The 891,870-nt window shown below is 62.7% G+C and carries 935 protein-coding genes, 12 tRNA genes, 4 pseudogenes and 1 riboswitch (2 of these 952 only partly in view); of the genes and pseudogenes, 577 read left to right on the top strand and 374 right to left on the bottom strand.

What is annotated here, in order from left to right:
* Window positions 1–461, top strand: partial view of a transcription elongation factor GreA gene (gene greA / locus EB815_RS27415; RefSeq protein ID WP_056563662.1) — the 3' portion only. 13 nt of this gene lie to the left of the window's left edge; the window shows 461 of its 474 coding nt (coding positions 14–474); its start codon lies beyond the left edge, outside the window; its stop codon occupies window positions 459–461.
* On the opposite strand, the gene EB815_RS27410 is transcribed toward greA, so the two are convergent.
* The 3 genes from EB815_RS27410 to EB815_RS27400 are packed head-to-tail and all read right to left on the bottom strand — an operon-like array spanning window position 442 to window position 4,264.
* Window positions 442–666: a hypothetical protein gene (locus tag EB815_RS27410; protein ID WP_155772377.1), complete on the bottom strand. Its 225-nt coding sequence runs from the start codon at window positions 664–666 to the stop codon at window positions 442–444. The genes greA and EB815_RS27410 overlap by 20 nt on opposite strands.
* A 38-nt stretch (window positions 667–704) precedes the next feature.
* Entirely contained in the window at window positions 705–2,825 is a 2,121-nt protein-coding gene (scpA, locus tag EB815_RS27405) for a methylmalonyl-CoA mutase (protein ID WP_056563660.1), read from the bottom strand.
* Window positions 2,822–4,264: a methylmalonyl-CoA mutase subunit beta gene (locus EB815_RS27400; RefSeq protein ID WP_056563657.1), complete on the bottom strand. Its 1,443-nt coding sequence runs from the start codon at window positions 4,262–4,264 to the stop codon at window positions 2,822–2,824. The genes scpA and EB815_RS27400 overlap by 4 nt, the downstream gene beginning before the upstream one ends.
* 319 nt (window positions 4,265–4,583) lie before the next feature.
* Between EB815_RS27400 and EB815_RS27395 the strand changes: the two genes are divergently transcribed.
* Entirely contained in the window at window positions 4,584–6,131 is a 1,548-nt protein-coding gene (locus EB815_RS27395; protein ID WP_056563654.1) for a helicase HerA-like C-terminal domain-containing protein, read from the top strand.
* Window positions 6,132–6,215: 84 nt separating this feature from the next.
* Here EB815_RS27395 and EB815_RS27390 read toward each other — a convergent pair whose 3' ends face one another.
* Together EB815_RS27390 and EB815_RS27385 are read right to left on the bottom strand one after the other, a co-directional pair.
* Window positions 6,216–7,046, bottom strand: a complete 831-nt coding sequence (locus EB815_RS27390; protein ID WP_056563650.1) for a L,D-transpeptidase — start codon at window positions 7,044–7,046, stop codon at window positions 6,216–6,218.
* A gap of 175 nt (window positions 7,047–7,221) precedes the next feature.
* Window positions 7,222–7,881 carry a haloacid dehalogenase type II gene (locus EB815_RS27385; protein WP_056563647.1) on the bottom strand — a complete coding sequence of 220 codons (660 nt, stop codon included), beginning with the start codon at window positions 7,879–7,881 and terminating at the stop codon, window positions 7,222–7,224.
* Window positions 7,882–8,037: 156 nt separating this feature from the next.
* Here EB815_RS27385 and EB815_RS27380 point away from each other — a divergent pair, with 156 nt between their 5' ends.
* The 4 genes from EB815_RS27380 to EB815_RS27365 all read left to right on the top strand — a co-directional run bounded on the left by EB815_RS27380 (window position 8,038) and on the right by EB815_RS27365 (window position 11,253).
* Entirely contained in the window at window positions 8,038–8,916 is an 879-nt protein-coding gene (locus tag EB815_RS27380) for a branched-chain amino acid aminotransferase (protein WP_056563643.1), read from the top strand.
* Between the two features lie 177 nt (window positions 8,917–9,093).
* Window positions 9,094–9,690, top strand: coding sequence for a superoxide dismutase (locus EB815_RS27375; RefSeq protein WP_056563640.1), 597 nt, complete (start codon window positions 9,094–9,096; stop codon window positions 9,688–9,690).
* Between the two features lie 165 nt (window positions 9,691–9,855).
* A complete protein-coding gene (locus EB815_RS27370; RefSeq protein ID WP_056563637.1) occupies window positions 9,856–10,293 on the top strand; it encodes a c-type cytochrome in 438 nt (145 codons plus the stop codon).
* Window positions 10,294–10,302: 9 nt separating this feature from the next.
* Window positions 10,303–11,253, top strand: a complete 951-nt coding sequence (locus tag EB815_RS27365) for a cytochrome c (RefSeq protein WP_056563635.1) — start codon at window positions 10,303–10,305, stop codon at window positions 11,251–11,253.
* A 172-nt stretch (window positions 11,254–11,425) separates the two neighbouring features.
* Here the strand turns inward: EB815_RS27365 and EB815_RS27360 are convergent, their stop codons facing one another.
* From EB815_RS27360 to EB815_RS27350, 3 genes are all read right to left on the bottom strand, one after another.
* On the bottom strand, window positions 11,426–11,815 hold the full coding sequence (locus EB815_RS27360; RefSeq protein WP_056563632.1) for an SET domain-containing protein: 390 nt from the start codon (window positions 11,813–11,815) through the stop codon (window positions 11,426–11,428).
* Window positions 11,816–11,968: 153 nt separating this feature from the next.
* A complete protein-coding gene (locus EB815_RS27355; protein ID WP_056563629.1) occupies window positions 11,969–12,595 on the bottom strand; it encodes a LysE family translocator in 627 nt (208 codons plus the stop codon).
* Entirely contained in the window at window positions 12,592–14,715 is a 2,124-nt protein-coding gene (locus EB815_RS27350; protein ID WP_056563627.1) for a S9 family peptidase, read from the bottom strand. Before EB815_RS27350 ends, EB815_RS27355 begins: the two co-directional genes overlap by 4 nt.
* 115 nt (window positions 14,716–14,830) lie before the next feature.
* On the opposite strand from EB815_RS27350, the gene EB815_RS27345 reads away from it, so the two are divergent.
* Window positions 14,831–15,199 (top strand): hypothetical protein, encoded by a 369-nt coding sequence (locus EB815_RS27345; protein WP_056565603.1) that lies wholly within the window; start codon window positions 14,831–14,833, stop codon window positions 15,197–15,199.
* A gap of 447 nt (window positions 15,200–15,646) precedes the next feature.
* Window positions 15,647–16,072 carry a MucR family transcriptional regulator gene (locus tag EB815_RS27340; protein ID WP_010915014.1) on the top strand — a complete coding sequence of 142 codons (426 nt, stop codon included), beginning with the start codon at window positions 15,647–15,649 and terminating at the stop codon, window positions 16,070–16,072.
* A gap of 88 nt (window positions 16,073–16,160) precedes the next feature.
* Here EB815_RS27340 and EB815_RS27335 read toward each other — a convergent pair whose 3' ends face one another.
* Together EB815_RS27335 and EB815_RS27330 are read right to left on the bottom strand one after the other, a co-directional pair.
* Window positions 16,161–16,589 carry a SufE family protein gene (locus tag EB815_RS27335; protein WP_056563624.1) on the bottom strand — a complete coding sequence of 143 codons (429 nt, stop codon included), beginning with the start codon at window positions 16,587–16,589 and terminating at the stop codon, window positions 16,161–16,163.
* 119 nt (window positions 16,590–16,708) lie between these two features.
* On the bottom strand, window positions 16,709–17,059 hold the full coding sequence (locus EB815_RS27330) for a DUF5330 domain-containing protein (protein WP_056563621.1): 351 nt from the start codon (window positions 17,057–17,059) through the stop codon (window positions 16,709–16,711).
* A gap of 533 nt (window positions 17,060–17,592) precedes the next feature.
* Here EB815_RS27330 and EB815_RS27325 point away from each other — a divergent pair.
* From EB815_RS27325 to EB815_RS27315, 3 genes are all read left to right on the top strand, one after another.
* Window positions 17,593–19,356 carry a sensor histidine kinase gene (locus tag EB815_RS27325; RefSeq protein WP_056563618.1) on the top strand — a complete coding sequence of 588 codons (1,764 nt, stop codon included), beginning with the start codon at window positions 17,593–17,595 and terminating at the stop codon, window positions 19,354–19,356.
* Window positions 19,331–20,128 carry a peptidoglycan-binding domain-containing protein gene (locus EB815_RS27320; RefSeq protein WP_056563615.1) on the top strand — a complete coding sequence of 266 codons (798 nt, stop codon included), beginning with the start codon at window positions 19,331–19,333 and terminating at the stop codon, window positions 20,126–20,128. The genes EB815_RS27325 and EB815_RS27320 overlap by 26 nt, the downstream gene beginning before the upstream one ends.
* 68 nt (window positions 20,129–20,196) lie before the next feature.
* Entirely contained in the window at window positions 20,197–20,544 is a 348-nt protein-coding gene (locus EB815_RS27315) for a DUF1491 family protein (RefSeq protein WP_032929456.1), read from the top strand.
* Here EB815_RS27315 and EB815_RS27310 read toward each other — a convergent pair.
* A complete protein-coding gene (locus EB815_RS27310) occupies window positions 20,522–21,556 on the bottom strand; it encodes a hypothetical protein (RefSeq protein WP_056563612.1) in 1,035 nt (344 codons plus the stop codon). The two genes, EB815_RS27315 and EB815_RS27310, sit on opposite strands and share 23 nt — an antisense overlap.
* A 209-nt stretch (window positions 21,557–21,765) precedes the next feature.
* Here EB815_RS27310 and EB815_RS27305 point away from each other — a divergent pair, with 209 nt between their 5' ends.
* Window positions 21,766–21,951: a hypothetical protein gene (locus EB815_RS27305; protein ID WP_056563609.1), complete on the top strand. Its 186-nt coding sequence runs from the start codon at window positions 21,766–21,768 to the stop codon at window positions 21,949–21,951.
* An 82-nt stretch (window positions 21,952–22,033) separates the two neighbouring features.
* Here EB815_RS27305 and EB815_RS27300 read toward each other — a convergent pair whose 3' ends face one another.
* From EB815_RS27300 to EB815_RS27280, 5 genes are all read right to left on the bottom strand, one after another.
* Window positions 22,034–22,603: a DUF1254 domain-containing protein gene (locus EB815_RS27300; protein WP_056563599.1), complete on the bottom strand. Its 570-nt coding sequence runs from the start codon at window positions 22,601–22,603 to the stop codon at window positions 22,034–22,036.
* Window positions 22,596–23,180, bottom strand: a complete 585-nt coding sequence (locus EB815_RS27295) for a DUF1214 domain-containing protein (RefSeq protein ID WP_056563595.1) — start codon at window positions 23,178–23,180, stop codon at window positions 22,596–22,598. The genes EB815_RS27300 and EB815_RS27295 overlap by 8 nt, the downstream gene beginning before the upstream one ends.
* Before the next feature lie 110 nt (window positions 23,181–23,290).
* A complete protein-coding gene (locus EB815_RS27290; protein ID WP_056563592.1) occupies window positions 23,291–25,444 on the bottom strand; it encodes a transglycosylase domain-containing protein in 2,154 nt (717 codons plus the stop codon).
* 192 nt (window positions 25,445–25,636) lie between these two features.
* Window positions 25,637–26,569 (bottom strand): dimethylarginine dimethylaminohydrolase family protein, encoded by a 933-nt coding sequence (locus EB815_RS27285; RefSeq protein ID WP_056563588.1) that lies wholly within the window; start codon window positions 26,567–26,569, stop codon window positions 25,637–25,639.
* Between the two features lie 40 nt (window positions 26,570–26,609).
* Entirely contained in the window at window positions 26,610–28,196 is a 1,587-nt protein-coding gene (locus tag EB815_RS27280) for a hypothetical protein (protein WP_056565600.1), read from the bottom strand.
* 76 nt (window positions 28,197–28,272) lie between these two features.
* Here EB815_RS27280 and EB815_RS27275 point away from each other — a divergent pair, with 76 nt between their 5' ends.
* From EB815_RS27275 to EB815_RS27255, 5 genes are all read left to right on the top strand, one after another.
* Entirely contained in the window at window positions 28,273–29,169 is an 897-nt protein-coding gene (locus EB815_RS27275) for a LysR substrate-binding domain-containing protein (protein ID WP_056563585.1), read from the top strand.
* A 121-nt stretch (window positions 29,170–29,290) separates the two neighbouring features.
* A complete protein-coding gene (locus tag EB815_RS27270; RefSeq protein ID WP_056563583.1) occupies window positions 29,291–30,385 on the top strand; it encodes an ABC transporter ATP-binding protein in 1,095 nt (364 codons plus the stop codon).
* A gap of 69 nt (window positions 30,386–30,454) precedes the next feature.
* A complete protein-coding gene (locus EB815_RS27265; protein ID WP_056563580.1) occupies window positions 30,455–31,567 on the top strand; it encodes an ABC transporter substrate-binding protein in 1,113 nt (370 codons plus the stop codon).
* Between the two features lie 19 nt (window positions 31,568–31,586).
* A complete protein-coding gene (locus tag EB815_RS27260) occupies window positions 31,587–32,420 on the top strand; it encodes an ABC transporter permease (RefSeq protein WP_056563577.1) in 834 nt (277 codons plus the stop codon).
* Window positions 32,420–33,226 (top strand): ABC transporter permease, encoded by an 807-nt coding sequence (locus EB815_RS27255; protein WP_056563576.1) that lies wholly within the window; start codon window positions 32,420–32,422, stop codon window positions 33,224–33,226. Before EB815_RS27260 ends, EB815_RS27255 begins: the two co-directional genes overlap by 1 nt.
* On the opposite strand, the gene EB815_RS27250 is transcribed toward EB815_RS27255, so the two are convergent.
* Window positions 33,223–34,011 (bottom strand): 2-keto-4-pentenoate hydratase, encoded by a 789-nt coding sequence (locus EB815_RS27250; protein WP_056563572.1) that lies wholly within the window; start codon window positions 34,009–34,011, stop codon window positions 33,223–33,225. The genes EB815_RS27255 and EB815_RS27250 overlap by 4 nt on opposite strands.
* Window positions 34,012–34,372: 361 nt before the next feature.
* Here EB815_RS27250 and EB815_RS27245 point away from each other — a divergent pair, with 361 nt between their 5' ends.
* The 14 genes from EB815_RS27245 to EB815_RS27180 all read left to right on the top strand — a co-directional run bounded on the left by EB815_RS27245 (window position 34,373) and on the right by EB815_RS27180 (window position 50,148).
* Window positions 34,373–34,780 (top strand): DUF3168 domain-containing protein, encoded by a 408-nt coding sequence (locus EB815_RS27245; protein ID WP_056565597.1) that lies wholly within the window; start codon window positions 34,373–34,375, stop codon window positions 34,778–34,780.
* A 173-nt stretch (window positions 34,781–34,953) separates the two neighbouring features.
* Entirely contained in the window at window positions 34,954–35,253 is a 300-nt protein-coding gene (locus EB815_RS27240; protein WP_056563569.1) for a hypothetical protein, read from the top strand.
* A 122-nt stretch (window positions 35,254–35,375) separates the two neighbouring features.
* Window positions 35,376–36,041, top strand: coding sequence for a response regulator transcription factor (locus tag EB815_RS27235; protein WP_056563567.1), 666 nt, complete (start codon window positions 35,376–35,378; stop codon window positions 36,039–36,041).
* Window positions 36,025–37,452: an ATP-binding protein gene (locus tag EB815_RS27230; RefSeq protein ID WP_056563564.1), complete on the top strand. Its 1,428-nt coding sequence runs from the start codon at window positions 36,025–36,027 to the stop codon at window positions 37,450–37,452. Before EB815_RS27235 ends, EB815_RS27230 begins: the two co-directional genes overlap by 17 nt.
* A gap of 187 nt (window positions 37,453–37,639) precedes the next feature.
* A complete protein-coding gene (locus tag EB815_RS27225) occupies window positions 37,640–38,077 on the top strand; it encodes a hypothetical protein (RefSeq protein WP_056565594.1) in 438 nt (145 codons plus the stop codon).
* A 243-nt stretch (window positions 38,078–38,320) separates the two neighbouring features.
* A complete protein-coding gene (gene ccmI, locus EB815_RS27220; protein WP_056563561.1) occupies window positions 38,321–39,460 on the top strand; it encodes a c-type cytochrome biogenesis protein CcmI in 1,140 nt (379 codons plus the stop codon).
* An 8-nt stretch (window positions 39,461–39,468) separates the two neighbouring features.
* Complete coding sequence (gene ccmE / locus EB815_RS27215; protein ID WP_056563557.1) at window positions 39,469–39,912, top strand: cytochrome c maturation protein CcmE; 444 nt, start codon at window positions 39,469–39,471, stop codon at window positions 39,910–39,912.
* Window positions 39,913–39,938: 26 nt separating this feature from the next.
* A complete protein-coding gene (locus EB815_RS27210; RefSeq protein ID WP_056563554.1) occupies window positions 39,939–41,930 on the top strand; it encodes a heme lyase CcmF/NrfE family subunit in 1,992 nt (663 codons plus the stop codon).
* Entirely contained in the window at window positions 41,927–42,394 is a 468-nt protein-coding gene (locus EB815_RS27205; RefSeq protein WP_056563551.1) for a cytochrome c-type biogenesis protein, read from the top strand. Before EB815_RS27210 ends, EB815_RS27205 begins: the two co-directional genes overlap by 4 nt.
* A 131-nt stretch (window positions 42,395–42,525) precedes the next feature.
* Complete coding sequence (locus EB815_RS27200; RefSeq protein ID WP_056563547.1) at window positions 42,526–44,076, top strand: Do family serine endopeptidase; 1,551 nt, start codon at window positions 42,526–42,528, stop codon at window positions 44,074–44,076.
* A gap of 348 nt (window positions 44,077–44,424) precedes the next feature.
* Window positions 44,425–45,099 carry a response regulator transcription factor gene (locus EB815_RS27195; protein WP_027041628.1) on the top strand — a complete coding sequence of 225 codons (675 nt, stop codon included), beginning with the start codon at window positions 44,425–44,427 and terminating at the stop codon, window positions 45,097–45,099.
* An 8-nt stretch (window positions 45,100–45,107) separates the two neighbouring features.
* Window positions 45,108–46,589 (top strand): sensor histidine kinase, encoded by a 1,482-nt coding sequence (locus tag EB815_RS27190; RefSeq protein WP_056563544.1) that lies wholly within the window; start codon window positions 45,108–45,110, stop codon window positions 46,587–46,589.
* Window positions 46,589–49,549 carry a bifunctional [glutamine synthetase] adenylyltransferase/[glutamine synthetase]-adenylyl-L-tyrosine phosphorylase gene (locus tag EB815_RS27185; RefSeq protein WP_056563541.1) on the top strand — a complete coding sequence of 987 codons (2,961 nt, stop codon included), beginning with the start codon at window positions 46,589–46,591 and terminating at the stop codon, window positions 49,547–49,549. The genes EB815_RS27190 and EB815_RS27185 overlap by 1 nt, the downstream gene beginning before the upstream one ends.
* Before the next feature lie 134 nt (window positions 49,550–49,683).
* Window positions 49,684–50,148, top strand: a complete 465-nt coding sequence (locus EB815_RS27180; RefSeq protein ID WP_056565592.1) for a hypothetical protein — start codon at window positions 49,684–49,686, stop codon at window positions 50,146–50,148.
* Between the two features lie 46 nt (window positions 50,149–50,194).
* On the opposite strand, the gene EB815_RS27175 is transcribed toward EB815_RS27180, so the two are convergent.
* A complete protein-coding gene (locus EB815_RS27175) occupies window positions 50,195–52,516 on the bottom strand; it encodes a PAS domain-containing sensor histidine kinase (protein WP_056563539.1) in 2,322 nt (773 codons plus the stop codon).
* 196 nt (window positions 52,517–52,712) lie between these two features.
* The gene (gene pepN / locus EB815_RS27170; RefSeq protein WP_056563536.1) at window positions 52,713–55,358 is read right to left on the bottom strand and encodes an aminopeptidase N; all 2,646 of its coding nucleotides are present in this window, start codon (window positions 55,356–55,358) and stop codon (window positions 52,713–52,715) included.
* 153 nt (window positions 55,359–55,511) lie between these two features.
* Here pepN and EB815_RS27165 point away from each other — a divergent pair, with 153 nt between their 5' ends.
* The gene (locus EB815_RS27165; protein WP_056563532.1) at window positions 55,512–57,818 is read left to right on the top strand and encodes a xanthine dehydrogenase family protein molybdopterin-binding subunit; all 2,307 of its coding nucleotides are present in this window, start codon (window positions 55,512–55,514) and stop codon (window positions 57,816–57,818) included.
* Window positions 57,815–58,780, top strand: coding sequence for a DMT family transporter (locus tag EB815_RS27160; RefSeq protein WP_056563529.1), 966 nt, complete (start codon window positions 57,815–57,817; stop codon window positions 58,778–58,780). The genes EB815_RS27165 and EB815_RS27160 overlap by 4 nt, the downstream gene beginning before the upstream one ends.
* Here EB815_RS27160 and EB815_RS27155 read toward each other — a convergent pair whose 3' ends face one another.
* The 3 genes from EB815_RS27155 to EB815_RS27145 form a co-directional block, all read right to left on the bottom strand.
* Complete coding sequence (locus tag EB815_RS27155) at window positions 58,781–59,593, bottom strand: helix-turn-helix domain-containing protein (RefSeq protein WP_056563526.1); 813 nt, start codon at window positions 59,591–59,593, stop codon at window positions 58,781–58,783.
* Between the two features lie 105 nt (window positions 59,594–59,698).
* Window positions 59,699–60,571 (bottom strand): uracil-DNA glycosylase, encoded by an 873-nt coding sequence (locus tag EB815_RS27150; protein WP_056563524.1) that lies wholly within the window; start codon window positions 60,569–60,571, stop codon window positions 59,699–59,701.
* A 51-nt stretch (window positions 60,572–60,622) separates the two neighbouring features.
* Window positions 60,623–61,267: a hypothetical protein gene (locus tag EB815_RS27145; protein WP_081294686.1), complete on the bottom strand. Its 645-nt coding sequence runs from the start codon at window positions 61,265–61,267 to the stop codon at window positions 60,623–60,625.
* A 220-nt stretch (window positions 61,268–61,487) separates the two neighbouring features.
* Between EB815_RS27145 and EB815_RS27140 the strand changes: the two genes are divergently transcribed.
* On the top strand, window positions 61,488–63,167 hold the full coding sequence (locus EB815_RS27140; protein ID WP_056563522.1) for an electron transfer flavoprotein-ubiquinone oxidoreductase: 1,680 nt from the start codon (window positions 61,488–61,490) through the stop codon (window positions 63,165–63,167).
* A gap of 153 nt (window positions 63,168–63,320) precedes the next feature.
* Window positions 63,321–63,920: a DUF922 domain-containing protein gene (locus EB815_RS27135; protein ID WP_056563520.1), complete on the top strand. Its 600-nt coding sequence runs from the start codon at window positions 63,321–63,323 to the stop codon at window positions 63,918–63,920.
* Window positions 63,921–63,969: 49 nt separating this feature from the next.
* Here EB815_RS27135 and EB815_RS27130 read toward each other — a convergent pair whose 3' ends face one another.
* The 5 genes from EB815_RS27130 to EB815_RS27110 all read right to left on the bottom strand — a co-directional run bounded on the left by EB815_RS27130 (window position 63,970) and on the right by EB815_RS27110 (window position 67,649).
* Window positions 63,970–64,980 carry an endonuclease/exonuclease/phosphatase family protein gene (locus tag EB815_RS27130; protein ID WP_056565586.1) on the bottom strand — a complete coding sequence of 337 codons (1,011 nt, stop codon included), beginning with the start codon at window positions 64,978–64,980 and terminating at the stop codon, window positions 63,970–63,972.
* 132 nt (window positions 64,981–65,112) lie between these two features.
* The gene (locus tag EB815_RS27125) at window positions 65,113–66,573 is read right to left on the bottom strand and encodes an AMP nucleosidase (protein WP_244493894.1); all 1,461 of its coding nucleotides are present in this window, start codon (window positions 66,571–66,573) and stop codon (window positions 65,113–65,115) included.
* A gap of 116 nt (window positions 66,574–66,689) precedes the next feature.
* A complete protein-coding gene (locus EB815_RS27120; RefSeq protein ID WP_056563514.1) occupies window positions 66,690–66,884 on the bottom strand; it encodes a hypothetical protein in 195 nt (64 codons plus the stop codon).
* A 40-nt stretch (window positions 66,885–66,924) separates the two neighbouring features.
* The gene (locus EB815_RS27115) at window positions 66,925–67,083 is read right to left on the bottom strand and encodes a hypothetical protein (RefSeq protein ID WP_171883323.1); all 159 of its coding nucleotides are present in this window, start codon (window positions 67,081–67,083) and stop codon (window positions 66,925–66,927) included.
* Window positions 67,084–67,307: 224 nt separating this feature from the next.
* Entirely contained in the window at window positions 67,308–67,649 is a 342-nt protein-coding gene (locus tag EB815_RS27110; protein ID WP_056563511.1) for a DUF2147 domain-containing protein, read from the bottom strand.
* 438 nt (window positions 67,650–68,087) lie between these two features.
* On the opposite strand from EB815_RS27110, the gene EB815_RS27105 reads away from it, so the two are divergent.
* Both EB815_RS27105 and EB815_RS27100 read left to right on the top strand, forming a co-directional pair.
* Window positions 68,088–68,354, top strand: coding sequence for a sel1 repeat family protein (locus tag EB815_RS27105; protein ID WP_010915070.1), 267 nt, complete (start codon window positions 68,088–68,090; stop codon window positions 68,352–68,354).
* A 436-nt stretch (window positions 68,355–68,790) separates the two neighbouring features.
* Window positions 68,791–69,912: a branched-chain amino acid ABC transporter substrate-binding protein gene (locus EB815_RS27100; RefSeq protein ID WP_056563508.1), complete on the top strand. Its 1,122-nt coding sequence runs from the start codon at window positions 68,791–68,793 to the stop codon at window positions 69,910–69,912.
* A 78-nt stretch (window positions 69,913–69,990) separates the two neighbouring features.
* Here EB815_RS27100 and EB815_RS27095 read toward each other — a convergent pair whose 3' ends face one another.
* The 7 genes from EB815_RS27095 to EB815_RS27065 form a co-directional block, all read right to left on the bottom strand.
* On the bottom strand, window positions 69,991–71,973 hold the full coding sequence (locus EB815_RS27095; protein ID WP_056563505.1) for an acetyl/propionyl/methylcrotonyl-CoA carboxylase subunit alpha: 1,983 nt from the start codon (window positions 71,971–71,973) through the stop codon (window positions 69,991–69,993).
* 49 nt (window positions 71,974–72,022) lie between these two features.
* Window positions 72,023–72,394: a hypothetical protein gene (locus EB815_RS27090; RefSeq protein WP_056563502.1), complete on the bottom strand. Its 372-nt coding sequence runs from the start codon at window positions 72,392–72,394 to the stop codon at window positions 72,023–72,025.
* Window positions 72,395–72,514: 120 nt separating this feature from the next.
* Window positions 72,515–73,045 (bottom strand): O-acetyl-ADP-ribose deacetylase, encoded by a 531-nt coding sequence (locus tag EB815_RS27085; RefSeq protein WP_056563499.1) that lies wholly within the window; start codon window positions 73,043–73,045, stop codon window positions 72,515–72,517.
* Between the two features lies 1 nt (window position 73,046).
* Window positions 73,047–74,654, bottom strand: coding sequence for a carboxyl transferase domain-containing protein (locus EB815_RS27080; RefSeq protein WP_056563495.1), 1,608 nt, complete (start codon window positions 74,652–74,654; stop codon window positions 73,047–73,049).
* A 1-nt stretch (window position 74,655) separates the two neighbouring features.
* On the bottom strand, window positions 74,656–75,819 hold the full coding sequence (locus tag EB815_RS27075) for an isovaleryl-CoA dehydrogenase (protein WP_056563492.1): 1,164 nt from the start codon (window positions 75,817–75,819) through the stop codon (window positions 74,656–74,658).
* Window positions 75,820–75,873: 54 nt separating this feature from the next.
* Window positions 75,874–76,533, bottom strand: a complete 660-nt coding sequence (locus EB815_RS27070; protein WP_056563489.1) for a TetR/AcrR family transcriptional regulator — start codon at window positions 76,531–76,533, stop codon at window positions 75,874–75,876.
* A gap of 68 nt (window positions 76,534–76,601) precedes the next feature.
* Window positions 76,602–76,886 carry an acylphosphatase gene (locus EB815_RS27065; protein ID WP_056563486.1) on the bottom strand — a complete coding sequence of 95 codons (285 nt, stop codon included), beginning with the start codon at window positions 76,884–76,886 and terminating at the stop codon, window positions 76,602–76,604.
* Window positions 76,887–77,092: 206 nt separating this feature from the next.
* On the opposite strand from EB815_RS27065, the gene EB815_RS27060 reads away from it, so the two are divergent.
* Complete coding sequence (locus EB815_RS27060) at window positions 77,093–77,602, top strand: MarR family winged helix-turn-helix transcriptional regulator (protein WP_244493893.1); 510 nt, start codon at window positions 77,093–77,095, stop codon at window positions 77,600–77,602.
* Between the two features lie 121 nt (window positions 77,603–77,723).
* Here the strand turns inward: EB815_RS27060 and EB815_RS27055 are convergent, their stop codons facing one another.
* A complete protein-coding gene (locus tag EB815_RS27055; RefSeq protein WP_056563478.1) occupies window positions 77,724–78,836 on the bottom strand; it encodes a pyridoxal phosphate-dependent aminotransferase in 1,113 nt (370 codons plus the stop codon).
* Window positions 78,837–78,956: 120 nt separating this feature from the next.
* Between EB815_RS27055 and EB815_RS27050 the strand changes: the two genes are divergently transcribed.
* Entirely contained in the window at window positions 78,957–80,609 is a 1,653-nt protein-coding gene (locus tag EB815_RS27050; protein WP_056563475.1) for a tetratricopeptide repeat-containing sulfotransferase family protein, read from the top strand.
* Between the two features lie 176 nt (window positions 80,610–80,785).
* On the top strand, window positions 80,786–82,459 hold the full coding sequence (locus tag EB815_RS27045) for a tetratricopeptide repeat-containing sulfotransferase family protein (RefSeq protein WP_056565583.1): 1,674 nt from the start codon (window positions 80,786–80,788) through the stop codon (window positions 82,457–82,459).
* Window positions 82,460–82,875: 416 nt separating this feature from the next.
* On the opposite strand, the gene EB815_RS27040 is transcribed toward EB815_RS27045, so the two are convergent.
* The 3 genes from EB815_RS27040 to EB815_RS27030 form a co-directional block, all read right to left on the bottom strand.
* Window positions 82,876–84,051 (bottom strand): porin, encoded by a 1,176-nt coding sequence (locus EB815_RS27040; RefSeq protein WP_065004963.1) that lies wholly within the window; start codon window positions 84,049–84,051, stop codon window positions 82,876–82,878.
* 73 nt (window positions 84,052–84,124) lie between these two features.
* The gene (locus EB815_RS27035; protein ID WP_056563472.1) at window positions 84,125–84,400 is read right to left on the bottom strand and encodes a GIY-YIG nuclease family protein; all 276 of its coding nucleotides are present in this window, start codon (window positions 84,398–84,400) and stop codon (window positions 84,125–84,127) included.
* Window positions 84,401–84,492: 92 nt separating this feature from the next.
* A tRNA-Ser gene (locus EB815_RS27030) sits at window positions 84,493–84,583 on the bottom strand.
* 451 nt (window positions 84,584–85,034) lie between these two features.
* Here EB815_RS27030 and EB815_RS27025 point away from each other — a divergent pair.
* Window positions 85,035–86,195 (top strand): porin, encoded by a 1,161-nt coding sequence (locus EB815_RS27025; RefSeq protein WP_065004964.1) that lies wholly within the window; start codon window positions 85,035–85,037, stop codon window positions 86,193–86,195.
* Window positions 86,196–86,435: 240 nt separating this feature from the next.
* Window positions 86,436–87,512: a tyrosine-type recombinase/integrase gene (locus EB815_RS27020; RefSeq protein ID WP_171883322.1), complete on the top strand. Its 1,077-nt coding sequence runs from the start codon at window positions 86,436–86,438 to the stop codon at window positions 87,510–87,512.
* 67 nt (window positions 87,513–87,579) lie between these two features.
* On the opposite strand, the gene EB815_RS27015 is transcribed toward EB815_RS27020, so the two are convergent.
* Window positions 87,580–88,470, bottom strand: a complete 891-nt coding sequence (locus tag EB815_RS27015; protein ID WP_065004965.1) for an alpha/beta fold hydrolase — start codon at window positions 88,468–88,470, stop codon at window positions 87,580–87,582.
* A 108-nt stretch (window positions 88,471–88,578) separates the two neighbouring features.
* Entirely contained in the window at window positions 88,579–90,609 is a 2,031-nt protein-coding gene (locus EB815_RS27010; RefSeq protein WP_065004966.1) for a lytic transglycosylase domain-containing protein, read from the bottom strand.
* Between the two features lie 244 nt (window positions 90,610–90,853).
* Between EB815_RS27010 and dapA the strand changes: the two genes are divergently transcribed.
* From dapA to EB815_RS26995, 3 genes are all read left to right on the top strand, one after another.
* Complete coding sequence (dapA, locus tag EB815_RS27005; RefSeq protein ID WP_056563464.1) at window positions 90,854–91,735, top strand: 4-hydroxy-tetrahydrodipicolinate synthase; 882 nt, start codon at window positions 90,854–90,856, stop codon at window positions 91,733–91,735.
* 25 nt (window positions 91,736–91,760) lie between these two features.
* Window positions 91,761–92,240, top strand: a complete 480-nt coding sequence (gene smpB, locus EB815_RS27000; RefSeq protein ID WP_006202221.1) for an SsrA-binding protein SmpB — start codon at window positions 91,761–91,763, stop codon at window positions 92,238–92,240.
* A gap of 91 nt (window positions 92,241–92,331) precedes the next feature.
* A complete protein-coding gene (locus EB815_RS26995; protein WP_056563461.1) occupies window positions 92,332–93,042 on the top strand; it encodes a glycoside hydrolase family 25 protein in 711 nt (236 codons plus the stop codon).
* Window positions 93,043–93,194: 152 nt separating this feature from the next.
* Here the strand turns inward: EB815_RS26995 and EB815_RS26990 are convergent, their stop codons facing one another.
* A complete protein-coding gene (locus tag EB815_RS26990; RefSeq protein WP_171883321.1) occupies window positions 93,195–93,560 on the bottom strand; it encodes a winged helix-turn-helix transcriptional regulator in 366 nt (121 codons plus the stop codon).
* Window positions 93,561–93,670: 110 nt separating this feature from the next.
* Here EB815_RS26990 and EB815_RS26985 point away from each other — a divergent pair, with 110 nt between their 5' ends.
* The gene (locus tag EB815_RS26985; protein ID WP_065004967.1) at window positions 93,671–94,684 is read left to right on the top strand and encodes a zinc-binding alcohol dehydrogenase family protein; all 1,014 of its coding nucleotides are present in this window, start codon (window positions 93,671–93,673) and stop codon (window positions 94,682–94,684) included.
* A 63-nt stretch (window positions 94,685–94,747) separates the two neighbouring features.
* Here the strand turns inward: EB815_RS26985 and EB815_RS26980 are convergent, their stop codons facing one another.
* Together EB815_RS26980 and EB815_RS26975 are read right to left on the bottom strand one after the other, a co-directional pair.
* Window positions 94,748–95,404, bottom strand: a complete 657-nt coding sequence (locus tag EB815_RS26980) for a uracil-DNA glycosylase (RefSeq protein ID WP_065004968.1) — start codon at window positions 95,402–95,404, stop codon at window positions 94,748–94,750.
* 11 nt (window positions 95,405–95,415) lie between these two features.
* Window positions 95,416–95,997 carry an NYN domain-containing protein gene (locus tag EB815_RS26975; RefSeq protein ID WP_056563452.1) on the bottom strand — a complete coding sequence of 194 codons (582 nt, stop codon included), beginning with the start codon at window positions 95,995–95,997 and terminating at the stop codon, window positions 95,416–95,418.
* A gap of 323 nt (window positions 95,998–96,320) precedes the next feature.
* Between EB815_RS26975 and rpoZ the strand changes: the two genes are divergently transcribed.
* The 19 genes and pseudogenes from rpoZ to EB815_RS26885 all read left to right on the top strand — a co-directional run bounded on the left by rpoZ (window position 96,321) and on the right by EB815_RS26885 (window position 114,773).
* On the top strand, window positions 96,321–96,722 hold the full coding sequence (gene rpoZ, locus EB815_RS26970) for a DNA-directed RNA polymerase subunit omega (protein ID WP_056563448.1): 402 nt from the start codon (window positions 96,321–96,323) through the stop codon (window positions 96,720–96,722).
* Between the two features lie 128 nt (window positions 96,723–96,850).
* A complete protein-coding gene (locus tag EB815_RS26965) occupies window positions 96,851–99,079 on the top strand; it encodes a RelA/SpoT family protein (RefSeq protein ID WP_056563445.1) in 2,229 nt (742 codons plus the stop codon).
* Window positions 99,080–99,102: 23 nt separating this feature from the next.
* Window positions 99,103–99,681: an orotate phosphoribosyltransferase gene (pyrE, locus tag EB815_RS26960; RefSeq protein WP_056563441.1), complete on the top strand. Its 579-nt coding sequence runs from the start codon at window positions 99,103–99,105 to the stop codon at window positions 99,679–99,681.
* Between the two features lie 13 nt (window positions 99,682–99,694).
* Window positions 99,695–100,075 carry a VOC family protein gene (locus tag EB815_RS26955; RefSeq protein ID WP_056563438.1) on the top strand — a complete coding sequence of 127 codons (381 nt, stop codon included), beginning with the start codon at window positions 99,695–99,697 and terminating at the stop codon, window positions 100,073–100,075.
* A 261-nt stretch (window positions 100,076–100,336) separates the two neighbouring features.
* Window positions 100,337–100,936, top strand: a complete 600-nt coding sequence (locus tag EB815_RS26950; RefSeq protein ID WP_056563435.1) for a DUF2062 domain-containing protein — start codon at window positions 100,337–100,339, stop codon at window positions 100,934–100,936.
* Window positions 100,933–101,346, top strand: a complete 414-nt coding sequence (gene acpS, locus EB815_RS26945) for a holo-ACP synthase (RefSeq protein WP_056563432.1) — start codon at window positions 100,933–100,935, stop codon at window positions 101,344–101,346. Before EB815_RS26950 ends, acpS begins: the two co-directional genes overlap by 4 nt.
* 77 nt (window positions 101,347–101,423) lie before the next feature.
* Entirely contained in the window at window positions 101,424–102,173 is a 750-nt protein-coding gene (gene lepB, locus EB815_RS26940; protein ID WP_056563428.1) for a signal peptidase I, read from the top strand.
* A gap of 2 nt (window positions 102,174–102,175) precedes the next feature.
* On the top strand, window positions 102,176–102,889 hold the full coding sequence (gene rnc, locus EB815_RS26935) for a ribonuclease III (RefSeq protein ID WP_056563425.1): 714 nt from the start codon (window positions 102,176–102,178) through the stop codon (window positions 102,887–102,889).
* Window positions 102,874–103,806 carry a GTPase Era gene (gene era / locus EB815_RS26930; protein ID WP_155772379.1) on the top strand — a complete coding sequence of 311 codons (933 nt, stop codon included), beginning with the start codon at window positions 102,874–102,876 and terminating at the stop codon, window positions 103,804–103,806. Before rnc ends, era begins: the two co-directional genes overlap by 16 nt.
* Window positions 103,807–103,812: 6 nt before the next feature.
* Window positions 103,813–103,971, top strand: a pseudogene (locus EB815_RS33685) (aminoglycoside phosphotransferase); the annotation flags it as partial.
* A 742-nt stretch (window positions 103,972–104,713) separates the two neighbouring features.
* Window positions 104,714–105,874: a porin gene (locus tag EB815_RS26925; RefSeq protein WP_056563420.1), complete on the top strand. Its 1,161-nt coding sequence runs from the start codon at window positions 104,714–104,716 to the stop codon at window positions 105,872–105,874.
* Window positions 105,875–106,007: 133 nt separating this feature from the next.
* Window positions 106,008–106,769: a DNA repair protein RecO gene (gene recO, locus EB815_RS26920; protein ID WP_056563417.1), complete on the top strand. Its 762-nt coding sequence runs from the start codon at window positions 106,008–106,010 to the stop codon at window positions 106,767–106,769.
* Window positions 106,766–107,284, top strand: a complete 519-nt coding sequence (locus EB815_RS26915) for a PaaI family thioesterase (protein ID WP_056563414.1) — start codon at window positions 106,766–106,768, stop codon at window positions 107,282–107,284. The genes recO and EB815_RS26915 overlap by 4 nt, the downstream gene beginning before the upstream one ends.
* Before the next feature lie 82 nt (window positions 107,285–107,366).
* Complete coding sequence (locus EB815_RS26910; RefSeq protein WP_056563412.1) at window positions 107,367–110,135, top strand: DUF2339 domain-containing protein; 2,769 nt, start codon at window positions 107,367–107,369, stop codon at window positions 110,133–110,135.
* A gap of 162 nt (window positions 110,136–110,297) precedes the next feature.
* The gene (locus tag EB815_RS26905; RefSeq protein WP_056563409.1) at window positions 110,298–110,816 is read left to right on the top strand and encodes an RNA polymerase sigma factor; all 519 of its coding nucleotides are present in this window, start codon (window positions 110,298–110,300) and stop codon (window positions 110,814–110,816) included.
* Window positions 110,813–111,604, top strand: coding sequence for an anti-sigma factor family protein (locus EB815_RS26900; RefSeq protein WP_056563406.1), 792 nt, complete (start codon window positions 110,813–110,815; stop codon window positions 111,602–111,604). Before EB815_RS26905 ends, EB815_RS26900 begins: the two co-directional genes overlap by 4 nt.
* Window positions 111,605–111,811: 207 nt before the next feature.
* Window positions 111,812–112,918, top strand: a complete 1,107-nt coding sequence (locus EB815_RS26895; protein WP_056565568.1) for a peptidase C39 family protein — start codon at window positions 111,812–111,814, stop codon at window positions 112,916–112,918.
* On the top strand, window positions 112,915–114,381 hold the full coding sequence (locus tag EB815_RS26890; RefSeq protein ID WP_056563403.1) for a RimK family protein: 1,467 nt from the start codon (window positions 112,915–112,917) through the stop codon (window positions 114,379–114,381). Before EB815_RS26895 ends, EB815_RS26890 begins: the two co-directional genes overlap by 4 nt.
* A 119-nt stretch (window positions 114,382–114,500) precedes the next feature.
* Entirely contained in the window at window positions 114,501–114,773 is a 273-nt protein-coding gene (locus EB815_RS26885; protein ID WP_056563399.1) for a DUF3303 domain-containing protein, read from the top strand.
* 15 nt (window positions 114,774–114,788) lie between these two features.
* Here EB815_RS26885 and EB815_RS26880 read toward each other — a convergent pair whose 3' ends face one another.
* Window positions 114,789–115,706, bottom strand: a complete 918-nt coding sequence (locus EB815_RS26880) for a LysR substrate-binding domain-containing protein (RefSeq protein WP_056565565.1) — start codon at window positions 115,704–115,706, stop codon at window positions 114,789–114,791.
* Window positions 115,707–115,818: 112 nt separating this feature from the next.
* On the opposite strand from EB815_RS26880, the gene EB815_RS26875 reads away from it, so the two are divergent.
* Window positions 115,819–116,709, top strand: coding sequence for a fatty acid desaturase family protein (locus EB815_RS26875; RefSeq protein ID WP_056565562.1), 891 nt, complete (start codon window positions 115,819–115,821; stop codon window positions 116,707–116,709).
* Window positions 116,710–116,725: 16 nt separating this feature from the next.
* On the opposite strand, the gene EB815_RS26870 is transcribed toward EB815_RS26875, so the two are convergent.
* From EB815_RS26870 to EB815_RS26860, 3 genes are all read right to left on the bottom strand, one after another.
* A complete protein-coding gene (locus EB815_RS26870) occupies window positions 116,726–118,867 on the bottom strand; it encodes a putative bifunctional diguanylate cyclase/phosphodiesterase (RefSeq protein ID WP_056565559.1) in 2,142 nt (713 codons plus the stop codon).
* 65 nt (window positions 118,868–118,932) lie between these two features.
* A complete protein-coding gene (locus EB815_RS26865) occupies window positions 118,933–119,568 on the bottom strand; it encodes an HD family hydrolase (protein ID WP_056563397.1) in 636 nt (211 codons plus the stop codon).
* Window positions 119,568–120,428: a YgfZ/GcvT domain-containing protein gene (locus tag EB815_RS26860; RefSeq protein ID WP_056563393.1), complete on the bottom strand. Its 861-nt coding sequence runs from the start codon at window positions 120,426–120,428 to the stop codon at window positions 119,568–119,570. The genes EB815_RS26865 and EB815_RS26860 overlap by 1 nt, the downstream gene beginning before the upstream one ends.
* 75 nt (window positions 120,429–120,503) lie before the next feature.
* On the opposite strand from EB815_RS26860, the gene EB815_RS26855 reads away from it, so the two are divergent.
* Complete coding sequence (locus EB815_RS26855; protein WP_056563390.1) at window positions 120,504–121,835, top strand: dihydroorotase; 1,332 nt, start codon at window positions 120,504–120,506, stop codon at window positions 121,833–121,835.
* A gap of 38 nt (window positions 121,836–121,873) precedes the next feature.
* Here the strand turns inward: EB815_RS26855 and EB815_RS26850 are convergent, their stop codons facing one another.
* The 4 genes from EB815_RS26850 to EB815_RS26835 all read right to left on the bottom strand — a co-directional run bounded on the left by EB815_RS26850 (window position 121,874) and on the right by EB815_RS26835 (window position 124,323).
* Window positions 121,874–122,665, bottom strand: coding sequence for a hypothetical protein (locus EB815_RS26850; RefSeq protein WP_056563387.1), 792 nt, complete (start codon window positions 122,663–122,665; stop codon window positions 121,874–121,876).
* Between the two features lie 71 nt (window positions 122,666–122,736).
* Window positions 122,737–122,994, bottom strand: coding sequence for a hypothetical protein (locus EB815_RS26845; protein ID WP_008874920.1), 258 nt, complete (start codon window positions 122,992–122,994; stop codon window positions 122,737–122,739).
* A gap of 454 nt (window positions 122,995–123,448) precedes the next feature.
* Window positions 123,449–123,826, bottom strand: a complete 378-nt coding sequence (locus EB815_RS26840; protein ID WP_056563384.1) for a TIGR02301 family protein — start codon at window positions 123,824–123,826, stop codon at window positions 123,449–123,451.
* A 62-nt stretch (window positions 123,827–123,888) separates the two neighbouring features.
* Entirely contained in the window at window positions 123,889–124,323 is a 435-nt protein-coding gene (locus EB815_RS26835) for an NUDIX hydrolase (protein WP_056563379.1), read from the bottom strand.
* 127 nt (window positions 124,324–124,450) lie between these two features.
* Here EB815_RS26835 and EB815_RS26830 point away from each other — a divergent pair, with 127 nt between their 5' ends.
* Window positions 124,451–125,212 (top strand): SOS response-associated peptidase, encoded by a 762-nt coding sequence (locus EB815_RS26830; protein ID WP_056563376.1) that lies wholly within the window; start codon window positions 124,451–124,453, stop codon window positions 125,210–125,212.
* Between the two features lie 78 nt (window positions 125,213–125,290).
* Here the strand turns inward: EB815_RS26830 and EB815_RS26825 are convergent, their stop codons facing one another.
* Together EB815_RS26825 and EB815_RS33460 are read right to left on the bottom strand one after the other, a co-directional pair.
* Window positions 125,291–125,446 carry a hypothetical protein gene (locus tag EB815_RS26825; RefSeq protein WP_013896350.1) on the bottom strand — a complete coding sequence of 52 codons (156 nt, stop codon included), beginning with the start codon at window positions 125,444–125,446 and terminating at the stop codon, window positions 125,291–125,293.
* Window positions 125,447–125,555: 109 nt separating this feature from the next.
* Window positions 125,556–125,696, bottom strand: coding sequence for a hypothetical protein (locus tag EB815_RS33460; protein WP_162258858.1), 141 nt, complete (start codon window positions 125,694–125,696; stop codon window positions 125,556–125,558).
* A gap of 167 nt (window positions 125,697–125,863) precedes the next feature.
* Here EB815_RS33460 and cysS point away from each other — a divergent pair, with 167 nt between their 5' ends.
* The 7 genes from cysS to rarD all read left to right on the top strand — a co-directional run bounded on the left by cysS (window position 125,864) and on the right by rarD (window position 132,218).
* Window positions 125,864–127,297, top strand: a complete 1,434-nt coding sequence (gene cysS, locus EB815_RS26820) for a cysteine--tRNA ligase (protein WP_056563369.1) — start codon at window positions 125,864–125,866, stop codon at window positions 127,295–127,297.
* Entirely contained in the window at window positions 127,294–127,680 is a 387-nt protein-coding gene (locus EB815_RS26815; RefSeq protein WP_056563367.1) for a VOC family protein, read from the top strand. The genes cysS and EB815_RS26815 overlap by 4 nt, the downstream gene beginning before the upstream one ends.
* A 6-nt stretch (window positions 127,681–127,686) precedes the next feature.
* Entirely contained in the window at window positions 127,687–128,178 is a 492-nt protein-coding gene (locus EB815_RS26810; protein WP_056563364.1) for a GFA family protein, read from the top strand.
* Window positions 128,175–128,651 (top strand): GFA family protein, encoded by a 477-nt coding sequence (locus EB815_RS26805; protein ID WP_081294778.1) that lies wholly within the window; start codon window positions 128,175–128,177, stop codon window positions 128,649–128,651. The genes EB815_RS26810 and EB815_RS26805 overlap by 4 nt, the downstream gene beginning before the upstream one ends.
* Window positions 128,648–129,598 carry a prolyl aminopeptidase gene (pip, locus tag EB815_RS26800; protein WP_056563358.1) on the top strand — a complete coding sequence of 317 codons (951 nt, stop codon included), beginning with the start codon at window positions 128,648–128,650 and terminating at the stop codon, window positions 129,596–129,598. The genes EB815_RS26805 and pip overlap by 4 nt, the downstream gene beginning before the upstream one ends.
* Window positions 129,595–131,217: a citramalate synthase gene (gene cimA, locus EB815_RS26795; RefSeq protein WP_171883320.1), complete on the top strand. Its 1,623-nt coding sequence runs from the start codon at window positions 129,595–129,597 to the stop codon at window positions 131,215–131,217. Before pip ends, cimA begins: the two co-directional genes overlap by 4 nt.
* An 83-nt stretch (window positions 131,218–131,300) precedes the next feature.
* Complete coding sequence (gene rarD, locus EB815_RS26790; protein WP_056563352.1) at window positions 131,301–132,218, top strand: EamA family transporter RarD; 918 nt, start codon at window positions 131,301–131,303, stop codon at window positions 132,216–132,218.
* Window positions 132,219–132,249: 31 nt separating this feature from the next.
* Here rarD and EB815_RS26785 read toward each other — a convergent pair whose 3' ends face one another.
* The 4 genes from EB815_RS26785 to EB815_RS26770 form a co-directional block, all read right to left on the bottom strand.
* Window positions 132,250–133,248, bottom strand: coding sequence for a transporter (locus EB815_RS26785; protein ID WP_056563349.1), 999 nt, complete (start codon window positions 133,246–133,248; stop codon window positions 132,250–132,252).
* A 153-nt stretch (window positions 133,249–133,401) separates the two neighbouring features.
* Window positions 133,402–136,110: a class I SAM-dependent methyltransferase gene (locus EB815_RS26780; protein ID WP_056563346.1), complete on the bottom strand. Its 2,709-nt coding sequence runs from the start codon at window positions 136,108–136,110 to the stop codon at window positions 133,402–133,404.
* Window positions 136,111–136,164: 54 nt separating this feature from the next.
* Window positions 136,165–137,241: a glycosyltransferase gene (locus tag EB815_RS26775; RefSeq protein ID WP_162258865.1), complete on the bottom strand. Its 1,077-nt coding sequence runs from the start codon at window positions 137,239–137,241 to the stop codon at window positions 136,165–136,167.
* A 132-nt stretch (window positions 137,242–137,373) separates the two neighbouring features.
* The gene (locus EB815_RS26770) at window positions 137,374–137,664 is read right to left on the bottom strand and encodes a muconolactone Delta-isomerase family protein (protein ID WP_056563339.1); all 291 of its coding nucleotides are present in this window, start codon (window positions 137,662–137,664) and stop codon (window positions 137,374–137,376) included.
* Window positions 137,665–137,774: 110 nt separating this feature from the next.
* Between EB815_RS26770 and EB815_RS26765 the strand changes: the two genes are divergently transcribed.
* Entirely contained in the window at window positions 137,775–138,659 is an 885-nt protein-coding gene (locus EB815_RS26765) for a LysR substrate-binding domain-containing protein (RefSeq protein ID WP_056563336.1), read from the top strand.
* A 28-nt stretch (window positions 138,660–138,687) separates the two neighbouring features.
* Here EB815_RS26765 and EB815_RS26760 read toward each other — a convergent pair whose 3' ends face one another.
* Window positions 138,688–139,299: a TIGR00730 family Rossman fold protein gene (locus EB815_RS26760; protein WP_056563334.1), complete on the bottom strand. Its 612-nt coding sequence runs from the start codon at window positions 139,297–139,299 to the stop codon at window positions 138,688–138,690.
* 143 nt (window positions 139,300–139,442) lie between these two features.
* On the opposite strand from EB815_RS26760, the gene EB815_RS26755 reads away from it, so the two are divergent.
* Complete coding sequence (locus tag EB815_RS26755) at window positions 139,443–140,900, top strand: LysM peptidoglycan-binding domain-containing protein (RefSeq protein ID WP_056563331.1); 1,458 nt, start codon at window positions 139,443–139,445, stop codon at window positions 140,898–140,900.
* A 13-nt stretch (window positions 140,901–140,913) separates the two neighbouring features.
* Here EB815_RS26755 and EB815_RS26750 read toward each other — a convergent pair whose 3' ends face one another.
* On the bottom strand, window positions 140,914–141,711 hold the full coding sequence (locus tag EB815_RS26750) for an NAD(P)H-dependent oxidoreductase (protein WP_056563328.1): 798 nt from the start codon (window positions 141,709–141,711) through the stop codon (window positions 140,914–140,916).
* A 93-nt stretch (window positions 141,712–141,804) separates the two neighbouring features.
* Between EB815_RS26750 and EB815_RS26745 the strand changes: the two genes are divergently transcribed.
* The 4 genes from EB815_RS26745 (at window position 141,805) to EB815_RS26730 (ending at window position 145,494) form a co-directional block, all read left to right on the top strand.
* Entirely contained in the window at window positions 141,805–142,737 is a 933-nt protein-coding gene (locus tag EB815_RS26745) for a LysR family transcriptional regulator (RefSeq protein WP_056563325.1), read from the top strand.
* A 66-nt stretch (window positions 142,738–142,803) separates the two neighbouring features.
* On the top strand, window positions 142,804–143,151 hold the full coding sequence (locus tag EB815_RS26740) for an ArsR/SmtB family transcription factor (protein WP_056563322.1): 348 nt from the start codon (window positions 142,804–142,806) through the stop codon (window positions 143,149–143,151).
* A gap of 25 nt (window positions 143,152–143,176) precedes the next feature.
* Window positions 143,177–145,060: an ABCB family ABC transporter ATP-binding protein/permease gene (locus EB815_RS26735; protein WP_056563319.1), complete on the top strand. Its 1,884-nt coding sequence runs from the start codon at window positions 143,177–143,179 to the stop codon at window positions 145,058–145,060.
* 86 nt (window positions 145,061–145,146) lie between these two features.
* Complete coding sequence (locus EB815_RS26730; RefSeq protein ID WP_056563316.1) at window positions 145,147–145,494, top strand: hypothetical protein; 348 nt, start codon at window positions 145,147–145,149, stop codon at window positions 145,492–145,494.
* 85 nt (window positions 145,495–145,579) lie between these two features.
* Here EB815_RS26730 and EB815_RS26725 read toward each other — a convergent pair whose 3' ends face one another.
* Window positions 145,580–146,446, bottom strand: coding sequence for an SMP-30/gluconolactonase/LRE family protein (locus tag EB815_RS26725; protein WP_065004969.1), 867 nt, complete (start codon window positions 146,444–146,446; stop codon window positions 145,580–145,582).
* A gap of 419 nt (window positions 146,447–146,865) precedes the next feature.
* Here EB815_RS26725 and EB815_RS26720 point away from each other — a divergent pair, with 419 nt between their 5' ends.
* Window positions 146,866–147,564 carry a phosphatidylserine decarboxylase gene (locus EB815_RS26720; RefSeq protein ID WP_056563311.1) on the top strand — a complete coding sequence of 233 codons (699 nt, stop codon included), beginning with the start codon at window positions 146,866–146,868 and terminating at the stop codon, window positions 147,562–147,564.
* Between the two features lie 3 nt (window positions 147,565–147,567).
* Window positions 147,568–148,386 (top strand): CDP-alcohol phosphatidyltransferase family protein, encoded by an 819-nt coding sequence (locus EB815_RS26715; RefSeq protein WP_056563308.1) that lies wholly within the window; start codon window positions 147,568–147,570, stop codon window positions 148,384–148,386.
* 3 nt (window positions 148,387–148,389) lie between these two features.
* Here EB815_RS26715 and EB815_RS26710 read toward each other — a convergent pair whose 3' ends face one another.
* The 4 genes from EB815_RS26710 to EB815_RS26695 form a co-directional block, all read right to left on the bottom strand.
* Window positions 148,390–148,983 carry a TetR/AcrR family transcriptional regulator gene (locus EB815_RS26710; protein ID WP_065004970.1) on the bottom strand — a complete coding sequence of 198 codons (594 nt, stop codon included), beginning with the start codon at window positions 148,981–148,983 and terminating at the stop codon, window positions 148,390–148,392.
* Window positions 148,984–149,059: 76 nt separating this feature from the next.
* Window positions 149,060–149,887, bottom strand: a complete 828-nt coding sequence (locus EB815_RS26705) for an SDR family oxidoreductase (RefSeq protein WP_056563301.1) — start codon at window positions 149,885–149,887, stop codon at window positions 149,060–149,062.
* A gap of 175 nt (window positions 149,888–150,062) precedes the next feature.
* Window positions 150,063–152,285, bottom strand: a complete 2,223-nt coding sequence (locus tag EB815_RS26700; protein WP_056563298.1) for an AMP-binding protein — start codon at window positions 152,283–152,285, stop codon at window positions 150,063–150,065.
* A 137-nt stretch (window positions 152,286–152,422) separates the two neighbouring features.
* A complete protein-coding gene (locus EB815_RS26695) occupies window positions 152,423–152,830 on the bottom strand; it encodes a tautomerase family protein (protein WP_056565556.1) in 408 nt (135 codons plus the stop codon).
* Between the two features lie 111 nt (window positions 152,831–152,941).
* Between EB815_RS26695 and EB815_RS26690 the strand changes: the two genes are divergently transcribed.
* Entirely contained in the window at window positions 152,942–153,805 is an 864-nt protein-coding gene (locus EB815_RS26690) for a LysR substrate-binding domain-containing protein (RefSeq protein WP_056563295.1), read from the top strand.
* A 200-nt stretch (window positions 153,806–154,005) separates the two neighbouring features.
* Here EB815_RS26690 and EB815_RS26685 read toward each other — a convergent pair whose 3' ends face one another.
* Both EB815_RS26685 and EB815_RS26680 read right to left on the bottom strand, forming a co-directional pair.
* Window positions 154,006–154,914 carry a DMT family transporter gene (locus EB815_RS26685; RefSeq protein WP_056563291.1) on the bottom strand — a complete coding sequence of 303 codons (909 nt, stop codon included), beginning with the start codon at window positions 154,912–154,914 and terminating at the stop codon, window positions 154,006–154,008.
* A gap of 54 nt (window positions 154,915–154,968) precedes the next feature.
* Entirely contained in the window at window positions 154,969–155,856 is an 888-nt protein-coding gene (locus tag EB815_RS26680) for a DMT family transporter (RefSeq protein ID WP_056563288.1), read from the bottom strand.
* Between the two features lie 230 nt (window positions 155,857–156,086).
* Between EB815_RS26680 and EB815_RS26675 the strand changes: the two genes are divergently transcribed.
* Entirely contained in the window at window positions 156,087–156,593 is a 507-nt protein-coding gene (locus EB815_RS26675) for an OsmC family protein (protein ID WP_056565552.1), read from the top strand.
* 48 nt (window positions 156,594–156,641) lie between these two features.
* Here the strand turns inward: EB815_RS26675 and EB815_RS26670 are convergent, their stop codons facing one another.
* The 13 genes from EB815_RS26670 to rpsF form a co-directional block, all read right to left on the bottom strand.
* On the bottom strand, window positions 156,642–156,860 hold the full coding sequence (locus EB815_RS26670) for a hypothetical protein (protein ID WP_056563285.1): 219 nt from the start codon (window positions 156,858–156,860) through the stop codon (window positions 156,642–156,644).
* 171 nt (window positions 156,861–157,031) lie between these two features.
* A complete protein-coding gene (locus EB815_RS26665; protein ID WP_056563282.1) occupies window positions 157,032–157,673 on the bottom strand; it encodes a hypothetical protein in 642 nt (213 codons plus the stop codon).
* A gap of 93 nt (window positions 157,674–157,766) precedes the next feature.
* Entirely contained in the window at window positions 157,767–158,507 is a 741-nt protein-coding gene (locus EB815_RS26660) for an SDR family NAD(P)-dependent oxidoreductase (RefSeq protein WP_056563279.1), read from the bottom strand.
* Between the two features lie 23 nt (window positions 158,508–158,530).
* Window positions 158,531–160,000, bottom strand: coding sequence for an amidophosphoribosyltransferase (purF, locus tag EB815_RS26655; protein ID WP_019857255.1), 1,470 nt, complete (start codon window positions 159,998–160,000; stop codon window positions 158,531–158,533).
* Between the two features lie 93 nt (window positions 160,001–160,093).
* Window positions 160,094–160,750 carry a CvpA family protein gene (locus tag EB815_RS26650; protein WP_056563275.1) on the bottom strand — a complete coding sequence of 219 codons (657 nt, stop codon included), beginning with the start codon at window positions 160,748–160,750 and terminating at the stop codon, window positions 160,094–160,096.
* A 47-nt stretch (window positions 160,751–160,797) separates the two neighbouring features.
* Entirely contained in the window at window positions 160,798–162,201 is a 1,404-nt protein-coding gene (radA, locus tag EB815_RS26645; protein ID WP_056563272.1) for a DNA repair protein RadA, read from the bottom strand.
* 45 nt (window positions 162,202–162,246) lie between these two features.
* Entirely contained in the window at window positions 162,247–163,740 is a 1,494-nt protein-coding gene (locus tag EB815_RS26640) for a replicative DNA helicase (RefSeq protein WP_056563270.1), read from the bottom strand.
* Between the two features lie 218 nt (window positions 163,741–163,958).
* The gene (locus tag EB815_RS26635; RefSeq protein WP_056563268.1) at window positions 163,959–164,936 is read right to left on the bottom strand and encodes a small ribosomal subunit Rsm22 family protein; all 978 of its coding nucleotides are present in this window, start codon (window positions 164,934–164,936) and stop codon (window positions 163,959–163,961) included.
* A 1-nt stretch (window position 164,937) separates the two neighbouring features.
* On the bottom strand, window positions 164,938–165,261 hold the full coding sequence (locus tag EB815_RS26630; RefSeq protein ID WP_056565549.1) for a YnfA family protein: 324 nt from the start codon (window positions 165,259–165,261) through the stop codon (window positions 164,938–164,940).
* Between the two features lie 93 nt (window positions 165,262–165,354).
* A complete protein-coding gene (locus EB815_RS26625) occupies window positions 165,355–166,647 on the bottom strand; it encodes an SAM-dependent methyltransferase (protein WP_056563266.1) in 1,293 nt (430 codons plus the stop codon).
* 175 nt (window positions 166,648–166,822) lie between these two features.
* On the bottom strand, window positions 166,823–167,407 hold the full coding sequence (gene rplI, locus EB815_RS26620; RefSeq protein ID WP_056563263.1) for a 50S ribosomal protein L9: 585 nt from the start codon (window positions 167,405–167,407) through the stop codon (window positions 166,823–166,825).
* Between the two features lie 218 nt (window positions 167,408–167,625).
* Window positions 167,626–167,874, bottom strand: a complete 249-nt coding sequence (gene rpsR / locus EB815_RS26615) for a 30S ribosomal protein S18 (protein ID WP_006203718.1) — start codon at window positions 167,872–167,874, stop codon at window positions 167,626–167,628.
* The gene (gene rpsF / locus EB815_RS26610; protein ID WP_056563259.1) at window positions 167,874–168,368 is read right to left on the bottom strand and encodes a 30S ribosomal protein S6; all 495 of its coding nucleotides are present in this window, start codon (window positions 168,366–168,368) and stop codon (window positions 167,874–167,876) included. Before rpsF ends, rpsR begins: the two co-directional genes overlap by 1 nt.
* Before the next feature lie 463 nt (window positions 168,369–168,831).
* Between rpsF and EB815_RS26605 the strand changes: the two genes are divergently transcribed.
* Window positions 168,832–170,469 (top strand): pilus assembly protein, encoded by a 1,638-nt coding sequence (locus EB815_RS26605; RefSeq protein ID WP_056563256.1) that lies wholly within the window; start codon window positions 168,832–168,834, stop codon window positions 170,467–170,469.
* A 42-nt stretch (window positions 170,470–170,511) separates the two neighbouring features.
* On the opposite strand, the gene EB815_RS26600 is transcribed toward EB815_RS26605, so the two are convergent.
* A complete protein-coding gene (locus tag EB815_RS26600; RefSeq protein WP_056563253.1) occupies window positions 170,512–172,440 on the bottom strand; it encodes an LTA synthase family protein in 1,929 nt (642 codons plus the stop codon).
* Window positions 172,441–172,716: 276 nt separating this feature from the next.
* Between EB815_RS26600 and fabD the strand changes: the two genes are divergently transcribed.
* From fabD to fabF, 4 genes are all read left to right on the top strand, one after another.
* Complete coding sequence (gene fabD, locus EB815_RS26595) at window positions 172,717–173,664, top strand: ACP S-malonyltransferase (protein WP_056563251.1); 948 nt, start codon at window positions 172,717–172,719, stop codon at window positions 173,662–173,664.
* 59 nt (window positions 173,665–173,723) lie between these two features.
* On the top strand, window positions 173,724–174,461 hold the full coding sequence (fabG, locus tag EB815_RS26590; RefSeq protein ID WP_056563248.1) for a 3-oxoacyl-[acyl-carrier-protein] reductase: 738 nt from the start codon (window positions 173,724–173,726) through the stop codon (window positions 174,459–174,461).
* Window positions 174,462–174,660: 199 nt separating this feature from the next.
* Window positions 174,661–174,897, top strand: coding sequence for an acyl carrier protein (locus EB815_RS26585; RefSeq protein WP_006203723.1), 237 nt, complete (start codon window positions 174,661–174,663; stop codon window positions 174,895–174,897).
* A gap of 34 nt (window positions 174,898–174,931) precedes the next feature.
* Window positions 174,932–176,194: a beta-ketoacyl-ACP synthase II gene (gene fabF / locus EB815_RS26580; RefSeq protein WP_056563245.1), complete on the top strand. Its 1,263-nt coding sequence runs from the start codon at window positions 174,932–174,934 to the stop codon at window positions 176,192–176,194.
* Here the strand turns inward: fabF and EB815_RS33680 are convergent.
* Window positions 176,182–176,454, bottom strand: a complete 273-nt coding sequence (locus EB815_RS33680) for a hypothetical protein (RefSeq protein ID WP_244493892.1) — start codon at window positions 176,452–176,454, stop codon at window positions 176,182–176,184. The genes fabF and EB815_RS33680 overlap by 13 nt on opposite strands.
* Here EB815_RS33680 and mltG point away from each other — a divergent pair.
* The 4 genes from mltG (at window position 176,453) to EB815_RS26560 (ending at window position 181,020) form a co-directional block, all read left to right on the top strand.
* Window positions 176,453–177,562: an endolytic transglycosylase MltG gene (gene mltG / locus EB815_RS26575; protein WP_244493891.1), complete on the top strand. Its 1,110-nt coding sequence runs from the start codon at window positions 176,453–176,455 to the stop codon at window positions 177,560–177,562. The genes EB815_RS33680 and mltG overlap by 2 nt on opposite strands.
* Before the next feature lie 157 nt (window positions 177,563–177,719).
* Window positions 177,720–178,610: a YicC/YloC family endoribonuclease gene (locus EB815_RS26570; protein WP_056563240.1), complete on the top strand. Its 891-nt coding sequence runs from the start codon at window positions 177,720–177,722 to the stop codon at window positions 178,608–178,610.
* Window positions 178,611–178,631: 21 nt separating this feature from the next.
* Complete coding sequence (gene gmk / locus EB815_RS26565; RefSeq protein WP_056565545.1) at window positions 178,632–179,288, top strand: guanylate kinase; 657 nt, start codon at window positions 178,632–178,634, stop codon at window positions 179,286–179,288.
* A gap of 340 nt (window positions 179,289–179,628) precedes the next feature.
* Window positions 179,629–181,020 carry an amino acid permease gene (locus tag EB815_RS26560; RefSeq protein ID WP_056563237.1) on the top strand — a complete coding sequence of 464 codons (1,392 nt, stop codon included), beginning with the start codon at window positions 179,629–179,631 and terminating at the stop codon, window positions 181,018–181,020.
* A 145-nt stretch (window positions 181,021–181,165) separates the two neighbouring features.
* On the opposite strand, the gene EB815_RS33455 is transcribed toward EB815_RS26560, so the two are convergent.
* The 10 genes from EB815_RS33455 to lptF form a co-directional block, all read right to left on the bottom strand.
* Complete coding sequence (locus EB815_RS33455) at window positions 181,166–181,312, bottom strand: hypothetical protein (protein WP_196772369.1); 147 nt, start codon at window positions 181,310–181,312, stop codon at window positions 181,166–181,168.
* Window positions 181,302–181,655: a GNAT family N-acetyltransferase gene (locus EB815_RS26555; RefSeq protein WP_196772370.1), complete on the bottom strand. Its 354-nt coding sequence runs from the start codon at window positions 181,653–181,655 to the stop codon at window positions 181,302–181,304. The genes EB815_RS33455 and EB815_RS26555 overlap by 11 nt, the downstream gene beginning before the upstream one ends.
* The gene (gene adiC / locus EB815_RS26550; RefSeq protein WP_056563232.1) at window positions 181,655–183,181 is read right to left on the bottom strand and encodes an arginine/agmatine antiporter; all 1,527 of its coding nucleotides are present in this window, start codon (window positions 183,179–183,181) and stop codon (window positions 181,655–181,657) included. The genes EB815_RS26555 and adiC overlap by 1 nt, the downstream gene beginning before the upstream one ends.
* A 12-nt stretch (window positions 183,182–183,193) precedes the next feature.
* Entirely contained in the window at window positions 183,194–185,485 is a 2,292-nt protein-coding gene (locus EB815_RS26545) for an Orn/Lys/Arg decarboxylase N-terminal domain-containing protein (RefSeq protein WP_065004971.1), read from the bottom strand.
* A 534-nt stretch (window positions 185,486–186,019) separates the two neighbouring features.
* Window positions 186,020–186,859: a 16S rRNA (adenine(1518)-N(6)/adenine(1519)-N(6))-dimethyltransferase RsmA gene (gene rsmA, locus EB815_RS26540; protein ID WP_056563226.1), complete on the bottom strand. Its 840-nt coding sequence runs from the start codon at window positions 186,857–186,859 to the stop codon at window positions 186,020–186,022.
* A gap of 25 nt (window positions 186,860–186,884) precedes the next feature.
* Window positions 186,885–187,901, bottom strand: a complete 1,017-nt coding sequence (pdxA, locus tag EB815_RS26535) for a 4-hydroxythreonine-4-phosphate dehydrogenase PdxA (RefSeq protein WP_171883366.1) — start codon at window positions 187,899–187,901, stop codon at window positions 186,885–186,887.
* A gap of 13 nt (window positions 187,902–187,914) precedes the next feature.
* Window positions 187,915–188,850 carry a peptidylprolyl isomerase gene (locus EB815_RS26530; protein ID WP_056563219.1) on the bottom strand — a complete coding sequence of 312 codons (936 nt, stop codon included), beginning with the start codon at window positions 188,848–188,850 and terminating at the stop codon, window positions 187,915–187,917.
* Window positions 188,851–188,938: 88 nt separating this feature from the next.
* A complete protein-coding gene (locus EB815_RS26525; protein ID WP_056563217.1) occupies window positions 188,939–191,359 on the bottom strand; it encodes an LPS-assembly protein LptD in 2,421 nt (806 codons plus the stop codon).
* A complete protein-coding gene (gene lptG, locus EB815_RS26520; RefSeq protein WP_171883365.1) occupies window positions 191,359–192,444 on the bottom strand; it encodes an LPS export ABC transporter permease LptG in 1,086 nt (361 codons plus the stop codon). Before lptG ends, EB815_RS26525 begins: the two co-directional genes overlap by 1 nt.
* Window positions 192,441–193,643, bottom strand: coding sequence for an LPS export ABC transporter permease LptF (gene lptF, locus EB815_RS26515; protein WP_056563211.1), 1,203 nt, complete (start codon window positions 193,641–193,643; stop codon window positions 192,441–192,443). Before lptF ends, lptG begins: the two co-directional genes overlap by 4 nt.
* Before the next feature lie 364 nt (window positions 193,644–194,007).
* Here lptF and EB815_RS26510 point away from each other — a divergent pair, with 364 nt between their 5' ends.
* A complete protein-coding gene (locus EB815_RS26510) occupies window positions 194,008–195,519 on the top strand; it encodes a leucyl aminopeptidase (RefSeq protein ID WP_056565542.1) in 1,512 nt (503 codons plus the stop codon).
* Window positions 195,520–195,528: 9 nt separating this feature from the next.
* Window positions 195,529–195,978: a DNA polymerase III subunit chi gene (locus EB815_RS26505; protein WP_056563208.1), complete on the top strand. Its 450-nt coding sequence runs from the start codon at window positions 195,529–195,531 to the stop codon at window positions 195,976–195,978.
* Window positions 195,979–196,134: 156 nt separating this feature from the next.
* Here the strand turns inward: EB815_RS26505 and EB815_RS26500 are convergent, their stop codons facing one another.
* A complete protein-coding gene (locus tag EB815_RS26500; protein ID WP_056565539.1) occupies window positions 196,135–196,605 on the bottom strand; it encodes a carboxymuconolactone decarboxylase family protein in 471 nt (156 codons plus the stop codon).
* Between the two features lie 85 nt (window positions 196,606–196,690).
* On the opposite strand from EB815_RS26500, the gene EB815_RS26495 reads away from it, so the two are divergent.
* The 3 genes from EB815_RS26495 to EB815_RS26485 are packed head-to-tail and all read left to right on the top strand — an operon-like array spanning window position 196,691 to window position 198,873.
* On the top strand, window positions 196,691–197,368 hold the full coding sequence (locus EB815_RS26495; protein ID WP_056563205.1) for a TetR/AcrR family transcriptional regulator: 678 nt from the start codon (window positions 196,691–196,693) through the stop codon (window positions 197,366–197,368).
* Window positions 197,369–197,401: 33 nt separating this feature from the next.
* On the top strand, window positions 197,402–198,013 hold the full coding sequence (locus tag EB815_RS26490; protein ID WP_065004972.1) for a hypothetical protein: 612 nt from the start codon (window positions 197,402–197,404) through the stop codon (window positions 198,011–198,013).
* Window positions 198,010–198,873, top strand: coding sequence for a 23S rRNA (adenine(2030)-N(6))-methyltransferase RlmJ (locus tag EB815_RS26485; protein WP_056563200.1), 864 nt, complete (start codon window positions 198,010–198,012; stop codon window positions 198,871–198,873). Before EB815_RS26490 ends, EB815_RS26485 begins: the two co-directional genes overlap by 4 nt.
* Window positions 198,874–198,894: 21 nt before the next feature.
* Here EB815_RS26485 and EB815_RS26480 read toward each other — a convergent pair whose 3' ends face one another.
* Window positions 198,895–199,674 carry a helix-turn-helix domain-containing protein gene (locus tag EB815_RS26480; protein ID WP_244493890.1) on the bottom strand — a complete coding sequence of 260 codons (780 nt, stop codon included), beginning with the start codon at window positions 199,672–199,674 and terminating at the stop codon, window positions 198,895–198,897.
* 201 nt (window positions 199,675–199,875) lie between these two features.
* Here EB815_RS26480 and EB815_RS26475 point away from each other — a divergent pair, with 201 nt between their 5' ends.
* The 4 genes from EB815_RS26475 to EB815_RS26460 all read left to right on the top strand — a co-directional run bounded on the left by EB815_RS26475 (window position 199,876) and on the right by EB815_RS26460 (window position 202,439).
* Complete coding sequence (locus EB815_RS26475) at window positions 199,876–200,298, top strand: VOC family protein (protein ID WP_056563193.1); 423 nt, start codon at window positions 199,876–199,878, stop codon at window positions 200,296–200,298.
* Between the two features lie 136 nt (window positions 200,299–200,434).
* Complete coding sequence (locus tag EB815_RS26470) at window positions 200,435–200,887, top strand: hypothetical protein (RefSeq protein WP_056563190.1); 453 nt, start codon at window positions 200,435–200,437, stop codon at window positions 200,885–200,887.
* 137 nt (window positions 200,888–201,024) lie between these two features.
* Window positions 201,025–201,606 (top strand): TetR/AcrR family transcriptional regulator, encoded by a 582-nt coding sequence (locus tag EB815_RS26465; RefSeq protein ID WP_056563187.1) that lies wholly within the window; start codon window positions 201,025–201,027, stop codon window positions 201,604–201,606.
* Complete coding sequence (locus EB815_RS26460) at window positions 201,603–202,439, top strand: DMT family transporter (protein ID WP_056563183.1); 837 nt, start codon at window positions 201,603–201,605, stop codon at window positions 202,437–202,439. The genes EB815_RS26465 and EB815_RS26460 overlap by 4 nt, the downstream gene beginning before the upstream one ends.
* Before the next feature lie 72 nt (window positions 202,440–202,511).
* Here EB815_RS26460 and EB815_RS26455 read toward each other — a convergent pair whose 3' ends face one another.
* From EB815_RS26455 to EB815_RS26445, 3 genes are all read right to left on the bottom strand, one after another.
* Window positions 202,512–202,823 carry a transcriptional regulator gene (locus EB815_RS26455; protein WP_056563180.1) on the bottom strand — a complete coding sequence of 104 codons (312 nt, stop codon included), beginning with the start codon at window positions 202,821–202,823 and terminating at the stop codon, window positions 202,512–202,514.
* Window positions 202,824–202,889: 66 nt separating this feature from the next.
* A complete protein-coding gene (locus tag EB815_RS26450) occupies window positions 202,890–203,084 on the bottom strand; it encodes a hypothetical protein (RefSeq protein ID WP_056563177.1) in 195 nt (64 codons plus the stop codon).
* A 241-nt stretch (window positions 203,085–203,325) separates the two neighbouring features.
* Window positions 203,326–203,796, bottom strand: a complete 471-nt coding sequence (locus tag EB815_RS26445; RefSeq protein WP_155772381.1) for a hypothetical protein — start codon at window positions 203,794–203,796, stop codon at window positions 203,326–203,328.
* Between the two features lie 448 nt (window positions 203,797–204,244).
* On the opposite strand from EB815_RS26445, the gene EB815_RS26440 reads away from it, so the two are divergent.
* Window positions 204,245–204,841 carry a glutathione S-transferase gene (locus EB815_RS26440; protein WP_056563171.1) on the top strand — a complete coding sequence of 199 codons (597 nt, stop codon included), beginning with the start codon at window positions 204,245–204,247 and terminating at the stop codon, window positions 204,839–204,841.
* Between the two features lie 62 nt (window positions 204,842–204,903).
* On the opposite strand, the gene EB815_RS26435 is transcribed toward EB815_RS26440, so the two are convergent.
* A complete protein-coding gene (locus EB815_RS26435; RefSeq protein ID WP_056563168.1) occupies window positions 204,904–205,560 on the bottom strand; it encodes an outer membrane protein in 657 nt (218 codons plus the stop codon).
* Between the two features lie 413 nt (window positions 205,561–205,973).
* Here EB815_RS26435 and EB815_RS26430 point away from each other — a divergent pair, with 413 nt between their 5' ends.
* The 6 genes from EB815_RS26430 (at window position 205,974) to EB815_RS26405 (ending at window position 211,109) form a co-directional block, all read left to right on the top strand.
* Window positions 205,974–206,735 carry an SDR family oxidoreductase gene (locus EB815_RS26430; protein ID WP_056563166.1) on the top strand — a complete coding sequence of 254 codons (762 nt, stop codon included), beginning with the start codon at window positions 205,974–205,976 and terminating at the stop codon, window positions 206,733–206,735.
* A complete protein-coding gene (gene uvrC / locus EB815_RS26425; RefSeq protein ID WP_056563165.1) occupies window positions 206,732–208,801 on the top strand; it encodes an excinuclease ABC subunit UvrC in 2,070 nt (689 codons plus the stop codon). The genes EB815_RS26430 and uvrC overlap by 4 nt, the downstream gene beginning before the upstream one ends.
* 97 nt (window positions 208,802–208,898) lie before the next feature.
* Window positions 208,899–209,495 (top strand): CDP-diacylglycerol--glycerol-3-phosphate 3-phosphatidyltransferase, encoded by a 597-nt coding sequence (gene pgsA / locus EB815_RS26420; RefSeq protein ID WP_056563161.1) that lies wholly within the window; start codon window positions 208,899–208,901, stop codon window positions 209,493–209,495.
* A 1-nt stretch (window position 209,496) separates the two neighbouring features.
* On the top strand, window positions 209,497–209,754 hold the full coding sequence (gene moaD / locus EB815_RS26415; RefSeq protein ID WP_056563159.1) for a molybdopterin converting factor subunit 1: 258 nt from the start codon (window positions 209,497–209,499) through the stop codon (window positions 209,752–209,754).
* Window positions 209,755–209,759: 5 nt separating this feature from the next.
* Window positions 209,760–210,239 carry a molybdenum cofactor biosynthesis protein MoaE gene (locus EB815_RS26410; protein ID WP_056563156.1) on the top strand — a complete coding sequence of 160 codons (480 nt, stop codon included), beginning with the start codon at window positions 209,760–209,762 and terminating at the stop codon, window positions 210,237–210,239.
* 105 nt (window positions 210,240–210,344) lie between these two features.
* On the top strand, window positions 210,345–211,109 hold the full coding sequence (locus EB815_RS26405; RefSeq protein ID WP_056565535.1) for a YbaY family lipoprotein: 765 nt from the start codon (window positions 210,345–210,347) through the stop codon (window positions 211,107–211,109).
* Between the two features lie 61 nt (window positions 211,110–211,170).
* On the opposite strand, the gene ndk is transcribed toward EB815_RS26405, so the two are convergent.
* On the bottom strand, window positions 211,171–211,593 hold the full coding sequence (gene ndk, locus EB815_RS26400) for a nucleoside-diphosphate kinase (protein ID WP_010915217.1): 423 nt from the start codon (window positions 211,591–211,593) through the stop codon (window positions 211,171–211,173).
* Window positions 211,594–212,004: 411 nt separating this feature from the next.
* On the opposite strand from ndk, the gene EB815_RS26395 reads away from it, so the two are divergent.
* Window positions 212,005–212,385, top strand: coding sequence for a DUF2934 domain-containing protein (locus tag EB815_RS26395; protein WP_244493889.1), 381 nt, complete (start codon window positions 212,005–212,007; stop codon window positions 212,383–212,385).
* An 82-nt stretch (window positions 212,386–212,467) separates the two neighbouring features.
* Here the strand turns inward: EB815_RS26395 and EB815_RS26390 are convergent, their stop codons facing one another.
* Window positions 212,468–213,160: a glutathione S-transferase family protein gene (locus tag EB815_RS26390; protein WP_056563153.1), complete on the bottom strand. Its 693-nt coding sequence runs from the start codon at window positions 213,158–213,160 to the stop codon at window positions 212,468–212,470.
* Window positions 213,161–213,226: 66 nt separating this feature from the next.
* On the opposite strand from EB815_RS26390, the gene EB815_RS26385 reads away from it, so the two are divergent.
* Entirely contained in the window at window positions 213,227–213,739 is a 513-nt protein-coding gene (locus EB815_RS26385) for a DinB family protein (RefSeq protein WP_056563151.1), read from the top strand.
* A gap of 67 nt (window positions 213,740–213,806) precedes the next feature.
* Here EB815_RS26385 and EB815_RS26380 read toward each other — a convergent pair whose 3' ends face one another.
* A complete protein-coding gene (locus EB815_RS26380) occupies window positions 213,807–214,766 on the bottom strand; it encodes a LysR substrate-binding domain-containing protein (protein WP_056563148.1) in 960 nt (319 codons plus the stop codon).
* A gap of 111 nt (window positions 214,767–214,877) precedes the next feature.
* Between EB815_RS26380 and EB815_RS26375 the strand changes: the two genes are divergently transcribed.
* The 6 genes from EB815_RS26375 to EB815_RS26350 all read left to right on the top strand — a co-directional run bounded on the left by EB815_RS26375 (window position 214,878) and on the right by EB815_RS26350 (window position 221,825).
* Window positions 214,878–215,714 (top strand): hypothetical protein, encoded by an 837-nt coding sequence (locus EB815_RS26375; RefSeq protein WP_056563145.1) that lies wholly within the window; start codon window positions 214,878–214,880, stop codon window positions 215,712–215,714.
* Window positions 215,715–215,759: 45 nt separating this feature from the next.
* On the top strand, window positions 215,760–216,683 hold the full coding sequence (locus EB815_RS26370) for a DMT family transporter (RefSeq protein WP_056563142.1): 924 nt from the start codon (window positions 215,760–215,762) through the stop codon (window positions 216,681–216,683).
* Window positions 216,676–216,879, top strand: a complete 204-nt coding sequence (locus EB815_RS26365; RefSeq protein WP_056563138.1) for a hypothetical protein — start codon at window positions 216,676–216,678, stop codon at window positions 216,877–216,879. The genes EB815_RS26370 and EB815_RS26365 overlap by 8 nt, the downstream gene beginning before the upstream one ends.
* Before the next feature lie 161 nt (window positions 216,880–217,040).
* On the top strand, window positions 217,041–217,490 hold the full coding sequence (locus EB815_RS26360; protein WP_081294783.1) for a MucR family transcriptional regulator: 450 nt from the start codon (window positions 217,041–217,043) through the stop codon (window positions 217,488–217,490).
* 136 nt (window positions 217,491–217,626) lie between these two features.
* Window positions 217,627–219,504, top strand: coding sequence for an ABC-F family ATP-binding cassette domain-containing protein (locus EB815_RS26355; RefSeq protein ID WP_056565525.1), 1,878 nt, complete (start codon window positions 217,627–217,629; stop codon window positions 219,502–219,504).
* A 212-nt stretch (window positions 219,505–219,716) separates the two neighbouring features.
* Window positions 219,717–221,825: a molybdopterin-containing oxidoreductase family protein gene (locus EB815_RS26350; RefSeq protein ID WP_056563135.1), complete on the top strand. Its 2,109-nt coding sequence runs from the start codon at window positions 219,717–219,719 to the stop codon at window positions 221,823–221,825.
* Between the two features lie 22 nt (window positions 221,826–221,847).
* Here EB815_RS26350 and EB815_RS26345 read toward each other — a convergent pair whose 3' ends face one another.
* The gene (locus EB815_RS26345; RefSeq protein ID WP_056563132.1) at window positions 221,848–222,990 is read right to left on the bottom strand and encodes a flavin-containing monooxygenase; all 1,143 of its coding nucleotides are present in this window, start codon (window positions 222,988–222,990) and stop codon (window positions 221,848–221,850) included.
* A gap of 82 nt (window positions 222,991–223,072) precedes the next feature.
* A complete protein-coding gene (locus tag EB815_RS26340; RefSeq protein ID WP_056563129.1) occupies window positions 223,073–223,552 on the bottom strand; it encodes an Lrp/AsnC family transcriptional regulator in 480 nt (159 codons plus the stop codon).
* Window positions 223,553–223,652: 100 nt separating this feature from the next.
* Here EB815_RS26340 and EB815_RS26335 point away from each other — a divergent pair, with 100 nt between their 5' ends.
* The 10 genes from EB815_RS26335 (at window position 223,653) to EB815_RS26290 (ending at window position 234,173) form a co-directional block, all read left to right on the top strand.
* Window positions 223,653–224,861 carry a diaminopropionate ammonia-lyase gene (locus tag EB815_RS26335; protein WP_056563126.1) on the top strand — a complete coding sequence of 403 codons (1,209 nt, stop codon included), beginning with the start codon at window positions 223,653–223,655 and terminating at the stop codon, window positions 224,859–224,861.
* A complete protein-coding gene (locus tag EB815_RS26330) occupies window positions 224,858–226,090 on the top strand; it encodes a Zn-dependent hydrolase (RefSeq protein ID WP_056563123.1) in 1,233 nt (410 codons plus the stop codon). The genes EB815_RS26335 and EB815_RS26330 overlap by 4 nt, the downstream gene beginning before the upstream one ends.
* 4 nt (window positions 226,091–226,094) lie before the next feature.
* On the top strand, window positions 226,095–227,255 hold the full coding sequence (locus tag EB815_RS26325; RefSeq protein WP_056565521.1) for a M20 aminoacylase family protein: 1,161 nt from the start codon (window positions 226,095–226,097) through the stop codon (window positions 227,253–227,255).
* Between the two features lie 280 nt (window positions 227,256–227,535).
* A complete protein-coding gene (locus tag EB815_RS26320; protein WP_065004973.1) occupies window positions 227,536–227,736 on the top strand; it encodes a hypothetical protein in 201 nt (66 codons plus the stop codon).
* A 275-nt stretch (window positions 227,737–228,011) separates the two neighbouring features.
* Complete coding sequence (locus EB815_RS26315) at window positions 228,012–228,185, top strand: hypothetical protein (RefSeq protein ID WP_081294691.1); 174 nt, start codon at window positions 228,012–228,014, stop codon at window positions 228,183–228,185.
* Between the two features lie 86 nt (window positions 228,186–228,271).
* A complete protein-coding gene (locus tag EB815_RS26310) occupies window positions 228,272–230,365 on the top strand; it encodes an ATP-dependent helicase (RefSeq protein WP_056563117.1) in 2,094 nt (697 codons plus the stop codon).
* Between the two features lie 8 nt (window positions 230,366–230,373).
* A complete protein-coding gene (gene dapB, locus EB815_RS26305; protein WP_056565519.1) occupies window positions 230,374–231,150 on the top strand; it encodes a 4-hydroxy-tetrahydrodipicolinate reductase in 777 nt (258 codons plus the stop codon).
* 203 nt (window positions 231,151–231,353) lie between these two features.
* Complete coding sequence (locus EB815_RS26300; protein ID WP_056563114.1) at window positions 231,354–232,367, top strand: ABC transporter substrate-binding protein; 1,014 nt, start codon at window positions 231,354–231,356, stop codon at window positions 232,365–232,367.
* 106 nt (window positions 232,368–232,473) lie between these two features.
* Window positions 232,474–233,283 carry an ABC transporter ATP-binding protein gene (locus EB815_RS26295; protein WP_056563111.1) on the top strand — a complete coding sequence of 270 codons (810 nt, stop codon included), beginning with the start codon at window positions 232,474–232,476 and terminating at the stop codon, window positions 233,281–233,283.
* Window positions 233,284–233,294: 11 nt separating this feature from the next.
* Window positions 233,295–234,173: an ABC transporter permease gene (locus EB815_RS26290; protein WP_056563108.1), complete on the top strand. Its 879-nt coding sequence runs from the start codon at window positions 233,295–233,297 to the stop codon at window positions 234,171–234,173.
* A gap of 13 nt (window positions 234,174–234,186) precedes the next feature.
* Here EB815_RS26290 and EB815_RS26285 read toward each other — a convergent pair whose 3' ends face one another.
* On the bottom strand, window positions 234,187–235,545 hold the full coding sequence (locus tag EB815_RS26285) for a sensor histidine kinase (protein ID WP_056563105.1): 1,359 nt from the start codon (window positions 235,543–235,545) through the stop codon (window positions 234,187–234,189).
* Window positions 235,535–236,203, bottom strand: a complete 669-nt coding sequence (locus tag EB815_RS26280; RefSeq protein ID WP_056563102.1) for a response regulator — start codon at window positions 236,201–236,203, stop codon at window positions 235,535–235,537. Before EB815_RS26280 ends, EB815_RS26285 begins: the two co-directional genes overlap by 11 nt.
* Window positions 236,204–236,683: 480 nt before the next feature.
* Between EB815_RS26280 and EB815_RS26275 the strand changes: the two genes are divergently transcribed.
* From EB815_RS26275 to EB815_RS26260, 4 genes are all read left to right on the top strand, one after another.
* The gene (locus tag EB815_RS26275) at window positions 236,684–236,887 is read left to right on the top strand and encodes a DUF680 domain-containing protein (RefSeq protein ID WP_056563099.1); all 204 of its coding nucleotides are present in this window, start codon (window positions 236,684–236,686) and stop codon (window positions 236,885–236,887) included.
* 47 nt (window positions 236,888–236,934) lie between these two features.
* Window positions 236,935–237,162: a DUF680 domain-containing protein gene (locus EB815_RS26270; protein WP_056563096.1), complete on the top strand. Its 228-nt coding sequence runs from the start codon at window positions 236,935–236,937 to the stop codon at window positions 237,160–237,162.
* A gap of 440 nt (window positions 237,163–237,602) precedes the next feature.
* The gene (locus EB815_RS26265) at window positions 237,603–237,836 is read left to right on the top strand and encodes a DUF680 domain-containing protein (protein WP_056563093.1); all 234 of its coding nucleotides are present in this window, start codon (window positions 237,603–237,605) and stop codon (window positions 237,834–237,836) included.
* A gap of 220 nt (window positions 237,837–238,056) precedes the next feature.
* Window positions 238,057–238,299 carry a DUF680 domain-containing protein gene (locus EB815_RS26260; RefSeq protein ID WP_056563090.1) on the top strand — a complete coding sequence of 81 codons (243 nt, stop codon included), beginning with the start codon at window positions 238,057–238,059 and terminating at the stop codon, window positions 238,297–238,299.
* A gap of 49 nt (window positions 238,300–238,348) precedes the next feature.
* Here the strand turns inward: EB815_RS26260 and EB815_RS26255 are convergent, their stop codons facing one another.
* The 3 genes from EB815_RS26255 to purM are packed head-to-tail and all read right to left on the bottom strand — an operon-like array spanning window position 238,349 to window position 240,687.
* Complete coding sequence (locus EB815_RS26255; protein ID WP_056563086.1) at window positions 238,349–238,858, bottom strand: SixA phosphatase family protein; 510 nt, start codon at window positions 238,856–238,858, stop codon at window positions 238,349–238,351.
* Window positions 238,859–238,873: 15 nt separating this feature from the next.
* Window positions 238,874–239,581 (bottom strand): phosphoribosylglycinamide formyltransferase, encoded by a 708-nt coding sequence (purN, locus tag EB815_RS26250; protein WP_056563083.1) that lies wholly within the window; start codon window positions 239,579–239,581, stop codon window positions 238,874–238,876.
* A complete protein-coding gene (gene purM, locus EB815_RS26245) occupies window positions 239,578–240,687 on the bottom strand; it encodes a phosphoribosylformylglycinamidine cyclo-ligase (protein ID WP_065004974.1) in 1,110 nt (369 codons plus the stop codon). Before purM ends, purN begins: the two co-directional genes overlap by 4 nt.
* A 210-nt stretch (window positions 240,688–240,897) precedes the next feature.
* On the opposite strand from purM, the gene EB815_RS26240 reads away from it, so the two are divergent.
* From EB815_RS26240 to hdaA, 3 genes are read left to right on the top strand one after another with little or no spacing between them, the layout of a single operon-like run.
* The gene (locus EB815_RS26240; protein WP_056563077.1) at window positions 240,898–241,455 is read left to right on the top strand and encodes a CDP-alcohol phosphatidyltransferase family protein; all 558 of its coding nucleotides are present in this window, start codon (window positions 240,898–240,900) and stop codon (window positions 241,453–241,455) included.
* The gene (locus EB815_RS26235) at window positions 241,427–242,629 is read left to right on the top strand and encodes an AI-2E family transporter (protein WP_056563073.1); all 1,203 of its coding nucleotides are present in this window, start codon (window positions 241,427–241,429) and stop codon (window positions 242,627–242,629) included. The genes EB815_RS26240 and EB815_RS26235 overlap by 29 nt, the downstream gene beginning before the upstream one ends.
* Window position 242,630: 1 nt before the next feature.
* A complete protein-coding gene (gene hdaA, locus EB815_RS26230) occupies window positions 242,631–243,335 on the top strand; it encodes a DnaA regulatory inactivator HdaA (RefSeq protein ID WP_056563067.1) in 705 nt (234 codons plus the stop codon).
* Between the two features lie 486 nt (window positions 243,336–243,821).
* Here hdaA and EB815_RS26225 read toward each other — a convergent pair.
* Window positions 243,822–243,898, bottom strand: a tRNA-Pro gene (locus EB815_RS26225).
* Window positions 243,899–244,022: 124 nt separating this feature from the next.
* Here EB815_RS26225 and EB815_RS26220 point away from each other — a divergent pair.
* The 8 genes from EB815_RS26220 (at window position 244,023) to EB815_RS26190 (ending at window position 248,733) form a co-directional block, all read left to right on the top strand.
* On the top strand, window positions 244,023–244,328 hold the full coding sequence (locus EB815_RS26220) for an ETC complex I subunit (RefSeq protein ID WP_015318428.1): 306 nt from the start codon (window positions 244,023–244,025) through the stop codon (window positions 244,326–244,328).
* A gap of 49 nt (window positions 244,329–244,377) precedes the next feature.
* Window positions 244,378–244,454 (top strand) — tRNA-Arg (locus tag EB815_RS26215).
* A gap of 151 nt (window positions 244,455–244,605) precedes the next feature.
* Window positions 244,606–244,851: a hypothetical protein gene (locus EB815_RS26210; RefSeq protein WP_244493888.1), complete on the top strand. Its 246-nt coding sequence runs from the start codon at window positions 244,606–244,608 to the stop codon at window positions 244,849–244,851.
* Between the two features lie 172 nt (window positions 244,852–245,023).
* Entirely contained in the window at window positions 245,024–245,245 is a 222-nt protein-coding gene (locus EB815_RS26205; protein ID WP_056563064.1) for a hypothetical protein, read from the top strand.
* Between the two features lie 177 nt (window positions 245,246–245,422).
* Entirely contained in the window at window positions 245,423–245,569 is a 147-nt protein-coding gene (locus EB815_RS33675) for a hypothetical protein (RefSeq protein ID WP_244493887.1), read from the top strand.
* Between the two features lie 50 nt (window positions 245,570–245,619).
* Window positions 245,620–246,210 (top strand): GGDEF domain-containing protein, encoded by a 591-nt coding sequence (locus EB815_RS26200; protein ID WP_244493886.1) that lies wholly within the window; start codon window positions 245,620–245,622, stop codon window positions 246,208–246,210.
* 212 nt (window positions 246,211–246,422) lie between these two features.
* Window positions 246,423–247,385, top strand: a complete 963-nt coding sequence (locus EB815_RS26195) for a glycosyltransferase family 4 protein (RefSeq protein ID WP_056563061.1) — start codon at window positions 246,423–246,425, stop codon at window positions 247,383–247,385.
* A gap of 121 nt (window positions 247,386–247,506) precedes the next feature.
* Window positions 247,507–248,733: an anion transporter gene (locus EB815_RS26190; RefSeq protein ID WP_056563058.1), complete on the top strand. Its 1,227-nt coding sequence runs from the start codon at window positions 247,507–247,509 to the stop codon at window positions 248,731–248,733.
* On the opposite strand, the gene EB815_RS26185 is transcribed toward EB815_RS26190, so the two are convergent.
* The gene (locus EB815_RS26185) at window positions 248,730–249,317 is read right to left on the bottom strand and encodes a TetR/AcrR family transcriptional regulator (protein WP_056563055.1); all 588 of its coding nucleotides are present in this window, start codon (window positions 249,315–249,317) and stop codon (window positions 248,730–248,732) included. The genes EB815_RS26190 and EB815_RS26185 overlap by 4 nt on opposite strands.
* Window positions 249,318–249,396: 79 nt before the next feature.
* Here EB815_RS26185 and EB815_RS26180 point away from each other — a divergent pair, with 79 nt between their 5' ends.
* On the top strand, window positions 249,397–250,272 hold the full coding sequence (locus EB815_RS26180) for a crotonase/enoyl-CoA hydratase family protein (RefSeq protein WP_056563052.1): 876 nt from the start codon (window positions 249,397–249,399) through the stop codon (window positions 250,270–250,272).
* On the opposite strand, the gene EB815_RS26175 is transcribed toward EB815_RS26180, so the two are convergent.
* From EB815_RS26175 to EB815_RS26155, 5 genes are all read right to left on the bottom strand, one after another.
* Window positions 250,251–250,580: a cupredoxin domain-containing protein gene (locus EB815_RS26175; protein WP_056563049.1), complete on the bottom strand. Its 330-nt coding sequence runs from the start codon at window positions 250,578–250,580 to the stop codon at window positions 250,251–250,253. The genes EB815_RS26180 and EB815_RS26175 overlap by 22 nt on opposite strands.
* The gene (locus EB815_RS26170) at window positions 250,577–251,101 is read right to left on the bottom strand and encodes a DUF4142 domain-containing protein (RefSeq protein WP_056563046.1); all 525 of its coding nucleotides are present in this window, start codon (window positions 251,099–251,101) and stop codon (window positions 250,577–250,579) included. The genes EB815_RS26175 and EB815_RS26170 overlap by 4 nt, the downstream gene beginning before the upstream one ends.
* Window positions 251,102–251,208: 107 nt before the next feature.
* Window positions 251,209–251,895, bottom strand: a complete 687-nt coding sequence (locus EB815_RS26165) for an RNA polymerase sigma factor (RefSeq protein WP_244493884.1) — start codon at window positions 251,893–251,895, stop codon at window positions 251,209–251,211.
* Window positions 251,896–251,989: 94 nt separating this feature from the next.
* Window positions 251,990–253,069: an HPP family protein gene (locus tag EB815_RS26160; RefSeq protein ID WP_056565511.1), complete on the bottom strand. Its 1,080-nt coding sequence runs from the start codon at window positions 253,067–253,069 to the stop codon at window positions 251,990–251,992.
* Between the two features lie 226 nt (window positions 253,070–253,295).
* Window positions 253,296–254,477, bottom strand: coding sequence for a cystathionine beta-lyase (locus EB815_RS26155; RefSeq protein ID WP_056563043.1), 1,182 nt, complete (start codon window positions 254,475–254,477; stop codon window positions 253,296–253,298).
* 677 nt (window positions 254,478–255,154) lie between these two features.
* On the opposite strand from EB815_RS26155, the gene EB815_RS26150 reads away from it, so the two are divergent.
* The 5 genes from EB815_RS26150 (at window position 255,155) to EB815_RS26130 (ending at window position 260,191) form a co-directional block, all read left to right on the top strand.
* Complete coding sequence (locus EB815_RS26150) at window positions 255,155–256,183, top strand: amino acid ABC transporter substrate-binding protein (RefSeq protein ID WP_056563038.1); 1,029 nt, start codon at window positions 255,155–255,157, stop codon at window positions 256,181–256,183.
* A gap of 63 nt (window positions 256,184–256,246) precedes the next feature.
* Entirely contained in the window at window positions 256,247–257,434 is a 1,188-nt protein-coding gene (locus EB815_RS26145) for an amino acid ABC transporter permease (protein ID WP_056563035.1), read from the top strand.
* Between the two features lie 4 nt (window positions 257,435–257,438).
* Window positions 257,439–258,596 (top strand): amino acid ABC transporter permease, encoded by a 1,158-nt coding sequence (locus EB815_RS26140; protein WP_056563032.1) that lies wholly within the window; start codon window positions 257,439–257,441, stop codon window positions 258,594–258,596.
* Between the two features lie 79 nt (window positions 258,597–258,675).
* Entirely contained in the window at window positions 258,676–259,425 is a 750-nt protein-coding gene (locus EB815_RS26135; RefSeq protein ID WP_031240865.1) for an amino acid ABC transporter ATP-binding protein, read from the top strand.
* Between the two features lie 100 nt (window positions 259,426–259,525).
* Window positions 259,526–260,191, top strand: a complete 666-nt coding sequence (locus EB815_RS26130) for a TIGR02117 family protein (protein ID WP_056565507.1) — start codon at window positions 259,526–259,528, stop codon at window positions 260,189–260,191.
* Window positions 260,192–260,335: 144 nt separating this feature from the next.
* On the opposite strand, the gene EB815_RS26125 is transcribed toward EB815_RS26130, so the two are convergent.
* Together EB815_RS26125 and EB815_RS26120 are read right to left on the bottom strand one after the other, a co-directional pair.
* The gene (locus EB815_RS26125) at window positions 260,336–261,574 is read right to left on the bottom strand and encodes an FAD-dependent monooxygenase (RefSeq protein ID WP_056563029.1); all 1,239 of its coding nucleotides are present in this window, start codon (window positions 261,572–261,574) and stop codon (window positions 260,336–260,338) included.
* Between the two features lie 19 nt (window positions 261,575–261,593).
* Window positions 261,594–261,839, bottom strand: a complete 246-nt coding sequence (locus tag EB815_RS26120) for a zinc-finger domain-containing protein (protein ID WP_056563026.1) — start codon at window positions 261,837–261,839, stop codon at window positions 261,594–261,596.
* Between the two features lie 143 nt (window positions 261,840–261,982).
* On the opposite strand from EB815_RS26120, the gene EB815_RS26115 reads away from it, so the two are divergent.
* Together EB815_RS26115 and ppx are read left to right on the top strand one after the other, a co-directional pair.
* A complete protein-coding gene (locus EB815_RS26115) occupies window positions 261,983–264,184 on the top strand; it encodes an RNA degradosome polyphosphate kinase (RefSeq protein ID WP_056563022.1) in 2,202 nt (733 codons plus the stop codon).
* Window positions 264,184–265,719, top strand: coding sequence for an exopolyphosphatase (gene ppx, locus EB815_RS26110; protein WP_056563019.1), 1,536 nt, complete (start codon window positions 264,184–264,186; stop codon window positions 265,717–265,719). Before EB815_RS26115 ends, ppx begins: the two co-directional genes overlap by 1 nt.
* A gap of 291 nt (window positions 265,720–266,010) precedes the next feature.
* On the opposite strand, the gene EB815_RS26105 is transcribed toward ppx, so the two are convergent.
* The 4 genes from EB815_RS26105 to EB815_RS26090 form a co-directional block, all read right to left on the bottom strand.
* Window positions 266,011–266,415: a DoxX family protein gene (locus EB815_RS26105; RefSeq protein WP_056563015.1), complete on the bottom strand. Its 405-nt coding sequence runs from the start codon at window positions 266,413–266,415 to the stop codon at window positions 266,011–266,013.
* Window positions 266,416–266,570: 155 nt separating this feature from the next.
* Complete coding sequence (locus tag EB815_RS26100; protein ID WP_056563013.1) at window positions 266,571–266,993, bottom strand: DoxX family protein; 423 nt, start codon at window positions 266,991–266,993, stop codon at window positions 266,571–266,573.
* Window positions 266,994–267,170: 177 nt separating this feature from the next.
* Window positions 267,171–268,568 (bottom strand): class II fumarate hydratase, encoded by a 1,398-nt coding sequence (gene fumC, locus EB815_RS26095; protein WP_056565502.1) that lies wholly within the window; start codon window positions 268,566–268,568, stop codon window positions 267,171–267,173.
* Between the two features lie 128 nt (window positions 268,569–268,696).
* Entirely contained in the window at window positions 268,697–269,470 is a 774-nt protein-coding gene (locus EB815_RS26090) for an SDR family NAD(P)-dependent oxidoreductase (protein ID WP_056563009.1), read from the bottom strand.
* 223 nt (window positions 269,471–269,693) lie between these two features.
* Here EB815_RS26090 and EB815_RS26085 point away from each other — a divergent pair, with 223 nt between their 5' ends.
* The gene (locus tag EB815_RS26085; RefSeq protein WP_056563006.1) at window positions 269,694–270,629 is read left to right on the top strand and encodes a glycosyl transferase family 90; all 936 of its coding nucleotides are present in this window, start codon (window positions 269,694–269,696) and stop codon (window positions 270,627–270,629) included.
* Between the two features lie 54 nt (window positions 270,630–270,683).
* Here the strand turns inward: EB815_RS26085 and betI are convergent, their stop codons facing one another.
* On the bottom strand, window positions 270,684–271,322 hold the full coding sequence (gene betI, locus EB815_RS26080; RefSeq protein WP_081294693.1) for a choline-binding transcriptional repressor BetI: 639 nt from the start codon (window positions 271,320–271,322) through the stop codon (window positions 270,684–270,686).
* An 81-nt stretch (window positions 271,323–271,403) separates the two neighbouring features.
* On the opposite strand from betI, the gene choX reads away from it, so the two are divergent.
* Together choX and EB815_RS26070 are read left to right on the top strand one after the other, a co-directional pair.
* Window positions 271,404–272,342 carry a choline ABC transporter substrate-binding protein gene (choX, locus tag EB815_RS26075; protein ID WP_056563001.1) on the top strand — a complete coding sequence of 313 codons (939 nt, stop codon included), beginning with the start codon at window positions 271,404–271,406 and terminating at the stop codon, window positions 272,340–272,342.
* The gene (locus EB815_RS26070; protein WP_056562998.1) at window positions 272,339–273,169 is read left to right on the top strand and encodes an alpha/beta fold hydrolase; all 831 of its coding nucleotides are present in this window, start codon (window positions 272,339–272,341) and stop codon (window positions 273,167–273,169) included. The genes choX and EB815_RS26070 overlap by 4 nt, the downstream gene beginning before the upstream one ends.
* Here the strand turns inward: EB815_RS26070 and EB815_RS26065 are convergent.
* A complete protein-coding gene (locus EB815_RS26065; RefSeq protein ID WP_056562996.1) occupies window positions 273,166–273,948 on the bottom strand; it encodes an NIPSNAP family protein in 783 nt (260 codons plus the stop codon). The genes EB815_RS26070 and EB815_RS26065 overlap by 4 nt on opposite strands.
* Window positions 273,949–274,096: 148 nt before the next feature.
* Here EB815_RS26065 and EB815_RS26060 point away from each other — a divergent pair, with 148 nt between their 5' ends.
* Window positions 274,097–274,720, top strand: a complete 624-nt coding sequence (locus EB815_RS26060; protein ID WP_056562993.1) for a TetR/AcrR family transcriptional regulator — start codon at window positions 274,097–274,099, stop codon at window positions 274,718–274,720.
* Between the two features lie 222 nt (window positions 274,721–274,942).
* A complete protein-coding gene (locus tag EB815_RS26055) occupies window positions 274,943–276,076 on the top strand; it encodes a metallophosphoesterase (protein WP_065004975.1) in 1,134 nt (377 codons plus the stop codon).
* Between the two features lie 48 nt (window positions 276,077–276,124).
* Here the strand turns inward: EB815_RS26055 and EB815_RS26050 are convergent, their stop codons facing one another.
* Complete coding sequence (locus EB815_RS26050) at window positions 276,125–276,304, bottom strand: CsbD family protein (RefSeq protein ID WP_056562987.1); 180 nt, start codon at window positions 276,302–276,304, stop codon at window positions 276,125–276,127.
* Window positions 276,305–276,466: 162 nt separating this feature from the next.
* Between EB815_RS26050 and EB815_RS26045 the strand changes: the two genes are divergently transcribed.
* From EB815_RS26045 to EB815_RS26005, 9 genes are all read left to right on the top strand, one after another.
* Entirely contained in the window at window positions 276,467–277,912 is a 1,446-nt protein-coding gene (locus EB815_RS26045) for a patatin-like phospholipase family protein (RefSeq protein WP_081294694.1), read from the top strand.
* Between the two features lie 217 nt (window positions 277,913–278,129).
* The gene (locus EB815_RS26040; protein WP_056562984.1) at window positions 278,130–278,798 is read left to right on the top strand and encodes a glutathione S-transferase family protein; all 669 of its coding nucleotides are present in this window, start codon (window positions 278,130–278,132) and stop codon (window positions 278,796–278,798) included.
* 54 nt (window positions 278,799–278,852) lie between these two features.
* On the top strand, window positions 278,853–279,176 hold the full coding sequence (locus tag EB815_RS26035; RefSeq protein ID WP_056562981.1) for a YciI family protein: 324 nt from the start codon (window positions 278,853–278,855) through the stop codon (window positions 279,174–279,176).
* Between the two features lie 454 nt (window positions 279,177–279,630).
* Entirely contained in the window at window positions 279,631–279,840 is a 210-nt protein-coding gene (locus tag EB815_RS26030) for a cold-shock protein (protein ID WP_010915421.1), read from the top strand.
* A 358-nt stretch (window positions 279,841–280,198) separates the two neighbouring features.
* Window positions 280,199–280,423: a hypothetical protein gene (locus EB815_RS26025; RefSeq protein ID WP_056565493.1), complete on the top strand. Its 225-nt coding sequence runs from the start codon at window positions 280,199–280,201 to the stop codon at window positions 280,421–280,423.
* Window positions 280,423–280,830, top strand: coding sequence for a hypothetical protein (locus tag EB815_RS26020; protein ID WP_056562978.1), 408 nt, complete (start codon window positions 280,423–280,425; stop codon window positions 280,828–280,830). The genes EB815_RS26025 and EB815_RS26020 overlap by 1 nt, the downstream gene beginning before the upstream one ends.
* Before the next feature lies 1 nt (window position 280,831).
* Window positions 280,832–280,996 (top strand): hypothetical protein, encoded by a 165-nt coding sequence (locus EB815_RS26015; protein ID WP_081294695.1) that lies wholly within the window; start codon window positions 280,832–280,834, stop codon window positions 280,994–280,996.
* A gap of 4 nt (window positions 280,997–281,000) precedes the next feature.
* Complete coding sequence (locus EB815_RS26010) at window positions 281,001–281,381, top strand: YkgJ family cysteine cluster protein (RefSeq protein ID WP_081294696.1); 381 nt, start codon at window positions 281,001–281,003, stop codon at window positions 281,379–281,381.
* Window positions 281,382–281,483: 102 nt separating this feature from the next.
* On the top strand, window positions 281,484–282,095 hold the full coding sequence (locus tag EB815_RS26005; RefSeq protein WP_056562976.1) for a LysE family translocator: 612 nt from the start codon (window positions 281,484–281,486) through the stop codon (window positions 282,093–282,095).
* 65 nt (window positions 282,096–282,160) lie between these two features.
* Here EB815_RS26005 and EB815_RS26000 read toward each other — a convergent pair whose 3' ends face one another.
* The 7 genes from EB815_RS26000 to EB815_RS25970 all read right to left on the bottom strand — a co-directional run bounded on the left by EB815_RS26000 (window position 282,161) and on the right by EB815_RS25970 (window position 288,949).
* A complete protein-coding gene (locus EB815_RS26000) occupies window positions 282,161–282,601 on the bottom strand; it encodes a TadE/TadG family type IV pilus assembly protein (protein ID WP_065004976.1) in 441 nt (146 codons plus the stop codon).
* On the bottom strand, window positions 282,598–283,203 hold the full coding sequence (locus EB815_RS25995; protein ID WP_155772382.1) for a TadE/TadG family type IV pilus assembly protein: 606 nt from the start codon (window positions 283,201–283,203) through the stop codon (window positions 282,598–282,600). The genes EB815_RS26000 and EB815_RS25995 overlap by 4 nt, the downstream gene beginning before the upstream one ends.
* The gene (locus EB815_RS25990; protein WP_244493883.1) at window positions 283,200–285,272 is read right to left on the bottom strand and encodes a TadE/TadG family type IV pilus assembly protein; all 2,073 of its coding nucleotides are present in this window, start codon (window positions 285,270–285,272) and stop codon (window positions 283,200–283,202) included. The genes EB815_RS25995 and EB815_RS25990 overlap by 4 nt, the downstream gene beginning before the upstream one ends.
* Before the next feature lie 347 nt (window positions 285,273–285,619).
* Window positions 285,620–285,904, bottom strand: a complete 285-nt coding sequence (locus EB815_RS25985; RefSeq protein ID WP_162258864.1) for a hypothetical protein — start codon at window positions 285,902–285,904, stop codon at window positions 285,620–285,622.
* 196 nt (window positions 285,905–286,100) lie between these two features.
* A complete protein-coding gene (gene groL / locus EB815_RS25980; protein ID WP_065004977.1) occupies window positions 286,101–287,756 on the bottom strand; it encodes a chaperonin GroEL in 1,656 nt (551 codons plus the stop codon).
* A gap of 62 nt (window positions 287,757–287,818) precedes the next feature.
* On the bottom strand, window positions 287,819–288,115 hold the full coding sequence (groES, locus tag EB815_RS25975; RefSeq protein ID WP_010915433.1) for a co-chaperone GroES: 297 nt from the start codon (window positions 288,113–288,115) through the stop codon (window positions 287,819–287,821).
* A 207-nt stretch (window positions 288,116–288,322) separates the two neighbouring features.
* Entirely contained in the window at window positions 288,323–288,949 is a 627-nt protein-coding gene (locus EB815_RS25970; RefSeq protein ID WP_056562967.1) for a TetR/AcrR family transcriptional regulator, read from the bottom strand.
* A 125-nt stretch (window positions 288,950–289,074) separates the two neighbouring features.
* On the opposite strand from EB815_RS25970, the gene EB815_RS25965 reads away from it, so the two are divergent.
* The 4 genes from EB815_RS25965 to EB815_RS25950 all read left to right on the top strand — a co-directional run bounded on the left by EB815_RS25965 (window position 289,075) and on the right by EB815_RS25950 (window position 293,814).
* On the top strand, window positions 289,075–290,259 hold the full coding sequence (locus EB815_RS25965) for an MFS transporter (RefSeq protein ID WP_056562964.1): 1,185 nt from the start codon (window positions 289,075–289,077) through the stop codon (window positions 290,257–290,259).
* Window positions 290,260–290,270: 11 nt separating this feature from the next.
* Window positions 290,271–291,548: a D-arabinono-1,4-lactone oxidase gene (locus tag EB815_RS25960; RefSeq protein WP_056562961.1), complete on the top strand. Its 1,278-nt coding sequence runs from the start codon at window positions 290,271–290,273 to the stop codon at window positions 291,546–291,548.
* Window positions 291,545–292,690: a DSD1 family PLP-dependent enzyme gene (locus EB815_RS25955; protein WP_056562960.1), complete on the top strand. Its 1,146-nt coding sequence runs from the start codon at window positions 291,545–291,547 to the stop codon at window positions 292,688–292,690. Before EB815_RS25960 ends, EB815_RS25955 begins: the two co-directional genes overlap by 4 nt.
* A gap of 188 nt (window positions 292,691–292,878) precedes the next feature.
* Window positions 292,879–293,814: a bifunctional helix-turn-helix transcriptional regulator/GNAT family N-acetyltransferase gene (locus EB815_RS25950; RefSeq protein ID WP_056562957.1), complete on the top strand. Its 936-nt coding sequence runs from the start codon at window positions 292,879–292,881 to the stop codon at window positions 293,812–293,814.
* Window positions 293,815–293,820: 6 nt separating this feature from the next.
* Here the strand turns inward: EB815_RS25950 and EB815_RS25945 are convergent, their stop codons facing one another.
* Window positions 293,821–294,654 carry an AraC family transcriptional regulator gene (locus EB815_RS25945; RefSeq protein WP_056565482.1) on the bottom strand — a complete coding sequence of 278 codons (834 nt, stop codon included), beginning with the start codon at window positions 294,652–294,654 and terminating at the stop codon, window positions 293,821–293,823.
* Window positions 294,655–294,917: 263 nt separating this feature from the next.
* A riboswitch (cobalamin riboswitch) is annotated at window positions 294,918–295,122 on the top strand.
* A gap of 90 nt (window positions 295,123–295,212) precedes the next feature.
* Here EB815_RS25945 and EB815_RS25940 point away from each other — a divergent pair.
* The 8 genes from EB815_RS25940 (at window position 295,213) to EB815_RS25905 (ending at window position 303,204) form a co-directional block, all read left to right on the top strand.
* Window positions 295,213–295,611 carry a DUF1636 family protein gene (locus EB815_RS25940; protein ID WP_065004978.1) on the top strand — a complete coding sequence of 133 codons (399 nt, stop codon included), beginning with the start codon at window positions 295,213–295,215 and terminating at the stop codon, window positions 295,609–295,611.
* A complete protein-coding gene (locus EB815_RS25935) occupies window positions 295,608–296,396 on the top strand; it encodes an ABC transporter ATP-binding protein (protein ID WP_065004979.1) in 789 nt (262 codons plus the stop codon). The genes EB815_RS25940 and EB815_RS25935 overlap by 4 nt, the downstream gene beginning before the upstream one ends.
* Before the next feature lie 45 nt (window positions 296,397–296,441).
* A complete protein-coding gene (locus tag EB815_RS25930) occupies window positions 296,442–297,389 on the top strand; it encodes an ABC transporter substrate-binding protein (RefSeq protein WP_065004980.1) in 948 nt (315 codons plus the stop codon).
* Window positions 297,389–298,438 carry a FecCD family ABC transporter permease gene (locus EB815_RS25925; RefSeq protein WP_065004981.1) on the top strand — a complete coding sequence of 350 codons (1,050 nt, stop codon included), beginning with the start codon at window positions 297,389–297,391 and terminating at the stop codon, window positions 298,436–298,438. The genes EB815_RS25930 and EB815_RS25925 overlap by 1 nt, the downstream gene beginning before the upstream one ends.
* Window positions 298,439–298,586: 148 nt before the next feature.
* The gene (locus tag EB815_RS25920; RefSeq protein WP_056562941.1) at window positions 298,587–299,066 is read left to right on the top strand and encodes a MarR family winged helix-turn-helix transcriptional regulator; all 480 of its coding nucleotides are present in this window, start codon (window positions 298,587–298,589) and stop codon (window positions 299,064–299,066) included.
* Window positions 299,063–300,244, top strand: coding sequence for an HlyD family secretion protein (locus EB815_RS25915; protein WP_056562938.1), 1,182 nt, complete (start codon window positions 299,063–299,065; stop codon window positions 300,242–300,244). The genes EB815_RS25920 and EB815_RS25915 overlap by 4 nt, the downstream gene beginning before the upstream one ends.
* 306 nt (window positions 300,245–300,550) lie before the next feature.
* Window positions 300,551–302,086, top strand: coding sequence for a DHA2 family efflux MFS transporter permease subunit (locus tag EB815_RS25910; protein WP_056562935.1), 1,536 nt, complete (start codon window positions 300,551–300,553; stop codon window positions 302,084–302,086).
* Window positions 302,087–302,220: 134 nt separating this feature from the next.
* Window positions 302,221–303,204 (top strand): isopenicillin N synthase family dioxygenase, encoded by a 984-nt coding sequence (locus EB815_RS25905; protein ID WP_056562932.1) that lies wholly within the window; start codon window positions 302,221–302,223, stop codon window positions 303,202–303,204.
* Between the two features lie 6 nt (window positions 303,205–303,210).
* On the opposite strand, the gene EB815_RS25900 is transcribed toward EB815_RS25905, so the two are convergent.
* From EB815_RS25900 to EB815_RS25890, 3 genes are all read right to left on the bottom strand, one after another.
* Window positions 303,211–303,723 (bottom strand): CAP domain-containing protein, encoded by a 513-nt coding sequence (locus EB815_RS25900; protein WP_056562930.1) that lies wholly within the window; start codon window positions 303,721–303,723, stop codon window positions 303,211–303,213.
* A 431-nt stretch (window positions 303,724–304,154) separates the two neighbouring features.
* Window positions 304,155–305,438 carry an NRAMP family divalent metal transporter gene (locus EB815_RS25895; protein WP_065004983.1) on the bottom strand — a complete coding sequence of 428 codons (1,284 nt, stop codon included), beginning with the start codon at window positions 305,436–305,438 and terminating at the stop codon, window positions 304,155–304,157.
* Between the two features lie 362 nt (window positions 305,439–305,800).
* A complete protein-coding gene (locus EB815_RS25890) occupies window positions 305,801–307,024 on the bottom strand; it encodes a TadE/TadG family type IV pilus assembly protein (RefSeq protein ID WP_056562925.1) in 1,224 nt (407 codons plus the stop codon).
* A gap of 294 nt (window positions 307,025–307,318) precedes the next feature.
* Here EB815_RS25890 and EB815_RS25885 point away from each other — a divergent pair, with 294 nt between their 5' ends.
* Window positions 307,319–308,143: a DUF2189 domain-containing protein gene (locus EB815_RS25885; RefSeq protein ID WP_056565478.1), complete on the top strand. Its 825-nt coding sequence runs from the start codon at window positions 307,319–307,321 to the stop codon at window positions 308,141–308,143.
* A 47-nt stretch (window positions 308,144–308,190) separates the two neighbouring features.
* On the opposite strand, the gene EB815_RS25880 is transcribed toward EB815_RS25885, so the two are convergent.
* Together EB815_RS25880 and EB815_RS25875 are read right to left on the bottom strand one after the other, a co-directional pair.
* Window positions 308,191–308,823: a LysE family translocator gene (locus EB815_RS25880; protein ID WP_056562922.1), complete on the bottom strand. Its 633-nt coding sequence runs from the start codon at window positions 308,821–308,823 to the stop codon at window positions 308,191–308,193.
* Window positions 308,824–308,962: 139 nt separating this feature from the next.
* Complete coding sequence (locus EB815_RS25875; protein WP_056562920.1) at window positions 308,963–310,948, bottom strand: TadE/TadG family type IV pilus assembly protein; 1,986 nt, start codon at window positions 310,946–310,948, stop codon at window positions 308,963–308,965.
* A gap of 363 nt (window positions 310,949–311,311) precedes the next feature.
* Between EB815_RS25875 and EB815_RS25870 the strand changes: the two genes are divergently transcribed.
* Window positions 311,312–312,172, top strand: coding sequence for a TIGR01459 family HAD-type hydrolase (locus EB815_RS25870; protein ID WP_056562917.1), 861 nt, complete (start codon window positions 311,312–311,314; stop codon window positions 312,170–312,172).
* A gap of 6 nt (window positions 312,173–312,178) precedes the next feature.
* Window positions 312,179–313,159 carry a bifunctional riboflavin kinase/FAD synthetase gene (locus EB815_RS25865; RefSeq protein ID WP_056565474.1) on the top strand — a complete coding sequence of 327 codons (981 nt, stop codon included), beginning with the start codon at window positions 312,179–312,181 and terminating at the stop codon, window positions 313,157–313,159.
* A gap of 77 nt (window positions 313,160–313,236) precedes the next feature.
* Here EB815_RS25865 and EB815_RS25860 read toward each other — a convergent pair whose 3' ends face one another.
* On the bottom strand, window positions 313,237–313,791 hold the full coding sequence (locus EB815_RS25860; RefSeq protein ID WP_056562914.1) for an HdeD family acid-resistance protein: 555 nt from the start codon (window positions 313,789–313,791) through the stop codon (window positions 313,237–313,239).
* A gap of 188 nt (window positions 313,792–313,979) precedes the next feature.
* On the opposite strand from EB815_RS25860, the gene EB815_RS25855 reads away from it, so the two are divergent.
* From EB815_RS25855 to EB815_RS25845, 3 genes are all read left to right on the top strand, one after another.
* On the top strand, window positions 313,980–314,792 hold the full coding sequence (locus tag EB815_RS25855) for a MipA/OmpV family protein (protein ID WP_056562912.1): 813 nt from the start codon (window positions 313,980–313,982) through the stop codon (window positions 314,790–314,792).
* 286 nt (window positions 314,793–315,078) lie between these two features.
* Complete coding sequence (gene ileS, locus EB815_RS25850) at window positions 315,079–318,075, top strand: isoleucine--tRNA ligase (protein ID WP_056562908.1); 2,997 nt, start codon at window positions 315,079–315,081, stop codon at window positions 318,073–318,075.
* Window positions 318,076–318,358: 283 nt separating this feature from the next.
* Window positions 318,359–319,036, top strand: coding sequence for a hypothetical protein (locus tag EB815_RS25845; RefSeq protein ID WP_081294697.1), 678 nt, complete (start codon window positions 318,359–318,361; stop codon window positions 319,034–319,036).
* 34 nt (window positions 319,037–319,070) lie between these two features.
* On the opposite strand, the gene EB815_RS25840 is transcribed toward EB815_RS25845, so the two are convergent.
* On the bottom strand, window positions 319,071–319,520 hold the full coding sequence (locus EB815_RS25840; RefSeq protein ID WP_056562904.1) for a nucleoside deaminase: 450 nt from the start codon (window positions 319,518–319,520) through the stop codon (window positions 319,071–319,073).
* 241 nt (window positions 319,521–319,761) lie between these two features.
* On the opposite strand from EB815_RS25840, the gene EB815_RS25835 reads away from it, so the two are divergent.
* The 6 genes and pseudogenes from EB815_RS25835 to EB815_RS33670 form a co-directional block, all read left to right on the top strand.
* Window positions 319,762–321,909, top strand: coding sequence for a pseudouridine synthase (locus EB815_RS25835; protein WP_065005120.1), 2,148 nt, complete (start codon window positions 319,762–319,764; stop codon window positions 321,907–321,909).
* The gene (gene rsmD, locus EB815_RS25830) at window positions 321,906–322,460 is read left to right on the top strand and encodes a 16S rRNA (guanine(966)-N(2))-methyltransferase RsmD (protein ID WP_056562902.1); all 555 of its coding nucleotides are present in this window, start codon (window positions 321,906–321,908) and stop codon (window positions 322,458–322,460) included. Before EB815_RS25835 ends, rsmD begins: the two co-directional genes overlap by 4 nt.
* A 128-nt stretch (window positions 322,461–322,588) precedes the next feature.
* Complete coding sequence (locus EB815_RS25825) at window positions 322,589–323,941, top strand: M16 family metallopeptidase (RefSeq protein ID WP_056562899.1); 1,353 nt, start codon at window positions 322,589–322,591, stop codon at window positions 323,939–323,941.
* 110 nt (window positions 323,942–324,051) lie between these two features.
* Window positions 324,052–325,416 carry a M16 family metallopeptidase gene (locus EB815_RS25820; protein ID WP_056565467.1) on the top strand — a complete coding sequence of 455 codons (1,365 nt, stop codon included), beginning with the start codon at window positions 324,052–324,054 and terminating at the stop codon, window positions 325,414–325,416.
* Window positions 325,413–326,276 carry a patatin-like phospholipase family protein gene (locus EB815_RS25815; RefSeq protein ID WP_056562896.1) on the top strand — a complete coding sequence of 288 codons (864 nt, stop codon included), beginning with the start codon at window positions 325,413–325,415 and terminating at the stop codon, window positions 326,274–326,276. The genes EB815_RS25820 and EB815_RS25815 overlap by 4 nt, the downstream gene beginning before the upstream one ends.
* An 18-nt stretch (window positions 326,277–326,294) precedes the next feature.
* Window positions 326,295–326,484, top strand: a pseudogene (locus EB815_RS33670) (HNH endonuclease); the annotation flags it as partial.
* A gap of 27 nt (window positions 326,485–326,511) precedes the next feature.
* Here EB815_RS33670 and efp read toward each other — a convergent pair.
* Window positions 326,512–327,081, bottom strand: coding sequence for an elongation factor P (gene efp, locus EB815_RS25810; protein ID WP_081294698.1), 570 nt, complete (start codon window positions 327,079–327,081; stop codon window positions 326,512–326,514).
* Between the two features lie 129 nt (window positions 327,082–327,210).
* Between efp and epmA the strand changes: the two genes are divergently transcribed.
* From epmA to lpxK, 7 genes are all read left to right on the top strand, one after another.
* Window positions 327,211–328,257 (top strand): EF-P lysine aminoacylase EpmA, encoded by a 1,047-nt coding sequence (epmA, locus tag EB815_RS25805; RefSeq protein ID WP_056562890.1) that lies wholly within the window; start codon window positions 327,211–327,213, stop codon window positions 328,255–328,257.
* Between the two features lie 163 nt (window positions 328,258–328,420).
* Window positions 328,421–329,764: a TldD/PmbA family protein gene (locus EB815_RS25800; RefSeq protein ID WP_056562887.1), complete on the top strand. Its 1,344-nt coding sequence runs from the start codon at window positions 328,421–328,423 to the stop codon at window positions 329,762–329,764.
* On the top strand, window positions 329,751–330,566 hold the full coding sequence (locus tag EB815_RS25795) for a 3'(2'),5'-bisphosphate nucleotidase CysQ (RefSeq protein WP_056562884.1): 816 nt from the start codon (window positions 329,751–329,753) through the stop codon (window positions 330,564–330,566). Before EB815_RS25800 ends, EB815_RS25795 begins: the two co-directional genes overlap by 14 nt.
* A 76-nt stretch (window positions 330,567–330,642) precedes the next feature.
* Window positions 330,643–330,888 (top strand): DUF4170 domain-containing protein, encoded by a 246-nt coding sequence (locus tag EB815_RS25790; RefSeq protein WP_056562882.1) that lies wholly within the window; start codon window positions 330,643–330,645, stop codon window positions 330,886–330,888.
* Between the two features lie 5 nt (window positions 330,889–330,893).
* On the top strand, window positions 330,894–331,685 hold the full coding sequence (locus tag EB815_RS25785; protein WP_056562879.1) for a lysophospholipid acyltransferase family protein: 792 nt from the start codon (window positions 330,894–330,896) through the stop codon (window positions 331,683–331,685).
* A complete protein-coding gene (gene waaA / locus EB815_RS25780) occupies window positions 331,682–332,998 on the top strand; it encodes a lipid IV(A) 3-deoxy-D-manno-octulosonic acid transferase (protein ID WP_056562876.1) in 1,317 nt (438 codons plus the stop codon). The genes EB815_RS25785 and waaA overlap by 4 nt, the downstream gene beginning before the upstream one ends.
* A 1-nt stretch (window position 332,999) precedes the next feature.
* On the top strand, window positions 333,000–334,025 hold the full coding sequence (gene lpxK, locus EB815_RS25775) for a tetraacyldisaccharide 4'-kinase (RefSeq protein WP_056562873.1): 1,026 nt from the start codon (window positions 333,000–333,002) through the stop codon (window positions 334,023–334,025).
* Window positions 334,026–334,135: 110 nt separating this feature from the next.
* Here lpxK and EB815_RS25770 read toward each other — a convergent pair whose 3' ends face one another.
* Window positions 334,136–334,369 (bottom strand): DUF2093 domain-containing protein, encoded by a 234-nt coding sequence (locus EB815_RS25770; RefSeq protein ID WP_056562870.1) that lies wholly within the window; start codon window positions 334,367–334,369, stop codon window positions 334,136–334,138.
* A 77-nt stretch (window positions 334,370–334,446) separates the two neighbouring features.
* On the opposite strand from EB815_RS25770, the gene EB815_RS25765 reads away from it, so the two are divergent.
* Window positions 334,447–335,082, top strand: a complete 636-nt coding sequence (locus tag EB815_RS25765; protein WP_245303317.1) for a hypothetical protein — start codon at window positions 334,447–334,449, stop codon at window positions 335,080–335,082.
* Between the two features lie 66 nt (window positions 335,083–335,148).
* On the opposite strand, the gene EB815_RS25760 is transcribed toward EB815_RS25765, so the two are convergent.
* Window positions 335,149–336,075, bottom strand: coding sequence for a LysR family transcriptional regulator (locus EB815_RS25760; RefSeq protein WP_056562867.1), 927 nt, complete (start codon window positions 336,073–336,075; stop codon window positions 335,149–335,151).
* A gap of 90 nt (window positions 336,076–336,165) precedes the next feature.
* On the opposite strand from EB815_RS25760, the gene EB815_RS25755 reads away from it, so the two are divergent.
* The gene (locus EB815_RS25755; protein ID WP_056562864.1) at window positions 336,166–337,059 is read left to right on the top strand and encodes a DMT family transporter; all 894 of its coding nucleotides are present in this window, start codon (window positions 336,166–336,168) and stop codon (window positions 337,057–337,059) included.
* Window positions 337,060–337,112: 53 nt separating this feature from the next.
* A complete protein-coding gene (locus EB815_RS25750) occupies window positions 337,113–337,928 on the top strand; it encodes a hypothetical protein (protein WP_155772383.1) in 816 nt (271 codons plus the stop codon).
* 42 nt (window positions 337,929–337,970) lie between these two features.
* On the opposite strand, the gene mutL is transcribed toward EB815_RS25750, so the two are convergent.
* Together mutL and EB815_RS25740 are read right to left on the bottom strand one after the other, a co-directional pair.
* Window positions 337,971–339,860, bottom strand: coding sequence for a DNA mismatch repair endonuclease MutL (mutL, locus tag EB815_RS25745; protein ID WP_056562856.1), 1,890 nt, complete (start codon window positions 339,858–339,860; stop codon window positions 337,971–337,973).
* A gap of 58 nt (window positions 339,861–339,918) precedes the next feature.
* The gene (locus tag EB815_RS25740; RefSeq protein ID WP_056562853.1) at window positions 339,919–340,881 is read right to left on the bottom strand and encodes a GlxA family transcriptional regulator; all 963 of its coding nucleotides are present in this window, start codon (window positions 340,879–340,881) and stop codon (window positions 339,919–339,921) included.
* A gap of 112 nt (window positions 340,882–340,993) precedes the next feature.
* Between EB815_RS25740 and EB815_RS25735 the strand changes: the two genes are divergently transcribed.
* Window positions 340,994–341,302: a putative quinol monooxygenase gene (locus EB815_RS25735; protein ID WP_056562850.1), complete on the top strand. Its 309-nt coding sequence runs from the start codon at window positions 340,994–340,996 to the stop codon at window positions 341,300–341,302.
* 50 nt (window positions 341,303–341,352) lie between these two features.
* Here the strand turns inward: EB815_RS25735 and EB815_RS25730 are convergent, their stop codons facing one another.
* A complete protein-coding gene (locus tag EB815_RS25730) occupies window positions 341,353–342,255 on the bottom strand; it encodes a LysR substrate-binding domain-containing protein (protein ID WP_056562845.1) in 903 nt (300 codons plus the stop codon).
* Window positions 342,256–342,344: 89 nt separating this feature from the next.
* Between EB815_RS25730 and EB815_RS25725 the strand changes: the two genes are divergently transcribed.
* From EB815_RS25725 to EB815_RS25710, 4 genes are all read left to right on the top strand, one after another.
* Window positions 342,345–343,895, top strand: coding sequence for a trimethylamine methyltransferase family protein (locus EB815_RS25725; RefSeq protein ID WP_056562841.1), 1,551 nt, complete (start codon window positions 342,345–342,347; stop codon window positions 343,893–343,895).
* Between the two features lie 43 nt (window positions 343,896–343,938).
* Window positions 343,939–345,588, top strand: coding sequence for an ABC transporter substrate-binding protein (locus tag EB815_RS25720; RefSeq protein WP_056562837.1), 1,650 nt, complete (start codon window positions 343,939–343,941; stop codon window positions 345,586–345,588).
* A gap of 97 nt (window positions 345,589–345,685) precedes the next feature.
* Window positions 345,686–346,165, top strand: a complete 480-nt coding sequence (locus EB815_RS25715; protein ID WP_056562835.1) for a DUF3828 domain-containing protein — start codon at window positions 345,686–345,688, stop codon at window positions 346,163–346,165.
* A 4-nt stretch (window positions 346,166–346,169) separates the two neighbouring features.
* The gene (locus EB815_RS25710) at window positions 346,170–346,778 is read left to right on the top strand and encodes a hypothetical protein (RefSeq protein WP_056562832.1); all 609 of its coding nucleotides are present in this window, start codon (window positions 346,170–346,172) and stop codon (window positions 346,776–346,778) included.
* Between the two features lie 8 nt (window positions 346,779–346,786).
* Here EB815_RS25710 and queF read toward each other — a convergent pair whose 3' ends face one another.
* Window positions 346,787–347,248 carry a preQ(1) synthase gene (queF, locus tag EB815_RS25705; RefSeq protein ID WP_056562829.1) on the bottom strand — a complete coding sequence of 154 codons (462 nt, stop codon included), beginning with the start codon at window positions 347,246–347,248 and terminating at the stop codon, window positions 346,787–346,789.
* 141 nt (window positions 347,249–347,389) lie between these two features.
* On the opposite strand from queF, the gene EB815_RS25700 reads away from it, so the two are divergent.
* Complete coding sequence (locus EB815_RS25700; RefSeq protein ID WP_056562826.1) at window positions 347,390–349,435, top strand: FAD-dependent oxidoreductase; 2,046 nt, start codon at window positions 347,390–347,392, stop codon at window positions 349,433–349,435.
* 12 nt (window positions 349,436–349,447) lie between these two features.
* On the opposite strand, the gene EB815_RS25695 is transcribed toward EB815_RS25700, so the two are convergent.
* A complete protein-coding gene (locus EB815_RS25695) occupies window positions 349,448–350,467 on the bottom strand; it encodes a LacI family DNA-binding transcriptional regulator (protein ID WP_056562823.1) in 1,020 nt (339 codons plus the stop codon).
* A gap of 113 nt (window positions 350,468–350,580) precedes the next feature.
* On the opposite strand from EB815_RS25695, the gene EB815_RS25690 reads away from it, so the two are divergent.
* Window positions 350,581–351,774: a phytanoyl-CoA dioxygenase family protein gene (locus tag EB815_RS25690; protein ID WP_056562820.1), complete on the top strand. Its 1,194-nt coding sequence runs from the start codon at window positions 350,581–350,583 to the stop codon at window positions 351,772–351,774.
* A 151-nt stretch (window positions 351,775–351,925) separates the two neighbouring features.
* On the opposite strand, the gene EB815_RS25685 is transcribed toward EB815_RS25690, so the two are convergent.
* Complete coding sequence (locus EB815_RS25685; RefSeq protein WP_056562817.1) at window positions 351,926–352,333, bottom strand: hypothetical protein; 408 nt, start codon at window positions 352,331–352,333, stop codon at window positions 351,926–351,928.
* A gap of 116 nt (window positions 352,334–352,449) precedes the next feature.
* Here EB815_RS25685 and EB815_RS25680 point away from each other — a divergent pair, with 116 nt between their 5' ends.
* Both EB815_RS25680 and EB815_RS25675 read left to right on the top strand, forming a co-directional pair.
* The gene (locus tag EB815_RS25680; RefSeq protein ID WP_056562814.1) at window positions 352,450–352,875 is read left to right on the top strand and encodes a MarR family winged helix-turn-helix transcriptional regulator; all 426 of its coding nucleotides are present in this window, start codon (window positions 352,450–352,452) and stop codon (window positions 352,873–352,875) included.
* Window positions 352,876–352,951: 76 nt separating this feature from the next.
* Window positions 352,952–353,174, top strand: a pseudogene (locus tag EB815_RS25675) (type II toxin-antitoxin system Phd/YefM family antitoxin); the annotation flags it as partial.
* A 250-nt stretch (window positions 353,175–353,424) separates the two neighbouring features.
* Here the strand turns inward: EB815_RS25675 and EB815_RS25670 are convergent.
* Window positions 353,425–354,162, bottom strand: coding sequence for a polysaccharide deacetylase family protein (locus EB815_RS25670; protein WP_081294699.1), 738 nt, complete (start codon window positions 354,160–354,162; stop codon window positions 353,425–353,427).
* Between the two features lie 75 nt (window positions 354,163–354,237).
* Entirely contained in the window at window positions 354,238–356,307 is a 2,070-nt protein-coding gene (locus EB815_RS25665) for a putative bifunctional diguanylate cyclase/phosphodiesterase (protein WP_056562809.1), read from the bottom strand.
* Between the two features lie 309 nt (window positions 356,308–356,616).
* Between EB815_RS25665 and EB815_RS25660 the strand changes: the two genes are divergently transcribed.
* Both EB815_RS25660 and tdh read left to right on the top strand, forming a co-directional pair.
* Window positions 356,617–357,804: a glycine C-acetyltransferase gene (locus EB815_RS25660; RefSeq protein WP_056562806.1), complete on the top strand. Its 1,188-nt coding sequence runs from the start codon at window positions 356,617–356,619 to the stop codon at window positions 357,802–357,804.
* 52 nt (window positions 357,805–357,856) lie between these two features.
* Complete coding sequence (gene tdh / locus EB815_RS25655; RefSeq protein WP_056562803.1) at window positions 357,857–358,891, top strand: L-threonine 3-dehydrogenase; 1,035 nt, start codon at window positions 357,857–357,859, stop codon at window positions 358,889–358,891.
* A gap of 31 nt (window positions 358,892–358,922) precedes the next feature.
* Here the strand turns inward: tdh and EB815_RS25650 are convergent, their stop codons facing one another.
* The 4 genes from EB815_RS25650 to EB815_RS25635 form a co-directional block, all read right to left on the bottom strand.
* On the bottom strand, window positions 358,923–359,567 hold the full coding sequence (locus EB815_RS25650) for a CDP-alcohol phosphatidyltransferase family protein (protein WP_056562801.1): 645 nt from the start codon (window positions 359,565–359,567) through the stop codon (window positions 358,923–358,925).
* 7 nt (window positions 359,568–359,574) lie between these two features.
* Entirely contained in the window at window positions 359,575–360,525 is a 951-nt protein-coding gene (locus EB815_RS25645) for a phosphatidate cytidylyltransferase (protein WP_056562798.1), read from the bottom strand.
* Complete coding sequence (locus EB815_RS25640; RefSeq protein WP_056562791.1) at window positions 360,522–361,160, bottom strand: lysophospholipid acyltransferase family protein; 639 nt, start codon at window positions 361,158–361,160, stop codon at window positions 360,522–360,524. Before EB815_RS25640 ends, EB815_RS25645 begins: the two co-directional genes overlap by 4 nt.
* Before the next feature lie 151 nt (window positions 361,161–361,311).
* A complete protein-coding gene (locus EB815_RS25635; protein ID WP_056562788.1) occupies window positions 361,312–361,755 on the bottom strand; it encodes a MarR family winged helix-turn-helix transcriptional regulator in 444 nt (147 codons plus the stop codon).
* Window positions 361,756–361,869: 114 nt separating this feature from the next.
* Between EB815_RS25635 and hmgA the strand changes: the two genes are divergently transcribed.
* Genes hmgA through EB815_RS25615 form a run of 4 tightly spaced genes read left to right on the top strand, consistent with a single transcriptional unit; the run spans window position 361,870 to window position 365,650 of the window.
* Window positions 361,870–363,183 carry a homogentisate 1,2-dioxygenase gene (hmgA, locus tag EB815_RS25630; RefSeq protein WP_056562785.1) on the top strand — a complete coding sequence of 438 codons (1,314 nt, stop codon included), beginning with the start codon at window positions 361,870–361,872 and terminating at the stop codon, window positions 363,181–363,183.
* 11 nt (window positions 363,184–363,194) lie between these two features.
* The gene (locus EB815_RS25625; protein ID WP_056565459.1) at window positions 363,195–364,082 is read left to right on the top strand and encodes an MBL fold metallo-hydrolase; all 888 of its coding nucleotides are present in this window, start codon (window positions 363,195–363,197) and stop codon (window positions 364,080–364,082) included.
* Window positions 364,079–365,092 (top strand): fumarylacetoacetate hydrolase family protein, encoded by a 1,014-nt coding sequence (locus EB815_RS25620; protein ID WP_056562782.1) that lies wholly within the window; start codon window positions 364,079–364,081, stop codon window positions 365,090–365,092. Before EB815_RS25625 ends, EB815_RS25620 begins: the two co-directional genes overlap by 4 nt.
* A gap of 21 nt (window positions 365,093–365,113) precedes the next feature.
* On the top strand, window positions 365,114–365,650 hold the full coding sequence (locus EB815_RS25615; protein WP_056562779.1) for a DinB family protein: 537 nt from the start codon (window positions 365,114–365,116) through the stop codon (window positions 365,648–365,650).
* Window positions 365,651–365,665: 15 nt separating this feature from the next.
* Here EB815_RS25615 and EB815_RS25610 read toward each other — a convergent pair whose 3' ends face one another.
* From EB815_RS25610 to hppD, 3 genes are all read right to left on the bottom strand, one after another.
* Window positions 365,666–366,043 (bottom strand): type II toxin-antitoxin system VapC family toxin, encoded by a 378-nt coding sequence (locus EB815_RS25610; protein WP_056562776.1) that lies wholly within the window; start codon window positions 366,041–366,043, stop codon window positions 365,666–365,668.
* Window positions 366,040–366,264, bottom strand: coding sequence for a type II toxin-antitoxin system Phd/YefM family antitoxin (locus EB815_RS25605; protein WP_056565456.1), 225 nt, complete (start codon window positions 366,262–366,264; stop codon window positions 366,040–366,042). Before EB815_RS25605 ends, EB815_RS25610 begins: the two co-directional genes overlap by 4 nt.
* A 70-nt stretch (window positions 366,265–366,334) precedes the next feature.
* Window positions 366,335–367,450, bottom strand: a complete 1,116-nt coding sequence (hppD, locus tag EB815_RS25600) for a 4-hydroxyphenylpyruvate dioxygenase (RefSeq protein WP_056562773.1) — start codon at window positions 367,448–367,450, stop codon at window positions 366,335–366,337.
* 138 nt (window positions 367,451–367,588) lie between these two features.
* Here hppD and EB815_RS25595 point away from each other — a divergent pair, with 138 nt between their 5' ends.
* Window positions 367,589–368,056, top strand: coding sequence for an Lrp/AsnC family transcriptional regulator (locus EB815_RS25595; RefSeq protein WP_032933331.1), 468 nt, complete (start codon window positions 367,589–367,591; stop codon window positions 368,054–368,056).
* On the opposite strand, the gene EB815_RS25590 is transcribed toward EB815_RS25595, so the two are convergent.
* The 4 genes from EB815_RS25590 to aztA form a co-directional block, all read right to left on the bottom strand.
* A complete protein-coding gene (locus EB815_RS25590; RefSeq protein WP_056562770.1) occupies window positions 368,053–368,391 on the bottom strand; it encodes a TIGR01244 family sulfur transferase in 339 nt (112 codons plus the stop codon). The two genes, EB815_RS25595 and EB815_RS25590, sit on opposite strands and share 4 nt — an antisense overlap.
* A gap of 244 nt (window positions 368,392–368,635) precedes the next feature.
* Window positions 368,636–369,577, bottom strand: a complete 942-nt coding sequence (gene aztC, locus EB815_RS25585; protein ID WP_056562767.1) for a zinc ABC transporter substrate-binding protein AztC — start codon at window positions 369,575–369,577, stop codon at window positions 368,636–368,638.
* A 28-nt stretch (window positions 369,578–369,605) separates the two neighbouring features.
* Entirely contained in the window at window positions 369,606–370,481 is an 876-nt protein-coding gene (aztB, locus tag EB815_RS25580; RefSeq protein ID WP_056562764.1) for a zinc ABC transporter permease AztB, read from the bottom strand.
* Window positions 370,481–371,290, bottom strand: a complete 810-nt coding sequence (aztA, locus tag EB815_RS25575; RefSeq protein ID WP_056562760.1) for a zinc ABC transporter ATP-binding protein AztA — start codon at window positions 371,288–371,290, stop codon at window positions 370,481–370,483. The genes aztB and aztA overlap by 1 nt, the downstream gene beginning before the upstream one ends.
* 216 nt (window positions 371,291–371,506) lie before the next feature.
* On the opposite strand from aztA, the gene EB815_RS25570 reads away from it, so the two are divergent.
* The gene (locus EB815_RS25570) at window positions 371,507–371,851 is read left to right on the top strand and encodes a RidA family protein (RefSeq protein ID WP_056562755.1); all 345 of its coding nucleotides are present in this window, start codon (window positions 371,507–371,509) and stop codon (window positions 371,849–371,851) included.
* A gap of 46 nt (window positions 371,852–371,897) precedes the next feature.
* Here the strand turns inward: EB815_RS25570 and hutC are convergent, their stop codons facing one another.
* Window positions 371,898–372,644 (bottom strand): histidine utilization repressor, encoded by a 747-nt coding sequence (gene hutC / locus EB815_RS25565; protein WP_056562754.1) that lies wholly within the window; start codon window positions 372,642–372,644, stop codon window positions 371,898–371,900.
* A 6-nt stretch (window positions 372,645–372,650) separates the two neighbouring features.
* Window positions 372,651–374,006: a formimidoylglutamate deiminase gene (locus EB815_RS25560; protein ID WP_056562749.1), complete on the bottom strand. Its 1,356-nt coding sequence runs from the start codon at window positions 374,004–374,006 to the stop codon at window positions 372,651–372,653.
* Between the two features lie 98 nt (window positions 374,007–374,104).
* Here EB815_RS25560 and hutI point away from each other — a divergent pair, with 98 nt between their 5' ends.
* From hutI to EB815_RS25520, 8 genes are all read left to right on the top strand, one after another.
* Window positions 374,105–375,337, top strand: coding sequence for an imidazolonepropionase (hutI, locus tag EB815_RS25555; RefSeq protein ID WP_056565453.1), 1,233 nt, complete (start codon window positions 374,105–374,107; stop codon window positions 375,335–375,337).
* Entirely contained in the window at window positions 375,334–376,875 is a 1,542-nt protein-coding gene (hutH, locus tag EB815_RS25550) for a histidine ammonia-lyase (protein WP_056562746.1), read from the top strand. Before hutI ends, hutH begins: the two co-directional genes overlap by 4 nt.
* Window positions 376,875–377,693: an N-formylglutamate deformylase gene (gene hutG / locus EB815_RS25545; protein WP_056562743.1), complete on the top strand. Its 819-nt coding sequence runs from the start codon at window positions 376,875–376,877 to the stop codon at window positions 377,691–377,693. Before hutH ends, hutG begins: the two co-directional genes overlap by 1 nt.
* 32 nt (window positions 377,694–377,725) lie before the next feature.
* A complete protein-coding gene (gene hutU, locus EB815_RS25540; protein WP_056562741.1) occupies window positions 377,726–379,396 on the top strand; it encodes a urocanate hydratase in 1,671 nt (556 codons plus the stop codon).
* A gap of 12 nt (window positions 379,397–379,408) precedes the next feature.
* Window positions 379,409–379,987: a HutD/Ves family protein gene (locus tag EB815_RS25535; RefSeq protein WP_056562737.1), complete on the top strand. Its 579-nt coding sequence runs from the start codon at window positions 379,409–379,411 to the stop codon at window positions 379,985–379,987.
* 287 nt (window positions 379,988–380,274) lie between these two features.
* Entirely contained in the window at window positions 380,275–388,854 is an 8,580-nt protein-coding gene (locus tag EB815_RS25530) for a GH36-type glycosyl hydrolase domain-containing protein (protein WP_056562734.1), read from the top strand.
* A 371-nt stretch (window positions 388,855–389,225) separates the two neighbouring features.
* The gene (locus EB815_RS25525; RefSeq protein WP_056562731.1) at window positions 389,226–390,998 is read left to right on the top strand and encodes a glucan ABC transporter ATP-binding protein/ permease; all 1,773 of its coding nucleotides are present in this window, start codon (window positions 389,226–389,228) and stop codon (window positions 390,996–390,998) included.
* 168 nt (window positions 390,999–391,166) lie between these two features.
* Complete coding sequence (locus EB815_RS25520) at window positions 391,167–391,931, top strand: heme ABC transporter permease (protein ID WP_056562728.1); 765 nt, start codon at window positions 391,167–391,169, stop codon at window positions 391,929–391,931.
* 25 nt (window positions 391,932–391,956) lie between these two features.
* On the opposite strand, the gene EB815_RS25515 is transcribed toward EB815_RS25520, so the two are convergent.
* Window positions 391,957–393,015, bottom strand: a complete 1,059-nt coding sequence (locus EB815_RS25515; RefSeq protein WP_056562725.1) for a D-TA family PLP-dependent enzyme — start codon at window positions 393,013–393,015, stop codon at window positions 391,957–391,959.
* Window positions 393,016–393,259: 244 nt separating this feature from the next.
* Here EB815_RS25515 and EB815_RS25510 point away from each other — a divergent pair, with 244 nt between their 5' ends.
* The gene (locus EB815_RS25510) at window positions 393,260–393,946 is read left to right on the top strand and encodes a D-lyxose/D-mannose family sugar isomerase (RefSeq protein ID WP_056562720.1); all 687 of its coding nucleotides are present in this window, start codon (window positions 393,260–393,262) and stop codon (window positions 393,944–393,946) included.
* A gap of 567 nt (window positions 393,947–394,513) precedes the next feature.
* Here EB815_RS25510 and EB815_RS25505 read toward each other — a convergent pair.
* A complete protein-coding gene (locus tag EB815_RS25505) occupies window positions 394,514–396,199 on the bottom strand; it encodes a hypothetical protein (RefSeq protein ID WP_056562714.1) in 1,686 nt (561 codons plus the stop codon).
* A gap of 94 nt (window positions 396,200–396,293) precedes the next feature.
* Here EB815_RS25505 and EB815_RS25500 point away from each other — a divergent pair, with 94 nt between their 5' ends.
* On the top strand, window positions 396,294–397,178 hold the full coding sequence (locus tag EB815_RS25500; protein WP_155772387.1) for a hypothetical protein: 885 nt from the start codon (window positions 396,294–396,296) through the stop codon (window positions 397,176–397,178).
* A 60-nt stretch (window positions 397,179–397,238) separates the two neighbouring features.
* The gene (locus tag EB815_RS25495) at window positions 397,239–398,249 is read left to right on the top strand and encodes a glycoside hydrolase family 19 protein (protein ID WP_056562708.1); all 1,011 of its coding nucleotides are present in this window, start codon (window positions 397,239–397,241) and stop codon (window positions 398,247–398,249) included.
* A gap of 82 nt (window positions 398,250–398,331) precedes the next feature.
* On the opposite strand, the gene EB815_RS25490 is transcribed toward EB815_RS25495, so the two are convergent.
* The gene (locus EB815_RS25490) at window positions 398,332–398,985 is read right to left on the bottom strand and encodes a hypothetical protein (protein WP_065004985.1); all 654 of its coding nucleotides are present in this window, start codon (window positions 398,983–398,985) and stop codon (window positions 398,332–398,334) included.
* A 279-nt stretch (window positions 398,986–399,264) separates the two neighbouring features.
* Here EB815_RS25490 and EB815_RS25485 point away from each other — a divergent pair, with 279 nt between their 5' ends.
* Window positions 399,265–399,660 (top strand): hypothetical protein, encoded by a 396-nt coding sequence (locus tag EB815_RS25485; protein ID WP_065004986.1) that lies wholly within the window; start codon window positions 399,265–399,267, stop codon window positions 399,658–399,660.
* A 119-nt stretch (window positions 399,661–399,779) separates the two neighbouring features.
* Here EB815_RS25485 and EB815_RS25480 read toward each other — a convergent pair whose 3' ends face one another.
* Window positions 399,780–400,160, bottom strand: a complete 381-nt coding sequence (locus EB815_RS25480) for a cupin domain-containing protein (RefSeq protein ID WP_065004987.1) — start codon at window positions 400,158–400,160, stop codon at window positions 399,780–399,782.
* A gap of 591 nt (window positions 400,161–400,751) precedes the next feature.
* Here EB815_RS25480 and EB815_RS25475 point away from each other — a divergent pair.
* The 8 genes from EB815_RS25475 (at window position 400,752) to EB815_RS25440 (ending at window position 405,832) form a co-directional block, all read left to right on the top strand.
* On the top strand, window positions 400,752–401,099 hold the full coding sequence (locus tag EB815_RS25475) for a BufA1 family periplasmic bufferin-type metallophore (protein WP_056565450.1): 348 nt from the start codon (window positions 400,752–400,754) through the stop codon (window positions 401,097–401,099).
* A 78-nt stretch (window positions 401,100–401,177) separates the two neighbouring features.
* A complete protein-coding gene (gene bufB / locus EB815_RS25470) occupies window positions 401,178–402,062 on the top strand; it encodes an MNIO family bufferin maturase (RefSeq protein ID WP_171883363.1) in 885 nt (294 codons plus the stop codon).
* The gene (locus EB815_RS25465) at window positions 402,049–402,840 is read left to right on the top strand and encodes an HvfC/BufC N-terminal domain-containing protein (protein WP_056562691.1); all 792 of its coding nucleotides are present in this window, start codon (window positions 402,049–402,051) and stop codon (window positions 402,838–402,840) included. The genes bufB and EB815_RS25465 overlap by 14 nt, the downstream gene beginning before the upstream one ends.
* The gene (locus tag EB815_RS25460) at window positions 402,827–403,345 is read left to right on the top strand and encodes a DoxX family protein (protein ID WP_056562687.1); all 519 of its coding nucleotides are present in this window, start codon (window positions 402,827–402,829) and stop codon (window positions 403,343–403,345) included. Before EB815_RS25465 ends, EB815_RS25460 begins: the two co-directional genes overlap by 14 nt.
* A 16-nt stretch (window positions 403,346–403,361) precedes the next feature.
* Window positions 403,362–404,024 (top strand): sigma-70 family RNA polymerase sigma factor, encoded by a 663-nt coding sequence (locus tag EB815_RS25455; RefSeq protein WP_056565447.1) that lies wholly within the window; start codon window positions 403,362–403,364, stop codon window positions 404,022–404,024.
* A complete protein-coding gene (locus EB815_RS25450; RefSeq protein ID WP_196772374.1) occupies window positions 404,011–404,676 on the top strand; it encodes an NrsF family protein in 666 nt (221 codons plus the stop codon). The genes EB815_RS25455 and EB815_RS25450 overlap by 14 nt, the downstream gene beginning before the upstream one ends.
* Before the next feature lie 21 nt (window positions 404,677–404,697).
* Window positions 404,698–405,096, top strand: a complete 399-nt coding sequence (locus EB815_RS25445; protein WP_056562680.1) for a thioredoxin family protein — start codon at window positions 404,698–404,700, stop codon at window positions 405,094–405,096.
* 13 nt (window positions 405,097–405,109) lie between these two features.
* Window positions 405,110–405,832, top strand: coding sequence for a cytochrome c biogenesis CcdA family protein (locus EB815_RS25440; RefSeq protein ID WP_056562677.1), 723 nt, complete (start codon window positions 405,110–405,112; stop codon window positions 405,830–405,832).
* 455 nt (window positions 405,833–406,287) lie between these two features.
* Here the strand turns inward: EB815_RS25440 and EB815_RS25435 are convergent, their stop codons facing one another.
* The 3 genes from EB815_RS25435 to EB815_RS25425 form a co-directional block, all read right to left on the bottom strand.
* Entirely contained in the window at window positions 406,288–406,431 is a 144-nt protein-coding gene (locus tag EB815_RS25435; protein ID WP_155772388.1) for a hypothetical protein, read from the bottom strand.
* Window positions 406,432–406,520: 89 nt separating this feature from the next.
* Window positions 406,521–406,748: a hypothetical protein gene (locus EB815_RS25430; RefSeq protein WP_065004989.1), complete on the bottom strand. Its 228-nt coding sequence runs from the start codon at window positions 406,746–406,748 to the stop codon at window positions 406,521–406,523.
* Window positions 406,745–407,182, bottom strand: coding sequence for a hypothetical protein (locus EB815_RS25425; protein WP_155772389.1), 438 nt, complete (start codon window positions 407,180–407,182; stop codon window positions 406,745–406,747). Before EB815_RS25425 ends, EB815_RS25430 begins: the two co-directional genes overlap by 4 nt.
* 165 nt (window positions 407,183–407,347) lie before the next feature.
* Here EB815_RS25425 and EB815_RS25420 point away from each other — a divergent pair, with 165 nt between their 5' ends.
* The 4 genes from EB815_RS25420 to EB815_RS25405 all read left to right on the top strand — a co-directional run bounded on the left by EB815_RS25420 (window position 407,348) and on the right by EB815_RS25405 (window position 408,686).
* A complete protein-coding gene (locus EB815_RS25420; RefSeq protein WP_348626800.1) occupies window positions 407,348–407,626 on the top strand; it encodes a helix-turn-helix domain-containing protein in 279 nt (92 codons plus the stop codon).
* Window positions 407,627–407,714: 88 nt separating this feature from the next.
* The gene (locus tag EB815_RS25415) at window positions 407,715–407,933 is read left to right on the top strand and encodes a hypothetical protein (protein ID WP_155772390.1); all 219 of its coding nucleotides are present in this window, start codon (window positions 407,715–407,717) and stop codon (window positions 407,931–407,933) included.
* Between the two features lie 13 nt (window positions 407,934–407,946).
* Window positions 407,947–408,165: a hypothetical protein gene (locus EB815_RS25410; RefSeq protein WP_065004992.1), complete on the top strand. Its 219-nt coding sequence runs from the start codon at window positions 407,947–407,949 to the stop codon at window positions 408,163–408,165.
* Between the two features lie 5 nt (window positions 408,166–408,170).
* Entirely contained in the window at window positions 408,171–408,686 is a 516-nt protein-coding gene (locus tag EB815_RS25405) for a hypothetical protein (RefSeq protein WP_065004993.1), read from the top strand.
* Window positions 408,687–408,688: 2 nt separating this feature from the next.
* Here the strand turns inward: EB815_RS25405 and EB815_RS25400 are convergent, their stop codons facing one another.
* The 11 genes from EB815_RS25400 to EB815_RS25350 all read right to left on the bottom strand — a co-directional run bounded on the left by EB815_RS25400 (window position 408,689) and on the right by EB815_RS25350 (window position 414,408).
* Window positions 408,689–409,249, bottom strand: coding sequence for a hypothetical protein (locus tag EB815_RS25400; RefSeq protein WP_155772391.1), 561 nt, complete (start codon window positions 409,247–409,249; stop codon window positions 408,689–408,691).
* A 104-nt stretch (window positions 409,250–409,353) separates the two neighbouring features.
* A complete protein-coding gene (locus EB815_RS25395) occupies window positions 409,354–409,896 on the bottom strand; it encodes a hypothetical protein (protein WP_155772392.1) in 543 nt (180 codons plus the stop codon).
* Between the two features lies 1 nt (window position 409,897).
* On the bottom strand, window positions 409,898–410,269 hold the full coding sequence (locus tag EB815_RS25390) for a hypothetical protein (protein WP_065004996.1): 372 nt from the start codon (window positions 410,267–410,269) through the stop codon (window positions 409,898–409,900).
* Between the two features lie 130 nt (window positions 410,270–410,399).
* A complete protein-coding gene (locus EB815_RS25385; RefSeq protein WP_081294702.1) occupies window positions 410,400–411,569 on the bottom strand; it encodes a phage major capsid protein in 1,170 nt (389 codons plus the stop codon).
* 2 nt (window positions 411,570–411,571) lie between these two features.
* Window positions 411,572–412,330, bottom strand: coding sequence for an HK97 family phage prohead protease (locus tag EB815_RS25380; RefSeq protein ID WP_065004997.1), 759 nt, complete (start codon window positions 412,328–412,330; stop codon window positions 411,572–411,574).
* Window positions 412,331–412,601: 271 nt separating this feature from the next.
* On the bottom strand, window positions 412,602–412,850 hold the full coding sequence (locus EB815_RS25375; protein ID WP_065004998.1) for a hypothetical protein: 249 nt from the start codon (window positions 412,848–412,850) through the stop codon (window positions 412,602–412,604).
* Between the two features lie 133 nt (window positions 412,851–412,983).
* On the bottom strand, window positions 412,984–413,289 hold the full coding sequence (locus tag EB815_RS25370; RefSeq protein ID WP_065004999.1) for a DUF6074 family protein: 306 nt from the start codon (window positions 413,287–413,289) through the stop codon (window positions 412,984–412,986).
* Between the two features lie 108 nt (window positions 413,290–413,397).
* A complete protein-coding gene (locus tag EB815_RS25365) occupies window positions 413,398–413,901 on the bottom strand; it encodes a helix-turn-helix domain-containing protein (protein ID WP_155772393.1) in 504 nt (167 codons plus the stop codon).
* A complete protein-coding gene (locus EB815_RS25360; protein ID WP_065005001.1) occupies window positions 413,898–414,080 on the bottom strand; it encodes a hypothetical protein in 183 nt (60 codons plus the stop codon). The genes EB815_RS25365 and EB815_RS25360 overlap by 4 nt, the downstream gene beginning before the upstream one ends.
* A complete protein-coding gene (locus EB815_RS25355; protein WP_155772394.1) occupies window positions 414,077–414,214 on the bottom strand; it encodes a hypothetical protein in 138 nt (45 codons plus the stop codon). The genes EB815_RS25360 and EB815_RS25355 overlap by 4 nt, the downstream gene beginning before the upstream one ends.
* Entirely contained in the window at window positions 414,211–414,408 is a 198-nt protein-coding gene (locus EB815_RS25350; RefSeq protein WP_065005002.1) for a helix-turn-helix domain-containing protein, read from the bottom strand. The genes EB815_RS25355 and EB815_RS25350 overlap by 4 nt, the downstream gene beginning before the upstream one ends.
* Before the next feature lie 166 nt (window positions 414,409–414,574).
* On the opposite strand from EB815_RS25350, the gene EB815_RS25345 reads away from it, so the two are divergent.
* Window positions 414,575–415,195, top strand: coding sequence for a hypothetical protein (locus tag EB815_RS25345; protein ID WP_155772395.1), 621 nt, complete (start codon window positions 414,575–414,577; stop codon window positions 415,193–415,195).
* Between the two features lie 72 nt (window positions 415,196–415,267).
* A complete protein-coding gene (locus EB815_RS25340; RefSeq protein ID WP_065005004.1) occupies window positions 415,268–416,512 on the top strand; it encodes a tyrosine-type recombinase/integrase in 1,245 nt (414 codons plus the stop codon).
* 95 nt (window positions 416,513–416,607) lie between these two features.
* Here EB815_RS25340 and EB815_RS25335 read toward each other — a convergent pair.
* A tRNA-Gln gene (locus EB815_RS25335) sits at window positions 416,608–416,681 on the bottom strand.
* A 178-nt stretch (window positions 416,682–416,859) separates the two neighbouring features.
* Window positions 416,860–417,792, bottom strand: a complete 933-nt coding sequence (locus tag EB815_RS25330) for a lysylphosphatidylglycerol synthase domain-containing protein (protein ID WP_065005005.1) — start codon at window positions 417,790–417,792, stop codon at window positions 416,860–416,862.
* Window positions 417,793–418,146: 354 nt separating this feature from the next.
* Between EB815_RS25330 and EB815_RS25325 the strand changes: the two genes are divergently transcribed.
* Both EB815_RS25325 and EB815_RS25320 read left to right on the top strand, forming a co-directional pair.
* Window positions 418,147–419,568 carry a Ppx/GppA phosphatase family protein gene (locus EB815_RS25325; protein ID WP_244493879.1) on the top strand — a complete coding sequence of 474 codons (1,422 nt, stop codon included), beginning with the start codon at window positions 418,147–418,149 and terminating at the stop codon, window positions 419,566–419,568.
* Window positions 419,565–420,362, top strand: a complete 798-nt coding sequence (locus EB815_RS25320; protein ID WP_056562610.1) for an RlmE family RNA methyltransferase — start codon at window positions 419,565–419,567, stop codon at window positions 420,360–420,362. The genes EB815_RS25325 and EB815_RS25320 overlap by 4 nt, the downstream gene beginning before the upstream one ends.
* 5 nt (window positions 420,363–420,367) lie before the next feature.
* On the opposite strand, the gene EB815_RS25315 is transcribed toward EB815_RS25320, so the two are convergent.
* The gene (locus EB815_RS25315; RefSeq protein WP_056562607.1) at window positions 420,368–421,789 is read right to left on the bottom strand and encodes an MFS transporter; all 1,422 of its coding nucleotides are present in this window, start codon (window positions 421,787–421,789) and stop codon (window positions 420,368–420,370) included.
* A 282-nt stretch (window positions 421,790–422,071) separates the two neighbouring features.
* Here EB815_RS25315 and guaB point away from each other — a divergent pair, with 282 nt between their 5' ends.
* The 3 genes from guaB to EB815_RS25300 are packed head-to-tail and all read left to right on the top strand — an operon-like array spanning window position 422,072 to window position 424,593.
* A complete protein-coding gene (gene guaB / locus EB815_RS25310; RefSeq protein WP_056562604.1) occupies window positions 422,072–423,574 on the top strand; it encodes an IMP dehydrogenase in 1,503 nt (500 codons plus the stop codon).
* Window positions 423,525–424,148 carry a hypothetical protein gene (locus tag EB815_RS25305; RefSeq protein WP_056562601.1) on the top strand — a complete coding sequence of 208 codons (624 nt, stop codon included), beginning with the start codon at window positions 423,525–423,527 and terminating at the stop codon, window positions 424,146–424,148. Before guaB ends, EB815_RS25305 begins: the two co-directional genes overlap by 50 nt.
* A 25-nt stretch (window positions 424,149–424,173) precedes the next feature.
* Complete coding sequence (locus EB815_RS25300; protein ID WP_056562596.1) at window positions 424,174–424,593, top strand: MAPEG family protein; 420 nt, start codon at window positions 424,174–424,176, stop codon at window positions 424,591–424,593.
* A gap of 116 nt (window positions 424,594–424,709) precedes the next feature.
* Here the strand turns inward: EB815_RS25300 and rnd are convergent, their stop codons facing one another.
* Window positions 424,710–425,861 carry a ribonuclease D gene (gene rnd, locus EB815_RS25295; protein WP_056562593.1) on the bottom strand — a complete coding sequence of 384 codons (1,152 nt, stop codon included), beginning with the start codon at window positions 425,859–425,861 and terminating at the stop codon, window positions 424,710–424,712.
* A 75-nt stretch (window positions 425,862–425,936) separates the two neighbouring features.
* The gene (locus EB815_RS25290; protein ID WP_056562590.1) at window positions 425,937–427,181 is read right to left on the bottom strand and encodes an MFS transporter; all 1,245 of its coding nucleotides are present in this window, start codon (window positions 427,179–427,181) and stop codon (window positions 425,937–425,939) included.
* Window positions 427,182–427,705: 524 nt separating this feature from the next.
* Here EB815_RS25290 and aspS point away from each other — a divergent pair.
* Window positions 427,706–429,496, top strand: coding sequence for an aspartate--tRNA ligase (aspS, locus tag EB815_RS25285; protein WP_056565438.1), 1,791 nt, complete (start codon window positions 427,706–427,708; stop codon window positions 429,494–429,496).
* 113 nt (window positions 429,497–429,609) lie between these two features.
* Here the strand turns inward: aspS and EB815_RS25280 are convergent, their stop codons facing one another.
* Entirely contained in the window at window positions 429,610–430,800 is a 1,191-nt protein-coding gene (locus EB815_RS25280; protein WP_056562586.1) for a hypothetical protein, read from the bottom strand.
* Between the two features lie 338 nt (window positions 430,801–431,138).
* Between EB815_RS25280 and parC the strand changes: the two genes are divergently transcribed.
* Window positions 431,139–433,391: a DNA topoisomerase IV subunit A gene (gene parC, locus EB815_RS25275; RefSeq protein ID WP_056562583.1), complete on the top strand. Its 2,253-nt coding sequence runs from the start codon at window positions 431,139–431,141 to the stop codon at window positions 433,389–433,391.
* 244 nt (window positions 433,392–433,635) lie between these two features.
* Entirely contained in the window at window positions 433,636–434,850 is a 1,215-nt protein-coding gene (locus EB815_RS25270; protein ID WP_056562580.1) for an AI-2E family transporter, read from the top strand.
* 39 nt (window positions 434,851–434,889) lie between these two features.
* Here the strand turns inward: EB815_RS25270 and EB815_RS25265 are convergent, their stop codons facing one another.
* The 3 genes from EB815_RS25265 to EB815_RS25255 all read right to left on the bottom strand — a co-directional run bounded on the left by EB815_RS25265 (window position 434,890) and on the right by EB815_RS25255 (window position 437,289).
* Window positions 434,890–435,786: a DMT family transporter gene (locus EB815_RS25265; protein ID WP_056562577.1), complete on the bottom strand. Its 897-nt coding sequence runs from the start codon at window positions 435,784–435,786 to the stop codon at window positions 434,890–434,892.
* A gap of 128 nt (window positions 435,787–435,914) precedes the next feature.
* Entirely contained in the window at window positions 435,915–436,679 is a 765-nt protein-coding gene (locus tag EB815_RS25260) for an arginyltransferase (protein WP_010915563.1), read from the bottom strand.
* A gap of 139 nt (window positions 436,680–436,818) precedes the next feature.
* Window positions 436,819–437,289 (bottom strand): RDD family protein, encoded by a 471-nt coding sequence (locus EB815_RS25255; protein ID WP_056562574.1) that lies wholly within the window; start codon window positions 437,287–437,289, stop codon window positions 436,819–436,821.
* Window positions 437,290–437,503: 214 nt separating this feature from the next.
* On the opposite strand from EB815_RS25255, the gene sthA reads away from it, so the two are divergent.
* A complete protein-coding gene (sthA, locus tag EB815_RS25250) occupies window positions 437,504–438,889 on the top strand; it encodes a Si-specific NAD(P)(+) transhydrogenase (RefSeq protein ID WP_056562571.1) in 1,386 nt (461 codons plus the stop codon).
* 90 nt (window positions 438,890–438,979) lie between these two features.
* On the opposite strand, the gene EB815_RS25245 is transcribed toward sthA, so the two are convergent.
* Window positions 438,980–439,639, bottom strand: coding sequence for an alpha/beta hydrolase (locus EB815_RS25245; RefSeq protein WP_056562568.1), 660 nt, complete (start codon window positions 439,637–439,639; stop codon window positions 438,980–438,982).
* A gap of 201 nt (window positions 439,640–439,840) precedes the next feature.
* On the opposite strand from EB815_RS25245, the gene EB815_RS25240 reads away from it, so the two are divergent.
* Window positions 439,841–441,019 (top strand): OpgC family protein, encoded by a 1,179-nt coding sequence (locus tag EB815_RS25240; RefSeq protein ID WP_056562565.1) that lies wholly within the window; start codon window positions 439,841–439,843, stop codon window positions 441,017–441,019.
* A 12-nt stretch (window positions 441,020–441,031) separates the two neighbouring features.
* Here the strand turns inward: EB815_RS25240 and EB815_RS25235 are convergent, their stop codons facing one another.
* Window positions 441,032–442,108 carry a LacI family DNA-binding transcriptional regulator gene (locus tag EB815_RS25235; RefSeq protein WP_056562562.1) on the bottom strand — a complete coding sequence of 359 codons (1,077 nt, stop codon included), beginning with the start codon at window positions 442,106–442,108 and terminating at the stop codon, window positions 441,032–441,034.
* 163 nt (window positions 442,109–442,271) lie between these two features.
* Between EB815_RS25235 and EB815_RS25230 the strand changes: the two genes are divergently transcribed.
* Window positions 442,272–442,415, top strand: a complete 144-nt coding sequence (locus EB815_RS25230) for a hypothetical protein (RefSeq protein ID WP_081294705.1) — start codon at window positions 442,272–442,274, stop codon at window positions 442,413–442,415.
* A gap of 223 nt (window positions 442,416–442,638) precedes the next feature.
* On the opposite strand, the gene EB815_RS25225 is transcribed toward EB815_RS25230, so the two are convergent.
* Together EB815_RS25225 and EB815_RS25220 are read right to left on the bottom strand one after the other, a co-directional pair.
* Window positions 442,639–443,004 (bottom strand): DUF423 domain-containing protein, encoded by a 366-nt coding sequence (locus EB815_RS25225; protein ID WP_056562559.1) that lies wholly within the window; start codon window positions 443,002–443,004, stop codon window positions 442,639–442,641.
* A gap of 34 nt (window positions 443,005–443,038) precedes the next feature.
* A complete protein-coding gene (locus EB815_RS25220) occupies window positions 443,039–444,292 on the bottom strand; it encodes a multidrug efflux MFS transporter (RefSeq protein WP_056562556.1) in 1,254 nt (417 codons plus the stop codon).
* Window positions 444,293–444,409: 117 nt separating this feature from the next.
* Between EB815_RS25220 and EB815_RS25215 the strand changes: the two genes are divergently transcribed.
* Entirely contained in the window at window positions 444,410–445,075 is a 666-nt protein-coding gene (locus tag EB815_RS25215; protein ID WP_056562555.1) for a GntR family transcriptional regulator, read from the top strand.
* A 194-nt stretch (window positions 445,076–445,269) separates the two neighbouring features.
* Window positions 445,270–445,530, top strand: a complete 261-nt coding sequence (locus EB815_RS25210; RefSeq protein ID WP_056562552.1) for a DUF982 domain-containing protein — start codon at window positions 445,270–445,272, stop codon at window positions 445,528–445,530.
* A gap of 54 nt (window positions 445,531–445,584) precedes the next feature.
* Here the strand turns inward: EB815_RS25210 and EB815_RS25205 are convergent, their stop codons facing one another.
* Window positions 445,585–445,731: a hypothetical protein gene (locus EB815_RS25205; protein WP_081294707.1), complete on the bottom strand. Its 147-nt coding sequence runs from the start codon at window positions 445,729–445,731 to the stop codon at window positions 445,585–445,587.
* A gap of 199 nt (window positions 445,732–445,930) precedes the next feature.
* On the opposite strand from EB815_RS25205, the gene EB815_RS25200 reads away from it, so the two are divergent.
* Together EB815_RS25200 and EB815_RS25195 are read left to right on the top strand one after the other, a co-directional pair.
* On the top strand, window positions 445,931–446,902 hold the full coding sequence (locus EB815_RS25200) for a glycosyl transferase family 90 (RefSeq protein WP_056562550.1): 972 nt from the start codon (window positions 445,931–445,933) through the stop codon (window positions 446,900–446,902).
* A gap of 149 nt (window positions 446,903–447,051) precedes the next feature.
* A complete protein-coding gene (locus EB815_RS25195; RefSeq protein ID WP_056562545.1) occupies window positions 447,052–448,023 on the top strand; it encodes a glycosyl transferase family 90 in 972 nt (323 codons plus the stop codon).
* Window positions 448,024–448,041: 18 nt separating this feature from the next.
* On the opposite strand, the gene EB815_RS25190 is transcribed toward EB815_RS25195, so the two are convergent.
* Entirely contained in the window at window positions 448,042–449,085 is a 1,044-nt protein-coding gene (locus tag EB815_RS25190) for an aldo/keto reductase (protein WP_056562542.1), read from the bottom strand.
* A gap of 281 nt (window positions 449,086–449,366) precedes the next feature.
* Between EB815_RS25190 and ppk2 the strand changes: the two genes are divergently transcribed.
* Window positions 449,367–450,287 (top strand): polyphosphate kinase 2, encoded by a 921-nt coding sequence (gene ppk2 / locus EB815_RS25185; RefSeq protein WP_056562540.1) that lies wholly within the window; start codon window positions 449,367–449,369, stop codon window positions 450,285–450,287.
* 188 nt (window positions 450,288–450,475) lie between these two features.
* Here the strand turns inward: ppk2 and EB815_RS25180 are convergent, their stop codons facing one another.
* From EB815_RS25180 to EB815_RS25170, 3 genes are all read right to left on the bottom strand, one after another.
* Window positions 450,476–451,123, bottom strand: a complete 648-nt coding sequence (locus EB815_RS25180) for a dihydrofolate reductase family protein (protein WP_056565436.1) — start codon at window positions 451,121–451,123, stop codon at window positions 450,476–450,478.
* A 208-nt stretch (window positions 451,124–451,331) separates the two neighbouring features.
* Window positions 451,332–452,363 carry a porphobilinogen synthase gene (gene hemB, locus EB815_RS25175; RefSeq protein ID WP_056562537.1) on the bottom strand — a complete coding sequence of 344 codons (1,032 nt, stop codon included), beginning with the start codon at window positions 452,361–452,363 and terminating at the stop codon, window positions 451,332–451,334.
* A 113-nt stretch (window positions 452,364–452,476) separates the two neighbouring features.
* Window positions 452,477–453,301, bottom strand: coding sequence for a DUF2066 domain-containing protein (locus tag EB815_RS25170; RefSeq protein ID WP_056562534.1), 825 nt, complete (start codon window positions 453,299–453,301; stop codon window positions 452,477–452,479).
* Window positions 453,302–453,487: 186 nt separating this feature from the next.
* Here EB815_RS25170 and EB815_RS25165 point away from each other — a divergent pair, with 186 nt between their 5' ends.
* The 21 genes from EB815_RS25165 to EB815_RS25065 all read left to right on the top strand — a co-directional run bounded on the left by EB815_RS25165 (window position 453,488) and on the right by EB815_RS25065 (window position 473,979).
* The gene (locus tag EB815_RS25165) at window positions 453,488–454,531 is read left to right on the top strand and encodes an enoyl-CoA hydratase/isomerase family protein (RefSeq protein ID WP_056562531.1); all 1,044 of its coding nucleotides are present in this window, start codon (window positions 453,488–453,490) and stop codon (window positions 454,529–454,531) included.
* Entirely contained in the window at window positions 454,528–454,950 is a 423-nt protein-coding gene (locus EB815_RS25160) for a DUF6163 family protein (RefSeq protein WP_056562528.1), read from the top strand. The genes EB815_RS25165 and EB815_RS25160 overlap by 4 nt, the downstream gene beginning before the upstream one ends.
* A gap of 238 nt (window positions 454,951–455,188) precedes the next feature.
* Window positions 455,189–455,704, top strand: coding sequence for a transcriptional regulator LdtR (gene ldtR / locus EB815_RS25155; protein ID WP_013896002.1), 516 nt, complete (start codon window positions 455,189–455,191; stop codon window positions 455,702–455,704).
* Between the two features lie 350 nt (window positions 455,705–456,054).
* Window positions 456,055–457,308 (top strand): L,D-transpeptidase family protein, encoded by a 1,254-nt coding sequence (locus EB815_RS25150; RefSeq protein WP_065005006.1) that lies wholly within the window; start codon window positions 456,055–456,057, stop codon window positions 457,306–457,308.
* Window positions 457,309–457,582: 274 nt separating this feature from the next.
* Window positions 457,583–459,226: a Na+/H+ antiporter gene (locus tag EB815_RS25145; RefSeq protein WP_056562521.1), complete on the top strand. Its 1,644-nt coding sequence runs from the start codon at window positions 457,583–457,585 to the stop codon at window positions 459,224–459,226.
* Window positions 459,227–459,419: 193 nt separating this feature from the next.
* Window positions 459,420–460,733, top strand: coding sequence for a serine hydroxymethyltransferase (gene glyA, locus EB815_RS25140; RefSeq protein ID WP_015318249.1), 1,314 nt, complete (start codon window positions 459,420–459,422; stop codon window positions 460,731–460,733).
* Window positions 460,734–460,832: 99 nt separating this feature from the next.
* Entirely contained in the window at window positions 460,833–461,411 is a 579-nt protein-coding gene (locus EB815_RS25135) for a hypothetical protein (protein WP_171883362.1), read from the top strand.
* A gap of 189 nt (window positions 461,412–461,600) precedes the next feature.
* Complete coding sequence (gene nrdR, locus EB815_RS25130; protein ID WP_056562515.1) at window positions 461,601–462,080, top strand: transcriptional regulator NrdR; 480 nt, start codon at window positions 461,601–461,603, stop codon at window positions 462,078–462,080.
* A gap of 2 nt (window positions 462,081–462,082) precedes the next feature.
* Window positions 462,083–463,213 carry a bifunctional diaminohydroxyphosphoribosylaminopyrimidine deaminase/5-amino-6-(5-phosphoribosylamino)uracil reductase RibD gene (gene ribD, locus EB815_RS25125; protein ID WP_056562512.1) on the top strand — a complete coding sequence of 377 codons (1,131 nt, stop codon included), beginning with the start codon at window positions 462,083–462,085 and terminating at the stop codon, window positions 463,211–463,213.
* 12 nt (window positions 463,214–463,225) lie between these two features.
* Entirely contained in the window at window positions 463,226–463,843 is a 618-nt protein-coding gene (locus tag EB815_RS25120; RefSeq protein WP_056562509.1) for a riboflavin synthase, read from the top strand.
* Between the two features lie 195 nt (window positions 463,844–464,038).
* A complete protein-coding gene (locus EB815_RS25115) occupies window positions 464,039–464,251 on the top strand; it encodes a hypothetical protein (RefSeq protein ID WP_155772397.1) in 213 nt (70 codons plus the stop codon).
* A gap of 72 nt (window positions 464,252–464,323) precedes the next feature.
* On the top strand, window positions 464,324–464,617 hold the full coding sequence (locus EB815_RS25110) for a DUF1778 domain-containing protein (protein ID WP_056562503.1): 294 nt from the start codon (window positions 464,324–464,326) through the stop codon (window positions 464,615–464,617).
* Window positions 464,618–464,619: 2 nt separating this feature from the next.
* Window positions 464,620–465,132, top strand: coding sequence for a GNAT family N-acetyltransferase (locus EB815_RS25105; protein ID WP_056562499.1), 513 nt, complete (start codon window positions 464,620–464,622; stop codon window positions 465,130–465,132).
* A 253-nt stretch (window positions 465,133–465,385) separates the two neighbouring features.
* A complete protein-coding gene (gene ribH, locus EB815_RS25100) occupies window positions 465,386–465,880 on the top strand; it encodes a 6,7-dimethyl-8-ribityllumazine synthase (protein ID WP_056562495.1) in 495 nt (164 codons plus the stop codon).
* Window positions 465,877–466,377: a transcription antitermination factor NusB gene (gene nusB / locus EB815_RS25095; protein ID WP_056562492.1), complete on the top strand. Its 501-nt coding sequence runs from the start codon at window positions 465,877–465,879 to the stop codon at window positions 466,375–466,377. Before ribH ends, nusB begins: the two co-directional genes overlap by 4 nt.
* Window positions 466,374–467,591: an MFS transporter gene (locus EB815_RS25090; protein ID WP_056562489.1), complete on the top strand. Its 1,218-nt coding sequence runs from the start codon at window positions 466,374–466,376 to the stop codon at window positions 467,589–467,591. The genes nusB and EB815_RS25090 overlap by 4 nt, the downstream gene beginning before the upstream one ends.
* A gap of 174 nt (window positions 467,592–467,765) precedes the next feature.
* A complete protein-coding gene (gene osmF / locus EB815_RS25085) occupies window positions 467,766–468,677 on the top strand; it encodes a glycine betaine ABC transporter substrate-binding protein OsmF (RefSeq protein WP_056562487.1) in 912 nt (303 codons plus the stop codon).
* A gap of 18 nt (window positions 468,678–468,695) precedes the next feature.
* A complete protein-coding gene (locus tag EB815_RS25080; RefSeq protein ID WP_171883319.1) occupies window positions 468,696–469,895 on the top strand; it encodes an ABC transporter permease in 1,200 nt (399 codons plus the stop codon).
* Window positions 469,892–470,830, top strand: a complete 939-nt coding sequence (locus EB815_RS25075; RefSeq protein WP_056562484.1) for an ABC transporter ATP-binding protein — start codon at window positions 469,892–469,894, stop codon at window positions 470,828–470,830. Before EB815_RS25080 ends, EB815_RS25075 begins: the two co-directional genes overlap by 4 nt.
* Window positions 470,827–471,576, top strand: a complete 750-nt coding sequence (locus EB815_RS25070; protein WP_056562481.1) for an ABC transporter permease — start codon at window positions 470,827–470,829, stop codon at window positions 471,574–471,576. Before EB815_RS25075 ends, EB815_RS25070 begins: the two co-directional genes overlap by 4 nt.
* Before the next feature lie 261 nt (window positions 471,577–471,837).
* Entirely contained in the window at window positions 471,838–473,979 is a 2,142-nt protein-coding gene (locus EB815_RS25065) for a sodium-translocating pyrophosphatase (RefSeq protein ID WP_056562478.1), read from the top strand.
* An 82-nt stretch (window positions 473,980–474,061) separates the two neighbouring features.
* Here EB815_RS25065 and EB815_RS25060 read toward each other — a convergent pair whose 3' ends face one another.
* The 3 genes from EB815_RS25060 to EB815_RS25050 form a co-directional block, all read right to left on the bottom strand.
* On the bottom strand, window positions 474,062–475,060 hold the full coding sequence (locus EB815_RS25060) for a glycosyltransferase family 2 protein (protein ID WP_056562475.1): 999 nt from the start codon (window positions 475,058–475,060) through the stop codon (window positions 474,062–474,064).
* 1 nt (window position 475,061) lies between these two features.
* Window positions 475,062–475,607, bottom strand: coding sequence for a dTDP-4-dehydrorhamnose 3,5-epimerase family protein (locus EB815_RS25055; RefSeq protein WP_056562471.1), 546 nt, complete (start codon window positions 475,605–475,607; stop codon window positions 475,062–475,064).
* A 158-nt stretch (window positions 475,608–475,765) separates the two neighbouring features.
* The gene (locus EB815_RS25050; protein WP_056562468.1) at window positions 475,766–476,281 is read right to left on the bottom strand and encodes an outer membrane protein assembly factor BamE; all 516 of its coding nucleotides are present in this window, start codon (window positions 476,279–476,281) and stop codon (window positions 475,766–475,768) included.
* Window positions 476,282–476,395: 114 nt separating this feature from the next.
* Between EB815_RS25050 and EB815_RS25045 the strand changes: the two genes are divergently transcribed.
* The 7 genes from EB815_RS25045 (at window position 476,396) to EB815_RS25015 (ending at window position 481,240) form a co-directional block, all read left to right on the top strand.
* On the top strand, window positions 476,396–476,941 hold the full coding sequence (locus EB815_RS25045) for a ubiquinol-cytochrome C chaperone family protein (RefSeq protein ID WP_056562464.1): 546 nt from the start codon (window positions 476,396–476,398) through the stop codon (window positions 476,939–476,941).
* Complete coding sequence (locus EB815_RS25040; RefSeq protein WP_056562462.1) at window positions 476,941–477,489, top strand: YceD family protein; 549 nt, start codon at window positions 476,941–476,943, stop codon at window positions 477,487–477,489. The genes EB815_RS25045 and EB815_RS25040 overlap by 1 nt, the downstream gene beginning before the upstream one ends.
* 113 nt (window positions 477,490–477,602) lie before the next feature.
* A complete protein-coding gene (plsX, locus tag EB815_RS25035) occupies window positions 477,603–478,673 on the top strand; it encodes a phosphate acyltransferase PlsX (RefSeq protein WP_019857626.1) in 1,071 nt (356 codons plus the stop codon).
* Window positions 478,674–478,682: 9 nt separating this feature from the next.
* Window positions 478,683–479,654 (top strand): beta-ketoacyl-ACP synthase III, encoded by a 972-nt coding sequence (locus EB815_RS25030; RefSeq protein WP_056562459.1) that lies wholly within the window; start codon window positions 478,683–478,685, stop codon window positions 479,652–479,654.
* 102 nt (window positions 479,655–479,756) lie between these two features.
* Complete coding sequence (locus EB815_RS25025) at window positions 479,757–480,080, top strand: integration host factor subunit alpha (protein WP_010915609.1); 324 nt, start codon at window positions 479,757–479,759, stop codon at window positions 480,078–480,080.
* Between the two features lie 212 nt (window positions 480,081–480,292).
* Window positions 480,293–480,832, top strand: a complete 540-nt coding sequence (locus EB815_RS25020) for a MerR family transcriptional regulator (protein WP_056562455.1) — start codon at window positions 480,293–480,295, stop codon at window positions 480,830–480,832.
* Between the two features lie 105 nt (window positions 480,833–480,937).
* The gene (locus EB815_RS25015; protein WP_056565430.1) at window positions 480,938–481,240 is read left to right on the top strand and encodes a hypothetical protein; all 303 of its coding nucleotides are present in this window, start codon (window positions 480,938–480,940) and stop codon (window positions 481,238–481,240) included.
* 766 nt (window positions 481,241–482,006) lie between these two features.
* Here the strand turns inward: EB815_RS25015 and EB815_RS25010 are convergent.
* On the bottom strand, window positions 482,007–482,621 hold the full coding sequence (locus EB815_RS25010; RefSeq protein WP_056562452.1) for a hypothetical protein: 615 nt from the start codon (window positions 482,619–482,621) through the stop codon (window positions 482,007–482,009).
* Between the two features lie 283 nt (window positions 482,622–482,904).
* Here EB815_RS25010 and EB815_RS25005 point away from each other — a divergent pair, with 283 nt between their 5' ends.
* From EB815_RS25005 to EB815_RS24995, 3 genes are all read left to right on the top strand, one after another.
* A complete protein-coding gene (locus EB815_RS25005; protein WP_056562449.1) occupies window positions 482,905–483,189 on the top strand; it encodes a helix-turn-helix domain-containing protein in 285 nt (94 codons plus the stop codon).
* A 226-nt stretch (window positions 483,190–483,415) separates the two neighbouring features.
* Window positions 483,416–483,877, top strand: a complete 462-nt coding sequence (locus EB815_RS25000) for a YbaK/EbsC family protein (RefSeq protein ID WP_056562446.1) — start codon at window positions 483,416–483,418, stop codon at window positions 483,875–483,877.
* A 109-nt stretch (window positions 483,878–483,986) separates the two neighbouring features.
* A tRNA-Pro gene (locus EB815_RS24995) sits at window positions 483,987–484,063 on the top strand.
* A gap of 1,009 nt (window positions 484,064–485,072) precedes the next feature.
* On the opposite strand, the gene EB815_RS24990 is transcribed toward EB815_RS24995, so the two are convergent.
* The 4 genes from EB815_RS24990 to EB815_RS24975 form a co-directional block, all read right to left on the bottom strand.
* Window positions 485,073–486,323: an O-antigen ligase family protein gene (locus EB815_RS24990; protein ID WP_056562443.1), complete on the bottom strand. Its 1,251-nt coding sequence runs from the start codon at window positions 486,321–486,323 to the stop codon at window positions 485,073–485,075.
* Window positions 486,320–487,855 (bottom strand): undecaprenyl-phosphate glucose phosphotransferase, encoded by a 1,536-nt coding sequence (locus tag EB815_RS24985; RefSeq protein ID WP_056562439.1) that lies wholly within the window; start codon window positions 487,853–487,855, stop codon window positions 486,320–486,322. Before EB815_RS24985 ends, EB815_RS24990 begins: the two co-directional genes overlap by 4 nt.
* Before the next feature lie 90 nt (window positions 487,856–487,945).
* A complete protein-coding gene (locus EB815_RS24980) occupies window positions 487,946–489,076 on the bottom strand; it encodes a glycosyltransferase family 4 protein (RefSeq protein WP_056562437.1) in 1,131 nt (376 codons plus the stop codon).
* Between the two features lie 10 nt (window positions 489,077–489,086).
* Entirely contained in the window at window positions 489,087–489,650 is a 564-nt protein-coding gene (locus EB815_RS24975) for a polysaccharide biosynthesis/export family protein (RefSeq protein WP_056565427.1), read from the bottom strand.
* Between the two features lie 256 nt (window positions 489,651–489,906).
* Here EB815_RS24975 and EB815_RS24970 point away from each other — a divergent pair, with 256 nt between their 5' ends.
* Window positions 489,907–492,210: a GumC family protein gene (locus EB815_RS24970; protein ID WP_056562434.1), complete on the top strand. Its 2,304-nt coding sequence runs from the start codon at window positions 489,907–489,909 to the stop codon at window positions 492,208–492,210.
* Between the two features lie 28 nt (window positions 492,211–492,238).
* Here EB815_RS24970 and EB815_RS24965 read toward each other — a convergent pair whose 3' ends face one another.
* Together EB815_RS24965 and EB815_RS24960 are read right to left on the bottom strand one after the other, a co-directional pair.
* Window positions 492,239–493,075, bottom strand: coding sequence for a GNAT family N-acetyltransferase (locus EB815_RS24965; protein WP_056562431.1), 837 nt, complete (start codon window positions 493,073–493,075; stop codon window positions 492,239–492,241).
* A 21-nt stretch (window positions 493,076–493,096) separates the two neighbouring features.
* Entirely contained in the window at window positions 493,097–494,326 is a 1,230-nt protein-coding gene (locus EB815_RS24960) for a GNAT family N-acetyltransferase (RefSeq protein WP_056562428.1), read from the bottom strand.
* A gap of 93 nt (window positions 494,327–494,419) precedes the next feature.
* Between EB815_RS24960 and EB815_RS24955 the strand changes: the two genes are divergently transcribed.
* Entirely contained in the window at window positions 494,420–495,478 is a 1,059-nt protein-coding gene (locus EB815_RS24955) for a polysaccharide deacetylase family protein (protein WP_056562425.1), read from the top strand.
* Window positions 495,479–495,497: 19 nt separating this feature from the next.
* Here the strand turns inward: EB815_RS24955 and EB815_RS24950 are convergent, their stop codons facing one another.
* Complete coding sequence (locus EB815_RS24950) at window positions 495,498–495,713, bottom strand: DUF2842 domain-containing protein (RefSeq protein WP_056562423.1); 216 nt, start codon at window positions 495,711–495,713, stop codon at window positions 495,498–495,500.
* Between the two features lie 152 nt (window positions 495,714–495,865).
* Between EB815_RS24950 and EB815_RS24945 the strand changes: the two genes are divergently transcribed.
* The gene (locus tag EB815_RS24945; protein WP_081294710.1) at window positions 495,866–496,960 is read left to right on the top strand and encodes a COX15/CtaA family protein; all 1,095 of its coding nucleotides are present in this window, start codon (window positions 495,866–495,868) and stop codon (window positions 496,958–496,960) included.
* A gap of 74 nt (window positions 496,961–497,034) precedes the next feature.
* On the opposite strand, the gene EB815_RS24940 is transcribed toward EB815_RS24945, so the two are convergent.
* Genes EB815_RS24940 through speB (EB815_RS24930) form a run of 3 tightly spaced genes read right to left on the bottom strand, consistent with a single transcriptional unit; the run spans window position 497,035 to window position 499,838 of the window.
* A complete protein-coding gene (locus EB815_RS24940; protein WP_196772371.1) occupies window positions 497,035–497,877 on the bottom strand; it encodes an aminoglycoside phosphotransferase family protein in 843 nt (280 codons plus the stop codon).
* Entirely contained in the window at window positions 497,874–498,800 is a 927-nt protein-coding gene (argC, locus tag EB815_RS24935) for an N-acetyl-gamma-glutamyl-phosphate reductase (protein WP_056562414.1), read from the bottom strand. The genes EB815_RS24940 and argC overlap by 4 nt, the downstream gene beginning before the upstream one ends.
* Before the next feature lie 30 nt (window positions 498,801–498,830).
* The gene (speB, locus tag EB815_RS24930) at window positions 498,831–499,838 is read right to left on the bottom strand and encodes an agmatinase (protein WP_056562410.1); all 1,008 of its coding nucleotides are present in this window, start codon (window positions 499,836–499,838) and stop codon (window positions 498,831–498,833) included.
* Window positions 499,839–499,961: 123 nt separating this feature from the next.
* Between speB (EB815_RS24930) and EB815_RS24925 the strand changes: the two genes are divergently transcribed.
* Both EB815_RS24925 and EB815_RS24920 read left to right on the top strand, forming a co-directional pair.
* Window positions 499,962–501,170 (top strand): acyltransferase family protein, encoded by a 1,209-nt coding sequence (locus EB815_RS24925; protein ID WP_056562407.1) that lies wholly within the window; start codon window positions 499,962–499,964, stop codon window positions 501,168–501,170.
* Between the two features lie 85 nt (window positions 501,171–501,255).
* Window positions 501,256–502,314 (top strand): glycerophosphodiester phosphodiesterase family protein, encoded by a 1,059-nt coding sequence (locus EB815_RS24920; RefSeq protein ID WP_056562404.1) that lies wholly within the window; start codon window positions 501,256–501,258, stop codon window positions 502,312–502,314.
* Between the two features lie 117 nt (window positions 502,315–502,431).
* On the opposite strand, the gene EB815_RS24915 is transcribed toward EB815_RS24920, so the two are convergent.
* The 4 genes from EB815_RS24915 to EB815_RS24900 form a co-directional block, all read right to left on the bottom strand.
* Window positions 502,432–503,220, bottom strand: a complete 789-nt coding sequence (locus tag EB815_RS24915) for a class I SAM-dependent methyltransferase (protein ID WP_056562401.1) — start codon at window positions 503,218–503,220, stop codon at window positions 502,432–502,434.
* A 292-nt stretch (window positions 503,221–503,512) separates the two neighbouring features.
* Window positions 503,513–503,995: a 30S ribosomal protein S9 gene (gene rpsI, locus EB815_RS24910; RefSeq protein ID WP_013895952.1), complete on the bottom strand. Its 483-nt coding sequence runs from the start codon at window positions 503,993–503,995 to the stop codon at window positions 503,513–503,515.
* A gap of 1 nt (window position 503,996) precedes the next feature.
* Window positions 503,997–504,461, bottom strand: coding sequence for a 50S ribosomal protein L13 (rplM, locus tag EB815_RS24905; protein ID WP_010915638.1), 465 nt, complete (start codon window positions 504,459–504,461; stop codon window positions 503,997–503,999).
* Window positions 504,462–504,675: 214 nt separating this feature from the next.
* A complete protein-coding gene (locus EB815_RS24900; protein WP_056562399.1) occupies window positions 504,676–505,140 on the bottom strand; it encodes a PaaI family thioesterase in 465 nt (154 codons plus the stop codon).
* A 153-nt stretch (window positions 505,141–505,293) separates the two neighbouring features.
* Here EB815_RS24900 and EB815_RS24895 point away from each other — a divergent pair, with 153 nt between their 5' ends.
* The 7 genes from EB815_RS24895 to EB815_RS24865 all read left to right on the top strand — a co-directional run bounded on the left by EB815_RS24895 (window position 505,294) and on the right by EB815_RS24865 (window position 510,462).
* Entirely contained in the window at window positions 505,294–506,115 is an 822-nt protein-coding gene (locus EB815_RS24895) for an enoyl-CoA hydratase (RefSeq protein ID WP_056562397.1), read from the top strand.
* A 2-nt stretch (window positions 506,116–506,117) separates the two neighbouring features.
* Window positions 506,118–506,540 (top strand): VOC family protein, encoded by a 423-nt coding sequence (locus tag EB815_RS24890; protein ID WP_056562394.1) that lies wholly within the window; start codon window positions 506,118–506,120, stop codon window positions 506,538–506,540.
* Entirely contained in the window at window positions 506,540–507,322 is a 783-nt protein-coding gene (locus EB815_RS24885; protein WP_056562391.1) for an AAA family ATPase, read from the top strand. Before EB815_RS24890 ends, EB815_RS24885 begins: the two co-directional genes overlap by 1 nt.
* An 11-nt stretch (window positions 507,323–507,333) precedes the next feature.
* Entirely contained in the window at window positions 507,334–508,092 is a 759-nt protein-coding gene (locus tag EB815_RS24880; RefSeq protein WP_056562388.1) for a GNAT family N-acetyltransferase, read from the top strand.
* Window positions 508,079–508,600 (top strand): CoA-binding protein, encoded by a 522-nt coding sequence (locus tag EB815_RS24875; RefSeq protein ID WP_056562384.1) that lies wholly within the window; start codon window positions 508,079–508,081, stop codon window positions 508,598–508,600. Before EB815_RS24880 ends, EB815_RS24875 begins: the two co-directional genes overlap by 14 nt.
* A gap of 143 nt (window positions 508,601–508,743) precedes the next feature.
* Window positions 508,744–510,024, top strand: coding sequence for an O-acetylhomoserine aminocarboxypropyltransferase (locus EB815_RS24870; RefSeq protein ID WP_056562381.1), 1,281 nt, complete (start codon window positions 508,744–508,746; stop codon window positions 510,022–510,024).
* Between the two features lie 90 nt (window positions 510,025–510,114).
* Window positions 510,115–510,462, top strand: a complete 348-nt coding sequence (locus EB815_RS24865; RefSeq protein WP_413814112.1) for a cupin domain-containing protein — start codon at window positions 510,115–510,117, stop codon at window positions 510,460–510,462.
* Window positions 510,463–510,660: 198 nt separating this feature from the next.
* On the opposite strand, the gene EB815_RS24860 is transcribed toward EB815_RS24865, so the two are convergent.
* Window positions 510,661–511,911 (bottom strand): cytochrome P450, encoded by a 1,251-nt coding sequence (locus EB815_RS24860; RefSeq protein ID WP_056562376.1) that lies wholly within the window; start codon window positions 511,909–511,911, stop codon window positions 510,661–510,663.
* Window positions 511,912–512,014: 103 nt separating this feature from the next.
* On the opposite strand from EB815_RS24860, the gene EB815_RS24855 reads away from it, so the two are divergent.
* Window positions 512,015–513,118: an NAD(P)/FAD-dependent oxidoreductase gene (locus EB815_RS24855; protein WP_056562374.1), complete on the top strand. Its 1,104-nt coding sequence runs from the start codon at window positions 512,015–512,017 to the stop codon at window positions 513,116–513,118.
* A gap of 29 nt (window positions 513,119–513,147) precedes the next feature.
* On the opposite strand, the gene EB815_RS24850 is transcribed toward EB815_RS24855, so the two are convergent.
* A complete protein-coding gene (locus EB815_RS24850; RefSeq protein ID WP_056562371.1) occupies window positions 513,148–514,527 on the bottom strand; it encodes a pyridoxal phosphate-dependent decarboxylase family protein in 1,380 nt (459 codons plus the stop codon).
* 49 nt (window positions 514,528–514,576) lie between these two features.
* On the bottom strand, window positions 514,577–515,167 hold the full coding sequence (locus EB815_RS24845; protein ID WP_056562368.1) for a hypothetical protein: 591 nt from the start codon (window positions 515,165–515,167) through the stop codon (window positions 514,577–514,579).
* Between the two features lie 341 nt (window positions 515,168–515,508).
* On the opposite strand from EB815_RS24845, the gene clpP reads away from it, so the two are divergent.
* From clpP to EB815_RS24825, 4 genes are all read left to right on the top strand, one after another.
* Window positions 515,509–516,138 carry an ATP-dependent Clp endopeptidase proteolytic subunit ClpP gene (gene clpP, locus EB815_RS24840; RefSeq protein ID WP_056562366.1) on the top strand — a complete coding sequence of 210 codons (630 nt, stop codon included), beginning with the start codon at window positions 515,509–515,511 and terminating at the stop codon, window positions 516,136–516,138.
* 295 nt (window positions 516,139–516,433) lie between these two features.
* On the top strand, window positions 516,434–517,708 hold the full coding sequence (gene clpX / locus EB815_RS24835; RefSeq protein ID WP_023759839.1) for an ATP-dependent Clp protease ATP-binding subunit ClpX: 1,275 nt from the start codon (window positions 516,434–516,436) through the stop codon (window positions 517,706–517,708).
* Window positions 517,709–517,981: 273 nt separating this feature from the next.
* A complete protein-coding gene (gene lon / locus EB815_RS24830) occupies window positions 517,982–520,393 on the top strand; it encodes an endopeptidase La (RefSeq protein WP_056562362.1) in 2,412 nt (803 codons plus the stop codon).
* Between the two features lie 196 nt (window positions 520,394–520,589).
* Window positions 520,590–520,862, top strand: coding sequence for an HU family DNA-binding protein (locus EB815_RS24825; protein ID WP_006201846.1), 273 nt, complete (start codon window positions 520,590–520,592; stop codon window positions 520,860–520,862).
* A gap of 88 nt (window positions 520,863–520,950) precedes the next feature.
* On the opposite strand, the gene EB815_RS24820 is transcribed toward EB815_RS24825, so the two are convergent.
* On the bottom strand, window positions 520,951–521,973 hold the full coding sequence (locus EB815_RS24820; protein ID WP_056562359.1) for an aldo/keto reductase: 1,023 nt from the start codon (window positions 521,971–521,973) through the stop codon (window positions 520,951–520,953).
* Window positions 521,974–522,136: 163 nt separating this feature from the next.
* On the opposite strand from EB815_RS24820, the gene EB815_RS24815 reads away from it, so the two are divergent.
* The gene (locus EB815_RS24815) at window positions 522,137–522,703 is read left to right on the top strand and encodes an SIS domain-containing protein (RefSeq protein WP_056562356.1); all 567 of its coding nucleotides are present in this window, start codon (window positions 522,137–522,139) and stop codon (window positions 522,701–522,703) included.
* A 3-nt stretch (window positions 522,704–522,706) separates the two neighbouring features.
* A complete protein-coding gene (locus EB815_RS24810) occupies window positions 522,707–523,450 on the top strand; it encodes a creatininase family protein (protein ID WP_056562353.1) in 744 nt (247 codons plus the stop codon).
* Window positions 523,451–523,571: 121 nt separating this feature from the next.
* Here the strand turns inward: EB815_RS24810 and EB815_RS24805 are convergent, their stop codons facing one another.
* From EB815_RS24805 to EB815_RS24795, 3 genes are all read right to left on the bottom strand, one after another.
* A complete protein-coding gene (locus EB815_RS24805) occupies window positions 523,572–524,489 on the bottom strand; it encodes a carbohydrate ABC transporter permease (RefSeq protein ID WP_056562348.1) in 918 nt (305 codons plus the stop codon).
* An 11-nt stretch (window positions 524,490–524,500) separates the two neighbouring features.
* Window positions 524,501–525,622 carry a carbohydrate ABC transporter permease gene (locus tag EB815_RS24800; RefSeq protein ID WP_056562346.1) on the bottom strand — a complete coding sequence of 374 codons (1,122 nt, stop codon included), beginning with the start codon at window positions 525,620–525,622 and terminating at the stop codon, window positions 524,501–524,503.
* Between the two features lie 96 nt (window positions 525,623–525,718).
* Entirely contained in the window at window positions 525,719–527,386 is a 1,668-nt protein-coding gene (locus tag EB815_RS24795) for an ABC transporter substrate-binding protein (protein WP_056562342.1), read from the bottom strand.
* Between the two features lie 288 nt (window positions 527,387–527,674).
* On the opposite strand from EB815_RS24795, the gene EB815_RS24790 reads away from it, so the two are divergent.
* From EB815_RS24790 to EB815_RS24770, 4 genes are all read left to right on the top strand, one after another.
* On the top strand, window positions 527,675–528,730 hold the full coding sequence (locus EB815_RS24790; protein WP_056562339.1) for an ABC transporter ATP-binding protein: 1,056 nt from the start codon (window positions 527,675–527,677) through the stop codon (window positions 528,728–528,730).
* A 42-nt stretch (window positions 528,731–528,772) separates the two neighbouring features.
* A complete protein-coding gene (locus EB815_RS24785; protein WP_056562337.1) occupies window positions 528,773–529,225 on the top strand; it encodes an RbsD/FucU family protein in 453 nt (150 codons plus the stop codon).
* A gap of 4 nt (window positions 529,226–529,229) precedes the next feature.
* Complete coding sequence (rbsK, locus tag EB815_RS24780) at window positions 529,230–530,174, top strand: ribokinase (RefSeq protein ID WP_056562334.1); 945 nt, start codon at window positions 529,230–529,232, stop codon at window positions 530,172–530,174.
* A 487-nt stretch (window positions 530,175–530,661) separates the two neighbouring features.
* The gene (locus tag EB815_RS24770) at window positions 530,662–531,408 is read left to right on the top strand and encodes a GNAT family N-acetyltransferase (protein ID WP_081294711.1); all 747 of its coding nucleotides are present in this window, start codon (window positions 530,662–530,664) and stop codon (window positions 531,406–531,408) included.
* A 685-nt stretch (window positions 531,409–532,093) separates the two neighbouring features.
* Here EB815_RS24770 and EB815_RS24765 read toward each other — a convergent pair.
* Window positions 532,094–532,170, bottom strand: a tRNA-Asp gene (locus tag EB815_RS24765).
* A 216-nt stretch (window positions 532,171–532,386) separates the two neighbouring features.
* Between EB815_RS24765 and EB815_RS24760 the strand changes: the two genes are divergently transcribed.
* Window positions 532,387–532,462, top strand: a tRNA-Val gene (locus EB815_RS24760).
* Between the two features lie 98 nt (window positions 532,463–532,560).
* Here EB815_RS24760 and EB815_RS24755 read toward each other — a convergent pair.
* The 8 genes from EB815_RS24755 to EB815_RS24720 all read right to left on the bottom strand — a co-directional run bounded on the left by EB815_RS24755 (window position 532,561) and on the right by EB815_RS24720 (window position 536,377).
* Window positions 532,561–533,622: a site-specific integrase gene (locus tag EB815_RS24755; protein ID WP_065005007.1), complete on the bottom strand. Its 1,062-nt coding sequence runs from the start codon at window positions 533,620–533,622 to the stop codon at window positions 532,561–532,563.
* Between the two features lie 169 nt (window positions 533,623–533,791).
* On the bottom strand, window positions 533,792–534,127 hold the full coding sequence (locus EB815_RS24750) for a DUF4326 domain-containing protein (protein ID WP_065005008.1): 336 nt from the start codon (window positions 534,125–534,127) through the stop codon (window positions 533,792–533,794).
* Complete coding sequence (locus tag EB815_RS24745; RefSeq protein ID WP_065005009.1) at window positions 534,124–534,309, bottom strand: hypothetical protein; 186 nt, start codon at window positions 534,307–534,309, stop codon at window positions 534,124–534,126. The genes EB815_RS24750 and EB815_RS24745 overlap by 4 nt, the downstream gene beginning before the upstream one ends.
* A complete protein-coding gene (locus EB815_RS24740; RefSeq protein WP_065005010.1) occupies window positions 534,306–535,451 on the bottom strand; it encodes a phage Gp37/Gp68 family protein in 1,146 nt (381 codons plus the stop codon). The genes EB815_RS24745 and EB815_RS24740 overlap by 4 nt, the downstream gene beginning before the upstream one ends.
* A complete protein-coding gene (locus EB815_RS24735) occupies window positions 535,444–535,593 on the bottom strand; it encodes a hypothetical protein (protein ID WP_155772398.1) in 150 nt (49 codons plus the stop codon). Before EB815_RS24735 ends, EB815_RS24740 begins: the two co-directional genes overlap by 8 nt.
* Complete coding sequence (locus EB815_RS24730) at window positions 535,590–535,802, bottom strand: hypothetical protein (RefSeq protein ID WP_065005011.1); 213 nt, start codon at window positions 535,800–535,802, stop codon at window positions 535,590–535,592. Before EB815_RS24730 ends, EB815_RS24735 begins: the two co-directional genes overlap by 4 nt.
* A gap of 102 nt (window positions 535,803–535,904) precedes the next feature.
* Complete coding sequence (locus EB815_RS24725; protein WP_065005012.1) at window positions 535,905–536,141, bottom strand: hypothetical protein; 237 nt, start codon at window positions 536,139–536,141, stop codon at window positions 535,905–535,907.
* Window positions 536,142–536,146: 5 nt separating this feature from the next.
* Window positions 536,147–536,377, bottom strand: a complete 231-nt coding sequence (locus tag EB815_RS24720) for a hypothetical protein (RefSeq protein WP_065005013.1) — start codon at window positions 536,375–536,377, stop codon at window positions 536,147–536,149.
* Window positions 536,378–536,562: 185 nt separating this feature from the next.
* Here EB815_RS24720 and EB815_RS24715 point away from each other — a divergent pair, with 185 nt between their 5' ends.
* Window positions 536,563–536,814 carry a hypothetical protein gene (locus EB815_RS24715; protein WP_065005014.1) on the top strand — a complete coding sequence of 84 codons (252 nt, stop codon included), beginning with the start codon at window positions 536,563–536,565 and terminating at the stop codon, window positions 536,812–536,814.
* Here EB815_RS24715 and EB815_RS24710 read toward each other — a convergent pair.
* Complete coding sequence (locus tag EB815_RS24710) at window positions 536,811–537,509, bottom strand: XRE family transcriptional regulator (protein WP_171883318.1); 699 nt, start codon at window positions 537,507–537,509, stop codon at window positions 536,811–536,813. The genes EB815_RS24715 and EB815_RS24710 overlap by 4 nt on opposite strands.
* 87 nt (window positions 537,510–537,596) lie before the next feature.
* On the opposite strand from EB815_RS24710, the gene EB815_RS24705 reads away from it, so the two are divergent.
* The 8 genes from EB815_RS24705 (at window position 537,597) to EB815_RS24670 (ending at window position 542,337) form a co-directional block, all read left to right on the top strand.
* Window positions 537,597–537,836, top strand: a complete 240-nt coding sequence (locus tag EB815_RS24705; RefSeq protein WP_064982629.1) for a hypothetical protein — start codon at window positions 537,597–537,599, stop codon at window positions 537,834–537,836.
* Complete coding sequence (locus EB815_RS24700; RefSeq protein ID WP_065005016.1) at window positions 537,833–538,345, top strand: hypothetical protein; 513 nt, start codon at window positions 537,833–537,835, stop codon at window positions 538,343–538,345. Before EB815_RS24705 ends, EB815_RS24700 begins: the two co-directional genes overlap by 4 nt.
* Window positions 538,346–538,487: 142 nt before the next feature.
* Window positions 538,488–538,973, top strand: a complete 486-nt coding sequence (locus EB815_RS24695; RefSeq protein ID WP_065005123.1) for a phage regulatory CII family protein — start codon at window positions 538,488–538,490, stop codon at window positions 538,971–538,973.
* Complete coding sequence (locus EB815_RS24690; protein WP_155772399.1) at window positions 538,973–539,431, top strand: hypothetical protein; 459 nt, start codon at window positions 538,973–538,975, stop codon at window positions 539,429–539,431. Before EB815_RS24695 ends, EB815_RS24690 begins: the two co-directional genes overlap by 1 nt.
* The gene (locus EB815_RS24685; protein ID WP_065005018.1) at window positions 539,428–539,625 is read left to right on the top strand and encodes a hypothetical protein; all 198 of its coding nucleotides are present in this window, start codon (window positions 539,428–539,430) and stop codon (window positions 539,623–539,625) included. The genes EB815_RS24690 and EB815_RS24685 overlap by 4 nt, the downstream gene beginning before the upstream one ends.
* Window positions 539,622–539,987 carry a hypothetical protein gene (locus EB815_RS24680; protein ID WP_065005019.1) on the top strand — a complete coding sequence of 122 codons (366 nt, stop codon included), beginning with the start codon at window positions 539,622–539,624 and terminating at the stop codon, window positions 539,985–539,987. The genes EB815_RS24685 and EB815_RS24680 overlap by 4 nt, the downstream gene beginning before the upstream one ends.
* Before the next feature lie 32 nt (window positions 539,988–540,019).
* On the top strand, window positions 540,020–540,943 hold the full coding sequence (locus EB815_RS24675) for a DUF2303 family protein (protein WP_065005020.1): 924 nt from the start codon (window positions 540,020–540,022) through the stop codon (window positions 540,941–540,943).
* Window positions 540,943–542,337 carry an MT-A70 family methyltransferase gene (locus tag EB815_RS24670; RefSeq protein WP_065005021.1) on the top strand — a complete coding sequence of 465 codons (1,395 nt, stop codon included), beginning with the start codon at window positions 540,943–540,945 and terminating at the stop codon, window positions 542,335–542,337. The genes EB815_RS24675 and EB815_RS24670 overlap by 1 nt, the downstream gene beginning before the upstream one ends.
* A gap of 5 nt (window positions 542,338–542,342) precedes the next feature.
* On the opposite strand, the gene EB815_RS24665 is transcribed toward EB815_RS24670, so the two are convergent.
* Window positions 542,343–543,332 (bottom strand): hypothetical protein, encoded by a 990-nt coding sequence (locus EB815_RS24665; RefSeq protein WP_065005022.1) that lies wholly within the window; start codon window positions 543,330–543,332, stop codon window positions 542,343–542,345.
* A 71-nt stretch (window positions 543,333–543,403) separates the two neighbouring features.
* Here EB815_RS24665 and EB815_RS24660 point away from each other — a divergent pair, with 71 nt between their 5' ends.
* From EB815_RS24660 to EB815_RS24615, 10 genes are all read left to right on the top strand, one after another.
* Window positions 543,404–543,829 carry a hypothetical protein gene (locus tag EB815_RS24660; protein WP_065005023.1) on the top strand — a complete coding sequence of 142 codons (426 nt, stop codon included), beginning with the start codon at window positions 543,404–543,406 and terminating at the stop codon, window positions 543,827–543,829.
* Window positions 543,826–544,119, top strand: coding sequence for a hypothetical protein (locus tag EB815_RS24655; RefSeq protein WP_065005024.1), 294 nt, complete (start codon window positions 543,826–543,828; stop codon window positions 544,117–544,119). Before EB815_RS24660 ends, EB815_RS24655 begins: the two co-directional genes overlap by 4 nt.
* Complete coding sequence (locus EB815_RS24650; protein ID WP_065005025.1) at window positions 544,116–544,415, top strand: hypothetical protein; 300 nt, start codon at window positions 544,116–544,118, stop codon at window positions 544,413–544,415. Before EB815_RS24655 ends, EB815_RS24650 begins: the two co-directional genes overlap by 4 nt.
* Window positions 544,412–544,981, top strand: a complete 570-nt coding sequence (locus EB815_RS24645; RefSeq protein ID WP_065005026.1) for a hypothetical protein — start codon at window positions 544,412–544,414, stop codon at window positions 544,979–544,981. Before EB815_RS24650 ends, EB815_RS24645 begins: the two co-directional genes overlap by 4 nt.
* Entirely contained in the window at window positions 544,978–545,229 is a 252-nt protein-coding gene (locus EB815_RS24640) for a hypothetical protein (RefSeq protein WP_065005027.1), read from the top strand. Before EB815_RS24645 ends, EB815_RS24640 begins: the two co-directional genes overlap by 4 nt.
* Window positions 545,226–545,852, top strand: coding sequence for an HNH endonuclease (locus EB815_RS24635; protein WP_065005028.1), 627 nt, complete (start codon window positions 545,226–545,228; stop codon window positions 545,850–545,852). The genes EB815_RS24640 and EB815_RS24635 overlap by 4 nt, the downstream gene beginning before the upstream one ends.
* Window positions 545,849–546,676, top strand: coding sequence for an HNH endonuclease signature motif containing protein (locus EB815_RS24630; protein ID WP_196772372.1), 828 nt, complete (start codon window positions 545,849–545,851; stop codon window positions 546,674–546,676). Before EB815_RS24635 ends, EB815_RS24630 begins: the two co-directional genes overlap by 4 nt.
* Window positions 546,673–547,875, top strand: a complete 1,203-nt coding sequence (locus EB815_RS24625) for a hypothetical protein (RefSeq protein ID WP_065005029.1) — start codon at window positions 546,673–546,675, stop codon at window positions 547,873–547,875. The genes EB815_RS24630 and EB815_RS24625 overlap by 4 nt, the downstream gene beginning before the upstream one ends.
* Window positions 547,847–548,503, top strand: coding sequence for a transcription termination/antitermination protein NusG (nusG, locus tag EB815_RS24620; RefSeq protein ID WP_171883317.1), 657 nt, complete (start codon window positions 547,847–547,849; stop codon window positions 548,501–548,503). Before EB815_RS24625 ends, nusG (EB815_RS24620) begins: the two co-directional genes overlap by 29 nt.
* Window positions 548,504–548,628: 125 nt before the next feature.
* On the top strand, window positions 548,629–548,922 hold the full coding sequence (locus tag EB815_RS24615; RefSeq protein ID WP_065005031.1) for a hypothetical protein: 294 nt from the start codon (window positions 548,629–548,631) through the stop codon (window positions 548,920–548,922).
* On the opposite strand, the gene EB815_RS24610 is transcribed toward EB815_RS24615, so the two are convergent.
* A complete protein-coding gene (locus EB815_RS24610) occupies window positions 548,923–549,126 on the bottom strand; it encodes a hypothetical protein (RefSeq protein ID WP_065005032.1) in 204 nt (67 codons plus the stop codon).
* Between the two features lie 135 nt (window positions 549,127–549,261).
* On the opposite strand from EB815_RS24610, the gene EB815_RS24605 reads away from it, so the two are divergent.
* From EB815_RS24605 to EB815_RS24535, 15 genes are all read left to right on the top strand, one after another.
* A complete protein-coding gene (locus tag EB815_RS24605; RefSeq protein ID WP_065005033.1) occupies window positions 549,262–549,750 on the top strand; it encodes a hypothetical protein in 489 nt (162 codons plus the stop codon).
* The gene (locus EB815_RS24600; RefSeq protein WP_065005034.1) at window positions 549,734–551,446 is read left to right on the top strand and encodes a terminase TerL endonuclease subunit; all 1,713 of its coding nucleotides are present in this window, start codon (window positions 549,734–549,736) and stop codon (window positions 551,444–551,446) included. Before EB815_RS24605 ends, EB815_RS24600 begins: the two co-directional genes overlap by 17 nt.
* Window positions 551,443–552,666 carry a phage portal protein gene (locus tag EB815_RS24595; RefSeq protein ID WP_065005035.1) on the top strand — a complete coding sequence of 408 codons (1,224 nt, stop codon included), beginning with the start codon at window positions 551,443–551,445 and terminating at the stop codon, window positions 552,664–552,666. Before EB815_RS24600 ends, EB815_RS24595 begins: the two co-directional genes overlap by 4 nt.
* On the top strand, window positions 552,663–553,331 hold the full coding sequence (locus EB815_RS24590) for an HK97 family phage prohead protease (RefSeq protein ID WP_065005036.1): 669 nt from the start codon (window positions 552,663–552,665) through the stop codon (window positions 553,329–553,331). Before EB815_RS24595 ends, EB815_RS24590 begins: the two co-directional genes overlap by 4 nt.
* 28 nt (window positions 553,332–553,359) lie before the next feature.
* The gene (locus tag EB815_RS24585; RefSeq protein ID WP_081294715.1) at window positions 553,360–554,670 is read left to right on the top strand and encodes a phage major capsid protein; all 1,311 of its coding nucleotides are present in this window, start codon (window positions 553,360–553,362) and stop codon (window positions 554,668–554,670) included.
* A 75-nt stretch (window positions 554,671–554,745) separates the two neighbouring features.
* Window positions 554,746–554,967, top strand: a complete 222-nt coding sequence (locus tag EB815_RS24580) for a hypothetical protein (RefSeq protein WP_155772400.1) — start codon at window positions 554,746–554,748, stop codon at window positions 554,965–554,967.
* Window positions 554,968–555,016: 49 nt separating this feature from the next.
* A complete protein-coding gene (locus EB815_RS24575) occupies window positions 555,017–555,391 on the top strand; it encodes a hypothetical protein (RefSeq protein WP_065005038.1) in 375 nt (124 codons plus the stop codon).
* Between the two features lie 4 nt (window positions 555,392–555,395).
* A complete protein-coding gene (locus EB815_RS24570) occupies window positions 555,396–555,965 on the top strand; it encodes a head-tail connector protein (protein ID WP_065005039.1) in 570 nt (189 codons plus the stop codon).
* Window positions 555,966–555,991: 26 nt separating this feature from the next.
* Window positions 555,992–556,402 carry a hypothetical protein gene (locus EB815_RS24565; RefSeq protein ID WP_065005040.1) on the top strand — a complete coding sequence of 137 codons (411 nt, stop codon included), beginning with the start codon at window positions 555,992–555,994 and terminating at the stop codon, window positions 556,400–556,402.
* Window positions 556,403–556,404: 2 nt separating this feature from the next.
* A complete protein-coding gene (locus tag EB815_RS24560) occupies window positions 556,405–556,614 on the top strand; it encodes a hypothetical protein (protein ID WP_065005041.1) in 210 nt (69 codons plus the stop codon).
* The gene (locus tag EB815_RS24555; protein WP_065005042.1) at window positions 556,592–556,936 is read left to right on the top strand and encodes a phage head closure protein; all 345 of its coding nucleotides are present in this window, start codon (window positions 556,592–556,594) and stop codon (window positions 556,934–556,936) included. The genes EB815_RS24560 and EB815_RS24555 overlap by 23 nt, the downstream gene beginning before the upstream one ends.
* On the top strand, window positions 556,936–557,361 hold the full coding sequence (locus EB815_RS24550) for an HK97-gp10 family putative phage morphogenesis protein (protein WP_081294716.1): 426 nt from the start codon (window positions 556,936–556,938) through the stop codon (window positions 557,359–557,361). Before EB815_RS24555 ends, EB815_RS24550 begins: the two co-directional genes overlap by 1 nt.
* Complete coding sequence (locus EB815_RS24545; RefSeq protein WP_065005043.1) at window positions 557,358–557,747, top strand: DUF3168 domain-containing protein; 390 nt, start codon at window positions 557,358–557,360, stop codon at window positions 557,745–557,747. Before EB815_RS24550 ends, EB815_RS24545 begins: the two co-directional genes overlap by 4 nt.
* 36 nt (window positions 557,748–557,783) lie before the next feature.
* The gene (locus EB815_RS24540) at window positions 557,784–558,218 is read left to right on the top strand and encodes a phage tail tube protein (RefSeq protein ID WP_065005044.1); all 435 of its coding nucleotides are present in this window, start codon (window positions 557,784–557,786) and stop codon (window positions 558,216–558,218) included.
* Complete coding sequence (locus tag EB815_RS24535; protein WP_065005045.1) at window positions 558,218–558,625, top strand: gene transfer agent family protein; 408 nt, start codon at window positions 558,218–558,220, stop codon at window positions 558,623–558,625. Before EB815_RS24540 ends, EB815_RS24535 begins: the two co-directional genes overlap by 1 nt.
* Before the next feature lie 152 nt (window positions 558,626–558,777).
* Here the strand turns inward: EB815_RS24535 and EB815_RS24530 are convergent, their stop codons facing one another.
* A complete protein-coding gene (locus EB815_RS24530) occupies window positions 558,778–559,062 on the bottom strand; it encodes a hypothetical protein (RefSeq protein WP_155772401.1) in 285 nt (94 codons plus the stop codon).
* A gap of 12 nt (window positions 559,063–559,074) precedes the next feature.
* Between EB815_RS24530 and EB815_RS24525 the strand changes: the two genes are divergently transcribed.
* The 8 genes from EB815_RS24525 to EB815_RS24490 are packed head-to-tail and all read left to right on the top strand — an operon-like array spanning window position 559,075 to window position 568,898.
* Window positions 559,075–561,087: a phage tail length tape measure family protein gene (locus EB815_RS24525; protein WP_065005046.1), complete on the top strand. Its 2,013-nt coding sequence runs from the start codon at window positions 559,075–559,077 to the stop codon at window positions 561,085–561,087.
* Complete coding sequence (locus tag EB815_RS24520; RefSeq protein WP_065005047.1) at window positions 561,084–561,695, top strand: hypothetical protein; 612 nt, start codon at window positions 561,084–561,086, stop codon at window positions 561,693–561,695. Before EB815_RS24525 ends, EB815_RS24520 begins: the two co-directional genes overlap by 4 nt.
* Window positions 561,692–562,258, top strand: a complete 567-nt coding sequence (locus EB815_RS24515) for a DUF2163 domain-containing protein (RefSeq protein WP_065005048.1) — start codon at window positions 561,692–561,694, stop codon at window positions 562,256–562,258. The genes EB815_RS24520 and EB815_RS24515 overlap by 4 nt, the downstream gene beginning before the upstream one ends.
* 6 nt (window positions 562,259–562,264) lie before the next feature.
* Window positions 562,265–562,681: a DUF6950 family protein gene (locus EB815_RS24510; RefSeq protein ID WP_065005049.1), complete on the top strand. Its 417-nt coding sequence runs from the start codon at window positions 562,265–562,267 to the stop codon at window positions 562,679–562,681.
* 3 nt (window positions 562,682–562,684) lie between these two features.
* Entirely contained in the window at window positions 562,685–565,399 is a 2,715-nt protein-coding gene (locus tag EB815_RS24505) for a phage tail protein (RefSeq protein WP_065005050.1), read from the top strand.
* Complete coding sequence (locus EB815_RS24500; RefSeq protein WP_065005051.1) at window positions 565,399–567,009, top strand: hypothetical protein; 1,611 nt, start codon at window positions 565,399–565,401, stop codon at window positions 567,007–567,009. The genes EB815_RS24505 and EB815_RS24500 overlap by 1 nt, the downstream gene beginning before the upstream one ends.
* A gap of 9 nt (window positions 567,010–567,018) precedes the next feature.
* Window positions 567,019–568,470: a hypothetical protein gene (locus EB815_RS24495; protein ID WP_065005052.1), complete on the top strand. Its 1,452-nt coding sequence runs from the start codon at window positions 567,019–567,021 to the stop codon at window positions 568,468–568,470.
* Window positions 568,470–568,898, top strand: a complete 429-nt coding sequence (locus EB815_RS24490; RefSeq protein WP_065005053.1) for a hypothetical protein — start codon at window positions 568,470–568,472, stop codon at window positions 568,896–568,898. The genes EB815_RS24495 and EB815_RS24490 overlap by 1 nt, the downstream gene beginning before the upstream one ends.
* Here EB815_RS24490 and EB815_RS24485 read toward each other — a convergent pair.
* Window positions 568,895–569,098 carry a hypothetical protein gene (locus tag EB815_RS24485; RefSeq protein ID WP_155772402.1) on the bottom strand — a complete coding sequence of 68 codons (204 nt, stop codon included), beginning with the start codon at window positions 569,096–569,098 and terminating at the stop codon, window positions 568,895–568,897. The genes EB815_RS24490 and EB815_RS24485 overlap by 4 nt on opposite strands.
* A gap of 53 nt (window positions 569,099–569,151) precedes the next feature.
* On the opposite strand from EB815_RS24485, the gene EB815_RS24480 reads away from it, so the two are divergent.
* Genes EB815_RS24480 through EB815_RS24470 form a run of 4 tightly spaced genes read left to right on the top strand, consistent with a single transcriptional unit; the run spans window position 569,152 to window position 570,864 of the window.
* A complete protein-coding gene (locus EB815_RS24480) occupies window positions 569,152–570,003 on the top strand; it encodes a glycoside hydrolase family 108 protein (protein ID WP_065005055.1) in 852 nt (283 codons plus the stop codon).
* A complete protein-coding gene (locus EB815_RS24475) occupies window positions 570,000–570,293 on the top strand; it encodes a hypothetical protein (RefSeq protein WP_065005056.1) in 294 nt (97 codons plus the stop codon). The genes EB815_RS24480 and EB815_RS24475 overlap by 4 nt, the downstream gene beginning before the upstream one ends.
* A gap of 28 nt (window positions 570,294–570,321) precedes the next feature.
* The gene (locus EB815_RS34010) at window positions 570,322–570,444 is read left to right on the top strand and encodes a hypothetical protein (RefSeq protein WP_280940262.1); all 123 of its coding nucleotides are present in this window, start codon (window positions 570,322–570,324) and stop codon (window positions 570,442–570,444) included.
* Between the two features lie 18 nt (window positions 570,445–570,462).
* Window positions 570,463–570,864, top strand: a complete 402-nt coding sequence (locus tag EB815_RS24470; protein WP_065005057.1) for a DUF1515 family protein — start codon at window positions 570,463–570,465, stop codon at window positions 570,862–570,864.
* Between the two features lie 13 nt (window positions 570,865–570,877).
* Here EB815_RS24470 and EB815_RS24465 read toward each other — a convergent pair whose 3' ends face one another.
* Window positions 570,878–571,180: a hypothetical protein gene (locus EB815_RS24465; RefSeq protein WP_056570216.1), complete on the bottom strand. Its 303-nt coding sequence runs from the start codon at window positions 571,178–571,180 to the stop codon at window positions 570,878–570,880.
* A 791-nt stretch (window positions 571,181–571,971) separates the two neighbouring features.
* Window positions 571,972–572,184 (bottom strand): hypothetical protein, encoded by a 213-nt coding sequence (locus tag EB815_RS24460; RefSeq protein ID WP_065005058.1) that lies wholly within the window; start codon window positions 572,182–572,184, stop codon window positions 571,972–571,974.
* 510 nt (window positions 572,185–572,694) lie between these two features.
* Between EB815_RS24460 and EB815_RS24455 the strand changes: the two genes are divergently transcribed.
* Entirely contained in the window at window positions 572,695–572,901 is a 207-nt protein-coding gene (locus EB815_RS24455) for a hypothetical protein (protein ID WP_056570217.1), read from the top strand.
* Window positions 572,902–572,912: 11 nt separating this feature from the next.
* Window positions 572,913–573,143: a hypothetical protein gene (locus EB815_RS24450; protein WP_056570218.1), complete on the top strand. Its 231-nt coding sequence runs from the start codon at window positions 572,913–572,915 to the stop codon at window positions 573,141–573,143.
* A gap of 116 nt (window positions 573,144–573,259) precedes the next feature.
* Here EB815_RS24450 and EB815_RS24440 read toward each other — a convergent pair whose 3' ends face one another.
* Both EB815_RS24440 and EB815_RS24435 read right to left on the bottom strand, forming a co-directional pair.
* Window positions 573,260–573,460: a hypothetical protein gene (locus tag EB815_RS24440; RefSeq protein WP_065005127.1), complete on the bottom strand. Its 201-nt coding sequence runs from the start codon at window positions 573,458–573,460 to the stop codon at window positions 573,260–573,262.
* Window positions 573,461–573,529: 69 nt separating this feature from the next.
* Entirely contained in the window at window positions 573,530–573,829 is a 300-nt protein-coding gene (locus EB815_RS24435) for a DUF1236 domain-containing protein (RefSeq protein ID WP_065005059.1), read from the bottom strand.
* Between the two features lie 679 nt (window positions 573,830–574,508).
* Here EB815_RS24435 and EB815_RS24430 point away from each other — a divergent pair.
* A complete protein-coding gene (locus EB815_RS24430; protein ID WP_065005060.1) occupies window positions 574,509–574,859 on the top strand; it encodes a hypothetical protein in 351 nt (116 codons plus the stop codon).
* Between the two features lie 141 nt (window positions 574,860–575,000).
* On the opposite strand, the gene EB815_RS24425 is transcribed toward EB815_RS24430, so the two are convergent.
* Window positions 575,001–575,756, bottom strand: coding sequence for a Crp/Fnr family transcriptional regulator (locus tag EB815_RS24425; protein WP_065005061.1), 756 nt, complete (start codon window positions 575,754–575,756; stop codon window positions 575,001–575,003).
* 128 nt (window positions 575,757–575,884) lie between these two features.
* Here EB815_RS24425 and EB815_RS24420 point away from each other — a divergent pair, with 128 nt between their 5' ends.
* A complete protein-coding gene (locus EB815_RS24420; protein ID WP_065005062.1) occupies window positions 575,885–576,106 on the top strand; it encodes a DUF768 domain-containing protein in 222 nt (73 codons plus the stop codon).
* Window positions 576,107–576,509: 403 nt separating this feature from the next.
* Here EB815_RS24420 and EB815_RS24415 read toward each other — a convergent pair whose 3' ends face one another.
* Window positions 576,510–577,202, bottom strand: coding sequence for an SOS response-associated peptidase (locus tag EB815_RS24415; RefSeq protein WP_065005063.1), 693 nt, complete (start codon window positions 577,200–577,202; stop codon window positions 576,510–576,512).
* A gap of 4 nt (window positions 577,203–577,206) precedes the next feature.
* On the bottom strand, window positions 577,207–577,494 hold the full coding sequence (locus tag EB815_RS24410) for a hypothetical protein (RefSeq protein WP_065005064.1): 288 nt from the start codon (window positions 577,492–577,494) through the stop codon (window positions 577,207–577,209).
* Window positions 577,495–577,587: 93 nt separating this feature from the next.
* Here EB815_RS24410 and EB815_RS24405 point away from each other — a divergent pair, with 93 nt between their 5' ends.
* From EB815_RS24405 to EB815_RS24395, 3 genes are all read left to right on the top strand, one after another.
* Complete coding sequence (locus EB815_RS24405) at window positions 577,588–577,881, top strand: hypothetical protein (RefSeq protein ID WP_065005065.1); 294 nt, start codon at window positions 577,588–577,590, stop codon at window positions 577,879–577,881.
* Entirely contained in the window at window positions 577,874–578,251 is a 378-nt protein-coding gene (locus EB815_RS24400; protein ID WP_065005066.1) for a hypothetical protein, read from the top strand. The genes EB815_RS24405 and EB815_RS24400 overlap by 8 nt, the downstream gene beginning before the upstream one ends.
* Before the next feature lie 316 nt (window positions 578,252–578,567).
* Window positions 578,568–579,245, top strand: a complete 678-nt coding sequence (locus tag EB815_RS24395; RefSeq protein ID WP_155772403.1) for a hypothetical protein — start codon at window positions 578,568–578,570, stop codon at window positions 579,243–579,245.
* Between the two features lie 65 nt (window positions 579,246–579,310).
* Here EB815_RS24395 and EB815_RS24390 read toward each other — a convergent pair whose 3' ends face one another.
* The 5 genes from EB815_RS24390 to EB815_RS24370 all read right to left on the bottom strand — a co-directional run bounded on the left by EB815_RS24390 (window position 579,311) and on the right by EB815_RS24370 (window position 584,220).
* Window positions 579,311–580,081, bottom strand: a complete 771-nt coding sequence (locus EB815_RS24390) for an SDR family oxidoreductase (protein ID WP_056562325.1) — start codon at window positions 580,079–580,081, stop codon at window positions 579,311–579,313.
* A gap of 13 nt (window positions 580,082–580,094) precedes the next feature.
* The gene (locus EB815_RS24385) at window positions 580,095–581,090 is read right to left on the bottom strand and encodes an ABC transporter permease (protein ID WP_065005129.1); all 996 of its coding nucleotides are present in this window, start codon (window positions 581,088–581,090) and stop codon (window positions 580,095–580,097) included.
* Window positions 581,091–581,211: 121 nt separating this feature from the next.
* Window positions 581,212–582,252: a sugar ABC transporter substrate-binding protein gene (locus tag EB815_RS24380; RefSeq protein WP_056562324.1), complete on the bottom strand. Its 1,041-nt coding sequence runs from the start codon at window positions 582,250–582,252 to the stop codon at window positions 581,212–581,214.
* A 40-nt stretch (window positions 582,253–582,292) separates the two neighbouring features.
* Window positions 582,293–583,057: an ATP-binding cassette domain-containing protein gene (locus tag EB815_RS24375; protein ID WP_056562321.1), complete on the bottom strand. Its 765-nt coding sequence runs from the start codon at window positions 583,055–583,057 to the stop codon at window positions 582,293–582,295.
* Window positions 583,054–584,220, bottom strand: coding sequence for an ROK family transcriptional regulator (locus EB815_RS24370; protein ID WP_056562318.1), 1,167 nt, complete (start codon window positions 584,218–584,220; stop codon window positions 583,054–583,056). Before EB815_RS24370 ends, EB815_RS24375 begins: the two co-directional genes overlap by 4 nt.
* Before the next feature lie 218 nt (window positions 584,221–584,438).
* On the opposite strand from EB815_RS24370, the gene EB815_RS24365 reads away from it, so the two are divergent.
* Both EB815_RS24365 and EB815_RS24360 read left to right on the top strand, forming a co-directional pair.
* The gene (locus EB815_RS24365; protein WP_056562315.1) at window positions 584,439–585,617 is read left to right on the top strand and encodes a M24 family metallopeptidase; all 1,179 of its coding nucleotides are present in this window, start codon (window positions 584,439–584,441) and stop codon (window positions 585,615–585,617) included.
* The gene (locus EB815_RS24360) at window positions 585,604–586,842 is read left to right on the top strand and encodes a M20 metallopeptidase family protein (protein WP_056562312.1); all 1,239 of its coding nucleotides are present in this window, start codon (window positions 585,604–585,606) and stop codon (window positions 586,840–586,842) included. The genes EB815_RS24365 and EB815_RS24360 overlap by 14 nt, the downstream gene beginning before the upstream one ends.
* Window positions 586,843–586,934: 92 nt before the next feature.
* On the opposite strand, the gene EB815_RS24355 is transcribed toward EB815_RS24360, so the two are convergent.
* Window positions 586,935–588,239 (bottom strand): M23 family metallopeptidase, encoded by a 1,305-nt coding sequence (locus tag EB815_RS24355; RefSeq protein WP_056562309.1) that lies wholly within the window; start codon window positions 588,237–588,239, stop codon window positions 586,935–586,937.
* A gap of 303 nt (window positions 588,240–588,542) precedes the next feature.
* Here EB815_RS24355 and EB815_RS24350 point away from each other — a divergent pair, with 303 nt between their 5' ends.
* Window positions 588,543–589,538: a sterol desaturase family protein gene (locus EB815_RS24350; protein ID WP_056562306.1), complete on the top strand. Its 996-nt coding sequence runs from the start codon at window positions 588,543–588,545 to the stop codon at window positions 589,536–589,538.
* A complete protein-coding gene (locus EB815_RS24345; RefSeq protein WP_056562303.1) occupies window positions 589,535–590,677 on the top strand; it encodes a GNAT family N-acetyltransferase in 1,143 nt (380 codons plus the stop codon). The genes EB815_RS24350 and EB815_RS24345 overlap by 4 nt, the downstream gene beginning before the upstream one ends.
* A 31-nt stretch (window positions 590,678–590,708) precedes the next feature.
* On the opposite strand, the gene EB815_RS24340 is transcribed toward EB815_RS24345, so the two are convergent.
* Window positions 590,709–591,176: a peroxiredoxin gene (locus EB815_RS24340; protein ID WP_056565414.1), complete on the bottom strand. Its 468-nt coding sequence runs from the start codon at window positions 591,174–591,176 to the stop codon at window positions 590,709–590,711.
* Window positions 591,177–591,271: 95 nt separating this feature from the next.
* Between EB815_RS24340 and EB815_RS24335 the strand changes: the two genes are divergently transcribed.
* Window positions 591,272–594,652 carry a DUF3971 domain-containing protein gene (locus EB815_RS24335; protein ID WP_065005067.1) on the top strand — a complete coding sequence of 1,127 codons (3,381 nt, stop codon included), beginning with the start codon at window positions 591,272–591,274 and terminating at the stop codon, window positions 594,650–594,652.
* Between the two features lie 98 nt (window positions 594,653–594,750).
* On the opposite strand, the gene tyrS is transcribed toward EB815_RS24335, so the two are convergent.
* Complete coding sequence (tyrS, locus tag EB815_RS24330) at window positions 594,751–596,004, bottom strand: tyrosine--tRNA ligase (protein ID WP_056562298.1); 1,254 nt, start codon at window positions 596,002–596,004, stop codon at window positions 594,751–594,753.
* 369 nt (window positions 596,005–596,373) lie between these two features.
* Between tyrS and EB815_RS24325 the strand changes: the two genes are divergently transcribed.
* The 4 genes from EB815_RS24325 (at window position 596,374) to EB815_RS24310 (ending at window position 599,970) form a co-directional block, all read left to right on the top strand.
* Complete coding sequence (locus tag EB815_RS24325; RefSeq protein WP_056562295.1) at window positions 596,374–597,108, top strand: glycosyltransferase family 2 protein; 735 nt, start codon at window positions 596,374–596,376, stop codon at window positions 597,106–597,108.
* Window positions 597,101–597,433, top strand: coding sequence for a lipid-A-disaccharide synthase N-terminal domain-containing protein (locus EB815_RS24320; protein ID WP_056562293.1), 333 nt, complete (start codon window positions 597,101–597,103; stop codon window positions 597,431–597,433). The genes EB815_RS24325 and EB815_RS24320 overlap by 8 nt, the downstream gene beginning before the upstream one ends.
* Before the next feature lie 40 nt (window positions 597,434–597,473).
* Window positions 597,474–599,123, top strand: coding sequence for an ArnT family glycosyltransferase (locus EB815_RS24315; protein WP_056562290.1), 1,650 nt, complete (start codon window positions 597,474–597,476; stop codon window positions 599,121–599,123).
* 106 nt (window positions 599,124–599,229) lie between these two features.
* Window positions 599,230–599,970: a phosphatase PAP2 family protein gene (locus EB815_RS24310; protein ID WP_244493925.1), complete on the top strand. Its 741-nt coding sequence runs from the start codon at window positions 599,230–599,232 to the stop codon at window positions 599,968–599,970.
* An 18-nt stretch (window positions 599,971–599,988) separates the two neighbouring features.
* Here EB815_RS24310 and EB815_RS24305 read toward each other — a convergent pair whose 3' ends face one another.
* Together EB815_RS24305 and EB815_RS24300 are read right to left on the bottom strand one after the other, a co-directional pair.
* Complete coding sequence (locus EB815_RS24305; RefSeq protein ID WP_056562284.1) at window positions 599,989–600,639, bottom strand: FMN-binding negative transcriptional regulator; 651 nt, start codon at window positions 600,637–600,639, stop codon at window positions 599,989–599,991.
* A 21-nt stretch (window positions 600,640–600,660) separates the two neighbouring features.
* Window positions 600,661–601,335, bottom strand: coding sequence for an alpha/beta hydrolase (locus EB815_RS24300; RefSeq protein ID WP_027042409.1), 675 nt, complete (start codon window positions 601,333–601,335; stop codon window positions 600,661–600,663).
* Window positions 601,336–601,576: 241 nt separating this feature from the next.
* On the opposite strand from EB815_RS24300, the gene EB815_RS24295 reads away from it, so the two are divergent.
* The 7 genes from EB815_RS24295 (at window position 601,577) to sufA (ending at window position 608,736) form a co-directional block, all read left to right on the top strand.
* A complete protein-coding gene (locus EB815_RS24295) occupies window positions 601,577–602,740 on the top strand; it encodes a cysteine desulfurase family protein (RefSeq protein WP_056565411.1) in 1,164 nt (387 codons plus the stop codon).
* Between the two features lie 187 nt (window positions 602,741–602,927).
* Window positions 602,928–604,445 carry a Fe-S cluster assembly protein SufB gene (gene sufB / locus EB815_RS24290; protein ID WP_056562281.1) on the top strand — a complete coding sequence of 506 codons (1,518 nt, stop codon included), beginning with the start codon at window positions 602,928–602,930 and terminating at the stop codon, window positions 604,443–604,445.
* A gap of 27 nt (window positions 604,446–604,472) precedes the next feature.
* Window positions 604,473–605,228: a Fe-S cluster assembly ATPase SufC gene (gene sufC / locus EB815_RS24285; RefSeq protein WP_056562278.1), complete on the top strand. Its 756-nt coding sequence runs from the start codon at window positions 604,473–604,475 to the stop codon at window positions 605,226–605,228.
* Between the two features lie 25 nt (window positions 605,229–605,253).
* On the top strand, window positions 605,254–606,522 hold the full coding sequence (sufD, locus tag EB815_RS24280) for a Fe-S cluster assembly protein SufD (RefSeq protein WP_056565408.1): 1,269 nt from the start codon (window positions 605,254–605,256) through the stop codon (window positions 606,520–606,522).
* A 4-nt stretch (window positions 606,523–606,526) separates the two neighbouring features.
* On the top strand, window positions 606,527–607,771 hold the full coding sequence (locus EB815_RS24275) for a cysteine desulfurase (protein WP_056562276.1): 1,245 nt from the start codon (window positions 606,527–606,529) through the stop codon (window positions 607,769–607,771).
* 8 nt (window positions 607,772–607,779) lie between these two features.
* Complete coding sequence (locus tag EB815_RS24270) at window positions 607,780–608,172, top strand: SUF system Fe-S cluster assembly protein (protein ID WP_081294794.1); 393 nt, start codon at window positions 607,780–607,782, stop codon at window positions 608,170–608,172.
* Between the two features lie 183 nt (window positions 608,173–608,355).
* Window positions 608,356–608,736 carry a Fe-S cluster assembly scaffold SufA gene (gene sufA / locus EB815_RS24265; protein ID WP_013532156.1) on the top strand — a complete coding sequence of 127 codons (381 nt, stop codon included), beginning with the start codon at window positions 608,356–608,358 and terminating at the stop codon, window positions 608,734–608,736.
* Window positions 608,737–608,770: 34 nt separating this feature from the next.
* Here the strand turns inward: sufA and EB815_RS24260 are convergent, their stop codons facing one another.
* Window positions 608,771–609,268 (bottom strand): GFA family protein, encoded by a 498-nt coding sequence (locus EB815_RS24260; protein ID WP_056562270.1) that lies wholly within the window; start codon window positions 609,266–609,268, stop codon window positions 608,771–608,773.
* Window positions 609,269–609,357: 89 nt separating this feature from the next.
* Between EB815_RS24260 and EB815_RS24255 the strand changes: the two genes are divergently transcribed.
* Window positions 609,358–609,681, top strand: coding sequence for a TfoX/Sxy family protein (locus tag EB815_RS24255; RefSeq protein ID WP_056562267.1), 324 nt, complete (start codon window positions 609,358–609,360; stop codon window positions 609,679–609,681).
* Window positions 609,682–609,690: 9 nt separating this feature from the next.
* On the opposite strand, the gene EB815_RS24250 is transcribed toward EB815_RS24255, so the two are convergent.
* Both EB815_RS24250 and EB815_RS24245 read right to left on the bottom strand, forming a co-directional pair.
* Complete coding sequence (locus tag EB815_RS24250) at window positions 609,691–610,608, bottom strand: pseudouridine-5'-phosphate glycosidase (RefSeq protein WP_056562265.1); 918 nt, start codon at window positions 610,606–610,608, stop codon at window positions 609,691–609,693.
* A 75-nt stretch (window positions 610,609–610,683) separates the two neighbouring features.
* Window positions 610,684–611,628, bottom strand: coding sequence for a carbohydrate kinase family protein (locus EB815_RS24245; RefSeq protein ID WP_056565405.1), 945 nt, complete (start codon window positions 611,626–611,628; stop codon window positions 610,684–610,686).
* Window positions 611,629–611,909: 281 nt separating this feature from the next.
* Between EB815_RS24245 and recA the strand changes: the two genes are divergently transcribed.
* From recA to EB815_RS24225, 4 genes are all read left to right on the top strand, one after another.
* Entirely contained in the window at window positions 611,910–613,010 is a 1,101-nt protein-coding gene (recA, locus tag EB815_RS24240; RefSeq protein ID WP_013895892.1) for a recombinase RecA, read from the top strand.
* A 369-nt stretch (window positions 613,011–613,379) separates the two neighbouring features.
* Entirely contained in the window at window positions 613,380–616,046 is a 2,667-nt protein-coding gene (gene alaS, locus EB815_RS24235) for an alanine--tRNA ligase (RefSeq protein ID WP_056562262.1), read from the top strand.
* A 10-nt stretch (window positions 616,047–616,056) separates the two neighbouring features.
* Window positions 616,057–617,352 (top strand): SDR family oxidoreductase, encoded by a 1,296-nt coding sequence (locus EB815_RS24230; protein ID WP_056562260.1) that lies wholly within the window; start codon window positions 616,057–616,059, stop codon window positions 617,350–617,352.
* Window positions 617,349–617,828, top strand: a complete 480-nt coding sequence (locus EB815_RS24225) for a DUF2269 family protein (protein ID WP_056562257.1) — start codon at window positions 617,349–617,351, stop codon at window positions 617,826–617,828. Before EB815_RS24230 ends, EB815_RS24225 begins: the two co-directional genes overlap by 4 nt.
* A gap of 15 nt (window positions 617,829–617,843) precedes the next feature.
* Here EB815_RS24225 and EB815_RS24220 read toward each other — a convergent pair whose 3' ends face one another.
* Both EB815_RS24220 and EB815_RS24215 read right to left on the bottom strand, forming a co-directional pair.
* Entirely contained in the window at window positions 617,844–618,470 is a 627-nt protein-coding gene (locus tag EB815_RS24220) for a glutathione S-transferase family protein (protein ID WP_056565402.1), read from the bottom strand.
* A gap of 81 nt (window positions 618,471–618,551) precedes the next feature.
* Entirely contained in the window at window positions 618,552–619,763 is a 1,212-nt protein-coding gene (locus EB815_RS24215; protein WP_056562254.1) for an NADP-dependent isocitrate dehydrogenase, read from the bottom strand.
* A gap of 216 nt (window positions 619,764–619,979) precedes the next feature.
* On the opposite strand from EB815_RS24215, the gene EB815_RS24210 reads away from it, so the two are divergent.
* Together EB815_RS24210 and murI are read left to right on the top strand one after the other, a co-directional pair.
* Window positions 619,980–620,897, top strand: coding sequence for an RNA methyltransferase (locus EB815_RS24210; RefSeq protein ID WP_056562251.1), 918 nt, complete (start codon window positions 619,980–619,982; stop codon window positions 620,895–620,897).
* Window positions 620,890–621,690, top strand: coding sequence for a glutamate racemase (gene murI, locus EB815_RS24205; protein ID WP_056562247.1), 801 nt, complete (start codon window positions 620,890–620,892; stop codon window positions 621,688–621,690). Before EB815_RS24210 ends, murI begins: the two co-directional genes overlap by 8 nt.
* Here murI and EB815_RS24200 read toward each other — a convergent pair.
* On the bottom strand, window positions 621,687–623,069 hold the full coding sequence (locus EB815_RS24200) for an RNB domain-containing ribonuclease (RefSeq protein ID WP_056562244.1): 1,383 nt from the start codon (window positions 623,067–623,069) through the stop codon (window positions 621,687–621,689). The two genes, murI and EB815_RS24200, sit on opposite strands and share 4 nt — an antisense overlap.
* Before the next feature lie 129 nt (window positions 623,070–623,198).
* Here EB815_RS24200 and EB815_RS24195 point away from each other — a divergent pair, with 129 nt between their 5' ends.
* Window positions 623,199–623,387: a DUF3008 family protein gene (locus tag EB815_RS24195; RefSeq protein WP_056562242.1), complete on the top strand. Its 189-nt coding sequence runs from the start codon at window positions 623,199–623,201 to the stop codon at window positions 623,385–623,387.
* 85 nt (window positions 623,388–623,472) lie between these two features.
* Here EB815_RS24195 and EB815_RS24190 read toward each other — a convergent pair whose 3' ends face one another.
* Window positions 623,473–623,670: a hypothetical protein gene (locus EB815_RS24190; protein ID WP_056562239.1), complete on the bottom strand. Its 198-nt coding sequence runs from the start codon at window positions 623,668–623,670 to the stop codon at window positions 623,473–623,475.
* Between the two features lie 376 nt (window positions 623,671–624,046).
* Between EB815_RS24190 and rpsD the strand changes: the two genes are divergently transcribed.
* From rpsD to EB815_RS24175, 3 genes are all read left to right on the top strand, one after another.
* Complete coding sequence (gene rpsD, locus EB815_RS24185; protein ID WP_056562236.1) at window positions 624,047–624,664, top strand: 30S ribosomal protein S4; 618 nt, start codon at window positions 624,047–624,049, stop codon at window positions 624,662–624,664.
* A 135-nt stretch (window positions 624,665–624,799) separates the two neighbouring features.
* Window positions 624,800–625,687, top strand: a complete 888-nt coding sequence (gene ttcA / locus EB815_RS24180; RefSeq protein WP_056562233.1) for a tRNA 2-thiocytidine(32) synthetase TtcA — start codon at window positions 624,800–624,802, stop codon at window positions 625,685–625,687.
* On the top strand, window positions 625,677–626,510 hold the full coding sequence (locus EB815_RS24175) for an inositol monophosphatase family protein (protein WP_056562230.1): 834 nt from the start codon (window positions 625,677–625,679) through the stop codon (window positions 626,508–626,510). Before ttcA ends, EB815_RS24175 begins: the two co-directional genes overlap by 11 nt.
* Before the next feature lie 22 nt (window positions 626,511–626,532).
* Here the strand turns inward: EB815_RS24175 and EB815_RS24170 are convergent, their stop codons facing one another.
* The 5 genes from EB815_RS24170 to purL form a co-directional block, all read right to left on the bottom strand.
* Window positions 626,533–627,801 carry a multidrug effflux MFS transporter gene (locus tag EB815_RS24170; protein ID WP_081294720.1) on the bottom strand — a complete coding sequence of 423 codons (1,269 nt, stop codon included), beginning with the start codon at window positions 627,799–627,801 and terminating at the stop codon, window positions 626,533–626,535.
* 268 nt (window positions 627,802–628,069) lie between these two features.
* Complete coding sequence (grxD, locus tag EB815_RS24165; RefSeq protein ID WP_013895877.1) at window positions 628,070–628,405, bottom strand: Grx4 family monothiol glutaredoxin; 336 nt, start codon at window positions 628,403–628,405, stop codon at window positions 628,070–628,072.
* Window positions 628,406–628,559: 154 nt separating this feature from the next.
* Window positions 628,560–628,793, bottom strand: a complete 234-nt coding sequence (locus tag EB815_RS24160; RefSeq protein ID WP_056562227.1) for a BolA/IbaG family iron-sulfur metabolism protein — start codon at window positions 628,791–628,793, stop codon at window positions 628,560–628,562.
* A gap of 118 nt (window positions 628,794–628,911) precedes the next feature.
* Window positions 628,912–629,436, bottom strand: a complete 525-nt coding sequence (locus tag EB815_RS24155) for a hypothetical protein (protein ID WP_056562225.1) — start codon at window positions 629,434–629,436, stop codon at window positions 628,912–628,914.
* Window positions 629,433–631,664 (bottom strand): phosphoribosylformylglycinamidine synthase subunit PurL, encoded by a 2,232-nt coding sequence (gene purL / locus EB815_RS24150; RefSeq protein ID WP_056562222.1) that lies wholly within the window; start codon window positions 631,662–631,664, stop codon window positions 629,433–629,435. The genes EB815_RS24155 and purL overlap by 4 nt, the downstream gene beginning before the upstream one ends.
* A 254-nt stretch (window positions 631,665–631,918) precedes the next feature.
* On the opposite strand from purL, the gene EB815_RS24145 reads away from it, so the two are divergent.
* Window positions 631,919–632,083 carry a hypothetical protein gene (locus EB815_RS24145; RefSeq protein WP_171883315.1) on the top strand — a complete coding sequence of 55 codons (165 nt, stop codon included), beginning with the start codon at window positions 631,919–631,921 and terminating at the stop codon, window positions 632,081–632,083.
* A 16-nt stretch (window positions 632,084–632,099) separates the two neighbouring features.
* Here EB815_RS24145 and EB815_RS24140 read toward each other — a convergent pair whose 3' ends face one another.
* Window positions 632,100–633,512, bottom strand: a complete 1,413-nt coding sequence (locus tag EB815_RS24140) for a PLP-dependent aminotransferase family protein (RefSeq protein WP_056562220.1) — start codon at window positions 633,510–633,512, stop codon at window positions 632,100–632,102.
* 94 nt (window positions 633,513–633,606) lie between these two features.
* Here EB815_RS24140 and EB815_RS24135 point away from each other — a divergent pair, with 94 nt between their 5' ends.
* Complete coding sequence (locus EB815_RS24135; RefSeq protein WP_056562216.1) at window positions 633,607–633,858, top strand: DUF1127 domain-containing protein; 252 nt, start codon at window positions 633,607–633,609, stop codon at window positions 633,856–633,858.
* Between the two features lie 8 nt (window positions 633,859–633,866).
* Here EB815_RS24135 and EB815_RS24130 read toward each other — a convergent pair whose 3' ends face one another.
* The 6 genes from EB815_RS24130 to purC all read right to left on the bottom strand — a co-directional run bounded on the left by EB815_RS24130 (window position 633,867) and on the right by purC (window position 637,387).
* Window positions 633,867–634,508: a Pr6Pr family membrane protein gene (locus tag EB815_RS24130; RefSeq protein ID WP_056562213.1), complete on the bottom strand. Its 642-nt coding sequence runs from the start codon at window positions 634,506–634,508 to the stop codon at window positions 633,867–633,869.
* A gap of 2 nt (window positions 634,509–634,510) precedes the next feature.
* A complete protein-coding gene (locus tag EB815_RS24125; protein WP_056562211.1) occupies window positions 634,511–634,918 on the bottom strand; it encodes a hypothetical protein in 408 nt (135 codons plus the stop codon).
* A complete protein-coding gene (locus EB815_RS24120; RefSeq protein ID WP_056565397.1) occupies window positions 634,915–635,580 on the bottom strand; it encodes a glutathione S-transferase family protein in 666 nt (221 codons plus the stop codon). Before EB815_RS24120 ends, EB815_RS24125 begins: the two co-directional genes overlap by 4 nt.
* A 70-nt stretch (window positions 635,581–635,650) precedes the next feature.
* Complete coding sequence (purQ, locus tag EB815_RS24115; protein WP_056562208.1) at window positions 635,651–636,319, bottom strand: phosphoribosylformylglycinamidine synthase subunit PurQ; 669 nt, start codon at window positions 636,317–636,319, stop codon at window positions 635,651–635,653.
* Window position 636,320: 1 nt separating this feature from the next.
* Window positions 636,321–636,563 (bottom strand): phosphoribosylformylglycinamidine synthase subunit PurS, encoded by a 243-nt coding sequence (purS, locus tag EB815_RS24110; RefSeq protein WP_027051636.1) that lies wholly within the window; start codon window positions 636,561–636,563, stop codon window positions 636,321–636,323.
* Between the two features lie 29 nt (window positions 636,564–636,592).
* Entirely contained in the window at window positions 636,593–637,387 is a 795-nt protein-coding gene (gene purC, locus EB815_RS24105) for a phosphoribosylaminoimidazolesuccinocarboxamide synthase (protein ID WP_013532127.1), read from the bottom strand.
* Between the two features lie 275 nt (window positions 637,388–637,662).
* On the opposite strand from purC, the gene EB815_RS24100 reads away from it, so the two are divergent.
* Both EB815_RS24100 and EB815_RS24095 read left to right on the top strand, forming a co-directional pair.
* Window positions 637,663–637,983, top strand: a complete 321-nt coding sequence (locus tag EB815_RS24100; protein WP_056562205.1) for a DUF1476 domain-containing protein — start codon at window positions 637,663–637,665, stop codon at window positions 637,981–637,983.
* Window positions 637,984–638,247: 264 nt separating this feature from the next.
* Entirely contained in the window at window positions 638,248–639,021 is a 774-nt protein-coding gene (locus EB815_RS24095; RefSeq protein ID WP_056562202.1) for an HpcH/HpaI aldolase family protein, read from the top strand.
* A 19-nt stretch (window positions 639,022–639,040) separates the two neighbouring features.
* Here EB815_RS24095 and EB815_RS24090 read toward each other — a convergent pair whose 3' ends face one another.
* Window positions 639,041–639,595 (bottom strand): RBBP9/YdeN family alpha/beta hydrolase, encoded by a 555-nt coding sequence (locus EB815_RS24090; protein ID WP_056562199.1) that lies wholly within the window; start codon window positions 639,593–639,595, stop codon window positions 639,041–639,043.
* A 246-nt stretch (window positions 639,596–639,841) separates the two neighbouring features.
* Between EB815_RS24090 and EB815_RS24085 the strand changes: the two genes are divergently transcribed.
* Entirely contained in the window at window positions 639,842–640,654 is an 813-nt protein-coding gene (locus EB815_RS24085) for a VOC family protein (RefSeq protein ID WP_056565395.1), read from the top strand.
* A 193-nt stretch (window positions 640,655–640,847) separates the two neighbouring features.
* Here the strand turns inward: EB815_RS24085 and purB are convergent, their stop codons facing one another.
* The 3 genes from purB to EB815_RS24070 form a co-directional block, all read right to left on the bottom strand.
* Window positions 640,848–642,155: an adenylosuccinate lyase gene (purB, locus tag EB815_RS24080; RefSeq protein WP_081294721.1), complete on the bottom strand. Its 1,308-nt coding sequence runs from the start codon at window positions 642,153–642,155 to the stop codon at window positions 640,848–640,850.
* Between the two features lie 156 nt (window positions 642,156–642,311).
* Window positions 642,312–642,728, bottom strand: coding sequence for a hypothetical protein (locus EB815_RS24075; RefSeq protein WP_081294722.1), 417 nt, complete (start codon window positions 642,726–642,728; stop codon window positions 642,312–642,314).
* Window positions 642,729–642,835: 107 nt separating this feature from the next.
* Complete coding sequence (locus tag EB815_RS24070) at window positions 642,836–643,561, bottom strand: DUF2259 domain-containing protein (RefSeq protein WP_056562188.1); 726 nt, start codon at window positions 643,559–643,561, stop codon at window positions 642,836–642,838.
* A gap of 130 nt (window positions 643,562–643,691) precedes the next feature.
* Between EB815_RS24070 and EB815_RS24065 the strand changes: the two genes are divergently transcribed.
* Window positions 643,692–643,946 carry a DUF2171 domain-containing protein gene (locus EB815_RS24065; protein ID WP_027051645.1) on the top strand — a complete coding sequence of 85 codons (255 nt, stop codon included), beginning with the start codon at window positions 643,692–643,694 and terminating at the stop codon, window positions 643,944–643,946.
* A gap of 9 nt (window positions 643,947–643,955) precedes the next feature.
* On the opposite strand, the gene EB815_RS24060 is transcribed toward EB815_RS24065, so the two are convergent.
* Together EB815_RS24060 and EB815_RS24055 are read right to left on the bottom strand one after the other, a co-directional pair.
* The gene (locus EB815_RS24060) at window positions 643,956–644,978 is read right to left on the bottom strand and encodes a P1 family peptidase (protein WP_056562185.1); all 1,023 of its coding nucleotides are present in this window, start codon (window positions 644,976–644,978) and stop codon (window positions 643,956–643,958) included.
* Window positions 644,978–646,051: a branched-chain amino acid ABC transporter substrate-binding protein gene (locus EB815_RS24055; protein WP_081294795.1), complete on the bottom strand. Its 1,074-nt coding sequence runs from the start codon at window positions 646,049–646,051 to the stop codon at window positions 644,978–644,980. The genes EB815_RS24060 and EB815_RS24055 overlap by 1 nt, the downstream gene beginning before the upstream one ends.
* 182 nt (window positions 646,052–646,233) lie before the next feature.
* Here EB815_RS24055 and EB815_RS24050 point away from each other — a divergent pair, with 182 nt between their 5' ends.
* The 7 genes from EB815_RS24050 (at window position 646,234) to EB815_RS24020 (ending at window position 652,689) form a co-directional block, all read left to right on the top strand.
* Window positions 646,234–646,761, top strand: coding sequence for a flavin reductase (locus EB815_RS24050; protein WP_056562182.1), 528 nt, complete (start codon window positions 646,234–646,236; stop codon window positions 646,759–646,761).
* The gene (locus EB815_RS24045) at window positions 646,758–647,687 is read left to right on the top strand and encodes an AAA family ATPase (RefSeq protein WP_056562179.1); all 930 of its coding nucleotides are present in this window, start codon (window positions 646,758–646,760) and stop codon (window positions 647,685–647,687) included. Before EB815_RS24050 ends, EB815_RS24045 begins: the two co-directional genes overlap by 4 nt.
* 4 nt (window positions 647,688–647,691) lie before the next feature.
* Entirely contained in the window at window positions 647,692–648,957 is a 1,266-nt protein-coding gene (locus EB815_RS24040; protein ID WP_056562175.1) for a vWA domain-containing protein, read from the top strand.
* 48 nt (window positions 648,958–649,005) lie between these two features.
* Entirely contained in the window at window positions 649,006–649,344 is a 339-nt protein-coding gene (locus EB815_RS24035; RefSeq protein ID WP_056562173.1) for an XdhC family protein, read from the top strand.
* Between the two features lie 4 nt (window positions 649,345–649,348).
* Complete coding sequence (locus EB815_RS24030) at window positions 649,349–650,086, top strand: XdhC family protein (protein ID WP_056562170.1); 738 nt, start codon at window positions 649,349–649,351, stop codon at window positions 650,084–650,086.
* 66 nt (window positions 650,087–650,152) lie between these two features.
* Window positions 650,153–651,763 (top strand): NTP transferase domain-containing protein, encoded by a 1,611-nt coding sequence (locus EB815_RS24025; protein ID WP_056562165.1) that lies wholly within the window; start codon window positions 650,153–650,155, stop codon window positions 651,761–651,763.
* A gap of 32 nt (window positions 651,764–651,795) precedes the next feature.
* Window positions 651,796–652,689, top strand: coding sequence for an alpha/beta hydrolase family protein (locus EB815_RS24020; protein WP_056562162.1), 894 nt, complete (start codon window positions 651,796–651,798; stop codon window positions 652,687–652,689).
* Window positions 652,690–652,715: 26 nt separating this feature from the next.
* Here EB815_RS24020 and EB815_RS24015 read toward each other — a convergent pair whose 3' ends face one another.
* On the bottom strand, window positions 652,716–653,771 hold the full coding sequence (locus tag EB815_RS24015) for a DUF1176 domain-containing protein (RefSeq protein ID WP_056562159.1): 1,056 nt from the start codon (window positions 653,769–653,771) through the stop codon (window positions 652,716–652,718).
* Window positions 653,772–653,911: 140 nt separating this feature from the next.
* Between EB815_RS24015 and EB815_RS24010 the strand changes: the two genes are divergently transcribed.
* The gene (locus EB815_RS24010) at window positions 653,912–654,418 is read left to right on the top strand and encodes a DUF1993 domain-containing protein (protein ID WP_056562156.1); all 507 of its coding nucleotides are present in this window, start codon (window positions 653,912–653,914) and stop codon (window positions 654,416–654,418) included.
* A gap of 54 nt (window positions 654,419–654,472) precedes the next feature.
* Here the strand turns inward: EB815_RS24010 and EB815_RS24005 are convergent, their stop codons facing one another.
* On the bottom strand, window positions 654,473–654,637 hold the full coding sequence (locus tag EB815_RS24005; protein WP_081294723.1) for a hypothetical protein: 165 nt from the start codon (window positions 654,635–654,637) through the stop codon (window positions 654,473–654,475).
* A gap of 384 nt (window positions 654,638–655,021) precedes the next feature.
* Here EB815_RS24005 and EB815_RS24000 point away from each other — a divergent pair, with 384 nt between their 5' ends.
* The 3 genes from EB815_RS24000 (at window position 655,022) to EB815_RS23990 (ending at window position 657,976) form a co-directional block, all read left to right on the top strand.
* Window positions 655,022–655,483, top strand: a complete 462-nt coding sequence (locus EB815_RS24000; protein ID WP_081294796.1) for a hypothetical protein — start codon at window positions 655,022–655,024, stop codon at window positions 655,481–655,483.
* Window positions 655,484–655,594: 111 nt separating this feature from the next.
* Window positions 655,595–656,662, top strand: coding sequence for an aldo/keto reductase (locus EB815_RS23995; RefSeq protein ID WP_056562153.1), 1,068 nt, complete (start codon window positions 655,595–655,597; stop codon window positions 656,660–656,662).
* 45 nt (window positions 656,663–656,707) lie between these two features.
* Window positions 656,708–657,976, top strand: coding sequence for a cysteine desulfurase-like protein (locus tag EB815_RS23990; RefSeq protein WP_056562151.1), 1,269 nt, complete (start codon window positions 656,708–656,710; stop codon window positions 657,974–657,976).
* 15 nt (window positions 657,977–657,991) lie between these two features.
* Here EB815_RS23990 and EB815_RS23985 read toward each other — a convergent pair whose 3' ends face one another.
* The 9 genes from EB815_RS23985 to EB815_RS23945 all read right to left on the bottom strand — a co-directional run bounded on the left by EB815_RS23985 (window position 657,992) and on the right by EB815_RS23945 (window position 666,442).
* Window positions 657,992–659,020 carry a histone deacetylase family protein gene (locus EB815_RS23985; protein ID WP_056562149.1) on the bottom strand — a complete coding sequence of 343 codons (1,029 nt, stop codon included), beginning with the start codon at window positions 659,018–659,020 and terminating at the stop codon, window positions 657,992–657,994.
* Window positions 659,017–659,535, bottom strand: a complete 519-nt coding sequence (locus EB815_RS23980) for a GNAT family N-acetyltransferase (protein WP_056562147.1) — start codon at window positions 659,533–659,535, stop codon at window positions 659,017–659,019. Before EB815_RS23980 ends, EB815_RS23985 begins: the two co-directional genes overlap by 4 nt.
* Before the next feature lie 9 nt (window positions 659,536–659,544).
* Window positions 659,545–660,474: a 3-keto-5-aminohexanoate cleavage protein gene (locus EB815_RS23975; protein ID WP_056562144.1), complete on the bottom strand. Its 930-nt coding sequence runs from the start codon at window positions 660,472–660,474 to the stop codon at window positions 659,545–659,547.
* A 4-nt stretch (window positions 660,475–660,478) separates the two neighbouring features.
* Window positions 660,479–661,864, bottom strand: coding sequence for an aspartate aminotransferase family protein (locus EB815_RS23970; RefSeq protein ID WP_056562141.1), 1,386 nt, complete (start codon window positions 661,862–661,864; stop codon window positions 660,479–660,481).
* Between the two features lies 1 nt (window position 661,865).
* Window positions 661,866–663,506 (bottom strand): N,N-dimethylformamidase beta subunit family domain-containing protein, encoded by a 1,641-nt coding sequence (locus EB815_RS23965; RefSeq protein WP_056562138.1) that lies wholly within the window; start codon window positions 663,504–663,506, stop codon window positions 661,866–661,868.
* Window positions 663,507–663,514: 8 nt separating this feature from the next.
* Entirely contained in the window at window positions 663,515–664,279 is a 765-nt protein-coding gene (locus EB815_RS23960) for an amino acid ABC transporter ATP-binding protein (protein WP_056562135.1), read from the bottom strand.
* Window positions 664,276–664,935, bottom strand: coding sequence for an amino acid ABC transporter permease (locus tag EB815_RS23955; RefSeq protein WP_056562131.1), 660 nt, complete (start codon window positions 664,933–664,935; stop codon window positions 664,276–664,278). The genes EB815_RS23960 and EB815_RS23955 overlap by 4 nt, the downstream gene beginning before the upstream one ends.
* A 12-nt stretch (window positions 664,936–664,947) precedes the next feature.
* Window positions 664,948–665,595: an amino acid ABC transporter permease gene (locus EB815_RS23950; protein ID WP_056562128.1), complete on the bottom strand. Its 648-nt coding sequence runs from the start codon at window positions 665,593–665,595 to the stop codon at window positions 664,948–664,950.
* 64 nt (window positions 665,596–665,659) lie between these two features.
* Entirely contained in the window at window positions 665,660–666,442 is a 783-nt protein-coding gene (locus EB815_RS23945; protein WP_056562125.1) for an ABC transporter substrate-binding protein, read from the bottom strand.
* Window positions 666,443–666,578: 136 nt separating this feature from the next.
* On the opposite strand from EB815_RS23945, the gene EB815_RS23940 reads away from it, so the two are divergent.
* A complete protein-coding gene (locus EB815_RS23940) occupies window positions 666,579–667,538 on the top strand; it encodes a LysR family transcriptional regulator (protein ID WP_056562122.1) in 960 nt (319 codons plus the stop codon).
* Between the two features lie 11 nt (window positions 667,539–667,549).
* Here EB815_RS23940 and EB815_RS23935 read toward each other — a convergent pair whose 3' ends face one another.
* A complete protein-coding gene (locus EB815_RS23935; RefSeq protein ID WP_056562120.1) occupies window positions 667,550–667,966 on the bottom strand; it encodes an acyl-CoA thioesterase in 417 nt (138 codons plus the stop codon).
* Window positions 667,967–668,164: 198 nt separating this feature from the next.
* On the opposite strand from EB815_RS23935, the gene EB815_RS23930 reads away from it, so the two are divergent.
* Both EB815_RS23930 and EB815_RS23925 read left to right on the top strand, forming a co-directional pair.
* Window positions 668,165–668,413, top strand: a complete 249-nt coding sequence (locus EB815_RS23930; protein ID WP_008875526.1) for a ParB N-terminal domain-containing protein — start codon at window positions 668,165–668,167, stop codon at window positions 668,411–668,413.
* 125 nt (window positions 668,414–668,538) lie between these two features.
* Entirely contained in the window at window positions 668,539–669,024 is a 486-nt protein-coding gene (locus EB815_RS23925) for an SRPBCC family protein (RefSeq protein WP_056565385.1), read from the top strand.
* Window positions 669,025–669,057: 33 nt separating this feature from the next.
* Here EB815_RS23925 and EB815_RS23920 read toward each other — a convergent pair whose 3' ends face one another.
* Window positions 669,058–670,086: an isopenicillin N synthase family dioxygenase gene (locus tag EB815_RS23920; RefSeq protein WP_056562117.1), complete on the bottom strand. Its 1,029-nt coding sequence runs from the start codon at window positions 670,084–670,086 to the stop codon at window positions 669,058–669,060.
* Window positions 670,087–670,197: 111 nt separating this feature from the next.
* Between EB815_RS23920 and EB815_RS23915 the strand changes: the two genes are divergently transcribed.
* Window positions 670,198–670,593, top strand: coding sequence for a GFA family protein (locus EB815_RS23915; RefSeq protein WP_056562115.1), 396 nt, complete (start codon window positions 670,198–670,200; stop codon window positions 670,591–670,593).
* A 154-nt stretch (window positions 670,594–670,747) separates the two neighbouring features.
* Window positions 670,748–670,960 carry a hypothetical protein gene (locus EB815_RS23910; RefSeq protein ID WP_056562112.1) on the top strand — a complete coding sequence of 71 codons (213 nt, stop codon included), beginning with the start codon at window positions 670,748–670,750 and terminating at the stop codon, window positions 670,958–670,960.
* Between the two features lie 5 nt (window positions 670,961–670,965).
* On the opposite strand, the gene EB815_RS23905 is transcribed toward EB815_RS23910, so the two are convergent.
* The gene (locus EB815_RS23905; RefSeq protein ID WP_245303321.1) at window positions 670,966–671,631 is read right to left on the bottom strand and encodes a hypothetical protein; all 666 of its coding nucleotides are present in this window, start codon (window positions 671,629–671,631) and stop codon (window positions 670,966–670,968) included.
* A 410-nt stretch (window positions 671,632–672,041) separates the two neighbouring features.
* On the opposite strand from EB815_RS23905, the gene EB815_RS23900 reads away from it, so the two are divergent.
* The 3 genes from EB815_RS23900 to EB815_RS23890 all read left to right on the top strand — a co-directional run bounded on the left by EB815_RS23900 (window position 672,042) and on the right by EB815_RS23890 (window position 674,591).
* Window positions 672,042–672,914 (top strand): undecaprenyl-diphosphate phosphatase, encoded by an 873-nt coding sequence (locus EB815_RS23900; RefSeq protein ID WP_056562108.1) that lies wholly within the window; start codon window positions 672,042–672,044, stop codon window positions 672,912–672,914.
* Window positions 672,915–673,049: 135 nt separating this feature from the next.
* Window positions 673,050–673,676, top strand: coding sequence for a transglutaminase-like cysteine peptidase (locus EB815_RS23895; RefSeq protein ID WP_056562105.1), 627 nt, complete (start codon window positions 673,050–673,052; stop codon window positions 673,674–673,676).
* Between the two features lie 123 nt (window positions 673,677–673,799).
* Entirely contained in the window at window positions 673,800–674,591 is a 792-nt protein-coding gene (locus tag EB815_RS23890) for a phosphodiester glycosidase family protein (protein WP_056562102.1), read from the top strand.
* A gap of 2 nt (window positions 674,592–674,593) precedes the next feature.
* On the opposite strand, the gene EB815_RS23885 is transcribed toward EB815_RS23890, so the two are convergent.
* The gene (locus EB815_RS23885; RefSeq protein ID WP_056562099.1) at window positions 674,594–675,217 is read right to left on the bottom strand and encodes a DedA family protein; all 624 of its coding nucleotides are present in this window, start codon (window positions 675,215–675,217) and stop codon (window positions 674,594–674,596) included.
* Between the two features lie 22 nt (window positions 675,218–675,239).
* On the bottom strand, window positions 675,240–676,223 hold the full coding sequence (locus tag EB815_RS23880; protein WP_056562096.1) for a DUF1402 family protein: 984 nt from the start codon (window positions 676,221–676,223) through the stop codon (window positions 675,240–675,242).
* A gap of 234 nt (window positions 676,224–676,457) precedes the next feature.
* On the opposite strand from EB815_RS23880, the gene EB815_RS23875 reads away from it, so the two are divergent.
* Window positions 676,458–677,531, top strand: coding sequence for a glycoside hydrolase family 25 protein (locus EB815_RS23875; RefSeq protein ID WP_056562093.1), 1,074 nt, complete (start codon window positions 676,458–676,460; stop codon window positions 677,529–677,531).
* Window positions 677,532–677,666: 135 nt separating this feature from the next.
* Here the strand turns inward: EB815_RS23875 and EB815_RS23870 are convergent, their stop codons facing one another.
* The 9 genes from EB815_RS23870 to EB815_RS23830 form a co-directional block, all read right to left on the bottom strand.
* Window positions 677,667–677,855 carry a hypothetical protein gene (locus EB815_RS23870; protein ID WP_056562090.1) on the bottom strand — a complete coding sequence of 63 codons (189 nt, stop codon included), beginning with the start codon at window positions 677,853–677,855 and terminating at the stop codon, window positions 677,667–677,669.
* A gap of 415 nt (window positions 677,856–678,270) precedes the next feature.
* Window positions 678,271–678,654, bottom strand: a complete 384-nt coding sequence (locus tag EB815_RS23865; protein WP_056562087.1) for a VOC family protein — start codon at window positions 678,652–678,654, stop codon at window positions 678,271–678,273.
* 638 nt (window positions 678,655–679,292) lie between these two features.
* Entirely contained in the window at window positions 679,293–679,745 is a 453-nt protein-coding gene (locus EB815_RS23860) for a pyridoxamine 5'-phosphate oxidase family protein (RefSeq protein WP_056562084.1), read from the bottom strand.
* A gap of 458 nt (window positions 679,746–680,203) precedes the next feature.
* Window positions 680,204–683,992 (bottom strand): vitamin B12-dependent ribonucleotide reductase, encoded by a 3,789-nt coding sequence (locus EB815_RS23855; protein ID WP_056566666.1) that lies wholly within the window; start codon window positions 683,990–683,992, stop codon window positions 680,204–680,206.
* Window positions 683,993–684,659: 667 nt separating this feature from the next.
* The gene (locus tag EB815_RS23850; RefSeq protein WP_056566663.1) at window positions 684,660–684,971 is read right to left on the bottom strand and encodes a PilZ domain-containing protein; all 312 of its coding nucleotides are present in this window, start codon (window positions 684,969–684,971) and stop codon (window positions 684,660–684,662) included.
* 117 nt (window positions 684,972–685,088) lie between these two features.
* Window positions 685,089–685,577, bottom strand: a complete 489-nt coding sequence (locus tag EB815_RS23845) for an NUDIX hydrolase (RefSeq protein ID WP_056566659.1) — start codon at window positions 685,575–685,577, stop codon at window positions 685,089–685,091.
* A 210-nt stretch (window positions 685,578–685,787) separates the two neighbouring features.
* Window positions 685,788–686,288 (bottom strand): xanthine phosphoribosyltransferase, encoded by a 501-nt coding sequence (gpt, locus tag EB815_RS23840; protein WP_056566656.1) that lies wholly within the window; start codon window positions 686,286–686,288, stop codon window positions 685,788–685,790.
* A gap of 116 nt (window positions 686,289–686,404) precedes the next feature.
* Window positions 686,405–687,238: a universal stress protein gene (locus tag EB815_RS23835; protein WP_056566653.1), complete on the bottom strand. Its 834-nt coding sequence runs from the start codon at window positions 687,236–687,238 to the stop codon at window positions 686,405–686,407.
* A 141-nt stretch (window positions 687,239–687,379) separates the two neighbouring features.
* Entirely contained in the window at window positions 687,380–688,123 is a 744-nt protein-coding gene (locus EB815_RS23830; protein ID WP_056566650.1) for a competence/damage-inducible protein A, read from the bottom strand.
* Window positions 688,124–688,286: 163 nt separating this feature from the next.
* Here EB815_RS23830 and EB815_RS23825 point away from each other — a divergent pair, with 163 nt between their 5' ends.
* Complete coding sequence (locus EB815_RS23825; protein WP_056566647.1) at window positions 688,287–689,291, top strand: alpha/beta fold hydrolase; 1,005 nt, start codon at window positions 688,287–688,289, stop codon at window positions 689,289–689,291.
* Window positions 689,292–689,344: 53 nt separating this feature from the next.
* The gene (locus EB815_RS23820; RefSeq protein ID WP_056566644.1) at window positions 689,345–689,629 is read left to right on the top strand and encodes a hypothetical protein; all 285 of its coding nucleotides are present in this window, start codon (window positions 689,345–689,347) and stop codon (window positions 689,627–689,629) included.
* A gap of 102 nt (window positions 689,630–689,731) precedes the next feature.
* Here EB815_RS23820 and EB815_RS23815 read toward each other — a convergent pair whose 3' ends face one another.
* From EB815_RS23815 to EB815_RS23805, 3 genes are all read right to left on the bottom strand, one after another.
* Entirely contained in the window at window positions 689,732–689,971 is a 240-nt protein-coding gene (locus tag EB815_RS23815) for a DUF2188 domain-containing protein (RefSeq protein WP_019857848.1), read from the bottom strand.
* A gap of 29 nt (window positions 689,972–690,000) precedes the next feature.
* A complete protein-coding gene (locus tag EB815_RS23810; RefSeq protein WP_056566641.1) occupies window positions 690,001–690,279 on the bottom strand; it encodes a DUF982 domain-containing protein in 279 nt (92 codons plus the stop codon).
* 446 nt (window positions 690,280–690,725) lie between these two features.
* Window positions 690,726–691,391, bottom strand: a complete 666-nt coding sequence (locus tag EB815_RS23805) for a helix-turn-helix transcriptional regulator (protein WP_171883314.1) — start codon at window positions 691,389–691,391, stop codon at window positions 690,726–690,728.
* A 16-nt stretch (window positions 691,392–691,407) separates the two neighbouring features.
* On the opposite strand from EB815_RS23805, the gene EB815_RS23800 reads away from it, so the two are divergent.
* The 7 genes from EB815_RS23800 (at window position 691,408) to EB815_RS23770 (ending at window position 698,305) form a co-directional block, all read left to right on the top strand.
* Complete coding sequence (locus EB815_RS23800; protein ID WP_171883313.1) at window positions 691,408–691,623, top strand: hypothetical protein; 216 nt, start codon at window positions 691,408–691,410, stop codon at window positions 691,621–691,623.
* 31 nt (window positions 691,624–691,654) lie between these two features.
* Complete coding sequence (locus EB815_RS23795; protein ID WP_065005070.1) at window positions 691,655–692,998, top strand: glutamine synthetase family protein; 1,344 nt, start codon at window positions 691,655–691,657, stop codon at window positions 692,996–692,998.
* A gap of 42 nt (window positions 692,999–693,040) precedes the next feature.
* On the top strand, window positions 693,041–694,180 hold the full coding sequence (locus EB815_RS23790; protein ID WP_056566635.1) for an ABC transporter substrate-binding protein: 1,140 nt from the start codon (window positions 693,041–693,043) through the stop codon (window positions 694,178–694,180).
* A gap of 84 nt (window positions 694,181–694,264) precedes the next feature.
* Entirely contained in the window at window positions 694,265–695,374 is a 1,110-nt protein-coding gene (locus tag EB815_RS23785; RefSeq protein ID WP_056566631.1) for an ABC transporter ATP-binding protein, read from the top strand.
* Between the two features lie 3 nt (window positions 695,375–695,377).
* Entirely contained in the window at window positions 695,378–696,256 is an 879-nt protein-coding gene (locus tag EB815_RS23780) for an ABC transporter permease (RefSeq protein WP_056566629.1), read from the top strand.
* Entirely contained in the window at window positions 696,253–697,083 is an 831-nt protein-coding gene (locus tag EB815_RS23775; RefSeq protein ID WP_056566626.1) for an ABC transporter permease, read from the top strand. Before EB815_RS23780 ends, EB815_RS23775 begins: the two co-directional genes overlap by 4 nt.
* A gap of 52 nt (window positions 697,084–697,135) precedes the next feature.
* Complete coding sequence (locus EB815_RS23770; protein ID WP_056566624.1) at window positions 697,136–698,305, top strand: iron-containing alcohol dehydrogenase; 1,170 nt, start codon at window positions 697,136–697,138, stop codon at window positions 698,303–698,305.
* 29 nt (window positions 698,306–698,334) lie between these two features.
* Here EB815_RS23770 and EB815_RS23765 read toward each other — a convergent pair whose 3' ends face one another.
* Window positions 698,335–699,438, bottom strand: coding sequence for an NADH:flavin oxidoreductase/NADH oxidase (locus EB815_RS23765; RefSeq protein WP_056566621.1), 1,104 nt, complete (start codon window positions 699,436–699,438; stop codon window positions 698,335–698,337).
* Between the two features lie 153 nt (window positions 699,439–699,591).
* Here EB815_RS23765 and EB815_RS23760 point away from each other — a divergent pair, with 153 nt between their 5' ends.
* Both EB815_RS23760 and EB815_RS23755 read left to right on the top strand, forming a co-directional pair.
* Window positions 699,592–700,170 carry an NUDIX domain-containing protein gene (locus tag EB815_RS23760; RefSeq protein ID WP_056566871.1) on the top strand — a complete coding sequence of 193 codons (579 nt, stop codon included), beginning with the start codon at window positions 699,592–699,594 and terminating at the stop codon, window positions 700,168–700,170.
* A gap of 183 nt (window positions 700,171–700,353) precedes the next feature.
* A complete protein-coding gene (locus EB815_RS23755; RefSeq protein WP_155772404.1) occupies window positions 700,354–700,665 on the top strand; it encodes a hypothetical protein in 312 nt (103 codons plus the stop codon).
* 44 nt (window positions 700,666–700,709) lie between these two features.
* Here the strand turns inward: EB815_RS23755 and EB815_RS23750 are convergent.
* Both EB815_RS23750 and EB815_RS23745 read right to left on the bottom strand, forming a co-directional pair.
* Window positions 700,710–700,795: transfer RNA gene (locus EB815_RS23750), tRNA-Leu, on the bottom strand.
* Between the two features lie 282 nt (window positions 700,796–701,077).
* Window positions 701,078–701,743: an outer membrane protein gene (locus EB815_RS23745; protein ID WP_056566615.1), complete on the bottom strand. Its 666-nt coding sequence runs from the start codon at window positions 701,741–701,743 to the stop codon at window positions 701,078–701,080.
* A 169-nt stretch (window positions 701,744–701,912) separates the two neighbouring features.
* On the opposite strand from EB815_RS23745, the gene ade reads away from it, so the two are divergent.
* A complete protein-coding gene (ade, locus tag EB815_RS23740; protein WP_056566612.1) occupies window positions 701,913–703,730 on the top strand; it encodes an adenine deaminase in 1,818 nt (605 codons plus the stop codon).
* Between the two features lie 20 nt (window positions 703,731–703,750).
* On the opposite strand, the gene EB815_RS23735 is transcribed toward ade, so the two are convergent.
* From EB815_RS23735 to EB815_RS23725, 3 genes are all read right to left on the bottom strand, one after another.
* Complete coding sequence (locus EB815_RS23735; RefSeq protein ID WP_056566609.1) at window positions 703,751–704,914, bottom strand: alpha/beta hydrolase; 1,164 nt, start codon at window positions 704,912–704,914, stop codon at window positions 703,751–703,753.
* 143 nt (window positions 704,915–705,057) lie between these two features.
* Window positions 705,058–706,131, bottom strand: coding sequence for an alpha/beta hydrolase (locus EB815_RS23730; RefSeq protein WP_056566606.1), 1,074 nt, complete (start codon window positions 706,129–706,131; stop codon window positions 705,058–705,060).
* Between the two features lie 100 nt (window positions 706,132–706,231).
* Window positions 706,232–706,555, bottom strand: a complete 324-nt coding sequence (locus EB815_RS23725; RefSeq protein WP_244493945.1) for a hypothetical protein — start codon at window positions 706,553–706,555, stop codon at window positions 706,232–706,234.
* Window positions 706,556–706,755: 200 nt separating this feature from the next.
* Here EB815_RS23725 and ilvA point away from each other — a divergent pair, with 200 nt between their 5' ends.
* Together ilvA and EB815_RS23715 are read left to right on the top strand one after the other, a co-directional pair.
* Window positions 706,756–708,012: a threonine ammonia-lyase IlvA gene (gene ilvA / locus EB815_RS23720; protein WP_056566601.1), complete on the top strand. Its 1,257-nt coding sequence runs from the start codon at window positions 706,756–706,758 to the stop codon at window positions 708,010–708,012.
* Window positions 708,009–708,563 carry a DUF1697 domain-containing protein gene (locus EB815_RS23715; RefSeq protein WP_056566598.1) on the top strand — a complete coding sequence of 185 codons (555 nt, stop codon included), beginning with the start codon at window positions 708,009–708,011 and terminating at the stop codon, window positions 708,561–708,563. Before ilvA ends, EB815_RS23715 begins: the two co-directional genes overlap by 4 nt.
* Window position 708,564: 1 nt before the next feature.
* Here the strand turns inward: EB815_RS23715 and EB815_RS23710 are convergent, their stop codons facing one another.
* Both EB815_RS23710 and gloA read right to left on the bottom strand, forming a co-directional pair.
* Window positions 708,565–708,855: a DUF2218 domain-containing protein gene (locus tag EB815_RS23710; RefSeq protein WP_056566595.1), complete on the bottom strand. Its 291-nt coding sequence runs from the start codon at window positions 708,853–708,855 to the stop codon at window positions 708,565–708,567.
* Between the two features lie 126 nt (window positions 708,856–708,981).
* The gene (gloA, locus tag EB815_RS23705; protein WP_056566592.1) at window positions 708,982–709,422 is read right to left on the bottom strand and encodes a lactoylglutathione lyase; all 441 of its coding nucleotides are present in this window, start codon (window positions 709,420–709,422) and stop codon (window positions 708,982–708,984) included.
* 217 nt (window positions 709,423–709,639) lie between these two features.
* On the opposite strand from gloA, the gene EB815_RS23700 reads away from it, so the two are divergent.
* The 3 genes from EB815_RS23700 to EB815_RS23690 are packed head-to-tail and all read left to right on the top strand — an operon-like array spanning window position 709,640 to window position 711,611.
* Entirely contained in the window at window positions 709,640–710,236 is a 597-nt protein-coding gene (locus EB815_RS23700) for a cold-shock protein (RefSeq protein ID WP_056566589.1), read from the top strand.
* 24 nt (window positions 710,237–710,260) lie between these two features.
* Window positions 710,261–710,824: a DUF192 domain-containing protein gene (locus EB815_RS23695; RefSeq protein ID WP_056566586.1), complete on the top strand. Its 564-nt coding sequence runs from the start codon at window positions 710,261–710,263 to the stop codon at window positions 710,822–710,824.
* Between the two features lie 19 nt (window positions 710,825–710,843).
* Window positions 710,844–711,611, top strand: a complete 768-nt coding sequence (locus EB815_RS23690) for an alpha/beta fold hydrolase (protein ID WP_056566583.1) — start codon at window positions 710,844–710,846, stop codon at window positions 711,609–711,611.
* Window positions 711,612–711,633: 22 nt separating this feature from the next.
* Here the strand turns inward: EB815_RS23690 and speB (EB815_RS23685) are convergent, their stop codons facing one another.
* Together speB (EB815_RS23685) and EB815_RS23680 are read right to left on the bottom strand one after the other, a co-directional pair.
* Window positions 711,634–712,599 (bottom strand): agmatinase, encoded by a 966-nt coding sequence (gene speB, locus EB815_RS23685; protein WP_056566868.1) that lies wholly within the window; start codon window positions 712,597–712,599, stop codon window positions 711,634–711,636.
* A gap of 101 nt (window positions 712,600–712,700) precedes the next feature.
* Entirely contained in the window at window positions 712,701–713,306 is a 606-nt protein-coding gene (locus EB815_RS23680; RefSeq protein WP_056566581.1) for an HD domain-containing protein, read from the bottom strand.
* A 146-nt stretch (window positions 713,307–713,452) separates the two neighbouring features.
* Between EB815_RS23680 and cysE the strand changes: the two genes are divergently transcribed.
* Both cysE and EB815_RS23670 read left to right on the top strand, forming a co-directional pair.
* The gene (cysE, locus tag EB815_RS23675; protein ID WP_056566866.1) at window positions 713,453–714,301 is read left to right on the top strand and encodes a serine O-acetyltransferase; all 849 of its coding nucleotides are present in this window, start codon (window positions 713,453–713,455) and stop codon (window positions 714,299–714,301) included.
* Between the two features lie 150 nt (window positions 714,302–714,451).
* Entirely contained in the window at window positions 714,452–714,655 is a 204-nt protein-coding gene (locus EB815_RS23670) for a DUF3126 family protein (RefSeq protein ID WP_019857879.1), read from the top strand.
* Between the two features lie 48 nt (window positions 714,656–714,703).
* Here the strand turns inward: EB815_RS23670 and EB815_RS23665 are convergent, their stop codons facing one another.
* Window positions 714,704–715,435: a hypothetical protein gene (locus tag EB815_RS23665; RefSeq protein WP_056566863.1), complete on the bottom strand. Its 732-nt coding sequence runs from the start codon at window positions 715,433–715,435 to the stop codon at window positions 714,704–714,706.
* A gap of 132 nt (window positions 715,436–715,567) precedes the next feature.
* Here EB815_RS23665 and EB815_RS23660 point away from each other — a divergent pair, with 132 nt between their 5' ends.
* Together EB815_RS23660 and EB815_RS23655 are read left to right on the top strand one after the other, a co-directional pair.
* Window positions 715,568–715,894 carry a DUF6949 family protein gene (locus EB815_RS23660; RefSeq protein WP_056566577.1) on the top strand — a complete coding sequence of 109 codons (327 nt, stop codon included), beginning with the start codon at window positions 715,568–715,570 and terminating at the stop codon, window positions 715,892–715,894.
* 19 nt (window positions 715,895–715,913) lie between these two features.
* A complete protein-coding gene (locus EB815_RS23655) occupies window positions 715,914–716,441 on the top strand; it encodes a gamma carbonic anhydrase family protein (protein ID WP_056566573.1) in 528 nt (175 codons plus the stop codon).
* Between the two features lie 47 nt (window positions 716,442–716,488).
* On the opposite strand, the gene EB815_RS23650 is transcribed toward EB815_RS23655, so the two are convergent.
* The 4 genes from EB815_RS23650 to EB815_RS23635 form a co-directional block, all read right to left on the bottom strand.
* Window positions 716,489–717,241, bottom strand: a complete 753-nt coding sequence (locus EB815_RS23650; RefSeq protein ID WP_056566570.1) for an NYN domain-containing protein — start codon at window positions 717,239–717,241, stop codon at window positions 716,489–716,491.
* A gap of 257 nt (window positions 717,242–717,498) precedes the next feature.
* Window positions 717,499–718,107 carry a transglutaminase-like cysteine peptidase gene (locus EB815_RS23645; RefSeq protein WP_056566567.1) on the bottom strand — a complete coding sequence of 203 codons (609 nt, stop codon included), beginning with the start codon at window positions 718,105–718,107 and terminating at the stop codon, window positions 717,499–717,501.
* Window positions 718,108–718,400: 293 nt separating this feature from the next.
* Window positions 718,401–719,018 carry a PilZ domain-containing protein gene (locus EB815_RS23640; RefSeq protein WP_065005071.1) on the bottom strand — a complete coding sequence of 206 codons (618 nt, stop codon included), beginning with the start codon at window positions 719,016–719,018 and terminating at the stop codon, window positions 718,401–718,403.
* Between the two features lie 120 nt (window positions 719,019–719,138).
* Complete coding sequence (locus EB815_RS23635; RefSeq protein WP_056566561.1) at window positions 719,139–719,771, bottom strand: PAS domain-containing protein; 633 nt, start codon at window positions 719,769–719,771, stop codon at window positions 719,139–719,141.
* 420 nt (window positions 719,772–720,191) lie between these two features.
* On the opposite strand from EB815_RS23635, the gene EB815_RS23630 reads away from it, so the two are divergent.
* Window positions 720,192–720,950, top strand: coding sequence for a rhomboid family intramembrane serine protease (locus EB815_RS23630; protein WP_056566558.1), 759 nt, complete (start codon window positions 720,192–720,194; stop codon window positions 720,948–720,950).
* Window positions 720,951–721,038: 88 nt separating this feature from the next.
* A complete protein-coding gene (locus EB815_RS23625) occupies window positions 721,039–721,470 on the top strand; it encodes a CBS domain-containing protein (protein ID WP_056566860.1) in 432 nt (143 codons plus the stop codon).
* A gap of 48 nt (window positions 721,471–721,518) precedes the next feature.
* Here EB815_RS23625 and EB815_RS23620 read toward each other — a convergent pair whose 3' ends face one another.
* Window positions 721,519–721,776 carry a YjhX family toxin gene (locus tag EB815_RS23620; RefSeq protein ID WP_013895772.1) on the bottom strand — a complete coding sequence of 86 codons (258 nt, stop codon included), beginning with the start codon at window positions 721,774–721,776 and terminating at the stop codon, window positions 721,519–721,521.
* A 281-nt stretch (window positions 721,777–722,057) separates the two neighbouring features.
* On the opposite strand from EB815_RS23620, the gene gatB reads away from it, so the two are divergent.
* The 4 genes from gatB to EB815_RS23600 all read left to right on the top strand — a co-directional run bounded on the left by gatB (window position 722,058) and on the right by EB815_RS23600 (window position 725,633).
* Window positions 722,058–723,557 carry an Asp-tRNA(Asn)/Glu-tRNA(Gln) amidotransferase subunit GatB gene (gene gatB, locus EB815_RS23615; RefSeq protein ID WP_056566555.1) on the top strand — a complete coding sequence of 500 codons (1,500 nt, stop codon included), beginning with the start codon at window positions 722,058–722,060 and terminating at the stop codon, window positions 723,555–723,557.
* 4 nt (window positions 723,558–723,561) lie between these two features.
* Window positions 723,562–724,053, top strand: coding sequence for a GNAT family N-acetyltransferase (locus EB815_RS23610; RefSeq protein ID WP_056566553.1), 492 nt, complete (start codon window positions 723,562–723,564; stop codon window positions 724,051–724,053).
* A 151-nt stretch (window positions 724,054–724,204) separates the two neighbouring features.
* Window positions 724,205–724,903: an AIM24 family protein gene (locus EB815_RS23605; protein WP_056566550.1), complete on the top strand. Its 699-nt coding sequence runs from the start codon at window positions 724,205–724,207 to the stop codon at window positions 724,901–724,903.
* Between the two features lie 385 nt (window positions 724,904–725,288).
* A complete protein-coding gene (locus EB815_RS23600) occupies window positions 725,289–725,633 on the top strand; it encodes a hypothetical protein (protein ID WP_056566547.1) in 345 nt (114 codons plus the stop codon).
* 40 nt (window positions 725,634–725,673) lie between these two features.
* Here EB815_RS23600 and panC read toward each other — a convergent pair whose 3' ends face one another.
* Together panC and panB are read right to left on the bottom strand one after the other, a co-directional pair.
* Window positions 725,674–726,525, bottom strand: a complete 852-nt coding sequence (gene panC, locus EB815_RS23595) for a pantoate--beta-alanine ligase (protein ID WP_056566544.1) — start codon at window positions 726,523–726,525, stop codon at window positions 725,674–725,676.
* A complete protein-coding gene (gene panB, locus EB815_RS23590) occupies window positions 726,522–727,370 on the bottom strand; it encodes a 3-methyl-2-oxobutanoate hydroxymethyltransferase (protein WP_056566542.1) in 849 nt (282 codons plus the stop codon). The genes panC and panB overlap by 4 nt, the downstream gene beginning before the upstream one ends.
* 228 nt (window positions 727,371–727,598) lie before the next feature.
* On the opposite strand from panB, the gene EB815_RS23585 reads away from it, so the two are divergent.
* The 3 genes from EB815_RS23585 (at window position 727,599) to EB815_RS23575 (ending at window position 729,187) form a co-directional block, all read left to right on the top strand.
* Window positions 727,599–727,997, top strand: a complete 399-nt coding sequence (locus tag EB815_RS23585) for an NADH:ubiquinone oxidoreductase subunit NDUFA12 (protein WP_056566539.1) — start codon at window positions 727,599–727,601, stop codon at window positions 727,995–727,997.
* 141 nt (window positions 727,998–728,138) lie between these two features.
* Window positions 728,139–728,729 carry a DUF2155 domain-containing protein gene (locus EB815_RS23580; RefSeq protein WP_056566536.1) on the top strand — a complete coding sequence of 197 codons (591 nt, stop codon included), beginning with the start codon at window positions 728,139–728,141 and terminating at the stop codon, window positions 728,727–728,729.
* 74 nt (window positions 728,730–728,803) lie between these two features.
* Complete coding sequence (locus tag EB815_RS23575; protein ID WP_056566533.1) at window positions 728,804–729,187, top strand: hypothetical protein; 384 nt, start codon at window positions 728,804–728,806, stop codon at window positions 729,185–729,187.
* A gap of 12 nt (window positions 729,188–729,199) precedes the next feature.
* On the opposite strand, the gene aat is transcribed toward EB815_RS23575, so the two are convergent.
* The 6 genes from aat to EB815_RS23545 all read right to left on the bottom strand — a co-directional run bounded on the left by aat (window position 729,200) and on the right by EB815_RS23545 (window position 734,529).
* The gene (aat, locus tag EB815_RS23570; protein ID WP_056566530.1) at window positions 729,200–729,817 is read right to left on the bottom strand and encodes a leucyl/phenylalanyl-tRNA--protein transferase; all 618 of its coding nucleotides are present in this window, start codon (window positions 729,815–729,817) and stop codon (window positions 729,200–729,202) included.
* Between the two features lie 12 nt (window positions 729,818–729,829).
* Entirely contained in the window at window positions 729,830–731,173 is a 1,344-nt protein-coding gene (gene accC, locus EB815_RS23565; protein WP_056566529.1) for an acetyl-CoA carboxylase biotin carboxylase subunit, read from the bottom strand.
* A gap of 10 nt (window positions 731,174–731,183) precedes the next feature.
* Window positions 731,184–731,645 carry an acetyl-CoA carboxylase biotin carboxyl carrier protein gene (gene accB / locus EB815_RS23560; protein ID WP_056566525.1) on the bottom strand — a complete coding sequence of 154 codons (462 nt, stop codon included), beginning with the start codon at window positions 731,643–731,645 and terminating at the stop codon, window positions 731,184–731,186.
* A gap of 26 nt (window positions 731,646–731,671) precedes the next feature.
* Entirely contained in the window at window positions 731,672–732,106 is a 435-nt protein-coding gene (gene aroQ, locus EB815_RS23555) for a type II 3-dehydroquinate dehydratase (RefSeq protein ID WP_056566522.1), read from the bottom strand.
* Window positions 732,107–732,251: 145 nt separating this feature from the next.
* On the bottom strand, window positions 732,252–733,073 hold the full coding sequence (locus EB815_RS23550; protein ID WP_056566519.1) for a DsbA family protein: 822 nt from the start codon (window positions 733,071–733,073) through the stop codon (window positions 732,252–732,254).
* Window positions 733,074–733,137: 64 nt separating this feature from the next.
* Complete coding sequence (locus EB815_RS23545; protein ID WP_056566516.1) at window positions 733,138–734,529, bottom strand: tetratricopeptide repeat protein; 1,392 nt, start codon at window positions 734,527–734,529, stop codon at window positions 733,138–733,140.
* Between the two features lie 147 nt (window positions 734,530–734,676).
* Between EB815_RS23545 and EB815_RS23540 the strand changes: the two genes are divergently transcribed.
* Window positions 734,677–735,825 carry a pyridoxal phosphate-dependent aminotransferase gene (locus EB815_RS23540; protein WP_056566514.1) on the top strand — a complete coding sequence of 383 codons (1,149 nt, stop codon included), beginning with the start codon at window positions 734,677–734,679 and terminating at the stop codon, window positions 735,823–735,825.
* A gap of 4 nt (window positions 735,826–735,829) precedes the next feature.
* Window positions 735,830–736,777, top strand: a complete 948-nt coding sequence (locus tag EB815_RS23535; protein ID WP_056566511.1) for a glutaminase — start codon at window positions 735,830–735,832, stop codon at window positions 736,775–736,777.
* A 134-nt stretch (window positions 736,778–736,911) separates the two neighbouring features.
* Here the strand turns inward: EB815_RS23535 and EB815_RS23530 are convergent, their stop codons facing one another.
* Window positions 736,912–739,872 (bottom strand): Rne/Rng family ribonuclease, encoded by a 2,961-nt coding sequence (locus tag EB815_RS23530; RefSeq protein ID WP_056566508.1) that lies wholly within the window; start codon window positions 739,870–739,872, stop codon window positions 736,912–736,914.
* Window positions 739,873–740,525: 653 nt separating this feature from the next.
* On the opposite strand from EB815_RS23530, the gene EB815_RS23525 reads away from it, so the two are divergent.
* From EB815_RS23525 to prfB, 3 genes are all read left to right on the top strand, one after another.
* Window positions 740,526–741,788: an N-acetylmuramoyl-L-alanine amidase gene (locus EB815_RS23525; protein WP_056566505.1), complete on the top strand. Its 1,263-nt coding sequence runs from the start codon at window positions 740,526–740,528 to the stop codon at window positions 741,786–741,788.
* A 213-nt stretch (window positions 741,789–742,001) separates the two neighbouring features.
* A complete protein-coding gene (locus EB815_RS23520) occupies window positions 742,002–744,458 on the top strand; it encodes a penicillin-binding protein 1A (RefSeq protein WP_056566501.1) in 2,457 nt (818 codons plus the stop codon).
* Between the two features lie 125 nt (window positions 744,459–744,583).
* A protein-coding gene (gene prfB / locus EB815_RS23515; RefSeq protein WP_155772406.1) for a peptide chain release factor 2 occupies window positions 744,584–745,715 on the top strand; the annotation gives its coding sequence in 2 pieces (ribosomal slippage) (window positions 744,584–744,649 and window positions 744,651–745,715; 1,131 coding nt in all).
* A 42-nt stretch (window positions 745,716–745,757) separates the two neighbouring features.
* Here the strand turns inward: prfB and EB815_RS23510 are convergent.
* A complete protein-coding gene (locus EB815_RS23510; RefSeq protein ID WP_155772407.1) occupies window positions 745,758–746,039 on the bottom strand; it encodes a hypothetical protein in 282 nt (93 codons plus the stop codon).
* On the opposite strand from EB815_RS23510, the gene EB815_RS23505 reads away from it, so the two are divergent.
* The 4 genes from EB815_RS23505 to EB815_RS23490 all read left to right on the top strand — a co-directional run bounded on the left by EB815_RS23505 (window position 746,011) and on the right by EB815_RS23490 (window position 748,519).
* A complete protein-coding gene (locus EB815_RS23505) occupies window positions 746,011–746,388 on the top strand; it encodes a hypothetical protein (RefSeq protein ID WP_056566494.1) in 378 nt (125 codons plus the stop codon). The two genes, EB815_RS23510 and EB815_RS23505, sit on opposite strands and share 29 nt — an antisense overlap.
* Window positions 746,389–746,497: 109 nt before the next feature.
* Complete coding sequence (locus EB815_RS23500) at window positions 746,498–746,866, top strand: GFA family protein (RefSeq protein WP_056566491.1); 369 nt, start codon at window positions 746,498–746,500, stop codon at window positions 746,864–746,866.
* A 151-nt stretch (window positions 746,867–747,017) separates the two neighbouring features.
* The gene (locus tag EB815_RS23495; RefSeq protein WP_056566487.1) at window positions 747,018–747,668 is read left to right on the top strand and encodes an OmpA family protein; all 651 of its coding nucleotides are present in this window, start codon (window positions 747,018–747,020) and stop codon (window positions 747,666–747,668) included.
* Between the two features lie 242 nt (window positions 747,669–747,910).
* On the top strand, window positions 747,911–748,519 hold the full coding sequence (locus tag EB815_RS23490; protein ID WP_056566857.1) for a hypothetical protein: 609 nt from the start codon (window positions 747,911–747,913) through the stop codon (window positions 748,517–748,519).
* A gap of 157 nt (window positions 748,520–748,676) precedes the next feature.
* On the opposite strand, the gene EB815_RS23485 is transcribed toward EB815_RS23490, so the two are convergent.
* On the bottom strand, window positions 748,677–750,254 hold the full coding sequence (locus EB815_RS23485) for a DEAD/DEAH box helicase (protein ID WP_056566485.1): 1,578 nt from the start codon (window positions 750,252–750,254) through the stop codon (window positions 748,677–748,679).
* A gap of 192 nt (window positions 750,255–750,446) precedes the next feature.
* A complete protein-coding gene (locus EB815_RS23480) occupies window positions 750,447–751,220 on the bottom strand; it encodes an NAD kinase (protein ID WP_056566482.1) in 774 nt (257 codons plus the stop codon).
* Between the two features lie 303 nt (window positions 751,221–751,523).
* Between EB815_RS23480 and EB815_RS23475 the strand changes: the two genes are divergently transcribed.
* Complete coding sequence (locus EB815_RS23475) at window positions 751,524–751,754, top strand: hypothetical protein (RefSeq protein ID WP_056566479.1); 231 nt, start codon at window positions 751,524–751,526, stop codon at window positions 751,752–751,754.
* A gap of 221 nt (window positions 751,755–751,975) precedes the next feature.
* A complete protein-coding gene (locus EB815_RS23470) occupies window positions 751,976–752,947 on the top strand; it encodes an NAD-dependent epimerase/dehydratase family protein (protein WP_056566854.1) in 972 nt (323 codons plus the stop codon).
* Between the two features lie 33 nt (window positions 752,948–752,980).
* Here the strand turns inward: EB815_RS23470 and glf are convergent, their stop codons facing one another.
* On the bottom strand, window positions 752,981–754,165 hold the full coding sequence (glf, locus tag EB815_RS23465; RefSeq protein ID WP_056566475.1) for a UDP-galactopyranose mutase: 1,185 nt from the start codon (window positions 754,163–754,165) through the stop codon (window positions 752,981–752,983).
* 22 nt (window positions 754,166–754,187) lie between these two features.
* The gene (locus EB815_RS23460; protein ID WP_056566471.1) at window positions 754,188–755,066 is read right to left on the bottom strand and encodes a hypothetical protein; all 879 of its coding nucleotides are present in this window, start codon (window positions 755,064–755,066) and stop codon (window positions 754,188–754,190) included.
* A 17-nt stretch (window positions 755,067–755,083) separates the two neighbouring features.
* On the opposite strand from EB815_RS23460, the gene EB815_RS23455 reads away from it, so the two are divergent.
* From EB815_RS23455 to EB815_RS23440, 4 genes are all read left to right on the top strand, one after another.
* On the top strand, window positions 755,084–756,271 hold the full coding sequence (locus EB815_RS23455; protein WP_244493944.1) for a hypothetical protein: 1,188 nt from the start codon (window positions 755,084–755,086) through the stop codon (window positions 756,269–756,271).
* Between the two features lie 287 nt (window positions 756,272–756,558).
* On the top strand, window positions 756,559–757,593 hold the full coding sequence (locus tag EB815_RS23450; RefSeq protein ID WP_056566468.1) for an extracellular solute-binding protein: 1,035 nt from the start codon (window positions 756,559–756,561) through the stop codon (window positions 757,591–757,593).
* A gap of 94 nt (window positions 757,594–757,687) precedes the next feature.
* Window positions 757,688–759,115, top strand: a complete 1,428-nt coding sequence (locus tag EB815_RS23445) for an amidase (protein WP_056566465.1) — start codon at window positions 757,688–757,690, stop codon at window positions 759,113–759,115.
* Between the two features lie 133 nt (window positions 759,116–759,248).
* Complete coding sequence (locus EB815_RS23440; protein WP_244493943.1) at window positions 759,249–759,905, top strand: TetR/AcrR family transcriptional regulator; 657 nt, start codon at window positions 759,249–759,251, stop codon at window positions 759,903–759,905.
* 5 nt (window positions 759,906–759,910) lie between these two features.
* Here the strand turns inward: EB815_RS23440 and EB815_RS23435 are convergent, their stop codons facing one another.
* Genes EB815_RS23435 through EB815_RS23415 form a run of 5 tightly spaced genes read right to left on the bottom strand, consistent with a single transcriptional unit; the run spans window position 759,911 to window position 764,491 of the window.
* Window positions 759,911–760,672 carry an MBL fold metallo-hydrolase gene (locus tag EB815_RS23435; protein WP_065005073.1) on the bottom strand — a complete coding sequence of 254 codons (762 nt, stop codon included), beginning with the start codon at window positions 760,670–760,672 and terminating at the stop codon, window positions 759,911–759,913.
* Window position 760,673: 1 nt separating this feature from the next.
* Window positions 760,674–761,738: an ABC transporter ATP-binding protein gene (locus EB815_RS23430; RefSeq protein WP_056566456.1), complete on the bottom strand. Its 1,065-nt coding sequence runs from the start codon at window positions 761,736–761,738 to the stop codon at window positions 760,674–760,676.
* Window positions 761,735–762,517: an ABC transporter permease gene (locus EB815_RS23425; RefSeq protein ID WP_056566452.1), complete on the bottom strand. Its 783-nt coding sequence runs from the start codon at window positions 762,515–762,517 to the stop codon at window positions 761,735–761,737. Before EB815_RS23425 ends, EB815_RS23430 begins: the two co-directional genes overlap by 4 nt.
* Before the next feature lie 2 nt (window positions 762,518–762,519).
* On the bottom strand, window positions 762,520–763,386 hold the full coding sequence (locus EB815_RS23420) for an ABC transporter permease (protein WP_056566449.1): 867 nt from the start codon (window positions 763,384–763,386) through the stop codon (window positions 762,520–762,522).
* A 13-nt stretch (window positions 763,387–763,399) separates the two neighbouring features.
* A complete protein-coding gene (locus EB815_RS23415) occupies window positions 763,400–764,491 on the bottom strand; it encodes a polyamine ABC transporter substrate-binding protein (protein ID WP_056566447.1) in 1,092 nt (363 codons plus the stop codon).
* 90 nt (window positions 764,492–764,581) lie between these two features.
* On the opposite strand from EB815_RS23415, the gene EB815_RS23410 reads away from it, so the two are divergent.
* Window positions 764,582–765,196, top strand: coding sequence for a TetR/AcrR family transcriptional regulator (locus tag EB815_RS23410; protein ID WP_056566443.1), 615 nt, complete (start codon window positions 764,582–764,584; stop codon window positions 765,194–765,196).
* 123 nt (window positions 765,197–765,319) lie between these two features.
* A complete protein-coding gene (locus EB815_RS23405) occupies window positions 765,320–765,889 on the top strand; it encodes a DUF2569 family protein (protein WP_056566440.1) in 570 nt (189 codons plus the stop codon).
* Window positions 765,890–765,939: 50 nt separating this feature from the next.
* On the opposite strand, the gene EB815_RS23400 is transcribed toward EB815_RS23405, so the two are convergent.
* Window positions 765,940–766,015, bottom strand: a tRNA-Thr gene (locus EB815_RS23400).
* A gap of 134 nt (window positions 766,016–766,149) precedes the next feature.
* Between EB815_RS23400 and EB815_RS23395 the strand changes: the two genes are divergently transcribed.
* The 3 genes from EB815_RS23395 to EB815_RS23385 all read left to right on the top strand — a co-directional run bounded on the left by EB815_RS23395 (window position 766,150) and on the right by EB815_RS23385 (window position 767,208).
* Entirely contained in the window at window positions 766,150–766,317 is a 168-nt protein-coding gene (locus EB815_RS23395; protein WP_081294726.1) for a hypothetical protein, read from the top strand.
* A gap of 159 nt (window positions 766,318–766,476) precedes the next feature.
* On the top strand, window positions 766,477–766,680 hold the full coding sequence (locus tag EB815_RS23390; protein ID WP_056566437.1) for a hypothetical protein: 204 nt from the start codon (window positions 766,477–766,479) through the stop codon (window positions 766,678–766,680).
* A gap of 222 nt (window positions 766,681–766,902) precedes the next feature.
* Window positions 766,903–767,208, top strand: a complete 306-nt coding sequence (locus EB815_RS23385) for a BA14K family protein (protein WP_056566846.1) — start codon at window positions 766,903–766,905, stop codon at window positions 767,206–767,208.
* 67 nt (window positions 767,209–767,275) lie between these two features.
* On the opposite strand, the gene EB815_RS23380 is transcribed toward EB815_RS23385, so the two are convergent.
* Together EB815_RS23380 and bhcR are read right to left on the bottom strand one after the other, a co-directional pair.
* The gene (locus EB815_RS23380; RefSeq protein ID WP_065005074.1) at window positions 767,276–767,710 is read right to left on the bottom strand and encodes a hypothetical protein; all 435 of its coding nucleotides are present in this window, start codon (window positions 767,708–767,710) and stop codon (window positions 767,276–767,278) included.
* A gap of 185 nt (window positions 767,711–767,895) precedes the next feature.
* Window positions 767,896–768,717: an HTH-type transcriptional regulator BhcR gene (gene bhcR / locus EB815_RS23375; RefSeq protein ID WP_056566431.1), complete on the bottom strand. Its 822-nt coding sequence runs from the start codon at window positions 768,715–768,717 to the stop codon at window positions 767,896–767,898.
* A 211-nt stretch (window positions 768,718–768,928) separates the two neighbouring features.
* On the opposite strand from bhcR, the gene gcl reads away from it, so the two are divergent.
* From gcl to EB815_RS23360, 3 genes and pseudogenes are all read left to right on the top strand, one after another.
* Window positions 768,929–770,710, top strand: a complete 1,782-nt coding sequence (gcl, locus tag EB815_RS23370) for a glyoxylate carboligase (protein ID WP_056566427.1) — start codon at window positions 768,929–768,931, stop codon at window positions 770,708–770,710.
* A gap of 17 nt (window positions 770,711–770,727) precedes the next feature.
* Entirely contained in the window at window positions 770,728–771,525 is a 798-nt protein-coding gene (otnI, locus tag EB815_RS23365) for a 2-oxo-tetronate isomerase (RefSeq protein ID WP_056566423.1), read from the top strand.
* A 96-nt stretch (window positions 771,526–771,621) separates the two neighbouring features.
* A pseudogene (locus EB815_RS23360) lies at window positions 771,622–772,533 on the top strand (2-hydroxy-3-oxopropionate reductase); the annotation flags it as partial.
* A 119-nt stretch (window positions 772,534–772,652) separates the two neighbouring features.
* Here EB815_RS23360 and EB815_RS23355 read toward each other — a convergent pair.
* Window positions 772,653–773,501 carry a TrmH family RNA methyltransferase gene (locus EB815_RS23355; protein ID WP_056566416.1) on the bottom strand — a complete coding sequence of 283 codons (849 nt, stop codon included), beginning with the start codon at window positions 773,499–773,501 and terminating at the stop codon, window positions 772,653–772,655.
* Window positions 773,502–773,703: 202 nt separating this feature from the next.
* Between EB815_RS23355 and EB815_RS23350 the strand changes: the two genes are divergently transcribed.
* Window positions 773,704–773,788: transfer RNA gene (locus EB815_RS23350), tRNA-Tyr, on the top strand.
* Window positions 773,789–773,878: 90 nt separating this feature from the next.
* Window positions 773,879–773,952: transfer RNA gene (locus EB815_RS23345), tRNA-Gly, on the top strand.
* A 78-nt stretch (window positions 773,953–774,030) separates the two neighbouring features.
* On the opposite strand, the gene EB815_RS23340 is transcribed toward EB815_RS23345, so the two are convergent.
* Window positions 774,031–774,489: a YidB family protein gene (locus EB815_RS23340; RefSeq protein WP_056566413.1), complete on the bottom strand. Its 459-nt coding sequence runs from the start codon at window positions 774,487–774,489 to the stop codon at window positions 774,031–774,033.
* Between the two features lie 130 nt (window positions 774,490–774,619).
* Here EB815_RS23340 and EB815_RS23335 point away from each other — a divergent pair, with 130 nt between their 5' ends.
* Entirely contained in the window at window positions 774,620–774,877 is a 258-nt protein-coding gene (locus EB815_RS23335; protein WP_056566410.1) for a GlsB/YeaQ/YmgE family stress response membrane protein, read from the top strand.
* 162 nt (window positions 774,878–775,039) lie between these two features.
* On the opposite strand, the gene EB815_RS23330 is transcribed toward EB815_RS23335, so the two are convergent.
* Entirely contained in the window at window positions 775,040–775,177 is a 138-nt protein-coding gene (locus EB815_RS23330; RefSeq protein WP_171883312.1) for a hypothetical protein, read from the bottom strand.
* 118 nt (window positions 775,178–775,295) lie between these two features.
* On the bottom strand, window positions 775,296–776,183 hold the full coding sequence (locus tag EB815_RS23325) for a DMT family transporter (RefSeq protein ID WP_056566407.1): 888 nt from the start codon (window positions 776,181–776,183) through the stop codon (window positions 775,296–775,298).
* Window positions 776,184–776,476: 293 nt separating this feature from the next.
* Here EB815_RS23325 and tuf (EB815_RS23320) point away from each other — a divergent pair, with 293 nt between their 5' ends.
* From tuf (EB815_RS23320) to EB815_RS23305, 4 genes are all read left to right on the top strand, one after another.
* On the top strand, window positions 776,477–777,652 hold the full coding sequence (gene tuf / locus EB815_RS23320) for an elongation factor Tu (RefSeq protein WP_010909256.1): 1,176 nt from the start codon (window positions 776,477–776,479) through the stop codon (window positions 777,650–777,652).
* Between the two features lie 164 nt (window positions 777,653–777,816).
* A complete protein-coding gene (locus tag EB815_RS23315) occupies window positions 777,817–779,460 on the top strand; it encodes a hypothetical protein (RefSeq protein WP_056568391.1) in 1,644 nt (547 codons plus the stop codon).
* 87 nt (window positions 779,461–779,547) lie between these two features.
* Window positions 779,548–780,030 (top strand): group II truncated hemoglobin, encoded by a 483-nt coding sequence (locus EB815_RS23310; protein WP_056568387.1) that lies wholly within the window; start codon window positions 779,548–779,550, stop codon window positions 780,028–780,030.
* A gap of 152 nt (window positions 780,031–780,182) precedes the next feature.
* Window positions 780,183–780,258, top strand: a tRNA-Trp gene (locus EB815_RS23305).
* A gap of 67 nt (window positions 780,259–780,325) precedes the next feature.
* On the opposite strand, the gene EB815_RS23300 is transcribed toward EB815_RS23305, so the two are convergent.
* Entirely contained in the window at window positions 780,326–780,877 is a 552-nt protein-coding gene (locus EB815_RS23300; protein WP_056568384.1) for an inorganic diphosphatase, read from the bottom strand.
* Window positions 780,878–780,963: 86 nt separating this feature from the next.
* Between EB815_RS23300 and EB815_RS23295 the strand changes: the two genes are divergently transcribed.
* Complete coding sequence (locus EB815_RS23295; protein ID WP_155772408.1) at window positions 780,964–781,173, top strand: hypothetical protein; 210 nt, start codon at window positions 780,964–780,966, stop codon at window positions 781,171–781,173.
* A 54-nt stretch (window positions 781,174–781,227) separates the two neighbouring features.
* On the opposite strand, the gene EB815_RS23290 is transcribed toward EB815_RS23295, so the two are convergent.
* The gene (locus tag EB815_RS23290) at window positions 781,228–781,404 is read right to left on the bottom strand and encodes a hypothetical protein (protein WP_155772409.1); all 177 of its coding nucleotides are present in this window, start codon (window positions 781,402–781,404) and stop codon (window positions 781,228–781,230) included.
* A 179-nt stretch (window positions 781,405–781,583) separates the two neighbouring features.
* On the opposite strand from EB815_RS23290, the gene EB815_RS23285 reads away from it, so the two are divergent.
* The 9 genes from EB815_RS23285 to rpoC all read left to right on the top strand — a co-directional run bounded on the left by EB815_RS23285 (window position 781,584) and on the right by rpoC (window position 794,685).
* Window positions 781,584–781,775 carry a hypothetical protein gene (locus EB815_RS23285; RefSeq protein WP_056568378.1) on the top strand — a complete coding sequence of 64 codons (192 nt, stop codon included), beginning with the start codon at window positions 781,584–781,586 and terminating at the stop codon, window positions 781,773–781,775.
* Between the two features lie 791 nt (window positions 781,776–782,566).
* Window positions 782,567–782,770: a preprotein translocase subunit SecE gene (gene secE / locus EB815_RS23280; RefSeq protein WP_010909260.1), complete on the top strand. Its 204-nt coding sequence runs from the start codon at window positions 782,567–782,569 to the stop codon at window positions 782,768–782,770.
* Window positions 782,771–782,799: 29 nt separating this feature from the next.
* Window positions 782,800–783,327 (top strand): transcription termination/antitermination protein NusG, encoded by a 528-nt coding sequence (nusG, locus tag EB815_RS23275; RefSeq protein WP_010909261.1) that lies wholly within the window; start codon window positions 782,800–782,802, stop codon window positions 783,325–783,327.
* Between the two features lie 189 nt (window positions 783,328–783,516).
* Window positions 783,517–783,945 carry a 50S ribosomal protein L11 gene (rplK, locus tag EB815_RS23270; RefSeq protein ID WP_010909262.1) on the top strand — a complete coding sequence of 143 codons (429 nt, stop codon included), beginning with the start codon at window positions 783,517–783,519 and terminating at the stop codon, window positions 783,943–783,945.
* A gap of 4 nt (window positions 783,946–783,949) precedes the next feature.
* Entirely contained in the window at window positions 783,950–784,648 is a 699-nt protein-coding gene (rplA, locus tag EB815_RS23265) for a 50S ribosomal protein L1 (protein WP_056568375.1), read from the top strand.
* A 373-nt stretch (window positions 784,649–785,021) separates the two neighbouring features.
* Window positions 785,022–785,540, top strand: a complete 519-nt coding sequence (gene rplJ, locus EB815_RS23260) for a 50S ribosomal protein L10 (RefSeq protein WP_019857958.1) — start codon at window positions 785,022–785,024, stop codon at window positions 785,538–785,540.
* Between the two features lie 54 nt (window positions 785,541–785,594).
* A complete protein-coding gene (gene rplL, locus EB815_RS23255; protein ID WP_010909265.1) occupies window positions 785,595–785,972 on the top strand; it encodes a 50S ribosomal protein L7/L12 in 378 nt (125 codons plus the stop codon).
* 250 nt (window positions 785,973–786,222) lie between these two features.
* The gene (gene rpoB, locus EB815_RS23250; RefSeq protein WP_056568373.1) at window positions 786,223–790,359 is read left to right on the top strand and encodes a DNA-directed RNA polymerase subunit beta; all 4,137 of its coding nucleotides are present in this window, start codon (window positions 786,223–786,225) and stop codon (window positions 790,357–790,359) included.
* A gap of 129 nt (window positions 790,360–790,488) precedes the next feature.
* Window positions 790,489–794,685 (top strand): DNA-directed RNA polymerase subunit beta', encoded by a 4,197-nt coding sequence (rpoC, locus tag EB815_RS23245; protein WP_056568394.1) that lies wholly within the window; start codon window positions 790,489–790,491, stop codon window positions 794,683–794,685.
* Between the two features lie 145 nt (window positions 794,686–794,830).
* On the opposite strand, the gene EB815_RS23240 is transcribed toward rpoC, so the two are convergent.
* Window positions 794,831–795,043 (bottom strand): helix-turn-helix domain-containing protein, encoded by a 213-nt coding sequence (locus EB815_RS23240; RefSeq protein ID WP_056568371.1) that lies wholly within the window; start codon window positions 795,041–795,043, stop codon window positions 794,831–794,833.
* Window positions 795,044–795,053: 10 nt separating this feature from the next.
* A complete protein-coding gene (locus EB815_RS23235) occupies window positions 795,054–795,632 on the bottom strand; it encodes a DUF2975 domain-containing protein (RefSeq protein ID WP_056568368.1) in 579 nt (192 codons plus the stop codon).
* A gap of 100 nt (window positions 795,633–795,732) precedes the next feature.
* Here EB815_RS23235 and EB815_RS23230 point away from each other — a divergent pair, with 100 nt between their 5' ends.
* Complete coding sequence (locus EB815_RS23230) at window positions 795,733–796,131, top strand: hypothetical protein (RefSeq protein WP_056568349.1); 399 nt, start codon at window positions 795,733–795,735, stop codon at window positions 796,129–796,131.
* Between the two features lie 85 nt (window positions 796,132–796,216).
* Here EB815_RS23230 and EB815_RS23225 read toward each other — a convergent pair whose 3' ends face one another.
* Together EB815_RS23225 and EB815_RS23220 are read right to left on the bottom strand one after the other, a co-directional pair.
* On the bottom strand, window positions 796,217–797,152 hold the full coding sequence (locus EB815_RS23225; RefSeq protein WP_065005075.1) for a Gfo/Idh/MocA family protein: 936 nt from the start codon (window positions 797,150–797,152) through the stop codon (window positions 796,217–796,219).
* 111 nt (window positions 797,153–797,263) lie between these two features.
* Window positions 797,264–797,545 carry a hypothetical protein gene (locus EB815_RS23220; protein ID WP_056568343.1) on the bottom strand — a complete coding sequence of 94 codons (282 nt, stop codon included), beginning with the start codon at window positions 797,543–797,545 and terminating at the stop codon, window positions 797,264–797,266.
* A 492-nt stretch (window positions 797,546–798,037) separates the two neighbouring features.
* Between EB815_RS23220 and rpsL the strand changes: the two genes are divergently transcribed.
* The 42 genes from rpsL to EB815_RS23010 all read left to right on the top strand — a co-directional run bounded on the left by rpsL (window position 798,038) and on the right by EB815_RS23010 (window position 828,397).
* Window positions 798,038–798,409, top strand: coding sequence for a 30S ribosomal protein S12 (gene rpsL, locus EB815_RS23215; protein WP_006333356.1), 372 nt, complete (start codon window positions 798,038–798,040; stop codon window positions 798,407–798,409).
* A 60-nt stretch (window positions 798,410–798,469) separates the two neighbouring features.
* Window positions 798,470–798,940 (top strand): 30S ribosomal protein S7, encoded by a 471-nt coding sequence (gene rpsG, locus EB815_RS23210; RefSeq protein ID WP_008875664.1) that lies wholly within the window; start codon window positions 798,470–798,472, stop codon window positions 798,938–798,940.
* A gap of 29 nt (window positions 798,941–798,969) precedes the next feature.
* A complete protein-coding gene (fusA, locus tag EB815_RS23205) occupies window positions 798,970–801,060 on the top strand; it encodes an elongation factor G (protein WP_056568340.1) in 2,091 nt (696 codons plus the stop codon).
* Window positions 801,061–801,127: 67 nt separating this feature from the next.
* On the top strand, window positions 801,128–802,303 hold the full coding sequence (gene tuf, locus EB815_RS23200; RefSeq protein WP_010909256.1) for an elongation factor Tu: 1,176 nt from the start codon (window positions 801,128–801,130) through the stop codon (window positions 802,301–802,303).
* A 69-nt stretch (window positions 802,304–802,372) separates the two neighbouring features.
* Window positions 802,373–802,681 (top strand): 30S ribosomal protein S10, encoded by a 309-nt coding sequence (gene rpsJ, locus EB815_RS23195; RefSeq protein ID WP_010909272.1) that lies wholly within the window; start codon window positions 802,373–802,375, stop codon window positions 802,679–802,681.
* A 61-nt stretch (window positions 802,682–802,742) separates the two neighbouring features.
* A complete protein-coding gene (rplC, locus tag EB815_RS23190) occupies window positions 802,743–803,456 on the top strand; it encodes a 50S ribosomal protein L3 (RefSeq protein ID WP_056568062.1) in 714 nt (237 codons plus the stop codon).
* Window positions 803,456–804,076 carry a 50S ribosomal protein L4 gene (rplD, locus tag EB815_RS23185; protein WP_019857964.1) on the top strand — a complete coding sequence of 207 codons (621 nt, stop codon included), beginning with the start codon at window positions 803,456–803,458 and terminating at the stop codon, window positions 804,074–804,076. Before rplC ends, rplD begins: the two co-directional genes overlap by 1 nt.
* Window positions 804,073–804,366 (top strand): 50S ribosomal protein L23, encoded by a 294-nt coding sequence (locus EB815_RS23180; RefSeq protein WP_010909275.1) that lies wholly within the window; start codon window positions 804,073–804,075, stop codon window positions 804,364–804,366. The genes rplD and EB815_RS23180 overlap by 4 nt, the downstream gene beginning before the upstream one ends.
* A gap of 22 nt (window positions 804,367–804,388) precedes the next feature.
* The gene (rplB, locus tag EB815_RS23175; RefSeq protein WP_010909276.1) at window positions 804,389–805,222 is read left to right on the top strand and encodes a 50S ribosomal protein L2; all 834 of its coding nucleotides are present in this window, start codon (window positions 804,389–804,391) and stop codon (window positions 805,220–805,222) included.
* Window positions 805,223–805,238: 16 nt separating this feature from the next.
* Complete coding sequence (rpsS, locus tag EB815_RS23170) at window positions 805,239–805,517, top strand: 30S ribosomal protein S19 (RefSeq protein WP_006205463.1); 279 nt, start codon at window positions 805,239–805,241, stop codon at window positions 805,515–805,517.
* 2 nt (window positions 805,518–805,519) lie between these two features.
* Complete coding sequence (gene rplV, locus EB815_RS23165; protein WP_010909277.1) at window positions 805,520–805,909, top strand: 50S ribosomal protein L22; 390 nt, start codon at window positions 805,520–805,522, stop codon at window positions 805,907–805,909.
* Window positions 805,909–806,634 carry a 30S ribosomal protein S3 gene (gene rpsC, locus EB815_RS23160; RefSeq protein WP_010909278.1) on the top strand — a complete coding sequence of 242 codons (726 nt, stop codon included), beginning with the start codon at window positions 805,909–805,911 and terminating at the stop codon, window positions 806,632–806,634. The genes rplV and rpsC overlap by 1 nt, the downstream gene beginning before the upstream one ends.
* A gap of 27 nt (window positions 806,635–806,661) precedes the next feature.
* Window positions 806,662–807,075: a 50S ribosomal protein L16 gene (rplP, locus tag EB815_RS23155; protein ID WP_010909279.1), complete on the top strand. Its 414-nt coding sequence runs from the start codon at window positions 806,662–806,664 to the stop codon at window positions 807,073–807,075.
* A gap of 13 nt (window positions 807,076–807,088) precedes the next feature.
* The gene (gene rpmC / locus EB815_RS23150; protein ID WP_006205459.1) at window positions 807,089–807,289 is read left to right on the top strand and encodes a 50S ribosomal protein L29; all 201 of its coding nucleotides are present in this window, start codon (window positions 807,089–807,091) and stop codon (window positions 807,287–807,289) included.
* A gap of 11 nt (window positions 807,290–807,300) precedes the next feature.
* Window positions 807,301–807,540 carry a 30S ribosomal protein S17 gene (rpsQ, locus tag EB815_RS23145; RefSeq protein WP_010909280.1) on the top strand — a complete coding sequence of 80 codons (240 nt, stop codon included), beginning with the start codon at window positions 807,301–807,303 and terminating at the stop codon, window positions 807,538–807,540.
* A gap of 72 nt (window positions 807,541–807,612) precedes the next feature.
* The gene (gene rplN, locus EB815_RS23140) at window positions 807,613–807,981 is read left to right on the top strand and encodes a 50S ribosomal protein L14 (protein ID WP_006205457.1); all 369 of its coding nucleotides are present in this window, start codon (window positions 807,613–807,615) and stop codon (window positions 807,979–807,981) included.
* 12 nt (window positions 807,982–807,993) lie between these two features.
* Complete coding sequence (gene rplX / locus EB815_RS23135) at window positions 807,994–808,308, top strand: 50S ribosomal protein L24 (RefSeq protein WP_006205456.1); 315 nt, start codon at window positions 807,994–807,996, stop codon at window positions 808,306–808,308.
* The gene (gene rplE / locus EB815_RS23130) at window positions 808,301–808,879 is read left to right on the top strand and encodes a 50S ribosomal protein L5 (protein ID WP_056568059.1); all 579 of its coding nucleotides are present in this window, start codon (window positions 808,301–808,303) and stop codon (window positions 808,877–808,879) included. The genes rplX and rplE overlap by 8 nt, the downstream gene beginning before the upstream one ends.
* Window positions 808,880–808,906: 27 nt before the next feature.
* Window positions 808,907–809,212, top strand: a complete 306-nt coding sequence (gene rpsN / locus EB815_RS23125; protein WP_056568056.1) for a 30S ribosomal protein S14 — start codon at window positions 808,907–808,909, stop codon at window positions 809,210–809,212.
* A gap of 12 nt (window positions 809,213–809,224) precedes the next feature.
* Complete coding sequence (gene rpsH, locus EB815_RS23120) at window positions 809,225–809,623, top strand: 30S ribosomal protein S8 (protein WP_006205453.1); 399 nt, start codon at window positions 809,225–809,227, stop codon at window positions 809,621–809,623.
* An 88-nt stretch (window positions 809,624–809,711) separates the two neighbouring features.
* Window positions 809,712–810,245, top strand: a complete 534-nt coding sequence (gene rplF / locus EB815_RS23115; RefSeq protein ID WP_013895694.1) for a 50S ribosomal protein L6 — start codon at window positions 809,712–809,714, stop codon at window positions 810,243–810,245.
* 140 nt (window positions 810,246–810,385) lie between these two features.
* Complete coding sequence (gene rplR / locus EB815_RS23110; RefSeq protein ID WP_010909284.1) at window positions 810,386–810,745, top strand: 50S ribosomal protein L18; 360 nt, start codon at window positions 810,386–810,388, stop codon at window positions 810,743–810,745.
* A 77-nt stretch (window positions 810,746–810,822) separates the two neighbouring features.
* Window positions 810,823–811,386, top strand: coding sequence for a 30S ribosomal protein S5 (gene rpsE / locus EB815_RS23105; RefSeq protein WP_032933400.1), 564 nt, complete (start codon window positions 810,823–810,825; stop codon window positions 811,384–811,386).
* Window positions 811,387–811,409: 23 nt separating this feature from the next.
* Window positions 811,410–811,607, top strand: a complete 198-nt coding sequence (gene rpmD, locus EB815_RS23100) for a 50S ribosomal protein L30 (protein ID WP_006205449.1) — start codon at window positions 811,410–811,412, stop codon at window positions 811,605–811,607.
* A 22-nt stretch (window positions 811,608–811,629) separates the two neighbouring features.
* Window positions 811,630–812,103: a 50S ribosomal protein L15 gene (gene rplO, locus EB815_RS23095; RefSeq protein WP_056568053.1), complete on the top strand. Its 474-nt coding sequence runs from the start codon at window positions 811,630–811,632 to the stop codon at window positions 812,101–812,103.
* Window positions 812,104–812,297: 194 nt separating this feature from the next.
* Window positions 812,298–813,638 (top strand): preprotein translocase subunit SecY, encoded by a 1,341-nt coding sequence (gene secY / locus EB815_RS23090; RefSeq protein WP_056568050.1) that lies wholly within the window; start codon window positions 812,298–812,300, stop codon window positions 813,636–813,638.
* Entirely contained in the window at window positions 813,635–814,231 is a 597-nt protein-coding gene (locus EB815_RS23085; RefSeq protein WP_056568048.1) for an adenylate kinase, read from the top strand. Before secY ends, EB815_RS23085 begins: the two co-directional genes overlap by 4 nt.
* 218 nt (window positions 814,232–814,449) lie before the next feature.
* A complete protein-coding gene (rpsM, locus tag EB815_RS23080) occupies window positions 814,450–814,818 on the top strand; it encodes a 30S ribosomal protein S13 (RefSeq protein WP_006205445.1) in 369 nt (122 codons plus the stop codon).
* Window positions 814,819–814,958: 140 nt separating this feature from the next.
* The gene (rpsK, locus tag EB815_RS23075; RefSeq protein WP_006205444.1) at window positions 814,959–815,348 is read left to right on the top strand and encodes a 30S ribosomal protein S11; all 390 of its coding nucleotides are present in this window, start codon (window positions 814,959–814,961) and stop codon (window positions 815,346–815,348) included.
* Between the two features lie 104 nt (window positions 815,349–815,452).
* Complete coding sequence (locus tag EB815_RS23070; RefSeq protein WP_006205443.1) at window positions 815,453–816,463, top strand: DNA-directed RNA polymerase subunit alpha; 1,011 nt, start codon at window positions 815,453–815,455, stop codon at window positions 816,461–816,463.
* Between the two features lie 104 nt (window positions 816,464–816,567).
* Complete coding sequence (gene rplQ / locus EB815_RS23065) at window positions 816,568–816,999, top strand: 50S ribosomal protein L17 (RefSeq protein WP_010909289.1); 432 nt, start codon at window positions 816,568–816,570, stop codon at window positions 816,997–816,999.
* A 181-nt stretch (window positions 817,000–817,180) separates the two neighbouring features.
* On the top strand, window positions 817,181–818,674 hold the full coding sequence (locus tag EB815_RS23060) for a DegQ family serine endoprotease (protein ID WP_056568045.1): 1,494 nt from the start codon (window positions 817,181–817,183) through the stop codon (window positions 818,672–818,674).
* Between the two features lie 39 nt (window positions 818,675–818,713).
* Window positions 818,714–820,021, top strand: coding sequence for a replication-associated recombination protein A (locus tag EB815_RS23055; protein ID WP_056568042.1), 1,308 nt, complete (start codon window positions 818,714–818,716; stop codon window positions 820,019–820,021).
* Between the two features lie 5 nt (window positions 820,022–820,026).
* The gene (locus EB815_RS33665; protein ID WP_244493996.1) at window positions 820,027–820,698 is read left to right on the top strand and encodes a DUF930 domain-containing protein; all 672 of its coding nucleotides are present in this window, start codon (window positions 820,027–820,029) and stop codon (window positions 820,696–820,698) included.
* 176 nt (window positions 820,699–820,874) lie between these two features.
* A complete protein-coding gene (locus tag EB815_RS23045; RefSeq protein WP_056568035.1) occupies window positions 820,875–821,705 on the top strand; it encodes an aspartyl/asparaginyl beta-hydroxylase domain-containing protein in 831 nt (276 codons plus the stop codon).
* Between the two features lie 400 nt (window positions 821,706–822,105).
* On the top strand, window positions 822,106–823,077 hold the full coding sequence (locus tag EB815_RS23040; protein ID WP_065005132.1) for a helix-turn-helix domain-containing protein: 972 nt from the start codon (window positions 822,106–822,108) through the stop codon (window positions 823,075–823,077).
* A 141-nt stretch (window positions 823,078–823,218) separates the two neighbouring features.
* Entirely contained in the window at window positions 823,219–824,736 is a 1,518-nt protein-coding gene (gene adh, locus EB815_RS23035; protein WP_056568032.1) for an aldehyde dehydrogenase, read from the top strand.
* A 105-nt stretch (window positions 824,737–824,841) separates the two neighbouring features.
* Window positions 824,842–825,210, top strand: a complete 369-nt coding sequence (locus tag EB815_RS23030; RefSeq protein WP_056568080.1) for a DUF779 domain-containing protein — start codon at window positions 824,842–824,844, stop codon at window positions 825,208–825,210.
* 45 nt (window positions 825,211–825,255) lie between these two features.
* Window positions 825,256–825,630, top strand: a complete 375-nt coding sequence (crcB, locus tag EB815_RS23025; protein ID WP_056568029.1) for a fluoride efflux transporter CrcB — start codon at window positions 825,256–825,258, stop codon at window positions 825,628–825,630.
* 62 nt (window positions 825,631–825,692) lie between these two features.
* The gene (locus EB815_RS23020; protein WP_056568026.1) at window positions 825,693–826,673 is read left to right on the top strand and encodes an RluA family pseudouridine synthase; all 981 of its coding nucleotides are present in this window, start codon (window positions 825,693–825,695) and stop codon (window positions 826,671–826,673) included.
* A 47-nt stretch (window positions 826,674–826,720) separates the two neighbouring features.
* On the top strand, window positions 826,721–827,593 hold the full coding sequence (locus tag EB815_RS23015; protein WP_056568077.1) for a DMT family transporter: 873 nt from the start codon (window positions 826,721–826,723) through the stop codon (window positions 827,591–827,593).
* Between the two features lie 12 nt (window positions 827,594–827,605).
* A complete protein-coding gene (locus EB815_RS23010; protein ID WP_056568021.1) occupies window positions 827,606–828,397 on the top strand; it encodes an ATP12 family chaperone protein in 792 nt (263 codons plus the stop codon).
* 36 nt (window positions 828,398–828,433) lie between these two features.
* On the opposite strand, the gene EB815_RS23005 is transcribed toward EB815_RS23010, so the two are convergent.
* Window positions 828,434–828,643: a hypothetical protein gene (locus EB815_RS23005; protein ID WP_162258900.1), complete on the bottom strand. Its 210-nt coding sequence runs from the start codon at window positions 828,641–828,643 to the stop codon at window positions 828,434–828,436.
* On the opposite strand from EB815_RS23005, the gene EB815_RS23000 reads away from it, so the two are divergent.
* Complete coding sequence (locus EB815_RS23000) at window positions 828,579–830,468, top strand: MFS transporter (RefSeq protein ID WP_056568018.1); 1,890 nt, start codon at window positions 828,579–828,581, stop codon at window positions 830,466–830,468. The two genes, EB815_RS23005 and EB815_RS23000, sit on opposite strands and share 65 nt — an antisense overlap.
* Window positions 830,469–830,551: 83 nt before the next feature.
* Here EB815_RS23000 and EB815_RS22995 read toward each other — a convergent pair whose 3' ends face one another.
* Window positions 830,552–830,743, bottom strand: a complete 192-nt coding sequence (locus EB815_RS22995) for a DUF2735 domain-containing protein (RefSeq protein WP_081294729.1) — start codon at window positions 830,741–830,743, stop codon at window positions 830,552–830,554.
* Between the two features lie 316 nt (window positions 830,744–831,059).
* Between EB815_RS22995 and EB815_RS22990 the strand changes: the two genes are divergently transcribed.
* Complete coding sequence (locus tag EB815_RS22990; protein ID WP_065005076.1) at window positions 831,060–832,100, top strand: glutamine synthetase beta-grasp domain-containing protein; 1,041 nt, start codon at window positions 831,060–831,062, stop codon at window positions 832,098–832,100.
* A gap of 892 nt (window positions 832,101–832,992) precedes the next feature.
* On the opposite strand, the gene glnA is transcribed toward EB815_RS22990, so the two are convergent.
* Both glnA and EB815_RS22980 read right to left on the bottom strand, forming a co-directional pair.
* Complete coding sequence (glnA, locus tag EB815_RS22985) at window positions 832,993–834,402, bottom strand: type I glutamate--ammonia ligase (RefSeq protein WP_056568012.1); 1,410 nt, start codon at window positions 834,400–834,402, stop codon at window positions 832,993–832,995.
* Window positions 834,403–834,466: 64 nt separating this feature from the next.
* The gene (locus EB815_RS22980) at window positions 834,467–834,805 is read right to left on the bottom strand and encodes a P-II family nitrogen regulator (protein WP_006205430.1); all 339 of its coding nucleotides are present in this window, start codon (window positions 834,803–834,805) and stop codon (window positions 834,467–834,469) included.
* A 356-nt stretch (window positions 834,806–835,161) separates the two neighbouring features.
* On the opposite strand from EB815_RS22980, the gene EB815_RS22975 reads away from it, so the two are divergent.
* A complete protein-coding gene (locus tag EB815_RS22975; RefSeq protein WP_056568009.1) occupies window positions 835,162–836,700 on the top strand; it encodes a bifunctional ADP-dependent NAD(P)H-hydrate dehydratase/NAD(P)H-hydrate epimerase in 1,539 nt (512 codons plus the stop codon).
* Complete coding sequence (locus EB815_RS22970; protein WP_056568007.1) at window positions 836,697–838,697, top strand: hypothetical protein; 2,001 nt, start codon at window positions 836,697–836,699, stop codon at window positions 838,695–838,697. The genes EB815_RS22975 and EB815_RS22970 overlap by 4 nt, the downstream gene beginning before the upstream one ends.
* Window positions 838,698–838,727: 30 nt before the next feature.
* On the opposite strand, the gene EB815_RS22965 is transcribed toward EB815_RS22970, so the two are convergent.
* The gene (locus EB815_RS22965; RefSeq protein WP_056568004.1) at window positions 838,728–840,260 is read right to left on the bottom strand and encodes an acyl-CoA carboxylase subunit beta; all 1,533 of its coding nucleotides are present in this window, start codon (window positions 840,258–840,260) and stop codon (window positions 838,728–838,730) included.
* 63 nt (window positions 840,261–840,323) lie between these two features.
* Here EB815_RS22965 and EB815_RS22960 point away from each other — a divergent pair, with 63 nt between their 5' ends.
* From EB815_RS22960 to EB815_RS22950, 3 genes are all read left to right on the top strand, one after another.
* On the top strand, window positions 840,324–840,560 hold the full coding sequence (locus EB815_RS22960; RefSeq protein ID WP_056568001.1) for a hypothetical protein: 237 nt from the start codon (window positions 840,324–840,326) through the stop codon (window positions 840,558–840,560).
* 6 nt (window positions 840,561–840,566) lie between these two features.
* On the top strand, window positions 840,567–840,854 hold the full coding sequence (locus EB815_RS22955; protein WP_056567998.1) for a type II toxin-antitoxin system RelE/ParE family toxin: 288 nt from the start codon (window positions 840,567–840,569) through the stop codon (window positions 840,852–840,854).
* A gap of 362 nt (window positions 840,855–841,216) precedes the next feature.
* Window positions 841,217–842,638 (top strand): DEAD/DEAH box helicase, encoded by a 1,422-nt coding sequence (locus tag EB815_RS22950; protein ID WP_056567996.1) that lies wholly within the window; start codon window positions 841,217–841,219, stop codon window positions 842,636–842,638.
* Between the two features lie 107 nt (window positions 842,639–842,745).
* Here the strand turns inward: EB815_RS22950 and EB815_RS22945 are convergent, their stop codons facing one another.
* Together EB815_RS22945 and EB815_RS22940 are read right to left on the bottom strand one after the other, a co-directional pair.
* A complete protein-coding gene (locus tag EB815_RS22945; protein WP_056567993.1) occupies window positions 842,746–843,720 on the bottom strand; it encodes an alpha/beta hydrolase in 975 nt (324 codons plus the stop codon).
* A gap of 93 nt (window positions 843,721–843,813) precedes the next feature.
* Window positions 843,814–844,635, bottom strand: a complete 822-nt coding sequence (locus EB815_RS22940; protein ID WP_056567990.1) for an SDR family oxidoreductase — start codon at window positions 844,633–844,635, stop codon at window positions 843,814–843,816.
* A 227-nt stretch (window positions 844,636–844,862) separates the two neighbouring features.
* Here EB815_RS22940 and EB815_RS22935 point away from each other — a divergent pair, with 227 nt between their 5' ends.
* The 6 genes from EB815_RS22935 (at window position 844,863) to EB815_RS22910 (ending at window position 849,430) form a co-directional block, all read left to right on the top strand.
* Window positions 844,863–845,897, top strand: coding sequence for a cysteine synthase A (locus EB815_RS22935; RefSeq protein ID WP_056567987.1), 1,035 nt, complete (start codon window positions 844,863–844,865; stop codon window positions 845,895–845,897).
* Entirely contained in the window at window positions 845,897–846,640 is a 744-nt protein-coding gene (locus EB815_RS22930; protein ID WP_056567985.1) for an alanyl-tRNA editing protein, read from the top strand. Before EB815_RS22935 ends, EB815_RS22930 begins: the two co-directional genes overlap by 1 nt.
* A gap of 35 nt (window positions 846,641–846,675) precedes the next feature.
* Window positions 846,676–847,557 (top strand): 3-mercaptopyruvate sulfurtransferase, encoded by an 882-nt coding sequence (sseA, locus tag EB815_RS22925; protein ID WP_056567982.1) that lies wholly within the window; start codon window positions 846,676–846,678, stop codon window positions 847,555–847,557.
* Window positions 847,558–847,562: 5 nt separating this feature from the next.
* The gene (locus tag EB815_RS22920) at window positions 847,563–848,126 is read left to right on the top strand and encodes a GNAT family N-acetyltransferase (protein ID WP_056567979.1); all 564 of its coding nucleotides are present in this window, start codon (window positions 847,563–847,565) and stop codon (window positions 848,124–848,126) included.
* A gap of 99 nt (window positions 848,127–848,225) precedes the next feature.
* Window positions 848,226–848,783: an OmpA family protein gene (locus EB815_RS22915; protein WP_056567975.1), complete on the top strand. Its 558-nt coding sequence runs from the start codon at window positions 848,226–848,228 to the stop codon at window positions 848,781–848,783.
* 179 nt (window positions 848,784–848,962) lie between these two features.
* On the top strand, window positions 848,963–849,430 hold the full coding sequence (locus tag EB815_RS22910; protein WP_056568074.1) for a DUF1203 domain-containing protein: 468 nt from the start codon (window positions 848,963–848,965) through the stop codon (window positions 849,428–849,430).
* A gap of 227 nt (window positions 849,431–849,657) precedes the next feature.
* On the opposite strand, the gene EB815_RS22905 is transcribed toward EB815_RS22910, so the two are convergent.
* Together EB815_RS22905 and ald are read right to left on the bottom strand one after the other, a co-directional pair.
* Window positions 849,658–850,932, bottom strand: coding sequence for an outer membrane protein (locus EB815_RS22905; RefSeq protein ID WP_056567972.1), 1,275 nt, complete (start codon window positions 850,930–850,932; stop codon window positions 849,658–849,660).
* Between the two features lie 212 nt (window positions 850,933–851,144).
* A complete protein-coding gene (ald, locus tag EB815_RS22900) occupies window positions 851,145–852,260 on the bottom strand; it encodes an alanine dehydrogenase (RefSeq protein WP_056567969.1) in 1,116 nt (371 codons plus the stop codon).
* Between the two features lie 157 nt (window positions 852,261–852,417).
* Here ald and EB815_RS22895 point away from each other — a divergent pair, with 157 nt between their 5' ends.
* Window positions 852,418–852,891 carry an Lrp/AsnC family transcriptional regulator gene (locus tag EB815_RS22895; RefSeq protein ID WP_010909317.1) on the top strand — a complete coding sequence of 158 codons (474 nt, stop codon included), beginning with the start codon at window positions 852,418–852,420 and terminating at the stop codon, window positions 852,889–852,891.
* Window positions 852,892–853,023: 132 nt separating this feature from the next.
* Here the strand turns inward: EB815_RS22895 and EB815_RS22890 are convergent, their stop codons facing one another.
* Entirely contained in the window at window positions 853,024–853,686 is a 663-nt protein-coding gene (locus EB815_RS22890) for a 5-formyltetrahydrofolate cyclo-ligase (RefSeq protein WP_081294731.1), read from the bottom strand.
* A gap of 164 nt (window positions 853,687–853,850) precedes the next feature.
* Here EB815_RS22890 and EB815_RS22885 point away from each other — a divergent pair, with 164 nt between their 5' ends.
* Together EB815_RS22885 and EB815_RS22880 are read left to right on the top strand one after the other, a co-directional pair.
* Window positions 853,851–855,116 (top strand): NAD(P)/FAD-dependent oxidoreductase, encoded by a 1,266-nt coding sequence (locus tag EB815_RS22885; protein ID WP_065005077.1) that lies wholly within the window; start codon window positions 853,851–853,853, stop codon window positions 855,114–855,116.
* Between the two features lie 148 nt (window positions 855,117–855,264).
* The gene (locus EB815_RS22880) at window positions 855,265–857,244 is read left to right on the top strand and encodes a bifunctional 2',3'-cyclic-nucleotide 2'-phosphodiesterase/3'-nucleotidase (RefSeq protein ID WP_056567963.1); all 1,980 of its coding nucleotides are present in this window, start codon (window positions 855,265–855,267) and stop codon (window positions 857,242–857,244) included.
* A gap of 144 nt (window positions 857,245–857,388) precedes the next feature.
* Here EB815_RS22880 and EB815_RS22875 read toward each other — a convergent pair whose 3' ends face one another.
* The 3 genes from EB815_RS22875 to EB815_RS22865 all read right to left on the bottom strand — a co-directional run bounded on the left by EB815_RS22875 (window position 857,389) and on the right by EB815_RS22865 (window position 859,325).
* Window positions 857,389–857,694 carry a hypothetical protein gene (locus EB815_RS22875; RefSeq protein ID WP_056567961.1) on the bottom strand — a complete coding sequence of 102 codons (306 nt, stop codon included), beginning with the start codon at window positions 857,692–857,694 and terminating at the stop codon, window positions 857,389–857,391.
* A 174-nt stretch (window positions 857,695–857,868) separates the two neighbouring features.
* Complete coding sequence (locus EB815_RS22870; protein ID WP_056567957.1) at window positions 857,869–859,125, bottom strand: SAM-dependent methyltransferase; 1,257 nt, start codon at window positions 859,123–859,125, stop codon at window positions 857,869–857,871.
* 59 nt (window positions 859,126–859,184) lie between these two features.
* Window positions 859,185–859,325: a DUF1365 domain-containing protein gene (locus EB815_RS22865; RefSeq protein WP_244493995.1), complete on the bottom strand. Its 141-nt coding sequence runs from the start codon at window positions 859,323–859,325 to the stop codon at window positions 859,185–859,187.
* 136 nt (window positions 859,326–859,461) lie between these two features.
* Between EB815_RS22865 and EB815_RS34005 the strand changes: the two genes are divergently transcribed.
* The 6 genes from EB815_RS34005 to EB815_RS22840 all read left to right on the top strand — a co-directional run bounded on the left by EB815_RS34005 (window position 859,462) and on the right by EB815_RS22840 (window position 862,773).
* Window positions 859,462–859,596: a hypothetical protein gene (locus EB815_RS34005; protein WP_274534552.1), complete on the top strand. Its 135-nt coding sequence runs from the start codon at window positions 859,462–859,464 to the stop codon at window positions 859,594–859,596.
* A 169-nt stretch (window positions 859,597–859,765) separates the two neighbouring features.
* A complete protein-coding gene (locus EB815_RS22860; RefSeq protein ID WP_056567950.1) occupies window positions 859,766–860,056 on the top strand; it encodes a Dabb family protein in 291 nt (96 codons plus the stop codon).
* Between the two features lie 232 nt (window positions 860,057–860,288).
* Window positions 860,289–861,176, top strand: a complete 888-nt coding sequence (locus EB815_RS22855) for a VOC family protein (RefSeq protein ID WP_056568068.1) — start codon at window positions 860,289–860,291, stop codon at window positions 861,174–861,176.
* Entirely contained in the window at window positions 861,173–862,033 is an 861-nt protein-coding gene (kdsA, locus tag EB815_RS22850) for a 3-deoxy-8-phosphooctulonate synthase (protein WP_056567947.1), read from the top strand. Before EB815_RS22855 ends, kdsA begins: the two co-directional genes overlap by 4 nt.
* 87 nt (window positions 862,034–862,120) lie before the next feature.
* On the top strand, window positions 862,121–862,324 hold the full coding sequence (locus tag EB815_RS22845) for a dodecin family protein (protein ID WP_056567944.1): 204 nt from the start codon (window positions 862,121–862,123) through the stop codon (window positions 862,322–862,324).
* Window positions 862,325–862,407: 83 nt separating this feature from the next.
* Window positions 862,408–862,773: a PRC-barrel domain-containing protein gene (locus EB815_RS22840; protein ID WP_056568065.1), complete on the top strand. Its 366-nt coding sequence runs from the start codon at window positions 862,408–862,410 to the stop codon at window positions 862,771–862,773.
* 57 nt (window positions 862,774–862,830) lie between these two features.
* Here the strand turns inward: EB815_RS22840 and EB815_RS34000 are convergent, their stop codons facing one another.
* A complete protein-coding gene (locus EB815_RS34000) occupies window positions 862,831–862,956 on the bottom strand; it encodes a hypothetical protein (protein WP_081294732.1) in 126 nt (41 codons plus the stop codon).
* 199 nt (window positions 862,957–863,155) lie between these two features.
* Here EB815_RS34000 and eno point away from each other — a divergent pair, with 199 nt between their 5' ends.
* The 10 genes from eno to EB815_RS22790 all read left to right on the top strand — a co-directional run bounded on the left by eno (window position 863,156) and on the right by EB815_RS22790 (window position 873,318).
* A complete protein-coding gene (eno, locus tag EB815_RS22835) occupies window positions 863,156–864,430 on the top strand; it encodes a phosphopyruvate hydratase (protein ID WP_056567941.1) in 1,275 nt (424 codons plus the stop codon).
* Between the two features lie 159 nt (window positions 864,431–864,589).
* Window positions 864,590–864,913 (top strand): FtsB family cell division protein, encoded by a 324-nt coding sequence (locus EB815_RS22830; protein ID WP_019858020.1) that lies wholly within the window; start codon window positions 864,590–864,592, stop codon window positions 864,911–864,913.
* A 193-nt stretch (window positions 864,914–865,106) separates the two neighbouring features.
* Window positions 865,107–866,144, top strand: a complete 1,038-nt coding sequence (gene pdhA / locus EB815_RS22825; protein WP_056567938.1) for a pyruvate dehydrogenase (acetyl-transferring) E1 component subunit alpha — start codon at window positions 865,107–865,109, stop codon at window positions 866,142–866,144.
* A 14-nt stretch (window positions 866,145–866,158) separates the two neighbouring features.
* Window positions 866,159–867,544, top strand: coding sequence for a pyruvate dehydrogenase complex E1 component subunit beta (locus EB815_RS22820; RefSeq protein WP_056567935.1), 1,386 nt, complete (start codon window positions 866,159–866,161; stop codon window positions 867,542–867,544).
* Between the two features lie 18 nt (window positions 867,545–867,562).
* Window positions 867,563–868,957: a pyruvate dehydrogenase complex dihydrolipoamide acetyltransferase gene (locus EB815_RS22815; protein ID WP_065005078.1), complete on the top strand. Its 1,395-nt coding sequence runs from the start codon at window positions 867,563–867,565 to the stop codon at window positions 868,955–868,957.
* Window positions 868,958–869,191: 234 nt separating this feature from the next.
* Entirely contained in the window at window positions 869,192–869,827 is a 636-nt protein-coding gene (locus EB815_RS22810) for an SGNH/GDSL hydrolase family protein (protein WP_056577395.1), read from the top strand.
* Between the two features lie 16 nt (window positions 869,828–869,843).
* On the top strand, window positions 869,844–871,289 hold the full coding sequence (gene lpdA / locus EB815_RS22805) for a dihydrolipoyl dehydrogenase (RefSeq protein ID WP_056577392.1): 1,446 nt from the start codon (window positions 869,844–869,846) through the stop codon (window positions 871,287–871,289).
* 99 nt (window positions 871,290–871,388) lie between these two features.
* Window positions 871,389–871,646: a GlsB/YeaQ/YmgE family stress response membrane protein gene (locus EB815_RS22800; protein ID WP_027142753.1), complete on the top strand. Its 258-nt coding sequence runs from the start codon at window positions 871,389–871,391 to the stop codon at window positions 871,644–871,646.
* Between the two features lie 137 nt (window positions 871,647–871,783).
* Window positions 871,784–872,749 (top strand): lipoyl synthase, encoded by a 966-nt coding sequence (gene lipA, locus EB815_RS22795; protein ID WP_056577389.1) that lies wholly within the window; start codon window positions 871,784–871,786, stop codon window positions 872,747–872,749.
* Between the two features lie 110 nt (window positions 872,750–872,859).
* Window positions 872,860–873,318 carry a type II toxin-antitoxin system RatA family toxin gene (locus EB815_RS22790; RefSeq protein ID WP_056577387.1) on the top strand — a complete coding sequence of 153 codons (459 nt, stop codon included), beginning with the start codon at window positions 872,860–872,862 and terminating at the stop codon, window positions 873,316–873,318.
* Here the strand turns inward: EB815_RS22790 and EB815_RS22785 are convergent.
* Together EB815_RS22785 and EB815_RS22780 are read right to left on the bottom strand one after the other, a co-directional pair.
* Window positions 873,294–873,803 (bottom strand): CinA family protein, encoded by a 510-nt coding sequence (locus tag EB815_RS22785; protein ID WP_056577384.1) that lies wholly within the window; start codon window positions 873,801–873,803, stop codon window positions 873,294–873,296. The two genes, EB815_RS22790 and EB815_RS22785, sit on opposite strands and share 25 nt — an antisense overlap.
* Window positions 873,800–875,023, bottom strand: a complete 1,224-nt coding sequence (locus tag EB815_RS22780; RefSeq protein ID WP_056577380.1) for a bifunctional 2-C-methyl-D-erythritol 4-phosphate cytidylyltransferase/2-C-methyl-D-erythritol 2,4-cyclodiphosphate synthase — start codon at window positions 875,021–875,023, stop codon at window positions 873,800–873,802. The genes EB815_RS22785 and EB815_RS22780 overlap by 4 nt, the downstream gene beginning before the upstream one ends.
* Before the next feature lie 243 nt (window positions 875,024–875,266).
* Between EB815_RS22780 and dusB the strand changes: the two genes are divergently transcribed.
* The 8 genes from dusB to hflX all read left to right on the top strand — a co-directional run bounded on the left by dusB (window position 875,267) and on the right by hflX (window position 885,405).
* Window positions 875,267–876,295, top strand: coding sequence for a tRNA dihydrouridine synthase DusB (gene dusB, locus EB815_RS22775; RefSeq protein ID WP_056577378.1), 1,029 nt, complete (start codon window positions 875,267–875,269; stop codon window positions 876,293–876,295).
* Window positions 876,292–877,434 (top strand): two-component system sensor histidine kinase NtrB, encoded by a 1,143-nt coding sequence (locus tag EB815_RS22770; RefSeq protein ID WP_056577376.1) that lies wholly within the window; start codon window positions 876,292–876,294, stop codon window positions 877,432–877,434. The genes dusB and EB815_RS22770 overlap by 4 nt, the downstream gene beginning before the upstream one ends.
* Entirely contained in the window at window positions 877,431–878,891 is a 1,461-nt protein-coding gene (gene ntrC, locus EB815_RS22765; protein ID WP_010909344.1) for a nitrogen regulation protein NR(I), read from the top strand. The genes EB815_RS22770 and ntrC overlap by 4 nt, the downstream gene beginning before the upstream one ends.
* Window positions 878,892–879,020: 129 nt before the next feature.
* Window positions 879,021–881,306 (top strand): sensor histidine kinase NtrY-like, encoded by a 2,286-nt coding sequence (locus EB815_RS22760; RefSeq protein ID WP_056577371.1) that lies wholly within the window; start codon window positions 879,021–879,023, stop codon window positions 881,304–881,306.
* A complete protein-coding gene (locus tag EB815_RS22755; RefSeq protein ID WP_010909346.1) occupies window positions 881,296–882,657 on the top strand; it encodes a sigma-54-dependent transcriptional regulator in 1,362 nt (453 codons plus the stop codon). Before EB815_RS22760 ends, EB815_RS22755 begins: the two co-directional genes overlap by 11 nt.
* A 101-nt stretch (window positions 882,658–882,758) precedes the next feature.
* Window positions 882,759–883,622, top strand: coding sequence for a D-amino-acid transaminase (locus EB815_RS22750; protein WP_056577368.1), 864 nt, complete (start codon window positions 882,759–882,761; stop codon window positions 883,620–883,622).
* A 145-nt stretch (window positions 883,623–883,767) separates the two neighbouring features.
* Window positions 883,768–884,013, top strand: coding sequence for an RNA chaperone Hfq (hfq, locus tag EB815_RS22745; protein ID WP_006202172.1), 246 nt, complete (start codon window positions 883,768–883,770; stop codon window positions 884,011–884,013).
* The gene (gene hflX / locus EB815_RS22740) at window positions 884,014–885,405 is read left to right on the top strand and encodes a GTPase HflX (RefSeq protein WP_056577365.1); all 1,392 of its coding nucleotides are present in this window, start codon (window positions 884,014–884,016) and stop codon (window positions 885,403–885,405) included. It abuts the gene before it with no gap.
* Window positions 885,406–885,465: 60 nt separating this feature from the next.
* Here hflX and mazG read toward each other — a convergent pair whose 3' ends face one another.
* The gene (gene mazG, locus EB815_RS22735) at window positions 885,466–886,290 is read right to left on the bottom strand and encodes a nucleoside triphosphate pyrophosphohydrolase (RefSeq protein ID WP_056577361.1); all 825 of its coding nucleotides are present in this window, start codon (window positions 886,288–886,290) and stop codon (window positions 885,466–885,468) included.
* 79 nt (window positions 886,291–886,369) lie between these two features.
* Window positions 886,370–887,554: an aromatic amino acid transaminase gene (locus tag EB815_RS22730; RefSeq protein ID WP_056577359.1), complete on the bottom strand. Its 1,185-nt coding sequence runs from the start codon at window positions 887,552–887,554 to the stop codon at window positions 886,370–886,372.
* A 179-nt stretch (window positions 887,555–887,733) separates the two neighbouring features.
* Between EB815_RS22730 and EB815_RS22725 the strand changes: the two genes are divergently transcribed.
* The 5 genes from EB815_RS22725 to EB815_RS22705 all read left to right on the top strand — a co-directional run bounded on the left by EB815_RS22725 (window position 887,734) and on the right by EB815_RS22705 (window position 891,549).
* A complete protein-coding gene (locus EB815_RS22725) occupies window positions 887,734–888,327 on the top strand; it encodes a histidine phosphatase family protein (protein ID WP_056577356.1) in 594 nt (197 codons plus the stop codon).
* A gap of 85 nt (window positions 888,328–888,412) precedes the next feature.
* Window positions 888,413–888,964 (top strand): sigma-70 family RNA polymerase sigma factor, encoded by a 552-nt coding sequence (locus EB815_RS22720; RefSeq protein WP_081294733.1) that lies wholly within the window; start codon window positions 888,413–888,415, stop codon window positions 888,962–888,964.
* Window positions 888,961–889,734: an anti-sigma factor family protein gene (locus EB815_RS22715; RefSeq protein WP_056577349.1), complete on the top strand. Its 774-nt coding sequence runs from the start codon at window positions 888,961–888,963 to the stop codon at window positions 889,732–889,734. The genes EB815_RS22720 and EB815_RS22715 overlap by 4 nt, the downstream gene beginning before the upstream one ends.
* Window positions 889,735–889,755: 21 nt before the next feature.
* Complete coding sequence (locus EB815_RS22710; RefSeq protein ID WP_056577346.1) at window positions 889,756–890,472, top strand: Bax inhibitor-1/YccA family protein; 717 nt, start codon at window positions 889,756–889,758, stop codon at window positions 890,470–890,472.
* A 192-nt stretch (window positions 890,473–890,664) separates the two neighbouring features.
* Complete coding sequence (locus tag EB815_RS22705; protein ID WP_056577343.1) at window positions 890,665–891,549, top strand: aldose 1-epimerase family protein; 885 nt, start codon at window positions 890,665–890,667, stop codon at window positions 891,547–891,549.
* Between the two features lie 18 nt (window positions 891,550–891,567).
* On the opposite strand, the gene EB815_RS22700 is transcribed toward EB815_RS22705, so the two are convergent.
* Window positions 891,568–891,870 carry the 3' portion of an agmatinase gene (locus EB815_RS22700; RefSeq protein WP_065005133.1) on the bottom strand. 603 nt of this gene lie beyond the right edge of the window, so the window shows 303 of its 906 coding nt (coding positions 604–906); its start codon lies beyond the right edge, outside the window; its stop codon occupies window positions 891,568–891,570.

Here is an 891,870-nt window from a genome sequence, read left to right as displayed (position 1 = left end):
TTACCCGCGAAGAAGACAGCGAAAACGCAATCGCCGGCGTCGGCGAGCGGCCGATCAGCCCGCACCGCAATCTTGTGACGGAACGCGGCCTGGCGCAGATCGAGGACAATCTGGCCGATCTGCGTGACGTTCTGGCGAAAGCAGAAAGGAAAGCCGACCGCGAGCGCATCGCGGTCGTGTCACGCGATCTGCGCTACTGGACCGCGCGGCGCGAGAGCGCCGAACTGTCCGTACCGGAGCCCGGCAGCGACGTCGTCCGCTTCGGCATGGGTGTCACGCTGGAAGGCGATGATGGCAAGAAGGTGCACTGGAAGATCGTCGGCGAGGACGAGGCCGATCCCACCAAGGGCAGCATTTCTCATGTTTCGCCGATGGCCGTCGCGCTGTTCGGCAAGAAGGTCGGCGACGTGGCCGCGGTCAACGGCAAGGAATGGGAAATCGTCAAGCTTTCGGATAGCTGACAACAGCTACTTGGCAACTTTGCAACGCGACCTCATATTTGTCCATGACATCACGACCAGCGCGCATCCGCCGTTCGACGTCGTTGCTCTCCACCGGTCTTAGAATGAAGCCGAGCATTTCCGTGGCAAGATCACGGCCCCCGATCCGTCGTCGAGCTTGTGGATGAGAGTCTTCAAAGCTGTTACCCATGGTTGCGTCCGTCATTGTGGCGCAACCTTTCCGGCAATGCAGAGTGTTTTCGCTCAGCCCGATAGCAGCCGGTCCATCAGCCGGTCAGCCGCATCCGGGATGACGGTGCCCGGTGGGAAGATTTCCGCCGCGCCGGCCTGCAGCACCGCGTCGTAGTCCTGCGGCGGGATGACGCCGCCGGCCACGATCAGCATGTCGCCTCGGCCCAACTTTTTCAGCGCGTCGCGCAATTCGGGGATCAGCGTCAGGTGCCCTGCCGCCAGCGATGAGGCGCCGATAATATGGACGTCATGCTGGACCGCCAGTTTCGCGATCTCTTCCGGTGTCTGGAACATGGCGCCGACAGTGACGTCGAAGCCGAGATCGGCGAAAGCGGTGGCGATCACCTTCTGCCCTCGGTCGTGGCCGTCCTGTCCCATCTTGGCAACGAGGATGCGCGGCTTGCCGCCGTTTTTCTTCTCGAAAGCGCTGATCTTGTCCTGCAGCCCATCGACCACGGGATTGTCGCCAAGCGCCTTGCGGTAGACGCCGGAAATGGTCTGCACCGTCGCGACATGGCGGCCAAAGGCCCTTTCCAGCGCGAACGAAATCTCGCCGACCGTGGCGTTGGCGCGCGCGGCGCGGATGGCGAATTCCAGCAGGTTTTCGTTGCCCTGCGCGGCGCGGGTCAGCGCATCAAGCGCGCTTTCCACGGCAGCGACCTCGCGCGTGCCTTTCAGCCGTTGCAGTTTCGACAATTGCCGCGCCCTGACCTCGGCATTGTCGATCTTCAGCACGTCGACTTCGATGTCGTTCTCGGGGCGATGCGCATTGACCCCAACCAGCATCTGCTCGCCGGAATCGATGCGTGCCTGCGTGCGCGCCGCTGCTTCCTCGATGCGCAGCTTCGGAATGCCTTGTTCGGTCGCGGCCGCCATGCCGCCTAGAGCCTCGACCTCCTCGATATGGATCAATGCGCGCGCCGCCAGATCATGGGTCAGCCGTTCGAGATAGGTCGACCCACCCCACGGGTCGATGACGCGCGTGGTGCCGGATTCCTTCTGCAGGATGAGCTGCGTGTTGCGGGCGATACCCGCCGAATGATCGGTCGGCAGCGCCATCGCCTCGTCAAAGGAGTTGGTGTGCAGCGACTGCGTATGCCCCTGAGTCGCGGCCATCGCCTCGATCATGGTGCGGATGATGTTGTTGTAGGGGTCCTGCGCCGTCAGCGACCAGCCGGAAGTCTGGCAATGGGTGCGCAGCGACAGCGAGCGCTCATCCTTCGGTGCAAAATTCTTCTTCATCAGGGTCGCCCACAGCAGGCGCGCGGCCCTGAGCTTGGCCACTTCCATGAAGAAGTTCATGCCGATCGCCCAGAAAAAGGAGAGGCGCGGCGCGAAGCGGTCGATGTCGAGGCCCGCCGCGACACCGGCGCGGGCATACTCGATGCCGTCGGCGATCGTATAGGCGAGTTCCAGGTCGGCCGTCGCGCCGGCTTCCTGCATATGGTAGCCGGAGATCGATATCGAATTGAACTTCGGCATGTTCTTCGACGTGTAGGAGAAGATGTCCGAGACGATCCGCATCGAGGGCTTTGGCGGATAGATGTAGGTGTTGCGGACCATGAACTCCTTCAGAATGTCGTTCTGAATGGTCCCGGCCAGGTCCTTCTGCGCAACGCCCTGTTCCTCCGCCGCGACGATATAGAGCGCCATGATCGGCAACACCGCGCCATTCATCGTCATCGACACCGTCATGTCGCCGAGCGGAATGCCGTCGAAGAGCTGTCGCATGTCGAGAATGGAATCAATGGCGACGCCAGCCATGCCGACATCGCCGGCGACGCGTGGATGGTCGCTGTCATAGCCGCGATGGGTGGCGAGATCGAAGGCGACAGACAGGCCTTTCTGGCCGGCGGCAAGATTGCGCCGGTAAAAGGCGTTGGACTCTTCGGCCGTCGAAAAGCCGGCATATTGCCGGATCGTCCACGGCTGCTGGACATACATGGTGGGGTAGGGGCCACGCACGAATGGCGGCAAGCCCGGGTAGGTGTCGAGATACGGCAGGCCCTTGAGGTCGCCCTGATTGTACAGATGCTTGACCACAAGCCCTTCCGGCGTCACCCGCTGGCCCTTGACCTCGACCGGTGCGCGGCGCGGCGGCACCCAGCCGATCTGGCTGAAATCCGGAATCAAGGGACCGCCCCGATGGATTGGTCGATGCGGGCCGGAAACAGCGGTTCGCACAGGACGACACCGTCGGTGAAAGCCGGCCGCTGCTTTGCGTCCAGTGTCTCGACCGGGCGCTCGGCCTTCTGTGGATAGAGTGTGGTGCCGATGATGGCCCGCTCGCCGGACCTGAAGGCGGCGTCGCGACGAGCGGCCGCGGTGCGAACGCGCTTCTGGATGTGCCCGTCACGGAGGCTGGACAGTATTCCTCCTTCGGCCTCGATCGTCTGCAACTCCGCCCAGGCGGCTTCGCAAAGATCTGATGTCAGCGCCTCTACCGCGCCTGAACCACAGGCGGGATCGGCGACGTGATCGACATGGCTTTCATTGGCCATGATCAGCTGCGCGTTGCGTGCCACGCGGCGGGCAAAGGGAGCCGGCAGGCCGTGCGCGATCGTATGCGGCAGGATGGAGATTGAATCGGCTCCCCCCGCGGCCGCTGCGAAGCAGCCTATCGTCGTGCGCAGGATGTTGGTCTCCGGGTCCAATGCCGTCATCATGCGGAATGATGTCTCGGCATGGATGTTGGCCGTGGAATTGGGGATCGAGCAAGCCTCCTGCACCCGTGCCCAAAGCCTGCGCAGGGCCCGTACCTTGGCCATGGAGAGGAACTGGTCCTGGTCGACGCTGAGTGCGAAGCCGATATGAGGCGCGGCATAGACGAGTGGCTGCCGCGCCTTCTCGAACATTCTGAGATACGAAACCGCGGAAGCCAGCATGATCCCGAGCTCCTGCGCCTCCGTGGCGCCGGCATTGTGGAAGACGCGCCCGTCCGCTTCCAGGAGCACGCCCGGCACGCCCATCGAGAAGAAGTGCGCCAGCGATTGCGGCATCGATTCCTGCAGCGCCTCGATCGACATGCGCAGCCGGCCGGTGCCGGCGAGGATCGCCGCCGGATCGATGCCGAAGGACAGGTTCAGCTTTGCCGGATCGGAGCGGCGCTTGCCCAGAAACGCCACCAGCCAGTCGGCCATTGGCCGGCTCCACGGGTGTGTGTCGATGCGGATCTGCATCCGGTTGAGGGGTACGCCCTCCAGCACCGTCTCCAGCGCCTGCGCGGTCCTCGGCAAGCCGTAGCCGAATGCGTTCGGCGCACCTTCGAAGACGAGCGACAATCCTGTCGCCCCTTGCGCGATATCATCCAGGACCTGCGCCTTGGCACGATCGACATCGGGATCGTCGACGCGCTGGCTGACAATCCACGGCGACCGAGGATTCGCGCGCACGATGGGCTCGGCCCCGGCCGCACGGTCATAGAGTGGCTCGATGCGGATGCTGTCGTCGGTATGCGAAACCAGCTTTTCCTCGAAGGATGCGCCGGCCAACGCTTTTTCCGCCAAGGCCAGCCATCGCTGGCGTTCGGCATCCCCCGGTTCAACGTCCCTGGTCAAGGCTCCAGCGCCCATCCATCTTCCTCGTTTATGTCGCCGCACCAGCCCGGAGCAGCTCAGTCTAAGGTCCCCGGTCGGTTATCGCAATGCGCGTCCAGGGTCTGAATTCGATCCATCTGATATAGGGCGCTTGCGTGGACGGACCATGAACGATTGCCAAACACCAACAAAATCCGCAAGTTCCAAAATCCGATTTCGGCGATAGGTCCGATTGGGGCAATTTGGACGATTGGCCCCGCTTTGGACGATTGGCATTGTCGCTGTGCAACAGCCTCACTATACCTTCGGCCAAAGGCTGCCTTTTTAGACACATCAGTTTGCGGAGACCCTATATATGGCTGACGACACCAGTATTTTCATCGGCGCCAGCCGCAAGCCCGATGACAGCTATCAGCGTCCCGAACAATTGCTGCTGCAGTACGGGAATCGCCATGGCCTGGTGACGGGCGCCACCGGTACCGGCAAGACGGTTAGCTTGCAGGTCCTGGCCGAGGGCTTTTCGAATGCCGGCGTACCGGTGTTCTGCGCCGACATCAAGGGCGACCTGTCCGGTATCGCCATGATGGGCACGGCTCAGGATTTTCTCGTCAAGCGGGCCGCACAGGTCAAGCTCGATCCCTACGATTTCCAGGAATTCCCCGTCATCTTCTGGGACCTGTTCGGTGAGCAAGGCCACCCCATCCGCGCAACGATATCGGAAATGGGACCGCTGCTCCTGTCGCGGCTGATGAACCTGACCGACGCGCAGGAGGGCATCATGAACATCGCCTTCCGCATTGCCGATGAAGAGGGCCTACTGCTCCTTGACCTCAAGGACCTGCAGGCGCTGCTTGCCAACATCGCCGGGCGCGCCGAAGAGATCAGCGCCCGCTACGGCAATGTCACCAAGCCATCGGTCGGTGCCATCCAGCGCACGCTGCTGGTGCTGGAGCAACAGGGCGCGGCCAATTTCTTCGGCGAGCCGGCTCTGCGCATCGCCGACATCATGCGCACCACGCGTGATGGCCGGGGCGCCGTCAGCGTGCTGGCCGCCGACAAGCTGATGATGAACCCGCGGCTCTACGCGACCTTCCTGCTCTGGCTGATGTCGGAACTGTTCGAGGAACTGCCCGAGGTGGGAGATCCCGACAAGCCGAAGCTGGTGTTCTTTTTCGACGAGGCGCATCTGCTCTTTGACGAGGCGCCGAAAGTGCTGATCGACCGCGTCGAACAGGTGGTCCGCCTGATCCGCTCGAAGGGCGTCGGCGTCTATTTCGTCACGCAGAATCCCCTGGACATCCCCGAGAAGGTGCTGGCACAGCTCGGCAACCGCGTTCAACACGCTCTGCGCGCCTATACGCCGCGCGAGCAGCAGGCGGTGAGGACGGCGGCGGAAACGTTCCGCCCCAATCCCGACTTCGACTGCGCCTCCACCATTACCCAGCTCGCCACCGGCGAGGCGCTGGTCTCGACGCTGGAGGCCAAGGGCGTGCCGTCCATGGTACAGCGCACGCTGATCCGTCCGCCGTCGTCGCGGCTTGGTCCAATAACCCCGGCCGAGCGGCAAAAGCTGGTCGCGGAAAGCCCCGTCTCCGGCCAGTACGACCAGGTCATCGATCGCGAGTCGGCCTTCGAGATACTGCAGAAGAAGACCAAGGACGCACAGGACGCCGAAGCGCAGGCGCAGCAGGCTGGCACCGGTGGCTCGCGCTGGACAATTCCGGGCTTCGGCAATGACGATCCCGCCCCGCAGTCGGGTGGCCGCCGCGCGCCGGCACAGCGCCCCTCCAATCGCCAGACGGTCGCCGAGGCGGCGATCAAGTCGGTGGTGCGCTCGGTCGGCTCGTCGGTCGGACGTGCGATCGTGCGTGGTATCCTGGGCAGCCTGTCGCGGGGGCGCTGAGCCCTGCGGCAAAGTCTATGCTTTATAGCGCCGCGCATCCGCTTGGACACGTGGCGCCGAGCATATTCCCTGGGCGAAGCCGGATCAGAAGATCGCGTTCGTGACCGCTTTGACGGGGCCGAGCAGGACAGATCCGTCCGGCACCCCGGCATCGATCGGGATCGCCTTGTGGTTCGCGGTCGCCGCGGCCGCCATCGGCTGGCTGGCATCGCTGGTCACGATGACCGGGCTTTTCGACGGCACCCGGTCGTAGAGGTCGATGATGTCCTGGTTCATCAGGCGCACGCACCCCGATGACACCGATTTGCCGATCGAGCGCCATTCCGGCGAGCCGTGCAGGCGGTAAAGTGTGTCCACATTGCCCTGGAAGAGATAGAGCGCACGGGCACCTAGCGGGTTCTTCAGCCCGCCGGGCATGCCGCCATTGTCAGCGCTGTACTGCTTCAGTTCCGGCTGCCGGGCGATCATCTCATCCGGCGGCGTCCATTTCGGCCATTTCTGCTTCCATTGGACGACAGCGTCGCCCGACCATTCGAATCCGGCGCGGCCAAGGCCGACGCCATAGCGGATCGCCTGACCGCCCGGACGAACCAGATAGAGGAAATGGCCTGTCGTATCGACGACGATGGTTCCTGGTTTCTGCCCGGTCGGGTCCGGAACGACCTGACGCAGGAACTGGGGATCGATCCTGTCGACGGGGATGGCCGGCAGGTCGAAGCCGCCATCGCTGACGGCCGCGTACATTGACGCATAATCGGCAAGCGGCGGCTCGACATAGGTCGGCGGCGGTGGCTCGACCGGCCCTGGGCCGGTGGTGGCGCATGCGGAAACCGCGATCGATGCGGCGCCCAATGCTGCGGCGTTGAGGAAGCCGCGACGGCTCAGGCGATAGGATTCGATTTCGGTTATGGACATGACTGCCTTCTTTAGGACTCAAATCGCAACAAAGCGTCAATACGCCGATCGCCGTTGCAGGTGCCTGACAACACTTGGCGCGATAGGCGGTTCCGATTCTGGCCCGAACGTGGACAAACAAAGGCGAAGCTGTGACCGTGCGGCAACTGTGGCGCCAGGGCAACAGATGGACAGCCTAGGCGGTGACCAAGGCTTCGAGGGTCGGCAGGATTAGGGTTGGCGGGAAGTCCCGATATTCCTCGGGCTGGTTCGAACGGTTGATCCACACCGTGCGGAAGCCGAATTTGGTGGCACCCGCAATGTCCCAGCGATTGGAGGACTGGAAGGACACCGCGCCGGGATAGAGGCGCCAGCCGGTGGCGACCATGTCGTAGACCGCCGGATCGGTCTTGAAGCGGCGCACCGCGTCGACGGAATAGATGTCGTCCAGAACCTGATCGAGCGCGGCGGACTTGACGGCCGCTTCCAGCATTTCGGGCGAGCCGTTGGAGAGGATCGCCAGCCTGGCTCCCGAGGCCTTGAGCGCCTTCAACACGGCCGGCACCTCAGGATAGCAATCCAGCCGCCAGTAGGCTTCGAGCAACCTGGCCTTCAGGCTTGAATCGGCCGACGGGACCTTGCGCAGGGCGAAGTCGAGCGCCTGCTCGGTCAGCTGCCAGAAATCGGCATAGGCGCCCATCAACGTGCGCACCCAGGAATATTCGAGCTGCTTGGCGCGCCAGATCTCCGACAGCAACTGGCCGTCCGGCCCGATCCGGTCGGCATGGCGGCGCACGGCGGCATGCACGTCGAACAGTGTACCGTAGGCATCGAAAACATAGGCGGCGTATTGCATGGCGACAGTTTTGAGGGGAGGAGGGGCTCGGTGCAAGCCTTGATTGCACCGCGCCCGCCGCTGGCCTCAACAAAACTCCCCCGATGCCCGTTGACGGCGGCGGCCAAAGCATCATCCAATGTCGTCACACAACATTGATTGGAACGGGACAACGCAATGACACTGGCGGCAGCGGCGCAATCCGCGACATGGACTTTCGTCGACGGGGACTGGTACGAGGGCAATGTCGCCATATTGGGGCCGCGCAGCCATGCGATGTGGCTCGGCACCAGCGTGTTCGACGGCGCGCGCTGGTTCGAAGGCGTGGCGCCCGACCTCGACCTCCATGCCAGGCGGGTGAACGCCTCGGCGATCGCGCTTGGCCTCAAGCCGAACATGACGCCCGAACAGATCGTCGGGCTGACCTGGGATGGGCTGAAGCAGTTCGACGGCAAGACGGCGGTCTATATCAGGCCGATGTACTGGGCCGAGCATGGCGGCTACATGGGCGTGCCGGCCGATCCCGCATCGACCCGTTTCTGCCTCTGCCTGTATGAATCGCCGATGATCTCGCCGTCCGGCTTTTCGGTCACGGTGTCGCCGTTCCGGCGCCCGACGATCGAAACCATGCCGACCAATGCCAAGGCCGGATGCCTTTATCCCAACAATGGCCGCGCCATTCTCGAGGCCAAGATGCGCGGCTTCGACAATGCGCTGGTTCTGGACATGCTGGGCAACGTCGCAGAGACCGGGACCTCGAACATTTTCCTGGTCAAGGACGGACATGTCTTCACGCCGGCGCCGAACGGAACCTTCCTGTCCGGAATCACGCGTTCGCGCACGATAAATCTGCTCGGTGAGTATGGCTTCAAAGCCACCGAAAAGACCTTGTCGGTGCGCGATTTCCTCGAAGCGGACGAAATCTTTTCGACCGGCAACCACTCCAAGGTGGTGCCGATCACGCGCATCGAGGATCGCAACCTGCAACCCGGACCGGTGGCCAAGAAGGCGCGTGAACTCTATTGGGAATGGGCGCATTCGAAATCGGCAGGCTGACGCGCCAGTCTGGCCGTTTTGTCGCTGCACGCCTCACCGCAGGAAAACCGTGTGACAGTTTTCCGGAACCCGCTTAGAAAGGGAACCGGCGCTTCACTTCCGGAGTTGTTCCAGCTCAATCCAGACCTATCTTAATCCGGTATCGACACCGGATTTTTCCACGAGGGAGTACTACCCATGGCTTTTGAATTGCCCGCTCTGCCCTATGACTATGAGGCCTTGCAGCCTTACATGTCGAAAGAGACGCTGGAGTATCACCACGACAAGCACCACAAGGCCTATGTCGACAACGGCAACAAGCTGGCCGCCGAGGCGGGCCTTGGCGACCTGTCGGTCGAAGAGGTGGTCAAGCAGTCGTTCGGCAAGAATGCCGGCCTCTTCAATAATGCCGCGCAGCATTACAACCACATCCATTTCTGGAAGTGGATGAAGAAGGGCGGCGGCGGCAACAAGCTGCCTGGCGCGCTGCAGAAGGCTTTCGACAGCGATCTCGGCGGCTACGACAAGTTCAAGGCCGACTTCATCGCGGCAGGCACGACACAGTTCGGTTCGGGCTGGGCCTGGGTTTCGGTCAAGGACGGCAAGCTGGCGATCTCGAAGACGCCGAACGGCGAGAACCCGCTCGTTCATGGCGCCTCGCCGATCCTCGGCGTCGATGTCTGGGAGCATTCCTACTACATCGACTATCGCAACGCGCGGCCGAAATATCTCGAGGCGTTCGTCGACAGCCTGATCAACTGGGATCACGTGCTGGAATTGTACGAAAAAGCTTGATCGACCTGCAGAAAAGCCCCGGCATTCCGGGGCTTTTCTTTTTGGAGAGCCGAGATCTCCCCAGTCACTCACCGTTCGGCAAAATCGGTCGGAGGAAGGGAATAATCCGTCCGCGTCATCCGTTAACGTCGAGTCCTGAAATGCCTTCATCATGGAGCCAAATGAATGAGAAAGCTTGTCATCGCCATCTCAACGCTCGCCTTCGCCGGTTCGGCGGCCTTTGCCGATCCGATCCTCGACCGGCAGGCTCTGATGAAGGAGCGCGGAAAGATCGTCGGCGGCCTGTCGAAAGTGGCCAAGGGCGAGGAGCCCTTTGACGCCGCTGCCGTGCTGACGCAGTTGCAGGCGCTGCAGGCGAATGCCGAGAAGTTCGACGTCGATGCCTTGTTCCCGAAAGGCAGCGATACCGGCGACACCACGGCGGGGCCGAAGATCTGGGAGGACACGGCCGGCTTCAAGGCCGCCGAGGACAAATATCTCGCCGACGTCAAGGCCGCGGTCGCCGCGGCTCCCGCCGATGCCGACGCGCTGAAGGCCCAAGTCGGCACCCTCGGCTCGGATTGCGGCGCCTGCCATCAGGGCTACAGGATCAAGAAGGGCTGATTGCCTGATATGGCATGGCTGAAGAAGCTCGCCGGCGCGGCCCTTGTTCTGGGCGGTGTCGGCGCGGCCGCTGGTTGGCTTTTGTCGGCGCCGGTCAGGCTGGATAAGACCGCCCTGGCGCAACTCGAACCGGGCGATGCTAGCCGGGGCAAGCGCATTTTCTATGCCGGCGGCTGCACATCCTGCCACGCAAAGCCCGGCTCGCAGGGCGATGCGCGGCTTCAACTGGTGGGCGGCCTCGAACTCAAGACGCCGTTCGGCACCTTCGTTCCGCCCAACATTTCGCAAGATCCCAAGGACGGCATCGGCGCATGGTCGGTCGAGGATCTCGCCAACGCCATGCTCAAGGGCGTGTCGCCGTCTGGCGAGCATTTCTATCCGGCCTTTCCCTACGCGTCCTACGCCCGCATGAAGCCGTCTGACATTGCCGATCTCTATGCCTTTCTGAAGACGCTGCCCGCGGTCGCCGGCAAGGCGCCGGCCAATACGCTGGCTTTCCCATTCAACATCCGCCGTGGCATCGGCCTGTGGAAACGGCTCTATCTCAGCGATCAGCCTGTCATTGCGTTCGCCAATGGTACGCCTGATCCGGTCATGGCCGGGCGCTATCTGGTCGAAGGACCTGGCCATTGCGGCGAATGCCACACGCCGCGTGATCTCGCGGGCGGGACCAGGAAAGGCGAGTGGCTGGCGGGTGCCGTGGCCGCAGAGGGCTCAGGCGTCGTACCCAACATCACATCGGGCAAGGGCGGCATCGCCAACTGGTCGGAAGCCGACATAGCCAACTATCTTGAGACGGGCTTCACGCCCAACTTCGATTCCGTCGGCGGCGCCATGGTCGACGTGCAACGCAACATAGCCGAGCTGACTGCCGGGGATCGCGCGGCGATCGCCGCCTATCTCAAGGCAGTACCGCCGCATCCCAATGGTTATCCGGCGCGCAAGCCGGCTGCGAATTGAGTGTCCAGGCTCAGATCATTTTCGCCAGCGCGTCGAACAGCGCCAGATTGAATCCTGGGCGTCGTCGACGATGGGATCGGACGGTGGCGAAAACTTCGCCACCACCATCCTGTCGGGCCGGGCAATCGAAGTCTCCAGGCCCGGCTTTTAGGAGTCATGTCCCCGTTTCGGGCTAGAGGTGCCGGTCGCCGAGGAAATCGAAGCCCGTCTCGAAGAAAAGATTGTAGTTGCAGGTCAGTTCCTCGCCGGGTGCGATGTCGCGCAAGGCGTATGTTTCCTCGGGCGAGGAGACATCGCAATTCGGCTCGTCGTCATGGTTCATGTAGCGGGCGTCGTCGGCTTCGAAGACGATATAGGCCGGATCGCGCCGGTCCGGGTAGGAATAGCGGTCGAGATAGTTCTTCACCGGCCCGGTTTCGCCCTCATAGGTCTCGACATCGATGATCCGATCGAAGCGGGGGTCGAGCTTCCAGATCAGCGTGCCCTTGGGGATGTGGTGCTTGGCAAAGACGCCAATGCCCTGGATCGGCGATTTGTCGAGATAGACGTCGACGAGCAGCATGGCATACCCCAGTAGCAAACATGGCAAGCACGGCTTGCGAAAAGCCGCGCACTGGTTAGCGCGGGGCTGGCACAATTGCGAGCGCAAATAAGCAAAGCGGAATTCAAAAAGTCATGATCGCCGAACCCAAAAGTGAACGTGCTGTCCGAGCCCTCAGCGTTGCTGCAACGCCAGACGTACGCCCAGGGCGCAGTAGATGCCGCCGACAATCTTGCCCTGCCATTTCAGCACGGTCGGATTTCGGCGCAGGAAACTGCCGAGGCGACCGGCGCTCACGGCAAAGACGACCGTGCTGAAAAGACCGAGCACGACGAAGACAATTCCCAATACGGCCAATTGAAGCATCACCGTTCCGTTTTCGGGTCGCACGAACTGAGGCAGGAATGCCAGGAAAAACAGCGCGGTCTTGGGGTTGAGCACTTCGGTCAGGACAGCCTGCCGAAACGCCTTGCCGGCGGAGATGGCGAGCGCGCCGGCAGAGGGGTGGGCCGGCGTTTTCTCGATGATGGCGCGAATACCGAGGTAAACAAGGTAGGCCGCGCCGATATACTTTACGATGCTGAACAGCGTCGCCGACGTGGCGATGATCGCAGAGATCCCGACCATTGCCATGACAGTGTGAAATATGTCGCCGGCCGCGATCCCGGCGCCGGTCGCGATCCCGACCTTTGTCCCCGAACTCGTTGCCCGGGCGATCGTCAACAGCGTGGCCGGACCCGGGATGAAGACAAAGCCGAGCACGACGGCGACATAGGCAATCAACGTGGACAGATCGATCATTTGAGTGTCGCCCCGGCAAGCTGCGCCTTGCCCGTTACCTTCAGCGCGAAGGCATAAGTATAGGCGATCTCTTCCAGGCGTGAGAACCGGCCGGACGCACCGGCATGGCCGGAATCCATGTTGATCTTGAACAGCACCGGATTTTCGCCGCTCTTGCGGTCGCGCAGCCGCGCCACCCATTTGGCCGGCTCCCAATAGGTGACGCGCGGGTCGGTGAGGCCGGCAAGCGCCAGGATCGGCGGATAGTCGAGTGCCGCGACATTGTCGTAGGGCGAATAGGCGGCGATCGTCCGGTAGTCGTCGGCGGACGCGATCGGGTTGCCCCATTCCGGCCATTCCGGCGGCGTCAGCGGCAGGGTCGCGTCGAGCATGGTGGTGAGTACGTCTACGAACGGAACCTCGGCGACGATGCCGCCAAAGCAGTCCGGCGCCATGTTGGCGACGGCGCCCATCAGCATGCCGCCGGCCGAGCCGCCTTGCGCGACCATGCGGTCATGCGCGGTATAGCGTTCGGCAACGAGGTGGCGCGCGCAGGCGATGAAGTCGGTGAAGGTATTCATCTTGTGCTCACGCTTGCCGTCATCGTACCAGCCGTAACCCTTGTCCTTGCCCCCGCGCACATGGGCGATGGCAAAGACGAGCCCACGGTCGACCAGCGAGAACCAGTTGGTGTTGAAGGCGGCCGGCACGGTAATGCCATAGGAGCCGTAGCCGTAGAGCAGGCAAGGTGCCGATCCGTCCAGTCGCGTGTCGCGGTGGTGCAGAAGCGAGATCGGCACCAACTCGCCATCGGCGGCGGGGGCCATCAGTCGCCTTGTGACATAATGGTCCGGATCGTGGCCCGACGGCACTTCCTGGGTCTTGAGCAGCACCCGCTCGCGGGTGCGCATGTTGTAGTCGAAGACCTGCGACGGCGTCGTCATCGACGAATAGGAAAAGCGCATGATGTCGGTATCGTATTCATAGGAACCCGACAGGCCGAGCGAGAAGGCCTCCTCGTCGAATGAAATCAGGTGCTCCTCGCCACTGGCGCGATCCCGCACGACGATGCGCGGCAGGCCCTCCTTGCGCTCGAGCCGGACCATATGGTCCTTGAAGCCGATCACCGACAGGATCAGCCGGCCCGGCTCATGCGGAACCAGCTCCCGCCAGTTGGCGCGAACTGGATCGCTTGCCGGCGCCGTCATGATCTTGAAGTCCTTCGCGCCGTCCGCATTGGTCAGGACGAAGAAGACGTCGCCGCCTTCCTCCAACTCATACTGAAGCCCGGTTTCGCGCCCGCAAACCAGCCTCGGCTCGGCAAACGGATCGCTGGCGCTCAGCAGGCGATATTCCGAGGTCTCGTGATCGTTGATGCCGATCATGATCCATTGGTTGTTGCGGGTGCCGTCGACATTCATGAAGAAGCCGGGATCGGTTTCCTCATAGATCAGGCGGTCGTTTTCAGGGTCTTGTCCCAGTGCGTGGAAGAGCACCTTTGACGGCCGGTGGTTGGGGTCGAGGCGCGTGTAGAAGAACCCGTCATTGCCCGCGCTCCACACGCCCGAACCGCCGGTGGCGGGAATCTGGTCGGCCAGTTCCTTGCCGTCGGCAAGGTCGCGCACGCGCAGCGTGTAGAACTCGGAACCCTTGTCGTCGAAGGCCCACAACAGCTTGCCGTGATCGGCCGAATGGTCGACACCGCCAAGCCGGAAATAGGCTTTGCCTTTCGCCTCCATGTCGCCGTCGAGCAGGATCTGCTCAGGCCCGCCGTCGCGCGACATGCGGAAATAGCGCGGCTGCTCGCCGCCGAGCTTGAACGAAGAACCATAGGCATAGGGCCCGTCCTTCATGGGAACCGATGAATCGTCCTCCTTGATACGGCCTTTCATTTCCTTGAAAAGCTGCTTCTGCAGATCCGATGTGTCGGCCATCAGCTTCGACTGATAGGCGTTTTCGGCTTCGAGTTCGGCGCGGATGGCCGCATCGAGCAGGGAAGAATCCCTGAACATCTCCTGCCAGTTGTCGGCCCGCAGCCATGCGTACTCATCGGTTCGCGTGATGCCATGATGGGTATCGGAAACCGGCCGCTTCTCGGGCGTTGGCGGGCTGACGATCGGAAATCGGGGAGTCTTGGTCATTGCGTCTCGCTGGGGGATATCTTGAATGGTGAGTGAACACGCCGATCAGGGTGGGTTCAAGGGTTGCAGCCTAGAGGTGGTGTCGGCTCCTTGAGATGGGCCGGGAGGAAAGATGATGACCATTCGGTCTCGGATTGCGGCGACTTTCGCCGCTGCTTCGCTAACACTGGTCTTTGCTGGCCAGTCTCATGCGACCGTATTCGCGGCTTGGCAAGTGGCCAATGTGCCGTTCGGCGACACGCTCAACGTGCGTAAATATCCATCAGCCACATCCCGGAAGCAGGCCGCATACCCGAACGGTACCATCCTGCAAATGACCGGACGATGCACCGATGGCATAAACCTGCTCGACATCGTCAATCAACCTGCATGGAAGCAGCGGCAGACTGTTCGCTATCGCTGGTGTGAGATCTGGCATGATCCGGCCAGGAACGGCACCTTCGTCACGGGCTGGGCCCATGGCAAGTTCATCACCCCGTATTGATCGAGCGGCATCGATTGGCCCCGAGGCGGCAGGCTGGCGGACATGCCGCCTGATCGCCTGCATGAAAGGTGGGCGGCAACCTATGGTTTCGCGGGCGGATGTGACAACCAAGACTGTTCACGCGATGGCAAAGCAAACCGGAGCATTGAAAGCCTGTTTTGTGAGTTGTCGCGAATGTAACGATGATCTGACGTAACGTCAGCCTTTGTCGGTTTGGCGCGCGAAATATCGGAAAATACATAACGCACGAAAGATTGAAGCTGACTGGCCAATATTTGATCAACTTTCGCAAATACAACGCGAAGAGCGAATTGACTTACTTGCTCTCAGGTCGCATTGATGTGACCTTGACACGAATCACTGAAATTCTACCTTCATAAAATTCGTGCAATGCCCTGCCTGAAAAGGGGCGCAAACCGATGTAACTCTTGTTGGGGCCTGAAGATCATGGATATTGTCGAAACACCTTCCAGAAACAATGATGCGCTGATTGAGCTGACCGCCGATGTGGTGGCCGCCTATGTCAGCAACAATCCCGTACCGGTCGGCGAACTGCCGAACCTCATATCCGATGTCCATGCCGCTCTCGGGCGCGTGGGCGGAACCGCCGAACAGCCCCCTGCCGACAAGCAGAAGCCGGCTGTCAATCCGAAGCGCTCGGTCCATGACGACTACATTGTCTGTCTTGAAGACGGCAAGAAGTTCAAGTCGCTCAAGCGTCACCTGATGACCCACTATGATCTGACGCCGGACCAGTATCGTGAAAAGTGGAACCTCGACCCGAGCTACCCGATGGTTGCCCCGAACTATGCGGCGGCCCGCTCGCAGCTTGCCAAGAAGATGGGCCTTGGCCGCAAGCGCAAGGCGCGGTAGTCGCTGCTGTCAGGTCGAAGCGACGTTGACGGCGCCTCCGGGCGCCGTTTGACTTTTGGGGAGAGGCTTGTTGTGGCCGACAGGGGCGTCAGGCGGTTTGCCTGAGTGCCGCCTCGGCATCGCGCTTGATGCGCTTGACCATCGAGCGGAGACCATTGGCGCGCTGGGGCGACAGGTGTTCGTCCAGTCCGAGCGCCTTCAGCGTCGCTTCCGCATCGGTTTTCTGGATTTCGCTGGCGGTCCTTCCTGAAAACAGCGCCAGCATGATCGCGACCAGCCCGCGCACGATATGGGCGTCCGAATCGCCGGTGAAGGTAATGACCGGATCGCTGCCCGGTCCCTTTTCGGTGGTCAGCCAGACCTGGCTGACGCAACCTGGCACCTTGTTGGCGGCGTTGCGTTCCGCATCGGGAAAGGGAGGCAACGCTTCGCCGAGCTCGATGACGTAACGATAGCGGTCCTCCCACTCATCAAGGAAGGAGAAATCATCGCGGATCGTCTGGATCGTGGTCGCCATGACCCGGATATAGTCATGCGGCAGTGCCGCGTCACGGAAAAAACAAGAACACCGCGGGCGTCGAGAGGGCAGACGGCCCGCGGCGTGCCGTCGAGACGGCTTAACTGTTCATGGGCAGCCTAGTTCTTTACCGGCAGGTTGACGGTCTCGGGCAGGACGATCTCTTCCGGCACGCTGCCCGTCATTGTCGAGGTGTCGGGGCCGGCGGACTTGTCGTCCAGCATGGCGGCCGCGATCTTGGCCGTCTCCTTGGCGCGTGCGGTGATGGTGTGCATCGCCGATTTGCCGGTTTCACAGACATCGGGCTTGCGCTCGCAGATGCCGGCAATGTCACCCACCGCGTCGCGTGCCGCGAACAGGGCCTGGATCGGCCCGACGCTTTCCTGCCCGGGTTCTTCGGAACCGACACTCAGCGGCAGCGCAAGGAGCACCAGTGAAAACCAGAAAGCCATTCTTATCAGGAAGAACATGCCTCGCCTCTCGTCGTGACCGGATCATGCATCATGTGGCATGACCTCTTTTATGGGCAGGATCTTGGCACACAGGCACAAAGGACGGCTTGCAGGTTCGCAGAGAATTTTCCTCAAATTTTAGGCAAATTCGAAACAAAGCGTTTTGCAGTGGATTTGTCTCATATCGGGAGGATTTTCGTTACCATCTGATAACCATCCATCTGCTTGTTTCTATTCATGTTTCCTCGGATTGGGGCGGTTCTCTTTCCATCGACGGTCCGCTGACGTCGGGCGTTCGGAGATAACCCTCCATTTACTATGGCGGCATTTGCCCGGGTTTTCGGCCGCCTCCGTCCCGATATTTGCCGCAGGCCGGGCTTTGGTCGGCCCTGCCTTATCCATTCCTTAAACGCTGGATGAGAGTTTCAGAGCCAATCAAAACAATCTGCAAAGGCAGAGCTGTTCACGACGAGTGCGAGTGCGTTGAGTTGATGCCAATCAAGGCCAGATACGCTGAATTGCCTGGCGCGATTGCCGCCGGTTGCGAACGTATGGTCCATCCCTCCATTCTTGGGCAGAGCGGCCGCAAACGCCAACGCCGTTTCATCGGCGTCATGCTGGCGGCGCCATTCTTTGCCGCTGGTGCGGCTGTCACGCTGGTCACATCAGGCATGGGCGCCGCTGTGACCATGGCCGCCATCTTCGCCGCCTTCGGTCTGTGCTGGTTCGTCGCCTTGCTGGTGGCGGCAACCGGCAAGATGGCCGCGGCGGCCCCGATCGCCCTGGCGATGGCGGCTGTTGCCCTTGGCGGCCTCATCGCCGCCGCCGGCGGGTTGAGCTCTCCCGTCGCCATGCTTGCCGTGGCGCTGCCTTTCGAAGCCTGGTGGATCGGCGCTTCGCGGCGGGCGGCCCTGTGGGGAGCGGTCTCGGCCATTGCCGCCATTGCCCTTCAGCCTCTGGCAGCGGCCTTCCTGCCCTTCGCGGGCGCGCAGATCGTGGCCTGGCATTGGCTGGTGCCGTTGGCCTGGGCCCTGACGCTCATCCCGCGCGTATCGGCGTTTCGCGATACCACCGGTGCGGCTGATGCGCTGGATCCCGGCGACCGGCTGGAAGACATCATCGACGCGGTGATCCTGCGGGTCGCTCGCCACGGCGAAGTCCTGGACGCGTCCGCCAAGGCGCGCACGCTTTTGAAATTGCCGCCTGAACTGCTTTCCGGAACCGGCTTTTTCGACCGTGTCCATCTGTCGGACCGTGTCTCCTATCTCAGCGCTCTTGCCGACATGCGTGATGGTGCCCTGTCGCGCCGCCTCGAACTGCGCATCAGGCTGCCCCAGAATGGCAACGGCCAGAATGACAATCGCCAAAATGACAGCCGCTTGATGGCCGACAACTATCGGCCGTTCCTGCTCGAACTGGTGCGCGGTGAGGAGCAGGGCGATGTCTTCACGCTGGTCCTGCGCGAAAATGACGAAACTGCCCGGCTGCGCGGGGAACTCGCGCAGGCCAATGAGATGGCAGCCGCCGCCGAAGTGGCCAAGGGACGGTTCCTGGCGGTGGTGAGCCATGAACTGCGCACGCCGTTGAACGCCATCATCGGCTTCTCGGACATGCTGCTGCATGAGATGTTTGGCGCCTTCAAGGATCCGCGCCAGAAGGAATATGTCGGCCTGGTGCGGGATTCAGGCCAGCACCTTCTAGCCGTGGTGACATCCATACTCGACGTGTCGAGGATCGAATCGGGAGCCTATACGGCGGAACCGGAGCCATTCCGGTTCATGGAAGCCGTCGAGATGTGCCAGTCGATGATGCGGTTGCAGGCACAGGCCAAGAACATCGACCTGCAAACGCAGATCGCTCCCGACGCCGGCGACATCAACGCCGATCGCCGCGCGGTGCAGCAGATCCTCATCAATCTCGTCTCCAATGCGATCAAGTTTACGCCCGATGGCGGCGATGTCGTCGTTGGTGGCAAGCGGATCGGCTCGCGCCTGCATTTCTGGGTCAGGGACACCGGCATCGGCATCGCCGAGGAGGACTTCGCCAACCTCGGCAAGCCTTTCATGCAGATACAGAACGACTATACGCGCCGTTTCGAGGGTACCGGTCTTGGCCTTTCACTGGTGAAGGGGCTGGTGGCACTGCACGAAGGCACCATGTCGATCGAAAGCATGCCGGGCGAGGGCACCACGGTGACCATCAGCCTGCCGGTCAACGGGCCGAAGGGGCGCCCGGCGAACGAGACAGCGGTGCTGACGATGCCGGCGACGAGGGCGAAAGGGGACAGAAATGGCTCGCTCCGCAAAACAGCCTAAGGCGGTCAAACGCCGCAGCAACGCCTTCCAGGACGGCGCCATAGCCGTCGGCGGCATGATTTCGCGCAACCCGGTCCTGGTGGGTGGATCGACGGCATTCCTGGTGACGCTGTTCTATGTCTCGGTGAATGCTCTGTGGTATCAGCCTTTCCCGCATGCCGGGGCGTTCTTCGCCACCCGCAATTTCCAGGGTTTTCCGCACACCGCCTCCGACGAGCCGGAGACGACGATCAACATCGTGCGGCCTAACGCGGCGCCCGCCCCGATGAAGGGCGACCCGGTGGTCGAGCAGGTGCAAGGCATATTGAAGGATCTCGATTTCTATTCCGGCGCGGTCGACGGCATTTCCGGCCCCAACACGCGCAAGGCCATACAGGCCTACCAGCAGAAGGTCGGGCTCAACGCTTCCGGCGAGATCGATGCGCTGTTGCTCGATCAGCTTGGCGCAACGCCGAAGACCGCCTCCGTGCCCAAACCGCAGCCTCGCCCGGATACGCAGGCCGCCGTTCCGGTGTCCCTGCAGACAAATTCCGGGCAGGCGAGTGCCGGACAGACGGATACCGCCCCGGCCCAGGGACCCGACCCCCGCATCGTCAAGATCCAGGCCGGGCTCAAGGCGTTCGGCAATGACGACATGCAGTTGGACGGTGTCGTCGGCGCGCGCACCAAGGCGGCGATCAAGGAATTCCAGTCGTTGTTCGGCCTGCCGCAGACCGGCGAGCCCGACGAGATCGTCTACGTCAAGATGCGCGAGATAGGCCTGACCAACTGATCGGGAAATGACGGCTCGCCGGGCGGCGGAATTATCGCTAGATAGCCGCACGCTTTCGGAGCTGTCTCATGCGTGTCACATCTGATCTGTGGGTTTCGGCCTTGGTGCGCCGCGTTTTCGGCGCCGGCGGATTTGCCGCCGTGGTCAACCGTGGCGCAACCGAGGCCGGCGCTGTTTTCGTGCTGACGCGGGGCAGGCTGGGTGACGTCGCTCTCTACGGGCCGGCGCCGCAGACAAGCTATGATTCGGCCAAGCCCGATGATCGTTTCTTCAGCCTTCTCGCCGCCGGCGATGATCCGGCCGTGCTTGATGCCCGTCTTGAGAGGGAAAAAAAATTCGATCCGGACATCTGGGTGGTCGAGATCGAGGCCGGGACTGTTCCGGTCGAAGAGCTTATTTCCGTGAAGACGCCCTGAGGACGGGGGCGGCGACATCGTCGCTGTTCGAGGCCTTGCGGCTGTCGCGGTTCGCCGACGAGGCGTCACGAACCATCCTGGACACGGTCTCGGCCTTCCATACCCGCACCTTGTCCAGTGCCACATCGCGATGCAGCAGGCGGTAGCGGTCGAGATAGGTTCGGATGGCCTGCGGATGCGGAAACAGGCTGGGATAGATGGCGACCGTGATCAGGAAGGCCCGGTCCTCGCTGAGGTCGAGCGAACGCAGCGCCGCAAGCAATGAGGAGTAGCTCTGGTTGGCGGTCAGCGAACGCGCGGTCGAGAAATCAATGTCGAGGGCATCCGCAAGCGCCGTTTGGAAGAACGCGGCGTTTCCCGTCAGCGCCGTCTCGCGCAGTTTGACATAGGTATCCGAACCGGGGAACGCATCGACCCTCGCCGCCAAGGCTTCGTCGCCGGTGCGCATCATGGAGCGCAGCCTGCGTCGTGCATTCTCTGCGGCAATGCCGGGAGCCTGTTGTCTTGTCGCGCTGTCCTCTGCCGCTTGCGCATTGACGGGCGCGGCGGCTGGTTTCGTGGGGGCCGATACCTCCGGATCCCGCACCCGCACCAGCGTCGGTCTTTCGAGCACTCTGATCAGATCAGCGATGGTCGGGTTCAGGTCCTTGCGGCGCGCGATGGCGCGCGCATGCGGCAGTCCGTGCCGACCGATCAGCGCGATCAGGTCGATATCGCTGACGGCGCGCGAGCGGATCAGCAGCGGCGCGGCAATGTCGACCGGTTCCTCGCACAGGCGCCGCACCAACGCGGCGGGGGCATATTCGCATTCGGAAAGGGCGGCGGCCACGTAGCGTCGCGATTCGACGGACACATCGTCGAACAGCGGCAGCGTCAGGTCCTCAAGCTGGCCGATCTCGCGGCGCGATGGGCGCGTCAGCGAGCAGAACGCCGACACCGCGGCGCGGAACAGCCTTTCGGCCTTGCCCGATTCCGTCCGTATCGCGATTTGCCTGAAGTCCGAAGATGACACGAAGGATACCCGATACTCGATACACAGCCTTGATCACGCTCAACCGGGACCATGTCGGTTTGGCGATTGCCTCGGTCAGAACGTCCAGACCTCAAGACAAAGATCAAGTTAGCGGTGATCCGTTAGCGTTCCGTTAACCCTCTGCCGGCCTTAATGATATTGGAGGCGTTGCGTTGTGCTCCGGGGAAACCGAGAGGAATGCGCGAATCATGGGCATGGTACTGTCTTTCGTGCCGCGTGCGGCACCGACCAATCGAGCCAAGCAAACCACCGAAATACCGGCGGCGGTCATTATCTTTCCCGGCATCCGCTATGAGCGGTCCAGCACCGGCGAGGCGCGGCCTGCCGGACCCGACAAGCCGGGATCGCCACGGACGCCGGTGCCGCATCACTGAGTTTTCCTGACGCGGCAGACTGGCTCATCAGGCAGCATTCGCTGCCGGCTGTTCTGATACGGATATCAGGCCCCGATCCGGCCTAGAAATCCTGCAGTTCGCAGGAACTCTGATCGAGAAAGCGCGACACGATCGGCTTCCAGCTGTCGTCCGGTACGAAGCTGCGGATGACGAAGATGCCCTCGTCGATCGGCGCCTCGACGAAGATCGCCCCCTGCAGATCCTCGGGCAGGTCCTTGCGCACATCGATCATCTGGGCTGGCGTCAGCACCACGGCATCGAGCTTGCCACCGGTCGCCGTATGGTCGTTGAAGGAATAGACATTATGGCCACTGCGGTCATAGACCGAGACCGACCAGAAGGGGACGTTCCCCGGCGCCTTGATCCGAACCATTCCTTCCTCCAGGTCGAACCGGCAGGCCGTGGCATAGAATAGCGGGTCGACCGATTTCACCACCGGCGCGCCGCCCGCCTCGGCATCGAGCCGATTCATTCTGTAGAGATCGGACGCCATGGACAGGCGCGACCAGGCGTCGCGTTCAGAAAACTCCGGCACCAGAAGCAGCACCACGATGTGCACGATGCCGGCGCCGACAAGGCCGAGCAGGACGGCATGGAAAAGACGGCGCAGCGCGGCTGGGACATTACGCATCGCAGCCGGCCTTCACGATCCTGGGCAGCGAAACGTCCGACAGGCCGGTGCTGCTGGCGATCGGCGTGTCGTAGAAGGTCAGGACGAAGTACATCCGGCCGGAACCGTCGGTCAAAAGCCAGTTGCCGGGCATCGGGTGATGGCTGACCGAAATGACCACCGAATTGTCGGCCTGGCGCAGCACCTCGTAGGACTGAAGGGCCGCAAGCCGCGGCTTGCCGGTCTCGACGACGCCGAGCGATTGATCGGCGGCGTAGAGCGTCCAGAAGCGGGCTGTCGGAAATCCGCCCTCTATCCTGTAGCTGCATTCCCGCTTGAGCTGGTCGCCCGCGGCATCATTTTCCGCGACGAAGGACAGGCCCTCGGCGCGGCCGAGCGCCAGCACGCCCTCGCGCGCCACGCGCGCCTTGGAATAAGGGTCGGCGGCCGGTGTGCCGATGTCGGGGAAGGCGGTCCATTGGCCGATGCGGATCGCCCCGACGCCGTCCTGGATCTTCAGCGCATACCAGACGCTGGCGCCGCCGCCGCCAATGGCTATGGCAAGCGAAAGCAGCATCAGGAAGGCATTCTTGAGCATGAAGGGCCGCGTGCGCGAAGGATTGCCGTTCGGGGATATCGCGGCGCGGGGTCTCGTGGCAAGCCGGCGTGGTGGATTTGCACCTCGGCTGGCCCGCGCCGGGGCGGATGTCACAGTGCCGAAAGCGTTTCGGGCGGGGTAGGTGCGTCGAGTTTGGGCGCCGATTGGAACAGCTGGGTCATATCCCTCAGCGTCTGCGTGGTCCGGCTCGACAGCACCGGCGGGCGTTCGGCCGCCGCCTCGGCCGCGGCCTGTTCCTCGCTCTTCTTCTGCGCGTCCGCGGCCTTGGCCGCGATCTGCTCGTCGACGAACGGCTTGTCGATACCCGGGATCGGCTTCAGGTCGATGTTCTGGTGCGCGTAGACCATCAGGCGCTGCCAGACCATCGCCGGCAGCGAGCCGCCGGTCATGTTCTTGGTCGGGGTAAAATCATCATTGCCCAGCCACACGGCCGCCGTGTAGTTGCCGGTGAAGCCGACGAACCAGGCATCGCGGTAGGATTGCGTCGTCCCGGTCTTGCCGGCGACGACGATGTTGGGAATCTGGGCACGCCGCGCCGTACCCATCACCGGTACTGCCGTCAGCATGGTGTTCATGGATTTCAGTGCCTGCTCGGAGAGCACCCGGTGTGGCGGCGGCGCATCCTTGGTCCAGTCATACACCACGTCGCCGGTGCGGGTGACGAGCTGGGTGATGCCGTGCCGGGAACCGACGAAGCCGTTCTGGGCGAACACGCTGTAGCCCGTCGCCTGGTCCATCACGGTCATGCCCGAAGTGCCGAGCACCATGGTCTTGTGACCCTCCAGCGGCGATTCCACCCCGAATGATTCCGCCATCGCCTTGATCGGACCGATGCCGAGATGGTCCTTGGCCAGCCGCACCGGCACGGTGTTGATTGACTTGGCCATCGCCATCAGCAGCGTGATGTTGCCCGCCGACTCGCCACCGTAATTGTGCGGCGACCAGTTGCCCCAGCTGATCGGTCCGCCCGAAATGACAGAGTTCGGTGTGAAGCCGTGTTCCATCGCCGTGGCGTAGACGTAGGGCTTGAACGAAGAGCCGGTCTGGCGCAGCGCCTTGGTGGCGCGGTTGAACTGGCTGGCGCCGTAGTCGCGGCCGCCGACGATCGCCCGCACCGCGCCATTGGTCTCGATGACGACCACGGCGCCTTCGGTGACGTTGTACTCCTTGCCGAACTGGCGCAGGTGGAACTCGACGGACTCTTCCGCCGCCTTCTGGATGTTGGCGTCGAAGGTGGTGTGGGCAACCAGCGAGTGCTGGCCAGGCTTGGCGATCTTCTTGACCTCGTCGAAGGCCCAGTCGAGGAAATAGTCGGGGCTCTTCTGCTCGCCGCGATCGACAACGTCGGCCGGGTGCAGCCTTGCCTGCAGCACCTGGCCTTCGGTCATGAAACCGGAATCGACCAGGTTGGACAGCACCACATTGGCGCGGGCACGCGCTGCCGGCAGGTTGATGTGCGGTGCGTATTTGGTCGGCGCCTTGAACAGGCCGGCCAGCATCGCCGCCTCCGCAAGGTTCAGGTCCTTGACGCTCTTGCCGAAATAGAAGTCGGCCGCCGCCTCGATGCCGAACGTGCCACCGCCCATATAGGCGCGGTCGAGATAGAGCTGCAGGATTTCCTTCTTCGACAGATTGGCTTCGAGCCACAGCGACAGGAAGGCTTCCTTGATCTTGCGCTCGAAGGTCCGTTCATTGGTCAGGAACAGGTTCTTGGCCAGCTGCTGGGTGATGCTGGAGCCGCCCTGGACGACCGAGTTCGCGCGTACATTCTCGAAAATCGCGCGCGACAGGCCCAGAACATCGATGCCGTAATGATCGAAGAAACGCCTATCCTCGGTGGCGAGCACTGCCTTGATGACGTGATCGGGCATCTCGTCGACCGGCACCGAGTCGCGCTGGATGATGCCACGCTGGCCGATCTCGTTGCCATAGCGGTCGAGGAAGGTGACGGCGAAATCGCCCTGGGCGCGCCAATCGCCGGCCGTATCCTGGAACGCCGGGATGGCCAGCGCCAGCATGACCACGATGCCGCCGGCGCCGAGCGTAAAACCTTCGCTCAAGATCTCGATGATGCCGCGCCGCCAGCCCTTGAGACGGAAGCGCCGCGAGAAGATTGTCGCCGCCTCCCAGAACTGGCGCGCCTTGAACCCGATCTCGTAGAGCGAGGAATCGATCCAGGCATCCAGCGCCAGAAGGCGGGAGGCGATCGGACCTCTTCTCTTGCGCGGTTCAGGGCTGACCATTCAAAAACCCGGCTCGGCTGTGGCGCGACCTGAAAACCGCAAGCGGGCAATTTCAGGGCGGCGCCCTGTTTGGACTATTCATCCATTTTGCCGACGCTCACAAGGGCGGCGAGGACACAGCCGCAAGGTTTGTTGATGGCGGAGCGGGGGAACGGCCGTAACCGATCGCCCCGCCTGGAAGGCCTGCGCTATTCAGGCCGCTTCGCGCTTCAGGGCCTGCGCCATGCAGTGGATGCCGCCACCGGTCTTGGAGATCTCGCTCATGTCGACGGCCGCGACCTCGAAGCCGCGCGCCTTGAGCTTTTCGATCAGCGTCCTGCTGGAGGTCGGCGCGATCACCCGGTCCTTGCCGAGCGACATGAAGTTGCAGCCGAGCGCCATCGTGTCCTGGAAGGGGACATCGATGATCTCATGGCCCTTGCCCTTCAGCCAGTCGACAATGCCGGGCTCGGTGCAGGCGAGGCAGACCGCGGTGAGCTTTTCGGCGATCGGCACCACCATCAGGTCGATATGGACATAGTATTCGTCGATGAAGGCGATGCGCGTCTCCCAGCCCTCCTTGTCGAACCAGGCCTGTACCTGGCGAGCGCCTTCCTCCTGCGTGCGGGCGCCGCCGCAGCCGATCAGCACCACACCATCCTCGATGACGTTGAAGTCGCCGCCCTCGAAGGTACCCGCCGTGACCATGTCGTAGATCGGGATGCCGAGCTTTTCGTAGGTGCGGATGGCGGCGTAGTTCTCGCCGCGCCGCCACCAGTTGGCCATGGCGGTGATGATGGCGCCATAGGGCGTCATGACGCTGGAATCGCGGGAATAAACCTGCATCGGCAGTTCCGGCGTCGGCTCGTGCCAGTGGATGTTCACGCCGAAATGCTCATAGGCGGCAACCAGGTCCTTGTGCTGCGCCTGCGCGATCTGGACGTTGCACGGCGCCTCGCGCAAATGTTTTCGTGACAGGGAACTGGTCGACAGATGGCGCAGGAAGTTCGGCGATCCGAGCAGCACGTCGGTCAGCACGTCGGTTTCGTTGGCGAAGCCCCAGGCGGTCAGCGGCTTGGTGCCGCCGGCCGGATTGCGGCGCTGCAGCGAAAACGGCTCGGCGACGATGCGATCATGAACGGTCATGGTGTTCTCCTCGTGGGCTTGTTCTCAAGGGTTGGTCGGGTCATGCGTTGCTTGGGATCCACCAGTCGCGGCCGCGCGCCGTGGTGACATATTCCGGCCAGCGGAAATTGATCGGTGGTTCGTAGTCGCAGAGCGGCGCGATCCAGTTCGCGCCGCCAATGCCGCCGCCGGTGCGAGTGACGAACTCATCCATCGCCGCATCGCGGGCTTTTCCGTCTTCGAGCAGGCGCAGCGCCGACAGCGCGACCGTCTTGGCCGCACAGGTGACCATCGGGTCGATGGTGGCGGAAATGCCGCCCAGCGCATTCATCACCCAGGAGGGATAGGCGTGGCCATTCGCCGAGCGCAGCGCCGGGCGCGAGACATAGAAGCGCGCGGTCGGCGCATGCCAGCTCATGTCGGTGTAGTCGTCGGAGGTCGAATTCACCTGCGAGGGCGGCAGGTCGCGGCGCAGGATCGCTTCGGCCTCTTGCGGCGAAATCAGCCTCTCCAGCTCATCGATGAAGGGATTTTCGGTTGCCGCGCCACCGGCATTGACCTGGATTTCGCGCGCGACCGCCTTCGCGGGCTCGTCCCAGTGTGGTGCTCCGACCGTCGAGAGCGCGTCATAGGCGATCCCGGCCATGGCGTGATTGGCCAGCCCGGGCCGCGACTTCGATACCCAGTGGCGCTCGTATCGACAGCCGCTGATCGCGGCGGCGGCCGCGGCGTTGCGGTCGAGCACGGCGGTGACCTGTTCGGCCATGCCGATGGCCGGGACGCGGATCATGTACTGGATCTCGGCCAGCCCCGCCGGCAGATTGTCGGCGGTTGCCTGGCCGGCGGTCAGGATCGCCTCGCTTATCGACCAGCCGCCCTGGTGCGGCAACATGGAATCGCGCAGCGCCTTGGAGGCCATGTACATCGTCATCAGCGCGTCGTTGGCGCCGGGCGCCCGCACGGCAGAATGCGCCTGCGGGATCGGTGCTCCATCGCCCGCGCGAACCCAGTTTTCGGGCTCGTCGCACACGAAGCGGTAGATCATGGCGTAGGCAGCGCCGCAATGCGTGTCCCAACGCGCCGTGTTGCAGAGCGGCAGCATGTAGAAGGGATGGAAGGAGATCATGCCAGCAAGGCCGTCATAGTAGCCCCTGGCCGCATGGATCGGCTTGGAGCCGCGTACCTTCTCCGCCGGCTCGCCGGTGAAACGCAGCGTGCCTGGAATGCCGTGGCGCTGCATGGCCGCCTTGGTCGCAAGCAGGCCGCCGAGGCTTGCCATGCCGAGCCCCGAATGCGGATCGGTGTGGCCGCCGGCCTCGACGCCAAGGCCGGGCCGTGGCTGTTTTACCGTCACCGCGTCCTGGCAATTGCCGGGCACGGCGTCGTACTCGGCATACATGCCGATCGTCGGCCCGGCGCCATTCGTCCAGTGAGCGCAGAACGCCGTCGGCATGCCGCCCGAGCCTTCCTCGACGGAAAAGCCCTCATGCTTCAGCCGCGCCACATACCAGGCGGCCGACTGGTACTCGCGCCAGGCGGTCTCGCCGAAATCGAAAATGGTCCGCGTCCATTCCGACAGCGAGGGCTGGATGCCATCGAGGCAGGCAAGCGCGGTCGCTTGCGCTGATGTCGTCACCGGTTTGTCCATGGCATCAAAGAAAGCAGTGAAGCGGCTCGCCAAAAAGTGATATGTTTTCCCGGTTCGTGCAAATTCGGTTCACCTCTTGAGAATTCCCTCCACACAGGCGCTGCGCGCCCTCGACAGTTTCGCCCGCCACGGCAGCGTCTGGCGCGCCGCCGACGAACTGCACCTCACGCGCAGCGCGGTAAGTCACCAGTTGCGGCTGCTTGAGCGCGACCTCGGCTTCGATCTGCTTGAGCGCATCGGCAAGGGCGTCGCGCTCACCCCGCGCGGCCAGCGCTATGCCAGTGACGTGCGCAAGGCGCTGACCGTTCTCGGAGATGCGGTGACGCGCGATGCCGGCACCGGCGTCGGCGGTTCGTTCGCCGTCTCCTGTACGCCGGGCTTCGCCTCGCTTTTTCTATGCACCCATATTGGCGAATTCCGGCAGATGTACCCTGATGTGGCGCTGCGTATCCTGACGCCCAGGCGGCTCGACGATGTCAGCAACGCGGAGGCCGACGCCTTCATCGCCTTTGGCGTCGGCAACTGGCCGAACCGCATGGCCGAGCTGCTGTGCGAAATTTCGTTCACGCCGCTCTGCAGCCCGACGCTGCTGAACAAGGTCGGCGGCTTTTCGAAGCCGGCGGACGTGTTGCGCGCCAACCTGCTCCATCTCGATGATACCGAGGATTGGGCGCGCTGGCTGGCCCTGTCCAAGGTCGAAAACCCCGACACCGAGGGCGGCATCTTCTTTTCCGACATGAACCTTGTCTTCTCGGCGGCGATTGCCGGCCAGGGCATCGCCATGGGCGACGAACTGACCAGCCGCCGGGCACTCAGCGAAGGCCGGCTGGTCAGGCCCTTCGACATCGCGATCAAGTCGCCGCGCTCCTATTTCCTGGTCTCCGAACACGCCAAGGCTTCGCACCCGGTGCTGGATGCGTTCGCGGGGTGGCTGAGGTCGAAGCTTTCGGAGAACCGCATTCAGCCCTATTGAGGGCGAAATGACGCCAGCCGCCCAGACGTGAATCAAATTTGCCGATCAGGCGAAAACTATTCGGTTGCGGTGAGCCGTCGGCCTGCCTACGATTTCCACCTGGGACTGAGGAAGAGGCAGGATGCAGCAACCCGGCCGGGCCGCAGAGATCAAGGCAATCGGGATCGGCAAGAGCTTCGGCTCGTTCCGTGCGTTGGACAATCTGACGCTCAATATCGGCCGCGGCGAGTTCCTCACGCTGCTCGGTCCCTCCGGCTCGGGCAAGACCACCTTCCTGATGATCCTGGCCGGCTTCGTGCAGCCGACCGAGGGCCGTCTCCTCAGCGATGGCGCTGACATCACCAACCGCCCGGCCGAGCAGCGCGCCGCCGGCATGGTGTTCCAGGGCTATGCACTGTTCCCGCATATGAGCGTCGAGGCCAACATCGCTTTCCCGCTCAAGGTCCGCAAGAAATCGGCCTCCGAGATCAAGAAGCGCGTCGGCGAGATGATCGAGCGCGTCGGCCTGATCGGCCACGAGAAGAAGCTGCCTGCGCAGCTCTCCGGCGGCCAGCAGCAGCGCGTGGCGCTGGCCCGGGCGCTGGTGTTCGAGCCGGGCGTGCTTTTGCTCGACGAGCCGTTCTCGGCGCTGGACAAGAGCCTGCGCGGCCAGATGCAGGCAGAGATGAAGCGCCTGCATCAGGAAACCGGCACCACCTTCGTCTTCGTCACCCACGACCAGAGCGAGGCGCTGGCGCTGTCCTCGCGCGTCGCCATCTTCAATCATGGCAAATTGCTGCAGGTCGGCGCGCCGGACGAAGTCTATGACCGGCCGGGCAACCGCTTCGTCGCCGAGTTCCTCGGCGAAATCAACATGTTGCCGCTGAAGGGGGTCAAGCCCGCCGACAATGGCTCGACGGGCCTTTGCGAAGACCGCGCGGTCAGCATGCACTGCAAGGCCGAGAAAGTCCGTGGCGACGCCATCCTGGCGATCCGGCCCGAACACATGTCGATCGCGCGCGAGGCGGCGGCCGGCGAAAACGGCATTGCCGCGACCGCCATTGCCTCGACCTATATGGGTGCGGCGACCAAGCTCGACCTGACCACGCGGCAAGGCGCGAAAGTGACCGTCTCGGTGCCGAACGAGGTCGCGGCCGCGGCGCTGAGCAAGGGCAATTCCGTCTGGCTGACCTGGCCGGCGGAAAAGGGTTTCCTCCTTCCGGATGGAGGACAATGAGCGCCGGCGCGGCTTGATCCGCCGCACCGGCTTCCGGATTGAAATCAACTAAAACAAAGGGGAACTGACATGAACGACACCAAGAAACAGGCAATCGAAACGCTGTCCGAAAGGACCAGACGCGGCGAGATCTCGCGCCGCCAGTTCACGCAGTTGGCGGCCCTCGTGCTTGCCGGCACGCCGATGCTGCTGCGCTCGACCGGCGCCTTTGCCCAGGCCAAGGAACTGGTGCTGGTCAACTGGGGCGGCGACGCCATCACCGCCTATGATGCGGCCTATGGCCAGGCCTTCACCAAGGAAACCGGCATCACCGTGAAGATGGACGGCTCGGGCCCGACGGAGGGCGCCATTTCGGCGCAGTTCAAGAGCGGCGCGCCGACCTGGGATCTGGTCGACGTCGATCCGTTCTCGGCCATCACGCTCGGCGCCCAGGGGGCGCTCGAGCCGATCGACTACAAGATCGTCGACAAGACGAAGATGCGGCCCGGCTTCGGCTGGGAGTATGCCGCCTCGACCTATTTCTTCTCCTATGTCATCGCCTACGATTCAGAAAAATACGGCAAGGATGCCCCGACAGGCATGGCCGACTTCTTCGACGTGAAGAAGTTCCCCGGCAAGCGCTCGCTCTACAAATGGGGCGTGTCGAGCTGGGAAGCGGCCCTTCTGGCCGACGGCATCGCGCCGGCTTCGCTCTATCCGCTCGACCTGAAGCGGGCACATGACAAGATCGCCGCCTTCAAGGAAAATGTCGTCGCTTACTGGGGCGGCGGCGCCGAGAGCCAGAGCGTGCTGCTCAATGGCGAGGCCTCGATGGCCATCGTCTGGTCGACCCGCGCTTCGCTGATCGAGCAGGATTCCGGCGGCAAGATCAAGTTCATCTGGGACCAGGGCTTGATCTCGCCCGGCGCGTTGGCCGTGCTCAAGAACAACCCCGGCGGCAAGGACGCGGCGATGAAGTTCATCGCCAGCGCACAGGATCCGCAAAAGCAGCTCGTCATGTTCGAAAAACTCGGCCAGGGTCCGGCCAATCCGGCGGCCGACGCGCTGATCCCCGCCGACAAGAAGCGCATCAACCCGGTCGATCCCGAGAACATGAAGAAGCAGATCGCGCTCGACATGGAGTGGTACGCCAAGAACTACGGCGCGGCGCTCGACGAATACACCAAGATCATCTCCGCCTGACAGCGGATGCTGACCTGAGATGAGGCGCGTTCTCTCCGACAGGATGGGCGCGGCGCTGTTGATGGCGCCGCTGCTCCTGTTCCTCGTCCTGGCCTATGCCTGGCCGTTTCTCGGCGTTGTGAAGTGGAGTTTTACTCTGCCGACGCCGGGGCTTGGCCAGTATGAAGCGTTGCTCACCGACGATCTGGTCCAATCGGTGTTCGTCCGCACGCTGCGCATCGCGGCGATCGTCACTGTCGTTTCCGTCGCCGCAGCCTATGCCATCACGGTGGTCTGGGTGCGCGGCAGCCCGGCGCAGCGCCTCATCGCCGAGTTCTGCATTCTGGTGCCATTCTGGATCTCGGTGCTGACCCGCGCCTTCGGCTGGGTAGCGCTTTTGTCCAATCGGGGCCTGATCAACACCTGGCTGCAATCGATTGGTTTCATCTCCGAACCGCTGACCCTGGTGCGCAACGAGTTTGGCGTCGTCGTCGGCATGACGCATTTCCTCATTCCCTTCGCGGTCTTTCCCCTGGCATCGGCCATGCGCAGCCTCGACGACCGCGTGCTGCTTGCCGCGCGCGGGCTGGGCTCCAGCCGCATGCGCACCTTCTGGACGGTGTTCGTGCCGATGACGCGCTCCGGCATCATAGGCTCGGCGCTGATCGTCTTCGTCTTCTCGCTCGGCTTCTTCGTCACGCCGGCGATCCTCGGTGGCGGCCGCAGCGTAATGATCGCCGAACTGATCTATCTCAGAATTTTCCAGAGCCCGGACTGGGGGCTGGGGGCTGCGATCAGCGTCGTGCTGGTGCTGTTCGTGGGCGCGCTGATGGCGCTGCTGTTCCGCTATGTCAGACCGAAGCAGTTGATCTGATGCCGACCTATCGCCCCGGGCCCGTTTCGCTGGTCATCGCCGCTCTGGTGGCGCTGTTCCTGCTGATGCCGCTGCTCGCCGTCATTCCGGTGTCGCTGACGCCGAGCCGCATGCTGGCTATGCCTTCGGGTGAGCTGTCGCTGCGCCACTATCGATCGCTGATCGAGGACCCGCGCTGGATCCAGTCGATCCTGCTGTCGATCCGGATCGGGATCGTCAGCAGCGCGATTTCCACCGTGCTGGCGCTCTGCTTCAGCCTCGGTGTCTGGATGTTCCAGCCCCGCTTCACCGCCGCGCTCGTGGGGTTCGTGCTGTTGCCGATGGTGGTGCCGCCGGTGGTCTCGGCGATCACGCTCTACTTCCTGCTGACCTCGATCTCAGGCGTAAGCTCGTTCTTCGGCTATGACACCTGGCTCGGCGTCGCCATGGCGCATTCGGTGATGACGGTACCCTTCGCCACGGTGCTGATCCTGGTCTCGCTCAGCCAGATGGACCGGCGCATCGACCTTGCGGCGAGGGGGCTGGGCGCCAGTGTCTGGGAGCGTGCCACCCGCATCATCATGCCCAACATCAAGTTCGGCATTATCACCGCGGCGCTTTTGTCCTTCGTGCTGTCCTGGGAAGAGATTGGCGTTACCTTGTTCATCACCTCGGTCAATGCCATCACGCTGCCGCGCCTGATGTGGATGGGCCTGCGCGACAACATCGACCCGGCGATCGCGGCCCTGTCGGTGATCCTGATCATCATCACAGTGCTGGTGCTTGCGGTCCGCAGCTTCGTGGTCAGGTTGCGCACCGGAGCCTAGACAAACCGTACCGACACGCGGCCGAACCGGCCCAAATCGCCAATCACTTCGTCGCCGGCCTCGACGCTTATCGGCGTCACGCAGGTGCCTGTAATCACCACCTGTCCCGGCTCCAGTGCCATGCCCAGGCCCGACAGTTCATTGACGATCCATGTGAGCGCGATCCAAGGGTCGCCCAGCACTGCCGCGCCCTTCCCATCGTGCCGCGATTTGCCGGAAACGAAACCGACCACCGGGTGCTCCGCGAGGTTCACGTCGCGCCAGTCCTCTTCTATCGACTCGCCGATGACAAACAGGTTGGCACAGGCGTTGTCGGCTATGAGCTGCGGCGCTCCGACGGCGCAGAAATCATCGTAGCGTGAGTCCGGTATTTCGATCGCCGGGTGCAAGGTCGCCACGGCATCCATCACCTCGGCGATTTCATAGGGTGCTGAACGCGGTGGCACCTGGTGGCCGAAGCGGAAGGCGAATTCGATTTCCGCCACGCGCATCTTGCTCGTCGCGAGCGAAACGGTGCCGCCAACCTCGACCGATTTTTCGGCGATGAGACGCCCGGCCATCGGGCCGTCGACGTTGATATGCCTTTGTCCGGCGAGGCTGGTTGCTGCAATCTTCCAGCCGAAAAGCGGGGCCGCTGAGCGATCCATCACACGCGACTGGATGGCGTAACCGTCGATCCGCGTTTGCGGCCGCAACTCGAGGGGTATGGCGTCGAGACGGGTGCCCTTGTCCCAATGGTCGACCAGCAACCGGGACGCGGCTCTGGCCTTTTCTGGATCGAGCATCGTCAGCTCCGAGAATCTGCTGCGGAAGATGCCCCCATTGCCCGGCCAGAACTGGCAAGGAACATTCCATCGTGAACCGGTCCATATGAGGCAAGATCGCGCGATCAGGCAAGCGGGACACCAAATTCATGCGCCACCTGACGGGCGGCGCAGATGCTTGATGCGCGCCTTCCTGGTCTGGCTCTTGCGCGTCTATCGGTGGGATTGTCGGCAAGTCGTATTTTCGAGATCATCGGCACTTATAATTCTTATGACGAATCGCCATCGTTTTCCCGTAGCCAACGCTATATCTGGCAAGGCATAGGGAAACCGGCAGACTTGGAAACGCATTGTCGGTTGCAGAGCAGCTCGAGGAATGAATATGACAGCGCCCGGCGATTTGCTGCAGGCACTCTTTCTGAGGCTCAAAACCGACAAGTCGTTGTCGGCGCTGCTCGGTGGCGCCGGGCTGCTCGAAAGGGCGGCCGACAATGCCGCGTTCCCTTATGTGACTTGTGGCCAGACCAGCGCCTTTGACTGGGATACCGGTGCCGAGAACAACGATGATCAGCTGATCACGCTGCACGTCTGGTCGAAAGCTCATGGCGAAGACGAAACCCTTGCCATCATGGCCGCCATCAAGGCCCGCCTTGCCAACGCCGCGCTGGTGGTCGGCCGCCGCGGCAAGACACGCCTATCGCTCGAATTCACCGAGGCCCGTTACGACGAAGATCTCCTTGTCCATCACGGGCTTCTGCGGTTTCGTGCGCTGACGCAGGAAAATGCCTGATACGCTTCCAATCTGACCGAAACGGAGTCTAGACTGGCATTTCAGGGATTTCGTCGGGTTGGGCGTCGAAATCACCATCTGGCGTCTCGCGTTTCAGGGGGAGTATCGGGCATGATTTTCGTGTCGATCACTGTTCATTTCACGTTCAGCACCGATGCGTTACAACGCTGGCCATGAAAACGTTTCGCTCCCTCTTTCGAACCGCGACCCTGGCGCTCAGTGCTGCCGGGCTGCTCGCGTCGCAGGCGATGGCGATGCCGGTGATCGCGCCAGACCAGGCCAGCCCGATCGTCCTGGCTGCGTCCGACTGCTACGCGATCGGCCAGCAGGTGGCAGAGCAGAATGGCGGAACGCTGGCCAAGGCCTCACAGTCGACACGAGGCGGCCAGCCGGTCTGCGTCATTGTCGTGCTGGTACCAGGCAAGGACGGGCAGCGTCCGCGTCGTTCCGAGATCGTCGTCCCGCAAAACTGACCCAATGCCCCATCTTACGGGCCACGTTTCCCAGGCCGCCGGAATCGGCCTATATCTGCCCAGTCTTCGATCTGCCCAAGTCTTCAATCTGAGCGAACTCTTCAACAGGTGTCGATCTCCGCATGCGCGTACTCGTCGTCGAGGATGACAAGGATCTCAACAGGCAGATAGCCGACGCGCTGGTCGACGCCGGCTATGTCGTCGACCGCGCCTTTGACGGCGAGGAAGGCCATTTCCTCGGCGATACCGAACCCTACGATGCCGTCGTGCTCGACATTGGCCTGCCGCAGATGGACGGCATCAGCGTGGTCGAGCGCTGGCGCCGAGGCGGCCGCAAGATGCCCGTGCTGATCCTGACGGCGCGCGACCGCTGGAGCGACAAGGTCTCCGGCATCGATGCCGGCGCGGACGACTATGTCACCAAGCCGTTCCATATCGAGGAGGTGCTGGCGAGGGTCAGGGCGCTGATCCGCCGCGCCGCCGGCCATGCCTCGTCGGAGCTCACCTGCGGGCCGCTGCGCCTCGATACCAAGGCGTCGAAGGCCGATGTCGACGGCGTGCCGCTGAAGCTGACCTCGCACGAATTCCGCCTGCTTGCCTATCTGATGCACCATATGGGCGAGGTCGTTTCGCGCACCGAACTGGTCGAGCATCTCTACGACCAGGATTTCGACCGCGATTCCAACACCATCGAGGTATTTGTCGGGCGGTTGCGAAAGAAGATGGGCATCGACATGATCGAAACCGTGCGTGGCATGGGCTACCGCATGCGTGAGCCGGAGGCGTAACTCGGAACCGATCAAACCAACCGCAAGGGCGCCGCTTTCGCTGCGTTTGTGGCCGCGTTCGCTGACGTTCCGCGTGATCGCCTTTTCCACTGTATGGGCGATCCTGACCCTTGTCGTCATCTTCACCCTGATCACCACGCTCTATCGCCAGGCCAGCGAGCGTGGCTTCGACAGCCTTTTGTCGGCGCATCTGTTCAACCTGATCGGTTCCATCGGGATTTCAGACACGGGAGCGCTCACCGGTGCTCCCGACCTCGGAGACCTCCGCTTTTCGGAGCCGAATTCGGGCTGGTACTGGTCGGTTGAGCCTGCCTCGGAAGGTGTGCATGGCGACCTTCACTCGTCGTCGATGACAAGCAAGATCCCGTCGCCGAGCGTGGCCGAGGTGCCCTTCAATGCCAGCTTCCAGCGCAGCTATGCGGCCGAAGGCATTGACGGCGAGCAACTCGAAGTGTTCGAGAGCGAATTCGTCCTCGACGCCAAGAACCGCGCCGCGCGGTTTCGTGTCATGGGCAACCAGAGCGAACTCGAACAGGAGATCGCCACCTTCCAGCGCCGCCTGCTGACCTATCTCAGCCTGTTCGGCGTCGGCATGATCGCGATCAACGCGATCGCCATTCTGCTCGGCTTGCAGCCGCTGCGCAGGGTCAGGAACGCGCTTGCCATGGTGCGCGAGGGCACCGCACAGAGGCTCGACGGCCGCTTCCCGGCTGAGATCGAACCGTTGGCCAACGAAACCAACGCCTTGATCGAGAACAACAGACGCATCGTCGAGCGCTCGCGAACCCAGGTCGGCAATCTCGCCCATTCGCTGAAGACGCCGCTTGCCGTGCTGCTCAACGAGGGTAGGGCGCTTGGCGGCGCCAAGGGACAATTGATCGCCGAACAGGCCGCCTCGATGCAGAAGCAGGTCGACCATTACCTGCAGCGCGCCCGCGTCGCTGCGCAGCGCGACAGCGTCGTCTATCGCACGCCGGTGGCGCCGCTGGTCCAGCGCATGGTGCGGGTCTTGCAGAAGCTCAACCCGCAGACCGGCCTGTCGCTGTCGCTGCCGGCCACCGAGATCGTCTTTGCCGGAGAGCGCGAGGACCTTGAGGAACTGCTTGGCAATCTTCTCGAAAATGCGATGAAATGGGCAAAAAGCGCCGTGTCGGTCTCGGTTGCGTCCCTGGCCGGCAAGGATGACATTTTTTTCGAGATCATCATCGAGGATGACGGCCCGGGCATCCCCGAGGACAAGGCGCGCGACGCGCTGAAGCGCGGAAGGCGCCTGGACGAGACAAAACCGGGAACAGGTCTGGGGCTTGCCATTGTCGCCGACCTTATCAACGAGTATGGAGGCGTACTGGCGCTCGAACGGTCCGACATGGGCGGGCTGAAGGCGGTGGTGCGATTGCGGAGCCTCCAGTAATGCTACTCAGGGCCGATCGGCAGCGATGGACGGCGCATATCATGGCGGCATATCGATTGATCCCGGAGCGGTCTGCAGCGGCCAAATTTCCGACAAATATCAATACTATGGCCACGCCTACTTCTCCGATGACGCGGCCCCCGGCGCATCCATGGCAGGCTCCAATTCAAGAAAATCGGTTGTTGGCATGAAGATTCGCGTCGCGCTCGTTTCCGCCCTCCTGGCCGTGTCCGGCTGCACCACCTTGAGCGGCAAGGGCCCGACGTTGGCGCCGACACCGGCGTCGACGCCTCCGGCGAGTGGCAAGGTTACCAAATCGATCATTTCGGCGATGGGTGGCGGTCTCATTGGCGGTTCGATCGGCGCCGGCCTCAGTGAATCCGAAAAGCGCAGCGCTCTCGAGGCGGAATACAAGGCGCTCGAATATACGACGAGCGGCCAGAAGGTGGCGTGGAAGGGCGATCAGGCATCCCGCTATGGCGAAGTCGTTCCGGCCCAACCCTATCGCGTCGGTTCGCAGGATTGCCGCCAGTACACGCAGACCGTCTTCACTGGTGGAGCCGGCGTCACGGCGCGCGGAACCGCTTGCCGCAACGCCGACGGCAGCTGGACGCCGCTGACCTGAGAGCTGCATGCCGCCCAAAAGTGCGCAGCGGTTTTGGGACAACGGCATGCATAAGGCGTAGATGCATGTCGCCCAAAGCGCGCGGCGGTTTGGGACAACGACACGAACAAAACAAAGATCGGATCGGCTCCGATTGGAATCTGGCCGGTTGATGTCCATCAAGGACATTCGGCGCACCGACCGTCAAAGCGTCGCAGGATGCCCGTGTTGGCAGGGCAAGGCTCTGCCGTTATTGGAAGAACCATGCTGTTCTGGGTCATAGCCGCGATACTGACGCTCGGTGCGAGCCTGGCGGTGCTGCTGCCGCTGGCCGGAGGCGCCAGGGGCGCGTCGTCGAGCGGCGATCACGATCTGGAAGTCTATCGCGATCAATTGTCCGAGCTTGACCGTGATGTCGCACGCGGCTTGATCCAGCCGGCTGAGGCGTCCGAGGCGCGCGCCGAGATCGCGCGCCGCATCCTTCGCCTCGACAATGCGGATGCGGCCGGCAAGACGACGGCCGGGCATGCTTTTTTCAACGCAAGACTTGTCGCGACAGTGGCCGTGCTGGCTGTACCGCTGGTCAGCTGGGGTCTCTACAGCCAGATTGGCTCGCCCGATTTGCCGTCGCAGCCGCTCAGCGAGCGGTTGACCAAGAATCCGGCCGACAGCTCGGTCGACGAACTGGTTGCGCGGGCCGAGGCTCACCTTGCCGCCAATCCTTCCGACGGCCGGGGATGGGATGTGCTGGCCCCGATCTATCTGCGTATGCAGCGCTTTTCCGAGGCGGTGGCGGCGTACCGCAACGCCATCCGCCTCGACGGAGACAGCGCGGTTCGCCAGGCCGGCCTCGGCGAGGCGATCGCCGGTGCGGCGGGCGGCATTGTTTCCGCCGATGCCCAGGATGCCTTCGAGGCGGCGCTCAAGCTCGATCCGGCCAACGCGAAAGCCAGCTTCTATCTGGCCATGGCCTTGGCGCAGGAGGGGCGAAACAAGGACGCGGTGACGGCCTGGCAAACCATGCTTGGCACCTTGCCGCCCGACTCGCCTTGGCGCGACGCCGTCGAGCAGGCGCTGGCCAAGGCCGCCAGCCCCGAAGTCGCTTCCGGCGCGGACGCGAAAGGCCCCGAAGCCGTGGATGTCGACGCGGCTTCGTCCATGTCGCCGCAGGATCGTGAAGCCATGATCAACACGATGGTCGCCGGCCTCGATGAAAAACTGCGGCAAAATCCGCGTGACCCGGAAGGATGGATGCGGCTCGTTCGTTCCTATGTCGTGCTGGGCAAGGCCGATCAGGCGCGCGGGGCGCTGGGGCGCGCCATTGCCGTCTTTGGCGCCGGCAGTGATGAAGCCAAGAAATTCACCGCCTTTGCCGCCTCGCTCGGCCTGGCGGCGACGGAGTAGAACGTGTCATGACACGCAAGCAGAAGCGGTTGTCGGTGATTGTCGGTGGGTTGGCTTTCCTGGGCGCCGCCACCGGTCTGACCTTCTACGCGCTTGGCCAAAAGGCGTCCTATTTCTACATGCCGGCGGACCTCACCACCGCCAGTGTCCAGCCCGGCCAGCGCATCCGGCTCGGCGGTTTGGTCGAAAAAGGCACCGTACAGCGCGGGCAGGGCGCGACAGTCGCCTTTTCCGTCACCGACACGCATAAATCGGTCAAGGTCACCTATACCGGCATCCTGCCTGATCTTTTTCGCGAGGAGCAGGGCGTCATCACCGAAGGCACTTTTGGCCCGGACGGGGTCTTTGTCGCCGACAGCGTGCTGGCCAAGCATGATGAGCGCTACATGCCCAAGGAGGTGGCCGACGGGCTGAAGGCCAAGGGCGTCTGGCAGGAGAGCAAGAGTGAGTGAGTCGGGCGGAAGGGCAGGGGTCAATCATGGTTGAAACCGGACATTTCGCACTGGTCCTGGCGTTCGCGCTTTCGCTGGTGCAGACGATCGTGCCCCTGTTCGGCGCGCGGCTCAACAACCAGCGCCTGATGGCTGTCGGCGGTCCTGTCACGATAACGGGTTTTGCGCTGACGGCGCTGTCCTTCGTCGCGCTGGCGGGCGCCTACGCGAACTCCGATTTTTCGGTGGCGAGCGTCTGGGAAAACTCGCATTCGCTGCAGCCGCTGATCTACAAGATCACCGGAACCTGGGGCAATCACGAAGGCTCGATGCTGCTCTGGGTGCTGATCCTGACCTTCTTCGGTGCCCTTGTCGCGGCTTTCGGCTCCAACCTGCCGGCAACGCTGCGCGCCAATGTGCTGGCCGTGCAGGGCGCCATTGGCGCTGCCTTCTTCCTGTTCATCCTTGCGACGTCCAATCCTTTCATCCGGCTCAACCCGGCGCCGATCGAAGGCCGCGATCTCAACCCGATCCTGCAGGATCTCGGCCTCGCCATTCATCCGCCGCTGCTCTATCTCGGCTATGTCGGCTTCTCGATCTGCTTCTCCTTCTCGGTCGCCGCCCTTATCGAGGGCCGCATCGATGCTTCCTGGGCGCGCTGGGTGCGCCCATGGACGCTGGTCGCCTGGATGTTCCTGACCGGCGGCATCGCGATGGGGTCCTATTGGGCCTATTACGAGCTCGGCTGGGGTGGTTTCTGGTTCTGGGACCCGGTTGAGAACGCCTCCTTCATGCCGTGGCTGGCGGGCACCGCGCTGCTGCATTCGGCCATCGTCATGGAAAAGCGCTCGGCGCTGAAGATCTGGACGCTGCTGCTCGCCATCCTCACCTTTTCGCTGTCTCTGCTCGGCACCTTCCTGGTGCGTTCGGGCGTGCTCACCTCGGTGCATGCCTTCGCCACCGACCCGACGCGCGGCGTCTTCATCCTGTGCATCCTGACGCTGTTCATCGGCGGCTCGCTGGCATTGTTCGCGCTGCGCGCCTCAAGGTTGACGGCCGGCGGACTGTTCCATCCAATCTCGCGTGAAGGCGCGCTCGTCCTCAACAATCTGTTCCTGACCACGGCGACCGCCACCGTGCTCGTCGGCACGCTCTATCCGCTGGCGCTGGAAGCGCTTACCGGCGGCAAGATCTCGGTCGGCGCGCCGTTCTTCGACCTGACCTTCGGCCCACTGATGCTGCCGCTTCTGGCCCTTGTGCCGTTCGGGCCGCTGCTCGCCTGGAAGCGTGGCGATGTCTTCGCCGCGGCGCAGCGCCTGATGGCTGCCTTCGCGCTGGCGCTGGCTGCGATGCTGGTCACTGGCCTGTTTATCGACGGCGCTTCGGTGTTCGCCGCCCTCGGCATCGGCCTTGCCGTCTGGCTCGTCGCCGGAGCCCTTACCGACCTTGCCGTCAAGTCCGGTGTCGGATCGGTTGCAGCGGCCGTCATGTTCAGGCGCTTCGTCGGCCTGCCGCGCTCGGTCTTCGGCACGGCATTGGCCCATCTCGGCCTTGGCCTGACGTTGCTCGGCATTGTCGCCACGCTGTCCTTCGGCACCGAGAAGATCCTTACCATGCGGGCCGGCGAGACGGTGGAATTGTCAGGCCATACGCTGCGTTTCGTCGGACTTTATCCGGCCCAGGGCCCGAACTACAGCGAGGATCGTGGCCGCTTCGAGCTGATCGGCGTCAGCGGCAGTCGTGTCGGCGAGATCAGTTCCGCCAAGCGCTTCTATCCGGTGCGGCAGACGACGACGACGGAGTCCGGTATCAAGACCCTTGGTTTTTCCCAGCTCTACATTTCGCTCGGCGATGAGGGCAAGGACGGGTCGGTGGTGGTGCGCCTGTGGTGGAAACCGCTGGTGACGCTGATCTGGGGCGGCGGCCTGGTGATGATGGCGGGTGCTGCCATGTCGCTGATGGACAGGCGCTTGCGTGTCGGCGCGCCGTCGCGGCGGCGCAAGCAGGCCGATGCCGCAGCGACCGCGAGCCTGCCATGAAGGCAAGGTTCTCTGTCGGATTGCTTGTCCTGATGCTGGCGCTCGGCTTCGCCGGCTCGGCGCTGGCGGTGAAGCCCGACGAGATGTTGGCCGATCCGGTGCTTGAGGCGAGGGCCCGGACACTCTCGGAAGGCCTGCGCTGCATGGTCTGCCAGAACCAGTCGATCGATGAATCCGATGCCGATCTTGCCCGGGACCTGCGTATCCTGGTGCGCCAGCGTCTCGTCGCCGGCGATACCGACCAGCAGGTGATGGACTATGTGGTGTCCCGCTACGGCGAGTTCGTGCTGCTGAAGCCGCGTTTCGATCTGCGCAACGCGTTGCTTTGGGGCACGCCTGTGCTGTTGCTGCTGATCGGGGGCGTCTTCATTGTACTCAGCGCACGGTCGCGCAGAGTCCTGGTGACCAAGTCCCTGTCTTCGGATGAACAGGCGGCATTGGACGCCATCCTCCGCCGCGACTGACGGCTGCTGGCGCCCGCCAACATTACCAAAGTTTCATGCGTCGGAAATGGCGCTGTAATGTGGGCCGCTCTAATTCTCTCTTCGAGGATGCCGATCAAGGCGCGTCCGTTTGAAAGAGGATACGAGACCCCATGAATATTGCCCCCAATTCATATTCCCGCACCCGCAAGCGTCTCCTGGCTGCTGCCGCGTCCATCGCCATTGCCGGCGCGATCGGTGTTGGCGCGTTGACCAGTGGAACCAGCCCCGTTCTGGCTGACGCAGTCCGCGTCGAGGCTCCGCAGGTTCCGAGCTTCGCCGATGTCGTGGAGCGCGTTTCGCCGGCCGTGGTCAGCGTCAAGGTCAAGGCCAAGATCCAGCCGACCGCAGATGATGGTTCCGACGACCAGGATGGCTTCGACAATCTTCCCAACAATCCGCAGTTGCGCCGTTTCTTCAAGGAATTCCGTGGCTTCGGCGACCAGGGCGGCCAGAATGAGGACGGCCACCGTCGCTTCGGTCATCGCGACCGCAACAATGACCAGCCACGCCCGGTGGCCCAGGGCTCCGGCTTCTTCATTTCCGAGGACGGCTATCTCGTCACCAACAACCATGTGGTCGAAGAAGGCACCGCCTTCACCGTGGTGACCAATGACGGCAAGGAACTCGACGCCAAGCTGGTCGGGACCGATCCGCGCACCGATCTCGCCGTACTCAAGGTCGATGGCGGCGGCAAGTTCACCTATGTCGATTTCGCCGACGATTCCAAGGTTCGCGTCGGCGACTGGGTGGTGGCCGTCGGCAATCCGTTCGGTCTCGGCGGCACCGTCACCGCCGGCATTGTGTCGGCGCGTGGCCGTGACATCGGCGCCGGCCCCTATGACGATTTCCTGCAGATCGACGCCTCGGTCAATCGCGGTAATTCGGGCGGCCCGACCTTCAATCTCAACGGCCAGGTGGTTGGCATCAACACCGCCATCTTCTCGCCCTCGGGCGGCAGCGTCGGCATCGCTTTCGATATTCCCGCCTCGACCGCCAAGCAGGTTGTCGGCGATCTGATGAAGAGCGGGGCGGTGCAGCGCGGCTGGCTCGGCGTCGAAATCCAGCCGGTCACGTCTGATATCGCCGAGTCGCTTGGCCTGAAGTCCAACAATGGCGCGTTGGTATCCAGCGCCCAGGACAACGGCCCCGGCAAGAAGGCAGGTATCACCGCTGGTGACGTCATCACCCAGGTCGATGGCAAGGACGTCGCGTCGCCGAAGGAACTCGCCCGTCTGATCGGTGCGTATTCGCCGGGCAAGTCGGTTGATGTCACCGTCTGGCGCGACGGCAAGAGCCAGACGGTCAAGGTCGATCTCGGCAAGCTGCCGGCCAGCGACAAGCAGGCTTCGAACGACCAGCAACAGCAGCCCGCCGCTCCGGCAAAGCCCGATTCGCTGGCCGATCTCGGCCTCACCGTCACCAAGTCCGAAAACGGCAAGGGCCTTGTGGTCACCGATGTCGATCCCGACAGCGATGCAGCCGACCGCGGCATCCAGCCGGGCGATATCATCACCGCCGTTAATTCGAACGAGGTGAACGGCACCGAGGACGTCACCAAGGCGATGACCGACGCGGTGAAGTCCGGCCGCAAGGCGGTGCTGATGCAGATCACCCGCGACAACACCAATCGGTTCGTCGCGCTGCCTGTCGCCAAGGGCTGACAACGACTTTTCCGATGCGGCGGTTTCAACACCCCCGAGCCGCCGCATGGGAAAGCATGGAGCCGGGTACGTTAGTCAGTCATCGTGCTCTCCTCCAGCGGCAGCGGGCCTCCCATCGCCCGCTGCCGCACATTCTGGACGCCGCCCAAAAACACTCGCCCGGACCTGGGACGAGAGGATGTGGTGATTTCAGGATCATGCCCGAAAGCAGGCATGTCCGGGATGAAGACCACCAGAGAACAAGATCGCGCGTGCTCTCGATCATCTTGATCGCGATGCGCTTTGGCAAAGGCTAAAATGCAGATGCCGGCTACTCAACCTTCCAGCGAAATCGCGTATAACGGCCCTATGAAGATTCTCGTCATAGAAGATGATCGCGAGGCCGCGGATTATCTGCAGAAAGCCTTCGCCGAGGCCGGTCATACCGCCCATGTCGCCGGCGACGGCGAAACCGGTTTCGCGCTTGCCGATGCCGGTGACTATGACGTGATGGTCATCGATCGGATGATGCCGCGTCGCGACGGCCTGTCGGTCATTGCCGGTCTTCGCTCCCGGGGCAACACCACGCCGGTGCTGATCCTGTCGGCGCTGGGCGAGGTCGATGACCGGGTCACCGGGCTGCGCGCCGGTGGCGACGATTATCTGACCAAGCCCTATGCATTCTCCGAGCTTTTGGCCCGCGTCGAGGTGTTGAACCGGCGCGCCAGCGCCAAGGAGGCCGAAACCGTCTACCGGGTTGGCGACCTCGAACTCGACAGGCTGTCGCATTCGGTACGCCGTGCGGCGCGCGAGATCACGCTGCAGCCGCGCGAATTCCGCTTGCTGGAATATCTGATGCGCCATGCCGGCCAGGTGGTGACGCGCACCATGCTGCTCGAGAATGTCTGGGACTATCATTTCGACCCGCAGACCAATGTCATCGACGTCCATGTCTCGCGGCTGCGCGGCAAGATTGAAAAAGGCTTCGACAAGCCGATCCTGCATACGGTTCGCGGCGCCGGCTACATGCTGAAGGGCGGCTAGGCGGCAGCATGGCGCTTTCCGTGCCCGCCATCATGAGGACGACGGCAGCGCGGCTCTCGGCGCTCTACCTTCTGCTCTTCGCGCTCTGCGCCGTGCTGCTTGTCTTCTACATGACCTCGCTGTCGGCGCGCATGCTGACGTCGCAGACACAGGAGACCATCAACGACGAAGTGCTCGGTCTTGCCCGGGCCTATCAGCGCGGTGGCCTGCCGGTTCTGGTCAGGGTGGTGGAGGCCCGATCGCGCCAGCCAGGCGCCAATCTCTATCTGATCGCCGACGCCAATGGCCAGATCCTGACCGGCAACGTGCAGAGCCTCGAACCGGGGGTGATCGACACCGAGGGCTGGACGACCGAGCCGTTCTCCTACAAACGCTTTGGAGAAGGCGAGCTTGACCGCCTGCGCAGCGGAACGACCGACCAGGCGACCCCTCCCGCAACTGGTGACAACGCGGCGCAGCAGACCGAAGGCGCGCAGGGCCACAACGCCATTGCACTGGTGCTGCGGCTGCCCAACCAGATGATCATGCTGGTCGGCCGCGACCTTGGCGAACCGGAACGTTTCCGCGCCGTCATCCGCCGTGCGCTGACGCTTGCGCTTGGCATGATGGGCCTGGGCGGCCTCCTGATCTGGTTCTTTGTCGGCCGAGCCGCGCTCAAGCGAATCGACAGCGTTTCGGAGGCCAGCCGCCGCATCATGGGCGGTGACCTGTCGGGCCGGCTGCCGGTGACCGGCGCCGGTGATGAGTTCGACCGGCTTTCGGAAAACCTCAACTCCATGCTGGCCAGGATCGCGACGCTCAACGAAGGCCTGAAGCAGGTTTCCGACAACATCGCGCATGACCTGAAGACGCCGCTGACCCGGCTGCGCAACCGGGCCGAAGCGACGCTTTCCGGCAAGCACAAGCCCGCCGATTATCGCCAGGCGCTGGAAGGCACCATCGCCGAGTCCGACCAACTGATAAAGACCTTCAACGCCATCCTGATGATCTCCCGTCTGGAGGCAGGATATTCGTCCGAACACACCACCCGTGTCGATCTGGCGGCGGCGGTTCGTGATGTCGTCGAACTCTATGAGCCGGTGGCGGAAGAAGCTGGCGTTTCGCTCGAAGCCGAGACGAACGGCGCTTTTCTCGTCGACGGCAACCGCGAGTTGATCGGCCAGGCATTGTCCAACATCGTCGATAACGCCATCAAATATTCGTCGGATTCCACCTCCAGGCCGGCGGTTCGTGTGACGCTCGAGCGGACGCATGGCGAGATCAGGCTTTGTGTCGCAGATAACGGCCAGGGCATTCCGGACGATGCCGATCGCGCCCGGGCGACCGAACGTTTCGTGCGGCTGGAGAAGAGCCGTTCGCAGCCCGGTTCCGGACTTGGCCTCAGCCTTGCCAAGGCGGTCATGACTTTCCATTACGGGCGGCTTGATCTCCTGCCTGGCAATCCAGGACTATCCGTGGTCATGAGTTTCCCCGCACGGGAGGATCACTGATGGCTGCGGTCGCGAAACGGACGGTCACGGGCTGGCTGCTGAAGCCGGCGGTTAGGCTTGCCCCTCTCGATGATGGCCAGGCGCGACAGGAATTGGCCGACATTGTCGCGGCGGCACGCGAAGAAGGGCTGACAAGGCTGGCCAAATTCCTGACCGCCGAGGGGGAGGGCCAGGATTTCCTGGCTGCTGCCTTCGACCTCTCGCCGTTTTTGCGCGATACGGCGCGTCGCCGGCCGCAGATCCTGGATGCTCTTTTCGACCAGCCGGTCGAGGCCCGCCTGAAAGCGATCACCGACGCGATCGACCAGGCGCCACTGGCCGAGACAGTTTCCGAATCCAGCCTGATGATGGAACTGCGCCAGTGCAAGGCCGAGGCGCATTTCCTGATCGCGCTGGCCGATCTCGCCGGGGAGGCGGAAACGTCGCTGACGGTGCGGCGGCTGAGTGATCTTGCCGACGCATGCACCCGTGCGGCCGTCGATTTCCTGCTGCGCGACGCGCACGGCCAGGGCAAGCTCAGACTGCCTGATCTGGACAACCCCTCGCGGCAATCGGGTTGGATCCTGCTCGGCATGGGCAAGCTCGGCGCGCATGAGCTGAATTTCTCCTCCGACATCGATCTTGTCGTTTTCTTCGATCCGGAAGCGCCCGCCCTCGTCGATCCTCTCGACGCCACCGAGCTGTTTTCGCGGCTGACGCGACGGCTGGTGCGCATCCTGCAGGACCGCACCGAACACGGCTATGTCTTCCGAACCGATCTGAGGCTGCGCCCCGATCCCGGTTCGACCCCACTGGCGATCCCGGTCGAAGCCGCGCTGCGCTACTACGAAGCGCGTGGCCAGAACTGGGAACGCGCGGCGATGATCAAGGCGCGTCCGGTGGCCGGCGATCTGGCCGCGGGCGCCGCCTTTCTCAAGGAACTGCAGCCCTACATCTGGCGCAAATACATGGACTACGCGGCGATTGCCGATGTCCACTCGATCAAGCGCCAGATCCATGCTCACAAAGGGCACGGCGAGATCGCGGTGAAGGGACACAACGTCAAGCTCGGCCGTGGTGGCATCCGCGAAATCGAGTTCTTCGTCCAGACCCAGCAACTCATCGCCGGCGGCCGCTTTCCGGAACTGCGCGGCCGCGAAACCGTGCCGATGCTCGGCCAGCTTGCCGCACGCGGCTGGATCACCGCCGATGCGCGTGATGCGCTCGCCAGCCAATACTGGTTCTTGCGCCGTGTCGAACACGCCATCCAGATGGTGGCCGACGAGCAGACGCATACACTGCCGGAAGACGATGAGGGACTTGAGCGGATCGCCCATATGCTGGGCTTTGCCGATGCGGCTGCCTTTTCCCTGGCGTTCCGCGCCTCGCTCCAGCAGGTCGAACGCCACTATGCGGCGCTGTTCGAAACGGCACCCGAGCTTTCGGCGGGTATCGGCAATTTGGTTTTCACCGGCGATGTCGACGACCCCGACACACTGCAGACCTTGCACGGTCTCGGCTTCCAGCGGCCGAGCGACATCTGCCGTGTCATCCGCGGTTGGCACTTCGGGCGCTACCGCGTCACCCAGTCGGCGGAGGCGCGCGAGCGGCTGACGGAATTGACGCCGGCCTTGCTCAAGGCCTTCGGCCAGACGCGCCGGGCGGACGAAGCCTTGATCCGTTTCGACGAATTCCTTGCCGGCCTGCCTGCGGGCATCCAGCTGTTCTCGCTGCTGCAGTCCAACCCGGCACTGCTCAAGCTGATGGCGACGATCATGGGTGCGGCGCCCCGGCTTGCGGCGATCATCACGCGCCGGCCGCATGTGTTCGACGGCCTGCTCGACCCCGCTCTTCTCAGCGAACTGCCTGACCGCGCCTATCTCTCGGCACGTCTTTCCGCCTTCCTCGAAGGTGACAGGGTCTATGAGGAGGTGCTCGACCGGTTGCGCATCTTTGCCTCGGAACAAAAGTTCCTGATCGGGGTGCGGCTGCTCGCCGGTTCAATCGATCCGGCCCGGGCCGGCCGCGCCTTTTCCGATCTCGCCGATCTCACCATCGAGGCTGCCCTGCAGGCGGTGACCGCCGAATTCTCGGCGCGCCACGGCACGATCGCGGGCGGTGTGGTTTCGCTGCTCGGCATGGGCAAGCTCGGCAGCCGCGAATTGACCGCGGGGTCGGATGTCGATCTCATCCTGCTCTACGACCATGACGCGAACGCCGAGGATTCCGACGGCGACAAGCCGCTGGCGCCTTCCCACTACTACACCCGAATGACGCAGCGGCTGATCTCGGCGGTATCGGCGCCGACGGCGGAAGGGGTGCTCTACGAACTCGACCTGCGGCTGCGGCCGTCCGGCAACAAGGGGCCGGTGGCCACCCATATCGATGCCTTCAAGAAATATCAGCGCCAGGAGGCCTGGACCTGGGAACACATGGCGCTGTCGCGGGCGCGCGCCATTGGCGGCGACGCCGGCCTGTGCGCCGAGGTCGAAGCGGAAGTTGCCGCCGTCCTTGGCCAGCCGCGCGACGCGGCGAAGGTTAAGACCGAGGCCGCGGATATGCGCTCCATGATCGAGAAGGAGAAGCCGGCGCGTGATCTCTGGGACATCAAGCTCATCCCCGGCGGGCTGATCGATCTCGAGTTCATCGCTCAGGTGGCTGTCATCACCGGGCAGGTCGAGGCCGGGCCGCGTTTCACCGGTACGGCCGAGATCTTGTCCCGCCTCGCGCCTGGCTTCGCCGATGCCGGCGTCAGGCAGGAGCTTGGTGCCGCCTTCGCACTTTATCTGGCGCTGACCCAGATGACCCGGCTTTGTCTCACCGGACCGTTCGAGCGCGACGACGTTCCTCCAGGGCTTTCGGATCTGCTGCTGGCGGTTACCGACCTGCCGGATTTCGGCGTGCTGGAAGCCCACCTCAAGGAAACGTCGCAACAGGTCAGGAAGGACTTTGACCTTTTGCTTCGTGCCGGACGACCGTGAAGTAGCCGTCGAAGCATCGGACCCAAAAAGACCGGTTTGGGAAGATCCGATGCTCGAACAAAGAGATGGAGCGGCAACAGGATCGAAGATCCGCCGCTCTCGCATCGGGGGTGACGATGCAACAGGAGAAGACCATGAGAAAGTCAACCAAGCTTGCCCTTGCCTTCGCGGCACTTGCCGGCGCCGTCGGCACCACAGCCTACGCCGAAAACAATGCCAGCGCGAAAATGCGCGACAGCATGATGGCCCGCCTCGACAAGGCGATGAGCGACTCAGACGGCGCCATCACCTTCGACCAGTTCTCCGACGCCATGAACGTGCGGCTGAAGAAGCTCGTTGCCGCCAATGGCGGCAAGCTGACCGTCGCCCAACTGGCCGACGCGCTGGAGAAGGCGCGCTTCGAGCGCATGGCCAGGCGCATCATCGCCCGCTACGACACCAGGGGCGACGGCACGCTGACCACGGATGACATCACCGGTCGAGAGAAGAAAGTGTTCGCCATGCTCGACAAGAACAATGACGGCAAGATCGAGAAGAGCGAGCTGCCGAAGGGCGGGCGCTTTGGTCGGCAATCGGATGACGACGACAGCGTCCGATAAGATCGCTTGATCCAGGCTCCAGCGGCATCGCTCGGAGCCTGCTGCTTCAAGCCGCGGCTTTCACCGCCGCCGGCGCCTTCTTCACCGGAATGCGCACCGACACAATCGTGCCGACACCTTCGGTCGAACGGATCTTCAGCGCGCCGCCCTGGAGCTCGGCCAGCGAGCGCGAGATGGCGAGGCCAAGGCCTGATCCGGCATGGTTCTTGGAAAACTGGTTCTGCACCTGTTCGAAGGGCCGCCCGAGCTTGCCGAGCGCCTCCTTCGGGATGCCGCAGCCATTGTCCTCGATGGTCAGCACCAGGGCTCCCGATGTGTTGCGGGCCCTGACCGATATGTGGCCGCCCTGGCCGGTGAACTTCACCGCGTTGGACAGGAGGTTGATGACGATCTGCTTGATCGCGCGGCGGTCGGCGAACAAGGTCAGCGCGTCGGCGATGCGTGTTTCCACGGTGATCGCCTTTTGCGCGGCCTGCAGCGAGACGACGCGCACCGTCTCGCTGATCAACGGGCCGAGGTCGATCTGTTCCTGGTCCAGCGAGAACTGGCCGGCTTCGATCTTGGACATGTCGAGAATATCGTTGATGACGCCGAGCAGATATTTGCCGCTGCTGTTGATGTCGGTGGCGTACTCTTCGTAGCGCTCCGACCCCAGCGGGCCGAACAGCCCCTGTTCCATCAATTCGGAGAAGCCGATGATGGCGTTCAGCGGTGTACGCAATTCATGCGACATGTTGGCCAGGAATTCGGATTTGGCCCGGTTCGCCGCTTCGGCGCGCTCGGTTTCCTTCATGTATTTGCGGTTGAGGTCGACCAGTTCACGAGACCGTTCCTCCTCGGCCCGGCGGGCGAGGCTGAGATCATGGATCGTCGCCATCAGCCGGCGTTCGCTGTCGACCAGCTTCTCCTGATGCAGCTTGATCTGGGTGATGTCGGAGCCGACAGAGACGATGCCGCCATCCCTGGTCTTGAGTTCGTTGACCTGCAGCCAGCGGCCGTCTGACAACTGCCGCTCGAAAGTGGCGCCGCCTTGTGGACCATTGGTGTTGGCGAGCCTGCGCTCGGAAGCAAAAGCCAGCATCCGCTCTTCCAGGGAAGCGCGCGTCACGCCTGGCATTACGTCGCGATCCGAGAGCCCGTTGTCCTGCTGGTACTTGGAGTTGCACATGATCAGCCGCTGCGTCGAATCCCACAGCACGAAGGATTCGTTGATGTTCTCGATCGCGGTCCTGAGGCGAAGGTCGGCCGCCTCGGACCGCAGTGCCAGATGGCGCTGCTCGGTGACGTCGACGGCAATGCCGATCAGCTGGATTTCCGGTGCTTCCGGATCCATGACCTGTGCGCGAGCGCGCATCCACACCCATTGGCCATCGGCATGCCGCATCCGGAACACCTGGTCGATGTGGTCGATCTCGCGGGCGACAATTCTGTTGGCGAGTTCGAACAGGTCGCCGTCCTCGGGATGGATGATCTCGTCGACCTCTCCGAAGGACAGCATCGTCTCGCACGGCTCGTAGCCCAGCATGTCGTACATCGAGCGCGACCAGTACATCTTGCCGCGCACCATGTCCCAGTCCCACAGGCCGCAGCGGCCGCGCACCAGCGCCATGTCGATGCGCTGGTGCGCTTCGAGGTAGATGCGGTCGGCGGACTGCGCGCGCGACGCCTGCCCGAAATAGGCATAGAGGATGATGATCAGTACGCCGGCCGTCAGCACGAACAGGGTGACGTTGAGCGAGACGGTCTTGCGCCATGTGTCGAAGACCGCTTCCTGCGGCACCAGAGCCGCCGCTGCTCCCTTCCGGTCCTTGGCGACGCTGACCGCGGCATACCAGTCCTGGCCGCCGATATTGACCTCCATGACGCCGGCGCGGTCGCCGAACATGAACAGGGGCTGGCCGCCTTGGACGAGGCCGTCGAGCGAATGCCCTTGCCAGGGGACCGAGCGCGGTGTCACCGCGGTGATCTTGAAGGCGGTGTCGGTGATGACGAGCACATGGCTGCGGCCCATTGCGCCCTGACGGCTGGTGGTCTCCAGCAAGTCCTGGATGGCGCCGGGCAGGGTGTCCGAGGTGGTGGCAAGCGAACTGGCCAGCTGACCCGCCGCCAGTGTCAGGATCGCCTTGGCATCACGCTCGACGTCGTCGCGCTCGTTCATCAGCGACAGCATGCGCAGCGCCGCGATGACGAGCAGGAAGATGATGATGAGGGCCGGTATCGACCGGCGCAGCAGCGGTTCGGCGGCCAGAAGCCGCTTGTAGGCCGGTTCGGCGATGAGCCGCGTATTCCCGGCAAGGCCGTCGCCGCGCGTCTCGCGACGCGCAAAAGCCATCCCACCGGGCGCGCCCCACGCGTCCGCCTTCGCCATAAATGGCACTCCCCGAATTTGCCTATGCTGCTTTGTGATCCGGCAAACGCCGCACTTCCGAATCGTCAGTAAAGAATCAAAGGTGATTCGCCTTGTCCAGTGGTCCGGCGAAAAAAGATTAAAAATCGACTAAAATAATCGGTTTTGGAGGCGCCCGTGCCTCGGCCCCTCCCGCTCGGGAGAAGGCCGAGGGAATCTAGGCCAGCGTGCGCTCGACAATATCGCGCAGATCCGCCGACAGGTTTTCGGCATTGGCGATCGAAAGCAGGGCTTCCCTGGCCTTGGCCTGCCGGCCCGGTTCGAGCGAACGCCATGACCTCAGTGCCGTCGCCAGCCTTGCCGCCACTTGCGGATTGCGCTTTTCGACCTCGAGCACCGTTTGCGCGAAGAACCGGTAGCCTTCGCCGTCGGGGCGATGGAAGCCGGTTTGGTTTGCGCTGGAGAAAGTGCCGATCAGCGAGCGTACCCGGTTAGGGTTTGCCATCGAGAAGCCTGCGTGAGCAGTCAGGGCGCGAACTGTGTCGACAGCCTGCGGCCCCGGTACGCTGGCCTGGATCTGGAACCATTTGTCCATGACCAGCGGGTCGGACGCATAGGTCTTTTCGAAAGCCGCCAGCGCTTTGTTTGTCTCCGGCGAACCATGGTGACGATGCGCGAGCACGGCAAGCGCGGCCGCCCGATCGGTCATGTTGGTGGCGGACTGGAAATGTCCGGCGGCAAGTGCCGCGCCGCCCGGCAGCAGCGAGAGATAGTCCAAAAGGACGTTGCGCAGGGCGCGGCGTCCGGCGCTTGTCGCATCCGGGCTGAACGCGGCCGTGTCCGCGAGGCGATCATACAGTTGCGCGAAGGGTTCCCGGTTCGCCCTGGCGATCGCCAGCGCAAGAGCCTGTCGAGCCGTGTGGATGGCGTCGGGATCGATGTTCTTGCCGATGTCGCGGGCGATGTCGGCATCGCCAGGCAGCGACAGCGCCAGCGCCCGGTAGGCGGGCTCAAGTGCCTCGTTGGCGGCGATGCGGCCGGCAAGCTCGGTCAGCCGGGGCGTGAAGTCGGGCTGCTTGCCGCCAAGGATCTCGCGGAAAGCGGCGATCAGCGCATCGGTGAGGAGCGTATTGAAGGCTTGCCAGCGCGAGAAGGCGTCACTGTCATGGCGTGCAAGGAAGAACTGATCGTCGGCCTTCTGCTCGACAGACAGCGTCACCGGCGCCGAAAAGCCGCGGTTGAGCGACACGGCCGGACGTTCGGCAACGCCTGAAAAGCGCACCATGTGGCGGCGCTTGCGGACATGGATGACGCCATCCTCGACGCTGGCGCCCTCGACTCCGCTATACGCCACAGGCTTGCCGCCAGCGCCGATCAGGCCAAAGGCGAGCGGTATATGCATCAGCCGCTTGCGGCTTTCGGAGGGTGTGGGCGGCACCGACTGCTCGATCTCGAGCGTGAACTCCCGCGCGGCCGGATTGTGCGTCGTACTGATCGTCAGATTGGGCGTGCCCGCCTGATGGTACCAGAGCGCGAACTGCGACAGGTCGCGGCCCGACGCATCCTCGAACACCTTGATGAAATCCTCGATCGTGGCCGCTTCGCCGTCATGCCGCTCGAAATAGAGGTCCATGCCGGCGCGAAAGGCTTCCGTCCCGAGGATGGTGCGGATCATGCGCACCACTTCGGACCCCTTTTCGTAAACGGTCGCCGTGTAGAAATTGTTGATCTCGCGGTAGCGGCGCGGCCGCACCGGATGCGCCAGCGGACCCTGGTCCTCGGGAAACTGGTGGGCGCGCAGCGTGCGCACTTCGGCGATGCGCTTGACCGCGCGCGAGCGCTGGTCGGCGGAGAATTCGTGGTCGCGGAAAACCGTCAGCCCTTCCTTCAGGCAAAGCTGGAACCAGTCTCGGCAAGTGATTCTGTTGCCTGTCCAATTGTGGAAATATTCATGCGCGATGATCGCCTCGATATTGGCGAAATCGGCGTCCGTCGCGGTCTCCTGATCGGCCAGCACATATTTGTCGTTGAAGATGTTGAGGCCCTTGTTCTCCATCGCGCCCATGTTGAAGTCGGACACGGCGACGATGTTGAAGACGTCGAGGTCGTATTCGCGACCGAATGCCTCCTCGTCCCATCGCATCGACCGCTTCAGCGCGTCCATCGCGTAGCCGGCGAGCTTCTCCTTGCCGGGCTCGACATAGATGCCGAGTTCGACCTCTCGACCGGACGTGGTGACAAAACTGTCGGCGACCTGGCCGAGATTGCCGGCCACCAGCGCGAACAGATAGGACGGCTTGGGGAAGGGGTCGTGCCATTCGGCATAGTGCCAGCCGTCGCCGAGATCGCCCTTGTCGACCGGATTGCCGTTGGAAAGGAGCAGTGCTGCCTCGTCGCGCAGAGCCTCGATCCGCACGGTGTAGACGGACAGGATATCGGGCCGATCCAGGAAGTAGGTGATGCGGCGGAAGCCCTCGGCCTCGCATTGCGTGCAATAGACGTTGTTCGAGCGATAGAGACCCATCAGGGCTTCGTTGCCAGCCGGCGCCAGTTCGGTTTCGATGAGCAGATGGAAGCGGCGCGTGGCCGGCGGTTTGAGAATGGTGAGTTGGTCAGGTGTCACCAGCAGGTCCGCCGGTCTTGCCAGCTTGCCGTTGATCTCGATGCGCTTGAGGATCAGCCCGTCGCCGTCGAGCACCAATGGCGCCGCCGCGGACACGCCGTCACGACGTTCGAGCGTCAGCGTTGCGGTGACGATCGTGGCCTCGGGCGCAAGGCGGAAGGTGAGGTTGGTCTGCGGAATGAGATAGTCGTTGGGGCGATAGTCTTCGAGCTTGAAGACCTGGCCGGTGTCCGTGCGCATTCCGTTGTTTTTCCTGTCGATTGCGTTGGAAGCGGACAGTTCCCGCTGTCCAAGAAATTTGAAGTCCGCGCTCTTTACACGAAACGATCCCTCGACAAAACTCAACCGACGCCTATTTCAGGCGTTCATTCTCCACATCGTCACGAGGCACCCATGACCGTCGTCACACCGAAATTCGGCATGGGCGCTTCCGTGCTGCGGCGCGAGGATGCGGCATTCATCCAGGGACAGGGCCGCTATACTGATGATATCAAGCCGGCCGGCGTCTTGCATGGCTATGTCCTGCGATCGCCGGTCGCCAAGGCAAGCTTCAGAATCGGCTCGACGGAAGCGGCTAAGCAAGCACCCGGCGTCCATCTGGTGCTGACTGGCAAGGATCTCGCTCATCTTGGCGATCTCAAGTCCGGTGTCATGCAGGCACAGCCGGACGGCACCAAGGCGCCGACGCGCGACATTCCGATCCTGTGCCGGGACCGCGTCAACTATGTCGGCGATGCCGTTGCTTTTGTGGTCGCCGACAGCCGTGCCCTGGCGCAGGACGCCGCCGAACTGATCGATGTCGACTACGACGGCGAGGACGCCGCTTCCGGCACGGCGACGGCACTTGCCGAAGGCACGCCGCTGGTCTGGCCGGAACTCGGTTCCAACCGTGCCTTCACCTACCACATGGGCGACAGCGCGAAGACGAAGGCGGCCTTCGCCAAGGCGGCTCATGTCACCCGCATCGAATTCGTCAACAACCGGCTGGTCTGCAACTATATGGAGCCGCGCTCGGCGATAGGCGAATGGAATGTCGAGGAAAACCGCCTTGTGCTGACCACCGGGTCGCAGGGCGTGCATTCCATGCAGTACATCCTGGCGAGCCTGTTCAAGATCAAGAAGGACCGGCTGCGCGTCATCACGCCCGATGTCGGCGGCGGGTTCGGGCCGAAGAGCTTCGTCTACCGGGAATATCCGTTGGTGCTCGAGGCCGCTAAGCGGCTCGGCCGCCCGGTGAAATGGGCCTGCGACCGTACCGAACATTTCCTCACCGACGCGCAAGGCCGCGACAACGCCGTTACGGCTGAAATGGCCATGGACAAGGATGGCCGCTTCCTCGGCATGAAGGTCGCGCTGCTCGCCAATATCGGCGCCTATGTCTCGCAATACGGCCCGTTCATCCCCTATATCGGCGTCACCATGTCGACCGGCGTCTATGACATCCAGGCGCTCGATGTTTCGGTGACCGGTCTCTACACCAACACCTGCCCGGTCGACGCCTATCGCGGCGCCGGCCGGCCCGAAGCGGCGTTCTTGCTGGAAAAGCTGGTCGATGCCTGCGCCCATGATCTCGGCCTGCCTGTCGACGAAATCCGCCGCCGCAACTTCATCCGACCCGAGCAATTCCCTTATCGCACGCAGACCGGCCGCCTGTACGACAATGGTGAATTCGAAGGCCATATGGACCGCGCCATCGAACGGTCCGGTTGGAAGACGTTTGCGCAGCGGCTGGAGCAGTCGAAGAGCGCCGGCAAGATCCGCGGCATCGGCATGGCGACCTATATCGAGGCTTGCGCCTTCCCGGGCTCCGAACCCGCCTTTGTCGAACTCAACGGCGACGGCACGGTGACGCTCAAGATCGGCACCCAGACGAACGGCCAAGGGCATGCCACCGCCTATGCACAGTTCCTGTCGGAAAAGCTCAATCTCGACATCGACAAGATCCATGTCCGCCAGGGCGACACCGACGAATTGAAGTCGGGCGGCGGTACCGGCGGCTCTCGGTCCATTCCATTGGGAGGTGTATCGGCTTCCCGCGCGGGCGAGGACCTTGCCAACAAGATCAAGCGCATCGCGGCCGACGAGCTGGAAGCCTCGGCCGGCGATATCGAACTGGCCGATGGGGTTGCCCGCATCGTCGGTACCGACCGCGCGATCGATTTTTCCAGCATCGCCAAGGCCGCGAAAAACCCTGATGATCTCAAGGGTTTCGGCGAGTTCGTCCAGGACGAGTGCACCTATCCGAACGGCACCCATATCTGCGAGGTCGAGATCGACCCCGACACCGGCACGACCGACATCGTGCGTTATACGATCGTCGACGATTTCGGTGTTACCGTGAATCCGATCCTGCTCGCCGGCCAGGTCCATGGCGGCGTCGTGCAAGGCATCGGCCAGGCGCTGACCGAGGAAACCATCTATGGCGAGGACGGACAGTTGCTGACGGCGAGCTTCATGGACTACGCCATGCCGCGCGCCGACAATTTTCCGTTCTTCTATTTCGAGACCCGCAACGTGCCGTCGACCACCAATGCGCTGGGCATCAAGGGCGCGGGCGAGGCCGGCACGATCGGTTCGACGCCGGCCGCGCTCAACGCGGTGACCGACGCGCTGTGGCGTGCGTACGGCATCCGGCATATCGAGATGCCGGCGACGCCGGCGCGTATCTGGGCCGCGATCAGGGGTGCATCGCCAACGTGACATCAGGGGCGGGGGCGGAACCAGGAACGACGGGCGGCCACGGTACGCTGAGGGGCATCGCGCTCAAGATCGTCTCGGTGGCGGTTTTTGTCGGCATGCAAACCTGTATCAAGGCGGCCGGCGACGTGCCGGCCGGGCAGATCGTGTTCTTCCGCTCCTTCTTCGCCATCTTCCCGATCATTGCCTTCTTGGCATTGAAAGGGCATCTGGCGACGGCATTCGTCACCAAACGTCCCTTCAACCACGTCGCGCGCGGCGTCGTCGGCGTCGGTGCCATGGGACTTGGCTTTTTCGCGCTCACCCGGTTGCCGCTGCCGGAGGCGATCACCCTGAACTATGCGCAGCCGCTGCTGGTCGTGGTGTTCTCTTCGGTCTTCCTCGGCGAGACTATCCGTGTCTATCGCTGGAGCGCTGTCGCCGTCGGCCTCATTGGCGTGCTCATCATCTCCTGGCCGGAACTGACCCTGCTCAATTCGGATGAAGCGCTCGACGACCAGGAGGTCCTGGGCGTCATGGCCGCGCTGGTGGCCGCGGCCATCTCGGCTGTCGCCATGCTGCTTGTGCGCAATCTCGTGCAGACGGAGAAGACGGCGACCATCGTTTTGTGGTTCTCGTCGACCGCGAGCGTGCTCTCGCTGCTGACGCTGCCTTTCGGCTGGCAATCGCTGACGCCAGCGCAAGCCGCGCTTCTCATCATGGCCGGCTTCTGCGGCGGCCTCGGCCAGATCCTGATGACCTCGGCCTATCGCCATGCCGAGGCGTCGGTGGTGGCACCGTTCGAATACACCTCGATGATCCTCGGCGTCGTCGTCGGCTACTTCGTTTTCGGCGACGTGACCTCGCTCAGCACGCTGGTCGGCGGCCTGATTGTTATCGCGGCCGGCATCTTCATCATCTGGCGCGAACGGCAACTGGGCCTGGAACGCAAGCGAACGCGCAAGGCGACTTTGCCTCAGGGCTGATCAGGACCGTTCGGCGCGCTCCTTGGCCAGCCGCACCAGCACGGCCCTTGTCTGCTCATCCGCCGGGAAGAAGGATTCGATCGCCAGTTCCGACAAGGTCACGTCGAGCGGTGTGCCGAACACGGTGATGGTGCTGATGAACGACAGCACCTGACCGTCATGGGCAAGCCTGAGCGGATGCACGATGGCGTTCGGCTCGACGGGTGCCGGCCGACCGCCTTTGAGGCCGGAAGGGTAGCCGCGCAACTCGCGCTCCAGTTCGACCAGCACCGGGTCGCCGGTCGCATCGTTCTGGTGCTTGAGACGCTCCAGCAGATGCGTGCGCCATTCCTGGAGGTTTACGATGCGCGGTGCGATGCCGCCCGGGTGCAGGGAAAGGCGAAGCACATTGACCGGTGGCGCCAGCAGCGAAGCCTCGCTGACATCGACAAGGAACGGAGCGATCGCGGCATTGGCCGAAACCAGGTTCCAGTGCCGGTCGACGGCCAGTGCCGGAAACGGTTCATGCGCTTTGAGCACGGTCTCGACCGCCGCCATCGCCGGCGCCAGCGTCGTGTCGGTGAGCGGCCGTTCGCCGAAGCTCGGCGCAAAGCCCGCGGCCAGCAGCAATTGATTGCGTTGCCGCAGCGGGATCGAAAGCTGCTCGGCCAGGTGCAGCACCATATCGCGCGAGGGCGCGGCGCGTCCGCTCTCGACAAAACTCAGGTGCCGCTGCGAAATCTCGGCCTCCATGGCGAGGTCGAGTTGGCTCATGCGACGTCGCGTGCGCCATTCGCGGATGAGACTGCCGGCGGAGGTTTGGGCTGATGTCATGGGGGATGGCTAGGCCGACAGGGACGGCATTTCAATTACCTGCGAGGTTATCGCCAGAGCATGATCCCGAAAAGTGGGAGTGCTTCAGTCCAACGTCATTTCGATCTAGGAGAGTGAGCGCAGCTTCGCCTTTACCTCGAGAAAATCCCGCCATGCCAGCTTCTTGTGCGCCGGCGTCCGCAACAGATAGGCCGGATGCAGCGTCGGCATGGCCGGAATGGCGGTGCCCGAGGCCGTGGTGTGGACGCGCCAGTTGCCGCGCAGCCGCAAAATGCCTTCCGAAGTGTTGAGCAAGGTCTTGGCCGACGGGCCGCCGAGATTGATCAGGACCTTGGGATTGACCAGCTCGATCTGGCGCTCGATGAACGGTCGGCAGATCTCGGTCTCGTGCGGGGTCGGCGTGCGGTTGCCAGGCGGCCGCCAGGGAATGACGTTGGCGATGTAGACCGATGTGCGGTCGAGCCCGATCGCGGCCAGCATCCGGTCGAGCAGGCGGCCCGAACGTCCGACGAAGGGCAGGCCCTCAATGTCCTCGTCGCGGCCGGGTGCTTCGCCGACCAGCATGACCGCGGCCTCCGGGTTGCCGTCGGCGAACACTAGATTCTTGGCGGTGGCCTTGAGATTGCAGCCATCGAAGGCGGCCATGTGCTGGCGTAGTTCTTCCAACGTCGAGGCGCTTGCCGCCATTTGCCGGGCGAGAGCGGCCTGCGCCTCGTCGGGTATGGCGGAGGGCATGGTGCGCGCCGGCGCATCCGGCACCTTGCTTGCATCCAACCCGGATGATGTGGCGAGCCGCTCCGGCGCCCTGTCCTCGCGAGGGGATGCCACCGGCGCCGGCGTGCGCTCCACAGGCCTCGGCGCCGCCTCGGCGAAACGGTTCACCGGGGCGTCTTCCAGCGCCTCATCGACGCCGGCGCTGGCGTAGAAGGCCAGGATGTCGGCAATATCGGTCGGGCTGTTGGGGGACGCGGCGGTCATGGGGCGCACATTCGTCCGCGTGGCTGCAATTTGCAAGGCCGGCCGCTCGACCTATCCCGTTGGGATGCGCGGATCCTGCACCAGATAGAAGGTCCAGCGCGGCGTGTAGTCGGTCATCAGGAACTCGAAGCTGGCGGTCTTCAGCGGATCGACCTTGCCGTTCTTGAACAGCAACCGGTCGTAGGGTTCGAAGTCGCGGTCGAAATCGGCGAAATTGCTGGACCAGATATTGTCGGGCGTCTTGTTGCGTTGGTCGAACGAAAGCCCGTCGCCAAACACGCTCGGCTGGTCCAGTATCTCCTGAAGCTCGAACTGGAATTCGATCCAGGCCTGGCCGCTGTTGTTGAGCACGTCGATGCGCATATACATGATGCCGTTGGCGAACTCGCCCGCCTTGCCGAATGTCTGGATCGGCTTGGTGGTGCGGATGGTCAGCGTCACCGGCGTCGCTGAATTCAGCTCTTCCGTTATGACCAGCGGATCGTCCTTGGTTCCGATGCCTGAGGCTCCGGTGATGCGGAAGCCGCCGAGCTCGTCGGAGAAGGAGTAGGCGCCCGTCGCCCAGACTTTCACCTCGTCCGCGGCGGCATGCCCTGGCGCCGACGTCAGAAGGGCCAAAAGAATCGCCCGGCAGGCCCGGCCGGGCGTGAAAACAAAGCGCGTCGAAGGAAAGCCTGCTGGCCCAGGAATGCGCATGGCGGGAAGTATGGCCGATAAGCAAGCCGTCGAACAATTAAAAAACGCGTGGACCGCGGTTCTCGCGAGGCGCTGACGGCTATCATGCGGCGGGATGCGCGACTTTTTGGCCAAATCCGCATTGTCACGTATGCGCCGGTTTCCTGTCGCCAATTGATGCGCTATGCAGCGCAGGAGCCAGCAAGATACGCAACAGCGGCAAGCCAGTGCGGAGGGGTTGATGAGCGATATCGAACGCGAGAGCATGGAATTCGACGTGGTCATCGTCGGTGCCGGTCCGGCCGGCCTTGCCGCGGCCATCCGCCTCAAGCAGGTCAATCCCGAGCTTTCCGTCGTCGTGCTGGAAAAGGGCGGCGAGGTCGGCGCTCACATTCTCTCCGGTGCCGTCGTTGATCCTGTCGGCATCGATCGGCTGCTGCCCGGTTGGCGCGATGAAGAAGGTCATCCGTTCAAGACCCCGGTCACGGCGGACCATTTCCTGGTGCTCGGCCCCGCCGGCTCTTTCCGTCTGCCCAACATCCTGATGCCGCCGCTGATGAACAATCACGGCAACTACATCGTCTCGCTCGGCAATGTCTGCCGCTGGCTGGCGACCAAGGCCGAGGCGCTTGGCGTCGAGATCTATCCGGGCTTTGCCGCCGCCGGACTGCTCTACAATGAGGAAGGCGCCGTCACCGGCGTCGTCACTGGCGACATGGGCGTCGAGAAGGACGGCACGCATGGCCCGGGCTTCGCGCCGGGCATGGCGTTGATGGGCAAATATGTGCTGATCGGCGAGGGCGCGCGCGGCTCGCTCGCCAAGCAGCTGATCGCCAGATACAAGCTTTCCGACGGCCGCGAGCCCGGCAAATACGGCATCGGCCTGAAAGAACTCTGGCAGGTCAAGCCGGAGAACCATCGGCCGGGCCTGGTGCAGCATTCCTTCGGCTGGCCGCTCGACATGAAGACCGGCGGCGGTTCCTTCCTCTACCATCTCGAGGACAATCAGGTGGCGGTCGGCTTCGTCCTCCACCTCAATTACAAGAATCCCTATCTCTCGCCATTCGAGGAGTTCCAGCGCTTCAAGACGCATCCGGCGATCGCGGGTACCTTCGAGGGCGCCAAGCGGCTGGGCTATGGCGCGCGTGCCATCACCGAGGGTGGCTGGCAGTCGGTGCCGAAACTGTCGTTCCCCGGCGGCGCGCTGATGGGTTGTGCCGCGGGCTTCGTCAACGTGCCGCGCATCAAGGGTTCCCACAATGCAGTGCTGTCGGGAATGCTCGCGGCCGAGCATGTCGCCGAGGCGATTGGCGCGGGCCGTGCCAATGATGAGCTTTCCACCTACGAGGAAGCCTGGCGCGCGACCGACATCGGCAAGGATTTGAAGAAGGTGCGCAACGTCAAGCCGCTGTGGTCGCGCTTCGGCACCATCGTCGGCATCGGCCTCGGCGGCCTCGACATGTGGTTGAACACGCTGTTCGGCGTCTCGCCCTTCGGCACGCTGAAACACGGCAAGGCCGACTATGCCGCGCTCGAGCCCGCCGCCAAGCACAAGAAGATCGCCTATCCGAAGCCTGATGGCGTGCTGACCTTCGACCGCCTGTCCTCGGTGTTCCTGTCCAACACCAACCATGAGGAAAACGAGCCGGTCCACCTGCTGGTCGGCGACATGGAACTGCAGAAGCGCTCGGAGCACGATGTCTTTGCCGGGCCTTCGACACGCTATTGCCCGGCAGGCGTCTATGAGTGGGTCGACAAGGATGGCAATGCCGCCGCCGATCCGGCGGCGAAAGACGTCCGCTTCGTCATCAACGCGCAGAACTGCGTCCACTGCAAGACCTGCGATATCAAGGACCCGAACCAAAACATCAACTGGGTGCCGCCGCAGGGCGGCGAGGGGCCAGTCTACCAAGGCATGTGACCCGCGCTGGCAGGCCTCGATCCGGCGGAAAAATACCGGACATGTGGACGGCCCCGGCCTGTCTGTCGCCTTCGCGAGACTGGGACGTTGCTCAGGGCCGTTGAAGCGCCTCGCCGAGTGTGGTCTGCTTGGCCACCCACAAAGGAGGCGGACATGCGCCTGACCAGCCTGACGATGCTCGCCGCGGCCTGTGTGCTGTCCTGCGTATCAGCCGCGTCGGCGGGCACGAAGCTCATCGTTCACGTCCGTACCTATGATGTTGCCGGAAAGACCGGAGCCGACCTCGTGGAGGCCATGGACCGGCTGGGACCGAAGCACGGCTACATGACACGCGCCATCGCCGAAACCGGCTACACGGTGCATTGGGATCTCGATATCAGCCGCCAGGACGGGACCTGTCGTCTGCGGCAGGCCAACGGCAAGCTCGACCTGACCTACACCTTCCCGCGACGGCTATCGCCGGCAAGCCCCGGGCTGCGCAAGCGCTGGGACGGGTTCATGGCTGGCGTCCGCAGGCACGAGCACACGCATGGCCGCATCGCGATGCGGATGATGAGGGCCACCGAGACCGCGCTTGCCGGCCTGGAGCGCCGGGACAACTGGTTCTGCACGGGCACACACCTTGAGGCGAGGCGGCGCATCAACGCCACCTATGCCGAATACGAAGCCAAGCAGAACGCTTTCGACGCCCGCGAGCATCGGGGCGGCGGCCATGTCGAGCATCTTGTCGACGCGCTGACCAAGCTTGATTGATGCGCACCGGGAGCACTGGTGCCGTTCTGCTTCGCTCGGGATGACTGGATCAGCCCCGCGGCTTGTTTTGAGAGCCGTTCGCCGCGAGCGCCGTGGCGTGATCATTTTCAGGCTGCTTGTCGCCAGGCCTTAACGTGAACTCGACCTGCACCGGCAGGTGGTCGGAGCCAGTATCCTCCAGCCGCGTCGAAGACAGGATCGTCAGGCCGCCCTTGCTGAACACCTGGTCGATGGGCAGGCCTGCATAGCGGCGCAGGAAATCGGGCAGTGTCCGGTGGATCCAGGTCGGTCCGGCCGACGGCATGACGGTCAGCCTGCCGAGAGCCGCGACCCGCCGCACCGCCGCGCTCCACGGCACGGCGTTGCAATCGCCGGCCATGATCGCGGTCTCGCCGAGCCCGGCCAGCGGTTCCGCCAGTTCGCCAATCTGCCAGTACTGCTCCTTCGGCCACGGCCAGCTCAAATGGATCGCGGCGACATCGACCCCGATCCCGCCGAAGTCGATGGTGGCGGTCGCCATCGCGCCGCGCGGCTCGCAACGCGGTGCGGTGTCGGCGGCAAACGGCCGGCGCGACAGCAAAGCCACCCCGAACATGCCGTTCGGGTAAGGGCAGAGGATACGGTAGGGATAGGCGCTGGTGATGTAGCCAAGCTCGGTCGTCCACATGCCGGACACTTCGTCGAGGGTGATCACGTCCGGATTGGTGCGGCCGATCAGGGAGAGCACTTTCTTCGGTGTCGGGTTGTTGAAGCGCAGATTCATCTGCAGCAGGCTGTAGACGGCCTGATGGGCGGGCTTGGCAACCGCGGGCTGCGGCCAAAGCCTCGGCAGGGCGCTTGCCGTCGTGGCCAGGCAGGCGATGGCAAAGAGCAGCCCCGCTGCCGCTTGCAGCCGAAACGAACTGGCGAGCAGCGGCAGTGCCAGAAGCGCCATGAGCACGCTGAGGTGAGTGCGGAAATGCGAGAACGAATCGAAAGCGGGGTGCAGCGTGCCGAAGAACCCGGCCAACAGCGCTGCCGACAGTGCCGTCATCGCCAGGAATGCCAACCCAGCCGTCATTTTCAAGCGCGCGCCTGTTGTCATTGAGGTCGTGTCTGCTGAATGCCGCCCGACGATCCGTTCGATCTGCTTAGCGGCCCAATTGCGGCCTGAGCAAGACGACGAATTGCCTCGCCGAGGCGTTGCGGCCACCTACTGGAACGCTGTCTCCGAAAAGCTGCGGAGCTTGCGCGAATGCAGCCGCTCCATCGGCATCTCGGCCAGCTTCTCCATCGCCCTGATGCCGATGGTCAGGTGTTGCGCCACCTGCCGCTTGTAGAACTCGGTCGCCATGCCAGGCAGTTTCAACTCGCCATGCAGTGGCTTGTCGGACACGCACAAAAGCGTGCCGTAGGGCACGCGGAAGCGGAAGCCATTGGCGGCGATCGTCGCCGATTCCATGTCGAGCGCGATGGCACGCGACTGCGACAGGCGCTGCACAGGTCCGCGCTGGTCGCGCAGTTCCCAGTTGCGGTTGTCGATGGTGGCGACCGTGCCGGTGCGCATGATGCGCTTCAGATCGTAGCCGGACAGGCCGGTGACTTCGGCAACCGCCTCCTGCAGAGCCACCTGGATCTCGGCCAGCGGCGGGATCGGCACCCAGACCGGAAGATCGTCGTCAAGCACGTGGTCCTCGCGCACATAGGCGTGCGCCAGCACGTAGTCGCCGAGCGCCTGGGTGTTGCGCAGCCCGGCGCAATGGCCAAGCATTACCCAGGCATGCGGCCTCAGCACGGCAATATGGTCGGTGATCGTCTTGGCGTTTGAAGGGCCAACACCGATGTTGACCATGGTGATGCCGCCATGGTTCGCCTTTTTCAAGTGATAGGCCGGCATCTGCGGGAGACGCTGTGGTCCAACGCCTTCGCTCGGCGCGCTTTGTCCGGCCTTGGTCACGACATTGCCGGGTTCGACGAATTCCACATAACCGCCGCCGCCCTTCTCCATCAGGTCGCGTGCGCGGGCGCCGAACTCGTCGATGTAGAACTGGTAGTTGGTGAACAGCACGAAATTCTGGAAATGTTGCGGGCTGGTCGCCGTGTAGTGCGTCATGCGGTGCAGCGAGTAGTCGATACGCTGCGCCGTGAATGGGGCTAGCGGTCTTGGTTCGCCGAAGGCCACTTCGAACGTGCCGTTGGCGATCTGATCGTCGGTGCCGTCGAGATCCGGCACGTCGAACAGGTCGCGGATCGGCCGCTTGATGCGCTCCGCGGCGGCGCCGTCGACGTAAGTCCCCTCCAGGAAGGCGAAATGCAGTGGAATGGGAGTGGTCGATTCCGAAACCGTGACCGCCACGCCGTGGTTGCGCATGATCAGGCGAAGCTGTTCGATCAGGTAGTTCTCGAACAAGTGCGGCTGCGTGATCGTGGTGGCGAAATGGCCGGGCGTCGGCATGTGGCCGTAGGCTTGGCGCGAGTCGACCTGGGTGAACGAACTCGTGGTGACGCCGATCTCGGGATAGAAGGCGCGGTAGCGCTTGCTGCTGTCACCGCCGGCTGCCAGGGCGGCGAAGGAATCGCGCAGGAACTTGGTGTTGCGGTCATAAAGCAGTTGCAGTGCCGCGACCGCTTTGGCCGCATTGTCGAAGCTTTGCCGGCCAAAAGGCTCCGGCATGACGACCGATTCGATGGCTTGAGGGTAGATTCGCTTTTCCATGGCTCAATATAGAGACTCGGACGAGCGGTTGGGAGGGGTGTCGCTGTCGAAGGCGTACAAAGCGCCGTTTTTCTTTATCCCCGCTGCAGACTGACCAGCAGCACGAAGCCGACGCCGGACTTCTTCAGGGCCGGAGCCTCGATCGTCGAGCCGGCGTCGGCGCGCATCATCGGCACGGCCAGGACCGGAGCGGCCAGGACCATCAGGATAAGCGCCGCCCGCGGCAGAAGCCGAAGGGTCTTGAGAGCGTTGGCGGCGATGCGGTTCATGATGTCTGAGCTTTTCTTTTCGAGGTCTGGTTTCTTTGGTTCAGTTGCGAAGGTGGGTGGGGCAGGCGAGGCGGCATGTCCTGGAACTGGCTTCGTCCCAGGCGCGGGGGGAACGGCCCGCTTCGGCGACGAGGATGGCGAAGAACATTCCAAACAGGCTCATCAGCAGGCAGACGATGGTGAAGCGGCGAGCAAGCATCGGGTGGTGTCTCCTTCAACACGCGGGAGAATGCGCCAACGCCTCTGAACCGGCTCTGATGCCGACGTTCATCTGCGGTTCAAAATGATTGACGGGATCCGATCCGGTCGCCGCCGGCCTGATATGGCCATCGGCGGCAGGGCAATAGCATCAGTGCTTGGCTGCCGATGAAACGAAAACGGGGCCCGCCAGGCCCCGTCATCATGTCGCAAGGATATGGTCGATCAGAGCTTGTGCCAGGTCTGGCTCTTGCAGATCAGGCCGCCGAGCACGCAACCGCTCATCTTGAGCGAGGTGCCCGACAACGTCGCCTTGCCCGAATAGGTCTTGTCGTTTGCCGGGTCGGTGATGCTGCCGGCATACTTGTTGTCCCCGGCCGCCTTGAGCGAGCCGATGGTCTTGCCGGCATATTTGCCTGACTTGAGCGTGATCGAAAACGAGCCACTGCCTGAAATGGCCGCGGTGTCGCCGGCTTGCGTCTTCCAGTTGCCCTCGATCGGATCGGCCCACGCCGTTCCCACCATGATCACTGTGGCTGCAAGGGCCAGGCTCACTTTTCGAAACATCTCTTCCTCCCTTTGGATGGCCGGCCGGATGCTCCGCCTCGCCGGTGTGCCGCTTACGCAAACGTAAGCTAATCCAGCTCCCGCCAAAACAAAAGCGGTGCCGCAGCGGAAGACTTTGGGATTCTGAAGGCGCCTGAATTCGCCTCGTCGCGGAGGAAATGAAAACGACCTGCGCATCGTGTTTGTTTCCCGTGGTTAGCGGAGTGTTGATTCAAGCCTGGAAAATTTTCGTCAAATTTAGCGAAAATCGGCTGAAACACTGGCTTCGTATCCTTAACGAATTTCCGCGTTTACCTCTTGTTTTAGCTTTGTTTTCCTCAAATTAAGCACGCCATTTAACGACGGATTCAAGCCTGACCGGCATTCTCGAAAGCATCGAAAGAGCGGCCCGGACAAGACAAACGGAGGCAGCTCTCGGGAGCCAGACAGGGGACTAAAATGGCACGTTTTGAAATGCTTGAAGCAGGTTTCGGCGCCATGGGGGCAACTGCCCAGGCCGACATCCTTTTCGAACTGGGCATGATGTATGCGACCGGCCGCGACTGCGAGACCGACGTCGTTGCCGCCCACAAATGGTTCAACATCGCTGCCATCAAGGGTTCGGCCCGCGCCGCGGAACTGCGCTCGGAACTGTCGGCGGCGATGTCGAAGGTCGAGATTGCCAAGGCGCTGCGCGAAGCCCGCGAATGGATGACCATGCACTAGGTTTCCGACAGACGGAAAGCTCGGGTCCAGATCGCTCAAAGACGGTCGGGCCACAACAGGGACAAGGCTGCGCAGACGGCCAGGCCACAGGCCAACAACAAGAATGCGGCAGGCGAATAGGTCAAGCCGTACGACTGACCATGATCCCGGAAAGCGGAATCCGGTTTTCGGACAAGATCATGGTCAACAGGAAAGACAGGGACGGCCAAGTTGGGGTTCGCGGCGTGGGGGCGCTGGGGAAACAGCCCGACAGGCAAAAAAGCCATGACCGGCCGGAACAAGGCTGGCGTGGCTTTTTTGCGTGGATGAGGCCTCCCAGGCCCAATCGAGCGGCGTCAATGCGCCTAGACAGGCCCGATGAAGGATGAAATTGTCCCGCCTCTCTGGAAGAAGCGCGGCCGGGGCGGCCGCGCGTGAGTGGAGGAGTTCTATTGCAATGAAAAAAATGAGTATTTTGAGCGCGGCCATTTTCGGCCTGATGATGAGTGCGCCGGTCGCATTCGCCGACGACATCACCGTTTCGGTGGTCGGCCCGATGACGGGACAGCTCGCAACCATTGGCGATCAGTTCAAGCAGGGCGCAAAGGCCGCCGCCGATGCCATCAATGCGGCGGGCGGCGTCAACGGTTCGATGATCAAGCTCGACATCGAGGATGACCAGTGCGATCCCAAACAGGCAGTGTCGGTCGCCAACCGCATCGTCGCCAACGGCGTCAAGTTCATCGATGGGCATGCCTGCTCGGGCTCGAGCATTCCGGCTTCGGCCGTCTATGCCGAAGCCGGCGCGCTGATGATGAGCCCGGCTTCCTCGAACCCGGTGCTGACCGACGCGGCCGCCAAGGCCGGCTGGCCGACGATCATGCGCCTCTATACGCGTGACGATGCACAGGGCGCCTTCATCGGCCCGTGGATCGCCAAGAAGTATGCCGGCAAGAACGTCGTCATCCTGCACGACAAGAGCGCCTATGGCCAGGGCGTGGCTGACGCTGTCAGGGCAACCATGAACACCGGTGGCCTGAAGGAAGTCTACTACGACGCCATCAATCCCGGCGAGAAGGACTATTCCGCGCTTGTCACCAAGCTCAAGGATCTCAAGGCCGACGTCGTCTATTTCGGCGGCTACCATCCTGAAGCCGGCCTGATCCTGCGCCAGTCGGCCGAACAGAACCTTAAGTTCCAGCTGATCATGCCGGATTCGATCGCCTCGCCGGAATTCTGGCAGGTTGCTGGCCCGGCTGGCGAAGGCACCATGTTCGTCTTCCCGTCGGATCCGCAGGCAAAGCCGGAGGCCAAGGCGGCCGTCGAGAAGATCAAGGCCGGCGGCTTCGTGCCGGAAGGCTTCACGCTGTTCTCCTACGCCGTGGTCCAGGCTTTCGCCGAAGGCATCAAGCGTGCCGGCAGCGACGATCCGGCCAAGGTTGCCGAAGCGTTGAAGAACGGCACGCCGATCAGCACCGTTGTCGGCGACGTGACCTTCGACGAGAAGGGCGACCTCAAGAACGCCAGCTACGACATCAACCAGTGGCATGACGGCAAGTACGCGCCGATCGCGCAGTAATCCAAGGCGATAATCCAGAGAAATGGCCGGGCTCGCCCCGGCCATTTTGTTTTTGTGGTCGGCGATGCGCGCCGTCTATCAGCCTGCGGCAGCGGTCGAGGCGGTCTGCTCCTCGACGAACCGCACCAGCACCGTCCCGTCGGTGACCTGCGCACCTTCCGTGGCGATTTCGGCGACCACTCCGTCATGCGGGGCCGCGATGGTGTGCTCCATCTTCATCGCCTCGAGAATCAGGAGAGCTTGTCCCTTGATCACCGTATCGCCCTTCGCCGCGCGCACCAGCTTGACCAGACCCGGCATCGGCGCGCGCAAGCTGCCCGAGGCGGCGGCCGCGTCATCGCTTCTGGCCAAGGGATCCGGCACCGCGAAAGTGTAGCCGATGGCGCCTTCGAAAACAGTGATGTGGCCTGGCCAGCGGGCGAGGCGTGGGGCGGCGCGAAAATCATGCGAATTGGCGCTGTCATAGGGCGCGCCGAGCGCCACCTGGAAACGCCCGTCCGGCCGCACGGAAAGCTTTGCCAGAATATCGTCCTCACCGAACTTCAGCCGCGTGCGCCGCGCCACGCCGTGGAAATGCGCATAGCCGGAAAGCGACGACCATGGATCGTTCGATGGCCGCAATAGTCCTTCACCGGACGCGGCAAGGGCTGCTGCCGAGATGATTTCGCCGGTCGGCGGCGCGACCTCGGTCAGTGCCGACTGATGTCTGCCGATCAGGCCGGTGTCGACGTCGCCAGCGCAAAAATCCGGATCGGCGGCGAGAGCGGCAAGAAAGGCGGTGTTGACGGTGGAGCCGGCGATTTCGGTCTGCGACAGCGCTGTGCCGAGTGCTTCCAGCGCGGCTTGCCTGTCCTTTGCATGGATGACCAGCTTCGCGATCATCGGGTCGTAGTAGGGTGAGATGGCATCGCCGGCCCGCACACCGGTCTCGATGCGCATCGTGGCCGCGTTGGGCGCTGTTTCGGGAAATTTCAGATGATGCAGCGTACCCGTAGCCGGCAGGAACCCCTTTGCCGCGTCTTCCGCATAGATGCGCGCCTCGAAGGCATGGCCGGCAAGCGCGATCTCGCTCTGCGACCTGGGCAGCTTTTCGCCGCTGGCGACCCGCAACTGCCACTCGACCAGATCGGTGCCGGTGACCATTTCGGTGACGGGATGCTCGACCTGCAGGCGGGTGTTCATTTCCATGAACCAGAAGCGGTCGGCCTTGAGGCCCTGCGAGGCATCGACGATGAATTCGATGGTGCCGGCGCCGGAATAGTTGATCGCCTTCGCGGCCTTCACTGCCGCCTCTGTCATCGCCTTGCGCAAAGCCGGCGTCATGCCGGGGGCGGGTGCTTCCTCTATCACCTTCTGGTGGCGGCGTTGTGCCGAACAGTCGCGTTCATAGAGGTGCACGGCATTGCCGAAATTGTCGCCGAAGACCTGCACTTCGATGTGCCGGGGTTTGTCGACATATTTCTCGACCAGTACGCGGTCGTCGCCAAAAGCAGCCTTTGCTTCACGCCGGGCGCTGGACAGCGCCTCGGAAAAATCATCGGGATGCTCGACCCGCCGCATGCCCTTGCCGCCGCCGCCGGCACGCGCCTTGATCAGCACGGGATAACCGATCTCGCGCGCCTTGGACGCAAGCAGCACGATCTCCTGCGCCTCGCCATGATAACCCGGAACGACAGGAACGCCGGCTTTCTCCATCAGCCGCTTGGCGGCGTCCTTCAGTCCCATGGCGCGGATCGAGGCCGCCGACGGGCCGATGAAGGTGAGCCCCGCCGCCACCACCTGGTCGACGAAATCGGGATTTTCCGACAGGAAGCCGTAACCGGGATGGATGGCCTGCGCCCCGGTCGAAAGAGCCGCCGCGACAATCCTGTCGCCGCGCAGATAGCTCTCGCCGACAGGCGAAGGGCCGATATGGACAGCCTCGTCGGCCATCTCGACATGCAGGGATTTCGCGTCGGCGTCCGAATAGACGGCGACGGTGTGCACGCCGAGCTTGCGGGCGGTGCGGATCACACGGCATGCGATCTCGCCCCGATTGGCGATCAGGATCTTGGCGAACATGGAGCCTCCCGGGTTAGTGGCGGGCGGCGCCATTCTGGCAGGCGCCGGCCTATTTCGAAGCGGCGAGACTGCAGGCGCCGGCGACGGTCACCTTGTATTTGCTCTTGCTGGCCTGACAGGATTTCAGTGCCAGTTCCTCGGCCGCCTTCTGTGACGGTGCATTTAGCTTCACGCCACAAATGAAGTACTCGCTCGCCGGAACGATTGGCGTCGCCGCGAAGGCCGAATGGCCCGCGGCTGCGAGATACGCTCCATAGATCTTGCCGCAGCCTCCGGTGGTACCGACGGGAATGTTTATCGGGTAGCGCACGTCGCCCCTGCTGCCTGCCAGCGATCCGGCCGGGTTGGCGGCAGTCGTTGTGATTATTAGTAGATTTGCAAGTATCGAGGCAACCGTACCCCGGTGATATTTCAGCATCATCTTCGCCCTGTCCCCATTGCATTACGCAGAACAAGCAGTAGCGAACATCTTGCCTCGCCGCCAGTTCGTTGGCGGGGATTCGAGTTTGCCTATGCTGATGAATCGATTGGTCCATACAGATCAGGCCTCCCGAAGTGCAGCAACGGCGCGCTGGTATAGTTGCGCCGTTTGTTCATCGAAGCAGCAGAAGATGACAGTCGCGGGCATGTTTTTTTCGTCGATGAACGTGCCGATCGTCCCGACAGCGATGTCGGTCGCCTCATCTTTCGGGTAGCGGTAGACACCGGTCGAAATCGCCGGAAATGCCACGGTGCGGCAATCATTGGCGGCCGCGAGTTCCAGCGACTTGCGGTAGCAGGAGGCCAGCAACTCGGCTTCGCCTCTGCCGCCGCCTTGCCAGACTGGCCCGACCGTGTGGATGACATATCGAGTCGGCAGTTTGTAACCCTTGGTGATCTTGGCGTCGCCGACCTTGCACCCGTTCAGCATCCGGCATTCGGACTCAAGCTCGCGGCCCGCCGCGCGATGGATGGCGCCATCGACACCGCCGCCGCCGAGCAGCGACGAATTGGCGGCATTGACGATGACGTCGACATCCAGCTTCGTGATGTCGCCGACGTGGATGCGGATCCTGTCCGGCGCCTTGCTCATTTCACATCCTGAACACGCCGAAGCGCGTGTCCTCGATTTCGGCGTTGAGCGCCGCCGAAAGGCTGAGCGCCAGCACCTCGCGCGTCTTTGCCGGATCGATGATGCCATCGTCCCAAAGACGAGCGGACGAGTAGAGCGGATGGCCCTCGTGCTCGTATTTCATCAGGATCGGCTTCTTGAATTTTGCTTCCTCCTCGGCGCTCCATTCGCCCCCTTTGCGCTCGATGCCCTCGCGCTTGACCATGGCAAGAACGGTCGCCGCCTGCTCGCCGCCCATCACCGAGATGCGGGCATTCGGCCACATCCACAGGAAGCGCGGCGAGTAGGCGCGGCCGCACATGCCGTAATTGCCGGCGCCGAACGAGCCGCCGATGATGACGGTCACCTTCGGAACCCTGGCGGTGGCAACCGCCATCACCAGCTTGGCGCCGTCCTTGGCGATGCCGCCTGCTTCGTATTTCCGGCCGACCATGAAGCCGGTGATGTTCTGAAGGAAGACAAGCGGGATCTTGCGCTGGCAGCACAGTTCGATGAAGTGCGCGCCCTTCAGCGCGCTTTCGGAGAACAAGACACCATTGTTGGCGATGATGCCGACCGGCATGCCGTGGAGATGAGCAAAACCGGTGATCAGCGTCGTGCCGTAGTTCTGCTTGAACTCGTCGAATTCGGAGCCGTCGACGATACGCGCGATCACCTCACGCACATCATAGGGCTGACGCAGATCGGTCGGGACGACGCCATAGAGTTCATCCGCCGAATGAAGTGGCGGAATCGACTTCTGTAAGTTCAGGCTTACAGTCTTGTTCCGATTCAGGTTTTTGACGATGCGACGGCAGATGGCGAGGGCATGTTCGTCATCCATAGCGTAGTGATCGGCGACGCCGGAAAGCCTGGTATGCACGTCCGCGCCGCCGAGATCCTCGGCACTGACATCCTCGCCGGTGGCCGCCTTCACCAGCGGCGGACCGCCGAGGAAAATGGTCGCCTGGTTGCGCACCATGATCGTCTCATCCGACATCGCCGGCACATAGGCGCCGCCGGCCGTACAGGAACCCATGACGCAGGCGATCTGCGGGATGCCGGCCGCGGACATATTGGCCTGATTGTAGAAGATGCGGCCGAAATGTTCGCGGTCCGGAAACACTTCGTCTTGGTTGGGCAGATTGGCGCCGCCGCTGTCGACCAGGTAGATGCAGGGCAGATTGTTCTGCAGCGCGATCTCCTGCGCGCGCAGATGCTTCTTCACCGTCAGCGGATAATAGGTGCCGCCCTTCACCGTGGCATCGTTGACGACGACCATCACCTCGGTGCCTTCGACGCGGCCGATGCCGGCGATCATGCCGGCCGAGGAGATTTCCTCGCCATACATCGACCACGCCGCGAACTGGCCGATCTCGAGGAAAGGCGAGCCGGTGTCGAGCAATTGCGCGAGGCGTTCGCGCGGCAACAGCTTGCCGCGCGAGATGTGGCGCTCGCGCGCCTCCTCCGAACCGCCGCGCTCGACGATGGCGGCTTTTTGGGCGATGTCGGAGACCAGTCCGCGCATGCGTTCGGCATTGGCACGAAAGGTGTCGGAGGAAGGGGAAATCTGGGTCTGGAGGACGGCCATGTTAGACCCCTTCCGCCATGATCTCGCGGCCGATCAGCCAGCGCCGGATTTCGCTGGTGCCGGCGCCGATCTCGTAGAGCTTGGCGTCGCGCAGCAGCCGGCCGGTCGGATAGTCGTTGATATAGCCATTGCCGCCAAGCAGCTGCAGCGCGTCGAGCGCCATCTGCGTCGCCTTTTCGGCCGCGAACAAAACGCAGCCGGCGGCGTCCTTGCGGGTGGTCTGGCCGCGGTCGCAGGCGGCGGCGACGGCATAGACATAGGCGCGCGCGGCATTCATCACCGTGTACATGTCCGCAAGCTTGCCTTGCACAAGCTGGAACTCGCCGATCGCCTGGCCGAACTGCTTGCGTTCGTGCACGTAGGGGATCGCCACGTCGAGGCACGCCGCCATCAGGCCGATCGGGCCACCGGCAAGCACGGTGCGCTCATAGTCGAGGCCCGACATCAGCACCTCGACGCCGCGCCCTTCCTCATGCAGCACATTGTCGAATGGCACTTCGACATCCTCGAACACCAATTCGCCGGTGTTGGAGCCGCGCATGCCGAGCTTGTCGAGTTTTTGCGCCACGGAAAACCCTGTCATCGCCTTCTCTACGATGAAGGCGGTGATGCCGCGCGATTTCCGCTCCGGATCGGTCTTGGCATAGACGACCAGCGTTTCGGCATCCGGGCCGTTGGTGATCCACATCTTGGTGCCGTTAAGCACATAGCGGTCATTGCGCTTTTCGGCGCGCAACTTGAGCGAGACAACGTCGGAGCCGGCGCCGGATTCCGACATCGCCAGCGCGCCGACACGCTCGCCCGAGCACAGCGGCGGCAGGAATTTCTCCTTCTGCGCCGGCGTTGCCCAGCGGTTGATCTGGTTGACGCAGAGGTTGGAGTGAGCGCCGTAGGAGAGGCCGACCGAAGCCGAGGCGCGTGAGATCTCCTCCACCGCAATCACATGGGCGAGATAACCCATGCCGCTGCCACCGAAATCGGGATCGGCGGTGATGCCGAGTAGGCCGAGCGTGCCGAGTTCGCGCCACAGATGCGCCGGAAATTCGTTGTCGCGGTCGATGTCGCCGGCGATCGGCGCTATCCGGTCCTGGGCGAAGCGCCGCACCATGTCGCGCAGCGCCTCGATATCCTCGTCATACCCGAAGCCGAGCGTGTTCGTGTACATGTTTTTCCTCCGTGGCGCATGACCCCGAAAATCGACTTCGATTTTCGGAAGGGATCATGCGCGAAAATCAAAGTGGGACAGCGTCCTTTGCGCGCCCGATGGACGCGCGGCGCTGTCTGCGATCTTCGCGCCGACGAGACGCATTGTCATTGAAAGATATGTCGCCGTTACTTCAGGGACCGAAAGCCGCTCGCCGGGCCGGAACCAGACAATGACGCCGGTCATCATCTGGATCAGAGCCATGGCTGTCAGGCCGGTGTCCTCGATGCTGAACACGCCGGCTTCGGCGCCATCACGCAGGATGGCGCGCAGTTCCTTTTCGTAGGCCGTGCGCATGCGCAGGATCTGTGTCAGCCTGTCGGGCGACAGACTGCGCAATTCCATGTTCGACACATGCGTGGCGTGCCGGCGCTCGATATGAAAAGCGATGTGGTTGCGGACATAGGCCGCGAGCTGCTCCGCCGGCTCGGCGCCGGCTGGCCGGGCGTTTTCCCAGGCTTCGCGAAGCCCTTCCATGTGCTCGCGCATCAGCGTGAACAGGAGATCTTCCTTGGTCGGGAAATAGCGGTAGAGCGCGGCCGCCTGCACACCTACTTCGGCGGCCAGTTGGCGCATGGACATCGCCTCGTAGCCATAGCGTGCAATCAGGTTGACCGCCGCCTCGCGGACCGCCGCCTCCGTTCGCTCGCCATCGGATCCTGTGGTGCGCGCCATGATCGCCTCTTTAGGCAGCCATAATAAAACGAACGTTCAATTAATTCAAGAGGGCTATCGAGGCCCGCCTATGCGACAACCCTGAAGTCTCCAGGCGCAATCCAACTCTTGAGTTCCTCTATGTCGATCTGGTGGACCGCGGCACCCGGCGGGCCTTGCCAAAGCAACTCGATCATGGTCGAAACCGCCGCATCCGTGCCGGTCAGCCATGCTGTTACCGATCCATCTCTTTCGTTGCGCACCCAGCCCATCAGGCCAAGCCCTGTCGCTTCGCCTCGCGTCCAGATCCTGTAGCCGACGCCTTGCACCTTGCCGTGGACACGCGCCCGCACCGCCCTTTTCCGGTCTTTCATGGCTCGCTCCCTTGCATGGAATCTGGCGCAGGATCGAATGAAGGCAACTGGCTTGAGGGAGGAGTCTGTTGAATTGTCGAGCCGTATCTCGTCCGGAGGATAGATGACTTCCTCCAATAAATAATTGACTTGGTCAATTTTTTTGCGATGATCCGGCGAAGTGGGAATCTTCCGGGGCGCCAGATATGCCGACCGATCGGAATGCCTTGGTCAGCGACCTCAGGCGCTTCAACCGTTTCTATACCGGCCTGATCGGGTTGCTCGACGAAACCTTGACCCACAGTGCCCATACGCTGGCCGAGGCGCGAGTACTGTTCGAGCTGGGGCATCGGACCAGGGTTATTGCCACCTACCCTGGCGGCAAGGCAGGCTTCCTGGCGCGGGCGTTTCAACTCGATTTCGCACCAGCGGCATCCGAAATAGCTCGGGATCTAGAGCTGGATCCTGCCTATGTTACGAGAATTCTTCGAAAACTCTCCGCCGCCGGCTTGATCGAAACGCGCGCCGATCCCGACACCCTGCCTCGGCGCGTCCTCTCGCTCACCGCACACGGCCGCGACGCGCTTGCAGCACTTCAGTCGGCCGCGGATCGCGACCTTATCCGCTTGACCGAGGGGCTGGGCGACGAGGAGGCCGCCGAGTTGTCGGACGTGCTGGCACGCGTCAGGAGGCTGCTCGGTGGCGCGACGGATTCCGGGCGCGGCGAAATCGCCTAGCGCAATTCCAGGAAAAGTGTGAGCGGTTTTCTCGGGACAAGCGCGTAGCGCTTGCCCTTGGGAATTGCGTCAAAACAAAGAGTCAGAGCGGTTCGCCGTTTCCGCGAAACGGTGAAATGCTCTAGTTCCCTCGCGCCGCGGCCAGCGCGCCGGGCAATTCCTCGGCGAAAATATCCAGTTCGTGATCGAGGCCGACGCTGACGCGAATGCAGCGGTCGAGCCCTGGCGCCATCGGCTTGCGGATGAATACATCGCGCGACAACAGCCCCTGCAGCACTTTCAGCGCGAAGGCGCCATCATGGCCGCAGTCGATGGTGACGAAATTGGTCGCCGAGGCCAAAGGCTTCAATCCGTTCTGCTTGGCGATATCAGCGATGCGGCGGCGGCCGGCGGCCACGCGCGCTACCACGGTCTCTAGATAGGCCTGGTCGGCGAGCGCCTCGACGCCGGCGATCTGCGCCATGCGGCTGACGCCGTAGTGATTGCGGATTTTTTCGAAGTCGCGGATTACCTGCGCCTCCGCCACCGCATAGCCGCAGCGTATACCGGCAAGCCCGTAAGCCTTTGAAAACGTTCGCATGCGGACAACGTTTGGCCGCGAGATATCGATCGGTGGCAGGGCCGAGGCTGGTCCCAATTCGCCATAGGCCTCGTCGAGCACCAGCATGGTGGTTTCAGGCAACGCCTCGATGAAACGGATGATCTCGTGCGCCTCCCACCAACTGCCCATCGGATTGTCTGGGTTGGACAGGTAGACCAGTGGCGCCTTTTCCCTGATGACCGCCGCGAGCAAACCCTCCAGGCTTTCCTTGTCGTTTTCATAGGCAACCGTGATCAGCCGCCCGCCGACGCCGGCAACATGAAAGTTGAAGGTCGGATAAGCACCGAGCGAGGTGACCACCGCGTCGCCTGGCGCCACATACATGCGTGCCACAAGGCTGAGCAGGCCGTCTATGCCTTCGCCGACAACGACGTTCTCGACCGCCACGTGGTGATGCGCGGCAGCCGCGACCTTCAGGTCGAAATTGTCGGGATCGCAATACATCCATTGGTCGCGCGCGACACTCTCCATGCGGGCGATGACGCGCGGCGAAGGACCAAAACTGCTCTCGTTGGCGCCGATGCGGGCTCGGAAGGCGCGCCCGCGCTCACGCTCCTGTGCTTCCGGGCCGACGAACGGCACGGTGGACGGAAGCGCGGCGATGAGCGGCGTTAGGGGAGGGCGCAGACGCATGACGGAAGCTCGCATGGACAGGGAGACTTCTTGCTAGCGTGACCGGATGGCTGGCGCAAGCACCCCGCGGCCTCGGCCGCAACGCTGGATTCCTTCGCCTCTTTTTGCTAGCGAGGCACCATGAACAATCGTCTGCCGCCCGCATGGTCCAAACACATCAAACCTGGCCCCACGCCGAAACCAAATCTGCCGACGGCAAATTCGCTTTCACGTCGGCAGGCTGACGAAGCGCTGCTGCAACAGGCTTACGCCTTCCAGCAGGCCAAGCGCCTCAACGAAGCTCAGGACCTGTGCCTGCGAGTTCTGTCGCGTACACCAAATCACCCCCTCGCTCTGTATATTCTGGGGACCATTTGCCTGGGCTATGAGGATGAGGCGGCTTTGCGATATTTCGCGCGAGCGGTCGATGCGGAACCCAAGAACCCCTATTACCATCTTGGTCTGGCCTCGGCCTATGTGAAGGTAAGCGAGTATTCGCCAGCAATAAAGCATATGCAGCATGCCTTGGAGTTGCAGCCAAACCTTATCGAGGCGCTTTGTGCATTGGCGGATGCTTATGTTGAGTTTGACAAGCCCGATATGGCTTTGCCGCTGTATGAGAAGGCACTGAAAATCAACCCGGATCATCCCAAGGTGCGGATCGGACTGGCTAGTGCGCTTACCAGTGTGGGACGGATGGAGGAAGCCGCTGGTTACCTCCATCAGTCAATTGAACGTCGCATCGCTGTGCCGACAGCCTACAACGAACTTGTCCAGACGCAAAAGTTCACGGAAGAGCCCAAAGAGCTCAAATCCATCCTTGGTGAACTCGGAAATCCCAAGCTCGACCCGGACGGAGCGGAAAAGCTCCATCTGGCGGCCGGTAAGGTGCTGAACGACCTCAAGCGCTACAAAGATGCGTTCGAGCATTTCAACAAGTCGAAACAGGTCTCCGGCCGTAACTTCGATATCGATCTTTATCGTCGCTGGGTTGATGCGCTGATCGAGACTTTCACGCCTGAGATGCTGGCTGCCAGGACTGGTTTTGGAAATCCATCCGAAGTTCCTGTGTTCGTGGTCGGCATGCCTCGCTCGGGAACGACGCTTACGGAGCAGATTTGCGCAAGTCATCCCGATGTCCATGGCGCTGGCGAACTTATGAAGCTCAGGCGGGTCGCCAATGCGATCGGACTTAGAAAGTCGTCGGCCAGGGATTTGAACCAGGCGATCGCGTCGATCACAAAAAACCTGTCCGGAACATTGGCTGAAGAGCACTTGGCTTATCTGAGCGAGCGGGCACCTGCCGCCCGTCGGATCGTGGATAAGATGCCGCATAATTTTGAACTGATCGGTTTGATCGGCCTTCTCTTCCCCAACGCGCGCATCATTCATTGCCGTCGTGATGCGATCGACAATTGCGTCTCTTGCTTTGTCTTGAGATTCGGCGAGGGACACGCCTACAACACCGACCTGAGAATGCTTGGCCTGTACTACCGCGAGTATGATCGGCTGATGCAGCATTGGAACAAGGTTTTTCCGGGCCTGATCTTCGAAAACAGTTACGAGACACTGGTCGAGGATCAGGAAGCGCAGTCCCGCCATCTGATAGATTATCTTGGGCTGCCTTGGGATGACGCCTGCTTGCGCTTTTTCGACAGGGACAGTTCGGTCAATACGCCCAGCCGCTGGCAGGTTCGTCAGCCGATCTACAAATCTTCCGTCAAGCGTTGGAAAAATTATGAGACGGAGATTCAGCCGCTTATTGAAGCGCTGGGCGACCTTGCGGACATCTAACAACAGCTTGCGGCTCGGAATTGGAAGCTGCGGCAAAGAGTGCCGCGTCTGTTGTGATCAACACCCCTGCTCGAGCAAAAAAAGGCCTCGCGGCCAACGCATGGGCTGTCTGCTGTAAGCCGTCGATATGGTCAGACGTTCTGGATTCGATTGGCTTTTTTTGCTAGCTAGGAATGATGAATAGTCGTCTGCCGCCTGCGTGGTCCAAACATCTCAAAACCGCCGCCGCTCCGAAACCTGGATTGCCACGGCCAGCTCTGGCAAATCCGCCGAAAACAAATTCGTTTGCACGCGCACAGGCTGACGATTTGTTGCTGAAGCAAGCCTATGAACATCAACAGGCCAAGCGGCTTGATGAGGCTCAGAACCTGTGCCTGCAGGTTTTGGCGCGCACGCCAAACCATGCGCTTGCGCTCTATATCATGGGCACCGTCTATCTTGGCTATGATGACGAGGCGGCTCTGCGTTATTTCGCCCGCGCTGTCGGCGAGGAGCCCAGAAATCCCTATTATCATCTTAGCCTCGGTGAGGCCTATGGCAAGGTGAGCGAATTTTCAGCCGCGATCAAACATATAGAATATGCCTTGGAAGTGCAGCCCGATCTTGTAGAGGCCCTGTGTGCCCTCGGTCGCGTTTATACCCAGTTCGACAAACCCGACCTGGCCTTGCCGCTTTATGAGAAGGCGATGAAAATCAACCGCGACCACCCCAAGGCGCGGATCGGAATGGCAGCCTCGCTCACCGGCCTTGGGCGCATGGAGGAGGCCGGCGTCTATCTCAGACAGGCGATCGAACACCGCATTGACGTTGCGGCGGCTTATTACGACCTCGTGCAGAGCCGAAAGTTTACCGAAGAGCCTGCGGAACTTCAATCGATCCTTCGCGAACTAGACGGTCCGCGACTTAAATCGGAGGCCGTGCAGAATCTGCATTACGCGGCCGGCAAGGTGCTGAACGACCTCAAGCGCTACGCCGAGGCGTTCGACCATTTCAACAAGGCGAAACAGGCCGCCGGCTACAAGTTCGACATTGATCAGTATCGTCGTTTCGTGGATCTGACCATTGAAACCTTCACGCCGGATCTGTTTGCCGCGAGGTCCAGCTATGGGAACCCTTCCGAAGCACCTGTGTTCGTGGTCGGGATGCCGCGCTCCGGGACGACACTGACCGAACAAATATGCGCCAGTCATCCCGATGTTCATGGCGCCGGAGAGCTTAGCAAACTGAGGCGGGTAGCGAACGCGATCGGTCTGAATCCCTCGGCTTCTGATTTCAACAAGCCGATCATGACGGTCACCGAAGGCTTGTCCAGGACGTTGGCCGAAGAGCATCTTTCCTATCTGCGGGAGCGCGCTCCGACCGCGCAGCGAATCATCGATAAAATGCCGCACAATTTCGAGTTGATCGGCCTCCTCACCCTGCTCTTTCCCAATGCCCGCATCATTCACTGCCGCCGCGATGCGATCGACAATTGCGTTTCATGCTTTGTCCTGCCTTTCAGCTCGGCACATAGTTACAATTCAGACCTGCGGGCACTCGGCCTCTATTACCGGGAATATGACCGCTTGATGCGTCACTGGAACGAGGTTTTCCCCGGTCGGATCTTTGAAAATCGCTATGAGACGCTTGTAGAGGATCAAGAGGCGCAGTCGCGCCGGCTCATCGATTATCTCGGCCTTCCCTGGGATGACGCATGCCTGCGCTACTTCGATAGGGAAGGGGCGGTCACCACGCCCAGCCGCTGGCAGGTTCGCCAGCCGATCTACAAATCTTCCGTGAAGCGCTGGAAGAATTACGAGGGCGAGATCGCCCCCTTGATCGAAGCCTTGGGTGATTTGGCGGACATCTGATCTTCAGTAAGGCCGCTTTGAGGGCATGGCAGTGCGCCAGGAGGCAACGCGTTGAAGGCGCGTCGTTGGTTCTGCTGTGCATGAACTTTTTTGGGTGCCGTAATCGTATCAAGCCGATTTCAGCAAAGAGGTATCAGCATCGCCTGACCTAAATCGGTATCTATGTCCTAAGATCGTGCTCCAGTCGAGCGCCGCGGCTGGCTTGAGTCCGAATCTGCGCGGTGCGGTGTGGTAAGTTCGCGATTCCTGACGTTCTCGGTCGGAACTGCTTCAAGACAATCAGATAGGGCCGCCAGCTGTTCGCGGAAGGGCGATAAGTCGCCACGGCTTGGCGGCAAGCTCGCGCAAGATTTGCATGTCAAACGAAAAACCCGGCGATTGCCCGCCGGGTTCTCCTTTCCTAGAAATATCTGGTCTTAGAAGTCGCGCTGGAAGCGGATGAGGCCGCCGACGCTGTTCTTCTTGGTAGCTCCAGTCCAGTTGGAGTTGTCCAAATCACCGAACCTGCCGTCGTGGAGGTAATCAACTTCGCCGGTGACCGTGAAGCCCGGAACGAGCGTGTAGGCAATGTTCGCCGCGACACCGTAGTTCTTGAACTGATCGCCCGATACCTGCGCGTTGAAGGACGCCTTGTCGGTGAACTTGTAAGTACCGCCAGCCCAGAAAGCCCAGTGACCGCCCCAAGGCTTGTAGAAGGAGCGAGCGAGTCCAACATCGCCAAGTTTGCCGTCGCTGCCGTAACCGACCATTCCGAACAAGGACAGTTCATTGGTCACGTTCACATCGAGGCGAACCTTGCCGGACACATTTTCGTAGTTGCTGTCATAAGCAACGACGCCGACGATGTCGCCCCAGCCCTGCGTGTACTTCACGCCGCCGACAACATGCGGAACATAGCTGTCGATCGTGCCCACGCCATAACCATTGTAGTTGGTAGCGGAAGCAACGGAACCACCCGAACCTTCTTCCAGCGAGACGACTGCCGAGAAACCGTTGCCGGCATCGAAGTAGTACTGGATCTCATTTGTCTGGAACCCGCCGTAAGGAACCAGCGTATCCTGGATGACGTTGCCGGCATAACCGACGAACGTGTCGAAGGCCGATTCGTCGAGACCGACGCGCAGACCGCCGAGCTGGGCCCATGCGAAGTGCAGATCGAAGGCCTTGTTGCCGGCAGCGTTGACTCCAAATCCGTCATAGCCAGCATCAGCGTTATGGTTGCCGAAATTCATGCGCATTTCGGTGTAGGTCTTCAAGGTGCCGAGTTCGGTTTCCTGGCCGGTCCAGGTCTTAAGCGTGAAGCGCTCATTCTTCAGCCATGTGCCCTGGTCCTTGCCGCTCGTGACATCGCTTGTGCGAGCACCATCAAACGAACCGATATCGCCGCCGGAGGCATCATAACGGATGTAGCCGCCGATGCGCAGGCAGGTCTCGGTGCCCGGGATGTAGAAGTAGCCAGCGCCGTAGACGTCGCAGATCTTGACGTATTCAGCGGGTTCCGGCTCGGCGACGACGACGGCGTCGGCGGCGCGCGCACCGGAAACTGCGATCAGGGCCGCAGCGGAGCCGAGGAGAAGGCTCTTAATGTTCATTTTCTGACCTCCAGTCAGAATCGAAGGCGGAGGTCAGAGAAAAACAGATTCAATGGCTGTTTTTCGTTTTATATCAGACAGATAGCATTCTTTGGTCGTCAGCGGCGCTCGGTTCGCCAGAATCGCTGCTAGCAAAAGCCTTGCCCGATCCGGTCTTGAAATACCGCTCCAACTGCCGTGCACTGGCCTCGGTTTCGACCGCAATATACGTCTTCAAGGCGACAGGCAGATGAGCCTTGGTCGATGCCACATAGCCTGATTGATGTGATTCGAACCGGCGTCGAAGGTCGTTTGTCGACCCGACATAGACGTCACCGTCATGGAGCTGCGGGAAATAAACGTACCACATAGTCCCCCTACGCTACTCCGTAGCTTCGGGCTACACCCTACGCCCTTCGCGCGCTGGGGTGGCCTGCCACCCGAAGCCCAAAGGGCGTAGGGTGGCGGAGAGGATGGGATTCGAACCCACGAGAAGCTTTTGACCTCTACTCCCTTAGCAGGGGAGCGCCTTCGACCACTCGGCCACCTCTCCGTTGCGCCGGTGGATAAAGAAAAGCGCCGGCACAATCAACAAGCCCGCGCCATTATATGGAAAAATAACAGCGGGCCGGAACGGCGGGTTTACCTGGTACGGCCGTTTTGCGGCAACTCCCTGGCTGGTGACTCGCGGCCCTGCCATGATTCCGTCGGCCGATTGCCGGATTCAGCGCGAAATGAGCTGATACGGCAGGCCTGATGGTTAACAAGAGGTTTCTGAGTGAGGCCAAATCGTGTCATTTGTGCAACAACGCCGGGGGATAGCAGCCGAACAGTCCTTTCGCTTGTACGATCGTTGTTGAACGCCGCCGGCTCATGGGTAATGTCGGTTTCGAGGAAGCGGCGCGGTGCGCATCTTTTTCGGTAGTGGGGATGGGGCAGGGAACGCTGTCCTTCAGCAAAGAATACCCAGACCCGTTTTTTAACTTTTGACTGGAGGTCAGAAAATGAACATTAAGAGCCTTCTCCTCGGCTCCGCTGCGGCCCTGATCGCAGTTTCCGGTGCGCGCGCCGCCGACGCCGTCGTCGTCGCCGAGCCGGAACCCGCTGAATACGTCAAGATCTGCGACGTCTACGGCGCTGGCTACTTCTACATCCCGGGCACCGAGACCTGCCTGCGCATCGGCGGCTATGTCCGTTACGACATCGGCGCTGGCGATATCGGCTCGTTCGATGGCGCTCGTGCTACCGACGTTAAGAGCGGCAAAGACCAGGGCACCTGGAAGAAGAACGCCCGCTTCGCGCTGAAGACCTGGACCGGCCAGGAAACCGAACTCGGTACTTTGAAGACCTACACCGAGACCCGCTTCAACTTCGGCAACTCACGCGACAGCGGCCGTGCTTCCTATGACCTCGTAAACGATAGGTACGTTGCTGGCGCTGGCGCCGGCGGTTCCGTCTCGCTGAACTTTGCCTGGATCCAGCTCGGTGGTCTTCGCGTCGGTAAGGACGAGTCGGCCTTCGATACGTTCATCGGCTACGCCGGCAACGTCATCCAGGATACACTGGTGCCTTACGGTGGTTTCGACACCAACGTCGTGCAGTACTACTTCGACGCTGGCAACGGCTTCTCGGCTGTCGTCTCACTCGAAGAAGGTTACGGAGCTTATACGATCGACAGCTACGTTCCGCATGTCGTCGGTGGCGTAAAGTGGACGCAGGGCTGGGGCGCCATCACCGGCGTCGTTGCTTATGACAGCAACTATGAAGAAGTCGCGGGCAAGGTTCGCTTGGACGTCAACGTCTCCAGCGCACTGTCGCTGTTCTTGATGGGCGGCTACGGCTCGGACAGCAACTACACGGATGGAAGCTATTTCCTCCCGGCTGGCGGTCGCGGCATGTACAAGCAGTGGAGCGGCAACTGGGCAGTTTGGGGCGGTGGCTCGTACAAGTTCAACGAGAAGACCTCGTTCAACGCCCAGGTGTCGTATGACGAGGGCAAGAACCTCGGCGTCGCTGCGAACATCGCCTACGACGTGGTTCCCGGCTTCACGGTCACGGCCGAAGTTGACTACCTCAACGTCGGTAACGACACCGTGTCGAACTGGACCCACGCCGAGAAGAAGAGCAACATCGGCGGTATCCTCCGCTTCCAGCGCTCCTTCTAAGGGCTGGTGCTCTACAAGTGAAATCCAGCCCGGGCGCACAAACGCCCGGGCTGTTTTTGTTTCGTGACTGGGTCAACGCAAACGAAGGAAGAGGGGGAATCGGTAGCTGAACAAATCCGCAGAGTGATTTCGTGGGATTCGCCAATGGGCGGATGAGATCACAACCGCGTGATTAAAACTCTTGAAAGGACGCTTCCAAGCGGATAGGGCTGATCCATCCACTCGGGGGTGCGACGAATTATGACCAACGAAGCGATCCAGGAGGCTAGCCCCTCAGATCCGTTTTCGATGTTTTCTTCTCAGAATTCGAAGATCAAGTACACCTATAACAAGATAAGAGAAGTAAAGTCGTACCGAGTCGGAGAGCTTTTTTCAGCCTATCGGGACATACTGTGGGATGACGGGCGGCATAAATACAATGTCAGCTCATTCATCGGCGAAATAGATGAAATTCTCCTTGGGGAGCGTTTCAGCGCCTTTGACCAGAGTACCCTTGATAACCTTATCGGCACCTTGCGCCAGCGCGGCAACAGCAACGCAACCATCAATCGAAAGATGGCTGCTCTCAGCAAACTGCTGCGCAAGGCCTACAAGATGGGAGATATCCACAGCCTGCCCGAGTTCCGCCGCCAGAAAGAGCGGGCGGGACGGATTCGGTTCCTTGAGAGGGACGAAGAGGCAAGGCTGTTCGCCGCCATCAGAAGCCGCAGTGAGGATGCCTACAGGCTTTCCGTCTTCCTGGTCGACACCGGATGCCGTCTCGGCGAAGCGCTCGGGCTGATCTGGAACGACATCCAGGAACATCGCGTCAGTTTCTGGATCACCAAATCCGGCCGCAGCCGTACCATTCCGATGACCGAGCGTGTCAAGGAGGTCATCAGGCTGCCTCCGGCCGAAGGGCGCCGGCCCAAGGGCCCGTTCACCAAGCTCAGCCAGGCACAGTTCCGTGCCATCTGGAATGACGCGAAGGCCGAAGTCGGTCTTGGCGCCGACGACCAGGTCGTGCCGCACATCTTGCGTCACACCTGCGCCTCGCGCCTTGTCCAGGGCGGCATCGACATCAGGCGCGTGCAGATGTGGCTTGGCCACCAGACTCTTTCGATGACCATGCGCTACGCGCATCTGGCCACCAACGATCTCGACGGCTGTGTCGTCGTGCTGGAAACGCCGCGAAGCGAGGATGCGTCGCGCGGTAATGAAAGCTCGGCCTTCTCTTCCCCGCTGACAGCGCCTTCGGCGCCTAAGCCGGGCAAAACAAGCGAGGCGGGTGCGGCGAAGCCGGCAAAAGCCTTGCGGAAAAGCTCAAAGGCCAAATAATTCCAACAGGCGCGGCTATACTGTTGCTGTGACCCCAGGGCTAGATCTGGTCTTGGGGTTACTTTATTCAGTCTTGGCGTTCAGCCCGATCAAGAAAGGCCGCTATATCGCCAGGCAGACTGCTGGTTTCGAGGAATGGTGCGTGCCCCTGACCCTCGACGGTGATCGTCTCCATGCCGGGATGGCGTTTTTGCATGTCCTCGAGCGTTGCGGTGGAGAGCAGTTTGGAATTGCCGCCGCGGATGGCAAGCAATGGCACGGCGACCAGCGCATCGAATTGCGGCCACAGATCCGGCAACGGCTTGCTGAAATCGATTCCGGCCAGAGTGTCGATCAACGCCGGATCGAAATCGGGCACCAGTCCGCCATCCGTGTTGCGGTAGAGCGCACCCACCATCCGAGCCCAGTCCGCATGGGTAAGGGCCGGAAAGTCGCCGCCATGCGTGCGCCGCTGCGCGTCCACGGCTTCATCAAATGTCTTCGGCTTCGGCGAGCGCTCAAGATAGGATCGGATGTTGGCAAAGCCTCCGGCTTCGATCACAGGTCCGATGTCATTGAGCACAATGGCTTTCAGCACCGCCGGCTTCAATGCCCCGAGCACATGGATGATCAGGCCGCCGCGCGAAGTGCCGATGAAAGCTGCGTGGTCAATGCCAAGTGCCGCGAGCCCGGCCAGGACATCGCCGGCTTCGACACCGACATTATAGTGGGCGATGTCGGGATCGTAGGCCGACATCGCTCGCCCTCGATAATCGAAAGCCACGACCTGGCGTGCAGTGCCGGCGCGCTGCGACAGATAGAGCGCAAGATAATGAAAGTCGCGAGCATTGCGGGTCAGGCCGGGCAGGCAGACTACCGGCCAGTCGCTGGTACTGGCCTTGCCGTAGACGCGGGCGTGAAGCTTCAACCCGTCCGGCGCCGCATAAAAGAAGTCGGTGAAGCCTTTGTCGCTCGACATTTAAAATGCTGCCCTGGCTGGATAGACCAAAGACAGCTACAGGCGAGGGCAGCGCTGGTCAAATGAAAGACGCTCATTGCCTTCTTTCTCACGGGAAGAGGGGAAGCCTCAACTGCGTCCGTTCACCAGATCTCCGACGATGTCGTATTTGCCGGAAATACGCATCTTGTAGACTTCGTAATTCTCCATCACGCGCTGTACGTAACTTCTTGTTTCCGTGTAGGGAATCCGCTCGATCCAGTCCACCACCGCATCGATGTCCTTGCCACGCGGGTCGCCGTATTTCGCCACCCACTGGCTGGCCCGGTTGGGGCCGGCATTGTAGCCGGCGAAGGTGAGCACATAGGAGCCGTTGAAGCGGTCGAGCTGTTCGCCAAGGAAGGCTGAACCGAGTGTCGCATTGTAGCCGGCGTCGGTGGTCAGCCGGACCTGCGAAAACTGCAATCCGGCCTTCTTCGCCAATTGCTTGGCCGTCCCCGGCATTAGCTGCAGCAGCCCACGCGCGCCGGCACTTGATACGGCGCCGATGTTGAATTCGCTTTCCTGGCGGGCGACCGCATAGGCCAGCGCCTTGCCCGAACCGGAAATATTGGCCGAATCAGGGATAACGCCGAGCGGATGCGACAGCGCGCCGACATCGATGCCGCGCGCGCCGGCGATCTTGCCGACTTTCAGCGCCATGAAATGGTTGCGCTGCTTCTCGGCGAGGACCGCGAGCAGCGCCAATTCGCCCGGGCTGGTCAATTGCCCGGCAAGGTCGCGATAAAGCGTTTCGGCATAGCGGTCGTAGCCTGCCTCCTGCAGGCGTTTGATGGCGCTGACGGCCTCGCGGTCGGCAAAGTTCTGCCGGTCGGCAGCGCTTGGCTGGGGATAGACGATATTGAGTGCCTGGCGGCCGACGCGTTCGGCGGCAAGCTGGCCGTAAAAGGTCGTGCCATAGGCAGCCGCACGCCCAAAATAGTCCCTGGCATTGCCCGGCCCGCCGACTTCCGCCGCACGACCGAGCCAGTAATAGGCGCGCGACAATGTCATCGGCCCCTGCGCCAGTTCGGCGATGCGCGAAAAATGCGTGGCGGCAAGCTTGGGGTCGTTGAGGCCGCGCAGCGCATACCAGCCGGCGTGGAACTCGGCCTCGGCCGCATTGGCCGCGCTTTCGGCGGCATGCGTGGCGACGATCCGATAAGCCGTCTTCATGTCGCCCTGGTCGACCAGTTCGCGCGACAGCACCCGGCGTTCGACCCACCAGGCGTCCGGATCGACCAAAGCCTCGCGGTCCGTCGGCGCCTTCATCACAATGGCGGCGGCGCCGGCAAAATCTTCCTGCTTGCGAAGATATTCGGCCTGCGCGAAGAAATAGCCGGCCGACCGCTGCGATGCCGGCACTGCCTTCAGCAGTTTCAGCGCGTTCTTGTCACCTCTGTCGGCCGCGGCCCAGGCATCGGCGAACTGCTGGGCGCCGGCCAGGCCGGCAACCCGCAGGGCGGAGTTCACCCGATCGGCATAGAACATACGATCCATGCGAAAACGGTGGTCGGCGGCGGGGATCAGACCGCCGAACTCCTTGATCAACGCCGTCTCGTCCTTGGCTTCCAGAATCGCGGTGCGCCAGAACGGCGACAGCACCGAGCGTGCCGCCTTGGCGTTGCCCTCCGCCACATAGGCGCGAGCGAGAACCATGACGCCTTCGAACGTTTGCGGCTGGCTGCCATTGAATGCCGCAATGACGATCCCGGGGGCGGGGTTCTCCCGATAGAGCGCGCGCTCGCTGTTCTTGCGCAAGGCGACGGTGCCCGGCCAGTTGGGCAGCATCCTCGCGGCCGCGGCGATATCGCCGCTCGGAACCTTGTCGCCGCCGTAAAGGGCGATCGCCCAAGCCAGAATATGCAGGTCGAGCGATTGAGCCGGAAGCGCGTCGCGCACAGCGCGGGCGCCTGGAATATCGCCGGCCGCCAGTGCGTCCAATCCGCTCTTCAACATGGCGACGCCGGGTGAGGGCGCCTGCTGCGCCCCGTCCTGCGGGCTGGGCATCGGGATTGCCGAGGTGACCTGCACATCCACGCTGCCGCTGATCGCCACACCGGGCATCAGCGCGGCGATGGCGCCAAGCAGCGCGAAGAGGTGGGGCCGACTGGCCGGCATGATCTCGTGTCTTTCCTAATCCAGCATTTTACCAGAAGGCGAAGAAGCCTCGAAGCCTAAACTTAGGTCGTGAAGGGCCCGTAAACAAAGAGTTATCGAGGCCGTTCGAATTGCGCTTGCTGGCACCATGGCAATGCTTGCCGCGCAACCATGTCGAGACTATGGTGCGCGGCTTCGCTTTCGGCTAGAAGGCGCACGACAAACCGACTGATAAAACCCAAGAAGTCCCAAGGAGTTGGACGACATGCTGAGAGGCTCGCTTACTGCGCTCGTGACACCGTTCGAAAAGAGCGGGCGTTTCGACGAGAAAGCCTTTCGCGCATTTGTCGAATGGCAACTCGCGGAAGGCACGACAGGCCTGGTTCCCGTCGGCACGACCGGCGAGTCGCCGACCCTGTCGCATGATGAGCATCGCCATGTCGTCAAGGTCTGCATCGAGGTGGCCAGGGGCCGTGCTCCGGTCGTCGCCGGCGCCGGTTCCAACAACACCGCGGAAGCAGTCGGGCTCGTGCAATATGCCGAGAAAGCCGGTGCCGACGCCGCCCTGGTCGTCACGCCCTATTACAACAGGCCGACACAGCGCGGCCTCTACGAGCACTTCGCCGCCGTCGCCAGGGCGACGAAGCTGCCGATCATCATCTACAACATACCGCCGCGCTCGGTGATCGACATGATGCCGGAGACGATGGGCCGGCTGGCGCACGACTTCAAGAACATCGTCGGCGTCAAGGATGCGACCGGCAAGGTTGAGCGTGTGTCCGAGCAGCGCATGACCTGCGGCAAGGATTTCATCCAGCTGTCCGGCGAGGATGCTTCGGCGCTCGGCTTCAACGCCCATGGCGGTGTCGGCTGCATCTCGGTGACGTCGAATGTCGCGCCGCGGCTGTGCGCCGAATTCCAGGAAGCGACGCTGTCCGGCGACAGTGCAAAAGCGCTTGAGTTGCAGGATCGCCTCTTGCCGCTGCACAAGGCGATCTTTCTCGAACCCGGCGTGTCCGGCGCCAAATACGCGCTGTCGAAGCTCGGCAAGGTCGAGAACGTGCTGCGTTCGCCGCTGGTCACGGTCGAGGAGTCGACCGCGGCAAAGATCGATGCGGCCATGAAGCACGCCGGCTTGATTAATTGAGGATGAGGCGCCACCTCTCCACATCATGAATCAAGTCAGAAAAGCCGATCCCAACAACAAGACCGTTGCGGAGAACCGCAAGGCACGGTTTTCCTATGAGGTGCTCGACACGATCGAGGCCGGCTTGGTGCTGACAGGCACCGAGGTCAAGTCGCTGCGCCAGGGCCAGGCCAACATCCAGGACAGCTACGCTTCGGTCGAAGGCGGCGAGATCTGGCTGATCAATTCCTATCTGCCGGAATATCTGCAGGCCAATCGCTTCAATCACGAGCCCCGGAGGCGCCGCAAACTCCTGCTCAACAAGCGCGAGATGGCCAAGCTGTCGCAGAGCGTCGACCGCGAAGGGATGACCCTGGTGCCGCTAAAGATCTATTTCAACGACCAGGGCCGCGCCAAGCTGCTGCTCGCCGTCGGCCGTGGCAAGAAACTGCACGACAAGCGTGAAACCGAAAAGCAGCGCGACTGGTCGCGCGAGAAGGGCCGGCTCTTGAAGGAGCGTGGGTGAGAGACACCGGGCGGTAGCCCTGGAAAAGCCAGCCGTTTGGCTTTCAAGTTTCGAACACACGGAGCTAGAAAATACCCGGAAGAGGGTCGTCTTGAAGAACCGGATAATCCTCTGGGGGTCGGTCAGCCTGGTCTTTGCAGCGCTCGTCGCCGCCGGTGGCTTCGTCTACTTCCACACATACTCCCCGGACCGTGTAAAATATCCGGTCAGAGGCATCGACGTTTCCCACCATCAGGGCGAAATCGACTGGCGGCGCGTTGCAGCCGACGATGTCGCCTTCGCCATCATCAAGGCGACCGAGGGTGGCGATCACGTCGATCGTGCCTTTGCCACCAATCTGCGTGAGGCTCGCGCGGCGGGGCTCGCCGTCGGCGCCTATCATTTCTTCACCTTCTGCCGGCCCGGCGCCGACCAGGCGAAGAATTTCATCTCGGTCGTGCCGCGGGATCAGCCCTTGCTGCCTCCGGTCGTCGATATCGAGTTCGGCGGCAACTGTCCGCAGCGTCCATCGCCCGAACAATTGAATGCCGAGCTCCAGGCTTTCCTCGGACCTGTCGAGACGGCGTTCGGCAAGACGGCGATCGTCTATCTGACCGATGAGGCCGAGGCTGCCTATGCCGGGCAGATCGCCGCGCGCCCGCTGTGGCTTCGCTCACTGCTGATGGAACCGGACCGCCACGACTGGATCTATTGGCAGTATCACAACAGGGGACGCGTGGATGGCATCCAGGGTGACGTCGACCTGAACGTTTTGCAGGGCGGGTCGGAGAAATTGGCGGCGCTGCTTGCATCGGCGCATTGAGGCCTTCCGGCCGAAGCGATCGGGATTGCGGGTCCGAATCGGTTTCTTCACAAGCCGGGCTATGCCGTTGCAAATAATGACGATCCGGCGCGCCGCTGGCATCGCCAAACTACCTTGGTTGCACGTCTTGCCATTGCTGAGCAGCGGCCGCTTCAAGCCGCGGCGGCCTGGGAAACCTCCGGCGCCAGCGTCACATTCGCATCGCCCCAAACTTTCAGGGCCGTTATGACCGGCTCCAGGCTTCTGCCGCGCGGGGTCAGGCTGTACTCCACCTTCGGCGGCACTTCCGGATAGATCTTGCGGGCAATCAGCCCATCGGCTTCCAGTTCGCGCAGCTGGTTGGTCAGCATGCGCTGCGTGCAGTTGGGAATGCGCCGGCGTATCTCGTTGAAGCGCAGCGTGCCCTCGAACAGATGGTAGAGCACGACGCCCTTCCACTTTCCGTCGATGTAGCGGAGCGTTCCCTCCACGGCGCAGCCGGGGCTGCAATCGAATCGCTCATGGCGAATGCGCGGCATGACGGTATCCTTTTCGACACTATGTGCTTTATATGTGCATTCTTGCGCTTGGCGCGCATAGTCCGCATCTCTGCCCCAGACAAAGCTCAACAGCAATCGCGGAGACAAAAATGCGCGCCGTCGGCTATCAGATCCCAGCTCCCATCACCGATGAGGCCTCCCTCGTCGATATCGACTTGCCCAAGCCGGAGCCGAAAGGCCGTCAACTGCTGGTCGAGGTGAAGGCGATCTCCGTCAATCCGGTCGACACCAAGATACGCCGAAGTGCCAGGCCCGAAGCAGGAACCTGGCGGGTGCTTGGTTGGGATGCCGCCGGTCGGGTCGCTGCAACGGGTCCGGACACCAGCCTGTTCAAGCTCGGTGACGACGTCTTCTATTCCGGTGCGCTCGCGCCGCAAGGCACCAATGCCGAATTCCACCTTGTCGATGAGCGCCTTGTCGGTCGCAAGCCTGGCTCGCTCGACTATGCGCAGGCTGCCGCGCTGCCGCTGACGGCCATCACTGCCTTCGAGGCGCTGTTCGACCGTCTTGACGTGAAGAAGCCTGTCATGGGCGCCGCGAATGCCATCGTCATCATCGGCGGCGCTGGCGGCGTCGGCTCGATCGCGGTGCAGCTTGCGCGCCAAATGACCGATCTGACGGTGATCGCCACCGCATCGAGGCCCGAGACACGCGAATGGGTGCTCGGGCTTGGTGCCCATCATGTCGTCGATCATTCCAGGCCGCTGGCCGCCGAAGTCGCCGCGCTGGGCATCGGCGCACCAGCCTTTGTGTTCTCGACAACCAACACCGACCGGCACCTGGCCGAGATTGCCGAATTGATCGCTCCGCAGGGCCGGTTCGGCTTGATCGACGATCCCCAGACGCTCGATATCAATCCGTTCAAGCGCAAGAGCGTTTCTGTCCATTGGGAGCTGATGTTCACGCGCTCGCTGTTCGAGACGCCGGACATGGCCGCGCAAGGCGAGCATCTCAACGAACTGTCACGCTTTGTTGACGCCGGCACCATCCGCACCACGCTGGGCGAAACATTCGGCCGTATCAACGCCGCCAATCTGAAGCGCGCCCATGCGCTGATCGAGACCGGCACCGCCAAGGGCAAGATCGTGCTGGAGGGGTTTTAGAGCAATTCCGGGAAAGGCGCGTAGCGCTTTCCCCTTTGGAATCGCGTCAAGAACAGCACGCCGTCATTTCCGCAGGAACGTCGCGATCTGGCTGAATACATTGACGAACATGGCTTCCGTCAAAACGCCGGTATTGGTGTTGTAGCGCGAGCAATGATAGCTCGAAAACAGCGTGATACCGCCGGCCTCCATCTGCCCGCCATGTCTAAACGGATAGGCGGCGACGCGCTCGCCCAGCGCGCGCACGGTCGACTGGTGCGCGATCGATCCCAGCGCCAGAACGGCGCGCAGGTTCGGAAAGCGGGCGATGGTCGGCACCAGGAATGTTCTGCACGTCGAAATCTCGGCACCGACCGGCTTGTTCTCCGGCGGCACGCAGCGCACCGCATTGGTGATGGCGGTGCCGACAAGCTCGAGCCCGTCATCGGGCCGTGCCTTGAATTCACCGCGTGCAAAACCGTGCGCGATCAGCATCGAGTAGAGCAGGTCGCCGGCATAGTCGCCGGTGAAGGGGCGTCCGGTGCGGTTGGCGCCGCGCAGGCCGGGCGCCAGCCCGACGATCAGTAGCTGGACAGTGTCCTCGCCGCCCAGTGGCAGGAAGGTTGGCACCGGTGCGTTGAACCATGACGGCTCGCGCTGCCGCCATTCGGCAATGAAGTCATGCAGCCGCGGGCAGAGCGGGCAGTCGCGATCGGGTTCGGCACGGGAGAGGGCGATCAAGGCGACCGACCTCAGTAGTCGTCCTCTTCGACTTCAGCCGGTTCGGGCCGGCGCACCGGCCGTTCGGAGGGATCGCGGCCGACTTCGTTCTTCAGCGTCGTCAGGTCGATGAAGTGGTCCGCCTGGCGGCGCAGATCGTCCGAGATCATCGGCGGCTGGGAGGCCATGGTCGAGACGATCGATACCTTGCGGCCGCGCCGCTGCAGCGCCTCGACGAGCGTGCGGAAGTCGCCATCGCCCGAAAAGATGACATAGTGATCGACGACGTCGGCGAGTTCCAGCGCATCGACGGTGAGCTCGATGTCCATATTGCCTTTGATCTTGCGGCGGCCGGTCGAGTCGGTGAATTCCTTGGCTGGCTTCGTCACCACCTTGAAGCCGTTATAGTCGAGCCAGTCTATCAGCGGGCGGATCGAGGAGTATTCCTGATCCTCGACCAGCGCCGTGTAATAATAGGCGCGCAGGAGATAGCCGCGCTTCTGGAAGCTGGACAGCAGCTTGCGATAGTCGATGTCGAAGCCGAGCGCCCGCGACGTGGCGTAGAGATTGGCACCGTCGATGAACAGGGCGATTTTTTCACGAGGGTCGAACATGGAAAATAGTCCTTTTTCGAAAATGCGGTCGTCTAAACGAAATGCGGTAGCGACTATTGGTCAGGCTCATAATAAACCGGCTGACCCTGGCCATCCGAGATAACGCCAGTTTGGGGGCAATCCAAGGCGTGATGGGGCAGTGCAAGCAATTGTGATCGCTGCGCTGAACTGAGGGCGCGGTCCGGTTTTGCCAAATCCGGTGTCTGAACAGGGGATTGGGTGCCCAATGCTCCCGCCAATGCCATGATGCTTGTATTTTGGCGACGTTCGGGTTATGGACCGCGCCTGTTTTCCATTAAATCCAGGCATGAAAGGGGCAGTCCATGGCCCGCGTAACCGTTGAAGATTGCATCGACAAGGTCGACAACCGCTTCGAGCTGGTGCTTTTGGCCGGCCACCGTGCTCGCCAGATCAGCCAGGGCGCGCAGATCACCGTTCCTCGCGACAACGACAAGAACCCCGTCATCGCCTTGCGCGAGATCGCCGACGAGACGCTGTCGCCCGACGATCTCAAGGAAGACCTGATCCACTCGCTGCAGAAGCATGTCGAGGTCGACGAGCCCGAAGCCGATGGCGAGGTGATCGCCGATCAGACCGGTGGTGCCGTCGCGGCCGCCGAAACCGACGATGCCGAGGACAACATCACCTTCGATCGCATGACCGAGGAAGATCTGTTGGCCGGCATCGAAGGCCTTGTGCCGCCTGAGAAGAGTGACGATTACTGAGAGAGTTTTCTGGACCTGCGCGGAACACGCTTCCGGCACTTCCGTCTCGGCAGTTTCGTGGCTATCTATGACATGCGCCGTACAGCAGTGCGGCGCATGATTCATGTCATCGCCGAGAGATTCCGCCCATGATGCGTCAGTATGAGCTTGTCGAGCGCGTCCAGCGCTACAAGCCTGACGTCAACGAGGCATTGCTCAACAAGGCCTACGTCTATGCCATGCAGAAGCATGGCCACCAGAAGCGCGCTTCCGGCGACCCTTATTTCTCGCATCCGCTCGAAGTCGCCGCCATTCTCACTGAAATGCACATGGACGAGGCGACGATCGCCGTTGCCCTGCTGCACGACACCATCGAGGATACCACGGCGACGCGGGCCGAGATCGACGATCTGTTCGGTCCCGAAATGGGCAAGCTGGTCGAGGGCCTGACCAAGCTCAAGAAGCTTGATCTCGTGTCGAAGAAGGCGGAACAGGCGGAAAACCTGCGCAAGCTTCTGCTGGCGATTTCGGAAGATGTCCGCGTGCTGCTGGTCAAGCTTGCCGACCGGCTGCACAACATGCGCACCCTCGACCATATGCCCGAGGCCAAACGCCTGCGCATCGCCGAGGAGACGATGGACATTTACGCGCCGCTGGCCGGGCGCATGGGCATGCAAGGCATGCGCGAAGAGCTGGAGGAGATCGCCTTCCGCTTCATCAATCCGGAAGCCTACCGCGCCGTCACCGCACGGCTTGCCGAGATCTTCGAGCGCAACAAGGGCGTGCTGACCGACATTGAAAAGGCGCTGTCGGCGCTGTTTGAAAAGCATGCCATCAACGCCAGCGTGAAGAGCCGACAGAAGAAGCCTTGGTCGGTGTTCCGCAAGATGGAGGCCAAGGCGCTGTCCTTCGAGCAACTGTCCGATATTTTCGGCTTCCGCGTCGTCGTGGATACGGTCGAGGACTGTTACCGGGCGCTTGGCGCCATCCACACCACATGGTCGATGGTGCCGGGGCGCTTCAAGGATTACATCTCGACGCCGAAGCAGAACGACTACCGTTCGATCCACACCACCATCGTCGGGCCGTCGCGCCAGCGCGTCGAATTGCAGATCCGCACCCGCGAGATGAACAAGATTGCCGAATACGGCGTCGCGGCCCATTCGATCTACAAGGACACCGGCGGCAAGACGAACGGCGCCGGCCACGCGATCTCGAAGGAGACCAATGCCTATGCCTGGCTGCGGCGCACCATCGAGCAACTCGCCGAGGGCGACAATCCCGAGGACTTTCTCGAAAACACGAAGCTGGAGCTGTTCCAGGATCAGGTGTTCTGCTTCACGCCGAAGGGTATGCTGATCGCCTTGCCGCGTGGCGCTACACCTATCGACTTCGCCTACGCCGTGCATACCGATGTCGGTGACACCTGCGTCGGTGCCAAGGTCAATGGCCGCATCATGCCGCTGATGACGGAGCTGAAGAACGGCGACGAGGTCGAGATCATCCGCTCCAAGGCGCAGGTGCCGCCGGCCGCGTGGGAATCGGTCGTCGTCACCGGCAAGGCGCGCGCCGCCATTCGTCGTGCCACCAAGAACGCCATCCGCAAACAGTATTCGGGCCTCGGCGCGCGCATTCTGGAGCGCGCCTTCGAGCGGGCCGGCAAGAATTTCACCAAGGAAAGCCTGAAGCCGGTTCTGCACCGGCTGGCGCGCAAGGACATCGAGGACGTGCTGGCCTCCGTCGGCCGTGGCGAATTGGCCTCCACCGACGTCATGAAGGCGGTCTTCCCCGACTACAAGGACGAGCGCGTCACGCCCGCGGCCCCCAAGCAGCGCGAGGAAGGTTGGTCGAAGATCCGCAACGCCGCCGGCATGCTGTTCCAGATTCCCGGCCGCGCGGCGCGCAAGGACAAGGACCAGCCACGCGACGGCGCCGTGCCGATCCGAGGCGTGCGCGGCGACCTGCCGGTGCGCTTTGCGCCGGAGGGTGCCGTGCCCGGCGACCGCATCGTCGGCATCGTCCAGCCGGGCACCGGCATCACCATCTATCCGATCCAGTCGCCGGCCCTGCAGGCCTTCGACGACCAGCCCGAGCGTTGGATCGACGTGCGCTGGGACATAGACGAGCGCACCAAGGAACGGTTCCCCGCGCGTGTCTCGGTCACCGCCATCAATGCACCGGGATCGCTCGCCGACATAGCCCAGGTCGTCGCGTCCAACGACGCCAACATTCATACGCTGTCGATGGTGCGCACCGCGCCCGACTTCACCGAAATGCTGATCGATCTCGAAGTCTGGGATCTGAAGCATCTCAACCGGCTGCTGTCGCAGCTCAAGGACAATTCCAGCGTCAGCGATGCACGGCGCGTGAACGGTTAAAACAATAGCTGCTGGGGGACCTGATGGACACCGATGAAGTGCTGGGCATTTTCCGCGAGGCTGGCGCTGTTCTGGAGGGGCATTTCATCCTGACGTCGGGCCTGCGCAGCCCGGTCTTCCTGCAGAAGGCGCGAGTGTTCATGCATGCCGACAAGACCGAACGGTTGTGCAACGCGCTGGCCGAGAAGATCCGCGCCGCGGTGCCGGGCAAGATAGACTATGTCGTCGGCCCGGCGATCGGCGGCCTGATCCCGGCCTACGAGACCTCGCGTCATCTCGGCGTGCCGGCGATCTGGGTCGAGCGGGAAGGGGGCGAGTTCCGCCTACGCCGTTTCGAGATCGCTCGGGGCGCGCGCGTCGTTATCGTCGAGGACATCGTCACCACCGGCCTGTCGATCCGCGAAACCATCGAGTGCCTGCGCGACCTTGGCGCCGAGGTGGTGGCCGCGGCCTGCATCATCGACCGTTCGGCCGGGAAGACCCATGTCGGCGTGCCGCTGATCGCACTCGCCGAATACGAGGTTCCGGCCTATCCGCCGGACCGGCTGCCGCCGGAGCTTGCCGCGATACCCGCGGTCAAGCCCGGCAGCCGCAATATCTGAAGAGGAGGTCGAAATGATCGTTGGCATCGATCATTTCGTGTTGACGGTGGCCTCGCTCGAGGCGACCTGCGCCTTTTACCAGCGCGTGCTGGGCTTTGGGCGCATCGATGCGCCGGGGCGGCCGACGGCGCTGGCTTTTGGCGGCCAGAAGATCAATGTCCATGAGATCAGCCGCACTTTCGAGCCCAAGGCGAAGTCGCCGACGCCGGGCTCAGGCGATTTCTGTCTGATCACCGAACAGCCGCTCGACGAAATCCTTGCCCGTCTCGAAGCCAATGGCGTTGTGCTCGAATTGGGACCGGTCGAACGCATCGGGGCACGGGGGCCGATGATGTCCGTCTATTTTCGCGACCCGGATGGCAATCTTGTCGAGGTCAGCCGATACCTGCGGTAGTATCTCAGGCATTCGACTGCGGCAAAAGCCGAAGGCACTTCTCAAATTCGCCGTGATTGTCCGGTTGGAAGCGTGAACCTTACCAAGAATTATGGCGGTGCGGCCGCCGTGCAGGCGGCCTTCGGTTGTTGTCGGGGTTACGTATCGCTATATCAAGGTTGCGATTGCCTTTCAGTGGCCGCAAAGCGCAAGATGTGGCGGTTGAAGCCCGGCTGGAGACAGCTGGCATGTAAGCTGTAAAGTATCGGGAATAGGAAGAGAGTGCTTTTTCGTCGCCGCAAGCCTGATGGTCTCCTGGAGCGGGTGCGCACCTATCTGTGGCCGCGCCGTTCGTTCTCGCGCTCGCTGCAATATTTTTCCAAGCGCATCCTGCGCCTGAAGGCCACGCCGCATGCGGTGGCCGCCGGGGTGGCGGCTGGTGTCTTCGCCTCGTTCTTTCCCGTGGGCTTCCATTTCATCATTGCCGCCGTTCTGTGTTGGGTTATCGCCGGCAATCTGGTGGCGGCGGCGCTCGGCGCTGTCTTCTTTGGCAATCCGCTGACTTTTCCCATTCTTTGGGGCGCTTCCTGGGAAACCGGCAAGCTAATCCTGCACGATCGTCTTCCGGCGCATGGCCCACCGGCTCATCTGGGCGAGATGATGCACAAGCTTTCCTTCGCGAAACTGTGGCATCCCGTTCTGGAGCCCATGCTGATCGGCGCGGTACCGCTCGGGCTGGTGTTCGGCCTCCTGTTCTACGGTATCACGCGCTGGGGCATGAATGTCTTCCGCGAGCAAAGGCGCAAGCGGCTGGCAGAGCGCGCAAGCCGCCGTGAGCAGTCGGCCCATCCCGGGGCAGGCATCGGTTCAGCCGCCCGATGATCATCGGCATCGGCAGCGATCTGATCGATATCAGGCGCATCGAGAAATCGCTGGAGCGTCATGGTCAACGCTTCGTCCAGAGAATCTACACCGAGGTCGAACAGGCGCGTTCGGAGAGCCGCGGCGCCCGCGCCGCCTCCTACGCCAAGCGCTTCGCCGCCAAGGAGGCTTGCGCCAAGGCGCTGGGTACCGGTCTGGCGCAAGGCGTCTTCTGGCGCGACATGGGCGTCGTCAACCTGCCCAGCGGCGCGCCGACGATGGCGCTGACGGGCGGAGCGCTGGCGCGGCTGCAAAAGATACTGCCCCGAGGCCATCGGGCAGCGATCCACCTCACCATCACGGATGATTTCCCGCTCGCTCAAGCCTTTGTGATCATCGAGGCGTTGCCCGTCGAAGAAGCGCCACATTGATTGCATCTGACGTCCGGCATTGACGTTGCCCAGCGCGCGCCGAGACTCTATACATCCAACGCACAATCGAGGACGACATGAGCGTGGCTGAAAAATCCCAGAAGAAATCCGGCGGGCTTGGCGAAACCGTCAGCGTCATCGTCCAGGCGCTCTTGCTCGCGCTCGTCATCCGCACGCTCTTGTTTCAGCCCTTTTCGATCCCGTCGGGATCAATGCGGCCGACGCTTCTGGAAGGCGACTATCTGTTCGTCACCAAATGGTCCTACGGCTATTCGCGCTATTCGTTGCCTTTCGGCCCCGATCTCTTCTCGGGCCGTATTTGGGGCTCCGAGCCCAAGCGCGGCGATGTGGTGGTGTTCAAGTTCCCGCCGGATCCGTCCGTCGATTACATCAAGCGCGTTGTCGGCTTGCCTGGTGACAAGATCCAGATGAAGGATGGCCAGCTGTTCATCAACGGCGTCGGCGTGCCGCGCGTGAAGACCGGCCAGATCGACAATCCCGATATCACCGAAATGCCTCAGCCGATCGACGTCTACAGGGAAACCCTGCCCAACGGCGTCAGCTACGACACGCTCGACCTCAATCCGAATTCGATCGGCGACAACACGCGTGAATTCGACGTGCCGCCCGGTCACTATTTCATGATGGGCGACAACAGGGACAATTCCGCCGATAGCCGTTTCACCGTCGGCTACGTTCCCGCCGAGAACCTGGTTGGCCGTGCCAACCTCGTCTTCTTCTCGATCGCCGGCAAGGCAAGCCCTCTCGAAATCTGGAAATGGCCGTCGCTGATGCGCGTTTCGCGCCTGTTCCATTTCGTCAATTAGGGATGGCAGCGGCGAAGCGGATGACCGCCGATGCGCTCGCCGAAGCGCTTGTGGAACGCACGGGCCATGCCTTTGCCGACCGCCAGCGTCTGCAGCGCGCGCTCACCCATGCCAGTGCCCGGGGCGCCAATGCCGGCACGGACTATGAGCGTTTCGAATTTCTCGGCGATCGGGTTCTTGGTCTGGTCGTTGCCGACATGCTGCTGGCTGCTTTTCCCGATGCGGCGGAAGGCGAGTTGTCATTGCGGCTCAATGCGCTGGTCAACGCCGAGGCACTTTCCGAGATCGCCGAGCATATCGGGTTGCCGGACCTCATCCGCGCTGGATCCGATGTGCGCGGCCTCGAGGGCCGCAAGCGCGTCAATCTGCGCGCCGACGCACTGGAATCGCTGATCGCCGTGCTCTATCTCGACGGTGGCCTGGAGGCGGCGCGCGCTTTCATCCACAAATACTGGCAGCCGCGTTCGCAGGCTTCGGGCGCCGCGCGCCGCGACGCCAAGACCGAATTGCAGGAATGGGCGCATCAGGCGGCGAATGCCGTCCCGGCTTACAACATCGACAGCCGCGAGGGGCCGGACCACGATCCGTTGTTCACTGTCAGCGTCAGGGTCGGTGCATTTCAGCCGGCGACAGGCAGCGGCCGTTCCAAGCGTGAAGCGGAGCAGGCGGCCGCGGCTGCCCTTCTGCTGCGCGAAGGTGTATGGAACGCAGCATGACTGATATTGAAACTGCTGAAGCCCCCGCCACGCATTCCGGATTTGTCGCTCTGATCGGCGCGCCCAATGCGGGCAAGTCGACGCTGGTCAACCAATTGGTCGGCGCCAAGGTGTCGATCGTTACGCACAAGGTGCAGACGACACGCGCCATCGTTCGTGGCATCGCCACGCATGACAACGCCCAGATCGTCTTCGTGGACACGCCGGGTATCTTCAAGCCGAAGCGGCGCCTCGATACGGCGATGGTGACCACCGCGTGGGGCGGCGCCAAGGATGCCGACATCGTTCTGCTGCTGATCGACGCCGAGCGCGGCATCAGGGGCGATGCCGACGCCATCCTCGAACGCCTGAAGGACGTGCGCCAGCCGATGGCGCTGATCCTCAACAAGGTCGACCGGGTCAAGCATGAGACGCTCCTGGCCCTGTCCGCGGCCGCGAACGACAAAGTGCCTTTCAAGCGCACCTTCATGGTCTCCGCACTGACCGGCTCCGGTTGCAAGGATCTGCTCGACTATCTGGCGCAGGCGCTGCCGGCCGGCCCCTGGTATTATCCGGAAGACCAGATCTCGGATCTGCCGATGCGCCAGCTGGCGGCCGAGATCACTCGCGAAAAACTCTATCTCAGGCTGCATCAGGAACTGCCCTATTCCTCGCATATCGAGACCGAGAAATGGGAAGAAAAACCGGACGGCTCGGTGCGCATCGACCAGACCATTTATGTGGAGCGCGACAGCCAGAAGAAGATCGTGCTTGGTCACAAGGGCGAAACCATCCGTGCCATCGGCCAGGCGGCACGCATGGAGATTACAGGCATCCTCGAACAGAAGGTGCATCTCTTCCTGTTCGTCAAGGTGCGCGAGAACTGGGGTGACGATCCCGAGCGCTACCGCGAGATGGGTCTCGAATTCCCGCACTAGCGGCCCATGGATAGCAGGCTCATCATCGATACGGCTCTGGTCCGCCGGCTGGTCGTCACGCAATTCCCCTTGTGGAAGTGTCTTGCAGTCAGGCCCGTTGAACTTGGCGGATGGGACAACAGGACCTTTCATCTTGGCGACGAGATGACCGTGCGGCTGCCAAGCGGTGTCGGCGATCCTTCCTGCGACCCCACGATCGCCTGTGGAAAGTGCTGATCACCGCCGCCGGCCATACGAACAACCAGGCAGAAGTCGAAGAATCCGGACAAGTGATCGGCGAAGTGCTGGCCGATTACAGGAATTCAGCCTGATCCGATTCCGCCATTGCTCTTGCTTCTTGCCGCCTGCATTTGTCGCATTGGGCTTGAAAAGTGGTCCCGCAGCGGCTCACGGTGAGGGGTGGCTGTCACAATCGATAACGCCGGAACGTGCGCCGTCCTGTCTGGACCGCCTTCGCGAAATTGACCGACCATCGCAGATGGCGTTGAAGTTCCCCTGCGTCATCGCAAGGTGGAGGACATCAGCCTGTCATCTCCTTAGCGCAACGCAGCGGTTATTTCTGAGTAGAAGTAGCAAAAAATGCCATTTTAAGCCTATTAATTGGAAGAATGTCATAATGAAAGTATAGTTAGCCGTGAAACTATCCGAATATATATTGAATATATGACATTGTGCCATTTGTGCCAAGCGCGATATAGGTAAGTGTTATTTGTGCAACACAGCATTAATCTGTTCGCGGAATCGTCTTTATTTCCAAAACCGTCATTGAAGGCGGAGGATTGATGGGTATGTTCGCCGCGAAAAGGGGACGCGGTGCGCGCCTTTTCGTTGTGGGGGTGAGGCGGGAAAACATATCCGCCAGCCACAAATCCGAAGCCATTTAAACTATGACTGGAGAGGTCAGAAAATGAACATCAAGAGCCTCCTTCTCGGCTCAGCCGCGGCCCTGATCGCGGTTTCCGGCGCTCGCGCCGCGGACGCGGTTGTCGTCGCCGAACCGGAACCGGCCGAATACGTCAAGATCTGCGACGTCTACGGCGCCGGCTACTTCTACATCCCCGGCACCGAGACCTGCCTGCGCATCGGCGGCTATCTCCGCTATGACATCGGCGTCGGCGATTCCGGCACGCTGGACGGCGTCAACAACGTTCCGGACGACAAGGAGCGCGGCAAAACCAACGACACCTATTACAAGAATATGCGCTTCGCGCTGAGGACCTATACCGGCCAGGAAACCGAGCTCGGCACATTGAAGACCTTCACCGAGACCCGTTTTCAATTCGGCAACAAGTCCGGTGACTACACTGGCGGCGCCACTGACTGGCAGGCCGTGAGCAAGCCCGTTACCCTCAACTTCGCCTGGATCCAACTCGGTGGCCTGCGCGTCGGTAAGGATGAAACGGCATACGATGCCTTCATCGGTTACGCCGGCAATGTCATCCAGGACACGATCATTCCGTACGGGATCAAGGACACCAACGTCGTCCAGTACTACTTCGACGCGGGCAGCGGCTTCACGGGTGTGGTCTCGCTCGAAGAAGGCACTGGCGCGAACACGATCGACAGCTATGTTCCGCATGTCGTCGGCGGCTTGAAGTACAAGGGCGACTGGGGTGCGATCACCGGCGTCGTCGCTTATGACAGCAACTATGAAGAAGTGTCCGGCAAGGTTCGCCTTGACGTCAACGTCACCAAGGAGCTGTCACTCTTCGTCATGGGCGGCTACGGCACCGACGACAATTCCAAGGACGACGCTGCCAACTTCCTCAAAATCCATGGCCGCACTCAGTACAAGCCCTGGGGCGGAAATTGGGCCGTCTGGGGCGGCGGCACATACAAGTTCAACGACAAGACATCGTTCAACGTCCAGGCGTCGGCTGACGACGACAAGAACTATGCCTTGGCCGCGAACGTTGCCTACACCATCGTCCCGGGCTTCACGATCACCACCGAAGTCGACTGGGATCACTACGGCAACTACGGCAACCCTTCTGTCTACGGCAACTGGTCCAAGGCCGATAAGAAGGATGGCGTCGGCGGCATCGTCCGCTTCCAGCGCAACTTCTAATCGATCTACTGACCTTACCAGACCGCCCGCAGCGTATTGCTGCGGGCGTTTTTTACGCACATCCCGAAGCCAGTCTGCTGGGCGCCAGGCCCATACCTTGATTTCGCCATCCAACCGGTGAAAAGCTCTGGGCATGGAATGGCGCGACGAGGGAATCATTCTCGGCACCCGCAAGCATGGCGAAACCAGCGCCATTCTCGAGGTGATGACACGCGCGCATGGCCGTTATCTCGGCCTCGTTCGCGGTGGCCGTTCGCGAAAGCAGCAGCCTGTTCTCCAACCCGGCAATCGCGTCGATCTCTTATGGCGGGCGCGCCTTGACGAACATCTCGGTACGTTCCAGGTCGAGGCGATCGAAATGAACGCCGCCCGGCTGATGGACAGCGCCGTCGCCGTCTACGGGCTGCAGACCATGGCCACGCATCTGCGCCTGTTGCCCGAGCGTGACGCCCATGGCGGCCTTTACGAAGCGCTCGCCGTCATGATCGCCCATCTCGACGATGCCGATGCCGCCGGAGAGTTGGTAGCGCGTTTCGAGCTTCTGATCCTTGATGAACTCGGCTTCGGTCTCGATCTCAGCCAATGCGCCGCCACCGGCTCGCGGCAGGACCTTGCCTATGTCTCGCCGAAGTCGGGCCGCGCGGTGTCGCGCGACGCCGGCGCGCCCTGGCGCGACAAGATGCTGGTGCTGCCGGCGTTTCTGCAGCGCGGCTCCGGCTTGCGTGCGGATCCGGCGGCGGTCGAGGATGCCTTCCGGCTGACCGGGTTTTTCTTCACGCGCCACGTCTACGAGCCGCGTGCCATCGAACAGCCCGATGCCCGCGCCGGCTTTCTCGCCGCCTTGCGCAAGCACCATGCGACGCGCAAGACCATCGCCGGAGACAATGCAGCATGACCGAAGTCGAACTGTATCCGGGCCGGGTCTCGCCGCTCGGCCTCGGCACAATTCCTCACGTCGACATCCTGAAATACACTGGCCTGGAACTGCTGCAGCGCATCATCGACGGCGGATATCCGGCGCCGCCAATTTCCTTTCAGTTGAATTTCGCCCTTTCCGAAGTGTCGGAGGGGCGGGCGGTTTTTCGCGGCATGCCGAGCGAGCGTCACCTCAACCCGCTGGGCAGCGTGCATGGCGGCTGGGCGGCGACGCTGCTCGATTCGGCATTGGGCTGCGCCGTGCAGACATTGCTTGAAAAAGGCGAGGCCTATTCGACGGCGGAGTTCAAGGTGAATCTCACGCGGCCGATCACGCCCAGGACCGGCGAGGTGGTCTGCGAAGGCAAGGTGGTCCACAAGGGCCGCACGCTAGCCGTATCGGAAGCGACGCTGAAGGATGCCGGCGGCAAGCTGCTGGCATTCGGCACGGAGACATGTTCGATATTTCCAGCCGCCAATCTGGCGGCACGTTGAGTTTCCAGCCGTCTGGCCGCCGTATTTGAATGTCAGTGAGATGAAAAGTCAGTGAAAACTGGCCTGGTTTGGGGGAACCGCCATGTTTGAGAGCCTGATCGGCCTTGTCGCCATCATCGCCTTGTTCGTCATCATTTCACGCCAGCAGAACCGCATCGGTCTGATCGAGCGCGAGCTTGGCGCGCTGCGTAGCCTTGTCCTTTCAGGCGTTATGCCGCCGGTGGCCAAGCCGCCCGAGCAGGCCGCGACCGATGGCGGGGCGGACACCGTGCCGGTGGCTGCAGCGGCGGCTGATATCGCCTCGTCAGCGGTAAGCGAGCCGGCGGTGGCGGAGACGCCGACTCCAGAGACACCGACCACGGAGACCGAATCCCCACCGGGCGAGATCCTGTCCGGCCCCTGGTCCGCGGGCGAGGCTCCGAAGGCAGCTGAACCTGTCGAGCCGGCCGTGGCGGCAAAGGCTCCCGGCAAGCCGGATATCGAGACGGCGCTCGGCACACGCTGGGCCGTCTGGGTCGGCGGCATCGCGCTGGCACTGGGTGGCCTGTTCCTGATCCGCTACACGATCGAGGCCGGCATTTTTGGCCCTGGCGTGCGTCTCACCATGGCAGCGGTGCTCGGCTTGGTGCTGGTCGCCGGCGGCGAGTTCATTCGCCGCACCGGCTTCAAGGTGCCGGTGCAAGGTGTTGCGGGCGCCTATATTCCGGCAATCCTGACGGCGGCCGGTGCCTTCATCCTGTTCGGCACCGTCTATGCCGCCCACGGCATTTACGGCTTCATCGGCCCGGCGCTCGCCTTTACGCTGCTCGGTGCCATCGGCGTTGCCACCATCGCGGCGGCTCTCGTCCATGGCCAGGCTCTGGCCGGCATCGGCCTTGTCGGCGCCATGGTGACGCCGGTGCTGATCGCCTCCCAGGCACCCAATCCCTGGGCGCTGTTCGGCTATCTCGCCATAGTGCTCGCCGCCACCGGCGTCATTGCTCGCCTGCGCGACTGGAAAGCGCTGATGGCGGCCGCCTTTTTCGGCACCGGCATCTGGACCATCCTCTACATGACCGATGCGCCGGGCGTGAACCTGCCCGCAATCCTGTTCATCGACGCCGTCACGCTGGCCATCCTCGCTTTTGTCTGGCTTGGCGGCCATCGCGACGAAACCGCCAGGGCCTTTGACTGGCCGTCCATCGTGCCTGGTCTGTTCGTTGCCTTCTCGGCGCTGGGCCTGTCGGTCGACCCGGCCTTCGCCGCTGCGGGCTATGCCTTGCCAGGCGCCGCGATCCTCGCGGCGATGGTGGCCGTTGCGCTCTATCGTGCGCCGGCCCTGCCGCTGCTTTACGCCTCGGGGCTGGCGACTGTACTGATCTATCTCGGCATCATCCCCCCAACCTCGATCGCGTCCGATTTTTCGGCCGGCGCTTTCGGCGTCGATGGCTTGCCCTTGGCCACGGCCAATGGTCTGACCTTGCGCATTGGCATTGCACTGGGCCTGGTCTTCATCGGCGCGGGCTTGTGGGCCGCCCGCAAGTTCGCGGCATCGTCCTGGTTGCGGTCCGCCTCTTGGGCTGCATCGGGTGTCATCGTGCCGCTGGTCATCCTGCTGGCGCTCTGGTTCACCTTCGGCAACCTCGACCGTGACTTTGTCCATGCCGCCGTTGCGGCCCTGCTGGTCGTGGTCTTCGCCGCCGGCGGCGAATGGATCGCGCGCGCCGAGGAGCCGCCGCTCAAGGGCGGCATGGCGGTATCGTTTGCCTTGGGCGGCGCGGCGATCGCCGGCCTCTTGATGCTGCACATGGCTTTCGATTCCGGCTGGACCACCATTCTGCTCGGTGCCGCGGCCATCGTCCCTGCGCTGGCAACGCGCTGGCGTTCTTATCCTGTGCTCGGCTGGATTTCGGTTGGTGCCGTGATCGCGGTGCTTGGCCGTGTCGCCTTCGATCCGACGATCGTCGGCGCCGAATTCCTGTCGACGACGCCGGTGTTCAACTGGCTGCTGCCGGGATACGGCGTACCGGCGCTCGCCTTTGGCTTCGCCGCCTGGCAGCTTGCCGGCACCACCAATGGCCGGCCGCGCCTCGCCATGGAGGCGGCCGCGGCGCTGTTTGCGCTGCTAACCGTCGCCATGCTGGTGCGTCACGCCATGCATGGCGGCGTCATCGACACGGGCGCGATGACGCTCGCCGAACAGGCGATCTACACGCTGATCGCCATCGGCGCCGGCGTCATCCTGGTCGCCATCGACATGCGCTCGCCAAGTTCGGTGCTGCGCTATGGTTCGATGGCCGCCGGCGTGGTTTCGGTCGCCCTCATAGTCATCCGGCATTTGGTGGTGCTGAACCCATTATTCACTGACGAATCGACAGGCCGGATCCCGGTCTTCAACCTGTTGTTCCTCGCTTATCTGCTGCCAGCGGTCGCCGCCGGCGGCCTGGCGCTCTATAGCAGGGGCAAACGGCCGAGATGGTATTCGGCAATGCTGGCACTGGTGGCGGCAGTGCTTGCCTTCGCCTATGCCACGTTCTCGGTGAGGCGTCTGTTCAAGGGCGAGTTCATCGGCTTGTGGAGCGGCCTCGGCCAGCTGGAAACCTACACCTATTCGGCGCTCTGGCTGGTGATCGGCGTGGCATTGCTCACAGCCGGCGTCTGGCTGAAGTCACAGGTGCTTCGCATTGCCTCCGCCGTGCTGATCGCGGTTGCGGTGCTGAAGGTCTTCCTCTTCGACATGTCGGAGTTGGAAGGCGTGCTCAGGGCGCTGTCCTTCATAGGCCTTGGCGCCGTGCTGATCGGCATCGGCCTGTTTTACCAGCGGCTGCTGACCAGGGCTGCGAAGGAGACGATACCGGTCGCGGAGCAATGACGGCACGGCGCTCAACCAGCCGGGAATAATCCGGCACTCGCCAGCGTTATCTCATTGCTTGGGTGACCAGGGCGGCGGACCGCTTCGCGCTGGCCGCTTGCGCCACGCCGGAAAGGCGCGTTCAATCGGGATTAACAAAGGGCGACCTCAGAACCAGCGGTCATGGACGAAAAGAAGGCAGCAATCCTTGGCGAAATACCGCGCCTGCGCCGCTACGCACGCTCGCTTTTGCGCGACCGCGATTCTGCCGACGATCTCGTTCAGGACTGTCTCGAGCGCGCACTCATGCGGCTCGACAACTGGCAGACGGGAGAAAGCCCCAGGAGGTGGCTGTTTACGATCATGCATCATTTGTTCATCGACCAGATGCGCAAGGTGAACCGTCGCGGCGAAGCGGCGATGCTTCCACTGGAGGCGGGCGAGGCGGTTGCCCAGCCGGCCGAACAGTTGGAGGGCATTGCCTCGCGCGAGATCATCGACGCGCTGCAGGCGATCAGCCCCGATCGCCGCGCGGCCCTTGTCATGGTTGCCATCGAAGGGTTTTCCTATGCCGAGGCCGCCAATATTCTGGGCGTGCCCGCCGGCACGCTGATGTCGCGCATTGCACGCGGGCGTGAGGAATTGCGCGGATTGCTGGATGACACGGCACGCCGGCGCGCGATAAGGATCGTCGAGAAATGATCCGCCGCGATTTTTCCGAACGTGACATCCATATGGCGCTCGATGGCGAACTGCCGGCCGACGAGCGTACCGATTACGATGCCTGGCTTGATGCCAATCCCGAGATGAAGGCCAGAAGCGCCCGCTTCACAGCCGACCGGGAGGCTTTGCGCTCGGCCTTTGCCGGTGTGCTGGATGAGCCTGTTCCCGCGCGCTTGCGCAAGATGGTGCTCGGCGAAGCGCCTGTTAGGACGGCGATACCACGCTCGCGCTGGTGGCTTGCCGCGGCTGCGGCCGTGCTTCTGGCCATGGGCGGATTTGGCGGCTACTTTGCCGGCATTGACGGCATCGGACAGGAGAATCCCGCCGAGGATCGGCTGGCCGAACAAGCGATCGCCGCCCATGTCATCTACGCTGCCGAGAAGCGGCATGCGGTGGAAGTGCCGGCCAGCGACAAGGATCATTTGCAGACCTGGCTGTCCAACCGGGTCGGGCTGAAGCTGGTGGCGCCGGACTTGAGCGCGAACGGCTTTCAACTGATCGGCGGCCGGTTGCTGCCTGCTGGCGAAAGCAAGGCCGCGATGCTGCTCTACGAGGACGACAAGGGCGAGCGCATATCCCTCTTCGTCACGGCCGAGGCGACGGAGAATGCCAAGGGCACCTACGCTTCGGCGCAGGATGGCCCGCAGGCTGTCTACTGGCTGGACAAGGGCTATGGCTGCGCCGTCGTCGGTTCGCTGCCGCGCGAGCAATTGGCGGTCGTGGCCAAGAGTGCCTATGGCCAGCTTCTGGCAGGCCTGGCAAGCTGAGTTGGCCGCGATCATCCGCCGCCGGCGACCTGTAAAAAAGCGATTCTGTTCAAAGCCCGCGAGCTTTCTTGCCGCCACGGAACCTGTCACAATTCGGCCCTAATCAAGGAGCGATAGCGCTTGATGAATACCGGCGCTTCGGCTGGTGTTTGCGACGCTTTTGACTTGGGCCGTTTCCGCAACGCAATCGAGGTTTTCTCAAGTCGCATGCCTGCCGAAATCCGCACGGCCCGCGCCTCTGACGTCGATGATCTCGCCGCCATCGAGAAAGCCGTTTTTTCGAGCGATCGCATTTCCCGCCGGTCTTTCCGCCTGTTCATCGAGCGCGAGACCGCGGAGACGCTGGTCGCCGAAGTCGATGGCCGCGTCGCCGGCTATGCGATCGTGCTGTTTCGCAAGGGCAGTGGGGTGGCCCGGCTCTATTCCGTCGCCGTCGGACCGTTTTTTGGCGCGCTCGGCATCGGGCGCCAGCTGCTGTCGGCCGCGGAGGAGGCCGCCTTCGAGCACGACCGTATGATGCTGCGTCTTGAAGTGCGCGAGGACAACGGCCGGGCCATCCGCATCTATGAGCAGGCCGGTTACCGCAAGATCGGCCGCGAGCCCGGTTACTACGAGGACGGCGCGACGGCGCTTCGCTATGAAAAGACATTGCGCGGCGACCTTCCTGTCGCCACCAGGGTGCCATTCTATCAGCAGACCTGCGAGTTCACCTGCGGCCCATGCTGCCTGATGATGGCAATGGCCAATTTCGACCGCGACTTCGTGCCCGATCCGGTGATGGAAATCCGCCTCTGGCGCGAGGCGACCACTGTCTTCATGATGTCCGGACCGGGCGGTTGCGAGCCGTTCGGCCTGGCTGTGTCGGGGTACGAGAGCGGGCTCGCGGCGGAGATTTTCGTTTCCTTCTACGGCGCGCTGTTCCTGCAGTCGGTGCGCAGCGAGGAGAAGCGCCGGGTGATGGAACTGGCCCAGGTTGACTTTCGCCGCCGCGCGGAACTTTACGGCATCCCGGTGAATTACCGCTCGTTCGCCATCGATGATATCCGCACCGCGATATCAGAGGGAAAACTGGTGCTGGTGCTGATCAGCGGCTTCCTGATGTTCGGCAAGAAGGTGCCCCACTGGGTGCTGGCCATCGGCGATGACGGCGATCACATTCTGATCCACGATCCCTGGGTCGAGGACGAAAGGCAGGAAACCATCCTTGATGCCGCCAACATTCCGGTGCCCTACGACATCTTCATGAACATGGCGCAGTTCGGCCGCGACGGACTGCGTGCCGCCATCACTCTGGGGAAGCGCGATACACAATGACCTGGGTCATTCTTACCGGCCGGCAGAGCGATCTCGACCAAGTGGCGACACCGCACAAGATCATCACCAACCGCGATTACCTCGCGCATCCCTCGCTGTTTCGGGGCCAGCGGCCGAAGGTCATCAATCTATCGAACAATTATGGCTACCAGAGCCGCGGCTACTATGCCTCGCTGCTGGCGAGCTCGCGCGGCCACAAGGTTATCCCGACCGTTGAGACGATGATCGACCTGTCGGAGCGCAAGCTCTACGAACATGCGCTGCCCGAACTGGAACTGGCGCTCAACAAATGTCGCAAGGATCTCGGCGGCGCCTTTCCCGCCAAGGTCTGCATCTTCTTCGGCATCGGCCCGTCAAAGGTCTGGGACCGCTTTGCCAAGCTCCTGTTCGACTGGTTCCGGGCACCGGCCCTGGAGGTCCACATCAAGGACAGCGCCGAATGGGCCTCGATCCGCAAGATCGGCTTTCATCCGCTGGCGCGCATGACAGAGGACGAGGAAAAGAGCTTCATCCAGTGTCTGGAGACCTACACCAACCGCGAATGGCGCGACACCAAGGGGCGCACGCCGGCGCGCTACACCTTTGCCACGTTGGTCGATCCGCACGAGGAATTGCCGCCCTCGGAAATTTCGTCGCTGCGCTACTGGGCCAAGATCGCCGAAAAGATGGGAGTCGAAATCGAGCCCATCACCAGGAAGGATCTCGCCAAGCTGGCGAACTACGACGCCCTGTTCATCCGCGAGACCACGTCGATCTCCAACCACACCTATCGCTTCGCCCGCCGCGCCCAGCAGGAAGGCATGCCGGTCATCGACGATCCGCTGTCGATGATCCGTTGCACCAACAAGGTCTATCTCAACGAGTTGATGTCCTACAACAAGGTGCCGGTGCCGCCGACGGTGATGATCGCCGGCACCTCGGATCTTGAACTCGCGGCGCAGACGCTGGGCTTCCCGCTGGTGCTGAAGATTCCGGATTCGTCCTTCTCGCGCGGCGTCAAGAAATGCGCCAACTTCGAGGAGCTGAAGACGCTCGCCACGGAATGGCTGGAGGATTCCGATCTTCTCATAGCGCAGAAATTCATTCCCACCGAATATGACTGGCGTGTCGGCGTGCTCGGCGGCCAGCCGCTGTTTGCCGTGCACTATCTGATGGCCAAGAAGCACTGGCAGATCGTCAACCACAAGGCCAGCGGCAAGCCCGACCAAGGCGGCATCAAGACCTTCACGCTGAAGGAGACGCCCACCCATGTCGTCGAGACGGCGGTGAAGGCGGCACGCTGCATCGGTGACGGCCTCTACGGCGTCGACCTCAAGGAGACCAAGGACGGCGTCTTCGTCATCGAGGTCAACGATAATCCCAATCTCGACCATGGCTGGGAGGATTCCGGCGAAAAGGACGAGGTCTGGATCCGGCTGACGCAGTGGTTTCTGGAAAGGCTCGACCGGCCGGGGCGGCAATAGTTCGACCCGAGCAACTCGCCGTTTCACGGAAACGGCGAGTTGCTCTATCTATTTGTTTTGAAGCAATTCCGGACGGAAAACCGCTTCACACTTTTCCTGAAATTGCTCTAGGGGGAAACATGCAGTTCATCGTGATCGAGGATTTCACCGGCTGCGATCGCAAGGACATTTACCGCCGCTTTCGCGACCGGGGCCGTCTGAAGCCGGAGGAGCTTGTCGTGCACCACAGCTGGATCGCGGCGGATATGAGCCGCTGCTTCCTGCTCGTCGAGGCCGATGACGTCACGCTCCTGCAGCGCTGGGTCGTCGAATGGGCTGATCTGGTCGAATTCGAGATCGTTCCCGTGGCCACCAGCAAGGACATGGTGGTGGCCTTGAGCGGACACCTGTGACCATCGTGTATCGGTTCAACGCAGCGCCGGTGAGCCCACCATGCGCTGGCATTCCTTGATCAGCCAGTCGCGGAACGCCGCCACGACATCGCGTCTGGCGCTGCGCTCCGGTATAGTCAGGCAATATGGCTGGCGTAGCGCGATTGCCCTGGCTGCCGGCCTTATCAGCCTGCCGTCTTCCACCGCTTCGGCACAATAGACCCCTTGTGCCAGTGCCACGCCCAGTCCCGAAATGGCGAGGTCGAGCGCGGCACGAGACGAGTTGGCCGACAGGCCGCGCTGCGCTGCCCGGCCAGGTTGGACACCGGCCGCCTCGAACCAGTTGCGCCAGGACGGAAACGATGCGCCGGTCGGACCCCAGTCGGTGTGGATCAGCGGCAGCGCTGCAAGAGGATCGTCGCCTGCGTTGATCGCGCTGGAAAGCGATGGTGCGCAGACGGGATAGACGGCGTCCCGGGCGATGTCCTCGGTCGGGTGATCGCGATAGTGCGGACCGTAAGAAAGCCTGATGTCGATCAACTCGCGGTCGAACGGCACAGGGTCGTCGTCACCGCGCAGCGATATATCGGCGGCGCCATGGCTTGCGACAAAACCGTACAGACGCTGCGAAAGCCAGCCCATGGCCATGGATGGCGGCACCGAGACCACCAGGCGTGGGCGAAATGCGTCGCCGCCCAGTTCGCGCGAGACGCTACCGATTTCCTGGAAGGCCATGGTCAGGCGCGGCAGCATCTCCACGCCGGCCTCTGTGAGGACCACTTTGCGGTTGACCCGATGAAACAGCCTGCGGCCCATCTGCTCCTCGACGGTGCGGATAAGCTGGCTGACGGCGGCGGCCGAAACCGAAAGCTCCTCCGCCGCCGCGGCAAAGCTGCCCGTGCGCGCCGCGGCCTCGAAAGCCTGAAGCCCTTTGAGGGATGGAGATGTGACCATGATCGCCATATAGATAAGGTAGGCTTATCCAAATCGCAGGAATCGTCGCTTTTGGAAAGCTTTTTCAACGGCTAGGGTGAGCCTCGTCAAATTGCCACTCTGGATCAAGCCGATGGACCATCGCGACATAATCGCGTCACTAACCCCGGAAGAACGCAGCCGCCTGACCGCCAAGTCCGACGCCGCGGGTCTCGCTCAGCTCTTCGCTCACTGGGGTGCGATTGCGATCATTGGATCGCTGATCGCCGCGAAAGTGCCATTCTGGCCGTTGCTGATGCTGCCGCAAGGCATCCTCATCGTGTTCCTGTTCACACTGCTGCACGAGACGGTTCATCGCACCGCGTTCGAGACGCAGTGGCTGAACGATGCCGTGGCGCGGGTGTGCAGCCTGGCGCTTGCATTGCCGGCCGACTGGTTCCGCTATTTCCATTTCGCCCATCACCGCTTCACCCAGGATCCCGAGAACGACCCGGAACTGGCCTTTCCCAAGCCGGAAACGCTGCGGCAGTATCTTGTGCATGTCTCCGGCATTCCGCTGTGGTGGGGCCATCTCAAGACGCTCTACGCCAATGCGGCCGGCGGCAGCCAGGAAAGCTATGTGCCGCCGAAAGGTCGACCCAAGGTTAGCGCCGAGGCGCGCGCCATGATTGTCTTCTACGCCGTGCTTATTCTGCTTGCCGTCTATTTCCAGCTCTCCGTGCTCCTTCATGTCTGGATCATTCCGGCTCTGCTCGGTCAGCCGTTTCTGCGTCTCTATCTCCTGGCCGAGCACGGCCGCTGTCCGTTCGTCGCCAACATGCTGGAGAACACAAGAACCACGCTGACCAATTGGGTGGTGCGCAAGCTCGCCTGGAACATGCCGTTCCACGCCGAGCATCACGCCTATCCCGGTGTGCCATTTCATCAATTGCCGCAATTTCACGCGCTGATCGAGCGGCATCTCAAGGTGGTAGAGCCCGGCTATGTCAGCTTCCACGAGAAATATTTGGAAACGCTAAGCTGACCTTGCGCGGACGCCGTCAGCCGATCCGGTTGTGCAGTGCACGCGATTTCAACAGGCGCTGAATATCCGATGCCTTTGAGGGTACGCCGATAAGGTACCCCTGAGCCTCGACACAGCCATTTTCGCGCAGCATGTCGAGCTGCATCTCGGTCTCGACGCCTTCGGCCGTGACAACAATGCCAAGCTCGGTGCCGAGCCCGATGACGGTGCGGACGATCGCCGCGGTGTCGTGATTGGCCATGTCGCCAATGAACGATCGATCGATCTTGATCTTGTCGACCGGGAAACGCCTGAGGTAGCCGAGCGAGGAATAGCCGGTGCCGAAATCGTCCAGCGCGATGCGGATACCGAGTTCGCGCAACTGACGCAGCGTCTTGAGCACGGCTTTGCTCTCGTCCATCAGCACGGTTTCGGTGATTTCCAGCTCCAGCTGTGCGGCCGGCACGCCAGAAAAGGCCAGCGCCGAGATGACGCTGCGGGCAAAGCCGCTGCTCCTAAGCTGCACGGCCGAGACATTGACCGCGATGCGCAAGCCGGGAGGCCAGCTCGCCGCCGCCGTGCAGGCGGTTCTCAGCGCCCACTCGCCAAGCGGCACGATCAGTCCGGTTTCTTCGGCGGCCGGAATGAATTCGTCCGGAGCGACGGTGCCGCGCGCCGGGGAATGCCAGCGCATCAAGGCCTCCGCGCCGACGATCTCGCCGGAAGCGATGTTCATGATGGGTTGGAAGTCAAGATCGAATTCCTGGCGCGGCAGCGCAGCCTCGAGGTCTACCTCGATCGCCCGGCGGGCCTGCACCACGGCGTCCATTTCGGGCTCGAAGAAGCGATACAGGTTTCTTCCTTCGCTCTTTGCTCGATAGAGCGCCGTATCCGCGTTTTTCAGCAGCGTATCGGCGTCCCTGCCGTCGTCGGGGAAAACGGCAATGCCGAGGCTGATACCGATGTGCATCTCCCGGCTCTTGTCGCGAAACGGTTTTGCGATCGCCTCGACGATGCGCTTCGCCAGCTTTTCCGCCTCGGCGATGCCTCTGGAATCGAACTGCATTATGACGAACTCGTCGCCGCCGAAACGGGCTACGATATCTGTTTGATTGCGCAGGCAGCGCTGCAGCCTCTCGGCGACGCTTTTCAGGAGCCAGTCGCCGGCAGGATGTCCCCAGGTGTCGTTGACCGCTTTGAAGCGGTCGAGATCGAGCGAGAAGACCGCCAACGGCGTAGCCGCCTCATCGTCCAGGGCCAGGTCGAGCCGCTCGCGAAGCATCGAGCGGTTGGGCAGCCCGGTTAGCGTGTCGTGATGCGCAAGATGGGTCATGCGCTCTTCGGTGCGGCGGCGTTCGGTGACGTCGTCGAAGGTCACCACCCAGCCGCCGCCGCTCATTGGCTGGTGCGTGACCAGAACCGTCCTGCCGTCGGTTAGATATCGATAGGCCGAATGCATCTTTGCCGCCACCAGGCAGGCTTCGGTTTTGGCGACTTCGCTATCGACATCGATCTTCGTATAGATGCCGAGTTCCAGCAATCGTTCCAGCGCATCGCGGTGCGTTGTTCCAAGCGGGAGGTCGGCCGCGGTAACGTTGTAGAGCTCCAGAAAGCGCCGGTTGCGCACGATCATCTTGCCGTTGCCGTCGTACATCAGCAGGCCTTGCGACATGTTGGCGAGCGCGGCATCGAAGCGGCGGTGTTGCTCCTTGAGGTCCTGCTCGGCGCGCCGCTGCTCGGTGATGTCCTCGTAGATCGAAACCCAGCCGCCCAAGGCCAGCGGGCGGTGCGAGATACTGACGATGCGGCCATCCGACAGCGTCTCCTCGTAGGTCGAGGGTTTCGCCTGGTCGATATAGGGTTTGCGGATGGCATAAAGCTCGTCTGCGGTTTGCGAGGCGATGCCGATGTCGACGCTGTGCCGCAGGATGTCGATGAAGCGGATGCCCGGACGTATCAGCTTGGCGTCGAGGCGAAAGATATTGAGGTAGTTGCCGTTGCAGATGATCATGCGTTCGTCGGCGTCGAACATGCACAGGCCGTGCGACATGTTCTCGACGGCGGCTGAAAAGCGTTCGTTCTGTTCGCGCAGCTCGTCTTCCATGCGGCGCGAGCGCTCCATGCCTTCGGCCGTCCGCTCCGGCACGACCGAACCATTCTTGACATCCACGACGGGCATGAGGCGCGCCTGCGGTGCGTGATCGAACACCGCACTGTTATCCGTTCCGGTTAATTTAGCGTTTTCTACCCTACCGCCGACGTCGCAACCGGGCGCCGCGACTTCTCGATCCCCGAAAACCGCTTCAGGAAGGCATTTTGCGCGGAGGTTACCGAGCGCGGTGTGAAGTCGAAGCGCTCGGCGGAAAAACCGCGCGGACGGCCGAAGAATTCGGTCGCTTCGGCGGTAGAGAAGCCGGCGAGCAGCGTTGCCTCGAAATAGGCGGCGATCTGGTCGGCACGCTTGATCTCCCTGCGCAGTGCCGCGGCCGGTTCGGGCGGCAGGGAAAAGCGCAGATGGATCGCGCGCTGCAGGCGCAACTCGCAGTCCTTGTAGCTGCCGCCCATCACCGACTTGAACGGCGAGATCATGTCGCCGATGACATATTCGGGCGCATCGTGCAGCAGCGCGGCCAACTGGTCATCGGCCGAAGCTTGTGGCGCCAGTTCGTTGAACAGCGCCTCGACCAGCAGCGAATGCTGGGCAACCGAAAACGCATGCTCGCCGCTGGTCTGGCCGTTCCAGCGGGCGACCCGGGCAAGCCCATGGGCAATGTCCGAAATCTCGATGTCGAGTGGGGAGGGGTCGAGCAGGTCAAGCCTACGGCCGGACAGCATGCGCTGCCAGGCACGCGGCGGCGCACCGGCGCGGTCCGCCGCCATCAGGCTTCCTCCGCGCTGACGGTTTCCTGAGGAAAACGGAATTTGGCCCATGCGGGAATGGTCACCGTCACCGGGACATCGCCAGCCAGGATCGGCAGGCCGGCATCCAAGGCTGCCTTGACCCTGTCTATGCGGGCGATGGCAAGTCCCGTGCCGCCGGTACTCGAGCCGAGTGTACCGACGGGCCGTCCCTCGACGGTGAGGTCGGTGCCCGCGGCGGGCAGGGGAGGACTTGCCTGGACAATCAGCACGCGGCGCCTCGCCGTGCCGCGATGCTGCATGCGCGAGACGACTTCCTGGCCGACATAGCAGCCCTTCCTGAAGCCGACGCCACCCGTCTCGTCGAGCAGGACGTCATGCGGAAAGGCGTCGCCCAACGCGTAGTCGGCGCCGCTCTCGACAATGCCGTGGGCGATGCGGAAGGTTTGCCAGGCGTCGTCGTCGCCGGCGTCTTCGGTGCCGGCATAGGAGCGCGTGACGCCTTCACCGGGAAAGCGCGTGTCGGCAACCGCGGTTGAATCATTTTCCGAAGGGATTGACTCTTTTCCCCACGCAACAGTGACAAGCGCTTGTTCCGATTTGGCAATCTCGACCTTGGCGCGAAGCCTGTAGAGCATCAGCCGGCGAACGAAATCATCTGAAATGTCGGCACGGCATTCGAGGCGGAAGGCGTTTTCACCGGCGCGCGAGATGAGGAAATCGAACAGGATCTTGCCTTGCGGAGTCAAAAGCGCGCCGGGCTTTGCTTCGCTTTCGCCGAGCGTATCGAGATCGGTGGTCAGGATGTTTTGCAGAAAGTGCTCGGCATCCGGGCCGGAAACGGAGATGAGCGCGCGGTCTTTCAGCAGGGCAAAGGGCATGGGGAGGATAAAAGCCTGATCTTGCAAAACGGTTGGCCATTACGTAAGCCGCTGACACTCCCCCCGCAAGAGAGCATGCCCATGACCTACGACCTCATCCTGACAGGCGGCACGGTAGTCAACCATGACGGCGAGGGGCAACGCGATATCGGCGTGAAGGACGGGCGCATCGCGGTCATCGGCGATCTCCGCCGGGCCTCGGCCGGTGAGACGATCGACTGCCGCGGCCTGCACGTCCTGCCCGGTGTCATCGACAGCCAGGTGCATTTTCGCGAGCCCGGACTGGAGCACAAGGAAGATCTGGAAACAGGCTCGCGGGCCGCGGTGCTCGGCGGCGTCACCGCGGTGTTCGAGATGCCTAACACCAACCCGCTGACCACCAGCGAGGCAACGCTTGCCGACAAGATCCGGCGCGGCACCGGCCGCATGCATTGCGACTTCGCGTTCTGGGTCGGCGGGACCCGCGATAACGCCAGGGATGTCGGTGAACTCGAGCGGTTGCCGGGTGCGGCGGGCATAAAGGTCTTCATGGGATCGTCCACCGGCGATCTGCTGGTCGAGGACGACGAAGGTGTCGCTTCGATCCTGAGGAACACCCGCCGTCGTGCCGCGTTCCATTCCGAGGACGAATTCAGGTTGCGCGAACGTCTGGGCGAACGCATCGAGGGCGATCCGTCATCGCATCCGGTCTGGCGCGACGAGATCGCCGCCTTGCGCTGCACCGAACGGCTGGTGCGCATCGCGCGCGACGCTCGCGCCCGCATCCACGTCCTGCACATCTCGACCGCCGAGGAAATTCTGTTCCTTGAACAGCACAAGGACGTCGCGACCTGCGAGGCGACGCCGCACCATCTGACGTTGAGTGCCGACGATTATGCCCGGCTCGGTACGCTGATCCAGATGAACCCGCCGGTGCGCGCCTCCCGTCACCGGGACGGCGTCTGGCATGGCATCGCACAAGGCATTGTCGATGTGCTCGGCTCCGACCACGCGCCGCACACGCTGGCCGAAAAGGCAAAACCCTATCCGGCCTCGCCCTCGGGCATGACCGGTGTGCAGACGCTGGTGCCGATCATGCTCGACCACGTCAATGCGGGACGGCTGACCTTGCAGCGCTTCGTCGATCTCTCCAGCCACGGGCCGCAACGTATCTTCGGCATGGCCAGGAAAGGCCGCATCGCCGCCGGCTATGATGCCGACTTCACCATTGTCGACATGAAGCGGCGCGAGACCATCACCAATGCGCAAGCCGGTTCAAGAGCGGGCTGGACGCCTTATGACGGCAAGGAGGTCACCGGCTGGCCGGTCGGCACCGTCATTCGCGGCCGCCAAATCATGTGGGAAGGCGAAATCGTGACGCCTGGGCAGGGGCGGGCGGTGGAGTTTTCCGAGGCGTTGCCGGGATAGGCTTCCTCAACCTCCCTTGTCGTGGGGGGTAGGATCGCTCAGTCGCCAGCGACGAAGAACGTCCACTGCCCGGCGGGCGTGATGCCGACGCGATAGAAGATATAGGCGCCGAACTGCTTCATGTCGTCGAAATCGCCGGCGGTTACGATCTTGAACAGTTCGACCCGCTGCTTGGCGTCGAGCTTGTCCAGCGGCAGCGCGAAGAAATACGGCCAGACATAGAGTTCCTGCGGTGTGCCGGCGTCGACATGAACATAGCCGGCACTGAGCACTTCCTCCAGGATGGCCAGGATCTCCTGGCCGTCCGGATCTCCCGACAGGCCTTTGAGGAAGGCGATGGCGTCGCCGTCGATGTCGGCCAGCGACAGTTGGGTCATGCTGTCGCCCTTGCCGATCAGGGGCCTGAGCTTTTCGATATCACCGCTCTTGCAGGCTTCGATGATGAGGTCGTGCATGCGCCGCACGGGCTCAGGCAGCTTGCCGAGGTCGTAGACGACTTCCGGCAAGGGTGCTTCGGGATCGACACGCGGCCTGTTGCTGCCGCCATCCGCAGGACTGTCGGGCTCCGCCGCGTCCGGAGCTGCCGGCTGCTGGCCGGTCGAAGGCGGCGTTCCCACCGGGTCAGGCATGGGAATCGCGCCGCCCGACGACGAAGCGTCGTCATCCGCTGACGGTGTGACGGGTGAGGGAAGCTTTTCGTCCTGGATTTCGCTCAGCGCATAGGCCGGGCTGCTGGCCAGGCACGCCACAAAGGCAATCGCGGCACAGCAAGCGGCGAGGCGGATGTAGAGGACCGGGCCCTTCGACCGGCCGGACATCGGAAAATTCACTGCCCGTTTCTCCTTGGCTCCCGGGCATGATGCCCAAACGGCACTCGATCGTCAAAGAACCGGATGTCGGTTCAGTGCCGCAGCCGCTCGGGTTCGAAGGCGCCAGCAATAACCTTTTCACGCATGCGGTCGAGCAGGGCAAGGGCCGATGTCTCGCCGTTGGCGCGCAGCATTTCACCGAACGCGGTCTCTAGCGCCGCCTCGGCAATGATCTCGGGCTCGATGCCGGCCGAAAGGCCTTCCGCCCAGGCTTCGCTGTGGCTCTCCACCGCCGTCAGGCGTTTCTCTTCCCTGACCAGCGCGTCGATGTCGTTGACACCATGTTCCATAAGCGATGTCCACCCTTTCAAGCGGCGACCCCTCAATGGGGATCATGCTTGATCTGTTCCGTTTACACGCAGCCTAAGTAAGTATCTGTAAATACGACATTTTTTTGATCGTGTTTTACAGGGGGCGGCTGTGTTTGGCGAAGCTGCGTTTCAACCCGGATCAAACTTAGCCGATTAGGCCGGCCTGCGGGTTGAAAACCTTCAGTTTGAGTTAATTTCGCATTCGTGCGGTAACGTTTGATTAACGCTGTTGCAGAAGTGCAACATCAGGATTGCACCAAGACACCGACCGGTACAAGCCGGACTTCTCCAACTTGACCGATGATGGCCCCGATATCTGTTGATGGATTGCCTCGAGCGCGCGGCGCCGAAATCCAGTCATGCAACGCGCATTATGTGATTGTTCTCACGCATGTCGTGTCCACAAAGCCGGCGCGGCTTTGGGCGGCATACGCTAGTTTCCATAGCGCGAGGCGATATCGCGCGACAGCGTCTCGCCTTCCTTCATGTAGCGGTTGATGGCTTCGGTGGCTGAAGCGGTGCACTGGGTATAGGTGCCGCCGAAGGAACGATAGCCGCGATTGAAGCTGGCGATGAACCGGGCACGGCGCTCCGGGTCCGGATTTTCCGAATCGAGCAGTTTTTCCATCTCGCCACGCCACTGGTCGCCCTTCTCCCCGCACAGATTGCGCAGGAAATGCAACGACCCCAGAACCTCTGCAAGCCGCATCAGCCCCGGCTCGAACGGCGACTCGGCGCTGAGCGCCGGACGCACGGCCACTGCCGTGCTGACGGCTATGCATAAAGCAACAAGAAAAGGAGCGCGGCTCATAGGTCTATGTGGCCAAACAATTTGTCGCCTGCAAGGCGTTTCCGGCGCGGCCGTTGAGGAATTCAGCGGCTGTCACGGGAACCAGCAGGTCGGCCAAGCAGATATTCCGCGACCGCGAACACCGAACCGGCAAGCGGCAGCGCCGCCATCTCGCGGAGCGTGTAGAAGGCGGCTGTCTCGGCATCGTCGCTGGCCACGGCCTCGCCCCCGGCATAGGCGGCGCCGAAGACTGTGAGTCGGTAATCGACAGGGTGGGAATCGACCCTGCCGTCGATATGGATTTCCCGAAGCGGGCGGAAACCGGTGGCACGCAGACCGGTCTCTTCCAGCAGTTCGCGCTTCGCGGCATCCTCCAGCGTCTCGCCGGCCTCGACCTTGCCGCCTGGAAAGGCATAGAGTCCCTGTGAGGGCTGCCGGGCACGCTTGACCAGCAGCACGGTATCGCCACGCACCACGGCTACCGAGACGGCCGGCAGTATCTTTCGTATGTCGTTCATGGCTCTCAATCGTTCGGCCGCCGCGGCCCGCTGTGGACGGTTGGCGTCTGGCAGCTTTAGCGGTTGCAGTGCGGCAGTTCCATCGCCACTTTCTTGCGCAACCATTTCAGAGCAGGAGCAATCGATCATGTGCGGACGTTTTGCCTTGACGGCCACGCCGGATCAAACCGCTGCCTTTCTGGGCTTGGCCGAACTGGAAGATTTCCCGGCGCGCTACAACATCGCGCCGGCCCAGCCGGTGCTGATGGCGACCGCTGGTGCGCCGCGCTCACCGGGCTCCAATTTGCCGGACCGGCAACCGATGCTGGTGCGCTGGGGGCTCATCCCGGCCTGGGTGAAGGACACCAGGGAGTTTCCGCTGCTGTTCAACGCGCGCTCGGAAGGCGCGATCGAAAAGGCCTCGTTCAAGGCTGCCATGCGCCATCGCCGCGCACTGGTGCCGGCGTCGGGCTTCTACGAATGGCGGCAGGCCGGGGGCAAGAAGGGGCAGCCCTATTGGATCCGGCCCAGGCATGGCGGGCTGATCGCCTTTGCCGGGCTGATCGAGACCTATGCGGAGCCAGGCGGCTCGGAAATGGATACCGGCGCAATCCTGACGGTAACCGCCAATGCCGACATCGCCCATATCCACGATCGGATGCCGGTGGTCATCGATCCCGGGGACTTCGCTCGCTGGCTGGATTGCCGCACGCAGGAACCGCGCGATGTCGCCGACCTGTTGCGGCCGGCGCAACTTGATTTCTTCGAAGCGATTCCAGTCTCCGACCTCGTCAATAAGGTCGCCAACACCGGACCGGAGATTCAAGCAAGAGGGGAGATCGGCCCGGAGCCCGAGAAGGCCAGACGCCAGAAGCCTGGCACCGACGACAGTCAGATGACGCTGTTCTAGCGAAGCCTGTCGAAGGCCTTATTCCAGGGTGCTTGTTCGCACCCTCATCGCCGGCGATCGCGCCGGCGGAACATCATCTCAGGCGGCGCGCGGCGATACGATCTTCTGCGCCGGCTTCTTCTTCTTCGCGGTATGAAGAAGTGCCGCGACGATCGCGGCCGGGCCGATTGCGCGATAGTGGCTGGCCAGCGCCGGTTGCTTGGCGCGGTTGGCGTCCTGCTTGCTTCGAGGCATGTTCTCTTCCCTGGTAACGTTTTCGTGTCTGCGTTTGATGGCTGATTCCGACCAAATCGTGACGCTTGGTGATCTAGCCGGCGAATGTTTCATGACTGTGCCGACATGTTTAATAAAATGTTTCACTGGCTGATTCCGCGTGATCGAGCGACGGTTTTGCCCGTCCTGGCGACGTTTTTCCCGAGATCAGCGACTTGACGGCAACACTGGCCAAGGCGATAAAGCCGCCCATGAAAACGTCTTTCGCCATTTGTGGCATTTGCATTATTGGCTAGCCTCGCGCTGGTCCGGACGTTTTCGCCTCATCTTTCCCCAGATTGGACAAACGCCCCGGCCAGCAGGCTGGGAGCCTGATTTGCGCCTCGGCGCGGGGCTGGCTCCATGCAAACAAGAAGTTCTGAACCGGGAAGGCATGGAATGTCTGACGCATCGAAGGGCCTGCACCTCTACAACACGCTGACGCGCACAAAGACGGATTTCGTTCCGATCGATGCGCTGAACGTGCGCATGTATGTCTGTGGCCCCACCGTCTACGACTTCGCCCATATCGGAAATGCCAGGCCGGTCATCGTCTTCGACGTGCTGTTCCGCCTGCTGCGCCATCTCTATGGACAAGCCCACGTCACCTATGTGCGCAACATCACCGACGTCGACGACAAGATCAACGCGCGTGCGTTGCGCGATTTCGGCAGCGAGATATCCACCGGAAAGCTGTCGCTCAACGAAGCGATCCGGCGGGTGACGGAAAAGACCGCCGACCAGTTCCACAGGGATGTCGCCACGCTCGGCTGCCTCGAGCCTACGGTCGAGCCGCGCGCCACCGAATTCGTCGAGCCGCGGGCCGACGGCAAGGCCGACATGATCACCTTGATTCAAAACCTGATCCAACGCGGCCATGCCTATGTCGCGGCTGGCGAAGTTCTCTTCGACACGGCGTCGATGCCGGACTATGGGCAATTGTCGAAGCGCAATCTCGACGAGCAGCAGGCCGGCGCTCGCGTCGCCGTCGATGCGCATAAGAAGAACCCGCAAGATTTCGTGCTGTGGAAGCTGTCATCGCCGGAAGAGCCGGGTTGGGAGAGCCCATGGGGCAGGGGCCGGCCGGGCTGGCACATCGAATGCTCCGCCATGTCCGCGGCCTATCTCGGCGAGGTTTTCGACATCCATGGCGGCGGCCTCGACCTGATCTTCCCGCATCATGAGAACGAGATCGCCCAGTCGCGCTGCGCCCACGGCACATCGGTCATGGCCAATGTCTGGATGCACAATGGCTTCCTGCAGGTCGAGGGGCAGAAGATGTCCAAGAGCCTCGGCAATTTCTACTCGATCCATGAACTGCTGGAGACCGAGACCTTCGGCGGGCGCAGCTGGCCGGGCGAGGTTCTGCGGCTGGCGATGCTGATGACGCACTACCGCGAGCCGATCGACTTCTCCGTGCGCAAGCTGGAGGAGGCGGAGAACACGCTGCGCAAGTGGAAACGCGCGGCGGACCTGGCGCCGGCCGTCGGGCAACTGCCGGCAAAGGTCGTGGAGGCCCTCTCCGATGACTTGGCCACCTATGCCGCCTTCCAGGTTTTGACGCAGTTGGCCGGTGAGGCAGCCGACGGCAATGAAGCCGCCGCCGCACTGAAGGCGTCGCTGCTGTTTCTTGGCTTCGATGTCGGCTCCGAACACGTGGATGGGGACAAGATCGCCAAGGCAATCGCCAATCGCCTCGCCCTCATCGCGGCGAAGAACTGGGCCGAGGCCGACCGCATCCGCGATGACCTTTTGGCGCAAGGCGTGCAGTTGAAGGACGGCAAGGATCCGGCGACCGGCGCACGCATCACGACCTGGGAGGTGAAAAGATGATCGACCATCTCGGTATCAACGTTGCCGATTTCGACACTTCGAAGGCTTTCTACGACAAGGCGATGGCACCGCTTGGCGCTTCGCTGATCCACATGGTGCCGCTGGAATACACCGGCGGTGCCAAGATCGGCGGCTATGGCCGCGATCGCCCTGTGTTCTGGCTGCAGGCCGCCAAGGACAAGCCCAAGGCCCATCAGCACGTCGCCTTCACCGCGCGCAGCCGTGCCGAGGTCGACGCCTTCCACGCCGCGGCCCTTGCCGCCGGCGGGAAGGACAATGGCGGGCCGGGGCTGCGCCCACATTATCACCCGAACTACTACGGTGCCTTCGTCTTCGATCCCGACGGCAACAACGTCGAGGCTGTCTGCCATGATCCGGAGTGAGACGCGATGAGCCTCGACAATCGGCCGGTCTACACAGGCGGCTGCCAATGCGGCGCGGTGCGCTTCCGCGTCGAAGGCGCGCTTGGCGACGCCTCGATCTGCCACTGCCGCATGTGCCAGAAGGCGAGCGGCAATTTCTACCTGCCGCTGGTCTCGGTGCGCGGCGCCAAGGTCGACTGGACACGCGGCGAGCCCAAGCGTTTCCGTTCCTCCAATGCCGCCTGGCGCGGCTTCTGCGCCGAATGCGGCACGCCGCTGACCTTCGAGGCGCCCGACGGTCTTGCGCTGGCGATAGCCGCCTTCGACGATCCGGCCGATATCGCACCGACCATCCAATGGGGCACCGAAGCGAAACTGCCTTACGTCGATACCATTCCGCAATTGCCGGGTGAGGACACGATGGCGGACATGGGGTCGGCTCCCTATCTCGCCGAGCTTGTCTCCTACCAGCACCCCGATCACGACACCGAACAATGGCCGCCGGAGGAAAGACCATGACCGAGATCGTCCGAACCGGCGGCTGCCAGTGCGGCGCCGTGCGCTTCCGCATCAGGGGAGCGCTCGGGCGTCCGTCAATCTGCCATTGCCGCATGTGCCAGAAGCAGTTTGGCTCGTTCTTCGGCGCGCTGGTTACCGTGCCCCGGGATGGCGTCGAATGGACCCATGAGGAACCGAGCTATTTCCAGTCGTCGATCAACATCGATCGCGGGTTCTGCGCCCGCTGCGGCACGCCGTTGACCTACCGCCAGCCCGGCGGGCTCGAGATCGCCATCGGCGCCTTCGACGACCGCTCGGATCTGGCGCCGCAAATCCAGGTCAACCATGCGGCCCGGTTGCCCTGGGTGGAAAAGATCTTCCAGGCGCCGGTCCACGACGATCCCGACTACTACGCCAGGCAGGAGCAGATCATCTCCTTCCAGCATCCCGACCACGAAACCGCCAACTGGCCGCAACAGGGCTTGAAATTATGAGCTTGCGCACACTCTATCCGGAAATCGAACCGTTCGACTCAGGCATGCTCGATGTCGGCGACGGCCACACGGTCTATTGGGAGCGTTCCGGCACCAAGGGTGCCAAGCCGGCCGTGTTCCTGCACGGCGGACCGGGCGGCACCATCTCGCCAAAACACCGGCGGCTGTTCGATCCAAAACTCTACGACGTCATCCTGTTCGATCAGCGTGGCTGCGGAAAATCGACGCCGAACGCCTCGCTGGAGGCCAATACGACCTGGCACCTCGTCGCCGACATCGAACGCCTGCGCGAAATGGCCGGCTTCGACACATGGCTGGTGTTCGGTGGTTCCTGGGGCTCGACGCTGGCGCTCGCCTACGCCGAGACACACCCTGACCGCGTCAGCGAGCTGGTGGTGCGTGGCATCTACACGCTGACCCGCGCGGAGCTCGAATGGTATTATCAGTTCGGTGTCTCCGAGATGTTTCCCGACAAGTGGGAACGTTTCCTGGCGCCGATCCCGCAGGCCGAGCGCGGCGATATGATGGCGGCCTACCGCAAGCGCCTGGTCGGCGCGGACCGTGAGGCGCAGATAGAGGCTGCTCGCGCCTGGAGCCTATGGGAAGGCGAGACGATCACGCTGCTGCCGGAGCCTGAAACCAGTGGTCCGTTTGGGCAGGACGACTATGCCGTCGCATTTGCCCGTATCGAGAACCACTATTTCGTCCATGCCGGCTGGCTGCAGGAAGGGCAGCTTCTGCGCGATGCGCACAAGCTCAAGGACATTCCCGGCACCATTGTCCATGGCCGCTATGACATGCCGTGTCCGGCGCGCTATGCCTGGGCGCTACACAAGGCCTGGCCAAAGGCCGATTTCCACCTGATCGAAGGCGCCGGCCACGCCTATTCCGAGCCCGGCATCCTCGACCGGTTGATCCGCGCGACGGACAAATTTGCAGGCAAATGACCATGACCCGCGACCGCCTCTATCTCTTCGACACCACATTGCGCGATGGCCAGCAGACGCCGGGCATCGATTTTTCGGTCGAGGACAAGATCGCGATTGCAAAACTGCTCGACGACTTCGGCATGGATTATGTCGAGGGCGGCTATCCCGGCGCGAATCCAACCGACACCACCTTCTTCCTGAAGAAGCGCACGGCCAAAGCGAAATTCGTCGCCTTTGGCATGACCAAGCGGGCAGGGGTCTCCGCCTCGAACGATCCCGGGCTGGCGGCGCTCGTGCGGTCGAAATCGGACGCCATCTGCTTCGTCGCCAAGAGTTGGGATTATCATGTCCGTGTGGCGCTTGGCTGCACAAACGAGGAGAACCTGGAGTCGATCGAGACGTCGGTCGAGGCATCAGTCGCCGCCGGCAAGGAAGCGATGGTCGACTGCGAGCATTTCTTCGATGGCTTCAAGGCCAATCCGGACTATGCGCTGGCCTGCGCGAAAACGGCGTACGATGCCGGCGCGCGCTGGGTGGTGCTGTGCGATACCAACGGCGGCACGCAGCCCTCGGAAGTGCGCACCATCGTCGCCAAGGTCATCGCATCGGGCATTGCCGGCGATCATCTGGGTATCCACGCCCATGACGACACGGGCCAGGCGGTTGCGAATTCCCTGGCCGCCGTCGAGGCCGGTGTGCGCCAGATCCAGGGCACGCTGAACGGCATTGGCGAGCGCTGCGGCAATGCCAACCTGATCTCGATCGTGCCGACACTGGCGCTGAAGCCGGCATTCGCCGATCGTTTCGAGACGGGTATTTCGGCCGAAGCGCTGACCGGCATCTCGCGCCTGTCGCGCGCATTCGACGAACTCTTGAACCGTGCCCCGGAAGCGCAAGCGCCCTATGTCGGCGCCTCGGCCTTCGCCACCAAGGCCGGCATTCATGCCTCGGCGCTGGCCAAGGAACCGGCGACCTATGAGCATGTGCCGCCGGAATCCGTCGGCAACCGCCGGCGCGTCATGGTCTCCGATCAGGGCGGCAAGGCCAATTTCCTCGCCGAACTGAAGCGGCGCGGCATCGAGGTGCCCAGGGACGATCATCGGCTCGATGCGCTGATATCGGTTGTCAAGGAGCGCGAGGCCGAAGGCTATGCCTATGAGGGCGCCGACGCCTCCTTCGAGCTGCTCGCCCGCAAGATGCTGCACGGCCTGCCGGAATTCTTCAATGTCACCTCGTTCCGCTGCATGGTCGAGCGGCGTTTCGATGCCAACGGCCAGTTGAAGACCGTGTCTGAAGCGATCGTGAAAGTGCTGGTCGACGGTGAGGAGAAGATGTCGGTGGCCGAGGGGCACGGACCGGTCAACGCGCTCGACATTGCGCTGCGCAAGGATCTCGGCAAATACCAGAGCGAGATCGTCGACCTCGAACTGGCCGACTTCAAGGTGCGTATCCTCAATGGCGGCACCGAGGCGATCACCCGCGTGCTGATCGAATCGCATGACGGCACCGGCGCGCGCTGGTGGACGGTCGGAGTTTCCGAAAACATCATCGACGCTTCATTCCAGGCGCTGATGGATTCGATCATCTACAAGCTGATGAAGAATCGTGAGATGGCTGGCGTGGTTGCCGCCGAATAGGGTTGACCCATCAGCGAAAGTCCATTGATCCATCAGAACTTTGTGATGGTCTTGCCAAGGTTACTGGGCCATAGCGTTGGCCCATGGCCACTGAAGCAATTGCCCTCGACGCGGGTTCAAAAGCCCGCCGCGGCTTCCTGCTGGCGTTGGGCGCGTATCTCCTGTGGGGGTTGCTGCCTTTCTACATGAAGGCGGTGGCGCATCTGCCGCTTGCCGAGGTGATCGCCCACCGCATCGTCTGGTCCGTGCCGATCGCCGCGGCGGTCCTGGTCTGGGCCGGCCGCACGGCGGACTTCAAGGCGGCAATTCGCTCCCCCCGCACCATCGCCATGGCGGCGCTGACGGCGGCGCTGATTTCGGTCAACTGGGGCATCTATGTCTGGGCGATCGCCGTCGATCGCACCGTCGAGACCGCGCTTGGCTATTACATCAACCCGCTGGTCAACGTTGTCGTCGGTGCATTGCTGCTTGGCGAACGACTCGACAAATTGCAGATCGCGGCGGTGGCGCTTGCGGCGATCGCCGTGGCGGTGCTGACAATCGAGGGCGGCAAGCTACCTTGGGTATCGCTGGCGCTGGCCTTCTCCTTCGCCGCCTACGGCTTCTTCCGCAAGACACTGCCGATCGGGCCAAGCCAGGGCTTTCTGCTCGAAGTGCTTTTGCTGTCGGTGCCCGCTCTGTTCTATATCGTCTACCTGATCGCGACCGGACAGGATCATGTCGTGTCCAGCAACGGCACCGATACGGCATTGCTGATCGGCTGCGGCCCGGTCACATCGGTGCCGCTGCTTCTGTTTGCGTTCGGCGCCAAGCTTTTGCGCCTCTCCACCATCGGCATTATGCAATATATCGCGCCGACCATGGTGTTCCTGATCGCGGTCCTGATTTTCGATGAGCCGTTCGGCACCACCCAGGCCGTTGCCTTTGCCCTGATCTGGACGGCCTTGGCGATCTATTCCTGGTCGATGCTGATGACGGCCCGCCGGGCTGCTGCCCGATAGCTTGGGCGCAGGATGTTGCCGATGGTTGCCGCTACAGCCCCCGGCCAAGCCGTCTGACGAACAGATAGGTGGCCGCGGCGATGGCTATTGACACCGCCGTCACCACCCAGAAGCCCAATGGCGTGTCGACAAGCGGCAGTCCGCCGACATTCATGCCGAACAGGCCGGAGATAATGGTCATCGGCAGCAGCACGGCCGTCATGACAGAGAGAACATAGAGCAACTGGTTCGACTGCATGGTCAGCTTGGCCATCAGCTCGTCCTGCAGAAGCCGCGTGCGCGCCTGCAATTGCTCGCCGTCATGGTAGAGCGTCTGCGCCCGGTGCGAGAGCCGGGCCGCCATGTCGTTGATCGAATCCGGCAATTCGTCGCGATGCGAATGGTCGAGATGCCGGAACAGGCTGGTCAGCGTTGCCATCTGCCGGTGGATGACCACCAACTGCCGGCGCGCCTCGACCAGCGCTTGCCGTTCATTGTGCCATGCGTCGCGCACGACGCGGTCCTCGATGCCATCGAGCGTGTCGCCGAGCTTGCCGAGTTCGATCGCCATGCCATCAAGCGACTGGCCCATGACCGCCTCGATCAGGTCCGACGGCGAGCGGAATTTCCGCGATCCGCTTTCCACCACCTTGCGCACGGCGTCGACCGACTCCAGCGGCTGCTTGCGGGCGCCGATCAGCATCGTGTCGTTGAAGGCGAAGCGGAAATGAACGAGCCCGCGCGCCTCCGAAAAATCGTGCTTGAGGTCCGGCAGATCGCCGTAGAGCCAGCCATCCTCATAGTCGATGTGGCAGCCATGGCTGGGGGCGAGGAAAGCATCGCGTGCCGGGGCCGGCAGAGCCTTCTCGGCGCCAATTTCCTGGCGAGCGTGGAGATCGGTGATCTGGTAACTGCGCCATGTCCATCGCGCCTGCGCGGGATCCTTCGTTCGGGAGCCTTCCGCCGTGAAATGATAGCTGAAGAACAGCCCGTGCTCATCGGGGAGATAAGGCGACAGGTCGGTGCCTTCCGGAGCGAGGGCGATGTCCATGGGCAGTGCCAGATACAGGTTTCGAGCGCAGCGCCGCGTTAGCGGCACCTCACCGCGATTTCTAGCATGCGCGAACCTGGTTCCGTGTGACGCTTTCTTGACAGCAGATCACAGTGTGTCGAGCAGGGAGAGGCCTCAATGCATCACTTGCAGTCATTTTTGACGCTTGGATGGACTGCGCATCCATCGCAACGGGGTCGTCAATCGTCGCCAACTCGACGATGCCAAAAGTACGGCGCGCTTGGAAACGAAACGGTTTCGATCGTGCGCCAATGCGTTCCGTTCGAGGCCGAGCTCTTGATAGGCGCGGCTGATTGCGTCGCGTTCGCCGCGTAGATGGTCTGCCTCCGCGGCCACGGCGGCGCCCACGACATCGCATGCGTCATCGAATTTCGCTCGCATCAGGTCCAGCTCGTCGCGCAATTCCTGGCTGTCGCCTTCGTCTGCCATGGTACATAGAATGTCGTAGGCGGCGCGGACCAGCGGTGTCACATTCCGATGGCTCCGCAATTCCACGATTGTTGCCCGTTCATGATGCAGGTCCGCTGTCAGGAAACGCCCTATCTCCATCTCCGCCTGGTCGGAAGGTATTGGCCAGGTGATGGCGGTCATCTCCGCCGCAACGTCGACATGATGTCGCCAGTCGATCAGGAAGCGTTCGTGGCGAATGAAACAACGTGGCATGTGTCGCGAATGAAATTCCGCATCGAGCACGTGCCTGAGCCAGAGCAAAAGGGATTTTGCCAGGGGCAACCCATCCCGCCGCTCCAGCGAGCAAGCGACCTCGAGAGGGTTGCGGAGCGGAAGCAGGGCCACCGGGTCGATCTCCATCTCGGCAAGGATCGATGACATGAACGGAACGAACCGGCAGATCCTGGGATCCTTGATGAAAAACAGCGGTTGATCGCCAAACTCGCTTGCAAGGATCGCCTTGATCTTGTGGCGGTGACGCTCCGCCGCAGGCGATTGCAGCCATTGCGGATCAAGCGGCCGCCAGTCATGCCACGAGGACGCCGCCGCCGCTAGCAGCTCATTATTAGCGGAATTGAGCGGGGCGCTTTCCCAGTACCCCCTGGGATTGTTGCCGTCCGCGCGCAATGGCTTTTTGGGAGGGGCTGATCCCAACGCGGCGATGGTGCCGGCAAGCATCGAGGTTCCGCTGCGGTGCATTCCAAGCACGAGGATCGCTTTTCTCCGGGAGTGGCGCGCGCGGCCCGGTATCGACGCGGCCGGACGCGGGGCTTCCCGCAAGGGTAACCGGGCTTCAAGCCATTCGCGTATTCCCGCAGGCAACGCCAGCGTTCCGTCCAGGATAGGGTTCGCTGCAGCGGAACCCTCGTTGAACAATCCATGATAGTGAATATGAACCAGCCGGGCCGGGTCTGGCGCCGTGGCGGGATTGAAGTTGTGAAGCGGAAAATTATGGGTCGCCGGTAAAAGCCGCACGGAATGGTTTCCGGCAACGGCTGCCAGTGAGAAGGCGGCCTGGCTTGTGCCCCAGAAGGCCGTGGCATCTCCCTGCAAAATGCCGGTCCCGGTGTTGTAGACTGGCTCGGCGCCGGCCCATGGTTTCATATTGGCGTCCACCAACCTTCTGAAAATGTCCTCGGTGCGCTGAAAGAGGCCACTCGCCCTTTTTGCGGCGATGAGCCCGCCATTGTAGCTGGCGCGAACAGCCAGGCCGTTCACGCTCGTGCGCACGATGGGCAGGTGTTCGTAGTCGACACCGGCAAGGGCGCATAGCTGTCTCCAGTAGGGGTCGAACGGGTCACCAGGGCCTGTGGTGCACATCCCCTTGCTGTCCACCGGGCGGGCGGCGGCGGAGCACGTGCCCAACGAGAAGTCGGGCTCCGCGATGAATATCGCATCGCTGTCAAGCTGGATGATGACCGGCGGTCCGGCCCGTCTTTCGGCGTAAGCGAGGGAATGTATCCGGTATGAGGGGCCGTATTGCGGACAGCAGCTGTCGATCTCGATGGGCAGATAGTCCACGCCCAGTTGCTGGAGCCGATCTACCGTCGACGGCGAGGGACGGCGGCTGCTTCTGGGTGAAACCACCGTTATCGGGGATTGCGAATAAGAGCCGGCGAAACACCTTATGCTTTCGCATAGCAGCAGGGCCTGGGCCTCGAGAATGCCAGCTTCGGCAATCAGCACGAACTCGACGTCGTTTTCGGCTTGGGGTCTGTCGACGGGTTCTTCGCGCGGTAAAGGAGATGGCCGAGTGGAAACTGCCGGGCGCTCGTTCCCGCCGACGCCGATCTTCTGGATGATGATTTGTTCTCCCCGGTACAACTCGCGGTATTGGCCGGCATGCACCGACAGGAAACTGTCGATCCCGAGTTTTGGACGCTCGACCTTGCTGGCAAAGAACGTCCATTCGTAATCGTCGAAAATGACGATCCCGCCATCCTCTACCATCGGCCAGCATAGCACCGCATCCGACTGGACGTCGGCACTGTGATGGCTGCCATCAACATAGACGAGGTCGAAACGCCGCTCGTCGGTGATCAGGCGGGCCAATGCCTGGGACGAGGGGCTTTTGATCGTCTCGATCCGTTCGCCGAACGCGGCGAGATTCTTGTCGAAGCGTTGCTCGACATGCGCAAGCTGGTCGCTCCACTTCCGCCGCTGGGTGTGTTCAGGACTGCCACCGAATGTATCGATGCATGTGAGCCGGCACTTGCCGAAATAGTTGAGAAAGAAGAGCGCGGAACGGCCCTCCCAGGAGCCGATCTCCAAGACATCGAGGGGCTCGTCGCGGCGCGACCGGAGCAGTGTGGCCCATAGGGGAAAGAAGCCCGAAGTCCAGTCGGTCGAAAGGCTCTTGCCGGCAAACCACGCAGAATAGTCAGGGTCCATAATTTTCACTCTTTACGGCGGAGATGGCACTTTCGGTTTCCAGAAGCGGTCCAGTCATCCGCCTGTTTTGGGCAGCCACGCCTTGAGCCTGATCGCCAGCCGTTTTGTCGCCGCACCCGTTGCGGCGCGCCAGTCGAGCGGCCAGCACAGATGGCAGACGCGCAGCTTCCCCGTGAGGCCCGGCGGCGGGTTGGCGAGCATGCGCGCGATGATGCCATGGGTCAGCTGCCTTGCAGCAACCGCATCCTCCGTGCGCCTGAAGGGCCGCGACGCTGCAAGGAAGGCCTTGAGTACGCCAAGCAACTTGCTGTAGGCGGCGGCGCGTCGGTCGACGGCGATCACTTGCCCGCGGATGAACCGGGTGAGATCCTGGGCGAAAGCGTCGTCATAGAGGTCATAGGTCAAGCCAAGGCGAGCCCATGATGCCTGGCGGATCGGATGCGTGCGATTGCGGGCATTCGCTGCATTTGTCGCGGTCAGCCCGAGTGCGTTCAGCCGGTAGCGCGTCAGCGGTTCGGCAAGATTTCGCGCCCGGCACAAAGGCAGCATGTCGAACCACAGATAATGGTCCTGCGAAACCAGTTCATCGATCCTGTAGCGTCCGGCGGCCTCGAAGCAACCCCGGCGGTAGGCGATCGTCGAATGGTAGAAGGGATTGTGGAACAGGATCGTCCAGCGAATCTCCAGATCCGTCTCGGGCATGCGTTGCGCACCCACGACGCGGTCAGCTTCGTCGATCAGCGTCACCGCGTGTCCAACGAGGCCAAGCTCGCTGTCCTCGTCCAGCGCCGCGACCAGTCGTCCGACATGCGTCGGCTCGGCGACATCATCCGCGTCGAGGCGGAGGATGATTTCGCCTCGGGCGGCCTCGATGCCGCGGTTGGCGGCGGCGGCGGTACCGAGATTGGTTGGATTGATGATCAGCCGGATGCGCGGATCGCGACGTGCCAGCTCCTGGAAGACCGCGTCCTGGCCGGTCCCGTCATCGACGATAATGAGTTCGAGATCGTCGAATTCCTGGGTCAGGATGCTGTTGACCGCGGCATCGAGAAAGCGCTGGTCCGTATAGACGGTCATGACGACGGAAGCGCGTGGAGCGCGCTCCGCATCGCCGCCTCTTCTGTGCGCCACCGTCAACTCCCCTTTGCCCATCTTCCCGATAACCAATCAGGAGACTCGCCGCAAATGGAAATCGCCGGAGCGTCCCCGAACGCTAAATTGCCGCTCGACCGGTGGCTGTCGGAGAGCGCCGTCCGATGCGATTCACCGCTTCGGCCCAAATCCCGGATAGGGATTGAGCGGCACGATCGCGGCGATCTCCATCATGCCGGCCTTAATCAGCGGCAAGGTAGCGAGATGGCCGCGCACCTCGGCATCGTCGGATGCCTCGAACATCATGCCGCTGCCGGGAATGTCGCCTCGGTTCCAGACCTGGCGCACCGCGCCTTCGGCGTAGAGCGTGCGCCTTTGCTCGGCCTCGCTCGGCAGAAGCGGCGCAAAGTCGGCGTCGCTGAACTTTGCGGTGTTACGGGTGAGAAGGGTAAAGAACTGCATTTCGGTCTCCTTTGGTGGGATGGCCGACCATCGCCTCTGGCTGGTCAGACTGTCCAAGACTGATTAGGCTAAAGTTGAGACCTGATGAGACTAGGTATTTTGGAGAAAAAGTGTTCGACCTGCGCCAGATCCGGTATTTCGTCACCGTTGCCGAGACCGGCAATGTCGGCCGCGCCGCCGAACTGCTGCATATCTCGCAATCGCCACTCAGCCGGCAGATCATGCAGCTCGAGGAGCAACTGGGCTTTGCTCTGTTCGAAAGGGCAAAGCAGCGGATCCATCTCAATGCTGAAGGTCGCGCCTTTCTCGCCGAGGCCAAGGCGCTTCTCGCCGGCGCGAAGCGGCTGGAGATGTTCGGCCGTGACCTCGCGACCGGCGCGACCGGCCGCCTTGCGATCGGCTATGTCGAGGGCGCGGTGCATGCCGGGCTGGTCGCCGGCATGCTCAGGCAATTTCGACGAGAGCGGCCGCAATTACATCTCAGTTTGATGAGCCTGCGCTCTGCCGCGCAGTTGGAGGGGCTGCGCCAGCGCACGCTCGATCTCGGCCTGGTTTATTCCCCGCCGTCGGCCGACTATCCCGAAATTGCCGCGATGCTGGTCCGCCGCGAGCCGTTGGTGCTGGCGATACCCGAGGGCGATGCGCTCACGGCTGTGGCCGACATCCGCCCGCATCATCTCGATGGACACACCTGGATAACCGTGGTGCGCCAGCCCGCCGATACCAACCGCGGCCAGTTCCTGGCCGCCTGCATCGAAGCTGGCTTCGTGCCCGACATCGCTTACGAGACGGCCGATCCCTTGACCTCGCTCGGCCTCGTCAGCGCCGGACTGGGCCTGGCGACGGTGCAGGAGAGCCTGCGAAGCGTCGCGCCGCCGGGGATCGTTTTCCGCGACCTTCCCTGGTTCAAGCGCAGCGTGGCCATCCATCTCGCCTGGCGGCGGCAGGATGAGCGTGCGGTGATTGGAGATTTGCGGCGGGCGGTAGGGCGGTAGGTGCCGTCTTCCCTACTGCCCAATTCCCTTACATCTTGTCTATCACCGACTGCACGCCCTCGGTCGGGGCGTCGACGGAGGAGCCTGCCACCATGATGGCTGCGACGATGGCCTCGGGATCGTCGACGACCAGCGGCTTGACCCGTTGTGCGGTGTGAATAAAGCCTTCCGCCGCCATGTGATCAAGCAACGCCGTCATCGGGTCCCAGAATCCGTTGACATTGCCGAAGACGATCGGCTTGCGGTGATGGCCGAGTTGCGCCCAGGTCATGATCTCGACGATCTCCTCGACTGTGCCGATGCCGCCAGGCAGCGCCACAAAGGCGTCGGATTTCTCGAACATCTTGTGTTTGCGCTCGTGCATGTTGTCGGTGATCAGCAATTCGTCGAGCCGGTCAAGTGCGGTTTCGGTTGCTTCCCTGTTGATCAGGAAGCGGGGAATAATGCCCGTGACCTTGCCGCCGGCCTTGAGCGCGCCGTCGGCGACGGCGCCCATAATGCCTTTGGTGCCGCCGCCATAGATCAGCCGCAGGCCCGCTCTGGCAATTGAACGCCCAAGCAGGTGTCCGGCCTTAGCATAGACTTCATCGCGGCCCGGAGACGAGCCGCAATAGACGCAGACGGATCGAATCGTATTCATACGGATGATTGGTGATTGGGTCTGAAAGCGCGGTCAAGCCCCAAGGGTTGACAAGCCCGGGCTTTTTCTTGCCGGCCCGTTTTTCTTGTCGACATTGGGAAAACACGCTAGACCGGCATTAGGTGGCTAAGGGGTAGGGAAATATGGCAATTAATCCATTGAAGGCGTTCCTGTTCGCGGCGGGTGGGACCGTCGCGGCCGCGGGAACCGCCTATGTATCGGGCGCACTCGACCCGTATCTTCATCCAGCCGCCCCGGCGCAGGTCGCGGCCCTCACGCCTCCCGAGGCGCCGAAACCGGCTGATCCCGGCACGGAAGGACGACTGCCCGCGGCGTCGGTGCCGGTCGCTCCCGCCGCGGCGCCACAGACAGCGGCTCCAGCCGCGCCTGCAACGGAGGCCACGCCCCCAGCCGCGCCCGCTGCCAATGCGGCGGCGCCCGTTGCGCCGGCAGCGGCCGGCCCGATCGCGCCGACTTTCGATGTCGTGCGCGTCGAGAGCAATGGTTCGATCGTGGTTGCCGGCAATGCGGCACCCAATTCAAAGGTGGAGATCCTGAACGGCACGAGCGTGATTGGCTCGACCTTGGCGGGTCCGGATGGCGCCTTTGTCATCGTGCTCGACGATCCGCTGAAGCCCGGCGACTATACGATTGCACTGCATTCGACGGTCGGCACGGTTGTGACTGCCTCGGCGCAGACCGCCGTGGTCTCTGTTCCGGCCAACGCGGCCGGTCAGGTGCTGGCCATGGTCGAGGAGCCGGGCAAGCCGGCCGAACTGCTGACAGTTCCGGCACCCGAGACCAAACCAGCCGCGCCTGCTGGAGATCAGGCAGCCGCTCCCGCTGCTCCGCCACCAGCCGCACCCGCACCAGCCGTCGCGGAGGCAACACCGCCCGCCGCGGCGGTGGGCGAACCCAAGATCGTCGTCGAGGCGGTGGAGATAGACGGCAACAAGATCTTTGTCGCCGGCCTCGCCGATCCGGGCCGCAAGGTGCGCGCCTATGCCAACGACATCCTGCTCGGTGACGCGCAGACATCGCCGGATGGTCATTTCCTCGTCGAGGCAACGCGCGACATTCCAGTCGGCAGCTACACCATTCATGTCGACGGCCTCGATGCCGATGGCGTGAAGGTTGTGGCTCGCGCCGCCGTGCCGTTCGAGCGCGAGCCGGGCGAAACGGTCGCCGCCGTGGCGCCCGCCGGAACCAAGCCAGCCGAGAGCAAGCCGGCCGCGCCGGCCGCCGCGGAAACTCCTGCCGCTCCGGCTCCAGTTGCGCCCGCCACCGAGGCTCCGGCCGTCGTGGCGGAAGCCACGCCGCCAAGCGACGTGCCGGAGGTCGTATCGCCCAAGCTCGAACATGCCGACGGCGCCGTCGTCATCCGCCGCCACGATACGCTGTGGCGGATTTCACGACGCGTCTATGGCCACGGCGTGCGCTATTCCACCATCTACCTCGCCAACCAGGACCAGATCAGGAATCCTGACCGCATCTGGCCCGGACAGGTGTTCAAGGTCCCGGGAAAGTCCAAGGAAGGCGAAGCCGCCGACCTCAAGGCGATGGGCGAGCAAGCGACCACGGCTCCGCCAAAGACGCAGTAGAAGCCCACATCGATCAACTGGCATTGCCCACGCGGTTGGAGTGAAGCGCAAAACCGGTTGCTCCCGGATCGCCCAGATCAGGGCGGAGATTCATGCTCGGGATGAGATAATCTCCGCCATTTTGCCGACGGTAAGGGATGGGCGGTATCGTCGCCAGTGTCCGCATCCTGTCACGCAGGCGTTCGGCCACGGGTTCGAAGCCCGCCTCTTCGAGACGATCGACCTTGTAGACCACGAATGGCGGAAGAACGTCGTATCCAGGGTAGTAAAGGATCCCGTGATTGATCGGGAACAGCAGGTCATCGATGGGGCCGTTGATCCCGCGCGGCGTATAGTGCTCCTCCCAGCCTCCGGCGGTCACGATCAGCATCGCGCGTTTTCCGACAAGGGTACCCTCGCCATAGCGATCTCCCCAGCGCCGATCGCTATGCTCACCGACGCCATAGGCGAATCCGTAGGCGAACACACGGTCGACCCAGCCCTTGAGGATCGCCGGCATGGCGAACCACCAAAGCGGGAACTGCAGGATCAAGGTGTCGGCCCACAGGAGCTTCTCGATCTCGGCCTTTACATCCGCGGTCAGCGTGTTGGCCTCGAAACCCTTCTTGGAAGCCGCGACCGGGATGAGCCGCGCATCGGGTTCCAGTGATGGGAAGTCGGCGCGGTCGACTTCGGACTTCCAGCCATCGGCGTACAGGTCCGACACGCGCACCTCATGCCCTTGAGCCTCGAGTTCCTTGACGGCGACGTCGCGAAGGGCGCCGCTCAGCGAGCGGGATTCAGGATGAGCGAAGACAAGCAGCACTTTCATGGGTCAGATCCAATATTGAGGAAACTGACGGGAAGGTAGCCAATGGCCGTTCAATCCACTATATGCAGGTAATGCATAAAATTATGCCGAATAATGGATAGGTCGGACATTACATTCGAGCGCATGCGCACCTTCATTCGCGTGGCCGAGCGTGGCAGCCTGTCGGCGGTCGCGCGCGAATTTGGTGTCGGCCAGTCAACCATCACGCGGCATGTGCGGGAGCTCGAGGAAGCTGTCGGCGTGCCTTTGCTCAGTAGGACGACCCGGCGTGTCACGATGACCGCCGAAGGCAGCCGCTATTATGCCAACAGCGTTCAGATCCTGCGTCTTGTCGAACAGGCCAGCGATGAGGCCCGAGGCACGCGTGGCGCGCCCGCCGGCACGATCCGGATAAGCTGTACGGCGGCTTTCGGTGTCCTGCACGTCAGCCGGCTGATCTTCGCTTTTCAGGACCGTCATCCCGACATCGGAGTTGATCTCAGCCTCACGGACGAGCGAGTGGATCTCGTCCGCGAGGGCGTCGACATCGCGCTTCGGCTGGGGCCGCTCACGGACAGTTCTTTGAAGCTGCGGGCCCTCGGCCAGTCGCGGCGTCTGCTCGTGGCATCTCCGGATTACCTGGCGGCGCGGGGACGACCGGCCGTTCCTTCGGATCTGTCTCGGCATGAGGGCATCCGGATGTCGAACGTGGCCGGCAGCGAAACGCTTGCGTTGCAGGGCGCGGGCGGCGAACGCCACACCGTGCCTTTTGCGGGGCGACTGCGGATCGATCACGGGCTTGCCGCGCGGCAGGCCATGGTCGCTGGTCGAGGCATCGCGCCGGCGCATCGATGGCTTGTGGACGATCTTCTGGCGGCGGGCCTCCTCGAGACGATCCTGACGGATTATTCGCTGCCGTCCGTCCCATTGAACATGTTGATTGTCCCGGAGCGCGCGGGCGTCGCAAGGGTCCGCTTGCTGGTCGAGTTCCTGACTGAACAGATTGCCGCCATTCCAGGGATCGAGAAATCCATCTCGGGGCATTAGCGCGATACGATCTGCCCGGAAGAGCAGCTTGCGGCGGTGACGTTCATCGTCTATCGCCGATGAACGATGACAGAATCCACCCTTGAACCAGACCGCGTCGGCAGCGTGCCACCCGACCGCATCCGCGACAGTCGCGCTGTCGCGGCGCGATTCGCGGCGCTGTCGCATCCCGCGCGTATCGAGATACTGAAGCACCTCTCGGCCAGCAATTCGTGCTGCTGCCGCGAGGTCGTCGATCGTTTCGATCTGGCGCAGTCGACGGTCTCGCAGCATCTGAAGATACTGGTCGAGGCCGGCCTTGTCCGCTTCGAGCCCGACCGCCAGCGTTCCCGCTATGCCGTCGATCGCGCGGCCCTCGCCGAAACATCGGCATCGCTGAGCGCACTCGTCAATTCCTGCTGCTCCGGCCGCTGACCCTCCCACCCAAAAGGCAAGAAAAGTGGCCGAAAAAACCGTCTCCGCCGAAACTTCCACCCTGACGACATTGCGCAATCTCTGGCCCTATATGTGGCCGGCCGACCGCGCCGATCTCAGGGCGCGCGTCACCTGGGCGACGCTGCTGCTGGTCGTTGCCAAGGTGACACTGGTCGCCGGTCCCTATTTCTTCAAATGGGCGACCGATGCGCTGGCTGGTGGGTCCAGAACGCCGCCGCCATTGCCGTCCTTCCTGCTTGCCCCGGTGATGCTGGTCATTGCCTATAATGTCCTGCGGCTCGTCCAACTCGGCTTCAACCAGCTGCGTGATGCGCTGTTTGCACGGGTCGGCCAGCACGCGGTGCGCCAGCTTGCTTTCCGCACCTTCGTCCACATGCACCAGCTGTCCCTGCGCTTCCACCTGGAGCGCCGCACTGGCGGCCTGTCGCGCATCATCGAACGCGGCACCAAGGGCATCGAAACGATCGTGCGCTTCATCATGCTCAACACCGCGCCGACCATCCTTGAATTCGCGCTGACCGCCGGCATATTCGGTTTCACCTATGGCTGGAAATACGTGGCTGTGGTGGCAGTCACCGTCTGGCTCTACGTCTGGTTCACGGTCAAGGCCAGCGACTGGCGCATCTCGATCCGCCGCGACATGAACGACAGTGACACCGACGCCAACACCAAGGCGATCGACTCGCTGCTCAATTTCGAGACGGTCAAATACTTCACCAATGAGCGCATGGAAGCCGAGCGCTTCGACCGCTCGATGGCCCGCTACGAGGTCGCCGCCACCAAGACCTGGACCTCGCTCGGCTGGCTGAATTTCGGCCAGGGTGTCATCTTCGGCATTGGCACGGTGGTCGTCATGTGCATGTCGGCACTGGAGGTGCAGGCCCACACGCAGACCGTCGGCGATTTCGTCTTCATCAACGCCATGCTGGTGCAGCTTTCCGTGCCGCTCAATTTCATCGGCTTCATCTACCGCGAAATCCGGCAAGGTCTGACCGATATCGAGCACATGTTCGATCTGCTCGACGTCCCGCAGGAGATCGTCGACAAGCCCGACGCCAAGCAGCTCGCCGTCGGCGCCGGCAAGGTCGAGTTCCGCGACGTGCATTTTTCCTACGATCCCAACCGCAAGATCCTGAAAGGCGTCTCCTTCGAGGTGCCGGCCGGCAAGACTGTCGCCATTGTCGGGCCGTCGGGCGCTGGAAAGTCGACCATTTCGCGCCTGCTGTTCCGCTTCTATGACGTGCAGGGCGGCCAGGTGCTGATCGACGGCCAGGACGTCAGGGACGTTACCCAGGATAGCCTGCGCGCGGTGCTCGGCATGGTGCCGCAGGACACGGTGCTGTTCAACGATACCATCGCCTACAACATCCGCTACGGCCGCGTCGGCGCGAGCGAGGAGGAGGTGCGCAAGGCGGCTGAACTCGCCCAGATCGGACCGTTCATCGAAAAGCTGCCCGAAGGCTACAAGTCGATGGTCGGCGAGCGCGGGCTGAAACTATCAGGCGGCGAGAAACAGCGCGTCGCGATCGCCCGCACCATCCTGAAGGCGCCGCCGATCCTGATGCTCGACGAAGCGACCTCGGCACTGGACAGCCACACTGAACAGGAGATCCAGGCCGCGCTCGACCTCGTCAGCAAGGGCCGCACCACCATTGTCATTGCCCACCGTCTGTCGACGGTGATTTCCGCCGACGAGATCATCGTGCTCAAGGACGGCCAGATCGCCGAGCGCGGCACCCATGTCGAACTGATGCGCAAGCACGGCCTCTACGCCTCGATGTGGGACCGCCAACGCGAGGCGACGGAGGCCGAGGAGCGCCTGCGCCTCGCCCGCGAGGGCGACGAGCTTGGAGTCATCGTTCGCCGGCGCACGTCGGAGGTAAATTGATTTTGTGCTTGACCTCAACTTAAGTTGAGATCGTACGCCGATCCTGGAGCCCGCAAACACCATCATCCAGGAACGGAACAATCGAAATGAACGACATAAATCAGACTGTTAACGGCGGCAGCGTGTTCAGGGTGGACAAGTTCGTCGTGCCGGCCGCGGCCCGTGAGGAGATCCTCGTCAAGGTCAGGACGACGCACGAATTGTTGCGCCAGCAGCAGGGCTTCGTGCAGGATTTTCTGCTCGAGCAATTTTCGGGGCCGGGCGAATTCAACTTGGTGACGATCGTCGAATGGGAAAGCCAGGCGGCTGTCGACAAGGTCGTGCCGATCGTCAAGGCCGCGCATGAGCGCGTCGCGTTCAATCCGCAGGAAACGATCGCCAGACTTGGGGTGCGCGCCGACATCGCCAACTATCAGCGGATTCCAGAGGCTTAACGCATGTCCCCCAAAAGTGTGTAGCGGTTTTCGGGCAACGACATACGCAAACAAAGAAGGTTAAGGCGCGTCGACGCGACGTGCTTTAACCTGGCCAGCCGACACCGGGTGCCGGCGCCTCGACGCCGAGCACCTGGCCGGTGCGGGCGTCGCTGACCATGTGCTCGAAGCCGCGCCATTGCGCGGCGACGATGAACAGCGTTTGCCTATCCGCACCGCCCAGCATGCAGGCAAAACAGCCGCGATCGGTGGTGACGGTCTGCAACACCTCGCCGCCCTCGCGCACCCGCACGCAGTGTTTGTTGGGAACATCCGCGTACCAGACAGCGCCTTCGGCATCGAGGCAGATGCCGTCCGGATAGCCGTCGAGATCGGCCCAGACGCGCCGGTTGGACAGGATGCCGTCGGCGGCGATGTCGAAAGCGGTCAGCCGGTTGCCATGGGATTCGGCAAGGATCAGTGTCCTGTTGTCCGGTGTCACCGCCATGCCGTTGGCAAAGGCGATATTGTCTGCGACTTGCCGGGTCGCGCCGTCCGGCGTGATCAGCGCGATGGTGCCCGGGCCGAAATGCTCACGGGGCGCCGGCGCTGGCCCGCCGCCGTTGACATAGGCATTGCCGCGCCCATCGACGACAATCTCGTTCCACGGATTTTTCGACAAGCCGCGCAGATCGGCATGGGTGACGAGCCTGCCATCGGCCTCCTGCCGCAACAGCAAACCTTCGCGGCCTGAGACAACGAGCAGGCGTCCATCCGGTAACCAGTCGATGGAGTAGGGCAGGACGGCGGGCACCGTGAGCATGATCTCGCGGTTACTATCGGCATCAACCGCCATGATCTCGCCGGTGCCCCAGTTGCAGACCCACAGCCGCCCCTCATGCCAACGCGGCGACTCGCCGAAGGCGAGGCCTTCCGTGATGAGACGAGCTTTGGTGCCGGATGATATCCGCATGATCGAGAGTCTCCGTTGCGTACGTCATCGGCCCTTTGCGGGTGCGATGGCGGGTTTTCTCACCAAGGACGTACGAGAGGGCGGTTCGCCGACAGTGGGTTACTGCTTTTCGCCCAGGACGAATGTCCCCATCGTATGAGGGAGGCTCCAACCGCCCTCCTTGCCAGTGGTCTGCGGCGTAGGAAACTACGCGGATCGTGAATCCCCGGCTTTTCATGAGATCTGCTCCGCGCAGGCCGGAATCTTGACGGCTAAGGCGTAGGGGCGCAAGCCGACCGTGACTTCCAGAAATGCGGAGCGCACGGCTTTCCGACGCCCGGTGGGTGTGCTCGTTCGGCCGCGCCTCGGATTGTCGCGTTGCGGGCAGGGGGTGTTTCGGCTATTGAGGCCAAACCTGAAACAGGGACCGCCCCCATCCCATGAGCCTTGTCGACACGGTCAAGAACGCGTTCGTACCGATCCATCGCGAGGGCTATCCCTTCATTGCGGCTTTTGGCGCGGCGACGCTCTTCCTTGGCTATTTCTCCTCGATCCTGTTCTGGATCGGCCTGATCCTGACCGCCTGGTGCGTCTATTTCTTCCGCGATCCCGAGCGCGTCACCCCGGTGGACGACCGTCTGGTGGTGAGCCCAGCCGATGGCATCATTTCGGCGGTTGGTCCGGCCCTGCCGCCGCGTGAACTCGGCCTCGGCAATGTCGAGATGACCCGCATCTCGGTATTCATGAACGTCTTTTCCTGCCATGTGAACCGTTCGCCCGTGCGCGGCCGCATCGCCAAGATCGAGCATCGGCCCGGAAAATTCCTCAACGCCGAGCTCGACAAGGCCAGCACCGAGAACGAGCGCAACGGCCTGGTCATCGAGAGCCCCAACGGCACGGTGGCCGCCGTCCAGATCGCCGGCTTGGTGGCGCGCCGCATCGTCTGCTGGGCCGAGGCCGGCGGCTCGATCGGCACCGGCGAGCGGTTCGGCCTGATCCGCTTCGGCTCGCGCGTCGACGTCTTCCTGCCCTTGACCGCGACGCCTCGTGTTGCCGTTGGCCAGACGGCGGTCGGCGGTGAAACAGTGCTTGCCGAATTCGGCGGTGTCGTCGGCACTCCCCTTGTACGGATTTCCTGAGCCTTGGGCGCGCCGTTCAAAAAGTTCGAGGCACATGCCAGCGGCGGTCCGCGCATCCGCGAGATCCCGATGCGAATGGTGCTGCCCAACCTCGTCACCGTGCTTGCCATCTGCGCCGGCCTGTCCGGCATCCGCTTCGGCTTTGAGGGCCGCTTCGAACCGGCGGTGGTGATGGTGCTTCTGGCGGCCTTTCTCGACGGCATCGATGGCCGCCTGGCGCGCATGCTCAAGGCGACCTCCAAATTCGGCGCACAGATGGATTCGCTGGCCGACATCGTCAATTTCGGTGTTGCCCCGGCCTTGGTGCTCTACGCCTTCCTGCTCGACCGCGCCGGCTCGCCGGGCTGGATCGCTGCTCTCCTGTTCGCCATTGCCTGTGGGCTGAGGCTCGCCCGCTTCAACGTGCTCGACGATGACAAGGCAGAACGCCCCTTGTGGCAGTCCGAATATTTTGTCGGTGTGCCGGCACCGGCGGGCGCGGTGCTGGTGATGCTGCCGCTCTATCTCTATTTTCTTCGGCTCGGGGTGGAGCCCAGCCGTCCGGCCGCCTTCGTCGCCACCGGCTTCACCATCCTGGTCGCCTTCCTGTTGGTCAGCCGGCTGCCGGTCTATTCCGGCAAGAGCATCAAGATCCCGGGCGACAGGGTGCTGCCGGTCATCCTGGCCGTCGTGCTCTACGTCCTCCTGCTGATGACCTATCCCTGGTACACGCTGACGGCGTCGGTCGCGGGCTATCTGATCTTCCTGCCCTTCTCCGTGCGCGCCTACTCCAAGCGCGCCAAGCTCGAGGGCGAGAAGGTACCGCCTTCGGACATAGGATAGGCGCTAAAGGCGCAAGCCGCAAAGCAACAGGTCGGCCCACGCCGAAGCAAAGCGTTCATCGCTGATGTCGATCGAACGCTCGCCCCAAATCACCTCGAAGACGCGGAACATGGCGACGCTGCCGACGATGACAGCGGCGACAGCCTCGCTGTCATGCGGGCGCAGTTCGCCCTGGTCCTGGCGCTCCCGCAGCCATGCGGCGACGGCAAGGTAGGTGCTTTGCATGATTTCGCCACGCGCGGACGCCTTCAGTTCAGGAAAATGCTCCAGGTCGCGCCAAAGAATCCGGAGCATATCGCGGTTGGCGCCGAGCTTTTCAAGCATGCTCTCCACAAGCCGCCGCGAACTTTCGTCGATGGAAAGCGTCGTCTCGCCAAGTTCGGCACGGCCTTCCCGTGCGGTGCCGACAAACTGCTCGATCGCGGTGGCGAGCAGGTCCTCCTTCGAAGGGAAGTGCTTGTAGAGCGCGCCGGAACCGCGCGACAGGCCTGCCGCCTCCTGAATATCGGGAACGCTGGTCCGATCGTAGCTGCGCTCGGCAAACAGGCGGATGGCTTCACGCAGAATGCGTTCCCGTCCGGTCGATGGCGGTTTCATGGCGGATGCCGGCTCCATGGCTGCGGTGGAGGACTCTCAAGGGAGAGTAACACTGAGCGTAAAATCGCAAATGGCTCTAGCCTGCGGTATTGCAATGCGGATCGACTCCCGCGTGCCTGTGTTGTTCGCAAAGCCACGACCTCCAGGTCCTTTCCCCGAACCGCTCGCTGGTTTCGACCAAACCCATTTTGAAGCTCATCCTGCGGCTGACCGGCGTTGGCAGGATGAGGCGCCGGAGCCCGAGGGCATCGCGGTATTGCCGAGCGAAACTTGAGAAGGGCATCATATCGGGCCCGCCGATCTCAGGGCGAACCCCGCGCTTCCCGTCATTCACCGCCTCCACCAGATAGCGGGCCACGTCACGCGTATCGACGGGATTTGAGAGCGAATTCGGCAACGGCCAGATAGGCAGCCATTTCAGCCCACCGAGCATCTGTTCCAAAAGATAATAGAATGGCGCCGCGCGAATGATTGACCAGGGAAGCGAGGAATCCCGCACCAGCCGTTCGCCAGCCAATTTCGCCTTGGCATAGGGCAGGCCGCTGAATTCCAGGCCAACGATCGACACGAAGATGAAGTGGCCGACATTGGCGCGCAGCGATGCTGCAAGCAGGAGCCGGGTGCCCTCGACATCGACGCTTGTCGGGCTGAACCACAAGTCGACCGGCCTCATGCCGCGCTTGGCGATGGGCGAAAGGGTGGCGGCATGGATCACGGTGTCGACACCATCAAGAGCGCTGTCGATGCCTTCGCCGGTTGCCAGATCGCCCGGCGCCCACTCAAGGGAAGGATCGTTCGTCGGCTTCCTGGCGAGCAATCTGACTGTATGCCCGCCATTGGACAACGCCGGCACGAGATCGCGACCGAGGTGACCGGTCCCTCCGGTGACAAGGATCTTCGCCATACAGCTCTCCTTTCCGGGTTGGGAGCATCAATTAAAAATGGTGAGTGAATAATCACTCACCATTTTTGTCAATTCCGTGGCGCGATCGTTTTCAGAGGTCTCTGGGGGAGGGAAGATGTGAATCCTGCGGGTGATCGCCGACTTGTTCCGCGGCCACAGGATCTAGCGGGCAACGCTACGCCGCAGCACTCAATCCCAGCCTGTCGATTGCCAGCTTCCTGGTCGACACATAGTCGGTCTTGCCGGAACCGAGCACCGGAATTTCCTCCACCTTGACGATGTCGTTCGGCACCATCAGTTCGGCTGCCCCGGCCTTTTTGCCAAACTGGCGCAGTTCTTCGGGATTGGCATCGTCGGCGGTGGTAACCAGCACGATGCGCTCACCACGCTTCTTGTCCGGCACAGCGACCGCCGCGTGGCGCTCTTCCGGCCACAGTGACTGCACCAGCATCTCGACCGCGCCCAGCGACACCATCTCGCCGGCGATCTTGGCGAAACGCTTGGCGCGGCCGCGAATGCTGATGAAGCCTTCGCGGTCGACGGCGACGATATCGCCGGTGTCGTGCCAGCCGGTCAGAGTCTGCAGCTCGCCGGGACGGTCCGCTGTCATGTAGCCCATCATGAGGTTTGGTCCGTCGAGCCACAACTGGCCGGCGTCGGTTATACCCTCGACCGGCTCCAGCCTCATGCGCATGGCCGGTAACAGCCGCCCGACCGTACCGTCGCGGCCATGGATCGCGGTGTTGACGGCAACGACCGGTGCGGCCTCTGTCAGCCCGAAGCCCTCGATGATTTCGGCCTGGAAGCGCTCGCGGTAGACGCGGCGGGTTTCCGGCTTCACCGCCTCGGCACCGGCGACGACGAAGCGCAGGCTGGAGAAGTCGCCGTCCTTGGCGGTGCGCGCATAGTTGGCGAGGAATGTATCCGTGCCGAACATGATCGTCGGTTTCACCTTGCGCGCGATCTCGGGGATGATCTTGTAGTGGAGAGGCGAGGGGTAGAGGAACAGTCTTACCCCGGTCACCAGCGGCAATATGGTGCCGCCCGTCAGGCCGAAGGAGTGGAACACCGGCAGTACGTTGAGCAGGATGTCGGCCGGCGAAATGGTGATGCGCGCTTCGGCCTGCATGGCGTTGGCGAGAAGGTTCTTTTGCGACAGAACAACCGCTTTCGGCGTCCCTTCCGAGCCCGAGGTGAACAGGATCACCCCCGGCTTGGCCGCATCCTGCCGTTGCAGCGGCAGGCGCCAGAGCAGAGCGGCGGAGAGCTTGTCCAGGGCGGTGACGCTTTCCCTCAGGTCTTCCAGCCACAGCAGCCTGGCGCCGCCCTTCTCGGCCGCGGCGACGATATCGGCAAGATCGGCCTTGTCGACGAAGGTGCGCGACGAAATGACGGTGCGGATGACGGCCGTGCGCACGGCGGCGGTGACGCTTGCCGGCCCGGCCGTGTAGTTGATCATCGCCGCGACTCGTCCGCCCGAGAGAAGGCCGACCAACGACAGCACGACGCCATTGGCGTTGGGCAGCATTATCCCCACTGCCTCGCCCGGTGCCGTCGCCGCCTCGAAGCGCCTGCCCAATACGCGCGCGCCGATGAACATCTTGCGATAGCTTAGCGCGCCCGAAATGACATCCTCGATGACCGGATGCGAGGCGCCGACTCTTGCCGCCGCATCGCGCATGGCCAGGAACAGGCCGCGATCGAGGTCGGTGCCAAAAAGCCTGGCCTCGGCGACGCGGTCGAACAGCGCATTGGTGTTCGAGGCCTGGTCCGGGTTGCGCGCCACAAGTTCGGCGATCGTCATCGGCTCCAGAACGCTGATCGACAGTTGCGGAAACCAGTGCCGTGGCGCCTTGTCCGCAGGCGTCAGCGACACAGGCAGGCTGCGTGCGCCGGCGACGAAGATCGGGACGATGCGGGCGTCGGCTTGCATGGCGATGCGGGTGACGGCGCGAAACAGGCGAAACGTCTTGACGTCAGGCTCGACCGCATCCGGCAGATAGACGGCGAGCCGGCCCTTGCCCTTCAGCACGCGCACCAGGCGGCGGCTGACGAAGACGTGCTCAGCATTGAAGGCAATGGTGCGGCCCAGTTCGCGCCAAGGCTCGAGCCAGGGCGAGCGTGCCGAGACCTCGTCGAGTATATGCAGCGTGTCGTCGGGCAGCAGCGACAGCATCAGCGGCGGCTCGAAACGCGACTGGTGCGAGATCACGTAGATTACCGGCACCTGCGCCTTGCGAGCGATCTTGATGCGGTTGTCGCTGATCCGGTAGGCGAGCTTGAACGGCACATAGAGCAGCGCCTGGGTGAAGCGCAGGCCGAGGCGGAATTTTTCCACCACGCCGATCAGCAGCCAGGCAGCAACAAGACCCGCAAGCAGCGCTAGTGTCAGGATCATGCCGCGTCTCTCCCAACAAGTTTTGTTATCGCGGCTCTTCCGCGGCCGCTTCGGGGCAGAGGGTAGCGGAAGTGGGCGTGAGGTCAATGTGGAAGAGGGGCTGTCCTTCTCCCTCCAAAGGGAGAAGGACAAGACCGTCATGCCGCCTTCAACCGCCCGCTGATGAATCGGAACTCCTGGGTCTTGCCGCCATAGCCATAGGCAGCGGCAGGTACTTCATGCACGAAGGCATAGCTTTCCTCATGCACACCACCCAGCAGACGGTCGAACGCCTCGAAGAGAGCCTTGAGATAGGCTTCCAGCTCGAGCTTGGTGTTGGTGCCGTCGACAACCTTGATATCCAGCCAGAACGTGTTGGAGCCATGCTCGGCCAGCGACTTGCCACCGGCGAACCAATGCTGCGGATCGATATAGGATACGGCAACAGCTGTGATGGTCGGATCCTTGCGCAACTGCTTGGCGGTGATCTCGGTTATTTCCCCGGCAACCCTGGCCGATAAAGCGGCGTCTGGCCTGCCGGTGAGGCTGATGTTGATGATGGGCATTTTCTTCTCCTGGTTTGAGCGGCGTCTGATCGCCGTTGGAGAGACCATGTCACCATCCTTGAATCAAAAAAATCGAATTGTTTTCAATAAAAGATTCGATATTCTCGAATTATGGAAGCGCTGGACCCGGACCTGCTCAAAACCTTCCTCGCTTTCGTCGACAGCGGCTTGCTTGCGCGGGCGGCGTCGAGTGTCGGCCGCTCGCCCTCGGCGGTGACGGCGCAGATGCAGCGGCTTGAGGAGGTCGTCGGCGAGCCGCTTCTGGCGCCGCAGGGGCGGGGTCGTGGGCTGACGCCGGCCGGCGAGGATCTCGTCGGTCATGCCAGGCGCATTCTTGCCGTTCATCGCGAGGCGTGGTTGGCGATGAAGGGCGCGCGGGCCGCCGGGCGTGTCGCCATCGGCACGACACAGGATTTCGCCGATAGCGGATTGCCGGACCTTTTGCGTGCCTTCGCCACCAGCCATCCGCGCGTCAGGATCGAGTTGCGCGTTGGCCGCTCCGCTGAACTGGGGCAGGCCCTGCAGTCCGGCAGCCTGGATCTTGCGATCGTCATGCGCCAGACGCCGGCACCGGATGAGGTCGGCGTACTGCGCGAGCCGATGATATGGCTGTGTTCACACAAGGGGCTGGCCTCGCGGCAAGAAGAACTGCCGCTGGCGCTGCTCGATCCCCATTGCGGTTTTCGCGAGGCCGCACTGGCGGCGCTCGATGCCGCCGGCCGCAATTATCGGATCGCTGCTGGAAGTGCCAGCCTGGCTGGGCTGCGCACCGCCGTTAACGCCGGCGTCGCACTGACGCTGCGCACCGCGCGCTTTGCTCATTCCGGAATCGTCGAGGCGCCGCGCGAGCTTGGCCTGCCGCAGGTTCCGATGGCGGAATTCGCGATCCGGTTGCGCGCCGGGGCCGATACTCCCGCGGGCGATCTGGCGACACTGCTCGGCGACAATCTGGCTCTGGCCGGATCGCTTGATTGATTCGAGAGGGCTCGAATCTCATCGACAAAGTGTAGAAAAGAAAAAGCCGACCTTACGGTCGGGCCTATTAGCAAAGAAAAAGCCGACCTTACGGTCGGCTTGGAGTAGGACGGGCCGAGGGGTTTGGGGGGACTTGGGGGGTGGCCCGTCGCATCAATAATGTCCGAGTCCGATGATGGTTCCGTGACTGTGTCACTTTTTCAAGAAATATTTGACGCCGAGCGTTGGGAGCGGGCCGACAGCCAGTCCCGGCCGGCATGGGCGAAGACCGCGCACAGCACGATGGCGCCGCCGATCATGCTGGCTTCTGGCGCGATCTCGCCAAGAAACAGGAAGGCAAACAGGATCGCGAACGGCACCTCGGCCGAGCCGAGCAGCCCGGATTCGGCCGCGGGGATAAGCCGCGCCCCCTCCGTCCAGAGGATCGACGACAGCGCGAAGGACGCACCGAAAGTGACGAGCAGCGCGACATCCCTGGATGAAACCGCCAGCGGGTCGGTGACAAACCAGCCGAGTACGAACAGCAGAAATGCCGATACCGCACCGGCCCAGACCACCGGCGTGTCGCGGAAGGCACGCACCATGATCATGTAAAGACCGCTGCCTATTGTCATCAGCAGCGCCAGCCCATCGCCGAAGAGGTGGCCGGTGCCGAAACCGGACCAGACCATGATCGCCACTCCGCAAAGCGAGACGGCGGCGGCGACCATCGTCTGCATCCGGAAAGGTTCGCGCGTCAGAACCCAGGCCAGAAGCGCGGTCACGAAAGGTGCGGTGGCATAGATGACCGCGACATTGGCGACGTATGTGAATTTGAACGCCGAAATGAAGGCAATGCTCGCCAGCGCCCCTTCCACCGCCAGCAGCCAGCCGCGCCAGCCAAGCCGCAGGCTCTCGCGCCCGCCGGATCGGCGTCGTCGCCACAACACATAGAGCGTGATCAGGATCGAGCCGACAAAACCGCGCCAGCAGATGATGGTCAGCGGGTCGGCATGGATCGATTTTGTCAACACGCCCGTCAGAGCAAAGACAGCCGCCGAACACGACACCAGGATAATACCCAATGTCCGCTCCGCGACCGTATCAGCAGGGGCTGTCGCATCAGTCATGCCGATAGCCTACGCCCTCCGGTCCTGACATCGTACTGTCACCAATGACGAACATCACAGCCGCTTGCGGAAATGTTCGCCGCCGACGATCAGCAACCCGGCGGCGACGATCAGAGCGGCGCCGAGAAACACTTCGCGGCGCGGCAGGTCGCCCCAGATCGCAAAGCCGAGCGCGAACGCCCACAGCAGCGAGCTGTATTCGAGAGGCGCGAGGATCGATGCCGGCGTGCGCTTCATGCCTTCGAAGAGAAGATATTGCGCCAGGCCACCGAGCGCGCCGACACTGGCGAGAAGCAGCAACTCGGTCATATCGGGCGTATGCCACCACAACAGCGCCGGTACCGCAGAAAACACCAGGAAATAGAAATTATTGAGGAGGAGCTGGATCATCGAGCGCTCGGCAAGCGCGGTCTTGCGCAGGAGCACGATGGCGATGGCCCACAAAAGTGCCGCCGCCAGCACCAGCAGCACCGGAACCGACAGGCCGAGATGGGTGGGATCGCAAGCGACGAAGACACCGACAAAACCAATCAAGACCGCCAGCCAGCGCAGAACAGGCACTTTTTCGCCGAGCAGGAACACCGAAAGCACGGTGACGATGATCGGCGCCGCGTAATAGACGGTGGTCAGTTCTGCAAGCTGCAGGCTGCGGGCAGCGTTGTAGTAGCAAAGCCAGGCGGCCAGCGTGAAGGCGCTGCGCACCAGCATCGGCCGCACGATCGGCGAGCGTAGCGTGTCGGCAAACAGCTGCCGCCCGCCGATCGCGGCACAGGCGCTCAGAATGGTGATGCTGCGGAAGAACATGATCTGCCAGACCGTCATCCCGGTCACCAGCAGCTTGATCGAGGCGTCCTGCGTCGAAAACAAGAGATAGGCGGCACCGGTCAGCAGGATTCCGGCGAGAACCCTTTCGCGTGTTTCGAGAATGGCGACATCGGCCATAGGCGCGGACCAGTGTTACAGGAAGCAACAGAAATTTCGTGGATCAACATGATGGCCGGGGAGTCGGCCCATCTTGCCAAGCTATACGGTCGAAAGTTGGCACAGCGCTGCGCCAGCCCTGGGCTTGCGTTGGGGCAGGATCTGGCGGTCTTGCTTCCGGGCCGCGATCGGCACTTATATCTTACAAAGCCATGCTACTCGCTGGCCGCAAAGCGAAAGAGGCAACGCAAATGGATGCAATCGAACTGAAGGCCAAGCAGGCGCCCTTGAAACAGGCCTATCGCGACGACGCCTCGCAGGCGTTGATCACATTGAGAGCGAAGGGGTCGATCGACGACCAGTCGGTGGCCTGCAAGGTGGAGACGGGCAGGGCGCTGGCAATCGCCGGCCTGCATCCGGCGACAGGCGGCTCAGGGCTCGAGCTCTGTTCCGGCGACATGCTGCTTGAGGCCTTGGTGGCCTGTGCCGGCGTGACGCTGAAGGCGGTGGCGACAGCGCTTGAGTTCAAGCTCGGCGCCGCCACGGTGGAGGCCGAGGGCGATCTTGATTTTCGCGGCACGCTGGGTGTCGCCAAGGACGCGCCGGTCGGTTTTCGTGCCATCCGGCTCAATTTCGGTCTCGACACGGATGAACCCCAGGAGCGCATCGACTCGCTGCTGAAGCTGACGGAGCGCTACTGCGTGGTGTTCCAGACCATCAACCAGAAACCGGAGCTGACGGTGAGCGCCCGGCGCTGAAATCACAAGGCCCGCGACAGCGGCCGCAGGCCTTGTGATTTCCGATATTTACTGCGCAGCCGGCGCTTCGGCATCGCCCTCGTCGGTGAAGGGCGAGGCGCTCGGCACGCACTGCACGGACCAGCCGGTTGGTGTCGGCTGCTTCTGATACTCGGTGATGGCGGCGGTGCACTGCTCACGCTTGTCGAAGGTGCTGGGCAGCACCACCATGCCGCCCTGCGGGCCGGCGATTACCAGATACCAGACCAACGCTGCGGTTGTAGCCATGGGGATTTCCTTGTTCTGCCCAGCGGGGCGCTTGTTGTGGGAGTCGTTCCGATCCTAACAACTCCTCGGAAATGACGAAAGCATGACCGCGGGGCAGCCTTTCTCCTTCAGATCACAGCCGCGTGATCGATCGGCGGGCCGCCAAACCAGTTACGTTGTTGCGGGCGGCGCTCAGTCGGTCGCAAAACAATAGAACAGGCCGTCGCCGCCGGTGCCTTTCAACGCCTCCTGGCTGCAGCCACCACGCGAGGCGTGCGAGGAATTCCACGACTTCGCCGCCGCCGAATCGTCAAGGCCGGTGCGGTCGTGATGACCCATCATGGCGGCCCCTTCGGCGCCGCTCATCGTCCAGTCGCCACAGGTCTGGTCGGCAATCCTGGTGCCGTCGGGTTTCGATCCAGTCAGCATGTCATGCCTGTTCGGCGTGTCGCCGCGGCCGTTGACCACTTCGCCCTTTTCGTTCAGCGCCGTCTGCTTGGTGATGCCGTTGGCGTCGCCATGCAAGGAGGCGACATCGTCGGCGATTTTCTCGCCCTTGGCGTTGAACCAAGGCCCCTTGCCGATACGGTCGCGTGCATCCTCGGCGCTGGTCGACAGATAGGCATGCCAGGTCTTTCCGGTGACGCCGGCGGCTTCAGCCAGCGAATCGCAATGCGCGTCGGCGCCCTTCAAGCCGCCAAGATCGGCACCCTTGCCGGAGCCGACACTGGTGACAAAGAAACTCATCTTGGCATCTTGGGAGACGGCCACGCCTGCTGTCGTGCCGAGAGCGGCCACAAAGGCGGTGGTGGCAATGAGAAGAAGTCTGCGCATGTCGGTCCTCCGGTTTCGAATGTCCTACGTCAGGAGAACGAAGCCGGAGGCCCTTTTAATCCCTTTGGGATCCTTCAAGCCGAAGGGGTGCGGTCATTCAGGCTGCCGGTAGGAGACGAAGCGGTTGTGCTTGGCCTGGAAGATCAGCCCGGTTTCTTTGAGTTCGGGGCTGGCCAACGGCACGATGCGCTTGGCGATCTCCGAGGGGTGCGGCAGCGTCTCCGGATCCTCGCCGGGCACGGCCTGGGCTCGCATGGCGGTACGGGTGGCGCCGGGGTCGGCGGCATTGACCCGCAACGGCAGGCTTTGCGTCTCATGCGCCCAGGAGCGCATCATGGTCTCGACCGCCGCCTTCGATGCCGCGTAGGGCGCCCAGAAGGCGCGCGCCGAATGCGCCGCGTTGGACGACAGGATGATGGCTCGGCCGGCATCCGAAAGCCTGAGCAGCGGGTCGACCGAACGGATCAGCCGCCAGGTCGAGGTGACGTTGATCGTCATCACCTTCTCGAAGGTCTTGGCCTCGACATGGCCGATCGGCGAGATGACGCCGAGCACGCCGGCATTGGCGACGAGAATGTCGAGCTTGCCCCAGCGCTCATGGATGGCGCCGCCCAGCCGGTCGATACCGGCCATGTCGGCGAGATCGAGAGGCACCAGCGTCGCCTGGCCACCGGCCGCCTTGATCTGGTCGTCGAGTTCCTCGAGACCACCGACGGTGCGCGCAACCGCGATCACATGCGCGCCGGCGGCGGCCAATTCCCTGGCGATGAAATAGCCGATGCCGCGCGAGGCGCCGGTGACGACCGCGACGCGGCCGGTAAGGTCGAGGGTCATGCGAGAATTCCGTAAGGTCTGGCCTACGCCCCGCTGTTCGCAAGCAGCGACAGCGTGCGTACATTGTCGTGGCCTTCGAAGTCGAGCAAGCGGGTCGGATACTGGCCGGTGAAGCAGGCGTCGCAGAACTGCGGCTGTTCGTCGTTTCGGCTGGCCTCGCCGACGGCACGGTAGAGCCCGTTTATCGAGAGGAAGCCGAGTGAATCGACGCGGATGAATTCGGCCATCTCTTCCACCGACATGCGCGACGCCAGAAGCTTCGACTTCTCCGGCGTGTCGACGCCATAGAAGCAGGAGGCGCTGGTCGGCGGCGAGGCGATGCGCATATGCACTTCCCTGGCGCCGGCGTCGCGCACCATCTGCACGATCTTCTGGCTGGTGGTGCCGCGCACGATCGAATCGTCGACCAGCACCACGCGCTTGCCCTCGATCATGCGGCGGTTGGCATTGTGCTTGAGCTTGACGCCCATGTGGCGGATCGAATCGCCCGGCTGGATGAAGGTACGGCCGACATAGTGGTTGCGGATGATACCGAGCTCGAACGGAATGCCTGCCGCCTGGCTGAAGCCGATCGCCGCCGGCGTACCCGAATCCGGCACCGGCACGACGATGTCGGCCTCGACCGGGTTCTCCTGCGCCAGCTCGGCGCCGATGCGCTTGCGCACTTCGTAGACGTTGCGGCCCTCGACCGAGGAATCCGGGCGGGCGAAATAGACATATTCGAAGATGCAGAAGCGGGTCTTCTGCGGCTCGAACGGGAACAGGCTCTCGATGCCCTTGGAGGTGACGACGACCATCTCGCCGGGCTTCAGGTCGCGCACGAAGCGTGCGCCGATAATGTCCAGCGCGCAGGTTTCGGAGGCGAGGATCCAGGCACCGTCGAGATCGCCGAGCACCAGCGGGCGGATACCGAGCGGATCGCGGCAGCCGATCATCTTCTTGGCCGTCATCGCCACCAGCGAGAAGGCGCCTTCGACCTGACGAACGGCGTCGATGAAACGCGAGTTGAGGTCGCGCTCCTTGCTGGTCGCAACCAGGTGCAAAAGCGTCTCGGTGTCGGATGTGGACGAGAAGATCGCGCCCTGCTTCTGCAGCGCGCGCTGCACCGTCATGGCGTTGGTGAGATTGCCGTTATGCGCGACGGCAAAGCCGCCATCGGCGAGCTCGGCGAAGAAGGGCTGGATGTTGCGCATGCCGGCGCCGCCGGTCGTGGCGTAGCGCGTGTGGCCGATCGCACGGTTGCCTTGCAGGCTGTCGATGACGCGCTGCTTGGTGAAAGTGTCGCCGATCAGGCCGACATGGCGTTCAACATGGAATTGGCTGCCATCATAGGAAACGATGCCGGCCGCTTCCTGGCCGCGATGCTGCAGCGCATGCAGTCCGAGCGTGACGATCGCCGCTGCGTCCTGTCGGCCGAAAATGCCGAACACCCCGCATTCGTCATGGAAATGGTCGTCGGCCTCGGCGGAAAGCACGTCGTCTGCGTCTGCCATCTTAAGCTCCGCTAAAATCGCCATATAGTGCGGGTTCGCGCCGAAAGCAACGCGCGCCGTGCAGTCGTTCACACCATCGTCAGTCCAGGTGCGTCAGTTTGCAGGCGCTGCTGGCTTGGCCGTGTTGTCCGCCGGGCCGGCATCATTGTCGTCGGGAGCCGGTGCATTGGCGTCGTCGCCGCCGGCAGGGGCGTCCGCCGCCGGTGCGTCCGGAGCGGCCGGCGTCTCGGCGGCGGGCTGATTCGGATTGAGCTTCTTCAGGATGGCGTTTTCCGGATCCTCGGGCAGCAGGCTTTCAAGCTTGGCGCCGATCTGCTCCAGCAGCGGCCGCGACTTGGCCTCCGTCACCCAGGCCGGTGCCTTGGCGCCAGCCAGCCAGTTGAAGAACAGCAGCGCGACGGCGACGACCAGGATGCCGCGCGCGGCGCCGTAGAGGAAGCCAAGCGTGCGGTCGAGGGCGCCGATCCGCGAATCGATGATCCAGTCGGCAAGCTTCATGGTGATGACCGAGACGACGATCAGCGCGATGATGAAGACAACGCCGGCGGAGGCCGCCATGGCGATCTTCTCATTGTCGATGTAGGGCTTGAGGTAAGGCAGGACCGGCTTGTAGAAGAAGAAAGCCGCCGCCGCCGCCGCCGCCCACGAGACGACGGACAGGACCTCGCGCGAGAAGCCGCGAACCATGGCGAGCATCGCCGAGACCAGGGTGAAGCCGACCAGGATTCCGTCAAGCAGCGTAATCGGCATGTCTTTCGCCCCACTCCGATCTCTTTTTCACGGCTCGACGAGCCGCGTTATTCTTCATCGTCGACGCGGCTGCGCCGTGAGCCGGCTATGCGCGCCACGAGGTCGGCAAGCTCGGTCGGCTGGAAAGCGCCGGCCCCGATCCCTCCGGCAAGTTCCTCGCTGCCCAAGGGCAGAACCGCGCTACCAAAACCCAGCTTTTCAGCTTCCTTGAGGCGCTGTTGCGCATGCGCAACCGGCCTCACAGCGCCTGAAAGGCTGATTTCGCCGAAATAGACGCAATCGGCGGGAAGGGCAAGGCCGGTGAGCGAGGAAACCAGTGCGGCCGCGACCGCGAGATCGGCCGCCGGCTCGCTGATGCGGTAGCCGCCGGCGACATTGAGGTAGACGTCATGGGTGCCGAAGCGAACGCCGCAATGCGCCTCCAGCACAGCCAGCACCATCGAAAGTCGCGCGCCGTCCCAGCCGACCACCGCCCGGCGCGGCGTGCCAAGGGAGGAGGGCGCCACCAGCGCCTGGATCTCGACCAGAACCGGCCTTGTGCCTTCCATGCCGGCGAAAACGGCCGCGCCAGGCGATTTCGCATGCCGCTCGCCCAGGAACAGTTCCGATGGGTTGGAGACCTCGCGCAACCCCTTGTCCGACATTTCGAAGACGCCGATCTCGTCGGTCGGTCCGAAACGGTTCTTCACCGTGCGCAGGATGCGGTAGTGGTGGCCGCCCTCGCCCTCGAAATAGAGCACGCCGTCGACCATGTGCTCGACCACGCGCGGCCCGGCGATCTGGCCTTCCTTGGTGACATGGCCGACCAGGACGATCGCCGCCCCCGTGGATTTCGCATAGCGGATCATCGCCTGGGCGGCGGCGCGCACCTGGGTGACCGTGCCCGGCGCCGAATCGGCAAGGTCGGTCCACAGCGTCTGGATCGAATCGAGAATAACCAGATCCGGCCGCTTGCCGTCGGCGATCGTGGCGAGGATATCCTCGACATTGGTTTCCGCCGCGAGCTCGACCGGCGCCGAGGCAACGCCGAGGCGTTGCGCGCGCAGCCTGATCTGCGCGACGGCTTCTTCGCCCGAGACATAGACGATGCGGTGACCCTTTGATGCCAGCGCGGCGGCGGCCTGGGTGAGCAGCGTCGACTTGCCGATGCCCGGATCGCCGCCGACCAGAAGCGCGGAACCGCGCACGAAGCCGCCGCCGGTGGCGCGGTCGAGCTCGCCGATGCCCGATATGATGCGCGGCGCATCCTCGATATCGCCTGAGAGCGTGGTCAGCACCACCGCGCGGCCCTTGCGGGCGTTGCGCGTGTTGGCCGGCCCCGAACCGATGCCGCCGGACGTGCCTTCCTCGACCAGCGTGTTCCACTCGCCGCAGGCATCGCATTTGCCGGCCCAGCGCTGATGCACCGATCCGCAGTTCTGGCAGATGAACTGGACGCGCGATTTGGCCATCAGGCTGCCGCGAGTTGGAACGGAGCGGGTCGGTAGGTCAAAAAGCTACTCAAACCTCTCCGCGATATGATGCTCTTCCGCCAGATCGGAGAAGCGGGTGAATTCGCCGTGGAAGGCGAGCGTCACCGAGCCCGTCGGGCCGTGGCGCTGCTTGGCGACGATGACCTCGGCCTTGCCGCGCATCTCGTTCATCTCGTTTTCCCACTTGACGTATTCCTCCGTGCCGAGCTTCGGCTCACGGTTCTTGAGGTAATACTCCTCGCGGTAGACGAACATCACGACGTCGGCGTCCTGCTCGATCGAGCCGGATTCACGCAAGTCGGAGAGTTGCGGGCGCTTGTCGTCGCGGCTTTCGACCTGACGCGACAGCTGCGACAGCGCGATGATCGGCACGGCCAGCTCCTTGGCCAGCGCCTTCAGGCCCGTCGTGATCTCGGTGATTTCCTGCACGCGGTTCTGCGAGGCCCTGGCGCTCGAGCCCTGCATCAGCTGGATATAGTCGATGACGATCAGGTCGAGACCGCGCTGGCGCTTCAGGCGACGCGCGCGGGCGGACAGCTGCGCAATCGAGATACCGCCGGTCTGGTCGATGAAAAGCGGGATCTTCTGCATGGTCTGCGAACAGGCAACCAGCTTTTCGAAATCCATTTCGGTAATTTCGCCGCGGCGGATTTTTGAGGACGAGATTTCCGTCTGCTCGGAGATGATACGGGTTGCGAGCTGCTCGGACGACATTTCGAGCGAGAAGAAGCCGACGACGCCGCCATTGGCCGCCTTGAACGATCCGTCTGCCTGCTGCGCCGGCACATAGGCCTCGGCGACGTTGAAGGCGATGTTGGTGGCGAGCGACGTCTTGCCCATGCCGGGGCGGCCGGCAAGCACGATCAGATCCGACGATTGCAGGCCGCCCATGCGGCGGTCGAGATCGCGCATGCCGGTGGCGAGGCCCGACAGGTGTCCGTCGCGCATATAGGCCGCATTGGCCATGTCCACGGCCGTCTTGACCGCGTCGGTGAAGCTCTCGAAGCCGCCATCGTAGCGTCCGGTTTCGGCCAGTTCGAACAGGCGGCGCTCGGCGTCCTCGATCTGCTCGGAAGGCGACATGTCGACCGGCGCGTCATAGGCGATGTTGACCATGTCCTCGCCGACGGTGATCAGCGCGCGGCGCGTCGCCAGGTCATAGATGGCGCGGCCATAGTCGGTGGCGTTGACGACGGTGACGGCTTCGACCGCCAGCCGCACCACATATTGCGCTACCGTCATGTCGCCGACCTTCTCGTCGGCCGGCAGGAAGGTCTTCAGCGTGATCGGGGTCGCCACCTTGCCCATGCGGATGAGCTCAGCCGCGATCTCGAAAATCCGGCGGTGCAGGGGTTCGTAGAAATGGCCCGGCTTCAGGAAGTCCGAGACGCGGTAGAAGGCATCGTTGTTGACGAGTATCGCGCCGAGCAGCGCCTGCTCCGCCTCGATGTTGTTCGGCGCCTCGCGATAAAGCGGTTGCTGCTCCGCCACGCCGAATTTTCGTGCTGCCTCTGCCATGATATCCCCGATTTCGATCCCGGCTTCTCGATATCAGAACGAGATGAAACCGTGCTGACCTTTCTGCATCACCGCACGACCAACCAACCTTGATGCCCGTTGTTCACAGGAACGGAAAACCGTCCACAGGACAGTGTTCCTGTGTCCCGATTCCGGTTGACTCGGCAAGCAACGATTCTTACGCGCGCTATTGGAACGAAGCAAGAACAATCGGCCGTTCACGTGCCGCCTGGTTCCAGCCTGTCGCCCCAGTCCAGCCGCCGGGCCAGCTTGAAGTCCGCGCCGTCACGCTTGGTGAACAGTTGCTCCGCGGCCGTGCCGTCTTCCCGGCAAAGCTTGAGCAGAACCTTGCCAGATCCGGATTTCGGCGGTGCGAGGACCCGGGCGGCATGGGAGGCGGCCGGTTGGCGCGAAGCGGCGACAAGGATGAATTTCTCGTCTTCCCACGGCACATCGGCGTCCTTGGCCAGCCGGTGCAGGCGCGAGCGGGCGACGCGGCGCGAAAAATGGCACCAGTCGGGCGGGCTGAGCGGGCAGGGCATCTCATGCGGACAAGGCGCCAGCACATGCGCACCGGCGGCGATCAGTTGTGCGCGCACCGCCAGAATGCGCTGCCAGCCCGCAGGCGTGCCCGGCTCGATGATCAGCAGCGTGTCCGTCGTCAACTGCCATAGCCGGTCGACCAATTTGGGCAGTGATGCCGGCACGATCTCGTCCAGCACATAGGCGCAGGTGACGAGGTCCGCCGGCCGAAGGTCCGCCAGGTCTGTTGTGACGTCGCCAGCCTGCCAGACGGTTCGGGCTGCGATGGCATCGGCGGCGAGCGCCTCGCCGACCTTGCGCACCGCCGCACTCGCTTCCAGCAAAACCGCCTGTTCGAGATCGGGCCAGAGCGCGCTGGTGGCCCAAAGCACCGTGCCAGGGCCGGCGCCGACATCGAGCAGGGTTTTCGGCGTGAAATCCGGCCGGGCCGCGTTCAGCGTGTCGAGGCTGGCGCGGACCGCGGCATAGGTCGCCGGCAGCCGCGTCGCCAGATAGGCCTTGACGGCCATGTCCTGCGCCATGTGCAGGCGGCCGTCGCGCAGCTCTGCACGGTAGCGGTCGGAGAGTGTTTTCGCCGCCTGCTTCAGGTCCGGCAGCGGGATTTTTTCCAGGATGCGATCGACGGCGTGTCGAAGAGGGGCCGGCAGTTCCACGCTAGGCTCCTCGCGGTGCGAGCAGGATGACCGAAGCGCCGGCTATGCAGAGCGCGGCACCACCAAGATCCCAGCGGTCGGGCCGCACGCCCTCCACCAGCCACAGCCAGCCAAGCGAGGCGACGATGTAGATGCCGCCATAAGCGGCATAGGCGCGGCCGGCGGCATTGGTGTCGACCAGCGCCAGAAGCCAGGCGAACAGGAGCAGCGAGACGAAGCCCGGCGCCAGCCACAGTGGCGATTTTTCCAGCCGCCACCAGGCCCACACCGAAAAACAGCCAGCGATCTCGGCCACTGCCGCGGCGGCATAAAGGAGATAGGTCATGAAAAAGGGCCCCGTGACGATCACGAGGCCTTTTTCAGGGCAGGGGCCGGGAATGGCAAGCGGCAATGGCGAAAGCGCACCAACGTTGCGTTTCTACTCCGCCACCTTGCGGCGCCGGGCGGGCTTGGTGGGCTTCTCGGCAGGAGCCGCTTCGCGGCGGCCCAGGTCGCGCATTTCCAGTGCCTTTTCGCATTTTGCCATATAGTCGCGGGTCACCGGCAGCGTGTCGTTTTTCTTGGCGATCTGGAACTGGAAGATGACCAGGTCCTGCCAGCGGAAGGCGGCTTCGGAAGCGGCCAGATAGAATTCCCACATGCGGCAGAAGCGTTCGTCGTAAATGGCCTTGGCCTTGTCGCGATTGGCGGCGAAGCGCTGGCTCCAGTGCTTCAGCGTGTCGGCATAATGGAGCCGCAGGATCTCGACATCCGTGACCACGAGGCCGGACTTCTCGATCGCCGGCAGCACCTCCGACATAGCCGGTATGTAGCCGCCCGGGAAAATATACTTGCGGATGAAGGCGCTGGTGGCCCACGGCACGCCGGAGCGGCCGATCGTGTGCAGGAGCATGACGCCATCGGGCTTCAGCAACGTTGCCGCCTTGTCGAAGAAGGTGCGGAAGTGGTTCACGCCGACATGTTCGAACATGCCGACCGAAACGATGCGGTCGAAGCGTTCGTTGAGTTCGCGATAGTCCTTCAGCTCGAAATGGACGTGGTTTTCCAGGCCTTGCGCATGCGCCCTGTCGGTGGCCACGCCATGCTGTTCGGTCGACAGCGTCACGCCCTGCACGTCGACGTCGAAGGCCTTGGCGAGATAGAGGCCGAGCCCGCCCCAGCCGGAGCCGATATCGAGCACGGTCTGGCCGGCTTTCAGCCTGAGCTTGGCGGCGATATGGCGCTTCTTGGCGGCCTGCGCCTCGTCCAGCGTCATGTCCGGCTGCTCAAAATAGGCGCAGGAATACTGCATGTCCTCGTCAAGGAAGAGCCGGTACAGGTCGCCCGACAGATCGTAATGACGCTGCACGTTGCGGCGCGAGCGCGAGGCGGTGTTGATCTGCTGCAGGCGGCGGAAGGCGTGGCGCAGGCCCTCGATGGCTTTTGACCATGTCGCGTCGATGCCGCCGCTGCCCATGTTCTGGAAGGCAATGCGCATCAGGCCGAGCACGCCGCCTTCGAGGATGTCGAGTTCACCGTCCATGTAGGCTTCAGGCACCGCCAGCATCGGGTCGAAGGTAATCGCCCGTTCGGCGTGCCGGGTCTTGATGTGCATGTGCACCGGCTCGCCGCTGCCGTCGCCGAAGATGACGGTCAAGCCTTTGGGTCCGGTTACCTTGAGATTGCCCGTGCGAACCAGGCGATCGAGAACGCGCTTCAGCAGAATGTTCATAACCAAATGTCCCCTCACGGTCAGACCGGCTGCCTTAATTCTGCAACAATATATAGGGGTTCGAAAAGTTCCATTTGGTATAAAAATGCCCGGGCGAGAGGCCCGGGCATTGGTCCAGAATGGCTGGATTACGACAAAGTGATCGGAGCGCTGCTCCTTCGCCTGTCGTGGGCGATCAGGCGTTGTCCTCGCCGCCGTCGAACTCGGCGTTCGGATCGAAGAAGTTTTCCGGCCGCGCATTGTCGTTGATGTCGTCGCCATAAATGGCTTCGGCGGTGGTCAGCGTCTCGCCCTTGGCCTGACGTTCGGCCTCATCGGCCGTGCGGGCGATGTTGAGCGTGATGGTGACTTCGACTTCCGGGTGCAGCGCGATCGCCACATTGGTGAGACCGATGGTCTTGATCGGCTGGTTGAGCTGGATCTGGTTGCGGTTGACCGTGAAGCCTTCCGCCGTCAGCAGATCCGCGATGTCGCGCGTCGACACCGAACCGTAGAGCTGACCGGTCTCGCCGGCCGAGCGAACGGCGATGAAGCTCTTGCCGTCGAGCTTTTCGGCGACTTGGCTGGCTTCCGACTTGCGCTCGAGATTGCGGGCTTCGAGCTGGGCGCGCTGGCCTTCGAACTTCTTCTTGTTGGCTTCGTTGGCGCGCAGCGCCTTGCCCTGCGGCAGCAGGAAATTACGGGCAAAGCCGTCCTTGACCTTGACGGTATCGCCCATCTGGCCGAGGCGGGAAACGCGTTCGAGAAGAATGACTTCCATGGTTTTGTTCCTTTTGTTTGGGCGTCCGTCCACAAGGCAGGCGCCGAATTCTCTGGAACAGGTCAGGAAGCAAAAGGGGCGTTGCCGCCGGTGTCGCTGTCCTGCCTGTCGCGGCAGTTAGAGGCCTTGGCCTCAACTCGGGATTTGATGCCTGAACCGGTCATGCCCGTCATGGCCGGCGTAAGGAACGGGCGGCGAACCGCCCGTTCGAGAGAGATTTAGCGGACCACGTAGGGCAGCAGGCCGAGGAAACGGGCGCGCTTGATCGCCTTGGCGAGTTCACGCTGCTTCTTCTGGCTCACGGCGGTGATGCGCGACGGCACGATCTTGCCGCGCTCGGAAATGTAGCGCTGCAGGAGACGCACGTCCTTGTAGTCGATCTTGGGCGCGTTGGCGCCGGAGAACGGGCAGGTCTTGCGGCGACGGTGGAACGGGCGCCGGGTCGGGATCTGGTTGATGTCGACCATTATTCTGCACCCCCTTCAAAGCCTTCGCGCGGACGGCGCGGACCACGATCACCACCGGCGTCGCCGCCGAAGCTGCGCGGCGGACGATCGCCACGGTCGCCGCGATCACGGTCGCCGAACGAACGCGGGCCGCGATCGCGGTCGCCGAAGCTGCCGCGCTCGGAGCGCTCTTCGCGCTTCTGCATCATGGCCGAGGGACCTTCCTCATGCGCCTCGACCTTGATGGTCAGGAACCGCAGGACGTCCTCGGACAGGCCCATCTGGCGCTCCATCTCGTTGAGCGCTGCCGGCGGGCAGTCGAGGTCCATAAGCGTATAGTATGCCTTCCGGTTCTTGTTGACCCGGTAGGTGAGGGACTTCAGTCCCCAGTTCTCGACCCGGCCGACGGACCCGCCATTCGCGGAGATGACGCCCTTGTACTGTTCGACAAGCGCATCGACCTGCTGCTGCGAGAGGTCCTGCCGGGCAAGAAACACATGTTCGTAAAGAGCCATTATGGTTCAGTGCCTTTCTTCGTTTCTCTCCCGGTTCCCGGCGGCAAAAGCCTCTGCAACTTCTCTGACCCGTGGAGCCTGGGAGGGCACGGGGAAGAAAGGAGCATGACGAGACGGTCGAGAGCGGAGACACGGGAGGCGGAAGCACTTCTGGCTTCACACGAAGGCTTTTGATGAAACCTCCGGCCCTCCGTTCAGCCCCCAGCTGGGACCGGCAGATTGGCGGCGTCTATACAGCAATCCACCGATAAGGCAAGGGCAGGCGGCGTTCCCGATGTCGCAGGGCGCTGGAAATGACGTGCTGCGTCGGTACCGCCTGGCGATTTTCTGGCAACCAGCCTTTAACCACTATGTCAGGTTGCACAGGGTTGAGCCCCGCCGTCAACGGTCGATTCATCATGGAAGGTGCAAAAGCCCGGGCAATCCGCGCAGACCAAGCGGTGAGCATTTCCCGGGGGTAAGGATGCTTCTCAACAGATTCTGGCGCTCGAAGAGCGGCAATTTCGCACTTCTGATGGGACTCGGTCTACCGGCCATCCTGTCGGCCGTCGCCTTCGCGGTTGATGTGTCGACCATCATGCGTGCCAAGAGCAACCTGCAGAATGCGCTCGACGCCGCAAATCTCGCCTCTTCTCATCTCGGCGATCTGGACATGACCCGCACGGACGCCTTCGATCGCTATTTTCAGGCCAACGTCGTCGGGCATGGCGAACTCGCCAACGCGCAGGCGACGCTGACCGTCGACAGGGGCGTCAACTTCATCAAGACAAAGGCGGTTGCCTCGGCGGACGTCAATTTGAACTTCGCCTTCCTGTTCGGCCAGAACAGACACATCGTCGTCAATGCCTCGGCTGTCGAATCGAACAATCAGCTCGAAGTCGTGCTGGTGCTGGACAATACCGGCTCGATGGCGGGTGCCCGCATGACGGCATTGAGGGCGGCAACCAAGTCCCTGCTGGACACTCTGGAGGCGACAAAATCGCCGACGCGCCAGGTGCGTGCCTCGCTGGTTCCCTTTGTCACGGCGGTCAACGTCAATGGCGATGGGTTCGACCCGTCCTGGATCGACATGGACGGGAAATCCTCCACCAACGGCATCAATTTCCCCGTCATCGACGGCAAGCGGCCGACCCATATGGCGCTGTTCAAGCAACTGGGGCTGAAGGGCGGATGGAACGACACCGGATGGAAAGGCTGCGTCGAGGCTCGCCCCGGCACCTACAACATTTCCGATACGCCACCGGACCCGAACAAGCCCGACACGCTGTTCGTGCCCTATTTCGCTCCCGACGATCCAGCACCTGCCACCAAGCCGTCCGGCTCCTATGGCAACTCGGCGACCGGCTACAACAATTCCTACCTCGACGACACCATAGACAAGAACAAACTCAAGCAGTCCGGCATCAATGTGCTGGGTATCGACCTCAGCGGCCTGCTCGGAGGTGCGATCGACGCGTCGTTGGGCGCTGATCTGGAAAAAATCGCCAAATATGTCGCCTCGACGAACAAGCTCGTCACCGAGACCGGCACCGCCATCACCGTTGGGCCGAACCGCTCCTGCCCGACCCCTATCGTTCCCTTGACCGACGACTTCGTCAAATTGCGCAAGGCGGCGAGCCAGATGACGGAATGGAACGGTTCCGGCACCAATGTCTCGGAGGGCCTGTCGTGGGGCATGCGGGTGCTTTCACCAGGCGCGCCCTATACCGATGGGGTGCCATTCAAGACGCCGGGCGCCAGCAAGATCGTCATGCTGCTCACCGACGGCGAGAATGTCGTCTATGGCGCCAGCAATCAGCCGACCAAGTCCGACTACACGTCCTATGGATATCTGGCGGGTGGCCGCTTCGGGTCCGACAACCAGACAACGGCGGCCCGCAATGTCGACGCCTGGACCAAGAGCGTGTGCACGCAATTGAAGAACGAGGGTGTGCAGATCTATACGATGGTGCTGCAGTCGGACACCGCCGCCAACCGGGCGCTTTACAGCGCCTGCGCTTCCGACCCGAGCGATTATTACGCCGTCAACGACCCGGCCAAGCTGCCGAACGTCTTTCAGCAGATCGCCAACAAGTTCTCGAAGCTGCAACTCACGAACTGAGCGCTCGATCTCGAGAGGGCTGCCTTATCTGATGTGCGCCTCTCAACTTGTATGGGCGACGATCTTGTCGACCGTCTCGGGGAAAAAGTCGGGCGCGGCATGGCGCTTGCCGAACATCATGTCGTACTGGATGAGCCGGAAATCGCGGATTGCCGGGTTGATCTCCTTTTGACGCGACCAATCGGGCGTGGCCTCGCCGGCCGGGGTCAGCAGCAGGTTGCGGTCGACGACGCGGTAGCGCTCCCGCATCTCGCCCAGGAAGCCCGTGTAGTAGGGATGGGTGATGCCGGCCGCGGTCAGGATATGATAGGGCAGGAATGCCGGGCTTACCGTGCCGAGGTCCGCGACCGGGCCGGAACGGTTCGACCAGATGATCAGCGGTGTCTCGTGATGGTCAAGGGCGGCTTGCGGTGTCGGTTCCTTGCGTGGCGCGACGTTGTCCTTCAGGAAGCCCGTCTCGACATAGACGGGCCCCAGTGGCGGCAGATGGTCGCCGAAGAAGGCGACAATCGTCGGCCGCTCGCGCTTCTTGGCCCATTCGATCAGCCGTTCAAGGCCGTGGTCCGCATCGGCGGAACCCTCCGCATAGCTCAGCAGCGAATCGCGCGCCCACTGGCTGATCGGCGCCTGCACGGCGTGGGTCGGGTTGTAATAGCGGTTCGGTTCATAGGGGCCATGGTTCTGCAGGCTGACCGCGAAGAAGAACACCGGATCGTCACTGGCGTCGGCTTCCCGGATGATCTCATCCGTCATCGCCGCATCCGATGCCAGCGGTCCGCGCTTTTCCATGGGCGGCAGCGTCTCTTCCGACTTGAAATCGTTAAAGCCGAAATCGGCGTACACCGCGCCACGGTTCCAGAACCAGTTGGTGCCCGGATGGATGGCGCGCGCCCGGTAGCCCTCGCTCTTCAGGAAGGTCGCCATCGATGGTGTCGGCGTGCGCACATATTGCTGGTAGGGGATGCTACCGGCCGGCAGGAAAGCGTTGGAAAAACCGGTCAGCGCCTCGAATTCGATATTTGCCGTCATGCCGCCGAATTCAGGCGAGAACATCGAACCGGAACGCAATGCCCGCACGGTGGGGATGGGATCCGGTGTGATGGTGACGCCGGGCAGCTTGGTCGGATCCCAGAAGGATTCGCTCATGACGACAATGATGTCTGGCCTTTCATCGGGCACCGAGGCCGTTATCTGCGGCCGGTCGATCGCCGCGATCGCCTTTTCCGTATAGCCCGGGGGTGCCGAGACATGGGCCATCGGCACGTTGAGCGCGAAGGCTAGTGCAAAGCCGTTGGAGGCGTAGTTTTCCTTCTGGTCCCACATGATCGGGATGATCTGCAGCCGATCCCTGGTCCATGAGAAGGTGGCATAGTCCATGATCGAGACGAAGAAGGCGAGCAGCGGCACCGCCAGCGTCAGCCGGGCAAGGCGACCCTTGTGGCTGAGCGCGGGAACCTTGCGGCGCCACTGCCGCCAGCCATAGACGAGCAGCGACAGGCCGGCGACGATGCCGACGACCATGGCGAGCGCGGTCATCGGCCGTTCACGCACCAGGAGCGGCAACAGCGCGAAGATCTGGCGAGCGTAGAGGAAATCCGTCGGGTAGAGCGGATCGCCGAGATAGTGCGACTTCTGGTGGCCGACAAATGCCAGCGAGAGCGTCAATGGCGCGACGATCATCAGGCTCTGGTGGCTGCGGCCGAGCACGGCGTCGAGGCCGATCAGGATCAGCGCGAACACGACGATGGTCGTCCAGCCCGGCTTGAGCGGCTGCAGGAAGAAGAAGACGGTGCCGGCAAAGTCACCGCGCACGATCCATTCGATGGCGAACACCAGGATGGTTGAGATCGCCAGGCTGATCAATCCGTAACGGACAACCGGCCATCTCCGGCCCGGCAGATAGCCGGTGGACGGATCGTCTTCCAGGAACTGAGGCGCGGCTTTACCGGCGCGTTTCGAACTCTTTGCCACTTTAACTTCCCACCCGGCGACAACCCAAGTCACGCGATTGTCATATAATTGTCACGCAAAGCTAGCGCCTGTGGCGAAAATAAGAAGAGCCAGCGAACGATTCGTGAGCGGTTTTCATCAGGAGTGATCGCCAAAAACCCTTTCGGAACAGGCACTCGGCGCATGGTTCGGGTTTGGGCACGGGTCGAAGCGGGCTTGACTTGGCGGGCTGCCTTGCGCCACAGGCAGGAAAAATTCGCATATCAGGCAAGCACATCAGTCTTCGGGAGCCCTAGCATGGCCGTCGCATTCACCTTTCCGGGACAAGGCAGCCAGGCTGTCGGAATGGGCAAGGATCTTGCCGATGCCTTTCCGGAGGCGCGCAGGATCTTCCAGGAAGTCGACGACGCGCTCGGCGAAAACCTGTCGAAGCTGATCTGGGAAGGTCCGGAAGAGACGTTGACGCTGACCGCCAATGCGCAGCCGGCACTGATGGCGGTTTCGCTGGCCGCCGTGAGGGCGCTGGAAGCGCGCGGTTTCTCGCTGAAGGGCAAGGTCGCCTATGTCGCCGGCCATTCGCTGGGCGAGTATTCGGCCCTTGCCGCCGCCGGCTTTGTTTCCGTCGCCGATGCCGCCCGCCTGCTGCGCATTCGTGGCAACGCCATGCAGGCGGCGGTGCCGGCCGGCGAGGGCGCCATGGCGGCGATCATCGGACTGGAGCAGGAGGATGTCGAAGCCGCTTGCACCGAGGCCGCGCAAGGCTCCGGCAAGGTCTGTCAGATCGCCAATGACAATGGCGGCGGCCAGCTGGTCATCTCCGGCGCCAAGGCCGCGGTTGAGCTGGCGGCGAAACTGTGCACCGAAAAGGGCGCCAAGCGGGCGCTGATGCTGCAGGTCTCGGCGCCCTTCCATTCCGCCTTGATGGCGCCGGCGGCGAACGTCATGCGCGATGCGCTCGCCGGGGTGGCGAAGAACGCGCCGGCGGTTCCCGTGGTGTCCAACGTCACCGTGACACCGACCGGCGATCCGGATGAGATCGCCCGGCGCCTTGTCGAGCAGATAACCGGCCGCGTGCGCTGGCGCGAAACGGTGGAATGGTTCGGCGCCAACGGCGTTGTGACGCTTTACGAGATCGGCGCCGGCAAGGTGCTGTCGGGCCTGGCCCGGCGCATCAACCGCGATATCGCTACATCAGCCATCGGCACGTCGGCCGATGTTGAGGCGGCACTGGCCGCACTCGCATAATACACTGGCGATTTGACCCCTTCCGTGTGAAGGGTGTTTTCTCAGATCAGGAGACAAAAATGTTCGAACTGACCGGCCGCAAGGCGCTCGTCACCGGCGCATCGGGAGGCATCGGCGAGGCGATCGCCCGCGTGCTGCATGCTCAAGGCGCCATTGTCGGCCTGCACGGCACTCGCATCGAGAAACTCGAAACACTGGCCGCCGAACTCGGCGACCGGGTAAAGCTGTTTCCGGCCAATCTGTCGAATCGCGACGAGGTCAAGGCGCTTGGCCAGAAGGCGGAGGCCGATCTCGAAGGCGTCGACATCCTGGTCAACAATGCCGGCATTACGAAGGACGGGCTGTTCGTGCGCATGTCGGACGCCGATTGGGATAGCGTGATCGAAGTCAATCTGACCGCCGTTTTCCGGCTGACGCGCGAACTCACCCATCCGATGATGCGCCGCCGCCATGGCCGCATCATCAACATCACCTCGGTGGTTGGTGTCACCGGCAATCCCGGCCAAACCAACTATTGCGCCTCCAAGGCTGGCATGATCGGCTTCTCCAAGTCGCTGGCGCAGGAGATCGCCACCCGCAACATCACCGTCAACTGCGTTGCCCCGGGCTTCATCGAATCGGCGATGACCGACAAGCTCAACGACAAGCAGAAAGAGGCGATCATGGCGGCGATTCCGACGCGCCGCATGGGCACGAGTGTTGAAGTGGCGTCCGCCGTCGCCTACCTCGCCTCCAACGAAGCCGCCTACGTCACCGGGCAGACCATCCATGTCAACGGCGGCATGGCGATGATTTGACCAGACATGGCGGGGTTGTGAAAAGAGACCATTTCACCTTGGACCTCGGCCATTTTTCGTGTAATGCGGCCCGCAACCCGGCGGTTCGGGCAAAAACCGGTCCGTGGCCGTTGCGTTTCCGGCAGGACCATCTTTCAGCTTGATTAGCGGCATTCTGCCCGCTAACGAAGACAGACAAACAAAAGACGAGGATGCCCAAATGAGTGACACCGCAGAGCGCGTCAAGAAGATCGTCATCGAGCACCTTGGCGTCGATGCCGACAAAGTGACGGAGCAGGCGAGCTTCATCGATGATCTGGGCGCTGACAGCCTCGATACGGTCGAACTCGTCATGGCGTTCGAAGAAGAGTTTGGCGTCGAGATTCCCGACGACGCGGCCGAGACCATCCTGACCGTCGGCGATGCGGTGAAGTACATCGACAAGGCTTCGGCCTGACGCTTTCCGCAGTCATCACCGGGGAGGACCTGCGATGAGGCGTGTCGTCGTCACGGGCCTTGGGTTGTTGTCGCCGTTCGGCATGGGCTTCGAGCACAGCTGGAAGGAGCTTCTGACCGGCCGCAGCGCCGCCAAGCGCATCACCGAGTTCGAGGTGGAGGATCTTGCCTGCAAGGTCGCCCATGTCATTCCGCGTGGTGACGGCAGCAATGCTACCTTCAATCCAGAGGCCGTGCTCGAGCCCAAGGAATTGCGCAAGATCGGCGACTTCATCCTGTACGGGATTGCCGCCGCCGACGAGGCGCTGAAGGATTCCGGCTGGGAGCCCAAGACGCATGAGGAGCAGTGCGCCACCGGCGTGCTCATCGGTTCCGGCATTGGCGGCATCGAGGGCATCGCCGAGAATGCGATCATCCTCAAGGAGCGCGGTCCGCGCCGCATCAGCCCCTTCTTCATCCCGGGCCAGATCATCAATCTTGTCTCTGGCCAGGTTTCGATCCGGCACGGGCTGAAAGGCCCCAACCATGCCGTCGTCACTGCCTGTTCGACCGGGGCGCACGCCATTGGCGATGCTGCCCGGCTGATCATGTGGGGCGATGCCGACGTCATGGTCGCCGGTGGCGCCGAAGCGCCGGTGACGCGGCTGTCGATCGCGGGCTTCGCCGCCTGTCGGGCGCTGTCGACCGAGCGCAATGATACGCCGCAGACGGCCTCGCGTCCCTATGACCGTGACCGAGATGGCTTCGTCATGGGCGAGGGCGCCGGTGTCGTGGTGCTCGAAGAGCTCGAGCACGCCAAGGCGCGCGGGGCGAAAATCTATGCCGAGGTGACCGGCTACGGTCTCACGGGCGACGCCTATCACATCACCGCACCGGCTGAAGACGGCGACGGCGCCTTCCGTTGCATGACGGCGGCGTTGAACCGGGCCAAGCTTGCGCCATCCGATGTCGACTACATCAACGCGCATGGCACCTCGACCATGGCCGACACGATCGAGCTCGGCGCCGTCGAGCGGCTTGTCGGCAATGCCGCGTCGAAGATTTCGATGTCGTCGACCAAGTCGTCGATCGGCCATCTGCTGGGGGCGGCTGGTGCCGCCGAGGCGATCTTTTCGATCCTCGCGATCAGAGACAATATCGCGCCGGCGACCATCAACCTCGACAACCCGGAGCGTGAAACCGCGATCGACCTGGTGCCGAACAAGCCTCGCTCCCGCCAGATCGACGTGGCCCTGTCCAATTCCTTCGGCTTCGGCGGCACAAACGCTTCGCTTGTATTCCAGCGCTACAATGGCTGATCGTCCGGCCGCCGGACGACGCTTCGACGTGCCGTCAATTTTGCCATATTCGCCCCTACTCTGCCGCGGGGGATTCGTTGGGCGATCAAACGGTAGGGCAAAATGAACACAAATCCGGTGGGCAACGGAGAATTCGGGCAACGGCCGGCGAACACCGGGCCGATCGTGCCGAAGACAGCCAGCGAGGCCTTGCGGCCGGAAGCCGGAACCCCGCCGCCGAAACGCTCGCGCGCTTCGCGCAGCCAGGTCGTGGTGTTCATGAACTTCGTCATCTCCTCGGTGATGCTGCTGGTTTTGGCGGCTGGAGTGGCGCTCTATTTCGGCAAGCAGGAATTCACCGAACCCGGTCCTTCGGCCAATGGCGACACCTTCCTGGTCAAGGCGAACACCGGCGTCCAGGACATCGCCGACCAGCTTGAACGGCGCGGACTGATCAGCGACGCCCGTGTCTTCCGCCTTGGCGTGCGTGCCTTCGGCAATGATTCCGCGCTCAAGGCAGGCGAATACGAGATCAAGCCCAGGGCATCCATGCGCGACATCATGGAGCTCCTGAAAAGCGGCAAGTCGGTGATGTACTCGCTGACCATTCCGGAAGGGCTGACGGTCGAGCAGGCCCTGCAGCGTATCGCCGACGAACCCGCCCTGAGTGGCGACATGCCTTCGACAACGCCTCCCGAGGGCAGCCTTGCCACCGACACGCTGCGCTTCACGCGTGGCGCGACGCGCCAGCAGATGATCGACAAGCTGCTGGCCGATCAAAAGAAGCTGGTCGACGAGGTATGGCAGCGGCGCGCGCCGGACCTGCCGCTCGCCAATATCGAGGACTTCGTCACCCTGGCGTCGATCGTCGAGAAGGAAACCGGCAAGGGTGACGAGCGTTCGCGCGTCGCCGCCGTCTTCCTGAACCGGTTGGCCAAGGGCATGCGCCTGCAATCCGATCCGACCATCATCTATGGTCTGTTCGGCGGCAAGGGAAAGCCCGCCGACCGCCCGATCTACCAGTCGGACATCCAAAAGCAGACACCTTACAACACCTATGTCATCAACGGGCTGCCGCCGACGCCGATCGCCAATCCGGGCCGCGCGGCGCTTGAGGCCGTGGCCAATCCATCGAAGACCGACGATCTATATTTCGTCGCCGACGGCACGGGCGGTCATGTCTTTGCCGCGACGCTGGACGAGCACAATGAGAACGTCGCCCGCTATCGTGCGCTGCAGAAAAAGCAGGCCGATGACGCGGCCAAGGCCGCTGCCGCCGGTGCCAACGGCAATACGGACAAGCCTGCCGCAGACAAGCCCGCCGACGGCGGCGACAGCACCGGTGGCGACAATGGCGATGCCGGCGGCGATGCGGGTGATGCCCAGTAAGACGAAGAAAGGCGTTGCCCGGAAGGCGACAGCCTGACATTTGAAGGAACGCCAAGCGTCCGGTTTCGACGCGCCCGCGGCGTGGTTGTTTTCAAGCAGCACTTGCCCCGTCCGGAAGACTGGTTTCGGGGTGATGCGCCAGGGATGTGCAGGCGACATGAATTTGCAGAGCATGACCGGGTTTGCACGTGCCGTCGCCGAGCATGACGGCACCTCGATCGCCTGGGAGGTCAAGTCCGTCAACGGCAAGAGCGTCGAGGTGCGGCTGCGGCTGCCACAGGGTTTTGAGCGGCTGGAGCCGGCGGTGCGACAGACGCTGCAGAAGCGTTTCGCCCGCGGCAATTTCCAGGCGACGCTCACAATCGGCCGCGCCGCCGGCGCGCAGGCGCAACCCGTCGTCAACGAGGCGTTTCTGAAAGACCTTGCGGGTCTGGCCAAGCGTCTGCAGGAACAATTCGGCGTTGCCCCGGCGACAGCCGACGGATTGCTGTCGCTGCGAGGTGTGCTTGACATTCCTGAAACCATCGAAACCGAGGAGGCGCGCGCCGCGCTCGACGCCGCCATCACGGTTGCGCTCGACGTCGCGCTGAAAGGGCTGGAACAGGCGCGGCAGGGCGAGGGGGCGGCGCTGGCTTTGCTGCTGTCCGGCCACATCGATGCCATCGAGGCACTGACGTTGCGCGCGGAGGCGGACCCCTCACGCGACACCGCGGCGATCCGTGAACGCATCGCCGAGCAGGTCAGGCTGCTGATGGACGCGTCCGCCAATCTGGACGCCAGCCGGCTGCATATGGAGGCGGCATTCCTTGCGACCAAGGCTGATATTCGCGAAGAGATCGACCGGCTGAAAACGCATGTCGCATCTGGCCGGGCCCTGCTTGGGGGTGGCGGCGCCGTCGGCCGTAAGCTCGATTTTCTGGCACAGGAATTTAACCGCGAATCGAATACGCTGTGCTCGAAGTCGAACGCCGCGGCCGTCACCGCGATCGGGCTGGAGCTGAAGGCCGTGGTCGACCAGTTTCGTGAACAGGTACAGAATCTGGAGTAGCCGATGGTTGCCAAGGAACCGATGGTTCCCAGGGATTTGGGGGGCCGCATTCGCCGCCGGGGGCTGATGCTCGTCCTGTCGTCGCCATCCGGTGCCGGCAAGTCGACGATCGCGCGCAATCTCCTGGAAAGCGATTCCAGCCTCGAATTGTCGGTATCGGTCACCACTAGGCCGCGCCGCGGCTCGGAGATCGAGGGGGTTCACTACCATTTCCGCACCATGCGCGAGTTCGAGCGGCTGCGCGATTCCGACGCGCTGCTCGAGTGGGCGGAGGTGCACGGCAATTGCTATGCGACACCGCGCGAACCCGCGGAACTGGCGCTGGCGCAAGGCCGCGACATGCTGTTCGACATCGACTGGCAAGGCGCCCAGCAGCTCAAGGAGAAGATGCGTGCCGATATCGTTTCGATCTTCATCCTGCCGCCCTCGATGAAGGAACTGAAGGCGCGGCTGAAACGCCGCGCCGAGGACCAGGAAGCGGTGATCGAGACGCGGCTGAAGAACGCCCGCAATGAGATCGAGCACTGGAAGGAATATGATTTCGTCATCGTCAATGACGATCTCGACCGGGCCTTCGCCGAGGTGCGCGGCATTGTCGTCGCCGAACGATTGCGGCGGGACCGCCGGCCCGGTCTGTTCGATTTCGTCTCCGGCCTGCTGGACGAGAAGACGGCGTAAGGCTCCCTTCTTCCTTCTCCCCGTTCACGGGACCACCGATGCTATAACTCGCTCGAACTGCCGGTATGAGGTGGTGGCCTCAATCTGCCGCCAGTCAGCCAGCGCGAACTGGATCGCATCCGCCTGAGAATGGCGACGGTCTGTTCCATTCCACTGAAACCAACGAGGCCGCTCAAGGGTGGCACATGGCTGACACAAGACCACGGTAGACAAGCTCGCCTGCACGTTGAATAGTATCACAGTTCTTGATCGCAAGTCCCAATGGTACTGGATTTGAGAGCGTTGACATCATGATACCGCTTCGAAACCGCTCTTCATTCTTCCGCGCGCTCGGGCCGGCATGACGGCTCCGATCGCGAGCAGCCACGCCCGGTCGCTGGGTGTAGTCACCTGCAGCGCGCTGGTCGTCGGCAATATTATCGGAAGTGGTTTCTTTCTCTCGCCGGCCGCACTCGCGCCCTATGGCTATGTCGCGCTCATAGGATGGGTCCTGATGGCCGGTGTCGCGATCTGCATCGCGCTGCTGTTTGCGCGGCTTGCGCGGATATTGCCAAGCGTCGGCGGTCCCTATGCCTATGCGCGGCAGGCATTTGGCCCGCAGGCCGGGTTCATCGTCGCGTGGACCTATTGGATTTCGATGTGGGTTTCGCAGCCCGCGATCGCGATCACCTTCGTGGGTTATCTCGGCGTTTTTTTCCCCGGCATTGGTCAAAGCCGGCTGCTTTCCACCGCAATCGGGCTGGCCGCGATATGGGCCGTCGCGCTGGTGAATATCCGTGGCGTCCGGTCCGCCGCGATACTTCAGAATATCATGGTCGGCATGAAGCTCGTGCCCTTCATCGCGATCGGGTCGATCGGGCTGTTCTGGGTTTCGCCCGCGACCCTCGCGCTACCGCCTGACCTCCCCGCCGGCGCGGGCGGTTCTGGCCCGCTTTCCACGCTATTCGCGATCGCCAGCGTAATGCCTTTGATCATGTTCGCTTTCCTGGGCATCGAATCCTCGACCGTGCCCGCCGACAATGTCAGGGATCCGGCGCGCACGATTCCGCGCGCCACCATCCTAGGCACATTGATCTGCGCCGCGATATTCATTCTCTGCACGGTCACCGTGATGGGCGTCGTACCGCGCGCGACGCTGGCGGCCTCGTCGGCGCCCTTTGCCGATGCAGCCCGCCTGATGTGGGGGGATTGGGCTGGCGACGTGCTGGCGGCGGCGGTCATCTTCTCGTCGCTCGCCGCGCTCAACGGCTGGACGCTGGTGATGGGCCAGGTTCCGCTTGCCGCGGCGCGCGACGGCCTGTTCCCTCCGATCTTCGCGCGGCTTAGCCGCTCGAGCACCCCTGCGGCGGGGATTGCCATTTCGCTTGTCCTGTCATCGCTGATGCTGCTGCTGCAGGCGAGCGGATTGACCGCTTTGGTCGGCGTCTATCGCGAGCTCATCAATCTCTCGACCACCGCGGAAATGGTCCCCTATGCCTTTTGCGCGGCCGCCGAAACCACGCTGCTCGCGAGTCTTGCCCGGCCCGGCCCTTGGGCTGACCGGCCCTTCACGCTGATTTCGTTGATCGCCTTCACCTTTTCACTGGTCACAATATATGGCGGCGGTGCGGCGGCGGGTTTGTGGACCATGATTCTGACGATGATCGGGATACCGGTCTATGCGATGATGACGCGCCGGCAGCCACCGCGCGATGATGTGAGGAATGAGGAGCCGCAACGTTCGATGCCGTGAGAGGAGAACGCACCTGTGCGATGTTCCCCCACCATCGTAGCTCGGCGGCGTCGTGCGGCTCGTCGGGTTCCGCGACGAACAGGATGGCAGCTCGCGCATCACCTCGCGCATCCAGGCGACGATCGAGTATGATTTCGTGCGCTGATCAGATTTTGCGGATCAACGCGCGCGCTTCCTCGCCATAGCCTTTCGCCGGATTGATCCGGCCGTCGCCGAGCGATGCGAAACCCCAATAGTTCCAGAAGGCATGGGCATCGCCGACCGCGATCAGGGCGATAGTGTCAAAAGCCACCACGGCGTGCTTCCTCCACGACAATCTCCACCGCGCGGTTCGCCATGCCGTGCCCGCGCGCTGCCTCGCCGACCGCGAGGTCGTGAAGATAATAGCAGTCGAGCGGTTCGGGCAGCCGCTTCAGCGGCACATCGAGTGCCGGCGGCGTGTCGAGCCGCCCTGGATGTGAGATCAGGTAGCCGCCAATCCTGCCGTCGCCGATGTCCAGAACATGACATCCTGCCGGATAGAGGCGGAAACAGGCGGCGAAGACCGATGAGTTCTCGGGATAATCGAGGTGAACCGCCTCTGCGAGGTTCGTCACTCGATCGAGATCCGCATCGGTCATCGCACGCCAGTCCATCAGGGCGTCTCTTGTGGCACCATCTTGTCGACCGTCTCCGATACGTTCGGCGGCGATGCAGAGCGCGAGTGAAGGTCGAGACCGGAATAGCGGCCCACCGACAGCCAGAACATTACGGCCAGCGCAGCAATGGTAACACCCAGTGCGAGATAACGCACCCAGACGGGCGAACGCCCACCCGGATGGAGATGCTTTTCCTCGATATCGCGCTTGCGGGTGATCGACGCCGAGTAGAAAACGATTGTGGAGATCACGAAGATCAGTGACCACCGCACTTGCTCTCCATCGGAGCCAGCCAGCGCCACCATGCAATAGGCCGCCCCCGCGAGCCCCGTGATCACGAAGAAGGTGTACTGCGCGTGGGGCATCTTGCGATAGCCGAGCACCTTTATGGCGATCATCGAGTAAATATAAGGCAGCAATGTCATGATGACCGCAATCGACGCGATCTTGCCGAACTGCTCGCTTGCGGTCGGCGACATGGTGGCGAGCACCTGAATGCTCATGATCGTCGCCACGATGACAAGGCCCAGCGAGGGGACGCCGCGCTTGTTGACCCGCGCGAAGATGCCAGGGAACAGCCCGTCATCCGCCGCGGCTTTTGCCGACTGGCCGACGAGCAAGGTCCAGCCCGCCAGCGACCCGAGACAACCGACTGCGGCGCAGAGCGCGACTACACTGCCAGAAAAATCGCCCAGCGCGAGCCGCGCGGCATCCGCGAAGGGCGCTGATGAAACCAGCAATTCCTTGTTTGGGATCATGCCCATGATGACCGACGAGCTGAGTATATAGGCGACCGATGCCAGCACCACCCCGCCGACCGTAGCAATCGGGACATTGCGCGAGGGATTCTCGACGACGCCGGCCGAGACGGACGCGCTTTCGACGCCGATAAATGCCCAGAGTGTGAAGGTGAGCGTGGCCATTACCGCGCTTGTGTCGCTCTTGCCAGAGACGTTCCACGCCGATTCATAGATGTCGGCGCTGAACCAGAACCAGCCGAACAGCGCCATCCCGAAGATCGGGACCAGCGCGAACACGGTCGTGAAGCTCTGGAGCCGACCGACCAGCTTGGGGCCGAGGATATTGGCGTAGGTGAAGAACCAGATGACTGCGATGGCGGCGAATGCCATCACCACCGGGACTTTCAGCACCGGAAAGAAATGCGAAAGATAGCCAAGGCCAGCGACCGCGAGCGCGACGTTGCCAATGACGTTCGCGAGCCAGTAAATGAGGTTTGTCTGATACCCCATATAATCGCCGAACGCCTTTCGCGTATAGGCGTAAGGGCCGCCCGCCGCGGGATCGATCGCCGCCAGCTTGGCGAAGACGAGCGCCAGCGCGACCGCGCCAACAATCGTGAAGATCCATCCGATCAGCGCGATGCTTCCGATCGCCGAAAGATTGGCGGGCAGCATGAATACGCCCGATCCCATCATGTTGCCTGCCACCATTAATGTGGCGGCAACCACCCCGATCTTGTTGCCGCCCCCGCTTGCGGGCGCAGCCGCTGCTTCTTCAGCCATTTCGCTTCCCCTTCAATGCTTGACGACCAACACGTGATAGACGCCATCCTCATTCTCGACCCCGTGTGTATCGTGCCCAAAGCCGGGGAAGCGCAGGTCGTAGCTTTCGAGCGCCTTGAGATAACCGATCAGTGCCCCGCCTTTGGGACCGGCATTTTCGCCCGGCATCATCAGCGGGATGCCCGGGGGATAGGGGACGATCCCTGTCGCCAGCGTGCGGCCCGCGACCTGATCAAGCGCAACCTTCTCGATATTGCCGCGGACCAGCTGCTCATAGGCGGCGACAGGGCTCATGTCGGGCTTGGGGAGGATGCCGAACGCCTCGGACATCATCCGCGTCGTCTTGAGGTCGCCCATCGCGGCGAACATCAGGTCGGCAAGCTGGCGCAGTCCCATGCCCGCGTAACGATCGGGATGATCGGCGACGAGGCTGGGGATCGCGCGATCGAGCGGGCAGTTCGCGTCATAATCCTTGCGGAAATCGAGCAGCGCGTTGACCAGCGTTCCCCATTTACCCTTGGTGACGCCTAGCGAGAACAGGAAGAGGATCGTGAAGTCGGTGGTTTTCTCGGCGACTATACCGCGCGCCGCCAGATAGGCGGTAACGATGCTCGCGGGAATGCCGACCGCGCGCAGATCGCCCGTCGGGTCCATTCCGGGGGTCAGGATCGACACCTTGATCGGATCGAGCATGCAATAACCAGGCTCGATATTCCCGAAGCCGTGCCATTCGGCGTTGGGCTCGAGGTACCAGCACGACGGCTCGGTCGCCAGATGTTCCGGATCGGCTTCGTGGAAGGCGACGGTGCGTCCGCGCGCGTCTGGAACCTTGGCTGGCTGCCACAGGTCGAAGAACCAGCTATTGTCCTCCGCCATCTGAGCCGACAGTCGCGCCACCATCTGGCGAAACGCAATCGCCTCGCGGATCGATGTGCCGGTCAGTTTTTCGCCCGACGAATCCATCATCGCCGCCGACACATCGTTGGACGCGATGATCGGATAACAGGGCGAGGTCGATGCGTGCATCATGAACGCTTCGTTGAAGCGGGCATGGTCGATCGGGTTGCGGCCGTCGCGAACATGGATCATCGACGCCTGCGACAGCGCCGCGAGCAGCTTGTGCGTCGAATGGGTTGTGAAGACGGTAGGCTTCGACCGATCGCGCGTCGCCGGTTCACCGTGCATTCCGAAGCGTTCGCGATAAATCGGGTTGAAGCGCGCATAGGCGTACCAGGCTTCGTCGAAATGGAGCCGGTCGACGCTTTCGCCCATCAGTTCCTCGACGCGCGCGACATTGTAGCAAAGCCCGTCATAGGTCGAATTGGTGATGACCGCGTGGACCGGCCTGGCATCGGGACCGATCGGCACCAGTGGATTCTCGCTGACCAGCAGGCGCAGCGCGGCGGGGGTCAGTCGCTCGGGCGGGATCGGTCCGATGATCCCCAGCGCGTTGCGCGTCGGCATCAGGTAACACGGGATCGCGCCCGACAGCGTCATCGCATGTTCGACAGACTTGTGGCAGTTGCGGTCGCACAGCGCGACCTGGTCACGTGTCACGCTCGCCATCAATATGACGCGGTTCGATGTCGACGAACCATTGGTGACATAATAGCTCCGGTCCGATCCAAAGACCTTCGCGGCATAGCGTTCGCCCGCGCCGATCGCCCCGCTATGGTCCAGCAGCGAGCCGAGTTCGCCGACCGAAATCGACAGGTCTGACCGGAACAGGCTTTCCCCGAAAAACTCGAAGAAGGCCCGTCCGACGGGCGAGGTCAGAAAAGCGGTGCCGCCAGTATGTCCCGGGGTGTGCCAAGAATATTCATAGGTCCGCGCGAACTCGACGAGACCGGCGAACATCGGTGGCAGAACTGTCGAGCGATAGCGTTGCAGCGCCGCGAAGACGCGCCCGCCGATGAAGTCGGCAGTGTCCTCGAGCAGCCAGATAAAATCGTCGGCCTTGGTCATCGCGTCGGCCGGGATCGTTGAGGCCACGCTGCGGTTGGCGAGCAGGAAGATTGGCACGTCGGCGTTGAAATCGCGCATCGCGTCCAGGATCGTGCGCGCCGCCTGATGCTCGTCGCCTTTGCTCAGATCCCAGTCGAGTAGCAAGCATTGGATCGAGGGATCGGTCGAAACGATCGCAAGCGCGTCGTCGACGGCCGAAGAAAGCACGACTTCGATCTCGCGCCGTTCCAGTTCATCGACCAGCGCCGCCATCGCGCGTCCCGCAGCTGATTCTTCGCCAAAATTCTCGCGGACCAACAATGCCCGCATCGCCAACCTCAGGCTCGATTGTGAAGACATGCTGCGCTTCCTTTCTGCTTTGGGACCGGAAAATGGAAAACGGAAAAGCGTGGGGCGCTTAGCGCGCCTTCTCCGATGATTGGGTAGGGCGCGGGTCGTGCGCTTGCGATGAATGAAAATGACACAGCGCCGTGGGCATCCCACGTGCGAATCGATTCGGATTCGAATAATCCGAAAGAAGGCTTCTGGCGTTCATGGGCTCCCATTCAAGAACTTCATGATTAAGCAGTTGCGCGACTATCGCCCGAACTGATCACAGTTTTAATACATTGTCATGTCATTCTCAGAATACTGCATCGTCCGCCGCGCTGCTGGCGGACTTCTGGAAGCAGGCCAGAATGACCATCATGACACCTTCCGTCGCAATATGCGACGATATGACGCGCCTGCCGCGCTCGTTACGGCAAAGGGGGTTCGATCTCACGGGAGAATGTGGCCCGAAGGGCCGGATGGGGCAGCACACCGTACTCTGAAAATGGTTTGCGCCGCTCATTGCCTGTCGGCATCGTCTCCCCGCAAGCGGCGGGAAGGGAGCTACACCGCGTTCGTCAGGCGTACAAATTCCTCGACGCTGAGCGTTTCGGCGCGTCTCGTCGGATCGATGCCCGCGCGCTCAAGCAAGGCCTCGCCGCCCAGGCTTTTCACGCTCTGCCGCAACATCTTTCGGCGCTGGCCGAACGCGGCTTCGGTGACGCGGCCGAGTTTCTTCACGTCAGTGGGCAGGGGTGTCGCGCGCGGCTCCAGATGCACCACCGAAGAGGTGACCTTGGGCGGCGGCGTGAAGGCCTGGGGCGGCACGTCGAAGGCGATCCTGGCTTGCGTGCGCCAGCCGGCCAGCACGCCAAGCCTGCCATAGGCATCGCTGCCAGGCGCGGCGACGATGCGCTGGGCCACCTCACGTTGGAACATCAGCGTCATCGAGGCGTAGAAGGGCGGCCAGTCCATAACAGTCAGCCAGCGGACGAGCAATTCCGTGCCGATATTGTAGGGCAGGTTGGCCACAATCCTCACCGTGCCATCATCTCCGCCTGCTGCCGCGGCGAGGACGGCGAAGTCGGTCTTCAGCGCGTCGCCTGAAATCACCTCCAGCCGACCGGGATAGTGAGCGGAGACTTCGGCCAGTGCCGCCAGGCAGCGCTCGTCGCGCTCAATGGCGACAACCCGACGGGCGCCGTTGGAAAGCAGCGCTCTTGTCAGGCCGCCAGGCCCCGGACCAACCTCGATCACCGCGGTGCTTGTCAGGTCGCCGGCGCTGCGTGCGATCTTGCCCGTCAAATTGAGATCGAGCAGGAAATTCTGGCCGAGCGCCTTTTTCGCCTGCAGCCCATGGCGCTCGATGACATCGCGCAGCGGCGGCAGCCCGTCGATGCTCATGCGTTCGGACCGGAAACGGGAGCGCTCATGCGGCCGCGGCCTTGTTGTCGATGTCGGCGAGCCGTCTGGCGAGCTTCAACGCGGCGATCAGGCTATCGGGCCGTGCAATGCCCTTGCCGGCGATGTCGAAGGCCGTGCCATGGTCGGGCGACGTGCGGATAAAGGGCAGGCCGAGCGTGACGTTGACCGCCTCGTCGAAAGCCAACGCCTTGGCCGGGATCAAGGCCTGATCATGATACATGCACAGCGCGACATCATAGCCCGCCCGCGCCCGGGCATGGAACAGCGTGTCGGCCGGTAGAGGCCCGAAAGCATCGATGCCCTCGGCGCGCAGGATGTCGACCGCCGGGCGCACCACACGTTCGTCTTCCTGGCCCATGGAGCCGCCTTCGCCAGCATGCGGATTGAGGCCGGCAATGGCAAGCCTCGGCCTGGCGATGCCGAAGCGGCTGGCGAGGTCTGTGGCGGTGATGCGCGCGGTCGCCACGATCAATTCGGTGGTCAGGGACTTCGGCACCTCGGCCAGCGCGATGTGGATGGTGACGGGAACGGTGCGCAGATCAGGGCCTGCCAGCATCATGACCGGCGTCACCTCGACACCACCGTGCCGGGCCGCCAGATGCGCCAGATATTCGGTATGGCCGGGAAAGCGGAAGCCGGCATCGTAGAGCGGCTTCTTGGCGATAGGGCAGGTGACCATGGCAGCGGCGTCGCCAGCGAGGCAGGCGGCGACCGCGCGGTCGATCGCCTCGATGGTGCCGGCCGCATTGGCCGGATTCGGCCTGCCGGGGCTGTCGATGAACCGGGCGGCCAGTGAAACGATCGGCAGGCTATCGACGAAAACTTGCGCCGTTTGCGCCGGCGTTGTCTCGACGATCGGCACCGACACGCCGAGGTGGCTTGCCCGCGATGCGATCAGCGCCGGATCAGCCAAGAGATAGAAGGCAGGCAAGCCGACTGCCTCGCGCGCCAGGAAGGCGGTGATAGCGATTTCGGGGCCGATGCCGGACGGATCGCCAACGCTAAGCGCCAGCGCGTTCATCGCGCTGCTCACGTCAGCGCTTGACGATGCGGGCTTTCGCCTTCAGCTCGTCTACATATTTCTTGCTGAGATCGTCGGCCGCCTTGTCGTTGGAGCCTTCGCTCTGGAACACCATCTGGGCAGTCTTGTCGTCGGACACTTCGCGCGACGAGCAGATGCCGATGAACTCGACGCCGCGCTCGGTTTCGCGCGTGACAGTGGCGCCGCCAACCTTGGTGGCCTTGATCTGCTCGGCCCAGTCCGGCGGCAGTTGCGGCGCCAGCACCCGGCCCAGATCGCGAACGGTGACGTCGATCAGGCCCTTGGCGAACTCGCGCGTCGTGTTGCAGCCGTTGAAGCGGGCGCGCATGGCGTCAGCCTCGCGCTTGCGCTTGGCCAGCGTCGCGCTGCGTTCGGCGGCCGGCACGACGAAGATGACCTGCTGCAGCATGTACTCGGTGGCGCTTGGCTTGGCCCCACCCTTGTCGAGCATGCGCCTGACCGCGTCCTGCTCGGTCACGCTGCCGCCTTCTCCGGAACGGTAGCGCGCGCTCAAGGCCTGGTTCCAGGCCATCTGGGCGCGGATGAACTCCTTGAAGTGTTCCTTGGTGACTCCGGATTTTTCCATGACGCCGTCGAGCTGGCTGAGTTGCATCTTGTTGCCGGAAGCAAAGCGCTGATAGGCTGCCTCGACCTGCGCGTCGCTGATGCGGATGCCAAGCCGCCTGGCCTCGGCAAGACGCAGCGTCTGATCGATCATTTCCTGGGCGGCGTCGCCCCCCTTCTTGTGCTGCAGTTTCAGGAAGGCGGCACGATGCGCGATATCGCCTGACGTGATTGGTATGTCGTTGACGACGTATTTGATCTCGCTGGCGAAGGCCGGGGGCGTCATGACGGTCATCGACACGGATGTCGCCGCCACAAGCAGCGCGAACCCTGCTGAAAAGAGGTATTTCCTCATCATTAGCATCCCAATTCTATCCCGGTTCCGCCCAATTTCGTCCTCTTCCGGGTGCGCGAATCCGTGCCAGCCCTATGCGGCGAAACGATGTCGCCGGCTACTGGATGGTGTCGATCGCACTGGTCGACGAGCCGAAGTCGCCGAGGGTGCGGAACGACAGATTGAAGCCGATGCTCTGTGTCACTTCCCTGGTGTTCAGGTCACGCGACTGCGAGTACGTCATCAGATAGGTGAAGCAGGAATCGTTGTAGGCGAAGCCGATCCCATCCTTGACCAACAGGCTTTCCTGCAGGTCGTAGGTTCCTGTCCCGAAAACGCGCCAGTTCTCGGCAAGGTGGGTGGACGCACCCAGCGTCACCTCATGACGGTCGGTCGTGAAGCCATAGAGCGGCTGGGCCTGGATGAAGGCGTATTTGGCACTCAACGACACCGGCAGGCCTGAATAGGCGGCCTTCACCTCGGCGCGGCGAACCTCGAAGCTCTGCTCGTCGAAGCGACCGCTGATGGAAGCCGCGAATCCGTTCGGGCTGTTGATGCCGAACAGGCCGACATAGTCGGACTTGGTGTCCTGAAGGCCCGAATAGGCGCCGACATTGACCAGATCCGGCGCCGCGAAGGAGTTGTCCCCGCCAATCTGGTAGGACTGGCCGAAAATCGCATTGGTACCCCAGCCGTTGATATAGGAGCCGGAATAGCGGAAGCCGACATTGGCGCGCGAACCGCCTTCCACGCGGTCGTAACCGGAGAACTTGTCGCGTTCGAAGAGCGTGGTTGCATCGAACACCATGCTCTGGGCGTCTTCATTCGGGACGGCGAGGCCGCCGACATACTGTTCGTTCGGACGCAGGAATACCTGCGCCATCGGCTCGATGACATGGCTCGACCCGCTGGCCATCGAAAACAGCATCGGCCAACGCATTTCGAGGCCCGCTGTTGCCATGTAACGGGCAAACGACGAACGCATGTTGTCCTGCTGGCCCAAATTCGTCGCCATCTGGTTGACGGCGGCGAGCGATCCAGACGACGCGTTGAGGTAGTCCACATCGCCCTGCAGCGCCAGCAACGGAGTCAGCACCAAGCCGTCGTCGGTGATGAATGACCGCTTCCATTCCGCTTCGGCCGTGAGACGGCTGGACTCGCCTGCGATGCCGCGTACGCGCTGCACCGGCGTGCCGGCATTGTATGGCGTCTCGAAAGCCTCATCGAGATCATCGCGGCGGATCACCCGCGTATTGACGTTCATCGACAACTGACCGCCCGCGATGGACGCATCGGGGATATATGCATAATCCAGCGAGGGCAGCACCCAGGGCTGCTGGCCGCTGCGTGCCGCCGGATTGCCGTTGAGCGTATTTTCCTGGACCTCGAAATGCATGGCACGCACGTCGAAATAGTTACGGCCATTGAGACCGGTCAGGTAGACCGACGACTGATGGACGGCGGCATTGTACTTGTCGATGTTGTAGGTGTTGGAGAAGTTCTTGTCTGTCTGCAGCAGCACGTCCCAGCCGAAATTCCAGCGTTCGTTGATCGCGAACTGTCCCTGCGTGCCCATCATGCCGCGGAACTTGTTCGGGTCGCCCGCGGCGCCGGAATCGACGTTGCGGCCAGCGCTGTCGATGAAGGCGTCGGGATCCTGCTGCTGGATGCCGGCCATCTTCAAACTGTATTGGCCATTGTTGAAGCGCTGCCGCCACTCGGCCTCTCCGAGGAAGCCCTGCTTGGTGTAGCCGCTTCCCGACACCGTCAGGTCATAGGTCGGCGAAAGTGCGAAATAGTAGGGAACCTTGACGCTGTATCCCAGGTGGCTGTTGTAGCTGATGCTGGGGATCAGGAAACCGCTCTTGCGCTTCACCGTCGGGTCGGCGATCTCGAAAGCCGGCAGGTAGGCGAGCGGAAAGCCGAAGAACTCGAAATTCGCATTCTCGAAGCGAACCGTCTTCTTTTCGCCGTTCCAGATGATCTTCCTGGCCTTCACGCGCCAGGTAGGCGCTTTGTCGGGCTTGTCCTCGCACGGCTCGCAGGCGGTGTAGACACCATTGTGGAAGGTGGTCAGCACGCCGCCCATGCGCTCGGCGCTTTCGGCGGCGAAATAGGCCTTGTCTACGGTTTCGACGCGAAGCGCATTGACGAAGCCGTCGGCGAAATCGTCGGTGATATCGATATGCTGCGAATTGATCTTGGTGCCGTCGCTGTTGACGATTTCGACATTGCCGCTGGCAACCATCCGCTTGGTGTTGCGGTTGTATACGACCTTCTGGGCGACGAGGCGGTTGCCGCCATAGTCGATCTGGACCCCGCCGATAGCGGTCACGGTCTGGTTGTCGTTGTTGTACTCGAGCGTATCGGCCGCGAGCAGCATCTGCGAGCCGGACGGAACCTTGGTCGCCACATCGCCGACGTCCTGCGCGAACGCAGGCAATGGAACGCCGCAGGCAAGCAGGCACGCCAAGGCGCTCGCCGCATAGAGGCGCGCCAACCTGGCCTGCCTGTTGCTGGGCAAAAACGCCTCCCTCACTAGCCGTCTTCCTTGTATAGCAGGAAAGTCACCCCGAAGAACATAGCTACCACAACTGGCACCCAGGCGGCTATGGCAGTCGGCACGAACCCCGCCACGCCGAATGCCTTCACCAGCACAGAAACGACATAAAGCAGAAACCCGGCAACGACGCCACCCAGAATCATCGTTGCCGATTGTCCCATCCTCGCAAATCGCATTGAAACTGTTGCCGCAATCAGCGTCATGGCGACGAGGAGGAACGGCAACGCCACCAGCGAATCAAACTGCATGGCAAAGGCATTTGCCTTGAGGCCGAAGGAACGGGCAACCTCGATTTTTCCGGGCAGGTCGTAGAATGGAATGGTCTCCGGGCGCGCCAGCCGCTCCTGCACGAATTCCGGCTTCAGATTGGTCGGCACACGATCGCTCGCGGCGGGCTGGATGGTGCCGTTCTTGAAGGTCTTTACGTCCTGCAAGTCCCAATAACCGTCCCGCAGGTAGGCACGCGCGGCATCCTTGCGCTCGACGATATTGCCTTGCTGGTCGAGGACGAAAAAGACGGCGTCGGCCATCTCCAGACCCTGGTTGAGGATGGCCCGCGCACCGATGATGGTGTCACCAGAGCCGGTTTTCTGACGAATCCAGGGAGCGGCATCGGCCGAAACCGTGTTCGATTTGCCGGAGCGCAACTGGGTCTCGATCTGCTCGGACAAGGAGAAGGCGTGCGCGGCCAGCGGATTGATGAGCCCGACCGACACGAAGCCGAACAGCAATGCTCCGATGCAGCATGGCAAAAGGAATTGCCAGGCGGAAACGCCGGCGGAACGCGCGATGACCAGCTCGTAGCGGCGGTTGAGGGACACCAGCGTTGCCATCGCCGAGAACAGGCCGACAAACGGCACCGTCTGCAGCATGATCATCGGCATCCGAAGGCCCGAAATGGCCACGGCCGTTCCATAGGTGAAGCCGGGCAGGCCGGTGGTGCGGCCGGACAGTTCTGTGAAATCGATCAGGAACACCAGCGCCAGCAGGCCCAGGAAGAACCAGATCGTGATCGTCACGTAACGGAAGAAGAAGTAACGGCCCAGTGTCCAGCCCATCAGCCGACCCCCTGACCTGAGGTGCCGCGCCGCGACCAACGCAGCTTGAGGGCGTTCCAGCCGTCACCGAAGCGGCTGGCCAGGTTCGTCATCCAGTCCGCCCAGGCCACCGGCAGTTCCATGGTGCGGTTCGACACGATGAACCAGATGGCAACGGCGGAAGCCACGATCGGCACGCCATAGACCATATAGGCGTATTGCGGGATCTCATCCGCCTTGCTGGCGGCGAAGAAGCCCAGCCAGCGCACGAACAGGGATATGGCGATCGCCGTGATCAAGGGATTGACGCGCGCCTCGCGATGCGAGCGCGCGTCACCGGCGACCGCGAGCGCGATCAGCGCGAACACCATGGAATAGGTCCATTCCGAAAATCGCTGGTCGATCTCGGCCCTGTATTCCTGCGGTCTCTGCTGGAAATTCTTGTCGTTGGGGCTTGGATTGAGCAGGTACTGGGTTGTCTGGTCCTTCGGCAGCAGCGTCACCTCGGAGGCCGCCGCCATGAACGCCGACATGTCGAAGGCATAGGAGGTGAACCGAATGACGCTGAGGTCGCCGGTCAGCGTTTTGCGGTGGATGACGCCGTCATTCATCATCAGCACCTTCTCGCCGCCGCGTTCGACGATGCTGCCCGTCTTGGCATAATAGACGAGATTGACGCCTTCCTCACGCGAATCGGCGACGAAGATGCCGCCCAGCCGATTGTCCGGAAGCCGCTCGCCAATCTGCAGGAACAGGCCGTCCTCGATCTTGCGGAAGGTGCCTTCCTGGATGATCAGCGACAACAGGTCGGCGCGCGATTGCGCCACCAGGGCGCGGTTCTTCTGCCTTGCATAGGGGTCGATGCCATTGTCGACGGCAAAGGAAAAAACGCTGGCCGCAAGCGCGAGAAGCATGATTGGCCGCACGATCGTCCAGCGCGAGGCGCCTGCCGCGTTGACGACAGCGAGTTCGGAATCCGAATTCATGACACTGAGTGTCTGGGCAACCGCTACCACCAGCGCGAAAGGCACGACGATCGGTATGATCGAGGGAAGAATGAGGGCGGCGACCTCGAAGAAGGTCAGCGACGACTGGCCACTGTCGGTGACAAGGTCGATCTTGGCCAGCACCTGCGTGGTCCACACGATGGCCAGCGTCCAGACCAGCGCTGCCAGGAAGACCACGAAAGCGCGGCGCATGATGTAGCGTTCAACGACCTTCATGAAGGCTTTACTCGATTTTCTCGAACGGCATCATGCCACCACGCTCAGGGTAGCTGTCCGGCGACGACCGCACAACTGGCTCCGATGGGCTCGATCAGGCAGGCGATCCGGTTCCCTTCCCACGTCGCGTGCCGCAGTGGACCGGAGTGTCGGAGGGAATGGATAAGAAAGGGCGAACATCGATGGTTAACAACATGTTGCGGCATGAAGCGGGGCCGTGCCGCGACGAATCGCCATCGATTCCGTGTGTCATATGGGTAGCCATTTTGGCAAAGTCTTGCCAAATGCCGGAAAACGACCAAATGTCGCGGATCGCTTCAAACCGCTTCGCGCATCATCGCGCAATCCCCGAAAGCAGGACATGATGAATCCGAGACCGTCGATCGCCTTTGCAAAATTTGCCGCGCCCCAGACGGCGGCGGGCAGGAAGGGCACGGTCTTCGTGCTGTCGGCGGATGACGGCAGCCTGAGCGACGCCGCCTCGGCGTACGATCCCGGCAAGACGCTGGAACGGGCTTTCCCGGTGGCCGAGTTCACGGGCAAGTTCGCCGGCGTCGTCGAGGTTCTGGCGCCGCAGGCAACGTCGCTCGACAGGCTGGTCGCGATCGGCGCCGGCAAGGCGTCGGGGCTCGACGAATATGCCTGGCTGAAACTGGGCGGCACCATTGCAGCCTCGTTGCGCAAGGCAACCGACGTTGCCGTCGTGATCGACCTTGCCGGCGCCTCGCCTGACGGCAAGGACGCGGCCAACCTTGCGGCTGGTCTCCTCCTGCGCGGCTATTCCTTCGACAAGTACAAGACCAGGAAGGACAAGGATGACGCAAAGGCCGATCCGAAGAAGTCGGTCAAGATAACCATCCACACTGCTGACCCGGCAGGCGCCAGGAAGGCTTTCGCGGATGCCGAGGCGGTGGTCGACGGCGTGCTTCTGGCGCGCGACCTTGTCAACGAACCGGCAAATATTCTGGGACCGGTCGAGTTCGCTGCCCGGGCCAAGGAGCTCGAGGCGCTCGGCGTCAAGGTCGAGATCCTGACCGAGAAGGAGATGAAGAAGCTCGGCATGGGCTCGCTGCTCGGCGTTGCGCAAGGCTCGCCGCGCGGCGCGCGCATGGCGATCATGCAGTGGAACGGCGGCAAAGCCAAGGACAGCCCGATCGCCTTCGTCGGCAAGGGTGTCACCTTCGACACCGGCGGCAATTCGATGAAGCCGGCGTCGGGCATGGAGGACATGAAGGGCGACATGGGCGGCGCTGCCGCGGTAGCCGGGCTCATGCACGCGCTGGCCGCTCGCAAGGCGAAAGCCAATGTCGTCGGCATCATCGGTCTTGTCGAGAACGCCGTCGACGGCCATGCCCAGCGCCCTGGCGACATTGTCACCTCCATGTCGGGCCAGACCATCGAGGTGCTCAACACCGACGCCGAGGGGCGTCTCGTGCTGGCCGATGCGCTGTGGTACTGCAACGACCGCTTCCAGCCGAAATTCATGGTCAATCTGGCTACGCTGACCGGCGCCATCATGGTCGCGCTCGGCCTGCATTATGCCGGCCTGTTTTCCAACAATGACGAATTGGCGGAGAGGCTGGCGGGGGCGGGGCAGGCGACTCAGGAGCGGCTGTGGCGCATGCCGCTCGGGGTCGAATACGACAAGCTGATCGATTCCAAGAACGCCGACATGAAAAACATCGGCGGCCGCTATGGCGGCGCCATCATCGCCGCGCAGTTCCTGCAGCGCTTCGTCAAGGATACGCCCTGGGCGCATCTCGACATTGCCGGCACCGCCATGGGCGCGCCATCGAGCGAGATCAACCAGTCCTGGGGTTCAGGCTTCGGCGTGCGCCTGCTCGACCGGCTGGTGCGCGATCATTACGAAAGCTGACCTCGATCCATGGCCGACGTGCTGTTCTACCATCTGACCGAATCGACGCTGGAGGATGCGCTGCCGGGTCTGCTGGAGCGCAGCGTCGATCGTGGCTGGCGCGCCGTGGTGCAGACCGGCACCGAGGAACGGCGCGACGCGCTCGACCAGCATCTGTGGACCTTCCGCGATGATTCGTTCCTGGCGCACGCGACCGATCGCGAGGCTTATCCCGGGGAGCAGCCTATCCTGTTGACCACCGGCGACGGCAATCCCAATGAAGCCAGGATAAGGTTCCTGGTCGACGGCGCGGCGCCGCCCGATCTTGCCGGCTACGAGCGCGCCGTGTTCCTGTTCGACGGCCATGACGCCGGCCAGGTCGAGGCGGCCCGCGCGCATTGGAAGACGATGAAGGACGCGGGCCATGCCGTGACCTACTGGCAGCAGACATCAGACCGCCGCTGGGAGCGCAAGGCCTAGGTTTCAGCGCAACGGCCGGCATGGCGACCAGGTCGCAATCGAGTGTCGGTGCATGGGCTGCCCATGAAGAGACCCGCCCTTTGGCGGGTCTCTTAGACGATTACAACCGTCATCGGCTGGTTCGCCACTTCACCGATTTCTTCTTGCCTGCGGGGCTTATTGCCCGCCCATTTCCTTCTTGAACGTTTCGAAATCGACCTGCATGCCATTGAAGATGGTGCTCCAGTGGCGGGTCAACGCAGCCATTGTCACGGCTTCCTGGATCTCCTCGTCGGTGGCGCCGGCGCGCTTGGCGTCCTGCGTGTCCTCCCAGATGCAATAGCTGCACGGGATCTGCGCCGCCACCGCCAGCGAGATCAGCGACTTGACCTTTGGCGGCAGTGCCGTCTTGTCGCTGAGTTCGATGGCCTTGACCTCGGCCCAGGCACCGGGCAGACCGGCTTTGGGAAACTGCTTCACAAAGCTCGGTACGCCACCCATGGTCGACTGGATATCCTTGAGGGTCGCATCATAGTCGTCGGCATGAGCAGGTGCCGCGGCCAGCGTGAGTGCACAGCCGGTAGCGGCGAGCAGGAAGGTCCGGCAGATGGAAGAAGGCACGGATGAAAGAATGCGATAATCGAACATGACATTCTCCTCTGGTTTTTCCAAGCCTTACGGCGTAAGGTGATGTGGAAAATGAACCTTACAGTGTAAGTTGTCAAGCGGCGCCATGGACTCATCGATAAAAAAAGCTGGAACACGTGGCCGCCTGTCGCGCGAGATGATCGAGGACGCGGCCTTCGAGGTGATCGAGAAGGAGGGGCTCGCCGGCTTTTCCATGCGCAAGCTGGCGGCGGCACTCGGTTGCGAGGCGATGAGCATTTACCACCACTTTCCTTCGGTGGCGCATTTGCACGAAGCGCTCGTCGACCGGTTGATCGGTGCGCTTGAGATGCCCGACGCCAGCCTCCCATGGCGGCAAAGGATGCGCATCGCCATCGAGGATTTTCGTCGCATCGGCCGAGACCATCCCGCCTATGCCGCCTTCTTCGTCACCTACCGTATGAACTCGCCCATTTGCCTTGCCTGGCTGGACGGCATTATCGGCCTGTTCAAGGATGCCGGCTTTGACACCGAACTCAGCGCGCGGCTGTTTCGCGCCGTCGGCTATTACTTGATGGGCGCGGTGCTGGACGAGAACGCGGGCTACGCCAGGGGCCCGTCGGCTGTGAACACGGTCAGCAACGAGCAACTGGCCCGGGATTTTCCCAATGTCACGGCGGCCGGGCGCTTTTTCGGCACCGCCGAATTCGACAAGACATTCGAGCTCGGCCTCGACATGCTGCTGGACGAAATGGAACGCCTGCGTGACGGTGCCGGTACTGGCAAGTTGCCCGGCGAGGCATGATTGCCAAGGCATGACTACAAGGTGACTGTCTGAATGCGCTTTCTGTTTGTCCTGATCCTGCTCGCCGGCACCGGCATCGGCCTCATCTATCCTTGGGCGATGACCAATTTTTCAGGCCGCGAGATCGGCACCTGGCGGGTCTATGAACAAGGCCGCTTCAAACCAGTGACCGTGTCGCTCTCGAGCCGCGATGCGCCGGTGCGCGTGCTGGTCGACCTGACCGCGAGAGCCGAGCGCATCGTTTCGCAGCAACACACGGTGTTGACGCTGACCGCCGCCACCAATGGCCGCACGGTGCTTGCGTCGACGTTGCGGTTCAACCATGTCGACAACCCGCGCCAGGTCAGCCCGCAACTGCCCGACAAGATCTTTCGTGACGAGGCGGGCGTCATCGCGACCGTCAGTCCCGGCCCTTATGTCTTCACCGTCGGTCCGGGCGATGCCGAGGACATACCGATGCGGGCGGTCGACCTTGTGCTGCGCTCCGGTGTCGGCGAAGTCGACCGTCGTGCGCGGCCGGTCGGCCTCTCGCTGATGGCGGTCGGCCTGATCGGCTTCCTGCTGTCCCTGCGTTCTGGTGGCGGCCGGCCGGACAATCCGAACTCGCAACCGCCGCCGCCGCGCTGGGGCAGGGGACCCAAGTGAACTATCGCCACGCCTACCACGCCGGAAATTTCGCCGATGTCGTCAAGCATGTCGTGCTGACGCGTCTGCTCGACTATCTCAAGCAGAAGGACAAGGCTTTTCGCGTCGTCGACACCCATGCCGGCATTGGCCGCTACGATCTGTCGTCGCTCGAGGCGCAGAAGACCGGCGAATGGCAAGGTGGCATCGGCAGGCTGATCGATGCCTCGTTCGACGCCAGGGCGGGCGCGCTGCTGGCGCCCTATCTGGAGGCTGTGCGGTCGCTCAATTCCGGGAACGGCGTGAAGAAATATCCGGGTTCGCCGATGCTGGCGCGCCATCTTCTGCGCAAGCAGGACCGGTTGTCGGCGATCGAACTGCACCCGAAAGACGCCGCCAAGCTGAAGGCGGAATTCGCTGGCGACTTCCAGGTGAGGGTGATGGAACTCGATGGCTGGCTGGCGCTCGGCGCGCATCTGCCGCCGAAGGAGAAGCGCGGCCTGGTCCTCATCGATCCGCCATTCGAGGAGGAGGGCGAGTTCGGCCGCCTGGTCGACGGGCTCATAAGGGCGCACAAGCGCTGGCCCGGCGGCATTTACGCGCTGTGGTATCCGATCAAGGATCGCAAGGCGATCATCGCCTTCAGGAAGGCGCTGAAGCAATCCGGCATCCCGAAAATCCTCGACATAGAGTTCGAGATCCGACCGGCCTCTTCCGAACCCAGCCTTGATGGCAGCGGCATGGTGGTGGTCAATCCGCCCTTCACGCTGGAAGCCGAATTGCGGACCGTGTTGCCGGCACTGCACAAATTGCTCGCGGTGGAAAAGCCGGCGCACTGGTCGGTGGAATGGCTGGCCGGGGAGCAGGCGGGAACGGCTTGAACCCTGTCGGCCGAGGCGCCGCTATGCTCGGGTGGCGGCCAGTGCCGAAGGCGTGATGCCGGACAGCCGCCTGCTTTCACGTATCAAATGGGCCTGATCCGCATAGCCGGCCTCGACCGCCAGTACGGCGGTCGAGTCATTGCTGAATGTCCGCCGCAGACGCCGGAATCGATGGAAGCGAAGGATGCGGTCGAGCGTCTTGGGGCCATAGCCGAAACTTTCCTCGAAACGGCGACGCAGCGACCGCTCGCTCATATGCAAGCTGCGCAGCAGGAACGGCACCAGCGGCTTGCCGGCCGGCAGCCCCCGGTCGATGACGTCGAATGCATTGCCCATGACCACATCGGGCGCACGGTGTTCTTGCGTGTATTCCCCGATTGCCTTCTCCAATTGTCCCGCCAACTCGGCAAGATCGGGCGTGGCCCGCACATGGCATGCCAGATGGCGCGCCCTGGTGCCCCAGAAGTCACCGAGATCGAGGCGTTCTCCAACGATCCGGTTGGCCGGCACGCCCAGCCACGCGGCGGCCGCCCCCGGCCGGAATCTGAATCCGACAATCGTTGCTCCTGACGGCAATATCTCGATCTGCGGCTCCCGGTCCGGCCCCGCGACCCGGAACCGGCCATCGATCCACTGCAGGTCGATCGTCGCATCCGGCGTTATCACGACAGGTGGGGCGTCCTGGTCCTGCATGCGGTGGACCCAGACGGACGCGAAGACGGCACCCAGCCGCCTGTCTGCCGGGCGTTCCTGGAAAAAACCGGTGGTCTGCGCCAGTACCGCTTCCATCCCTTCAGTCATAATCCGTCTGCTTGGCTGGCAATCGCAGGCTCGCCGCGCGATCCGCTCTCTCTGCCATTTTGGCCGAAATCTTCAATGCGCGCCGCTCCGGCAATGGCAAATCACGTGAAGCCTTCCGCTGGCATTAGCGACCGCATCCGCGCTGACGTCACCGCGTAAGTCGTGAATATAGAAACGTGAATATAGAAAGGAGAAATCAAAATGAAAGCTCGCATCAGTGTCGTCACCCTTGGTGTAGACAATCTGGAGGCGTCGCTCGAATTCTATCGAGACGGACTTGGGCTTCCGACCGAGGGCATCATCGGCAGGGAGTTCGAGCATGGCGCCGTGGCCTTCTTCGATCTGCAGGGCGGCTTGAAGTTCGCGATCTTCGAACGTCCCAACATCGCCCGAGACGCCGGCATCGGCCAGACCGGCCGCAGCCCGACCGAGTTCACCATCGGTCACAATGTCACGAGCGAGGCCGAGGTTGATGCCGTGATGGCGCAGGCCGTCAGGGCAGGCGCGCGTCTCGTCAAGCCGGCCCAGACTACGTTCTGGGGCGGCTATGCCGGTTATTTCCAGGATCCGGATGACCATCTCTGGGAAGTCGTCTTCAACCCCGCCTTTCTTCCGGAAGACTGATACTGGAAGGAACGCGCAGCCGGCAGGTACGTTGGTAGACGCTCCAGCTCGTTTCTGGAAACCATTGTCTGAGCAACCGCTTGACCGACGCCAAGTGAATCCGCACAGTGCGCGCAATCGACCTTGAGAGGCTGTCATGACTCGCTTCGCCAAATCCGCACTTGCTGCCCTGATTTCGCTCTGTACCCCGCTCGCCGCGCCTCTTGGCATTACCCATGCGGTCCAGGCGGCTGACCTTGGCGTCTATTCGGAGGACGATGGCGGCGTCTGCGGCCAGCCCTGGGTGCTGAGCAAGATCACCTCCCGCTTCTCCTACCAGGTGCATCATGTGCCCCATCTGCCGGATGTGCAGATCATCGATTTCCGGCGTATCCATCAGCACCGCTATCTGCCGGCCGACGACACCTGGCCGATCGGCCGCCGCTATTGCGGGGCCACCGTCAGCCTGTCCGACGGGCGCGACAGGTCCATCTGGTACCTGATCGAGGAAGGTCAGGGCTTTGCCTCGATCGGCGACAATGTCGAATTCTGCGTCTCGGGCTTCGACCGCTGGATGGTCTATAACGGCCGCTGCCGCGTTCTGCGCTAGACGCACCCTTCCGATTCTCGATTCCCGTTAGCGCCTGCGGCTTGATCAGCCGCAGGCGTTTTTCGTGCCGCGTTGACAGAAGGTGAAATCCATCGCATAGGTATGAGACAGACCTGTCTCATCACTTGGTGCGTATCATGACACCGCCGCCTGTCTCCGACAAACGCCAGCACGTCGTCGAAACCGCTTATGCGCTGTTCAAGCGTGCCGGCTTCCATGCCACCGGGATCGACCGGATCATCGCCGAAGCCGATGTGGCCAAGATGACGATGTATCGCCATTTCCCCAGCAAGGATGAGTTGATCGTCGCCGTGCTCGACTACCGCGCCAGGCGCTTTGACGATCAGCTCGACCAGCTTGCGCGGGAGAGCATGACGCCGGAGCAGAAGATCGCCAGGATTTTCGACTGGCATGGCCGCTGGTTCCGCAGCCCGGATTTCCACGGCTGCCTCTTCGCGCATGCGCTGGCCGAGTTCGGCGATCCGCGGCATGCCGTATTCAAGGCCGTCGCCAGGCAGAAGGACGGCTTCAGGCAGCGCATGCGATCGATGCTCGCGCAGGTGATGCCGCGCGGGCGCGCCGAAAACGTGGCGGCAACCTTGTTGATGCTGATCGAAGGGGCCACCCTGATGGCGCAGATGGGGCAGGCGGATACCGCCCTTCGTGAAGCCCGCAAGGCCGCCCTGGATATCGTCGCCGCCTCGCGCAGGCCGCAATGAGCCCGCTGGTCGTCGGGCTCGCGCTATTCGCGGCGATCCTGCACGCAAGCTGGAACGCTTTCCTGCGAACGGGCGCCGACAGATTGTGGACCGTCACCGTGATGAGCTTCTCCAGCACGGCGCTGGCCATTCCCCTTGCCGTCTTCAACGGTTTTCCCGCCACATCAGCCTTGCCCTATGTCGGGCTCTCGGCCTGCCTGCAGGTCGGCTACAGCGTGTTTCTGGTGGCCGCCTACAGATATGGCGAATTGGGACAGGTCTACCCGATTGTTCGCGGCAGCGTGCCTCTGCTCGTCACCCTTGGCGGCCTCCTGCTGGCCGGCCAGCAGCTCACCGTTCTGGAGACCGTCGGCGTTGCCCTGGTCGGTGGCGGCATCATGGGTCTTTCGCTCGGACGAGGAAGAGCCGCCACGACATCGATCCTCTATGCGCTGGCGACGGGAGCAATCATCGCCGCCTATGCGACTGTCGATGCAATCGGCGTTCGCGCGGCGGGCAATGTCGGCGCCTACACCGCCTGGGTCCTGCTGGCCTATGGCGTATTGCTGCCGGCGACCTTCGTCGCCAGTCGTGGCCGGCTTGCTTTCGACCCGCGGGCGCCGGAAACCTGGAAGGCACTTGGCGGCGGCCTGTTCTCGCTTCTGGCCTATGGCGTCGTGGTGACGGCCTTCGCGCTCGGACCTGCCGGTCCGATCACCGCGATCCGCGAGACCAGTGTCGTCTTTGCGGCTTTCATCGGCCGGCTGTTGCTCGGCGAGACGCTGACGCCCCGGCGGGTCGGCGCCTGCGCCGTCGTGGTGCTCGGCGCCATCTGCCTGGGCTATCAGCCGTGACGAAAATCCATGCGCCTTGCCTGCATGCGGGCCGCCGCCGTCGTCGCGACGCGTCAACGGTGTTCGCTGAATCTATTTGCCGCGCCGCGTTGCCTCCGCCTGATCGATGATCTTGCGAAGGAAGGCTATGTGGCCGCGAAAGGCCCGCCGCCCGATCGTTGTTGCCTTGACCCGTGTCTGCGGCCGTCGACCGACGAAAAGCTTTTCAATATCGACATAGCCCGCCCTGGCCAGCGTATCGAGGTGTGCCCCGAGATTTCCGTCGGTGGCTTCGACCATGATCTTCAACTGGGTGAACTCCAGTGCCTCGCGCCTTTCCAGCGCGTTGAGGATGGCCATGATCCTGAGTCGCGTACTCTGGTGGATGATGTCGTCGGCGCTCATCGATGGGCTCCAATGCGGCAAGCCTTGGACTGTCATGTGGCACGGCGCTCTCGGGAAGCGGCGCCGTCACTTGCCTCTTGCGCGATCGCAAAGCGCGATCATCTCTTGCAGAATACTCTGCTTTGCAGAGTTATCTGTCAATTGGAGGTACGGATGCGCGCTTGACAAGGTGATCCTCGGATCGGTCTTCGTATCGTGCTCGTGATCCCCATAGATCGCTCGCTTGCTGAAGATGATCGCGTTGATGAGGCGGTAGGTCATGATATTCACGGCCGGCGATCATGCCTAAAGCTGCTCGCTAGTCTTCGTAGTTCGGTGATGGGTTCGCATCGAAAATGCCGGTGTCAAATTGTCGGCGGTATCAGAAGATCAGCGACGGATTTTTGCGATGATGAGTGCGATCGCGTCTCGATCTCAACGAAAATTTAAGCTGAGAAAATCATACCATTGCTTCGCTGGCTAGCGAGCCGCGAGTCAGATATGCATTGCGCGCCGGGGTCATTCACGGCCATCGGCATAACGTGAAGGGGCATGACATGGCTAAGCAGTCATCTAAAGCGCCGGCATCCAAAGCACCGGCAAAGAAAGCACCCGCAAAAGCAGTCGCGGCGAAGGCCGCAACGGCAGTGAAGAAAGCAGCGCCCGCGAAGGCGGCGGCAAAGCCCGCGGCGAAGGCAGCACCGGCCAAGAAGCCGGCAGCGGCCAAGGCTGTGGCGAAGCCAGCAGTGAAGAAGGCGGCGCCCGCCAAGGCAGTGGCGAAGCCCGCAGCGAAGGCAGCACCGTCGAAGAAGCCCGCGGCCAAGGCGGCGGCAAAACCCGCGGCCAAAAAGGCAGCTCCCGCCAAGGCTGCGGCAAAGCCCGCCGCGAAGGCTGTGGCAAAGCCCGCCGTGAAAGCAGCGGCAAAGCCGGCAGCGAAAGCAGCAGCGGCCGCTACAAAGCCCGCGGTGAAGAAAGCCGCCGCGCCGAAGGCCAAGGCAGCGCCTGCGAAGGCCAAGGCTCCGGCCAAGAAGTAGACCGGTCGTTGGGGCGTCGCGTGTCCTTCGGGGCTCGGCAAGGACGCTCTGACGCACTGGATTGACGCAAGTCCGGCAGCGGGTTCAGCCCTCGGGGCTGAACATCGGGATGAGACCGAATGGGGCAAGCAAAGCGAGGCGCCGGTTGGCTGCCTCGCTCGCCCGTCGGACTGTATCCTTGCCGCGCTTGGCGAAGGCCCCGGCGCAGTGCCTGGGTTGGTGAGATGGAATGCAGGTCTGAATACTATCAACCTGCCGCTCGCTCGTGTTTCCGGCGTACCCCTCTGTAGGCTGATGCCTGGGAAGGAAACCGCAACCGGTTTCTGGCAGTTCTTTTTTTGTGCTCTGGCGGTTGATCGCAAGTGATTGTCCAGTCAACACTGGACGTCCGCAACCAGGAAACCGATCATGCCGAAGCTGCTCTACGCATCCACCTCTCCCTACAGCTCCAAGGTCAGGATGGCTGCGGCCTATGCCGGGATCGTGATCGATCTGGTGCCGGTCAAGACCGAGGACCGACCGGCCGAACTGATCGGTGCCAATCCGCTCGGCAAGATCCCGGTACTGGTGCTCGATGACGGCCGTTCGATTCACGACAGCCGCGCCATTACCCAGCACCTCAACCGGATTTCGAAGAACGCGTTGTTTCCGCGCAATCCCGACAAGCGGCTGGAAGCGGAAGTGCTGGAGGCGCTGGCCGACGGCATTTGTGATTGCGCGCTGTCGATGGTCTACGAGCGCCGCACGCGGCCAGACGAGATGGTCTACCAGCCCTGGCTCGACCGCCAGTGGGCGAAGATCACGGCAGCACTCGACCTGCTCAACGCCAATCCGCCGAAACTGCCGAAGAAGATCACCGCAGGCCAGATGGCATTGCGGGCTTGCCTCGGTTACCTCTCACTGCGCTTTGCCGGCAAATGGGAAAAGGGCCGCGGCCGGTTGACCCGCTGGGCGGCGCGTTTCGACGAGAAATTCCCGGAGTTGAAGTCCGCGATCCCGGGGTGACCGGCGGCCACAAAAAAAGCCGGGCGCGAGGCCCGGCCTTTTCGTGTCGTGGCTTGAACGACTTAGAACTTCATACCGACGCCGAAGGTGACGCGGTTGTCGGTGGCCTTGACCTTACCGATACCGTCGAAGCTCTTCGAGCCGAAGTCGGTGTAGCGATACTCGACACGGCCGAACACATTGTCGGTCAGCTTGATGTCGGTGCCGACGCCGGCGGTCCAGCCGAGCATCGTAGCGCGGTCGCTGGCCGGAATGTCGGAGTCATCAACCTTCAGGCTTTTGCCAGCGAGACCGCCGGTGCCATAGAGCAGGATTTCCGGGGTCACGGCGTAACCGAGACGGGCACGCAGCGAACCTTCGAAGCCACCCTTGGAGTGGATGCCGTTGTCGTCACCCTTGACGCCGTTGTAGCCGAGTTCGGCTTCACCGCCGTACACGAAGTTCTCCTGCTGCCACTGATAGCCGCCGAAGACGCTGCCCACAAAACCCTTGGTATCGGTTTCGAAGCCGAGATCCTTTTCCTTGGTACGGCCGGAAAAGCCATAGCCGAGGTTGATACCGGCATAGGGGCCGGCCCAGGATGCGACGGGCAGTTCGGCAACCGGAGCGGGTGCCGGCGGCTCTTCCTGAACGACGTCCGCGGCATAAGCGGTTCCACCGAGGGCGAAGAGCCCGAGCGCGACGGCCAGCGGCCGTGCGAATTTGAGATTGGCTTGCATTGTTCTTTACTCCTTAAGCCACAGGACACAGGCTTGTTTCTTACGATCGCCATCAACCCGTCCGGGGGGTGAAACGGATCTGGCGCTCGTCGGTTCCAAATGTCGTGTCAAAATGCGGCTGAAGCGAACCTGAACTTGGGTCATTCCCCGGCGCGAATGAGGCAGAACCTTGACGTTGCATCTTCGCAACAGCGAAATGTCAGCAGCTTGGCCATGTTGCGCTGCACACCGCTTGGTGCAAGGAGTCCACCGCCCTATATGGGGATGTGACTGGCCTTGTTGCGGGGCGAGTCTGAATGCCCGCCAGGCGGTTTCGCCACAATGTTGCCCCAGGTGCGAACGCCATTTAATGGATGGCGGGCCATATTTTGCCGGCGCCGTCTTTTTGTGCCGAAATTGAGGATTGACTGAATATGAGCAAAGCCACCGCGGCGCTGGTGACCGGCGGGGCGAAACGGATCGGAAGGGCGATCGTTGAGGACCTCGCCGGCCATGGTTTTGCAGTCGCCATCCACGCCAATCGCTCGCGCGGTGAGGCTGACGCCTTGGCCGCGGGGATTAACCAGTCCGGCGGCCGCGCGGCGGTGGTGAGCGCCGACCTGACCGATATGGATGCCGTCAGCGACCTCGTCGGCCAGGCGGAAGTCGCGCTGGGGCCCATCTCACTTCTGGTCAACAACGCTTCGCTCTTTGTCGATGATTCCGTTGACGATTTCGACTGGCAGGCCTGGGACCGCCACTTTGCCATTCATGTGAAGACGCCGGCGCTGTTGGCGCAGAATTTCGCCCGCGCCTTGCCGAAAGGGCAGGAGGGGCTGATCGTCAACATCATCGACCAACGCGTCTGGCGGCCGACGCCGCGCTATTTTTCCTATGCGCTGTCCAAATCCGCCCTGTGGACGCAAACGCAGATGTTGGCGCAGGCGCTGGGCCCAAAGATTCGTGTCAACGCGATCGGTCCGGGGCCGACGTTGAAGAACATGCGCCAGGATGATTCCGATTTTGACGCGCAGGTCGCCGGCCTGATCCTGAAGCGCGGCCCGGAATTGCCTGAATTCGGCGCCACCATCCGCTATCTCTGGGATGCGCGCTCGGTCACCGGCCAGATGATCGCGCTTGATGGCGGCCAGCATCTTGCGTGGCAGACGCCCGATGTGACAGGCATGGCGGAATGAGTCCACTGGATCACAAAAACAAGGTGCGTGGCGGCGCCGATGATCTTCCTCCCGAAATCGACCTCGAGGACGAGGCGCTGGAGGAGATCGTCGAACCAGCCGGCCCGGATGTCGCCTTCACGGCCATCGACTGGACGCCGCATGCCGGCGATGCCGAAGGCATGGTCGGCGCCGAGGTGATCCAGACGCTGGTCAAGCGGCTGCCCAATGCCCCCGGCGTATACCGCATGATGAACGCCGCCGGCGACGTGCTCTATGTCGGCAAGGCGCGCAGCCTGAAGAAGCGCGTCACCAACTACGCGCAAGGCCGGTTCCACACCAATCGCATCGGCCGCATGGTGCGCGAGACGGCGACGATGGAGTTCGTCGTCACCCGCACCGAAATCGAAGCGCTGCTGCTTGAAGCCAACCTTATCAAGCGCTTGCGGCCGCGATTCAACGTGCTGATGCGCGACGACAAGTCGTTTCCGTATATCCTTTTGACCGGCGATCACGTCTCGCCCGGCATCTACAAGCATCGTGGCGCGCGGTCGCGAAAGGGCGATTACTTCGGCCCCTTTGCTTCGGCCGGCGCCGTCGGCCGCACCATCAATTCGCTGCAGCGCGCCTTCCTGCTCAGGAGCTGCACCAACTCCTTTTACGAGAACCGCACCCGGCCGTGCCTTCTCTACCAGATCAAGCGCTGCGCGGGCCCTTGCACCGGCGAGATCTCGCATGAGGGCTACGCCGAGCTGGTCGCCGAAGCGAAGGATTTCTTGTCCGGCCGCAGCCAGAAGGTGAAGACCGAAATTTCAGCCGCCATGCAGCAGGCGTCCGAAGACCTCGATTTCGAGCGCGCCGCCATCTATCGCGATCGGCTGGCGGCCCTGTCGCATGTGCAGAGCCATCAGGGCATCAACCCGCAGACCGTCGACGAAGCCGATGTCTTCGCCATCCATCAGGAAGGTGGCCAGGTCTGCATCCAGGTCTTTTTCTTCCGCACCGGCCAGAACTGGGGCAACCGCGCCTATTTCCCCAAGGCCGACCCGGCACTGGAGGGATCGGAAGTGCTGGGCTCGTTCCTGGCGCAGTTCTACGACGACAAGCCGACGCCACGTGCCATTCTGCTGTCGCGTGGGGTCGAAGACCAGGAGCTGCTGGCCGAGGCGCTCTCCACCCGCGCCGGCCGCAAGGTGGCGATCTCGGTGCCGCAGCGCGGCGAGAAGAAGGACCTGACCGACAACGCCCTTCAGAACGCCAGGGAGGCGTTGGGCCGCAGGCTGGCCGAAACGTCAACGCAAGGACGATTGCTTGCCGGCTTCGCCGAGACCTTCGGGCTGGCCAAGCCGCCGGTGCGCATCGAAGTGTACGACAACTCGCACATCATGGGCACCAATGCCGTCGGCGCCATGGTGGTCGCGGGGCCGGAAGGTTTTGTCAAAAACCAGTACCGGAAATTCAATATCCGCTCGACCGAGATCACGCCGGGCGACGATTTCGGCATGATGCGCGAGGTGATGGAGCGGCGCTTTTCGCGGCTGCTCAAGGAGCATGGCGATGTTGCCGTGGCCGACGAGACCGCGGCAGGCGAGGCGGCCGATGATATCGATGACGACATCTCCGGCAGCTTTCCGGCCTGGCCCGACGTCATCCTGATCGACGGTGGTCAGGGCCAGATGACGGCGGTGCGCAAGATTCTCGCCGATCTCGGCATCGAGGACCGCGTCGTGGCCATCGGCATCGCCAAGGGCCAGGACCGCGATGCCGGCCGCGAACGTTTTTTCGTCAAGGGCAGGGATTCGTTTTCGCTGCCGGTGCGCGATCCCGTGCTCTATTTCGTGCAGCGCCTGCGCGACGAAGTCCATCGCTTCGCCATCGGTTCGCACCGGGCGCGGCGCAAGAAGGAAATGGTCAAGAGCCCGCTCGATGAGATTGCCGGCATCGGTCCCGGCCGCAAGCGGGCGCTGCTGCTGGCATTCGGCACCGCCAAGGCGGTCAGCCGTGCGGCAATAGAGGATTTGAGGAAAGTCGACGGCATTTCCGAACAGGTCGCCAAGCTGGTCTACAATCATTTTCACGAAAGTTGAAAAATTCGGCAGTTTCAGCTGGTCAGTCGAATCTGGCCTGTTGACCCCCTACATTCGCTTCTGATTTGAGTACGCAGGCAGAAAGAGTCCCCCAGACATGGCCCAGCGCGCGTTCAACTTGCCCAACATACTGACCTACGCCCGCATTATCGCGGTGCCGCTGGTGGTGCTGTGCTTTTTTCTCGAAGGCCATCTCAAATCCAGCGACTTCGCCCGCTGGTTGGCGCTGATCATTTTCCTGCTCGCATCCATAACCGACTATTTCGACGGTTATTTTGCGCGCGCCTGGCAGCAGACCTCCAACATCGGCAAGATGCTCGATCCGATCGCCGACAAGCTGCTGGTCGCGACGTGCCTTTTGCTGCTGGCGGCCGACACCGATCGTCATGCCGGCATCGCCGGCTGGTCGCTGTGGGCGGCGATCATCATCCTGTGCCGCGAAATCCTGGTTTCGGGCCTGCGTGAATATCTGGCGGCGCTCAAGGTCTCGGTGCCGGTGACGCAGCTTGCCAAGTGGAAGACCACCATCCAGATGGTCGCCATCGCCTTCCTGCTGGCGGGTCCGGCCGGCGACAAGATATTCCCGCTGACCACGCAGACCGGCCTGGTGCTGCTGTGGATCGCGGCGCTCGTCACGCTCTACACCGGCTACGACTATTTCCGCGCCGGCCTCAAGCACATCATGGATGAGTGAGATGACGACCCGTCTCATCTATTTCGCCTGGGTGCGCGAACGGATCGGCACATCGGAGGAAGACGTTGAATTGCCGGCCGGCATCGAGACGGTCGCCGACCTGTTGCGCTGGCTGCAATCGCGTGGCGAGGGCTACGAGCATGCGCTGCAGTATCCCGACGTGATTCGCGTTGCCATCAATCAGGAACATGTCGACCACCGCGAGAAGATATCGGGCGCACGCGAGATCGCGCTGTTCCCGCCCATGACCGGGGGCTGATACTCATGTCGGCCGTACTTGTGCCGAGCGTGCGCATCCAGCGCCAGGATTTCGACGTCGCCGCCGAGATTGCCGGGCTGACGCAAGGCCGCGCCGATATCGGCGCGGTGGTCACATTCTCCGGTCTTTGTCGGGATGAGCAGGGCTCCCTGTCAGCACTGGAACTCGAGCATTATCCCGGCATGGCGGAAGCCGAGATCGGTCGTATCGCCGCTGAGGCGGTTCAGCGCTGGCCGCTGCAAGGCCTCACCGTCATCCACCGCCATGGCAAGATCGCCCCGGGTCAGAATATTGTGCTGGTGGTGGCCGCCTCGGCCCATCGCCAGGCGGCGTTCGATGCGGCGAATTTCCTCATGGATTATCTGAAGTCGCGTGCACCCTTCTGGAAGAAGGAGCATCGCGCCGATGGCTCGGAAGGCGGCTGGGTCGAGGCCAAGGAAATCGATGCCGAAGCGGCAGGGCGCTGGAAGTCGCCTTCCGAATAAATCCCCGTCGCAGCCATGCATTGACCGCAATCCTTTGGCCAGATGGACGGCGTGGTCAGCCATTGGCAGCCCGGGGATTGGCGATCCCTGGCAAGGGAGGTGGTCATGCTGGACAGGCTCGCGGAGTTCTTCGTCTTCGGTTTCGTGCCTCTGATCGTCGGTATCCTGGCGGTGCCGGAACTGTCCGTGGCCGCCGAGAAGGCGGTGAGAGGCGAGGTGATCTATCGCGAGCGCATCGCCCTGCCGCCCAGCGCCGCGCTTTCCGTCCAGCTTGTCGATGTCTCGCTGGCCGACGCGCCGGCCAGGGTCATCGGCGAGCAGACCATCAAGCCGACCGGCCAGGTGCCGATCAGCTTCGAGATCAAATTCGATCCAGCGGCGATCCGGTCACAGATGACCTATGCGCTGCAGGCGCGGATCACTGTCGACGGCAAGTTGATGTTCATTTCCGATGTGCGCCACCAGCTCGATCCGCTGGCCGGCGCACCGCAAACCATCATGCTCAAGATGGTCGCGCCAGGCGGCGAGCCGACGGCTTCCGTCTTTGGTCAGCTCTGGGTGGCCGACTATGTCGACGGCTTCGGCGCCATCACCGCGCCGCAGGCGACGTTCAGGGTCAGCGAGGCTGGCAAGGCCGGCGGCAGTGGCCCCTGCAACGCCTATTTTGCCACAGCGAAGGTCGATGGCCAGGCGATCGCGATCAGCAACATCGGTTCGACCTACAAGGCCTGCGCGTCCGAGGTGATGGCCGAGGAAAAGGCGCTGTTCGATGCCTTGGCCAGGGCCGCGTCCTACAAGGTCGATGCCGGCAAGCTCACCATATCGGACAAGAACGGCCGCGAAATCCTTCGCTTCAGCGCCGCGAGCTGACCGCCAATGAAAAAGGCCGGCGAGGTGCCGGCCTTTTCACGTAGGACTTGGCAGTGTCGGCTCAGCCGACGATCTCGGTGTCCGAGAACCAGTACTTGATTTCCTGCGCGGCGGTTTCCGGCGCGTCGGAGCCGTGCACCGAATTCTCGCCGATCGACAGCGCATGCACCTTGCGGATGGTGCCTTCGGCGGCGTTGGCCGGGTTGGTGGCACCCATCACTTCGCGGTTCCTGGCAATGGCGTTCTCGCCCTCCAGAACCTGGACGATCGTCGGAGCCGAGGACATGAACTCGACCAGTTCGCCGAAGAACGGGCGGTCCTTGTGGACAGCGTAAAAGCCTTCCGCCTCGCGGCGGCTCATCCACACACGGCGCGAAGCGATGACGCGCAGGCCGGCGTCCTCGAGCATCTTGGTGATGGCGCCGGTGAGGTTGCGCCGGGTTGCGTCCGGCTTGATCATGGAGAAGGTGCGTTCGAGCGCCATGGGTCGTCCTTGTCTGAGAATGGAATTGAGAGTGGCGGGCTCTATACAAGCCGCCCGACCCATTGCCAAGGGGTGAGGAGCGGTCCGCGAAGCGGACGGAAAGCCAATTGCTTGGCTTTCCGAGCGACGAACGCCCGCAGCGACAGCGAAGGGCAGGGAACCGGTCCGCGAAGCGGACGGAAAGCCAATTGCTTGGCTTTCCGAGCGACGAACGCCCGCAGTGACAGCGAAGGGCAGGGAACCGGTCCGCGAAGCGGACGGAAAGCCAATTGCTTGGCTTTCCGAGCGACGAACGCCCGCAGCGATAGCGAAGGGCAGGGAACCGGTCCGCGAAGCGGACGGAAAGCCAATTGCCTGGCCTCGCGCGTGAAGAGCACCCATCGCGGAGCGCCGGACCGGCGAGGTGCTTCGATGTCGGGCCGGCAGCCCCTAGGCCGGATCAGACGGCTGCACAGCAACGCTTTGCTTGCTATAGTCGCGTATCGGCGCCGCGCTGAAGTCGGCCCGAATGGAGACAACATGACCATGGCAGACGATCGTCAGGAGCGCATTCGCAACCGCGCACATCAGATCTGGCAGGAAGAAGGGCAACCGGCCGGTCACCACGAACGCCATTGGCACCAGGCGGCGGCCGACATCGATCGGGAGGACGCGGCCAAGCCGTCGGCGGCCAAGACGCCAGCCAGGAAGGCATCTGGCGCTGGCAAGGCCAAGGCCGCGCCCAAGGAAGAAAAGGCCGCCACGAAAGCCAGCAAGCCGAAAACCGGCAAGCCAAAGAAGGCGGCCAAGTAAGCCTGCTATCCCGCAGCTGGTCTTCGCCACGGATTGACGGCGCCCGAGCTGCCTTGCGGGCAGGGCGGGCGTTTTGCGGCCGTCACGCCGCCGCCGCCACCTTTCGTCCCAGCCCGCCATGCAGGTCGAGGCAGCGGCTGAACCATTGCGCCGCCACGTCGCTGTTTTCGAGCAGCTGATAAGGGGTGGCAATGCGCGCCCATTGCAGCGCGCCGAAGACGATATAGTCCGCAAACAGCGGCGAGGCACCGCCGATAAAGGGCTGATAGCTCAGCATTGATCGCAGCGGCTCAAGCGAGGCCCGAAACGCCGCCAATCCGCCGTCGCGTGCCGCGACGACATCTTCCAACGGCTTGCCGAGGCGCTGCTCCCGGCTCTGCCGGAAATACACGGCGTTCTCTTCGTCCTGCATGGCATGGAGGTCGGTGAGCGCGGCCGTGGTGACGTAGGGATGGATGGTCAATTGCGACCAGCGCTCGATGAAGCGCGCCATCGCCTTGCCGCCTTCGCCGCCAAACAGCGTCGGCCGGTCCGGATAGGCTTCGTCTAGATAGAGCGCGATGGCGAAGGAATCGATGACCACCTTGTCGCCGTCGCGGATCACCGGAACGCTTTTCGAAGCGCCGCCTTCTATGGTGGGGACCTCGAGAAAACGCGTCGGCGCGGTTGAGACATCGAGGCCTTTGTGGGCCAGCGCCATCGTTGCCTTCCAGCAATGCGGGCTGAACGGACGGCTCTCGTCACGCCCGACGAGATCATAAAGCAGAATGGTCATTGGCGCGGGTCCCTTTGCGGTCTAGGTATCGCTCGCGACACCCCGAGACGGGCGGCGGGAGAAAAGATGAAACAGCACTTCATGATGTTTGCGGCCTACAATCAATGGGCCAATGGCCGCATCTATGCCGCGGCGACCGATCTCGATGAGGAGGAATTCAACCGCGATGTCGGCGCCTTCTTCGGCTCGCTGATGGGCACGCTCAACCACCTGCTCGCCGCCGATCGCATCTGGATGAAGCGCTTCACCGGCGAAGGCGACGCGCCGACGGCGCTGGACGCCGTGCTGCATCGCACCTTGCCCGATTTGAGGACGGCGCGCGAGGCGGAGGATCGGCGGATCATCGACTGGCTCGCCGGCTTGAGCGACAAGGCGCTGTCGGGCCGCTTCACCTATATGACCGTATCGGACATGCGCACCGTCTCGCAGCGCCTGGCGCCGGCGCTCGCTCATGTCTTCAACCACCAGACCCATCATCGCGGTCAGGCGCATATGATCCTCACGGTTCTCGGTCGCCCTTCCGTGCAACTCGATCTGGCGCATTTCCAGCGCACGGAGGAGGGCAGGGCTTTCGCCTGATCCCGTTGTTTTCGTTCTGGATTCGAGAGCTGGCGGCTCGCGCCGTCATCGAGGGACGATCCGAATTTCAGACAGCTTCAGCAGCCAAGTCTCTGATTTCGCTATCCAATTGGCGCTGCGTCAAGGCCGCTTCCGCCATTACCCATTGTTTGAACAGCTGCACCTTGCGTGCGGCCAGGCTCTTGTGCGGGGAGACGAAATACCAGCCGGCCGTGTTCGGGTGGTGGACGGCAAAGGGAGCGACCAGCCTTTCGGCGCGGATGTCGCTGGCCATGTAGGCGCGGTTGGCGACGGCGAAACCCATTCCGGCATTGGCCGCCTCGTAGGACATCATGCACGAGTCGAAATAGATGCTCTTGGTCTCACTGAGCACGAAGCTGGCGCCGGAGAAAGCCAGCCAGGATTGCCAGTTCTGGGTGCAGGTATCGGAATGCAATAGCGTGAAGAGCTTGAGGTCATCCGGGGTCACCTTCGACAGCGGCTTGTCGCCGAGAACCTCATGGAACAGCTTGCGGCTGCACACCGGCGTCAGGTCTTCCCGAAACAGCAGATCGGATGGCAACCCGTTGAAGTGGCCGTCGCCATAGCGGATTTCGAGATCGAAATCGGAGGTCGTGAACTCATGCGTGGCGTAGGAGGTCGAAACCCGCATCACGATATCGGGATATCGCCGCTGAAACAGCGGCAGGCGCGGAAACAGCCAGCGCGCGGCAAAGGTCGGCAGCACGGATATTTTCAGCACATGCTCCTGCGATTGCCCGGTCGCTTCCATGCTGGCGGCGACGATTCGCTCCAGTGCCTCTCGAACGCGCGAGACATAGGTCTCACCCTCCGGCGTCAGCGACACCGCATTGCCGCCGCGCTGGAAAATCTTGAAGCGCAGCTGGTCCTCAAGGCTCTTGACGCGCTGGCTGACCGCGGAAGCGGTGATAAACTGCTCTTCGCCCGCGCGCGTGAAATTGCCGTGCCTTGCAGCACTTTCCACGATTTTCAGCGAATTGAGGTTGACCTGACTGAGCAGACGCACTGGGTTCGACCTTAAGCTGGGCTTACGGTAGCACTAGCATTCCTAATTTTACAGGGGGGGCTAATTTAATCGACTGTTAACCAAGTGTTTGCCCCCGCTTGGAGAAGTACAATGAACGCACACACCATACCCGAACTGCGCTATGCGATGAGCCGCGAGGCCATTATCGGACACGAAACCGCCTGGAAAGTGTCGAGTTTCGGCGTTGCGCAGTATCTTCATGGCTATGATCCGGCCCTGCTTGCCGCAATCGAGGAGGCTGCCCTGAAGCTCAAGGCGAGCCATGCTGTGCACAAGCATCTCGACCTGACCTTTATCACCGGCGCTGACCGTTTCATCCCCGAAATCAAGGAATTGCTGCACGACAAGCTGCGCCTGGAGCGACTGTCTGACATGATGGGCACGAAGCTGGAGCCCTATCCGCTGTCGATCGTCGGCTCGACCGTCACCTTCATGAATCCCAGGGATGGCGCCGTCGAATGGCATTGCGACGGCGTTCCGGTCACCGAGCTCATTCCGCTGTCGATCAGCGATCCGCTGGTCGGCGGCCATCTCGAAATTTATTGCGACGATTCCGAGACCGGCCGCGCCATCCTCGAATCCGGACGCGAAATCCCGCGCAACCGTATCATGCGCATCGATCACAAGATGAAATACGCGACGCTCGGCCAGTTCCTTGGCGTCCTGCATCGCACAGCGCCGATCCAGTACGGCGAGCGCGTCACACTGGTGCTCAACCAGCGTTCGGTGGCCAAGCCCTATGTCGACGACAACCGCATGTTCTATCTTGCCGCCGACAACGACCACGACCGCCAGTGGGTCAACGAACTGGCCGAAGATGTCTGGACCAACCAGTTGCCTGCCTATCGCCGGTTCGAGGCGGAGCATCCCACGCCCGCCCCATCTGCCGAAGCACAGGTTCCAGGCGGGACACGGGACTCATGGTAGCGAACCATGATTCCGAAAAGTAGAACCCGGTTTTCGGACAAGGTCATGGTCAAGCCTGGAGATAGAGCGCCATGCCGATTCCTTCGGCATGGGTCAGGCTCGCTATCCGGGCTGGTCTTCGCCGCCGGCGCGGTGGCTTTGTGGTCGACCAATGCCTTGGTCGGCAAATCCCTCTTGGCCAACCATCCGGTCTCGCAGGTGCAGTTCCTGCAATTTGCAGGGGCTGCACTGGTCCTCGCCGTCATCCGGCTGATGAGCCGGGAAAAGTCCGCGCCGGTGGCCGGGGCGGCGTTGGCATCGCTCGCGGTCGGCTTCATCGGTCTGGTCGGCACCATGGTGCTGCAATACATCGCCTTTGCATCGATGCCGGTAATCGAGGCCAATCTCGTGGCCTACACTTGGCCCTTGATGGTGGCCGCGGCAGTGATCGTGTTCGAAAATCCGCGCCGTCCGGCTTTGCTGGGGCTTGCCGCGGCCCTTGGGTTCGTCGGCGTCGCACTGGTGATTTCGGGCGGGCGTGAGAGCGCCTGGTTCCAGGGCGATCTTGTCGGCTATTTCGCCGCCTTCGGGTCCGCGCTGTGCATGGCCTTTTATTCGGTGATGGTGAGGCGGCTCGCTACGTCGCCCGAGCGGCTGTTGCTGCCCTCGTCGCTGGTCGGCGTCGCCTTGACGCTTTTATGGTCGGCTCGCGAAGGCGTCGCATGGCCCACCGGGGTGGATCTGGCCCTTGGGCTCTATCTTGGCGCCGGCCCGATGGGCCTGGGTTACCACCTCTGGTCTCGCGCCTTGAAGCTCGAAGGCAGCGGCAAGGTCGCTGTCATCGCCTATCTCACGCCGATCGCGTCGACGTTGCTGCTGACCCTGTCCGGCGAACGACTGACGACGACCGCTATCGCCGGAGCAGTCCTTGTCATCGGCAGTTGCATAGCGGTCGGGCTGGAACGTTCGGAGGCGCAAGACCATGTTTGACGAAGATGAACGTCTCGCGAGGCAGGAAGCGCACTGGCTGATCAAGGAATTCGGCGCCGAGGCACCGCTTTACGCGGCGATGAAGGCCGAGAAGGCGATTGAACAGAAGGATTTCGGGCGCTGTGCCCGATGGAAGCGTATTCTTGAGATATTGGCCGACGGCCGGACAACCAAGTCTGCCGGCTCCAAGTATTAGATTTTCTAATTTGCGTGACGTCGATTTTCCATAAAAGTAGTTGACGCCAAGTCTTGATTCGTTTTGGAGCTTGGCGGCCCGTTGGGGGACGCGGTTAAAGAGATACATCGACAAAAGTCTTCGCTGGGGTGGATGACTTTGTCGCAAAGAAGGTGAAAGAATTGTCAAATATCGAGGATAAGACCGTTATCGAGCTGACGGCCGATATTGTCTCGGCCTATGTCGGCAACAATCCGCTTCCGGCTTCCGGCCTGCCTGACCTGATTGCCAGCGTCAGCGCCTCGGTTCGCAAGCTGGCTGGCGCGGCCGTCGTGGAAAGCCCGAGCCTGGTTCCGGCTGTCAATCCGAAAAAGTCGGTGTTTCCCGACTACATCGTCTGCCTGGAGGATGGAAAGAAATTCAAGTCGCTCAAGCGACACCTCAGGACAGACTATGGTTTGAGCCCGGACGACTATCGGGCCAAATGGGGCTTGCCGCCGGACTATCCGATGGTTGCTCCGAACTACTCGGCGACCCGGTCGGCGCTGGCGAAGTCGACGGGACTTGGCCGCAAGCCGGCTGCACCGGCCACTGTCGCCAAGGCGACAAAGCGTGGCAAGGCCACGGCCTGAGGCCTTGCCGGCCGGTACGGCGAGCCATTGATCGGCGGCTGGACGGCGCGATCGCAGGCGCCGTTTTCAGGCCTTGTACGGCCAACCGGTCCGCAAGGTCTTGCGAAGCGTCGATGTCCGGTGCAAAAGCGCGGCCATGCTGATCATCAATGACCTTTCGCTCCGCATGGCCGGGCGCCTGCTTCTCGACCATGCCTCGCTGACCTTGCCGGCTGGCACCAAGGCCGGCCTTGTCGGTCGCAACGGTACCGGCAAGACGACGCTGTTCAAGGCGATCACCGGCGATTTTCCCTCCGAGACAGGCTCGATCAGCCTGCCGAAGAACACGCGCATCGGCCAGGTGGCGCAGGAAGCGCCGGGGACCGAGGAGCCGCTGATCGAGATTGTGCTCAAGGCCGACCTTGAGCGTACGGCGCTGCTCGAAGAGGAAAAGACCGCCACCGATCCGCACCGCATCGCCGACATCCACATGCGGCTGGCCGACATCGACGCGCATTCGGCCGAGTCGCGCGCGGCCACCATCCTCGCCGGCCTCGGCTTCGACGATGCGGCGCAGCGCCGTCCGGCCTCGTCCTTCTCCGGCGGCTGGCGCATGCGCGTGGCGCTGGCCGCCGTGCTGTTTTCGGAACCAGATCTCCTGCTGCTCGACGAGCCGACCAACTATCTCGATCTCGAAGGCACGCTGTGGCTGGAGAACTATGTGTCGAAGTATCCGCACACGGTGCTTCTGATTTCGCACGATCGCGACCTGCTCAATCGCGCCGTCAATTCGATCGTTCATCTCGACCAGAAGAAGCTGACCTTCTGGCGCGGCGGCTACGACCAGTTCGAGCGCCAGTATACCGAGCAGAAGGAATTGCAGGAAAAGGGCAGGGTCAAGCAGGAGGCCGCCCGCAAGCATATGGAATCCTTCGTCGAGCGCTTCCGCGCCAAGGCCTCCAAGGCCAGGCAGGCGCAGTCGCGCATCAAGGCGCTGGAGAAGATGAAGCCGATCGCGGCCATCGTGAACGATTCGGTGCGGCCGTTCTCCTTTCCCGAACCGGTGAAGACGGTTGCCTCGCCGATCGTTGCGCTGAACAACGTCAATGTCGGCTATACCGAAGGCCAGCCGATCCTGAAGAAGATGACGCTGCGCATCGACGCCGACGACCGCATCGCGCTGCTCGGCGCCAACGGCAACGGCAAGTCGACTTTCGCCAAACTGCTGTCCGGCCGGCTCAAGCAGGAGACCGGCACCATGACCGTGGCGCCCGGGCTGAAGGTGGCGATCTTCGCCCAGCACCAGCTCGACGATCTCCGTCCGGAGGAAAATGCCTACGAGCATGTGCGCCGGCTAATGCCGGAAGCGCCGGAATCCAAGGTGCGCGGCCGCGTCGCCCAGTTCGGTCTCACCACCGAGAAGATGAATACGCCCGCCAAGGACCTGTCCGGCGGCGAGAAGGCGCGCCTTCTGATGGGCCTGTCGGCCTTCGAGGGGCCGAACCTGTTCATCCTCGACGAACCGACCAACCACCTCGACATCGACAGCCGTGAATCGCTGATCCATGCGCTCAACGAGTTTCCCGGCGCGGTCATCCTCATCTCGCACGACCGCCACTTGCTCGAGGCGACCGCCGACCGGCTGTGGCTGGTCAAGGATGGCGCGGTCAACCCTTATGACGGCGACCTGGAGGACTACAAGACGCTGGTCACCGGCGTGTCCGGTGACCGCCGCGGCAAGCGTGAGGCTGACAAGGCGTCAAAAGCCGACCGCCGCCGCGATGCGGCGGCACGCCGCGCCGCTTTCGAGCCGCTGGCCAAGGAAATCCGCGCCACCGAGGCGCTGATGGACCGCATCCGCAAGCGCATCGACGGCATCGAGGACGAGTTGGCCAACCCGGCGATCTACGAAAAGGATCCCTCGACCGCGACACGCCTGGCCAAGGAACGCTCGCAACTCGCCCAGACGCTGGCCGGCCACGAGGAAAAATGGCTGACCATGTCGGCTGAATATGAGGAAGGCACGGCGGAGTGATTTACCCTCCCCCTCGAGGGGGAGGGTCGATCCGCGAAGCGGTGTGGGGGCAACGCGGCGGTTCACCAACCCCGGCGCCGCGCGCCGCCCTTCCCATCAAGGGACGGTGAGCCACCGTCACGCCATGGCAGGTGGAAAAGACATCTCCCAAACGCAGCTTGTCGGCAAATCTGGCCCTACACGCTACGTCTGGAACCGGCTAACCTCACCCCATGAACCAGCACGCCAAGCTCCGCATCGGCCATTCGGCCTGTCCGCATGATTGCCCATCGACCTGCGCGCTCGAGGTCGAACTGCTTGACGGCAACCGCATCGGCCGCGTCCATGGCGCCAAGGCCAATAGCTACACATCGGGGGTGGTCTGCGCCAAGGTTGCCCGCTACGCCGACCGTGTCCATCATCCCGACCGCTTGCTGAAGCCGCTGGTGCGGGCCGGCGCCAAGGGCGACGGACTGTGGAAGGAAGCGAGCTGGGACGCGGCACTCGACCTCGTCGCCGAAAAGTTCAACGCGGCCGAAGAGAAATACGGCTCGGAGACGGTGTGGCCCTATTTCTATGCCGGCACGATGGGACTGGTTCAGCGCGACGGCATCCACCGGCTGCGCCACGCCAAAAAATATTCGGGCTTCTTCGGGTCGATCTGCACCAATCTGGCCTGGACCGGCTGGATGATGGGGGCGGGAGCCTTGCGCGGGCCCGACCCGCGCGAGATGGCCAAATCCGACTGCGTGGTGATCTGGGGCACCAACGCGGTGGTCACCCAGGTCAATGTGATGACCCACGCCATCAGGGCGCGCAAGGAGCGCGGCGCCAAAATCGTCGTCATCGACGTCTATGAGAACGCGACCATGAAGCAGGCCGATATGGGCCTTGTGCTGAAGCCCGGCACCGACGGAGCGCTGGCTTGTGCGGTCATGCATGTGCTGTTCAGGGAAGGCCTGGCCGACCGTGCCTATCTCGAAAAATACACCGATGACCCGAAGGGTTTGGAAGCGCATCTGAGGACGCGCACGCCGGAGTGGGCAGCCGGGATCACTGGGCTTTCAGTGGCCGAAATCGAGGCCTTTGCCCGCCTGGTTGGCACGACCAGGAAAACCTACTTCCGCCTGGGCTACGGCTTTGCCCGTCAGCGCAACGGCGCGGTGAACATGCATGCCGCGTCCTGCATCGCCGCGGTCACCGGCAGCTGGCAATATGAGGGTGGTGGCGCCTTCCATTCGAATTCCGGCATCTTCAAGCTCAACCAGGACGTGCTGGAAGGCTCAAGGATGCGCGATCCAGCGATCCGCTATCTCGATCATTCGCGCATCGGCCCGGTACTGACCGGTGCCAGCGACGCGCTCTATGGCGGACCTCCGGTGACGGCCATGCTGATCCAGAACACCAACCCGGTGAATGTCGCTCCCGAGCAGCGGCTGGTAAAGCAGGGTTTTCTGCGCGACGACCTGTTCACGTGCGTGCACGAGCAGTTCATGACCGACACGGCCAAGCTGGCCGACGTCGTGCTGCCGGCGACGATGTTCCTCGAGCATGACGATGTCTACAAGGGCGGCGGCAACCAGCACATCACGCTTGGTCCCAAGCTGATCGACCCGCCGGAAGGGCCGCGCACCAATCATTTCGTCATCGAGGAACTGGCTAAACGCCTCGGCGTCGCCGACCGCCCGGGCTTTGGCCTCACCGAGCAGCAGCACATCGACATCATCCTCGGCAAGCGCGGGCTGGGCAGCTTCGACAGCTTGAAAGAGCAGAAATGGGTCGATCTGCAGCCTGATTTCGAGAGCGCGCATTTCATTGGAGGATTCGGCCACGCGGATGGAAAATTCCGCTTCCGCGCCGACTGGACCGGCCAGGCGGCTCCAAACCGGCCGCCGAAGAGCATGGGCCTGTTCGGACCGGTGGAACGCCTGCCGGAATTTCCCGACCATGTCGATCTGATCGAGGTCGCCGACGAGGCGCATCCGTTCCGGCTGACGACCTCGCCGGCGCGCAACTTCCTCAACTCGACCTTTGCCGAGACGCCGGTGTCAAAGGAAAAGGAAGGCAGGCCGGCACTCCTCCTGCATCCCGACGATGCGGCGGACCTTGGACTTGCCGATGGCGATCGTGTCGAGGTCGGCAACCGGCGGGGCGACCTGGTGCTGCACGCGAAATTCTTCGACGGCATCAAGCGCGGCGTGGTGATTGCCGAAGGCATCTGGCCAAACAGCGCGCATGAGCGCGGCGAGGGCATCAACGTGCTGACCGGCGCCGATGCGCCGGCGCCCTATGGCGGCGCCGCCTTCCATGACAACAAGGTCTGGCTGCGCAAGGCAAGTTGAGCCGGGCAAGGTGCTGGGTCGACTATACCGGCAGGATTTCGGTGGCCTTTTTTCTGTTCAGCCGGTGATGGATGTCATCGGCGATCGCCTGGGCTTCGATCGCGATCTCGCGCAACAACCCGGTGACCGCATTGTGGAAGCCAACGAGGTAGAGGCCGAGATCCGAGGCCTGTGCGGTGACGCCACTGCGGCCTGGCTGGATGCCGGGCTCGAGAAATTTGGCATAGCCCGGCCGGAAACCAGTGGCGAAGATGATCGCGTCGAATTCGCCGTGCTTGCCATCGGTAAAACGGGCGCCGCGTTCCGAGATCTCGGCGATATCGGGCGCGACCTTGATCGCGCCTTCGCGGATCTTGTCGATGGTGCCCACATCGATCACCGGGATGCGCGATGCGACCGCAATCTGTTGCAGCAGGCCCTGTCCCGGCCGTTTGAGCCCATATTTTTCCAGCCTGCCCAGCACCAGGTCGAGGATGATGGGGAAGAGAGCGTCATTGACGCGTTGCGGCCCGAGCCGCGCCGCCATGCCGACCATCTGGATCGGCACGCCGAACAGCTCACGCGGCACGACATGAACGCCGCCGCGCACGGAAATCGTCGGTTTTGCGCCGTTTTCCGCCAGGTCGAGCGCAATCTCGGCGCCGGTGTTGCCCATGCCGACGACCAGCACCGACTGGCCGGCGAAAGGCATGGCATTGCGATAGTCGGCGCTGTGCAATGTCTTGCCAGTAAAGGTGTCGATGCCGGTAAATCCGGGCCGCAAGGGCTCGGCATTGTAGCCTGACGCAATCACCACATGCCTGGCGCGCAACGGACCGGATGTCGCCTCCACACGCCAGCCCTGGTCCTCCCGGGCGATCGCTTTGACCGTTTCCCCAAATTGGGGTCGCAGGTCGAAGCGCTGCGCATAGGCATCGATATAGTCGACGAAGAGATCGCGCGGTACATAACGTGGATAATGCCTGGGGAAGGGCGCGAACGGCAGGGACGAATAGCGCTTGGTGGTATGCAGGTGGACGCGCTCGTAGTGCCGCCGCCATGCGGGTGCGGCCTGCTGCTCTTTTTCCATGATGATGAAGTCGACGCCGGCCTGGCGCAGGCATGCGGCAACAGCCAGGCCCGCCGGCCCGGCACCGATGATCGCAACCGGGGTGGTATCGTCCAAGCGCGCCTCCGCCGCTCAGTTCGCGTCCTGAGAATGTCAAAAGCATGGCGAGCCTGGCTGGAGCCCTGCCTGCCGGCAAGGGTCAGTCCGGCAACCGCACCGTCAGCCCGACCTTGACCCGGTCCATGGCGACGAAGGTGCGGAATTTCCGGACATTGTTGCTGCCGAAGAAAAGTTTGCGCGTCAGCGCCTCATAGGCGCCCATGTCGGCCACCGTGATGACCAGGATGAAGTCGGCTTCGCCGGTGACGTAATAGCATTGCTGCACTTCAGGCGTTTCGGAGAATTGCCGCTTGGCGGCATCGATCAGTTCGGTGCGTTCGCTCTCCAGCTCCACCTCGACGAAGATGGTGATGGGTTGGCCGACCGCCGCGGGTTCGATGATCGCGACATTGGCGGCGATGACGCCGGTCTGCTCCATGCGCTTTATGCGCCGTTGCACCGCTGGCGCCGACAGGTTCACCGCTTCGCCGATCAGCCGCTGCGGCGTGGCATTGTCCCGTTGCAGGATGGCAAGGATGGCGAGGTCGAAACTGTCGAGCGGGAGCGGCGATGAAGGCAATGGAACTATCCCGGCGAAAGAAACTTGCATTTTGAAGGCCTAATTACAGCGCTCTTTGCGCCCGCCTTGCAATATATTCTCGCCGCCAAGGAGGCCGCCAGTGTTCCTGCTCAATCGCAATGCCTTGCACGGTAAGCCGCTTGATGTGACGGATGCCGAAACCCTCGGGATCACGGGCGCGGACACGGTCGAGCGCTTCCTTGCCCACCGTGAAAACCACGCGATGACGCCGCTGCACGCGCTGCCGGCACTGGCGAGTGAGCTCGGCCTTGGCGCGTTGCATGTCAAGGACGAGGGCTTTCGTCTCGGCCTTGGCAGCTTCAAGGCGCTGGGCGGCGCCTATGCTGTCTTCCGACTGGTGCTGGAGCAGGCAGGCAAGCGCCTTGGCCGCTCTGTCGATGTCAGTGATCTCGATCGAGCCGACGTTCGCTCGGTCGCCGCAAAGATGACTTTTGCCTGCGCCACCGACGGCAATCATGGCCGCTCCGTCGCGCAAGGCGCCGAGCTTGCCGGCGCCAGGGCCGTGATCTTTGTCCATGCCGGGGTCAGCGACGAGCGCATCTCGGCAATAGCCCGCTATGGCGCGGAGATGGTTCGTGTCGACGGCAATTATGACGATTCGGTCCGGCAAGCCGCCGAAGTCGCGGCCCAGAAAGGCTGGACCGTGGTGTCGGATACGTCATGGCCGGGTTATGAACGCATTCCTGGCCTGGTGATGCAGGGCTATACGGCGATCGTGCGCGAAGCGCTGCGCCAGCTCAGCGAACCGCCAACCCACGTCTTCGTCCAGGCCGGCGTTGGCGGCATTGCCGCCGCTGCGGCTGGCCATCTCGCCATCGTGCTCGGCGAAGCCAGGCCAATCTTTACCGTCGTCGAGCCCGCGCGTGCCGCATGCATCGTCGCAGCCGCTGTGGCAGGGCGTGTGGTCAAGGCGGCACACGACCAGCCGACTGTCATGGCGATGCTTGAATGCTACGAGGCCTCACAGGTCGCCTGGCGCGTGTTGGCGCGCGCCGCCGATGCCTTCATGACCGTGGACGAGGACGACGCCATCGCGGTGATGCGGCGGCTGGCACGGCCGGCCGGCGACGATCCGGTGATCGTCTCCGGCGAGAGCGGCGGCGTCGGCCTTGCCGGGCTGATCCGGGCGCTGGCCGCAAACAAGACCGATCTCGGTCTCGACGGCAGATCCCGGGTGCTGGTGATCAACACCGAAGGCGCCACCGACCCGCATCGCTATGCCGAACTGGTCGGCATGAGCCCGGCCGATGTGCTGGCCGGCAAGCTTGCCGCCGAGGCAACGCCATGATCGCGGTCGATGCGCGGCGCCTGCTTGGCCGCATCCGTGAACTGGGCGCAATCGGCCGCGATGGTGAGGGCAGGCTGACCCGGCTGGCCGCTTCCGACACCGACAAGCAAGGCCGTGATCTCTTCGTCGGCTGGCTGCGCCAGGCCGGGCTCGATGTTGCCATCGACCGTATCGGCAACATCTTCGGCATCTGGCAAAGCGCCGGCAATGCAGGCAAGGCGCCGCTGCTTATCGGCTCGCATATCGACACCGTCATCGACGCCGGCATCTATGATGGCTGCTACGGCGTGCTTGCCGGGCTGGAGGTGATCGAGACGCTGAAGGCGTCGGGCTTGTCGCCGTCGCGCCCGCTCGCCGTCGCGGCCTTCACCAATGAGGAAGGCGTACGCTTTTCTCCCGACATGATGGGATCGCTGGTCCATGCCGGCGGCGTCGATGTCGAGGCGGCACTTGCCGCTGTCGGGACCGACGGCGGCACGCTTGGGCAGGAACTTGCCCGCATCGGCTATGCCGGCGAACGCGAACCGGGCTTTCTCAAGCCGCACATCTATGTCGAGCTGCATATCGAACAGGGGCCGGTCCTGGAGCGCGAAGGCATTCCAATCGGTGCGGTGGAGACGCTGCAGGGCATCTCCTGGCAACGCATCACCCTCGATGGCGTCGCCAACCATGCCGGCACCACGCCGATGTCGATGCGCCGCGATGCCGGATATGCCGCGGCACGTGTCGTCACCTTCCTGCATGACCGGGCAGCGGCGTCCAACGCACCAACCGTTGCCACAGTCGGCACGATGCGTCTGGAACCGAATGCCATCAACGTCATTCCATCGCGCGCCGTCTTCACGGTTGATCTGCGCGATCCCGACGAGCAGCGCCTGCAGGCGGAAGAGGCGGCGCTGGCCGCCTTTCTGCAACGGCTCGCCGTCGAAGGCATCGCCGTGACGGTCGAAAGGCTCGCGCGCTTCGAACCGGTTGTCTTCGACGGCCGAGTGGTCGAACTGATCGAGACCGCGGCGAGGAAGCGCGGGCTCGTTTCGAGGCGCATGACCTCGGGCGCCGGCCATGACGCGCAGATGATCGCGCGCATCGCACCGGCGGCGATGATCTTCGTGCCGAGCGCGGGGGGCATCAGCCACAGCCCGCGTGAGCACACCGAGGATGCCGAGCTTGTTGCCGGCGCCAACATCCTGCTTGATGTGATCACTGAGCTTGCCGAGCTCGAAGGGTGAGGACATGGCCGAACTCGATCCCGAAACGCTGAAGCGCGAGATGACCGGTTGGCGGCGCGACCTGCATGCGCACCCCGAATTCGGCTTCGAGGAGAAGCGCACATCTGCCTTCGTCGCGGCCAAGCTGCGCGAGTTCGGCCTTGACGATGTCGCCGAGGGTGTCGGTGGCACAGGCGTCGTCGGCACGTTGAAGCGCGGCGACGGCAACCGCGCCATCGCGCTGCGGGCCGACATGGATGCGCTGCGCATATCGGAGCAATCGACCGCGCCCTATCGCTCCGGCAATGTGGGAATCATGCACGCTTGCGGCCATGACGGCCACACCGCCATGTTGCTTGGCGCGGCCAAGCTGCTGGCAAGCGAGGGCGGTTTCGACGGCACAGTGCGCTTCATCTTCCAGCCGGCCGAGGAGTGGGGCAGGGGCGCGCTCGCCATGCTCGACGATGGCCTGATGCAACGCTTCCCCTTCGACGAGATATTTGGCCAGCACAACATGCCCGGCCTTCCCGTCGGGCACTTCGAGACCCGCGCCGGTCCCGTGATGTCGGCGGAGGACAATTTCGAGATCGTGCTCAGGGGGCTCGGCGGCCACGCGGCGCGGCCGCATTCGGGCAGCGAGACGCTGGTGGCCGCCTGCGCGCTGGTCACCAATCTGCAGACCATCGTCTCACGCAGGCTGAGCCCGGCCGACATAGCGGTGGTGTCGGTGACCGAATTGATCACCGACGGTACCCGCAACGCGCTGCCCGGTCTTGCCCGCGTCCTCGGCGATGCGCGCAGCTTCCGGCCAGAAGTCAGCGCCGAGATCGAGCGCCAGATGCGAGCCATCGCCGAGGGCACAGCTGCCGCCTACAATGTAGCCGCGGAGGTGAACTACAGCAGAGAATTCGTGCCGCTGCGCAACGATGCCGAACTGGTCGACGCGGCCTTTGCCGCCGCGGCAAGCGTGTTCGAGCCCGGCAATATCGCGGTCGCCCGGGAGCCGATGACGGCATCGGAGGACTTTGCCCGGTTTCTTGATCACGTGCCGGGCTGCTTCGTCTTCCTCGGCAACGGCGAGGCTTCGGCACCGCTCCACAATTCCAGCTATGACTTCAACGATGACGGGCTGTTGTTCGGCGCCAATTTCCATGTCGCGATCGCCCGGCAACGGCTTGAGGTTTGACAGGCTACGGGATGCATTTGGCGGGGGAAAACGCCCCGAAAGGGCCGAGATCCGCGATCCCGCATGACGTGGCGGCAAGACTCAGCTAGCCTTCACCGTGCGGCGGACCTGATATCCGCCTGGCCGGCGCTATCAGACACCTCCCAAGCGGCGCCGGCCTTCTTCTTTGCGGCGACCGCCTGCTAAATTAGTGCTAATTAAATTTAGAGTATTCGCACTTGCATGAAGTTAGGGGTCTTGCTGGCATGGAAGCCTCAGGTCTTTGGGGGCGGGAAGACAGATGCGCGGGCGGAGCTGGATAAAGGCATTGCGTCAGGAGGAGGCGCGGCAGGTGCGCGCGCGCCTCGCCGAACTGGAAAGAAATCTGACGGCAGCATACCCGCCCCGCAGCCGCCGGCAACGGCAGGAAACCGGGCACGAACTGCGCAATGCCAAGTTCCGTCTCAAGCGCCTTGAGGAGTGCATCGCCGCAATGCCCTGAGGCCTCAGGACACCCAACATTCTCCAACTGATCCCTGCGTCATCGCGGAAGCATTGGCGAATACAGGCCGTGTTCGGCTCCCGGAGCCTTTGTCGGTGGCAGTTTGTTGTCGCAAGCCGTTACAGTCAAAGCCACCAGGGCGAGGGCTAATCTCAGCTTTTTCATTGCTGCCGCCTCCAACCTCACAACGAGGCGGCGCCGGTTTGGTTGCGAACCGGCGCAGAGGGAACAAAACGCCGCGCGTCCGGTTGATCCCTATTAGAGGAGACCACAGCATGATCCGTTTGCTTCTGGCAGGCACATTTGCCTTTCTGGCCTACCGCTTCGCTCGCAAGATGATCGATGATGTGCCCGACGACATTGATCCCCTGTTGCTGCCGGCATCGAGAAGTGACCGCGAGGCTCTGCGACGCCAATCGGCGGCCATGGGCGTCGATCCCAGGCGGTAGAGCCATTCCGGGAATCGCGTCAAAATCAGGAGTGGCGCCCGCCGCTTCCTTGTTGCGAACAAAGCGGAAACGATGCTTGATGGGCGATGAACCTTGCCGCCCATGATTCGACGTTTCTGGAGCCGACTGTCCAGCCCGCCTATCTTGCCCGCCTGAACGACGCCCAGCGCCAGGCCGTCGAGCATGGCGACGGCACGATCGCCGGGCCATTGCTGGTCATTGCCGGTGCCGGTTCGGGCAAGACCAACACGCTGGCGCATCGCGTCGCCCATCTCATCGTCAGGGGAGCCGACCCGCGCCGCATCCTGCTGATGACCTTTTCGCGCCGCGCCGCCTCCGAAATGGCAAAACGTGTCGAGCGCATCGCCGGCGAAGTGCTGGGCCGCGACGCCGCCGTCATCACCGATGCGCTGACCTGGGCGGGGACCTTTCACGGCATCGGCGCGCGGCTGTTGCGCGACTATGCGCTGGAGATCGGCCTCGACCCGGCCTTCACCATCCATGATCGCGAGGATTCCGCCGACCTGATGAATCTCGTGCGTCACGAGCTCGGCTTCTCAAAGACCGAGGCGCGCTTCCCCACCAAGGGCACCTGCCTTGCCATCTACTCGCGCGCCGTCAACGCGCAAGCGCCGCTCGGCGAAGTTTTGGGGGCGGCCTTCCCTTGGTGCGCCGGCTGGGCGGGAGAGCTGAAGCAGCTGTTCGCAGGTTATGTCGAGGCCAAGCAGGCGCAGAATGTGCTCGATTACGACGATCTGCTGCTCTACTGGGCGCAGATGGCGGCCGAGCCGGAGATCGCGGCGCATCTGGGCGGGCGTTTCGACCATGTGCTGGTCGACGAATACCAGGACACCAACCGGCTGCAGGCCTCGATCCTGATGGCGCTGAAACCCGACGGTGCCGGGCTGACGGTGGTCGGCGACGATGCGCAGTCGATCTATTCGTTCCGCGCCGCGGAGGTGCGCAACATACTCGATTTTCCAAAACAGTTCGCCCAGGCCGCCGATGTGGTGATGCTGGAGCGCAACTACCGCTCGACCGAGACCATTCTGGCGGCCGCAAACGCGGTGATCGGCGAGGCTTCGGAGCGCTTCACCAAGAACCTGTGGTCGGAGCGCAAATCCACCGACAAGCCAAGGCTGGTGAGCGTGCGCGACGAGGTCGAGCAGGCGAATTTCGTCTGCGATACCATCCTCGCCGAGCGCGAGGCTGGCACGGCGCTGAAATCGCAGGCGGTGCTGTTTCGCGCCTCGCACCATAGCGGCCCGCTGGAGATCGAGCTGACGCGGCGCAACATTCCCTTCGTCAAGTTCGGCGGGCTGAAATTCCTCGATGCCGCACATGTCAAGGACGTGCTGGCGGTGTTGCGCTTTGCCGAAAACCCGCGCGACCGCGTCGCCGGCTTCCGCGTCCTGCAGCTGATGCCGGGAATCGGACCTTCAGCCGCGGCACAGATCGTCGAGACTATGACGACAGCACTTGATGAGGCGATGGGGCTGGCCGGCTGGCGGCCGCCGCAACGCGCGGCGGACGACTGGCCGAGCTTCGTCTCGCTCTATTCGGGCCTGCGGGCCGGCGCCAAATGGCCGGCCGACCTCGAACAGGTCAGGCTCTGGTACGAGCCGCATCTGGAGCGCATCCACGAGGACGCGATCACGCGCCGCGCCGACCTGCTGCAGCTCGAGCAGATCGGCTCGGGCTACGCCTCGCGCGAACGGTTCCTGACCGAATTGACCCTCGATCCGCCTGACGCAACCAGCGACCAGGCCGGACCGCCGCATCGCGACGAGGATTACCTGATCCTGTCGACCATCCATTCGGCCAAGGGCCAGGAATGGAAGAACGTCTTCGTTCTCAACACGGTCGATGGCTGCATTCCGGCCGATCTCGGTGTCGGCACCAAGGAGGATATCGAGGAGGAGCGCCGGCTGCTCTACGTGGCGATGACGCGGGCCAAGGACAGCCTCAACCTGGTCATGCCGCAGCGCTTCTTTCCGCATGGCCAGGCGGCACGCGGCGACCGCCATCTCTACGCCTCGCGCACGCGTTTTATCCCGGCTTCGATCCTCGCCGCGTTCCAGCAGATGTCGTGGCCGGGCGTGCAAGCGGCGCAGGGCAGGGCGCCCCGGCCGGAAGTGCGCGTCGACATCGGCGCGCGCATGCGCGGCATGTGGAAATAGCTGAAATCGTGACGCGGCCACCGGTCAGGATTGCCATTGCCGGCGCGCTGGGGCGCATGGGCCGCCAGATGGCGGAGGCCGTGCGGGCTGATCCGCGGCTGGCGCTCGCTGCCCGCTTCCATCGCCCGGATAGTGCCGGCGACGGGCTGGTGAGCCGCGACGAGGCGCTTGCCATGGCCGATGTGGTGATCGATTTCACCACGCCGGGGGCTTCGGCCGACCTGGCGCGGTTTTGCGCAAACCGGGGCGGCCCCGCTTTGGTGGTTGGCTCGACGGGTTTCGATGCCGCCGAACTGGCCGATATCGCCGACGCCGCGAAAACGATTCCCATCGTGCGCTCCGGCAGTTTTTCGCTCGGGCTCAATATGCTGGTCGGATTGGTGGCACAGGCGGCGAGAACGCTCGATGCCGATGACTGGGATGCCGAGATTTTCGAGGCGCATCACCGCCACAAGGTCGATGCACCGTCGGGCACCGCACTGATGCTGGGGCAGGCCGTTGCTGGCGGACGTGGCGTCGAACTGGGCGCGGTCGCGAGGCGCGTTCGCGACGGGCTCGTCGCCGCACGTCCGGCCGGCGAGATCGGTTTTGCGGTGACCCGTGGCGGCAGCATGATCGGCGAGCACAGTGTCAGCTTCTGTGCCGAGGGTGAACTTGTTACCTTGTCGCATGCGGCAGGCGACCGCATCATGTTCGCCCGTGGCGCGATCGCCGCGGCACTTTGGGTATCGGGACGCCCGTCCGGCCAATATGATATGCGCGACGTGCTGGGACTGAATGGCTGAACACAAGGCATGCATCGTTACAGCGTCGCGACAGCCCGTCAGTTGCGGCTTACCTATACGTAAAATTTGCCATGATTTTCGGCTTTACCCTGAAAGCTGGATGAAAGGTTGATGCCATTACTGTTGGCTGGCGTCCCCATATTATCACGCAAAAAGCGATGGGAGAGAGGAGGGGCGCGGGAAACGAACAAAGGGAAGAGGCCATGTCGCTCGCGCGAATACTGCTTGATTCAGCCGCCACAACCGCACTCGTCGCCACCATGGCTTTCGCCACGCCCTCCGCGCGCGCCGACGAAAAAGTTTCCATCATGGTCGGTGGCTACGAGAAACAGATTTATCTACCCGCCAAGCTGACCGAGGCACTCGGCTACTTCAAGGACGAGGGGCTCGACGTCGAGTTGCTGAATGAACCCGCCGGCGTCGATGCTGAAAACGAGATGCTTGCCGGTGCCGTGCAAGGGGTCGTCGGCTTCTACGATCACTGCATCGATCTGCAGGCAAAGGGCAAGTTCGTCGAATCCGTCGTCCAGTTCAGCCAGGCGCCTGGCGAAGTCGAGCTTGTGTCGACCAAACATCCCGAGATCAAGTCGCCCGCCGATTTCAAGGGCATGAGCCTTGGCGTGACCGGCCTCGGCTCCTCGACGAATTTCCTGACGCAGTATCTTGCGGTCAAGAACGGCTTGAAGCTCGGTGAGTTTACTTCCGTTCCCGTTGGCGCCGGCAACACCTTCATCGCCGCCATGCAACAGGACAAGATCCAGGCGGGCATGACGACAGAGCCGACGATCACGCGGCTGCTGAAGACCGGCGAAGCCTCTGTACTTGTCGACATGCGCACCATGGAAGGCACCAAGGCCGCGCTCGGTGGCACTTACCCGGCCGCATCCCTCTACATGCAGACCGATTGGGTCGAAGCGCACAAGGACATTGTGCAGAAGCTGGCCAATGCCTTCGTCAAGACGCAGAAATTCATCAACTCGCATAGCGGCGCCGAGATCGCCGAAAAGATGCCGAAGGATTACTATGTCGGCGACAAGGAGGGCTATGTTAAGGCCCTCGATGCCGGCAAGGCGATGTTCACCCCCGACGGGATCATGCCCCAGGGTGGGCCGGAGACGGTGCTGACGGTGCTTTCGGCCTTCTCGAAGGACCTGCAAGGCAAGCAGATCGACCTTGCCAAGACCTACACTTCGGAATTCGTCAAGAACGCCAAGTAGCAGGCGATGCCGGCGCGGTGAACGACATCACGCCGGCACCCGTCATTTTTCACGTCCGGCGGCCTTGGTCGACGGCGGGCGTCCGCTCGTATCCAGGAGTTCCACCATGGCACTAGAAAAAAATGAGCCGGCGATCGAACTGATCAATGTCAGCCGTCGCTTCCTCTCGCCCACCGGCAAATCGCTGACGGCGCTGCGCGATTTCACAATGACCGTCGAGCGCGGTGAATTCGTTGCCGTGGTTGGCCCGACGGGTTGCGGAAAATCCACCACGCTCAACCTTGTCACAGGACTGGCAAGCCCCAGTGCCGGCGAGGTTCGTGTCATGGGCGCGCCGGTCAAGGGGATAGACCCGCGCATCGGCTTTGTTTTCCAGAGCGATGCCCTGTTCCCCTGGCGAACCGTGATCGAGAACGTGATGGCTGGTCCACTCTTTCGCGGCAAGGCGAAATCGGACGCCACCGTCGCGGCGCGTGACTGGCTGGCGCGCGTTGGGCTATCGCGGTTCGAGCATCACTATCCCCATCAGCTTTCGGGCGGCATGCGCAAACGTGTGGCGCTTGCCCAGACATTTATCAACGGACCCGAGATTCTTCTCATGGACGAGCCGTTCTCAGCGCTCGACGTGCAGACGCGCGTGCTGATGCACGAGGAACTGTTGCGCCTGTGGTCGCAAGCAAAGGCCTCGGTGGTCTTCGTCACGCACGACCTGGAGGAGGCGATTGCGCTGGCCGACAAGGTATATGTTCTGACTGCCGGACCTGCGACCGTGAAGTCGGTCTACACTATCGACCTGCCTCGTCCGCGGGTTGTCGCCGACATCCGCTACGAACAGAAGTTCATCGACTATTCACGCACGATCTGGGCCGACCTCAAGGAAGAGGTCGAGACCAGTTATGCGCGTGCGGCAGCCTGAGGAGGAATGCCATGACTGATGCCGCCATCGATATCAGCTCCGGAACTTTCAGGCCGGGCACCTCCGACGCCGAAATCGAAGCGGCGGCCGCCAAGGCCGCACAGCACCGCCGCCGCACCGTGATGTTCTGGCGTATAGCCATTCTGGTTGCCTTTCTGGCCTTGTGGGAAATCGCCGCGCGGATGGCCTGGATCGATCCGTTCTTCTACGCGATGCCGAGCGCGATCGCGCAACGGCTCTATGAATGGACAACCGAAGGAACATCGGAAGGGCCTCTCTGGTACCACCTCTATGTCACCATGGAGGAGTCGGTCATCGGCTTTGTGACAGGCTCGGTTGCCGGGATCGTCATCGGCGTCGCGCTCGGTCGCAATCGGATGGCCGCCGATATCTTCTCCATCTACATCAAGGTCATCAACTCCATCCCGCGCGTGGTTCTGGCGCCGATCTTCATCATGATTCTTGGCCTCGGACTCGCCTCGAAAGTCGCCCTTGCCTTCGTGATGGTTTTCTTTGTCGTGTTCCACAACGCATTCCAGGGCGTGCGGGAAGCGGACAGGGCAATGATTGCCAATGCCCGCATCCTGGGTGCCTCCAACTGGCAATTGACCCGCTCGGTGATCGTCCCGTCGGCGATGAGCTGGATCTTCGCCAGCCTGCATGTCAGCTTCGGCTTTGCCATTATCGGCGCGATCGTCGGCGAATTCGTCGGCTCTCGCTACGGCATCGGCCTGCTGATCAACATTGCCAAGGGATCCTTCGACGCCGCCGGCATGTATGCCGCCATCGTCATCGTCATGGTGGTGGCGCTCGGGGCCGAATATCTGATGACGATGGTCGAGGATCGCCTGGCAAAATGGCGTCCCCAGCCGCTGCATGAAACGCAGTGAGCGGCGACGTGCTCTAGCTGCCTGCCAGCGGCAACTTCACCTCAACCACCAGGCCGGCGGCCGCGCCATCCCGCAGGGTGACACGGCCGCCGGCGTTTTCGACGACCTCGCGCACGATGGCAAGCCCCAGGCCGCTGCCTTCCTCGGTCGAACCGGCAATGCGGTAGAAGCGTTCGAATACATGGTCGCGCTCATCCGGCGGGATGCCGGGGCCGTCGTCGGTAACCGTCAGCACGGCTTCGCCATCGACGGCCGCCACCCTCACCGTGACGCTGCCGCCTGACGAGGAATAGCGCAGCGCATTGTCGACAAGGTTGACGATCATTTCGCGCAGCATGGTGCCGTCGCCGACGACAGGCACGGGGCCGGTCTCCTCGAGGCCGAGATCGATGTTGCGGGCGATCGCCGCCGGCGCCTGCGTTTCCAGCACGTGCCTGGCGGCCTCGGTCAGGTCGATGCGATCGGCGCGTGGCCGCCGGCTGCCGGGCTCGGCCCGCGACAAGGTGAGCAACTGTTCGGCCAGACGGGCCAGCTTGCCCGAGCTTGCCTGCAGCGCGATGAGCGCCTCCTGGCGTGCGTCGGGGACAGTTTCCCTCAAGGCATAGCTCGCCTGCGTCGAAAGCAGCGCCAGTGGCGTGCGCAACTGGTGCGCGGCGTTGGCGATGAACCGGCGCTGCGCCGCCATCTGCGCCCGCACGCGCTCCATATAGACGTTCAGCGCTTCGATCAGCGGCCGGATCTCGCTTTGCGCGTCCGGCACCTCGACCGGGTCGAGATCGCTGCGGCTCGGCGAGCGCACCGCGTCGCGCAGCCGGATCAGCGGCGCCAGGCCGCGATGCAGGCCCAGCAGAACGAACAAGCCGGCAATCGCCACCAGCGCCAGCTGCTGGGTAAAGGCGCCAAACCAAAGCCGCCGGACCATGGCATTGTGTCCGGCAAGCGTGACACCAACAGTAACTGATATCGGCGAGTCGTCTCCAGCGCCGACCACCGTATGGCTGTAAGTAAGCAACCGCAGCAGATGGTCCCGATAGGTTGCCTCGGTGCCGGGATACTTCACCGCCTCCGGCAGGTCGGGATAGCCGGTCAGCAGCCGCCCTCCGGCAGCCTTGACATGGTAGTAGACGCTGTCGCGGTCACCGGTATCGAACATCTCGATCGCCGCCGGCGGTATTGTGGCGTCGAGCACGCCGTCGCTCACGGCGACACGTTCGGCGATAGCCCGCGCCGAGCCCATAAGCATGCGATCGGTGACGAGATCCGCGGTCGCCAGCGCGTTGCGATGGCTGGTCCATAGGTTGATGGTGGCGAGCCCAACGAGCGGCAAGACCACCCAAGCCAGCAGTTGCAGGCGGAGACTGTTAATCCTCATGGCGCAAAAGATAGCCGAGGCCGCGCAAGGTGGCGATCTGGACGCGCGACCCTTCGAGCTTCTTGCGCACACGGTGCACATAGATCTCGATGGCGCTTGGATCCGCATCGGTCTCGAAGTCATAGATGGCAGCCGACAGTGCAGCCTTGCTCACCGTGCGTCCGGCTTTCACCATCAATTGTTCAAGCACTGCGTGTTCTCGCGGCGTCAGTGCCAGCATTTCGCCGGCGAGCGAAAACAGCCGCGTGTTGGTGTCGAAGACGAGATCGCCGCAGGCAACGACAGGCGCGGTGCGGTCATTGGCGCGGCGCAGTTGCACGCGGATGCGTGCTTCGAGCTCCTCGATCTGGAACGGCTTGGCGAGATAGTCGTCCGCGCCTTCGTTGAGGCCTTTGACCCGGCCATCGAGACTGGCGTTGGCGGTCAGCACGATCACAGGCACTGCGTTGCCGCGTGCCCGCAGCATGCGCAGCACCTCCATCCCGCCCATGCGCGGCAGTGCCAGGTCGAGGATGACAAGCGCATGATCGCCCGCCGCCAGCGCGTGCTCGACATCCTCGCCCTCATGGACGATGTCGACCACGTAATTTGCCTGGCGCAGGGTTTTGCCCAACCAGTCGGCGAGTTCACGATTGTCCTCAACAAGCAGCAGTCGCATATCTATGGCGGTCCGGATCCCATCTCCCCGCGGAATGCCCAAGGCTTGATCGGCCGCGGCACCCCTGATCTCTCCTGAATGAGCGACAGTATCGATCTCAACGCAAGACAAATGCGGCTCTGGCGCGGGGTGACAGCAGACCCATCCTGGGTCAAATCAGCCCGTTTCTGTATACAAATCGAACCGAACGGTTCGGTTCTGATTGACAGATTGTACCGCAGACGGTGAACAATGGCCTCCAGAATCACTGGGCCCTCGTCAGAGGGGAAGAGTTTAACGCAATGAAATAATTGAATAATTCTTATTTGGTGCGCTGCGATGCAATATGCATCGTCTATAATATAACGAGGTCCTGCAGGACCGGGGCGACTGGAAATCCCAAAAGGCATTCCCTACTTCGGGGTGGTCCGAGCGACGCGAAATTCCTCCCAAGGGCACGCCACTAGACGGACAGGACAGATAAATACTGGAGTAAAGAAAATGACCAAGATCGCTCTTACAGCAGCCGCCATCCTCGTTGCCACGGGCACCGCCTTTGCCGGCAGCGACAACTATGGCTCGGCCAACGTCAACCAGCCCGCCGCCACTGTCGACCATTCGGTCACCGCTTCGATCTCGAAGTCGACCGCAACCGTCCAGGCCCAGGCCCCGCAGGGCGCTGACCGTAACCTCTTCGGCCGCTAATCGCGACTGTCGATTTCAATCCGACCTTCAATTCAGGAGTACTTAAAATGACCAAGATCGCTCTTACCGCCGCTGCCATCCTTGTTGCCACGGGCACCGCTTTTGCCGGCAGCGACAATTATGGCTCCAACAATGTCAACCAGCCGGTTGCCAACCAGTCGATCTCCAACGTCGACAACACGCATACCGGTTCGATCGCCAAGTCCGTAAAGGTACAGGGCGACGCCAATGCCAACGTGCCGGCTCAGTCGGGCCAGGGCATCTGGGGCCGTTAATCCCTTCAAACCACGGTAGACGACAAAGAGCGGTGGGCTTGGCCCGCCGCTCTTGTTTTTTGTGCAATGGGATAAGTGCCAATGCCGATCGAGTTATGAGGGAGGCAGGGCTCCAGCGGTTCACATTGGGGTTGATCGAAATCGAACCGATCGGTTCAACTTATCTTGACGAGCCGTGAGCGGATGGGGCCGCCGGTTCAGCAAATCGCCGTGCCATGCGTTGGGCGAGTTCCTATAACGATATGATATTGATCAGTAAAATTGTTGTCGTTCTACGATTTGGCCGAGGTCGGACATCTCGATCCGGTGCGTGATGGAACATCTTCGTGATTGGAAGTCGGCGAATGAAAAAACCACCTGCAGCCTGTCCGAGCGACGCGAAATTCCTCCCAAGGGCACGCCACTAGACGGACAGAACTGGAAATACCGGAGTAAAGAAAATGACCAAGATCGCACTTACCGCCGCCGCCATCCTCATTGCCACGGGCAGCGCCTTCGCCGGCAGCGACCATTATGGCTCGGACAACGTCAACCAGCCGGCAATTACCGCGCCCGCTGGCAATATTGATTACAGCCACACGGCTTCGATCCGCAAGCCGGTCGAGCATCACGGCTTCAAGCTGACGCCCGATTCAAACCAGCCGGAATCCGGCCAGGGTATCTGGGGCAACTGAGCCGACGCTCAAGCAGGCTTCGAGACAAAGAGCGGTGGGCCTGGCCCGCCGCTCTTGTTTTTTGTGCGACAGGGCTGGTGACCTCGGTTTGACCAACCAATCTGCCCAGCCGGCAGAAAAAAACGTCCGCGTTCAGGAATAAAGCCGGGTGGCACCGGGTCTTGTCCTCAGCGGAACCGTCCTCCCAAGACGCCGCCCAACGGATGAACAGGAGATTGAAATGAACAAGATTGCTCTCGCTGCCCTCGCTCTTCTCTTCGCGACCGGCGGCGCCTTTGCCGGCAGCGACCACTTTGGCTCCGACAATGCCAGCCAGCCGGTTGCTTCGGTTGCCGGCGTCGATCATGCCGTCACCGGCGCGGTCAAGAACACGGATATGGCCGGGCACAAGACTGCCGACGCCAAGATGAAGACCGCCACCACCGACTGGCCGGAATCCGGCCAGGGCATCTGGGGCAACTGAGGGTACGAATGCGGCGGACCTGTCCGCCGCATTCGCCCGGCATGGGCTTTTAGCCCAAATCCTTCGGGCGCAGGCAATGCGTCAGCCGCGCGGACAACAGGTCGGACCACTCGCCCTCGAAGACGAAGCGCGCGAGGGCTGCCGTGGGGAACTTTTCCTCGAGCCTCTTGCGCGCCTCGGCCACCGAGCCCGTACCGGCGAGCTGTTTTGCCAGGTCCTCCAGTCCAGGATTGTGGCCAACCGCCATCAGGCAGCCGCTCGACGGGTCGGCCTTATGGATATGGCCCAGAATATCAGCAGCCGGAGCTTCGTAGAGAGGTTGGGCAAACACGACCCGTGGATGCACGGGCAACTTCGCGGCCACCAATCGCCACGTGTCGCGGGTGCGCAGCGCCGACGACACCAGCACCTCATCCGGCAGCCAGGCGCGCGCCGCGAGCTCCCGCCCCATCAATCGCGCCGCCTTCAATCCGCGCTCGGCGAGCGGCCGGTCGAAATCATCGAGGTCAGGGTCGTCCCAGCTCGATTTGGCGTGGCGCAGGAGAAGAAGTTGTCTCATCGCCGCACTCTCGGCTCATGGCGTGATCCGCGCCAGGTGTTCCAGGTCGGCTTCCTCGCGCAGCGGATCGGGCGCCATCACCACCGAGGTGCCGTTGTCGGCGTCATCGGCAAAGTGGGCAAGCACCGTGCGCCCGCCCTCCATGCGCGCCTTGCCCTCGGCGACCAGTCCGAGCGCCAGCGGATAAAGCCGGTGCTCGGCCTTCAGCACCCGGGCGGCCAGCGTATCGGCATTGTCGCCGACCATTACCGGCACGGCCGCCTGCGCGATGATCGGCCCGTCATCCATCTCGGATGTGACGAAATGCACGGTGCAGCCATGGATGCGCAGGCCGGCGGCCAGCGCGCGCGCATGGGTGTCGAGGCCCTTGAACGCAGGCAGCAGGGCAGGGTGGATGTTGATCATGCGACCCTGCCATTTCTGGACGAAGCCTGATGTGAGGATGCGCATGTAGCCGGCCAGCGCCACGATCTCGGCATTGAAGGCCTTGAGCGCCGCGTCGATCGCCGCGTCATGCGCCTGCTTGCTGCCATGGTCGGCGCGGGTAATGACCTGCGTGGCGATGCCGCGCGCCTTGGCGATGCCGAGGCCGGCGGCGTCCGCCTTGTCGGAGATGACGCCGACGATCTCGGCCGGAAAGGCCGGGTCGCTGGCAGCGGCGATCAGCGCGGTCATGTTGGAGCCGCGCCCCGATATCAGGACGACTGTGCGTTTTCTGCTCATAGGCCGATCGAGCCCCGATAGATGACGCCGGCGTCGCGGCGCGGCACGATGCGGCCGATCGGCGTCACCGTCTCGCCGGCCTCCTGCAGCACGGCGGCGACCTGTGCCGCCTGGCCGGACGCGACGGCCAGGATCATGCCGACGCCGCAATTGAAGGTGCGCATCATCTCTTCCGGCGCCACGCCGCCGGTCTTGGCCAGCCACGAGAACACCGGCGGGACGTCGATCGCTTCGAGATCGAGCTCGGCCGAAAAATCCTTGGGCAGCACACGCGGGATGTTTTCCGGGAAGCCGCCACCGGTGATGTGGGCCAGCGCCTTGATGCCATGCGTGTTGCGGATGGCCTTGAGGATCGATTTGACATAGATGCGGGTCGGTTCGAGCAGCGCTTCGGCCAGCGTCGCCTCGTCGTTGAATGGCGCCGGATCGCTCCACGCCAGGCCGCTGGCGGCGACGATGCGGCGCACCAGCGAGAAACCGTTCGAATGCAGGCCGGAGGAGGCGAGGCCGAGCAGCACATCGCCTTCGACAATGTCGTCCGTGGGCAAAAGCTGGCCACGTTCGGCCGCGCCCACGGCAAAGCCGGCGAGGTCATAATCCTTGCCGTGATACATGCCTGGCATTTCCGCCGTCTCGCCGCCGATCAGCGCGCAGCCGGCCTGACGGCAACCTTCGGCAATGCCGCCGACGATCGCCGCACCCTGGTCGGGGTCGAGCTTGCCGGTGGCGAAATAATCGAGGAAGAACAGCGGTTCCGCGCCCTGCACGACGATGTCGTTGACGCACATGGCGACGAGGTCGATGCCGATCGTGTCGTGCTTGCCGGCATCGATGGCGATCTTGAGCTTCGTACCGACGCCGTCATTGGCGGCGACCAGCACCGGATCGGTGAAGCCGGCGGCCTTGAGGTCGAACAGGCCGCCGAAACCGCCGATCTCGCCATCCGCGCCCGGCCGGCGCGTCGCGCGCACCAGCGGCTTGATCTTCTCGACCATGAGATTGCCGGCATCGATATCGACGCCGGCCTCGGCATAGGTGAGCCCGTTCCTGCGCTTGCTCGTTTTGGACTGGCCCGTTTTGTGCTGGCCAGTTTCGCGCTTGCTCATCACAATTTTCCTGCTCGTTTGCGGGCTCTTCGCATGAACGGTTTCGGTCCGCAAGGATAACGGCGGAACCGAGCGCCATTTGGCCTGACAAAAAGGTGGATAGCCTGGCATCCTGCATGACGCCCGCGCTTGGAACGGACTGCTTCTCCCTTGTGTCGCCCTTCCGTCTCCCTCATCTATCCGGAAAAGGGAATATGGCGGGACAACACGTTGACCATCCCCAACCTGATCAGCATCCTGCGCCTTGTTCTGGTGCCTGCCGTGGTGCTGGCCATGCTGCAGGCGCGCTGGGACTGGGCCTTTGCCGGTTTCGTCATTGCCGGCGTGTCGGATGGTGTCGATGGCTTTATCGCACGCCGTTTCAACCAGCAGTCCAGGCTTGGTGCCTATCTCGATCCGATGGCCGACAAGCTGCTTCTGGTTTCGGTGTTCGTCGTCATGGGCTTCACCGGGCAGTTGCCGCTGTGGCTGGTCGTCACAATGGTATCGCGCGATGCGCTGATCGTCTGCGCGATCCTGTTGTCCACGGTGATGGCTCATCCCGTCGAGATAAAGCCGTTTCTGGTATCGAAGGCCAATACCGCCATCCAGATCGTGCTGGCGGCGGTTGTGCTGGGCGAACTCGCCTTTGCCGTGCGCCTCGACCCTCTGCGGCAGGTCCTCATATTGCTGTCCGGGGTCTTGACCGTAGCTTCGGCCGCAGCCTATCTCGTGGCTTGGCTGAGGCATATGAGCGGCTATGGCGAAAGCTCCAATCCGGACATCTGAGAAAGAAGCGGCAGTGATCGAGGCCGCGGCTGCCGATCTTGCCGCGTCCTCCGCGTTCCGCCGCCAGATCTTCTTCTGGCTGGCCGGCGCGGCGATCCTGGCGCTTTTCCTCTATGTCTTCAGCGCCATCCTGCTGCCTTTCGTCGCCGGCATGGTGCTCGCCTATTTCCTTGACCCGGTCGCCGACCGGCTGCAGCGGCTCGGCCTGTCCCGCTTCATGGCGACTGTGGTCATCCTCATCACCTTCCTCATCGTGCTGGTATTGGCCTTCGTCATCCTCATTCCGGTGCTGGCGACGCAGATGGCCGATTTCGCCGGCAAGCTGCCGGAATATCTCACCCGGCTGCAGAGCCTGATCACCTCCTTTGATCCGAAATGGCTGGAGCAGAGGTTCGGCGTCAATGCCAATGGCTTGCGTGACGGGCTGAATTCGCTGCTGACCTCGGGCTTTGGCCTGATCACCACCGTGTTCACTTCGCTGTGGAGTTCCGGCATGGCACTGGTCTCGGTGGTCAGCCTGTTCGTGGTGACGCCGGTCGTTGCCTTCTACATGCTGCTCGACTGGGACCGCATGGTGGCGGTCATCGACAGCTGGGTGCCGCGTGACAACGTCGCGACCGTGCGCGCCATCGCGCGTGACATCAACACCGCGACCGCCGGCTTTGTGCGCGGCCAGGGCACGCTCTGTCTGGTGCTGGGCGCCATGTACGCCACCGGCCTGACGCTGACCGGACTGAATTTTGCGATCCTCATAGGCCTGTTCGCCGGGCTGATCTCCTTCATCCCCTATGTCGGCTCGCTGACCGGGCTGGTGCTGGCCGTCGGCGTCGCCTTCGTCCAGTTCTGGCCGGATTGGACGATGATCGTTGCCGTCGCTGTGGTCTTCTTCATCGGCCAGTTCATCGAAGGCAACATCCTGCAGCCCAGGCTGGTCGGCAAAAGCGTCGGCCTGCATCCGGTATGGCTGATGTTCGCGCTGTTCGCCTTCGGCGCGTTGTTCGGCTTTGTCGGCCTGCTGATTGCCGTTCCGGCTTCCGCTGCCGTCGCGGTTCTGGTGCGCTTTGCCATTGCCCGCTATCTCGAATCGCCGCTCTACAAGGGCCGCGCGACCGAGACCTTGCCGCCGCTGCCGGCCGATCGCGGCGGCGGCCACCGCACGCAGCCGCGTCGCTGAAGTGACCGCTCAGCGAACCGATCCGCCACGCCAGCTGCCGCTCGATCTCGGCCATGGCACCGGCTATTCGCGCGACGAACTTGTCGTCTCCGGCACCAACAACCAGGCGGCGGCGCTGGTCGACCGTTGGCCGGACTGGCCCGCGCCGGTGGTGGTGCTGGCAGGTCCCGCCGGCTCCGGCAAGACGCATCTGGCTGCCATCTGGCGCGCGCGCGCCAACGCGCTGGCCGTGAATGCCGGGCGCATTGGCGACGGCATCGCGAACCTTGGCGCCCGGCCGGTGCTGATCGACGATGTCGATACCGGCGCGATCGACGAGCAAGGCCTGTTCCATCTGATCAATGCGGTGCGTGGCGCCGGCTCGACGCTGCTGTTGACGGCGCGCCGTTTTCCGTCGGCCTGGGGTGTTTCCCTGCCCGATCTTGCCTCGCGGCTGAAAGCGGCGGCGACGGTCGAAATCCACGAGCCGGATGATCTCCTCCTCGCCGGCGTCATAACCAAGCTGTTCGCTGACCGTCAGGTCGAGGTCGAGCCGCATGTCGTGCAGTATCTGGTGCGGCGCATCGAGCGCTCGCTGGCGACCGCAATGCGCGTGGTGGAGCGGCTGGACCGCACCGCGCTCGAGCGCAAGACGCCGATCACGCGGGCGCTGGCGGCGGAAGCGGTCAGCGCCATGGACGAAGGGCAGGGCGCGTTCGAGATTTGACGCATGTCGCCCAGGGTTGCCCTTGGTGTTGGGACACGACATGCACAGACAGTGACATTGAGCGGGCCGGATAGATCTGTTTTGACGCAACGCGCTCGGGGTGACTCGGTGTTCAGACGGCGGCGAACGCGAAGCGTGTCCCATTTTGGGAAATAACAGCTGGCATCCATCTTGCAGCGCGAGGTTGCCGGCTGACCCCGGTCCTGATTGCGTTCCAAATCAGGTTGTAGGCTCGCCGGGAATGAGGTTGTTGGGGTTCTCGCCCGGCGAGCTTACCTTCAAATGCATCGACCGGTCTCCTGTTCAGCGGCCGCGACCATTCCGAGCCGCCACGGCTGTCGTTTCCCGCCATTTTTGCAGTGCTCCAGTTGCTGCCGTCTTCAGATTCGCACCGGAAACCGTCGCAGCAAGGCCCACGGCCGGAAGCGACCAAGATAGCCATTCGATGACGCCAATGGCTATCGATACCGCACTTTTCGAAAGGGATGGTCGGAGTGGAGAGATTCGAACTCCCGACCCTCTGGTCCCAAACCAGATGCGCTACCAGCCTGCGCTACACTCCGAACGGTCTGTTGCCTATTCATTTCGGTGCTGCATGGCAAGTGCAAAAACCTTGCCGCCATGCGCATTGCGCAGTAATGACGGGCAAAGGGCGGCGATGCTGCCTTGCACAACAATGAGGTGGCCATGTCCGCGCGCATTTTCAGCCCAGCCAAAACCGCGATGCAGTCCGGTAAGGCAAAGACCGGCCACTGGGTGCTGGAATTCGATCCCGAGATGCGCAAGAAGATCGATCCCCTGATGGGCTATACGACCTCTGGGGATATGAGAAGCCAGATCAGGCTCACCTTCGACACGCGGGAAGAGGCCGTGGCTTACGCCGAAAAGGAAGGGCTTGCCTTCCGGGTCGAGGAGCCGAAAGAGACCAAACGCCGCCAGATTTCCTACGCGGAGAATTTCCGCTATGACCGCAGGACGCCCTGGACGCATTGAACGGCGACCAGCGCCAGATATCTAGCCGGTCCCTTTCGGCCGGCCCAGCGGTCCCGTAGCTCAGCTGGATAGAGCACCGGCCTTCTAAGCCGATGGTCACAGGTTCGAATCCTGTCGGGATCGCCAATCTTTTCAAGTAGTTAGATATTGTATTGCGAGTCTGAAACCAACCGAAATTGGTCGTTTTGCAGATTTCGTTCCTCATGGGTTCTTTTCCATGCGGTGAATGACGGTGTCAGGCCGCGGGAACCTGATGCCTGTCAGCGCGTTGCCTCGCATGCTCAAGAAGATCGCCTTCGCCGCCGTGCTGTTCCAGGTTGCCGTTTTCTCGGCTCTGATAACCCAGACGGTTCTTTTTGCATCCACGGCGACCCAAGCGGCGTCCGTGCAGCATGGCGAGCCCGTTGCGGTCACTGACAAGGAGTGCGCCTCCGCGACATGGCCGAATATTCCGGCCCGATGCCTGGAGCGGGTCGAGGCGCGGAATTCCAGTATCACGATGGTGCCGATGGCCGCGCAATAGGGCAAAGCTCGACGGGCGAGCTGGAATTATTTCGTGATCCATCGAGGTTGGAACCTTAGGCCTCATGAGGCGTTCGGGGCCTTGTATTCGCGGAACCTCATAAAAGGCAATGTGCGGGCCAGCGAATGGGCGAGGCAAAGCAAGCGCGGGTTGGGGGAGGAGAAGCCAGGCCATGTCGAAACGAGAAATTGGAACGTCCCCTGCCTTGGGGCGGCGTATCGCTGAACTCAGGGCCAGAATGCGGGATGCCGAAATTTCCGACTATGAGATGAAGACCTTCCACAAGGTCGCCGCCATCATGGGAGCAGGCGACGGCTCGCTACGACTGGATGCCGACGACCTGATCGCCGCATCCTTCGTTGTGGAGGCGAGTCGATCGGCGCCCGGCCGTTGACGTTCGGGAATTCCCGCATCGCGAGAAATTTAAGGACCGAACCGCTTTCACCGCCGGAGCACGACCACCGATTGGGAGGGCGTGCTCCGGCTCCCTGATCTCGAATTGAAGGGAAAGTCTTATCATTTTGTTTGCGTTGGCACGTCATGGTAGAGGCGGCTAACGGAGTGGAATGGGATGAAGCTCGACCTGTCGCCGACCAGCTGGGGCAGGGTGATCGCTGTCACCGCGGCCGGTACGGCATTCTTCATTGCCGTGGCGTTTTTTGTTGATTCGTTCAATTTCCCTATCTCTCATCCGAGGCGATCTGGCGCGCGCAACTGACGGACCTGCTTCTTCCCCTGGTGCTGGGCGGCTCGTTTCTGTTTCTTCTCATGTGGAAGATCCGCCAACTGGCCATAGCCCAACGCGAGCTCAGCGTCATTGCCGCGACCGACAGTCTTACGGCGGTGCTGAACCGCGGCGCCTTCTCGATGCTGGTCGAGGCCTATCTCGAGGAGACCCGCAAGCAGGAGCACATCCGTTCCGGCGCGCTGCTGATCATCGATGCCGATCACTTCAAGTCGATCAACGACCGCCTCGGTCATGACTGCGGCGACCAGGCACTCAAGCTGATCGCGCAGGCGATCAAGGGGCAACTGCGCGGCAGCGATATCGTCGGCCGCATCGGCGGCGAGGAGTTTGGCGTGTTTCTTCCCGGTGTCGACCCCTCGCAATCCCGGCTGGTTGCCGAAGGCATCCGCCGGCGGATTCGCGAGATGGACTTTTCGCCCGGCGGCCGCGCCTGTCCGCTTTCCGTCTCGATCGGCGGCACCAGCTTCAGCGGGCCGACCACCTACGAGGCGATCTTCTCCGCCGCCGACCGACGTCTCTATACCGCCAAGTCGAATGGACGCGACCAGGTCAGTTTCGACCCGGCGGAAGCCGCCCTGGTGTCTCAGCCCAGCGCCGCCACGGTTCATTGAAGGCAGCCTTGCGGCGCGCGAAGGCGGCCGCTTCCTTGACGCCTTCTTGTCGGTGTGCTTCCTCCGCCTAAGGTGATGTATTGGGCATCGCCAGAGACATTCTGCTTTCTTGATCTCCTCGGTCTTCCGGTCCGCTGGCGCGGTCGCGACCTTTCGGTGCCGACGAACGAGTGGCGGGATGGCCCGGGCAAGGCCTGGCAAGCGCGGCGATCATGATCCATCTCTTCAACGGTTTCCAAAACCCGTTTGGCGGCAGCGAGCGCGAAACGCTCGACCTGTACCGGCTGTTGAGCGCCGACCAGCAGGCGCGTCTTTGGGCAACCTCTTCGCGCGTGTCCGACGAACTGATGCGGCAATTTCCGATTCACCGCGTCTCGCTGGCAAAGCGCGACGTGCCGGACGGCGGCACCTACGTCTTCCTCGGCGCGCATTGGCGCAACAAGATCTGGCCTTACCTGATCCGGCGGCCACGCCGGCTGATCTATGTCTTCAACACCTTTCACCCAAAAATCATCGCGCTGACGACCGGCATGCCGCGCCTGCTGGGATGGCCCGACGCCGAACTGGTGCTGATCTCCGATTTTCAGAAGCGCATGCTGCAGGTCGAAGGCGTCGTGCATCCGTCGCCGATCGATATCGGGCGTTTCTCACCATGGCCGGCAAGGTCGGATCGGCCGTTCACCGTGGGCCGGCTGAGCCGCGATACGGCGGACAAGCATCATGCCGACGATGCGGCGCTTTATGAGGCATTGCTGGCCGATGGCGTTGCGGTGCGGATCCAGGGCGGGATGCCGCTCAAGGACAAGCTCACGCCACATCCGCAACTCGAACTCCTGCCGCAAGGCCAGTTTGCCGCCGAACAGTTTTTGCCGACGCTCGATGTCTTCTATTACCGCACCGGCTCGCATGTGGAGACCTTCGGCCGCGTGGTGTTCGAGGCGATGGCTTGCGGTTTGCCCGTGGTCTGCCATTCGCATGGCGGCTATGCCGACCATATCATCCATGGCGAGAACGGTTTTCTCTTTGAGACGACGCAACAGGCGGCGCAAATCCTGGCCGAGCTCAAGGCCGATCCGGCGCTGCGGGCCGACGTGGGCCACAAAGCGCGGCAAACCGTCGAGCGGCTGTTCTCGCCGCAGGCGCTGCAACAGCGGCTGGATTTCTATCGGCGCTAGCGATACCGCCCGCAACGCCCACTCCGTTTGTCATCAATCTCGACATCACCAAAGTTGACATGCAAAAGAACCACCGGGCGGACCGCATCGGCGCCACCAGATCGAGCGGGGCTTCTTACCAATGACGTTGATGGGCGCGGCGGCACTGCTGATCCTGGTCCTGACCTATGCCGGCGTGGCTATCGGCCGCATACCTGGATTGCGCCTCGACCGGGCGGGGATTGCGCTGCTTGGCGGCGCCGCGATGATCGCCATCGGCGCGATCAGCATGGAGGATGCCTACCGCGCGATCAATTTCGACACCATCACGCTTCTGCTCGGCATGATGATCGTGGTCGCGCATCTGAAGGTCTCCGGCGCCTTTCGCGGCCTCGGCGCCATCGCCATCGAACACGCGCACGCCCCCTTCATGTTGCTGGTGATGGTCACGCTGCTGACCGGCGTGCTGTCGGCCTTCCTGGTCAATGATGCCATCTGCCTGGTCATGGCGCCGATCGTCGTCCACGTCACCCGCGTCATCAACCGCAACCCGATCCCATATCTGATCGCCACCGCCACCGCGTCGAACTGCGGCAGCGTCGCCACCATCACCGGCAATCCGCAGAATATGGTCATTGGCGCGCTGTCCGGCATTTCCTATCCTGCCTTTTCTGCGGCGCTCGCGCCGGTCGCCCTGTTCGGCCTGGTCGCGGTCATCGTCATCGTGCGGATCGTCTATCGGGCCGAATTCACCCGCACCGCTGAATTGACGCCGCATGTGTCGCGCGGGCGCATGCATCGCGGGCAGGTGTTGAAGGCGGTGATCGTCTGCGTCGGATTGGCCGTCGCCTTCTTCGCCGGCGTTCCTGTCGCCAAGGCGGCATTGATCGGCGGCGCCATCCTCCTGCTCACCCGCGCCATCAAGCCCGCGCGTATTTACCGCGAGATCGACGGACCGCTGCTGTTCATGTTCGCGGGTCTGTTCGTGGTGGTCGCAGGCGCCGAAAGGACGCTGCTGACGCCTGATCTCATCGCCTCTGCCAAGAATCTCGGCCTGGATGATGTCTGGCGTTTGTCCGGGTTCACCGCGGTGCTGTCCAACATCATGAGCAATGTGCCGGCCGTTCTGGCTTTGCGGCCGTTCATACCTGGGTTGGAAAACCCCGAACGCGCCTGGCTGGTGGTGGCGATGAGCTCGACGCTGGCCGGTAATTTCACGCTGCTCGGCTCGGTCGCCAACCTAATCGTCGCCGAGCAGTCCAAGGCTGCCGGCTCACCCTTGTCTTTCGGCGCCTTCTTCAAGGTCGGCTTGCCGCTGACGCTGATCACGCTCGTGGTCGGCACGGCGTGGCTGGCGTTCGGATTCTAGGCAGGGCTGCCCGGAATTCGTGCCCTGGCCAGCGTGGCCGCGGCCCGGCCTGCCGCCTCGATGTAATCAGGATTGCGGTGGACCAGCATGATCGAAAACGAGCCGTCGATCAAAAGCACGATCTCGCGCGCCACGACCTGTGGGTCCTCGATGCCATGGTCGGACAATGCGCCAGCGAGCCATGTCTCAAAATTTGACTTGTGACGCGACCCGACCTTGACCGCCGGATGACCGGGCATCGAGGCGAGTTCGGCGGCCGTGCGCAGAAAGCCGCATCCTTTCCATTTTGGATGGTGCGCGACCCGCGCAAGGTTGGTGAAGATCGCTTCGACCTTGCGGTCCGCGCCGCCCTCCGCGGCATCGAACCAGCTGGCCATCTGCCGCAGATTGGGCTGGTCGCGACCGTCGAGATAGGCGGCGATCAGGTCGTCCTTGCTCTTGAAGTGGTAGTAAAGCGTACGCTTGGTGAGGCCTGCCTTTTCGGCAACGGCATCGACGCTGACGCGACCGATTCCCTCGGCGTAAAATAGCTTCGTCGCGGCATCGACGATGCGTTTGCGGGTCGGACTGGCGGCTTCAGGCATGAAGCATGTATACCGACTAGTGAATATACACGCAATCAAAAGCATGATCCCTTTCCGCTGTATCTGGAAAGGAAGAACAATGGCCGATCTAGTCCTGAACGAGACCCACGACGGGGTCACCGTCCTTACCCTCAACCGCCCCGAAAAGCTCAATGCGCTGAACTATGCCCTGATTGATCGCCTGCTTGCTATCCTCGATGACGTTGAAGTCGACGACGGCATTCGCGCGATCATTCTGACCGGCGCGGGAGATCGGGCCTTCTCGGCCGGCGGCGACATCCAGGAGTTCTCGGGCAGCGTGGCCGATGGTACCGACACAGCCATGCGCGACTTCGTCATGCGCGGCCAGCGGCTGACGGCACGGCTCGAAGCCTTCCGCAAGCCCATCATCGCCGCCGTCAACGGCATTGCCTTCGGCGGCGGCTGCGAGATCACGGAGGCCGTGCCGCTGGCGATCGCCAGCGACCGCGCCCTGTTCGCCAAGCCGGAAATCAACCTCGCAATGCCGCCGACCTTCGGCGGTACGCAGCGCCTGCCGAGGCTCGCCGGGCGCAAGCGGGCGCTCGAATTGCTGTTGACGGGCGACTGGTTTCCGCCGCCGCGGGCGCTCGAACTTGGTCTCGTCAATCAAGTCGTGCCGCATGGCGACCTGATGCCGGCAGCTTTTGATTTGGCCGGGCGTATCCTTCGGCACTCAGGACTTGCGGTCGCGAGCATTCTCACAGCCGTGGCGCGCGGGCTCAACCAAAGCATCGCCGAGGGCCTATTGGTCGAAGCCGAGCAGTTCGCCCGCATGGCTCCGACCGTTGATTTGCGCCAAGCGCTCGATGCCTGGATCGAGCGGCGTAAGGCAAGCCGCGATGGCTCGTGGACGCATGTTGCCCGGCCTGACGAGGCCAGACGCGCCTCGCTGCAACTCGACAGGGCCGTTGATCAGGGCGCCACGTTCAGATGACCCCTCATGTTGGGGTGGAAGCGGCAGAAATAGTCGGCCGCGCCCGCCGCCTTCAACGTCAGGCTCGCCGACTTCTTCGGCGGGATCATCACCTCCCAGCCGCCCTTCACGGTGGCCGTATGGGCAATCACGTCCTTGTTCACCCACTCGATCGTGTCGCCGACCTTCGCCTCGATGGTCGCTGGCGTGAAGACGAGTTTGTCGATGGTGATCTCTATGGTCGCGGCCGCCGCCGGCGCTGCTGTAAGCACCAGAGCCAGGGCGGCGGCGGCCAGCCACGACGGATGGATCAATGCGCCCGCTTTCATTTCAGCATGCCGGCGACATGTTCGGCGTGCTGCTCATGCCCCTGGAAGATCTTGAGGCCGGTCTCGAGCAGGCTCTTCAGCTCGGCATTGCTGGCCGAGGGTATGAGAAGGGTTTCGAGCGCGCCGTTGACCTGCTTGTGATAGGCCACCTCATTCTCGATATAGGCCTTGTCGAATTCTGCGCCCGTCAGCTTGGCGAGCTTGGCGCGTTCGGCCTCCGCCGCCTTGCTCAGCGCCTGGCTGGTGGCGTTGTCCTCGGGCTTCACCTTGAGCTTCTTGACCAGGTCGAGCGCCTGCTTGTTCACCGCCTCGTGGTCGCGCTCCATATCCTTGGCGAAGGCGACGACCTCCTTGTTCTTCGATGTCTTGATCGCCTGCTTGGCCGCCTCGATGTCGAGGACGCCGGCTGTATAGGCGATGTGGGCGATCTGCGGGTCGGTCGGCTTGTCGGCGGCTTGCGCGAACGGGGCAGCGCTGACGAGAAGCAGGGCGGCAAGGGCCGCGGTATATCTGGTGAGCATGGCATTCTCCTTCGCCCGGCCGCGCGGAGGCGCCGGGCTCGATTTTTTCAGTTGACGCTGATTGGATGCGCGGCCGGCAGAAACGTTCCCGCAAGATCAGAGCAGGATCATTCGAAGCCCAGGCGTCTCATCACCGACTGGGTCAGCCGCTCGCAGCGGCGGCCGGCGAAGGGGAAGGCGTCGAGCAGCACCGGGCCGATCTCGTCGTCCAGCGCCTTGCGCAACAGGGCGCGCGCACGGTGCAACCTTGTCTTGACGGTCTCTGGCCGCACACCAAGCAGATCGGCGGTTTCCTCCATGCTCAGGCCCTCTATGACACGGGCCACGAAGACCATACGGTAGATGTCGGGCAGGCTGTCGGTCGCCCGTTCGACAAGTGCGAGAATCTGCCGCTGCGCCATGGTCCGCTCCGGATCGTCGCTGGGATTGAGGGGAAAGCGGATGATCTGGGCTTCCGGGTTCTCGGGCATCGCCACGGTGTGCCGCCTCTTGCGCAGCCGGCCGAGCGCTTCGTTGATGACGATGCGCGACAGCCAGGTGGCGAGCGAGGAGTCGCCGCGAAAGGAGCCGAGGCTGGCGAAGGCGCGCATATAGGCCTCCTGCACGATGTCCTCGGCCTCCGCGTCGTTGCGAACCACGCCGCGAGCGATCCGATAGAGCAACTGGTTATGTTTCTTGATGATAGCGCGAAAAGCGCCAGCTTCGCGTGCGAGCGCGCGCTGCACGAGCAGCACGTCGCCGGAAGGGCCTTCAGCCGCCTCCGGCATTTTGGCGGGCATTGTGAGCTTGCTCATCGCGACCGGATCTCCCCGAACAGACGCATGACTGCACGTTGGATGCGCCCGCCGGAAAAAGGTTCCCGAATTTCGGCAACCTGTCTTTGCTATTCTAAGCCGCCGCCAATCCCTTGTCTGCGGCCTGAACGCGCGCGGCCGCCGCCAGAAGATCGGTCTGGGTGATAAGGCCGAGAATGCGCCGTTCGCGGTCGACGATGACCACGGCGTGGCTGCGCCCGTCGGTCAGCACCGGCAGCAGGCCCATCGCCGGCGTGTCGGGCGAGGCGGTGCCGGCCTTCGACATGACGCCCTTCACCATGTCGCTGGCCCTCGTCAGTTCACGCAAGCCAACCGCGCCCACCAGACGGGCGTCCGCGTCGACCACCGGCAGGGTTCGGATATTGTGATCGAGCAGTTGCTGGCGTGCCTCCTCGATGGTGGCTTGCTCAGGCACTGACACCACGTCGCGGGACATGATGTCCTCGCACAGCAACGTCCTGTGCGAGCGCACCATGGCCTGCAGCTCGACTTGCCTCAAGAGCCGTTCGAGGTCGTTGCGGTCGATGTCGAAGGTCTCGTCGAGCGTGGTCAGCGCCGCGTCGATATCCTCGGGCCGGAAGCCGACGCGCTGCCGCGCCGGCGGATCGGCTGTCCCATGGCTGTTGGCAGCGGGTGCGGCGACATGCGGATAGTTGCGCCGCGCCAGCCTGTGGAAGAGGAAGCCGAGCGTGACCAGGATGATCGAATTCAAGGCCACCGGCACGAAAGGGAACAGGAAGCCCGCGCTGACAACGGCAGGCCCGCCGAGGACGGCGGTCAGCGCCGCCGCGCCGCCTGGCGGGTGCAGGCAGCGCGTGAACGACATCGCCGCGATGGCGAAAGCCACGGCGAGGCCCGAGGCAATGACCGGATCATGGACGAAATGCGCCACGGTCACACCCACCAGCGCCGATATGGAATTGCCGCCGATGATCGACCAGGGCTGCGCCAACGGGCTCGCGGGCACGGCGAAGAGAAGCACGGCGGAGGCGCCCATAGGCGCCACCAGCAGGGCCACGTGCGGGCCGCCACCCATCGCCAGCCCGCTGATCACGCCGGTCAGCGCAATGCCGATCGTGGCGCCGATACACGCCAGGATGCGTTCGCGCAGCGTCGCGCCGGCAAGGATGGGGACAAAAAGACGAAAGGCCATGGCAAGCTTTGTGACAAATGGAATGGTCGGCGATGCCGTGCAGCACGCAATGCGGCCGAATCCGCGGATTTGAAAGTCAAACAAATCCGGAAAATCGCGGCCCGGGAGAATAATATTGCGCGCCGCGCGGCAATGGGATGCCGCGAGCGGCTCGCGCTTTGTCATCAGCGCCAAGGCCTTGCGGCCGTTTGCTGACTCTGTGCGGCGGTCAGCTCGCGCGCACCGGTCAGCCCGCGGCTGCGGCTAGGCCACGCAAAATGTCGGCTTTCAGGTCGTCGACATCCTCGAGGCCGATCTGCAGGCGGATCAACGGGCCTTCATAAGGAGCTTGTACAACGACGCGGTCGCCAAGCCAGACCGGCACCGCAAGGCTCTCGTAGCCGCCCCAGGAATAGCCGAGCCCGAAGATCCGCAGCGCGTCGAGGAAAGCGTGCTGCTCCTTCTGGCCGCCTCCGGCAAGCACGATGGAAAAGATGCCGCTCGAACCGCAAAAGTCACGCTTCCACAAATCGTGGTCCGGGTGGCTGGGAAGGGCAGGGTGAAGTACGCGCGCCACGCCCTTCTGGCCTTCGAGCCACGACGCGATGGCGAGTGCGCTGCGTTGATGATGCTCCAGGCGCACGCCCATGGTACGCAGGCCGCGCAGCACTTGGTAGACATCGTCGGGGCCTGCGCAGCAGCCAAGCGTGCAGAAGCTCTCATAGAGCTGTTTCCAGTGGCTTTCATTGGCCGACACCGTGCCGAGCAGCACGTCGGAATGGCCGGCCGGATACTTGGTCGCGGCATGAATGGAGATGTCGACGCCATGGTCGAGCGGCCGGAAATAGAGCGGCGTCGCCCAGGTGTTGTCCATCATCACGATGGCGCCGGCCGCATGCGCCGCCTTGGCGATCGCCGGGATGTCCTGCACCTCGAATGTGTTGGACGCCGGCGATTCCGTGAACACCACCCTGGTGTTGGGCTTGATCAAGGCGGCGATGCCGGCGCCGATACGCGAATCATAATACTCCACCTCAACGCCGAGCCGCTTCAGCATGGTGTCGGCGAAATTGCGGGTCGGATGGTAGACGCTGTCGACGATCAGCAGATGATCGCCGGCCGATACGAAGGCGAGCAGCGGAATGGTCACCGCCGCAAGGCCCGACGGCACCACGATCGTGCCGGCGGATCCCTCCAGCGCGTCGATGGCCTGGGCAAGTGCGTCCGTCGTCGGCGTGCCGCGCGTGCCGTAAGTGTATTTCTGGCTGCGGCTCGCCATCGCGGCGGCATTGCGAAACAGCACAGTCGAGGCATGCACGACCGGCGGATTGACGAAACCGAAATAGTCGTGCGGGTTGTTGCCCGAATGGGCAAGCCGCGTGTTGATCCCTACCGTGCCGGAACCCTGCTCGTTGCCGTCTCTTGCCATTCGTCCTGCCTCTTCTGGTAAGCCGCTAGCCATAGTGCGGCCGCATGGGCCGTGCAACAGCATGGCGTTCGCCAGGAAACCGACTTCTGATATGCCAATTTCTTTCGCGGAGGCCGTCTTCCGTCATGTGCCCGCCGGACCGCCGCAAGCATCGCGCTGCCGAACCCCGATACGACATCGCTGCGCGCGGCAATAGGGAGAGTACTCGCCGATTCTGGAATTCGAGCCGCTGCGGGCCGGATCGCTCACGAGATCGGGACCATGTCGAGCATGCACCATGCCATCGGCAAAATCGTGCGCTTGAGCGCCGGCTGATCAAGAAATGTCGGCTGTTGGCGCAGCGTTGATGCGCTGCTGTGCAGTAATAATAAGTTGGCTATCGGGTCACAGAGTATCTTGCATGCAGTCCGCTTGGCGGATTTATGAGGTCACGGCCTGGATCTCGACCGCGTTTGTCTGGGGTTCGGGCATTTCAGGCAATCGATTTTCAAACAGGTTCGGATTCGGTCATTTTCCTTGACCTCACAGGAATTATCGCCTTCGATGCCATTCGTGAATGGGAGGCGGCGCGTCGGTTACGATGCGGGGTTCCGGGAATGGGCCGGGATGGGAGCTGCGTTCACACGGGAAAAAAGATCAGGGTTTGCCTGAAAAACAGAGAAAAGGGTCTGTGGGTCATGAAACATATTGCTATCGGCATTCTTGGCGCCGCTACGCTTGGATTGATGGCGTCGGCCGCGTCGGCCACGACGCTCGACACCGTCAAGGCGAAGGGCTTCATCCAGTGCGGCGTCTCGACCGGTCTGGCCGGCTTCTCGGCGCCGGATGACAAGGGCGACTGGCAGGGCATAGATGCGGATTTCTGCCGCGCTGTCGCGGCGGCCGTCTTCGGTGACGGCACCAAGGTCAAGTTCACGCCGCTCAGCGCCAAGGAACGCTTCACCGCGCTGCAGTCCGGCGAGGTCGACATCCTTTCGCGCAACACCACCTGGACCATTAACCGCGACACCGCGCTCGGCCTGAATTTCGTCGGCACCACCTACTATGACGGCCAGGGCTTCATGATCAACGCCAAGAAGCTGCCGGGCGTCAATTCGGCTCTCCAGCTCTCGGGCGCCGCCGTCTGCGTGCAGAGCGGCACCACCACCGAACTCAACCTCGCCGACTACTTCAAGGCGAACAAGATGGAGTACAATCCGGTCGTCTTCGAGAAGCTCGAAGAGGTCAATGCCGCCTATGACGCCGGCCGCTGCGACGTCTACACCACCGACCAGTCGGGCCTTTACGGCATCCGCCTGACACTCGGCTCGCCGGCCGATCACGTCGTCCTGCCCGAGATCATCTCCAAGGAGCCGCTCGGCCCGGCCGTGCGCCAGGGTGACGACCAGTGGTATCATATCGTCAAGTGGACCTACTTCGCGCTGCTCGACGCCGAGGAACTCGGCATCACCAAGGCCAATGTCGACGAGATGAAGAATTCGGCCAGCCCGGAGATCAAGCGCGTGCTCGGCCAGGAGGCCGACACCAAGATCGGCACCGATCTCGGCGTCTCCAACGACTGGGTCGTCAACATCGTCAAGGCCGTTGGCAATTACGGCGAAATGTTCGATCGCAATGTCGGCTCGGGCAGCCCGCTCAAGATCGCGCGCGGCATCAACGCGCTGTGGACCAAGGGCGGCCTGCAATACGCTCCGCCGATCCGCTGACCGAAATGTGATCCGGAAGGCAGATACTCTGCCTTCCGGTTTCTCTTTCCAGGGGACGGTCACATGGCATCGCAGGAAGTTCTTCGCGAAGAGCCCAGCCGGGCTTCCTTCATCAATGATCCGAAAGTCCGCGGCCTCTTCTTCCAGACGTTGGTCGTCATCGTCCTGTTTGGCTCTGTCTGGTGGATCGTGCAGAACGTCATCGACAATCTGCAGCGTCTGCACATCGCCTCCGGCTTCGGCTTCCTCAGGGGACGCGCCGGGTTCGACATCTCGGATACGCCGATCGCCTATACGTCGGATTCGACCTACGGCCGCGCCATCCTCGTCGGCCTGATCAACACCATCATCGTCGCCGTTGCGGGCATCATAACCGCCACGATCATCGGCTTCGTCATCGGCATCGGCCGCTTGTCGCAGAACTGGCTGATCCAGAAGATCTGCACGGTCTATGTCGAGATCTTCCGCAACATCCCGCCGCTGCTGGTCATCTTCTTCTGGTATTCCGGCGTGCTGGCGGTGCTGCCGGCGCCGCGTGACAGCTATCATCTGCCCTTCGGCTCCTTCCTCAACCAGCGTGGCTTCTATTTTCCCCGCGCGGTGTGGGGCGAGGGCTCCTGGTTGATCTTCGTCGCTCTGCTTGTCGGCATAGCCATGGCGTGGTTCGTCGCCCGCAGGGCGCGTCAGCGGCAGATGGCGACAGGCCAGCAATTTCCGGTGTTGTGGACTTCCGTGGCGCTGATCGTCGGCCTGCCGCTGCTCGCCTACATTCTGAGCGGTTTTCCGCTGAGCTTTGATCTTCCGAAACAATCCACCTTCAACCTGACCGGCGGCTTCCAGGTCAAGCCGGAGTTCCTCTCGCTCTATCTGGCGCTGTCCTGCTACACGGCGGCCTTCATCGCCGAAATCGTGCGCGCCGGCATCAGGGGTGTCAGCAAGGGCCAGACCGAGGCGGCGGCGGCCCTGGGGCTACGATCCGGCTCCATCCTGCGGCTGGTTGTGGTGCCGCAGGCCATGCGCATCGTCATCCCGCCGCTGACCAGCCAGTATCTCAACCTGACCAAGAACTCGTCGCTGGCGATCGCCATCGGCTATCCGGACCTGACGGCGACGGCCGGCACGGTTCTGAACCAGACCGGGCAGGCGGTCGAAGGCGTGCTGATCATGATGATCGCCTATCTCATCCTCAGCCTGGTGACCTCGGCCGTGATGAACGTGGTCAACGCCAGAATGGCGCTGGTGGAAAGGTAGAGCCATGCAGGAACACGATATGTCCTGGGTGCGCACCGAAATGGCCCTGGCGCAGCCCGCGCCCACAAGCGTCCGCGGCCCGATAGCCTGGGTGCGCAAGAACCTGGTCGGAACGGTTGGCGACACCATCCTCACCATCCTTGGCATCGTCATCGTCGCCTGGATCCTGCCGCAGGTCATCAACTGGGCGTTCCTCAACGCGCAGTGGACAGGGCCGGACCGCACTGTCTGTGCGACCGTTGCACAAGGCGGCATTCAGCCGGATGGCTGGACCGGCGCCTGCTGGGCTTTCGTCAATGCCAAGTTCGGCCAGTTCATGTTCGGCACCTATCCGATCGAGGAGCGCTGGCGGCCGATCCTGGTTGCCATCCTGTTCGTGGCGCTGCTGGTGCCGATGCTGATCCCGCGTGTCCCCCGCAAGGGGCTGAACGCCATCCTGCTTTTCCTGGTGCTCCCGATCGTCTCCTTTTTCCTGCTGATCGGCGGCGTGTTCGGCCTGCCGCATGTCGAGACCTCGCGGTGGGGCGGCCTGCTGGTCACGCTCAGCCTGTCCTTCGTCGGCATTGCCGTGTCGCTGCCGCTGGGCACGGTGCTGGCGCTCGGCAGGCGTTCGAAAATGCCGATCATCAAGACTTTGTGCGTGATCTTCATCGAAACGGTGCGCGGCATTCCGCTGATCACCGTGCTGTTCTTCGTCAGCGTCATGCTGCCGCTGTTCCTGCCGGCTGGCGTCACCTTCGACAAGTTCCTCCGGGCGCTGATCGGCGTGTCGCTGTTCGCCGCCGCCTATATGGCCGAAGTCGTGCGTGGCGGCCTGCAGGCGATTCCCAAAGGCCAGTATGAAGGCGCCGATTCCCTCGGACTCGGCTATTGGCAGAAGATGGGGCTGATCGTGCTGCCGCAGGCGCTGAAGCTGGTCATTCCCGGCATAGTCAACACCTTCATCGGCATGTTCAAGGACACCAGCCTGGTGCTGATCATCTCGATGTTCGACCTGCTCGGTGTCGTCAAGCAGAACTTCTCGGACGCCAACTGGGCGACGCCGCAAACGGCCCGGTCCGGCCTGGTGTTCGCCGCCTTCGTCTTCTGGCTGTTCTGCTTCGGCATGTCGCGCTATTCAATGTACACCGAACGCCGGCTCGACACCGGCCACAAACGCTAAACGAAAGACCAAGGGGACCCTGTCAATGGCCACCGAAAATGCCGTCAGCGCGGAAGAGATCAAGGTCAACGCCGCCAAGATGCACATCTCAACCACCGATGTCGCCATCGACATCATCGCCATGCACAAATGGTATGGCGAATTCCATGTGCTGAAGGACATCAATTTGAAGGTGATGCGCGGCGAGCGCATCGTCATCTGCGGGCCCTCGGGCTCCGGCAAGTCGACCATGATCCGCTGCATCAACCGGCTGGAGGAGCACCAGAAGGGCAAGATCATCGTCGATGGCAAGGAGCTCACCAACGATCTGAAGAAGATCGACGAGGTGCGTCGCGAGGTCGGCATGGTGTTCCAGCACTTCAACCTGTTCCCGCATCTGACCATCCTGGAAAACTGCACGCTGGCGCCGATCTGGGTGCGCAAGACGCCCAAGAAGCAGGCCGAGGAAATCGCCATGCATTTCCTCAAGCGCGTGAAAATTCCGGAGCAGGCCAACAAATACCCCGGCCAGTTGTCGGGCGGCCAGCAGCAGCGCGTGGCGATCGCGCGCTCGCTGTGCATGAACCCGCGCATCATGCTGTTCGACGAGCCGACCTCGGCGCTCGACCCGGAAATGATCAAGGAGGTTCTGGAGACCATGGTGGGGCTCGCCGAGGAAGGCATGACCATGCTGTGTGTCACGCACGAAATGGGTTTTGCCCGCAAGGTCGCCAACCGGGTGATCTTCATGGATCAGGGCCAGATCGTCGAGCAGAACACGCCGGCCGAATTCTTCGACCATCCGCGCCATGAGCGCACGAAGCTGTTCCTGTCGCAGATCCTGCACTGACCGGTCCCAAACCGAGCGCAAGAGCCCGGCCGCATTGCGGCCGGGCTCTTTTCTTATGGATCGGCTGATGCGAGTGGCGACAAACCGGCGGGCGTCATCGATGAGAAGCGTCCTGCGTTTCCTTTCCATGTCGCTTGCCGTGATCGTGCTTGCAGCGGCCCTCGGCACGCTGGTGCCGCGTCCGCTCTGGCCGGCGGCGTCCGCGGGCGAGGGCATGCGGCACATATTGGTGCTGAAGAACCCGATCCATACCGACATTGCCATCCCGGTGGACGATGCCGTGCGCCAGCGCTTTCATTTTCTGGTCGAAGCCGGCATCCCGGCCGATAGTCCGGAGGTGCGCTACATCGTTTTCGGCTGGGGTGGCCGCGCCTTCTATCTGGAAACACCGACCTGGTCCGAACTCAAAGCCGGTCCGGTGATGAAGGCGCTGACCCTCGATGCCTCGGTGATGCACGTCGATGTCGCCGGCGCCATCGCCGAACCGCATCCGGATGTCGCGGGCTTCGACATTGACGGGATGCGGTTCGCGGCGTTGCTCGACTTCATCCAGGCCAGTTTTCAGCAGGGACCGAACGGTCCGATCCATGTCCCGAACGCCGCTTATTCAAGATTCGACGGCTTTTTCGAAGCCAACGGCCATTTCAACGCGCTGGTCGGCTGCAACACCTGGACCGCTGCGGCGCTGCGTACCGCCGGCCTGCGGACCGGCTGGTGGAACCCGTTGCCGGTGTCGCTGGGGTGGTCGATGCGGTTGTATAACTGAGATCCGTCAACGTTTCCAAGATGGACGCCGACGCCAAAGCCGCCAATTTCCTCACAGGTGGAGGAGAAATCCGGCAGGACAGAGAGGGCCGCGGTCCCCGCCAACCTATCGGGCCAACCTATCGGGCCGACTTGTCTCGACGTCCTACCGCCTGACGACCTTCGGTTCCTCCCAGCCATAAAGCCAGTCGAGATCGGTTGCGAGCTTCTCCGCCGGCCGCGTCGCCAGCACCAGGTTGCGGGCCAGCGCCACCGGGCCCCGGGCATGCCAGGCAAGCCGGTTGAGGGCGCCGCGCCTAAGCACCTTCTCCACGCGCGGCCGCCGCAGATTCTCCCAGATGCTGAGGCCCTGTCGCGGATCGGCGGGGAAGTCGGCGACCAGAGTGGCAAGCGTCGCGGCATCCTCGATCGCCATCGCCGCGCCCTGTGCCGCGAATGGCGTCATCGCATGCGCGGCATCGCCGATCAGCGCAATGCCGGCCGGCGTTGTCCAGGGCTGTTTCCGTTCGACGGTATGCAGCGGCCAGGTCAGCCATGGGCCAGCCATTTCCACCAGCTTCACGAGTCCTGGCGCGGTGCCGCGCATGGCGGCGGCGAGGATGCCGAGATCGGCATGGCCGGACCAGCCCTCGGCAATGCGCTCGCCCTTGGTGAAGGCGACGAGGTTGAATGCGTCGCCCTTGCTGACCGGATAGGCGACCATGTGGAAACCCGGATGCAGGAAAGTCGTGACGCAATCGGCTGCGCCGATCGCGGCGAAGGCCTGCCCGGCGCTGCTGTCGGCCGCGACGGTGGTGCGCCAGGCCAACTCTCCCGAAAAACGGGTTCCTGGCGATGCCATCCTTTTTGCATCGACAAGCCCGCGCACCGCCGACCAGACGCCATCGGCGCCGATCAGCAAGGAGCCCTGTTCCTCCGCCGTCTTGCCGCCGATTTCGACGGTCGCCGTGACACCATGGCTGCCAGTCGCAATTCCTTGGACGCGCGCCCCGAGGGTGAGATGGATATCAGGCATCTCGGCAACACGCGCCATCAGCGCGCTCTGCAGGTCGGCCCGGTGCGCGACGAGATAGGGAGCGCCCCAATGGTCTTCTCCCGACTGCCCCAACGGCACATGCGCCAATGCGCGCAACGTCCTTGCATCCTTCAGCACCACGGCCTCCGGCCGCACCGCCGCCGGCAACAGCCGGTCGAGTACGCCGAGGTCACGCAGGATGCTTGTCGCGTTGGGGGAAAGCTGCAGGCCGGCGCCTACGGCTTCCAGGCGTGGCGCCTGCTCGAACACCCGCACGAGGTAGCCGCGTCTGGCAAAAGCAAGGGCCGAGGTCAGCCCGGCGACGCCCGCTCCGGCGATGACGATTTGCCGGGAGCGCGGGTCCTCCATCAGGTCCGTCGCGAAGGAATCAGGCGGCCTGGTCGATGTAGAGGCAGCCGGCAGGCAGCGTTTCCGTCGCCTTCAGCTTCGGCGAATAGCGGTAGAGCGTCGAACAATAGGGGCAGACCTTCTCATTGTCGTCGCCCATGTCGAGAAACACATGCGGGTGATCGAAAGGCGGGTTGGCGCCCGTGCACATGAATTCCCTGACGCCGATGTCGATCGCCGGATGGCCCGCATCGTTCTGGAAATGGGGAATGGAACCGCCTGCCATCGTCGTCTCCTTAACGCAGTCTCGCATGCATCTGGATCATAACAGGTCTCTTTGCAAGATCGATGAAATGAAACTGTCGCAAAAGCCTGTCAGAGGATAAGTTAAGCCGGTTAACCGGCTGAGCGGTGGAAAGAGCAGGAACCATGAACGAACTGAAGCCGGTGCAGAGCGAATTCATCAATGTCGAAGCGGCGAGCCCGGAAGGCGGCAATCCCGATCGTTTCGTCAATCGCGAGTTTTCCTGGCTGCAGTTCAATCGCCGCGTGCTCGAGGAATCGCTGAACACCCATCATCCGCTACTGGAGCGCGTTCGTTTCCTGTCGATCTCGGCTGCCAATCTCGACGAATTCTTCATGGTGCGGGTCGCCGGCCTCGCCGGCCAGGTCCGCGAGGGCATCGTGCTGAAGAGCCCTGATGGCCGCACTCCCGAACAGCAGCTCGAACAGCTGCTGCGCGAGGTCGAACGGCTGCAGGAAGACCAGCAGAAGAGCCTTTCGGCGCTGACTGTGCTGCTCAACAAGGAAGGCATCGAGACGATCACCCGCGACGCTCTGACCAAGGACGAGAAGGTCTGGTTGGAAGAGCATTTCCAAGACCAGGTGTTTCCGGTGCTCACCCCGCTGTCGATCGACCCGGCGCACCCGTTCCCGTTCATTCCCAATCTCGGCTTCTCGATGGCGCTGCAGCTCCGCCATCGCAAGAACGGCGAGGAGATGAGCGCGCTCCTGCGCCTGCCAGTGGCGCTGAAGCGCTTCATCCGTCTTCCGGATCGCAAGCACCATGTCCGCTTCATCCCGCTGGAGGAGGCGGTCGGCCTCTATATCGGCAAGCTGTTCCCCGGCTACGAGGTCAAGGGTTCAGGCACGTTCCGCATCATCCGCGACAGCGATATCGAGGTCGAGGAAGAATCGGAAGATCTGGTGCGCCTGTTCGAGACGGCGCTGAAGCGCCGTCGTCGCGGGTCGGTGATCCGCATCGAGTTCGACAGGCTGATGCCTGGCGAATTGCGCGATTTCGTGGCCAGCGAACTCGGCGTCTCATCGAGCCGCATCAGCGTCCTGACCGGGCCGCTGGCGCTCAGCCAGATCTCGGAGATCGTCGCCGTTCCACGCGACGACCTCAAATTCACGCCCTACAATCCGCGCTTTCCCGAGCGCATCCGCGAGCATGGCGGCGATTGCTTTGCCGCCATCCGCGAGAAGGACATCATCGTCCACCACCCCTACGAATCCTTCGACGTGGTGGTGCAGTTCCTGCGCCAGGCAATGGCCGATCCCGAAGTGGTGGCGATCAAGCAGACGCTTTACCGCACCTCCAATGACAGCCCGATCGTGCGCGCGCTGGTCGACGCGGCGGAGGCCGGCAAGTCGGTGACCGCACTGGTCGAGCTCAAGGCGCGCTTCGACGAGGAAGCCAACATCCGCTGGGCGCGCGACTTGGAGCGCGCCGGCGTGCAGGTCGTGTTCGGTTTCCTCGAGCTGAAGACGCATGCCAAGATGTCGCTGGTGGTTCGGCGCGAGGATGGCAAGCTGCGCAATTACGTGCATCTTGGCACCGGAAACTACCATCCGGTCACCGCGCGCATCTACACCGACCTGTCCTTTTTCACCACGGACCCGACGATTGCGCGCGACGTCGCGCAGCTGTTCAATTTCATCACCGGCTATGCCGAACCGACCGCCGAAATGCGGCTGGCGATCTCGCCGTTCACGCTGCGGAACCGCATCCTGCAGCACATTTCCGACGAAGTCGCCCATGCTCTGGAAGCAAGGCCGGCGCGCATCTGGATGAAGATGAACGCCCTTGTCGACCCGATCATCATCGACGCCCTCTATGATGCCAGCCGCGCCGGTGTCGAGATCGACCTCGTCGTGCGCGGCATCTGCTGCCTGCGGCCGCAGGTGCCTGGCCTGTCCGAAAACATCAGGGTCAAATCGATCGTCGGCCGCTTCCTGGAGCACAGCCGTATCTATTGCTTCGGCAACGGCCATGGCCTGCCGTCGGACGAGGCGATCGTCTACATCTCCTCGGCCGACCTCATGCCGCGCAACCTCGACCGTCGCGTCGAGACCATGGTGCCGATCACCAATCCAACTGTGCATGAACAGGTACTCGGCCAGATCATGCTGGGCAACATCATGGACAATCAGCAAAGTTTCGACGTATTGGCTGATGGAACCTCCCGGCGCGTGGTGCTGGAGGAGGGCGAGGAACCGTTCAACGCGCAGGAATATTTCATGACCAATCCGAGCCTGTCCGGACGGGGTGACGCGCTGAAGTCGCATGCGCCCAAACGCATTGCGCAGTTCAAGCGCCGCAAGAAGAACGCCGCAGCGTCCACCTGATGCTGTCTGATTCCCAGGGCCGGCTGCAGGACCGCCGACCGCTGTCCATCATCGACATCGGGTCGAATTCGATCCGCCTCGTTGTCTATGAAGGGCTGGCGCGCTCGCCGACCATGCTGTTCAACGAAAAGATGCTGGCCGGTCTTGGCCGCGGCATCGTTTCGACCGGCAAACTCGACCCCGAGGCGGTGACGCGCTCGATGGAAGAGTTTCGCCGCTTTCGCGCGCTGTCCGATCAGGCCGGCGCCGAGCATATGTATGTCTTGGCCACCGCCGCCGCGCGCGAGGCAATCAATGGTCCCGATTTCATCCATCGGGCCGAGGACGTACTCAAGACCGAGATCCGGGTGATCAGCGGGCGCCAGGAAGCCTACTATTCGGCGCTCGGCGTTATTTCCGGCTTCCATCCGGCCAATGGCATCGCCGGCGATCTGGGCGGCGGCAGCCTCGAACTGGTCGACGTCAGTGGCGAGGCGATCGGTGACGGCATAACGCTGCCGCTCGGTGGCCTGCGCCTGCAGGACATGGCGAAGAACTCGCTCACCCAGGCGCAGAAGATCGCGCGCGAAGAGCTTGCGCGGGCCAAGCTGTTGAAGGGCGGGCAGGGCAGGCCCTTCTACGCCGTCGGCGGCACCTGGCGAAACCTCGCCCGGCTGCACATGGAGATGACCAACTACCCGCTCGGCGTCATGCACCACTACGAGATATCGGCCGACAGTGCGGCGAACTTTCTCAAGCAGGTGGGCAAGGCCGAGATCGAGAAGGTCAAGGGCATCGAAGGCGTCTCGAAGAATCGCCGTTCGCTGCTGCCCTACGGCGCCATCGTGCTGCAGGAGATCATGGCGGCGATGCAGCCGTCGAAGATCATCGTCTCGGCGCTCGGTGTGCGCGAAGGCTTCCTCTATTCGTTGCTCGACGAGGCGGAGCAGAGGGCGGATCCGTTGATTTCGGCGTCCGAGGAGCTTGCCCGGTTGCGTTCGCGCTCTTTCACCCATGCGCATGAACTGGTCGACTGGACGGCCAAATCCTTCGCCGCCTTCGGTATCGACGAGACCGAGGACGAGGCGCGCTACCGCCATGCCGCCGCACTGCTGGCCGACATCGGCTGGCGCGCGCATCCCGAGTATCGCGGCAGGCAATCGCTCAACATCATTGCCCATGCCTCTTTCTTCGGCGTCGACCATCCGGGCCGTGCCTTCCTGGCGCTGGCCAACGCCTATCGTCACGACGGCATCTTCAACGAATCCATCGCGCCGGAAATCAAGGCGCTGGCGACGCCGCGCTACCTCGAGCGTGCCCGGGTGCTGGCGGCGATGATGCGTGTCGTCTATCTGCTGACCGCCTCGATGCCCGGCATCATGCCCAGGCTGAAATGGGAGCAGCGCGCCAATGGTGTGCTGGCGCTGGTGTTGCCGGCCTCGCTCTCCGACCTCTACGGCGAGCGGCCGGCCGGCCGGCTGGCGCAGCTGGCGCGGATCACCAACCGCAGGCTGGTGCTGGCGGTGGAAGGCGGGCCAAGCGTTTCGGTGAAATGAACACGGCCTGATAGCAGACCGTGTCTTACCTGATTCAAGCGGGTATTGGACTGCCGGTGGTGATCAGTCGTCTTGGGCCTCGCGATTGTGGATCGGCTTCCCCCAATCGGTCGCTGCTTTGCAGCGCCACCTTTCCCCCTCCGGAGGGAAAGGAAGGGAGTCCCGTTGGAGAAGCGTTGGCGGCAATAGGCTCGTGCCCTTCCTCTACCCCGTCGATCGGGGGAGAGGTGGCTCGGCGAAGCCGCGACGGAAGTGGCGGTCGACCAGCTCGGGCGCGTTTAAGCAAAGATGTTAAACCGCAGCGCGCCCATCGGCCGACCAGGCTCCGGCGCCGGCCATGGCCAGCGCCAGGAAGCCGCCCGAGATCGCAATGTCCTTCATCAGCATCTGCTGGTGCAGGAAGGCGAGCGTCGCATCGTCGGCACCCTGGCCGTAATGGCCGATGAAGCCGGCAACGACGCAGAAGGCCGCCAGCAGCAGCGCCACGATCCGGGTCTGGAAGCCGACGAGGATCAGCAATCCGGCGATCAGCTCGAACAGGCCCGTGCCCCAGGCGGCAAGCGCCGGCAGCGGCAGGCCGAGGCCGGCGAAATAACTGGTCGTGCCGGCAATGTTGGCGAGGGCCTGGAAGCCGGACGGTACGAACAGCACGGCAAACAGCAATCGCGAAACCAGAAGCAATGCGTTGCGGGTCATGGCCACCTCCCTTGCCGGCGCCCGGTCGGGCTTAAACTGGTCGCGGCGCAGTTTACGCCTGCGAAGCCAGAGCCGAAACCGAACTGCCTATTCCAGACAACGAAAAAGCGGCACGGAAAATTCCGCGCCGCTTTTGGCCAGGCCCTTGGGAGGTTTCAGCCGCGTTTGGCGTCGATCGAATAGGCGCCAGCGCCGAGCACTGCCAGAAGCAGGAAGCCGCCGGTCAGGCCGAGGTTCTTCTGCAGCATCAGCAACTGCATCTGGTCGCCGAAGTTGAGATGCGCGACGGCGGTCGCGGCGAGCGTGAAGATTGCGAGCGCGATCGCCACGATGCGGGTCTGGAAGCCGACCAGGATGGCGAGGCCGCCAAAGAATTCGAGCAGGCCGGAACCCACGGCGGCAGCTGTCGGCAACGGCAGGCCAATGCTGCCGAACCACTGCGCGGTGGCGGAAATCGCAGTCAGCTTGGCAAAGCCGGAAAGGATGAACAGGATCGACAAAAGGACGCGGCCGACAAGGATCGTGGTAGAGGCGTTGGATGCGGTGCCGGCGCCGGCGGCGGAAGTGTTGATGGACATGGTGGCTCTCCGAATGGGTTGAATGACCCAAGAGATAGACGATGCAGACTGTTCACCAAAGCCGCCTATGTGGCGACACATTGTTCACAGCCTGTACATTTCCGTGATCGGGCAAGAAGCGCGAAATTCGTGTCGAACGGTGCCGCGACGGGAGTAAATTCTCCCGCCGAAAACAGCTTATCCCGGATGCGTCATGTCCTCCGGCCGGACCAGCCGGTCGTAGTCAGCCTCGCTGACCAGCCCGGTGGCCAGTGCTTCCTCGCGCAGCGTGGTGCCCTTCTTGTGCGCCGTCTTGGCGATCTTGGCGGCGTTGTCGTAGCCGATGGTCGGGGCCAGCGCCGTCACCAGCATCAGTGAGCGGTCGAGCGCCGCCTTGATGTTGTCCTCGCGGGCCTCGATGCCGACGACGCAATTGTCGGTGAAGGAAACCGACGCGTCGGCGAGGAGCTGCACCGACTGCAGGAAGTTGTAGGCCATCAGCGGATTGTAGACGTTGAGTTCGAAATGGCCCTGGCTGCCGGCGAAGGTCACCGCGGCGTTGTTGCCGAACACCTGCACGCAGACCTGTGTCATCGCTTCGCACTGCGTCGGGTTGACCTTGCCGGGCATGATCGAGGAGCCGGGCTCGTTCTCCGGCAGCGACAATTCGCCAAGCCCAGAGCGTGGGCCGGAGCCGAGGAAGCGGATGTCGTTGGCGATCTTGAACAGCGCGGCGGCGGCCGCGTTGATGGCGCCGTGCGAGAACACCATGGAATCGTGGGCGGCAAGCGCCTCGAACTTGTTCGGCGCGGTGACGAAGGCGATGCCGGTGATGGCGGCGATGCGATCAGCCACCCGCTCGGCGAAGCCGACAGGCGCATTGAGCCCGGTGCCGACGGCGGTGCCGCCCTGCGCCAGTTCCTGCAGGCCGGGCAGCGTCATTTCGATGCGCTTGATCGAGGAGGCGACCTGCGCCGCATAGCCGGAAAATTCCTGGCCGAGGGTGAGGGGAGTAGCATCCTGCGTGTGCGTGCGGCCGATCTTGATGATGTGATTGAAGGCCTTGGCCTTGGCGTCCAGCGCCTTGTGCAGGTGCTTCAGCGCCGGCAGCAAATCGTGCACGATGCGCTCGGCGCAGGCAATGTGCATGGCCGTCGGATAGGTGTCGTTCGACGACTGGCTCATATTGACGTGGTCGTTGGGATGCACCGGCTTCTTCGATCCCATCACGCCGCCGAGCATCTCGATCGCCCGGTTGGAGATCACCTCGTTGGCGTTCATGTTGGACTGGGTGCCGGAGCCGGTCTGCCAGACCACCAGCGGGAAATGGTCGTTGAGCTTGCCGTCGATGACCTCTTGCGCGGCCGCGATGATCGGCTTGCCGATCGCCGGATCGAGCCGCTTCAGCTCCATGTTGGCTTCCGCCGCGGCGCGCTTGACGATGCCGAGCGCGCGCACGATCGAAGCCGGCTGCTTTTCCCAGCCGATCTTGAAATTGCCCAGGGAACGCTGCGCCTGCGCGCCCCAATAGCGGTCGGCTGCAACCTCGATGGGGCCGAACGTATCGGTTTCGGTTCTGGTCTTTGGCGTGCTCACGGCAAGTCTCCGGTCTGTCGATTTGGGCAAGGGCGTATCGCGTTGCACAATGGCCTTCAAGCGGAGATTGCGGGTGGCGCGGATGCAAATCGGTTGAAGATGAGTGCATTTCCCCTCTTCTCGCGCTCTCATCCCGCCGTATAGCCCCCATCCACCGGGAAGATCCCGCCGCTGGTCCACCCAGCCTCGTCGCTGGCGAGATAGACCGCCATCCCGGCAAGGTCCCCGGGCCGGCCGATGCGACCCAGCGGATAGCTACGTTCGACATAGGCCGTCAGCTCCGCCTTTGCCGCGGCTGGCAGGTTGTCGACGGTCTTGCGTCGCATGGCGGTGTCGACCGTGCCGGGCGCGATGGCGTTGACGCGGATGCCGCGCGGGCCGAGCTCGAAGGCAAGCGATCTGGTCAGCGAGTTCAACGCGCCCTTGGACAGGGAGTAGAGGCTGGACGGCCGCTTCGGGATCATCTTGTTGGCGAAATAGGAGGAGATGTTGATGACGGAGGCGCCGGCACCGAAATGCCGCAGCAGTCCCTGGGTAAGGAAGAACGCGGCTGTCACATTGAGCGCGAAGGAGTGCTGGAACTGCGCCTCGCTGACAGTCTCGAATGGCACGAGATAGGCGACACCGGCATTGTTGACGAGAACGTCGAGCGGCCGGCCGGAAGCTTTCACGTGTTCGGCAACCGCTGCGATGCCGCGGCTTGTGGCAAGGTCGGCCGACAACGTCTCCACGGTTCTCCTTGGACCGGCAGCCGCCAGTTTGTCGCGCGCGGTTTCGAGTTTGCCGGCGTCGCGGCCGACGATCAGGACATCGGCGCCGTCGCGCAGAAACGCCTCGGCGATTGCCAGGCCGATGCCGTCCGAGCCGCCGGTCACCAGCGCATGCTTGTCTTGAAGCCTCATCTGGCGCTCCGAAGTCATGGGTCAGGCCAGAGCACCGCATGGTCGCGGCCCAGGTCAAGCCGCGGGCCTATCGCACGGTATGAACTTCGTCAGGTGCCAACGCCGGGATTGTCCGCCCTTGCATCCGCCGCGCCAAAGGGATAGCCGCGTTGATCGAAAACAGGCTGCGGCGAGCGTCTTTTTGAAAATGGCACCACTCAAGAACGGACCGAGAGCGCTTCCCATGGCTGTCGATGTCGTCGAGGTTGGCAGGCGCTTTCTGCCTGGGCTCAATCGCGGCGAGATCCACTGCCGTTTCGAAGGCGGGACGCTCAAGGTGCGCTCCCGCGCTGCCTGGCTTGAGCGGCACGTGCAGGTCCTGACCTTGATCGCCGAGGCATTGGCGTCCCTGGATGTCGAAAGCCTGCCGCCCTTCTATATGCTGCTCGGCGACACGCCGTCGCGCAGAAGGCATCGCTATTTCCGCACGCGCTTTGCCTTCTCTCAAGCCGACGGCTATGGCGAGGTGGCCGCGCCTGATTTCGTTTTCGATGGCTGGCCGGACGCGAAGTTCGACGATTACGACCGGAAGACGCGGGCGATGGCTGCCGCCTCGGAAGAGCCGCCGCGCGATGACAGATTGTTCTGGGCGGGGCGCTGCATGAACCATGCTCGCCAGGCGATAGTCGAGATTGCAAAGGCGCGGCCGGATCTGCTTGAGGCCTACGACACCGAGCCGAACTACAACACCAACATCAATCGGTATTCCGCGACTTTCAAGACAATGGAAGACCAGGTCGCCACCTACAGGTACATGATCGATATCGAGGGCGCGGGCTACAGTGGCCGCTTCAAGATGTTGCTCCACACCAAGCGGGTCGTGCTGTTGCAGGATCGGCCGTGGCGCGAGTGGTTCTTCGACGATATCGAACCGTTTCGCCACTATGTCCCGGTGGCGCGCGACCTGTCCGATCTGGCCGAACGCATAGAGTGGCTGCGCGCCAATCCGAAACTGGAGGCCGAGATAGCCGCGGAGGCGCAGGATTTCGCCCGGACCCGCCTGACGCGGGCGGCAGCGGTGGCGGCCTGGGCGAGGCTCCTGAAGGATCACGCCGCCGCCGGTGGCAATCTGAAATCCGGCCTTGAGCGGCGCAAGCGCGCGACCGGCTGGCCGCCCTGACGGCGGGCCGTTCATTCGGCATGGAATTCGGCCTGGCCGTAGGCCGGGGCCGGCCTACGCGTTGACGGTCGCAGGCTGGTACATGGCCAGCCGCGCGGCAACGAAATCCTTGACCTGGCGGATAGCCTGTTCGCGCGACACGCTGCCCGGCTCCAGGCCGAGCCGCAGCCAAAGCCCGTCGATCAGTGAGGTGACGCCAAGCGCGATGTCATCGGCAACCTTGGGGGAGGTGAGGCCGTGCAGGCCGGACAACAGGTTCGAGCGCATGCGCGCGTGAAGCACCTTCTGGATCCGCGCCAGCTTCTCGTCGCGCGGCACCTCGGCGCAGAGCGAAAGCCAGGCATGGCAAAGCGATGGTTGGAACAGATGCTCCTCGAAATTGCCATCGATCACCGCATCAAGGCGTTCCCTTGGCGTGCGCGCCTGGCGAAGCCGGGCGACCACAGCGTCGCGCAGCACGGCGTTTGCTTCCCGCATCGCATGTTCGAACAATTCCTGCTTGTTGCGGAAATAATGCAGCACGATGCCCTTGGAGGCGCCGGCATGGGCGGCAACCTTTTCCAAAGTCGCGCCGGCAATGCCTTCGCGCTCCAGTACCGCGAAAGCGGCTTGCCGCAACTCCTTGCGGCGTATGTCACCGAGACGCTTGAGTTTCACGGGTTCGATCCAGGCATTGCGAATCCACGTTGACATCTTCGTCCGTCTAGATCAACTATTGACCAGTGGGACAATAAAAAGACCAGCCGGTCAATTTAGGACAAGAGGAGAACCGAAATGTTGCGAGCCCTTGCAAATGGCGTGTGCCTTGCCGCTTTGGTGCTGGCGTCTCAAGCGGCCCGGGCGGCAGAGGCAGAAGAGTGCAAGACCGTTCGCATGGCCGAGCCTGGCTGGAACGATCTCGCCTTCACCACAGGAGTGGCCAACGTCCTGCTGCATGCGCTGGGTTACCAGTCGCAGAGCGAAGTGCTCGGCATCAACGTCATCTACGAGGGCATGAAAAACAGGGATCTCGACCTGTTCATGGGTTACTGGGATCCGGCGATGGTCACCTATTACGAGCCCTACAAGAAGGACGGCTCGATCGAGAATGTCCGCGTCAATCTTGTCGGCGCCAAATACACCTTCGCCGTACCGACTTATGTCTGGGAGGCCGGGGTCAAGGACGTTTCCGACCTGCACAAATTCGCCGACAAGTTCGGCAAGAAAATGTACGGCATCGAACCCGGATCCAATCAATTGATGATGGACGCCATCGCCGATCCGGCCTTCGGCCTTGACGGCTGGCACGTGGTCGAGTCGAGCGAAGCGGGTATGCTCTCGGAGGTCGGCTATGAGATCAAGGAGAAGCAGTTCATCGTCTTTCAGGGCTGGGCCCCGCATCCGATGAACACCATGTACGATTTCAAATATCTGACCGGTGGCGACAAGTTCTTTGGCCCGAACTTCGGCGCCGCGACGGTGACGACGCAGGTGCGCAAGGGCTATCTGCAGCAATGCCCCAATGTCGCGCAGTTCCTGAAGAATCTCGTCTTCGACATTGATTTCGAGAATGTCGGAATGGGCTACCTGATCAATGACGGCATGAAGCCGGAGGACGGGGCACTGAAGGCGATCACGCTGAACAAGGACCGCCTCGACGCCTGGCTCGCCGGCGTCACCACCTTCGACGGCAAGCCCGGCCTTGCCGCGGTCAAGGAGAAGCTCGGCCTGTGACGGCGGTCGAACCGAAGGCGACACCGGCCGCGGAGCAGGACTCCTGGGCCGGTCGCAAGCAATTCGTCAATCCCGGCGGCCTCGAGATCGCCTACGTCGAGATATCGGGCGCCGAGCCGGCGCTGGTTCTGGTGCATGGCTTCACCGACACCAGCCGCAGCTTTTCGCTGCTGGCGCCGCACCTGGCCGGCCGGCGGCTGATCATGCCCGACCTGCGCGGCCATGGCGCTTCGCCAGCGGGCAAGGGTTGCGGCATTACCGACTTCGCCGATGATATTGCGGGCCTGATCCGGCATTTGCGGCTCCATCGGCCCGTTGTGGTCGGCCATTCGCTGGGCGCCATGGTGGCCGTCGCTCTGGCTGCGCGATACGCCGAGCTCCCAGGGGGGCTGGTGGTCATGGCAGGCACGTTGAAGCCCGATTTCGCACACGATCATCCGCTTGTCGCGGGTGTTCAGGCCCTGCGTGACCCGATATCGCCGGCCGATCCGTTCTATGACTGGTGGCATGCCTGCCGGCCCGATGTACCCCAGCCGTTCCTAGCCGGCCTGGCGAAAGACGCATCGGCGATGCCCGCGGCGCGCTGGCGCGCCATTCTGGAAGAGATATGCCCGGCCGACCTGACCAGCGCGGCACAGGCAGTGCGGACCCGAACGCTGATCATCGCCGGTGCGTGCGACCCGCTGTTCGGCGAGGCGCACCAGGAGGCGCTGTTGCGCAGCCTGGCGGGGGCAAGACTCCTGCGTGCCGAAGCGTGTGGCCACAACCCGCATTGGGAGGATCCGGCCTTTGTCGCCGGGGCCATCATCGAGGCATTGGGAGCCTAGAGGCTCGGCCCGACCAACGACCGCGAAGTAGGCGACAGCCGCAAAGTCTCCGTTGGCTTGGTCAGGTCGAGCTCGGCCGCCTGCCAGAAGGCCCGCCAGTTCGGCGACGCGGCCAAGGCGGCTTCATGGCGGGCATGCGCCTCGCTGCCGTGGAAGCCGGTTACGGAAATGAAAACGTTTTCGCTCGTCCGCACCGGCAGGCGCGGAAAGCTGTTTTCGGCATGCTCCGTGACAAAAGCGGCGAGGAGGCGGACGCCTGGCGCCTTCATCATCGGTACCGCCTCGGCCTTGAAGCGGCTGGCGAAGTCGGTCTCCGCCCCTGGTCGCAGATGATGAATCCGGATGGCAACAATGCCAGCCAGGGGCTTGTTTTGAATCGGCTTTTCGCCCGTTGTCGAGGCGGCGCGCTGCGTGCCCGAAAGGTCGAAGGCGGCGCCCGGCCACGCCGGCTTCAGCAGCAACACGTCGTCGGAATCGATCATCGTCGCATTGGCCACGTCACGATGTGCCGCCCAGACCGACCCGCCGTAAAAGGTGGCCAGGGCCTCCTTGCGGGTGTCCATGCTTTCGAAGCCGCGCAGCCAGACGAACATGTCGGGACGGTCCAGGTCGCGAAACTGGCCGATGATGGTCATGCCAGTCGCCTCCTGGCTCTCGACGAACTCCCGGTCGAAAAGAGCAATCAGCGTTTCACGCTGCCCTGGCTTCAATGTGTATTGCCTCAACTCGACGATGGGCGAGGCGAGCACTTTCACGGGAAGGTCGAGGCGCGGATTCATCGGCAGTCTCCATAAACAGGATGATCATCCTGTTTATAAACAGACCGGTTGTCCTGTTTTGTCAACATGCTATGGTCCGGCAATGTCAGAAGAGATAATCACCCGATCAGGCCCCCGGCCTGGAAAGCGCGTCAACGACCCGGAGGGCATGCGCAGAAAAGTCCTCGATGTGGCCGAGGTCGTGTTTCAGGCACGCGGCTATCATGCTTCCAGCCTGGGTGACCTGATGGCGACGGCAGGGGTCAGCGGCGGCGCGTTGCATCACCATTTCCCGACCAAGAAGGCGCTTGCCCTGGCAGTGATCGAGGAGCGCGTGGCGGCGGCGGTCGAGCAGACATGGATCGCGCCGGTCAAGGCGGCGGCTTCGGCGCGCGACGGGGTGCGGGCCGTGTTTGAGGCCGTGGCGGCGGAACTGGACCAGCAGGGTTTCGTGCGGGGCTGTCCGCTCAACAATCTGGCGCACGAACTGTCGCTTGCCGATCCCGATCTGCGCGCTGCCCTTGCCGGCATTTTTGCGGCATGGCGTCAGGCGATCGCCGACAAGGTCAGCGCCGACCAGCGGGAGGGCAGGGAGCAGGGCACCGATCCCCAGCATTTTGCCGCACTTGCCATCGCCACCTATTCCGGCGCCATGTCGATGGCCAAGACGGCGCAGGACGCCGGCCCGTTGCGCGACTGCCTTGCGGCTTTGGAGCGCGGCGCCTCCCAGGTCGCACCGTCGCCGGGCGGGAGGCGACGTAGCAGGGTGCTGCGGCGGCATGGCACCATCTAAGGCGGGTGCACCGCTTCGCGGCGATGGACTGGCAAGCGCAACACTTGCAGACAGCAGAACCGCCAATGCCATGCCGGCAAGCGCGTTCTTCACGCCACCAGTTTCTTGAGGATGCAAGCGCAGGTAGAAGTGGCAGACGTTCATTGCGATGTCGATGCTCAAGGCAAGTGGCGATACTGCCGAAACTGGACGGACGGACGCCGCTTGTGCTGAAATTCCGGCATGATGACTCGCCATTCCCCTGTATTGCTTTCACGACGCGGCTTTCTGGTGCAGGCCGCGGGTCTTGCCGCGGCCGGCGCGCTTTCACGCCCGGCGCTCAGCCAGACCGGGCAGCGCATCCAGCCCATCGACGCCACCTTCCTGTTCATCGCCGATGTCCATGCCTGCCGCATGGCAAGCGGCCTGAGCCCCAACTGCCTGCAGGAAGGCAAGACCGACGCCGCGCTGTTGCGCAATGTCGCGGCACTGAATGCCATTGGCGACAAGGACTGGCCGGACGAGATCGATGGCGTCGCCACCCGCTTGCGTTCAGCGGGCCGCCGGATCGGCATGCCGTTCGGCCTTGTCATCGGCGGTGACATCACCGACGACGGCGGCGGCCAGATCACCCAGCCGAGCGAGGGTACGCAGCTGCTTCAATTCAGCCAGCGCTACAGCCAAGGGGTCGGCCCGGATCGCGTTCACATGCCGGTCTATATCGGGCTCGGCAACCACGATCTCGACCAGAACGGTCCGCCGCATCATGTCGACTGGTACCGGCGCGAACTGCGTGACTATGTCGAAGTCAACCATCGCGCCGGCGTGTTCTTCAAGCCGCCCGTGCCGGCCACCGACTACGATGTCGAGACTGACTGCTATTCGTGGGATTGGGGTGGCCTGCATCTCGTCCAGACGCATCGTTTCGCCGGCGATACCGGCCATGGTGCCGATAGCAGCCTGCCATGGCTCAAGCAGGATCTGGCGACCTACGCGGCGGATGGCCGTCCCGTCATCCTGTTCCAGCACTATGGCTGGGACACATTTTCGACGGAGCGGTGGGATCCCGCCAAGCGGACCTATGACGATGACGGCGCCGGTGCGCCGCACTGGTGGGGCGAGGCCGACAGACAGGCGCTGGTGGCAGTGCTGAAGGGGTACAATGTCATTGCCATCTTCCACGGCCATCAGCACGAGACCTCGCTGATCTACCGTCGTGACGGGCTCAACCTGTTCAAGCCAAAGGCTGCCTATATGGGAGGTTTCGCTCTGGCCAGGGTGACCAGCGATGGCATGGACGTGGTGCTGGGCGAGGCGACCGACGACCACGGCGAGATCGCTTTCACCAACGCTTTCAGCAAGGGCTGGAGCACATGAAAAAGGCGGCCCCGGGCCGCCGCCTTTTCCGACCTTCCCGATGCGGAATCAAAACGCCTTCCTGACCTTGTCCTTCACGTCGCCATAGGCCTTCTGCACCTTGCCCGTGACCTTGTCGGCCATGCCTTCGGCCTGGGCCTGCCAGTTGCCGGTGGCCTTGCCGGCTGCTTGCTTGATCGAGCCCTTGACCTGCCTGGCCATGCCGGCGACCTGATCCCTGTTCACCATTTCGCATCTCCTGGGATTTCGGGATTTTCACTCGCGAAAGGCAAACGAGCCAGCCCTGCTTAGGTTCCGCAGGCCCGCGGGGGCAGACAACTGGTTGCCTCTGGCGAGGCAATGCGGCTACCGTCTGCGCGGGACCAGCCTACGGGCCGCCGGGGGAGTTCTATGCGTTTTCTGTTTCGCCTTGCCTTGGCGGTCGCTGTCTCCCTGCTGGTGGCAGGTTGCATTGCCGACGATGTCGGACCGATCAACCTCCTGACATCTGAAGCAGGCCACCCTTCACCGACCTTCATCCCTGATCCGGCCGACGATGGTTCGACCGTGGTCGGCCTCGCCTTTTCCGGCGGGGGCACCAGGGCGGCTGCCTTCTCCTATGGCGTGCTGCGGGCCCTGGACGACATCGTCATCGACGAGCGGCCATATCGCCGTACGCTGGTAGACGACATCAGGATGATTTCCGGAGCGTCCGGCGGCGCCATCGCGGCGGCCTATTTCGGCTACAAGGGCAAGGACGGCTACCAGGATTTTCGCCAGCGCTTCCTGATCCAGGACGCGGAAGCCGATCTCAGGACATCGGTGTCGCCGGTCAATCTCGTGCGCGCCTATTATGGCGGCGTCAATGACCGCAGCGGCTTCGCCAAATGGCTGAACGACCATCTTTTCGATGGCGCGACCTTCGAGGCATTCCGCAAGCCGGACCGGCCGATCGTCTGGGTCAACGCGTCCGATATCTACAACCGTACGCCGTTCATGTTCACCTACGACACCTTCGCGGCGCTGTGCAGCGACCTCGACAAGGTGCGGCTGGCCGATGCGGTTGCCGCCTCCGCCGCCGTGCCCATCGTCTTCGCCCCGATCGTGGTCGCCGCCACCAAGCCCGATTGCGGCTACCGCAAGCCGTTGTGGCTGAGCCGGGCGCTTGCCGACCGCAATGCCTCGCTCAGGCTTAAGGCCTACGCCAGCGCGCTCGATTCCTACCAGAACGCCGATCCGCTCGACTATGTGAAGCTGCTCGACGGCGGCTTGACCGACAATATCGGCGTCACCGGCTTTTCGCTCGAGCGCTCGGCCGCCGGCACGCCCTATGGGCCGCTGTCGCCTTCGGCAGCTGTCCGCCTGACGACGCTGATCTTCATCGTCGCCGATGCGGGCAGCAACAGGGATGTGAGTTGGGCGAAATCACTCCATGGACCAAAGGCCTCGGAACTGCTCGACGCCGTGACCAGCACCACGCTTTCTTCCTCGGTGCGCGACGAATTCGATGCCCTGACCCTGGCCGTCTCGCAGTGGAAGGAGGAGTTGGTGCGCTACCGCTGCGCCTTGCCGGCCTCGACGGTGGCCGCCTATCGAGGCTCGACGGGCGGCTGGAATTGCCGCGACGTCCGGCTTGTGGTGCAGCACCTGTCTTTCGCCGACCTCGATCCGGCGGCGCAAATCAGGCTCAACGCAATACCGACAAGGCTGAAGCTGCCGGTCGAAGAGGTCGATCTCACTATAGAAGCCGGACGTGAGGCGCTGCGCGTCAATGCCGATATTGCCAGCGCCGTCGCCGCGATCCGCGCCCGCGCCGGTGTTTCGCCTGGGGCGCAATTGGCTGCACAGGCAAACTGAGTTCATCACCGGGTGAAGGCCGCAAGGCTGCCGACACGCTTTGCTGCCAGTGCACTCCGTGCTGGAGCAGTTCATCGTTTCACGGAAACGCCGAACTGCTCTAACTCTTTGTTTGGACGCAATTCCCAAGGGAAAGCGCTATGCGCTTTTCCCGGGAAAACCGTTACACACCTTTCCTGGAATTGCTCTAGAGTGATGAAAATTGGGGGAAATCGCCTTGGCTGAATTCACGCTCTACATCGGCAACAAATGCTTCTCCTCCTGGTCGCTCAGGCCATGGGTGGCGATGAAGCATCTGGAGATCCCGTTCGAGGAGAGCTTCGTGCGCCTGCGGACGCCCGAGACCTTTGCCAATCTTGCCAAGGTTTCGCCGACCGGACAGGTCCCCGTCTTGGAACACAAGCCGTCGCAGGGCGGGGACAGGGTCGTCTGGGAAACCCTTGCCATTCTTGAATATCTTGCCGACCTGTTTTCGGACAGAGGGATCTGGCCCGACGATATCGGCGCCCGGGCCTTGGCCCGCTCGGTGGCCACCGAGATGCATTCCGGCTTTCGCGAGGTCCGTTATGGCTGGCCGATGAATCTGCGCCGGCCCAAGGGCCATAAGACGCTCGACGCCGAAGGGGAAGTGCAGCGCGCCCGCATCGAGGCCATCTGGCGCACGTGTCGCGAAAAATACGGCAAGGGCGGCCCCTTCCTGTTCGGCCATTTCACCGCGGCCGATGCCATGTACGCGCCGGTCGTCACCCGCTTCGACACCTATGGCGGCGAACTCGCGCCCGACACCAGGGCCTATGTCGACGCCGTGCTGGCCATGCCGGCGATGCGGCACTGGTACGCGGAAGCGGCGAAGGAACCCTGGCCGGAACCGGGGCCGGACGAATAGGTCAATCGAGGCGGAACACCAACGGTCGATTGACGGGGTTTTGGAGGAGTACCGATGGCCAGCAACGACGGACAGCTCACGGTGCCATTGATCTTTCACTGCCGGCTGATCCCGCCTCGACCGGATTTCGCCATCACCATGACCGAGGAAGAAAGGGAGCTGATGGGCCGGCATGCCGACTACCTGCGCGGCAAGCTTCGCGAGGGTACCATGGTCGTGGCTGGCCCGGTCGCCGACCCGGCCGGCCCCTGGGGCCTGTTGATCCTGCGTGTCGGGAGCGAAGCCGAGGCGAGAGCCGTGATCGATGGTGATCCGGTGTCGCGCTCTGGCCGCGGCTTCCACTACGAGATCCTGCCGCTGATCAGTGCCATTATATAGCCAGGCTCGCGGCCCGGCTTCGGCTTCTTGGCACATACAAGAACTGGCACATACAAGAACGCCCCTCGCACCTGTTATCGCGCGGGAGGCGTCCTTTTGTCAGCTTTCCCGAGATTGCTCTCTAAAGTTGCTGACACGGTTGAAATGCGTCGGCGTGAAATTGGTTCCGGGTGTGGTGCGTTTTTTTGGAGGGGACCTTGTCTTTTAGGCCATTTCGCCAGTTGAGGCTCCAAGTCTTGGCAATCGCAGGTTGAATTCAGGCCAAGGGAAAACCAGAAATTGACTCGGCGCCAAAAGAAGCCTATAAGAAATATGTCGATATTTGTTTGACTGACTTTTGTTATCCGCGCATGCATGCGCGCTTTTGACGAACTTCCCCATCAAAAATCGAGACAAAAATCGTTGTGCATTCGCACCGCGATTAACGAATATTTGCCATGGAAAGGGTTCGTTTATGAGCACCGGCACAGTTAAATGGTTCAACGCCACCAAAGGTTTTGGTTTTATTCAGCCTGACGACGGCTCGGCCGACGTTTTTGTCCACATCTCGGCCGTAGAGCGTGCCGGCATGCGCGACATCGTCGAGGGCCAGAAGCTCGGCTACGAGATGGTCCGCGACAACAAGTCGGGCAAGATGTCCGCCGACCAGTTGAAGGCGGCCTGAAGAAAGAATTCAGCCCTCCCGGTGACCACGGATGTACTGGCACCGGTGATGGGCGAATTTAGGCGCATGGCCTTGGAAACCTGAGATTCCAAGGCAGATCATGCGCATGAAGGAGTGTTCCTGTGCATCCATCTGGATGTGCGGTACTCCTGGGGAGGTCAGGCGGTGCCTGGCCTTTTTCATTTTACGCCTGTTGCCGCCGAAAATGCGCTGCGCGTCGGGCTGAACGTGCTATGGAACGCCTCAGCAATTTGAATCCGCTGCCCTATTGCCCCAATGCCGTGTTGCTTCGTGCGTGGCCCTGACCGAAGAGCCGGTCTCGTCCTATCGGCATCAGGCTCCTGACAGGAGAAAGATCTTGACCGCCCATTCGAAGACCGCCGATCCGGCGGTGTCGCTGTTCAGCAGGACGCAAACCCAGTCAATGTCGCTCAACCGCATCATGTCCGAACGCGATGCCGTAAGCGAGGCGCGGGAAGCCAAGACCGCCCGTTTGCGCGAGCTGCGCCTCGAAAAGGAAGCCGACGAGATGGCGGCGGCGGCAGCACTCGCGGTGCAGCCGAAACGAGCCGGAAAACGCTGATGGCCACCAAGCGCGTACCGCCGACGCCGATCGCGGCCGATGCGACCATTGCCGACATGGTCGAAACCCTGGACAAGCCGGTCGAATACGTCCGGCGCGTGCTGGAAAAACTCGAACGCTGCAAGCGCGCCCATGGCGACGCCCAGGTACGCGTTGGCGTGCGCGGCCGTGCCGAAGCCCCGAACTACCTGATCGAATATGTCCGCGAGGACAAAAAGACCCAGGAGCGGGTGACCTACCAGGATGCCGCCTACAGCGGCAGCACGCATCGTGAACTGGCGCCGCATCACATAGCGGAAGCCAGGAACTGGTCGCCCGAGGAAATGAACATCACGGCGGTTTCGGCGCTGATCGGCCGCTTGCGCAATCCGCGCGCACCATCATCGCGTTTCGCCGACGAGGACTGACATGGCCATTAAATTTTCCGCCAAGGATCAGCCGGCAACGCCGGCTCCCGCTGCAAAGCCGGCCAAGCCGGTTGCCGCGAAAGCCAGCGAAGCTGGCGAAGCCGCGACCGATCTGTTCAAGTCGCCCGCTGAAGCGCCGGCGCGCAAGACAGGTAAGAAGAAATAGCGCCTTGCCGCAGGACGCCGATCGCAATTCTGCCACGCCAGGGCTGTTCGCCCTGGTCGCTGCCGCGAGACTTTCGTCGTCGCGACGCGAAACCGCTTCTGTCTTCGATTGTCAGAGCTGTGGCGCGTGCTGTTCATATTCAGCCGAATGGCCGCGCTTTTCGACCGAGGATGACGCGCAGCTCGACCGCATCCCTGAGCAATATGTAGCGGCCGACCTGTCGGGCATGCGCTGCGAGGGCGTGCGCTGTTCGGCCTTGTCGGGCGAAATCGGCAAGTCGACCGCATGCGGCATCTACGAATTGCGTCCGGATGTCTGTCGCGCCTGCATGCCTGGCGACGCGGAATGCCTGATGGCGCGCCGGGCGATCGGATTGCCGGTGTAGCTACCGATCTACCCAAACGGGGATTGCGCAAATCGCCTCCGCTTGTGCGGCGCCCGTTGGCCCGGTACGTTCCCGGCCGGGCAGGGCCGTGGAGGAACCATCGTGAGCATCGAATTCCTGTTGACGTCGCTGATCGTCGTGGCTTCGCCCGGCACCGGCGTTCTCTACACGCTGAGCGCCGGACTTTCGCGCGGTGCGCGGGCCTCGATCATTGCGGCCTTCGGCTGCACGCTCGGCATCATCCCGCACATGGCGGCCGCCATCACCGGGCTTGCGGCGTTGCTGCACACCAGCGCGGTTGCTTTCGAAACGCTGAAATATCTAGGCGTCGCCTATCTCATCTACATGGCTTGGAACACGCTGAAGGAGAAGGGCGGCTTGAGCGTCGAGGATAATGTCGCGCCGCGCTCGGCCGGCAAGGTGATCGCCACCGGCATCCTGGTCAACGTGCTCAATCCGAAGCTGTCGATCTTCTTCTTCGCCTTCCTGCCGCAATTCGTCAGCACCACCGAGCCCAACGCGCTGTCGAGGATGCTGGAACTCAGCGCCGTCTTCATGCTTCTGACCTTCGTGGTTTTCGTCGGCTACGGCATCTTCGCCGCCTCGATCCGCAGCCATGTCGTGTCGCGGCCGATGGTGCTGACCTGGATGCGCAGGACGTTCGCGGGCGCCTTTGTCATGCTCGGCGCCAAGCTGGCCCTTGCCGATCGCTAGCTCCAGGCCCTTGTTCCCATGCGTGCCGCCCTCTCAAAACCGAGATCGCTTATAGGCGCACTGCATCAGGCGCCCTGATTTGGGAAGCAAGCCTTGGCGCTGAGGTCGGGGCCATTCGCCAGCGAGGTGAGGAAGGCCGGCAGCACGGTCGCGAACGTGTAGGAGACCTGGACGCTCGAAAAGCCGGACAGACCCGAGCAGGTGGTGTTGTTGCTGACGGTGATGTTGGCCGTGCTCAGGACAATGCCGTCGGCTGCCGCCCTGTCGCTGATATAGCTGATGGCGCTGGCGGCGTTGTAAGCGCCGTTCTGCGTGCATCCGCTCTGCAGCACGCCGACGCAACGCGCCCCCGCGGCGGCGATCTCATTCAGCACGTGCTGCGCCCAGTACATGCGACCGAACTCGAACGTGCCCATCAACACCATCAGCAACGGCACCGACAGCAGCGCGAACTCGACGGCGTTGGCGCCGGATCTGTCGCGCAGGAATGACCGAGAACGGCTCATTGCGGCTGCACCACCGAGTTGACGGTGATATTGCCGTTGGTGACGATGCCGAAGCCGCCAAAAAGCGGCGTGTAGGGCTTGCTGGCCGCGATCGTCACGAATTTTCCGGCGATCCCGCCGGCACTGCAGATGCTGGCGCATGCGACCGGAGCGCTCCAGGCGACAGTCCCGGAATTGCCCGGGCAGTAGCAGAGATCCGCATTCGCGGCCGTGCCGCTCTGGGTCGCCTTGGACGTGCTGGCGTCATACGCGATCGTCGGGCCGTTGTTGATGACGACCTGAATGTTGCCGGCATTGCCGCTCAGGCCGCTCGTTACCACCGTGGCGATGTTGCCGGCCAGCGCGCTGCCGCCGGAGGAGTTGACCTTGTCGCCATTGAGCAGCGCATAGTTCGAACCGGCCGAGACCGCCGAGCTCAGTTCGAACTTGGCCTTCAGTGAGCCGCCTATGTCGACGGTTCCCGCCAGGATCACGAGCAGCACCGGAGTGACGAGCGCGAACTCGACCGCCGATACGCCTGCTTTCTGACGCCGAAGGAAGTCCGTGAATGAATGAGCGATGCCGGCGAGCAGGCTGAGGCCAAGGCGTGACGGATTTCTCATTGCACGAGGCTCACCTTGCTGCTGGCACTGGTGCTCGGGGCGGCGATGCATTCCGAAGCGGCCGCGGTGCCGCCTGATAGCGTGATGCGCGAGCCGATCATCTGCAGGCACTTGCTCGAGTCGGTCTTCGATCCCAGCACGCTCGAGCCGCCATTCATGACGATCGGGCCATAGGGAAAATAGAATGCACCTGATATCTGGGCGTTGGAGCCGCCTTCGGCGAATGTCGCGCCGCCGGTGTTTGTGGTCGCCGTCGGACCGATAACCGCCAGCTTCGCCGTTGCTCCCGACTGCGGTGCGGTGAGCACGATGTTGCTGTAGCCGGCGGCGACGCAGAAGACATAGCCGTTGCAACTTCCCGAACTGGACTTTGCCTTGCCCGACAGCACAAGCGTCACACTGGCGCCGCTGACGCTGATGGTGCTGCCGTTGCAGTTGGCGCTGCCGCCGCCATTGCCGCCAAGCGCGAAATAGCCGTCCACGGTATAGACGCCGGCGCCAAGCAGGATGGCGCCCGAGCCGATGAAGTTGCCTGAGATGTCGTGTTGTGCCGCGGCGCTGACGACAAAGCAGCTGCCGCCGCCACCGCCATTCACATTGCCGACGACCTGGAAGACGCTGCTCGCGCCGGTCGCATCGGCCATGATCGTGGTGGACCCGCCGCCGATCGTGATGGCATCGCCGTTGCTGCCGGGGCCGATCTTGTAGGAATTGGTCGTACCCGAGCCGAAGACGAGTGTCGAGCCGCCGGTGTTGGTATAGCCGCCGGGCAGTTCGAAAACGCTCGGTCCGCCAAAGGTCAAGGTGGAGGTATTGCAGATGCTGACCTGCCCGGAGCCGCTGCAGGCGGTGTCGCTGCGGCCAATCTTGAAAGTGCCGGCGCCAAAGGTTGTGGTGGCACCGCCGCCGGTGGTCAACCCCTTGGTGAAGTTGAAAGTGCCGGCACCAAAGGTCGTTGTTCCACCGGTGGTCACCTGCTTGCCGAAATTGTAAGTGCCGGTCTTGAAAGTGGTCGTTCCCGCCGTCGTCAGGGTCTTGGTGAAATTGTAGATTCCGGGACCGAAATTCGTCGTGGCGCTGGTGGTGAAATCGCCGGCGAAATTATAGGTGGTCGTTGCCGCACCGTTCAGGGCGAAGTTCAGGTTGATGCCGCCGCCAATAGTGACGGTCCCCAGATTGATGGTCGTTTTGCTGCCACAACTGAACGTCCAGGTCGGCTGCGACCAGGACGCGGTACAGCCAGCGGCAGCAGCAGCGTTCATCGTCGCGGTCTGGTCCCACGCGAAGTCGATGTTGGTGCCGGTCGTATTGGTCGGAGCGGAAGGGGCGGTCGTCGCCGACAGTGCGGCCACGGTTGAAAAGCGGGCCACGGCGGCCGTGACCGCGGCATTGCCGGCCAGCGGGTCGGGAGTCGATTTCTTGGTGATCACCGCGGCCGCCCCGTTTGGGCCGGTGATGCCATTGCAGGGCTGGCTTGGAGCCGCGGCGGAATTGTAGTTGACGCCGATTGCCGAAATGCTGGTGCCGCAAGGGACGGTCACGGTGTTGTTGGAGGAGACGGTGCATTTCGGCGCCGAGATCGAGGTGCCGCCGCTCAGCGTCACGCCGGTCTGCGTGCCGTCAAGCGCGAGCATGCATCCGGGTGTCTGTGGTTGAGCGCCGACCTCGGCCACCGAATTGGCGTAGATCTGCAACTGCTGGCGATCGTTCAGGACGCGTGCCAGGAACAGGGTCCTGTAAGTGTTGATCGACACCGAAACGGCGTTGACGCCGGTTGTCCTGGGGGAGGCAACCAGGCTGACCTGGACATTGGCGGCGTCGACGCCGTTAAGCACCGCGACGCCGACAGCTGTGGCAGTCATCTGGTCGGTGGACTTGTTGGCATTGTAGGCGAGCGCGCCCGCATAGGCCGAGAGGTCGGCAACGCGCTGATTGTCGGCCTGCTGGACCAGCGCGGCGCCATATTCGGTCACCAGCGCCGCCATGCCGATCAAGACCGGCATCACCAGTGCCGAAATGATCAGGATGTTGCCGTCGCGGTTCCACAAAAATCGCCGGAAAAAATGCATCGCTGGTTACCCGACACCACACGCTCGAGCGACTTCGCCTTGCGCTTGCCCTTTGGTAATCGCGAATGTGTTAAAAAATATTGTCCGACAGTTTTTGCCGGACCACGGAAATTTGATGGAAGTGACTGATTTTATTGATGAAAAAGACAGATAAATAGTCAACCGTTCTCATTGATGGCAGGTGTGGCCGCGCAAGGCGGCGCATCTTCGCCATCACGCCATGCCGCGGATTGTCGTGTCGCACCCCTGATGCGGCGAGCAGCGCGGCTTCGCCGATCGGCTTCCACGTATTTGTCGTGGCCCGGTTCCTGATACACGCACTCGGATGATCGAAGCGGCGGCGGCTATCACGGCACGTCGCTGAACGACATTTTAAGCGCCAGCGCCGCACCCGAGGCTCGCTCTATTTCCATTTCCCGGGCGGCAAGGACCAACTGGTCGTCGAGGTGACGCGCGCCAGCGTGGCCGAGGTGACGGAGCGCTTGGGCGCTCAACTGGCCCCGGAAAATAATCCGGCAGTCGCGGTCCACCACATCTATCAGTCCGTGGCCCGGATGCTGGAGGACGATGAGTTTTCGCTTGGCTGCCCGATCGCGCCGGCCAGGCCAACCGCACAACAAAAAGGGCGGCATCGCTGCCGCCCCTTTCCGCATACATACGCCAGGTAGGCTGGATTAGAAGTCCATGCCGCCACTCAAGCCCGCAAGCGGGCTTGAGCAATGTTAGTTGATGGGCGTGCTTTATGGACTCCTTAGAAGTCCATGCCGCCACTCAAGCCCGCAAGCGGGCTTGAGCAATGTTAGTTGATGGGCGTGCTTTATGGACTTCTTAGAAGTCCATGCCGCCCATGCCGCCCATGCCGCCGCCGCCCATGCCGCCAGGCATGCCGCCGCCAGCCGACTCCTTCTTCGGAGCCTCCGCGATCATGGCTTCGGTGGTGACGAGCAGGCCGGCGACCGAAGCCGCGTCCTGGAGAGCGGTGCGCACGACCTTGACCGGGTCGACGATGCCCATGGCGATCATGTCGCCATACTCGCCCGACTGGGCGTTGTAGCCGAAGGTCGCGCCCTTGTTCTCAAGGATCTTGCCGGCAACGATCGAAGCTTCCGCACCGGCGTTCGAGGCGATCTGGCGGGCCGGAGCCTGCAGCGCGCGACGCACGATGTTGATGCCAGCAGCCTGGTCGGCATTGGCGCCGGTAGCCTTGATGTTGGCCGAAGCGCGCAGCAGGGCCACGCCACCGCCGGCGACGATGCCTTCTTCCACGGCCGCGCGGGTCGCGTTCAGGGCGTCATCAACGCGGTCCTTCTTTTCCTTGACTTCCACTTCCGTCGCACCGCCGACGCGGATCACCGCAACGCCGCCCGCCAGCTTGGCGAGACGTTCCTGCAGCTTCTCCTTGTCATAGTCCGAGGTGGTCTCTTCGATCTGCTGCTTGATCTGGGCAACGCGGCCCTGGATCTCGGCCTTCTTGCCGGCGCCGTCGACGATGGTGGTGTTCTCCTTGGAGATCGACACCTTCTTGGCGCGGCCGAGCATGTTGAGGCCGACATTCTCGAGCTTGATGCCGAGGTCTTCCGAGATGACCTGGCCACCGGTGAGGATGGCGATGTCTTCCAGCATGGCCTTGCGGCGATCACCGAAGCCCGGCGCCTTGACGGCGGCGATCTTCAGGCCGCCACGCAGCTTGTTGACGACGAGCGTGGCCAGAGCCTCGCCTTCGACGTCTTCCGAGATGATGAGCAGCGGCTTCGAGGTCTGCACGACGGCTTCGAGAACCGGCAGCATGGCCTGCAGGTTGGAGAGCTTCTTCTCGTGGAGCAGGATGTAGGCGTCCTCGAGATCGGCAACCATCTTGTCCGCGTTGGTGACGAAGTAGGGCGAGAGATAGCCGCGGTCGAACTGCATGCCTTCGACGACTTCGAGTTCGGTCTCGGCGGTCTTGGCCTCCTCGACGGTGATGACGCCTTCGTTGCCGACCTTCTGCATCGCTTCCGCGATCATCTTGCCGACCGACTCGTCGCCGTTCGCCGAGATCGTGCCGACCTGGGCAACTTCCTCGGAGGTCTTGATCTTCTTGGCAGCCTTGCCGAGAGCCGCGACGACTTCGGTGACGGCGAGATCGATGCCGCGCTTCAGGTCCATCGGGTTCATGCCGGCGGCAACCGCCTTGTGGCCTTCCTGGACGATCGACTGCGCCAGAACGGTCGCGGTCGTGGTGCCGTCGCCGGCGATGTCGTTGGTCTTCGAGGCGACCTCACGGACCATCTGCGCGCCCATGTTCTCGAACTTGTCCTCAAGCTCGATTTCCTTGGCGACGGTGACGCCGTCCTTGGTGATGCGCGGGGCGCCGAACGACTTGTCGATGACGACGTTGCGGCCCTTGGGGCCGAGGGTCACCTTCACCGCGTCGGCGAGGATGTTGACGCCGCGCAGCATGCGCTCGCGGGCATCACGGGAGAATTTTACGTCTTTGGCAGCCATTTTTAAGCTCCTGGCAGGGGCTTGGGGTAAGCCCGGAATTCAGTTGACGGTGAGGCCGATAATCAGCCGATGATGCCCATGATGTCGGATTCCTTCATGATCAGAAGGTCTTCGCCATTGAGCTTGACTTCGGTGCCCGACCACTTGCCGAACAGGATGCGGTCGCCGGCCTTGACGTCCAGGGGCACCAGCTTGCCGCTTTCGTCGCGGGCGCCGGAGCCGACGGCGATGATCTCGCCTTCCTGCGGCTTTTCCTTCGCCGTATCCGGGATGATGATCCCGCCGGCGGTCTTGGATTCGGATTCGACCCGGCGAACGACCACGCGGTCATGAAGCGGGCGGAACTTCGACTTTGCCATTTTTTCTTCCTCGAATGAGAACGGTGAGAAACAGTTCCTCCGTCCGGCGAAGCCGGACATACGGTTAGCACTCACCAATGGCGAGTGCTAACGTGGCGCTGAAATAGGCTGACGGCCTGCGAGAGTCAAGGCGCACGGGAAGGGGCAATCACGGGAATTTTTTCTGGCGCTGACCGGCGGTGCCGAAAAATCCCGGTCGCCGCTCCGCTAAAGAAACAGCCGCAACTGGGTGTGGATGATCGACCGGTAATCCTCGATGGTGCGGCGGCTTTCCGCTTCGCCCTCCGCAAGTGCCAGGCGCACCACGCCGCCGGCGAGCTGGAAGATCAACAGAACGATGCGTTCGAACTGCTCGTGCTTCGGCGGCTCGATCAAGCCGATGACATGGTCGCAGAACATCCTGGCCTGGCGCCGAGTTTCGGCGATGTCGAGATTCTTGAGCGCCTTGTCGGCCTGGATGGCGTTCTGCAGATCCTGGATGGCTGGGTCGCCGGCGACGCGGCTCAGATAATCGTCAAGCAGGCGGTCGGCCGCGACGATGACGTCCTTGGCTTCGCGGACATCGGCGATGATATCAGCCAGTCGCGCGCGGCTGATCTCCGAAAACCGCTCATAGAGCATCGCCAGGATCGCCGACTTGTTGGGGAAATAGTGGTAGACGGTGGCGATCGGCCCGCCCGCCAGCATGCCGACCTCCTTCATGGTGACGGCATCGATGCCCTTCTCGCCGATCAGCTTCATGGTCGTCGACAGGATGGCGTCGATGCGCTCGCGGCTGCGCTCCTGCTTCGGCTGGCGCCTCGGTTCGGTCGCTGTTCGCCTTGCTTGTGTCATGCACCGGTCTTTCGCTCGAACTGCCAAATTCTGGTTGACAAGAAATATGATCAAGTATCAGGTCTTGAAAATGCTGACAGAGTGTCAGCTTTTTTGCCGTGCGGCAAGGACGTTGGGAGGCGCCTTTGACATCTGGTGACCTGCATACCGGAAGCGGCGACTGGCTGGTCGGCAACCCGACCGGCAGGCAGCTTGCCTCTGCCCTGTGGATCGGATCGGTCGGTCTGCTCATTCTCGGTATGCAGCCGGTTTTGCTCGGCGCCCTCTACACAGAGGGCCATGTCAGCGGCGATGAACTGGCACTGGTCGCCACCGCCGAGCTGATCGCCATCGCGATCGGTTCGGCGATCGTTGCGACGCTGCTCTCGGCCCGCAACATGCGCTGGAAAAGTGCGGCGCTTCTGCTCCTGCTGGCGCTGGCGAATGTCTGGACCGCCTATGCCGCCGGCGCCAACATGTTGATGGCGGCCCGCGCCGTGGCCGGCCTTGCCGAAGGCGGCCTTGTCGCGGTCGCCACCGAACTGATCGCCCGCTCGCGCCGGGCCGAGCGCATCGGCGGCTATTTCGTCACCATGCAGACGCTGGCGCAATGCCCTCTTGCCCTGCTGCTGGCGCTCTATGTCATTCCAGCGGCCGGGTCGGTCGGCGGCTTCCTCGCTCTGGCGGTCGTCTGCATCCTGTCGCTGGTGGTCGCCTTCACGGTTCCCTCCGACTATGCCGACCTGCCCAAGGACGAGGATCTGGCCAATGTGCTGACGGTTCCTTCGATCACGGCGTTGTTGTGCATCTTCTGCTACTTCATGTTCTTCGGCTCGATATGGGCCTTTCTGGAGCCGCTTGGCGCCCAATTCGGCATCGACGGCCGCACCGTTGGCCTGATCGTCTCGGCCAGCCTGGCGATGCAGGTCCTGGGCGCGATGACCGCGACCGTGTTCGAGGCCCGCATCGACTATCGCCTTGCCATAGCGGCGATTGGCACCGTCGCACTTGTCGCCTCGCTCATCCTCGCCAGCGGACCTGGTCTCCCGATCTTCTGGGGCGCCGCCCTGGTCATGGGTTTTATTCTCCTGTTCATCGTGCCCTATCAGATCAGGCTGACGATCACGGCGGACGAGACACGCACGGCCGTGCTCTTGGTGCCGGCCGCGCAGCTCCTCGGTCTGGCGATCGGGCCGGTCGCGGCGTCGCTGCTCATCGACGGCAAGGATTTTCGCCCGGTTCCGGAATTCGCTGTCGGCAGTGCCCTGGCCAGCGTGCTGCTGCTTGGCCTGTTCGTCCTTGTCTCGCGGCGCCGCCGCGCGGTTGCCTGATCGGGGGTAATATGTCCAGCTGGAGCAACTGGTCGGGCTATGTCACCGCCGAACCGCGGCTGATCGCCAGCCCCGCCGAAGCCGGTGAAGTTGGTGATCTCATTCGCACCGCACCCGGCCCGATCCGCGTCGTCGGTGCCGGTCACTCCTTTACCCCGCTGGTGAAATCGCTAGGCACCATCCTGTCCCTGGAGAAACTGGAGGGGTTGGTCTCGCACGACGCTGAAAAGCATCAGGCGCGTGTGCGGGCGGGGACACGGCTTGGTTCGCTCATGCACATCCTGCAGGATATCGGCCAGGGCCTGCCCAATATGGGCGACATCGACCGACAGGCGATAGGCGGGGCGCTCGGGACCGCTACCCATGGTTCGGGACCGACGCTCGGCGCCTATCACACGCAATTGGAGACGGTGCAGATCGTCGACGGCCTTGGCAATGTTCGTGAATTCACCAGGGCAGGGGATCAAGACACGATCCACGCCATCGGCGTCTCGCTCGGTGCCTTCGGGATCATGAGCGAAGTGACGCTGAACAACATTGCGACCTACCGGCTGCGCCGCCGCAAATGGGTGCTGCCGGTCGCCGACATGCTGCGCGATTTCGAAACGATGATGACCGCGCATCGGTCGGCCGAATTCTACTACATCCCGTTCTCCGGCTATGCGCAGTTCATCGCCAGCGACTTGAGCGACGCGGCGACCAGCGCGCGCCCGACCGAGGATGACGAGGCCGGACTGAGGACACTGCGCCGGCTGCGCACCGGGCTCGCCAGGCTGCCGTCGCTGCGCCGCCGGCTGATCCAGGGTGCCGTCGCCAAGGTGCGGGCCGAGGACTATGTGCAGGACTGGCTCAATGTCTATGCCAGCGACCGGCAGACCAAATTCAACGAGATGGAATATCACCTTCCGTTCGAGGAAGGACCGAAGGCGCTGGCCGAAATCATCGAGTTGACCGAGAAGCGCTTTCCCGAGGTCTATTTCCCGATGGAGGTGCGCAGCGTCGCGGCTGATCAGTTCTGGCTCTCGCCCTTCTACGACAGGCCGACCTGCTCGATCGCCATCCACCATGACGCGGCGAACGATCCGTTGCCGTTCATGCAGGCGGCCGAGCCGGTCTTGCGCAGATATGGCGGCAGGCCGCACTGGGGCAAGATGCACAGCCTGAAGGCGGCGGACTTCAGGAAGCTCTATCCGCGCTGGGACGATGCCATGGCGGTGCGCCGCGACATCGATCCGCAAAACCGTTTCGTCTCGCCCTACATGGCCGGCTTGTTCGGCATCGAACCATGAGCGCCTATTTCGCCAATCTTTCGCAGGCGCTGGAGCAGGCCGGTATTTTCCAGCCCTGTCTGGTGCTGGATCGCGACCGGCTGGACGGCAACATCGCCCTGGTGAAGGCCAGGCTTGATCCCGGCCTTGCCGTGCGGCTGGTCGACAAGTCGCTCGCTTGCCTGCCGCTGCTTTCGCATATCGGCAAGACGCTTGGAACCGATCGCTTCATGACCTTCCATCCGCCGATCAGCGCGGCGGTGCTGAGCGCGTTCCCGCATGCGGATCTGCTGTACGGCAAGCCGATGCCGGTCAGCGCGGCGAGAGCGGCGCTGGTGAAGGGCGACGCCGACTGGTCGCGTGTCTGCTGGCTGATCGACAGCGACGAAAGACTGGCGGAATATGGCGCGCTGACCGCCGAGCTCGCTATCGAACTGCGTATCGCCTTCGAGATCGATGTCGGCCTGCATCGCGGCGGGTTTGCCACATCGGAGGCCTTGTCGCGGGCATTGAAGATGCTGCCGGCCCACAAAGGGCTGCGCTGCGAAGGCGTCATGGCCTATGAGGCGCACGCACCGCACATTCCCGGCCTGTTCGGCGGGCCGGGCAGGGCGTTGGCGCGGGCCTCGGAGCAGGCCGCCGATTTTTTGGCGCGCCTGGGCGCCGACCAGCGAAGCATCCTCAACATTGGCGGCAGCAAGACCGCGCTGCTTCATCACCGCGGCATTGCCAATGAGGTGTCGATGGGCTCGGCCTTCGTGCTGCCCGGCGATTTCGACACGCCCGGTCTCGAAGGTTTCCAACCGGCGGCTTTCATCGCGACGCCGATCCTGAAAGTGGTCGAACCAATGCTGCCAGGCCCGCCCGCCGTCTCCCGCCTCTTGCAGGCGCTTGGCCGGTTTCCGCGCAAGGGCTGCTATCTCTATGGCGGCAAGTGGATGGCCGAGCCGGTATTTCCCGAAGGCATGAAGACGAACGGTTTGCTCGGCCTGTCCTCCAACCAGCAATTCATGGGCCTGCCGGCCGACGCTGCTGTGATGCCCGGCGACCATGCGTTCCTGCGGCCGACGCAAAGCGAGGCCGTGCTGCAGCAATTCGGGCCGATCGCCGTGCTTTCCGGCGGCAGGATCGTTGATCGCTGGCCGGTGTTGCCGATGATGTGAGGGGCGCCACTGCGGTCATGATTGGCGCTCCGGCCCCCCCGCGATGTCCTCATTCTAGGGCGGACCAAGGAGCGAAGCGACGCGCGCAGACCCTAGAATGACGAAGTTGTGAGGTTGTATTGCTTCAATCATTTTATTGACTAAGTCAACTAATTGGTCGATCCTTTCCATGACAGGAGAACCATCCCATGACCGTCCACAACCTCCCCAACAAGCACCTGATCGACGCGGTGCGGGCTTTCAACCGCTTCTACACCCGCCAGATCGGCCTGCTCGACGAAGGGCTGCTGAAAAGCGCCTTCTCCCTGACCGAGGCGCGTGTGCTCTACGAACTGGCGCACCGCGACGGCCTGACCGCGACCGACCTCGGGCGCGACCTCGGTCTCGATGCCGGCTATGTCAGCCGTCTGCTGAAGAAGTTCGAGCGCCTTCACCTCATCTCCAGGTCGACGGTGGTTTCGGACGCCAGGCAATCGTCGATTGCGCTGACCGCGGCGGGCAGGAATGCCTTCGCGCCGCTGAACAAGGATTCGCACGACCAGGTCGCGGCGCTGCTCGATCGGCTGCCCGCGTCGGAGCAGGACCGGCTGGTGAAGTCCATGCGGACGGTCCAGGCTCTGCTGGGTGAAAGCGCAGAGCCAAGGATCCCTTATCTGTTGCGCCCGCTGCAGGTCGGCGACATCGGCTGGATCACCCGCCGGCAAGGCATGCTCTACGCACAGGACTATGGCTGGGACGAAACCTATGAGGCGCTGGTTGCCGAAATCCTCGCGGCATTTGTCAAATCCTTCGACCCGAAATGGGAACGAAGCTGGATCGCCGAGCGCGATGGCGAGGTGGTCGGCTCGGTCTTCGTCGTGCGCAAATCGGATCAGGTGGCGAAGCTGCGCCTGCTCTATGTCGAACCTTCGGCCCGTGGTCTCGGCATCGGCAGGCGGCTGGTCGAGGAATGCATCGGCTTTGCTCGTGCGAAGGGCTACAAGACGCTGACCTTGTGGACCAACGATATCCTGATCGCCGCCCGGCACATCTACCAGGCGGTCGGCTTCAAACTGACCGAGGAAGAACCGCACCACTCCTTCGGCAAGGATCTGGTCGGCCAGACCTGGGACTTGGAATTGTGATCTCTGCTAAGCCTTGACGGGTATCCAGATCTCCAGTCCGCCATTGCCGCTGCGCGGATCGAACTCCGGGCCATAGCGTTCGAATTCGGGGGCGTCCGCTATCTCGTGCCCGGAGGCCGGCAGCCATTTGTTCCAGATCGTGTTGACGGTCCGGCGGATAGTCGAGATGTGTTCGCGATGCGAAAACACCGCGTATTTCTGGGCGGGTATGCGCACGCGGCTGAGTTCCCTTGGAAGGTCGGAAAAATCGGAGACCTCGACACCGGCGACGTAGTCGAAATTGCCGGCATCGTCGCCGTTGGCGCAGACACCATAGGCGACGTCGCCGGTCTCGCCAGGAATGTTGCCGATATAGGGGCCGAAGCGTTGCCACTGCATCGGAATGGCGGCGCTGGTTTCACAGTTGTAGCGTTCGCCGAGCCCAGCGATCAGCAACGGCCGGCTGGTCTCGAAGCGCGGTGGTTCGAGGGCGGAAAGAAAGGATTGGTCCATCAGGATCGGCTCCACGAGGTCGAGGGTGTTGGTCGAGCCTTGCGCGCGCACCATCTCCGGCGTGGTGCCGAACTGGTCGCGGAAGGCGCGGGTGAAAGCCTCATGCGAGCTGTAGCCGGCATCGAGCGCCACCGATAGGATGTCGGGCGCTCCGCCGGCCAGCCGGCGCGCCGCCTCGGTCAGCCTGCGCGCGCGCATGTAGCCCATGACCGAGCGGCCGGTGGCGGCGCCGAAGGCGCGCGTCACATGAAAGCGCGACACGCCGCTGCTTTGGGCGACATCGTCGAGCGAGATCGCCTCCGGCAGATGGCTCTCGACGAACCATAGCGCTTTCTCGGTCGGGTTCATGGCTCCTCGCATTGAGGGGATCATCTTGCCACCTTCGCGCGCGGCAGTTTGATCGGAATTGCGCTCGCCGCGCAATCCGGGCGGCAACGCTCCGCAGCCAACAGCATCTGGCTCGCTGGCTTCTTCCGGCAGCAAGCTCTCACTTGACGCCGCCGCGCGCTATCGTCTAAGACGTAATGTAATTACATAACATATAAAATTCGAGCGCCGCGGCGGGATCGACAATGCACCGAGAAATCCGTTGCGAAGCAATTGGGGGAAAACTACGATCGAGTGGTGATGGTCCCCGAGTCGAAAGGCGAGGGGTGAAAAGGGAACACGGTGAGACCCAAGAGGTCGAAGCCGTGGCTGCCCCCGCAACTGTAAGCGGTTAGCAAGATCCGAAATGCCACTGGCCGGCAAGGCTGGGAAGGCAGGATTGCGCAAGGAGCCGCGAGCCAGGAGACCTGCCATCACCAAGTTGACCGGACGGGGTGTGCCGGGAGGAAACGTGGACGTCGGTCTTGTCGGCCGGCTCGCCAACATCCTTCCGTCGCCAGTTTTGGAAAGTGACGGAAGTTGGACGGCGCCATCGATCACCGCATCATCGTGTGCACGCTTTGCCGTGATGTTCCGACCGGCATCAGGTCGGGCGAAAGCCTATGCGCCGATTTGCGCTCCCGGCTCTCGGCCCACGATGAACCCGCCGTGGCGCATGGCTTCACGATCGAAGGCGTCGAATGCATGGCGGGCTGCGCACGGCCGTTGACGGTAGCCTTCCAGGCTCCGGGCAAGGCCACCTATCTTTTCGGCTCCGTCGATGCCGAGGCCGATGTTGGCGATCTCGTGCGATTTGCCAGGCTTTACGCCTCGCTCGCCGACGGCTGGTGCAATTCCGGACAACGTCCGCCGCGACTGGCCGGCAAGACGCTGGCTCGCATCCCGGCGCCGGGCAAGCTGGCGGGGGATAGTCAATGACAATGCCACTTCTTGAAGCGCGCGACCTGGTTGCCGTGGCGAATGGCCGGAATCTGGTCCATGCGGTCAGCCTCTCCATCGCCACCGGCGATCGTCTCGCCATCATCGGCCCCAATGGCGCCGGCAAGACGACGCTGCTGCGCATGCTGTCGGGCATGCTCAGGCCAAGTTCGGGCGAGGTGAAGCTTGGCGGGCGACGCCTGGACAGAATCTCGACAGCCGAGCGGGCCCTGCACATGGCCGTCGTCGGCCAGACCGACCAGCCGGATCCGCGGCTGGCGGTGATCGACTATGTCGAACTCGGCCGCGTTCCGCATGCCGGCCTGAGGCGCGGGAGCGAGGAGCGCGACATCGTCGTTGATGCCTTGCGCCGGACCGGCTTGTTGCCTCTGCTTCACCGCACGATCGGCTCGCTGTCCGGCGGGGAGCGCCAACGCGCCCAGCTGGCGCGCGCCATCGCGCAGGAACCGAAGGTGTTGTTCCTCGACGAGCCGACCAACCATCTCGACCCGCGTGCTCGCGGCGAGCTTCTCGAACTCGTCGCCGGCTTCGGCATGACGGTGATCGCGGTGCTTCACGACCTGGCCCTGGTGGCGCCTTTCGCCACCAGGGTCGCGGTGATGAACGAAGCCCGGCTGCACGCGTTGGCCGCACCGCGCGAAGCGCTGACGCAACAGCTGATCCGCGAGATTTTCGGTGTCGACGTGTTTCGCCTGCGCCATCCCACCGAGGACCGCGAACTGACCGTGTTCGATGTTCCGAACCGCGCCGCGCCGCCATCCTGAACGAACCCATCCCCATCGGCACTGTTCAACCAAGGAGCAAAATCCGTGAAACGTCTCGCTTTGTCGCTCGTCTTTTCTTTGCTGGCCTCTACCGCCTTCGCTTTCCCCGTCACCGTCGACAGTTGCGGCAAGCCGTTGACCTTCGACGCGCCGCCCAAGCGCGCCGTCATCCACGACCTCAACATGGCCGAGATGGCCTTCGCGCTGAAGCTGCAGCCGTCGATCGTCGGCCTGACCGGCATCACCGGATGGTACAAGGTCGGCCCCGAATTCAAGGCCGAGCAGGGCTCCATCCCGGAACTCGCGCCCAAATACCCGACGCTCGAAAACCTGGTCGCCGTCGAGCCCGATTTCTTCTTCGCCGGCTGGTACTATGGCATGAAGCCGGGTGGCGACGTGACGCCCGACACGCTCGCCCCGCACGGCATCAAGACACTGGTGCTGACCGAAAGCTGCGTCCATCTCGACAAGAACCGCCCGGCGGCTTCCATGAACCTGCTCTATGGCGATGTTGAAAAGCTGGGCAAGATCTTTGGCAAGGAGACAGAGGCGCAGAAGCTTGTTGCCGGCTGGAAGGCGCAACTCGCCGACATCACCGCGAAGGTCGGCAGCGCCAAGGGAACCCGCGTGTTCCTCTATGATTCCGGCGATGACAAGCCGTTCACCGCCGGAAAATTCGCTATTCCCAGCGCCATGATCACGGCCGCCGGCGGCGACAACATCATGGCCGACATGGACACCAGCTGGGGCAATACGGACTGGGAAACGGTGGCCTCGCGCAACCCGCAATTCCTCATCCTGCTCGATTACCAGGATGGCGGCGGCTACAGGAAACTGCTCGATTTCTTGAAGGCCCATCCGGCAATGAGGGAGACGGACGCGGTCAAGAACGAGCGTTTCGTGGCGCTGCGCTATGCCGAACTGACGCCCGGACCTGCAAACATCGAGGCGATCGCCAAGATCGCCAAGGCGATGCATCCGGAAGCGTTCTGATGCTTCTTGCCCCCGGGCATAAATCCGGCGCGCTTTCCGGGCACAAGGGATTCGCGTTGGCGATGGTGGCGGGCATGGTGGCGGTCGTCGCCCTCGTGCTGCTGTCGATCGCCTATGGTTCGACGCTGATCCCGCTGAGCGACGTCATCGGCTCGCTTGGCCATGCTGTCGGGCTGCATGAACACCAGGTGTCGGGCCCGGTCGGCAAGATCGTCGTCGATCTCAGGCTGCCGCGCACGATCCTGGCGATCTGTGTCGGTGCCGGCCTCGGCATGACAGGTGCGTTGCTGCAGACGGTGACCCGCAACGATCTCGCCGACCCGTTCCTGTTCGGCCTGTCGTCGGGAGCCGCCGCCGGCGCTGTTTCCGTCATCACCGTCTTCGGCGACAGTTTTGGCATCTGGACCTTGCCCATCGCGGCCTTCACCGGCGGCATACTGGCCGCCTGCATCGTCCTGCTGCTGGTCGCACGGGTAAGGGGACAGGGGCCGGAGCGGCTGATCCTCGCCGGCCTTGCCGTCTCCTTCCTGTTCACGGCATTGACCAATTATCTGGTCTTTGCCGGAGACCAGCGCGCGGCCCATTCGGTGCTGTTCTGGACGATGGGCGGGCTGGGGCTGGCGCGCTGGGACAATGTCTGGCTGGGCGCCTTGGGAGCCGGCACGATCGCGGCCTACGGGCTGTGGAACCACCGCAGGCTGGATGCCTTCCTGGCCGGTGAAAGTGCCGCCGAAAGCCTCGGCGTGCCGGTGGCGCGCATGCGCAGGGCGACGTTTCTCGTCGCGGCCTTCTCGACCGCAATTCTCGTCTCGGTCGCCGGCGTCATCGGCTTTGTCGGATTGATGATCCCGCATCTTTCGCGGCCGCTGGCCGGTCCCTTGCATCTGCGCCTGATCGCCAGCTGTGCATTGTTCGGGGCGGTGCTCTTGCTGGCAAGCGATCTTCTGGCACGGACGCTGCTGCCGCCGCAGGAACTGCCGATCGGCATCATAACCAGTTCGCTCGGTGCCTTCTTCGTCGTCACGCTGGTCGTCCGAAACCGCCTGTGAAGAAGGCCGATTCCCGCCTGACCGGCTGTCTCCAGCGGTTCACGGATTGCCATCCACGGTCGCGTTGCAAGACCGCCACGCATATTTGCCGGCTTTCACCATCACGTGACATCTTGAATAGTAAGCACGCTTATTATATCTATCGCTCATGGTTTCTGATGGCATAGACAGACTGGGCTTTTTGATCCACGACGTGCAACGTCTGCTGCGCAAGCGCTTCGAGACGCGCGCCAGCGGGCTTGGCCTTTCGTCGGCGCAATGGCGCCTCATGGTGCGTGTCGCCAAGGAGGCAGGCGTTACCCAGGCGCGGCTCGCGGAACTGCTCGAAATCGAGCCGATCAGCGTCTCGCGCCTCGTCGACCGGATGGAGGAGGGCGGCTGGATCGAACGCCGCGCCGACGCCGCCGACCGCCGCGTGCGCATGATTTTCCCGACAGCCAAGGCGAGCGCTGCCTATGCCGAGGTCAAGAGTCTCGCCGGCAAAGTCTATGAGGAATCGCTTGTCGGCGTTTCGCCCGAGGACCGCCGCGTCCTGATCAGGGCGCTCGATGTAATCGTGCAGAATCTGGCGGACGGCGAGGCTTCGTCGCTTGAAAAGATCAAGAGTGCGGAAGGCGCAGCAGCATGAATGCGGTAGCCAAGGTCGACGAAAACGCCCCCAAGGTTGAGATGGAAGCTCCGGCCCAGCCGGTTGCCGCCCCTGTGGCGGTCGCCCCGCCTGTAGCGCCGGTCCCGGCGGCACCGAAGAAGAAGCGCCGCATGGGCCGCTTTCTCCTGATGTTCGCCCTGCCGGCCGCGCTGATCATCGGCGGCGGCTATGTCTGGGTGACGGGTGGGCGCTATCAGGAGACGGAGAACGCCAATCTGCAGCAGGCCAAGGTGTCGATTGCCTCGGACACGGCCGGCCGCATCGTGCAGGTCGCCATATCGGACCATCAGATGGTCAAGCGGGGGGATCTCCTGTTCGCCATCGACCCCGAGCCTTACCGGATCGCGCTCGCCCAGGCCGACGCCGCGGTTGCCGCGGCACGCCTCAATGTCGAGCAACTGCGCGCCGCCTACAGCCAGTCGATGGCGCAGGAGAAGTCCGCCAGCAGCGAGGTCGACTACGCCCAGTCGCAATATGATCGCGCCGCCGATCTCGCGCAGAAGGGCATCAACGCCAAGTCGTCGCTGGACCAGGCCCGCAACGACCTCGACAAGGCAAAGCAGCAGGTCGCCGTCGCCCAGCAAGGCATCGTCAGCGCCAAGGCCGCACTTGGCGGCAATCCCGATATCGAAACCGACAAGCATCCAACCGTGATGTCGGCTCTCGCCGCGCGTGACAAGGCCGCCTACGACCTGGCCCAGACCACGGTCAAGGCGCCCGCCGATGGCGTCATCTCGCAGGCCTCGTCGTTCAAGGTCGGCCAGTTTGTCGGCTCCGGCACGCCGCTGTTTTCGCTGGTCGAAACCGGCGACTCCTGGATCGATGCCAATTTCAAGGAAACCCAGCTCACCAACATGAAGCCGGGCCAGAAGGCCGAGATCGTGATCGATACCTATCCGGGCAAGACCTTCGAGGCGACGGTCAAGGCGATCGGTGCGGGAACGGGTGCTGAATTCTCGCTGCTGCCCGCGCAGAACGCCACCGGCAACTGGGTCAAGGTCACGCAGCGCATCCCGGTGCGCCTGGAGCTTACCGATCCCGACGCCAAGATGATGCTGCGGACGGGCATGAGCGCCTCTGTCACCGTCGATACCGGCGTAGCCCGCGGTTTCCCCGCCATATTCGGTCACGCCAAGGCTGGCGAGGCCGCGCAATAAATGAGCGGAAGCCCGCCAGGACGAGGCGGGCGGACGTGGATAACAGGATTGGTCTGATGGGAGGAGTGGGAAGCGTCAGCGCCTGGTTCGAGCCGCGTTGCGGCTTGGCCGAAACTGAAATCTTCGACACGGACCCGTCGGTCCTCATGTTTCCGGGCGGCAGGCATCCGCTCATCAGAGATTCTCGGTCGATGTAACCCCCACATCGACAATCGCGTCCCACCGCGATGAGGCTCTCTCAACGGAAGGCTTTGCCGCCCGGAAACCCCATGTACACGTTTTTGTTACCGGCTGGAAGTTCCGCGGATGAGCACGCCCGAATCCTTCAAAGAAGTGCCGCATCGCGGCCTGATCACGGTCGCGCTCATGCTGGCGACGATCATGCAGGCACTCGACACCACGATTGCCAACGTCGCGCTGCCGACCATGACCGGCGACCTCGGCGCCTCTCCGGACAACATCAACTGGGTGCTGACCTCCTACATCGTGGCCGCCGCCATCATGACGCCGGTCACCGGCTGGCTCTCCGACCGCTTCGGCCGCAAGGAGCTGTTCCTGACGGCCGTGGTCGGCTTCACCATCTTCTCCATGCTGTGCGGCCTGGCATGGAGCCTTGAAACCATCGTGCTGTTCCGGCTGATGCAAGGCGTCTTCGGCGCCGCCATCGTGCCGCTGTCGCAGACCTTCCTGCTCGACATTAACCCCAGGGAGCGCCACGGCCAGGCCATGGCCATCTGGGGCGCCGGCATCATGCTGGGGCCGATTCTGGGCCCGACGCTGGGCGGCTGGCTGACCGAGAATTTCAACTGGCGCTGGGTGTTCTTCATCAACCTGCCGGTCGGCATCGTCGCCTTCCTTGGCATGGCCGTCTATCTGCCAGCCGTTGCCCGGCGGGTGCGCAGCTTCGATTTCTTCGGCTTTGCCATGATATCGCTCGGCGTCGGCGCGCTGCAGCTGATGCTCGATCGCGGCGGTGAGGTCGACTGGTTTTCCTCGGTCGAGATATGGATCGAACTCGGCCTGGCCATCACGGGCTTCTGGGTGTTCATCATCCACACCATGACGGCGGAACATCCCTTTATCGACCCCAAGATCTTCCTCGACCGCAATTTCGTGACCGGCCTGGCGTTCATCTTCGTCATGGGTGTGCTTATCCTCGCCTCGATGGCGCTGCTGCCGCCGATGCTGTCGACCATCTTTGGCTATCCGACCATCACCATCGGCATCGTCATCGGTCCGCGCGGTGTCGGCACGATGATCTCGATGCTCGTCGTGGGGCGCATCATGGGAAAGATCGATGCCAGAATTCTCGTCGTCATCGGTTTTCTCCTGACCGCGCAGTCGCTCTACACCATGGCCAGTTTCACGCCACAGATGGACAACTGGTTGATCATCACCTCCGGGGTGATCCAGGGCCTGGGCATGGGAATGGTGTTCGTGCCGCTGTCGACGGTTACATTCGCCACGCTCGACGTACGCTACCGCACCGACGCGACCGCGTTGTTCAGCCTGGTGCGCAATCTTGGCTCGTCGATCGGCGTGTCTGTCGTGACGGTGCTGCTGGTGCGCAACACGCAGATCAACCACGCCGAGCTTTCTGCCTTCATCAACCCGTTCAATCCCAATCTCTGGGCGGTCTCGCCTGCGGCCGCCGGCGGCGATCCGACAGCGCTGTCGGAGGTCGATCGCATGGTCAATATCCAGGCGATGATGATCTCCTACGTCAACGACTTCAAAATACTGATGATGATGACGCTGCTCGCCATCCCGTTCGTCTTCCTGCTGCGCAAGCCGAAAGCCGGCCCGGCTGGTGGCGGCGCGCCCGCCGCGCATATGGACTAGGCCCCGCGGCAGGCAAAGTGGCAGGCACATGCCTGCCACCGATATGGACTAGGATTGCCGCGTCGGTTGGTGCTAGCTCATTGCGCAAGCGGCCTGCATCGTTTGGCCGTTGACCCCAGCGGGACGCAAGAACGATGCAGCACCAGACATTTCCGGTATTCGATCTCGGGCGGTTCGAAAACGCCGGCGCCGAGGAGAAGCAGGCCCTCGGGGCCGAGGTCGACCGCATCTGCCGCGACACCGGGTTCTTGGCCGTGACCAACCACGGCATACCACAGGCGGTGATCGACGCGGCATGGTTGAAGGCGCGGGCCTTTTTCGATCTGGCGCCGGAGCAAAAGCAGCGCTCGAAGGCGCCCTACAAGGGCTATCCCTATGGTTATCTTGGCCCTGAACTCGAAGCATTGGCCAAATCACGCAACGTCGACACGCCGCCCGACCTCAAGGAGAGTTTCAACGGCGGCCCCCTCGGCGTGCCGCAAGGCATGTCCGATCCCGAGGCGCTCGCCTTCTGCTATGCCGAAACGATCTGGCCCGCGGAACCTGAGGGGTTCGTCGCCGCCTGGAAAGCCTATTATGCTGCGCTCGAGGATCTGGCGTTGCGCATCATGCGTGTCTTCGCCACCGCGCTTGGTCTGCCCGAAAATCATTTCGACAGCTATCTCGATGCGCCGATCAGCGCGCTTCGGGCGCTCAACTATCCCGAACAGCATGTCGCGCCGAAACCCGGCCAGATCCGCGCCGGCGCTCACACCGACTACGGCAGCCTGACCATCCTTCTGCCGCAGGCCGGATCACGCGGCCTTCAGATCATCACGCCGGATGGAGAATGGACCGAGGTGCCGCCGATCCCGGGGGCCTTCGTCATCAATATCGGCGACCTGATGGCGCGCTGGACCAACGACCGCTGGGTCTCCACCGTGCATCGTGTGGTCAATCCGCCGGCGCAACAGGGTGGCAAGGACCGGCGCCAGTCCATGGCCTTCTTCCACCAGCCGAACTGGGACGCGGAGATCAACGTGCTGCACGCCTGCCTCGCCGACGGCGAAGCGCCGAAATACGAGCCTGTGCGCTCCGGCCCCTATCTGATGGGAAAATTCAAGGCGACGACCAAATAGGCCGTTCTATTTTCCGAGCACGAGAGCCCAGTACCGCAGGCTGGAGTCGCGGCCGTCGCGCACATAGGCGAGGCCGAAGCGGGTGAAGCGCGGGTCAAGCATGTTACGGCGATGGCCGGGCGAGTGCGCCCAGATGTCGAACAGCTTCTCCTGGTCGAAGCGGCCCTCGGCGATGTTTTCGGCGGCGGCACCGGCAATGCCATTGTCCTTGACGCGCGAGGCAAAATCCTTGCCCCAGCCCGTGGTGTGGCTCATGCGCTCCCGCGATGCCATGTAGCCGGCCTGCTGAAGCGCCGCCTGTTCGAGCTGGGTGTCGGGAACGAGCGGCCCCAGTCCCGCCGTGGCGCGCAGGCTCGCCAGCGTGCCGGTCGCGGAGGAGGAAACCCCGGCGCCTTGCCCGGTCGGCAGCGAGACGGTGCCGCAGGCGGCGGGCCCGACCAAGGCCGCGAGGCCGGCTGCCTTGAGCCATGTGCGCCTGTTCAGGCCTTTTTGACGGATTTCGACTTTTTCAGCTGTCATGCCCGTCTGACATAGCCGCGATCATGGCTTTTGCCGGGCAGGGCTGACAAAATCACGCGATACGGGCAGAAGACCGTCGATGCCGCCATCCAGGTTCGGGCGGGCTCGGTGGAGGAACTACCTTCAGTATGACCGAGCCGGAGGACCATCATACATGAGCAGATGGCTCGAACTATTTGTTGAACACGCGCGGTCGATTGTCATGGACTAAAGGGATAGTTGGGCTACCTGCGCATGCGCGAGGAGCCAATCTGCATGTCGTTCCAAATACTTGGCCGCTGTGAAAAACAATGCAGATTGCCGTGCGCTGATCAATTTCCAGCGGCTGAGCAGTTGCATCAAGCGGAGCGCCCCAACGGCCAAATGCAGAAGAAGCCAGACCGCGCCGAAAGTCAGCCATGATGTGAATTTGGCTCGGGCCTGACTGTCGGTCACAGTACGAAAAAGGCAATCGAGGCCAGAGCCATCACCGCCGTGGCAAGCACTCCGCCGAAAGTCATCCAGCGCGGCAGCGTAAGCCGGCCCATGATCCGTGGGTTCATCGCGATCATCATCATGATTGCCATCAGCGGGGCAGCCAGTATTCCATTGACGACAGCGCTCCAATAGAGTGCCCTGATGGGGTCCAGTCCGACGAAAGTCAGGGTCACCCCGCCCAGCGTCGCCACCGCGATCGTGCCGTAGAAGGCCTTGGCGTCCTGCGGGCGTTGGTCCAGTCCCTCCGGCCACTGAAACATCTCCGCGATGGCATACGCGGCGGAGCCGGCCAGGACGGGCACAGCAAGCATACCTGTGCCGATGATGCCGACCGCAAAGACCACGAATGCAAAGTCACCGGCAACAGGTCGGAGTGCCTCTGCCGCTTGGGACGAGGTTTGAATCTGGGTGACACCGTTGGCATGCAGGGTCGCCGCCGTGGCTATGATGATAAAGACGGCGACAAGGTTGGAGAATCCCATTCCGAACAAGGTGTCGCTCTTGATGCGCGCAAGCTGGTGCGCGGCGCTGCGGGAGTGAGCGCCGAGCCGTAGCCTATGCCGTCGATGCTGCTCCTCGACTTCCTCGCCGGCCTGCCAGAAAAACAGATAGGGGCTGATCGTCGTGCCGAGAACCGCTACCAGCGCCATAGCATGATCGCCGTCGAAGACGATTTGCGGAACCAGCGCACCATAGAGCGCTGTTCCCCAGGGCACATGCACCGACAGAACTACCGCGACATAGGCAAGCAGGGACAGAGTCAGCCATTTGAGCACCGTGACATAGCGGCGGTAGCTCACGAAGACTTGCAACAGGATGCAGATCAGAGCGAAAAGGATCGCATAGAGGTGATGCGGCCCCCCGACCAGCAATTCGAGCGCCGCTCCCATAGCCCCGAGGTCGGCGCCTATGTTGATAACGTTGGCGACGAGGAGCAGCAGCACCGCAAAACGCAACAGCCAAGGCGAATAATGCCGACGCAGGTTGCGCGCGATACCTTGGCCTGTCACCGCACCGATCCCGGCACTGATCCCTTGGGTTACGGCCATGAGCGGATAGCTGAACAGCATGATCCAGGCGAGCGAGTAACCGAATTGTGCCCCCACCTGACTATAGGTGGCGATACCGCTTGGGTCATCGTCGGCAGCGCCGGTGATCAGGCCTGGGCCCAAGGTTCCCAAAAAGTTAAAACGTTTGCGAAGCGTTGACGTGCCCGGCGCTGACTCCGGTAATTCCATCGAATGATCCCCTCCCGCTAGGAATGGACTAGCAAGGCCAAGCAGGTCTTTAACACATTCCCACAGGGCTGATGCAGGCGGCGGTCACCGCGTTCCGCTATTTTTTGATCGCCGCCGGTCTCTCTTTCAGCGTCGTCGGATTGACCCGCAGGGTCAAAACGCTCATCGAGTTGGCTGCGTCCATTTTGCTCTGCTTGCCGCGCGTCTCCCCAACGAATATGTCGCCGACAGCGTTGAAATCCTCAAGACTGATGCGCCTCAGTTTTCACAGCCGACCTATCGATCGAGACGAGTGAGCGGCCCGACGCCCTCACTACCGCAGGTGCCGCCGAGACGTCGGGTTAAGCGTTGGGGGACGTCTCTCATTTCACGAGAGTGATCATCCGGCTGGCATACATCTCGCGATTTCCAAACACGGCCGTGCAGTCGGTTTTGATGGATGAGTTTCCGGTCATCTGCACGGTCAAGCCAACAATCCTCAGACAGTCCCCCTGACCGCTCATGTCTGAGTTGCCGGCAAAGGAAATGGCGGCGTCAGGCGCATAGACGAACCCGCTGATCACGGAATTTGCGCCGCCATTCAGCGTCAAGGCCGATGTGTTGCCGCGGTTCTCGAAAATGGTGATGCCGGCGTAGGGACCGCTGGTGGGTGGGGATAGATTCACCTGTTCATTGGCATTTATGTAGATCTGTGAGCCTTCCATGAGAAATATGGTCACGCCCTGACCGGTCAGGCTGCCGTTGCCGCCCGGTTTTATGGTGACGCCACGCATGATGTAGACGCCCGGATTGAGCGTGATGTTTCCCGACAACGTCTTGTCGCAATAGGTTCCGGGCGACAGCGTATAGGTTTTCCCGTTCGGAACCGGCAGGCACAATGTGTAAGGCGGAGCGACGACGTTCGCCAGAGGATCGAAAGACGCATATTGATGTTCGAGCGGGGCTCCGCAGGTGAGATTGGCGCTGGGCGGCGACAGCCCGTAAGTGCCGCCGACAGTCGAGACGCAGCCCGCCGAAACCTGTGCGGAACCGCCTCTGCTGACGGCATTGGACGCGTCGGAGTTCGCCGCGATCACGCAACTGGTCATAGAGACATTGGTCGAGCCTTGCAGGCTTACGGCCGCCGACGCATGCGGATCGAGCGCCAGCACACAGGCCTGCGCACCAGGGTCCATCTTGACCATGGCCGAGCGGTAAGCCGGCCAGGGGGCCGCGCCATTGATGAAGCTCGGACGGTTGATGCTGGACGATAGCGAGATGTAGTAGGCGCTCGGGCCGCCGCTGGCGGTTGCCGAAAAAGCGGAGACGCTGTCCGCATATTCCTGCTGGTCGGCGACGCTCATATTGGCCGCAAAGAATGTCAGCCCAAGCCCCTGGACATCACTCGCGGGCATGCTGGCCAGGTATTTTGTGCCGACAGCAAGTCCGGCCGCGTCCAGCGAGCTCTGCAATTGTGAGGCGTCGTCGCTCGTGCCCGTGAGGTCGATCGTGCCAGCCACGACAACCATTATCGGCACCATCGCTATGGCGGTCGCGATGGCAAAGTTGCCACGCCGCGAAGACCAGAAGCCTTTCAATGCCAACATTGCCCCTCGCCCAAACTTGGTAAGCTCAAGTGATACGCCAAGGGTCTCTACGATGAATTTAAGCAATAACTAAAATACGTAAATGCTAAAATTTGATGCAATGGTTGACCAAAGCGAAGGTCTGCCAAAGCACGCCAAATTTGGCGACATGAAGAGATGCGCGCAACGAGGAACGGATCCAGGTCATCGATTGCGCGACAAGCCCTGGCAAATCGGCTATGGTGCGACATCTACTAGTGGCAGCTGCGGGCGGCCATCTCGGCGGTGACCGCCCCGACACACGGGAGGATGGTTATGGCCGGCTTTCATGTCATGGCGGACGCTTACGGGATGCATGTGCAGCCTGCGGTGCGCCGCATCACCGCGGCGGATCTCTGGGACGCGCTCAAGCTCGGCGCCGAGGATTTCTGGGCCAAGCCCTCGCATTATATGTTCCTGTGCCTGATCTACCCGGTCGTCGGCCTGATCCTGACGCAGTGGACGTCGGGCTCCAACGCCATCCAGCTTGTCTATCCATTGATGTCGGGCTTTGCCCTGGTCGGGCCTTTTGCCGCGATCGGGCTTTACGAGATCAGCCGCCGGCGCGAACTCGGCATGAACACGGATTGGCGCCACGCGCTCGATGTGCGCCGCTCCCCGGCGCTGCCGTCGATCGCGGTCATCGGCATCATGTTGTTTGTGCTGCTCCTGTTGTGGCTGTTCACCGCCCAATCGATCTACACCAGCCTGTTCGGCGACCAGCCACCGGCTTCCATCGGCGCTTTTGTCCGCGATGTGCTGACGACCAGCAAGGGCTGGACGTTGATTCTGCTTGGCAACGCGGCCGGTTTTGTCTTTGCGGTGGTGGTGCTGGCGACGACGGTGATCGCCTTTCCGCTGCTGCTCGACCGTGATGTCGGTGCCGTCTCGGCAATCGAGACTTCGGCCCGGGCGGTGATGGCCAACCCGCTGCAGATGGCACTGTGGGGGCTGCTGGTCGCCGTGCTTCTGGTGATCGGCTCGATCCCGCTGTTCGCCGGGCTGGCCGTGGTCATGCCGATCCTGGGTCACGCTACCTGGCACCTCTACCGCAAGGTGATCGAGCCGGCGCGGGTCCGGCCGATCCGCCGGCCGATGTAGGCTAAGGCGGTGGGAACCGGCTTTGGGAAAGGATCGTGCCGGAGGCCTCAGCGCTGCGCGTCGGTCGCCATCTTCAGCGCCAGTGCCGTCAGCACGCCTCCCATCATCCAGCGTTGGATGACCAGCCACAATGGCCGTCCGGCAAGGAAAGTGGCGATCGAACCGGCCGTCACCGCGATGATGGCATTGACGGTCAGGCTGATGGTGATCTGAGTCGCGCCCAGAACCAGCAACTGCGACAGGACATGGCCTTTGCCGATGCTGATGAATTGCGGCAGCAGGGACAGATAGAGAACGGCCACTTTCGGATTGAGCAGATTGGTCATCAGGCCCATGGCGAACAGCTTGCGCGGCCCGTCTTTCGGCAGGTCGCGCACCTGGAATGGCGAACGTCCGCCAGGTTTCACCGCTTGCCAGGCCAACCACAAGAGATAGAGCACGCCGGCAAAGCGCAACGCATCGTAAGCATAGGGCACGGCGAGCAGCAGTGCGGTGATGCCGAACGCCGCCGAAAGCACATAGAACAGGAAACCGACCGCAACCCCGCCAAGCGAGATCAGTCCGGCCTTCGGCCCTTGCGACAGCGAGCGTGAGATCAGGTAGATCATGTTCGGGCCTGGCGTCAGCACCATGCCGAGGCAGACCAGCGCGAAAGCGAGATGGTTGGCGGTATCGGGCATTGTTTGTCCCCAGGCGTGCCGCGATGGATGCGGGATCCCGCAGGCGGCCAATATCTGCCTGTCGCGGCGGGCGCCCGCAAGGGCTTGGGCGGCGCAGGCATTGCGCCAGCGCGCGTGATGCCGTTCGACGCGACACGCTCTAACCGACCACCCGCAGGTTCGACAGTTCGTTGCCGATTTCCTTGAAATCGTTCGACAGGCTGGCGCCGGTCGCATTCCAGAACAGCTTCGCCGGCTTGCTCGGGTTCGCCGGATCCTTGCGGAAGCGCGAGTCCGAGGAGCAGGATTTCAGTGCATCGATCGCCAGCTTGTCGCTGGCCTTGGTCGTCGACAGGTCGAGCGCCACCGTCATCACCATGATGTTGGCCGCCTTGGCGTTGTTGCAAAGCGTTGCCATCTGCTCGTTGAGCGCGTTCGTGTAGTTGCCGTTCGAATAGTCGAGCCGACCGATGGCGCTCGATGTGCCCATGAACAGGCGACCGACCGAGGTGCCGTTGTAGCCGGGGTTGAGATAGCCATAGGACGCATAGGTCGATTTGGAGTTGGCGGGATCGGAATAGCTCAGCGAGGACGGCGTATAGTAGGTGTTGGCGCCGTCGGTCAGGACGATCACCACCTTGTCGTTGCCTTTCTCGGTTTCAGCCCGCCCTTGCGTGAACGGCTCGCCACTCGAAACCACGCGCCAGCCCCACGCCATGCCCTCGGGAACATTGGTGCCGCCATTCGGCTGCATCAGGTCGATGGCGGCCTTGATCGAGGTGAGCCCATCGGTGACGCTGACATCGGTCAGCGGCGTGATTGGATTGGTGGTGCAGCTGTAGTTCGGGCCGTTGCCGGCAGGCAGCGCCGGCGCATTGATCGGCCGCGGCTGGAAATACTTGGCCATGTTGCGCAGCCGCCATTGGCCGGTGCTGCTCGAAGGATCGTCATTCCACCAGCTGTTCACCGCGCCATAGGTCACCGGTGCCGCCTCGTCGGGATCCTGGGTGAGCTTCCAGTGGTTGCCGGGCTCGTCCGGGGCGAACATGGGCACGAACATCGTTGCCGGATCGCCGACGCCTATGCCGGTGTTGGCGGAGCCGCCGGATGGCGGTGTGTCGTTGACATTGTAGGGGTAGGGCCGGGCCTCCACGCAGCCTTGCCAGCTGGCGAACGGCCCGTAGGAGTCGATGTAGTCATATTCGTCGTGGCTGCGCTTGCAGGTGTTGTTCGAATTGTATTCGTCGCAAACCACCCGCTTGCTGTTGACGACGCGCTCGTGGTTGGTGACGACCTTCATGTCCCGGTAGAGCGAAAACCGGGTCAGAATCTGGCCTTCCTCGCTGCCCCAGCCGGTGCCGCGCTTGTACCAGATGCCGTTGGTCTGCTGGGCGTATTTGTTGGCCGCATTCAGCGTCGACCAATCGAAATTCTCGTTCGACACCGGCGACAGGCCCTCTGTGTCCATCCACGATGCATTGCCATTGCCGGGGCCGACATTGACCGAAGCGGCAAAGGGCACGAGACCGAACTGCACCGGCTTGTCGACCTGCTTGATCATGGCCGCCTGCTGGGCCAGCGTGTCGACCAGTTGCTTGGACGCCGTCTTGAGAAGATCGATGCGCTTTTGTCCCGAGCCGGTGCCGAGTGTGGTCATCGACCCGGAATTGTCGAGCACCAGGGCAACTTCCAGCGTGTTCTTCAGCCTCACCTGGGAGGTGACGTTGAAGCTGATCCTTTGGTTCGCATCGATTGCGGATTTACCGACAAGCTGCGCGAAGGCCGGGTAGAAATAGGGCTTGTAGGCAAGCTGCGCCGTCATGGTGAGCAGGCCGCCACCGGCGGTGTTGCTCGGCAAGACGACGTTGAGGGTCGTGCTGGCGGGATCGACATCGTTCAGGTTGGCGTTGAAGAAGTCGAGCGCGTAGGCCTTCAGCTGGTCGTCCGTCGCGCCTTCCGTCAGCCGGCGCGCCGTGGCGAAGTTGGCGGCGTCGAGCGCATTCGTCACCACCTGCTTTTCACGGTTCATTTCCGTGAAGTCGACCGCGATCGCCAGGCCGCCCATCAGCGGTATCATCGCCACGACTGTCACAAGAGCATAGTTGCCGCGCCGGTCGCGGCGGAACTGACGCCAGATTTCACGCATGTCTTGCAGCGGCCCCCGCCGGCGGATTTTCGGTCTGCGCCAGCTTCTCACAAAACGCTGAAAGACGGGTTTGGGAAACCGCTCTATTGCTTGGTTGGCGCTTCACCAACCGCTAACCAATCAAAGGCCACGGCCCTGATGCCGTCCAGAAAAACGCCTGCCGACGCAGGACGTAGGCATATTGGGCTGACAGATAGGACGGATAAGAGAGCGCTCATGGTCGTCCAGCCAGCTCTCATTGATCAATTGACGAGGCTGCCAGGCGAAAGCTGGTGACAGCATGGAGCGGTTCGGATAATTCGAAACCCGCTGCGGCGACCCGTCAGCCGCGGCACTCGCAACGCTTATACTGAAGGAAACGGCATGGCGAATTCGCCTGAAATCGTCGGCTCGCTCGAAGACGTCTCGAAAGCCTATTCGGCAATTCTTTGCGATGTCTGGGGCGTGGTGCACAATGGCGAATGGCATTTTCCGGCGGCCGCGGCGGCGCTTGCCGAGGCGAGGACAGCCGGTATACCGGTTGTCCTTATCACCAATTCGCCTCGCCGCAGCGCCGATGTCGTGGCTCAGATGAGCGTGATCGGCGTTCCGCCATCGGCCTACGACCGTGTGGTGACCTCGGGTGATGTGACCCGCGACCTGATCGCGGAGGGCCCGCGCAAGATCTTCCACATCGGCGCCGAACGCGACCTGACCCTTTATGACGGCCTCGATGTCGAGCTCGTCGAGGAATTCGAAGCCGCCGGTGTAGTTTGCACCGGGTTGTTCAACGACGAGGTCGAGAAGCCTGAGGATTATACGGACCTTTTGCGCCGATTGCGTGCCAGGAACCTGCCGTTCATCTGCGCCAATCCCGATATCATGGTGGAGCGCGGCGAACGGATCATCTGGTGTGCGGGTGCCCTGGCGCGCGACTATGCCCAGCTCGGCGGCCGCACGCTGATCGCTGGAAAGCCTTACACGCCGATCTACGACGTCGCGATGAAAGAAGTGGCGGAGGTGCTTGGGCGGCCGGTTGAGCGTTCGCAGGTGCTGGCCATCGGCGACGGGATGATGACCGATGTGAAGGGCGCGGCCGACAATGGTTTTGATGTTCTTTATGTCTCCGGCGGCATCCATGCCCGCGACTATGGCGATGCAGCCCGGCCGGATCCGGCAAAGCTCGGACTCTTCCTGGAACGGCACGGCTATCGTCCGGTGGCCGTCATAGCCAGACTGCAGTAGGTGACAATGGTGGCCTTCCAGCATCTCTCGGCAGCCGCGCCGCTGCCCGCCGATCTGCGGGGCGGCGTTGTCGCGATCGGCAATTTCGATGGTGTCCACCGTGGCCATCAGGCGGTGCTCGAGCGGGCGTTGGCCGAGGCTGCGCGGCGTGACGTGCCGGCCCTGGTGCTGACCTTCGAGCCGCACCCGCGCAAGGTCTTCAGGCCCGACATGCCGTTGTTCGTGCTGACCCCGCCGCCGATGAAGGCGCGCCTTCTGTCGTTGCTCGGCTTTGCCGCGCTCGTCGAGCAGCCGTTCACGCGCGACTTCGCCTCGCTGTCGGCGGAAGCTTTCGTCACCGACGTGCTGGAGAGGACGCTCGGCATCACCCACGCCGTGACCGGTTTCGATTTTCATTTCGGCAAGGACCGCCAGGGCGGACCGGCCTATCTGATGGCAGCCGGCGAACGCCATGGCTTTGGCGTCACGCTCGTCGACGCTTTTCGCGACGAGGGCGCCGAGGTGGTCTCGTCAAGCCGGATCCGGGGCTTGCTCTGCGATGGCGAGGTGGCCGAGGCCGCTGGCCTTCTCGGCTATCGCTTCACCGTTGAAAGCGAGGTGGTCGGTGGCCAGCAGCTCGGCCGAACGCTCGGCTTTCCGACCGCGAATATGCGGCTTCCCGCGGAAGCCACCCTCAGGGAAGGGATCTACGCCGTCCGCTTTCGGCGCGCCGACGGCACGTTGCACGATGGCGTCGCCAGCTTCGGCCGCCGCCCGACCGTCGACGACAATGGCGCACCGCTTCTGGAGACCTTCGTCTTCGATTTTTTCGGCGATCTCTATGGCGAGACCTGCGAGGTCTCGTTCTTCGGCTTCCTGCGCAGCGAGATCAAATTCGACGGGCTCGACGCGCTGGTCGTGCAGATGAAGAGGGACGAAGCCGAGGCGAGGGCGCTGCTTGCCGGCGTCAAGCCGCTTTCACAACTCGACGCCGCCATCGCTTTTTGAAAAGCGCTATCCCGAACCGGATATCCGCCCCGTCGGATCGGTTTTCGCGCGAGACCGTGCGGGGGTAAGGCTCTACTCTACTTTTTCAGCGCCAGGCCGACGGCGATGAAGGTCCAGCCCTGGAAGATCAGGTCGATCGCCAGGAACAGTCCGAGCACCCACACGCTGTTGACCGGCCAACCCATGGCGATGATCAGGCCGGCAAGCACGCTGATGGCGCCTGCCGCGACGATCCAGCCCCAGCCTTGTTCCGGACGGTGACTGTAGCCGACCCAGGCCCGCAGCGCGCCGGACGCGACGAGCGCGACGGCCAGCAGGAAGGTCAGCACCGCCGAGGCAAGCAGCGGGTTGTCGAAAGCGAAAAACCCGGCGACCGCGTATAGCAGGCCGCTCAGCAGCCAGTAGAAGAAGCGCCCCCAGGTCTTGACCCCGAAAGCATGCATGATCTCGATGATGCCGGCCACCAGCATCAGCCAGCCGACGACGTAGACGGAAGCCACCGTGGCGATGAACAAATTGCCGAAGGCAATGCCGCCGAGGATCAGCAGCAATACGCCCAGACCGACAAACCATCCCCACTTTGCTCGCGTCTGGCCGATCGCGTTCTTCAGTGTATCGCCGTGCAGTGTCATGTCGCCACCTCCCTTGAGGACTGCCAGAATAAAACGAAGTTACCCCTGGGGCCGATCCGCGTCCAGCCGAGGGCGGATAGGAGGATGCAAGCAATGCGAGGCTTATGTCTCTGCTTTAAATCAAATTTTACCAAAGCCTCGTCAAAGCTGTCGCAGAAGGACAGTTGTATCGTGTTAGTGGAGTAGCCATGAGTCCGTTCGGAAAGATTTCTGCAGCCTTGGCTACCGTCATGCTGGCCACGTCGGGCGCGGCCGAGGCCGGCGACGGCGCTTTGGGCTGGCTGTCCGGCGACTGGTATCTGACGGTTGGCGCCACTGGCATGGTTGCGCCGAATTTCGAGGGCGGCAAGAAATACATGCTTAGCGCCCAGCCCATCATCTCATTGGGCAAGGCCGGTCCCCAGGCACGCTTCACCTCGCGCAACGACAACATTTCGCTGGCGCTCGTCGACGATGGCGGCGTTCGCGCCGGTTTGACCGGCAAGTTCCTGTTTTCGCGCGACGACGGCGATGCCGACGAACTCAAGGGCCTCGATCCGGTCCGTTGGGGTGGTGAAGTCGGTGGCTTTTTCGAATTCTATCCGACGGACTGGATGCGCGCGCGCGCCGAATTGCGGCACGGCATCCGTGCCCATAATGGCTTTGTCGCCGATATCGCCGCCGACGCCTTCTACGATGTGACGCCAACCGTCAGGATTTCGGGTGGCCCGCGCGTGTCCTTTGCCTCGGCCAAGTATTTCGACACCTACTATGGCGTCAACGCGCAGGAAGCCGTGGCCTCGGGCCTGAGCCAGTATAATCCTAGTGGCGGCCTGAAATCCGTCGGCCTCGGCGGTGCGGTGACCTGGAAGGTGACCGATCCGATGACCGCCAGCCTGTTCGGCGAATATTCGCGCCTGGAAGGTCCGGCGGCCGATTCCAGCCTGGTCAGGGAGCGCGGCGACCGCAACCAGTTCATGGTCGGCGTGTCGACCACCTATCGCTTCGACTTCAAGATGTAGGCGAATTGAACGAGACGCTTTATTCCTGCGCCTATCTCCGCTAAAAGCCCACCAATGACGAGCTTTTCGCGCCTTCGTGTGCTGACGATACGAATTACCGGCCCGGTGTTCCGGGCGGCCTGAGCGCCGCCGGAGCCGCCGGGACGTTTGCGCGCACCCTCGCGTTTTTTCCAGAACATCGACGCATATCGCCCAAAAGTGGGTCCGGTTTTGGGAAACGGATGTGCATCAACCAAAGACTTCAAGCCCCGGGGCTTTCCCGCCGGGCAATTGAGATGGCAGATCAATGACCGATACCCCTACCGCCGACAAGGCCGAGACGATCGACTATTCCAAGACGCTTTATCTGCCGCAGACGGATTTCCCGATGCGCGCCGGCTTGCCCGAGAAGGAGCCGGTGCTGGTCAAGCGCTGGCAGGACATGGACCTCTACGCCAAGCTGCGTGAGAGTGCCGCCGGCCGCACGAAATACGTACTGCATGACGGCCCGCCCTACGCAAACGGCAACATCCATATCGGCCATGCGCTGAACAAGATCCTCAAGGACGTCATCACCCGCTCGTTCCAGATGCGCGGCTATGACTCGAACTACGTTCCCGGCTGGGACTGCCACGGCCTTCCCATCGAGTGGAAGATCGAGGAGCAGTACCGCGCCAAGGGCAAGAACAAGGACGAGGTGCCGGTCAACGAATTCCGCCAGGAATGCCGCGAATTCGCCGCGCACTGGATCTCTGTGCAGGGTGGAGAGTTCCAGCGGCTCGGCGTCGTCGGCGACTTCAAGAACCCCTATACGACGATGGCCTTCCATGCCGAGTCGCGCATCGCCGGCGAGTTGTTGAAATTCGCCATGTCGGGCCAGCTCTATCGCGGCTCGAAGCCGGTGATGTGGAGCGTCGTCGAGCGCACCGCATTGGCCGAGGCCGAGATCGAATACCAGGACTACGAGTCCGACACGATCTGGGTGAAGTTCCCCGTCGCCAATCTCGTCGTTGCCAGTGTCGTGGACGGGCAGCCGGCGGAACTCAATCCGGATCTGAGCGGGCGGTCGCTGGATTTGCTGGATGCCCATGTCGTGATCTGGACGACGACGCCTTGGACCATCCCGGGCAATCGCGCCGTCAACTATTCGCCGCGCGTCGCCTACGGGCTCTACGAGGTGACAGCAGCCGAGAATGCGTTCGGTCCGCAACCGGGTGAGAAGCTGATCTTTGCCGACGCCCTGGCCGAGGAAAGCCAGGCCAAGGCCAAGGTAACCTTGAAGCGCCTTCACGGCATCGGCACCGAACAGCTTGGAAATCTTGTGCTTTCGCACCCCTTCAAGGGCCTCGGCGGCGGCTACGAGTTCCCCGTGCCGATGCTTGCCGGGGACCATGTCACCGATGATGCCGGCACCGGTTTCGTCCACACGGCACCCGGCCACGGTCGCGAGGATTTCGACGCCTGGATGGACGCGGCGCCCGGACTGCGTGCGCGCGGCATCGATACCGCGATCCCGTTTACCGTCGACGACGCCGGCTTCCTTACCAAGGACGCGCCGGGCTTCGGCCCGGACCGCGAAGGTGGGCCGGCACGCGTCATCGACGACAATGGCAAGAAGGGCAACGCCAACCAGGCGGTCATCGACGAGCTGATCAAGCGCAACGCCTTGTTCGCGCGCGGCCGCCTGAAGCATTCCTATCCGCATTCCTGGCGGTCGAAGAAGCCGGTCATCTTCCGCAACACGCCGCAATGGTTCGTCTACATGGACAAGGACCTCGGCGACGGCACGACGCTGCGCAGCCGCGCGTTGAAGGCCATCGACGACACCCGCTTCGTGCCGGCTGCCGGCCAGAATCGCATCCGTGCCATGATCGAGGAGCGCCCCGACTGGGTGCTGTCGCGCCAGCGCGCCTGGGGTGTGCCGATCGCCGTATTCGCCGATGAGGACGGCAACGTCCTGAAGGACGAGGCGGTCAACCAGCGCATCATGGATGCCTTCGAGAAGGAAGGCGCCGACGCCTGGTTCGCCGCCGGCGCCAAGGAACGCTTCCTCGGCAACCACGACGCCTCCCGTTGGAAGCAGGTGATGGACATCCTCGACGTCTGGTTCGATTCGGGCTCGACGCACGTCTTCACGCTCGAGGATCGTCCCGACCTGAAATGGCCGGCCGACGTCTATCTCGAAGGTTCCGACCAGCATCGCGGCTGGTTCCACTCCTCGCTGCTCGAAAGCTGCGGCACCAGGGGCAGGGCGCCTTACGACACCGTCGTCACCCATGGCTTCACCATGGACGAGGACGGACGCAAGATGTCGAAATCGCTCGGCAACACCGTGGTGCCGCAGGACGTGATCAAGCAATCCGGCGCCGACATTCTGCGCCTGTGGGTGGTGACGACCGATTATTGGGAAGACCAGCGGCTCGGCAAGAACGTGCTGCAGACCAACATCGACGCCTACCGCAAACTGCGCAACACCATTCGCTGGATGCTGGGCACGCTCGCCCATGACGATGGCGAGACGGTCCCGCTGGTTGAAATGCCGGAGCTCGAACGGCTGATGCTGCATCGGCTGGCCGAGCTGGACGAGGTGGTGCGCCAAGGCTACGACGCCTTTGAATTCAAGCGCATCACCCGCGCATTACTCGATTTCATGGTGGTCGAACTGTCGGCCTTCTATTTCGACATCCGCAAGGACGCGCTCTACTGCGACGCGCCGTCGAGCGTGAAGCGCAAGGCCTCGGTGCAGGTGGTGCGCCATCTCTTCGACTGCCTGGTGAAATGGCTGGCGCCGATGCTGCCCTTCACCATGGAAGAGGCCTGGCTCGACCGCCATCCCGATGCCGTTTCGTTGCATCTCGACCAGTTCCCGGAAATCCCGGCGGATTGGAAGAATGACGCGCTGGCGGAAAAATGGCGCAAGGTGCGGCAGGTCCGCCGTGTCGTCACCGGCGCGCTGGAGATCGCGCGGGCGCAGAAGGTGATCGGCTCCTCGCTCGAGGCAGTGCCGGTGGTCACGATCAACGACGCGGCGCTTGAGGCGGCCATTTCGGACGTCGACATGGCAGAGATGGCGATCACCAGCGATCTCGTCATTGCCCATGGCCAGGCGCCGGAAGGTGCCTTCACGCTCGACGACGTCAAGGGCGTCGCCGTGGTGGTCGAGAAGGCCGAGGATCGCGGTCTGGTCAAATGCGCGCGTTCCTGGCGCTACACGGCCGATGTCGGCCAGGATCCTGCATTTCCCGATGTCTCGGCGCGCGACGCTGCCGTGCTGCATGAACTGCAGGCGCTCGGCCGGCTTTGACGCATGTCGCCCGAAACCACGCCCTCGGGCCTGGCCCGAGGGCGTGCCGCGGTTTTGGGATCACGGCAGGCGTAGCCGGAATGCGCGGCATATCGGTGCACAAATGCCACGCCGGGCGGCGCGGATCCGCCCGTGCGTTGCCCTTAACGAGCGGTTGAGGTAAACACGCGAAACTCCGGAAGACAAATTGTCGCCGGATTTCCGTCGCAAGTGCTTGGACGATGGGGGCCGGACATCAAGACCGGTGGCGATCGAGAGGCTGTCTAGAGTGGGACTTTTTGGCATGACCGAGAGATATAATGCGCGCCTCGCGCTGCTGGCGCCGCTTGTCGCATCGGGCCTCGCTTTGTCCGGCTGCATGGGCTCTCCGACCTACGGCACCGACAAGACTGCCGCCGAACAGCTCGCCGGCGATCTCACCGGCGCCGTTTCCTTCGCGCCGAAGCGCAGGGATCCGATCGACTACAAGCCGCGCCCCACCCTGGTAAAGCCCGCTCCCGGACAGAAGGAAGCCCTGCCTGCACCGCAGGACAGCATCGAGACGGCAAGCGCCGAATGGCCCGAATCGCCCGAGCAGCGCCGTGCGCGCTTGCGCGCCGACGCCACCGCCCACCAGAATGATCCGAACTACCAGGCCGAGATCGTTGACGACGTGCAGACGGATCCGGCTTCGGTTAAAAAGGCTATGGCAGAGTCTGGTTCCAGCCACCCGCCGGCTTGGTCGCCCGCTGACTCCGACAAGGGTCGCGCCGCTGAAATCCAGCGCCGTCTCGCCGTGAGCAAGCAGGGCGATCCGAACACGCGCAAGTATTTGAGCGAGCCGCCCTTGGCCTACCGTGTCGCATCGGACACCGCGCCACAGAACGAACTCGGCGAGGACGAATACAAGAAGGAACGCCGTTTGAAGAAACAGGCGGAAGGCAAGAAGGGCGGCTGGTTCGATTGGCTGCCGTCGCTCTAAGAACGGCCCGCGCTGCCTTTTCGGTGGCATGACATCAGTCGCGGCGTTCCCTGAAAAATTCCTTGAGCAGCAGGGCCGCTTCGGTCTCTGCCATACCCGGATAGATGTCGGGCGTGTGGTGACAGGTCGGGGAGGCGAAGAAGCGCACGCCGTTGACGACAGCACCGCCCTTTTCGTCCTCGGCGCCGAAATAGAGACGGCGCAGCCTGGCGAAGGAAATGGCGCCGGCGCACATGGCGCAAGGTTCCAGCGTCACATAGAGATCGTGGCCGGTAAGCCGCTCGCTTGAGAGTTTCCCACACGCTTCGCGGATGACCAGCATCTCGGCATGCGCCGTCGGGTCCGCCAGCTCGCGGGTACGGTTGCCGGCACAGGCCACGATTGTGTTGCCCGTGGCGATGACGGCGCCGACCGGCACTTCGCCGCGCAAGGCTGCCGCTTCGGCCTCCTTCAGCGCCGCCGCCATGAAATCCGGCCGCTTCACGCGGTTTCCATTCCGATTATCTCCTCGCCACGCCAAGCTTTTGATTTTCGTTCCCCTTGCCGGAAATACCGGCCTCCACTTTTCCCTGACAAACTCTGATGATCCTGTTATTGAGCGCATCAGCCTGAAAATCGGACTCGATTTTCAGAAAAGATCATGCGCCAAATCAAAGTGCTACAGCGTTCGTTGCGCGCCCGAAAGGATGCGCCACGATGTAGCAGCGCAAACGGACGAAGGCCACATGGACGACAACGACAAGAAATCTCCGCGCCAAAAAGGTCCGGGCAAGAAACCCGCGGCTCCGCGAGGCGACAGGGGCGGCAAGCCATCCTTCGGCGCCAAGAAACCCTACGCGCCGCGCGGCGATCGTCCGATGGCCACCGAGGGCGAGCGCCCGAAGCGCGACTTCAAGGGCGGCGACAAGCCATTCAGCAAGGGGCCGCGCCCTGCGGGCAAGCCGTATGAGAAGCGCGAAGGGCCACGCAAGCCCTACGCGCCGCGCGGCGACCGGCCAATGGCGGCTGAAGGCGAGCGCAAGCCGTATGAGAAGCGCGAAGGGCCACGCAAGCCCTACGCGCCGCGCGGCGACCGGCCAATGGCGGCTGAAGGCGAGCGCAAGCCGAATGAGAAGCGTGAAGGACCGCGCAAGCCTTATGCGCCACGCGGCGACCGTCCGATGGCGGCTGAAGGCGAGCGCAAGCCGTATGAGAAGCGTGAAGGACCGCGCAAGCCTTATGCGCCACGCGGCGACCGTCCGACGGCGGCCGATGGCGAACGCAAGCCGTATGAAAAACGTGAAGGGCCACGCAAACCCTACGCGCCGCGTGGCGACCGTCCTGTTGCCGCTTCAGCAGAGGGCGGCGAAAAGCGTTTCGATCGCCCCAAGCGTGATTTCGGCGATCGTCCGAAGCGTGACTTTTCCGACCGTCCGAAGCGCGACTTCAGCGATCGTCCCAAGCGCGACTTCGGTGATCGGCCGCAAGGGGCATCAGGTGGCTTCAAGCCGCGACCACGGTCCGCCGAAGCCACGGAAGAGGCCGGCGAACGCATCGCCAAGCGGCTGGCGCGCGCCGGGCTTGCCTCGCGCCGCGATGCCGAGGAGCTGATCGCCGCCGGCCGCGTCAAGGTCAATGGCCGGGCGCTGACATCGCCGGCGTTCAATGTCATGCCAGGCGACATCATTCATCTCGACGGCATGGAAATCCCGCCGATCGAACGCACACGCCTGTTCCTTTTTCACAAGCCGGCTGGCGTCGTCACCACCAACCGCGATCCCGAGGGCCGCAAGACCGTCTTCGACGTGCTGCCGGCCGAATTGCCACGGCTGATGACCATTGGCCGGCTCGACATCAACACCGAAGGCCTGCTGCTGCTCACCAACGATGGTGGCCTGTCGCGCGTGCTCGAACTGCCGGCCACCGGCTGGCTGCGCCGCTACCGCGTGCGCGTCCACGGCAAGGTCGAGGAAAGCGCGCTTGCCGGGCTGCGCGAAGGCATTGCCGTCGACGGCGTGTTCTATGGCGCCATCGAAGCCAGCCTCGACCGCGAGCAGGGCTCAAATGCCTGGCTGACGATCGGCCTGCGCGAAGGCAAGAACCGGGAAGTGAAGAACATCCTCGGCGCGCTCGGCCTCGACGTGACGCGGCTGATCCGCATCTCCTACGGCCCGTTCCAGCTCGAGGACCTTCCCGAAGGCCATGTGCTGGAGATCAAGGGCCGCGTGTTGCGCGACCAGCTTGGCGAACGCCTGGTGGAGGAATCCGGCGCCAATTTCGATGCCGAGATAACAAAGCCCTTCTCCAACAAGCCGGTGCGGCGCACTGAGGTTCGCGAGCCGGAACCCGAACGGCCGAAATTCACGCGTGATGGCGAGCGCCGGCCGATCGGCGAGGGCGGGCTGATCAAGAACCGCAAGCGCCGGGAAGGCAGCCGCGACGAGGCGCTCGGCAAACTGTCGACAAGCCCCGACAGAAGCGAGAGGCCGGAAAAGAGCTTTGGCGAGCGCGGTCCGAGGCCAGAGCGTGGTGGCTTTGGTGACAAGCCACGCGGCAGTTTTGGCGACAAGCCGCGCGGTGGCTTCGGCGACAAACCTCGTGGCGGCAAGAAATCCGAACGCGAGCAGCGGCCGATCGAGCCGCCCGGCCAGCGCAAGGCCAATGTCTGGATGGCGCCTGGTGCCCGGCCGATCGGCAAGGGCAGGGCGGAAGCCGATGCCGCCAAGGCGGCCGACGCCAAGGCGCGCAAGGCGTCGTTCAAACCGTCCTATGGCAAACCCGGCGGAAAACCGGCAGGCGCCAAGCCGTTCGGCAAGCCGCGCGGCGAGCGTCCTGGCGGCGCCGGCGGCGGTGAGCGGCCGCGCGGCGGCCCCAAGGGTCCCCGGACACGATGAGAATCGTCGGCGGTGAGTTTCGTGGGCGTCCGCTGGCGACGCCTCGCAGCAGCGCCATCCGCCCGACGACCGACCGCACCCGCGAGGCCGTCTTCAACGTGCTGGCGCATCGTTTTGCCGAACAATTGGACGGCGCGCGTGTGCTCGACCTGTTCGCCGGAACCGGTGCGCTCGGTCTGGAGGCGTTGTCGCGCGGGGCATCCTATGGTGTCTTCATCGAGGAATCCGCCGAAGGCCGTGGCCTGATCCGCGACAATGTCGAGGCCTTCGGCCTGACTGGCCGCACCAAGATTTTTCGTCGCGATGCGACAGGTCTTGGCGAGGCGGGCACGCTGGCGCCGTTTGGCCTCGTCTTCGCCGACCCGCCCTACGGCAAGGGCCTTGGCGAGCTTGCCTTGCGGTCGGCGAAAGCCGGCGGCTGGCTGCGCCCCGGCGCGCTGTGCGTGGTCGAGGAGACGGCGGCGGTTCCCTTCGAACCAGGCCCGGGCTTTTCCGTGCTGGATGAGCGCAATTACGGTGAAACCGTGATCCGTTTCATCGAGGCTGAATGATACGCCCGCGTTCGCGATCCCTTCCGAAGTCAAACGGTAGGCCGAGCGCCTTCAAAATGACGAACAAATTCGCTTTGCCTCGGCTGGCAACCCCGCCTATCGTCCCGTCATGACAACCGGAGCCATCGATGAAACGTCCTGAATGGCTGCGCGCAATGCTGCTGACGACCGCTCTGGCGCTGATCAGCCCCGCCCTTGCAGCCGATGATGGCACGGTCACCGACTTCCTGCTCGACAACGGCATGGAAGTGGTCGTCATTCCCGACCATCGCGCGCCGATCGTCACTCATATGGTGTGGTACAAGATCGGCAGCGCCGACGAGCCGCCGGGCAAGTCCGGCATCGCCCATTTCTTCGAACATCTGATGTTCAAGGCGACGACAAATCACGCGGCCGGCGAGTTCGACCGCGCCGTCTCCGACATTGGCGGCTCCAACAACGCCTTCACCTCCTACGACTACACCGCTTTCCACGAGACGGTGGCGCCATCGGCGCTCGAGCAGATGATGGGCTTCGAGGCGGACCGGATGCGCAACCTCATCCTCACGGATGATGTCATCAAGACCGAGCGCGATGTCATCCTCGAGGAGCGCCGTTCGCGCATCGACAACAATCCGCAGGCGGTGCTCGACGAGGAAGTCGATGCCACGCTGTGGCAGAACCAGCCCTATCGCATTCCGGTCATCGGCTGGATGCAGGAGATGGAACAGCTGAACCGAACCGACGCCACCGCCTTTTATGACAAGTACTACCGGCCAAACAATGCCGTGCTGATCGTGGCCGGCGATGTCGAACCGGAGACGGTGAAGGCGCTGGCCGAGAAGACCTATGGCAAGGTGGCGCGCGGCCCGGACCTGCCGCCGCGCGTCCGCCCGGTCGAGCCGGAGCAGAACACCAAGCGCACCGTCACGCTCTCCGACGCCCGCGTCAGCGTGCCGAGCTTCTCGACGCAATGGGTGGTGCCATCCTACCACACCGCCAAGCCGGGGGAGGCCGAGGCGCTTGACCTGCTTGCCGAAATCCTCGGCGGCGGCAACCGCAGCCGGCTCTACCAGGCGCTTGTGGTCAAGCAGGGCATCGCGTCCAATGCTGGTGCGTATTTCCAGGGCACCATGCTCGACGACACCAATTTCACCGTCTTTGGCGCGCCGCGCGGCGACGCCAAGCTGGCCGACGTCGAGGCCGCGGTCGATGCCGAGGTGGCGCGCATCGCCAGCGACGGCGTCACACCCGATGAGCTTGAAAAGGCCAAGGACCGCTATATCAGGTCGATGGTCTTTACCCGCGACAAACAGGACTCCATGGCCGAAATGTATGGCTCGACGCTCGCCACCGGCGGCAATGTGCAGGATGTCCAGCAATGGCCGGACCGTATCCGAAAGGTCACGGCCGACGAGGTCAAGGCCGTCGCCGCACGCTACCTGGTGCTGGCTCGCTCGACGTCAGGCTATCTCTTGCCGCAGCAACAGGCGGGGAATTGATGATGAACTCGATCCTCATGGACGTTGGCACCGCAAAAGCCGGTGATTGGCGAAATCGTCGCTTGGAGCGTCCGTCCGACCGTTTGCCGGGAGAGGATGCCGGCAGGCAGATGAGGGGCGGCGCCGACCTTGCTACATCGTCGCCAAGGCATATCGGCGTTCCGCTGGTTACTCTGCTCCTCACCATCCTCTTCCTGGTCCCGCCGGCGCTTGCGGCCCGCGCCATGGAAATCCAGTCCGTCACCTCGTCGAAGGGTGTCACGGCCTGGCTGGTGGAGGATTATTCGGTACCGATCGTTGCCGTCCGCCTGGTCTTCGGTGGCGGCTCGACACAGGACCCGCCGGGCAAGGAAGGTCTGGCCAATCTGATGACTGGCCTGTTCGACGAGGGTGCCGGCCCGCTCGATTCGGAAGCCTTCCAGATCAAGCTCGACGATGCCGGAGCCGAGATGAGCTTCGACGAGAGCCGCGACGGCATCTATGGTTCGATGCGCATGCTGGCCGAGCAGCGCGACGAGGCGTTCGACCTGCTGCGGCTGGCGGTCAACGAGCCGCGCTTCGACCAGGTGCCGATCGATCGCATCCGCGCCCAGATCCTGTCCGGCATCATCGCCAACGAGAACGACCCCGACACGGTGGCGCAGAACAAATGGGCGCGTGCCGTCTATGGCGACCACCCCTATTCGCGCTCGGACCAGGGTACCAGGAAGAGCATAGCGGCCATCACTCAGGATGATCTGAAGACCCTGCACAAGGCGGTGTTCGCCCGCAGCGGCCTTCATATCGCCGTCGTCGGCGCCATCGACGCCGAAACGCTGAAGAAGAAGCTCGACATGGTGTTCGGCGACCTGCCACAGAACCAGGCGCTCGCGCCTGTCGCCGATATCGAGCCCAAATTGGCGCAGCATCTGGAAGTCAATTACGACTTGCCGCAGACCTCGCTGCAACTCGCCTGGCCCGGCGTGAAGCGCAAGTCGGCGGATTTCTTCCCGGCGGTGCTGATGAACGAGATCCTCGGCGGCGGCACCTTCACGTCGCGCCTGTTCCAGGAGGTGCGCGAAAAGCGCGGGCTGGCCTATGGCGTCAACTCCTCGCTGGTCAACCAGGATCATGCCAACGCGCTGATTGTCACCACCGGAACGCGCTCTGACCGCGCGGCCGAGACGCTCGGCATCGTGCGCGATGTCGTCAAGCAACTGGCCGAGAACGGTCCGACCGAGGCGGAACTCGCGGCGACCAAGAAATACCTGATCGGCGCCTATGCCATCAACAATCTGGACTCATCGAGTTCCATCGCCGCGACGCTGGTTGAATTGCAGCTCGACGATCTCGGCATCGACTATATGCAGCGCCGCGCCGGTTACATCAACGCGGTGACGCTCGACCAGGTCAAGGCGGCTGCGAAAAAGCTGCTGACGGCCGAGCCGACCATCATGGTGGTCGGACCTCCGCTGGCGGGGGCCGGCAAGGGATGAGCCCGACTTTCGGCATAGCTTTCGGCGGCGGCGGCGCGCGCGGGCTGGCGCATATCCATGTCATCGAGGTGCTGGACGAACTCGGTATCAAGCCGGTAGCGATCGCCGGTTCGTCGATCGGTGCCATCATGGGTGCCGGCATGGCCGCGGGCATGACCGGCAAGGATATCCACGACTACGCCCGCTCGATCCTCGGCCGGCGCGCCGAGGTGGCGAGCCGTATGTGGCGCGCTCGTCCGGGCACGATCGCCGAAGCCATGCAGAACGGCATCCGTGTCAGCCAGTTCAATGTCGAGCGTATCCTGAAGGCGTTTCTGCCCGAGGCCATTCCCGAAACCTTCGCCGAGCTGAAAATTCCGCTGAAGGTGACGGCGACCGATTACTTCGGCCATAAGCTGGCCGTGTTCGCGGATGGCGACCTGCATTCCGCCCTGGCCGCTTCGGCAGCCATTCCCGCCGTGTTCCGCCCGGTGATGCGCGACGGCAGGCTGCTGATCGATGGCGGCATCTACAATCCCGTGCCATTCGACCTGATCGAGAACGACGCCGACATCATCATCGGCGTCGACGTCGTCGGCGCGCCCGAAGAGGTCGACCGCAAGCAGCCCACCTCCGTCGACCTGATGTTCGGCGCCACGCAGCTAATGATGCAGTCGATCATCGCCAACAAGCTGAAACAATGCCGCCCCGACATATTGGTCCGCCCGGCAGTGTCAAAATACCGCGTGCTCGATTTCCTGAAGATCGACGCATTGATGAGCGAGACGGCTGATATCAAGGATCAGCTAAAGCGCGAGGTTGAGAGGGTGGTGGAGGCGCGGGGCGGGAAGGGAAAGCGCGGGAAGAGGGTGGCTGGGTGAGGGGGCTTCGAGCGCCTGCATTGGATGTTCGATCGTGGATTGATCAGCCTTTCCGATGGTTTGGAAATCTTGATCTCGGCAGGTCAATGACCTTGAAAGCGTGCAAGGGTTCGTAAACAGGACTGGGCGCGCGCTTCCGCCTCGCCGACAGCTAGAACGTCCGCATCCTCATTTCCTGCAATGGCACCGCGAAAACTGTTTCAAAGAGTTATGCTTCGCCGACGCACCAAACCCCTCAGTCCTTCGCCCGCTCCACATAAGCCCCATCGGCGGTCATCACCACCACGCGGGTGCCCGGCGCGATGTGCGGCGGCACGGCGGTGCGCACGCCGTTGGAGAGCACGGCGGGCTTGTAGGACGATGACGCCGTCTGGCCCTTGGTCGTCGGCTCGGTTTCGACCACTTCGAAGGTGGCGCGCTGCGGCAGCACAAGGGCGATCGCGATGCCGTTGAACTGCGAGATCTGCACCGGCATGCCTTCCTGCAGGTAGGGGGCCGCGTCGCCCACCACGGCTTCCGTCACCGCCACCTGGTCGTAGGTCTCCGGGTTCATGAAGTGATAGCCTTCGCCGTCGGCATAGAGGAAGGTGTGCTCGCGCTCCTCGACATAGGCGCGCTCCACTTGCTCGGTGGTGCGGTAGCGCTCCGAAACCTTCACCCCATCGCCGATGCGGCGCATGTCGAGCTGCGTCACGGGCGTGCCCTTGCCTGGGTGGATGTTTTCGGCAAAGAGGATCACATAAAGCTTGCCGTCCTTGTCGACGACATTGCCTTTGCGGAGCGAACTGGCGATGACTTTCACCACGGTTTTAAATCCTGCGAGAGTTGACGGGCGTTTGCCGGCTTGTGCGGCGCTGGTAGCGCATCTTGGCGCGAACCGCCAGCCCCTGCTGCAAACTGACATTGCCCGCACCAGCACGTCTTCAATCCGCTCATGACCGCCGCTTCACCCTGGTGGACGCCGCATGTCCACGCCGATCGCCGCCCGCGCCTGCTGCTGCGCAATGGCCTGACTGCTGCCCTGCGCGACTGGTTTGCCCGCAACGATTTCATCGAGGTGGAAACATCGGCCTTGCAGGTCTCGCCCGGCAACGAGGCGCATCTGGCGGCTTTCGCCACGGAGGCGGTCGGCCCGGATGGCGCGCGCGCGCCGCTCTATCTCCACACCTCGCCGGAATTCGCCTGCAAGAAGCTGCTCGCCGCCGGTGAACCCAGGATCTTCAGCCTCGGTCCGGTCTACCGCAATCGCGAACGCGGCCCCTTGCACCATCCCGAATTCACCATGCTCGAATGGTACCGGGCGGGCGAGACCTATGAGAGCCTGATGCGCGATTGCGCCGATCTGCTGGCGCTGGCCGCGACGAGGGCAGGGGCGATGCGCTTTTCCTTCCGGGGCCGTGATTGCGATCCCTTCGCCGAGCCCGAACGGCTGACGGTGGCGGATGCCTTCACCCGACATGCCGGCATCGATTTGCTGGCCACCGTCGCCGCCGATGGCGGCACCGACCGGCACGCGCTCTACGCCGCCTTGACCAAAACCGGCCTGCGAACCGCGCCTGACGACAGCTGGGCCGACCTGTTCAGCCGGGTGATGGTGGAGAAGATCGAGCCCAACCTGGGGCAGGGGCGCGCGACCATCCTGTGTGAGTATCCGGTCGCCGAGGCGGCGCTGGCCCGGCCGAGCCCGCGCGATGCCCGCGTCGCCGAGCGCTTCGAGCTCTATTGCTGCGGTGTCGAGCTCGCCAACGGCTTTGGCGAACTGACCGATGCTGAAGAACAGCGTCGGCGCTTCATCCTCGAGATGGACGAGAAGGAGCGCATCTATGGCGAACGTTACCCGGTGGACGAGGATTTTCTCGCCGCCCTTGCCATCATGCCGCAGGCCAGCGGCATCGCGCTCGGCTTCGACCGGCTGGCGATGCTGGCGACCGGTGCCCGGAAGATCGAGGATGTGATCTGGACGCCCGTGGCCGAGCCGTGAACCGACCGGCTACCGGCTTTGTCCTTGATCCGCCCGCCAAGAAGCTGGCGCCGACACCTGCGATCGATCCACTGATTCCGGCCTTCGCCATTGCACAAGCCGGATTGGAACAATAGATGGTGGGCGGCGGCCATGGGCTGGCCGTAGCAGCAGGATCACAGGCATGACCGATACGCTTGATGCAGCAAAGTTGACCGACCGTGTCGCGGCCCTGGTCGAAGCTGCCAAAAAGGCTGGCGCCGATGCCGCCGACGCGGTTGCCGTGCGCGGCCGCTCGACTGGTGTTTCGGTGCGGCTCGGCAAGGTCGAGGGCACGGAATCATCCGAGAGCGAGGATGTCGCGCTGCGCGTCTTTGTCGGCAAGCGGGTGGCAAGTGTCTCGGCCACCGCTGCGTCCGACCCGGCAGCGCTTGCCGAGCGCGCCGTGGCCATGGCGAAAGTCTCGCCCGAGGACCCGTACCAGGGGCTGGCCGATCCGGCGCTGCTGGCAAGGCAAACGCGTGATCTCGACCTGTTCGATGCCACCGAAGTGTCCGCCGACCAGTTGAAGGAAGCAGCCCTTGCGGCGGATGAGGCAGCACTTGCCGTCAAGGGCGTGACCAATTCGGCCGGCGCCAGCGCCGGTGCCGGTCTTGGCGGCCTGGTGCTGGCCACCTCGCACGGGTTCCTTGGCCACTATGTCGGCTCGCGTTTCTCGCGCTCGGCCAGCGTCATCGCCGGCGAAGGCACTGGCATGGAGCGCGACTATGAATTCTCCTCGCGCCAGCATTTTGCCGATCTCGACGCGCCGGCGGATATCGGCCGCAAGGCCGGCGAGCGCGCCGTGCGCAGGCTTGGCGCGCGCAAGGCGGCGACCGGACCGATCGACGTGGTGTTCGATCCGCGCGTGGCGCGCGGCATCGCCGGCCATATTGCCGGCGCCATCAATGGCGCCTCGGTCGCGCGCAAGACCTCGTTCCTGCGCGACATGATGGGCAAGCAGGTAGCCGCATCCGCGATCACCGTCACCGACGAGCCGCTCAGGCCGCGTGGCCAGGCCTCGCGTCCCTTCGACGGCGAAGGCGTCGAGGGCGAAAAGCTTCTCATGATCGACAAGGGCGTGCTCAACCACTGGTTCCTGTCGACTTCGGCGGCGCGCGAACTGGGACTGATCACCAACGGGCGCGGATCGCGCAGCGGCTCCTCCGTTTCGCCGTCCTCCACCAATTTCGCCATCGAGCCGGGCGAGCGCTCGCCCGAGGATCTGATCAAGTCGCTCAAGACCGGTTTCTATGTCACCGAGGTGTTCGGCCAGGGTGTCGACATGGTGACAGGCGAGTACAGCCGCGGCGCTTCCGGCTTCTGGATCGAGAATGGCGAACTGGCCTATCCGGTCGCCGAGGTCACCATCGCCTCCAACCTGAAGACGATGTTCCTCAACATGGTGCCGGCTGATGACCTCGACCGCAATTTCGGCACCGCCGCACCGACGCTCCTGATCGAAGGCATGACCCTTGCCGGAGCCTGAGCCGATCACCGCCGGTGCCCCTTCTGACGCCGGCGGGGATCTGCCGCTGCTGCAGGACGCCGCCCGCGAAGCGGGTCTCATCGCCATGCGCTACTTCGGCAACAGCCCGCAAGTCTGGATGAAGGGCGGCACCTCGCCGGTCAGCGAAGCCGACCATGCGGCGGACGCCTATCTGCGCGGCACCCTGCTGGCGGCGCGGCCGGACTATGGCTGGCTGTCGGAAGAGACGGTCGACGATCCGGCGCGGCTTTCGGCGCGCCGCACCTTCGTCGTCGATCCGATCGACGGCACGCGCGGCTTCCTGGAAGGCCAGCGCACCTGGTGCGTCAGCGTCGCCGTCGTCGAGCAGGGCCGCACGCTCGCCGGCGTGCTCGAATGCCCGGCAATGGACGAAACCTACTGGGCGCTGCCCGGCCAGGGCGCGTTCCGCAGCGGCAAGCGCATCGCCGTGCGCGCGCTTGGCGACAAGGCCGAGATATCAGGGTTGAAGCAGTTGATCGACCTGGTGCCGGCCGGCTGGCAGAAGCGGCTGACACGGGCGCCCTACAGCCCGTCGCTGGCCTATCGGCTCGCAATGATCGCCAACGGCACGCTCGACGCCACCTTCGTCAAGCCGAACGCGCATGACTGGGACATTGCCGCCGCCGATCTCATCCTGCGCGAGGCCGGCGGCCAATTGCTCGACCCGAATGGCCGCGCGCCGCTCTATGCCGGGGAGGTGACCCGCCACGGCGCGCTCGCCGCCGGCAGCGGTGAATTGCTGGCGGTGCTCGTCGACGTCATCGCCGGGCTGGATGCGTGAAAGCATTTTCGAAGGTTCCAAAGTCGGCGGCTTTGGTCTAGACCTGTCACAAACTCACAATATGTGAAGGACCGACATGACCGCGGAAGACGGTAAGAAACAGCTTTTGCATCTGGTGTTCGGCGGCGAACTGAAGAAACTTGGGGGTACCGAGTTCCGCGATCTCGATGGGCTCGACATTGTCGGCATCTATCCAGACTATCAATCCGCGCACACAGCGTGGAAAGCCAAGGCGCAAGCCAGCGTGGACAATGCCCATATGCGTTATTTCGTCGTTCATCTGCACCGCCTGCTGGATCCCGACAGCAAGGACGCCGGTTGACTTCGATGGAGCAGGACCTGGCGAAAGGGCCAGCCAGCGACGCCGCGCCCAAGGGCAGGGGCGGCAGACGCACGACCAAGACCTTCTGGCGCAAGATACGCGAACCGCTCGCGCAGTCGCGATTCGTCAAGAACGCCATTGCCAGCCTGCTTGCCCAGTTCGTGCGCCTGGTTCGCCTGACCAGCCCGCTGGTCGCCGGATCGGCGCGCTTTTCGGGCGGTGCCTACGCCGAATTCGAGCCCGGCATCATCGCTTTGTGGCACGGCCAACATCTTTTGACGCCAGCCTATTATCCGAAGCGCAAACCGCTGGTCGCCATGGTGTCGCGCAGCGCCGATGCCGAGCTCAACGCACTGATGCTGGAGAAATTCGGCATCGAGGCGGTGCGCGGTTCGGGCGGCCGTGACAATGCCAGGCATCTCGACAAGGGCGGGGCCAAGGCTTTGATCGCCCTCAAAAAGTCGCTCACGGCTGGCAAGAACGTCGCCATGATTGCAGACATTCCTCACGGCACGCCGCGCGACGCAGGGCTCGGCATCGTTCTCCTGGCGCGCCTCTCGGGCCGGCCGCTCCTGCCTGTCGCCATTGCCACCAGCCGCCGCAAGGTGCTGGAAAAAAGCTGGGACAAGACCACCATCAACCTGCCATTCGGCCGTTCCGCGGTGACCATCGGCGAGCCGATCTTTGTGGCGGCGGACGCCGATGACGCCGAAATGGAGCGCAAGCGCCAGGAAATCACGACCGCGCTCAACGCCGCGACCGCCGAGGCCTACCGTCTCGTGGATGGCCGGCGATGAGTGGCCGCTGGGCGCGTGCCATGTTGGGGGCATACCGTTTCGCAGGTGCCGCGGCCTATCCGCTGGTCGGGCCGTATGTCGCCTGGCGCACCTCGCGCGGCAAGGAAGACCGCAACCGCCGCCGCGAGCGCTACGGCGTCGCTGGGCGTCCTCGCCCCGAAGGGCCTGTTATCTGGATCCATGCCGCGAGCGTCGGCGAAACCATAGCCGTCGTGCCCTTGGTCGAAAGCATTCTCGACTATGGCGTCAACATCGTGCTGACGACCGGCACCGTGACATCGGCCCAGGTTGCCGACGAGCGGCTCGGCGACCGCATCATCCACCAATATGTGCCGCTCGACCTGAAGCCGGCGGTCAGCCGCTTCCTCGATCACTGGCGGCCGGACCTGGCGATCATCGCCGAATCGGAAATCTGGCCGATGACCATCCTCGAGCTTGGCGCGCGCCATGTGCCGCAGGTGCTGGTCAATGGCAGGCTTTCCGACCGCTCGTTCAGCTCCTGGAAAAAGCGCGCCAACATCGCCGAGGCTCTGTTTGAGAACCTTGCCCATGTCGTTGCCCAGTCGGATGTCGACGGCGAACGTTTCCGCGCGCTGGGTGCCCGCCCGGTCACGGTGTCGGGCAACCTCAAGGTCGACACCAACCCGCCTCCTGTCGACGAACGGGCGCTGGCCAACTTGCAGCGGCAGATCGGCGGCCGTCCGACCTGGGCGGCGATCTCGACCCATGATGGCGAGGAGGTGGTCGCGGCGGAGGTCCACGCCACGCTGCACAAGCGCCACCACGGCCTGCTGACCATCGTCGTGCCGCGCCATCCCGATCGTGCCGAGGCCCTTGCCGCGCAGATTTCGGGCATGGGGCTGAAGATCGCGCGGCGCAGCAAGGGCGATCGTATCGGACCCGACACCGATATCCTGCTCGGCGATACGATTGGCGAGATGGGCCTCTATCTCCGGTTGACCGAGATCGCCTTCGTCGGCCGCTCGCTGACCTCCGAGGGCGGCCAGAATCCCCTCGAACCGGCCATGCTCGACACCGCGGTTCTTGCCGGCCGCAATGTACAGAATTTTCGCGAAGCCTATCAGCGGCTGATCGACAGCGGCGGCGCCAAGCTGGTGCGCGATCGAGACATGCTGGCCGGCGCCGTCAACTTCCTTCTGACCAACGAAGTGGCGCGCCATGAGATGATGGCGGCAGGGGTCGCGACCGTCGATGAGATGCGCGGCGCGCTGGCGCGCACGCTGAAATCGCTCGAACCCTATATCCAGCCGCTGGTCGTCAAGTCGCGCCTGAAGGGCGCGAACGGGCGTTAAGGTGGCCTCTGAAGCACCACCATTCTGGTGGGAAGAGCCGGACTGGAAAGTCCTGGCGCTGTCGCCGCTGTCGGCCGTCTATGCGCTCGTAGCCGGCCGCGGCATGCGGCGGGCCCGGCGCGAGAAGATCGAGGCGCCGGTTCTGTGCGTCGGCAATTTCACCGTGGGCGGCACCGGCAAGACGCCGGTCGCCATCGCGCTCGCCGAACAGGCCAGGCGCATGCGGCTGAAGCCCGGTTTCCTGTCGCGCGGCCATGGCGGCTCCTTCGCCGAACCGCATGTCGTTGATATCAGTCATGACAGCGCCAAGCATGTTGGCGACGAGCCGCTGCTATTGGCCGAACACGCGCCGGTGGCTGTGACGCCGAACCGCGCCGCCGGCGCCCGGCTGCTGCTGGAAAGGCACGGCTGCGATTTCCTGATCATGGATGACGGGTTTCAGAGCGCGCGCATCCATATCGACTATGCGCTGGTCGTCGTCGATGCCCGCTACGGGATCGGCAATGGCCGCGTCATTCCGGGCGGCCCGCTCAGGGCCAGGGTCGTCGACCAGCTGGTCTTCACCAGTGGGCTGCTGAAGATGGGCGAGGGCACCGCCGCCGACGCCGTGGTGCGCCAGGCGGCCCGCGCCGGCCGGCCGATCTTCGAGGCCCATACGGAGCCCAGCAGCAAGACAAGGCTTGCCGGCAAGCGCTTCCTGGCCTTCGCCGGCATCGGCCATCCCGACAAATTCTTCGACACGGTGCGCGAGGCCGGCGGCGAAGTTGTTCTTTCAAAGCCCTTTCCGGACCATCATTTCTACGCCGAGGACGAGCTTGCCGAACTGGCGGCGACGGCACGCACCGAAGGCCTCGGCCTCATCACCACCGCCAAGGACGCCGCCCGGTTGCGTCACGGCGCCCCGCAGGGCTTTCTCGACGGTCTCGACGTGCTGGAAATCGACACGGTTTTCGAGCTCGACCACGTGCCCGAACGCATCATCGAGGAAACGCTCGATGCCTGGCGGCAGCGCAAGCTGAGAGGCTAGAACAAGGAAAAGTGTGAAGCGGTTTTCCCGGGAAAAGCGTGTAGCGCTTCCCTTGGGAATTGCGTCAAAACAAAGAGCTGGAACGGTTCGGCGTGAAACGATGAACCATTCTAGCTTCGCTTGCGCAGCTCCGGATGCACTTCGATTTCGCGGCGCAGCGAGGCGGCGGCGTTGACGTAGGGCTCCTGCCTGGCGACGCTCCAGTATTTCAGCTCGTCCAATGGGATGTTTTCCCCGGTCACGGCGCAGCGCACGAACGAGCCGGGGCTGGTGACCTGGAAATCGCCATCGAGGTAGCGGATGCGGGCTTCCTTGCCGCCCGGGCCTTCGAAACGGTTCATCATGCAGTGGTGCCGAGGTTCATGGAGATTTCATCGCCACAAATCTCCGGCCAGGTCAAGCTCGCGACAAGCCTCGGACAATGCTGAGGCGCTACGAGAGGCTGAAAAGCGCTTTGATCGGGGGCATGATGGATATTTCTTCCGCCCGCCTGGCTTCCTTGCTCAAGGAGGCGATGACGCCGCAACCCGTGCCGTTGGCAAAGGCAGATCCGGTCAGGACGGCCCTGGTCAGGGAACTGGTCCAGCCCCCGGCGCCCTCCCTGTTCGCGGAACGTACGGCTCCGGCCCTGTTGGCAATGCCAGCGGCGCCAATGGCCGTCAAATCGCAGCAGATTGCGTCGGCTGGCATCGTCGAGGCCTATCAGGCGCAGATCGAGACGAGGGACGAGGCGGCTTTGGCAACCGTCGTGGCCAGGAAAGCGGCGCCTCAAACCGAAACGCAGCGAGGCGCCTTGCCACCCACCGCAACCGCCAACGACAACGCTCCCGCCAGGGCTGCGGGAGTGTCCTTGCTGTCGTTTATTCCACCGCAGGTTCCGGTCCCGAAGAATGCCGCCGCCCTGGGTGCTCCGGCGGGACAGCGAAGGCCGGGCATTCAATCCGGTGGTGCGGCGCCGAACCCCGAGCGCCTGCTGGTGAGGATCGGCTTTGTTTCGATCATGACCGGTCTATTGGCAACCGTGATCTTCGGGTTCGTTCTGTTGCTGCTTCGCTGAGTTGCGAACCGGTTGGTTGCGAACTGGTTGGTTGCGAACCGGTGATGGGGCGGCCGGCCTGGAGACCTATCGCTCCGCCTCGATAAACGCTTCGATCTTCTCGGGCGCCAGTCCGGCCTGCCGCGCGATGCGGCGGGCGAGATCGGCCGCGGCCGTGCGTGGCAGTCCCATTGGCCGGTCGAGCCAGTAGGATACCGGATTGAGCGCGGTGCGCTCTTCGACCGCGGTGATGCGGCCCGATTTCAGCTGATGCCCGGTCAGCGGCGGACGTGCCAATGCGATGCCGAGCCCGTAGGCGGCGGCGTCCAGCACCAGATTATAGTCCTCGAAGCGCCTGTCCTGTGGGCGCGGACGGTAATCCATGCCTTGTGCCGCGAACCAGGCGCGCCAGCCTGAGGCGTCCGAATCGTTGATCAGGGGGAATTTGAGCAGCCGGGCCGGATCGCCGCGGCCGATCTCGCGTGCAAGCTCCGGCGAGGCGACAGGGAAGACATGCTCCTCGAAAAGCTGCACCGAGACGCGGCCCGGAATGCCGCCGCGGCCGCAGCGGATCGACAGATCGATGCCCTCATCGGCAAGGTCAGCCTGGCGGATGTCGACATCGAGCACGATGCGCAGCTTGGTGGGATTGTTCTCCAGGGCCGCCATGCGTGGCATCAGCCACAGCCCGCTCACCGAGGGGATCGAGGTCAGCCGCACCACCGCCGTGCCGCGCGGCTCGACCCAGCGGTCGGAATGGGTCGATATCAGCGCGAAAGCCTCGGACGTGCGCAGATGCAGCCGGTTGCCCTCGATCGTCAGCGTCACCCCGCGCGCGCCGCGATCGAACACCTTCAGCCCCAGCCAGTCCTCGAGCTTGGCGATCTGCCGGCTGACCGCGCCATGGGTGATGTTGAGCTTTTCGGCCGCCGCCGAGAAACTGCCTGTACGCGCCGCCGCATCGAAGGCACGCAGGGTTTCGAGCGGCACCATTGTGTCTGAGCTGTGATCCATAGTCACAGGTGATCCTCGATTTGGTCGTTTGTCAACAAGCGGGAAAGGGCGTTTTGTGGCTTTCAAGACGAAGAACACGAGGACAGTGAGATGAGTGCGATGACGGGCACGTTGAATCAGACACAGCGGATGGACACCACTGCGGCCATCGCCGTGGCGTTGACGGTTGTCGGTTGGGCGTCCGCCTTTCCGGCGATCCGTGCCGGCCTTGCCGCCTTCCAGCCGCTGGAGCTTGGTGCCCTGCGCTTTGCCATCGCCGCGGTGCCGGCGGCGATCTTCCTCGCGGTCAAGCGCCCGGCGCTGCCCAGGGTCGGCGAAATGTGGCGCTTCGCCTTTGGCGGCGCCATTTTCGTCGCGCTCTATACGGCCATGCTCAATTTCGGCGAACTGACCGTCTCGGCGGGAGCCGCCGGCTTCATCATCAATGTCAGCCCGATCTTCACCGCCATCATGGCGATGGCGCTTCTGGGCGAGCGTTTCTCGCCTCTAGCCTGGCTTGGTACGGCCATCTCCTTCGCCGGCATCGGCATCATCGCCGTGGCCGACGGCCATGGCTTGCACTTCAATGCCGGCGCACTGCTGGTGCTCGGCTCCGCGCTCTGCTCGGCCGTCAACACCATCGTCCAGAAGCCGCTGTTTGCCCGCCACCATCCGCTGACCATCGCGGCGTCCAACATGGTGCTCGGCGCGCTCTGTCTGGCACCCTTCCTGCCTGCCGCCTTTCAGCAGGCGGCTGTCGCCAACGCCGCCGGTCTCGGCGCCGTCATCTATCTCGGCATCGTGCCGAGCCTGATTGCCTATGCGGCCTGGGCGACGGCCCTGTCGCGCCTGCCGGCAGCGCGTGCGTCGAACTTTCTCTATCTGGTCTCGCCCATGTCCGCCCTGATCGGTTTCTTCTGGTTGGGTGAAGTGCCGACGCTGCTCGGCATCCTCGGCGGCGCGCTGGCGCTGGGCGGCGTCATCGTGGTGAATTTGAAGAGGTAAAACAGAAGGTTGGAGGCGTTTGCGGACTCAAATCCGAAACCTTATCCGCCAGCATGCAGACACCCGGAGGAAGGGCCGTTATGGTGAGCCGCTTTCACTGGGGGGACGGAATGGGAAAACTGCTCATATCGGCGCTCTTTTGCGTTTTGTCGCTGACCGGGGAAGCCGTCGCGGGCTGGTATCACGTCGAAAACTACGAAGGAACCATCGGGCCCGATCCGGTCCATTTGTCGCTGCAGAGATATGACAGTTTTGGCAGCGGCATTACCGTCCAGGGAAGTTACTTCCGCGACACGGAACAGAGGCCGATCGCAGTGTATGGCACCGTCAACGGCACCAAAGTCTCGCTTTGCGAGATCGCGGATGACAAGGAATTCTATCGGGTCATGGTAATGGGGTCAAAGACGCCGGTCGACACCGCCGGATGCCCGATCGTCCTTGATGTCAACGCGGACGGCGCGACGGGAAGCTTGAGCAAGGGCGCCGACGAATTGCCCGTCATTCTCAAGAAGGTCGCGAGCCTTGATGACACCGGCGACGCAAAGATCGTCGGGACCGTCGAGATTCCCTTCTGGGCCGAGACCGCCGCCGACAGGTTTGCCGGCGTTTATGCGAACACCAGCGCCAGTATTTGCATGACGAAAATGCAGGTGATCAAAAAGAGCACCGGCAAGGTCGTCCAGCAAATCCGCTTCGATGACGATGATTGCAATGCGGGCATGCTGATGACGCCCATCTACATGAACGTTCAGAAGTCGGTGGAGCACGGCAAGGACGTCATTTCGGTGAATTTTCGCGGTGGCGGCGCCGGCTACACGACGGACTACGTCTTCAATCGCGCGACCAGGAAATATCAGAAAAAGAACTGACGCGGGGCATCGGGCCTTGGTGTTGGCGGTCGGAGGGCACACCTACCGCCGACCGAACAGCCGCTCGATGTCCGCCAGTTTGAGCTCGATATAGGTTGGGCGGCCATGGTTGCACGTGCCCGAACCCGGCGTCGCCTCCATCTGGCGCAGCAGCGCGTTCATCTCCTCGGCCTTGAGCAGGCGGCCGGAACGCACCGAGCCGTGGCAGGCCATTGTGGCGGCGATCTTGTCCAGCCGCTCCTTGAGCGTTTCGATCGTGTCGTTGTCGGCGATCTCGTCGGCGAGATCACGCACCAGTTGAGGGACATTGGTTTCGCCCAGCATCGAGGGCGTCTCGCGCACGGCAACGGCGCCCGGGCCGAAACGCTCAATGCCCAGGCCGAAGCGGGCCAATGTCTCAGAATGCATGGCGAGCCGCTCGGCATCCTCTTCCGGCAGATCGATGATCTCGGGCAGAAGCAGCATCTGCGAGGGCACGGGGCGCGAATGCAGGGCGTTCTTCAGGGCTTCATAAACCAGCCGCTCATGCGCCGCGTGCTGGTCGACGATGACGAGCGAATCCCTGGTCTGGGCAACGATGTAGTTCTCGTGCACCTGGGCGCGCGCGGCACCCAGCACCGTGCCAAGCAGCGTCTCGGCCGCCTCGCTCTGCCCGGCGCGCGCATCGGCGCTGGCAAGAGGGCCGGTATCGAACGCGGCCTGGCCGGGCTCACCGAAGCCGCCATGCCTTGCACCGGCGCGTTCAAAGCCAGAGCCTTCGAATTGCATGTCGAGAGGCCGCTGCGGCGAGCGCGAGGGGTCGAAACCGGCGGAGCCGGATGCGTGGAATGCTGCTTCGTAGCTGCGATGGCCGTTGGCCGGGCCGCCATGATTGTAGGGTGCGGCGCCCGGCCGGAACGCCGCCATCATGCCGGCGGCTCCGGTCGTGGCCGAGCGGATGCCGGCGTCCGCCAGGGCCTGGCGGATGGCGCCGACGATCAGCCCGCGCACCAGGCCCGGGTCGCGGAAGCGCACATCGGCCTTGGCCGGGTGGACATTGACGTCGACGATGGCCGGATCGAGCGAAAGGAACAGCACCGTTACGGCGTGGCGGTCGCGCGGCAGCACATCGGCGAAGGCGCCGCGGATGGCGCCGGCGATCAGCTTGTCGCGCACCGGCCTGCCGTTGACATAGGCATATTGCTGCAGCGCATTGGCGCGGGTGAAGGACGGGATCGACACATGGCCGGTCAGATGCACGCCTTCGCGCATCGCGTCGATGGCAATGGAATTGTCGGGAAACTCGCCTCCCATCACCTGGGCGACGCGACGCAGGCTGCCTTCCTGACTGTCGTCGGTCGCCGGCAATTCCAGCGTCGAGCGGTCGGAACCGGCCAGCGTGAACCGCACGGCCGGAAAGGCGATGGCAATGCGCTTGACGACGTCGCTGATCGCCGAGCTTTCGGCGCGCTCGCCTTTCATGAATTTCAGCCTCGCCGGCGTGGCGAAGAACAGGTCGCGCACCTCGACCGTGGTTCCCCGATTGGCCGCCGCCGGCCTGACGGGCAGGACGCGGCCGCCCTCGATGCCGATTTCGGCGGCGCTGTCTCCCAATGCCGTGCGCGAGCGGATCGACAGCCGCGACACCGAGCCGATCGACGGCAGCGCCTCGCCGCGAAAGCCGAGCGAGCGGATGTCGTTGATATCCTCGGTGAGCTTGGAGGTGCAGTGGCGGGCAATCGCCAGCGCCAGCTCCCGCTCGGGGATGCCGGAACCGTCATCGGTGACGCGGATCAGATTGAGCCCGCCGCCTGCCGTGACGATTTCGACGCGCGAAGCGCCGGCATCGAGCGCGTTCTCGACCAGCTCCTTGACCACGCTGGCCGGACGCTCGATGACTTCGCCGGCGGCGATCTGGTTGATCATCGTTTCGGAAAGCTGGCGAATGGGCATGGGGCACTATAGGCGGATTCGGGCTTCGCGGGAGGGGCAGAATTGCGTTGGCGGTGGATCAGTTGGCGGTGCGGATTTCGCGCACACCCTTGCGCAGCCGCCGGCGCAGCAAATTGCGCAACGTCACCCCCTCGCTATAGCCGACCTTCGCGGCGATCTCGTCGACGCTGTCGGATGAGGTTTTCAACAAATGCACGGCCTGCTCGACGCGCAGATCCTGAAAATAGGACAGCGGCGTCTTGCCGAGCACGTCGTTGACCCGTCGCGACAGCGTGCGCTTGCTGGCGCCGAGTGCCGTGGCTGCTTCGTCGAGATTGAACCCGGCGGCGAGATGGTCGCGCGCCCAGCGTTCGAAGCGTTCGACCAGCGGGTTGGAATGGGCAAGGTGGTCGGAGATCGCATAGGCCGATTGCAACGGCCGGCTGTCGACGATGAGGTATTTCGCCGTCAGCGCAGCGAGTTCCGGGCTTGTCTGGCGAATGATCATCAAAGCGAGGTCGATGTGGCCGAGTGCGGCTCCGGCGGTTGCGAACTGCCCGTCATTGATCAGCATGCGCGCGGCATCGAGCCGCACTTGTGGGTAAAGTTGCCGGAACATCGGCGCCAGCCACCAGGTTGTCGTTGACCGCCTGTGGTCGAGCAGGCCGGTTTCGGCCAGGATGAAAGTGCCGATACAGGCAGCTCCGATGCGTGTGCCTGTTTCGGCGGCAGCGCGCAACGCCTTGGTAGCGTCGGCGATATCGCTGCGTTTCAGGGCGTCGGCAAGCGGGCCTGGCATCTTCTGGCCGATCGCCGGGATCACCAGCCAATCGGGATCTGGCTGGCTGCCCATCGCGACGACCGGCACTTGAAGGCCCTGTGCCGTGCGGACCGAGGCGCTCACCCCGACGATAGTCGTTGTGAAGCGGCTGGGCGGCGACACCAGCATCCCGACCAGTTCGTTGGCGGTGCCGAACACGTCGAGCATCGTGGCCAGTCCGGTGTCGAAGACGCCATCAAGCGCAAGGACGGAAATGTTCATGGCGATAATGGTATCAAAGATGTCATTTTTGCCAATACGCTTTGGGGCTCGATGCTGCAACTGTTGTTTGCGACGGCCGCCTCCGGCCGCACAAACGACGAGGAGAAGACAAATGATCAAGCTCGCATTGTTCGCACGCTTCGAAGCCAAGCCGGGCAAGGAGAAGGATGTCGCCGCGTTCCTCAAAACCGGACTGCAGCTGGCCAATCGGGAAGCAGGAACACCGATCTGGTTTGCCTTGCAGCTTTCGCCAAGCGTCTTCGGCGTGTTCGATGCCTTTCATGACGAGGCAGGGCGGCAGGCCCATCTCACTGGCGAGATTGCAAAGGCGCTGATGGCCAATGCCGAAACACTGTTCGCTGGCCCGCCGACCATCGACAAGGTGGATGTGCTGGGCCTCAAGAATGACGGTTCGGTCTGATCGTTCCAGCCTGCGAATGCAATCCGGCCACGCGCCGGATTGCATTGAACTCACGCCTGCGCCACCAGCCAATCCCTTACCTTGCGGGCATTCTCGCTGAGGTCGCGGTTTTTCGGCCAGATGACGTAGAAAGCGATGCCGGTCCTCATCACATGCTCGGTGACCGGCACCAGCAGGCCGGATGCCACGAGCCGCTCGACGAGATGCCGCCAGCCGAGCGCGATGCCTTGCCCTTCCATGACCGCCTGGATCACGAGGGCATAGTCATTGATGCGCAGTCCGCGTTCAGCATTGCGCAGGCTGGTTCCGGCGGATGCGAACCATTCGTCCCAGTTGGGGGCCTCGCGATAGGGTTCCTCAAGATGGATGAGCCGGTGCGCGGCCAGTTCCGCGACGGTCCTGGGCAGGCCGAACTTGGCGAGATAATTGGGCCCCGCGACCGGAAAGATCTCCTCGTCTGAGAGTGGCATCGAATGATAGTCCGGCCATTGTCCGGGCACGCCTCCGCGCACGCCGAGCGGGATGCCCTCGGCGATGATGTTGAGGTCGCGGTCGGCGGTCTGGATGCGCAGATCGATGCCCGGCAATTCGTCGCGGAACTGCTGCAGGCGCGGCATCATCCAGAAGGAGCCGAAAGCGGTTGATGCGGCGAGCGTCACATGGCCGCCGGTCGCCTGCAGGCGCAGATCCTCGGCCGACTTGCGGATGTGCGACAGGCCCAGCGAGACATCGGCGTGGAAGCGTTCGCCGGCTTCGGTCAGGCTGACCTGCCGATGACGACGCTGGAACAGCTTGGCGCCGAGCTGCTCTTCCAGCCCGCGCACGGCATAGGAGACGGCTGCCTGCGTCATGCCGAGCTCGCGCCCGGCGGCGGTGAAGCTCGACAGCCGGCCGGCTGCCTCGAAGACGATCAGGCTGCCGGCGGAGGGCAGGAGGTGGCGCAGGCTTCGCATAAGCACAGCTTATACAGAAGATCAGGATTTTCCAGCGTCACAGCCATATTTCGGGTCGCTAACGTGTATGGCGGGAAGAAGGAGGCTCCATGAACGCACCGGCCGTCGAATTGACCGAACAGACCCACCGCCGCGGCGGTGGCCGTCTTGGCCGCAAGGCGCTAAGAAGCGCGCCGATCGCTTCCTTTCCGACCTTGGTGCGCAAGATCCCCGCCTATGAGATCGTGCCTGACGAGGCGGTGGAACTGATCCACGAGGAATCGCTCAAGATCCTCGAGGAGGTGGGCTGCGAATTCCGCGACGACGGCGCGATCGAACTCTGGAAGGCGGCCGGCGCCGATGTCAGGGACACGCGTGTCCGCATCGACCGCGCGCTGCTGATGGAGCTCGTCTCGAAGGTTCCATTGGAGTTCACGCTCCATGCGCGCAACCCCGAGCGCACGGTGCGCGTCGGCGGCAAGAACTCGATTTTCGTGCCGATGTATGGCGCGCCCTACGTCCGCGACCTCGACAATGTCAGGCGCTACGGCACGCTCGCCGACCTCAACAATTTCCACAAAATGGCCTACATGGCGCCGGCGCTGCATTCCTCGAGCTCGGTCATCTGCGAGCCGATGGAGATTGCGGTGCCGAAACGGCATCTACACATCATCCACTCGGCCCTGAAGCATTCCGACAAGCCGTTCATGGGCATAGTGACGTCGAAAGAGCGCGCCGAGGACACGATGGCGATGGCTGGCATCGTCTTCGGCGAGGAGTTCGTACGCGACAACCCTGTGCTGGTGGCGATCACCAACTGCAATTCGCCACTGGTATGGGACGCCACCATGATCGATGCCATGCGGGTCTACGCGAGCCACAATCAGCCGCTGATCCTGGCGCCTTTCGCGCTGTGCGGCGCCTCGACCTCGGCTTCCGCCGTCGGCGCGGTGGCGCAGGTCAACGCCGAGGCGCTTGCCGGCGTGGCGCTGACCCAGCTCATCCGCCCAGGCTCGCCGCAGATCTACGGCCAGTTCATGGTCACGGTCGATATGAAGACCGGCGCGCCGATGGGCGGCACGCCGGAGGCCGCCCAGATGATGTACCTGATGGGTGCCTTGGCGCGGAAATACCGGCTGCCATGGCGCACGTCTGGTTTCCATGTCGGCTCGAAGCTGAACGACGCCCAGGCTGGCTACGAATCGAACATGCTGATGCATGCCGCCATCCTCGCCGGCGCCAACTATATCTGGCATTCCGCCGGATGGCTGGAAGCCGGCCTGACCTGCGGCTACTCGAAATTCGCGACGGACTGCGAGCAGCTTGTCGGCTGGTACAAATACGCGGGCGGGCTCTCCTTCGACGATTTCAAGGAAGCGATGGCGGCGATCCGCGAGGTCGGGCCGCAAGGCCATTTCCTCGGCACCCAGCACACGCTCGAACACTTCGAGTCCGCCTTCTTCATGCCCTCGATCATGGACTTCAATTCCTATGAGCAATGGAATGCCGAAGGGGCGAAGGATCACGACACGCGCGGCCGTGAGAAAGCGCGCAACATGCTGGCCGATTATGAGGAGCCGAAGCTGGACGAGGGGATCGCCGAGGGTCTCAGGGATTTGATCGCGCGGCGCGAGGAGAAGCTGCCGGATACCGTCAGTTGAGAAAGAACGGGCAACGACCCGACGGAACCAATGGGAGAGAGAAATGGCATTCTTCAGAAGCAATGGCGATCGTGTCCCTAGCGCTATCGAGGCGATGGCGGAAGACGCGCGCGCGGGCGGCATGGACCGGCGTGAGTTCCTGGCCCTGGCAAGCGCCTTTGGCGCATCGACGGCTTTGGCCTATGGCATGATCGGTCTCGCCGCCCCGCAGCAGGCTCTGGCCGAGGAGCCAAAGAAGGGCGGCACGCTGCACGTCTCGATGTCGGTCAAGGCGCAAAAGGATCCGCGCACCTATGACTGGGTGGAGCTTGCCAATATCTCGCGCAGCTGGCTGGAGCCGCTGGTGCGCTATACCAGACAGTTCACCTTCGAGCCGGTGCTGCTTGAAAGCTGGGACATCAACGACGACGCAACCGAATACGTCCTGCATGTGCGCAAGGGCATCACCTGGAACAATGGCGATGCTTTCAACGCCGACGACGTAGTTCACAACCTGACGCGCTGGTGTGAAAAAGGCGTCGCCGGCAATTCGATGGCCGCCCGTGTCGGCGCGCTGATCGACGCAAAAACCGGAAAGGCGAGGGATGGCGCGATCACCAAGGTCGATGACAGCACGGTCAAGCTGAAGCTCAGCGAACCCGACATCTCGCTGATCCCGAACTTCACCGACTATCCCGCGCTTGTCGTGCACCGCAACTTCGACGCCGACGGCGCCGATCCGATCAAGAAGCCGGTCGGCACGGGACCATTCGAACTGGTCTCCTACGATGTTGGCCAGAAGGCGGTGGTGAAGCGCCGCGAGAACGGCAAATGGTGGGGCGGCGAGGCGCCGCTCGACGGCGTCGAGTTCATCGACTACGGCACCGATTTCAACGCCACGGTCAACGCGTTCGACTCCGGCGAGATCGACCTCAATTTCGAATCGCCCGCCGACTTCATCGACATTCTCGACAAGATGGGCCTGCAGAAATCCGAGGTCGCGACGGCGACGACACTCGTTGCCCGCACCAACGTCACCCATAAACCCTATGACGACAAGCGGGTGCGCAACGCACTGCAGATGGCCGTCGACAACAACGCCGTACTGCAACTCGGCTACAATGGGCGCGGCACGGTCGGCGAGAACCACCATGTCAGCCCGATCCATCCCGAATATTATGCCCTGCCGAAGAAGGAGCGCGACGCCGCCGGCGCCAAGAAGCTGATGGCGGAAGCCGGCCAGGCCGACTTCGAGCACGAGCTGATCACCATCGAGGACGATTGGCAGAAGAACACCGGCGACGCGATCGCCGGTCAGCTGCGCGACGCCGGCATCAAGGTGAAGCGCACGGTGCTGCCGGGGTCGACCTTCTGGAACGACTGGACGAAGTATCCCTATTCGATGACCATCTGGTACATGCGCCCGCTCGGCGTTCAGGTGCTGGCGCTTGGATATCGCACCGGCGAGGCGTGGAATGAATCCGCCTATTCCAATCCCGACTTCGACGCCAAGCTCAAACAGGCGCTTTCGCTGATCGACGTGGCCAAGCGCAAGGAAGTGATGAAGGACGTCGAGCAGATCCTGCAGGATTCGGGCGTCATCATTCAGCCGTTCTGGCAGAAGCTCTTCAGCCACACCAACAAGAAGGTCAGGAATTACGGGGTCCACCAGACCTTCGAAATGGATCTCCAGAACGTCTGGCTCGCCGGCTGAAAGGAGGCCGGGCAGGGACTTCATGAGCCGCAAAAAAGCCGATATGCAGGATGCGTGGTATTGGTAGCTTCAAGCCATCAAAAGCCGGAGATTCTGCATGAGACGGACAGTGCTTCTTGCCGCCCTTACGACAGCCTTGCCAGCGGCCGCTCTGGCGGGGCCGGCGTCCGACGCCGTGAAGTTCTTCTATGTCCCGGCGGTGAGATTCGAGGCCGACGCACAGTACCGGGACCGCTTCACCGAGCCGGTGACGAAATTGTTCGATCTCAACGACCAGGCGACCAAGAAAAATCCCGACCAGGTCGCATGTATCGACTTCGATCCTGGCCTGGATGCGCAGGATTTCGATCAGAAGACCGTCTCCAAGACCTTGAAACTGTCCGAGACGGTGGACGGCGATACGGCACAAGTGGTGGCGAGCTTCAGCCTTTTTTCGGACGGAGACGATTCAAAACGCGAAATGAACTGGTCGCTGAAGAAGGTCGGCGGAAAGTGGAAGGTCTCGGACATTGCCTCGAAGACCAACGATTGGACGCTGAGCCAGCTCGAATGCATGGCGGGTCAAGATCCGGAGTGATGCGATGGCCCGTCGCGTATTCTTGGCTCTGTCGGCAATGTGCCTGCTGGCGGCGGGTTTGAGCGAGGCTGTTGGCCAGGGACTGTTCGGTGCCCCGCCGGCAAACGCCCCGGCGCAGGCCACGCCGGGCGGTGGCGATGCACCGCCTGCAAACCCACCCGGCAACGCGGTGGAGCCGGCAACGCCACCGCTGGCATGGCCGCCGTCCGAGCCGGCCGCGCCCGTGTTGCCGGGCTCGCCGACGGCGGTGGTCAAGCCGTTCTACGACCATCCCGGGCTGGAGCTCGATCCGACCCAGCGCAAGAATTTTGTCGATCCGGCCAAGACAGTGCTCGACAAGAGCGATGCGCTGCGGGCTTCGGGGCAGGGCGAATGCCTGGACCCCAACATGGCGCTCGACAATGCCGACTACGACAAGCTCGCAATCGACAAGAGCCTGAAGAGCATCGAGGCCGTGAATGGCGACCAAGCCAAGGTGGTGGTCGCCTTCGTCGTCGAAGGCCATCAGCACCGGCTGGAGTGGAAGTTCAAGAAGGTCGGCGGCGACTGGAAGATATCGGACCTGCTGTCGGTGACGGGCGAATGGGCGCTCAGCCAATATCAGTGCGAATGATGGCTGGACTAGCCGCGCCCGCGGTAGGGGGCCACTCCAGTGTCCGGCAGCCAGGCGCCATCGGGTGGCGCGCCGGTCTGCCAGAAAACGTCGATGGGTATGCCGCCGCGCGGATACCAGTAGCCGCCTATGCGCAACCACAGTGGCTTTGTGGCCGCCACGATGCGACGGCCGATCATGACGGTACAGTCTTCATGGAAGGCGCCATGGTTGCGAAACGAGGTCATGAACAGCTTCAGAGACTTCGATTCCACCAGAGCCGCATCGGGTGCGTAGTCGATGACGATATGGGCGAAATCCGGCTGGCCGGTCACCGGGCACAGCGAGGTGAATTCCGGGCAGGTGAAACGCACGATCGCCGGCGGACCGTCGCCGCGCGAAAACGGCACGGTCTCCAGGACCGCCTGTTCAGGGCTCTGTGGCGTCTCGACGTGGGCGCCGAGCTGGGTAAGGGTCTTGGTATCGATCATGGGCGGGATCTCTTTCGATTTTCGCCGCTTCTTAGCATCGGACCGAAGAGTGCGCAGCGGTTTTCGGATAAATCCGATGCTTAAAATAGGAACTGGAGCAGCAAATGTCGCTCCAACGCAATTTGAAACGGCAGGAAGACGATGACCACCAGCGACCCGCTTCTCCAACCCTACCAGCTCAAGCATCTGACGCTGAAGAACCGGGTGATGTCGACCAGCCATGAGCCGGCCTATTCCGAGGACGGCATGCCGAAACAACGCTACCGGCTCTACCATGCCGAAAAGGCCAGGGGCGGCATGGCGCTGACGATGACCGCGGGCTCGGCGATCGTCTCGCGCGACAGCCCGGCCGCCTTCGGCAATTTGCATGTCTATGACGACCGCATCGTGCCGTGGCTGGCCGAGCTCGCCGACGCCTGCCACGAGCATGACTGCAAGGTGATGATCCAGATCACCCATCTTGGCCGCCGCACCGGCTGGAACAAGGCCGACTGGCTGCCGGTGCTCTCGGCTTCGCCGGTGCGCGAGCCGGCGCATCGCGCCTTTCCCAAGACCATCGAGGACTGGGACATCGAACGCATTGTCGCCGACTATGCATCGGCCGCGCAACGCTGCCAGGCCGCCGGCCTCGACGGCATCGAGTTCGAGTCCTACGGCCATCTTATGGATGGCTTCTGGTCGCCGGCCACCAATCATCGCGACGACGAGTATGGCGGCTCGCTCGACAACCGGCTGCGCTTCACCAACATGGTGCTGGATGCGGTGCGCGCGGCGGTCGGCGAAAAATTCGTCGTCGGCATCCGCATGGTCGCCGACGAGGATTTCGAGAAGGGCCTGTCGAAGGAAGAGGGGGTCGAGATCGCCAGGCGGCTCGCCGGCTCCGGCAAGGTCGATTTCCTCAACATCATCCGCGGCTCGATCGAAAGCGACGCGGCATTGACCAAGGTCATTCCGGTGGCCGGCATGCGGTCTTCGCCGCATCTCGATTTCGCCGGCGAGGTGAGGGCGGCGACAAAGTTCCCGACCTTCCACGCGGCGCGCATTTCCGATGTCGCCACCGCCCGCCATGCGATCGCCACCGGCAAGCTCGACATGGTCGGCATGACCCGTGCGCACATCGCCGATCCGCACATCATCAGGAAGGTGATGGAGGGCCGCGAGCACGAGATTCGTCCCTGCGTCGGCGCCACCTATTGTCTCGACCGCATCTATGAAGGCGGCGAGGCGCTGTGCGTGCACAATGCGGCGACCGGCCGCGAGGCCGAGATTCCGCACATCATCGTCAAGACCGAAGGGCCGAGAAGAAAGGTCGTTGTCGTCGGCGCCGGGGCCGGCGGACTGGAGGCGGCACGTGTCGCGGCCGAGCGCGGCCACCAGGTGACGGTGCTTGAAGCTTCGAGCCAGGCCGGCGGCCAGGTGCGTCTGGCGACGCAGAACCCGCGCCGCAAGGAACTGATCGGCATCATCGACTGGCGGCTGGCCGAACTCGACCGGCTCGGCGTCGAAATCCGGTACGACACCTGGGCGGAGCAGGATGACGTCCTGGCGCTGGCGCCCGATGTGGTCGTCGTGGCCACCGGCGGCCTGCCGCAAAACCCGCCGCTGACAGCGGGCGACACTCTCGTCACTTCGAGCTGGGACATCATGGCCGGCAGCGTCAAGCCGGCCGAGAACGTGCTCATCTATGACGACAATGGCGGCCATCAAGGCATGGGCGCGGCCGAGTTGATCGCCAACAGCGGCGCGAGGCTGGAACTGGTTTCGCCGGAGCGTTTCTTCGCTCCTGAAATGGGCGGCATGAACCACGTGCCTTATATGCGCGCCTTCCAGGAAAAGGGCGTCACGATCACCATCAACACGCGCCTGCGCTCGGTGCGCCGCGAGGGCAACCAACTGGTCGCGGAACTCGCATCGGACTTTGCCGACGGCTGGCGCGGGGAGCGCAGGGTCGACCAGGTGGTGGTCGAGCACGGCGCGGCGCCGCTCGACGATCTCTATCTCAGCCTGAAGCCGCTGTCGAAGAATGGCGGGGCGGTCGACTACGAACGTCTGGTCGGCGGCGGCGACATTTTTCCTGCGCGTAATCCAGGGGCGGGCTTCGTGCTGTTCCGCATCGGTGACGCGGTCGCCTCGCGAAACATCCATGCCGCCATCTACGACGGGATCAGGTTCGGCCTGCGGATCTGATGCACCGTCGGCTCAGGCCGGCATGTTGAACGGCGTGATGATCTGGATGTTGGACGCGCCTGGCGCGACCGATCTCGGCAACGCGCCCTGTGCCCGCATGATGTGGATGCAGGCCGAACGCATGTCTTGCCTGAGATCGTGATGCAGCACGGCCGAGATGTGCCGGCCTCGCAGCAAGTCGATATTGTCGGCGTCGAGATCGTGGCCGATGAACACAAGGCAGGGCCGCTTCATCTCGGCGAATGCCTGCACGATTGAGGCGTTTCCGCCGCCGATCGAATACACGGCCGCAACATCGGGATGATGTGCCAGCGCGGTGCGGACCAATTCGCCCGTCGCGCGATCAATGCCGTGGCCTTCGCTGATGTCGACGATCCCAAGGTCGGGGAAGTTTTCGCGCAAGGCGCGGCGAAAGCCGATTTCGCGCTCCTCCTCGCCCCGGAATCGGTTGCTGCTCAAGGTGACCAGGACATCGGCACGACGCTCGCCAAGCCATGCGCCGATCAGATAGGCAGCCGTTTCGCCGGCGGCGCGGTTGTCGATGCCGACATAGGCCAGCCTCCGGCTGTTCGGCAGATCGGTGACCAGCGTCACCACCGGTATTCCCGACCGGACGACCCGGTCCACCGCGGCCGCTATCTCCGGAATATCGGGCGCCTTGAGGAAAATCCCGTTGCTGCCGCGCCGGGCGATCGCGTCGAGCAGTGCGACCGTGTTCGCTGCCGCGCGCACTTCGGCCAGGTGGTGGCGCGCGCGGAACACCGCCGGATGGAGGCCCGGCATCTCGGCCTCCAGCGCGGCGCGCACCGCCTCGGTGAAGCGCATGGGAGCCTCCATGACGAGATCGAGAATGAACTTGCGGCCCGATAGGCCGAGTTGGGAGCGTTGCGTTTCCAGTTCCCGGATCGCCTGCTCTATGCGGCGTATTGTGTGCCGACGCACGCCGCTGCGCCCATGCAGGACGCGGTCGACCGTGGCGATGCTGACGCCGGCCTGCAGGGCGATGTCCTTCACCAGAAACGGATGCGCCATCGGCCGCCTCGATCAATTTTGAGGTGTTTTTGAGGTGTTTCAGCTGTATGCTACCTCTCAGCCAGAGCTATACTTCCGCCATCCAGTCGAAACAAGACCAAGGGGAGGATGCCGTGAAGGCCGACAATTATGCCAAGCTCAGATCCGATCGTGTCTGGCTTACCGCCGATGTGTGCAGCATCGATGATTTTGCCGCGTCGACGCAAAGGACGACAAATCCAGCGGACTATCCGTTCGCGTCCGAGGTGCGGAAGAACGTCCTGATCTACGATGGTGCGCCTGTTCGTGCGGCCGCCGGCGATCCGGCCCGGCGCAAGGCGCTTCTGGCCGAATGGGTCGAGGCGATGACCGATGGTCCGGGTGTCGTCGTGTTTCGCGGTGCCTTCGAGGATGTGGCGCCAGTCGACGCAGCCACCGAAGCGTTCAATGCCATCATCGCCGAGGAACGTGCGGCCGGGGCAGGCGGCGGCGATCATTTTGCCAAGCCCGGCGCCAACGACCGGGTGTGGAATGCGCTGGAGAAGCTGTGCCTGCGCGATCCCGCGACCTTCGCCGCCTATTACGGCAACGATATTATCGCGCTGATATCGGAAGCCTGGCTCGGCCCGGCCTATCAGGTGACGTCGCAGGTGAACAATGTCAGGCCGGGTGGCGCATCGCAGTCCGCGCACCGGGACTATCATCTCGGTTTCCAGACCGCGCCCATCATCGAACGCTATCCGGTGCACGTCCATCGGGTCTCGCCGGTGCTGACGCTGCAGGGGGCCGTCGCTCATTGCGATATGCCGGTGGAAAGCGGCCCCACGCTTTATTTGCCCTATTCGCAGACCTACCTGCCTGGCTACCTGGCGATGAACCGCCCCGAATTCCAGGCCTATTTCGCCGAGCATCATGTTCAGCTGCCCCTGAAAAAGGGCGACGCGGCCTTCTTCAATCCGGCACTGTTCCACGCCGCCGGCACCAATCGGTCGGCCGACATCCAGCGCATGGCGAACCTGTTGCAGGTCTCATCGGCCTATGGCCGCGCCATGGAGAGCGTGGACCGGACCCGCATGAGCGCGGCCCTCTATCCCGTTCTCCAGCGTATGCTGGACGATGGCAGCCTGACCAGTCAGGCGGCGGGCAACGCCATTGCGTCGTCGGCGGAAGGCTATTCCTTTCCGACCAATCTCGATCGCGACCCGCCGCTCGGCGGCCTTGCGCCGGAGACCCAACAGGCGCTTTTCCATCGTGCTCTGGATGCAGGATGGGAGCCGGCGGTCTTCGTGGAGGCACTCGAGAAACAGGCCTGCAAAAAACTGACCTGAGAAAGCGGCTTCGGCAATTGCAAATGTTGGTGGCGCGCGGTCCGGACCGGCATACGAGAGCCCATGTATGCCGGCCCGGCCGCGCGCCCGCACGCCGTTGGCTTATCGCCTGATAACGTGCGATCTTGTGAGCTTGCGGTGCGGACGACGCTCAGACCATCCTGGCGATTGCCATGCACAGCACGGTGACCACCAGCAGCCATGCGGCAATGCGTTCGCCGACCGCCATTCTGGCGCGCAGTTGCACTTCGATTTCCGCATTGGCGCCAGCAAGCCGCCTGCTCGGCGCCCTGACCATGGCGCCGAGCACGCCGGCCGCGGCAAAAGCGGCCAGGATGCCGAGCGCCAGCACCATTTCCATCGAGCCGAAATAAGCGCCGTGGAAGAAGTACCACAGCAGCGCCCCGGTCAGGAAAACCATGCCGGCCGCGCCCATCTGCGGCTGGATGAAGCGCTCCGCCTTGATTTCGGGGTCGCGGGCGAGCGTGATTGTGGTGCCAGCCCAGAACACGCCGGCCATGACGTGAAGACCGATAACCACGATGTAGACGTATTGCATGCCGGCTCTCCTCTCTCGCCTGCTATCGTGTTAATAGTTAGATATCTAACTGTTAGATGTCAATGTATAAACGCGAGCCTGTTCCATCCGCGGAAAACACCGTCTAGTGTCCGGCAATGACGCCCTTTGAACGCCCGCCAGTCGGCATGAATCTCGGCCGCACCGCCAAGCTCGTTGCGCAGGCCTTCGACGCCGCTTTGGTTGAAGCGGGCGGCACATTGCCGGTCTGGCTCACGCTGCTGTCGGTCAAGTCGAGCAAGCTCGCCAATCAGCGCGAACTCGCCGGGATGATCGGCATCCAGGGCGCGACGCTGACCCACCATCTCAACGCGATGGAGGCGCAGGGCCTGCTGACGCGCCGCCGCGATCCCGTCAACCGGAGGGTCCATCTGGTCGAATTGACGGAAGCCGGAGAAGAGCTGTTCGAGACGTTGCGACAAGCCGCACTCGCCTTCGACAAGCGGCTCCGCAAAGGATTGCCCGACGAGCGTCTGGCGGAGTTTGCGCAGGTGCTGGCGGCGCTGCGCGACAATGTCGGTTGACCCCGGTCGGTCGACAGCCTTGTTTTACCCAACTTGCCTTGCTGTATGACCACTATGGTCATTTCTGGAGCGGAGCATGCGCGAGATTCCGTTGAAGGATGCCAAGGCAACGCTTTCGGCGGTGGTTGACCAAGCCGTCGCGGGGAAACCTGCCGTCATCACCCGTCACGGACGCAAGCAAGCTGTCATTCTGTCTTTCGAAGACTACGAAAGGCTCTCGCGCGTGCCCAGTTTTGGTCAATTGTTGGCGGCTTTTTCCCAGCGACGTTGACGATATTCCGTCTCGACCCCGCAAACCTTGCTGCGCAGATGGTGGCGAGCGGTCCAGCACCTCTGCGGAGAAAGAGTGCTTCCCTTCGACCTGCATGCCGCATGCGGCTGGGCTACTCCTGGATCGGGCGAGGGCGCACAGGCCTGGATTTGAGGATATGGTGATCGCGGCAACCGCCGAGGTCCATGGCTTGACAATACTGACGGATAACGAACCTCATTTTGCCCGCTTGGGGTGCCGACGCTTAATCCGTTGAAAAATTTGCCGTCTTTGCCCGCTCAGTCATAGCTCTGGATTGTTCCAAACGCATAGCGGCGCAACTTCAGTGCGGTGATCAGGTTGGTGAGCTGCGTCTTGCCGTCGAAACTGTCCTGGAACATCTCGTCATGCATCAGGAGGATCAGCTTGCCCGGTTTGGCGAAGCGGCCATAGCCGAACAGGTGATCTATTTCGCTGACCAGATGGTCGACGCTCTGGACCGGCTCGCCGTTATCCTTGTGCACCCACTCGTGGTCCCAGCCGTAGAGATAGAAGCCGGACGCCGCGACGAATTCGTAGTCGGGATCCTCGCGGCCGGCTTGCGCCGGCCCAAGCGAGTTGTCGTCCTTCGACATCGAAGGCAGCCGGAATACATCGCGACCCGGCAGCCGCGCGTGCACCGCGGGCTTCAGGCCCAGCACGGCATTCGCCATCAGCATGTCGGCAACCACACCTTCCGTGTCGCTGTAGAAGTGCCGGTAGTGATTGTAGGCGTGGCTGTAGCTGTGGTTGCCGATCGTCACCAGCGGCATCGCCTTGGCGCGCCGGACCAGGGCCTTGTTGGACACACTGGCCTCGGCATGCATGCCGACCATGAACAGCGTCGCAGGAACCTGTTCCGCCGCCAACACATCGAGGATGTTGCTGGTGCCGTTCAGCGGACCATCGTCGAAGGTGAGATAGATGGTTCGATCCGCCCCATGAGCCGGCAGCGCGGACATCAGCATGGCCGCCAGCACAAGCCGAAAGAATGTCATAAGCCGCTGTATCCGTTTGCGATCACGACAGGCCGCCATTTCGGCGGACGGTTGTCAAGGCGGGCCAGGTTTCGGCTATGCCAGACTGCCTTGCAGCACCGTCAGCCTGGCCTTCTTCGGCATGCGCGCGGTCAGCCATTCGAGCGCCTTGTCGTGCGGCATCGGGAAGGCGATGGAATAGCCCTGTACCTGGTCGCAGCCGATCGCCATCAGCGAGTCGAGTTCGGCCTCGGTTTCAGCCCCCTCGGCGACAATCGAGATGCCGAGCCCGCGGGCAAGCTCGGTGATGGCGCGCACGATCTTGGAGTTGTCCCCATTCTCATGGATGTTCTGGACGAAGCGGCGGTCGATCTTGAGCCGATCGATCTCGTTGGGATTGACGTGGCTGAGCGACGCATAGCCGGTGCCGAAATCATCGAGTTCCAGATGCACGCCCGCGGCCCTGATGTGGCGCAGCTTGGCGGCGATGCCTGTCTTCTCGTCGTCCAGAATGACGGATTCGACGATTTCCAGCGAGAGTTTCTGCGGCGGCAGCCCGGCCTTTTCCAGCGTATCGAACAAGAACGCATCGAAATCGTGCTCGCGCAGTTCGGTGCCCGAAACGTTGACGGCAAGCCGGCCGAAGGCAATCCCGGCACGGTTCCACTCGGCGGCTTCGTTGATCGCCTTGCTGATCACGATACGGCCGATCTCCGGCATGAAACCGCATTTCTCGGCGACAGGAATGAATTCGCCCGGCGAGATCATGCCGCGCTCGGGATGGTTCCATCGCACGAGGGCTTCGATGCCGCTGATGGCGCCGTTTGTCAGGGAGACCTGCGGCTGGAAATAGACCTGGAACGCTCTTTCTGAAATGGCGACCTTGATGTCGTGCTCGAGTTGCTTGCGGTAGTCGAGTTCGCGGCGCAACTCCTCCGAGAAGAACGAGAAGTTGCCACCGCCCATCTTCTTGGCGGAGTAAAGCGCCAGATCGGCATGGACGAGCAGGTCCTGCGCATTGTCGGCATCGATCGGATAGACGGCGATGCCGCCGCTGGCACCCGGAAGAATCGTGGTGCCCTGGAAAATGATCGGCTCGTTGATATGCGCCAGGATCCGCCGTGCCAGCATGTTGATGTCCTCGGTGCTGCCCGCGCCATTGAGGATCATCACGAATTCGTCGCCACCGAGCCGCGCGCACAGATCCGACGCCCGGCACGAATCGCGCATGCGCTGCGCCGTCACCACCAGGACATAGTCGCCGGCGGCGTGGCCGAGCGTGTCGTTGATCTGCTTGAACCGGTCGAGGTCCAGCTGGACCACTGCCAGGCGTTCGCGCCGCCGGTGCGCACCCTTGATGAGCGTGTCGAAATGGTCGGTCAGGAAAGTGCGGTTGTGCAGGCCGGTCAGGCCGTCGTGAACCGCGATGAAGGCCATTGAGTTGCGCGCATCGACCAATTCCCGCGTCTTGCGCAGGATCGCATTGGACATCGGCCTGAAGATGAACAGTGCCACCAGCAGGATGACGCCGAGTGTTGCGTAGAACAGCGTGCGGTGGAGGGCGAGCAGCTTTTCGGAGCGCTCGTCGGCCTCGGCGCTGATGCGCTGGCCAAGGGCCGCATAACCCGACAAGGTTGCATTGGCGACCGACGTATCGAGGTTGACGCGTTCAGCGCCGCCCTTGTAGCCGTCATTGTCGAGATTGAGTTTCGATTCAAATGCCGAGATCAGACGGTCGCCATTGGCGATCAGCCCAACCGAGAAATAGTCGAGATGGAAGGGCTTGGCGAAAAGCACGCTCTCGATCGACTTCGCATCGAGCTTGGCCGGCGATTGCGGATCTGCGCCCGTCTGCTTGAGCAGCAGATCGTAATTGGTCTCGAACTCCGCCGTGGCTTGCTTGAGCGCGCTGACCAGCGCCGGCTGCTTGTCGCGCGACGCGGCACCCGTTGCGCTGGCAAGGAAGACGATGCGCTGCGACAATGTCTTCTGCGTGCCGACGATATCGAGCAAGGTGTGGTTGTGCTGCTGCGTGGCAATCGTCTGCTGCAGCAGGACGAAGGAGGCTGCCACCATGGTGGCAATGATCAACAGCGCCAGCCAGTAGCCAGCCTTGATCAGCAGTATGAGCTTGCCTGAAACGGTTTGCACCGGCTGCTGCGACATTTTCGGGGGCGGCCCTCTCGCCAACGGATTCCTGTATGGTCACCATTGAGCCACAAACGTTAACAGGATTGGAAATCGACAGCCGGCCCGGCAAGGGGAGAGCCGGGAAGATCGCTAAATGGTTATCGGCTCCTTTCGCCGCCGCCCTGCATTTGAGCATTGCTTGTCGCGTACGCTATCGAACGGCCGCTCGGGCGATGCCAGTCGCGCCCCGGTTGATGCTGTCCGACCACCCGACCCGGTCGCTTTTGCGATGGATTTTTTGCGCAAGCGGGACGACAGTCTGCGCACGTCAAACGAGGCCTGATCATGACCGCAGCATTTCTCTCCCATATCGACAATGAGCTTGCAGGGCTGAAATCAGCCGGGCTCTACAAATCAGAGCGGGTGATTTCCTCGATGCAGTCGGCGCAGATCGAGGTCGGCGGCGAGAAAGTGCTGAACTTCTGCGCCAACAACTATCTCGGCCTTGCCGACAGCGCCGACCTGCGAAAGGCGGCTACGCAGGCGCTTGATCGCTACGGCTACGGCATGGCCTCGGTGCGCTTCATCTGCGGCACGCAGGAGGAACACAAGCAGCTCGAGGCGACGATTTCCTCCTTCCTCGGCCTGGAAGACACCATCCTCTACGGCTCCTGTTTCGACGCCAATGGCGGACTGTTCGAGACGCTGCTTGGAGAGGAAGACGCGATCATTTCGGATGCGCTGAACCACGCCTCGATCATCGATGGCGTCAGGCTGTCCAAGGCCAAGCGCTTCCGCTACGCCAACAACGACATGGCCGATCTCGAAGCGCGATTGAAGGAGGCGAAGGATTGCCGCTTCCGACTGATCGCCACCGACGGCGTGTTCTCGATGGACGGCATCATCGCCAACCTGAAAGGCGTCTGCGACCTTGCCGACAAATACGATGCGATGGTCATGGTCGACGACAGCCATGCGGTCGGCTTCGTCGGCAAGAATGGCCGCGGCTCGGCCGAGCACTGCGGCGTCGAAGGCAGGGTCGACATCATCACCGGCACGCTGGGCAAGGCGCTCGGCGGCGCTTCCGGTGGCTACACCTCCAGCAAGAGCCAGGTGGTCGACTGGCTGCGCCAGCGCTCGCGGCCCTATCTCTTTTCCAACACGCTTATGCCGGCGATCGCCGGCGCCTCGATCAAGGTGTTCGACCTGATCCGCAATGGCGACGCCTTGCGCGAACGCCTATATGCCAATGCGGCGCGGTTCAGGTCGCAGATGGGCAAGCTCGGCTTCACGCTGGCCGGTGCCGATCATCCGATCATTCCGGTGATGCTGGGCGAGGCGACATTGGCGCAGGAAATGGCGGCACGCATGTTGAAGCGCGGCATCTATGTCATCGGCTTCTCGTTCCCCGTGGTGCCGAAGGGCCAGGCGCGAATCCGCACCCAGATGTCGGCGGCGCATTCCAGCGCCCACATCGACCGCGCGGTGGAGGCGTTCGGCGCGGTCGGCAGGGAACTGGGCGTGATTTCCTGAGCGGCCGGCGCCGAAAAGCGATTCCGGATCAAGAGATTCAAGGGACAAGAGAATGTCGAACATGATGAAGGCGCTGGTGAAGGCCAAGGCCGAACCGGGCATCTGGATGGAAGAAGTGCCGGTGCCGGAGATCGGCCCCAATGATGTGCTGATCAAGGTCAAGAAGACGGCGATCTGCGGCACCGACGTTCATATCTACAATTGGGACCAGTGGGCGCAGAAGACGGTGCCGGTGCCGATGGTGACCGGCCATGAATTCGTCGGCACCGTCGCCGATTTCGGCGCGGCCGTCACCGAATACAAGGTCGGCCAGCGTGTCTCGGGCGAAGGCCACATCGTCTGCGGCCATTGCCGCAACTGCCGTGCGGGCAGGGGGCATCTGTGCCGCAACACGCTCGGTGTCGGCGTCAACCGGCCAGGCGCTTTCGGCGAGTATCTGGCGATCCCGCAGCATAATGTCGTTCCGATCCCCGATGACGTGCCGGACGAGGTCGCGGCGATCTTCGATCCGCTGGGCAATGCCGTCCACACGGCATTGTCCTTCGATCTGGTCGGCGAGGATGTGCTGGTCACCGGCGCCGGGCCGATCGGCATCATGGGCGCGCTGGTTGCGCAATGCGTCGGTGCGCGAAAGGTGGTCATCACCGACATCAACCCGGTTCGGCTGGCGCTGGCGAAAAAGCTGGGCGTCCAGCATGTCGTCGACGCCTCGAAGCAAAAGCTGCGCGACGTCATGCCGGCGCTCGGCATGACCGAGGGTTTTGACGTCGGCCTCGAAATGTCGGGCGCCGCCCCGGCCTTCCGCGACATGATCGACACCATGAACAATGGCGGCAAGATTGCCATCCTGGGCATTGCGCCCACCGGCTTCGAGATCGACTGGAACAAGGTCATCTTCAAGATGCTGCATCTCAAGGGCATCTACGGCCGCGAGATGTTCGAGACCTGGTACAAGATGATCGCGCTGGTGCAGGGTCCGCTCGATGTCTCGGGACTGATCACGCACCGCATCGGCATCGACGATTTCCAGGCAGGCTTCGATGCGATGAGGAGCGGCAGTTCGGGCAAGGTCGTGATGGACTGGTAGACGCGTCCGGCGAGCGCAGCCAGGAAAGGCCTCAGGGGCGCTCGCTTCTCAACCAACGCACTTGTCGCCATGCGCGGCGCAGCGCGGTTGCGGCGGAGCCGATCGCGATGATGGCAAGCGCGAGTGTCAGGATTTCGTTGCGGCCATGCCAGAGGAATTCCACTGATGACAGCAGCGCAGCGATGGTTGCAACCGCCATGCGATGCGGTTTGGCCATCGGGCCGGAGAAATCGCTCGGTGCTTCATTGGCCCGCCCGAGTTCCCGCACATAGGCGGTGAGAACCGAAAAACAGGCGGCTGCCCAGCCAAGGCCAGGCATGGCGATGCCGTAGCCTATGCCCACCATGATGGCGATGTCGGCGATCCTGTCCGGGAACTCGTTCCAGAACGGCCCATCGGCCGACGCCTTGCCGCCTTCGACGGCGACCATGCCGTCGAAAAGGTTGCACAGTAGGCGTAGTTGGCAGAACAGCGCGGCACCAGGCAACAACAGCAGACGCGCCATGCCGTCGCTCTGCCCGCCAAGCCAGAAGGCGGCGCCGGCCAGCGCGCCGGCGAGGATGCTGGCCTGCGAAATCTGGTTGGGGGTCACCGAGAGTGCGGCGAGACGTCTGGCCGCCGCCTGTGCCCAGCGCGTGTCGCGGCTTGCAAGGGGTCTGCGGTCGCCTGTGTTCATGACTGCCTCATCCCGGCGACCAGAAGTAACGCGTGAGGTGGAAGAAGATCGGAGCGGAGAACACCACCGAATCCAGCCGATCGATCAGGCCCCCGTGGCCGTCTATCAGATGGCCCCAATCCTTCACGCCGCGGTCGCGTTTGATGGCGGACATCACGAGGCCGCCGAAAAAACCCATCAACGTGATCAGGAAGGCCATTGCGCCGGCCTGGAGCGGAGAGAACGGCGTGATCCACCACAGGCCAGCGCCGACGAGGCTGGCGCAGGCGATGCCGCCGACGAACCCTTCAACAGTCTTGGACGGCGAAAGCCTTGGTGCGATCTTCGTACGCCCGATCATCTTGCCCCAGATATATTGCAGCACATCGCTCAACTGAACGACGATGACAAGGAAGGCTATCAAAAGCACATTGCGGCCCTCGTAGCCGGGAATGTGCAACGTCAGAAGAGCCGGCACGTGCGAGGCGCAGAAGACGCAGATCATTAGCGCCCATTGCACCTCCGCGATTCGGACCAGGAAGTGCTGTGTGTCGCCTCGCACCGCCGAGATGATGGGCATCAACAGGAAGGCGTAGACCGGAATGAAAACGGAAAAGATTTCGTAGTCCTCGATCCAGAGCAGGACATACTGCAACGGCAGCACGACGAAAAACGCGGTGGCCAGCGCCCAGTGGTCGGCACGCCGCGTATTGGTCAGCGTCACGAACTCGCGAAGGGCTGCGAAGGAGCAGAAGCCGAAGAGGAGCAGAACGCCGATGCGCCCAGCGACGAATGCGATGGCGATGAGGATCGCCATCACCCACCAGGCATTGATGCGGGCGTTGAGGTTCTCGATGGCCGGGTTTGAGCCCTCTGGCGACAAGCGTCGCTCCAGGATCTGGCCGACGAAAGAGGCCGCAAGCAGGATCCCGAAGACGCCGAGCACGAGAACCATCATGTCGAATTGGGTCGAGCTCATTCCGCTACCTTTTTCGGCGCCAGCGCGAGTAGCGCCTCCCGTGCCCGCTCGAGAAACGTATCCTTGTCCTCGCCATCAACCAGATGCATTGGCTCGCCGAACGTCACCGTGCAGATCAGCGGTATGGGAACGAACTCTCCCTTCGGCATCACCCGGTTGAGATTGGCGATCCACACCGGCACCAGTTCGAAGTCCGGATGCAATGCCGCCAAATGGAACAGGCCGGATTTGAAAGGCTGCAAGGACGCATCGGACTGGTTGCGCGTGCCTTCCGGGAAGAGGATCAGCGAAGAGCCTTCCTTCATCGCTTCCCCCATGCTCTCGACAGGATCCATCGTGCGTGCGTCGCGATTGCGATCGATCAGGACTGCGTTGAAAACGTCGCGCCCGATGAAGCTTCGGAGTTTTGATTTCAGCCAGTAGTCGGCACCCGCTACGGGACGGACCCGTCGACGCAGGCGCGGCGGCAGAACAGCCCAGATCAGGATGAAATCACCATGGCTGGAGTGGTTGGCAAAGAAGATCGAGCGACGGCGAGGCAGCCTGCCTTCGTGCCAGAACGGCCGCACGGCGGTGATGGCACGCGCAAACAGCAGGACGATCACCGCCACCGGCTTGGCAATCAGCGACTTCATCCATCCCCCAATTCGCTCATGGATCATCCGCCAGCTGACATGCAGGCGCAGAAAATCCGCTACCGGACAAGCAGGGACCGCGAGACCCGTGGCTGCCTGAACGCGCGACCCCTTCGCGGCGACCGTCTTATATCTCCTCCGGCGACGGCGGCTATCTCCTATCCAATGCGGTTTCCAGCGACAAGACGCCCTTTACGATGGAAGTCCGTTCGTCGGCGCTCAACTGGGCCAGCAGCGCCTGCTCGAACGCCTTCGCCAACGGTACCATCTCACGATAGGCGGCAAGGCCCGCTTTGGTAAGCCTCAAATGCTCGACACGGCGATCGTTCTCATCAGGTGTCCGGATGAGCCAGCGCCGCCTTTCAAGCTCGGCCACCGCGCGTGACACCTTGGTCTTGTGCATGGCCGACTGCTCGCCGAGCTCCGTCGCGGTCATCGTCCCGCGCTGGCCAAGTCCGGAGAGCGTTCGCCATTCCGGCCGTGTCAGCCCGTGACTGTCCTTGTATATCCGCGAGAATTCGCGGCTGACCGCATCGGCAAGACGATACAGCCGGTAGGGCAGGAAGCTTTCGAGCTCCAGGATCTCCGGGTCCATGGTTCATTTCCCTAAGCGCCATGGTGGCATTGATAGTTACATTTTCGATGGTTACAAATGAAACCAGTTTGGTCAATCCGGCTGGCGCCTGCCGGATGCGCAAGGGAGGAAGCGATGGCCTTTTCCTACATGCCGGGCTTCGGCAACGATTTCGAGACCGAGACCTTGCCGGGGTCGCTCCCGCAGGGGCGGAACTCCCCGCAGCGGCCGGCCTACGGCCTTTACGCCGAACAGCTTTCCGGTTCGCCCTTCACCGCGCCGCGCGGCACCAATGAGCGGTCCTGGCTCTATCGCATCCGGCCGAGCGTCAAGCACACCGACCGCTTCAAGGCGGCGAGCTATCCCCTGTGGAAGACCGCTCCCAATGTCGGTGACCACGAACTGGCGCTTGGCCAGTATCGCTGGAACCCGGTACCAATGCCGAAGGAACCGACCGATTTTATTCAAGGCATGCGCAGCATGACCACGGCAGGCGATGTGCTCGGGCAGACAGGCATGGCGGCCCACGTCTATGTCGCCAACACATCGATGGTCGACGATCATTTCTTCAATGCCGACGGTGAGTTGCTGGTCGTGCCGCAGGTCGGCGCCTTGCGCTTCGTCACCGAAATGGGCGTCATCGAGCTTCGGCCCGGCGAGATCGCCGTTTTGCCGCGCGGCCTAGTCTTCAAGGTCGAATTGGTCGACAGTCAAGTACGCGGCTATGTCTGCGAGAACTACGGCGCCAAGCTGACCTTGCCCGATCGGGGCCCGATCGGCGCCAATTGCCTGGCCAACCCGCGCGATTTCAAGACGCCCTTTGCCTGGTTCGAGGAGAAGGAGACGCCGTGCCGGCTGATCGTGAAATGGTGCGGCAATTTCCATGTCACCGAGATCGGCCATTCGCCGCTCGACGTCGTCGCCTGGCATGGCAACTACGCGCCCTACAAATATGATCTGGCGACGTTTTCGCCGGTCGGCGCCATCCTGTTCGACCACCCCGATCCGTCGATCTTCACCGTGCTGACCGCGCCGAGCGGCGAGGAAGGCACGGCCAATATCGACTTCGTCATCTTCCCGCCGCGATGGCTGGTGGCAGAGGATACGTTCCGGCCGCCATGGTACCACCGCAACATCATGAGCGAGTTCATGGGCCTGATCCATGGCCAGTACGATGCCAAGGAAGAAGGCTTTGTTCCCGGTGGCATCAGCCTGCACAATCTGATGCTGGCCCATGGCCCGGATGCCCCTGGCTTCGAAAAAGCCTCGCGCGCGGATCTGAAACCGGTCAAGCTCGACAACACCATGGCCTTCATGTTCGAGACCCGCTTCCCGCAGATGCTGACCCGCTATGGCGCCGAACTGGAAACCCGCCAGGACAACTACATCGATTGCTGGGCAGACCTGAAGAAGCGTTTTAATGGCACGCCGGAGGGCGACTGGTCTTGAGCCGCAAGCCAATGCCGGATCGGTTGGTGCTGCTGGGCTCCAAGGGCGGCCCGGCGCTGCGGCCAGGCGGGCCGTGGCCGAGTTCGTCACTGCTTGAGATCGGGGGGCGAACCATCGTCGTCGATTGCGGACTTGGCGTGACGCGGGGGCTGGTCGATGCCGGCATCAGCCTTAAGGCGCTCGACCTGATCTTCATCACGCATCTGCATTCCGATCATGTGCTGGAACTGGGGCCGCTGATCCACACCGCCTGGACGGCGGGGCTGGCGACGCCGATCAGCGTGTTTGGTCCGCCCGGCACCGGCCACTACTGGCGGCGCTTTTGCCAGGCGATGGAATTCGACATCGAGATCCGCATCGTCGACGAGGGCCGGCCCGACATTCGCGAATTGGTTTCGATCGACGAGTTCGGCGAGGGCCAGGTGGTCGAGCAAGGTGGCCTGAAGGTCACGGCGCTGCGTGTCGACCATCCGCCGGTTACAGACTGTTTTGCCCTGCGCGTCGAGCATGGCGGGAAAAACGTAGTCTTTTCCGCCGATACGGCCTTCTTTCCACCGCTCGCCGATTTCGCCAAGGGTGCCGACCTTCTCGTCCATGAAGCCATGCTGCAGGAAGGCATCGAGCGGCTGGTCGCCAGAACCGGCAATGGCGCCCGGCTCAAGGAACATCTGCTCGCCAGCCACAGCTTTGCCGAGGAAGCCGGGCGCATCGCCAGCGATGCCGGCGTCAAGAGGCTGGTGCTCAACCACCTCATCCCCGCCGACGATCCCGAGATCGGCGAGGCGGACTGGCTTGCCGCTGTCAGGAATACATGGGCCGGCGACTTGACGATCGCCCGCGACGGCCTTGTTGTGGGGTTAAGCGGCGCCAAGGCTGCACAAGGAGAGGAAACCGCATGAAGCTTGCCACATTGAAGGACGGGACGCGCGACGGGAAACTCGTCGTCGTCTCGCGCGACCTGACGCAGTACACCGATGCCTCGTTCCTGGCGCGCACGCTGCAGGCCGCACTCGACGACTGGCGCAGGATCTCGCCGCATCTGGCGACCATAGCGGAATCTCTGGAGAACAACGCCGTGCCGTCCGCGCGCTTTCACGAGCACGACGCACTTTCGCCGCTGCCGCGCGCCTATCAGTGGGCTGACGGCTCGGCCTATGTGAACCATGTCGAACTGGTGCGGAAGGCGCGTGGCGTCGAGATGCCGGCAAGCTTCTGGACCGATCCGCTGATCTACCAGGGCGGCTCGGACTCCTTCATCGGGCCGCGCGATCCGATCCGCATGACCGACGAAGCCTTCGGTATCGACATGGAGGCGGAGGTCGCCGTCATCGTTGATGACGTGCCGATGGGCGCAAGCCCCGATGAAGCGCACGCCGCCATCCGGCTGGTCATGCTGGTCAACGATGTCACCCTGCGCGCGCTCACCGGGCCGGAACTGGCCAAGGGTTTCGGATTCTTCCAGTCGAAACCGTCCTCGGCCTTTTCACCCGTGGCGGTGACGCCGGACGAGCTGGGCGATGCCTGGGATGGCGGCAAGGTCAGCCTGCCGCTTCTTGCCGATCTCAACGGCAAGCCGTTCGGCCGCGCCAATGCCGGCGTCGACATGACATTCGATTTCCCGGCCCTTATCGCGCACGCCGCGAAGACGCGGCCACTTGTCGCCGGCACGATCATCGGCTCGGGCACGGTTTCAAACAAGCTCGACGGCGGACCGGGCAAGCCGGTGTCGGCGGGCGGCGCCGGCTATTCCTGCATCGCCGAATTGCGCATGATCGAGACCATTGCGTCAGGCGAGCCCAAGACGCCGTTCCTGCGCTTCGGTGACACGGTGCGGATCGAGATGAAGGACAAGGCCGGACATTCGATCTTCGGCGCCATCGAGCAGAAGGTCGAGAAATACGAGGGGTAGGGGCTAAGAGAGGTTTCAGCGATGAATCTTCTGGATCATCTGCGCCGCATGGCCGGGAACAATCTCTGGTCTAACGACCGGCTCTATCGCGCCGTGCTGGCGCTCAAGCCCGGTGAGTTCGAGGCCGAGCGCACCAGCTTTTTCCCGTCGATCAAGGCGACGCTCAACCATGTCCTTGCGGTCGACTATCTCTATCTCGATTTTCTCGAAGAGGGTGGCGTCGGTGCCGCAGCCCATGATGATTTTGTGCCTCTCGACGAGCCCCATGCGTTGTTTGCCGCGCAGATCGCGGCCGACCGGCGTCTGATCGCCTTCTGCGACGGCCTGTCGGAGGCCGATCTCGACCGCCGCGTGATCACCGACCGGCGTGAGGACGGCATGATCCCCGAGCGCATCGGCGATATCCTTGCCCATGTCTTCCTGCACGATATCCACCATCGCGGTCAGGTGCACGCAATGCTGTCCGGCACCTCGGTTGCGCCGCCGCAGCTGGACGAGTTTTTGCTCGATTATGACATCAAGCTGAGGAAGGCGGAGGTCGAGCAGCTGGGATTGTGAGCCGGTTTTCGCCTATCAGGCCAGAGCGACGCCGTAACGGGCGAAATGCGGGTCAGATGTTAGGATGGTCAGGTTCTCCACCTGCGCCTGCGCGATCAGCAGTCTGTCGAACGGATCACCATGGTGGTGGGGTAGGCCGCTGACGGTATTCGCATGATGCAAAGTTACGGCGAGCGGCTGAAATCGCATCCTTGGAAGCAGCGTTGGCAGATCGTCCGGCGCATCGAGTTTTCCGATCGAACGTTTGATGGCGATTTCCCACACGCTTGCCGCGCTGGCGAACACCACGACGTCCGAAGCCAGGATAGCGCGGTGCTGTTCGCTGAGACGTCGGTCGTCCGAAATCGACCAGAGGATGATATGGGTGTCGGCGAGATACTGGCCGACCGTCATTTCACGTACTCGTCCCATTCGGGGCCGAGTTCGTCAAAATCGTCCGCAATCCAGATCTTGCCCTTCAAGGCGCCGATACGCGGCAGCGTTTCGATGGCCGCCGGTGGTACAATGCGCGCGGCCACTTTGCCGTGGCGTGTAAGTATGATCTCCTCGCCGGCTTCAGCGCGGCTGACGAGTTCAGACAATTTAGCCTTGGCCTCGGCGATGGAAACATTCATAGCGCGATCCTTTATGACCATAATTTAGGTCATAATTGATCGCGCCGCAAGAAGTTCGGTTCGAGGCAGCCTACGCCGCCTTGCCGTCGACCCTGATCACGCCGCGCTTGATTTGGTCCTGCTCGATCGATTCGAACAGCGCGCGGAAATTGCCTTCGCCAAAGCCTTCGTCACCCTTGCGCTGGATGAACTCGAAGAAGATCGGCCCGATCACCGTCTTCGAAAAGATCTGCAGCAGGATCTTGGTCATGCCGCCGTCCACCACGCCTTCGCCGTCGATCAGGATACCGTGCTTCTTCATCCGTTCGATCGGCTCGTCATGGCCGTTCACCCTGGCATACGACATGTCGTAATAGGTTTCCGGTGGGCCTGGCATGAACTTCAGCCCGTTGGCGGCGAGCTTGTCTGTGGCGGCGTAGATCTCGTCGGTGCCGACCGCGATGTGCTGGATGCCTTCGCCATTGTACTTCTTCAGGTACTCGGCGATCTGGCTGGTCTCGTCCTTGGATTCGTTGAGCGGAATGCGGATCTTGCCGCAGGGCGAGGTGATGGCCCGGCTGACCAGGCCGGTGATCTTGCCGTCAATGTCGAAGAAATGGATCTGCTTGAAGCCGAACAGATTGCGGTAGAAATCCCACCATTTGTCCATCTGGCCGCGATAGACATTGTGGGTCAGGTGGTCGAGGAAATAGAAGCCGACGCCTTGCGGCCGCGGGTCGCGCGCGCCGAGCCATTCAAACTCGGCATCGTAAGCCGAGCCCTTTTTGCCGTAGGCGTCGATGAAATAGAGCAGCGAACCGCCGATACCTATGATTGCCGGCACGTCGAGCGCCTTGTCGTCACCTTCGTAAGGCGTGGCGCCCTTCGAGACGGCGTGGTCGAAAGCGTGCTTGGCGTCGACCACGCGCCAGGCCATCGAGGCGGCGCAGGGCCCATGCTTGTCGGCGAATTTCATCGCATGCGAGCCCAGCTCGGCATTGACGACATAGTTGATGTCGCCCTGGCGCCAGACGGTGATGTCTTTCGTGCGATGCTTGGCCACCGTCACATAACCCATGCGGGTAAACAGCTCGGCCAGCTTCTGCGGCTCCGGATGCGCGAATTCGACGAACTCGAAACCATCGGTGCCGGCAGGGTTTTCCTTGCTGATCTTGGCGGGCGGGGCATCGTGCGGGAAGGGACCCATGGTATTCCTCCGGAAGCTGGCTCGGCCTGAAACGGCCATCTGACGCCATCATAGCGCGGAGCCGGCGCATGGTGCTTGCATTCAAACGCTTGAAATGGTCATCTCATGCGTGAAGCATGCATGTTGAAAGACAAAACCATGGATGAGACGCGCATTGATCAATTTGATCGCAAGATAATGGCGCTTCTGCAAGGTGATGCGCGGCTGACCAACAATGATCTCTCGGAGCGGGTGAACCTGTCGGCATCACAATGCTCGCGCCGTCGCCAGCGGCTCGAGGAAGACGGCTATATCAAGGGCTATCGGGCGGTGCTCGACCGCGACAAGCTCGGCTTCTCGCTGGTCAACGTCATTTCCGTGACCCTGGCAACCCACAACCGCGACAACGCCCGGCGCTTCGGCGAACTGGTGGCGCGGCTGCCGGAAGTGCAGGAGGCGCACGCGCTGACCGGCGAGATGGACTATATCCTGAAGGTGGTGACGCCTGACCTGAAGTCGCTGTCTGAATTCGTCAACGGCGTGCTCCTGCCGCACGAATCCGTGCAGCATGTGAAGACGGCGATCGTGCTGGAGACGCTCAAGGAAACCGGCGCGCTGCCGATTTAACCCTTCGACTGCTGGATCAGCCCATAAAGGTTGGTGCAACGCGCGCCGGAGCGGCAATAGGCGAACACCGGGCCTTCCAATTCATCCAGTGCTTCGGCCTGGTCCTCGACATTCTCGGCGGTGATCTGGCCGCTGATCACTGGAATGTAGCGGAAGGCGAGGCCCGCGGCTTCGACCGCCGCCTTGAGCGTGTCGGCCGAAGGCTGGCCGGGCTGTTCGTCATCCGGCCGGTTGCAGATGACGCTCTTGAAGCCGGCGGCCTTGATGGCCGCGACGTCTTCGGGCTGGATCTGGCCCGAGACCGAATAGTCTTCGCTGATCTCGCGGTATTCCATGGCATCATCCTCGCAATCTGGTTTGTCGGGAGTCTTGCCACTCCCCGACGTGGCCGGCAATCCGCGCCGATAGAAATCATTCAACTGAGATAGACGCATCCAGCGGAGAATCCAACTCAAGCGGCCCAGGCCGGGAACGGATCGGGCGGCCCGTTCCACAGCTCGGGCCGGAAGTCGTCGGCTTCAACCACAGATCAGCAACAAAAGGCGGAGACTGGCTCCACCTTTCCGAGCATGGCGCTCCTCAGCTGCCGAGGATGGCGCCTTTGATCTGGCGGATGTTGTTGTGCATCATGTCGATATAGGTCGAGCCCGGGCCATCGGGCCGCGACAGCGCATCCGAATAGAGCGTGCCACCCACCTTGATGCCGGTCTCGCTGGCGATCTGCTCGATCAGGCGCGGGTTGGTGATGTTCTCGACGAAGATGGCCGCCGCCTTGTCCTGCTTCACCTGCTCGACCAGCTTGGCGACATCGGCGGCCGACGGCTCGGAATCGGTCGAAATGCCTTGCGGGGCAAGGAAGATCAGGCCGTATTCGTGTTCGAAATAGCCGAAGGCGTCATGCGAGGTGATAACGACGCGCTTCGCCTCGGGGATCGACTGGATCGCCGCCTTCACTTCGCCTTCCAGCGCATCGAGCTTCTTGGTGTAGGCGGCGGCATTGGTCTGGTAGCTGACGCAGCCCTCGCTGTCGGCCGCGCAGAAAGCCTCGGCGATGTTCTTCACATAGATCTTGGCATTGGCGATCGACTGGAAGGCGTGCGGATCGGTGACGGTCTTGCCGCCGCCCGTGCCGGCGCCTTCGGCCGCGTCGGCGTCGGCGAATTCAGGCTTGAAGTCGATCGGCGTCACGCCCTTGGTCAAGGTGACGATAGAGGCTTTGGTGGCGCTGGCATCGACCAGCCGCTGCAAAAAGCCTTCGAAATGCAGGCCGTTGACCAGCACGATGTCGGCCCTGGCCATGGCGACCGCGTCGGCCGGGCTCGGCTCATAGACATGGGCGTCGCCGTCCGGGCCGACGATGGTGGTGATGTCGACACGGTCGCCGCCGACATTCCTGGCGAAATCGGCGATGACGGTGAAGCTGGCGACCACTTTCAGCGGTGCCGCGAAGGCCGAAGAAGCGCTAAAGGCGGTTAATGTTATAACGCTCATCGCCAAGGCGGCACGGATCGATCTCAGCATGGACGGGTCTCCTTTCGAGGGGCGGGGGTCAGGCTGTTCTGTGACGGTGATGGATGATGCGGGCGCGCAGAATGCCGCGCGTGCCGAACAGGATCGATGCGAAATAGACGACGCCGGCCGACAGGATGATGGCCGGGCCGGACGGCAGCGAGGCGTGATAGGACAAAAGCAGCCCGGCAATGCAGGAGGCAAAGCCGATCAGCACGGCCAGCACGCACATCGGCTCGACGCGCACCGTCCAGAAGCGGGCGGCGGCCGCCGGCAGCATCATCAACCCGACGGACAACAAGGTGCCGAGCGCCTGGAAGCCGCCGACGAGGTTGAGCACGACCAGGCCAAGGAAGATGAAATGCACCGGGCTGCCCATGCGGCTGACCGAACGCAGGAACAGCGGATCGAGGCATTCGGCGACCAGTGCCCGCCAGAAGACGGCGAGACTGACCAAGGTTATCACGACGATGCCGCCGATCAGTGTCAGCGCTTCGTTGTTGAGCGCCAGCACGGTGCCGAACAGCACATGCATGAGATCGACGCTGGAGCCGCGGATCGAGACCATCAGCACGCCGATGGCGAGCGAGATCAGGTAGAAGGCCGCCATCGAGGCGTCCTCACGCTGGATGGTGAAGCGCGAGACGGCACCGGCGCCGAGCGCGACGATGATGCCTGCGATCAGCCCGCCAATGGTCATCGGCAGGATTTCGAGGCCGTAGAACAGGAAGCCGGCGGCCGCACCCGGCAGGATGGCGTGCGCCATGGCGTCACCGGACAGGCTCATGCGCCGCAGCATAAGGAAGACGCCGATCGGGCAGGCGCCGAGCGACAGCATCAGCGAGCCGAACAGCGCCCGCTGCATGAAGGCGAAATCGGCAAAGGGCGCGATGAAAAGACCATGGAGCGTGTCCATCAGGCAGCCCTCGGTCCGGCGCCGTGATGATGGTGGCCGTGATGATCGTGGCCATGCGCATTATCGTCGGTGTGGTCGTTCGGTTCGCACCACGGCGCGTTTTCTTCCCAGGCTTCATGAAAGCGGCGCGCGCGCAGCAGATTTTCCGGCTTCAGCGTCTCGCGCGTTTCGCCCCAGGCGATCGGCTGGCGGGCCAAAAGCAGGGTTTCCGGGAAATTCTGACGGACCAGATCGAGATCATGGACGACGACCATGATGGTGCGTTCTTCGCCATGCCAGCGCTTGATCAGGGCGATCAGGTCACCGACGGTCTTGGCATCGACGGCGTTGAACGGTTCGTCGAGCAGGATGAGGTCGGCGTCTTGCAACAGCACGCGGGCGAACAGCGTGCGCTGCAACTGGCCGCCCGACAGCGTGTCGATCGGGCGCTCTTCGAAGCCGCCGAGGCCGACCGCCATCAGCGCCTGGCTGACCGCCGCGCGATCTTCTGATGTGTAGCGGCCGAGCATGCCGCGCTTCGGCCAGAGCCCCAGCGAGACAAGGTCGACAACGCGCGCCGGGAAGGAGCGGTCGAGTTCTGATTGCTGGGGAAGGTAGGCGGCGCGCACGCCGGGTGCGCGAACAACCTCGCCGGCCATCGGCTTCAGCACGCCGACAATACCCTTCATCAGCGTCGATTTGCCGGATCCGTTGGCCCCGACCACGGCCGTCAGCGAGCCCTTGCGGATCACGCCGTCGAGGTGATGGATTGCCGGGTGGCTGTTGTAGCCCAGCGTCAGATCACGGAATGTCAGGCAGGTCTGGGTCATGTCGTTCCGTGGCGATGCCATGTCCGGCAGGGATGGCGGTTTGGATATGTGATGTTATTACATTAGTCAACAAGCCAATCGGGCGGAATTGCGAACGGCGGCTCAACTTGCCGTGAATCTCACTCTTGCTGGTCCAAGGGGAATTGGCCCGGCGGCCTTGCCCGAAGCGAACCGCAACTCTAAACAGTCGCCACCTGTAACAGGAAGGAACCTCCCATGAGCATTCGACGCATCGATGTTGGCCCGCGCATGAGCCAGATCGTGATTCACGGCAACACGGTCTATCTGGCCGGCCAGGTCGGCGAACCCGGCGGCAACGTCGCCTCGCAGACCCGTGATATTCTGGCGACCATCGACGAATTGCTGGCCAAGGCCGGCACCGACAAGACCAAGATCGTTCAGGCGATCATCTGGCTGGCCGACATGGGCACCTTCGCCGAGATGAATTCAGAATGGGACAAGTGGGTGCCGCAGGGCCACACCCCCGCCCGCGCCACCGGCGAAGCCAAGCTCGCGGGTCCGGAATATCTGGTCGAGATCATTATTACGGCGGCGATCTAAGCGCGGCGCCTGAACTGCCAATCTCCCCCCACGTGGGGGAGATCACTCACCCCTGCGAAGGCGTAAACCTCGCCACCAGCGTGTGGCTTTCCGCGGGATAGACAAACCGGACATGGGTGACCGGGTGTTCCGCGCTCCAGGTGCGGCGCTCGACCACAAGGCAGGGCGCGCCGGGATCGATGTCGAGCGCGTCGGCAATGGTCTCATCCGCGGCCATGGCGCGGATGCGGTGTTCGGCCTCGCTCCAGGGCACGCGGCCGATCAGCCAGGGCCCGGCGGCGATGTCCAGGAACTCTTCGTCCCCCGCTTCCGGAACAGCCGAAAGATTGATCAGACGCTGCTCGAGCGCGAACGGCCGCTCGCCGGCAAAATGCAGGCCTTCGACCCACAGCAATGGCCCTGCCGCGGACAGCCCCAGCAGCGCTCTGTCCTCCGCGTTGCCGCGCCGCTTCAGGCGCTCCAGCCGTTCGTAGCGATAGGGCAGGCCGAGCGCTTCGACCTCGATCCTGATGTCGTGAAGTTCCAGCACCGCCGCCTGCGACTGCGGCTGGCGTACAAAACTGCCGGAACGGCGGCGGCGCTCGATCAGGCCGGCCTTTGCCAACTGCGACAGCGCCTTGTTCACAGTCATGCGCGAGCATTTGTATTCGGCGGTCAGCTCGTGCTCGAACGGGATACGGTGACCGGGCGCCCAGGCCCCGGACAGGATTCTTTCGCGGATATCGGAGAGGATGCGCTGGTGCAGCGAGACGGTCTCGCTGTCCTCGATCTCTGTCGTTTCGGCCATGCTCATCTTGGATCAGCCCTCGGACAGCGCCGTCATCACCTTGCGGAATCGCTCGCCTACCACGTCTCGCTTCAGATGCCTGCCGCCGCTGACCTGTTTCTGCCCATGCACCCAGACGCAATCGACCTTGCTGCCATTGGCGAAGATCCAGGCGTCGAGGATGGCGTCACCGGACTTGCCGGCCAGTGAGGGGGTCTTGGCATCGAGCGAGACGAGATCGGCGGCCGCGCCGACGGCGATCCGCGAGGCACCGGCACCGAGCGCGACGCCGCCGCCCTCGAGCGCCGCGTCGAACAGCGCCCGCCCGGTCGAGCCACCGGCCACCGCGAGCACGTTGCGGGCGCGATGCGCCAGGCGCTGCGAATATTCGAGCTGCCGCAATTCGTCGGGCAGGCCGACCAGCACGTTGGAATCGGAGCCGACACCGAAACGGCCGCCATGCTCCCTGAACAGCGGCGCCGCGAACGTCCCGTCGCCGAGATTGGCCTCGGTGATCGGGCAAAGACCGGCGATGGCGCCGCTCCTGGCCATGCCTGTGGTTTCGGTATCGGTCATGTGGGTGGCATGGATCAGGCACCAGCGCTGGTCGACATCGGCATGGCCAAGCAGGAATTCGACCGGGCGTGCGCCGGACCAGGCAAGGCAGTCCTCGACTTCCTTGACCTGTTCGGCGACGTGGATGTGGATCGGCCCATTTGGAGCCAAGGCAGCGACCTGGGCCAGTTCTCCGGGCGTCGCGGCGCGCAGGCTGTGCGGCGCCACACCGACGACGGCTTGATTCAACGCGCGAACCGATTCGCTAGACTTCTCAACAAGCCGGGAGAACCGATTCACATCGTTGATAAATCGGCGCTGGCCTTCATTTGGTGCGGCGCCGCCGAAGGAGGAGTGCGCGTAAAACACCGGCAGCAGCGTCAGGCCGATGCCGGTTTCGCCAGCCGCGGCCGCGATGCGCTCGGCCATCTCGGCGAGATTGGCATAGGGTTTCCCGTCGCGGTCGTGATGCAGATAATGGAATTCGCCGACGCGGCAAAAACCGGCCTCGAGCATCTCGACATAAAGCTGAGCGGCAACCGCCTCGACCTGGTCCGGCGTCATCGACAGTGCGAAACGGTACATCACCTCGCGCCAGCTCCAGAAACTGTCGGCGGAGGGGCCGCGAAGCTCGGCAAGACCAGCCATGCCGCGCTGGAATGCGTGGCTGTGCAGATTGGGCATGCCGGGCAACAGGATGGAGTGGCGCTCGTCGCCCACTGACGCGGTGGCTCCGGACGCAACGGCCGCGATGCGTCCGCCGGAGCAGGTGACCCGCACATTGTTGTGCCAGCCATTGGGAAGAAGCGCCTGTTCCGCAAAGATGTCAGTCACTTTTCTCTCCGCTTTCCCGTCTCTCGTGCGATGATGCCACTTGCAGTGCGTTTCAATATGTATATACATAATCGCCACCGATTGAAACGGAAAAGATGATGGCTGCAGAGAGCAAAAGCCGGGCAGGGGATCTTCGTCTGTGGCGCAATGCGCGTCTGGCGACCTTGGCCGAAAGTTCCGCCGGTCTCGGTATCGTGGAGCATGGCGCCGTCGCCGCGCGAGACGGCCGCATTGTCTATGCCGGGCCGGAATCCGAGATGCCCTCGGCGCTTGCCCGGGGCGAAACGGTCGATTGCGAGGGCCGCTGGATCACGCCCGGCCTGATCGACTGCCACACCCATCTGGTCCATGCCGGCAATCGCGCCAACGAATTCGAGATGCGGCTGGCTGGCGCCACCTATGAGGAAGTCGCCAGGGCCGGCGGCGGCATCGTGTCCTCGGTCAAGTCCTTGCGCGCCGCCAGCGAGGACGAACTGGTTGCCCAGACGCTGCCCCGCCTCGACGCGCTGATGGCCGAGGGGGTCACGTCGGTCGAGGTCAAATCGGGCTACGGGCTCGATGTCGACAATGAGAAGAAGTCGCTGCGCGCCGCCCGCCGGCTGGGTGGCGAACGGGCTGTGACGATCCGCACGACTTGTCTGGCCGCCCATGCGCTGCCGCCCGAAGCCAAGGGCGACAAGGACGCCTTTATCGACCTTGTTGCCGGAACCATCGTACCGGCGGTTGCCGCCGAAGGCCTGGCTGACGCGGTTGACGGTTTTTGTGAAGGCATAGCGTTCTCGCCGGAACAGATGGCACGCGTATTCGATGCGGCAAAGGCAGCCGGTCTTCCCGTAAAACTCCATGCCGACCAACTGTCCAACCTGCATGGCGCCGAACTCGCCGCGCGCTATGGCGCACTGTCGGCCGATCATCTCGAATACACCGATGAGGCCGGTGCCGTGGCGATGGCCAAATCAGGGACCGTGGCCACGATCCTGCCGGGCGCCTATTACTTCATTCGCGAGACGAAGAAGCCGCCGATCGGCCTGTTCCGCCAGCACGGTGTCAGGATGGCTGTCGCTACCGACAACAATCCCGGCACCTCGCCGCTGACATCGCTGCTTTTGACCATGAACATGGCGGCGACCCTGTTTGCATTGACGGTCGATGAATGTCTGGCGGGCGTTACCCGCGAGGCCGCCCGCGCACTAGGCCTGTTGGGAGAAACCGGCACGCTGGAAGCGGGAAAATCCGCCGACCTGGCGATCTGGGACATCGAGCGCCCCGCCGAACTCGTTTACCGCATGGGCTTCAACCCGCTTCATGCCCGCATCTGGAGAGGACAATGACCGAACTGACCTTGAAGCCCGGCAATGCGACGCTGGCCGACTGGCGCGCCATCTACCGTGGCGCCGCATTGCGGCTGGACGATGCGTGCCGCCCAAAGATCAAGGCGAGCGCCGAGGCTGTCGCCAGGATCGTTGCCAAGGGCGAGCCGGTCTATGGCATCAACACCGGGTTCGGCAAATTGGCCAGCGTGCGTATCCCAGCCGGCGATCTCGAGACCTTGCAGCGCAACATCGTGCTGTCGCATGCCGCCGGCGTCGGCGAACCGATGCCGGTTGCCGTTGCCCGGCTGATGATGGCGCTGAAACTTGCCAGCCTGGCGCAGGGAGCGTCCGGTGTGCGCTCCGAAACCATCGAGTTGCTGGAAGCGATGCTCGCCAACGACGTCATCCCCGTGGTGCCGGCGCAAGGCTCCGTCGGCGCTTCCGGCGACCTCGCGCCGCTGTCGCACATGACGGCGGTGATGATCGGTGTCGGCGAATGCTTTACCCCGCATGGCCGCTTCCCGGCCAAGGTCGCCTTCGTCTCGCACTGCCTCGAGCCGGTGACGCTTGGCGCCAAGGAAGGTTTGGCGCTGCTCAACGGCACGCAGTTCTCGACCGCCTATGCGCTGGCCGCTCTGTTCGAGGCCGAAGTGCTCTATCAGTCGGCGCTGGTCGCCGGCGCGCTGTCGACCGATGCCGCCAAGGGGTCCGACGCGCCGTTCGATCCGCGCATTCATCTCCTGAGAAAGCACCGTGGCCAGATCGAGACGGCGGATGCGCTGCGCAACCTGATGGCCGGCAGTGCCATCCGCGAGTCGCACCGTCTCGGCGACGAGCGCGTGCAGGATCCCTATTGCCTGCGCTGCCAGCCGCAGGTGATGGGTGCCGCGCTCGACGTGCTGCGCAAGGCCGCCGATACGCTCGAAACCGAGGCCAATGGCGTCACCGACAATCCGCTGATCTTCGCCGAGGACGATACCGCGCTCTCCGGCGGCAATTTCCACGCCGAGCCGGTGGCCTTTGCCGCCGACATGATCGCGCTTGCCGTTTGCGAGATCGGCTCGCTGTCGGAACGCCGTATCGCCATGCTGGTTGACCCGGCACTGTCCGGCATGCCCGCCTTCCTGACACCGAAGCCCGGCCTCAACTCCGGCTTCATGATCCCGCAGGTGACGGCGGCGGCGCTTGTCTCGGAAAACAAGCAGAAGGCCTATCCGGCCAGCGTCGATTCGATCCCGACCTCGGCCAACCAGGAAGACCATGTCTCGATGGCCGCGCACGGCGCGCGCCGTCTGATCGGCATGGTCGAGAATGCGACGGCGGTGATCGGCATCGAGTTGCTGGCCGCCGCGCAGGGCTGCGATTTCCATGCGCCACTGGCGTCGAGCGCCGCGCTCGAAGCGGTGCGCAAACTGGTCCGGGCCGAAGTGCCGCATCTCGACAATGACCGGCATTTCCACCCTGACATGGAGAAGGCAATCGCCATGGTGCGCAGTGGCGCGACGGTCAAGGCTGCCGGCGCGGTGGCGCTGCCCTCGATTGCGGGAGCGGCGTGATGGCCGCCACACCCTGGCTCACCGTCAGCCAAGGCACAGCACCCCTGCTGGTGTCGATCCCGCACACCGGCATCGACCTTGCCGGCCTCGAAAACCGGCTGGTGTCGCCCTGGCTCGGCCGCCGCGACTGCGACTGGTGGATCGACAATCTCTATGACTTCGCCGGCAGCCTCGGCGCCACCGTCGTCCACACCGCGATCTCGCGCACCGTCATCGACGTCAACCGCGATCCTTCGGGTGCTTCGCTCTATCCCGGCCAGGCCACCACCGGTCTGTGCCCGACCGAAACCTTTGATGGCGATCCGCTCTACCGCGAGGGCGAAGAGCCGGGACCGTCGGAGGTCGACGAGCGTCGCGAAAAGTTCTTTGTGCCTTATCATGCCGCCTTGCAGGCAGAGATCCACCGGCTGCGTGGCCTTCACGACAAGATCGTCCTCTACGATTGCCACTCGATCCGTTCGGTGCTGCCGCGCCTGTTCGAAGGCACGCTGCCGGTGTTCAACCTCGGCACCAATGACGGCAAGAGCGCCGACCCGAACCTGCAGGCAACGGTCAGCCAGATCATGGCCGAAACCGGCGAAACCTCTGTCGTCAACGGGCGCTTCAAGGGCGGCTGGATCACACGCCACTTCGGCCAACCGCAACAGGGTGTCCACGCCTTGCAGATGGAACTCTCAAACCGTGGCTACATGCGCGAGCCGGAAGAAAAAGGAACGCCGGACAATTGGCCGGTACCCTACGATGCCGAGTTTGCGGCGCCGATCCGCGCGACGCTGAAGACCATCCTCGAAACCGCGATCGACTGGGCAAGGCGCTGACGCGCCGCCCGTCTTGCTTGAAAGGGACAATGATGAACAATCCCCGCCACAACATCCGTGAAGTCCGGGCGCCGCGCGGCGACAAGCTCAACGCCAGGTATTGGACGACCGAAGCGCCGCTGCGCATGCTGATGAACAATCTTGACCCCGACGTCGCTGAAAATCCCAACGAGCTGGTCGTCTATGGCGGCATCGGCCGGGCGGCGCGCACCTGGAATGATTTCGACCGCATCGTTGCCTCGCTGAAGACGCTTGGTGAGGACGAGACACTTTTGGTGCAATCCGGCAAGCCGGTCGGCGTGTTCCGCACCCACGCCGACGCGCCACGCGTGCTGATCGCCAACTCGAACCTCGTCCCGCACTGGGCGACCTGGGAGAAATTCAACGAGCTCGATAAGAAAGGTCTGATGATGTACGGCCAGATGACGGCCGGCTCCTGGATCTATATCGGCACGCAGGGCATTGTGCAGGGCACCTACGAGACCTTCGTGGAGGCCGGCCGCCAGCATTATGGCGGCAATCTCAAGGGCAAATGGATCCTGACGGGCGGCCTCGGCGGCATGGGCGGCGCCCAGCCGCTCGCCGCCGTCATGGCCGGCGCCTGCTGCCTGGCGATCGAATGCAATCCGGACTCGATCGATTTCCGCCTGCGCACTCGCTACGTCGACGAGAAGGCCGAGACGCTCGATGAAGCGATGGAGATGATCGAGCGCTGGACCAAGGCCGGCGAGGCGAAGTCGGTTGGGCTGCTCGGCAATGCCGCCGAGATCGTGCCGGAAATGTTCAGGCGCGGCATCCGCCCCGATATGGTCACCGACCAGACCTCGGCCCACGACCCGATCAACGGCTATCTGCCCAAGGGCTGGACGATGGCCGAGTGGCGCGAGAAGCGCGTCAGCGACCCGAAGGCGGTCGAGAAGGCGGCGCGGGCTTCCATGCGCGAGCATGTCGAGGCGATGGTGGCGTTCTGGAACGCCGGCGTGCCGACGCTGGACTACGGCAACAATATCCGCCAGGTCGCCAAGGACGAAGGGTTTGAGAACGCCTTTGCATTCCCGGGTTTCGTGCCGGCCTATATCCGCCCGCTGTTCTGCCGCGGCATCGGCCCATTCCGTTGGGCGGCACTCTCGGGCGATCCGGAAGATATCTACAAGACCGACGCCAAGGTGCGCGAATTGACGCCTGGCAATACCCATCTGCACAACTGGCTGGACATGGCGCGCGAGCGCATTTCCTTCCAGGGCCTGCCGGCCCGCATCTGCTGGGTCGGTCTTGGTGACCGCCACCGGCTCGGCCTCGCCTTCAACGAGATGGTTGCCAAGGGCGAACTCAAGGCGCCAGTCGTCATCGGTCGCGATCACCTCGATTCCGGCTCGGTTGCTTCGCCGAACCGCGAGACCGAAGCGATGAAGGACGGCACCGATGCCGTATCCGACTGGCCGCTGCTCAACGCACTGCTCAACACCGCTTCCGGCGCCACCTGGGTGTCATTGCACCATGGCGGCGGCGTCGGCATGGGTTTTTCACAGCATGCCGGCATGGTCATCGTCGCCGACGGCACGCCCGATGCCGCCAGGCGCCTGGAGCGCGTGCTGTGGAACGACCCGGCGACCGGCGTCATGCGTCATGCCGATGCCGGCTACGACATCGCCATCGAGTGCGCCAAGGAGCATCAGCTCAATTTGCCCGGCATCCTCGGGTGATAGGCTGAGATCATGCGCATTCTTCGTGCCGCCGACTACCGCGTCATGCCGTGGAAGAACGGCGGCGGCACGACAACCGAGATCGCCGTTTCGCCCGACGGGGCGGGCCTCGATGAGTTCGACTGGCGCGTGTCGATGGCCCGCGTCGAAGGCAGCGGGCCATTCTCCACCTTTGCCGGCATCGACCGCACACTGTCGGTGCTGGAGGGCGAGGGCATCGTGCTTGATATCGCCGGCCGGCCGGCGGCGCGGCTGACACCGGCTTCCCAGCCTTTTTCCTTTCCAGCCGACCAGCCGACCAGCGCCGCGCTGATCGCAGGCCCGATCACCGATCTCAACGTCATGACCCGCCGTGGCCGCACACTGCATTCGGTCGAGCGCTTGGCGATTTCGCGGCCTGTGGAAATCGCGACCCAGGCCGGTTCGACCCTCATCCTGTGTCACAAGGGCGAAGCCGTCTTCCACGAGGCCGGGTCAATTCGCCTCGGGCCGCTCGACACGCTGCTGCTCGGGCCGGATGCCCCGGCGCTGAGGGTCGAGCCTGCTCGGGATACGACGCTGTTCGTGGTCCGCGTAACCATCGCGGCCTGACGCCTTCGCGCCAACGGTTACCGCCTGTTTCCAAACATGATCGTGCTGCCGGCGAAATATAGCGTAAGCTCTTGCCGGCATCACGAAAAAGCCCGAATCCTCTCCGCCGATCGATCTCGACGGGAAGAGGGGCGCTCGTCTTGGAATTTTGCCGAGAGATGACGCCCTGTCGCGGTGCGGAAACAAACTTTCGGCAAGTGGGATTATGCAACCAATTGCATTTGAACCGGTTTTAGGGCCATTGCCGTGGCGGTGACGCCGCTGAGTGCCCGCTTACGGAATTTTCAATGAATATTCAGACGAACCCAGCCCAGATCGAGAAGACCAGCGCCAGCTTCCCGGCCATTACGGAAGAGCCGATAAGGTCGACATTCCTGCCGGAGGAACGGCTCCGGCTGCTCGGCGAAAGCCTGGCAAAAGGCGATCTCACCGACCTGTTCGGGCTTATCCCGTTCGACTTCCAGGCGCGTATCCGCGACAGCGCCAAGAAGATCCTCGAAGTCTACCGTTCGACCAATGCGGCACAAGCCAAGGGCGAAACGATCACCCCGGCCGCGCAATGGCTGCTCGACAACAATTACCTCGTCGAAGAGACCATTTTCCAGGTCAAGCGCGATCTGCCACGCCGCTTCTACCGCCAGCTGCCGACGCTGAAGCTGCCTGATGGCGGCACCGTGCCGCGTGCGCTGGCACTGGCCTGGACCTATGTCGCGCATTCGGACAGTTCCGTCTCCGCGACCATGTTCAAGTCCATCGTCCAAGGCTTTCAGTCGGTCGAGCCGCTGAAGATCGGTGAACTCTGGGCACTGCCATCGCTTCTGCGCTTCGTGCTGATCGAGAATCTCCGCCGTCTGGCGGTCAGGGTCAATCGCACCCGCCAGATGCGGCAGATCGCCAACGATGTGGCCGACAAGGTGCTGGCGACCGACGACAGCGCCGACCGGCAGGCTATCCTGGCCAATTTCAGCGCCCACGCGCAGGACACCACCTTTGCCACCCAGCTTCTCTATCGCCTGCGCGACGGGTCGCAGAATGCCGGCAAGGCCCTGGAATGGCTGGAAGGCGAGCTCGAAAAGACCGGCTCCGATGCCGAGGAGATAATCATCTCCGAGCATCACACGCTGTCCAGCGGCAATGTGACGACCGGCAACATCATCCGCGGCCTGCGCCTCATCAACGACGTCGACTGGACAGTATGGTTCGAGGGCGTCAGCCGCATCGATACCGTGTTGCGCGAACGCACCGATTTCGCCGCGCTCGACTTCTTCTCGCGCGACCAGTACCGGACCGCGATCGAGGAACTGGCGCGCCGCTCCGACCTGTCGGAATACCGCGTCGCCGAAAAGGCGATCGAACTGGCCGGCCACGCCACCGGCGAGACCGGCTCGAGCATTGAAGAGGGTGACACGCCAACGGCATCCGCTCACACCGATGTCGGCTTCTATCTCGTCGGTCCGCGCCGTCTGGAATTGGAAAAGGCGATCGGCTATCGGCCGACCATCAGCCAGACAGTCAAGCGGGCCTTCGCCAAGACCGGATGGCTTGGTATCGTCCTGCCGGTCTTCGCGCTGACGGCCCTGCTTCTTGTCCTCACCGGCAATGCGTTGGCCAATCTCGGCCTGTCGGTAACCTCGATCGTCCTGATGCTGGCGCTGTTTGCCGTGCCGGCGAGCGAGGGCGCGCTCGCCTTCTTCAACACCGTGGTCTCGCTGTTCCTCAAGCCGACACGCCTGATCGGCTATGACTACAGGCACGGCGTGCCGCCCGAGGCGCGCACGCTGGTGGTCGTCCCTTCGCTGATCGGCTCGCGTGACGATGTCGAGGAGAACATCCGCAACATCGAAGTGCATTACCTGGCCAACCTGGTGGATGAGATCCATTTCGCGCTTTTGTCGGACTGGCCCGACAGCAAGATCGAGATCGATGCGGCCGACACCGAGATCCTCGAATACGCCCGCGCCGAGATCGCCCGTCTCAACGCCCGCTATCCCTCGGAAGGCGCGCCGCGCTTCTACATCCTGCACCGCCGCCGGCTCTTCAACGCTGCTCAAGGGGCCTGGATGGGCTGGGAGCGCAAGCGCGGCAAGCTGCATGAGCTCGACCTTTTGCTGCGCGGCGACAGCGACACCACCTTCCTGCCGCTGGATGTGCCGCTGCCGGAAAAAGTCGTCCATGTGATGACGCTGGACGCCGACACGCGTACCACGCGCGATGCAGTGGCGAGCCTCGTCGGCAAGCTCTGTCATCCGCTCAACCGCCCGCATTTCGACGCCACCAGGCGCGTCGTCACCGCCGGCTACACGATCCTGCAGCCACGCATCACCGCTTCGCTGACATCAGGCGACGAGGCCTCGTTCTTCCAGCGCGTGTTCTCGGCCAATCGCGGCCTTGATCCCTACGTCTTCGCCGTCTCGGATCTTTATCAGGACGTGTTCAGTGACGGCTCCTTCACCGGCAAGGGCCTCTATCACGTCGATGCCTTCGAGGCGGCCCTGCAGGGCCGCATCGAGGAAAACACCATCCTCAGCCACGATCTGCTCGAAGGCGCGCTGGCGCGCGCGGCGCTGGTCACCGACGTCGAACTGGTCGAGGACTATCCGACCCGATACTCGGTCGACGCCTCGCGTCACCATCGCTGGGCACGCGGCGACTGGCAGCTTCTGGGCTATATCCTTGATCCGCGCTCCGGCGTTCCGGCCCTGTCGCGCTGGAAGATGGTCGACAATCTGCGCCGCTCGCTGACGCCGATCTTCTGGGTGATGGCGGCGATCGCCGGCTGGACCCTGCTGCCGTTCACGCAGGCGGCACAGTGGCAGGCGCTGCTGATCCTCAGCCTGTTCATGGCGCCGACCTTCGACGTCGTCAACGCCATCCTGCCCAAGAGCGGCGACCAGACGCCGCGCGGCCATTTCTCGGCGCTCGCGCGCGACGTTGCCTTTGGCACCGCCATGGTGGCGCTGAAGATCGTGCTGATGGCGCACAATGCCTGGATGATGGGCGACGCCATCGTGCGTACGCTCTACCGGCTGTTCGTCAGCCGCCAGAACCTCCTGGAATGGCGCACCGCCTCGCAGGCGCACAAGGCCGGCGACAATGATGTGGGCTCCTATTACGGCATGATGTACGGTGCCGTAATCATCGGCTTCGTCGGCCTCGCCATTCCGGTGCTGGCCGATTCCACCGGCGCCTTCGTCGCCTTCTTCTTCGCCCTGTTCTGGATCGGATCGCCGGCGATCGCCAGCTGGATCAGCCGCTCGGCTGAAACGGAGGATCGTCTGCGCATATCGCAGGCCGACATTCATGCGCTGCGCACCGTGGCGCGGCGCACCTGGCACTATTTCGAAAGCTTCGTCACGGCGGAGCATCACAATCTGCCGCCGGACAATTTCCAGGAAAGCCCGGCGCCGGTCGTGGCACCGCGCACTTCGCCCACCAATGTCGGTGTCTACCTGCTGTCGGTCGTCTCGGCGCGCGATTTCGGCTGGATCAGCCTGTCCGATGCCATCACCCGCATCGACGCCACCATGACGACCATCGAGAGCATGCCGCGCCACCGCGGCCATCTCTTCAACTGGTACGACACCACGACGCTGAAGCCGCTCTACCCGCTCTATATCTCGGCTGTCGACAGCGGCAATCTCGCCGGCCACCTGGTGGCGGTGGCGGCTGCCTGTGCCGAGTGGGCGGAAGCCCCTTCCGTTCACCTCCAGGGCGATTTCGAAGGCATTCTCGACACGGTGACCATTCTGAGCGAAAGCCTCGATGAGTTGCCTGACGATCGCCGCCAGTTGCGGCCCTTGCGCCAGCGCCTCGCTGACCGCCTGGACGGCATGCGGCGTGCCGTGGAGACGATCAAGGCGCAGCCGGAAATGGCCTCGATCCGCACCATCAACCTTGCCGTGCTGGCGGGCGAGATCCGCAAGCTGGCCACCGCCATCCACACCGAGGCAGCGTCGGCACAGAGCGACGTCATCGTCGACTGGGCGGCAAGGCTGGAAGCGACCTGCGAGGCGCATGTCCACGACGCCCACAGCGACGACAACGCCGTCGAGGCACTGCGCGCCAAGCTACTGACCTTGCGCGAGCGCACGCGCCGTTTCGCCTTCGAGATGGAATTCGCCTTCCTGATGCGGCCGGAGCGCAAGCTGCTGTCGATCGGCTACCGGGTCGAGGAGCACCAGCTCGACGAAAGCTGCTACGACCTTCTCGCCTCCGAGGCGCGGCTGACTAGCCTGTTCGCAATCGCAAAGGGCGACCTGCCTACCGAGCATTGGTTCCGGCTCGGCCGCCCAATCGTCGAGATCGGCTTCCAGGGCGCGCTGATGTCCTGGTCGGGCTCGATGTTCGAGTATCTGATGCCGCCACTGGTAATGAAGGAGCCGCAAGGCTCGATCCTCAACCAGACCAGCAAGCTGATTATCAAGCGCCAGATGCAGTACGGCCGCCAGAAGAACGTGCCGTGGGGCATTTCGGAAGCGGCCTACAACGCTCGCGACCGGGAACTGACCTATCAGTATACCAATTTCGGTGTGCCCGGGCTTGGGCTGAAGCGCGGCCTTGGCCAGAACACGGTGATCGCGCCCTACGCCACCATCCTGGCGGCGCAGTTCAACCCGCGCGAAGCCGTGCAGAACCTGTCTCGGCTGCGCGAGATCGGTGCGCTTGGTCCTCATGGCTATTACGATGCGGTCGATTTCACGCCGCAACGCGTGCCTGAAGGTACCAACCACGCGGTCGTGCTGAATTACTATGCGCACCATTCGGGCATGTCGATCGCGGCGGTCGCCGACGCGATCTTCGAGGGTCGCCTGCGCGACCGTTTCCACAGCGATCCGGTTATTGAATCGGCTGAACTCCTGCTGCAGGAAAGGGCGCCGCGCGACATCCCGACCGCCACCGTCAGGACCGAAGCGGACGAGCGAGCCAAGGACGAGACCGAGACCGAGAGTCCCGACACCCGCATCGTGCTCGATCCCTTGCGAGCGTTGCGATCGACCAATGTGATGTCGAATGGCCGTTATTCGGTGATGGTGACCGCGACCGGTTCCGGCTACAGCCGCTGGGGCGATCTGTCCGTGACCCGCTGGCAGCCGGATCCGGTCGAGGACCGTCTGGGCTCGTACATCTTCCTGCGTGACGTCAGCACTGGCGACTGGTGGTCGGCAACGGCGGAGCCCAAGCGCGCGGCCGAGGAGAAGGTGCAGACCCTGTTCTCCGACGACAAGGCGAGCTTCGTCAAATCGGTCGGCACGTTGCGCTCCGAGGTCGATTGCATCGTCGTTTCCGAAGGCAATGGCGAAGGCCGTCGCATAACGCTCTACAATGAAAGCACATCCGATCGTCACATCGAGGTGACGTCCTTCGCCGAACTGGTGCTGGGTTCGGAGGCTTCCGACAACGCGCATCCGGCCTTCTCGAAGATGTTCGTGGAGACCGAAATCGCCGCCAACAACGGCGCGATCTTCGCCACGCGCCGCAAGCGCGAAACCAGCGAGCCTGATATCACCCTGGCGCATTTCGTCACCGATCCGTCCGGGCCGGCGCGCGATGCGGAGGCCGAGACCGACAGGCGTGCCTTCATCGGCCGTGGCCGCTCCATCGTCGATGCCGCCGCTTTCGATCCAGGCGCGAGACTTGGCGGCCATTCCGGCTTCACGCTCGATCCCATCGCCTCGCTCCGCCGCCAGGTGCGCGTACCCGCCAACAAGAAGATATCGTTGACCTTCTGGACCGTGGTCGGGGCCAATCGCGCCGAGCTGGACGATGCCATCAATCGGCTCGACCATCAGGAGAGCTTTGCCCGCCAGGCGATGCTTGCCTGGACCCGCAGCCAGGTGCAGACCCGCCACATGGGCCTTAGCCTGACCGATGCCGCCAATGTGCAGAAACTGGCACGCTATCTGATCTATCCCGATGCGTTCCTGCGGCTGCCTGCCGAATCCATCGCTTCGGGCCTGGGCAAGCAGTCGAGCCTGTGGCCGACCAGCATTTCGGGCGATTTTCCGATCTTCCTGGTCAGGATCGGCGACGTCGCCGACCTGGAAATCGTCGCCCAGGCGCTGCGCTTCCAGGAGTATATGCGCACCCGCGGCATGATGATCGACTTCGTCGTCGTCAACGAGCAGGCCTCGTCCTATGTCCAGGACCTGCAGCGGGCGGTCGAGACGCTGTGCGAAAACAGCCGTCTGCGCGGCAAGGAACTCGGACCACGGCAGCATATTTTCGCGGTGCGCCGCGACCTGATGGAAGAGACCACATACAAGACATTGCTCGCCGTCGCCCGGGTGGTGCTGCATACGCGCAACGGCACCATCTTCGATCAGATCGAGCGGGCCGAGGCAGCGGCCCTGCAGGCGCGCGACGCGCTTGTGCCGACCGGGTTGACGACGCCGCGCGAGATTCCGGCGCCGGTGGCGCATGCATTCGCCTCGCAAGCCGTGGCGGATGTCAGCGCCGATGGCACCGGCCTCAACCAATGGAACGGCTTTGGCGGCTTCGACGGCGACGGACGGCACTATGTGGTGCGCCTGGCTGGCCGGCGCAGCACGCCGCAGCCCTGGATCAACGTCGTCTCCAACGCCTCGTTCGGCTTCCACACCTCGGCCGAGGGCGCCGCCTTCACCTGGAGCCGCAACAGCCGCGACTACCAGTTGACGCCGTGGTCGAACGATCCGGTCTCGAACCGGCCGGGCGAGGGCATTTATATCTACGATCAGGCCAGCGGCAGGGCATTCTCGCCGCTCGCGGCCATGGTGCGCGATCCCTCGATGACGTACGAGGCCTGGCACGGGCAGGGCTTCTCGACGTTCCGGTCGAAGCGCGGGCCGTTGTCGATGGACCTGACCCATGTCGTGGACCCCATTGATCCGGTGAAGATCACGCGGCTGCGCATCCAGAATTCCGGCTCGGTACCGGCGCGGCTGCGCGTCTATGCGTATGCCGAATGGGTGCTTGGTGGGCACCGGTCACGCACCGCGGCGACCATCGTTCCGTCCCGCGACAGCGCGACCGGCGCCTTGCTGGCGCAAAACCCCTACGGGCTCGATTTCAGCGAGCGCGTGGCCTTCCTCGCCGCCGACGCGGCTGTTCATTCGGTGACGGCGGACCGTTCCGAGTTCCTCGGCCGGCACGGGTCCAGCGAACTGCCGCAGGCGGTGCTGAGCGGCGCGGCGCTGTCGGGTCGCGTCGAGGCCGGAGACGATCCATGCGCGGCGATCGCCCGCGACATCGAGATCCCGGCCGGCGGCGACGTCACGCTGCTCTGGCTGCTCGGCGACGCCGATTCCGCGGCGCAGGCGAGCGCGCTGGTGCAAAAGCACCGGGGCAAGGATTTCGACCAGCGCCTGGCCGACAACGAGCGCGAGTGGCGCGGCTTCCTCGACACCATCCAGGTCGAGACGCCGGACAAGGGGCTCGATGCCATGGTCAATCACTGGCTGCCCTATCAGAGCCTTGCCTGCCGCATCCGCGCCCGCTCGGCCTTCTATCAGGCGAGCGGCGCCTTCGGCTTCCGCGACCAGTTGCAGGACACGCTGGCACTGCTGGCGCATGATCCGACGCTGGCGCGCGACCAGATACTCAACGCCGCGCGGCGTCAGTTCCCGGAGGGCGACGTGCAACATTGGTGGCTGCCGCGCACCGGGGCCGGCGTGCGCACGATGATCTCCGACGACGTGGTCTGGCTGGCCCACGCCACGGCGCGCTACCTTTCGGTGACCGGCGACGCCACGATCCTGAAGGAGCAACTGCCCTTCATCGATGGGCAGGCGCTGGGCGAGGGCGAGCACGATGCCTTCTTCACCCCGGAAATCTCTAAGAAGACGGTGTCGCTCTACGATCACTGCGCGCGCGCGCTCGACCTCGCCATCAAGCGCAGCAGTCCTGCCGGCCTGCCGCTGATCCTTGGCGGCGACTGGAACGACGGCATGAACCGTGTCGGCGAACACGGCAAGGGCGAGAGCGTGTGGCTGGGCTGGTTCCTGCTGAAGACGCTGGGCGACTTCGCCACCGTCGCCAAGGCCGAGGGCGACAGCAAGCGCGAGCAGGCCTGGGCAAAGCATGCCGATGCGCTGAAGCGGGCACTTGAGAGCACGGCATGGGACGGCGAATGGTACCGGCGCGGCAGCTTCGATGACGGCACGCCTTTGGGCTCACGCACGTCCGAAGAGTGCAGGATCGACTCCATCGCCCAGTCCTGGAGCGTGCTTTCGGGTGAGGGCGACCCGGCGCGGTCGACGACTGCGATGCGGCAGGCTACCAGCCTGCTGGTGGACGACAAGCTCAAGATCGTCAAACTGTTCACGCCACCCTTCTCGAAGACGCAGAAAGATCCTGGCTACATCAAGAGCTATCCGCCTGGAGTGCGCGAGAATGGCGGCCAGTACACCCACGCCGCGACCTGGTTCGTCATCGCGCTCGCCGAGATGGGACAGACCGACGAAGCCTATCGCTGCTTCTCGATGCTGAACCCGGTCAACCACGCAATCGACGAGGCCTCGACCGAACACTATCGCGTCGAACCCTATGTGGTGGCGGCCGATATCTATGCCGGAGAGGACAAGGGCGGGCGCGGCGGCTGGACCTGGTACACCGGCTCGGCGGGCTGGCTCTACCGGGCGGCGGTCGAGGGCATCCTCGGCATCGAACGGCGCGGGAAGCAGATCACGTTCCGGCCGAAGCTGCCCAGCCATTGGGATGGCTACCACGCCACGCTCAAGATGCTTGGCGCCGAGATCAAGGTTCATGTCATTCGCGACAAAAAGACCAAGACGATCTCGCTGGAAGTTGATGGTTCGAAAACAAAATCCGCTTCTTTCGAACCCAAAGCTGGTTCGAAGACCGAGATCGTGGTCAAGATACCGGCGTGAAATCAGTGGCTTAGATCAATGGATCGCGCGTCCTTCGGGACGCGCGGCATGGCCCCTTGTTACTTGCGCGATCCGCGATGACGTTCGCCAGGCGCACCCAGTGCCAATTCCTGCAAACCTGTTGTGATTAAAATTGTGGCAGCGCTCGGCCGTTGCCATGATTTTGCCGCAAGGCTGGCATTTCACCTTTTATCTCAAACCGTTAGGTGATCACGTCAGATTTCGTATCGTCGTCATCTTTTGTTCGCTAAATGGGAACGGAAGCGATAGACGGGCATTGTTTTGCGACGCATCAACCGTTACGTGTCATGGAATGGTGCAGTGCACAATACTGGTATTGGGCACAATACAGAGTTGGCGGAGTAGCTGAAGTGTCACTTCTGCAGATCTATTGGAGAGCGCTGGGCTATCTGGCCGCCGACAAGAAGCGCGTGGCGCTGATCTGTTCGGCCAACGTCGCCCTTGCCGCCATAGCCATTCTTGAGCCGATCATGTTTGGCCGGGTCATCGATGCGATTTCCGCGCGCGGCTCGGTGTTCTCCACGCTTGCCGTATGGGCCGGCCTGGGCGCCTTCAATGTGATCGCTTTCGTCCTGGTGGCACGCGGCGCGGACCGCTTTGCCCACGCAAGGCGTAGCGAAGTGCTGTGCCAGTCCTTCGAACGCGTCATCACCATGCCGCTCGCCTGGCATCATCAGCGCGGCACTTCCAACGCGCTGCACACCTTGTTGCGCGCCGTCGAGACGCTGTTCAGCCTGTGGCTTGAATTCATGCGCCAGCATCTGTCCACCGCCGTTGCACTCGTGCTGCTGGTGCCGACGGCGCTCAGCATGGACGTGCGCATGTCGATGGTGCTGCTCGGGCTCGGTGTGCTCTATGTCTGCATCGGCCGGCTGGTCATGAAGCGCACCAAGGCAGGCCAGGCCGCCGTCGAGCGTCACTACCACAAGGTGTTCGCGCATGTGACGGACTCGGTGAGCAACGTCGCTGTTCTGCAGAGCTACAACCGTCTGGGCCACGAGGCCGAGACGCTGCGCCGCTATGTCAAGAACCTGCTCGACGCGCAAAACCCCGTGCTCGACTGGTGGGCCATCGCCAATGCGCTCAATCGCCTGTCGTCGACGATCTCGATGATGGTGGTGCTTCTGATCGGCGCCTACCTAGTCACGCATGGCCAGTTGCGCGTCGGCGACGTGATCGCCTTCACAGGCTTCGCCACGCTGCTGATCTCGCGGCTCGACCAGATGTCGGCTTTCGCCAATCAGATCTCGGAAGCCCGCGCCAAGCTCGAGGACTTCTACAAGCTCGAGGACTCGGCCGCCGACGCCGCGGAGCCCGATGGCCTGCGCGACCTCACCAATGTCACCGGCCATGTCCGTTTCGAGGATGTCAGCTTCGAATTCGCCAATTCGGGGCAAGGCGTCAGCGACGTCTCCTTCGAGGTCCAGGCCGGCCAGACGGTTGCCATCGTCGGACCGACGGGTGCCGGCAAGACCACGCTGATCAATCTACTGCAGCGCGTCTTCTCGCCGTCCAGCGGCCGCATCCTGATCGATGGCATCGATACCCGCACCGTGACCCGCAAGTCGCTGCGCCATTCGATCGCCACCGTGTTCCAGGACGCCGGGCTTCTCAACCGCTCGATCGAGGACAATATCCGCGTCGGCCGCGCCGATGCGAGCAATGACGAGATCCATGCCGCCGCCGTCGCGGCTGCCGCGCAGGACTTCATCCTGGCCAAGAGCAATGGCTACGACACCGTGGTCGGCGAGCGTGGCGGCCAGCTGTCGGGTGGCGAGCGCCAGCGCATAGCCATTGCCCGCGCCGTGCTGAAGGATGCTCCGATCCTGGTGCTCGACGAGGCAACCAGCGCGCTCGACGTCGAGACCGAGGACCGCGTCAAGGAAGCGATCGACGAGCTGCGGCGCGACCGCACCACCTTCATCATCGCGCACCGCCTGACCACCGTTCGCGACGCCGATCTGGTCGTGTTCATGGACAAGGGCAGGGTTGTCGAAATGGGCGGCTTCGCCGAACTGTCGCTGCGCAACGGCCGCTTTGCCAGCCTGCTGCGCGCCGGCGGCTTGCTCAACGACGAAGAAGTCCGCCGTCTCAGCCGCTCCGTGCAGGGCGAGGCCGCGTAAGAATCGTCCTTTTTACCTCTTCCTTGTGGGGAGGTCGGACCAGATGTGCCGGGGGGCAGCGCCGCCCTTTGGCTCGCAGCGATCGTCCCCGCGAGGGGCAGGGCTGATCCAGCCTGCGACACCGCCGCTCGATTGCCCCGATCGCGCCGGCGGTCTATGTAAAGTCGCATGAGCGACACGACTTCACGCCCGAGCGGCTGGATGGACCTTGCCAACCCGACGCGCTTCGTCGCGCTGGTGGACAGGATCGTGCCGTGGCTGGCGGCGATCGCCGCACTCATCCTTGCGGTGGGCCTCTATATGAGCTTCACCGCGCCCGAGGATTTCCAGCAAGGCATCACCGTCCGCATCATGTACATCCACGTGCCTTTCGCCTGGCTCGCCATGATGTGCTACACGCTGATGGCGGTTTCCGCCCTCGGCACGCTGGTCTGGCGCCATCCGCTGGCCGATGTCGCGCTGAAATCGGCGGCACCCATCGGCGCGGTCTTCACGGCACTTGCGCTGATCACCGGTTCGATCTGGGGCAAGCCGATGTGGGGCACCTGGTGGGTGTGGGATGCCCGCCTGACCTCGGTCTTCGTGCTGTTCCTGATGTATCTCGGCATCATCGCGCTGACCCGCGCACTCGATGATGCCAGCCGCGCAGCCTGGGCCGCCGCCATCATCACGCTGGTCGGCTTCATCAACATCCCGATCATCAAATTCTCGGTCGACTGGTGGAACACGCTGCACCAGCCGGCCTCGGTGTTCCGGATGGACGGCCCGACCATCGATCCCAGCCTGCTTTGGCCACTGCTGGTCATGGCTATCGGCTTTACCGCGCTGTTCTTCGCGCTGCACTTGATGGCAATGCGCACCGAGATACGCCGCCGCAGGGTCATCGCCATGCGCAGGGTCGCGGCTCGACAGGCGGAACGGCAACCGGGCTAGTTCACCCGTTACCCGCCGAAAGAGCTCACGCCATCAGCCCGCGCGCAGCGACCGGCAGCGTTTCCAGCACTTTCTCGCCGTCGATCAGGTTGACCTGGTTGAAGAGATTGGTGACGACACAGCAATGATCGGGCACCACGCGCACGCGATCGCCGATGCGCAGTTTCGCTTCACCGGAAAGCGTGACGGTGCCATGCTCTTCGCTAAGCCCGGTCACCCTTGCGTCGGCAGCGCCGAGCAACTCGCCAAAATCCTTTAACCCGAGCGTGTCGCTGGACAGCGCCTTGCTGCCCGCATCGAGTATGGCACGCGTCGGCGTCGGGTGGCTGACCACGGTCGACAGCACCGTCAGCGCGCAATCGTCCAAGGTGCCGACCCCTTTGGCGACCTGATAGCGGTCGAGATAGATGTAGGTGCCTGGCCGATACTCGGTGACGACAGATGTATCGCTGGACCGCCACATGTCGGGCGTGCCGCCGCTGGAGATGCGTTCGCAGGCGAGACCCGAACCGGTCAGCGCCTGCCTGGCGTCGGCGAGCCACGCTTCGGCCTCCGCTGCGCGACCGGCCGCCGGATAGGTCATCAGCCCGCCAAAGGCGAGGCCACCGGCCTTGTCGATCGCCCTTGCCAGCGCAACCGCCTCATCGGCCGTCTGGACGCCGCAGCGGCCCATGCCGGTGTCGCATTCGACCAGCACGGGGAGGCGATGGCCGGCATCGGTGAATGTGGCGGCCAGTCCTTCCAGCGTATCCATGCTGTCCGCCGTGACTGACAGGGTCACGCGACCGTGCAGCGCCTTCAGCCGCTCCAGCTTGGCGCGGCCGAGGATGTTGTAGGGAAGAAAAATGTCGGTCAGCCCGGCATCGGCCATCACCTCGGCCTCGCCGATCTTCTGGCAGGTGATGCCGACGGCACCCGCCGCCACCTGCTTCTTCGCCCAGTAAGGCAGCTTGTGCGTCTTGATGTGCGGCCTGAGCTTCAGCCCGTTTCGGTCGGCATGGGCCTGTGCGCGTGCAATGTTGGCTTCGGCGCGCGCGGCGTCGATCAGGATCGACGGCGTGTCGAGGTCGTGGATGGTCGGCATGGGCTATCACTCTGTGAGAATTCGCGGGGGTTATGAGCCTGAAAGCGGTTGATGTCACGCGGCCAGCGGACCGGATCGGTGGGCCATCCGCGCGTGGCGCAGCACCGGGCAGGCGCGAGATGGATCGACACCGCATCGGCGTTCGGCTATGCGATTTGCAATGCATGTCGCCCAAAAGTGCCCAGCGGTTTTGGGATGACGACAAGCAACAACCTAAAGCGTGTCGACACGAGGGGTTACGATCATGAAACGCTCCGCCATCAATGACATCATCCGCGAAGCCGACGCTTTCATCCGCTCGTTCGGCTACATCATGCCGCCCTTCGCCTACTGGTCGCCCGAGGAGATGAAGGCGCGCCAGGTCGACTCCTCCGCAATATTCACCTCGCGGCTCGGCTGGGACATCACCGATTACGGCCAGGAGAAATTCAACGAACTCGGCCTGTTCCTGTTCACCGTGCGCAATGGCCGCTACGAGGACATGAAGAAGGGCATGGGCATGCTCTATGCCGAGAAGATCATGATCTCGCGCAAGGACCAGCTGTCGCCCATGCACCGCCACAACATCAAGGCCGAGGACATCATCAACCGTGGCGGCGGCAAGCTGGTGCTGGAACTGTTCATGCACGATCGAGACGGCGGCATCGACCCCAAGGCGGAGGTTTCCGTGTCGGTCGACGGGACCATCCACAGGCTGCCGGCGGGCGGCCTCCTGAAGCTCGACCCGGGTCAGAGCGTCACACTGCTGCCCGGCGTCTGGCACGCCTTCTGGGCCGAGGGCAAGGACGTGCTGATCGGTGAGGTGTCGACCGTCAACGACGACCTGACCGACAACGTGTTCCGCGAGCCGATCGGCCGCTTTTCCAACATCGACGAGGATGTTGCTCCAGTGCACCTGCTGGTGGCTGACTACGAGAAATGGCTGGGCTGAGGGCAGGGCGGCGGTCGCCTGCCGTCAGCTTTTAATGGTAGCCTGGCGCCGGCTGCGCGCTCGTCCGGCACAGGTATGACATGTCTGATCGTCAGTTGAGCCACGGCGTTCGACAAGCCGAGGCTTGAGGTTTGAAGGATAGCTTTGCCGAGGCCCAGCTTAATTGCGGCAGCCTCATCAAAATGGATGGCGACTCTCGTCCACGCCTGTGGTGGCATCCAGCTCAGGTGGAGAGCGGGGACCGGAGCGACAGGTGGTCCTCCGGCAGGGGGGCCAACTCCCTCATTGAGTGCGCCTCTTTATGCGCTCCGACCGAGGAGAACGGAGAATGCAATATCCTGGCGAGTGGAACAAAAGGCTGCCTCGTACTCAGCCAGAAGATGAGCGTCAGGCGCGGCTCGAGAAAACGGCCAGGCTTAAGCGGCTTCGGTCTTACGCTTCCTGGCTGGCGCCTGACCCACACGCCCAACTTCATGATGAGATAGACTGCTCTGCGCTAATTGAGGAAGGCAGATCAGTGGGGCTGGCCTGATCGGCAGGGTGAAGCTGGGGGCCGCCTGCCGAGCCTCAATGACAGCAGCTGGCCGCCGGTGGCACGCTCGTTCGGCACAGGCATGACGAACTGATCGCAACATCGGCCTTGGCCATCGCCGTGGCGAGTCTTGCCTGCAGGGCCGGCAGCTCTTCGCGTTCGCCGCGGCGCCTCAAGCATTCCACCAGCCCGTGCAGCGCCCAGACATTGTCCGGGTGCTGGGCGCAGCGTTGCACCTTGGCGCTCAGGCCGAGATCGTCGCGATAGACCTGCTCGGCCTCTTGCGCATGGCCCTGGTCGAGAAGCAGCGCCGCCAGCGCATGGCGCGGCGGGTGCATCCACGCCCATGGCTCGGTGTAGGAAAGGTCGTCGTCCAGCTCGACCGCCTGCCGCAAATGGGCGTAGGCCTCCTCGTGCCGGCCCTGATGGTAGGCGAGCTCGCCATCCAGCAAGGCGGCACCGACGGCCAGCGAAGCGCGGGTCGGGTTGCTGAGGAAACGCCGTTCGGCCGGGATGTTCTCCATATGCCTCTGGAACCGCTTGCGCTCGCGCTCGGCCTCCGTGAATTGCCTGAGCGTCGCATGCGCGACACCCTTGGCGTAGTGCTGCATGGCCGCCGTCAGTACATACAGGCCGGGCTCTTCAACCACCGGTTCGTCGATGATCTCCTGCCAGCGGCCGAAGCGCACCTGCACATGCGATTTCATCGCATGATAGCCTTCCACCGTTTGCGTCAGCTTGGGCCGGGCCTGGATGGCGACCACGTCTCGCGTCACCAGGCTGCGCACCTTGTCGGCGGCCCAAAGGGCCGGCCGGTACTGGCCGAGGAACATGCAGGTGAACATCATCAGATGCAGGTCGTGGCAGCAGCCGAGCAGATAATAGGTCGGCTCGTCGGCATAGGCGAGATAGAGGTCGTTGGCGCGGACAGCCTTTTCGCTGGCGATCTTCGCCTTCTCATAATCGCCGCACAGCACATAGATATGCCCCGGCATGTGGTTCATGTGCCCGGCATCGGGGCACATCGCGCCCAGCCGGTCGGCCGAGCGAATGCCGCGTTCCGGCATGGTGGACATTTCCAGCAGATGGATATGCAGGTGCAGGATCGCCGGGTGCTGTGCCGCGCCGGCCTCATCGGCGAGCCGGATCGACCGCTCGCAAACCTCCAGGGCCTCGACGACATCGGAATTCGGCGCCGGTTCACCGGTCTTGAGGTTCCAAAGCCGCCGCACCGTGCGCATCATCAGCGCCTCGACCAGCAGCGCCATCACATCATGGTCGTGGGGAAAGTCCTGGTACACCCGCCGCATCGCGGCGGCGTAGGCATCATCCCATTGTTCGAATTCCTGCGGGCTTACCTTGTGCGGCTTTTGAAAACGGCTGGCCAGCGCCTCGATCAGTCGCCGTTCGACATCGCTGGCGCCAGCGGCATTGGCGCGCGCCAGCTGGACATGCTCGAAACAGCGTTTCGTCGCCCTGTTGGCCTCGTCTTCGCCATGTTCCTTCCAGGTCAGGTTATAGAAAGGCCCGGCCGCATAGGCGATGCCCCAATGCACGAAGCCGCAGTCGGGATCCGTCTCCAGCGCCTTCTCAAAGCACTTGATGCCTTCCTCATGATTGAAGCCATAGCACCAGTTGAGCCCGATATCGAACCAGCGCTGGGTTTCGGTTGAGCGAGTGGAGATGGGGCGGCGATAGGTGCCGAGGTCGAAGCGGTCCATGGGGTCCATGCAATAAGACGGCCAGGCGCGAAGCCAGCCAAGTTTTGTCCGCGGGCAATTTGTAACGAATGTCGTCGCTTGGCAAACGCCGTGGATGGATATCCATGGCGACGCGGGCGGGATCGGGTTCAGCGTGTCAAATGCGCTTGTTGGTGCTTATCCGAAATTCACGATCGTTTCACGCCCACCCTGCAAGAAGAGGGTGCCATCCAGGCAAATGATTTTATTGGATATATCTGGAAAGGCGGGAAAAATGACTGCGTTAAAAGCATTGACGAGTGTCACTATCCTTGCATCGGCTTGCATGGGCATTTCCTCTGCCGAAATCGTATACGCGGACGAGCCTGCCCATAATCCTGTGATCTCCGATCATTGGGCTTGCGGAAGCCGGATTGAAGTCAGTCCGGAAATCGTTGCGTCCTTTCACCCGACCTACGTCCATCCCGCGAAGGACAAGCTTCCAGCGTTCGTCGGGGGCTTTGTCAAAGACATGGAAAACGGCGGAGTTTATTCCACGATATTCGTAAAAGAGGCGGACGCGTGGAAGGCCTTTGCCGTGCAGGAGCAGGCCAGTTTTTCGAATATCTATGTGCATGCGGAAACTGGGCGGGCCATATTTTTCTCGATGATCAGTGTCGAGGGGCCAGGCCAATCTTATCAGGTTTTGTCAACGCGAGATGGCTTTGCGACGGTCAAGTGTGGCGAGGTGCCTGCGCCAAAAACCAAACTTGATACGTTGGATTATATGCAGATCAGATCGGTTCTTCTGGATGCCGCAGGCGATGGCAGTCTGGACGGCATCGTCCATTTTTCCGAAGAGCGAAAGCCCGAGTGTTTCACAGCCAGCAGCAAGGATGGTGGGCTGAATTGGTCGGCACCCGCTAAAACGGATCAATGCATCGACAGTGTTGTCGAGGTGTTGGCCCCGTTCGATGAGGGATCCGGCCCGGTACAGGATTTGAGGTCGTTGGCGCGGTAATAGCTGGCCCGCCGAAATAAAGCGAGAAGGCCCTGTGATGGGCGAAATGGGAGAGAAATTATGAGTTTCGATCGTCCCTTCTTCTTTAATAGCATTCGGTCCCTGTTTGGCGGTCTCAGCCAGGCTCAAGTCAGCGGAATGTCGGCGGTGCTGGATCAGTGGGAGATCCGGATGCCCAATGCCGACCAGCGCTGGCTGGGTTACATGTTTGCGACGACTTTTCATGAGACCGCCAGACAGATGGTGCCTGTTCGCGAGGCCTACTGGCTGTCGGAGCAGTGGCGAAAGACGCATCTGAGCTACTACCCATATTATGGGCGTGGCTACGTTCAACTGACCCATCAGACCAACTACAAGAAGGCCGGAGACTTTGTCGGGGCGAACCTTGTTCAGTCTCCGGACCTTGCCTTGAGACCTGACTATGCCGCGGCGGCGATGTTTGTCGGCATGGTGCAGGGTTGGTTCCGAGGCGACGCGCACGGCCCGCACACGCTGACGCGCTACTTCAACCCCCATACGAATGACCCGATCGGGGCGCGCAAGATCATCAACGGCTATGAGCCCGGCGTTGCCGAGGCAATAGCAGGATACCACAGCCGCTTCCTCTCGGCGCTGCGGCCGGCGGGTGCGGTTCCACTGGCGGTGACGATGGGGGCAATGTCATTTGATGGTCCTGTTGGCGACGGATTGGCGATGACCGAATCCGTGATGGCGCCGAGCGTCGGGCAGGACATTGGCTTCGACACGATCGCGCAGACGCGGCACGCAGGGATGAGCGAGGCGATTCAGTCTCCCGGGACTGTCTCTCCAGAAAACCCGGCGATGCCCATTCTTTCGATGACCACGGACATCATCACGGCCTATGTGGAATCGAACTCGATCGACGCCGCGCTACTTCCGGAACTGATCGCGGATGTCTACGCCGCGCTTGCAAATGCCGACAGGATCGTGGACCGCGGCCGTGGGATGCAGGAAGCGGAGCCTGTCGTTGCCGAAAGGGAGCTCTCCGCCGGCCCGAAAAAAAGACCTGGGAAGCCGTCGCCCAAGGTTGTGGAAGCGTCACCGCAATAGGCTGCAAGGCCGAGGGGCTGGTTTCCCAAAAAGGGAAGCCGCGCGGTCTAAGTCAGCCCGATGGCAACGCCGCCAGCACTCGTCAACCCGAGGTAGGTTGTCTTCGGCCGCGCCGTTGTGGCGTCGCTTCGCTCTGCCAGCCAGCCAGCTCGGGCAGGTGGTCAAGCCAACTTTTCTCGGTCATTGAAGCAGCGCCGGTCTGAAGGTCTGCCTCGGTGGCGTTTTGAATGAGCCAATCCATCCACTTGCGATAGGCAGCAGGATCCAGTTGGGGCGGCAGAACCTTGGCCTTGGCCAGCATGCGTTTGGGGAAACTGGTTTGTCTGCGGAGCTTGGTCGTCGTGAATTTGATGACCTTGCCCTGGTGTTCAACCGTCCAGCGGTCATTCCCATGGCTGGTGAGCCTGTCGATGGTAAAACCGGCATCGACCGGCCTATCCCGCCAGGGAAGCTCGATGGCATTCTTTCTCAGATCAAGAGCCCATCGCCTGTAGTCGGCCCCGGCACGCTGCGGCGGCAGCACACCGGCCTGTTCGAGCATCCTTCTGCGGAAGGTAGGCTGCTTCTTCAACTGGCCGGTTGTGAACTCGACGCGATGCCCACGAAACTCGACATGCCAACGGATCCTTCCGTTGCCGACATACTTTACCAGCCTGTCGATGACGAATTCGCGATCGGCAGGCATCACGCAGCCTTGGCGGATGCTCTCGCGAATGAATTCGGTATCAGTGACCACTACGCCGCCTCGTGCAGGAAACTTCTACGCAACCTTAGCCATTGGACCGCGCCAGCAGCCACCGATCTTTTTTTGCCTTGCAAATCTCGCTGCCTCAAGCCGCTCAAAGTGAAGCGCCGTGCCCGTTCTCGGGGGCGGGAAGCTTGATTCAGGTGCCGCGCATCACCCTGCCGCGCTTGCCGTCGGCTGCCTCGGGGCCTTCCATCCTGACACGAATGTGCGAACCGTCGTGTTAACGTCTGATGGTGTCATGCCATCGATCGGATGGCCATCGGAGCAATGGGAGAGTTCGCCACGTCCAGGATCAACCGCCGCGCCCTGCTTTTCCATTCCGGCAGCGCAGTCGTCGCCTCGACGGTTGCGGCAACCGCACGCGACACGGAGTCGCCGGGCCGAGACCAGGAACCGTCCGATAGACTGGGAGAACTGATTGAGGCGCACAGGACGGCATATGCGGCGTTCGGCAAGGCGCTGCACGACATAGGCGGCGGCGACTCCGGCAGGGCAGGCCGGGAGGAGGAGAGGGCGCTGCTCGCCATCTGCGGCCATGCCGCGGTCGAGGAAGGCGATGGCGTGGCCAAGGCCCGGTATCTTTTGGAGATCGAGGCGCGCGGCGAACTCGACCTCCCGGAGCATATGCAGGCCGTTCTTCGATCGACGATGTGGAAGGGATGAGGCGACCGGCGTGCGACCGCGACAATGGCGTGGCGCTGATATGCGCGGTGGTTGTGGACTGCATGTTCATGTTGCGGCGGCAGCCTCGCCGCGCGACGCGAACCTTTTTGCAGCCTGCCCTACGCCGGCTTGGCGTATTGCTCGGCGCTCATGACCTCGATGCAGACAAAGCGTTCGTTGCCTTCCACCCAGGCGTCGTGACCGGGCGGGATTGTGTAGGACGTACCCTTCGTGAAGGTTTTCTGATTTCCGTCATTCATCCTGACGGTGATGGTTCCGGAAACGACGTAGCCGACATGCGATACCTGACAGCTATCCGTCTTGACGACCGGCTTCACGCATTCGGACCATTTCCATCCCGGCTCCATATTGAGCCGTCCAAGCGTAAAGCCCGGAAGCCGTACCACCTCGACGCGTGTCTTGGCGGGCGAGCGAACCTCATCCGGGTTGTCGTGAGATTTGGATTCAAGTTTGGTGACATTCATTCCACCATCGGCCATGGCATCCTCCCATACGCGACGCGGACCCAAAAGCGGGCACCTTCAATTATATTAGAAAATGCTTTTATAAGCAAAGGCTCGGCCACAGCCCGCGCTCATCACCTGAATGGGTGACTGCGGACATTAGATTCTGGCGCGTGCCGTCATTGGTCGTGAACATCAGTTAGCGCAAGTCCCTTGGAATTGATCCAGAAGTTCGCCGGAGATTCTCCAACAAACTATGCTCGCGCCCTGCGATAGCTGTAACCCACTGAAGGTTGCGCAGCGAGATTGCCATTAGCGTGCTCCTAGCCGTCTTCGAATCGCTGACCGTTCACAACGCCTCGTCGGGCAAAGTGGACCCGGCCCATCAATGTGAAATAGAGGGCAGACCTCGGTATTGAGCCCGCAATTTCTTGGAAAAGCGAATTGCCTCCGGGATCGACGCCAGGACGACAACGTGCCCGCCAGTATTGGTCTCCGCCAGATCGAGGTCGCGATCGCTTTTTTGCGGACTCGCGTAACCTAAACGGTCCTCCGAGCGAACTTGGATAGAGCGAGCCATCACTGGCCTCGTCTGGCGAAGGCCAGTTTCACTCAGTGGAGAAACAGATGTCCAACCGCATGATCTCAGCCGTCGTTTCCGCAGCGTTCGCAACCGCGGTCGTCTCGCTCGCGCCTGCTTATGCCGCCATGAGCACGAGCAAGGCCGACATGGAAAAGATGATGAAGGAAACCCAGGCCAAGAACCAGGCCAAGATGAAAACCGGCAAGTTCGAGAAATGCTACGGCGTGGCGGTGAAGGGCCACAACGACTGCTACGCCGGCGCCGGCACGACCTGCGCGGGCACCAGCATGATCGACTACCAGGGCAATGCCTGGAAGCTCGTCGCCAAGGGTAGCTGCACCACAATCTCGACCCCGAGCGGCCACGGCAGCCTCAAGCCCCTCAAGGCCTAAACGTCGGTGGTGATGGGCGGTATTCCCGGCTGCCCATCACAAACCTACCGACCTCTCTGGACAGGCCCCACCATGAACATGCACTCTCTTCAAAACTTTCGCGCGGCGACTATCCCCGCCAGAGCGGGCGTCGGGCTCAAGCCTGAGCATTACCGGATCATCCTGGAGTCAGCTCCCGATCTCGGTTTCTTTGAGGTCCATGCGGAGAACTATATGGGTGCGGGTGGCCCGCCGCACCGCTATCTCACTGCCATTCGGGAGCGCTACCCGCTGTCGCTCCATGGCGTCGGCCTGTCGATCGGCGGCGATCGTCCTCTTGATCGTGATCATCTGGTCCGGCTCAAGGCGCTGATCACCCGATATGAACCCGGTCTCTTTTCCGAGCATCTGGCCTGGTCGACTCATGACGCGGGGTTCATGGATGACCTTCTGCCAGTGCCTTATACGAGGGAGACCCTTGCGCGGGTCTGCCAGCATATCGACGAGGTCCAAGAGTTTCTCGGGCGGCAGATGCTGCTTGAGAATCCTTCGACCTACCTGGCCTTTGTCGAAAGCACCTACGACGAGGTCGACTTCATGGCCGAAATTGCGAAACGCACGGACTGCGGACTGCTGCTCGATGTCAACAACGTGCATATCGCCTGCACCAATCAGCAGTGGGATCCTATCGACTACATCGACCGCTTCCCACTTACCCGCGTGCAGGAGATTCATCTGGCGGGTTACACCCAGGAAACCGACGATAGGGATCGCCCACTCCTTATCGATACCCATGACCGCCCCGTCAGTCAGAGAGTTTGGGCGCTGTATTCCAAGTCAGTGACCCGGACAGGGGCTCTCCCGACCCTGATCGAATGGGACGCCAATGTCCCGTCGTGGAGCGAGTTGAAGTCGGAAGCCGATCGTGCCGAGACTATTCTTCGCGACAAGGGCAGCAAGGGACCGCGCCATGCTGTCGCTTGACGAACGGTTGAGGAGCTTTGGCGCTGCTTTGCTCGATCCGGGCCAGTTGGTCCCTCCGGGACTCGTCGGGCCTGACGGCGAGCCCAGCCCTAAGCGCTTTGCGGTCTACCGCAACAATGTGGTCGTCGGACTGACGGAGGCGCTTCGCGCCGCCTACCCTGCGGTCGTTCGGATTGTCGGCGATGAGTTCTTCGATGCCATAGCGGGCATTTTCCTTCGCCGCTCGCCGCCCGCGACCCCGGTCCTCTTGGAATACGGCGCGGGCTTTCCGGAGTTCCTGCGCGGCTTTCCCCCAGCCGCGACTGTGCCTTATCTCAGCGACGTGGCGTGCATCGAACGGTCCTTCACGGAGGCCTTCCACGGGACGGACGCGACCTCGCTCGAGCCGGCGGCTTTCAACGCGATTCCACAGCATGTCGCACCTTTGATGAGCTTTTCGCTCCATCCGACGCTGAGACTGGTGCGCTCGACCTTCCCGGCCTTGACGATCTGGCAGATGAACCAGCCTGGCTGCAGTCCGGCACCGGTGAACCTCGACGTGGCCGAGGATGTCATGCTGGTGAGACCAGACGCCGACGTGGAAATCCGCGCAATGCCGCCCGGTGCATTTGAGTTCGTAAGCGCCCTTGCCGAAGGCCGCTGCCTGGCGGAGGCCGCCAAGACGGGGTTTCGTGCCGATGAGCGGTTCGACCTGGCGGGCAATATTCAAGATTTGATTGCCATCGGTGCGCTCACCGGTTGGCACCTTCCTGAGGGGACAAGCGATGTTGCCAGCTAGAAACGCGAACCCCGGCCTGCTCGACGGCCTGATCGCGGCTGTGCGGGCGGGGCTGAGCGGCTTGGCCGGCATTGCCGCCTTGGTGGCACCGATCGCTCTGCGAATTGCCCTCGCGATGCCGTTCCTGATGTCGGGCATGACCAAGTGGGACGGCTTCCTGCAACTGGCGCCGACCGCTTCGTACCTCTTCGAGGATGAATTCAAGCTGCACATTTTCGGCCAGCTCTACGACATGCCGGCGCCCGACCTGATGGCGCTCCTGGATGGCATCGCAGAGATCGTACTGCCGATTTTGCTCATCGTCGGCCTGGCGACGCGCCTCAGCGCTTTGGCTCTCCTAGTGATGACCGGCGTCATCCAGCTCGTCGTGCCCGAGGGATGGGCCAACTTCCATTTGCCTTGGGCAGCCTTGGCGATCGCAATTGTTGCGGTCGGACCCGGGCCGGCCTCGCTGGACCGCCTGCTCGACGGCCTTGCTGGCCTAGCATCGGATGGCAACGCGTGAGGAAAGCACCATTCCGATGACACATGCGACGCGCAAAACGCAACCAAAGCTCCGGCTCGTGTCGGACGAAGAGGGCGGTCCAGCCGCCGTTCGTCCGAAGGCGGCGCACATGCGACGGACAATTCCCGACGTCGAATGGTCCATCCTGATGACGCGGGCCCAGGAGGGCGATTCACAGTCCTACGAACGGCTGCTGCGTGAGATCACTCCCTACCTCCGATCCTATGTGGCCCGATGGTACACTCCGCCGTCCGATCGCGAGGACGTCGTGCAGGACATCCTGCTGACGCTCCACTCCATCCGTCACACTTTCGACCCGACGCGCCCGTTCGGGCCGTGGCTTCATGCGATCGCCAATCGACGTGTTGTCGATCGGTCGCGCAGAGGGACGCGCATCCGGACGCGTGAAACGCAGCTTCCGGACGGCTACGAAGAATGGTGGGCAAGCCCCGACACCGCAACGGACAGCGATTCGATAGGCCTGGCCCGCGCCGTCACGAACCTTCCGCCCATCCAGCAGACGGCGATCCGGCTTCTGAAGTTGGAAGGCCTATCGCTGAAGGAGGCGGCAGCGGCTACAGGCATTTCAATTGGTTCGCTCAAAGTGGCCACGCACCGCGCCATTGCAAGCCTGCGCAGGGCAATCCTCAAGGGAGACGACAGTCGTGAGAACCGATGATCTCATTGCCGGTTTGGCAAGCGACGTAAAGCCCGTCAAACGGCTTCGGCCGCCGGTAAACCGTGCGGCAATCTGGCTTCTGCTCGCCGCGATGGTCCTGTTTCTGCTGGTCATCAGCCAAGGCATCCGTTTCGACCTGGCACAGTGTCTGCGCGAGCCTTCCTTCGTGATCGGAATGACGGCTTCGCTCGCAACCGGAATCCTCTCGGCGATCGCCGCCTTCGCGCTGAGCTTGCCGGATCGCTCGCGGCTGTGGCTGTTGTTGCCGATTCCGGCCCTCAGCCTTTGGCTGTCGAACATCGGCTATCAATGCCTCACGCAATGGGTGAGCATCGGTCCGCAAGGCGTGACCTTCGGCGAAACCGCCCGGTGTTTCGCCACGATCGTTCTGACGAGCCTGCCGCTGTCTCTCGCTATGCTGGTCATGCTGCGCCATTCGGCGTTGCTGCGACCGCGCATCGTGACGGTCATGGGCAGCCTGTCCATCGCGGCCATCACGGCCACGGCACTGTCCTTGATCCACCCGATCGATGCGACCGTCATGATCCTGATCATGAACGTCGGCATGGCCGCGATGCTCGTCTTTTTGGGCGGTGTCTTTGCGCGCACGATGTTTGGCTGGGTGGCGCCGCGATCCCCGACCCTCAACTGATCCGACTCTTGGAGAATAGCCATGAACCGACGCCAATTTGCCACCTTTGCTGTCGCGACGTCTCTGATAGCCGCAATCTCGGCGCTCCCGGCCGTAGCTGCGAACAGGCAACACTTCTCCGGGGAGGCCTTTTCCGCAGCCCAGAAACGGAACGCGCGCATCCTGGTCGATATCTCGGCGAATTGGTGCCCGACCTGCCGGGCACAAGAGCCGATCGTCAATGCCTTGATGGATGAAGCCGGAAACCAAAATGTGGTCATCTTCGATGTCGACTTCGATACGCAAAAAGAGGTCGTCCGCTATTTCAACGCGCGCACGCAAAGCACTCTGATCGCCTTCCGCGGGCCGAACGAAACGGGCCGCTCGGTTGGAGATACCGCCCCCCAGTCGATCGCGAGCCTTGTCCAGTCGACTCATTGAGCGCCGTCGTCCCATGTCGTTAACGAGCGTGTTCGTTGGCTTTGTCGCTGGAGTGCTTTCGATCTTGTCGCCATGCGTTCTCCCTCTCTTGCCACTGGTGCTGGGCGCTGCGGTATCGGAACACAGATGGGGTCCAGCGGCGTTGGCTGCGGGCCTGGCTCTTTCCTTCGTCGCGATTGGCCTGTTCGTCGCAACGACTGGATTTGCCCTCGGTCTCGACACCAACGTCTTCCGCGGCGTCGCGGCGGTGCTTCTGGTGGCTACCGGCGTTGTGCTCGTCGTCCCGGCCCTTCAGACCCGGTTCGCCTCTGCCGGCGGGCCGGTGAGCAATTGGGCTGATCGCCGCCTATCCGGCTTCAGCGCCAGCGGGCTCGGGGGCCAGTTCGGCTTGGGCCTATCGCTCGGTGCGATATGGAGCCCGTGCGTAGGGCCGACTTTGGGCGCAGCCTCGGTGCTCGCCTCCCAAGGAAGGGATTTGTTCCAGGTCTCGGCCGTCATGGTGGCGTTCGGGCTCGGCGCTGCGCTACCGCTGCTCATGCTCGGGCGGTTCTCGCGCGAATGGCTGGCAAGAAGGCGAGATCAAATGCTGAAGGCTGGAAGAAGCGGCAAGATGGCCCTCGGTGGCCTGGTGCTCATCACCGGACTGTTCATTCTGACCGGCGCGGACAAGCGGATCGAGACATATTTGGTTGACCGCTCTCCGCAATGGTTGCTTGAGTTGTCCTCGCGAATTTGATGACATGGCCAGCCTGCCAAGCAGCCAAGCCCCCGGCGTCGGCCTGCCATCAAGTCACCACGTCGGCCCTTGGAGGTTAAAGGTCCGCCATCATTTCCCCCCCCCACCGCAAGCGAAGCTACTGCTCGGTCCGCAAAGGGGCCCTAAACGGTTCTACAATTGGGAATTGGCTGGGGAACCTGGATTCGAACCAGGACTAACGGAGTCAGAGTCCGATGCCATTTTCAGGCCAAGGACTCACCTAAGCTATTGATTTCTAAGGAACCGCAAGGACTGGAGGGCTGCAAGGGCAAGGATTCCAGCCTTTTCACCGGTTCCGTCCTGTCCCATTGATTCCTAACAGCTTTTCGGGAGTTCCGGCGCGTCCGTGCGACATGGCTGCGACATGGTGGCGATTTCTTCGAGGCGCCGAGAATCCTTGCGGATGGCCCGCCGCCGAAGCGGCGGGCTGGTCTTCAGGCCGATCCCGCGCACTCGCCGATGACATCGCGACAGCGCCGGGCGGCTTCGTCGATTTCCCGTTGGCAGGCCGCCAGCTCGGCTTCGGCGTCAACGAGCTCGTCGTCATCGGTCAGCACGAGCCCGGTGGCGCGGAGCATGTCGTCGGCGTTCCGAAGTGCCCGGACGCGATCGGCTGCTGAGTGCATCTCTCTCAAAGCCTCGTCGACCGATCGTTCCCGCCAGCGGGTCACGCCGAGAGCCCGTCAAGCATTCCGTCGAAATCCATGAGCCTGCCATCGTTGACGTTGATGCCGATAAGTTTGCTGCTGCCATCAGGATAGTTGATGCCGACCGATAGGATGGAAACCGCGCCCGCGCCGCTCGCGAGGACCAGTCTCTCCAACTCCCGCAGATGCCAGATGGCTCGGTCGCGAGGTGATGGCACAGGCGCGAGAGCCAGCCGCGGCGCGGTCATGATAAGCTGCTCGTCATCGAGGCCAGCAGCATTTCCATCTGGGCGGGATCGAGGCTCATGCTCTTGCGGTTCTTCTCCTGGTCGGCAAGGTAGTTGGCCCTGGCGGTGATCTCGGCCAAGGTCCGACACCGAAAGGTCAACAGCGCCTCGCGAGCCTCCCATTCAACGTCACTAGTTGTGTCATAGCGCGCCGTTGCCGCCGGTGAGGGATCGAAGTCGTCGTGTTGGCTGTCCTGCGACGGTAGCGTAGCCAACCATGCCGCCAGGGCGGCTCTATGGGCTTCGATCAAGCCTTGGACGCTCGATGGAGCGTCCGGCGCGGCGATCGCTCGTCCTGGAGCTAACACGGCCGGAATGGCGGCAATCCCGCCCATGAGAGAACGGCGGCTAATGGGCATGCCTTCGGCGGCTGCCCGAACAGGTGCGTTCGGCATTGATATTCCCCCCTTTGGGATCGAAAACGTGATTGTTCCCGCAGGTCGAAAGCTGCGGCGTCACCTATCGGATGTCAATCAGTTTTGTCGTTTTTCGACAGATTGGCACTATATTCAACATCTGTGGTAAGTGCTGGCTGTCGGCGAGAATCGAAGGGAGCCCCTGTGGACACGATCACACCTGAGCAATGCCGCGCCGCCCGCGCGATGTTGGGCTGGTCACAGCAGTCTCTCGCGGACGCATCCGGCGTTGGTGTCGTCACCATCCGCCAGTTCGAGATCGGCGCGTCGACGCCGCGGAACGCGACCGTTCAGGTGCTGCGGCTCGCCCTTGAAGCCGCCGGCGTTGTCTTCGTGGCCGATGGCGAGCAGGCCGATGGGGGCGCCGGCGTGAGGCTTCGCAGTGCGCAAGCCGATCTTGGCAGCATTGTGGGGAACGGCTGACAATCGACGCGCCGGTTCATAAAGCCGCGCCGCCACTTGCTCCCCTAATCCATCCACGCGAACATGCGAATCGAGCGGAGGTAGGGCGATGGCTGAGAGACAGAATTACAATCGAGATCACGTCGTGTCGGGCGGGATGAGATCTGGCGGCGGCGGGCCACTGACAGTCGGCGACGTAAGGAACGCGATCGCCGACCTACCCGACGATGCCGAAGTCACTTTCGGCACCTGTGATCATGGCGATGCGCTAAAATTCTCTCGCTTCAAAACGCGCGGTGAGAACCTCATCTCGATCGAGTTCGGTTAGGATCGCCGCCCCGATGGTGTTCCGCGAGGTCATCGGCGACAAAGTAATGCACGATTGCGACCTATGCGGTCGATCTGTGCAGATGGGACAAGGCCTCTACGAGGGAACGCACCTGCACGAGCTCGACGGCACTTTTTGCCGTGGCTGCTTCTCCGAAAGCGCATTTAGCCCAGCGCAGCGCGCCAAGGGCGTGTCCAGGATCAAGGGCCTGCTGGCCAAGAAAAAGGGATAGGACCCATGCAGAGCCTTCTAGGCCTCACCCACAAGCGCGCAGATGAGCTTGTGCCGGGCGAACTGTTCCGCTTTGCGCTCAGCTCCGGCGCCGGCACTTCGCTGGCATTAATGCTGGGAAACAACGGTGTGGATCCGATGTTTGGCATTCTCGCCAGCCCAGAATTCGAAAATCCCCTGACCTGGTACGAAGGCGCATCCACGGATCGCTGTCTCTCCTACGGCATGGAATGGCTTCTCGAGGAGCGGCCGGGTCCCGAGACGGCGCCAGGGAACACGTTTCAACCGGATCCGAAAATAAAGTTGCTCATCGACAGCGGGGCAACCGTTATGAGGTTCGCGCCGCCTCATGGATTTGTGCATCAGTCTATCAATTTCGATCTTACGAATGGGAAGAGCGGAATTCAGCTGTCGAGCCGGGCGGCGCCGGTCGCCAGCTGGGCGATCTGGGCCAGCCTTGACCAATACAAGAGCCCAAGAGCCAATGCGCTCTTCAAATACCCGCCGGCGGCGACGGAGTAGATTCAGGCAGCCCTTTCGCTACCATTGGCCGCCCGCCGCATCTTTTCACGCCGTCGATTGCCGCGCTCGATCCGTTTCGCCAATTCGGCGAGCTCGGGGCTGTCCGGATCGTGGCGAGGCCTGGCGTCGGGAGCCAGCAGGAAGGCTGGAGAACGGGCGAGGGGCGCCGGCGCACACTCCGGAGCCTCGGCGGCCTCGATCTCCTCCAGGCTGGCGCCTGCGGCCGGCTTGCGGGCACAGTTTAGGCGGTCGGCCATCGTCCCGCACAGGACCGAGATCCGCCGGCGGAGCGTTCGGCAGTTCACGCCTTCCCGGGCCGCAAAATCGTTCAGGAACTTGCCCCGTCGGGCTTTCTGCCATGACCAGGCGTGAACCAGGATGCGATCGCCCTCATCGGCGAGATGGTTCATGGTGTCGACGGCGAGCATCATGCGGTCGATCGCCGCCGGGCTTGGCCGGCGGATATAGCGGGACGGCTCCTGTCCGTAGTTCGACCAGTCGCGAAGTGGCGTCGGCATCGAATTGCCAAAGGCGCGTGGGCCGCGCTCTCGTGGCAGCAGCATGGCTGTCGCGGCGGCCTCGACGACGAGGTGTTCGACGGCCTTCGCGGTCCATGCTGAATCGTGCATCGACGATCAATAGCAGAACGCCATGCTGGCCGAAAAGCCTATGCGGCGTTCTGGCGATCGCCGGCAGCCCTGATCTTTTTCTTCCGTTCCCGTACGGCCTTCAGGGCCGCATTGCGTTCGAGGCGCGCGACTTCCTTGGTCGTTGGCTTCGGTATCAGCTTCTCCGGGCCCGCCAGGCGAAACAGCAGCACCGTGGAAAGTATCTCGTCGAGTGTCGCCTTGCCCTGCACGGCCTGGGCCCAGCGCCGCAGCTCGAGGAGGTCGACGCTATCCATCGTCTCGAAAAGTGCGGTGCCGGCCTCGACGTGTCCGGAGCGCAGCACCGTCGAAACCGCGGTGATGACATCACTCTGAAGAGCGCCGGCGTTGCCCTTGCTGTCGACGATCGTCCGCAGCACCTGGCGAAGATGGTCCTCGCCGTGTGCCTGGCCGATCCGCTTGAGGGTTCGTGGGCAGAAGCATTCCCGAGGGCGGCCGCCGTTCCTGTGTTGATCCGGTTTCAGAATGCGGATGCCGCACTGGCCGGCGACCGCATGGACATCGCAACGTTGTTTTTCAGGTCGACGAGCTGATGCCTGCAAGTCAGTTCATCCCTTTGCCCCGCGGCGCGATGCCGGTGCGCCGGCGCTGGAACTCATCAGCCAGGATGTGGCAGGTGCGGCGGAAGATGTACTCGTCGACCATGGATTCGCGGACCAGCTGCGCCTGCAGCTCGGTTTCAACGCCGTCCTCGATCGTCTCCAACAAGGTCGCCTTGAACTGGTCGCAGGCCTTGCGGGCGCCGATCGCTACCTCCTTCAATTCGTCCATGTCGAGAAAGGTGACACGGTTCGGCAGGTCCTCGAGGTCGGCGAGCTGCGCCGGCGTCGCCATGGCTCGCGCTAATCGGTCATATTCGGCGTTCGGGTCGGCATCGAGCGCGCGTTCGTCCAGTTCGGGCATGTTGTCGGTCATCGCCTTTACCTTTCCGCTTTTCCTTGGGAGGTAGACGGTGGCCCCTCGTCTGCGGGAGGAGCCACCGTTCACACAGCGCCATGACCTGAGCCTCGTGAATTCCCGGGCCGCGCTATTCCTTCGTCGCTGTCTACGACGCCGAGCACTTCAGCAGCTTGACCGCTTCGAAGTTGGCGACGTCGCCGCCGGTGCGGCGGTACGCGTAGAAGATGACGTTCGGCTTGTCGGTGTAGGGGTCACGAAGCGTCTTGATCGCCTGCCAGTCCAGGATGGTGTAGGCCTTCTGGAAATCGCCGAACGCGATCGGGAACAGACCGGCACCAGGCGCCGGCATATTCTCGTCGAACTCCACCGGCCGGCCGAGCATCGAGGGCGGCGCGCCGGCGGTCATCCCGGGCCGCCAGATGTAGTCCTTGTTGGCATCCTTCAGCTTGTCGACGGCATTGGCGGTGGCACTCGACATGATCCAGGTCGCGTTCGCTCGATACGGCGCGCGCAGCGACCAGAACAGGTTCTTGATGCCGTCTGCCTGGCCGTCGACGTCGGCCACGCTTGCCGCGGATCCCGAGATGACGTTCTGAAGAACGCCCCAGGCGCGTGTGTCGTCAGCCGTCGCGACGCTGGCAGCGGCATAGTCCATGAAACCCCGCGGCTTCTTGACGCCATCTCCGGAGTTATAGGCGAGGCCTTCGGTGCGGCCGAACTTGTCGCTGATCTTGCCTTCCACCCATGACCCGATGTTGACGAAAGAGAGATCCAGCAGCTTCTGGGTGACGCTCTGATGCGCGTAAACCTCGTGCAGCGGGATCGTCAGCATCTTCAGCTGGGAGCCCGTGGTTTCCGTCCGCGCCTGGCGCTCGCTGGCCCACGTCGCGCCGAGGTCCGAAAAATCAAGCGGCTCCTCCCATGCATCGCCGTTATCCATCGGAACGACGCGGGCGAGCCGCCGGATCGGCGACTGGTCGAAGATCTTCTGATTGATCGTCGTCGCCATGTTCGTGTGAGTGATGTAGCCGCCGGCAGGCCCCTCGTCGGTGGAAAGCGCCTTGATCTCGACTTCCGACCCGGTCTTGATGAACGATCCGAATGCCTTGTGCTCGGCCTCGATCTCGGGTGCGGAAAAGGAGCCGTCCCTCTTCAACTTGACGCCGTTGGGAATGCGCTGCATGGCGACCTCGATCTTGGCGACGAGGTCGTCCATTTTTTTGAACTCGCCCTCCAGCTTGCGCTGGCTCGCGGCAATTGTTTTGACCTCACCATGATAGCTGGTGAACGCCGTCTTCAGCTCGTCCAAGTCCATTTTCAACGTCCTTTCAGGTCTGTTTTGGCCGCCTGGATCGATGCGATCAGGTCGGCGATTTCGTCGGCGGCTTTGTCGGAATCGTCATTGGCTGGGAGGGAACTCCAGCCGCTCGTGGCGAGGATGCCGGCCGCCGCCTTCGAAAAGCCGGCGTCGCGGAGAAAGTCCTGAAATTCACGGACGGTCTTGATCCCATCCGCTGGCGCCTCGCCCCAAAGGCGCTTCACGTCGTAGACGCGGGACAACACGTTGGAAGGATCATCGACCAGCGAGACCTCGCGAAGGTTCGCCACCTTTATCCAGCGCGCGGGCTCGCCCAGCTTGCCGGATCCTTTGCGGGATCCACCAGGCGGCACCCTGTATCCGATCGAGAGACCAGGGAGGCCGCCCTCCTGGAGCTGGGCGTAATTCCACTTGCCCTGCTCGGTGTCGAGGCCGATCAGTCTGCCTTTCACATGAAGGCCGTTCGGATCTTCCGACATCGCGTCCCAGACGCCAATCGGCTCGTGGCGGTTGCCCGTCATGGCGCCATGCATCTTGTACATCGGCGGCAGCGCGCGGCCCTCACGCTGCCGATCGAGCAGCGATTTAGCGAAGGCACCTGGTTCGATGACGTCGCCGTGGCTGTCGGTGTTGCCGAATACGGAGGCGTAGCCTTCGAACGTTCCTCGCGCTCCGCCACTGGCGAACTTCACCTCGAACGGCGCGCCGATGCAGCCGAAAGACGGCTGTGCTGGGTCATGAAGGGTATCGCGCGTCATAGGCGCACCTCGAGCGGCATTGCGAAAGGGGTTGAAATCACCACTTCGCCCGGCATCCCGCCGGCGCTTTGAGGCGCGGTCTCAGCATCCCGCCGATGACACGCAATAGGAAAACTATCCTTGATCCGTGATTCAAGCAAGAGGCCGGGTATTTTTTCGGTGTTTTCGCGATTTTGGCCGAAATCTCGGGATGGTGAAAAAATTATCTGAGCATGAGCCCCGAGCGGTTGGCGACCCCAATCCCCGTGAAGATTTGACTCCCCCCACCCCCTCATGGTCGCGCTGCCCTCTGCAGGCGCCGCCAGGCGCGTATGAAGCCAGCCGCGGCGACCCGAGCATAGGGCTCAAGCGCGCGGCTACCGATGCCGGCGTCAGCTGCGGGCTCCATCATTGAGTCCCGCATGATGTCGACGACCACTTCGGGGGGGTACGTGTCGGCGGGGTAGAGGCGGAAGTGACGTTCGGCCATCTCCTGGCCGAAGGCACGATGGCGTCGAAGGGCGATCGGATCGATGTTCATGACTGGACCTCAGAGCTAACCTTGATAGCGACGCGGGACACACACTCAGTTGGTTCTGATTGAAGCCGGCGTCTGGTGGCGGGGGCCGGCCGATAGCCGGCCCCACCGATCAAGCGAACGGACATGGAAAGCATCATGCCGCACCGTCTGGTCTGCGGCGGCTGTAGGTAAGCCGATCGATCTCGCGACCGACGGCGATGGTGTAGCGATCGATCTCGACTGCCATGCCGGAAGCATCGATGCCGATCGCCTTCAGTTCACGCTTCAGCTGGGCAACGTGCTTGCTCCAGAAGGCGCGGCCGGCCTGGTAGCTCTTGGCGTAAATCGTCGCCGCGGTGGAGCGAACGAGAGCGGCTCGGCGAGCGGGCGGAAACGCCCGCACGGTGCCGTCGGATTTGACCTCGGCGGGCTTCATGTCGGTGAAGAGATCCAGCTGCATTTCAGACCTCGCGCCTTTCAAGGGTAACCTTCAAGGGATATGGGACACCTGTGGTCCCGATGTTTTGGACACCCGTGGTCCCGATGATTGAGGGGATTTTGCGGATCATCATCGGGACACCCGTGGTCCCGATGTTTCTTCATCCTCGGGCATCTCTCCAAGGGCATTCGGATCGTCGGGGAGCGCCAGTCGCACGGTCCGCGTCCGGTACGATTTCCCATCTTTCCGCTTCGCGAAACCGAGGTCGACGATGACGAGGCCAAGCCTCCTGAGATGCTCGATGTTGCGGGTGATGGTCTTCTCGGAGCAGCCGCCGGCATGTTCTGCCAAGACGCTGTTGCTGGCCCAGAACGTGCCGGTCCGCCAGTCGACGAACCGCCAGACGACGGCGAGCAGCTGGAAGCTCGCTTTCTCTCGGTTGACCAGGCGCATCGCCTGGTAGTGCCAGGCCTCGAACGCTTCGTGCCGTTCCCGATCGCCCGTTGGCCACCGAAGAGGTAGCGGCCGATATGAAGCTACCTGCCTCCGCTCACCTGATCGGGGCGAGTCCTGATACCCCGTTGACGGCTTGAAGGGGCGCATGTCGGTCTCACCTCGTGCCGGCGCGGTCATGTCGTCGCCTCGCGGCGGCCGTGTGGGCTGGCCTCACGCAAGATCGCGACGGCCTCGATCGGCCCTGCGCCGAAGCGCTCCCGGATCATCGGCACCAGCGGCCGTTCAGCAGCCGACCAGTTCGCTTTCAGCCATGCAACGGCGGCAGCATGGTCGGTCGGGGAGAGGGGCGCGGTCACCGTTCCATGGCCCGCTCGGCGGCCTCGATCAGCACGTTGCCGACGCGAAGCAGCCATAACGCCAAGGTCAGCCGTACGAGGCGGGTCCGCAGCAGCCCGGCGACCAGGAGCAGGACAACGCCGGCGGCAATCATGCTGCCGCACCGCTGTTGACGAAGAAGGCGTGCAACTCGTCACGCCGAACGACCCATTTCCCGCCGACCTTCTTGGCCGGGATTTCGCCCTTTTCCAGAAGGTAAAAGGCGCGTCGGCGATCACAGCCCAACTCGGCCGCGATCGCGTCGGCGCCCCAAATCAGGTCGAGGTTCGATTTTCCCGTAGGCTCCATTGTGGCAGTTCCTTTTCGCTGTTCTGGTGTTTGCGAAAAGAACGTAACACAGCGGACTGGCTTGCAGTGCGTCTATTGTCGTGTTAGCAATCCATATAACGGATATTAAAAAAAGATCGTAACAGGCAAGACGATGATCCCAATACGGCTGAACTGGGAACGACCTGTGGACGGCGTGGAGATCGTTCCTCTCCATCTCGTCCAGGAGACATCGACAACAGAAACGAAATTTGTGTGTGCCCGGTCCGACGAGTCCGAGCCCGTGATCTATGAGATCACGAACCTCGAAAATCCGCTTGCAATCCGCCTCATCAACACCGTGAGCGACGAAGACCTTGTCGCTTTCGTTTCCCGCTTTGGGCTGCCGCAGAAGCTCGTTACTCCGTTTCAAGTCTCGGTGACGTCGCTCGAAACCCTGAAGGAAGATCTGGGGGAGGTCCTGGGCCTCGGCGCGTTTCCAGATTCGGTTGAGAAAGCCCGGCACGTAAACGACGTGCTGAAATACGTGTCGCTGGCGCCGTCGTTCGAATACGCGGACGGCAGAAACAAGCTCGTCATGCGGCCGACAGATCTCGCCAACCTCATGATGATGGAGGCGGTGTTCGCCTATGAGGTCGGCGCGACGCTCTCCCGGTGCGCTCACTGCTCCAAGGCCTACCTCACGGGTCCGCTGACTGGCAGGCGCTCTCATGCTGTCTATTGCTCGGATCGCTGCAGGGTCGCGGCTATGCGGAAGCGGAACGCAAGCGCCGGCAAGCATCAAGAATTAACTGTGCTAGCCAAGTAACGGACCACCGCGGGGAACCACCGGGCTTGACGATACATACTGCCAGGTAGGCAACAACAATCGGAGGGGACAATGGTCTCTACTCGCAAGCGTACATGGCAGCCCGCCAAAGGCAGGGCGAAGGAAGCATGGATCGTCGACTACTTTGATCTGAACGGGACCCGGCGACAAAAGACCTTCGACAAGAAGAAGGATGCCGACCGGTTCGAAGAGCAGGTGAAGCAGGAACTGCGCACCGGGATCCACGTCGCCGAGGCCGACACCATCACGGTAAAGCAGGCGGGCGCGAACTGGATCACCGATTGCGAACAGCTCGGGCTCGAGCGGTCGACGCGCGAGAGCTATCAGACGCACCTCGACCTCCACATCACGCCGTTCATCGGCGAGCTGCTGCTGACCAAGTTGAACATTCCGACGATCCGGAACTGGCAGAAGCGGCTGCACGACGAAGGCCGCTCGGCGAACCTGATAAAGCGGGTCACCGTCGACCTCGGCGCTATCCTCGCCGTCGCGCAGGACGGCGGCTTCGTGGCGCGCAATGTGGTCTATGAGAGCAATAGCCGGGTCAGGGCGAAGAAAAAGAAGATCGAGAAGCGCCGGACGCGGAAACTCGGCTACGGCATTGATATCCCGACGCACGACGAAATCCGGACAATCATCGACCACACGGCGCCACGGCACAAGCCGCTGATGATCACGCTCGTCTTTACCGGAATGCGTTCATCGGAGATTCGCGGATTGCCCTGGTCAGCCGTAGACTTCGAACGGCAGTGCATCCGTGTCTCATCCCGCGTCGATCGATATGGGGTTATGGGCTTCACGAAGAGCCAGGAAGGCCAGCGCACAATCCGGGTGCCGCCGATCGTCATCAACACGCTCAAGGAGTGGAAGCTCCAGTGCCCGAAAGGGCAGCGCGACCTCGTATTCCCGAATGGGGATGGGAACCTGGAAAACCATGGCAACGTCATCAAGAGGATACTCCACCCAGCAGAGATCGCCGGCGGCGTCACCGTGCTGAAGCCGAAGGTCGACGAGGAAGGAAATCCCATCCTCGACGAGCGTGGCGAGCCGATCATCGAAACGGTGGCGAAATACCCGGGCCTTCACGCCTTCCGGCACTTCTTCGCGTCATGGTGCATCAACCGGAAAAGCGCCGGCGGGCTGGAGCTTTCGGCGAAGGAAGTCCAGCACCGGATGGGCCATTCAAGCATTCAGCAGACGATGGACACCTATGGCCATCTGTTTCCCGCGGTCGACGAGCACGAATCCTTGGCGGAAGCGTCTCGCCACCTTCTCCCGGCGCTGCGTGCGACATAGATGCGACATGGACCAGATTTCGGGGTCAAATGATCCCGAAATGTTCCATGCATCGGTGGCGCTGAAAGCCTTGTGCTGTAAGGGTTTGCAAGGACTGGCTGGGGAACCTGGATTCGAACCAGGACTAACGGAGTCAGAGTCCGTGGGTCTACCGTTAACCTATTCCCCAGCAGGCGCGGTCACGAACCGCGCGGGCCGAACGGCTGAGCCGCTTGAGCGCTGCCTTGTAGCCGCCGGCGGAAAATAGTCAAGCCTGCTTTGTGGTTCAATCGCCACGTTTTGTCTGCCGGGTGCAGACTCGTTGCCTCGCGGCGCTCCACGCGCGGACATGAAATCCAATCCGCGCCTCAGCTCTCCGTCCGGCTGAACTGCGAACGCTCGAAGAACAGCACGATACCCAAGCCCAGAAACAGCGGGATGATGAGATAAAACAGCCGGAACACCAGCAGCGCCGCCAGCACGCCGACCGGCTCCATGTCCGAAAGCCCGGCCAGGAACACCACCTCGAACACGCCCAGCCCACCCGGCGCGTGCGAGATCTGGGCGACCGAGAAGGAGACCAGGAAGACGCCGAGCACGACGAAATAGCCGGGATTGTGGGCCTCGGGCAGGGCGAAGAAGATGATGGCGGCCGCTGCAAGCAATTCAATCGGGCCGATCAGCAATTGCCTGGCGACGATCGGCAGCGCCGGGTAGTGCAACTGGAAGCTGGCGATCTTAAGCGGGCGCAGATGCAGCCAACTGCCGAAGACGTAGGCGGCGACGACCAGCAGCATGGCGATACCAGCCGCTTCCGACAGGCCGTGATGGGCGATGCCCGAAAAGCGGTCGATGATCTGGGGCTCGAACACCAGCACGAGGCCGAAGGCGAGTATCGTCGACAGCACGAAGGTGATCCAGCAGATCGCCACCAGCACGCCGACATCCTGGCCGGTCAGGCCCCTCGTGCCATAGGCGCGGTAGCGGATGACGGCGCCGGAGAACACCGAGCCGCCGATATTGTGCGACAGCGCGTAGGTGGTGAAGGAGCACAGCGTCACGAACAGCCACGACACCCGCTTGCCGATATGCAGCAGCGCGATGTGGTCATAGCCGGCGAGAGCGGCATAGGCGATGACCGAACTCAACGCTGCCAGGATCCAGCCGCGGGTTGGAATGGCGGCGAGCCCGTCCCAGACATCGTCGAGCGAAATGCCGCGCAGTTCGTGCCAGAGCAGCAGCAGCGAGAAGATCACCGCGGCGATGCCGACGACCGGCCAGAAATAACGTCTCCAGTTCATTGCCTGACTGCCATGCGCTGCGTGTCCGCTTCCTTTTCGCCTGATTGTGGGAAGCCGGTTGCCCGGCGACCTCCGTACATTTCAGAAATGCCTCATTGAAGCCGGCTATTCAACCGCGAACACTTGTCGCGCCGCAGCCGGCAAAGATCCGTCCGCAGGAAAGATGGCGCGAAGGCGCCGGCGTATGGTGATAGCTTTGACAGGAGATTGTCTTCGCCGGCATCGCGTGCCAACCCAGCCTTGCTGGAACATTTCGCGGCGGGGCGAAAGGCGGTTGGCGTCCAGCCGGCAAAATTCGGCGTACGGCTCTTGGTGATCGGGCACGGCGCTGTTAGTCTGGCGGCAACTTGAAACATGCCAAAGCGCCAGCTGCGTCCGTCACCGGTTCGCGCGGCGCCGGAAGGAACGACAGTGGAAGACCGCGACACCGGCGCAGGCGCGTCGGAGGTGGGCGCGTCCAGCGCTTCCCCAGGGCCATCGGGCTCGGGGACAGCCGGTTGGCAGCAACGCCGCCCGACGGAGCCGCGCTCCGCCGACGGGCAGGCGGGCGACGCGACCCATCACCAGAAGGGCAAACCCAAGAAGCGGCGCAAGCGAAGGCGCGGGCGCAAGGTTTTTGCGCGCGACGAAGCGCAGGACAATCGATCGCCGGTGCCAGGCAAGGCGGCTGCTTCGGCCGTTGAGCCGAAGCAGCCGCCGGCCGGCCCGGTGATCTCGCCCGTTCTCCAGATGCCGCGCCACGAGCAGGGCACCCGCCGGCAGCCGGCGCACGAGCTTCCCGTATTCGCCGCCCTCGACCTCGGCACCAACAATTGCCGGCTGCTGGTCGCCGTTCCCACGCGGCATGGCCAGTTTCGCGTCATCGACGCCTTTTCGCGCATCGTCAGGCTGGGTGAGGGGCTCACCGCCAATGGCCGGCTCGGCAAGCCGGCGATGGACCGCGCTGTCGAGGCGCTGAAGGTCTGCGGCGACAAATTGCGCGGCCGCAAGATCAGGAAGGCCAGGCTGATCGCCACGGAAGCTTGCCGCTCGGCCGAGAACGGCGTCGAGTTTCTTGAACGCGTCGAGCGCGAGGCCGGGTTGAAGCTCGAGATCATCGACCGCCAGACCGAAGCACGGTTGGCGGTTTCCGGCTGCGGCTCGCTGGTCGAGCGTGACACGCAGGGCGTCGTCCTGTTCGATATCGGCGGCGGCTCCTCCGAAATCGCGCTGATCGACCTCACCGGCCGCCGTTCCCCACGACTCGCCAACCACATCGTCTCGTGGACGTCGCTGCCGGTCGGCGTCGTCTCCCTGGCGGAGCGCTTTGGCGGCCGCACCGTGACGCGTGAAATCTTCACCGCCATGGTCGACGACGTTGCCGGCCGGCTGGCCTCCTTCGATGGCCGCGACCGGCTGAGCCACCTCAAGGCCAGCCCGAACTTCCATTTGCTCGGCACCTCCGGCACGGTCACGACGCTGGCCGGCGTTCACCTCGATCTGGAACGTTACGACCGGCGTCGGGTCGACGGATTGTGGATGGACCGCGACAGCGTCGACCGCATGGTGGAGAGGCTGGTGGGCTGGGATTTCCAGCAACGCTGCGCCAACCCTTGCATCGGTGCGGACCGCGCCGACCTGGTGCTGGCCGGGTGTGCCATCCTGGAAGCGATACGCGCCGTCTGGCCTTCGGAGCGGCTGCGCGTCGCCGACCGTGGCCTGCGCGAAGGTATATTGAGCGAGCTGATGGCCGATGACGGCGTCTGGCGCAACGATGGGCGTGGTGGCCGGCAATGACCAAGAAACCGGAAAACCCAGGGTCCGCCGGCATTCGTGTGCTGAAGACGCGGATCAAGAAAAAGAGCGGCCTGAAGGAATCGTCGCGCCGCTGGCTGCAGCGCCACATCAACGATCCCTATGTCCAGCGGTCGAAGGCCGACGGCTACCGCTCGCGTGCCGCCTACAAGCTGATCGAAATCGACGACAAGCATCATCTCCTGAAGCCCGGCATGAAGGTGATTGATCTCGGCGCTGCCCCCGGCGGCTGGTGCCAGGTGGCGGCCGCGCGCACGAAATCGACGGCGGAAAATCCGCATGTCGTCGGCATCGACTATCTGGAGATGGATGCCGTGCCCGGCGCGCCGGTGCTGTTGATGGATTTTCTCGATCCGGATGCACCGCGCAAGCTGTCCGAGGCACTGGGCGGCGATCCCGATGTCGTGCTGTCCGACATGGCCGCGCCCACCACCGGCCACAAGCGGACCGACCACATCCGCACCATGCATCTGTGCGAGGTGGCAGCCGATTTCGCGCTGTCCGTGCTGAAGCCGGGCGGGCATTTCCTGGCCAAGACCTTCCAGGGCGGCGCCGAAAACGAGCTGCTTTCGATGCTGAAGAAGAACTTCCGCTCCGTCCATCACGTCAAGCCGCCGGCCTCGCGCGATGAATCGGTCGAACTTTATCTGCTGGCCAAGGATTTCAAGGGGCGAGAGTCCGGTCCGCCATCAGGCGGATCGGAACGTCCAGCGGACGTTCCGAAGGGAATGGGCGCCCGGAGCCACAGCGAAGGGCCGGGAGACGGTGAAGCCTAGGCGGCTCACTCCCCCGGCGATCTCGCAGGTTCCAGCGTCTTGGGCGTTGTCAGCCGGCCATGGCCGGAGACGGCGTTGCCCGCATCGGGCGCCAGCCGCATGAACGACAGCGACGCCGCCGCGGATACGGCCGCCACGATGAAGAAGGCGATATGGAAATCGCCCAGCGTCAGCAGGCCGCCATGGATCGAGGTCGAGACCTCCAGGATGCCGCCGGCGAGCGCCACGCCGAGCGCGATCGACAACTGCTGGAACACCGCCGTGATGGGCGTTGCCTTGCTGGTGTCCTCGGCCGACACCTCGGCATAGGAAAGCGCGTTGACGCCGGTGAAGAACATCGAGCGGATGAAGCCGCCGACCAGCAATATGGCCAGCATCAGCACGTAAGGTGTTTCGGGGGTGAAGAGGCCGTAAATGGCGATCGATGCGGCGGCGACCAGCGAGCCGACGATCAGCACGCGCCGGAAGCCGGCAACGCGAAAAATCAGCGCGGTGACGAATTTCATGCCGATGGCGCCGATCGCCGAGACGAAGGTGATCATGCCGGACTGGAACGGCGTCAGCCCGAAGCCGATCTGGAACATCAGCGGCAGCAGGAACGGCACCGCCCCGATGCCGATGCGAAACAGCGAGCCGCCAAGCACCGACGAGCGGAACACCTGGTTGCGGAACAGTTCGAGTGCCAGCAGTGGATTCCTGGCGTGGCGCGCGTGCATCAGGTAAAGCGCGCCCGACAGCAGCCCGACGGCCACGGTGATGAAGCCGGTCGCCGGCGGCAGATAGGGCAGGCTGACCACCGACAGGCCGAACACCACACCGGATGCCGCCACCCCGCTCAGCACGAAGCCGACGAAATCGAGCGGCGGTGTTTCCATCGATTCGGTTTCCGGCAGGAAGCGTGTGGCCAGCCAGATGCCGATCAGGCCGATCGGTACATTGATCAGGAATATCCAGTGCCAGGTGAAATAGGTGGTGATGAAGCCGCCGATCGGCGGGCCGACCAGCGGTCCGACCAGGGCGGGAACGGTCAGCCAGGACATGGCGGCGACCAGGTCGCTCTTGGGTGTGGCCCGCACCAGCACCAGGCGCCCGACCGGCGTCATCATGGCGCCGCCGATGCCTTGCAGGAACCGCGATACCACGAAGGCCGGTAGAGAACCTGACAGGGCGCAGGCGACCGAACCGACGATAAACACCGCGATCGCGGCGCGAAAAATATTCTTGGCACCGAAACGGTCGGCCATCCAGCCGCTGATCGGAATGAAGATGGCCAGCGACACCAGATAGGCAGTCAATGCCAGCTTGAGCGCGATAGGGCTGGTATGGATGTCTATGGCGATCGCCGGCAGCGATGTCGCGATGACGGTCGAATCCATGTTCTCCATGAAAAGTGCGACCGCCAGGATGAGCGGGATGGTGCGATTCACGAGCGTGACCGTTTCGAACTTTGTTTCCGGCCGGGAGGGAGCCGGTGCAGGGGCGCGGTTATCACGGCTGGACACCAATGTCGTGTTAATTTGCTGTCACTTTTGTGCGACTGCAACCAGCGGTGGCGCCAAATCACGCGATAACGCCGTTGTGCGATGCAACGATCGGCTTTTCATCCGCGCCGCGACGTGTTACCAGCCAGCGCCAATCCTGAAAGGGAAGAACGAGTCGGCGCTGTCCATCCCGGTCCAGCGCTTTTTCCGCATTCTAAAGGGCTGGCCATGGCAAAAATCATCGAAACGTCCACCGGCGCACTGGCGCTGACCTTTGACGACGTGCTTTTGCAGCCGGGTCATTCCGAGGTCATGCCGGGCGAAACCGATGTCCGGACCCGCATTGCCGGCGACATCGACCTGAACGTGCCGATCCTCTCCGCCGCGATGGATACCGTCACCGAGGCGCGTCTTGCCATCGCCATGGCCCAGGCCGGTGGCATCGGCGTCATCCACCGCAATTTCTCGCCGGCCGAACAGGCCGAACAGGTGCGGCAGGTGAAGAAATTCGAATCCGGCATGGTGGTCAACCCGGTCACCATCGGCCCCGACGCCACGCTGGCCGACGCGCTGTCCCTGATGCGCACCTATTCGATCTCGGGCATTCCGGTGGTCGAGAATGGCGGCACGGGCGGCCACAAGACCGGCAGGCTGGTCGGCATCCTGACCAACCGCGATGTGCGCTTCGCCTCCGATCCAGCGCAGAAGGTCTACGAATTGATGACCCGTGAAAACCTGATCACGGTCAAGGAGAATGTCGACCAGGACGAGGCCAAGCGGCTCCTGCATCAGCACCGGATCGAAAAACTCGTCGTCGTCGACAAGAAGGGCAACTGCGTTGGCCTGATCACCGTCAAGGACATCGAGAAGTCGCAGCTCAACCCGCACGCCACCAAGGATGCGCAGGGGCGCCTGCGTGCGGCAGCCGCCACCAGCGTCGGCGACGACGGCTTCGAGCGTGCCGAGCGCCTGATCGAGGCCGGCGTCGACCTTTTGGTCATCGACACCGCGCATGGTCACTCGCAGCGCGTGCTGGATGCGGTGACGCGTGCCAAGAAGCTTTCCAATTCGGTTCGCATCCTGGCCGGCAACGTCGCGACCGCTGAAGGCACGCAGGCGCTGATCGACGCTGGCGCCGACGCCGTTAAGGTCGGCATCGGCCCGGGCTCCATCTGCACCACCCGCATCGTTGCCGGCGTCGGCGTGCCGCAGCTTTCAGCCATCATGTCGGCCGTCGAGACGGCGCACAAATCAGGTGTGTCGGTGATTGCCGATGGCGGCATCAAATATTCCGGCGACCTTGCCAAGGCGCTCGCCGCGGGCGCCAGCGCCGCCATGATCGGTTCGCTGCTGGCCGGTACGGACGAAAGCCCGGGCGAGGTCTATCTGCACCAGGGCCGCTCCTTCAAGGCCTATCGCGGCATGGGTTCGGTCGGCGCCATGGCGCGCGGCTCGGCAGATCGCTACTTCCAGGCCGAGGTCCGCGACACGCTGAAACTGGTGCCGGAAGGCATTGAAGGCCAGGTCCCTTACAAAGGACCTGTGTCTGGCGTGCTGCACCAGCTTGCAGGCGGGCTAAAAGCCGCTATGGGTTATGTTGGTGGCCGCGACCTTGCCGATTTCCGCGAGCGCGCCACCTTTGTGCGCATATCCAACGCCGGACTTCGTGAAAGCCACGCCCATGACGTCACGATTACCCGCGAAAGCCCGAACTATCCCGGCGGAGCCTGAGCAATACGGGCTCGGGCGAAGCCTGACCGCGACGATCCTGCGGCTGTCTCGCCACGCGGCAGCGCTTTGTTTCCTGTCGGCGTCGGTTTTTATGGCCATGACGCTGCTGGAATTCTTCTATTTCCGTCAATTGAGCGGCGGCCTGCCGTCGCTCGACATGCGCTATTTCGGCTTCACGCCCGACGAAGGCATGGCCTGGCTGACGGCGCTTGGTCGGCGCGGCGGAGAGATCATCCTCGTCTGGCACTACCTCACCTTTGATCTCTTGTTCCCGGCGCTGTTGTCGCTGACCCTGGTGAGCCTGATCCTGGCCTCCGGCCGGCGCCTGAAGAATTTCCGCGTGCTGCCGCCGCAGGCGCAGTCGATCTTCGCGCTGGTGCTGGTGCTGCCCTATACGCTTGCCGACTATGCGCAGAATATCGCCGTGGCGCGCCTTCTGTCCGATTTCCTGTCGGCCAACCCGGATTCGCTGTCTTTCGCCTCGTCGCTGATCGTCGCCAAATTCGCCCTTCTTGCCATCCCGGTGGTCGTCATCGCCGCTTTCTGGCTGATTGGCCAGAGACCCCTGCCTTGATGCTGGACAGGGCAGGGGAAACATCATGAACCAGACCGCGATTTTCTGGCCGGTACTGGCGCAGGTGTTGCTGATCTATATCGTCTACGCCGTGTTGGGTCGTCGCAGATATGGTGCAATCAGGTCAGGCGAGGCCAAGGTTGGTCAATACAAGGTCCGCTCGACCGAGCCGGCCTCCAGCGTCACCGTTGCCGCCAATCTCAGCAACCAGTTCGAACTGCCGGTGCTTTTCTATGTGTTGTGCCTGACGCTGCATGTCACCAATGGCGTCAACTATCTGACCTTGGCACTGATGTGGATTTTTGTCGCCTCGCGCTGCTTTCACGCCTGGGTTCACCTGACCAGCAACAATCTGCTGCTGCGCAGCCGCTCTTTCTCTTTTGGAGCCGTGATCATCCTGTTGGGCTGGATCTGGCTCGCCCTGCATCTGCTGGGCGTGGTTTAGGCCGCGCACCGGCCCTTGGGGGCGAAAAGTCAGGCAGGTGGCTTTCGTGGCCCGCGGCCCCTTCCCACCTTGCGAAGAAGGCCGCACCGCAAAGCGGAGCGGGGCGAGGGCAGGCGCTATAAATCGAACACCGCGATCTTGCGTTTGTCGAACTTGATGCCGATCTCGCCACGCACCAGCTTCAGCGCCTGTTCGCCGAACACGGCACGCCGCCATCCCTGCAGCGCCGGCACATCGGCGTCCTCGCCCTCGGCCGCGATGCGGTCGATGTCGTCGCTGGATGCCAATACTTTCGAGGCCACGCCCTGCTTCTCGGCAACGATCCTGAGCAGTACTTTCAACAGTTCCGCCGCGGCATTTGAGCCTTCCGGCGGCTGAAAATTCTTCGGCAGTTTCGGCATCTGCTCCTTGGGCAAGGCCAGCGCTGCGTTGACCGCCCCAAGCAGGGCCGTCGCCGTCGAGGAGCGCTCCCAGCCCTTGGGTGTTGTGCGCAGCTTGGCAAGCGCCGCCGCGTCACGCGGCGCCTGTTGCGCCACCTCGTAGATCGCGTCGTCCTTGAGCACGCGGCCGCGCGGCACGTCGCGTTCCCGGGCCTCGCGCTCGCGCCATGCCGCCACGGCCTGCACGATCGCCAGTTCCTGCGGCTTGCGCAGCCGCATCTTCAGCCGCTTCCAGGCGTCTTCGGGATGCGGATCGTAGGTCTCGCGCGAGGTCAGCACATCCATTTCTTCGTTCAGCCAGTGGGCGCGGTTTTCCCGTGCCAATTCGGCGCTCAGGTGCTGGTAGACCTCGATCAGATGGGTGACGTCGGCCAGCGCGTAATCGAGCTGCTTGTCGGACAGCGGCCGGTGGCGCCAGTCGGTGAAGCGCGAAGATTTGTCGAGCCGCGCACCGGTGATGCGCTGCACGAGCTGGTCGTAGGAAACGCTGTCGCCAAAGCCGCAGACCATCGCCGCGATCTGTGTATCGAACACAGGATGCGGCACCAGATCCCCGAGATGGACGATGATTTCGATGTCCTGCCGGGCGGCATGGAAGACCTTGACCACCGTCTCGTTGGCCATCAGCCTGAAGAAGGGTGCCAGGTCGATGTCTGGCGACAGCGGATCGATCAGCGCCGTCACGCCCGGGGCCGCCATCTGGATCAGGCACAGGATTGGCCAGAAGGTTGTTTCGCGGATGAATTCGGTGTCGACGGTGACGAAATCCGACTTTTCGAAAGCGGCGAGAACGGTCTCGAGTTCTTTCTGGGTGGTGATGACGTGCATCAAATCGCTTTTGGCAGGAGTAAGGTCTTCCTAGATTTCAGCCGGAAAGGCTTTCGTCAAGCTTTGGCGCCTCCATCATGAGCCTCCCGGGTCGTCTGAATCACCATTCCGTCTGGCCAGACGCGCGAAAATGGTGGAGGTGCGCAACAGAGCGGTGAAGCGGCTGCGTTTGCCCAAAGGCACGCCGGACCGGGCCTGCATGCGGTAGAGGATGACGGCGATGAAGATCGCATAGACGATGGCGCTGAACACGAACAGCGCGCTCGGCCCGAAATACTGCATCGCCGTGGAGGCTGCGTAAGGGCCGCCGATGGCGCCGAAGGAGTAGAACAGCATTAGCGCCGCATTGATCAGCACGAACTCGCCCGTGTCGGCGCGGTCATTGGAATGCGCCGCCGACAGCGAATAGAGCGGCATGGCGAAACAGCCGAAGATGAAGACGATGACGAAGTTGAGCAGCGGATTGCTGCCGGCGATGAACACCAGCGCCAATGCTGAGAGCATCGCGCAGCAGGTCGTTATCAACAGCACCCGGCGCCGGTCCCAGCGGTCGGACAGGTAGCCCAGCGGGTACTGGATGATGGCGCCGCCGAAGATGCCGACGCTGACGAAGGTGACGACATCGGCGACCGACATGCCGATCTGCTCGGCATAGACCGGCGACAAGGTGCGAAAGGCGCTGTTGGTGACGCCGACGGCAATGCAGCCGAAACAGCCCAGCGGCGAAATGCGCCAGACGCGCCCCAGGTCGAGCTTGACCTCCTCCGGCGGCGTCGGGTTGGAGCGGTCGCCGAGCGACACCGGCACCAGCGACAGCGTGATCATGATCGACATGATGGCGAAGATGGTGAAGCCGCCGGCGCCGAAGATCGGAATCAGGAACTGGGCGCCGGTTACGGAACCGGTGTCGACCATCCGGTAGATCGCCAGCACGCGTGCGCGGTCGTGATTGCTGACGCCGGAATTCAGCCAGCTTTCAACGATGGTGAACAAACCGGCGAAACAGAAGCCGCCGGCAAAGCGCACCGCGCACCACATCACCGGATCGAGGACCAGCACCAGCAGCAGTGTGCCGACCGATGCGATCGCGGCCAACGCCGAAAACGCCCTGATATGGCCGACCGCCTTCATGATGCGGGTGATGGCCAGGCAGCCGAGCAGGAAGCCGGCGAAATAGAATGTGCCCATCAGGCCGATGTCGGAAGCGGAAAACCCCTCCTGCGCGCCGCGCAGCGCGATCAGCGTGCTCTGCAGCCCATTGCCGCCAAGCAGGATGCCTGCGGCGAGAAGAAGCGGGATCAGCGGGCGGATGGAGGACATGAAAGGCGATCACGTATCGGTGATCCCTTCTTGAACCATTGCTTCCATCAATGCCAGCGGCAATTCCAGGCCAGCATCGGTAGCCGCCCGCTACATTCGATGGCGAACCATGGCGAAATCGGCCCAGACTGGGCCTTCATTCAATCCGCTTCAAACCCCGCGTCGCCACTATCTTCCATCTTCGGCGTCCATGCCCGGTTCGACCGAGAACGAGGCCATTGGCTTGTCACCCTGAAGCATCAGTTCCAGCTCACGGCCATTATGTGCCCTGTGCATCGTGGGAGAGTGTGTTTTGGAACGAGGCGTCTCCGGATCGCTTGATAAGGGCGTCGTCTCAGGAAGGACGTCTGGCGGCAATGCGTGGAGGCCGGCAAAGACTTGAAACCCTGACGGTCGAACCTGGATTCGGCTCAACGTCTCCTCGCCTTGACAAATCCGGCCTCCCATGCGCTTTTCGCGCAAATTTTGGGCCGGGCTTTGATGCTTTGGCCTGCCACCCAGCACCCCGGACTTTACCAATGACCATGCACCGTTACCGCAGCCATACCTGTGCCCAGTTGAGAAAGAGCGATGTCGGCTCATCCGTTCGCCTGTCGGGCTGGGTGCATCGCGTGCGCGATCATGGCGGCCTGCTCTTCATCGACCTGCGTGACCACTACGGCCTGACCCAGATCGTCGCCGATCCCGATTCGCCTGCCTTCAAGGTCGCCGAGACCGTGCGCGGCGAATGGGTCATCCGCGTCGACGGCGAGGTCAAGGCGCGCCTGCCGGAGACGGTCAACGCCAACCTGCCGACCGGCGAGATCGAGATTTTCGCCCGCGAGATCGAGGTGCTGTCGGCGGCCAAGGAATTGCCGCTGCCGGTGTTCGGCGAGCCGGACTATCCCGAGGACATCAGGCTGAAGTACCGCTTCCTCGACCTGCGCCGCGACACGCTGCACAGGAACATCGTGGCGCGCACGAAAATCATCGCCGAGATGCGCAAGCGCATGAACGATGTCGGCTTCACCGAATTCTCGACGCCGATCCTCACCGCCTCCTCGCCTGAAGGCGCCCGCGACTTCCTCGTCCCGTCGCGCATCCATCCCGGCACCTTCTACGCGCTGCCGCAGGCGCCGCAGCAATACAAGCAGCTGATCATGGTGTCGGGCTTCGACCGCTATTTCCAGATCGCGCCTTGCTTCCGCGACGAGGACCCGCGCGCCGACCGTCTGCCTGGCGAATTCTATCAGCTCGACCTTGAAATGAGCTTCGTCGAGCAGGACGACGTGCTGTCGACCATGGAACCGGTGATGCGCGGCGTCTTCGAGGCCTTCGCCAACGGCAAGCCGGTGACGCAGAAATTCCAGCGCATTCCCTATGATGTCGCCATGCGCAAATACGGCTCCGACAAGCCGGACCTGCGCAACCCGATCGAGATGCAGGCCGTCTCCGATCATTTCCGCGATTCCGGCTTCAAGGTGTTCGCCAACATCCTGGCCAACGATGCGAAGGCCGAGGTGTGGGGCATTCCGGCCAAGACAGGCGGCAGCCGCGCCTTCTGCGACCGCATGAACTCCTGGGCGCAAGGCGAGGGCCAGCCGGGGTTGGGTTACATCTTCTGGCGCAAGGAGGGTGACAAGCTCGAAGGCGCCGGCCCGCTCGCCAAGAACATCGGCGAGGAGCGCACCGAGGCGATCCGGCAGCAGCTCGGCCTTGCCGACGGCGACGCCGCCTTCTTCGTCGCCGGCGACCCGAAGAAGTTCGTCTCCTTCGCGGGAGCGGCACGCACCCGCGCCGGCGAGGAACTGAACCTCGTCGACCGCGAGCGCTTCGAATTGTGCTGGATCGTCGACTTTCCGTTCTTCGAATGGAACGAGGAGGAAAAGAAGATCGACTTCGCCCACAACCCGTTCTCGATGCCGCAGGGCGGCATCGACGCGCTGGATGGCGAGGATCTGCTCGGCATCAAGGCGTTCCAGTACGACATGGTCTGCAATGGCTTCGAGATCGCCAGCGGTGGCATCCGCAATCATCTGCCCGAAACCATGGTCAAGGCGTTCGAGACGGTCGGGCTGGACCGCGCCACGGTGGAGGAGCGTTTCGGCGGCCTCTACCGCGCCTTCCAGTACGGCGCGCCGCCGCATGGCGGCATGGCGGCGGGCGTCGACCGCGTCGTCATGTTGCTGGTTGGCGCCAAGAACCTGCGCGAGATCACCATGTTCCCGATGAACCAGCAGGCGTATGATCTGTTGATGAACGCACCGTCGGAAGCCTCGCCGCAGCAGCTTCGCGAACTGGCCCTGCGTGTCGCGCCGACCAAGAAGGACGCCTGATCGCGAGCTTCGGGCAATGCTTTAAGAAGCGGGCGGAACTACCTCTTCGGATTCTATAGTCCACAAAAAAGCCCGGCATCGCTGCCGGGCTTTTTTGTGATCCTGATGGTCGATCAGTCTTCGTTGGCCTTGACGGCCACGCCGAGCGTCTTCGGCAGATCGAGCGGGTTGGACATGGCGCCCGCCATGATCAGCGCGAACGGCACCGATGCCGGCGGCTCGGCCGAGATTTCGAGGCTCTTCGGGTCGTCTAGATATTTGCTGACCGCTGCCGTCACCTGCGCCGTCAGTTCGGGATTGTTGAGCTGCGCCATGCCGAACGGCACGATCGCCTTGGCTTGGTTGGCGATGTCCTTGGCCGACATGCCTTGCTGCTTGCCGACATATTCCAGCACCTTGCCGGTCAGCGAATCGTCGTCGAAGCGGATCGAGGCGCTGTTGAAGGAAAGCTGCTGCAACAGGCCGAGCATGGCCATGCCTTGCGCCGAATTGTCGGCGCCTTCGGGCTGCGCCGCCATCTTCTTCTGCATCTCCTGCAGCGACTTGATGAAGTCCATCGTGTAGCCGCCGAGATTGAAGGTCATGCCGAGCGTGCCGGCATTTTCGACGGAGATGTCATATTTCGACAGTTCCATCTTGCCGTCCGAGGGCTGCCAGGTGCCGGCCATTGCGAGATTGCCGGAGATGTTCTGGTAGCCGAGCGCGTCGATGACTTCCTTGGACTTGGGATCCTCGACCAGCGAGAGATCGGCCGTGAACTTTTCCGTATTGCCGGTGAATTCCATCGCCTTGCCGTCTGCGGGCGGCGTGATCTGGATGGCAAGCCCGTCCATCGAAAAGGCGGTCTTGTCGGCGACCTTGACCGTCATGTTGGAGAGTTCGGCCGACTTGTACATCAGCAGCGAGCCCAACGGGCCGGTGGCGCCTTCGGCCGGAACCGTCATGTCGTGGATGACGAAGGGGCTCAGGTTGAGGGTGACCCCATCCTTGCTGTGTTCGAAGGGGGAGGTCGAGACGGTGCCGATGTCGTAGCCGCCATTGGCCTCGGTCACGCCCTCGAGCTTGACGTCACCGATCGGCAGGGCTTCCTTTTCCGCCGCCGGTTTGATGGACACGCCCTGCAGCACCATGCTGGTGTTGTCACCGGTCACGCCGGTCCAGGAGATGTTTACGCCCTGGGCCGCCAGCGCCGCCTTCAGCCGGTCGGCAACGGCCGCGTCCTGGGCAAGGGCCGCGTTCAGCGGCAGTGTGAACAGGAAGGTCGAAAGAGCGAATTTCCGGAGAGTTGAGCGTTTGATTGTCATCGCAAGGTCCCTGAGAGTGTCCTGAAATTGTTTTTCAATTCTTCGCGCCATCACCATTCCGTGACGAACTGGACGGGAAAAAGGCATGTCCCGGCACAATGGTCAAAAATCGCGGTGAAAGGCAAACCCGATCCGAACGCCATTGGAGAACGCGGTGAATTTGGCATGAAGGTCGGGCCGTCGAGCGTTATCGTGCTTCGCAATAGATGCGGCGTGTAACAGATTGATGTTGGCCGGCAAGCGCGACCTTGCGGTTTCCTGTTGCAGAAAAGCACGCAAGTCGACCGGCCGGGCGCGCGCCTCTTGCCGCGAATCACCCGCTCGGCTAGTCCCAGCCCATGGGAAAAAGGCTTTTGCCGCCTCAAGATGGCGGTGGCGATCACATCGAACCGGTCGATCTGAAGAAGGCGCTGGAAGAGCGCTATCTTGCCTATGCGCTGTCGACCATCATGCACCGGGCGCTGCCCGACGTACGCGACGGACTGAAGCCGGTCCATCGCCGCATCATGCACGCCATGCGCCTGCTGCGTCTCAACCCCGACCAGGGCTTCGCCAAATGCGCGCGTATAGTCGGCGAGGTGATGGGCAAGTTCCACCCGCATGGCGATCAGTCGATCTATGACGCGCTGGTGCGGTTGGCGCAGGATTTTTCGATGCGCTATCCCCTGGTCGACGGCCAGGGTAATTTCGGCAACATCGACGGCGATAACGCCGCCGCCATGCGCTACACCGAAGCGCGCATGACCGACGTGGCGACCGAATTGCTCGCCGGCATCACCGAGGACGCCGTCGATTACCGGCCGACCTACAATGAAGAGGACGAGGAGCCGGTGGTGCTCCCCGGCGCCTTCCCGAATCTCCTGGCCAACGGCTCGTCCGGCATCGCGGTCGGCATGGCGACATCGATCCCTCCGCACAACGCGGCCGAGCTCTGCGACGCGGCATTGCATCTGATCGAGCACCGGGATGCGCCGGTGGCGAAGTTGATGGATTTCGTCCAGGGCCCGGATTTCCCGACGGGCGGCATCATCGTCGACAGCCGCGCCTCCATCCTCGAAGCCTACGAGACCGGCCGTGGCGGTTTTCGCGTGCGTTCGAAATGGAGCCAGGAAGACCAGGGCAGGGGCACCTGGAGCATCGTTGTCACCGAAATCCCTTATGGCGTGCAGAAAGCGCGACTGATCGAAAAGATCGCCGAGCTTCTGATGGCGCGCAAACTGCCGCTGCTCGAGGACGTCAGGGACGAAAGCGCCGAGGATATCCGCGTCGTGCTGGTGCCCAAGAGCCGTTCTGTCGATCCGGGCATCCTGATGGAATCGCTGTTCAAGCTCACCGAGCTCGAAAGCCGCTTCCCGCTCAACATGAATGTGCTGTCGCGCGGCAAGGTGCCCAATGTCCTGTCTCTGAAGGGCGTGCTGCAGGAATGGCTCGACCACCGCCGCGACGTGCTGATCCGCCGCTCGAAACATCGCCTCGGCGAGATCGAACGGCGGCTGGAAATCCTTGCCGGCTACCTGATCGCCTATCTCAACATCGACGAGGTGATCAAGATCATCCGCGAGGAGGACGAGCCCAAGCAGGTGATGATGGCCCGCTGGTCACTCACCGACACCCAGGCTGAAGCCATCCTCAACATGCGGTTGCGCGCCTTGCGCAAGCTGGAAGAATTCGAGATCCGCAAGGAATTCGATGGCCTGAGCGCGGAGAAGACGCAGATCGAGGCGCTGCTGGCGTCCGATGCCAAGCAATGGTCGACGATCAAGTGGGAAGTCGCCAATCTGCGTGAAAAATTCGGCCCGGCGACGGAAATCGGCAAGCGCCGCACCCAGTTCGCCGATGCGCCCGAGCACGACCTGACCGATATCGCCCACGCCATGATCGAGCGCGAGCCGGTCACCGTGGTGGTTTCGGAGAAGGGTTGGCTCAGGGCCATGAAGGGTCATCTGGCCGACCTTTCGACACTCACCTTCAAGGAAGGTGACAGCCTGAAGCTCGCCTTCCATGCCCAGACCACCGACAAGGTGCTAGTGTTCACCACTGGCGGCAAGTTCTACACCATCGGCGCCGACCGGTTGCCAGGCGGACGCGGCCATGGCGAGCCGATCCGCATCATCGTCGACATGGACAATGACCAGGACATCGTCACCGCCTTCGTCCACGACCCCAAGCGCAAGCTCTTGCTGGCCTCGCATGACGCCAACGGCTTCATCGTGCCGGAGGAGGACGTGGTCGCCAACACTCGCAAGGGCAAGCAGGTGATGAACGTCAAGGCGCCGGACGAAGCCAAGCGCTGCGTGCCGGTCACCGGCGATCATCTCGCCATCGTCGGCGAGAACCGCAAGATGCTCGTGTTCGCGCTCTCCGAAATACCGGAAATGGGCCGCGGCAAGGGCGTGCGGCTGCAAAAATACAAGGATGGCGGACTGCTCGATCTCAAGCCGTTCACGTTGGAGACGGGCCTGTCCTGGCAGGATTCGGCCGACCGCACCTTCACAAGGTCGCGCGAGGAACTGGCCGAATGGATCGGCGCCCGGGCATCGGCGGGGCGTATGGTGCCAAAGGGTTTCCCGAGGACCGGCAAATTCGGCTGACGTCGCGATCTCCCCCCTCGAGGGGGAGATGTCGCCAAAGGCGACAGAGGGGGTCGGCACGACCGGACGCGCCCCCCTATCGCGACAGACGAGGCTAGCGCTCCGCGCGGCCCCCTCTGGCCTGCCGGACATCTCCTCGACGAGGGGAGATTGGCGGCGTCACCATCATCATTTGGAGTATCGTCACGATTGCTGCACTATATCAGTGCATAACGGAGAAGGGTGTTTGGGAGACCACGGGCGTTTGAAGGAATCCAGGATCCAGAAACCGGAACGGCAGCAGCGCCTGTTCGGCCTGTCGACGCCGTTGCGGTCGGCTGTCATTCCGCCGCTGTCGGCGGCGCGCTGGCTGCTGGTGCTGATCGTCGCCGCGGGCGTCTACTTCTTCCACGGCTTCCTGTTTCCGGTGCTGGCCGCGCTTGTCATCGCTTTCGCCAGCTGGCCGCTCTACCAGCGGCTGCTTGCCGGCGTCGGCGGCAACCGCACCGTCGCCGCCACCTTGGCTATCCTGTTCATCCTTGCCTTCCTGGTGATACCGATCGCGCTTGCCGGCACCTATGCCATCAACGAGGTGCGCGAATGGGTCGCCTGGGCGATCGAGACCAACCGGCATGGTGCCACCACGCCGCACTGGATCGCGACCATGCCTGTCATCGGCGACTGGCTGAACGAGCAGTGGACGACCAATTTCGGACATCCCGGCGGCATTGGCGAGCTGATCCAGTTGGTCAGCGGCGCCAATATCGGCAGCATCTATCGTGGCGCGCTCGCCGCCGGCGGCAGTGCCTTTGGGCTGCTCCTGACGTTGCTGTTCATGATGATCGCCCTGTTCTTCGCCTATCGCGATGGCGAGCATTTTGCCGGCCAGGTCGACCGCCTTGGCGAGCGCATCCTGCCGACCAGATGGGAGCGGATTTCGCGCGTCGTGCCGGCGACGATCTCCTCGACCGTGACCGGCATGACCGTCATCGCCATCGGCGAGGGGCTGGTGCTGGGCATTGCCTATTGGCTGGCGGGCGTGCCGTCGCCGGTGACGCTCGGTGCCCTGACCGGCGTCATGGCGCTCATCCCCGGCGGCGCACCCTTGTCCTTCACCCTTGTCTCGATCTACCTCGCGGCCAGCGGCTCGCCCATGGCCGGTCTGGCGCTGTTCCTGTGGGGTGCGGTCGAACTGTTCATCGTCGACAAGACGCTGCGCCCGAAGCTTGTCGGCGGACCGATAAAGCTGCCTTTCCTGCCGACCTTTTTCGGCCTGATCGGCGGCGTCAAGACCATGGGCTTCCTCGGCCTGTTCATCGGTCCGGTGCTGATGGCGCTGCTGGTCGCCATCTGGCGCGAGTGGCTGCGCGAGGTGGAACTGGTCGACGAGTTGGCCGCCGGCTCGGCGGCCGAGATCGAGGCCAGCCCACAGATCGAGGTCTTGCCGGAGCCTGGCGCGGCAAAGAAGGCCAGCGCCTGATCCCGAAACGCGACTTGCGCCAGGCCCATCAACTACAACTCAGGCTGGGTGGTGCACCGCAAGGTCACCCCGTTGCCTGCGCCCCTCATGCAGTTGCCAGAGCGAATGGGCGACCAGCGTGACGATCAGGATCGCGCCGCCGATCAGGCTGTTGCGGGTCGGTGCCTCGGCGAAGATCATCCACACCCAGACCGGCGCCAGCACCGTTTCGAGCACGTAGAACATCGCCACTTCCGGCCCGGAAATGTATTTCGGCCCGGCGGCAAGACAGAAGAACGAGATCGGCATGACGACGGCGCCGTTGAAGATGATCCACCATGGCGCGTTCACGTGAAAGCCTTCGCCCGACACCATGAAGGCTGCCAGGGCCATAGGCAGAAGGACGCCGACAAGTGAGGTGAAGCCCATGTCCTTGCCGCTGGCGCGCGAGATGGTGATGGCCACCGCGATGAAGAAAGCCGAGCACAGCGCCATGAAATCGCCGAACAGTTTGCCGGTGCCGACCGACCCGCCGACGATGACCAGCACGCCCAGGATCATGATCAGCATCGCCACGATGGTCACCAGCCGTGGCCTCTCCCGCAGGAATATCCAGGACAATAGCCCTGCGAACACGGTGTTGAAGGCCAGGATGAAGACGAGATCGGCCGTCGAGGTGTGATAGACGGCGGTGACGAAAGTGATCCCTGTCAGCCCGTAGCATATCGCGACGATCAGGCCGGACCAGCCGGGAATGAGCGGCGGGGCGTTACGGCTCAAAGCCCGCCAGACCGACCAGATGACCATGGCGGCAACGAATGTGGTGCCGGTGCGAAGCAGCATGATCGTCCATGCGCCGCCGTCGGCGAGGCGGATCAACGGTATGTCGACAGTCAGCGTCAGTCCGCCGATGGCGGTGATCAAAAGACCCTTCTGGTGGTTATGGTGGGAAGTCATGCAGGAACTTTCGCAATGAAATGCAGGCTGGCGGCCGACCGGTGCAATCGTGCACTCTCTCCAGCCAACCGGCTGAAAGACCAGCATCCCCTGCCTTGAAACTGTTTAAGCGCGGATCGTGGAAAAACTCAGCGTGAAACCGCTTCGTTGGTATAGCGCTCCCAGCCCTTCGGGCCGAGATGCTCCTGCGGCATGAAGCGCATCTTATAATTCATCTTGCGCGAGCCGTTGACCCAGTAACCGAGGTAGACATGGGGCAGGCCCATCGCCCTGGCGCGGGCGATGTGGTCGAGGATCATGAACGTGCCGAGCGAACGCTCCTCGAATTCGGGATTGAAGTAGGAATAGACCATCGACAGGCCGTCGGCCATCTTGTCGGTGAGTGCCACCGCGATAAGCTCACCCTGGCCCTTGCCGGTGATGAAGGTGTCGGGTCCGCGCCGCCGGTATTCGATCACCTTGGTGTCGACATGGGTGTCCTCGACCATCATGGCGTAGTCGAGCACCGTCATGTCGGACATGCCGCCGCGCCGGTGGCGGGCATCGAGATAGCTGCGGAACAGCGAATATTGTTCGGTCGAGGGCTCGGCATTGTGCATGGCGCCGACAAGGTCGGAATTATGCTGCAGAACGCGCTTCATATTGCGGCTGGCGGTGAATTCCTGGGCGAGGATGCGCACGGAAACACAGGCGCGGCACGTCTCGCAGGCCGGCCTGTAGGCAATGTTCTGCGAACGCCTGAAGCCGCCTTGCGTGAGGAGGTCGTTCATCTCCGACGCCTTGTCGCCGACCAGATGCGTGAACACCTTGCGCTCGAACTGGCCGTCGAGATAGGGGCACGGCGACGGCGCGGTCAGGAAGAACTGTGGCGACTGGGTCGGATGCTGCGTCATCTAAGTCTTGGAAACGCTCCTTCGAGTCGCTCTACCTTTGGCGCGGAAAGCGAAAAATTCAACAGGATTGTGAATGCACCTGCAAGCGGATGCCTTCACATTTGCGCCGACAGGGCGTGTAACGCTTTCGGAAAGCGCCTCAGCGGCCGGTGCGGCTGACCACCGTGCCGAGCAGAAGGTCGTGCAGCGTGCGCTTGCGGTCCGAGAACAGGGTCACCAGCAGGACCAGGGGCGACAGAATGACATTGCCCGCCCAGAACAGCACCGAATGGACGACCGCGGTCAGGCCGTCGATCGGCCTGCCGTCGAGGCGGTCGAGGCGGATGCCCATCATCTTCATGCCCGTGGTCGCCTGGTCCGCGCTGCCCAGCGTGTTCCAGATGTAGAGGATGGCGACGGCCGGCACCAGGACGCCGAACAGCATCCAGCCAACGCCGAGCGTCAGAAGCCCGAGGAAAAACACCAGTATGGCGAAGGGAATGGTGAGCAGGGCGACGATGATGTAGTCGAGCACGAAGGCCAGGATGCGCCTTGTGCGCACGCCCTCATAGGCCCTGACGTCGTCAAGCCGGGTGTTGATGATTTCGCCGTCGAGAACGCGCGCGTTCATGTCATTTCCTCGTAACAAGGCCCGACATAGGGTGCGGGCCGCCCGATGATGAAATGGTGAAGGCTTGCGGCGGAATCAAGGTCGAGCGCTTCGAGGGACGCGAAGCCTGAAAGCCGTGCTCCGCGATCTGAATCGGTTGAATTCGCCGCGTGGATGGCTTTAGCTTGTTGCGGCGCAACAAAGCGTTCTGGGGCGGAAGTGAGGGGACGGCACTATGGACTACGATATGCTGGTCATCGGCAGCGGCCCTTCCGGACGCCGCGCCGCGGTGCAGTCGGCCAAACTCGGCAAATCGGTGCTGGTGGTCGATCGCGGCCGGCGTCTCGGCGGCGTCTCGGTGCACACCGGCACCATCCCCTCGAAAACGCTGCGCGAAACGGTGCTCAATCTCTCGGGCTGGCGCGAGCGCGGCTTTTATGGACGCGGCTACAGGGTCAAGCAGGACATTTCGGTCGGCGACCTGATCGAGCGCCTGCACAAGACGCTCGATCACGAGGTCGAGGTGCTGCAACACCAGTTCATGCGCAACACCGTCAAGAGCGCCCGCGCGGCGGTGAAATTTCTCGGCCCCGACAAGGTCAGCCTGACATCGGACAATGGCGATTACAGCGAGGTCGGCTTCGCCAACGCGCTGATCGCGGTCGGCACCAGGCCGCACAGGCCGCGCGACGTGCCTTTCGACAAGACCCGTGTCTTCGACAGCGACGAGATGCTCGAGCTTGACCGCCTGCCGCGCACGCTGACGGTCATCGGTGGTGGCGTTATCGGGGTCGAATACGCCACGATCTTTTCGGCGCTCGATGTGCCGGTGACGCTGGTCGAGCCGCGCAATTCCATCCTCGATTTCGTCGACCGCGAGATCGTCGATGATTTCATCCACCAGATGCGCGATCGCGGCATGACGATAAGGCTGGGCAGCGCGGTGAAGGAAATCCGCTCCAAGCCCGAGGCAGCCGAGGTGGAACTGGCCGATGGCCGCACCATCCGCTCCGAGGTCGTGCTCTACGCCGCCGGTCGCACCGGTAATATCGCCAGCCTGGGCCTCGACATGGTCGGCATCGAGGCCGACTCCCGAGGCCGCATCAAGGTCGATCCACAGACGTTCCAGACCAGCGTGCCCAACATCTACGCCGCCGGCGATGTCATCGGCTTTCCAAGTCTCGCCTCGACCTCGATGGAGCAGGGCAGGGTGGCCGCCTGCCACGCTTTCGGCGTGACGCTGCCGCCGCCACCGGAGACCTTCCCCTATGGCATCTATGCGGTGCCGGAGATCTCGACCGTCGGCCAGTCCGAGGAACAGGTGCGCCAGAGCGGCGGCGCCTATGAGGTCGGTGTCGCGCGTTTCCGCGAAACCTCGCGCGGCCACATCATGGGTGTCGACACCGGCTTCCTGAAACTGTTGTTCTCGATCGAGACGCGGCGACTGCTCGGCGCCCATATTGTCGGCGAGGGCGCCACCGAGCTCATCCATATCGGCCAGGCGGTCATCAACCTCGGCGGTACGGTCGACTTCTTCGTCAACAACACTTTCAACTACCCGACGCTGGCGGAAGCCTACAAGATCGCCGGGCTCGACGCCTGGAACAGGATGGGGCGCTAGGCTTCAGCATCTTCGCTCCTCGCCGGTGCGGAGGCGCGGATCGCGGCCGCGCCCGATCGAGACAGCGGTCGATTCGAAGGGCCGGTCCGCCTACGCCACGTCAGCCGACCCCGCCAGCCATTGCCTGACAATGGCGGCGTCCGGATCGCCGATTTCATGGCCCGAGGGAATGATCCGAGCGTCGATCGCGGCGCCGCGCCGGCTGAGCAGCGTCACCAGTGCCGGCGCAAAGGGCCCGTAGGTCTCGTCGGCGGCGCCAGCGATAATCAGCGTCGGTATTCCAGCGAGGTCCGTCGCGGGCACATGGTCGAGTACAGGCATTGGCCTTAGCAGCACCGCCCTGCGGACGATGCCCGGATGGAGCAGCATCAGGCTGGAAGCCAGATTGGCTCCGTTCGAATAGCCGAGGAACGTCGCGTGATCGAGATCAAGCCCATGGCGCTTGGCGGCCTCGCTTGCGAATGCCGCGAAGGCGGCCGTTTCGGCCACGATGCTCTTCTGTTCGAAGCGCGTCGGGGTTATCCGCTCGAACCAGCGAAAACCGTCCTCCTGGGGGATACGGCCACGCGCCGCGATCAGCATTGCGTCGGGTGCGATGCGTCTTGCCAGCGGCACCAGGGTGGTCTCGTCGACACCCGATCCATGCAGCAGGAAAAGGCATTCGCGGCTGTTCCCGCCGGCGCCCAGGAGGCGATAGGGAAAGGCCAGATCCTTGAGCAGCGGACTGTTTTCGGTGCTGTCGCCGGTCATCCCGCATCCTCTTGATTATATGAGGCTTCGCTCAATTTGCCGGCTTCAAAACGCAATATTTTCATGCTCCGCGAAAGTTGATTGAACCAGGCTCATTCCAGCCCGTTTGTGCGCCGATATACTCCGCTTGGGAGGAATCGAAGCGGTGCGCCGGGGGTCGCATTGCTGGACATGAACAACCAGCTTTGAGGCCTTTTGTCGATGATTACCCCTGTCTCGCCCGAACGCGATACGCGTATCGATGTGCTGCGCGCATTGGCGCTGCTCACCATTTTCATCGACCATGTGCCGGGCACGGCTTTCGAGGTCATGACCTACAAGAATTTCGGTTTCTCGGACGCGGCAGAGGCGTTCGTGCTGATTTCCGGCATCTCGGTGGCGCTGGCCTACGGCACGAAGTTCCGCTCGGGTGGCCGGCTTCTGGCCACATTGAAGATGTGGCGGCGGGCAGGCATGCTCTATATCGCCCATATCGTCACGACCATGGTTGTGATCGCCTTGTTCTGTACCGTGGCCGTGTTCACGAGGCGGCCGGAATTGCTGAAACTGATCAACATCGAGCCCTTGATGAAGAACACGCCGGAAGTGCTGGTCGGCATCGTCACGCTCGGCCATCAGCTTGGCTACAACAATATCCTGCCGGTCTATGCCGCGCTGCTTCTGATGGCCCCGGCCTTCGTCCTGTTCATCAGCTACAGACCCGTCGCGGCGCTGGTCGTGTCCGGCGCGCTGTGGTTGGTCGCCGGCATCTGGCAGATCGCCCCGCCCAACTATCCTGAGCCCGGCTTCTGGTTCCTGAACCCTCTCTCCTGGCAGTTCCTGTTCAACATCGGCCTCGCCGCCATGCTGCATGTCAGGCGCGGCGGTGTCATTCCGATCAACCGCTGGCTGGTCGGCGCGGCCGCGACCTATGTGCTGACGGCGCTGATATGGGTGCACAGTCCGCTCTGGGGCCAGATAACATGGTTCAAGCTTCCGGTGGTCATCGGCGGTTTTGACAAGACCTTCCTGTCGCTGCCAAGGCTGCTGCATATCCTGGCTGTCAGCTATCTGATCGTCGCCTTGCCGGCGCTCTCGAACCTGTTCCGCACCAGCCCTGACCATCCGCTGGCGATACTCGGCAAGCGCTCGCTGCCGGTCTTCATCGCCGGCACGGTGATCGCCATGGTCGCGCAGGTGATGAAACTGATCAATCCGGGCGGGCTTGCCTATGACAGCCTGCTGCTGTCGGCCGGCATCGCCATGCAGTTCGCGCTCGCCTTCTATCTCGAATGGCTGTCGACCATCAGCGCTTCGGCCAAGGTCCGCATGACGCAAAAGGATGTCACGCCGGCGCGTGCGTCTTTCGGCATCTCCGCCATGGCAAGAGCCAATCGCTGAGGGGGCCGTCGTTCAGCCGCGCGGCGGAGCCGACGAGGCCCGCACGACCAGTTTGACCGGCAGCAACTGCCGGCTGACCTTGCCGTCGCTCTCCAGGATGGCCTTGACGGCAAGGCGGCCCATTTCGGCTATCGGCTGGGCGATCGTGGTCAAGGGCGGCTCGGACACGGCGGCCTCCGGAACACCGTCGAACCCGATGACGGAAACATCGTTGGGGACGCTGAGCTTGCGTGCGCTCAACCATTCGAGCGTCACCAGGGCTATTTTGTCCGACATCGCCAGGATGGCCGTGGGCGGCTCCTTGGCCGCGAAGACGGTTTCGAGGGCCGCTCTCGTGCTGGCCGCGTCGTTGGCGGTCTCGTAGACGGGCACTGTGGATGTGTCGACGCCAACCCGTGAAAGCTCCTGGAGATAGCCGGTGAGCCGGTCGCGCGTGCCGGCATAGGTCGCTGAGCGAACCTGCTCGGGCGAAACGAGACCCGTCCTGCCGTCGACGAAAGGCAGTGCCAGAACGGCAAAGCGGCGATGTCCTAGATCCGTGAGATGGCGCGCCGCGAGGCTGGCACCGGCGATGTTGTCGACACCGATCGCCGCGACCGCTCCGTCCTCGGAGTCAAGGTCGAGTGCCACGAAGGGCAGTTTGCGCTCGCGCGCCAGTTCCACCAGCCGCGAACCGCCTTCGATGCAGAAGACGATGAAGCCGTCGACCAGGGCACTCTGGATGTTCCAGGCAAGCTGTTCGTTATTAGCTGCCGATACCAGGGAAATGCCGGCTCCTGTCGCATCGCAGGCCTGCGAGATGCTCGCCATCATGACCCGCGCGAAAGGATCGTCGAAGAAGTAGGAGAGGGGTTCGGCGGTGGCGACGCCGATGGCGTTGACCTTGCCCGCCCGCAACAGGCGGCCCTTGGGATCCGGCCCGCCATAGCCCATCGCCTCGGCCGCGGCCTTCACTCGTTCGCGAACCTCCTCGCGCACGATCTCCGGGCGGCTGAAGACATTGGATGCGGTGCCGTGCGAAACACCGGCGGCCTTGGCGATATCGGCCAGCCGGACGGGTCTTCGATTGCTTGCGGTGAGTGACGCCATTTGTGCGTGCCTCCTGACATGCATTTAGCACGTTCCGGATTTGCATCTAGCACTTTCGTTGGATCGATTCAAATTCTGCTTGACCGGGAACTGTCGGAGACCTAGTATTGAATCGATCCAAATGATTGGTTTGGCCGGTCTGTGTTTTCAGAGGAGGTACGGCATGCATCCCGTCAATTACCTGTTCGAAGACATCTATCGCAACGACTGGAGCATCGGGTCGGCCGCCAACAGCTTCAGGCTGCGGGGCAGGGCAAGCCCATGGATTCGCGACCTTCGCTTCCTGGTGGGGCGTAAGCGAAGCTGATCGCCGTGTTTTTTGCCTACGCATTGGATCGATTCAACCCGAAAAGAGAAAAATCATGCATCCCATCAGGCATCTGTTCGAAGACATTTACCGCAACTACTGGGGCATCGCTCCGGCCGCTGAACGACCAGAAGCGCGTCGCCTGACGAAGAGGGCCTCGCGCAATCGGGATCGCTGGATCCGCACCGGACGTCCCGGGGATTGATCCCGACCGATTCGGCCCCTAGGAACGCCGACGTATCAGGGCGGATATCGCTATCCCCAGCCAGCCGGCGATGAGCAAAGTGCCTCCAATCGGCGCCGACATCGCAAACAGCCTCGAGCCCAGGAAATCGCGGGCAAGTAGATCGCCCGCGAAAAGCAGGAGCCCGGCAAGCAAGGCGACGCTGGCGATCCGCAGAAAGCGATTCGCGCCGGCGAGGCCGACGGCGAGGAAGACAGGCGCGTGCATCAAGAGGAACGACGCGGCCGTGCCGGTGAAGGCGCCGCCGAGATGCGCGGCGGCAGCTGACAGCGCCACGCCTGCCGCGCCGACGAGACCGCCGGCAAACACGAGGGTAGGGCTGGCTGTCGGTTCGGAGGAATTCATGTCGGCAGGTTCCCTGTCTTAACGGCCTGAGCCCTCAGGACTCGCTCGCTTCCAACGCCATATGCCGTGTGCGCCGCGACTGGACAATCCAGTTGTAGGCGGCACCGCCAGCCATCAGCACCGATGTCGCGAGAAACACCGAGCGCATTCCGAAGTGACCGCCGACGAAACCACCGGATAGTGGTCCCGCGACCTGCCCGACATACTGCGCCGAGATGGCCAGCCCAAGCACATTGCCGCCGACCCCGTCGGGGATGTTGTGGCGGATGACGCTGGTGATGCAGGGCAGCAGGCCACCCAGCGCCAGTCCCATCAGAAAGCGCAGGCCGATCAGTTGCCAGCCATTGCTGACGAAGGCCTGCGGGATAAGCAGCAGGGCCGATACGGCCAGCGCTCCGACGACGACATTCCAGTGGCCGACACGATCCGCGAGCTTGCCGAGCCAGGATGCCGACAGGATAGTGCCCAGCGCCGTCGCCGACATCACCACGCCCGCGATCATCGTCACCCGGCTCTGGTCCTCTATGAGTTGCTGTACATAGACGGTGATGATCGGCTCGATCGACATTGTGGCGAAGGCTAGTAGCATGCCGGTTGTCAGCATGGCCACGACGGGGCGCTTGTCCGGGATCTGCGACCAGCCGCTTTTCGGCTTTGCCGCCGACGCTGCCGTGGCCGGCCTCGCTCGCTGGGTCTCCTTGATGAGGAACGTGGTCGCCAGGAAGGCAAGGAAGATGACGCCGCCGGACAACAGGAACGTGGCGCGAATGCCGATGATCGGCGGCAGCGCACCGCCGAGCAGGGGACCGACAAGTGAACCCGCCGTGATTCCCGCGGACAGGACGCCGAGCGCCCAGCCGGAACGGTCCTTGGGCGTCTGCATGGCCACCAGTATGGTCGAACCCGATGAATAGCCGCCGGCAAACCCGATCAGCAGGCGCAGCAGCACCAGTTGCCAGACCGTCTCGACCATGCCCGTCAGCGACATGCAGATCGCCATGCCGAAGCTGGCGCGCACCAGCATCACCTTGCGGCCGTAGCGGTCGCCCAGCCGTCCCCACAGCGGCGCGACCAGGGCCGCGGCGAAGAAGGTGGCGCCGTAGGCGATGCCGGACCACTGCACGATCGCCGCATGGCCTTGCGCGCCGAGCTGCTCGACATAGAGCGGCAGAAAAGGCAACAGCAGCGTCATGGCGATGAGTGTGCTGAACGAGCCGGCGAAACAGACGGCGAGATTGCGCCGCCAGTGAATGTTGTAGCCGCCCTGTTGCGTATCTTCCTGTGCCATGTCCTTGCCTGCTCGATATCAACGCTTGTTGCGGATACCATTTTGGGATACCAAACTGGTATCCGTCATGAACTTCAACCCGGCTGCTGTCAATGCGGCTTCGAAGAGGCCAACACGATGTCGCAGATGCAGAATGTCGAACGACAGTTGCGGGAGATGATCCTGGGGCTCGAGATCGGCCCAGGCGAGAAATTGACCGAGCGTTGGATCGAAGGGCGCTTCGGCGCCTCGCGCACACCGGTCAGGGCGGCACTTCTGCGGCTGGAGACCGAGGGGCTGGTTGGCAGGGATGGCCGTGGCTGGACGGTGTCGCCGATCAACCTTGCCGAGCTCGAGCAGATCGCCGTCTATCGCGAAGCTGTCGAGGTCGCGGCCGTGCGGCTGACATGCATGCACGCCGAAAGCAGCGCCATCGATGTCATCGAGGCGATGCTCGATTCCTGCGACGAAAACACGCCGCGCGAGGAATGGCACCGTGTCGGCATGGATTTTCACATCGAGCTGGCGCGCCTGTCGGGCAACGAATTCCTGTTCAGGGCAGTGCGCGATGCCATGACGCGCCTGTCGCGGGCCCGCTGGTTGGAGGTGCGTGACGAGGCGGCTCTGGGACGCGCCTGGGCCGAACACCGTGCCATTCTGGCGGCGGCCCGCCTTGGCGAGGCCGACGAAGCGGCGCGTCGGCTTTCGGCCCATATCGTCGGCAGCCGCGACCGGCTGGTGACGTCGCTCGCCAACGATCGACGCGGTCTTCGCGCCAGGGGATTTGCCGTCGTCGCCGCTTGAAGCAAGTCCGGGAAAAGTGTGAAGCGGTTTTCTGCCCGGAATTGCGTCCAGCATAAAGAGACAGAGGCGGTTAGGCGTTTCCGTGAAGTCGGGACTGTTCCGCACGGGCAGGGCGCTGCCGGGCAAAAGCGGCGTCCGCACGCGAAGCGCACTTTCGGCCTCGCTTCACGGGCGCCGATGGCGTAAGAGCGGCGATGGAAAACAACCGATTTGAAACACCCGTGACCGTCAAGTCCGTCACGGCGGGAAGCACTCAGCTCTTGCGCACGGCCCGCGAGGCTTCCGATTACCTCCTCAACAGCTGGCCCGGCAAGCGCAGTCCCAAGCATCGCGCGGCGCTGCAGGCTTGCCACGATGCGCTGGCCGGCGACAAGCCGGCCATGAATGCCAGGCGCGCCTTTATCGCCGCGGCGCGGGAAGTGGACGTTTTTATCAGCGACAAGGCGCCCGCCTGACACAGGGCGGCGAGCTGGATTGAGGCAAGGCCCGCATATGCGGGCCTTTTGCCGTCATTCCGCTGTTTCGTTTTCGATCTCGGTCTCGGGTTTTGAACGTTCCCGCGCGGCAACCTTGGCCGCCAGCTTTTCGGCCTTCTTCGCCGCCTTCTGCCGGTCACGTTCCTTGCGTTCCTGATCGTAGTTTGGTGCTCGCGCCATATCGGTTCCTTTTGACCTGCCTTGCGGCTCTGACCCTGCCTAGGAGCATTAGCCGTCAAACACAACAGCTGAAGCGGCTCTGCGCGGGCGCGGCGTCGCGGATCCGCAGGGGGGCTTGCCAGACGGGCGCCGTAATGATGTAGAAAACGCGGGGCGCCAGCGTATTGAGAGCCGCTCGTTTGTTTTGATCAAGTGAACCATGGCCACAATTGCGCGGACGTCGGCAAAGGTTTTCTATTATGCGCGAAACGTCGCGCGCGATGTCATTCCACAAGCCTTGTTTCGCCGCAGACTGGCCGTCCGCCTCGAAAAGGCCAGGCTTTCCGACGAGACGGCGCGCCGGCGGGTGAATTACTACAACAAGCTGCAGGATGGCTTCGCCCCAAGCGCCAATGCCATGCGCATCAGCAAACTGCCCTTCACGCCGACCATGTATTATTACGACCTGAAGGAGTTCGCCCGCTACTTCGACCCCGGATTGCTGATCGATCTCGAATTCGGCGACGTCAGGAATGTGCCGAAGGTGCCGACGATCGTGAAGGACCGGCCGATCCGCGATGACGACAAGAACGCGGTCATCATGAAGCTCGACAAGTTTCGTCACTTCCAGATGCCGGCTGACGCCATCTCGTTCGCCGACAAGCTGCCTGTCGTGGTCTGGCGCGGCGATCTCAACAATCCGATCAGGACGAGATTTCTGAAGGCGGTGCGCGACCTGCCGTTCTGCGATGCCGGCTCGCACAAGCCGAACGCTCCGGCCGAATACGCCAAGCCGTTTCTCAGCATCAGCCAGCACCAGCGCTACCGCTACATCGTCTCGCTTGAGGGCAATGATGTCGCGACCAACCTCAAATGGATCTTGAGCTCGAAGTCGCTCTGCCTGATGCCGCCGCCGACATACGAGACATGGTTCGCCGAGCGACAGCTCGAGCCCAATGTCCACTATGTGCCGCTCGAAGCTGATTTCTCGGACCTTGCCGAACATGTGGCCTATTTCGAACGCAACCCGGAGAAGGCGGAGCGTATCACCGCGGCTGCGAACGCCTATTGCCGGACCTTTGGGCACGAACAGACCGAACAGGCGATCTCCCTGCTGGTGCTGTACAAATATTTTGTGCTCAGCGGCCAGATCAAGCCGGATGCCGAGGTCTGGCGCTGCATAACGGGCTAGTTGCCCAGGCCCTTCCATCGAAGCCGGGAGGCACGCGCTGGACGACCGCCGCGCCAGTAAATGCCTGGCACAACGACGCGCAGGCGTGACGCGGGAACAAACTCGGCTGTCGTGTGTTTTGGTCGCGTTTGTCCTGATCAACGTGAACCATGGCCGGCATAAAAAGAACGACGCAGAAGGTTTTCTATTACGCGCGAAACGTCATGCGCGATATCGCGCCACAGGCACTCTTCCGACGACGGCTGGCGGACCGCCTGGAGCAGGCCAGGCTTTCGGACGAGGCCGTGCGCCGGCGGTTGAATGACTACAACAAGCTGCAGGACGCCTTTGTGCCTGGCCCGGATGCGGTGCGCATCGACAAGATGCCGTTCGAGCCGAGCATGTACTATTACGACCTGAAGGAGTTTGCCCGCTATTTCGACCCGTCATTGCTTCTCGACGTGGAGTTCGGCGACGTCATCGGGGTGCCGAAGGTGCCGACGCTCGTCAAGGACCGGCCGATCCATACGGACAATGGCAATGCGGTCATTCTGAAGTTCAACAAGTTCCGCCACTTCTACATGCCCGCCGACGCAGTCGCCTTCGCCGACAAGCTGCCGGTCGTGATCTGGCGCGGCGATCTCAACAATCCGATCAGGACGCGGTTCCTGGACGCGGCGCGTGACCTGCCATTCTGCGACGTAGGTTCACACAAGCGAAGTGCGCCGGCCGAGTACAGCAAGCCCTTTCTCAGCATCCGCCAACACTTGCGCTACCGCTATATCGTCTCGCTCGAGGGCAATGACGTGGCGACCAACCTCAAATGGATCATGAATTCGAACTCGCTGTGCCTGATGCCGCCGCCGACCTACGAGACGTGGTTCGCGGAGAGCCGGCTCGAAGCCAACGTCCACTATGTGCCGCTCGATCCGGATTTCGCCGACCTTGGCGAAAAGGTTCGCTATTTCGAACGGCATCCGGCGCAGGCCGAGCGTATTGTTGCCGCGGCCAATGCCTACTGCCGGACATTCTCCAATGAGCGGGACGAGCAGGCTGTCTCCCTGCTCGTGCTCTATAAATATTTCGTGCTCAGCGGCCAGATCGAGCCCGATCGCCAACTCTGGCACTTCATCGAGGGCTAGCGCGCTTCGGCCGGAGAGTCAGATGACGCTGCGGTCAAGAACCATATCGGCGGGGCCGAAGCGATCCTTTGCCGTCAATTGCTGGTGCCAGTAGGGGTAGAGCAGGGGCGGGCGGCTGACCGCGTCGAGGCGCTGGCGTTCTTCGGCGTTGAGCTCCAGGGCTGCCGCGGCGAGATTGTCCTTGAGTTGGGTATCGTTGCGGGCGCCGATCACCAGCGAGGAGACGGCGGGGCGGCCGAGCAGCCACGCAAGTGCCACCTGCGCCGCCGAGACGCCGCGAGCCTTGCCGATCTCCACCAGCACATCCACGATCCGCCAGAGCCGATCCTCGTCCCGGATCGGCGGCTCGGACCAGCCCGCGAGCTGGCGCGCGGTCGGGCTGTCGCGGCGGTATTTGCCGGACAGCAAGCCGCCGGCGAGCGGGCTCCAGACCAGCACGCCCAGTCCCTGGTCGACCGAGATCGGCAGCAGTTCATATTCGGCCTCGCGTGCTTCCAGCGTATAGTGGATCTGCTGGGTGACGAAGCGTTGCTGGTGACGGCTGTCGCTGATGGAGAGCGCCTTCATCACCTGCCAGCCGGACCAGTTGGAGCAGCCGATATAGCGCACCTTGCCTTGGCCGACCAAGGTGTCGAGCGCGGCCACCGTTTCCTCGACCGGGGTAAGACCATCCCACTGGTGGACGAAATAGATGTCGATGACGTCGGTCTTCAGCCGCTTCAGGCTCTTTTCGCATTCACGGATCAGATGGTGGCGCGACAGGCCTTCGTCGTTCGGACCGCCGCCGATCCGCATGCGCGCCTTGGACGCGATCAGCACGTCGTTCTTGCGCTTGCCGCCGAGTGCCTCGCCGATGATCTCCTCCGACAGCCCGTTTGAATAGACATTGGCGGTGTCGATGAGGTTGATGCCGGCGTCGATGCACATGTCGATCATCCGCTTGGCTTCGGTAAGATCGCTGTTGCCCACCGCGGCGAAGGGCCCGGTGCCGCCGAACGTCATGGTGCCCAAAGTCAATGTCGAAACCTTCAGGCCGGAACGGCCAAGGGTGCGGTATTCCATGTCAGTCCTCGCGATTGTGTTGAATTGGGGTGCCGCGAAGGGCAGCCCGGAATGCGACCGGGGATTTGTAGGACAATTTGCCCGGCTTGTCGTCATGCAAAGATGGTGGATCGATCACGCATGGCGGAGCTTTCAACGGCCGCGGTCGCGCCCCGAACTGCAATAAAACCGTCACCGCCGGCCTATATTGAATTCGGCTAAGGTGTTTCCATTGCAGGCCACGGGCCTGCAGTTTGGGTGCCGGACATGAACCGACAGGGCTTGCTAGCGGAGCGACCGATATGACCGAGCTGAGACAGAATTCTCCCGCCAAGGATTGGCTTGAAGCCGAGCTCGCCGACACGCTCGACGAAGACTATGAGCTTGAAATGTCGGAGCCGGCGCTGTCGATGGAGATCGCCAAGATCTACAAGAACTCGCATCCGCCTTCGATCGATCGCATGCAGTATTTTCGCGACCTGATCACCTTGCAGTCCGAATTGATCAAGCTGCAGTCCTGGGTCGCTTATCACAAGAAGAAGCTGGTGGTGATTTTCGAGGGCCGTGACTCTGCCGGCAAGGGCGGCGTCATCAAGCGCATCACGCAGCGGCTCAATCCGCGCATCTGCCGCGTCGTGGCACTTCCGGCGCCGACCGAACGCGAGAAGTCGCAATGGTATTTCCAGCGCTATGTCCCGCATCTGCCGGCTGGCGGTGAGATCGTGCTGTTCGACCGCTCCTGGTACAATCGCTCCGGCGTCGAACGAGTGATGGGCTTTGCCTCGCAGGAGCAGGTCGAGGAGTTCTTCCACGACGTGCCGGAGTTCGAGCGCATGCTGGTGCGTTCAGGCATCACCGTGGTCAAGTACTGGTTCTCGATCACCGACGAGGAGCAGCAGATGCGCTTCCTGATGCGCATCCACGATCCGATGAAGCAATGGAAGCTGTCGCCGATGGATCTGCAATCGCGCGTACGCTGGGAGCAGTACACCAAGGCCAAGGAGGAAACCTTCGCCCGCACCAACATTCCGGAGGCGCCCTGGTTCATCGTCGAGGGCAACGACAAGAAGCGCGCGCGGCTGAACTGCATCGACCATCTGCTCAAGCAGATGCCTTACGAAGAGGTGCCGCACGAGGAGATCACGCTGCCCGAGCGTGTCTTCAATCCCGAATACGAGCGCCAGACATTGCCGCGCGAACTCTACGTGCCGGAGAAGTATTGAGCACCTTGTCCTTCTCCCCGTTCACGGGGAGAAGGCGCCCGAGGGGCGGATGAGGGGCTGCGCCGGCGTTGGCGATTGAGCCCCAATGCCATTGGTAGCTTGCCGCTAGTCTCCAAATGTCAGCGACGCCCCTCATTTGCCCTGCCGGGCATTTCTCCCCGTATAGTGACGGGGAGAAAGAGCTGTAGTCACGCCCGCCCGATCGTCACGTGCGTGGCAAGTGTCGTCGCAACCTGCTCGGTGCATCGATAGCCTAGCTTCAACATATCCAGGCCGGCAAAGAGGTTCTCGCCCCTGCCAAGCAGCACGGGCGCCACCGCCAGGTGCATCTCGTCGATCAGCTTTTCCTGCAGGTACTGGCGGATGGTATCGACACCGCCGCCCACCCGCACGTCCTTGTCGCCGGCCGCCGACCTTGCCTGCTCGAGCGCCGAATGGATGCCGTCGGTGATGAAGTGGAAGGTCGTGCCGCCTTCCATGGTGATGGGTGCCCGCTTGTGGTGCGTCAGCACGAAAACCGGCACATGGTAGGGCGGGTTGTCGCCCCACCAGCCCTTCCACTTGTCGTCGGGCCATTCTCCGCGGATCGGCCCGAACATGTTGCGGCCGAGGATCCAGGCGCCGACATTTTCGAAACTGCGCGCCGCGAACGTCTCGTTGGTATCGGTGGTCCCGCCATCTTGTCCGAGCACCATCGTGCGGAAGGTGCGGGTGCCGACCATCCATTTGTGCAGGTTCTCGCCTCCCACGCCGAGCGGATGTTCGAGGGTCTGGCCAGGCCCTGCGCCATGACCGTCGAGCGACAGGGTGAAAGCATTGACACGAAGTTTTGACACCATTGCCTCCTGAACCGCATGTAATTTGCAATCAGTGGCCGTTTAACCTAACTGCTTGCAAAAAGCAATTGGTTTCGTGTGAATGCGCAACGGGCTACAGAAGGCTCCTGACAGCCAGCTGGGAAAGATCGTTCAAAACAAAAGATAACGGCGCTGATACGCCACATCGCTGGGCTTCGGCGGCTTTCTCGTTCAGGTTTGGTGCGAGCTACCCCTTAAGCATCTCAGCCACTTCCGGTGCGAAATAGGTGAGGATGCCGTCGCAGCCGGCGCGCTTGAAGGCGAGCAGCGATTCCAGCATCGCCTTCTCGCCGTCTATCCAGCCATTGGCGCCGGCGGCCTTGATCATCGAATATTCGCCCGACACCTGGTAGGCGAAGGTCGGCATCTGGAATTCGTCCTTCAGCCGGCGGATGATGTCGAGATAGGGCAGGCCTGGTTTGACCATCAGCATGTCGGCGCCCTCGGCGATGTCCTGCTCGGCCTCGCGCACCGCCTCGTCGGAATTTGCGTGGTCGATGTAATAGGTCTTCTTGTCGCCCTTGAGCAGCCCGGCGGTGCCGACCGCCTCGCGATAGGGGCCGTAGAAGGCCGAGGCGAACTTCGTCGCGTAGGACATGATCGCCACGTCCTGGAAACCGTTGGCGTCGAGCGCGTCACGGATGGCGCCGATGCGGCCGTCCATCATGTCGGAAGGCGCGATGATGTCCGCGCCGGCGGCCGCTTGGATGACGGCCGCAGCAGCGACCTGCTCGACCGTCTCGTCGTTGACGATGATGCCGTCGCGCAGGATGCCGTCATGGCCATGGCTGGTGAACGGATCGAGCGCGGCGTCGGTGATGATGCCGATTGCTGGCACCGCGTCCTTTATCGCGCGGCTGGCGCGATTGATGATGTTTTCCGGGTCGAGGATGTGCGAGCCGGTCTGGTCGCGCAAGCCGAGCTCGACATTGGGGAACGTGGCGAGAGCCGGAATGCCGAGCTTTGCCGCCCGTTCGGCCTCCTTGACGGCAAGGTCGACCGACAGGCGGAAGACGCCTGGCATGGCCGCGATCGGCTCGCGTACATCCTTGCCCTCGACAACGAAGATCGGCCAGATCAGGTCGTCGACCGTAAGCCGGTTCTCCTGCACCAGGCGGCGCGACCAGTCGGCCTTGCGCATGCGGCGCAGGCGGCGGCTGCCGGTGATGTCATCGACGCTGCGCGCGCCGGCTGGCTTGGTCGGGGTGAATTTGTTCATGGCCAAAACTCTCGTTTCGGCGGCTTTTACCACGAGCCCTTGTCGCTGACCAATGCGACACGATTGTGCCAGGCCGGCAGAAGGGGAGGTACCGTCCCGCCATGCCTATCCGGTCAGGGCTTTCCATTGCCGGAAAGAATCTGCGCGGCACCCCCTATTGCCGCCCGGAACGCCTCGTCGAAGCTGACGCCGCGGACCTGCCAGCGATAGGTCTTGCCGTGACCGGCCAGTCGCCAATCGGCGATCCAGCCGAGCTCCTTGTCGCTCCATACGATGCTGCCGGCGAGCGCTTGCGCGCCACCGGCCTGTTTGGCCAGCAGATCCAGCCTTGCCATGTCGTCGATGCGCAGCCCTTTTCCGTCCAGCTCGGCCAACTGCGCCGCGTTGGGAAATACGACATGCATCAACAACGGATCGGTGGCATTGGCGAAAGATGCGCGCATCGTCTCGCCACGCTCCTCGTCGGCGCCTAGCAAAAAATGCCGAGCGCCCTGTTCGACGGTGAGAAAGACGGTAAGCGTCGGCCGCTCGCCAAGCCAGGGCCTGCTGCCGAGCTGTTCGAGCAGCTTGTCGACCGTGGCGGGCTTGTAGAGACAAATCAGATCATGCGGCCGGTCATGCGTGCCTTGCTCGTCATGTATCGGAATGCCTTCCAGCCGGTCATGGTAGCGGAAGGTGTCGATGAAATCGCCGGCCTTGTCGCGTAGCGCCAGCATTTCCGGCTTTTTTGGCAGCCGTTGGTCGCCTGAAACCCTGACCAGGACCCGGTCCAGGCAGTCCCTGAAGCCTATCTGGCGGTTCTCTTCGCCCTGGCCGGTGACGATGGTCCGTGACTGGTAGAGATCGTCGATCGTGACGGCGGACGCGGGGCGCGGTGCAAGGCTCGCGATCATAATAAGCCCGATCGTCAACAGCGCTGGACGAAGAAATCCGGACATGGCCAACTGTCCCCGAATCCGCTTGCGCGCGCGGTATCGGCGCGTCGCTTGCAACGGCAGCCATCTTCGTAGCATTGCTCGCCGCCGGCCGCCAAGCCTGTGGTGGAGAGGCCGCCGCCATTGACGCACCCATGCGCCGCCTTTAGCACTTCAGTCCCGCAGGCGCGGGGGAAGGATTCTCTGGCGATGGATTTTGGTGGAGGCGACGAAATTCGCTTCGAACGGTTGGGCAGGGCCGGTGTCGTGACGCTGACGCGACCGCAGGCGCTCAACGCCGTCACCCATCGCATGGTCAAGGCGCTGGGCAAGGCCTTGCATGCCTGGGAGCGCGATGATGGCGTGGACGTCGTCCTCGTCAGGGCCGAGGGCAGGGCGTTTTCGGCAGGTGGCGACATCCTGCATATCTACGAGTCCGGCCGGGCGGGAAATCCGCCGGTCGAGTTCTTCGCCGACGAGTATCGGCTGAACGCCCGCATCAACAGCTTCAAGAAACCCTATGTCGCCCTCATCGACGGCATCGTCATGGGCGGCGGAGTCGGCATCTCCTTTCACGGTTCGCACCGGGTGATGACCGAAAATGCCCAGTTCGCCATGCCGGAGGTCGGCATCGGCTTTTTCCCGGATGTCGGCGCCAGCCATCTTCTGCCCGACCTTGGCGGTTCCTTCGGCATGTATCTGGCCTTGACCGGCAACCGCATCCGCTATGGCGACGCGCTGTGGTCGGGGCTCGCCACCCACACGATCAAGGCCGAAGACCAGGCCAGCATCCTCGATCGGCTGGTGCTGACCGGTGATCCGGAATCGGTGCTGCGCGGTTTCTTTGTCCAGGCAAAGCGGGAGACCGACAGGCCGACGCTCGAAGCGATATCGCGCCATTTCAACCAGCCGTCTCTTCAGGATGTTCTCGACAGCTTGGATCGCGCGTCGGGCACCGATGAATTCGCGGCCAAGACGCTGGCGACGATCCGCATGCGCTCTCCGACCAGCCTTCGCGTCGCCTGGCGGCAGATCAGCGCCGGGCAGACGCTGTCGATGGACGAGTGCATGAAGATGGAATTTCGCATCCTCAACCGCATGCTTGCCGGCCACGATTTCTACGAAGGCATCCGCGCCGCCATCATCGACAAGGGGTCGAAGCCGCAATGGCGGCCGGCAACCCTCGATGCGGTCGGCGAGGCGGATGTCGAGGCCTATTTCGCCCCGCTCGGCGAACGGGAACTCCCGCTATGAGCGAGGTGACGTCGCGACGCGTCGTGCTCCAGCCCTCGACGGTCGAGGTCATCTTCGCCTGGTTCCAGCGCGTCATCGCCGGCTACTGCCTGCTGTTCGGCATCCTGTACTGGATCAAGCTGATCGGCTTTTACCCTGGATCGCTCTGGCGCTTTGACCTGATGCCGGTGCACTGGCAGGTGGCGGCGGTGATGCTCGCCGTGTTCTTCCCCTTCGCCGCGGCGGGGCTTTGGATGCTGGCCTCCTGGGGGCCGGTGATCTGGTTCATCTGCGCCGTCACCGAAACCGTCATGTATGCCGGCTTTCCCGAGCTTTTCGGCCATCGGCTGCTGATCGTCGTCTCGCATGCGGCGGTGGCGCTGCTCTACATCGTCTTTCGCGTCGTCATCTACCTGCAGAAACGCCCCGCGCGGCACTAAGCTCTTGCCGCCGTTGACGACTTCGCGGCCCCCGCGATCCGGCCTCGCGATTATTGCCTAAGCCTTTAGGTTAATTATCCTTGCTCGGGTGACCGTTCGTTAAGCCTCTTTCGAAACCTGTTACCGGTAAGCTCTTGTTAGCCCTAGCGTTTAAGTCGAATTTTATGAGTATTCGATAGTGTCGCGATCAAGGTGAAAAACAAAAAATCACCAGGGCGACAAACGAGAGGCAAAGACAATGATCAATTCGCGTCCGGCGGCGAAGACCGCCAACGTTTCCGACGATCGCCGCGAGGCTATCCGTTCGCTTTACATGGAATCGCTGCAGCTCGTCGAGCGGCTGCACCGCCGTCTGCTTGACGTGATCAAGGACGAATTCGACCGCAACGGCCGTTCTGACATCAATGCCATCCAGGCGCTGCTGCTGTTCAACATCGGCAATTCCGAGCTGACCGCCGGAGAGCTGCGCTCGCGTGGCTACTATCTCGGCTCGAACGTGTCCTACAATCTGAAGAAGCTGGTCGATCTCGGCTTCATCAACCACCAGCGTTCGCGCATCGACCGCCGTTCGGTCCGCGTCTCGCTGACTCCGAAGGGCAACGAGGTGGCTGACGTCGTCGCCGGTCTCTATGAGCGCCATGTCGGCTCGATCGAGCAGGTCGGCGGCATCAACACCGACGAGTTCAAGCAGATGAACCGCGCTTTGCAGCGGCTCGACCGCTTCTGGAACGACACCATCGCCTACCGGATGTAAGGCGCCGCGTCGGATCTGGCCCGCGCCACAGAAGCGCGGCCGAAATAGCGACCTTCAGTCAAGGCCGGTGCCGAAAAGCACCGGTCCCTTTCTTTTCGGAGCGCCGGCCCGGCCGATTTGGGCGCAAGGCCACGTTGCCGCCATATTCCAGTGGAACCGAGGGTGGCAGTGATGCTGTCGTGAAGACCATGCGTCCACCCGCAACCGTATCGCGCCTCGCGCGTTTCTCGCCAACGTGATACGGGCCATGGTTGGCTAATTGTTAAGATTGCCAATTTTAGAGTGCGGGCGAGATCGCCCGATGATCGACGCAGCAAGTGATCGAACCGCTACCTATGTCTGGAACGTCCATGAGAACCAGCCGCCGCTTCTTCCTTTCCGGAGCCTCGTTGCTCGCCGCCGCCATGGTGGCCGGCCGCGCGAGCGCGCAGGATGTGATCGGAGATATCCTGAAATCCTCGGCCCGCGGCAATTGGGACGACCAATTCGACGCCCGTGCCAGCGAAGGCGGCAAGGTGGCGTCGACGCTGCCGATCTTCAGCCCTCAGACGGTTGCGTTCACGGAGCAGGCGGTCGCGCAGTATCAGAACATTGTCGGGCAGGGTGGCTGGGTAGAGGTCTCCGCGACCAAGAAGCTGCAACTCGGCGTCGATGATCCCGATGTCGTGCCGCTGCGCAAGCGGCTCATGGTCGCTGGCGACCTTTCGCAGAGCGCCGGCATCTCGACGGCCTTCGATTCCTATGTCGACTCGGCGGTGAAGCGCTTCCAGCTGCGCCACGGCCTGCCCGCTGACGGCTCGATGGGCAAATACACCTATGCGGCGATGAACGTTTCGGCGCAGGTCCGGCTTGGCCAGCTGCAAACCAATCTGCAGCGGCTGAAGGAGAAGGCCGGCACGCTGGGCAGCCGCTATGTGCTGGTCGACATTCCGGCGGCCCAGGTCGAAGCGGTCGAGAACGACCGCGTCGTGCTTCGCCACACGGCAATCGTCGGCAAGATCGATCGCCAGACGCCGATCGTCAATTCCAAGATCAACGAGATCATCGTCAACCCGTACTGGAACGCGCCGGTCTCGATCGTGCGCAAGGACATCATTCCGCTGATGCGGAAGGATCCCGACTATTTGAAGAACAGCCATATCCGCCTGTTCGCGCCGGACGGCAGCGAAGTCGATCCGATGAACGTCGACTGGTCGACCGATGATGCTGCCAAATACCGGTTCCGCCAGGATCCCGGTTCGGAAAACGCCATGGCTTCGGTCAAGATCAATTTCCCGAGCCCGGACGGCGTCTACATGCACGACACGCCCCAGCAGAGCCTGTTCGGCAAAATGATGCGCTTCGACTCCTCGGGCTGCGTGCGCGTCCAGAACGTGCGCGATCTCGTAACCTGGATCCTGCGCGACACGCCCGGCTGGGACCGTCAGCATTTCGAGGCGGCGATCAAGACCGGCCAGAACACGCCGATCCAGGTCACCAACCCGGTGCCGGTGCACTTCCTCTATCTCTCGGCCTGGTCGACGGGACCTGGCGTGGTCCAGTTCCGCGACGACGTCTACGCGCTGGACGGCGCCAGCGAGCTGCAGATTACATCTTCGCTATAAGGCTTTGATATTCATAACGAAAGGCCGCCATCAGGCGGCCTTTTTTGTTTGGCGGGAACGTCCGCGGGGGCTGGCGTGCGGCCGGCCAGCTGGTGCCCCTAGGCAACCTCGCGTTGACGCCAGGTGCCGGCCTTTTTTTCGACATTGGCGGCATGCTTGCCCATGCGGTCGGCTCGCCCACGCCATGAACTCAGCCCGGCCGTCGCCGCGCCGGCGCTGTCTGGACGCGGGGTCGACGATTGCGCATGGTTCGCGACACAGCCGGAATCGCACCATGCAAGCCGCCATCCTTGTCCTCGTCGTGCTCGTCTTCGTCGCCGTTTCCGGCGCGCTGGTGCGGCTGGTGCGGGTGCCGCTGCCGATCCTGCAGATTGCGATGGGCGCCGCGCTCGCATGGCCGGTGCGCGGCATCCATATCGAGATCGATCCTGAACTGTTCCTGCTGGTGTTCATTCCACCGCTGCTGTTCAGTGACGCTTTTGGCGCGCCCAAGCGCGACCTGATGGCATTGCGCGGACCCATCCTCGACCTTGCCATCGGCCTCGTCTTCTTCACCATTGTCGGCTTCGGCTATGCCTTGCACTGGCTGGTGCCGAGCATTCCGCTGGTCGTTGCCTTCGCGCTCGCGGCGGTCCTGTCACCGACCGACGCGGTGGCAGTCTCCTCGATCGTCGACAGAAGCGTGGTCCCGGCGCGGCTGATGCACATTCTGGAAGGCGAGTCGCTGCTCAACGATGCGTCGGGCCTGGTCATGTTCCGCTTTGCCGTCGCGGCGGCATTGACCGGCAGTTTTTCCTTCGCTGACGCCTCGCTGAGTTTCCTCTACGCCGTGGTGGTCGGCATCCTGGCCGGCGTGGCGGCATTGTTCGTCGCCGCCAAGGCGCTGCAACTCCTGAACCGCATCGGCGACGTGCCGCCCGAGGCGCAGGTGCTGATCACCATCCTGCTTCCCTTCGTCGCCTATCTGGCCGCCGAGCACTTCGAGGCTTCGGGTATCCTGGCCGCGGTGACCGCCGGCCTTTTGACCGGGAGCACCGGCATATTCCGCTTTCTTGGCGTTTCGGCGCGCGTGCAGACGATCTCGCTCTGGACGACATTTTCCTTCGTCTTCAACGGCGCGCTGTTCATCGTGCTCGGCCTGCAGCTCCCCGAAATCATCCGCAAGGTGCCACCGGAGCTCACCGGCAACTATCCGCTCATTCAGCCGGTGCTGACCGTGATGGCGCTGACCTTGTGCCTGATCGCGCTCCGTTTCGTCTGGATCTGGATCGGCGACATCATGGCGGGGCTTGCGGCCCGGCTTGGCAAACGCAGGGCCGAGCCATTCGGCCTGCGCGTGCGGCTCGCCGGATCGGTGGCCGGCGTGCGTGGCGCCATAACGCTGGCCGGCATATTGTCGCTGCCGCTGGCCCTGCAGGACGGCTCGCCGTTTCCCGCGCGGGACCTTGTCATCTTTCTCGCCGCCGGCGTCATCATCTGCTCCCTGGCGATCGCCAGCCTGGCCTTGCCCGTCATCGCGCGCGGACTGGTCGAACCGGGTGAAGACGCAGGCGCCGCCGAGGAACGCATGGCGCGTGTCGGCGCGGCAAAGGCCGCGATCGCCCACCTTGAAAGCATCGCGCAGACCGACGACGAGGAGGGCGATGTGCCCGGCGTCAGGCTCGCCGCCGCCAATGGGATTGTCGCTGCCTACCGGCGGCGCATCGCGGCGGCCGACGAGGCCGATGAAGCGCGCGCAGAGATGCGCGAGGCGGGGAGGCTGGAGATCGACCTGAGGCTGGCCGGCATCGCCGCCGAGCGTGACGCCTTGCGCGCCATGCTACGCCGCGGCGAGATCAACGACCACACGGCGCGGGCGTTGTTCACCGAGATCACGCTCACCGAAGCTCTTCTGGACGGCAGGCAGGCACGAAAATAAGGCCCGCAATGCCCAAGGGACATGGATTTGCAACCTCTGCCGCAAACCGGCCAGCAAATTTCGCGCCGCAAACGTGGCGGGTCGAAAACAACTGTGTTAATGGCGCGGCAATGCGTGTCGCCCAAAAGTGCGCAGCGGTTTTGGGGCAACGGTATGCATAAACAAATTGCCCCCGAACCGAGGATTTCAGGCTATGGCAACAGCAGCGGCAGCGTCGAATAAATTCGAATCCTTCTTCGAAACCACGCTGGAAGACGCCGATCCGGAGATTTTCGGCGCCATCCGCAACGAACTCGGTCGACAGCGCCACGAGATCGAACTGATCGCTTCGGAAAACATCGTCTCGCGCGCGGTGCTCGAGGCGCAAGGGTCGATCATGACCAACAAATATGCCGAAGGCTATCCGGGTAAGCGCTATTACGGCGGCTGCCAGTTCGTCGACGTGGCCGAGGAACTGGCCATCGAGCGGGCGAAGAAGCTGTTCGGATGCAATTTCGCCAACGTCCAGCCGAATTCCGGCAGCCAGATGAACCAGGCGGTATTCCTGGCGCTGCTGCAGCCCGGCGACACCTTCATGGGCCTTGATCTCAATTCCGGTGGCCATCTTACCCATGGCTCGCCTGTGAACATGAGCGGCAAATGGTTCAAGGTCGTCTCCTATGGCGTGCGCAAGGACGACCATCTGCTCGACATGGACGCGATCGAGAAGACCGCGCATGAGACCAAGCCGAAGCTGATCCTGGCCGGCGGCACCGCCTATTCGCGCATCTGGGACTGGAAGCGTTTCCGCGAGATCGCTGACGCGGTTGGCGCTTATCTGATGGTCGACATGGCGCACATTGCCGGCCTCGTCGCCGGCGGCGTGCACCCGTCGCCGCTGCCGCACGCGCATGTGGTGACGACCACCACGCACAAGTCGCTGCGCGGCCCGCGCGGCGGCATGATCCTGTGCAACGACGAGGACATTGCCAAGAAGATGAACTCGGCGGTGTTCCCCGGCCTGCAGGGCGGCCCGCTGATGCATGTCATCGCCGCCAAGGCGGTGGCCTTCGGCGAGGCGCTGAAGCCGAGCTTCAAGGTCTATGCCGAGAGCGTGGCCGCCAATGCCAAGGCGCTGGCTTCGAGCCTCAAGGAGACCGGTCTCGACATCGTTTCCGGTGGTACCGACAACCATCTGATGCTGGTCGATTTGCGCCCCAAGAACGCCACGGGCAAGCGCGCCGAGGCAGCTCTTGGCCGCGCCAACATCACCTGCAACAAGAACGGTATTCCCTTCGATCCGGAAAAGCCCTTCGTCACCTCGGGCGTGCGCCTCGGCACCCCTGCCGGCACGACGCGCGGCTTTGGCCAGGCCGAATTCCGCGAGATCGGCAAGCTGATCGCCGAAGTGCTTGATGGTCTCAAGGTCGCCAATTCCGACGAGGGCAATGCCGCGGTCGAGGCGGCGGTCAAGGCCAAGGTCGTGGCGCTGACCGATCGTTTTCCGCTCTATCCTTATCTCGGTTGATCGTCTCTATCTCGATTGACCCGGCGCGAAGCGTCATCTCTTATTCGCCGGCGGTGCGTCACCCCTGATCGGGTGACGCATGGAACTGGAGACCTGATGATGCGCAATTTTCGTCTCGCCCCGCTCGGCGTTGTCAGCTGGCTGGCCCTTTGCGGATCCGCCCTGGCGCAGACACAGCCCGCCCCGGAGACGCCGGTTACCAACACTTTCGGCAAATGGACGACCATCGTCGATGTGCTCGACACCGGCCAGGATGCGAGCAAGACCTGTGCGGCTTCGACGGCGTTCTTCGATGCGAACGGCAATTCGGGCACGCTGACCTTGTCGATCTCGACCGGCGATGCGCTGCCGCCCGATGCCTTTCCGGCCATCATGCTCACTGTCGACAACAAGCAGCTGCCGACCGGCAAGAAGATCGCGGCGACGTTTGGCGACCCCGGCGTCAAGGTTTCGGCGACGGTCTATTCCAACGATGCCGTCATCGGCCGCCCGAGCTGGACGGTCGACAATCAGGCCAAGACCAGTCTCGCGCTGCTGCGTGCCATGCGCCAGGTTGTCTCGCTCGACGTGACTTTCGGCAAGCAGGCTTTCGCCAGTATCCCGATGGACGGCTTCACCAAGGCCTACCGCAACCTGGGCACGTCCTGCGGCTTCCCGACCAAGGACGTCGCGCCGTGACTGGACGGCTGGGTCCGCAATAGGTCGACTATCGCCTGGCCGTTGCCGGCGGCATCGCCGTCTGGCCGGTTGCCACGCTGGCAATCTTCCTCGCGCCTCGCTATCTCTGAAGAAACGGAACTGCTTCAATCCCGGCCGGAAAGGCTCTAAATCTTTCGCCTCACCAGATTCGCGAACCCAAGGCTTTTCATGCGCTGTCCCTATTGCCAGTCCGAAGATACGCAGGTGAAGGATTCGCGCCCCGCCGAGGATGGCGCGGCGATCCGCAGGCGGCGTGTCTGCCCCGATTGCGGCGGCCGTTTCACCACCTTCGAACGCGTGCAGTTGCGCGATCTGGTCGTGGTCAAGAAGTCGGGCCGGAAAGTACCGTTCGACCGCGACAAGCTGCTGCGCTCGGTTGAGATCGCGGTGCGCAAACGCAATGTCGATCCCGAGCGCATCGACCGCGCGGTGACCGGTATCGTGCGCCAGCTCGAAAGCTCCGGCGAGACGGAAGTGGCTTCCGGCGAGGTCGGCCGGCTGGTCATGGAGGCGTTGAAATCGCTCGACGACGTCGCCTATGTGCGCTTTGCCTCGGTCTACCGCAATTTCCGCGAGGCCAAGGATTTCCACGAGTTGCTGGGCGAACTGAAGGGCGACGAAGACAAGACCGAAGAGGACGCCGGCTGAGCATGGCAGCACCGCAACCGAGCGAGGCCGGACAAGCGGCCCTTGATCGCCGTTTCATGGCCGCGGCCCTGCGGCTTTCTCGCAAGAATGCGGGCAGGACCTCGACCAATCCTTCGGTCGGAACGATCATCGTGCGCGATGATGGCGAGGGGCCGATGATCGTCGGCACCGGCGTCACCGCCGTCGGTGGCCGTCCGCATGCCGAGACCGAGGCGCTGGCCGAGGCCGGCGAGCTCGCGCGTGGCGCCACGGCTTACGTCACTTTGGAACCCTGTGCCCACCACGGCCGCACGCCGCCTTGCGCCAATGCGCTGGTCAATGCCGGCATCGCGCGCGTCGTAGGGGCTGCCAGCGATCCGGACACGCGCGTCTCCGGCAAGGGCTACGCCATTCTGCGCGCCGCCGGCATCGAGGTGGTCGAGAAGGTGCTGGCCGCGGAGGCCGCCGAGCAGATGGCGGGCTATTTGATTCGATCCCTGCGAAAACGCCCGGAAGTGACGCTGAAGCTTGCGCTTTCGAGCGATGGCAAGATCGGCAGGAAAGGCGCCGGCCAGGTTGCGATCACCGGCGAGGTCGCTCGCCGCGACGTCTATCTGATGCGCGCGGAGTCGGACGCTATCCTGATCGGCGTCGGCACGGCGCTGGAAGACGACCCGGCACTGACCGTGCGCCTGCCTGGACTGGAAAACCGTTCGCCGGCGCGCATCATCCTCGATCGCCAGATACGGCTCCCGGAAGCCTCGAAGCTGGTTTCCGGTGTCGACCGCGTGCCGCTCTATGTCGCTGCCTGTCTTGAGGCTGATCCGCAGCGCCGCGCCGCGCTGGAACGCGCCGGCGTACGCTTCATAGGCACTGAAACGCATGACGGCGTGGTTGCCTTGCCGGAACTGCTCGAAGACCTGGGGGCGCTCGGCATGGCAAGCGTGCTGGTCGAGGGCGGCGCCCAGGTCGCCAAGGCATTCCTGGACGAAGAGCTGGTCGACCGCATCGTCTTGTTCCAGGGGCCGGAGGCGATTGGCGAGGACGGCATTGCATCGCCGGTCGATGCTGACCATATCTCGGCAGGCTTTCGCAAATTGCGCGAGATGCGCTTCGGCGAAGACACCTACGCCGAGTGGATAAGAGACCTCTAGGGATCGGCATTGATGTTTACAGGAATTGTCACCGATATCGGCATCGTTGCGGCCGTCAAGCCGCTCAGCGAAGGCGTCGGCCTGCGCATCGATACCGTCTATGATCCCGAAACCATCGCCATCGGCGCCTCGATCTCCTGCGGCGGCGTCTGCCTGACGGTCACGGCGCTGCCCGAACATGGCTCGAACGCGCGCTGGTTCGAGGTCGAAGCCTGGGAAGAGGCCTTGCGGCTGACCACGGCCTCGGGCTGGAAATCCGGCACCAAGGTCAATCTCGAGCGGGCGCTGAAGATCGGCGACGAACTCGGCGGCCACATCGTGTCGGGCCATGTCGACGGTACTGCCGAGATTGTCGAGCGCAAGGACGAGGGCGACGCGGTGCGCTTCACGCTGGAGGCGCCGCGCCACCTGGCGAAGTTCATCGCGCCAAAGGGCTCCGTCGCACTCGACGGCACCTCGCTCACCGTCAACAAAGTGGAGGGCACCCGCTTCGACGTGCTGCTGATCCATCATTCGCTGACCGTCACCACCTGGGGCGAGCGCAAGGTCGGCGACCGCGTCAATCTCGAGATCGACACCATGGCGCGCTACGCGGCGCGACTGGCGGAGGCGGCGAAAGAGGGCTTGTAGCGGTCACTTGGTCGATATTCCGCGAGCCGTCCCGAAGGCAGCAATTGATCGAAGATACTGAAAACCTAGTCTACGAAGCGGTCAGATATCTCGACAGCTCCAAGACCTACAAAGATCTGCTTTCCGGCGATGTCGGGGAGCAAATCCGCGCGATACTCAGCATATCGTGGCACGATGACTGGCGTTTTGCGCAGGATGTCTGCTTCAAATACGCCCGTTCTTCCGATCCGGATGTCCGAAGGATTTCCATCACAGGAATGGGCCATATCGCGCGGTGCGATCGATATGGGTTCTGTTTTGGAACTTGTTGGCGAACTTCGCCAAGCCGAACGCGCTCACGGCTCCTTCGAAGACATGTTTGACGACATCATGGTCTTTGTCGCTCGGCAGGGGCGGCGAGCGGTCTGAACGGCGCCGGTACCTCATGGCGACCTTGAAACTTCCGGCCATTGGCCGTACATTGTCGCCAGGAGAACGACGATGACTGCACACCCACCGCGTGGCCGTGTTCGTGGCGAACGTCTTGAAACTCGCGTCACGGCCGACCAGAAGAACCTTATCGAGCACGCTGCGGCGCTCCAGGGCCGCACGGTAACGGACTTCGTGCTGACGAGCGTTCAGGAGGCTGCCCGCCGGACCATCGAGGAGCATCAGCGCCTGGAGCTATCCGTTCGTGACAGCCAGGCCTTCGTGGATGCCCTCGTCAATCCGAAACCAGTAAACGACCGCCTGCGCGATACGGTGCGTCGGTATCGCCACGCCACTGGCACCTGAGGGTGACGGGCTCGACCGAGGCCTCTTTGCGAGTTGAAGTGCTTGGTCCGCAGCACGACAGAACCTTGTTTGAAAGCGGTGTAGAATCACTCGATCGATACCTTCGGATGCAGGCCGGACAAGAGGCCCGCAAAAACATTGCCGCGCCGTTCGTACTGGTCATGCCGGATGGAGCTATTGGTGGCTTTTACACGCTCTCATCGACTGCGGTGGATGTCGGCGAATGGCCTGTCCAAACTGTCCGTAAGCTGCCGCGTTATCGGCTCATTCCGGCAACGCTTCTCGGACGTCTGGCAGTCGATCGACGGCAACAGGGCAGGGGTTACGGTCGATACCTCCTGGCCGATGCCTTGCTTCGATCGCTCCGCAGCGAGATTGCCTCGTTCGCTGTCATTGTCGACGCAAAGGATGAGAACGCACGCCGCTTTTACGAACGAGAAAGCTTTCTGTCATTTCCCGATCAGCCTAAGAAGCTGTTTCGGCCAATGGCTGATATCGCAGAGCTGTTTAAATGAGGAAGTGACTGTGATGGAAAGCAGGAATTCCAAAGAGCAAGAGCGCCTCACGTGGGAAGCATCGGCCGATGTGGATGCCGGCCGTGTGGTGGATCACGAAGCCGTTGTTGACTGGGCTGAAAGCCTCGGTACGGACTGTCCGATCTCGGCGCCTTCCCCAAAGCGGCGATAAGCCCGACACACCTCCAGCAATCTTCCGCTTGCGATCAATCCGGCTTCGGCCTAAGTCACCGGCAACCCCCCGGAGATTTTTATGGCAGGCACATCCCAACACGGCAAAGCCTTCATTCGCCCGAAGGCGAAGGCGCATCTGCTGATTGTCGAAGCGCGCTTCCACGACGACCTTGCCGACGCGCTGCTCGAAGGCGCGACGAGCGCGCTCGATGAAGCGGGCGCGACCTACGATGTCATCACCGTTCCAGGTTCGCTGGAAATTCCCGCAGTGATTACCTTCGCTCTGGACGGTGCGGCGGAAGGCGGCACGAATTACGACGGTTTCGTTGCGCTCGGCACCGTCATTCGCGGCGACACCTATCATTTCGACATCGTCGCCAACGAATCCAGCCGCGCGCTGATGGACCTGTCCGTGCAGGACTCGGTCTGCATCGGCAACGGCATCCTGACCACCGAGAACGATGCACAGGCATGGACGCGGGCCAAGCGCTCGGAGGGCGACAAGGGCGGCTTTGCCGCGCGTGCGGCGCTGACCATGATCGCCCTCAAGGAACAATTGGGAGCGCGATCGTGAGCGAACCCGCTTCGCCCGGACAGCCCGCGATACGCCACGCCAACAAGCGCGGTGCCGCCCGTCTGGCTGCCGTGCAGGCGCTCTACCAGATGGATGTCGCCGGCAGCGGCGTCTTCGAGATCACCGCCGAATACGAGGCGTTCCGGCTTGGCAAGGAAGTCGACGGCGCGCTTTATCGCGAGGCGGATGCGCAATGGTTCCGCGCCATCCTGACCGGCGTCGTCGAGAACCAGAAGACCATCGATCCAATCATCCGCCAGGCGCTGACCGATGATTGGCCGCTGTCTCGGCTCGATTCGACGCTGCGCGCCATCATGCGCGCCGGCGTCTATGAATTGATGAAGCGCGAAGACGTGCCGGTGGCGGTCATCGTTTCGGAATATGTCGACATCGCCAAGGCTTTTTACGAGGAAGACGAACCGAAGCTGGTCAATGCCGTGCTCGACCGCGTGTCACGCCGGGTGCGCGGCGAGGGGCGCGGCAAGGACGCATCGTGACAGCCACCACTGTCGAGGTGGGCAGGGACGCGCGGCACACCGCTTTGATCCTCGCTGCCTCGCAGGCGATTATCGGTTCGGCTGCACCCATAGCCATCTCCATGGGTGCACTGGCAGGGCAATACCTGCTCGGCGCCGACAAGTCGTTGGCGACGGCGCCGATCACCGGCTTCAACCTTGGCGTGGCGCTTGGCGCTTTGCCGGCCGCGGCCATTATCCGCCGGCTGGGCCAGCGCGGCGGCTTCATGACCGGAACCGTCGTCACCGCGCTTGGCGGCCTGATCGCCACCCTGGCGCTTTTCCACGGCAGTTTCTGGCTGTTCGCGTTCGCGCTGCTCGTGATCGGCATCGGTGGTGCCTTCGTCCAGCAGTTCCGCTTCGCCGCCGCCGACAACGCGCCGCCGGAGTTCAAGGCGCGCGCCATCTCCTTCGTGCTGGCCGGCGGCATCGTCACCGCCATCCTTGGGCCGCAGATCGTCATCTTCACCCGTGAACTGTTCGCGCCGGTGATGTTTGCCGGGTCATTCGCCGCTATCCTGCCGCTTGCCGCGGTTGGAGCCGTTACCCTGTCGTTTCTGCGCCTGCCGGCAAAGGCCGCCAGCAAGGTTGATGTTGCCGGCGGCGATGCCAGACCCCTGGCCGAAATCGTCACCAGGCCGCGCTTCGTCGCCGCACTGTTCTGCGCCGTCGGCTGCTATGCGCTGATGAGCTTCGTCATGACCGGCGCGCCACTGGCCATGGTTGGCTGTGGCCTGTCGGAGAATGATGCGACGCTGGGCATTTCCTGGCACGTCATGGCGATGTTCGCGCCGAGCTTCTTCACCGGCTCGCTGATCCATCGGTTTGGCGCCGAGCGCATCGTCGCCATTGGCCTGCTGCTGCTGATCGGCTGCGCTGCGGTAGCCTTGTCGGGCCTGGCGCTGTGGCAATTCTGGACATCGCTGATCCTGCTCGGTCTCGGCTGGAATTTCGGCTTCATCGGCGCCACCGCCATGGTCGCTGCCAGCTACCGGCCGTCGGAAAAGGGCAAGGTGCAGGGTTTTCACGACTTCGCCCTGTTCGGCTCCGTCGCCTGCGCGTCGCTGCTGTCGGGCATGGTCTACAACGCCTGGGGCTGGGAGATGCTCAACTGGATGATCTTTCCGGTCACCGTTCTGTGCTTTTTGGCACTTGGCACGTTGAAACTGACGGGCCCGCGCAAATCCGACGCCTGAGCCTCGACTTGAGGTGACATGATGCTGTCAGGATGGCTTCGGTCGAAGTCGCCGCTTCAGAACAAAATTATTGCGCTGATACCTGCTCTTATGAAACCGTATGCCCCGACGCCGCGTTTGGGCCATGCTCATATGCGGCGACCCGATTCCGGTTCATAGCAAGGGATTTTCACAATGTTTTCAATCAAGGCTCTGGCTGGCGCGGCGCTCGCGCTCGGCATCACGGCGGCTTCCGCCAGTGCCCAGGTGGTCGTGTCCTCGAAGATCGACACCGAGGGCGGCGTACTCGGCAACATCATCCAGCTCGTGCTCAACGCCAACAACATCAAGACAACGGACCGCATCCAGCTCGGCGGCACGCCGGTGGTGCGCAAGGCGATCACCGCCGGCGAGATCGACATCTATCCCGAATACACCGGAAATGCCGCCTTCTTCTTCGAAAAGGCCGATGACCCGGTCTGGAAGGATGCCGCCAAGGCTTATGAGGCGGCCAAGAAGCTCGACTATGATGCCAACAAGATCGTCTGGCTGTCGCCGGCGCCGGCCAACAACACCTGGGCGATCGCGCTGCGCAAGGAAGTGACGGACGAAAACAAGCTCGTCACCCTGTCGGACTTCGGCAAATACGTCGCCGGCGGCGGCAAGGTGGTGCTGGCGGCGTCCTCCGAGTTCGTCAATTCGGCGGCAGCCCTTCCGGCCTTCCAGACCACCTACAGCTTCACCCTGAAGCCGGACCAGTTGATCACGCTCTCGGGCGGCGACACGGCGGCGACTATCGCCGCGGCGGCCAACCAGACCAGTGGCGCCAACGCTGCCATGGTCTATGGCACCGACGGCGGCATCGCGCCGTCCGGCCTGGTCGTGCTTGAGGACGACAAGGGCGTGCAGCCGGTCTACCAACCCGCCCCGATCATCCGCGAATCCGTGCTCAAGGAACATCCCGAGATCGAGACGCTGCTGAAGCCGGTCTTCGCCAAGCTCGACCTCGTCACGCTGCAGGAGCTGAACGGCCGCGTGCAGGTCGGCGGTGAGCCGGTCAAGGGCGTCGCCGAGGACTTCCTGAAGAAGAACGGCTTTCTGAAGTAGGCGATTCCGGCGCGCCGCATGCGTGGCGCGCCGGAACGACCGACGGGGGAGGGCGTGTCAATCCGTTTCGACAAGCTCGGCGTGGTCATCGCCGCGATCGCCGCCTATGCAGCGTTCCTCGCCCCCTTCGCCACGCTCCGCGCCAACCGGATCGTTCCCGGCCAGGCGCGTTCGATTCTCGAGGCGCTGCCGGCAACCGCCGGGGCATTGCTTTTGGCTATCGTGGTCGTGGCGGCGCTCATAGCACTTTTCAGGACACCGCTTGGGCTGCGCCTTGCCGCCGGTGTGGTCGCGCTTGCCGCGCTCGCGCTGCTTGTCGGCGTCGCCGGCACGTTCTTGACGCCGGCCGGCAACACCTTTGCCAGAGTATCTCCGGCCTCCGGTTTCTGGATTCTCATCTTTGCGTTCACGCTCTTGCTGGCCGACGTGCTGACGCGCCTGAATTTGTCGCCATCGGCGCGTGTCGGTGTGCTGGCCGCCGCCGCGGTGGCGGTCGGCCTGCTTCTGGTGTCGGGGGCCTGGAACGACCTTTCCATCCTCAAGGAATACGCCAACCGTGCCGACAGTTTCTGGGCCGAGGGCTCCAAGCACGTGACGCTGGCACTTGGCTCGCTGGCCGCGGCAGTGATCGTCGGCCTGCCGCTCGGCATCCTCTGCCACCGCGTCGAAAAGCTGCGCGCCGGCGTGCTCAACGTGCTCAACATCATCCAGACCATTCCTTCGATCGCGTTGTTTGGCCTGCTGATCGCTCCGCTCGGCTGGGTCGCCGCGCATGTGCCCGGAGCTGCCGCGCTCGGCATTCGCGGCATAGGCACCGCACCTGCCTTCGTCGCCCTGTTTCTCTATTCGCTGCTGCCGGTGGTGGCCAACACGGTTGTCGGTCTCGCCGGCGTGCCGCGTGCCGCCAACGACGCCGCGCGCGGCATGGGCATGACGGACCGCCAGCGCCTGTTCGGCGTCGAATTTCCGCTGGCCTTTCCGGTGATCCTCACTGGCATCCGCATCGTGCTGGTGCAGAATATCGGCCTCGCCACCATCGCCGCGCTTATCGGTGGCGGCGGCTTCGGCGTTTTCGTCTTCCAGGGCGTTGGTCAGACGGCGATGGACCTGGTGCTGCTTGGCGCGGTGCCGACGGTCGCGCTCGCCTTCGCCGCCGCCATCATCCTCGATGCGGTGATCGAAATGACCGCCACCAGGCGCAGGGTTGAAACGGCATGATCGAGATCGAAGGCATTACCAAGCGCTATGATGCGACCACCGTTGTCGACGACGTGTCGATGGTCATCGAGCCACGCACGGTTTGTGTCATTGTCGGCACCTCCGGCTCCGGCAAGACGACGTTGCTGCGCATGATCAACCGGCTGGTCGAGCCAACCGCCGGCATCATCAAGCTCGACGGCGCCGACAATCGTTCGGTGCCCGGCTACGAACTGCGACGCAGCATCGGCTACGCCATCCAGGGCCATGGCCTGTTTCCGCATCGCACCGTGGCGCAGAACATCGCCACCGTGCCGGTGCTGCTCGGCTGGGACAAGGCCCGTATCAAGGCCCGCGTCGACGAACTGATGACGCTCTACCAGCTTGATCCCGAGGCATTCGGGCCGCGCTACCCGCACGAATTGTCCGGCGGCCAGCAGCAGCGTGTCGGGGTGGCCCGGGCGCTCGCCGCCGAGCCCAACGTGCTTCTGATGGACGAACCGTTTGGCGCACTCGACCCGATCATTCGCACCAAGGCGCAGGAAGACCTGCTGGCGATCCAGAAGCGCTTCGGCACCACCATCATTCTCGTCACTCACGACATGGAAGAGGCCGTGCATCTGGGCGACAAGATCGCTGTCATGGATGCCGGCAAGCTCGTGCAATACGCCAAGCCCGCCGAGATCCTGGCAAAGCCGGCCAGCAGCTTTGTCGAGACCCTGGTTGGCGCCAGCGAGAGACCGTTCAGGCTGTTGTCGCTCGGGCGGGTGCGTGACGCGGTGGAAAAGGGCACCGCCGATGGCGAGGCGATCCCTGGCGATGCAAGCCAGCGCGATGCGCTGGCCGAACTCCTGTGGTCGGGCCGGCCGGCGCTGCCGGTGAAAGGCGCCGACGGCAAACCGCTCGGCCGCGTCACGGTGGACGGGCTGGTCAAGCGCGCGGCGAGGCCGGCATGAAAGCCTGGCTGCCTCTGCTGCTGAGGCTTGCCCTGGTGGTGTTGCTCGTGGCCTTTGTCACCAGTCCAGGCTGGTTCGAGCCACTGCTCAAGCCGCTGACCGAAAACAATGCTCCCGCGATCTACAATCAAGGCAGCCTGCTGACGTTGACGCTGCTGCATCTGCGCACCGTGCTGATCGCCACCGTCGCCGCGACCATCGTTGCCGTGGCCCTGGCCATCCTCGTTACCAGGCCAGCCGGCGCCGAATTCCTGCCGCTGTCGCGCAGCCTGGTCAACATCGGCCAGACCTTTCCGCCGGTGGCGGTGCTGGCGCTTGCCGTGCCGGCTGTCGGCTTTGGCGAGAAGCCGACGCTGATCGCGCTGTTTCTCTATGGCCTGCTGCCGATCTTCGAGAATGCGCTGACCGGACTGACGACGCTGCCGGCCAACGTCATGGAGGCGGCGCGTGGCGCGGGCATGACCGGCTGGCAAAGGCTCACCAAGGTCGAGCTGCCGCTGAGCGCGCCGATCATCCTGGGCGGCATCAGGCTGTCGGTGGTGATCAGCCTGGCCACGGCCACCATCGGCTCGACCGTGGCCGCCAAGACGCTGGGCGAGGTGATCATCGCCGGGTTGTTGTCCAACAACCTTGCCTTCATCCTGCAGGGTGGCCTGATCGTGGCGGCCCTTGCCGTGCTGATCTACGACGGTCTGTCGGCGGTCGAACGCTACACCGCACGCCGAATGGGCCGCGAGGCGGAATAATCCTTGGGAGTTGGCCGTCCTGTCGCAATGGTTCCCGTGCGTCATTTCAATCGATCTAAATGAAAGGCCCATGTGGGCACTGTGGTCGCGGCTTTGTCTTTTGGGCGAAAGCCGGGCAAAAACTGAACAATATCTTGACGTTCCGAGCCCTGTTTCGCATACACCGATGCGAAGAGGTGGATTCCGTGCGCGGATTCCGGTCTTTGTCTCAACGGCCCAGGGAGGGGTTCATTTGGGCCAACAATCGAGGAAAATTTGGCAATGACCATACTTTACGCCGTCATCGCCTGCGGTCTGCTTTCTGTCCTTTACGCTATCTGGGCGACACGATCGGTTCTCGCGTCCGATCAGGGCAATGCACGCATGCAGGAAATCTCCGCCGCCATCCGCGAAGGCGCGCAAGCCTATCTGGCGCGCCAGTACACCACCATCGCCATCGTCGGCGTGGTCGTGCTTTTGCTCGCCTGGTGGCTGCTTTCTATCACCGCCGCGATCGGCTTCCTGATCGGCGCCGTCCTGTCGGGCGCCGCCGGCTTCATCGGCATGCATGTTTCGGTGCGTGCCAATGTGCGCACCGCGCAGGCGGCGTCCAACAGCCTCGCCGCCGGTCTCGACATCGCCTTCAAGTCGGGCGCCATCACCGGCATGCTGGTGGCGGGCCTGGCATTGCTTGGCGTCTCGATCTACTACCTGATCCTGACCGGCCCCATGGGCCTCCAGCCCAATGACCGCATCGTCATCGACTCGCTGGTCTCGCTCGGCTTCGGCGCCTCGCTGATCTCGATCTTTGCCCGCCTCGGCGGCGGCATCTTCACCAAGGGTGCCGACGTGGGCGGCGATCTGGTCGGCAAGGTCGAAGCCGGCATCCCGGAAGATGATCCGCGCAACCCGGCCACCATCGCCGACAATGTCGGCGACAATGTCGGTGACTGCGCCGGCATGGCGGCCGACCTGTTCGAGACCTATGCGGTGACGGTCGTCGCCACCATGGTTCTCGGCGCCATCTTCTTTGGCGGGACCGCCGTTCTCCAGACTGCGATGCTGTATCCGCTCGCCATCTGCGGCGCCTGCATCCTGACCTCGATCGTCGGCACCTTCTTCGTCAAGCTCGGCTCCAATGGCTCGATCATGGGCGCCCTCTACAAGGGGCTCATTGTCACCGGCCTGCTGTCGATCGTCGGCCTCGCCATCGCCACTTCGGCAACGCTCGGCTGGGGCGAGGTCGGCACTGTCGCCGGCATCGTCATCACCGGCAAGAACCTGTTCATCTGCGGCCTCATCGGCCTCGTGGTGACGGGTTTGATCGTGGTGATCACCGAGTACTACACCGGCACCAACAAGCGCCCGGTCAACTCGATCGCCCAGGCTTCGGTCACCGGCCACGGCACCAACGTCATCCAGGGCCTCGCGGTTTCGCTGGAATCGACGGCGTTGCCGGCCATCGTCATCGTCGGCGGCATCATCTCGACCTACCAGCTCGCCGGCCTCTACGGCACGGCGATCGCGGTCACCACCATGCTCGGCCTCGCCGGCATGATCGTGGCGCTCGACGCCTTCGGCCCGGTCACCGACAATGCCGGCGGCATCGCCGAAATGGCGGGCCTGCCCAAGGAAGTGCGCCACTCCACCGACGCGCTCGACGCGGTCGGCAACACCACCAAGGCCGTGACCAAGGGTTATGCCATCGGCTCGGCAGGCCTCGGCGCATTGGTGCTGTTTGCGGCCTATTCGAACGACCTTAAGTTCTTTGCCGCCAATGGCGACAAATATCCCTACTTCCAGGGCATGGGCGAAATCTCCTTCGATCTCTCCAACCCTTACGTTGTCGCCGGCCTGATCTTCGGCGGTCTGATCCCGTATCTGTTCGGTGGTATCGCCATGACGGCCGTTGGCCGCGCGGCGGGCGCCATCGTCGAGGAGGTTCGCAAGCAGTTCCGCGAAGATCCGGGCATCATGGCAGGCACGTCCAAGCCGAACTATGCGCGTGCGGTCGATCTTCTGACCAAGGCGGCGATCCGGGAGATGATCATCCCGTCGCTGCTGCCGGTGCTGGCGCCGCTCGTCGTCTATTTCGGCGTGCTGCTGATCTCCGGTTCGAAAGCATCGGCCTTCGCGGCCCTCGGTGCCTCGCTGCTCGGCGTTATCGTCAACGGCCTGTTCGTCGCCATCTCGATGACCTCGGGCGGCGGCGCCTGGGACAATGCGAAGAAGTCGTTCGAGGATGGGTTCACCGACAAGGACGGCGTCAAGCACCTCAAGGGCTCCGAGGCGCACAAGGCTTCGGTGACCGGCGACACGGTCGGCGATCCCTACAAGGACACCGCGGGCCCCGCGGTCAATCCGGCGATCAAGATCACCAACATTGTGGCCCTCCTGCTGCTGGCCGTGCTCGCGCACGGCTAACCGCCGGGTCGGTGGTCCAAAAAGCCCGCGGGGAGCGATCCCCGCGGGCTTTTCATTTTGATGCGTCAGCTTCGACGGGATTTCAGCCGCCGCTGGCGTCCGTGTCCGGGCGGCTGCCGTAGATCTCCGACAGTTCCTGCACACCCGGCTCGCGCTCGGGCATTGGCGGGAGGCCGCGAATCTCGCGCAGCAGCGCGACGAATGCGCCGCGTTTGTGTCGATGACGGAAGGAACGCGCCCTGGGGTGGATGCCGCAAGCCGCGAGCAATCTGCGCCTGAGATAGGTGGCTCTTGTCGAGCGAGGCGGTCCGTCGGCACCGGCAAGAACTCTCACCCGCAAGGTGTTGGGCATCGCCATTGCCGCGACGAGCTCTTCCTGTTCCGTCGCAAGGTCCTTGACATAGCTGCCCTTGCGATTGCCGGAATGCAGCTTGAGCACGGTCAGATGCGGCATCGTCGCGATGACCGCGCCCTTTCGCCAGGCCCGGAAGAGCCAGTCCTGCGAGGCCTCGCAAAAGCACTGGCTGGCGGGGCGCCAGGGGCCGAGCCAGTCCAGCGATATCAGCCGGACTACCTGCGCCGAGCCAAACCCTACCGTGTCAACGGGATCGTAGAATCCATCCTTGCCGACGCCGAAGATCGAGTTCTTGACAGGCTTGCCATCGACCAGCGGTGGTTCGACAACGACGCCCCTTGCGATCACCACATCGGCGCCGGTCGCATCGATCCATCCCGTGGTCGCCGCGAGATGGTCCGGGAACCAGAGGTCGTCATGGTTGAGCAAGGCGACGAACCGGCCGCGTGCCCTGGCAAAGCCGATGTTGTTGGGGCCGGACTGCTCGCCGAAATTGGCCGGCGGGTTGATATAGACGATGCGCGGATCGGCGAATTCGGCGATGACCGCCGCCGTGTCGGGGCGACAGGCGTCGCCTATCACCAGAATTTCAAAGTCCTGCAGGGTCTGACCCAGGACGCTGCGCAATGCCTGCCGCAAGGCGGCCGGGCGGTCGTGGGTTGCGATCACCACCGAGACGAGCGGCGGCTTCTGCCCGGCTGCATCGGACTGGCCGGGGCGCGCCACGCTACACCAGCTTGTAGGGGATGTGATCGGTGTCCGGCGGCAGGCGCCAATGGTCAGGCGCGTCATATGCATAGGCCTTGTCGACGAGATTGAGCAGCAGGGCGATCTCCGGCCCGAGCGCCGTCACACCGTGCCACACGCCGGGCGGGATGATGACGATCGCCGGTCGTAGCGCGCCGACGATCTTGTGCCAGACAGTGCCGAAGCTGGGCGAGGCCTTTCGGCCGTCATAGAGCGATATGCGCACGCTCCCGACGCAACAGAACAGCCGATCCAGCGTCACCTCATGCGCATGCCAGCCGGTTACCGCGCCTGGATACATCGTGCGCTGGAAGACCTGGCCGACTGGCGACCGGTCGAGATCCCACTCATCGCGGAATACCTCGGTGAGATAGCCGTTGGACGTCGCGACGGGCCTGATTTCCTTGACCCTGACGCCGTCGATTGCCGGAGGATCGACGGCAAGCCAGTCCGAGGTCACGGTTTGCCTGTCAGGCGTGCCGGTGGCCATCCAGCCGTCCGGCGCTATACGTTCGCCACTGCTCATTTTCAAAAAACCAAAGCCCAGGGGATTTGATAAGGGCTTGCCCCATTGCTGGCAAGCTGGCCTTGCCTTGGCGAAACAAAAACCCGTGAGATCGCTCCCACGGGTTTTCGGTCGCCTGAGATGTTGCCGCTTTCCCAAGGGAAAGCGGGTTCTGATGATCAGGGAGTTCCACCGCCCGGAATGCCGGGCGCCAGCTTGCTCGCGCCGTTGATGATCTGGCTGAGGAAGTTCTGGTCCTTGCCGCCAGTCGGCGTGGTGCGCGAAATGAAGTCGAAAATCTTGCCGTCCTTCAAGCCGTAATTGGCGATCTGGCTGACGCGGCCGTCGGCCCCGAAATAGACCGCGAGCACTTTCTGGTCGACGAGCCTGGGCTTGTCGAAGGCGACATAGCGTTTGCGGGTTTGCGAAATGTAATAGAACGCCTCGTTGTCGAACGTCGCTGTCGTCGATGGCGTGCCAAGCGCCAGAAGCACCTGCTCGCGGCTGGAACCGACAGGCACCGAATCGACCGCCTGCTGGTCATAGACGTACCCTTGCGTAAACGTCTCGCTTGGATTGAGGTCGCCGATCATCTTGTTGGTATGACATGCCGAGAGCGCCGATACGACGAGCAGCAGTGAGATCGCGCCAGCAGGCCTGGACGAGAAGGTCGACTTGAAATTCAGCGCGCGCAACAACAATTCTCCATTATATCGCCGCAACTTGCGCTGGGCCGCAAAACCGGTAAACCAGCTTGCCTGCCGATGCAACAAGGCCAATTCAACAAACGGTCCCCGGAGACCATCCCCATGTTCCAGCGCCTTTTTGGTCGCGAACGCCATGCCAACCGCGCCATCACCGACGCGCTCTACGCACAAATCGTGGCAGCGGCGCGGCAGACTGTATTTTATTCCCACTGGAATGTACCGGACACGCCGCTAGGCCGTTTCGAGATGCTTTCGCTGCATATGTTCCTGTTCCAGCATCGCTTGCGCGGTGAAGACGGCGTGACGCAGGAAATCGCCCAGGTGCTGATCGACGAGTTCTTCCTCGACGTCGATCATTCGCTGCGGGAGTTGGGCATTGGCGATGTTGGCGTGCCCAAACGCATGAAGAAGCTGGCGAAGATGTTTTATGGTCGTACCGCCGCCTATGATGATGCGCTGGAAAGAAACGACCATGACGGGCTGACCGCGGCCCTTGCCCGCAATGTCCGGCCCGACGCCGGCGCGTGGCCCGAGGCGTCGCAATTGGCCGACTATGTTGTCGATGCTTGCCGGCAACTGGCCGCGCAGCCGTCCGAATCAATCGTTTCCGGTACGGCGACGTTTCCGCTCGCCAAGGGAGGAGCTTGATGAAACACGCTGATACGCGAAGCCCGGTATCGTTTTTCGCCAACGTCGCCCGGCTGCCGCAGAAGGGCCTGCCCGTGGTGATCGAGGCCGATGCCGCCCAGCGCGCGGCGCTCGCCGGGGAGCATGGGCTGCTTTCGGTGGAAGCCTATCGTGCGGAACTCCTGGTGGCGTCCTGGAAGCGCAATGGCGTGAAGGTCAGCGGCCGTGTCGAGGCCGACATCACCCAGGCCTGCATCGTCACGCTCGATCCGGTCCAGGCGCATATCGACGAGCCGGTCGAGGCGCTGCTGTTGCCCGAGGACTCCAAGCTCGGACGGCAGGGATTCGAAGGCGGCGGTGAGATACTTCTCGATGCGGACGGGCCCGACGGTCCCGAAACATTTTCCGGCGACACCATCGATGTCGGGGCACTCGCCGAACAGTTCTTCGGATTGGCGATCGACCCTTATCCGCGCAAGCCGGGCGCTTCGTTGGACGCCGGCGGTAGGACCGAAGCGGCTGAGAACGAATTCCAGCAAAAACTGCGATCCTTGCTGGGAAAATCCTGAAAACCTCGCCCGCGATGGAAAAGTCGGTTGTGTGAAAACCCAAAACCGCTATTTTCGCCGAACCTTCGCGATCACTAAAGCGACCTGCCGCATAACCGTGAGATAAATACCGCGTGATCAGGATTTCCATCGATGCCATGGGCGGCGATCACGGACCAGCCGTGGTCATTCCGGCGCTCATGACGGTCGCGACCCGCCGTCCCGACATTCGCTTCGTCATCTACGGGCGTGAGGAACTGGTGCGCCCCGAACTGGCCAAGTTCCCCAAACTGGCCGAGGTGAGCGAATTCTTCCACTGCGAGATCGCGGTCAGGATGGACGACAAGCCCAGCCAGGCGCTGCGCCATGGCCGCTGGAAGTCTTCGATGTGGAAGGCGGTCGAAGCGGTCAAGTCGGGTGCGGCGGACGCCTGCATCTCCGCCGGCAACACAGGCGCGTTGATGGCGATGTCGAAATTCTGCCTGCGCACCATGGCGACCATCGATCGCCCGGCGATCGCGGCATTGTGGCCGACATTGCGCGGCGAAAGCGTGGTTCTGGACGTCGGCGCCACCATCGGCGCCGATGCGCAACAGCTCATCGATTTTGCCATTCTCGGCACCGGCATGGCGCGCGCCGTGTTCGGCATCGCCCGACCGACGGTTGGCCTGCTCAATGTCGGCGTGGAAGAGATCAAGGGCCAGGAAGAGGTCAAGGAAGCAGGACGCATGCTGCGCGAGGCCAACATGGCCTCGATGAACTATCATGGCTTTGTCGAAGGCGACGATATCGGCAAGGGCACGGTCGATGTGGTGGTGACCGAAGGCTTCGCCGGCAATATCGCGCTGAAGACGGCGGAAGGCACCGCGCGCCAGATAGCAGGGTATCTGCGCGCCGCCATGAGCCGCACGCTGATGGCCAAGATCGGCTATGTCTTCGCCAAGGGTGCCTTCGATCGCCTGCGCGAAAAGATGGATGTCGGCCGCTCCAATGGCGGCGTTTTCCTGGGGCTGAGCGGCATCGTCGTCAAAAGCCATGGCGGCGCCGATTCGGACGGGTTCGCCGCCGCGATCGAACTCGGCTACGACATGGTTCGCAACAATCTGCTTGACCGGATCGAGGCCGACCTGGACCTGTTTCACGCACGCAACCCGCGTGCCCTGTCATCTAGGAAATCCGACGTCGTTACCGACGCGAAGGAATAGGAAAGAACTTTGATCAGATCAGTCGTGCGCGGCACGGGCGCCGCGCTGCCCCGCCGCATCATGAAGAATGCCGATTTCGAGGGCATGGTCGAAACCTCGGACGAGTGGATTGCCCAGCGCACCGGCATCCGCCAGCGTCATATCGCGGCCGACGACGAGACAACGGCTTCCCTGGGCGAGGCCGCGGCCCGCGCCGCCCTTGCAAATGCCGGGCTGACGCCGGACGACATCGACCTGATCGTGCTGGCGACATCGACGCCCAACAACACATTCCCGGCTACTGCCGTCGAGATCCAGAACAGGCTCGGCATGCATCACGGCTTCGCTTTCGACATGCAGGCAGTGTGCTCGGGCTTCGTCTATGCGGTGACGACAGCCGATCTCTATATCCGTGGCGGCCTCGCCAAGCGTGTACTGGTCATCGGCTCGGAAACATTCTCGCGCATCCTCGACTGGAATGACCGCTCGACCTGCGTCTTGTTCGGCGACGGCGCCGGCGCGCTGGTCCTTGAAGCGGGCGAGGGGGCCGGCACGATTGCCGACCATGGCGTTCTGGCGGCCAGCCTGCGCTCCGACGGCGCGCACAAGGACAAGCTTTTCGTCGATGGCGGACCGTCGACCACGGGAACGGTCGGCCATCTCAGGATGGAAGGCCGCGAGGTCTTCAAGCACGCGGTCGGCATGATCACCGACGTTATCGAGGCGACCTTCTCGGCCGCGGGCATCACCGCTGACGATCTCGACTGGTTCGTGCCGCACCAGGCCAATAAACGAATTATTGACGCTTCCGCCAAGAAGCTCGGGATAGCCGAGCAAAAGGTGGTGGTTACGGTCGATTTGCACGGTAACACCTCGGCGGCTTCCGTGCCGCTGGCATTGTCGGTGGCCGTTGCCGATGGTCGCATCAAGAAGGGAGACCTGGTCCTCCTGGAAGCGATGGGCGGCGGCTTCACCTGGGGTGCTGTTCTGGTTCGCTGGTAAGTGCCGAACGGGTCGGTTTCGGTCCTTGACCTTGCCGGATCAATTACTTAGGCTCAGCCGTTGTTGTGCCGATTTTTATGTTTGAGCTGATGGGACGGTCGCATGGGGGGAAAGACACTTACGCGTGCCGACCTTGCGGAGGCCGTCTATCGAAAGGTCGGTCTGTCGCGCACTGAATCCGCCGAACTCGTCGAAGCTGTGCTGGACGAAATCTGCGAAGCCATCGTGCGTGGCGAGACTGTCAAGCTGTCGTCCTTCGCGACGTTTCATGTCCGCTCCAAGAACGAGCGCATCGGACGCAATCCCAAGACCGGTGAAGAGGTGCCGATCCTGCCGCGTCGGGTGATGACCTTCAAATCGTCCAACGTGCTGAAGAACCGCATCCTGCGCTCGCATCAGAACAGCAAGGCCAAGGGCGGCAAATAGCCTCCATTGGCGGTTGAAAACCGGCGCCGCCATGACGCGGGGCTTGAATATTGCTTCACAAACCGCTGAAATAAGGTCCGATTCGGCAGCATGGCCGGATTGGTGTTCCGCGAATGGTCCATTCCGCGCGACTGGAATGAGCTTTTCTCTTTGGTGAGCCTGATCTCGCTGAATGCCGTTCCGGGTCACGCTCCAGCGTGAGGATTTCGCCCATGGACAAGAGCCCTGACGCCTTCCGCACCATCAGCGAGGTCGCTGAAGATCTTGACCTGCCGCAGCATGTGCTGCGCTTCTGGGAGACGCGCTTCAACCAGATCAAGCCGATGAAGCGCGGCGGCGGCCGTCGCTACTACCGGCCGCAGGATGTCGAACTGATCAAGGGCATCCGCCACATGCTCTACGACCAGGGCTACACGATCAAGGGCGTGCAGAAGCTGCTGCGCGAAAACGGCAATCATTTCCTGGTCGCCATCGGTAATGGTGACATGGCGGCCGTCGAGGCGATCTCGCAACGGAAGCAGGCCGACCAAGTGCCGCTGACCTCGGCGGCGCAGCCGCGCGGTGGAGATGATGAGCTGGTTGGCCAGCCAAGGGTCAAGCCCAGTCGCCGCTTTTTTGGCCTGGGCAAGAGCGACGAGGAAGGTCCGGTTCAGCCGGACGCGTCGAAACTCTCGCGCGACAACCGCGCGCTGCTGCAGGAGGCGCTGTTCGATCTGCTGGAATGCAAGCGTCTGCTTGACCAGGTGCGCTGACCGCCGCACGACGCGTTTTGAAGCCTTTGGGCCGGAACTCGCCTTCGGGTGAGGCGTTACGTTTCCTTCTGCAAGACGTCGTCCAGCAAGACAAGGAAACGCATGATGGCATCATTCTCGACCCTTTCGGACATCGACCTCGAAAAGCAGGTCGCGGCCCTCTCAAGGGAACTCGCGGCGTTGCGCAGGGCAACGTTAAAACGGGGTGGCGCGTACTATGAAGACGGTCGCGATGCCGCTCTTGATACATACTCGGATCTTGCTGGACGGCTGCGGGATGCCATGCCGGCAATCCGCAAACAGGGCAGGGTGATCGAAAAATCGGCCCGCGACCACCCGGCGGCCACCGCCGCGGTCGGCCTTGTGGTACTCGGCCTGGTCGCCAGCCTGCTTTTCAGCCGGCGCTGAGGATCCCTCCGCTCATAAGACAAGGGATTCAACCAAGAAAGATGGCGGCCGACCCGAAGGGCGAGCCGCCATTCTTATTGCCGTCCGGTGGTTACTTGGCGAGCTTGATCTTGGTCTGGGGCGAAACCTGCGCGGTCTGGCTGCATTGGCCATAGACCGTGCCGTCCCTGTCGGTGGCGTCCTTATAGGCGCCATTGCACCCGAGAGTACGAGACAGTGGCCTGCGCCCTCGAAAACAGCGCCGCCTTCGACATCGAGCCGATCGCCGAGGGTGGCGAAGTGTGAGGCCCGGTTCATGTCGGGCCTGGCAGTGCGACCAGGAGAAGACCGGCCCTGAACAAGAAGCCAAGGCCGGTCTTCTCGTTGGCAGTGTGGTGTCAGGCCTTCTTCATCGTCTTCATGTGGTGGTGATGATGGTGGTGATGGTGATGGCGGTGATGATGACGATGGTGGTGATGATGACGATGATGCTTCGCCATCGGGGCCGCATCCGCGCTCGTCACGCCGATAGCCGGCACCGTGAAAGCAACTGCAACTGCAAGCCCGAGAGCCGAGAGGAGGGACTTCTTCATGGATCGGTTCCTTTTTTCGCGGGCAGATATACATCGGGTCGATAGCCCGACCGCCGCGCATGGGATTACGCTCCCGAATTTTTTCGTCAGTATTTCCCGATTGTAGAATTTTATTTCTGGACTGTTTCTGAAGAAGCTGGCTTGCCGGCCATCACCACCAGGCCCGAAAAGCCGCGCTCCTTCCGGCTGTTTGGCTACATTGGCGGGACCACGCCCTTGTTTCCCACCACGACACGGCTGGAACTCAGCGTCCCGTCAGCCTCACGCTGGGCCGTCACGAAGACCGTTGCGCCTGGCTTGAGATCGGTCGGCGTGGCCGGGGCAAAGGTCACGACAGGCGTGCTGTCGGGGATCGAAATCTTCTTGGTTTGCCCATTGTCGTAGGTCAGCGTCACGGCTCGCCCGCTTATGTCGGTGACGTCCGCTACCGTGCCGTTGGTCATGCGGCTGTTCGGCTGCAGGTCCCATGGGCGGTCACCCTCGCCGGTGCCTTTCAAGGCAGCGGGAAAAATCACGACTTCCAGCGCCCCGCTGCCGCCATCCGCCTTTGAAACGGAAGCGATGCCGAGGAAATCGCCTTGCTTGATGTCCTTTTCGGAGGCGCTGGCGACGCCAGAGATCTTCCAGCCGGTATTGAGCTTGATCGCCGAGGTGTTGCCCTGGCGGGTTTTGACGGTGAGCAGTGAGGGCTCGAAGCTGATCACAGTACCACGAACGCGCAACGCGTCCACCGCTTGAGCGCTCGCCGCACCGGCGATGAAAAGACTGGAGATCGCGCCGAGCACGAGGAGGGATGCCTTTACGTTCATTGCAGATATCCTTCTGGGGAATGGCCTGGCTGGAACCGGATGGTTTTCACGCCAGTGCATCAGAACAACGAACAGGTGGGCCTAAACCTTCGAGCAAAAAGGTGCCGGGTGTTCAAAAGAACTTGATGGTGCCGATGTGCGTAAGCCGGTGCGAAGGCGTCCGGTTCACGATAGCGTGACGGTCCGTTTGGCTCTTGGCAAATCACTGGCGAGCGGGCATCTTCCTGCTCGTCTCAGGCAACACTCCATTTTGATCAAATTCTTTCAGCCACCGGAGTTGCCAATGCCCCAAAACGCAAAAATCAATGCCCTCTCCGAACCGCTAGTCAGTGAGATCGGGTCAGATTCCAGTAGCCTCAGAGCACTGCGGGAAACCCGCGGATACAGCTTGGAAGAGCTTTCCCTGACCTGCGGACTCGCGGTCGGCGAAATTGAGGACATCGAGAACGGCAGGGCTGCCGATCCGGCGAAGCTGCGTCGTATCGCGGCCGCGCTTCGGCTACCCCAGGATGCTCTCATTGCTTTCGCTGCACCGACACCGGCCGCACAAGGTCGACCCCTGGCATAGAACCGGCGACAGCCATGCCGCGGAACCCGCCAAGGCCCGCTTGGCGGGTTTCTTGTTGATGCATCGACGTTCCTCGGTGGCCGGGCTTGCCGATTCATGAATCGCGCGTGTTTATACGTGCCGCACCCAGATTTGCGCCATTCGCCTGGTGTATGGGAGCCCAGTTTGTCGGGCGAATAGTGTGTCGGGCGGCTTGTGCGTCGGATTTGAACCGTGAGTTTTCGATATGAGCCTGGAATCCGTTCGTGCGTTCTTTGCCGCCCATGCGCCTGATGTCGAAGTCATCGTCACGCAAGCGAGTTCGGCAACGGTGATGCTGGCGGCGGAAGCGCATGGCGTCCTTCCGGCGCAGATCGCCAAGACGATCTGCCTGCGCGTCGGCGACCGGACCATGCTGGTCGTGACCAGCGGCATCGCCAGACTGGACAACCGCAAGTTCAAGGACCGGTTCGGCGGCAAGCCGCGCATGCTGGACGCGAAGGAAGTTGTGGCTGCCACGAGCCATCCGGTTGGCGGTGTTTGTCCGTTCGGCCTGCCGGCACCTCTGCAGGTCTGCTGCGACGTGTCCCTGCGCGAATTTGAAGAGGTCGTGCCGGCCGCCGGCGCCACCAACGCCGCAGTACGGATCGCCCCGCAGCGCATGGTCGATCTTATCGGTGCGGAATGGGTCGATGTGTGCCAGGCTTAAGGTAAGATACTGACGCACTGGGCCGCCATTGTCTCACAAATCTACCTGCAAGATAGTCGCGGAATTCGGTTGACCCGAGCAGGGTTATCACGATACATCGCGACCGGTCCGGAGTGTAGCGCAGCCCGGTAGCGCACTTGACTGGGGGTCAAGGGGTCGTCGGTTCGAATCCGGCCACTCCGACCATTAGTTCCTTGAAATCCCTGGTTTTTACCGAAGGCGCCTTGGGCGCCTTTCTCGTTTTTGAAACGAAGGCGCTCCAGTTGTCCGTTTCGGAACACGAAGTTCCGAAAAAGTCCCTCACAAACAGCGAATGTTCCTGGTTCGGCGATTCCGGAATTCGCCGTGCAAATTTCCCCGAACGTGCAGCGCCGCGGGCGAGAGAGGTTGCTCCTTACGAATCCGTAAGTCGCGCCGTTGAGCCGAAATCTCATATGTTGACCGCGAACAGCGAACCGATTCAGCCCTTCGCTGTTCCTTGGGTGTCCACACCCGCAGCCCGCTGCACCCCCAAAGAAGTCCCAGCAGCGGGCTGGTCCCCACTGCGAGCCAACATTTGTATTTTCAGGATGCTGGTTGAGCCGAATTCATTTGGCGTGCGACCGTGTAGGCGAATACTTCCCCGCGAGCCTCATCGGTGACGCGAATCCAATCCTTCGCCCATCTTTGAGAGGCCGCCTCGCAGGCATTCATTTCCGATGCGGCCACGGCAGGACTAGTCGCTTCGACTGCCTTGCACCTGATTACCCGATCGTAGCGCATTTCTGCGACATCGTAGACTGGCATACTACTCCCCTGCAACCCTTTACCCCAAGAGGTAGTATTGCGCAGCGCAAGCTCGACCGCAAGTGGCAGCATGGAACGAAGCCGGCTCAGGACATCTCGTCGACGCTTGGGTCGAGACCCAAATCCCGGGATTGCCGAAGCTCAAGGCGGCCCGGTGCCTGCGTTGGGATGAATTGGGACACCGGGCCTGACCGGCGGACTGTTTAGGGACCGAACCGCCGGCTGGCAAATCTATGCACTGATACTAATATGGCCGAAGCATGCAAATGAAGGAGCCGCGCGATGAACGGAAAGCCGGTAACGACCTTCGTCGTTTCGTTTTTGAGAAGCCACATTGGCGCATGGTGTTGACGACGAGATGGGACTTTTCCACGGTTCGTCTTGGCTGAACCCTGGACAGATCACGCCTTCAGCTTCTTGCTTGAGCCAGAGCCGGCCGCAACAGTCGCTGATGGCGGTATTCCAGGGCGATGGCGCCCCAGATCAGGCCGAGCAGCAGGTAGACGTGGCGCCAGTGATCGATATCGATGAAGGTGCCGAGTCCGATATTGCCGATGAAGGCGACATAGGCGCACAAGAGGTAAGGCTGCCATGGCCGATCGCGTAGCAGGATGCGGAACCCGGAGGCTATGGTCCACAGCACAAGCGTCAGGAACGACACGAAGCCGAGCCAGCCATAATCCATGAGCATTTTCAGCCAGATGTCGTGCGTGTCCTCGCCGAACATCTTGCCGAAGACCAGCGGCCCGATGCCGAACGGATGCTCCATCGCCATCTGGAATCCGATTCCGTAGCGAGCGAAGCGGCCGAGGCGCGCGGTGTCGTAGCTCTGTTCGAGATGCGCGCGCTGGGTGAACATGTCCGCAACCCCGGGCAATTGCAGGATGACGATGATGGCGATCGCCAGCAACGACAGCGCGGCGATGGTCATGATCACCACGCGCAGCCGGAACTTGCCGCTGTTGCTCTGCAGGAACAGGCAGCCGGTTAGCAGGACCGCCGATACGACGAACATGCCCCAGGCGCCGCGCGAGAAGGAGAAGAAGATGCCCGATACGATGATCAGCAGCGGCACCGCCAGCAGCGGCATGCGCGAGACCGGACCGGTCAGGAGCAGATGGAGCAGATAGATGCCGGGCAGCACCAGGAAGGGTCCGAAGACGTTCGGATCCTGGAAGGCGCCGGCGGCGCGGTCGTATTTGGTGAAGATCTCGGCGCCGGGAAAGGCATGGAAATAGCCTGCTATGCCGAGCAGCGACGTCGCCACGGCCGAAACGACATAGGCATTGAAGATCAGCCGGTAGAGACCTGGTTGCGTGGCGGTGACCGAGGCGAAGAACACCGCGCTGAAGGCCAGGAACAGCGACACGGAGAGATAGAGGGGTGTGAAGGCGAGGTCCGCCATCTGCGTCATCGAGATCATGCCGCCGATGTTCATTGTCACCAGCAGCACCAGCAGCGGCATGGCCGCGCGGGAAATCCGCAAGCCGAAGAGCGCCCAGATGGCGATCAGCCCGGCCATGTAGATTTCATAAGGCGCCGGCTCGTTGATGACGAAGCCGGACAGAAGAATGCCGAACACCACCGCACTGGAAGAAATCAGCGCGATCAGCTTGGCGTTGACCGCGGCCGGCGGCAGCTCATGGGAAATCGCGCTCAATAGGCGTTTTCCGTGTTGAGCAGCCGGATCGGTGTCAGGAACAGGATCCGCAGATCGAACAGCAGCGACCAGTTCTCGATGTAGTAGAGGTCGTATTCCGTGCGCATGCGGATCTTCTCGTTGGTGTCCATCTCGCCGCGCCAGCCGTTGATCTGCGCCCAGCCGGTGACGCCCGGCTTGACCTTGTGGCGGGCGAAATAACCGTCGACCACCTCGTTGTAGAGAAGGTTGTGCGACTGCGCCGCGATGGCATGCGGGCGCGGACCGATCAGCGACAGTGATCCCAGCAGCGAATTGACGAACTGCGGCAGTTCGTCGATCGACGTCTTGCGGATGAAGCGGCCGACGCGCGTGACGCGCGGATCGTTCTTGGTCACTGTCTGCTTGGCGGTCGGATCCGACCTGTCGGTGTACATCGAGCGGAACTTGTAGACCTCGATGATCTCATTGTTGAAGCCGTGTCGCTTTTGCTTGAACAGCACCGGTCCCTTGCTGTCGAGTTTGATGGCGATCGCGGTCGCCAGCATCACCGGCGAGAAGACGATGATGCCGATCAGCGAGAAAATGATGTCGAAGGCGCGCTTGGCGACCGAATCCCAGTCGTTGATCGGCTTGTCGAAGATGTCGAGCATCGGCACCGAGCCGATGAAGGAATAGGCGCGAGGGCGGAACTGCAGCGCGTTCGAATGCGCCGAAAGCCGAATGTCCACCGGCAGCACCCACAGTTTCTTCAACAGCTGCAGCACACGCGTTTCGGCGGTCAGCGGCAGCGACACGATCAGCATGTCGATGCGGGCGATGCGAGCGAACTCGATCAGTTCCGAAATGGTGCCGAGCTTGGGGTAGCCGGCAACGATGGGCGGCGAGCGCTTGTCGCTGCGGTCATCGAATATGCCGCAGATGCGGATGTCGTTGTAAGGCTGTTTTTCGACCGAACGGATCAGGACTTCCGCCGCCTTGCCGCCGCCGACGATGACGGCACGCCGCTCCATGCGGCCATCGCGAGCCCAGCGCCGGATCAGCTTCGACAACACCAGCCTGAGGCCGAAGAGGAGGACGAAGCCGACCACGAACCAGGTGCCGAACAGCAGCCGCGAATAGTCTTCCGACATCTTCATGGTGAAAGCCGTCAACGCCATCAGCGCGAAGGTGCCGGCCCAGACCAGCAGGATGCGGCTGAAATTGGCGATCGGCCGCATCAGCGAAACGACCTGGTAGCAGTCGGTGACATCGAGCAGAACCACGGCGAGGAACGACGCTGCGGCGATCGTCACCGGATACTGCCAGGCGAAATAGTTGAAGAACCCGACAAAGTAGAAATAGACGCAGAGCCCCGAAAGGAACAGGATCGCGAACTCGACCATGCGCAGGACACCGCTGACCATGATCGGCGACATCGTATCGCGCCGGTATTGCGACGCCACCTGTCGGGCAACATCGTTCATACCCCCGGGCGCATCGCCATCGGCCGGGCCGTCGAATTTACGCACCGCTTCTGCTGAAAAGCGGCGCGCGGGGTCGATCTCGTTCATGGAACAGTCCGCAAGCTTCCCCTGGGTGATTAGCAAAAGAGAGCTAAGAAACCCTTGAAACAACACGTGGCTTTGGAAAGGCTTGGGGCGTCACCTGCCGAGCGCGGCGAAATAGGCCTTCTCGATTTCGGCGGCCATGACGTCGGCGCCGAAGCGTGCCTTGAGGTTGGCGCCGTCGGGCATCAGCTTGCCGTAGGCTGCGAGATCGGCCAGCGCCTCACTCATCTTGTCAGTGAGTTCGATGGGATCGGGCCTGATCAGGGCAGGGGAGCCGGCAGCGAAAATCTCCGGTATGCCGCCGACCGAGGTCGCGATCATGGGCCTTGCCGCGGCGAGTGTCTCCAGCACGATATAGGGCATGGCTTCGGCGCGCGAGGGAACGACGACGAGCGCCGCCAGCGCGAAGGCCTCCCTGGCCGGCATCGGCGGCAGGAAGCGGACATGGTCCTGAAGCCCAAGGCGCTTCACTTGCGCGTGATAACGCGGCAGGTCGTCGCCGTCGCCGACCATCACCGCGCGCAGCGCACGGCCAAGCCGGGGACCGGCGGCCGCCAGTGCATCGATGAAGATGTCGGGGCCCTTCAGGTCCCGCATCATGCCGATGTAGAGCAGATCCGCCGCATCGGGTTCGATCGCCACCGGTTCGAATTCCGCGGCGCGCAGTCCGTTGTAGACCAGTGTGTTCGGGATCGGCGGCTCGCCCACCTTCCTGCGATAGGTTCGCCGCTCATAATCCGAGACGAAGAGCAGGCAATCGGTGAAGCGCGCCATGGAGCGCTCCAGCGCGAAGAACAGCCTCCCCGTGGCCGTTGTTTCGTCATAGTGGAGGGAGCCGCCATGCGGCGAATAAAGGCGGGCTACGCGAGACCTTGATACCCGCAACAATGAGCCGAACAGACGGGCATAGGCGCCACCCTTGGCACCGTGCCCGTGCAGGACGTCCGGCTGCAATTCCTTGATGATCCTGTAGGTGCGCCGGGCCGAGGCGAGATCGCCCGGGCCGACATGGCGCTGCATTGGCGTGCGATGGATACCGAGCGCCAGCGTGCCCTTCATCTGCTCGAACAGGCGTTCCTCGAATTCGCCGCCGGTGGTCGAATCGCAGACGATCCCGACCACATGACCGGCCGCGACCTGAGCTTCCGTCAGGTCGCGCACATGCCGGAAAATTCCTCCGACGGGTGAACGAAAGCAGTGGACGATCCTGAGCTTGTCCGCCACGTGATATCTGTCAGAACAGGCGTTCGCGGACGAAGACGGTATCCCCGGGCAGCAGCGGGTCGGAGGTGACCACGCGCCCGGTCATCACCTTGCCGTTGATGTCGCGGGTGATGTCGACGCTTTCCTGGTTGGCGCGTGGCGTGAAGCCTCCGGCGATGGCGATGGCCTTCTGCACCGTCAGGCCGGGCACGTAGGAATACTGGCCGGCAGCACCCACCTCGCCCATGACGAAGATCGGCCGGTAGCGGTCGATCTCGACCGAAACGTCGGGGTCGCGCAGATAGCCTTGCCGCAATTTGTCGGCGATCTCCTTTTCCATCTGCTGTGCTGTGTGACCACGCGCGGGCACGGCGCCGACAAGCGGGAAGGAGAGATAGCCGGACTGGTCGACACTGTAGGTGTTGGTCAGGCCGTCCTGTTCGAACACGGTGACGCGCACGCGGTCGCCGGCGCCGAGGCGATAAGGCTGGTCGAGGACTTCGTGGAAGGCGGCCGGCGGCGGGCGGTAGCTGGAGCAGCCGGCGAGCATCGATACGGCAAGCAGCGCGCGAACGAGGGAAGCAGTGCTTTTCATGACCGGATAGGTACCTTCGACTGGCCGCTGCGGCGTCGCAGCAAACATCTGGGATCGGGTTCGTTATCATCCTGTTAGGGTTAATGGCCGGTAAAGGCGCCGGCCGATAGAGCTCGCGCCGGCAGGGATTTCGCCATTTTGTCGCTTTTTCTAGCCGCTCGCCAGTGATCCCTAATGGAGTATTACCGCGATCTTAACTGCTGAGTTACCATAGTTGTTTACGGTGCATCCTGACCCAGTTTCGGAGTAGGGATGCATGTCCGTTCAGTCCGCGGCCGCAGATGTCGATGTCGACCTCAGGCAGCTTTTCGCCAGCCTGGCGAGGAACTGGCTGCGCATATTGCTCTTTGTTCTGGCGGTGACAGGCCTGGCGTTTGCTTTCGCGTCGTTGGCGACACGGCACTACAAGGCGCAGACGCAGGTGGAAATCGCCCCGCGCGAATCCGTTTATACCCGCCCGGCCGGCAGCAACAATGACGGCGACAAGCCGATCCTCGACGAGCAAGGCGTCGCCACCCAGGTCCAGATCATTTCGTCCAACGAAATCCTCAAGCAGGTGGCGCGGAAACTCGGTCTGGCGCGGCTGCCCGAATTCGACGAAACGATCAACATGTCGTCCCTCAGCCGCGTGCTGATCCTGCTTGGGCTGAAGAACGATCCGATGGATATTCCGGCCGACGAACGCGTGTTGAAGAAGATGCGCGAGAAGCTCAACGTCTTTGGCGTTGAAAAGACACGCATCATTGCCATCGAGTTCTCATCCGAGGATCCCAAGCTCGCCGCGGCAATCCCTGACGCCATTGCCGCTGCCTATATTGCGGGGCAGGGCGCGGCCAAGAGCGAGTCGAACACCGCCGCCGCGGATTTCCTGGCGCCTGAGATCGCCGACCTGTCGAAGCAGGTCAGGGATGCCGAGGCCAAGGTCGCGGCGTACCGCGGCCAGTCGGACCTCCTGATGGGCGGTAACAATTCCACCCTGGCCACACAGCAACTGGCCGAGCTGTCGACCGAATTGTCGCGGGTGCGGGCCAACCGCGCCGCGGCCGAAGGCACCGCCGACAGCGTACGCAAGGCGCTGCAGAATGGCGGCTCGCTGGATTCGCTGCCGGAAGTGCTGTCGTCCGACCTGATCCAGCGTTTGCGGGAGCGCCAGGTCGAGCTGCGCGCCAATATCGCCGATCTGTCGACGACGATGCTCGACAATCATCCGCGCGTTCGCGCGGCGAAATCACAGCTGGCCGATCTCGATGCGCAGATCCGCGGCGAAGCACAGAAGGTCATGAAGGGCCTTGTGATGCAGGCCGATGCCGCCAAGGCGCGCGAAAACCAGCTCGTCGCCGACGTCAACACGCTGAAGGCGGCCTCGGCGCAGGCTGGCGAACAGCAGGTCGGGCTCGACGCGCTGCAGCGCGATGCGGCGGCCAAGCGCCAACAGCTCGAACTCTATCTGACCAACTACCGCGAGGCGGCTTCGCGCCAGGACCGCAACTATGTGCCGGTCGACGCTCGTGTCTCCTCGCCGGCTTCGGTGCCCTCCGAGCCATACTTCCCCAAGGTCGGGCCGATCGTTGGTGCCGCCGCCGCCGCTTCGCTTCTGCTGGCGGCGGTCTTCACGCTGCTGCGGGAACTCTTCTCGGGCCGTGCGATGCGCCCGGCCACGGGCGCCCGTTTTGAGCCGATCGACGAAGTGGCGATGCCGACAACCGCCCGCCAGGAGCCGGTCGCGCCCCTGGAGCCGACTGCCCGACTGGAGCCAGCTGTCGCCAGCGAGTTCGCTAATCGTGGTGCTGTGGCGCCATGGCCCGAAGCCGTCGCGGATTCCGAGATGACGGTGCGAGCCCAGTCCATTGCCGAGCCTGAGCCTGTTACCGAGCCTGAGCCTGCCGCACAGGAAGAGCCTGTCGCCGAGGCCGTATCAGCTGTCGAGTCGGAATCCGTCATGGAGGTCCAGCGGCCGCGCTCGGTGCTCGGTGAAATCGACATCGAGAAGGCCGCGGAAAAGCTGATCGCCAGCGGTGCCGCACGCGCCATATTCGTTTCGCCCGAAGGCGACGAGGCAGCAGCATCGGCAGTCCTGGTGGCGCGCGAGGTGTCCGACGCCGGCCTGCGCGTCCTGCTGCTCGATCTTACCGCCTCGGGTGCTGCTTCGCGGCCAATGCTGGACAGCGGGCTTTTCCCGGGCATCACCGATCTGCTCGCGTCGCAGGCGCAGTTCAGCGACGTCATCCATGCAGATCTCTATTCCGATTGCCACGTCATTCCGGTCGGCACCGCTGATCCGGTCCGCGCCATGCGCGCCGCCGACAGGTTGCCGATCATAATGCAGTCGCTGATCACGGCCTATGATCTGGTGGTGGTCGAGTGCGGGCCGGCCGATGCGCAAGGCATCAGCCGTCTGGGCGGCGACGCGACCGAAGTGTTCCTGTCCATGCTGGAGCCGGACGACGAGGTGACGCAGGCAGCGGTCAAGCTGATCGAGAGCGGCTACCCCGACCTGACGCTGGTGACGCCGCTTGGCCACGAACCACCGGGAACTCCGGGCCGGCGTTCGGCGGCCTGAACAGCCGCTGTTCGCAGGCACGCCTGGCCTATCCCAGTTCCAGCGTCGTCACGCCGAATACCCTGCTGGCATCAAGCTTCGGGGGCGGGCCTTGATACATGCGGGTGGTGGTGAAGGTCGGTGAGAAGCCGGCGGCCTCGATCGTTGCGATGAGATCGACTTGGTTCGCCGGGACGTCGATGTTCAGTTCGCCGCCTTCGCACGCACTTGCCAGCTCTGCAAGCAATTCGAGCGCCGTCTGCGTGTCGTCGGCGAAGAGCGGGCCGACCTTGAAGCCGCTGCGGCAGGAACGGGCCACCGCATAGCCGGCCATTCCCCGTGATTGGATCGCGGCCAGGGCATGGTGAGGCGGCTGCAGCCATTGCTGCAGGAAAGAGTGCCGGGGCGCGGGAAAGCAAAGCGCATCATATCCGATGATGTCGGACACCGGTTGCGCACTCACCATGCGCGGCCGCCCGGCGCCGACGGGCGAGCCCGCAAGGCGCCCGCTGTAGCGGATCGTCTCGTAGACCGGCTTGAACCCTTTGCTCTGGTAGTTGGCCCGCTGCTCTTCGACGCCATCCAGTCCGATGGTGCGCCCGGCCAACCTGGCCATGCCGGCGGCCCACACCGCCTTGCCGTAGCCCTTGCCGCGCATGTCCGGACGGCTGATGTAGAGGCCGATGAAACCAAAATCGCGCCCATAGGCCACTGCCGAGATAGCGGCGACCATCTCGTCGCCGACAAAAGCGCCGATGAATCCCTCCGGTTCCGCGGCCTGGAACATCGCCGCGTCTTCAAGGCCCGGGTTCCAGCCCTCGGCGGCTGCCCAGTCGATCAGCTCAGTCAGTTCCCGGAGGGATAGCGTGCGGATGGTCGGCTTCATGGCGCTCATTTCCAAGCGAGCTTAACCGTCGTCCTCGACAGCCGCGGGCGCTGGCTGTCCTGCTGCCTTGCGGCGCAGCATCTTGGTCAGTTTCCAGATCGCCGGGCTGTTCTTGACGAAGGCCTTCAGCCGCGCGCCCTGGCGAAGCGTCCGCGCCAGGGCGCGGCCCTTCAGTGTCAGCGGGACCAGCACTTCGAAATGCCGCGTTTCGATATCGCACCACTGCCGTTTGTAGGCCTCGTCTCCGACGGAGAAATCATAGACGGCAAAACCGGTATCGCAGGCTTCCTGTATGTTGTCGAAGAACAGGAAATCGCCGGGACTGCTGTGCGCGAGATCGTCCTCCGCGATCGCGCCGAATTCGCAGATCAGGCGCTTGCCCGAACGGCTCGACCCGGTGACGGCGCGCAGCTTGCCGGCGACCTCCAAGCCATGCAGCACGAAGGACGGCTTGTCCTCGGCCAGGGCTTGCGTGAACAGCCCTCGGAAGAAGGCACGTGTCCGGGCGTCGCCGAAGACGTTGGCAATGCCCATCTTGCGGAAGCGATGTTCCTTCATCTCGAAGAAGGCGTCGAGCAGCCTGTCCACTTCGTCCGAAGTTCGCGCCTCGATGCGCCGGTGGCTGCCGACGGCCTCGAATTTGCGCGTCTGCGAACGATGCTTCTTGCGTTTGCGCTTGCCGCTGGCGCGCAGCAGCAATGCATCGAAGCCACCGGCAAGGTTGACGGCCAGTGAAAGATTGGGGCTGGCAAAATGGTCGAACGACGCGAGCGGATTGGCGATGCCGTCGAGATCGGGCAGCAACCTTTCCAGCGCGATGAGATCGATGTCGGGACGAGCCTTGGCGATGGCTGCGAACATCGCGCGGACGGTTGCGCGATCCGCCCCGGTCAGCCATTGGGTGTCGGCTGCCGCGAAATTTCCATTGGCGTGGCGGTCGCCCATGAAACGGGCGACCCGGAAAGGGCCGCGGCTGACAATCTCCAGCGCCAACGCGAAGACCGGCTTGCCTTCGAGAGTGAGCGTCGCCATGAGCAGATCCGGCTTGACCTGAGCGGCCCAGTTCAGGATCCATGTCGCGCCCTGCGCCGGCGCGCTGAGCGCCGACCGGCAAAACTCCGCATAGGCCGCTAGCCCGTCCGCACCCACGACGGAAACCGACAGCCCCTCGGCATCCTTCGGCAGGGCGCGTGGCGACGCCTCGGTCGCCGCGAGCCGATTGCCGTCAAATGACGCCATTGCGTCAACCATACCTCAATCCTTAAGGCGTATTGATCCCTATTTGGGGGGGGCGCTCAGGCGTATTCCGTGCTTGGATCAAGCCTAGGCGCAAAAGGTGAATGAATGATCGACGGCGGGGAGGCAATCCGGAGACTGGCGCTCAACGTCGCCCGTTATACCGGCCTTGCACCGTTGGCCAGGCCATTTGTCGGCGGCATCGGAGCCATCCTGATGCTGCACCGCGTGACGGCGACACCGGAAAAACCCGACAGCGTCAACCGGCATCTCAACATCGCGCCCAGCTTCCTTGACGCGGTGATCGCCGACATGAAGGCGGACGGCTATGCCTTCGTCCCGATGGACGAAGCCGTGGAGCGCATCAAGGCAGGCGGCAAGGGCGGCCGGTTCGCCACCATCACCGCCGACGATGCGTATCGCGACAACATGATCGAGGCCCTGCCGGTGCTGGAAAAGCACGGCGCGCCGATCACCATCTACGTCGCGCCCGGCCTGATCGACGGCACCGCCGATCTCTGGTGGGACGTGGCCGAGGACATCGTCAATGCGTGCGATCGCCTGACGCTCGCGACCACGAACGGTCCGGCGGTGATCGATTGCGCGACCCGTGCCAGGAAAACCCAGGCGATAGCCCGGCTGCATGCCTATCTCGCCACCGAGGTTCGCGAGGAGGATTTGCGGACCGTGCTGCGCGATCTGGCCAAATCAAATGGCGTCGACGCGGACGCTCCGCGCCTGCGGACACTGATGAACTGGGATGAGATTCACACTGTCGCGGCGCATCCATTGGTGACGATTGGCGCCCATACGATCAACCACAGCAATCTGAAGCGGCTGTCCGAAGCCGATGCGCGGCACGAGATCGGCGCTGTAAAGGACAAGTTGCGCGCCGAACTCGGCAGGGAGCCCCGCCATTTCGCCTATCCCTATGGCTATGCGAGCGCCGTCGGCTGCCGCGAAGTGGGCTTTGCCCGTGACGCCGGCTATGTCTCCGCCGTGACGACCCGCCATGGCGTGCTGCGCGCCGAACATGCCGGCTTCCTGCATGCCTTGCCGCGCATTTCGATCAATGGCCGCTACCAGAGCCTGGCCCACATCCGCACCATGCTGTCGGGCGTGACCACGCCGCTCGCCAATGCCGGCAAGATGGTCGTCACCGTCTGACCGACGGGCTGGCGCAGCGTCAGCGTTTCACCCGCGGTTCCAGCATCAGCCACTTGATGATGCCCATCGCCGGCAGCACCCACAGCAGTCCGCTGAGCAGGAAGAACAGGAATTGCACCAAAGCGCCCGATTCCGACAAACGGGCGACCGCGAAGATCGATGCGACGAGCGCATAGATGATCACCAGCGCCACCAGCAGGAACATTCCGATCAGCTTCTTCAGGCGAATGGGCATGGCTTGGCCTCGTTGATCGCTATCGCTTAAGCCGAACGCAAGATGCGCGCAACCCGCCGCGGCCGGCGCGACGGCGTGCCGCGCCGGATGGCCTTGCCAGCAGGGGTGCGATGGTTCACCTATCCGCGACTTCAACCTGCCGGGACAAGATCATGGCTGCCATATCAGCCGCCGCTGCGCCATACGCTGCCCGAGACCGCGACCTGCACAACCGGGCGCTGGTTCGGGGCTGGCTTTATGTCGTGCTTCTGGTGCTGTTTGCACTGGTGCTGGTCGGCGGCGCCACGCGGCTTACCGAGTCGGGCCTGTCGATCACCGAATGGCGGCCGATCCATGGCGTCATCCCGCCGCTCAATGACGCCGAGTGGCAAGAGGAATTCCAGCGCTACCAGCAGATCCCGCAATACACCGAGCTCAACAAGGGGATGAGCATCGAGGCGTTCAAGTCGATCTTCTGGTGGGAGTGGGCGCACCGTCTGTTGGCGCGCAGCGTCGGCCTGGTCTTTGCCTTGCCGCTGCTGGTGTTCTGGGTGACACGCCGCATCGAGCGCGGCTTGGGACCAAAGCTGGTCGGCATTCTTCTCCTCGGCGGCCTGCAGGGCGCCATCGGCTGGTGGATGGTGGCCTCCGGCTTGGTCGATCGTGTGTCGGTGAGCCAGTACAGGCTGGCGACGCATCTGACACTGGCTGCGCTGATCTTCACCGCCACCATGGTCGTGGCGCGCGGGCTGGCGCCGCATTCCGAACCCGCGGCCGATCGCTCGACGCAGCGCCTGGCCGGCTTCATCGTGCTTCTGGCGTTGATCCAGATCTATCTCGGCGGCCTTGTCGCAGGTCTCAATGCCGGTTTGAGCTACAACACCTGGCCGCTGATGGACGGCAAGATCATCCCCGGCGATCTGCTGATCCTCGAGCCGGCATGGCGCAACTTCTTCGAAAGCCCGAAGACGGTGCAGTTCGTCCATCGGTTCGGTGCCTATACGGTCTTCGCCGTCGCGCTCTGGCACATGATCGCGACACGGATCCGCTTGCCCGGCTCAACCCACGCCCGTCGCGCGACGCTATTGTTCGTGCTGGTGCTGGTGCAGGCGTCGATCGGCATCGGTACGCTGCTGATGCAGGTGCCGCTGCATATGGCGCTCACCCATCAGGGTTTCGCACTGATCGTTCTGGGCTTTGCCGCCGCTCATTGGCGCGGCACCAAGGGAGCCTACCCCTTGCCGCAAGAGGTCGCGCTCAGGAATTGAACCCGAGCCGATCAGCTCGTCACATCCAGAATTCGTCGGACTGCGTGGTTTCTCGCCGTCGAGCCGTTCCCCGGTCAGAAATGCGTCCGCACGGCCCGAATCGTCTTGGCGATCGACAGCTCGCGGTTCTCCTCGGCCGCATTGTCGTCCTCGTGGTGCCATGCCGCAGACAGGCAGCCATAGGCGATGGCATGATCCAGTATCGCGGCCGGAGACTGCCCCAGCGTCCTGGCAAAGACTTCGCCCATGTGCGCGATCCGTAGAGGATCGAGGCAGAGCGCGTCGCGGTCGAGCGGATTGTAGAACATGTTGGCGGCGTCGAAGCCGGGATCGCCAAGCACGCCCTTCGGGTCGATCGCCAGCCAGCCGCGCGGCCCGTGCAAGATGTTTTCGTGATGCAGGTCGCCATGCAGCGGCCTGACGTCATGCGGGTCATCCAGCAGCCGATCGGCGATGGCGGCGGCCTCGACATAGAGGCTGTCGCGGCGGGCGCCGCGGTCTGTTGCTGCTTTCTTGAACAGGCTGGCGAACCGTTCCCTGAGCGGCTGAAGCTCGGGCGGGAAGGGGTGCTTCGATGGCGAAAACAATTTCGCCATCAGATCCGCCGCTATCTCTGTTGCGGCGTCGTCGCCCTGTTCATCGAGAACCCGTGAGAGCAGCGTATCGCCGGCATATTCGAGCAGCATGCTATGGCCGGAGCGGGCAAGCAGGCGCACCGCGCCTTCGCCCCGCCGCCAGGCAAGGAAATGCTCGCCGCGCAACTCGTCGGCGACATCGTCGAAAGGCTTGAGCGCCTTGACGACGGCCGGCGAGCCGTCCTCGCGGACAACCTTCCAGATGCGGCTTGAAAAGGTCTCGGCAATGAGTTCGGGCGCGCTGACCTTCCAGCGCGCCGGGAAGCCCGGTGCGTCCATCAAAGGCCGAGCATCAGGTCCATGTTCTGGACGGCCGCCCCCGAGGCACCCTTGCCGAGATTGTCATAGACCGCCAGCAGCAGTGCCTGCGCGCGTTTGTCGTTGGCAAAGACGTAGACCTTCATGCGGTTGGTGCCGTTGTAGATCTCGGGATCGATCTCCGGCACACGCTCCAGATGGGCGTAAGGCGCCACTTCCACCACGCCGCCCTTGATCGCGGCGAAATGGTCGGCAATGGCCGCATGGAGCTCCGCGCCCGTCGGCACATGGTCCAGGCCGCCAAGCTGCAGCGGCACCACGGTGATCATGCCCTGTGCGAAATTGCCCACCGCCGGCTGCATGATCGGATCATGCGACAGCTTCGCATAGGCCCTCAGTTCCGGCACGTGCTTGTGCTGCAGGGTCAGGCCGTAGGGCAGGAACTCCGAGGCGTCCTCGCCCTTGGCGACATAGTCCTCGATCATCGGCCGCCCCCCGCCCGAATAGCCCGAAATGCCGTTGACGGTGATGGGGAAATCGGTTGGCAGCAGGCCGGCGGCAACCAATGGCCGCAGTGTCGCGATCGGTCCCTGCGGCCAGCAGCCGGGATTGGCGACGCGCTTGGCCGTGGCGATCGTCTTGGCCTGATCCTTGTCCATCTCGGCGAAGCCATATGCCCAGCCTTCGGCGACGCGATGCGCGGTCGACGCATCGATGACCTTGGTGGTGTCGTTGGCGATCAGCGAGACGCTCTCCTTCGCCGCGTCGTCCGGCAGGCACAGGATCGCGATATCGGCGGCATTGAGGAATTCGGCGCGCGCCGCCGTCTCCTTGCGGCGCTCGGTGGGAATGGAAATGATCTCCAGGTCGCCACGCTCGGCAAGCAGTGCCCGGATCTGGAGGCCGGTGGTGCCGTGCTCGCCGTCGATGAAGATTTTCGGTTTCATGAACTGATCAAATTCCCTGATATTTCAACGCTATATGCCGTGACCCTGATTCACCGCGGCACCGTTGTGATTGCCGTTGTTCATCTCTACCTGTCGTGCCTTTCGTTCGGCCAGCAGGCCGAGATATTGCATGGCGACCATCGAGCCGGCGATCGCTGTTATATCGGCGTGATCGTAGGCCGGCGCAACCTCCACGACGTCGGCACCGACAATATCGACCTGGTTGAGCTGACGCAGCGTCGACAGGATCTTCGCCGACGAAGGCCCGCCGGCCACCGGCGTGCCTGTGCCGGGTGCATAGGCCGGGTCAAGGCAGTCGATGTCGAAGGTCAGATAAGTCTTCTTGCCGCCCGTGCGGTCGACGATGGCATAGGCGATGTCGGATGCACGCATCTCCTCGATCTCATGGCCGTAGAGGATCTTGATGCCGAACGTGTCGGGCGCGTGCGTTCGGATGCCGATCTGGATCGACCGGTCGGGGTCGATGATGCCTTCCTTGACCGCACGGCCGACGAAGGATCCGTGGTCGATGCGCTTGCCGTCGTCTTCCCACGTATCCTGGTGCGCGTCGAACTGCACCAAGGCGAGCGGTCCGTGGATCGCGGCATGCGCCTTGAGCAGCGGCCAAGTGACGAAATGGTCACCGCCAAGCGTCAGCAGGAAGGCGCCCGACTTCAGGATTTTCGCTGCTTCGCGCTCGATCGTGCCGGGCGTCTTCTGGTGGTTGCCGGAGTCGAGCAGGCAGTCGCCATAGTCGACCACGGCCAGATGCTCGAACAGATCGCGCGAGAACGGGTATTGCGGGTCATTGTCGAGGATCGCGGAGGCACGGCGAATCGCCTGCGGCCCGAAGCGGGCGCCGGGCCGGTTGGTGACGGCGGCGTCGAAGGGAATGCCCCACACCACCGCGTCCGCGCCCTTCACGTCCTTGGTGTATTTGCGCCGCATGAACGACAGCGCGCCGGAATAGGTCGGCTCAAGGGCGCCGCCGGTTTTGGAGCGGGCGGTGAAGGCATGGTCGATGTTCTTGGTCGCCATTACTGGTCCTCGTTTTCATCGGGGTGCAACAACTACAGAACCGGCACGGAAGATGCCAGTCACAGCTTGGGGAGACGAAACGGTGCCGCCCGGGTGCCACGGCAAGACAGGATTTGTATCATCATGACGCAGACCGCGTTTCTTAATCCGTCCCATGCCGTGGTGTCGACCCATGCCGGTACGGTAGCGGGAGAGCGCTTCCAGGTTCTCGATTCGTGGCGCGGCATCTGCGCGCTTCTGGTGGCGCTGTTTCACTTCCCGACCGCCTCGTCTATCTCGCAAAGCGCCTTTGTGGGTTCGTCCTACCTTTTCGTCGACTTCTTCTTCGTTCTTTCCGGTTTCGTCATCGCCAGCAGCTACGCCAATCGGCTGAGCCGGCCGGAAGAGGTCGCCCGCTTCGCGCTGGTGCGTTTCGGCCGCATATACCCGCTGCATCTGCTGATGCTTGCGGCCTTTGCGGGATTCGAGTTGCTGCGGCTGATGCTGCCGCAACTGCATGGCACCGGCGCAGCTCCTTTCACCAGCGGTTTCGACCCTGGAAGTCTGCTTGCCAATCTGCTTCTGCTGCAGGGAATGGGCTTTGAGGATCAATTGACCTGGAATGCGCCAAGCTGGAGCATTTCGGCCGAGTTCTTCGCCTATCTCTTGTTCGCGGGCGTGGTCTTCGTCGCCGGCGCGCGTGCCTGGATATGGTTTGTCGCCGCCGCCGTCACCGCGCCGCTGTTCCTGCTCGGCTTCTCCACGCATCATATGGACGTGTCCTACGATTTCGGCTTCATCCGCTGTCTCTACGGCTTCTCGCTCGGCGCCCTGCTGGCCTGGTTTCAGCATGATTCCATTGCAGGGGCGCGACAGCTTCTTGCCAGGAGCGGCCCGCGCATGGACTGGACGCTTGCCGAAATCGTCATGGTGGCGGTCATCGTCCTTTTCGTCTCGCTGGCGGGCAGCAATGATTTCGGCATCGCCGCGCCTGTGGTGTTCGTACTGGCGCTGTTTCTCTTCGCCCATGAAGGCGGATGGATCTCCGCCTTGCTGAGGACGCCGTTCATGCTCACGCTCGGCGCGCTGTCCTATTCGATCTACATGGTCCACATCTTCGTCCAGGCGCGTCTGATCAATTTTGCCGGGATCGTTGAGCGCAAGCTCGGCCTTGGCCTGATCGGCGACTTCGTGCTGCGCGGACAGCCCGCGACCGGCTTCGGCGCCGGCTGGGCCGGGATCGGGGCAATCGTCATCATGCTCGTCGCCACCATCGCCGCCTCCTGGATTACGTGGCGCCTGGTCGAGATGCCGGCCATGGCATGGTTCCGCCGGCTATCCAGGCGCATCTGACTCACTATCCGCTAGCCGGCTTCGTTCACCTCCCTGTCACGGGGACCGCCTATCCGGGTTTCGATCCTGCAAGGAGCGATTCTCGATGCGGACAATCTGGCTGAGCCTTCTGCTTTCCACGGTACTTGCGGCTGCCTGCGGCCAGGCCTCGGCGGGCGAAAGCCGCGCCAGGCAGATTCTCGACCGCTTCGAGCATGCCAACCAGTGGCGCGACCATGTCATGGTGGCAGCGCACCGGGCCGGCGGCATGCAGGCCGGCAAGACGCTGTACGCGGAAAACTCGCTTGCCGCCGTCGAAGGCTCGATCGCCATGGGCGCGGAGATTGTCGAGGTCGACATCAGGCGCTCGAAGGGCGGCGCGTTCGTCGTCATGCATGACAGTTGGCTCGATCGCACCACGACCTGCAAGGGCGAGGTGGTGAACTATACGCTGGACGAACTCAGGGCATGTCGGCTGGTGGTCGAGGGCACCGGCTCTGTCACCAACGAGAGGGTCTCGACGCTGCGCGAGATGCTGCTGGCGACCAGGGACCGGATCCTCATCAACCTCGACAACAAGCTCGACGTCGGCGACCTCCCGGGCATGATCGCGGTGGCGCGCGATCTCGGCATGGCCGATCAGGTCATCGTCAAGGAGAACCTCTGGAACCAGAACAGGATCGCCACGGTCAAGGCCGCGATGACCGCCATCGGCGGCGGTGTCCAGTTCATGCCGATCATCGCCGATGACGCGGTACACGATGCCGGCTTCGCCGAGACGGTCGACCACGCTTTCTCGCCGCATGCGATCGAGCTGATCAACTGGCGGGCGGGTGCCGAGACGCTGACCGAGACCGGTGGCCCCCTGTTCAGCACGCGCATGCGGGCCGCCGCGGTGCGGGGTAACTGGCACATCTGGGCCGACACCTACGCCATCGTCAACAAGCCGGGCGGCTTCCTGGCCGGCGGCCGTGGCGACGAACTGGCGGTCAAGGCCAGCCTGCCGCGCGAAGCCTGGGGTTTCTGGGCCGATCGTGGCGCCACCATCATCCAGACCGACGAGCCGAAGGCGGCAATCGACTGGCTGGCGGCGAACGGTTTTCGCGTGCCCTACGCCGGGACGGGCGAACGCATCGAGCCTGCCGCGACCGCCAGCATCAATTGAGCCAGAGCTACGAGCGCATCGCGTTGCTGTTCAACGGCGACGATCCGGACGGACTTGCACCGAAGCCGGCCAAGCCGAAGGCGAAGAAGAAAGCGGCGACGTAAGGCGTCGCATGCATTAAGCGGCCTTTCGCCCCTTGATCGCCGTCGACCATGCGTGAACCGTGATCGCTCCCGTGGCGCTTGCCGGCAGTCTGTCCTTTAGTCGGCGTTTAAGCTCCGCGCTCTCCGCATCCGACAGCTTCCCGACGATTCCGCTCGGGCTGCTCACGACCATGGATAGCCAATAATCGTCGAAGTCGGCGAAGGTGCGTTCGACGACAAGCTCGCGCGTCTCGACATCGCGGATGCCGAGCTCCGCCCAAAGCGCCTTCAGCGCCGCGAAACGCGAGACCTCCGCGCTCGGCGGACGTGCGGCCGGTTTGCCCATCGCGTCCATCTCCTCCCACAAATGCTGTGTAGGGGTGCCGCCGCGCATGACGTCCCAGGTGTAGGACGCGACGATGCCGCCGGGCTTGGTGACGCGGAGCATTTCCGAGGCGCCCTTGCGCGGGTCGGGGACGAAGAACAGCACCAGCGCCATCACCGCGACGTCGAAGCGGTTGGCGTCGTAGGGAAGGGCCATCGCATCGCCAATCGACAGCTCGACCTGCTTTGCCGAGATTTTCTGCCGAGCAGTCGCAATCTGCGCGTCGGAGGGATCGATCGCGCAAACGGACGAAGGGGCGGACTTCGCTAGAATGAGCTCAGTGAACGCGCCGTTGCCGGCACCGACATCAACCCAGGCCCGTCCGGGGTCCGGCGCCAGCCAGTCGATGAACAAAGCCCCGGCGGATCGGCTCCAGGGAGCCATGAAGCGCTCGTAAGCCGCGCCGTCGGTGAATTTGATCGGTTCGGGTGACGACATCCGAGATCTCCCCCTAAGAACTACCTATCCAGATATACTTTGGATCGAAAAGGCCGGTCCCTGTCTCGTAGCATGGTGCCGCGCCGCGCGCGACGGACCGCAGGAAATTTGCCTGGCCTGACATTTGCCGGATGTACAACACGGCTTGCATCGAATGCCGCGCCCGTGGCGTTCTCGGCGGTCTGCGCATTCCTGTTCATGCGCGACGCGGCCATTCCGCCGGATAGGGGATTCGCAATGCAAAAAGGCCGCCCGGAGGCGGCCTTTTCGATTGTCCAAAACCGCGGAGCGCTTAGCGCTTCGAGAACTGGAAGCTGCGGCGGGCTTTCGCCTTGCCGTACTTCTTGCGCTCGACGACGCGGCTGTCGCGGGTCAGGAAGCCGCCCTTCTTGAGCACGGCGCGCAGCGCCGGCTCGTAGTAGGTCAGCGCCTTGGAGATGCCGTGACGAACCGCACCGGCCTGGCCGGAGAGACCGCCGCCGACGACGGTGGCGACGATGTCGTACTGGCCCGCGCGGTTGGAGGCGATGATCGGCTGGTTGAGGATCATCTGCAGGACCGGACGCGCGAAATAGGTCGCGAATTCCTTGTCGTTGACGACGATCTTGCCGGAGCCCGGCTTCACCCAGACGCGCGCAATGGCGTTCTTGCGCTTGCCGGTGGCATAGGCGCGGCCCGACTTGTCGAGCTTCTGGACGTGGACCGGGGCCGCGGCCTGCGTGTTGGTGTTGCCGGTGGCGGCGCCCAGTTCTGCGAGCGAGGAAAGCTCAGCCATCTTATGCGACCTTCTTGTTCTTGGAATTCAGCTTGGCCACGTCGAGGACTTCTGGCTGCTGGGCAACATGCGGATGCTCTGCGCCTGCATAGACGCGCAGGTTCTTCATCTGGCGACGGCCAAGCGGACCACGCGGCACCATGCGCTCAACGGCCTTTTCGACGACACGCTCGGGGAAACGGCCCTCGAGCAGCTGGCGCGCGGTGCGCTCCTTGATGCCGCCGGGGTGGCCGGTGTGCCAGTAATAGACCTTGTCGGTGAACTTCTTGCCGGTGAACACCACCTTGTCGGCATTGATGACGATGACATTGTCGCCGTCGTCGACATGCGGGGTGAAGGTCGGCTTGTGCTTGCCGCGAAGATGATTGGCGATGACAGTGGCCAGACGACCAACGACGAGACCCTCGGCGTCGATCAGGATCCACTTCTTCACCACATCCGCAGGCTTCTGCGAAAAGGTTGTCATGTTTTCTGCTCTCGGTTCTGACCTTCACGGGGAAGGCGTTTCTTGTTGCTTGGATTGACGATGAGCGCCTGCCCGCCGCCAATAACAAAACGGCGGCCTTTGCGGGCCGCTGCTTCGGGAGGGCTTATAGGCGAGGGGGAATTGCGCGTCAAGCCGATCAAAAGGCTCTCAAATGGAGAAATGATAACAAAAACAATGGTCTAGGAAAAAGGTATTATTTTACCACATCGCCAATGCGCTTCGGCGGGATCGAATAGGTGCCCGTGGCGTGCGCGATCGTGTGTCCTTCCGGGCCGGCGACGATGTCGATGTCGAACACCATCAAGCTCTTTCCCAGCTTCAGGATGCGGCAATGGCCGTCGATCGGTCCGGCCTCGGCCTTGCGCACGAAGTTGATGTTGAGGTTGGTGGTGACCGAGAGCGCATCCGGCCCGGCATGGCTGAGCACGCAGACATAACCGCCAATATCGGCCAGCGTGAACAGGGCCGGGCCGGACACCGTGCCGCCGGGACGCAGATGCCGCTCGCCAGCATTGAGTCGCACGATGCAGCCGCCGGGGAACACGTCGATCGCCTCATAGGCGGCGGAATTCTCGTTGAGTTGCGGGAAGACGGTCTCCATCAGCGTATTGATCTGCGCTGCGGTCAGCACCGGTTTGAGATTGGTCTGGGCGGGCATGTCGGTCTCTCGTTCTGCGCAGGCCTGTATGGGCGCAGCTGGGCATTCCTGGCAACATCTTCAGTCTTCTGGCGCAAGCGATGGGTGTTGGATGAAACCCGATCCGATATTAGATACTCTGCCAGCCCGTTCGGAATCGCGGAGATCTCAGCCATGGCCGAAATCCTTGCCATCAAGCCTGTCGCTGTCGAAGGGCCGGTCACGACCAGGCTGGACAAGGGTGTGCTGCGCCTGACGCTCTCCAATCCTCCTGCCAACGCCCTGTCGCTTGGGGTAATGGCGGCACTGACCGCCGAACTCGACCGCGCCAAGCACGACAAGGCCGTTCGCGTCATCGTGCTGTCGGCAGCCGGAAAAGTATTCTGCGCCGGCCATGATCTCAAGGAAATGACGGCGCGCCGCGCCGACGCCGATCGCGGCAAGGCCTTTTTCGAAGAGACGTTCGCCGCCTGTGCGACGCTGATGCAGGCGATTGTGCGCCATCCCTTGCCTGTCATCGCCGAAGTCGATGGCCTGGCGACCGCCGCCGGCCTGCAGCTTGTCGCCAGCTGCGACCTGGCGATCGCCTCCCATGAGGCGACGTTCTGCACGCCGGGCGTCAACATCGGGCTGTTCTGTTCCACGCCGATGGTGGCGCTGTCGCGCAACGTCTCGCGCAAACAGGCGATGGAGATGCTCCTGACCGGCGAGACGATCGACGCGGCCACCGCCAAGGAATTCGGCCTGGTAAACCGCGTCGTGCCGCGCGAATACCTGAATCAGATCGTCACCAAATACGCGCAAACCATTGCTTCCAAATCATCTTTGGTGGTGAAGATCGGCAAGGAGGCCTTTTACGCGCAGGCCGAGATGGGGCTGGCGGATGCCTATGCCTATACCGGCCGCGTCATGGTCGAGAACATGCTGGCGCGCGACGCGGAGGAGGGCATCGGCGCCTTCATCGGCAAGCGCAAGCCGGAATGGACGGACGAGTAACCGTGGAACCGCGCATCTCCATCGTCACCATCGCCACGGACGATCTCGATCGCGCCGTGCGGTTCTACGAGGCGATGGGCCTGAGGCGGCATGCCGGCATCACCGACGGCGTCGCCTTCTTCCAGATGGGCGGCGCCATTCTCGGCCTGTTTCCGCGTGCCAGCGCCGAGGCGGATTCGGGCATCACCTTCGCCAGGGCGCCCTCCGCTGTCTATCTCGCCTACAACACCCGCTCCGACGCTGAAGTCGACGAGGTGCTGGCGATGGCTGAGAAAGCCGGCGGCCGTATCGTCAAGCCGGCCGGCCGCGCCTTCTGGGGCGGCTGGTACGGTTATTTCGCCGATGCCGACGGGCATGTCTGGGAAGTGGCGCACAATCCGGCCTTTCCGATCGCCGAAGACGGCACGATTTCGCTGCCTGATTGATGGCCTACCGCAAACAGCTGACACGGCTCAAGGCGCCCTATCTCAAGCGTATCCTGCTCGATCCGGAGCGGGTGTCCGACTGGGAAAAATATCCCTGGAACCTGCCGCTCTTTCGCGGCCACGAATTCCAACTCGAATTCACCACCCCCATCACCATCATCGTCGGCGAGAACGGCACCGGCAAATCCACGCTTCTCGAGGCGATCGGCGCTTTGGCCGGCTACGACGAGGCCGGCGGCGGCAAGGGCTATCGCCCGGTCGACCACTCCAGCGCCATCGACAAGAGCGGCGCCGCATTGGCCAACACATTCCGTGGCCACTGGCTGCCAAAGGTTACCGCCGGCTGGTTCTTTCGCGCCGAATCCTTCTATTCCGTGGCACGTTACCTCGACCAGGCGGCACTGGAAGACCCGTTCAAGCCGCCGCCGCCGGATTTCCTCTCCTGGTCGCACGGCGAGGGGTTCATCCGCTTTTTCGAGGAGCGCTGCCGCAGGCAAGGCATCTACATCCTCGACGAACCGGAGAGCGCGCTTTCGCCATCGCGCCAGATCGAACTGCTCAAGATGCTGCGGCGCATGGACCAGTCCGGCACCGCGCAGGTGATCATGGCGACACACTCGCCGCTGTTGATGGCTTGTCCCGGAGCGCAATTGTTCCGCATCAGCCGGTTCGGGCTCGACCCGACAGATTTCACCGACACCGATCACTTTCGCATGATGCGCGACTTCTGCAGCGACCCCGACATGTTTATGGAGGAAGCGCTGCGGGAAGCCGACGCGTGACGGGGGCGCGCATGGCTGACGACGATCTCAATTGGCGGATGGAAGAGGCATGCCGCGCAGCCTGGCCGGCGGCCTCCGAGACGGTCTTCCATGGCTGGGTTCTGAGGCGCTCGGGTGGCAGGACCCGGCGCGCGAACTCAGCCAATCCTTTGCGGGGCAGGCGGGGAGCGCCTGAAACAGTGCTCGACGCTGCCGAGGCCTTTTATATCGGTCATGGCCAGACGCCTCTCTTCCGCGTGCCTGATATCGCCGACGAACTCGTGGCCGCGCTCGACGGTCGCGGCTACCAGTTGGAGGGCGGAACAATCCATCTCCATGCGGGGATCGACGATTTGGCGGAGGTTCGCGACGAACACGTCTCGGTTTCGCCAATGCCAAGCGAGGACTGGTTCGCTGCGCGGTTCCGCATGGGCGCCTATGACGACACCGACAGCCGCGTCTTTCGCGATATGACTGGGCTGATCATCGGTGAGCGGGCATTCGTATCCTGCGAACACGACAGCGTAATTGCCGCCCTGGCCTATGGCGTCATTCGCGATGGGCTGCTTGTGGTGGAATCGGTTGAAACGGATCGCCGCTTCAGGCAGCAAGGCCTGGGGCGCAAGACCGTTGGCGGCCTGATCGACTGGGCGCGACAGGCAGGTGCCTCGGCGGCATGCCTCCAGGTTGTGGCCGACAACGTGCCGGGCCGCGCGCTCTATGCCTCGCTGGGGTTCAATCGCGAACTCTATCGATATCACTACCGCAGGAAGCCGTATGAACCACGATAGCTACGACAACACCTACATTGCCGGCATCCTCAATTCGGTGAAGACCATCGCCATGGTCGGCGCGTCCGCCAACGACGTGAGGCCAAGCTACTTCGTCCTGAAGTACTTGCTGGCCAAGGGCTTTTTGGTGTTCCCGATCAATCCTGGCCAGGCTGGCAAGGAAATCCTCGGCCGCATGACCTATGCCAGCCTCGCCGATGTTCCCGGGCCGATCGACATGGTCGATATCTTTCGCGCCCCGGCGGCTGTGCCCGGCATCGTCGACGAGGCCTTGCGCCTCGATCCCTTGCCGAAGGTCGTCTGGATGCAGCTTGGCGTGCGCCATGACGAGGCGGCCGCCCGCGCCGAAGCCGCCGGCGTCAAGGTGGTGATGAACCGTTGCCCGAAGATCGAGTACGGCAAGCTGTCCGGCGAGATCGGCTGGACCGGTGTCAATTCCGGGGTGCTATCATCAAAGAAGCCGCTGATGCGCCAGGGCTTCCAGAGCTTTGGCGTGCGCCAGAAATAGACGCAAAATTATTCCGGGAAGAAAGGTATTTTCTGGCGCGTTCATCACAAATCGTTTGCCGAAAGGTATTTTCTTCTTTGCATTCACGCGCGGCCTTCGCCAAGAATGCGCGGCCAATTCGAGAAGTTCAAAGGGAGGTTTAAGTGACCCGTACGCCCGGTTTCAACACGCTCGCCGTCCATGCCGGCGCCAAGCCCGATCCGGCCACCGGCGCGCGCGCCACGCCGATATACCAGACGACCTCCTTCGTCTTCGATGACGCCGACCACGCCGCCTCGCTGTTCGGCCTGAAGGCGTTCGGTAACATCTATACCCGCATCATGAACCCGACGCAGGCAGTGCTCGAAGAGCGCGTCGCCGCACTCGAGGGCGGTACGGCTGCCCTTGCGGTCGCGTCCGGTCACGCCGCGCAGGTGATCGTGTTCCACAATTTGATGCAGCCGGGCGACAATTTCGTCGCCGCCAACAAGCTCTATGGCGGTTCGATCAACCAGTTTGGCCACGCCTTCAAGAATTATGGCTGGGAAGTGCGCTGGGCCGACACCAACGACCTCTCGACCTTTGAAAGCCAGATCGACAACAAGACCAAGGCGATCTTCATCGAGAGCCTTGCCAATCCGGGCGGCACCTTCGTCGATATCGAAAAGATCGGCGACATCGCCCGTAAGCACGGCCTGCCGCTGATCGTCGACAACACGCTGGCCTCGCCCTATTTGATCCGGCCGATCGAGCATGGCGCCGACATCGTCGTCCACTCGCTGACCAAGTTCATCGGTGGCCATGGCAATTCCATCGGCGGCGTCATTGTCGACGGCGGCACCTTCGACTGGTCGAAGTCGGGCAAGTACCCGATGCTGTCGGAACCGCGCCCCGAATATGGCGGCCTCGTCCTGCATGAGACCTTCGGCAATTTCGCTTTCGCCATAGCCGCGCGCGTGCTCGGCCTGCGCGACCTCGGCCCGGCGATCTCGCCTTTCAACGCCTTTCTCATCCTGACCGGCCTCGAAACCCTGCCGCTGCGCATGCAGCGCCACTGCGACAATGCCGTCACGGTCGCGGGCTGGCTGTCCAACCACCCCAAGGTCGCCTGGGTGAACTATCCCGGCCTGCCCAGCGACAAGAACAATGCGCTGCAGAAGAAATACTCGCCCCTTGGCGCGGGCGCCGTGTTCACCTTCGGCCTCAAGGGCGGTTATGAGGCCGGCGTCAAATTCGTCGAGGCGCTCGAGCTGTTTTCGCATCTGGCCAACGTCGGCGATACCAAGTCGCTCGTCATCCATCCGGCGTCGACCACGCACCGCCAGCTTTCCGACGAGCAGAAGGTCAAGGCCGGCGCCGGCCCGGACACCGTGCGGCTTTCCATCGGCATCGAGGACGTCACCGACATTGTCGCCGACCTCGAACAGGCGCTCGCCAAGGTTTGATCCTTACCCTCCCTTGCGGGGAGGGTCGGCGCGTAGCGCCGGGGTGGGGGCGAGCCGGCGCGAAGCCGGCTCTTTTAATGGAGGCAAATTCTGTCCGCGCATTACCTGACAATATCAATTGACGGCGTCGAACCAGAATCCGGCGCGCCGGCGCTGGATCGGCTGATCTCGGGCGATCCGAAATTCCGCACCTGGAATGCCGAGGAGCGCGACGACGGCCTCTATGCCGGCATCTGGGAATCGACCCCTGGCAAATGGCGCATCGTCTATGACGAATGGGAGTTCTGCCACATTCTGTCCGGCGTTTCGGTGATCGCGGAAGACGGAGGGCAAGCACGCACCGTCAAGTCCGGCGACAGTTTCGTGCTGAGGCCGGGCTTCAAGGGCAGCTGGGAAGTGCTTGAAACGACCCGCAAGGAGTATGTGATCAAGCTGTGATCACTTCGCCGGAAACTGGCTGAGGCAGGCTTCCGACGCCTTGTCGTGCGCCGTCGGCAGATCGGCGTTCTGCGCTTCGAGATCGGAATCCGGCTGTTGCTGGGTGCTTGCAGCTCAGTGCAGGCGCATAGAGACGCCAATGCGAACGCCGTCGCCGGTCTCCAACAGTCTGATGACGCAGCCCCAGGCCCGCGATCGTCAGAAGCCGACGGCGAGCGTTTCCAGCCCGTGGAAGTGGTAAGTGTCGCGAAAGCGGGGCTGTTCGGCAAGATGCAGTCGCGGATGCCGGTCGAACAAAGTCTTCAGCGACACCTGCAGTTCGAGCCGGGCCAGCGGCGCGCCGATGCAGAAATGAATGCCGGCGCCGAAGGATACGTTCTTCTGGTCCGCACGATCCGGCCGGAAGGCCCGCGGTTCGGCGAAGGCGCGCGGATCATGATTGGCCATGCCGAGCAAAAGCCCGATCGTCTGGCCCGGCTGCACGACGATGCCAGGCGCGATCTCGATCTCCTGATAGGCGTAGCGCGTGAACATGTGCAGCGGCGCGTCGAAGCGCAGGCATTCCTCGACGGTGGCGGCGGTCGCTTCGGGTGAGGTGAAGAAGCGGCCGGGGTCACCGCCTTGCGCCAGGATCGAGCGCACCGCATTGCCGGTCTGGTGCACGGTCGCCTCGTGGCCGGCATTGAGCAGCAGGATCGCCGAGGACACCATCTCGTCCTCCGACAGCCTCTGGCCGTCTTCCTGCGCCGAGATAAGCAGCGACAGCAGATCGTCACCAGGGTTCTTGCGTCGTTCGGTGACGCAGCCGCGCAGGAAATCGGCGAATTCACCCGCCGCGCGATTGGCTGTCTCCTCGGTCTCGCGGCTGCGGCCATGGATGTACATGGCGACCATCTGATGGGACCAGTCGAGCAGTTGCGGTCCCATCTCGACCGGCACGCCAAGCATTTCGGCGATGATGGTGATCGGCAGGGGCGAAGCGAAGGCGGGCAAAAGGTCGACTGGACCAGCCGGATCAAAACGGTCGATCAGCTCGTTGGCGAGTGCCTCGACCCGCGGTCGCAGCCGTTCGACCTGGCGCGAGACAAAGGCCCGGTTGACCAGCGTCCTCAGCCGCGTGTGCACCGGCGGTTCCAGCTCCAGCATCGAATTGGCTTCGATGCCGTCGAATGCCGTGAGATGGCTTCGGTCCTGGCCGACGCCGCGGCTGTCGGGAATGCCGGCCGGGTTCTGGCGGCCGAAACGGCGATCGCGCAGCAGCCGGTTGACATCGTCGAAGCCGCCGAAGCACCAGAAGCCGAACTCTTCCCAGTAGAACGCATTCGATGCGCCGTGCAGGAAGGCATAGGCCTCGTACGGATTCAGGAAGAAAGCCGGCTCGTGCGGGTCGAGCCTCAGCAGGCGTGTGGCTGGATCAAAGGCGGTGTAGGGGAGCGTCAATTTGGTCATGCCAGACCCATAGCGCGGCTTGCCAGCCTCATTCCAGACCGTATGTTGGCGCGCGACAACCCATGAATTGAGCCAGCCGAGGCGGCTGCGGAGGTCGGAGCGGATGAATGTGATTGTCGTCGGTGCGGGTATTGCCGGTCTCTCCACGGCGTGGTCGCTGGTCAAGGCGGGCCACGGCGTGTCGATCGTCGAGCAGGGACCGATCCCCAATCCGCTGGCCGCGTCGGGCGATCATCACCGCATCATCCGTCGCGCCTATCGGGCCGGAACCGGTTACGGCCGGCTGATCACAGAGGCCTATGACGCCTGGGACGAGATGTGGGCCGATCTCGGCGAAAGTCATCTTGATGCGCGCGGTTTCGTGTGCATTTCCCGCGAGGCCGGTGACGAGGCCGAGGAATACCGCGAGGGCCTCGAGGAAGGGAATTTTCCCTTCGAGCTGTTCGAGCCAGACGCTGCGGTCAGGCGTTGGCCTTTCCTTGAGCCGGGCACATTCCGCTATGCATACTATTCACCGGAAGGCGGCGCGCTCCACTGCCGCAAGATCGCTTCCGGCCTTGCCGCCTGGCTCCGCGCCAACGGCGCCAATGTCTATGAACACAGCAAGGTGACGGAGGTCGATTCCGAGGCCGGCCGCATCGTGCTCGAAAGCGGCGAAACCATGCAGGCCGATCGCATCGTCGTCGCCGCCGGCGCCTGGGTGCTGAGATTGTTTCCCGAACTGGGCGGCGCACTGAAGACGTATCGAACCGCGCTCGCTTATGTCGAACCGCCTGCAGACCTCAAGGCGGCCTGGAAGGCGGCACCCGTCGTCCTCGACGTCGGTGGCGCTGTCGATGGCTACGTGATCCCGCCCTCCGGCGGCGCCGGCATGAAATTCGGCTCAGGTCTGCACCGGGTGCCGACCAGCGATGCGGACTGGAACCGCGATCCGGTGCCGGGCGAGGGCGAGGCGATCCGCAACCTGTTTTCGCCGCCGATCGCCCGCATCGAGGAGTATGAGGTGACCGAGGTCGTCACCTGCGCCTACACTTTCACCGAGGACGAGAGATTTCTCGCCCATGAGAAGGGCAGGTGCCTTGTCGTCTCGGCCTGCTCAGGTCACGGCTACAAGTTCGGGGCGGCGGTCGGTCGGCGCGTTGCGGCTGCGGTCGGCAATGGCGATGTCGCGGGGCTGAAGCAATGGCTGCGGGCGGAGGTGGCTTGAGTGCAAGCCAGGCCGAGACATGCGACGGCTCAGTGATTGAGCTCGTCAGTGGCGGCTATGACTTCGGAAACAATCTCCTGTACGTCATCTGGCGTCGTTCGGTGATTGACGAAACACGCCCGCAACGCGAACTGGCCGTTGATCGAGGCATTTGACAGGTATACCCGGCCGCGCGCAATCACGCGGCGCAGGATCGCTTCATTGTCCTTCGAGCGGTGGCGAAAACAGACCGCGCTCAGCGATACCGGCGCAAGCTGTTCCAGTTCAGGCCTCGTTGCGATTGTCCGAGCCAGCATTTGCGCATGGTGGAGATCGCGCGCAATAGCCTCGCGATAGGCACTGCGTCCGTGATACTGCAGCGACATCCAGAGCTTCAGCGCGCGGAAGCGTCGCGAGAGCTCGATCGACTCCTCAAAGAAGGCAAATGCTTCCGTGGGGTCTTCGCTCAGTATCCTGACGTAATCGTCGCTGTGCGAGAACGTCGTGCGCGCAATGTCTGGATGGCGATTGAGCAGGCAGCCGCAATCGAGTGGTTGATAGAGCCATTTGTGTGCGTCGAGCGACAATGAATCCGCCAAAGACAATCCCTGGAATTTTTCCGGAACCGCCAGGGCCGCCAGTCCCCCATAGGCACCATCGACGTGCATCCACAGGGCCTCTCTTCGGGCGATGTCGGCAATTTCGGGGAGAGGATCGATCGCGCCGGAGACGATGGTACCGACCGTGGCCACGATGGCGATTGGCGTGTTGCCGGCCTCGCCGTCGGCTGCTATTGCCGCCCGGAGGGCGTCCGGGCGCATCCTGAACTTATCGTCGACAGGGATCAGGCGAAGATTTTTTCTGCCTATGCCCAACAGCGCGACGGCCTTTGGGATAGACATGTGCACTTGTTCTGAAGCGTAGATTACGCAGGGTCGTGCGCCTGTTTCGTTGGCTGGCAGCTTCGCTTCTCGCGCCATCGCCAACGCCATGAGGTTGGCCATCGAGCCGCCACCGCACAGGCTGCCGGTAAATCCCGCGCAGCCGACGGCTTCCGCCAACCATCCGACAACGGTGCGTTCGATCGACGTCGCCGCCGGTGCCGACCGCCACGACGTCACATTCTGATTGAGCACCGCGGCCAGCAATTCGCCCAGGGCGCCGATTGGTTCGCCTGAGCCGAGGACGTAACCAAAGAACCTGCCGGTTGCAGGCCGCGCATGCTCAGCAATCGACTTGAAATCCTGGAGGACGTCCCGGCCACGCGCATTCTCCGCCCAAGGCCGCAAGAAGAGTTCAGTCGTATTCTTGCCGCTGGTCGAGGGATACGCCTGACGTTCCTCGAGGGACGCCCAATAGCTTTTGGCCAGATCCACGGCTTCTTCCGCGAGATCCGATAGTTCTTGATTGGAAATTTCCAGGTCGCGCATGTCCTTAGCCCAACGGAGATCCGCTGTGGCGCAGGCTATGCTATCCCCGCTAATCCTGGCAATGCCTTGGAATATGCACGCGCCGCCAGCCCGACGATCCTTCGCGGACCAGCACGCGCCGCGCCACGGTCTGGTAAGACGCGGGAACGTCGATGACGCGCCTTTGCTCCGGCCGCACCAGCACTTCCTCGGCGATCTGGTCGTATTGCGCCGGAATGACGATGCGCCGCGTGCGTTCGGGCTGGATGACCACCGTCTCGGCGACGCGTTCGTAGCGCGCCTTGTGCCAGACCTTGCACAGCACCTTGCGGCCATGGATGACACGCCATTCCCAGGAATAGCCGCCGCCATTGACCTTCACCGTGTGATAGACGGTGCGGGTGACGGCCGGCACGACCTCGTAGGTCACCTGTGCCGGAACGGTCATCACCACACGTTCACGCGTGCCGTAGATGGGTGGGGTGTAGTCGACCTGCTGGCCGGGTGGGCTGACCATCACGTCTTCATAGACAGTGTCGTAGACATCAGGCGTGCGGACCGGTTCGTAGCATTCCACGGCGCGGCCGCCTGCCGCCGTCTGCCAAGTGGTGCCGAGCATGGCCAGCCCGGCAACGGCGAAGGATACGCTTCTCCTGAACATGACACTCCCCCTGTTTGAACCGCAGCCAAAAGTTCAACGTTGAATTGTAGGGTAGGCGGTCCGGGAGAAAAGCGGTTTCGCCGCACTTCGTTAAGTGACGCGGTTAAGAAATTGCTACGCGCCGGCGGCTTGGTTGTGCGGCCATGGTGCGTTTGGGGCCGTCACCGTGACGAATCCTGGGCCGTAAAGCTTGATTCGACTTACCCAGATGGCTAGGACGGGTCGGCCTTGCACAAGGATGAGCCGGCATCCTATCTACGGAACAACGATCCAGAACCGATTCTGCCCGATCTGCCGGCATTCCCGGCGCCGGAATCCCACCGCGAGATAAGAGACATCAGATGAAGAACCCCGTCGAAACCTACATGAACCTCGTTCCGATGGTGGTCGAACAGACCAATCGCGGCGAGCGGGCCTACGACATCTTCTCGCGCCTCCTCAAGGAGCGCATCATTTTCATCACCGGTCCGGTCGAGGACGGCATGGCGACGCTGGTCTGCGCGCAGCTTCTGTTCCTTGAAGCCGAGAATCCGAAGAAGGAAATCAACCTCTACATCAATTCGCCGGGTGGCGTCGTCACCTCGGGCATGGCGATCTACGACACCATGCAGTTCATCAAGCCGGCCGTTTCGACGCTCTGCATCGGCCAGGCGGCCTCGATGGGCTCGCTATTGCTGACCGCCGGCCACAAGGACATGCGCTTCGCCACGCCGAATGCCCGCATCATGGTTCACCAGCCGTCCGGCGGCTTCCAGGGGCAGGCCTCCGACATCGAGCGCCATGCCATGGATATCGTCAAGCTGAAGCGCCGTCTCAACGAGGTCTACGTCAAGCACACCGGCAAGAGCTACGAAGAGATTGAACGCACGCTCGACCGCGACCATTTCATGACCGCCGACGAAGCCAAGGACTTCGGCCTCATCGACAAGGTCATTTCGTCGCGCGAACCGGCCGAAGGCGCTGTGGCATAAGGGCTTGGTGGCAGTTGGATGGCACCATCACGCGCTTTTGGTGCCTCTTGCGGCATTTCGGCCACAATTGGCTGTTCCCTCGACGGTTGGGATTGCCTACGTTAAGGCTATGTTGATTTTCGACGGCTTAGCTTTGTGTGGGGTTGCTGCGAATCATTGCCACGTTTTCTGATTTGTGTTTCGTACGGAATACGTTGCGGGAGCCGGGATACTGGCGGCGGCGGATTCCCGCGATAAATAGAGTGTGCGCCCTTTCAGCCAGACCATCGGCGGGCGGCCATGAAAGGACAGGAAAATGAGCAAGGTCGGCAACAACAGCGGTGACTCGAAGAACACGCTTTATTGCTCGTTTTGCGGCAAAAGCCAGCATGAGGTGCGCAAGCTGATCGCCGGTCCGACGGTCTTCATCTGCGACGAATGCGTCGAGCTCTGCATGGACATCATCCGTGAAGAGAACAAGACCTCGATGGTGAAGTCGCGCGAGGGCGTGCCGACACCGCAGGAGATCCTCAAGGTTCTCGACGACTATGTCATCGGCCAGCCCTACGCCAAGCGCGTGCTGTCGGTGGCGGTCCACAACCACTACAAGCGCCTCGCCCATGCCGGCAAGAACAACGACGTCGAGCTGGCCAAGTCCAACATCCTGCTGATCGGTCCGACCGGTTGCGGCAAGACGCTGCTTGCGCAGACGCTGGCCCGCATCATCGACGTGCCTTTCACCATGGCGGATGCCACGACGCTGACCGAAGCCGGTTATGTCGGCGAGGATGTCGAGAACATCATCCTGAAGCTGCTGCAGTCGGCCGACTACAATGTCGAGCGCGCCCAGCGCGGTATCGTCTACATCGACGAGATCGACAAGATTTCGCGCAAGTCCGACAATCCCTCGATCACCCGCGACGTGTCGGGCGAGGGCGTGCAGCAGGCACTGTTGAAGATCATGGAAGGCACGGTCGCCTCCGTGCCGCCGCAGGGCGGCAGGAAGCATCCGCAGCAGGAATTCCTGCAGGTCGACACCGCCAACATCCTGTTCATCTGCGGCGGTGCCTTCGCCGGGCTGGACAAGATCATCTCGGATCGCGGCCGCAAGACCTCGATCGGCTTCGGCGCCATCGTTGCCTCGCCCGAGGATCGCCGCACCGGCGATGTCTTCCGCCTGGTCGAGCCCGAGGATCTGTTGAAGTTCGGGCTCATTCCGGAGTTCGTCGGCCGCCTGCCGGTTCTGGCGACGCTGGAGGACCTCGACGAGCCTGCGCTGATCCAGATCCTGACCGAGCCGAAGAACGCTCTGGTCAAGCAGTATCAGCGGCTGTTCGAGATGGAGAATGTCGACCTGACCTTCCACGAGAACGCCCTGTCGGCGATCGCCAAGCGCGCCATCGAGCGCAAGACCGGCGCGCGCGGCCTGCGCTCGATCATGGAAGCGATCCTGCTCGATACCATGTTCGAACTGCCCGCGCTGGAAGGCGTGCGCGAAGTGGTGATTTCGGAGGAAGTGGTGACCGGCAGCGCCCGGCCGCTCTATATCTATTCCGAACAGAAGGAAAAGAAGGGCAACGTCAGTGCCTGACATGGCACTTCACCCTATATTTTTATGGAACGGCGCCGTTGCGGCGCCGTTTTGCTGTGAAGGGCACGCGACCTCGGTGATGGAGTGGATTGCGGACGATGTTACATCTTGATCTTTGCCCCGCTTGCATCCACCTAACACCAGAAGGCCGAGGTGCCCGGTTTCTGTGCTGTAAAACTCCCGTCACAAACGGTGGTAGGCGGAACGATCCCCGGTCGTTAATATAAGATTCGCGGTTGGCCTGATGGCGACCGCGACATGAAAGGTTGGACAATGGCCAAAATATCCAAGGCTCCCAGCGACGGCGTCTTCGCAGTCCTCCCACTGCGCGACATCGTGGTGTTCCCGCACATGATCGTTCCGCTCTTTGTCGGGCGCGAAAAGTCGATCAAGGCGCTGGAAGAGGTGATGGGGCAGGAGAAGCAGATCCTGCTTGCCACCCAGATGAATGCCGCCGATGACGATCCCGAGCCCGATGCGATCTTCGACATCGGTACGCTCGCCAATGTGCTGCAATTGCTGAAGCTGCCCGACGGCACCGTCAAGGTTCTGGTCGAGGGCGCCTCGCGTGCGAAAATCGTCTCCTTCACCGACCGTCCCGACTTCCACGAAGCCCGCGCCTCGGCGCTGGTCGAGCCGGAGGAGGAAGAGGTCGAGGTCGAGGCGCTGGCCCGCTCGGTCGTCACCGACTTCGAGAACTACGTCAAGCTGAACAAGAAAATCTCGCCTGAAGTGGTGGGTGCCGCCAGCCAGATCGACGACTATTCCAAGCTCGCCGATACGGTTGCCTCGCATCTCGCCATCAAGATCCCTGAAAAGCAGGAAATGCTGGCCACGCTCTCGGTCAAGGAGCGACTGGAAAAGGCGATGGGCTTCATGGAAGCCGAGATCTCCGTCTTGCAGGTGGAGAAGCGCATCCGCTCGCGCGTCAAGCGCCAGATGGAGAAGACGCAGCGCGAATACTACCTCAACGAGCAGATGAAGGCGATCCAGAAGGAGCTCGGCGAAGGCGAGGACGGCCGCGACGAGGCCGCCGAGATCGAGGCGCGTATCAAGAAGACCAAGCTCTCCAAGGAGGCCCGCGAAAAGGCGGAAGCCGAGTTGAAGAAGCTGAGGACGATGTCGCCGATGTCGGCGGAATCGACCGTCGTGCGCAACTACCTCGATTGGCTGCTGTCGATCCCGTGGGGCAAGAACTCCAAGGTCAAGCAGGATTTGGCCTATGCCCAGAACGTGCTCGATACCGATCACTTCGGCCTGGACAAGGTCAAGGACCGCATCGTCGAGTATCTTGCCGTGCAGAGCCGTCAGAAGAAGCTGAAGGGGCCGATCCTGTGCCTCGTCGGCCCTCCCGGCGTCGGCAAGACCTCGCTTGGCAAGTCGATCGCCAAGGCGACTGGTCGCGAATTCATCCGCATGGCGCTGGGCGGCGTGCGTGACGAAGCCGAGATCCGTGGCCATCGGCGTACCTATATCGGCTCGATGCCCGGCAAGGTCATCCAGTCGATGAAGAAGGCGAAGAAGTCCAACCCCCTCTTCCTGCTCGATGAGATCGACAAGATGGGCCAGGACTTCCGTGGCGATCCGTCGTCGGCGCTGCTCGAGGTGCTCGACCCCGAACAGAACTCGACGTTCATGGACCATTACCTCGAGGTCGAATACGACTTGTCGAGCGTGATGTTCGTGACGACGGCGAACACGCTGAACATCCCCGCGCCCTTGATGGACCGCATGGAGATCATCCGTATCGCCGGCTATACCGAGGACGAGAAGATCGAGATCGCCAAGCGGCATCTGATGCCGAAGGTGATCCGCGATCACGCGCTGCAGCCGAAGGAATTCTCCGTCGGAGAGGATGCGATCCGCGCCATCATCCAGACCTACACCCGCGAAGCGGGCGTCCGGAGCCTGGAGCGCGAGCTGATGAAGCTTGGGCGCAAGGCGGTGACCGAGATCCTGAAGACGAAGAAGAAGACGGTGAACATCACGGCGGCGAACCTCGCCGACTACCTTGGTGTCCAGCGCTACCGCTTCGGTCAGGTCGAGGCTGATGATCAGGTCGGCGTCGTTACCGGGCTTGCCTGGACGGAAGTCGGCGGCGAGCTGCTGACGATCGAAGGCGTCATGATGCCCGGCAAGGGCCGCATGACGGTGACGGGCAACCTGCGCGACGTGATGAAGGAATCGATTTCGGCGGCGGCCTCCTATGTCCGCTCGCGGGCCATCGATTTCGGCATCGAGCCGCCGCTGTTCGACAAGCGCGACATCCACGTGCACTTGCCGGAAGGCGCCACGCCCAAGGACGGTCCGTCCGCCGGTGCTGCCATGGCGACAGCCATTGTGTCGGTACTGACAGGCATTCCGGTCCGGGCCGATGTGGCGATGACCGGCGAGATAACGCTTCGCGGTCGCATCTTGCCGATCGGCGGCCTCAAGGAGAAGTTGCTCGCCGCGCTGCGCGGCGGCATCAAGAAGGTGCTGATCCCGGAAGACAACGCCAAGGATCTGGCGGAAATTCCGGACAACGTGAAGAACGGTATGGAGATCATTCCGGTCTCACGCGTTGGTGAGGTGTTGCGCCACGCGCTGGTGCGTATGCCGGAGCCGATCGAATGGGTCGAACCGGTCAATCCGCCGGCCTCGACGGACAGTGCCGACGATGCTGGAAAGTCGCTCGCACATTAGAAATTTCTAAGGTTGCAGCGCACAAACAGAAAGCCGGGCCTCGCGCCCGGCTTTTTCATGTGAAAAACCCCGGATTTCCGGGCTTTTTCCCACTTTTTCCTGCCTTTTCGACTTGGTTGCGCGAACGCTTCTTTCTAAAGTCCGTTTCCTGCCGGATGAGTCGTTAGTTCCGGTGTTCTCATGGAAGGGAATTTTTATGAACAAGAACGAACTGGTGTCCGCTGTCGCCGACGCCGCGAGCATTTCGAAGGGTGACGCGCAGTCGGCGGTCGATGCGGTGTTTTCCGTCATCACCGGCGAACTGAAGAAGGGCGGCGATGTCCGGCTTGTCGGCTTTGGCAACTTCACCGTGTCAAAGCGTGCGGCCTCGACTGGCCGCAACCCCCAGACCGGCGCTGAAGTGAAGATCCCGGCACGCACCGTGCCGAAGTTTTCGGCCGGCAAAGGCCTCAAGGACGCCGTCAACTAAACGCGTTTTTCTTTTTCAGAGACCAGAAAAGCCGGGCTTGCCTCGGCTTTTCTTTTTTGTGCCTGACGCCGGCGCGAATGGTCCCTGGTTACGCGGTCGGCGCATCGGCTCTCATCAGGCCTTCCTTCTTGAGGTCGGCCCAAAGGGCTGCTGGCAGTTTCGCGTCGAGCAGCGCCCGGTTGCTTTCGACTTCGCTCGGCCGCTGGCCGCCGGGGATCACCGAGACGACCGAGGGATGCAGCAGCGGAAATTGCAGCGCCGCCTCGATCAGCCTGACGCCATGGCGTTTGCAGACCGCCTCGATGCCGGCGACCCGCTCGAGAACGTCCCTCGGCGCTTCGGAGTAGTTGTAGTAGGCGCCGGGTTTCGGTCCCGTCGCCAGGATGCCGGAATTGTAGGGGCCACCGAGAACGATGCCGATGCCGCGTTTCTGGCAGAGCGGCAGGAAGGATGTCAGCGCTTCCTGTTCGAGCAGCGTGTAACGCCCGGCAAGCAGGAACAGGTCGAAATCGCCGCGCTCGGCCAGCGTCTGGGCAACCTGCCATTCGTTGATGCCGCCGCCGAATGCCTTGATGACGCCCTGGTCGCGCAGCGACAGCAGTCCATAATAGCCCGAGCGCATGAATTCCTCGATGCGCTGGTCGGACGCCTCCTTGCTGCCATGGGTGAAGATGTCGACATCATGCACGAACAGTATGTCTATCCGGTCCACGCCAAGCCGCTCAAGCGAGGCCTCGAATGAGCGCATCACGCCGTCATAGCTGTAATCGTACACCTCGCGGCGCGACGGCGTGTCGAAGAACTTGCCGATGCCCGTACGCTGCTCGGGCGGGCAGGCGCGCATCAGGCGGCCGACCTTGCTCGACAGCACATAGTCGTCGCGCTTCTTGCCGCGCAGGAAGGGATTGAGGCGCGTTTCAGACAGGCCGAGCCCATAGAGCGGCGCGGTGTCGTAGTAGCGGCAGCCGGTCGCCCAGGCGGCATCCAGCGTGGCATTGGCATCCTCGTCCGAAACGGTGCGGTAGAGATTGCCGAGCGGCGCCGTGCCGAAGCCGAGTTCGGTGAAGGTGATGCCGCCATTGCCGATGCGGTCGAAATGCCGTGTCTTCATGTCCTGCAGTTTCCCAGGTTGATTTGTCTGACATGACACTATCACGCCTGCGATCAGGCAAAAGCGTCGCACAGCGTTGGACACGCATTTTCGCGGTTGCTAGCATGAACCAAATCAAGCTGTTCGTGAAAAATTTCCGGACGATTTGGAGGGGGGATTTGCCGTGAGCGGGCCGAGCGAGAACCTCTTCAAGACCGCGCTCGATGAGCTCGGCGGCGTGCTGGCACGTATGGATGAAGGCAGCATCGACGCCGCCTGCAAGCTGCTGGCCGATGCAGGGCAAATCGTCGTCTATGGCTGCGGTCGCGAGGCTTTGCAGGTCAAGGGTTTCGCCATGCGGCTCTACCATCTCGGCCTGCCTGTCTCGGTGGTCGGCGACATGACCACGCCGCCGCTGGGTCCAGGCGATGTTTTCCTGTCCAGTTCCGGGCCGGGAGAAACCTCGACAGTGCTGACCTTGATGCAGGTTGCGCGCAACGTCGGCGCGACCAATCTGCTGCTGACCGCCCAGGCCGGCGGCAGTGCCGCGGGACTGGCCGACACCACGCTGCTCATCCCGGCCCAGACCATGGCCGATGACCAGGGCCTACAGAAGACTTCGGTCCTGCCGATGGGCTCGGTGTTCGAAGGAGCCCTGTTCCTGCTGTTCGAGGTGATGGTGCTGAAACTCAAATCCCTGACGGGTGCGTCGCCCGAAGCCATGCGCGCCCGCCACACCAACATGGAATAGACCATGCGTTATGAACTGATGCTGCCGCACCAGATCCGCAAGGCGATCGCGCAGAATTGGCCGGTCGCGCTGCCGCTTGGCGTGCTCGAATACCATGGCGAGCACATGGCCGTCGGCATGGACACGCTGGCCGTCATCAAGACGCTGGAGCTGTTCGAGCAGGAGAGGGACATCGTCATCCTGCCGCCCTTCTACTACGGCGCGGCGAGTTACGCGGTGGCACCGCCGGAAGGCACTGGTTCGGTGCAGGTCGGCGGCAATCAACTGGCCCCATTCGGCGAGGAGCTGTTCTACAGCCTGCTGCGCATCGGCTTCCGCAACATCCACGCCATCGTCCATCACCAGACCGAGAACTTTGCCGCCGGCATGCCGACCGATCTGGCCTTCAAGACCGCCGGCCGTCAGGCGATCTTCCGTTTTCTGGAGAAGCAGCGCGGCGAGGGCTGGTGGGGTTCCGAGACGATGGCCGACTATTATGCCGGACATGCCGAGGGGGAAAACTTCTTCAACTGGGTGCAGGTGCATCCGTTGATGCCGGCCGCCATGAACGGCAAGTACCCGTTCGACCATGCGGGCATCGGCGAGACATCGCTGATGCTGGCGCTATGCCCCGACGCTGTCGATGCCGCCCGCTTCGCCGACAATACCGGCTGGTATACGGCTGGTGCCAAGGACGCATCGGCGGAACTTGGGCAAACAGGCGTTGCCATGATCATGGATCACCTGCGGTCCATTCTGAAGACTTGACCGCGGTGTTTCAGCCCGCCCGCCCGTAAGTCCGACCCTGCCGGGCGATCGGCATGACATCCTTGCCGTAGCGGTCGTGGCCTTGTGGCCAACGCGGATGTTGCGCGCGAACCAGTGAGGCCTATTTCACCGCTCCCGCGGTCATGCCCATGATCAGATAGCGCTCCAGCGCGATGCCGATGACGGCGAGGGGCGCTATGGCCGCGGTGGCGAGCGCCGCCATCGACCACCAGTTGATGCCTTGCGAGCCGGTCTGGCTCGCCACCATGACCGGAATGGTCTTGGCATCGGTCGAAGTCAAAAGGGCGGCGAAGAAATACTCGTTCCAGCATAGCACCATCGCCAGGATGAAGGCGGCGACCATGCCAGGCAGCGCGATCGGCATGACGATGCGGAAAAACGCGCCCCAGATCGACAGGCCATCGACGAGGGCCGCTTCCTCCAGTTCGACCGGGATGGAGTTGAACTGGTCGCGCATGATCCAGATGACGATCGGCAGCACCATCAGCGTGTAGAGCAGGATCAGCCCGACGCGCGTGTCGAGCAGGCCGACTTCCCGGTAGAGCACCAGGAAGGGCAGGGCGAGCACCACGGGCGGCAGGATCAGCTGCGACAGGAAGAAGAAGGAGATGTCCTCGTTCCTGAACCATGCGAACTTGTAGCGGTAGCGCGTCAGGCCGTAGGCGGCCAGGCTGCCGATGACGATGGCGAGGCTCGATGCGCCGACCGAGGTGATGACCGAGTTCATGAAGCGCTTGAAGAACTCATCGCGCACCGTGGAGGTCTGGAAGATCGAATCCGGCGATAGGCCGAGCGATCGCCAGCCTTTCCAGTCCGGCCAGAAGTCGACGAAGGGGATGAGATGGCCTTGCGTGACGTCGACCGCCGATTTGAACGAGGTCGTTATCGTCCAGTAGATCGGGAACAGGCAAATGAAGGCCCAGAAGACAAGCGCCCCGTAGATGAAGACGCGGCTGGTGATGAAGCTCGCCGGAGAGCGGATTTCGGAGACGGTATAGTCGGTGGTCTGAACGCTCATGATGCGGCCACTCAGTTGACGTTGCGCACGAAGCGGTTGGCGAGCTTCAGCAGCCAGGTCACGAACACGACGATGATGACGAGATAGGCCATTGCCAGCATGGTGCCGTAACCGACATTCGAACGGTCGCGGTATTCGCGGTAGATGAAGCTCGATACGGAATCGGTCGCGCCGCCCGGGCCGCCTGATGTTACCGTGATGATGATGTCCGCAAGCTTCAGCTTGAAGATGATGCGCAGGATCACCGCCGTCACCGAAACCGGCAGCATGAGCGGGAAGGTGACCTGCCAGAAGGTCTGCCATGCGGTCGCGCCGTCGACGCGCGCCGCCTCCAGCACCTCGCGCGACATGGCCTGCAGGCCGGCCAGCAGCATGATCATCATGAAGGGAATGAAGGTCCAAGCGTCGAGCAGCATGATTGAGATGCGCGCTGTGATCGGATCGGAGAAGAAGGCGGGATTATCCCAGCCGAGATGGCGCGCCAGCGTCGCCGCCGGCCCGAACCGGTATTCCATCAGCGATTTGCCAATCATCCACGATACCGCGACCGGCGACAGCATCAGCGGCATCAGGAACACGACGCGGAAGAATTTTCGCGCCCTGATCTGTGCGTTGAGCAACAGCGCCAGGCCGAAGGCGATAACATATTCGACCAGCACCGCCAGGACATAGAGCACCATGTTGAACAGTGCATTGCGGTAGTAGGGATCGCCAAGCATCTGCCAGAAATTGGCGAGCCCGTTGAACCTGCGGCCACTGAAGGAGGAAAGGTTCCAGTCGGTGAGCGCGATGTAGAAGCCGAACAGCGTCGGAAAGATCACCATGGCGATGGTGAACAGTAGCGCCGGCAACAGGAACAGCGCGCGCTGCCCGTCCTCGCCGCGCGTCAGCACCTGGCCGATGCCGAGCGCCACGCCCCACAGCACATAGGCATACACGACCGGTCGCCAGGTCTCGAAACCGATCGTGTCGACTTCGCTCTTGTAGATGATCTGTGCCAGGATCGTTGCCAGGAGGCCGAACGTGGCCAACGCCATCAGCGCCCAGCCAAGGCGTTTGCGGCCTGGCGGGATCAGGTCGGATGGGACGGCGTTTGCCGGCCAATCATTGGTGGGCAAAATCTGGTCAGCCACGCGTCTCGTCCGGTTGCAGAAGGCACTTCGCGACCGGCGTGCCGGTCAAGACAGGGTCCGGCGGCTCTCGTCGCCGGACCCAGGTTCAGGCTCTGATCAGGCCATGCCGAGCGAGGCCTTGTAGAGCTTGATCTGCTTTTCGCGGCCGATCTGGTCGGTCAGCTTTTCCCAGGCCGCGGCAATAGCGTCGGCGCCTTCCTGCGCCTTCATCTTGCCGGCGAAGGTGTTGGCCAGAATGTCCTCGGCGGCGGAATAATACTGGAAGATGCCGGGGATGCGTGGCTCGATCGCCGCGTTCGGATGGTTGTAGCTGTCGCCTTCCGACTTGAGGTACGAGGTGATGAAGGCCTCGTCGTAGCCGGCCGCCACCCATTCCGGAATGTCGAAATGGGAATTGCGGTAGGGCTGGAAGCCGGACGGATACATCGCCGTCCAGATAGACAGGTCCTTGCCGCCGAGATGGGCGGCGGCGGACCATGCCGCTTTCTTCTTTTTCTCGTCGCTGTCGACTCGGGCCATCACGTAGACGCCCCAGCCGAGATAGGCGCAGTTCGGCGAGTAGTTCGGGCCGCTGGCGAGCTTTTCCCATTTGCCGGTCTTGGAGTTGTAGACGTCATCCGAACCCGGCAGGATCGAGAAGCCTGTGACGTCGCCGATCACAGAGGAATCATTGGTCTTGACGTTCGAGCCGACGTCGCCCCACCAGGGGATCATCGAGCCGGTGCCGGCCAGGAACTGCTGGAAGGCGGTGGTGTTCGGATCGGCGTTGATCTGGTCGGCCGGTTCGGAGGGCAGCGCGTCGATCACGTCCTGGATGGCGCGCACCCAGGCCGGATTGTTGACGCGCGGCTTCATCGTGTCGGCGTCGAACAGCCAGGCCTTGTCGTCGGGATGCTTGGCATAGGCGGTGGCGCGGCTGCCGAGGAAGTAAAAGCCGAAACCGCCCCAGGGCTTGGGCGCATCGAGATAGCCGTACACGTCCTGGCCCTTGAATTTCTTGCCCTTGAGGAACTTGGTCACGGCCTGCACTTGCTGCCAGGTCTTCGGCACGCCCCATTCGCCTTCACCGCCGCCGTCCTTCCACTGCTTGGCGAGGTCGGCATCGGCGAACACGTCGGTGCGGTAGTTGAAATTGTGCGTGTCGCCGTCGATGGTCACGCGATACTGCTTGCCATCCCAGGTGCCGACCGGCGGCTTCAGATAATTGACCAGATCGTCGAAATCGATCTGCTTCTTGACCCAGTCGGGCATTTCCGAGGTCAGGCCCTTGCCGCAGACGTCGCCTTCGAAGGGGGCGCCCATCTCAATAATGTCGAAGTCGACGGTGCCGGTGGCGATCGACTGTTGCAGGCGGGCGTTGTAGTCGGCCTGCGCCAGGTCGATCCAGCTGATCTTGGCGCCGGTATAGGCCTCCCATGGTTTCAGAAAGCCGCGGAACAGCACATTGTGCAGGTTCTGGTTGTTGAGGCCCATGAAGGTCAGTTCAACGCCGGCGAATTCGCCTTCCTTGACATTGGCCTTGGTCGCGTCGAGGCAGAGCTCGCCGACCTTCTGGAAATCGGCATCGGTCGGCTGGCCTTTGCCAACGCCGGGAATCTGCAGGATCTTCGAGCGAAGCTCGCTTGCAGCGGAAGCCGGGCGCGTCAGCGCGCCGAGCCCGGCACCGGATGCCGCCGCGATCGCGGCCATGCTGGCCGCGCCCTTCAATACGTCGCGCCTTGTGGCGCCGGCGCGGATCAATTTATCGTAAAGACCTGTTCTCATCGACTATTCCTCCCAGAATATCAGTATGAATGGATGTGGCCACCTGTCGGATGCTGGAGCACGATTGTGCTCCCGGCTGGACAACGAATTAGGCAGGACCCCACCCTGCGTCGATTGAAGTTCCGATTTCGGATCGTTACCGACATTTGGACCAGCACCCGCCACTATTCTCACAACCAAACGCCGTGTCAACGAGAACAGGTTTTTATCTATAAGAGACCGACTTGCCCTGGCAGGTCGTGTTGGTTAGCTTCTGCGCCTACGGCCAGTGGAGCCGATGGGGGATACATGGCTCAAGTCACGATCAGCAAGGTGGCCAAGGCGTTTGGAACCGTCAAGGTTCTGCACGAAGTTAGCGTCGACATCGCTGACGGACAGTTCGTCGTGCTGGTCGGTCCTTCAGGTTGCGGCAAGTCCACGCTGCTCAGAATGGTGGCCGGGCTGGAGACCGTTTCCGGTGGCACGATCGCCATCGGCGACCGTGTCGTCAATCATTTGCCGCCGGCAAAACGCGACATCGCCATGGTGTTCCAGAACTATGCGCTCTATCCGCACAAAACGGTCGAGCAGAACATGGCCTTTGCCCTCAAGCTGCGGAAAACCGATCCGGCGGTGGTCGCCGAGCGAGTCAAGCGCGCCGCCGACATCCTTGATCTCAATCCCTACCTCAAACGCTATCCCCGGCAGCTCTCGGGCGGCCAGCGCCAACGCGTGGCGATGGGGCGTGCCATCGTGCGCAATCCGCAGGTGTTCCTCTTCGACGAGCCGCTCTCGAACCTCGATGCCAAGCTGCGCGTGCAGATGCGCACCGAGATCAAGGAACTCCACCAGCGGCTGAAAACAACCACCATCTACGTCACCCACGACCAGATCGAGGCGATGACGATGGCCGACAAGATCGTCGTCATGCGCGACGGCCGCATCGAGCAGGTCGGCGCGCCACTGGAGCTGTTCGACCGGCCGGCCAATTTGTTCGTCGCCGGTTTCATCGGCTCACCTTCGATGAACTTGCTCAAGGGTGTTTTGCGCAAGGGCGACAAGCCGGGCGTCGACATATCAGGCACATTGTTCCCGATTGGCGACAATGCCGCGCAGGACGGACAGGCTGTCGTCTATGGCGTGCGCCCCGAGCATATCGAGATCCATCCCGATGGCGTGCCGGCGAAGATTTCGGTGGTCGAGCCGACCGGGTCCGAAACGCTGGTCTTCCTGCGCTTTGGCGACGGCGAGATGGTGGCATTGTTTCGCGAACGCCACGACTTCAAGCCCGGCGATACGCTCAAACTTCGGCCAAGGCTCGACCATATCCACCTGTTCGACGCCGAGACCGGCCAGCGTCTCTGATCTCAGCGTCTCTGATCTCAAACGGACTTCACGAGGACCATCATGCTCAAAGGGATCCATCCGTTGCTCAATGCCGACGTGCTGCAGGCATTGCGGGCGATGGGACATGGCGACGACCTGATAGTCGCCGACACCAATTTCCCGTCCGATTCGGTGGCGCGCCAGACGGCGCTCGGACGGCTGTTGCGCATCGATGCCCCGGCGGCGGAAGTGGTGAAGGCGGTGCTGTCGCTCTACCCGCTGGATACGTTCGTCGACGACTCCGCGGCGCGCATGGAGATCGTCGGCAAGCCGGACGAGATTCCGCCCGTGCAGAAGGAAGTGCAAAAGGAAGTCGACGCGGCCGAGGGCAAGTCCTGGCCGATGCTCCCGGTCGAGCGTTACGCTTTCTATGAGCGCGCCAAGCGGGCCTATTGTGTCATCCAGACCGGCGAGCGCCGCTTCTACGGCTGCTTCGCCTTCCGCAAGGGCGTCGTGCCGCCGGACGCGGCGTAGCAGCATGGCTTTGGGCAAGCCTGTCGTCATGAAACCTGTCGTCATCCTGGGCGTCTTCGTCGCCGATACCGCCTATCGCGCCGACCGCCAGCCGCGCATGGGCGAAACGATCCTCGGCAATTCGTTCAAGCTCGGGCCGGGCGGCAAGGGTTCGAACCAGGCGGTGGCTGCCGGCAAGCTCGGTGCCGATACCACCTTCCTGACCCGGCTTGGCGTCGATGCCTTCGCCGACATGGCCAGGCGGACCTGGAGGGATGCCGGCGTGAAAAGCGCCGTCATCGATACGCCGGATAGCTACACCGGCGCCGCCTACATCTTCGTCGAGGAGGGAAGCGGCAACAACGCCATCATCGTCAGCCCTGGTGCGGCCATGCTGATCTCGTCGGCCGATATCGAGGCCAATGCCGACCTGATCGGCGGGGCCGGCGTCTTTGTCACGCAGCTCGAACAGCCGATCGACGCGGCGCTGAGGGCGCTGGAGATCGCGCGCGGGGCAGGGGTGACGACCATCCTCAACCCCGCTCCCGCTGCCAAGCTTCCCGACCGCATCTACACGCTCTGCGACTATCTCACGCCGAACGAGACCGAGACGGAGGAATTGACGGGGCTGAAAGTCTCCTCGGTCGATGACGCCCGGGTCGCCGCCGGCAAGCTGCTCGAAAAGGGCGTCGGCGCCGTCATCGTCACGCTCGGTGACAAGGGCGCTCTACTGCACACCAGGGACCGCTCCGAGCATGTCCCCGCCATCAGCGCCGGGCCGGTGGTCGAAACCACGGGAGCCGGAGATGCTTTCAACGGCGGCTTCGCCGCCGCGCTTTCGCGAGGCGTGGAGCCGCTGCAAGCGGTGCGCTTTGCCTGCGCGGTCGCCGGCATTTCGGTGACGCGACCGGGCACGGCGCCGTCGATGCCGACACTGCGCGAGGTCGAGGCGCTGCTGGACCAAAACTAGAATCGGTTTCGCCGATCGGCTGTTGTTGTTGATGCCGGCGGCCGTGCGCGAGAGAAGCGCCGGTCAACACCATCTGCTCGCGCTGCTCATGATGCCAGCCACAACCGCCGCAAGTTCATGATTAAGAAATTGCGTAATTACTAATTTAGTGGCAACTTAAATAAAAGATGCGGGGCACATGGATATCTCGAACCGAAAGGTTGGGGGTGGACGGGGCAATCAAGATGTACTTTCCGCAATTTCTGGTCGGAATGCTTGCAACGACAATCGGCATTTCGATCTGGGTTTACTTCGAGTCCGGGTCGATCTGGGCGTCCCTTGGTTGGGCGGTGCTGACGCTGGTTGTCTTGCAGGTTGGCTACGTCTGCCTGGTCATTCGCTTGGTTTCCAGGCGACCAGAGAAAACCTCGGACGCACGGTCGGCTGTTGACCCCGCAAGCCCCCTCTCATTCTGGCCTTTCCGAAAAGGTTGAGGCAGAATGCCCCATTGGGGTACCGTCCGGACCAGATTCGCTCCCCCGGGGCGCCAATCAGCGGTGACGGGAGCATGGCTGAGCAAGAGAGATGGAAGGAACTGTCGAAAGCAGCCGGCAGTGCGAGCGTTCCCCGGCCAGTAACCTTGACCGGAGATCATATAAGTCTGGTTCCGCTCTGTCGCGAAGATGCCGACGATATCTTCCGGCTAACCCACGCCGGCGAACGCGACGAGATCTGGGCCGATATGAAAGTGGGGCCGTTCGACGGGGTCGAGTCTTTCCGCGCGCATGTCGGCGACCTGCTTGGCGACCAATCGCGCGTATTTCTGACACTAAGAACCGCCGCAAGGCCTGTTGGCTGGCTTTGCCTGATGGAGGCAAGGCCGGCACACAGGGTGATCGAACTCGGCTATATCCTCTTCGCACCGGTTCTACAAAGGACTGTCGCGGCCAGCGAGTCGCTGTTCCTCATCATGCGGCACGTCTTCGACGATCTGGGTTATCGCCGCTTGGAATGGACCTGCACGACGGCCAATGCGAAATCCAGGCGAGCAGCCGATCGGCTGGGTTTCGTCTTCGAGGGCATATTGCGCGAAGGCCTCACCTTGAAAGGGCGCCCATGCGACATCTGCATGTATTCCCTGCTGGCCCGGGATTGGGTGGCTGCCAACGCCGCCTTCTTGATTTGGCTACATCCTGACAATTTTGTCGATGGACGCCAGGTGCAATCCTTGGAGCAGGTCAGGGTGCGGGTATGAAGATCGTGGCGGTCCGATAATGTCCGCGCGGCCTCGAGGCCCGAAGCAAATGAAAGCCATTGTAATCTACGCGCATCCGCCGAGTTCAGAGTAGGCCAATCGGCCACGCTTCGGCAGGTCTTTTTCGCGCTGTGATGGTGCCGCCAGCCTCCTGGCGGCGGCCGCCCCTTGAAGGGAAGGTCTGGGCCCCCGACTACCGCGGCGGTCGCGTTCGCGGAAATGGAACGATCGTCAGGGGCGCCTTCTGAAATTCCGCGGCTGCGATCTCTTCAATCAGGACATCGAGCTTCGCGCGGACACTCCGGCTCGTTTCGTCGTTTCCTGATAGGCGGTTTTGCGCGCATTCGAGCAGCTCGCGCGCCGCTGCAAAGTCACTTTGCATCGCAACACCCAACTGTCGACCCAACATGGAGTATGGTCGCCCCACTTAGTTGAGAGATTGCTAATGTAAATGTCTGCAATTTAGGGGATGACGCCGGGCATCCTGGAAGGATGGTATGGAGTCCACGCCATCAGCCCAATACTTGTCCGGCACGACGGGAGTTTTTCGAACTGGGGATAGCCTCTGGACAAGGCTTCAACCCGCCGCCTTCGAACCTTCAGCCCCGGCTCTAACACAGGACGCCCGGCGGTGGAAAAGCTGAAACTTTTTATGCGCGACAAAGGCCAAGTCCTTGAAAAGACTTGGCGCGAGTGACGGGGCTCGAACCCGCGACCTCCGGCGTGACAGGCCGGCACTCTAACCAACTGAGCTACACCCGCGCATTGACGAGCACGTGTCAGCCGTGTTCGTCGTTGGGGCGGTGGATAAGGGGTTCGCCCCCGGGTGTCAAGCGCACCAAACCATCATAAACACAAACTGGAGAAGGTTTTTTGACAGCCGCCATTCTGTGGACAAATCCGGCGTGCGAACAGGACGTCGGCTGTTCATTTGGCCTTGCGAACCCGGTCCCGACCGCTTAAAGGTCCCGCCGGAGCGGGCGATTAGCTCAGTTGGTAGAGCGCTTCGTTTACACCGAAGATGTCGGCGGTTCGAGTCCGTCATCGCCCACCATTTTTTCTAAATGAAATCAAAGGCGTCTGCCGGTCCTCTGAGGCCGGCGCTCCGCCATGCGCCCAGCTATGCGCCCAGAAACGACCGATTTTGGGCGCTCAATAGGCATCTGCAGCGGCCTGCTGGAAGTCGGGATGATGGTGGCCGTAGGTCGATTCCATCTGTTTTACCGTCATGCCGAGCGAGCCGGCGGCATCCCAGATCGGCACGCGGCGCTGCATCAACCATGTGGCCCGGGTGTGGCGCAAGATGTGCGGCGTGACCTCCTCGCCAAGCTTGGCCTCGACCCTGGCGGCGTCGAACGATTTACGCATCAGCCCGATCGGCTCGCCACCCTTGGCATGGATCACCGGGCCTTTGCCGCCGTCCTTCAGCTTCCACCTTCTGAGGTGTGCAGTGAGGCGCCGTGGCAGGCGCATCGGCGGCCGGCGCTTCGTCGTCTCGCGCACGCGCTCGCCGCGGCGATAGAGCACGCCGGCGTCGAGGTCTGGCCAGCCGCCGGCCGGGCCACGGTTCCAGTTGAGGTCGAGGATCGCGGCGTGGCGGGTGCCGGTGTAGAGGCCGATGAGGATGAAGCGCGGCAGGCACTCATAGGTCTTGGGCCTGGCGCGCCGCAGCCTGAGCGCGCCGCGCAGCAGTTCGGCGGCTTCCTTCCTGGTCAGCCAGCGTTCACGCGCCACCGGCTTGTCGGGGAGGTCGAAGTACGGGCGGAAGTTGAGCCGCTTTTCCTTGCAGAACATGTAGACGGCGGCGCGCAGATCCTCGAGCTCGCGCCGTGCCGCCGCCTGGCGGGCTCGGGTCTCGGCATAGTCGCGGCAGGTTTCGCCGTCGACCGCGCTTAGAGGCTTGTCGCCCCAGAAGGCAGTGAGGAAAGCGATGCGGCCCTCAAGCGGACCGGTTTCCTCGTCGCGCGCCTGCTTGGCCGCGAGATAGTAGTCTAGCGCTGCTGCGCACGAGATGTGATCGGGACCACGTTCGACGGCGACGGGTTTTTGCTTTTTTTGCCCGATGTATTCCGCGAGCTTTTCCGCCGCGACTTCAGTTTCGCCAACAAGGCATCCCGTTCGCTTGTAAACGGCCCCGTCGCGGATGACGAGCCGCTGGACGCCGTCCCGGTCGAGCCGGGGAACGAGGCGGGGAGGACTTTTCCGACGCGGCATTTTAAGCGCATTTCCTTGATGGCAGACGGCGTGACGAAATCCTTGTTGGCAATTTTCTCGATTGTCAAATTGCCCTTGCGGGCCTCGGCGCGAAGCCCCTTCGGCGTCAGCCGTCCGCCGAAGAAGCGATCGCACGCCTCCTGGAGGCGAATCGGCGTGTCGTCTTCGCTCACCGTTTCGCCTCGCGGTTGGCGATTTTGAGCAGCACGTCGGCGTGGCAGGGCGCGCCTGGCTTGCACCAACAGGCGAGGTTCTTGCCGGTGAGCTCGCCGGCGTTGTCCGCTACGAACTGGCGCGTGCGTTCAAGCGCCTCGATGTCGGGATCACGGCCGACGCGGAGCAATCCGGCGAGCAAAGCCTTGTAGAGGTCGACGCAATAGGCGGCGTCGCCGTGCTTGCCGACGACGAACGGATTGCCCCATGGACCTGGACGGGCCACGGTCACCGTGTTTTCCGGCATGCGCCAGCCCTTTCGGCGGGACAGTTGGATACGCTGGGGGATCATTGCTTGCGCGCCTCCCTCACCAGGCAGCGCCATGGTTTTTCCCGCTTGAACTCGCCCATTCGGTTTTGGTGGACCCAAATCGCCGCCCAATAGCCGAACACCTGAAATTTGTAACGTGCGAGAGCATCCCACGCCTTGCTCTCTGCCTCTTCTAGATCCGCGAGGAGCCTGTCTTTGCTCATAGCGCCGGCACCTCGCGAAGCTCCGGCATGCCGTTGTGCTCGACGCCGTCGAGCAGACGACCGGCGGCTTTTTTGCCAACCTTGAGCATGTAGCCGTCCGGATCGTAGCGGTCATCGCCGACCAGGATGGCACCGCATGCCTGGCTATGCTCGGCAGGCGTCAGCGGCCGGTGCGCGCCCCACTGTTTGAAGAAAAATGGAACTCCGGCTACGGCGCACTGGTCGCGGATCGCGCGCACCCATGTGTGATGCATCGGCCGGGCATCCGGGCCGCTCTCGCCACCGGCGATGATCCAGTCGAGATGAATGGCCGGCGTTCCCGAAGGCGGAGCAGGACCCGTCACGTCCCATTCGCCTGTGTATGGGACTTGGCTCTCGAAATAGCGGCCTTTGAGCGTGTCGAGATGGATGCCCGATCGGATCGCGCTCGGCTTCTTTGGCAGCAAGCAGATGCGTTTGAAATCGATCGGCCCGAGCAGCGGCTCGGCGGAGACGAAACGGATTGATGCCGGCGTGGCCAGCAGATCGGGGATGCGCTCGTCGGCTTCCTGCTGGCGCTCGGCGGAGACGCCAAGCCAGACGTTGGGCAGTGGCCACTGGCCGAGGTAGACGCGCGGTCCAAGAGGCGCATTCTTTTCATGTTGGGGCGAGGCAATCAGGACGATGCCGGGCTCATGCTCGACAGTCATTTCGCAGACGAGCGTGTAGATGCGCCTCACAACGGCAGGATCAGAAAGGTACCTGCGCATGCGGTTTGCGCGTTTGGTCAGGATTTGTAGCGTGTGCTGAGGACACATCGCGGCGACGGCGAACACCTTGTCGATCCACGCGTCGGGCACGTCCTCGTGGAAGAGATCGCCCATGGAGTTGACGAAGATGCGGCGCGGCGCGCGCCAGGCCAGCGGCTTCAGAAGGACGTGGCCCGGCGCCATGGCAAGCTTGCCGGTCCAGACGGTGTTGCCGTTCACCTTTTTCGTGGTGCCGGCATAGGGCGTTGCGACGGCGCCGACCTTACCCATGGCCTCGATGCGGCCGGCCATCTTCATGGCGTAGCAATTGGTGCAGCCGGGCGAGACGATGGAGCAGCCGACGATGGGATTCCACGTCGCGTCGGTCCATTCTATGGGGGATTTGTCAGCCATTGGTGACGTCCTTAGCGCGCTTGATCTTTGTGATGATGCCGATCAGGCCTGTCTTGGCCGCCTTGGCGGCGGCTTCCTTTGGCGTCTCGGCGTCGACGACGATGGTCTTGCCGTCGCCGTAGTGGATGCGAAACGCGGTCATGGGCGCAGCCCCGCGTAAAGCAGGCCGGCGCCGATGACCGCGACGGCGATCATGAGGCCGATCAGGATCCGGCGCGCACGGGGCGATTCCTCTGGCACAAGCTGGGTGCAGTCGCCGCCGCAGCCGCAGGTCGGCCAGTTGTGGCAGACGATGCGCACCGCGCCGTGTGGCGGGATGGCGATGCGCTCATAGTCGAGGGGGTGAGCCATCAGCGCACCCCGACGGCGAGGCAGACGAACGTCATGCCGAAGGTGAAGGCGCCGGCCACTGCGAGCTGGATGTGCACGCTGGCCAGCGCGTAGCAGACGCGGTCAAACATGGTGACCTCCCTGCAGCATGGTTTCGATAATCTGCGACGGCTTCTCTCCGGCCATGAGCTGGCGGGAAATCCACGCTTCGACTTCGGGCGACGTGGAAGCCGCCGCGATAAGCCTGTCGGCGACTCGCTCTTCCTTGACAGCCGCCGCATGGCGCATGGCCGATGCAAACGGGCGGGCGATCGCCTCCTCGGGCGTCGGCCGCGTGACCTCGCGGGGGATATCCAGCATGGCCGTCAGCCCTGGTGCCGGACGGCGCGCGCCTTGGCCAGGTCCGAGGCTTCGGGGCCGTGTTCCTTGATCTCGGCGCGGGTGAAGTCGGAATGCTCGGCCAGGCTGTCGGCGGTGACGGCGGTGCCGTTCATGCCCATTTCCAGCATCTTGTCGGCCATGCGCTCGACTATGCATTTGGCGGTGATGATGGCGGCCGGGACGCTCGGCGCCGGGCGTTGCTGTGTGGTGATCATGGGTCTTGCCTCCATCGCAGGATTGCGATTGGAGGTGGACGCTATCGCGATAAAAATACCGCGTCAAGATAGATGCGGTATAAATATCTTAATAGCTGCGCGCGAAAACGAATCAAATCGTTCTTGCTACGTTCTCGTAAGTGAGTCAGACTGTCGCACATAACAAAAGCATCAGGGAGCTTGGGATGAGCGCGTTTTTTGTAGTTCAGAGTTTCACGCGAGGCGACAGGGGCGGGCTTCGCCCCGACATTCCCGTCCAAGCCCAGAATACAAATCACGCACGACGAATGGCTGAGAGACTTGCGGCGTCAAAAGCGCTGGTTGTTGCCTTTAAGCGCGAGGGCGATGCCGCTACCGGTGAATTTGGAGAAGCGATGCTGATCGCCGCTCTCGGCGACGTTCCAGATGAAGTCCGGGAAATGCCCCTCGCCAGCTAGCGGGCTTCGTATTTGCCTACAATCCTATGACAGACGGTCCAGTCGGCGCGGGAAACGGTGAAATCCTTTTCCTCGCCCTCAGGAGGATTGTGCTGCCGAAGATGCCAGTCGCGATCGTCGAACCGCACCAGGCGCTTGATCATTGCCTCGGCCTCCGCGACCGGCGGAACGTGGTAAAGGACCACGTTTCTGTCCCTTGCAGGCGGCAGGTGAGGATGCACTAAAGCCATGTCGCCGGGCTCGAATGCCGGCAGCATAGATTCCCCAACGACATAGACGCCATAGGCCGCTTTTACATTTTCGAGGAAGGCCGGCCGTTTCACATATTCAATGGCTTCGAACGTGATGATCTGGTGACCTTCGTTCCCGCCACGAGCAGCTGCATAGACTGGAAAATTTCGGTCGCCGACAAGCTCCCTGCCGGGAATTATCAACGGCTGGAAGCCCGGTGTGCGGCTGTCCTCGCCCGATGATTCCGGTCCCTCGCCAGTCAATAACCAGATTGCTGTGGTACCCAGCGCCTTGGCGATGCCTTCCAGGTTTTCAGCGCGCGGCGATTTCGACTTTCCCGTCATGATGTTCCGGATCAAAGCGTCGCTGCCGACCTCGAGCGAGGCCGAACGCATTGATTTTCCTGTCGCTTCCAAGCGCCTGAGAATTCGTTCTGCCAGCGGAGATGTCGTGTCCGTGCTCATGCGGTAATCTAACCGCGAGATATTGGAACGCGTTAGCGGTAAGTTTATCGTTGACAATGCGGTAAACATATCTCATTCCTATGCGCCATGACGCTCAAGGACCATCTCGTTAAAGTCGCAACGACCTATGCCGCAGAGAAAGGCTTAAGCCTCTCGCGGGTGTCGACCATCGTCTTTGGAGACGGAAAGGTTCTCGACCGACTGCAGGGCACCGCTGATCTGACCACAAGCCGGTTCGAAGCAGCGATGCTCTGGTTCTCAAACAACTGGCCTGCCGATTTGGCTTGGCCGGACGGCGTCACTCGTCCGATTTCGGAGGCCGCATGATCAAGACGCGCCTCTCTTCGCCCTCTCTCGCCGATCGCGGCGCACGGCTTGCCGGCGTCGGTTTCAGCGATCGCCTCGTGCCGCGCCAGGTCGGCGCCGCCGATTATGAATTCCCCGCTGCGCCGGTTCCCCAAGAGCCTGACCGCGCAGAGCCTGCCGCGCCGTCCGTTCCCCTCCCGGGCGGCGCGGCTTTTTCCCGTTTCGCCGATTCCTGTCCAAGCGTTCGTGGGCAGGACAAGACCGCGCCGGCCGCCGCCGCAACCTTGGCCGGCGCGGATTCCAGCAACGCGATGCTGCTGCCCGACCATGTGATGGTCCTGGTGCGCGCGGTTGCCGCCTATGAGCGCTGCACCAACGAGCGCGCCGTGGCGCTGGCGCTGACCGAATACGCGACGATGATCGGGGCAGGGGCGCTGGCCCGTGCCGTTGCCGATCTCGGCGACGAACTGGCCGACATACCGGCGCATGCGCGCCACGCGGCGAACCGATTCCGAGGTGGCGGACCATGAGTGCATCTGCTTGCGGGCCTCCATGACGTGACGCCCGCTTTCTGACTCCGAAAAACCTTTCCCGCCACGGGAAACGACGCCGGGATTTCCCGGCGCGGGAAACCTTTTGCGTCGAATTTTGAAGATGATTGGGGAGGCCAAGATGGTTCCGAATGCCAATGCCCGCCACTTCCTGCTCAAGGCCAAGCAGCGCGACCTGATCGCCGCCGCCGGCGGCATCGAGCGCGCCGCCGCCGTCTGCTCCTACGGCAAGTCGACCGTCGGGCGCTGGGCCAATTCCGACAGTTCGGAACTGATGCCGCTCGACGCCATCTTCGCGCTCGAGGAGGAAACCGGCCGCTTCGACATGAGCGAAGCGATCACCCAGGCGCGCGGGCGCAGCGTGGCGGAAGTCGAGGCGGTCGCCGCCAATGGCAGCGTGATGACGGCGCATGCCGAGGCAGTTGTGAGCATGGGCGACGTGATGACCGAGGGCGCGATTGCCTTCGCCGACGGCAAGCTGACGCCCGCCGAAAGCGCCCAGATCGACCGCGCGCTGGCCAAGCTGCAGAACGCCGCCGCCGAATACCGCAAGGTGCTGGCCGGCGCCCGCGCGGCCGGCGGGCTGAAGGTGGTGGGAGGCGAGTGATGATGGCCAGCCTCGCCCGGCGCGACCCGGAAGAACGCGCTGACAGTTTTTACCGCTTCTCGGTCAAGTGCGATCGGCTGACGAACCTCAAGATCGAGGCCGCCGCGCGCAAGGCCGGCATGAGCGTCAACAGCTTCGTGCAGCGGCATTTCGAAACTATCCTCGAAGCGGCTCCGGTCGCGGCGACTGTGCCCGAGCGCTTCGACGCGCCGGCCTTCGCCAAGCGGCACGGCGTGACGATCCAGGCTGCGAACGTCTGGTTTTCGCTTTCGACGCATGCCCGCAACGGCCTGGTGCAGCGGTCGCTGAAGAACCTCGCATCCGATGTCGGCACCACCCACGTCGAGCGCCTGATCGAACAGCTCATCGGCGCCAGCACTATCGAGGTTGTCGCCCCGTCGTCGGGCCTGCGCCCGGCGATCTATCGCGTTCCCGGCGAGACGGCGGGTGACGCATGAGCCTGCCGCTCAAGGACCGCCTCGGCGTGGCGTCGGTGACGCTCGACTTCCTGTCGAAAATCATGCGCGGCGATGACGATGACGGCCAGGCGCGCAGCCTGGCCAATGACGTCGAATATATCGGCAACCGCGTGCGTGAGCGGCTGAAGGCCGAAGAGCAACTTTCCCTCGATCCTGAAAGGACTGGACCATGAGCCGTGTGCTCCGCACCTTCCGTGAAATGCTTGGACTGCTGTCGCGTGGCGATTTCTCGCGCCACTGCGACAAGCTTCTGAATGAAGCCATCCTGGCGGTCGAGGAATGCCCGGCCGACAAGTGCAAGGCCGAGATCATCGTCAAGATCACGCTCGATTACGAGCTTGGCCGCATCGACATCAAGGCCGACGCCAAGTCGAAACTGCCCGACACCGTCAAGTTCATGAAAACCCCGTTCTGGACGATCGACGGCCAGCTTTCGGTCGAGCACCCAAACCAGATCGACATGTTCCGCGCGCCGCGCGCGGCGACCTCGCAGCGCGAGGATGAAGACGACGACGAGGAAGTCGCGGCGTCCTGATCTTTCAAACCGAACCCTGAAAGGAATTTCTCATGCCCAATCCCTCCGAAGCGCCGCTCGATGCCCATGGCATCGACCTGGTCAGCAAGCTCGCCACCGAGGCGGCGGAAGCGACCATCCTGCAGATCGACACGGCCGGACTGTCCGCCGGACTGCCTGCCGGCGTGCCGGTTGCCTTCGACCGCAAGTCGCAGACCTTCAAGTCGGTCAAGGCGCTGGTCGACGAATTCCGCCTCACCCCCGATCGCCGCAAGGGCACTGCCACGGTCGAGACGCTGTCCAGTTTCATCGCGCTGGTGGACCGGCACAAGGATCAGGATTCCGTGCTGTTCGGCAAGACCGTCTGGCCCGATCCGAAGCTGACCGCCGTTCTCGACTATGACAAGGAAGGCGTGCCGGCGCGCAATCGCTCGCATCGCATTGTCTATGCTTTCCCGCTGACCGAGGAATTCAAGGCCTGGGTGGCGGCGAACGCCAAGCCGATGGAACAGGATATCTTCGCGGCCTTCCTCGAGGAGCATGCGGCGGAACTGTCGGCGCCTACCGTGGGCGAGGTCAGCGAATACGAACGACTGTTCAACGAGAAGATGGCGACGCCTTCTGAAGTGGTCGCACTGTCGCGCCACCTTGAAGTGTTCGTCGCCGCCCGCGCCAAGCAGGGCATCCGCCTGCAGACCGGCGAACGTGTCGTCGAGTTTTCCGAGGAACACCAGAACGCCAAGGGCGAGGCGATCGTGGTGCCCGGCGTGTTCATGGTGTCGGTCCCGGCTTTCATCGACGGTGACGCCGTCCGCATTCCAGCCCGGCTCCGCTACCGCGTGGCCGGCGGCAAGGTGCTGTGGTTCTATCAGCTCTACCGCTGGGAGTTCTATCTGCGCGAACAGGTCGGCCATGACCTGAAGCAGGCCTCCAACGAAACCGGCCTGCCGGCCTTCGAAGGCGCGCCGGAAGCCTGATGCCGAAGGCTGTCGCCATAGTTGCGGCCAAGCCGCTGCCGTCTCTCGTCAAAGAGGCGGCGGCGGCGCTTTCGCGCGCGACGACGGCGGCGGAAGTGCTCGACGCGCATGACAAGGCAGGCGCCGTCTATGACATGGCCAAGCGCGCGGCGCGCTTGCATAAGGCAAAGGCCGCGCATGATGAACTGGTCGCCGCTACCTATCGCGTGCAGGCCGACGCGCTTGAGATCGAAAGCCAGGCCAAGCGTCGGCTCGCCGACGAATACGATGCCGCGCAGGAGCGCGGCGAGGTCGCCAAGCGCGGCAAACCGGTAAATGTTCCAGAGCGGAACAATAAGGCGACGACGGCCGAGATCGGCCTCAACCGCAAAGACATTCACGAAGCTCGCCAGATGCGCGCCGCCATCGCCAGGAACCCGGCGATCGTGCGCGAGGCTCTGGACGATATCCTGGCCAGCGGTGACGAGCCGACGCGCACCGCGCTGAAGCGTGCCATAGCGCCTGCCGTCAAGACGCTGCGCAGCGAAGACCAGGCCGCGAAAAAGGAGCGCCGCGCGCTGCGCGAAGTCGCTCTTGCCGCCGGGTACAAGGAACTGCCCGCCAAGAAATACGGCGTCATCTATGCCGACCCGGAATGGAAGTTCGATCCGTATTCACTGGAAACCGGCATGGACCGGGCGGCGGACAACCACTATCCGACCAGCGATCTCCTGACGCTCATGCGCCGCGACGTCGGTGCCATTGCCGCCAAGGATTGCGTGCTGTTCATGTGGGCCACGGTGCCCATGCTGATCGAGGCGATCTGCGTGCTGGACGCATGGGGCTTCGCCTGGATCGAGCGCGATCCGAACACAGGCTTCCTGGCGCCGAACAAGGCGCACGCGCGCTACATCTCGCATTGGGCGTGGCTGAAGAACCGGATCGGCACCGGCTATTGGGCGCGTGGCAAGCACGAAATCCTGCTCATTGCCACGCGCGGAAAACCCGTCGCTCCTGCGATGGGCGACCAGCTCGATAGCTGGTCCGACGATATGGCGGTCGAGGCCGATGTCGGCCGTCACTCGGCCAAGCCGGCGGTCTTCGCCGAGTGGATCGAAAAGCACTGGCCGAACACACCCAAGATCGAATTGAACGCCCGCGAGGCGCGGCCCGGCTGGAATGCGTGGGGCTATGAATCGAATCCCGTAGCGAACACCGGGGAGGGGGTGAACGGCGCGATAGCTGCCGCCTCCGGCGATCCGGCTAGTAGGGGCGATGATGTGGAGGACCGCCAGCGTCCCGCATCGCCCGGCTTTACTGGCGGTCGCAAGCGTGGTGGCGGCAAACCTGTCTCTGCGGAGCAGGACCACGCGCCTTTGCGCAAGCGGGGCGCCCGAAAGGCGGTGCCGGCATGAGGCACCTAAAACGGAATCTCGTCGACGTCGGACCTTGGAGCTGTCTCCAGCATCAACAGCCAGTCAATATCATGAGGGGAATAGGGCGGTTTGTCTGGGGAGAAGTAGTTCCCCTGGAGCCTCAAGTCGGTGATAGCCACCCGCGACACGTTGAGTTTTGCGTTGGAAAAGTCGCAATCCTTAAAAGTATTTCTCTCAAATGCGTTGTCATCTTGGATGGCGACAATCCGGCAGCGTTCGAACGTGCATCCGGCGTGGCGTGGAGTGACAACTACATCGTCACCGTAGATTCTAACGTGGTGAAAGCGCGCCTTGACAGGCGCAGCGACACGAAAATCATAGCCAATGATGTCACCTCCGAAGTACGCCACTCCTGCTACCCCATGGACTGGCACCCAATAAGTCATGTCGCCGGACTCGTCCGCGGGAGCTTCGAAAACCAGTGTTCGGTCAGATATTCTTCCCAGCCTTTCTCCCGCGAGAAGAGCTGCAGACGCAGATTCGTACCCCACCCCCGCTTGGCTGTGTCGATAATTTGCTTGGATGAAGTCCGCAATGAGGTCCATGGCTTCAACAGCAAACTTCGGATTCGGCGATGTAAGAACCGCTCGCAGAGTTGCAATGCCGGCGCTTACATAGCCCGGTTTGCTATCATCGGAAATGAGTTCCGCTCCCTTTTGCAGAAGTGCGGCGAGGTTGCTCTCTTCCGTCATGGCAATTTGACTGCTGAGCTTCTCAATTTGTTTCCGCTGCGCGTCGACCTGCTGGGTGGCGAGCAGACCCCGCCAAACGACGGTGCAGAAAGTGATAAGGCCGGCTCCAATCAGTCCAAGTTTATAAACGATGTCGATCCGGTCGCTGATCGATGCAGTGCTGCCCGCGAAAAGGGCGATCAATGTGCCTATCCCGACGCTGAAGAAGACCAATACAGCAACGGTTATTGCAACCTGAAACCACAGGTCGTCACGTCGCAGCATCTCATCGAATTTATTCATGTTGCCCCCCACACACGCAGCATAGGTAATTCGAGCGGCAATTGCCAAGACCTCCGGCTTGAGGAGGCGGCATGATAAACGACGCCTCGATACTTCGCGCCATGGCGCGCCTGCGCAAGGCGCTGGAACGGCGCATGCGAATGGACGATCGCGTCGAGGAATTGCGCGCGCGGGACGGCGGTCGCCCAATCCGTTCCGGCACGCTCGCTGCCTTCGATACCGCCGCGCTTGGACGGAAGCTGCGGCCGATGCTCGAATATGACGGGCGCGGCTGGCGCGCACTGGCTGACGAGATCGGCGTGACCTCGCCTGACCTGTCGCGCGTCATGGCCGGCCAAGACATCGCCGCTGGCAAAGTGTTCGCCATCTGCGACTGGGCCGGGCTCGATGCTCGATCGTTCTATCGGCCGCCGCTTGGCGCGCCACCGCCGCGAAAGCGCCCAAGGCGCTGCCGGCTGTTTCACGGGAAAAGCACTGAAACAGGAGTTCGCGCATGAGCGATACCATGCTGCCGATCTTGCGCCAACTGCACGAAGCCGGTGAAGACGACCGCGTCCGCGCAGATGCGCTGCTGCGCATGCCGGATTCCGTGGCGCTTAAGTATCACACGGTGATTGAAGCCGCCTGTCGCAGGGGAGATTTCGAAACCGGCGTCAAGTTCATGGCCGTTCGTGTGGCGTTGTTGCTAGCGGTCCGTGACGGCAATGGCCTGCCGCGTTCGGATCTCGTCGACGTCGTAGACAGGTTCCGCATCGCCCTCGCCGAATTCGCGGCAGGTGACGCATGACGGCGCGCGTCGAAACCCAGATCGAGGGCCAATTGGCTCGCAAGCTGGCGCCGGTCGTTCGCGAAATGCTGATGGCGGAGGTCGAGCGCATCGCGGCCGAGACGCTGCCGGCGACCAGGGCCAAGGCAGGCGAGGCTGATCGCGACATCATGAAAGCCTGCCGCGTGGTGGCCAGCGCCGCCGACCGCCTGGCGCAGGCAAAGTATGGACCGGGCGAGATCGCGGCGCGCAAATCGCTGGAGAACGCGGCAAACGGACTTCGCCGGGCGATGTGCCGGCATGGACGCATGCCATGAACGCCCCGGCCGCGATCTCCGACCGGCGCCTTGCCGATGCCGCGAAGCTGCGCGCCATCCGCACGGCCATGGCCGACATCGCGCCGGCCGACTGGACGCGCGTGCATGGCGAGGGCGGCGCCTTCATCGAGGCTCGCGGCGAGATGGGCGAGCTGTTCGTGCTGTTGCGCTTCGATGCCGCGACGCCCGACGAGATCGCCTTCGTCTGCAATGCGCCCGACACGGTGCGCTTCCTGTTGCGGCTGCTGGACGAGGCGTTCGGCACCATTCGCGCGCTGAGGGGCGAGCCGCCACGGCGCAACACCGCCAAGGGTGAGCCGGCGGCCAGCGAACCGAAAAACTACGCCGCCGAGTGCGGCATGAAGTGCCAGGAGCCGGCCTTCAAGGTGTTTCTGGAGGAACGGCACGGACTGGAACGCCCGCTGACCGACGACCGCGCGGCACAGAAGGTGCGCTCGATCCTCGGCGTCACCTCCCGAAAAGAGATCAACGAAGGCGGACGGGCCAGCGAGGCGTGGAAAGCGCTGCGCACTGATTTCGCCGCATGGCTGAAGGAGCAGAGATGAAAAACCGCATCACGGACCTCAACGATCACCTTTTCGCACAGATCGAGCGGCTATCCGCAGAAGGTCTGACCAAAGAGGAGCTGGAAGCGGAGGTGCAACGCACCGACGCAATGGTCAAGGTTGCCGACATGATCGTCGACAATGCTCGCCTCGGCATCCAGGCAGCGACGCTGGTGGCAAATCATGGCGACCGTTTCCGGAAGGACCTCCCGATGCTCTCCGCGCCGAAGGAGATCGATAGCAAATGAAGGGCCGGCAAATCCGCTATAGCGACGAGGAGCTGTCCTTCCTGGAATGGCGACAGGCATTCAGCCGGCGTGATCTGCATGCCGCGTTTGTGGAGCAGTTCGGCCGCGATGAGGTCACGCTCGATCAGATTAAGGCGCTCTGCTACCGCAAGGGTTGGTCGACTGGCAGGAACGGCTGCTTCGTAAAAGGCCAGATCCCATTCAACAAGGGAAAGCCACATCCCGCGCGTGGCAGGGCCACAGAGACGCAATTCAAAAAAGGCTGCATGACTGGCGCGGCAGCGGCCAAATACAAACCTATCGGCACCGAGCGCATCAACAAGGATGGCTACATTGAGCGCAAGGTTCATGAGGGCATTCCGCTGTCATCGCGATGGCGGCTCGTGCATGTTCTCCGATGGGAAGAGGCCCATGGTCCGCTTCCTGCTGGCGCCGCACTCAAATGTTTGGATGGCAATCGCCGGAACACGGAACCATCGAATTGGCGATCGGTACCTCGGGCACTGCTAGCTCGTCTCGCCGGGCGTTACGGGCGCGATTATGACAACGCGCCGTCAGAGCTTAAGCCGACAGTGCTCGCCATCGCCCAGCTGGAACACGCCGCACGGGAGCGAGCGTCATGAGGCGAAGCCGCATAGCCTATAGTGCCGCCGAGATGGCATGGCTCGCTGCCAACCGCGCCATGGTGATTAGCGATTACCATCGCGCTTTCCTGGCCGAGTTTGATCGGCAGGACGTCTTGCAAGTTCATCTTCACGGCCTCCGTAAGCGGTTGGGCTGGAAGGTTGGGCGCGAGAAGGGGAGAACCAAGGGGCGCCGCCTCAAATATAGCGAGCCCGAGATTGCATGGCTTCGCGACAACAGCACGATGGAGATCAACGCTTGGTGCGCCGCATTCCGCGAGCAGTTCGGGCATGAAGATGCGACACCTGCCAAACTGCACAGTCTGCGCAAGCGTGAAGGCTGGAAGACCGGCAGGACAGGCCAGTTCGAAAAGGGCGCGGTGCCATGGAGCAAGGGTAAAAGGCGGCCTTACAACGCGAACTCGGCGAGCACCCAGTTCAAGAAAGGGCAATTACCGCTCAACTATCGTGGGCCCGGCCATGAATCGACGGGCGACGACGGCTATGTCTGGATCGTGCTCGATGCGACAAACCCTTGGACGGGCGCCTCGACCTGGCGCGTGCACAAGCATCGCCACCTGTGGGAACAAGTTAACGGCCCTGTTCCACCAGGGCACGTTCTCAAGTGCCTCGACGGTGACCGGACAAACTCTGATCCCGCCAACTGGGATGCTGTGCCGCATGGGCTGCTGCCGCGGCTGAACGGCAAATCTCGGCGCGACTATGACCGTGCGCCCGCCGCATTGAAACCGACCATCATGGCCATCGCCAAGCTGGAACATCGGGCGGCGAATGCTGCGCATAAACGCGGGGCCCAGAAGTGAGCGCATTCCTGCTTGGCATAGGCTTCCGCGCCGACATGGGCACCTGCGCACGCAAGCTGGTGCTGTTGAAGCTGATCGACGCCTGCGAGGATGACGGCAGCCGCATCTTCCCGGCAATCTCCACCATCGCGCGCGCTGCGCAATGCTCGACGCGCCAGGTGCAGCGCGAACTCAAGGCGTTCCTCGATATCGGCCTGATCAGGCTGGTGCGCGAGGGCGGCAAGGGGCCGCGCAGCACCAACGAATACGCGCTCGACCTCGACGTGCTGCAACTGCTGGGCAAAGGTGGATGGTCGCTGGTGGCCGGCGATCGCGCTGAGAATAAGGGTGACACCGTGTCACCCTTCGAAAGCGAGGAAAAGGGTGACACCGGAGACGCGCCAAGGGTGACACCGGAGACGGATAAGGGTGACAAGCTGAGTCACCCAACCCCTCCAGACCCCTCCCTTGATCCCTCCGTTGAGAGAGAGCGCGAGCGCGACCGGGACGAACAGAAAACCGTCGAGCGATGGCTGAAGCGGGTTCACCCGACCTGGCCGACCTTCATTGCCGACAGCGGCAAGACGGCGTTCGCCGCCGCGATGGCGCTGACGCCGGCGGAACGCGAGATGGCGGCGGACCGCATGGCCGATTACCTCGCCGCCGAGAAGCTGACCAAGGGCCGATGCGCGTTCGGCGTGTACCTCTCGGAAAAGCGCTGGGAGCGGCTTGGGCCGAAGCCGGAAGCGCCTGAGAAACCATCCTATGCGCCGGCCTTCGGCCCGGTGTGGGCGGCGATCCGGATGCGCGACCTGGTCACCGGGCCGAAGGCGCAGCCGTCTCCGCTGAAGGGCTGGGAAGAGCGGGCGATTGCCGAGGGCACGCTGAACCGCGACGCGCTTGAGCGCGGCAACCGGATGCGGACCGGCTGGCCGATGGTCAACGGGCTGCACCTTGCCGCCGAGACGCGCGGCCTCGGCATCCACAGCTTCGGCCCGGAGGAGGAACGGCTCGGCAAGCTCTGCGAGTTCGTGCCGGTCGACACCGAATGCTGGGAAGCGTGGAAGCTCGAGCACCAGCTGCGCGGCTGGCCATGGCTGCCAGACCCCGGAACGATGCGCGGTGTCTACTTCCCGGTTGGCGGACCGGGCGGACTGGAAGCTTTCGAACAGGCGGTGCGAGGACAACATGATGCGGGCGGACGTGAAGCGGCTGAATGAGGCGGAAGTCATCGGCCCGACCGACAGGCAGACGGCAGCGCTCGATCGCGCACGCGGCATGACACGGCGGGCAGAAGCGCTGCTCGCCGCTGCCGGTCAGAGCGAATCGGCGATGCACTGGTACGTGATCAGGACCGAAACGCATGCTGAAATGGCTGTGGATAAACTGCTGCAGGATGCCAATGTCGAGCATTGGCTGCCGTTCATGAAGGTGGAAAAGCGGCGCCGCAGCGGTCGCAAGAAGGTCGCTCGCGAAGCCGTTTCGATGCTCGCTTGGCCAGGCTATATGTTCGTTCGAATGGTGCCGACGCCCGAGGCGTGGGCAGGGCTCTTGACGGTGAAGGGCGTCGTCGGGGTGCTTGGCGCGAATGAGAAGCTCTTTCCCGTAAGTCACGACAAAGTCTTGCAATTGAAGGTGTTTCTGGAAGGCAACGTGATTGCCATGGGTGAGATCGCATCGCTGCTGCAGATAGGCCAATTGGTGAGGGTGAACGCTGGACCATTCGCCAGTCACAATGGCACCGTCGTGGAGTGGGATGAGGATGCCGGCACCATCGGTGTCGACGTGTACATCTTCGGTCGAGCGGTGCCGATCACGCTCGGTCTTGATCAGATCGATAAAGGGTAGTAGCGAATCCCACCCAGGACGCCCTGACAGAGTCGCACGCCGCATCGGTGGAAGCGCCAGCAGGACCCAGGTGAAGCGAAGGGCACGGCCCGGCATGCTTCACCGCGATGGAAAAGATTCCAGCAATGAGCAGCAACACGGCGCCTTGGCGGCGCTGGTACAAGACCGCACGCTGGCAGCAGGTGCGCCAGCGCATCCTGCTTCGCGACATGTTCACCTGCCGCAAGACTGGTGTGCTGCTGATCGGCAAGCACCCCGCGCCCAACAGCCCAGTGATCCACCACGACAAGGAACATCGTGGTGACGAGGTACTGTTCTGGGATGAGGACAACCTGATGGCCGTGTCCAAGGCATGGCACGACAGCGAAGCCCAGAAGGCGGAGCAGTCGACCCTCGATCAGCGCGGCGTCTGGTACTAGTCACCACCAACCAAGTGTGACGCCGAATGGGTGGATACCGGCTAGCAGCGCACCGATCGAAGCGATGGTTGCGAGCACCAGCTCGAAACCACGCAACGTGACACGGTGATCCAGAAGAACGCCCTTTCCTCGCCAGTAGAGGCGACCGTCGTCATCGATCTGAAAGCCGTCCAATTCGTCCTGACCTATCGTGCGCGGTGCCATGGTTGCCCTCTCATTCGATCAGGACAGGCTGAAGCAGAAGCGAACGAGACGCAAGCGGTGACGGGGGGTGGGTCGAAAGTCTGGAAGCCCCTTCCGCCCGGACCCGCGTCCCCCACATTCGGAGATTTTTTTCTGATGGAGCCGCATTTTGACCTGTTCGGTCATCCGGTTCGTGAGGGTCTCGGTAATCGCGGCCGTCCGCCGTATGAGCCGACTGAAAGAGACCGCAACAAAATCAAGCTGTTGCTGGCGTTGGGCTGGTCTAACCAGCGCATCGCCAACGGTGTCGGCATCTCGCTGGCAACGATGAAGCGGTATTTTAGAGCCGAGCTAAAGGTTCGTGACGCGATGCGCGATCGGCTCGACGCCAGGCGGTTTGAGATTGTCTTCGAGCAAGCTAACGCGGGCAACGTATCGGCAGTCCGAGAGCTCGGCGCCATGATCGACCGCAACGATCGGATGACGATCGAATCCTCGATGGGCAAGGGTACGGACGAAGCGCCGTCGGCATCGAAGGACAAGATCGGCAAGAAGCTGATCGACGAGCAGCGCGCACATGCGGCCGACGCGGACCTGATGGCAGAGCTCGAAAGCGAAGCCGCGCAGAATGCTCGCACCCACTGAGGCGTTGCCGCGGTTCGCGTGTCCCGATTGGTGGGAGCGCATCAAGGCCGGGCAGACGCCGATGGCCGATGTCCCGCTCAACCCGGAGAAGGCGGCCAAGGCACTGGCCTTCTTCAACCGGCTCAAGCTGCCAGACGTGCCTGGCAATCCGCCGCTGTCGGAGGCTTGCGGCGAATGGTTTCGCGAGATCGTTTGCGCCTTCCTGGCGAGCGAGGATCCGGAGACCAAGCAGCGCCTGGTCTGGGAACTGCTCTGCATGGTTCCCAAGAAGAACTCGAAGACGACCTATGTCGCCGCCCTGGGCCTCACCGCGCTGTTCATGGAGGAAGCGCCGAACCGGCAGATGCTGATCGTGGCGCCCAGCCAGAATATTTCGGAGCGCTGTTTCGAACAGGCGCAGGGCATGATCAGGCTGGACGCGCGCCTCGACGCCATCTTCAAGGTACAGGATCACCTGAAATGCATCGAGCGCCGCAAGACCGGCACGCAGCTCAACGTCAAAACCTTCGACACGACGATCGTGACCGGCGAAATCCCGATCCTGACGATCATCGACGAACTGCACGAACTGGGGAAGAAGGCGAAGGCTGCCGCGGTCATGCAGCAGATACGCGGCGGCGGTATTACCATGCAGGGCGGCCAAGTCCTGATGATCACGACACAGTCGGACGAACAGCCGACCGGCATCTGGAAAACCGAACTCGACAAGGCGAGGAAGATCAGGGACGGCAAAGGCGGCAGCGAACCGATCCTTCTCCCTGTTCTCTACGAATTCCCGGCCGAGCAGCAGCGCGACCAATCCTTCTGGCGCAACCAGCGGCACTGGAAGTACCTGCTGCCGAATATCGGCCGCTCGATCGACCCGCAGCGCTTGGTTGCGGACTACGAAAACAACGGTTCCGCGACGGCCGAGACCGAGCAGATATGGGCCAGCCAGCATCTCAACATCGAAATCGGCGTGGGCCTCGCCGGTGACGGCTGGCGCGGCGCTGAGTATTGGGAGCAGTGCGCCGACGAGACGTTGACGCTGGAATCTCTGCTCCTGCGCTCCGAAGTGGCAGTCGTGGGCGCGGATGGCGGCGGCCTCGACGACCTTTTCGGTATCTGCGTCATTGGTCGCGAGAAGGTCACGCGCCGCTGGCTGGTCTGGACGCATGCTTTTGCGCATCCGAACGTGCTGAAAATCCGCAAGGAAATCGCACCTCGGCTCCTGGATTTCCAGGCGGAGGGCTCGCTGACCTTCTGTGAGGTCTCGAAATACATCGAGAAGATCGCCGAGATCGCCGCCCAGGTGCGCGACGCCGGCTTGATGCCGGAAAAGAATGCCGTCGGTTTCGACCCGAACAACATCGCCGCTTTCGTTGATGCGCTTGCGCTGAAGAACATCACTGGCCTGATGCTGCATCGCCTTCGTCAGGGTCCGGCGCTCTCGCCGGCACTCTGGGGCCTTGAGCACAAGCTGAGCGACGACACGATCAGCCATGACGGCTCTGCGATGATGGCCTGGTCGGTCGGCAACGTGAAGATCGAGGTCAAGGGCAACGGCAACATGGCCACCAAGCAGGCGGCCGGCCGCACGAAGATTGATCCGGTCATCGCCATGCTTTGCGCGGCGATCCTGATGAGCTGGAACCCCGAGGCGTCGCCCGATGGCAACATCGGCGATTACTTCAAATCCCTAGCAGGTGCCGCTTGAACCTATTTCGCAAGATGGCCGATATCGTTGTGCGCTCCCTCACGGTGCGTCAGCCCGATGGCTGGTATCCGACTGGCCAGATCGGCGATGCCGGCGAGCCGGTCACAGGCAACACCGCGTTAGCGCTTTCGGCGGTCTGGGCTTGCGTCAATCTTCTTGCCGGCACGATCTCCTCGCTGCCGCTGATGGTCTACCAGACGAGCGCCGGCGGCACCCGCACTGTCGCGAAGGATCATCCGCTCTACCGGATCCTGCACGACAGCCCGAATTTCGATCAGACGGCGGTCGACTTCTGGGACTTCATCGCGGCTTCCGTCGAACTGTGGGGAAATGGTTACGCCCGCGTGGTGCGTGAGGGCGCGAGGATCGTGTCCATCGTGCCGATCCGCCCGGACCTGGTGTCGGTTCGGCGGCTGGCGAATGGCACGATTGAATATCGATGGTCCTTTGAAGGCAACGCCTTCGTCGAGACTGATCAGACGATGCTGCACATTCGCGGTCCAGGCGGCGATCCGCTTGGCGGCATGTCGACGCTGCACTTCGGTCGCCATGCTTTCTCGCTTGCCAGGGCGACCGACAAGGCGGCCGGCAAGACCTTCGCCAACGGCCTGCGCCCCTCGGGTGGCCTCAAATTCGATAAATGGCTGACCGCTGAGCAGCGCGACGTCGCCGAAAAGAAGCTCGCCGATAAGATCGGCTCCGACAACGCCGGAAGGCCGCTGATCCTCGAGGGCGGCACGGACTGGGTGCAGTTCACGCTGAACCCCGAAGACGCGCAGATGCTGGAATCGCGTGGTTTTTCGGTCGAGGAGATCTGCCGTTTCTTCGGCGTTCCGCCTGTCATGATCGGTCACACGTCGAAAACCACCAGCTGGCCGACCGGTGTCGAGCAGCAAGGCCTGATCCTGCAGAAATTCACGTTGCGCCGTCGTCTCAAGCGCATCGAGCAGGCATTGGAACAGCAACTGTTGACGCCGCAGGATCGCGCCGCGGGCGTGTCGATCGAATTCAGCATCGAAGGTCTGTTGCGCGCCGACAGTGCCGGTCGCTCGGCCTTCTATCGCGAGATGACGTCCATTGGCGCCATGACCATCAATGAGGTGCGGGCGCTCGAAAACCTGCCGAAGGTCGAAGGCGGCGATGTGCCGCGAATGCAGATGCAGAACGTGCCCATCACCGCAACACCAGACGAACATCCCCTGATCGGAGGTCCGAAATGAAAACCAAGGATTTCGCCCTGCAGGTCAAGGACCTGTCGGATGACGGCACGTTCGAAGGCTATGGCTCCGTCTTCGGCAATGTCGACGTCTACGGCGAGAAGGTCATGCCGGGCGCCTTCGTTGAGAGCCTGGCGCGCCACAAGCGCGAGGGCTCGAATGTCCTCATGCTTTGGAACCACGATTCCTATCAGCCGATCGGTGTCTGGGATGATCTCGCCGAGGATGCGAAAGGCTTGTGGGGAAAGGGCAGGTTCCTGCTCGATATTCAGAAGGCGCGCGAGGTTCACACGCTTGCCAAAGCCAAGGCCATAGGCGGCCTGTCGATCGGCTACCGCGAGACCGACACGGATCAGGATGGCGCCGTGCGCCTTCTCAAGAAGCTCGACCTTTATGAGATCAGCCCTGTCACTTTCCCGGCCAACCGCCGCGCGCGGATCGAGGCCGTCAAATCGGAACGCATGGAAGAGTTCGCCTGCCGATTGCGCGATGGCGACCCCATGCCTGTCAAGGAATTCGAGGATCTCCTGCGCGAGGCAGGGGTCCCGAAGGCCATGGCCGTACAGATCGCCTCTGTCGGCTATGCAAAGGCCATTCGGAGCGAGTCCGAGGGCGAGAAGGCGAACGAACAGGCCGAGCGCTTCCTGCAAATGCTGAAGGCCGGCTGAAGCCCTTAACCGATACAGGAGACTTTCAATGACTCACCACCGCATCCTTGCGGGGGGCATCGCCGCGCTTGTCGCCGGCATGGCCTATTCCCGCTTCGCTCCGCGCATCGCATTCGACAAGCCGAACGACGGCGGCGTCGACATCGAGGCGCTGGCCAAGGACGTTACCGCCAAGTTCCAGAAGTCCTTCGACGAGGTGAAGGCAATCGCTGAAAAGGCTGTCGCCGATGCCAAGAAGGGCATCGACATGACGGAAAGCGAAAAGGCCAAGGCCGACGAAACCCTGACCAAGATGAACGGCCTCCAGGCGCAAGTGTCCGAGATCGAGCAGAAGCTTGCGCGGGCGAAGGGCGGCAATGACGACGAGCCGAAGAAGACCATCGGCGAGATGTTCACAGAGACCGACGAATTCAAGGCGTGGCAGGAAAGTGGCTTTTCCAAGAGTGGTCGCGGGTCCGACCTGCGCATCAAGACGACGTTGACGTCGGCAACGACCAATGCGGCCGGCTCGGTCGGCGATGCCATCGACAGCACGCGCCTGCCTGGCATCCTGCCGTTGCCGCAGCGCCGCCTGACGGTCCGCGACCTTCTCTCCGAAGGCCGCATGGACGGCAACACGCTGGAATACGTCAAGGAAACCGGGTTCAACAACAATGCCGCTCCCGTCGCCGAAGCCGCAACCAAGCCGGAGTCCGACATCCAGTTCGATCTGGTCACGACTTCTGCAAAGGTCATCGCGCACTGGACCAAGGCCTCCAAGCAGGTTCTTTCCGACATCAGCCAGCTTCGCTCGCTGATCGACCAGCGCCTGATCTACGGCCTGGCTTACGTGGAAGAAGCGCAACTGCTCAAGGGGGACGGCACCGGCCAGAACCTGAACGGCATCATTCCCCAGGCTACCGCGTACTCGGCTCCCATCAACCTTGCGGACCTGAACATCATGGACGTCCTGCGGCTCGCAATGCTGCAGGCGGCTCTCGCCGAGTATCCGGCTACAGGTCACGTCATGCACCCGACCGACTGGGCCGGAATCGAAACGCTGAAGGACAGCCAGGGTCGCTACATCATCGGCAATCCGCAGGGCACGACCGGCCCGACCCTCTGGGGCCTGCCGGTGGTCGCCACCCAGGCGATGACGGTGCGCAAGTTCCTGACCGGCGCCTTCAAGCTCGGCGCCCAGGTGTTCGACCGCTGGGATGCGCGCGTCGAGACCGGCTACGTCAATGACGACTTCATCAAGAACCTGGTGACGGTTCTGGCTGAAGAGCGTCTGGCGTTGGCCGTCTACCGGCCGGAGGCATTCATCTACGGCGACTTCGACACCGCGCTCGCTGCCTGACGGCGTTCGGCTCGGCAAGGCGGGCGGCACTGTGCCGCCCGCTCTCCGAACCGAAGGAGAGTAAGCATGTCCATCATGAAATACCGCGTCATCCGCGAACACGGCGCCTTCGCTGAAGGCGATATCCGCGAGGCCGACGAAGCCACGGTCGCGCACCTGGTCGGCAAGTCGCTGACCCTGATCGGCCCGGCAGACGCGACCGACCAGAAATCCGAGCCGGCTCCGAAAAACAAGGCCGAGTCCGCCGCCCCGGCGAACAAGGCCGCAACCGGTAAGAGGGGCAAGGCGAAAGCCTGATCCTGACTGCCATCAACCGGCGCGCGCGCCACCACAGGAGAGCACTATCATGAAGCGCTACAAGGTTTCCGTTACCACTGACGGCTCCGGCAATGCCGTCGCCTATACGCCGCGCCTGTCCGGCGAAATCCATGAAATCGAATACATCAAGGATGGGGGTGCCAATCCCTTCGCCAACGGCGTCGATTTCACCATCACGTCGGAGGCGACGGGCAAGACCCTCTGGGCGGAGAACGACGTCAACGCATCGGCGGCTCGCGCGCCTCGCGTTCCGACGCATTCCACCGCCGGCGTTGCAGCGCTCTACGCTGCCGCAGGTACTGCTGTCCTCGCCCGTCCCGGCCTGGCCAACGACCGCGTCAAGATCAGCATCGCCTCGGGCGGCGCGACCAAGGTGGGTGCGTTCCACATCCTGGTCGCCTAGTTCCATGCTTGCTCCTGTCCGCACCGAAGCGCCTGACGAAACACCCGTCTCTCTCGACGAGGTGAAGCTGCACTGTCGCGTCGATTTCGATGACGACGATTTGCTGCTCGAGGCGCTCATCGGTGCGGCCACGGCGCATCTCGAAAAGATCCTGGACATCGCCATCGTCACCCAGTCCTGGCGGCAGGACTTCGGCAGCTTCGAATATCTGCGACTGCCGAAGGATCCTGTTCAGGAAGACGGCTTGATCGTTGAATATCGAGACGCCGAGAACCAACAGCAGACGTTATCCAGCTCGACCTACAGGCTGCTCGCCGACAGCCAGAGTTCCTACGTGGCGGTTGAGCCGGGCTCGCAGTGGCCGCAGGTCTATCGCCGCCCGGATGCCGTGTCGGTTTTCTTCGTGGCCGGCACGCCTGTCGACGAGGTGCCGCTGTCGCTCAAGGCGGCCATCCTGTTGCATGTCGGGCATCTCTACCAGAACCGTGAGGCTGTGACGGTCGATGCGGTCTCGAATTTCCTGCCGCTCGGCTATGAGGCCTTGATCTGGCCCTTCAAGAAAGTCGGCGTCTAGTCGTTCCCTTCAACCGGAGACCTCCCATGACCGATCTTGTCATTACCGCGACCAGTGTGGTCGCGGGCGCCAATGCCATTACCGATTCCGCGTCCGCCGGCGAAGCGATCGCGGCAGGCAAGCAAATCTACCTGTCGAGCACCACGAAAAAGCTGATGCTTGCCGATTCCAACTCGGCAACGGTCGAAGCGCGCAAGGCTATCGGCACGGCGTTGAACGGCGGCGCGCTCGACCAGCCGATCAAGTATCAGAAGGGTGGCGATCTCGTTTTCGGCGCCACGCTCACGCCCGGCGTTCCCTATTTCCTGTCGGACACGCCCGGTGGCGTCTGCCCGATCGCGGATGTCGGCGCCGGCGAATACGTCTGCATGGTCGGCATCGCCAAGTCCGCAACCGTGATGACGCTCGATTATCAGTTCCCGAACGTCTCGAACTGACCATGTGGGTGCGCTTTACGGGTGATTTCGACTTCTCGCCGGCCGCGCTTGGCGGCCGGTCAACCACCGCCTATCGCGCCGGCATGGAGATGAACGTCACCCGCGAATGCGCCGATCTCGCCGTCGCCGCGGGCAAGGCGGTGAGAGGCCGAAAGCCGCGCAGGGACGCACCGTTCATGGAGCAGGCGGATGCCGAAGCCGACAGCCGGTGACCTGGTCTATCGCGTCGCTTTCGACGTCAAGGGCATGGCGTCGGACGGCGCAGGCGGGACGACGACAGCCTTCAGCGAGCAGTTCCAGTGCCGCGCTGGTTTCGTCCATCTGCGCGGCGGCGAGAGCGTCCAGGCGGCGCGGCTGCAGGGCCAGCATCCGCAGATTATCCGCGTGCGCTCGTCATCGCTCACGCGGAACGTGACGACGGACTGGCGGATACGGGACGTGCGAAGTGGCGACGTCTTCAATATCCGCGACATCACGCCCGGCCTCGACCGGCAATTCATCGATTTCCTGTGCCAGAAGGGTGTGGCGGCCTGATGCAGATCAAGGGCAAGGATAAGTTCTTGGCGCAGATCGCCGCGCTGCCACAGGCCATGCGCGACGAGGTCACCAAGTCATTGACTGTCTCGGCGGAAGAAACGACGGACCTGATGAAAAGGTTTGCGCCAAAGAAGACGGGTCGGCTCGCGGCCAGCATCGGATACGGCTTTGGCGAAGCGCCGAAGGGTGCCTCGCTCTCTACCGCGGCGAACGCCAGAGCGGCCAAGGGCGAAACCGGGCTGTCCGTCACCATGTATGCCGGGGGTGGGGAAGCCTTCTACGCCCGCTTTCAGGAATTCGGCACCGTCGACATGTCGGCAAACCCGTTCTTCTATCCGGGCTTTCGCTTCGGCAAGAAACGGGCAAAGGCCCGGCTCGGGCGCGCGATCCGCAATGGCGCCAAGAAGGCTTTCGGCAAATGATCGGCGCGGAAGTCCAGAGGGCGTTTTTCGCCGCTCTTGATGGCGCGACGGATGCCGGCGCCAACGTTTTCGACCAGGTGCCGCCGAGCAACCCATTCCCGCGCATCACCATCGGCGACGAGCAGCTACTTGACGACGGCAACACCTGCCAGGATGGCTGGGAGGTGTTCTCCGATGTCCATTGCTGGTCGCGCCCGGACAATGGCTCGAAGGTCGAAGTCAAGACGCTGGCCGGTCAGGTGGTCGACGCCGTGCGCGCGATCACGACGATCTCCGGCTTCTCGCTGGTTTCCATCGAGCATCAGACGACACGCGTTTTCCGCGATCCCGACGGCTTGACCGAACATGCCGTCGTTTCCTTCCGGGCCTTGATCGACCCGGCCTAACCGGCCCGGACGGGCACTCAACCATGGAGAACTATCATGACCGCTGTACCTCGCGTCACCGGGTCGAAGCTGCTCGTCCAGATCGGCAACGGCGCGGATCCCGAAACCTTCGACCACGATTGCCTCATCAACACCAAGCGTGGCGTGCAGTTCACGTCGGAAACCAACGAGTCGATCATGCCGGATTGCGACAATCCGGAGGATCCTGCCTGGAAATCCGTCACCAAGGATGGCTTGCAGGCCACGATTTCGGGCGCCGGCATGCTCTATGCCGCGTCACTCGGCGAATGGTGGGACTGGTACAATGGCGACGACGCCAAGAACGTCCGCTTCAACGTCACGCCGGCCGGCTATTGGCAGGGCGCTTTCAAGCTCACCCAGTTCGAGGTGACGTCGGACGGCAACAAGGACACCGCGACCTCCACCGTCACGCTGGTTTCCGACGGCGCTGTAACCTGGACGGCGGTTTGATGAACCGCCACGGTGCGATCGACATCGATTGGGCCGGAGGGTCGCACACCTTCCGGCTTGGCCTCGATCAGATCGAGGAACTGGAGTCAGCCGTCGACATGTCGGTTTTTCTGTTGCATGCGGCGATGAGCGCGGAGTTGCCTTTCGCGCGGATCAAACATTATTCCGAGACGATCCGGATTGGCCTGATCGGCGGCGGCATGAAGCCGATCGAGGCGCGCATGCTGGTCAAGCGCTATGTCGACGAACGACCGCTGATGGAAAGCATCGCGCTTGGCCAGGTCATCCTGCGCGCGGCGATGGAGCGGGTGCACTCGGCGGCGCTGGAGGAAGACGAGCCGGGGGAACAGCAGGCGCCGAAGTCAAACGCCTCGACTTCGGCGCCATCCGTGGCAATGCCGTCCTGATGGGCGTCGGCAATGTCGGTGATCTGTCGATCGGCCAGTGGGTTGCTGTCGTCAGGATGTGGAACCAGGCGCACGCGCCGGCCGATGCGATTGCTCCGCCATCACGTGATGAGTTTGAGGCCGCGATCGCGAGGGCGAGGGGACTGCATTAGCTAAAGAAAACCGAGCGCACGGCAATTTCTAAGGAGGCGTGTTGTCTTATCATCGCTTTGTCCGCCCTGCTGCCGTGTCTGAAGCAATTGACAGTATCCCCTTACACCCGACACATCATCAGCCTTGGCGCCCGCAAGATAGAATAGTTCAGATCGAACGAGATTTGACGTGCCGCCGGGATCGTCCATCTTCTTCTTGCTGATCTCTGCCGTGATGTAAAATCCTGCTGCTGCGAGCACCGCCAGACAGGTAACTGTGACCAGCCCTTTCAACCAACTATCCAAGGTTTCCTCCTCATGGCCATCGAAGCCGAGCGGTTGCTCGCGATCTTTGAAGCGAAGTTCGATGCGCTTGACAAGGCCTTGGCCAAGTCGCGCGCGAATGCCGGAGCATCGTTCGCCGGCATTGAGGCTGATGGCACTCGTGTCGAGAATGCCCTTTCTAAGATCGGTGCGCGGGGCACACCCGGCATTGACAAGATGGCGAAATCCATACAGGGAGCAAAGATTCAGACCGGAAATCTTGCGGCCCAGTTGAACGATATCGGTGTTCAGCTCGCCGGAGGGCAGTCGCCATTTCTGATCGCTCTCCAGCAGGGCACGCAAATCAACCAGGCGCTTGGCTCAGCCGGCGCAAGAGGTGCCATAACGGCGCTAGGAGGTGCCTTTGCCTCTCTGGTCAATCCGGTCGGTCTCGCAACGATCGCCATCATCACCTTGGGTGGCGTTGCTGTTCAGTACTTCACCGGTCTGCTCTCTAATGGAGAGAAATCGGCCGAAACGCTGAAGCAGGAAGCCGACCTCATCCAAAAGGTTGCGGCGCAGTGGGGCGTGGCCCTGCCCGCGCTCAAAGCGTACGCAGATGAGCAGGCTGCGCTTGCCGACCAGCAGAGCAAGCTCAATGCTCTTCTGGCTGCTCGCGAGAACTCTGGAGCCCCTCTCACTGAGGGCTTCGTCGAGGCTACCAGTGTACTTGCGGACCTCCAGTATCAGTTGGACACCTTAGGCAAGAACACCGCTGCGCAAGAGCTCCGTGACAAATTCGAGGAACTCAAGACGGAGGTGGCGGGCGGCACTGTTACGCAACAGGACTTCAATGATGTCGTAGATAGCGCCAAAGCGACGTTTGCAGCCGCTAAGGTCAATGGCGACAGCTTCATCACTATGTTGACGAACCTCGCCGGCCAAGCGTCGTCGCTGATTCCGACCATGGCTTCGCTGGCAGGCGAAGTGGACAAGGTGTTCGGGGGCGGAGGGTCGCCGAACGGCAGATCTCCGACAGGTAAAACGCTCGGGTTTGATCCGCGTTTCAATTTGCCCGACAACGCACCGACGCCGGACAACGCCCCGAACCGCGAAGATGTACTCGCCGCTCAAGAAAAAGCTGCCTCTGCGGCTGCACGCCGCGCATCGCGTGGCCAGCGCCTGACCGCCGACGACAAGATCGGCGAGGATATCCAGGCGATCCGCGATCGCACCGCCGCGCTCGAGCAGGAAGCGTCGATGATCGGCCTGTCCTTCGAGGAACAGCAGAAGCGCAGGGTCGCGCTCGACCTCGAGCAGACCGCACTCAAGCAGCTCCGCGAGGAAGCGCTCAAGAAGGGGCAGACCGACGTTTCGTCGATCCAGCTTTCGCCGCAGCAGGTCGCTTCGATCAACGCGGTTGCCGAGGCCTATGCCAGACAGGCGCAGCAACTCAAGGATGCCCGCGAGGCGCAGGCCCTGCAGCGCGACGTCCTGCAAGGCGCTTTCTGCGATCTGCGTTCCGCGCTCGACGATGGCAAGCTGGACTGGAAAGACCTCGGCGATATAGCCATCAACGCGCTCGACAAGATCATCGACAAGATCGAAAACGACCTGGTCGACGCCATCCTGCAAGCGAACAACGCCGGCGGCGGGAGCGGCGGCCTTCTCGGCGGTTTGCTGGGCGCCATTGGGCTGGGTGGTAGCGGCGCGTCGTCATTTGGCACGCCGGGCGGTTTCGCCGAGATGCTTGGCCTTCCTGGCTATGCCAGCGGCACCAGTAATCATCCGGGTGGTCTGGCGTGGGTCGGCGAGAAGGGCCGCGAACTCATCAACCTGCCCAGAGGCAGCCAGGTATTGCCGCACGACGTAAGCGAGCGCGTGGCGGCCGGATCTTCGCAATCCTCCGTCATCAGCCCGGTTTTCGCGCCGACGATCAACATGGATGGCGGCCAGGGCGATTCCGGCGAACAGGTCACCGCCGCCTTGAAGAAGTTCGAGAAGGAATTCACCGGCCGCGTGGTGAAGGCCATTCGTGAAGCCAAGACGACGGGACTGATGTCATGACAGCGATCGCGTTGCCGGCCGTCGGCTTTCAAGTCGCGTATCCGCAACTGACCGAATCCGTCTCGGTCTCGCGCTCCGGCACGCGCGCCATGGCCTTCGTCGAGTATGCCGACAGTTACTGGACCATCCAGATGCGTACGAAGCCGCTGAAGGCGTCGCAACGGCTGCTCGTCGAAGCCTTCAAGGACGCCTGCCGCGGTGGCTTGCAGACGGTGCTTTATACGCCCAAGCACATGTGCCTTCCGCGCGCCTATTGGGGCAACCCAGGCGCGGCGGCGTTGGCCAATGCCGGCAACCTGGTTTCCATCACGGGCAATTCGCTGGTCATCAACAGCGTCGACAATGGCCTGACGCTTGGCCCGGGCGATCTGATCTCCGCGACGAACGATGACTACAATTCCTTGTTCCGCGTCCAGACCGGCGGCGTGGCGTCGAGCAACCAGATCACCGTGACGGTCGAGCCGACCGTGCCCTCCTATCTCACCGCCGGCGCTGTCATCACGTTCAAGAACCCTGTCGCCAACATGCGGCTCTACCCCGGCTCGTTCTCGATTCCCGACGAGCCAAAACCGGTCGCGACCTTCACGCTTGTCGAGATTCCGAAATGAGCTTTCCGACCCGCCTGCAGACGGTGCTATCCGAGGGTAGGGCGGTCATTCGCTCCGGCATCAAGATCGTGTGCACGACCGGCACATACGGCTTCTGGAATGGCAAGGGCGATATCACCGTCGCTGGCCAACTCTACTGGCCGAACTCGCTGATCACCGTGTCCGAGCCCGTCTATGGCCTTGGCACCGCCGCATCGACCTTCACGGTGGAATTGATTGCCAAGCGCGATTCCGGCCTGACGCCTGACAAGCTCGCCCTGATTGAGAGCGAAGGCTACAAGGATGCGCCGGTCACGGTCTTCGACTTCTATATCGATCCCGATGACCGGTCCTTCCTGCATGCCGAGCCTGGCGCCTACGGCTTCATCGACACGATCGACCATTCCCGTGACAATGGCGAAAAGAAGCTGATCGCCAATGTCCGCTCCGGGGCCATCGCCAACCATCGCGACGGCTACCGCACGGCCAGCCACGAAGACCAGCAGCTCGTTTCGCCCGGCGACCAGTTCTTCCAGTACGCCTCGAAGGTGAAACACGAAACCTTCGACATCAAGTTCGACTGAGGCATCATGCTCCAACTCACCCGGTTGCCTGACTGGGACCGCCGCCTTGCGCGCCTGGTCCCGGCGATCGCCGCCACGCCTGGCGTATGGGGGCAATCCGATTGCCTTCTCACCGTCATGGACGTCGTTGCCGAGATCACCGGCTTCGATCCGGCCGCCGACATACGGGGCAAGTACAAGACCGAAGCCGGCGCGGCCAGGATCCTGCGCAAGCGCGGCTTCGATGATGTCGAGATGGCGCTCGCCAGCCTGTTTGCGCCTGTCGGCCGCCTCATGGCGCAACGAGGCGATGTCGGCGTGGTCGACCAGGACGGCCAGCTCTGCGCCGGCTTCATGTGCGATCGGGGCTTCATGGCACGGACGGAGACCGGCGTGTTCATCCTGCCCCAATCGGCCATCAAGACCGCCTTCAAGGTCGGCTAGACCGTGGGTTTTCTTGTCCCGCTTTTCACCACCGTCTTCAGCGCGGTCGGTCTTGGTGGTGTCGCCTCCTGGCTGGGCGGCTCGACCATCCTTGCCGGGCTGGCACGCTTCGGCCTTGGGCTGGCGGCCAAGTACGCGCTCGGCTCTCTGTTTGGCGGGGGCCAGAAGGCGCAGGCGCAGGCCTCGCAGCTCGACACGACCTATGGCGAGGATCTGGCGCGCTCGGTCGGCCTGGGCCGCTACGGCACCGCTGGCCAGCTTGTCTATCGCAATGCCTACGGTTCGGGGAACCGGCGCGTCCAGGATGTCCGGATCCTGTCCAACTTCCTGATCACCGGCATCACGCGCGTTCGCTACAAAGGGGCGTGGGCAACGCTCGGCGGCCCAGAGGATGCGATGAAGGGTTTCCGCGTCCAGGGCATCGACGGCGAGGTCTGGGTCAAGCTCTACAAGGGCACGATGACACAGACGGCGGACGCCGGCCTGATTTCGCGCTCCAATCCTGTCGGCCGTTGGACGACGAACCATCGCGGCGCCGGCATCGCCTATGCCGTCGTCACCAGCATCCTTGATCGCGAGCATCTGCAGCAGCCGTGGGACGCGTTCTTCGAGGTACAGGGCGCGCCGCTCTACGACTGGCGCAAGGATACCACCGTCGGCGGTTCGGGGTCGCACCGGTGGAATGACCAGACGACATGGGAATTCACCGAAAACCCGGTCCTGATGGCCTATGCGCTTGAGCGCGGCATCTTCAACGGCACGGAAATGATGGTTGGCAAGGGCGTGCCGGCGTCGCGCCTGCCGCTCGACATGTGGACGCTGGCCGCAAACGTCAGCGACGAGACTGTCGGCGCTGGAAAGCGTTACACGGCCGGCCTGATCGCGGCGGCCGGTTCCGGTGTCACGCATGACCAGAACCTGCAGCCTCTGCTTGAGGCGTCAGCTTCGACGTGGGTCGAGGACGCTTCGGGCGAATACCCGATCGCAGGCGCCGCGCAGTCGATCGTCATGACCTTCAGCGATGACGACATCATGGTCGACGAAACCCTCCGTTTTTCGACCAAGCGCACCAAGTCGGAACTGATCAACACGCTGGCCGGTACCTATCTGGAGCCGGACAATTTCTATGAGCAGACGCCGTTCGCGGTGCGCATCAATGCCTCCGCACTGGCCGAGGATGGCGAGCGCCTGGCCGTGTCGGTGCCCTATGGCGCGGTCAATCGGTCCGATGTTGCCGACCGGCTAGCCGACATCGCCTTCAAGGCCAGCCGCTTCCAGGGCAATGCCGAAATCTGCATCCATCCGAAATTCCTCGCCGATGCCAAGGTCGGGCGCTGGGTGCAATGGACTTCCGCCGAATACGGCACGTTCAAATTCCAGATCCTGGAGAAGCGGCTCGGGCCGCTCGGCGACAAGGCGGCGCGCAACATCTATCTGACGCTTCAGCAGGTCGACGACAGCATCTTCGACCCGACCGCCTATGTCACCGTGCCCGTTATCCCGGTGGCGCCCGGCGATCCGGACTATGCCACGCAGGCGAGCGGCTTCGTCGCCAACGGCATCCAGATACAGGTGCAAGGTTCGGATGAGCGCAAGACCGGCATCCGCTTCCAATGGGATGCGTTCGACGACAACACCGTTTCGGCCATCGATGTGGAATACCGGCCTGAAGCGGTCGGCGTCACGGTCACGATCGCCAATCCCGCCGTCATCACCTGGCCGAACCACAATCTGGCGGCCAACGACCTGTTCTACCTCGCGACGACAGGCGCGCTGCCGACAGGCCTGACGCCCGACAGCCCGCTCTACGTCAAGACGGTGCTGACGCCAGGCACATTCACGGCATCGCTGACACCTGGCGGCGCGGCGATCGTCACAACGGGCGCGCAATCCGGCATCCTCAGCGGCTATGTCGCCAGCATCGTCAAGCGCGCGGAGATGCCTGTGCAGGTACTGACCGTCTCGGAAGGCGTGTTGCCCAACAAGACCTATGAGTATCGGCACCGCATCATCACCGATCCGCCGCGCACCACTTTCTTCACGGCGTGGGGGCAGGTCTCGACGCCCGGCGAGGTGATCGACGTTTCGGTGGGGCTGGCGCAGCAGCAGGCCGACATGATTGCGTTCCTGACCAGCCTTTCGGCCGGGCTACAGGACGCGCGCGGCAAGCTGGCTCAACTGGCCGCATCGGCGAGCGATGCCGCCGGCCGGCAAGTCCAGGACAATGCCGTCGCCCGGCGATTCCGCGATGCGAGCGCGGCGGCCTTCCTGGAACTGGACGCCAACATTGACGAAATCGATGGCGTGCTCTCGGCGCAGGCGGCGGCCATCCTCGGCGTGCAAGCTTCTGTCGGCCTGGTCTCGGCAAGCGGTTTGTTCCAGCTCGTGGCGACGGCTGGCAGTGGCGATGTCACGTCACGGCTGGTGGCCCAGGTGAGGGCGACGACTGGGGATGCGTGGGTCGATGCCGGCTACGTCATGGAGGCCGGCTTCACCGGGGGCGACCCCATGGCGCCATTCTCGCGCTTTGTCATCAAGGCCAGCCAGTTCGTCGTCACGGACGGCACGAGCACAGGCACGCCGCTGACTTTCGAGGGAGGTGTGCTGAAATCCCTCATCGCGAACCTTGGCACGGTGACAGCCGGCCTGCTCCAAAGCGCCGATGGTTCGGTCAAGCTCGACCTGAACAACGGCTTCTTCTCGATCTCGGTGCCGTGATGCCAAACCTTGTGACGGGCAGGCGGGGCAGCGTTCCTTTCGCCAAGATCATGAAAGACAACAGCGATGATCCGCTGACGACGCCGAACACGGATACGGGGAAGTTCTATTTCAACTCTGAATTCCAGAAGGTGGGCTATATCAAGGATATTTTTGCCGTCGATGCTGACTTCGTGACATTCCCGGCGAGTGGCGGCACCGTATTTTCTCCACGGCAGTATTATATTCCTGCCGGCTCGAACAAGAACACCTGTCAAATATACGTCGGTTGCTGGCAGGCTGGCGGCCGAAATTTTCAACAGTGGTTCTTCTATAAGGAATACTTTGCTGCACAATATGGGTATAGCTTCTATCCGCTAATTGAAGTTCGCCCATGCCTGGATTTCACGGTCAACAAGTTCCGTGGCCCTTACATCGACATATCCGGAGGCGGCACAAGCAATGGAACAATATTTTCGTACACAAGCTGTTCGTCCAGAACAAGACTGATCCCAGATAGCGGCTCAGGCGGCCCTCCCGGTAGAAATAGAGCCGCAATTATTGTTCCGAACGAAAACAGCGGTCTTACAGATAACAATACGGCAACGCCTCCAACCAAGAGGTGCCTTGTTGCCGTATTCGACCTGCCAATGCACGACGAGGGCATACCGGATAATTCAACCATGTCGTCGTCGGGGCAGGAGGTCGTCAGGTTCGACAAGACATCACCCGGAATTGCGCGCGTTGCGTTGGCTGGCCGTACCGTTACCGATACCGATTCCGCGCATTACATCCTGCATGAAGACAGGATACCGGCCAAGGTGATGGCTTCTGGGCAGGTGACAGTTGCGGCAGGCGCGACAGTCAATATCAACACGCGCCTGCCGATGACCGAACTGACGTACATGGATTACATGTGCAAGAAGACCAGTGAAACGACGTACTGGCATCCGCCATACATCAATAGCTTCACTTCGAATGCCAACAGCTTCATCTACACGATGTCTGGCACTACACTCTCGATCACGAGTACCTGCGGCTTTCCCATCGATATCACATATGTAGTTTATGCGGATTCAGGGGAAGCACCGACAAGTGGCGGCAAGAAAATATTTCTGAAAGGAAATGACGGCATAGGTGATTTCGTGCAGATAAAGAGGCCCGGCTCTTCCGACCTGGGCCCAAATCTCAACGACATCATGCTTGACACGCGCCTCACCTATCTGCCGATTTTGGCGGAGGGGTTCCTCAATTGGTCGAGCGACTTCCCGGCCGTCCTGTCTGGCAGCGATCGTTTTAAGGGCGTGCGCAAGGCGAATTTGACGATCCCGAATCCGAATGGGCTGTTTCTCTTCCCCAAGGTTGGTGCGGTTTACAACGCCAACCCGATCCCTTCAGGTAGTGGGGAGCCGTCTGCTGTTTGGGGTGAGCATGGCGTGTTTGTCAACAATGCCACGTGGCAGGGGCAGAGCACGGGATGGTCTACATGGGCAAACGTGCTCTCATCAACCAGTGTCGATATATTCGGTTCGAACAATAACCCGGACAACATCCAGCCGAGCGCCAATTTCTTCAACAGCCAGTTGAAGGGCCTCCGTTATTACATCTTCGGCATCCCCCAGAGCCTCTAGGGATCAATCATGACATCGATATACAACACCGGCACCGTCACGGTGACGAACGGCAGTGCCGCGGTTGTCGGCACCGGCACGGGTTGGGCTGTCTCCCTGGTCACGGGCGGCACGCTCAACATCGAGGCGCCTGGCAACCCGATGCCGATTGCTGCGGTGACGGACAACACGCACCTGAGCGGAGCGGTGAAGTGGACCGGGGCGAGCGGCACGTATTCCTATGCCATCGTGCGTGAGGATTCCGACGCCGCGAATGTCGTCGACCTCTATGACAAGCTGACGCGCGTCCTCGTCACGTTGTCGCTGGCCGGCATCCACCCGAACAATTCCGGCTCGCTGGCAAAGCGTAACGCGCTGACGCTGACGGCCGACGACGACAATTACCTGTTCCTGCGCGCCGAACTCGGCGTTGAGTTTGCCTTCTACCGGTGGGACGGGCCGACGCTGGCGTGGATCGGGCCGTTCCCGGTCGCCGATGCGGCGGCTGGCGGCCCGGTAAGCAGCCTGGTTGCCGGCGCCGGCATCAACATCGACAGCATCAATCCAGCCGTGCCGGTGGTGAAACTGGCCAACATGGCAAATGCCACTATCAAGGGACGCACGACAGCCGGGACTGGCGCTCCGGAGGATTTGACCATTGCGCAATTGAAGGCGTTGCTGCTTTCGACCACCGTGATCCGCGATGTTCTCACCGCCAACCGGACGTATTATGTCCGGACAGACGGAAATGACGCAAACACAGGCCTCGTTAACAGTGCGGGCGGTGCCTTTCTGACTGTCCAGAAGGCGATCAACGTCGTCGCTGCCCTGGATATTTCCATCTACAACGTCACCATTCAGGTGGCGGACGGAACCTACACCGGCACAGTCATCGTCAACGGGGCCTGGATCGGCAGCGGAACTGTCACGATCAACGGAAACGCCGCGACACCGGCCAACGTGCTCATGCAGACCACCACTTCGCAGAACGGTGTCATTCAGTGTTTGAGCGGTGGCCGCATCACGGTTCAAAACTTCAAGGTCACGGCGAGCGGACCTATTGGTCTGGGGCTTTACGCCGCAACAGGCGGGGTCATTACTCACTCCAACATGGATTTTGGACAGGTCACCAACTACCAGATGAGCGCGTCTGGCGGGGGCTCGTCCATTCTCTCAAGCGGCCCGACTATGACGATTTCGGGCGGCGGTCAATTTCATGCAACGGTTGGTGCGGGCGGCTACATTCGGTGCACTGTTACAACCGTAACGCTCATCGGGGCGCCCGCTTTTTCAGCGAGTTTTGCTCAATCGGGTCGTGGCGGTGGTTTGATCGAATACTACAGCAACACATTCGTCGGTTCAGCTACCGGAAAACGCTACGCAGTCGGCGCCCTCGGAACAATTTTCTCAAACGGCGGCGGTGTCAGCTACTACCCCGGCAGCATCGCCGGAACGACCGATGCCCTTGGAGTGTACAGCTGATGACCGATTTTCAAATGCCCGAGAATTGGTTTTGGATGGTCGGTGGCGACGACAACCGCTTCTGGTCAAGCGCGACCGGTGCGTATGTCGCGGACCTGCCCGAGGAGGCTGGCTTCACGCACATCCTGAACGAGGATGAACTCACAGAGGTGCTTACGGCCTACGGCCTGCCGGGGCCAGTCGTACGGGTGCCCGACAGGGTGTCTCCAGCACAGGCAGAGATAGCCCTGTTCAATTTCGACAATGGCGGTCTGCTTGCCGACGTCAATGCCGTGATCGAGGCTTTTCCCTATGAGCCGGTCCGAATTTGGTGGCGCAAGGCAACCTATATTTCGCGCGGCCATGCCTACCTGCAGGCGCTCGCCATTGAGGTCGGGCTGACCGATGAGCAGGTCGACGGCTTGTTCGTGGCGGCGGTAAAGCTCTAGTTCGGCTTCCTCAGCGCATTCAGCACCAGATCGGCGTCGTTCGCGCCCCCGCTGAACACAACCTGCCATAGGCCATCAACCAGGCTGACGTGCCCGCCATCATAGGTGTGGATGTCGCCCGCCTTGGCCGCGACCTCGTCGCGTAGGCTGGGGCGCAGTTCAGCCCACGGCTTCGGCAGCTTTACCCAGTCTCGTTTCATCGGCCCGCCCCCGGCGCCGACCATAGCCAAATCATCACCCGAAAGGAAACATCATGGCAGCGTCCCGTGAAAAGGAATCGCTTGCCCGCGTGCTCGCGCATGAGGGCGGCTACAGCAACCATCCAAAGGATCCCGGCGGCGCCACCATGAAGGGTGTCACCCAGCGGGTCTATGACGGCTATCGCAAGGGCAAGGGCCTTGCCGTGCGCTCGGTCAAGGGCATCACCACGGATGAACTGAACGAAATCTATGACAGGCAGTACTGGGATGCCGTGAAGGGCGATCTGCTGCCGGCCGGCGTCGATTACGTTCTGTTCGATGGCGCTGTGAACTCCGGCCCTGGCCGCTCGATCATGTGGCTTCAGCAGGCACTACGGCCTGCCTACACCGGGCGTATTGACGGCGTCATGGGCGTCGGCACGCTGGCGGCGCTCAAGGCCGACAAGAACAACGACGCGCTGATCGATCGCATCTGCAACGCGCGCATGGCCTTCCTGAAGCGCCTCGGCACCTTCGCCACCTTTGGCCGTGGCTGGACGGCCCGTGTCGCCGAAGTCCGCTCGATCGGTCAGGCGTGGGCAACCGGCCAGGTGCCGCAAGCCGCCAGCTTTTACGTCGGCGGCCAGGCGAAGGCTTTCGTCGAGGACGCAGAGGCGCCACCCTCGACCGCGCCGGCCGACGCGGCGATCGGCGCCGGCATCGGCAGCGGCGGCATCGCCGGCACGCTGCAGGATCTCCAGAACCAGCTTTCCCCGATGTCATACGGCAGCGAGTTCATCATGAAGGTCGTGATGGCCCTGGCCGTCCTCAGTGCCGTGCTGCTGCTCGGCGGTGCCGGCTACCGCTGGTATGCCAACCGAAAGGCCAAGCGGCTTGCCGCGGCGCTTGGGACGGCTCCGGCATGAGCTTGCTCATCACCTTCCTTGCCGACCGGCTTGGCGTCTCGCGCCTGGTCAGCGGCGTCATCGGCTGGTCGGCCATCGCCCTCGTCGCCTCGGGCGCTGTGCTCGGGGTCTACGAATTCATCAAGCACAAAGGCGCCGACGAGGTCCGCGCCAACATCGAGAAGGGAAATCAGGATGCGATTCACAAGGGCATCGACGCTCGCATGTCTCTTGACGAGTGCATTGACGCTGGCGGCGTGTACGACTTCGGACGTCAGCGGTGTAGCGCCGCTACGACAGGCCCTCGGTAACAGCCTTCCCGGCGCACAAGGCAAGACGGTGGCCGATCAGAACCGGATCGACCGCACCGTGGCGCCCGGCTGTGCCGTGAAGCTCTACACCAGGGCTGAATGCGATCTGCATACCAAGGCCAGCGCCGCGCGCCGGGCCGAACTGAAATAGCGCAGCGAAGGGCGGGACATGCCGGGACCATCCAACAGAAGCCTCGAAATGATGATCGGCGGTCTCCTCGAGGCGACGCAGAACATGCAACGCGACATCACCGAGATCCGTCGCGACATCAAGGACAGCGATTCCCGCGCCGCCCTGAGCTACGAGCAGTCGGAACAGCGCGCCGCCGCCAGCCGCGCGAAGATGTATCAGAAGACCGACGAGCTGGTGGAGCGCGTCAGCGCCACCGAAAGCGCGGTCAGCAAGCTCAATGCCGACATGACCAGCGTCAAGGAAGTGACGGCCGAGGTGACGCGCTGGAAGCTTATGGGGCTTGGTGCCTTGGGTGTAACGGGGATGGCAGCGGCGGCACTGGCGTCGCTGGTTACCGCCTATTGGCATGACATCTGGCGCGTGCTGCGTGGTGGCTAGCCAACGCACCGCGTTATGTGATTTCGTAATAGAAATCGCAGATCAGATCGGCGACTTTCACGGCTTCGAAGTCGGTCATGTGCGCCGCGTTCTCAACAGCGACTGTTTCCAAATCATCCTGATCGATCGCTAGAAGGTCCAGCAATTTTGCAAATTTGATTTTGAGTTCGCGGTCGCCGTTGAATTCGTCGATCGTGACATTCAGGATGTTCCCATTCGCCTCGATCAGCCTGGCCTGAATGCTATCTCCGGAAGCTGCCAGCGCTCGGATCGCAGCGAAGAAGTGTTCACGAGCATCGGAATATTTGTCGTCCATTTTCTGTACCTCGTCGGGTAAAAGCGCGCCCTGGACGCGGGGTGCGAGCAGCGACTTACGCCTCTCGTAGCGCAGGTGTCAACAACCTCGGTGTGGTCTACGTAGGAGGCCGCACCGCCGCCCTTGCAGTGCATCTCGCTCATGGTGTCTGCCCGCTGCCGAAAGGTGGCGGGCTTTTTCGTCGTGAAGCGGAACCTCAGTCTTTACCGTTTGTTTGACCAAAGGCAGCCGTCTTCAGCGGGCGGCCGCTGACCAAAGACCCAAATCTTGGTCGGCCCGCGCTTCCCCGAGTGGCGCGGGCCACTCCATCCGGGAACAATTAGCAAGCCAGCAGATTGTGGTTGGTCTGGTTCGGTTACTCCAAGTTTGCGATCAGATGGAAGCCCGTCACTGTTTTCGCGGTGGCGGGCTTTTTTGTCTTTATCTGACATGTTACCAGGCGCCCGATTGAGGGCGCGAAGTATGCGGCTGATAGTATTTGCAATCGTGATAGGGCTTTTTATGGCATCGGGCTTTTGGCTAGCAGCCGAGCTGGTGCTTGTCGGCCAAGCAACAGAGCTGCCGGGTTGACAAATTCTCGTTGCGGAAGACACTTTGCCGGCTTGAGGGACAACCGGGGGACACGCATGAAGAAAGCTTACCAGAAGCCAGAACTCACCAAGCGTGAGAAGTTGTCGAACGTTGTGGCGCAGGCCGTATCGCCGCCACCGCCACTTATCGACTGACGTCGGCATTAAACAATGTCAGCCCGCTGGCTCCGGCCGGCGGGCTTTTTTGTGTGTCATCGGGGGTTAGTTGCGGACCTCCATCAGGATTGTTGCCCCATCCTCCGGCTCCAGAGGCTCGTGGCCCGGGCCTTCGTGCCACATCACTTGGCGCAAGACGCGCTGATCGACGATCTGGCCACAGTAGGGGCACGAATAGAAATTGTCTTCTTCTCGCTCCGGCTTGCCGCCGTGCAGCTTGCACGGGATCGGTGGTCCGAGATCGGATAGTTTTGTCATAGCGAACTGTCTACACGGGTTTAAGTTCGTTGGCGGATTGCACTTGGCTGGCTGACGAGTTGATCGCTTTGACGCACTTCTCGAACATCTTGACCTTCTCTTGGTAGCCGATCTGGACCTTTGCTCCGCAGCTCGCGCATTTGAAATTGCGGATCGTTGTCACCCAGGAACCTTTTCTGAGCGTTGGATGGGAACAGGTCGGGCAACGAAGTTCGAAAAGGTGATCGCGAAATTCAAATGACAACGGCATGGGCAGGCCTCTCATCGGCTGGGGGCTAACTTGCTGAGTGCCCGACATGTTCCCCGAGCTAGGACCTTTGCGCATTTGTGTCCGACTTTGGTCTGGTCAGTGCTATTGGCGCACACTAACTTGCGATGTCGCGGACACCGGTCGGCCGCGTGAAAACGCTCAAGGGCGAAGAGAAGCTGCGGCAGGCGAGACCGTTTCAACGGCTTGCCTTTGGCGGGCGCTGTGATTTTATCGGGGCTTCAGGTTGTTGGGGGTGACCGATGCCAATCCGACACAAGGCCCATGAGGCTGGTAGCTTTGATCCATCCGAGGTTGAACTGCTGGGGCGTGTTTTCGACCAACTCAAGACGGATTTTCGGACAGAGGAGCGCGACGCGCTCGCGTCCCGGATCATCGCCAATTACATGGCAGGCATCAAAGACGAGATCGAATTGCTCACTCTGTCGAAGCAACCGCTCGGCCGGTAACGGGAACGCAGATGGCAGTCGCAAAGAAGGACCAGGAGCGCGCGAACTACGCCTGGATGTACGGCGCCCAGGCGCGCAAGGACGGCAAGGATCGGGCCGTGCCTGAGTTCTGGCAAGAAAACGCCGACGCCTGGCTGCAGGGCTTCGACGGCGTGGCGTTCGGCGACCAGCCGAAGCCAGTAAGCCCCGACATGGAGGCCGAAGTGGATGAAGACGCAGTCGACGGGCCGGCCGGAACCTAAAGCCCTGGTCGAGCTTAAGGCTCAATGAGCACACGCGGCGCCAACTTTCTGCATGAATGGATAAGCGATAACCTGTCGGACATCGCGAGGCTTTGTAATTGCTTACGCTATCCTACTCATTGATCAGCTTCGGAGAGGAAAGACGCAGCGATCAGGTCGTCGCCAGCAATCTGACCGTGACCGACGTCCATGATGGCCGCGACCTTTTGAAAGGTTTTAAGTTCGGCCTCGGTTATACGCGCTGCCCGCATTCTCGCCTGGAAATCGGCCACGCGCGCGACCAGGGATTCAGTCGTTTCGACCTCTGGGTTCTGCATCTTCATTTGTCCGATTGGTGATCTGCCCCGCCGCAACGGTTGGCGGCGGGGCGTGCTTTCGTTCGGGTCTTAGTCGTAGACTTTGACAATCTTGCGGGTTCCCGGGTCGACCAGAACTGTGTGTTTGTCGACCACCACATAACGATATTTGACGTTCGGAACCTCGTGGAGCTCGACCGTGTCCGGCAGAGCGGTGCCGACCTTCAGCTCCACTCCCGGAATCTTGACTGAAGCCAGCGGCTGCTTCTTGACGTATTCCCGCACTACGGTGTCCTGCTCCGGTGTGATGATAACATCCTCTGCCGCCGCTGCGCCGACGCCAGCAAGCAGGACGAGCGCCGCTGCGGCGCTGGTTACGTGCATTCTCATACTTTTTCTCCTTTCCTAATCTGGTGACAGCAGGACTTTCTGCCCGCCGACGTGCCGAACTTGCCGCCAGCCGCATGGTTCCTATGGCGGGACTTCAGTCTGATCTCGGAAGAGACCAAAGTCCGGTCGCAAAACGCAAAAGTCTTGCCTCCTGGGACTAGGGGAACGGTTCAGAGCGGAGGATGTTGCTTATCCAAATGCGGAGAAAGTGAATGGATAAAAGTGTTGGTCAGGCACGCTGGTTGCTAGCACCTATTTTCGCGACAGCCGTCACCTTTCTGGTGATGGGCATTGTGCTTGGTTGACATCTCATGGTTCGGCACCCCTATGTCCCTTCCTGTGCTGAGAGGACCCGCGGGCTGCCACGGTGGTCTGGCGGGTCCTCTATCTCCCAATTGGCATTGGCCGGGAGATCGAGTGAGGCTGGCGACGCTAACGATCCGGCGAATGACAATCATGCGCCTGAGCCTGGGTGGCCAGACGCCGTGTCTTTGAGTGCCGAGGAATACATCAGCGATCTTATCAGGCAGACCGAGCGCACGGCTATTTGGGTGATCCTGGGAACGGGCGGCTGGTTGATGTTAATCCCCGCCATCTACCTTGTGCTGGTCCATGGAATATGAACGCAACAGTCGAGACTGCCGTCGAATCCGATGGAACTTAGGGGTACGAAGACGCCATGGGCACGCGCGCGGCTGAAATCGTCGCCAAACCGGTCACGCAGGACCAGCTCGCCGGTGATCCGTTGGCGGCGGCGACCCGTATATCAAACGGAATTTTAAAGGCGGCCGAGACTAAGACGACTGCGAAGCCGGCGCCGACACAGCCGATGGATGAGAGTAGAACTCCGAGCACCGGAGTTGCAGCAAACAACGAGGATGTATTCCAGAATCCTCTAATCCGAGCGATCGCGGCATCCTACCGCAGTGACTATTTCCCTGTTCTTTTAATTCTTGTTATCTATACGCTCTTTGCGTTCGGTGCGGCCCTTTGTCTTCTTATGTGGCGGATCGCAGAAAGCACGATATAGGTACCGCCATCGTCTGCCGAAGAGACTTCCCGGCGCCGATCCTTGGCCCGAGCAATTGCGGGCTGCGTCTCCGTTTTTGATGCTCTGTCCTCCAGTTATGCCGACCCTTGTCGAGACTTCGGGAGGAGTGAATCGATACTGTTAACGCCCAGCCGCTGGCTTTAAATTCAAATAGTGTGGATCTCGCAGGTTCAGGTATGCCGGATCGAAATCTGCCACCTCGCTTAGGCCGTCCCAGTTCATGATTACCAGCCGCCCGTTTTTGTGCTCCAAAAGGCGGTCACCGCGCAGTTTCTTCAAAATGCGATTTACGTGAACGACGCTCGCCCCGATAGTCTCGCCGAGCTGAACCTGAGTTAGCGGTAAGGGATAAGAATTCTTCCTTACCAGCCCCATGACCTCCATGCGCACGTAAAGCTCGCAGGCGAGGTGAGCTAACTTGCCGAACGCATCATGGCCCCCCAAAACCTTGACCCAGGCGCGCGCGACCGCTGCATCAACCAAACTTTCACGCCAAAATAGATTTGCCAGACGAGGTGATTTGCGGAGAACTTCGAGGATGTCGCGGTGCGCGATGAGGCCAACCTTGCTTCTACCGATCGATGCGAGAGTGTGATCCATGCTTCTAAGGTGCAGACCTTGCAGATCGGGTATATCGCCGGCGACGTGAATTGAGAGTGTTTGCACAGTGCCGTTGCTCAAAGTGCTGTATCGCCGCAGGAGCCCTTCAACGACCAAGCAGCAGTGGCTTGGTACATTCCCTTCCAGCGCGATCTGCTCACCAGGCATCAACGCCTTTTCCAAAAGCGGCATCGCTTCGACGCTCTCGCGTTCATCTGACGAAAGTCGACCTAGGCTTTCGAGCTTTCGGATCAGCGGCGTTGTCAAACTGGACATCGCTGACCCTAGCACGTTTGACGCACCAATCCCCGCCGTATCTTCACTGCCGCTCCTCAGCTGCGGCTCAAGGAGGCGACCCAGCAGGTGTTGCTGGAACTCAATTCGCCGAGCGAGCTTAAGGCTGAATGAGCACACGCGGCATCAATTTTCTCCACCGATGGATCGCGAACAACATCCGCGAGACGGCGACAGGTGATGTCGTCTCGATTGACGAACTCACGCACAAGCTGATCGCTGATGCAAAGGCGCTGGGCATCAAACGCCCTGAGATCGACGAAGAGGTTGACAGCCTGTATCGCACGATCCTTGACGCGATCGTGCATTTTGACCCGGGTCTCCCTGATTGAAACAGATTGCGCCCGCCTTCATTATTTACCCGCCGCCTATCAAGGGGCTGCCTTTCCTGGCGGTCGAGATGATGCCGGACGGTTCCATAACTGCTCGGCCGTTTCCGTCACTCGAGCAAGCGGTCGCCTTCAATAATGAGCGGTCTGAGGACTGGAGGCGAAGGCAAGCTTGACGGCTGACAACATCTGATTTTTCGGTGGCTTCGCCATCACGAACCTCACAGACACGGATCGCCGTTGCCGCGGTGCTCGAAGCAAAACCAGTGCGATTCCGTTCGGGGCCGAGCAAATCCCCAGCCGGCAACCTTCCCGCAGCCATCATGCTCGCATGTGTGGCCCAGCACCTTGGCGCGGTCGCGCGGTGCTGGCGTCATGCCTTCGGCAAGCCTCGCGGGTTCGTCACTCACAGCGGATTGATCGGCCCGACCAGGGCAGGGTGGTCGTTGGGCTGCTTGTTGATGACCGTCGAATTGACCTCACGGCCGACGCGATTGAACTGCAGCTGGCCGTCGATGTCGTGGCTGAGGATGTCCTTTAGATATTCCTTCGGCGTCGACGGGTCGAGCCAGGCATCGTAATAGGCCGGGTCGAGAATGACGGGCTGGCGATCGTGCAGGTTCTTCATCGGCTCGCCGGCGGGCTCGGTGATGATGGTGCAGCTGGTGATGTCGAGATTGGAATTGTAGGCCCACAGTCCGGCGAACGAGAAGGGCGCGTGGCCGGGCTGGTAGATGTGCCAGGGATCCTTCTTGCCGTCGGCCGGCGATATCGTCCATTCGTAGAAGCCATCGGCCGGGATCAGGCAGCGCTTTGATTTGAAGGCGTCACGGAAGGCCGGCGCCGTATCGACACCCTCGATCCTGGCATTGAACATGGCCGCCTTGGGGATTTCCTTCGCCCAGAACGGAACGAGCCACCATCTCCCCTCGCGCAGGCGGTGGTTTCCATTCTCGCCGGCGGTGACGAAAGGCACGTCCTGCGTCGGGGCGATGTTATAGCGCGGCTCGTCGTTGCGGCCGGTCTCGGCTGGCGCTGTCAGCCGGTAGAGCCGGTGGATTTCCGACCATGAGAGATATCGAGTGTAGCGACCGCACATGGCTTCAATGCTGCTTTTGAAGGTCGCGCGTCCTCCAGCACTCCTGCAAATTAATGTCTACCTGGTCACGGATCGCATCGGACAACGAGAGCGCCAATTTCAAGTCATTGGGATAGAGCGCCATGATCCAGCATGTCGTCACCTCGGCGATGGCCTGCTTCTGGCTGACGCCGCTCAGCCCCCGCAATTGCTTCGCCATCTTCGCGGCGGCACGGTGTATAGCGGGCATCTCTCGCCTGACCTCGGCGAACAGTTCAGGTTGCTCCGCTTCAGTGGCTCGCATCGTTTTCATCGGTCTGTCTCCATTTTGCCAACAGTGAACGAAATGAGAACAAAAGAGTCAAGAGGGTCTTGACCAGCAGGAATATGTTCCTCTTTCTAAGGTATGGCGCACGATCCGATCGACACGCTGGGTAAGGCGACCCGGCACAACATGCTTGTGAAAGCAGAATGCAGCTGCGGCAACGTCCGCTATTGCCGTTCTGCCGACCTCATGATGGTCTATGGTGGCGGCGTCGATCCAATGAAGCTGAAGTTTGACTGCAGCCGGTGCAAGCCGGAGATCAAGATCACGCTCCTCGAGGTGCATCCCGAACACCTGCCCAAGCGCCTGATGATCCATAAGCCGATGAAGGTCGACGGCAAGATCACATGGTACACGGAGCGCTTTCGTGGGTAGCGAACGGCTCGTGGTTCGGTTCGCCTACCAGCGCGGTTGGCAGGTCGTCGACAATAACCGCGCGATCGAGACCTTCGACAGCAAGCCCGAGGCCTTCAACTTCGTACTTGCCAGGGGCGCCCGCGTCCGGCTGTCCTGGGGCCGGACCGTGATCGGCGGCAAGATGTTGCATTTCGACTTCGACGGAAGCTTTCAGGACACAGGTGTCGGGCGCATCATGAAGGAGCAGCACGGCCCCTCTGCGGGCACTTGGTTCTGGACGTGCTACGACGGCGGCGCGCGAGGACGGGTTGAATCCAAGGACGAGGCTGTGGCTGCTGTCGAGGTCGCCTATACCCGCCGGGTGGTGGGTGCGGACTTGCCGAGCTAAGCTCGCTTAGATTCAAACCATGGCAATTGACGACGGAAATCGCCCTATGTAGAGAGGCGAAACCCCGGCGCACTTGCGCCCAGAAAGCGCCCAGATAACCCGCTCCAGCGCCCAGTTTCGATTGGAATATCCGGGCACAAACGGCATGGAAAAGCCCGGAAATGCGAGGTTTCGACTGTTTGAACGCTCGTTTACACCGAAGATGTCGGCGGTTCGAGTCCGTCATCGCCCACCAGATTTCGCATCATCGGCTGGCCGCTTTTTGTGAAGGGTGCCGCGAAAAGAGACTCCGGGCCAAGATTTGAACGTAGATGTGATGCGTTTTTGGATATTCCCTGTTCGTCGTAACATCGTCGTCTCGCTGGTCGGATGTCTGTTGGTGGCGGGCTGCTTCGACGTGAAGCAGGATCTGGCATTCCGGCGCGATGGGACCGCGACGGCCAATATCCGGATAGCGGTGGATGCCTCGCTGTTGGCGATGGCCAAGAACGCGAACGGCAAATGGTGCAGTTCCGACAAGCTGTTGTCGTCGCCGGGCATAACCGGAACCGCCGAGCAGAAAACCGAGGGCAGCGATGAGGTCTGCTCGCTGTTTTTCTCCGGCAAGACGGACGATCTCGTTGCGGCTCTTTCGAACGCCAATATCGGAGGAGACCAGAAGCAGGGCGTGCAGCTCAATCGAGTAGGGGACAATTACGAATTCGTCGTCAATTTCCCCAGTCTCAAGCCAACCGACAAGTATGCCGACGATCCGATGGCGCAAGGGCTGCAGACGCTCATATTGGCGAAGATGTCAGGCAGGCACATTGCATGGACGGTGACGGCTCCGCGCATCATCGAGACAAGTGGCACGATATCGGATGACGGACGCACGGCATCCTATTCTCGACCGCTTGCATCGGCATTTTCCAGCGATCGGCCGACGACATTTCGCGCCGTGTTCTCGCTGGAACCGCCCGGAATGCTCGAACAGCTGTTCAACTGGTTTCGGTAAGCCTTTGCAGGAAGCCGCGGAACGGCGACGGAAAGAGCGGCGACTTTTCCTCGCGGGTTAAGGAATCACGGCGGCGCCATCCGGAAATCCTTGCCTTCGGGCAGTAACTGCCCGCCGTCGACGACGATGGTCGTGCCGGTGATGTAGCTGGCATCGTCCGAGGCCAGGAACAGGAAGGCATTGGCGACGTCGCGCGGACTGCCGAGGCGGCCGAGCGGGATGGAATCCTCCATGTTCTTGACATAGGCGGCGCCGCGATGCTGCTGGATGGCCTCCGTGAGGATGTTGCCGGGCTCGACGCCGTTGACGGTGATGCCGTAGCCGGAGAATTCCAGCGCCGCCGCCCGGATGAAGCCGTTGATGCCGGCCTTGCTGGCCGAATAATGGCCATGGCCGGGACTGGTCACGTGCGGGCCGGTGATGGAGGAGGTGTAGAGCATGCGCCCGGAGCGCTGCGCCCTCATTGGCACCAGTGCGGCGCGGCTGGCATTGAACGTGCCGCGCAGATTGACGGCCATCACGCGGTCCCAGTCGTCGGCGCTGGTGTTTTCGATCAGCTGCCAGGGATAGATACCGGCATTCTGCACGATGATGTCGAGGCGGCCGTGATGCTTCAGCGCCAGTGCCACCGCGGCCTCAGCGTCGGCCATTTGCGAGATGTCGGTGCGGATGAAGGGGACGCCCAGTTCGTCGCCTGTCGCTTGCCCGGCCTCGGTCTCGGTGTCGGCCAGTACCAGACTTGCGCCTTCCTCGGCGAAGCGCAGCGCGATTCCCTTGCCGATGCCGCGCGCGCTGCCGACGATCAGCGCCACCTTGTCCTTCAGTCTTCCGGTCATGCGAGCCGTCCTGTCATGCGAGTCTTTGGCGAATGGTTTGCTTGAATGCGTCGAGCAGCACCGCGGCCAGCACCAGGAGGCCATGGATGACCTGGGTGAAGTTGGCCGGCAGTCCCATCAGGTTGATCGCCGTGTTGATGGCCGAGAGCAGGAGCACGCCGGCATAGACGCCGGGCAGGGTGCCGACGCCGCCTTTCAGGCTGACGCCGCCGATGACGACCGCGGCAAAGGCGTTGAACAGCAGCCCGACGCCGAGGTTTGCCGTGGCGCCGGAGGTGCGGATCGCCAGCAGCCAGCCGGCAAGGCCGGCGATGGCGCCGGCAAGCACGAAGGCGATGATGAGGTTGCGGTTCACCCGGATGCCGGCGCGGAAGGTCGCCGTCTCGTTGCCGCCGATCATCACGAGGTGCCGGCCGAACGGCGTCTTGGCCATGATCAGCGAGAAGACGACGAAACAGGCGATGGCGATCCAGGCCGTCAGCGGCAGGCCGATCAGCCGCTGGATGCCGAACCAGCGGATGGCGGGTGCCAGATCCTGAGCCGAGCGGCCGCCCGAAATGACCAGCACCAGGCCGCGCACCCAGATGTAGGACGCCAGCGTGATGATGAAGGCGCTCATCTTGACCTTGACCACCAGAAACCCGTTGAAGGCGCCGATGAGACCGCCGACGGCCAGGGCCAGCAGCAGCGACACAGGGACCATCAGCCATTCCGGGTGCAATTGGATGCCAAGGCCGATGCCCGACGAGCAGAACAGGATGCCCACCGCCATGGCGCTGAGCGCCGCGACGGATTCGACCGAAAGGTCCATGTGCCCGGCGATGATGACCAGCGCCAGGCCGATCGACATGACGCCGAGCACGCTCGAGGCCTCGATGATGTTGGCGAAGATGCCGAGTTGGAAATAGTTCGGGATGAAGATGGAGAAGACCACCAGCACGAAGACCAGCATGAACCAGACAAGGTTGTCGAGGACGAACTCCAGGGCTTGGCGGGTGCGGGGGTTCATGAGCTGATCCGGCTGGCGCATGAACCCCGAAAACTCGATTTCGGCGAGGATCTTGCGCGGATTGATGTTGCGGAGAAGCGGCTCCGGACCAGCTTGGTCCGGAGCACCTTATGCGGTCGGCCTATTCGACCGGTTTGACGGTATCCGTCGGCGCCTTCTGGTTGCCCCAGAAGGCCGGATTGTCGACGTTTTCCTTGGTGATGGCGGCACCCGGGATCTTGATGTTCGGCCCCCACGCTTCCTTGGTCACGGTCGATTTCAGGCCCAGCACGTCATAGTCGCCGGGCTTGATCTCCTGCTTGTTGGCGACCTTGTCCATGAACATGGCGACGGCCGCGGCCTGCGCGTAGAGCGGCTGCTCGACTTCGACGTTGAGCCAACCCTTGCGGATCAGGTCGAGGCCGACCGGCGCGCCATTCGAGCTCATCAGCATGACGTCGCCCGGCTTTTTGCCGGCGGCCTCGAGCGAGGCGACGGCGGCGACCGAGAGATGCGCGGCATGGCTGAAGATCAGGTCGATGTCGGGGTTGGCCAGCATCTGGTCGGCGACGATGGTGCCGGCGTTGCTGGCTTCCCATTGCATGGCCGGCAGCGAGATGATCTTGACGTCCGGGAACGCCTTCATCTTCTCCTCGAAACCCTTCTGGATGTCGAGCGTGTAGGGATCGCCGGGATCGCCGAGCACCTGCAGCACCTTGCCCTTCACCGAACCGTTCTTCGCCTTCAGCAGCTTCTCCGCCTGGTCGGCGGCGATATGGCCGATCTCGACGGTACCCGCCACCGAGGTGAAGTCGGAAGGCGTCGACGTGATCTGGCGGTCGAACTCGACCACCGGGATGCCGGCCGCGCGTGCGGCCTCGATGGACGGCTTCAACGCGTTGAAATCGACCGCCGCCAGGATGATCGCCTTTGGCTTCAGCGCGATGACGTCGTTCATCTGCGATTGCTGGGCGTCCGTCTTGTTGTCGGCGTTCAGCGTCTTTATCTCGTAGCCGACCTGTTTCAGGAACAGTTCCAGCGCGGTCACCGAGCCGGTCTGGAACTCGTCCAGCAATGTCGGCACCATATAGTAGACGGTCCCCTTGGACTGGGCGAATGCCGGCGTGAGCGTGGCAAAGGCCAGTGCCAGGATACCGAAGACAGCAAGAAGTATTCGCTTCATGTCGTTCGCTCCTGTTGAGCCGGACCCCTCTTTTTGTCCCTCAGCCAGCCGGTCCGGCACCGGCAAGCGTCTCGCCGGTGATCATGTTGATCACCGCATCGGGACTTGTTTTGTTTCTGGCGACATCGCCGGCCACGACACCTTGCCGGATCACCACGATTCGGTCGGCGACCTGAAAAGCCTGCTGCATGATGTGGGTGATGATGACGACGCCGATGCCCTGGCTCGCCACCTGGCGGATCATGTCGAGGCCGCGCCGCGTCTGCTCGACGCCAAGGGCGGCGAACGGCTCGTCGAGAAGCACCAGCTTGCCGCCCCAATGCACGAACCGGTTGAGTTCGATGGCTTGCCGCTGGCCGCCCGAGAGGTGCTCGACATTGGTGCGCAGTGATGGAATGCGGGTGCCGGCGCTGGCCAGCGCCTTCGCGACGACGGCCTCCATGGCGCGCTCGTCGAGCACGGGAATGCCCAGGACTTTCCTGGTGATCTCGCGGCCCATGAAGAAATTCGCCACCACATCGACATTGGTGCACAGCGACAGGTCCTGGTAGACGGTTTCAATGCCCGCCGCCTTCGCCTCGGCCGGCGACCTGGCAAGAAACTCCTTGCCCTCGAACAGCATGCGGCCGGAGGTCGGCTCCAGCCCGCCGGCGATGATCTTGACCAGCGTCGACTTGCCGGCGCCGTTATCGCCGAGCAGCGCGACGACCTCACCCTTGCCGATGGAGAAACTGATTCCCTTGAGCGCTTCGATCGCGCCGTAATTCTTGGTGACGTTGTCGAGTACCAGCAGCGGTTCGCTCATGCGGCAATCTCCTTGGGCGCGAGGAGATCGCGGCCGCGTTCGCGCTCGGCCGTGAACATCTGGCCGAAGCGGGGCGACAGCACTCCGGAAACCGCCAGGGCGGCGGCACCGCGCAATACCGAATGCTGGCCGCCCCGTGCGACCATGACCCGGGGCGTCGTGCGGTCCTCGCGCGCGGAAACGGAGTTGTGGAGACCTTCGGTCGAGCCAGCCAGCCGTTCGAGCAGGTCGGTGGATGCCAGCCCACCGAGGATGACCGTTTCGGGGTCGAAGAGATTCTCGATGACGGCAATGGCATTGTGAAAGATCGGTGCGACTTCCGCGACCCAATCGGCCTCGCTGCCGTTCCAGCGTCGGAGCGCCTCGAGCGAGAGGTATCTTTCGAGACAACCCCGGTTGCCGCAAGGACAGGCCTCGCCCCCGGGAACGACAGGGATGTGCCCGACCTCGCCGGCATTTCCCCAGGCGCCACGCAGCGGGCTGCCGTCATGAACCATGACGCCGCCTAGGCCGACGCCGAAATAGAGATAGTAATATTCAGAGAATTGAGCGCCGAGGCCGTAGAGCCGCTCGCCCATGGCCGCCGCAGCCATGTCGGTTTCGAAGAAGGCCGGCAGCCCTGTCGAGGCCGCCAGCCGCTCGCGCAGCGCCACATCCTTCCAGCCGCTCATGGTGGTCGGGCCGACAAAACTCATGGATTCGACGCCGAATGGTCCGGGCAGGGCCAGGCCGACTCCAAGCACCCGTCCTCCAGCCCGCAACCTGGTCAATTCGATCGCCATCGCGCCGATCAGGTCGAAGGCATGGTCCGGCGTCGCGTTCGGGGCTTCGCGATAGGTGCTCTCGATCACGTCGCCACTCAGATTGATCAAGGCGGCATTGATGCCCAGCGGGGTGATGTGGATGCCGACTGCATAGCCGCCCTCGGGATTGATCCGCAGCGTCGCAGGAGGCAGGCCGCGCCCCTTCGGCTCTTCGCGCACCGAGAGGATGTAGCCCTGTTCTTCCAATTCACGAACGATGGTCGAGACCGTTTGGACGGTAAGCCCGACGCGGTTGGCGATCTCGCCACGGGCGATCGGTCCATGAAGGCGGATGGACTCAAGCACGATGCGCCGGTTGTACGGCCGCCCGAACTCCTGATTGGTCCCCCGCAATGCCATGCCTTGCGCCCTCGGTTGACGCAAGGTTCGCACCAAAGATTTTTTCAGTCAAATGGAATTCAAAAATAAATCGAAGCGGCATCCCAAGCGCCCGATGGGGCGTAGGCATACCCGGCCTAGGACCTGTTCACCTGTCGCCCTTGGCCGATTGCCGTCATGGGAAAACGCTTCAATGGTGGGCAAGCCTCGCAACCCGTTGAACAGAGCATGGAGTAGAGATGATCGAACTGCCGTTTGCCCGCGACGAATACCAGCAGCGGCTTCGCAAGATCCGCGCCGAGATGGCGAGGCGCGGTCTCGAGCTACTTGTCGTCAACGACGTTGCCAGCCAGCATTACATCACCGGCTACGATGGCTGGTCATTCTACACGCCGCAGGTGGTGCTGGTTCCCTTGGAAGAGGTCGAGCCGGTCTGGATCGGGCGCGCCATGGATGCGGCTGGTGGTCTTCTGACGGCATGGATGAAGCCCGAGAACGTGGTTGGCTTCCCGGAAGATCATGTTCAGCGGGCCGATCGCCACCCCATGGACTGGATCGCGAACTGGATCGCCGCCAGGGGATGGGGTGCCAGACATATCGGCATCGAGCTCGAAGCCTATTATTTCTCGCCAAAGGCACATGCCAGGCTCGTCGCCGGCCTTGCCAACGCCAAATGGCACGATGCAGACCTTCTGGTGAACTGGATCCGCGCGGTCAAATCGGCACCCGAGATCGCCTATCTGCGCAAGGCATCGATCCTGGCCGAGGCGGCCGTGACGCGGGCCTTCGAGGTGATCGCTCCTGGCGTGCGCGAATGCGATGCCATTGCTGCCATCCAGGCCGCGCAGATCGCCGGCAGCCGGGATTTCGCGGGCGACATCACCGCTCTTCCGCCGACAATCCTCGGCGGCGAGAATGCCTCGGCCCCGCACATCATGTGGAGCGACAGGCGGTTTGGAGACAACGAGACGATTGCGCTGGAGCTGGCCGGTGTCTGCCGCCGCTATGCGGCCGGGTTGGCAAGAACGATGCAACTGGGCAAGACGCCGGCGCGTGTCTCGGACACGGCGAAGGCGGTGATCGAGGGCATGGATGCGGTTCTCGATGCGGTCAGGCCGGGTACATCGGCCGAAGCGGTCGAGGGTGCGTGGCGCAAGGTCATCCAGCGCTACGGATTGAAGAAGGAATCGCGCATCGGCTATTCCATCGGCGTTGCCTATCCGCCGGATTGGGGCGAGCACACGATCAGCCTCAGGCCCGGCGACAAGACGGTACTTCAACCCGGCAACGTCCTTCATTCCATCCTCGGAATGTGGATGGATGGCTGGGGCATCGAGGTCTCCGAGACCATCCTGGTGACTGAAACCGGCCATGAGACCCTGACGAAGTTCCCGCGAGAGATCCATGTCAAATCCTGAGGGTTCGGCCATGGCAGGCGATGTCGCCGGTCCCGGCGCGGTCGACATCGACGCCGGGCTTCTCGACCGCATGATCGAAATACGGCGCCATCTGCACCGCAATCCCGAGCTGTCGAACCGCGAGGCCGACACGCAGCGTTATCTCAGGCAAAAGCTGGCCGGCGAGGGAATAACCGATATTCGTGATGTCGCGGGCTTTGGCCTGGCCGTCGATATTGTCGGCACCGGCAAACCGTCAAATCGAAAGATTGCCATTCGCGCCGATATCGATGCCTTGCCGATCGAAGAAGAGTCCGGCGTCGACTACGCCTCGACAAATCCCGGCGTGATGCATGCGTGCGGCCACGACGCCCACGCATCGATGGGCTTCGCGGTTGCCGCGCACCTCCATCAATCAAGGGCCGATTTTGGCGGCACCGTGCGTCTCATCTTTCAACCGGCCGAGGAGGACTCGCCCTCGGGCGGCAAACGTGTGGTGGAGGAGGGGCTGCTCGACGATATCGACGCCGCGATCTGCCTTCACGTCGATCCGTATACGCCATCCGGCAAGATCGCGGTGCGCTCTGGTCCCTACACGCTGGCGTGCGATACGTTCGATGCCGTCGTCATCGGCGAGGCGGCCCATGCGGCAAAGCCCTATGAGGGCATCGATGCGATCGCCGTGGCCTGCTCCATGGTGAGCGAGTTGCAGAAGATCGTCTCGCGCGAGATTGATCCCTACGATCCGCTGGTCATTTCAGTCACCGGTATCAACGGCGGCAGCGCTTACAATGTTATCGCCGGCAAGGTCACCTTGAAAGGGACCATCCGCAGTGGCAGCGATGCAACCCGCGAGCGGGCTTGGCGGCGTGTTCGCGAAATCCTCGAGAGCACGGCAGCGAGCCACGGCGCCAGTGTGGAACTCGCCATACACAAGGGCGAACCTGGGGTCGTCAACGACGCCGAGATGGCCGAACTGGTTGTCGCCAGCGGCAAGGCCTGCATCGGCGCCGACAATGTCCTCAACACGCCCGGATGGGCCATTGCCGACGATTTTGGCTACTACAGCGAGAAGCGCCCATCGGTCTATTTCCGGCTCGGAATCCGTAATGAGCAGGTTGGCTCGGTCTTTCCGCTTCACCATCCCAAATTTCGCGTCGACGAGGCCGCCTTGAAGATTGGTGCGGCCACGCTGATTGCGGCGGCGACCGGATTTCTGTCGATACAGCCGGGGAGCACAGACTGATCAGACGATCAAAGACCGGTTCATGCATGGCTTTCATGACAGCCCTTGAGATGCATGTTCAATATTGCTGATCCAACCCGGGCTTGCGCGCCTCAGAGATACTGGGCAACTTTCTTGCCGACGGTGAGGAAGCGGAGGGGATCGATCGCTTCGCCGTTGTGGCGCACTTCGTAGTGCAGATGCGGGCCGGTGGAACGGCCGCTGCTGCCGGTCTTGCCGACGATGGCGCCGGCGTCCAGCTTCTCGCCCACGGTCACGTCGATTTCGCTCAGATGTCCATAGCGGGTCGCAAAACCATTGCCGTGGTCGACCTCCACCATGCGGCCATAGCCCCCGTTCCAGCCCGCCTTTGTGACAATGCCGGGCGCCGTGACCTTGGCCGCCATGCCGATGGGAGCCCTGAAGTCCATTCCCGAGTGCAGCGCGGCGGTGCCGAGGATAGGATCGGTGCGCACGCCGAACGGACTGGTGACGGAGTGGCCAGGGGCGGGGTTGGCAAGCGGCAGCCGGCGCGCTTCCTTCTTTAATTGGTCAAGCGTATCCAGGGCTTCGTCCAGTTCCTTGACCTTGCTGTCGAAGATCATCGAACTGTCGAGCGGGATCAGCGGGCCGCCGACATCGCTCTCGTTCTTGCCGAAATCGCTGTCGACCGGCAGTCCGGCCGCCGCCAGCGCCTGCTGGATGGCATCCGCGCTCTTGTAGGCATTGTCGGCGAGCGTGCTGATGCGGGTGAGTTGTTCGTTCTCGATGGATTTCAGCGACTGGTTGATCGAAACGAACAGCTTGTCCGCGCGATCCGCTGCGGAATCGCTGGGCAGTGGATCGGTACGGGTCGACCACAAGGAGAACGGCCTGGTGTCGGCGGCGCCCAGGTCGACGCCCAGGCTGGCGACCGCGTAGTTCGGCGCCGGCTGGCTGATGCTGCCGGTCACGTCGGCGTGCTTGTCGGGCTTGGCAGCCGTTGCGGGATCCTCCACGGGTTCCGTTCCAACCTCATTCTCGGCGCGTTCGAGCAGCGGGCCGAGGCGGCCGTGCCGCTGGCTGAGCTGTGTCTGGCGTTCGAGCAGTTCGCTGACCTTGGTTTCCATCAGCTGCTGGTCGAGCAGCTGGCGGCTGGTGATGCGGTCGACCTGGGCGCGAAGTGCCGAGATGCGGTCTTCATAAGCCTGCTGCATGCGCGCCTGGCGCGCGGTGGTGGCGCCGATCAGGTCGTCGCGCAGCACGAGATAGGACGTGGCCAGCAGGTAGCCGATGGCAATGGCGGCGAGTGCCGAACCGATGAATGCCGCGAGCCAGGGCCGGATCGTGAAATGCCTGATCTCGTTGCCGCGCGCGATGATGACGGTGTGAGGTTCCTTGCGCCTGCCGAAGACTGCGGACTGACCGGTTGCGTTCACGGGACCAAGCTTTCGTTTACGACATCACGACGGTCGGACTACACATTATTAAGGTTAACAAAGCTTTGCGGGATTGAATGCGCGGAGGCGAATGCACGCGGAACGGGCGGGAAGTTGCATGAAAACCGCCAAGTTGAGGCCCGGTGTCGCGAAATCCCTGGCAATCGGCATCAACTTGCTGGCAGGAGAAGCGACTGACGCTCGCGCGTTAGAGGTTAGTTTCTTAACTGTCTTCGATTGCTTTTAGTTGACGGTTTTCGAGTAAAAGCGTGCCGGGGTTTGGGATTCATTATGGTTATGGGAATGCTGAGCGATCTGGTTGGCAAGATCCTCGACAAGATTTCGGGCACTGGTCTGCTGGCGACGGGGCTTTTGCTGCTGACTGCCTTTGTCAGCGCGCTCGTGGCCTATTGGCGCACGGTCGAGACTAAGAGCTGGAAGGAGTTTTTCGAGTTCGCCATCCCGCACGAGGCCATCACCCATCCCTCGGCGAAGGCCGATCTGCTGTTCTGGGTAACGAAGAAGGCCCTGATGCCCTTCCTGATGCTGCCTGCCGGCATTGTCTTCGTCACCGCGGTTGGCTACGCGACCAACTGGCTGTTTTCGACACTCTTCCAGTTCCAGCCGCCCCTGATCGAGGGGCCGGCGGGGCCGGTGACGGTGCTGGTCTTCACCATCACCATGCTGCTCGCCTACGATATTTCCTACTATCTCTATCACGTTGCCCAGCATCGCTATCCGCTGCTTTGGGAGTTGCACAAGGTGCATCACTCGGCCGAGGTGATGGTCGGGATCACCAAGGATCGGGTCCATCCGCTCGACGAGCTGATGAATCGGGCCTGGGATGGCCTCATCGTCGGCGTCTGCTTCGGCATCTGGTCGTTGATTTCGCTTAACCTTGTCGAACTGACCGTCTTTGGCGTTAACGTCTATGTCATGCGCAACATCCTGATGATGGATTTCGTCAGGCACACGCATTTCAAGATCTCGTTCGGCCCGCTCAACAATGTGATCCTGTGTCCTCATTGGCACCAGTTGCATCACAGCACCGATCCACGCCATTACGACAAGAATTTCGGCCTGCTGTTCTCGTTCTGGGACCGGCTGTTCGGAACATTGTGCGTGCCGAAGCCCGACGAGGACTTCAAGTTCGGACTGATCGACCGCGATGTGCGCGATTATCAGTCACTCGCCGGCCTCTATCTCATGCCGCTGAAGCGGATGTGGAGGCATATCGCCAGGCGCATGCGGCCTGGAAAACCAAGGACCTCACGGTCATCTGAGGGAACACGGCCATGAACGCTCCTTTCGTGCTCGCCATCCCGCGGACACGCACCTTCGAAGTCGTGACATCGGCGGAGCGGCTGGCCGAGATCACGCCGGCCTGGAGCGCACTTTGGCGGCGCGTCGACGGGCTGGTCTTCCAGCACCCGGAATGGATCGCGGCCTGGTGGCGCACGACCCCGCAGCAGGAACTGCGCACGCTCAGGATCGGGCTGGCCTGGAACGGCGACCGGCTCGATGGCGTGATTGCGCTCGCCACTTTCAAGCGCTCCGGGATCCGCATGCTCGAATGGGCGGCGAAGGATCACAGTGACTATGGCGACGCGCTGCTGGCCCCGGACTGTAATCCGCAGGCGCTCTCCCGGCTCTGGCAGTACGTCCTTGATCAGGGTGGCTTCGACCTGGTCTATCTCAACCGTCTGCTGCCGGATGCCGGTGTTGGTGCTCTGCTGGACCCGGCCTCGCGCCATGGCAAGGCACTACGGCCCAACCACCGCAGTGAAATCAGCTATCGCGTCGCCGGTCCCTGGCAGGGTGGGGCGAAATGGTTCGAGACACTGTCCAAGAAGGCCCGGCAGAACTACCGCCGTGGCCGCAAGTTCATGGAGGAAGGCGGCGAATTGCGTTTCCGCCTGCTGGATGCGGACGAGCCGCGCGAGCCCGTGCTCGCGCGGGTTGCTGCGCTCAAGCGCCTCTGGCTTGCCCGGCATGGCCGCGTCTCGGACCTGTTCGACGAGGGCTCGCCCGTTCTTGCCGCGCTTGTTTCCGTGCTGGCCAAACTCGGGCTGTTGCGCATCTTCGTGCTGGAGCTTAACGGCACGATCATCGCCGTCTCCATCAATTTCGAGCAGCATGGCACGATGATGGCTTTCGTCACCACCTACGATCCCGAATACGAGCGCGCCTCACCGGGCATGGTACTGATGATGGACTACATCCAGTGGTCGCTCGACCGTGGCTTGGCCAAGGTTGATTTTCTCTGCGGCGGCGAGGATTTCAAGCGCCGCTTCGCCACTGAATCAGTCACGCTGTGGTCGATGATGGGCGCGCGTGGTCTGCGCGGCCATCTCGCCGCGCTGGCCGATCATGCGAACCATGTTGCGAAATCCTGGCGGGCGCGGCGGCAGCCGAAGGCGGAGGCGTCAGACGAGTAAGGTCGGCTCGTGTGAACCTGCCATCGCGCGTTCAAAGCGCGCGAACGGCTTCCAGCACTTCCTCGGCATGGCCCTTGACCCGGACCTTGCGCCAGATCCTGGCGATCCGCCCGTCGCGGCCGATGAGGAACGTCGCGCGCTCGACGCCCATGTATTTGCGGCCATACATCGATTTCTCGACCCAGAGATGGTAGGCTTCGATCACCTTGCGTTCCTCGTCGGCGGCGAGATCGATGGTGAGATTGTATTTCGACTTGAACTTGTCATGCTTCTTGACGGGATCGGGCGACAGGCCGATCACGACGGCACCGGCCTTCTCGAAGTCCGGCTTCAGCTGTGAAAAGCTGATCGCCTCCTGCGTGCAGCTTGTGGTGTCGTCCTGCGGATAGAAGTAGAGCACCACGGGTTTGCCGGCCGATGCGGCCAGGTTGAGCGAACCGCCGCCATCTCGCGGCAGGTCGAATTGCGGCGCAAGATCGCCCACGTCGAGGTCAGCCATATCGATGCCCTTGTTTGAGGTTACGCGCGAAGCCACACCGATATAGTGTCGAGCGGGGATTCGTCCACGAGCGAATTTGTACAACGGAAGATGGCGTGGATCAGGAGCAACCGCAGCACGAGAAGATCAGGTTCAGGCGGGATGAAATCACCGACCTGGGGGCTTTGCCGTCCGCGTGCCGCGTGCCGCCGCTCGGTCAGGCGTCGATCGGCCGCGGCTTCCGCATCCTTTCGCGCGTGTTCGCCGGCGTTGTCAGCCTCGTGCTGCTGGCAGCGGTCGTCGTCTATCTGGTCGGGGCGTCCGGCATCGGCTCCGAGCGGCTTCGGGCGGAAGCCGAGATCGCCATCGAGAGACTTGCCGGCGTCGATGTCCATGTCGCTGTCGGGCCGGCGCGCATCACGCTCGACAGTTCGAGCTTCGTCGCGCTTCAGGTCAGCGACGTCAGCCTGAAGACATCGGATGGCAAGCCGATGGCGGATGCCGGCCGTGTTCGCTTCGGCATGCGCCTGATACCACTGCTGTGGGGGGAGGTGCGGCTGACCAGCGCCAGGATCTCCGACGCGCGCATCGTCACGGCCGCGATGCCGTCGGGCGGTGACTGGACAGCCGGCTTGCGCAATGAGGATGGCCTCGTCGATCCCGAGAAACTGTCCGACGCGGTGTTCGGCAACATCCATCAGGCGCTCGACGCCGTGCGGGAAGATTCGCTGCGCCGGATCGATCTCAGCAATGTCGAATTCGTGTTGCCCGAAACCGGGGCGATCAAGCTGGTCACGATCACCGACGCCACCGTCGTGCAGTCGGGCCCGGGCGGTATGGAGTTTTCCTCCGAGGCGAATGTCGACGGCAGAAAGGTTACCCTTGCCGCTTCCGCCACCCGTGATATCGCGGCGCACCGCGTGACGGCGCTGACCGCGAACATCGACCTGGCGGCTGCCGACAACACCGCGGCCGGTGCCGGGAAGCTGGGTGCGGTCGCATTGAAGCTGACCGGCTCTGAAGGATCCGGCGCGAATGCATCGCGGCTGACAGCCGCCATCTCGTCCGCCGGGTCCGTGCTTGATCTTGGCACGCGCGGCCTGCTGCCGGCCGATTTCGATGTCGATGCCACGCTTGTCCATGGCAGCAACAAGATCCAGGTCGACAGGCTGCTTCTGAAAACCGGCCGGTCTTCTTTCAATTTCGGCGGCTCTATAGGGCCAAAGCCGGCGACAGGGGAGGCGGGCGAGGAACCCTCCTATCGTTATGACCTGACCAGCGACGGTTCGACCTTGGCGCCATCGGAATCGCCCGAGCCCGCGCTGCCATTCATCGCCCGCATTGCCGGCGTCTATCAGACCAAGAGCCATAAGCTGGTGGCCGAGCAGATCGCGGTTCGATCCGACGCTTCCGGCGAGGTGCTTGGCACCGCGGCCGTTGAATTCGTTGACGGCAAGGCTCCCGGTGTCAATCTTGCGCTCAACGTCCATGACATGCTGGTCTCGCACGTCAAGCAGTTGTGGCCGTGGTTCTCGGCGCGCAACGCGCGGCTCTGGGTGCTGGACAATCTATTCGGCGGCCGCGTCGTCGATGCCAATCTTCAGTTCCAGGTCGTGCCGGATCGCCTCGGCAACGGCGTTCCGCTTTCGGCCGACGAAGTGTTCGGCCGCTTCCAGATCGAGGGGGCTCGCTTCGACACGGCAGGCCGCATTCCGCCGATACGCGACGCGGTCGGCGTCGTCGCCTTCCACGGCAACGACGTCGACATTTCGCTCTCATCGGGCACCGTCTTCATGCCCAGCGGCCGCACCGTGGCGGCCAGCAACGGCACACTGTCGGTCAAGGCGGCGAACCACCCGCCGGTCATCGGCGCACTCGACATTGACGTGGAGGGAGAGGCGTCGGCTGTCGCGGAACTCGCCTCATACGAACCGATCAACGCCATGCGCCATGTCGGCTTCCTGCCGGAGGACCTGTCCGGCAGCGTTACCGGCCATGTCAGGGCCGACATTCCGTTGCAGTCCGGCGTCGACACCTCGAAGCTCGACTGGCTGGTGTCCCTCGACTACACCGGCCTGTCGCTGGCCAAGCCGTTCGAGGGACAGACCGTCACCGATGCCGACGGCTCGATCACGGTCGACCCTGTAAAGGCGGTGATTTCCGCCAAGGCGTCGCTGAACAACATTCCTGCCGAACTCGACCTCGTCGAACCGTTGGCGGATGACGGGCCGCCGCGCAGCCGCAAGGTGGCCCTGGTGCTTGACGACAAGATCCGCGCCGCCGCCATGCCCGGCCTGACGCCGATGCTGGGCGGAACGGTGAAAGTCGCGATCGACAAGAGCGGCAGCGGCAATCAGAATGTGTCGGCCGACCTGACCAATGCCAGGCTGGACATTCCCTGGGCCGGCTGGAGCAAGGGGGCAGGGGTCCCGGCCAGTGTCACCTTCGTCATGACCAAGTCCGGTGACACCACGACACTGTCCGATTTCAACCTCGATGGCAAAACATTCTCCATCGACGGCGGCATCGTGCTGGTCAACGGCGCCCTGTCGTCGGCAAAATTCAGCAAGGTCACCTTGAACAGGGGTGACGATGTCGCGATTTCGGTGAAGCGGTCGGGCAAGGGCTACGCGGTCGACATCAATGGCAATGCGCTCGACGCCCGATCGCTCATCAAGCAGTTCATGTCGGATGTGGACACCGCAACCAAGACCACGGGGACAGACAACATTTCCGTCAGCGCCGACGTCGGGCAGCTTACCGGTTTCCACGACGAACAACTGTCCAACCTGAAGCTGGACTACAGCGCGGCCGGTTCAAGGGTGAACGGCCTGAAGGTCAGCGCCACGGCCAGTTCTGGCGCGGCCATAGCAGTCAGCAACACTGCCGGCGACGGTCGGCGCTCGCTCAACGTGCAGTCGGCGGATGCCGGCGCTATCCTGAGATTTCTCAACATATACGAGCATATGGAAGGTGGGTCGATCACCCTGGCGCTGGCGGGAGCGGGCGACGGACCGATGAGGGGCAAGGTCGACACCAGCAACTTCTTCATCGTCAATGAACCGAAACTGGCCTCTATCGTCTCGACCACGCCGGCCGGGGACAACCGCAGCCTCAACCAGGCGGTCAAGGGCAATCTCGATACGTCGCGGGTGAAGTTCGAGCGCGGCTATGCCGAGATCGAGAAAGGCAGCGGTTATCTGAAGCTGGCCAATGGCGTGCTGCGCGGCCCCCGCATCGGCACGACGTTCCAGGGCATCCTCTACGACCAGAACAACAATATGGACATGACCGGCACCTTCATGCCGGTCTATGGCCTCAACCGCATCTTCGGCGAACTGCCCATCGTCGGCGCGCTTCTCGGCAACGGCCGCGATCGCGGCCTGATCGGCGTCACCTACCGGCTCAGGGGCAATGCCAACAAGCCGGTGCTCGACGTCAACCCGCTGTCGGTGATCGCGCCGGGCATCTTCCGGTCGATCTTCGAGTATCGCTAGAACAATTCCAGGAAAAGTGTGAAACGGATTTTTTCCGGGAAAAGCGCTTGGCGCTTTCCCCTGGGATTCCGTGAAATGGTGAACGGCTGCAGGCGGCCTCAGCCTGGCCGCACCAGAACGTGTTTTTTCTTGCCGAGTGAAAGCTTTACGACGTTTTCCGGACTCAGATCCTGAAGCGTGACCATGCGGCGATCATCGCTGACCGTTTGGTCGTTGATGCGAACCGCACCGCCCTGGATGTGCCTGCGCGCTTCGCCATTGGACGATGCCAGCCCGGCCGTGACCAGCAGCGACAGGATGCCGACGCCTGCCTCCAGCGCTGCCTTGTCGGCCTTGACGGTCGGCAATGTGTCGGCAAGCGCCCCTTCTTCGAAGGTTTTTCGCGCGGTTTCCTCGGCCAGCTGCGCCGCTTCGCGGCCATGGACGATCGCCGTCGTCTCCGTGGCCAGCACCTTCTTGGCCTCGTTGATCTCGGAGCCGCCGAGCGCCGCCAGGCGCGCGATCTCATCGAGGGGCAGGCGGGTGAATATCTTCAGGAAGCGCTCGACGTCGGCGTCCTCGGTGTTGCGCCAGTACTGCCAGAAATCATATGGCGAGAAGAGGTCGCCATTGAGCCAGACCGCTCCCTTCGCCGATTTACCCATCTTGGCGCCCGACGATGTCGTAAGCAGCGGCGTGGTCAAAGCGTAAAGCTGCGGCGTGCCCATGCGATGGCCGAGATCGACGCCGTTGATGATGTTGCCCCACTGGTCTGAACCGCCCATCTGCAGGCGGCAGTTCTGGCGCCGGGCGAGTTCGACGAAATCATAGCCCTGCAGGATCATGTAGTTGAATTCGAGGAACGACAGCGACTGCTCGCGGTCGAGCCGAAGCTTGACGCTGTCGAAGGTCAGCATGCGGTTGACGGAAAAATGCCGGCCGACGTCGCGCAGGAACTCGACATAGTTGAGTTTCATCAGCCAGTCCGCATTGTTGACCATTATGGCGTCGTTCGGGCCGTCGCCGAAACGCAGGATGCGGCCGAAGATGCGCTTGATGCCCTCGATGTTGGTGGCGATCGCCTCGGGTGTCAAAAGGCTGCGCTGGTCGTCACGGAAGGACGGGTCGCCGATCATCGACGTGCCGCCGCCCATCAGAGCGATCGGCCGGTGCCCCGTCTCCTGCAGCCAGTAGAGCATGGTCGCGGAGATCAAATTGCCGATATGCAGGCTGGTGGCGGTGGCGTCGTAGCCGACATAGGCGGTGACCGTTTCCTTGGCGAAAAGTTGGTCGAGGCCGGTCTCATCCGAAATCTGGTGGATGAAGCCGCGCTCGCTCATCGTGCGCAGGAAATCGGATTTGAAGGCAGGCATGGTTTCTTTCCCGAAAGCGTCCGCCCGGTCCGGCGCGGGCGTATGTGAACGGGCGCGTTTAGCATCCAAGCGCGATCAGCAAAAGTGGAATCCGGTTTTGCGTTCGATCGCGCGGCAACCAGGAGTTCGCGATCAGCAAAAGTGGAATCCGGTTTTGCATCCGCTCGCCTGCGCCCGAAGGACCACAAGATGTCCTGATGATCACCGGTTGTTGAAACGGCGCGTCGCGCCGTCCGGCACCAATGCTTGCTTCATCGTTTCGGCTGGCGTAATGAGGCGCCGCGCCAAAGGTTCTTGCAGCCCACGACCTCGAGCGGCACCGCACGGCATCCAGGAATGCCATATCCGACGACAGAGCCCCGACGCGACATGCCGGACGCATTGATATCCATCGTCATTCCTTGCAGGAACGAGGCGGCAAACCTGCCGCTGCTGATCGACGAGATCGAGACGGCGATGGCCGGGCGCGACTTCGAACTGATCATCGTCAACGACGGCTCGACCGACGAGACGGCTGCCGTGCTGACCGAGCAGGCGGCCCTTCGCTCCTTTCCGGTACGGGAATTGCGGCACCAGAAATCCGCCGGCCAGAGCCTCTCCGTGCGTTCGGGCGCCTGGGCGGCGCGCGGCGGCATCGTTGCCACGATCGACGGTGACGGCCAGAACGATCCGCAATACATCCCCGTGCTGGTGGACGCCTTGCGGCGGGCCGGCCCCGATTTCGGCGCCGCCCAGGGGCAGCGCCTCAAGCGCCGCGACAGCAAGGTCAAGCAGCTGGCGTCGCGCTTCGCCAACTGGCTGAGAAACGCCATATTGCATGATGAGACGCGCGATACCGGCTGCGGCCTGAAGGCTGTACACACCGATATCCTGCGCAAGCTGCCGTTTTTCGACGGCACGCACCGCTTCGTTCCGGCCCTGGTCATCCAGGAGGGCTATCGCGTCGTGCATTGCGACGTCGTCGACCGCTCGCGGCGGCACGGCAAGTCGAACTACGGCATTTTCGACCGTGGCCTGCAGGGCGCGCTCGATCTCGGCGGTGTCTGGTGGCTGCGCCGCAGGCGCCGCAGAATGCCAAAAGTAGAGGAAATCAAGCGTGTTTAACGTGCTTCAGGAACTGGCGACGTGGCTTCACCAGGTTTTCATCAAGCAATTCGATGCGTGGGTCCTGCTCGGCTTCATTGCCCAGTTCTTCTTCACCATGCGCTTCGTCGTGCAGTGGCTCGCCTCGGAAAAGGCCAAGCGCAGCGTGGTGCCGGTGGCCTTCTGGTTCTTCTCCCTGTTCGGCGGCGGCCTGCTTCTGATCTATGCCATCCAGCGCCAGGATCCGGTGTTCATCGCCGGCCAGGCCATGGGCATGTTCATCTACATCAGGAATCTCTGGCTGATCGCCAATGAGCGCAAGGCGGCGATGACCAAGGTCGATTGAGCGGCCTGTCCCATCAAGAAATGACCAGAGAGGCTCGAGCATGGCGTTGAACAGGAACTACATTTTTCTCTTCCTGTTCAGCCTGGTGATGACGGTTTCGGGGCTGGCGTCCCTGCCGCCGATCGACCGGGACGAGTCGCGCTTCGTCCAGGCCACCAAGCAGATGGCGGAGAGCGGCGACTATGTCGACATCCGCTTCCAGGACGCCTCGCGCTACCAGAAGCCGATCGGTATTTATTGGCTGCAATCTGCCGCCGTGACCTTGAGCGGCAAGGGGGCCGAAGCGCCGATCTGGGTCTACCGCACGGTCTCGGCGCTCGGCATTGCCATTGCGGTGCTGGCGATCGCCTGGACAGGGACCAATCTTTTCGGCGCCAATGCCGGCCTCGCCGCCGGCCTGGTGATGGCGGCGATCTTCGCCACGGCCTTCGAGGGCCGCGATGCCAAGACCGATGCGATGCTGCTTGCCTGCTGTGTGGCGGCGCAAGGCGCACTGGCGCAGATCTACCTGTCAGCGCGCCGCAACGAACCGGTCGCCGGCCACCTCTGGTGGATATTCTGGATCGCGCAAGGGGCGGCGATCCTCATCAAGGGGCCGATTGCGCCGTTGCTGTCGGCGCTGACCATCGCGGTGCTGTTCGCCTTCGAGCGCGATGGGCGCTGGCTGTCGAAACTCAGGATTGGACGCGGCCTGTTGCTGGTCGTGGTGATTGCGCTGCCCTGGCTCGCCGCGATCACCTGGAAAAGCCATGGTGCTTTCCTGCAGCAGGCTGTCGGCAAGGACATGCTTGGCAAGGTCGCGTCGGGCGAGGAATCGCACGGCCTGCCGCCGGGCTTTTACATGCTGACCTATTCGCTGTTCATGTGGCCCTTCGGCTTGATCGCGGTCAGCGCCGGCCTCCAGGCCCTCAACCGTCTGCGCGACGATCCCAGGCTGCGCTTCTGCCTCGCCTGGTACATCCCTTTCTGGCTCGTATTCGAGCTCATTCCGACGAAGCTGCCGCACTATGTCCTGCCGGCATATCCCGGCATGGCGCTGCTGATCGGCTGGCTGCTGACGCTGCAGCCGCAGGATGCCAATGCACCGCTCAGGCGCTGGCAGCAATGGCTGTGGTGGTCGACCGCATTCGGTCTGGCCGTGGTCAGCCTTGGTCTGGCGGCGGTTTGTATGGGAGCGCCGATCTATCTCACCCACACATTTTCCTGGTGGAGCATTCCGGCCGCCGCTGCCGCGCTCGGCACTGGCTACCTGGGTTTTTCGCGACAGTTGCAGGTGCCGCTGCCTCGCATCGGAGCCACCGCCGCCTGTGCCGGCATCACCTATGCCTTGCTGTTCGGCGTCATCGCTCCATCCCTGAAGCCGATATGGCTGAGCCCGGCGATCAGGCAGGCGGTGCTTGCCAACAAGGCTTGCGACACGACGGTGCTGGCCTCGGCGCGCTATCAGGAACCGAGCCTGGTCTTCCTGGTCGGCACCAAGACGGTGCTGACCGATATTGGCGGGGTGGCGGAACATCTGCTTGCCGATCCGGGCTGCGCGTTGGGGCTGGCGCCGATCGAGGATGAGCAGAAGCTGAATGGCATGCTGTCGGTGCGAGGCAAATCGGTGAACCGCGTCGCCGAAATCGACGGCCTCAACTATTCGTCGGGAGACAAATTGTCGCTCGGCCTTTATCGTATCGCGCAATGACTTCGGCGATGAGGTCGACTTCCCAATGCTCGTGAAATCGCGCCCACCCGTTTCTGGCAGGCTCCTGGGGACAGGGCGCCGGTCGGTCGACAATTTTCTCGACACGATGCGGATCGTGAGAGGGCGCTTTGCTGCCCGCCCCGCCAGATACCCGAACATAGTATGGTCGGTCTGGGGCCTGGGCTGGGTTCTGCTGACGGCGGCCGCGTTTGTCCGTCTCGACACCCCGGCGGGGATGCTCCGTGATCAATGGTCGCCGGGATTCGTCCGTCTGGCCGACTTTTTCACGCAGTTCGGCCTCGGCGGCTGGTATCTCATTCCGCCCGCGCTTTTGCTTGTCGCGGCCAATCTGATCGATTGGCGAAGTCTCTCGAGGCGATCATTGATGCTGGCCTACAACTGGACCTGCCTGGCTTTCCTGGTGCTGAGCGCCGTCGGCCTGTCCGGCCTGACGGTCAATGTCCTGAAATACGCGATCGGCCGGGCCCGCCCGCTCTACTTCCAGGATTTTGGTGTCTTGGCCCTGCATCCCTTTGCTTTCGATGCACGCTTCGCCGGCTTTCCGTCCGGCCATGCCACGACGATGGGCGCGGTGTTCGGCGTTCTTCTGCTCTTGTTTCCGCGACGCTGGTATATGGCGCTTGCGGTGACGGCCTGCATCGCCTCGACCCGGGTCTTCGTTGGCGCCCACTATCCGAGCGACACGGTCGCCGGCTTCGGCCTCGGCTGCGCCTTCGCGCTCGCCTGCGGGGTGGTGTTTGCTCGTCTCGGCTTCATCTTCCGGCCGACGCAGTCGGGATTGCCGGTCCGCAAAGCATCGTTCCGGTTGGTTGCTCCGGAAAGATAAATCGCAGGGTGGATTGGTCTAATTGCTGTCCAGTCCGCCGTAGGATCTCACCAGGCGAGCCATGTCGGACGAATTGGCCGTTTCGCTTTCGAGCCCTTGCGCGACGCCCGCGCGGTCGGCGACGGGACGGTTCTGGCTGACCTTCCACTTGCCATGGATCTCGCTGATCTCGATCTCCAGTCCGATGATGCCCTTGATCTGTGACTGGATGAAGGGCGGCGGCGCATCGGTCACCGCCCAAGGGGCTTCGCGGGGGCCTTCCTGAGATATGGTCAGGTCGGCGATCTGCTGTGCCAGCCAGTCCTGGTCGTCGATCACCTTTGCCGTGCCGCGCACCTGGACGATGGCATAGTTCCAGGTCGGCACCACCTTGCCGGTCTCGCGCTTGGTCTCGTACCAGGAGGGCGTCACATAGGCGTCGGTGCCTTGGAAGACGATCAGCACCGGTGATGACGGGTTTCCCACAATAAGTTTCCAGTGCGGGTTGGCCTTGGCCAGGTGGGCGCGCAGCCTGCCGTTCGGCGACGCCCCGGCGTCGAGCAGGAACGGAATGGCGTCGGCGACCGGACCGTCAGGGCCGTTCGAGATCAGCATGCCGAGCGGATGCGACCGGATCAGTCCGTGCAGGACATCGGGTCGGGTTTCCTGGAAATGAGGAGGCTCGTACATCGGCGCTGGCGCCTTCCCGGTTTATCTCAGCCGCTTCGGCCGCGGATCGGACAATTCGCCCGCCAGCCGGCGATCGAGATAGTCGGCGCATTCCTCGATCAGCAGGTCGGCGTCGTTGGCGAAAAAGTGGTTCGCACCGGGCAGCGTCTTTTGCGTGATGGTGATGCCCTTCTGCGTGTGCAACTTGTCGACCAGGCCTTGCACATCCTTCGGCGGCGCCACCTTGTCGGCATCGCCATGGATGATGAGGCCCGATGACGGGCAGGGCGCCAGGAACGAGAAGTCATAGGTGTTGGGCTGCGGCGCGATCGAGATGAAGCCTTCGATCTCCGGACGGCGCATCAAAAGCTGCATGCCGATCCACGAGCCGAAGGAGTAGCCGGCGACCCAGCAGCTCTTGGAATCCGGGTGCAACGACTGGACCCAGTCGAGTGCGGCCGCCGCATCCGACAATTCGCCGGTGCCGTGGTCGAACTCGCCCTGGCTGCGGCCGATGCCGCGGAAATTGAAGCGCAGCGTGGTGAAATCACGCTTCTGGAACATGTAGAAGAGGTCGTAGACGATCTTGTTGTTCATCGTGCCGCCGAATTGCGGGTGCGGATGCAGAACGATGGCTATCGGCGCGCTCTTTTCCTTGGAGGGCTGGTAGCGTCCCTCCAGGCGACCGGCCGGACCGGTGAAAATGACCTCAGGCATGAAATACTCCACTTAGGTAATACGAATGCGCGGCGCCCGGGAACGTGTCTTCCTCTGGCCTTGACGCAGGGCGAGCGTCTTCTTAGAAGCTAGTTTAGAACTATTCAAAACTGAGTGGCCAGACGTCGAGCCCGGCCACCCGCGCCGCAAGCCGCGTAAATAGGACGGCTCGCCTTGGAATTTCAAGGAAATAACGCCATACGACGACCGAATGGCCTCTGACGGGATCAACTGGACGAAAATGGCCGCAAAACGTGCCTATCTCGACTACAATGCCAGTGCGCCGCTGCTTGCAGCGGCGCGCGAGGCCATGGTCGCGGCACTTGATGTGGCGGCCAACCCTTCGTCTGTTCACGCCGAGGGCCGGGCCGCGCGGCGCTTGATCGAGACGGCAAGGCGCGAGGTCGCGGCATTGGTGAATGCCAGGCCCGAACATGTCGTGTTCACCTCCGGCGCGACGGAGGCGGCCTCGACGCTGCTCTCCCCCGATTGGCGGATGGGGCGCGGCAGCGTGCGCATGAGCCGGCTTTACGTCTGCGAGGCCGATCATCCCTGTCTGTTGAATGGCGGGCGCTTTCCGGCGGCGCAAATGACGCGCATCGGCGTCGACGCCGATGGCATTGCCGATCTTGCGGCCTTGGCGACGGCGCTTTCCGGTCATGACAAGGCCGATGGCCTGCCGCTGGTGGCGATCCATGCCGCCAACAACGAGACCGGCGTCATCCAGCCGATAGATCGGATCGCGGCGATTGTCAAAGCCGCAGGCGGCATTCTGGTTGTCGACGCGGTTCAGGCCACCGGCCGCGTTTCCATCGATATGTCAGCGGGTTACGCCGATTATCTGATTCTGTCTTCGCACAAGATTGGCGGCCCCAAGGGCGTCGGCGCCATTGTTGCTGCCGCCGATCTGATGATGCCGAAGCCCCTGATCAATGGCGGTGGCCAGGAAAAGGGCCATCGCGGGGGCACGGAAAACCTCGCCGCCATATCAGGCTTTGGCGCCGCCGCATGCGAGGCCGTGGCCGGACTGCCGACGATCGATATGGTGCGCGAGCGTCGTGACGAGATCGAGGCAATCGTCAAAATGCTGGTCCCGGACGCGGAAATCTTTGGAACCGGCGCGCCAAGGCTTGCCAACACGACATTCTTCGCTATTGCGGGCGTCAAGGCCGAAACCGCGCAGATCGCCTTTGATCTCGCCGGCGTTGCGCTGTCGGCCGGCTCAGCCTGTTCGTCGGGCAAGGTCGGACCGAGCCATGTGCTGAAGGCCATGGGCTACGGCGATAGTCTCGGCGCCCTGCGTGTGTCTATTGGCCCGGCGACGGGTGCCGAGGACGTCGAACTGTTCCGCAGTGCGCTGGCGGGTATTGCCGCTCGTAGGGCGGGTAAGGAAAAGGCCGCTTGAGCGGTTGGACGATTTTGGGCCTTTCGGCCTGGTAGAGCCGTGCGTTTCATGCTGGCCGGGTGAATTTCCGGTCGAGGCGCACTATATGGAACTTACGCTGCCGCGAGCGCTTCTTGGGCGTTCATTTCGGCGGTGCCATAGTTTGAAAACTGTCGGGCCTTGACCCCGGCGTGGATGGAGAACGCATATGCCTGCTGTGCAGGACACGATCGATCGGGTCCGAAAGATCGACGTCGACCAATACAAATACGGATTCCAGACCGAGATCGCTGTCGACAAGGCCCCCAAGGGCCTGAGCGAAGACATCATCCGTTTCATTTCGGCCAAGAAGGACGAGCCGTCCTGGATGCTGGAATGGCGCCTGGAAGCCTATCGGCGCTGGCTGACGCTGGAAGAGCCGACCTGGGCGCGCGTCCACTATCCGAAGATCGATTTCCAGGACGTCTATTATTACGCTGCGCCCAAGAGCACGCCCGGCCCGTCGTCGCTCAGCGATGTCGATCCAGAGCTCCTGAAGGTCTACGAGAAGCTCGGCATTCCGCTACGGGAACAGGAAATCCTCGCCGGCGTGCAGAAGACCGATGCCTCCGATCTCGAGGAGCCCAGCGACAATGTCTACAAGTCGGGCCGTGTCGCCGTCGACGCGGTGTTCGATTCCGTCTCCGTCGTCACCACCTTCAAGAAGGAGCTGGCGCAGGCCGGCGTGATCTTCTGCTCGATCTCGGAAGCCATTCGCGAGCATCCCGAACTGGTCCAGAAATATCTCGGCTCGGTCGTGCCGACATCTGATAATTTCTACGCCACGCTGAATTCAGCTGTCTTCACCGACGGCTCGTTCGTCTTCGTACCCAAGGGCGTGCGCTGCCCGATGGAGCTGTCGACCTATTTCCGCATGAACGAGAAGAACACCGGTCAGTTCGAGCGCACGCTGATCATCGCCGAGGAGGGGGCTTACGTCTCCTATCTCGAGGGCTGCACGGCGCCGCAGCGCGACGAGAACCAGCTGCATGCCGCGGTGGTCGAACTGGTGGCGCTCGACGATGCCGAGATCAAATATTCGACGGTGCAGAACTGGTACCCCGGCGACGCCGAGGGCAAGGGCGGCATCTACAATTTCGTCACCAAGCGCGGCGATTGCCGTGGCGACCGTTCGAAGATCTCGTGGACGCAGGTCGAGACCGGTTCGGCGATCACCTGGAAATACCCGAGCTGCATTCTGCGCGGCGACGATTCCTCCGGCGAGTTCTATTCGATCGCCGTCTCGAACGGCTATCAGCAAGTCGACAGCGGCACCAAGATGATCCATCTCGGCAAGAACACGTCGAGCCGCATCATCTCCAAGGGCATTGCCGCCGGCTTCTCGCAGAACACCTATCGCGGCCAGGTTTCCGCGCACCGCAAGGCGACCAACGCCCGCAACTTCACCAATTGTGACAGCCTGCTGATCGGCGACCAGTGCGGCGCGCACACCGTGCCGTACATGGAAGCCAAGAACTCGACGGCGCAGTTCGAGCACGAAGCGACGACGTCCAAGATTTCCGAGGACCAGAAGTTCTACGTCATGCAGCGCGGCATTCCCGAAGAGGAAGCCATCGCGCTCATCGTCAACGGCTTCGTCAAGGACGTCATCCAGCAACTGCCGATGGAGTTCGCCGTCGAGGCGCAGAAGCTGATCGGCATCTCGCTCGAGGGCTCGGTCGGCTGACCGGACAGATATTCAGGAAACAAAAGAATGCTTGAAATCAGAAACCTGCACGCCCGCATCGTCGATGACGGCACCGAAATCATCCGCGGCCTGAACCTGACGGTGAAAGCCGGCGAGGTCGCCGCGATCATGGGGCCGAACGGCTCGGGCAAATCGACACTGTCCTATATCCTCGCCGGCCGCGAGGACTATGAGGTGACCGAAGGCGACATCCTGTACAATGGCCAGTCGATCCTCGAAATGGATCCGGCCGAACGCGCGACTTCGGGCATCTTCCTCGCTTTCCAGTATCCGATGGAGATACCGGGCGTGGCGACCATGGAATTCCTGAAAGTGGCGATGAACGAGCAGCGCAAGGCGCGCGGCGAGGAGCCGCTGAAGATCCCGGAATTCCTCAAGCGCGTGAAGGAAGCCGCCGCCTCGCTCAGCATGGACATGGCCATGCTGAAGCGGCCGCTCAATGTCGGCTTCTCCGGCGGCGAGAAGAAGCGCGCCGAGATCCTGCAGATGAAGCTTTTGGAGCCGAAGCTGTGCGTGCTCGACGAGACCGATTCCGGCCTCGACATCGATGCTCTGAAGATCGTTTCCGACGGCGTCAACGCGCTGCGCGCGCCGGACCGGGCTTTCCTGGTCATCACCCATTATCAGCGCCTGCTCGAACACATCGTGCCCGACAGCGTGCACGTGCTCTACAAGGGCCAAGTCATCAAGTCCGGTGACAAGTCGCTGGCGCTCGACCTCGAGGCCAATGGCTATGCGGGCGTGATCGGCGAAGCCGCGTGAGATGCCAGAAGGCAAGGTCAAACTGATGAACATGCACACACAGCCGCAGCGGACACCGGCCGAGACGGCGTTGATCGACGCGTTCGGCGACCGGCTGTCGCTGCTGCCGGGCGACGGCGCGGTAATGCTGAAGCGCGACGACGCGATCGAGGCGATCAAGCACGGCCTGCCGACGCGGCGCGTCGAATCCTGGCACTACACCGACCTGCGCCGGCTGTTGAATGCGGTGCCGGACTTCGATCCGGCCGCCATGGCCAAGGCCGTCGCCCCGATCGTCGAAGGCTCCGCCGTTCTGCCGGTCCTGAACGGCAAGTCCGACGCGAAGGTGCCTGATATCGAGGGTGTCACCATCCAGCGCCTGTCGGACAAGCTGATCGACGGCAGCATCGCGCCCGGGCTCGATCCCTACGGCGCCGATGATGCGATCGGCGCGCTGAACACCGCCTTCGTCGCCGATGGCTACTTTGTCGACATCGCCGATGGTACGGAACTCGAGAAGCCGATCGAATTGCAGAATATACAGGCCGGCGGCCAGACCCATGTGCGTCTGCCGGTGCGCGTCGGCGCTGGGGCCAAGGCGGTCATCGTCGAGCGTCAGGCGGGTGACGGGGCTGCCCTGGTCAGTTCGGTCAGCCAGCTTGTGCTGGGTGAGGGTGCCGAGGTGACGTGGCTGATCGTCCAGGAACAGCCGGAGACGGCGACCCATCTGGCGCAGTTCAAGGCCCATATCGGCAAGAATGCGAAACTGACCCTGTTCGTGATGAACGCCGGCGGCAAGCTTGTGCGCCAGGAGGTCATGGTCAGGACGACGGGCGAAGGCGCCGACTTCAAGCTGCGCGGCATCAACCTGCTCGCTGGCGACACCCATAGCGACGTGACGATGGTGCTCGACCACGCGGTGCCGCACACGACCTCCACCGAGATCATCCGCAATGTGGTGACCGGCAAGGCGCGCGGCGTTTTCCAGGGCCGCATCAACGTCCACCAATACGCGCAGAAGACCAACGCCAAGATGGCCTGCAACACATTGCTCCTGTCGGACGACGGCGAGTTCTCGACCAAGCCGGAGCTGGAAATCTTCGCCGACGACGTCGTCTGCGGCCATGGCGCGACCGTCACCGAAATCGACCACGACCATCTGTTCTACCTGATGGCGCGCGGCGTCGACGAGAAGTCGGCCCGTGGCCTGCTGGTCAAGGCGTTCGTCGCCGAGGTGATCGAGGAACTGGATGACGAGGCGATCGTCGAGGCGCTGGAAGCACGGCTGGACGACTGGTTTTTGACACACGGGTGAAATAATGAACGCTCCAGGCAAGATCGGAGATTTCTACGACGTCGAGGCGATCCGTCGCGACTTTCCGATCCTGTCGCGGGAAGTGTACGGCAAGAAGCTGGTCTATCTCGACAATGGCGCCTCGGCGCAGAAGCCGCAGGTGGTGCTGGATACGATCCAGCACGCCTATTCCCAGGAATACGCCAACGTCCATCGCGGCCTGCATTTCCTGTCGAATGCCGCGACCGACGCTTATGAAAAAGCGCGTGAGACGGTGCGCCGCTTCCTCAACGCACCGAGCACCGACAACATCGTTTTCACCTCCAACACGACCTCGGCGATCAACACGGTCGCCTATGGCTATGGCATGCCCAATATCGGCGAGGGCGACGAGATCGTGCTGTCGATCATGGAGCACCACTCCAACATCGTTCCCTGGCATTTCATCCGCGAGCGGCAGGGCGCCAAGCTGGTTTGGGTGCCGGTCGACGATCTCGGCGTCTTCCATATCGAGGAATTCGAGAAGCGGCTGACAGACCGCACCAAGCTTGTCGCCATCACCCAGATGTCGAATGCGCTGGGCACGGTGACGCCGATCAAGGAGATCGTGCGCATCGCGCATGCGCGCGGCATTCCCGTACTCGTCGACGGCAGCCAGAGCGCCGTGCACATGCCGATCGACGTGCAGGATCTCGACTGCGACTTCTTCGTCTTCACCGGCCACAAGGTCTATGGCCCCTCGGGCATCGGCGTGCTCTACGGCAAGAAGGACATTCTCCAGGGTATGCGGCCCTTCATGGGTGGCGGCGAGATGATCGAGGAGGTGACGGAAGACATCGTCACCTACAACGAGCCGCCGCATCGCTTCGAGGCCGGCACGCCGCCGATCGTCCAGGCGATCGGGCTCGGTGCCGCGCTTGACTACATGGAAAAGATCGGCCGCGAGCGCATCGCGGCGCATGAGGAAGACCTCAAGACCTATGCGCATGAGCGGCTGCGCGCGATCAACTCGCTGCGTATCTTCGGCGACGCGCCGGGTAAAGGCGCGATCATCTCCTTCGAACTGCAAGGCATTCATGCCCATGACGTGTCGATGGTGATAGACAGGCAGGGCGTTGCCGTGCGCGCGGGCACCCATTGTGCCCAGCCGCTGTTGAAACGCTTTGGCGTAACCTCCACATGCAGGGCATCGTTCGGCATGTATAATACCAGGGCCGAAGTCGACGCTTTGGCCGAGGCGCTCGAAAAAGCGCGAAAGTTCTTTGGGTGATGACGACCATGGACGATGTGAGCACAACCGCTGAGACCGCGCCGGGAACGGCTGCAGATGGCATCGTATCGGCCTCCGCCATTCCCGCCGACGAACTTGCGCGGCTGACAGACGATATCGTCTCGGCGCTGAAGACGGTCTACGACCCGGAAATCCCGGCCGACATCTACGAGCTTGGCCTCGTCTACAAGATCGACATCGAGGACGACCGCTCGGTCAAGATCGACATGACGCTGACCGCGCCGGGCTGCCCGGTGGCCGGCGAAATGCCGGGCTGGGTGGAAAATGCCGTCGGCGCCGTCGAAGGCGTGTCCGGCGTCGAGGTCAACATGACCTTCGACCCGCCCTGGTCGCCCGACCGCATGTCGGAAGAGGCACAGGTGGCGGTGGGCTGGTACTAAAGCATGTCGCCCAAAAGTGACCTCGGTTTTGGGACAACGACATGCATAAACCAAAAACCTAAAGCGCGTCACGCTTTAGCAGGTCGAGCCTGGTACACTTGCGCCAGTGGTAAAAGTTCACCATTTTAGGTGAGGAATCATTCGGCAGGCCTTGAACCTGCATGGAATGGAGAAGGAAAGAGAATGGGACGCTTTGCCGTCATCACGATGACCGAAAAGGCCGCCGACCGGGTGCGCGAGATCGTGGCTACCCGTGACAACGCGCATGGCATCCGCCTCGGCATCAAGAAGGGCGGCTGCGCCGGCATGGAATACACGGTAGACCTGGTGACTGAACCCAACACCAAGGACGACCATATCGAGCGCGACGGCGCCCATGTCTATGTCGCGCCGGAGGCGGCGCTCTTCCTGTTCGGCACCGAGATGGATTTCGAGCAGACGACGCTGCGCACCGGCTTCACCTTCCACAACCCGAACCAGAGTTCGGCCTGCGGCTGCGGCGAGTCCGTCGAACTGAAGCCGGCTGACCTCAAAGCGCTGGCAGAGGCACGCGCCTCGGCCTGATCTTTCCTTCGCCCTGCTTGCGGGGCGAAGGAAACTACTCCACCCACATACCCGTCCGCTTGTGCCAGTCGGCGATCGACTCTTCCGGGTAGATATCGAACACCTTGTCGCGCTTGCCGATCACAGGTTCGACCCAGTTTGCCTTGTATTTCAGCATAAGATGCACCTTTTCAGGCGGTTTCGGCAGGTCGCTGTCGATCGCCGAGGCGAAGGGATGCACCAGTTCCGGCCAGGTCGGATCGTAGAGCCAGAGCGCCGCCCCGCATTTGCGGCAGAAATTGCGTTCGCCGGTCGAGACCTCGCAATGCGGACGCTCGTCGTCCTCGATCTCGGCACGGTAGACGCCAAGGCTCCTCTTGCCCCTGATGTTCAGCGTTTCGTAGTCGGCACCGAGATTGATGGCGAAACCGCCGCCGCCCTGCTGCTTGCGGCAGATCGAACAGTAGCAGAGCATGAACGGGACGGGCGTGTGGCTCTCCACCTCGAAACGCACGGCGTTGCAGCGGCAGGATCCCTTGAGCAGAAGCGGCATGACAAAAACTCCGACTGAATGATCTCAACCTGTCAGCATGATCTTGGTTGCGCGGTGACAATGTCAAATGCCGGTGACATGATCGCGGCATGGACAATGAACGCATCGCCGAACTGTTCGCCGGCCTTGGCCCGGTCAGCATCCGCAGGCTGTTCGGCGGCAAGGGCATCTATTTCGACGGCGTCATCGTCGCCATCGTGCTGCGCGGCGAATTGCTGATGAAGGCCGACGAGCAAAGCGTCCCCGACTTCGAAGCCGAGGGCTGCAAGCAATGGACCTATACCGGCTCGCGCCACGGCAAGCTGGTCGCCATGCCCTATTGGAGCATTCCCGACAGTGCCTTTGACGATCCGGACGAGATGACGGTGTGGGCACGCCGCGCCCATGAGGCTGGAAGGCGCGCAGGCAAGTAGCCGCCGAACCTACAGCGCCTTTGCTATCTCGGCCGCCAGCCTCGCATTGTTTTCGACCAGCGCGATGTTGGTCTTCAGGCTGCGGCCGCCGGTGAGTTCGAGTATCTTCGACAGCAGGAACGGCGTCACCGCCTTGCCGGTCACGTGCAGAGCCTCGGCGGCCTTTTGTGCCGCTTCGATATAGCCCGCCATTTCTTCGGCCGGGATTTCGTGGTCCTGCGGCACCGGGTTGGCGATCAGCATGCCGCCGCCGAGCCCAAGCGCAGCCCGGGTCTGGTGGAAATGCGCGATGTCTTCCGGCTTGTACAAGGTGAGAGGCGCGCGGAACGGCGACTGCCGCGACCAGAAGGCGGGCATGGTCTCGCAGCCATGGCCGACAACAGGCACGCCGCGCGTCTCCAGCACTTCCAGCGTTTTTTCGATATCGAGAATGGCCTTGGCGCCGGCCGAGACGACGATGACCGGTGTGCGCGCCAACTCATCGAGATCGGCCGAAATATCGAAACTCGTTTCCGCCCCCTTGTGCACGCCGCCAATGCCGCCGGTGGCGAACACTTTTATCCCGACCATATGGGCGGCGATCATCGTCGCGGCGACCGTGGTGCCGCCGGTACGTCCTTGCGCGACGGCGAAGCCGAGGTCGGCGCGCGACAGCTTCATGGCGTCGCCGGTCATGGCGAGCGATTCGCGTTCGCCGTCGGAAAGGCCGATCTTGATGCGCCCGCCGACCACGGCGATCGTCGCCGGCACGGCACCACCGTCGCTGATGATCTTCTCGACGTTCGCCGCCATGGCGCCATTGTCGGGGTAGGGCATGCCATGGGTGATGATGGTGCTTTCCAGCGCCACCACCGGGCGTCCGGCGGCCAGGGCTTGCGCCACCGGCGCGTGGATATCGATGAAGGGGCGTGCGGTCTCTGGCGTCATCTCTAATCTCCAACCGGTATGCGTTGCATCCATCAAGACGCGCGGCGGCACTCCGGTACTATGAATTTGCCGGTCTCATGCCACTTCCTGCACATCGGGCACAAGGGCCAGCGCTTCCATGAAGGCGGCCGCGGTGAAATCGGGAACGGCGTCGGCGCTCTCGATGACCAGGGTTGCCGCGGCGACGCCTTCCCGCAACGCCGCCCGCAAGGGTATGCCGCGCAGCAAGGCGGCGACCGTTGCCCCCGCCAGCGCATCTCCCGCGCCGGTGACGTCCACAACTTTCCTCGGGGCGGGCGGCATGATGGCGAACATGCCGTCGCGATCGAAACCCAGCACCGGGCCGCCGCCCGCCGTTACCACCGCGCTGGTGAGGCCGGAGCGTCTCAAACCGTCAACGATGCCGCGCTGGGAAGCCGTGCCGTCCAGGCCTGCCAGCGCGAGGGCCTCGCGCTGGTTCATGAAGACGACGGCCAGATTGCCGAGCACCGGCTTCAGGCGCACGATCTTGGCCGGCGAAATGGCAATGGCGAATACGGGCTTGCCGGCGGCAAGCGAAACCAGTCGCTCCAGTGCCGCCGACGGCAGATTGGCGTCACACAGGATGGCGTCGGCGGCCGCGATCGCCTCCCGCACCTTGGATCGGCGGATCTGCTTGGGAAACGCCAGGTCGTACAGCGCCATGTCGGCAAAGCCGACGATCAACTCGCCTTCGCGATCGATCAACGCGGTATAGCTTGGTGTCGTGCGGTCAAGGAACACCGCTGACAGATCTGCAATCCCTGCCTTCGCTATGGCGCGTGAAACGGTGTCGCCCGCCGCATCGCCGCCGCGCATCGAAAGCAGCGAAGCGGAGACGCCGCGCAACACTGTGTTGCGCAGCGCGTTGAAGACGCCGCCGCCGACATCCTCGCGCATCGTGCCGGGGTTGGACGCGGCCGGCACGTAGAGGCCGGACACCTGGCCGCGCCGGTCGATGTGGGCCCCTCCCACGGCCAGTATCTTTGCGGATTTCACCATGGCGGCGATATGACCTTTGTTGTTGCAGCCGCACAAGCGCTAGGCTGCGCGAGAGAGCTTCGCATGCAAGGCAGCGATTCGGCAGGCCGGGACAACGGCGCCGGCTGGCCCAATGGGAGGCGGGTTGCTGCTCGCGTTTCTGGTACGAAAAAAGAACAAATCAGGATATCGTTTATTTTTCAAACGGTTGTTGCCTCTTGCCAAATGAGAACAAAAAAGGTACAAAATGCCAGGGATTGCGGATTGTCCGGCCTTCATTGACGACCAAGGGGTGATGTATCATGGCTCAGAATTCTTTGCGGCTTGTAGAGGATAAGGCAGTGGACAAATCAAAGGCTCTGGATGCGGCGCTGTCGCAAATCGAGCGGGCTTTCGGCAAGGGCTCGATCATGCGGCTCGGCGCCAACGAGCAGGTCGTCGAGATCGAAACGGTGCCGACCGGTTCGCTCGGCCTCGACATCGCCCTCGGGGTTGGTGGCCTGCCGCGCGGCCGCATTATCGAGATCTACGGGCCGGAAAGCTCGGGCAAGACGACGCTGGCGCTGCATACGGTGGCCGAGGCCCAGAAGAAGGGCGGCATCTGCGCCTTCGTCGATGCCGAGCATGCGCTCGATCCGGTCTATGCCCGCAAGCTCGGTGTCGATCTTGAAAACCTGCTGATCTCGCAGCCCGACACCGGCGAACAGGCGCTGGAGATCTGCGACACGCTGGTGCGTTCCGGCGCCATCGACGTGCTGGTGGTCGATTCGGTCGCGGCGCTGACGCCGCGTGCGGAAATCGAGGGCGAGATGGGCGATTCGCTGCCCGGCCTGCAGGCCCGCCTGATGAGCCAGGCGCTGCGCAAGCTGACCGCCTCGATCTCGCGCTCCAACACCATGGTCATCTTCATCAACCAGATCCGCATGAAGATCGGCGTCATGTTTGGTTCGCCCGAGACCACGACCGGCGGCAACGCGCTGAAATTCTACGCGTCGGTGCGCCTCGACATCCGCCGCATCGGCTCGGTCAAGGATCGCGACGAGGTCGTCGGCAACCAGACCCGCGTCAAGGTCGTCAAGAACAAGCTGGCGCCGCCCTTCAAGGTGGTCGAATTCGACATCATGTATGGCGAGGGCGTGTCCAAGACCGGCGAACTCGTCGATCTCGGCGTCAAGGCCGGCGTGGTCGAGAAGTCGGGCGCCTGGTTCTCCTACAATTCGCAGCGTCTCGGCCAGGGCCGCGAAAACGCAAAACTGTTCCTGCGCGACAATCCCGATACCGCGCGCGAGATCGAACTGGCGCTGAGACAGAATGCCGGGCTGATCGCCGAGAAATTCCTCGAGAATGGCGGCTCCGAGGGCAACGGCGACGACGGTTTTGAGGACGAAGCCGGCGCGATGTAGGACACTGCCAGAGTTCGGCCATAAAGCCGGCCTATGACCTGATGCTTAAGTAATCGAGTTCTTTCGTACCGCGTTCAAAACCGCCGGCCTTCGAGCCGGCGGTTTTTGTTTTTGGACAGTGTGGGGCTGACAAGCTCCTGAAGCGCTTCGCGTCTGAGCGGATTCACGCGACACGCTTCAGGTCTTTATCCGCATGCATGTCGCTATGCCAAAACCGAGGTCGTTTTGGGCGACGTGCATTGGATTGGCCCAATTCCGTGTTTCTGGACAGGGTGCGGTGTGCCCGCTAAAAGGCCAAGTCAATCTTCTAAAAAGCAGAGACCAGTTTCCGCCGGCCGCGCCGGCGGTTTTCGCGAAAAGGCAGCAGTCATGAGTGGCGTGAACGAGATCCGGTCGACATTTCTCGACTATTTCCGCAAGGAGGGCCACGAGGTCGTGGCTTCGAGCCCGCTCGTGCCGCGCAACGATCCGACATTGATGTTCACCAATGCCGGCATGGTGCAGTTCAAGAACGTCTTCACCGGTTTGGAGAAGCGGACCTATTCGCGCGCCACCACTGCCCAGAAGAGCGTTCGCGCCGGCGGCAAGCACAACGATCTCGACAATGTCGGCTACACCGCGCGTCACCTGACCTTCTTCGAGATGCTCGGCAATTTCTCCTTCGGCGATTATTTCAAGGAGCGCGCCATCGAGCTTGCCTGGAACCTGATCACCAAGGAATTCGGGCTGAAGAAGGACAAGCTGCTGGTCACCGTCTACCACACCGACGATGAGGCGGCGGGCTTCTGGAAGAAGATCGCCGGTTTCTCGGACGATCGCATTATCCGCATCCCGACCTCGGACAATTTCTGGGCGATGGGCGACACCGGTCCTTGTGGGCCGTGCTCGGAAATCTTCATCGATCGAGGCGAGCACATCTGGGGTGGCCCTCCCGGCAGTCCCGAGGAAGACGGCGACCGGTTCCTTGAATTCTGGAACCTGGTGTTCATGCAATATGAGCAGGTGACGAAGGACGAGCGCATCGACCTGCCGCGTCCTTCGATCGACACCGGCATGGGTTTGGAGCGCATGGCGTCCATCCTGCAGGGCGTGGAAAGCGTTTTCGAAACCGACCTGTTCCGTCACCTCATCGATGCGGCGTCTTCCGCGCTTGGGCGCGCGCCGGATGCCGAAACGGTGGCGTCCTACCGTGTCATTGCCGATCATTTGCGCTCGTCCTCCTTCCTGGTCGCCGACGGCGTGCTGCCTTCGAACGAAGGCCGCGGCTATGTGCTGCGCCGCATCATGCGCCGCGCCATGCGCCACGCGCAGCTGCTCGGCGCGAGCGAGCCGCTGATGTGGAAGCTGGTGCCGGCCCTGGTGCGCGAGATGGGCCAAGCCTATCCCGAATTGCTGCGCGGCGAACAGCTGATCACGGAAACGTTGAAGCTCGAGGAGACGCGCTTCCGCAAGACGCTGGTGCGCGGCCTCGGCCTGCTCTCCGAGGCGACGGACACGCTGCATGCCGGCGACATGCTGGATGGCGAAACGGCTTTCAAGCTCTACGACACCTACGGCTTCCCGCTCGACTTGACGCAGGACGCGCTACGCCAGCGCAACATCTCGGTTGATCTTGCCGGCTTCACCAATGCGATGGAGCAGCAGAAGGCCGAGGCGCGCAAACACTGGGCGGGATCTGGCGAGGCTGCCACCGAGACGGTGTGGTTCTCGGTGCGCGAAAAGACCGGTGCCACCGAATTCCTCGGCTACGAGACTGAAGCCGCGGAAGGCCTCATCCAGGCGCTGGTCCGGGACGGCAAGACCGTCGACAGCGCCGGCAAGGGTGACGCGGTTGCGGTGGTCGTCAACCAGACGCCATTCTATGGCGAGTCAGGCGGCCAGATGGGCGATACTGGCGTGATTTCGGGCGAAGGCTTCTCGATCGAGATCTCCGACACGCAGAAGAAGGCGGATGGGCTGTTCGTGCATCTGGGCAAGGTGGCGAGCGGCACGGTCAAGACGGGCGCTGCCGTTGAGCTCAAGGTCGACCATAACAGGCGCTCCAGGCTGCGCGCCAACCACTCCGCCACCCACCTGATCCATGAGGCGCTGCGCGAGGTGCTGGGCACCCATGTCGCGCAGAAGGGCTCGCTGGTAGCGCCGGAGCGCCTGCGCTTCGACATCTCGCACAACAAGCCGATTTCGGCCGAAGAACTCGAAGAGGTCGAGCGCATGGCCAATGAAATCGTCGTGCAGAACGGCCCGGTGAACACGCGCCTGATGTCGGTCGACGACGCCATTGCCGAGGGCGCCATGGCGCTGTTCGGCGAGAAGTATGGCGATGAAGTGCGCGTCGTGTCGATGGGTACCGGGCTGCACGGCGCCAAGGCCAACCGGCCCTATTCGGTCGAACTCTGCGGCGGCACCCATGTCAGGGCGACCGGCGACATCGGCCTGGTGCGCGTCGTTTCCGACAGCGCGGTTGCCGCCGGCGTGCGCCGTATCGAGGCATTGACCGGCGAGGCGGCCAGAAAACATCTCGACGAGCAGGATCGGCGTCTGAAGGCGACGGCAGCGACGCTGAAGATCTCGCCCGCCGACGTGCCGGCGCGCGTCGAGGCTTTGCTTGAGGAGCGCAAGAAGCTCGAGAAGGACCTCACCGAAGCGCGCAAGAAACTGGCGCTGGGCGGCGGTGCCGCGGCCGGCGCGCCCTCGGAGAACGAGACGGTCGCGGGCATCGGCTTCCTCGGCAAGGCCGTCTCCGGCGTCTCGCCGAAGGACCTGAAGCCGCTGGCCGATGCCGGCAAGACCTCGCTCGGCTCCGGCGTCGTCGTCTTCGTGGGTGCCGGTGAGGATAACAAGGCAAGCGTCGTAGTTGCCGTCACCGACGATCTCGTCGGCCGCTTCAGCGCTGTCGACCTGGTGCGCGTCGCCTCCGCCGCCTTGGGCGGGCAGGGCGGTGGCGGCCGGCCCGACATGGCCCAGGCCGGTGGCCCTGACGCCTCGAAGGCCAATGATGCGATTGCGGCGGTCAGGGCGGCACTCGAAGCCGCCTGAAAGCCGCGACATGAAAATACTCGTCCTCGGCGGCTATGGTTTGATCGGGGACGCCGTCATTGGCCGTTTGCTTCGCGACGGTCATCAGGTGACCGGTCTCGGTCGCGAAGTCGGGGATGCCGGGCGGCGCCGGCCGGCGGTTCGCTGGATCGCGGCGGACATGTCGAAACTGCTCGCCGCTGAAGACTGGCTGCCGGTGGTTGCGGGCATGGACGCGGTTGTCAACGCCGCGGGCGCCTTGCAGGACGGCCCGCGCGACCGTCTGGACGCCGTTCACCGGGGCTCGGTGGTGGCACTTGTCGCGGCTTGCGAACAGGCCGGTGTGCATCGCTTTGCGCAGATATCCGCGATCGGCGCCGATCTCGCTTCGCCAAATCCTTTCTTCAGCACCAAGGCGCAAGGCGACAAAGCCGTCGCAAGCTCATCCCTGGAGTGGACCATTCTGCGGCCGGGCCTTGTGATCGCGCCCGCCGCCTATGGCGGCACGGCGCTTCTGCGTGCCCTTGCGGCATTCCCTGGTTTTATTCCGGCCGTCATGCCGCGCCAACCGATCCAGACTGTATCGGTCGCCGATGTTGCCGAAGCGGTGTCGCGCGCGGTCGCCGGATCGCTGCCACCCCGACTTGCCATCGATCTCGTCGAGGGCAATGCCAGATCTCTCTCCGATGTTCTGCTGTCCTTTCGCGCATGGCTTGGTCTGCCGCAAGCACGGGTCATGCCGATGCCGGCCATCCTTGGCCGGTTCGCCAGTGTCGTTGCCGATGCCGTTGGCGTCCTTGGTTGGCGCTCTCCTCTACGCAGCTCGGCACTTGCCGCGCTGGCGGACGGCATCACAGGCAATGCCCGGTCCTGGAATGCCGTTTGCGACCATCCGCTTCAGCCGCTGGAGGCAACGCTGGCCGATATGCCGGCACATGCTCAGGAACGATGGTTCGCGCGCCTTTGGCTGGCGAAGCCTGTTATCTTCGCTTGCCTGTCTCTGTTCTGGCTCGTTTCGGGCATCGTTGGCATGATCCGGCAAGATCAGGCCGCGGACATTCTCGCCTCACGCGGTGTGTCGGTGGATTTCGCGCATATTTGCGTTCTGGTCGGCAGCGCCGCGGATATCGTCGTTGGCGCGGCGGTTCTGGTCCGGCCTTTCGCCAAGCCCGCGCTGCTGGCGATGATTGCGATCACACTCTCCTATCTGGCGGGGGCGACGCTTTTTGTTCCAAGTCTATGGCTTGATCCACTGGGTCCGCTGGTCAAGACGATACCCGGGCTTTGCCTGGTGCTGGTGGCGCTCGCGGTGCTGGACGAGCGATGAGCCTCTGGGCTGACATATTGCGCTGGGCGCATGTCATCGGCGGCACGGTTCTGTTCGGCACCGGTGCCGGCATCGCCTTCTTCATGCTGATGGCGCAACGCAGCGGCCGCGCCGATATCGTCGCCCATGTCGCGGGTACTGTCGTCATCGCCGACACCATTTTTACGGCGACCGCCGTCATCGTGCAGCCAATCACGGGCGTGTTGCTGGCGCAAGCGGTTGGCTGGCCGCTCTCCGAAGGCTGGATTGTGCTGTCCTTGCTGCTTTATGTCGTGACCGGTCTGTTCTGGCTGCCGGTGGTCTGGATTCAGATTCGGATTCGGAATCTGGCGCGGCAGGCGGCCATCGAAAACGTGGCACTGCCCGCCGAAGAGAAGCGCCTGTTTCGCATCTGGTTTGCTTGCGGCTTCCCGGCTTTCGCCGCCGTGCTTGCCATTCTCTGGCTGATGGTCACAAGGCCCGAGATAGGGTTTTAGCCCGGCCACCGGCTCTCAATCGGCCTTTTCGGTCACGCCAAAGGCCTGTCTGTCAGTGATCCGATCCCACCACGCCTGAATCTCGGCAAACCCGGCCATCAGCTTTTGCCCGTCGGCAGCCTTCAGGAAATAGGCGATGATCGGCGCCGCATGCAGGTCGGCCAGCGTCACCTGATCGCCGAGCAGCCACGGTCCGGGAACCTTGAGTGCGGTGAGCACTCTGAGGACCGTTTCCGCCTGGCTCAGGCCATCGGCGATCAGGCTCTCATCCGGCTCCGCCTTTTCCAGCCGCTCGACGGCGACGTCCCAGACCATTGCGCGGTAGCCATAGGCGTCGAGCATGCCTGTCATCTGCGCCATCCTGGCGCGGCCGCGCGGATCGGCGGGCCGCAGCGCCGGGCCGTCGAAAGCCTCGTCGACATAGCGCGCGATGGCATTCGTCTCGAAGAGCCGAAACCCGTCATGCTCGAAGGCCGGGATGCGGCCGAACGGGTGATGTTCGAGATACCAGGACGGGATGCCTTCGGCTGCGAAGATGTCGAGCGGAATGAGTTCGTAGCCGACGCCTTTCTCCTCCAGCGTCATCCGCGCGATGCGCACGTAAACGCTGTAGTCCGCTCCGTAGAGGATTGGCTTGGTCATGCTGCCGGCCCTTCGTTGCTTCATCGGCCCAAAAAGACGAAGGCTCCTTTCGGAGCCTTCGGCATGTGGAGCTGCGAGTACTTACGCCATCGCTTTCTGCAAATTCTCGTCGATCTTGTCGAGGAAGCCGGTGGTCGAGAGCCAGGGCTGGTCCGGGCCGATCAACAGCGACAGGTCCTTGGTCATGAAGCCGCTCTCGACGGTCTGGATGCAGACCTTCTCCAGCGTCTCGGCGAACCGTTTCAACTCGGCATTGTCGTCGAGCTTGGCGCGGTGCGCGAGGCCGCGCGTCCAGGCGAAGATCGAGGCGATCGAATTGGTCGAGGTTTCCTCGCCCTTCTGGTGCTGGCGATAGTGGCGGGTGACGGTGCCGTGCGCGGCTTCCGCCTCCACCGTCTTGCCGTCCGGCGTCATCAGCACCGAGGTCATCAGGCCGAGCGAGCCGAAGCCTTGCGCCACCGTGTCGGATTGCACGTCGCCGTCATAGTTCTTGCAGGCCCAGACATAGCCGCCCGACCATTTCAGGCTGGAGGCCACCATGTCGTCGATCAGCCGGTGCTCGTACCACAGCTTCTTCGAGTTGAACTCTGCCTCGAATTCAGCCTCGTAGACCTCCTGGAAGATGTCCTTGAAGCGGCCGTCATAGGCCTTGAGGATGGTGTTCTTGGTCGAGAGATAGACCGGATAGTTGCGCAGCAGGCCGTAATTCAGCGAGGCGCGGGCGAATTCGCGGATCGACTCGTCGAGATTGTACATGGCCATGGCGACACCGGCGCCGGGCGCGTCGAACACGTCGTGCTCGATCACCTGGCCGTCCTCGCCGACGAACTTGATCGTCAGCTTGCCCTTGCCGGGGAAGCGGAAATCGGTGGCGCGATACTGGTCGCCGAAGGCGTGACGGCCGACGATGATCGGCTTGGTCCAGCCGGGCACCAGGCGCGGCACGTTCTTCATGATGATCGGCTCGCGGAAGATGGTGCCGCCGAGGATGTTGCGGATGGTGCCGTTCGGCGACTTCCACATCTTCTTCAGCTTGAATTCCTCGACGCGCTGTTCGTCGGGGGTGATCGTCGCGCACTTCACACCGACGCCGTATTTCTTGATGGCGTTGGCCGAATCGATGGTCACCTGGTCGTTGGTGGCGTCGCGATGCTCGATACCGAGGTCGTAATATTCAAGCTTCAGGTCGAGATAAGGGTGGATCAGCTTGTCCTTGATGAACTGCCAGATGATGCGGGTCATCTCGTCGCCGTCGAGTTCGACGACCGGGTTCGCCACCTTGATCTTCGCCATGGAAAGAATGCCTCGTTGCTGGGATATGGGACGGCCTTGCCCGCGTGGCGTTCGGCCGGGAGATGCCGCCCGTATATCAAAGGGTTTTTGGCCGCGCAAACGGCGATCGGTCACGAATGCGAGGCAATGGCCGCCGTCATTTGCGAATGCTTCATTTTCGCGGCCGAATATGGCAGGGGACGCTGAAATGCCGCAAACAGCAGTTCTTTGACAATCATGCCCGTCACCCAAGATCCCGATAACATCCCACCCGCCGGCCCGGCGATCATCCTGGTCGAGCCGCAGCTTGGCGAGAACATCGGCATGGTTGCCCGCGCCATGGCCAATTTCGGCCTCGTCGAACTGCGCCTTGTCAATCCGCGCGACGGCTGGCCGAGCGAGAAGGCGCGCGCCGCCGCCAGCCGCGCCGACCATGTCATAGACGCCGTGAAAGTGTTCGACGACCTGGCCTCGGCGCTTGCCGATTTGAATTTCGTTTTCGCCACCACCGCCAGGCAGCGCGACGGCTTCAAGGCCGTGCGCGGCCCCGTGGAAGCGGGCAGGGTGCTCCGCGCCCGCCACGGTATGGGGCAGCGCACTGGCATCCTGTTCGGCCGCGAGCGCTTCGGTCTCTACAATGACGAAGTCGGGCTTGCCGACGAGATCGTCACCTTTCCCGTCGATCCCGATTTCTCCTCGCTCAACATCGCCCAGGCCGCGCTGCTGATGTCCTATGAGTGGATGAAGTCAGGCCTGGAGGACGAGACCAAGACCAACTTCACCGGGCCGGAGATGAAACCGGCCAGCAAGGAAGAATTGCACGGCCTGTTTGCCTATCTCGAAGGCGCATTGGAAGCGCGCGGCTATTTCCGGCCAGCGCCGAAGAAGCCGAAAATGGTCGACAATCTGCGTGCCGTGCTGACGCGTGCCGGCTTTGCCGAGCCGGAGCTCAAGGTGCTGCGCGGCATCATCTCGTCCCTCGACAGGTTCTCGCCGGCGATGCCGCGCGGCGATGGTTCGCCGGGCGATGATCCCAGGCGGCTTCCGGCCGCCGCGCGCGCCGGCAAGGCAGAAGCCGATCACCCGGCGCACCGGCCTGCCGGTGACGATGAGGACGCACCGCCGCTGGGCGGCAAGGGAACCGACAATGACTGACCTGCCGATCCTGATGTTCGATTCCGGCGTCGGCGGGCTGACCGTTTTGCGCGAGGCACGTGTGCTGATGCCAGACCGGCGCTTCATCTATGTCGCGGACGACGCCGCCTTTCCCTTCGGCGCCTGGGAAGAACCGGCGTTGCGCACCCACATACTCGATCTCTTCGGCAAACTGCTCGACAGGTTCACGCCGGCGATTTCCGTCATCGCCTGCAACACCGCCTCGACACTGGTGATCGACGCCTTGCGCGATGCCTTTCCCGGCCATCCCTTCGTCGGCACCGTGCCGGCGGTCAAGCCGGCGGCGGAACGTACCCGCTCGGGCCTGGTCTCGGTGCTGGCGACGCCCGGCACGGTGAAGCGGCAATACACACGTGACCTGATCAGCAAGTGGGCGCAGAAATGCCATGTCCGCCTGGTTGGCAGCGACAGGCTGGCGGGTCTTGCGGAAGTCTATATGCGCGAGGGCTTTGTCGACGAGGAGGCCGTGCGGGCCGAGATCGCGCCTTGCTTCATCGAGCGTGACGGTATGCGGACCGACATCGTCGTACTCGCCTGCACGCATTATCCGTTCCTGGTCAATCGCATGCGCAAGACGGCGCCCTGGCCGGTCGACTGGATCGATCCCGCCGAAGCGATCGCCCGGCGGGCGCTTTCACTGCTGCCGCCCGTCGATGGGGCGCTGCCGCAAGGCGAACCCGATATCGCGGTCTTCACCTCGGGCAAGGCCGATTTTGCCGTCAGCCGGCTGATGCAGGGCTTTGGACTGGTGGTGGAAACGTCCGCCGCTTAAACAGGCTCGAAGACGATGCTGCGTTGATCCGGATCGGCCGAGGCCAGCCTTAGCGTCAGGCTGTCGCCCTGTCTGATCCCGGTGGCCTTCACCGTGGCAACGACTGGCATGTCGGCAAGCTGAACGCGTACGCCATGGTCGACGAAGTCGGTGACTACGGCTTTGAACGTTTCCCCCTCGCGTCCCCTGAGCATGACCGCCTCGGCAAGGTCGATGGCCGCATGGTTGATCTGGGAAGCGCGGCTATCCGCACGCCCCATCACCTTCGGCAATTTGGTGAACGCATCGGTGACTGGCTGCGGCACAGGCTGGCCGTTGGCGATTGCCAGCGCGCAGCGCACGACATAGCGGTCGGCCAGCCGCCTGAGCGGCGCGGTGGCGTGAGCATAGGTCGCGGCCATCGCCTCATGCCAGGGAACGACACCTTCCTGGTAGGGCTGGTAGGACGCGCCGTTGCCTGCGCGGCGGATTTCCAGCATCAACGCAGCCTGTTTCGGGTCAGCCGGATCGAGCGTGCGCTGGTAGTCGCGCAGGCTGGTTGAGGCGGGCCAGGACAGGTCGAGCGCCTGCGCCGCGTTGCGAAGTCTCTGCACCTTGGACGCGTCCGGCCCGGACATCACGCGGAACAGCCCGGTCTTGTGCGCAAACATGGCGTCGGCGATCGCTATGTTGGCAGCCAGCGAAAGCGCGGCATTGTCCTGTTCGGATTGCAGGAGCGGTCTGAAGGACAGCCGGAATGTGCCATCGGCGAGCCTTTCAACCTCCTGCTCGGGTGGGTCGACGCGTGACGCGCCACGACGTTTTTCGTTCATCGCCATGCGCCGCGCCATTTCAGCGAAGCCGGCCGGAACGTCGGAAGCCTTGACGCTGTCATAGGCGAGCTTCGCACGGCTTCGAATGATTGCCCGCTCCGCGCCGTCCAACTTCGCCGCGCCGTCTTCGGCGACCCGGACGGTGAAGATGACAGCAGGACGCGGTCCATCCGGCAACAGGCTCGCCGCACCCTCGGCAAGTGCCGGCGGGTAGAGTCCGGCCTTGCCGTCCGGCAAGTAAAATGTCTCGCCCCGCGTCCAGGCTTCGAGGTCGATCGCGTCACCGTCCTCGACGAACCAGGCCACGTCGGCAATGGCATAGCGCAGCAGAAGATCGCTGCCGCTCGCCTCGATCGAGAACGCCTGGTCAAGGTCGGTGGAGGTTGCCGGATCGAGCGTAACGAAGGGCATGTCCGTTCGATCGGCATGCTGGTTCGGCACACGTCGGGCCGCCGCCTCCGCAGCGGCCATGACCTCAGCCGGAAATCCATCCGGCACGTGGAATTCGGTGCGGATTTTCGTCAGGCCGGAGGAGAGAGCTTGTGAGGGGTCTGTCAGAGACTTCATCCAGCCGTCCTACACTGGAGTTCCGGACACGGAAAGGCTGCGAATTGATCCCGGCGAGGAACTGGACCACTGGCGCTGGAACTGCCGCACAAGCGCGGCGTTTCTTCTGACAGAAGAGGAGAAACCGCCATGCCTGCCACCTCGAAAGCCCAGCAGAAAGCCGCCGGCGCCGCGCTCTCCGCCAAGCGCGGGGAGACCAAAAAGAGCGAACTCAAAGGCGCCTCACGCGAAATGTACGAATCGATGAGCGAACAACAACTCGAGGAATTCGCCGAGACGAAGCGCAAAGGTCTGCCGGAGAAAAAATCCAAGGACTGAGGGCTTAGAGCCGGGCTCCGCACTCATTGAATGAAAAGGGCCAGCGACAGTTCGCTGGCCCTCGGAGATTGCTGGACTGTTCGCCTTACCAGCGGTGGCAACGCCGCACCTTCTGTACGATCACCTTGCGATGGCCGTGCCGCCACACCACCCGCTTCTTGACGATGACGCGGCAGACCTGTTTGTGGCCCTGCCAATGGCGCGCCATCGCCGGTTCCGGCGCAACCGCCATCGATCCGGCCAGTACCGCGGCACCGGCCAGGGTAAGGAAGAACTTCTTCATGCTAATTGGACTCCTCTAGCTCCAGATCCCTTCCTGGTGCCGTTGGCGCAAACTTCCCGCCCACATCCGGCATCGCATAACGCCGGGAACGCTATAGGGTTGCGTTGCGCCGCGCCACTCACAAGCTTGACACCGGTTAAATCTCGGTTTAACCAGCCGCCAACGCCGGGCAGCGATGTCTGGTGTTTGTTTTATATGCGCAAGACCGGTTGCCTTGGTTGTTTCTGGTTTTGTTTGAACTGACGTGTCCCGTGGGTTTTCCGCCGCGTTGCGTGGGAAAACCCTGTCAGGTCTCGAAAACGGAGGCCAGAGGAGGGCGCGTTTCCTTCACCCGGGCCATGAGGTGCCGGGTGTGTTGTTTTGAAAAGGGAATGCGATGAGCAAGCGCGAATCCGCGAAATACAAGATCGACCGCCGTCTCGGCGAAAACATCTGGGGCCGCCCGAAGTCCCCGGTCAACAAGCGTGAATACGGCCCGGGCCAGCATGGCCAGCGCCGCAAGGGCAAGCTTTCCGACTTCGGCCTGCAGCTGCGCGCCAAGCAGAAGCTGAAGGGTCACTATGGCGACGTTTCGGAAAAGCAGTTCCGCAAGGTCTATGAAGAGGCCGACCGCCGCAAGGGCGACACCTCGGAGAACCTGATCGGCCTGCTCGAATCGCGTCTCGACGCGGTCGTCTACCGCGCCAAGTTCGTGCCGACCATTTTTGCTGCCCGTCAGTTCGTCAACCACGGCCACATCAACGTCAACGGCAAGCGCGTCAACATCGGCTCGTACCGCTGCAAGCCGGGCGACGTCGTCGAAGTGCGCGAGAAGTCGAAGCAGCTGGTCATCGTCCTGGAATCGGTCGGCCTCGCCGAGCGTGACGTTCCGGACTACATCGAAGCCGATCACAATAAGATGGTCGCGACCTTCTCACGTATTCCCGGCCTTGCGGACGTTCCGTTCGCGGTCCAGATGGAGCCGAACCTGGTCGTCGAATTCTATTCGCGCTAAGCGAACGCTTTTCTGCGATATCGGAAAGGCCGCCCTCGAGGCGGCCTTTTTGTTTGGCGCATCCGCTTTGCCGTTTCGATTTTCCGGCCGATGCGCTAATCCGGGCGGAAGTCACATCTCCGGGGCCGCCGCGCCATGAATATGCTGCCAGACATCGAGACGCTTGAACCTGTTGCCGAAGGCGGCTCCCACCCGCTGTTCGCCGATGTGCCATCCTCGGTCGAGTTCAACAAATTGCGCAAGCGGCTGCTGCGGCTGACTCGCCAGGCGATCGAGGATTTTTCGATGGTGGAGCCGGGCCAGCGCTGGCTGGTCGCGCTGTCGGGCGGCAAGGATTCCTACGGCCTGCTCGCTATCTTGCTCGATCTCAAATGGCGCGGGCTGCTGCCGGTCGATTTGCTGGCCTGCAATCTCGACCAGGGCCAGCCGAACTTTCCCAAGCACATCCTGCCGGACTACCTCAACGCCAATGGCATTGCGCACCGCATCGAGTACCAGGACACCTATTCGGTCGTCACCGACAAGCTGCCGCAGGGAAGTACCTATTGCTCGCTCTGCTCGCGGCTGCGGCGCGGCCATCTCTACCGCGTCGCGCGGGAAGAGGGCTGTTCGGCGCTGGTGCTCGGCCATCACCGCGAGGACATTCTAGAGACCTTCTTCATGAACCTGTTCCATGGCGGCCGCCTCGCCGCCATGCCGCCAAAACTGCTCAATGACGAAGGCGACGTCATGGTGCTGCGGCCGCTGAGCTACAGCGCCGAGATCGATCTCGAAAAATTCGCCGCGGCGATGCGGTTCCCGATTATCCCTTGCGACCTTTGCGGCAGCCAGGAAGGCCTCCAGCGCAACGCCATGAAGGCGATGCTGGATGACATCGAAAAACGCATGCCCGGCCGCAAGGACACGATGATCCGTGCGCTGTCCAACACCAGGCCGTCACATTTGCTCGACAGGAAACTGTTCGATTTTGCCGCCCTGAACCAAACCCTCATCACAGGACAAGACACTTCCGATGACATTTGACGACAACGAGATCGACTGGCTGGCCAGCCTGCTGGCCGAGGCGGCCGACACCGAAATCATGCCCCGCTTTCGCCGGCTGGGCGGTGGCGACATCAGACAGAAGACCTCCGCCGCCGACCTGGTGACGGAAGCGGACGTCAACGCCGAGCGGCTGATCACCGTCAGGCTGCGCCAGCGTTATCCCTCGGCCATGGTTGTCGGCGAGGAAGCCTGTTCCGACGACCCGGCGCTGCTCGACGGTCTGGGTGATGCCGATCTGGCCTTCGTCATAGACCCGGTTGACGGCACCTTCAATTTCGCCTCAGGGGTGCCGCTGTTTGGTGTCATGCTTGCCGTCGTGGTCCAGGGCGAAACAGTCGCCGGCATCATCCACGATCCGGTCGGCAAGGACTGGCTGATCGGCGCCAAGGGCGCCGGCAGCCATATCCGCCATGCCCACGGCACGCTCGAGCGGGTGCGGGTTGCCGCGAGTGCGCCGATCTCGGAGATGACCGGCGCGGTCTCATGGCAATACATGGCCGAGCCGGACCGCACGCGGCTGGCCTGCAACCAGACCAAGACGCTGTCGCAGTTCAACTACCGCTGCGCCGCCCATGAATACCGCTTGCTGGCCAGCGGTCACGGCCATTTCGTCGTCTACAACAAGCTGATGCCGTGGGATCATCTCGCCGGTGCGCTGATCCATGCCGAAGCCGGCGGCCATGCCGCGCGCTTCGACGGCAGCCCTTACCTGCCGTCGCATGTCGGCGGCGGCCTGCTGGTCGCTCCCGACAAGGAGAGCTGGCGTGAACTGCGTCGCGAGCTGTGGGCTGAGCAGGCTTAACTCCTGCGGCGGACGGCAAGATCTAGTGCAGGTCGGTTATATGCCCTGAAACGGGTGGGTTGTGCGGCTGGAACATCTTGCCGCGCTCGGCGATGAGGATCATCAGCAGCGCCGCGACCGAGACGCTGCAGAAGCCGGCGGCAAGCGGCGTCACCGTGCCGTTGAACGCCTGGCCGATCAGCGTGCCGAGAATGCCGCCGAGGAACGTCTGCATGAAACCCAGGATGGACGACGCGGTGCCGGCCAGTTGGCCGAGCGGCTCCATGGCCAAGGCGTTGAAATTGGCACCGAGCGCGCCGAAGGGAAGCATGGCGCTGGCAAAGAAGGTGACGAACAGCCAGAGCGGCATCTTGATTTCCAGCGAAACGACCAGCCAGACCAGGCTGATGACCAGAAACAAAAGCAGCGCGCTTTGCGACAGCCGGCGCATGCCGATACGGCCGACAAGGCGCGAATTCAGAAAATTGGAGAAGGCGAGCACGCCCGCGACCCCGGCGAAGATGACCGGGAACATCTCGCCGACATGGAAGATGTCGACATAGATCTGCTGTGCCGAGGCGATGAAGCCGAACATGGCAGCGAAGACGAAGGTGCTGGCAAAGGCGTAGCAGAGCGCGATGCGATTGGTGAGCACGATGCGGAATCCGCCGACGACGGAGGAGAACGTCAGGGACCGGCGATATTCGGGGTGCAGCGTTTCAGGCAGCCGCACCAGCGACCACGCCGACACGATCAGCGCGCCGACGGCCATGGTAACGAAGATGTAGTGCCAGGTCGCGAACAGCATGATGACCTGGCCGATGCCGGGCGCGATGACCGGTATCGCCATGAACACCATGAAGATCAGCGACATGACTTCGGCCATGCGCCGGCCGTCGAATGTATCGCGCACGATCGAGACCGCGATGACGCGCGTGGCGGCCGCGCCAATGCCTTGCACGGCACGACATATCAGCAGCGTTTCAAAGCTCGGCGCGATGGCCGCGGCGGCCGCTGCCGCCACATAGATGATCAGACCCGCGACAAGCGGCGAGCGGCGGCCGAAACGATCCGATATCGGTCCGAAGAACAGCTGGCCGCCACCAAAACCCAGAATGTAGGCGGTGACCACATATTGCCGGTGGTTTTCATTCTCGACGCCGAGCGAGGCGCCGATCTGCTGCAGCGCCGGCAGCATGATGTCGATGGCCAGGGAATTCAGCGCCATCAGCGCCGCGCACAGCGCAATGAACTCCCAGCGCGGAATAGGCAGTTTGCTTGCCGATTGCGGCGCTGATGATTGCTGATCCACGGCAAGTCCGATCTTCTAGAGCAATTCCAGGAAAAGTGTGGGCGGTTTTCCCGGGACAAGCGCGTAGCGCTTGCCCTTGGGAATTGCGTCAAAACAGAGATTTAGAGCGGTTCGCCGTTTCCATGAAACGGTGAAACGCTCTAAAACAAAAATGCGCCGGCGGGCCGGCGCATTGGCTCGTCTTGGTCCCGATATCGGGACATAAAAATTGCCGAGGCGGGGCTACCCGATACTCAGCGCGGTCGCTGCGACGGACCTGAAACCGAAATCAGGCGGCGCCTTTGACGCTCACGCCCTTTTCGACCAGGAAGGTCTGCAACTCGCCGGCCTGGAACATCTCGCGGATAATATCGCAGCCGCCGACGAATTCGCCCTTGACGTAGAGCTGCGGGATCGTCGGCCAGTTGGAGTAGTCCTTGATGCCTTGGCGCAGTTCAGCCGAGTCCAAGACATTCACGCCTTTGTAGTCGGCGCCGATATAGTCGAGGATCTGGACAACCTGGCCGGAGAAACCGCATTGCGGAAAACCGGGCGTGCCCTTCATGAAAAGGACGACGTCGTTGCCCTTCACTTCATTGTCGATGTAGTCGTTGATACCGCTCATGGAACATCCTTTCACGCCTGTGGGAGTCAGGCTCGAAGCATGTCTTTCAAATAAACCCATAGGTTGCCCGAAACAAGACATTAGCCGCGCCATGGCCGAAATGGCGCAAAGGATGGGCGGTATTGGGCCAAGCGGGTATGGGCTGGAACTGCCCTCAGTCGGGGACGCTGGTCTGCAGGGCAAGCGCGTGCAGCACGCCGCCCATATTGCCCTTCAGCGCGTCATAGACCATCTGGTGCTGCTGGACGCGGCTTTTTCCGCGAAAGCTCTCGGCGACGACTTCCGCCGCGTAGTGGTCGCCATCGCCGGCGAGGTCGCGGATCGTCACGCGGGCATCCGGTATGCCGTCCTTGATCAGTTTTTCTATGTCGCGGGCGTCCATTGCCATTGCAGAATTCCTGTTTCGGGCGGGCGGCAACGCGCCCGTGCGATGAGAGTCGGGGTAAACCTAAAGCCTTTCCGGCCGGGATTGAAGCCGTTCCGTCCGGCACTGGCGCGATTGTCACCTAGGCCGCGTTCTCGTCCGGACGGTTCGCATCGGCCGCAGGGTCGTCTTCGCGCATCGAGAAGGCGCGGCCGAGGCTGAAGACCAGCACGTAGAGGGGGAGGTTGACCGCCAGATTGGCGATCGGCAAATAGCTGGTCATTTTCCAGGCGGGCGAGAAAAACGGTTGGCCGTAACCATCGCAGGCCAGCGAAGAGCCATACTCCCACAGGGCTCCGAGGACTGCCGCGACGGCGAAAAGCTTGATGCAGGTGACGATGTGCCTCGTCCGGGCCGGATCCGGCAAAAGCCGGCTCCAGAGCACCAGGCAGGCGATCGGAACCGCATAGAGGAGGGTCTGCAGGGCCAGCATCGGAAGCGTGCCATTGGCCGCGCCAAGGAACTCGGCGCGCGTTTCCAGCCTGGTGCAAACCTCGCTCGATGTCGTCGACAGCAGGAAGAAGACGAACGGCCCGAGAAACCAGAAGAAGAACAGCGACGGCCAGAAGACGACTGCGAGCAGCGCCCGGGCAGCCAGTGTGCTCAACTGGCCTGGTCCATGAAGCGCGGGAACCAGCCTTCGTGGACGGCGGTCAGGTCGCTGACAGGGATTGCCCTGCCATCGCCAAGCTTCAACGCGTCGCCGCCGGTCGAGCCGATCCACGGCGCGAAGATGCCGAGTTCGCCCTGCTGCTTGCGGATGGCGTCCCATTCCTCGCCATGCGGGTCGATCGACAGCGTCAGGAGATAGCGGCCCTGGTCCTCGCCGAACCAGACCGGGATCGGATCCGTCCCGACAAGGCCGGGAACGGTCGCGCCGATGCCGGACGCCATCGCCATTTCGGCTAGCGCCACGGCGATGCCGCCATCGGAAACGTCATGCGCCGCGGTGACGATGCCGGACGCGATCAACGAACGCACGTGGTCGCCGACGCGCTTCTCATGAGCGAGGTCGACCGGCGGCGGCGGACCGTCCGTGCGGCCATGGATGTCTCTGAGATAGACCGACTGGCCAAGATGCGTTCCCCAGGCGGCGGGGGCGCCGACCAGCAGGATCATCTGGCCCTGCGCGGCAAAGCCGATCCGCACCATCTTCGACCAGTCTGATATCAGGCCGACGCCGCCAATGGTCGGTGTCGGCAGGATACCCTGGCCGTTGGTCTCGTTGTAGAGCGAGACATTGCCGGACACGATCGGAAAGCCGAGCGCGCGACAGGCATCGCCGATGCCCTTCACCGCCCCGACCAGCTGGCCCATGATCTCGGGCCGCTCCGGGTTGCCGAAATTGAGGTTGTCGGTGGCCGCCAGCGGCACCGCGCCGGTGGCGGTCAGGTTTCGCCAGCATTCGGCAACCGCCTGCTTGCCGCCCTCATAGGGATCGGCCTCGCAATAGCGCGGCGTCACGTCGGACGAGAAGGCAAGCGCCTTGGTCGCATGGCCTTCCACCCGCACCACGCCGGCATCGCCGCCCGGGAGCTGCAGCGAATTGCCCTGGATCAGCGTGTCGTACTGCTCCCACACCCAGCGGCGCGAGGACAGGTCCGGGCCGCCGAGCAGTTTCAGCAGCGTGTCCGCAACATCGGCCTGCGGAACGTCATTGGCGGCAAGCGGCGCCGGCTTCTTCGGCTCGATCCATGGCCGGTCATATTCCGGCGCCTTGTCGCCGAGATCCTTGATCGGCAGGTCGGCGACCTGGTCGCCTTGATGCAGGACGCGGAAGCGCAGGTCATCGGTGGTCTTGCCGACGATGGCGAAGTCGAGGCCCCATTTGTGGAAGATCGCCTCGGCTTCCTTTTCCTTCTCGGGGCGCAGCACCATCAGCATGCGCTCCTGGCTTTCCGACAGCATCATCTCATAGGCGCTCATGCGCTCTTCGCGCACCGGCACCTTGTCGAGGTCGAGCTCGATGCCGAGGTCGCCCTTGGCGCCCATCTCGACCGCCGAACAGGTGAGGCCGGCCGCGCCCATGTCCTGGATGGCGATGACGGCACCCGAGGCCATCAGTTCGAGGCAGGCCTCCAGCAGGCATTTTTCGGTGAAGGGATCGCCGACCTGCACGGTCGGGCGCTTCTCGTCGATCTTGTCGTCGAACTCTGCCGAGGCCATGGTGGCGCCGCCGACGCCGTCGCGGCCGGTCTTGGCGCCGAGATAGACGACCGGCAGGCCGACGCCCTTGGCTTCCGAGAGGAAGATGGCGTTGGTCTTGGCGAGACCGGCGGCAAAGGCGTTGACCAGGATGTTGCCGTTGTAGCGGGCATCGAAATTGACCTCGCCGCCGACCGTCGGCACGCCGAAGGAATTGCCGTAGCCGCCGACGCCCGACACCACGCCGGCGACGAGATGCCTGGTCTTGGGGTGGTCGGGGGCGCCAAAGCGCAGCGCGTTCATCGCCGCGATCGGCCGCGCGCCCATGGTGAAGACGTCACGCAGAATGCCGCCGACGCCGGTCGCCGCGCCCTGGTAGGGCTCGATGAAGGAAGGGTGGTTGTGGCTTTCCATCTTGAAGACGACGCAGTCGCCATCGCCGATATCGACGACGCCGGCATTCTCGCCCGGTCCCTGGATGACCTGGGGCCCGGTGGTCGGCAGCGTGCGCAGCCACTTCTTCGAGGATTTGTAGGAGCAGTGCTCGTTCCACATCGCCGAGAAGATGCCGAGTTCGGTGAAGCTGGGTTCGCGTCCGACGAGATCGAGGATGCGCTGATACTCGTCGGGCTTCAGCCCGTGGGCGGCGATGAGCTCGGGGGTGATCGGCACGGAATTGGAAATGGTCATGGGCGGCGATTAATGTCCATGGAAGCGGGGATTTTGAGTCTCCTCTTATCGCAAGCTTTGCGGCCGATACACCCGTCGACCGAGGAAAAAGACAGAAAGCAACAAGGTGAAGACCAGGGCAGGCCCGCACCAGGGTCTTTCCGGGCGCCCATCGGGCCATCTTCGGGGCGAGACCGCACGAGGAAGGCAAAGCCGAATGCGGAACGCTATGATGTCCCGGCCGTTACGTCTCCGACCATTCAGGAGATCGGACCATGGCTACCAGGCAAGGCAAGAAAGACAACCGCCTCTCGGACAAGGAGGCCATGCGTATCGCGGAGACCACCGACGTTTCACCCGGGCAGGCCAAGGAACTGGCCGAAAAGCACGGCAAGGACAAGGCCAAGGAGGAAGCCAGCAACTTCAAGGCCGAAGGCTGATCCGGGCCCAGCGCTCTCAGGAGAAGCTGTCGTAGCCGGCACGGCCCTCATCGAGAAGCCGACGCAGGACCGAAACGCCGTTGGCGACATCGCCGCGCTGCCTCGGCTGCGAAACGCCGAAGCGGACGCCGTGAAAGACCTGTTCGGAGCGGCCAGCCTTGAACTCGTCTTCGTCGTCGATCAGCACGCCGTGTTCGAGGCAGGCATTCTTGAATGTGCCGGAAAGCCACGGATCGGGCAAAGTCAGCCAGACAAAGGGCACCTTGTCGTGTGACTTGAACGCGAAGCCGGCCAGCGTCTCGCGCACGATCGCGATGCGGGCGCTGATTTCAGCGATGCTGCGCTTGCGGATTTCGCCGGCCTGACCAGAGAGCACCAGGCGGGCATTCACCTCCGCCAGCAGGAAGGGCATGCCGCCGGTCATCATCTTGTGGGCGACACGGATACGGTGGCGATAGGCGGGCGGGCAGGAGAGCCAGCCGCCGCGCACGCCGGCCGCCACCGATTTCGACAGGCCGCTGGCGACGATGGTGCGTTCGGGCGCGAATTCGGCAAGCAGCGGTGTCGGGTCATCGGTGAGGTTGCCGTAGAGGTCATCCTCGACCAGGACAACATTGTATTCGCGCGCTATCCCCGCAATTGCCTCCCGGCGCGCCGCCGACAGCGTCACCAGTGTCGGATTCTTGGCCGTCGGCATCAGGAAGATCATCCTGGGATGTTTTTGCGCGCAGACGCGCTCGAAATCCTCGGGATCGAGACCTTCGTCGTCCGACGCCACCAGCGCGGTGCGCCGGCCGATCAACCCGGCACTGCGGGAAATCTGAGAATAGGTGAGGTGTTCGAAGGCGACGTAGTCGCCGGGCGTGGTGAGTGCGGCGATCGCCGCCATCACCGCGGCATGGGTGCCGAGCGTCGGAACGATGCTGTCGACCGCTGGGCGCAAGGAGTTGCGCGACAGCCAGCGGGCGCCGGCTTCGTACCAGCGGGTTGGAAAATCGCGCGTATAGCTTGAAATCTCGTGAGGATGATCCTGAGCGGTGCGCGACAGCACATCGGCAACAATGGTGCCCTGGCCGACATCGGGTGCCGCCGTGCTGTCGAAACGCAGCTTGTCCTGCGGCGCATCGACGGTGCGGGTGCCTTCCACGCTGACGTCGGGCGCTTCCGGCTTCGCGCCGTCGGCGTGCTGGCCAAGCACATAGGTTCCACGGCCCACTTCGCCGCTCACCAGCCCGCGCTCGCGCAGCAATTGGTAGGCCCTGCCGACCGTGCCGACGGTGGCGCCGATGTCGTAGGCGAGGTCGCGCTGTGGCGGCAGTTTTGTTCCGGCACCGATCACGCCCTGGTCGATGCCCGCTTCGATGGAGTCCGCAAGGCGTTGATAGAGCGGTCCGGTGCTGGCGGTGAGATCTGGAAGCCAATTTGTCATGGTGACAATTTTCTATATTGCACCGAAATCTGAGTCAATACATATCAATCGCGCACCAAAAGGGGGTGCAATTAATAATTTTGGCAGAAAGAAAATGGATACAATCGCGACAATCCGTCCTTCAAGAGTAGCATTTGCAGGCCAGGCGCTCCGCCCGTCGGGTCGTCGCGGCTTTGTCAACCGCCTGGTGCGGGTGGCCGGTTCGCTGGCGCGATGGATAGACCATTTGCTGGAACGCCGGCGCAGCCGGCTGGCATTGCTGGAAATGACCGACGATCAGCTCAAGGATATCGGCATCTCGCGCTGCGACGCCCACCGTGAAGGTATCAGGCGTTTCTGGGAATAGGTCCGATCCTACCGGACGCTGTTGGTCCTGAGACGCGCGACGCCGCGATCGGCCAGAACGGCAACGACGCATATCACCAGAAACAGCGCGGTGATGGCCAGCGCAGCGATGGCGACACTGGTTGCGCCGTTCTTGGCAACATCAAGGAAGGGGTAGGGCACCTCGCCGGCGAACGGCGCCCTCGCCAGCGCATAGGCCAGGTAGGCGATGGGATAGAGTACCCACCAGGAAATGTCGCTCCATCTCGTTCTACCGTCGGCACCTGATATCAGCCACCACAGCACGAAGATAACCGGCGTCACGTAATGCAGCAGCACATCGCAGAGCAGGAACAGGCCCTGCGGCTGCCACAGACGCGCCAGAACGGTGGCGTAGACGATGAGGACCAGGGCGATCGACACGGCGACCCCAGCGCGCATCCGGGGGCCGGCGAAGGCGGGTAGCCACGCGTAGCCGCTGGATGACAGCAGCGAGGTATGGACCAGCACCGCGCCGATGTTGGTCAGGATGGTGAAGAAACTGAAATAGAACACGATCGAGCCGAGCAGGCTGCGGCCGGCTTCCATCGACGCTGGAATCGTGAGGCAGAATTGCAGGACAAGGCCGGCCAGACCGATGGCCAGACCCGCTACCTGCAGGAAGCGGCCCATCGTCAGGCGGTCGCTGCGCAGGCCGGATTACCGGCTTGCCAGCGCGCAATATCCGAACCGATGCGTGCGCCGAGCGGGTCGTTCATCAACGGTCCGAACACGTCGACGCGGCTCGAATTGCCTTGCGCCTGCACGACCAGCAATGGCTTTCCGCCATAGTGCTTGGCCGGCACCAAGAGGAAACGCGGCGTGCCGCTGAAGGAATTCAGCTCATTGGCCATCTGATATTGCCTGAAGGCCGGGTCCTTGCTGGCGATCCAGCATTTGTGGGCGGCGATTGCGACCTGCTCCATGGCCAACAGTGACGCACTCTTGCCCGAGGGCACAGGCGTGCTTTTCGGGGTCGATTGGCACGATGTCAGAACAAGGCCTGCGGCGGCGACGAGAACGATCGTCTTGCTCTTGATCAAGCGGCACCCATCTCGAGTTCGGACAGAAAGATTTTCAGGCCGTCGGTCATCTCGCCCCATACGCGCGACAAGGCTGGATGCTGCGACGCGATCTGCTCATAGGCATCGAATTTGGGATAGGCGTCGAGCAGGTCTTGGCGGCCCGTCATGGCGCGGAAATTGTTGAAGATGAACCGGGTCGGCGTCAGCCAGGCATCGGCGAAGCTGATGTCGTTGCCGAGGGCGAAGGGGCCCTGCGCCATGCGCGCCTCGATCGCCGCCAACCCGTCGTGCAGGCGTGCGAATTGGGCGTCGATCTCGGCATTGTTGCGCTTCGGCACGGAATGCAGTTCGAAAAGCTTCATCGTCGGCGTCAGCACGTCGAGATCGGTGATGCGGGCGAACATGCGCACCAGCGCGCGGTCCTTGGAATCGGGTGGCAGCAGCGCCGGTTCCGGAAACCGTTCCTCGAGATATTCGGCGATGACCACCGATTCGACAATGGTTTCGCCCGAGCCGGTGATCAGCACCGGAATCCGGTTCATCGGCGAGATGGCGCGAAACTCCTCGGGGATCGGAAAACCCGGCGGCGGCGCGATGATCTTGAGCGGTACGTCCTTGATATAGGCCAGCGCGCGCACGATCGACGAGTAGGGCGACAACGGCCGCGAATAGAGTTTCATGACCGTCTCTCTCCCCAGAGCAATGGACTTGATGTCCTTGTCATTTTTACCGCATTCGCGGCTGAACTCGTCAAGCGGCGATACCGAGCGCACCTTCGAAGAGTGCACGGCCGTCGCTGCCGCCATGGGCGGCTTCGATCAGGTTTTCGGGATGTGGCATCAGGCCGAGCACATTGCCTTGGTCGTTGATGATGCCGGCAATGTCGTTGATCGAACCGTTGGGGTTTGTGCCTTCCGCATAGCGGAACACCACCTGGCCTTCGCCTTCGACGCGGGCGAGCGTCTCTGTGTCGGCAAAATAGTTGCCGTCATGGTGCGCCACCGGCGAGCGGATGATCTGGCCCGGCTGATAGCCGCGAGTGAACATGGTGTTGGCGTTGGTGATCTGCAGTTTTACCTGCCGGCAAACGAATTTCAGCGAACTGTTGCGCATCAAGGCACCCGGCAGCAGGCCGGCCTCGACCAGGATCTGAAACCCGTTGCAGACGCCGATGACCATCACGCCCTTGGCCGCCTTTTCAGCGACAGCCCGCATGACCGGCATGCGCGCGGCGATGGCGCCACAGCGCAGATAGTCGCCGAAGGAAAAGCCGCCGGGAATGGCGATCAGGTCGACATCGGGGATTTCAGTGTCGGTCTGCCAGACGGTGGCTGGCGCCTTGCCGGAAATCTTGGTCAGCGCCGCGATCATGTCGCGGTCGCGATTGAGGCCAGGCAGGAGGACAACGGCTGATTTCACGTTAGGCGATCTCCACCGCGTAATTCTCGATCACCGTGTTCGCCAGCAGCTTGTCGCACATGGCTTTCAGGTCGGCTTCGGCCTTGGCCTTGTCGCTTTCCGCCAGTTCGACGTCGAACACCTTGCCCTGCCGCACCGCGCCGACGCCATCAAAGCCAAGCCCCGACAGCGCGTGTTCGATCGCCTTGCCTTGCGGGTCGAGGACGCCGTTCTTGAGAGTGACGGTAATGCGAGCCTTGATCATACTGGGCAGGTTCCTGTTCGAATTCTCGGTTAGTGCGGCTTACCCTTGAGGCCGTCGGTCGAGGCGACGAGCACTGGGCCGGTCGGGCGTGGCGGCTCGTTCTCGTTCATGATGCCGAGGCGGCGGGCGACTTCCTGGTAGGCTTCGACCAGGCCGCCCATGTCGCGGCGGAAACGGTCCTTGTCGAGCTTGTCCTGCGTCGCCACATCCCACAGGCGGCAGGAATCCGGCGAAATCTCATCGGCGACGACGATGCGCATCATGTCGCCCTCGAACAGGCGGCCGCACTCGATCTTGAAATCGACGAGCTGGATGCCGACGCCCATGAACAGGCCGGAGAGGAAATCGTTGACGCGGATGGCGAGCGCCATGACATCGTCGATCTCCTGCGGGGAGGCCCAGCCGAACGCCGTAATGTGCTCTTCCGACACCATCGGATCGTCGAGCGCGTCGGCCTTGTAGTAGAACTCGATGATCGAGCGCGGCAGAACGGTGCCTTCCTCGATGCCGAGGCGCTTCGACAGCGAGCCGGCGGCGACGTTACGCACCACCACTTCGAGCGGGATGATCTCGACTTCCTTGATCAGTTGCTCGCGCATGTTGAGCCGGCGGATGAAGTGGGTCGGAATGCCCATGCGGTTCAAATGATTGAAAATGTACTCGGAAATCCGGTTGTTGAGCACGCCCTTGCCGTCGATGACCTCGTGCTTCTTCTTGTTGAACGCGGTTGCATCGTCCTTGAAGAACTGGATCAGCGTACCGGGTTCGGGTCCCTCATAGAGGATTTTGGCCTTGCCTTCATAAATGCGGCGGCGATTTTTCATCTGATTTTTTCTCTGGATTTGCGGGCAGGCGGCAAGCGACCAGTTCCTGTCCGTCCGCCTAAATTAGTGCGGCGACGGCGGGGTTCAATGCCGGGTCTATCCCAATCACATCGTTTGCTCAATCGGCAAATCCTTCCAATCAACCGCTTTCGGGACTGAAATGCCGCAGCGCAGCATATGACGAAGCGTATTGACCGGCTCGCGACCTTTTGGTTTGTGCTTCGGCAACACACATATCACCTTGCCAACGAATCGGATTTGACCGGAGGGACGCCATGAGCAGCATGAAAGACCGCGAAGAGGGCTTCGAGCGCAAATTTGCATTCGACGAGGAGCTTCGGTTCAAGGCTTCGGCGCGCCGCAACAAGGCGCTCGGCCTGTGGGCCGCCGAAAAGCTCGGAAAGTCGGGTGCGGACGCCGACGCCTACGCCAAGGAAGTGGTTGTTTCCGATATCGAGGAAGCCGGCGACCACGACGTGTTCCGCAAGATCCGCAAGGATTTCGATGCCGCCGGCGTCGATCAGTCGGACCATCAGATCCGCCGCACCATGGACGAACTGATGGCGCAGGCGATCGAGCAGATCAAAAACACCTGATCCGGGCCGGAGCAGGTTCCGCAAGAATGTCCCACGGTTTTGCGACCGGACCCGCGACAAAGAAGAATGACTGGACCAATCGACCGCCCGGCCAAGCCGGGCGGTTTTTCTTTGCCTTTGCCTTGGTTTCCGGCTGAACTGCGTGAGAGCGACGTGCGTCCTGTTGGACGCACGTCGCTCTCACGCTAATGGCGTTGTCGCACCGTGCTTCCGAAATCGAACCGGTTTTCGGTCCGATGCGACGTCAACGAGGAAAGAGATTAGATGTCGCTGAAGTCACGCCTTGCCGCCGATGAAACGCTGATCACCGCCTGGTCGGGTGTGCCGGATGCCCTGACCGTCGAGATCCTCGCCAAACAGGGCTTCGACGCCGTCACGCTCGATATGCAGCATGGCGGCCATCATGAAGACAGCGTGCTGCGCGGTCTGGCGCCGGTGCTCGCCACCGGCAAGCCCGGACTGGTGCGTATTCCCGTCGGCCGTTTCGACATGGCCAGCCGGGCGCTCGATTTCGGCGCCGAGGCGGTCATCGCGCCGATGGTGAATTCGGTGGCCGATGCAAAGCTGTTCGCCGCGGCGATGAAGTATCCGCCGCTCGGCGAGCGCTCATGGGGTCCGACCTATGCCTTTCCACGCCATGGCAAGGGCGATTATGCCGAATGGCTGCGCGACACCAACCAGCGCACGATGGCGTTTGCGATGGTCGAGACCCGCGCCGCGCTTGACGCGCTCGACGGCATTCTCGACACGCCGGGCATCGACGGCATTTTCCTCGGGCCATCGGATTTCTCGATCGCCTGGACCAACGGCGCCACGGTCAATTCCACGCTGGAGAGCATGATGGAGACGGTGGCGTCGGTTGCCGAACGCACCCGCAAGGCCGGAAAACATGCCGCCATCTATGTCGTCGAACCGGCAATTGCCGGCCGTGTCGTGGCGATGGGCTATCGTCTGCTCGCCACGGGGTCCGAGCATGCGCTGATTTCGCTGGGCGCAAAGACCCTGCTGAAAGACATCAAGGCGTCCATCGACGCCTGACGGGGTACGGCCCGAGACGCTAAGCCTTCAGGTCGGTCAGGAACTTGGCGAAGGTCATCGATCCCTCTGGCCACGGGCCAAAGCCTGAATCCGCATTGAGATGGCCGGTCTCGCCGGCATCGATGAACAGCGAACCCCAGGCGCCGGCAATGTCCTCGGCGACATCGAAGGCGCAGAACGGATCGTTGCGACTGGCAATCAGGATCGAAGGGAAGGGCAGCGGCTCGCGCGGATAGGGACCGAAGGTCATCAGGTGCTTCGGCTTGAGCTTGGGGTTGGCGACATCGGGCGGCGCCACGAAGAAGGCCCCGGCGACCGGTTTCACGAATTGCGGTATGGCCTGCACGGCCGCGGCCACGCCCAGCGAATGCGCGACGATGACGACAGGCCTCTCGGCCTCGTTGACCGCTTTGGCCACGCTCGCCGTCCAGTCCTCGCGCACCGGCTTCGACCACTCCGCCTGCTCGACGCGGCGCGCCGTCGACAGTTTCGACTCCCAGCGGGTCTGCCAATGCTCGGGTCCGGAATTGGTGTAGCCCGGAACGATCAAAATATCTGCGTCTTTGACTTTCATGGCGCTGAGATAGCGAGCGCGATTGTCTCATGCAACCATCGACGGGCAAGCTCTTGAGCTGGAATGGTGAACACCATGTTCGCTTTTCGCTGTCTTGTGTGAACGATCGAGATCGACGATCTGTCGATTGAGAGAAAACAGCCGTGGAGGACCGGGATTTTGGCACTGACACGACGTACAATGATCGGCGGCGCCGGGCTCCTGGCTTTGGGAGTTTCACCAAGCGTTGCCGCAACGGAGACAATGATGAGTGAACTGCCCTTTGCCGCCACCACGCCTGTGAGCGTTGCCCGCGTCGGGCTGAAGGCGCGCGATGCCGAAAGCCTCGCTGCCTATTACCGCCGGGTCGTCGGCCTTCAGGAATTGAGCCGTGCCGATGGCGCGATCACGCTCGGCGCCGCCAACCGACCGTTGCTGGTGCTGGAGCCGGATGCTTCCGCCAAGCCGGACGATCCGCGCAGCGCCGGCCTGTTCCACACGGCCTTCCTGCTGCCCAGCCGTGCCGATCTCGGCCGCTGGATCAACCATGCCATATCAGACAAGATCGCCATCGAGGGCGCTTCGGATCATCTGGTCAGCGAAGCGCTGTACCTGACCGATCCCGAAGGCAACGGCATCGAAATCTATGCCGACCGCCGTCCGCAGGACTGGAAATGGAATGGTGACAAGATCGCCATGGCGACGGAGCGGTTGAATATTCCTGCGGTCGTTGGCGAAGTGCCAGCGGGCGATGCGGGCTGGCAAGGTGCGCCGGAGAACAGCATTGTCGGCCATGTCCACCTGCGCGTCGGCAGGCCGGAAGAGGCCGAAGCCTGGTGGAACCAGGAATTCGGCTTCGACACGGTGGCCAAATATGGCGGTCAGGCGGTGTTCCTGTCGTCAGGCCATTACCACCACCACATCGGCGCCAATGCCTGGCAAAGCGCCGGCGCCGGCCGCCGCGACCCGGCCCGCTCGGGCCTTGCCTGGGTCGAGATGCGTTCGGACAATGTCACCGGCGAAACGACCCGCGAGGATCCCTGGGGCACGGTGATCAGGACTGTGCCTGGAAAGGCCTGATTTGACTTAGGTAAAGCGTCGTTCTCCCCGTCACCATATGGGGAGAAATGCCCGGCAGGGCAATGAGGGGCAGCGCCGAGGTTTGATATTGTCAAAGGGCAGTAGGTGCGACGGTCGCCAAAGTAGGCGCCGCCCCTCGTCCGCCTGCCGGCACCTTCTCCCTGCATGGTGACGGGGAGAAGGAAAGCTCGCCTCAAGCTTTCCCGAACACCCGCCTGAAGATCGTGTCGACATGCTTGGTGTGATAGCCAAGATCGAATTTCTCGCGGATTTCCGCCTCGGGAAGCGCGGCGGTGACTTCCCTGTCGGCCAAAAGTTCCTCAAGAAAATCAGCGCCTTGTTCCCACACCTTCATGGCGTTGCGTTGCACCAGCCGGTAGGAATCCTCGCGCGACAGGCCGGCCTGCGTCAGCGCCAGCATCACGCGCTGCGAATGCACCAGGCCGCGGAACTTGTTCATGTTCTTCAGCATGTTCTCGGGATAGACGACCAGCTTTTCGATGACACCGGTCAGGCGTGACAGCGCGAAATCCAGCGTCACGGTGGCGTCCGGCCCGATCATGCGCTCGACCGACGAGTGCGAGATGTCGCGCTCATGCCAGAGCGCCACGTCCTCCATCGCCGGCAGCGCCATGGAGCGCACCATGCGGGCAAGGCCGGTGAGGTTTTCCGTCAGTACCGGATTGCGCTTGTGCGGCATCGCCGACGAGCCTTTCTGGCCCGGCGAAAAATACTCTTCCGCTTCCAGCACCTCGGTACGCTGCAGATGTCGGATCTCGGTTGCCAGCCGCTCCATCGATGAGGCGATGACACCGAGCGTGGCAAAGAACATGGCATGGCGGTCGCGCGGGATCACTTGCGTCGACACCGGTTCCGGCTTCAGCCCGAGCTTCGCCGCAACATGCTCCTCGACATAGGGTTCGATGTTGGCGAAGGTGCCGACCGCCCCGGAAATGGCGCAGGTAGCGATATCTTCCCGCGCATGCACCAGCCGCTCGCGGCAGCGCGAGAATTCGGCATAGGCCTGCGCCAGCTTGATGCCGAAGGTTGTCGGCTCGGCATGGATGCCGTGGCTGCGGCCGATGGTGACGGTATCCTTGTGCTCGAAGGCACGGCGCTTGAGGGCCGCAAGCAGGCCGTCAATGTCAGCGAGCAGAATGTCGCTGGCGCGGGTAAGCTGGACGGCAAAGCAGGTGTCCAGCACATCCGAAGACGTCATGCCCTGGTGGATGAAACGCGCGTCCGGTCCAACGAATTCGGCAAGATGGGTCAGGAAGGCGATCACGTCATGCTTGGTGACGCGCTCGATCTCGTCGATCTTCTCCACGTCGAATTTCGCGGCATTGCCCTTCTCCCAGATGGTTTTTGCCGCTTCCTTGGGAATGACGCCGAGTTCGGCCAACGCATCGCAAGCATGAGCCTCGATTTCGAACCAGATGCGAAACCGGGTTTCGGGCGACCAGATGGCGACCATTTCCGGCCGGGAATAGCGAGGGATCATCGGTCAGTCCTGATGTATCTAGAGCAATCCAGGAAACGTTCGCAGCGGTTTTCCGTCCGGAATTGCGAAAAAGAAGGAGTAGAGCGGGTCGGCGGTTCTACCAAACGCTGAACCGCTCCGGGTTAGCCCGCGTCCTAACAGAGGCGGACGAAATGCTCAACGCCGCTGCCGCGCAAACCAGAGGCTGGCGGCAAACAAGGCGATGAACCCAAGCGGAAAATAGAGCCGGATGCCCAGCACAACGAACTGGTAGAGCGCCACCGCCATTGTGAAGGCGAACTGAAGCCCCCAGGTGAGAGTGAAGACGGGCGCATGCCATTCGGCATAGTAGGACCGGTACTGCAAGGCATAGAGCCCGGCGGTCAGCCCGATCGTCACGACCGCAAGGCACACCATTGCTGCCGCGAAGGCGACCTCCCAGCCCCTTCCGAGCGAGACCAGCCGTGCCGCGAACAGGCCAACCGGAAAGGCCAGGGCGCCGCCGCCCGCGAACAGCAGCGACACTTTGCGGATTTTGTCCGGCGTCACCCAACTATCCAGCAACGACAGATTGACGAGCGCGCTGGCGCCCATTGTGGCAGCCCACAGGAGGGCACCGAGAAGGGCCGTGCGCGGCGTTGGTGTCGCGTGGCGAAAGCGGGCGAGGGCACGGTTGGACGTGGCGAGTTGAACAGGCGGTGTCACAGGCGGCCGGTCACCGCGATCCAGCGATAGTCCGGCCCCTCGAAGCCGTATTGGCGCACCGCGATCAGCACCGCATAGGCGCTGAGGCTGTCCATCGAGAATGTCTGCACCGCGCCGATGCGGTAGCCGTTCGGACATCCCCGACTCTTGGGGATCGACTTGTCTTCATGCAGCAATTTGGTGGTACCGCCGTCCTGCGCTTCGATGCGCAGCAGCCTGAAGCCATTGATCTCGCCCTGGCTCTGGCAGCCTTCGGTATTGTTCATGCCGATCTCGTCCAGCCGGAACTCGAGCGGCTGGTCGACCGGAGAGAAGATCGGCCGCGGATTTACCACCATGCGGTGCGGATCCGCCGAAAGCTCGGTCACCGGGTTGAAGCCGGCGGTGATGCCGCGATTGGCGCTCAGCTCGGTCTGACTGACAATGGCCTCGCCCTTTTGCCGGACCTGGAGGCGGGCGGTGTCGAGCGTGGCATTCTCGTCGTCAAGCCGGACCCTGATTGGGGTGCCCTTGAGAAAGCTGTCATTGCTCGTGTCGATGTAATAGCGGTTGGCATAGGGAAAGCCCGACCCGTCTTGGACGCCATATTCCTCGAAGGCGAACACGCCGCCGTCCTTGGTGAAGCCAAGGATTTCAAGCTCGGCGACATCGCCGGCCTGGGCGACGATCGACGCCGCAAACTGCACGGCCAGGGAAACGGCAAACAGGAAAAGCAGTCGCATGGTTTCACTCCGACGGCCGCGATCGTTCAATCCCTAGCACGACCGAATCAAAACGTCGTGCGGGTTGAAAGCCAATGCATCCAAACGGCTTGTCATTTGTTATTGTCGGCAGTCCCAATGGAGAACCACCATGACCGACACAAGCAAGATCCGTGAGCATATGGAAGTCGTCGGCGCCGATGGCGTGCATGTCGGCACCGTCGACAAGGTTGACGGCCAGCGTATCAAACTGACCAAGGCCGACAGCGGCGAGGGTGCTCACAAGGGCCATCATCACTACATTCCCCTGGCCCTGGTTGCCGAGGTCGACGGCAAGAAGGTCTGGCTGTCGGCGAATTCCGATGTCGCGGTGACGTTCGAGGAAGAAAAGTCCGATCCGACCTGATCGACGCCGTCAGCTCCGGCGCGACCATACCGGGAACAGATCGTTGTCGGCTGGCGTCGCGGCAAACACGCCGCGGCTGATGGCGCGTGCCATGGTGGCGCCGGCCGCGGCATAGAGGTCGATTGCCGTATCGGCTTCGAGCCGGATGCCGCTCGTTCCCGTCGCCAGTGCAAACACGAGATCGCCATCGGCCGGCGTATGTGTCGGCCAGATGGCGCGCACGAAGCCGTCATGCGCCGACATGGCCAGGCGCTTCGCCGCCGCCTTGGTGAGGATCGCGTCCGTCGCAATGACGGCAATGGTGGTGTTGCCGCCGGTTTCCATCTGCATGCCTGCCTGATTGTCGCGGTATTTCAGCAAAATCCGCTTCGCATCGTCGGGCATCGGCGAGGGATAACCGAGCCCGCCGAATTCATCGAGAATTTCGAAGGGTGCTGCCCAGAAATGGCGGGTGCGGCCGACGGTCACCGATCCGGTCGGATTGACGGCGGCCAGCGCGCCGATGGTGACGCCGCTATCGAGCAGCATCGAGGCCGAACCCAGGCCGCCCTTCAGCCCCGCGGTCAGCGCACCGGTGCCGGCGCCCACCGTGCCGAGCTGGAAATCGGTGGCGGCGGATTGCGCTGCCTCATAGCCGAGGTCGCGGTAAGGGGGGTAGCGGCCCCAGTCCTTGTCGCCGCCATTGCTAAGGTCGAACAGGATCGCCGCCGGCACGATCGGCACGCGAAAGCCGCCGACCTCGAAGCCGGTACCGCGCTCGCGCAGCGCCGCCTGCACGCCGGACGCCGCATCAAGGCCGAAAGCCGAACCTCCCGACAGCACCACCGCATGGATCGCCTCGACCGAATTGTGGGGTTCGAGCAGGTCCGTCTCGCGCGTGCCCGGCGCGCCGCCCAGGATCTGGACACCGGCCACCCCCGGTTCGTCGCAAAGCACCGTCGTCACGCCGGACTTCAACCTTGCGTCGGAAGCGTTGCCGACGCGCAGGCCGGCAACGTCGGTGATAAGATTGCGCGGGCCGGTGCGGAACATCAGTTGCCTTCCAAGGGCACGAAGCGCGTGCCGTCGAAGCGGAAGACGCGGTAGAGGCTCTGGCTGAGGTCGCCCTTGGCGTCGAAGCGGACTGGCCCGATCGCCGTGGTGAAATCACGACCGGTCAGCGCGTCGGCGAGGGCCCCGCCCGAGCTCCCGGACAAGGACGATGCGGCCTTGGCGATCTCCACCGCTGCATAGGCCGGCAGCGTGTAGCCGTCCGGCACGATTTTCCGCGCGGAGAAGCTTTCCAGCACCTTTGCGTCGGCGACATCGGCCCATTCCGGCGGCGCGATCATCAGCGTGCCGGTCGCATAGGGCACGTCTGCGGGCGGCGTGCGCAGGTTTTCGCCGCCGGCAAAGACGATGCCGGCTTGCAGCTGCGCTGCGTCGCGGCCCATAATGGCGATGTCGTCGCCGTCGCCGCCGGCAAAGACATGCGTGGCGCCGGCCTTCTTCAATCGCCCGATCATCCCAATCTGGTTGTCGAGCTGCGGCCGGAACGTGTCGACGAACACCGGTTTCAGCGCCGCTTGCTCGGCGGCCGCGCGAAATGTCTCCGCCATCTCGCGCCCGTAGATGGTGCCGTCGTCGATGATGGCGAACAGCTCGTTCTGCCATAGGCGGGTGAGGGTGGAGGCGACGGCGTTGCGCTCGTCGTCGCCGCGCGGTCCGAGGCGATAGACCGGCCAGCCGGTCTTGGCGCGGCGGTCGGTCAGGCTCTCGGTTCGCACGCCGACGGTGATGACCGGAATGTTAGCGTCCTTGAGGATCGGCATCGCCGCCTCGATGGCTTCGGTGCAAAGGAAGCCGACCACGACACTGACCTTGGCCGCGGCAAAAACCCTGGCCGCGGCTGCACCGCCATCGGCGGTGCAGGCATCGTCCTCGGTCCTGAGTTCAATGCCGTTTGCCTGCGCCGCCAGTCCGGCACCGGCCTGGATCTGTTTGCCGAGGATGGCCGATGGGCCCGACAAGGGAGCGGCGACGCCGATCGTCAGCGTCTGTGCGCCGGCGCCGCCGGCCAGGAACAGCCAGGCCAGTGCGGCCGATATCGTTGCCCCGGGTCGCATCCTGCCGAAGAGTTCCTCCAGACCCGCGATGACAGCGCGGGCGCCAATTACCGCCAAGACCTAAAGGCTGCCCGGCCTTGGTGCAACACGCGAATTCAGGGATATGGGCCAAGCACTTCGCTTGTGGCATGTCATGTCTGGCCATATATAGCGGTAGGGGTTCTGGCTGTGGAAAAGTTCTTGTGCTGAAGAAGAATGACATTGGACCGCAGGCCTATCGCGACGCGATGAGCCATTTTGCCGGTCACGTCCATGTGGTCACGACGGACGGCCCTGCCGGCAAGCGCGGCACCACCGTGATCGCCGCCTGTTCCGTGTCGGACACCCCTCCGACAATCCTGGTCTGCCTCAACCGTGAAAATGCCAAGAATGAGCTGTTCGTGAAAAACGGCAAGTTTGCCTTGAACACGCTGGCTTCGCATCAGGAGCCGCTGTCGATCGGCTTTTCCGGGATTACCGGCCTGCCGGTCGAGGAGCGTTTCGCGCTCGGCGAATGGGATGTGATTTCCACCGGCGCGCCGACGCTCAAGGGCGCGCTCGCGGTCTTCGACTGCGAATTGATCGACACCAAGGATCTGGCCACCCATCGTGTGCTTTTTGGCAAGGTGACAGGCCTTCGCATGGGCGATAATTTGCGGCCGCTGATCTACTACGCCCGCGGCTATCACATCCTGGACAGCGGAGCGGCGGCGTTCACGGAGAAAGAATGACCGAGTTGAAACCGCGCCCCGTGCCGCGGACGATCGACGAGACGCTCGATCTCTTGACCGGAGCGGACTATGTGGCGGACCGGTCGCTGGCGACCGTGCTGTTCCTGTCGCTGCGTATGAACCGGCCCTTGTTCCTGGAGGGCGAGGCCGGCGTCGGCAAGACCGAAATCGCCAAGGTGTTGGCGCAGGCGCTTGGCCGCCGGCTGATCCGGCTGCAGTGCTATGAAGGGCTCGATGTCTCCTCCGCCGTCTACGAGTGGAACTATGCCGCACAGATGATCGAGATCCGCATGGAGGAGGCGGCCGGCAAGGTCGACCGCTCCGCCATGGAGCGCAACGTTTTCTCCGAAAAATACCTTATTCGCCGCCCGGTGCTCGATGCGCTGACCGGCAAGGCAGGTGCCGCGCCTGTCTTTCTGATCGACGAACTCGACCGCACCGACGAAGCCTTCGAGGCTTTCCTGCTCGAAATCCTCTCCGACTACCAGGTGACCGTGCCCGAACTCGGCACCATCAAGGCGGAAGAGCCGCCGATCGTCATCATTACCACCAACCGCACCCGCGAGATCCACGACGCTTTGAAGCGGCGCTGCCTCTATCATTGGGTCGATTATCCCAATGCCGAGCGCGAACTGGAGATCGTGCGCCGCAAAGTGCCTCGGGCCAACCAGCGGCTTTCGGCGGAGGTGGTCTCCTTCATCCAGAAGCTGCGCCAGATCGAGCTGTTCAAGGTGCCGGGCGTCGCGGAAACCATAGACTGGGCCGGCGCGCTGACCGAACTCGACAAGGTGGCGCTCGATCCGGAGACCGTATCCGACACGATCGGCGTGCTGTTGAAATACCAGGACGACATTGCCCGCATCGGTTCGGGCGAGGGCCGGCGCATCCTCGACGAGGTCAAGGCCGAGCTCGCGGCGGCGGAGTAGCGCGATGACGGCGCCGGGTGCCTACCTCAAAGAGGCCGACCCCACGGAGGCGACGGCGGATGGGCGCATCGCCGACAACATCGTCTATTTCGCCCGCACCTTGCGCAAGGCCGGCATGCGGGTCGGGCCGGCCTCGGTCAAGGATGCCATCGAGGCGGTTCTGGCCGCCGGCATCGGCTCGCGCGACGATTTCTATTGGACCCTGCATGCCGTGCTGGTGTCCAGGCATGAGGATCACCCGATCTTCGACGAGGCCTTCCGGCTGTTCTGGAAATCGCGCGAACTGATCGAGAAATTGCTGGCGATGTTTTCCCCTGTGGCGCCCGACGTCAGCGAGAAGCAGAAGCCGCGCGCGGCCGAAAACCGTGTCAGTCAGGCGATGTTCGAAGGCCACCAGAAGAACCAGCCACCGCGGGAAGTCCCTGAGATCGAGGTCGATGCCCGCTTTACCTTTTCCGGCAGCGAGGTGCTGCGGGGCAAGGATTTCGCCCAGATGAACGCAGCCGAGATGGCTGATGCCAGGAAGGCGATCACCGAGCTGCGGCTGCCCGTCGACATGGTGCGGACAAGGCGCTTCAAGGCCGACGCGCATGGCCGCCGCATTGATCCGCGCGCCATGATGCGCTCAGCCGCGCGCACCGGCGGCGAATTGATCCTGCCGAAATTCCGTTCAGCGCGCGAAGTTCATCCGCCGCTGGTGGTGCTGGCCGACATTTCCGGCTCGATGAGCCAGTACACGCGCATCTTCCTGCATTTCCTGCACGCCCTGACGGAAAAGCGCCGGCGCGTGCACACCTTCGTCTTCGGTACGCGGCTGACAAACCTGACCCGGCAGATGCGCCATCGCGATCCCGATGCCGCACTTGCCGACTGTTCGATGGCGGTCAAGGATTGGTCCGGCGGCACACGCATCGGCGACACGCTGGCCGAGTTCAACCTGATATGGTCGCGGCGCGTGCTGGGACAGGGTGCGGTGGTGCTTCTGATAACCGACGGGCTGGAGCGTGACGATGTCGCCGGCCTCTCGGAGGAGATGGAGCGGCTGCACAAATCCTGCCGGCGGCTGATCTGGCTGAACCCGTTGCTGCGCTTTGATGGTTTCCAGGCGCGCGCCCGCGGCGTCAAGGCGATGCTGCCGCATGTCGACGAATTTCGCTCGGTGCACAATCTCGATGCGCTCGCCGACCTCTGCGCTTCACTCGACAAGACGTCGGCGCAATCCGTCGATCCGCGCCGATGGATTGACGCTGGCGAGAGGCACGCCGCATAGCCATATGTTTCTCGGCCCTTGGAAAAACAGACCCTGAGAGAAGCAACGATGAGTGACAGTCTTTATCTCGATGAAGCCCGCGATCCGCTGATCATCGCGGAAGGTTGGATGAAGGACGGCAAGGATGTCGCTATCGCGACCGTGGTCGATACCTGGGGTTCGGCGCCACGCCCCGTCGGCAGCCACCTTGTCATCGATGCTGACGGCAATTTCCACGGTTCTGTCTCCGGCGGCTGCGTGGAGGGCGCCGTGGTGACCGAAGCGATCGACGTCATCGGCTCCGGCAAGGCCAGGATGCTGGAGTTCGGCGTTGCCGACGAGACCGCCTGGCAGGTCGGCCTGTCCTGCGGTGGCCGTATCAAGGTTTATGTGGAAAGGCTTGGCTAATCCAATGGATCCCTACGCGCTGAAGACGCTCAACGCCGAGCGCCGCGCCCGCCGCGCGGCGATCCTCGTCACCGATCTCGGCGATGGCCGCGACCGCATCGTGCGCGAGGGCGACCACGTCGCGGGCGATCTTGGAGCCGCGATCGCCAGGGCATTTCGATCGGGCAATTCCGGTTCCGTGGAGGCGGAAGGACGAACCTTCTTTCTCAATGCGCATCTGCCCCAACCACGCCTGGTGGTGATCGGTGCCGTCCATATCAGCCAGGCGCTGGCGCCGATGGCCAGGATCGCCGGCTATCCCCTGGAGATCATCGATCCGCGCACGGCCTTCGCCACATCGGACCGCTTTCCCGACATCGCCTTGCATGCCGAGTGGCCGGAGGATGTCCTGAAGCGCCAGCCACTCGACAGTTACACGGCGCTTGCCGCCGTCACTCATGACCCGAAGATCGACGACTTCGCGTTGAAGGCGGCGCTCGACGCCAACTGCTTCTATGTTGGTGCGCTTGGCAGCCGCAAGACGCACGCAAAGCGCGTCGAACGCCTGCTGGCGCTGGGCGCGAGCGCCGACCAGATCGCCCGCATTCATGCGCCGATAGGGCTCGACATCGGTGCCGCCAGCCCCGCCGAGATTGCTGTCGCGGTGCTGGCGCAGACCATCTACGCCTTCCGCTCGCGCGGCCTCGATGCCTCAGCATCGGCCCAAGGATCGGCATCGATTTTGGAGAAGCACGATGCGTAGGTTCAAAGCGGCAGAGCGTCCTTTGGGCGTCCAAGCGGACGCGCGGCGCCCTGCGGGCGCCGTGGCGTGAAATTCGGTCCGGTTGCCATTGAAGAGGCCGAAGGCGCGGTCTTGGCGCACGCCACCACCGCTGGCGAAAAGCGGTTTCGCAAGGCGCACAGATTGAGTGCCGAAGACGTATCCCTGCTCAAGCGGGCAGGTATCTCGCAGGTCGTCGCTGCCGTGCTTTCCTCCGATGATCTCGGGGAGGACGCCGCGGCGCAGAAAATTGCCGAGAGCATGACTTTCAGCGGCATCGATGTCAGGCCGGCCGCTACCGGCCGGGTCAATCTCCACGCCAGGGCATCGGGCATCTTCACGGTCGATGCCGAGATGATCGACGCCATCAACGCCGTCGATCCCGCCATCACCCTTGCGACGCTGGCGCGGCATGCGCCGGTCGAAAAAGGGCAGATGGTCGCAACGGTGAAGATCATCCCATTCGCAGTCAGCTCCGCGCTGGTCGATGCGGTCGCTAAAATCTGCGCCAGCGGCGAGATCTTTGCCGTCAATACCTATCGGCCGGTGCGCGTCGGGGTCATCCAGACGGTCCTGCCGGGCATCAAGCCCAGCGTGCTCGACAAGACGCTGCGCGTCACCGAGGCACGGTTGGCGCGTTCGGGCGGCAGGCTGACGGCGGAGCGCCGCACGCCGCATGAGATCGCGCCGGTGGCGGAGGCCGCGCGCTTGCTGGCGCGCGAGAACGACATGGTGGTGATCTTCGGCGCTTCTGCCATGAGCGATTTCGCCGATGTCGTTCCGGCGGCGATCGAGATGGCCGGTGGAACTGTCATCCGCGCCGGCATGCCTGTCGACCCCGGCAATCTTCTGGTGCTGGGAACCCTTGCCGGCAAGCGCGTCATCGGCGCCCCCGGCTGTGCCCGCAGCCCCAAGGAAAACGGCTTCGACTGGGTGCTTGACCGTCTGGTTGCCGGCCTCGACGTCACCGCGAAGGACATCGCCGGCATGGGGGTCGGCGGACTGTTGATGGAAATCCCGACGCGGCCGCAGCCGCGCGAACCCCTGCCGGCCAAGACCCATCTCAAGGTTGCCGCCGTGCTTCTTGCCGCTGGTCGGTCGAGCCGCATGGGTGGACCGAACAAGCTAATGGCGCTGTTCGATGGCAAGCCGCTGGTGCGCCGCACCGCCGAGCGCGCGCTTGGCTCGAAGGTATCGGGCACGATCGTCGTCACCGGCCATCAGCGCGAACGGGTGCGCGCGGCCTTGTCGGGCCTCGACGTCACCTTCGCCGACAATCCCGATTTCGCCGATGGCCTGTCCACCTCGCTGAAAGCCGGCATTGCCTATCTGCCCGAAGACACAGCCGCCGCGATGATCGTTCTCGGCGACATGCCTGGCGTTGAGTCGGACGATCTCGACCGGTTGATCGATGCCTTCCGTAGAGCCGGAGGCAATTCCGTGGTCCGCGCCTCGCACGCGGGCAAGCGCGGCAATCCGGTGCTTTTGCCGCGCTCGCTGTTCCCGGCCATCGCCCACCTCGAAGGCGACACCGGCGCTCGCCATCTGGTCGAGGCCGAAGGGCTTGATGTCATCGATGTAGAGATTGGGGAGGGCGCGTCTGTCGATGTCGACACCCGCGAAGCGCTCGAAGGCGCCGGCGGCGTGCTGCAGGATTGACAAACCCGAGTTCCATTACGCATGCCTGCGTTATGGCTTTTCGTACCCTCTCTCCATTCCACGGCTTTCTGGTCGCAGCGTTTGTTCTTTGCGCTGTCGGTTACGCCCATGCTCTCGAACTGAAACCGTTCAAGGATGATCTTTTCGCCTATCCGGCGACATTATCCAGCGGCGACGGCGGCGCCTATACGGTCATCGACTATCGCGAGATGCGCGACATCAACCAGCGTGACGAGGTGCCGGAAAAGCGCGTGCACCCGCAGTACACCGACGCCGGCGTACGCAAGGTGCAGCAGGATCTGATGTTGAAGACCGATGCCGGCGATGTCAGGCATGTCGCCGTCGGCAAGACGCAAGGCGCTGCGATCATCGTGCTCTACCTCCACGGGCAGGGCGGCAGCCGCAAGCAGGGGGTCGACGACTTCACCTTCGGCGGCAATTTCAACCGCATCAAGAACCTGATGGCCGGCAATGGCGGTCTTTATCTCTCGCCGGATTTTCCCGATTTCGGCGACAAGGGCGCCGCACAGGTCGCGGCTCTGATCGATCACTATGCCGAACAGTCGCCTGGCGCGAAGATCTTCGTCGCCTGCGGCTCAATGGGTGGTGCACTGTGCTGGAAGCTTGCCGGACGCAAGGACACGGGCGGCCGCATAAATGGCTTGCTGCTGCTCGGATCGCTATGGGACGAGAGCTTTTTTGCCAGCCCCGCCTTCAAACGCCGCGTGCCGGTCTTCTTCGGTCAAGGCAGCCATGACGTGGTCTTTCCCGTGGCGAACCAGGAAGCGTTCTTCCGCTCCATCCTGGCCAAATCGAAGACCTACCCAACCCGCTTCGTCCGTTTCGAGACCGGCACCCACGGCACGCCAATCCGCATGGCCGACTGGCGCGAAACGCTCAATTGGATGCTGTCGAAGGCGCCTTGATCGACTGGCCTGAAGCCGTCCGGTGCTCAAGGTGCGGTGTTGTAGTCGACAACCGTCTGCGGGTTTTCCTCGCCGTCATAGGACGCGTCGACATCATACTGGACCAGCGAGAAATCGCCATTGCGGAACAGATAAGTGCCCGATGAAGAGGCATCACCGACGCCGCGCCATTTGTTGAACGTCGTGATCGTGTGGGCATTCTTGTCATAATCGGAATTGGTCGCCCACCCTGTCGTCAGGAAGCCGACGATGTGCATGGATTCGACCTTGCCTTCGCTGTCATTGTTCACGTAGCGAATGTCCATCTCGGGCTCGGTGAACTGCAACTGCCGGACCCCTGATACATCGTCGCTCATGTAGTAGACGGAGTTTTCATTGTAGGCTGCGGCCGAGCAGGAGAAATGGAAGAGGCGTGTTTCCTTGTCGGGGTCGGCGGGCTGCGCATCCTTGTCCTTGTATTTGATCGAAAAAGTCTCCGGCTCATTGGCCAGAAGCTCCTTGTCGCACTGGTCGCCGTAGGTCGCCAGGAAAGCCTTCTTGGCCTGCTCCAGCGCCGTGTCCTTCTTGGGCGGCTGCGGACCGTCGCCGCAGCTTGGCGGCACAGCTTTCTCGAAATCGGCGGTCGAAGGTTTCAACGCGCCTTTTTCGATGTGGATCGGATCAAAGGGCGGCGCCGCCTGGATCTGGGCATTCACCTGGCGCAGCGTGTAGCAGCCGGCAAAGACCTTCTCGCCGCCGCTCTTGTCCGTGGCACGAATGGCGACAGGGACGTTGTAGAAGATGCTGCCTGCAGCACCTTCGTCCGAAATGGCACCGGTCGCGACTTCCACCTTGTTGGTGCCGTCATAGCCTTTGACGAAGCTGTCGAAATCCTTGGCTGGCTTGGTATCGCCGTAGTAACCCCAGGCGCGGGCGAATTCGTGCCGGCTGATGGCGCTGTAGAGGGAGCGGATCACCGCCTCGGCGCTCGAGCGGTCGTCGACATAGGGCGCTTCGGGCACGGCGTCATCGGCGGCCAACGCCGTTTGGCCGGATATGGCAAGGGAGAGAAGGGAAGTCGCTGCGAGAAGGACGCGTCTCATCGGGAATCTCCGCTCGATAACGGAGATTCTACCACGGTGATTGCGGCGGCGTGGTGACGCGGTGCCCGCGGCGCTTGAAGAATCGTCCGCACAGGCGCTACGTCCCTTCGCCGGCACTCGGACCGGACAGGAGAGTTGACGTGACGATATCGATGTATGAGGCATCCGTGCCCGTGTTTTCAGCCAGGCTGAAAGCACTTTCCAGTGTGCTGGCGGCTGCCGAACAAAACGCGCTTGACCGCAAGATCGACCCGCAGGTGTTTTTGACGGCGCGGCTTGCGCCGGACATGTTCGCGCTGACCCGGCAGGTGCAGATTGCCACCGACCATGCCAAGGGGGCGCCGTCGCGCCTTGCCGGCCGCGAGGTGCCGAAATACGAGGACAATGAGGCAAGCTTTGCCGATCTCGAGGCGCGGATAGCCAAGACGCTAGCGCTTCTGGCAACGTTCTCGGCCGCCGATATCAACGGTTCCGACGACAAGGTGATCGAGTTGAAGCTTGGCGGGCGCGAAACGACATTGGGCGGCATGCAGTATCTGCTGCATGTGGCCATGCCCAACTTCTACTTCCACCTCACCACCGCTTACGACATCCTTCGCCACAATGGCGTGCCGCTGGGCAAGGCGACATTCCTGGGATCGCGTTGAGCGGATGAAAATTGCGAGATGTCCCGGGTCGATCCGGGACATCTCGCAGGCTGCTTAGCGAATGGACATCTCGCGGGCGATGCGCGGAAAATCGGCGGGTTTTATGCCGATGTCGGCGCGGTCGGCATTGCTCATCGAATGAAGCAGCGCGAGCGCCGCGCGATATCTCAGATGTTCCTGTGGACGCGGCCGGGCGAACATTTCCGTGAAGAAACCCATGATTCAGGCTCCTGGTTGGTCCTCCACGGCTGCCAATATAGGTGAATCGTGATGATTGTGCAGTGCAGCATTTGCATGCCTGCTATGTCCGGATGATTTTCATCAAACTTTTTGCAGCCCAGTGAAACTTTGGGGCTGCATGAACCGTAGGCTTCGACGCTGGCTCATGGCCAGTTTTTCCTCGCCACTCCTGGCGAATTCCCGGACTGCATGAAAGTGCAGTCCGGCTTTTTGTTTGAGCGCCTTGTGCGATCCTTCGAATGGCTAAATTCATTAAGATCGGTGGCATGTATTTTTAACGAGCCGGTTCTATGTTCCTTGAACCTGACAGTCGGGCAAGGGGAGGCTGACATCGCTACCAGCGCCAGGCGCGATTTCGCTTCGCTGCTCGACGACCTCTTCGTTGCCTCCGACAAGGGCGACGGCATCGAGGGCGATGAGGCTGGTGCGCGTCCTTCCATTCCATTCGACTATCTCTCGGTTGCCGATGAACTCCATTCCGGCCGCATAAAAGTATCCGCCGCCGAATATCGCGAGGCCGGCGCTGATCTGGCGAGCGAATTCGCCGCCTTGCTCGACCACGCCAAACTGGCCCTGGGCGGCGAGGAACCCAAGCCTGAGGAAAAACTGCCGCCCATCGATCCTGAATCGATCGCGGCCGAACTCGGGCTGGACAAGCCCAAGGGCGTTGCCGATTTCGGCCGCATGCGCCGCAGCTTTGCTTTCAGCAACCATCCCGATCGCGTGGCCCCGCATCTGCGCCAGCGCGCCATGATCCGTATGCAGGTGGCCAACATGCTGATCGACGAGGCCAAGCGCCGCGCCGTGGCCGGCGCTCGCCGCTAGTCAACCAGCGCTGGTTCACGCAAAAGTCGGCCTGGCGAGGCTTGGAGAGCGCCGTCGCTTTCCCTATAGATGCAGCCTCCCGCGCACGCTTTCCCTCCGGAGCAGAATTTCATGCACAAACGCCGTCTCGGTCGGACCGATCTTCTTGTTACCCAGATCTGCCTTGGTTCGATGACCTGGGGCCAGCAGAACACCGAAGCCGAGGGCCACGCCCAGATGGATTTGGCTTTTTCGCGCGGCGTCAATTTCATCGACACCGCCGAGCTCTATCCGATCCCGCCCAAGGCGGAGACGCAGGGGCGGACGGAAAAGATCATCGGCAGCTGGATGAAGGCCAAGGGCAACCGCGACAAGGTGATCCTGGCCTCCAAGGTCGTCGGTCGCACGGCCAATAAATGGTTTCGCGGCGACAGGCCGTCGCAACTGGTGCGCGCCGATATTCTTGACGCCATCGACAAGTCGCTGGCCAAGCTCGGCACCGACTATCTCGATCTCTACCAGATCCACTGGCCGGAACGGGACATCCCCTGGGGCGCCAACCCGACGCGTGTCGGGGCGGTGGCGCGGCGCGCCGATGCCGACGGCGCACCGGCCAACAAAACGCCGATCGCCGAGACGCTTGGCGTTTTCGATGAATTGGTGAAGGTAGGAAAGATCCGCCACATCGGCCTGTCGAACGAAAGTTCCTGGGGCGTCATGCGTTACCTCTCAGAGGCCGACAAGGGGATCGGCCCGCGCGTGGACTCAATCCAGAACGCCTACAATCTCGTCAACCGCACCTTCGAGGTGAACCTCGCCGAGGTCTGCGAGCGCGAAGACGTCTCATTGCTTGCCTATTCGCCGCTGGCGCAAGGCTATCTGACCGGCAAATACGACCATGGCGCCCGCCCGCAGGGCTCACGCTCGCAGCTGTTCAATCGCGGCCAGCGCTACGAGACACCGAATGCCGCCGCGGTGCTGCTCGAATACAATGAGCTGGCGCGCTCCTTTGGCCTTGAGCCGGCCCTGTTCGCCAACGCCTATGTCTCGAGCCGGCCCTTCGTCACGTCGAATATCATTGGCGCGACAACCCTTTCGCAACTCGAAATGGCATTGTCGTCGGTGGATGTTGTCTGGACCGAAGAGATGCAAAAGGCGGTGGATGCGGTTCATCAGCGGGTCGGCAATCCCTGTCCCTGATCGGGAGGGGGCAGGATTATCGAGGAATAACAAAGGGTGGAGACGATGGTGGATTTTCCGATAGAGGCCGTGCGTGGAAAGTTCCCCGCTCTTTCCCTGAGCGACAAGGGACGCCGCCGCATCTATCTCGACAACCCGGCCGGCACGCAGGTACCCCAGGCCGTCGCCGATGCGGTATCGCGCTGCCTGCTCACGACCAATGCCAATCTCGGCGGCTATTTCGAAACGACGGTCGCCGCCCAGGCCGTGGTCGACGAGGCGCATCAGGCGATGGCCGATTTCCTTGGCGCCGCGAGCCCCGAGGAAATCATCATCGGCGCCAACATGACGACGCTGACCTATCATATGTCGCGCACGCTCGGCCGCTCACTGAAGCCCGGCGACGAGATCATCCTCACCCGCATGGATCACGAGGGCAATGTCTCGCCCTGGCTGCAACTGGCCGAGGACCTTGGCCTCGTCGTGCGCTGGCTGCCATTCGATGAACAGAGCTGGCAGGTCGAAGAGGCGGCCCTGGCTGGTCTGCTCTCCGACAAGACACGGCTGGTCGCATTGAACTACGCCAGCAACCTGACCGGCTCGATCAACCGGGTCAGGTCGCTCACTGCCATCGCAAAGCAAGCCGGCGCCCTGGTCTATGTCGACGCCGTGCAGTTCGCGCCGCATGGCCTGATCGACGTGCAGCACCTCGGCTGCGATTTTCTGATCTGCTCGGCCTACAAATTCTTCGGCCCGCATATGGGTATATTGTGGGGCAGGCTGGACGTCATCGAAGGCCTGAAACCCTACAAATGCCGCTGTTCGTCCAACGGCCTGCCGGAGCGATTCGAGCTTGGCACGCCGCAGATCGAGTTGATGGCCGGCCTCACGGCGGCGGTCGATCATTTTGCCGGGCTGGGCGCGGCGGTGGGCGAGACTGGTTCGCGCAGGCAAAAGATCGCCAAGGCGTTCGAAGTTTCCATCGCCTATGAAAACCCGCTGGCACAAAGACTGATCGATGGCCTGTCCGGCATTTCGGGCCTGACGATCCATGGCATCACCGATCCGAAGCGGCTCGGCGATCGTGTGCCGACGGTTTCGTTCACCGTCGACGGCATCGTACCGGAGACGATCGTGCGGCAGATGAATGCCGAGAACATCTTCCTGTGGTCGGGCCACAACTACGCCTGGGAGATCGTCCACCAGCTCGGCATTCCAGCCGAACAGGGCGTCGTGCGCATCGGCATCGCCCACTACAACACGGCGGCTGAGATCGACGAGACGCTGGAGAGCGTCCACCGGGTCATCGCCATGCTCAGGCAGCAGCGTTCCTGACGCAAGCTTGAGCCGTCACCGCGCCTTGCCGTCGAAGCCGGTGAGGAAGGCGGTGAGATTGTCGCCAAGCGCGTCGCAGAGATAACCGCCTTCCTGGACGATGACCGTCGGCAGGCCAAGCTTTGCGATCGCTTCGCCGATGCGTGAGAAGCCGGGCGTCGTCACCGAAAGCCCGCCGAACGGGTCGCCCTCGAAGGCGTCGAGACCAAGCGCCACCACCAGCGCATCCGGTGAAAAGGCGCGGATACGCTGGAAGGCCACCGCCAGCGCTTCCAGAAACGCCGCGTCGGCGGATTTGCGCGGCAGCGGCAGGTTGAAATTGTAGCCGAGGCCCGCGCCTTCGCCGCGCTCGTCGGCATGACCCCAGAAGAACGGGTAGAAGCGCACCGGATCGGCATGCAGCGAGACGGTGAGCACATCGGGCCGCGCATAGAAGATGCCCTGCGTGCCGTTGCCGTGGTGCAGGTCGACATCGAGGATCGCCACGCGTGCTGCCTGCTTGCGCAGCACCTGCGCCGCCACCGCCGAATTGTTGATGAAGCAGAAGCCCCCGGCGACATCGGCAAAGGCATGATGGCCGGGCGGGCGGCACAGCGCATAGGCCGCCGGCGCGCCAGCAATTACCGTTTCAGCGGCTTCGACCGCGCTCCAGGCGCTCCACAATGCGCTTTGCCAGGTCTCGCCCGAGATCGGGCAGGCTGTGTCGGCCATGTGGTAGCCGGCCTGGCCAACCGCCGAGGCCGGATAGGAGCCGTTACGTGCGATCGGGTGGATGTTGGGGATCACTTCGGCGGACGCGCCGTCGATTCGTTGCCAGCGCTCGAAAATATGTTCGAGGAAGTCGAGATATTCGGGCGTATGCACGGCGGCAATCGGACCGAGCCCGTGATTGCGCGGCCGCTCGATCGTGCAGCCGGCAGATCTTGCGCCGGATAACAATCTCTCGACGCGCTCGGGCATTTCCGGGTTTGGCTGCGGCGCGCCGCTGGAAAGAAAGGCCTTGGGGTCGTGCCGCTTCTGCTCCTCGGCATAAAGAGCTTTCATTCCTGTCCCCCATTTTCCGGCGCGTCGGCGAAGGCAAAGAAGGCTTCGCCGGTGATCTTCTGCGTTTGTTCGTAACTCGACCAGGCGATGCCAAGCTTCTCGTAGAAGGCCTTGGCACCTTCATTGTCGGTGTCGACCGACAGCCTGAGATAGACGCCGCCTTCTTTCCGGCATTCCGCGGCCACGCGCCGTAGCAGCCGTTCGCCGATCTTGCGGCCGCGAAAGCGGTGCTCGACATAGAGGTCCTGCACATAGACGCCGGGCCGCCCCATCCAGGTCGAGAAGATCGGGAAATGCAGGCAGAGGCCGGCGAACTCGCCGCCAACTTCGGCAATCAGGGTCGAGAAGGCCGGCTTTTCGCCAAAGCCGTAGCGGCGGAGATCGTCTGATGTGGACGTGATCTCCTGATGCGCGCCGATATGGGTACCGAGTTTGAGAAGCGCGGCGTGGATGGTTTCGGCGTCTTCGATCCGTCCGGGACGGATCAGGACGTCACTGTGGGTTGGATTGGTCACGGCCTTGCCTCAAAACGCCACCCGGTCGCCGCCTTTCAGCGCCAGCATGTCGCGCGCCTCGGCCGGCGTGGCAACCTCCAGCGACAGCCCGTCGAGAATGCCACGGATGCGGCGCACCTGGTCGGCATTGGATTTCGCCAGCTGGCGGCCATCAAAGAGACTGTCCTCCAGCCCGACTCGGACATTGCCGCCCATTGCCGCGGCGATCGAGATCAGCGGCATCTGGTTGCGGCCCGCGGCCAGCACGGAGAACTGGTAGCTGTCGCCGAACAGCTTGTCGGCGATCCGCTTCATATGGATGAGATTGTCCGGGTCGGCGCCGATACCGCCCAGAATACCCAGCACGAACTGGATGAACAGCGGCCCCGACACCAGGCCCCGATCGCGGAAATGCGCCAGCGAATAGAGATGGCCGACATCGTAGCACTCGAATTCGAAGCGCGTGCCGCAGCCCTTGCCCAGCCTCTCGAGCACGCCCTCCATGTCGGCGAATGTGTTCTTGAAGATGGTGTCGCGGGTGGCTTCGAGCAGCTTTGGCTCCCACTCGTGCCGCCACTCCCGTGGCTTGTCGAGCATCGGGAACAGCGCGAAATTCATCGAGCCCATGTTGAGCGAGCACATTTCGGGCTCGGCTCGGAGTGGGGCCTCCAGCCGCTGATCGAGTGTCATCAACGAGGAGCCGCCGGTGGTGATGTTGATCACCGCGTCGGTTGCCTGCTTGATGCGCGGCAGGAACTGCATGAACACGTCCGGATCGGCCGTCGGCCGTCCGTCCTTGGGGTCGCGGGCATGCAGATGCAGGATCGAGGCGCCGGCTCCCGCTGCCGCGATCGCGTCGGCCGCGATCTGGTCCGGCGTTACCGGCAGATAGGGCGACATCGACGGCGTGTGCACCGAGCCGGTGACGGCGCAGGTGATGATGACTTTTCGCGGCGCCATTTCCTTACCCCCGGCCTTCGACCGGCAGGTCGAGCTCGGAAGCCAGAACCTCCAGCGAGTCGCCGATGATGGAGACGATCTCGCCGACCTGCTCGCTGGTGACGATCATCGGCGGCGCAACCATGAAATTGTCGCCGTCGACGCCGCCCTTGACCCTGCGGCCATAGATGATCAGCCCGCGCTCATAGGCGAGGTCGAGCAGACGCTGCGTGGCTTTTTTGCCTTGGTCGATCGGCCGCAATGTCTCCGGATCGGCCACCATCTCGGCTCCAGTCAGCAGGCCCTTGCCGCGCACGTCGGCAATGAACGGAAAGCGTTTCGCCAGCGCCTTCAGCCCGTCCATCAGCACGTCGCCCATGGCAGCGGCATTGGCGATCAGGTCGAGGCGGTCCATTTCGCCCAGCACCGCAAGACCGGCGGCGCAGGCCAACGGATTGCCCGCATAGGTGTGGCCATGCTGGAACCCGCCCGAAGCGAGCAGCGGCTGCACCAGCCGCATCGGAGCCGCCAGCGCGCCGAGCGGCGCATAGCCGGAGCCCAGCCCCTTCGACAGCGCGACGATGTCGGGCTTGCAGTTCCAATGGTCGCCGCCGAGGAATTTACCGGTGCGGCCGGCGCCGCTCATCACTTCGTCATGGATGAGCAGGATGCCGTAGCGGTCGCAGATTTCGCGGATGCGTGCGTAATAGCTGTCGGGCGCCACAAGAGCGGCGGTGGCGGCGCCGCCGATCGGCTCCATGATGAAGGCGACGACACTCTCCGGGCCTTCTGCAAGGATCTTGTCCTCCAGCATGTCGGCGTAGCGGACGCCGCGTTGCTCCATCGAAAGATTGTCGCGGTCTCGCCAGGCTGTTGGAGCGGGCACGGTCGGCATCACCCGCATCATCGGCTCAAAGGTTTCGGCCAGCGCATCGTCGCCGGTGATCGAGAGCGAACCCAGCGTGCCGCCGTGATAGGAGGGAAAACGCGTGATCACCTTCCAGCGGCTGGCCTGGCCGGTTGCGACCGCCCATTGCCTTGCCAGCTTGATGCAGGATTCCGTCGCTTCCGAGCCGCCCGAGACGAAAAAGATGCGGTCCATGCCTTCCGGCAGTTTGCCCGCAAGCTCGCGCGCCAGTTCCTCCGCCGGCTCGTTTTCGAAGTGCAGGCGATAGGCGAACGTGGCACGGTCCATCTGCCGCTTCATGGCGTCCAGGACGTTGCGGTTGGAATGGCCGATATTGGCGACCATCGGCCCGCTCGATCCGTCTATGAAACGGCGGCCGTCCTGCGTCCACATGTAGATGCCCTCGGCCCGGTCGATGAGCGGCCGGCGCAGGCTGGAGAGGTAGAACAGATGCGATTCTCGGCGCGCCTCGGTTGCTTGGGCGGCGGTCTGGGACTTCGACATGTCAGGACTTTCCAAGGTAGCGATCAAGGACATTCTGGGTGACGCGTTCGACCATCGGGTCTTGTCTTAGCAGGCCGGCGACCCATTCGCAGCTTCCGGCATGAAAGACCTCGCCCTTGCCGCGCGGGAAGTTGACGATCATGCCGTTGCCACGTTTGACTTTTTCAAGGTTGGCGTCGCTCCTGTCGCCAAACAGCGTCTCGGCGCTGAAACGGCCATCCTCGTCTGTGAGGAACTGGTCCTCGATCGGGATGTCGGCGCTCTCCTCGACCTGGGACGCCATGCCGACGGCGAGAACCTGCAGTCCATCAGGCGCGCCGCTGGTCGCGGTAGGGTAGGGCAGGCCGCCGCGGATCTCGAAATCGAGCCCGTCGACCTCGTAGCCATAGACATGGCTGTCGGCGCCGAGAAGGTCGCCATAATAGATGCCGGTGCCGGCAAACGCCCAGTGTTCGGGCCGATAGACCGGAAAGCCGCGCACGCCGCGCGGCGCGCAACCGCCCCAGCCGGCATAGAGGCCGCGTGTCGCGTCGAGCCCGAAGGTTGCTGAACCCGGCCGGCCGATTTCCGGCGCTTCCCAGGAATTGGTGGCGCGGGTGACGTCGCCGCCGCGATAGGCCGGGTCTTCGGCGCGGGCGCGGTATTTGTAGCAGACCTGCCGGCGGCCTTCGTCCTCCAGCCGCGTCTGCCACATGAAATTACCGGCAAAGCGCGCCGCATGGCCGCCGCGTTCGACGTAACTGTCGACCGCGTCGCGCATTTCCCAGGTCCAGTACTCGTCATGGCCAACGAAGACGGCGCAGTCATAGCCATCGAGAATATCGGGCGAGAAATGCAGATCGTGCTGGCTGGCGAGGTCAACCTCATAGCCGGCCCGTTCGGCAAAACGGAAGAAGTGGCTGTCGTAGCTTGCCCAGCCTGACGAGGCGTATTTCTTCGAATGGCCAGTGGCAAGCGCCCATTCCATATGGGGGTAGCGCGGCACCGTCTTCGGCGGCACGGCGACCTCCAGCGGCACGCGTGGCGCATCCTTCGGCAGCACGACGAAGCCACGGCACCAGGGTCGCTGCGTCGACACGATGGGCGAGTACTGGTCGCGATCCGGCCCGGTGATGCCCTGATAGTGGTTGGAGCCGCCCCAGGTGTTGTAGGCGAGCCAGGTACCCGTCGCCGCCACTTGCAGCACGCGGCCGGGCTTCTTGCCGGGCAGGGGGGAGACGATGAAAAGGTGGTGGCTGTGGATCGGCTTGCCGTCTCGGCCCTCGGCACTCAGCGTTATCCGATAGGCGCCGGACGGCCAGTCGCCGCCGACACGAAATTCGAAGGACGCTTCCCAGCCACAGCCCTCCGCCGAGCACTGGTCCGGGCTGTCCTGCCAGCGCGCCGCGATTCCCGACTTGTCGAACACCTTTGTCTCGGTGCCGCCGTCGCGGACGATGGTCATGCCGAAGGAGGGAGCCGTGGAGCTGACATGCAGTGTCACCGTTTCGCCGGCACGATAGGAGAAGCGGTCGCTATAGCACCAGATCTCGCCGCGCTCGCCATCCATGCCCGGCCATTCGTAGTAATGGCCGCGCACCGCGTGGCGGCGCTGCTCAGGCGTCAGTCCAAAATCGGGAAATTCCGTGGGCAATCCGGTCATCGTCGTACTCAAGCGGAAAGATATTTCTTGAGGAAGGTGCGGGTGCGTTCCTTCTGGGGAGCGCGAAAGATCTCGCCCGGCGGGCCTTCCTCGACCACCACGCCGCCGTCCATGAACAGCACCCTGTCGGCCACCTCGCCGGCAAAGCGCATCTCGTGCGTTACGATGAGCATGGTCATGTGTTCGGCGGCAAGCTGTTTCATCACCGCGTTGACCTCGTCGACCAACTCCGGGTCGAGGGCCGAGGTTGCCTCGTCGAACAGCATCACCTTGGGCTGCATGGCCAGCGCGCGCGCAATCGCCACGCGCTGCTTCTGGCCGCCCGAAAGCCGCGACGGATAGGCGTCGATCTTTTCGGCCAGCCCGACCTTGGACAGGAGGCCATGCGCCAAGGCGCGGGCTTCGCCTTTTGCCATGCCCTTCAGGATCACTGGCCCCATGGTGATGTTCTCGATCACGGTCAGGTGCGGGAACAGGTTGAAGTGCTGGAACACCATGCCCATGTGCTGGCGCACCTTGTTGATGTGCCGCTCGAAGGCCTGGCCGTGCAGTTTCTGGTTGACCTGCACACCGTCCAGCCACACTTCGCCGCCGTTCAAGGTTTCGAGATGGTTGATGGAGCGCAGCAGCGTGCTCTTGCCTGAACCGCTCGGTCCGATAATCGCGACGATCTGCCCCCGATCCACCGACAGGTCGATACCCCTGAGGACCTCGACCGCGCCGAACGATTTGCGCGCGCCGCGAACCTCGACCATTGGCCGCTGCGTGCTCATCGGGAAACCTCCACATGTCTTTCAAACCGATGCAAGGCCGCCTCGAGCACAAGGTTCAAGATGTAATAGAGCGCGGCGGCCGCGATGTAGAACTCGAACGGGCGGAAGGTTTCGCTGATCGCCAGTTGCGCCGAATGGACAAGCTCGGCGATGCCGATGACCGAGACGATGGAGGACTCCTTCAACAGTGCGATCAAATTGCTTCCGATCGGCGGCGCCGTGTTGCGGATGGCCTGCGGTATCACGACGTAGCGCAGCGTCTGCCACTTGCCGAAGCCGATGCTGCGCGCGCCTTCCGTCTGACCGGGATCGACCGCCACGATGCCGGCACGGATGACATCGGCATTGTAGACGGCGAAGTGCAGGCCAAGCCCGATTATGCCGGCGGCAAGCGCGGGGATGTCGATGCCGATCTGCACAAGGCCGAAATAGATCAGGAAAAGCTGCAGCAGCAGCGGCGTGCCCATGAACAGCCACATGAAGGCACGAACGGGGTAGGCGAGGATCGCCGGCGCATAGAGCACGATGACGGCGAACAGGATGCCGAAGATGAAGCTGAGCGCCCCGGCCGAGACCGTAAGCAGCGCGGTCCACCAGGCGCCCGTCAGCAAAAGGTCCCAGTATGGGGCGATGATGGTGAAATCCAAACCTTGCATCGTGCTCCCCTCTCAGACGATGGCGAAGCGCTTGTCGAGCAAGTCGACGATGCGGGCGACGGCGTAGACCATGACCATGTAGAGCAGGGCCGCGACGCCGAAGATCTCGAACGGCTTGTAGGTCGAGCCGATGAAGCGCTGGGCGGTATAGGTCAGTTCCACGACCGAGATGGTGGAGACCAGTGCGGAACCCTTCAACAGCGCGACCGTGTTGACGCCGAGCGGGCGGATCATCAGCCGGGCGGCCTGCGGCAGCACGACCTTGCGCAAGGTCTGGAAGCGGCTGAAGCCGATCGTGCGGGCAGCTTCCGTCTGACCGCGGTCAACCGCCGTCACCGCGCCGCGGATCGATTCCGCCATATAGGCGCCGATATTGAGACCAAGCCCGATGACCCCGGCCGCGAACGGATCCAGATTGATGCCGATCTGCGGACCGCCGAAATAGAGCACGAAGAGTTGTATCAGGCAGGGCGTGCCGCGAAACAGGCTGACATAGGCCGTACCGATGGCGCGCGGGATCGCCGACCTCGACATCCTGGCGGCCGCGGCCAGTGCTGCCGCCGCCAGCCCGAGAACCAGGGCCAGCGCTGTCAGTTCCAGCGTCACCAAAGCGGCTTCCACGAAGAACGGGAAGACACGGCTCATCAAGGCGAAATCCATGGAATGACTCGGCTGGAGTGGCGATCGGCTCCAGGTGGTTTCACCGCCTGGAGCCGGGCAAGAATCAGCGGATGTCGCTGCCGACCCACTGCTTGGAGATCTTCTCGTAGGTGCCGTCGGCCAACATCCCGTCCAGCGCCTTCTGCATGGCGGCCTTGAGTTCCGGATTGTCCTTGCGGATGGCGATGCCGATGGCGACGCTGCCGCCCTCGATGTTGGGTGTGTCGAGCTTGCGGACCTTTTCGCCGGTTTCCTTGACGGCGACCATGACCGGAATGTTGTCGACGACGATGGCGTCGACGCGGCCGGCCTTCAGTTCGAGCAGCAGTTCCGGCAGGCCCTTATAGGTGCGGATATCCCAGCCGCCCTGTTCGCGCGCCCATTTCTCATGCGTCTCGCCGAGCGTCACGCCAAGCGTCTTGCCCTTGAGGTCGTCGAGGCTCTGCAACTTGGAATCCTGGCTCACGAAAACCGCCCGGCCGGCATGGTAGTAGGGGCCGACGAAATCGACCACTTTCTCTCGCTCGGGCGTGATCGTCATCGAGCCGACGACAGTGTCGTATTTGTTGGCGAGCAGGCCGGCGATGATGCCATCCCAGGCCGTGGTGATGATGGTGCCCTTGACGCCGATGCGTTCAGCGATGGCTTTGCCGATATCGGCGTCGAAGCCGACGACCTCGTTCTGGTCGTTGACGAAGTTGAAGGGCGGATACTGCCCACTCATGGAAATCTTCAATTCGCCCGCCGCCTTGATCTTCTCGAGGTCGTCGGCCTTGGCCGGAACGGCGGTGAAGGCCGATGCAAGCAGCAGCGCGGCAACTGCAATGCCGGAAAATACCCTGTTCATCTAAATTCCTGTCCTCTGGATGGAGCGCGAAGGCTTGTTCTTGGGAGGCGTTGGGGCGCTCTCCTGATGTCAATGATTGCCTTTGCATCAGCATTGCGCAAATAGATAATGGGAATAAGGAGCATAGATATTAGGAATGGCCTTGCCTCGCCCCGAACGTCTGGTCTGGGATCTCGACTGGAACCTTCTGCGTACGTTCGTCGTCATCGCGGAAGTCAAGAGCATTACCCGCGCCGCCGAGCGCCTGAACCTCAAACAACCCAGCGTCAGCAACGCCTTGCGGCGGCTGGAGGATCGGGTTGGCAGGCGGCTGGTCGACCGCGACGCTACTCGCTTCGAGCTCACGGAGGTCGGGCGGCTGATCTATGAGCAGAGCGTCGAGGTGTTCGGCTCGATATCGCAACTGCCACTCTTGATGCGGGGCATCAGCGACGATGTCACCGGCCATGTCATGATCGCCACGGCCAGCCATGTCGTCTCGCCGCTGTTCGATCGGGCGCTGGCGGAGTTTCACCGTAACTATCCGCGTGCCAGCATCACCATCTCGGTCGCGGCAAGCACGGAAGTGGCCAAGCAGGTGCGGGAGCGGCGCGCCTCCTTCGGCATCTGCCTTGTCAGCCAGCGCGATCCGGCGCTGGACTACGCGATGGTCTATCGCGAGTTCTTCGGCTTCTTCTGCGGCCCGCAGCACAGGCTTTACGGAAAGACCGGGCTGAAGCTTGCCGATCTGCGCGGCGAGCCCTCTGTATCCTTCCAGACCGACCACATTTCCGACGCGCTGCGGCCGGTCGCCCTGTTGCGCAGCGAAGCCCGGCTGAACGCCGACGTCGTCGGTGTCTCCTCGAGCCTGGAGGAAGTCAGGCGCATGATCGTCGCCGGGCTCGGCATTGGTCCGCTGCCGCTACACGTGGCGCGACGCGACGTGGCCGACGGCACGCTGTGGCGGCTGCCGCCCTACGACACGCCGCCGGCCATCGACATCTTCCTGCTCACCAATCCCGACAAGGCGATGAATCGTGCCGAGAAGGCGCTACTGTCGGGGCTGCAGGCACTGATCGCCGAGACGCCGCTGGACGAGCGCATCTACAACGGCTGATCGACGCAGGCCTATTCGACGAGGAAGGTCGCCGCGCGGCCGCGCATCGCTTCGTCCAGCGCCACCGAGGCACGCGCGGCAAGGTCGAAGTGTACGCTGGTGGTCCGGCTCGATGCATGGACGATGCCGTCGAGCGATCCCGACATGACCTGTTCGAAGGTGACGGAGGTGCGGCCGATCTTCACCACATGCGAGCGGATGGTGAGAAGCGAGCCGGCTTTTGTCTCGTGCCGGTAGTCGATTTCGGTGCGCACATCGGCCCATCCCCTTGCCGAGGCCTGGGTGCTATCCTGCCCGGCGATGTGGCCAAGAAGCTGGAAGCTGGCATCGTCGAACATCGCCGCGTAGTGGCGCACATTCATGTGTCCCATCACGTCGCACATCCAGGGATGAGCAACGCCGACAAAGGTGACGAGAGATTTACTCATGGGGATTGCTCCGTTACCGTCGTTGAGGATGGCGAGACGCCATATCGAAACGCGCGGCGAGAGGCAAACCGGCCGACCTGGACGATGGCCTTCGGACAGCGAGTGGCCTTGGGGCCGACATTCGTTAGCCGTGCCCTTGGCCCTCCGAACCAAACCGACTATCTCAGGGGTGGCGGCGTTTCCGCCACGGGGACAGGCATGCTCAGAGTGCAAAAGGTCAAGGTCGACGACATCTACGTGCCGACAGCGCGCAAGAAGACATTACACCCCGAGACCGTCCGCCATCTCGCCGAGGACATATTGGAGAACGGCATGAAGACACCGATCCAGGTCCGCCACGATGGCAAGCGCCATATCCTTGTTGAAGGCCTGCACCGGCTGGAAGCGGCCAAGTGGCTCGGCGAGACCGAGATCGACGCCTATCTGGTGCAAGCCAAGCGCCACTGACGCCCACCTGGTTCGCCGTCCTCCTGGCACAATCTCCAGAATCTTTTTTCGCCGGCCATGTCGGGTTGCGGTCTGTCGGCTCGTCCTTGGCGCGCGCAAGTCAGATCAAACCCGAGGAGACCACCTTGACCACCAAGCTCGACATCGCCCCCGCCAATGACCGTGAACTGGTTGTCGCCCGCATCATCGATGCGCCGCGCGAGAATGTCTATCGCTGCTGGACCGACGCCAAGCTTTTGACGCAGTGGTTCGCCCCGAAACCTTGGACGACGCCGCGCGCCGAAATGGATGTCCGCACTGGTGGTTCGAGCCTTGTCGTCATGGCCGGCCCCGACGGCAATGAATTCCCCAACTCCGGCGTGTTCCTGGACGTCATTCCCGGCAAGAAGATCGTCTTCACCGATGCCTATACAAAGGCTTGGGAGCCATCGGAAAAGCCGTTCATGACCGGCGTGCTGACCTTCGAGGATGAAGGCGATGGCAAGACCCGCTACATCGCGCGCGTCCGGCACTGGAGTGTCGCCGACCGCGAACAGCACGAGGCGATGGGTTTTCACGCAGGCTGGGGCCAGTGCACCGACCAGCTCGAAGACCTTGCCAGGACGCTTTGAAATCGGGCCGCCTTGACGACGGCCGCGCCCGGCTCAGGAAACCTTGGCGCGGCGCGGCTGCCTGAGATTCTTGATGCCGCTCATTTCGACGAAATTCGTCGCCGACTCCCAGAGATAGTCGCCGTAAAGAAATGGCTCGAAGGGCTCGGCGCCGCTTAGCGGCAAGGGCGCGATCTCGGCGTCGACGCGCGGTTCATAGAAAAACGGGATCGAAAACCGAGTTGTCTTTGGCGCGATCACCCGATGCCGCGTCGCCCGGACACGCCCGCCGGTCCAGCGTTCCAGCAACTGGCCGAAATTGACCGCCAGCGTGCCGTTGGCCGGCGGCACGTCGATCCACTCGTCGGCGCGGTTTTTTGCCTGCAAGCCTTCGACGCCATCTTGGGCCAACAAGGTGACGAAACCGGAATCGGCATGTTCGCGGCCGATGATCGTGCGTATTTCCCCCTTGTGGACCACCGAGAACTCCGGGCCGCCGGTGTCGATGCCGGCAGTGGCGTCGCGCAAGGGATAGCGGATCAGGCGCAACGTCGAGATGCCGTGCTCGAAATACGGATCGAAGATCGTTTCCGGCAGGCCAAGCCCGCGCGCTATCGACCACATAAGCGCGTTTCCGACCCTCTCCATCGCGCGATAGTAATCCGCCGCGGCCGTGCGCCAGCCGGGCAAGGTGCCTTCGGCCGGCAAGGGTGTCGGCTCGCACAGCGGATCGTCGACAACCGAGACTCGCGCCGCATCGGCAATGTCCGGCCCCATGTCGATGCCTTCCTTGTAGGACACGGCTGCCGGCTGGAGGGGGAACCAGCCGCGATAAAAGTTCTTCCTGGTGCTATCGAAATTCCAGCGCAGCAATTTCTGCTTCTCGATGTCGGGGAGGGCGAAGATGCGTAGCAATTGCGCCCTTCTGTCCGGAGTCAGCCAGGCGTCGCCGGGAAAATCCCGGACCGCCATGAAGCCTATTCCCGAGGCCGCGGCCATGATGCGGCCGTCGGCGCGGTCACGGGCGGGCGAGGGTGGCCCGAACAGATCCGCAATGCCGATGGTTTCGATGTCTCGGGTCATGATGAGCCTCGCATCACGGTTATCGATGGCATCGTATCAAGGTATTTCAATTGACCCTATCGGCTGGACGACTAACCTTGACGCCTATTCTCTCCATCTTGGATCAAGGCCATGGCAAGGTATGAAGGCGGATGCCTGTGCGGCGCGGTGCGTTACAGCACCGAGGCGGCTCCCATCAACGAGCGCATCTGCCATTGCCGGCTTTGCCAGAAGGCGATTGGCGCCGCCTTCAACGCGCGCGTGCTGTTTCGCATCGACGATGTGACGGTCGAGGGGCCGCTGGCAACAGTCAACACCTCGCCCGATCTCAAGCGCGGTTTTTGCCCGAGCTGCGGCACGACGATGTTTTCGCGGCGCGACTCGGCCGGCATCATCGGCATCACCACGGGCTCGCTCGACGACCCTTCGCTGTTCCGGCCGCAGATGCATATTTTCACCGCGTCGAAGCAGCCTTGGGTGCTGCTCGACGACGACCTGCCGCAACATGAGGGCGCTCCGCCGGCCTAGTTCTTCCGTTCCGCCTTCAAGAGCGGAAGCAAGCGCCCACCATGACAAAAAAAATTAATCCATATCGACACGCGATAGCCGGCAAAGCGTCATTGGCGAGCCATCTTTGTCGTCCTATCTACGCTGCGCGGGCCGGCATTCGAGGAGACGACGGATGAACGACAGCATCAGCACCCTGGACGAGCTTTTGAACGATCCGATGGTCCTGCTTGTGATGGAGCGCGACCGGGTGCGACCCGAACAGGTACGCCTCCTGCTCGAACGGGCCCGCGGCCGGGCGGCCGATGACGCATCCACGGACGTGCCGGTCGTTCCACCGGCGCATATGGTGGTCAGGAGCTGTTTCCAGCAATGGCTGCGCAATTAGCGCGGTCAGTTCGAGCTGGCTGGCAAATAGCTGTAATGGCAGCGGAAATAGGCAATCCTGAAGCCGAGGCGGGCATAGTTGCGATAGGCCGGTCCATCGCGCTCCCTGTGCGGCGCCTCGATGTCGGCGACAAACAATTTCGCGCCGGCCGCGATGCCGTCGCGCACCAGCGCTTCTCCAAGCACGGCGTCCAGGTCGAAGCTCGGCGTCATTATGCCGGGCACCGGCGCGTCGATGCCGCTCCAAGCAGCACCGTCGGCGCCGATGAACAGCGAGCGCGCCGCGGCCACCGCGCCATTTCGCTTCGCTATGTAGTGATGCCAGCCCGGCCGGCCGACCAGAGCCAGCAGCCAGGGCGAGGTTGGCAGCCGGTAGCTTCTGTCGATGAAACCGGCCCAATCGCTTGCCGTTGCCATCGTCACGCGTTCGATCGAAACGCCGTCAACCGTGAAGAGCGGCTCGGATGGCAGTGGTTCCGCCTCCCGATAAATCCGCTCCCAGCCGCCCTGGCGCTGCAGGCCACGCGCCTCGAGCCAGCATCTGAGGCGTGATGGTTCGCTGTGCGGATTGACATAGAACCAAGGCCGCGAAATGCCCGCGGCGCGGTAATGCGCCAGCAGCGCGTCGAGCTGGCTTTCGTTGGCCTCGCTGTCGACGCCGAAATTCTTCACGCAGTTGAAATGGATGAACGGGATCGTTGTGCAGGTGGTCCAGGCAAGGTCGCCCTGTCTCGCCAGCGAAAGTTCTTGCCGCGCGGCGAAATCGGCCGGCGCGGCGGCGTAGAGGTCGAGCCAGGCCTACACTTCGGCGCGCTCGAGAATACGGCTGAGGTCGCGCGAGACATCCTCGATCGCGATGACAGGCGGATGAGGTTCAGGTGGGAGTTGCAATTCTGACAGGGCGGTCTGCATGCTCTCCTCCATCGTCAGACTTACAGTGTAAGATTAGCGAATAATAATATTGTGGCGCGACTTGTCAACGGGAAAGACGCCTTACAAATCCGTAAATTGGCTTTCAGGTGTCGCGAGTCTATTGCGAGGCGGGGATTGCCCCTTACGATTATCCGACGGAAAGGCTCGACATGGCTGACATCTGCACCCAGGGCGTGGACACCGGCTTCGTCGGCCTGGGATTTGCCAAGGTCGCCTTCCTCGGCCTGGTGCAGGGCATCACCGAATTGCTGCCGATTTCGTCGACCGCCCATATGCGCATCGTACCGGCGGTGCTCGGCTGGCAGGATCCGGGTTCCGCCTTCTCCGCCGCCATGCAGCTTGCCGCTCTTGCCGCCGTGATCAGCTATTTCTGGGGCGATGTCAGGGACCTCCTGTTCGGCTCGCTCGACGCGCTCACGCGGCGCGATTTCGCCGACCGGAGTTTCAGGCTGGCTTCCTGGATCGTGCTGGCGACGATCCCGATCATTGTCGCGGGCGTCGCGCTGTCGGGCATCCTCAACGCCTGCAATTCTCCGCTGCGCAGCCTGAGCGTGATCGGCTGGTCCTGCATCGCCATGGCGATCCTTTTGGCGCTTGCCGAGATTTTCGCCCGCCACAAGCGGACCATCGGCGAAGCGTCGCTCACCGATGCGCTGCTTGTCGGCGTTGCCCAGATCGGCGCGCTAATCCCTGGCGTCTCGCGCTCTGGCTCGACCTTGACCGCGGCGCTCGGGCTCGGCTTCAAGCGGGCTGAGGCGGCGCGTTTCTCGTTTCTGCTCGGCCTGCCGGCGATCGCGCTTGCAGGCCTCAAGGAGTTATGGGAACTGCACAAGGTTCACCTTGACGCCCATGGCTGGTCGGTTCTTGCGACCGGACTGGTCGTCGCCTCTATTTCCGCCTTCTTCGCCATATGGGGCCTGATGCGCGTGCTGGAGCGCTTTTCCGCCTGGCCCTTCGTCATCTATCGCGGCCTGCTCGGCGTCATCCTGCTGCTGAGCGTGGCGATGGGGTGGCTGGCTTAATCAGGACCGGTGTTGCGCGCGGGCAACCACTCGGATGCATGCATCGATCCGCAAAGATGTGATCGGCCGGGTTCATTGACTTCGGAATATAACAGCCCTTAACGTTCTGTTAACAAAACAGATGGGTGGGGCCGCATGGCATCCTCGATGGGTTGGCGCCGCAAGGCGAAGGGGCTGGGGCTGGCGTTTGCCCTGACAGTTTTCTGTGCGGCGGTGGGTTCGGCCCATGCCGCGCCTGCTTCCATGGTTGTCGGCGGATCGACGTCGCAGCCGATCGGCCACTATGATTTTTGCAAGATCCATCTCGACGAATGCTCGATCCGCTCGCCTGACAGCGTGCCGGAACAGATGACCAGCAAGCTGCTGCACGATATCTCGGCCGTCAATTTCTCCGTCAACGCGCGCGTCAAGCCGATGAGCGACATGGACAATTACGGCAAGGACGAGTGGTGGGCCTATCCGGACAACGGCTTCGGCGACTGCGAAGACTACGCGCTGGAAAAGCGGCGTGAGCTCAACGGCATGGGCATTGCCATAGCTAATCTGTTGATGACGGTGGTCCGCAAGCCCGATGGCGAAGGCCATGCCGTGCTGACGGTGCGCACCGACAAGGGCGACTTCATCCTCGACAATCTGACCGATAAGGTCCGCCTCTGGAACCAGACGAGCTATCGCTACCTGAAGCGGCAGGCGAGCGACAACACAGGGCACTGGGTCTCCATCCTTGGTGGCGACGAACAACTGGTCAGCGCTGTCAAATAGTCTGGTCGGCTCCGCCGCGCCCCTGGGCATGAACCTCGGCCCGATCCTTTCGTGCCGGTCTTCCATGGTGCCAGCAAGTGGTGATAACCACGAAAGCTGATTGAATCTGGCATCCGCAGGCGCATGGACTTTCTGACACTTCTCAATTCCGCGCCTCTGCTGGTGGCCCTGGTCAAGGCCGCGCTGCCGCAGGCCGTCGCCACTACGATGGTGTTCGGCCAGTGGTTCGCGTCTGTGCCGCCGTGCCGCGATCTCGCCTTCGAGGCGACCAGCTATCTGGTCTGCGAGGTGGACCCGAAACTCTATTCGATCGAACTGTTCTGGAAGGATCCGGCCGGCAAGCCCTTCCAATCGCTGCACAATCTCGACAACGCCCAGCGCGCGGCCGGCCGCACCATGCTGTTTGCCATCAACGCCGGCATGTATCACCCAGATCTCAGGCCGGTTGGTCTCTATGTCGAGCGTGGCCAGGAAATGGCCGGTGTGAAGACGGGATCGGGAAGCGGCAATTTTTCGCTGCAACCGAACGGCATCTTCTACATCAGCGGCGGCAAGGCCGCGGTTCGCGCGACCTGGGATTTCGTCAGGAAGCGGCCGTCCACCGAATATGCGACGCAATCGGGACCGATGCTGGTGATCGACGGCCAGCTGCATCCGAAGTTCCAGTCCGACGGCACCTCGCGCAAGACCCGCGACGGTGTCGGGGTGCGCAAGGATGGTGTCGCGGTCTTTGCCATTTCGAACGGCACGGTAAATTTCTATGCATTCGCCCGGCTGTTTCGCGATGCGCTAGGCTGCGACAATGCGCTTTTTCTCGACGGCACGATTTCTAGCCTGTTCGCGCCTGCCATCGGCCGCAGCGACGATTACTGGAATCTGGGGCCGATGATCGGCGTGTTCAGGAAACGTGGCTAGGCTTAGACGGTTCGCCTGCTTCGCAGCTTGAGGGCAATCACCGCCATGATGATCAGGACAACGACGCCGATCGCCGCCAACCCGAACAGGCTGGTCGCATCGAGTTCGGGGATGCTGCCGGCGCCCTTGGCCACCAGCCATCCTGGCGACAGCACGACCGGAGCCCAGATGATCGCCGACAGGATGTTGGCGATCTGGAAGCGGCGCCGGTGCATGCCCATCATGCCCGCGACCAGCGGCACCGTTGCGCGGACCGGGCCGAAGAAGCGGCCGATGAAAACCGCCGCGAAACCATAACGATGGAAGAACAGCCGCGCCCTGGCGACCTCGCGGCGATAGCGGTTGAGCGGCCATTTATGGACGACGCCGCGCCCCAGCCATCTGCCGAGGAGATAGGAGATGGTGTCGCCGAGCGCCGCCCCGATCATCGCCGCCAGGAGAACGGGCAAAGGCTGGACGATGCCGGCCCCGACCAGGCCGCCGACGATGATAAGCACCGTGGTGCCCGGCAACAGGATGCCGACCAGCACCAGCGACTCGCCAAAAGCCAGCAGCCCGACCACGAGGCCGGCCCACGCCTGATGGTTCTCGATGAAAAAAACGCTCTGGTCGATGAACGACTGCACGCAAGCTCCTGTTAAAAATGTTTCAGCTGCCGCTGTCGAGCAGGCTCCTGAGTTCGCCGAGCTTGTCGTTGACGAGCCAGCCGTAATAATTCTCGACCGGCAGCTTGCGGCCCTTGCCGCTGGTGAGCGCCGCGCGCAGATCCGCCGCCCGCTGCCGGGGCTGGCCGACATTGTAGAGCGTGGCCGTGATGCCTGGATTGCTCGATATGTCGAAGCCCTGTTCCTTGTAGGCGTCGATGGCGTCACGCACGATCGCGGCGATGTAAACGATGCTGCGGTCGGGATCCATGACATCGCGATAGATGGCCTGCGGATGATCAGGTGTGAGCTTGTCGTAGCCGCTGACCTTGTTGACCAGGTCGGTGACCTCTAGCGCGGTCAGCGGGCTGATCTGGCCGAGGCCGAATGTCTGGCCGGCGAAGAAGGGCTGGAAAAACGCCTGCTGGAAGGTCATCGCGTCATAGGTGACGCCGTCGACCGTCTTGCCGCGGAAATGGTCGACCCAGACCCTGTCGCGGCAGCTCCACAGGGCGGCACTGTCCCGGGCCCCGGCGCAGGCCGCGAACTCCGGCCGCTGGACAAAGCTCTGCACCGGCACGCCCTTGTAGCGGAAGGAGAAATCGAGGCCGGAATAGGACAGCGCTTTCACATAGTAGGTCTGGACCGAGCCGACGGCGGTCACGTTGTAGGTGTGTTCGCCGACCAGCGCGCCGACGATATGGATGGGGTCGATATCGTAAGCCGCGGCCGCCTGCTTGATATGCGCCACCAGTTTCTTCTCGCGCTTCAGGAGCGCGACGATCTTCTCGTATTTTTCCGCGTAGGTGGTCTTGAAGGCGCGGGTCCGCGTCGCCGATGCATCCGGGATCGGCGGTTGCGTCTCGGAGCGATTGCCTGCGGGGACGACGACCAGCCCGCCGGCATGCGCTGACCCGGCCAAGGGCACGCCTCCGCAGGAAAGCGCCGCGAGCAGGAGGATCGGGAGAAGCCGCTGCAACACAGTCATCGGGTGCCTTTTTCAAATAGCGGGAAATGCCGGCGCGAGAGCCGCCTCCCGTCTCAACAGCCACATCATGGCGCTGTCAAGGCTTGGCCGGCCGTCGCTGGCGAGTGTCTGAAACGGGTCACAGTCATGGTAAAAACTTGATTCAAACTTTATTGGTAATTTCTCGTTCATAACTAGCGCTGGTTGTCCGTGGGCCGTCGCCCTCGGTCTGTTGTGTTTTGAGTACAGGTCCAGATGCGGTTACCAGGCGTCATCAGTTTCGTGATCGCATCGCTGTGCCTTGCCGGCTGTTCGTCGACATCGGGCATGGACGCGCTCGACATGCAGAAGCCGTCGAATGAAACCACCAGTTCGGTGGTGCGGCCAAGCGCGCCGATCGCATCCGTTCCCGCAACCAAGGCCGGCAAAGCGCGCAAGCTGGCCGAGGCGGCGCCGGCGCAAGACACTGATCGGCCCTTCGGCCTGGCGGAAGAAGAGACGGTGGCGTTTCCGGCGCCCGAATTGCCGGACAATGTCGATCCACCCATCGAGCCCGCGGCTCTGGTCTCGCCGCCAAGGCTGTTGTCGCGGGCAGCACCGCCGATGCTTGCCGGGCCGGTCACGCGCTACGGTTTTCGCGATGCCAAGCCGATCAATTTCGGCCGCTCCTCGCCCCGTCACCTTGCCGTGCACGGGGTCGACGTCTCGCGCTGGCAGGGCGACGTGAACTGGGAAAAGCTGCGCGCCCAGGGGGCCAACTTCGCCTACATCAAGGCGACCGATGGTGGCGACCATCTTGATCCGATGTTCATGAAGAACTGGCGCAATGCCGACGCCGCCGGGCTGAAGCGTGGCGCCTATCATTTCTTCTACTGGTGCCGCACCGCCGGCGAACAGGCCGACTGGTTCATCCGCAACGTGCCGAAGGTGGATGGCGCCTTGCCGCCGGTGATCGACGTCGAATGGAACGGCGATTCCAGCTGCAAGCGGCGCCCGTCACGCGAAAAGGTGCTGGAGAAGATGCAGGTGTTCATGGACAAGCTGGAGCGTCACTACGGCCAGCGTCCCATCATCTACACCGCGCCGGATTTCTATCGCGACAATCTGCAGGGCGCTTTCCTTGACTACCCGTTCTGGCTGCGCGCGGTGGCACGGCACCCGTCCAAGGTCTATCCCGGCCGCAAGTGGCTGTTCTGGCAGTATTCCGGCTCGGGCCTGTCCCATGGCGTGACCGGCCGCATCGACCTCAACGTCTTCCATGGCGACGAGCGGCAATGGCGCGCCTGGGCTGGCGGCGGCGGTCGTCAGATGATGGCCGACGCGGACTAATGCATGTCGCCCAAAAGTGAACTCGGTTTTGGGAGAACGACATGCATAAGACAAAGACCTAAAGCGCGTCGCATGAATCCGTTCCGGTGCGACGCGCTTTAGGGGTTCGCGTCGCCTTCGCTCTGGTGCTGCCGCCTACTGGAGCTGGTTGCTCCCCGCATTCTTGTCCTCGCTCAGCCGCAACTTTCTCCTCAACGCCATGATCTCGGCAATCGCGGCATCGATCATGGTGAGAAGTGTGAGCGTATCGTGCTGGGTTGGATCGGCTCTGACGTAGGCGAGTTGGTTGACGATGTCGGTGTCGTCCTCGGGGTCGTCGCTCATGGCCACTTTCCGGTTGCTATCTACCAGACGTTCTCATTCGATCCGATCCGCCGTCAAATTGCACCTATATCACTTCGTCGTGTGGATGGCCGCGGAACGCCCATCCGCCTGGTCCGATCCCCTAACCCTATCTCGCGCGACGGCGACGCGATTCATCGAAAGTGGCAAAGGCCAGGACCCCGGAAAATGACGCGAAGCTGAGCAGGACTGCTGTGACAACCATGAGGTCGTAGGTCGACATGTTCGTTCTCCTTGGGATGATATCCGAAGAGACAGCACTGGCGATGCATCTGCGTTGATCTGGATCAACTTGCAGGGGCCGTGCGCGGAACGAGGTGATTGTGGCAGAGTCGGTGGCCGGGAGAGGCGAGGTGCATATAGCCCCTCATCCTCGGCTCTTCATGGGGGCTGCTGTCTAGGATGGAGCCGAGTGCTCGTTGATCATCGCCTCGATGTTGTATCCGTCGGGGTCCAGCACGAAGCAGGCGTAGTAATTCTCCGCATAGTTTGGACGGGGGCCGGGTACGCCATTGTCTTCGGCGCCGGCCGCCAGCGCCGACTGATGGAACGCATCGACCTCTGCCTTGCTGCCGACGCGGAAAGCGACGTGCAGATGGGTAAGCGGCGGCGTCTCGCCGGTCCGCTGGATCTCGAACAGGCAGCCATTGCCGACATCGAAGGCCCAGAACACGCCCTCCTTGCCGAAGGACAGGGAATATCCCAGGGGCGCGAAAGCGCGTTCATAGAAGAGCTTGCTCTTTTCCAGGTCGCTCACTTCGATGGTGATGTGATCGATCATGTTGTGGTTCCGCCTGGTATGTAATGCGGGCAGGATGACGGTCGCCGTGGCCGATGTCGAGGACCGGATGCTCGAGAGCGGCCGCGGGGCGGTGATGCGTCTGGAAGCCTGTGTTCGCGTCATGGCGATCGATGACCGAGACGCCGGCGGACGCGCCGAGCTGTCTGCATTCGCGGGGCAGGTCGCTTCGGCGCCTTTGCGAATAAACGAGACATTGCCGCCGCCGTGCTGTCTAGTGCCGGTTCCTGCAATCCGGGGGGATCAGGGTGGAGCTGGAACTCAAATTTCTACTGATCGGATTTGCCGGCGTGGTCGCCGGCAGTCTGTCGCTCATCACCTTCGTGAAGTGGCGAGAGGTGCGACTCCGCCTGGGCGAAAGAACTGAACGCGCTGGCCAACCCCGACGAGGTTCCAGAACCGCCCTGTGGCGACTGGGGCGAAATGCCTGATGGCATCCAGTATTTCGAGGTGCCGGCGGGTGAGGGGCGGAAAGTGCTGTTGTCCTGGTGGGGCAGGACGGGCCGCTGTTTGATGAGCAGACGTTGCGGGCGTTGCCGGCGAATTGAATGACCTTTCCAGCCAAGGGGGAGGTTGCGAAAACGCCGTCATCATAACCGACCTTGATCGACAGCAGGCGCTCAAAAGGTCACGAGATCCGTGTGGCCGAAACCTTTCGAGTAGTCGAGCACGGAGATGACGGAAGGCACCACACGGAAAATACGCACCTGCTCCGGCGTCGGCATCGCGAATGGCATCGAGGCTTGTGGCGGATATTTCATCGGCATCATCCTCAAAACCTTCTCGGCCTCGGCCCTGTCCGTGACCGGCTGTGCCCGTGCCGCCATGGAAAGGCCAGTGATCTCCATCACCTGAGGCGCGTCGTGATCGATGGTCAGCGACACGCGATCGTCCCGCGCCAGATTCGCCGCCTTCTGGCTGTCGAGCCCGCAAAGAAAGTAGAGGGAAAGGCCGTCATTGACGTAACCCACGGTCGTCGCCTGGGGCCAGCCGTCCGGCCTCAGTGTTGCGACCGTCATGATGCGGTGCTGATCAAGGAGCGTCTGAATCTTGTCTCTGCTCTCTGCGTCCATCGCTCGTCTCCAAGGTCGTTCCTGACGGTGACGATAGGGAGGCATGGATCGCCTGGCCTTGACGCACATCAAACGTATGGAGGAAGAACGCAACTCTGCCCGGCGGACTGAGCCTCGCCTTATGCCAACCGGCGTCAAGCGCTACACGTTCAGCCCCGACGCCGCCTACGCGAAAGAACTGAAAGCACCTGCCGACCCCAACGAGGTTCCCGAGCCGCGCTACGGCGCCTGTAGCGAAATGCCTGACGGCATCCAATATTTCGAGGTGTCGGCGGGTGAGGGGCGGAAGGTGCTGTTTGTCCGGGTGGGCAGGGCGAGCCGTTGTTTGACGAGCAGACATTGCGGGTGGAGTAGGCGGGAGAATAGAGGCGCACGGCTAGCGCCAACTGACCCCCCGAAATAAATCGGCCCGATCTTTTAATCGGGCCGATTATGTTGAGCTTTTTTTCAAATGTTTTTCAGCTGCACCCGCTCGTGGCGCCGCACGTGTCGCACTTCTCGCAGGTCCCGTTCCGCACCATCGTGAAATTCTGGCACTCAGAGCAGGAATTGCCGGTGTAGCCCTGGAGCAGTGACCTGGCGCGGCGGTCGGCGGCGAGTTTCTTCGCTTCGGCGGCTTCATTCGCCGCGGCGTCGGTGAACAGCGCCGCCGTGGCATCCGAAGTCTCGGAAGCAGCGCCCGCCGCTTCCTCGAAGGCGATGTCCTCGGCCAGTTCCTTGGCCCGCTCCTCATAGTCGCGCTTGTAGGCGATCGCCTCGTCGCTGGCCGGCTTCAAGGCCAGCACGTTGGAGCCGGAGAAGGCTGTCGGCGCCGAGCGGGCAGGGGTGCCGGTCGAGCCGCTGGAAAAGCCCTTCGGCTCGCTGCCGATTGCCCTGGAAACCAGCTTCACCGGCGAACCGCGGGTCAGGCCCTTGGAGACGGCGTCGGTCTTGCCTTCGCTGATGCCCCGGCCAAGCGCGGTGTTGGAAAAATCCGACTGGTCGACATGGGCGAGGTCGTTGCGGCCGAGATAGGAGATGGCCAGTTCGCGGAACACGTAGTCGAGGATCGACGTCGCGCTCTTGATGGCATCGTTGCCGATGACCATGCCGGCCGGCTCGAACTTGGTGAAGGTGAAGGCGTGCACATATTCATCGAGCGGCACGCCGTACTGCAGGCCGAGCGAAATCGCGATGGCGAAGTTGTTGAGAAGGCCACGCAGCGTCGCCCCTTCCTTGTTCATGTCGATGAAGATCTCGCCCAGGCGGCCGTCATCATATTCGCCGGTGCGCAGGAAGATGGTGTTGCCGCCGATCTTGGCCTTCTGCGTATACCCCTTGCGGCGGCCGGGCAGCTTCTCCTGCTCGCGCGACACGCGTTCGATGATGCGCTCGACGATCCGCTCGGTGATCTGCGCCGCGCGCGCTGCCGCCGGGGCCGCGATCAACTGTTCGACCGCATCGTCCTCGTCCTCCTCGCCATCGGCGAGCAGCGAGGCGTTCAGCGGCTGCGACAGCTTGGAGCCGTCGCGGTACAGCGCGTTGGCCTTCAGCGCCAGCTTCCACGACAGCATGTAGGCGCCCTTGGCGTCCTCGACCGTCGCGTCGTTAGGCATGTTGATGGTCTTGGAGATGGCGCCCGAGATGAAGGGCTGAGCCGCCGCCATCATCTGGATGTGGCTGTTGATCGAAAGCGAGCGCTTGCCGATCTTGCCGCAGGGGCTGGCGCAGTCGAACACGGCAAGGTGCTCGGCCTTGAGGAAGGGCGCGCCTTCCAGCGTCATGGCACCGCAGACATGGATGTTGGCGGCCTCGATGTCCTTCCTGGAGAAGCCCATCGCCGGCAGCATCTCGAACGAGAAATCGTTGAGCTGCTCGTCGGTGAAGCCGAAGGTTTCCTTCACCCAGTCGGCGCCGAGCGTCCACTGGTTGAAGACGAACTTGATGTCGAAGGCCGACTTCAGCGCCGCGTTGAGCGCGGCGATCTTGTCGTCGCTGAAGCCCTTGGCCTTGAGCGAGCCGGGATTGATGCCGGGCGCCTGGTTGAGGTTGCCGTGGCCGACCGCGTAGGCCTCGATCTCGGCGATCTGGCTCTCGGAATAGCCCAGCGTGCGCAGCGCTTCCGGCACGGCGCGGTTGATGATCTTGAAGTAGCCGCCGCCGGCAAGCTTCTTGAACTTCACCAGCGCGAAGTCGGGCTCGATGCCGGTGGTGTCGCAATCCATGACGAGGCCGATCGTGCCGGTCGGCGCGATCACGGTTGCCTGCGCATTTCGGTAGCCATGCTCCTCGCCAAGCTCGATGGCGCGGTCCCAGGCGGCCTTGGCATGCTCGGCAAGCGCCTGCTGCTTGAGGTCGGAAGCGACCAGCGGCACCGGGTTGACGGCGAGCTTCTCGTAGCCGTCCTTGTCGCCATAGGCGGCGCGGCGATGGTTGCGCATGACGCGCAGCATGTTCTGGGCGTTGCGGTCATAGTCGGGGAAAGCGCCGAGCTCGGAAGCCATCTCGGCCGAGGTGGCGTAGGCGACGCCGGTCATGATGGCGGTGAGCGCGGCGCAGATGGCGCGGCCCTCATCGGAATCGTAGGGAATGCCCGAGGTCATCAGCAGGCCGCCAATGTTGGCGTAGCCGAGGCCGAGCGTGCGGTAGTCGTAGGAGAGCTTGGCGATCTCCTTCGACGGGAACTGCGCCATCATCACCGAGATTTCGAGAACGATGGTCCACAGCCGCACCGTGTGCTCGTATGCGGCGATATCGATCGTGCCGTCGGCGTTGCGGTAGGGCAGCAGGTTGATCGAGGCGAGGTTGCAGGCCGTGTCATCAAGGAACATGTATTCCGAGCACGGGTTGGAGGCCCGGATCGCACCGGCCGAAGCGCAGGTGTGCCAGTCGTTCATCGTCGTGTTGAAATGCAGGCCCGGATCGGCCGACGCCCAGGCGGCGTAGCCGATCTTTTCCCAGAGGTCCCTGGCCTTCAGCGTCTTCAGCACCTTGCCGTCCTTGCGGGCGGTCAGGTGCCAGTCGGCATCGTCCTCGACGGCGCGCAGGAAATTGTCCTTCAGCGACACGGAATTGTTGGAGTTCTGGCCCGAAACGGTCAGATAGGCATCCGAATCCCAGTCGGTGTCGTAGGTCTTGAACGACATCGACGTGTAGCCCTGCTTGGCGAACTGGATGACGCGGTAGATGTAGTTCTCCGGCACGGCCGACTTCTTGGCCGCCTTGATCTCGCGCTTCAGCGCCGTGTTGATGGCCGGATCGAAGCAATCGTCGTCATGGCCTTCGCAATTGACGCAGGCCTTCATGATCGATTCGAGATGCTTCTTGACGATCTTGGAGCCGGTCACCAGCGAGGCGACCTTCTGTTCTTCATTGACCTTCCAGTCGATGAATTCCTCGATATCGGGGTGATCGGCGTCGACAATGACCATTTTCGCCGCACGGCGCGTCGTGCCGCCCGACTTGATGGCGCCAGCGGCGCGGTCGCCGATCTTGAGGAAGCTCATCAGGCCGGACGAGCGGCCGCCGCCCGATAGTTTTTCGCCTTCGCCGCGCAGCAGCGAGAAGTTCGAACCGGTGCCCGAGCCATATTTGAACAGGCGCGCCTCACGCACCCACAAATCCATGATGCCGCCCTCGTTGACGAGGTCGTCCTGCACGCCCTGGATGAAGCAGGCATGCGGCTGCGGATGCTCGTAGGAGGACTTCGACTTGGTCAGCTTGCCGGTGAAGGGGTCGACATAGAAGTGGCCCTGGCTCGGACCGTCAATGCCATAGGCCCAGTGCAACCCAGTGTTGAACCATTGCGGCGAATTCGGCGCGACGCGCTGGGTGGCCAGCATATAGGCGAGCTCGTCGCGGAAAGCGCGCGCGTCTTCTTCCGACTTGAAGTAGCCGCCCTTCCAGCCCCAGTAGGTCCAGGTGCCGGCCAGCCGGTCGAAGACCTGGCGGGCGTCGATCTCGGAACCATAGCGCTCGGCTTCCGGCAGCTTGGCGAGTTCGGCCTCGTCGGCGACGGAGCGCCACAGGAAGGAGGGGACATCGTTCTCCTCGACCTTCTTCAGGCGCGCGGGGACGCCGGCCTTGCGGAAATACTTCTGCGCCAGGATGTCGGCGGCAACCTGCGAGAACTGCGCCGGCACATCGATATTGTCCAAGCGGAACACCACCGAGCCATCCGGATTCTTGATCTCGGAAAGAGCCTTGCGGAATTCGATCTCCGCATAAGCCGATTGCCCTTGCTTGGTGAAACGACGCTCGATGCGCATTGGTCCGGTCCTTTTGTCTATATATAGCGCTTTTCCCCAGGGATTTCTCCCCCTGATGCGAAACGCGCATGTCCGCCGTCTGCCGGCGTTCGAAAACGACCGGCTCTCCATTCCGCCATCTCCCCCAGCACTTGCTGCCTGGGCTTCTCATGAAGCCTCTGCCACAACGCGCCGGCGAACCCCGCGGGTCCCTCAAATCTGATTTTTTCGATTCCCTCACTCGAGGGAAATTCACACTATCTAGCGTCGAACGTACCTGCAAACACTAAATATAGTATTAACAGACAATTTATTCCAGTCCGACAATTCTCCCTTTCGTCGCCCACCACCCCACAATCCCAACGCTTCCGCCGGCCTCGTAAACAGGCGGAAATGCGGGCAAAAACGCACATAATCCGGGAAAAAGACCGGGCTCAGAACTTTCCGGTCGCACTCTCAACAAGAGCACATGACCTATAAAAGGCGACTCGTTTTGCGCCGTCAAGGATTCGTTTGCGTAGCTTTTGTGACCCCAACATCTTGTGTGTCACGCATGTGGATAACGGGGATAGAAACGCGCCGCCGCGACTGCGTTTCCGGCGGCGATTTACGCGCCGCGGACAGACACGAGGCCTCGTCTGGGGATGCGCCCCGGCTGCAAGGCCCTCTCAGGCTGGCAGGCCCGGTTTCAGCCGTAATGCAGTTTCGGCTTCGGCTCGGTGCCGGTGAATTGCACGCCGATCCGGTCATTGCGGCGCCAGCGGACATCGCAGCGGTAGGCCACGCCGTCAAGCGGCACATAGAGAAGGAAACGATCGGGAACCCGCGCTTCGATCGGTATTTTCAATTCGGCGCCGCTCGCATGCTGGTTGCGAAGCATTACGGCGATTTCCGAGTTTTGAATCCCGGTGATGACGGAACCGCCCTTGAGCACGCGAGGACGGTGCTCGCGCTTCGGCTCGCCGGGTTCTTGCGGAAGTGGGTTTACGGGATTCGCCATCGATCAAACGCCAAATTAGCCATTTTCTAGCGAAGAAAAATTAGCAAACCATTCATGCGGCACATCACAGGGTTGTGAGTCCGGCATGGCGCACGCGCAAGAGGTCGACGGTCGGCTCTAGGAGAATCTGTGCGGGTCTGCGCAGAAATAGGCAATGATCTGGCAAAGGTCGGGTTCATTGACCATGCGCACCGCTTCGCTGGAGTTGACCCATTTGCGGGTGCGGGAGTGCTTTTCCTTCCAACGATCGGCGATCTTGTCGACACGCAGCGGGAACACCAGCACCTCGCAAGGCACCTCTTCACCCGAAGCCAGCACCTTGGCATAGAAGTAACGGCCGGCTTCGAGATGGGAGACGCTTCCGCGCAATCCGGCTTCCTCGCCGGCCTCGCGGGCCGCCGCTTCGCAGAGTGGCTCCTTGGCCTCCGGCCAGCCCTTCGGCAACACCCAGCGGCCGGTATCACGGCTGGTGATGAGCATGATCTCGACGCCGTTCCCGGTATCGCGCCAGGGCAGGGCGGCGACCTGCAGGCGGCACGGCGCGGTGCCGAAGAGTCGCCGGACCCTTTCAGCCAGATGGTTGTGCGTCGTTGGCCTCGTCAACATCGGAGAAGCTAGCCCCAGCCTCCAGAATCGTTTGCCGTCTCACGAATCTTACGGCTAATCGTCGCCAATAAAAGTAAAAACTTTGGTCAGGTTGGCCCATTCCCGTCAATAAACGTCGATTTCACAGGATATTCTGCCCCGCGGAGCCTTTCGCGGAAGCAGATATTGTCATCGGTCACGGCTTAACTGGAAAAAGCGGTTTGTTGCGAATCAGCCGACGTGATCGTCGGCGATCGGCTTCTGGTAGGTGAAGCCCATGTCCCAGGGGAAATAGATCCAGGTGTCCTGGCTGACTTCGGTGACGAACGTATCGACCAGCGGCCGGCCCTTGGGCTTGGCGTAGACAGTGGCGAAGTGGGCCTTCGGCATCATTGCCCGCACGATGCCCGCGGTCTTGCCGGTGTCGGTCAGGTCATCGATGATCAGCACGCCTGCGCCATCCTCGGCAAGCAGCGCGGGGGTGACTTCCTTCAGCACCTGCAACTGCCCCTGGCTGGAATAGTCGTGATAGGAGGCAACGCAGACCGTCTCGATGATGCGGATGCCGAGTTCGCGCGAGATGATGGCGGCCGGAACCAGCCCGCCGCGCGTGATGCAGACGATCGCTTTCCATTGACCCTTGTTGGCGCCGGCAAGCCGCCAGGCGAGAGCGCGGGCGTCACGATGGAACTGGTCCCAGGAGACCGGGAAGGCTTTTTCGGGAAGGGACATGTCTCGCGCACTCCGCAGCACGCGAAGGCCGCGTGCAAGAAAACAGGGGAATGCGCGCGGAATTAACTGGAAACCCTTGGCCTTGGCAAGGGCGACCGGAAACGATCGCTGTGGACTTACCGCGACAGGAAGGCCGCCACCGGCGCGGTGCGCAACACCGAGCGTGTCACTCCGCCGAACAGAAGCCGACGCAGCCACGAATGGCTGTAGGCGCCAAGAACGAGCAGATCTGCGCCGGTCTCGACGATCCTCGTCTGGATCATGTCCTCGACCGGGATGCCCCCCGATTTCTGTACGCAGACGCCAACACTGGCGCCATGACGTGAAAGGGACGAAGCGATTTCGGTTCCGGCGGCCTCCGGGCTGTCATCGAGCGTATCGGGAGGATCGATGATCAATATCTCGGTCTTCTCGGCCTCGATGATGAAGGGCAATGCGTCAAAGGCTGCGCGCGCCGCCTCCTTGCTGCCGTTCCAGATAAGCAGCACGTGCTTGAAAGTGGTGAGCAACGGCCCCTGCGGCGGCACCACCAGCACCGGTCGGCCGGCATCGTAGACCAGCGTGCCCACATCCGCGCTCGGGTCGCTGCCGGTTTCACTCTGCGCCGCTATGATCAGGTCGGCGGCGCGCACGCTCGAAATGCCGGTCAGGGCACTGTCGCCGGAGAAGCTCTCCAGGCTGCGCCATTCGAAGGACAGGCCTGAATCCTCGATTTGCCTCAGAAAAACCGCCTGAAGCTTTTCGGCGCGTTCGCGACTCATATCGGCCGATACCTGCAGGAACTCGGTGTCGGGAAAACCGGTTGCCGAGGTGTAAGGCACCGGAAGCGCCTCGGCATGGATGCCGATCAGGTGGCTCTGGAAGCGGCTGGCGAGCGGAATGGCGCAGTCGAGCACGCGCTCCGCGTCCTGCTCGTTCTGCAGAATGGCAACGATGGTCTTGAAGCGCATGGTGATCCCTCAATCTGGCGAGCCTCGGAGCTCGCGTGCAGGAAAACGCCGCGGCGCCGCGCTTGGTTCCGCCTGGAGCAATTCCAGAAAAGTGTGAGGCGGTTCTCCCACAGGAATTGCGTGAACTGCTTCAGAGGTCGATCAACTCGCCTTGGCGGCGAAACCCGCCACCATCGCCTCGACATCGGCGCGCGCGGCGTCAAGCGCCTCCTGGCTGCGGGCGCGAACCACCAGTTCGGTCCAGAACTTGCCGTCGCCATACTTTGGATAGGAGCCGATGATCGTGTCCGGATGCGCTTTCTGGATCTCTCCCAATGGGCCGCCAACGAGGCCCTCGCCGAACGGACAGTGCACCGTCGCCGACAGCATCTTCGTGCCGGTCTTCAGCGTCGGCACGACATTGTCGAGCATGGCCTGGAAGATCGAGGGCACGCCGGCCATGACATGGACGTTGCCGATGCGAAAGCCGGGCGCCACGGAAACCGGGTTGTCGATATGGTCGGCGCCGCGCGGCATTCGCGCCATGCGCTTGCGCGCCTCGGTGTATTCTATGCCGCGCGCGGCATAGCTCGCCTCCAGCATCGCATAGGCCTTGGCGTCGTATTCACAGGGAACACCGAACGCCTTGGCGATCGAATCGGCAGTGATGTCGTCATGGGTGGGGCCGATGCCGCCGGTGGTGAACACATAGGTGTAGCGTGCGCGCACGGCATTCACGGCGGCTATGATCTCGTCTTCCTCGTCGGGAACGATGCGCACCTCCTTCAGGTCGATGCCGATCGCCGTCATGATATCGGCGAGGTGGCCGATATTCTTGTCCTTGGTGCGGCCGGACAGGATTTCATCGCCGATGACGAGCATGGCGGCGGTAACGATTTCGGTCATGGAGGGCTCCGGCAGGACGGGTCGCCTGAGATAGCGCGGCGCGTGGCTGTCGGCAATGCCAACCGAGCGGGGAACAATCCATGCCTGGACGCGCCCGCTTCGACGCAAGGTTGCGGCGTGACCGGATGCGGTTAAGCTCAAACAGGTTCTGATTGGGTGAACAATGCTGATATCGATCCTGTCTTGGCTGCTGGCCCTGCTGTTCCTGCTGGCGGCCCTGGGGATTGCCTGCCTGGTGCTGGCAACGTTGTGGATCGCGGCGAAGGCACAGAGACTGGTGCCGCCGGTCGGAAAATTCATCGAGATCGACGGCAACCGCATCCACTATGTCGATGTGGGCGAGGGCAGGCCTATCGTCTTCCTGCACGGGCTTGGTGCGCAACTCCATCACTTCCGGCACACGCTGTTTGGGCACTTTGGCCCGGGCTACCGGCTGATCGCGCTCGATCGTCCGGGATCGGGCTATTCGGTTCGCGCCAATGGCGCCACGGGCCGGTTGCCCGAACAGGCGGCCTTGGTGCGGCGCTTCATCGAAAGGCTGGGGCTGGAAACGCCGCTGGTGGTCGGCCACTCGCTGGGTGGCGCCGTCACGCTGACCCTGGCCGTGGAACATCCCGAGGCGATTTCGGGCATCGCCTTGCTGGCGCCGCTGACGCATCTGGAAACCCGGGCACGCCAGCGATTTGACCTGCTCTATATTCCCTCGCGCCTGTTGCGCTGGGTCATGGCCTATACCGTGGCGATACCTCTGAGCCTGCGCTATGCGCGGCCGACAATGGAGTTCATCTTCGGGCCGCAGGCTTTTCCCGAGGACTATATGGTCGCCGGCGGCGGGTGGCTCGGGCTGCGGCCAGGCAATTTCCAGGCGACATCAGCCGATATCGTGGCCATCGAACAGGATCTCGGTCGCATCGAACAACGCTATGACGAGATTGCCATGCCCGCCGGCATCCTCTTCGGAACCGCGGACCGCGTCATCGATATCCGCATCCACGGCGAGCCCATGCGAGGCGGGATCGAGGGGCTCGATTTCGAACCTGTCGATGGCGTTGGCCATATGCCGCAGTTTGTCGAGCCCAGGCGGGTGATCGGTTTCATCGAGCGGATCGGCGCCAGGGCGTTTCCATCACCTCAGCCTCACGACAATTTCAATGAACCATCCGGCTGACCGGCGGGTTCACCCGTGTCGCACCCAAGGCGACCAAGACACGGAGTAATTCAATGTACACGAAACTTCTCGCAGCATCGGTTCTGACGATCGGCCTCGCCACATCGGCGATGGCCCAGTCATCCGACGGCGCATATTCCAATCATCACGACTGGTGGCCGTTCGCCAACGAATACTCTTCAGGCGTTGACCAGAACACGACCGGAAGCATCAATGGCGACCGCTCCGGGCTGGACACCCTTGGCAGTTCGGGCCCGGTCGGCCCCTGTGCCTACAACACGGCCGGGCCTGACGCGAATGCCCAGGGCAACGTGAACGACCAGTACTGCGGCAAATAGTCGGCCGCTGGGCAGCCGTCGACCGTAGGACGCCGTCTCTCCTGGCGTCCGCGGTCGGCGCCCTGCCTTTTCCCCGCAGGCAAGCTCTCTTCTTCGGAAAATTTAGTCTGACACCTCGGTCTGCGGCCGGTCGCGGCCGTCAGCCAGTTCCTCGTGCCATTTGCCGTCGGCATCCTCATACTGGATGCCGTCCGTCGCGCCTGCCACCTGCTGCTCGGCCGAAGCGATCTCGGCGGCGCGCAGTGCGTCCTGATGGGTGGGGAATGTCTCCGAGAAGGTCGAACCGACCTTGTAGGCCCAGCCGCCGTCATGCTCGACGATCTTGTAAGTCAGCTTCGCCATCAAAACCTCCGGTTGAAAGGTCCGCCTGCTCAATGCAGCCGGTCGTCGAACAGCTTGTCTTCGGGCACCAGTACTTCAGATTCCCTGGCGGCCTCGATCAATGCCCGTCGCGCATCCGCTGTCGAACGATAACCTTCCAGCACTTTGAGGCAAGTGTCGAGGGCATCACGATGACGCGGGCCGCGATTAAGCGGCCACACCGTCATCAGACATTCCGCCGCTTCCTGGGTGCTGCGGATATGGCGATACTTGCCGACATGGCCGAGTTCGACCACGACCGGCGTTTCAAAGGGTTTGTTGTCCATCATGGCCGCAACGCAAAGCAGCCAATTTGGTTGCAAAAGTGGCTTTCAGCCTGCGCCCAAAAGTCGCGTCGCGTTCGCGACGTGCTTTAGGATGTATTCAGGTCAGGCCGAGCCGGGGATGGTGGCTTCGAGAACCAGCACGCAGCGTGCGTTTGGGTAACGTAAGCACCGGAAGCGCAGAAAATTGCCGTTCGCGGGCCGGCATCACCTGAATATCAACACACCCGAGATCATTTCCAAAAAACGGATTTTTTTGGTGACATGCATCGGCGTCTAAGTAGCCGCAATCGTTGCGCAACCAGCCGGGCTGTGGCCCCTCCCGCGGCAAAGCAAGCAAACCCGAGCCTTTTCAACGCCAGCCGGATCGCATGCCGCCCATCTTTGACGCGCGGTGGCTGGCGCGGCCTGTCTCAACGCTCGCCGCAAGCGCTACTCAGCGCCATTGCGCGTTATTGCTTCGAAAGATGAAAGATAAACATCGAGAACAGTTCGGATTGGCTGGAGATATCAAGCTTCTGGTGAATATTCTTGCGGTGGATCTTAACCGTCCCCTCGGCGATGTTCAGCGCATCGGCGATAGCCGCGCTCGAATGTCCACGCAGGATCAGCGAGGTGATCTCGATCTCGCGTGGTGTCAGCACGCCGCCTGTCATCCGGTTCAGGGTCGCATTTATCGGATCGACCGGTTCGCCATCGGTTCCCCTCGGACTGAGGCGAGCGTTGCTCCAGTTCCGTTCGATCAAAAGCCGGATCACCGGTTCGGCATCATGGATAGCCTTGAGATCGCGCCGTCCGAACGCGGGTGATTCCATCGGGCGGGTGAAACTGATGACGATGGCCGCGCTCCCCGCCGGCCGGCAGACGATGCCGACCTCGTCGCGAATTTTTGTCAGGCCGTAATGCTGGCGGAAATACTCCGAACTGTAGAACTGGTCCGGCGCCATTCTTCTCAGTTGCCTGACCCCGACGGCCTTCGGGTCCGTCGCCGCGCGGTAGAAGGGATCGAGCAGATAAGGTCCGTTTGCATAGGCGGTGATCACGGTCGCCGCGCGTACGGGATCGATATTGTGGTAGAGGCAGATCGGCTTTTCCGTGCCGGAATAGGCGAAGATCATCACGATATCGAGGTCGATGACCGCCTTCAGCGCCTCTTCGATACGCTGCGGGAAGTCCGGCGTGCCGACCTCCTGGATCGCCGCGGCGATCTTCCGGTTCCACGGCGCAAAGCCTGCAATCACCACGATCTTCTGTCCTCTGGCCGGGCTTCTGGAGCCCGTTCGGGGCCGCCCTAATTTTCGTCTCGTCTATCCCTATCGGGATATTCAGTTGCGTGAAGGTCAACCCTAGCCTCGGGATGAAAATATCGAGGCGGGCATATATGTCGACAGTCAATGAAGCCGGTGCGGCCTTCGCGTCTGGTGTTGAAAAGCTTGGCGCCAGGGCCGTGCACATCGGCATGATGGACCCAGCCGGCGAATTTCGCGACAAGCTGGTCTCCGTCGACAAGGCAGTCAAGCTGGCCGCCAAGGGCTATCCGTTCTGCGAGGTCCTCTATTTCTGGGATATCGCCGAGAAAACCTTCATCGACGGCGCTTTCATCGACCGGCCGGCATTCCTCGATGCCGCGAGCCTGCGCAAATATCCGTTCGCGGAGGATGCCGCGCTCTGCATCGCCGATTTCTCGGGCGATTTCGGCAAGCGTTCGCCGCGCAATCTTTGCCAAAGGCTGATAGGGGATGCCGCTGAACTTGGCTTCGACGTGTTCTCGGCATTCGAATACGAGTTCTTCCTGTTCGACGAGACGCCCGAAAGCCTACGCGCCAAGGGCTATCGCGACCTCACCTATTTCGCGCAGGGCAACCGCACCTATTCGCTGCAGACATCGGCCATCCATGGCGACCTGCTGCAGGGCCTGCACGATACGATGACGACTATGGGGATCGGCCTCGACGCCATCCACACCGAACTCGGGCCGGGATGTTTTGAAGCACCGCTCACTTATGCCAAGGGCTTGAAATCCCCGGACGACGCGGCGCTGTTCAAGAATTTCGCCAAGGCCTATTTCTCCCGCAACGGCCTGACCGCCGGCTTCATGTCGAAGCTTTCGCCGGCGCTGCCAGGCCAGTCCGGCCACCTGCATGTCTCCATGCGCGACCGGCAGGGCAATGCGGTGTTCGCCGATCCCGGCGCGCAGGATGGCATCAGCAGGCTCGGGCGTCATTTCATCGGCGGCCTGGTCGGGCTTATGCCGGAACTGCTGGCCATGTGCGCCCAAACAGTCAACGCCTACAAGCGGCTGGTGCCCGGCGCCTGGGCGCCGACCTCGGCCAATTGGGGTGTCCAGAACCGCACGGCGGCGGTGCGCGTCATCAATGACGAGCCCGAATCCACCCGCGTCGAGTTTCGCGTGCCCTCGGCCGACGCCAATCCCTATCTGGCGCTGGCGCTCTGCATCGGCGCTGGCCTTCACGGCATCCGCAACGAGATCGAGCCGCCGGGCGGCAGCGGCGAGAATTTCTATGCCGCGACCCCTTCGCTGGAGGCCGTCTTCCCGTCGGATCTCGGTCAGGCGGCGGAGCGGCTCAACGCAAGCACAGTCGCCCGCGAGATCTTCGGCGAGGACTTCATCGACAGCTTCGTTACCGGACGACGCTTTGAGTATGGCGAGTACCAGAAGCAGGTAAGCGAATGGGAGATCAGGCGGTACCTCGGCATCGTCTGACCGGGAGTTTTTGGGCTGATAACAAAGGAAGGGAACAGGCAAATGAAAAAGGGAACATCAGGCACCGGGGGCGTCGATCGCCGCGCGGTGCTGAAGGGCATGGGCGGCCTCGGGCTTGCGGTCGCGGGCGCCGGCATCCTCGGCATGCCGAAGGACGCATCCGCCGCCGAAAGCCTCAACTACATGTGCTGGGAAGGCTACAACGCGCCGTCAATCCTGGACCCGTTCCAGAAGCAGAAGGACGTCTCCATTTCCGTCGACCTGATCACCGACTCCGCGGGCGGCTTCGCCAAGCTCGCCGCCGGTGCATCGAAGGATTTCGACCTCGTTTCATCAGACAGTCCCTGGATCGCGCGCATGGGGCCGGCGGGCATCTGCCGCTACATCGACGACAAGGATTTCGCCGACCAATACGCCGAGTTCTACCCGCAGTTCCGTGCGCCCTTCACGCCCCTGCAATTCGAAGGCAAGGCAACAGGCTTGCCGACCCGCTGGGGCTGGGTCGGACCGACGGTCAACACCAAGTTCGACAAGCTCGAGACCTGGTCGAGCTACGCGCCGGTTTTCGACGCCGCCTACAAGGACAAGATCTGCCTGCTGGACTGGGGCGATTGGCCGATCATGCCGCTGGCCCTTTACGCCGGCGTCAATCCCTATGTCGAACTCGACCAGGCAGCACTGGACGAAGTGCGCAAGGTGCTGCGTGCAGCCTTTAAGAACACCCGTGCCATTGTCGCCGACCTGGCGATCGCCCAGAAAGGCCTGATCGATGGCTCGTTCCGGGCGCTGATCGGCGGCGGCACCTACGCCACCTCGTCGCTGCGCATGAAGGGCCACGACTACATCCAGTCGATCGTGCCCGAGCCGAGGAATGGCCTCAAGCAGGGCATCATCTGGATGGAGGCTACGGGCCTGATCGCAAACGACCGCGACTCCAAGGTCGCCGCCGACTTCCTGAAATACATCGTCTCGCCGGAGGTGGCCAAGCAGTTGTCGATCACCGAGGCGACCTGCAATCTCGTTCCGAACGCCAAGACGGAAGCGCTGTTCTCGGACGCCGAGAAGAAGGCGCTGCAGATGGATTATATGTGGACGGCCTGGGACAACAGCCACTTCCACACCGTCGCGCCGAACATCGACGACATGCTGGCGATCTGGCAGGAAGAACTGGCCGCGCGTTGAACGTCATTTATTGAATTGAAGCCCGCGCGTTCCGGCGCGCGGGCTCCATCATATATTTTCACCCACATTCAGGGCGGGCGAGTTTTGACAACCGCAATCATCAATGCGCCAATCATCAATGCGTCTGGCATCGTCAAGGACTACGGCTCCATGCGAGCCTTGCATGGCGTGTCCCTCGACATCGGCGCGGGCGAATTCATGGCGCTTGTCGGCCCTTCCGGTTGCGGCAAGACCACGCTGCTGAAGATCCTTGCCGGTTTCGAGGACCCGACCGCCGGCGTGCTGGAAATCCAGGGCCAGAACATGCAGGGCGTGCCGGCCGCGAAGCGGCCGACGCGCATGGTCTTCCAGAAGCTGGCGCTGTTTCCGCACAAGACCGTGTCGGACAATATCGGCTTTCCACTCAAGCTGCAGAAGGTGGCGAAGGCCGAGATGGACCAGCGCATATCAGCCATGCTCGACCTCATGCACCTTAAGCGCGAGTATCTGACACGCTATCCCGTCCAGCTTTCCGGCGGCGAACAGCAGCGCGTCGCGCTCGCCCGCGCTCTGATCTCGCGCCCGAGCGTGCTTCTGCTCGACGAGCCGATGAGCGCGCTCGACGCGAAGCTGAAGAAATCGCTGCAGGCCGAGCTGAAGAAGCTGCATCGCGAACTCGGCACCAGCTTCGTCCTCGTTACCCACGATTTGGAAGAAGCCATGATGCTTGCCGACCGTATCTGCGTCATGCGCGCCGGCGAGGTCGTGCAACTGGGCACGCCGTCGGATATCTACTACCGTCCGGCCAACATGTTCGTCGCCGGCTTCATCGGCGAAACCAATTTCTTGCCGGTGGCCGTCTCGCGCGACGGCGGCGACGCAAAGGTTACTTCGCCGCTGGTCGGTGACAACGCAGCCGTGATCGCCGGGGAGCAGATTTCTCTCTTCCTGGGCAGTGCGGCGACAGCCCTGCTGGTTCGTCCCGAGACCATCCGTTTCGTCACCGGCGCGGCTGAACCAGGCGAATGGGTGCTGAACGGCACTGTCGAGGAGTATTTCATCAAGGGTTCGTCGACGCAGTATCGCGTGCGCGTCCCCGGCCTGGACAAGGCCGTGGTCATGGATCTCGCCGGCTCGCTTGATCTGCCGGCCAAGGTCTCCGACAGCGTCAGGATCGGCTTTCATCCGACCCGCAGCTTCCTGCTTTCGGAGTGAGCCGTGCGGACCGATAGCAAGCGCTGGGATGATCCGGTTCTCGTGGCTGCGGTGGCGCCGCTCGCGATCGTGATGCTGCTGTTCTTCATCATTCCGTTGCTCATGACGGTGGTGCTGTCGTTCCAGACGACGCAGTTCTATCGCCTGTCCTGGACCTGGGACCTCAAGGTCTGGACCGAAGTGTTCTCCAAGCCGCATTACTGGACCATCATGGCGCGAACCGTCGTCATGGCCTTGGTGTGCGTGGTCGTGTGCGTGCTCATCGCCTTTCCCGCCGCCTACGCGCTGGCGACGCGGCTCAGGGCCTATAATGCGCAGATCCAGATCCTGATCATCTTCGCCTTCCTGACCGACGCGGTGCTGAAAACTTTCGGCTGGATCCTCGTGCTCGACAAGAGCGGCGTCGCCAACTGGCTGCTGGCGCATCTCGGCCTCGGCCCGGAAGCGCTCAATCTCCTGTTCACGCCGACCGGCACGATGATCGGCATGGTCTATGGCCTCGTCGTCTATCCGATGTTCACCATCTATTTGTCGCTGGCACGCATCGACCGAGACCTGGTGCTGGCCGCCTATGATTCCGGCGCATCGCGGCTGCGCGCATTCTTCGAAGTGACGCTGCCGCTTGCCCGTCCCGGGCTCTATTGCGGCGCCGTGCTTGTCTTCGTTCTCAGCCTCGGCGCCTTCCTCGAACCGAAGGTGCTCGGCGGCGGCACCGCGCCGCTGGCTTCCGAGCTGATCCGCCAAAGCTTCGAGACGCGGGTCAACTGGCCGCTCGGTGCGGCGCTGACGCTGGTGCTGATCGTCATCGGCGCCCTGTCGCTGTCGCTCGCCGCCTTTATCCTGATGCGCGGGTCGGCCAACCACGAAAGGTCTGTCCGATGATCCCGGAACGCCTGAAGGACAGGGTTGTCGACGTTTTCCTCGTCGGCACCATGGCTCTGCTGATCCTGTTCTTCTACGTGCCGATCCTCACGCTGGTCGTGTTTTCCTTCACCGACAGCCGCGTGCTGACCTTCCCGATCGAAGGTTTCTCGCTCGAATGGTATGGCGAACTGTTCCGCAAGCCCGACTTCCTGCCGGCGGTCGCGAATTCCGCGATCGTCGCGGCGGTCTCGACGGTCTTTGCCACGGTGCTCGGCTCGGCCGGCGCGGTGGCGTGGATCCGCTATCGCTTCCGCTTCCAGAACGTCTTCCGAGCCGTCAGCTTCCTGCCGTTGCTGTTCCCGCAACTGCTGCTCGGCGTGGTGATGCTGTTGTGGTTTTCGGTGCTCGGCAACTGGCTGGGCTTTTCGACCGGACTGGCGACGGTGATCATCGGCCATATCGTCTACATCACACCTTTCGCGCTGGTGATCGTGGCCGTGCAGGTCTACGGCTTCGACGAAACGCTGGAGGATGCCGCGCGCGATGCCGGCGCCACCGGCTGGGAAGTCTTCCGCGAAATCACTTTCCCGCTGTTGTGGCCCGGCATTCTCTCCGCCGCGACCTTCGCCTTTCTCCTTTCCTGGGGAAATTTCTACGTCTCCTATTCGCTGGCAGGCACGGCGCGCACGCTGCCGATCTTCGTCTACAGCGGCATCGCCGTCGGCTCCTCGCCGATCTATCCGGCGCTCGCCACGCTCAACTTCATCCCGGCCCTGATCCTGGTTTTCCTGGTCGACTTCCTGCGACGCCGGGCGCTCAAACGACAGAAGCTGGCGACAGCCTGACCTCAAGCCAATTTCCAAGCCAATTCCCAAGCCAATTCAAGGTAATGATCCCATGACCGCTTTCACCCCGGCCGTTTCCGGCAACTGGAGCTTCCCGACCTCAGTGCGCTTCGGCAATGGTCGGATCTCGGAACTTGCCGGCATCGTTCGCGAACTCGGCGCGAGGCGGCCGCTGGTCGTCACCGATGATGGCCTGAAGGCCCTCTTTCCGGTGCAGCGCACGCTCGAGGTGCTCAAGGCGAGCGGGTTGGATGCCGGCTTCTTCCACAACGTCAAGCCAAACCCGACCGGCGGCAATGTCGCCGACGGCGTGGCGATTCTGAAGCAGGGCCAGCACGACCTCGTCGTCGCCATCGGCGGCGGCAGCGCGCTCGATGCCGCCAAGGCGATCGCGCTGATGGCGACGCAATCCATCCCGATGTGGGATCTCGAGGATATCGGCGACAACTGGAAGCGTGCCGACACGTCCCACCTCGTTCCTGTTATCGCCATACCGACGACCGCCGGTACTGGCTCCGAGCTCGGCCGCGCCTCGGTCATTACCAACGAGGCCGAGAAGCGCAAGGTCATCGTCTTCCATCCGCGCATGATGCCGGATGTGGTGCTCATGGACCCGGAGCTGACCACCGGACTGCCCGCCCATATCACGGCGGCCACCGGTATGGACGCGCTCTCGCATGCGCTGGAAGCCTATTGCGCGCCGAGCTATCACCCCATGGCCGAAGGCATCGCGCTCAATGCCCTGAGGCTGATCAAGACCTGGCTTCCGGTCGCCGTGGAGGATGGGCAGAACATCGAAGCCCGTGCGCAGATGCTGATCGCGTCCGGCATGGGCTGCGTGGCCCTGCAGAAGGGCCTCGGCGCGATCCATGCGCTCGCCCATCCGCTCGGAGCCCTCCATGATACCCATCACGGCCTGCTCAACGCCGTGCTGATGCCCTATGTCGTCGAATTCAACGCCCCGGTGGTGGAAGAGAAGCTCGGCCTGCTTGCGCGCTTCCTCGACCTTCCGACGCACGATTCTCGCGCGGTCTTGGACTGGATCATCGAACTGCGGGTCCGATTGAACATCCCCGCCACGCTGCCGGGGATCGGGCTGACCGACATCGACGAGGAACGCGTCGCCACGATGGGCGAGAGCGACCCTTGTGCCGGCGGCAACCCGATCAAGCTTGACCGCGATAAACTGCGAGCCATCCTGCGGGCCGCCATATCAGGCTAATCCGCAAGGCACTGTCGGCAAAAGGCAAGTCAGCCGGCCGCCTTCATCCAGTGTTCCATCGTCGTCACCGAGCGGGCGAGCTGCGGTGCCGGATGGATCTTTTCGCTGAATGTGGCGGCCGCACGCCATCCCCAGCGCGGATCGGCAAGGAAGGCGCGCGCCAGCGCCACCATGTCGGCGCGGCCCTCGGCGAGAATTGCCTCGGCCTGTTTGGGATCGTCGATCAGCCCGACCGCGCGGGTCGGGATGCCGGCACCCTTGCGCACGGCTTCCGCCAGGTGCACCTGGTAACCGGGGCCGGTGGGCAATTTCTGCAAGGGCGAATTGCCGCCACTGGAACAGCAGAGATAGGCGACGCCCTCCGCCTTCAGTGCCTTCGCCACCTCGATCGCATCCTCGACTTCGAAGCCGCCATCGACCCAGTCCTTCACCGACAGCCGCGCGCCGAGCATCAGCTTCGGCACCGCTTTCTTCACCGCCCTGGCGATTTCGACGACAAGGCGCATCCGGTTTTCCAGCGAACCGCCCCAGCGGTCGGTGCGTTGATTGGACAATGGCGAGAGGAACTGGAAGATCAGGTAGCCATGCGCGGCATGCAGTTCGATGAAGTCGAAGCCGGCGCGTGCGGCCCGCCTTGCGGCTTGAGCGAATCGTTCGATGAGCTGCAGGATCTCTTCCTCATCCAGCGCGCGCGGCACATTCCAACCGGTGTCATAGGCGATGGCCGAGGCCGAGACGGTCTGCCACGGATCCTCGTTTGGCTGCAGCGGCCCGCCGCCCTCCCAAGGCTTGCGGTTCGAGGCCTTGCGGCCGGCATGCGCCAGCTGCGTGCCGAATTTCGTGCCTGGGGCGGCCACGCGCCTTGCGGCGTCCAGGGCACGACGGGCGGCGGCTTCATTGTCGTCGGAATAGAGACCCAGGCAGCCATGTGAAATGCGCCCGCGCCGCTCGACATCGGTCATCTCCACCGTGACCATGCCAGCGCCCGACATGGCCAGGTTCATCCAATGGTAAAGATGCCAGTCGCTGGCGCAGCCGTCCTCGGCGGAATACTGGCACATCGGAGCGACAGCGATACGGTTGGGGAAGGCGAGGCCGTCGAGCGTGATCGGCTGGAAAAGCGATGTTGTCATGAAAAGGGGCTCCGGGAGGGGTAAGCAGCTGTCTAGGCAATGGATCGAGGGCGCGCCAGACACGAGACGGTGAAACGTATTTTTGAACCATTCGCCTGCATTGCGCAAATACCGGTTGGTGGCTACGCCTCGACCCATAGCATGGAGACCATGATGGAAGACCGCATCCGCATCCGTTCGGAAGAAATCCTCTCCGACGACTGGGCTGTCCTGAAGAAGACCGTCCTCGATTACCGCCGGCGCGACGGCCAATGGGAGACGCAGGTCCGACAGACTTATGATCGCGGCGATGGCGCGGTCATTTTGCCATACGACCCTCAGCGCTCGACGGTGCTCCTGGTGCGCCAGTTCCGCTATCCCGCCTACGTGACCGGTCACCGCGAACCGCTGATCGAGGCCTGTGCCGGGCTGCTCGATGAAAACGATCCCGAGACCGCCATCCGCAAGGAGGCCGAGGAAGAACTCGGCTACCGGCTGCAACATGTGGAACGGCTGTTCTCGCCTTACATGAGCCCGGGCAGCGTCACCGAGCGGCTCTGGTTCTTCGTCGCGCGCTATTCGCCCGCCGACCGAATCTCGGCCGGCGGCGGCGCGCCGGAGGAGGGGGAGGACATCGAGGTTCTGGAAATGCCGCTCGACGAGGCGCTGGCCGGCATCGCCGACGGCCGCATCGTCGATGCCAAGACGATTATTCTGATCCAGTATCTGAAGCTGAACCCGATCCTTGCCTGACAGTGTTCTGGCGCCCGCAAACGACCTCATGGAGGCCACAGGGCCGCTCCCGCGAAGCGTATATTAGCAATAAACGATATATTAATGGCTGTGATGCAGCCTTTGGCACAGAATGGGACACCTCCTCATCGACGTTCCCAGCGCCCTGGAGCGCGGGAGGCTTGACCAATGCGGAGCAAGCGCATGAGTGTCGGAGCAGCTCTCGAACAATTGCTGCGGTTGATTTATCGCCGAGCCATGAAATTGTCTGTGTTGCCGGAGGATGAAAGGGATCCGCACTACGATCTCATCCGTCTGTCATGTTGCGCGGCCGCCGAACGCATTGGGCAGAGCCCTGACCAAGCGGCCATTACGGCAAACGACATGGTTGAGTTTGTGCGCGCACTGGTCGGAATCATTGAGGTGGGCTGTGGACCAGACCATGGGCGAAGCGCCGGTCAGCCGTCGCCTATACAACGTACTGGTGGCCAAGAGAGCGGCACCACGCGCATCTAGCAAACAGGCAAGAAGGTCCCTTTGACGGTCGTATGATTTCATTGTGGTGCGGACGACGGGAATCGAACCCGTACGATCAGAGATCGAGGGATTTTAAGTCCCTTGCGTCTACCAATTCCGCCACGTCCGCAGGCCCGCCCTTTTCAGATGTCAGACACAGGCCGTCAAGTCGTGTTCTTGAGCTGTCGGAAACGCGCACCCCATAGGAGAAAGCGTGGCGATACTGGTGTGATCGCGGAATTATCCGCGCCGCGCGCAATGAGTAAGGTGTTTGGACGGTGGATTTGATCCGCCGAGGCCGGCGTCTACCAGGCCCAACCCATTCCCCCGCCCACTGGGGGCGCCGGCCGCCCCTATCGTCGAATTGTTGACTGCGTCACAGGCGTCGCGCGCCTGTCGATGTCGGTAAGGATCAGAACTTGTAGCTGAGATTGATCCCGACGGTGTTCAGCTTCGTATCCTGGTCGCGGCCGACGAAATCGGCGGATCCATCATAGTGCTCGGAACCGAAATCATAATAGCGATACTGCGCGCCGACGACGAACTTGTCGGTCAGCGCATAGTCGACGCCGGCACCTACGGTCCAGCCGACATTCGTGCGTGTCTGGGAGAAGGCGGAGCCCGACGCTTGCGAGGTTTCGACACCGGCAAAGGCGATGCCGCCTATGCCGTAGACCAGCACCCTGTCCATGGCGTAGCCAGCCTTGGCGTTGACCGACCCGAACCACTTGATGTCGGTGCCGAAATTGTTTCCTGCCCCCGCTTCGGTCGCGCCGTCGACGGCGGAATAGTTGAGGTCGGCTTCCGCGCCGATCACCGCCTGGTCGAACTGCCAAAGCCCCGCGACGTGCCCGCCGACGAAACCGCCATCGATGTCAGGCGAGACGGAAAACGGCTCGCCCTCCGTTCCTGAGATGTCGGATTGGCCCCAGCCATAGCCTGCCTGCAGGCCGGCGTAGTATCCGGTCCAGTCGAAGCCTGGCGCGGTCATCGGCACGTCGACTGTCGGGTCGGCCGCGAAAGCCGGCATGGACAGGGCGGCAAGAAGACCGGCGCTTGCGACCAATAGGCGATACATTGAACTCCCCGGATGAAGAGCCAGAAAGATCCTTGGCAGGCAAGGTAGACCGATTTACGACAAAACGGAATCCATTTCTGGTTGCAGCCTGTGCGGCTCGCCGACCCGCGGTTTGGCGCTGGTCAAAACCAGGCAGGCTTGGCACAGTCGTGCAAACAGGAGTCCCTTCATGGCAAAGAAGCCGGCGGCGCATGCGACGAAACCCAAGCCCTGGACCGAGATGGCGACGCATCTGGTCGACGTTGCCATGGGGCGCAAGCCCGCCGACCTCGTCATCCGCAACGGCCGCTGGGTGAACGTTCACTCGGGCGAGATCATCGCCGGCACCGACATCGCCATCGCCGGCGGCCGTTTCGCCTATTGTGGGCCGAATGCCAGCCACGCCATCGGCCAAGGCACCAAGGTGGTCGATGCCGGCGGGCGCTATCTGGTACCCGGCCTCTGCGACGCGCACATGCATGTCGAGAGCGGCATGGTGACGGTGACCGAATTCTGCCGCGCCGTCATCCCGCACGGCACGACGTCGATGTTCATCGATCCGCACGAGATCGCCAATGTGCTCGGCTTGCCCGGCGTGCGGCTGATGCATGACGAGGCGGTGGCGATGCCCATCAACGTGCATGTGCAGATGCCGTCCTGCGTGCCTTCGGCGCCCGGGCTGGAGCACGCCGGCGCCGAGTTGACGGTGGCTGATGTCGCGGAAGCGATGACCTGGGAAAACATTATCGGGCTCGGCGAGGTGATGAATTTTCCGGGTGTCGCCGCCAACGATCCGGTCATGTCGGGTGAGATCGCGGCGACGGTCCATGCGGGCAAGACGGTCGGCGGCCACTATGCGTCGCGCGATCTTGGCCTCCCGTTCCACGGCTATGTCGCCGGCGGACCCGAGGACGATCACGAGGGCACGCGCGCCGAGGACGCTATCGCCCGCGTGCGCCAGGGCATGAAGGCCATGCTGCGGCTGGGCTCGGCCTGGTACGACGTCGCCTCCCAGATCAAGGCGGTGACGGAGAGCGGCATCGATCCGCGTAACTTCATCCTGTGCACCGACGACAGCCACTCAGGCACGCTGGTGCACGAAGGTCACATGGATCGGGTGGTGCGCCACGCCATCAGCCAGGGGCTGAAGCCGGTGACGGCGATCCAGATGGCGACGATCAACACCGCCCAGCATTTCCGGCTGGAACGTGAGATCGGTTCGATCGCGCCGGGGCGGTTGGGCGACCTGCTGATTGTCTCCGATCTCGCGGCAATGACCATCGACGAGGTCTATGCGCGCGGCGTCAGGCTGGCCAAGGGCGGCAAGCTCAAGATCGACATTCCGGCTTACGACTACCCGAAGACGGCGAAGAACACCGTCAAGTTGGGCAAGAAGCTGAAGGCCGGCGATTTCGACATCGCGGCTCCCAAGGGTGCCAACGAGGTGCGGGTGCGGGTCATCGGCGTCATCGAGAACCAGGCGCCGACTCGGGCGCTGGAAGCGGATCTACCGGTCGAGGACGGGCTGGTCGCCATGGATCGCCGCAACGATGTCTGCCAGATCGCGCTCGTCGAGCGCCACAGGGGCACGGGCGGTGTCACCAACGCCTTCGTCTCCGGGTTCGGCTATATGAGCGATTGCGCCATGGCCTCGAGCGTGGCGCATGACGCCCATCACATCATCTGCGTCGGCACCAACAAGCAGGACATGGCGCTGGCGGTCAACCGGCTGGGCGAAGTCGGCGGCGGCGTCGTGTTGTTTTCCAAGGGCAAGGAACTGGCGCTGGTCGAAATGCCGATCGCCGGGCTGATGTCGGACGAGCGCGCCGAGATCGTCGCCGCCAAGGCGGAGAAACTGACCGAGGCAATGCGAAAGATGGGCTGTTCCCTGAACAACGCCTACATGCAGCATTCGCTTTTGGCGCTGGTGGTCATCCCGGAACTCAGGATTTCCGATGTCGGCCTGATCGACGTAACGACCTTCCGGAAGATCGACCTGTTCGTCTGAGGCCAGGTACCGGCGCCTGCTCACCCGCCGGTGACGATGGTCAGCACCTTGAACGGCGTGGTGATGACGACCTCGGCGACTGAACCGACGGCCTTGCCGAGGCCCTGGCCGAGATTGTTGAGCTGTGCCGGGTCGGGCTCGTCGGAGGCGAGGCCGGCAGGGGTGCGCAGCCGGTCGCCGAGCAACTGCACCAGGATCGGATTGTCGGCGAATTTCGCGTGGTTGAGGCCACCGTCGCCGCCCTTGGCCTTGGTCAGGTCGACAACGGAGACGCCATAGCTGGCGAGGTCGGCCGCATTGCCATAGTCGCCGACACGCGGCTTGTCGCCAGAGATAAGTGAAGACAATTTGAGCGCCCGGTCATCGCCTGAAAGCAGCACGGCAAACGGCTTGTTCGGCTTGCCGTAGCGTATCATCTGCTTCTTGAACACGTCGACATCGATGTCGGGCGAAGCCAGGACGACATAGCCGAGCTTGCCGTCGAGATCGCGGTCGCCGGTGATGGCGAGCTGGCGCAGTGCCTCCATGGTCAGCCAGGTTCCCATTGAATGGGCGATGATGTCGATGCTCTTGACCCGCGTCTTGGCGAGCATCCTCAGCGTCGCCTCGAGGTCGTCGCGGGCGGCGTTGGCGCTGTCTTTGTCGTAGATATAGCCCGTCGTCTTGGCGCTCGACGCCCAGGAGAACAGAACCGGCGTGCCGGGATACTTCGTGTCGTGGGCGATCTGCGTCAGCCGGTAGATGCCATCGTCGAAGCCGTTGTTGAAGCCGTGCACGAACACCAGTGCGCGATCGCCGCGCATGGCGATGTCGGCGCCGACCGCCTTGGCGAATTGCGGGCCATCGCCATAGTGGACGACATTGGTGGCGGTGAATTGCTTGGCCGGGTTTGAGTTGGCCGAGCCCTTGGCCCGCTCGATGGCTCCGACCTGGTGGACCTTCGGCACGGTGACATCGACACGGGCGTAGCTGGTGGTCAACGAGCGATCGCCGTCGAACACCTGCCGTGGATCCTTGGTCGCCTGCTGGCGGGTGGTGGCGACAAAGATCTCGTGGGTGGCCGCGATGTCGGAGGCGGGAACCGTGACCGTCGTCTTGTTGAGCAGATCATGCGTGTTCTGGCCAGCACAGCCGGCAACGGCGAGCGCCAAGGCGACGACGAAACTCTTCAAGCGCAAGGTCAAGCGCCGGCTCCCGCGACGGGGGACGTCAAACGCATGACGTCGCACACCATTCCGATATAGCCAGAGGCCGGCGTGGTCCAGTTCAAAGTGGCCTGACACTGCCGCAAGGGTGAACGGACACGGCGAAATCCGTGGTGCCGCATCTATTGCCCGAGCAGGCTGATGCGGTCGGTCACGTCCCGGTCGCTGGCAAAGCCGTCATCCTCGCGCAGCCGCTGGCCGATCATCTTCACCAGCGCCGGATTGTCGGCGAATTTCGTATGGTTGAAGCTGTCGCTGCCTTTGACCTTGGAGAGATCGACGACCGTCACGCCATAGGAGGCAAGATCGGCGGCATCCTTGTAATCGCCGACGCGCGGCCGCGAACCGGCGATCAGGCCGGAGAGTCTCAGCGCGCGGTCGTCGTCGGACAACAGCAGGATGAACGGCTTGTCGGGCTTGCCGTAGCGGCGCATCTGGCTCTTGAACACATCGACATCGATGTCGGGCGAGGCAAGCACCACGTCGCCGAGCTTGCCGCCGAGATCGCGGTCGCCGCTGATGGCCATCTGACGCAGCGTTTCCATGGTCACCCAGGTTCCCATCGAATGCGCGACAATATCGATGCGCCGCGCGCCGGACTGCTGCAGCATGCGCAATGTCACTTCGAGCTGGTCGCGTGCGGCGCTGGCACTTTCCTTGTCATAGACATAATCGGTGGTCTTTGCGCCCGAGGCCCAGGAAAACAGCACCGGCGTGCCCGGATAGCCGGAATCGTGGACGATCTGGGTCAGGCGATAGACCGCGTCGTCGAAGCCGGTGTTGTAGCCATGCACGAAAACCATGACGCGGCCGCCGCGCGCCGCGATATCGGCGTTGAGCGCGCTGGAGAATTTCGGCTGCGCATCGTAGCCGACGACCTCGGAAGCCATGAAATATTTGGCCGGATCATCCGATTTGCCGCGTGAGCGCCGTTCGATCTGACCAGTCTTGTGGAGGCCTGGGACGGTGACATTCACGCGCGCATAGTTCAGCGTCGCCGAGCGCTCACCGTCGAAAACCTTGTTGGGATCATCGGATTTCTTGCGCGTCGTGGCAATGAAGATGGAGTGGTTGCCGGCGATTTCGGTCACCGGCGCGGCGACGATGGCGCTGCCAAGCAATTCCTGCGTTTGCGGGCCGGCGCAGCCGGCGGCGAGCAAGGCGAGAACAACGGTAAGTATCTTCTTCAAAGGCACGTCTGAAATTCCACTCCGGCCAAAAGGCCCATCCACCCCCGCGACACCTCCCGGACAGGGAGAGTGCGGCAGAACTAAGTCGTGTCCCGTCGAAATGTGGTCAGCGGCTGCTTACGGCCATCGCAGTGTTGCGCGAAAGCCAAAATGGGAAAGCCGGAATGTTGGAGAAGGGCAGCACCTCCGGCTTGAGGCGGATGCCGACATCCGACCTGAAGGCGCGCCGCGCCTCGACACGGCTCCAGGCTTGGGGACAGCGCGCCGCGAGCCCCTCGCGCGGCGCGTCGTCGGCGAGCGCGATGCCATCCTCCATGTTGGCGGCATGCTCGCGGTCGCCATGGGTGTTTCGGGCGACCGGCGTCATCGCCATCGGTTCGCCGAATTCCGGCAGCGACATGGATTTCAGACCGACTGATGCAACAGGCATGAACAAACGCCTCCAAGTGCTTGCAAGGATTCTGCGAATGCCCTTTGCGCAAGGGCATGAAGGGCCGGACAATGGCGTTGCGGAGCCGGATATGCAATAGGCAGGGTCGGCTGCGCCGGATCAGCTTGCAACAGATAGGCGCTGTGCGGCCGGATCGATGACAGGTCTGTACGAAACATGCGGCACAAGGTGGCTTTCCGATGAGCAGTTTTTCCTCCCGCGTCGCCGTCGCCGCCGTGGCGCTCCGTCAGATCTTTCCGGAAACGCCGCTGCAGGAAAACGACTACCTGTCGAAAAAGACCGGCGCTCGGGTGCTGCTGAAGCGAGAGGATTTGAGCCCGGTGCGCTCCTACAAGATCCGCGGCGCCTTCAATTTCTTCCGCAAGGCGCTTGCCGCCGGCAACCAGGCTGACTTGTTCGTCTGCGCGTCGGCCGGCAACCATGCACAGGGTTTCGCGTTCGTCTGCCGCCATTTCGGCAAAAAAGGCGTGGTGTTCATGCCGGTGACGACGCCGCAGCAAAAGATCGACAAGACCAGGCTGTTCGGCGGCGATTTCGTCGAGATCAGGCTGGTCGGCGACTTTTTCGACGACTGCTATCGCGCCGCCTTCGAATTCACCGAAATCTCCGGTGCCCACATGGTGCCGCCCTTCGACCACAAGGACATTATCGAGGGGCAGGCGACGGTGGCCTATGAGATCGCGGACCAGATGGCCGGTGCGCGCATGCCTGACATCATCATGCTGCCGGTCGGTGGCGGTGGGCTCGCCGCCGGCGTCACCCACTATTTCGCCGATCAGGGCAGGGAGGCGCGCTTCGTCTTCTGCGAGCCGGCCGGGGCGCCGAGCCTGCACGACAGCCTCGCGGCCGGAAAGCGGCTGAAGCTCGCGAAGGTCGACAACTTCGTCGATGGCGCGGCGGTGGCCGAGATCGGCCGCGAACCCTTGCGGTATCTCAAGGACTTTGCCGCCGACATGGTGCGGTTGATCCCGGAAAACCGGCTCTGCGCGACCATGATCGAGATGCTCAATATCGAAGGCGTCGTGCTCGAGCCGGCCGGTGCGCTGGCGATCGATGCGCTGAAGGATTTTTCCAGGAAGGAAATCCGCGGCAAGACCATCGTCGCCGTGGTCTCGGGCGGCAATTTCGATTTCGAGCGGCTGCCGGACGTCAAGGAACGGGCGCTGCGCTTCGAGGGCCTGAAGAAGTACTTCATCATCCGCTTCCCGCAACGCCCCGGCGCGCTGCGCGATTTCCTCGAAATGCTGGGTCCGGACGACGACATCGCGCGCTTTGAATATCTGAAGAAGTCGGCGCGAAATTTCGGCTCGGTCCTGATCGGCATCGAAACCAAGGACCGCCGCAATTTCGACCTGCTGAAGGCAAACTTCGAGGCCGAAGGCGTCCAGTACCAGGATATCACCGACAACGAGACATTGGCGGGATTCATCATATGAGCGGCAAGGTTTTCATCGCGCTGTTTTCCGGCATCAATGTCGGCGGCAATCGCATCGTCAAGATGGCGGAGCTCAGGTCGTTCTTCGAGGATCTCGGCTTTTCCGATGTCGCCACCTATGTACAGAGCGGCAATGCCGTGTTCCGGGCCGGCAAGGGCGACGCGGCCGCGCTAACCAGGCAGATCGAAACGGCCTTCGAGAAGAAGTGGGGTTTTCATTCCCGCATCATGGTGCGCGATCTCCCATGGTTCGAACGGCTGGTGAGTGAAAATCCCTATCCGGAAGCGGCCGCCGACCACACCAAGCTCCATGCTTATGCGCTGGAGCGTGAGCCCACCGTCGACGAGGTGGCGCGGCTGGCCGAAAAGTGCACCGGCCCAGAGCGCTTCGAGGTAAAGGGCGACGTACTCTACCTCAGCGCGCCCGATGGCCTCGGCAAATCCGTGTTTGCGAACCTCATTCCGCGCGTTCTGAAGGTGCCGGGCACCGCGCGCAACTGGCGCTCGGTGCTGGCGCTGCTGGAGATGGCCGGTCAGGCCGGCAAAACCTAGATCACGCCTCCGCCGGCTTCCAGTCGAAGGTCAGTTCCTCGCGGAAGGCGAAGCGCTTGATATGATCGGCGACCACGCTTTCCAGGCGCTCGAGCGCTCCTGCCTCATCGGTCGACACCGTGATGTGCAGTGCGGCCGCATCGGCATCCATGACGGTGCGACCAAGCGAGAGGTCGATCGCGCCGTGGTGCGGATCGAACTCGACCGGGAATTTGTGCGCCCAATGCTTGCACAATTGCTGCAGGTAGCGGCTGGCATGTTCTGTGGCGACGTCGGCATGGCTGGATGGCATGTGGAATTCTCCGCGGACGGGTGCCCGTTCCCTGACAATGGGCCGGCGCTGGCACGGCACGACACAGATAGGCAGTATCTTGCCGAGCGCAAAGGGTTGCCGGGCGCTGTCCGCCCGGATCAACGCCTACCAGCTTCCGGTGTTTGCCATCGAAGCCCAGGGTTCGGCCTTGGCCTTCGCCGGGCCTTTCTGCAAAAGCTCGATCGAGATGCCGTCCGGCGACCTGATGAAGGCCATGTTGCCGTCGCGCGGCGGCCGGTTGATGACGACGCCATTGTCCATAAGATGCTGGCAGGTGGCGTAGATGTCGTCGACCTCATAGGCGAGGTGGCCGAAATTGCGCCCGCCCTTGTAGTCTTCGGGGTCCCAGTTGTAAGTGAGTTCGATCAGCGGCGCCTTCTCGTTGATGCCGCTCTGCTCGTCCTCGGAGGCGGCAAGGAAGATCAGCGTGAAGCGGCCCTGTTCGTTTTCATAGCGGCGGACTTCCTTAAGTCCGAGCTTGTTGCAGTAGAAATCGAGCGAGGCATCGACATCGGCGACGCGGACCATGGTGTGCAGATAGCGCATGTGTTTTCCTCGTTCTGTTGGGATGCGGCGCAACATAGGGTCGAGCCGTGCAAAGGGCAATCTGCCGGCGGCGGGCAATGCCGGCAAAGAACAAATCCGGTATTCGCGCAATGAACCGTGAAAAAAGGCACGGCAGGTCTTGCACACACCGGAAGCCGCGGTGTTAATCTGGTGTCAAGAATCAGTTGCGGTGTTCTTGCAAAAAGGGGGCATTCTTATGGGGGAAAAGGCCTCTTTGACGGGGCGGGCCGGAACCCTTGGCGACGCCTTGAAGCGCGATGAAGGCGGCGATGCCGCCGACCTGACCGAAATTGCCGGCGCCATCAAGTGGTTCGATGTGGCCAAGGGCTATGGGTTCATCCTTCCCGATGACGGTGTCTCGGGCGATATCCTCCTCCATGTGACATGCCTTCGAAAAGACGGCTTCCAGACAGCCTTGGAAGGGGCGCGCGTCGTCTGCCTGGTCAAACAGGGCGATCGCGGGCTGCAGGCATTCCGCGTGCTGTCCATGGATGTCACCACCGCTGTCCATCCCGCGGAAATGCAGGAACAGCGCACCCATGTCGCGGTGACGCCGGAGAGCGGGCTCGAACGCGCTTTGGTCAAGTGGTTCAACCGCACCAAGGGTTTCGGCTTCCTGACGCGTGGCGAGGGCACCGAGGACATCTTTGTCCATATGGAGACCTTGCGCCGCTACGGCATCACCGAGCTTCGGCCGGGGCAGGTTGTGCTTGTCCGTTTCGGTCGTGGTGACAAAGGCCTTATGGCCGCCGAAATTCACCCCGATATGGGCACCTTGCCGATCTCGCACTAGGGCGATTCCGGCCGAGGATTTCATATGGCTCACAAGAACTGGCTGACGGCGGGCGTGTTGTGCGCCGCTGCTGCCGTCATCATCGCCGCGGGCGCCTTCTTCTATTTCCAGGTCCCCAGCGCGGCCGACGGCCGGGCGATGATCCTTCCTGTCGACCCGACGCCGCTGGTCGCGGTGACGAAACAAGGCGAACGCTCCTTCTCGATCGAAGTCGCCGACACCGAGGCCGAGCGTGAGGCCGGCCTGATGTTTCGTGAGGACATGGCTGCCAATCATGGCATGCTGTTCGTCTTCGATGAGACACGCAATGTCAGTTTCTGGATGAAGAACACGCCGATGCCGCTCGACCTGATCTTTGTCGGCCAGGACGGCAGGATCCGCGCGATCAAGCAAGGGGAGCCGCAATCCGAGGCGATTGTGTCGCCCGGTGAACCGGTCCGCTTCGTACTTGAGCTCAAGGCCGGCACGGCCGCCAAGGACGGTATCGTGGACGGCGATCTGTTGCGCCATCCCGTGATCGGCACCGCGTCGGGGCCCGGCATGTCGCCGGCGGACAAGGGCGATTCTCCGAACGTCGATTCCGACTGAGAGCAGGGGTCGCCTTCCGATGCAGTTTTTTCCCCATGACGGGTTCGATCTTGCCTTCCTCGATCGCCAGCCGGTGTCGGGCGAGGGCGATCCCGTGCTCATGATCCACGGCTTCGCTTCGAGCCATTATGTCAACTGGGTGTCGCCCGGCTGGTTCAAGACGCTCAACGACGCCGGCTATCGCGCCATCGCCTTCGACAATCGCGGCCATGGCTCTTCATCCAAGAGCTATGACGAGGCCGACTATACGCCCGCGAAAATGGCATCCGATGCCGCCGCCTTGCTCGACCATCTCGGCATCGAACGGGCCCATGTGATGGGCTATTCGATGGGCGCGCGCATCGCGGCGTTCCTGGCCCTGTCCGATCCGGACAAGGTGGCGACGCTGGTCTTTGGCGGCCTTGGCATCGGCATGATCGACGGCGTCGGCGACTGGGACCCGATTGCCGCGGCCCTGCTTGCCGAGGATCCAGCCGCGACCACCCATCCGCGCGGCCGCTCCTTTCGCGCCTTCGCCGACCAGACCCGCAGCGATCGCCGGGCGCTTGCCGCCTGCATCGCCAAATCCCGGGAATTGCTTGACGAGACAGACATTGCTCGCATCGCCCAGCCGACACTGGTTGCCGTCGGTACGACAGACGATATCGGCGGCTCGCCCGACGAGCTTGCCGCCCTGATGCCGAACGCCAGGGCTTTCCACATCGACGGCCGCGACCACATGCTGGCGGTCGGGGACAAGACCTTCAAGCAACGCGTGCTGGAGTTCTACGCCGAATATCCGCTTTGACCGCCCGCGCTGGTGCTTGCGCTTAGTCCGGTGCCCGTGCTGCCTGAACCGACTTCGCCAGCACGCACAGCAATTCGAACATCATCGTGGCACCCGCCAGCGCCGTCATGCCGGCGAGATCGAACGGCGGCGCCACTTCCACGACATCGGCGCCGACAATGTTCAGCCCGTCGAGCAGGCGCACCATTTCCTGCGCCTCTCGGGTGGTGAAGCCGCCGAGCTCGGGCGTGCCGGTTCCCGGCGCCATCGACGGGTCGATGCAGTCGATGTCGAAGGTCACATAGGTCGGGCCGGTTCCGGCGATGGCGCGCGCTTCCTCCATGACGCTGGCGGCACCCCGCCTGACGAATTCCTCCATGTAGATGATGCGAATGCCCTGGGCGACCGCCCAATCGTGCTCGCCCGGTTCATAGATCGAGCCTCGGATGCCGATCTGCACGACACGCCTGGGGTCGAGCAGGCCTTCCTCGATAGCGCGGCGGAACGGCGTGCCGTGCGTATAAGGATTGTCGCCGAAATAACGGTCGTTGGTGTCGGAATGCGCATCGAAATGGATCATGCCGACCGCACGTTCCCTGGCGACGGCGCGCAGCACCGGCAGTGTCGTCAGATGGTCGCCGCCAGCGGCAAGCGGAATGGCGCCTGCCGTCACGATCGCGGCGATGCCTTCCTCGATGCGTTTCAACCCGTCCAGGAGATTGATGGGATTGACCGAGAGATCGCCGACATCGGCGACATTGGCGATGCTGAACGGTTCGGTCCCCGAGACGTGGTGGACGCGCCGCATGAGGCTCGACTGGTTGCGGATCTCGCGCGGGCCGTGGCGGGCGCCGGCGCGGTTGGTCGTTCCGCCATCCCACGGTATGCCGAGGAGAGCGATATCGAGCCCTTCGGCGCTGGCCACCGCCGGCAGCCGCATGAAGGTCGACAGCCCGGCAAAACGGGGAACGGCCGAGGCATCGACCGGCTGGAAGAAATTGCTACTCATCATGTCGGCACCTCAGAAGAGTTCACGTTTGACGATATCGGTGTCTCGCAGTTCTGCCTCCTTGGGCCGCGTGCGAAAGCCGGGAGAACCAGAGCGAAAAATCACGAAGGCTTCTGCAGGGTCTCCAGCGAGCGCGCCATGTTCAGCCTGGCCTGAGGCTCGAAGCGCTGGCGAAATTCCTGCGTATGGAAGATATGCGGGCGGGCGAGGAAATCCTTCAGCACGGCACCCCGTCCGGCACGCCACATCGGCTCCTCCACCCAGCCATATTCGCGGCGGACCGCGCGCTCATAGGCGTCGAAAGCATCCGGCGCGCTACCCAGGATGGACAGGTCCATGTCGAGGAAGAGGCTGGCGTCGCGTGTTGCCGCCGCGTTGTCGAACAAAGGCAATTGGTGCGTGGCGGTGGCGAGGATCATCGCGCTGATGCGGTTCAGACGCCCGGCATCGGTGCTGCCCACAAGCTTTTTCTCGGCAAGAGCTGCACTTCTGGCCTCATTGTCCTTGGCCTTGCTGTCGTAGATGGCGTCGTGGAACCAGATCGCCGCTTCAACCGCCCGGGGGTCGTCGAGCAGCGTTCGATAATCGCCGGCCAGCGCCAGCATCGCCTCGATATGGGCGAGGTTGTGGTAGTGGCGATCCTCGGCTTGGTAGAGCATTGACAACTCGGTTTTCAGAGCCGGGTCGATCAAGGGTTCGTTTTCCATGGCTGCTTGAATTCCTGCGAACCAAATCCATTTGACGAAGCACTAAGGAAAATTGAGTTCAATCGTGCTATGATCTGGCTTATATGTGCGGCCAGATAGCAGGCAAGCACAACAGGCAAGCCAGCAGGACGCAGGACGAGACGTCGATGAACAGCATCAGCATTTCCCGCCACAGCGCGTTGCAGCCGGTCGATCCGATCTGGCGTTCAATCCGCGACGAGGCGATGGACGCGGTCAACCGCGATCCGTTGCTCGCCGCCTTCCTCTATTCGACGATCCTCAACCAGGAGAGCCTGGAAGAGGCCGTCATCCACCGGATCGCGGAACGGCTGGCCCATCAGGATATCGGCTCCGATCTCATCCGCCAGACCTTCAAGACCATGCTGACCGACGACAAGGACTGGCCGACCACCGTGCGCGTCGACATCCAGGCCTATTACGACCGCGACCCGGCTTGCGACCGGTTCATCATGCCGGTTCTGTATTTCAAGGGTTTTCACGCCATCCAGACCCATCGGCTGGCGCACTGGCTGTGGAACCAGGGCCGCAAGGATTTCGCGCTCTACCTGCAGAGCCGTTCGTCCTCGGTCTTCCAGACCGACATCAATCCGGCCGCGCGCATCGGCAAGGGCATCTTCATCGATCACGCCACCGGCTTGGTCGTCGGCGAGACCGCGGTGATCGAGGACGATGTATCGATCCTGCACGGCGTGACGCTGGGCGGCACCGGCAAGGCAGGCGGTGACCGTCACCCCAAGATCCGCCGTGGCGTGCTGATTGGCGCCGGGGCCAAGATCCTCGGCAACATCGAGATCGGCCATTGCTCCAAGGTCGCCGCCGGATCGGTGGTGCTGTCGCCCGTGCCGCACAACAAGACGGTTGCCGGCGTGCCGGCCCGCGTGGTCGGCGAGACCGGCTGCGACCAGCCCTCGCGCCAGATGGACCAGCTCCTGCCGTCGCAGAAGATGGACCAGGTGATCAGTTTCGACATCTGATTCCGCGCCGGCGCGCTGTCCGGCGTGATTGCGATTGTGCCCGGTAGCCGCCGCTTCCGGTGCAATACGGCCGGCTTGCCTTTACATCGCCATTGTCGACGTGCCAGAAGCGCCCTTCAAACCAGCAAGCCCGATGATCGGAGAAGACTGTTGAAGCCGGACGAAATCAGAAAGCTGGACGCCTATTTCAAGCGCGTCTTCCAGAACCCCAAGCTTGAGGTCAAGGCACGGCCACGCAAGGAAGATTCGGCCGAAGTCTATGTCGGTGACGAGTTCCTCGGCATCGTCTTCAAGGACGAGGATGACGGCGACTACAATTTCTCGATGGCGATCCTCGACATCGATCTGGGCTGAGCCCGCAAATCCAAAGACAGGCCGCGCCGGGCGTGGCCTGTCTTTGCATCAATGTCCGGTCTTCAGGAATCGCCCGGCCTCGGCCGTGATCGCCGCGTCGAGCGTCTGCCAGTCGCCGAGGAATTCCTTGGGAAAACGGTAGGTGAGGCTGAGATCGTTGCCGACATGGACGTCTCGCTCGCAAGGCGCCAGAGATTGATCGGCACTCGGCCCGCTCAGGCAGCGAGCCACGAAGGGATCCTTGCCCGGGCGCTTGCCGACAACCAGCACCTCGTTCAGATACCCTGATTTCTCGTTGAAACCGTAGACCGTCGTGCCTCCAGGTCCCGGAATGCCGGGCTGGACGATGAGCGCGCTGTAGATCGGCGCGAACCGGCCACTCATGTCGCGCGACATCATCTGCGGTTCGAAGGACAGGAAGACGATGTTCCTGTTGGCTTCCGAGTGATTGAAATCGTCGCGAGCAGCCTCGCTGTAGCCGTCCATCTGGGGATAGCGCAGATAAAGGTCGAGACGCGAGGCGATGCCATCGCGCCGGGCTTGGGCGAAACGGATGAAATTGGCCGGCACCGCGATGACATTGTTGCCGATGACGACCTGGCGGATGGTAGGATCATCCGTGTATCCGGCCATGGCGATCGAATGGCCGAACCATTTGCCGCCAAGGCTGATCGCCACGGACAGCAAGGCAAGTGCCGCGAAGGCGTAGAACACCCGCTTCATCAGCATGGAATCGACCACGGTGAGTTCCGGGCCGTCGGCGATCGCTGCCTGCTTCATCTCGGTCCTCATCCACCGCTCGTCCGCCATTCCAGTTGTGCCTCGGCGGCACACATCACGCGGCACGGCTCTTGCAGCCTTCCTGAAACGACTGTGCGATTTCATGGTAAATGGAAGGTTAAGGTGGCCCAGATGGAACTCTTCCTGTTTGCTTTTCTCGTCGGGCTGACGGTTTGCGGCCTGACGGGCTCGGCGATGGAACTGATATCAGGCCGCAAGGTCGCCTTCACCGAACCCTACGTATCGCCCTCGCATGTGCTGCGCTCGCTGGCAGCCACGGCTGGCGCCGGGCCGTTCATGCTGGTCAACGATGCCCTTGATGCGCGGCGTGAGGGTCGCATCTCGACCGTCGCGCTCTTGTCATGCGGCTGCACGGCGATTGCCTGGTCCCTGGCGCTGGGCATTGTCACGCTCGCCATTGCCTCATGGATGATCAGTCTCCTAGGGTCCGGCATCTGAGACGATTCGGAGACCGACAATGCCGCTTTATGCGATCGACGGAACAGAGCCCAGCTTCGAGGATGCGGGTTCAAACTGGATCGCGCCCGATGCGACGCTGATCGGCAATGTGCGCGTCGGCCGCAATGCCGGCTTCTGGTTTGGCGTCGTCATTCGCGGCGACAACGAACCTGTTGTGATCGGCGCTGACAGCAATGTGCAGGAACACACGGTCATGCACACCGATCCCGGCTTTCCGCTGACCGTCGGCGAGGGCTGCACGATCGGCCACCGGGCCATGCTGCATGGCTGCACCATCGGCGACAACAGCTTGATCGGCATGGGCGCCATCGTGCTGAACGGCGCCAGGATCGGCAGGAATTCGCTCGTTGGCGCCGGCGCGCTGGTCACCGAAGGCAAGGAATTTCCCGACAATTCGCTCATCGTCGGCTCGCCGGCCAAGGCGATCAGGGTGCTGGACGACGCGGCCGTCGACAGGCTGCGCGCCTCGGCCGCGCACTACGTCGCAAATGGCAAGCGCTTCAAGGCAGGGCTGAAGAAGCTTTGAGGTCATGACCCAACTGACAGGGTGCGGGGACGGCAGTCCCGCGTGGATCAGGCGGATTTGTTCTTTCCTTTCCTTACGGTCGCAGGCTTGATTCGAATGCGCATGGCTCCCCCTTTGGGCGCTTCGATCTCGAATTCGGATGTATTCCTCACCAGGTCGCTCAGTTTGCCGAAACCGTAGGTGCGAGGGTCAAAGTCGGAGAAGAGGTTCGAGAGCTGCTTTCCGAACGTGCCGAGCAGCACCCAGCCATCTTCGCTGTCCATCTGGCCGATGACTTTCTTGAGTATCGGCAGCGCGGCACTGGATGATTGAAGCGGCTTCGATGCGGGCGCGGCGTCCGGGATATTCGCCGGGCCACGCAGAAGGTTTTCGGTGTAGATGAATCTGCGGCAAGCCTGCCGAAAGCTCTCCGGGGTTTTCTGCTCTCCGAACCCGAAGACATCGACACCCTGTTCGCGTATGCGCGCAGCGAGCCGCGTGAAATCGCTGTCGGAAGAAACCAGGCAGAAACCGTCGAAACGGCCGCTATGGAGCAGATCCATCGCGTCGATCACCAGTGTAATATCGGAAGCATTCTTGCCAGTGGTATAAGCGAACTGCTGCTGAGGAATGATCGCGTGCTTCGCCAATATGTCTGCCCAACTCTTGGACCGTGTGCTGGAGAAGTCGCCATATATACGGCGCACGCTGGCCTCGCCGATCTTCGCGATCTCCTCGAACAAACCGTCGGCAATCTTGGCGGAGGTGTTGTCCGCGTCGATAAGAACCGCAAGACGCGGTGATCGAGCTTCGGTCGGCATAAGGCCTCCTGCTGCTGATATCTTCTGGAGATATAGGGCGCGAACGCACCATGCCATGGAATTGGGATCAATTTTAGCAGCTACCCCGGAAATGGCGGAGCCGGCCCGGGGACGGGGCCGGCTCCTTTGACCCGGTCGTTGGGGACGGGGAGGGTGGGGACTCGACCGGGTTTCTCCTCAAGCGCGTCGCGATGCGCTTAATTTCTGTTCCATGCATGCCGCAAAACCGCTGCCGCTTTGGGCGACATGCTGGCGCACTAGCGGACGCTGGCGACCGCGTCGGAACGGCCGTCGTTGATCGTCACCCAAACGCCGGAGTTTTCCGTCGATTGACGCTTGAGATAGGTGTAGTCGGTGTCCGTCCAGGACAGCACCTTGGTTTCCAGATTGTCGAGGATGAACTCGCCGAGGCTGGTGCGCACGGTCAGCACGGCGTGGCCGTCGCCATTCGGCTGGCGTGCAACCGTCATCAGCAGATCACCCGCCGGCACGCCAGCGTCCATCAGTTCGCGGCGCTTCTCCAGCGCGTAGTCCTCGCAATCGCCGTAGCCGTTGTCGGGATAGGCCCAGTACTCCTCGACACCGTAGTTTTCCATGTCGGTGCGCGGTTTGATGCGGCTATTGACCGAATTGTTGATGCTGACGATCGTCGCCCAGAGTTTGCGGCTCAGGTCGACTGGGGCGCCCTTGGGCGTCTTCTCGTTGCATTCGCCAGGGATGCGCTGGCAGAATTCGTAGTGGCCGACAGGCTGCGTGGTACGGCCGCCGGTGTGCATATAGGCCGGTCCCGCGGCATATGCTGATCCCCAGGCGGAAAGCTGCATCGCCATTGCCATCAGCAACAGCTTGCCCCTCGTTTCTTTCATTTCTAGTCTCCCCGTTCGAAGGAGACATTGCCACATGTGGATTTATTTGACGCAAAGGCGCGAAGCAGACTTTAAGTAAAACGCCAGTAGAATAAACATAAAATTTGAATCATTTTGGTATTTAATTGTTTGGATTATCAGTTTGTGAAGAGCGTGAGGGCTTCGCTGCCCATGGGGCGGGTGGCCACTTTTGGGCTGCCGCGCGGTTCAGCCGCTTCCGGAAATTTTCCTGGATGATTGCCGCAACAAAAAACCGGCCGCGAAGGGCCGGCTTGATTGCTTGCCCGCGCCGGTCAGGCGCGGGGCGTGTTGAATTCGGAATCGAGCGTTTCGGGACGTTGGATGACGGCGAATTCTATGGCGACGCCATCCTCGAAATGACGAACGACCTGGCCACGCATGGTGCCCAGCATGACCTGGACGCCGATGGCCGGCTTGACGTCGATTTCGATCGCCGCGCCCGACAGCGACAGATCGATGATCCGGCACTGGTACTGACGGCCGTCGGTGAGTTGCAGCACGCTGGTCGGGTTGCGCGGCGCGACGCGTTCGTGGCGGCGGTCTTCCGGCAGGTCGAGTTCGTGCTTGTTGGCAAGCCAGGTCAACTGCGCCGCAAGCTTGTCCTTCTTGCGGTCGGACGCGATCGCCGTCATGGCGAAGCCGTCCTGCAGCGTGCGTGTGACGACGCCTTCGATGCGGCCGATATGGTCGATATAGGCGATCACCTTTTCGCCGGGCATGCCGATGCGATCGGTGCGGAGCGCGACGTTACCGGGCGACATGTCGACGACCTGGCAAGGATGCTCGGTGCGGTCTTCCAGCATGAATCGCCCGTATATCTTGACCCGGACGCGCTGAAAGTTACGCCTTTCAGCTTGGGACGGCGCGTAGTCGACCGCCGCTGACCTCATGACTGCCTACACCCCGTTTGGCATTCCCGCGCGTCGATGCGAAGGACTTCACCGGAGAATTACAACAAAGCGGGTTAACAAAGGGGAAAAACGAGCCTGCGGCACCCGTGGCATGATCAACTATTCCTCGCGCCCGCCGTCAAAGACGACGAGATGGCGGATGCGGCGCGCCCGGCCAAGCGCCGAGATCGTATCGGGCGCATCGAGTTCGGCTGGAACAAGCGAGGGGACGTCGATCGCCGGACGGTTGTTGAGCAGCTCTTTCTCCGGATCGATGACACGGATCGAATCGATCAGTGCGTCCGTGATCGGGTCGGCACCCAGCCAGAATGGCTTCTCCACGGCGCTGACCACGCCGAGGCAGCGCTGGTTTTCGATGCCGCCGTCAAGCGGCAAGGCAAGCAGTTCGAACTTGTTCGAGCGGCCGTTGCGACTGAAGCCCTCGAATATGATCAACACGACCGATTTCTGATCGAAAACCCCATGAATCAGCCTTGAAACCAAGCGCTGATCCTTCTCGCGCCATAGTGACGGGAAGGAGAAACCCTTGAGTTCGCGGCCATAGCAGGCGCAGAGCCTGGTGCCGGCCAGGCGGAACACCGGCTGCCCACGTGTGTCCCTTTCCAGGATGAACGTATCGGCCAGCAACGACTTGATATCGGCCGGTTCGACTTCCGATCGCTTCGGGGCAGGGCGTCCGTCACGCAGACGGTTCCAATAATGGAACAGCGTGATCGATCCGTTTTGGTTCATGGTATGCTGCTCCGCGCATTCTGTCGTCTGATGTCCCATCGGTGAACAGAAGGGCGCCCTCCGATGACCTACATGCGTTGCGGAGCAGGAAGCGTGCCAGCGTCGTTAACACTTGTTCACGGGTCGGGGCCGTTAAGGTTAACAACTGGTTTACGTTGCGCCCGGGCAGGCCCCGTGGCACACCAAAACCACTCCAGAAGCGGTCGTTTCGCGACGATCGGCAGCACTTCAGTCAAGAGTTTTAGGGGAGCAGGGGGCTCGACCGGCCGTTCAAGGGAAACCTTGGACGGCTTCTTTTTTGATTCGCACCAAGGCGATTCGCTGTTTGCGGTTCCATTGACCATGATCTAGATGCTGCCAGATCGAACCAGCCCCAGATCGAACCAGCCCCCATATCGAACCAATAGAGTGCGATTGCAGATGAGCGAACCGCAAGATCCTTCCGAGGGCGAACACGCCGAACCGATGCCGGAGCCCCGGCGCGAGCCGGTGTTCAATCTGCCGCCCGTCGTGCTGGCGGTGATCGGCATTTGCGCGGTCGTTTTCCTGCTGCAGCAATATGTGCTGAACGACGCTCAACAGATGACGCTGTTGTACGACGGGGCCTTCATCCCCGTCCTCTACACCGGCCAATACGGCTTCGACTGGTTCCTGCTCACGCGGCCCTTCACTTACGCCTTCATGCATGGCGGGTTTGCGCATATCGCCATCAATATGGTCTGGCTCGCCGCCTTTGGCTCGCCACTGGCCAATCGTCTCGGCGGGCTCTGGTTCGCCCTGTTCTTTGCGGCCACCGGACTGGCTTCCGTGGCGCTTTTCTGGGCCATGCACCCCTATGGCGAGGCACCGCTGGTCGGCGCCTCCGGCGCCATATCAGGCATGATGGGGGCCGCGGCGCGTTTCGGTTTCCGCACCGACCGATCGGCCGGCAAGGCTGCCTTCGCTGGCCCCGTGCTGCCGATCGCGGTCGTATTGCGCTTGCGCGGCGTCGTGATCTTTCTCGCCGTGTGGATGATCATCAATCTCGCCACCGGCCTGCTCGGCTTTGCCCCCGGAGTGGACGGACAGATCGCCTGGGAGGCCCATATTGGCGGCTTCGTCGCCGGCTTCTTCGGCCTGCGCTGGTTCGACCGGCGATGGCAGCCGCCCGAATGGGAGACCGCCGACCGCGGCACTTGAAATGCAACGGATCACGGCGCACGATGTTCACTCTTACGTGACAGCCGGTCTGGGCAGGGGGCCGGCAGGCGAAGCAGAGGAGGACGCCATGACGGTTAAGGCAATTCTGGAAAGAAAAGGCCACGACGTGCTGACGCTCGGGCCGAACGAAAAGCTCAGCGAAGCCATCCGCATCCTCGCCGAACACAAGATAGGCGCGCTGGTCATCACCAATGGCGATCGCAAGATCGTCGGCATTCTGTCGGAGCGCGACATCGTGCGGGTCGTTGCCAAGGAAGGTAGCGCCGCGCTTGATATCGCCGTGCGTTCGGCAATGACGCCGAAGGTGAAGATCTGCAACGAGAACCACACCGTCAACGAGGTGATGGAGATCATGACCAGGGGCCGTTTCCGCCATCTGCCGGTGGAAAAGGACGGCCTGCTTGATGGCATCGTCTCCATCGGCGACGTGGTCAAGCGCCGCATCGAGGATGTCGAGCGCGAGGCGGACGAGATCAGGGCCTATATCGCCACCGCCTGAGCGGTGAACGGAGCCGCCGGCCGGAAGTCCGACCGGCGGAACCATATGCTATCTGTTGTCGAGTTCGGAGCGGACGAGCTCGAGCCCGCGCCTTGTGATGCGGTAGGGACCGCCGCCAGACGACGAAACCGCCTTCTTGCGTTTCAGTTTTCGAAACAGGTCGAGATCGACGCCCGGATAGTGCCAGCCATCGCGGGTCAGGCATTTGACGGAGGCGATCCGTTTCTTCTGGTTCTTTTCGATTTCAATGCGTCCGCCCTGCGCAAGCAGGTGCAGGATGCGCTGTTCAGTGCGCGAAATATCCATGGGAGAGTTTCCGGGAAAACAAAAAATGCCGCCGCCGCGAAGCTTCGCGGCACGGGGTTTCAGGTTTTCTGCCCTGCCTCGCTAGGAGGTCAGGGCCCTACCGGGACTGAGCGTAAGTGGACATCCACTCTCCATTGGGATCAGCGTCCTATAAGCGAGAGCGGCTGAAAAGGCTAGCCTGCGGCTTTGCGCTTGTCTCTTTTGGCGGTTTGCACTAGCGAAGGCCAACACTCAAAATTTGCGAAAATCGCAATCTTCGCGAGCTAGAAGCGCAGGCCACCATGACCCTCATCGATACCCGCACGCCCGACGCGAAACGCCTGATCCCCGGCGCCACCGGCGACTGGGAAATCATTATCGGTCTCGAGGTGCACGCGCAGGTCATCTCGCAAGCAAAATTGTTTTCCGGCGCCTCGACCGCTTTCGGCGCTGCCCCCAACGCCAATGTCAGCCTGGTCGATGCGGCAATGCCCGGCATGCTGCCTGTCATCAACGAGGAATGCGTCAAGCAGGCGATCCGGACCGGCCTCGGCCTGAAGGCGCGGATCAACCACAAGTCCGTCTTCGACCGGAAAAACTATTTCTACCCCGACCTGCCGCAGGGCTACCAGATATCGCAGTTCAAGCAGCCGATCGTTGGCGAGGGCACGGTGATTGTTTCGGTCGGCCCCGACCGGCAGGGCGAGTTCGAGGATATCGAGGTGGGCATCGAGCGGCTGCATCTGGAGCAGGATGCGGGCAAGTCGATGCACGACCAGCATCCGACCATGTCCTATGTCGACCTCAACCGCTCTGGCGTGGCGCTGATGGAGATCGTCTCCAAGCCCGACCTGCGTTCCGGCGATGAGGCCAAGGCCTATGTCACCAAGCTGCGCACCATCATGCGCTATCTCGGCACCTGCGACGGCAACATGGATGAAGGCTCGCTGCGCGCCGACGTCAACGTCTCGGTACGCCGGCCCGGTGGCGAGTTCGGCACGCGCTGCGAGATCAAGAACATGAACTCGATCCGCTTCATCGGCCAGGCCATCGACTATGAGGCGCGCCGCCAGATCGCTATCCTGGAAGACGGCGGCAAGATCGATCAGGAAACGCGGCTATACGATCCCGTCAAGGGCGAGACGCGCTCCATGCGCTCGAAGGAAGAAGCGCACGACTACCGCTACTTCCCCGATCCCGATCTTCTGCCGCTGGAATTCGACCAGGCCTATGTCGATGCCTTGGCCAAAGGACTGCCGGAACTGCCCGACGACAAGAAGGCGCGGCTGATCACCTCGCTGGGTCTCTCGACCTACGACGCTTCGATCCTGGTCTCGGAAAAGTCGGTCGCCGACTATTTCGAGAAGGTGGCCGCCGGACGTGACGGCAAGCTCGCCGCCAACTGGGTCATCAACGACCTGCTCGGTCAATTGAACAAGGCGGGCAAGGACATTGAAAATGCGCCGGTTTCGCCCGACCAGCTTGGCGCCGTCATCGACCTGATCAAGGATGGCACCATCTCCGGCAAGATCGCCAAGGACCTGTTCGAGATCGTCTGGAACGAAGGTGGCGATCCACGTCAGTTGGTCGAAAGCCGAGGCTTGAAGCAGGTCACCGATACCGGCGCCATCGAGAAGGCTGTCGACGAAGTAATCGCTGCCAATCCTGACAAGGTCGAACAGGCGCGCGCCAAGCCGACCATGGCCGGCTGGTTCGTCGGCCAGGTGATGAAGGCGACAGGCGGCAAGGCCAACCCGCAGGCGGTCAACGACCTCGTCAAGGCCAAGCTCGGCATCGAGTAGAACCATGTTCGTCCGCACCGCCGGAGATCGCGACCTCGCCGCCGTCCGGGCGCTGCTGGTTGAAACCTGGCATGCGACCTATGACGCCATCTATGGCGCCGCCAAGGTCACTGAAATCACCGACCAATGGCATTCGATTGCTTCTCTGAGAACCAGACTGACACGGCCGAACAGCGAGTTTCTCGTCGCCGATGACGGCAAGCGCATTGGTGGCGTGGCTTTTGCCGAAGGCGCTGATGGCGGAGAATTGGTCGTGCTGAAACAGCTCTACGTGCTTCCAGTCCTGCAGGGCAGGGGCATCGGCGGCATGCTGCTCGACGAGATCATCGAGAGTTTCCCTGAAGCCCGCGCCATCCGCCTGGAAGTGGAAGAACAGAACAAGCGTGCCATCGCGTTCTACGAAGCGAACGGTTTCGTACGATCCGGCGATGCCGGCGAGCACACGGGTCCCTCCGGCGAACAGACACTGGTCTATCGCAGGCCGCTTGCCGGCTGAGCGCCATCAGCTGGCACTCCGTATCACCTTCTCGCGAGCGGCGCGGCATGTGCCCGTTTTCGTTTGACGGCCTGAGGGTCACGCACCAAGCTGCTGCGCTGACCTTGCGGAAGCCGGAATGGGCTGGCGTGCAAGGCGGCGAGGGGGAACCATGCCAAGTTTGCCGGAACTGATGCCGACCCAGGTGTCGGACGAAACCTTTGGTGGCGTCACCTATCACATTGCGGGCGAACTGGTGCCCGTGCTTTCGGTCGACGTGACACGGACGCCGGTCTATTTCGAGCACCACATCCTGCTCTGGAAAAATTCCACCATCACCATCGGCCTGAAATCGCTCAAAGGCGCGCTGAAGCGCATGATGGCCGGTATGCAGATCTTCGTCACCGAGGCGTCGGGGGCGGGCATCATCGCCTTCAGCCGTGACGGGCCCGGCCACATCGTGCCGATCCATCTCAGGCGCGGCGAGGAGATCCAGGTGCGCGAACACCAGTTTCTCGCCGCCACCGGCAATGTCGACTACACGTTCGAGCGGGTACGCGGCCTGGCGACGATGCTGTTTGGCCAGAGCGGCTTCTTCATCGACCGTTTTCGCGGCGATACCGGCGACGGCATCGTCTGGCTGCACGGCTACGGCAATGTCTTCGAAAAGACGCTTGCCGCTGGCGAGACCATCGACATCGAGCCGGGCGGCTGGCTGTTCAAGGATGCCTCGGTCAGGATGGAAACCAAGATCGACCGCCTGTCGAGCGGCTTCTTCGGCGCCAATATGAACTTCATCGTCAATCGCTTCACCGGCCCTGGCCGGGTCGGCATCCAGTCCATGTATCTGCACATGCCGACAGAGGAGTAACTCCGACCAGTTCTGCCGCTCGTCGGGACCTTGCAGCGCATAGTCTGCCGCTCGTCGGGACCTTGCAGCGCATAGAAGGAATCCGACCGTAAAGCGCATGTCGATATCCATCTTCGGTACCGCCGTGAAGAACGGAACCTCCGACCCATAGTCGCGTAGGAGCGCGGGATCGCCGCAGGACACCGAAATCGAGCCGAATTGGTCGCCGTGCCAGCGACCGACGTTGGCAACCGAATCGTATATGGCCTCGACGCCCTGCGGCAGGGCGCGGTCGATCGCATTCGCCAACCTGGACATGGGCCCTCTCGTACCGCCTCCCGTCCCCAATCCGCTCCTGCGTCATCCCAGCATTTGCTGTGCCGGCTCACGACGGATATGCAGGGGCATGATAAAACTGTTCCGCATTGCGGCGCTGGTGCTGCTTGTCATCATCATTTTCGCGACCTTGTCGCCGATCCAGATGAGACCGCACATAGCCGAGGCGAATATCGAGCGTGCCCTGGCCTATGTGCTGTTGGGCTTCGCGCTGGCGATCAGCTTCCCCAACAGAGTGTATCAGACCTCGATCTTTGTGATTGCGACTGCCGGCATACTGGAATTGCTTCAGATCATCGATCCCGGCCGCCACGCGCATCTTGCCGATGCAGTCGTGAAAGCATCGGCTGGGATTATTGGGGTCCTCGTGGGGCAATTATTGGTAAGGACCGGCGGGCGGATAGGCGTGAGGTAGGCGCGGCAGGAAGCTGAATGCAGTCGATCGACCCTTTGCCCTAGACCCTGGGAATTTCCACATTGTCGATCAGCCGCGTCTTGCCAAGCCAGGCAGCGGCGAGGAGGCGTCCCGTGCTGTCGCGGCGCCAGGGCGCAAGCGTCAGGCTTTCGCGGGCCTCGACATAGTCGATCTTCTGGAAGCCGGCGGCGATCAGGGCACGACCGGCTCGGCCGGTTACACCGTCTCGATGTACGCCGGCCGCCAACGCCGCCGCCGCTTGGCGCAGAATCAGGTTGAGTTGGCGAGCGACCGCCAGTTCACCCTCGTCGAGATAGGCGTTGCGCGACGACATGGCGAGGCCATGGGCGTCGCGTATGGTCGGGGCACCGGTGATCTCGACGGGCAGGTCAAGGTCGCGGCAGAGCTGCCTGACGACGCAAAGCTGCTGATAATCCTTTTCGCCGAAGACCGCGTAGTCGGGCGCTGCCTGGAGGAAGAGCTTGGCGACGACGGTGGCCACGCCTTCGAAAAAGGTGGGGCGAAAGTCCGATTCGAGCCCGGCGGACGGGCCACCGACCGAGATCCTGGTGGCAAAGCCGGCGGGATACATCGCGCCAACCGTCGGCGTGAAGGCAAGATCGGCCTTGACCGTCGCCAGCAGATCCAGGTCACGGGCAAGCTGGCGCGGGTACTTGTCGAGATCCTCGCTCGGTGCGAACTGCGTCGGGTTGACGAAGATCGACACCACGCAGCGCTCTGCTTTTTCGCGCGCGATCCTGATCAGGGAGAGATGCCCTTCATGCAACGCGCCCATGGTTGGAACCATGGCGACGCGCAAGCCGTCGCGCCGCCAGTCGCGAATCCTGGCGCGAAGTGCGGCAACGCTATCGACGACATCGGGCCGGCTCATGCTCGGTCTCCGCCATTGGTGGTTGAGCCGGAAAAAACATGCGCAGGACCGGGGAATGTCCGATTTCGCACCTCCGATGCGTACTGCTCGGCGGCGTGCGCGATCACGCTGCGCAGGTCGGCGTATTCCTTGACGAATTTCGGCACACGGTCGACGGTCAGCCCCACCATGTCGTCGATGACGAGGATCTGGCCGTCGCAGTCGCCGCTGGCGCCGATGCCGATGGTTGGAATGGCGATGCGGTGGCTGATGTCGGCGGCGACCGCCTCGATCGTGCCTTCGATGACCACGGAGAACGCGCCAGCCTTTTCTACGGCGAGCGCATCAGCCATCAACGCCGCGATCGTCTCGTCCGTGCGGCCCTTGATCTTGTAGCCGCCGTCCTTCTCCACCGATTGCGGCAGCAGGCCGATATGGCCCATGACCGGAATGCCGGCGGCCACGATCGCCGCGATCTGCAAGGCCATGTCGACGCCGCCTTCGAGTTTCACCGCCTGGCAGCCGGTCTCGCCAATGATGCGTCGCGCCGAGGCCAACGCCTGCGCCGCCGAGTCCTCGTAGCTGCCGGCCGGCATGTCGACGACGACACAGGCCCTGGCCGAGCCGCGCATCACGGCTTGCCCATGAGCGATCATCATCTCGAGCGAGGCGCCCAGCGTCGTCTCGTGACCATGCAGGACCATGGCGACGCTGTCGCCGACGAGGAGCAGGTCGACATGGGGATCGAGCAGGCGAGCGACGGGATAGGTGTAGGCCGTAAGGCAGACCAGTGGCGTGCCGCCCTTGCGGCGGCGAATCAGCTCGGCGTCGATCCTAATGTCGGTGGTCGGCAATTTCGTGGCCAATCGTCACCTCCTTCGGCCCATGGCCGGATTGATACCCGCATGGGCGCGCTGAGCTTTAGAAAGAGCGGAAAGGCTTGGCAAGCGTGCGTCCTTCCGCCTCTGGAGATCACAGGCTTGTGTCGGGTCGCTGGCGCGCCATTTGCGCGCTCCCCACGGCAAAACCCTTGCCTTCCCGAAGGCCTGACGCCATAAGCAGGAAACAGGCGCCGTCGGCGCGAGGGTTCTGAGATGAAGACTTTCCTGACGCAGTTTTTCACCTGGTGGAACAGCCAGACGCTGGGAACACGCCTGCACACCTGGCGGTACGGCAAGCGAGTCGGCCAGGACGAGGCCGGCAATGTCTATTACGAGGGTGGAATCGATTCGGAAGGCCGCACGCGCCGCTGGGTCATCTATCGCAACTATTCCGAAGCCTCGGCCATCCCGCCAGGCTGGCACGGCTGGATCCATCACCGCGTCGATGTCGCGCCGCCCAGTGACGAGTACAAGCCGCGCGACTGGCAGAAGCCGCATCAGCCCAATCTGACCGGCACGCCGGCGGCATATCGCCCGAAGGGCTCGGTGCTGACGAACCAGCATCGCCCGCAGGTCACGGGTGACTATGACGCCTGGACGCCCGGGTCGTAACGGGCCCCGTCCGCAGCGACGCAAAGTGCAGGCCGGTCCTTTATCGCCACAATTGGTGTTTAGCTGCTTGCTGATCAGAAAACGGCGACTAGCCTTGGTGGTTGACGGAATCACCCGGGCGCGAACCACCGGTACCCTTATATGAGCTTTTTCAACCTGATATCGACGGGCGGCTTGGCGTTAGCCGCCAGCCTCGCCGTCAGCACAGCGGCGTTTGCTGCTTCGCCCGCGCCTGCCGCGCCCGCACCCGCGCCGGCGGCTCCCGCGGGGTCGGATCGCATAACCAACCCGGTCGCCGAGTTCGCCGGCATCGACAAGATCACCGGCCGCATCATCACCTTCGACGTCTATATCGACGAGACGGTGCAGTTCGGCGCTCTGCAGGTGACGCCGCGCGTCTGCTATTCCCGGCCGCAGACAGAGGAACCGAAGACCGATTCCTTCGTCGAGGTCGACGAGATCACGCTCGACCGCAAGATCCGTCGTATCTTCACCGGCTGGATGTTCGCCGAAAGCCCCGGCCTCAATGCCGTCGAACACGCCGTCTATGACGTCTGGCTGAAGGAATGCAAGCAGAAGTCGGATGTCCCTTCGCCCGGCGCCACCAAGGCTGACGCGACCAAGGCCGACGCTTCGAAACCTGCGGCCAAGCCGACCACAGCCAAGCCTGCCGCCACATCGGATGTGGAACAGCCCGCCCCCACGGAACCGGATACGTCAGACACCAACTGATCCCCCGGAACCGTCGTGTCCATCATGCGTTGGATCACGGACGATGCGCATTGATGCGCCCGGAGGATAGACCGATGTCGGACAGCAAGCGGATCACGGCCAGCAAGAAAGAGCTGCTTGAGCTCGAAAGAGGGTTCTGGACCGGCGACGCAGCCTACTACGCCGCCAACGCCGATACGGAATGCCTGGTGGCGTTTCCTCAGATGGCAATGGCGATGGACAATGCAGACTTGGCCAAGACCGCGACCAAGCCCAACCGCTGGCGCGATCTCGATATGGAACTCAAGGGAATAATCGAGCCGGGCAGCGATATCATCATGCTGACTTACGAGGCGCACGCGACGCGGGAAAATGGCGAACCCTATGCGGCATTGGTGAGCACCGGCTATGTCCATCGCGTCAACGGCTGGAAGATGATGTTCCATTCGCAGACGCCCATCGAGGCTGCGGCCAAGTAGGGGTATTGATTCCTACGGAAAAAAGATCGCCTCGCCCTTCAGTGCTTCGGCCAGCATCTTTTCGTATTTGCCGCGCGGCACATCGACGGCGCCAAAGTGCTTCAGATGCTCCGTGGTGAATTGCGTGTCGAGCAGCGCGAAGCCGCGCGCCTTCAGGCGCTCGACGAGGTAGACCAGGCAGATCTTCGAAGCATCCGTTTGTTTGGAAAACATGCTTTCGCCGAAGAACACCCGTCCAAGCGAAACGCCATAAAGGCCGCCGACCAAGTTGTCCTCGCGCCAGGCCTCGACCGAATGGCAGTGGCCCATGCGGTGCAACTGCACATAGGCCTCTCGGATCGGCGCGTTGATCCAGGTCGAGCGCCGTTCCTCACGCTTTTCGGCGCAGCCATCGATCGTTGCCTCGAAATCGAAGTCGAAACGGATGTCGAATGGGTTTTTGCGGATTGTCTTCTTCAGGCTTCTGGGCGTGTGAAAATCATCGAGGGGAATGATGCCGCGCGTTTCCGGCCGCACCCAGAAAACCTCGGGATCCCCGGCGCTTTCGGCCATCGGGAAGACGCCCGAAGCGTATGCCTTGAGCAGGAGGTCGGTCGGGATGCGATAGCCGGGCGCGTAGGGACGGGTCATCGCGTCCCCGGACTACTCTTCCTTGGCCAGGTATTTTTCCAGCCAGTGGATGTCATAGTCGCCATTGGCGATGTCGGCATTGCCGACGAGGTCGCGAAACAGCGGCAAGGTCGTCTTGATGCCGTCGACGACGAACTCATCCAGTGCCCGCCGCAGCCGCATCATGCATTCGACGCGGTTGCGCCCGTGAACGATCAGCTTGCCGATCAGGCTGTCGTAGTAGGGCGGGATCTTGTAGCCGGAATAGACGCCCGAATCGACGCGAATGCCGAGACCGCCCGGCGTGTGGAAATGCGTGATCGTGCCGGGCGAGGGGGTGAAGGTGCGGGGATCCTCGGCATTGATGCGGCACTCGATGGCGTGGCCGTTGAACTTGATGTCTTCCTGCTTGACCGAAAGACCGCCGCCGGAAGCGACACGGATCTGCTCATGCACGAGATCGATGCCAGTGATCGCTTCCGTCACTGGATGCTCGACCTGCAGGCGCGTGTTCATCTCGATGAAATAGAACTCGCCATTCTCATACAGGAACTCGATCGTGCCGGCGCCGGAATAGCCGAGATCGGCAATGGCCTTGGCACAGATGCCGCCGATGCGGGACCGCTCCTCGGCGTTGAGCGCCGGCGAATTGGCCTCTTCCCAGACCTTCTGATGGCGGCGCTGCAGCGAACAGTCGCGCTCGCCGAAATGCACGCCACCGCCAAAGCCGTCCCCAAACACCTGCACCTCGATGTGGCGCGGCTTCTGCAGATACTTCTCGATATAGACGGCATCGTCGCCGAAGGCGGCACCCGCTTCCGAGCGCGCCGTCTGCAATGCGATCTCGAGGTCCGCCTCGGTGAGTGCAACCTTCATACCGCGCCCGCCGCCACCGGCCGAGGCCTTGATGATCACGGGATAGCCGATCTCGGCGGCAATGCGCTTGGCTTCCTTCTCGTCGGTCACCGCGCCGTCGGAGCCTGGCACCACGGGGATGCCAAGGCGCTTGGCGGTCCGCTTGGCCTCGATCTTGTCGCCCATGATGCGGATGTGGTCGCCGGACGGGCCGATAAAGGTGATGTTGTGCGCCGCCAATATGTCGGCGAATTTGGCGTTCTCCGACAGGAAGCCGTAGCCTGGATGCACGGCGTCGGCACCGGTGATCTCGCAGGCCGCGACGATCTGATGGATGTTGAGATAGCTGTCGCGCGACGGCGGCGGGCCAATGCATACGCTCTCGTCGGCGAGCCTGACGTGCATGGCGTCGGCATCGGCGGTCGAATGCACCACCACCGTCTGGATGCCGAGTTCCTTGCAGGCACGCAGCACCCGAAGCGCGATTTCGCCGCGATTGGCAATGAGGATCTTCTGGAACATCCTGCCAGCTCTACTCGATCACGACGAGCGGCATGCCGTATTCGACCGGCGTCGCGTCCTCGAACAGGATCGCCGTTACCGTGCCGGCGCGTGGCGACGGGATCTGGTTCATCGTCTTCATCGCCTCGATGATCAGCAACGTCTGGCCTTCCTTGACCTTCTGGCCGATCTCGATGAACGGCTTGGCGTCGGGCGAGGGCGCCAGGTAGGCGGTGCCGACCATCGGCGAGGCCACCGCGTTCTTCGACACGTCGACCGCTGCCGGCGCGGCTGATGCCGCGGGCTGGGCAGCAGCCGCCGGCGCATAGGCCGGCGGGGGTGCGGCGATGGCATGGACGGCGGGTGCCTGCCGCGACACGCGTACCTTCAGGTCGCCCAGTTCAACCTCGATCTCGGTCAGGTTGGTGTCGTTCAGTATGCCCGCCAGATCGCGGATCAGCTGCTGGTCAACACCGGTTTTCTTTATCGACATTTTCGAGCCTTCTGTTTGTTGGCCGGTCATAGGCGTGCGGCCAGCGCCTGTAGCGCCAGCGTGTAGCCGAGCGGCCCAAAGCCACAGATCATGCCGACGGCGACCGGCGCGACCATGGAGACGTGGCGGAATGATTCCCGCGCATGGATGTTGGAAAGATGAACCTCGGCGACCGGCAGCGGCGCGACCGAGCGGATGGCGTCGTGGATCGCGATCGAGGTATGGCTGTAGGCGCCTGGATTGATGACGATGCCGGCGGCCTTGTCGCCGGCTTCCTGGATCCAGTCGACGAGGTCGCCCTCGTGGTTCGACTGGCGGAAATCGATCTCAAGCCCGAGCGATGTGCCCGCCTGCTTGCAGTCGTCGGCGATGGCGGCAAGCGTCTTGCCGCCATAAATGCCCGGCTCGCGCTTGCCGAGCGCGTTGAGATTGGGACCGTTCAGGACGAAAACCGTTTTCAAAAAAGCCGACCTTTTCCGGCGCCGGTGTCAAACCGGCGCGCTGGCTCTCTATAATGGGCATAGTCGCCCGCGGAAAGAGCGCAAGTGCGTTCTTTCACTGTCCACAACAGGCCGAAATGCGCCCGTGAAGAAAACTTCCGGCCGATCAAAGCGCGGCTTTCGCCGCCTCGATCTTTTCCGCCAGCACTTCCTGCCCGAGAGCCCCGAACACGACTTCGTTGCCGACCACATAGGACGGCGTTCCGGTGATCGCCAGCTTATTGGCAAGATCATAGGTCTTGGCGAAGGCTTCGGTGATCGACGGGTCCTTCATCTTCTCGCGCAGCGTCGCCTCGTCGGCGCCGAGTGAAACCGCGATCTTGATCGCGGCCGCTTCGGTTGCGCGTCCCTGGCCGCCGAGCAGCGCATTGTGGAACTCGCCGTATTTTTCAGGCTTCATCAGGTGGAACGCCATGGAGACGACGCTCGCCTTTTGTGAGTCCGGTCCGAGGATCGGGAATTCCTTGAGCACGAAGCGCAAATCCGGATCGGCCTTGGTCAGCGCCCGCATGTCCTCGATGGCACGTTTGCAGAAGCCGCAATTGTAGTCGTAGAACTCGACGATGGTCACCTTGCCGTTCGGGTTGCCGACAATTCCGTCGAAGCTGGAGTTGAAGATCTGCTCCTTGGCGTTCTTGATGACGCCGAGCGCGGCGAGGCGTTGCTCTTCCTTCTGCTTGGCCTCCAGCGCGTCCTGCACTTCAAGCAGCACTTCCGGGTTCTTCAGGAGATAGTCGCGAATGATTCCTTCGACCTCGGTGCGGTCAATCTTGGTATCGGCCCCCGCTGTCTGGACAGGCTGAGCCGTCTCCGCAGGCTGCGCCGTCCCGGCCTTGGCAATCTGTGGGCTGCCGGCCACGAAACCGAAAGCCAGCATGGCAAGGGCTACAGCGATCCCCGTGGTGCCCAGCAGCAGTGCCTTTTTCATCGTTTTCGTTCCTTTTGCCTGTTTCCCGGTCCCGCTGTGTCGCAGCGCCTGGCCGGAAGGTTCACTAGATTTTGCCTGACGATTTGTAATTTATGATGTCCTGCGCACGGATCCAGCGCGGCTCGCCGCGCTTCATCTGCTGCTGCGCCCGCATGGCGAAGATCTTCGCATCCTTGTAGTTGCCGGAATAGAAATGACCCTCGGCCGTGGCAAGCTCGGCCCCCGGTATGTCACCCAACTCGCCATAAGCCTGCGCCAGGTAGCGATATCCAGCGGAGTTTTCCTTGTCTCGCCCCAGACCGTTGTTGATCTGCACGACGGCCTTCTTCAGCGAATCGGGCGTGCCTACGGCCATCAGGGCCTGGCCGAGCGAGACAGGCAGCAGGCCGGACCGCGCCGGATCGAGGCTGACCGCCTTGGCGTATGCTTCGGCCGCATCCTTGGGCTTGTTCGCCTTCATCAGTATGTCGCCGCGCAACTCCTGGAAATAGGCGTTCTTGGGCTGCGCCTTGATCAGGGCGTTGGTCTTGACGAGCGCCGCGGCAATGTCGCCGTAAAGATAGGTGGACTGGGCATCGCCGTACTGTGCGGCAAGGCTGCCCCGCATCTTTTGCATCAGTCGCGCCGCCGCGGCCTGGCCGTCCATATAGACGGCGATCTTGACCCGCATCATGTCGTGGCGCTGCTGCAGCGCCGGAGGGTCGACCTTGTCGACATTGGGACTCTGCTTCACCAGCACTTGGAGATTTGCGATGCGTTCCTGCGGCATCGGATGGCTGATCCGATAGGGATCGACCTGCGTGCCCGACAAGGACAGCGCGCTCTGGAAGCGGGCGAAGGTCTTCAGCATGCCCATGCCGGACTGGCCGGTGGCGTTGAGATAGGTGATAGCCGAACGGTCGGCGGTCGTTTCTTCGGTGCGCTGGTAGGCGAGGATGCTGCGTTGCGCCATCTCGCCGCCGCCAGCCGCCACGCCCATGCCGGCGCCGGCAAGACCGCGGCTGTTGGTGGTCGCGCCAGCGACCATGGCGCCCGCGCCAAGCAAGGTGGCGATGATGGCCATCGTCTTGGCGCGCTCGAGCTGGTCACGCAGTTTCTGCTGATGGCCGCCGGCGATATGACCGGCCTCGTGCGCGATGACGCCGATGATCTCGTTCGGCGTTTCAGCCGTCATCAGCGCGCCTGTGTTGATGAACAGCCGGCGTCCGGTGACGAAGGCGTTGAAGCTGGAATCGTTGACCAGGACGATGTCGATGCCGTCATTCGCCAGCCCGGCAGCCTTGAAGATCGGCCGAGCGTAATCGCGCACCAGAGCCTCGATCTCGGCATCGCGTATGACAGGCACGTTCTGGGCGAAGGCGGTGACCGAACTCGCCACGGCAACGGCGACGCCGAGCGAAAACGTCGCGAAAACGCGCGCTGCCTGGGCAATCGTCGATCTGGGGCGGCTCAACATGACGTGTCAACTGGTAGACGAGCGGGCGAAAGATGAAAAGTCGGCACCGGAAAAACTTCCTCAACTTGTGATCCTCACATCAATCGGGCATTTGTGCGGCGCATGCATCAAGGGAATGGCGTGCTCAACTGTCGGGACAGGGGTAAAATGGTCGTTTCGCTCTCACGCCGTGGCAATGTCGAACCGTTCCACGCCATGGATGTCCTGGCCGAAGCGAACAGGCTGAAGGCTCAAGGCGTGCCGGTGATCTCAATGGCGGTCGGCCAGCCCTCCGATCCCGCGCCAGCACGGGTTCGCGCCGCGGCCGCCAAGGCCTTGCAGGACGGGCGCATAGGCTACACTGACACGTTGGGGCTGGCCGGTCTGCGCAAGGCGATCGCCGAGCACTACGCGGATCACTATCGGCTTGAGGTCGAGCCCGGCCGGATCGCGGTGACCACCGGATCGTCGGCGGCCTTCAATCTCGCCTTCCTGGCGATGTTCGATCCGGGCGATCGCGTAGCCATCGCGGCACCCGGCTATCCCGCCTATCGCAACATCATGGCGGCGCTCGGCATCGATGTGGTCGAGATCGAACTCGGCGAAGCGGCCTATCTGCATGCCGGTCACCTGGAGGCAGCGCACCGCGAGAAGCCGCTGAAGGGGGTTCTTTTCGCGAGCCCGGCCAATCCGACCGGCGCTGTTATACCGGCCGACGAACTGTCGGCGCTGGTCAATATGGCGGAGACACTGGGGATCGCCGTCATTTCCGACGAGATCTATCATCGATTGGCCTATGGCGCGCCCGACACCACGGCACTCGCCTTCGGCAACAGCGTGACCGTGATCAATTCCTTCTCGAAATACTATTGCATGACCGGCTGGCGCATCGGCTGGATGGTGCTGCCGGAAGAGCTGGTGCGGCCGGTCGAGCGGATCGCCCAAAGCCTCTACATCTCGCCGCCGGAATTGTCGCAGATCGCTGCGATCGAGGCCTTTGCCGCGACCGAGGAGCTGGAGGCCGTCAAGGGCCGCTACGCCTGGAATCGAGAGCTCTTGATGAAACGTCTGCCCGAACTCGGCTTTCCGCTGGCCGCGCCGATGGATGGCGCCTTCTACGCGTTTTGCGACGTCACCCGGCACACCAATGACAGCATGGCCTTCGCGCGCAAGATGCTGGCCGAGGCGCATGTGGCGGCGACGCCTGGCCGCGACTTCGACACCCAGGCGGGGCACCGCACGATGCGTTTTTCCTATGCCGGCAGCCACCATGACATGGTCGAGGCTATGTCGCGCATCGAACGCTGGTTGAGGTAGCACCATGCCGGAACTCGAACTGGCCCCCAAACTTGATCAGGCATTGGCCGAGGTCGCGGCCGAAATGGCTGAACGGACCGATCGCGGCGATGTCGCGACCTACATTCCTCAATTGGGCAAGGTCGACCCAAGGAAGTTCGGCATTGCCGCCGTCACCAACGATGGTCGTGTGCTGATGGCCGGCGATGCCGACCAGCCTTTTTCCATCCAGAGCATCTCGAAGGTGTTCACATTGACGCTGGCGCTCGGCAATGTCGGCGACGCGCTATGGAAACGGGTTGGACGCGAGCCGTCGGGCAATCCGTTCAACTCGATCGTCCAGCTCGAGCACGAGAACGGCATTCCGCGCAACCCGTTCATCAATGCCGGCGCCATCGTCATCTCCGATATCCTGCTTGCCGGCCATCAGCCACGCGAAGCGATCGGCGAGATCCTGCGCTTCATCCAATTCCTCGCCGACGACGAGACCATCATCATCGACCGCGAGGTGGCGGCGTCCGAACGCGCCACCGGCTATCGCAATTTCGCGCTGGCCAACTATATGAAATCCTTCGGCAATCTTCATCACGCACCGGAACTGGCGCTGGGCGTCTATTTCCACCATTGCGCTATTGCCATGAGTTGCCGGCAACTGGCGATGGCCGGCCGGTTCCTTGCCAATGGCGGCAAGAACCCGGCGACCGGCCATTCCGTGGTGTCGGCGGAGCGCGCGCGGCGCATCGGCGCCATGATGCTGACCTGCGGCCACTATGACGGCTCCGGGGATTTCGCCTTCCGCGTCGGCATTCCGGGAAAAAGCGGCGTCGGCGGCGGCATATTGGGCATCGTGCCGGGTGTCGCCTCGCTTGCCGTCTGGTCGCCCGGCCTCAACGCCAATGGCAATTCCAAGCTGGGGTCGATCGCCCTGGAGAAGTTGGCCAGGATGATGAACTGGTCGATTTTCGCCCCTTAGCGCGGTTCCGGGAAGGCGTGGGACGGTTTCCCATTCCTCGCAGTGTGGGAACACCTGACATGAAAAATCCCGCGCCGTCCTTCGATCGGCGCGGGATTTTCGTATCAAAAAATCACTTCAACCAGTTGAAAGGCTTAGAAAAAGCCCTTCCGCTGCCACCAGCCGGCGCGCTTCGGCTTTTCTTCGGTCTTGGCTTCCGGCTCACTGGCGACGGTCGAGGAAACCACCGGCACGACCGGTGCATCGATTGCCGCTGGCTTGCGTCGTGACGGCCGGGCCTTCGAGGGCTCTTCCTTGGCGGCCGCAATCACTTTTTCCTCGGCGACCGCCGCGGGAGCCTCGGCCGGCGCTTCCACAGCCGCTTCCGCTTCGACAACGGCCGTCTCGACGGCGACCTCGGCGGCTGCCTTCTTCGGCTTGGCTGCGCGACGCGGCTTCTTGGGCTTCTCGGTGCTCGGCACCTCTTCGCTCACCGCAGCCACCGGCTCTTCCGCCACGACAGTAACAGCCGCCGGCTCGATCGAGGCAGGCTCGCTCTCGGAAGCATCAGCTTCGGAAGGCTCGGTTGTTTCGCCGGCACTTGCCTCGGCCTCGCCTTCGCCGTCTTCGCGACGGTTGCGCTTGCCGCCGCGCTTGCCGCGCCGACGCTTCTTGCCCTGGCCGTCATCCGAAGCCTGTACCGCCTCGTCGGAAGCGCTGGCAGCGATCGGAGCGGCGTCGTCCGTTTCGGTGTCGTCATCGTCCGCCGCGTTTGCCGCTTCGGCGAAATCTCCGGCCGGAGCCGAGGTGGATGAGCCATCCGCCGGAGCGCCATGTTCGCGATCGCGATCCCGGCCGCCGCGACGTCTGCGGCGCTTGCGGCGCTTGCGGTCGCGGCCTTCGCCGTCCTCGCCACCGACAGGTCGTGGCTGCTGGTTTTGCTGCGGCTGCTGGCGTGGCTGCTCGGCCTGCGCCGGTGCCTCATCCTCTTCCTCGACGACGACAATCTCGTCCTCGGGCTCGTCCGGCTCGACATAGGCTGGCAGGCTGCGGACCTCGACAAAGCCCTCGGGCTTTTCAGCCAGGGCGCCGCGGAAGATCGCATAGTGCTGCGCGCCAACCGTGTCGTCCGCCTCGATGGTGATGGTCAGGCCGAAGCGGCTTTCCAGTTCCACCAACGTGCCGCGCTTGTGGTTGAGCACGTAGAGCGCGGTCGCGGCCGGCGTGCGGACCGTGATGTGGCTGCGCGAATCCTTGAGCAGGAATTCCTCGATCGCCCGCACCACCATCAGCGCGACCGACGAATCGGACCTGACATGGCCGGTGCCGCCGCAATGCGGGCAGGGCTTCATGGTGGATTCCAGCACGCTGGCGCGGATGCGCTGCCGTGACATCTCCATCAGGCCGAAATGCGAGATCCGGCCGACCTGGATGCGGGCGCGGTCGTTCTTGAGATGATCCTTCAGCCGCTTCTCGACGGAGCGGTTGTTACGGTTCTCCTCCATGTCGATGAAGTCGATGACGATCAGGCCGGCGAGATCGCGAAGCCTGAGCTGGCGGGCAACCTCTTCGGCCGCTTCCAGATTGGTGTGGAGTGCCGTGTCCTCGATTGAGTGCTCCTTGGTGGAGCGTCCCGAATTGACGTCGATGGCGACCAGCGCCTCGGTCTGATTGATGATGATGTAGCCGCCGCTCTTCAGCGTCACCTGCGGCTGCAGCATGCGGTCGAGTTGCGCCTCGATACCGTTGCGCACGAAGATCGGCGTCGTGTCGCGGAACGGCTGAACCACCTTGGCGTGGCTCGGCATCAGCATGCGCATGAAGTCCTTGGCCTCGCGATAGCCTTCCTCGCCCGAGACAAGGATCTCGTCGATGTCCTTGTTGTAGAGGTCGCGTACCGAACGCTTGATCAGGCTGCCTTCCTCATAGACGAGGGCAGGAGCGGTGGACTGGAGCGTGAGATTGCGCACGTTCTCCCAGAGCCGCATCAGATATTCATAGTCGCGTTTGATCTCCGCCTTGGTGCGGCTCTCGCCGGCGGTGCGCAGGATCACGCCCATGCCTTGCGGCACTTCGAGATCGGCGACGACCTCCTTCAGGCGCTTGCGGTCGACCGCGCTGGTGATCTTGCGGGAAATGCCGCCGCCGCGTGCCGTGTTGGGCATCAGCACCGAATAGCGGCCGGCAAGCGACAGATAGGTGGTGAGCGCGGCGCCCTTGTTGCCGCGTTCTTCCTTGACGACCTGCACCAGCAGGATCTGCCGGCGCTTGATCACTTCCTGGATTTTGTACTGGCGGCGCACCGGCTTGCGGCGGTTGCGCACTTCTTCCAGCGCATCCTCGGCGCCGACCGATTCGATCTCGTGGTCATCCGGATGCGAGGACTGAACTTCCTCCAGCATGCCGCGGTCATTGTCGCCGGACGTTGCTTCAGTGGCCTGTTCCGTCTGCGAGACAGGCTCGGAAACCACGTCGCCTTCGACAGCGGCGGCTATCGATGTCGGGCCACCCTCGCGGGTTTCGGTTTCGTCCTGCTCGGCGGAACCTTCATCATGGCCGGACGTATCGGCATGCTCCGACGTATCTGAATGTTCCGATGTGTCGGCTGCGTGTTCGATGATCTGGGAGGTGTGGGAGATCTCCTCGACAACGATGTCGCCATTATCGCTGCCTTCACTCGACTCGCCGGAGCCTTCGCCTGCCTCGCTCGCATCGCGCTTGTGTTCGGCCCGGTCACGGCTCTTGCCGCCGCGCCGGCGCCCGCGCCGGCCGCGATCGCGGCTCTGGCGGTCATCGCCGTCGCCGTCCTCGTCCTCTTCGTCCTCGGCCTCCTGCGCTTCGGCGCGCAGCAGTGCCTGACGGTCGGCGACCGGGATCTGGTAGTAGTCGGGGTGTATTTCACTGAAGGCGAGAAAACCGTGACGGTTGCCGCCATATTCGACAAAGGCTGCCTGAAGGGAGGGTTCGACGCGCGTTACGCGGGCGAGGTAGATGTTTCCTTTGAGCTGCTTCTTGTCCTGGGATTCAAAGTCGAATTCTTCGATACGGTTACCGCGTACGACGACAACTCGTGTTTCCTCCGGGTGGGAGGCGTCTATCAGCATTTTGTTGGGCATTATTTCGTTTCCCCCCGGCAGCCGTCAGCCGCAGCTGGCGGGGCAAAACCCGCTGCTGTGTGTCTGGATGAGAGTGGGTGCCGGATAATTGAATGTCCGCCGGACGGTGCCTGCGTGTCATGGCGGTGCCGCCCGCAGCCATACTGGCGCGGTTTGATGCGGACCTTTCCATGATTGCGCTTGAAGCCATCGTCACCAGCAGAACCTTTTGAACCAAAGCCCGGAAACCGGACCAGCTTGTTTGCTCGTACAGAGCCGGCACGGGAACAAACCCGGCCGTTTTCCTCACGCAGGCGATTCCCCCGCCACGGGAGCACACCTGCGAAATTCGTCGCAATCACTTGAAGCCTTTTCGCGTGAAGCGAAAGGAGCCGCCTTTCATCTAACCCTGTAGCAGGAAGCTGCGGAGGAGGGCGGTTCCAGGATTGCAGTGATCCACTATCGCTTTTATGATTTGGCGGGGTGGAAGGCAACCCCGATTTCCGATGCCGGCAAAAAGCAGTTCCGTAACGTAAGCCTGGTTCCGATCCTTGCATGAAAAGGCTTGGTTAACCTTCTCTGGATACCAATCGTTAATCGAGTTCGCGGCCTAACCGGCACTTCGACGAAACGAGCGGGCGCCTGGCGCCAAACCGGGAGCGACTGGAAGAGAGATGGGACTGGCGGACTTCACAGACAAGGGATGTCGTGTTGGCGGCCGGATTCTCGGCGCTTTCTGTCTCCTGCTGCTGGTCGTGATTTCCCAGGCGTTTTGCTCCGTTGCCAATGCCGCCGACGCGCCGCTGGTGGCCAAAGGCTACAAGATGGCGGGCGATGCCACCAAGATGCGCATCGTCTTGGATTTCGATCGCGAGCCTGACATCAAATGGTTCCTGCTGCGCGGACCCAATCGCCTGGTGATCGATCTGGCGAATACCAGGCTGGCGATCGACGCCAAGGACTTGAAGCCGCGCGGCCTGGTCAAGAGTGTGCGCCTGGGCGAGCTAGGTGAAGGCGTTTCGCGGCTGATCCTCACCGGCAAGGGACCGTTCGCCGTCGACAAGCTGGATGTGCTCAAGAATGAGGACGGAACCGGCTACCGCATTGCCATCGACATGTCGGCAGCCTCCGAACGCGAGTTCGACGCCGCCCTTGCCAACCAGGCGCTGACCACCGGTTCGACTGTTTCGACCGACAAGGGTGGGCGGGTCGGCACCGGGCCGGTCTCCAATCCGGGCCATCGCTTCACCGTCGTCATCGATCCCGGCCATGGCGGCGTCGACGGCGGGGCCGAGGGTCTGAACGGCACGATTGAGAAGAATGTGACGCTGGCCTTCGCCACGGAGTTGCGCGACAAGCTAGCGGCTATCGGCAAATACGATGTCTTCATGACGCGCGACACCGATGAGTATCTGCGTCTGGACGACCGCGTGCGCATTGCCCGCCAGCATGAGGCCGATCTGCTGATTTCGATCCATGCCGATACGATCAGCGTCAAGGGCATCCGCGGCGCCACCGTATATACGGTCTCCGACAAGGCATCGGATCCCGAGGCGCAGGCGCTTGCCGACCGCGAGAATCTCTCGGACCAGTTTGCCGGTATGGTCATCAAGGACGATAACAAGGAAGTGACCGACATCCTGATCGACCTGATCCGCCGCGAGACGCACACCTTCTCGATGAGTTTCGCCCACACGCTGGTCGGCCAGCTTTCGACCAGCGTCGGCCTCATCAACAATCCGCAGCGTTCGGCGGGATTCAAGGTGCTGAAGGCGCCGGACGTGCCATCCGTGCTGGTCGAACTCGGCTATCTCTCGAATGCCAAGGACGAAGCGCAACTGCTCGACGCCGAATGGCGCGGCAAGGCCGCACAAAGCATCACCAACGCCGTGGCGCTGTTCGCTTCCGCCCGTGCCGGAACGGGGACCGGAGGTTGACATGCCTGGCGGCGCCTGCAACCTAGGGCAGCGTTGCTGGATGACAACACCCGGTGCCTTTATTTGCGGCTCGAGGTCATGAAAGCAGGCCTTGCCGTATTTTGTCCACATGGCGGCGACATGGGTTTTCGATTACGGATTGGGACCGGTTCGAAAGCTTGCGTGGAAGGCGGCTTCGTTTAGGGAATTCCCGAACCAAGGACTGGAGCGGGTATGATTCGTCTCATTGGCTATTTCTTCGGCATCGGCACGACGCTGGCCCTTTTGGTCGCGGCGGGCGTTGCGATTTACATCAGCCATCTGTCGAAGGATCTGCCCGACTACGAGGTGCTGGCCAAATACGAGCCGCCGGTGACGACCCGCATCCATGCCTCCGACGGCTCGCTGATGGCCGAATACGCGCGAGAACGGCGCCTCTACCTGCCGATCCAGGCGATCCCGGATCGCGTCAAGGCGGCCTTCCTGTCGGCGGAAGACAAGAATTTCTATAATCACCCCGGCATCGACGTGACCGGTCTTGGCCGCGCCATCATCGTCAATCTGCAGAATTTCGGCTCGGGCAGGCGCCAGGTCGGCGCGTCGACGATCACCCAGCAGGTGGCCAAGAACTTCCTGCTGACCGCGGACCAGACCTACGAGCGCAAGATCAAGGAGATGATCCTCGCCTTCCGCATCGAGCAGGCCTATCCCAAGGATCGTATCCTCGAGCTCTACCTCAACGAAATCTTCTTCGGTTTCGGTGCCTATGGTGTCGCTGGCGCGGCGCTCACCTATTTCGACAAATCGGTGAACGAACTGACCGTCGCCGAGGCTGCCTATCTGGCTTCGCTTCCGAAAGGCCCCAACAACTACCATCCCTTCAAGCATGCCGATCGCGCTATCGAGCGCCGCAACTGGGTCATCGACCAGATGGTCGAGAATGGCTACGTCACGCGTGAGGAAGGCAACAAGGCCAAGGCCGAGCCGCTCGGCGTCACGCCGCGCCGTACCGGCACCTATCTCTTCGCGGGTGAATATTTCACCGAGGAGGTGCGTCGCCAGATCATTGCCCGCTACGGCGAGAATGCACTGTACGAAGGTGGCTTATCCGTCCGCACCACGCTTGATCCGAAAGTTCAGCTTATCGCCCGCAAGGCGATGCAGAACGGCTTGATCAAATACGATACGCTGCGTGGCTATCGCGGGCCGGTGAAGTCAATCGACGTGTCCGGTGACTGGGGCGTCCCGCTGGGAGCGGTCAAGGGACTGGAAGATGTTCCCGAATGGTCCCTGGCCGTCGTGCTCGACTCCTCGGCGTCCGGTCTCTCGATAGGGCTGCAGCCCGCACGCCAGGCGTCGGGCGATATCGTGAAGGAACGCGTCGAAGGTACCGTCAGCAAGGACGACATGGGCTTTGCCATGCGCCATGTAGTCGACGGCAAGACGGTCAAGGCCAAGTCGCCGGCCGATGTGCTGAAGCCGGGCGACGTCATCTTCGTGCAGAAGAACGAAGGCTCGGACAATACCTACAGCCTGCGCCAGGTTCCAGAGGTGGAGGGCGGTCTGATCGCCATGGATCCGCACACCGGCCGTGTGCTGGCCATGGTCGGCGGCTTCTCCTATGCCCAGTCCGAGTTCAACCGCGCCACCCAGGCCATGCGCCAGCCCGGCTCCTCGTTCAAGCCGATCGTCTATTCGGCCGCGCTCGACAATGGCTATACACCGGCCTCGGTGATCATGGACGGACCGATCACCATCCAGAGCGGCAACACGACCTGGACTCCGAAGAACTATGACGGCACCGTCGCCGGGCCGGCAACGCTGCGCTCCGGCATCGAGAAGTCGCGCAACCTGATGACCGTGCGGCTTGCCAACGACATGGGCATGAAGCTGGTCGTCGAATATGCCGAGCGCTTCGGCGTCTACGATCATCTGGCGCCATATCTGCCGATGGCGCTGGGCTCTGGCGAGACGACCGTCATGCGCATGGTTTCGGCCTATTCGATCATGGCCAATGGCGGCAAGTCGATCAAACCATCGCTGATCGACCGCATCCAGGACCGCTACGGCAAGACCGTGTTCAAGCAGGATGAGCGCGGCTGCGAAGGTTGTAACGCGCCTGAGTGGAAGAATCAGCCGGAGCCGGAGCTGGTCGACAATTCCGAGCAGGTGCTCGATCCGATGACTGCCTACCAGATCACCTCGATGATGGAAGGCGTGGTGCAACGCGGCACCGGCGCCACCATCGGGGAACTGGGCCGCCACATCGCCGGCAAGACCGGCACCACCAACGACGAAAAGGACGCCTGGTTCATCGGCTATACGCCGAACCTCGTGGTTGGCTTGTACATGGGCTACGACACGCCGCGCGGCCTTGGCCATGGCGCCACCGGTGGCGGTCTGGCCGCCCCGATCTTCAAGGACTTCATGCGCGTGGCACTCGACGGCACGCCCAATGTCGACTTCAAGGTGCCGGACGGCATGAATCTGATCGCCATCAACCGCAAGACCGGCATGCGTGCCACGTCGGGCGATCCGGGCACCATCATCGAGGCCTTCAAGCCGGGCACCGGTCCGGCAGACAGCTATTGGGTGATCGGCATGGGTGCCGATGGCTCCAACGCATCGGGCGGCGCACTGTCGCCACAGGCGAACCAGGCCATCCAGGACGGCGGCGGCGGCCTCTACTGACGGGGCTCGATGCCGCCTGTTGGGCTGGCCGGGGGCCGGCCCATTTCGCTTTACACATGGCGGCGCCGTCCCTATGTATCGCGCCGACCCAAGCGTCACTCCAGCAACAGGACGAATACCAGGCCATGCGCGCGGAAACGCAGAATATTGTCGACGAGATCAGGCAGGCGATAACCCTGCTGAGGAGGCATCTTTGACTGGGATCAGGCCATAAAGCGGCTTGAATACCTGAATGTGCGGGCGGAGGACGCCAGCCTCTGGAACGAACCGCTGGAAGCCCAGAAGCTGATGCGCGAGCGCCAGAGCCTCGAGGAAGGCATCGCGGCGGTCAAGGGCCTGACGCAGGCGCTGGAAGACAATATCGGCTTGATCGAGCTTGGCGAGGAAGAAGGCGACGAGGGCATCGTCGCCGAGGCCGAAGCGGCGATCCGGTCGATGCAGGGCGAGGCGAAGGCCCGCCAGGTCGAGACGCTGCTGTCGGGCGAAGCCGACGCCAACGACACCTATCTCGAAGTTCATGCCGGCGCCGGCGGCACCGAGAGCCAGGACTGGGCCTCGATGCTGTTGCGCATGTACACGCGCTGGGCCGAGCGCCGCCGCTTCAAGGTCGAGGTGCTGGAAGTGCATGATGGCGAAGAGGCTGGCATCAAATCCGCTACTCTCTTGATCAAGGGCCACAATGCCTATGGCTGGCTGAAGACGGAATCGGGCGTCCACCGCCTGGTGCGCATTTCGCCCTATGACAGCAATGCGCGTCGCCATACGTCCTTCTCCAGCATCTGGGTCTACCCAGTCGTCGATGACAGGATCGAGATCGATGTTTCGGAATCGGATGTGCGCATCGACACCTATCGCTCGTCGGGTTCCGGCGGCCAGCACGTCAACACCACCGATTCGGCCGTGCGCATCACCCATATCGCCACCGGCATCGCGGTCGCCTGCCAGGCTGAGCGTTCACAGCACAAGAACAAGGCCAAGGCCTGGGAGATGCTGCGCTCGCGGCTCTACGAGGAAGAGCTGAAGAAGCGTGAGGCCGTCGCCAACGCTACCGAAGCCTCGAAAAGCGACATCGGTTGGGGCCACCAGATCCGTTCCTACGTGTTGCAGCCCTATCAGCTGGTCAAGGATCTGCGCACGGGCGTCGAAAGCACCAGCCCGTCAAGCGTTCTCGATGGCGATCTCGACGACTTCATGGAAGCCTCGCTGTCGCAACGCATCGAGGGCGGCGCCGGTGAAGCCGTGGCGGATCTGGACTAGCACCGTCCACCACTGATCCGGGTTGCGATGGCTTGCTCTTTCTCAGGAGGAAGCGGGCCAACGCCTAGGATCTGTCATGCCTATCAACGGCAGAAAGTTGCTGCCTTGTGCGGCCAGCGCCTCATGCAGCGATTTCTTGCGCCGACTCACATTTCGGCTCACCATCAAGGCGGAAGAGACAAAAGCATTTATGGCCGGTCGCGGCATATCTGCTGACGATTTGGCCGCTGGGAAGACACGTTCCGGGAACGGGCAAGCAAGAAACGCTTGAACCTCGTTTGAAAGGAACGTTCCCATGTTTGCCGCCAATTCCAGATCGGCCATCGCCGTTCCATCGGTTGGCCAGCTTGTCATTCCCCTGTGCGCGGCCTGTGTGATAGCGCTGCTGTCGGTGCCTGCCTTGGCGCATGATGCCAAGCCGACCGCGGCCAAGCCGCAAGGTTGGAGTTATCCGTTCGCCTGCTGCGCCAACTACGACTGCCACGAGGTGTCGCAGACTTCGATCAGCGAGCGCCCGGAAGGCTATGTCATCAAGGATACCGGGGAGGTGCTGGCTTACAGCGACAGGCGTATCAAGGATTCGCCCGACGGCGAATTTCACTGGTGCGCGCATGAGGCCGGGCTCGATGCCGGCAAGACCATTTGCCTGTTCGTGCCGCCATCATCCTACTAGGATTTCCGGCCGGCTGGTCAGGCGTGGAGCCTGCTGACGGACAGTTGTCAGGATCGCTTCTTTATGATGCCCTGCCGCATGGGCGGCGGACAATAGAGAGGTGACGTCGATGACCATCAAGGGAAGCTGCCACTGCAAAGCGACGACATTCGAGGTTTCAGAGGCACCGCGGACGGTGACGCAATGCACCTGTTCGTTCTGCTCGAAACGCGGCTCGCTCTGGGCCTACTACACCCCATCGCAGTTCAAGCTCATCACGCCACTGAAAAACGTTACCTTCTATCAGTGGGGCTCGAAAACCGTAAAGCATGGTTTTTGCACAACTTGCGGCTGCGGCACGTTCACCGAAACGCCGGATTGGTCGACCGGCGAGCCGGATTTCGACAATCCCAAGATCAGCGTCAATTCGCGGCTGTTCGATGATTTCGATCTCGACAAGGTCGAAGTGGTGGTCATCGACGGCAAGAATCTCTGGTAACCGGCCAAGCCGGTCGTCACGTGACTGACCTCGGGAAAAGCCGTCGCGGGCGTTTTTCCTGTTCCGCTTTTCGCCGCAATTTATGTTACAAGTCGCGGGAAGGGCTGATTTGGCGCCGTCGAAAAAGGCGCGACTTGGAGAGGGACCATTTATGAAGAAGACCGTGCTCGTCGTCATGGCGACGGCTTTGCTCGTGAGCGCCTGCACCACCACCGATCCGTATACGGGCGACCAGAAGATTTCCAACACGGCCGCCGGTGCCGGTCTCGGCGCCCTCGCAGGCGCGAGCCTCGGTCTGCTTGCCGGCGGCAATGACCGCCGCAACGCGCTGATTGGCGCTGGCATCGGTGCGCTGGCCGGTGGCGCCATCGGCGCGACAATGGATCAGAACGAGGCGGAATTGCGCCGGCAGCTCCAGGGCACCGGCGTCAGCGTCACCCGCAGCGGCGACCAGATCATCCTCAACATGCCGTCCGACATCACCTTCAATGTAGATCAGGATGCGGTGAAGCCCGGCTTCTATCCGGTGCTGAATTCCGTCGCACTGGTGCTGAAGAAGTTCCGCCAGACGACCGTCGATGTCTTTGGCCATACCGATTCGACGGGCGGTGAGCAGCACAATTTCGATCTGTCGCAGCGCCGTGCGCTGGCGGTTGCCAACTATCTGTCCGGGCAGGGAGTCGATCAGCGCCGCTTCGCCGTTACCGGCTTCGGCAAGACGCGTCCGATCGCGTCCAACGCGACGGCCGAAGGCCGCGCCCAGAACCGGCGCGTCGAGATCCAGCTGTCGCCGCTCACCTGATCGTTCGGCAAGCGAATGCGAAACGGCCCCCACGGGGGCCGTTTTTGTTTGAGGCACTTCGGTGCTCTTCAGGCTGGCGCGCCAGAGAATTAGCTAGCTCTAAATAACGGCTTTCCCACGGGCTTGGAAAGGAATAGCATCATTGCTGTTCCAGAGGGGATGAGGCGGTACAGCTTGGCCGCGCAATCAAACATTTTCCCGCCTCGGTCTTGCACGGCCAGATGAATATCTGGGAGGAATGCATGACAAGAAAAGCTCGCCTTGGGCGTTGCGGCGTCCTCGTTTTGGCCGGCCTTCTCGGCGTATCGTTCGACGCTGCCACGGCCCAGGCCGAAGAAGCCAACAAGGCCGACATCGAAGCGTTGAAGAAATCGTTGGCCAAGTATGAAGACTACACCGCGGCTGTCCGCGACCTCTATCTGTCGACCGTCGGGTGCGTTTACTATGCCGGCGAAAAGATATCCGGCGCGATGTTTTATCCGAAAGGGGCCATGGGCATCCATTTCGTCAACGTCCCAAGTGTCGGCCAGAAACTCGACCCGATGAAGCCCAACGTCCTGATCTACGAGCCGACCAAGAAGGGTCTGAAATTGGTCGGCGTGGAATGGCTGGTGCCTTTGACGCCGGATATCAAAGAGCCGCCGAAGCTGTTTGGCCAGACCTTCATGGGACCGATGGAGGGACACTATCCGCTCATCCCGAGGGAGTTCGTCCACTACGATCTTCACGCCTGGCTGTTCAGGGATAATCCGAACGGCATGTTCAGTCCGACGAACCCGAACGTGAAATGCAACAAGGCCGAGTTTCCGATGCTGGAGAAACCGACCAAGATGATGCCTGGGCCAATGTAACGGGCGAGGCAAGCCAACCCTGGGCATCCAGGAGTGGCGCCGGTTTCAGCAGAGCGACATGCATGAAGCGTGTCGTCCAGGCTGGGAGCCGATGCATTTTTTGAGTTCGTCGGGAGGGCATGCCGGCTGGCCGGCCTGCCCTCGAAAGCGGTCCGGATTATACCTTGGCGACGATGCGCATGAAGGCCGGCATGTCGTCGCCGAAGCCCACGGTCGCGTCGTTGTCTTCCTGCCGGTGGCGGGCAGGGCGGTTGCCATCGCGCTGCGGCCTGGTATCGCCTCGTTCCGGCGCGCGATCCGCGGAGCCCTTGCGCTCGCCATTTTCCGAGCGGATTGCATCCTTGCGCGCGCGCCGTTCGCCGATATCGGCGACAGGCGTCTCAGCCACATCGGGCTGTTCCTGCTGTGCGATTACCGGAGGGGTATCTTCCTCGCCATGTCTGGCGCGGCGTTCGCCGCCCTTCTTGCGCTCGCCCCTGTCCTTGCGATCATCGTCCTTGCGGCCAGCGCGGCGCGGCGCGCCTTTGCCCCGGCGCGGCGCATCGTCTTCACCCTCGCTGGCGACCACGGTCGACAGGTCACCGTCATGCCACTCGATCTTGTTGCCGATAAGCCGTTCGATGGCGTCGATATACTTGGTGTCGGACTTGGTCGCGATGGTGAAGGATTTGCCGGAGCGCCCGGCGCGGCCCGTGCGGCCGATACGGTGGACATAGTCCTCGGCATGGATCGGCACGTCATAGTTGAAGACGTGGCTGACATCGGGGATGTCGAGTCCGCGCGCGGCGACGTCCGAAGCCACGAGATAGCGAAGCTTGCCGTCACGGAAATTGGCCAGCATCTGCATACGGGCACGCTGGTCCATGTCGCCATGCAGGGCGCCAGCATCGAAATCATACTTCAGCAGCGAGCGGAACAGTTCCGACACCTCGACCTTGCGGTTGCAGAAGATGATGGCGTTCTTCAGCTCCGCGTCCTCGGCCCGTATCAGGTTGCGCAACGTCTCGCGCTTGTCCCACGGCTTGGAGCCGGATTTGACCAGCCGCTGGATAATGTTGGTGGCGGCGGACGCAGCCTTGGAAACCTCGACACGCACCGGTGCGTGGAGGAATTTTTCCGTCAGCTTGGTGATCTCAGGCGGCATGGTCGCCGAGAAGAACAGCGTCTGCCGGGTGAACGGGATCATTTCGCAGATCCGCTCGATATCGGGAATGAACCCCATGTCCAGCATGCGGTCGGCCTCGTCGATGACGAGGATCTCGACGCCATTGAGCAAAAGCTTTCCGCGTTCGCGGTGGTCGAGCAGGCGGCCGGGGGTCGCGATCAGCACGTCGGCGCCACGCTCCAGTTTCTTGTCCTGTTCGTCGAACGATACGCCGCCGATCAGAAGCGCGATGTTAAGCTTGTGATTCTTGCCGTATTTGACGAAGTTTTCCTCGACCTGCGCGGCAAGCTCACGCGTCGGCTCCAGGATCAGGGTGCGCGGCATACGGGCGCGGGCGCGGCCTTTTTCCAGCCGAGTCAGCATCGGCAGCACAAAGGAGGCGGTTTTGCCGGTGCCGGTCTGGGCTATGCCCAGCACGTCCTTGCCGAGCAGGGCGTGCGGGATGGCACCGGCCTGGATCGGAGTCGGCTGCGTGTAGCCGGCATCGGTAACTGCGGAAAGCACCTTCGGCGACAGGCCGAGGTCTGAAAAGGTCAACGCTTCTTGAGCGATCGTGGTGTCTGAGGACAAGTGTTGTTGTCTTTGGCTGGTTCGGGGAGGCGCAACGTTATTCGTCGCGGCAAGCGCCACGCGCTTGCAAGATTGGCATTGCGATTAGGCGCAAGTCCGCGATTTGTCAACAGAAACGGGCGGGATTGGCGCGATTGTGAACTTGTAACCTTAATCGCTATGCCTAATACGGCCGCCTGTCTGTGTGCCGGCTCAGTAACGGAACTGTTCGGCCAGGATGCGCTCGTTCCAGGAATGATTGGGATCGAACAGCAATGTTGCCGTTGCTGTCGGCGACTCGCGAACCGTTACGGAGGTCACCGCCTTGACCTCCGTATGGTCGGCGGCGGCGTTCACCGGTCGCTTTTCCGGCTCCAGAATGTCGAAGCGTACGGTCGCCTTGTTGGAGAGCAATGCGCCACGCCAGCGGCGCGGGCGAAACGGGCTGACTGGCGTGAGCGCCAGCAGTGGGGCGTCGAGCGGCAGGATCGGCCCATGCGCGGAAAGATTGTAGGCGGTCGATCCGGCCGGCGTCGCGATCATCACGCCATCGCAGTTCAGCTCTTCAAGCCGTATCTGCTCATCGATGGTGATGCGAATCTTGGCGGTCTGGTAGGACTGGCGCCAAAGCGCCACCTCGTTGATCGCCAGTGCGGAAACCGTTTCACCCTCCGAGGTGACGGCTTGCATCTCCAGCGGGCGGATCGTCTCGGCGACGGCGGCCGCGATGCGTTCGGTGAGGCCGCCGGAACGATACTCGTTCATCAGGAAACCGATGGTGCCACGGTTCATGCCGTAGACTTTCTTCCCCGTCCCCATCGTGTCGCGCAGGGTCTGCAGCAGGAAGCCGTCGCCGCCCAGAGCCACGACAACCCCGGCATCCGCGACGGGACATTGGCCATAACGCGCCGACAGGCTCTCCAGCGCCGCCTTGGCGTCTGCTGTGTCGGACGAGACGAAGGCGATGCTGTTGGCGGCTGTGCTCATGGCTCCCCGATCGCGACCGATTGGCGGCGGCGGGTCTGGCCGCGCAGCGCCGGGGTAGCATGGTGCGGGCGGGTCTGCAAAGGGAGCCATCGTGCCGGCCGGCAAGACCATGCCGCGACGGCATCGCCCGCACCGGCAGGTCGCGCTTCATGTCATGGCTTGAGCGAATGTGATGGTTAAGAGGGGGCTTAAGCTCTCGTAAAGCCCGATCGATCATGTTAGCCGGCATGGGTGGCGTGGGGCGCCCGCAGCATCGCTGTATCCTTCGGGAGACCAAGAGGGGCGCTGTGGCACTTTTGTTTTGTGCGCAAGATCTCCTGGACGATTCCGGTCTTCGGGGGCACGCACCAGCCAGACGAGGCCGACATATTGCCGGTAACACGCCTGATCATCGTCTTTGTCATGCTGGGTAGCTTCGCGCTGGTCTTCGCCGAGCTTGTGCGCCGGTCCGAAGAATTGAGCATCAGGCCACAGCCCGCGGCGTCGCGCTGCGGCGATGCCGCGGGAATGCCTTGCCCGCAAAAGGCACTGTAGCCCGCGAAAATACGTTTACCCATCCGCACTATATATCCGGTGATGGTCTCATCCTCGGACAACCGGCCCGCGGCCGGCGCGAAACAGTTTGATCGTTGCAATTGCGGCATCGATGGAAGCACTGCTAGAAGTCCTTCGGATCTGGATAGGACAGGTTCCCATACTCTTTGGGAAACGGGCCTACCGGGACGTTGAACGAAGAGTTTCTGGAGGGAATGCGCATGCCACGCAGCGTGTTGGTTTCTGGTGGCTGCGGCTTCATTGGCTCCCATCTTGTCGATCGGCTGTTGCGGCGCGATGATCTGGAAACGCTTGTTGTCGTCGACAATCTGTGGACCGGATTGCAAGACAACATTGCCCATGTCTCGGACCCGCGGTTCAGCCTGCGGATCGCCGATGCCGAGAGCTTCACCGCCAGCCAGCATTTCGACGAGATCATCCATCTGGCGTCACCAGCTTCGCCTGTGTGGTACATGCGCGAGCCGGCGCGCACGATCAGGGCCAACATAGGCGGCGCGCTCAATCTTCTGTCGCTGCTCAAGCCCGGCGGTCGCTTCTGCTTCACCTCGACTTCGGAAGTCTATGGCGATCCTCTGGTCTCGCCGCAGCCGGAGACCTATCGAGGATCCGTGGACTGTACCGGGCCGCGGGCCTCCTATGACGAGAGCAAGCGCTGCACCGAGGCGCTGCTGTTCGAAGAGCAACGCGTCAGCGGCCTCGACTTGCGCGTCGTCAGGCTGTTCAACACCTATGGGCCGCGAACGCGTATCGATGACGGCCGCGCCGTTTCGAATTTTGTCAGCCAAGCCCTGACCACGGGAATCCTGACCGTCTATGGCGATGGCTCGCAATCGCGCAGCTGGGGCTACATCGACGATATCGTCGATGGGTTGGAGCGGTTCTTCTGGCGCGACGGCATCTCGCATCGGGGCCCCTTGAACATCGGCAACAATCGCGAGGTCTCGGTTCTCGAGACCGCGAAATTCGTCAGTTCGCTTGTTCCGGGCAGCCGCATCGAACACCATCCGCCTCTCCCGCAGGATCCGACAAACCGGTGCCCTGACCTGACGATGGCAAGACAGGTGCTTCCCGATTGGGAGGCAAAAACCGGCTACCAGGAGGGGATCCAGCGCACCTTCGAATGGTTCCGCCGGCAGCTTGCGACCGACGGGAGATCGGTGGCATCAGCCTGAGCGGCTGATTTTTTACGAGTCAGGCCAGACCCGTCATGGCGACCGCGAGACAGAATCGAGCTTGCCGGTAAAGTAGGGTTCAAGCACGGTTTCGAAAGCCTTCAAGGCCGCGCCGATCGCCTGGTGCATGTCGAGATACCGGTAGGTGCCCAACCGTCCGCCCAGATGCAGGTTTTTCTCGGCGGCCGCCCGTTCGAGATAGCGACGGTAAACCGCCTGATCCCGGCGTGTATCGATCGGATAGTAGGGCTCGTCGGCGCGGCCGGCAAAACGGGAATACTCGCGGCCGATGAGTGTCTTGTCGCTCTTGTGCTGACGTTCCGGATTGAAATGCCGGAATTCGACCACGCGGGTGTAGGGCACGGTTTCGTCGGCATAGTTCATGATCGCCGTGCCCTGATGATCCGGCGTGTCCATGACCTCGAGATCGATGTCGATGGTCCGCCAGCCGAGCTCGCCCTCCGAATAGTCGAAATAACGGTCGATCGGACCGGTGTAGACGACCGGCAGGTCTTTCGGCAGCAAGGGTTTGATATCGAAAAAATCGACGCCAAGCCGTGTTTCGATGAGCTCATGCGCGAGCATCTTTTCGAAGATCGCCGTATAGCCATCCACCGGTTGGCCCTGGAAACGGTCGTTGAAGTAGCCATCCTCGAACGTGTAGCGGACCGGCAGACGGGCGATGATCTGCGCCGGCAGTTCGCGCGGATCCGTCTGCCATTGCTTGGCGGTGTAGCCCTTGATGAAAGCCTCGTAGAGCGGACGGCCGACCAGCGAGATCGCCTTCTCCTCGAGATTGGCCGGCGGGCGATCGCCAAGCTCCGCCGCCTGTCCGGTGATCATGCCGCGCGCCTCGTCCGGGCTCAGCCGCTTGCCGAAGAACTGGCAGATCGTGGCAAGGTTGATGGGCAGCGGATAGACCTTGTCGCGATAGGTCGAAAATGCGCGATGGCGATAGGCCGTGAAGCCGGTGAAGCCGCGCAGGTAATTCCAGACCTCTTCATTGGATGTGTGGAACAGATGCGGCCCGTAGCGGTGGATCTCGACGCCGGTGGCGGGATCCTCCTCGGTGTAGGCATTGCCGCCGATGTGCCGGCGCCGGTCGATCACCAGCACGCGCCGGCCGAGTTGCGTGGCGATGCGCTCGGCGAGCGTCGCGCCATAAAAGCCCGCGCCGACAATGAGAATGTCGGCTTCGCTGAGCAGGTTCTTGTCCATTCCCGGATCTGCCGACTTATGGTTAGAGTTTGATCTGAGACAGTTCGACCGGCCTGGAATACTGCCTGCGCAGCAGGTGCCAAAGTCGCCTTTTCCACTTGTGCAGCTGACGAAAGGCTCTTCGGCCCAGAACATAGTCAGCCACCATGCGCAAGCCGATAATCGGCCGCGATCGCCAACGCCTGCCTTTGAGATCAACGGCCTCGTAAGACAGGGGAAAGAACTCGCCAAATCCATATCGCAACCCGAGTTGGCGGAGTTCCGACTCCGCCGTGTGGCCGGACCCGAGCATCGTGGTAGCCAAGTGAACTCCAACTGGCCGCGTGTGGCGGACAGGTAAGGCGTCGAATACGGCGGATGTTCCAAGGTTTCGTACGGCAAGCCGCGTCCACAAGGAGTCGAGACCGAAACCCCCCATGGAGTGTTCGAAAAGCGGTAGCATCTTGGCCACGATGTCGGACCTTATGCAGGGAGCCATGACCTCGATCTTGTCGACCAGGCGAAATTCGAAACTCTTGCAGCGAAGAAACGGCAGGTGGGTGTAATAGCTATCCAGCGTCAGTGCTGGCTGGCCGACGTGCAGGTCGAACCGGCGCATATTGACGAACAAAGCTTCGATGGTCGCCCGGTCGGCCTCGATATCGTCGTCCGGGAACCAGATATATCGGTAGTGATCCAGCAGTTCGGGCCGCTCTGCGAACAGAGCGTGTATGCCGTCCCATTTTCCGCCCTTGTAATCGACACGGTTTTCACAAGGCAGACGAAACGCTGACGGATCGCTGCCGTAGTAGCTGACTATCAAATCGAATTCACAGCGAGGATCGTCCGCCCCCCATCCGCGATGAAGAGAGTTGTCATCGGCCCTGACGACGACGAGATTGCGGCAGGCTGCGTTTGTCATGGGCCCGGAATCGGCGTTTGTGCCTTGGTCTCTGCTACTGTCATGGCGAGCCCCTACACCAAAGCCGGATGAATGCGAAGAGCCACGAATGGAGGGATTCTCGTCTGGCATTGTGCAGACGGATGTCTTGCGCCGTGCTTCTCGGCTCGTCGAAGCGTCGAACCTCTCTATCGCTCAGGCCTGCGCGGAAAACCGTTTCACACTTTTCCAGGACTTGCTTTAGGCTTGCCATGGGTCGCTGGCCGACCAGGACAAGCGACCATTGCTGGCAGGACCTCATGAAGCTGATTGTTGTGACCCCGGCAGGCCGCGAGAAGTACCTATGCCTGCTCAGCCACCATGTTCTGAAAAGTCCTGAGGTGCACGAATGGCATCTGTGGGACAATTGCCGCAACGAAGCCGATCGGGCCTATCTCCAGCGATTGGCTGCCAGCGATCCCCGCTGCAAGATAAAGACGGTTCCGAGCGCCGACGGCAGCATCGATGTCATCGGCAGATTCTTTCGCTTCTGTGACGACGCCGACGCTCTCTATCTGCGCCTCGACGACGATGTGGTCTTTCTGGAGGAGGGCTTCCTTCCCAGGTTCAAGGCGCGGGCCCTGGCGGAAAAGGGAGCGGCCCTCTGGTATGCGCCGCTCATCATCAACAACGCGGTCTGCAACAGCTTGATCAAGAATCTTTCCAGGGTTCTGATCGAGGGACCGCTCACCTGCCAGGCGATGTGTCCCTATTCCTGGGCTCATGCAAGCTTTCCAGAGGCGCTTCATCCGGTCTTCATCGAGGCTGTCCGGACGAACCGGCTGGGTGATTTCCGTGTGCCTGACCGGGAAATCAGACTGGGACGCTTCTCGATCAATGCGATCGGTTTTTTCGGGTCGGATATCCTGGAGACCGGCGAGCTTTTCTTCCCGCCGGGAAATGACGAGGAGGAATGGCTGTCAGCGACCTTGCCGACGAAGCTCGATCGGCCGGGAAAGGTTTTCGGCGATCTGGTCGCCGCGCATTTCAGCTTCTTCACCCAGGAGCAGCGTCTGCTGCAGACCAGCATCCTTGACGACTATTATGCGCTCGCCGGCCTGCCGGCTCCGCTTTACGAGAAGCCGGTTGTCCAAACGAGATTGAAGGACCGTCTGAGACCGTGGCGCAAGCCAAGGAATCGCGGTCCGGACTATCGGATTTCACTTCCCGCCAGCAGGGATGGCTGAAGCCCCGCGCGGCCTTCATCCGCTGCTCACTGTGTAGAACCGTGGCGGGTGACGGACAGCGACACGGCAATGCCGGTGTAAAGATATTGACTGTATAGTTAGTTATAATCTAGCTTCAGGCCAACGACCAAGTTGGCCAGCTGGCATCCGCAGTGAATGGCCGCGAAGAGGGGAATTTTGACTGCCGGTCGGCTCGCCATGGGCTGAATGGCATCGCCAGGCTTGTTCATCAGCAGGAGACGGACCGAGGCGGCAACGCGGCCGGTCCCAACAATGGGAGCACTAGCATGAACTGGAAACTGACCGCGGCGGCGCTGGGGCTGTCGCTGCTTGCCGCGACAGGCGCGGCCCGCGCCGATGGCGAACTCAACATCTACAACTGGGGCAACTACACCAGTCCGGACCTCATCAAGAAGTTCGAGGAGACCTACAAGATCAAGGTCACCGTAACGGACTACGATTCCAACGACACCGCATTGGCCAAGGTCCGCCAGGGCGCATCCGGCTATGACATCGTGGTGCCGTCAGCCAGTGTCGTGCCGATCTGGATCAGCGAAGGTCTGCTGATGGAAACCGATCCCAACAAGATGGAGAACTTCAAGAATGTCGATCCGCGATGGGTCGATGTGCCCTTCGATCCGGGCCGCAAATACACAGTCCCATGGCAGTGGGGCACGACAGGCATTTCGGTGAACAAGTCGGTCTATGCCGGCGACCCGAACACGTCAGCGATCTTCCTCGACCCGCCGCCTGAGCTCGTCGGCAAGATCAATGTCGTGCCCGAAATGGGTGACATCATGTTTCTCGCCATCGCCTACGAGGGCGGCAAATACTGCACCGACGACATGCAGGTGCTGAAGAAGGTGCACGACAAGCTGGTCGAGGCAAAGGCGAAGTGGCTGTCGCTGGACTATGCGGCTGTCGACGGCCTGGGCAGGGGCGACATTGCCGCCGGCGTCAACTGGAACGGCATATCGCTGCGCGAGCGGCTCGAGAACGCCAAGATCGTCTACGGCTATCCCAAGGAAGGTTTCCCGATCTGGATGGACAATGTAGCCGTCCTCAAGGACGCCAGGAATGTCGAGAACGCCAAGCTCTTCCAGAACTTCATCATGGACCCGAAGAATGCCGCGATGATTTCGGCTTTCGCCCGCTATGCCAACGGCATCAAGGGCTCCGAGGCTTTCATGCCGGATGACATGAAGACGGCGCCCGAAGTGGCAATTCCGGCTGAATTCGCCGCCAAGGGCCAGTTCATGCCGGCCTGTCCACCGGATGTGCAGGCGCTCTACACGAAGATTTGGACCGACCTCCAGAAATAGCGCCGCCAACACCAACGAACAGCCACCGGACCGCGATGCGCGGTCCGGCAACCCTTCATGCCAAGTGCGATCTCACGATCGCGGGAGACTTCCGATGTCCGATCTCGACCTTTGCTACATGCCGGCCAATGAGGCGCTGCGGCTGTTCAAGGCGAAGAAACTGTCGCCCGTCGAATTGATGCGGGCCACCATCAGTCGTGCCGAAGCCACCAGATCGGCGATCAACTGCCACACCTTCACGCATTTCGAGGAAGCAATGGAGCTGGCCGCCAAGGCCGAGGCGAAATACGCAAAGGGCGCCAGGACCGGCGCGCTCGAAGGGCTGCCCATCGGCATCAAGGACGAGAGCTACATCAAGGGCAAGCCGACCTCGCACGGCTCGCTGCTGTCGAAGGATGCCATTGGTGGCCACACCTCGACCATGAACGAACGCATCATGAAGGCTGGCGGCATCGTCCATGCCCGCACGGCGACACCGGAATTCAGCTGCGCCGGCTATACTTGGTCGAAGCGGTGGGGTGTCACCCGCAATCCATGGAATCGCGACTTCACGCCGGGCGGCTCCTCAGGCGGTTCGGCTGCAACGCTCGCTTCCGGCACATCGGCGATCGCCACCGGCTCTGACATCGCCGGGTCCATCCGCATTCCCGCCTCGGCCTGCGGTCTTGTCGGCTTCAAACCGCCTTACGGCCGCAATCCGGACGAGCCGCCCTTCAACCTCGATTTCTATTGCCACACCGGGCCGCTGGCGCGAAACGTCAGGGATGCGATCCTGCTGCAGAATGTCATGGCCGGACCAAGCCCCCTCGACATCGCCACGCTGCGTCCCAAACTGCGCCTGCCGCTCGACTACAAGCCGATCAAGGGCTGGAAGATCGCTTTTTCGATGGATCTCGGTTCCTTTGAAGTCCATCCCGACGTGCGGAAGAATACGCTTGCCGCCTGCGATGTGTTCCGCGCGCTGGGTGCCACGGTCGAGGAGGTCGATCTCGGGTGGGGTGATGAAGTGCTCAAGGCCGGCATCGCTTATCTCGAGCACCTGTTCGGGGCCTCCCTGTCGCAACTGCTCAAGAAGCACGGTAAGGACATGACCAGCTATGCCAGGCAGTTCGCAGAGGACGGGCAGAAATCCAAGGCCACGGAGTTTGTCGCGACCCTCGATGTGGCGGCACGGATGTACCAGACGCTTGGTCCGTTGCTCGAGACCTACGACGTGCTGATCTGCCCGACGAACGCGCTTCCCGCGGTGCCGGCGGAGTTCGACCAGACCAGTGACAAGGTCGAGATCAACGGCAAAGAGGTGAACCCCTCGCTGGGATGGGTGATGACGACGCCGTTCAACATGCTGAGCCGCTGCCCGGTCCTGACCATACCGTCGGGCCGCGCCGCCAATGGCGTGCCGACCGGCATTCAGATCATCGGCCGCACCTATAGCGATGCCGATGTCTTCCGGGCAGGGTTGGCCTATGAAACGGCGCAGGGCCAATGGTATGGAAACGCGCGGACACGGCCGGCGCTTTGAGCGATTTCCGCGATGAGCCGGCGTGCCATATGCCGAAGTAACTTATGCGGCGGGATAGTTCCGCCGCCGGTCCGAAAGGCCTGACGAAATGGCGCAACGCAAGCCAACGGCAAAGCCGGAGAAACGTAAGGCTGTGGCAACGAAGGGCGCGGCAAACGATGCGGCGCCGCCCAGGGACCGTCGGCGCGAGCGTGGCGAAGCGAGTGTGCAGCGCATCATCGACGCCACCATCGAGCTCATCGCGGAGGAGGGCCTGGCGAGCGTCACCATGCAGCGCATCGCCGAACATGTCGGCTCGTCCAATGCGCTGGTCGTCTTTCATTTCCGCAGCAAGGAGAATCTGTTCCGGGCGGTGCTGCAGTATCTCAGCGATCAGTATGACGCGCTCTGGGTCACGCTGGTGCGGGCACCCGGCCTGTCACCGGCTGAACGGCTGTTGGGCGCGGTCGATTGCGCGCAGCGCTTCGCCCGGCAGCATCCGAAATGGGTTTCTGTCTTCGTCGTGTTCTCCAGCGACCGTAAAAGTATGCAGATTTACAATGAGATCGGCCTGCCGAGCGACCTGGCCTATACCGCCGAAGCGCGCGAGCTGCTGGTCGAGATTTCGCGCAGCGGCGGCTATGCCGGCGTCGACATACAAACCTTGTCCGAGAGCCTGAATTATCTGGTTCACGGCGCGTGGTATTGGGATCATCTGAACCCTTCCAGCCGTGACACCGATGTGCTGCGCAAGACCATGCTGCTCCTGCTGCATCAGGCATTTCCACGGCATTTCGAATTGATGCGTTGATCTGACTACGGGGACTGCCGCAGATGGCAGCCTGCCTGCCGCTTCCGCGCCAGGTATTCGTCTATAAGCTGGCGGTAGCGCACCTTGCCGAAGCTCGGAAAATGGCCGCCATGCACGACCGAGACATCAAGGTCGCGCATGGCGAGCAGTGTCGCCACATAGTCCGGGACATCCGAGTGGTAGGCGTCGTCGATCAGCGGGCCATCATAGACGATGTCGCCGGACAGCAGGATGCCGGTCTTCTCCTCGTAGAGCGCGATGCCTCCGGGTGAATGGCCGGGTGTGTGGATCACCTCGAAGGCTCGGTCGCCGAGATCGACGACATCGCCATGTAAGAGCAGACGGTCGGCAGGGGCGGGCAGGATCCGGTAGCGGGACGACTCCCAACCCCGCGGCAATCGATCAAACATATCGTCGGTCGCATAGCGGTCAGCCACTGTCCATTCATTGCGCGGATCGGCGAGGATCTCCGCCTCGGCACGGTGCACGCAGCGGTCGGGAAATTCGTGATGGCAGCCGATATGGTCGAAATGCGTGTGGCTGGCGACGCAGGTCAGCTTGCGCTCGCTCACCAAAGGCACATGCGCGCGCAGGCTGAAATGGCCAAGACCGGTGTCGAACAGCAGGTCACGGTCGCGGCCGCGCACATGCCAGATGTTGCAGCGGAAGAACGGCTTGATCCATGGCTCGTGGATCAGCGTGACGCCGTCGGCCATGCGGATGGTCTCGTACCAATCAGCGGCGTCGATGGCCGGAAAACTTCCCATTTCAGTCCGCCAAAACGATGATCTGGTCGGTATCGCACGAAACGGCAACCGTGTCGCCGGGCTGAACGGTGGCTGACGCTTGCAGCTTGGCGATGAACTGCAGCGAGGGATCTTCGGCGGAAATGGCAAGCACGCGCTTGAAACTGCCCTGGAAGACCACGTCGCTCACTTTTGCCGTGCCGAGACCCGCGGTACCCGCGGCCCCGCCGAGAATGAGATGCTCCGGCCGTATGGCCAGCGCAATGGCCGAACCCGCGGGCAAAGTGCCGGGCACCAAAACCGGTCCGACAGGCGTCGTGACGGTGATCGTCCTGTCCCTGGCGTCCGTCACCTTGCCGGCAAGGATCGTGCTTTCACCCATGAAGGTGGCCGAAAAGCGCGTCGCCGGCCTGTGATAGACGCGCTCGGGCGGGCCTTCGTCCTCGATGCGGCCATCGTTCATCACCACGCAGTGGTCGGCCAGCGCCATCGCCTCCTCCTGGTCGTGGGTGACATGGATGAACGCGGTGCCGACGCGTTTCTGGATCGCTTTCAATTCGTCCTGCATCTGCCGGCGCAGTTTGAGGTCGAGCGCACCGAGCGGCTCGTCGAGCAGCAGAACCGCCGGCTCGATCACCAGCGCACGCGCCAGCGCCACGCGCTGCCGCTGGCCGCCGGAAAGCTGGTGCGGTTTCTTGTCGAAGGCGGAGCCCAGCCCGACCAGCGCCAGCGCCTCGCGCGCCCGGGCGGCGCGTGTCGCGCCGTCGACGCCCTGCATGCGCAGCCCAAACCCGACATTGCCACCGACGCTCATATGCGGAAACAGCGCGTAGTCCTGGAACACGGTCGTCGTCGGGCGCCTGGCCGGCGGCGTCGAGGTGCAGTCCGCGCCGCGGATGAACACCTTGCCCTCGCTGGGCGTGACGAAGCCGCCCAGGATAGAAAGCAGCGTCGTCTTGCCGGAGCCGGACGGGCCGAGCAGGATCGTGTAGCTGCCGGGCTCGATCCGCAGCGAGATGTCTTTCAGTACGGCCAGCTGCCCGAAACGGTGCGAGACGTTGCGGATGTCGACCAGGGGCGCGCTCATGCCGGCTTTCTCCGCAACAGGGTCAGTTCGAACAGCACCACCAGCACGATGGAAACGGCGAAGACCAGCGAACCGACGGCGTTGGTTTTCGGGTTGAGGCCGGAGCGCAACAGGTTCCAGATCTCCACCGGCAGCGTGGTATCGAAGCGCGTCAGCAGGAAGGAGATCACGAACTCATCCCAGGAGAAGGTCATCGACAGGAAGAAGCCGGCGAAGATGGCCGGCGCCATCACCGGCACGGTGATGAGGAGCAACACCTTCCATTCCGGCGCGCCGAGATCGCGCGCGGCGCGTTCGATGTTGATCTGGTGGTCGCCCATCTGGCTGTAGATGATGGCGAAGCACAGCGGCAGGTTGATCACGACATGGCCGATGCCGGCCGCCAGTAGCGATTTCGGCACGCCGGCCCAGTTGAACAGCACCAGGAGGCCCATGCCGATGATGAGGTAGCTGACCGTTAGCGGCAGCGTGATCAGACCGCGCAGCAGGCCCGAGCCCGGCAGCACGAAGCGAGCGAAACCCCAGGCCGAGAGGAAGCCCAGCGTGACGGCGGCGGCCGAGGAAAGCACCGCAACCATCAGCGAATTGACCAGCGCCGAAGTCAGCCGGGCGTCGGAGAGCACCGCGTCGTACCAGCGCAGCGACGGGCCGGTGAAGGGCGGAATGGGGAAGGAGGTCGACTGCAGCGAGAACAGCACCAGCACGACAACCGGCAGGAAGATGAAGCCGTAGACGGCAAGCGCATAGACCCAGGAAACGGCGCGGACGAACTGGCGCATGGTCACGCCCGCTCGATCTTCAGCCAGCGCGCGCAGGCAAGATAGGCGATGCTCACCACCGCCATCAGGATGATCGACAGCGCCGAGGCCAGCGGAAAATCGCCGCGCCGGCCGATCTGCATCATCACCAGTTGCGGCATCAGAAGCTCATTGTTGCCGCCGAGGATCTGCGGCGTGATGTAGTCGCCGATGCACAGGACGAAGGTGAGGAAGGCGCCGACCATGATGCCGGGCAGGGTCAGCGGCAGGACGACATGCAGGAAGGTCCGCACCGGCCCGGCGCCGAGATCGGCGGCCGCCTTGCGGTAGCTCGGGCTGAGTTGCTTGAGGTTGGCGAAGATGGTCAGCGTCAACAGCATGACGAAGAAATGCACGAAGCCGGTGACGGTGGCCAGGCGTGTATTGGCCAGCTGCAGTGGCTCGGAGGTGAGACCTGAACCTGTCAGCACGCGGTTGATGACACCGTTCTGCGCCAGCACCAGCAGCCAGGAATAGGAGCGCACGACATAGGAGGTCCAGAACGGCAGCACGGCCAGCATCAGCGCCAGCCGCTGCCAGCGTTCCGGCACCTGTTCGGCGAGGATCCAGGCGAAGGGATAGGCGAGCAGCACCGAGACCACGGTGACGATCGCCGTCACCTGCAGCGAGTTGACCATCGCCTGCCAGTAGGACGGGTTGGTGAAGAACTGGCTGTAGTTGACAAGTGTGAAGCCGCCGCCCTCATGCGCCGTGAGGCTGGAAAAGCCCATGGCGATGAACGGCAGCACGAAGAACAGCAGCGTCCAGCCAAGCGCCGGCGTCACCAGCGCCCAAGGCAAGGCACGGCCCGCCCGTGGCGGGCCACGCCAGGTGTTTCCAGCGGAGCTCATCAGCGGCGGGCGCTCACTTCGCCTGCAGCATTTCAGTCCACATATCCTGCATCTTCTTGTCGAGTTCGGCATTCGGCGCCGGATAGGACTGGGCGCGGGCAAGGAAACCCGGCTGCTCGTCGAAACGCAGGATCTTCTTCTGGTCGTCGGTCAGCGCTGCCTTGGTGTTCGACGGCATGCCCCAATAGCAGGAGGAAGTGGCAAGCCGCGCCTGGCCTTCCGGGCTCAGTATGTACTGGATGAACTTCAGCGCCATGTCCTTGTTCTTGGAATCCTTGAACATGGCCAGCGACTGCGACCACAGCACCGCGCCCTCTTTCGGGATCGAAAAATCCAGCGCCGGGTTTTCCTTCGCCAGCCCCGCCGTCACCCATTCGCCGCCGCCGACCAGAATATCGACTTCGCCGGTGGCGAGTGCCGTCTGGCTGGCGGTCACTTCGCCGACCAGCTTGGCATTGGCCTTCATCTTGAGAAGCTCTTCCTTGAGGGCAGGCAGGTCGGCTTCGGTGAGGTCAGCCGTCTTCTTGCCGATGGCGAGCGCCGCCATGCCGATGACGGGCAGGTAATAGTCATAGATGGCGACCTTGCCCTTGTATTTGTCTGATGTCAGCGATGCCAGGGACTGCATGTCGGCCGGATCGACCTTGGTCTTGTTGAAGCCGATCGTGTTGTAGCCGAACTTTTCGGTGATGCCGTAACGCTTGCCGCCCACCACTGTGGAGCCGTCCATCTTCACCTGGGGGAAGAGGTCGGCGAAGGGCAGTTTGTCTTCCGGCAGTGGCTCGAACAGACCCTTTTCGACACCGCGCGGCACGTCGATGCTGTCGATCACCATCACGTCCCAGTCGCCTGGCTGCGACTGCTCGACGATCGCCAGACCGGCGCCGGTGCCCTCGAATTCCTTGACGTTGACCTTGACATTGTTGGCCTCCTCGAAGGGCTGCAGCAGCGCTGGATCGGAATGGTCGCACCAGATCAGCGCGTTGAGATCTGCGGCCTCGGCGAGGCTGCCGGCGGCAAGCAGCAGTGCCGTGGCGGCGCATGCCGCGTGCAAGTGGCGCTTCAGGACTGACAGCGGATTCCCGGCTGCGGATTTGATGGACATCGAGTGTTCTCCCTTGCCTTTGTGGCTTCTTGCAAAAAATTGAACCAATTCTAAAATTGAGTCAATTCTGTTTTTATGGCAAGAGGCGATATGAGCGGATTGCGGGCAAGGCAAAAGGCGGACCGGCACAGGCGCATCATCGAGGCGGCGGCGGCGCTCTTTCGCGAGGCCGGCTATGAGGGTGCCAAGATCGAGGCAATCGCCGCCCAGGCCGAGGTCTCCGTCGGCACGATCTACAATTACTATGAGAACAAGGGCGACATCCTCGGCGCCATCGTCTCGCTGGAGGTCAACGAGGTGCTCAATGCCGGGCGCGGCGTCGTCGCCCGGCCGCCGGCCAATGTCGGTGATGCGCTGGACACGCTGGTCGGCATCTATATCGAGCACTCGCTACACTATCTCAGCAAGGAGATGTGGCGGCAGGCGATGGCGATCTCGACGCAATTGCCTGACAGCCCGTTCGGCCAGGCCTATACCGCGCTCGACCGCTCGCTCACCGAACAGATCCGCGCGCTGATCGCCAGGTTGCAGCAGATCGGCCTGGTACGGCAGGATATAGACGGGGCAGCCCTGGGCGAACTGATCTTCAACAACATGAACATGATGTTCATCGAATTCGTGAAGCGCGACGAGGCCAGGATACCGGAACTGCGCGCGGCGATACGCCGGCAGAACCGGATATTGGTGGCGGCGATCGGGGTTTAAGGGAGTCAGCAGCAGACAGGAGAAATCCTTGTCTCGGCATCCAACGTCTCTCGATGCGAGGCCTCTTGAGTTGAAACTGAAATCTGATACAACTTGAGAGGGTATAAAAAGGGGGAGAGGTAGATGGGGGCGTTTTCCATCTGGCATTGGGCGATCGTGCTGCTGTTGATCGGCGTGCCTGTTTTCTTTGCCGTTCGATCAGCCGTGAAGCCGTCGCAGAACCCTGAGGCTCTTGTGGGCTTCGGCGGTTGGCTGATGCTGCTGGCGATCGGTCAGGCATTGTCGCCGCTGCGCACACTGGCCGACTTCGCCAATTCGGCCGACGGCTACCAGCAACTCATGACCCTCTCCAATGGGCCACTGGTGGTGTATGGCGAGGTTGCCCTCAACCTCGCATTTCTGGCGCTTCAGCTGGTTGTGCTTGTGTCGATGCTTCGGCGCAGCCATCGCTTTCCGCAATTGTTTCTGCTTCAGTGGCTTGCGATCCCTGTCGTCTTTGTCCTGGACACGATCTGGATCGCCTCCATTCTGAGTGTTCCGGTGAGCCAGGTGCTCGCAGGCGATGCGCTGGCGGCACCGATAGTTTCGTTTGTTTTGACAGGCATCTGGGTCGCGTATGTCTACAGGTCCGTCAGGGTGCGGAATACGTTCACCCGGACGAACGTATCGGCCCATCCAGTGGGTGCCTCCTAGGGAGGCCGCGCTCGGAAGATTTGGACGCTCGGGGAATCGTCGGTCAGAGCTGGTGCCCCCGGCAGGAATCGAACCCGCGACCTTCGGTTTACAAAACCGCTGCTCTACCAGCTGAGCTACAAGGGCATGGCGCCCCGTTAGCATATTTCGTGCGTCAGTAAAGACAAAACTCCATTTTCAGTTACCCGCAGCGTGCTGAAATCCACCAAGACGCTTCCTACATAGACACCAGGTGCAATCGCTTCGGACTGGAGTGTCGCATGATCAGGCTTGTCATCATTCTCCCCATCGTCGTCATCGCCTGGATGCTGCTGGTCAAGCTCATCAGCGACGTGAGGAAGGCCAATGTCGACTGGACCGGCGTGACCACGATCATCGGCTTTATCGCGCTCGCCTTCTGGCTGCGTCACATCACGGGCATGGGGTGAGGGTAGTCAACGGCGGGCTGCGACCTCGTGTGATCCGCCTCTCGCTACTCCTTTCGCCTCACCGAAAAATCTCCTCGACCTTCGAACCTTTTCCTGCGCCACGCCGACTGAGGTTCGGAGGCGAATGGGTCGCCTCGATCAAGGATCCGGGAGATCATCATGTTCAAGCGCACTCTGACATCAGGCCTCGTTGCCGTTTTCGTCGCCACCGGCGCGCTTGCCGGCACCGTCGGCACGTCGTCTGCTCACGGTATGCATAATCATCATCACAACCATCACCACAAGAAGCACTTCAAGAAGCATTGGTGGTGGCACCACAACCATCATCACCACAAGCACGGCAAGGTGATCATTTTCCTTTGATGGAGGGACCCACTTCTCCTCACAAGGGCGGCTTCGGCCGCCCTTTTTCATTGGATGCGCCCTTCGTCGGATCGTGGGACGAAACGAGAGATACCGGGTGAGGGTACGACCGGGCCGGCTCTGCAAAAAATCGAAAAAAGATTCGAACCTTTTCCTGCGCGGCAACGACAGATGATCAAGAGGCGGATGGATCGCCTCGGTCAACGAAGCAAGGAGATCATCATGTTCAAGCGCACACTCGTTTCCGGCCTCATCGCCACCACCGCCGCCACCACCATGCTGGTCGGTACCGTTCAGCCTTCGGCGGCTCATTCGCATCACCACGACCTCGGCATCGGCATCGCCGCCGGCGTCGGCGGGTTCGTCCTGGGCAGCCTGCTCGCCCAGCAGCCGCCGCGTACCGTCTATGTCGACGAAGACGGCGGTTCCTGGCACGTCCGTCGCTGCTTCGATCGTTACTCCAGCTACGATCCGGACTCCGACACCTATGTCGGTTACGACGGCTATCGTCACTACTGCCGGCTCTGAGGGGAGGACTGTTCAACAACAGAAAGGGGGCTCGCGGGAGCCCCTTTTTCCGTTGGCTCACAAATGCTTACAGTTGGGTTTTCGAGCTGGAATCGGACATTGGCAATCCGGCTGCGCTGCATGTGCTGCCGACAATATGCCTCGTTTCCGAAGCGTCGCCCATGGCGACGAGTTCGAAGCTGCTTCCCGAATCCGGGTAGATCTTGGCAATGAAGGCTTGGTCGCGGCCGTAGCCGCCGGAGGGATCCTTGCCGTTGACGAAGCCGCAGACGACGATCTCCTTGCGGCCGTTCAGCGTCCGCTCGCCGGCAAGCATCCTTCCGAACTTGGCGGAGGCAGGATCCGGCAAGCGCTGACGGATGCCGGTGGTTATGATCTCCTCCAGGGCAAGCGGGATCGGAATGGGTTCGACCCGCTGGCCTCCGCCGGCATCAGGTCGAGGTGCCGCCGCTACGCATCCGCAAAGTGAAGCCGTAAGCACGAGCTGAACCGTTTTCCGCATCCGTGCCCTTTCGCATGCATTCGAACGCCGCGGCAAGGCGGCGTCATGCTGCCGGTGGTTTCCAGCGATTTTGCGAACGTCCAGTCGGCCATTCAAGCGCCAGCAGAGGGGAGAGTGGCCTTGACGAGCAGGACCTCGGGGGACCGGACTGCGACCAGGAATGCATTGCCTGGGCAAGCTGCTGATCAACCGGCTTGCGCGCCGCCGATCATCCTGGTCACTTCGGCCGCGGCACCGCGTACCATCGGGCCGATCTCGGCCAGCCGCTCCGGCGTCACCCGCACGGTCGGCCCCGACACGGAGACACCGCCGATCGGCTCGCCGAATTCGTTGAAGATGGCGGCGGCCACGCAACGCATACCGGGGTGCCGTTCCTCGTCGTCGACCGACCAGCCGCGTTGCTTGATGACGGCCAGGTCGTGGGCAAGGGCAGGGATCTCGGACAGCGTCTTGTCGGTGAAGCGCTGCAGGCCGGCCTTGCGCAAGATGGTCCCGACGCGCTCCGGTTCGAGATGCGCCAGCACCGCCTTGCCGATGCCCGACGCGTGGAAGGGGCTGCGTGTTCCCGGGCGGAAGAAGGCGCGGATCGCCTGGTGCGTCTCGACCTGGCTGACGAACACCACGCAATCATCCTCGGCGACACCGAGATTGGCGGTCTCGCCGGTCTTTTCCATCAGTTCCTGCATGACGATGCGGGCGCGGTCGACCAGCTTGCGGCGGCGCAGGAACGCCGCGCCCATGCGGTAGGTCTCGACGCCGATCGACCACAACTGGTCTGATGTGTCGAACTCGACCATGCGGTGGTTTTCGAGCGTCGTCAGCATGCGGTAGGCGGTGGAGGCGGCAAGGCCGCTTTGCGCCGATATCTCGCTCAGCGACAGGCCGTTGCCCTCCGCCACGATGGCCAGGATGCGCAACGCCCGGTCGAGCGATTGCACCGAACTGGCCTCGGATGGCCCGTTGAAAGCGCGGGGCCGACCACGCTGCCGTTTCTCGGTGGTTTCCATGACGCCAGTCTCGCCGATTTCTCCAAACGTGCAATGAAAAAGTTTTTCAATTGGGCGGGAGAAAAAATCCTGGAAAACCAAAAAACAAACGAAATCAAGGTATAGGAGCCATTTTATAGAAATGAAAAAATATTCTGGAAAAATTGAAAAATAGCCGGCTTGCTGACATCCTCAGTCATCCAACAACGACAAACCCAGTGGAGGCCGGAAAATGGCCAGGATGCGCGCTGTCGATGCGGCGGTTCTTGTTCTTGAGAAGGAAGGTATTTCCTGCGCCTTCGGCGTGCCGGGCGCGGCGATCAATCCGCTCTATTCGGCGCTGAAGGCTCGGGGCACCATCCGCCATGTTCTCGCCCGCCACGTCGAGGGCGCCTCGCATATGGCCGAAGGCTACACCCGTGCCAAGGCGGGCAATATCGGGCTGTGCATCGGTACGTCGGGTCCAGCCGGCACCGACATGATCACCGGGCTCTATTCGGCATCAGCTGATTCCATACCGATCCTGTGCATCACCGGCCAGGCACCGCGTGCACGGCTGAACAAGGAGGATTTCCAGGCGGTCGACATCGCCGCCATCGCGGCACCCGTCGCCAAATGGGCGGTCACCGTCATGGAACCTTATCTCGTCCCCATGGCGCTGCAGAAGGCATTTCACCTCATGCGCTCGTCGCGGCCTGGCCCGGTACTGATCGACCTGCCGGTCGACGTGCAACTGGCCGAGATCGAATTCGACATCGACGCCTATGAACCGTTGGCGCCTTTCAAGCCGGCGATGACGCGGGCCCAGGCGGAAAAAGCGCTGACCATGCTCAACGCGGCCGACAAGCCGTTGATCGTCGCCGGCGGCGGGATCATCAATGCCGATGCATCCGACCTGTTGATCGAGTTCGCCGAAATCACCGGCGTTCCGGTCATCCCGACGCTGATGGGCTGGGGCGCGATTCCGGACGACCACCGGCTGATGGCCGGCATGTGCGGCCTGCAGACGTCGCATCGCTACGGCAATGCGACGATGCTGGAGGCCGACTTCGTCTTCGGCATCGGCAACCGTTGGGCCAACCGCCACACCGGCTCGGTCGACGTCTACACCAGGGGCAAGAAGTTCATCCATGTCGACATCGAGCCGACACAGATCGGACGCGTCTTCGCCCCGGACCTCGGCGTTGTGTCCGATGCGGGTGCCGCGCTGAAGATGCTGCTCGACGTCGCCACCGAGTGGAAGACGGCCGGAAAGCTGCGCGACTGGTCCGGCTGGGCAAAGGAGTGCCAGGGCCGCAAGAGGACGATGAAGCGCAAGACGCATTTCGACCAGGTGCCGCTGAAGCCGCAGCGCGTCTATGAGGAGATGAACAAGGCGTTCGGCCGTGACGTCACCTATGTCACCACGATCGGTCTGTCGCAGATCGCCGGGGCGCAGTTCCTGCATGTCTACAAGCCGCGCAACTGGATCAATTGCGGTCAGGCCGGCCCTCTCGGCTGGACGCTGCCTGCCGCGCTTGGCGTTCGCGCAGCCGACCCGGACCGCACCATCGTGGCGCTGTCGGGCGATTATGATTTCCAGTTCATGATCGAGGAACTGGCGGTCGGCGCACAGCATAAGCTGCCCTACATCCATGTTGTCGTGAACAACGCCTATCTCGGCCTGATCCGCCAGGCGCAGCGCGGCTTCTCGATGGATTATGAGGTCAGCCTCGCCTTCGAGAACATCAACCGGTCAGGCGATCCGGAGGCGGGCTATGGCGTCGACCATGTCGCCGTGGCCGAGGCGATGGGCTGCAAGGCGGTCCGGGTGCGCAAGCCCGAGGAATTCGCCGCCGCCTTCAGAGAGGCGCAACGGCTGATGAAGGAGCACCAGGTTCCCGTCGTGCTCGAATTCATCCTCGAGCGCGTCACCAACATCTCGATGGGCACCGAGATCGACAAGATCACCGAATTCGAGGACCTTGCCGAACATCAAGAAGACGCCCCGACCGCGATCGTGATGCTCGACTGATAAGAGGGACAAGAAGAATGCCACGTTTTTCAGCCAACCTGTCGATGCTTTTTGGCGAGCATGATTTCCTCGATCGCTTCGACGCAGCAGCGCGCGCGGGCTTCAAGGGCATCGAATATATCGGCCCTTACGACCATGCGCCCGAGGTGGTGGCCGCGAGGCTGAAGAAGAACGGCCTGACCCAGGTGCTGTTCAACCTGCCGGCCGGCGACTGGGGCAAGGGCGAGCGCGGCATCGCCGTACTGCCGGACCGCGTGCCGGAATTCCGCCAGGGCATCGCCGAGGCGATCACCTATGCACAGGCGCTCGGCTGCCCGCAGGTAAACTGCCTGGCCGGCATCGCGCCTGCCGGCGCCGACCGCAAGGTGCTGGAGGATGTTTTCGCCGAAAACCTGGCCTTCGCCGCGGAAAAACTGGAGCAGGCCGGCATCCGGCTGCTGATCGAGCCGATCAACACCCGCGACATTCCGGGCTTCTTCCTGAACTATTCAGAACAGGCGCTGGCGCTGATCGACCGGGTCGGCTCAAGAAACCTGTTCCTGCAATACGACATCTATCACATGCAGATCATGGAGGGGGATCTCGCCCGTAAAATCGAGGCCAACCTCGGCCGCATCGCGCATATCCAGCTTGCGGACAATCCCGGCCGCCACGAGCCGGGAACGGGCGAGATCAATTATCCCTTCCTCTACGACCACATCGACCGCATCGGCTATTCCGGCTGGATCGGCGCGGAATACAAGCCGAAGGCCGGCACCGAGGCCGGACTGGGCTGGTTCCGGGACTTGGCCGGGCAGGGAAGCGCGGCGGCTTAGGCGGAGCGCTTCGCTTCTCCCCGTCACTATACGGGGAGAAGGTGCCGGCGGGCGGATGAGGGGCAGCGCCAACCTTCGACGAGTTCGAGCAGAGACTTCAGGAGAACCATAATGGAAACCATAGGCTTCATCGGCCTCGGCATCATGGGCGCGCCGATGGCGGGGCATTTGCTGGATGCCGGCTACAAGGTCATCGCCAGCGATCATCGCTCCAAGCCGCCGGCGGATCTCGTCGCCAAGGGGCTGAAGTCGGTCTCCGGCCACGCCGCCGTCGCCAAGGCGGCCGACATCATCATCACCATGGTGCCGGATACGCCGCAGGTCGCCGATGTGCTGTTCGGCGAGAACGGCGTCGTGGACGGGCTGGCAAAAGGCAAGCTGGTCATCGACATGAGCTCGATCTCGCCGATCGAGACCAAGACCTTCGCCAAGAAGATCAACGAGCTCGGCTGCGACTATCTGGACGCGCCGGTGTCCGGCGGCGAGGTCGGCGCCAGAGCGGCGTCGCTCACCATCATGGTCGGTGGCGAGGACAAGCCCTTCGAGCGCGCAAAACCCGTCTTCGAGAAGATGGGCAAGAACATCACTTTGGTCGGCCCGAACGGGGTCGGCCAGACCACCAAGGTCGCCAACCAGATCGTCGTCGCGCTGACCATTGAAGCCGTCGCAGAAGCGCTTGTTTTTGCATCGAAAGCCGGCGCCGATCCGGCCAAGGTCAGGCAGGCGCTGATGGGTGGGCTGGCAGCCTCGCGCATTCTCGAAGTGCATGGCGAGCGCATGGTCAAGCGCACCTTCGCGCCGGGCTTCCGGATCGAACTGCACCAGAAGGATCTCAACCTGGCACTGGAGGGCGCCAAGGCGCTCGGTGTGTCATTGCCAAACACGTCGACCACGCAGCAGTTGTTCAATTCCTGCGCCGCCAATGGCGGCGCGAAGGAAGATCATTCGGCGCTCGTCAGGGCCCTGGAACGGATGGCCAATTTCGAGGTTGGCGGCAAAGCGGCATAGGTCGGGAGAAGGCGACGTAACGTTCCCAAGTCGCCAACTTCCGTCCGTCGAAGAACGGGTTTCGGCGTCTGTCGCCGGGACCCGTTCTCGTTTGGAGCAAATAGTCTGCCGCTTTCGGCTCAGCCGCGCTTCAAGAATGCCCGCGCCGCATAAAGGCTCACCGCCGCAGCGTTCGACACGTTGAGCGAGCGGATGGCGCCGGGCATATCGAGCCGCGCCAGCGTCGTCACCGTCTCGCGCGTCTTCTGGCGCAGGCCCTTGCCTTCGGCGCCGAGCACCAGCGCGATCCTGTCGCCGGCAAAGCTGGTCTCGAGTTCCGCCGGCCCGTCCGAATCAAGCCCGATCGTCTGGAAGCCGGCCTCATGCAGTTGCCCGAGCGCGTCGGCCAGGTTCTTCACCTCGATCTGGTCGATATGTTCCAGGGCGCCGGAGGCGGATTTCGCCAGCACGCCCGATTCCTGCGGGCTGTGGCGCGCCGTGGTGATCAGCGCACCGGCCCCGAAGGCGACCGCCGAGCGCAGGATGGCGCCGACATTGTGGGGATCGGTGACCTGGTCGAGCACCAGCACCAGCTTGGTGTCGCCGAGCGCGTCCAAGCGCTTGGGCTTCAGCGGTTCCGCCTCGATCAGCACGCCCTGATGCACGGCATCCGATCCGGTGATCTTATCGATATCCCTGGGTTCGACCAGTTCCGCCTTGAAGGGCAGGGCGGCAAGATCGGCAATCTCGAGACGCTCGGCCGCATTGCGCGTCACCAGCATTTTGCGAATCTTGCGGCGCGGATTGTCGAGTGCCGCCCGCACCGTGTGCAGGCCATAAAGCCGCACCAGGCCGTCGGCGGTGTTTTCGCCGGGCGGAACGGGCTGGCGCGGCCGGAACGCCGGCGCGCCGCCGTTTTTCTCGTCGCGAAAGGCGCGGCGCAGCTTGGCGTAATGGGTGTCTTTCGGGGTGTTGGAATTGTTGCTCATGGCCGGCTTCTATAGCTGTCTCCCGTGACCAAGGATATGCCTTGTCGCCGCAGCCGGCGAACAACATCGAAAAACCCTTCCTGCGCGGTTGACACCCAATGGCCTTGCCGCCATAAGGCGCTTCGCTGATTTCGGAGAAGACATCTATCTCGGGCTCCGGGATCGGCAAGAATGCCTCGTTGCATGGCTCCGGCGGCAGACTGGAGAGGTGCCCGAGTGGTTAAAGGGGACGGACTGTAAATCCGTTGGCTTAGCCTACGTTGGTTCGAATCCAACCCTCTCCACCACTGCCGGCCCGGAAGCCCTGAAACGAGAAAAGCATCGGGCCGAAAAGTGCATGGCGCTTTTCGGGTGAATCCGATACTTCAGTGCAAGGCGCGGGTATAGCTCAGTGGTAGAGCAGCAGCCTTCCAAGCTGAATATGCGGGTTCGATTCCCGCTACCCGCTCCAGGTTTTCATCCCCGCCATCGGTAAGCCCGGACACTGCGCGACCAAACGCGCAGCGCTTCAGGCATAATCTGCGCCGCGTCAGCTGTTGAACGCCGATGCCACCTGGTGCTGCTGAGGCACCTGGCCGTTCGGTGTCAGTTTGTCGACGATGCCAGGCAGGGCGGTGGACAGCTGCTTGAGCAGCTCCTGTTCGTCCAGCCCGGTGCGTTGCGCGATCTCATGGATGACTTGCGGCCCAAGCGCGGCTCCGAGATCATTGGCGTTGATCGACTGGTTCTGCCCGGTGCCGACCCAGGAGTCCGCGGTGTTGCCGTGGCCGGCATCCCTGAGCTTGTCGAGCAGGCCGCCCAGACCGCCGAGCAGGCCGCCATCACTGGCGGTGGTTCCGGTAGGGGGTGGGTCGGCTGGCGCAGGCGCTTGATCCGGCTGCTCGGCACTTCTGCCGCTCAGCATCTTTCCGACCAGCAATGCGCCAAGCGCGATCATCAGCGGTTTGGTGATGTTGCCGCCGGGAACGGCGTTGTCAAAAAGTCCCATAGTGGATCCTCCATCTCAACCAAGCCCGGCCCATCCGCAACAATGGCGCATCCGGCCGGAATTTCAAGCTGGCTTGAGGTTTTGACAATCATATGAAAATGTTGGGGCGGCGGGGGATGGAGAGGAAAAAATGTCAATCATCAGCTGGATCATACTCGGCGTCATCGCCGGCTTCCTGGGCAGCAAGATCGTCAACAAGACCGGCCAGGGCATGATAATGGATATCGTGCTTGGCATTGTCGGCGCCATTGTCGGCGGCCTGATCTTCAGTGCCTTCGGCGCGTCGGGCGTCACTGGCCTCAACATCTACAGCCTGATCGTCGCGGTGGTTGGCGCGGTGGTTGTGCTGTGGGCCTACCATCAGTTCAGCGGACGCCGGACGCTTTAGGGCAATTCCAGGAAAAGTGTTAGGCGGTTTTCCCATAGGAATTGCGCCAAAACAAAAGGCTGGAGCGGTCGCCGTTTCCGCGAAACGGTGGACCGCTTTAGGCGCAGGGCGGATCGTCCGAAATTCGAATTTCGGCCGAGGCAAGACCTGCTTCGGGCTTGCCTATGGCATCAGCACCGCATCGGCCGCGGCGAAGAAGATCAGCGTTCCCGCGATGAATACCGCCCAGCCGACCAGCGATTTGCGAATGGCGGCCTTGTGCTCGGCGTCGGAACTCTTGTTCTGGTCAAAATCGGTCATGGGGAACCTCCCTTGGCTGAATTGATCATGTCTTCGCCGAATGGACGATACATGGCCGAATAGACGATCAATCTGGCCTCTGCAACAGCGGCGCAAGACAGGCGCGATGGCGCCGATACTAGGCTACGACAGTCAGCCTCCGTTTGCGCTGGTCCAGCGACACGATCGTCAGTCCGCTGGCCACCACCAGCAGGATGCCGCAGACCGCCAGCGTGTTAGGGAACTGCCCGAACACCAGCAGGCCTGAAATGACGGCCCAGACGGTGAAGCAGTAGTAGAACGGCGCCACCGCGCTGGTCGGCCCGACGCGATAGGCCATGAAGATGAAGAAATGGCCGAAGATCAGGAAAAACCCGGCACCGGCCATCAGCAGCAAATGGCGCCCCTCGGGCATGACCCATTGCTCGGATATCAGATGCGCGGCACCCGCGCCGACCAGCACCACCAAGACGGCGGAAATCGCCACGATCATCCCGGGCACTTCCGCGGGGACATGCCTGCCTGCAAGGTCGCGCGCGGCCGACAGCGCCGCGTTGCCGAGCGCCAGCAGGGCATAGACCGAAATGCCTTGCATGGTCGGCTGCGCCACCATCAGGGCGCCGATGAAGCCGATCCCGATCAGCGCCATGCGCTGGCCGCCGATGCGTTCGCCAAACAGGATCGACGAGCCGACCAGCATCAACAGCGGCGTGATTTGTCCGAGCGCGGTGGAATCGGCGATTTGCATGTTGGCGAGTGCAACGACATAGCAAAGAATCGCCGCCAGCTCGAGCAGGTTTCGGCGCAGCACATGGCCGTCGAAGATCAGTGGAATCTGCTTGCCATAGCCGAGCAGGAACAGCAGCGGGAAGCCCCAGAGTGTTGCCGCGGCCCCGCGCAGGAACAGCACCTCGTAGGAGGGCAAGCCCGCCGTTGCGAGTTTCATCATCGTATCGTTGACGAGATACGACCCCGTCGAAACGATCATGAACAGCGGGCCGCGGATTGAAGCAGGGATGAAATGCATGAGGTCAGGAGATCAGACGTCGGTCGCCACCGCAATGGGCCATCAGTCGGCCGCGAGCCGGACAGGGATCGGCGGGTAAGAGCGCTTGACGCAGACCTCGATCGGCCGGCCTGTCACCCATTTCATTTCGTGCCGAGCCTTCCTATATCAGCGCCACATCCCGCAATCGGATCCCAGGTTCGGACTGAGTGAGACGGCACCCAGCCAAAAGACGCTTGTGTTTTTTGGCCTTTGTCGCTAATCGCCCCGCATTCGACTGAACTGAAGGTCAAGGCCGTCCAAGGAAAGAGACTATGGCAAAAGGTAAATTCGAGCGCACTAAGCCTCATGTGAACATCGGCACGATTGGTCACGTTGACCATGGCAAGACGTCGCTGACGGCGGCGATCACGAAGTATTTTGGCGAGTACAAGCGCTACGACCAGATCGATGCGGCACCGGAAGAGAAGGCGCGCGGCATCACGATCTCGACGGCCCACGTCGAATACGAGACGGCCAACCGCCACTACGCCCATGTCGACTGCCCCGGCCACGCCGACTATGTGAAGAACATGATCACCGGCGCCGCGCAGATGGACGGCGCGATCCTGGTCGTTTCGGCCGCCGACGGCCCGATGCCGCAGACCCGCGAGCACATCCTGCTCGCCCGTCAGGTCGGCGTGCCGTCGATCGTGGTGTTCCTGAACAAGGTTGACCAGGTCGACGACGCCGAGCTGCTCGAGCTGGTCGAGCTCGAGGTTCGCGAGCTTCTGTCGAAGAACGAGTTCCCCGGCGACGACATTCCGATCGTCAAGGGTTCGGCGCTGGCCGCTCTTGAGGATTCGAACAAGACGATCGGCGAGGACGCGATCCGCGAGCTGATGGCTCAGGTCGACGCCTACATCCCGACCCCGGTTCGTCCGCTCGACAAGCCGTTCCTGATGCCGATCGAGGACGTGTTCTCGATCTCGGGCCGCGGCACGGTCGTGACCGGCCGCGTCGAGCGCGGCGTGGTCAAGGTTGGCGAGGAACTCGAGATCATCGGCATCCGTCCGACGACCAAGACGACCTGCACGGGCGTGGAAATGTTCCGCAAGCTGCTCGATCAGGGCCAGGCTGGCGACAACATCGGCGCGCTGCTGCGCGGCGTTGATCGTGAAGGTGTCGAGCGCGGCCAGGTTCTGGCCAAGCCGGGCACGGTGAAGCCGCACAAGAAGTTCGTGGCCGAAGCCTACATCCTGACCAAGGACGAAGGTGGCCGTCACACGCCGTTCTTCACCAACTACCGCCCGCAGTTCTACTTCCGCACGACCGACGTGACCGGCATCGTGTCGCTGCCGGCCGGCACCGAGATGGTGATGCCTGGCGACAACATCACGGTCGATGTCGAGCTGATCGTGCCGATCGCCATGGAAGAGAAGCTGCGCTTCGCCATCCGTGAAGGCGGCCGCACCGTCGGTGCCGGCATCGTCGTCACCATCAAGGAATAATCGACGCCGGCATTGGCCGGATCGACACGGAAAGGGCGGTCTTCGGACCGCCCTTTTTTGTTTCCAGGCAGCCGGGACAGCTGTCAGCCGCAATAATTTCAAAGCTGTTGCAAGCGCCATCGCGCCAACTAGTATGGCTTGCATTGCGGGAGCTTGGCGAAAGAGTGGTTCCAGGGCGCTGTTTCGAGGCATGGTGGTTGCGGGCGCTGGTCCGTGTCGTGCTGTTGACGGCCATGGTGCTGTCGGTCTCGGCGGCGCAGGCTCAGGAGCAGTCGCTGGACATACCGTCGATGCGGTTCGCGGTCGTGCGCAGCAATGTGCCGGGCTGCGAGCCCAATTGTCCCGAATGGATATCGGCTGAAGGCACCATCGAGGCGGGCACGCCATCGCTGTTCAAGCGCACGCTCAAGGCGCTCAAAGGCCGCCAATTGCCCGTGGTCGTCAATTCCCCCGGCGGCAACGTCGATGCTGCGGTGACGCTCGGCCGGATGATCCGCAAGAACAGGCTCGATATCGCCGTCGGCACGACGGCGTTTTCCGGCTGCGAGCCGCGGATGAAGGATTGCAAGGACAAGGGCGCCGACTACTTTGGCACAGCCTATGACAACGGCGCCATGTGCAATTCTGCTTGCCCGCTGATGTTTTCCGGCGGAATTCGCCGCGTGGTCGGGGACTTCGCCTATCTCGGCGTCCACCAAATCACCACCACCTACCAGCGCGAGAAGCTGCTCTATCGGACCACCTACCGGATCGTGAACGGCAGGAAGAAGATCATCAGCACCAAAATTGTCAGCCGGAGGAACGCGGGCAGCTACAAGACCTACGAAATGAGCAAGGCGGTCGAGAAGAAGCTTTCGGCATATCTGAAAGGCATGGGGATAGGTGACGGCGTACTCCTGACGATGAAGAACACGCCGGCCACCGATATCCATCAATTGGTTCTCCAAAACATGCTTCGGATGAACCTCGTCACGTCCCTGGACACCGTCGAGCTTTTCACCGCCAGCACGATCTGCAAGGCAGATCCGATGCCGGCGAATTGCCGGGAGATATTGACGGACAAGGACAAAGGGACAAGGCCGGCCAATGTCGCGACCGCCCAGGCAGGCCCCGCTCTACCCTCGTCGGCCAGGACTACGGCGCCAAAGGAAGCGGACATGCGTTTTGTGCTCGTCCGCGGCAGCAACCCGCTGTGCGATCCCGACTGCCCGGAATGGATCTCGGCGGAGGGTACGATCACCGCGCGGACGCCGGAAAGCCTGCGCCAGGCGCTCGATGCCGTCGCCGGCCGGCGGCTGCCGATCGTCATCAGCTCGCGAGGAGGAGATGTCGAGGGCGCGCTTGCGGCGGGCAGGCTCATCCGGGAACGCAGGCTCGACGTCGTCGTCGCTCACACCGATTTCGTGGATTGCGATCCCTCGGCGGATTGCCTGGCCAAGGAGGGCGTCCATGGCGGGCTCACCATCGAATCGGAGGGCGAATGTGCTTCGGCCTGTCCGATCATGGTTGCCGGTGGCGTCAGACGCTTGATTGGTCCGGCCGTGCGCCTAAGCGTGGGATCCCTTGGCTTTCAGGACAAGGTCGATGCGTATCTCGAGGAAATGGCGGTCAGGCCTGGCCTGTTCGCCATTTCCCCGGATCAACAGCAGCTTGATCGTGAGACGATACTCAAATTCGGGCTGGCGACCGGACGTCAGTCTGCTGACGAAATGACAGGCGCCACCATATGCAGATCGGTTCCGAGGCCCGACAATTGCCGGGTCGTGCCGTCTGCCAATGCCGAAGCCGACATGCCGGCCAAACTGTAACGTCGCGTATGTTGAACTGGCCATCGAGGCAGGTTGAGGCCGGCCGGGTCTTTCCGCTACCGTCAGCGGCATTGAGGACAGGTGACCATGCGCAAGGACGTTCCGACACTCTACGAATGGGCCGGCGGCAGCGAAGCCCTGAACCGGCTGACACGGACCTTTTATGACAAGGTGGCGCAGGACCCGGTCGTCGGGCCGGTGTTCAAGGCCATGTCGCCAGACCATCCCGCCCATGTCGCGGCCTTCATCGGCGAGGTCTTCGGTGGACCGAAGACCTACAGCGAAAAGTTCGGCGGCCACCGCGAGATGGTCATGCATCATCTGGGCAAGCATTTGACCGAGGAGCAGCGCCGCTGGATCAACCTGCTCGCCGATGCCGCCGATGCCGTTGGCCTGCCCGACGATCCCGAGTTCCGTTCGGCCTTCATGGGCTATGTCGAATGGGGATCGCGGCTGGCCAAGATGAATTCCAATCTGGGCGAGACTTGCGATCCGGAAACCGAACCGATGCCGGCCTGGGGTTGGGGCGTGCCTGGCGGGCCATACAAGCCGCCGGCCGTGAAATCGTAGTCGTAGACGTCCAGAACAGGCCGAAGCGGCGGCCAGTCATCGGTGGTCCGGATCTCCGGCGAGGGGATGAAGGCGCGTTTGCGTGCAAACCACTCTTTACACAGAGCGCGGAAGCTTTTAGGAAACCCCTGCTGCGCCAAGGCGCACACGATACGGGCATAGCTCAGTTGGTAGAGCGGCGGTCTCCAAAACCGCAGGTCGTAGGTTCGAGCCCTGCTGCCCGTGCCATTTTCCCAGGAAAATCGCGACAAAGGATTGGATGCCGTTCGGTTGGCGGGAATAGCCAGCCGAACGATTAGCCCTTAATACGGCTTGATCCGCGAGCAGCAAAGGCCTTCATGCCCTTGCGGATCGCTCGTAATGCCTCGTCAGCGCATTGCCAGCCCTTGAATTTGATGGTTTTTCCGGTCCCAAGCACCGATGAGAGAAAGAACTGCTCGATTTCCCGCCTGAGGTGCTCGGGCACTTGGTCTGCGACCGCGGGCTCGTCTTCCGCATCCTCCTTGTGAGGACAGAAAATGTATCGATCATTGCGGATTGCCTTGCCGTCCCGATCCTTCTGCTTGACACGCAACGCACCCAGCAAGTGGCATTTGATGATCACGCCTGGCGCGGTAGCCGCCTGATGAATAACGAGCCCATCAAGAGGGTCACCATCCTCGCCCAATGTGGAGGGAACAAAGCCCCAATCGTAAGGATAACTCATTCCAACCGGCAAAGGGCGGACATATCCAAAAACCTGCGTCGCCGGATCATAGGCCAATTTCGCCGCGGCACCACGTGGGGTTTCGATCACCACTCTGATCAGGGCATTCGCCGTTGTCGGCAGCTTTAGAAAGTTGGGCATCAAGACGCCTCGCAGATGTGGGTCGGCTCTGGAACTTCGGGGCGTGAAGAATGTTCCGAAGTGCAGCCTTCAAGGAGATTTCAGGCATGACAAAAGCTGCTCTGCAAATGCTCAAGGGTGTGGGCTATTTGATTTCAACGCTGAGCGTTGTCCTCCTCGCCATCGTGAGTTGGAAAAGCGCTTCACAAAGTCCGCTGCTCGTCGCCTGCTTACTTGGCGGCGCCGCATCGTCGATCGCCGGTATGTTCTGCCGATGGCTAACATACGAGATCGAAAGGCGTCAGGAGCACAAGTAGGCTCTCTGAAAGCGGACGGCGCCGGGTCTGCCGATCGCAAAGCCGCTTCCGGCTCTAATCTGGATTGCTTCGGCGTTGCGCCGTAACTTGTGGGCTGCCTGCCTGCAAAGCCAATCGCTGTTCTCGTAGGCGCGCCGTCTTATCTTCCCTGGCCTTGCGTTCCGCATCCAGCACGACCTTGCTCTCGCGGTTCGCCCGTTCAATCTTTTCGCGATCGACGCGCCGCTTCATGACAGCCTCCTTTGGTCTGACGGCCAAAAAAGTGCCAACTTGAAAAAATGTTCCCTGGAAAATGAAGGCGATCAGACCCGGCTAGGACTGGATCCGGGTCAACCACATTTGATATTGAAAGCCACCTTGGCTGAGCGTTATGACAATAGGCGTTTCCCCATTGCTCGCGAGGCAACGCGATGGATGACGTGCTCCCAGATGGCATACGCCAACCAGCGGTCGAAGTGGTCGAAGCCTGCGGCGAATGGTTCGTGCGCGTGATCGAGGCGGATCAGGAAATTACCCGATCATTCGAACTGGAATCGTTCGCTCTAGCCTTTGCGGAAGGTCAGCGACTTCGCCTTGGTCTCGATAAGGTCGTACGGATCTAATGCCTCGGTTTTAAGATCCTGGCCTCTCGCAGAAGCGATGTCCAATTTAGCCCAAGGAAGACGATTAGCTCGCGGGCCTGGTTTTCGGTAATGCCGGTTTCTTCGACCAAACGGCGCACCACGCCGTCACCGCCTTTTTCCGGCGATTTGCCTAAATCCTCCGACATTTGCATTTGATGATGCCCCTTACGAACACCCAACGGCACGGAACGAACAATGGTTCCGAGGGTGGCGATTGGGCGAGGCGGGTCGAGCTCCGCCGAACTGCGTCAAGCCGACCTCTGTAAAAGGCCCCAAGACATTCCGCCCAGCCGTTGATCCAATTTTCCTCGTCGAATACCGAATGTGCACCGGGGGGGGCACGCGATGCAGTAAGGACAATCGGCCTGAAGAATCGCGGGTCGTAGGTTCAACCCGCTACTCCTCCCATTCTCGAAATGGTCATCAAGAACGATATTTCTGCGGACCGGCCTTTGAAAACCGGCGACACGCTTGCCATATTAGCCCGATTGGGGCATAAGGGCGCCATAGCCGGGACGGAACGACTGGATGGTTCCGAGGCGGCGTTTGGTCATAAAGCGGACACTTGCCACTTGCGTGGATCAAGAATCGGTTTTATGTAGACGGAACAGGCACGCGACGCGTGGAGCTGGGAAGCCGGCTTTACGCGTCTGATTTGCATGGGCGAAATGATTGCGCTGATTCGGCGCGAGACTGGGCTCAGGCGGCACGTCCCGGCCAGCGGGATCATCCAGGAGGCCCGGCCAACGGGTCTTGAAGACAGGCGGCATATGGCTTCGAAAACCACAAATCCTTTCGTCTTTCTCCAGCAGGTTCGCTCGGAGACCGCCAAGGTGACTTGGCCGTCGCGGCGCGAAACGATGATCTCGACGGTGATGGTTCTGGCCTTCGCTGTGATTGCGATGATCTTTTTCTTCAGCGCCGATCAGTTGATGGGCCTCGCGATCGAACAGATTCTGGGCATTGGACGCTAAGTCCGGCGAATACGGAGAAGTCTAAAAAAATGGCTGCGCGCTGGTACATCGTCCACGCTTATTCGAACTTTGAAAAGAAGGTCGCCGAGGACATCGAGAACAAGGCCAAGCAGAAGGGCTTGTCCGCCGATATCGAGCAGATCGTGGTGCCGACCGAAAAGGTCGTCGAGGTTCGTCGTGGCCGCAAGGTCGATGCCGAGCGCAAGTTCTTCCCGGGCTACGTGCTCCTGAAGGCCAATCTGACCGATGCCGTGTTCTCCCTGGTGAAGAACACGCCGAAGGTCACCGGCTTTCTTGGCGACTCCAAGCCGGTGCCGATCACCGAGGCGGAAGCGCAGCGCATCCTGAACCAGGTGCAGGAAGGCGTCGAGCGGCCGAAGCCGTCGGTCACGTTCGAGATCGGCGAGGCGATCCGCGTTTCGGATGGTCCTTTCGCGTCGTTCAACGGTTTCGTCCAGGAAGTGGACGAGGAGCGGGCGCGGCTCAAGGTGGAAGTTTCGATCTTCGGGCGCGCCGTGCCCGTCGATCTGGAATTCGGACAGGTCGAAAAGGGCTGAGCCGAAATCCCCGATGTTGAGCCGGCGACGCCGGCTCGGCGATCGGGGGAGGCGGTGCGGAAACGCACGGCCTGAGAACGGTGGGAGGCGAATGTGGCTTTAGCCGGCCACGTAAACCGCACCACCAGACTGCAACCGCCGGTGTTTTCCCTGATGGTGGGGCCGGCATAGACAAAGGCAGGAAAAGAGATGGCTAAGAAAATTGCAGGCCAGCTCAAGCTCCAGGTTTCCGCGGGTTCGGCTACGCCGTCGCCCCCGATCGGCCCGGCGCTTGGTCAGCGTGGCATTAACATCATGGAGTTCTGCAAGGCGTTCAACGCGCAGACCCAGGAAATGGAAAAGGGATCGCCGGTTCCGGTCGTCATCACCTACTACCAGGACAAGTCGTTCACCTTCGTCATGAAGACGCCGCCGGTGAGCTACTTCCTGAAGAAGGCCGCGAACCTGAAGTCGGGCTCGAAGGAGCCGGGCAAGGTCAAGGCTGGCACCGTTTCGCGCGACAAGGTGCGCGAAATCGCGACCGCCAAGATGAAGGATCTGAACGCAAACGACGTCGAGGCGGCCATGCGCATGGTCGAGGGCTCCGCCCGCTCGATGGGTCTGGAAGTGGTGGGCTGAGATCATGGCAAAGATTGCAAAGCGTGTATCGAAGACCCGCGAAGGCATTGATCCCAACAAGGCTTATGCCCTGGGTGAAGCGCTGAAGCTGCTCAAGGACCGTTCCTCGGTCAAGTTCGACGAGACCGTCGAAGTCGCCATGAATCTCGGCGTCGACCCGCGCCATGCCGACCAGATGGTCCGCGGCGTGGTCAATCTGCCGAACGGCACCGGTCGCTCGGTTCGTGTCGCCGTGTTCGCCCGTGGCGACAAGGCAGAGGAAGCCAAGGCCGCCGGCGCCGACATCGTCGGCGCGGAAGACCTGGTCGACATCGTCCAGAAGGGCACGATCGATTTCGATCGCTGCATCGCCACGCCGGACATGATGCCGCTGGTCGGCCGTCTCGGCAAGGTGCTCGGCCCGCGCGGCATGATGCCGAACCCGAAGGTCGGCACCGTCACCACCGACGTCGCCGCCGCCGTCAAGGCATCGAAGGGCGGCGCGGTCGAGTTCCGTGTCGAGAAGGCCGGCATCGTTCATGCCGGCGTCGGCAAGGTCTCGTTCGACGTCAAGGCGCTCGAAGAGAACATCCGCGCTTTCGCCGATGCGGTGACCAAGGCAAAGCCGGCTGGCGCCAAGGGCAACTACGTCAAGAAGGTGTCGGTCACCTCGACGATGGGCCCGGGCCTCAAGCTCGACGTCGCGACGCTCGCTGCGTCCTGATTAGACAATTTGGATCGGCCGCTGAAAGGCCGATCCGAGACTGAATTCCGGGCCCCGGATTTATCCTGGGCCCGGTGCCGGAAGTCGAAAGGCTTCCGGACATCCTGTCCGAGATTGCAGGCGGCCCAAAAGCCTTAATTCATGTGGGCCTGCATGAGACGGGTGAAGACCCGACAAAGGAGCAAGTGCTCCAATGAAAGGTTCGAACCGTGTTTGCCTTTTGTCTGCGCATCGTCGGCTTGCCGCCGGTGTGGCGAAAGGGGGCAGGATCCTCGAGCGTCGTTCGGGAGATCCGTTACTGGATGGCCCGGCCGGCAAAAGGCAACCCGACGCCTGTCCTCGAAACAGGGCAGGGGTCAACTGGAGATAGGCAGTGGACAGAGCGGAAAAACGCGAACTCGTCACGGGCCTGAACGAAGCGTTCGGAAACGCAGGTTCAGTCGTCGTGGCCCACTATGCCGGTATCACCGTCGCGCAAATGAACGACCTTCGGTCGAAAATGCGCGCTGCCGGTGGCACCGTTAAAGTCGCGAAGAACCGTCTCGCCAAAATCGCTCTTCAGGGCACGGACTCCGCATCGATCATCGATCTGTTCAAGGGACAGACGCTGATTGCTTATTCGGAGGATCCGATTGCGGCGCCGAAGGTCGCGTCCGATTTCGCCAAGGGAAATGACAAGCTTGTCATTCTCGGCGGCGCGATGGGCACCACCTCGCTCAACGCCGACGGTGTGAAGGCACTCGCCACACTTCCGTCGCTCGATGAGCTGCGCGCCCGACTGGTTGGCATGATCGCCACGCCGGCAACCCGGATCGCCCAGATCGTCAATGCGCCAGCGGCCTCGGTCGCGCGCGTCATCGGCGCTTACGCCCGGAAGGACGAGGCGGCATGAGGCCGTTCCTCGCTATCAAAAACACACGTTCGAACCTAACGAAGGAATACAACAATGGCTGATCTCGCAAAGATCGTAGACGACCTTTCGAAGCTGACCGTCCTCGAGGCGGCCGAGCTGTCGAAGCTTCTGGAAGAAAAGTGGGGCGTTTCGGCTGCTGCTCCGGTGGCGGTTGCCGCTGCCGGCGGCGCTGCCGCTGCTGCTGCTCCGGCCGAGGAAAAGACGGAATTCGACGTCGTCCTCACCGACGCTGGCGCTCAGAAGATCAACGTCATCAAGGAAGTCCGCGCCATCACCGGTCTTGGCCTCAAGGAAGCCAAGGACCTGGTCGAAGCGGCTCCGAAGCCGGTCAAGGAAGGCGTTTCCAAGGCTGACGCCGACAAGTTCAAGGCCCAGCTGGAAGCAGCCGGCGCCAAGGTCGACCTGAAGTAAGCGTAAAAGCGGCGGGCGGCCTCGCGCCGTCCGCCACTCCCTTCGCCTGGAGGGAGGACGCGTAGCGCGAGATGTACGAGAACCTCTTTCCTGAGGGCCGCGACCGGCCTTCAGGAAACGGGTTTTCTCCCGTTTTAGCCGGCCGCCGAAAGGCGAACGGAGAACAGACAGAGAGCCGCCGCCCAGGCGGCTCGGTATGCAAGGCGGACCGCGGCGAGGTCCGTCCCGAGTTTAGAGCTAAGGAGCGACGATGGCCCAGACCCAGACTTTCAATGGCCGCAGACGCGTACGCAAGTTCTTCGGAAAGATTCCGGAAGTTGCGGAGATGCCGAACCTGATCGAGGTTCAGAAGGCATCCTATGACCAATTCCTGATGGTGGACGAGCCCAAGGGCGGGCGTCCGGACGAGGGACTGCAGGCTGTTTTCAAGTCGGTCTTCCCGATCTCCGATTTTTCCGGCTCCTCGATGCTGGAGTTCGTGAAGTACGAGTTCGAAGGACCGAAATTCGACGTTGACGAATGCCGTCAGCGCGACCTGACCTATGCCGCGCCACTGAAGGTGACGCTGCGCCTCATCGTGTTCGATATTGACGAGGATACCGGCGCCAAGTCGATCAAGGACATCAAGGAACAGGACGTCTACATGGGCGACATGCCGCTCATGACCTTGAACGGCACCTTCATCGTCAACGGCACCGAGCGCGTCATCGTCTCGCAGATGCACCGTTCGCCGGGCGTCTTCTTCGACCACGACAAGGGCAAGTCGCACTCGTCGGGCAAGCTTCTGTTCGCCGCGCGCGTCATTCCTTATCGCGGCTCCTGGCTCGACATCGAGTTCGATTCCAAGGACGTCGTGCACGCCCGCATCGACCGCCGCCGCAAGATTCCGGTGACGTCGCTGCTGATGGCGCTCGGCATGGACGGCGAAGAGATCCTGTCGACCTTCTATAACAAGATCAGCTATGTGCGCGCCGGCGACCACTGGCGCATTCCGTTCAACGTCGAGCGCTTCCGCGGCCTCAAGGCCGTCGGCGACCTGGTCGACGCCGATACGGGCGAGGTCGTTGTCGAAGCCGGCAAGAAGATCACCGCACGTCAGGCGCGCCAGCTCGGCGAGAAGGGTCTGAAGGCGATCAAGGCGACCGACGAGGATCTGCTCGGCAACTACCTGGCCGAGGACATCGTCAACTACGCAACCGGCGAGATCTTCCTCGAGGCCGGCGACGAGATCGACGAAAAGACGCTCAAGGTGCTGCTTGGCACCGGCGAGCAGGAGATCAAGATCCTCGACATCGACCACGTCAATGTCGGCGCCTATATCAGAAACACGCTCGCCGTCGACAAGAACGAGAGCCGCCAGGACGCGCTGTTCGACATCTACCGTGTCATGCGCCCCGGCGAGCCGCCGACGCTCGAGACCGCCGAAGCCATGTTCAACTCGCTGTTCTTCGACAGCGAGCGCTATGATCTGTCGGCTGTCGGCCGCGTCAAGATGAACATGCGCCTCGAGCTCAAGGCCGAGGACACCGTGCGCGTTCTGCGCAAGGAAGACATCTTGGCCGTGGTCAAGACGCTGGTCGAACTGCGCGACGGCAAGGGCGAGATCGACGACATCGACAATCTCGGCAACCGCCGCGTGCGTTCTGTCGGCGAGCTGATGGAGAACCAGTACCGCGTCGGCCTGCTGCGCATGGAGCGCGCGATCAAGGAGCGTATGTCCTCGATCGAGATCGACACGGTCATGCCGCAGGACCTGATCAACGCCAAGCCGGCCGCCGCCGCCGTGCGCGAGTTCTTCGGTTCCTCGCAGCTGTCGCAGTTCATGGACCAGACCAACCCGCTGTCGGAGATCACCCACAAGCGCCGCCTGTCGGCGCTTGGACCGGGCGGTCTGACCCGCGAGCGCGCCGGCTTCGAGGTGCGTGACGTGCACCCGACGCATTACGGCCGTATCTGCCCGATCGAGACGCCGGAAGGCCCGAATATCGGTCTGATCAACTCGCTCGCCACCTTCGCGCGCGTCAACAAGTACGGTTTCATCGAGAGCCCGTACCGCAAGATCGTCGACGGCAAGCTGACCAATGATGTCGTCTATCTCTCGGCGATGGAAGAAGCCAAGCACCATGTCGCGCAGGCCAATGCCGAGCTCGACAAGAATGGTGGCTTCGTCGACGAGTTCGTCATTTGCCGCAGTGCCGGCGAAGTGATGATGGCGCCGCGCGAAAACGTCGACCTTATGGACGTTTCGCCAAAGCAGATGGTGTCGGTGGCCGCGGCCCTGATCCCGTTCCTCGAGAACGACGACGCCAACCGCGCGCTGATGGGCTCGAACATGCAGCGTCAGGCCGTGCCGCTGGTGCGCGCCGAGGCGCCGTTCGTCGGCACCGGCATGGAGCCGATCGTCGCCCGTGACTCGGGCGCCGCCATCGGCGCCCGCCGCGGCGGCATCGTCGACCAGGTGGACGCGACGCGTATCGTTATCCGCGCCACCGAGGATCTCGATCCGGGCAAGTCCGGCGTCGATATCTACCGGCTGATGAAGTTCCAGCGCTCGAACCAGAACACCTGCATCAACCAGCGTCCGCTGGTGCGTATGGGTGATCGGGTCAACAAGGGTGACATCATCGCCGACGGTCCGTCGACGGAGCTCGGCGATCTGGCGCTCGGCCGCAACGTGCTGGTCGCGTTCATGCCGTGGAACGGCTACAACTACGAGGACTCGATCCTGCTCTCCGAGCGCATCGTCGCCGACGACGTCTTCACCTCGATCCACATCGAGGAGTTCGAGGTCATGGCGCGCGATACCAAGCTCGGTCCGGAGGAAATCACGCGCGACATTCCGAACGTTTCGGAAGAAGCGCTGAAGAACCTCGACGAAGCCGGCATCGTCTATATCGGCGCGGAAGTGCAGCCGGGCGACATCCTGGTCGGCAAAATCACGCCGAAGGGCGAAAGCCCGATGACGCCGGAAGAGAAGCTTCTGCGCGCCATCTTCGGCGAAAAGGCTTCCGACGTGCGCGACACATCGATGCGCATGCCTCCGGGCACTTTCGGCACCGTCGTCGAGGTGCGCGTGTTCAATCGCCACGGTGTGGAGAAGGACGAGCGCGCCATGGCGATCGAGCGCGAGGAGATCGAACGTCTCGCCAAGGACCGCGACGACGAGCAGGCCATTCTGGACCGCAACGTCTATGCGCGTCTTTCCGACGTGCTCGTCGGCAAGGAAGCGATCGCCGGACCGAAGGGCTTCAAGAAGGGCTCGACGCTGTCGAAGGACACGCTCGACGAGTATCCGCGTTCGCAGTGGTGGCAGTTTGCCGTGGAGAACGAAAAGCTCCAGAGCGAACTGGAAGCCCTGCGTGGCCAGTACGACGACTCCAAGAAGGCGCTCGAACAGCGCTTCATGGACAAGGTCGAGAAGGTGCAGCGCGGCGACGAAATGCCTCCGGGCGTCATGAAGATGGTCAAGGTCTTCGTGGCGGTGAAGCGCAAGATGCAGCCGGGCGACAAGATGGCCGGCCGTCACGGCAACAAGGGTGTCGTGTCACGCATCGTTCCGGTCGAGGACATGCCTTTCCTCGAGGACGGCACGCATGCCGATATCGTGCTCAACCCGCTGGGTGTGCCGAGCCGCATGAATGTCGGCCAGATCCTGGAAACGCATCTGGGCTGGGCTTGCGCGGGCATGGGCAAGAAGATCGGCGAGCTGATCGACACGTACAAGGCGGCCGGCGACATCAAGCCGCTGCGCAAGACGCTGGAAAGCTTCATGCCGGCCAATGACCGCAACGAGCCGATCCGTGAGTATGACGACGAGAGCATTGTTCGCCTCAGCGAGCAGATGCGCCGCGGCGTCTCGATCGCGACCCCGGTGTTCGACGGCGCGCACGAGGCTGACATCAACATCATGCTGGAGCAGGCGGGCCTGCACACCAGCGGTCAGTCGCAGCTCTATGACGGACGCACGGGCGAGCCGTTCGATCGCAAGGTGACAATGGGCTATATCTACATGCTCAAGCTTCACCACCTGGTGGACGACAAGATCCACGCGCGTTCGATCGGTCCGTACTCGCTCGTCACCCAGCAGCCGCTGGGCGGCAAGGCGCAGTTCGGTGGCCAGCGCTTCGGCGAAATGGAGGTTTGGGCGCTGGAAGCCTATGGCGCCGCCTACACGCTGCAGGAAATGCTGACGGTGAAGTCGGACGACGTCGCCGGCCGCACCAAGGTCTACGAGGCGATCGTGCGCGGCGACGACACGTTCGAGGCGGGCATTCCCGAGAGCTTCAACGTGCTCGTCAAGGAAATGCGGTCGCTTGGCCTCAATGTCGAGCTGGAGAACACCAAGCTCGACGACGCCCCGGTTCGGCTACCCGACGCGGCCGAGTAAGGCTACGGCGCGCCGCATGAAGTTGTGGCGCGCCAACCAATTCGTCGGCCAGTGGCCGACAAAGGCGGCGGGCGTTTGGCCCGCGACTAGATGCAAGGGGTTTTCGAGGACCCCGAAAAGGAGAACGGCATGAACCAAGAGGTCATGAATCTCTTCAATCCGCAGGCGCCTGCGCAGGTGTTCGATTCCATCCGGATCTCACTGGCCAGCCCTGAGAAGATTCTGTCCTGGTCGTTCGGCGAGATCAAGAAGCCGGAGACCATCAACTACCGCACCTTCAAGCCGGAGCGTGACGGTCTGTTCTGCGCGCGCATTTTTGGCCCGATCAAGGACTATGAGTGTCTGTGCGGCAAGTACAAGCGCATGAAGTACAAGGGCGTCATCTGCGAGAAGTGCGGCGTCGAAGTCACGCTGTCGCGCGTCCGTCGCGAGCGCATGGGCCATATCGAGCTCGCTGCTCCCGTCGCCCATATCTGGTTCCTGAAGTCGCTGCCCTCGCGCATCGGCACGCTGCTCGACATGACGCTGAAGGACATCGAGCGCGTCCTCTACTTCGAGAACTATATCGTCACCGAGCCTGGCCTCACCGCGCTGAAGGAGCACCAGCTGCTCAGCGAGGAAGAGTACATGATCGCCGTCGACGAGTATGGCGAGGATTCTTTCACCGCCATGATCGGTGCCGAGGCCATTCATGACCTCCTGGCCGGCATGGATCTGGAGAAGATCGCCGGCGACCTGCGTTCGGAACTGGCTTCGACCACGTCCGAGCTCAAGCAGAAGAAGTATCTGAAGCGGCTCAAGGTCGTCGAGAACTTCATGGAATCCGGCAACCGTCCGGAATGGATGATCATGAAGGTGGTTCCGGTGATCCCGCCGGACCTTCGCCCGCTCGTCCCGCTGGACGGCGGCCGTTTCGCCACGTCCGATCTGAACGACCTCTATCGCCGCGTCATCAACCGCAACAACCGTCTGAAGCGGCTGATCGAGCTGCGCGCTCCCGGCATCATCGTGCGCAATGAAAAGCGCATGCTGCAGGAAGCCGTTGACGCGCTGTTCGACAACGGCCGTCGCGGCCGCGTCATCACCGGCGCCAACAAGCGTCCGCTGAAGTCGCTGTCCGACATGCTCAAGGGCAAGCAGGGCCGGTTCCGCCAGAACCTGCTCGGCAAGCGCGTCGACTATTCCGGCCGCTCGGTCATCGTGACCGGTCCGGAACTCAAGCTGCACCAGTGCGGCCTGCCGAAGAAGATGGCGCTCGAACTGTTCAAGCCCTTCATCTACGCCCGTCTTGACGCCAAGGGTTATTCCTCGACGGTCAAGCAGGCGAAGAAGCTGGTCGAGAAGGAGCGTCCGGAGGTCTGGGATATCCTCGACGAGGTCATCCGCGAGCATCCGGTGCTGTTGAACCGCGCGCCGACGCTGCACCGCCTCGGCATCCAGGCGTTCGAGCCGATCCTGATCGAAGGCAAGGCGATCCAGCTGCATCCGCTGGTTTGCACGGCCTTCAACGCCGACTTCGACGGTGACCAGATGGCCGTTCACGTGCCGCTGTCCCTGGAAGCGCAGCTTGAAGCCCGCGTGCTGATGATGTCGACCAACAACATCCTGCACCCGGCTTCCGGCGCGCCGATCATCGTTCCGTCGCAGGACATGGTTCTGGGTCTCTACTATCTCTCGATCGTCAACCAGAACGAGCCGGGCGAAGGCATGGTGTTTGCCGATATGGGCGAACTCCAGCATGCGCTCGAGACCAAGGCGGTGACCCTGCACGCCAAGATCAAGGGCCGCTTCCGCACGGTCGACGCCGAAGGCAAGGTCGTGTCGAAGATCCATGACACCACGCCTGGCCGCATGATCATCGGCGAGCTTCTGCCGAAGAACGTCAACGTGCCTTACGAGACCGCCAACCAGGAGATGACCAAGAAGAACATCTCCAAGATGATCGACACCGTCTACCGCCATTGCGGTCAGAAGGAGACGGTCATTTTCTGCGACCGCATCATGGCGCTCGGTTTCGCCCACGCCTGCCGTGCTGGCATTTCGTTCGGCAAGGACGACATGCTGATCCCGGACAGCAAGATCAAGCTGGTGTCGGACACCGAGGCTTTGGCCAAGGAATACGAGCAGCAGTACAATGACGGCCTGATCACGCAGGGCGAGAAGTACAACAAGGTCGTCGACGCCTGGGCCAAGTGCTCGGAAAAGGTCGCCGACGAGATGATGGCCCGCATCAAGGCGGTCGAGTTCGAGGACAATGGCCGTCAGAAGCCGATGAACTCGATCTACATGATGTCGCACTCCGGTGCGCGTGGCTCGCCCACCCAGATGCGTCAGCTTGCCGGCATGCGCGGCCTGATGGCCAAGCCGTCGGGTGAAATCATCGAGACGCCGATCATCTCGAACTTCAAGGAAGGCCTGACCGTGCTCGAGTACTTCAACTCGACCCACGGCGCCCGCAAGGGTCTGGCCGACACCGCCTTGAAGACGGCGAACTCGGGTTACCTCACCCGCCGCCTGGTCGACGTGGCGCAGGACTGCATCGTCAACTCCGTGGATTGCGGCACCGACAAGGGCCTCACCATGCAGCCGATCGTCGATGCCGGTCAGGTCGTCGCTTCGGTCGGCCAGCGCGTGCTGGGCCGCACCGCGCTCGACGATATCAACCATCCGGTGACCGGCGACCTGCTGGTCAAGGCCGGAACGCTGATGGACGAGCGCGACGTGGAGCAGATCGAAAAGGCCGGCGTCCAGTCGGTCCGCATCCGCTCGGCACTGACCTGCGAGGTCAGGGTTGGCGTGTGCGCGGTCTGCTACGGACGCGATCTGGCGCGCGGCACCCCGGTCAACCAGGGTGAAGCCGTCGGCGTCATCGCGGCGCAGTCGATCGGCGAGCCGGGCACCCAGCTCACCATGCGTACCTTCCACATGGGCGGTACCGCGCAGGTGGTGGACAGCTCGTTCCTTGAAGCGTCCTATGAGGGCAAGGTCGAGATCCGCAACCGCAACGTGGTGCGCAACTCCGACGGCCAGCAGATGGTCATGGGCCGCAACATGGCGGTGCTGATCCTCGACGAAGCCGGCAAGGAGCGCGCCACGCACCGTGTCACCTATGGTTCGCGTATCTTCGTGGACGATGGCGACAAGGTGAAACGTGGTCAGCGTATCGCCGAGTGGGATCCTTACACCCGCCCGATCCTCACCGAAATCGAGGGCAAGGTGGCGTTCGAGGATCTGGTCGACGGTATTTCCGTCCAGGAAACGGCCGACGAGTCGACCGGCATCACCAAGCGTGAGGTCATCGACTGGCGTTCGACGCCGCGCGGCAACGATCTGAAGCCGGCGATCGTCGTTCAGGACGCCAAGGGCAAGGTCGGCAAGCTGTCGAAGGGTGGCGATGCACGCTTCCTGCTCTCGGTCGAGGCCATTCTGTCGGTCGAGCCGGGCGCGCAGGTTCGTCCCGGCGACGTGCTGGCTCGTATCCCGATGGAAAGCGCCAAGACCAAGGACATCACCGGCGGTCTGCCGCGTGTTGCCGAACTGTTCGAGGCCCGTCGTCCGAAGGACCACGCCATCATCGCCGAGATCGATGGCACGATCCGTTTCGGCCGCGACTACAAGAACAAGCGCCGCATCATCATCGAGCCGCATGACTCGACGCTGGAGCCGGTCGAATACCTGATCCCGAAGGGCAAGCCGTTCCATCTCCAGGACGGCGACGTCATCGAGAAGGGCGACTACATCCTCGACGGCAATCCGGCGCCGCACGACATCCTGGCGATCAAGGGCGTGGAGGCACTTGCGTCCTACCTCGTCAACGAGATCCAGGAAGTCTACCGCCTGCAGGGCGTTTCGATCAACGACAAGCACATCGAAGTGATCGTTCGCCAGATGCTGCAGAAGGTCGAGATCACCACGCAGGGCGACTCGACCTACATTCCGGGCGACCACGTCGACGTGATCGAACTGGAAGAGGTCAACGAGCGTCTGATCGAGGACGGCAAGAAGCCGGCCGAAGGCCAGCCGGTGCTGCTCGGCATCACCAAGGCCTCGCTGCAGACGCCGTCCTTCATCTCGGCCGCCTCCTTCCAGGAGACGACCAGAGTGCTGACGGAAGCCGCGGTTGCCGGCAAGACCGACATGCTGCAGGGCTTGAAGGAAAACGTCATCGTCGGCCGGCTGATCCCGGCCGGTACGGGCGGCACGATGAGCCAGATCCGGCGCATCGCCACCTCGCGCGACGAACTGATCATCGACGAGCGCCGCAAGGCCTCCGGTGTGGAAGTCGCCGAGCCGATGCTGGCCGATATGACAACCGCCGCGCAGTAAGCGCGGCGGCAACGCAATCCGGGAGAAACCGTTCTTCTGGAACTGCGTCAGAATAAAAATATAAGGCGGTCGTTTCGGTGAAACGGCCGCCTTGAAATCTCAGGCAACGAGGCCGTCGGGGTAACCCGGCGGCTTTTTTGTTGCTTTATTCGGATGGTTTCTCGAACCGCAGCAGATCGCCTGGCTCGCAGTCGAGATATTCGCAGATACGCTCCAACGTGTCGAAGCGGATGCCCTTGACCTTTCCCTGCTTCAACAGGGAGAGATTGGCCTCGGTGATGCCGACATGCTCGGCCAGATCCTTGGACTTCACATTGCGTTCGGCTAGGACGACGTTGAGCCTGACCCTTATGGGCATGAACGGTTCCTCAGATGAACTGCGCGTTTTCGTCGGCAAGGGCCGCCGCCTCGGCCAGCACCCAGGCGATGACGGCGATTATGCCGGCCGCCAACAGCGCCAGTATCGTGTCGCTGCCAAAGCCAAGGGTCAGGCGATGCTGGCCCGCGGGTGCGTCTGAACTCAGAAGGACAGACAGCGCCGCCGCCGAAAATGGCTTCAGCAACGCGGATGCGAGCAGGCCCAGGGCAAAGTCCCGCAGGCCCTTCACCGCATCCCGGCCAAAGAAATTTCCGGCCGCGAACGCACCAAAGCAGCGCCTTGCGGACATCAGCGCCACGATCAGGCATGCGAGGGGCACGAATGAGATCGCAAATCCCGCGGCTCGTCTCCCCATACCCAGACCTGCCAGCCATTCCGGCGGCATCAGCGCGTCCGCCGCGATAGAACTGGGGGATGCTGAAAACCAATAGAAGACAAGCCCGGCCGCCAGAAGCGCCGCCAGAAGAATACAGCCTCTCGCCAGGGCGAGGCTGAAAAGCCGGATGCGGTTCAACCTCGCTAGGCGGTTGGGGTCGGAGGCTGGAACCGTCACGGTAAAGTCGGTCATGATAGGTCTCGCAAAATAGAAAACAATTATCGTTTTACAATAATAAATTTATGCGTCATGATGCGCTCTGTCAAGATGACATTCCAGACAGGAGAATTCAATGCGTTCCTTCGTACACCAGATTCCCGTGGCGGCTATTGGCGCCACGGTGGCGTTCGCACTGCCCGTTGCCGCCGTTGCCCTTCCGTCCACCGCGATGGGGCAGGTCTCTGTCGCACAGGTCATGGAGATGATTGCCAGGGTCGACTCGAGCCCGATAGCGAAGCAGACATTGGTTGCTTATGTCGCCGGGGTCGGGGAAGCGGCCGGTGTGATCGTCGATACGATCGGCGGCTCGCATATGGTCTCTTGCAAGACCGCGCTCCGGCTGGATACCGGGAGCGTGCGCGCCGCCCTTGAGACGGGCGCGCCCAGCCGGAGCAACTGGTCCGAAACGCCGGCAACGCCGTTGATTGTCGCCGACATGGTGAAGCGCGCTGGCTGCCGGATCAAGGATTGACACAGCCAATCCCCTGAGAGTGATCACGCCACTGCTTCAGCCGTGAACGCCGCACGAAGGCGGTGCGGCGTTCCGTTGTCGCCGCCTAGTCGAAAAACGCCGCGACCACATTGCGTTTGCCGAGCATGAACGCGTCGGCGACATGTTGCAGCGGTGCGAGATCGACGTCGGAGATACCCGCGCGCACGATTTCGGCGAAGCGCTTGTAGAGCATCGGGTACTCTGCTTCCGGTTCATCATGCACGACATGGCCATCGACGATGAGCTTGGAACCACCACCCGAAAGCACCATGGCGCCCTTGTCGGTATCGGCCAGGATGTCCCAGCTTTGTGGACCTGTTTGGAGCCAGTCGAGGTCCATCGTCACCGGCAATCCACTCGAGGTGCGGAAGGTCACTTGCGCCGCGACCGGGGCCGCACGGTTTTCGGGGAAATCGAGAACCGCAGAGCTGATGAACATTGCCGGCAGGATGTAGGTCGCGATCGACAGCGCGTTGATACCGGGATCGAAGACACCAAAGCCGCCGGGCTGCCAGATCCACTCCTGGTTCGGATGCCAGCGGCGCACATCTTCCTTCCAGTTGATAGCGGCCGACCTGATCCTGGTCGAACCGAGGAAGGTGCGCGCGGCCTCAACCGCCGGCGCATAGCGTGAATGCCAGCTGGCGAACAATGAGACGCTGTTCTCTGCCGCCAGTGCCTTCAGGTCCTCGACCTCGCTGACCGTGGCGCCAGGCGGCTTTTCCAGGAAGACATGCTTCTTCGCCTCGATCGCGGTGCGCGCGGCATCGTAACGGAATTGCGGTGGCATGCAGAGCGAGATGGCGTGGAGTTCCGGTACCGCGTCGAGCATCGCCTCGATGGTGGGAAAATTCGGCACGCCGTCGACCTTGCCGTGCCGGCTTGCCGCGGCGGCGAGACGATAGTTCTCGTCCTTCGCCAGGGCCGGCAGGTGCTGGTCGCGCACGATCTTGCCGACACCGACGATGCCTATCTTGATGGGATTGCTGTTCGAGGACATGGGGGCTCCAGAATGGGAAGGGCAGATTTTTCCAGGCGTGAGCGACAGCTGGGCAAGTTGCAGTGGATGGAGAATCGGTCCGGCCGACTCAGCCGCGTCCGCGCCTGATTCTCAGATCGGCGCGTCGAAGGTGACGATCGAAACTTCGCCTTCAAGCGCGCCCTGGTAGGCCGACAGATGCGGCTCGTCATCGGGCACGCCTTCCATGTCGCCGATCTGGTCGAGCTCGGCCTCCGCGTAACCTTCCGCGGCAAGCGATTCGAGAGCGCGGCGCACCGCCGAATCGTCATCGGGAGCGACCAGCATGATGTGCACGCCTTCCGCTTTGCCGCCTTTGCGCTTCCACACCCGGCCGGTAATGATGGTGACCGGCCGTTCTTCGTTATCGTTCACGGACTGATTCCTCCTGGCAAAGGGCAGGCGAGGGGATTTTGAGTTGCTCAGGCGGCTTTTCGCATGAAGCGGGGTCGCGCAAAAGCCAAAAGCCATTCCCTTTGGCAAAGGCTTGGCACTTTCTTCCTCGTCCTTGCAAATTGGCGAAAGAAAATTACATGCGGTTTTCGCATGGCTGCCAAGCCAGGGCTTCAATGCAATATTTGCCGTTGCGGGGTTGACGCTTCGCGGGCTTGCGAGTAGAAGCCGCCCAGTCAGAACCGATGTGAGGCTCTCCTTTCCGAAGCGACACGCTTTGGAGTTTGCCTCAAACAGGGTTCGTTTTACGAGCGAAAAGACATTTCCGGCGTGCATGAAGCGGCTTCCGCTTCCTCTGCCATTTGTTCGGGCAAGACCGCGAGGCGCGGTTTGTGGCCCGAATTTGCGTATGGAAATGACGCTTTGAGCGGCCCTGACCGGGCGAGACACGGAATTGAGAGACAAGAGGGTTTAATGCCTACCGTCAACCAGCTGATCCGCAAGCCGCGCATTGCGCCGGTGAAGCGCAACAAGGTCCCGGCCATGCAGCAGAACCCGCAGAAGCGGGGCGTCTGCACGCGCGTCTACACGACGACGCCGAAGAAGCCGAACTCGGCGCTGCGCAAGGTGGCCAAGATCCGCCTGACCAATGGTTTTGAGGTGATCGGTTACATCCCCGGCGAAGGTCACAACCTTCAGGAGCACTCCGTGGTCATGATCCGCGGCGGCCGCGTCAAGGATCTTCCGGGCGTCCGCTACCACATCATCCGCGGCGTGCTCGACACGCAGGGCGTGAAGAACCGCAAGCAGCGCCGTTCGAAGTACGGCGCGAAGCGTCCGAAGTAAGATTTTCCGGCCCTGGCGCTGCTTCAACGCGTCGGGCTACGAGATTGAGAGACAAAAGCCATGTCGCGTCGTCACAGTGCAGAAAAGCGTGAGATCAATCCGGATCCGAAGTTCGGCGATCTGATCGTTACCAAGTTCATGAACGCCGTCATGTATGACGGCAAGAAGTCGGTCGCCGAGACCATCGTCTACGGCGCGCTCGATCAGGTCCAGTCGAAGACCAAGCAGGAGCCGGTCACCGTCTTCCATCAGGCGCTCGACAATGTCGCGCCGCATGTGGAAGTGCGTTCGCGTCGCGTCGGCGGCGCCACCTACCAGGTCCCGGTCGATGTGCGTCCCGAGCGCCGCCAGGCGTTGGCCATCCGTTGGCTGATCGCGGCTGCTCGCAACCGCAACGAGACCACCATGGTCGACCGCCTCTCGGGCGAGCTGATGGACGCGGCCAACAACCGCGGCACCGCCGTCAAGAAGCGTGAAGACACCCACAAGATGGCTGAAGCCAACCGCGCTTTCGCACACTACCGCTGGTAAAGCGCGAACAGGACTGAGAGGCAGCTACGATGGCCCGCGAATACAAAATCGAAGACTACCGCAATTTCGGTATCATGGCGCATATTGACGCCGGCAAGACGACGACCACCGAGCGCGTCCTCTATTACACGGGCAAGTCGCACAAGATCGGCGAAGTGCACGACGGCGCCGCCACCATGGACTGGATGGAGCAGGAGCAGGAACGCGGCATCACCATCACGTCCGCGGCCACCACGACCTTCTGGAAGGGCCGTGACGGCAAGATGCGTCGCTTCAACATCATCGACACCCCCGGACACGTTGACTTCACCATCGAGGTCGAGCGTTCGCTGCGCGTGCTCGACGGCGCCATCGCGCTGCTCGACGCCAATGCCGGTGTCGAGCCGCAGACGGAAACCGTCTGGCGCCAGGCCGACAAGTACCGCGTGCCGCGCATGATCTTCTGTAACAAGATGGACAAGATCGGCGCCGACTTCTACCGCTCGGTCGAGATGATTGGTTCGCGCCTCGGTGCGCAGGCTGTCGTCATGCAGCTGCCGATCGGCGCCGAGACCGAGTTCAAGGGTGTTGTCGATCTCGTCGACATGAACGCGCTTGTCTGGCGCGACGAGACCCTGGGCGCTGCCTGGGACATCGTCGAGATCCCGGCCGACCTCAAGGCCCGCGCCGAGGAATACCGCGAGAAGATGATCGAAGCCGCCGTCGAAATGGACGAGACGGCCCTCGAGAACTACCTCGAAGGCAAGATGCCGTCGAATGACGAGATCCGTTCGCTGATCCGCAAGGGCACGATCGCGGTCAAGTTCTTCCCGATGTTCTGCGGCTCGGCCTTCAAGAACAAGGGCGTGCAGCCGCTGCTCGACGCCGTCGTCGAATACCTGCCGTCGCCGGCCGACGTTCCCGCCATCAAGGGTGTCGATGCCAAGACCGACGCCGAGATCGAGCGTCATGCGGTCGACGACGAGCCGCTCTCGATGCTCGCCTTCAAGATCATGAACGACCCGTTCGTCGGTTCGCTGACCTTTGCCCGCATCTATTCGGGCAAGCTCACCAAGGGCATCTCGGTCGACAACACCGTCAAGGGCAAGAAGGAGCGCATCGGCCGCATGCTGCAGATGCATGCGAATTCGCGCGCCGACGTCGAGGAGGCTTTCGCCGGCGACATCGTAGCCCTGGCGGGCCTCAAGGATACGACCACCGGCGACACGCTGTGCGATCCGCTGCACCCGGTCATCCTCGAGCGCATGGAATTCCCCGATCCGGTCATCCAGATCGCCATCGAGCCGAAGACCAAGAACGACCAGGAAAAGATGGGCCTCGCCCTTCACCGCCTGGCTGCCGAGGACCCGTCCTTCCGCGTCAAGACCGACGAGGAAAGCGGCCAGACCATCATCTCCGGCATGGGCGAACTGCACCTCGACATCATCGTCGACCGCATGCGCCGCGAGTTCAAGGTCGAAGCCAATGTCGGCGCTCCGCAGGTGGCCTATCGCGAGACGATCACCCGCAAGCACGAGCAGGACTACACCCACAAGAAGCAGACCGGCGGTACCGGCCAGTTCGCCCGCGTGAAGGTCGTGTTCGAGCCGAATACAGAGGGCGAAGACTTCGTGTTCGAGTCCAAGATCGTCGGCGGCGCCGTGCCGAAGGAATACATTCCGGGTGTCGAAAAGGGCATCCAGAGCGTCATGGGCGCTGGTCCGTTCGCGGGCTTCCCGATGATCGGCGTCCGTGCGACGCTGATCGACGGCGCCTACCACGACGTCGACTCCTCGGTCCTGGCCTTCGAAATCGCGTCCCGCGCCTGCTTCCGTGAAGCCGCACCCAAGCTTGGCGTTCAGCTGCTCGAACCGATCATGAAGGTCGAAGTCGTGACGCCGGAAGACTACGTCGGCAGCGTCATCGGCGACCTGAACGGCCGTCGTGGCCAGATCCAGGGCCAGGAAGCGCGTGGCGTGGCTGTCGTCATCAACGCGATGGTGCCGCTCGCCAACATGTTCAAGTACGTCGACAACCTGCGCTCGATGAGCCAGGGCCGCGCGGCCTACACGATGCAGTTTGATCACTACGAGCCGGTCCCGACCGCGGTCGCCCAGGAAGTCCAGAAAAAGTACGCGTAACTCGAAAGAGCTGCCGCGGTAACGCAATTCAAAGCCCGCATGGGCGAGCAGGAAATGGAGACATCACATGGCAAAAGGTAAATTCGAGCGCACTAAGCCTCATGTGAACATCGGCACGATTGGTCACGTTGACCATGGCAAGACGTCGCTGACGGCGGCGATCACGAAGTATTTTGGCGAGTACAAGCGCTACGACCAGATCGATGCGGCACCGGAAGAGAAGGCGCGCGGCATCACGATCTCGACGGCCCACGTCGAATACGAGACGGCCAACCGCCACTACGCCCATGTCGACTGCCCCGGCCACGCCGACTATGTGAAGAACATGATCACCGGCGCCGCGCAGATGGACGGCGCGATCCTGGTCGTTTCGGCCGCCGACGGCCCGATGCCGCAGACCCGCGAGCACATCCTGCTCGCCCGTCAGGTCGGCGTGCCGTCGATCGTGGTGTTCCTGAACAAGGTTGACCAGGTCGACGACGCCGAGCTGCTCGAGCTGGTCGAGCTCGAGGTTCGCGAGCTTCTGTCGAAGAACGAGTTCCCCGGCGACGACATTCCGATCGTCAAGGGTTCGGCGCTGGCCGCTCTTGAGGATTCGAACAAGACGATCGGCGAGGACGCGATCCGCGAGCTGATGGCTCAGGTCGACGCCTACATCCCGACCCCGGTTCGTCCGCTCGACAAGCCGTTCCTGATGCCGATCGAGGACGTGTTCTCGATCTCGGGCCGCGGCACGGTCGTGACCGGCCGCGTCGAGCGCGGCGTGGTCAAGGTTGGCGAGGAACTCGAGATCATCGGCATCCGTCCGACAACCAAGACGACCTGCACGGGCGTGGAAATGTTCCGCAAGCTGCTCGATCAGGGCCAGGCTGGCGACAACATCGGCGCGCTGCTGCGCGGCGTTGATCGTGAAGGTGTCGAGCGCGGCCAGGTTCTGGCCAAGCCGGGCACGGTGAAGCCGCACAAGAAGTTCGTGGCCGAAGCCTACATCCTGACCAAGGACGAAGGTGGCCGTCACACGCCGTTCTTCACCAACTACCGCCCGCAGTTCTACTTCCGCACGACCGACGTGACCGGCATCGTGTCGCTGCCGGCCGGCACCGAGATGGTGATGCCTGGCGACAACATCACGGTCGATGTCGAGCTGATCGTGCCGATCGCCATGGAAGAGAAGCTGCGCTTCGCCATCCGTGAAGGCGGCCGCACCGTCGGTGCCGGCATCGTCGTCACCATCAAAGAGTAATTTGGACTTAAACCGATCTGTCGCGGGCGCGGAAGTTGCCCGCGCCGCGCCAGAACAAGGAAGTGACGCATGAACGGACAGAATATCCGCATCCGCCTGAAGGCGTTTGATCACCGCGTGCTCGACGCCTCGACGAAGGAAATCGTGTCGACGGCCAAGCGCACCGGCGCAAACGTCCGCGGCCCCATTCCGCTGCCGACGCGGATCGAAAAGTTCACGGTCAACCGGTCGCCTCACGTCGACAAGAAGAGCCGCGAGCAGTTCGAGATGCGCACGCACAAGCGTCTGCTCGACATCGTCGATCCGACCCCGCAGACCGTCGATGCTTTGATGAAGCTCGATCTGGCCGCCGGCGTCGACGTCGAGATCAAGCTCTAAGGGAATGAGAGCGCGGTAAGGGGCGGTGCCCCTGGCCCGGAACTCTAAAGGAATTGAACCGATGCGTTCAGGTGTGATTGCAAAGAAGGTGGGAATGACCCGCATCTACAACGATGCCGGGGAACATGTTCCCGTCACTGTTCTCCAGATGGAGAACTGCCAGGTCGTGGCGCAGCGCACGCAGGAGAAGAATGGCTACACCGCCGTTCAGCTCGGCGTTGGCCTCGCCAAGGTGAAGAACACGTCGAAGGCGATGCGCGGCCATTTCGCGACCGCTTCCGTCGAGCCGAAGGCGAAGGTCGCCGAGTTCCGCGTCTCCGCCGACAACATGATCGATGTCGGTGCCGAGATCACCGTCGAGCACTTCGTCGCCGGCCAGAAGGTCGATGTGACGGGCACGACGATCGGCAAGGGTTTCCAGGGCGTCATCAAGCGCCACCACATGGGTGGTGGCCGCGCGACGCACGGTAACTCGGTCTCGCACCGTACGCACGGTTCGACCGGCCAGCGCCAGGACCCCGGCAAGGTGTTCAAGGGCAAGAAGATGGCCGGCCATATGGGCGACACCCGCGTCACCACGCAGAACGTCGAGATCGTCTCGACCGACGCCGACCGCGGCCTGATCCTGATCCGCGGAGCGGTTCCCGGATCGAAGGGCGCCTGGATCCTGGTCCGCGATGCGGCCAAGGTGGCACTGCCGGCCAATGCGCCGAAGCCCGCCGCGATCCGCGCTGTTGCTAAGAACGAGGCTCCGGCCACAGAGGGAGCGGAATAATGGATCTCAAGATCACAACGCTTGGCGGCAAGGACGCCGGCAAGGTGAAACTCTCCGAGGAGATTTTCGGCCTTGATCCGCGCGAGGACATCCTGCAGCGCGTCGTGCGCTGGCAGCTCGCCAAGAAGCAGCAGGGCACGCACAAGGCCAAGGGCCGCGCCGAAATCGCGCGCACCGGCGCCAAGATGTACAAGCAGAAGGGTACGGGCCGCGCCCGTCACCATTCGGCACGCGCTCCGCAGTTCCGCGGCGGCGGCAAGGCCCACGGCCCGGTCGTTCGCAGCCACGAGCACGATTTGCCGAAGAAGGTGCGCGCTCTGGGCCTGAAGCATGCTCTCTCGGCCAAGGCCAAGAGCGCGTCGATCATCGTCATCGACGAGCTGAAGCTGACCGAGGCCAAGACCAAGGCGCTGATCGCGAATTTCGCGACGCTGGGCCTGAGCAATGCCCTGGTGATCGGTGGTGCCGAGCTTGACAAGAACTTCAAGCTGGCCGCGACCAACATCCCCAACATCGACGTGCTGCCCATCCAGGGCATCAACGTCTACGACATTCTGCGCCGCGGCACGCTGGTCCTTTCCAAGGCCGCCGTCGAGGCTCTCGAGGAGCGCTTTAAATGACCGACCTTCGTCACTACGACGTGATCGTCAGCCCGGCGATCACCGAAAAGTCGACCATGGCTTCCGAGCAGAACCAGGTCGTCTTCAACGTCGCCAAGAAGGCGTCGAAGCCGGAAATCAAGGCCGCCGTCGAAGCGCTGTTCGGCGTCAAGGTGATGGCCGTGAACACGCTTGTCCGCAAGGGCAAGATCAAGCGCTTCCGCGGCACGATCGGCCGCCAGAGCGACGTCAAGAAGGCGATCGTGACGCTGGCCGACGGCCAGTCGATCGACGTCGCGACGGGTCTCTGAGCAAGGCCGCGAGGACAGAACAATGGCACTGAAAAAATTCAACCCGGTAACGCCGAGCACCCGCCAGCTGGTCATCGTCGACCGCTCGGGCCTCTACAAGGGCAAGCCCGTCAAGGGCCTGACCGAGGGCCTGACCAAGTCGGGCGGCCGCAACAATTACGGCCGCATCACCGCCCGCTTCATCGGCGGCGGTCACAAGCGTTCGTACCGCATCATCGACTTCAAGCGCCGCAAGTTCGACGTCGTCGGCACGGTCGAGCGCATTGAATACGATCCGAACCGCACCGCCTTCATCGCGCTGATCAAGTACGACGATGGCGAGCTGTCCTACATCATCGCCCCGCAGCGCCTTGCCGCCGGCGACAAGATCGTGGCTGGCGAAGCGGTCGACGTGAAGCCGGGCAATGCGATGCCGCTGGCATCGATGCCGGTCGGCACCATCGTCCACAACATCGAGCTGAAGCCGGGCAAGGGCGGCCAGGTTGCCCGTTCGGCCGGCGGTTACGCCCAGCTCGTGGGCCGCGACCAGGGCATGGCGATCCTGCGCCTCAACTCGGGCGAGCAGCGTGTCGTTCACGGCTCCTGCATGGCCACCGTCGGTGCCGTGTCGAACCCCGACCACGGCAACATCAACGACGGCAAGGCCGGCCGCACGGTCTGGCGCGGCAAGCGCCCGCACAATCGCGGCGTGACCATGAACCCGGTCGACCATCCGCACGGCGGTGGTGAGGGCCGCACCTCCGGTGGCCGTCATCCGGTCAGCCCGTGGGGCAAGCCGACCAAGGGCAAGAAGACGCGGTCCAACAAGGCGACCGACAAGTTCATCCTGCGCTCGCGCCATCAGCGCAAGAGCTAAGAAGAGGTAACGCCAAGTGACTCGTTCTATTTGGAAAGGCCCCTTCATCGACGGCTACCTTCTCAAGAAGGTGGACAAGGTTCGTGAAGGTGGTCGCAATGAGGTGATCAAGATGTGGAGCCGTCGCTCCACCATCCTGCCGCAGTTCGTCGGCTTCACCTTCGGTGTCTACAACGGCCAGAAGCATGTTCCCGTTTCGGTGAACGAGGACATGGTCGGTCATAAGTTCGGTGAATTCGCTCCGACGCGGACCTATTACGGTCACGGCGCGGATAAGAAGGCGAAGAGGAAATAATCATGGGCAAGGCCAAAGCTCCGCGCAGGCTTGCTGATAACGAAGCGCGCGCCGTGTTGCGCACGATCCGTATCAGCCCGCAGAAGCTGAACCTCGTTGCCGCGCTGATCCGCGGCAAGAAGGTCGCGACAGCGCTTTCCGACCTCGAATTCTCGGCCAAGCGGATTTCCGGCACGGTCAAGAAGACGCTGGAATCGGCGATCGCCAACGCGGAAAACAACCACGACCTCGATGTCGATGCGCTGGTGGTGGCGGAAGCCTATGTCGGCAAGTCGATTGTCATGAAGCGGTTCCACGCTCGTGGCCGTGGTCGCGCCAGCCGTATCGAGAAGCCGTTCTCGCACCTCACGATCGTCGTTCGTGAAGTCGAAGAAAAAGGGGAGGCCGCATAATGGGCCAGAAAGTCAATCCGATCGGTCTTCGCCTCGGCATCAACCGCACCTGGGATTCGCGCTGGTTCGCGAACACCGGCGAGTACGGCAAGCTGCTGCATGAGGACATCAAGATCCGCAAGTATCTTGAGAAGGAACTCAAGCAGGCCGCGATCTCCAAGGTCGTGATCGAGCGTCCGCACAAGAAGTGCCGCGTCACCATCCATGCCGCGCGCCCGGGCCTGATCATCGGCAAGAAGGGCGCCGACATCGAGAAGCTTCGCAAGAAGCTGATGGAGATGACGAAGTCCGAGACGCACCTCAACATCGTCGAAGTGCGCAAGCCGGAAATCGACGCGACCCTGGTCGCCCAGTCGATCGCCCAGCAGCTCGAGCGCCGTATCGCGTTCCGCCGCGCCATGAAGCGCGCGGTGCAGTCGGCGATGCGCCTCGGTGCCGAAGGCATCCGCATCAACTGCTCCGGCCGTCTCGGCGGCGCCGAAATCGCGCGCATGGAGTGGTACCGCGAAGGCCGCGTGCCGCTGCACACGCTGCGCGCCGATGTCGACTACGGCACGGCCGAGGCGAATACGGCCTACGGTATCTGCGGCGTCAAGGTCTGGGTATTCAAGGGCGAGATCCTCGAGCACGATCCGATGGCTTCGGAACGTCGCGCGACCGAGGGTGATGCCGCGCATGGCGGTGGTGGTGATCGCGAACGCGGTCGTCGTCGCGAAAACGCCTGAGACATTTAGGAATTTGGAGTTAGAACGATGCTGCAGCCAAAGCGCACAAAGTTCCGCAAGCAGTTCAAGGGCCGTATCCATGGTACCGCAAAGGGCGGCACCAACCTGGATTTCGGTGGTTTCGGACTGAAGGCGCTTGAGCCGAACCGCGTCACCGCGCGTGAGATCGAGGCGGCCCGCCGCGCGATCACTCGTGAAATGAAGCGCGCTGGCCGCGTCTGGATCCGTATTTTCCCGGATCTGCCGGTCACGTCGAAGCCGACCGAAGTCCGCATGGGCAAGGGCAAGGGCGCCGTCGACTACTGGGCGGCGCGCGTCAAGCCGGGCCGCATCATGTTCGAGATCGACGGCGTCAGTGAAGAAACCGCCCGTGAGGCGCTGCGTCTCGGCGCGGCCAAGCTCTCGGTCAGGACGCGCTTCGTACAGCGCATCGCAGAATAAGGACGGGCTGATCATGAAAGCCGAAGACATCCGGACCAAGACCCAGGACCAGCTGACCGACGATTTGGCCAGCCTGAAGAAGGAGCAGTTCAACCTGCGCTTCCAGAAGGCCACCGGCCAGCTCGAGAAGACCGCGCGCGTGAGGCAGGTCCGCAAGGACATTGCGCGTATCAAGACCATCGCTGCGGAAAAGTCCGCGGCCAAGAAGGCTTAAGGACGAAAACCATGCCAAAGCGCATTCTGCAGGGCACCGTCGTCAGCGACAAGAACGAGAAGACGGTTGTCGTCAAGGTCGAACGGCGCTTCACGCATCCCGTGATGAAGAAGACCGTGCGCATGACCAAGAAGTACAAGGCGCACGACGAGAACAACGCCCACAAGGTTGGCGATCAGGTGTTCATCCAGGAATCGAAGCCGATTTCCAAGGATAAGCGCTGGATCGTTGTGTCTTCGGACCAGGCGTAAACAAACGAATTTTGGACAGACCGGGGAGGGGTGAAAAACCCGTCCCGTTAGAAAAGAAGAAGGCGGCCAGTCATGATTCAGATGCAAACAAACCTCGACGTGGCGGATAATTCCGGCGCGCGTCGTGTCATGTGCATCAAGGTGCTGGGCGGCTCGAAGCGGAAATACGCTTCCGTGGGCGACATCATCGTGGTGTCCATCAAGGAAGCCATTCCGCGCGGCCGCGTTAAGAAGGGCGATGTGATGAAGGCGGTCGTGGTTCGCACGGCCAAGGACATCCGCCGTCCGGACGGCAGCGTGATCCGTTTCGACAAGAACGCGGCCGTTCTCGTCGACAACAAGAAAGAGCCGATCGGCACGCGTATCTTCGGACCGGTTCCGCGCGAACTCCGCGCCAAGAACCACATGAAGATCATCTCGCTCGCGCCTGAAGTGCTGTAAGGAGCCGGACCAATGCAAAAGATTAGAAAAGGCGACAAGGTCGTCGTGCTGGCCGGCAAGGACAAGGGCCGTTCGGGCGAAGTCCTCTCGGTTCAGCCGAAGGATGACACCGCGCTGGTGCGCGGCGTCAACATGATCCGTCGTCACCAGAAGCAGTCCCAGTCCCAGGAGGGCGGGATCATCACCAAGGAAGCGCCGATCCAGCTGTCGAACATCGCGCTGGCCGACCCCAAGGATGGCAAGCCGACCCGCGTCGGTTTCATCTTCCAGAAGGACGGCAAGAAGGTGCGCGTCGCCAAGCGCTCGGGAGAAGTCATCAATGGCTAAGGCTCAAACCAAGCAGGCGACCGCGACCAACACGCCGCGCCTCAAGCAGGTCTACAACGAGACCATCCGCAAGGCGCTGCAGGAGCAGTTCGGCTACGACAACGACATGCAGGTTCCGCGCCTCGACAAGATCGTGCTGAACATGGGTGTTGGCGAAGCGACCGCCGATTCCAAGAAGCCGTCGGTTGCGGCCGAAGACCTGGCGCTGATCGCCGGCCAGAAGGCCGTCGTCACCCGCGCCCGCAATTCGATCGCTGGCTTCAAGGTCCGCGAGAACATGCCGATCGGCGCCAAGGTCACGCTGCGCAAGGAACGTATGTACGAGTTCCTCGACCGCCTCGTGAACATCGCGCTGCCGCGCGTCCGCGACTTCCGCGGACTGAACCCCAAGAGCTTCGATGGCCGTGGCAACTACGCCATGGGCATCAAGGAGCACATCGTGTTCCCGGAGATCAACTACGACAAGGTTGATCAGATCTGGGGCATGGACGTCATCGTTTGTACGACTGCGAAGACGGACGACGAAGCCAGGGCATTGCTCAAGGCCTTCAACTTCCCCTTCCGCCAGTAACGGCAGCGAGAAAAGGAAAAATCTGAAATGGCAAAGACCAGCTCAGTCGAGAAGAACAACAGGCGCCGCAAGCTTGCCGACCAGTACGGTCCCAAGCGCGCTGGCCTGAAGGCGATCATCATGGATCAGTCCAAGCCGATGGAAGAGCGCTTCCGCGCTCAGCTCAAGCTTGCTGCCATGCCGCGCAACTCGGCCAAGATCCGCATCCGCAACCGCTGCGAAGTCACCGGCCGTCCGCGTGCCTACTATCGCAAGCTCAAAGTATCGCGCATCGCGCTTCGTGATCTCGGCAACAACGGCCAGATCCCGGGCCTGGTCAAGTCGAGCTGGTAAGGAGGACATAACATGTCATTGAGCGATCCTCTCGGCGATATGCTGACCCGCATCCGCAACGCCTACGGCCGCAAGAAGTCGAGTGTCTCGACGCCGGCCTCGCGTCTGCGCACCCGCGTCCTCGACGTGCTGAAGGCTGAAGGCTATATCCGCGACTACAGCCAGACCGACTTCGACAACGGCAAGTCCGAAATCGAAATCGAGCTGAAGTATTTCGACGGCGCGCCGGTCGTGCGCGAAATCGCCCGCGTCTCGAAGCCGGGCCGCCGCGTTTACGTCTCGGCCAAGTCGATCCCGCACGTCGCCAACGGCCTCGGCATCGCCATCCTTTCGACACCGAAGGGCGTGATGGCCGATCACGAAGCACGCGAACAGAACGTCGGCGGCGAGATTCTCTGCCAGATCTTCTGATCCGGCAGCTGAGCGCAAAGTGGAATCCGGTCTTCGGATCGTTCCGAAGACAGAGACCTGAAACAAGAGAAGTGACGAGGACAACAAAATGTCTCGTATTGGAAAGAAACCCGTTTCGCTGCCGCAGGGCGTGACCGCGACCGTCAACGGCCAGACCGTTACGGCGAAGGGCCCCAAGGGCGAGCTGAAGTTCGTGGTGAACGACGAAGTCCTGGTCAAGATGGAAGGCAGCGAGATCGCTGTTCAGCCGCGCGACCAGACCAAGACCGCCCGCTCCAAGTGGGGCATGTCGCGCACGCAGATCGTCAACATCCTGCAGGGCGTGAAGGACGGCTTCGAGAAGAAGCTCGAGATCACCGGCGTCGGCTACCGCGCCGCACTTCAGGGCAAAAACCTGCAGCTGGCACTTGGCTTCAGCCATGACGTCGTCTACGAGACGCCGGCCGGCATCACCATCACCGTGCCGAAGCCGACCGAGATCACCGTGGCCGGCATCGACAAGCAGCAGGTTGGTCAGGTGGCTGCCGAGATCCGCGAATACCGCGGTCCCGAGCCCTACAAGGGCAAGGGTGTCCGCTACGCTGGCGAGAAGATCGTCCGCAAGGAAGGCAAGAAGAAGTAGTGGGCCTGGCCCCGAAAAGTCTCGGACTTTTCGAAAAGGGCCAAGCCAAGGAAGTGTAACGCCGCGGGGAGCGGTCGCGGGAGGCGCTTTCGCCTACCGCACATGGCGGCCCCCGTTTTTTGAAGGCAAGGAAGACCACAATGGGTACCAAGGAATCCACGCAGCGTCGTGCGCAGCGCGTCCGTCGTCAGATCAGGAAGGTCGCCGGCGAGCGTCCGCGTCTGTCGGTCCACCGCACCTCGAAGAACATCTATGTGCAGGTGATCGACGATGCCAAGGGCCACACTATCGCCGCTGCCTCGACGCTGGAGAAGGACCTCAAGGGTTCGCTCAAGACCGGTGCCGACACCGCTGCCGCCGCCGCGATCGGCAAGCTGATCGCCGAGCGCGCGACCAAGGCCGGCGTCAAGGAAGTCGTCTTCGACCGCGGCCCGTACATCTATCACGGCCGTGTCAAGGCCTTGGCTGAAGCTGCTCGCGAGGGCGGTCTCAGCTTCTGATTCTTTCACCGTCGGCGACCCAAAGTGGCGTCGACAATCATCAACCCGTGCTTCCGGAAAAGAACAAGGAACAGGATATGGCACAGGAACGTAGGGAAGGCGGCCGCGGCCGCGAGCGTGAAGAGCGCGACGACGGCATGGTGGACAAGCTGGTCCACATCAATCGCGTCGCCAAGGTCGTCAAGGGTGGCCGTCGCTTCGGCTTCGCCGCACTCGTCGTCGTCGGCGACCAGAAGGGCCGTGTCGGCTTTGGTCACGGCAAGGCGCGCGAAGTGCCGGAAGCGATCCGCAAGGCAACCGAGTCCGCGAAGCGCGACATGATCTTCGTGCCGCTGCGCTCGGGCCGCACGCTGCATCACGACGTCGAGGGACGCTGGGGCGCCGGACGCGTTCTGCTGCGTGCCGCCAAGCAGGGTACCGGCATCATCGCCGGCGGCCCGATGCGCGCCGTCTTCGAGACGCTCGGCATGCATGACGTGGTCGCCAAGTCGATGGGGTCGTCGAACCCCTACAACATGGTCCGCGCCACCTTCGACGCGCTGAAGAGCCAGATGCATCCCAAGGATGTCGCTGCCGCTCGCGGCATCAAGTATTCGACCCTTCAGGCCCGCCGCGGCACCGCCGTTGCGGCTGAAGAATAGTCGACTGACCAGGGATTTTGACCATGGCCAAGAAAGCAACCAAGACCATCACCGTTGAGCAGATCGGTTCGCCGATCCGCCGTCCGAAGGAACAGCGCGCGACGCTGGTCGGCCTCGGCCTCAACAAGATGCACAAGCAGCGCACGCTGGAAGATACGCCTTCCGTGCGCGGCATGATCGCCGCCGTTCAGCATCTCGTCCGCGTCGTGGACGAGGGCTGAGCCAAAGCGCAGGAGAACCCAGATGAAACTCAACGATCTGCGTGACAAGGACGGCGCGACGCACTCCAAGAAGCGTCTCGGCCGCGGCATCGGTTCCGGCTCGGGCAAGACCGCCGGTCGCGGCGTCAAGGGCCAGAAGGCACGCTCCGGCGTCGCCATCAACGGCTTCGAGGGCGGCCAGATGCCGCTCTACAGGCGGCTGCCGAAGCGCGGCTTCAACAACCTCTTCGCCAAGAGCTTCGTTGTCGTCTCGCTGGCTCGTATCCAGCAAGCCGTCGACGCCAAGAAGCTTGACGCCAAGGCAACCGTGACGGCCGAGGCGCTTGTCGCCGCCGGCGTCATCCGCCGCGTCAAGGATGGCGTACGCGTGCTGTCCGACGGCGAGCTCAAGGCAAAGCTCGCCTTCGACGTGGCCGGCGCCTCCAAGGCCGCGATCGAGAAGATCGAGAAGGCCGGCGGCTCGGTCAAGTTGCCGGAAAAGGCAGCTGCCGAGTAACGGCGATTTGAAGCGCGACCGGCAAGAGTGGGATCCTGTTTTTGCTCACGATTGCGCTTTGACCTGATCAATTGGGCGGCCGCGTCAACGCGGCCGCTTGCATGTTTACAGCCCGGAGCTTATCTCGTGAGCTTCGGTGAAACGCACCGCCTGACCTCACGGGCCATCAAGCGTTACCAAGCGGAGAATCAGGCATGGCTTCGGCTGCTGAACAACTAGCCTCGAATCTGAATTTCTCGGCCTTCGCCAAGGCGGAGGACCTGAAGAAACGCATATGGTTCACCATCGGCGCGTTGCTCGTCTACCGACTCGGCACCTACATCCCGCTTCCCGGCATCAACCCCGACGCCTTCGCCCAGGCCTTCTCCTCGCAAAGCAAGGGCGTCCTCGGCATGTTCAACATGTTCGCGGGCGGCGCCGTGCAGCGCATGGCGATCTTCGCGCTCGGCATCATGCCCTACATCTCCGCCTCCATCATCATGCAGCTGATGACCTCGGTCATCCCGTCGCTGGAAGCGCTGAAGAAGGAAGGCGAACAGGGCCGCAAGGTCATCAACCAGTACACGCGCTACGGCACGGTGCTGCTAGCACTTGTGCAGGCCTATGGCATTTCGGTGGGCCTGGAAGGCGGTAACGGCATCGTCAGCGATCCCGGCATGTTCTTCCGCATCTCGACCGTCGTCACGCTGGTCGGCGGCACCATGTTCCTGATGTGGCTCGGCGAGCAGATCACCGCGCGCGGCATCGGCAACGGTATTTCGCTGATCATCTTCTCCGGCATCGTCGCGGGCCTGCCGCATGCCATCTCCGGCACGCTGGAACTCGGCCGCACCGGCGCCCTGTCGACCGGTCTGATCCTGGCCATCATCGTTCTGGCCATCGTGGTCATCGCGCTCATCGTGTTCTTCGAGCGCGCCCAGCGCCGCCTGCTGATCCAGTATCCGAAGCGGCAGGTCGGCAACCGCATGTTCCAGGGGGACACCTCGCATTTGCCGCTGAAGCTCAACACGTCGGGCGTCATTCCGCCGATCTTCGCTTCGTCGCTGCTCTTGCTGCCTGCCACCATCGCCGGCTTCTCGCAGACGACCAACATGCCGGCCTGGGCAAGCACCATCCTGGCTTCGCTTGGCCACGGCCAGCCACTCTACATGCTGTTTTACGCGGCGATGATCGTTTTCTTCGCCTTCTTCTACACAGCGATTGTCTTCAATCCGAAGGACACCGCCGACCAGCTCAAGAAGCATTCGGGCTTCATCCCGGGCTATCGTCCGGGCGAGCGCACCGCCGATTATATCGATTACGTTCTCACCCGCATCACCGTCGTCGGCGCCATCTACCTGGTGCTGGTGTGCCTGCTGCCGGAGTTCCTGATCTCGGCGACTGGCGTACCATTCTACCTTGGTGGCACATCGCTTCTGATCGTGGTCAGTGTCACGCTCGATACGGTCGCGCAGATTCAGGGTCACCTGATCGCGCATCAGTATGAAGGCCTGATCAAGAAGTCGAAGCTGCGCGGGGGGAAGAAAGCCAGATGAGGTTGATTTTGCTTGGGCCGCCAGGAGCGGGCAAGGGGACACAAGCACAAAGACTGGTAGAAAAACACGGCATACCCCAGCTCTCGACGGGCGATATGCTGCGTGCCGCCGTTCAGGCCGGTACCGAAGTCGGCAAGCGTGCCAAGGCAGTGATGGATGCCGGTGAACTGGTGTCCGACGCCATCGTCAACGCGATCGTCGCCGAGCGGATCGATCAGGCCGATTGCGCCAAGGGGTTCATCCTCGATGGCTATCCGCGCACGCTGGTGCAGGCCGATGCGGTTGAATCGATGCTTTCCGAACGTGGCATCAGCCTCGACACAGTCATCGAGCTGGTCGTCGACGACCGGGCCCTGGTCGGCCGCATCGTCAAGCGTGCCGAGGATGCCAAGGCCGCCGGCCAGCCGGTGCGCAAGGATGACAACCCGGCGGTGTTCGAGGAGCGTCTGCGCGAGTACTACAAGAAGACCGCTCCGCTGACCGGCTATTATTACGCCAAAGGCAAGCTGAAGACCGTTGACGGGATGGCCAGTATCGATGCGGTGACCGCCGAGATCGAAGCTGTGCTGGCGGCGGCCACCAAGGCGCGGTAAGGGAATTTAAAGATTAAGCTTGACGGGGGCGGTCCGCTGCGGTATGGCGGCCCGTCTTCCTATCAGGTGCGAACTTTGCTTGTCCGCAAGGGCAAGGCAGTCGCTTTGAACTGGAAACTCCCGCAAGGGCCGGCCTCCACCGGACGCGGGGCAACTTTTACAGCGCCGGGTCTTCCTTGTTTTGAAGGTTGGCCGGCCCAGATGGAGAAGAGAAGAACATGGCTCGTATAGCCGGCGTCAACATTCCGACCAACAAGCGCGTCGTCATCGCGCTACAGTACATTCACGGCATTGGTAAGAAGTTCGCCCAGGAGATCGTCGACAAGGTCGGCATCCCGGCCGAGCGCCGCGTCAACCAGCTGACCGACGCGGAAGTGCTGCAGATCCGCGAGACTATCGACCGCGACTATCAGGTCGAGGGCGACCTGCGCCGCGAAGTGTCGATGAACATCAAGCGGCTCATGGACCTCGGCTGCTACCGCGGCCTGCGTCACCGCCGCTCGCTGCCGGTTCGCGGCCAGCGCACGCACACCAATGCGCGTACCCGCAAGGGCCCGGCCAAGTCGATCGCCGGCAAGAAGAAGTAATTTGGAGTGAGTAGCCGGTAGTGGGTAGTGAGAAGCAGCGTCAACGGCTGCATCTCGTCACTACTCACTAATTTGCTACTCACTTTCCAGGTGGAGCCGCTGGCATTACGGCGGTGTAGAGATCAACTGAAAGGACTATCATGGCCAAGGAAGCCGCTCGTGTTCGCCGTCGCGAACGCAAGAATATCTCGTCGGGCGTTGCCCACGTCAATTCGACCTTCAACAACACGATGATCACCATCACCGACGCGCAGGGCAACTCGATTGCCTGGTCGTCGGCCGGTGCCCAGGGCTTCAAGGGTTCGCGCAAGTCGACCCCGTTCGCTGCCCAGATGGCTGCCGAGGACGTTGCCAAGAAGGCCCAGGAACACGGCATGCGCATGCTCGAGGTCGAGGTCTGCGGACCTGGCTCCGGTCGTGAATCGGCACTGCGCGCCCTGCAGGCGGCCGGCTTCACCATCACTTCCATCCGTGACGTGACGCCGATTCCGCACAATGGCTGCCGCCCGCGCAAGAAGCGCCGCGTCTAAGCAATTTATCGAACGTCGCGTGAGCGCCCTCGGGGCGCTCCTCCGCGGCATTCCAGGTCGCCCGCCACGATTGGATGGTGGCGGGTCAACGGAAGGAAAGCATCATGATCCAGAAAAATTGGCAGGAACTGATCAAGCCGAACAAGATCGAGTTCTCGTCGAAGAAGAAGACGCTGACCACGCTGGTCGCCGAACCGCTCGAGCGTGGCTTCGGCCTCACTCTCGGCAACGCGCTGCGCCGCGTGCTTCTGTCTTCGCTGCGAGGAGCGGCCGTTACCGCCGTGCAGATCGACGGCGTTCTGCATGAATTCTCGTCCATCGCCGGTGTGCGCGAGGACGTGACCGACATCGTCTTGAACATCAAGGAAATCGCCATCCGCATGGAAGGCGACGGCCCCAAGCGCATGGTCGTTCGCAAGCAGGGCCCGGGTGCGGTTCTCGCCGGCGACATCCAGACGGTCGGCGATGTCGAGATCCTCAATCCCGACCACGTCATCTGCACGCTGGACGAAGGCGCTGAAATCCGCATGGAATTCACCGTCGACACTGGCAAGGGCTACGTGCCGGCCGAGCGCAACCGCGCCGAGGACGCGCCGATCGGCCTGATCCCAGTCGACAGCCTCTATTCGCCGGTCAAGAAGGTTTCGTACAAGGTCGAGAACACCCGCGAGGGCCAGGTTCTCGACTACGACAAGCTGACCATGACCATCGAGACTGACGGTTCGATCTCGGGCGAGGACGCGGTGGCATTCGCCGCCCGCATCCTGCAGGACCAGCTTGGCCTGTTCGTCAACTTCGACGAGCCGCAGAAGGAAGTCGCGGCGGAAGCCGTCACCGAGCTCGCCTTCAACCCGGCGCTGCTCAAGAAGGTCGACGAACTCGAGCTTTCGGTGCGTTCGGCCAACTGCCTGAAGAACGACAACATCGTCTACATCGGCGATCTCATCCAGAAGACCGAAGCCGAGATGCTGCGCACCCCGAACTTCGGCCGCAAGTCGCTGAACGAGATCAAGGAAGTCCTGGCGGCGATGGGCCTGCACCTCGGCATGGAAGTGCCGGACTGGCCGCCGGAGAACATCGAAGACCTCGCCAAGCGTTACGAAGATCAATATTGAGCATGAATTCCAAGGATCGGCGGCGTGGGCCGCCCGATCCGACGGTCATGCGGAAAACCATCAGAGGCCTTGGCCTCTTGAACAACTGAAGAAGGAAAAGAGCCATGCGCCACGGTTTCAAAGGCCGCCGCTTCGCCCGAAGCATTAGCCATCGCAAGTCGATGTTCGCCAACCTCGCCGTGTCGCTGCTCGAGCACGAGCAGATCGTCACCACCCTGCCGAAGGCGAAGGACCTGCGTCCGATCGTCGAGAAGCTGGTGACGCTCGGCAAGCGCGGCGACCTGCATGCCCGCCGTCAGGTGATCGCGCAGATCGGCAATGAAGGCGTCGTCAAGCGCCTGTTCGACACCATCGCCCCGCGCTACGCCAACCGCAACGGCGGCTATCTGCGCATCATGAAGGCGGGCTTCCGTCACGGCGACAATGCCGCGATGGCTGTCATCGAGTTCGTCGATCGCGACACCTCGGCCAAGGGCGCCGGCGACCGCGCCCGCCTCGAAGCCGAAGGCACCGACGCGGAAGCCGCGGCCGCATAAGGCCCCGTTTTTCCGGAATGAATTGAAGGGGCCTGCGGGCCCCTTTTTCATGTTCTGCATGCGTCGGGGCGCGCCCATCACCATGTTCTGGCGTGAAAATAATCGGATTTCAGCGGCTTAGCCTTTCATTTTGCACAATCGTCGGGACAATGCGCCCGAACTTGCCTTGGAGGATTCGCGAATGCGCGCCAAAAGACTGTCCCTTGTTCTGCTCTGCGCCTTCATGGTGGTCGCAGCCGCACCGGCAGTCCGGCAGGCGCTGGCCGAGGACGCCGCCAAGCCAGCCGATCCGGGCCTGTCGGACGTGCTGACCGATCTGTTGCATGGCGTTGAAGGCGAGAATGCCACCTCTGGGCCCGACAAGCGCGTGCCGTTCGGCCGCGAGGAGGTGCAGCTTTCGTTCGCGCCGCTGGTCAAGCAAACCGCGCCCGCCGTGGTCAACGTCTATGCTTCGCAGACGGCCAAGGTCACGTCGCCTTTTGAAGGCGATCCGTTCTTCGAGGAGTTTTTCGGCCGCGCGCAGCCGCGCGCGCAGTCCTCACTCGGCTCTGGCGTGCTTGTCGATCCGAGCGGTGTCATCGTCACCAATTTCCACGTCATCAAGGATGCCGACGAGGTCAAGGTGGCGACGGCCGACGGGCGGGAATTCACCAGCAAGGTGATGCTGAAGGACGAGACGCTCGATCTCGCAGTGCTCAAGATCGAGTCCGACAAGCCGTTCCCGGTTATCGCCATCGGCGATTCCGACGCGCTCGAGGTCGGCGATCTTGTGTTGGCTATCGGCAACCCGTTCGGCGTCGGCCAAACCACCACCAGCGGCATCGTTTCGGCCCTTGCCCGCAGCCATATCGGCGTCTCGGATTCGGGCTACTTTATCCAGACCGACGCCGCCATCAATCCCGGCAATTCCGGCGGCGCGCTGATCAACATGGGTGGCCAACTGGTTGGCATCAACACCGCCATCTACAGCCGCAGCGGCGGTTCGATCGGCATCGGCTTTGCCATCCCCGCCAATATGGTGCGGGCTTTTGCCGATGCCGCCAAGGCCGGCCTCGACTTCTTCGAACGGCCCTATATCGGCGCCGAGTTCGAAGCGGTGACGCCGCAGATCGCCGAATCGCTTGGCATGGAGAAACCGGCAGGAGCTCTTGTCTCTTCCGTCGAAGCGACCGGACCGGCGGGTAAGGCTGGGCTGAAGGCGGGCGACGTCGTGCTGCAGATCAACGGCAAGCCCGTCGAGAGCATCGAGGCGCTGGACTATCGCATGGCGACGCTGTCGATCGGCACCAAGGCGAATTTCGCGATCCTGACCAAGGGCCAGCAAGCAGCCATGGACATTGCGCTGGAGCGCGCGCCGGAGGGTGCAAAAGCCTCGGAAGTGACGCTGCATGGCCGCAGCCCGTTCTCGGGCGCCAAGGTCGCGGAACTGTCGCCAAGGCTTGCCCAGAAGCTTGGCCTGCGTACGGATCTCAAAGGTGTCACGGTGATCGATATCAACCGCGATTCGCCGGCCGCCGATTTCGGCTTCCAGCCGGGCGATATCGTGCGCGAGGTCAACGGCACCACCATCGACACCGCCGCGACGCTGGCGCAGGTAGCCCAGCAGGATACGCGCTGGTGGCGCTTTACCGTCGAGCGCGGCGGGCAGATACTGCGCCAGGTGTTGCGTTACTGAGTTCGGCCCGAGCGGTCGTGCTCCAACCTGAAGACATAAATGGCCGATCTGTTCAGCGTCGATGAACCGGAAAAGGCGCCGCCCGGACGGCCGCTGGCCGACAGGCTGCGGCCCAGAAACCTTGGCGAGGTCGTCGGCCAGGAGCATCTGACCGGCCCCGATGGCGCGCTGACCCGGCTGATCGGCTCCGGCTCGCTGGGCTCGATGATCTTCTGGGGCCCGCCGGGCACCGGCAAGACCACGGTGGCAAGGCTGCTTGCCGGCGAGACCAGCCTGGCCTTCGAACAGATATCGGCGGTCTTTTCCGGCGTCGCCGACCTGAAGAAAGTGTTCGAGGCGGCGAAGCTGCGCCGCGCCAAAGGCCGCCAGACCCTGCTTTTCGTCGACGAGATCCACCGCTTCAACCGCGCCCAGCAGGATTCGTTTCTCCCTGTCATGGAGGATGGGACGGTCGTCCTGGTCGGCGCCACAACCGAGAACCCGTCCTTCGAATTGAACGCCGCGTTGCTGTCGCGCGCGCGCGTCATGGTCTTTCATTCACTCGGCGAGGAGAGCATCGCCAAGCTGATGACGCGCGCGGAGGCCACGGAGGGCAGGGCGCTTCCGCTCGACGACGAGGCGCGGGCGATGCTGATCCGCATGAGCGATGGCGACGGACGTGCATCGCTGACACTCGCCGAGGAGGTCTGGCGCGCGGCCAAGCCTGGCGAGATATTCGATCCCGAAGGCCTGCAGCGCATCGTCCAGCGCCGCGCGCCGATCTACGACAAGGGCCAGGACGGCCATTACAATCTGATCTCGGCGCTGCACAAGTCGGTGCGCGGCTCGGACCCGGACGCCGCGCTCTACTATCTCGCGCGCATGTTCGATGCCGGCGAGGATCCGCTTTATCTCGGCCGCCGGCTGGTGCGCATGGCGATGGAGGACATCGGCCTTGCCGACCCGCAGGCGCTGGTCGTCGCCAATGCCGCCAAGGACGCCTATGACTATCTGGGCTCGCCGGAGGGCGAACTGGCCTTTGCCGAGGCCACTGTCTATCTCGCAACAGCGCCCAAATCCAACGCCGTCTACACCGCCTTCAAGGCGGCCACGCGCGCTGCCAAGGAGCATGGCTCGCTGCTGCCGCCAAAGCACATCCTCAACGCCCCGACCAAGCTGATGAAGGAAGAGGATTACGGCGCGGGCTATCGCTACGATCACGATGAGCCGGACGCTTTTTCGGGCCAGGACTATTTTCCGGAGAAGATGGGCCGCCAGACCTTCTACGATCCACCCGAGCGTGGTTTCGAGCGCGACATCAGGAAGCGGCTCGACTACTGGGCGAAGCTGCGCAAGGAACGGGACTAGCTGACTTGCGCGGCCCGGTGGTCGTCACGCTTCGAAGCGAGGCCTCGCCATGGGGTATCTCGACCTCCGTCGTTCTCCACGCTCTGCTTGCCGCGACGCTGGCTCTCATGCCGCTGCCGAAGCTGCCGAAGCGGCTGGAAGAGGAGCGGGTGTCGGTCGGCATTCTGACGCCCCAGCAGTTCGAGGCGTCGACAAGGCCGCCGCCAGCGCCAGCACGACCTTCGGCACCAGAGGCGCCAGCGCCGTCACCACCGCCGAGTGCTCCTCGATCTCAATCACCCACCGCGCCGGCCATGATCCGGCCGACCGACATGCTGTCGGGCAAGACGCTCGCCGATCCGCGCAGCCGGCAGGCGCGTGCCGATCTTGCGACCTTCGCTTCCGATGAGCGCATGGTGCAGTTGTGCAATCTCGAAGCCATGGACCAGATCCGGCGATGGCGCGCGGACTTTCAGCCGGAGCGCGTCGTGGCTTACGCAACGGCCGAAGAGAAGGTCCGCGGCACCACGATCGCCGCGGATGGCGCGGCTTTCCGCAGTCGCAAAAACTGGTATAATCTCAAGTTCAAATGCCAGCTCGCGCAAGACGGCGAAAGCGTCATCGGCTTTGAGTTCCTGGTCGGCGATCCCGTGGCCAGGGAGAAATGGGACGAGCTCGGCTTGCCGGCGGTGCATTGACCCCAGTGGTTCATTGACCGAAGTCTGGCAAATTCCACCAGGCAGCTGCCAGGCCACGCAGTCGTGGCGTTGTGCGGCGACCCAAAAAATCTTATCAAGGCGCACGGCCGGGCGGTGGCCGTTGTCGAGATTTGGCACACTCATTCGCAACAGGATCGCGCTTCGCGCGTGGAAAAATGACAAAAACCCTTCGCAAATCCCTTCGCAAATTCGCCATCGCCATCCCACTTCTCGCCCTTGGCTTTTACTTCATCCCCATCCTCACGACGATCTTCATCGTTTGCGGGCTGATTGACGTGCTGCGCAACGACCGGAAGGATCTGGCGCTGTTCAGCGGCTATTTTCTTGGCAACGGCCTCTTCACCTGGCTGCTTTCGCCGTTCAACCTGCTGGTTGATCTCCTGTGCTACAGGAACCCCGGCGTGTGGAAGCTGGAGCAGTTTCCGGAGGACTATCAGCGCGAGGTCAATGAGGTCCTGGACATCTTCAAGGCGCGCAAGGACGAGATCATCGCCGACATCGACGCCAATTTCGGTGCCGGTCGGCGCGGCATGTATGTCTATCAATGGTACGGCAAGCACAGAATAGACAACGTCGCCGAATTCAACAAGGATTTCAAATACATCAAGACCATCGCCGTTTCGGTTTTCAGCAAGCGCGAATCGACCTCCTGGCACTTCGGGCCGCTGCGGCTCAGCCTGCGCATCCTCTACAATCTGATCCCGGTGAAGGCGGAAATCTTCGTCGAATGCGGCAACGTCAAGAACTACTGGTACGACAATCCGCAGTTCATTTTCGACGACACGCTGTTGCACCGTTCGGTCAACGAGTATGACGGCCGCCGTTACTGCGTGTTCATGGACATTATCAGGCCGTCCCCGTTCCCAAGACTCATCGCCGGCATGCTCGCTGTCGTGTCGGTCAGCGTCGAACGCATCAATTCGATGTTCTACAAGAACTGGAAAATGATCGGCTCGACCAAGCCGAAGAAGGTCGAAACCACCTGAACTGAAATTCGCTGACGCTGCCGGCTTCGCCGGCGGCTATGTGGCTGGGCCTGAAGGCCACTCGTGCGCGGCCCGCTTTTGCGGTCTGGATCGCGGCCATCCTCTACACGCCATTCTGGGCACCAACGCTTCGTGGCTCGCCTGCGCCCGGTCAGCAGAGCCGGAGTCGATGCCCTCTACAGCGAGTTCAGGAAAAAGTATCCGGGCTGGGCAACGCCTGACTGGTGACGGTCATGTTGGCGGTTCCGGGCAGACTACGATCACGCCCTCCTTCTCACCTGTTGCACCATCGTCCAATAGCGCCGCCGCGCTTCCGTGCCTACAACTTCATACTGCGGATATGTCTGAGTGGATATAACGCAGCTCGGGTTGGAAGCGACAATCGCCTTTGGAGGATAAGGTGAGCGGACGGCAGCCTACGGTTCATCATGCGGATTTCATCCAGTCAGCCATCGCCGGCAGCGATGCCGCGCGTTCGGCGCTGGTTGCGTCCTGGCGGCGATCGCTCACATTGCACGGCCTTGATCCAGCCGAACGAAAGGCGCCGCAGCGTCTCACCAAAAGCGAGTTGAGCGAGGCCCGGCAACGCATAGAGCCGCTGCTGCGCGCCGCGGATGCGAGCCTCGATCGTCTCTACCTCGCCGTGGGCGGCGTTGGCTGCTGTGTGCTGCTTGCGGACCGTGACGGCATTCCTGTCGAGCGCCGCGGCGCCGTTGCGGATGACGATACGTTTGACGAGTGGGGGTTGTGGACGGGCACGGTATGGAGCGAGGATTCCGAGGGTACCAATGGCATCGGCACCTGCCTTGCCGATCAGCGTGCGCTCACCATTCACCGCGACCAGCATTTCTTTTCGCGCAACACATTGCTCAGTTGCACCACGGCGCCGATCTTTGATCATGAAGGCAATCTGGCGGCCGCCCTCGATGTTTCATCTTGCCGGTCGGACCTGACCGAAGGCTTCGTCAACCTGATCGCCATCGCGGTGGGGGACGCCGCGCGTCGCATCGAGGCCGAGAATTTCCGCCTGGTGTTTTCAGATGCCCGCATCCTGCTGGCACCGGTCGCCGAGCGCAGCGCCAGCGCATTGATCGCCGTCAATGGCGATGATTTGGTGATCGGCGCAACACGCTCGGCGCGTCTTGGCCTCGGCATCACCCAGCAGGTCCTGGCAAGGGGGCTCCCCGCCGCGGACATTCTGGGCAACCTGGCCAGGGCGGCGGAAGATCTGGACGAAGCCGAGCGTGGCGTGGTCCAGAGGGCCATGGCGCGCGCCGAGGGCAACGTGTCGGCGGCTGCCAGCAGCCTCGGCATTTCGCGGGCGACCCTGCACCGCAAGCTTGCCCGCTTCGGCATCCGTCGTCCGCACTGAGCTTTGAGCCGGTGACTGTCGCAGATCTGCGACAGTCCGCGCTGGCGGATGCCGGAGCCGGGGCTGACAAAGCTGACCCCGTCCGCAACTCTTCCCAACGAGGCGCCACATCCCGTGACGCTGCCACTTGGGAGGAAGACGATGAACAAGGTGGAATTTTCCCGCACGGCCAAGGTTCCCTTCGCCAAGCGCTATGACAATTATATCGGCGGCAAATGGGTTGCCCCGCTTTCCGGAAAATATTTCGAGAACATATCGCCGGTGACCGGCCGGCCGCTGGGCGAAATCGCTCGCTCGGACGCCAGGGACATCGAGGCGGCACTCGATGCCGCGCACAAGGCCAAGGATGCGTGGGGCAGGACCAGCGCCGCCGCCCGCGCGCTGATCCTCAACCGCATCGCCGATCGCATGGAAGACAATCTCGACCTCCTGGCGCTTGCCGAAACCTGGGACAATGGCAAGCCGATCCGCGAGACGACCGCGGCCGACTTGCCGCTGGCGATCGACCATTTCCGCTATTTTGCCGGTGCCGTACGCAGCCAGGAAGGCGGCATCTCGGAGATCGACCACGACACCGTCGCCTATCATTTCCATGAGCCGCTTGGCGTCGTTGGTCAGATCATTCCCTGGAACTTCCCGCTGTTGATGGCGGTGTGGAAACTGGCGCCGGCACTTGCCGCCGGCAACTGCGTGGTGCTGAAGCCCGCCGAACAGACACCCGCCACCATCATGCTGTGGGCGGACCTGGTCGGCGACCTGTTGCCGGATGGTGTGCTCAACATCGTCAACGGCTTTGGACTCGAGGCCGGCAAGCCGCTCGCTTCATCGAACCGCATCGCCAAGATCGCCTTCACCGGAGAGACCACGACGGGCCGGCTGATCTCTCAATATGCCAGCCAGAACCTCATCCCGGTGACGCTCGAACTCGGCGGCAAGTCACCCAACATCTTCTTCCAGGACGTGACCGCGGAAGATGACGACTTCTTCGACAAGGCCCTCGAAGGCTTCGTCATGTTCGCGCTGAACCAGGGCGAGGTCTGCACCTGTCCCAGCCGGGCACTGGTTCATGAGAAGATCTACGACAGGTTCATGGAAAAGGCATTGAAGCGCGTCGAGGCGATCGTCCAGGGCGACCCGCTCGATCCGGCAACCATGATCGGCGCACAGGCATCGAGCGAACAGCTGGAAAAGATCCTGAGCTACTTCGACATCGGCCGCAAGGAAGGCGCCGAAGTGCTGGCCGGCGGCGAACAGAACCATCTGCCGGGCGATCTGGCCGGCGGCTATTACGTCAAGCCGACCGTGTTCAAGGGTCACAACAAGATGCGTATCTTCCAGGAGGAGATCTTCGGGCCGGTGGTCTCGGTGACGACTTTCAAGGATGATGACGAGGCATTGTCGATCGCCAATGACACGCTCTATGGCCTTGGTGCCGGTATCTGGAGCCGTGACGCGAACCGCTGCTACCGCTTCGGCCGCGCCATCCAGGCCGGTCGTGTCTGGACCAACTGCTACCACGCCTATCCCGCGCACGCGGCTTTCGGCGGCTACAAGCAGTCCGGCATCGGACGGGAAAACCACAAGATGATGCTCGACCACTATCAGCAAACCAAGAACATGCTGGTCAGCTACAGCCCGAAAAAGCTGGGTTTCTTCTGATTGCCTCTCGAGGCGGCGCATGATCCCCCGGGTATCATGCGTGATCCAAGGCGCGGCTCCATCAGCCGCGCCTTGGATGGTTTGGGGATGAAGAAGGAGAAAGGCATGTCCGACAAGGTTTCGCTCGGAAAAGTCTCGGCCACGCCGGAAGCCATTGTTTTCCTGGCGGAGATCGTCGCCGACCACGGCCCGGTGCTGTTTCATCAATCGGGCGGCTGTTGCGACGGCTCCTCGCCAATGTGCTATCCCCGCGGTGACTTCATCGTCGGCGACAATGACGTCATGCTGGGCGAGATCGGCGGAACGCCGGTCTACATCAGCGCTTCGCAATATGAAGCGTGGAAGCACACCGACCTTACCATCGATGTGGTGCCGGGTAGGGGTGGCATGTTCTCGCTCGACAATGGGCGCGAGAGACGGTTCCTGACACGCTCGGCCATCTGCGCCGTTCCGGAGGCGCCGGCGGGGGCTTGACGGGACGGGTTGACGCCGCCGCCCTTGCAAGGGCAGTAAACGGCGATGTTCAATCTGCTTCTTGTTGTCCTCGGCGGCGGTATCGGCGCCGGCATCCGCCATCTCGCCAACATGGGCGCGCTGCGCCTTGTCGGCCCCAACTATCCCTGGGGCACCATGGCGATCAACATCCTCGGCTCCTTTGCCATGGGCCTGTTCATCGCCACCATGGCGCGTCGCGGCGGGCCGAACGAAGTCAGGCTGTTTGTCGCCACTGGTATCTTGGGCGGCTTCACCACTTTTTCCGCCTTTTCGCTCGATTTCGCCACGCTGTGGGAACGAGGAGCCACGTTGCCGGCGTTTGGATATGCACTGACCAGCGTCGTTGGCGCCATCATCGCCCTGTTTTTGGGTCTTTGGCTCGCAAGAAGCCTGCCTTAGTGCTATTGCCGCGCCAAGCGCAGGCCGAGCCCTGCTTTTGGAAATGGGTAAGCGAAGAAAAAATGGCAGGCGTTGAACAGATCACGGTGGAGGCCGGCGAGGCGGGCATGCGGCTCGATCGCTGGTTCAAGACCCATTTCCCGGGCCTTGGTTTCGGCCATTTGCAGAAGCTGCTGCGCTCCGGCCAGATCCGCGTTGATGGCGGCCGCGTCAAGGCTGACAGCCGTGTCGAGCCTGGCCAGGTGGTGCGCATCCCGCCACTCGAGGTCGACAAGAAGGGCGAAAGCGCGCTGACCGGCCATTCGATCCGCAACCAGGGCGATGCCGACGTCCTGGCGAAAATGCTTATCCATGAGGACCCGAAGGTTTTCGTCTTCAACAAGCCGGCGGGCCTTGCGGTGCAGGGCGGTTCGGGCGTCACCCGCAATGTCGACGACATGCTGGAAGCCTGGCGCAACCAGAAGGGCGAAAAGCCGCGACTGGTTCACCGGCTCGACCGCGACACCTCGGGCGTGCTGGTCGTGGCCCGCACGAGGCTGGCCGCCATGAAGCTGTCGGAATCGTTCCGCGCCCGCGAAACCAAGAAGACCTACTGGGCGCTGGTCAAGGGTGTGCCGCCGAAACGCGAGGACAAGATCTCGACCTGGCTGATCAAGGAGCCGACTGAGGACGGCGACCGTGTCCGGGTCGCTGCTCATGGTGAAAAGGGCGCCGATCACGCCGTATCCTACTACCGCATCATCGAGCAGGCGGCGCAGACCATGACCTGGCTGGAGATGGAGCCTTATACCGGCCGCACCCATCAGCTCCGTGTCCACGCCGCCTATATCGGCTGCCCTATCATCGGCGACCCGAAATATTTCGAGGCCGACACCAACTGGGACTTTCCGGGCGGTATTCAAAACCGACTGCATCTTCATGCGCGCCGCATCATCATTCCGCACCCGGACAAGGGCGTCATCGATGTGACCGCGCCGATGCCGCCGCATATGCGCCAGAGTTGGAACCTGATCGGCTTCGACGACGCCAGCGCGGAGGACTGACCTTGAGCGGCGCCACCGACGCGCTCGATCGGCGCGACACAGTCGACATGGCCGCCGCCGCCATCATGGTCGGCCTGACCTTTTCCTGGGGCCTGAACTACGTCGCCGCCAAGATCTCCTATGCCGGCTACGATCCCGTCTTCCTGTCGATCGCACGCTCGATCATTGGCGGTTTCTGCGTCTTCCTCTGGTGCCGATGGCGTGGCATCGCTCTGTTCACCCGCGATGGCACATTGCTTGCCGGCCTTGTCGTGGGTGCGCTTTTCGGCGTCGAGTTCCTCTGCCTCTATGTCGGCCTGGAGCATACGACGGTTGCCCGCAACACGCTGCTGGTCAACACAATGCCGTTCTGGATGCTGATTGGCGGTCACCTCCTGCTTGGCGAACAGATCACCATGCGCAAGTTCCTTGGCCTGCTGCTGGCCTTCGCCGGCCTTGCCGCCGTCTTTTCAGACAAGCTTGGCGGCGGCGGGGACATGCTGTTCGGCGATCTCCTCAGTCTCGGCTCCGGATTTTTCTGGGCCTTGACCAATATTCTCATCAAACGCTCGAAACTGGTTGAAGCCAGCGCCGAGAAGCTGCTGCTCTATCAACTCGCCGGCGCGGCGGTCGTCGGCATACTGGTGTTGCCTCTCGCTGGTCCGCCAGTGCGCGATGCCTCCTTGTTGCCGACATTGGCGCTGCTTTTCCAGGCGATCTACATTGTCGCTTTCACCTATGTCCTTTGGTTCTGGCTGCTGCGTCGCTATCCCGCGTCGAGCCTGTCCAGCTTCACGTTCCTGTCGCCGGTTTTTGGTGTTTTGTGCGGTGCAATCATCTTGAACGAACCGCTGACCATTCGCATTTTTCTGGCGCTTGGCCTGATTGCGGCGGGCCTGATCATCGTCAACCGGCCGGCGCGCAAGCTGACACCGGTGTGAGAGAGATTTTTCATGCGTGACATCCTCAACGACCTCGAAGCGGGTAAGTATCTTTCCGATCCGGATCCGGTGCGGCGCGCCCAGATCCAGATGAAGACACCGCTGCCCAAGCGCTTCTACAAGACCGTTTCGGTTGCGCCGGTAGAGGAAGGTTTCGCCGTGCATCTCGATGGCAAGCCGGTGCGCACGCCGGGCAAGGCGCTGCTGGCGCTGCCGACCGAGGCGACGGCAGTGCTGGTTGCCGACGAATTCGCTGAACAGGGCGAGACGATCAATCCGGTGACGATGCCGGTAATGCGACTGGTCAACACCGCCATCGATGGCGTCGCCAGTGACCCGCAGGCGGTGCTGGAAGACATACTGCGTTTTGCCTCATCGGACCTGCTTTGCTACCGCGCCGACGCGCCGCAGGGGCTGATTGACCGGCAGAACGAGCAGTGGGATCCCGTCATCGATTGGGCGCGCGCTACATTGGGGGCTCGATTCAACCTTGCCGAAGGGGTCATCCATGTCGAGCAGCCGCGCGAGACGATCGCCGTTCTGGGCAGTCATCTCAATCAGCGCGCCGAGCCGCTGCGGCTGGCCGCCATCCACCTCATGACCTCGCTGACCGGTTCGGCGCTGCTGGCGCTGGCCGTCGATTTCGGTGAACTCGACGCGGAGGCCGCCTGGGCCGCCGGCCATGTCGACGAGGACTGGCAGATCGAGCAATGGGGGCAGGACGCCGAGGCGGTCGCGCGCCGTGCCGCCCGCAAGCGCGACATGATGGCCGCGGTCGGCCTCCTCGAGGCGCTCAAGGCCTGAGCCCGGACCGTTACCGCACCGCACCTAATACCAAAGTCATAATCCCATCGTCGCTCTGCCGTCGGCGGGTGCTTTCTGCCATTTTTTGCCTGATGGCTCCGCTTTTTTGAGTCTGCGTTCGGAGGAGAACGCGGGCGTTGGCGTGGCATCGAGGGCAAGGGTCTCACGGGAGGACATATCAATGGCAATGGCATCGACCGCCGGCGGAACGAGCCGCGGCATGACGCGAGAGGAGAAGAAGGTCATCTTCGCTTCCTCGCTCGGCACTGTTTTCGAATGGTACGATTTCTATCTCTATGGCTCACTGGCGGCCTTTATCGGCTCGACCTTTTTCAGCCCGACCATTCCCGAGGCGACACGCAACATCTTCGCGCTGCTGGCCTTCGCCGCCGGTTTCCTCGTGCGCCCGTTCGGCGCGCTGGTGTTCGGCCGCCTTGGTGACCTTGTCGGCCGCAAATACACATTCCTCGTCACAATGACGATCATGGGCCTGTCGACCTTCCTGGTTGGCTTGCTGCCCGGCTATGCGACTTTGGGCATCGCCGCTCCGGTGATCCTGATATTCCTGCGCATGCTGCAGGGTCTGGCGCTCGGCGGCGAATATGGTGGGGCGGCGACCTACGTTGCCGAGCACTCGCCGGATGATCGCCGTGGCTTCTACACGTCCTGGATTCAGACGACGGCGACGCTCGGGCTGTTTCTGTCGCTGATCGTTATCCTCATCGTCCAGGGATCACTGAGCAAGGAAACCTACGCTGCCTGGGGTTGGCGCATTCCGTTCATCGTTTCCTTCGTGCTGCTCGCCGTTTCGATCTGGATTCGGCTGTCGCTTTCGGAATCGCCGACCTTCCAGAAGATGAAGGACGAAGGAAGGGGATCCAAGGCGCCGCTTTCGGAAGCCTTCGGCCAGTGGAAGAATGCCAAGATCGCGCTGCTGGCGTTGTTCGGCCTTACCGCCGGCCAGGCCGTGGTCTGGTATAATGGTCAGTTCTATGCGCTGTTCTTTCTGCAGAACGTGCTCAAGGTCGACGCGCAGTCGGTCAACATCATGATCGCCGTTGCGCTGGCGCTTGGCTCGATCTTCTTCGTCGTCTTCGGCTGGCTGTCCGACAAGATCGGCCGCAAGCCGATTATCATGGCTGGCCTTGCGCTTGCCATTGTCAGCACCTTCCCGCTGTTCAAGGCATTGACCTGGGCCGCCAATCCGGCGCTTGCGAAGGCGCAGCAGAGCACGCGGGCAACGGTGACGGCGGCACCCGGAGACTGCAGGTTCCAGTTCAATCCGGTCGGTACAGCCAAGTTCACGACGTCCTGCGACATCGCGACTTCGTTCCTGACCAAGAACTCGGTTCCCTATGACGTGGTGTCGACGGCCGCGCCCGGGACGGCTGCGTCGGTCAAGATCGGTAACGAGACGGTGACATCCTACGACGCGGTTGCCGCCGGCGATCAGGCCAAGGCCAAGGACGCTGCCTTCGTCAAGGCCGTCAACATGTCGCTGCAGGACGGCGGTTATCCGTTGAAGCGGGCAGCGATCAAGGTCGCTGACCAGAAGCTCGACGCTTTCATCGCGGCCAACCCTGAGCTGAAACTTGATGCCGCCGCCATCCGCGGCGGCGAAAAGGCAGCAATGCCGACCGATCAGGCGGTCAAGGACAAGCTCTTGACCACGGATGAGGCGGCGGGCGCGCCAGAGGTCACCGTCTATAATATTCCCGGCGGCGGCGCCTTCGCCATGTTCGCCGATCCGGCGGCCGTGAACTGGCCGATGACGATCGGCATCCTGTTCCTCCTGGTGCTGCTCGTTACCATGGTCTACGGCCCGATCGCGGCGATCCTGGTCGAGATGTTCCCGACCCGCATCCGCTACACCGGCATGTCGCTGCCCTATCACATCGGCAATGGCTGGTTCGGTGGCTTGCTGCCTGCGACGGTGTTCGCGCTCAGCGCCTATAGGGGCGACATCTACTACGGCCTTTGGTATCCGGTGGTGATCGCGGCGATCACGCTCGTCATCGGCATGCTCTTCGTCAAGGACACGCTCGGCACCAACTTGCACGCCAAGGATTAGCCGATCGGATCCATGTGCCAACGAAAAAGCCCGGCGTGAGCAATCACGCCGGGCTTTTCATGTCAGTGGCCGAAAGAAGCGGATCAGCTTTTCCGATGATTTTCTTCCTCGACGGCTGCTTCGTGATACCAGCCGTCAAAATCGGCGTACGTGGTACGCAACGAAGCGAGCTCTGCCGCGAATTTCGCCTTCGCGCCTAAATTTGAGGCAGATTTGCTTGCTGCCAGAGGGAACATCAGAATTTTCGCCGACGGACGGGTGGGAGCGATTTCCATGGGCCGTCTCCTTTCTTCTTCAGGAGCTTGTCGATTCAGCTTTCCCAGAAGATAGGTCCTGCGATTCCTTTAGGCAATATGCCTACGAAAAGATCATTATTTGCCTAATATTTGTGCGATCTGCGCGCTTGATCGATCAGGATCCAGTGATGAGGCGGCACAGCAAATTCGGCGCGATATCGCAGCCATTTTGCCGCACCCGCCAATGCCGGAGTGGCACACGAATTGCATTTTAGTGATCGGCAGCGCCGGCTGCCGACGGCGGACGCATGTTGACGCCGTTTGGTGTTCGGTGATCAAGCAACGAGAGGCTAGAATGACGAAATACAAGCTCGAGTACATTTGGCTCGATGGATACACCCCGGTCCCCAACCTTCGCGGAAAGACGCAGATCAAGGAATTCGCCGAATTCCCGACGCTCGAACAGCTGCCGCTGTGGGGGTTCGACGGTTCCTCGACCATGCAGGCCGAGGGCCGCAGCTCCGACTGCGTGTTGAAGCCGGTGGCGCTCTACCCGGATCCGGCCCGCACCAACGGCATTCTGGTCATGTGCGAAGTCATGATGCCCGATGGCGTCACCCCGCATGAATCGAACAGCCGCGCGACCATCCTCGACGACGAGGATGCGTGGTTCGGCTTCGAGCAGGAGTATTTCTTCTACAAGGACGGCCGTCCGCTCGGCTTCCCCGAGAGCGGCTACCCCGCGCCGCAGGGCCCGTACTATACCGGCGTCGGCTACAAGAACGTCGGCGACGTCGCACGCAAGATCGTCGAAGAGCATCTTGACCAGTGCCTTGCGGCCGGCATCAACCATGAAGGCATCAACGCCGAGGTGGCCAAAGGCCAGTGGGAATTCCAGATCTTCGGCAAGGGCTCCAAGAAGGCCGCCGACCAGATCTGGATGGCGCGCTATCTGCTTCTGCGTCTGACCGAGACTTACGGCATCGACATCGAGTTCCACTGCAAGCCGCTTGGCGACACTGACTGGAACGGCTCGGGCATGCACTGCAACTTCTCGACCAAGTTCATGCGCGAAGTTGGCGGCAAGGCCTACTTCGAGGCCCTGATGGCACAGTTCGACAAGAACCTCATGGACCACATCGCCGTCTACGGTCCGGACAATGACAAGCGCCTGACCGGCAAGCACGAAACCGCGCCGTGGAACAAGTTCAGCTACGGCGTCGCCGACCGCGGGGCTTCTATCCGCGTACCGCATTCCTTCGTCAAGAATGACTACAAGGGCTATCTCGAAGACCGCCGTCCGAATTCCCAGGGCGACCCCTACCAGATCGCCTCGCAGGTTCTGAAGACGATTTCGCAGGTTGCGACCGACGCGTCGGTTTCGGCCGCCGCCTGATTGTTTTCGCGGCGCGGGCCATGAGATGACCCGCGCCGCAATTGCAGTGACAAGAGCCCCGGCGGGAAAACGCCGGGGCTTTTGTGCTTTTGGGGCGGGCAGCGCACGAATCCGCCATGACGGGGATTCAGGGCGTCGACGGCTATCCGCTTGATGTTTGTTCTGGACGCAGCCGACGGCACCGACCGCCATGCCGATAAGATGCCTCCCTGCGCCATCCTGTTCCGTGAGAACCTTGGTCCTTGCCAGGGCCGTTTTGGGCGGCGCCAGCCGGGTGGAATGAATTCCCCCAAAAAAAGTCAGGTTGAAAAGGGGCGGCCAAAACCGCGGCACCGGTCAGCCCCGGCTGACGTTTGGTCAACCATACCCCGCGTCGTAGGCGCGGAAATTGCCTGAAAAGCCCGGAAAACCGCCGGTTCGAGCGTGTTTTTGCACTCAAAGGCTCTTATATAAGTCTCTGTTAAAACACCAGGATCGACCGTCTGCCCCGGTGGCTGGCAACGTTGACAGATCGCGCCGCGGCATGCGTATCGTGCCTTTGGGGTTACGCCAAAGCGATGCTGTTCGAACGGGGCGGGGTTTCTTGAACGACGGCATTGGCGGGGGCGCCGGACGAGCGGGCATTGCAGCCTGAGGCAGTGCGCCGCTCGCTCCTGGCGGCTTGCTACGCCCTGGAGCCATCCGCCAACGCCCTGCCATGGTTTTATAGTGCGATCATGAAGCCGTGTGTTTCGCCGGCGGGCACAAGCGGGCAAGGCCATACGATCCCAACACCCAAAAGCAATTCACTGATCTGACTGACCACACACATCCATCAGTGAGTGTTGAGCGCGGCAAAAAGCCCTTGAAGGGGAAATCCTTCAAGGGCTTTGCAAGCTATCCGAACGGGTTCTTAGACCGAGTAGTACATGTCGTATTCGACCGGATGCGGGGTCATCTCGAAGCGCATCACCTCGGCCATTTTCAGTTCGATGTAGCTGTCGATCTGGTCGTCGTCGAAGACGCCGCCGGCCTTCAGGAAGCCGCGGTCCTTGTCGAGGCTCTGGAGTGCCTCACGCAGCGAGCCGCAGACCGTCGGGATCTTCTTCAGCTCCTTCGGCGGCAGGTCGTAGAGATCCTTGTCCATCGGCTGGCCAGGGTGGATCTTGTTCTTGATGCCATCGAGACCGGCCATCAGCATGGCGGCGAAGGCGAGGTAGGGGTTCGCGCCCGGATCCGGGAAACGGACCTCGACGCGCTTCGACTTCGGCGACGAACCGAATGGGATACGGCAGGAGGCCGAGCGGTTGCGCGCCGAATAGGCGAGCAGAACCGGCGCTTCGTAGCCAGGCACCAGGCGCTTGTAGGAATTGGTCAGCGGGTTGGTGAAGGCGTTGATCGCCTTGGCATGCTTGATGATGCCGCCGATGTAGAACAGGCAGGCTTCGGAGAGGCCTGCATACTCATTGCCGGCGAAGGTCGGCTTGCCGCCCTTCCAGATCGACTGGTGAACGTGCATGCCTGAGCCGTTGTCGCCGAATATCGGCTTCGGCATGAAGGTGGCCGTCTTGCCGTAGGCGTTGGCGACCTGGTGCACGACGTACTTGTAGATCAGCATCTTGTCGGCGTTGCGGACCAGCGTGTCGAACTTGATGCCGAGTTCGTGCTGCGCGGCGGCGACCTCATGGTGATGCTTTTCGACGCGGACGCCCATTTCGGCGAGCACGGTCAGCATCTCGGAGCGCATGTCCTGCGCGGAATCGATCGGCGGTACCGGGAAATAGCCTCCCTTGACGCGCGGGCGGTGGCCAAGGTTGCCGGTTTCGTAATCGGTGTCGTCATTGGACGGCAACTCGGTGGAATCGAGCCTGAAGCCGGTGTTGTAGGGATCGGCCTTGTACTTGACGTCATCGAACACGAAGAATTCGGCTTCCGGACCGACATAGATGGTGTCGCCGATGCCTTCCGACTTCATATAGGCCTCGGCCTTCTTGGCCGTGCCGCGCGGATCGCGGTTATAGGATTCGCCCGAGACCGGATCTAGGATGTCGCACAGGATGACCATGGTCGACTGCGCGAAGAACGGGTCCATGTGGACCGTGTCCGGATCGGGCATCAACACCATGTCGGACTCGTTGATGGCCTTCCAGCCGGCAATCGACGAGCCGTCGAACATGACACCATCGGCGAACATGTCTTCCTCGACCTCGACGACATCCATCGTCACGTGCTGCAGCTTGCCCTTCGGGTCGGTGAAGCGCAGGTCGACGAATTTCACGTCGTTGTCCTTGATCTGCTTCATGATGTCTTTGGCTGTCGTCATGTCATGTATCCCTGTGTGATGACGTTTTTTGATGGATGACGTTTCGAACGGTGGCCGGGTCCGATCAGACCGCGTCCATTCCGGTTTCGCCGGTGCGGATGCGCACGACTTCCTCGATGTTGGAGACGAAGATCTTGCCGTCGCCGATACGGCCTGTCTGCGCCGCCTTGCGGATGGCCTCTATGGCGCCTTCGACCGCATCGTCGCCGAGCACGACCTCGATCTTCACCTTGGGCAGGAAGTCGACGACATATTCGGCGCCACGGTAGAGCTCGGTGTGGCCTTTCTGGCGTCCGAAGCCCTTGGCCTCGGTGACGGTGATGCCTTGCAGTCCGGCCTCCTGAAGCGCTTCCTTCACTTCGTCCAGCTTGAATGGCTTGATGATCGCTTCGATCTTTTTCATGTAAAAAGTGGCCTCCACTGCCAAAAAAACGGGTTGTGAGCCCCGCTTGCGCCTCCATCAAGCACGAACTGTGCCAATTCAGCGGAGCAGAAGCGGTCTCATACGATTTCAAAGCCGTACCGCGCCGGGATGCAAATTCACGTCATTCACTGCATCGGATGCGGCACCGGTCCCTTGAGTCTCCACAGTGCCAAGGGGTATTGCGGCACAATAATTGGGCATGTCGCCTAAATAGCAGGCATTTGCCGTCTGCAATGCCTCCCTCCGAACACTATGGCCGCAGTCGCGCCAACTCCTCTTGGTTTGCTTCGGATCGAAAACTGGACAATGCTTGATCGAATGCGGATCGGCAATCCATGAGCGATGAACTTCTTACTTCCGTCGAAATGGGCGAGGCGGACCGAATGGCGATTGCCTCCGGTCCAGTCGCCGGCATCGGCTTGATGCGGCGCGCCGGGGAAGCGGTCGCGGCCGAGGTTTTCAACCGCTATCCCGAAGCGACCCATGTCCATGTGCTTTGCGGGCCGGGCAACAATGGCGGCGATGGCTATGTCGTCGCCCGCATCCTGGCCGACAGCGGCGTCGCCACGACGATCTGGGCGTCCGCAGCGCCGAGGCCGGAAAGCGATGCGGCGCTCGCCGCCGCGGAATGCCCGATCGCGCCTCGGCCACTGTCTGGCTTTGAAGCCGGGCCCGGCTCGATCGTGGTCGACGCGCTTTATGGGGCGGGGCTGTCCAAGCCGCTATCGGGCGACGCCGCAAGGGCGGCCGATATCGCCTCCAACCGACGTTTGCCGGTTATCGCGGTCGATCTGCCTTCGGGCGTCTCCGGCGACAGCGGCAAGGTTCTGGGCATCGCATTCACCGCGGCCGTCACCGTGACCTTCGCGCGCAAGAAACCCGGCCATCTGCTGCTGCCGGGCCGCGAGCGATGCGGTGAGATCGTGCTTGCCGATATCGGCATCGGCGACGACATCATTGCACGGCTCCGGTCCCGGGCGTTCGAGAACAGGCCGGCGCGCTGGCTGCGCGATTTTCCGATACCGGCCGTCGACGCGCACAAATACAAACGCGGCCATGTCGGCGTCTTTTCAGGCGGACCGAGCGCCACCGGCGCGGCGCGGCTGTCGGCGCTGGCCGCGGCCCGAAGCGGGGCAGGGGCGGTGACCGTGCTGTCGCCGGGCAACGCCATGCAGGTCAATGCCGCCCATCTGACCTCGATCATGCTGCGCAAGGCAGACGATCTCGCGGACATCGAGGAATTTGCCGGCGAACGCCGTCCTTCGGCCTTTGTGCTTGGGCCCGGCTTTGGCGTCGGCGAAAAAACGCGGACCTTTGGGCTGGCACTCCTCGCCGCCGGCCAGCCACGGAATGCCGCCGCACAGGTCGACGGCCTTGTGTTCGATGCCGACGCGATCACCTCGTTTCGTGAGGCGCAGGACGTCTTGTTCGAAGCGGCGCGCAGGCAGAATGCGCCGGCGCTGGTGATGACACCACACGAAGGGGAGTTTGCCAGGCTGTTTCCCGACATGGCCGGCGATGACGCCTCGTCCAAGCTGGACAAGGCGCGCGCGGCGGCTGCACGCGCCAATGCCATTATCGTCTACAAGGGCGCCGACACGGTGATCGCCGCGCCTGATGGCCGGGCGGCAATCAATGCCAACGGCGCGGCCTGGCTTGCCACCGCCGGGTCGGGCGACGTGCTGTCGGGCATATCAGCCGGCCTGATGGCGCAAGCCATGCCGGCGTTTGAAGCAGCCTGTGCGGCGGTCTGGATCCATGCCGAGGCCGGCAGCCGGTTTGGACCGGGGCTGATTGCCGAGGATCTGCCGCTGGCGCTGGTGCCGGTTTTGCGCGAACTGGTCGAGGCACGGCGCAAGGTGCCCAACGGATGAAGCGTTTCGCGCTCACCGTTGCGGCCTTCATCACGCTGCTCATCTCGCATGGCGTGCGCGCCGAGCAGCCGGTGACCATCGTCGACGATGCGGCGGTTCTCGCTACACTCGATGCCAAGGGCTTTGGCTTCGCCGGCATTTTTGCCGTCGATGGCGCGGGCGATTTGAAGACGCTCTATGACAAGGCGCCGGCCTATCATGCGATCGTCGATACGGTGGCATCAGACATTGCCTCGCTGCGGGCCGAGATGAAGGCCGGCGGGCGCACGCTCTACGAGGTCACCGACGGCAATGTCGGCCGGATCATGGACATGCGCTGGCTGAAGACGGAGGCGGCACGCTTCCGTCTGGTCGGCGTCGTCAACCGGCTCGACCGGCGTGATTTCGCTACCTTGGAAGGCGACAAGAGCTGCGGCGAGGTGCGTTTCATCTATCGCCTCGCCTACAGCTTCAAGAAGGACGGCAAGGTCCTGGCTTCGCGGCTGCCGCTCAATTTCAACGCGGTCTACAGTGCGGCACCGGATGCCGATGGCGGCTGCGTCGGTGTTGCCGGACGCTGGACGCCGCAACTGGATGAGAGCATCGACGCTGGCTGGCTGAACGGCGGGCCGCTGGAGCGGGCCGGGCTCACCTTCAAGCAGCTCGAACTCAATGCGCAAGTCGTGCGCTTTCCCTCCGGTCAGGAGACCGAATTTGGCGGGCAGGCCGCCTACCTCATGCGGATATTCGGCATCGATGGCGCTACCGTCAGCGAGAAGCCGCTGGAAAACACACCTGATACCGTGCGGCTCTCGCAAGATGCGGCGCTGAAGAAAGAGCTTGCCCATTATGTCAGCGCCAATGTTGCGGCGGTCGATCTCGGCGTCTACGAAATCCCCGACGAATTCCTGGCCAAAAAGGTCGTCTCGTGGTCGACCTTCGGCAGCGCGCGGCAGGCCAACCATCCGTTTACGCAAATATTCCAACCCAAGGAATTCGTATCGCTCGACTATTCCTCCATGAAGCTGGTGCGCACGCCGGAGGCGCTGGTCGAGCGGCTGGACAATGGCGCCTGCCAGGGCTGCCACCAGGCGGGTTCCACGGCCGGCTTCCACCTGATCGGCGTCGACGACAAGACGACGTCGCCGCTCAACCGCATCGAGGTCGGCATCTCGCCGCATCTCCATGCCGAGATTCCCCGGCGTCAGGCCTGGCTGCGCGCAACGCAGGAAGGCAAGGAGCCGAACCGTTATCGGCCGCTGTCCTTTGCGCCGCCAGCCACCTGGGCTGATACCGGCGACGTCGACTACGCACCAGCCGAAATGGCGATGCCGTGCCTGATGCCCGAGGATGCCAAGCGTTTCGGCGCGACCTGGCAATGTGGCGGCGGCACTGTCTGCACGCCGCTGGCGACCGCGTCTGGCGTGCACACTACGCTGGCGCAATGCCTGTTGCCCAAGGGGAGCGAAGATATGTTCTCCGGCCATCCCTGCCTGACCGGGTCGATCGCCAGCAACCAGTCGCGGCCTTTCAACGACCGCTACACGATATCAGGCCGGTTCGCCGCGTTCGCACCGGGGATTTCGCGCACCGCCTATACCTGCCGGCCGCCGAAGATCGGCGTGCCGGCCGGCATCGCCTACCGCGCTTGCGACGACAAGGATCGCGACTTTGCCGCCTTCAAGAAGGGCAAGCCGATGCCGAATGAAATCTGTGGGCTGGTCGGCGGCAAGAAATTCGACACTTGCGTGGCGACCAACAATTTCGACCAGTGCCTCGGCGGCGCGGTCAATCGCGGCAACCGGCCGGCGTGTTCGGCCGATCATTTCTGCCGCGAGGATTATATGTGCCAGTCGCTGCCGCCGGACACGCCGGGCGCCGCCAAAGTCAAAGGCATCGGCTTCTGTTCGCCGACCTATTTCATTTTCCAGATGCGCATCGACAACCATGCGACGCCCTGGGCAAGCGCTACCAGCGCCACGATGGGGGCGGGGTTCGGCGCGGCGGAGGAGGAGTGAGCTGTTCGACAGCTACCTCCGTAGACCGTTTCACAGCGGGATGTTGTCGTGCTTCTTCCAGGGGTTCTGCATGTCCTTGTTGCGCAGCATCCTGAGCGCGCGCGCGATACGGCGGCGGGTCGAGTGCGGCATGATAACCTCGTCGACATAACCGCGCTCGGCGGCGACGAAGGGCGACAGGAAGCGATCCTCGTAAGTCTTTGTATGGGCCGCGATCTTTTCGGCGTCGCCAATGTCCTTGCGGTAGATGATTTCCACCGCGCCCCTGGCGCCCATCACAGCGATCTGCGCCGTTGGCCAGGCATAGTTCATGTCGCCGCGCAGATGTTTTGAGGCCATCACGTCATAGGCGCCGCCATAGGCTTTTCGGGTGATGACGGTGATCTTCGGCACGGTCGCCTCGGCATAGGCGAAGAGCAACTTGGCGCCGTGCTTGATCAGCCCGCCATACTCCTGCGCGGTACCCGGCAGGAAGCCTGGAACGTCGACGAAGGTGACGATCGGGATCGAAAAACAATCGCAGAAGCGCACGAAGCGCGCCGCCTTGCGGCTGGCGTCGGAATCGAGCACGCCCGCCAGCACCATCGGCTGGTTGGCGACAAAGCCGACCGTGCGGCCCTCGACACGGCCGAAGCCGGTGACGATGTTCTTGGCGAAATTCTGCTGGATCTCGAAGAAGTCGCCCTCGTCGGCGACCTTCAGGATCAGTTCCTTGATGTCGTAGGGCTTGTTGGCATTGTCGGGGATCAGCCGGTCGAGCGACAGGTCATGGTCGGTCACCGACTGGTAGCATTCGATCTCGGGAATCTCCGACGTGTTCGAAGCGGGCAAAAGATCGACCAGCCGGCGCATCTGCAGCAGTGCCTCGACATCATTGTCATAGGCGCCGTCGGCGATCGAGGATTTCGTGGTGTGGACCGAGGCGCCGCCGAGGCTTTCGGCCGTCACCGTCTCGTTGGTGACGGTCTTCACCACATCCGGGCCGGTGACGAACATGTAGGAGGTGTCGCGCACCATGAAGATGAAGTCGGTCATGGCCGGCGAATAGACGTCGCCGCCGGCGCATGGGCCCATGATCACGGAAATCTGCGGAATGACGCCGGAGGCCAGCACGTTGCGCTGAAAAATCTCGGCATAGCCGCCGAGGGCTGCCACACCCTCCTGGATGCGGGCGCCGCCGGCATCGTAGAGACCAATGATCGGCGCGCGGTTGCGCAGCGCCATCTCCTGCACCTTGATGACCTTCTCGGCATGGGCTTCCGACAGCGAGCCGCCGAACACGGTGAAGTCCTTGGCGAAGAGATAGACCGGACGGCCGTTGACCGTGCCCCAACCGGTGACGACGCCGTCGCCGGCGATCTTGGTCTTCTCCATGCCGAAATCGGTCGAGCGATGCTCGACATACATGTCGAACTCCTCGAACGAACCCTCGTCGAGAAACACCTCGATGCGTTCGCGTGCGGTCAGCTTGCCCTTCTTGTGCTGGGCATCGATGCGGGCCTGGCCACCGCCCATGCGGGCGATCTCGCGCCGACGCTCGAGTTCCTTCAGCACATCCTTCATCACTCGGTCCCTCATGCGACATACTTCTTGGCAGGCATTCGCCAGATATGGCAGAATAAGCCTATGAAGAACAACGTAGAAATATCCGAGGATTTGAGCCGCCGGATTGACATGCTCACGTCGCGCTCGACGCTGACACGCGATCAGATCATCGAGAATGCCCTTTCCCACGGACGTTCGCTGGCGTGGCAGGAAAAGTGGGTCGCAGGCGTTCAGGGGGGAATAGAGGCCGCCGACCGTGGCGACTTTGCCAATGAGGAAGAAATCGCGACGGTTCTCAACAGGTACAGTCAGGCATGAGCCTCTGTGCGAATTGTCTGGACCCGACACTATCCGATCGAGCTTGCGTCAATCGGCGACTACATCAACCAACATAACCCGCGGGCCGGTGCCCGGATTGTCAATGATATCCATCCAAAGACCGCCCGGCTGTTGTCCGCTAACCCCTTCATCGGACGGGTTGGCGAGATCAAAGGCGCGCGTGAACTGGTGATTCCCGGAACGCCCTACATGGTCGCGTATCGGGTCGCGGACACTCAGATCGAAATTCTATTTGTGCAACACGGCGCCAGGAAATGGCCGGATGAAGTTTGAGCGGACATTTCCGATCGCTCTCTAGTCGGTTTTTGCTGCGCTGCAACATTGCGCCCCTTGCATTCTGGGGCGAACTCAGCCATATGCAGCCCATAGGCGCTTGGGCCGGGAGATTCCGGCCTTCTCGACAAATGAGACTGGTTGCGTCTGTTTTCCCTCTTTCCGGTATATCGGCCCTTTTTCCGGTACATCATAAAGTGGCGAAAAAGCCCCGTGGCATGATGCCTGCGGGCACGACAGCGCAGCCGAGTGGACGACACCGTCCGCCCGCCTTGTCGTTTCATATCAAATTTTTCGACGGCAGGTTGCGCCCTGCCGCCATTGATGTTTGCGGCCGAGAAGCCGCTTGAAAGAAGATTATTTTGACCAACGAAAACACATTGCCCGGCAACGTATCCGCGGAACTCTCCGGTTTCGCGGCGCTGGGAATTACCGGTGCGCTGCTCAAGGCCACCCACAATGCCGGCTTCACCGAACCGAAGCCGATCCAGATGCAGGCCATCCCGCCGCAGATGGAAGGCCGTGACATTTTCGGCATCGCGCAGACAGGCTCCGGCAAGACCGCGGCCTTTGCGCTGCCGATCCTGTCGAAGATCATCGCGCTCGGCACCAAGCGGCGCGCCAAGACGACCCGCGCGCTCATCCTGGCACCGACCCGCGAGCTTGCGGTGCAGATCGAGGACACCATCAAGATCCTCGCCAAGGGCGCGCATGTCTCCACGGCCCTCGTGTTGGGCGGCGTTTCCCGCTTCAGCCAGGTGAAGAAGGTTGCTCCCGGCGTCGACATCCTCATTGCCACGCCGGGCCGGTTGACCGACCTGGTGCGTGAGGGCGACCTCATCCTGTCCGACACCAAATGGCTGGTGCTGGACGAGGGCGACCGCATGCTCGACATGGGCTTCATCAACGACGTCAAGCGCATCGCCAAGGCGACCGCGCCTGACCGCCAGACGGCGCTGTTCTCGGCCACCATGCCGGACGAGATCGCCGAACTGGCCAAGGGCCTGTTGAAGAACCCGGTCCGCATCGAAGTCTCGCCGCAAAGCACGGCGGCGGCCGAGATCGTGCAGGGCGTCGTCTTCGCCCGCACCAAGCAGAAGCGCCAGGTGCTGTCGACCATGCTCGCCGATGAGGCGATGAGGTCCGTCATCATCTTTTCGCGCACCAAGCATGGCGCCGACCGGGTGACCAAGGACCTCGAGCGCGATGGCTTCAAGGCCGCCGTCATCCATGGCAACAAGTCGCAAAATGCCCGTCAGAAGGCGCTGAACGATTTTCGTGACGGATCGGTGCGCATTCTGGTCGCGACCGACATCGCCGCGCGTGGCATCGATGTACCTGGCATCAGCCATGTCGTGAATTTCGACCTGCCCGACGAGGCCGAAAGCTACGTCCACCGCATCGGCCGTACCGGCCGCAACGGCATGGATGGCATCGCGATCACGCTTTGCGATCCTTCGGAAAACAGCAAGCTGCGCCAGGTCGAACGCATCATCCGCACCAAGCTGCCGATCGTTGCCGACCATCTCGGCAGCCCCGATCCGCAGCGCAATCCGGCTGAAAAGAACGAGCGCTTCGAGCCCGCCAATGATCGCAACGACCGCAATGGTCGCCGCGACGGCAGGCGGCCGGGCGGCGAGAACAAGGGCAACGGCTTCGGCAAGAAGCGCTTCGGCGACAAGCCGGCGTTTGCCGGCGAGCGCAAGCCCGAAGGCGCGAAACCCTTCAAGGGCAACAACAAGCGCCGCTTCGGCGGCAAGCGGCCGGCAGCGCGGGCTGCCTGACGACGCCTCGCGGTAACCGGTCAAACCTTGGTGGTTCGCTGGTTGCCTGCCTGATAGACAAGAGGGCGGTTGAAGCGATGCTTCGGCCGCCTCTTGTTTTTTGAACCTTACTTCGCCACCGCCTCGACCCAGACGGTAATCCGTTGCGCCAGGAAGGCCGTGGTCGATGGCGACAGCGCGTCGCCGGCGATGACATGGTTATCTGGGTCGCCGGTATCGTCGAGCGGAACCAGCTCGTGCGGCGCGCCCCAGCGGCCGGCGATTTCGCGGGTGCGGTCAGGCCGCACCACCCTGTCCGAATCCGAGAAGATGAACAGGGCAGGGATATCAGCTTTCTCCACCGGCGCTCCATAGGCAAGTTCAGTCAGCGCCTGCATCGGCAGCGTCGCGGCAACCGGATATTTGGTGGTCCAGAATTTCTCGTGCAGAGCGTTGCGCGGCACGAAACTGCGTTCCTTGCCGATGACGAGTTCGGCGATCTGCTTACCCCAAGGCATGGTCAGGATCTCGGCGCCTGATGCCTTCACGCCGAAATTGGGCGAGATGAATGCAATGGCCGCCACGCCATCCGACGCACCGGGCTGTGTTGCCGCCCACGCCGCCAGCGAGCCGCCGGTCGAGGTCGAGATGACGATCACCTTGTCGCCGATCGCCCGGCCGATGGCGAGCGCCTCCTCATAGTCGTTGATCCAGGCATTGACACTGCCCTGCGTCATCGCCGCGCCGTCCTGTCCGTGACCGGTAAGGCGGGTGTAGAAGAGGTTGGCGTCGAGCTGGTCCGCCACCTCGTCGGGCAGGGGGCGGACTTCGCCTTTGGAAGCGGAAAAACCGTGGATATAGACGATCGACAGCGGCGTCTTGGCATGCACCATCGGGTTGGCCCAGACGATCTCCTTCTCCAGCCCGTCGCGGATACCGGGCGCGGCGGCTTCCACCTTCGCCACATAGGCCTGCGGATCGTCGCCGATGGCGGAAGGATCGAAGCGGATCGTGGTGTCTACGGGAACGCGTGGGCCAAGGACGATGGCCAGTGCAAGGACGGCGATCAGGCCCAGCACAGCAAGCACGATCCGTCGCCCCATTGCAGACTCCACGCAACAACAACAAGCCTATGGCGGTGGCCATGAACAGGCAACGGCCGCCCAGGCAGCCAAACCACCAATCCTGTGGGCATCCTATTCGTTCGGCAGTTTGCGGTCGTAGTTCAGTGGCCTTGCCTTCCAGCTTGTCGTCAAGCTGATCACCCATCGGCACACGGGTCGGGGCAACAGGGCAAGAAACTTCAGCGGCCAGCTCGTGCGGTACGGAAAGGTGACTTCGAAGCCACCGGATTTGATTGCCTTCACCATGCGGCGCGTCGCTCGGCTGACTGGCATCAGGCCCGGCATTGGCAACATGTTCTTTTCAGTCAGCGGCGTGTCGACAAAACCGGGGTTTATCACCTGGACGCGGATGTTCATCTTGTCGAAATCGTACTTCAGGGACTCTGCCAGGATGTTGATCGCCGCCTTGGTGCCGCCATAGGCGGCGGTGGTCGGCCAGCCGAAATAGGCGGTGACCGATCCAACCAGCACGACATGGCCGCGTGATCGCACGCGCATATGTTCCACGACCGGCACCAGCCCGTTGATGATGCCGAAATAATTGACCTCGAAGGACTTGCGAAAGTCCTTGACGACAAGAGCCTCTCCGGGCGTCGCGATGTAGTTTCCGGCATTGAAGACGGCGAGCACGATCGGGCCGAGCTCCTTCTCGATCGCGGCGACCGTCCTTGCCATGCGCGGTTCGTCGGTCACGTCACAGGGAAAAGCGGTGACGCTGCCCGGCATCTGCGCTGTCTCGACAATGAGCGTGTCGATCGGATCGTCGTCCAGCGCGGTTACCGCCACCGCGTAGCCCTGGGACGCCAGATCCCTGGCCAGCGAGCGGCCAATGCCGCTCGAGCCGCCCGTGACCCAGGCAACGCCATGTTTCGGATCGGCCCGATAGAGTGTCATGCTGCGCCCTGCCGAGTTTGTTGGTGCCTTGCTCTAGCGGTCAGGAAATCGAATGAAAAGAGTGCTTCTCGACGTCGGGTGCAAATGAACTGTACGACATCGAGCCCGGTCTAGGGGATGCAGATACACCGCAGAGCCGGAAATGCGACTGGACCAGGCAAATTCTTGCCTTGAAACCGAAGCTTCGGGTTTCTAGGGTTTCGGCGCACGCACACAAGGAATCCTGAATGCCCCGTTCTGTGATCGACGCGATCGGCAACACGCCTCTGATCCGCCTCAACAAGGCTTCCGAAGAAACCGGCTGCGAAATCCTGGGCAAGGCCGAATTCATGAATCCTGGGCAATCGGTCAAGGATCGCGCCGGCCTGTTCATCATCCGTGACGCCGAACAGCGCGGCCTGTTGAAGCCGGGCGGTGTCATCGTCGAGGGCACGGCCGGCAATACCGGCATCGGCCTGACGCTGGTCGCCAAGGCGCTTGGCTATCGCACCGTCATCGTCATCCCGGATACGCAGAGCCAGGAAAAGAAGGACACGATCCGCTTGCTCGGCGCCGAGCTGATCGAGGTGCCGGCCGTGCCCTACAAGAACCCCAACAACTACGTGAAACTGTCGGGACGGCTGGCCGAGCAGATGGCCAGGAGCGAGCCGAACGGCGCCATATGGGCCAACCAGTTCGACAATGTCGCCAACCGCGACGGCCATATCCGCACCACGGCGCAGGAAATCTGGGCCCAGACCGGCGGCAAGGTCGATGGTTTCGTCTCGGCGGTGGGCTCCGGTGGAACGCTTGCCGGTGTTGCCTTCGGGCTGAAGGCCAAGAGCAAGGATGTGAAGATAGCGCTCGCTGATCCACTGGGCGCCGCGCTCTACAGTTTCTACACCAGCGGCGAATTGAAATCGGAGGGCAGCTCGATCACCGAGGGCATCGGGCAGGGGCGCATTACCGCCAATCTCGAAGGGTTCACGCCGGACTTCTCCTTTCAGGTCAAGGACGAGGACGCACTGCCGATCGTCTTCGATCTCATTCAGGAAGAAGGTCTTTGCGTCGGTGGCTCGACCGGCATCAACATTGCCGGCGCGATCCGGCTGGCCAGGGAATTAGGCCCCGGCCATACCATCGTGACCATTCTTTGCGATTACGGCACGCGCTACCAGTCGAAGCTGTTCAACCCGGAATTCCTACGCGAGAAGAACCTTCCCGTGCCGAACTGGATGGAACTGCAAAGCAAGATTTCGGTGCCGTTCGAAAAGGTCTCTTGATGGCGCACAAAACGGAAGCGCTGTTTCGCGACGATGCCTATCTCCGCACGGCGGATGCGGCTGTCGTTGCCGTCAACGATCGCGGCGGCATCGTTCTCGATCGGACGATCTTCTACGCCACCTCGGGCGGCCAGCCGGGAGACACCGGCTATCTCGAGCGTGCCGATGGCAGTCGCATCGCCATCGCAGCCACCATCACGGGTGAGACCAAGGACGAGATAATCCATGTGCCGGCGCCCGAGCAGGCGGCCCCGGCGGCTGGCGAGAAGGTCAAACTCGTCATCGACTGGGAACGCCGGCACCTGTTGATGCGCATGCACGCGGCCTGTCACCTGCTCACAGTCGTTTGCCCGTTCCCGATCACGGGTGCCGCGGTTTCCGAGGACGACAGCCGTGTCGATTTCGACATTCCGGACGCCAGCTTCACCAGGGAAGAGGTGACCGCGAGGCTGATGGATCTGGTGCGGGCCGATCATCCGATTTTCACCAGGCTGATCAGCGACGAGGAACTCGCCGCGAATCCCGGCCTGGTGAAGTCCAAGAACGTCCGGCCGCCGGTCGGCACCGGCAAGATCCGCCTGGTCTGCATCGGTGAGAATGGCACGGTCGACAGCCAGCCTTGCGGCGGCACGCATGTGAAAAGCACGCGCGAAATCGGCGAAATCCACATTGGCAAGATCGAAAAGAAAGGCCGTGAGAACAGGCGCTTCCGCATCCGCTTCGGCCCGATGCCGGCCGTCTGACACGTAACCCTTTGCCTTACCCGGGAGAACCAAAAATGGCAGAAGACAGTCCTTTTATCGTCGATGCGGACTGGCTGCAGGGACGCCTGGGCGAGCCCGGCCTGACAATCGTGGACGCATCCTGGTACTTGCCGGCGCAGAAGCGTGACGCGCGTGCCGAGTATGAAGCCGCCCACATCCCCGGCGCCCGCTTTCTGGACCAGGATGCGGTTTCGGATCCTGACGCCGCCTTGCCGCATACGCTGCCGTCGCCTCGGCATTTCGCGCAATATGTCGGAGCGATGGGCGTCTCGGCCGACGACACCATCGTCATTTATGACGGTCCGGGGTTCTTCTCGGCACCCCGGGCATGGTGGATGTTCCGCATCATGGGTGTTTTCCAGGTCTACATTCTCGACGGCGGCTTCGACGGTTGGAAGGCGGCCGGGCGGCCCGTCACGGCCGAGCCGACAAGGATCGCGCCGAGTGTGTTCCACGCCGATTTCGACCCCGGTCGCGTCGCCAGCCTCGCGGACATGCGCCGGATCGTCGAAACCGGCGCCAGCCAGATTGCCGATGCCCGTGGACCCGGCCGCTTCACCGGTGCGGAGCCCGAACCCCGTGCCGGCGTCCGTTCAGGCCATATGCCGGGTGCGCGCAATGTGCCGTATTCCGCACTGTCGGAGAATGGTTCGCTGCTGTCGAAGGACCGTTTGCGCAAGGTGATCGAGGATGCCGGCATTGACCTGTCGAAGCCCATCGTCACGTCTTGCGGCTCCGGTGTCACCGCAGCGGTGATTACGCTCGCCCTGGAGACGCTTGGCCACACCGACAACAGGCTCTATGACGGCTCATGGACCGAGTGGGGCGGGCTCTCCGACACACCTGTCGCAACTGGCCCCGCGAAGACCGGCCCAGCGAAAACTGGCAAGGAATGAACGCGATGGAAAACGGCGTGCTGCAGGATATTGAAGTCACGGTGACTTTTCTAGAAATGCATGCCCCTCCTGCCGTCTCGCCGCCAGTGCCCTACAACCGGCAGGTTGCGCTATTGAAGACCAGGGACATTCCCTTGCATTTTTATCGCTACCTGATGGACCGGGTTGGACGCAAATGGCACTGGGTGAATGTTCTCAGGCTGAATGACGATGAACTTTCGGCCGGCATCCACCGTGAGGATCGCGACATCAGGGTGCTTTATCTCGACGGCGCGCCGGCGGGTTTCTTCGACATCAAGCCGCATTTGCCGGAGGAAGTCGAACTTGCCTATTTCGGCATGATGGAACATGCCACCGGGCAGGGCCTCGGCCGCTGGTTCCTGGGTTCGGCGATTGCGGCCGCGTGGGCATATGGGCCGAAACGGGTGACGGTCCAAACCTGTACGCTTGACCACCCGGCGGCACTCCCACTTTACCAGAAGCTCGGTTTCAGGCCGGTCGCGCAGAAGAAAGAGGTCGTGCACCCGTTGCCTTTCGCCGAGCGTTCGGCCAGCGTCATGCGGCCGTAACGCCACCGGGAATCTGAACCTTTCGTTCATCGGCGCTTCAGCCTGCCTTTGGCATGTTGCCCGCATCGTCAATGCGGCAGATGCCGAAGGAGAAAAGATATGCTGACACGCCGTACACTGGCCGCCGCGCTGATCGCTGCGATTGCCATGCCGAGCCTTGCCGCCGCCCAGGCGACGACGCCTTCCGCCGCCACGATCGAGCGCAAGCTGGAGGCGGCGCCCCGGGTGAAGCTGCGGCCGAACGAGCGCGTCACCATCCGCGAATTCAAGCGCCGGCCGGATCTGCGCCGCATGGCGCGCTCGATCGACATCCAGTCGATCAATTTCGCATTCGGCTCGGCAGCGATTTCCGGCTCGCAATACGACAAGATCGAGACTATCGCCAATGCGCTCCGGCGCATCCTGCGCCGCGATCCCGGTGCGCGCGTGCTGATCGAGGGGCATACCGATGCCGTCGGATCCTTTCAGTCGAACCAGGTACTGTCCGAACAGCGCGCCGCCTCGCTGAAGCGCACGCTGGTGCGCGAATTCGGCGTGCCCGGCTATGCCCTTGAGACCGTCGGCTACGGCGAGGAGTTCCTGCTCGTGCCGACGCAGAACGAAAACTGGCAGAATCGCAGGGTGACGTTGCGGCGCTTCGACGATTTCATCCGCTGATTCGGGGTTTCGCTGGCTTTATCTGGCCGGCTTATCTCATGGATCTGGCGCGATCAGTGTTGTTGGCATGAGGGATCGATCGCAGACATCGGATCGGTCCCTCGATCCTTGGCAAGAATCGGGTGGGACGCATCGGCCAGAGCCCATAATTTCCGGTCGACGAGCCGGAGATCTACATGATGACCATTCAGTTCAAGGCGCTATCCACCGAACATGTCAGAGCCCTGCAGCGTGGTGGACCCGATGCTTACGGCCACACGCCAGAGCGGAACATCTCCGACGGCGATGGCGTACCTTGCAGGCACTGTCTCAAGAACATCGCAGCCGGCGACGCCTATCTTGTCCTGGCTTTCCGGCCTTTCCCGCGTCTTCAACCCTATGCCGAGACCGGCCCGATCTTCCTGCATGCGGAAGACTGCGAGCGCGCGGCCGAGACAAATGCGCTACCCGAAATCCTCGAAAGTCCGGACTACATCGTGCGCGGCTATGGTAGGGACGACCGCATCGTCTACGGCAGCGGCGCTGTGACCCCGACCGGGGCGATTGCCGCAAGGGCCGAGACCTTGTTCGAGCGCGACGATATTGCCTATGTGCATGTCCGCTCGGCGCGCAACAACTGCTATCAATGCCGGATCGAACGGGCCTGAACCGCGCGGACCGGCAGAAAGCTCTGTCGTACTCCCGTCGCATAGATACGATAGAAAGCGATTGTCGATGGATTGGCCGACCGCGGATGAACCGGCGGCAATCCCGATATCGAGGAAGCGGGGCTTTGGCTCCGCTTTTTTGTTGCTGTTCAGCACGAAAGTCTTCAACGCAAAGAAAAAGCCCGCCGGCTGGGCCGACGGGCTGCAACTATTGCCTGGAGGGCCTTTTAGTTGAACTTGTACTTCAAGCCCAGACGCACGGTCTGGAACGAAGGGGTATCTTCCAAGATGCCGTCGGAGCCGAAATCTTCCTTCGCATACTGCGAATAGCGGTATTCGAGGCCAACGGTCATATTGTTGGAAACGGCCGTTTCAAGACCACCGCCAACCGAGAAGCCACTGGAACCCCAGTCATAGATATCGCCGCTGGGGCCGCCAGGTGCAGATGCATGGAGGTTGAAGTGCTGCCAGCTATAGCCCCCGATCACATAGGCAAGCGTCGACTCATTGACCTTGGCGCCGACTCGGGCGAGCGCATCGAATCCATAGTCGGCGTCACCCTTGATCGATCCGCCAAAAATATCGAGCTTGGTCCGGATGCCTGAGTAGCGACCGTCAAGCTGGACACCCGCGACCCAGGTGCCGAAATCATGGTCGTAGCCGATGCTGCCTTCACCGAAGACACCTTCGCCCCCGATGCCATTCAGCTCAAGTGCGCCGCCGAGAGTCAGATCATGCACCATTGTGCCGGCGCCAAGCGCGCCACCAACGTAGAAGCCGGTCCAGTTGTAGGCTGGAGCCACGAAAGAAGCGCCGCCGCCATTCTGAGCGCCAAAGCGATAGTTGGCAGCAACATGGAACGTGTGCGTTGACGGCTCCACGTTCAGCGAGCCGGCGCCGAAGTCAAGAACCGACTTGTCGCCGTAGTCGGCATAACGATATTCGGTCTTGAGCGTCCAGTTGCCGCGCAGCACGGTTTCCATGCCGACGCCAAGAACATAGCCGCCGCGATTCTCGGTGAAATCGAGCCCATCGGCGTCGCCAGACCCGTCCAGCTTGAAATGCTGCCAGCTGTAGCCGCCGAGCACATAGCCGAGCGTGCTCGGATTGAGGAGATAGCCGGCGCGCAGGCCGACGTCGAAGCCGTAGGAATTCGTGAGGTCGATATCGGCACCTGGAACGCTCAGCGAAGGGCCGATATTGCCGTAGTTGGCATCGATGAAACCGCCGAGCAGGAAACGCTCGTTGACCATGTAGTCATAGCCGGCGGTCAGTTCGCCGAACACGCCGTTCCCACCGATGCCGTTGAAGCTTGCACCCGGAGCGCTGACCTTGTGCACGGTCGCGCCAAAGCCGCCGCCGATGCCGATATAGGCGCCGCTCCAGTTGAAGCCGCTTGCCTCGACCGGCTGTACAACGTCTGCCGCGTGGGCCGCGGACATTAGCGCCACGACAGAAACAGCACCGAGGAGAAAAGATTTCGCGGAAACGCGAGTAAGCATAGCCCGTACCCCTAATAATAAACCCGGGCTGTTCCTAACAGGGAGTCTGTCAATTTGGGTATGACAAAAATGCAACAGTCTCGGGCAACCTGCCTCTGCAGCGGACACCGATCTGCCGGGTAATCGGGCTTATCGGCCTGGATGGGCCAGCAAAAAGCCCGCCGGAGAGAACCGGCGGGCAACAATCCGTAAGTTGACTTTTTCTGGGTGTATCAGGCGGCCAGAACGGCCTTCGGCTCGGCCAGTTCGTAGCCGAGCGCCTCGGCGACCGCCCGGTTGGTGATCTTGCCCTTGTGGACGTTGAGGCCGTTGCGCAAATGATGGTCGTCGACCAGCGCTTTCAGGCCCTTGTCGGCGAGCTGCAGGCCGTAGTGCAGCGTCGCATTGTTCAGCGCATGGGCCGAGGTGACCGGCACGGCACCTGGCATGTTGGCGACGCAGTAATGGATAACGCCGTCAACCTCGTAGGTCGGCTCGGCGTGAGTCGTCGCATGCGAGGTCTCGAAGCAGCCGCCCTGGTCGATGGCGACGTCGACCAGCACCGAGCCCTTCTTCATGCCCGACAGCATTTCGCGGGTGACGAGCTTCGGTGCCGCGGCGCCCGGGATCAGCACGGCGCCGACGACGATGTCGGCCGAGAAGCATTCTTCCTCGAGCGCCTCGACGGTCGAATAGCGGGTGTGCACGCGGCCGGCGAAAAGGTCGTCGAGCTGGCGTAGCCGCGGGATCGACCGGTCGATGATGGTGACGTCGGCGCCAAGGCCGGCAGCCATGCGGGCGGCATGCAAGCCGACGACGCCACCGCCGAGCACGGTGACCTTGCCCGGCAGCACGCCGGGCACGCCGCCAAGCAGTATGCCACGGCCGCCATTGGCCTTCTGCAGCGCCGTGGCGCCGGCCTGGATCGACAGGCGACCGGCGACTTCGGACATCGGCGCGAGCAGCGGCAGGCCGCCACGATCGTCGGTCACGGTTTCGTAGGCTATCGCCGTGACGCCGGAAGCGAGCAGGCCCTTGGTCTGCTCCGGATCCGGAGCCAGGTGAAGATAGGTGTACAGGATCTGGCCGTCGCGCAGCTGCACCCATTCATTGGGCTGCGGCTCCTTGACCTTGACGATCATGTCCGACTTTGCGAACACGTCGGCTGCGGTCTTGGCGATGGTGGCGCCGGCGGCTCGATAGGCGTTGTCATCGGCGCCAATGCCGGCACCGGCACCGGCCTCGACCAGCACTTCGTGGCCGTGCGCCACATATTCGCGGACCGAGCCGGGCGTGAGGCCGACACGGTATTCGTGGTTCTTGATTTCCTTGGGGCAGCCGACGCGCATTGTCTTCTCCTGATCCGGGCCCTTTTGGGCTCACTCCCTGTATCGTCTGAGTGAACCACGAATCGGCGCGCAAGTGTTTGCGAATGCGCTTGCGCGGACAGGCAGGTTTCGATAATTGTTGCGCAAAATGGCAGGATATTCGCAGGATTCACGAAAAATGCCGCTCGACAGGATCGATATCGCCATTCTCGAGACATTGCAGAAGGATGGCAGGATACCCAACGCGGCGCTCGCCGAGAAGGTTGGCCTGTCGCAATCGGCCTGCTCGCGCCGGCTCGACAACCTGGAAAAATCCGGCACCATCCGCGGCTACCACGCCCGGCTTTCCAATGCGGCACTCGGTCACCAGATGACGGCGATAGTGCATATATCGCTATCGGGCCAGTTCGAGAAAACGCTGTCGGATTTCGAGGCGGCGATCAAGCGGTGCCCCAACGTGCTGTCATGCCACCTGATGTCGGGCGAATACGATTACATCCTGCGCATCGCGGCAAAGGACCTTGTCGATTATGAGCGCATCCACAAGGAATGGCTGTCGGCCATGCCGCATGTCACCAAGATCAACTCGTCCTTTGCCTTGCGTGAGATCGTCGACCGCACCGCCATGGGGATGAAGCCGGAAATGGCTTAGATGGCATTGATATTCAGGTGACGCCGGCCTGCGAACGGCAAGGTCCCGCGCTTCCGGCATCCACGAACCAAAATTTCCGCTCCGTTCCGGTTCTCGGACCCTCAGCCATTCTCGGCGCGGCTGACCTGAATCTCAACACATCTGGCTGGCTTCCGTGACAATCCGGTCCATCGGAATGTCGTGCGGCTGCGGATAGATGGTCGCGATGCGCTGCAGTTCGTAGCCGACTCCGATGACCAGTGGCTTGAACGGCATGGCGGCCAGCGTGCGGTCGAAGAAGCCGCCGCCATAGCCCAGGCGATAGTTCGTCGGATCGATGCCGACGATCGGCGAGATGACGATGTCCGGCAGCACGGGATCGCCCTCGGCCGGGATCGGGATGTTCCAGACGCCTTTCTCCAGCCGGTCGCCTGGTTTGTAGGCGCGGAAGATCAGCGGTTGCGCTTTCTCCACCACGATGGGCAGCGCGGTGCGGCCGCCTCGTTCATTGATCGCCGCCATCCACGGCCGCAGGTCCGGTTCGCCGCGAAACGGCCAGTAAAGGCTGACCGTGCGGCCGGCGATATCGCCGATGATCGCGTCGAGCCCTTCGGCGATGCGATGGGACATTCCCGTTCGCGCGTCGGCTGAAACTGCCAGCCGCGCTGCGATGAGACGCTCGCGCTCGGCTTTGCGCCAGCGTCTCACATCGGCCCAGTCGGATAGCGGCGCCTGGAATGCGGGATCGAGTTCATGCATGAAGCAGGGCGGCGAGGCATATTGTGCCGGACCCTGGTCGTCATGATCGTTAGCCATGCGTCACCTCATCGCGTGTTCGATGACGCTATACCTCGCGACACGATACATCTTGTGCATTCACGACATGGGACGACGAGTCCCGGGCACCACCCTTCTGTTGCTGCATTGCACAAAAATACCTACATCTAGCGCAGGCGATCCTGCCGTCAGGGGTGAACGAGATGACCCGACCCAGCCATCATGTCGTCGTCGTCGGCGCGGGTTTCGGCGGCCTCGAATTCACCCGTGCGCTCGCCGGCGCATCGGTGCGCATCACCATGATCGACAAGCGCAACCATCATCTTTTCCAGCCGCTGCTCTACCAGGTCGCGACGACCGCGCTGGCAACCTCCGAGGTTGCGTGGCCGATCCGCCACCTCCTGCGCAAGCGCAAGGACGTGACGACGCTGCTGGCCAATGTCACCGGCGTCGACCGTGCCGGCAAACGCGTGCTGCTCGATGACGGCAGCGCGGTCGCCTACGACACGCTGGTGCTGGCCACCGGCGCGCGGCACGCCTATTTCGGCCATGACGAATGGGAGCCTTTTGCGCCGGGTTTGAAGACGCTGGAGGATGCGACCACCATTCGGCGGCGCATTCTCCTGGCCTTCGAGCAGGCCGAACGCGAAACCGATCCCGCCAAGCGCCAGGCGCTGCTGACGATCGCCATCGTCGGCGGGGGCCCGACCGGCGTGGAACTGGCAGGTACCATCGCCGAACTGGCGCACGACACGCTGCGCGGCGAATTCCGCAATATCGATACGCGGCAAGCCCGCGTGGTGCTGATCGAGGCCGGCGACCGCATCCTTGCCAATTTCGCGCCGAAACTGTCCGGTTACGCCAGCAAGGCGCTGGAACGTCTTCGTGTGACGGTTGAGCTCGGCCGCGCCGTCACGCGCTGCGACGCCGAGAGCGTTGTGTTTGGCGACAAGCAGCTGGCAGCCCGAACGATCCTGTGGGCGGCCGGCGTTGCCGCTTCACCCGCCGCCGAATGGCTGGGCGCGAAGGCGGACCGCGCGGGCAGGGTGCTCGTCGAGCCTGACCTCAGCGTTCCCGGCAGCCCGGAGATTTTTGTCATCGGCGATGCCGCCCTTGTGCTGAGGCCAGATGGACGGCCGGTGCCTGGCGTGGCGCCTTCCGCCAAGCAGGAGGGCCGACATGTCGCGGCCACCGTCAAGGCCAGGCTTGCCGGCGATACGACGGCACGTCCCTTCCACTACAAGCACGCCGGCGACCTAGCGACGATCGGCAAACGCGCCGCCGCGATCGATTTCGGCTGGATCAAGCTCACGGGCTGGCTCGCCTGGTGGCTGTGGGGCATCGCGCACATCTATTTCCTGATCGGTTTCCGCAACCGGCTTGCGGTTTCCCTGAGCTGGCTATGGATCTACGTCACGGGCCAGCGCAGCGCCCGGCTGATCACCCAGGGCGACGACGACAAGACCTGACTTTTCTTCACGGTTCCTTTCATCCGCGCGTCATCTCCAGCTGATGGACTGATGTCCGGACGCACGCGACTTCTTGAGTGGACTTGAGCCTATTTCGGCGCGAAGTTCGCTCCGGGGCAGGGCGTCAGTTAGTCGAACAGGAGAAAACATGTCGCAACTGCTCCATCCCGTCTCCCGCCGCGGTTTTCTCGCTGGCGCCGCAGCCACAGGGGCGCTGATCGTGCTTCATCCCTTCTCCGCCCGCGCTCAAGGTAACCAGGCGCATCTTCGGATCATGGAAACCACCGACATCCATGTGAACGTGCTGCCCTATGATTACTACGCCGACAAAGCCAACGACACGATGGGCCTGTCGCGTACGGCATCCCTGATCGACGCGGTGCGCAAGGAGGCCGTCAACTCGATGCTGATCGACAATGGCGACCTGCTGCAGGGCAACCCGATGGGCGACTACATCGCCTACGAGAAGGGCCTCAAGGACGGCGACCTGCATCCGATCATGAAAGGCATGAACCTGCTCGGCTACGAATGCTCGACGCTCGGCAACCACGAGTTCAACTACGGCCTGTCTTTCCTGGACAAGGTGCTGGCCGGCGCCAATTTTCCCTTCGTCTGCGCCAATCTGATCCGCGGCACCGAGCTTGCGGCCAACCCGCGTGACGACAAGCTCTACCTCAAGCCCTATGTGATCCTCGATAAGAAGATCAGGGACGGGTCGGGCGCCGAACAGCCGATCAGGATCGGCATTATCGGTTTCGTGCCGCCGCAGATCATGGTCTGGGACCTCAAGAATCTCGAAGGCAACGTCAAGACGCGCGACATCGTCGAGGCAGCCATGGCCTGGGTGCCGCAGATGAAGGAAGAGGGCGCCGACATCGTCATCGCGCTCTCGCATTCCGGCATCGATGTGAAGCAGGGCGACATGATGGAGAACGCCTCCTTCTTCGTCGCCGGCGTCGATGGCGTCGATGCCGTGTTCACCGGTCACCAGCATCTGGTGTTCCCCGGCAAGAAGGATTTCCAGTCGCTCGAAGGCGTCGATACGCAAAAAGGCACCCTGCGGGGCAAGCCGGCCGTGATGGGCGGTTTCTGGGGCTCGCATATGGGTCTGATCGACCTCATGCTGGAGCGTGACGGATCGAAATGGAAGGTCGTGTCCGCGACCTCCGAGGCGCGGCCGATCTTCGAGCGCGTCGACAACAAGAACAAGCCGACTGTCCCCGACGACAAGCGCATCATCGCCGCGCTCGAGCAGGACCACCAGGCGACCCTGGCCTATGTGCGCCGTCCGGTCGGCAAGACCTCAGCGCCGCTCTATTCCTATTTCGCGCTGGTCGCCGACGATCCGTCGGTGCAGGTCGTCAGCCAGGCGCAGACCTGGTACTTGAAGGACATACTCAAGAGCACGCAGTGGAAGGATGTGCCGCTGCTGTCGGCCGCCGCTCCCTTCAAGGCGGGCGGGCGCAATGGCGCCGACTACTACACCGACGTGCCTGCCGGCGATATCGCCATCAAGAACGTCGCCGACCTTTATCTCTATCCCAACACCGTGCGCGCCGTCCAAATCACCGGCGCGCAGGTCAAGGAATGGCTGGAAATGTCGGCCGGCATCTTCAACAGGATCGAGGCAGGGAAGCCCGACCAGACGCTCATCAACACCGATTTCCCGTCCTACAATTTCGACGTCATCGATGGCGTCTCCTACAAGATCGATCTGTCGCGGCCGCCGAAATATGATGTCAAGGGCGGCGTGGCGAATGCCGGCGCCAATCGCATCGTCGACTTGATGTTCGACGGAAAACCGATTGATCCCAATCAGAAATTCGTCGTCGCGACCAACAATTACCGCGCCGGCGGCGGTGGTAATTTTCCCGACATCAATGCCTCGAAGATCATCTACGAGGCGCCGGACACCAACCGCGATGTCATCGTTCGCTACATTGTGAGCCAGGGCACGATCAACCCGTCGGCCGACGGCAACTGGTCGTTCGCGCCGCTGCCGGGAACCAGCGTCGTGTTCGAGACGGGCGTCAAGGCAAAGGACTTCATCGCCCAAGTGAAGGCGCTGAAGATCGAACCGGCGGGCGAGGGCGAAGCCGGTTTTGCGAAATACCGCATCCTGCTATGATCCGGGTCGTCCAGAGCGGTTCGGTTCACGGAAAAGCCGAACCGCTCCATCTCCTCGATTGAAGGCAATTCCGGATCTTTTTCACCGGTTCCGGATTTGCCTCGTTTCCTGCGATTGCCCCGGCTGGTGCGCATAGCGCGGCCCTCAGTTTTCGGGCGTCAGCGGCAGTGCCGTCGCGGGGGCTTGCGGGCTGACTGGCTGCGTCGGCTCGAGCGACGTGCCGGTCGGATCACTGGGCACGGTCAAGGGCGTCATCCCGGCCGGAGCATGCACCTCGTGGATGGTCGAGGTTGGTGTGTTGTCGATGAGATCGCCGGCACCAGGCGTTATGGTCGGGCTGATGCTGACACCCAGCGGATCGTTCATGACAGTCGGTGGGGTTATGCGCCGTGCATCGGCAGCGGACATGGCGGCAAGCAGGATGGCAATGGCGGTAAGTGTTCGCTTCATGGAAGCCTCCAATGGTCAGAGGCGCTCGGCGTAATCTTGGCGCGGGGCGTCGGATGAGTGAGAACGGCCGACGCGCGATCGCGGTTTCATCACGTCGCATCAAGACGCCGCGATTGGCGCTTTGGCTTAACCCGCGAGTTCGACGCGGGGAAGGCGGCCCACAGGCAGATCGACCTAGGCCTTGTAGACCACCTGGCGCACGTCGATATAGCTGGCGCGGAAGCCGGCTTCGCAATAGTGCAGGTAGAATTCCCAAAGCTTCTTGAAGCGATCGTCGAAGCCGAGCGGTACGATCTTCTCCCACGACGCCCAGAAACGATGTCGCCATTCGGCGAGCGTGCGCGCATAGTCGTCTGGGAAAACGCGCTCACGCAGATGCGCAAGGCCATGATCCTTGCCGAGCGCCTTCAGGATCGACGGTGTCGGCAGCATGCCGCCGGGAAATACGTAGCGCTGGATGAAATCCGGCCTGGCGCGATAGGTGTCGTAGGCGGCTTCGTTGATGGTGATGATCTGCAGACCCGCGGTGCCGCCGGGCTTCAGGCAAGCTTTCATCTTCGAGAAGAACACCGGCCAGTATTTTTCGCCGACCGCCTCGAACATCTCGATAGACGCGATGCGGTCGTAAGTTCCCGTTTCGTCCCGGTAATCCTGCAGCTTGATGTCGACCTTGTCGGCGAGCCCGGCCTTGGCGATGCGTGCCTTGGCGAAGTCGTGCTGTTCGCGGCTGATCGTCAGTCCCGTAACGCGGCAGCCGATTTCGCGTGCCGCGAATTCGGCAAAGCCGCCCCAGCCGCAGCCGATCTCCAGCACATGATCCTTTCCGCCGATACCCGTATCCCTGGCCAGTGCCCGGTATTTGGCGGCCTGGGCGCTTTCCAGATCATTGGCACCGTTGGCGTAGAGCGCCGAGGAATAGGTCATGCTCGGATCGAGCCACTCCTTGTAGAAGGCGTTGCCGAGATCATAATGCGCCGAGATATTGCGCTTAGAACCGGTGTGCGTGTTCTCGTTGAACCAGTGGCGGATGCGCTGGACGGTGTTGATGAGCCAGCTGGCGCCGCCGGCGACGCGTTCGCCGATCACCGAATTGACCACGAACAATTCCAGGAAGCTGGTCACGTCCGGGCTTTCCCAATCGCCGTCCATATAGGATTCGGCAACACCGATCGTGCCGCCGGAAAAGGCGCGGCCTGGCAGCCGCCAATTCTTCAGCACCAGCTCGGCGTCGGGGCCGGGCGCCTTGCCGCCGACCAGAACGGCGCGGCCGTCCGGCATCCTGACCTTGAGGGAACCGCGCGGCAGGTTCATCGCCGCCGACAGCACCATGCGCGCCTTGGCCGGCAGGCCCTTGACGATCTCGGCGAAATTGAATTCGTCGAGCCTGACCGCTTCGCTCAGCGCTGCGCTGTGATGTTCCCCATGTGCCATTTCACACCCCTGGATTTCCGTGGTTCTGGCGCAAATTGCCGGGCCACGATTCTGTTGGATCATTCGCCAGGTTCGAACGCCCTTGCCTGGTCCCGGTATCTCATGGGTTCGGCGCGAGGCGGGCTCGAACGAAAGCGCGCGCCTGTTAGCCAAAGCTTCAGCGCTTCCCAGCGAATGCCTGTCACAATCTTCCACGTCATGAGGGGGAACTTCAAGAGGCAGGCCATTGGCTGGGCTGTGCCACGTGGCGCTTGGTATCTGCTCCCTCGCGTCGAGTTGCTGCCCGAATTCAAAAACGGCTATGGCCGCCGCCATGCCTGTGCGATAGCTTTAGCCATGCGCTATGTAATCGTCATTGCCGCCGTCGCATTCTTCCTGATCTGGGATGGCCTGTACAATCAGGGCCGGTATCTCGACATGTCGGTCAGGGAACTCTCCCATATCGTTCGTTACGTCACCGGCAAGGCCTGAGCAGCCCCTCCCGACCTGGACGTCCCTTCCGAAGATACCAGGCGTTGGTCATCGCGAGATGCGGTACGGCGCCGAGCGGGCGCGTCGCAAGGACGCGTGGCGTCATGAACGGTTGACGCGAGGGGACCGCCGTCACTAAAGACCCGGCATTCAGATCGAGGAGGCGGAATTGATCCGGCATATCGTTTTCTTCAGCGCCAGGCGCAAGGAGGATGTGGAGGCTGTGCGCAGCGGGCTTTTGGCGCTTGGCGACATTCCTCATTCCAGCCTCTTCGAGGTCACTTTGAACACCAAGGTCGACCCGTTGTCGGATGAAGTCGATGTCGTCGTCTACGCCGAGTTCGCCAATGACGCGGCGCTGGCCGCTTACAAGGCGCATCCGCTCTATGCGCGGACCACCAGCAAGGTCAAACCCTTGCGCGAGCTGCGCTATTCCGCCGATGTCGTGGCCGGCAGCTGATCCAGCGCCTGCTCCAGCGGGGCGCCGTTGTCGATGCCCTATCAGATAGCCGTACACGTCCCTGCCAAATGTCTCGGTCAGGACGACGACCTGATTTGCCGACCTCAACGCCATGCACTCAAGCCAGCGGGTTATGTCCCCGCGCGGGGGATGCCGCTGCGTCAGATCCCGCGGCGGCGGATGAGAAGAAGACCTTGAACCGTTTTGGGGAATGATGCACATGCCCGCCTGCATGACCCGAACAACAGCAGCCGGCATTCATCCGCTCGATCATCTGGTGCTGCCGACGCAGAACCTCGATGTGGCGCGTTCCCGGCTCACTTCGCTCGGCTTCGTCGTCGCCCCGACCGGCATCCATCCCTTTGGAACGGAAAACTGCTGCGTTTTCCTCGCCGACGGCACCTATCTGGAGCCGCTCGCGATTGGCAGCGAACAGGCCACGATCAAGGCCGCTGTCGAGGGCAATGTCTTCGTCGCGCGCGACCGCCTCTACCGCGAAAGCCGCGGCGATGAGGGATTTTCCGCGGTGGTGCTGGGAACCGATAACGCCGATGCCGACCATGCGCGCTATGTCGAGGCCGGCCTGTCGGCGGGAGGCACGCTGAGCTTTTCACGCGCTTTCACCGATACATCGGGCAAAAGCGACGAGGCGTCATTCAAGCTGGCCTTCGCCTCGGCCAATGACACAACCGATGCGTTTCTTTTTGCCTGCCAGCGCATCAATGCGCCTGATGTGGACCGCGCGGCTTTGCAGGCCCACGCCAATGGCGCGACAGGCATCATGGAAGTGGTGGCGATCAGCGACCACCCTGCCGAACAGTCGCGGCTGATTTCCGTGGCGTTGGGGAATCCCGCTGCCGGCGTGGGCTCAGCGTTTCATTTGCCAAATGCAACGCTGAGCGTGCTCGATCCCGTGTCTTTCACCGCGCGCTTTGGTGTTTCGGCCGGTTCACCGACGAAGCTCCGCTTCGCGGCGGTCGTCTTCGGGGTCCTCAGCGCCGATGCCACATCGAGCCTGCTTGCAGCCAATGCCATCCAGCACGATATAGCTGGCTCTGACATTGTCGTGCAGCCCGCATCCGGACAGGGCGCGGCTTTCATCTTCCGGGAGATCCCATGAGCAAGCCCCAAGCGTCCACTTCGACGACGCCCAATTCGTCGGTAACGGTCGGCAATGTCGTCTTCGACAACAATGCGGCCTTGGCGCTGATCGCCGGCCCGTGTCAGTTCGAATCGCGCCAGCACGCCTTCGACATGGCCGGCGCGCTGAAGGAACTGACCGGCAGGCTCGGCATCGGCCTCGTCTACAAGACGAGTTACGACAAGGCCAACCGCACCTCGCTGTCGGCAACACGCGGCGCGGGCATGGATGCCGCGCTTCCCGTCTTCGACGAACTGCGCAAGGCGTTTTCGCTTCCCGTGCTGACCGATGTCCACACCGAGGAGCAGTGCGCGATCGTCGCTCCGCATGTCGATGTGCTGCAGATACCTGCCTTCCTGTCGCGCCAGACCGACATGCTGGTCGCAGCGGCAAGGACCGGCAAGGTCATCAATGTCAAGAAGGGGCAATTCCTTGCGCCCTGGGACATGAAGAACGTGGTCGCCAAGATCACGGGTTCCGGCAATGCCAATGTCCTGACCACCGAGCGCGGCGCGTCCTTCGGCTACAACACGCTGGTATCCGACATGCGGGCCTTGCCGATCATGGCCGAAATCGGCGCTCCGGTGATTTTCGACGCTACGCATTCGGTCCAGCAGCCGGGCGGGCAGGGCGGTTCGTCAGGCGGCGAGCGTCGATTTGTCGAAACCTTGGCTCGCGCGGCCGTAGCCGTCGGCGTTGCCGGCGTCTTCATCGAGACCCATCAGGATCCCGACAATTCGACCTCTTCCGACGGACCGAACATGGTGCCGCTGAAGGACATGCCGGCGCTTCTCGAAAGGCTGATGGCCTTCGACCGGATAGCCAAGGGCCTCTGAGCGGGCGCTCCCCTGCCTCCGCTTGTGGTGGACAGGGGCCGGTTGTACGCTTGGCCGGCAAATGAGCGTCTTGGCAGGAGGAAAGCCATGTCTGTTGCCCGCGTCACCGAAATTACCTCGTCGTCGAAGAAGAGTTTTCAGGACGCCATCGAGAAGGGAATTGCCCGCGCGTCGAAAACCCTGAAGAACGTGGAAGGCGCCTGGATCCAGGATCAGAAAATCGTCGTCGAGGACGGCAAGATTTCAGCCTACCGCGTCAACATGAAGGTGACTTTCATTCTCGCTGAGTGACCGTCCGACGCTTAAAAAGTCGGGAACCTTCGCCCGTCCGCCTCATTGTCAAAGCAGTGTTCAACGACAACGAGGAGCAGATCATGACAACACAGACAGGCCACACCGAAGCCATTGCCGCTTCGCGAGTCATCGGCACATCCGTCTACAACACCGAGGGCAAGAGCATCGGCAGCATCGAGGACATCATGCTCGACAAGACGTCGAACGGCATCATGTTCGCGGTGATCGGGTTTGGCGGCTTTCTCGGCATCGGCGAGAAGTACCACGCCATTCCCTGGGCGACTCTCGACTATGATGAAGACAAGGGCGGCTACGTCGTGCCGTTCTCGAAGGAGCAGTTGAAGGCGGCGCCCGCCTATTCGATCAATGAACTGGCCGGCGCGGACGGTGAGAGGGCGCGCGATGCGTCCTATGAGTATTACAAGGTCACGCCCTACTGGCATTGACCCCACATGCAAAAAGGGCCCCGTTTCGACGGGGCCCTTTTTGATTCCGCACCAACGTCACTCACTGATGCTCAAGGCCGGCAAGGTAACAATGGCCTTTGGCGGCGACTGCTGATTATCGCATGATGTCAGCAACGCGACCGCGATCAGAAACAGACTGACAATACCGCTCAACTCGGACATGGCGAAACTCCTCCTGTTTCGCCCCGCGCGACAATAGCCATAACCCGAAATCGATATGCGGGCGCATGACTTATGATGACAGAAATTTGCGCTTCGTGAATCGGGCTGGCGGCACTATTCGGCCATGGCTGGATTGCCTTTTGCGTCGCTTTGGCTAAGACGGGCGCGACCTTTCGTCAGATCAATCGGGGACATCGCAATGACCGCCATCATCGACATTGTCGGACGTGAAATCCTGGACAGCCGTGGAAACCCGACCGTCGAGGTCGATGTCGTGCTCGAAGACGGTTCGATGGGCCGCGCAGCGGTGCCGTCAGGCGCCTCGACCGGAGCCCATGAGGCCGTCGAGCTTCGCGACGGCGGGGCCCGCTATCTCGGCAAGGGCGTGCTGAAGGCCGTGGAGGCGGTCAACGGCGAACTGTTCGAGGCGATCGGCGGCATGGAAGCCGAAAACCAGATCCACATCGACCAGACGATGATCGAACTCGACGGCACGCCCAACAAGAGCCGGCTCGGCGCCAACGCCATTCTGGGCGTTTCGCTGGCGGTGGCCAAGGCCGCGGCCGATGCCGCCGGCCTGCCGCTCTACCGTTATGTCGGCGGCACCAAGGCGCACATCCTGCCTGTGCCGATGATGAACATCATCAATGGCGGCGCGCATGCCGACAACCCGATCGATTTCCAGGAATTCATGATCCTGCCGGTCGGCGCGCCGACGCTGCGCGAAGGCGTGCGCTGGGGCTCTGAAATCTTCCACACGCTGCGAAAGAAGCTGAAGGATGCCGGCCACAATACAAATGTCGGCGACGAGGGCGGCTTTGCCCCGAACCTGAAGAGCGCGCCGGTGGCGCTCGATTTCATCATGGAGTCGATCGAGAAGGCCGGCTTCAAGCCGGGCGAGGAGATCGCGCTCGGCCTCGATTGCGCCGCCACCGAATTCTTCAAGGACGGCAACTACGTCTATGAGGGCGAGAAGAAGACGCGTGACCCCAAGGCGCAGGCCAAGTATCTCGCCAAGCTTGCCGCTGACTATCCGATCATCTCGATCGAGGACGGCTTGGCCGAGGATGATTGGGAAGGCTGGAAGTACCTGACCGACCTGATCGGCAAGAAAACGCAGCTGGTCGGCGACGACCTTTTCGTCACCAACACGGCGCGCCTGCGCGACGGCATCCGCATGGGCGTTGCCAATTCGATACTGGTCAAGGTCAACCAGATCGGCTCGCTGACCGAAACGCTCGACGCGGTCGAGACCGCCCACAAGGCTGGCTACACCGCCGTCATGTCGCATCGTTCCGGCGAGACCGAGGATTCGACCATCGCTGATCTCGCCGTCGCCACCAATTGCGGGCAGATCAAGACCGGTTCGCTGTCGCGCTCCGACCGCATGGCCAAGTACAACCAGTTGATCCGTATCGAGGAAGAACTCGGCAAGCAGGCGCGCTACGCCGGCAAGTCGGTGATCAAGGGCTGATCCAAAGCCATTGAACGCGGATGTTGAACGAAGGGCGGGGTCATTCCCGCCCTTTTTCATTTCGCTGTCACCGGGCAGGGCTCCGTAACCGTCCGTTAAGCACAATCGGGTGAAAAAGATCGTGAGCCGCCTGAGTTCGCGGCCGCGAGGGAACGGGCGATGTGGACGCGTCAGCACAAGCAGAGAAATACCGGCCGGCTGATCATCCCTTCGCTTTGCGTCGTGTTCCTGGCCTATTTCGGCTTCCATGCCTATCACGGCGAATTCGGCATCAATTCGAAGTATCAGCTGGAAGCCCAGACTGTCGCGCTGCAAGCGCAGCTCGATGCCGTCAAGGCACGCCGGATGGAACTCGAGCGGCGCGTTCGGCTCATGCATGACGGCACGCTGGAGAAGGACATGCTCGACGAGCAGGCGCGCAGGGCGCTTAATCTTTCCCAGGCTGATGAGATCACCATCATGTTGCCGGCTTCGTCGAAATAACTGTATTTCAGTTAATCACCAATATTTTCAATGATTTTAATCGCTTAGGCGCATGTCAGCTATGCAAATTCGTCATGGCGCAACGCTTTAACGCGTGTTAGCCTTGCATAAATCGGTGGGGAGAGCTGATCTTCCCAGGGCGGATTTCATCCTGCCCTAATGTCCGCAAAGAGACGCCAACAGGGAGTGATGCATGGCCACCGCAGCCAGAAAAGCGCCTGCCAAATCGAAATCCGACGGCAAATCGGGTCTTTCCGCGCCCAAGCCCGCGGAATTCACCAAGGACGAAGAGCTTGCCGCCTACCGGCATATGCTGCTCATCCGCCGCTTCGAGGAAAAAGCCGGCCAGCTCTACGGCATGGGCTTCATCGGCGGCTTCTGTCATCTCTATATCGGCCAGGAAGCGGTCGTCACCGGCATGAAGATGGCTCTGATCGAGGGCGATCAGATGATCACCGCCTATCGCGACCACGGCCACATGCTGGCGATGGAGCTTTCTCCGCGCGGCGTCATGGCCGAGCTGACCGGGCGCCGTGGCGGCCTGTCACGGGGCAAGGGCGGCTCCATGCATATGTTCTCCAAGGAGAAGCATTTTTACGGTGGTCACGGCATTGTCGGCGCGCAGGTGTCGCTCGGCACCGGGCTGGCCTTCGCCAACCGCTACCGCGACAACAACAATGTCTCGTTGACCTATTTCGGCGATGGCGCGGCCAACCAGGGCCAGGTCTATGAAAGCTTCAACATGGCCTCGCTGTGGAAGCTGCCGGTGATCTACATCATCGAGAACAACCGCTACGCAATGGGCACGTCGGTTTCGCGCTCTTCCGCGGAGACGGATTTCTCGCACCGGGGTGCGTCCTTCAAAATTCCAGGTATCCAGGTCGACGGCATGGATGTGCGCGCGGTCAAGGCCGCCGGCGAGCTCGCCACCGAATGGTGCCGTGCCGGCAATGGCCCACTGATACTCGAAATGCAGACCTATCGCTATCGCGGTCACTCGATGTCGGATCCGGCGAAATACCGCTCGAAGGAAGAAGTGCAGAAGATGCGCTCCGAGCATGACCCGATCGAGCAGGTCAAGGCGCGGCTGATCGAGAAGAAGTGGGCGACCGAGGACGAATTGAAGACCATCGACAAGGAAGTTCGCGACATCGTCGCCGACGCCGCCGAGTTTGCCCAGAACGATGCGGAGCCGGATCCGTCCGAGCTCTGGACCGATATCGTATTGTAAGGGAGGGCCAGGACATGCCGATCGAAATTCTCATGCCCGCTCTCTCGCCGACCATGGAAGAGGGCAATCTTTCCAAGTGGTTGAAGAACGAGGGCGACAAGGTCGTCGCCGGCGATGTTATCGCCGAGATCGAAACCGACAAGGCGACGATGGAAGTCGAAGCAGTCGATGAAGGCACTCTGGCCAAGATCGTGGTTCCAGCCGGCACCGAAGGCGTCAAGGTCAACGCGGTGATCGCCGTGCTTGCGGTTGAAGGCGAAGACACCGACAAGGCCGGCGAAGGCATAGGCGAAGAGCCTGCCAAGGCTGAAACGGCTGCACCGGCACCGGTTGCGGCCAAGACCGAGGCCGCGGCACCAGTCGCGGCGGCGCCGAAGACCGAGATCGCCGCCGATCCGGATATCCCTGCCGGCACCGAGATGGTCTCGACCACCGTGCGTGAAGCGCTGCGCGATGCCATGGCCGAGGAGATGCGCCGCGACGGCGATGTCTTCGTCATGGGCGAGGAGGTCGCCGAATACCAGGGCGCCTACAAGATCACGCAAGGGTTGCTGCAGGAGTTCGGACCGCGCCGCGTCGTCGACACGCCGATCACCGAGCACGGTTTTGCCGGCGTCGGCGTGGGTGCGGCGATGGCCGGGCTGAAGCCGATCGTCGAGTTCATGACTTTCAACTTCGCCATGCAGGCGATCGACCAGATCATCAATTCGGCAGCCAAGACGCTCTATATGTCGGGCGGCCAGATGGGGGCGCCGATCGTGTTTCGCGGGCCGAACGGCGCTGCCGCCCGTGTCGCTGCCCAGCACTCGCAGTGCTACGCCGCCTGGTACAGCCACATTCCGGGCCTGAAGGTTGTGATGCCGTATACGGCCGCCGACGCCAAGGGCTTGCTGAAGGCTGCGATCCGCGACCCCAACCCGATCATCTTCCTTGAGAACGAAATCCTCTACGGCCAGTCTTTCGACGTGCCGAAGCTCGATGATTTCGTGCTGCCGATCGGCAAGGCGCGCATCCACAAGCAAGGCAAGGACGTCACCATCGTCTCGTTCGGTATCGGCATGACCTATGCGGTGAAGGCGGAAGCCGAGTTGCGCGGCATGGGCATCGACGCCGAGATCATCGATCTCAGGACCATCCGCCCGCTCGACCTCGACACGATCATCGCCTCGGTCAAGAAGACCAACCGGCTGGTCGTGGTGGAAGAGGGTTTCCCGCAGAACTCGGTCGGCGACCACATCGCCAACCAGGTCTCGCAGCGCGCCTTCGATTTCCTCGACGCGCCGGTCATCACCATTGCCGGCAAGGATGTGCCGATGCCTTATGCGGCCAACCTCGAAAAACTGGCATTGCCGAATGTCGGCGAGGTCATCGAGGCGGTCAAAGCCGTCACGTATCGCTGAACCGGGCGGGAGGACAACATGCCAATCAACATCACCATGCCGGCGCTCTCCCCCACGATGGAAGAGGGCAATCTGTCGAAGTGGCTGGTCAAGGAAGGCGATAAGGTTTCGCCGGGCGATGTCATAGCCGAGATCGAGACCGACAAGGCGACGATGGAAGTCGAAGCCGTCGATGAGGGCACGGTCGCCAAGCTCGTCGTCCCCGCCGGCACTGAGGGCGTCAAGGTCAATGCGCTGATAGCGGTGCTTGCTGCCGAGGGCGAGGACGCAAGCACCGCCGCGAAAAGCGGTGGTGGTGCTGCGCCGGCAAAGATTGAGGCGCCGAAAGCGGAAGCTCCCACCTCCCCCTCTGATGGGGGAGGTCGCGCCGCAGGCGCGGGTGGGGGTGAACCCACCGCCGCGCCCCCCACCCCGGCCGGAAGGCCGGCCGACCCTCCCCGCAAGGGGGAGGGTGAAGGACGCACTTTCGCCTCGCCGCTCGCGCGCCGCATCGCCAAGGAAGCCGGCGTCGATGTGTCTGGTGTGACCGGCACCGGCCCGCATGGGCGGGTGGTGAAGGCGGACGTCGACGCGGCGATCGCCGGTGGCGGCGCCAAGGCGGCGCCCGCGGCCAAGGCTCCGGCCGGCGCACCGGCTGCTGCTTCCGCTCCTGCCGTGAAGGCGATGTCGGACGACCAGGTGCTGAAGCTGTTCGAGGAAGGCTCCTACGAACTGGTCCCGCACGACAATATGCGCAAGACCATCGCGCGCCGCCTCGTCGAGGCCAAGACCACCATTCCGCATTTCTACCTGACGCTCGACTGCGAACTCGACGCGCTGTTGGCGCTGCGCACGCAGATCAATGCCGCCGCACCGATAAAGAAGACCGACAAGGGCGAGGCTCCCGCCTACAAGCTGTCGGTCAACGACATGGTCATCAAGGCGATGGCCATGGCGCTGAAGGCGGTGCCGGATGCCAATGCCTCATGGACCGAAGGCGCCATGGTCAAGCACAAGCATGCCGATGTCGGCGTCGCCGTCTCGATCCCCGGTGGGCTGATCACGCCGATCATCCGGCATGCCGACGAGAAGTCGCTGTCCACCATCTCCAACGAGATGAAGGATCTGGCGAGCCGTGCACGCAGCCGCAAGCTGAAGCCGGAAGAGTATCAGGGCGGCACCACGGCGGTGTCGAACCTCGGCATGTTCGGCATCAAGGACTTCGCCGCCGTCATCAACCCGCCGCATGCGACGATCCTGGCGGTCGGGGCCGGCGAGGAGCGGGCCGTGGTCAAGAACGGCGAGATCAAAATAGCCACCGTGATGTCGGTGACGCTGTCGACGGACCATCGTGCCGTCGACGGGGCACTTGGCGCCGAACTGCTCGTCGCCTTCAAGCGGCTGATCGAGAATCCGATGGGCATGCTGGTCTAGGCAAGGGGAGAGGCGGTGCGGAAATTCTTCACCAGCCTTTTCGTCTTCATCCTTTCCGGATTCGCCGGCGGCGTTGGCGGGCACGGCAACCGGCTATCCTCGCCAACGCACAGGGAGAATACATCCTGGTGTTCTTGCTCTCAGCGTTGGCAACGGTTGTCTTCACCCTCGTCTTTTCGTTGTGCGCTGGCGAGCAGGGCGCGGGTTTGATTGAAGCAAGGACGGGGTGAACGGATGAAGACGGTGCTTTGCTACGGCGATTCGCTGACCTGGGGTTACGATGCCGAGGGTGGCCGCCATGCGCTGCAGGATCGCTGGCCAAGCGTGCTGCAGGCCGGGCTTGGCGGTGGCGTCCAGGTCATCGCCGATGGCCTCAATGGCCGCACCACGGCCTTCGACGATCACCTGGCTGGAGCCGATCGCAACGGCGCGCGGCTGCTGCCGACGGTGCTGACGACACACGCGCCGATCGACCTGATCGTCATCATGCTCGGTGCCAACGACATGAAGCCGTGGATCCACGGCAATCCGGTCGCGGCCAAGCAAGGCATCCAGCGGCTGATCGACATCGTGCGCGGCCATGACTATCCGTTCGACTGGCCGGCGCCGCAGATACTCATTATGTCGCCGCCCGTTGTAAGCCGCACCGAAAATGCCGACTTCAAGGAAATGTTTGCCGGCGGCGAAGAGGCATCGAAGCAGCTCGCCCCACAATATGCGGCGCTCGCCGACGAGGTTGGCTGCGGCTTCTTCGATGCCGGCACGGTGGCGCAAACCACACCGCTCGATGGCGTCCATCTCGACGCCGAAAACACGCGAAACATCGGCAAGGCGCTGACACCGGTCGTGCGCGTCATGCTGGAATTGTGATTGAAGGAGAAAAATCGTGGCTGAGAACTATGACGTCATCATCATCGGCTCCGGCCCGGGCGGCTATGTCACGGCGGTGCGTTCCGCCCAGCTTGGTTTCAAGACGGCGATCGTCGAGCGCGAGCATCTCGGCGGCATCTGCCTCAATTGGGGCTGCATTCCGACCAAGGCGCTGCTGCGCTCGGCCGAGATCATGCACTATTCCGATCATCTGAAGGATTACGGCCTGAAGCTCGACGGCAAGGTCAGCGTCGACACATCGGCCGTTGTTGACCGGTCGCGCAAAGTCTCGCTGCGGCTCAATGGCGGCGTTGCTTTCCTGATGAAGAAGAACAAGGTCGACGTCATCTGGGGCGAAGCCAAGCTGTCGAAGCCCGGTGAGGTCGTCGTCTCCAAGACCGCCAAGAAGCCGATGGAGCCGCAGCCGCCTGTGCCGAAGGGCGTCAAGGGCGAGGGCACCTACACCGCCAAGCACATCATCCTGGCGACCGGTGCGCGGCCGCGCGCACTGCCCGGCATCGAGCCGGACGGCAAGCTGATCTGGACCTATTTTGAAGCCATGGTGCCGAAGGAGATGCCGAAGTCGCTGCTGGTGATGGGCTCGGGCGCCATCGGCATCGAATTCGCTTCCTTCTACTGCACCATGGGTGCCGACGTGACGGTCGTCGAATTGTTGCCGGCGGTGATGCCGGTCGAGGATGCCGAAGTCTCGAAATTCGCGCAAAAGCAGTTCGAGAAGCAAGGCATGAAGATCATCCTCGAGGCCAAGGTGACCAAGGTCGAGAAGGGTGCCAACTCGGTCACCGCGCATGTCGAGATGAAGGACGGCAAGGTCGAGAAGATCACCGCCGACCGCATGATTTCGGCCGTCGGCGTGCAAGGCAACATCGAGAATCTCGGCCTTGAAGCCCTTGGGGTGAAGACCGATCGCGGCTGCGTCGTCGTCGACGGCTACGGCAAGACCAATGTACCCGGCATCTACGCCATCGGCGATGTCGCCGGCCCGCCCATGCTTGCCCATAAGGCCGAGCATGAAGGCGTCGTATGTGTCGAGAAGATCGCCAATTTCCCTGGCGTGCATGCCATCGACAAGCTCAAGATCCCCGGTTGCACCTATTGCAATCCGCAGGTCGCTTCCGTCGGATTGACGGAAGCCAAGGCCAAGGCCGAAGGCAAGGATATCCGCGTCGGCCGCTTCCAGTTCGCCGCCAACGGCAAGGCGATCGCGCTGGGCGAGGACCAGGGCTTCATCAAGACCATCTTCGACAAGAAGACCGGTCAGCTGCTCGGCGCCCATATGGTCGGCGCCGAAGTGACCGAACTGATCCAGGGGTTTGTCGTGGCTATGAACCTCGAAACGACCGAGGAAGAACTGATGCACACCATCTTCCCGCATCCGACGCTGTCGGAGATGATGAAGGAAAGCGTGCTCGACGCCTATGGCCGCGCATTGAACGCATGATAGATTCGCCACAAGAGACTCAGCCGCGAAAGCCGCAGGATCTCTTCGGCAGCGTAGTTCGTTTCCGGATGCATTTTTACGTGCGCAAGGAGAAGGCAAATGCACTTGAACGGCGTGGGTTGGATCGCAGCCATCATCATCGGCGGCCTGGCAGGCTGGCTCGCCGAAATGGTCATGAAGAGCAACACCGGCATTTTCATGAACATTATCATGGGCATCGTCGGCGCGGTGGTGCTGAACGCAATCCTGCAGGCTCTCAATATCGGCGTGTTCGGCGTCGGCTGGACCGCCTATCTGATCACCGGCTTCATCGGTGCCTGCCTGCTGATCTGGGTCGGACGCCTGGTGCGCCGTTAAAGGCATATCGTTGCGGCTATGCGAAAACGGTTGTAGCGGCATGCGCCGCTGCAGCCTTTTTCTTTGTGCCGAAAAGTCCTAGATGACGTAAAAGTGACGATCGCCGACGGGCGATCGCGAGAAAAGCCAGGGTTCAGATGGTCACTGTCCTCGACACGATCGCCAACGCGCCGCGGTTGCGGCACCCCGAGAAGGCGCACAAGCCCGACCAGGAAGTTTTGCGCAAGCCGGATTGGATCCGCGTCAAGGCGCCGGTCTCGAAGGGCTATGCCGAGACGCGCGAGATCGTCAAATCCCACAAGCTGGTGACGGTCTGCGAAGAGGCTGGGTGCCCCAACATTGGCGAATGCTGGGAAAAGAAGCACGCCACCTTCATGATCATGGGCGAGATCTGCACCCGCGCCTGTGCCTTCTGCAATGTCGCCACCGGCATTCCAACCGCGCTCGACCCGGATGAGCCTGCCCGCGTCGCGCATGCCGTCAAGCAGATGGGGCTCAGCCACGTCGTCATCACCTCGGTCGACCGTGACGATCTCGCCGATGGCGGCGCGCAGCACTTCGCCGACGTTATCCGGGCCATCCGCGCGGCGACGCCGTCGACCACGATCGAAATCCTGACGCCCGATTTCCTGCGCAAGGACGGTGCGCTCGAGATCGTCGTGGCGGCCAGGCCCGACGTTTTCAACCACAATCTTGAAACCGTGCCGTCCAACTATCTGAAGGTCCGGCCGGGCGCGCGCTATTTCCACTCGATCAGGCTGTTGCAGCGGGTCAAGGAACTCGATCCGTCGATCTTCACCAAGTCCGGCATCATGGTCGGGCTGGGCGAGGAGCGGAATGAAATCCTGCAGCTGATGGACGATCTGCGTTCGGCCAATGTCGACTTCATGACCATCGGCCAATATCTGCAGCCGTCGAAAAAGCACCACCCGGTAATCCGCTTCGTCACCCCGGAGGAATTCAAATCCTTTGAGACGATCGGCCGGACCAAGGGTTTTCTGCTGGTGGCATCGAGCCCGCTGACGCGTTCATCGCACCACGCCGGCGACGATTTCGCCCGGCTGCGCGCGGCGCGGGAAGCGCAGCTCCAGAAATCGCTCTGATGCATGTCGCCCAAAGTGACCTCGGTTTGGGAGAACGACATGCATAAAAACGAAGATTCTGAAGCGTGTCGCATGAATCCGTTTCGACGCGACCCGCTCTAGAGCCGTTCATGCCGAAATTCGAAGCCACCCGCCGCGTTACCCATACGCCGCAGCAGATGTTCGCGCTGGTTGCCGATGTCGAGGCCTATCCGCAATTCCTGCCGCTTTGCGAAGCGCTGACGGTGCGCTCGCGCAAGGAGCGTGATGGGCGTACCGTTCTCGTCGCCGACATGAGCATCGGCTACAAGGCCATCCGCGAAACCTTCACGACGCAGGTGCTGCTGAAGCCCGACGAGAACGCCATCGACGTGAAGTACATCGACGGCCCGTTCAAATATCTGAGCAATGTCTGGCGCTTCGAGCCCGATGGAGCCGGCTGTGCCGTCCGCTTCTTCATCGACTATGAGTTCAAGAGCCGCATCCTCGGCGCGGTGATGGGCACCATGTTCGACCGCGCCTTTCGCATGTTCGCCGAGGCTTTCGAAAAGCGCGCCGACGCCGTCTATGGGGTTGCGCCGTCGGCCTGATGCTGGCCAAGCGCTCGCAGACCCAACTCCAAGGCGTGCCTGACCGTTTCGCGGCGGATGAAAGCACGGCCCTTGTCGGCGAACAGCTGGCGTTCGGCGGTCACCGTTTGGCCAGCAAGGCCGACGCTAAACCAGACCAGGCCGACGGGTTTTTCCGCCGAACCGCCGCCGGGCCCGGCGATCCCGGTAACCGCCAGGGTCAACCCTGCGCGCGAGCGGGAAAGCGCACCGGCCGCCATCTCGATCGCTGTCTCGCGGGAAACCGCGCCATGCGCGTCGAGCGTGGCGGCGGAAACGCCAAGCATGTCCATCTTGGCTTCGTTGGAATAGGTGATGAAGCCGCGATCGACCACGGCGGAGGAGCCTGCAATGTCGGTCAGCGCGGCAATGATCATGCCGCCGGTGCAGCTTTCCGCCGTCGCCACCATGATGCCGCGCTCGCGGCAGGCCTCGAACAGGGCAATTGCCAGCTCACCGTTGTTCATTCCGGCACCTCGCCGGGAAAGACCACGCTGGCGGTGGCAATCGCCGCAATGCCTTCCTCGCGGCCGACGAAGCCGAGTTTTTCGTTGGTCGTCGCCTTGATCGAGATGCGGTCGGCGGAAATCCCCAGCATCCGCGATAGGGCCGATGTCATCGTCTCGCGGTGCGGGCCAACGCGCGGCGCTTCACAGATCAGCGTGATGTCGGCATTGGCGATGCGTCCGCCGCGCTCGCGCACCACTTTCGCCGCATGTTCGACGAATATCCGGGACGCGGCACCCTTCCACTGAGGATCGGACGGCGGAAAATGCGTGCCGATGTCGCCGGCGCCGCAGGTCGCCAGCAGCGCATCGGTCAAGGCGTGCAGGCCGACATCGGCGTCGGAATGGCCGGACAATTTCTTGTCGTGCGGAATGGCGACGCCGCACAGGGTCACGTGATCGCCAGGCTCGAAGGCATGGACATCATAGCCGTTGCCGGTGCGGATGTCGGGGAAGTGCGTTCGTTCGCTGGAAAGTCGCTGGTGCGCCATGGCGATGTCCCGTGCCCAGGTGAGTTTGACATTGTCCGGCGAGCCCGGAACGAGCTTGACCGGAATATGCGCCCATTCGGCGATGGCCGCGTCATCGGTGAAATCGAGCTTGCCCAGCTGATGGGCCTTGTCGTGCGCGGCAAGGATCGGCCCGTAGGGAAAACCTTGCGGTGTTTGCGCCGCGTGCAGCCCGCTGCGGGAAACGGTTTCCGCGACGACGCCGGATGCCGACTCGCGCTTCAGCGTGTCGGCGACGGGCAGGGCAGGCAACGCCCCCTCGTATTCGCCGATGGCGGCGATGGTGCGGTCGATCAAGTCCGCGTCGACGAAAGGGCGGACCGCATCGTGAATCAGGACATGGTCCGGCGCGTGGCCCTTCAGCGCCAGCAGCCCGAGCCGAACGGACTCCTGCCTGGTCGGCCCGCCAATGACGGCGATGACACGCTGGGCCTGGGCGCCCGCCGCTTGCCGGAACAGTTCGTGATCGTCGGCGTGGATGGCGACGACGATCTGACCGGTTCGTGGATGGGCAAGAAACATCTCCAGCGTATGCGCAATGACGGCGCGGTCGCCGATGTTCTGGTACTGCTTGGGTCCGTTGGCCTGCCCGGCACGAGCGCCGCGGCCGGCGGCGACGATCACCACCGCAACCCCACCTGTCGCGCCCGAGTTCTCACTTCCGTCAGTCATGGCGATTGGCTTAGCGCACGATCCCCAAAAGTGTAATTGGTTTTCCGAAAAGATCGTGCGTCAAATATGAATTCCAAAGTGTCCCCCGACGCATCCTCAAGGACGCAGGGCGCCTGGGGTCGCGACAAAACCGAAGGCCGGCATTTTCCCAATTGCGCCTTAATGTGGCGTCATTCCGCGTTGCACATTGCGGCGGTTCTGGCTAGAGAATGTGCAACGAATGGATGTGCTTGGTTTTTGTGCATGGTTAACCTGACCAAATTGGCCGCGCCTCTCGACGTCGGCGGCGTGGAAATCCGCAATCGCGTGTTCCTCGCGCCGATGTCGGGCATTACAGACGAGCCTTTCCGGCAGCGCGCCCATGGCCATGGCGCCGGCCTTGTCGTGTCCGAAATGGTGGCAAGTGGCGAACTTGCCAAGGGCAGGGCCGGCTTCGACCTGCGCATACGACATTCCGGCCTGCCCGTCCATATGGTGCAGCTTGCGGGCCGCGAGGCGGTCCATATGGCCGAAGGCGCGCGGATCGCCGCCGGCGAGGGCGCCGACATCATCGACATCAACATGGGCTGCCCGGCCAAGAAGGTTACCGGCGGCTATGCCGGTTCGGCATTGATGCTCGACCTTGATCATGCGCTGTCGCTGATCGAGGCCGTGGTCGGCGCGGTCAAGGTGCCGGTGACCGTCAAGATGCGGCTGGGCTGGGACGAAGGTGCGCTCAATGCGCCCGTCCTTGCGCGCCGTGCCGAGGAGGCGGGCGTCAGCATGGTGACGGTGCACGGTCGCACGCGCTGCCAGTTCTATCAGGGCAAGGCCGACTGGCGTGCCATCGCCCGCGTCAAGGAAGCGGTGTCGATTCCCGTGGTTGCCAACGGTGACGTCTGCTCCCCGGCCGAAGCGGCCACCATTCTCGAGCAATCCTGCGCCGATGCTGTGATGGTCGGCCGCGCGCATTACGGCGCGCCCTGGACCGCCGGTGGCATCGCAGCCGCGGCGGCAGGTGAAACGGCGGTCAACGTACCGCAGGACCCCGCGGCATTGGCCGACTATATCGTCGCCCACTACGAGGACATGCTGACGCTTTATGGTGTCGAGAGCGGCTTGCGGCAGGCGCGCAAGCATCTGGGCTGGTATCTCGATCGCCATGCCGTTGGCGTTGCCGACGACGACCGGAAAGCCATCCTGACCACGTTCGAGCCGGCCCGCGTCATTGCCTTGCTGCGAAATGTCTTCTCGCGCGATCCGCAACCCTTGATCCTGAGGAGCGCCGCATGAACGCCACCGCAGGCCAGGTCGCTGAAATGGCGGATGCCGCCCAGATCGTTCTCAACACCATCCGGCGTCCGGTGATCATGATCAGCGAGGAGGGGTTCATCACCTTCGCCAACGCCGATGCCGAGGACTTCTTTCGCTCCAGCGCGACCATGCTGGCGCGCAACACGCTGTCCAAGCTGATCCCCTTCGGCAGTCCGCTGCTGACCCTTGTCGATCAGGTGCGCGAGCGCCGGGCTCCGGTCAACGAGTATCGCGTCGATGTGTCGTCGCCACGCCTCGGCATCGAGAAGGTCGTCGATCTCTATGTCGCGCCGGTGCCGGAATTCCCGGGCTCCGTCGTGGTCATGTTCCAGGAACGCTCGATGGCCGACAAGATCGACCGGCAGATGACGCATCGTGGTGCGGCGCGCTCGGTGACCGGCCTGGCGGCGATGCTTGCCCATGAGATCAAGAACCCGCTCTCCGGCATCCGCGGTGCCGCCCAGTTACTCGAACTGTCCGCCTCCGATGAAGATCGCGCGCTGACCCGGCTGATCACCGACGAGACGGACCGTATCGTGTCGCTGGTCGATCGCATGGAGGTGTTTTCCGACGAGCGGCCGATCGACCGTTACCCCGTCAACATCCATGTCGTGCTCGACCACGTCAAGGCGATCGCCAAGAACGGTTTTGCAAAGAAAATCAGGATATTGGAGGACTATGATCCATCATTGCCTCCGGTATTCGCCAACCGCGACCAGCTGATCCAGGTGTTCCTGAACCTGGTCAAGAACGCCGCTGAGGCGATCGGCAGCGACCCGCATGGGGAGATCGTGCTGTCCACCGCCTTCCGGCCGGGCATCCGCGTTTCGGTTCCAGGCACGCAGGACCGCGTATCGCTACCGCTGGAATTCTGCGTGCGCGACAATGGCTCCGGCGTATCGGAGGACATCCTGCCGATCCTGTTCGATCCCTTCATCACCACCAAGCCGAACGGCTCGGGGCTGGGGCTGGCGCTCGTCGCCAAGATCGTCGGCGAGCATGGCGGCATCATCGAATGCGACTCGACCCCGCGCGGAACCACCTTCCGCATCCTGATGCCGGCCTGGAAGGAAACGCCATTCGGTGCCGATGAAGACGGCGAAGGAGACCGCAAATGACCGCCCGCGGCAATATTCTCGTCGCCGATGACGATGCGGCGATCCGCACCGTGCTCAATCAGGCCCTCTCTCGCGTCGGCCATGAGGTGCGCGTGACCTCCAACGCCTCGACCTTGTGGCGCTGGGTGGCGGCGGGTGAGGGCGACCTCGTCATCACCGACGTGGTGATGCCGGACGAAAACGCGTTCGACATGCTACCGCGCATCAAGAAGGCGCGGCCGGAGCTGCCCGTCATCGTCATGAGCGCCCAGAACACGTTCATGACGGCGATTCGCGCATCCGAAACCGGCGCCTACGAATATCTGCCAAAGCCGTTCGACCTGACCGAGCTCCTCAACATCGTCAACCGGGCGCTGTCGGAGCCAAGACGGCCGAAGATCGATGCGCGGCCGGATGAGCAGCCTGAAACGATGCCGCTGGTCGGCCGTTCGGCGGCCATGCAGGACATCTACCGCATGCTGGCGCGCATGATGCAGACCGACCTGACGGTGATGATCTCGGGTGAGTCCGGCACCGGCAAGGAACTGGTGGCGCGTGCGCTGCATGAGTATGGCCGCCGTCGCGGCGGCCCGTTCGTTGCCATCAACATGGCGGCGATCCCGCGCGACCTGATCGAATCGGAGCTGTTCGGGCACGAGAAGGGCGCTTTCACCGGCGCCCAGAACCGCTCCACCGGCCGTTTCGAGCAAGCCGAGGGCGGCACGCTGTTCCTCGACGAGATCGGCGACATGCCGATGGAGGCGCAGACGCGCCTGCTGCGCGTCCTCCAGCAGGGCGAATACACAACGGTCGGCGGCCGTACGCCGATCAAGACCGACGTGCGCATTGTCGCGGCCACCAACAAGGATCTGCGCACCCTGATCAACCAGGGACTGTTCCGCGAGGATCTGTTCTACCGCCTCAACGTCGTGCCGCTGAGACTGCCGGCATTGCGCGAGCGGTCGGAGGACGTGCCAGACCTCGTGCGCCACTTCTTCAAGCTTGGCGAGATGGAGGGGCTGCAGACCAAGCGCATCTCCTCCGGCGGCATTGAACTGATGAAGCGTTACCCATGGCCAGGCAACGTGCGCGAACTGGAAAACCTCGTTCGCCGGCTGGCCGCCCTCTATTCGCAGGACGAGATTTCCGCCGAGATCATCGAGGCGGAGCTCAAGACCGGGGAACGGCCCGTGGTCCCCGGCGGTGGAAACCTCATCCCCGACGACCTCTCCATCGGCCAGGCGGTTGAGCATTTCCTGCAGCGCTATTTCGCCTCGTTTGCCGGCGAATTACCGCCTGCCGGGCTCTATCAGCGCATCCTGTCCGAAGTCGAATATCCGCTGGTCCTGGCCTCGATGACGGCGACTCGCGGCAACCAGATCAAGGCGGCGGAGTTGCTGGGCCTGAACCGTAACACGCTGCGCAAGAAGATTCGCGAACTCGGCGTCAATGTCTATAAATCGTCGCGGCCAGGCTGAGCACTGATCCGATCCCGCTCTTTTCAGGGGACCGCGAGGCGAAAGATTTCCGCCATTGTCACACTTGTTGCATAATCGCCACAATGCGTTGCATAGATCGGACGCAATCATTGGCTCCAAGACGGCGACATGGCTCCGCAGGCACCTGTACTCAACCAACCGCTCTTCAGCGAACCCGGCGCGCGCGATAGGCGCCGCTTGCTGGCGCTGCCCGGCGTGGTGGCGGTTGTCGGCGCGCTGGTCATGGCGGCCATCTCCTTCACCATCCTGGTCGGCGCGACGCCGATCGCGCCTGACGCCAGGACGACCTGGGCGCTGATCGCGCTCAACGCCGCTTTCGTGCTCTTCCTCAGCGCCCTGGTCGGACGCGAGGTGCATCGCATCGTGATGGCGCGCCGGCACGGCAAGGCGGCCTCGCGGCTGCATGTGCGCATCGTTGCGATGTTCGCGCTGGTTGCCGCCATTCCCGCCATCATGGTGGCGATCATCGCCTCGATCACGCTCGATATCGGCCTCGACCGCTGGTTCGAGATTCGCACAAAGACGATCGTCAATTCCTCGCTGTCGATCGCCGATGCCTATGTCCAGGAAAACGCCCGCAATCTGCAAGGCACCACGCTGTCGATGGCCTATGATCTCGATGCGTCGCGCACGCTCTACGGCCTTGACCGGACAGGCTTTCTCGACCTCCTCAACAAGGAGGCGGTAGGCCGGTCGCTGGCCCACGCGGCGCTGATCAAGCCCGACGGCTCATTCGTCATGAGCGCCCAGACCGATGCCGATTTCGCCATGCCGGAACCGCCTGAAGGCTCAGTCAGCAGCGCCACCGACGGCAGACCGGTGCTGATAGAACCGCGCACCCGCAACATCATGGGCGCCATCGTCAAGCTGCGTGAGATCGAGGGCCTCTATCTCTACACCATCCGATTGGTCGATCCCGAGGTGATCAAGGCGCGGCAGATCGTCAGGTCCAACACGGACGAGTACCGCAATCTCGAAGACAACAGGCGCACCTCGCAAGTGGCCTTCGCGTTGCCCTATCTGTCGCTGACCCTGATCATCATTCTGTCGGCGATCTGGACCGGCATTGCCGTCGCCGACCGTCTTGTGCGGCCGATTCGCCAGCTCATCGGTGCCGCCGACGAGGTAGCCACAGGCAATCTCGACGTCGCTGTCCCCGTCAGGCCTTCCGATGGCGATGTCGCCTCGCTCGGCGACACCTTCAACAAGATGCTGCTCGAGCTCAAATCGCAACGCAACGAGATCCTGTCGGCAAAGGACCTGATCGACGAGCGGCGGCGCTTTTCCGAAGCCGTGCTTGCCGGTGTCACCGCCGGCGTCATCGGCGTCGATCCCTATGGCATCATCACCATCGTCAACCGTTCGGCCGAATCGATGCTGGCCATTTCCGCCAATGCCGCGCTCGGGCAGAACCTTTCCGCCATCCTGCCGCATGTCGGCCGCGTCTTCGAGATCGGCCGCCAGTCGGGCAAGCCTGTCTACCGCGAGCAGGTGACGTTCTTCCGCGCCGGCACCGAGCGCACCTTCAACGTGCAGATCACCATCGAGGCCGGTGACGACGGCTCGGAGGAGAAATCCTACGTCGTGACGGTCGACGATATTACCGATCTGGTCCAGGCACAGCGTTCTTCCGCCTGGGCCGACGTGGCGCGCCGCATCGCCCACGAGATCAAGAACCCGCTGACGCCGATCCAGCTTTCGGCCGAACGCATCAAGCGCCGTTACGGCAAGGTCATCACCGAGGACCGCGAGGTTTTCGACCAATGCACCGACACCATCATACGGCAGGTCGAGGATATTGGCCGCATGGTCGACGAATTCTCCGCCTTCGCGCGCATGCCCAAGCCGGAGATGAAGGCCATCGATCTGCGCGAATCGCTGCGCGAGGCTTCGTTCCTGGTCGAAGTCAGCCGCGCCGACATCACCTTCGAGCGGATATTTGGCAACGAACCGCTCAAGGGTACGTTCGACAGCCGCCTTCTGGCGCAGGCTTTCGGCAATGTGATCAAGAACGCCGCCGAAGCGATCGATGGACTGGAACAGAAGGATGGTTCGCACGGCATAATCCGGATTCAAGCCGGACGTCAGAATGGCGCGATTCGAATCGACGTCATCGACAATGGCAAAGGCCTGCCGCGGGAGAATCGCCAACGGCTGCTCGAGCCCTATATGACCACACGAGAGAAGGGCACCGGGCTTGGTCTCGCTATCGTCAAGAAGATCGTGGAGGACCATGGCGGCAGGCTGGAACTTCATGATGCACCTGCGGACTTCCATGGCGGGCGCGGCGCGATGATCAGCATCATTCTGCCGCCCGCGGCCGCCACGCCGCCGCGCGGTGAGGCCAAAACGGAACACGAAAGAGAAACTGAAAAGGTCGGTAATGGCGTCTGATATTCTCATCGTCGATGACGAGGAAGACATCCGCGAGCTCGTCGCAGGCATCCTGAGCGACGAAGGTCACGAAACCCGCACGGCGTTCGACGCCGACAGCGCGCTGGCTGCCATAGCCGATCGTGCGCCGAGGTTGATTTTCCTCGACATCTGGCTGCAGGGCTCGCGTCTGGACGGGTTGGCGCTGCTGGACGAGATCAAGACCATGCACCCCACCTTGCCGGTGGTGATGATCTCCGGCCACGGAAACATCGAAACGGCGGTCTCCGCCATCCGTCGCGGCGCCTACGATTTCATCGAGAAGCCTTTCAAGGCCGACAGGCTGATCCTCATTGCCGAGCGGGCGCTGGAAACCTCGAAACTGCGGCGCGAGGTCTCCGACCTCAAGCAGCGCAGCGGCGAGACCTTCGACCTGATCGGCATGTCGTCGGCGATGAGCCAGCTGCGCCAGACCATCGAGCGCGTCGCGCCGACCAACAGCCGTGTCATGATCATCGGTCCGTCCGGCTCGGGCAAGGAACTGGCGGCGCGCGCCATCCACACGCTGTCGGCGCGCAAGGGCGCGCCGTTCGTGACGCTGAGCGCCGCCAACATAACGCCGGAGCGCATGGAGATCGAACTGTTCGGCACCGAATCGAACGGTGTCGAGCGTAAGGTCGGCGCGCTGGAGGAGGCCCATCGCGGCATCCTCTACATCGACGAAGTGGCCGACATGCCGCGCGAGACGCAGAACAAGATCCTGCGCGTTCTGGTCGAGCAGCAGTTCGAGCGGGTTGGGGGCACCAAACGGGTCAAGGTCGACGTCCGCATTATCTCCTCGACCTCGCAGAACCTGGAAGCCATGATCGCCGACGGCCGTTTCCGCGAGGATCTCTATCATCGCCTGGCGGTGGTTCCCGTGATGGTGCCGGGACTGGCCGAGCGGCGCGAGGATATTCCCTATCTCGTCGACAATTTCATGAAGCAGATCGCCCGCCAGGCCGGTATCAAGCCGCGTCGCATCGGCGACGACGCGCTGGCCGTGCTGCAGGCGCACAACTGGCCGGGGAACGTGCGCCAGCTGCGCAACAATGTCGAGCGCCTGATGATCCTGGCGCGGGGCGACGACGTCGATGCGCCGATCACCGCGGATCTTCTGCCGTCCGAGATCGGCGATGTCATGCCGCGCACGCCGAATCAGTCCGACCAGCACATCATGGCGCTGCCGCTGCGCGAGGCGCGTGAACAGTTCGAGAAGGACTATCTCATCGCCCAGATCAACCGCTTTGGCGGCAACATCTCGAAGACGGCCGAGTTCATCGGCATGGAACGCTCGGCCCTGCACCGCAAGCTGAAGTCGCTGGGCGTCTGACAGGCGCGATGTCTGTTCAGCCACGCCTGGGCCAAGCATTTGCCGGTTACGGTCAAGGCGGAATCGCATAAGAAAGCCCGAGAGTTCTCCAGGGGTCGCCAATGCCGCGCATTGCCTATGTCAACGGGCGCTACGTCGCTCACGCGGACGCTTCCGTGCATATCGAGGATCGCGGCTACCAATTCGCCGACGGTGTCTATGAGGTCTGCGAAGTGGCGCGCGGCTTTATCGTCGACATGCCGCGCCACCTCGCTCGGCTGAACCGCTCGCTGACCGAACTCTCGATCGCCTGGCCGGTCGCGCGCAACGTGCTGCCGCTCATCCTGCGCGAAGTGGTCAACCGCAACCATGTCGCCAACGGTCTGGTCTATGTCCAGGTGACGCGCGGTGTCGCAAGCCGTGACTTTGTCTTCCCGTCGGCGGACACCAAGCCGTCCCTGGTCGTGACAGCCAAGAAGGCCGACCCCGCCGCCGGCACAAAGCGAGCCGAAACAGGTATCGCGGTCATCACCGTGCCCGAGAATCGCTGGGACCGGGTTGACATCAAGAGCGTCGGACTGCTGCCCAACGTATTGGCCAAGCAGAAGGCCAAGGAAGCGGGGGCCCAGGAGGCATGGTTCGTCGACACCGACGGCAACGTCAAGGAAGGCGGGTCGTCGAATGCCTGGATCGTGACCAGGGACGGCGTCCTGGTCACCAGGCCGGCCGATCATGGCATCTTGCGCGGCATCACCCGCACGACCATGTTTGAGGTGGCGGCAAAGCTCGGCCTGAAGATCGAGGAGCGCGGTTTTTCGGTTGCCGAGGCCAAGACGGCGCGCGAGGCTTTCATCAGTTCCGCGACCACGATTGCCATGCCGGTCGTATCGATCGACGGCGATCCGGTCGCCAATGGACATCCCGGCTCAATAACACTTTCGTTGCGGCAAGCCTTTTTTGACGTTGCGGAAAAAAGTCCAGCCTGATAACCGCACAGTTGGAATGAACATCAATATATCTCGTTCTGCTTGTCGTTACTGACGACAAGACGGTGTTTGCGCGCTTGACATGTGCCCGACAATTTGGCGCATTGGCTAGCAAACCGAAGGGGATCGGCGAAAGACAAGAACAATGGCGGAACGATCGCAAAACCTTCAGGACCTGTTCCTGAATTCAGTTCGCAAGAGCAAGAACCCGCTCACCATCTTCCTCATCAACGGCGTGAAGCTGACCGGCGTGGTCACTTCGTTCGACAATTTTTGTGTGCTGCTGCGCCGCGACGGTCACTCCCAGCTCGTCTACAAGCACGCCATTTCCACGATCATGCCGAGCCAGCCGGTTCAGATGTTCGATGGCGAGGAAAGCCAGGGCGCCTGATTGGCACGTGAGAAAGACGCGGACGCTACGGTTCGCGGAAAACCAGCGCATCATCCCGGGACGGAAGCCAAGGGGCCGACCCGGGCTGTCGTCATTGTACCTGTGCTTACCCGCCAGCCGCGCGGCGACGACGATACCAACCGTCCTCGGTTGACGCGGTCGGCTGAAGCCCGCCACGACGAGGCGGTCGGCCTTGCCCGGGCCATCAATCTCGACCCCGTCCATACGGCTGTCGTGACCGTCAACGACCCACGCCCCGCGACCTTGCTCGGCAGCGGCAAGGTCGAAGAGTTCGCCGAGATCGTCAAGGAGAAGGACGCGGAGCTGGTCATCGTCGACCATCCCCTGACCCCGGTGCAGCAGCGCAATCTTGAGAAAGAGCTGCATGCCAAGGTGCTCGACCGCACCGGGTTGATCCTCGAGATCTTCGGCGAGCGCGCCCGCACCAAGGAAGGCACGCTGCAGGTCGAACTTGCCCATCTCAACTACCAGAAAGGCCGCCTTGTCCGCAGCTGGACCCACCTTGAACGTCAGCGCGGCGGTGCCGGCTTCCTCGGCGGCCCCGGCGAAACCCAGATCGAATCAGACCGGCGGCAGTTGCAGGAAAAGATCATCAAGCTGAAGCACGAGCTGGAAACGGTTCGTCGTACCCGCGACCTGCACCGCGCCAAGCGCAAGAAGGTGCCTTTCCCGGTGGTGGCGATCGTCGGCTACACCAATGCCGGCAAGTCGACACTGTTCAACAGGCTGACCGGAGCGGATGTACTGGCGCAGGACATGCTGTTCGCCACGCTCGACCCGACGCTGCGCCGCGTTCGCCTGCCGCATGGCACGCCGATTATCCTGTCGGACACGGTCGGTTTCATCTCGGACCTGCCGACGCATCTGATCGCGGCTTTTCGCGCGACGCTGGAAGAGGTGGTCGAGGCCGATCTCGTCATCCATCTGCGCGATATCTCCGATCCCGACACGGCCGCACAGGCAGAGGATGTAGAGCGCATCCTGGCCGACCTCGGCGTCGACGCCAGTGATACCAAGCGTGTGATCGAGGTCTGGAACAAGGTCGATCTGCTGGACGAAGGCAACAGGAGCCGGCTGCTCGCCGATGCCGCCGGCGGCGGCAAGGGGCCGCCAATCGCCGTGTCAGCGGTGACCGGCGAGGGCATCGACGCGCTGAAGGCGCTCATCGAGACGCGAATGGCGGGAGAGCTCGAAGACCTGACGGTGACGATCGAGCCGGCGCAGTTCGGTCTTGTCGATTGGCTTTACCGCAATGGCGATGTCGTTTCGCGTACCGACAATGACGACGGGAGCGCCACCATCTCGCTCAAGGCCACCCAAAGCGCGCGCGAAGAGATCGAGAGCCGATTGCGTCGTAAAAACAACGGGTAGCCCAGAGAAATTCCAGGAAAGCATGCAGCGCTTTCCGTCCGGGGTTGCCGGTTGACAGGCCTACTTCGCGCGCTTCGCTTCCTGCCAGAGCGCTTCCATCTCGGCCAGGGTGGCCCTTTCAAGCGTATTGCCCGACTTTTCCAGGGCCTGCTCGACATAATGGAAGCGTGAGCGGAATTTTTCATTCGTGCCGCTCAGCGCCGCTTCCGAATCGAGCTTGAGATGCCGTCCGAGATTGACGACGGCGAACAGCATGTCGCCGAACTCGTCCTGGATCGCGGCCACCTCGCCCTTGGCCAGCGCCTCGCGCAACTCGCCGATCTCTTCCTCGATCTTGTCGAGGATGGGTGCCGCCTCGCTCCAGTCGAAGCCGACACGGGCAGCTTTCTCCTGGAGTTTCAACGCCCGCGTCAAAGCGGGCAGGGCGACCGGAACGCTGTCCAGGAACCCCTTGCCATTGTCCTCCGGGTCGAGGCCGCGCGCGAGGCGTGCTTGTCGCTTCTCCGCCTTCTCCTGTGCCTTGATCTTTTCCCACATGCCCTTGGCCATGCCGGCGCTGCGGGCCTTCTCGTCGCCGAAGACATGCGGGTGGCGACGGATCATTTTCGTCGTGATCGCCTGGACCACATCCGGGAAGGCGAATTCACCGGCTTCCTCGGCCATTTGCGCATGATAAACGACCTGCAGCAGGAGATCGCCGAGCTCGTCGCGCAGGTCATCGAGATCACCACGGGCGATGGCATCCGCCACCTCATAGGCTTCCTCGATCGTGTAGGGGGCGATGGTCGAGAAATCCTGCTCGATGTCCCATGGACAGCCTGTCTTCGGCGCGCGCAGCGCCGCCATGATCTCGATCAGGCGCGAAATGTCTTTCGATGGCGTCATGCCGCGATGCTATCCTGCGGCCCGACGCGCGGCCAATGTTGTCAGCCGGCGAGAGCGCCTTGTCCACAGCTGAGCCGCTTCAGTCGAGTACGGAGACGATGGCCTTGGCTAGGTCATCCATGCCGTCCTCGGGTAAACCCGCGACATTGATGCGGCTGTCGCCGACCATGTAGACGCCATGTTCGGTGCGCAGCCGCTCGACCTGCTCCTCCGTGAGGCCAAGTCGCGAGAACATGCCGCGATGGCTGGCAACGAAGTCGAAGCGGTCGGAGTTGGATCGCCGGCGCAGTGCCTCGGCGAACTGCACGCGAAGCCGAAGCATGCGCAGGCGCATCTCTTCCAGCTCGGCTTCCCAGTCGGCACGCAAGGTGGCGTCTTCCAGGACGATACGCACGGCCGCCGCGCCATGGTCCGGCGGCATCGAATACATGGCGCGCGCCGCCGACAGCATCTGGCTCATCGCCACATCGGCCTGCGCGCCATCCTTGGCCAGGACCATCGCCGCGCCGACACGGTCGCGGTAGACGGCAAAATTCTTCGAGCAGCTGGAGGCGACGACCATTTCCGGAACTTTCGCCGCCAGCAGGCGCAAGCCGAGGGCATCGGCCTCGAGGCCGTCGCCAAAGCCCTGATAGGCGATGTCGACGAACGGCAGCAGACCGCGCTCGACGACGAGAGCGGTGACGGCCTCCCACTGCGACGCATCGAGGTTGGCGCCGGTCGGGTTGTGGCAGCAGCCATGCAGCAGCACCACGTCGCCGCTCTTGGCCGTGCGCAACGCCGCCAGCATGTCGTCGAAACGAACCGCGCCCGAGGCCGCATCGAAATAGGGGTATTCACGGATCTGCAGGCCGGCGGCACGCATCACCGGCATGTGGTTCGGCCAGGTCGGGTCCGACAGCCAGACGGTGGCATCCGAACGCGTCCGCTTCAGCAACTCCGCCACCAGGCGCAGGGCGCCGGAGCCACCAGGCGCCTGTGCCGCCCGGATGCGCGTCATGTCCGCGCCTTGGCCGAAGGCGAGCTTCGCCATCACCGCGTTGAAGCCGACATCACCGGCCAACCCAAGATAGGTCTTGGTGTCCTGGCTGTTCAGCAGCCGCTTTTCGGCCTCGCGCACTGCGCGCATCACCGGCGTCTTGCCGTCGCGATCCTTGTAGACGCCAACGCCGAGGTCGACCTTATTGGGGCGTGGGTCGGCGCGATAAAGGCCGATCAGGGCCAGGATCTTGTCGGCGGGAGCTGGCTGCAGGTCTTCAAACATCACTATGGTTCCGTTGGCGCGGCGGAGTGATACGCAAATCGAGCGTGATGCACCAGCGGTTTTAGTTATGCGAAACAGAGGGCGGCACCCAAGAGTGTGGCCTTTCGATCGAAACGATAGCCGCTATTCTAATCGCTGCGTATGCGCCGCTTCGAAAGCGGCTTAGGGATGACTGGTTCATGCTCGTAAGGCTGACGATGATCTGCAACGGCGCCACGGCCGCGACACGCCTGGGGGCGTTCCCATCGGACGAGCCGCTGGAGCCGCGATCGCTGACGCTGGCGAAGGCCCTGCGCGGGACCTTGCGCCGTGCCGACCGCGTGTGGACGGCGCCCGCGCTTCGCGCTCGGCAGACCGCCGAGGCGCTGGGGTTGGAGGCATCGGCCGAACCGCTTTTGGCGGACCAGGATCATGGAAGCTGGGCCGGCAAGAGATTTGAGGAGGTGCAGGCGGAGCAGCCAGAGGATATCGCTGCTTGGCTCGCAGACCCAAATGCAGCGCCGCACGGCGGCGAGTCGCTGGCCGACGTTGCCCATCGGGCCTCCGACTTGATGAACCGGCTAATCGCCGAGCGTGGCCATACGATCGCGCTGACCCATGCCAGCGTCATTCGCACAGCGATCCTGCATGTTCTTGGTGCCCCGCTTGCCGCCAGCTGGAAGATCGACATCGAGCCGCTGAGCATCACCGATTTTCGCAGCGACGGCCGCAGATGGGTGTTGCGCGCCTGCGGCGTGACCATGCCCAAACCGGCAAAACCACTTCGCCCCTGAGGGCCGGGCGGGCGAAGGGGCGCAAATGCGATCCTCCGAAGAGCCCGTCGAAGAAAAATGGCGAGGTCGGGATTAAAATCCCCACATGCTCCGTAAACAGGGCATGAAACGGTCGATGCCACGCTTTGACATCATAGGACAGCTCGGATCACTGCGGCGCTACGCGCAGTCGCTGACGCGCGACAGTGCGGATGCCGAGGATCTTGTGCATGACGCGCTGGTGCGCGCCTATGAGCGACGCGGCACTTTCCGCTCCGGCGGAAACCTGCGGGCGTGGCTGCTCTCGATCGTCCACAACGCCTTTGTCGACCGCATGCGCTCGCGCCGATCGGAAGCGGCGCGCATCGAACAGGCAGGATACCTCGCCGACGCCGCCACGCCAGCGCCCCAGGAGCATTCGGTACGCCTGGCGCAGGTGCGGGAAGCCTTTTTCAACCTGCCGGAAGAGCAGCGTTCGGCGCTGCATCTGGTCGCCATCGAAGGGCTTTCCTATCAGCAGGCGGCCAATGCCACGGGCGTGCCGCTGGGCACGCTGATGTCGCGCATCGGCAGGGCGCGCGCCGCCTTGCGCCAGATGGAAGATGCCGCCCCGGGGCGCGGCAAGAATCATCTCAGGATCGTGGGAGGTGAGCAATGACCGCTCTTGTCGACCCCGTTACGGACACCGACCTCGACGCCTATGTCGACGAGCAGCTGGACGTCGCCCGCCGCATCGAGGTGGAAGCCTTCCTGTCCACGCGTCCGGAGGCTGCCGCACGCGTGATGTCGGATCTGCGGACCCGCGACGAACTGCGCGTGGCGCTCGCCGGCTCCAAGGGCATGGCGCGGCCGGCGACCGCTGACGCGGCGCGGCGTCTGGAGAGGGGGCTTGCCCGCGGCCGCATCTTCGGCGTGTTGCAGCGCGCTGCCGCCGTTGCCGCCTTCGTTGCCGCCGGCTGGCTGGCGAACGGTATCATTGGCCCGATGTCCGTGACCAAGGTCGTCGCTTCGCCGCAGCCGCCCGCTTATGTCGACGAGGCGGTGCGGGCGCACAGGACGACGCTGGTGCGCGAAGCCATGCCCTCGCAGCCGGAAGCGCCCAATTACAACGCCGGAGAGATCCGCGCCGCCACGGCGATCGTCATGCCGTCGCTGCCAAAGGACTGGAAGGTGCGCGACGTGCAGATCTATCCGTCGCGCTTCGGCCCGAGCGTCGAGATGGCTGTCGACACCAAGGATATGGGCCTGGTGTCGCTGTTTGCCATCCGGCCGGGAACCTTCGACGTGGTCAAGCCGACCGTCGCGCCCTCGGGCGATATTTCCTCGGCCTATTTTCAGATCGGCGAGGTTGCCTACGCGGTGGTCGCGAAGAGTGGAGTTCATGACCTCGACCGCGCCGCCGAGACGCTCGCCAGAACACTTTACTGACCGATCCAAAGGAGACTGCAGATGAACACGCCCAATCTGGGATATCGCGTTGGCACCGGCGCCCAAACCGGTGCTGTCTTTGACGAGGGCCTGCGCCAGCACATGCTGCGCGTCTACAATTATATGGGCCTTGGCCTCGTGGTCACCGGCCTTGTCGCCTTCCTGGTGTCGTCGACGCCGGCACTCTACGTGCCGATCTTCTCCAGCCCGCTGAAGTGGGTGGTGATGCTGGCGCCGCTCGCCTTCGTCATGCTGTTTTCGTTCAAGATGCAGACCATGTCGGCGGCCAGCGCCCAGATGATGTTCTGGGCCTTCTGCGCGGTGATGGGCCTGTCGCTCGCCTCCGTGTTCTTGGTCTTCACTGGAACCAGTATCGCGCGCACCTTCTTCATCGCCGCCACCATGTTCGGCGCCACCAGCCTCTATGGCTACACGACCAGGCGCGACCTGACGCAGTTCTCGTCGTTCCTGATCATGGGCCTTATCGGCGTGGTGATCGCCAGCATCGTCAACATCTTCCTTGGCTCGACCGCGCTGCAGTTTGCCATCTCGGTGATCGGCATCGCCGTCTTCATCGGCCTGACCGCCTGGGACACGCAGACGATCAAGGAGCAGTATGCCGAGAATTTCGACGCGGAATCGCGCCAGAAGCTCGCCGTCTTCGGCGCCTTCTCGCTCTACCTGAACTTCATCAACATCTTCCAGCTGCTGCTGAATTTCACCGGCGAACGGGAGTAACGACTGTCCGCTGTGGGCAAGGGTGGGGTTCTCGCCCTTGATGCGGAGAGGTGGCCGGAGGAGAGATCCTCCGGCCACAATTCATTCCGGCCCAATCCGCTCCGGCCCAATCCGCTCCGGCAAGACCCGGCTTGAGTCCCCGGGAGCTTTTGCTAGTCTGCCGCCAGCTTCAACGCCGGCCCGCGAGGACATATGGCACAGGACAGCCAAACGCTTCGTGGCGACGGCATCTCGGCTGTCATAGTCGGGCAGGGCGCCGAACTGGTTTCGCTGCGGGATGCGCAAGGGTTTGAGTTCCTGTGGCAGGCCGGACCAGAGTGGCGGCGCCATTCGCCGGTGCTGTTCCCGATCGTCGGGCGCCTGAAGGGCGACCAACTGCGCCATCGCGGCCGCACCTATCCGATGACGCAGCACGGCTTCGCCCGCGACAAGCCGTTCACCTGGGAGGAGAGGGGGCCTCGGTCCTCCACGCTGGTCCTCACCGACGACGCCGACACGCGCGCGCACTACCCTTTCGCCTTCCGCCTCGCCGTGACCTACACGCTCGACCGCCAGCAGCTTGGCGTGACCTTCGAGATCACCAACACCGGCGACGAGCCATTGCCGGCTTCGATCGGCGCGCATCCGGCATTCAACTGGCCATTGCTGCCGGATTTGCCCAAGGAGGCCTATCGGCTGACCTTTGCGGAGGCCGAGCCAGCGCCGATCCGTCGGCTGAAGGATGGCCTTTTGCTCCCGGTAGCGCGGCCGACACCCATCGAAGGCAAGACGCTTCCGCTGTCCGAACGCCTGTTCGATGACGACGCCGTCATTCTGGACAGCCCCGCCAGCACCAGGGTGCGCTACGCCGCCGACCATGGTCCTGCGATCGAAATGTCATGGCAGGGTGCAGAGGAACTGGGAATCTGGTCCAAGCCGGGCGGCGCGCCGTTCCTGTGCATCGAACCTTGGCACGGCATTGCAAGCCCGGCCGATTTCGACGGCGAGTTCAGCGAGAAACCTGGCGTGATGCTGATCGAGCCGGGAGCGAAGCGTTCTCTGGGGTACCGGATCAGCCTGGAGCAGGGGCGGCGGTGATCAGAGGAAAGCCGGTTCTCAAACCTGCCGGACGATTGCGCCGATCACATTGACGAGAAGGCGCGCGGCGGTCAGGGCCGACATTCCGTCGACATCGGCGGGCAGATAGAGTTCGACAAGGTCGAATCCCGCGATCCTGGCCCGCTTGCCGAGGCCCGCGATCAGGTCGATCACCTGCGTGTAGGTAAGGCCGCCGGGCGTACGCGCCGCCACGCCCGGCATGATGGCGGGATCAAGGCTATCGCAGTCAAAGGTGACGACGACCCTCGCGCCTTCCGGAATATGCCTGAGCGCCGCTTCCACGCCTTGTGCATGAATTTC

It is taken from the genome of Mesorhizobium loti (genome assembly GCF_013170705.1).
GTDB classification, from domain to species: Bacteria; Pseudomonadota; Alphaproteobacteria; order Rhizobiales; family Rhizobiaceae; genus Mesorhizobium; species Mesorhizobium loti_D.
The sequence above is the reverse complement of the archived record's forward strand: the minus strand, read 5'-3'. Positions and strand labels throughout refer to the sequence as shown.

Excerpts from the sequence above, each read along its gene's own strand:
- EB815_RS27410 (WP_155772377.1), bottom strand. The coding sequence starts at position 666 with ATGACGGACGCAACCATGGGTAACAGCTTTGAAGACTCTCATCCACAA.
- EB815_RS27400 (WP_056563657.1), bottom strand. The coding sequence starts at position 4,264 with ATGGGCGCTGGAGCCTTGACCAGGGACGTTGAACCGGGGGATGCCGAA.
- EB815_RS27395 (WP_056563654.1), top strand. The coding sequence starts at position 4,584 with ATGGCTGACGACACCAGTATTTTCATCGGCGCCAGCCGCAAGCCCGAT.
- EB815_RS27390 (WP_056563650.1), bottom strand. The coding sequence starts at position 7,046 with ATGTCCATAACCGAAATCGAATCCTATCGCCTGAGCCGTCGCGGCTTC.
- EB815_RS27385 (WP_056563647.1), bottom strand. The coding sequence starts at position 7,881 with ATGCAATACGCCGCCTATGTTTTCGATGCCTACGGTACACTGTTCGAC.
- EB815_RS27380 (WP_056563643.1), top strand. The coding sequence starts at position 8,038 with ATGACACTGGCGGCAGCGGCGCAATCCGCGACATGGACTTTCGTCGAC.
- EB815_RS27375 (WP_056563640.1), top strand. The coding sequence starts at position 9,094 with ATGGCTTTTGAATTGCCCGCTCTGCCCTATGACTATGAGGCCTTGCAG.
- EB815_RS27370 (WP_056563637.1), top strand. The coding sequence starts at position 9,856 with ATGAGAAAGCTTGTCATCGCCATCTCAACGCTCGCCTTCGCCGGTTCG.
- EB815_RS27365 (WP_056563635.1), top strand. The coding sequence starts at position 10,303 with ATGGCATGGCTGAAGAAGCTCGCCGGCGCGGCCCTTGTTCTGGGCGGT.
- EB815_RS27360 (WP_056563632.1), bottom strand. The coding sequence starts at position 11,815 with ATGCTGCTCGTCGACGTCTATCTCGACAAATCGCCGATCCAGGGCATT.
- EB815_RS27355 (WP_056563629.1), bottom strand. The coding sequence starts at position 12,595 with ATGATCGATCTGTCCACGTTGATTGCCTATGTCGCCGTCGTGCTCGGC.
- EB815_RS27350 (WP_056563627.1), bottom strand. The coding sequence starts at position 14,715 with ATGACCAAGACTCCCCGATTTCCGATCGTCAGCCCGCCAACGCCCGAG.
- EB815_RS27345 (WP_056565603.1), top strand. The coding sequence starts at position 14,831 with ATGACCATTCGGTCTCGGATTGCGGCGACTTTCGCCGCTGCTTCGCTA.
- EB815_RS27340 (WP_010915014.1), top strand. The coding sequence starts at position 15,647 with ATGGATATTGTCGAAACACCTTCCAGAAACAATGATGCGCTGATTGAG.
- EB815_RS27335 (WP_056563624.1), bottom strand. The coding sequence starts at position 16,589 with ATGGCGACCACGATCCAGACGATCCGCGATGATTTCTCCTTCCTTGAT.
- EB815_RS27330 (WP_056563621.1), bottom strand. The coding sequence starts at position 17,059 with ATGTTCTTCCTGATAAGAATGGCTTTCTGGTTTTCACTGGTGCTCCTT.
- EB815_RS27325 (WP_056563618.1), top strand. The coding sequence starts at position 17,593 with ATGGTCCATCCCTCCATTCTTGGGCAGAGCGGCCGCAAACGCCAACGC.
- EB815_RS27320 (WP_056563615.1), top strand. The coding sequence starts at position 19,331 with ATGGCTCGCTCCGCAAAACAGCCTAAGGCGGTCAAACGCCGCAGCAAC.
- EB815_RS27315 (WP_032929456.1), top strand. The coding sequence starts at position 20,197 with ATGCGTGTCACATCTGATCTGTGGGTTTCGGCCTTGGTGCGCCGCGTT.
- EB815_RS27305 (WP_056563609.1), top strand. The coding sequence starts at position 21,766 with ATGGGCATGGTACTGTCTTTCGTGCCGCGTGCGGCACCGACCAATCGA.
- EB815_RS27300 (WP_056563599.1), bottom strand. The coding sequence starts at position 22,603 with ATGCGTAATGTCCCAGCCGCGCTGCGCCGTCTTTTCCATGCCGTCCTG.
- EB815_RS27295 (WP_056563595.1), bottom strand. The coding sequence starts at position 23,180 with ATGCTCAAGAATGCCTTCCTGATGCTGCTTTCGCTTGCCATAGCCATT.
- EB815_RS27290 (WP_056563592.1), bottom strand. The coding sequence starts at position 25,444 with ATGGTCAGCCCTGAACCGCGCAAGAGAAGAGGTCCGATCGCCTCCCGC.
- EB815_RS27285 (WP_056563588.1), bottom strand. The coding sequence starts at position 26,569 with ATGACCGTTCATGATCGCATCGTCGCCGAGCCGTTTTCGCTGCAGCGC.
- EB815_RS27280 (WP_056565600.1), bottom strand. The coding sequence starts at position 28,196 with ATGGACAAACCGGTGACGACATCAGCGCAAGCGACCGCGCTTGCCTGC.
- EB815_RS27270 (WP_056563583.1), top strand. The coding sequence starts at position 29,291 with ATGCAGCAACCCGGCCGGGCCGCAGAGATCAAGGCAATCGGGATCGGC.
- EB815_RS27265 (WP_056563580.1), top strand. The coding sequence starts at position 30,455 with ATGAACGACACCAAGAAACAGGCAATCGAAACGCTGTCCGAAAGGACC.
- EB815_RS27260 (WP_056563577.1), top strand. The coding sequence starts at position 31,587 with ATGAGGCGCGTTCTCTCCGACAGGATGGGCGCGGCGCTGTTGATGGCG.
- EB815_RS27255 (WP_056563576.1), top strand. The coding sequence starts at position 32,420 with ATGCCGACCTATCGCCCCGGGCCCGTTTCGCTGGTCATCGCCGCTCTG.
- EB815_RS27250 (WP_056563572.1), bottom strand. The coding sequence starts at position 34,011 with ATGCTCGATCCAGAAAAGGCCAGAGCCGCGTCCCGGTTGCTGGTCGAC.
- EB815_RS27245 (WP_056565597.1), top strand. The coding sequence starts at position 34,373 with ATGACAGCGCCCGGCGATTTGCTGCAGGCACTCTTTCTGAGGCTCAAA.
- EB815_RS27240 (WP_056563569.1), top strand. The coding sequence starts at position 34,954 with ATGAAAACGTTTCGCTCCCTCTTTCGAACCGCGACCCTGGCGCTCAGT.
- EB815_RS27235 (WP_056563567.1), top strand. The coding sequence starts at position 35,376 with ATGCGCGTACTCGTCGTCGAGGATGACAAGGATCTCAACAGGCAGATA.
- EB815_RS27225 (WP_056565594.1), top strand. The coding sequence starts at position 37,640 with ATGAAGATTCGCGTCGCGCTCGTTTCCGCCCTCCTGGCCGTGTCCGGC.
- ccmI (WP_056563561.1), top strand. The coding sequence starts at position 38,321 with ATGCTGTTCTGGGTCATAGCCGCGATACTGACGCTCGGTGCGAGCCTG.
- ccmE (WP_056563557.1), top strand. The coding sequence starts at position 39,469 with ATGACACGCAAGCAGAAGCGGTTGTCGGTGATTGTCGGTGGGTTGGCT.
- EB815_RS27210 (WP_056563554.1), top strand. The coding sequence starts at position 39,939 with ATGGTTGAAACCGGACATTTCGCACTGGTCCTGGCGTTCGCGCTTTCG.
- EB815_RS27205 (WP_056563551.1), top strand. The coding sequence starts at position 41,927 with ATGAAGGCAAGGTTCTCTGTCGGATTGCTTGTCCTGATGCTGGCGCTC.
- EB815_RS27200 (WP_056563547.1), top strand. The coding sequence starts at position 42,526 with ATGAATATTGCCCCCAATTCATATTCCCGCACCCGCAAGCGTCTCCTG.
- EB815_RS27195 (WP_027041628.1), top strand. The coding sequence starts at position 44,425 with ATGAAGATTCTCGTCATAGAAGATGATCGCGAGGCCGCGGATTATCTG.
- EB815_RS27190 (WP_056563544.1), top strand. The coding sequence starts at position 45,108 with ATGGCGCTTTCCGTGCCCGCCATCATGAGGACGACGGCAGCGCGGCTC.
- EB815_RS27185 (WP_056563541.1), top strand. The coding sequence starts at position 46,589 with ATGGCTGCGGTCGCGAAACGGACGGTCACGGGCTGGCTGCTGAAGCCG.
- EB815_RS27180 (WP_056565592.1), top strand. The coding sequence starts at position 49,684 with ATGAGAAAGTCAACCAAGCTTGCCCTTGCCTTCGCGGCACTTGCCGGC.
- EB815_RS27175 (WP_056563539.1), bottom strand. The coding sequence starts at position 52,516 with ATGGCGAAGGCGGACGCGTGGGGCGCGCCCGGTGGGATGGCTTTTGCG.
- pepN (WP_056563536.1), bottom strand. The coding sequence starts at position 55,358 with ATGCGCACGGACACCGGCCAGGTCTTCAAGCTCGAAGACTATCGCCCC.
- EB815_RS27165 (WP_056563532.1), top strand. The coding sequence starts at position 55,512 with ATGACCGTCGTCACACCGAAATTCGGCATGGGCGCTTCCGTGCTGCGG.
- EB815_RS27155 (WP_056563526.1), bottom strand. The coding sequence starts at position 59,593 with ATGACATCAGCCCAAACCTCCGCCGGCAGTCTCATCCGCGAATGGCGC.
- EB815_RS27150 (WP_056563524.1), bottom strand. The coding sequence starts at position 60,571 with ATGACCGCCGCGTCCCCCAACAGCCCGACCGATATTGCCGACATCCTG.
- EB815_RS27145 (WP_081294686.1), bottom strand. The coding sequence starts at position 61,267 with ATGCGCATTCCTGGGCCAGCAGGCTTTCCTTCGACGCGCTTTGTTTTC.
- EB815_RS27140 (WP_056563522.1), top strand. The coding sequence starts at position 61,488 with ATGAGCGATATCGAACGCGAGAGCATGGAATTCGACGTGGTCATCGTC.
- EB815_RS27135 (WP_056563520.1), top strand. The coding sequence starts at position 63,321 with ATGCGCCTGACCAGCCTGACGATGCTCGCCGCGGCCTGTGTGCTGTCC.
- EB815_RS27130 (WP_056565586.1), bottom strand. The coding sequence starts at position 64,980 with ATGACGGCTGGGTTGGCATTCCTGGCGATGACGGCACTGTCGGCAGCG.
- EB815_RS27125 (WP_244493894.1), bottom strand. The coding sequence starts at position 66,573 with ATGCCGGAGCCTTTTGGCCGGCAAAGCTTCGACAATGCGGCCAAAGCG.
- EB815_RS27120 (WP_056563514.1), bottom strand. The coding sequence starts at position 66,884 with ATGAACCGCATCGCCGCCAACGCTCTCAAGACCCTTCGGCTTCTGCCG.
- EB815_RS27115 (WP_171883323.1), bottom strand. The coding sequence starts at position 67,083 with ATGCTTGCTCGCCGCTTCACCATCGTCTGCCTGCTGATGAGCCTGTTT.
- EB815_RS27110 (WP_056563511.1), bottom strand. The coding sequence starts at position 67,649 with ATGTTTCGAAAAGTGAGCCTGGCCCTTGCAGCCACAGTGATCATGGTG.
- EB815_RS27105 (WP_010915070.1), top strand. The coding sequence starts at position 68,088 with ATGGCACGTTTTGAAATGCTTGAAGCAGGTTTCGGCGCCATGGGGGCA.
- EB815_RS27100 (WP_056563508.1), top strand. The coding sequence starts at position 68,791 with ATGAAAAAAATGAGTATTTTGAGCGCGGCCATTTTCGGCCTGATGATG.
- EB815_RS27095 (WP_056563505.1), bottom strand. The coding sequence starts at position 71,973 with ATGTTCGCCAAGATCCTGATCGCCAATCGGGGCGAGATCGCATGCCGT.
- EB815_RS27090 (WP_056563502.1), bottom strand. The coding sequence starts at position 72,394 with ATGATGCTGAAATATCACCGGGGTACGGTTGCCTCGATACTTGCAAAT.
- EB815_RS27085 (WP_056563499.1), bottom strand. The coding sequence starts at position 73,045 with ATGAGCAAGGCGCCGGACAGGATCCGCATCCACGTCGGCGACATCACG.
- EB815_RS27080 (WP_056563495.1), bottom strand. The coding sequence starts at position 74,654 with ATGGCCGTCCTCCAGACCCAGATTTCCCCTTCCTCCGACACCTTTCGT.
- EB815_RS27075 (WP_056563492.1), bottom strand. The coding sequence starts at position 75,819 with ATGTACACGAACACGCTCGGCTTCGGGTATGACGAGGATATCGAGGCG.
- EB815_RS27070 (WP_056563489.1), bottom strand. The coding sequence starts at position 76,533 with ATGGCGCGCACCACAGGATCCGATGGCGAGCGAACGGAGGCGGCGGTC.
- EB815_RS27065 (WP_056563486.1), bottom strand. The coding sequence starts at position 76,886 with ATGAAAGACCGGAAAAGGGCGGTGCGGGCGCGTGTCCACGGCAAGGTG.
- EB815_RS27055 (WP_056563478.1), bottom strand. The coding sequence starts at position 78,836 with ATGCGTCTGCGCCCTCCCCTAACGCCGCTCATCGCCGCGCTTCCGTCC.
- EB815_RS27050 (WP_056563475.1), top strand. The coding sequence starts at position 78,957 with ATGAACAATCGTCTGCCGCCCGCATGGTCCAAACACATCAAACCTGGC.
- EB815_RS27045 (WP_056565583.1), top strand. The coding sequence starts at position 80,786 with ATGAATAGTCGTCTGCCGCCTGCGTGGTCCAAACATCTCAAAACCGCC.
- EB815_RS27040 (WP_065004963.1), bottom strand. The coding sequence starts at position 84,051 with ATGAACATTAAGAGCCTTCTCCTCGGCTCCGCTGCGGCCCTGATCGCA.
- EB815_RS27035 (WP_056563472.1), bottom strand. The coding sequence starts at position 84,400 with ATGTGGTACGTTTATTTCCCGCAGCTCCATGACGGTGACGTCTATGTC.
- EB815_RS27025 (WP_065004964.1), top strand. The coding sequence starts at position 85,035 with ATGAACATTAAGAGCCTTCTCCTCGGCTCCGCTGCGGCCCTGATCGCA.
- EB815_RS27020 (WP_171883322.1), top strand. The coding sequence starts at position 86,436 with ATGACCAACGAAGCGATCCAGGAGGCTAGCCCCTCAGATCCGTTTTCG.
- EB815_RS27015 (WP_065004965.1), bottom strand. The coding sequence starts at position 88,470 with ATGTCGAGCGACAAAGGCTTCACCGACTTCTTTTATGCGGCGCCGGAC.
- EB815_RS27010 (WP_065004966.1), bottom strand. The coding sequence starts at position 90,609 with ATGCCGGCCAGTCGGCCCCACCTCTTCGCGCTGCTTGGCGCCATCGCC.
- dapA (WP_056563464.1), top strand. The coding sequence starts at position 90,854 with ATGCTGAGAGGCTCGCTTACTGCGCTCGTGACACCGTTCGAAAAGAGC.
- smpB (WP_006202221.1), top strand. The coding sequence starts at position 91,761 with ATGAATCAAGTCAGAAAAGCCGATCCCAACAACAAGACCGTTGCGGAG.
- EB815_RS26990 (WP_171883321.1), bottom strand. The coding sequence starts at position 93,560 with ATGCCGCGCATTCGCCATGAGCGATTCGATTGCAGCCCCGGCTGCGCC.
- EB815_RS26985 (WP_065004967.1), top strand. The coding sequence starts at position 93,671 with ATGCGCGCCGTCGGCTATCAGATCCCAGCTCCCATCACCGATGAGGCC.
- EB815_RS26975 (WP_056563452.1), bottom strand. The coding sequence starts at position 95,997 with ATGTTCGACCCTCGTGAAAAAATCGCCCTGTTCATCGACGGTGCCAAT.
- rpoZ (WP_056563448.1), top strand. The coding sequence starts at position 96,321 with ATGGCCCGCGTAACCGTTGAAGATTGCATCGACAAGGTCGACAACCGC.
- EB815_RS26965 (WP_056563445.1), top strand. The coding sequence starts at position 96,851 with ATGATGCGTCAGTATGAGCTTGTCGAGCGCGTCCAGCGCTACAAGCCT.
- pyrE (WP_056563441.1), top strand. The coding sequence starts at position 99,103 with ATGGACACCGATGAAGTGCTGGGCATTTTCCGCGAGGCTGGCGCTGTT.
- EB815_RS26955 (WP_056563438.1), top strand. The coding sequence starts at position 99,695 with ATGATCGTTGGCATCGATCATTTCGTGTTGACGGTGGCCTCGCTCGAG.
- acpS (WP_056563432.1), top strand. The coding sequence starts at position 100,933 with ATGATCATCGGCATCGGCAGCGATCTGATCGATATCAGGCGCATCGAG.
- lepB (WP_056563428.1), top strand. The coding sequence starts at position 101,424 with ATGAGCGTGGCTGAAAAATCCCAGAAGAAATCCGGCGGGCTTGGCGAA.
- rnc (WP_056563425.1), top strand. The coding sequence starts at position 102,176 with ATGGCAGCGGCGAAGCGGATGACCGCCGATGCGCTCGCCGAAGCGCTT.
- era (WP_155772379.1), top strand. The coding sequence starts at position 102,874 with ATGGAACGCAGCATGACTGATATTGAAACTGCTGAAGCCCCCGCCACG.
- EB815_RS26925 (WP_056563420.1), top strand. The coding sequence starts at position 104,714 with ATGAACATCAAGAGCCTCCTTCTCGGCTCAGCCGCGGCCCTGATCGCG.
- recO (WP_056563417.1), top strand. The coding sequence starts at position 106,008 with ATGGAATGGCGCGACGAGGGAATCATTCTCGGCACCCGCAAGCATGGC.
- EB815_RS26915 (WP_056563414.1), top strand. The coding sequence starts at position 106,766 with ATGACCGAAGTCGAACTGTATCCGGGCCGGGTCTCGCCGCTCGGCCTC.
- EB815_RS26910 (WP_056563412.1), top strand. The coding sequence starts at position 107,367 with ATGTTTGAGAGCCTGATCGGCCTTGTCGCCATCATCGCCTTGTTCGTC.
- EB815_RS26905 (WP_056563409.1), top strand. The coding sequence starts at position 110,298 with ATGGACGAAAAGAAGGCAGCAATCCTTGGCGAAATACCGCGCCTGCGC.
- EB815_RS26900 (WP_056563406.1), top strand. The coding sequence starts at position 110,813 with ATGATCCGCCGCGATTTTTCCGAACGTGACATCCATATGGCGCTCGAT.
- EB815_RS26895 (WP_056565568.1), top strand. The coding sequence starts at position 111,812 with ATGCCTGCCGAAATCCGCACGGCCCGCGCCTCTGACGTCGATGATCTC.
- EB815_RS26890 (WP_056563403.1), top strand. The coding sequence starts at position 112,915 with ATGACCTGGGTCATTCTTACCGGCCGGCAGAGCGATCTCGACCAAGTG.
- EB815_RS26885 (WP_056563399.1), top strand. The coding sequence starts at position 114,501 with ATGCAGTTCATCGTGATCGAGGATTTCACCGGCTGCGATCGCAAGGAC.
- EB815_RS26880 (WP_056565565.1), bottom strand. The coding sequence starts at position 115,706 with ATGGTCACATCTCCATCCCTCAAAGGGCTTCAGGCTTTCGAGGCCGCG.
- EB815_RS26875 (WP_056565562.1), top strand. The coding sequence starts at position 115,819 with ATGGACCATCGCGACATAATCGCGTCACTAACCCCGGAAGAACGCAGC.
- EB815_RS26870 (WP_056565559.1), bottom strand. The coding sequence starts at position 118,867 with ATGCCCGTCGTGGATGTCAAGAATGGTTCGGTCGTGCCGGAGCGGACG.
- EB815_RS26865 (WP_056563397.1), bottom strand. The coding sequence starts at position 119,568 with ATGGCGGCGGACCGCGCCGGTGCGCCGCCGCGTGCCTGGCAGCGCATG.
- EB815_RS26860 (WP_056563393.1), bottom strand. The coding sequence starts at position 120,428 with ATGCCCTTTGCCCTGCTGAAAGACCGCGCGCTCATCTCCGTTTCCGGC.
- EB815_RS26855 (WP_056563390.1), top strand. The coding sequence starts at position 120,504 with ATGCCCATGACCTACGACCTCATCCTGACAGGCGGCACGGTAGTCAAC.
- EB815_RS26845 (WP_008874920.1), bottom strand. The coding sequence starts at position 122,994 with ATGGAACATGGTGTCAACGACATCGACGCGCTGGTCAGGGAAGAGAAA.
- EB815_RS26840 (WP_056563384.1), bottom strand. The coding sequence starts at position 123,826 with ATGAGCCGCGCTCCTTTTCTTGTTGCTTTATGCATAGCCGTCAGCACG.
- EB815_RS26835 (WP_056563379.1), bottom strand. The coding sequence starts at position 124,323 with ATGAACGACATACGAAAGATACTGCCGGCCGTCTCGGTAGCCGTGGTG.
- EB815_RS26830 (WP_056563376.1), top strand. The coding sequence starts at position 124,451 with ATGTGCGGACGTTTTGCCTTGACGGCCACGCCGGATCAAACCGCTGCC.
- EB815_RS26825 (WP_013896350.1), bottom strand. The coding sequence starts at position 125,446 with ATGCCTCGAAGCAAGCAGGACGCCAACCGCGCCAAGCAACCGGCGCTG.
- EB815_RS33460 (WP_162258858.1), bottom strand. The coding sequence starts at position 125,696 with ATGGCGAAAGACGTTTTCATGGGCGGCTTTATCGCCTTGGCCAGTGTT.
- cysS (WP_056563369.1), top strand. The coding sequence starts at position 125,864 with ATGTCTGACGCATCGAAGGGCCTGCACCTCTACAACACGCTGACGCGC.
- EB815_RS26815 (WP_056563367.1), top strand. The coding sequence starts at position 127,294 with ATGATCGACCATCTCGGTATCAACGTTGCCGATTTCGACACTTCGAAG.
- EB815_RS26810 (WP_056563364.1), top strand. The coding sequence starts at position 127,687 with ATGAGCCTCGACAATCGGCCGGTCTACACAGGCGGCTGCCAATGCGGC.
- EB815_RS26805 (WP_081294778.1), top strand. The coding sequence starts at position 128,175 with ATGACCGAGATCGTCCGAACCGGCGGCTGCCAGTGCGGCGCCGTGCGC.
- pip (WP_056563358.1), top strand. The coding sequence starts at position 128,648 with ATGAGCTTGCGCACACTCTATCCGGAAATCGAACCGTTCGACTCAGGC.
- cimA (WP_171883320.1), top strand. The coding sequence starts at position 129,595 with ATGACCATGACCCGCGACCGCCTCTATCTCTTCGACACCACATTGCGC.
- rarD (WP_056563352.1), top strand. The coding sequence starts at position 131,301 with ATGGCCACTGAAGCAATTGCCCTCGACGCGGGTTCAAAAGCCCGCCGC.
- EB815_RS26785 (WP_056563349.1), bottom strand. The coding sequence starts at position 133,248 with ATGGACATCGCCCTCGCTCCGGAAGGCACCGACCTGTCGCCTTATCTC.
- EB815_RS26780 (WP_056563346.1), bottom strand. The coding sequence starts at position 136,110 with ATGGACCCTGACTATTCTGCGTGGTTTGCCGGCAAGAGCCTTTCGACC.
- EB815_RS26770 (WP_056563339.1), bottom strand. The coding sequence starts at position 137,664 with ATGCAGTTCTTTACCCTTCTCACCCGTAACACCGCAAAGTTCAGCGAC.
- EB815_RS26760 (WP_056563334.1), bottom strand. The coding sequence starts at position 139,299 with ATGAATACGATTCGATCCGTCTGCGTCTATTGCGGCTCGTCTCCGGGC.
- EB815_RS26755 (WP_056563331.1), top strand. The coding sequence starts at position 139,443 with ATGGCAATTAATCCATTGAAGGCGTTCCTGTTCGCGGCGGGTGGGACC.
- EB815_RS26750 (WP_056563328.1), bottom strand. The coding sequence starts at position 141,711 with ATGAAAGTGCTGCTTGTCTTCGCTCATCCTGAATCCCGCTCGCTGAGC.
- EB815_RS26745 (WP_056563325.1), top strand. The coding sequence starts at position 141,805 with ATGGATAGGTCGGACATTACATTCGAGCGCATGCGCACCTTCATTCGC.
- EB815_RS26740 (WP_056563322.1), top strand. The coding sequence starts at position 142,804 with ATGACAGAATCCACCCTTGAACCAGACCGCGTCGGCAGCGTGCCACCC.
- EB815_RS26730 (WP_056563316.1), top strand. The coding sequence starts at position 145,147 with ATGAACGACATAAATCAGACTGTTAACGGCGGCAGCGTGTTCAGGGTG.
- EB815_RS26725 (WP_065004969.1), bottom strand. The coding sequence starts at position 146,446 with ATGCGGATATCATCCGGCACCAAAGCTCGTCTCATCACGGAAGGCCTC.
- EB815_RS26720 (WP_056563311.1), top strand. The coding sequence starts at position 146,866 with ATGAGCCTTGTCGACACGGTCAAGAACGCGTTCGTACCGATCCATCGC.
- EB815_RS26710 (WP_065004970.1), bottom strand. The coding sequence starts at position 148,983 with ATGAAACCGCCATCGACCGGACGGGAACGCATTCTGCGTGAAGCCATC.
- EB815_RS26705 (WP_056563301.1), bottom strand. The coding sequence starts at position 149,887 with ATGGCGAAGATCCTTGTCACCGGAGGGACCGGTCACCTCGGTCGCGAT.
- EB815_RS26700 (WP_056563298.1), bottom strand. The coding sequence starts at position 152,285 with ATGATCCTGACACTAGCGCTGCTTGCGGGTCTTGTTGCTGCCTGGCTG.
- EB815_RS26695 (WP_056565556.1), bottom strand. The coding sequence starts at position 152,830 with ATGCCCATCATCAACATCAGCCTCACCGGCAGGCCAGACGCCGCTTTA.
- EB815_RS26690 (WP_056563295.1), top strand. The coding sequence starts at position 152,942 with ATGGAAGCGCTGGACCCGGACCTGCTCAAAACCTTCCTCGCTTTCGTC.
- EB815_RS26685 (WP_056563291.1), bottom strand. The coding sequence starts at position 154,914 with ATGACTGATGCGACAGCCCCTGCTGATACGGTCGCGGAGCGGACATTG.
- EB815_RS26680 (WP_056563288.1), bottom strand. The coding sequence starts at position 155,856 with ATGGCCGATGTCGCCATTCTCGAAACACGCGAAAGGGTTCTCGCCGGA.
- EB815_RS26675 (WP_056565552.1), top strand. The coding sequence starts at position 156,087 with ATGGATGCAATCGAACTGAAGGCCAAGCAGGCGCCCTTGAAACAGGCC.
- EB815_RS26670 (WP_056563285.1), bottom strand. The coding sequence starts at position 156,860 with ATGGCTACAACCGCAGCGTTGGTCTGGTATCTGGTAATCGCCGGCCCG.
- EB815_RS26665 (WP_056563282.1), bottom strand. The coding sequence starts at position 157,673 with ATGCGCAGACTTCTTCTCATTGCCACCACCGCCTTTGTGGCCGCTCTC.
- EB815_RS26660 (WP_056563279.1), bottom strand. The coding sequence starts at position 158,507 with ATGACCCTCGACCTTACCGGCCGCGTCGCGGTCGTCACCGGCGCCTCG.
- purF (WP_019857255.1), bottom strand. The coding sequence starts at position 160,000 with ATGGCAGACGCAGACGACGTGCTTTCCGCCGAGGCCGACGACCATTTC.
- EB815_RS26650 (WP_056563275.1), bottom strand. The coding sequence starts at position 160,750 with ATGCCGATTACGCTGCTTGACGGAATCCTGGTCGGCTTCACCCTGGTC.
- radA (WP_056563272.1), bottom strand. The coding sequence starts at position 162,201 with ATGGCCAAATCGCGCGTCCAGTTCATCTGCCAGAACTGCGGATCGGTG.
- EB815_RS26640 (WP_056563270.1), bottom strand. The coding sequence starts at position 163,740 with ATGGCAGAGGCAGCACGAAAATTCGGCGTGGCGGAGCAGCAACCGCTT.
- EB815_RS26630 (WP_056565549.1), bottom strand. The coding sequence starts at position 165,261 with ATGACCTATCTCCTTTATGCCGCCGCGGCAGTGGCCGAGATCGCTGGC.
- EB815_RS26625 (WP_056563266.1), bottom strand. The coding sequence starts at position 166,647 with ATGAACATTCTGCTGAAGCGCGTTCTCGATCGCCTGGTTCGCACGGGC.
- rplI (WP_056563263.1), bottom strand. The coding sequence starts at position 167,407 with ATGGAAGTCATTCTTCTCGAACGCGTTTCCCGCCTCGGCCAGATGGGC.
- rpsR (WP_006203718.1), bottom strand. The coding sequence starts at position 167,874 with ATGGTCGACATCAACCAGATCCCGACCCGGCGCCCGTTCCACCGTCGC.
- rpsF (WP_056563259.1), bottom strand. The coding sequence starts at position 168,368 with ATGGCTCTTTACGAACATGTGTTTCTTGCCCGGCAGGACCTCTCGCAG.
- EB815_RS26605 (WP_056563256.1), top strand. The coding sequence starts at position 168,832 with ATGCTTCTCAACAGATTCTGGCGCTCGAAGAGCGGCAATTTCGCACTT.
- fabD (WP_056563251.1), top strand. The coding sequence starts at position 172,717 with ATGGCCGTCGCATTCACCTTTCCGGGACAAGGCAGCCAGGCTGTCGGA.
- fabG (WP_056563248.1), top strand. The coding sequence starts at position 173,724 with ATGTTCGAACTGACCGGCCGCAAGGCGCTCGTCACCGGCGCATCGGGA.
- EB815_RS26585 (WP_006203723.1), top strand. The coding sequence starts at position 174,661 with ATGAGTGACACCGCAGAGCGCGTCAAGAAGATCGTCATCGAGCACCTT.
- fabF (WP_056563245.1), top strand. The coding sequence starts at position 174,932 with ATGAGGCGTGTCGTCGTCACGGGCCTTGGGTTGTTGTCGCCGTTCGGC.
- mltG (WP_244493891.1), top strand. The coding sequence starts at position 176,453 with ATGAACTTCGTCATCTCCTCGGTGATGCTGCTGGTTTTGGCGGCTGGA.
- EB815_RS33680 (WP_244493892.1), bottom strand. The coding sequence starts at position 176,454 with ATGAACACCACGACCTGGCTGCGCGAAGCGCGCGAGCGTTTCGGCGGC.
- EB815_RS26570 (WP_056563240.1), top strand. The coding sequence starts at position 177,720 with ATGAATTTGCAGAGCATGACCGGGTTTGCACGTGCCGTCGCCGAGCAT.
- gmk (WP_056565545.1), top strand. The coding sequence starts at position 178,632 with ATGGTTCCCAGGGATTTGGGGGGCCGCATTCGCCGCCGGGGGCTGATG.
- EB815_RS26560 (WP_056563237.1), top strand. The coding sequence starts at position 179,629 with ATGACGGCTCCGATCGCGAGCAGCCACGCCCGGTCGCTGGGTGTAGTC.
- EB815_RS26555 (WP_196772370.1), bottom strand. The coding sequence starts at position 181,655 with ATGGACTGGCGTGCGATGACCGATGCGGATCTCGATCGAGTGACGAAC.
- adiC (WP_056563232.1), bottom strand. The coding sequence starts at position 183,181 with ATGGCTGAAGAAGCAGCGGCTGCGCCCGCAAGCGGGGGCGGCAACAAG.
- EB815_RS26545 (WP_065004971.1), bottom strand. The coding sequence starts at position 185,485 with ATGTCTTCACAATCGAGCCTGAGGTTGGCGATGCGGGCATTGTTGGTC.
- rsmA (WP_056563226.1), bottom strand. The coding sequence starts at position 186,859 with ATGAGCATCGACGGGCTGCCGCCGCTGCGCGATGTCATCGAGCGCCAT.
- pdxA (WP_171883366.1), bottom strand. The coding sequence starts at position 187,901 with ATGAACGCGCTGGCGCTTAGCGTTGGCGATCCGTCCGGCATCGGCCCC.
- EB815_RS26530 (WP_056563219.1), bottom strand. The coding sequence starts at position 188,850 with ATGCTAATGATGAGGAAATACCTCTTTTCAGCAGGGTTCGCGCTGCTT.
- lptF (WP_056563211.1), bottom strand. The coding sequence starts at position 193,643 with ATGAAGGTCGTTGAACGCTACATCATGCGCCGCGCTTTCGTGGTCTTC.
- EB815_RS26510 (WP_056565542.1), top strand. The coding sequence starts at position 194,008 with ATGAATCCGAGACCGTCGATCGCCTTTGCAAAATTTGCCGCGCCCCAG.
- EB815_RS26505 (WP_056563208.1), top strand. The coding sequence starts at position 195,529 with ATGGCCGACGTGCTGTTCTACCATCTGACCGAATCGACGCTGGAGGAT.
- EB815_RS26500 (WP_056565539.1), bottom strand. The coding sequence starts at position 196,605 with ATGTTCGATTATCGCATTCTTTCATCCGTGCCTTCTTCCATCTGCCGG.
- EB815_RS26495 (WP_056563205.1), top strand. The coding sequence starts at position 196,691 with ATGGACTCATCGATAAAAAAAGCTGGAACACGTGGCCGCCTGTCGCGC.
- EB815_RS26490 (WP_065004972.1), top strand. The coding sequence starts at position 197,402 with ATGCGCTTTCTGTTTGTCCTGATCCTGCTCGCCGGCACCGGCATCGGC.
- EB815_RS26480 (WP_244493890.1), bottom strand. The coding sequence starts at position 199,674 with ATGACTGAAGGGATGGAAGCGGTACTGGCGCAGACCACCGGTTTTTTC.
- EB815_RS26475 (WP_056563193.1), top strand. The coding sequence starts at position 199,876 with ATGAAAGCTCGCATCAGTGTCGTCACCCTTGGTGTAGACAATCTGGAG.
- EB815_RS26470 (WP_056563190.1), top strand. The coding sequence starts at position 200,435 with ATGACTCGCTTCGCCAAATCCGCACTTGCTGCCCTGATTTCGCTCTGT.
- EB815_RS26465 (WP_056563187.1), top strand. The coding sequence starts at position 201,025 with ATGACACCGCCGCCTGTCTCCGACAAACGCCAGCACGTCGTCGAAACC.
- EB815_RS26460 (WP_056563183.1), top strand. The coding sequence starts at position 201,603 with ATGAGCCCGCTGGTCGTCGGGCTCGCGCTATTCGCGGCGATCCTGCAC.
- EB815_RS26455 (WP_056563180.1), bottom strand. The coding sequence starts at position 202,823 with ATGAGCGCCGACGACATCATCCACCAGAGTACGCGACTCAGGATCATG.
- EB815_RS26450 (WP_056563177.1), bottom strand. The coding sequence starts at position 203,084 with ATGACCTACCGCCTCATCAACGCGATCATCTTCAGCAAGCGAGCGATC.
- EB815_RS26440 (WP_056563171.1), top strand. The coding sequence starts at position 204,245 with ATGCCGAAGCTGCTCTACGCATCCACCTCTCCCTACAGCTCCAAGGTC.
- EB815_RS26435 (WP_056563168.1), bottom strand. The coding sequence starts at position 205,560 with ATGCAAGCCAATCTCAAATTCGCACGGCCGCTGGCCGTCGCGCTCGGG.
- EB815_RS26430 (WP_056563166.1), top strand. The coding sequence starts at position 205,974 with ATGAGCAAAGCCACCGCGGCGCTGGTGACCGGCGGGGCGAAACGGATC.
- uvrC (WP_056563165.1), top strand. The coding sequence starts at position 206,732 with ATGAGTCCACTGGATCACAAAAACAAGGTGCGTGGCGGCGCCGATGAT.
- pgsA (WP_056563161.1), top strand. The coding sequence starts at position 208,899 with ATGGCCCAGCGCGCGTTCAACTTGCCCAACATACTGACCTACGCCCGC.
- moaD (WP_056563159.1), top strand. The coding sequence starts at position 209,497 with ATGACGACCCGTCTCATCTATTTCGCCTGGGTGCGCGAACGGATCGGC.
- EB815_RS26410 (WP_056563156.1), top strand. The coding sequence starts at position 209,760 with ATGTCGGCCGTACTTGTGCCGAGCGTGCGCATCCAGCGCCAGGATTTC.
- EB815_RS26405 (WP_056565535.1), top strand. The coding sequence starts at position 210,345 with ATGCTGGACAGGCTCGCGGAGTTCTTCGTCTTCGGTTTCGTGCCTCTG.
- ndk (WP_010915217.1), bottom strand. The coding sequence starts at position 211,593 with ATGGCGCTCGAACGCACCTTCTCCATGATCAAGCCGGACGCAACCCGG.
- EB815_RS26395 (WP_244493889.1), top strand. The coding sequence starts at position 212,005 with ATGTCGGGCCGGCAGCCCCTAGGCCGGATCAGACGGCTGCACAGCAAC.
- EB815_RS26390 (WP_056563153.1), bottom strand. The coding sequence starts at position 213,160 with ATGACCATTCTGCTTTATGATCTCGTCGGGCGTGACGAGAGCCGTCCG.
- EB815_RS26385 (WP_056563151.1), top strand. The coding sequence starts at position 213,227 with ATGAAACAGCACTTCATGATGTTTGCGGCCTACAATCAATGGGCCAAT.
- EB815_RS26375 (WP_056563145.1), top strand. The coding sequence starts at position 214,878 with ATGAACGCACACACCATACCCGAACTGCGCTATGCGATGAGCCGCGAG.
- EB815_RS26370 (WP_056563142.1), top strand. The coding sequence starts at position 215,760 with ATGGTCAAGCCTGGAGATAGAGCGCCATGCCGATTCCTTCGGCATGGG.
- EB815_RS26365 (WP_056563138.1), top strand. The coding sequence starts at position 216,676 with ATGTTTGACGAAGATGAACGTCTCGCGAGGCAGGAAGCGCACTGGCTG.
- EB815_RS26355 (WP_056565525.1), top strand. The coding sequence starts at position 217,627 with ATGCTGATCATCAATGACCTTTCGCTCCGCATGGCCGGGCGCCTGCTT.
- EB815_RS26350 (WP_056563135.1), top strand. The coding sequence starts at position 219,717 with ATGAACCAGCACGCCAAGCTCCGCATCGGCCATTCGGCCTGTCCGCAT.
- EB815_RS26330 (WP_056563123.1), top strand. The coding sequence starts at position 224,858 with ATGATCGCGGTCGATGCGCGGCGCCTGCTTGGCCGCATCCGTGAACTG.
- EB815_RS26325 (WP_056565521.1), top strand. The coding sequence starts at position 226,095 with ATGGCCGAACTCGATCCCGAAACGCTGAAGCGCGAGATGACCGGTTGG.
- EB815_RS26320 (WP_065004973.1), top strand. The coding sequence starts at position 227,536 with ATGCGCGGGCGGAGCTGGATAAAGGCATTGCGTCAGGAGGAGGCGCGG.
- EB815_RS26315 (WP_081294691.1), top strand. The coding sequence starts at position 228,012 with ATGATCCGTTTGCTTCTGGCAGGCACATTTGCCTTTCTGGCCTACCGC.
- EB815_RS26310 (WP_056563117.1), top strand. The coding sequence starts at position 228,272 with ATGAACCTTGCCGCCCATGATTCGACGTTTCTGGAGCCGACTGTCCAG.
- EB815_RS26300 (WP_056563114.1), top strand. The coding sequence starts at position 231,354 with ATGTCGCTCGCGCGAATACTGCTTGATTCAGCCGCCACAACCGCACTC.
- EB815_RS26295 (WP_056563111.1), top strand. The coding sequence starts at position 232,474 with ATGGCACTAGAAAAAAATGAGCCGGCGATCGAACTGATCAATGTCAGC.
- EB815_RS26290 (WP_056563108.1), top strand. The coding sequence starts at position 233,295 with ATGACTGATGCCGCCATCGATATCAGCTCCGGAACTTTCAGGCCGGGC.
- EB815_RS26285 (WP_056563105.1), bottom strand. The coding sequence starts at position 235,545 with ATGAGGATTAACAGTCTCCGCCTGCAACTGCTGGCTTGGGTGGTCTTG.
- EB815_RS26280 (WP_056563102.1), bottom strand. The coding sequence starts at position 236,203 with ATGCGACTGCTGCTTGTTGAGGACAATCGTGAACTCGCCGACTGGTTG.
- EB815_RS26275 (WP_056563099.1), top strand. The coding sequence starts at position 236,684 with ATGACCAAGATCGCTCTTACAGCAGCCGCCATCCTCGTTGCCACGGGC.
- EB815_RS26270 (WP_056563096.1), top strand. The coding sequence starts at position 236,935 with ATGACCAAGATCGCTCTTACCGCCGCTGCCATCCTTGTTGCCACGGGC.
- EB815_RS26265 (WP_056563093.1), top strand. The coding sequence starts at position 237,603 with ATGACCAAGATCGCACTTACCGCCGCCGCCATCCTCATTGCCACGGGC.
- EB815_RS26260 (WP_056563090.1), top strand. The coding sequence starts at position 238,057 with ATGAACAAGATTGCTCTCGCTGCCCTCGCTCTTCTCTTCGCGACCGGC.
- EB815_RS26255 (WP_056563086.1), bottom strand. The coding sequence starts at position 238,858 with ATGAGACAACTTCTTCTCCTGCGCCACGCCAAATCGAGCTGGGACGAC.
- purN (WP_056563083.1), bottom strand. The coding sequence starts at position 239,581 with ATGAGCAGAAAACGCACAGTCGTCCTGATATCGGGGCGCGGCTCCAAC.
- purM (WP_065004974.1), bottom strand. The coding sequence starts at position 240,687 with ATGAGCAAGCGCGAAACTGGCCAGCACAAAACGGGCCAGTCCAAAACG.
- EB815_RS26235 (WP_056563073.1), top strand. The coding sequence starts at position 241,427 with ATGGCGAAAGCTCCAATCCGGACATCTGAGAAAGAAGCGGCAGTGATC.
- EB815_RS26220 (WP_015318428.1), top strand. The coding sequence starts at position 244,023 with ATGTCCGCGCGCATTTTCAGCCCAGCCAAAACCGCGATGCAGTCCGGT.
- EB815_RS26210 (WP_244493888.1), top strand. The coding sequence starts at position 244,606 with ATGCTCAAGAAGATCGCCTTCGCCGCCGTGCTGTTCCAGGTTGCCGTT.
- EB815_RS26205 (WP_056563064.1), top strand. The coding sequence starts at position 245,024 with ATGTCGAAACGAGAAATTGGAACGTCCCCTGCCTTGGGGCGGCGTATC.
- EB815_RS33675 (WP_244493887.1), top strand. The coding sequence starts at position 245,423 with ATGAAGCTCGACCTGTCGCCGACCAGCTGGGGCAGGGTGATCGCTGTC.
- EB815_RS26200 (WP_244493886.1), top strand. The coding sequence starts at position 245,620 with ATGTGGAAGATCCGCCAACTGGCCATAGCCCAACGCGAGCTCAGCGTC.
- EB815_RS26195 (WP_056563061.1), top strand. The coding sequence starts at position 246,423 with ATGATCCATCTCTTCAACGGTTTCCAAAACCCGTTTGGCGGCAGCGAG.
- EB815_RS26190 (WP_056563058.1), top strand. The coding sequence starts at position 247,507 with ATGACGTTGATGGGCGCGGCGGCACTGCTGATCCTGGTCCTGACCTAT.
- EB815_RS26185 (WP_056563055.1), bottom strand. The coding sequence starts at position 249,317 with ATGCCTGAAGCCGCCAGTCCGACCCGCAAACGCATCGTCGATGCCGCG.
- EB815_RS26180 (WP_056563052.1), top strand. The coding sequence starts at position 249,397 with ATGGCCGATCTAGTCCTGAACGAGACCCACGACGGGGTCACCGTCCTT.
- EB815_RS26175 (WP_056563049.1), bottom strand. The coding sequence starts at position 250,580 with ATGAAAGCGGGCGCATTGATCCATCCGTCGTGGCTGGCCGCCGCCGCC.
- EB815_RS26170 (WP_056563046.1), bottom strand. The coding sequence starts at position 251,101 with ATGCTCACCAGATATACCGCGGCCCTTGCCGCCCTGCTTCTCGTCAGC.
- EB815_RS26165 (WP_244493884.1), bottom strand. The coding sequence starts at position 251,895 with ATGAGCAAGCTCACAATGCCCGCCAAAATGCCGGAGGCGGCTGAAGGC.
- EB815_RS26160 (WP_056565511.1), bottom strand. The coding sequence starts at position 253,069 with ATGGCCTTTCGTCTTTTTGTCCCCATCCTTGCCGGCGCGACGCTGCGC.
- EB815_RS26155 (WP_056563043.1), bottom strand. The coding sequence starts at position 254,477 with ATGGCAAGAGACGGCAACGAGCAGGGTTCCGGCACGGTAGGGATCAAC.
- EB815_RS26150 (WP_056563038.1), top strand. The coding sequence starts at position 255,155 with ATGAAACATATTGCTATCGGCATTCTTGGCGCCGCTACGCTTGGATTG.
- EB815_RS26145 (WP_056563035.1), top strand. The coding sequence starts at position 256,247 with ATGGCATCGCAGGAAGTTCTTCGCGAAGAGCCCAGCCGGGCTTCCTTC.
- EB815_RS26140 (WP_056563032.1), top strand. The coding sequence starts at position 257,439 with ATGCAGGAACACGATATGTCCTGGGTGCGCACCGAAATGGCCCTGGCG.
- EB815_RS26135 (WP_031240865.1), top strand. The coding sequence starts at position 258,676 with ATGCACATCTCAACCACCGATGTCGCCATCGACATCATCGCCATGCAC.
- EB815_RS26130 (WP_056565507.1), top strand. The coding sequence starts at position 259,526 with ATGAGAAGCGTCCTGCGTTTCCTTTCCATGTCGCTTGCCGTGATCGTG.
- EB815_RS26125 (WP_056563029.1), bottom strand. The coding sequence starts at position 261,574 with ATGGAGGACCCGCGCTCCCGGCAAATCGTCATCGCCGGAGCGGGCGTC.
- EB815_RS26120 (WP_056563026.1), bottom strand. The coding sequence starts at position 261,839 with ATGGCAGGCGGTTCCATTCCCCATTTCCAGAACGATGCGGGCCATCCG.
- EB815_RS26115 (WP_056563022.1), top strand. The coding sequence starts at position 261,983 with ATGAACGAACTGAAGCCGGTGCAGAGCGAATTCATCAATGTCGAAGCG.
- ppx (WP_056563019.1), top strand. The coding sequence starts at position 264,184 with ATGCTGTCTGATTCCCAGGGCCGGCTGCAGGACCGCCGACCGCTGTCC.
- EB815_RS26105 (WP_056563015.1), bottom strand. The coding sequence starts at position 266,415 with ATGACCCGCAACGCATTGCTTCTGGTTTCGCGATTGCTGTTTGCCGTG.
- EB815_RS26100 (WP_056563013.1), bottom strand. The coding sequence starts at position 266,993 with ATGTCCATCAACACTTCCGCCGCCGGCGCCGGCACCGCATCCAACGCC.
- EB815_RS26090 (WP_056563009.1), bottom strand. The coding sequence starts at position 269,470 with ATGAGGCTTCAAGACAAGCATGCGCTGGTGACCGGCGGCTCGGACGGC.
- EB815_RS26085 (WP_056563006.1), top strand. The coding sequence starts at position 269,694 with ATGGCTGTCGATGTCGTCGAGGTTGGCAGGCGCTTTCTGCCTGGGCTC.
- betI (WP_081294693.1), bottom strand. The coding sequence starts at position 271,322 with ATGTCAACGTGGATTCGCAATGCCTGGATCGAACCCGTGAAACTCAAG.
- choX (WP_056563001.1), top strand. The coding sequence starts at position 271,404 with ATGTTGCGAGCCCTTGCAAATGGCGTGTGCCTTGCCGCTTTGGTGCTG.
- EB815_RS26065 (WP_056562996.1), bottom strand. The coding sequence starts at position 273,948 with ATGAATCCGCGCCTCGACCTTCCCGTGAAAGTGCTCGCCTCGCCCATC.
- EB815_RS26060 (WP_056562993.1), top strand. The coding sequence starts at position 274,097 with ATGCGCAGAAAAGTCCTCGATGTGGCCGAGGTCGTGTTTCAGGCACGC.
- EB815_RS26055 (WP_065004975.1), top strand. The coding sequence starts at position 274,943 with ATGATGACTCGCCATTCCCCTGTATTGCTTTCACGACGCGGCTTTCTG.
- EB815_RS26050 (WP_056562987.1), bottom strand. The coding sequence starts at position 276,304 with ATGGTGAACAGGGATCAGGTCGCCGGCATGGCCAGGCAGGTCAAGGGC.
- EB815_RS26045 (WP_081294694.1), top strand. The coding sequence starts at position 276,467 with ATGCGTTTTCTGTTTCGCCTTGCCTTGGCGGTCGCTGTCTCCCTGCTG.
- EB815_RS26035 (WP_056562981.1), top strand. The coding sequence starts at position 278,853 with ATGGCCAGCAACGACGGACAGCTCACGGTGCCATTGATCTTTCACTGC.
- EB815_RS26030 (WP_010915421.1), top strand. The coding sequence starts at position 279,631 with ATGAGCACCGGCACAGTTAAATGGTTCAACGCCACCAAAGGTTTTGGT.
- EB815_RS26020 (WP_056562978.1), top strand. The coding sequence starts at position 280,423 with ATGGCCACCAAGCGCGTACCGCCGACGCCGATCGCGGCCGATGCGACC.
- EB815_RS26015 (WP_081294695.1), top strand. The coding sequence starts at position 280,832 with ATGGCCATTAAATTTTCCGCCAAGGATCAGCCGGCAACGCCGGCTCCC.
- EB815_RS26000 (WP_065004976.1), bottom strand. The coding sequence starts at position 282,601 with ATGAGCCGTTCTCGGTCATTCCTGCGCGACAGATCCGGCGCCAACGCC.
- EB815_RS25995 (WP_155772382.1), bottom strand. The coding sequence starts at position 283,203 with ATGAGAAATCCGTCACGCCTTGGCCTCAGCCTGCTCGCCGGCATCGCT.
- EB815_RS25990 (WP_244493883.1), bottom strand. The coding sequence starts at position 285,272 with ATGCATTTTTTCCGGCGATTTTTGTGGAACCGCGACGGCAACATCCTG.
- EB815_RS25985 (WP_162258864.1), bottom strand. The coding sequence starts at position 285,904 with ATGCCGCCCTTTTTGTTGTGCGGTTGGCCTGGCCGGCGCGATCGGGCA.
- groL (WP_065004977.1), bottom strand. The coding sequence starts at position 287,756 with ATGGCTGCCAAAGACGTAAAATTCTCCCGTGATGCCCGCGAGCGCATG.
- groES (WP_010915433.1), bottom strand. The coding sequence starts at position 288,115 with ATGGCAAAGTCGAAGTTCCGCCCGCTTCATGACCGCGTGGTCGTTCGC.
- EB815_RS25970 (WP_056562967.1), bottom strand. The coding sequence starts at position 288,949 with ATGACACAAGCAAGGCGAACAGCGACCGAACCGAGGCGCCAGCCGAAG.
- EB815_RS25960 (WP_056562961.1), top strand. The coding sequence starts at position 290,271 with ATGTCCAGCTGGAGCAACTGGTCGGGCTATGTCACCGCCGAACCGCGG.
- EB815_RS25955 (WP_056562960.1), top strand. The coding sequence starts at position 291,545 with ATGAGCGCCTATTTCGCCAATCTTTCGCAGGCGCTGGAGCAGGCCGGT.
- EB815_RS25950 (WP_056562957.1), top strand. The coding sequence starts at position 292,879 with ATGACCGTCCACAACCTCCCCAACAAGCACCTGATCGACGCGGTGCGG.
- EB815_RS25945 (WP_056565482.1), bottom strand. The coding sequence starts at position 294,654 with ATGAACCCGACCGAGAAAGCGCTATGGTTCGTCGAGAGCCATCTGCCG.
- EB815_RS25935 (WP_065004979.1), top strand. The coding sequence starts at position 295,608 with ATGACAATGCCACTTCTTGAAGCGCGCGACCTGGTTGCCGTGGCGAAT.
- EB815_RS25925 (WP_065004981.1), top strand. The coding sequence starts at position 297,389 with ATGCTTCTTGCCCCCGGGCATAAATCCGGCGCGCTTTCCGGGCACAAG.
- EB815_RS25920 (WP_056562941.1), top strand. The coding sequence starts at position 298,587 with ATGGTTTCTGATGGCATAGACAGACTGGGCTTTTTGATCCACGACGTG.
- EB815_RS25915 (WP_056562938.1), top strand. The coding sequence starts at position 299,063 with ATGAATGCGGTAGCCAAGGTCGACGAAAACGCCCCCAAGGTTGAGATG.
- EB815_RS25910 (WP_056562935.1), top strand. The coding sequence starts at position 300,551 with ATGAGCACGCCCGAATCCTTCAAAGAAGTGCCGCATCGCGGCCTGATC.
- EB815_RS25905 (WP_056562932.1), top strand. The coding sequence starts at position 302,221 with ATGCAGCACCAGACATTTCCGGTATTCGATCTCGGGCGGTTCGAAAAC.
- EB815_RS25900 (WP_056562930.1), bottom strand. The coding sequence starts at position 303,723 with ATGACAGCTGAAAAAGTCGAAATCCGTCAAAAAGGCCTGAACAGGCGC.
- EB815_RS25895 (WP_065004983.1), bottom strand. The coding sequence starts at position 305,438 with ATGGAATTACCGGAGTCAGCGCCGGGCACGTCAACGCTTCGCAAACGT.
- EB815_RS25890 (WP_056562925.1), bottom strand. The coding sequence starts at position 307,024 with ATGTTGGCATTGAAAGGCTTCTGGTCTTCGCGGCGTGGCAACTTTGCC.
- EB815_RS25885 (WP_056565478.1), top strand. The coding sequence starts at position 307,319 with ATGGCCGGCTTTCATGTCATGGCGGACGCTTACGGGATGCATGTGCAG.
- EB815_RS25880 (WP_056562922.1), bottom strand. The coding sequence starts at position 308,823 with ATGCCCGATACCGCCAACCATCTCGCTTTCGCGCTGGTCTGCCTCGGC.
- EB815_RS25875 (WP_056562920.1), bottom strand. The coding sequence starts at position 310,948 with ATGCGTGAAATCTGGCGTCAGTTCCGCCGCGACCGGCGCGGCAACTAT.
- EB815_RS25870 (WP_056562917.1), top strand. The coding sequence starts at position 311,312 with ATGGCGAATTCGCCTGAAATCGTCGGCTCGCTCGAAGACGTCTCGAAA.
- EB815_RS25865 (WP_056565474.1), top strand. The coding sequence starts at position 312,179 with ATGGTGGCCTTCCAGCATCTCTCGGCAGCCGCGCCGCTGCCCGCCGAT.
- EB815_RS25860 (WP_056562914.1), bottom strand. The coding sequence starts at position 313,791 with ATGACACTGCACGGCGATACACTGAAGAACGCGATCGGCCAGACGCGA.
- EB815_RS25855 (WP_056562912.1), top strand. The coding sequence starts at position 313,980 with ATGAGTCCGTTCGGAAAGATTTCTGCAGCCTTGGCTACCGTCATGCTG.
- ileS (WP_056562908.1), top strand. The coding sequence starts at position 315,079 with ATGACCGATACCCCTACCGCCGACAAGGCCGAGACGATCGACTATTCC.
- EB815_RS25845 (WP_081294697.1), top strand. The coding sequence starts at position 318,359 with ATGACCGAGAGATATAATGCGCGCCTCGCGCTGCTGGCGCCGCTTGTC.
- EB815_RS25835 (WP_065005120.1), top strand. The coding sequence starts at position 319,762 with ATGGACGACAACGACAAGAAATCTCCGCGCCAAAAAGGTCCGGGCAAG.
- rsmD (WP_056562902.1), top strand. The coding sequence starts at position 321,906 with ATGAGAATCGTCGGCGGTGAGTTTCGTGGGCGTCCGCTGGCGACGCCT.
- EB815_RS25825 (WP_056562899.1), top strand. The coding sequence starts at position 322,589 with ATGAAACGTCCTGAATGGCTGCGCGCAATGCTGCTGACGACCGCTCTG.
- EB815_RS25820 (WP_056565467.1), top strand. The coding sequence starts at position 324,052 with ATGAGGGGCGGCGCCGACCTTGCTACATCGTCGCCAAGGCATATCGGC.
- EB815_RS25815 (WP_056562896.1), top strand. The coding sequence starts at position 325,413 with ATGAGCCCGACTTTCGGCATAGCTTTCGGCGGCGGCGGCGCGCGCGGG.
- epmA (WP_056562890.1), top strand. The coding sequence starts at position 327,211 with ATGACCGCCGCTTCACCCTGGTGGACGCCGCATGTCCACGCCGATCGC.
- EB815_RS25800 (WP_056562887.1), top strand. The coding sequence starts at position 328,421 with ATGACCGATACGCTTGATGCAGCAAAGTTGACCGACCGTGTCGCGGCC.
- EB815_RS25790 (WP_056562882.1), top strand. The coding sequence starts at position 330,643 with ATGACCGCGGAAGACGGTAAGAAACAGCTTTTGCATCTGGTGTTCGGC.
- EB815_RS25785 (WP_056562879.1), top strand. The coding sequence starts at position 330,894 with ATGGAGCAGGACCTGGCGAAAGGGCCAGCCAGCGACGCCGCGCCCAAG.
- waaA (WP_056562876.1), top strand. The coding sequence starts at position 331,682 with ATGAGTGGCCGCTGGGCGCGTGCCATGTTGGGGGCATACCGTTTCGCA.
- EB815_RS25770 (WP_056562870.1), bottom strand. The coding sequence starts at position 334,369 with ATGATGAACCGTTTCGAAGGCCCGGGCGGCAAGGAAGCCCGCATCCGC.
- EB815_RS25765 (WP_245303317.1), top strand. The coding sequence starts at position 334,447 with ATGCTGAGGCGCTACGAGAGGCTGAAAAGCGCTTTGATCGGGGGCATG.
- EB815_RS25760 (WP_056562867.1), bottom strand. The coding sequence starts at position 336,075 with ATGGATCACAGCTCAGACACAATGGTGCCGCTCGAAACCCTGCGTGCC.
- EB815_RS25755 (WP_056562864.1), top strand. The coding sequence starts at position 336,166 with ATGAGTGCGATGACGGGCACGTTGAATCAGACACAGCGGATGGACACC.
- EB815_RS25750 (WP_155772383.1), top strand. The coding sequence starts at position 337,113 with ATGCAGACACCCGGAGGAAGGGCCGTTATGGTGAGCCGCTTTCACTGG.
- mutL (WP_056562856.1), bottom strand. The coding sequence starts at position 339,860 with ATGCCCATTCGCCAGCTTTCCGAAACGATGATCAACCAGATCGCCGCC.
- EB815_RS25740 (WP_056562853.1), bottom strand. The coding sequence starts at position 340,881 with ATGAACATTTCCGTCCTTGCGCTTGATGGCGTCTTCGACACCGGACTG.
- EB815_RS25735 (WP_056562850.1), top strand. The coding sequence starts at position 340,994 with ATGATCAAGCTCGCATTGTTCGCACGCTTCGAAGCCAAGCCGGGCAAG.
- EB815_RS25730 (WP_056562845.1), bottom strand. The coding sequence starts at position 342,255 with ATGCGAAGCCTGCGCCACCTCCTGCCCTCCGCCGGCAGCCTGATCGTC.
- EB815_RS25725 (WP_056562841.1), top strand. The coding sequence starts at position 342,345 with ATGAACGCACCGGCCGTCGAATTGACCGAACAGACCCACCGCCGCGGC.
- EB815_RS25720 (WP_056562837.1), top strand. The coding sequence starts at position 343,939 with ATGGCATTCTTCAGAAGCAATGGCGATCGTGTCCCTAGCGCTATCGAG.
- EB815_RS25715 (WP_056562835.1), top strand. The coding sequence starts at position 345,686 with ATGAGACGGACAGTGCTTCTTGCCGCCCTTACGACAGCCTTGCCAGCG.
- EB815_RS25710 (WP_056562832.1), top strand. The coding sequence starts at position 346,170 with ATGGCCCGTCGCGTATTCTTGGCTCTGTCGGCAATGTGCCTGCTGGCG.
- queF (WP_056562829.1), bottom strand. The coding sequence starts at position 347,248 with ATGATCGATACCAAGACCCTTACCCAGCTCGGCGCCCACGTCGAGACG.
- EB815_RS25700 (WP_056562826.1), top strand. The coding sequence starts at position 347,390 with ATGACCACCAGCGACCCGCTTCTCCAACCCTACCAGCTCAAGCATCTG.
- EB815_RS25695 (WP_056562823.1), bottom strand. The coding sequence starts at position 350,467 with ATGGCGCATCCGTTTCTGGTGAAGGACATCGCCCTGCAGGCCGGCGTC.
- EB815_RS25685 (WP_056562817.1), bottom strand. The coding sequence starts at position 352,333 with ATGCAATACGTCTACATCGTGGTTATCGGTCTTCACGTCATGGCCGGC.
- EB815_RS25680 (WP_056562814.1), top strand. The coding sequence starts at position 352,450 with ATGACGCCCTTTGAACGCCCGCCAGTCGGCATGAATCTCGGCCGCACC.
- EB815_RS25670 (WP_081294699.1), bottom strand. The coding sequence starts at position 354,162 with ATGACATTCTTTCGGCTTGTGCTGGCGGCCATGCTGATGTCCGCGCTG.
- EB815_RS25665 (WP_056562809.1), bottom strand. The coding sequence starts at position 356,307 with ATGTCGCAGCAGCCGGTGCAAACCGTTTCAGGCAAGCTCATACTGCTG.
- EB815_RS25660 (WP_056562806.1), top strand. The coding sequence starts at position 356,617 with ATGACCGCAGCATTTCTCTCCCATATCGACAATGAGCTTGCAGGGCTG.
- tdh (WP_056562803.1), top strand. The coding sequence starts at position 357,857 with ATGTCGAACATGATGAAGGCGCTGGTGAAGGCCAAGGCCGAACCGGGC.
- EB815_RS25650 (WP_056562801.1), bottom strand. The coding sequence starts at position 359,567 with ATGAACACAGGCGACCGCAGACCCCTTGCAAGCCGCGACACGCGCTGG.
- EB815_RS25645 (WP_056562798.1), bottom strand. The coding sequence starts at position 360,525 with ATGAGCTCGACCCAATTCGACATGATGGTTCTCGTGCTCGGCGTCTTC.
- EB815_RS25640 (WP_056562791.1), bottom strand. The coding sequence starts at position 361,160 with ATGAAGTCGCTGATTGCCAAGCCGGTGGCGGTGATCGTCCTGCTGTTT.
- EB815_RS25635 (WP_056562788.1), bottom strand. The coding sequence starts at position 361,755 with ATGGACCCGGAGATCCTGGAGCTCGAAAGCTTCCTGCCCTACCGGCTG.
- hmgA (WP_056562785.1), top strand. The coding sequence starts at position 361,870 with ATGGCCTTTTCCTACATGCCGGGCTTCGGCAACGATTTCGAGACCGAG.
- EB815_RS25625 (WP_056565459.1), top strand. The coding sequence starts at position 363,195 with ATGCCGGATCGGTTGGTGCTGCTGGGCTCCAAGGGCGGCCCGGCGCTG.
- EB815_RS25620 (WP_056562782.1), top strand. The coding sequence starts at position 364,079 with ATGAAGCTTGCCACATTGAAGGACGGGACGCGCGACGGGAAACTCGTC.
- EB815_RS25615 (WP_056562779.1), top strand. The coding sequence starts at position 365,114 with ATGAATCTTCTGGATCATCTGCGCCGCATGGCCGGGAACAATCTCTGG.
- EB815_RS25610 (WP_056562776.1), bottom strand. The coding sequence starts at position 366,043 with ATGACGGTCGGCCAGTATCTCGCCGACACCCATATCATCCTCTGGTCG.
- EB815_RS25605 (WP_056565456.1), bottom strand. The coding sequence starts at position 366,264 with ATGAATGTTTCCATCGCCGAGGCCAAGGCTAAATTGTCTGAACTCGTC.
- hppD (WP_056562773.1), bottom strand. The coding sequence starts at position 367,450 with ATGGGTCCCTTCCCGCACGATGCCCCGCCCGCCAAGATCAGCAAGGAA.
- EB815_RS25595 (WP_032933331.1), top strand. The coding sequence starts at position 367,589 with ATGGATGAGACGCGCATTGATCAATTTGATCGCAAGATAATGGCGCTT.
- EB815_RS25590 (WP_056562770.1), bottom strand. The coding sequence starts at position 368,391 with ATGGAATACCGCGAGATCAGCGAAGACTATTCGGTCTCGGGCCAGATC.
- aztC (WP_056562767.1), bottom strand. The coding sequence starts at position 369,577 with ATGCTGAGATCGATCCGTGCCGCCTTGGCGATGAGCGTTATAACATTA.
- aztB (WP_056562764.1), bottom strand. The coding sequence starts at position 370,481 with ATGGACACGCTCCATGGTCTTTTCATCGCGCCCTTTGCCGATTTCGCC.
- aztA (WP_056562760.1), bottom strand. The coding sequence starts at position 371,290 with ATGACCCAGACCTGCCTGACATTCCGTGATCTGACGCTGGGCTACAAC.
- EB815_RS25570 (WP_056562755.1), top strand. The coding sequence starts at position 371,507 with ATGAGCATTCGACGCATCGATGTTGGCCCGCGCATGAGCCAGATCGTG.
- hutC (WP_056562754.1), bottom strand. The coding sequence starts at position 372,644 with ATGAGCATGGCCGAAACGACAGAGATCGAGGACAGCGAGACCGTCTCG.
- hutI (WP_056565453.1), top strand. The coding sequence starts at position 374,105 with ATGGCTGCAGAGAGCAAAAGCCGGGCAGGGGATCTTCGTCTGTGGCGC.
- hutH (WP_056562746.1), top strand. The coding sequence starts at position 375,334 with ATGACCGAACTGACCTTGAAGCCCGGCAATGCGACGCTGGCCGACTGG.
- hutG (WP_056562743.1), top strand. The coding sequence starts at position 376,875 with ATGGCCGCCACACCCTGGCTCACCGTCAGCCAAGGCACAGCACCCCTG.
- hutU (WP_056562741.1), top strand. The coding sequence starts at position 377,726 with ATGAACAATCCCCGCCACAACATCCGTGAAGTCCGGGCGCCGCGCGGC.
- EB815_RS25535 (WP_056562737.1), top strand. The coding sequence starts at position 379,409 with ATGCGCATTCTTCGTGCCGCCGACTACCGCGTCATGCCGTGGAAGAAC.
- EB815_RS25530 (WP_056562734.1), top strand. The coding sequence starts at position 380,275 with ATGAATATTCAGACGAACCCAGCCCAGATCGAGAAGACCAGCGCCAGC.
- EB815_RS25520 (WP_056562728.1), top strand. The coding sequence starts at position 391,167 with ATGAGCGACACGACTTCACGCCCGAGCGGCTGGATGGACCTTGCCAAC.
- EB815_RS25515 (WP_056562725.1), bottom strand. The coding sequence starts at position 393,015 with ATGCCGACCATCCACGACCTCGACACGCCGTCGATCCTGATCGACGCC.
- EB815_RS25510 (WP_056562720.1), top strand. The coding sequence starts at position 393,260 with ATGAAACGCTCCGCCATCAATGACATCATCCGCGAAGCCGACGCTTTC.
- EB815_RS25505 (WP_056562714.1), bottom strand. The coding sequence starts at position 396,199 with ATGGACCGCTTCGACCTCGGCACCTATCGCCGCCCCATCTCCACTCGC.
- EB815_RS25500 (WP_155772387.1), top strand. The coding sequence starts at position 396,294 with ATGGATATCCATGGCGACGCGGGCGGGATCGGGTTCAGCGTGTCAAAT.
- EB815_RS25495 (WP_056562708.1), top strand. The coding sequence starts at position 397,239 with ATGAGTTTCGATCGTCCCTTCTTCTTTAATAGCATTCGGTCCCTGTTT.
- EB815_RS25485 (WP_065004986.1), top strand. The coding sequence starts at position 399,265 with ATGGGAGAGTTCGCCACGTCCAGGATCAACCGCCGCGCCCTGCTTTTC.
- EB815_RS25480 (WP_065004987.1), bottom strand. The coding sequence starts at position 400,160 with ATGGCCGATGGTGGAATGAATGTCACCAAACTTGAATCCAAATCTCAC.
- EB815_RS25475 (WP_056565450.1), top strand. The coding sequence starts at position 400,752 with ATGTCCAACCGCATGATCTCAGCCGTCGTTTCCGCAGCGTTCGCAACC.
- bufB (WP_171883363.1), top strand. The coding sequence starts at position 401,178 with ATGCACTCTCTTCAAAACTTTCGCGCGGCGACTATCCCCGCCAGAGCG.
- EB815_RS25465 (WP_056562691.1), top strand. The coding sequence starts at position 402,049 with ATGCTGTCGCTTGACGAACGGTTGAGGAGCTTTGGCGCTGCTTTGCTC.
- EB815_RS25460 (WP_056562687.1), top strand. The coding sequence starts at position 402,827 with ATGTTGCCAGCTAGAAACGCGAACCCCGGCCTGCTCGACGGCCTGATC.
- EB815_RS25455 (WP_056565447.1), top strand. The coding sequence starts at position 403,362 with ATGACACATGCGACGCGCAAAACGCAACCAAAGCTCCGGCTCGTGTCG.
- EB815_RS25445 (WP_056562680.1), top strand. The coding sequence starts at position 404,698 with ATGAACCGACGCCAATTTGCCACCTTTGCTGTCGCGACGTCTCTGATA.
- EB815_RS25440 (WP_056562677.1), top strand. The coding sequence starts at position 405,110 with ATGTCGTTAACGAGCGTGTTCGTTGGCTTTGTCGCTGGAGTGCTTTCG.
- EB815_RS25435 (WP_155772388.1), bottom strand. The coding sequence starts at position 406,431 with ATGCTCCGCGCCACCGGGCTCGTGCTGACCGATGACGACGAGCTCGTT.
- EB815_RS25430 (WP_065004989.1), bottom strand. The coding sequence starts at position 406,748 with ATGACCGCGCCGCGGCTGGCTCTCGCGCCTGTGCCATCACCTCGCGAC.
- EB815_RS25425 (WP_155772389.1), bottom strand. The coding sequence starts at position 407,182 with ATGCCGAACGCACCTGTTCGGGCAGCCGCCGAAGGCATGCCCATTAGC.
- EB815_RS25415 (WP_155772390.1), top strand. The coding sequence starts at position 407,715 with ATGGCTGAGAGACAGAATTACAATCGAGATCACGTCGTGTCGGGCGGG.
- EB815_RS25410 (WP_065004992.1), top strand. The coding sequence starts at position 407,947 with ATGGTGTTCCGCGAGGTCATCGGCGACAAAGTAATGCACGATTGCGAC.
- EB815_RS25405 (WP_065004993.1), top strand. The coding sequence starts at position 408,171 with ATGCAGAGCCTTCTAGGCCTCACCCACAAGCGCGCAGATGAGCTTGTG.
- EB815_RS25400 (WP_155772391.1), bottom strand. The coding sequence starts at position 409,249 with ATGCTGCTGCCACGAGAGCGCGGCCCACGCGCCTTTGGCAATTCGATG.
- EB815_RS25390 (WP_065004996.1), bottom strand. The coding sequence starts at position 410,269 with ATGACCGACAACATGCCCGAACTGGACGAACGCGCGCTCGATGCCGAC.
- EB815_RS25385 (WP_081294702.1), bottom strand. The coding sequence starts at position 411,569 with ATGGACTTGGACGAGCTGAAGACGGCGTTCACCAGCTATCATGGTGAG.
- EB815_RS25380 (WP_065004997.1), bottom strand. The coding sequence starts at position 412,330 with ATGACGCGCGATACCCTTCATGACCCAGCACAGCCGTCTTTCGGCTGC.
- EB815_RS25375 (WP_065004998.1), bottom strand. The coding sequence starts at position 412,850 with ATGAACATCGATCCGATCGCCCTTCGACGCCATCGTGCCTTCGGCCAG.
- EB815_RS25370 (WP_065004999.1), bottom strand. The coding sequence starts at position 413,289 with ATGCAGCTGGATCTCTTCACCGACATGAAGCCCGCCGAGGTCAAATCC.
- EB815_RS25365 (WP_155772393.1), bottom strand. The coding sequence starts at position 413,901 with ATGACCGCGCCGGCACGAGGTGAGACCGACATGCGCCCCTTCAAGCCG.
- EB815_RS25355 (WP_155772394.1), bottom strand. The coding sequence starts at position 414,214 with ATGATTGCCGCCGGCGTTGTCCTGCTCCTGGTCGCCGGGCTGCTGCGG.
- EB815_RS25350 (WP_065005002.1), bottom strand. The coding sequence starts at position 414,408 with ATGGAGCCTACGGGAAAATCGAACCTCGACCTGATTTGGGGCGCCGAC.
- EB815_RS25340 (WP_065005004.1), top strand. The coding sequence starts at position 415,268 with ATGGTCTCTACTCGCAAGCGTACATGGCAGCCCGCCAAAGGCAGGGCG.
- EB815_RS25330 (WP_065005005.1), bottom strand. The coding sequence starts at position 417,792 with ATGAACTGGAGACGTTATTTCTGGCCGGTCGTCGGCATCGCCGCGGTG.
- EB815_RS25325 (WP_244493879.1), top strand. The coding sequence starts at position 418,147 with ATGCCAAAGCGCCAGCTGCGTCCGTCACCGGTTCGCGCGGCGCCGGAA.
- EB815_RS25320 (WP_056562610.1), top strand. The coding sequence starts at position 419,565 with ATGACCAAGAAACCGGAAAACCCAGGGTCCGCCGGCATTCGTGTGCTG.
- guaB (WP_056562604.1), top strand. The coding sequence starts at position 422,072 with ATGGCAAAAATCATCGAAACGTCCACCGGCGCACTGGCGCTGACCTTT.
- EB815_RS25305 (WP_056562601.1), top strand. The coding sequence starts at position 423,525 with ATGACGTCACGATTACCCGCGAAAGCCCGAACTATCCCGGCGGAGCCT.
- EB815_RS25300 (WP_056562596.1), top strand. The coding sequence starts at position 424,174 with ATGAACCAGACCGCGATTTTCTGGCCGGTACTGGCGCAGGTGTTGCTG.
- rnd (WP_056562593.1), bottom strand. The coding sequence starts at position 425,861 with ATGCACGTCATCACCACCCAGAAAGAACTCGAGACCGTTCTCGCCGCT.
- EB815_RS25290 (WP_056562590.1), bottom strand. The coding sequence starts at position 427,181 with ATGTCCTCCATCCGCCCGCTGATCCCGCTTCTTCTCGCCGCAGGCATC.
- aspS (WP_056565438.1), top strand. The coding sequence starts at position 427,706 with ATGCACCGTTACCGCAGCCATACCTGTGCCCAGTTGAGAAAGAGCGAT.
- EB815_RS25280 (WP_056562586.1), bottom strand. The coding sequence starts at position 430,800 with ATGACAATCAAACGCTCAACTCTCCGGAAATTCGCTCTTTCGACCTTC.
- parC (WP_056562583.1), top strand. The coding sequence starts at position 431,139 with ATGGGAAAAAGGCTTTTGCCGCCTCAAGATGGCGGTGGCGATCACATC.
- EB815_RS25265 (WP_056562577.1), bottom strand. The coding sequence starts at position 435,786 with ATGACTTCCCACCATAACCACCAGAAGGGTCTTTTGATCACCGCCATC.
- EB815_RS25260 (WP_010915563.1), bottom strand. The coding sequence starts at position 436,679 with ATGACGCAGCATCCGACCCAGTCGCCACAGTTCTTCCTGACCGCGCCG.
- EB815_RS25255 (WP_056562574.1), bottom strand. The coding sequence starts at position 437,289 with ATGAACGCGCGCGTTCTCGACGGCGAAATCATCAACACCCGGCTTGAC.
- sthA (WP_056562571.1), top strand. The coding sequence starts at position 437,504 with ATGGACTACGATATGCTGGTCATCGGCAGCGGCCCTTCCGGACGCCGC.
- EB815_RS25245 (WP_056562568.1), bottom strand. The coding sequence starts at position 439,639 with ATGACCGGCGACAGCACCGAAAACAGTCCGCTGCTCAAGGATCTGGCC.
- EB815_RS25240 (WP_056562565.1), top strand. The coding sequence starts at position 439,841 with ATGATTACCCCTGTCTCGCCCGAACGCGATACGCGTATCGATGTGCTG.
- EB815_RS25235 (WP_056562562.1), bottom strand. The coding sequence starts at position 442,108 with ATGGCGTCACTCACCGCAAGCAATCGAAGACCCGTCCGGCTGGCCGAT.
- EB815_RS25230 (WP_081294705.1), top strand. The coding sequence starts at position 442,272 with ATGCATCCCGTCAATTACCTGTTCGAAGACATCTATCGCAACGACTGG.
- EB815_RS25225 (WP_056562559.1), bottom strand. The coding sequence starts at position 443,004 with ATGAATTCCTCCGAACCGACAGCCAGCCCTACCCTCGTGTTTGCCGGC.
- EB815_RS25220 (WP_056562556.1), bottom strand. The coding sequence starts at position 444,292 with ATGGCACAGGAAGATACGCAACAGGGCGGCTACAACATTCACTGGCGG.
- EB815_RS25215 (WP_056562555.1), top strand. The coding sequence starts at position 444,410 with ATGTCGCAGATGCAGAATGTCGAACGACAGTTGCGGGAGATGATCCTG.
- EB815_RS25210 (WP_056562552.1), top strand. The coding sequence starts at position 445,270 with ATGGAAAACAACCGATTTGAAACACCCGTGACCGTCAAGTCCGTCACG.
- EB815_RS25205 (WP_081294707.1), bottom strand. The coding sequence starts at position 445,731 with ATGGCGCGAGCACCAAACTACGATCAGGAACGCAAGGAACGTGACCGG.
- EB815_RS25200 (WP_056562550.1), top strand. The coding sequence starts at position 445,931 with ATGGCCACAATTGCGCGGACGTCGGCAAAGGTTTTCTATTATGCGCGA.
- EB815_RS25195 (WP_056562545.1), top strand. The coding sequence starts at position 447,052 with ATGGCCGGCATAAAAAGAACGACGCAGAAGGTTTTCTATTACGCGCGA.
- EB815_RS25190 (WP_056562542.1), bottom strand. The coding sequence starts at position 449,085 with ATGGAATACCGCACCCTTGGCCGTTCCGGCCTGAAGGTTTCGACATTG.
- ppk2 (WP_056562540.1), top strand. The coding sequence starts at position 449,367 with ATGACCGAGCTGAGACAGAATTCTCCCGCCAAGGATTGGCTTGAAGCC.
- hemB (WP_056562537.1), bottom strand. The coding sequence starts at position 452,363 with ATGAACAAATTCACCCCGACCAAGCCAGCCGGCGCGCGCAGCGTCGAT.
- EB815_RS25170 (WP_056562534.1), bottom strand. The coding sequence starts at position 453,301 with ATGTCCGGATTTCTTCGTCCAGCGCTGTTGACGATCGGGCTTATTATG.
- EB815_RS25165 (WP_056562531.1), top strand. The coding sequence starts at position 453,488 with ATGGATTTTGGTGGAGGCGACGAAATTCGCTTCGAACGGTTGGGCAGG.
- EB815_RS25160 (WP_056562528.1), top strand. The coding sequence starts at position 454,528 with ATGAGCGAGGTGACGTCGCGACGCGTCGTGCTCCAGCCCTCGACGGTC.
- ldtR (WP_013896002.1), top strand. The coding sequence starts at position 455,189 with ATGATCAATTCGCGTCCGGCGGCGAAGACCGCCAACGTTTCCGACGAT.
- EB815_RS25150 (WP_065005006.1), top strand. The coding sequence starts at position 456,055 with ATGAGAACCAGCCGCCGCTTCTTCCTTTCCGGAGCCTCGTTGCTCGCC.
- EB815_RS25145 (WP_056562521.1), top strand. The coding sequence starts at position 457,583 with ATGCAAGCCGCCATCCTTGTCCTCGTCGTGCTCGTCTTCGTCGCCGTT.
- glyA (WP_015318249.1), top strand. The coding sequence starts at position 459,420 with ATGGCAACAGCAGCGGCAGCGTCGAATAAATTCGAATCCTTCTTCGAA.
- EB815_RS25135 (WP_171883362.1), top strand. The coding sequence starts at position 460,833 with ATGCGCAATTTTCGTCTCGCCCCGCTCGGCGTTGTCAGCTGGCTGGCC.
- nrdR (WP_056562515.1), top strand. The coding sequence starts at position 461,601 with ATGCGCTGTCCCTATTGCCAGTCCGAAGATACGCAGGTGAAGGATTCG.
- ribD (WP_056562512.1), top strand. The coding sequence starts at position 462,083 with ATGGCAGCACCGCAACCGAGCGAGGCCGGACAAGCGGCCCTTGATCGC.
- EB815_RS25120 (WP_056562509.1), top strand. The coding sequence starts at position 463,226 with ATGTTTACAGGAATTGTCACCGATATCGGCATCGTTGCGGCCGTCAAG.
- EB815_RS25115 (WP_155772397.1), top strand. The coding sequence starts at position 464,039 with ATGTCTGCTTCAAATACGCCCGTTCTTCCGATCCGGATGTCCGAAGGA.
- EB815_RS25110 (WP_056562503.1), top strand. The coding sequence starts at position 464,324 with ATGACTGCACACCCACCGCGTGGCCGTGTTCGTGGCGAACGTCTTGAA.
- ribH (WP_056562495.1), top strand. The coding sequence starts at position 465,386 with ATGGCAGGCACATCCCAACACGGCAAAGCCTTCATTCGCCCGAAGGCG.
- osmF (WP_056562487.1), top strand. The coding sequence starts at position 467,766 with ATGTTTTCAATCAAGGCTCTGGCTGGCGCGGCGCTCGCGCTCGGCATC.
- EB815_RS25080 (WP_171883319.1), top strand. The coding sequence starts at position 468,696 with ATGCGTGGCGCGCCGGAACGACCGACGGGGGAGGGCGTGTCAATCCGT.
- EB815_RS25075 (WP_056562484.1), top strand. The coding sequence starts at position 469,892 with ATGATCGAGATCGAAGGCATTACCAAGCGCTATGATGCGACCACCGTT.
- EB815_RS25070 (WP_056562481.1), top strand. The coding sequence starts at position 470,827 with ATGAAAGCCTGGCTGCCTCTGCTGCTGAGGCTTGCCCTGGTGGTGTTG.
- EB815_RS25065 (WP_056562478.1), top strand. The coding sequence starts at position 471,838 with ATGACCATACTTTACGCCGTCATCGCCTGCGGTCTGCTTTCTGTCCTT.
- EB815_RS25055 (WP_056562471.1), bottom strand. The coding sequence starts at position 475,607 with ATGAGCAGTGGCGAACGTATAGCGCCGGACGGCTGGATGGCCACCGGC.
- EB815_RS25045 (WP_056562464.1), top strand. The coding sequence starts at position 476,396 with ATGTTCCAGCGCCTTTTTGGTCGCGAACGCCATGCCAACCGCGCCATC.
- EB815_RS25040 (WP_056562462.1), top strand. The coding sequence starts at position 476,941 with ATGAAACACGCTGATACGCGAAGCCCGGTATCGTTTTTCGCCAACGTC.
- EB815_RS25025 (WP_010915609.1), top strand. The coding sequence starts at position 479,757 with ATGGGGGGAAAGACACTTACGCGTGCCGACCTTGCGGAGGCCGTCTAT.
- EB815_RS25020 (WP_056562455.1), top strand. The coding sequence starts at position 480,293 with ATGGACAAGAGCCCTGACGCCTTCCGCACCATCAGCGAGGTCGCTGAA.
- EB815_RS25015 (WP_056565430.1), top strand. The coding sequence starts at position 480,938 with ATGGCATCATTCTCGACCCTTTCGGACATCGACCTCGAAAAGCAGGTC.
- EB815_RS25010 (WP_056562452.1), bottom strand. The coding sequence starts at position 482,621 with ATGAACGTAAAGGCATCCCTCCTCGTGCTCGGCGCGATCTCCAGTCTT.
- EB815_RS25005 (WP_056562449.1), top strand. The coding sequence starts at position 482,905 with ATGCCCCAAAACGCAAAAATCAATGCCCTCTCCGAACCGCTAGTCAGT.
- EB815_RS25000 (WP_056562446.1), top strand. The coding sequence starts at position 483,416 with ATGAGCCTGGAATCCGTTCGTGCGTTCTTTGCCGCCCATGCGCCTGAT.
- EB815_RS24985 (WP_056562439.1), bottom strand. The coding sequence starts at position 487,855 with ATGAACGAGATCGACCCCGCGCGCCGCTTTTCAGCAGAAGCGGTGCGT.
- EB815_RS24975 (WP_056565427.1), bottom strand. The coding sequence starts at position 489,650 with ATGAAAAGCACTGCTTCCCTCGTTCGCGCGCTGCTTGCCGTATCGATG.
- EB815_RS24970 (WP_056562434.1), top strand. The coding sequence starts at position 489,907 with ATGTCCGTTCAGTCCGCGGCCGCAGATGTCGATGTCGACCTCAGGCAG.
- EB815_RS24965 (WP_056562431.1), bottom strand. The coding sequence starts at position 493,075 with ATGAAGCCGACCATCCGCACGCTATCCCTCCGGGAACTGACTGAGCTG.
- EB815_RS24960 (WP_056562428.1), bottom strand. The coding sequence starts at position 494,326 with ATGGTTGACGCAATGGCGTCATTTGACGGCAATCGGCTCGCGGCGACC.
- EB815_RS24955 (WP_056562425.1), top strand. The coding sequence starts at position 494,420 with ATGATCGACGGCGGGGAGGCAATCCGGAGACTGGCGCTCAACGTCGCC.
- EB815_RS24950 (WP_056562423.1), bottom strand. The coding sequence starts at position 495,713 with ATGCCCATTCGCCTGAAGAAGCTGATCGGAATGTTCCTGCTGGTGGCG.
- EB815_RS24945 (WP_081294710.1), top strand. The coding sequence starts at position 495,866 with ATGGCTGCCATATCAGCCGCCGCTGCGCCATACGCTGCCCGAGACCGC.
- argC (WP_056562414.1), bottom strand. The coding sequence starts at position 498,800 with ATGAAACCGAAAATCTTCATCGACGGCGAGCACGGCACCACCGGCCTC.
- speB (WP_056562410.1), bottom strand. The coding sequence starts at position 499,838 with ATGGCGACCAAGAACATCGACCATGCCTTCACCGCCCGCTCCAAAACC.
- EB815_RS24925 (WP_056562407.1), top strand. The coding sequence starts at position 499,962 with ATGACGCAGACCGCGTTTCTTAATCCGTCCCATGCCGTGGTGTCGACC.
- EB815_RS24920 (WP_056562404.1), top strand. The coding sequence starts at position 501,256 with ATGCGGACAATCTGGCTGAGCCTTCTGCTTTCCACGGTACTTGCGGCT.
- EB815_RS24915 (WP_056562401.1), bottom strand. The coding sequence starts at position 503,220 with ATGTCGTCACCCGAACCGATCAAATTCACCGACGGCGCGGCTTACGAG.
- rpsI (WP_013895952.1), bottom strand. The coding sequence starts at position 503,995 with ATGGCTGAGCTTTCCTCGCTCGCAGAACTGGGCGCCGCCACCGGCAAC.
- rplM (WP_010915638.1), bottom strand. The coding sequence starts at position 504,461 with ATGACAACCTTTTCGCAGAAGCCTGCGGATGTGGTGAAGAAGTGGATC.
- EB815_RS24900 (WP_056562399.1), bottom strand. The coding sequence starts at position 505,140 with ATGCCCGCCCAGACCAATCTCAAACCGGTGCTGACCGCAGCGCAGATC.
- EB815_RS24895 (WP_056562397.1), top strand. The coding sequence starts at position 505,294 with ATGGCCGAAATCCTTGCCATCAAGCCTGTCGCTGTCGAAGGGCCGGTC.
- EB815_RS24885 (WP_056562391.1), top strand. The coding sequence starts at position 506,540 with ATGGCCTACCGCAAACAGCTGACACGGCTCAAGGCGCCCTATCTCAAG.
- EB815_RS24880 (WP_056562388.1), top strand. The coding sequence starts at position 507,334 with ATGGCTGACGACGATCTCAATTGGCGGATGGAAGAGGCATGCCGCGCA.
- EB815_RS24875 (WP_056562384.1), top strand. The coding sequence starts at position 508,079 with ATGAACCACGATAGCTACGACAACACCTACATTGCCGGCATCCTCAAT.
- EB815_RS24860 (WP_056562376.1), bottom strand. The coding sequence starts at position 511,911 with ATGACCAAATTGACGCTCCCCTACACCGCCTTTGATCCAGCCACACGC.
- EB815_RS24855 (WP_056562374.1), top strand. The coding sequence starts at position 512,015 with ATGAATGTGATTGTCGTCGGTGCGGGTATTGCCGGTCTCTCCACGGCG.
- EB815_RS24850 (WP_056562371.1), bottom strand. The coding sequence starts at position 514,527 with ATGCGCGACCTGGAAATTTCCAATCAAGAACTATCGGATCTCGCGGAA.
- EB815_RS24845 (WP_056562368.1), bottom strand. The coding sequence starts at position 515,167 with ATGTTCAGGAGAAGCGTATCCTTCGCCGTTGCCGGGCTGGCCATGCTC.
- clpP (WP_056562366.1), top strand. The coding sequence starts at position 515,509 with ATGAAGAACCCCGTCGAAACCTACATGAACCTCGTTCCGATGGTGGTC.
- clpX (WP_023759839.1), top strand. The coding sequence starts at position 516,434 with ATGAGCAAGGTCGGCAACAACAGCGGTGACTCGAAGAACACGCTTTAT.
- lon (WP_056562362.1), top strand. The coding sequence starts at position 517,982 with ATGGCCAAAATATCCAAGGCTCCCAGCGACGGCGTCTTCGCAGTCCTC.
- EB815_RS24825 (WP_006201846.1), top strand. The coding sequence starts at position 520,590 with ATGAACAAGAACGAACTGGTGTCCGCTGTCGCCGACGCCGCGAGCATT.
- EB815_RS24820 (WP_056562359.1), bottom strand. The coding sequence starts at position 521,973 with ATGAAGACACGGCATTTCGACCGCATCGGCAATGGCGGCATCACCTTC.
- EB815_RS24810 (WP_056562353.1), top strand. The coding sequence starts at position 522,707 with ATGCGTTATGAACTGATGCTGCCGCACCAGATCCGCAAGGCGATCGCG.
- EB815_RS24805 (WP_056562348.1), bottom strand. The coding sequence starts at position 524,489 with ATGAGCGTTCAGACCACCGACTATACCGTCTCCGAAATCCGCTCTCCG.
- EB815_RS24795 (WP_056562342.1), bottom strand. The coding sequence starts at position 527,386 with ATGAGAACAGGTCTTTACGATAAATTGATCCGCGCCGGCGCCACAAGG.
- EB815_RS24790 (WP_056562339.1), top strand. The coding sequence starts at position 527,675 with ATGGCTCAAGTCACGATCAGCAAGGTGGCCAAGGCGTTTGGAACCGTC.
- EB815_RS24785 (WP_056562337.1), top strand. The coding sequence starts at position 528,773 with ATGCTCAAAGGGATCCATCCGTTGCTCAATGCCGACGTGCTGCAGGCA.
- rbsK (WP_056562334.1), top strand. The coding sequence starts at position 529,230 with ATGGCTTTGGGCAAGCCTGTCGTCATGAAACCTGTCGTCATCCTGGGC.
- EB815_RS24755 (WP_065005007.1), bottom strand. The coding sequence starts at position 533,622 with ATGCCGCGTCGGAAAAGTCCTCCCCGCCTCGTTCCCCGGCTCGACCGG.
- EB815_RS24750 (WP_065005008.1), bottom strand. The coding sequence starts at position 534,127 with ATGATCCCCCAGCGTATCCAACTGTCCCGCCGAAAGGGCTGGCGCATG.
- EB815_RS24745 (WP_065005009.1), bottom strand. The coding sequence starts at position 534,309 with ATGAGCAAAGACAGGCTCCTCGCGGATCTAGAAGAGGCAGAGAGCAAG.
- EB815_RS24740 (WP_065005010.1), bottom strand. The coding sequence starts at position 535,451 with ATGGCTGACAAATCCCCCATAGAATGGACCGACGCGACGTGGAATCCC.
- EB815_RS24735 (WP_155772398.1), bottom strand. The coding sequence starts at position 535,593 with ATGACCGCGTTTCGCATCCACTACGGCGACGGCAAGACCATCGTCGTC.
- EB815_RS24730 (WP_065005011.1), bottom strand. The coding sequence starts at position 535,802 with ATGGCTCACCCCCTCGACTATGAGCGCATCGCCATCCCGCCACACGGC.
- EB815_RS24725 (WP_065005012.1), bottom strand. The coding sequence starts at position 536,141 with ATGCTGGATATCCCCCGCGAGGTCACGCGGCCGACGCCCGAGGAGGCG.
- EB815_RS24720 (WP_065005013.1), bottom strand. The coding sequence starts at position 536,377 with ATGATCACCACACAGCAACGCCCGGCGCCGAGCGTCCCGGCCGCCATC.
- EB815_RS24715 (WP_065005014.1), top strand. The coding sequence starts at position 536,563 with ATGAGCGCGTTTTTTGTAGTTCAGAGTTTCACGCGAGGCGACAGGGGC.
- EB815_RS24710 (WP_171883318.1), bottom strand. The coding sequence starts at position 537,509 with ATGAGCACGGACACGACATCTCCGCTGGCAGAACGAATTCTCAGGCGC.
- EB815_RS24705 (WP_064982629.1), top strand. The coding sequence starts at position 537,597 with ATGACGCTCAAGGACCATCTCGTTAAAGTCGCAACGACCTATGCCGCA.
- EB815_RS24700 (WP_065005016.1), top strand. The coding sequence starts at position 537,833 with ATGATCAAGACGCGCCTCTCTTCGCCCTCTCTCGCCGATCGCGGCGCA.
- EB815_RS24695 (WP_065005123.1), top strand. The coding sequence starts at position 538,488 with ATGGTTCCGAATGCCAATGCCCGCCACTTCCTGCTCAAGGCCAAGCAG.
- EB815_RS24690 (WP_155772399.1), top strand. The coding sequence starts at position 538,973 with ATGATGGCCAGCCTCGCCCGGCGCGACCCGGAAGAACGCGCTGACAGT.
- EB815_RS24685 (WP_065005018.1), top strand. The coding sequence starts at position 539,428 with ATGAGCCTGCCGCTCAAGGACCGCCTCGGCGTGGCGTCGGTGACGCTC.
- EB815_RS24680 (WP_065005019.1), top strand. The coding sequence starts at position 539,622 with ATGAGCCGTGTGCTCCGCACCTTCCGTGAAATGCTTGGACTGCTGTCG.
- EB815_RS24675 (WP_065005020.1), top strand. The coding sequence starts at position 540,020 with ATGCCCAATCCCTCCGAAGCGCCGCTCGATGCCCATGGCATCGACCTG.
- EB815_RS24670 (WP_065005021.1), top strand. The coding sequence starts at position 540,943 with ATGCCGAAGGCTGTCGCCATAGTTGCGGCCAAGCCGCTGCCGTCTCTC.
- EB815_RS24665 (WP_065005022.1), bottom strand. The coding sequence starts at position 543,332 with ATGAATAAATTCGATGAGATGCTGCGACGTGACGACCTGTGGTTTCAG.
- EB815_RS24660 (WP_065005023.1), top strand. The coding sequence starts at position 543,404 with ATGATAAACGACGCCTCGATACTTCGCGCCATGGCGCGCCTGCGCAAG.
- EB815_RS24655 (WP_065005024.1), top strand. The coding sequence starts at position 543,826 with ATGAGCGATACCATGCTGCCGATCTTGCGCCAACTGCACGAAGCCGGT.
- EB815_RS24650 (WP_065005025.1), top strand. The coding sequence starts at position 544,116 with ATGACGGCGCGCGTCGAAACCCAGATCGAGGGCCAATTGGCTCGCAAG.
- EB815_RS24645 (WP_065005026.1), top strand. The coding sequence starts at position 544,412 with ATGAACGCCCCGGCCGCGATCTCCGACCGGCGCCTTGCCGATGCCGCG.
- EB815_RS24640 (WP_065005027.1), top strand. The coding sequence starts at position 544,978 with ATGAAAAACCGCATCACGGACCTCAACGATCACCTTTTCGCACAGATC.
- EB815_RS24635 (WP_065005028.1), top strand. The coding sequence starts at position 545,226 with ATGAAGGGCCGGCAAATCCGCTATAGCGACGAGGAGCTGTCCTTCCTG.
- EB815_RS24630 (WP_196772372.1), top strand. The coding sequence starts at position 545,849 with ATGAGGCGAAGCCGCATAGCCTATAGTGCCGCCGAGATGGCATGGCTC.
- nusG (WP_171883317.1), top strand. The coding sequence starts at position 547,847 with ATGCGGGCGGACGTGAAGCGGCTGAATGAGGCGGAAGTCATCGGCCCG.
- EB815_RS24615 (WP_065005031.1), top strand. The coding sequence starts at position 548,629 with ATGAGCAGCAACACGGCGCCTTGGCGGCGCTGGTACAAGACCGCACGC.
- EB815_RS24610 (WP_065005032.1), bottom strand. The coding sequence starts at position 549,126 with ATGGCACCGCGCACGATAGGTCAGGACGAATTGGACGGCTTTCAGATC.
- EB815_RS24605 (WP_065005033.1), top strand. The coding sequence starts at position 549,262 with ATGGAGCCGCATTTTGACCTGTTCGGTCATCCGGTTCGTGAGGGTCTC.
- EB815_RS24600 (WP_065005034.1), top strand. The coding sequence starts at position 549,734 with ATGCTCGCACCCACTGAGGCGTTGCCGCGGTTCGCGTGTCCCGATTGG.
- EB815_RS24590 (WP_065005036.1), top strand. The coding sequence starts at position 552,663 with ATGAAAACCAAGGATTTCGCCCTGCAGGTCAAGGACCTGTCGGATGAC.
- EB815_RS24585 (WP_081294715.1), top strand. The coding sequence starts at position 553,360 with ATGACTCACCACCGCATCCTTGCGGGGGGCATCGCCGCGCTTGTCGCC.
- EB815_RS24580 (WP_155772400.1), top strand. The coding sequence starts at position 554,746 with ATGAAATACCGCGTCATCCGCGAACACGGCGCCTTCGCTGAAGGCGAT.
- EB815_RS24575 (WP_065005038.1), top strand. The coding sequence starts at position 555,017 with ATGAAGCGCTACAAGGTTTCCGTTACCACTGACGGCTCCGGCAATGCC.
- EB815_RS24570 (WP_065005039.1), top strand. The coding sequence starts at position 555,396 with ATGCTTGCTCCTGTCCGCACCGAAGCGCCTGACGAAACACCCGTCTCT.
- EB815_RS24565 (WP_065005040.1), top strand. The coding sequence starts at position 555,992 with ATGACCGATCTTGTCATTACCGCGACCAGTGTGGTCGCGGGCGCCAAT.
- EB815_RS24560 (WP_065005041.1), top strand. The coding sequence starts at position 556,405 with ATGTGGGTGCGCTTTACGGGTGATTTCGACTTCTCGCCGGCCGCGCTT.
- EB815_RS24555 (WP_065005042.1), top strand. The coding sequence starts at position 556,592 with ATGCCGAAGCCGACAGCCGGTGACCTGGTCTATCGCGTCGCTTTCGAC.
- EB815_RS24550 (WP_081294716.1), top strand. The coding sequence starts at position 556,936 with ATGCAGATCAAGGGCAAGGATAAGTTCTTGGCGCAGATCGCCGCGCTG.
- EB815_RS24545 (WP_065005043.1), top strand. The coding sequence starts at position 557,358 with ATGATCGGCGCGGAAGTCCAGAGGGCGTTTTTCGCCGCTCTTGATGGC.
- EB815_RS24540 (WP_065005044.1), top strand. The coding sequence starts at position 557,784 with ATGACCGCTGTACCTCGCGTCACCGGGTCGAAGCTGCTCGTCCAGATC.
- EB815_RS24535 (WP_065005045.1), top strand. The coding sequence starts at position 558,218 with ATGAACCGCCACGGTGCGATCGACATCGATTGGGCCGGAGGGTCGCAC.
- EB815_RS24525 (WP_065005046.1), top strand. The coding sequence starts at position 559,075 with ATGGCCATCGAAGCCGAGCGGTTGCTCGCGATCTTTGAAGCGAAGTTC.
- EB815_RS24520 (WP_065005047.1), top strand. The coding sequence starts at position 561,084 with ATGACAGCGATCGCGTTGCCGGCCGTCGGCTTTCAAGTCGCGTATCCG.
- EB815_RS24515 (WP_065005048.1), top strand. The coding sequence starts at position 561,692 with ATGAGCTTTCCGACCCGCCTGCAGACGGTGCTATCCGAGGGTAGGGCG.
- EB815_RS24510 (WP_065005049.1), top strand. The coding sequence starts at position 562,265 with ATGCTCCAACTCACCCGGTTGCCTGACTGGGACCGCCGCCTTGCGCGC.
- EB815_RS24500 (WP_065005051.1), top strand. The coding sequence starts at position 565,399 with ATGCCAAACCTTGTGACGGGCAGGCGGGGCAGCGTTCCTTTCGCCAAG.
- EB815_RS24495 (WP_065005052.1), top strand. The coding sequence starts at position 567,019 with ATGACATCGATATACAACACCGGCACCGTCACGGTGACGAACGGCAGT.
- EB815_RS24490 (WP_065005053.1), top strand. The coding sequence starts at position 568,470 with ATGACCGATTTTCAAATGCCCGAGAATTGGTTTTGGATGGTCGGTGGC.
- EB815_RS24485 (WP_155772402.1), bottom strand. The coding sequence starts at position 569,098 with ATGAAACGAGACTGGGTAAAGCTGCCGAAGCCGTGGGCTGAACTGCGC.
- EB815_RS24480 (WP_065005055.1), top strand. The coding sequence starts at position 569,152 with ATGGCAGCGTCCCGTGAAAAGGAATCGCTTGCCCGCGTGCTCGCGCAT.
- EB815_RS24475 (WP_065005056.1), top strand. The coding sequence starts at position 570,000 with ATGAGCTTGCTCATCACCTTCCTTGCCGACCGGCTTGGCGTCTCGCGC.
- EB815_RS24470 (WP_065005057.1), top strand. The coding sequence starts at position 570,463 with ATGCCGGGACCATCCAACAGAAGCCTCGAAATGATGATCGGCGGTCTC.
- EB815_RS24465 (WP_056570216.1), bottom strand. The coding sequence starts at position 571,180 with ATGGACGACAAATATTCCGATGCTCGTGAACACTTCTTCGCTGCGATC.
- EB815_RS24460 (WP_065005058.1), bottom strand. The coding sequence starts at position 572,184 with ATGACAAAACTATCCGATCTCGGACCACCGATCCCGTGCAAGCTGCAC.
- EB815_RS24455 (WP_056570217.1), top strand. The coding sequence starts at position 572,695 with ATGCCAATCCGACACAAGGCCCATGAGGCTGGTAGCTTTGATCCATCC.
- EB815_RS24450 (WP_056570218.1), top strand. The coding sequence starts at position 572,913 with ATGGCAGTCGCAAAGAAGGACCAGGAGCGCGCGAACTACGCCTGGATG.
- EB815_RS24440 (WP_065005127.1), bottom strand. The coding sequence starts at position 573,460 with ATGCAGAACCCAGAGGTCGAAACGACTGAATCCCTGGTCGCGCGCGTG.
- EB815_RS24435 (WP_065005059.1), bottom strand. The coding sequence starts at position 573,829 with ATGAGAATGCACGTAACCAGCGCCGCAGCGGCGCTCGTCCTGCTTGCT.
- EB815_RS24430 (WP_065005060.1), top strand. The coding sequence starts at position 574,509 with ATGGGCACGCGCGCGGCTGAAATCGTCGCCAAACCGGTCACGCAGGAC.
- EB815_RS24425 (WP_065005061.1), bottom strand. The coding sequence starts at position 575,756 with ATGTCCAGTTTGACAACGCCGCTGATCCGAAAGCTCGAAAGCCTAGGT.
- EB815_RS24420 (WP_065005062.1), top strand. The coding sequence starts at position 575,885 with ATGAGCACACGCGGCATCAATTTTCTCCACCGATGGATCGCGAACAAC.
- EB815_RS24415 (WP_065005063.1), bottom strand. The coding sequence starts at position 577,202 with ATGTGCGGTCGCTACACTCGATATCTCTCATGGTCGGAAATCCACCGG.
- EB815_RS24410 (WP_065005064.1), bottom strand. The coding sequence starts at position 577,494 with ATGAAAACGATGCGAGCCACTGAAGCGGAGCAACCTGAACTGTTCGCC.
- EB815_RS24405 (WP_065005065.1), top strand. The coding sequence starts at position 577,588 with ATGGCGCACGATCCGATCGACACGCTGGGTAAGGCGACCCGGCACAAC.
- EB815_RS24395 (WP_155772403.1), top strand. The coding sequence starts at position 578,568 with ATGCGTTTTTGGATATTCCCTGTTCGTCGTAACATCGTCGTCTCGCTG.
- EB815_RS24390 (WP_056562325.1), bottom strand. The coding sequence starts at position 580,081 with ATGACCGGAAGACTGAAGGACAAGGTGGCGCTGATCGTCGGCAGCGCG.
- EB815_RS24385 (WP_065005129.1), bottom strand. The coding sequence starts at position 581,090 with ATGAACCCCCGCACCCGCCAAGCCCTGGAGTTCGTCCTCGACAACCTT.
- EB815_RS24380 (WP_056562324.1), bottom strand. The coding sequence starts at position 582,252 with ATGAAGCGAATACTTCTTGCTGTCTTCGGTATCCTGGCACTGGCCTTT.
- EB815_RS24375 (WP_056562321.1), bottom strand. The coding sequence starts at position 583,057 with ATGAGCGAACCGCTGCTGGTACTCGACAACGTCACCAAGAATTACGGC.
- EB815_RS24370 (WP_056562318.1), bottom strand. The coding sequence starts at position 584,220 with ATGGCATTGCGGGGGACCAATCAGGAGTTCGGGCGGCCGTACAACCGG.
- EB815_RS24365 (WP_056562315.1), top strand. The coding sequence starts at position 584,439 with ATGATCGAACTGCCGTTTGCCCGCGACGAATACCAGCAGCGGCTTCGC.
- EB815_RS24360 (WP_056562312.1), top strand. The coding sequence starts at position 585,604 with ATGTCAAATCCTGAGGGTTCGGCCATGGCAGGCGATGTCGCCGGTCCC.
- EB815_RS24350 (WP_056562306.1), top strand. The coding sequence starts at position 588,543 with ATGCTGAGCGATCTGGTTGGCAAGATCCTCGACAAGATTTCGGGCACT.
- EB815_RS24345 (WP_056562303.1), top strand. The coding sequence starts at position 589,535 with ATGAACGCTCCTTTCGTGCTCGCCATCCCGCGGACACGCACCTTCGAA.
- EB815_RS24340 (WP_056565414.1), bottom strand. The coding sequence starts at position 591,176 with ATGGCTGACCTCGACGTGGGCGATCTTGCGCCGCAATTCGACCTGCCG.
- tyrS (WP_056562298.1), bottom strand. The coding sequence starts at position 596,004 with ATGCCTGCCTTCAAATCCGATTTCCTGCGCACGATGAGCGAGCGCGGC.
- EB815_RS24325 (WP_056562295.1), top strand. The coding sequence starts at position 596,374 with ATGCCGGACGCATTGATATCCATCGTCATTCCTTGCAGGAACGAGGCG.
- EB815_RS24315 (WP_056562290.1), top strand. The coding sequence starts at position 597,474 with ATGGCGTTGAACAGGAACTACATTTTTCTCTTCCTGTTCAGCCTGGTG.
- EB815_RS24310 (WP_244493925.1), top strand. The coding sequence starts at position 599,230 with ATGCGGATCGTGAGAGGGCGCTTTGCTGCCCGCCCCGCCAGATACCCG.
- EB815_RS24305 (WP_056562284.1), bottom strand. The coding sequence starts at position 600,639 with ATGTACGAGCCTCCTCATTTCCAGGAAACCCGACCCGATGTCCTGCAC.
- EB815_RS24300 (WP_027042409.1), bottom strand. The coding sequence starts at position 601,335 with ATGCCTGAGGTCATTTTCACCGGTCCGGCCGGTCGCCTGGAGGGACGC.
- EB815_RS24295 (WP_056565411.1), top strand. The coding sequence starts at position 601,577 with ATGGCCGCAAAACGTGCCTATCTCGACTACAATGCCAGTGCGCCGCTG.
- sufB (WP_056562281.1), top strand. The coding sequence starts at position 602,928 with ATGCCTGCTGTGCAGGACACGATCGATCGGGTCCGAAAGATCGACGTC.
- sufC (WP_056562278.1), top strand. The coding sequence starts at position 604,473 with ATGCTTGAAATCAGAAACCTGCACGCCCGCATCGTCGATGACGGCACC.
- sufD (WP_056565408.1), top strand. The coding sequence starts at position 605,254 with ATGAACATGCACACACAGCCGCAGCGGACACCGGCCGAGACGGCGTTG.
- EB815_RS24275 (WP_056562276.1), top strand. The coding sequence starts at position 606,527 with ATGAACGCTCCAGGCAAGATCGGAGATTTCTACGACGTCGAGGCGATC.
- EB815_RS24270 (WP_081294794.1), top strand. The coding sequence starts at position 607,780 with ATGGACGATGTGAGCACAACCGCTGAGACCGCGCCGGGAACGGCTGCA.
- sufA (WP_013532156.1), top strand. The coding sequence starts at position 608,356 with ATGGGACGCTTTGCCGTCATCACGATGACCGAAAAGGCCGCCGACCGG.
- EB815_RS24260 (WP_056562270.1), bottom strand. The coding sequence starts at position 609,268 with ATGCCGCTTCTGCTCAAGGGATCCTGCCGCTGCAACGCCGTGCGTTTC.
- EB815_RS24255 (WP_056562267.1), top strand. The coding sequence starts at position 609,358 with ATGGACAATGAACGCATCGCCGAACTGTTCGCCGGCCTTGGCCCGGTC.
- EB815_RS24250 (WP_056562265.1), bottom strand. The coding sequence starts at position 610,608 with ATGACGCCAGAGACCGCACGCCCCTTCATCGATATCCACGCGCCGGTG.
- EB815_RS24245 (WP_056565405.1), bottom strand. The coding sequence starts at position 611,628 with ATGGTGAAATCCGCAAAGATACTGGCCGTGGGAGGGGCCCACATCGAC.
- recA (WP_013895892.1), top strand. The coding sequence starts at position 611,910 with ATGGCTCAGAATTCTTTGCGGCTTGTAGAGGATAAGGCAGTGGACAAA.
- alaS (WP_056562262.1), top strand. The coding sequence starts at position 613,380 with ATGAGTGGCGTGAACGAGATCCGGTCGACATTTCTCGACTATTTCCGC.
- EB815_RS24230 (WP_056562260.1), top strand. The coding sequence starts at position 616,057 with ATGAAAATACTCGTCCTCGGCGGCTATGGTTTGATCGGGGACGCCGTC.
- EB815_RS24225 (WP_056562257.1), top strand. The coding sequence starts at position 617,349 with ATGAGCCTCTGGGCTGACATATTGCGCTGGGCGCATGTCATCGGCGGC.
- EB815_RS24220 (WP_056565402.1), bottom strand. The coding sequence starts at position 618,470 with ATGACCAAGCCAATCCTCTACGGAGCGGACTACAGCGTTTACGTGCGC.
- EB815_RS24215 (WP_056562254.1), bottom strand. The coding sequence starts at position 619,763 with ATGGCGAAGATCAAGGTGGCGAACCCGGTCGTCGAACTCGACGGCGAC.
- EB815_RS24210 (WP_056562251.1), top strand. The coding sequence starts at position 619,980 with ATGCCCGTCACCCAAGATCCCGATAACATCCCACCCGCCGGCCCGGCG.
- murI (WP_056562247.1), top strand. The coding sequence starts at position 620,890 with ATGACTGACCTGCCGATCCTGATGTTCGATTCCGGCGTCGGCGGGCTG.
- EB815_RS24200 (WP_056562244.1), bottom strand. The coding sequence starts at position 623,069 with ATGAAGTCTCTGACAGACCCCTCACAAGCTCTCTCCTCCGGCCTGACG.
- EB815_RS24195 (WP_056562242.1), top strand. The coding sequence starts at position 623,199 with ATGCCTGCCACCTCGAAAGCCCAGCAGAAAGCCGCCGGCGCCGCGCTC.
- EB815_RS24190 (WP_056562239.1), bottom strand. The coding sequence starts at position 623,670 with ATGAAGAAGTTCTTCCTTACCCTGGCCGGTGCCGCGGTACTGGCCGGA.
- rpsD (WP_056562236.1), top strand. The coding sequence starts at position 624,047 with ATGAGCAAGCGCGAATCCGCGAAATACAAGATCGACCGCCGTCTCGGC.
- ttcA (WP_056562233.1), top strand. The coding sequence starts at position 624,800 with ATGAATATGCTGCCAGACATCGAGACGCTTGAACCTGTTGCCGAAGGC.
- EB815_RS24175 (WP_056562230.1), top strand. The coding sequence starts at position 625,677 with ATGACATTTGACGACAACGAGATCGACTGGCTGGCCAGCCTGCTGGCC.
- grxD (WP_013895877.1), bottom strand. The coding sequence starts at position 628,405 with ATGAGCGGTATCAACGACTACATCGACAATGAAGTGAAGGGCAACGAC.
- EB815_RS24160 (WP_056562227.1), bottom strand. The coding sequence starts at position 628,793 with ATGGCAATGGACGCCCGCGACATAGAAAAACTGATCAAGGACGGCATA.
- purL (WP_056562222.1), bottom strand. The coding sequence starts at position 631,664 with ATGACCATTTCCAATTCCGTGCCGATCACCCCCGAGCTCATCGCCGCC.
- EB815_RS24145 (WP_171883315.1), top strand. The coding sequence starts at position 631,919 with ATGGCTACCAGGCAAGGCAAGAAAGACAACCGCCTCTCGGACAAGGAG.
- EB815_RS24140 (WP_056562220.1), bottom strand. The coding sequence starts at position 633,512 with ATGACAAATTGGCTTCCAGATCTCACCGCCAGCACCGGACCGCTCTAT.
- EB815_RS24135 (WP_056562216.1), top strand. The coding sequence starts at position 633,607 with ATGGATACAATCGCGACAATCCGTCCTTCAAGAGTAGCATTTGCAGGC.
- EB815_RS24130 (WP_056562213.1), bottom strand. The coding sequence starts at position 634,508 with ATGGGCCGCTTCCTGCAGGTAGCGGGTCTGGCCATCGGTCTGGCCGGC.
- EB815_RS24120 (WP_056565397.1), bottom strand. The coding sequence starts at position 635,580 with ATGAAACTCTATTCGCGGCCGTTGTCGCCCTACTCGTCGATCGTGCGC.
- purS (WP_027051636.1), bottom strand. The coding sequence starts at position 636,563 with ATGATCAAGGCTCGCATTACCGTCACTCTCAAGAACGGCGTCCTCGAC.
- purC (WP_013532127.1), bottom strand. The coding sequence starts at position 637,387 with ATGAAAAATCGCCGCCGCATTTATGAAGGCAAGGCCAAAATCCTCTAT.
- EB815_RS24100 (WP_056562205.1), top strand. The coding sequence starts at position 637,663 with ATGAGCAGCATGAAAGACCGCGAAGAGGGCTTCGAGCGCAAATTTGCA.
- EB815_RS24095 (WP_056562202.1), top strand. The coding sequence starts at position 638,248 with ATGTCGCTGAAGTCACGCCTTGCCGCCGATGAAACGCTGATCACCGCC.
- EB815_RS24090 (WP_056562199.1), bottom strand. The coding sequence starts at position 639,595 with ATGAAAGTCAAAGACGCAGATATTTTGATCGTTCCGGGCTACACCAAT.
- EB815_RS24085 (WP_056565395.1), top strand. The coding sequence starts at position 639,842 with ATGAGTGAACTGCCCTTTGCCGCCACCACGCCTGTGAGCGTTGCCCGC.
- purB (WP_081294721.1), bottom strand. The coding sequence starts at position 642,155 with ATGATCCCTCGCTATTCCCGGCCGGAAATGGTCGCCATCTGGTCGCCC.
- EB815_RS24075 (WP_081294722.1), bottom strand. The coding sequence starts at position 642,728 with ATGGGCGCCAGCGCGCTCGTCAATCTGTCGTTGCTGGATAGTTGGGTG.
- EB815_RS24070 (WP_056562188.1), bottom strand. The coding sequence starts at position 643,561 with ATGCGACTGCTTTTCCTGTTTGCCGTTTCCCTGGCCGTGCAGTTTGCG.
- EB815_RS24065 (WP_027051645.1), top strand. The coding sequence starts at position 643,692 with ATGACCGACACAAGCAAGATCCGTGAGCATATGGAAGTCGTCGGCGCC.
- EB815_RS24060 (WP_056562185.1), bottom strand. The coding sequence starts at position 644,978 with ATGTTCCGCACCGGCCCGCGCAATCTTATCACCGACGTTGCCGGCCTG.
- EB815_RS24055 (WP_081294795.1), bottom strand. The coding sequence starts at position 646,051 with ATGCGACCCGGGGCAACGATATCGGCCGCACTGGCCTGGCTGTTCCTG.
- EB815_RS24045 (WP_056562179.1), top strand. The coding sequence starts at position 646,758 with ATGACCGAGTTGAAACCGCGCCCCGTGCCGCGGACGATCGACGAGACG.
- EB815_RS24040 (WP_056562175.1), top strand. The coding sequence starts at position 647,692 with ATGACGGCGCCGGGTGCCTACCTCAAAGAGGCCGACCCCACGGAGGCG.
- EB815_RS24035 (WP_056562173.1), top strand. The coding sequence starts at position 649,006 with ATGAGTGACAGTCTTTATCTCGATGAAGCCCGCGATCCGCTGATCATC.
- EB815_RS24030 (WP_056562170.1), top strand. The coding sequence starts at position 649,349 with ATGGATCCCTACGCGCTGAAGACGCTCAACGCCGAGCGCCGCGCCCGC.
- EB815_RS24020 (WP_056562162.1), top strand. The coding sequence starts at position 651,796 with ATGGCTTTTCGTACCCTCTCTCCATTCCACGGCTTTCTGGTCGCAGCG.
- EB815_RS24015 (WP_056562159.1), bottom strand. The coding sequence starts at position 653,771 with ATGAGACGCGTCCTTCTCGCAGCGACTTCCCTTCTCTCCCTTGCCATA.
- EB815_RS24005 (WP_081294723.1), bottom strand. The coding sequence starts at position 654,637 with ATGGGTTTCTTCACGGAAATGTTCGCCCGGCCGCGTCCACAGGAACAT.
- EB815_RS23995 (WP_056562153.1), top strand. The coding sequence starts at position 655,595 with ATGCACAAACGCCGTCTCGGTCGGACCGATCTTCTTGTTACCCAGATC.
- EB815_RS23990 (WP_056562151.1), top strand. The coding sequence starts at position 656,708 with ATGGTGGATTTTCCGATAGAGGCCGTGCGTGGAAAGTTCCCCGCTCTT.
- EB815_RS23985 (WP_056562149.1), bottom strand. The coding sequence starts at position 659,020 with ATGAAAGCTCTTTATGCCGAGGAGCAGAAGCGGCACGACCCCAAGGCC.
- EB815_RS23975 (WP_056562144.1), bottom strand. The coding sequence starts at position 660,474 with ATGGCGCCGCGAAAAGTCATCATCACCTGCGCCGTCACCGGCTCGGTG.
- EB815_RS23970 (WP_056562141.1), bottom strand. The coding sequence starts at position 661,864 with ATGTCGAAGTCCCAGACCGCCGCCCAAGCAACCGAGGCGCGCCGAGAA.
- EB815_RS23965 (WP_056562138.1), bottom strand. The coding sequence starts at position 663,506 with ATGACCGGATTGCCCACGGAATTTCCCGATTTTGGACTGACGCCTGAG.
- EB815_RS23960 (WP_056562135.1), bottom strand. The coding sequence starts at position 664,279 with ATGAGCACGCAGCGGCCAATGGTCGAGGTTCGCGGCGCGCGCAAATCG.
- EB815_RS23955 (WP_056562131.1), bottom strand. The coding sequence starts at position 664,935 with ATGCAAGGTTTGGATTTCACCATCATCGCCCCATACTGGGACCTTTTG.
- EB815_RS23950 (WP_056562128.1), bottom strand. The coding sequence starts at position 665,595 with ATGGATTTCGCCTTGATGAGCCGTGTCTTCCCGTTCTTCGTGGAAGCC.
- EB815_RS23945 (WP_056562125.1), bottom strand. The coding sequence starts at position 666,442 with ATGAACAGGGTATTTTCCGGCATTGCAGTTGCCGCGCTGCTGCTTGCA.
- EB815_RS23940 (WP_056562122.1), top strand. The coding sequence starts at position 666,579 with ATGGCCTTGCCTCGCCCCGAACGTCTGGTCTGGGATCTCGACTGGAAC.
- EB815_RS23935 (WP_056562120.1), bottom strand. The coding sequence starts at position 667,966 with ATGAGTAAATCTCTCGTCACCTTTGTCGGCGTTGCTCATCCCTGGATG.
- EB815_RS23930 (WP_008875526.1), top strand. The coding sequence starts at position 668,165 with ATGCTCAGAGTGCAAAAGGTCAAGGTCGACGACATCTACGTGCCGACA.
- EB815_RS23920 (WP_056562117.1), bottom strand. The coding sequence starts at position 670,086 with ATGACCCGAGACATCGAAACCATCGGCATTGCGGATCTGTTCGGGCCA.
- EB815_RS23915 (WP_056562115.1), top strand. The coding sequence starts at position 670,198 with ATGGCAAGGTATGAAGGCGGATGCCTGTGCGGCGCGGTGCGTTACAGC.
- EB815_RS23910 (WP_056562112.1), top strand. The coding sequence starts at position 670,748 with ATGAACGACAGCATCAGCACCCTGGACGAGCTTTTGAACGATCCGATG.
- EB815_RS23900 (WP_056562108.1), top strand. The coding sequence starts at position 672,042 with ATGGCTGACATCTGCACCCAGGGCGTGGACACCGGCTTCGTCGGCCTG.
- EB815_RS23895 (WP_056562105.1), top strand. The coding sequence starts at position 673,050 with ATGGCATCCTCGATGGGTTGGCGCCGCAAGGCGAAGGGGCTGGGGCTG.
- EB815_RS23890 (WP_056562102.1), top strand. The coding sequence starts at position 673,800 with ATGGACTTTCTGACACTTCTCAATTCCGCGCCTCTGCTGGTGGCCCTG.
- EB815_RS23880 (WP_056562096.1), bottom strand. The coding sequence starts at position 676,223 with ATGACTGTGTTGCAGCGGCTTCTCCCGATCCTCCTGCTCGCGGCGCTT.
- EB815_RS23875 (WP_056562093.1), top strand. The coding sequence starts at position 676,458 with ATGCGGTTACCAGGCGTCATCAGTTTCGTGATCGCATCGCTGTGCCTT.
- EB815_RS23870 (WP_056562090.1), bottom strand. The coding sequence starts at position 677,855 with ATGAGCGACGACCCCGAGGACGACACCGACATCGTCAACCAACTCGCC.
- EB815_RS23865 (WP_056562087.1), bottom strand. The coding sequence starts at position 678,654 with ATGATCGATCACATCACCATCGAAGTGAGCGACCTGGAAAAGAGCAAG.
- EB815_RS23860 (WP_056562084.1), bottom strand. The coding sequence starts at position 679,745 with ATGGACGCAGAGAGCAGAGACAAGATTCAGACGCTCCTTGATCAGCAC.
- EB815_RS23855 (WP_056566666.1), bottom strand. The coding sequence starts at position 683,992 with ATGCGCATCGAGCGTCGTTTCACCAAGCAAGGGCAATCGGCTTATGCG.
- EB815_RS23850 (WP_056566663.1), bottom strand. The coding sequence starts at position 684,971 with ATGGCGAATCCCGTAAACCCACTTCCGCAAGAACCCGGCGAGCCGAAG.
- EB815_RS23845 (WP_056566659.1), bottom strand. The coding sequence starts at position 685,577 with ATGTTGACGAGGCCAACGACGCACAACCATCTGGCTGAAAGGGTCCGG.
- gpt (WP_056566656.1), bottom strand. The coding sequence starts at position 686,288 with ATGTCCCTTCCCGAAAAAGCCTTCCCGGTCTCCTGGGACCAGTTCCAT.
- EB815_RS23835 (WP_056566653.1), bottom strand. The coding sequence starts at position 687,238 with ATGCGCTTCAAGACCATCGTTGCCATTCTGCAGAACGAGCAGGACGCG.
- EB815_RS23830 (WP_056566650.1), bottom strand. The coding sequence starts at position 688,123 with ATGACCGAAATCGTTACCGCCGCCATGCTCGTCATCGGCGATGAAATC.
- EB815_RS23825 (WP_056566647.1), top strand. The coding sequence starts at position 688,287 with ATGCTGATATCGATCCTGTCTTGGCTGCTGGCCCTGCTGTTCCTGCTG.
- EB815_RS23820 (WP_056566644.1), top strand. The coding sequence starts at position 689,345 with ATGTACACGAAACTTCTCGCAGCATCGGTTCTGACGATCGGCCTCGCC.
- EB815_RS23815 (WP_019857848.1), bottom strand. The coding sequence starts at position 689,971 with ATGGCGAAGCTGACTTACAAGATCGTCGAGCATGACGGCGGCTGGGCC.
- EB815_RS23810 (WP_056566641.1), bottom strand. The coding sequence starts at position 690,279 with ATGATGGACAACAAACCCTTTGAAACGCCGGTCGTGGTCGAACTCGGC.
- EB815_RS23805 (WP_171883314.1), bottom strand. The coding sequence starts at position 691,391 with ATGATCTTCGCCTATTCCGGCACGGAAAAGCCGATCTGCCTCTACCAC.
- EB815_RS23800 (WP_171883313.1), top strand. The coding sequence starts at position 691,408 with ATGACCGCCTTCAGCGCCTCTTCGATACGCTGCGGGAAGTCCGGCGTG.
- EB815_RS23795 (WP_065005070.1), top strand. The coding sequence starts at position 691,655 with ATGTCGACAGTCAATGAAGCCGGTGCGGCCTTCGCGTCTGGTGTTGAA.
- EB815_RS23790 (WP_056566635.1), top strand. The coding sequence starts at position 693,041 with ATGAAAAAGGGAACATCAGGCACCGGGGGCGTCGATCGCCGCGCGGTG.
- EB815_RS23775 (WP_056566626.1), top strand. The coding sequence starts at position 696,253 with ATGATCCCGGAACGCCTGAAGGACAGGGTTGTCGACGTTTTCCTCGTC.
- EB815_RS23770 (WP_056566624.1), top strand. The coding sequence starts at position 697,136 with ATGACCGCTTTCACCCCGGCCGTTTCCGGCAACTGGAGCTTCCCGACC.
- EB815_RS23765 (WP_056566621.1), bottom strand. The coding sequence starts at position 699,438 with ATGACAACATCGCTTTTCCAGCCGATCACGCTCGACGGCCTCGCCTTC.
- EB815_RS23760 (WP_056566871.1), top strand. The coding sequence starts at position 699,592 with ATGGAAGACCGCATCCGCATCCGTTCGGAAGAAATCCTCTCCGACGAC.
- EB815_RS23755 (WP_155772404.1), top strand. The coding sequence starts at position 700,354 with ATGAGTGTCGGAGCAGCTCTCGAACAATTGCTGCGGTTGATTTATCGC.
- EB815_RS23745 (WP_056566615.1), bottom strand. The coding sequence starts at position 701,743 with ATGTATCGCCTATTGGTCGCAAGCGCCGGTCTTCTTGCCGCCCTGTCC.
- ade (WP_056566612.1), top strand. The coding sequence starts at position 701,913 with ATGGCAAAGAAGCCGGCGGCGCATGCGACGAAACCCAAGCCCTGGACC.
- EB815_RS23725 (WP_244493945.1), bottom strand. The coding sequence starts at position 706,555 with ATGCCTGTTGCATCAGTCGGTCTGAAATCCATGTCGCTGCCGGAATTC.
- ilvA (WP_056566601.1), top strand. The coding sequence starts at position 706,756 with ATGAGCAGTTTTTCCTCCCGCGTCGCCGTCGCCGCCGTGGCGCTCCGT.
- EB815_RS23715 (WP_056566598.1), top strand. The coding sequence starts at position 708,009 with ATGAGCGGCAAGGTTTTCATCGCGCTGTTTTCCGGCATCAATGTCGGC.
- EB815_RS23710 (WP_056566595.1), bottom strand. The coding sequence starts at position 708,855 with ATGCCATCCAGCCATGCCGACGTCGCCACAGAACATGCCAGCCGCTAC.
- gloA (WP_056566592.1), bottom strand. The coding sequence starts at position 709,422 with ATGCGCTATCTGCACACCATGGTCCGCGTCGCCGATGTCGATGCCTCG.
- EB815_RS23700 (WP_056566589.1), top strand. The coding sequence starts at position 709,640 with ATGGGGGAAAAGGCCTCTTTGACGGGGCGGGCCGGAACCCTTGGCGAC.
- EB815_RS23695 (WP_056566586.1), top strand. The coding sequence starts at position 710,261 with ATGGCTCACAAGAACTGGCTGACGGCGGGCGTGTTGTGCGCCGCTGCT.
- EB815_RS23690 (WP_056566583.1), top strand. The coding sequence starts at position 710,844 with ATGCAGTTTTTTCCCCATGACGGGTTCGATCTTGCCTTCCTCGATCGC.
- speB (WP_056566868.1), bottom strand. The coding sequence starts at position 712,599 with ATGAGTAGCAATTTCTTCCAGCCGGTCGATGCCTCGGCCGTTCCCCGT.
- EB815_RS23680 (WP_056566581.1), bottom strand. The coding sequence starts at position 713,306 with ATGGAAAACGAACCCTTGATCGACCCGGCTCTGAAAACCGAGTTGTCA.
- cysE (WP_056566866.1), top strand. The coding sequence starts at position 713,453 with ATGAACAGCATCAGCATTTCCCGCCACAGCGCGTTGCAGCCGGTCGAT.
- EB815_RS23665 (WP_056566863.1), bottom strand. The coding sequence starts at position 715,435 with ATGAAGCAGGCAGCGATCGCCGACGGCCCGGAACTCACCGTGGTCGAT.
- EB815_RS23660 (WP_056566577.1), top strand. The coding sequence starts at position 715,568 with ATGGAACTCTTCCTGTTTGCTTTTCTCGTCGGGCTGACGGTTTGCGGC.
- EB815_RS23655 (WP_056566573.1), top strand. The coding sequence starts at position 715,914 with ATGCCGCTTTATGCGATCGACGGAACAGAGCCCAGCTTCGAGGATGCG.
- EB815_RS23650 (WP_056566570.1), bottom strand. The coding sequence starts at position 717,241 with ATGCCGACCGAAGCTCGATCACCGCGTCTTGCGGTTCTTATCGACGCG.
- EB815_RS23645 (WP_056566567.1), bottom strand. The coding sequence starts at position 718,107 with ATGAAAGAAACGAGGGGCAAGCTGTTGCTGATGGCAATGGCGATGCAG.
- EB815_RS23640 (WP_065005071.1), bottom strand. The coding sequence starts at position 719,018 with ATGAGGTCAGCGGCGGTCGACTACGCGCCGTCCCAAGCTGAAAGGCGT.
- EB815_RS23635 (WP_056566561.1), bottom strand. The coding sequence starts at position 719,771 with ATGAACCAAAACGGATCGATCACGCTGTTCCATTATTGGAACCGTCTG.
- EB815_RS23630 (WP_056566558.1), top strand. The coding sequence starts at position 720,192 with ATGAGCGAACCGCAAGATCCTTCCGAGGGCGAACACGCCGAACCGATG.
- EB815_RS23625 (WP_056566860.1), top strand. The coding sequence starts at position 721,039 with ATGACGGTTAAGGCAATTCTGGAAAGAAAAGGCCACGACGTGCTGACG.
- EB815_RS23620 (WP_013895772.1), bottom strand. The coding sequence starts at position 721,776 with ATGGATATTTCGCGCACTGAACAGCGCATCCTGCACCTGCTTGCGCAG.
- gatB (WP_056566555.1), top strand. The coding sequence starts at position 722,058 with ATGACCCTCATCGATACCCGCACGCCCGACGCGAAACGCCTGATCCCC.
- EB815_RS23610 (WP_056566553.1), top strand. The coding sequence starts at position 723,562 with ATGTTCGTCCGCACCGCCGGAGATCGCGACCTCGCCGCCGTCCGGGCG.
- EB815_RS23605 (WP_056566550.1), top strand. The coding sequence starts at position 724,205 with ATGCCAAGTTTGCCGGAACTGATGCCGACCCAGGTGTCGGACGAAACC.
- EB815_RS23600 (WP_056566547.1), top strand. The coding sequence starts at position 725,289 with ATGATAAAACTGTTCCGCATTGCGGCGCTGGTGCTGCTTGTCATCATC.
- panC (WP_056566544.1), bottom strand. The coding sequence starts at position 726,525 with ATGAGCCGGCCCGATGTCGTCGATAGCGTTGCCGCACTTCGCGCCAGG.
- EB815_RS23585 (WP_056566539.1), top strand. The coding sequence starts at position 727,599 with ATGAAGACTTTCCTGACGCAGTTTTTCACCTGGTGGAACAGCCAGACG.
- EB815_RS23580 (WP_056566536.1), top strand. The coding sequence starts at position 728,139 with ATGAGCTTTTTCAACCTGATATCGACGGGCGGCTTGGCGTTAGCCGCC.
- EB815_RS23575 (WP_056566533.1), top strand. The coding sequence starts at position 728,804 with ATGTCGGACAGCAAGCGGATCACGGCCAGCAAGAAAGAGCTGCTTGAG.
- aat (WP_056566530.1), bottom strand. The coding sequence starts at position 729,817 with ATGACCCGTCCCTACGCGCCCGGCTATCGCATCCCGACCGACCTCCTG.
- accC (WP_056566529.1), bottom strand. The coding sequence starts at position 731,173 with ATGTTCCAGAAGATCCTCATTGCCAATCGCGGCGAAATCGCGCTTCGG.
- accB (WP_056566525.1), bottom strand. The coding sequence starts at position 731,645 with ATGTCGATAAAGAAAACCGGTGTTGACCAGCAGCTGATCCGCGATCTG.
- EB815_RS23550 (WP_056566519.1), bottom strand. The coding sequence starts at position 733,073 with ATGAAAAAGGCACTGCTGCTGGGCACCACGGGGATCGCTGTAGCCCTT.
- EB815_RS23545 (WP_056566516.1), bottom strand. The coding sequence starts at position 734,529 with ATGTTGAGCCGCCCCAGATCGACGATTGCCCAGGCAGCGCGCGTTTTC.
- EB815_RS23540 (WP_056566514.1), top strand. The coding sequence starts at position 734,677 with ATGGTCGTTTCGCTCTCACGCCGTGGCAATGTCGAACCGTTCCACGCC.
- EB815_RS23535 (WP_056566511.1), top strand. The coding sequence starts at position 735,830 with ATGCCGGAACTCGAACTGGCCCCCAAACTTGATCAGGCATTGGCCGAG.
- EB815_RS23530 (WP_056566508.1), bottom strand. The coding sequence starts at position 739,872 with ATGCCCAACAAAATGCTGATAGACGCCTCCCACCCGGAGGAAACACGA.
- EB815_RS23525 (WP_056566505.1), top strand. The coding sequence starts at position 740,526 with ATGGGACTGGCGGACTTCACAGACAAGGGATGTCGTGTTGGCGGCCGG.
- EB815_RS23520 (WP_056566501.1), top strand. The coding sequence starts at position 742,002 with ATGATTCGTCTCATTGGCTATTTCTTCGGCATCGGCACGACGCTGGCC.
- EB815_RS23505 (WP_056566494.1), top strand. The coding sequence starts at position 746,011 with ATGTTTGCCGCCAATTCCAGATCGGCCATCGCCGTTCCATCGGTTGGC.
- EB815_RS23510 (WP_155772407.1), bottom strand. The coding sequence starts at position 746,039 with ATGGCCGATCTGGAATTGGCGGCAAACATGGGAACGTTCCTTTCAAAC.
- EB815_RS23500 (WP_056566491.1), top strand. The coding sequence starts at position 746,498 with ATGACCATCAAGGGAAGCTGCCACTGCAAAGCGACGACATTCGAGGTT.
- EB815_RS23495 (WP_056566487.1), top strand. The coding sequence starts at position 747,018 with ATGAAGAAGACCGTGCTCGTCGTCATGGCGACGGCTTTGCTCGTGAGC.
- EB815_RS23490 (WP_056566857.1), top strand. The coding sequence starts at position 747,911 with ATGACAAGAAAAGCTCGCCTTGGGCGTTGCGGCGTCCTCGTTTTGGCC.
- EB815_RS23480 (WP_056566482.1), bottom strand. The coding sequence starts at position 751,220 with ATGAGCACAGCCGCCAACAGCATCGCCTTCGTCTCGTCCGACACAGCA.
- EB815_RS23470 (WP_056566854.1), top strand. The coding sequence starts at position 751,976 with ATGCCACGCAGCGTGTTGGTTTCTGGTGGCTGCGGCTTCATTGGCTCC.
- glf (WP_056566475.1), bottom strand. The coding sequence starts at position 754,165 with ATGGACAAGAACCTGCTCAGCGAAGCCGACATTCTCATTGTCGGCGCG.
- EB815_RS23460 (WP_056566471.1), bottom strand. The coding sequence starts at position 755,066 with ATGACAAACGCAGCCTGCCGCAATCTCGTCGTCGTCAGGGCCGATGAC.
- EB815_RS23450 (WP_056566468.1), top strand. The coding sequence starts at position 756,559 with ATGAACTGGAAACTGACCGCGGCGGCGCTGGGGCTGTCGCTGCTTGCC.
- EB815_RS23445 (WP_056566465.1), top strand. The coding sequence starts at position 757,688 with ATGTCCGATCTCGACCTTTGCTACATGCCGGCCAATGAGGCGCTGCGG.
- EB815_RS23435 (WP_065005073.1), bottom strand. The coding sequence starts at position 760,672 with ATGGGAAGTTTTCCGGCCATCGACGCCGCTGATTGGTACGAGACCATC.
- EB815_RS23430 (WP_056566456.1), bottom strand. The coding sequence starts at position 761,738 with ATGAGCGCGCCCCTGGTCGACATCCGCAACGTCTCGCACCGTTTCGGG.
- EB815_RS23425 (WP_056566452.1), bottom strand. The coding sequence starts at position 762,517 with ATGCGCCAGTTCGTCCGCGCCGTTTCCTGGGTCTATGCGCTTGCCGTC.
- EB815_RS23420 (WP_056566449.1), bottom strand. The coding sequence starts at position 763,386 with ATGAGCTCCGCTGGAAACACCTGGCGTGGCCCGCCACGGGCGGGCCGT.
- EB815_RS23415 (WP_056566447.1), bottom strand. The coding sequence starts at position 764,491 with ATGTCCATCAAATCCGCAGCCGGGAATCCGCTGTCAGTCCTGAAGCGC.
- EB815_RS23410 (WP_056566443.1), top strand. The coding sequence starts at position 764,582 with ATGAGCGGATTGCGGGCAAGGCAAAAGGCGGACCGGCACAGGCGCATC.
- EB815_RS23405 (WP_056566440.1), top strand. The coding sequence starts at position 765,320 with ATGGGGGCGTTTTCCATCTGGCATTGGGCGATCGTGCTGCTGTTGATC.
- EB815_RS23395 (WP_081294726.1), top strand. The coding sequence starts at position 766,150 with ATGATCAGGCTTGTCATCATTCTCCCCATCGTCGTCATCGCCTGGATG.
- EB815_RS23390 (WP_056566437.1), top strand. The coding sequence starts at position 766,477 with ATGTTCAAGCGCACTCTGACATCAGGCCTCGTTGCCGTTTTCGTCGCC.
- EB815_RS23385 (WP_056566846.1), top strand. The coding sequence starts at position 766,903 with ATGTTCAAGCGCACACTCGTTTCCGGCCTCATCGCCACCACCGCCGCC.
- EB815_RS23380 (WP_065005074.1), bottom strand. The coding sequence starts at position 767,710 with ATGCGGAAAACGGTTCAGCTCGTGCTTACGGCTTCACTTTGCGGATGC.
- bhcR (WP_056566431.1), bottom strand. The coding sequence starts at position 768,717 with ATGGAAACCACCGAGAAACGGCAGCGTGGTCGGCCCCGCGCTTTCAAC.
- gcl (WP_056566427.1), top strand. The coding sequence starts at position 768,929 with ATGGCCAGGATGCGCGCTGTCGATGCGGCGGTTCTTGTTCTTGAGAAG.
- otnI (WP_056566423.1), top strand. The coding sequence starts at position 770,728 with ATGCCACGTTTTTCAGCCAACCTGTCGATGCTTTTTGGCGAGCATGAT.
- EB815_RS23355 (WP_056566416.1), bottom strand. The coding sequence starts at position 773,501 with ATGAGCAACAATTCCAACACCCCGAAAGACACCCATTACGCCAAGCTG.
- EB815_RS23340 (WP_056566413.1), bottom strand. The coding sequence starts at position 774,489 with ATGGGACTTTTTGACAACGCCGTTCCCGGCGGCAACATCACCAAACCG.
- EB815_RS23335 (WP_056566410.1), top strand. The coding sequence starts at position 774,620 with ATGTCAATCATCAGCTGGATCATACTCGGCGTCATCGCCGGCTTCCTG.
- EB815_RS23330 (WP_171883312.1), bottom strand. The coding sequence starts at position 775,177 with ATGACCGATTTTGACCAGAACAAGAGTTCCGACGCCGAGCACAAGGCC.
- EB815_RS23325 (WP_056566407.1), bottom strand. The coding sequence starts at position 776,183 with ATGCATTTCATCCCTGCTTCAATCCGCGGCCCGCTGTTCATGATCGTT.
- tuf (WP_010909256.1), top strand. The coding sequence starts at position 776,477 with ATGGCAAAAGGTAAATTCGAGCGCACTAAGCCTCATGTGAACATCGGC.
- EB815_RS23310 (WP_056568387.1), top strand. The coding sequence starts at position 779,548 with ATGCGCAAGGACGTTCCGACACTCTACGAATGGGCCGGCGGCAGCGAA.
- EB815_RS23300 (WP_056568384.1), bottom strand. The coding sequence starts at position 780,877 with ATGCCCAACTTTCTAAAGCTGCCGACAACGGCGAATGCCCTGATCAGA.
- EB815_RS23295 (WP_155772408.1), top strand. The coding sequence starts at position 780,964 with ATGACAAAAGCTGCTCTGCAAATGCTCAAGGGTGTGGGCTATTTGATT.
- EB815_RS23290 (WP_155772409.1), bottom strand. The coding sequence starts at position 781,404 with ATGAAGCGGCGCGTCGATCGCGAAAAGATTGAACGGGCGAACCGCGAG.
- EB815_RS23285 (WP_056568378.1), top strand. The coding sequence starts at position 781,584 with ATGGATGACGTGCTCCCAGATGGCATACGCCAACCAGCGGTCGAAGTG.
- secE (WP_010909260.1), top strand. The coding sequence starts at position 782,567 with ATGGCTTCGAAAACCACAAATCCTTTCGTCTTTCTCCAGCAGGTTCGC.
- nusG (WP_010909261.1), top strand. The coding sequence starts at position 782,800 with ATGGCTGCGCGCTGGTACATCGTCCACGCTTATTCGAACTTTGAAAAG.
- rplK (WP_010909262.1), top strand. The coding sequence starts at position 783,517 with ATGGCTAAGAAAATTGCAGGCCAGCTCAAGCTCCAGGTTTCCGCGGGT.
- rplA (WP_056568375.1), top strand. The coding sequence starts at position 783,950 with ATGGCAAAGATTGCAAAGCGTGTATCGAAGACCCGCGAAGGCATTGAT.
- rplL (WP_010909265.1), top strand. The coding sequence starts at position 785,595 with ATGGCTGATCTCGCAAAGATCGTAGACGACCTTTCGAAGCTGACCGTC.
- rpoB (WP_056568373.1), top strand. The coding sequence starts at position 786,223 with ATGGCCCAGACCCAGACTTTCAATGGCCGCAGACGCGTACGCAAGTTC.
- rpoC (WP_056568394.1), top strand. The coding sequence starts at position 790,489 with ATGAACCAAGAGGTCATGAATCTCTTCAATCCGCAGGCGCCTGCGCAG.
- EB815_RS23240 (WP_056568371.1), bottom strand. The coding sequence starts at position 795,043 with ATGCCCATAAGGGTCAGGCTCAACGTCGTCCTAGCCGAACGCAATGTG.
- EB815_RS23235 (WP_056568368.1), bottom strand. The coding sequence starts at position 795,632 with ATGACCGACTTTACCGTGACGGTTCCAGCCTCCGACCCCAACCGCCTA.
- EB815_RS23230 (WP_056568349.1), top strand. The coding sequence starts at position 795,733 with ATGCGTTCCTTCGTACACCAGATTCCCGTGGCGGCTATTGGCGCCACG.
- EB815_RS23225 (WP_065005075.1), bottom strand. The coding sequence starts at position 797,152 with ATGTCCTCGAACAGCAATCCCATCAAGATAGGCATCGTCGGTGTCGGC.
- rpsL (WP_006333356.1), top strand. The coding sequence starts at position 798,038 with ATGCCTACCGTCAACCAGCTGATCCGCAAGCCGCGCATTGCGCCGGTG.
- rpsG (WP_008875664.1), top strand. The coding sequence starts at position 798,470 with ATGTCGCGTCGTCACAGTGCAGAAAAGCGTGAGATCAATCCGGATCCG.
- fusA (WP_056568340.1), top strand. The coding sequence starts at position 798,970 with ATGGCCCGCGAATACAAAATCGAAGACTACCGCAATTTCGGTATCATG.
- tuf (WP_010909256.1), top strand. The coding sequence starts at position 801,128 with ATGGCAAAAGGTAAATTCGAGCGCACTAAGCCTCATGTGAACATCGGC.
- rpsJ (WP_010909272.1), top strand. The coding sequence starts at position 802,373 with ATGAACGGACAGAATATCCGCATCCGCCTGAAGGCGTTTGATCACCGC.
- rplC (WP_056568062.1), top strand. The coding sequence starts at position 802,743 with ATGCGTTCAGGTGTGATTGCAAAGAAGGTGGGAATGACCCGCATCTAC.
- rplD (WP_019857964.1), top strand. The coding sequence starts at position 803,456 with ATGGATCTCAAGATCACAACGCTTGGCGGCAAGGACGCCGGCAAGGTG.
- EB815_RS23180 (WP_010909275.1), top strand. The coding sequence starts at position 804,073 with ATGACCGACCTTCGTCACTACGACGTGATCGTCAGCCCGGCGATCACC.
- rplB (WP_010909276.1), top strand. The coding sequence starts at position 804,389 with ATGGCACTGAAAAAATTCAACCCGGTAACGCCGAGCACCCGCCAGCTG.
- rplV (WP_010909277.1), top strand. The coding sequence starts at position 805,520 with ATGGGCAAGGCCAAAGCTCCGCGCAGGCTTGCTGATAACGAAGCGCGC.
- rpsC (WP_010909278.1), top strand. The coding sequence starts at position 805,909 with ATGGGCCAGAAAGTCAATCCGATCGGTCTTCGCCTCGGCATCAACCGC.
- rplP (WP_010909279.1), top strand. The coding sequence starts at position 806,662 with ATGCTGCAGCCAAAGCGCACAAAGTTCCGCAAGCAGTTCAAGGGCCGT.
- rpmC (WP_006205459.1), top strand. The coding sequence starts at position 807,089 with ATGAAAGCCGAAGACATCCGGACCAAGACCCAGGACCAGCTGACCGAC.
- rpsQ (WP_010909280.1), top strand. The coding sequence starts at position 807,301 with ATGCCAAAGCGCATTCTGCAGGGCACCGTCGTCAGCGACAAGAACGAG.
- rplN (WP_006205457.1), top strand. The coding sequence starts at position 807,613 with ATGATTCAGATGCAAACAAACCTCGACGTGGCGGATAATTCCGGCGCG.
- rplX (WP_006205456.1), top strand. The coding sequence starts at position 807,994 with ATGCAAAAGATTAGAAAAGGCGACAAGGTCGTCGTGCTGGCCGGCAAG.
- rplE (WP_056568059.1), top strand. The coding sequence starts at position 808,301 with ATGGCTAAGGCTCAAACCAAGCAGGCGACCGCGACCAACACGCCGCGC.
- rpsN (WP_056568056.1), top strand. The coding sequence starts at position 808,907 with ATGGCAAAGACCAGCTCAGTCGAGAAGAACAACAGGCGCCGCAAGCTT.
- rpsH (WP_006205453.1), top strand. The coding sequence starts at position 809,225 with ATGTCATTGAGCGATCCTCTCGGCGATATGCTGACCCGCATCCGCAAC.
- rplF (WP_013895694.1), top strand. The coding sequence starts at position 809,712 with ATGTCTCGTATTGGAAAGAAACCCGTTTCGCTGCCGCAGGGCGTGACC.
- rplR (WP_010909284.1), top strand. The coding sequence starts at position 810,386 with ATGGGTACCAAGGAATCCACGCAGCGTCGTGCGCAGCGCGTCCGTCGT.
- rpsE (WP_032933400.1), top strand. The coding sequence starts at position 810,823 with ATGGCACAGGAACGTAGGGAAGGCGGCCGCGGCCGCGAGCGTGAAGAG.
- rpmD (WP_006205449.1), top strand. The coding sequence starts at position 811,410 with ATGGCCAAGAAAGCAACCAAGACCATCACCGTTGAGCAGATCGGTTCG.
- rplO (WP_056568053.1), top strand. The coding sequence starts at position 811,630 with ATGAAACTCAACGATCTGCGTGACAAGGACGGCGCGACGCACTCCAAG.
- secY (WP_056568050.1), top strand. The coding sequence starts at position 812,298 with ATGGCTTCGGCTGCTGAACAACTAGCCTCGAATCTGAATTTCTCGGCC.
- EB815_RS23085 (WP_056568048.1), top strand. The coding sequence starts at position 813,635 with ATGAGGTTGATTTTGCTTGGGCCGCCAGGAGCGGGCAAGGGGACACAA.
- rpsM (WP_006205445.1), top strand. The coding sequence starts at position 814,450 with ATGGCTCGTATAGCCGGCGTCAACATTCCGACCAACAAGCGCGTCGTC.
- rpsK (WP_006205444.1), top strand. The coding sequence starts at position 814,959 with ATGGCCAAGGAAGCCGCTCGTGTTCGCCGTCGCGAACGCAAGAATATC.
- EB815_RS23070 (WP_006205443.1), top strand. The coding sequence starts at position 815,453 with ATGATCCAGAAAAATTGGCAGGAACTGATCAAGCCGAACAAGATCGAG.
- rplQ (WP_010909289.1), top strand. The coding sequence starts at position 816,568 with ATGCGCCACGGTTTCAAAGGCCGCCGCTTCGCCCGAAGCATTAGCCAT.
- EB815_RS23060 (WP_056568045.1), top strand. The coding sequence starts at position 817,181 with ATGCGCGCCAAAAGACTGTCCCTTGTTCTGCTCTGCGCCTTCATGGTG.
- EB815_RS23055 (WP_056568042.1), top strand. The coding sequence starts at position 818,714 with ATGGCCGATCTGTTCAGCGTCGATGAACCGGAAAAGGCGCCGCCCGGA.
- EB815_RS23045 (WP_056568035.1), top strand. The coding sequence starts at position 820,875 with ATGACAAAAACCCTTCGCAAATCCCTTCGCAAATTCGCCATCGCCATC.
- adh (WP_056568032.1), top strand. The coding sequence starts at position 823,219 with ATGAACAAGGTGGAATTTTCCCGCACGGCCAAGGTTCCCTTCGCCAAG.
- EB815_RS23030 (WP_056568080.1), top strand. The coding sequence starts at position 824,842 with ATGTCCGACAAGGTTTCGCTCGGAAAAGTCTCGGCCACGCCGGAAGCC.
- crcB (WP_056568029.1), top strand. The coding sequence starts at position 825,256 with ATGTTCAATCTGCTTCTTGTTGTCCTCGGCGGCGGTATCGGCGCCGGC.
- EB815_RS23020 (WP_056568026.1), top strand. The coding sequence starts at position 825,693 with ATGGCAGGCGTTGAACAGATCACGGTGGAGGCCGGCGAGGCGGGCATG.
- EB815_RS23015 (WP_056568077.1), top strand. The coding sequence starts at position 826,721 with ATGGCCGCCGCCGCCATCATGGTCGGCCTGACCTTTTCCTGGGGCCTG.
- EB815_RS23010 (WP_056568021.1), top strand. The coding sequence starts at position 827,606 with ATGCGTGACATCCTCAACGACCTCGAAGCGGGTAAGTATCTTTCCGAT.
- EB815_RS23000 (WP_056568018.1), top strand. The coding sequence starts at position 828,579 with ATGGCAATGGCATCGACCGCCGGCGGAACGAGCCGCGGCATGACGCGA.
- EB815_RS23005 (WP_162258900.1), bottom strand. The coding sequence starts at position 828,643 with ATGACCTTCTTCTCCTCTCGCGTCATGCCGCGGCTCGTTCCGCCGGCG.
- EB815_RS22995 (WP_081294729.1), bottom strand. The coding sequence starts at position 830,743 with ATGGAAATCGCTCCCACCCGTCCGTCGGCGAAAATTCTGATGTTCCCT.
- EB815_RS22990 (WP_065005076.1), top strand. The coding sequence starts at position 831,060 with ATGACGAAATACAAGCTCGAGTACATTTGGCTCGATGGATACACCCCG.
- glnA (WP_056568012.1), bottom strand. The coding sequence starts at position 834,402 with ATGACGACAGCCAAAGACATCATGAAGCAGATCAAGGACAACGACGTG.
- EB815_RS22980 (WP_006205430.1), bottom strand. The coding sequence starts at position 834,805 with ATGAAAAAGATCGAAGCGATCATCAAGCCATTCAAGCTGGACGAAGTG.
- EB815_RS22975 (WP_056568009.1), top strand. The coding sequence starts at position 835,162 with ATGAGCGATGAACTTCTTACTTCCGTCGAAATGGGCGAGGCGGACCGA.
- EB815_RS22970 (WP_056568007.1), top strand. The coding sequence starts at position 836,697 with ATGAAGCGTTTCGCGCTCACCGTTGCGGCCTTCATCACGCTGCTCATC.
- EB815_RS22965 (WP_056568004.1), bottom strand. The coding sequence starts at position 840,260 with ATGAAGGATGTGCTGAAGGAACTCGAGCGTCGGCGCGAGATCGCCCGC.
- EB815_RS22960 (WP_056568001.1), top strand. The coding sequence starts at position 840,324 with ATGAAGAACAACGTAGAAATATCCGAGGATTTGAGCCGCCGGATTGAC.
- EB815_RS22945 (WP_056567993.1), bottom strand. The coding sequence starts at position 843,720 with ATGGGGCGACGGATCGTGCTTGCTGTGCTGGGCCTGATCGCCGTCCTT.
- EB815_RS22940 (WP_056567990.1), bottom strand. The coding sequence starts at position 844,635 with ATGACACTCTATCGGGCCGATCCGAAACATGGCGTTGCCTGGGTCACG.
- EB815_RS22935 (WP_056567987.1), top strand. The coding sequence starts at position 844,863 with ATGCCCCGTTCTGTGATCGACGCGATCGGCAACACGCCTCTGATCCGC.
- EB815_RS22930 (WP_056567985.1), top strand. The coding sequence starts at position 845,897 with ATGGCGCACAAAACGGAAGCGCTGTTTCGCGACGATGCCTATCTCCGC.
- sseA (WP_056567982.1), top strand. The coding sequence starts at position 846,676 with ATGGCAGAAGACAGTCCTTTTATCGTCGATGCGGACTGGCTGCAGGGA.
- EB815_RS22920 (WP_056567979.1), top strand. The coding sequence starts at position 847,563 with ATGGAAAACGGCGTGCTGCAGGATATTGAAGTCACGGTGACTTTTCTA.
- EB815_RS22915 (WP_056567975.1), top strand. The coding sequence starts at position 848,226 with ATGCTGACACGCCGTACACTGGCCGCCGCGCTGATCGCTGCGATTGCC.
- EB815_RS22910 (WP_056568074.1), top strand. The coding sequence starts at position 848,963 with ATGACCATTCAGTTCAAGGCGCTATCCACCGAACATGTCAGAGCCCTG.
- EB815_RS22905 (WP_056567972.1), bottom strand. The coding sequence starts at position 850,932 with ATGCTTACTCGCGTTTCCGCGAAATCTTTTCTCCTCGGTGCTGTTTCT.
- ald (WP_056567969.1), bottom strand. The coding sequence starts at position 852,260 with ATGCGCGTCGGCTGCCCCAAGGAAATCAAGAACCACGAATACCGTGTC.
- EB815_RS22895 (WP_010909317.1), top strand. The coding sequence starts at position 852,418 with ATGCCGCTCGACAGGATCGATATCGCCATTCTCGAGACATTGCAGAAG.
- EB815_RS22890 (WP_081294731.1), bottom strand. The coding sequence starts at position 853,686 with ATGGCTAACGATCATGACGACCAGGGTCCGGCACAATATGCCTCGCCG.
- EB815_RS22885 (WP_065005077.1), top strand. The coding sequence starts at position 853,851 with ATGACCCGACCCAGCCATCATGTCGTCGTCGTCGGCGCGGGTTTCGGC.
- EB815_RS22880 (WP_056567963.1), top strand. The coding sequence starts at position 855,265 with ATGTCGCAACTGCTCCATCCCGTCTCCCGCCGCGGTTTTCTCGCTGGC.
- EB815_RS22875 (WP_056567961.1), bottom strand. The coding sequence starts at position 857,694 with ATGAAGCGAACACTTACCGCCATTGCCATCCTGCTTGCCGCCATGTCC.
- EB815_RS22870 (WP_056567957.1), bottom strand. The coding sequence starts at position 859,125 with ATGGCACATGGGGAACATCACAGCGCAGCGCTGAGCGAAGCGGTCAGG.
- EB815_RS22865 (WP_244493995.1), bottom strand. The coding sequence starts at position 859,325 with ATGACGTGGAAGATTGTGACAGGCATTCGCTGGGAAGCGCTGAAGCTT.
- EB815_RS34005 (WP_274534552.1), top strand. The coding sequence starts at position 859,462 with ATGCGCTATGTAATCGTCATTGCCGCCGTCGCATTCTTCCTGATCTGG.
- EB815_RS22855 (WP_056568068.1), top strand. The coding sequence starts at position 860,289 with ATGACCCGAACAACAGCAGCCGGCATTCATCCGCTCGATCATCTGGTG.
- kdsA (WP_056567947.1), top strand. The coding sequence starts at position 861,173 with ATGAGCAAGCCCCAAGCGTCCACTTCGACGACGCCCAATTCGTCGGTA.
- EB815_RS22845 (WP_056567944.1), top strand. The coding sequence starts at position 862,121 with ATGTCTGTTGCCCGCGTCACCGAAATTACCTCGTCGTCGAAGAAGAGT.
- EB815_RS22840 (WP_056568065.1), top strand. The coding sequence starts at position 862,408 with ATGACAACACAGACAGGCCACACCGAAGCCATTGCCGCTTCGCGAGTC.
- EB815_RS34000 (WP_081294732.1), bottom strand. The coding sequence starts at position 862,956 with ATGTCCGAGTTGAGCGGTATTGTCAGTCTGTTTCTGATCGCGGTCGCG.
- eno (WP_056567941.1), top strand. The coding sequence starts at position 863,156 with ATGACCGCCATCATCGACATTGTCGGACGTGAAATCCTGGACAGCCGT.
- EB815_RS22830 (WP_019858020.1), top strand. The coding sequence starts at position 864,590 with ATGTGGACGCGTCAGCACAAGCAGAGAAATACCGGCCGGCTGATCATC.
- pdhA (WP_056567938.1), top strand. The coding sequence starts at position 865,107 with ATGGCCACCGCAGCCAGAAAAGCGCCTGCCAAATCGAAATCCGACGGC.
- EB815_RS22820 (WP_056567935.1), top strand. The coding sequence starts at position 866,159 with ATGCCGATCGAAATTCTCATGCCCGCTCTCTCGCCGACCATGGAAGAG.
- EB815_RS22815 (WP_065005078.1), top strand. The coding sequence starts at position 867,563 with ATGCCAATCAACATCACCATGCCGGCGCTCTCCCCCACGATGGAAGAG.
- EB815_RS22810 (WP_056577395.1), top strand. The coding sequence starts at position 869,192 with ATGAAGACGGTGCTTTGCTACGGCGATTCGCTGACCTGGGGTTACGAT.
- EB815_RS22800 (WP_027142753.1), top strand. The coding sequence starts at position 871,389 with ATGCACTTGAACGGCGTGGGTTGGATCGCAGCCATCATCATCGGCGGC.
- lipA (WP_056577389.1), top strand. The coding sequence starts at position 871,784 with ATGGTCACTGTCCTCGACACGATCGCCAACGCGCCGCGGTTGCGGCAC.
- EB815_RS22790 (WP_056577387.1), top strand. The coding sequence starts at position 872,860 with ATGCCGAAATTCGAAGCCACCCGCCGCGTTACCCATACGCCGCAGCAG.
- EB815_RS22785 (WP_056577384.1), bottom strand. The coding sequence starts at position 873,803 with ATGAACAACGGTGAGCTGGCAATTGCCCTGTTCGAGGCCTGCCGCGAG.
- EB815_RS22780 (WP_056577380.1), bottom strand. The coding sequence starts at position 875,023 with ATGACTGACGGAAGTGAGAACTCGGGCGCGACAGGTGGGGTTGCGGTG.
- dusB (WP_056577378.1), top strand. The coding sequence starts at position 875,267 with ATGGTTAACCTGACCAAATTGGCCGCGCCTCTCGACGTCGGCGGCGTG.
- EB815_RS22770 (WP_056577376.1), top strand. The coding sequence starts at position 876,292 with ATGAACGCCACCGCAGGCCAGGTCGCTGAAATGGCGGATGCCGCCCAG.
- ntrC (WP_010909344.1), top strand. The coding sequence starts at position 877,431 with ATGACCGCCCGCGGCAATATTCTCGTCGCCGATGACGATGCGGCGATC.
- EB815_RS22760 (WP_056577371.1), top strand. The coding sequence starts at position 879,021 with ATGGCTCCGCAGGCACCTGTACTCAACCAACCGCTCTTCAGCGAACCC.
- EB815_RS22755 (WP_010909346.1), top strand. The coding sequence starts at position 881,296 with ATGGCGTCTGATATTCTCATCGTCGATGACGAGGAAGACATCCGCGAG.
- EB815_RS22750 (WP_056577368.1), top strand. The coding sequence starts at position 882,759 with ATGCCGCGCATTGCCTATGTCAACGGGCGCTACGTCGCTCACGCGGAC.
- hfq (WP_006202172.1), top strand. The coding sequence starts at position 883,768 with ATGGCGGAACGATCGCAAAACCTTCAGGACCTGTTCCTGAATTCAGTT.
- mazG (WP_056577361.1), bottom strand. The coding sequence starts at position 886,290 with ATGACGCCATCGAAAGACATTTCGCGCCTGATCGAGATCATGGCGGCG.
- EB815_RS22730 (WP_056577359.1), bottom strand. The coding sequence starts at position 887,554 with ATGTTTGAAGACCTGCAGCCAGCTCCCGCCGACAAGATCCTGGCCCTG.
- EB815_RS22725 (WP_056577356.1), top strand. The coding sequence starts at position 887,734 with ATGCTCGTAAGGCTGACGATGATCTGCAACGGCGCCACGGCCGCGACA.
- EB815_RS22720 (WP_081294733.1), top strand. The coding sequence starts at position 888,413 with ATGCTCCGTAAACAGGGCATGAAACGGTCGATGCCACGCTTTGACATC.
- EB815_RS22715 (WP_056577349.1), top strand. The coding sequence starts at position 888,961 with ATGACCGCTCTTGTCGACCCCGTTACGGACACCGACCTCGACGCCTAT.
- EB815_RS22710 (WP_056577346.1), top strand. The coding sequence starts at position 889,756 with ATGAACACGCCCAATCTGGGATATCGCGTTGGCACCGGCGCCCAAACC.
- EB815_RS22705 (WP_056577343.1), top strand. The coding sequence starts at position 890,665 with ATGGCACAGGACAGCCAAACGCTTCGTGGCGACGGCATCTCGGCTGTC.